Origin of the sequence: Algiphilus sp., from assembly GCF_965216485.1 — a bacterium.
Taxonomy (GTDB): Bacteria; Pseudomonadota; Gammaproteobacteria; order Nevskiales; family Nevskiaceae; genus Algiphilus.
In genome coordinates this window covers 1,890,311-2,800,308 of sequence record NZ_OZ244162.1, presented here as the reverse complement: position 1 = coordinate 2,800,308, position 909,998 = coordinate 1,890,311, and the positions used below count along the sequence as shown (strand labels likewise).

Sequence of the window (909,998 nt, the reverse complement as noted above, 5' to 3'; positions counted from 1 at the left end):
CATTTCGAAACGGTAGATGGCTGCCACGGCACGCCAGTTCATGCGCGCCCCTCCCGCACCAGTTGCACGAAGATTTCCTCCAGCGAGCTTTCCCGCGTGTGCAGGTCCTTGAAATCGATGCCGTGCGCGTCCAGCTGGCGCAGCAGGGGCGCGATACCGGTGTGCTCCTGCTGGGCGTCGAAGCGATAGATGAGTTCCATGCCATCCTCCGATAGCGCCAGCGCACCGCTTTCCAGTGCTTCGGGCAGCGCCGTCAGCGGCGCCTGCAGGTGCAGCCGGAGTTCCTTCTGGCCCAGCTTGCGCATCAGCGCCTGCTTGTCATCGACCAGGACGATGCGGCCATGGTTGATCACACCGATGCGATCTGCCATTTCCTCGGCCTCTTCAATGTAGTGCGTGGTGAGGATGATGGTGACCCCGCCAGCCCGCAGGCTGCGCACCATTTCCCACATATCGCGACGCAGTTCCACGTCGACACCGGCCGTGGGTTCGTCGAGAAAGAGGATGCGCGGCTCGTGCGATAGCGCCTTCGCGATCATCAGACGGCGTTTCATGCCGCCGGACAGCTCCAGGATACGGTTGCGCCGCTTGTCCCACAGCGACAGATCGCGCAGCACCTTCTCGATATGCGCGTCGTTGCGTGCCTTGCCGAACAGACCCCGCGAGAAGCGCACGGTGTTGTAGACGGTCTCGAAGGCGTCCGTCGTCAGCTCCTGGGGCACCAGGCCGATGCGCGCCCGCGCGGCGCGAAAGTCACGCTGCACGTCGTAGCCGTCGGCAAGGATGCGTCCGGCGCTGGGGCGGACCAGACCGCAGATGGTGCTGATCAGTGTCGTCTTGCCGGCACCATTGGGGCCCAGCAGCGCGAAGATTTCGCCTTCCTCAATGTCCAGATGGATATCCTGCAGGGCACGGAAGCCGGAATCGTAGGTCTTGCTCAGCCCCTCGACCCGAATGATCGCTGGCACGGTATTCCTCGCTGATGGCGTTGGGCGGGCATGATAGGCGCGCGGCGCATGTCGATGCGCCTCAGATCAACACGAGTTTGCCTTCGCTTCGGCCGGCGCCCAGCCGCTCCTGGGCGACCGCTGCCTCGGCCAGTGGTAGGCGATCGGCAATGACCGGATCCAGTACGCCTTCCGCCAGCAGGTCCACCAGGCGCGCGAGATCACTGCGGTAGGCCTCTGGCCGATGCCGGCGCCAGACATCGACGTTGTAGCCTGCGACTGCCTTGACCTCCGAGAACAGCCGCAAGGCCGAAAAGCGCGCCGCGCCCAGCACCGCGGGCAAGGCAGTATGCAGGCGCACACGTCCCTTGGAGGCAACCGACAGCGCGCCATAGCACACCAGCGTGCCGGTGGGAGCCAGCAGTTGCCAGGAACGGCGGGTCTCGCGGCCGCCGACCGCGTCGAGCACGGCATCGACGCCACGACCCTCGGTTAGCGCCGATACCCGCTCGGACACCTGCTCATGACGATAATCGATGGGAATGCCGCCGAGACTGCGCACGCGATCGTGTTTGGCGGCCGAACACAGCCCGATGACCTGGAGGCCGAAGTGGCGTCCCAACTCGAGCACGGCGGTGCCGACGCCGCCCGCCGCAGCGTGGATCAGGACCGTGTGGCCCCGTTCCAGGTGTGCGACCTGGAACAGCATCTGCCAAGCCGTCAGATAGTTCAGCACCAGGGCAACCGCCTGCGCTGGATCGACATGTTCCGGAACCGCCACGCATTGCGCAGCGGGCAGCAGGCGGTATTCGGCATAACTGCCGTGCACGGTCAGCGCGGCGACGCGCATGCCGGGCTGCCACGTGTCGGGCACATCGGGTCCGACAGCGTCGATCTCGCCCACGATGTCGTAACCGGGCGTGCGAGGCCAGGGTAGCTGTATGGGGTAGACGCCTTCACGGATCATGAGATCGGCAAAGGCGACGCCTGCAGCGAGCATGCGCACGCGAATCTCACCCGTGCCGGGCGGCGCAACCGTGACATCCTGAACCTGCAATCGCTCGGGACCGCCGCGTCGCAGGGCCTGCACGTGCTTGCAGGAAACCGGCGCAGCGGATGCATGATGAGGGTGATCCATAGTGTGGGCCTGAACTCGTCCGAAGAGGGGGAGTATGGAGCAGCGATTCGACGCTAGCGTGGCAGGATTGCTGAACCGGAGGAGGCATACCAGCGTGACCATGACCGAACAGGAGCGTGAGGCGGCCATAGACGCCTTGCTCGACAAGCAGGCGCTGATGGAACTGATCCACGCCTATGCCAATGCTGCGGATCGACACGATCACGACAAGATGCGGGCGTTGTACCACCCTGACGCCATTGACGATCACGGGCATTTTTCGAAGGGGCCGGCGATGGACTTCATCGACAAGCTGCCCGAGATCCAGCGCGCGATGGCCATCCTTCACCACAACATCACGACGGTGAATCTCAAGCTCGACGGTGCGCAGGCCGAGGGAGAGGTGTACGTGCTGGCCATGCATCAGGTGCGTCAGGAGGATAGGCTCTTCGACGTACTCATCGGCGGCCGCTATTTCGACCGCTACGAAAAGCGCGACGGTCTCTGGAAATTCAGCTACCGCGCCATCGTCGCGGATTGGGCGTGGACCTCGGATCCGAGCGCGGTGGATCTCTCGCATCCTTTCCTGGAAGGCGCCCATATCGGTTGCCCCGGTCCCGAGGACCCCTCCTACGGCTTCTTCTCGCGCCTGCAGCGCGGGCAGCGCTAGCGTAGAGGCAAGGCCATGCAGGACCTCGTCTGGCTGGATGGATCGGCACTCTGGGCCTCTGCCCAAAGCGGGATACCGCCCTCGCCATTGACGGGTACCCCCGTTCTGGGCATCGATCTGAGCGCTACCCGATCCCTGCAGCAGCTTGAGCGGCCCCGCATCCGCGCGTGGCTGAGCACCGCCGGATGCGTACTGCTCGGACTTGGCCCGGACGATGCGCCCTTGGCGGAGGCCTGCGATGTGGTGGTGGGCGACCGTGCTGCCGCCGAACCCCTGCTGGCGACCATCGCGCAGGCGCCGCTGGCATGTGCGACCGCCGTGCAGTTGCTGCGCAGCACCGAGGGCCTGGCGCTGGAAGCCGCTCTGCAGGCCGAGTCGCTGGCCTACGCCACATTGCAGGCAGGGCCGGAGTACGCACGCTGGCTGGGGGATCATCGTCGCCGACCGGTGGTGGTCGAAGACAGCGGCCCGGCGGTGCTCATGACGCGCGAGCATGCACACCTGCGGCTACGTCTCAACCGTGCCTCGCGGCGCAACGCCATGTCCGTGGAAATGCGCGATGCCCTTCTCGAGGCACTGGCGCTGGTGATGGCCGATGACAGCATCCAAGAGGTCGACCTCAGTGCACTCGGCTCTTGTTTTTCCACCGGCGGCGACCTGGATGAGTTCGGCACGGCACCGGACCCGGTGACCGGCCACCTCGTGCGCTGTCTGGCGCTGCCGGGGCGCGCGCTGGCGCACTGTGCCGAGCGTGTCCGCATCCATGTCCATGGTGCCTGCGTGGGCTCGGGCATCGAGTTCCCTGCCTTCGCCGCCTTTGTCTCCGCCAGCCCGGATGCCTGGTTTCAGCTGCCCGAGCTGGGCTTCGGCCTCATTCCGGGGGCGGGCGGCTGCGTCAGCATTCCGCGCCGTATCGGACGTCAACGCGCGGCCTGGATGATGCTGTCGCGTGCGCGGGTGGACGCCCACACGGCACAGGCGTGGGGACTGGTCGACGTAGTGCGCGCGGCCAGGGCGTGACCTCGCCCAATTGCATGAGTCCCCCCTGAAACGCAGGAGCTATGCTCGCGAGATTCATGCAAGAGGTAGGCAAGCGATGAGTGCTGTTCTCGAATTCGATCAGGCCCAGGATCCACCACGGGCGCGCGGGCTGCCTCTGCTTGGGAATACGCTGGACATGGCGCGCGGCCCGGCCGAGTTCTTCGTCAAGCTCTACCGCGAATACGGGCCGGTCAGCAAGATTTCCGTGCTCGGCAACAGCTACACGGTGATCGCCGGCCCGGAAGCAGCGAACTTCGTCGGCTCGCGCGAGGGCAAGGACTGCCTGCGCTCCAAGGAATTCTGGCAAGGCCTGGTGGAGGAGTACGGCGCCACTCGCACCCTGACCGGCGAAGATGGCGAGTCGCACAAGGAATTGCGCAACATCATGCGCCGGGGTTACTCCAAGGACTCGATCAAGGGGCGCTACAACGAGCTGGTGCGCATCACCGATCGCTGTTTCCAGCGGGACTGGCCCGTCGGACAGTCCGTTCAGGTGCTGCCGGCCATGCAGTACATGGTGACCGACCAGCTCGGCACAATCCTGACCGGCAGTGCGCCGCTGGAGTACGTCGACGCCATTCGCACCAACATCCTCTACATCCTCAACGTCCTGGTGACGCGCCAGCGCCCCAAATTCATGCTGCTGCGCCCGGAGTACAAGAAGGCGCGCAGTCGGGTGTTCGAGCTCAAGGACAAGATGGTGGCGGATTGGTATGCACGCCATCCCAACGGCCAGGCGGAGCCCGGCGAGGATGAGACGCCGAATCTGATCGACGACATCATGCGCGCGCACGTCAATCATCCCGAGGTGATCCCGGAGAGCGATCTGACGGTGACGCTGACGGGCCCCTACGTCGCAGGACTCGATACGGTGGCCAATACCACGGCCGCCATCACCTATTGCGTGCTCAAGTATCCCGACGTGCGGCGCCGGGTCTATGAGGAAGTGGACGCGCTCTTCGCGGAAGGCGATATCGACGAGTCACAGCTCTTCGCCAAGATTCCGGCCCTGCAGGGCGCCATCATGGAGGCGATGCGGCTGTACCCGATCGCGGTGGCACAGATGCGTACCGCGACCAAGGATTTCGTCTTCCAGGGCTGCCGCATCCGCGAGGGCGAGATGCTGTACGTGGCGACCTCGGTGCCGCACTTCATGGAAGAGTTCTACCCCGAACCCGACCGCTTCGACATCGACCGCTACGCCAAACCGCGCGCGGAGCACATGCAATCCGGTGCCTACTCACCCTACGGCCGCGGTCCGCATACCTGTCTGGGCAAGAGCCTCGCGGAAGTGCAGATCGCGCTGTCCATGGCGCGGCTGTTCTACAAGCTGGATCTGGAGCTCGATCCGCCGGACTACACGCTGAAGACCAAGACCGCGCCGACACCCGGGCCTTCCACGCAGTTCAAGGTGCGCGTCAAGGGCTATCGCCACTAAGGAAGGCGCGGCCGCTAAACGCGGCCGAGCTTGCTGGATCGGTTGTCGCGTTCCTGATCGAGGTCGCGCGCGCGCAGGCGCTTGTTGATCGCGCGCTGGATGCCGGTGCTGTCGAGCCCGACATCGCTGAGCAGTTCTTCGCGGCCGCCGTGTTCGACGAATTCATCGGGCAGCCCGAGCATCATCAGCGGTACCTGCTCGTGCTGGGCGGCAAGTACTTCGGCCACGCCCGAGCCGGCGCCGCCCGCACGGACGTTGTCCTCGATGGTGACCAGCAGATCGTGCGCCTGGGCGGCTTCCAGGATGGCCTCGTTATCGAGCGGCTTGACGAAGCGCATGTCGATGACGGTGGCGTCGAGTATGTCGGCGGCCTCCAGCGCGGGGCCGACCATCGCACCGAAGGCCAGCATCGCGACGCGCGGGCGTCGGTGTCCTCGCGTTTCGCGCAGGACGCGGGCGCGGCCCACGGTGAGCGGGCGCGCCTCATTGTCGGCCGGCACGCCAAGGCCGGTACCGCGCGGGTAGCGCACCGCACTCGGCTGGTTGAGCGCGAGGCCGGTCGCAAGCATGCGCCTGCACTCGTTCTCGTCGCTGGGCGCCATCACCACCATGTTGGGGATGCAGCGCAGATAGCTCAGATCGAATGCGCCGTGGTGGGTGGCACCGTCGGCGCCGACCAGGCCCCCGCGGTCGATGGCGAAAAGCACCGGCAGATTCTGGATCGCGACGTCGTGGATCAGCTGGTCGTAGGCGCGTTGCAGGAAAGTCGAGTAGATCGCCACCACGGGCCGCAGGCCTTCGGTGGCGATACCGGCCGCCAGCGTCACGGCATGCTGCTCGGCAATGGCGACGTCGATATAACGGTCGGGAAACTCCTTGGCGTAGCGCACCAGGCCCGAGCCCTCACGCATGGCCGGCGTGATCGCGATCAGATCCGGATGCGTCGCAGCAGCGTCGCACAGCCAGTCACCGAAGATCTGCGTATAGCTTGGTGCGCCGGCTGCCTTCTTCTCGGGGAAGGCGCCGGTGACCGGATCGAAGCTGGTCACGCCGTGATACTTGATGGCGTCGCCTTCCGCCGGGGCAAAACCCTTGCCCTTGGTGGTCACCACGTGCAGGAAGACCGGACGCTCACTGTCGCGATAGGCCAGCAGGGTGGGCAGCAGGGCATCGAGGTCGTGGCCGTCGATGGGGCCGACATAGTCGATGCCGAAGGTACGCACCCAGGCGCCGTGATCGTCCGGTTCGCCTTCGATCGCCTCCACCGGCCGGCGCAGATGCGGCGCGGCGGCGAGTTCCAGCCGACGCATGGTGCGCGCGGAATGGCTGCGCAGGGCGCCGACGTTCTCGGAAATCGACATGTCGTTGTCGTTCAGCACAATGAGCACCGGCAGTTGGGCATCGCCGATGTGGTTCATCGCCTCGAAGGCCATGCCCGCGGTCATGCCGCCATCGCCGATGACGGCGGCAACGCGGCGCTGGGTGCCGTGCACGCGGGCGGCGGCGGCCACTCCGGCGGCCGCCGATAGCGAGGTGCTGGAATGGCCGGTGCCGAAGACGTCGTAGCTGCTTTCCTGGCGATGCGGAAAGGGCGCCAGGCCCCGCCGCTTGCGGATGGTGCCCAGCGCGCCGCGACGCCCGGTCAGCATCTTGTGCGCGTAGGCCTGGTGTCCCACATCCCAGATGAGCCGGTCGTGCGGGGTATTCAGCACATAATGCAGCGCCAGCGTCAGCTCGACCGTGCCCAGGTTGGCGGCGAAATGCCCGCCAATGCGACCGAGGGTCTCGATCAGATAGCGCCGCATTTCCACCGACAGCGCGGGAAGCTGATCGAGCGGGAGCGTGCGGAGGTCTTCGGGGGTGTTCACGCTTCCGAGAAGCGCGTATCCGGGCATATCAGCCATGGCAGAAAATGGCATCGAAACGTTGCGCATTATCGCGCATTCATGACCGTGCTTTCACCTCTTGTCCGCGGCCGCGCGAAGTTGCGGTGCCGCGGGCCTTTCAGGCTCGGCGCTGCTCGATTTCGTCGATCAGCACGCGCAGCGCACTGCCGTCGGCGTGGGGTGCAAGACAGCTGCGCGCTTCCTGGAAGAGGGCATCGACCCGCCGTCGGGCCTCATGGATGCCGAGCAGCCCCGGGAAAGTGGCCTTGCCCGCGATGCGGTCCTTGCCGCTGGTCTTGCCCAGCGTTTCGGTGGTGCTGTCGTTGTCCAGCAGGTCGTCCTGAATTTGGAAGGCGAGCCCGAGGTGCTTGACCGCGCGCTCGATGGCTTCCACCCGTGCGGCATCCGCCTGCGGCGCGCAGGCCGATGCCATGCGCGCGCAGGCAAGGATCAGTTCGCCGGTCTTGTGGACGTGCAGCGATTCCAGTTCGGCGATATCAATGGCGCGGCTTTCCGCTTCCAGGTCCATCATCTGGCCGCCACACATGCCGCGGCTTCCGGCGGCCTGCGCCAGAATGCGGACGCACTGCAGGCGGGCGCTGCCGTCGAAGGTGAGCGCATCCTCCGGCATCGGGTGCGCGAGGTGCTCGAAAGCGGCGGTCTGCAGTGCATCGCCCACCAGCACGGCCGTGGCTTCATCCCAGACGCAGTGCACGGTGGGTTGTCCACGGCGCAGATCGTCATCGTCCATGCATGGCAGGTCGTCGTGCACCAGCGAGTAGGCGTGCAGCAGCTCCATGGCGGTGGCGCAGGCGTCGAGCGCCGTAGCGGGCGCGTCCAGCAGGTCGCCACAGGCATAGATCAGCAGTGCGCGCAGGCGCTTGCCGCCCTGCATGGCATAGCGCATGGCTTCGTGCAGGCGCGGCGGCAAGGTGCCGGCCGCAGGCAAGGCCTGGTCGAGCCGGGCTTCCAGGCGGTACAGACGATCGCTGCGCCAGGCTGCGATATCGATGTCTGAAACGGCAGAGGAGCTCACTGCGTTGAGCCTCCATCCGGGTCCGCGTCGGCTTCCTTGAGCAGATTGTTAACGCGCTGGGTTGCGTCGCGCAGGCGCTGCTCGCATTGGGCAGCAAGGGTCTGGCCGCGCTCGAATTCCTGCAGGGTATCCTCCAGCGGCAGGTTGCCCGCCTCCATGCGCGCGACAATCTGCTCGAGTTGTTCCAGCAATTGTTCGAAGCTGGCTTGCTCGTCCGGCTTTTCGGTCACTTCGGTCCCGCCAGGGTTAGACTTGCTCTTCATGCTGGTCTTTTGCACGTCAGTGTGCGGAGTCTACCCAAAGCGCTGACCCCGCTCAGCATGTGTCCTCTTTCTTGGAGCTTGCCACCTGCGCGCGCCTCGGATACGTTGCCGCGCGCTCACGCCACGCTGGATGCCATGAATCAATACCGCGCCGATGCCATCGAAGTGTTGACCGGGCTGGACCCGGTTCGTCGCCGACCCGGCATGTATACCGATACCGCTCGCCCCAACCACGTGGCGCAGGAGGTCATCGATAACGCGGTGGACGAGGCCCTCGGCGGGCATGCGAAGTCCGTGGCGGTGACGCTGCACACCGACGGCTCGCTATCGGTGGTCGACGACGGTCGCGGCATGCCGGTGGACATCCACCCCGCGCACGGCGTGCCCGGCGTGGAACTGATCATGACCCGCCTACATGCAGGCGCCAAGTTTTCCAACAAGAACTATCAGTTCTCCGGTGGCCTGCACGGGGTCGGCGTCTCGGTGGTCAACGCCTTGTCCACGCGTCTTGAGGTGGAGGTCTGGCGCGACGGCACGCACTACCGCATGGCCTTTGCCGGCGGCGAGCGGGTGGAGCCATTGACGGAAGTGGGGGAGGTGGCCAAGGCGCGCCGCGGCACCGCCATCCACTTCTGGCCGGATGCGCAGTATTTCGACTCGGTGAATTTCTCGCTGCCGCGTCTGCAGCGCAATCTGCGTGCCAAGGCGGTGCTCTGTCCGAATCTGCGCGTGTCCCTGACCCAGGAAGCCAGCGGCGAGACCGAAGTCTGGCAGTACGCCAACGGCCTGCCCGACTATCTGCTGGACACGGTGGGAGATATTGAAACGCTGCCTTTGCAGCCCTTCACGGGCAGCATCAACGGCGAGCGCGAGGCGGTGGAATGGGCGTTGCTGTGGGCGGATGCCAGCGAGGTCCCGCAGGAAAGCTACGTCAACCTGGTGCCGACCACCCAGGGCGGTACGCATGTCAACGGCCTGCGCACCGGGCTCACTGAGGCGATGCGTGAGTTCTGCGAGTTCCGCAATCTGCTGCCACGCAACGTCAAGATCACGCCCGAGGATGTCTGGAGTGGCTGTGCCTTCGTGCTGTCGCTGAAGATGCAGGACCCGATGTTCGCCGGGCAGACCAAGGAACGTCTGTCCTCCCGCGAGTCGGCCAGTTTTATCTCCGGCGTGGTGCACGATGCGTTCAGCCTATGGCTGAATCAGAACAGCAGCACGGGCGAGGCGCTGGCCGAGCGCATCATCAATAACGCCCAGCGCCGGCTGCGTGCGGCCAAGACCGTTACCCGCAAGCGCATCACCCAAGGCCCGGCGCTGCCCGGCAAGCTGGCCGACTGCGTGTCTTCCGATCCGGCGCGCACCGAGCTGTTCCTGGTCGAGGGCGATTCGGCCGGTGGTTCGGCCAAGCAGGCGCGCGACCGCGACACCCAGGCGATCATGCCCCTGCGCGGCAAGATTTTGAACACCTGGGAACTGGACGCCCCGACTGCGATGAGTTCGCAGGAGATCCACGACATCTCGGTGGCCATCGGCGTGGACCCCGGTTCCGACGACCTCAGCGGTCTGCGCTACGGTCGCGTCTGCGTGCTCGCCGACGCGGACTCCGACGGTCTGCACATCGCCACCCTGCTGTGCGCCCTTTTCCTGCGCCATTTCCGACCGCTGGTCGCGGCCGGCCACGTCTATATCGCCATGCCGCCGCTGTACCGGGTCGACGTCGGCAAGCAGGTCTTCTACGCACTGGACGAAGGCGAGCGCGACGGCATTCTCGATCGCATCAAGGCCGAGAAGATCCGCGGCCAAGTATCGGTCACGCGCTTCAAGGGGCTCGGTGAAATGAATCCCCTGCAGTTGCGTGAGACCACCATGGCGCCGGATACCCGTCGACTGGTCCAGCTGACGCTGGAGGAAGAAGCCGCGCACGACATGTTGAACATGCTGCTCGGCAAGAAACGCGCGGCGGATCGCCGAGCCTGGCTCGAAGCCAGCGGTGATCAGGCTGAAATTCCCGTTTAACCCCCGAAGAGGGCGAGTGCACCCATGAGTGAAGTCACCGAGGTCGCAGGCGACCACGAGCGCCTGCCGCTGCACGTCTTCGCCGAGAAGGCCTACCTCGACTATTCCATGTACGTCGTGCTGGACCGCGCGCTGCCGCATCTCGCGGACGGCCTGAAACCGGTGCAGCGGCGCATTATCTTTGCCATGCGCGAGCTGGCGCTGGGGCCGAATGCGAAGCCGAAGAAGTCGGCGCGCACGGTGGGCGATGTCATCGGCAAGTATCACCCACACGGCGATTCCGCCTGCTACGAGGCCATGGTCACCATGGCGCAGTCCTTCGCCTATCGCTATCCGCTGGTCGATGGCCATGGCAACTGGGGCTCGCCGGACGACCCCAAGAGTTTCGCGGCCATGCGCTACACCGAGGCCAAGCTCGCGCCCTATGCGCAGGCGCTGCTGTCCGAGCTGGATCAGGGCACGGTGCAGTGGATCGACAACTTCGACGGCTCGATGAAGGAGCCCGTGCTGTTGCCGGCCCGGCTGCCCAACATCCTCGTCAACGGCACCACCGGCATTGCGGTGGGGATGGCGACTGACATCCCGCCCCACAATCTGCGCGAACTGGTCGCGGCCTGTCTGCATCTGCTGGCCCATCCGGAGGCCGACACCGCGGCGCTCTGCGCCCATCTGCCGGCGCCGGATTTTCCCACCGGCTGCGAGATCATCACGCCGCCGGAGGAACTGCGAAAGCTCTACGACAGCGGCGGCGGTCAGCTGCGTGCACGCGCGCGCTGGGACCGCGAGGACGGCAACATCGTCGTCTCGCATCTGCCGCAACAGGTCTCCCCGGCACGCGTACTGGAGCAGATCGCCGACCAGATGCGCGCCAAGAAGCTGCCGCTGGTCGAGGATCTGCGCGACGAGTCCGACCATGAGAATCCGGTGCGGTTGGTTATCGTGCCGCGCAGCAACCGGGTCGATGTCGATGCACTGATGGCGCATCTCTTCGCGACGACCGATCTGGAGAAGAGCTACCGCGTCAATCTCAACATGATCGGCACGGATGGACGGCCGCAGGTTAAGAACCTGCCGACCATCCTCGGTGAGTGGCTGGAATGGCGCGAAGGCGTGTTGAAGCGCCGCCTGGAGCACCGCCTGGAAAAGGTGCTGGCCCGGCTGCACGTGCTCGAAGGCCTGCTGACCGCCTTCCTCAACATCGAGGAAGTCATCCGCATCATCCGCTTCGAGGACGAGCCCAAGCAGGTGCTGATGGACACCTTCAGCCTGTCGGACCGGCAGGCGGAGGCCATCCTCGAACTCAAGCTGCGTCATCTGCAGAAGCTGGAGGAGATGAAGATCCGGGGCGAGCAGGAGGAACTCAACGCCGAGCGCGCCGCCCTCGAACAACGCCTGGCCAGCCGTGATTCCCTGCGTGCACTGCTTGCCGAAGAACTGGAAGCCGACGCCGAGGCTTACGGTGACGAACGTCGCTGCCCGGTGGTGGAGCGCAGTGCCGCCCAGGCGCTATCCGCCAGCGAGGTGGTCTCTGCGGAGAATATTACCGTCGTGCTGTCCCAGGCCGGCTGGATCCGCGCCGCCAAGGGGCACAGCGTGGATGCAGGCAATCTGTCCTACCGTGCCGGTGACGCGCTGCTGCGCACCGCCGAAGGACGCAGCAACCAGACACTGGTGTTGCTCGCCAGTCAGGGGCGCAGTTACCAGCTGCCGGCGCATTCGCTGGCCTCGGCGCGCGGCCAGGGAGAACCGGTTTCCGGACGGTTGGACCTGGGCGACAACGCGCGCATGGTCGATGTGCTGCTGGGCGAAACCGAGCAGCGCTACCTGCTCGCCAGTGACGCCGGCTACGGCTTTGTCGCCAAGCTCGGTGAACTGGCCACCCGACAGCGCGCCGGCAAGGCCTGTCTGACCCTGCCGGACGGCGCGAAGGTATTGCCCAGCTGCAGGATCCGTGACGCGGAGCAGCAGCTGCTGGCCGTGGCGAGCACGGCCGGCCGCCTGCTCATTTTCCCGGTGACCGATCTGCCGGAACTTGCGCGCGGCAAGGGCAACAAGCTGATTGGCCTGCGCGACGGGGAAAGGGTGGCCGGTCTGGCGGTAGTGGATCCGGGCCAGGCTCTGGTCGTCACCAGCGGCAAGCGCACCCTGACGGTCAAATCCGGGGAGATCGAGGGCTTTCAGGGCAATCGCGGCAGCCGTGGCAAACCGCTGCCGCGCGGCTTCCAGCGGGTGGATGCGCTGGCGCCGGCACCGCCCCGGTCCACTTCTGCTGCAGAACCGGAAACCGGGACTTGAATTTGCCGGTCTAAGCCGCACTTCTTCAACGTTCACCCCAGAGAGGCTCAAGCAGCACATGAAGCGCATCTTCCTGTTTCTGATGACCAACATCGCGATCCTCGCCGTGTTGTCGGTGGCGTGGTTCGTGATTTCCAGCTTTTTCGGTCTGGATCCCATGCAGACCGCACAGGGCGGTCTCAACTACGTCACGCTGCTGGTCTTTGCAGCCATTTTCGGCTTCGGCGGCGCCTTCATCTCGCTGTGGCTTTCCAAGCCCATCGCCAAGTGGTCAACCGGTGCCAAGGTGATCAGCCAGCCGAGCAACTCGGCGGAAGCCTGGCTGGTCAATACGGTGCAGCGTCAGGCGCGCCAGGCAGGCATCGGCATGCCGGAGGTCGCGATTTTCGACTCTCCGGAACCCAACGCCTTTGCTACCGGCGCCACCAAGAACAGCTCACTGGTGGCCGTGTCCACGGGGCTGCTGCAGGGCATGAAGCAGGATGAGGTCGAGGCGGTGCTCGGCCACGAGGTGAGCCATATCGCCAATGGCGACATGGTGACGCTGACCCTGATTCAAGGGGTGCTCAATACCTTCGTGATCTTCCTGTCGCGTGTCATCGGGCACTTCATCGATCGCGTCATCCTGAAGAATGATCAGGGCTACGGCATTGGCTACTTCGTGTCCGTGATCGTGCTGCAGATCATCCTTGGCATTGCCGCCTCGGCGGTGGTCTGCTGGTTCTCGCGCCGTCGCGAATTCCGCGCCGATGCGGGCGGCGCCAAGCTCGCGGGCAAGCGCAAGATGGTGGATGCGCTAGCGCGGCTGCAGAGCTATCAGGGTGGCCAGAGTCAGCTGCCGGAGCAGATGTCGGCCTTCGGCATCCGGGGCGGCGCCATGGCCAAGATGTTCTCCACCCACCCGCCGCTGGAGGCCCGTATCGCGGCCTTGCAGAACGCGGCTTGATTGAAGGCTGCCGCGATCGAGCGGCGGAAGGATGTGCCAGGCCGTACCCGCATGCCGCGGGTGCGGCCTTTTGCTTTGCGGGGGGCGCGGCGATGCCGGACGGGCCGTGTCGAATTCAACCGCGCGCGGGGGCTTCGCTCGCGAGCATGACCGTTTCGGCCTGCTGCAGGGCGTTGCCCTGCACATAGTCGATGCCCATCTGCCATAGCTGGCCCATGATGCGTGTGTTCTCCACGAAGGGGATGATGACTTTGGCGCCCTGGGTATGGCTCGCCTTGATCAGGCTCGCCAGTCGATCATGCACGGCCTGCTCGCCAATCTGGTTGGCGAAGGTGGGAGAAACCTTGACGTAGTCGGGCTGCATCTGTTCGAGCAGCGACACGGCACTCTTGCTGTCTCCGAAATAGTCGAGCACGAGGTCCACCTTCAGGCTGCGCAGCTTCTCGCGCAGCGCTGCGGCCTTGCGGATCTGCGTCTGCAGGACGGTTTCGCGAATCTGCAGTGAAAGAAGCCCCGGATGAGCGAGCTGCGCCGCTTCCAGCAGCTGAATCAGGCTGCTCGGCTCGATGAGCGTGGCCTCGCTCAGGCGGACCATCAGGCACAGCCCCTGGCGCTTGCTCAGCGTATGCAGTGCGCGCCGGATAACCCATTCGTCGATGGTCGGCATCAGGCCGAAGCGCTCAGCGGTGGGCAGAAAATCGCGCGCGTGCAATTCGGTGCCGCTGCTGTCGCGCATGCGAACGAAGACGTCATAGATCTGGCGGTTGTCCTCTCCCAGACAGGTCACCGCCTGATAGGCGAGGAAGAAGCGGTTCTTTTCGCTCAGTGCGCGCTTGATGTCCTCCGCGGCTTCACGTGACTGACGCTCCTCGGCCGCCGCTCTGGCGGCGTCACCAATGCTGGAGACGGCATTGCCCTGTTCATCGGCGAGGCGGCGCGCCTCCAGGCTGCTGTCGCGCAGGATGTCGATCACGCGTGCACTGCTCTGCGCCAGCGGGTAACAGGCCACACTGTTCGTCAGGTGACAGTCGTATTGGTCGGTACGGAAGCTCTGGCGCGCAATCTGCTGGCACAGATCCCGGGCAATCTCCTCAAGCGCATCGGCATCCTTGGCAGGTACCAGCGCACAGACTTCGTCCGGCCGCATCCGGAACAGTTGGGACTGGGCCGGAAGGGTATTGGCAAGCAGCGCATCCCAGGTGTCGGACAGCTCGCCTGCGTTAACGATACCGAGGCGTTGCTCGTGCGCGGCAAAGCCATCGATGCAGATGTAGAGCACGCCCAATGTGCTCTGCTGGCTCAAGGCGGCATCGACGGCGGCGGCCAATCCACGGCGGATGTCGGCAAAGTTCTGCGCGGGTTTGAGGTCAGCCTGCGATGCCGCGGCGGCGTTGTCCTTCTTTGGGGCAGCCTCGGGGCGCAGTACGGCGTCCAGCAGCATCTCCTCCTCGCCGCTGCTGTCGCGCGAAGCCATGCGGACGTGCAGCGCAATGTCGCCTGCCCCGCTATGGAAGGCAGCGGTGAATTCCGCCTCGGCGATGCGGCCGCGTGTCAGCTGGGTGACCAACTCACGGACATGGCTGCGGTCGTCAGCGTGGATCAGATCGAGCAAGGGTTGGGCGACCAGGCCCTCGCTGTCGTCGAAGCCCAGCAATTCGGCAGCGGCCGGGTTGGCTTCGATGACGATGCCCTCGCTCAGCGTCAACATGGCGCGCGATGTCTCGGCCACCAGCGTGCGCTGCCGGGCTTCGTATTCGGCGAGGCGCATCTTGGCCTGCCGCAGCGCCCAGCCGGTGCGGCTGGCGTCGAATTCGCGTCGGCAGGCTGCGGCCAGATGTGCCCTGTCCGCTTCGCTCTCCAGGCGCACGAGGTCCACAGCGCCTTGCTCGAAGATGCGCTTCAGCTGCTCCCCGTGCGGTGCGGCACTGTCTTCGGTTTCCAGCGCCAATACTGGCAACTCCGGGGAGAGCTGGCGGGCGAGATCGGCGATGGTGTCAAGATCGCGCCCGATATCGCAAAGCACCAGTTCCGGTTCGGCATTGAGCAGGATTTCCTCGGCGTCTTCACGATCCTGCGCCCAGGCGGCACGGACCTGCCAACCCAGGTTGCGCAGATGGGCCTCCACGCGCGTAGCCACCGCTTGCTCGCGGCTCACCACCAGCATCAGCAGATTGGGCATGGTGGCGTCGCTCACGGTCGTTTCCAGCCTCATCCGGTGAGCAGGGTCTTGGAAGGAGCGCCCGCGTCCTCGCGCACCAGGCGCGGTACGAGATACCCCGGAAGGCTTTCCTGCAAGGCTGTCATGATGCTTCGCGCCGTCTCCTCGGTCACGTCATAGTGTGCGGCACCGCGGACACGGTCCAGCACGTGAAGGTAATACGGTACTACGCCTGCCTCGAAAAGTGCGACGCTCAACGCGCGCTGGCTGGGGACGTCGGCATTTACGCCGGCGAGCAGTACTGCCTGGTTGAACAATTGCGCACCAGTGGCCTTGAGGCGGTGGCAGGCGTGACGCAGGCTGTCGTCCAATTCCTGCGCGTGATTGATGTGCAGCACGATCGCTGTCGGCAGCGGGAAGGCGGCAAGCCAGGCGCACAGTGCGTCATCGACGCGGTCCGGAAGCACGACGGGCTGGCGGGTGTGAATGCGCAACCGACGCAGGTGCGGGATCTCGGCCAAATCCTGCATCCAGGGCGCCAGGCGGGCATCACTGAGCGACAGGGGATCGCCGCCTGAGAGGATGACTTCTTCAATGCTCGGGTCGGAGCGGAGGGTGGTCAGCGTGTGCTGCCAGCGGGCGGGTGTCACCTGCTGTTCGGCGTAGGGGAAATGGCGTCGGAAGCAATAGCGGCAGTGCACGGCGCAGGCGCCAGTGAGCGTGAGAAGCACACGGCCCTGATACTTGTGGATGATGCCGCCGTCGCGTAGTCGGGCAAGGTCGCCGACCGGGTCGTCGTGATAGGCCGGTTGCGCGGCGTGTTCCGCGGGTGCGGGCCAGACCTGACGCAGCAGCGGATCGTGAGGGTCGCCGCGGCGCATGCGCTGGGCATAGGCGCGCGGTACGCGCATGCCGAAGACATCGTCCACATAGGGCGGCACCGGATCGAGTCCAAGGTAGGCGGCCAACGCGCTGGGCTGTCGGAAGGCCTCGCGCAACTGCTGCATCCAGTCGGACGAGGAGGAGTCGGGGGCGGCGAGGGCTTCTGCTATCATCGCGCGCATTCTCCCGAGCTTGCCGCCTTTCGGCAACGCACACCTTCCACTTGTTTTGACCTTATCGCTTTCGCGAGCGATCTTTCTATGGCCAGTTACAACACCAACGAATTCAAGTCCGGGCTCAAGCTGCTGATCGACGGCGAACCCTATTCCATCGTCGAGAACGAATTCGTCAAGCCGGGCAAGGGCCAGGCCTTCAACCGGGTCAAGATCCGCAACATCAAGAGTGGGCGCGTGATCGAGCGCACCTTCAAATCGGGCGACTCGGTGGAAGCCGCCGATGTGGTCGAAGTGGACATGCAGTATCTCTACACCGACGGCGAGTTCTGGCACTTCATGGACCCGAAGAGCTACGAGCAGATTTCCGCCGACGCCAATGCGGTGGGTGACAACGCGGTCTGGCTGAAGGAGCAGGACGAGTGCACCCTCACACTGTGGAATGACACGCCGATCCAGGTCATGCCGCCGAATCAGGTGGAAATGAAGATCATCGAAACCGATCCGGGCCTGCGCGGCGATACCGCGACTGGCGGCACCAAACCCGCCAAGCTCGAGTCCGGGGCAGTGGTCAGCGTGCCACTGTTCATTGAGGAAGGCGAGGTGATCCGTGTGGACACCCGTTCCGGCGAGTACCTCTCCCGCGTCAAGAAATGAGCCCGCGCCGGCCCGGGGATGACGCCCAGCCGGCCCCCTTGCACGAAAGCCTGCCGCTGCGGCAGCGGCTCGCACGCCGTGCCCGCCTGCTCAGCGATATCCGCGCCTTTTTCGCTGCCCGTGACGTGCTGGAGGTGGATACACCGCTGCGCGCGCAGGCGGTGGTGCCGGAAGTCCACATTCGCCCCCTGGCCTGTGATGGCGGCTGGCTGTTGCCGTCTCCCGAGCGCTACCTGAAGCCTTTGCTGGCCGCCGGCAGCGGCGACATCTACCAGCTCAGCCACGCCTTTCGCGCCGGAGAATCGGGCCGGCATCACGCCGAGGAATTTCTGCTGTGCGAGTGGTACCGCCTGCATGCGAGCATGCAGGCACTCGCTCAGGAGGTGCTGGAGCTGATGGCGGCGTGCGGTGGCCCCGCCGCGGATGACGCGCAGTGGCTGCGCTACGAGCAGGCCTTCATCGCGCACTGCGGGGTGCACCCGCTGGCGTCGGCCACGGAGCTGCACGCAGCGGCAGTCCAGCACGGCATCGCACCGAAAGACGCGCAGCCAGAGAGCCTGCCCGCGGCGAGCTGGCTGGACCTGCTCATGAGTCTGTGCGTACAGCCGGCGCTGGGGGCGGATGGGCCGGTGGTGCTCACCCACTTCCCGGCCAGCGACAGTCCGCTGGCGGCGCCCGATGATGAGGACCCGCGTTGGGCGCAGCGGTTTGAGGTGTTCTGGGCCGGGCTGGAACTGGCCAACGGCTGTCGGGAAGCGCGGACACTCGATGTGATCGCCGGCACGGCCTCACCCTCTGGCGCCGAGTCCCTGGATGTGGCGCGGTGGAGTGCCGGTCTGCCCGACTGCGCCGGCGTGGCTTTGGGGGTGGACCGTCTTCTGATGCGCTTGACCGGCCAGCCAAGCCTCGACCTGGTGCAACCGCGGCCCTAGCGCGCTAGAGCACCTCGGAGGCAAAAGCGGCGAGGCGTGAGCGTTCGCCGCGCGCCAGCGTGATGTGGCCGCCATGCGGCCAGCCGCCGAAGCGATCGACCACATAGGTCAGACCCGAGGTGGTTTCCGACAGATAGGGCGTATCGATCTGCGCCAGATTGCCGAGACAGACCATCTTCGTGCCGGGACCACAACGCGTGATCATCGTCCGCATCTGCTTCGAGGTCAGGTTCTGCGCTTCGTCGATGATGATGAAGCGGTTGAAGAAGGTGCGCCCGCGCATGAAATTCAGACTGCGGATCTTGATGCGCTTGGCCAGCAGCTCATTGGTGGCTGCGCGCTCCCACTCGCTGTCGCCGCCGTGGGTCAGCACTTCCAGGTTGTCCATCAGCGCGCCCATCCAGGGCGTCATCTTTTCTTCCTCGGTGCCCGGCAGGAAGCCGATGTCCTCGCCCAGCGGCACGGTCACGCGGGTCATGATGATCTCGCGGTAGCGCGCTTCGTCCAGCGTCTGGGCCAGGCCTGCCGCCAGGGTCAGCAGAGTCTTGCCGGTGCCGGCGGCGCCGAGCAGGGTGACAAAGTCGATATCGGGGTCGAGCAGCAGGTTGAGGGCGAAATTCTGTTCGCGGTTCTTGGCATGGACGCCCCAGACGCCGCGCTTGCCCTCACGGTAATCCTCCACGACGGACAGCTCGGCGCTGTCGCCGGTGATGCGGTCGACCCGCAGCTCCAGACCCGTACCCTCGTCCTCGGGGTCGGGCAGATAGACGAATTGATTCGGCGCCCATTCCGCCACCATGGGGCCTTGCAGGCTGTAGTGCGCGCGGCCCTGGCTGTCCTGCCAGCTTTCCATGGCGTCGCCATGCGACGTCCAGAAATCATCCGGTAGCGGGCAGTGACCGGAGTGCAGGAGATCGACGTCCTCCAGGACCTGGTCGTTGTAGTAGTCCTCGGCGTGGATGCCGACGACGGCGGCCTTGATGCGGAGGTTGATGTCTTTGGAAACAAGCGTGACCGAGGCATCGGGCTGCTCATTGGCCAGGCTGAGGGCGCAGACGAGGATGCTGTTGTCCGGCTTGTTGCCGGGAAGCAGGTCCGGGAGTGCGGTCGCCGCCGGCCGGGTCTGGAAGAAGATGCGACCGAGCCGCGAGGCCTCGCCATTGGGTGTGGGCGCAGCAGTGGTTGCCTGCAGGCTGCGCGGGCGATCCCCGGTCAGCGGCAGGCCGTCGGCGATCTGGGCGCGCCCGGCCTCGCTGACGATCTCGTCCAGCATGCGCGACACCTGACGCGCGTTGCGCGAGACCTCGCTGGTGCCCTTCTTGGCCGCATCGAGCTCTTCGAGCACGACCATCGGGATGTAGATGTCGTGTTCCTCGAAGCGATACAGCGCGCTGGGATCGTGCATCAGCACATTCGTGTCGAGCACGAAGATCCGTTGATCGGTCATGGAGATCTCGGAAGGCAAGCGGTGGGAGAGTGCGCCTCGGTGGCTTTCGGCCTAAAGCGCCTTGACAGCCTTCAGGACCTCGGCGGCGTGGCCGTCGACCTTGGTCTTGCGCCACTCCCGCGCAAGGCGACCTTCGCTGTCGAACAGGAAGGTGCTGCGTTCGATGCCGCGCACCTTCTTGCCGTACATATTCTTCTCGCGAATGACGTCGAAAGCGCCGCAGGCCGCTTCGTCCACGTCGGCGAGCAGCGTGAAGCCGAAGCCGTACTTGCTGCGGAAATTCTCGTGCTTGCGCACCGTATCGCGCGAGATCCCGAGGATGCGCGCGCCATGGGCGCGGAATTCGTCTTCCAAGGCGGCGAAATCCTGCCCTTCCTGCGTGCAGCCGGGGGTGTTGTCCTTCGGGTAGAAGTACAGCACGACCTTCTGGCCAATGAGATCGCGCAGACGGATCTGCGCTTCGTCGCCGGTTGCGGCCAGTTCCAGGTCGGGGATCATGTCACCAACGGATACGGTCATTGGGGCTAGCTTCCTCTGGGTACGATGGATGAGTGATACACGCGCCGGAGCATTTCGGGACGGCCCTCGGCTTTGACCCGCGCCTTGATCATGCCCGAAGGCGCTCCCACGTGATCAAACCGAAAGAATGCGACATTGAGGCGGGTGTTGGAATCAGGTCTTGATCGGATCGAGCAAGCCGTCCGCGTTGAGGTCGTCGCACAGATCCATGAAGGATTCGCGCAGGGCCTGCGGATGCTGGCTGACCGGCACATGCACCACCATGTGCACGCTGCACATGCTTGCGCCGGTGTGCTGCGAGGCGTACTTCTGCGACATCACCTCGGGTACGTCCACATCCTGACCGGCGAAGAATTCGAGCAGGTGGACGATGAGATCGGCGTGCTGAGGCGCGAACACCTCCACCGCATAGGGCCGGTAATCCGGTACCGCCTGGCGTTCGCCACAACGCGCGAATTGCACCTGCATGTCGAATTTCTGCGCGATATTGGGCAGCGCCGTTTCCAGCTTACCCAGCGCCGCCCAGCTGCCCGAGGCGACCAGGCTGGCACCAATATGATCGCCCGCCGGCGCCAGCCGGCAATCCTCGATCTCGCAACCGCGCTCGCGCACGGCCCGGAAGAGATCCAGGGTGATTCGTGGTCGGGACGGGGCCAGAACCGAGATGGAGAGCAGGTTATCGGCGGTGCTCATAAGCTGTGCATCGGAAACGAGGCCGAAGTGTAAGCCTTCCTCAACGGCATGCGCACGCGGTGGCGAGGCCCCTTGCTATCATGCACGCCGCTTGAAGCAGGCAACGGAACCGCTCGCATGATTACCGGCAGCATCGTGGCGCTCGCCACGCCCATGGACTCCAATGGTGAGGTGCAGTTCGACGCGCTCGCTGCGCTCGTGCAGTGGCACATTGCATCGGGGACCGCGGCCATTGTCTCCATGGGAACCACGGGAGAGTCGGCCACGCTCAACACGGAAGAACATATCGCCGTGATCCGCAAGACGGTGGAGGCTGCCGATGGGCGCATTCCCGTCATCGCCGGCACCGGGGCCAACGCCACTTCCGAAGCCATCGAGCTCACGCAGAGCGCGGCCGATGCCGGTGCCGATGCCGCTCTGCTGGTCACGCCCTACTACAACAAGCCGCCACAGGAAGGGTTGTATCGGCACTTCCGCGCAGTGGCGGAAGCCGTGGATATCCCGCAGATCCTTTATAACGTGCCGGGGCGCACAGGCTGCGACATGCAGCCGGCAACCGTGCAGCGGCTGGCCGAACTCCCCAACGTCATCGGGCTGAAGGAGGCGCTGGCCGACCATGACCGCATTCGGGCCCTGGTCGAGCTCGGGCTGCCCGGCGACTTCGCGCTCTATTCCGGCGACGACCCGACCGCCTGTGACGCCATCCTGGCTGGCTTCCACGGCGATATCTCGGTGGTTGCCAATGTCGTACCCGAAATCATGGCGCGGATGTGCAATGCGGCGGTCGCGGGCGATGAGGCGAAGGCGCGCGCGGCTGACGCCGAGATGGCTGAGCTGCATCAATTGCTGTTCGTGGAACCCAATCCCATCCCGGTGAAGTGGGCGCTGCACGCCATGGGCCGCATTGGCGGCGGCATCCGTCTGCCGCTGGTCCCGCTGTCCGAAACCCACCACGACCGCGTGCGCGCCGCACTGCGCACCGTCGGAGCCGTCCAATAATGTCCTTTCCCACTGCTGTTGCCTGTCGCCTCCTTGCCCTGAGCGCCACCTGTGCGGCCCTTGCTGCCTGTGGGCCGCGGGCGCATTGCATGGGGGAACACCCCTATCAGGCGGCGGAGACGGTAGGCGCACTGGAGAACGTGGAGGACATTACCGTTCCGCGCTCGGCTAGTGCCCTGCAGATTCCGGGAATCCCTCAGGATCGCGCCTATCCTCCCTATGCCGAGACCATCAGCGCGGAGGACGGCGACAAGCGCATCGTCTGCCTGGACTCGCCGCCGCGGTTGCCCGAGGTCACGGTGGGTAAGGACGGCGAAGGCGACGGCGCTGCCGACGCCAGCTAGCGCCTGTTGACAGGCCCTGTTCAGAAGAAGCGCTGCAGCAGCAGGCGGACGCGGTCCTGGCCGTCGATCAGATCCACCAGCGGATCATCGGGTAGATCCGAGAAGACGCGCACATCGGCGGTCAGGCGCCAGTCACCCCAGAGACGGCGGCTCGCTTCCACCGAGAACAGGCGGTTGCCGAAGTCGGGTTCGACGATGACGCCGGCCAGCACGACACTGCCGGCCAGGTCATTCAAGCTCATCCGCGTGCCGAAGAAGAGATCGTCGGCGAAGCGCTGCGCGAAGACGTCGTTGTCGCGTGCGTCGTAGAGATACTCGAAGAGTGCGCTGACATCCCAGCCGGTACCGAAGAAGCCAGGCAGGGTGTACTCCGCGCCCGCCACGGCCGCCTGACTCCAGTTGCCATCGCGTTCGCGCAGGAGTGCTTCCAGCCGGAGCGCCAGCCCGCCCCGCAGATACTGCAGGTCTAGGCCCGCCCGCCGTTCGCGCGGGTAGTCGGGGACCAGCACCAGGTTGTCCATTACCTTCTGCCGGGTATCTGCCTCCACCTCCGCATCGCTCGGCGCCAGTCGCAGCAGTTGCAAGAGGTCGACCAGGGCGCCGGGCAGCGGCTGCTCGGGCATGGCGTCCTGCAGATTGCAGTTCGGTCCATTGTCGGTATTGGGGAAGTCACTGCCTTCGGCCAGGCAGGGCAGGAAATCCGGGTCGCGTGCGGTACCGTCGAACCACGACAGGCCCAGATCCAGACCCGGCGCACGAAACTGCCAGCGCAGGGCATAGTCCAGCCGTTGCTGCTCGCCATTCGGGAAGCGTTCGGCCCGGCGTGCAATCGGGAAGGGGATGCGCGGAAAGCCATCCTGCCCGGGAAAGGTGCGCGCACGGGTACCCGCCAGCAGAAAGCCGTCGACCGTGCCTAGCGGCGCCAGCCAGCGCAGTTGCACCAGGGGCTGACCGAGCTTGGCGCCGCCGTCGATGTCCTCGACCAGGTCGGTCTGATTGATGGTGTCGACCAGCGAGCGCGCCTCGGTCACGCCCCAGAAGATGCGCCGCCAGCCGGCATAGAGTTCGAACTCGCGTCCCAGTGCCTGTAGATAGGCCTGACGGATGTCGCCGTGGCTGCGGCGCGGGTCGTCCGCGTCTTCGCGGTAGAACAGCTCCGCGATCAGGCTGAGATCGCGGTCGCCGGTGGGCTGGTAGATGTCCAGCAGCCCGGCGACGGAGCCAGTCAGCCCGCGGCCTTCGTCGACGCGGAAATAGCGGCCCTCCAGTTCCATCACCCCGCGCCACTCGGTCTGCGCGGCGGCCACGCCGATGCCGCCGAACAGGCCGAGCAGCAGGCTCAGGCCCTGCGCTAGCGTCGATCGAGCCACAGCAGCAAGGGAGGCAGGAGCAGAAAATCCGCCAGCAGCGCGGCCGCGATCACGATGGCCGTGAGCGCGCCGAAGTGCACCGTGAGCAGGAAGCCGGAGGTTGTGAACAGCGCGAAGCCAGTGAACAGCACCAGGGAGGTAATGCCGAGTGCCAGACCGACCTGCGACAAGGCCTCGCGGATGGCGTCTTCCGGGCCGGCACCCTCGCGTCGGGCGCGCGCATAGCGGTTCAGCAGATGCAGGGTGTCATCGACGATGATGCCCAGCGTGAGTGATCCGACCACCGCCAGGCTGAGCCCGACCTGGCCGATGGTCAGCCCCCAGACACCGAAGCCAATGATGGCCGGCAGCAGATTGGGCGCCATGCTGATCAGCGCCAGTCGCGGACTGCGGAAGGCGGCCAGCAGCATGAGGCTGATCACCACGAAGGCGATGCCCGTGCCCCACAGCATGGATACGAAATTGCGTCGGGCGATGTGCGCGAACATGATCGACACGCCGGCGCCGCGGGTGACCTCGGCGGCATCGAGATGGGCCTTCTGCCAGGCCAGCGCGCGCTGGTCGAACTGGCGGATGGCTTCCGAACTAATGGTATCCAGCTGCACGCTCATGCGCGCCGCCGACTTGTGGATGTTGACCAGGTGGGTGACATCCACGCCGCTGGGTAGGGAGAGTTCGTAGAGCAGCAAATACTGCGCGGCTTCCTGGCGGGTATCCGGCAGGCGCTCGAAGGCGGGGTCACCGTCGTTCATCGCGCGGTGCAGGGATTCGAGCACCCCGATGATCGAACTGACCTTGCGCACTTCCGGCTGCTGCCGAAGCCATTCCGCGTAGGTGTCCAAATCGCGCAGAAAGGCCGGTTCCAGCGCCTGTCCGTCGCCTCCGGCGTCGAAGACATACTCGACGTACTGCATGCCGGTCAGTTCTTCGTTGGTGAACTCGGTGGCGACGCGAAATGGGTGGTCCTCTTCGAAGAACTGCACGTAATCGTCGCCAAAGCGATTCTGCGGAATGGCGGCGATGGCGACGACCACCACCACCAGACCGCCGGCGAGCAGCGGCCGGCGCCAGCGAATGACGCCGTCGGCCAGTCGGACCAATGCCTGTTGTACGCCCTTGGTGACCGGCGGCCGGCGCACCGGGAAGGTGAGGGTCCACCACGGCAGAAAAAGCAGGCTGTAGGCGAAGGCGGCCATGACGCCGATGGCAACCAGATTGCCCAGGTCGCGATAGGGCGGGGAGTCGCTCAGATTCAGGCCGAGAAAGCCGATGGAGGTGGTGATGCTGGTCAAAAGAATGGGCAGGAAATTGACGCGCAGGCTGTGCAGCATGGCGGTGCGTGGCGTATCGCATTGCACCGCGCGCAGGCCGATGGTCGAGAGCATGTGCACGCAATCCGCCACGGCCAGCGTCATGACGACGAGGCCTGCAGTCAGCGACGGTGACGTCAAGGTGATGCCGAGCCAGCCTGCCGCGCCCATGGTCGTGCCCGCGCTCATCAGGATGACCGCGATGGTGGCCGCGGTGGCGGTAATGGAGCGCAGCAGCAGTCCGAGCAGCAGGAACATCACCACGAAGGCGATCGGATAGAGCGAACGCGCTTCCCCGAGCAGCGTGTCGGACATGGCATCGTTGAGCATCATCACGCCGGCCAGATGCGTCGTGATGCCCTCGGAGAAGTCCTGCTGCGCGAAGCGCGCCATCAGGTCGCGCGTGGCATCGGCAACCTCCTGGATCTCCTTTTCGGGGGTCTGATGCGGCAGCTCGAAGTGGGCAATGATTCCGGTCACGTCGCCGTCGCGCGCCAGCATGATGCCGGTGATGCGCGCGTCGGCCAGGGCCTCCGCGCGCAGCGCCTCGCGTTCGGCTGCGCTCAGCGGCCGGTCGGGGATGAGGGGCTGTACCACCAGTTCCCCTTCTCGGCCGCGCGCCGGGTAGTATTCGGTGATCGAGGACACGCCCTTGGCGTAGGGCAGGCGGAGCGCGTGATCGGAAAGCCAGCGCACCGCTTCCAGCGTGTCGGCACTGAAGACCGCACCGTCTTGCGGTGCAAGCGTGATGACCAGGGTCTCGGCGCGCGCGAAGTTGTCCTCGATGAACTCGAGCTGCTTGAGGTCTGGGTTGTCCTCGGAGAAGAAGGCGCGATAGTCAGTGGTGAAAGACAAATGCACCATGCCGGCGCTGGCCAGTAAGGACACGACCACGGCAACGGCGGCGCACACACCGCGCCAGGCGATGAGGCCTTCGCGTGCCGATTGCAGCATCAGCGCCGCCGTGACAGGGCGGCGACTTCGAAGTCGCGCGCGTCCAGACCGGCGCCCAGTTCAATGCCTTCCCAGCGCAGTACCGAGGCGGCGTCGGTACGCGCGTTGTCCATGCGCAGTGTGCTGGCGCGCCAATAGCTTTCCCCGTCGGCACCTTTGTAGCGCTCGTAGCCGTTGACGCTCAACACGCGTGTCATGTCGCCGTTGGCGTCGTAGTACTCCACCCGCTGCAGCAGCAGACGCTCCTTGTCCAGCCAGGCGATCTCGTAGCCCTGTCGACCGGAACGCGGATGGCGCTCAATGACATGGCAGGGCGTACCCTCGAGCGCCTCTTCGCGCAGATAGGCGAAGGTGTAGCGCGAAGGCGGCTGGGCGCCGAAGTCGTCGAAACTGAACTCGCTCCCCATGAAGGAACCGCTGCGATTCTCGCTGCTGATGCGGCGGGTACGCGAGGCCGCGGGCAGGTACAGCCATTGCTGCTGGTCGCCGGCAACACTGGTGTGCGTGAGCAGGGCGGTACCCGCCACATCCCGTGGCGCCTCCACGCGCGTCAGGGCCTTGCTGGCTTCGCCTTCGCCTTCCAGCAGGGCGATCTCGAGCCGGCGGCTGGCCTGCTGACCACTGCGGGTGATGATCGTCATCTCGACCACGGCGCGCAGGCTGCCGAAGCCGTTGCCGCGCGCCCAGGCCTCCTCGGCAATGGCGCGTCCCCGCTCGTTGGCGGCCGTGTTCTCCGCTGGGGTGGTTTCCTTTTCGGCATTCGCGATCGTGCTCGCCCCGCACAGCAGAAGGAGTGCGATGACAGGCAGGCGTATGTGCCGGGGAATGGTCATGCGGCGCATGGGAATCCTCGTTGGATCAAGCGGTCGGCGGTCATGATGCGTGGGATGCGCGGGCCCCGGCGATGAGCGTCGAGAAGAGATCGATGATGGCGCGCTCCATCTGCTCCGCCGTCAGACCGGTGTCGCCACTCAGCCACTCCACCAGCATCTCGTTGGTTGCCCCCACCAGAGCGATCGCCGCCAATCGGTAGTGCCGCTTGGGTAGCACGCCCTGTTCCGCAAGGTGTTGCGCGGCATTGCTGATGACATCGACGAAGTCGTTGATGGCCAGACGCCGGCGGCGCTCCATATGCGGAGACACGCCCACCGTCTCGACGAAGGCGATGCGCGCCCGCGCAGGGTCCGACAGGGCATAGCGCACGAAGGCACGCACCGCGTTCAAGGCGCGTTCCACGGCGTCGTCCGCCTGTTCGGCAAGTGCCTGCATGATGACCGCGCGCGTCTGCTCGGTAATGCGATCGAAGAGGCTGCTGAGCAAGGCCTCGCGGGTGGCGAAGTGCTCATAGAAATGGCGCGTCGATACGCGCGCCTCGGTGCACAGTTTTTCGATGGTGGTGGACTGGTAGCCCACCTCGCCAATACGGGCTGTGGCCGCCTGCATCAACCGCTCGCGTCGCTCGGCGCGCAGCTCATCGGTGCTGCGGCCGCGATAGCGGCGACTGCGGGTGCTGCTGGGGCGGCGATTCATGCAAGAACCCTGGCTGTGTGGTCGAAAGGAAAGCGTACTTTCCGGATATTGACCGATGCATCGCGCTGTGACAACATCCGGAAATATGCCTTTCCAGAAAGAAAACGTTCCTGATTGCGGCACCGGTTCGCAGCGGCGGCGGAACGGAGTGTGCGTGGCATGATGCGTTCGACGTCATCGCACGGCGGTGCGCAGGCTGCAGCCGCCGGAACGCATCAATCAACGGAGGGGAAAGGCATGGCAGTCAGAGATCGCGTGGGCTTGCTGGATATCGTTCGCGGTTACGTGAAGCGCGGCGCCCCCAGAACATCGACCACCGTGCGCGGGATCATCGATCTAGCGCGCGCCGACCGTGACAAGATCGATTCCATCGGGCGCCGCATTCAGCGGATGGCGCACCGCCATCCCGAGCGCCCCGCGGTACGCGACGCCCGTCGCGGGCTCAGTTATTTCGCGTTGAACCAGCTCGCCAACCGCTGGGCGCATTGGCTGCGTGAGCAGGGCGTCGGTCCCGGTGACGGCGTGGCATTGCTGATGGAGAATCGGGTCGAACTGCTGGCCGCTGTCACCGCCACCATCAAGATCGGCGCCATTGCCGGGCTGCTCAACCACAATCAGCGCGGTGAGGTTCTGGCGCACAGCCTGGGATTGATTGCCCCGCGCGTGATCCTGGTGGGCGGCGAATGCCAGGAGGCCTTCGACAGCGTGCGAGACGATGCCACCGTCAAGTCCGCCGCTGTGGCCTGGCTGGCGGACGGCGACGACGCGCCGGTACCGGAGGGGCAGACCGACCTGGACGTGGCCAGTGCCATGCTGTCGGCCGCGGATCCGGCGGAGGTCGATGAGATCAAGGCCGGCCAGCCGGCGTTCTACATCTTCACTTCCGGCACAACCGGCATGCCCAAGGCGGCGGTGATGTCGCATACGCGCTGGCTGCGCGCGATGGCCGGCATCGGGCTGGCGTCGCTGCGCATGCGCCCGAGCGATGTCTTCTACTGCCCCTTGCCGCTGTATCACAACAACGCCCTGACCCTGTCCTGGGGCGCCGCCCTGGGTGCCGGGGCTGAGCTCTACATCGCGCGCAAGTTCTCGGCCTCGGGTTTCTGGGATGAGCTGCGCGCCGCCGATGCGACCGTGTTCTGCTACATCGGTGAACTGTGTCGCTATCTGCTGCTGCAACCCGAACGCGATACGGACCGCGACCATCGCGTGCGGGCCGCCATCGGCAATGGCCTGCGACCGGAGTTGTGGGAGGCCTTCCAGACGCGCTTCGGTATTCCGCATATCAACGAGTTCTATGGTGCCAGCGAAGGCAATCTGGCCTTCACCAACACCTTCAATGTGCCCGGCTCCTGCGGTTTCTGTCCTTTGCCCTATGCGGTGGTGGACTTCGATGCCAGCGAGGAGATGCCGGTCCGCGACAAGCAGGGCTGGATGCGCAAGGTGAAGCGCGGGCAGGTCGGGCTGCTGATCGCCGAGGTCAGCGACAAGGCGCCCTACGACGGCTACACCGATGCCTCGGCCAGCGAAAAGAAGCTGTTCCGCGACGTCTTCGCCGAGGGCGACTGCTGGTTCAATACCGGTGACCTGGTGCGTGACATCGGCATGCGGCACATCCAGTTCATTGATCGCGTCGGCGACACCTTCCGCTGGAAGGGAGAAAACGTCGCCACCACCGAAGTCGAGCGCGCCATCGATATGCGCGACGAGGTGGATGAGTCCGTGGTCTACGGCGTGGAAGTACCGGGTGCCGACGGTCGCGCTAGCATGGCCGGTCTGCTGCTGCACGAGGGCGCTTCCTTTGACGGCAAGGCGATGGCCGATCATCTGTCCGAGCAGTTGCCCGCCTATGCGGTGCCGGTCTTCGTGCGTCTGCTGGCGCGCGTCGAGACCACGGGCACCTTCAAGCATCGCAAGGTCGACCTCAAGAAGGCCGGCTTCAACCCCGCCCGCTGCGAGGGTGATCCGATCTATGTGCTCAAGGATCGCAAGCAGGGCTACACCCCCATAACCGATGCCGACATTGAGGCCATCGCAAGCGGCAGTCTCCGCTTGTGACCTCCGTCGGCATGGGTTGTCTCCCATGAATGCCAACGCAGGAAAGCAATGACGGACAAGACCCGCAGGATGGATCCCATCGGACTGGGCGTGCGTGTGCTGACACGCTTTGCCGGCTCACCATTGAGCGCCCGCCTCAAGCTGCACGGGCCGGCCTCCGCCTTGATTCGCTCCGGCGCCCAGGTGGGCTTCGGTGCTGTCAACAGCGCGGGTCGGCAGTTCAAGGCGGTGCGCAACTGGTCGGCTTCCAGTCGCGGCAGTCGGCCGCCGCGCCAGGACCTCTTCGATCTGACGCCGAGCGACGAGCAGCAGATGATCGCCGAGACCATGGAACAGGTGGCTGCGGAGTTGCTGCGTCCGAATGCGGAGGCCGCCGAAGCCGACGGCGCGCCGTCCGCCGAGTTGCAGGCGCAGGCCAATGAACTCGGCGTGCTCGCCATGGCCATTCCGGAGGCGTTGGGCGGCGCCATGAGCGAGCGCAGTACGGTGACCTCGGCCCTCATCGCCGAGAGTCTGTCCCATGGCGACATGGGGATCGCGGTGTCGCTGCTCGCCACACCCTCGGTGGCGCTGCTGCTCACCGATTATGGCAACGCGGCACAGCAGGGTGCCTTCCTCGCGCCCATGACGGAGGAGGAGAACGCGCCCACCGCCAGCCTTGCCATCACCGAGGAACGTGCGCTGTTCGCGCCGCATGACCTCGGCACGCGCGTGCGCCAGGATGGCGCCAAGCTGCGCCTTTCAGGGACCAAGAGCCTCGTCGTCAACGGCAGCCGCAGCGACTTCTTCGTGGTGGCGGCGCGGTCGCCGGAAGGCGCGCCCGCACTGTACATCGTCGAGGCGGCTGCACCGGGGATTCAGGTCGAGGCGCAGCCCGCCATGGGGCTGCGTGCGGCTGGTCTGTCGCGCGTGCGCTTCAAAGATGTGGAACTGCGCGACGACGCAGCGCTGGAGCTGGGCGAAGGCGACTACGACCGCATCATCGCCAGTGCCCGAGCTGCCTGGTGCGCGCTCGCGGTCGGCACGGCAACGGCCGTCCGCGACTACTGCATTCCCTATGCCAATGAGCGCCAGGCCTTTGGCGAGCCGATCAGCCATCGGCAGTCGGTGGCCTTCATGATCGCCAACATGGGCATCGAGCGCGATGGACTGCGCCTGGCCACGCTGCGTGCTGCCAGCCGACTGGAGCAGGGTGAGGACGCGCTGCGCGAGGTCCAGCTGGCGCGCACCCTGGCCGCGCGCCACGCGATGCAGATCGCCTCGGACGGTGTGCAGATCTTCGGCGGGCATGGCTTCGTCAAGGAGTACCCGGTGGAACGCTGGTACCGCGACCTGCGCGCCACAGCGCTGATGGAAGGCGCCGTGCTGCTCTAGGCCCGCAGCCGTACCGCGCAGCCTCCCCCTTTAGACCGAGATCACACCATGCTGAATCTGGAAACCCCGAAGAAGTTCAAGCCCATCATTCATCAGGCGCATCAGATCGGTGCGGAAATGTTCCGTCCCATCTCGCGCAAATACGATCGCGCCGAGCACACCAAGCCGGTGGAACTCGACATGCTCGCCTCGCTCATGGACGGCATGAACGCCTCCGGTGGGGAAGGCGCAGGTGCCGGCAAGCTCAAGCAGGATGCCGGCGGTGACAGCGGCGTGCGCAATGGCGCCAACATGACCGCCGTGCTGGGGATGACCGAGCTGTGCTGGGGCGACGTCGGCCTGGCCTTGTCGATTCCCCGCCAGGGCCTGGGCAATGCCGCCATCGCAGCCGTTGCCAACGAGGAACAGCTCAAGCGTTTCGATGGGCGTTGGGTGGCCATGGCCATCACCGAACCCCATGCAGGCTCGGATTCGGCGGCCATCCGTGCCACCGCTGAGCGCGATGGCGACGACTACCTGCTCAATGGCGAGAAGATCTACGTCACCGCCGGCGAACGCGCGGATGCGTTGGTGGTCTGGGCCTCCCTCGATCGCTCGAAGGGGCGCGCGGCGATCAAGGCCTTCCTGGTGGAAAAGGATCGCCCGGGACTGACACTGGAGCGGCTTGAGCACAAGCTGGGCATCCGCGCCTCGGATACCGCAGCCTTCCGTCTGGAGAACTGCCGGGTCCCGGCCGAGAATCTGCTCGGCTCACCGGATATCGACACCAGCAAGGGCTTCGGTGGTGTCATGCAGACCTTCGACAACACACGCCCCATCGTCGCTGCGATGGCGGTGGGCCTGACGCGCGCTGCCATCGAGGAAACGCGTCGCATCCTGGCCGATGCCGGGGTGCACATCGACTATCGCCGTCCGCGCACCCATGGGCATGCGGCGGCGGCCAAGCTCATGGAGTGTGAAGCGGATTGGGAAGCCGCACGTCTGCTGACGCTGCGCGCTGCCTGGATGGCGGATAACGGCCAGCCGAATGCACTGGAGGCCTCGATGTGCAAGGCCAAGGCCGGGCGCACCGCGGTCGACACCGCGCTGGCCTGCGTCGAGCTGTGCGGCGCGGTCGGATACGGCGAAGGCGAGTTGATCGAGAAGTGGGCGCGGGACGCGAAGATTCTGGACATCTTCGAAGGGACCCAGCAGATCCAGCTGCTCATCGTGGCGCGCCGGCTGCTGGGCAAGACCTCCAGCGAACTGCGCTAGCAACCGCGGCACGGGGCCGCGCTAGGATAGCGGCCCCGAATGCCAGGAGACGCCGGATGGCCCTTTCCTTCCTCACGAAACCTCGCGCCGCGGACGGGGCGGAGCGCCCCCGCACCGCACCGGTGGCGATCATGCACGAGTTTTTCGACTGGCACGGCCACGCCATGGCCTTCGAATGCTTCGGTCCGCGCGATGGCAGTCCCATTCTGCTGATGAATGGCCTGCTGCTGGATTCGCTCGTCAATCGGGTGCTGGCGCGGCGCCTGGCCGTGGATGGCTATCGCGTGATCCTGCTCGATCTGCTGGGCCACGGCGCCAGCGATCGACCGGTGCACGCCACCATGAATCGCATCGATTTCTATGGCGACCAGGCGATTGCCTGCCTGGATCATCTGGGCATCGAGCGGGCGGTTGTCGGTGGCGTGTCGCTCGGCGCCATTGCCACCCTGCATGCCACGGTCAAGTACCCCGAACGCGTGCGGGCTCAGATCCTGGAAATGCCGGTGATGGAGCGCTCCACCATCTTCGCAGCACTGCTGCTGGTGCCTCTGGTGCTGTCCACCCAGTATCTGCGCCCGGTGCTGCGTGGCTTCACCGGCTTCATGCGCCGTCTGCCGCGGCCGCGCAAGGAAGTGGCGGCCAGTGTGATGAACGCCATGAGCAACTCTCCCGAGCAGATCGCCTCGGTACTGCACGGCATTCTGGTGGGGCCAGTGGTGCCGCCGTACCCGGATCGCAAGCGCATCGTCCAGCCTTCGCTGGTCATCGGGCACAAGGGAGACTGGCTGCACAACCTGGAAGATGCGCACGCGCTGACCCGCCAGTTGCCTCACGCGCGCTTCATCGAAGCACGTTCCATCCTTGAACTGCGCACCAAGCCGGACCGGCTCTACCCGGAGATCGTCGGCTTTCTGCGAGCCGTGGAAGCGCAAGAGGCAGGCGCATCCAAGGGCGCGGTGTGATAGCTTCCATACGCCAACGTATTGCTGCGCTGCGATGACTTGCCTTCGCGGCGCTTGAACCATGCCATCTAGAGGGAGAAACCCATGACAGACCGCCTTCTCAACCTCGCGCAGCAGCCGGCTGCGCGCAAGATACTCCAGAACATCGGCCTGCCGACCCCGGTCGCGCTGCTGCGCGCCAAGGGGGCTTACCAAGCCGAGCCGCTGCAAGGCGCTCGCGCCTTGGCAGGCACCGCCGGCAAAGGCTTCGCGCAGACGCGCATCACCAAGATGCTCGATGCCGCCGGCGCCGATTGCCTGAAGAGCGCTGACGCGCTGGGAGAAGAGGACAAGCTCGACGTCGTCACCTTTGATGCCACCGCGGTGGCGGGTGCCAAGGACCTGCGAGCGCTCTACGATTTCTTCCACCCCATCATGGGCAAGATCGGCAAGAACGCGCGCGTGGTCATCGTGACGGGGCTGCCGGAAGCCGCCAAGCACTCGGCGCAGGCCGCGGCCTACCGGGCGCTGGAAGGCTTTACCCGCTCCCTCGCCAAGGAGATCGGCAAGCGCGGTGCCCGCGCCAACCTGTTCTATCTGGAAAAGGGGGCAGAGAGCCGCCTCGACATGCCGCTGCGTTTCTTCCTGACTGGGCATTCCGCCTACGTGGACGGCCAGCCAGTGCGCATCAGCAGCCAGGCCAAGGCGCCCACCAAGATGCCGACCACAGCCACCCTCGACGGCAAGGTGGCCTTGGTCACCGGCGCGGCGCGCGGCATCGGTGCCGCCACGGCCCAGCGTCTGGCCGCCGAAGGCGCGCAGGTGATCGGAGTGGATATTCCCCAGGATCAGGCCGCGCTCAACGACACCATGTCGGCCATCAACGGCATCGGCTTCCCGGCGGACGTCACCGATGACGCCACGCCCAAGAAGCTGGCCGATTTCGTACTCGAGCAGTTCGGCGGGGTGGACATCGTCGTGCATAACGCCGGCGTGACCCGCGACAAGACCCTGGCCAAGATGCCCGAGCATCACTGGGACATGGTGCTGGCCATCAATCTGGACGCCATCGTGCGGATCGACGAGGCCCTGCACGCCACCGGCGCGGTGCGCGAGCACGGTCGTATCATCTGCCTCTCGTCCATCGGCGGCATCGCCGGCAATGTCGGCCAGACCAATTACGGCGCCACCAAGTCCGCACTCATCGGCTACGTCGCCGCCGAGGGGAGCGTCCATGCCGAGAAGGGCATCACGGTGAATGCCGTGGCGCCGGGATTCATCGAGACCCGCATGACGGCTGCGATGCCCTTCACTATTCGTGAGGCCGGGCGGCGCATGAACTCCATGTCGCAGGGCGGACAGCCCGAGGATGTGGCCGAGCTCATCTGCTTCCTGGCAACGCCAGGGGCGGCGGGTGTGACCGGGAATACCATTCGTGTTTGTGGGCAGTCCTTGGTTGGTGCCTGATAGCCCCGAAGGGCTATTGGCGATGTCGTGCCAAGGGTTTCCGCGCCCCGAGAGCAAGCCGCTGTCCTTCGAGGTGTCCAGGACGGCGCGGGTGACTATTGTTGCGGCAAAAGTCACCAAAACCATGGTGCCCGCCGGGTGGCCTGCCGCGGCTCAGCCGCGGCAGGTGCCTGTCTCGAAAGCCGTGCTCGGGAGACGCGCCGACACGACGTCCCTGTCGTGACGGCGCTCGCTCGACGTCCTGTCTCGCGCACCCTGCGCGCGACATTCGAGCCAGCCACCCTTAAAGGGCACGGGAGAAGGGCGCGCAGCTACGTGGCATCGCCGTGGGAGCGCAGAAGTGCTGTGCCGCGATGTCGCGAAGCGACGAGCCTTACCGAATCACCCTGTACCGGCGCCGGAGTAGCGGACGCGCGCAGAGGTTGGCGCGCCATGGACGGTGCGCCAAGGCCGGTCACGACATGGATGTCGTGGCGGGCCGACCTCGAGCACGTGCGCTGCTCAGGGGACCAGCCCGACAGGGCCGTCGCTGGTATGGGGTGTCTTCTCTTTGGTTCCTTTCTCTGGACAAGCAGAGAAAGGGACCCGCGCCGTGCTCGTTACGATGCTCGACAGCGCGAACTTTTGAGGGCGCGGAACTGCTTGCCTCGAAGTGGCAGCTGAGAATTGGGAAACACGGAATCCGACGAAAAACAGGTCAGACACACATGAGCAACCGCGTAAGAACAGATATCGATGACAACGGCCTCGCCCGTGTCACTTTGACCCGCGCCAAGGCGCATAACGGGGTCGATCAGGCCATGATGGACGGGTTGATCGAGGCGGCCGAATCACTCGCTGCCGAGCGCACGGTGCGTGCCGTGATCGTCTCCGGCGAAGGCCCGAGCTTCTGTGCCGGGATCGACGTCAAGGCCTTCTTCGGCAAGGGCATGAACCTGGATCTGGCCAAGCTCTATGCACGACTGTATTCGCCGGTTCGCAACAAGTTCCAGCAGGTCAGTATGGTCTGGCGGGATGTGCCGTGTCCGGTGATCGCGGCGATCCACGGCAACTGCTTCGGTGCCGGCATGCAGCTCGCGCTGGGTGCGGATTTCCGCATTGCCCGGCCGGACGCCAAGCTGTCGGTGATGGAAGCCAAGTGGGGGCTGATTCCGGATATGGGCGGTGCGGCGCTCTTGCGTGAGCTGATCGGTGCGGACAAGGCCCGTCTGCTGACCTATACCGGCCGCGTAGTCAGTGGCGACGAGGCGGCTGCCATGGGGCTGGTGACGCAGACGGCCGAGCAGCCCGTGGCCGCTGCCGAGGCCTTGGCCGAGGAAATTGCCAATCGCTCTCCCGATGCGGTCGCGGCAGGCAAGTTCCTGCTCAACGAGGCCTGGCATGACACTGAATCCGGGGCCCTTGCGGCAGAGCGCCGTCGACAGCGCCAGCTGATGGGTCACGCCAATCAGCGCATCGCGATCAAGCGCAATACCAGCGACGCGGAGGCCGCCTACAAGCCGCGGAAGATCGCCAAATGAACGCCGCCTATCCGCATCTGCTCGAGCCCCTCGACCTCGGCTTCACCCAGCTACGCAACCGTGTCCTGATGGGCTCGATGCATATCGGGCTGGAAGACAAGGCGCGCGATTTCGACAAGCTGGCGGCCTTCTTCGGAGCCCGTGCCAAGGGTGGTGTGGCGCTGGCCGTTACCGGCGGTTTCTCGCCCAATCGCGAAGGCTGGCTGTATCCCTTTGCCTCCAAGCTCAGCAGCAAGCGCGAGGTGGGCCCGCACCGGGACGTGACCTCGGCGGTGCATGAGGCAGGCGGCAAGATCGCGCTGCAGATTCTGCATGCGGGCCGCTACAGCTATCACCCGCTGTCGGTCTCGGCGTCGGCGGTGAAATCGCCCATCAATCCCTTCAAGCCGCGCGCCATGTCGGAGCGGGGCATTCGCTCCACCATTGCCGACTACGCCCGTTGCGCCGTGCTGGCGCGCGAGGCGGGCTACGACGGCGTCGAGATCATGGGCTCGGAAGGCTATCTGATCAATCAGTTCACCACGCCACGTGTGAATCGCCGCGACGATGACTGGGGTGGGCCCATCGAGAATCGGTCGCGCTTCCCGGTCGAAATCGTCAAGGCCGTGCGCGAAGCGGTGGGGCCGGACTTCATCATCATCTTCCGGCTTTCCATGCTGGATCTGGTGGAAGGTGGCAACACCTGGGACGAGGTGCTGTTCCAGGCCAAGGCCATCGAAGCCGCCGGCGCAACCATGATCAACACCGGGATAGGCTGGCATGAGGCGCGTGTGCCCACCATCGTGACCAGCGTTCCGCGCGCCGCCTTCGGCTTTGTGCCGGAAAAGCTGCGGCCGGAGGTCTCCATCCCGGTGATCGCGGTCAATCGCATCAATACCCCGGAAATCGCCGAGGATCTGCTGGCGCGCGGCGCCTGCGACATGGTCTCGCTGGCGCGGCCGCTGCTTGCCGACCCGGATTTCGTCAACAAGGCCGCGCGCGGCGGCGCGCAGGACATCAACACCTGCATCGCCTGCAACCAGGCCTGTCTGGACCATACCTTCGCGCTCAAGCGCGCCAGCTGTCTGGTCAATCCCTACGCCGCCTATGAGACCGAGCTGGTGCGCAAACCGGCCGAAGTGGTCAAGCAGGTGGCGGTAGTGGGCGCGGGGCCTGCCGGTATGACCGCGGCCGTAGAGCTCGCCGAGCGCGGCCATCACGTGACCCTGTTCGAGCGGGGCGAGGCAGTGGGCGGACAGTTCCGCCTGGCGGCCCGTATTCCGGGCAAGGAGGAATTCACCGAGACCCTGCGCTACTACACGCGCCGACTCGAGACCTTGGGTGTGACCGTGCGTCTCGGCGTCGAGGTGGACATCGAGATGCTCACCGATTTTGACGAGGTCATTCTCGCCAGCGGGGTCACCGGTCGGGTTCCCGCGATTCCCGGTATCGATCACCCCAGCGTGCTGCAGTACGCGGAAGCCATCGAGCAGAGCGAACGCGTGGGGCCGCGCGTGGCGGTCATCGGCGCCGGCGGCATCGGCTTCGATGTGTCCGAGCTGCTGTCCAGCGCCGAATCCACGGCCCTGGACCCGGCGGCCTGGTATGCCGAGTGGGGGGTGAACCCCGCCATCGACAGCGCGGGCGGCATTGCCGCCAAGGCGACGCCGGATTCGCCCAGGCAGATCTGGCTGCTGCAGCGCAAGAAGGAGTCTCTGGGCAAGGGACTGGGCAAGACCAGCGGTTGGGTGCACCGGTCCAGTCTGCGCGATCGCGGCGTGCACATGATCGGCGGCGTGCACTACGAGCGGATCGACGATGAAGGCCTGCATATCGTGGTTGGTGACGAGCCGCGCACGCTTGCCGTCGACAGCGTGGTGGTCTGTGCGGGCCAGTTGTCGGACCGCTCATTGGAAGAGCCTTTGCGCGAACGTGGCATTCCCTTCCATGTGGTGGGCGGTGCTCACGAGGCGGCCGAACTCGATGCCAAGCGTGCCATCCGGCAAGCCACCGAAATCGCACTCAAGGTATAGACCATGGCCGGCATTCAGGATCGGGTATCGGTGCTGTCATTGTTCCAGCGCCTGCAGGCTGTTCCGGGCGGAAAGCGGTTGTTCACCGGTATCTTTCAGCGCCTGGCGCCGTACTTCCGCAGCATTCCCGTACTGGTGGAATCGGTGGAGCCGGGATGCGTGACAGCTTCCATGCGGCACACCCGGGGCGTACGGAATCACCTCGGCACGGTGCATGCCATTGCGCTGTGCAATCTCGCCGAACTGGCGATGGGCGTGGCGGCCGAGGCCACGCTGCCGAAGTCGCACCGCTGGATTCCCAAGGGCATGACGGTGCAGTATCTGGCCAAGGCGCGGGGCACCATGCACGCGACGGCAAGCTTGTCGTTGCCGCAGCCCTTGCCGGATGGCGAGACGCTGCATGTGGACATCGCCGTGCGCGATGACCGGGGGGAGATGGTCTTCCACGCCGACATCGCGATCTGGGTCACACGCCGTTCAAGCTGATCGCGCACGCTGGCACACACACACAAGAGCACAAGGACCAAGTCAATGAGCTACACGCTGGAATACAAGGAGCTGCCCTCCGCCTGGACCGGGTTTCTGCGTGCTGCGCTGGCGCGTGGCGCGGGTCTGAAACCCGGCGAGTCGATTCCGCCCATCGTGGCGCGTTGCCGCGGCGTCGTGGCCGACGCGGAGGCGCTGCGCAAGTACCGAAGCCTGTGCAATTTCCGCATTGATGGAAAGCTGCCGCCGAGCTATCCGCACGTCCTCGCTGCGCCGTTGCATCTGCAGGTGCTCACGCACAAGGCTTTCCCCTTCAAGTTGCTGGGCGCGGTGCATGTGCGCAATGCGGTGACACAGCACAGAGCCATCGCGGCCAATGAAGTGCTGGACATCGAGGTCACGGTGGAAGGACCGCGGCCGGTGGATGCCGGGCTGGAGTTCGATCTGGTGACGCGCATTTTCGACACCACCGGCAAGGTGCCGTGGGAGTCCACCAGCACGAACCTGATCCGCAAGGGCGCGGGCGGCGGCAGCAAGAAGAAGGGCGGGTGGACGCCCCCTGACTGGTCGCAATACCAGGTGGTGGAGAGCTGGCAGACACCCGAGGATATCGGCCGCCGCTATGGACTGATCGCCGGCGACGTCAATCCGATTCACATGCATGCACTGGCGGCCAAGCCCTTCGGCTTCAAGCGTGCCATTGCGCACGGCATGTTTTCCTATGCGCGCAGCGTGGCGCGGATCATTCCGCCTGGACAGGAAGCCATGCAGCTCACAGTGGCCTTTAAGCGTCCGGTCTTTCTGCCGTCGCGTGTGGAACTGCTGATGCGCGAGGACGGGCAGGGACGGGAGTACCTGCTCACCAATGCGGCGCGCGACACTGTCTACCTGGAAGGCCGTGTGGACCCGGTGGCGGCTGCCACCGCAACCGGCACGACCGAAGCACCGGCCCCTGCCGCCGACAGCCGTCCCGCAGTCGCGAAGAAGGGCAGTGCCACCAAGCGCGCCGCCAAGAAGGCCAGCGCAAAGAAGGCTTCGGTCAAGAAGACGGCGACCAAGAAGGGTGCAGCGAAGAAGACCGCCGCCAAGAAGACCGCTGCCAAGAAGGGAAGCGCCCCGGCCGGAAAGCGCGCCAGCACGAAGAAGACCAGCAGCTAAGCGTGGCCCCGGCGTCCTTGCAGACGCCGGGGCTCGCCACCTTCCTGCCGGAGGCGGTTCCGCGCGTCTGTGCGATGCACCGCATGGATGATCGCGTCCGCGCATGGGATACACCCTCGATCCAGCGCGCGCTGATCGGCATACTTGTCAGGTAAACGATCGGTCGAGAGCCGTTCAGACCTAGAAAATCAGGAGACACGGATGAACCGTCGTGCCCAAACGCGCACCGACAACACCACCGAATTGCTCGACGTATTGATCATTGGCGCGGGCTTTTCCGGCCTGGGTGCCGCGATCCAGGCGCAGAAGCAGGGTTGCCGACGCATGGCCATTCTCGAGAAGGGGCCGGACGTGGGCGGCGTGTGGCGCGAAAACACCTATCCGGGTGCCGCCTGCGATGTGCCGTGGCACCTGTATTCCTTCTCCTTCTTCAAGAAGGTGACCTTCTCGCGCCGCTACCCGCGCCAGCCCGAAATCCTCGATTACATGCGCGCCTGCGCGCGCCATTTCGATCTTTATCGCTACGCCCACTTTGGTGTCAGCGTGGAAGAGGCGCGCTGGGACGAGAGCACGGCGACCTGGACCGTCACTGCCGAGGATGGCCGATGCTGGCAAACGCGTGCACTGGTGCTGGGTGTTGGTCAGCTCTCACGTCCTTCCTGGCCCGCCATCCCGGGTCGTGATGCCTTTGCCGGTACTGCCTTCCACTCGGCGCAGTGGGACCACTCGGTGAATCTGCGCGGCAAACGCGTGGCCGTGATCGGAACGGGTGCCAGTGCCATCCAGTTCATCCCACATGTTGCCGAGGAAGCGGGTCAGCTCACGGTCTTTCAGCGCAGTGCGCCCTATCTGCTGCCACGGCTTGACGGTCCCTACGGTGCGCTGAATCGATTCCTGTTTGGGCGCATGCCAGGCTATGACCGTCCCTTCCGCTATGCCATCTGGAAGCTCGCGGATCTGAGTACGGATGTCTTCGACGAAGGCGATTCACCGATGCACCGTCTCTTCCTGCGCGTCACGCGCTGGCATCTCGAGCGCCAGGTCAAGGATCCGGAATTGCGACGCAAGCTGACGCCGGATTATCCGATCGGGTGCAAGCGCGTGCTCTTCTCCAGCGACTATTACCCCGCCCTGCAGCGCGACAACGTCCATCTGGAGACCGAGGCCATCGACCACATCAATGCCGACGGCATCCGTACCAAGGATGGCGTCCAGCACGACTGCGATGTGCTGATCTGGGGCACCGGCTTCAAGGCCACCGAGTTCCTGGCGCCGATCCGCTTTATCGGCCGGAACGGGGTGGATCTGCACGAACAATGGTCGCGCGGAGCGGAGGCCTATCTGGGCATTACGGTGCCGGACTTCCCCAATCTCTTCCTGATGTACGGGCCGAATACCAATCTGGGCGGCAATTCGATCATCGTCATGATCGAAAGCCAGATGCAGTACCTGGCCGAGGCACTGGAGCGCCTGCGCCACCACCGCCTGCTCGCCGTCAAGCCCGAAGTCGCTCGCGCCTTCAACCGGCAGCTTCAGGAACGCCTGTCGCATACGGTGTGGGCCGCCGGTTGCAGTAGCTGGTACCAGACCGCCGATGGGCGCATCACCAACAACTGGCCCGGCAGGACGGTCGAATATCAACGGCTGACCCGCACGCTGGATATCCAGAATTACGAAACCGCCTGAGCCTTCGCCTGACGCTGTTTCCTGTGTAAAAACGACAAAAGCCGGCACGTGTGCCGGCTTTTCTGTGACTGGCGGAGGGGGAGGGATTCGAACCCTCGATACGGGGTTACCGTATACACGCTTTCCAGGCGTGCTCCTTCGACCGCTCGGACACCCCTCCGCAGGAGCCGCGCATTATGCCATCGATGAGTGCGCAGGGCGTGCACAGCGCGCGTAGGCGTGGCGCAGCTGTATCCCGGTGCTGGTGCGGCTGTGGCGATAACCGCTGCACGTCCTCTTGATCGCGCGATAGCCTTGCTGAAAACGTCGTCTTGCATAGCGCCGGGCCGCTGGCGGCGAGCAGCGACATCTTCGTTATTGTTCGGCTTGCGTGAGACGGGTGCGAGCGGCAAGCCCCAGCTTGCTACCTTGTTTCACCCGGTGCTATTGGAAGGATGACGATGAAAAAGTTGGCGTATGCAGTGGCGCTCATGGCGACGGCTCTCTGGTCCAGTCTCTCGCTGGCTTGCGACAGCGAAGTGCTGGATGTATCGGCCAAGCGGCTGCTTGGCGAGTCTGTTGACTTATGCGACGCCTATGCAGGCAAAGTGCTGTTGGTCGTGAATACCGCCAGCCAGTGCGGTTATGTGGGGCAGCTGGGCGGCCTGCAGGCATTGCAGCAACGCTATGGGGCTCAAGGCTTCAGCGTGCTCGGCTTTCCGTCGGCCGACTTTGGCGGTCAGGAATTCGATAGCGCCGAAAAGACGGCGGAATTCTGCAAGATCAACTACGGCGTGGAATTCCCCATGTTCGAGAAGGGCGCAGTGAAGGCAGCCGAAGCGCAGCCCTTGTTTGCCAAGCTCTACGCCGCGGGTGCTCCGCAGCCACGCTGGAATTACCACAAGTATCTGGTGGGGCGGGATGGGCGCTTCCTGACCGATTTCGATACCCGGATCGAACCGGAAGACGAGCGAGTCCGTAGTGCCATTGAGGCCGCCTTGCAGCAGTAGGCCAGGGCGGGGCGATGGCCAGGGAAAGCCCTGATACGGATCGGGCAGGACAGCCGATCCGAGCAAGCCAAGGGGGCCCGAAGGGGCGAGGCCATGGAGGGACGTGACACGGATCGGCAGGACAGCCGATCCGAGCGACTTACGGGAGCCCGAAGGCTCAGGGCCATGGAAGGCCCTGACAACCTACGACCTCGGTCGCCGAAGGCGATGCAAGCAAGCAAGCGGTGTGGTGTGGATGACCAGAGATGGTCGGGGTGACAGGATTCGGCGACAGCGCAGGACGCGCTGTCGAGCGACCGGAGGGAGCCCGCAGGGTCAGGGCCATGGAGGGCCCTGACAACCTACGACCTCGGTCGCCGAAGGCGACGCAAGCAAGCGGTGCGGTATGGATGACCAGAGATGGTCGGGGTGACAGGATTCGAACCTACGACCTCTTCGTCCCGAACGAAGCGCTCTACCAAGCTGAGCTACACCCCGACTGCATTCACGCGGCTCGTGATTGATTCCTACAGCGTGCGGGACACGGTGAAATCGGCGAGCTGGGACATGGCAGTCCGATAGTCCGACGGCGGCACGTGCGCCAACGCGGATTGCGCGGCGGCGGCGTACCGCTGCGCGGCCGCGGAAGTGTAGTGGATCGCATCAGTGGATTCAACGGCGCGCAGCACGCTTTCGATGTCATCGCTGCCGCCATCGGCAATCGCGCTTCTGAGGAGGCCCTGTTCGGCGCTTCCGCCCAACTGCATGGCGCGGATCAGCGGAAGCGTGGGTTTGCCCTCTGCCAGATCGGTACCGAGATTCTTGCCCGAGACTTCCGGGTCGGCCAGGTAGTCCAGCAGGTCGTCGACGATCTGGAAGGCCATGCCAAGGTTGTGGCCGTAGTCGCGGGCGGCCTGCTGCGCGTTTTCATCGCCGCCGGCCAACATGGCGCCCAGCCCCGTAGCGGCGCGAAACAGGCGCGCCGTCTTGCGCTCGATGACCTCCAGATAGGCAGCTTCGTCGGTGTCCGGATTGCCGCAGGCCATGAGCTGGAGCACTTCGCCCTCGGCAATGGCGTTGGTGGTGTCGGCCAGCTCACGCATCAGGCGCATGTCTTCGGCCTCGACCATCAGTTGAAAGCTGCGCGAGTAGAGAAAGTCACCGGAGAGTACGGCACCCGGATTCCCCCAGTTGGCGTTGGCGGTGGGTTGACCGCGTCGTCGCTCGGTTTCGTCGACCACGTCGTCGTGCAGCAGGGTGGCGGTGTGGATGAATTCAATGATGGCGGCGAGCAGGACCGGCTTGTCGCTCGCATCACCGTGCGCGCGCGCCGCCATCAGCGCCAGGATCGGGCGCAGCCGCTTGCCGCCCGAGCCAATGATGTGGGCGGAGATCTGGTTGATCAGCACGACATCCGAGTGCAGCCGATCCCGGATCAGGGCGTCGACCGCGCGCATGTCGTCGGCTACCGGAGCGATGCAGTCCTTGAAGTCCATGATTCTTATAAGATGTTAGTGGTCAGTCAGCGGGGCTGGCTGGGCCGCAAGTGTAGACGACGGCGCTTGAGGGCGATGCTAGTGTTGCAGCGCGTTGACCATGACAGCGCCACAGCGTATTATCCCGCGCCCTGATCACCCGCCGCGCAATGGGCCGTCGGGTGCGTTTTCGAGATTCCGGAGCATGTCGATGTACGCCATCATTCAAACCGGCGGTAAGCAGTACCGTGTGAAGAAGGGTGACGCCCTGCGCGTTGAGACACTTCCTGCGGCTGTCGGTGAAACCATCGAGTTCGACCGCGTGCTGATGGTGGGAGAAGGCGAGGAAGCCAAGGTCGGTTCCCCGCTGGTGGACGGCGCCAAGGTATCTGCCGAAGTGCTGGAACACGGTCGTGCCCGCAAGGTGCATATCCTGAAGTTCCGCCGCCGCAAGCACCACATGAAGCGCCAGGGCCACCGCCAGAACTATACGGCGGTGCGCGTGACCGACATCGTCGGCGCCTGAGCACACACTGATCACTTTCGAGGAACGTCGAAATGGCACATAAGAAGGCAGGCGGCAGTACCCGCAACGGCCGCGATTCCGAATCCAAGCGACTGGGCGTGAAGCGCTACGGCGGCGAGCAGGTACGTGCCGGCTCGATCATCGTGCGCCAGCGCGGCAGCAAGCTGCACCCGGGCGAGAACTGCGGCATGGGTCGTGACTACACTCTGTTCGCCAAGGCGGACGGCAAGGTGGAGTTCCGCCCGCGTCGCGGTCGCACTGTCGTGAACATCGTGCAGGCCTGATCGCGCGTCGCCAGAGACACTGACCGCATCGAAAAGGCTCCGGCGACGGGGCCTTTTTTGATGGAGACGACTGCACCGTGAAGTTCGTAGACGAAGCCACCATTCGTGTCGAGGCCGGGCATGGCGGACCTGGCCATGTGTCATTCCGGCGCGAAAAATTCATTCCCTTTGGTGGCCCGGATGGTGGCGATGGCGGCCATGGCGGCAGCGTGTATGCTGTCGCGGACAGCGGGCTCAATACGCTGGCCGATTTCCGCTTCAATCGGCGCTATCGCGCGCCCGATGGCGAGAACGGCAAGAAGGCCAACGGCAGCGGCGCAGGCGGCGATGACATCGAGATTCCGATGCCGCTCGGCACCATCATCCGCGATGCCGAAACCGACGAACTGCTCGGTGAAATCACGCCCGCCACACCGCGCCTGATGCTGGCCAAGGGGGGGGCGCGTGGCCTGGGCAATGCCCGCTTCAAGAGCAGCATCAACCGCGCCCCCCGGCAAAGCACGCCTGGGTACGACGGCGAGGCGCGCCAGCTGCGCCTGGAGCTTGCCGTGATGGCCGATGTCGGTCTGGCCGGGCTGCCCAATGCCGGTAAGTCGACGCTGCTCAGCGCGATGTCCGCGGCGCGACCGAAGGTGGCGGACTATCCCTTCACCACCTTGCACCCCCAGCCCGGGGTGGTGGCAGTCGATCGGCTGCGCAATTTCGTGATGGTTGATATTCCGGGGCTCATCGAGGGTGCGGCCGACGGATCCGGCCTCGGTCACCGATTCCTGAAGCATCTGACGCGGACGCGCCTGCTGCTGCATCTGGTCGATCTCGCGCCAGTCGATGGCGATATCGAAGGCCAGGTACACACCATCGCGCACGAGTTGGAGCGTTACAGCCCCGAGCTGGCTGCCCGGCCGCGCTGGCTGGTCTTCTCCAAAGCGGATCTGATGGATGCGCAAAGCGCGCAGGCGTTGGCCGAGGCCACAGTCGCCTCCCTGGGCTGGGATCGTCCCTGGTACGTGATTTCGGCCGTGCAGCGCTCCGGGCTGGAGGCGCTCGCCTTCGACGTCATGCGATGGCTGGAAGACCGTCAGGCCGAAGAAGCCGCGGCGCAGGACGTTACCGATGGCACAGAAGAGCGGGACACAGAGGCGGGTTCATGAACCATCGACGTTCCGCGCTCCAGGGCGTGCGAAGGCTGGTCGTGAAGATCGGCAGTTCGCTCGTCACCGCGCAGGGCAAGGGGCTGGATGAAGTCGCCATTGCCGGATGGGTGGCGCAGATCGCGGAGCTGTTGCGCAACGGGGTGCAGGTCATTCTGGTGTCCAGCGGGGCGGTGGCCGAAGGCCGCGCGCGACTGGGGATGAGCGAGCGCCCGCGCACATTGCACGCGCTGCAGGCCACTGCCGCAGTGGGGCAGATGGGGCTGGTGCGCGCCTACGAACGCGCCTTCGCCGAGTACGGCTTGAATACGGCGCAGATCCTGCTGACCCACGAAGACGTGGCCGAGCGCAGCCGCTACCTCAACGCGCGCAGCACCTTGCGCACCCTGCTTGAATGGGGCGTGGTGCCGGTCGTCAACGAGAACGACACGGTATCCACTGACGAGATTCGCCTCGGGGACAACGACACGCTGGCGGCACTGGTCTGCAACCTGCTCGAGGCCGAGGCGCTGATCATCCTGACCGATCAGGATGGCTTTTATTCCCGTGATCCCCGCGCCGGCGATGGCGCCGAGCTGCTGCACGATATCTCTCTGGCGGATCCGCGACTCGACGCCATGGCTGGCACCGGTATGGGGACCCTGGGTCGCGGCGGCATGCGCACCAAGCTCACGGCGGCACGTTGGGCAGCACGCTCGGGTGCCAGCACGGTGATCGCACATGGCCGCTGTGAGAGCGTGCTGACGCGTCTGCTTACCGGGGAGCCGGACCTGGGCAGCATGCTGCATGCCGATGACGTGCGTCTTGGCGCGCGCAAGCGCTGGATTGCCGGGCAGCTACAGTCCCGCGGCACGCTGCAGCTGGACGCTGGCGCGGTGAAGGCACTGCAGGGTGGAGGGGCGAGCCTGCTACCGGTGGGAGTGCGCGCGGTCGAGGGACGGTTCAGTCGCGGCGATCTCGTGCGCTGCGTGGATCCGGAGGGCGTGGAGGTAGCACGCGGACTGGTGAACTACAGCGCTGAGGAGGTGGAACGCATCCTCGGCGCGCCGACGCGGGAAATCAACGATCGGCTGGGCTATGTCGGGGAACCCGAGCTGATTCACCGCGACGATCTCGCCCTGAGTGCCCACTGATCGAGGCAGCCAGGGCGGGATCTGATGCGATCCGACGGAATCAGGCCTCGGAGAGCGCCTTGATGTGCTGCGCCAGACGATGCTTGTGACGCGCCGCCTTGTTCTTGTGAATCAGGCCACGGCCGGCATAGCGATCGAGCAGCGGCACCATCTCGTTGTAGGCGTTGCGCGCGGCGTCGGTGTCCTTGGCGTCGATGGCCTTGGTGACCTTCTTGATGGAAGAGCGCACCATGGAGCGCTGGGAGGCATGCAGCACGCGACGCTTTTCGGACTGCAGCGCGCGCTTGCGCGCTTGAGGGGAATTGGCCAAGACAAAAACTCCGCAAAAAACCAGGTGATGTCGGGGAAGGTCCCGAAAAAGGTCGCGTAGTATTCTCGCGCCTCCCGCGCTTGTCAACCAACCGCCGCCGCCGAGGGTTCCGCGACCGCATGTCCCGTTCTCTAGCCCGTTCTTCCGGCATCGTCAGCTTGGCGACGCTGCTCTCGCGCCTGCTCGGTTTCGTGCGCGACATGCTCCAGGCGGCCTTGTTCGGTGCCGGTGCAGCGATGGACGCCTTCTTCGTGGCCTTCCGCATTCCGAATCTGTTTCGGCGGATGTTTGCCGAGGGCGCCTTCCAGCAGGCCTTCGTTCCGGTCCTGAAGGAGGCGCAGGCGCGCGGCACCGAGGCGGAAGTGCGGCAGCTGGTGGACAGCGTGGCCTCCACGCTGGGGGCTTTCCTGATGCTGCTGACTGCCGCTGGCGTGCTCGCGGCCCCGCTGCTCATGATGCTGTTCGCGCCCGGATTCAGGGAAGACGCCGAGAAATTCGCGACGGCCGTCACGCTGTTGCGCTGGACCTTCCCCTATCTGTTGTTCATTTCGCTGGCCGCACTCGCCTCCGGCATCCTGCATGCGCACGGGCGCTTTGCGGTTCCCGCGATCACGCCGGTGCTGCTCAATATCAGCCTGATCGTGGCTGCACTGTGCTACGCGCCTTCCGTAGAGGCACTCGCCATTGCCGTCTTCGTGGCAGGCATTCTGCAGCTTTGCTTTCAGTTGCCCTCGGTCTGGCGCCTCGGCTTGATGCCGCGGCCCTGCGCCGGCTGGCGCGATCCCGCGGTGCGGCGCATCGTGCTGCTCATGCTGCCGATCATGCTCGGCGCATCCATCTCGCAGCTGAGCCTGCTGCTGGACTCGGTGATTGCCTCCTTTCTCCCCGGAGATGGCAGCGTCAGTTGGCTGTGGTATGCCGACCGGCTGATGGAGTTTCCCCTCGGCGTCTTCTCCATTGCCATCGCCACCGTCATTCTTCCGTATCTGTCCGGTCAGTTTGCCAACGCCGACCGCGCGGGCTTCAGTGCCACACTGGATTGGGCGCTACGCCTGGTGCTGCTGTTGGGGGTGCCCGCGGCCCTGGGCTTGCTGGTGCTGGCGGAGCCCATCGTCGCGACGCTCTTCCATCACAATGCCTTCCAGGCACGGGACGTCGAGATGACAGCGGCTGCATTGGTGGCCTATGCCTTCGCCTTCATCGGTTTTTCCTTCGTGAAGGTGCTGATCCCTGCCTTCTATTCGCGTCAGGAAACCAAGGCGCCGCTGCAGCTCGGCGCCATCGCCTTCGGCGCGGGCATGCTAGTGTCGGTGACACTCTCGGTCACCCTGGTACGGGTGGGATACGAGGCGCCCCATGTCGGCATCGCCGCCTCGACAGCTGCCGCGAGCTGGCTGCACGCCTGGCTGCTTTATCGAAGATTACGGCGAGACGGCGTCTATAGTCCTGCGTCCGGATGGCTCGTCTACCTATCGCGCCTGCTGCTGGCGGCGGCGGTAATGAGCGTGGTTGCCACCCTGGGGGCCAATCAATTTGGTCAATGGCTGAGCGCGGGCGCGGTCGAGCGCGGTATTGCCCTGCTGTGCGTGATTTTCGCTGCCGCCGTGGCCTATCTCGTGGCTCTGCTTGCGACCGGCCTGAAGCCGTGGCGCATGTTGGAAAAGTCGGGTGGCGACGCCTGAGCGCTAGGCATGTAGCCGAACAACGAGACGCGCCCCGCCCAGACCGCGGCTGCGATCAATGGTGATTGTGCCTTCATAGAGTCCGACCAGGTCGTTGACCGACGCCAGGCCGAGCCCCTGTCCCGGGCGTTGTTCGTCCGCGCGCGACCCGCGGCGCAAGAGGGCCTCGGCATTCTCGGGGAAACCGGGTCCGTCGTCTTCGATCACGATGAGCAGGGCGCTTCCTTCTCTCTCGACGGCAATCATCACTTTCTGCTCGCACCATTTGCAGGCATTGTCCAGCAGGTTGCCGAAGAGCTCGTAGAGGTCGCCTTCGTCTGCGCGGACGCGCAGCGCGGGGTCAACGCGGCGGTCGATGACGGGGTTCTTGTCGCGGTAGACCTTGGTCAGCGAGTTGGTGATCTTGTCGATCAGGGGCGTAAGGGTGATCGCTTCAGCCAGCGTGCGCCGCCCGGCGTGGCTGGCACGAGCCAGCTGGTGGTCGGTGATCTGGCGCATGCGATCAACCTGTTCCCGCATCTTCTGCGGATCGTCCGCGCCTTCGCGCAGCATGCCGTCAAGAACCGCGAGCGGCGTTTTCAGCGAGTGGGCGAGGTCGCCGAGCGCATTCCGGTATCGCGCCTGCTGATTGCGCTCCGACTGCACCATGGCATTGAGTGCGCCGGCGAGCGGCTGGAGTTCATCGGGATAGCGGCCGCCGATTTCGGTGGCATCGCCGCGCTCGACGGCACGCAGTTCCCGCTCCATGCGGCGCACCGGCATGATCAGCCAGCTCAGGGTGCCGGCGAGTGTGATGAGCAGCCCGGCAGCGGCAGCGATCAGCCAGCCCAGCAGCTGCCTGCGATAGGCCTGTAGCTGTTGATTGAAGGGTTGCTTGGAAGCCTCGACCACCAGCCGGTAGTTCTGTGCTTCGGCATCATTTCCCAGCCAGCGCACCTGGTAGCTGGTGATGAAATGCTGAGGACCCTCGCGGAAGCGGAATTCTCCGACATCCCCGACGCTTACGTCCGGCGGTGCCTGCAGCGCGCTGGGGGAACGCCAGACAATATTGCCGTCGCGATTGAGCAACCAGGCGGCGAGTCCCGACTCTGGCTGGGTCAGACGCGAGTCCGGCAGGTCAAAATCCGCGATGACGACACCGCCGCGCGGCGCGGGTTCGGTGGCACCCAGCAATGCGTACACCAATCCTCGAAGTTTGTCTTGTTCCGCGGAGAGTGCGGCCGCCCGGAATGCCCGCTCCTGGCCAATGCCGGCCGCGGTCAGAAAGATCGCCAGAACGAGGAAGACGCTGACCACCATGCGGGTGCGCAGCGCATTGGGAATCAGCCGCATGTGCCGTGTGGAAGCGACTAGCCGCGTGGCAGCGACCAGCGGTAGCCTTGTCCGCGCAGCGTGTCGATCGGATTGATGGTTTCTTCGGGATCGAGCTTGGCGCGAAGGCGGCGCACGAAGACTTCAATCACGTTGCTGTCGCGTTCGGTTTCCTCGTCATAGATGTGCTCGGAGAGCCGGGACTTCGAAATCACTTCCCCTGCATGCATGAGCAGGTATTCGAGCACTTTGTACTCGTAGGCGGTCAATTCAATGGCATCGCCGTCGCGTTCCAGACTTTTGGCGCGGGTATCCAGCGTGAAGGGGCCGGAGGAAATCGCGGCGCTGGCCCAGCCACTGGCACGACGCAGCAACGCGCGAACACGGGCGAGGAGCTCTTCCTCGTGAAAGGGCTTGACGACGTAGTCATCGGCGCCCGCTTCCAGCGCCTCGACCTTGGCTTGCCACCCGTCGCGGGCGGTGAGGATCAAGACCGGGTAGGACTTGCCCTCGCCGCGCAGTTTGCGGATGACATCGACGCCTGAGATGTCGGGCAGGCCGATATCGACGATGGCGAGATCAAGCGCGAACTCGCAGGCCATCCAGCCGCCATCCTCACCGTTGGCCGCCTTCTCCACCGTGAAGCCTTCTGTCTCGAGGAGGCTCGCCAGCTGCTCTAGCAGGGCAGTCTCGTCTTCGATGATGAGCAGGCGCATACAACCCCTTTTTCGCTTATTGAGCTTTGTTGTCCGGGATGTCGGCGATAGTCACGATCCGTACGCTCCCCGAGCGCAACAGCTTGACGCGATAGTCCGTTCCGGTCCAGCGCACATCCAGTATGCGCCCGCCATACTGCTTGCGCGCCAGGTCGGCGGCTCGGGCGCGGGTGATGAATTGGGCGTCGGGTATGTCGTGCTGCATTGGACGCACGGTTTCACCGGCTTCGGGCAACTCGACGGAAGGGCGTTCCATGGGCTCCGGCAGGGCTTCGCCGGCGCGGCCCACCAGAGGGAGATCGAGTGCGGATTGCGCCGAAGGCGAGAACAGCGCGCAGGTCGCGATCATGATCATCCCCAGGCGCACGGCACTTGCGCGTGGGCGCCCACTCACGGCTCGGCTCGGCGGTCGGGTACCGCAATGGTGTCGCCGGGTGGTTCGCTGCGCCGCGTACGCCACAGCCGCCCGGCGTGGTGATAGATGACGTCGTAGCCCTCAATCACCCGCGTCTCCTGTGCCCCTGCCGCGACGGGATCTGCACTACAGCGGGACGGCGTGTGGCGAGTGCGGCTGGCTGCGAACTCTGAGCCCGCAATAGCCCCGGCGATGGTTGCCAGATCGCGTCCTGATCCGGAACCGATCTGATTGCCCGCATAGCCGCCAGCAAGGCCGCCGAGAACCCTGGCAAGCCGCGCATCGCGCGATGACGGCGGCAAAACGCGGCAATCAGCCGATGCAGCGGGCTGGATGGTGCGGTAGATAGGTTGAACGTCGACGACGGGCGCGTTCACCTGCGCCATCGCCATCGCCGGCATGGCGAGACAGGCAACGATCAGCAATGCAGTATTCGCGCGGTTCATAATGGGTCCTCACTAAAGAGGACCTTAGTGGTAAGCGATGAATTGATACTGAATCGGTGGCGTCCCGCCGTTGCGCATGGGCGTTCGGTCAAGCGCTCAGATCTGCCGCGCGCGCTCCACCAGGTCGCTGCTCTTTGCGTAGGCGCGAAACAGGGTGCGGGCAAGCACGCTGAGCAGGGCGTTGACCTCGTGATGTTCCTGGTGGCGCAGCGGCAGGATGATGGCCTCCACCAGCGCCATGATCGCGGAGGCCATCTCCTCAAGATCATCCTGGTAATCGAAATGCCCCTGCGCGACGCCGTCGCGGAGGGTTTCGACGATGACGGCGCGGGAGTTGCTTTCGAAGGCGCGCTGTGCCTCGTCTAGGCGGGGTGAGGCGGATCGCATCGGTGTCAGCCAATAGCCGGCCACGCCCGTTCGAACGCGCGGATCCGCGAGCATGGTCGCGAGTCCGTTGAAGAGGGTCAGAATGCGGGTCACCGGCTCGTTGCAGGCGCGCATCCGGTCGAAGATGTGCTCGTTGAAAATGGCGTGGAGGCGCGTCAGACAGTCGAGATACAGCGCTTCCTTGCCTGGAAAATGCCAGTAGAGGGCGCCCTTCGAAAGTTTCGCGTGGTCCGCAATCTCACCAATGGACACGCCTTCATAGCCGTGCCGCCCGAACAGGGTAAAGGCATGGTCCCTGATGGACTGAAGCGTGGTCGATGGTTGTGTGGCGGTTTTTCGCGACATACGCGGGACTCCCTTTGTGATGCGATGATGTCGGTCCGTGTTCACAGCCCCCAGCAGGCCCATGATGCTTCGGAAACCCACCCGGATGCGCAAATGCTATGCGTTTTTCACGGCTCCGGCTTTATTCGCAGGCCTAGTATGGCGCGGAGCGCAGTGCGTGCGGCTTGGCATGCTGCTCATCGCAGCGTGGCTGTTCGGCACGGGAGGCGCTGTCGCGCAAGCGCCTCAGTCATCGGATTTGCGGCCCCTGCAGCTCTCCTTATTTGCGCATGCAGATACGGAGCCGCTCGACCGCGAGGGGGGATTGGACCGCGGTGCGCTGCTCGAACGCGTGCAATTGATCGTCTGGGATCGTCAGAGCATCGCCAAACCCGCGGCCGAAGGGGCGCTCGGAGCCGCATCCGCCGAGCTGCTTTTCGGTATTATCAGCGGGGGAAGTGGCGCAGGTCAGGATCTCGCAAATCCGAAGGAGTGATTTTCCGTGGTAACGCGAGTCGCGCGACCGATTTGGTTGACATATTTGCGCTTCGCTGGATAATCTCAAACCTATTGTTCCGGGAGTGGTCATGAAAAAAACAGCGGTCGCACTTGCCGCAAGTGCATTAGTCGGCAGTACTGCTCTGGTGCAAACCAGCACGGTGTTTGCGCAGTCTCAGAGCGCGGTCAGTCAGGCTCAGGCCGAGCAGCTGGCTAAGCAACTTGGGTACGACTCGCTCGAGGAAGCGATTGCCGCAGGCGACATCGTGGCAGTGAGCGGTGGGTACGCACTGACCTCTTCCGGCCTGGCCGCCGCGCAATCGGCCGGTCTGCTCGTATCGCCCGCACTGATCCCGGTGGGTATCGGCTTCGGCGTCGCCGTGATCGGCGTGGGCGTGATTGCCATCGAAGCGGACGAAGAAGAAAGCGCGGTCATCGGCGACGACGATGACGACGACGACGATGACGACGACGATGACGACGACGGTGGCTCGACCACGACGGGTGCTACGGACACCGGTGACGACGATGACGACGCCGGCGACGACGATGATGATGCCGGCGACGATGACGACGACGTCCCGCCGGGTCCGGGCGGAACGGATGGCCCTGGCGGAACGGGCACGCCGAGCTCGCCGGGCGGCCCTGGCGGTACCGGGGGTACGTCGGGCAGCTGATCGGCTCACGATCTGAACCGATAGTGAAAGGGGTGGCAATGCCACCCCTTTTTCGTTGAGCGAAGATGTTTGAAAGCGAAGCCATGTTCCGATCTATCGTTCCCCTGGCCTTCCTGTTGGCCTCGTGGGCCACAACCCTCTCCGCGAATGCGGATGAGAGCGGCCAATGTGTCTTGGGCTCAGTCGGCCAGGGCATGGGACAGCACGCATCCGAAACGACGTCTCCCGCTGTGCAGCAGACCACGCGACTCGCGCACGAATTGCTCGGCGAAGCCGCGATTGCCTCCGTGGGGCACTATCCACTGGGTGCCATGCTCTTGCGCCCACTTGCCACGAGTGGGAGTCGAGCGATTGACCGCGACACGGACTCGTACGCCACGTCGACCCTCGTGGCCCTGCAGTTGCTGCTCTATTCGGGGCCTTGCGCAAGTGACATGCGCGCGCGGCTAAGTGCCTATCCGAAGGACTACATTCGGCTTCCGCTGAAGCTGGACCCGGTGGCGGTGCAGCGCGATGCTGCGCAGGCCGTTCGATGGCAGGCGGGCGATCTCCTTTTCCTGCCCGCCATCCCAACGGCCGTCCTGGTGGCGGGAGCGGTGAAGTCGCCGGGAGCCATTGACTTTGTATCGGATGCCGATGCGCGGGATTACATCCGCTCAGCCGGTGGCTGGGCGCGTGGGGCCGACCGGTCCGAGACCTTTGTGTACCTTCCCAACGGAGAACGGCGACCGATTCGCGCGGCGTTCTGGAACTACGAGCGGCGCAATGTACCGCCGGGGTCGGTTATCGTGGTACCAGGTCGTAACGCTAATCTGGCAGAGCAGTTCAGCACGCTGCGCACTCGTGACGCTGCCGATGGCGTTGCCGACCGCTCCGCGCTGCCGGCGCTGCGGATGGATGAAGCGCTCGATGACCGCCGTCCTTCGCCCTCCAGTCGCGCGCGATGATGCAGCTTTTCCATGCAGCGTGCCGCTGCACGGGCCTCGCCGTTCTTTTGGGAAGCTTGGTGTGGGGGCCGGCGCAGGGCGCACCCGCACGCTTCTTGAACGACTACGGGCAAGTGGGTCTGATGCAGACGCCGACGGCCCGCAGCCTCGGGCAGGGAGCCATCGGAACTGGCTTCTCCAGCACAGACCCCATTGAGGGATATCTGCTCCATGTGCAGCCCTTCCAATGGCTGCAAGGCGGATTCCGTTTCGTCAACATCACCAATCCGGCGTTGGCCACCGACCCCTCACGCGATGACTTCACGGACAAAGGGGTCGACTTCCAGTTCAGACTCTTGCGCGAAGGAGACTGGCTACCGGCAGTAGCGGTGGGCCTCACCGATCTCGGTGGCAACGGCCTGCTCGCTTCGGAATATGTGGTGATGAGTCGCCGCTTCTTTAACCTCGACGTGCATTTCGGTCTGGGTTGGGGGCGCCTGGGCGGACGAGCGGACTTCAAGAACCCTTTGGCCGCAGCGAACGAGCGCTTCGAGACGCGCCAGTTCGATTTCGAGCGCGAAGCCGGCAAGCTCAGCCCAGAGTCATGGTTTACGGGACCCACGGCGCTCTTCGGCGGCCTGGTCTGGACACCCTCGGACGGTCCTGTGAGTCTGAGCCTCGAAGTCGAAGGCAACGACTACAACAATGAGCGCTTCGCGCAGAATCCAGTAGCGCCCGAGACGGCGCCGGACGAGGTGCGCTTTCCGGCAGATCCTGAGGTGGAATCTCGGGTCAACTTCGGCGTGTCCTACGCCTTTGGAGAATGGGCGCAGGTGGCGGCGAGTTGGCAGCGCGGGAATACGCTCGGTCTCCGGTTCACTGCGGTAGGCAACTTCGACCAGATGCGCGGACCGGAGAAGGTGCTTCGACCCGCGACGCCGGCCATGCCGAGCTACCGTACGCAGGTGCGGCATGGAAGAGCACGCGCGCTGTCCCCTGCCCGGGTCGAGCGTATCCAGCGTGAGCTGGATGATCAGTGGATTTCGGTCTACGCCATTGACGCGACTCGTGATGCAGCGGGGGTGCGCCGCCTCACGGTATGGGCCAACCAGCAACTCGCGGAAAGCCTGCCGCTGCTGGCAGGGCGTGTTGCCCGAGCACTCGTGCGGCATACGGGGAGCTATTACGACGAGTTCGAGATCGTCGAAATGGTCGGTGGTATCGAAGCAACCAGCGTGGTGTTTCCGCGCGGTGCCTTCCATCGAAGTGTCATGGGGCCGGCGCCCGTTGACGTCCTGGCAAGCTATGTCCGGACCGAGGCGGCGGACCCGGCGGGCTTCCGTACCGCGACCTATCGTGATCTGCTGCGCTATCCCACCTTCGGCTACCGCGTGACACCCTCGCTCCGGTCGAATATTGGCGGTCCGGAAAATTTTGCCTTCGCGCAGCTGCTCGCCCGCTTTACAGGTACCGCCCAGCTCGGCCCCCGGCTCAGCCTGTCCGGCGGGGTTGCGGTCAATATCGCGGACAATTTCGGGAGCCGCCTGGATCGGGATTTCCCAAGCGAATTGCCGAAGGTGCGGAGCGATGTGCGTCGCTATCTGCGCACCGGCAAGGACTATTACCTGTCTCAGCTGGAGGCCAACTATTTTTTCCCGATTGCGCCAGATTGGTTTGGCCGTTTTTCGGCCGGTATCTTTGAGGACATGTTCGGTGGCGGGGCCAGCGAAGTCTTGTACCGGCCTACCAACGGGCGATGGGCGGTAGGCTTCGAAGTGGCGCATGTCTGGCAGCGCGACTTCGAGCAGCGTTTCGGATTCCAGGACTACAACACCACCACGGGGCACCTCACCTACTATCACGAGCTGCCATTCGAGAACATTCGCATGGTCGTGAGTGCGGGTCGCTACCTCGCGCGTGATGTAGGAGTTACCTTCGACTTTTCCCGTGGATTCGCCAGTGGTGCGCGCTTCGGCATCTTCGCGAGCTTTACCAATGTTTCGGCGGAAGAGTTTGGAGAAGGCGCTTTCGACAAGGGTTTTTATATGAGCATTCCCTTTGGTCTGTTCAGCGCCAAGGGGGGTACCGGGGCAGCGCAGTTCAGCTTCCGGCCCATTCAGCGTGACGGGGGACAGAAGGTCGTCTCCGGTCGTTCGCTGTACTACAGCCTAGACGCCAGCCATGCGCGTACCTTGCAGACGCGGCAAGCGGACTGGGGACGCTGATGGTGCGGACAAATCGCATGGTCGGACGCTCGCTGCTGCTTCTGGTGGCCGTGATCATCCTCGGCGCCTGCCGGCCGGCAGAGCGGATCCGGAGCGCTGTCGACGCCGGCGGCGACCCCCAGGCCCTCGTCGAGCGTATTCCATTGCCGTATACCCAGATTCGCGTGCAGATCAACGGCGGGACGCCTGGGCGGCTGTTCCTGGCCCAGACAAAGGCAGGCGTGGGGCAGTGGGTGGGGAGTGACGGATTGCGGTTATGGACGCGCGAGGGCCGCATCATTGCGACCGAGGGTTTTCGCGGTGATCTGATCAATATGCATCGGCTCGATGCGCCAGGTGGCGAGTCGCTGCACTCCGCCGATGCCGGGCCGGAAAGCCGAAGCTACTATGTCCAACTTGAAGCGCCGATGGACGATGTGATCGTGGAAGTTTGGCCCGGCCAGCTTCATCCCGCGACACCGGTGTCTTTCGGTGGGCGGGTGGAGTTGCTGGCCCGGTATACCGAGTCGGTGCATGTACCGTCCACGGGGGCGCGCTGGACCAACGAATACTGGTTCGTGCCCGAGACTGGCCATGTGGTGATCACCCGCCAACGGCTCCCGGGTGTGCCCTACGACATTCGAATCGAGCAATTGCCCTAGGCGGGCAGCCAGTCCGCGGCATCATCCAGACGCAATGCCTGGTCGAGCATGCACATCCAGCTCGCGGGCGTCAGGCCTGTCACTGCGACCGCACTTCGGGTATCCAGAACACTGAAGCGGGGGCGCTGCGCCGGGGTGGGGTAGCCTGCCGTATCGGTGGGCACGACATCCCCCCAGACCCGTTCCGGCCAGCGTTGGCGCGCAAGCAGCCGCGTCATATGGGCGAGGTCATACCACGTGGCGGCCCCGGCATCGGCCCAGTGCAAGGTCTGCCCTGCGCCTTGCCCATGGCGCACGAGGTGAAGGAGAAAGCGCGCCAGACTGTGGGTGTGGGTCGGCGAGCCGAACTGATCGGCCACGACGGATAACTGGGGCCGCTGCTGGAGCAAACGCAACATGGTGCGCACGAAGTTGCCGCCGCCGGGACCGTAGACCCAGCTCGTACGAACGACGGTTGCCTCGCTCGCAATGCGTCGGACCTCCTCTTCGCCGGCCCATTTACTTGCACCGTAGACGCTCAGGGGCGCGGCTGCGGCGTCGGGTTGATAGGGGACATTGGTGCGGCCGTCGAACACAAAGTCCGTCGACAGGTGAATGAGGCGAGCGCCGATCCGGGCGCAGGCCGTTGCAAGATGGGCAGCGCCGTCGCGGTTGACCGCGTAGGCCGCAGCCTGCTCCTGCTCGGCTTTGTCCACCGCGGTATAGGCCGCGGCGTTGATGACGCAATCCGGGCGATAGTCGCGCAGCGCGGCTTCCGCTTCCTTCGCATCCGTGATGTCGAGCGTCGTGCGGTCCAGGGCACGGCACGCGAAGTGGCCTTGCGCCTGGGCAGTGAGCGCGCGCGCGACCTGGCCGTGGGCGCCGGTGACAAGGAGACGCTGCATTAGAAGGTCTCGGCGTCGCGCAACAGACAGCCGTCGCGGTCCTTCGCGGCGAGTATCGGCTCCGCTTCCAGTGGCCAATCGATGCCAATGTCGGGGTCGTCCCAGCGAACGGAGCGTTCGCCATCGGGGTCGTACCAGTCGGTGACCTTGTAGAGCACCTCGGCGGATTCCGAGGTCACCAGGAAGCCATGGGCAAAACCGGGCGGCACCCAGAGCTGATAGCGGTTTTCCGCCGACAGCAGCACACCTGTCCATTGTCCGAAAGTGGCTGAGGCGCGCCGGATATCGACGGCGACGTCGAAGATCTCTCCGGCGAGCACGCGCACCAATTTGCCCTGGGGGTGTGCGCCAATCTGGTAGTGCAGTCCGCGCAGTACACCCTTTCGTGAGCGTGATTGGTTGTCCTGCACGAATGCGCCCGGATGACCAGCTGCGGCCTCGAACTGCCTGCGATTGAAGGCCTCCATGAAGTAGCCGCGCGCATCGCCGAAGACCGTGGGTTCCAGGATCAGTACCTCGTTCAGCGCGGTTTTTCGAGGCGTCATGGTGCCTCCGGCCCTTCGTCGGCAATGCGTTCCAGATACTCCCCATATCCACTCTTGCGCAGGGGAACGGCAAGATCACGCAATGCCTGTTCGGAGATGAATCCGCAGCGGAAGGCGACTTCCTCCGGGCTCGCGATCTTCAAGCCCTGACGCTTCTCCAGGGTATGGATGAAGTTGCCGGCTTCCATCAAGGAATCGTGTGTTCCGGTATCAAGCCAGGCGGTACCGCGGCCCATGCGCTCGACGCGCAATGCGCCCTGTTCGAGATAGAGGCGATTGAGGTCGGTGATTTCCAGCTCTCCGCGCGCCGAGGGTGTGATCTGGCGGCAGAGGTCGACGACCTGGTCATCGTAGAAGTACAAGCCCGTGATGGCGTAGCGGGAGCGCGGTTTCTCGGGTTTTTCTTCGATGGAACGGACGCGACCGCCAGCATCGAAGGAAACCACGCCGTAGCGTTGCGGATCATGAACCGGATAGGCGAATACCGTGGCGCCCTCGGTCCGCGCTGCGGCCGCGCGCAATGAAGGCACGAGGTCGTGACCGAAGAAGATGTTGTCTCCGAGGATGAGGGTGCAGGGCTCTCCGGCGATGAAGTCCGCACCCAGCAGGAAGGCCTCGGCCAGCCCGTTTGGAGCTGCTTGTACGCAGTATTCAATGGAAAGGCCCCACTGGCTGCCGTCACCGAGCAATTGCTCGAAACGCGGGGTGTCCTGCGGCGTCGAGATCAGCAGGATGTCCTGGATGCCCGCCAACATCAGAGTGGTCAGCGGGTAGTAGATCATGGGTTTGTCGTAGACCGGCAGCAGCTGCTTGGAGATGGCCAGTGTCGACGGATACAGGCGGGTTCCTTCTCCGCCGGCGAGGATGATTCCCTTCATGCTGCGCATCCGCTCAGACCGCGCCGCTGCAGAGCATCCTGCTGGCGCTGCTGAATGCTTCGGCACCAGTCGAGATGGGCGAGATACCACTCCACGGTCTGGCGCAGCCCTGACTCGAAGGAATGCAACGGGGCCCAGCCAAGCTCCTGTCGAATCTTCGTGGCATCGATCGCATAGCGTCGGTCATGCCCGGGGCGATCCGTCACAAAGCGGATCAGCTCACGATGCGGGGCGTGATCGGGTCGTCGTTCATCCATGATGCGGCAGATCGCTTCCACAACCTCAAGATTGGTGCGTTCTCCATCGCCGCCGACGTTGTAGTCGGACCCGGGCTCGCCCTCTTCGAGCACGCAGTGCAGGGCGCGTGCGTGGTCCTCCACATGCAGCCAGTCGCGTACGTTGTCACCCGCGCCGTAGACCGGTAACGGCTCTTGATCCACCGCGTTGAGGATCATCAGTGGAATGAGCTTTTCGGGGAACTGGAAAGGCCCGTAGTTGTTGGAACAGTTGCTGATGATGGTGGGCATGCCATGGGTGTGATGCCATGCGCGGACGAGATGGTCCGATGCGGCCTTGCTCGCGGCATAGGGCGAACGCGGTGCGTAGGGCGTTTCTTCGGTGAAATAGCCGGTCGGGCCAAGACTGCCGAAGACCTCATCGGTCGAGATGTGATGGAAGCGGAAGCTTTTCCGCCCGCTCGCGGGAAGCCGACGATAGTGGCGCAGTGCTGCGTCCAGCATCACCTGTGTGCCGAGGACATTCGTTTCCACGAAGGGCCGGGCGTCGTCGATGGATCGGTCCACGTGGGATTCCGCGGCAAGGTGCATGACCGCATCCGGGACATGTTCTACGAATAGCTGCTCCACGGTGTCGGCGTCACGGATGTCGCCATGGACAAACTGATACCGCTCGTTCCGGGCGATTTCCGCCAGTGCGTCCGAGGTGGCGGCGTAGGTCAGGGCATCGAGGTTGATGATTTCGTGCGCGCTGTGCGCCATCAAGTGCCGGATCAACGCGGAACCGATGAAACCGCAACCGCCAGTGACAAGAATCTTCATCGGCAACAACACTCCGGGCAAGTCGAGGTGGGCAGACAGAAAGGCTGCAGATCGCTGAAATCAAGGCCCGTGGCCGATGGCACGGTCAAGCTGATAAGCTGCGCGGTCGGCCGCGGCCGATCATTCCACGTCCCCGTGTCATAGGCAGTCTGTGTGCTCACGACCCTCTTCATAGTGCTGGCAGCAAGTGCGGTACTGAACGCTGCGATCATTCTGACCGCGCGCTGGCATGTGCGGATCACCGGTGATTCAGCGCAATTCGGGGCACATAAATCGCACTCCGGAATTGTACCGCGGATAGGTGGCCTCGCTGTGTTCGCAGCCGCGGCCTTGGGCGTGCTGATGGCGATGCCGAAGCTCTACCCCGCAGCCAATTATGTCTTCGCCGCCATGACTGCCTGCGTTTTTCTGATGTTCGGAATCGGCTTCCTTGAGGACGTCACCAAGAAGGTGCGCCCGACCATCCGCTACTCCGTGTGCATCGCGGCTGCGCTGATTTTCAGCCTGGCTAATGCACAGCTTGGCGTGAAATCGGTGGATGTGCCGCTACTGGACGCAGCCCTTGCTTTTGCGCCCGTCAGTGTCCTGTTCTTCGCTTTCGCAGTCGCCGGCATGACCCATGCCTGCAACCTCATCGATGGCCAAAATGGTCTCTGCGCCGGCTACGCCATCATGGCCTACCTCGCGCTGGGTCTCGTGGCGGGGTTGACGGGGCAGGCCGCCCTGGCGGTGATCTGCGAAGTGGTGATTGCCGCCAACCTCGGCTTTCTCGTCTTCAACTTTCCGCAGGGCCGCATCTTTCTCGGGGATGGAGGCGCCTACCTAAACGGCGCCCTGATCGCCATCCTTTCCGTGATGGTGGTCAATGGTGGCCAGGGCTATATCTCACCCTGGTTTGCCATGGCGGTGCTGATTTATCCGGTGACGGAAACGCTGCACAGCATGATTCGCCGTTATCGGGAAGGCCGGGCCTTTTACGAACCCGACGATGCGCACCTGCACCATTTACTGCGCGATTGGTTGGAGATGCGATCCCCCAGGCTGCCGCGCTACGCCGCACTCATCCCATTGGTATTGGCGGGTGGTTTCATAGTGTTTGCTGTTCGTTCCGCGCCCTCGACGTCTCAGCTGGTCATGCTTTGCATGGCTTACGTAGTGAGCCACATTGCCCTGTATAACCTTGCGCGTGCGCGATTGCGCGCTCGGGAAGCCGTTCGGTTAAGTGACTAACTGAGACGCCGGCGGCCAAGGGTGGCCGTTACGCTCATTGCATCCTTTAGAGAGCGATTTGCACCGCATTCGCGGCGAAGAAGGCCTGAAAGGTTCTCCGATAGCTTTGCATGCGTTGATTAAAGGCTGTGAAGTTGGCGCTCTCAACGAGCCGACGCGGGGCGATTTCCCCTTCCTTCAATACGGTCTTCGCCGGAATCTGTGGGATAGCGGCATGGTTGGCCATCTCGCGCGTGCGGGTGTCGTGGGTGATGAGCACCGATGGTGTGCCTGCAAGAAGACCGGCAATCACGCCGTGTAGGCGCGTGCCGATGACCGCGTCGGTACGTTGCATGGATGCAATCCATTCCGCAGGATCGAAGAATGCTCGCACGTGTTCCCGGAAAAACGCGGGGAGCGCAGAGGGTGCGGCAGCGAAGGCTTTTTTCAGGTAGGCAACGGTTTGCGCCGCAGGTGCGCGGCCTTGCTCCATGGACATCGCCATATCGAGGTCCGGTGACTCGGTTTGGATCACGAAGTCAAAACCTTTCTCAAAGGCCTGCCTCGATAGCAAGCAGCTCACCTGGTTGCGAAGGTCATCCTTCTCGAGGGCGTTGATATTGTTTTCCCTGCTGGCATTGATTGTCACCCTTTTAATCCCCCCAGTGTCCGTTGGCTTGACTTGAGGCATGCGGTTCGCATGCCACAACAGCGAGGGGCAGCCGGTGACGGTGACATTCTTCACGCCCAGGCGCTCGACCATCTCCGCGGAGTAGGTGCCACGGACCGAGATTGAGTGCGAGCGCTCGGCAACAACCTGCAGTAGGCGGCGCGTGCCTGCGCTGACATGGGGTGGCCGATCTTCGCTGGGTGCCTGTGCGCCAAGTCCCACCATCACGCAAGGCAACTGTGATCGCTCGATCAATTCTGCCAGACCGCCCCAGTCGGAGGACCCATTCAACCAATTTGCTGCTGGAATGACGAGTCCATCATGTCGTTCGCGGATGCTTTCCGGGCAGAAACCGACTTCCGGCGCATAGTCCTGATGCGTCACGATGCGGCGCAAGGCATCAATGAACAGCAAGTTCCCTGTGTTTCTTCCCGTGAAGGAAAGACGACGGTCCGGCGTGTCGTCCGCGCGCGGCCGACGTCTCGCGGGGCGGCTAATGAAGTGAGGATTTTCCATTGTGTGCCGATGGCTTCCTAATAATCATCTTTTACCCAAGGTAACGTCGCTCAGCATCGAGGTGTAGTTCTTGTTGATTGAGGGGCGACGCCTGTAATTATGGCGCATGTGATTGGGAATATCTTCCCAAGGAGCCCTCGCTCCCTTAACTGCAGTGGAGTAAGTGTTTTTTGATTGAGCAGCATCTATTGTGAATCGAATGCCTTCTATATTCGACTGCGTCGATACTCCGTCTGCTCGCTACTCAAAGTGCGTAAGCAAGTTGAAGGGTTTTGCATTATTTATTAGAACTGGAAAAAATGGATGAGGGGTCTCTGGAATAAAGGCCGCTATCGAACATGAATGGATGCTTGCGCTGAAGCAGCCGGCAAATTTCTTCTGTAAGTAAGCCGCCCAATTCAGTATCGTAGGTAGTCCTGTTAGCATGCGGGAAACCTTCCGCTTCGCTTGATTGACAGAATGGCCCAACGGCCGAAACAAAAGACGTGGGGAAGTCCTCAAATCTCACCAGCTCGACGTTAGGAGGCGTAACGCCATTGAGTTGGAAGAAGCTTTCTTGCGCGTGTCCAGCGCGATGAAACGGGGCGTACTTGACAAAGGACTTGAAATCGCCATCTGCAAGTTCAAGTAGCCGCTTGTCGTCTTTCCTTCTCTCACGGACGCGATTTTTTTGTAGATGCTTGTAAAACGAGTATTCCAAGGTGTAGGGGTGCCTTATGACAGCTACGACCTTCGTAAAATTGTTTAATGTTTTGCCTGTGATTGCGGCAATTGGTCCGAGCGCTTCCTGAAGGGTGCAATGGCGATGGACGCTGGTAATCGCCTTGACCTCATCACCGCGCTGAAGTCGCTGTGTCTCTTCATGCGCGTCATGGTGGCAGTTATATACGGGGGCACGTAAGTGACGCAGTAGATGCTGTGCACAGCTTAGTCCTCCGGTCTTGCCGATGTGAATGAAGATGAGGTCGTCACTAAAGATCATGGTCTTTGCGAAAGAGTAGGCGATCTGGTCAAGTCTGTTTTCGTTTCTTCGTAAAGAAGGGTAGGTATCAAAATCGCGCTAATTGGTTGCGGGTGACGGTTGTTGGCTCTGAGGGCGCGTGAGCAATGTGTGGCAGCTGTCTTCGAGGGGCCAGCCAATGGCAGAGCGGTCCGCCTCCTGTTGAATGAGGACGACAGGATAGGCTGCATGGCCGGCAACCCACGATCCGGCAACGGTCATGCCTGCAACCTTCAGCGCCTGCCGCGACAGGATCCCAGGGTTGTGAAGTGTCTCCAGAAGACTGGCATCTGCTCCGAAGACGAGCGCCACTGCACCTTGTTCCTTCAACGCGTGGGCACATCCGTCCAGCAGTTTGTCAGCGGTGATTTCCTGGATGCGCGCCAGGTCCAGACAGATTGCGTCTTGGGAGCAGGGCGGGAGGTCAAGAAGCGCACCCAGTGTCTCGATCTGATGCGTTTTGGCTCGCGAGAAATGCCGGCTCCAGAAATCGGGTAGGGCATCCACGAGCCCGAGAGCCGTCAGATTGATGGCGCGATGCGTCAAGGGGCTGGAAGCGAGTACCCGAAGCTGGAAGCGCGCTTGATCGGTGATGCCGCACTGGGGGCAGTCGGCAAGGGTTGAGGTTTCCGAGAAGCGACTTCCCTGCCATCCGCATTGGGGGCATCGCTGCTCCGCCCGCGCTGCGAGGCGATCGAGTTGCGGCAGATCCTGCAGGCGCGGCGGGTGGCAGATGCGGACGGTCTCGTCGATTCGCGTCCAGTAATCCGGCAGGGTCTTACTAAACAGGGCGAGCATGTGCGGCGGCACACCCAATTGCCAACCACAGCTTTCCACGAAGTAGCTGTATTCCACATCGGTGTGCGCGTGCGGCACAGCTTCGCTGAAGCCACCGATGTCGTTCAGGGTCTGGCGACGAATAGCGAAGAGACCGCCCTGAATATGGAAGAAGGCGCGGTCCGGATTTTCCTGCGCAAAGTTCTGGTTCCGGAAGCGCGAGAAGGTGGGAATGCCCTGGGCAAGGTCGCGGCCGAAAAGGTAGCTGGGGCTGTAGCCGGGGGTGCCGGCAAGGCCCACCTCGGGATGCTGCTCCATGTAATAGGTGAGTTCGGTTTCCCAACCTTCTTGGAGGGCAAAGCCCTCCTTGCCGCAGACGTAGACGATGGTGTCGCCCTGGCCCTGCTGGGCCGCAATGTTGGTGCCGGGGCCTACGAAGTGATTGGCATCGTTGAAGACAACGGTCACGTTGTCGTGCTGTAGTTGCAGATGATTCAGGTAGGCGATGACGTCGCTGTCGCTACCGTTGTCCGCAATGGTGAGGTGGAAGGGGGTGCGCGTGAAATCGAACAAGCGGCCGACGACTTCACGCAGCTCCAGAAGATTGTTCCAGCTGACGATGACGATGTCCGTAACCTGATGTTCCCACACGCGACGGAGCACATGGATCAGCTTGCCGACATCATGACGTGCGGTCGCCACCTGCCGGGCACTGCGTGCCATGCCGTCCACCTGTTCGGGAGACAGGCGAAAGAAGCGGCGAATGCCCTCGGCAAGCGCTGTTGCGTCATCAGAAGGCACAAGGATGCCGGTGATGCCGTCCTGCACCAGATCGGGAATGCTGGCGACATCGGTGGTGATGACAGGCGTGCCGGCCGCCATGGCCTCGACCACCGATGTGGGAATGCCGTCCATGTCTCCGTTAGCCGTACGGATGCTCGGGGCCGCAAAGAGGTCGTGACGACGCAGGGTGTCGACGATGGCTTGTGCGCCGCGCAACGGGCCGTCGAACTGCACATTCGTCAGCCCCTCCTGTGCGATGCGGGCGGTAAGTTCGTCTTCCTGATCTCCGTAGCCATAAATGTGGAAGCCGATCTCTTCCGCAGCGAGAAGCTTTGCTGCCGTGAGCAGATGGTGCAGCCCCTTCTTTTCCGTGAGACGGTGAATTGCGCACACACTCTTTCCTTCGCGGGGTGGGCGCGCGCTCGGCACCAGGAAGGGGAAGTCCTCGACCTCCACCGCATTGGGGTTGATGATGATCTTGCCCGCTGGCACGCCGCGTGCCAGCAGGTAGTCGCGGTGGAATCGTCCAAGTGTGAATACCGCCCGACAGAGCGGGCTGCGCACCACATCACCGACACGATTCTTCTGATCGTTCTCGTGCCGGAAGATGTCTTGGGCGTGGGCAATAAAGGTGAAGGGGATGTTGGCCTGCTCGCAGGCCGGCCATACCATGTCGGTCACGGTGGGGTAGGTGAAGTGCGCGTGGACATGCTCCCGGCCACTCGCGCGGAGCGCTTCCGCCAACGCCTCCGGGCTTTCTACGGATTGCCACTCGATCTCGAAGTCCGGGCTGAAGTCCGGATGCGGCGAATGACGGCAGAAGACGCGGATGTCGTGACCGGCGCGCACCAGCGCGCGCAATTCGCTGAGAACGAAGGTCTCTGAAGGGACAGGGAAGTGCCAGCAGAAGTAGGCGAGGCGTATGCCTTGCTTGCCTGCACCCGAGGTGCGAAAGCGCGCATCGGCATGGGCGGTGAGTGGGCGACTCGTCGCGCATGCTGGCTGTTCTGGAAGGTGGGCGCCATAGACCCGGCTGAGCGCCTCCCGACCAGCATCCGCATCGAAATGCGCCGCAATGAAGGCGCGCCCCTTTTCGCCCATGGTCGCGATACGCTGCGGCGATTGCAGTAGCGCGATTACATGTGCTGCGGCAGCGCGCCAGTCGCCGAGCGGAACGACAAAGCCGCTTTCGTCGTGCTGCACGAGGGATTTCGGCGCGCCCAGGTCGTAGACGATGGCGGGCCGGCGCGCCGCCAGCCCCTCCGCCACTGTGCGGCCGAAGGACTCGGAGAAGTGCGACAGATTCATCACGATGTCCAGCTGGGCGATGGCGGCTTCCGGCTGCTCCGCGTAGCCGGCGAAGACAAGATTGTCGGGTAGTTCGCCTGTCGACTGGCGCTCGCGCAGGGCCTGTATGTGTTCGTTGTCCGGACCGATCAGCAGAAACCGTGCCTGCGGGTGGGCTGCTTCGCAGGCCTGCGCAATGCGCGCGAAATCCTCGATGCCCTTCTTCGGCAGGTTGCTACTGATCAACCCGACATGGATGACGCCACCGTCGCACGCGGGTGGGAGGTCCAGTGCCTCAAGGTCGAAGGTGTTCGGCACGCGATACGTCCGCGCGCCATCGCCAAATTCCGTGGCGCTCGCTTCGGAATTGGCGATGATGGCCGATGCCGTGGCCTGCACCTGCGCGATGATCTCTGCGGCCGGCAAGCCGATGCGTTCCTGCAGCCATCGGTCCCTGTGTACGCTCTCGCGAACGTGGACCAAGCCGGGGATGCCAAGTCGCGCGGCCGCGATTAAAGGTTCCCGGATCATGATGGTGTTGACGTGCACGAGATCAATCCGACGCGTCAGGATGATGGTCTGAAGCTGTGCGATCACATCGCGATCGGGCTCAGTGTCCTGTGACCAGAACTGGTAAGGCAGCTCGATGACTTCACAGCATCGCGCGCGGACGGCTTCCCGATAGGCGGCCGTGGATCGTGGGAGCGTCACCACGACGTTGTAGGGCATACCCTCCAGGAGCCGGAGCAACTCAAGAAAGCTGCGTTCTCCCCCAAACAAGTGGCTTCCCGCAGAGTGCGCGCACAACAGCACCGTGGCACGGTCCTCGTGAATCGGCATCCGCCCTGCGGTGGCTTGCAGCGGCACAGGCTCCGGTCGATGCGCCGTCGAAGCCAACGAACTGCTCTTCACCACATTGCTGGGCGAAGGGGCCACTTTCCGTGGTGTGGCGGATCGACCGTTCGCCTGCCCGTGGTACAGATAATGGATCAGCGGATTCAGGCCGGCGGCACGGACATCGGCATACGTGGAGAGATACCAACTGCTGTCGAAATCCGGGCCGGGGCTGCGTCCCTCGTCACCACCGATGAGAAGAAAGTGGGTGACCGCGTCCATCGGCAAATCGCTGAGCTCGGGATACTGGGCGAGATACCAACGCGGATGGATCAATGGATGGGGGCCACGGCCTTCCTGCCGGCCGTGTCGCAGATAGTGCTGCAGCGGATCCATTCCCGAGGCGAGCACGTCGGGGTGCTGCGCCAGATACCAAGCCCGGTCGAAGAGGGGGCTGGTCAGGCGCCCCTCTTCCGCGCCATGCCTCAGGTAATGGAGCAACGGGTCATACGCCGCCTGTGCAACATCAGGGTGCTGCTCGACATACCAGCGCGGGTCGAAGAAGGCATTGGGCTGTCGACCCTCGTTGCATCCCCGCAGTATCCAGTGCCAAATCGGGTGATGCGGCCAGGAGGCAAGGTCCGGATAGCGCCAGGCGTACCAGGCCGTATCGAACAGTCCGCTGGCCAGAAGGCTGCGGCACTGCGATTCGATTTGCCGGGCAGCGCGGGGATTGAGCGGTGCCCCTAGCTGCCGCCGGGCCGCCATGGATAGACTTCGGAAGCCAGCCGCACCAGGGGCGGAAGGGGATGGACGCGTACCCCGCTCACAGCCTTCCTGCGCTGGCAGAAAGGCGGCGAGGCGACGGATCGTCCTGGCGTGCGCCTGTCGTGCCCAGTCGGTATAGCCCTCCAGCACCTCGACGCGCGCGCTGATTGCAGTGAGCCGTTCCTGGAGACGCTTCTTGTCGCGCTCCAATTGGATGTTGCGCGCGGTTACGGACTCTTCTTGCTTCTTTTGCTGGTGACTGCTTCGAGCGGTGCGGCGAAGGCGCATGCGTTGTCGGGCGAGTGCCCGCTGTGCCCAGCGACGGCTTTGTTCGAGCGCGATGTCTGCTGTATCCAGTTGCGCCGCCAGCGCATCGGTGTAGGACGCCACAGTCCTTGTGACTTCCTCCGGATCGTTACAGCGCAGCACGGCGCGATGGTCGGCGCAGGCCTGCAACTGCGCGTCCGAGAGCGCACTGCCCACAAGCGTATGGGTGTCCGCGCCGGGCATATCGGATGAGGTGCGCTGATCGACGATTTCCAGACCGCGCGGTGCCGGAGGGCTCATGTCGCGCGTGGAAAACCGGGCGCGTACCAGGGCGTAGGGCGTATCAAGCGCTTCTCGGAGACTGAGGTTGTTGAGCGAGGGCGACAGGTAGTAGTCGCAACAGACCAGGGGGATGAATGCTGGTGGATACAGACGCGTGTAGCGAAGGATCAGGTCCCAGTCCTCCAGGCGATGCAGGGCCTCATCGAAGCCGCCCAATTGCACCCAGAGATCGTTGTGGTGCGCAAAGACATTGATGTCAATGAAGTTGCCGCGCCTCAACCGCTCCCAGTCGAACGAGCGTCCGCGGATGTATGACGCGGGAGAGCCTGCTTCGTGTACTCGCAGGCAGCCGTAGGCGCTGCGTCTGTGGGGTTCTTTTGCGACGGTTCCCGCAAGGATGAGCAGGTAGTCCCGATGCCAGTGGTTGTCCGAATCCAGATAGGTGATCCAGGGGCCGTTGGCGTGCCGTAAGCCAATGTTGCGAGCGGCACTGACGCCGGCGTGGGTACAGGCAATGCAGCGGATCTTGCCGGCGTTCAGCCACTGGGCGTAGCGACGCTGAAGATAGTCGACCGTGTCATCGTCACTCCCGTCATCGCAGATGATCAGTTCCCAGTGCGGATAACTCTGCGCAATAACGGAGTCGATGGCACCGGCAATGGAGTCTCTGCGATTCCACGTCGGCATCACGATGCTGAAGCGCGTTGCCGGGCCGGAGGCGACTGCGTCTTGGGCAGCGCGCGAGTGGGCTTCATCTATCTCGAAGCGCCCATCGTCAATTGCGTGATCCGCTGTCTGGATGCGCCATGGCGCCTGCGCCGAGCGCACGGCAGCGCGGTCTTGCTCAAGGGAGGCATGAGCCGACAGGCTCAGCCGCCCGGCTTCGTCCAATAGCTGTTCAGCGGCGCGCTGCCCGGGATCGCTGGCCAGTTGCAGTAGTGCCTGGTAGGCGAGGCGCGCCACAGGCACGTCGGTGTCCCGGATTGCGGTGTCGCCTGCACGCTCATGACGAAGTTCTGGTTGCAGATACGCACGCAGCGCGGCCTCAGTCTCGACCCAATCGACGGGTTCTCTCAGACCCAGATCGCGCCACACGGTCTCGAGCGTGTTCAGCGGCTCCTCCAGCAGATCGACAAAGGGCACGATGACACGCCGATGGCCCCGGGTGTGCTGCTCCGCGTCGAGCACATATCGGAGCCAAAGTCTCTGACCATGCTGATCTGGCAGCCCATTGCGGTGCGCAAGGGAGGCGGAGACTTCGCGCGGATCCCGGAAGGGGATGACGTAGCGCGCGTCAATGCAGAGTTGCTCGAAGGCCGTTTGCCACAATGGGAGCAAGCGGCACAGGCGCGGATCCTTCAGAACGAGGGGGGCATCGGCCTTGCATAGCGGGTCGACAAGGTCGCGAATTCGTTCAATCCAAGCGTCGCGCTGGTCGTTGTCGATCGCATTCCACCGAATCGGGTCGTCATCATCCCAGCGCGTTGACAATGCCTCGAGCAGTTCGTCATTGAGCTTTTGAACGTCCGTGGATTCCCAGAAGCCTGTGGGGTTGTCGGCCTGGGGCGGAATCAGATTGCCGGGAAGTGTGGCGCCCAGAAGGTTGAGGCATCGTGTCAGTGCAGATGTGCCACTGCGATGCATGCCCGTGACCAGAATCGCGGTGCGACCATGAGGAGATTGCTGGATCTTTGTTCCTGCCATTCGCAGTGCCGGAAAGCTGTAGAGTCGGTGTTGGCGCGTCCAGGCGCATGGTAGTCGTTATGCCGGCTGCGACTGCGGCCCAGATGCCTCTTCGAGCCCCGAGAGCACGCCAGTGGGCGCCGTAACACGGCGCCAACGGGCGGACACAACGTTCGCCTAACCTCTCTCACGTCGTGTGTGTACCGAAAATGCGTGACGCACCACGCGCAAGCTACGTACCTCCTTTGTCGCTGCTTTACCGCGCTGCCGCAACGACGGGCGCGAAACACAATGAAACATGCGATGCATGTTACTCTTTCCCAACGTATTTCTTAGAACTAGTCCGCGTTTCCTGCAGGACAGCGTTTTTGTTGCTCATTGCTTGCTCCCAAGGGTTGCTGCTTTGCTGAGAGCGAGTTAGAGTCCAACCACGCGGGTCAAGCCCTCGACGGGTTATGCGTCTAGGGGAGTACGCGTAAGGGATGACCTGCGAATTGATCGATGCTCTCGGGCAATTCGTAGGATTCTCCAAAAACTGAATGGTCTTACCCTCTTAAAGGAGTTCCTCATGGGGAAGTTGCTCAATAAAGCGAGTCTCACCGGTATCGGTGTGGCTGTCGGCGCGGCCTTTGCCGTTCAGCCGGCTGTCGCACAGACCACCGTGTCTGACGATGGACAAGGCAGTGCCATCGTTATCCCGTATTACACCGTCAATGACGGCTGGCAGACCCTGGTCAACCTGACCAACACGAGCGAAAACTCGATTGTCGTCAAGTTCCGTCTGCACGAGTCCCGTAACTCGCGCGACGTGCTCGACTTCAACATCGCGTTGAGCCCGTTTGACGTCTGGACCGCCACGATCCAGCAGAGCGCCAACGGCCGCCCTGAACTGATCACCAACGACCGTTCGTGCACGATCCCGATTTCCGTGCGCAATAACGGTGCCGAGGCGAGTGAGCTGGCCTACTCTGACGAGTTTGCCGATCACACTGCCACCGACGGTGACGTGGTTCGTACCCGTGAGGGTTACATCAAGGTGCTCGTGATGGGCGAAACGGAAGGTTCCGGCCGTGCCCCTGGCTCTGTCGCGCAGAACTTCCCTGGCGACATTGCCTATGATGCCGAGCACGTCAATGGCGAACCGCGCAACTGCACCCGCGTGAACAACTCGTTCTCCGCGCGCACTGCTGATTTCGACGCAACGGCTGGCATCACCGCCGTGGTCTCGGGTCTGGATGACGCGGGCGTTGCGACCACCTGGCCGCCGACCGACGACGGCACCGACGTGCAGACCGGTTCCGGCAGCCCGCTGGCCCGTCTCGGCTCGGTCGACTCCTCGGGCGCGAACGAGAGCGCTGTCGGTTACGGCGCGATTGTCACTGGCAACCCGCTCAAGGCCAATGTCAGCCTCGTCAACCAGACCACGGGTCGTGCCGCTGGTGTGACCTCGCTGCACATCGAAGGCTACGGCGTCGGTCAGAACTACGTGACCGCGCAGGAGTTCCCGTGGTTCCTCGAGCCCACCATCGCTTCCAGCAACGCGCTGTGGACCATCGACGGCGTGAACGCGCTGATCGCCGGCATCTCCGCCACGCAGGTCAAGAACGAGTGGACGACGAACCCGAATACGGGTGCTGCCTCTGAGTGGGTGGTGAACTTCCCGACCAAGCGTTTCGAAGACGACGTCGACGAAAGCAACATCCAGGCTGCTTGCAGCGCGTGGCGTAACACCAACTCGAGCGCGGGTGTGCCGGATGGCACGGGCATCACCCAGGCCATGAATGACTTCGGCGACAACGACACCGGTGGTGTCTGTGCGCCGGAACTGTTCGGCTCGGGTACCTTCCAGGACGGCGACAATGGTGTCGCCCCGATCGTGGTCAACTACGACATCTACGATCGTGAAGAAGGTGGTGTGACGGTTGAACTCGACGGCCCGGTTGTTTCGCCAGCCCCGCCGCCTGAAGTCACCATCGACAACCTGCCGTACGAAGTCAACGTTGTGAAGATCGGCCGTGACGTGGCGGGTACCGCCTCCGTCCTCGGCTCACCGGTCGTCCGCTACGTCGGCACCAACGGTCTCGCCTCCAACGCCAACTCGGGTTGGATGATCGCGACCTTCGACGGTGACTCGGCCAACGGTCCTGGCAGCAGCTCTGATGCGGTGCCTGTGATTTCGGGCATCTACAAGCAGCGCGACTTTGGTAGTGCTGCCAACAACTTCGGTCAGTATCTGGACGCGGCCTACACCCGTCCCGCCAACTGAGACCTGAAGCGCTCAGGTGCTCTAGATCACTGGAGCACATAGCTTGATTGAGAGGCCATCGCTATGCGGTGGCCTCTTTTTTTGTGCGTAGCAATGTCTAGGGGTTCTGCAGTAGAAAAGCGGGAGGTCGTCAACCTCGGTGCCGCTCTTCAGCCCTTGCCATCGCGAATGCATTCGCATTCTGCTTGCGTACAATGCCTGCAAATTTTCACTCGCCTGGAACCGCAATGCATCATCTCAGCAAGACCATGTGCGCACTTGCGCTGTGCGCGTTTATTCTGCCGTCGCAAGCTGCCGATCCGGAGGTACAGCTTCTGGTGCGACACAAGGGCATCACGGTCGATACCAAGAATCTGGATCAGGAACTGGAGTTGCTTTCTTCGAAAGAGCGCGAGAAAGTGCTCGCTGACGCGAATGACTTGCAGGCAACAGTCACCGGGCTATATTTCCGCAAGCGCATGAGCCAGCTCGCGGAGTCACAGGGACTGCTTGCGGACGCCAAGGTAAATGCTGCGCTGCAGCAGGCGCGCGAAGCCACGCTCGCGAAGATCGTGACCGACCGATATCTCGCGGACATTGATTACCCGGACTTCGAAGAAGAAGCTCGAAGCTACTACCAGGAGAATATCGAGGAGTTCACGCCCCCAGAGCGCATTCGGGCCGCGCACATTTTTCTGCAGGCGCCGAAAGCGGCAGACAAGGAGCGCAGGCGCGGAGAGGCGGAGAAGATCTTGAAGCAGCTCCGCAAAGGGGCGAATTTCTCCGAGCTTGCCAAGGAGCATTCTGAAGACAGCTCCAAGCACATGGGTGGCGATCTCGGGTATTTCACGCGTGAGCGGATGGCGCCGGAATTCAACGCCGTTGCCTTCTCCATGCAGGAAAAAGGCGCGGTTTCCGATGTGGTTGAGACGCGTTTTGGGTTGCACATCGTGAAACTTCTGGATCGCGAGGAACCAGATCCGAAGCCCTTTGACGCGGTGGCCGGACAGATCAAGGAACGCCTGAAGTCCGAGTATCGGTACGAGAATTTTTCGGCATGGCTCAAGCAACAAGCGCCGCCAGACGTGGTTCGCGTGCCGGACGCACGATTGAAGGCGCTGCAGAGCGAATTGGCCCAGCGCTACGGCGTAGACCTTCCGGAAACGGAGGTTTCGGCCGATGAGGCGAGCGCGACCATTGACCCATCGGATGCTGCGCGGCCGTAGTGCGTACGGGTCATGTGGCGTTTCCTCGGCATCGGTGCACAGAAGGCGGGAACCACCTGGCTCTACAGCAATCTTCAGCGGCATGCGGAAATCGCCTTCCCGGGTGGGAAGGAAATGCACTTCTGGAACCGGCCGCATGACGCGGTGGATATTGATCGCTACCTGCGTACCTTTGCCGGGGATAGCGATCTGTGTGAAGGGGAGATCACACCGGCCTACGGCATCCTCCCGTCGCACAACGTGGCCGAGATTTACCGGCACGCACCGACGCTGCGCATTCTTTATGTGGTGAGAAATCCCGTCGAACGGGCGTGGTCCTCTGCACTCATGGCGCTGGGGCGGGCTGAAATGGAAAGAGGAGAGGCCAGCGAGGCTTGGTTCATGGATCACTTCAGGTCCGCGGGTTCACTCGCCCGCGGCGACTATGCGCGTTGCCTTCAGTGCTGGTTGGAGCACTTTCCCTGGGAGCAGATTCATGTGCTCTTCTACGATGACATCGTCCGCGCTCCTGATCAGGTGCTTCTGAGCGCGTGCGCCCATTTGGAGGTTTCAACTCCGGACTCCGCAGTCCTGCAGCATGCGGCGCAAAAGGTGTTCCCGGGTTCAGGCCATCCGTTGCCGACGCGCCTGGGCTGCTTTCTACAGGCGCTCTACGAACCGCGCATTCAGGCGCTGGAAACGCTGCTTGGCAGAGATCTGTCCGAATGGCGCAATCCCGAATGGCAACAAGCGTGCTAGGCGCTTCATTCCCTGCCAGGCGCTGGGACTTTCAGAACACCGTGTCGAGGTCAGCGTAGGCGTGTTGAGGCGTCTGCTACGCAACGCTCTGCTGGCGCGCGGCGGCCGATCCACCGTGACCGAAACGCAGGCCTTGGTCCGCGAGATCGCGGCGTCGGGCTTGTTTGACGCGGACGATTACCGGAACCGTTGCGGCCTCCATCGTGCCTCCGATGAGGAGGCACTGCTTCACTACATCCAACAGGGTCTGGCGCAGAATCATCGACCGAGTGCCCAATTCGACCCGGTCTGGTATCGCGAACGCTACCCGGACACGGTGGCCGCTGGCGTGCTGCCATTGCTGCATTACATCCGCCATGGTCGGAGTGAAGGCCGCCAGCCAACGAGGCCCTCGGTACCGACGCCGCGCCAGACCGCGCGCACGGAAGCGCCGGCGCCGCAGGCGGTAACGGGCGCGCACAACGCCTCGGATTTTTCGGATCTTGAGGGACAGTGCCTGTTCGTTCCCCGGCGCGAAGCGCCTTTTTCGGAGGCAAGCATTCGAGGCATCGGCCATATGGTGGCGCGCAAGCGTCACGATCTCCGTGCCAGCCGGGAGTATGACCTCGTGACCGACATCACGGTCCTCATTCCCTGGAATCAGGAAGCGCCTGAAGACGTCGCGCGCTCCGTAGCCAGCGTGGCGCGCCAGACCAAGGCGCGCTGCGAGGTGATCGTGCTCGCACCGCATGCGTTCTCGGAGGCTGTCATTGCGCAGCTGCAGACGGCTGCGACGGGCCTTGAATTGCGGTGTGTCGAAGCACCGGACGATGTGTCAGGCATACTGGCGCACGCCCATGAGGCCGTTGCCACTCGGTTGGTGGCATGGCTGGCCCCCGGCGCGCGGCTGGTGGATGACTATGTGCGCATCATGCGGACATCGGCATCCACGATGCCCTCACCCTTCGTGCTGCACTGTGCGACATTTTCGATGAGAGCGGAGGCGCCAGCCGACAGTGAAGACCATGCCAATCTGGCCTCCATCACCCTGGATGCGTTGCAGGCGTCCGTGCTCGAGCATCGTGGGTCGGCCTCATGCAGCGGATTGCTGCACGAGGCGAAGCAACTGGCACAGCTTCCCACATGGCCCACGGCGTTACCGCTTGGCCGCTTGCCATGGTTGTTGAAGCTGTGGCTTGCACAGCAGGCGCACGGCAGAACGATTCCCTGTCTCCTGGTGGATGAGGGCACGTCCGTTGATGCGGTGGCCTTTGCGGCGGAGACGGCACTGGACACAGCGCTGATCCGTGCCACCAAGGGAGAGGCGATTGCAGACCGACTGAAAGCCACGCCGCTCCCCGCGTTGCAGCGCATGGTGGCACCGCGCGTACAAAGCATCGTGACACCAGCGCCCTATCGAGCCACAGTGATTATTCCCAGTTACGAATGCGCGCAGGAGCTCGGCGCCTGCGTCGAGGCCGTCAGAAGATTCTCACCGTCTGATACCGACATCGTGATCGTGGACAATGCCTCGGGCACGGAAACGCAGAGCCTGCTGACGCAACTGGCGGCGAGTGACCGGCTCACGGTGATCCGCAACAGTAGGAATCTCGGCTTCACGCACGCGGTCAACCAGGGAATGGCTTGTGCGGCGCCGGATACCGACCTGGTGCTGCTGAACAACGATGCCATTGTTACCCCCGGTTGGCTGGATGCAATGCAGGCGGTTCGTGTCACGGTGCCGGAGGCCGGGTTGGTTGTGCCGCAGCAGGTGCTGTTGCCTGACAGTCCGACCATGGAGACCCATCATCCGCGGTGCAATCCAGGACGTGAGCTGGACGTCAATCTGTCACACCATCACGGCAATGTCCTGCGCCCACTGGGAGAAGGGGTACCTGGGTTGGTGGAGCTGCGCTTTGCCCCATTCTTCTGTGTGCTGATCCCTCGCAATGTGTACACAGCTCTCGGCCCCCTCGATCACTTGAACGGACCGCACTACCGTTCCGATAACCTCTATTGCGATGCCGTGAGGCGCATTCTGCGGCGCCCCGTGCTGCACACTAGTCACGCCAAGGTGTACCACCTGCTCCAAAGGGCGACGGCGCAACTGAAGGCCACGGACGCCGTGTTGTACGAAACGATGTTTCAGAAGAACGATTGGGCCGGCATTGCTGGACACGGGCAGGAGTCCTCGGCGCATGGCAGCTGAAGGCGCGCGACCATTGTTGGTGCTCGGGCCCGGCCGTGGGGGCACGAGCCTGCTCGCCGCGCTGATGGACAGCCATCCTGACATGCAGGTCTTGTTCGAGAAACACGCCGAAGAACTGCTTATGCATGCCGTTATCGGCAATACGTTGGAAGCCCGCATGCAAAACGGGGCCCCGGCCTTGCATCAAGCCTGCGAGCGCTATCGAGCGGGCTGCCCGCTGCGCTGGTGGGGCAACAAGATCACGACCGAGCAGCTCTCAGGCCTGCAAGTACCGGCGCAGCGCTTCTCCATCGACGCCGATGCATTGTTCACGTACTTCTTCGACACGGTCTTTGCTGACTACGCACTGGTCTTCATCCAGCGCGATGGGCGGACCTGTGTGCGATCCAAGATGGCGCGTACCGGCCAGGACCTGGAAGCCGCTTGTCGCCGCTGGGAATTCAGTGTGGCCGTTCAGACCTTTCTGCACAGGCATCCGCGCGCCCATTGCATGCATTACGAGGACCTGGTCGCGGCACCCACGACGGTTCTCGAACCGCTGTGCGATTTTCTCGGCCTTCCCTTCGAAGGCGCCATGCTGGATGGCACCGGACACACGGGATTGAATGCGGATTACCGCCATGGCGTCTTCGCGCGGAGCCGCCTGTCCCTGGAGGGCGTGCCCGAGGGCGCCGAGCATCGTCTTGCGAAGGCCCTCGTCGCCGCGGGCTACCGTGTGGACCCGTCGTGAAAGGGTTTCCGGAGCCCGCTATCAACCACGACCACTGGGCAGAGACGAGCTGATGAAGGCGAAGCATCGTCGGGTGCGTGCACTGGAGCTTCTGCATGTCCGCTTTCCGCGCACTTACCGCGGGCTCCGCGTGGCGTGGCGTTTTCTGCGTCGGCACTTCAGGGATTATCCGCGTTACCGCCGCAAGCTCATGCGGTGCGTCGCGGAGGGGGAACAGGCACGGGAAGCGGCGATTCGTGTGACGGTGGTCGGTCTGATCGACGAAGACACCAGCGCGGCTGCTTGCCGCCGCTTCCGTCGTCGTCTCGATCAACAGTCCGGGGTGCATTGTCAGGTGAGCTGGCTCGGCTCAGGCGCCAGCACGCGCTTCCGCGACACGCTTCCTGAAGGCGAAGCGGTCGACGGTCTGGCGGATACAGGGGGGCAGGCACTCCGCGATGCGCTGCGCGCTGCTGAGGCGGGGGGGGTGGTGATCTTCGCACGCATCCAGACCCGATTCCTTCCCGGCGCATTGATCACCATAGTGCGAGCGATGCAGGCAGCCGGTGGCGCTAGCCTGCTTTTCGGGGACCACGAGTTTCTTCAGCGGGGTCGACTGGAGCTCGCGGCAAAAGGCGCCTTTGATCGTTACTGGATCGAGGGCTATGCAGCGTCGGAGCCCTACCTGGCCTTCGATGCGCGCTGGGTGGCGGAGCGGATGGCCGTAACGCCACCCTCGGACATGCGCGCCACAGCTCTGCTGACCGCGCTTCTGGCCCATGTGCCCGAATCAGCGGCGGTCCATCTTCCGCTGCCGGTGGCGCGCGTCGAAGGACAACTGCGAGCATATCGCCCCGCCTTGAGCGATGCGGGGCCTGCGCATGTGCGAGACACCGTGCGCGATCCTCTCGTGTTCCAAGGGGAAACGGCTTCGGGCATTGCGGCGATCATCCCGACGCGCGATGGCTTTCCCTATCTGCGAGCCGCCGTGGACACGGCTTCGGCTGCCTTGCGTGCCTGCGGCACGGAAGGGCGGATTGTCATCATCGACAATGGAAGTATTACGCCGGACACCTGCGACTATCTGTCATCCGTCGATGGTTCGGAAGATCGTGACGTCCGGATCGAGGTGTGGCGGTACGATCATCCCTTCAACTATGCGCGAATGCACAACTGGGCTGTGGCACAGCTTGCCGAGCCGCTGCTGCTTCTGTTGAACGACGACATCGAGGCGAAAGCAGCCGCCGGCTCTGACAGCTGGCTGCACGCCATGCTCCACCACATGCGCGATCCGCGTGTGGCTGCGGTGGGTGCCCAACTGCGTTACCCATCCGGCGCCATTCAGCATGCCGGTGTGGTGCTCGGGCTCGGCATCGACCATATTGCCGGTCATGTCGGGGTTGGTCTGGAGCCGAACAATGATCGGCTAGCCGCCTTCGGCATGGGGCGGCCGAGATCAGTGAGCGCCGTGACGGCCGCCTGCATGCTCACCCGAAGGGAGGCCTTCGAAGGCGTGGGTGGATTCGAGGCGGAAGGGTTGCCGGTAGCCTTCAACGATGTGGACTATTGCCTGCGGCTGCGCGCGAAGGGTTGGGACGTGGTCATGGAACCGGGCGCGGTTCTGACCCATCACGAGTCACTGTCGCGCGGACAGGATCACGATCCCGTGAAGCGCGCGCGATTTGAAGGGGAGTGTGCCTTCATGAAGCGGCGCTGGGGTCAGGCGCTCGTCGAGGATCCTTTCTATAGCCCGCACTATTCCATCGACACCGCGGATCTGTCGCTGCGCGCCGAAGTCGACGCGCGCGCACTCCAGCCAAGGTGGAGCCGCCGGATCCTGCCGCAGGATGGCACACCAGACGGAGAGAAGGGGAGTGATCCACGCTAGCGCTGCGCGCGGTGTCGATAGGCCGGCGACGTCCACAACCGCAACAGGCTGCGGCTGTGCCAACGAAAATGGCGCAATTCGCGCAGCGTGCGTCGACCCGCCGGATGCACGATGCGAACCCTCGGTAGAAGAGCGATGCCATAGCCCAATTCCCGGATGCGAAGACACAGATCGACGTCTTCGCAGTACAAGCGATAACGGGGGTCAAAACCACCCACGGCATTGAAAGTCGAGGCGCGGCAGGCCATGAACAGGCCAGCCAGCCAGTCCACCTCCACGGTGCTGTCCGTGGTCGGTTCGGCGTAGTCGAGGCTGCCGCGGGCCGTGAGGTAACGCGCGACCAGAGCCCGCGGCGTCACGAGCCGTCGTGCGTTGTCATCCATCTGGCCACTGAGGGTGTAGGCACGTGGAGCAACCAGTCCCCAAAGCGGACTGTCGAGCGCGGATTCCGTTTCCTCCAGTACATTCGGACCGAGCTGCAGCTCGGGGTCGAGTGCGAGCAGGAAGCGCGAGCAAGACCCGATCAGCGCACGATTGTGGTTCTCGCCGAAACTGCGTTGATGACTGTTGTGGACCACCGTGAGACGGCGACGGACTGCCCCGGGCGCGCGCCGCAGATGGGCGGCATTTTCCGGGGTGTTAATGGTCAGCACAACGCGATAGCTCCGGGAGCCCATCTGCTCCGCCAGGCTCTTAAGCGTAGGCAGGATTTTTGTGCCATGCCGATGGCTGATGATGGAGACGGTCCAATCGTCGCGATGGTCCGACATCGTACGCCGAGGTCAGTACACGCTTCGACGCGCCTTGGCGCGTGCGTCGAACAGGCGTTGCGCGCGGTCATAAAGCGCCAGGTCCTGCGCATTGTGCGTCTCGATCAGCGTGCGCAGCTCGGGCGGGCAGGGGTGGTCGACGCTCAGATCGGCGCGCGCCACGTTCTCTTCGATGTTGTCGACTGTCACACCAAAACGGTCGGCAAACAGCGCCAGCGACTCGGCATAGCGCTCGCTGATGCCGATGAAGGCAAAGTCATCCAGGTCCAGACCGCGGGTAAAACGGGTCTGCAAGTTCGCGTAGCGTGGGTCGGAGACGAAATCCTCGATCGCCATCTGCATGCCCTGATGGCGCTGGCGATGCGCGTGTTCCGATAGCAGCCGCTGGACCGGGTCGCGGAAGAACACGCACCAATGCGAAGAGAAGCTACCGAGCAAGGGCGCATATTGCTGGTAACTGAAATGACCGGTGAACACCGCCGCGTCGGCCTTTGCCATGGCTGCGGGCAGGTCTTCCGGACGCCCCGCATGGATGGTGTCTCTGACCAGCTGGCTGGTTACCGGTTCTTCCGCGGGGTAGGCACAGATGACGCGCTCGCTGCCCAATCGCGCCTGCAAGGCGCGACGAAAGGCCGTGCCGCAGGTCTTCGGAACGTGGATCAGTATGATGGGGTCGAGCATACCGGACAGTGTGAGGGCGACTTGCTGAGGGCCGGCGAGTGTATGCGAGCTGGCGTCCCGCAGCGAGCGTGTGCTGCGTGACCAATACGCATCAACGTATCATGCGCACGCGGCATGTGCGGCACATGGCCAGGGTTGCCGGCCGGCCTCGCATTGTGTCGCTGCATTCCCCGCGCCCCTCGCCCCCTTGACCTGGAGCACACGACCGTGACGAACGAAAAGGACGCGCCCGTCGCGCCGACGTCTTCGCTGTCCGTGCCGCCTCCCGCCGCGAGGCGCCGTTCGAGTTGGAAGGTCTTTGTGGATTCCACCTGGGCCTTCCTTCTCCGCGAGATGAAGAACCAATTCGGACGGTCGCGCCTCGGTTACGTCTTCGCCATTGCCGAGCCTGCGGCCGTGGTGGCCATCCTGACCGCGCTGCACACCTTCGTGCGCGGCAATCATGCGGCAATCTACGGGGAAAACCCGGTGATCTTCTTCGTTTTCGGAGCCGTCCCGTACTTCATCTTTATGAACAACGTGAACAGTGCGCAGAATGTCTGCACGTCGCACAAGGGCCTGTTCAACTACCGACAGGTCAAGCCGGTCGACATCATGATCGCGCGCTGCATCATCGACGCCCTCATGATGGCGGCCGTGGGTTTTGCCTTTCTGGCGGGCTGGTGGTGGCTCGGCAATGATGTGTCACTGGACAGCTGGCTCGGTCTGGTGGGCGCTCTCACCGCCTTGTTCGCGCTGGGCTTCAGTCTGGGCCTGTGCTTTGAGGTCTATGGAACGATCTACCCGGATCTGCGTCGTATCTTCCAGATCTTCATGCGGCCGATGTTCTTCATTTCGGGCCTGTTCTTCACCATTGATATGGTTCCGGTCGCCTACCGACCGCTGCTGGTGTGGAACCCCGTGCTTCATGGGGTGGACTTCGCTCGGGATGCGGTGCTGACCGGCTATGATTCGCCCGGCAGCGTTGTCTACATGCTGGCCATCACAGCCATCATTCTCTTCGTCGGCCTCGCTGGCTATCGTCGCCATCTCTGGCAGCTGATCTAGAGCGACCGCAGTGATCCGCGTCGAAAACCTCACCAAATCCTACCCCTTGCCGGGCGGCGGCCGACATCTTGTTCTGCGTAACCTGTCGCTGGATATTCCCTCGCGCAAGCATGTGGGCATCGTCGGGCGCAACGGGGTCGGCAAGAGCACGCTGCTACGGCTCATCGGTGGCATCGAGCTACCCGATCGCGGCCGCGTGGTCACCGACGGCAGTGTGTCTCCGCCGCTCGGTCTGAGCAGTGGCTTTGCACCAAAGATTTCCGGCAGGGACAATGCGCGCTTCATTTCCCGCATCACGGGCGACGACAAAGCCACCACGCGGGAGCGCGTGCGCTTCGTCGAGCATTTCAGCGAACTTGGTCCCTTCTTCGACCGGCCGGTGACGACCTACTCGTCGGGCATGCGCGCGCGCCTCTCGTTCTCGATCAGCATGGCTTTTGATCACGACTACTACCTCATTGACGAGCTGACTGCCGTTGGCGACAGGAATTTTCGGCAGAAGGCACACGATACCTTCATGGAAAAGCGAGGCCGCGCCAGCGCCATTATGGTCAGCCACAACCTGAATCAGCTTCTGCAGGACTGCGAAATCGGCATCTATCTCCGCGATGGGGGCGCCCTGTACTTCGATGACATCAAGGACGCGGTCGAAGCCTACAAGCGGGATACCTCGGCATGAGTGCGCAACAGGGACTGCGCCAATATGCCTCCGTTTTGCTCTACGGCCTGCTTGTACTGCTGCCGACATTGGTCGTGCTGGGCTACAGCGTGCTCTTCGCGACGGAGGGTTTTTCGAGCCAGGCCCAGGTAATGGTGGAAAGGGAGACCAGCATTGCCACCCCGGACCTGCCCATCGGCAACCTCATCGGCAACGCGCCGAACAAGGTGGATGCGCTGGTGGTCAAGCGCTTCATGCACTCCCCGAGCATGTTGGATCATCTCAATGAACGGCTCGACGTGCTCGGCCATTTCTCCAGCGACCGCATTGACTGGTGGCATCGCCTGTCGGGGGACGCGACCGCGGAGGATCAACTCGACCACTATCGGGACCATCTTGAGGTCGAACTGGACGAGGAGTCCTTCGTGCTCGATGTGACATTCACCGCCTACGATCCGGACTACGCCAAGGCGATTGCGGATGAGCTCGTCGATCGTGCCGAGCGCTTTGTGAATGAAGTGAACCAGGATCTGGCGCGCCAGAAGATGGCCTTTGCGGAAGGCGAGGTCGATCGTGCCCATGCACGGCTGACATCGGCGTCGCGCGAGATCGTGCGGGTGCAGCGCGAGCACGAGATGCTGAGCCCGGAGACCGAGTCGCGGGCGGCCAGCATGGTCATCGGCGGATTGCTGCAGCGCCTGGCGCAGGAGCGCGCCGTACTCAAGTCGCTGGAAGGCTACATGAGCCAGCGCGCGCCGGAGGTGCAGGCCGCGCGTCGGCGCGTGGCGGCTTTGGAACGCCAGGTTGCCGAGGAGCGGCAGAAGCTGGTCGGCGCGGGTGCAGAAGAAGGGCTGAATGATCTCCTGCTCGCCTATCAGGACGCCGAGGTCAACCTGATGGTCGCGACCGAGGTCTACAAGACGGCCATGGCGACACTCGAATCGACCCGCCTGGAGGCGAGCCGCAAGGTCAAGTATCTGGTATCGATTGCGCCCCCCTCGTTGCCGGATGACGCCTCCCATCCGCGGACGCTGTACTGGACACTTACGGTCTTCGTCTTTGCCAACCTTGCCTTTTTCGTGCTCAGTTTGATCATCGCGACTGTCCGCGACCACCGAGAATGAGACCCATGAAGCATCTTCTTGCCACTGGCGCGCTCCTGCTTCTGCTGCCTGTCATCAGTCTGGCGCAGGAGCTTCCGGGCATCACGACGACGAGCAGCGACGAAGCAGCGATGCAGCGCTATCAGCAGCCGACGGGCCCGATGCCGATGGATCGCCTGCAAAGTGGTGGGCCGTTCCAGCGCGACCCCCAGCCCCAGCCGCCGCAGGAGGAGCAGGAGACACCGGAAGACGAGGCCCTGCGCTCCGTGGAAGTGGGGCCGGAAACCCCCTTCGGTGCCTATCTCTTTCAGGGACGGTTCGCGCAGAGCGGTTTCCAGGGCTTCAATCCCGACTATACGGTGGGCGTGGGGGACCGCATCAACGTTCTGCTTTGGGGTGCCGTGGAGGCGACGCAACAGCTGGTCGTGGATTCGCGCGGCAATATCTTCCTGCCCACCATTGGCCCGGTCAACGTAATGAACGTGCGCAATGGCGATATCAACGAACTGGTGCAGCGGCGCGTACGCGCAACCTACGAAGAGGACGTGGGCGTCTATGCGGCCCTGGCGACCGCGGATCCGATTCGCGTCTTCGTCGGGGGCGGCGTCGAAGCACCCGGGCTCTATCCGGCCAGTGCCTCCGTCTCCATCCTGCATCTGATTGACCGTGCCGGCGGCATCGATGCGGAGTCGGGGAGCTATCTCGATATTCGCGTGCGACGCGGCGGCGAAATCATCCAACGCGTCAATCTCTATCGATTCCTGCTGGAGGGTGAGCTGCCGGCGCTGCAGCTTCGAGACGGCGATACCGTCTTCGTTGGCCCGCGCAGGGCGTCCGCGTCCGTCGGTGGTCTGGTCCAGCGTCCGGCGCGTTACGAATTCGAGGAGGCCATCGCGTTGAACGAATTGCTGCGCTATGCCTCTGCGCACAGCCGCGCCACCCACGTCGAAATCGTGCGCAACCAGACCCCGCGCAAGGAAGCGGAGGTGCTGCCGCTGAATGCCGATCTTTCGCGCGTACATGTCGTGGCAGGTGACGAGCTGGTGGTCTTCGAGGATCGCCGGATCGGTGCGATCACGGCTTCCGTGCGCGGAGAATTCGAGGGCGTCAGCCGCTTTGTCCTGCCGCAGCACGCAACCCTGGCGGATCTGCTGTCGCGGGTCGAGCTGACTGAGCGTTCCAATCTCGGTGGCATCAGTCTGTTTCGCGAGAGTGTCGCGGAACGACAACGCGAAGTGCTGGACCGCATGCTCCGCAAGCTCGAAGAGGCGGTGCTCAGCGCGCGCTCCGGTACGCGCGAAGAGGCGCAACTTCGGGTCCAGGAAGCAGAGCTGATCAAGGAGTTCATCGATCGCGCATCCAAGACGGAGCCCCGCGGGCAGGTGATCCTTCATGAAGGCTTCGATCCCAGCAAGATTGCGCTGGAACACGGGGATGTCATCGAGATTCCGCGGGTGAAGCAGACCGTGGCCGTCCAGGGCGAAGTTTTCGTGCCCACCTCCCTCGTGCACCAGCCAGGCAAATCGGTGGATTTCTATCTCGAGCAGGCCGGCGGATTGACGCAGCCGGGTGACGCCGACAAGGTCTTCGTCCGGCGCGCAAACGGGGCCATGGAGCTTGCGCGCGGCGGGCTTTTCTCGCGGACCCGCGTCGAGCCCGGCGACGAGATCATGGTCCTCCCCAGCGTGCAGCTGAAGTCTTTCCAGTTCACCAAGGATTTGACGCAGGTCATCTCCCAGGTGGCCTTGACGGCGGGCGTCGTGCTCGGCATCTGAAGGTGACGCCATTGGTGCCGCGCTTCGGCCTAGGGGCGCGGTCCGCGGCGGCCGCGCAAACCGTCCCAGCTTCCCGTCAGCGTCGCGGCGATTTTCTCGCGACGGTGTGACTCGAAGGCCACCACCTTGGTGATCAGCTTGGCGGCGCCCAGCGTTTCATAGACCGCCCAGGACGGGAAGCGCAATGCATGACGGCGCAGCAAGGTCATGCGGTTGCGGCTGATGTAGTAGTGCCGCAGCGCACTGTGATGAGTTGGGTAGGCGGCAAGACGGCCGAAGAGTCGCCGCTTTTGCACTTCGCCGAGGCTGTGCTGGATGCGCGCGCGCGGCTCCGCCAGGACGCGCAGCCCCTGGCGACGCGCGCGCAGACAGTAATCCGTGTCCACCAGATCAATGAACAGTCCGTCGTCGAAACCGCCCAGGGCCTGCCAATGGGCGATGTCCAGCAGCATGCCGGAACTGATCGCGAGATCCACGGACTGTGGACTTTCGGCACCGGCAGCGTAGACAAAGCGGAAAAAAAGGCGACGGCCCTTCCCGCGCGTTGCTGGCCAGCGGCACTGAATGTCGGGGTGTCCATAGAGGATATGCGGCACCACCGCAGCGATGCTGTCCTGATCGTCCGCTCTCAGTGTGCGCTGCAGCTGCCGGACGCATCCGGCCAGGGGGACGCTGTCATGATCGAGCAGAAAAGCCGACGCGGCGCCCTGCTGCGCGGCCAGCCGTATCCCTTGGTTGAGGGCGGTGGCGATGCCCAGGTTCTCGGCATTGTGCACCTGGTAGAGCGTAGCGCCCTCGGGAAAGCGGCTCGGATCGGGCGACCAGCGAGAGGACGAACCGTTGTCGACCACCACCGTGAGATCGGCTTGCGCCGCGGCCGAGGCAACGCGGTCGTCGAAGCCCGGCGGCGGGTTGTATCGCACGATGACGGCGGCGAGCGTGTCGCGCATGGCATGAGGGCAGCAAGAAGGGGCTGAATTATGACGTGCCGTCATCGCCTGCGTGCCGCGCCCGGCCTTGGCTCTTCGACCAAAGTCGTGCTGTCCTGCCTGCCGCCGGTTGCTAGATTGCCTCCACACGCGAGCTTTTCGCGGGTCATAAGAGGAGACAATCATGTCGCAAGAACGCAAGGACGCCGCGGTCGCCTACTGGAAGGCGAATCTACGGCTGCTCGTATCACTGCTCGTCGTCTGGTTTGTCGTGTCCTTCGGGTTCGGCATTCTGCTGGTCGAGCCGCTGAACGCGATCCCGCTCGGGGGATACAAGCTGGGCTTCTGGTTCGCTCAGCAAGGTTCCATCTTCACCTTCATCGTGCTGATCTTCGTCTACACCGCACGCATGAATCAGCTTGATCGCAAGTTCGACGTGCACGAGGAGTAAGCGACGATGGATACCCAAACCTGGATTTATCTCTTCGTGGGCGGCACCTTTGCGCTCTATATCGGCATTGCGATATGGGCGCGTGCGGGTTCCACCGGCGAGTACTACGTCGCGAGTCAGGGTGTGCACCCGGTGCTGAACGGCATGGCCACTGCAGCCGACTGGATGAGCGCCGCCTCCTTCATCTCCATGGCGGGCCTGATCGCCTTCCTTGGCTACAGCGGCTCCGTCTACCTGATGGGCTGGACCGGTGGCTACGTGTTGATGGCCCTCCTGCTGGCGCCGTATCTGCGCAAGTTCGGCAAGTTCACCGTGCCGGAGTTCATCGGGGACCGCTTCTATTCGCAGACCGCACGTCTGGTGGCGGTCATCTGTCTGCTCATCATGTCGCTGACCTATGTGATCGGGCAGATGCGCGGTGCGGGCATTGCCTTCTCGCGCTTCCTGGAAGTCGATATCTCGACGGGCCTGTTCATCGGCATGGCGGTGGTCTTCACCTATGCCGTGGTGGGTGGCATGAAGGGCATCACCTATACCCAGATTGCGCAGTACTGCGTGATGATCTTTGCCTATACCGTGCCGGCGATTTTCATCTCGTTGCAGGTGACCGGTGTGGCCCTGCCGCAGATTGGCCTGGGCGCCACGGTGGCGGACGGTACCTGGTTGCTTGAAAAGGTGGATGGACTGGTCACGGATCTCGGCTTCTCGGCCTACACCGAACCAGGGGGCATGAGCATGCTCAACATGTTCCTGCTGACCATGGCGTTGATGATCGGTACCGCCGGCCTCCCGCACGTCATCATCCGCTTCTTCACCGTTCCCAAGGTACGTGACGCGCGCAAGTCCGCAGGCTGGGCGCTGGTGTTCATCGCCATTCTTTACACGACGGCTCCGGCTGTGGGTGCGATGGCCATGTACAACCTGCTCAATACCGTGCAGCCGGGCGAAGTCGGTACCGAGCAGGGCAACCTGCTGGCCGAAGAGCGGCCGGAATGGATGCGTACCTGGGAAGAGACAGGGCTACTGGTCTATGAGGACAAGAACAACGATGGCCGCATCCAGTACTACAACGACAAGAACCCGGAATTCCAGCCAGTCGCGGAAAGCTACGGTTGGGAGGGCAATGAGTTGAAGGTCGACCGTGACATCATGGTGCTCGCCAATCCGGAGATTGCGAAACTGCCTGGCTGGGTCATCGCACTTGTAGCGGCAGGTGGCCTTGCAGCCGCATTGTCAACGGCGGCGGGTTTGTTGCTGGCCATCTCCTCGGCCGTGTCGCACGACCTGCTGAAGAGCATGATTGCCAAGGACATCAGCGACAAGAATGAACTCCTTGCCGGGCGCATCAGTATGGCGGTTGCGATCCTGTTGGCTGGATATCTGGGACTCAATCCACCAGGCTTTGCGGCAGAGGTCGTGGCACTGGCCTTCGGTATTGCCGCCTCCTCGCTGTTCCCGGTGCTCATGCTCGGCATCTTCAGCCAGCGCATGAACAAGGAAGGCGCCATTGCCGGTATGTTGGCCGGTCTGGTCACAACTCTGGTCTACATCTTCCTGTACAAGGGCTGGTTCTTCTTCAGCGGAACCGCGATGCTGCCGGACAACGCCGACGGGTGGATCTTCGGGATCCAGCCGCAGAGCTTCGGCGCAGTGGGAGCCGTCATCAACTTCGCGGTGGCCTTCACCGTGTCACGCATGACCGCACCGCCGCCTGCGCACATTCAGGAGCTGGTCGAGAATGTCCGCATCCCGCGTGGCGCTGTGGGGGCAGTGGCCCACTAGAGCGATCTGCAAGCTTGAGGTTGTATGGGGCCCGCCATCTGGTGGGCCCTTTTTTGTGGGGGCGCGCCGAGGACATCGCGGGGCCAGGCACTGTGAATCACGGCCTCGGCGATCGCTGGCCAGCAGTGATCGGAGACACTCGGAGCAGTGATGGAGGCGGTGCGCCTCGAGTGGGTCAGGGCGTCAGCTGGTAGCTGATCGAAAGATGGCGCTGGGTTTCTCGTGCCTCGATCAGTGCGGCGCGCATCACGGCACGATCAAAGTGGGTGAGCTGGTGGGTATCGATGGTGTTGTCCATCGGAATGCCCTTCTTGGCACAGGCCATCTGGCGCTGCAGCCGGTAGGTCTGTAGTGCAGCCAGCGCGCGTGTCCAGGACTCCGCCTGGCGCTTCTCCGAAGGGGTTCGCGCCCAGTGCAGCAGACGGTCGCTGCTGTTGGTGGCACGCAGACCGCGCGAAAGCGCGAGAATGCGGGCGGCGTCGGAAAAGGGCGACACCCCGCGCAACTTGATGTCGATGGTGCGCCGTTTGGGGAACGGACGGCTCAACGGTGACAGTACGCCGAACAGGCCCAGTGGCGGTCGCGTGCGCATGGCGTTTTCGCTCATCTGACGCAGGAACAGCGGCCGGTCTGCGATGTATGCCGACAGCCACTCGCGCAGTGATTCGACCAGCGACAGGTCTCCATAGAGACCGCGGAAGTCGAAGAAGATCGCGCCGTGCAGCAGGGCTTCCGGATCACCCGTGTCGACCCACTGCGCGAAGCGGCTTTGCCAGGCCTTATCGGACAGACACCAACGCGGATTGCCCGCCATGATGTCGCCCGGACAGAGGCGAAAGCCGGCGCGCGCCAATGCCTGATTGACTGCGCGCGCGAAGGGCAACAGGCGCGCATGCGCTTCCTCGGCATGTGCGTCATGGAAGATGATGGCGTTGTCCTGGTCGGTATGGATGGTCTGCTCCAGTCGTCCCTCGCTGCCGAGCGCCATCCAGCACCAGCGCAGGTGCTGCACCTTGTGCTCTACCGCAATAAGGCTCAGCAGGCGACGCGTCACAAGATCGTTCAGTTCAGCGACGATCCGAGTGAGATGCACCGCCGACATGCCTTCGTCAAAGAGTTGAATCGCCAGAGAACGTACATCCGCGGCGCGCTGCGTCACCACGCTGACCGCCGGGGCTTCGAGCAGGGCATTGGCCAGATTGCGCACGCGATCGCTGGGTCCGCGGTAGATGCGGATGGCTTCGCTGGGCTGGGCGTGTCGGTCAGTATCGGAGACGTGCATACCAGGTCTTCTTGGAGGCATCCAGGGCGTCACCCAAGGTCTCGATGCCTTTGGCTTCGAGCATGGGAATGAGCCGGACGAAGATTTCCGCAGTGACAATGGCGTCGCCGAGTGCAGTATGGCGACCCACAACGGACACCCCGGTGCGCGCGGCAATGGCCTCCAGTTGGTGGCCTTCGCCCTCGGGATAGAGCAGCGCGGACAGCAGGAGAGTGTCGAGGACGGGGTGATCGAACTGGAGCCCCATCGGACCGCCCTGCCGCTCCAGAAAGCGCAGATCGAAGGCGGCATTGTGCGCCAGTAGGACGGTGTCCTCGCAGAAGCGTGCGAACTGCGGCAGGACGGCCTCTGCGCGCGGCGCCTCGGCCAGCATGGCCGGGCTGAAGCCGTGCACGCGGCGTGATTCGATGCCGATGGGTTGGCGGCTGTGGACCAGCGATTCGAAGACCTCCCGGCTCAGGATGCGGCCCTGTACCACGCGGATGGCGCCGATGGCGATGATCTCGTCACCGTTGTCGGGCGCAAGGCCAGTGGTTTCGGTATCGAAAGCGGTGTAGATCAGCTCGCGCAATGGGCGCTCGTGCTCCGCCGCCGCGCCACCGGTGGGGTAGAGGTCAAAATCCATGAACTCCGGGCGCGGCGGTCGTTCAATGGCCTGCGCAACCTCACTGCGAGCGCTGGCCTCGGTGCGCGGCGGTACCGGTGCGCTGGCAAGAAGCCAGCGCGCGCCGGCTTCTTCAAGCGGCCAGCTTTCGCCCTCGTGGCGCCGGGCGACCTGGCGCAGGGTATAGGGCAGGGCGCCATCCCCGCTCTGCACGCGTTCCTCCTCCCATGTGGCCCAGGTATCGGCCGGTATGGGCATTCCCTGCCATTGCAGGTCCAGCGCCACGTAGTCCGTATCGAAGCGCGAAAGACGAATGCGGAAAAGCTGTGCATTCAGTTGCTGGCGTGCGTGGGCGGCAACGAAGCGCAGGCCAGCGGAGAGCACATAACTTTCCGCACGAATCCATTCCACTTCCGGGTCGATCTCGACGGCTACCGTTGCTTCCGCAATCGGTTCCAGCCGTCGGCGTAGCGCGTCGCAAAGCGTGTCCGGTGGGACTTCTTCCAGCGGCCAACGCCGACGCCGTTCTTCCTTCTGGAGTTGGCGGAGTGTGCTCAGGTCCTCTCCGAGTCGCAGCGTTTCGGCTTCGGCTAACCGCTCCAAGTCCGCGCGGTCTTCGGCGGCCATATCGGGATGCTCGCGTGCCAGCGCCAGAGCGGCGCGCGCGTGCGTGGCGCGCAGCATGGCATCGTTGGCAGTATGACTGGCGGCCTCTTGGGGCCGGCGCTCTTCCTGTTCCGGGAACTCCGCAGGCGTCATGCTCAGAAAGAAGCCCCGCAAACTGCCCTCGGCCAGCGGCGTGAAGCGGGCGTGCAGGAAGCGTCCATCGCGGGTGCTGATGGTGGTGCGCACCTCCGCGCTCTCGCCGCGTGCCTGGCGCTCGGAAAGGCGTTCAAGGCAGTGCAGGATGACGCTGCGGCGGAACAGGGTAAATACGGTACGACCCAATCCCACATAGCCGTATTGATCCCGTGACAGCATGTCGTGCGCCACCGGGTTGTAGAGAAGGATGCGGCCATCCTCGCCGCAGACAAGGACAGCATCGCGCAACTGCGCCAATAGCGCAGCGAGCAGATCGCGTTCGCGCGCCAGCGCGTCGGTGGCTTCCTGGATGCTGGTTTCCACTGTGCCGAGGCGGTGCTGGAAGTATTCGGCAAGGGCGTTGATGCTGCGCACGATCTCCTGCGGCGCCTCATCAGTGAGGCGCAGCGAGGGGTTGGTCTCGCGCAGAAGTTCGAGGGCATGGGTGAGCCGCGGCACCATGCCGACATGTCGGAGCAGCAGGCGATGCGTGCCGACGCCGATCAGCGCCACCGCGCCCAGCCCCAGCAGTGGAATCAGGGCAAAGCGTGCATCCGCGAGCAGCATGGCGCGCGTGGCGGGCTGCAGGGCAAACCATGAGGCAAGACCCGTTGCCATCGCCACCGCTACGCACAGCACACTGACAAACAGGGCGCCACGGGTCGCGGGAGCCGGCAGCCGCATCATGTCTCTGCCAGGATGCGCATGAGTTGCTGGCGCAGCGCCATCGGGTCGAACGGCTTCTGAAGGACGGCCTGGGCACCCATTGCAAGAGCCTTGGCTTCACTGGCTGCGGTCGAGCGCAGGCTCAACACGACTTGATGCATGGGCTTGCGGCTGGCTGCCGCCATGCCCGAGAGATTGCGGCAGAGGGCGAAGCCGCGGGCGCCGAGGGCATCGAGATCGATCAGTACCAGCACCGGGTGCGTGGCGGCCACCTGCGCCTGGGCGGCGATGACATTGTCGGCGCAGCTCACGCCGAGCCCCATGCCATGCACGATGAAGCGCAGGCACTGCAGCAGCGCGGGCTCAGAGGTAACGATGAGTGCGGAGCGTCTGGCCGGCGGTGCAGCGTTCATGGCGATGCCCGGGAGGCGTCATGTCGTGGTCCATGATCGGCAGTATGAAACGCGGAAACCCGCGAAGCGAGTGCTTCGCGGGTCCGGTCCCGATGGGCGGCATTGCCGCTTGGCATGACCTGCGCCTAGAAGGCGTACTTTGCGGAGAACTGCAGGCGCGTCTGATCGCCGTCCGCACCGTTTTCGAGCTCGCGTTGGTGGAACATCAGCTCACCGCCGATGGTGAAGGCGGCAACCGGCGAATAGAGCAGGTTGACCTGTGCGCTGGAAATGGTCTCAGTGACGGCTTCGCCGGAGAACTGTGTCTCGTTGTCCGCAGCGAAGTACCCCACGGCCAGATTCGAGCGCCAGCGCTGGCTCCAGAAATGGCGGTAGGAGATATAGCCGCCCATGGCCTGGATGGTTTCCAGCTCGCCGCTGTTATCAAGCACGGCGCCGCGGGCGGCATTCAATCCGAGATAGCGGCCAATGCCGTCGCCGAAGTTGAACTGGAAGCGGATGTCGTCCATGCCGAATTTCTGGCGGCCGGAGAGGCTGATGCCGTAGCCCATGACGGTGTCATCGCCGGTATCCGCCGAGTCGCCGGCGTCGATCTGGCGCACCAGGGCGGCCAGGGTCAGCAGCGTGCGTTCCGACGCCACCAGCTGTACCTTCGCGGTGAGGTCGGGGAGTTCGGATTGGTCGACGAAACCGCCGGCCTGTCCGGTATTGACGTTGCCCTGAATGGTGGCATCGGGGTTCTCAAGCGCCACCTGGAAGCGACCGCGGGTATAGCGCACCATGGGCTGTCGGATGAAGGTCATACCCTGGGCCGGACCGATGAAATCCAGCAGGTCGGGGTAGGCCGCCAGTTCCATGAAGGTGGACCAGGTCTGCCCCAGAAGCAGCTCGCCGCCGCTGGGCATGCCCCAGCTGACGAAAGCATGGCGCAGTCGCGCGTTGGAGCCATTCACCAGGCGTTCCTCGTTGGCCAGATCGCCGTCGAAGGCAGCATCGAGGAAGTCCAGCTCAACGAAGCTGGTAAAGCGGTGGCGCTCGGTGTTGGTAACGGTCTTGAAGTTGAAGCGCGATTCCCGCGCTGACAGATCCAGTGCGCCTTCGCTGTCACCGTCGCCTACCGGAACGATGGAGGGAATGGTGAACTGGCGGCCTCGGTTGGACGGTACCGGGCCCACGGAGTAGTTGGTGTAGAGGGCATCCAGCTTGATATAGCCCCCGAACGTGAATTCGGTGTCGCCGAATTGAGCGGATAAGGCGCTGGCGCCCCCGGATGCGGCCATTCCGGAGGCGGCCAATGCCGCAGTGGCAAGGCGCTTGAGTGTCATGATGGTCTCCTTCGTTATCGTCAGATCGGTGCGCAGCATCAAGGCAGAACGCAACCCGATGCTGAGCCCGCCCCCCCGGAGCGTCCATTAGCCATTGGTCGAAGCCAATGTTTCCGGGCAGTTAGCCCATACCTGTCGAGTTGTGCTGCGGCGCGACGAAAGTCGGATGGCCTGTCGGCAACGCAGCTTGTATAAATGAGGCGTTTTGCACAATTCATCACAGAAGCAGAGGAGACCTTGACCATGACGGAACACGTCCATCCCGTGAAACCGGCTTGGCGCGATGGCGCGAAGATCGACGCGGCGACCTACGAAACCATGTATGCCCACTCCGTAAAGGATCCGGAATCCTTCTGGGCCGAGCACGGCAAGCGGGTCGAGTGGATCAAGCCCTACACCAAGGTCAAGGACGTCAGCTATGACGCCTCCGATCTGCACATCCGCTGGTTCTATGACGGCACGCTAAACGTCGCCTACAACTGCCTGGATCGCCACCTGGAAAAGCGCGGCGATCAGACCGCCATCATCTGGGAAGGCGACGATCCCAGCGAGGACGCCCGCATCAGCTACCGCGACCTGCACGAGCGGGTCTGCCGCCTAGGCAGCGCGCTGCGCGACATGGGCGTGGCCAAGGGCGATGTGGTCACCCTCTACATGCCGATGATCCCCGAGGCAGCGGTGGCCATGCTGGCCTGCGCGCGCATCGGCGCAGTGCATTCCATTGTCTTCGGCGGATTCTCCCCTGAAGCCTTGGCCGGGCGCATCGAGGACTGCGGTTCGAAGTGGGTGATCACTTCGGACGAAGGGCTGCGCGGTGGCAAGAGCGTGCCGCTGAAGAACAACGTCGACAAGGCACTGGGCCAGCTCAGCGGCGCCAGCGTGCAGAAGGTCGTGGTGGTCAAGCGCACCGGTGGGAGCATCGCCTGGGACGACAATCGCGACCTCTGGTACGAGGACATCACGGCCAACGCATCCACCGATTGCCCGCCCGAGGAAATGAATGCGGAGGATCCGCTGTTCATCCTCTATACCTCCGGCTCCACCGGCAAGCCCAAGGGTGTGCTGCATACCACCGGCGGCTACATCGTCTACGCCAGCATGACGCATGAATACGTCTTCGATTATCGCGAAGGCGAGGTCTACTGGTGTACTGCGGATGTCGGCTGGGTCACCGGACACAGCTACATCGTCTACGGTCCGCTCGCTAACGGCGCCACCACGCTGATGTTCGAAGGTGTGCCCACCTATCCCAGCGTCAGCCGCTGCTGGGAAATCTGCGACAAGCATCAGGTCAATATCTTCTACACCGCTCCGACTGCGATCCGCTCGCTCATGCGCGACGGTGAGGAGCCGGTGAAGAAGTGCAAGCGCGACAGTCTGCGCGTGCTCGGTTCGGTCGGTGAACCGATCAACCCGGAGGCCTGGGAGTGGTACTACCGCGTCGTCGGCGAGGAGCGCTGTCCGATTGTCGACACCTGGTGGCAGACCGAGACCGGCGGCATCCTGATTGCACCGCTGCCCGGCGCCACTGATCTCAAGGCGGGATCAGCGACGCGCCCGTTCTTCGGGGTGCAGCCTGCGCTGGTGGACAACGACGGCAATCTGCTGGAAGGCGCCACCGATGGCAACCTCGTGATACTGGACTCCTGGCCGGGTCAGATGCGCACGGTCTACGGCGACCATGAGCGCTTTGTCACCACCTACTTCACCACCTATCCCGGTCGCTACTTCACCGGCGATGGTGCGCGTCGGGATGAAGATGGCTACTACTGGATCACGGGCCGCGTCGATGACGTTCTGAATATTTCGGGCCACCGCATGGGAACGGCCGAAGTGGAATCAGCACTGGTCGCGCATCCCAAGGTGGCGGAAGCCGCAGTGGTCGGCTATCCGCACGATCTCAAGGGTCAGGGCATCTATGCCTACGTGTTGCTGATTGCCGGCGCCGAGCCTTCGGCGGAGCTCGAAAAGGAGCTGGTCAAGCAGGTGCGCAGCGAGATCGGGCCTATTGCCTCGCCGGATGTGTTGCACTTCACGCCGGGACTGCCGAAGACCCGCTCGGGCAAGATCATGCGCCGCATCCTGCGCAAGATCGCCGAAGGCGAATACGGCGCGTTGGGCGATACCTCCACGCTGGCGGACCCCGGGGTGGTTGATACACTCGTCGAGGAATCCAAAGCGCGTACGGCCTGATGAGTGAAAGCGGCGGCGTCCTGATCATCGCGGATGATCACCCACTGTTTCGCGCAGCCATGCGCGAGACAGTGGGCCGGATGCTGCCGGATGCACAGGTCGTGGAAGCCCACGACATGGCGGGGCTGGAGTCGGCGACAGAAGCGCATCCCGAGGCCGACCTCGTCCTGCTCGATTTGCACATGCCCGGGGCGCTCGGCTTCTCTTCCCTGGTCTATCTGCGCAGCCACCATCCGAGCATTCCGGTGGTGGTGGTATCCGCCCTGGAATCGGTCGAGGTGATTCAGCGCGCCATGGATTTCGGTGCCTCCGGCTTCATTCCGAAGTCCGCCAGTCTTGACACCATTGCCGAGGCGATCACCGCGGTGCGCGATGGCAGTCTGTGGTTCCCCGAGCAAGTCTCGGACAGCGGTGAAGATGCCGAGCTGGCCGAGCGTCTATCCAGCCTGACGCCGCAGCAATTTCGCGTCCTGATGATGGTTGCCGACGGGCTGCTCAACAAGCAGATCGCCTACGAATTGGAGGTCTCGGAAGCCACGGTCAAGGCGCACGTCACCGCCATCCTGCGCAAGCTGGGGCTGTACCGACGCACGCAGGCGGCGGTCATTGCTGAGCGGCTGCAGGTCCATCAGCCGCGCGTGGACGGGAGCGCCTCGGCAGCACCCGGCTGAGCAGGGCGCGCAGCGCCGCTGGCTTGACGGGTTTGGCCAGGAAATGCAGCTGGGCTTCACTGGCCGCACTGCGCGCCTCCATTGAACGGTCGGCAGTAACCAGTACGGTGGGTGGAGCGCTGTCCCAGCGCGCGCACAGCTGGCGATAGGCATCGATGCCGGTGCCTTCGTCGAGGTGGTAGTCGAGGATGAGCGCATCCGGTGGGCTTGGCGCCACACCCAGTGCTTCGTCGGCGTCGTGGGCGGTGATCACTTCGCATCCCCATCGTTCCAGCAGAGCACGCGTTGCCGCCAGTGTGTCGGCGTCATTGTCGACGCAGAGCAGGCGGGCGCCTTCGAGGCCGGTGCTGCTCCCTTGGCTGACGACGGGTGGCTGCGGGTGCGTTGCATGCATCTGCACGCTCCGCTGCACCTTCAAGCGGAACACCGAGCCCCGTCCCGGATGAGAGTCCAGCCCGAGTTCATGGCCGAGCAGGGTCGCCATGCGCTCACTGATGGCCAGGCCCAGCCCCAGGCCGCGTTCGCCATCGGCTTGCCGCGGATTGAGGCGCTTGAATTCCTCGAAGATCTCCTTGCGCTTGTCCTCGGGTATACCGGGGCCAGTGTCGTAGACCTCGATCAGGACGTGATCATGCCGACAGCGGCACCCGAGCAGCACGCCACCCCGCTGGGTATAGCGCAGCGCATTGGTGAGCAGATTGCGAATGATGCGGCGGAGCAATACCTCGTCGGTCAGTACGGTGGCATCGCAGGCGTGGAGCCGCATGCGCAGTCCGCGCTCCTGCGCGATGGCTGAGGACTCCGCAGCCAACTCTTCCAGCAGCGGGCGAATGGCAACCGAGCGCCAATTCACCCGTTGGGCACCGGCGTCCAGGCGCGAGATGTCGGACAGGCCCTCCAGCATCTGCTCGATGGATGCCAAGGAGCGGCTGATGTTGTGTGCGGCGGAGCGGACCGTTGGATCGCTGGCCTGCTCGATGGTGTGATTGAACAGGCGTGCCGCATTTAACGGTTGTGCCATGTCATGGGTGGTGGCCGCCAGAAAGCGGGTCTTGGATTGGTTGGCACGCTCGGCGTCGGCGCGGGCACGGCGTGCTTCCGCCTCCGCCGCAGCGCGCGCCCGGTTTTCGCTGCGCAGCGCGTGATTGGTATCGACCAGTGCGCGGGTGCGTTCTGCCACCCGCTCCTCCAGCTCTTCATTGACCTGCTGCAGCATCGCCTCGGCGCGCTTGTAGGCGGTGACATCCGAGAAAGTGGTCACAAAGCCCCCGCCGGGCATCGGATTGCCGGTGATTTCCAGCACGCGTCCGCTCGGCATGGTGCGTTCGTGGCGGTAGGGCGTACCGCGCCGCAAGTGGGTCAGGCGGCGCTGGACCAACGTGTCGGGATCGCCTTTGCCCATCAAGCCAAGCTCGGCGTTATGGCGCACCAGCTGCTCCACCGGCGTGCCTTCGCAGAGCAGCTGATCCGGAAAGCGGAAGAGCTGGGTATAGGCGTCATTCCACGCGATCAGTCGCAATTCACCGTCGATGACGCTGACGCCCTGATCCATATGGTCGAGCGTGGCGTGCAGAAGGTCGCGATTGAAGCGCACTGCCCTCGAGGTCTGCTCGATGATGTCGATGACCTCACCCGTTCCCGGTGTGCGCAGGCGCTCGATCAGGACGCGGGCCGAGGAGGCACCAAGGGCGCTTGCAAGGCAGCTCTCGCAGAACCGGATGAAGCTGGCATCCGCGGCGCCCCGCATGCGCCATGGAGACTGGGTGTCATTGCCGTACTCCACCAGTAACGCGCGGGTGCGTTCGGTGCCGAAGAAGCGTTCCAGAAGGACGACCAGATCGCTCACGCTGATGCCGCCGGCTGGGCGCGGTGCATCCTCCTCGGGAACGTGGAAGCCCATCAGTCGAGCCGTGTGCACCTGTTCCGTGAGCGAAGGCGCGGACAGCAGCGAGCCGAGGACATGCAGCGAGATATGGGCGGCAAAGCTCAGCATCGTGCCGCGCATCAGGATCTCTTCGGCGCTGAGCATGGGCACGACATCGGGGTAGAGCGAGGGCAGGAGGGTGGTTGCAGCCCACATGCCCGTTCCGCCGATCAAGCCGGCCACGGCACCGCGCCGATTGCTGCGCGACCAGAGAATGCCGGCAATCACCGGTGGGGCCAGATGCGCGATCGCGCTGAAGCTGAGCAGGCCGATCATGGCAAGCGGCAGATGCGTGAGCATCAGCCGATCGATCAGCCAGGCGGCGAGCAACAGTCCGACGATGGCCAGACGCCGCACGCGCAACAGCAGCGCGCCCAGGTCCTGCTCGGCCCGCTGATAACCCTTCCCGCGTAACAGGCCGGGCAGAATGATCTCGTTGCTGAGCATGGTCGACAATGCCACGCAGGAGACGATGACCATGCCGGTGGCCGCCGAGAATCCGCCGAGGAAGGCAAGCAAGGTGATCGTAGGGCTACCCAGGGCCTGCGGCAGTGCCAGCACGTACTGGTCCGCGTGGGCGGCCCCCACAAAGCGCTCCCCGGCAGCGGCCAGCGGCAAGACGAACGCGGCAAAGATCAGCAGGTAGAGCGGAAACAGCCAGCGGGCCCGGCCCAACTCGCGGCCCCCATTGTGTTCCACCACCATCAGGTGAAACTGGCGGGGCAGTACGATGACGGCGGCACCAGCCAAGGCAGTCTGCAGCCAGAACGCGGGGGTACTGATGGCGCCAAGCTCCAGGTTCGGCATTGCCGCCACGGCCTGGATGCCGGGCGCGAAGCCGCCCAGCGACCACAGTGCGAACAGTCCGACGGCAATGAAGGCGATGAGCTTCAGCACCGACTCGGTGGCTACCGCGGTCACCAGCCCGTGATGGCTCTCGGTGCTCGCAACATGCCGGGTGCCGAACAGCATGGTGAAGCCGGCGAGCAGGACGGTGATGATCGTGACGCTGTGCAGCCCCTCCGCCATGGCGCCGCCCTCGGGCGTCAGCACGTCGAAACCCAGGGAGATGGCGCGCAACTGCAAGGCCAGATAGGGCAGGCCGGCGAGCAGGGCGATCACGGTGACACCCGCCGCCAGCATCGGATCATTGCCGTAGCGCGCGCCCACGAAGTCGGCGACCGAGGTCAGCTGGGCCGACTTGCAGACCTGAATGAGCTTGCGCAACAGCGGCGCGCAGAAGAGGAAGACCAGCGCCGGCCCGAGATAGATGGGCAGATAACCAAGGCCATCGGCACTGGCACGGCCCACCGCGCCGTAGAAGGTCCAGGCCGTGCAGTAGACGGCGAGGGCGAGGCCGTAGACCCAGGGCCGTGGTCGTGGGCTGCGATGGCGCTCACGGCGGTCGGCGACCCACGCGATCACGAACAGGCTCCCTACATAGAGGGTCGCGACCGTCAGCAGCTGCCAGGAGGTAAACACGCGCTCGGACTCGTCTCCTTATCGAGGGCAGCCGATGCGCTGTCGCCGCCCTGGTGGCACCGAGTCTAGCGCGTGCTTTCTGCCAGCGTGCAAAAAAATCCCCGCGCGGAGGCGGGGATAGCCGGTCTGCACAAGCGGTACAGGGTCCGGAGTCTGGAGAGACACATGACGGGCAAGGCGCCAGTCTGCAGATAGGACGCCGCTGTCAGGAATTGGTTCCGTGCGCCATGAAATTCGCGCTGCATGCCCCCTTTATGGGCGGATCGCTGCGGGTGGTGCCTCCGGGAAGCTGCGCGTACGGTGCCAGTCCGGGCCCAGCTTGCCCGTGAGCATGCGCCAGTACAGCCATGGGAGGAAAGTCTGCTTGATCCACCAGTAGAAGCGTCGCGGCTTGCGGGGGTCGGCCGGAAAACTGGGCATGATCTTCCCGTCGTAACCGAACTCCGCCAGCATCACGCGCTCGTGCGAAGTGGTGAGCGGGCAGGAGGCGTAGCCGTCGTAGTGCATCCGGTCGGTACGGTCCTCCACGGCGGCAAGAATGTTGTGCGCGGCGATGGGCGCCTGGCCGCGGACGGCGGCTGCGGTCTTGCTGTTGGGCGTGTTGCTGCAGTCGCCGAGGGCAAAGATGTGGGGGTAGCGCGTGTGCTGCAGCGTCTCGCGATCAACCTCGACCCATCCGGCGCCGTCCACCAGCGGGCCGTCGCGCAGAAAGTCGGGGGCGGACTGTGGCGGTACGACATGCAGCATGTCGAAGGATTCCTCGACCTCGCGTGCACCCTGCGCATCCTGGATACGGAAGGTGGCTTTCTGTGCCGCTCCGTCGACCTTGATCAGCTCATGGCCGAACATCGGCGTGATACCGTAGTCCGCCACCACCTCGTCGAGCGCCTTGGCGTAAAAGGGGATGCCGAACATCGAAGGGCCCGGCGGCGCGAAGCGGATATCGGCCTGGATTCCCTGCTTGCGGAGGTGATCGGCGGTGAGGTACATGGCCTTCTGCGGGGCACCGGCGCATTTGATCGGCATCTGCGGCTGGGTGAACAACGCGCGCTGTCCATTGCGCAGGGCCTGGGCGCATTTCCAGGTGTAGGGGGCAAGGTCAAAGCGGTAGTTGCTGGTGACCCCGTTGGCGCCCAGGCTCTCGACCAGCCCCTCGATCTGCCCCCAGTTGATCTGGATGCCCGCTGCCACCACCAGCCAGCCATAGTGCACCGTGCGCCCGTCTTCGAGGGTGACCACGCGCTGCTCCGGGTCGATGGCAGCGACGCGCTGCTGAATCCAATGCACCCCCGGCGGGATGAAATCCTTCATGGGGCGCCGGGTCTTGGCCACGTCATAGGCGCCACCGCCGACCAAGGTCCATGCCGGCTGGTAGAAATGGTGGTCGCTCGGCTCGATGAGGGCAATATCGAGATCCGGTCGCGCCTTCCTGAGCAGGGATGCCACCGTCATGCCGGCGGCCCCTCCGCCGATGATGGTGACGACATGTTGGAAGGTGGCGGTCATCGCGAACTCCTGGTGCGTGGATTACCACAGACTATAGCAAATGGCATATCAATATGCGCAAAAAAGAATATAATGCGCAGCATCTTCATAGAGGAGGTACCGCATGCTGTTCCGGCAATTCTTCGACGCGGAGTCGAGTACCTACACCTATCTCCTGGCATCCGGCCCCGGTCGCGAAGCAGTGATCATCGACCCGGTCAAGGAGCAGGCGCAGCAGTATCTGACCGCTATTGAGCAGCTGGGCCTCAAGCTGGTGCGTGCCATCGACACCCATACGCACGCGGATCACATCACCGCGCTCGGCGATCTGCGCGAGGCCACGCAGTGCGTGACCTTGATGGGCGAATTTACCCAGGCCGAATGTGTCTCCGACCATGTCCGCGAGGACGACATCGTCGATATCGATGGCATTCGCCTGCGCGCCCTGTACACCCCCGGGCATACCAACGAATCCTTCAGCTTCGTGCTTCAACCGGAGCGGCCGGAGGCCGTCTTCACCGGCGACGTGCTGCTGATTCGCGGTACCGGGCGTACTGACTTTCAGGGCGGCGATCCGCACCGCAGTTGGGATTCCATCACCAACAAGCTCTTCCGCCTGCCGGAAGACACCATCGTGTGGCCGGCCCATGACTACAAGGGCTGGACGGCCTCCAGCATCGCCGAGGAAAAGGCGCATAACCCGCGCCTTGCCGGCAAGACCGAGGCCGAGTACGTCGACATCATGAACAACCTCAACCTGCCCGACCCGAAGCTGATGGATATTGCGGTGCCCGCCAACCTGGCCTGTGGAAAAGCCTAGGTGCGCCTGACGCTGCTCGATGACCTGCGCGCGCTCGACCGTGCGCGCGCAGGGGGTGATGTTCTGGCGGGCACCATCACGGCGGTGCTGCTGGTACCACAGGCGCTGGCCTATGCGCTGCTCGCTGGCCTTCCACCCGAGATGGGGCTCTATGCCAGCATCCTGCCACCCGTGGTCTACGCCCTGCTCGGCTCGAGTCGTACGCTGGCCGTTGGGCCGGTGGCGGTCGCGGCCGCCATGGTGGCGTCTGCACTGCACACCTGGGCCGGAGGCGATGCCCAACGCGTTGTGGAAGGGGCGGTGATTCTGGCGGGCCTCAGCGGGCTCTTTCTGCTCGCCATGGCAGCGCTGCGTCTGGGCTGGCTGACCCATTTCATCAGTCACCCTGTGCTGTCGGGCTTTGTCACGGGGGCGGCCATCTTCATCGTTGGCACCCAGCTCGGCGGGCTCTTCGGGATCGAGGGCGGTGGTGGGGCGCATTTCATCGAACGCATGGCCCACATCGCGATGCATTGGTCGACAGGCAACCTGCTGACCTGCGTCTTTGGCCTGATCAGCCTCGTTCTGCTGCTACTGGCACGCAGCCCACTGATTGCATGGCTCGCACGCCGCGGCGTATCGAAGGACACTGCCGCACTGGTTTCACGGCTTGCGCCCCTCGTCATTGTGGTGCTGGCGACGCTGTTATCGGCGCTTATCGGTGCGCAAGCGCGTGGCGTGCAGACAGTAGGCGCCGTCTCCGGTCAGCTGCCCGGTTTCAGTCTTGCTGCCTGGGCGGCGGAAGGCTGGTGGCACCTGGCCCCCTCTGCCCTGCTGATCGCCCTGGTCGGCTATGTGGAGAGCGTGTCGGTGGCGCGCACCCTGGCCATGCGACGGCGCGAAGCGGTGGATGCAGACCGCGAGCTGATCGGACTCGGCGGGGCGAATATTGCCGCCTCGCTGTTCGGCGCCATGCCGGCAGCCGGCGGATTTTCGCGCTCGATGGTCAACTTCGATGCCGGTGCCCGGACGCAGCTTGCGGCCCTGGTCACGGCCGGCTGGGTGCTGCTCATCACGCTCTTCTTCGGCGGATTGCTCGCAGCACTGCCGTACGCCGTGCTGTCCGCCATCATCGTGGTGGCTGTGTGGCAGTTGATCGACTTTTCCGCGCTCCGCCATACTTGGCGCTTCGATCGCGGCGACGGTTTCGCCCAGGCCCTCACCATTGCCGGCGTACTGGTGGTCGGCATCGAGGCCGGGCTGATGCTGGGTGTCGCGGCTGCGCTCGCGATCTTTCTGTATCGCACCAGTCGACCGCATATTGCGGTCATCGGACGCCTGCACGGCACCGAGCACTTTCGCAATGTCTACCGGCACGTGGTGGAAACCTGGCCGGAGATGCTGATGGTGCGTATCGACGAAAGCCTCTACTTCGCCAGCAGTCCGCGCATCCAGGCCGAACTCGAGCGCCTTGTCAGTCGCCATGATCCACGCCTGGCCGACGTGGTGTTGGTGCTTTCCGGCGTCAATGCAGTGGATGCCAGCGGCGTCGAGATGCTCGAGGTCTTTCACATCGAGCTGCAGCGGCTGAACATCCGTCTGCATCTGGCCGAGGTGAAGGGCCCGGTGCAGGATCATCTCGATCAGAGTGCGCTGCCGAAGGCGCTGGGTAGCGACCGCATTCATTTGTCCGCGCAGGCGGCCGTCGAAGCCATCGCTCCCGTGGGATGAGCGACGCGCGCACCGGTACACTGCGCGCGCCATGATCACAGCAACTGACCTTACCCTCCGCCGCGGCGAACATCTGCTCTTCGCCGGCGCGGGCTTCACCTTGCATGCGGGCTGGCGGGTCGGCTTGGTGGGACGCAATGGCTGCGGCAAATCGAGTCTGTTCTCGATGATGCTGGGACAGCTCAGTCCGGACCGCGGCGCGCTGCAGCTCCAGCGCGGTATTGATATCGCCACGGTGGCGCAGGAAACGCCGGCCGTCGACCGCGCCGCCATTGACTACGCGCTCGACGGGGACGCCGAGTTGCGTGCCACCGAGCGCGCCCTCGAACAGGCGGCCGAAGCCGGCGATGCCAACGCCCTGGGGCGTCTGGACGACCGCATGCACGCCATCGGTGGCTACGCCGCGCGCGCCCGCGCCGCCAAGCTGTTGGATGGCCTCGGCTTCGATACGCGCCAGCAGGCCTGTCCGGTCTCCGACTTTTCCGGTGGCTGGCGCATGCGCCTGAATCTGGCGCAGGCCCTGCTGCGGCGGGCGGACCTGCTGCTGCTTGACGAGCCCACAAATCATCTCGACCTGGATGCCGTGCTCTGGATTCAGGATTGGCTGAAGCGTTTTGACGGCACCCTGGTGGTGGTCTCCCACGACCGCGATTTTCTGGACGCGGTCACCGACCACACCCTGCACATCGGCGGTGGGCAGGTGAGCCTGTACGACGGCAATTTCTCCAGTTTCGAGCGCCAGCGCGCGGAGCATCTGGCGCAGCAGCAGGCGCAGCATGCCAAGCAGCAGGCGCAGATCGCGCATATGCAGGCTTTCGTGGACCGCTTCCGGGCACAGGCCACCAAGGCCAAACAGGCGCAGGCGCGCGTCAAGATGATCGAGCGCATGCAGAAGGTGGCGCCGGTGCGCGCCGAGGCGAGTTTCCACTTCACCTTCCCCGAGCCCGTGCAGTTGCCCTCACCGCTGGTCCGCATGGACCGCGCCCGCGCAGCCTATGGCGAGATCACGGTGCTGCGCGATCTCAAGCTGGGCCTGGAGCCCGGCGATCGCATCGGTCTGCTGGGTCGCAATGGCGCGGGCAAGTCCACGCTGGTGAAGCTGCTTTCGGGGCGTCTGCCACCCGCCGACGGCGGCATCCTGCATGCACCCGGCCTGCAGGTCGGTTATTTCGATCAGCATCAGGTGGATGCGCTGGACCCGACCGCCACGCCGATGCGGCTCATGCAGCGCCTGGACCCTTCTGCGTCGGATCAGACACTGCGCAACTGGCTTGGCCGCTTCCAGTTCCAGGGCGACCGCGTCTTCGAGCCGATCGCACCCTTCTCGGGTGGCGAGAAAGCCCGCCTCGGTCTGGCCCTGCTGGTCTATCAGCAACCCAATCTGCTGCTGCTCGACGAGCCTACCAACCATCTCGACATGGACATGCGCGCGGCGCTGGAAGAGGCGTTGCAGACCTTCAACGGGGCCATGGTGCTGGTCACCCACGATCGCCACCTTGTGGCCACAACCTGCGATCGACTGTGGCTGGTCGCCGACGGCCAGTGCACACCCTTTGATGGCGATCTCGATGACTACGCGCGCTGGCTGCTGTCCTCGGCAAGCAAGACGGGCAATGCCAGCCCGCCGGCAGCCGCCACTGCCAAGCGCAGTACCGCCGACACACGCGAACTGCGCAACCAGCTCAAGCGTCTTGAACGCGACATGCAGCGCACCAGCGAGCAGCTCAAGGCCATCGAGACGCAGCTGTCCGATCCCGCGCTCTATGAAGGTGGCCAGCAGGACCGCATCGCCCAACTCGGCCGGGAGCAGGAGAGCCTGCGCACCCAATTGGCCGAAGCCGAAGCCGCCTGGCTGGAAGCGGCGGAAGCACTCGAAGAGACATGACCATGTTGCAGGCGCAGAATCTCCAGCTCTTCCACGGCAAGACCCCACTGCTCGACCAGGTCGATTTCACCATCGAAGCCGGCGAGCGCATCTGTCTGGTGGGGCGCAATGGCACCGGAAAGTCCACCCTGATGCGTGTGCTGACCGGAGAGGTGGCGCTGGATGCCGGGGCGTTGCGGCATGACAGCGCGCTGCGGGTTGCACTGCTGCCGCAGAGTCTGCCGCCGTTGGAACCGCGCACGGTGTACTCCTCCGTGGCAGAGGGGTTGGGCGACATCGGCGCCCAGGTCGCGGAATACCATCGCCTGATCGCCGAAGAGCCAGACAACATGGCGACCCTTGCGCGCGTTCAGGACGCGATCGAAGCCGGTGACGGCTGGTCGCTGGATACCCGCGTCGCCGCCATCCTGTCGCGCATGGAGCTCGACGGGGATGCACGCTGCGACCAGCTCTCGGGCGGCATGCGCCGCCGGGTCTGGCTGGCACGGGCGCTGGTCACCGAACCCGATCTACTGCTGCTCGATGAGCCGACCAACCATCTCGATATCGAGGCCATCCGCTGGCTGGAAGAGTTTCTCGATCACTGGAATGGAGCGCTGCTCTTCATCACCCATGACCGCGCCTTTCTGCGCCGGCTGGCGACCCGCATTCTTGAGCTGGATCGCGGTCATCTGACCAGCTGGCCCGGAGACTATGACACCTACCTCAAGCGCAAAGCCGAGGCGCTGGCAGCCGAGGAAGCGGAGCGCGCGCGCTTCGACAAGAAGCTGGCTGAAGAAGAAGTCTGGATTCGCAAGGGCATTCAGGCGCGGCGTACGCGCAACGAGGGCCGGGTGCGCGCGCTACAAGCCATGCGCGCCGAAGCGGCCCAGCGTCGGGAACGGCAGGGAACCGCGCGCATCGCGGTCGCCGAAGCCGAGCGTTCCGGCAAGCTGGTGGCCGAGGCCGAGGGGCTGCATCTGTCCTACGAGAGGCGCCCCATCGTCCAGGATTTCTCGACGCTGGTCTTGCGCGGCGACAAGATCGGGCTCATCGGCCGCAATGGCGTGGGCAAGACCACCTTGCTCAAGCTGCTGCTCGGCCAGCTCGCGCCTGACAGTGGTCACCTGCGATTGGGCACCAAGCTGGAAGTTGCCTACTTTGACCAGCTGCGCGCGGCACTGGACCCGCAACGCAGCGTGGCGGATACCATCGGCGAGGGCCGGGATTTCGTCGAGATCGATGGTAAGCCACGGCATGTGATGAGCTACCTGCAGGACTTCCTGTTCACGCCGGATCGCGCGCGCAGCCCGGTGCACGCCCTGTCCGGAGGAGAAGCCAGCCGGCTGCGGTTGGCGCAGCTGTTTGCCAAGCCCTCCAACCTGATGGTGCTGGACGAACCCACCAACGATCTCGATATCGAAACCCTCGATCTGCTCGAAGAGCGCCTGACCGAATACCGGGGTACGGTGCTGCTGGTCAGTCACGATCGCGCTTTTTTGGACCAGGTCGTTACCCGTTCATTTGTGTTCACGGGCAATGGTCGTATCGAGGATATTGTCGGCGGCTACAGCGACTGGCAGCGCCAGCAGGCGCGGCAGGCCGCGAGCGCGCGTGACACGGCTGCGCAGACGCGTCCCAAGGCCGCTGCGGCCAAGCCGCGTTCGAATGGCGATGCGCGCGAGATCCGGAAAGTGACGCGGCAGATCGAAAGCCTGGAAGCGGAACAGGAATCGCTGGGTCTGCTGCTGGCGGATGGGGCGCTGTATCGCGATGATCCGGCACGCGCTGAAGCCACCCAGCAGCGCCTGCACGAGATTGCGCAGGAACTCGAAACGGCCTATGCGCGTTGGGAGTCGCTTGAAGGCTAGGGCGCGCGGTCGACCGAGGTTGTCGATGGCCCCGCCATTGCGGTTCTGCGCTACGGCGCGCACCATGCGCGCCTATGCCGATGTTTTTTCACGCCCGTCGCGCGCGTCACTGCGTTGCAGGCGCCAGACACACAAACGCCGCGTCAAGCGCGGCGTCGGGTCAGCATCCGGGGGCATGTGCTTCCGTTGCACTGCACTGCCCTCATTGCTGAATCATCTGGTGCCGAGGAGAGGACTCGAACCTCCACGGGTTTCCCCGCTAGTACCTGAAACTAGTGCGTCTACCAATTCCGCCACCTCGGCAGTGGGCGCGGAATTATAAGTCAGAAGGACCTGTTGTCAATGAATCGCAAAACATCATTCGATCCGACCGCCTGGCGCGAGGGGGATCCGAATGCGCCCGCCGAACAGCAGCGCTACGGACAGTCGGTTCCGTCGCGCGCCTGGATCCTGCGCACCCTGGAAGCCGCCAAGGGGCCGCGCACGCGCGAGCAACTCGAGCACGCCATGGGCCTGGGCGAGGATGATCCGCTGGAAGGCTTCAGCCACCGTCTCTCCGCCATGGTGCGCGACGGGCAGTTGGTCAAGAATCGGCGGGGCGGCTACGGCGTCCCGCGCGAGATGCATCTCGTTACCGGACGCGTGCTGGCGCACAAGGACGGCTTCGGCTTTCTGACGCCGGACGACGGCGGCAATGATCTCTTCCTTCCGCCGCAGCAGATGCGCAGTCTGTGGCCTGGAGACCGCGTAGTGGTCCGCGCCGAGGAAGAAGACCATCGCGGCCGGCGCGAGGCCGTAGTGGTGGAAATCCTGGAGCGCGGCGTGCGCCAGGTGGTCGGACGGCTGAGCATCGACCATGGCGCCGCGACGGTGATGCCGGAGAACCCGCGTATCACGCACGAGGTGGTCATTCCACCGGAAGAACGCGGCGGTGCGCGCGATGGCGACATGGTGGTGGTGGACATCCTCTCCGACCCGAAGCCGCGCAAGGCGCCGGTGGGCCGCGTGGTGGAGGTGCTCGGCGCCCATCTTGGCCCCGGCATGGAAATCGAGGCTGCCATCCGCGCGCACGGCATCCCGCACGAATTCCCGGAAGCGGCCCTGGCCGAGGCCGAGGCGCTACCGGATGGCGTGGAGCCGGATGACATCCAGGGGCGAAAGGACCTGCGCAAGCTGCCGTTGGTCACTATCGATGGCGAGGATGCCCGCGATTTCGATGACGCCATCCACGCCAAGCGCACCTTCGGGGGGTGGCGGGTCTGGGTGGCCATTGCCGATGTCGATGCCTATGTGCCCCTGGGTTCGGCGCTGGATACGCATGCCCAGGAGCGCGGCAACTCGGTGTACTTCCCGGAGCATGTCGTGCCCATGCTGCCCGAGAAGCTGTCCAACGGGCTGTGCTCGCTGAACCCGAATGTGGACCGCCTGTGCATGGTCTGCGAGATGCAGATCAAGCGAAACGGCGAGATTGTCCGCGGCCGCTTCTACGAGGGCGTGATGCGCTCGCACGCGCGGCTGACCTATACCGAGGTGGCGCATGCACTGGATACCGATGTCATGCCCGAGCATGTCGACAAGGGGCTGCTGAAGCATCTGCGCGAACTCAACCAGCTCTATCAGGCCCTGGCCGCGGCGCGCGCGGCGCGCGGAACGGTGGCCTTCGATACTCAGGAAACCCGCTTCGTGTTCGACGAAGGGCAGAAGATCGACCGCATCGTGCCCACGGTGCGCAATCGCGCCCATGTCATCGTCGAGGAGTGCATGATCGCCGCCAATGTCTCGGCGGCGCGCTTCGTGCTCAAGCACAAGCGCGGGGCGCTGTTCCGTGTCCATGCGCCGCCCTCCCTGGAAAAGGTGCAGGCGCTGCGCGATTTTCTTGCCACGCGCGGCATCCGCCTGGGGGGCGGCGACGACCCACAGCCGGCCGATTTCCAGGCGGTGATGTCGGAGGCCGAGGGACGGCTCGATTTCGTCGTCATCCAGACAATGATGCTGCGCGCTATGATGCAGGCGCGCTATCTGCCCGACTGCGAGGGGCATTTCGGCTTGGCGCTGGAGGAGTACGCGCATTTCACCTCGCCCATTCGCCGCTATCCGGACCTGGTCCTGCATCGCTCCATCAAACGCGTGCTGCATCAGGTGTCGAAGCGCGACGAGCCCCTGTCGCACGACGCACTGGAAGGGCTGGGCGCGCACTGTTCGACCACCGAAAGACGTGCCGACGAGGCCACCCGCGATGTCGCGCTGTGGCTCAAGTGCGAGTACATGCAGCAGCACCTGGGCGATAGCTTCCCGGGGACGATCACCGGCGTGGCGCCGTTTGGCGTCTTCGTGACGCTGGATGACATCTACGTCGAGGGCCTGGTCCACGTCACCGCGCTGGACAACGATTACTACGAGCATGACCCGGTGCAAGGCCGCTTCGTCGGCCGTCGCAGCGGTCGAACCTACGCACTGGGCGATGCTCTGGCAGTGCAGGTAGCTCGCGTCTCCCTCGATGAGCGGCGCATCGATCTCGAACCGGATCCGGCGGGCGGCCGCAAGCGTGGTAGCACTGCGCAGCCGGACAAAGCCGCTCGCAGGACAAGGCAGGCGTCCGCTCAGCCGCCGTCAAGCTCCAAGGCGGTAGAGTCCGAGCGCAAGCCGGGCAGGAAGGCGGGGCGTGGGGCCAAGTCGGCAGCCGCCAAGCGCGCGGCCAAGAAGGCCGCGCGGCCATCGGACAAGCAGGCAGGGCAGAAGCAGACAGCGCCCAAGGCGTCAAAGAAGAAGGCGGCGGCAAAGAAGGGATCGGGACGCCGCCGGAGTGCAAAGAAGGCATCGAAATCCAACTAGGAGATGAACATGAAGAAGCAGGTACTGATTTCGGCGGTGATCGCCTCGGCCATCGTGCTCGGCGGTTGCGCCACCGACGACCCCAACAAGCGCGCCAAGCGCGGTGCCCTGCTCGGCGCCATCGGCGGTGCAGCCATTGGCCAGATGGCAGGCAAGGACACCAAGAGCACCATGATCGGTGCTGCGGTGGGCGCCATCGCCGGCGGCGCTGTGGGCACCTACATGGACAAGCAGGCCGCCGAGCTTGAGGAGCAACTGGCCGCCGAGCGCGCCCGCGATGAACTGCAGATCCAGCGCCTGTCCGACAATGCGCTCAAGATCGGCATTGCCAGCGATGTATCTTTCGACGTCGACAGCGCAACGCTCAAGCCCAACGCGCAGGCCACCTTCACCCGCATCGCGGAAGTGCTGAAGGATTACGACTCGACCATTATCCACGTCGTCGGTCATACCGATTCCACCGGTTCGGCGGAATACAACCAGAACCTGTCCGAGCGTCGCGCGTCTTCGGTGGTTTCCACGCTCACCGGCAATGGCGTCAAGCCGGCCCGCCTGCGCCAGGAAGGCCGGGGCGAGGCGGAGCCCATCGCCTCCAATGACACCAAGGCTGGTCGTACGCAGAACCGCCGGGTCGACATCGTCATCAAGCCGGTGATCGAAGGCCAGGAGCAGCAGGCGGCTGAGCCGCCGCCTTATCTCGGCGCCTGAGGGCCATGGCCGAGTCTGAGCGTGTCATCGGCGGCTTCCACGCGGTTGCGGCCGCGCTGGAGGCCGCCGAGCCTCCGCTTGAGGTGTTGCTCAGTCAAAGCCGCCGCGATCAGCGCGCCAGCGCGCTGACCGCGCAGGCCGAGGCGCGCGGTGTGCCGCTGCGGCGCTGCACACGCGATACCCTCGATCTGCTGCTGCCCGGTGTCCGGCATCAGGGTGTGGTGGCGCGGGTCGCGGTTGCGGCTTCGGCGGCCATCGATGCCGACACCCTGCTGTATTCACCCGCACCGGCGGATGGACTGGTGCTGGTGCTGGATGGCATCCAGGATCCGCACAATCTGGGCGCCTGCCTGCGCTCGGCCGAGGCGGCGGGCGCCCAGGCCGTGGTGATCCCGCGCGACCGCTCGGTGCGCGTCACCCCGACCGTATCCAAGGTGGCGGCGGGCAGTGCCGAGCGCGTACCGGTGCTCAGCGTGACCAATCTCGTGCGTGCCCTCGACCAGCTGCGCGAGAACGGCTACTGGATCTGCGGGCTGGCTGGCCAGGCGGAACGCAGCCTGTGGCAGCTGCGCGCGACCCAGCCGCTGGCGCTGGTCATGGGGGCAGAAGGGGCAGGGCTGCGCCAGCGCACCCGCCAGCATTGCGACGAATTGGTGCGCATTCCCATGCTGGGCCAGACGGAGTCGCTCAATGTGTCGGTGAGTACCGGCGTCTGTCTGTTCGAGGTGGCGCGACAACGTCTCGCGGTCGCCTAGGGTGATGGCTCCTGTGCGTCGAGTTGCCGCAGCACGGCTTCGGAGGCTGCGTTCGTGGGCAGGAAGGTCTCCACCCGGATTTCATCGGCCGTGACATCCAGCGCCGTGCCGAAGCTCGACAGCATCGAGAACAGGCTGAGCTCGGCGCCGCCCACGCCATAGCGCACGGGCAGCACCGGGGCGGGTACGCCTTCCGGCGGCTCATGCAGGCGCCACCGGCGTGGTACGCCCTCGTACTGCAGGACCTCATCCACCAGCGCATGCAGCTCAGCGTCGCAGTGTGCCTCTGCCTCGTGGCGCGTGCGCCACAGCAGAAGGGTGGCCACCTCTTCCCAATTCAGGATGGAGGGCCGCGCGCCGGCGGGATGCATGGTCAGCTTCAGCAGATTGCGTGGCCCCTCACCGCACACCGTGGTCCAGATGGCCTCGATATCGCCGAGCAGCGCCAGCATGCGCTGCATGGGTGGATTCATTAGCGTGATGTTCCAATGCCGGTCGATCACCACCGCGGGGTAGGGGCGGTGGTGATGCAACAGCATGTCGAGGGCGCTGCGGATTGGCGTCATGTCGGGATGGGCCAAGGTGCGCTTGGGGTAGCTGGGTGCGAAACCGGCAGCGATCAGCAGCTGATTGCGCTGACGCAAAGGGAGATCCAGCGCCTCAGCGAGCTGTAGCACCATCAGCCGGCTTGGACGCGCCCGCCCGGATTCGAGAAAGCTCAGATGGCGCTGCGATACGCCCGCCGCCAGTGACAATGCCAGTTGCGATTGACGCCGTTCCTGCCGCCAGGCGCGCAAGGCGTCGCCGAAAGGGATGGATTCCAGCGACTCATGATCGGTCGCGTCGCGGGGCAGGGCTTTATCCATGGTGCAGATGCTTCCAGATAGGCGGCGGGCAGGCCGCCAGGAGCAGCATGCCAGGCAGGAAGACCAACGGCAGATCGATCCACCAGTGGCTATGCGGCAGGTGCCCGGTGATGATCTCCACCACGTGGCCAAGGGCATGACCGCCATAGAAGGCGGCCGCTGCCAGAAAGAGGGGGTAGCTGCGCGCCCCCGCGCGCAGGCACCAGAGCAGACTGGCGCCGAAGACGCCATAGGCCAGACCGACGTCGTGGATCAAATGCAGATTCGCTGGCCCGGTGTGACGGACGCCGGGAATCCAGGCGAACCAGCTCCAGCCGTGGGCGAGCATCCAGACCGCGTTGACCAGGCTGACCAGGGCGATGACCAAGAGCGCTGTTCGGAATACAGGTTGCATAGGATGGGCTTCCGTGCGGGATTGGGAGCAGCCTACGCCGGCTGCCCCCATGGGAAAATTACCCTGCAGGTAATTGCTCTGGCTACCGATGGCGACGACAGTCATGGCCTCCTTCCCCATGGAGTGTCCAAGCATGCAAGCCAAAGCCTTTCTCCTCGGCGCCGTTCTGTTGGTGTTTGGCGCCATCAGCCTGATGGCCCTGCGCGAGGTCGGTTACCTCGGCATCTGGCAATCCGGTCTGGCGAACTGGGGTGCCTTTCAGGTGCTGGTTGATCTGGTCATCGCCTGTGCCCTGATCTGTATCTGGATGGTGAGCGACGCACGTCAGCGTGGTACCAACCCCTGGCCCTTCGTCGCGCTCACGCTGGTGTTCGGAGTCTTCGGTCCTCTGCTCTACCTGTTGTTCCGGCTGCGCCAGGACCACAGTGCGTCGCTGAGCGCTACCTGAGTCTGCCGCGGCACCGGCAATTGCGCCGGTGCCGCGGGCTGCGTACAATCACGCGCCCCGCTGCACTTGCGGCGGGTTTCCACCACCTTGTCCCACCGCGCCAGCGGGGGACCATGTCGATCACGACATGCCCACAAGGAGATTCACCATGCGACATTACGAAATCGTCGTCCTGGTGCACCCTGATCAATCGGATCAGGTGCCCGCCATGGTCGACCGCTACCGGACGATGGTTACCGCCGAAGGCGGCTCCATCCATCGTTTCGAGGATTGGGGACGGCGTCAGCTGGCCTACACCATCAACGGCCTGCACAAGGCGCACTATTTCCTCATGAATGTCGAGTGCAGTGGCGATGCCCTGCATGAGATCGAGGAAGCCTTCCGCTTCAATGACGCCGTGCTGCGGCGCCTCGTTGTCCGCAAGGAGCAGGCGGTCACCGAGCCGTCTCCGCTGTTCAAGGCGGAAGATGACAAGAAGCCCGCTGCGGTCGACGACAGCGATGACGCCGACGACGATGATGTCGACTCGGCAGACGACGAATCGGCCCACAAGGCCGAAACCACAGGAGCCTAAGCCATGGCCCGTTTTTTCCGTAAGAAGCGCAGCTGCCGCTTCACCGCCGAGGGCGTCAGCGAGATCGACTACAAGGATCTCAACACCCTCAAGCAGTACGTTGCCGAGAACGGCAAGATCGTGCCATCGCGCATCACCGGCACGCGCTCGCGCTATCAGCGCCAGCTGTCGACTGCGGTCAAGCGTGCGCGCTACCTGGCGCTGCTGCCCTATACCGACAAGCACGACCTCTAGGAGCGCGCCATGGAAGTCATTCTGCTCGAAAAGATTCACAAGCTCGGTGACCTTGGCGATACCGTCAAGGTGCGCGCCGGCTACGGCCGCAATTTCCTGCTGCCGCAGGGCAAGGCTCTGCCGGCTACGGACGCGAACCGCAAGGTGTTCGAGGAGCGCAAGGCCGAACTGGTCAAGCGTGCCGAGGAATCGCTGAGTGCGGCAAAGATGCGTGCCAAGAGCATCGACGGTGCCACCATCACCATCGAGGCCCGCGCTGCCGATCAGGGCAAGCTTTACGGCTCCGTCGCTCCGGCCGACATCGTCGACGCCGCCGCGACCCAAGGCATTGAGCTGGAGAAGTCCGAAATCGACATGCCGGACGGCCCGATCCGCGTGACCGGCGACTACAGCTTCCGCGTCATGCTGCATTCGGAAGTGGATTGCCAGATCACCGTGAGTGTGACGGAAGCGGCCGCCAGCTAGCAGCTGCCGCGCGCCATTCGGCGTATCCTTGAAGCCTCGGTGACCTGCGTTCGCCGGGGCTTTTTCGTTCCCGGCGCAGGCGCGCGTGCGCAGTGACGGAGTGACAGTTGGACGACATCCCGGTCAAGCAACCCCCGCATTCCATCGAGGCGGAGCAGTCCGTGCTCGGCGGTCTGATGCTGAACAACAACGCCTGGCTCGATCTGGCCGGACGCCTGTCGGAGGACGACTTCTACCGGGAGGATCACCGCCTGATCTTTCGCGGCATCCGCGAACTGCTCGATGTCGGCAAGCCCTGTGACTTCGTCACGCTGTCAGAGTATCTGCGCGGTCGCGGCAGCCTCGATCCGGCCGGCGGGCTGAGCTACCTCGGCTCGCTCGCCAATGACACGCCCAGCGCGGCCAACGTGCTGGCCTACGCCGACATCGTGCGCGAACGCGCGGTGCTGCGCAGCCTGATCAAGGTCGGGCAGGAGATCGCCGATCTGGGCTTTCGGCCGGGCGAACAGAGCTATGCGGATCTCATGGAAACCGCGGAGCAGCGCGTGTTTGCTATTCGCGAGCAGGGTGAGCGCGGGCGTCAGGAGTTTCAGCACGTCGGCGAGGCGCTGGACAAGGTCGAGGCCCGGCTCGAGATTCTGCGCGAGCGCCCGGATGAGCTCGCGGGCGTCCCCACCGGCCTGCACGATCTGGACCGCAAGATCCATGGTCTGTCCAAGGGCGATCTGTTGATCCTCGCGGGCCGACCCGGCATGGGCAAGACCAGCTTCGCGATGAATATCGCCGAGCACATCGCCATCCACGAGAAGAAGCCGGTCGGCGTGTTCAGCATGGAAATGGGCGCCGATCAGCTGGCCATGCGTATCCTGGCCTCCTACTGCCGGATGGACCAATCCGCGCTGCGTTCCGGCCAGATCGAGGACCACCAATGGGACTGGCTGGCGCAGGCCAGCCGGGACATCCGCGAGGCGCCGCTATTCATCGACGAGACGCCAGCGCTGTCGCCGCTGGAACTGCGCGCGCGGGCGCGGCGCATGAAGCGTCGCCATGGCCTGTCGCTGATCGTGGTGGACTACATCCAGTTGATGCAGGTGCCGGGCACACGCGAGAACCGGACCAACGAGATTTCACAGATTTCGCGCAACTTGAAGGCACTGGCCAAGGAAATGGAGGTGCCGGTGATTGCGCTCTCCCAGCTCTCGCGCGAGGTGGAGAAGCGCGAGAACAAGCGCCCGGTGCTGTCCGATCTGCGCGAGTCCGGTTCCATCGAACAGGACGCCGATCTGGTCGTCTTCATCTATCGCGACGCCTACTACCGGCGCAAGGAAGGCGACCCCGCGGCTGAGCAGGACAATCGCACCGAGATCATCATCGCCAAGCACCGCAATGGCCCGACCGGAACCGTGCACGTGGCCTTCCTCGGCGGCTCCACCCGCTTCGAGAACCTTACCTATCGCGATGACGCGCATTAGCTTGGCGAAGGGAATGCGCGGCCGCAGCGGCGGTGGCGCATGACGCCCCGCGTCTGGGCCGAACTCGACCCCGAGGCCCTGCGCCATAACCTGGCGCAGGTGCGCGCGCGGGTGGGCACGGCGCGCGTCATGGCGGTCATCAAGGCCAATGGCTATGGCCATGGCGCGGTCTGGGCGGCGCGCTGCCTGCGTGAATTGCGCGGTCCCGGTCAGGACGGTCGTCGCGCCCCCTGGGAGGCGGACGCCTTTGCAGTGGCGTGTCTGGAAGAGGCATTGGCGCTGCGCGCCGCCCGCGTGCAGGCGCCCATGATCATCCTGGAGGGCGTGCTTTCAGTGGAGGAAGCGCGGGTCTGTCTGCGCGAGAAGCTCGAGGTGGTGGTGCACGATCATTGGCAGCTGGCGCTGATGGAGCAGCTCCCGCGGGGCGCCGAGGCCCGAGTCTGGATCAAGATCGACAGCGGCATGCGGCGTCTTGGCTTCCCGCTGGAGTCGGTGCCCGCGGTGCTGGAGCGCCTGCAGGCACGGCCGGAGTGGAAGCTGTGCGGCGCCATGACGCATCTGGCCTCGGCCGACGAAGACACCGATTCCGCCTTGCTGCAGGCGGGACGCTTCGATGCGGCGCTGGGGGCGGCGCGGCTGCCGCGATCCATCGCCAATTCCGCAGGTGTGCTCGCCGACAACAGCCTGCATCGCGATTGGGTGCGCCCGGGCCTGATGCTCTACGGGATGTCGCCACGCGCCGACCAGGATGCGGCAGCGCTGGGATTGCGGCCGGTGATGACGCTGCATTCGCGGGTGTTGGCCATCCGTGACTGTGCGGCCGGAGATGCCGTGGGTTACGGCGGGACCCATGTATGCCAGGTGCCTACCCGGGTGGCGACGGTCGCGGTGGGCTATGCCGACGGCTTCCAGCGCGCCTTGAGCAACAGCGGCAGCATGCTGCTGCGTGGCCAGCGCGTGCCCGTCATCGGCCGTGTTTCCATGGATATGACCGCCATCGACGTCACTGCGCTGCCAGCGGCGGCGGTGGGCGATGAGGTCACGCTCTGGGGCGAGGGCCTGCCTGCCGAGGAACAGGCGCGGGCGGCCGGGACGCTGGCCTACGAACTGTGCGCCGGGCTGACCCAGCGCGTGCACCTGCAGTCGCGCATTGCGGCAAGCGATGAGGCAACGTCGTCAGAGGCCGTGGCGCGCTACTGAACGAGCTGGTTGAGGTCGAAGATCGGCAGCAGAATGGCCATCACGATCAGCAGCACGACTCCGCCCATGATCAGAATCAGCAGCGGCTCGAAAACCCCCATGACGGCGGAAATGGTGGTCTGCACCTCGCGTTCCTGGTTATCCGCGGCGTGTTCGAGCATCTCGTCGAGCTTGCCGGACTGCTCGCCACTGCCGATCAGATGCAGGGTGATCGGCGGAAAGAGCTTGGACTCGGACAAGGCACGATAGACCGAGCCGCCCTCGCGCACCTTCTGCGCGGCCACTTCAATGGCTTCGTGCATCGGGAGGTTGGAGACGACCTGGGAGCCGATGCGCATGGCCTCGAGAATGGGTACGCCGGACTGCGAGAGAATGCCGAGGGTGCGCATGAAGCGGCCGGTGTTGGCGCCGCGTACCAGGCGTCCGATCAAGGGAATGCGCAGCTGCAACCGGTGCACCTTTCGCTTGAAATTGGGCCGTCGCATGGCCAATGAGAACAGCACCACGCCGCCAGCGAGCGCGACTAGGAGAACGGGGCCGTTGCTGCGCAGAAAGTCACTGACCGCGATCAGGCCGATGGTCAACGGCGGTAGCTCCTGGTCGATGGACTCGAAGACGCCAACCACCTGCGGCACCACGTAGGACAGCAGCAGGATGACCACCGCCACTGCCACCAGGGTCAGGATGGCGGGATAGAAAGCGGCCAGCATCATCTTCTGGCGCATGGCCTGGCGGCTCTCGACATAGTCGGCCAGTCGCTCCAGCACGCTGTCCAGACGCCCGCTCTGTTCGCCCGCTTCCACCGTGGCGCGGTACAGCGCCGGAAAGGCACCGGGAAACTGCGCCAGGCCGGACGCCAGCGGGGCACCCTCGACCACCTGGGCGCGCACGCCCAGTGCCACGCGCTTGACGGCGCGTCCCTCGGACTGCTGAGCGACCGCCGATAGCGACTCATCCAGCGGCAGGCCGGAACGCAGCAGCGTCGACAGCTGACGCGTGAACAGCGAGAGATCCGCCGTGCTGAGGCGTCCGCTCCGGCTCAGGCTGAAACCGCCACGGCTCTGTTCGGACCCGCCGCCACGGCGCCGGTCAGAGACTTCGCGCAGCGATACCGGAATCAGGCCCTTGCCGCGCAGCTGTTCGCGCACGTGGCGGGCGGTGTCGCCTTCGATCAAGCCCTTCTTCTGGCGCCCCTTGTCGTTGAGCGCGACGTATTCGAATGCCGCCATGCGCCGCTCGTCAGTCCTCGGTGGTCACGCGCAGGATCTCGCGCACGGTGGTGACGCCATCGAGCACCTTCTGCCGACCCGAGGCCATGATGCCGGGCGTGGATTTGCGCGCATGGTTCTCGAGGGCCTGCTCGCCCGCGTTGTCGTGGATCAGCACTTCCATCTCCTGGTCGACTTCGACCAGCTCATGGATGCCGGTACGGCCGAGGAAACCGGTGCCGCGACACTTCGAGCAGCCCTTCTCGCGATACAGCGTCACCGGCTCGCTGTGCTTGATGCCAAGCGCTTCGCGTTCGACAGGCTCCGCCTCGTGGGCTTCCTTGCAGTGCGGGCAGAGGACACGCACGAGGCGCTGTGCCATCAGGCCGATAATCGAGGTGGACAGCAGGTAGGGCTCCACCCCCATGTCGCGCAATCGCGTGATGGCGCCGACGGCCGTGTTGGTGTGCAGGGTCGACAGCACGAGGTGGCCGGTGAGGGAGGCCTGTACCGCGATCTCCGCCGTTTCGAGGTCGCGGATTTCGCCGATCATCACCACGTCCGGGTCCTGACGCAGGATGGCGCGCAGGCCGCGGGCGAAGGTCATGTTGACCTTGGGGTTGACCTGGGTCTGGCCGATACCCTCGATGTTGTATTCGATCGGGTCTTCCACCGTCATGATGTTGCGCGACTTGTCGTTCAGCACCGACAGCGCCGCGTACAGGGTGGTGGACTTGCCGGAGCCGGTGGGGCCGGTGACCAGCATGATGCCATAGGGCTTGTTGATGATCCGCTTTAGCACCTTGGTGTCATTGGCGTTGAGGCCGAGGTGCTCGAGATCGATCTTTTCGTTCTGCTTGTCGAGCACACGCATCACCACGCGCTCGTAGGAAGCGCCGGTGGGCAGGGTGGAGACACGCACATCCACCTTGCGGCCGCCGATGGAGCGCGTGATGCGGCCGTCTTGAGGCAGGCGCTTCTCCGCGATGTCGAGCTTCGCCATGATCTTGATGCGCGACACCAGCCGCGGCGCCAGCTGACGCGGTGGCGACATGATTTCACGCATCACGCCGTCGACCCGGAAGCGGACGCTGCAGCGGCTTTCGAAGGTCTCGACGTGGATGTCGGAGGCGTTTTCCTTGATCGCCTCCACCAGCAGCCCATTGATGAAGCGGATAACCGGCGCGTCGTCCTCGCTCTCCAGAAGATCCTGGTTCTCTGCAAGCGCGTGGGCGAGGGCGTCGAGATCGTCCGGCGTCTCGTCTTCGCCGCCCAGGCCTTCGACCAGCGATGCCGCGGCCCCTTCGCCCTGCTCGTAGGCGCGCTGCAGCTCGAGGTCGAATTCGTTGGGGTCGGCACGCTGCACCGGGAACATCTGCGCGTTGAGGCGTTGCACCTCCATGAGCGCGTCCATGGAAGCGCCCTGGCGCACCCAGATGACCGGATGGCCGTCACCGTCCTGCGTCAGCAGCACGCCATTGCGTTTGCAGAAGGAATAGCCCGGGCGCTGGATGCCCTCCGCCGCCGCCACGCTCTGCTCCGGTGCGTTCATCGGCGCCCGCTGGCTTCGGCGGCGCTGTCACTGATCGTGCTGGACAGCGGTCGCCCCGCTTCCTCGCCGTCATCGAGGAACAGCTCGAAGTCGTCCAGACGCGGATAGGCGCGGTCGAGAATCGGTACATCACGCTCATTGGCGTTGAGCGCGCGCTGCGTCTGCTCGTATTTCTGCTGGGTGTAGAAGTCCGAGGTGGCGCGGTCGCGCAGGATGCGCGGACGCATGAACAGCATGAGGTTGCGTTTCTCGCTCTGCACCGACTGAAAGCGGAACAGCGCGCCGAGGAGCGGAATCTTGCTCAGAAAGGGCACGCCCGAGCGCGAGTCGGTGACATTGTCATCAATCAGTCCGCCGAGGATCAGTACCTGCCCGTCCTCGACGCTGACAGTATTGGTGATCGAACGCGAATTGGTGATCTGCTGCAGACTGCTGCCACCGGCGCCCAGGCTGGAGACCTCCAGGCTGAGTTCGAGCTGTATGTGGTCGCCCTCGTTGATCTGTGGCGTGACGTTCAGCGTAAGCCCAACATCACGGCGTTCGATCGTCTGGAAAGGGTTGACGCTGCCGTTGTTGGCGCCGGTGTTGGTGAACTGGCCAGTGAGGAACGGCACTTCCTGACCGACCGAAAACTCGGCTTCCTCGTTGTCCATGGTCAGCAGGGTGGGCGCGGAGAGGATATTGGTGTCGCCATCTCCCTGCAGCGCCTTGAGCAGAAGAGCGAAGCTGGTGCCGCCATCGCGGATGCGTCCACCGCCCAGCGTGATCCCCTGACCGATCAGGCCCGTGAGTGCATTGGCGCTGAGGTTGCTCGAGCCGGAGGTCGCCGTGCCCAGACCGGACAGGATTTGACCGGTGTCTGGGTCGAAAATGCCCGCCGCCGCCACGCGGTCCTCATTGAAGACGGCCCAATCCAGGCCGAGCTCGGCCTGCTTGGAACTGCTGATCTCTGCGATCAGGGTTTCCACCATCACCTGCGAGCGCTTGATGTCCAGCTTCTCGATGACGGTCCGCAGTGCGCGCATGGCCTTTGGCGGGGCGGTGATGAGCAGGGAATTGGTATCGGGCTCGGCAATGACGCTGCTGCCGTCCGCAATCCCGCCGCGACGGTTGCCGCCGCCTGCGGCATTTTGCTGGCCGCTACCACCTTGCTGATCGGTCGCCTGCTCGGCGTAGCCCTGAAGGATGGGTGCCAGATCTTCGGCGCTGGCGTGGCGCAGATAGACCACCTGCGTGGAACCATCCTCGTCCAGTTCGACATCGAGCTCCTTCACGATGCCGATGTAACGCTGGCGCTCGGTCTTTTCTCCGCCGATCAGCACGGAATTGCTGCGTTCGTCGGCGATCAGCGTGGAGGTCTGCTGGCCCTGGTTCTGGGCGTTCTCGCCCTTGGAGAGCGATTGCAGGATGCGCACGACTTCACTGGCCGAAGCATGCTTCAGGCGCACCAGCTCGATTTCGTTCTCGCCGCTGCGGTCGACATCATTGATGATCGCTTCCAGCCGACGCATATTGCCGGCACGGTCGGAGATGATGAGCATGTTCGACGGCGAGTACGCTGCCAGGTGGCCCCACTGCGGCACCAGGGGGCGCAGGATGGGCACCAGCTGCGCGGCCGGCACATTCTTGATTTCCATCACGCGGGTGACGATCTCGTCCGGCGGCGCACCGCGCTCCAGGCCCGTCGTACCGGCTTCCTGGCGGGCGTTGTTCTCCGGCACGATCTTGATGGCATTGCCGCTGGGAATCGCCGCAAAACCATAGACCTGAAGGATTGACAGGAAGGTCTCGTAAACCGCGGCCGGCGGCATGGGGGAGGCGCTGACCACGGTCACCTTTGCCTTGACGCGGGGGTCGACGATGAAGTTCCGCCCCGTGACATCGCTCACCGTTTCGATGAGGGTATTGATGTCGGCGTCCTTCAGGTTCAGCGTCACTGCGTTTTCGGCGCGTACCGGAAGGGCAATCAACAGCGCCGCCAGCAGCAGCCATGGCGAGGAAAGGAGAAGGCGCATTACTGGGTACTCAATGTGTAATTCTGGACATTGCCACCGCGCTCGACCGTGACATTGATGGATTGGGCATTGCTGAGTTCGTTAAGCAGGCGCAGCGCGGTGTCCGGGCTGTCGAGGGAGATGCCGTTGACGGCCGTCACCAGATCGCCGGGGCGCAGGCCAGCGGCCTCGAACAGCTCTCGTTCCCGCCCCGGGTAGATGCGGTAACCCTGCTGCTGCCCGCCCGAGGAGGCAGGGACGACACGGATGTAATTGGTCGCCTTGGTGGGGTCTGACAGCAATTCGTTGCGGATTTCCCCCAGTTTCTGAGGGTTGCGAGCCGTCAGATTGCCATTGTCGGTGACGCGGCTTTCGCTGCGCACGCCCTGCTTGGCACGCGCCGGCTGCTGTTCGCCGATGCCGTCGCGCTCCATGCGCAGGGTTTCCAGTTTGCCGTCGCGCGAGATCACCACGCGATTGGAAAAGACCGAATGCAGTTCCACATTGCTTGAGATCTCATCGCCGATGGCATAGAGCTTCTCGTCCTTGCCGGCTGCGGCGATGATGGCGCGCGACAGGGAGGGGTCCTCGGCGGCGTAGACGCCCAGCAGTTTGAGTGACAGCCGTGTTTCGGGCGCATCCTCCACGTCCTGCGCCTCGGGCTCGGCCGGTTTCTGGAAGGCGCCCATCAGATTGGCGTTGGTCAGCCGGGCCAGATCGTAGGGCGCCGCGCTGCCCGAGGCACTTTGCGCCTCCCGCTGCACCGGGGCTGGCTTCCAGTTGTCGGCGGGGGGCGGCACAAGGGCCCACGCCAGCCGCGCCATGCAGGCGCCGAAGACCACGGCAAGTACAAGCGCCGTCAGTCCTGCGGCACGCTGCACGTGCCTCTCGTAGAGCTGGAGCAGAAGGGAAGTATTCACGGGGGCAGATGATACTGGTCAGGCCAAAGGACCGCATGCATGACAGTGGCATGATGGGGGGCATCTGTACGAGAAAGAGGCTGAAGCGTGGCTTTCCGATGGCAGGATCCACTCGATCTGGAGGGGCTACTCAGCGCTGAGGAGATCGCGATTCGCGATGCCGCAGCGCACTTTGCACGGGAAGCGCTGGCCCCGCGCATCCGCGAGAGCTTCCGAGATGGGGCCTTCGACCGCGCGCTGGTAGAGGCGTTCGGTGCGCTGGGCCTGTTCGGGCTGACACTGGAGGGCGATGGCTGTCCCGGAGGAAGTCACATCATGTATGGGCTGGTGGCACGCGAGATCGAACGCATCGACTCGGCCTTCCGCTCGCTGCTCTCCGTACAGTCCAGCCTGGTGATGTATCCCATCCGCCGCTTTGGCAGCCCGGAGCAGGGGCGTCATTACCTGCCGCGCCTGGCCTCCGGCGAGTGGCTTGGCGCTTTTGGCCTGACCGAGCCCGATCACGGGTCCGATCCGGCCGGGATGCGCACGCGGGCGCGGCGTCGCGACGACGGGGCCTGGATATTGAACGGCACGAAAACCTGGATCAGCCATGCCCCGGTGGCCGACGTTTTCGTGGTCTGGGCGCGCGACGAGGCGGGTGTGATTCGTGGCTTTCTGCTCGAGCGCGGCGCTACCGGGCTGTCGACCCCGGCCATCGGGGGCAAGCTGTCCCTGTGTGCCTCGCCAACGGGACAGATTGTGCTGGAGGACGTGGTGGTGCGCGATTCCCAGCGCCTGCCCGGTGTCGAGGGGCTGAAAGGCCCTTTCTCCTGCCTGACCAAGGCGCGCTACGGCATCTGCTGGGGCGCCATGGGGGCCGCGGAAGCGTGCTGGTGGACGGCGCGTGATTACACCCTGGAACGGCGACAGTTCGATCGCCCTCTGGCGGCCAACCAGTTGGTGCAGCGCAAGTTGGCGGATATGCAGACCGAAGTGGCGCTGGGTCTGCACGCGGCGCTGCAACTCGGACGGCGCTTCGACGCTGGAGAGGCGCCCCACGAGGCGGTTTCCCTGCTCAAGCGCAACAATTGCTGCAAGGCTCTCGACATTGCCCGCCAGGCGCGCGATATGCTCGGCGCAAACGGTATCAGTGACGCCTATCCGGTCATGCGTCACTTGATTAACCTGGAAACCGTCAATACATACGAGGGCACGGCAGATATCCACGCTCTGATCCTTGGGCGGTCACAGACGGGAATTGCTGCCTTCTAGTGCGGTCCAACTTTGCGGTTCGAGGGATGCAGCATCGCTAGAATGGAGCCATGAGCGAACAGGATCAGCAAGGTACCGGGCTGGCCACCGAAACGGCCAAGCCCAAAATCAAGGAGCCGCCGAAATATAAGGTGGTCATGCTCAACGACGACTACACGCCGATGGAATTTGTGGTCCAAGTTTTGCAACAGTTCTTCAGTCACTCTCGTGAGAAGGCGGTGCAAATCATGATGCAGATCCACACCCAAGGACGTAGCGTGGCTGGCGTGTTTCCCGCCGAAATTGCCGAAACCAAGGTGGCGCAGGTCAATGACTATGCCCGCCGCAATCAGCACCCCCTGCTGACCGTTATGGAGGAAGCCTGATGCTCTCCGATGAACTGCAAAAAGCCCTGGATGCCGCCTTCGTGCAGGCGCGCAACGAGCACCACGACATGCTCACCGTCGAGCACCTTCTGCTCGCCCTTCTGTCGGATGCCAATGTCAGTGAGGTGCTCGGCGCGACCGGGGCCAATCTGGAGCAGCTCGAGGGGGCGCTGCGCGAGTACATTGCGCACAACGTCCAGTCCGACAGCGACGATTCGGCCGACCGCGATGTACAGCCGACGCTGTCCTTCCAGCGCGTGCTCCAGCGGGCGATCTACCACGTGCAGTCGGCCGGGCGAAAGCAGGTCTCCACACTGAACGTGCTGGTGGCCATTTTCTCCGAGAAGGACACGCACGCCGTCTATCTGCTGGCGCAGGAAGGTGTGTCACGCCTCGACGTCGTCAATTACCTGTCGCATGGCATTTCCAAGGTGCCAGGGGCTGAGTCCAGCGAGGAGAGTACCAACGCCACACAGGGCACGCAGACCCGCACCGGTGAAGATGCCTCGGCGTTGGAGCAGTACACCACCAATCTGAACGAGCGCGCGCGCAAGGGCACGGTGGATCCCCTGATCGGCCGTGAACACGAGATCGAGCGCGTCATGCAGACGCTGTGCCGCCGTCGCAAGAACAATCCCTTGCTCGTGGGCGAGGCCGGTGTCGGCAAGACCGCCATCGCCGAAGGTCTGGCCTGGCTGGTGACCGAAGGGCGCGTGCCCGAGGCGCTGCGCGAATCGACCATCTTCTCCCTCGACCTGGGCGCGCTTATTGCCGGTACCAAGTACCGCGGCGATTTCGAGAAGCGGCTCAAGGGCGTGCTGGCGGAGCTCTCCGAAATTTCGGGCGCGGTGCTGTTCATCGACGAAATCCATACCCTGATCGGTGCGGGTGCCGCCAGTGGCGGTGTCATGGACGCCTCCAACCTGCTCAAGCCGCTGCTGGCCAATGGTGAGCTGCGCTGCATCGGCTCGACCACCTACAGCGAGTACCGCGGCATCTTCGAGAAGGATCGCGCGCTGGCGCGGCGTTTCCAGAAGGTGGATGTGGTTGAGCCGAGTGAGGCGGACACGATTCGCATTCTCGAAGGGCTCAAGAGCCGCTTCGAGGCGCACCACGAAGTGACCTTCACGCACCCGGCGCTGGAGTCGGCGGTGCACCTGTCCTCGCGACACATCACGGACCGCTTCCTGCCCGACAAGGCCATCGACGTGATGGACGAAGCGGCCGCGCGTCTGCGCCTGCTTCCGGGTTCGCGCAAGCGCAAGACGGTGCAGGTGCGTGACATTGAGGACACGGTGGCCCGCATCGCCCGCATTCCCGCCAAATCAGTGTCGACTGACGACCGCGAGCGGCTGGAGCGTCTTGAGCGCGATCTCAAGCTGGTCATCTATGGCCAGAATCACGCCATCGAGACGCTGGCATCGGCCATCAAGATGTCGCGCTCCGGGCTCGGCAATCCGGACAAGCCGATCGGTGCCTTCCTGCTGGCCGGCCCGACCGGTGTCGGCAAAACCGAGGTCACCCGGCAGTTGTCCGAGATCATGGGCATCGAGCTGCTGCGCTATGACATGTCCGAGTACATGGAGCGCCATACCGTGTCGCGACTGATCGGCGCCCCGCCGGGCTATGTCGGATTCGACCAGGGTGGTCTGCTCACCGATGCCGTGCTCAAGCATCCGCACTCGGTGGTGCTGCTCGACGAGATCGAAAAGGCGCACCCGGATGTCTTCAACCTGCTGCTGCAGGTCATGGACCACGGCACGCTGACGGACAACAATGGACGCAAGGTCGACTTCCGCAACGTGATCCTGATCATGACCACCAACGCGGGTGCGGAAGTACAGGCACGGCGGTCAATCGGCTTTACGGAGCAGGATCACTCCAGCGACGCCATGGAGATCATCCGCAAGGCCTTCACGCCGGAGTTCCGCAATCGTTTGGACGCCATCGTCGCTTTCGATTCGCTGCAGCCCGAGGCCGTGGCGCGCGTGGTCGACAAGTTCATCATGCAGCTTGAAGCGCAGCTTGGCGCCAAGAAGGTGCAGCTGGAAGTCGACGAGGAAGCGCGTGCCTGGCTCGCCGAGCACGGCTTCGACGAAAAGATGGGCGCCCGGCCGATGGCGCGGGTCATCCAGGAGCACATCAAGCGTCCGCTGGCCGAAGAACTGCTGTTCGGCAAGTTGGCCAACGGCGGTCAGGTGCGCGTCAGGGTCGACGGTGATGCCTTGAAGCTCGAGGTGAACGAGCGCGAGACCGAAGCCGAAGTCTGATCGCCGCGGCTGACGGGTGGGCGGGGCCGGATTACCGGCCCCGCGTCAGCTTGTCGCTAAGCGCCTTTCGTCACGCTGCCATGGTCCCGGCGGCAGCGGGTGCCAAGGCCGGGGCGTCTGCTCTGGGCTCGCTGGGGCTGCTGCTGCGTTCGAGGCGGTTCCAGCCATTCTGACCGTCGCCGAAGGCGTCGCGGGTCAGGAAGGCCGCCGCAAAATGCTCTTCGGAAGTGCGCGTCTCGATGGTCGGCACGTACCAGAATTCTCCCTTGCAGCGCTCCGGTGTGATGTCGAGCAGGACGTAGCCGTGGTGTGCCGTGTCGACGTACTTGATGTGCGTGTTGACCAGGCGAATGACATCCGCAATGCCGTCAATTTCCGGCAGGCCGCTGCTGGTCACTGACGGCGTGATGAACTCCACGCCCATGCTGCCGCGGCCGGTGAGGGGGCCATACTGGGTCAGATCTCCCGGACTGGGCGTCAGCTCATTGGCCCAGGAGGTATGGATGTCCCCGGTGATGACCACATTGTTGCGGACGTTCTGTACGCGCCACTGGTCGAAGATGCGATCGCGATTGCCTTCATAGCCATCCCACTGATCCGGATTGGCCGGAATATCAAGCAGCTCGACGTTGATGACATCGTTTGCCAGCAGCGTGTTCAGCACATGCAATTGGGCGAACATCGTCTGGTTGCCATAGACGCGCCAGCGGGCCTTGGAGGCCGTGATCTGCTGCGCCAGCCAGTCCTCCTGTTCGAAACCCATCATGGTGCGGCCTGGATCGTCGATCACACTGCGCTGGGCCAGGTTATCTGCCGGGCGATCGCGTCCGAACAGACGCGTCTCCAGCACGATGAGATCGACCAGATCTCCGAAGGCGAAACTGCGGAAGATACGCGTCAGGTCCTCGGGGTCCGGTGTACGGATCGGCATCCACTCGTGATACACGCGGGTCGCGATGGCCTTGCGTGTTGGCCAGTCGCCTTCTCCCTCGTTGTGGTTCTGCGCGCCGTCCTTCCAGCTGTCGTTGGTCGACTCATGGTCGTCCCAGACGCAGATCCAGGGATGCTGCCGATGCGCTTCCTGCAGGTCGGGGTCGGAGCGGTACTGCGCATAGCGCGCGCGATAGTCTTCAATGCTGAGAATTTCGCGCGGTGGCTCCGGACGCCGCCCAAGGCGGTCCGTTCCGTCGTTCTCATAGATGTAATCGCCCAGATGCAGCACGGCATCCAGATCGGCGCGCTGCGCCATGGCGGCGTAGACGTTGAAGAAGCCGTCCTCATACTGCGAGCAGGAGGTGAAGGCGAGCCGCAGTCGCTCAAGTGCGCCCACGGGTAGCGTGCGCGTGCGCCCCGTCGGGGAGGTGTAACCCATCGCCTCGAAGCGGTAGTAGTAGGTCGTCCCAGGGGCAAGCCCTTCTGCATCGACCTTGGCCGTGTAGTCGCGGGCTGCATCCGTTGCGACCGTGCCCGATCGCAATACCTGATTCAGATCGGGGTCCATACCCACCACCCAGCGCACCTGTACCGGGCCGTTGGTGACGCCCGAGACGCGGGTCCAGAGCATCACCCGATCCGCCAACGGGTCGCCGCTGGCCACACCGTGACGAAAAGTCGACGCGGCATCGGCGGCACCGGCGAGTGGCGCGCTCGAAGTGCCGCAGGCGCTCAACCAGGGCAGGGTGGCCGTTGTGCCCAAAAGGCTGGCGTCGCGCAGGAAGGCACGTCGGGTCGGCGGGCTCATCGTTTTGGCAGTCTGTCAAAAAGGGGGCGGAATTATCCGACGCTAGCGTGACAGTTTCCTGACGCGAGCTGCTTTTCTCATGGCGCCAAAGCCGCTTGCCCGTACACCGTCAACAATGAATGCGCCCTTTCATGGTGGCTGGGCACGCAAGCGGTCGCCAGAAGCATGGCGGCCTTCGGACTGACAGTGCACTTTGCGACGTTGGCGTCCGGTGATATGGACGGTGTTGAAGGCGATGTCCTATGCGAGCAACTGTCGCCTTGCGCCCTATTTGTCGCGGTAGGTGATCCGTCCCTTGCTCAGGTCGTAGGGCGTGAGTTCGACCTTGACCTTGTCGCCCGTGAGGATGCGAATGTAGTGCTTCCGCATCTTGCCCGAGATGTGCGCGGTCACGACGTGTCCGTTCTCGAGTTTCACGCGAAAAGTGGTATTGGGAAGGGTGTCGAGGACGACGCCCTCCATTTCGATATGGTCTTCTTTGGCCATGAATGCGGGTTGTGGAATAAGCCCGCTATTATCGCCCGCCCCGCCTTATTCGGCAATGCGTGACCAGCCAGCGCCGTCGGAACGCTCCTGTGGCCGAAAGCGCTTCTTGTATTCCATCTTGCCGCAGCCGGGAATCCAGTAGCCGAGCCACACGTAATCCTTGCCTTCGCGTTCGGCGGCATGGATCTGGGACAGTACCGCCAGCGTGCCGAGGCTCCGGCCGGCATAGTCCGGGCCCGGATCGAAGACGGTATACACCGCGGAATAGCCGTTTGGCAGGACGTCCACGACCGCACAGGCAACCAGGCGGTCGCGGTCGAAATACTGCCAGTACTCCACCGGCATCCAGGTGCAGGCGGTGAAGCGCTCGAAGCCGAAATGGTCGTCAGGCTCCATACCTTCTCCCTCGTGACGGGCGCGCAGATAGCGCTCGTAGAGGGCGAGGATGTCACTGTTGATCGTCGAGGCGCGTACTAATTCGAGATCCTCATTGCGTTTCATGCAGCGCCGCTGCGCGCGATCGGGGGCGAATTCCCGCACTGGAATCCGTACTGGTGTGCAGGCCTGGCATTGCGGGCAATGCGGCCGATAGACGGCATCGCCGCTGCGACGAAAGCCCTGATCCAGCAGCTGTTCATAGCGCGCCGCGTCGAGTCGCAACCGTGGATCCACTACCAGGTTGCGGGCAGTACGCTGTTCCAGATAGCTGCATGCATGGGGTTGCGTGATCAGGAGGCTGACGTTCTGCAGGCCGCTCAGCATGACCGAGTCTCCGTATGCTGCGGGGATGACGGAGCCGCCTCAGGCGCCGTCCAGAGCGGTGCGGGCAGTCGCGTCAGCCGCCACACGCTTTCAATGAATTGTGGCCGCGGCATTGCTACCGCCCCTAGGCTCTGGAGATGCGGCGAACCCACCTGACAATCGAGAATCGGCATGTCGTGCGCATCCATGAATTGACATAACCAATACAGAGCAATTTTCGAGCCATTGTCTGCGGCCGAAAACATGCTCTCGCCAAAGAACATGCGACCGATGGCCACGCCGTAAACACCGCCAATAAGGTGACCGTTGCGCCAGATTTCGACCGTTTTCATCGCACCCACGTCGAACAGGTTGCGATAGGCCTTGCGCATCTGCAGCCCCAGCCAGGTGCCTTGGCCAGGCGCGCGCGGGGCTGCACAGGCGTCAAGCACGGCATCGGGGGCGCTGTTGAAGCGGACGGCGTAGTCCGCGCGGCGAATGGCGCGGCGCAGGCTCCGACTCACATGCATGGCGTGGGTCGGCAGCACGGTGCGCGGGTCGGGACTCCACCACAGGATGGGCTCGTCCGGGTTGAACCACGGGAAGATGCCCTCGCGATAGGCGCGAAGCAGTCGTGCCGTGGACAAATCCCCGCCAATGGCCAGCAGGCCATTGGGATCGCGCAGCGCCCTGCCGGCGGGAGGAAAGGGCTGCGCCGGATCCTTCGGATCGAGCCAATGGAGCCGGATCGGGTTGTCCATATGCCTACTCTAGCGCGCGTCCGCACCGCTTGCCCCGCCTTCGGCTCGCCGGTACGCGCTGTGTTCGCTTTCGAGCCGGTCCCTGCCATCCTCCACCGCGGCACGCTCACGGCGCAGGAAGTCCTCCACCGCCTGGTGCAGACGGGGCTCGGCCAACCAATGGAGACTGTAGGTCAACACCGGTTCGAAGCCTCGCATCAGCTTGTGCCCACCCTGCGTGCCGGCGTCGAATCGGGACAGTCCCTGTTCTATGCAGTAGGCGATGCCCTGGTAATAGCAGGTCTCGAAGTGCAGGCTGTGGATATCATCTGCGCAGCCCCAATGGCGCCCGTAGAGCGCGTCCGCTCCCTGAACGCACAGCGCACAGGCAATGATCTCGTCATCGCGTTCGCCCAGCACCACGCGCACCGGTGTTCCAGGTGCGCGCCCGTACTGCTGCCAGAAGGCCTCTCGCAGATACGGCGATTGCCCGCGCACGTGGTAGGTGTGGGCATAGAGCGCGTAGATGCGTGCCCAGGCTGCGTCATCAAGGGCATCGCCAGGGACGACACGGAAGTGCACGCCTGCCTCCTCCTGAACGCGGCGGCGCTCGCGGCGGATCTTCTTGCGCTTGGCGCTGCTCAATGCCGCGAGATAATCGTCGAAGCTGGCATAGCCGCGGTTGCGAAAATGAAACTGCACGTCCTCTCGCAGCAGGAAGCCCGCTTTCCCGAGTGCTTCCGCATCGTCTGGCTGTGCGAAAAGGATATGCTCCGACGAAAGACCGCACATTGCACCATTGTGGTGCAATGCGCGGGCCAACGCTGCTTTCGACGTTGCGTCACGCGCACCCAGTCGGGGGCCGCCACTGGGTGTGAACGGGATAGCACAGAGGCCCTTGGGGTAGTACTCACAGCCGATGCGGTAGGCAGCATCGGCCCATTGGAAGTCAAAGACGAATTCGCCGTAGGAGTGATGCTTGCGGTAATGGGGTGCAGCCGCACACAGCCTGCCCGAGTCGTCATACAGCGCGACGTGCTCGGGTTCCCAGCCACTGTCCGCGGCGACGCTACCACTGTCTTCAAGCGCGGCAAGAAAGGCATGGCGCGTAAAGGGATAGCCTGCGTCGAACAGGGCATCCCATTGCGCGGCGGGGATGTCGCGAATGGCGTGGTGGTATCGGGTCTGCACGCCCTAGAGCGTGCCTGCAATCGGGGTCTCTGGCCAGACCGTGCTAGTGATATACAAGCTCGGAAGAGCCGGTGCCGCGTAGCGCCCACTGGATGCAGGCATCGTATTCAAAGCTGTCGACCTGCTCTTCCTCGCCGTCCGGCGCGGCGGCGCCGGAAAAATGACCGTCCTCGTCGAATTGCAGGCAGGCAATGCCGGTCTGTACGCGAATTTCATCGCCTTTGGACTGATCCAGTGCGATCTGCAGATAGCGCAGGCGCGAATCGGCGAACTCGGGCAGGGCAGACTGGCCGGAAGCGACGCGGGCGGCGTCTTCCGCGCTGAATTCGCGGATGTCGCCGTCGGGCGTCAGAACGAAGTGCTTGACGTCTACGCTCATGTCATTGCCTCGTTGCATCATGTCCTCAATCATCCTGCCCTCCTAAGTGGGGTCCGATAGGCGATCTTCAAGGCCAAAGCGGGCTCGGGCGGGACGGCTTGCATGCAGCCGATATACTGATTGGAGCGTGATGACAGCGCACAAGTTCAATGCTGCCCATCACCCTGCCCGTGGCCGTCCGAGCCTGTCCACACACACCCTTCGGGTCCAGCAAACTACGTGCCAAAAGCCTCCGCTTCCCGCGTCGCACCGAATGCCCGTCGGCTTGAACGGCTGACACGCGAGGTCGTCCTCCTGCTGCTGTTCGGAATGGCGCTCTCGCTGTTGCTGGCGCTGTTCAGCTTCCATCCGGGCGACCCGGGGTGGTCGTCTACCGGCAGCGGCGAGCCGGTGCGCAACCTGTTCGGGCCGGTGGGCGCCTGGGTGGCGGATGTGCTGCTGTCGCTGTTCGGCTATGTGGCCCTGCTTGGGTCTGCCGCCGCGCTGCTGTTGTTGCTGCAGAGTTGGCGTCGCGGACGTCATGTCCCGGAGGCGAGTGAGGCCGACACCGAGGATGACGACGACGGGCCAAGCTTCGTGCCCGGGCCGCTGATGCGCACCGCCGCGGGTGCGGTCAGTGCTGCTGCCGCCAGCGCACTCTGTGCGCTCCATATCGCAACCAACCCGGCGCTGGTGCCGCAGGGTTCGGGCGGCATCATCGGCAGTGAGCTCGCTCTCCTGTTGCGTGAACTGCTCAATCCGGTCGGCGCCAGCCTGCTGCTGCTTATCGTGATGGCGGTGGCGCTGCCGATTCTTGGGCTGTTTTCGTGGCTTGGCGTCTTCGAACGCATCGGGGCCGCCATCGTGGCAGCGACACAGCGTCTGTCGCAGGGTTATCACCGGCGACGCGAGGCGCGCGCGGCTCAGGCGGCGCAATCGGTGCCGGTGGCGGCCACAGCGCCGCGTGCCGCACCGACGGTGGATGCCGGCGATGGGCCGGCACTGGAAAAGGGCGGCAAGTCGCGTCGCGCGCGGCGCAAGGCTGCCAAGGCGGACAAGGCGCAGGCCGCCGAGCCCAGGGAAGAGCAGCTCAGTCTGGCCATCGACGACAAGTCGGCAGGTGCGGTGCCGGCCTTCACTGGCGATCCGCTGCCGCCGCTGGACATGCTGGACCCGCCGCGGCCCTCCAACAAGGGCTATACCCAGGACGACGTCGAGCGCATCTCCCGCGATCTCGAGCGCCATCTGAAGGATTTCAACGTCGAGGCGACCGTGGTGGAGGCTCAGCCCGGGCCTGTGGTCACGCGTTTCGAACTGCAGCCGGCGCCTGGCGTGAAGGGATCGCAGATCACCAATCTGTCGCGGGATCTGGCGCGCGCGTTGTCGGTGTCCTCGGTGCGCGTGATCGAGGTCATCGCCGGGAAGTCGGTCGTGGGGCTGGAAATCCCGAACCAGCATCGCGACATTGTCTCGCTGTCGGCGATTCTGAACTCACCGGAATACCGCAACATGCCCTCTCCGTTGACGATGGGGCTGGGCAAGGACATCGCGGGCCGGCCCGTGGTGGTGGACCTGGGCAAGATGCCGCACCTGATGGTGGCCGGCACCACCGGTTCCGGCAAATCGGTGGCGATCAACACCATGATCCTGTCGATGCTGTACAAGGCGACGCACAAGCAGCTGCGTTTCATCTTCATTGATCCGAAGATGCTGGAGCTGTCCGTCTACGAGGGCATCCCGCATCTGTTGACCCCCGTCGTCACCGACATGAAGGACGCCGCCAATGCGCTGCGCTGGTGTGTGGGCGAGATGGAGCGGCGCTACCAGCTGATGACGCGGGTCGGGGTGCGCAATCTCGCCGGGCTCAACAAGAAGGTGCGCGAAGCCATCGAGCGCGGTGAGCCGATGGAGGATCCGCTGCAATCCGCTCCGTTGTTTGCCGATGGCGAGGAGGATCCGGACGCACCGCCCAAGCCGCGATTGGAGGAGGAGATCCCCCATATCGTCGTGGTCATCGACGAGCTGGCCGACATGATGATGGTGGTCGGCAAGAAGGTTGAGGAACTCATTGCGCGCATCGCGCAGAAGGCGCGCGCGGCCGGTATTCATCTCATCGTCGCTACGCAGCGGCCTTCGGTGGACGTCATCACCGGCCTGATCAAGGCCAATATCCCGACCCGCCTGGCCTTCCAGGTGGCCTCGCGCGTGGATTCGCGCACCATCCTTGACGAAATTGGGGCCGAAACCCTGCTCGGCCACGGTGACAGCCTGTTCCGGCCCGTCGGTTCCAGCCGCATCGATCGCGTGCACGGTGCTTTTGTCGACGACCACGAAGTGCACAAGGTGGCCGAGTATCTCAAGCAGGTCGCCGAGCCGGAATACATCGACGCGGTCTGCGCCGGTGATGCGGAAGCCGCCGCCGGCGGCGGCGAGGGTGGCGATGCCGAGCAGGATCCCCTGTACGACCAGGCAGTGCAGATCGTCATCGAGTCGGGCAAGGCCTCCACCTCCTGGGTGCAGCGCCGACTCAAGATCGGATACAACCGGGCCGCGCGCATCGTCGAGCAGATGGAGGCCTCCGGAGTGGTGGGGCCCAGTGGGCCGGGAGGCAACCGCGACATCCTGGTGCCCACCAACAATGAATAGGCGGCTGCATGCCCGCGCGCTGTCCGTTCACGGCGGATTCACCGCGCCGCGAAGAGCCTATGGGGCCCTTGGCAGGATGGTTGAGTCCATGAATTGCAAACCCGTGCGCGCGTTGCCCCCCCTCGTCGGTCTGTTGCTTGCGGCTTTCTTCTCGGCACCGGTGTCGGCCGAGCCTGCGGCGTCGTCCAAAGGTGCGGCGCCATCCACCGAGACAGCCACCTCTGCGCTGCAGCGATTCGTTGACGACGTCAGCAGCTTCGAGGCGGACTTCGTGCAGGTCCAGCGCGACGATACGGGCTTTGAGCTAGAGCGCAGTGAAGGGCATTTCTGGCTGCAGCGCCCGGGCCGTTTCCGCTGGGAAGTGCGTAGTCCCTTTCCGCAGACCGTGGTGGCCGATGGCGAAACGCTGTGGACCTATGAGCCCGATCTGGCGCAGGTCACCCGCCGTCCCGCCGATGCCGCGCTTGCCGGCACGCCGGCCGAACTGCTGGCCGACGGCAGCGCACTGGCCACGCGCTTCCGCATCGTGGCGCCGGAGACCGAGACGGCACTGGAGGCGGAGGGGGCGGAGCAGGTCGTGCGCCTGGAACCGCGTTCGGATGACAGCGATTTCCAGTCCGTCACCCTGTTGCTGGCCAACGGCGTACCGCGCGCCCTCGTCTTTGCCGATCAGCTGGGCGGGCAGACCACGGTGCGTTTCTCCAACATTACGGTGAATGGCGACATCGCGCCGGAGCGGCTGCGCTTCGCGCCGCCGAAGGGCGCCGATGTGGTCGTCGTCGAGTAGCGGGTCGGGCGCGTGAGCCAGGGCGATCGCGCTACGCCGCTGGCTGCACGCATGCGGCCGGCCCGTCTGGAGGAGGTGGTCGGTCAGGATCACCTGCTCGGCGCGGATGCGCCCCTGCGCAGCGCCATCGACGCCGGCCGCATTCCCTCGATGGTGTTCTGGGGTCCGCCCGGCACCGGCAAGACCACGCTGGCGCGGTTGCTGGCACAGCATGTGCGCGCCGAGTTCCGCACCCTTTCCGCCGTCATGGCCGGCGTCAAGGACATTCGCGAAGCGGTGGCAGCGGCGCGCAGTGCCCGCGAGGCGGGGGAGGAGACCGTGCTGTTCATTGATGAGATTCACCGCTTCAACAAGGCGCAGCAGGATGCGCTGCTGCCCTATGTCGAGGACGGCACCGTGACCCTGGTGGGCGCCACCACCGAGAATCCCTCTTTCGAACTCAACAGCGCGCTGCTGTCGCGGGCGCGCGTCTTCGTGCTGCATCCGCTGGACGATGCGGCCATCGATAGCCTGCTGCAGCGGGCGCTGGACGACGCCGAACGCGGCGTGGCGCCCACCGAGCTGCCCAACGACTGGCGAATGCGCATCGTGGAACTCGCCGATGGCGATGCGCGCCGCGCACTGGTCATGCTGGAGATGGCGGCGGATTATCTCACCGCCGGTGGCGCGGCGAACGAGGCCGGCCTGCAACGGGTCTTCGGGCGCAGCATGCGTCGTTTCGACAAGCAGGGCGATGCCTTTTACGACCAGATCTCGGCCTTGCACAAGTCGGTGCGCGGCTCCGACCCGGATGCGGCTCTTTACTGGTTCTGCCGCATGATCGATGGCGGCGCCGACCCGGGCTATCTGGCGCGGCGCATTGCGCGCATGGCCTATGAAGACATCGGACTGGCCGATCCGAAGGCGCTGCAGATGGCGCTTGCTGCGTGGGACGCCTACGACCGCATCGGCTCGCCCGAAGGCGAGCTGGCGCTGGCCGAAGTGGTGTTGTGGCTGGCGCTGGCGCCCAAGAGCAATGCCGCCTATACGGCCTACAAGCAGGCCATGGCGGCGGTGGAGCGTCACGGCAGCCAGCCGGTGCCGATGCACATCCGCAATGCGCCGACCCGGCTCATGAAAGGGCTCGGCTATGGCAAGGGCTATCGCTACGATCACGACGAATCCGAAGGGCACGCGGCCGGTCAGCAATTCCTGCCCGACGCCCTCGTCGGCACGCGCTTCTACACGCCTACCGAGCGAGGCATCGAAGCGCGCATCGCGCAGCGAATGGCCGAGCTGCGTGCCCGATCCGGAGACGCATCGCGATGACATGGGCAGCGGTCATGTTCGCGGCGGCGCTCGGCGGCGCGGCGCGCTATCTGCTGGCGGAATGGCTGGATCGCCGCAGTCGGAGCGCCTGGCCGTGGGGCACCTGGTGCGTCAACCTGCTCGGTAGTGTGCTGATCGGTCTGCTGGCCGCGAGCATGGTGCAGGGGGAAGCCATGGCTTCGGCGCGCTGGCTGGTGGTGGCGGGTGCCGGACTCGGCAGTTTCACGACCGTATCGGCCTTCACGCTGCAGGCGCTTTCGCTGTGGCGAAGTCATCCTGTACGCACGGTCGTGTACGTGGCCGCCACGGTGGTGCTCTGCCCGCTGGCCGCAGGTGCGGGTCTCATGCTTGGACAGAGGGTGCTGGGGTCGTGAGCGCGCGCGTCTTCCATTGGCAGCTCGTGGCCTGGGTCGCGGCCGGCAGCGCGCTGGGGGCGGGCCTGCGTCTACTGGTCGCGTCCCAGATGACCAGCAGTTCGGCGGCCACCGCCATGGTCAACATTCTGGGCTCGGCGCTCATCGTGTTCAGTGCGCGCTTCCTGGAGCACCGTCATCGCCCGCACTTCAAGGTGTTCCTGATGGCGGGCTTCTGCGGCGGATTCACCACCCTGTCCAGCTTCAGCTGGGAAACGATGCTACTGGCCGAGGCGCTGCATCCGTGGACGGCAGGCGATGCATTGCTGCTGGCTGCGCGGGTGGCCGCATCCACCGTCGCCTGGCTCGCAGGGGGCATTGCCGGCTGGCGTATCGCGGGCCTCATGCTGCGGACGCCGCAGAGTCCGCGCACGCGGCGCAGGTAGAATTCCGCTTCCTTTCCCCTCAAGCTCGATCATGATCGATCCCAAACTGCTGCGTACGGACATCGAGGGCGTGGCCCAAGCGCTGGCACGTCGCGGCTATACCCTGGACGTTTCCGCCTTCAACGCCCTGGAAGCCCAGCGCAAGGCGCTGCAGACCGAGACCGAGCGCTTGCAGCAGGAACGCAATGCCAGTGCCAAGCGCATCGGTCAGGCCAAGGCGGCTGGGGAGGACATTCAGCCGCTGCTGGCACAGGTCGAGGGCGCCAAGCAGCAGCTGGAGAGCAATGCCGAAAAACTCGATGCGGTGCAGGCCCAGATAGAGCGCTTCATGCTGGATCTGCCCAATATGCCGGCGGCCGACGTGCCTGATGGCGCCGATGAATCCGACAATGTCGAGCTGCGCCGCTGGGGCACGCCACGTCCTGCCGAAGGCGCACTGGATCATGTCAGCGTGGGCGAGGCGCTGGGCGGTTTGAACTTTGCCGAGGCCGCCAAACTCACAGGCAGCCGCTTCGCCGTCATGCACGGCGACGTCGTGCGCCTGCATCGCGCACTGGCCAGCTTCATGATGGATCTGCACAGCAACCAGCACGGCTACGAGGAAGTAGCAGTGCCCTTCATCGTGCAAGGTGAGGCCTTGACCGGCACGGGTCAGCTACCCAAGTTCGGCGAAGACCTCTTCCGGCTGGAGGGCGAAACCCCCTGGTATCTGATCCCCACCGCCGAGGTGCCGGTCACCAATCTGCTGCGCGACGAAATCCTCGACGCCGACACCCTGCCACGGCGTTTTGTCTGCCATACCCCGTGCTTCCGCGCCGAGGCCGGCGCCGCGGGACGCGATACGCGCGGTATGATCCGGCAGCACCAGTTCGAGAAGGTGGAGCTGGTGCACGCGGTGACGCCGGAGGAGTCCGAGGCCGCGCTGGAGGCGCTGACCAGCCACGCGGAGGCGGTGTTGCAGGCGCTGGAGTTGCCCTATCGGGTCATCGTGCTGTGCACCGGCGACATGGGCTTCGGGGCGCGCAAGACCTATGACATCGAGGTCTGGCTGCCGTCGCAGGACACCTATCGCGAGATTTCTTCCTGTTCCAATTGCGGGGATTTCCAGGCGCGGCGGATGCAGGCGCGCTGGCGCAATCCGGAAAGCCGCAAGCCCGAACTGTTGCACACCCTCAACGGCTCGGCACTGGCGGTGGGCCGCACCTTGGTCGCCATTCTCGAGAACTTCCAGAATGCCGACGGCAGCGTGACCGTGCCGGCCGCCCTGCGCCCCTACATGGGCGGTCGCGAGCGTCTGCAGGTCGGGTGATATGAGCAGGATGGCCGGTATCCGTTGAAGCGGATACTGGCCGGCGCGTGTAAGGAAGGCCTGACATGGCGTGCTCAGCGACCGGGCGGCCGCTGAGCCAAGGTAGTGCCGTGCGCTGTCGGCGCGAAGCCGCCGACGCGGCAAGCCGCAGCGATGGCGGCACCGTGGGGTAACCGCGCTGCCTTCGGCGTTCATCGCCGAATGCGGTCACGCGAATGCTACCGCTCATCGCCTCCATCCCCACTGCGGGCACGGTCGTACCGATGCTTTGCGCTTCTATCGTAAGCAATCGGCTTTGCGGCAATGACGGTCAATCCCTCGTCAGAGCGTCTGCTCGAGCACAGTACCGCTTCCGGTACCTGGGTCTTCGAGCCAGGCACGCCTCCCAAGATGTGGTGGTCGCCGGGAACCCGGACGCTTTTTGGGCTGGCAGAGGACGCGTCCCTGCCTGATTTCGAGGACGCCCTTGCCATGTTCTCGGATACCAGTCGACGCGCGCTTATGGCTGCAATTGAGGGCGCGGTCGCGGGCTCGGGCGGATGGTCCCTCGATCTTGAGATGCACTCGGCGCAGGGCCAAGCCCTTTGGATTCGCTCCATCGGCTCGCCCTTGGTGGAAGATGGCCAAACCTTGCGCATTGTGGGTTCGGTACAGGATGTCAGCGACCGGCGCAGCGCCGAATGCCGCGCATCAGCGCTGCAGGCGGAGAATCGCGACCTCGAGGAGCGCCTTCAGCTCGCGACGGAAGGCTCGGGTCTCGGTGTCTGGGACTGGGATCTGTCAAGCCGCGCCATGTACTACTCCGAGACCTGGAAGCAGATGCTGGGCTATGCAGATGGCGAAATCGGAAGCGATCTCGACGAATGGCATGGCCGGCTGCACCCCGACGACCGGGAGACGGTGCACGCGCACCTGGATGCACATCTCAAGGATGTAGCGGAACAGTTCGCGGTGGAGTCACGCCTGCGTTGTCGCGATGGGAGCTACAAGTGGGTGATGACACGCGGCCGCGTGGTGCGTCGCGGGCCGGATGGCAGCGCACAACGGATGGTCGGCACGACCGCCGACATCGGCCATGCGAAGTCCCTGGAGCAGGCGCTCCAGGAGGCGAGGGCGCGCTATCAAAGCATCTTCGATGCCACCTACCAGTTCATCGGGCTGTGTGACCTCAACGGCTGCATCATCGAGGGCAATCGGGCCGCCCTTGAATTCATGGGCGTCGAAGCGGCGGACATGGTCGGACGTGCCCTGTGGGATGTGCCTTGCTGGCAGCGGGATGACGATACGCGCGAACGTCTCAAGGCCGATCTCGCAAGAGCCCGCGCGGGCGAAACCGTGCAATACGCAGTTGAGATTTTCGGCAGCCAGGACCGGTCGGCCACCATCGACTTTTCGCTGCGTCCGCTGCGGGATGAGGAAGGCAATGTCTGCCTCTTGTTGGCGGAGGGGCACGACATCACGAAATTGATCGCCGCGCAGCGGTCGCTTGACGAGCGGGAGCGGTTGTTTTCGGCCTCTTTCGACGATTCGCCGATCGGTGCCGCCCTCGTCTCGCTGCAGGGCGAGTGGCTGGAGGTCAACAGTGCGCTGAGTACGATTCTCGGCTACTCGCGGCAAGCGCTTCTTGCCCGCACCTTCCAGGACATTACGCATCCAGACGACCTGGATACGGACCTGGGGAATGTCCAGGCGCTGATCGATGGCAGGGGGCAGCACTACCGCATGGACAAGCGCTACCTGCACGCCAATGGCGGGATCGTGCAGGCGCAACTCGACGTCACGATCATTCGTGATCAGGGTGGGTTGCCGCTGTATTTTCTATCCCAGATTCAGGACATTACCGAGCGCCGCGAAATGCGGGAGGCGATCCTGCGCGAAAAGGAACTGGCGCAGGTGACGCTCGCGGCCATTGCCGACGGCGTGATTCGTACCGATATGTGGGGTCGCGTGACCTTCGTCAACGAACCGGCCCTGCGGCTGCTGCGTCTGGTGTCCTCGGATGTCGATCGACGCCCCTTTGATGAAGTCGTACAGGTTGTCACTGACAGCGATGAGCATCACCACCCGATGCGCCGCATCCTCTACGAAGGCCTGCCGGGCGAGTTGCCGGATGACGCCACGCTCTTGCTGCGCGACGGCTCCCGCCTTCCCATTGAGGGCTCGGCCAATCCCATTCGCGACCGCGAACGCCAGTTGATTGGTGGCGTCTTTGTGTTTCGCGACGTATCGGCCACTCGTCAGCTGGCACAGCAGCTTCGCTATCAGGCCAGCCATGATCCCTTGACGGGGCTGCCCAACCGTCGCGAACTCCACCGGTCACTCGAAGCGCTGCGGATTCAGGCACGAACCCGTGGTGGCGAACACTACTTGATGATGCTCGATCTGGATCACTTCAAATCGATCAATGATCAATGTGGTCATGAACACGGGGACAAGGTCCTGATCCAGGTTGTCAGCGCCATGAAGCAGCGGATACGGGCCTGCGATGTGCTGGCGCGCCTTGGGGGCGACGAGTTCGCCCTGCTGCTGCCCGATTGCTCCAAGGCCAAGGCCTGGCAGATGGGGGAGGGGCTGGTGCAGGCCGTCAGCCATATCATTGTTGAAGATGGTGAACAGCGACTGCCACTGGGCCTGTCGGTCGGCATGACCGCCATCGAGCGGCATTCCCGCAGCGCCAGCAGCCTGCTCAAGGAAGCGGACGCCTCCTGCTATCGCGCCAAGCAGCAGGGGCGAAACTGTCTCTATGCAACCGCTGGTCCCGGCGAAGGCGACAGCAGCGTGGTCGGAATCGGAGCGATAGGAGGCTAGCCGTGGCGGGGCTGCCCCACCGCCCTCCGGCGCGTAGGCCGGGCGGTGCTCTGCCCGGACGTATGCCTCTTTATCGTCCCCATCGGCGCTGAACCAGTACCCTTTGCAACCCCGCTTGCGGCAGCGATGTCGGTCTGCATTGTCATTGCCCGTGCGCTTACACGGCGGTCGTCGCTTCTTGGCGACGCCCATACAGCCGGCTCAGGGGCGGCGTGGTCTCTCTGGAGGCGTCTCCGCCTGGCTCACAGCGGAAACAGATGCGCGGAGTTCGGATGAGCGTGTGCGAGGTGCCAGTACAAAGCATCGGTAGTGCCTTTGCTGGTGGCTGCAGCCTGCCGCCGCTGTCGCCGGCACAGCGCGTCGCCTGGCATCAGCGACGCAGGCGCTATGCGGTGTGGATGATCGAGGCCGACACTGCATCGGTGCGGGCGCTGTGCGCCCGGGCACATGGCCATCTGCGTCGCTGGCTGGCACCGCTACCGCCGCGCCAACCGCATATCACGCTGGCTGCGGCGGGTTTTCCGGTGCGCAGGGCAATGCGGCCGGACGAGTACGACCCCGCACAGTGCCGCCATCACAGGGCGCAGTTGCACGGGGCGGCCATCATGGCGGCCTCCGTGCAGGTGGGAGGTATTGGCAGCTTCAATGGCTGTGCCTTCTTGCGCGTGCACGACCCGCACGGTGGGCTGCAACAACTGCATCGTCTCCTGTGCGCCACCATCCCCGCTGCGCAGGGCCAGCATTTTGTACCCCACATCACGCTGGCGCCCTACCGTGACGTTTTCCCCCTGCGGGTCATTGCCGACGCCGCGCAGGCCTGGAGGGGGCGTGTCGAACTGCCGGTGCGGCAGGTGACGCTCGCGGTCTTCGATCCTCGTGCGCAGGGCGGCTGCTTGCGCCCCGTGCTGCGGATCCCGCTGCACGGAGCAGACTGCTGCTAGCTGTTGGTGCGCGGCAGAAAGACCGGTAGATCGTCCACTGTTCCGGTGGCCAGCGGCTGACGATAGAGCTGTTCGAGGGCGGGTACGGACAGCATGATGTCGGTGCTGCCCCAGCAGGAACGGCCATCCGGGTAGAGCAGCAGCACGTGGCTGCAATAGCGTGCAGCGAGATTGATGTCGTGGGTGGCCATGATCGCGCAGCGTCCTGCCGCCACTTCTTGGCCGATCATTTCGAGCATGGCGATCTGGTGATGCAGGTCGAGATGACTGGTGGGCTCGTCGAGCAGCAGCAGGGTCGGGTCCTGCGTCAGCAGGGTGGCAAAGGCGAGGCGCTGGCGCTCGCCGCCGGAGAGAGTCTGCACCGAGCGCTCAGCCAGGCCGAGCAGGTCCACGCGTGCCAGGGCCGCTTCGGCGGCGTGCAGATCGTCGGCGTGCTCCAGTTCCCAGGCGCGCAGGTGCGGATGCCGGCCCATCAGCGCGGTTTCGCGCACGGTGGCGGGAAAACCATCGTGATGGTGCTGAAAGAGCACGCCGAGACGTTGTGCAACGCGTCGACGCGGGAGACGGGTCAGATCCATTCCGTCGAGCAGGATGCGGCCGCGGCGGGGTGCGCGCAGGCCGGCGAGGGTCATCAGCAGGGTGGTCTTGCCGGCGCCGTTCGGGCCGAGGATGGCCCAGGACTGGCCGCCCTCGAAGCGGCAACGCAGCGGATCGCCATCGGCGCGTTCCGGGACGTCAACGCAGAGGCTGTCCAGTGCCATCAGGGGCTGGCTCATGAAGCCTGGCTCCGATGCAGCAGCCACAGAAAGATGGGCACGCCCAGCATGGCGGTGATGACGCCGACCGGCAATTGTTCGGGGGCGAGGATGGTGCGCGCCAGCGTATCGGCGAGCACCAGCAGGGTGCCACCGGCCAGCGCCGAGGCGGGCAGAAGAAGGCGTTGGTCGTAGCCGATCAGCAGGCGCAGCATGTGCGGCACGATGAGCCCGACGAAGCCGACGCTGCCGGCGACCGTGACCGCAGTGGCGGTAATCAGCGCGGCGCCGAGGTAGACCGTCCATTCCAGGCGTCGTACCGCCACCCCCAGCGAGGCAGCCTGCTGGGGGCCGCGTGCCAGCACGTTCAGGCTGCGGCCAAAGGGAATCGCCACGCCGAGCACCAGCAGCAGCACCAGCAGCGGTGGCCAGGGCCGCGTCGCATTGGCGAGATCGCCCATCAGCCAGAACAGCATGCCGGGGAGGTCACGGGCGGGGCTGATGGCGAGCAGAAAGCTGATCAGCGCGGACCATCCCGCGGCAACCACTACGCCGGTGAGCAGCAGCCGGGTGGGCGTCCAGCTCCCGGTGCCGTGGGCGGTGCCGAACACGATGGCTGTGGACACCAGGGCGCCGATGAAAGCGGCCCCTGATACCACGGCGGCGCCGAGGCCAGCCAGCATCGCCAGCAGTGCCCCCACCGCGGCGCCACCCGATAGCCCAAGCACATAGGGATCGGCCAGTGGATTGCGTAGCAGCACCTGCATCAAGGCCCCCGCCACGGACAGCAAGCCTCCGACGGCAAAGGCACTGAGTGCACGTGGCAGCCGCAACTCAAGCAGCATCGTGCGATGCAGGGGCTCGCCGCCCCCGGTCAGCACGGCGAGCACATCGCTCCAGGCCAGCGGGACGCTGCCATAGGTCACGGCCACGCCCAGGGCGAGCAGTGATGCGGGGCCCAGGATGAGCAGGCTGCGCAGTGTGTGCATCACGGCGAGGGGGCCGCGTTGGATGCCGATCGTTGACTGTGGCGTGCGCGATCCAACGCCTCGCACAGCATGCGCGTGCCTTCGAGCACGCGGGGCGTGTGGCGTTGAATGAGCGAGGGGGGAATGAACACCAGTTGTTCTTCCCGCACGGCCGTCAGCTTTGGCCACTGCTTCCACGCCTCAAGCCAGTCGCGCCGGTCCTCGCCCATGCCGCCGGCCACGATCACTTCCGGGTCCGCCGACAGCACCGACTCCCGGTCGACCCGGGGAATCAGGCTGTCCAGATTCGCGAAGACGTTCTCGCCCCCACACAACGCGATTGCCTGCGCAATCAGGTGCGCGTCGCTCACCGTCATCAGCGGCGCCTCCCAGACCTGGTAGAAGACGCGTACAGGAGTGGCCTCGGCGTAGCGTTCGCGCAGCGTGGCAACCCCGTCGCGCAGCTGAGCGGCAACCCTGCCGGCCGCTTCCATATTGCCGCTAAGGGTGCCAAGTTGTATCAAAGTGTCGCTAATGGCGGCAAAAGTGCGTGGTTCTGACGTGTATACAGGGATGCCGAGTTGGCGCAAGCGGTCCACCTGTGCGGGATCATTGCCACTGCGCCATGCCACCACCAGGTCGGGCTCCAGCGCCAACACGCGCTCCAGATCGATACGCGAATAGCCGCCCACGCGAGGCACTTCTTGAGCCGCGTCGGGGTAGTCGCTGAAGCTCACCGCGCCCACGACCTGATCGCCCGCGCCGATGGCAAACAGATTCTCGGTCAGATGCGGCGCCAGGCTTACGATGCGCTGCGCGGGCCTCTCGAGTGTGACGTTGTTGCCCGCATCGTCACGCAGACGCAGCTCCGCGGCCGCCACAGGCGCGAAGCCGCCCACGAAGAGCGCCAGCATCGCCAGGGCCATCGGTCGTGCCGAGTGCAGGCGTCGGCGCAGAGAGACAGCGGTGAGCATGGATGGATTCATCGCAAAATGAGTGGGTTGGCGACATCGAGCCGGAGCGGGCTCTTTTTCACCATAGCAAGCCTGGAAGCGCCGGCATGCAGTCATTCTGGACCGCGCCGGTTTGACGGCGTTTGGACGGGCGCTTAGCATGCGCCCCGTTCCAGGTGCCTGCATGCGATCGCTTGCAGGTTAAACGGGAAGTCGGTGCGCAAAGGTCCGCGTTCTTGAATACGGGACCCTCGCAAGGCCGACGCTGCCCCCGCAACGGTAAGCGTGCAGGGTCGGGCGAATGAGCCACTGTGCCGAGGCAGGCATGGGAAGGTGCCCAACCCCGAGGTGAGCCCACCTCAGTACGCGAGCCCGGAGACCGGCCCGGAGCATGCCTTGGCGCGCGGAGGGCGCGAGCAGTGCGTGAGCGCGGCGATGATGCTGCGTCGCGTCCCTTGTCCCTTCCGTCGCCTTTGTCTTGTACACAGGGCCGCGCGGGTGTGCGTGGTCGGGAGCGATCGACATTGGGACAAACTCAGCCGCATCGCGCGGCATGCCGTACCACCTCTGGCGCAGTGCCCTTCGCGCTTCTCCTGGGCTTGACGATCGCGTGGACCCTGGTGGCGAGCGGAATGGCGTGGGGCGCCTCCACCGATGAGGCCGATGCAGTCACGCCGCTGCAGGACGTCATCGTCACCGGGCACGGCGATGCCGACGGGCTGGCGCCGACTGAAGTAGACCTGCATAGCTACACCGGTTTCAGTCGCAGTGTCGAGCGCGGTGCTTTCGCCGATCGCTATACGCAAATGGGCGAGCTGCTCGACGCACTGCCCGGCGTGCAGGTCAACAGCCTGGGCGGCGTGGGGGCCTTCAACCGCGTGGCGCTGCGTGGATCCACCGGCGAGCAGGTCAACATCTATCTCGACGGACTGCTGCTCAACAGCCCGCAGAACGGCGGCGCGGATTTCAATCCGCTGCCGCCGGCCTTGATTGAGCGCATCGTGGTCTATCCGGACTTCACGCCGCTGCAGTTGGGTGACGCCAATCTGGCCGGTGCCATTGATTTCCGCACCCGCAATATTCCGGCTGGTGAAGCGAGTGCCGTGCTGCGCGGCAGCTATGGCTCCTTCGGGACGCGCTACGGCGAGGCCAGTTTGTGGGGCTCACTGGGTGGCTGGCGCCTGATCGCCGCAGCCAGCCATACCCATGCCGACAATGACTTTCCGGTGGAGGCCCATCTTTTCCGGACCGAGAGTGCGCGCCGCCAGAACGATGGCTTCGATCAGCACAGCCTCTTCCTGAAGGCCACCCGGCGTTGGTCCGGCCTGCGCCTTCAGGCGCAGATGCAGCACAGCGATTCCGACAAGGAATTGCCCACCAGCCTCAATCAGCGAAGCGATACCGCCAGCCTCGGGCAGCGGAACACACGCGGCCAGGCGCGTCTCGACTATGCACTCGGCGATGTCGATGTCGGCCATCACCTGATGCTGTCGCACAACGACGAGGTCTTCGACGACCCCGAAAGCGATGTCGGGCTGGGCAGCAACCGCATTGCGACCGAGTTATGGCGCCTTGGTGCCTTCAATGCGGCCGGCGTGCAATGGGGCAGTCATCGCCTCGTACTGGGACTGGATTGGCGCGAGGATCGGCTACAGCAGGACGACCGCCTGGAGGATGAGCGCCAGGTGGATGCGCGTCGGCAGACCGTGGTGCTGGGCGTGTCGAATGAATGGACGCCCCTGCACGACTGGATTTTCAGCGGTCTGCTGCGCCAGACCTGGGTGGACGATCGTCTGGATCGCTTCCGCGCCACCGAACAGCCCGGCGACGGCGAGGCGGCGACCACGGCGCAGCTCGGCCTCAAGTGGTGGATCACGCCGCTGCTGCAGGGCAAGGCCAATGCCGGCTGGCTGGTGCGCATCCCCACGCTAGATGAGAAGTTCGGCGCACGCGGCTTGTTCGAGGGCGCACCGGAGCTGGAACCCGAAAAGGCCCTGAGCGCCGACGCGGGCGTGGAGTTCCAGTTCGCGCAATGGAATGGCAGTGCCACCGTCTTCGCGCGCAAGACCCGGGACACCATCGTCACCATCTTCAACAGCCGCGGCATCGGCCAGCCGCAGAATATCGGCGAAGCGCTCCGAGTTGGTGTCGCCGCGGATCTGCGCTGGACGCCGCGTCCCTGGATGGAATGGCGCGCCGGGACAACCCTGCTCAGCACTGAAAACCAGAGCCGCATCCGCAGTGCGCGCGGCAAGCAGCTCCCCGGCCTCTATCACCGGCGCTACGACGTCGGGCTGAGCCTGCACCATGCCTGGCTGCGCTGGTCCCTGGACTACCGCCACAGCGGGGATCTGTTCTATGACCCCGCCAACGGTGTGCGCGCGGACGACAAGGACGAAATCAGCACTTCCATCACTACGGAGTGGCGGGCGCTCACGCTGGATCTGACGCTGCGCAATCTGCTCGACGAGAACTTTCTCGACATCAATCGCTTCCCCACGCCAGGCCGTTCGGTGCTGGCCACGCTTTCCTACACCATTCAATGACAGGGAGTATGGCAATGACGACAACCTCCTCTTTCCGTACGGCGAGCGCCGCGCTGGCCGCACTGCTGCTGGTCGCTTGCGGCGGTTCAGGCGGCAACGGTGGTAACACCTCGGTGGCTGGCGCCAAGGTTGCCGTGGTCGCGACCATTGCGCCGGACTTCAGCGGCTCGGATACCCAGCTGGTCGATCTCGACAATGCATTCGAAACCACCGGCGGGCTGACGCCGCGCGACCAATCGGATTACACGGTGGAGCGCTTCGGCGGCCACTTCTACCCGATCGGTCGCTTCCAGATCGACACCGTGGCCAAGTACGATTTCGAGGCGCCCACACAGCGCATCTACGAGTACTCGACTCTCGATAATCCGGAGGCTGCGACCAGCAACCCCGTGGCCATGGCCTTCGTGGACGCACGCAAGGCCTATGTCATGCGTCGAGAGACCGACAAGGTCTGGATCGTCGATCCCAGCGCCGAAAATGAATCCAGCTTCAAGCTGGGCGAACTCGATCTGAGCGCCTACCGGGATGCGGACGCGAACGGCGCAGTCGAGGCCGTTGACGGCGTGGTCATCGACAACCGTCTGTACGTGCTGATGCAGCGCACCGTGGATAACGCGCCCTCGGACCCCGACACCCAGCCTTACGTCGCCGTCTTTGACGTGGCCACCGATGAAGAGATCGACACCAACCCCAACGACGACGCATCCAACCGCAAGGGCATTCCCCTGGACGTGCGCAATCCAAGCAGTTTGGCTTTCGAGCGCGGGCTTGGCCTGTTCGTGGCGGCTATCGGCGACCCCTTCGCCAGCTTCCGTGGCGAGCCGCGACGTTACAACGGTGGCATCGTGCGCATCGACACGGGCGATTTCTCGACCACGCTGGTGGTGGACGATGGTCCGGAAACCAGTGGCGAGCACCCCTATGGGTCTATTGACGATCTGGTGATCCTGGACGCGGACACGGCCTTCTTTACGGGTCTGGAGGGTTTTCAGAATGAGTCGCTGTTCGCTTTCGATCCCTCCACCGGCACGGTGCAGCACACGCCCGTCAGCGGATATGACGGCGTCAACATCTCCGCACTGGCGGGTAGCCCGGATGGCAATCTGTGGGTGGGGATTGGCTCGGCCGACATGCCGCGCATCGAAGTGCTCGCCACGAATCAGCAGCGCCTGCAGACGATCGGTCTGATCCAGAATCCGGCGGCCATCCGCTTCGCCGAGTAGGGCCTGGAGCGCGCCCTTCCTCGGGAGGGCGCGTGACCTGCAATCTATCAGGACCGGAGGATCCATGAGCCAAGCTGATGACGAAGCGGCCCGCAATGCCCGCCACCGTGAGCGCATGCAGCGACGCAAGGCGGTGGTGGACGGACGGATCGCCGACGCCCAGGACGAGCGCGGGGTGCTGCTGGTGCATACCGGCAACGGCAAGGGCAAGTCCTCCTCGGCCTTCGGCATGGTGGCGCGTGCCCTCGGCCACGGCATGCAGGTCGGCGTGGTGCAGTTCATCAAAGGCAAGTTCGCGACGGGCGAAGAGGCCTTCTTCCGCCAGTTTGACGCCGTGCGCTATCACGTCATGGGCGAGGGCTATACCTGGGAAACCCAGGACCGCGAACAGGACATGCGCGCGGCCGCCGCGGCCTGGGAGGTGGCGCGGAGCCTGCTGCGCGATCCGGAGGTCGCGCTGGTGGTGCTCGACGAATTCAATATCGCGCTGAAGTACAAGTACCTTGACCTGGAGACCGTACTCGCCGATCTCGACGCGCGCCCGGCCATGCAGCATGTGGTGGTCACTGGCCGCGGCGCGCCGGACGCACTGAACGATATCGCCGATACCGTCACTGAGATGCGCGACATCAAGCACGCCTTCCGCAGCGGCATCAAGGCGCAAAAGGGCGTCGAACTATGACCCCGCGGCGGTGCCCGGCGCTGCTGATCGCGGCACCGGCGTCGGGGCAGGGCAAGACCACGGTCACGGCCGCCATTGCCCGCCATCATGCGCGGCAGGGACGGCGCGTGCGCATCTTCAAGTGTGGGCCCGACTTTCTTGATCCGATGGTGCTGGAAAGAGCCAGCGGCGCCCCCGTGGGCACGCTCGATCTGTGGCTGGTCGGTGAGGCTGCCTGTCGCGCGCAGCTCCATGCCGCGGCAGCCGAGGCCGATCTGATCCTGGTCGAAGGCGTCATGGGGCTGTTCGACGGAACGCCGTCCTCCGCCGATCTGGCCGAGCGCCTGGGCATCCCGGTGCTGGCCGTCATCAACGCCGAGGCCATGGCGCAGACCTTCGCTGCGGTCGCACTGGGTCTTGCCACGCTGCGGCCACAACTGCCCTTTGCCGGCGTCTTCGCCAATCGCGTGGCCAGCGCGCGTCACGCCGAGATGCTGGGTACGCTGCTGCCGGAGTCGGTCCGCTTCTTAGGGCATCTGTCGCGCGATGACGACGCGGTGCTGCCGAGCCGCCATCTGGGGCTGGTCCCGGCAGGCGAGGTGGCCGATCTGCGCCACCGCCTGGACCGCGTGGCCGATGCGCTGGATGGACCGATCACGGCACTGCCCGATGCGGTGCCCTTCGCCGAGACCGCGGAAGCGCCGCCGCCGATGGCGCTGGCAGGCCAGAGGATTGCGGTGGCGCGCGATGCGGCCTTCGCCTTCTGCTATGCCGCCAATCTCGGGCTACTTGAGCAGATGGGGGCGAAGCTGCTGCCCTTTTCGCCACTGGCTGGCGATGCGCTGCCCGCGTGCGATTCAGTCTGGCTGCCGGGCGGCTATCCGGAGTGCCATCTGCAGGCACTGTCGGCGAATGCGGCGCTGGCCGCGGATTTGCGCCAGCACGTTGAGGCCGGCAAGCCGATGCTGGCCGAATGCGGCGGCATGCTGGCGTTGCTTGATGCACTGGCCGATGTCGATGGTGCGGCCGCGCCGATGTGGGGGCTGCTGGAAGGCAGTGCCCGCCTGACAAGCCGGGTGGTGGGCATCGGTCCGCAGGAAGTGGCCTTTCCAGAAGGCGTGCTTCGCGGCCACAGCTTCCACCATGCGCGCATGGACAGCGCCATGCAGCCGCTGTGCACGGCGCAATGTCCCAATGGCGGGCCGATGGCCGAGGCGGTCTATCGCCGCAAGCGTCTGACCGCGACCTTCGTGCACAGCTATTTCCCCTCGAATCCGGCGGCCACGGCCGCCCTGTTTCTGCCATGACCACCTTCAGCACCGCCGAGCGCGAGGTCTTGCATCGGGTATTGCGCGCCCGACGCGACATGCGCCATTTTCTGCCCGAGCCGGTGGCGCCGGAGGCGTTGCGACGCATCCTGGAGGCAGCGCATAGCGCACCCAGCGTGGGCTACATGCAGCCCTGGCGCTTCATCCGCATCACCGATATGCGCCTGCGTGCGGAACTGCATGACCATGTGGCCGAAGAGCAGCGACGTACCGCCGAAGCCTGCGGTGCGCGTGCCGCTGAGGTGCAGCGCCTCAAGCTGGAAGGGCTGCGCGATTGCAGCGAACTGATCGCGGTCACGCTCTGCGACGGACGCGAGCGCTACGTGCTGGGCCGCCGCACTATGCCGGAGATGGACCTGTGTTCCGCGGCCTGCGCGATTCAGAACATGTGGCTGGCGGCGCGTGCGGAGAATCTCGGCATGGGCTGGGTCTCGCTCTTCGATCCGGACGTGGTGGGCGAGCTGCTGCAGATGCCGCGGGATGCCCGCACCATCGCCTTGCTCTGCCTCGGGCCGGTGCCCGCCTTCTACACGGAGCCCATGCTGGAGCGTGCGGGCTGGGACTGCCGTCGTTCGCTTGACACGCTGATCAGCGAGAACCACTGGCCGCAAGAGGGTGCGGCATGACGCGCCCCTACGCCCATCGCATCGTCTGTCTCACCGAAGAAACCACCGAGACGCTGTATCTGCTGGGCGAGGAGGCACGCATTGTCGGCATCTCCGGATTCACCGTGCGTCCGGCGCGCGCCCGCAAGGAAAAACCCAAGGTCTCCGCCTTCACCAGCGCCAAGATCGACCGCATCCTCGCGCTCCGTCCGGATCTGGTGCTCGGCTTCTCCGACCTGCAGGCCGACATTGCCGCAGCGCTGATCCGCGAGGGCATCGAGGTCCACGTCTTCAACCACCGCAGCATCGAGGGCATCTTCCGCATGATGCGCACCGTGGGGGCATTGGTGGGTGCGCTGGATAAAGCCGAGGGCCTGTGCGGCGAGCTGCGCCTGCAGATGACCGCCATCCAGGAGGCAGCCGCCCTGCTGCCACGCCGGCCGCGGGTCTACTTCGAGGAGTGGGACGAGCCGCTCATCACCGGTATCCAGTGGGTGTCCGAACTGATCGATGTCGCCGGTGGGGTGGACTGCTTCGCCGAGCAGGCGCGTGCGCCGCTGGGCAAGGACCGCATCATTGCCGATCCGGAGCGGGTAATCGCGGCCGCACCCGACATCATCATCGGCTCCTGGTGCGGCAAGCGCTTCGCGCCAGAGCGCGTGGTCGCGCGCGATGGCTGGCAGGCGTTGCCCGCGGTGCGCAGCGGCTTTGTTGAAGAGATCAAGTCACCGATGATCCTCCAACCGGGGCCGGCGGCCCTGAGTGACGGCTTGGCGGCATTGCACGCCATCATCCGGCGGTGGAGCAACGAGGTTGCCCACGGATGAGCGGCGGAGAAGTGCTGGCAACCACTGCGGGCATCACCGCTGGCGCGCTGCTCTGGGACCGCGCGCTGGGCGAGCCGCGGCGTCTGCATCCCCTGGTCGGCTTCGGCCGGCTTGCGCAGTGGCTTGAGGGCCGTCTCAACCGATCAAGGTCGACCGACCGTCCCCGCGGCGCACTGGCGCTCTGCATCCTGGTGGTGCCCCCCGTGGTAGCCGTACTCGCGGTGGAGGCCATGGCGCCCGCCGCGATTCAGTGGGTGTGCGCGGTCGTGGTGCTTGGCCTGGCGGTCGGCTGGCGCAGCCTGCGCGAGCACGCCGATGCCGTGGCCACGCCCCTGGCCGAAGGGGCGCAGGGCAGGGCGCAGGAGGCGGTGGGCCGCATGGTCAGCCGCGACGCATGCCAGCTGGATGCGACCGGTGTGGCGACGGCTGCCACCGAATCCGTGCTGGAGAACGGCGCGGATGCCGTGATCGCCAGCCTGTTCTGGTACGCGCTGGCCGGTATGCCGGGGGTGGTGCTGCATCGGCTGGTCAATACACTGGACGCCATGTGGGGCTATCGCAGTACACGCTTTTTGCACTTCGGCTGGGCGGCCGCGCGCCTGGACGACCTGCTGAACTGGGTGCCCGCGCGCCTGACCGCGCTGGGTTACGCGCTGTGTGGGCATGCGCCCACCGCGCTGCGCTGCTGGCGCGGGCAGGCACGCCACTGGGACAGCCCCAATGCCGGGCCAGCCATGGCGGCCGGCGCTGGGGCGTTACGGCTGCGGCTGGGCGGGCCTGCCCCCTACGCCGAGGGTTGGCGCGACCGGCCCCCGCTGGGGCAGGGGCAGGCCCCGGGGGCGGCGGAAATCCGCGCTGCGGTAAGGCTGCTCGACCGCGTGGTACTACTTTGGTTCGCGGCGCTGGCGGCCGCTGCGGTCTTGTCATGGCTGATGTCTGGGATGGGAACAACGGATGGGTACTGACCCGGCCTCTGCCTCGACGGCTTCGATGACGCGCAGCGCCCCTGCCCACGGCGGCGACCTGCGTGCCGCCCGTGCCCGCTTCGGTCATGCACTGGAGGACTGGCTGGACCTGTCGACCGGCATCAATCCGCACCCCTATCCCTTCCGCGCGCCGGCCATGGAGGCCTGGCACCGGCTGCCGGAAGCCGAGGACGGCCTGGAAGTGGCCGCGCGCCGCTATTACGGCAGCGAGGACCTGCTGCCGCTGGCGGGGACGCAGATGGCCATCAAGCTGTTGCCGCGACTGCGTCGGCCTGGACGGGTGCTGGTGGCCGCACCCTCCTATGCCGAGCACGCCCATGCCTGGGCAGAGGCCGGCCACCGCGTGCACAGCCGGCCGGCACAGCGCATCGATGATGCAGCCGTGGGGCAGGCCGATGTGGTCGTGCTGGTCCACCCGAACAACCCCGATGGATTCCGCTACGCGCTGCCTCGCATGGAACGCTGGCGCGCTCAGCTCGCGCAGCGCGGAGGCTGGCTCGTGGTCGATGAGGCCTTCATGGACGCCACACCGGACCAGAGCATGCTGCGCCCCTGGATGCCGCCCGCCCTGATCGTGCTGCGTTCCTTCGGGAAATTCTTCGGGCTCGCCGGCGCACGACTGGGCTTTGCCTGCGCGGAGCCCGATCTGCTGGCAGCGCTCGCCGACGCGGCCGGCCCCTGGGCGGTGGCGGGCCCGTCGCGGGCGGTGGCCCAGCAGGCGCTGGAAGACCGCGTCTGGCAGCGCCGTACCTGCGACTGGCTGGAGGAGCGCAGTGCGGTGACCCGCCTGTTGCTGGAGCGGCACGGTCTGCGCCCTGCCGTCTCCACCCCGCTATTCCACTGGATTCCGAGCGACCGGGCCGGGCAATGGCAGACGGCCCTTGCCCGGCACGCGGTGTGGACGCGACGCTTCGAGCAGCCCAGCGCGCTGCGCATCGGCCTGACCGCCAATGACGCCGACCATGCGCGGCTGGAAGCCGCGTTGCGCGCCGCGGGTGCCGAGGTCGCTGCCGCATGAGCGCCGCCACCTTGATGGTGCAGGGCACCACATCGGATGCCGGCAAGAGCCTGTTGGTGACGGCACTGGGCCGCGCACTGGCACGGCGCGGTCTGCGTGTCGCCCCTTTCAAGCCGCAGAACATGGCGCTGAACAGCGCAGTGGCAACCGATGGCGGTGAGATCGGCCGGGCACAGGCGGTACAGGCGCAGGCCTGCGGCGTGGCCGCCACGGTGGACATGAATCCGGTACTGCTCAAGCCGACCTCGGATCAGGGCGCACAGGTCATCGTCCACGGGCGCGCCGTCGAGCAGCTGGATGCGCGCGCCTACCACGACTACAAGCGCATCGCGATGGAGGCGGTACTGAGCAGTCACACGCGGCTGAGCGCGGCCTACGAGGTCGTGCTGGTGGAAGGCGCCGGTTCGCCCGCCGAGATCAATCTGCGCGATCGCGATATCGCCAACATGGGCTTCGCCGAAGCGGTGGACTGCCCGGTCATCCTCATCGCCGACATTGATCGAGGCGGCGTCTTCGCCCATCTGATCGGCACCCTGGAGCTGCTGTCTGCGTCCGAGCGTGCGCGAGTGGTCGGCTTTGTCATCAATCGCTTTCGCGGTGACATTGCCTTGCTCGAGCCGGGCCTCGACTGGCTGCGGGCGCGCACCGGCAAGCCGGTGCTCGGCGTGCTGCCCTATCTGCAGGGGCTGAAGCTGGAGGCTGAAGATGCGCTGCCGCGCGCGCCGTCCCCAAGTATCAGCGGCACAGCGCTGCGGGTCGCTGTGCCGGCGCTGCCGCGCATCAGCAACCACACCGACTTCGACGCCCTGCGCCAGCACCCGGACGTCGAGCTGCGCTTCGTCGGTCCAGGAGAAAGCCCACCGGCGGCCGATCTGATCATTCTTCCGGGCTCCAAGGCCGTACGCGATGATCTCGCCTGGTTGCGGCAGCACGGCTGGGAGACGGCCCTGCAGCGCCATCTCCGCTACGGCGGGCGGGTGCTCGGCATCTGCGGAGGATTCCAGATGCTGGGCCACCGCCTGCACGACCCGCACGGGGTCGAGGGCGCGGCCGGCAGCAGCGAGGGCTTCGGCTGGCTTGACTGCGAGACCGTACTCACCCGGCACAAGGTGCTGCGCGAGCGCGATGGGCAACTGCTTCTGCCGGGCGCGGCAGCGGTGAAGGGTTATGAAATTCACGCCGGCCGCACCACCGGCCGCGCATTGGAGCGCCCACTGGCGCGGCTGACGCGGGTTGCCGATGGAGAGGAGACCGACGGGGCCATCAGCGCGGATGGGCAGGTACTGGGAAGCTATCTGCATGGCCTGTTCGATGCGCCCGAAGCGCTTGCGGCGCTTCTGCGCTGGGCCGGGCTGGACGACGCCACGCAGGGACCAGACATTCAGGCTGCCCGCGAGGCCACCTTCGAGGCCCTGGCCGACGCAGTCGAGGCCCATCTGGACATGGAGCAGATCATGCAGCACTGCCGGGGCGCCGTATGCGCCAGTTGATCCTGGGAGGCGTGCGTTCCGGCAAGTCGCGACTGGCGGAGCGGCTGGCCACCGCCTGCGATGCGCCGGTGACCTATATCGCCACGGCCGAAGCACGCGACGACGAGATGGCCGCCCGCATCGCGGCGCACCGCGCGCATCGACCGGCGCATTGGCAGACGATGGAGGCCGGCGTCGCGCTGGGTGCCGCCATCGAGGCGGCCGCACAGCCGGGCACAGTCGTGCTGGTGGACTGTCTGACGCTGTGGCTGACACAGCTGCTGTGTGCGGCCGATGCCGACACGGCATTGCCGCAGCAACGCGAGGCGCTGCTCGATGCAGTGTCCGCCTGCCAGACTGAGCTGCTGCTGGTCAGCAATGAGACCGGCATGGGCATCATGCCGATGGATGCGCTCAGCCGACGTTTCGGCGACGAAGCGGGTCGATTGCACCAGGATCTCGCCGCCTGCTGCGAGCGCGTGATCCTGACCGCGGCGGGCTTGCCCCTGGTACTCAAGGGGGATCCGCTATGAACGAGAGCGTGCCGACCGACTGGCTGGATCAGCCGGCCCGGCCACTGGATCAGGCAGCCGCGCAGGCTGCCACCGAGCGCCAGGGCCGCCTGACCAAGCCGCCGGGGGCCCTCGGTCAGCTGGAGTACCTGGCCATCCGGCTCGCGGCGATGCAGGGCCGCACCTGCCCCGCGGTCGACCAGGTGGCCATTACGGTCTTCGCCGCGGATCACGGCATTGCGGCGGCGGGTGTTTCCGCTTTCCCGCAGTCGGTCACGGCCGCGATGGTGCGCAATTTCCTGCGTGGTGGGGCTGCCATCAGCGTGGCCGCCCGCAGCCTGGGTGCGCAGCTCTCCATCGTGGATGTGGGCGTGGCCCATCCCGTGGAGGTGCCGGCCGATGCCGTGGCGCACTTCTACAAGCACGCCGTAGCGGCGGGTACCGCTGACAGTCGCAGCGGCCCGGCCATGACGCCGGCGCAATGTGCACAGGCCTTGGATGCGGGGCGTGCCTCCGTGGACGCGGCCCTGGCGGCGGGTGCCCAGCTCTACATCGGCGGCGAGATGGGTATCGCCAACACCACCGCTGCCGCGGCCTTGGCCTGTCTGCTCACCGATGCCTCCGCGACGCGCCTCTGCGGCCCGGGTACGGGGCTGGACGCTGCCGGTGTGGCGCATAAGGTCGAGGTGGTGGACGCGCTGATTCACCGCCATGCCGCTGACAGCGCGGGCGACGCCCTGGAGGCGCTGCGCCGCGTGGGCGGTTTCGAGATTGCGGCGCTGGTTGGTGCGCTGGTGCGCTGCGCGCAACGCGGGCTGCCGGCACTGGTCGACGGCTTCATCGTCTCAGTGGCCGCGCTGGTGGCGCAACGCCTCTGCCCGGATGTCGCGGACTGGTGCTTCTACGCGCATCAATCGGCGGAACCGGGACATCGCCATGTGCTGGATGCCTGTGGCGCACAGCCCCTGCTGGCGCTGGACATGCGGCTGGGGGAAGGTACGGGCGCGGCGATGGCGGTCCCGCTGCTGCGCATGGCCTGCGATCTGCATGCCGGAATGGCCACCTTCGACGAAGCCGGAGTGGCTGATGGTCAATGAGCGGGCAATGCGCCGTCACTGGCGCGCCTTTCTGGTCGCACTGCAGTTTCTGTGCATTGTTCCGGTCGCATTGCAGCCTGCGCCGGAGGCACGCGAAAACGGCCTCTCGCTGCTGTACTACCCCGTGGTCGGACTGCTGCTGGGTCTGCTGCTCACGGCGGTGGCGGTGATCGCCAACGGCCTCTTGCCGCCAACCGTGCTGGCGGCCGTGCTGATCGCAATCTGGGCCTTGCTGACGGGGGCACTGCATCTCGACGGCGTGGCGGACAGCGCGGACGGCTGGCTCGGTGGCCACGGCGATCGCGCGCGCACCCTGCGCATCATGCAGGACCCGCACAGCGGCGCTGCCGGTGTGGTGGCGCTGATCGTGGTGCTGCTGTTGAAGTGGTCCGCGCTGAGTGCACTGCTGCTCACCCCATGGTGGTGGCTGCTCATGCTGGTGCCCATGCTGGGCCGCGCCGCCGCGATCCTGCTGCTGGCGCACACCGCCTATGCCCGGCGTGGTGGCATTGCCTCGGCGATGCTTCCGTACCTGCCGCGTACGGCGGTGGATGCAATCGGCGGGAGCGCGGTCGCGGCTTCGGTGCTGCTGAGCTTCTGGGCAGCGGGTATGGCGCAGGCCATTCTGATCCTACTGCTACCCGCCGCGTCGGTGTGGGGATGGCGCCTTCTGTTGCGCAAGCGGCTAGGCGGAACGACGGGTGACACCGCGGGTGCTGCCATCGAAGGCTGCGAGGCTCTGGCGCTGATCGCGCTCAGCGCCGCGCTCTAGGGGCAAACCGCTCAGGCCGCCCGCTGCGGGTGGTCGTATTCGCTGTTGCAGGCGGCGCCTTCAAGCAGAGTCTTGCCCAGCGTTTCGACCGCCTGTTCACTTTCGCAGAGCAACTGCCACTCGTGATCACTCACCGCGGCACGGGTCTGGCGTGCATCGTGATGGACGGCGCGCAGTGCCAGCCGTACCTCGGCCAAGGCGCTCACCGCCTGCGAGTGGTCTGCAGCAGCGAGGGCATCGATTAAAGCTTGCTGCGCCAGCGCCAATTCCTGCTGACGGCGGTGGCTGCCGAGAATACTGGCGGGGGTGGCGGGGTGGTGGGAACGGGTCGTGAACAACATGCTCTGGCTCCAAGATGGCCTTGGCATGAAGCCTGACGCAGCATTCACCTCAGCGCGCAGCGACACCGATGGGCGGTGGCGCGTAGTTGCTGAACGCGCCGGGCCGCCTCTTCGGGATGCCGCTACGGCGTGATATCGAGCCGCGTCCGCGCCTCGGCCGAAGCGCCGCGACCGTCGCTGACGCTGACCGCGAGCTCGACCGTGTTGCCCGCGCAGCCAGCACTCAGCGTGACCTCGGCCTGGGGCTGATCGGCGGCCGTCAGCGCCTCGACGCAGTCGCCACCGCTCGCCACGCGCCAGGTGTAGGCCAGGCTGTCGCGGTCGGGATCGGCGGCGATGGCGAAGACCCGGCCAATGCCACCGGCCCCCACACTGGCCGGCCCGGGCGCGCGCACCAGCGGCGCGGCGTTGCCGGCAGCCCCGGTGGCCACCGACGGCGACACATAGTCACGGGCGAAGCAGGGTCGGCCACCGCAGACATCCGTGAAGCGTTCGCGAATCAGGAAGTCATAGCGCTGGATGCCGCTGCTGACTTCCTTGCGCGGGTCGCCGTGCGGATCCTGGCCTTCACGCGGCGGCGTATTGGTCACGGGCGAGGGTGGGGTGCCATCGTTGAAGCCGTTGTCCAGCGGGCCGATGTCCCATACCACCAGTGCCGAGCCATCATCCCCTTCGCTGGCCGCCGGCATACCCCAGTACGGATTGACGTTGGTGTGGCGGCCGGCTTCGGTGGCAGGGCGGTGCACCGCGCCGCCGATGGTGCGGTTCATGACCTCCGCCGAGACATCGGCTACCTGGTGGTCGCCAAAGGCCACATGCAGCAGGACCTCGTGATCCGGCGTGGGGTGGCCGAGCGCATCGAAGGCATCCGGCTGGCGCAGGTCGCCGGCAAAGCCGTTGTTCTCGCCACGGTCCCAGAGAATATTGACCAGCGACAGAATGAAGCTCTGGTCGAAGCTGTTGGGGTAGGCGGAATAGAAGAAGGTGCCGTAGGGGTCGAAGTCGACACTGCGGCGCAATAGCGTGGAGTAGTTCATGCCAATGACGCCGAGGACGCCGCGCTTGACCTCGGGCGATGTGGCGATGACCGGCCCCGCCAGAATGCCGCCCTGACTGTTGCCGTCGTAGACCACGCGCGTGTTGTCGAATACCGGGCGGCCGTCGGCGGTCTGGAAGGCGGGGTGGCTGGACAACCCTTCCGGATGCGTCAGCAGACGCGACAGGAAATGCCAGTTCACGACGCCCTGCTGCAGACGGTCGGTCAGACTGCGGAACTGCCCCATTTCCAGCAGGATGATCGCGGTCATCGGCACATCGCGTGTGGCCATGCCGATCCAGTCGATGGCGCAGTGCATGAAGTTCAACTCGCGCAGGCGCTCGGTACTGCTGCCGCCCACCTCACCCTTGCTGCCCAACAGGCCGTGGCCGTAGAGGGTGGCATGCGCTGGGCGCAGCCAGGTCTCAGTCTCGCTGAGGCTGCCGGCTGCCGTGCGCGGGATCTCGCACTGGAAGCGGAAATCCTGGGTGGGTTGCAGCGGATTGATCTCCGGTGCCGGGCCGCGTGGGTTGCCATAGTTGAGGCGCGAAAAGGGCAACTGGCCGATGTCGCGGATCAAGAGCTGCAGGCCTTCGGCGATGGCCGCGGAGGCGTCGCTGATCACGGGCGCACCTGTCGCAGAGAGCTGATCCAGCGTGCCTTCGAGGGCGGCGCAGTAATCGGCGACGTCGCTGAGCAGTGGCGTGTTGTCGCACAGCCCGTCGGGCAGATTCAGGAAGTTCGGCACGCGCATGCGGCCCTCGATCCGGCGCAGGCTGTCGCCGTCATCAAAGTCCTCCACCGACACGATCTCGAACTCCGGTGCGCCCCCGCCCAGGCTTTCCAGCGCGCGATCGCGCATGGCGAGCACGGGCTTGGCGACGCTGGCGCTGCTGCGCACCGTGAAGTCCCAGGCCATGTACAGCGTGTCACGCGCCACGCCGTGAGCGGACAGCCGCTGGAAGATGTTCTCCATCGCCGGGCGCCGCGCCTGTACCGCTTCCAGGTCACTCGGGTGGCGGTCGCGGAAGACGCGGAATTCTGGCGGTGCGGGCAGGATATTTCCGGCGGAATCGCGCAGTTGGCGCATGGCCACGATATAGCGGTGCCCCTCCTGGAAATTGATGCCGGGACGCAGGATCAGCGCCGGCGGATCGATCCTGAAGGCGTTGTTCGGCAGCGCCGGGTCGAGCGCGTCGCCGAGGGCAGCAAAGATGGGGGCGAGGGCAGTGGCGCAGGCGTCGCTCAGGCCGTTCAGCACTGTGCTGAGCCCTTCCGGGCTATCGCCGATCAACGCGAAGAGCTCACTCACGCCAGGGGCCGCATCGCAGACCGGCGTCGACGCCGTGTCACTGGTGTCGACCTCGATCCAGATCGGATGGCGCTCCAGGGTGTCGGCGTCGATGACGAGAATGGGGGCGTCGTCGCGCAGCGAAGCCTCGATATCGGTGACCGGAGCAGCGCCAGTGACTTCAAGATCGAGGTCGGGCACATGAGTCAGCATCATCTGCCCCTGCGAGAAGCCGTCTTCGACGTTGTATTCGGAAGGATCCAGCGGGATGCCGGCAATATTCATCGGCATACCGGCCGCCCGCAGGTTGAGGCGTCGGCCGGTCGCGCTGTCCGGATCAGCCACGGTCAGGGCATTGCTCGGCCATGGAAACTGGCAGTAGGCCGGCACCAGAAAGTCGCAGCCGCGGCGCTCGGCATCAGCCACGCTGCTTTGGATGCTGTCGTCCAGCGACGGCCCGCTGAGCGGGACTTCGGTACTTCCCTCGCTCGGCCCATTGACGGCATCCGGCGCGCTGCTGGTACCGCATCCGGCAAGGCCAAGGGCGAATAGGGAAAGGGCGGTGGCCAGGCTCACGGCCGGGCGGCGCGGTGCGATCGCGGTCATGCGTTGTCTCCTCCGGGTGCCGCGTTTGCTTGCGGCTCTGTCTTATGACAGAGAGATTACCGCGATCGCTGGAGATGGACTTTGTGCGCCGCGGGCGTATCAGCCTTCGTCGGCGCTGTCCTCGCGCTCCGCCGCAGGCGCGTTACGCGCAAAAGTGATCACCAGAGCATCGCGATGGGCTGGCATTGTGGGGTCGATAGCCTGGATCGGCGTGACGCCGTGCAGTACGCGGTGGTCGTCAAGCAGGATCGCGTCACCGGCTTCGGTCAGGGTGAAGTGGCCCAGCGGGGTGCCATCGTCCTGGCTGATGTCGGTGCGCCCGCGCTGGACATTGTGCCGGCCCAGCAGCATCACCAGCACATAGTCGACCCCATCGCGATGCACGCCCTCGGGCGTGGGCTGGCCGGGATGCGTGCCCGCGGCTTCAATCCGGAACTGGTGAATCTCCACGTACCAGCGCCGTACATCACCCGCCAGCGCGCTGAACATGGGGGCAGCCAACCGCATCAGCGCCGCCAGCGTGGCGTTGCCGAGACTGTCGTCCTCGATGGGGGCGAACCAGCGCTGGATGCCGCCGTTGATGGGGTTGTAGTCGCGGCTCTGGTAATGCGGGCGCTGCGGCAGCCGTTCGACCTGGCCGTCCGGGGCAACGTGGCAGACCGCGTGCCGGCGCCGGCGGTAGCGGCCGCCATCGGCCATGTAGCGATCCACCGGCATGCGCTGCCAGCTTTCGGCGAAGGCCTGCCAGTCGCGGGCGGTGACGCCGCCAGCCCGGAGCAGGGCATGCATCTGCTCGGCTGGCACGGCTACGAAGCCTGTGCGGGCCAGGCAGGCGGTCAGGGGGTTGTCGAGGACATCATTCATCGGGCGGCGGAGCATGCCACGACGGCGCGCGCCGTGAGGCGGCAGTCAAGGCGACGATGTGCCCTCGATGGCCTGTTCGAATGCGGCAGAGGCGTAGAAAGGGGCAAGCTGGCGCCGGATCAGTGCTTCCAGCACCCCGTTCTCGCGCATCGCGGCCAGCGCCCGCGGCGCGTAACGCCGGGCCTCGTCCAGCATCATGGCGCGGTCGATACCGAGGTCATCCAGCAGTGCACGCAGCGTCATCGTTCCGTAGCGCGCGAATACGGCCTCGACGGCGCGTTCGATCAGGCCGCGATAGAGCGGGCTGAGACGCAGTTCCTGCCAGAAGGCGTAGGCGAGGGCGGTAAGTTCGTCGATATCGTCGGCGGCAAGGCCGTCGCGCAGCGGAGCCAGCGGCAGCTCGGCGAGTCGGTCCCAGAACAGGGTCATCGCGTCCTGGAGTGCGTCGTCGTCCACCGCGGCGAGCAGTGTCTGGCTGCTCCGTGTCAGGAGCTGGGTACTGCGCTGGGCGCCTTCGGCAATCAGGCGTTCCGCCACGGCTTCCGGCAGCACCTGCCCAAGGCGTCGCCATGGGCCCTGCTGCAGCAGCACATGGTGCAGGCCTTGATAGACGAGTTCTTCCACGAACTGCTGCAGGGCGGCCGTGTCGCGCAGCTCCTGCAGCACGCGTTCGGCCAGCGGCCGCAGTTCGATGCCCTTCGCCGTCAGGGTGCGCATGGCGTCATGCGGCAGAAAGGCGTCCAGCCGCGCCGACTCCAATGCGGGGTGGGCATGCAGGGCGTGGGCCACATCGGCGATGAGATCCGGGATGCCGCCCGTCAGCGGCAGCTCGGCCGCATAGCGCAGCGCGGTGGCCTTGACTTGCTCGCAACACACCACCGACTCCAGCGTGAAGGCTTCGGCGTCGCGCAGGGCGTGGTCCACCGTCTGCTCCAGCCAGGCATCCAGCGTGGCGCCCTGGCTGCGCTCCAGCCACCAGGTCACGTGCGCCTCCAGCGCGCGTCGGCCGGCGGCAGAGCGGGGTTCCGGAGGGGCATCGAGGGTTGTGTTCATGCGTGAAGCCTAGCGCCTGTGGTGACCCGCGTGCTGCCTCGCAGCGCTGCGGGTCCGGACGGGCGAGCTATCATGCACGGCTCGAGCAGGCCGACGCGCCATTCCACCCGGCGCCCACGGCGGCGTGCCTCTTCCGTTGCCAGCAGGTTTCCCGCATGAGCCGCAAGACGACCACGACACGCAGGACGGGCTCTCTCGACCGCATGCGCGAGGCGCGCAGTCAGCGCCGGCCTACTCGCGAGCGGCTGATGGAGTCCGCCTTGCATCTCGTGGGCCAGGGACGCGGTTTTGGCAGCCTGGGGCTGCGCGAGGTGACGCGCGAGGCCGGCGTGGTGCCTACCGCCTTCTATCGGCACTTCCGCGACATGGAAGATCTGGGCATGGCCCTGGTCGAGGAGGGTGGCCTGACATTGCGCCGCCTGCTGCGCGAAGCACGGCGCGGCGACCTGCCCGCGGAAGACATCATCCGCCATTCGGTCAACACCTATGTCGCCTATCTGCACGCCAATCGGCTGCAGATGCTCTTTGTTGCCGGAGAACGCCTTGGCGGACCGCGCCCCATTCGCGAGGCGATTCGCCGCGAGGTGGCGCATTTCGCCGAGGACATGACCCAGGACCTGCGCGGCCTCAACATCCTGCCGCATCTGCCGCGGGAGACCCTGCGCATGGTCTGCGACCTCGTCGTCAGCACCATGCTCAACGCCGCCAGCGAGATTCTCGATCTGCAGGAGATCGACGCCAACCGCGAAGCCGAGTTGGTGGCCGGGCTGGTGGATCAGCTTCGCCTGATTTTTCTGGGGGCGGCTGCATGGCGAGCTGCGGACTGAAGCGCCGCCTACGGAGCACTTCTTCCTTCAGACTGCGAGTTGATGCTGGTCGCTGCGCTTACAGCTTATCGCTCATTTTAAGGTAGCGAAAAGCAAGAGCGACGAGTCCAGGCTGGTGGTGCACATCGGTCTTCAGGAACACACGTTTGAGTAAGGTTCGGCAAGTGCCGATGGTGATCCCTGCGGCATCGCTGTATTCCGACAGCGTTCCACCCTCAGCAAGTGCGAGGGTTAACTTGAGCTCCGCGGGGGTCAACTTGTACGCGTCACGCAGGGCGTCCGCGTCTGGGACACATGGGCGATCCGGGTCAACCATATAGACCCAAAAGGAGCCATTGCTTTCCTCAGAATCCGGCACGAAGAATAGCGACAGAGGCTGCGGCGAATCTCGCCGATTGACCTTCACGCGCGCCCCGACGGGCGCGATCGCCTTCTCGCGCCTCACACCTTGAGCTTTGCCAAAGAAATCCGCAAAGGCGCGGCTGGCGTTGAGGTCGCTGGAGCGAATGCTGCCGGAAGCATCTATCCAGACGCCGTCGCCACGAGCAAAAAGGCTTTCCGCACGAGCGTTCATGTACTCAACATGGCCTCTACACGAGAAACTTGCCACCGCAATCGATAGCTGATCCAGCATGTTTTGAAGCCGAGATTCGCGTGCGCGTGCTCTGGTGAGTTCGAATTGCAGCGCCAACGCGTTCTCGATATGCGGGGATAGTGCGTCGAACAGTCGAAGGTCCTGTGAGTTGAAGGCACCCACCGTCTCTTCCCTAAGCAACCCAACGAAGTTGATGCCCGCCGTGACGCCACGAACGGCAATGCCCGCGCACTGTTCGGCGCCAGTGGGAACGAGGAATTCGTTATAGATCACGGACCGTTGAATAGCCCGGTCAGGAATCATGTCTTGTCGGCGGTAGGAACGGCCATCGCGTCGCTGGTAGTACGGAAGCCGTGGATCCATATGCACGTAGTGATTGTTGAAGGCTTCGAGAAGCGACGTATCAACATGGGTGAAGAGCGATAACGGTTTGCCGTCACCGAGGAGGTCAGATACGTGCATCTGGGCATAATTGGCCCCAACGGTGTCTCGCAATGTGCGTAACGCCTCAACCCAGCCGTCCTGCGACAGCGGGGCGCGGTAAAACGTCCCAATCAATGCGCTGGCATCGGGGTGGGCAGGCAAGCCGACCTCCCTGGCCCTTCGCGGGCGCGACGTCATTCGCTTCAGCGTAGCTCTTTCGATGGTGGGAGAGAAGTCTCGCAGCCAAATCACCGGACCGCGACTGAGCACCCAAGCATCGAATGGCGCAGCGCATCAGATCTCCTGTTTAAGGTCCGCCCTTTGGCACTTGCCGAAGCGCCTTTACGGCGTAACGGCATCGAAGTATGGTCCAGGTGTCATGGCAAAGCAGCTGAAATTGTGAACTGCCCTGGCTCTGAGAGCAGAACTTTCGGACGAGAATGAGTGCAATGAATCACTGCCTTGCAGTCCAATAGGGTTATTGGGTTGAGCACGCGAACTGCCCCCCCCATGGGGCCGGAACCGGCGTGCAATCGTCATCATTAATCGACATTTGCCCCCTTCGAGTCGATGAGTCTGCTCTAGACTGCTGCGCGTCGCCGGACTGTGATCGTGGCGGCGGGCCGTATGTCGGTAGCGTGCAATAGCAACTGCCATCGCCTCGCCTTACAAGTTCGCTACCGGACGGGCACGATGCATGAGCGCAAGTGTTTCGCGTGTCAGGGGGTGAAGCAAAAGAGGAGTAAGAGTGATTCAACTCGTACTCTCGATTCCATTCTTGCTGCTGCTCCCACAACTCTCGCGCCATCTGGTTTTCCGACGCTTGTTGTTCAATAGATTGAAGCCGCATATCCCGACTCAGGGTACTGGCCTGTTGGGCGATACCCATGGAGCCTCTGAGCAATTCCAGCTTCTCCTTCTGCCGTCGCTCTTCAGCCATCCTTTCCATCGAATCGCGCACCGCCTGTGCCTCCTGCGGTGTCAGCCCACAGAGCTCGACACCTAGTGGGCCCATTGCACATTCCGTTGCATTGCACCGGTGCGATTCATGCGCATTTGCCTGGTCGCTTCGATGCTGGATGACAGCTTTTACCTGCTGCCTTTTGTCTTGCACAAGCTCGCTGGCGCGCCCGATCTTTCTTTCCAATGCAGCAATCGAGTCAGGAATTTCTACCTTATGCCGCCACCAAATTTCGGTGTATGACCCAAATGTTGTGAACTCGAAGAACAGATCGTGCCACATCCCGGCCGTGTGGTACCTGTCATAGATAGCGGCGAGGTCCCCGTTGACATTGGACAAGGTAACAAGATACCGGCTCGCGCGGCTCAAGACACTTTCCGTCTCTTCCAGCTGCGCTTCCAGACCATTGAATTCGCCGCTTTGCGCTTCCGCAGCGGTGCACGGTTCCGCCATCTCGCTTTTCGGGCCTCCCGACAGGCGCTTTTCGACCGGCATATCACCAATGACTTCGATTATTTCAATGACCGCGCGCTCGATTTGACCCAAGTGTGCTTCGAAGCTGCCGTTTGTCCCATCAGACAAATGGGCGGTGAGGTCTTCGGATGCCCCCATAAACCGATCTGCCACAATGCGACCCGTCTGCGAGTCGCCGATTGATAAGTCATCAGCAGCCACGAAGCTCGCGGCATCCTTGATGGCTCGAGACCAAGGCGCACTAGATGTGAGTTGATCCAGCCGGGACTGCGGGACCTCAAGTTTTTGCATAAGGACCTGCAGCGTCCCCCTGGCCATAGATGGTGGGAAATGGCAAAGCAGCACACCCATTGCGACGAGTACGAAGAGAAACACTCGAGGCTGCGGAGAACCATCGTAAGGCATTGCTTGCACGGGTGATTTCATGAGCCGGTGACTTCACATCAATGCAAATAAATATTTTTTATTGACAAGAACATCTATATTTCATCTGCGTAGAAAGTGAACTCGTGGCGGTCAGGGCCCACATTTACGGCAATCTTAATTAAAGATTCCGGCTTAACAACATACTTCGAGATGTTTTTCGTCACGCGCCGCATCACGACCATTCCGCCCACTTCCTGACCCGGAAGAACGGTTGTCCGCTGAAGCATCTGCGATCGATAGTCCTCGATAGTTTTCTGGGCGCCTAGTGTCTGAGTCTGTTCTTGTTGCGCGAGGGTCATCATGTTCGCTTGCGCTGTCGAAGTCGGGAGCCCCGTAGCCGTTCCGTACCCTGCAGCCGCTGCATTCAATACCATTGCCAGCATCATGAATCCGTCTGGTGACGCCTTGTCTTTTTGGTATTCTTGAAACTCTTTGAATGTCAGGACATCAATCTCGGATGACATCCCATCACCCTGTCCAATCGCCATTACGTCGAGTTCGGAAACTTCTATTATGCGGTCGGATGCATTGGAGATAGCCACAATGATCTGAATAAGATCCTTATCGTCGGAGTTCAGTGGTGCGATTCGAACCACTGAGTTTTCGCGTTGTGAGGCGAGCGTGGCAACCCCTTGATTGTAAAATACGGCGTTACCCTCTGTATTAAGTGATTCGCTTGCTCGGAGGGTGATAGGGTTTGTAGAACATGCGCTGAGCGACATGCAGATTGCGAACGCAGCGGAGAGCCGGAAAGTTTTCATTTTCATGGAAATGCACTCCTATTATTCCCTTGCGTTGACAGCCATAAAATGTCTCTGGTCGCACTACAGCGGGGATAGTTTTTCCTGAATGTCTGACGAACAGCCTTGTGCTGCGGTTGCTCGGTTTATTCCAGTTTCATACTGTTCGGATGAGGCGTCATCCCCTAGATTGGGTACGGGCAATCTCGCCGCAACGCTCGAGGTGTGGCTCGCAATGGTGCGTTTTGTGATGTGTGCAGTTGGAATTTCAAAGTTGCAGGCCGAAGCCGTTGCAGATCCATTTGTCACCTGAGTCACGTGACGGTGGGGTACGGCGGTACGCCAAGCAAGGCAGGTCGCAGCTAAGGCGCTGACAAGGACTCGCAGATTGCGCTGTTCGTCGCCATTTCGGGTGCCTGTCGGTACCGAAGTGGATAGGGCTTGACCTCTGGAGTCTGCGTCACTGGGCGATCGTATTTGTGGGCCTCACGACAGTTGCTTGTGCCGTGTGATCGGCCGCAGGGGCTACCATGTGGCTTGCGCCTCAAAATTGTTATCGACGCGGCCAGACACCCGACCTAATTCACCAAGTCATGCTCCAGCTCTATACCTATTACCGCAGCATCTCCACCCACCGCGTGCGCATTGCGCTCAATCACAAGGGGGTGAACTACGAGTCGCGCTACATCGACCAGGATCGCGGCCAGCATCAGGACGAGAAGTATCTGCGGCTGAATCCGCAGGGGCTGGTGCCGGCGCTGGTGCTGGAGGACGAGACCGTCATCACGCAGTCCTTCGCGATCCTTGAATACTTGGAGGAGCGCTATCCGGACCGGCCGCTGCTGCCAGCAGACCCTACGCAGCGCGCGCAGGTGCGCAGCTTTGCGCAGACCATCGTGGCGGACTTCACACCGCTGAACATCATGCGCGTATTCCGCTACATGCGGGACAGCATGGAGCTGAGCCTTGAGCAGCGTCGCGGCTGGTACGAGCACTGGTCGCATACCGGGTTCGCGGCGCTGGAGTCGGTGTTGGAACGCGACCAGAGCGACACGCCCTACTGCTACGGCCAATCGCCCACGCTGGCGGACGTCTGTCTGGTGCCGCAGGTGTACAACGCCCTGAAGAACAACATCGACCTGTCGCCCTACAAGAGGGTGCGCACGGTCTACCGCAGTTGTACCGCGCTGGCCGCCTTCCAGGCAGCTGCCCCGAAGGCGCAATCGGACGCTTTGCGCCAGTCCCTGTAGATCGCGCCGGCGGGCTCGTTTGTGGTCGGCAGGATGCGCTAGTCTGGCGTCCATAACGACAACGGACGGGGAGACACGCCGGTATGCAAAGCGATCACCAACAGCAGCACGACCTGCTTTCCGCCGCCATCGACAAGGCGGTGGCCTCGCGCGACGGCAGTCGCGAGGCGCGCGAGTTTGCCCGTCAGTACTTTGCTGCCGCCTCCTATCAGATTCTGTCCCGCCGCGACGCCGCAGCCCTGGCGGATATCGCCCTGGCTCAGCGCGCGCTCGCGCAGCAGCGGTCGCCCGGCGAACCCCTGGTACGGCTCACGCCACCCTCTGAAGACGACGCGCACGAACTGGCCCGCCTGGAAACCATCTGCGAGGACATGCCCTTCGTCGTGGACAGCCTGGGCATTGCCGTGCGCGATATGGGCTGTTCGGTGGATTGGTCGGTGCATCCGGTATTGCGAGTGCGACGCTCCGAGGACGGTGCCCTCTGTGGGGTGGAAAGCGGTGAAGACGGCGGACGTGCCGAGTCCTTCGTCTGCATGGAGATCACCCCGCTGGCGGATGAAAGTGCCTACGAAGCGCTGCGTCAGCGGGTGGAGCAGACCCTGCGCGACGTGGCGTTGGCGGTCTCCGATTTCCCGGCCATGCGCAAGCGCGCGCTGGAGCTGGCGGAGCGCCTGCAACCGCCGCTGGGCGAGCTTCCGGAGGCCTGGATCCGTGAGGCCCGCGACTTCGCTGAGTGGCTGCCCGAGCACCATTTCACCTTTCTTGGTTATGCCTTTGCGCCAGCGGAGCAGGGTGCGGAGCAGTTGCGCGTGCATGCCGATGGCGAGAGCAGCCTGGGTCTGCTGCGCGAGGGGGCCGCCTTCTCGGATACCGAGCGGTTGCTTGCTCCCATGGATGAACTCAACCGCTACGCCGGTTCACCGCGATTGGTGGTGGTGACCAAGGCCCAGGCGCGTTCGCATATCCATCACCCGCTGACCTTGGATGCCTTGTCGATCAAGGAACTCGATCGCAACGGTCAGCTGGTGGGCATTCACCGCTTCATCGGGCTGTTTTCCAGCGATGTGTACATCGACCGCCCGCAGAACATCCCGGTCATTCGCCAGAAGGCCGAGGAGGTGCTGCGTCGGTCGCGGCTATCGCCCGATAGCCACTCCGGCAAGAAGCTGCGCGACATCCTGCATCAGTTACCCCGCGATGAGCTGTTCCAATCGTCCGAGGAGGAGCTGTATCAGCTCTGCACCGGCGTGCGCGCGCTGCGTGACCGCCACCAACTCAAGTTGTTCATGCGGCGAGACCGCTATGCGCGCTTCTATTCGGCGCTGGTCTACGTGCCGCGCGAGCGCTATACCGCGCAATTGCGCGATGCCATCTGCGACGAGCTGATCCGCGCGCTGGATGGCGACCGCTTCGAACGCAATGTGGAGTTTCCGCGCGGCGAAAGTTTTGCGCGCCTGCATGTGGTGATTCAGATGGGGGCGGGCCGGGCGCGTGAGGTCGATGTCCGTGCCGTTGAGGGGCGTCTGGTGGAAGTCACCCGGACCTGGTCCGAAAAGCTGCGCGAGGCGCTGGGTGAGCAGGCCGAAGGCAGCATCAGCGCCAGCTTCGTCGACGCCTTCGATGCGGGCTATCAGCAGGAGACCACCCCGCTGGCGGCGGCGGTGGATGTGCACTATCTGGCGCAATTGAGCGAAGAGCACCCTGTGCTGCCGCGTCTGGTGGTGGATGACGACGCCGTCGGCGCCGCCTGTCCCACCGAACTCCGGCTGTATTCCTATCGCGAGTCGGTGGCGCTGTCGGACATCCTGCCGACGCTGGAGCACTTCGGGCTGCGCGTCATGCGTCAGTCTCCGCACTGTGTCCGCCCCGCCGGCGGCAGTCGGCTCTGGGTGCAGACCTTTGAAGTGCGCGTGGCCGGTGGCTGCGCACTCGACCCGGCGCATCAGAAGCAGCTCTTCGAGGACGCCATGCTGCGTTGCATGCGTGGCGAGACCGAGGATGACGGCCTGCATCGCCTGGTGCTCCAGGCCGGGCTGAACGCGCGCCGCATCGTCTTGCTGCGCACGCTGACCCGCTATCTGCTGCAGACCGGTCTGCCCTACGGGCGCACCATGCTGGAGGAACTGCTCTCGGCGCATCCTGCGATTGCGCGCGACATCGTCAGCCTGTTCGAGGCGCGTTTCGATCCCGACGGCGACAGCGACCGTGAGGCCGCCGCAGCACCGATCCGGCAACGCCTCGATACAGCTCTGGAGGCGGTCAGTTCTCTGGATGCCGACCGCGCACTACGCGCCTATGCCGGCGTGGTGGAGGCGACGCTGCGCAGCAACTTCTACCAGACCGACGACCACGGTCAGCCCAAGTCATGGGTCTCCATCAAGCTGGATCCGAGTCAGATTCCGGAGTTGCCGGAGCCGCGGCCGGTCTACGAAGCCTTTGTGTATTCCCCGGAAGTGGAGGGCATTCATCTGCGGGGGGGGGCGGTGGCGCGTGGCGGGCTGCGCTGGTCCGACCGGCCGGCGGATTTCCGCACCGAGGTGCTCGGCCTGATGAAGGCGCAGATGGTGAAGAACGCCATCATCGTGCCGGTGGGGGCCAAGGGCGGTTTCGTCGTCAAGCAGCGGCAGTTCGCAAGCCGGGAGGCTTATGCGGCAGCGGGCAAGGCCTGCTATCAGATCTTCATCCGCGGCCTGCTCGACATCACCGACAACCGCGAGGGTGATCGCATCGTGCCGCCCAAGCGCGTGGTGCGCGCGGACGGCGATGATCCTTATCTGGTGGTGGCAGCCGACAAGGGTACGGCCACCTTTTCCGACACCGCCAATGCGCTGTCGGCGGAGTATGGCTTCTGGCTGGGGGACGCCTTTGCCTCCGGCGGTAGCGCCGGCTATGACCACAAGGCCATGGGCATCACCGCCAAGGGCGCATGGGAATCGGTGCGGCGGCATTTCCGGGAACTGGGCAAGGACATCCAGCGCGAGCCCTTCACGGTGGTGGGCATTGGCGATATGGCGGGCGATGTCTTTGGCAACGGCATGCTGTTGTCGGAGCACATCCGGCTGGTGGCCGCCTTCAACCACATGCACATCTTCATCGACCCGAATCCGGATCCGGCCACCAGCTTCCAGGAACGCAAGCGCCTGTTCGAGATGGGGCGTTCGACCTGGCAGGACTACGACACGTCCCTGATCAGCGAAGGGGGAGGTGTGTGGCCGCGCGACGCCAAGCGCATCGAGCTCTCGCCGCAGGCGCGCAAGGCACTCGGCATCGAGGCCGAGGTCGTGACGCCCAACGCGCTGCTGCACGCAATCCTGCTGGCGCCGGTGGAACTGCTCTGGAACGGGGGGATCGGTACCTATGTCAAGGCGCAGAGCGAGTCGCATCAATCCGTCGGCGACCGCGCCAATGACGCCATCCGAGTCAACGGCCGCGAATTGCGCTGTGCGGTGGTGGGTGAAGGCGGCAATCTAGGGCTGACCCAGCTCGGGCGCATCGAGTTCGCGCTCGCCGGGCGCGGCGGCCAGGGGGGCTTCATCAATACCGATGCGATCGACAACTCTGGCGGAGTGCATTCCTCAGACCGCGAGGTCAACATCAAGATCCCGCTCAATGCCTGCATGGCAGAGGGCGCACTGGAGCGCGAGGCGCGCAATCAGCTGCTGGAGGGCATGACCGAGGAAGTGGCCCAGGCGGTGCTCGCCGACAACCACGAGCAGAGTCTGGCGGTCAGCCTGATCAGCTGCGAGGCCGCGGCCCGGCTGCACGAACACGCGCACATGATGCGCACGCTGGAGCGCGTCGCCGGCCTCGACCGGGCCGTGGAGTTCCTGCCGGACGAGGAGACGCTGAACGAGCGCGCAACGCGCCAGCAGGGGCTCGCGCGTCCGGAGATTTCCGTGCTGCTGGCCTACGCCAAGAACGCGCTGTTCAATGACCTGGTGGCCTCTGAGGTACCGGACGATGCGGGCATGACGCATCGCCTGCGAAACTATTTTCCGGCCGCCATGCGCGATGCCTATGCTGAAGCCATTGCCGCGCACCGCTTGCGGCGCGAGATCATCGCCACTGATCTGGCGAATCAGGTCGTCAACCGCATGGGGTTCAACTTTGTGCACCGCATGGCCGAGGAACAGGGCGCGCGCCGACCGCAGGTGGTCAAGGCCTTTGCCCTGGCCTGGCGACTGATGCGGGGGGACAAACTCATTGCGGCTGCCGACGCGCTCGACGGACAGATCGATGCCGGCGTCCAGCTTCAGCTCTATCAGCGCGCCGCGGGGCTGATGAAGCATGTCACGGGCTGGGCGCTGGGCGAACACGCCGACGCCCAGGGCCTGGACGATGCGGCTTCCCCGCTGGAAGAACCGCTGACACGCGTCATGGCCGGTGTTCCGGCGGCATTGCCGGAGGTCTACCGCCGTGACTGGGATGCGGCGGTGGAGCGTTGGTGCGAGCAAGGGGTGCCGCGCGAGACCGCGGAACGCTATGCCGGTACGCTGGTGATGGGCAGCGCGCCGGACATCATTCAGGTGGCGCGCGACAGCCAGCGGGCGCCCGAGGAGGCCGCGGCCGTCTACTTCGCCATTGGCCAGCGCATGCACGTGCTCTGGCTGCTGTCGTCCATCGTCGGTCTGCAGGTGTCCGGGCGCTACCAGGCACTGGCGCGTGCCAATCTGCGCGAGGATACCTACCGCTTGCATCGGCGCATCACGCAACGCGTGCTGGCCGAAGCGCCCGACGGTGCGATTGCGGACGGCGCGGCCTGTGTCGAGGCCTGGCTCGGCCAGTACGGCGATGCCGCCTTCGATCTGCTCGGGCGACTCGAGGGGCTGCGCAGCCACACGCCGCACGACTTCATGTCTCTGACCGTGGGCGTCCGGGCGCTGCGCCAGATTCGGCAGATCTAGGGCCTGTTAGCTCTCAGTCGTCCTGGCGATTTCCGGAGGCAATCCGAAGGGCGCGGCCCGTATGCGCACACCGCCGCGTCCTTCGTCGCTCATGGTCGTCAAAAACATCGCGCTCCTTACTCCCTGCGCTGCACGCATACGGACTCGCGCGCCGCGATCGTCTGCGTGTCAACAGGCCCTAGGGCGACTCAGGTGGGCTGGTGCGGTTGTGCGAGATATTCGCGCGACTGCATCTCGAACAGCCGCGACGCCGTGCGCTGGAACTCGAAGGTCAGCTTTTTGCCGACGTAGAGCGCGTCCAGCGCGACATCGGCGGCGATGACCAGCTTGACGCCGCGGTCGTAGAACTCGTCGACCAGATGGACGAAGCGGCGCGCGCTGTCCTCCAGGGTGGCGTTCATCTGCGGGACATGGCTGAGCAGCACCGTGTGGTACTCGCGAGCGATTTCGATGTAATCCGCAGCGGAGCGCGCCGACTGGCAGAGCTCGGCAAAGCTGAACCAGACCACATCGTCGACCGCGCCTAGTGCCTCGACGTGGCGGCCATTGATGGTGAGCGTCACCCGTCCAGTGCTCTGTGCGGGTGCCAGTTCAGTGAACTCGTCGCTCAGGGTCTGCATGGCGTGGTCGTCGCAGGGGTGCAGGTAGAGAGGGACGCGCTGCAAGGTGCGCAAGCGGAAATCGGTCGGACTCGCCAGCTCCATCACCTGGCAATGCGCCTTGATGCGGTCGATGGACGGCAGGAAGCGGGCCCGCTGCAGGCCGTCGCGATAGAGATCGTCCGGGGCAACATTGCTGGTGGTGACCAGTGTCACACCCTCGCGGAACAGCACCTCCGTGAGTCGGCCGAGGATCATCGCGTCCGCAATATCCGACACGAAGAACTCATCGAAGCAGAGCACGCGCGTTTCGCGCGCGATGCGCTCGGCGATCAGTGCCACCGGGTCCTGCTCGTCGAGAAAACGTCGGCGCTCGGCATGCACTTGCAACATGAAGCGGTGGAAGTGGGTGCGCAGCTTCTGCTCGAAGGGCAGAGCGGCATAGAAGGTGTCCATCAGATAGGTCTTGCCGCGGCCGACCCCGCCCCACAGATAGAGGCCTTCGACCGCGGGCCAGGTGGCGGCGCTGCGCTTGCGGCGTAACAGCCCTCCACCCGTGTTCGGCCGGCGTGCCTGCATCAGCTTCTGATGGATGGCATCCAGTGCATCCACCGCACGCGCCTGGGCGCTGTCCGCTTCGATGCTGCCTGCGGCCAGCGCCGCTTCGTAGCGGCCGCGTGGACTGCTTCTCACGGCGTGTCCTCCACGCCGAAGATGCCTGCCAGGTAATCGTTGAGGAAGAGGCCACGCGGATCGAGTTCGGCCCGCAGATCCGCGAAATCGCTCCACAGCGGGTACATCGTTTCCAGATCGCGCAGATGGTGTTCGTGCGGCATGATCCACAACGGTCGTGCGCCGTGGCGCTCGAAGATGTCACCGGCTGCCTCGGCATGGTCCCGGACCTTCGGCCCGGAAAGAATGCGCACGAAGGCGGTCTCGTTGCCGTAGGCCGGTGACAGCGCGGCATCATCGGCGCAGGCGTAGCGCACGCGCAGCACGACCCGGTGCTTGGGGTCGATGGCGCGCAGCACATGGCGCAGGGCGTAGAGCGTGTCGCCAAGGGCATCGATGGGCAGCGCGTAGCCGATGGTTCCGAGATTGGACTCGCTGAACAACTGCCAGCCAAAGGCCGCATCGACACTCTCGGGAATGCGCGCGCGCTCCGGGATCAGGCGCCACGGCAGCCGATTGCCGAACTGCGGCATGACGTCGATGGCACGGTGCACGACGCTGCGGATGCGCGCCGAGCTGCCCTTGAGTGCGTGACGGTGGCGGCCGGGTGGATGGCGCGGGCGGCGGTCGATGGTACGCAGGCGGACGTCGTCGCTGTGCGCCGTCCAATACCACTCGACGTAATCGTGCGCGCGCAGTGCATTGACGCGATTGAGCACCGCACTCAGCGAGCGGCCGGAGACCTGCGATTGCAGATGGCTGGCGGCCACACAGCGCAGACCGACGTGGGTCAGAACGCCCAGCGTACCCAGGCTGACGCGGGCCAGGGGGAGGCGGGGATCGTTGGAACCAATACTGAAGGCCGAACCGTCGGCGCCGATCATGCGCAGGCCGACTACAGGGCAGGGGTAGCGACTGTCGCCGGTTCCGAGGCCATAGCTCCCGATCGACACCGCGCCGCCCACACTCTCGTTGCCGGACCAACCCAGTGTCGGCAACGCGAGCCCGTAGCTGGCGAGCTCGCGCGCCAGATGCGACAGCCGCGTGCCGGAGCGCACCCAGGCGATGCCGTGCACGGCGTCGACATCCTCGATGCCGGTGAAGCGCGACAGCTGCAGCAGGCCGTCATCGCAACGGCACAAGGGGGCGCGGGTGTGGCCGCGCCCTGCCACGCGAAGGTGGCTGCCGGTTTCCGCGGCGTAGGCCACTTCACGCTGGATCTGTTCGAATACAGCGGGCGTGGCAATGAAACGCGGCGCGTGCCCGTTCTGGGGGCGTTTCGATGCGTGGCGGTCTTTGACCAGGGACAGGCTCGTCATGCAGCGGGTTCGCTCAGTGTCTCGGCAACGGCGTCTTCGGGCAGGCGCGCCAGCATGGCCTGACGGACCGCCTGACAGAGTTGCTCGGGTGGGGTGTCGGTAGCGGCATGCGCCGCCAGGATATCGATCTCGATACGGGTCCGGCGTGGCAGGCGGGCATCCTCTCCGTAGAAGGTCCGGGAACCGCGGATCACCACCGGCACCACGGGCGTGCCGGTGCGGGTGGCGAGCATGAAGGCGCCCAGCTTGAAGGGCAGCAAGCCGTTGGGGCGCTGGAAGGTGCCTTCCGGAAAGATGCCCAGGCTATCGCCCGCGCGCAGGCGCTTGAGCAAGGCGCGCGTCTGGCGTGCGCTCATCTGGATGGCGTCGCGCGCAATGAAGATGACGCCCAGCCGGGTCAGCACACGACCGATCAGCGGCCATTCGGCAGCGTCGTCCTTCACCACATAGCTGATCGTGGGCGGCAATGCCGCCGTCATCAGCAGACCATCCAGGTAGCTGGCGTGGTTGGCGACGACGATCACCGGGCCGTCGCCGGGTGGCAGGGCGCCGCGACAACGGATGGGTGCGGCGCACAGCCACATGGCGAGCCGGATCAATCCGCCCGCCACGCGTCGGCGCCGTTCCAGGCCGGGAAGCACCAGCACCAGTGCGCTCAGAAGCCCGAAGATGAGCACGCCGAAAATGAGCGCGAAATAGGCCCCGTAGAGCGTCTGTGCGAGGCCCGCGCGTTCTGGGCGCGCGCTGATCATGGCCGGAATCTGCCTTGGAGGACGGCTGTCATGGCGCGTAACATTACACAATGCAGTGGCAAGGCTTCGGTCCATGAAGGCACCTCCCCCATCCGCGGAGCTCAGCGATGCCGATGCGGCCCTGATCGCCGCCTTTGATGAAGCCCTATGGCTGGAGGATGGTCTGGCGGCGGGATCGCGGGCCGCCTACCGCAGTGACCTGCGTGCTGCGGCCCTCTGGTTGGCTGGCCGTGCGCAGACCCTGGGCGCAGCGGATGCCGAAGCGCTGCGACGCTATCTCGCGGCGCGTGGTGAGGCAGGAGGCTTCGGGGCCCGCTCCCAGGCACGGGCGCAGAGCGCGTTGCGTCGTTTCTTTGCCTGGCAGGCGCGCAGCGGGCGGCGCGGCGATGATCCTGCCGCCACCTTGCGCAGCCCGCGCCTGCCGCGTGCCCTGCCGGCCACGCTGAGCCACAAGCAGGTGGAGGCGCTGCTCTCGGCGCCGGATATCGACACCCCGCTTGGCCTGCGGGATCGGGCGTGGCTGGAGCTGATGTATGCCACTGGTCTGCGCGTGTCGGAGAGCGTGACGCTGGCGGTACAGGCCTATGCCGCCCGACAGGGTGTGGTGCAGGTCTTGGGCAAAGGGGGGAAAGAGCGGCTGGTGCCGGTGGGGGACGAGGCCCACCATTGGCTTGACCGCTATCTGCGCCATGCCCGTCCCAGCCTTGCCGGCACGAAATCGGACGAGGCCCTGTTCCTGACCCAGCGCGGGGCTGGCATGACGCGGCAGAACGCGTGGCAACGGCTGCGTCGCTATGCCGCCATGGCGGGTGTGCGTGGCAAGGTGTCGCCACATACCTTGCGACATGCCTTTGCCACCCATCTGCTCGACCATGGTGCCGATCTCCGCGCCGTGCAAATGCTGCTGGGACACAGTAACCTCAACACTACCCAAATCTACACCCACGTGGCGCGCGCCCGTCTCAAGGCGCTGCACGCCGAACATCATCCCCGTGGTTGAACGCCACCGTGCTTTGGCCGGTCCTAGCGTTCTCCCCCTCGCCAACGGTTCCACTATGCGTTCCATCTTGACACCGCTACTGTTCGCTTCCGGCTTCTTCATGACGGCCTGCGGCGCCTCCGAATCCACGAATCAGGAGGCCACAGCACAGGACGCAGGGGCGAGCACCGCGGCAACGCAGGAGAGCGCGGCGCCCGCATCGGGCGAGGAAAACGCCGAGCTGCAGGCTGTGCGCGACAAGCTGGCCGAGCGGATTCCGGATCTGGCTTCCAGCGAGCTGCGCCCAACACCGCTGGAGGATATCTACGAGTTGTCGCGCGGCATGGCCGTCGGCTATGTCACCGCGGACGGTCGTTACCTCATCGAGGGCGATCTGGTGGATCTGGCGACCGGTCGGCAGATCACGGAGGAGCGTCGTCGCGAGGCGCGCCTGGAAGTGCTCGAGGATGCCGCCGCGCGCTCCATCAGCTTCGGCGCCGACGACGCTGAATATCTGGTGACGGTCTTTACTGATATCGACTGCGGCTACTGCCGGAAGCTGCACGATGAAATCGGCGAGTACAACGAGCGTGGCATCGCCATTCGCTACCTGCTCTACCCGCGCAGTGGCCAGAACAGCGTCTCCTACCGCAAGGCGGTCGCGACCTGGTGCAGTGAGGACCGGCAGCAGACGCTGACCGAGGCCAAGCAGGGCGTCGATCCCGGCAGCAAGAGCTGTTCGGACCATCCGGTGGACAATCATCTGCTCGCCGGCCGCAAGCTGGGCTTGCGTGGCACACCGATGATGGTGCTGCCCAATGGCGAAGTGGTGCAGGGCTACGTGCCCGCCGATCGCCTGTTGACGCGCCTTGAAACCGATCCGGCGCAGGATCCTCTGGCAGTGCGCTGAAGCTTTTCCCAGAGGCATTGCGGTGATAAAAAAAGCCGCGCCGTCGAAAGACGGCGCGGCTTTTTACGAGGTGCCGGCGAAGGGTGGGCGGGTCTAGCGCTCGAGCAATTCCAGCTTGTCGGGCTTGCCGTCCCAATCCTCCGCATCCGGCGGCGGATCCTTCTGCTCGGTGATCACGGGCCATTCCTTGGACAGAGCGGCATTGAGCTCCATGAAGTGCGCCTGCTCCTCGGGAAGATCGTCTTCCGCGTAGATGGCGTTGGCCGGGCATTCCGGCTCGCAGAGCGTGCAGTCGATGCATTCCTCAGGATCGATGACCAGGAAATTCGGTCCCTCGTGGAAGCAGTCCACCGGACAGACTTCCACGCAGTCGGTGTATTTGCACTTGATACAGTTTTCCGTGACGACAAAGGTCATGGCGTTGATTCCGCACGCTGTTGATGAAAGACGTGAAGTATAACCTGCTCAATCAAGGCGTTCCGCCCGCTTCTTCGGCAGCGCTGCGTTCGCGATCGATGGGACGGCGCGGTCGTTGGGTGAGGTCCAGACTGTGAAAACCACGCGCGCCGGCTTCGCGATCCGCCATCCAGAAGCGCAGGCTGTGCCAGATGGTGGGGAAGGCGAGTTCATCCCAGGGGATGTCCTTGGGATCGATCAGCATGGTTTCGGAACTCTCCGGAGTCGGATGGTGATGCGGACTGCGCATGCGCGCGCGGTAGCTCAGATAGACCTGCGCTATGTAGGGGACATTGATCAGAGCGCAAAGATCCTCGATCTCGACGTCGGCGCCGGATTCCTCCATGGTTTCGCGCGCGGCACCGTCTGCCGTGGTTTCGCCGATCTCCAGAAAGCCTGCCGGAAAGGTCCAGAAACCCAGGCGCGGCTCGATGGCGCGGCGGCACATGAGCAGCCGGCCCTCGTACTCACAGATAGCCCCGACGATGACGCGCGGATTGCGGTAATGGATAGCGCCGCAGGCGGCGCACACATGCCGCGGCAGGTGGTCGCCTTCCGGAATGAGGATGCGGAGTTCGGCAGCGCAGTCGGAGCAGTACTTCATGCCGGCATCCGCGGCATAGAACGAATTGATTGCATAATCAAAGCCTAGCAGAGGCTGGACAGGGCTAGGCCGGATCAGGGATGATCGACGCTATTCGAACAAGGCCCGACTGGGCCATTCACTGTTGTCATTCGTTTTTTAGGTCGGGGGAGCACATGAAAAAAGCAGTCGCCATCGTCGCCGCGTGTGCGTGGGCCGTGCCCACGTTGGCGCAAGCCGGTTTCTTTGGGGAAGACCGGTCAGTGAAATATACCGTCGCCGCGGACTACGTCGAGAACGATGTCTCGTTCTCTGATACCGGGTTCCAGGGGCTCTCGAACAAGGATCTCGACACCGACATGGTCAACCTGCGTCTGGGCATTCGGCCGGAGAACTTCGCCGGTCGTGGTTCCTTTGTGACCTTCGAGGCACAGGTCGGCATGGGCATCAGCGATGATGAAGGCGCCGAGGACATCGAAACCGATATCTTCTACGGTCTTTTCGTCGTGCCACACGCGGTGGTCTTTGAGCTGTTCGAGCTGTCCTTCCCCGTCGGTTATGCGCGCACGGAATTGACCAAGGACGGCGCCACGGAAAGCTTCGACAGCGTGTCCTTCGGCGGCAACATCATGCTGCCGCTGCGCCTGTTCATGCCGGATGCCCCGGATATCCGCATCAGTGGCGGTGGTCAGGTCTATCACCAGAGCAGCGAGCTGCGCGTCTTCGGTTACAACGTCGGCCTGCGCTGGGATTTCTAGGCGCGGCCTGGGACACGGTTCAACTGCAACGGCGAGGCTGGGAAACCCCAGCCTCGCCGTTTGTCGTTGTGACGATGGCGACGCTAGGCTCTTGCCAGCTGGGTCTTCAGTGTCTGGTAGATCCACTGCAGGCGCGCCGCATCGGCGGCGGCGTCATGGCGCACCATCTGATCCACGGCTTCGCCATGGAACAGGCTAACGACGGCATCGACCATTTCCGCAAAGCGTGCCTCACCCAGCGCGGCGTGGGCCTGGGGCAGCAGTCGCGCGGCCAAAGCAATGGTCTCGCGTTGATTGCGCGCCCAGACCGGCGCCAGCGTCTGGTGCAGCGCCGCATCCGTGCGTGCGGCCATCAACAGTTCGAACCACGCCTGCTGCAGCGGACTCCGGCAGTTGTCGCGCAGGAGTTCCAGCGACAGCAGCAGCCAGTCCTGGTCCGCATCGGGCTGCAGTGCCCGGAAGCGCTCGATGTAGCGCTCCAGCAGGCGGTCACCGATATCGTTGGCGATGGCACGCATCAGGGCCAGCCGGTTTTCGAAATGGCGGAATAGCGCTCCCTGCGACAGGCCGGCGCGGTCCACGATCGCCTGGACGCTGGCACCCGCATAGCCCTGAGCGATGAGGACCTCGGCGGTGGCGTCGAGCAGGCGACGGCGGGATGCTTCGCGCCGCTGCTGCTGACTACGCCGCGGCCGCTGGGGTGCCGCGACGGGGTTGCTGGCCGCGCTCATGCACTGGCCGCCACATTCGCCTCGTAGGCAGTCGATGCCTCGGTCCGTGCGCTCGGACCCGCCACACCGCGTGCACCGGCGGGCAGGAAGGTGCCAAAGACGGTGTCCCTGCCGAGTTCGGGAACGAACTGCCCCTGCCGGAAGGCGACGCGACCGTTAATGATGGTGGCGGTGACGGCATGGTCGCTACGGTTGACCAGGCGCTTGAGGTCGAGATTCTCGATCTTGGCCTCGTCGAACTGGGCCAACTGCTCGCCCAATCCTTCCGGATTGATCACCGCGACGTCGGCGCGCGCGCCGACATGCAGGCGTCCCGCGTCAATATCGAACCAGTCGGCCAGCTCGCCGGTGAGCTTCCAGATCGCCTTCTCCAACGGCATCACCGGTCGCCCGGCCTCGGCTTCGTCGCGCACGAACTTCAGGAAGCGCAGCTGCGAGTTGTAGAAGGCCATGTTCCGGATGTGTGCACCAGAATCGTTGAAGGCGAGCAGCGTGCTTGGCTGGTTGACGATCTCGCGAATTTGCTGTGGCTTGTAGTTGCCGATCACCGTGTGCCAGCGGAGCTTCTGGCCGTGTTCCACCACGAGATCGAGGAAGGCGTCGACTTCATGCACGCCGCGCTCGCGGGCCACATCGACGAAGCTTTTGCCGACGAGGTTGCGGTCCGGGGCATCGACGATGGTGGCGTCCCCCAGATCGCGGTGCCAGACGCGTGCGCCGAAGCGCTTTTCGTAATCCTTGCGAAAGCGCCTGCGGTAGTCGGGATCGCGCATCAATTCATTGCGTTCCAGTTCGTCGACCAGATGGAGCACGGCTTCACCGGCGCCGAACTCCTCGAAGATGACGAGATCGATGCCGTCCGAGAAGACCTCGAATTGCGTCGGCAGGGACTCCCAGCGGAAATCGGCCCGGAACAGCCGGTTGAAGACGTTGGAGAGGAAACCGACCAGCTTGGGCAGGGCCTCCTGGCCTTTCACTGCCATCATGGTGATGAGCGTGGTCTTGAGCGGCCGGCGGATAAACCAGCCGGCCGAGGCGATGCCGAAGAGAATGGCATTCAGCTTGGTGACTAGGTTGGGTGCAGACTGCAGCACACGGCCGCGACGACGCAGCGTGCGGTTGAGGTGGCGGATTTCGCTCCAGGGCGCGTAGGCGGCGGGCAGGGACGCAGAACGTTCGCGATCACCATCCAGCTTGTCCCAGGGGTTGGTCATACCGGAGAGCCCCATCATTCCAGCATCGAGGGCGGATTCCAGATGCTGGGTCATGGTCGCGAGTTCCTCGCGCGTGGGCTTGAGTCCGCGCCGCACCGAGCGCGACAGGCCCAGAGTGCGCACGCGCAGGTCCGAATGGCCGAGGAAGGCGCAGACGTTGGGCCCGAGCGGATGCTGGCGCAGAAAATCGACATAGCCATGGGGGCTGTCCCAGGTCTTGTGCTTTTCCAGCAGCGGCAGGACCTGGTCGCGCGGCACGCTCTCGACGCGGGTGAACAGATCGGAGCAGTCCTCGGGCTCGGACAGCATCATCGAGATGGAGCAGGAGCCGACCGCGACCGTTGTCACGCCATGCTTGACCGACTCGCGCAATGCTGGTGCGGCGACCAACTCCGCGTCGTAGTGGGTATGCATGTCCAGCATGCCGGGCATGACCCATTGGCCCTGCGCGTCAATGACTTCTGCGCCGGCCTCGGTCAGGGGCAGTTCGGACAGGGCCGCCACTCGGCCGTCGCGGATGCCGACATGGCGGCGTTGGCCGGGGTTACCCATGCCGTCAAAGACGAGGCCGTTGCGGATGATCAGATCGAAGCGGGCGTCCTGCATCATGTCTCCACCAATTAGATAGTAAGCACTCACTATCTTATTGGCTCGTGCCGGCAGGGTAAAGGGGAGGGCTCAGGCCGATCGCGGCAGCGCGTCCAGGCGGATGAGCTTGCGCCAGATGCCCTGGCCGACCTGATCAAAGTGCAAGGTAGCTTCCAGCAACTGGTGGCGCGCCTCGGCGTCGACCATGGGTTCCGGCAGCAGAGGGTCGAACACCAGCTTGCGGATGGCCTCACCCCCCAGCAGGAAGGACTCGCGTGCTGCCGTTTCCAGACCCAGACGGGGATAGCGTGCAAACCAGGCTTCCAGTCGCGTGCGGGTTGCGCGGTAGTCGGCGTTCAGGGCCTCACCGTCCCAAAGATCCGCGATGCGCGCGTGATCGGCAGTCGGAAAGTCGCTGGCCCGGTAGACCAGGGCGTCCGCATCCAGACCGAGTCGGACGAGCCGGTCGCGCACTTGCTGAAGGTCGTCTTCGATATTGTCGGGGCGAATGAAGGCATCGCGGCGAAGGGCGCGGAAACCCAGCATGGCAATGGCGCGCTCGCGCTGGCGCAGCGCAGTGCGATCGCTGCGACCGAGGTCGGCGGTATGAATGGCGATGTAGCGGCCGTCCCAGGGGCGCATGCGCGTCTCCAGGCGCCGCCAGCTGGCGACCTCAGTGGCCAGCTGGTGCGCCGAGGGGCTGAGCCGATAGCTGCCGCGTGCGGCAGATTCGACCAAGCCCTCACTGCACAGGCGTGTCAACGTGACACGCGCATTGCTTTCGCGGATGCCAAACAGTCCGCAGGCGCTGACGGCGTCGCGCGCCGTCAATGGCTCAGGGTCTACGGCAAGCAGAAGATCGAGCACGATCTTCTTGGCGGTAGGACCCCTGTCGTGCATGTGTGTGCCCGTCAGACCGCCAACGGATTCCCGCGCTCGATCAGGGTGTGCACATCCACCCCGCGCGGTAGCGCGCCGTAGTGATGCGCTGCATGCCCCGCCAGTCGCGATGCAATGAAGGCTTCGCTGAGCGCCTGGTTGCCAGTGTGTACCAGCTGGGCGGCCTGCATCGTCAGTGCCATGGCCTCGCTCAGGCTGCGCGCGCGATATTCCAGGTCATCGCGATCCTTGATCACGTCTGACAGCGCATCGATGGCCGTATCCAGCAGGGGGTGGGCACCGCGCGCCTGCTCCAGTTCCGCGAACCAGGCCGCAACCGCATCGGGTGATTTCGCCATTGCGCGCAGCAGGTCGAGGGCCTGGACATTGCCCGAGCCTTCCCAGATGGCGTTGATGGGAGCGTCGCGGTAGATGCGCGCCATGATGAAGTCGTCCATGACGCCATTGCCGCCGATGCATTCCATGGCCTCGTAGGCATGGCCCGGATGCCGCTTGCAGATCCAATACTTGCCCACCGGCAGGCCGAGGCGGAGCAGCAGCTTCTCGTGCGGGTCGTCGGCATGGTCGAGAGCCCGCGCCATGCGCATGGTCAGCGCCAGTGCGCCTTCCACCTCGAGCTGCAGGTCCGCGAGCACATTGGCCATGGCGGGTTGCTCGGCCAGCGTCTTGCCAAAGGCGGCGCGATGCTGGCAGTGATGGATGGCCTGAGCAACGGCCTGGCGCATTCCGGCCGTGGAACCGACCATGCAGTCGAAGCGCGTCATTGCCACCATCTGGATGATCGCGGGTACGCCACGGCCTTCCTCACCCACCATCCAGCCGAGCGCACCGCGGAGCTCGATTTCCGACGAGGCATTGGACACATTGCCGGATTTGTTCTTGAGGCGCTGAATCTGCATCGGGTTCTTGGTGCCGTCCGGCCGCCAGCGCGGCACCAGAAAGCAGGACAGTCCGCCGGCGCTTTGCGCCAGCATGAGGAAGCCGTCGCACATCGGGGCCGATGTGAACCACTTGTGGCCGATCAGTTCATAGGCGGCACCGCTGCCGCTGGTCGTGCCAATGGGGTGCGCCATGGTGGTGTTGCTGCGCACATCCGATCCGCCCTGCTTTTCGGTCATGCCCATGCCGATGGTCAGCGACTGCTTCTCGGTATGGGGCACGTTTCTGGGGTCGTAGCCCGGCGTAAGGATCTTCGGAAGCCAGCTTTCCGCCAGGGCCGGCGTGGTGCGGATCGCGGGCACGGACGCGAAGGTCATCGTGACCGGGCAGCCGTGTCCCGCATCCACCTGTGCGTGCAGATACTCGCGCGCAGCGCGCGCAACGTGCGCGCCCGGACCCGGCTGAGTCCACGGACTGCAGTGCAGACCCGCCTCGAGGGACATGGCCATGAGCTTGTGGTAGCTGTCGTGGTAGCGCACCGTATCGATGCGATGCCCCTGACGGTCGAAGGCGTGCAGCTGGGGCTTGAACTCATTGGCGAGATAACCCCATTCGATCACCTCGGCGCTGCCCGTGCGCGCGCCCGCCTCCGAAAGCGCGCTTTGCGCCCACTGCGCCCCTTCGCGTTGCACCGCTTCTACCAGGGCGGTATCGCCATCAAAGGCGTTGTAGTCCAGTAATGGCGGTGGTTGATTGGTGACTTCGTGCGTGGCGGGCACGGCATCCGGATGCAGGGCAATCTGGGGCTGGTTCATGACGCGAACTCACGTGTATGCGGAACATAAATTACAATCAGCCTAATATTGCGTCAAGCAATGTAATAAAGGAAGGGTGTGATGTCGGACAGCATCGTGGTAGAGCAGGAGGGCGCGGTCAGGGTCATCAGCATTAACGCGGCTGCGCGTCGCAATGCGGTGGATGGGCCGACAGCCGCTGCATTGGCGGAAGCCTTTCGCGCTTTTGAGGCAGACGAGAGCAGTGCGGTGGCGGTACTGAGCGGTGTCGGGGCGCACTTCTGTGCCGGTGCTGATCTCAAGGCGGTCGCCAGTGGTGACGCCGAGCGTGCCAATCGCATTGCCTCCGACGGTGACGGGCCCATGGGGCCGAGCCGGATGCAGCTGTCCAAGCCGGTCATCGCCGCGGTTTCCGGCTATTGCGTAGCAGGTGGGCTCGAGCTGGCGGCGTGGTGCGACATGCGCGTCGCGGATCGCACTGCGGTGTTCGGAGTGTTCTGTCGTCGCTTCGGGGTGCCGTTGATCGATGGCGGCACGGTGCGCCTGCCGCGCCTGATCGGTATGAGTCATGCCATGGATCTGATTTTGACCGGGCGAGCCGTGGAGGCCGAAGAAGCCTTGCGCATGGGCTTGGTCAACCGGCTGGTGGATGCCGGCAAGGCACGCGAAGCCGCGGTTGCGCTTGGGCAGCAGTTGGCCGCCTTTCCGCAGCAATGCCTGCGCGGTGATCGGCTGAGCGCCTATGCGCAATGGGGCCTCAGCGAGGACGACGCCATGGCACAGGAGTTTCAGCATGGGCTGAAAACGCTGCAATCCGGAGAGACGGTGGCCGGAGCGGGACGCTTCTCCGAGGGCACCGGTCGGCACGGTCAATTCGGCGATGCGGACGAAAGCAGTGGCTTCGAATGACGAGGGCATGCGAAAGGCCGGCATTGCCGCTGTCCCGCTGCGCTGTGATGCGCGCGACACCCATCGCCGTTCGCGCGGGTACCGAGCAGTCGCTCGCGGCGTCCTACCGGAAGCGAATGTCGCTGGTAGCCTGCTGCTCATCGGCGGCAGAGGAATCAAGCGGCTGGGCACGCCTGCCCAGGGTGGGCAAGGCGAAGCCGCGGCCTGTGCGAAGGAGCTCCGTCGCAGCTGCGGCATCAACGGCCGGGCTGTAGAGAAAGCCCTGGAATGCCGCGCAGCCTTCGGCAGCCAAGACGACGGCCTGCTCCTCCTGCTCCACGCCTTCTGCGATGGTGTCAAGGCCCAGGCCCTGCGCGAGCCGAATGATGGCCCGCACCACCATGCGATCCTCGCGGTTGTGTGCAATATCGCGCACGAAGCTGCGATCGATCTTGACGCGATGAATCGGAAATCGCCGGAGGTAGCCAAAGTTGGAGTATCCGGTGCCAAAGTCATCGATTGCGATGGGGACGCCCATGTCCGCGATCGTATGCATGAGCCGCATCAGCTCCTGAGTGCCACCCATGGCCGCGTTCTCGGTGATTTCCATTTCCAGTTGGCCCTCGGGGACTCGGTGCTCTTCCAGCGCCGCGGCCACGGACTCCTGCAGGCCCGAGCGGCGTGATTGCAGCGGCGATACGTTGAAGCCGACGGTGCCCTGAAATCCAAACTCGCGCGACCAGACGGCAACCTGTTCCGCAGCGGTGTGCAGGGTGATACGACTGATGGCGTCGACCAATCCGTTGTCTTCCGCAATAGGAATGAACAGGGAAGGCGGAATGTGTCCTAGAGCCGGGTCATGCCAGCGAAGAAGCGCTTCGAAACCGATGATCACGCCGTTGCGGAGGCTGATCTGCGGTTGGTAATACACTTCCAGCGCATCGGCATCGATGGCGCCGCGCAGGCGCTCGACCAGTTCCAGGGTGTAGGACGGCTGTCCCGTCTCTGCGCTTTCGGCGCGCTGGATATTGTTTCGACCGGCCCATTTTGCGCGTTGCATTGCAATTTCCGAGCGCGTCATCAGTCGCTTCACATCGCGCCCGTCGGCGGGATAACAACTAATGCCGATGCTGGCCGTGACGCTGAGCGGGTGCTGCGCAATCATCTGCGGTGCGCTGACCTTTTCCAGCAACTGCCGCGCACGCTCCATCGTGTCGTCTCGATCCGGGGGAAGGCGCAGCACGACCACGAACTTGTCGCCACCAATGCGGGCGGCGATTTCTCCTGCCTCGAGAAAGCGCTCTAGACGTTGTCCGATCGCTGCGAGCAATTCGTCGCCATGGGCATGGCCGAGCGCTTCGTTGACGGCGGCCATGCGGTCGACATCGATATGCAGTACGGCATGGCGCATGTCGGGATTGAGCCGCAGCGATTGCTCCAGGCGCTCGGTGAGTGCGATATGGGTGGCCAGCCCGGTGAGCGTATCGATACGACTCTGATAGGCACCCTGGGCCTCCTGCAGATGGCGCCGCGTGACGTCCTTCTGGAGGCCGACGAAGTGCGTGATATGCCCGTCCTGGCGGACGGGGGCGATGGAGAGCTCGTTCCAGAACAGCGAGCCGTCCTTGCGATAGTTGCGCAGGCGGGTCGTGATCTCGGTCCCGTGGACCACCGCGTTTCGGATCAGTTCGCGCTCCGGTTGATCGCGATCGCGACCCTGCAGAAAGCGGCAATTGCGGCCGAGGACCTCGGCCTGGGTATAGCCGGTCAGCTTCTCGAAGGCGCGATTGACGAAGACGATGGGCTGATCCTCGGCCAGGGCGTCGACGATGCAGACGCCCTCACGGCTTGCGCCGAGCGCGGCCGCATGCAATCGCAGCTCGCGCTGCTGCGCGCGCTGTTCGCTCACGTCCTGCATGGCACCGATCAGACGCTGGAGCTTGCCGTGTGGGTCGCGGATGGCAACGGCAGTGGCGCGTACCTCCGCCCAGGTGTCGTCCGCGCGGCGATAGCGATGCTCGATCTCCATGGTGGAGGTCTGCCCCATCGACAATGCGCGCAAGTGCTCGGCGAGACGGTGGCGGTCGTCCGGATGCACGCGGTCCAGCCAGTCCGGGACCGGCATATGACCCGAGGGCGCGCCATACGCGGTGGCGTAGGAGTCGGTCCACCAGATATCCTCGCTACCAAGATCCCAGGACCAGAAGGCGTCGCGGGTGACCTCCATGATGGCGTTGATGGTCGTCAACGCGGCCTGATTTTCCTTGAGTGCTTCCTGGCGCGCCTGCTCCAGTTGGTGCTCATAACTCACGTCGCGCGCCATGATCAGCAGTGCATTTCGCCCCTGGAAGGTGGTCGGTGCGGACTCCAAGGCGGCGAAGAAAATGCTGCCGTCGCCGCGCCGATGGCGCTGCACGCCCGACACCAGGGGGTCGTCCAGCGTGGCCAGCTCTGCGTTGTGCACGGCGAGGTCGCGCAGGGCCTTGCGATAGAACTCTGCCTCGTCCATGCGGTACTGGTGCAGCGCGGCCGCGTTGACCGCAATGGGGGTGTGGTCGTTGGCATCCACCACCCAGGCTGGAATTGGATTGTCCTCGAACAGGGCGGCACGGGCAGCTTCTTGCTCGCGTTCTCGGCGCTCTGCGGCGACGGCGTGCCCAATCAGACGGCGCGATAGCACATAGAGGAAGAGGGTGCTCGCCGTCACGAAGGCGAATCCCTTGGCGATCATGATGATGTCGCGCAGAGGGCCTTCCAGCGGAGCGAGGATCAACCAGCGGTCGCCCAGGCCAACCCAAGCGAGCGAGGCCAACAGATACAGGACGCACAGCCAGAACGGCAGTCGTTTCAGGCGTTGCTCCGCCGGTAGCAGCGGTGCGTGTGCGTCGTCGCCCAATGTCGCCCTCCGTTCTGGTGACCGCCGGAATGGCGTGTCGGGGCCGGTCCGTTGCGCCGGCTCTTGCTTTACTTAAGTACCCCAGGCTACTCCTGGTTCAGCTGCCCTGCATAGTGAGGCTCCGAGCGCGGTCTTGGCGCGGGTCGGGGCGTAGCGGCACAGGGCGAATCTCCCCATCGTGGGCTGGGCATGCGAAGCTGCGAGCAAAGCGGGAAATAACAAGGCTTCGAGGAGATCGAGATGGCGCAAGCAGATCGCGGCGCGGATAGGCGCACGGGCTGGCAGTGGGGAATGTTTCGTTTCCGGGTTCCCTTCGTGCATACGCGGCTTTGCTGGCCGGAATTCCTGCAGGGTACGGCCCTCGCGTCGGCGACCGGGCTGGCGCTGGTGCCGATGATGACGGCGCACTTCGGCCTGACCTTCGAAGAAGCCGTGACCATGTCGTTGATCAGCGGCTTTCTGCTCGGCACGGCACCGATTCTTTTTGGTGAACCGTACGCTCCCGGCTGGGTGACGCCAGCCCTGCCGTTGGTCTTGACCTTCGTGCTTGGCGGCTACGATTCGCCAACAGAGCGTTTTCAGGCGATGACGGCCCTGGCCATCACCTTGTCCGCAATGCTGCTGTTGCTGGGGGCGAGCGGGATGGGGAGACGCTTCATGGAATGGCTGCCCGACGCGCTCAAGGCGGGCTTGATCCTCGGTGCCGCAATCGCAGCCTTCAAGCGCGTCTTTGTAGACGATGCACCCGAGTACTTGCTGGCGCAGCCAATCGCCACCATCACCGCCTGTGCGGTGTGCCTGATCTTCATCTTTTCGATCCCTTTCCGGCTGTTGAAGACCCGCTTCCGGTTCCTGCACGTGTTGGGTGGCTTGGGCTTGCTCCCGGGCTTTCTGGTGGCGGCTATCGTGGGCCCGCTGGTCGGAGAGGTGCAGTACGACATCGAGTGGGGCATTCTGATTCCCCCGTTTATGGATACCTGGGCCAAGGTGTCCCCGCTGGCGATTGGCTGGCCCAGTGTCGAGATGTTCGTCGCGGCCGTCCCGCTGGCCCTGGTGACCTACATCATCCTGTTTGGGGACCTTGTGACCGGCAATGAGATCATTCGCGACGCGAGTGCGCATCGCGCCGATGATCCCATCGACATCGATGCGACCCGATCGCACTGGTCGCTGGCCATTCGCAACGGTGTCATGGCGATTGCCGCGCCCTTCTTTCCCACCCAGGGCAGCGTCTGGACAGGGGTGCACGTGGCCATCGTGCAACGCTGGAGACAGGGCGCGCGTGCCATGCCCAGTCTGCACAGCGGCATCGCCTCTTACTATTTCATGGGCCTGCCCTTCGTCTTTTTCCTACTGCCGCTGCTGACCGGGCTCAAACCACTGATGGGCATCGCGCTATCGCTCACCCTGGTGTTGACGGGCTTCGCTTGCGCCTACGTCGCCATGGCTGTGGTGCGCCACCCCACCGAGCGCGGCGTGGCGTTGCTGACAGGCGCCGCGCTCGCCTTCTTTGAACCCTGGCAGGGCCTGTTGGTGGGTCTGGTCGCGACCTTCGTGCTCATCGGCGGGCGCAGTGCGGATGCCGCGGAGGCCCGCATATCGGAGATCGAGCAACGGATGTGGCGGGGGGATCAGGGCGAGTAAACCCATCCTGCGTTGAATCTGCGCTGCGGTGCGGGCACAGGGTCTCGGTGATGCCCGCAATTGCCGCCGTTCTGGCTGGCCCGTAGAGTGTCCGCCTTCTGAACCGCAGCCTCGGTGACACGATGAGCGAAAAGCTGGAGCAGTCCACCTTCCTGATCACGCTGGCCTTGGTCACGGTGGTCTTCGGACTGCTGATGATGCCCTTCTGGGCGCCCTTGCTCTGGGCCGTGATCATCGCGGTGTTGTTCCACCCCATGCAGGTGTGGCTGGAAGGGCGCTGGGGGCGCCGACCGAATCTGACCGCAATGACCACACTGGTGGCATGCATGGTGCTGGTCGTGTTGCCGATCCTGTTTCTCTTCGGTTCCTTCCTGCAGCAGGCGCTGGCGGTCTATCAGCAGATCGAGTCCGGCGAGATCCAACCGGGCAATTATGTCGAACGGGTGCGCCAGGCCTTCCCGGCGGTGCAGGACTTGCTTGAGCGCTTCGACATTGATGTCAACAGCCTGCGCGAGAACGCAGCACAGGCGGCCGTGGTGGCCAGTCAATTCCTGGCTCGCAATGCGTTGGCTTTTGGGCAGGGGACATTCGGTTTCGTGCTGCAAGTCGCCTTGATGCTGTATGTCGCTTTTTTCCTGCTGCGTGACGGTCGCGTGTTGATCGATCAACTGATCCACGCGCTTCCTCTGGGGGATGAACGTGAGCGCTTGTTGTTCCAGAAATTTGCCGAAGTGGCGCGAGCCACAGTGAAAGGCAACCTCCTAGTGGCGATTGTTCAGGGCATGCTGGGCGGGCTGATTTTCTGGATTCTGGGGCTTCCTGCGCCGCTGCTCTGGGGCGTGGTGATGACCGTCTTGTCACTGATTCCCGCTGTGGGTGCCGGTCTGGTCTGGTTGCCCGCAGCCATCTATCTCTACGCCATCGGATCGTGGGTCTCGGCCACCGTGCTGATTGCCTACGGTGTCTTGATCATTGGCCTCGCCGACAATGTGCTCCGTCCTATTCTGGTGGGACGGGACACCAAGCTGCCGGATTGGATGGTGCTGCTTTCTACCCTGGGTGGCATTGTCATGGTGGGGATCAGCGGATTCGTGGTGGGTCCCCTAATCGCGGTGCTTTTCGTGGCCTTCTGGCAGATATTCAGCCGCGAGTTCAATCATGCCACCAGCATTCCATTGGAGGCGTCACCTCCAGAGGACTGAATGCTATCCCCCGGTCGCAGAGGCTTCGCTGCAATGTAAGCGCCTGAGGTCGACACCCTCAAAAGGCGCTGGCTATACTCGGCCGTAACGGAGGGTGCGGGGAATCAAGGCAGGGGGTTTCTCGCAGCACGCGCTGGCGGTTCGGTTCCAGGGCTTTGCATCGCTAGAGGGAAGTGATGCGACGACAGACTCATCAGCGTACTACGAAGCTGACCCTGCTCTGCGCTGTAGGGGTTCATTCGCTATGAGAAGCATTTTCGCGCGCTGGTGCAGCTTCGGTATCTTGCCTCTTGTCCTCCTTGCGGGCACGCCGTCGAAGGTCGGGGCCGTCACGGTGTCTACCAACGGCAGCGGCAGTGCTGTTGTGGTGCCCTATTATTCGGTGAATGGCGGTTGGGAAACGCTGATCAACCTCACCAACACCACGACGAACTCGCTCGCGGTCAAAGTGCGGTTACACGAAGCGCAGAACGGCCGAAGCGTGATGAACTTCAACGTGGCGCTGAGTCCGTTGGATGTATGGACGGCCTACATTCAGGCGGATGCGGATGGTCGGCCGGTCTTGCGGACGAACGACACTTCCTGCACGAGCCCGCTCAATATTCGTAGCGAGGGGCTGAGAGCCAGCGAACAAGGTTACTCGACGATCTTCGATTTCCTGGGGCTGGTCTCGCTTTCCTTCCGCGATCACGATGCAACCGACGGCAGTATCGAGCGCATGCGCGAGGGCTACATCACGGTACTCGTGATGGGGGAGACAGCGGGGCAGGGTACGGCGCCAGATCCGGCCAACGACGTCCGCGGAAGCACGGCCTGGTTCGCGAAGCATGAGAATGGCATTCCTCGCAACTGTCTGCGCGTGGCGGAAGACTTCGAGCCGGAGGAAGCGGGCAACTTCCTCGAGGTGTTGTTGGAGAGCATCCTTTCAGAGACGCCACTTGCCATCCGTGGGGACCAGGGCTCCGGCAATCCTATAGCCCGCGCGACGGCCACCAATCCTTCGGGATATGGCCCGATCGTCTCACCGACTCCGCTGAAGGTGAACGCAACCTTGGTCAATCAGGACCGCGGAACGGCAGCGGGGGTGGATTCCTTCCCGATCGCCGGTTACGGCGAAGGCCGCAATCTGGTCACTGCACAGGGTTTTCCCTTCAACCTGGAGCCGACGCTCGCTTCCTCAAACGACCTCTGGAGTACGACCGGACTCGCGCAGATCGAGGCGGGAATCGCCGCCAATTCGGTGGCCAATGAGTGGAGTAACAATCCCAATACGGGCGCGGGCTCCGAGTGGGTGGTGACGATGCCCACCAAGCGCTTTCACGTGGATGAGGACGCGCTCAATTTGCACGCTGCGTGTAACGTCTACCGGAACTCACGGTCGTCTGGCGGTACGGTGGTGGGCGTACCGGGTCTGCCTTACCTCGGGTTCAACCCTCTGACGCTGCTGCCCCCCGAATTGCTGCTGCTCTCCACGTGTCCACTCGAACCGTTCAATCAGCGGTTCCAATCGGGCAATAATGGCGCATCACCAACGGAGTTCACCATCGCGGTCTACGACCGGGAGGAGAACACGGCGGCGCTGGACACCGGCCCCATTTTTGACCTGGCGCCGGATCTCCCCCCCTTGCTGGTGCTGTCGCCTCCAGCGGCCCGCGCATTGGTGCATTCCGCGAATGTCCTGCGCATTGGTCGCGGGAGCGACCTGCCAAATGTCCTCAATTCCAATGCGGCGCGCACGATCGATGTCGACAGCGCGGGCCTGGCAGGCGATCAAGCCGCGGGCTGGGCGCGCATTCGCTTCACCGCGGAGACGGGGCATCCCGCGACCGGGTTCATCTTCAAGGAGCGCAATTTCCGTGACGCGACCAAGAATATGGGACAGGCCCTCGCGCACGCTTACCAGCGGCCATCCGTACTGAATCTGCAGGACTGCCGCGTTCCGGTATCGAATCTCTGTCTGATCGGCGGAGACAACCATAGCGGCGGGATCGTGGACATCCTGCTCCGGCCAACAGGCCCCCTCGGCCCGCTTGCCGGTGAAATCAATGCCGAGGACTTGGTTGAAGCCATCGCGACGCTGTTGGAGAACGACGACGGAAGCCTGAACGCCATCCTGACGGGATTGATCACTGATGGTCAGTTGCAGGAGGCGCTGGAACTCCTTCTGCTTGGGGATGGCCAAGGCAACGGCGACCTCCAGGACATCATCGGTTCACTGCTGTTGGGAGATGGCAGTGGCGGCGGCTTGGCCGGCATTCTCGGCCCGGACGGTGTCGCCGGTCTGGTGGAGGCCCTGCTCACCGACGGTACGGCAGATGCGTGCCAGGCGAACCTGGGTACGCTTTGCCTCATCGGAGGGGACAGCGATCACATTGGGCTGGTCGATCTATTGCTGCTCGACGGCGGGGTGCTGGAGGCGCTCAGCGACGAGCTCACGCAGGAAGAACTGGTCGAGATCCTGGGTGACACGCTTGAGAGCAACGGTGCGCTGGCCGAGCTTGTGGCAAACCTGATTCAGGGTGGTCAACTCGAGGAAGGTTTGACGGCACTGCTCGTTGGCGACGGTTCCGATCAGGGAGGACTGGTGCAGGCGGTCCAGAACACCGTGGACAACCTCGATACGATCATCGAAGACATCCTGTCCTTCATCGGAAGGTTGACCGGCTGAGACCACTTCGCCGTTTCTCTTCGCCGAATGACGAAAATGCCCGCGTAATGCGGGCATTTTCACGTCACCAAGTCACATTGACGACAAAACTGGTGGAGGCGGCGGGAATCGAACCCGCGTCCGATAATGCTCCACCCTCGGCTCTACATGCTTAGTCCAGGTTTGGGTTTTCGACGCTTGTCGGCCGCCCGGACTATCGGCTTGGCAAGCGCTTAGTCCCGTTTGGGTTTAGCGATGGATTGGCCGGGACAGGCCGTCATCGCGAGCCGATCATAGTCGACGCCCGGATCCGACCAGGATCGGCACCAGTCGGTAGGGCGCTCACCGGTTTTTAGGCGGCGAGGGCGTAGTTGTCGTCGTTCGCAACTAACTTTGTTGCCACAGGTTTTACGAGGGAGGTGACACCTCGGCATGCACCTTGGGTTTCACGATCACCGTCGAGCCCAGATCGCCCCCAGGTTCTACAAGCGTAACAGAGCGCAACGCTTGCGCCCACTGGGACGTTCAACCGGTCAGGAAGTTCCGCTTTGGCGCTTGCGTCCCCAGTGATTAGTTGTTCTTGAGAATGCGCTCCTTCTGGCGCTGCCACTCACGCTGTTTTTCGTCGGCGCGCTTGTCGTGCTGTTTCTTGCCCTTGGCGAGGCCGATTTCGAGTTTGGCGCGGCCGCGCGTCCAGTGTAGGTCTAGCGGAACCAGGGTATAGCCCGCGCGTTCCACCTTGCCGATCAGTCGGGCCAGCTCCCGGCCATGCAGCAGCAGCTTGCGCGTCCGCCGTGCGTCCGGATGAATGTGCGTCGAGGCGGATTGCAACGGCGTGATGTGGCCACCGAGGAGGTAGGCTTCACCGTTGCGGATCGTGACGTAAGCTTCTGTAATCTGTGCGCGCCCGGCTCGCAGCGCCTTGACTTCCCAGCCTTCGAGCACCAGGCCGGCTTCGAAGCGATCTTCGATAGAGTATTCGAACCGCGCGCGGCGATTGACCGCAATGACGCGGGCGTCGGATGGTTTGTTTTTCGCAGATGCGTGAGCCATAGCCGCATTATAAGGAGACCCATGCATACACCCTGCCGCAGCCTGGAATGGCGACCCCTGCCTCGGTTCGCGCGTGACTGACATCGCCATCCCACCCAGTCCTGGGGGCTACTGGCGGGGGGCAACCGCCTTCGTCTTTGCTGCCATCGCCGCGACGGTCGGCGTGGGTGTCGTCCTGCGGCTGCCGGTGCTGGCGCAGCAATATGGCGGGGGTGCCTTCCTGTTCGTCTATGTATTGGCGCTTGGCATCGCCGCGTGGCCGCTGCTCAGTGCCGAACTGATGCTCGGTCGATTGCTTCGGCAGGACTTCGCCGGCGCGCTGTATTCCGATATTCGGAAGCGATCATTGACCCGCGGCTGGCTGCTTCTGGCGGGGCTTTGTTTGATGGTTCCGTTGCTCGTCGTGAGCTACTACGCCGTCATCGCGGGATGGAACGCGGCCTTCTTCATTCGCGCGCTCAGCAACAATCTGTTCCCCCTGCAGGTGGACGACGCCGCCGCGCCCTTCCTGGCGCTGGCACAGGACGCGGAGCGCTCCATGGCCTGGCATACGCTGATGGTGGTGGCCAGCGGCGTGATCGTGGCGCGCGGTTTGCGTGGCGGTATCGAGCAGTTTTCGCGCGCGCTCATGCTGATGGCCCTGCTTCTGGTGCTCTTTCTTGCGTTAATGGCAGGCCGGGGAACAGGGCTGGATGCGGCAATGGCGATCTGGCTCACCTGGGACTGGTCTGCTTTGGGGTGGCGGGGTGCCAGCGAAGCCATCCGGCAGGCTTTGTTCTCGGCCGGGATCGGACTGGGCATGATGCTTGCGCTGGGCGCCTTTCTGCCGGAGCGGGGGCGCATTCTTCGATTGTCGGCCCTGACCTTGCTTGGGTCCACGTTATTCGCGCTGGTCGCCGGCAGTTTGATCGTCGGATTCGTGCAGTCGGCAGGTATTGCGGCGGGCGGCCAGATGCCGACGCTCTTCGTTGCTCTTGTACAGTACGCCGCCGCGCAGGATGCGCGCTGGGTGCCCGCTGCGGTTTATTTGATGATGACACTGCTCGCGCTGGCTTCCATGGTCGCGCTGATGGAGCCGCTCGTGCAGTTCGTGATGGGGCGCAAGCGATGCACCCGCGTCTATGCGGTGGGGGTGGTGGGCACGGCGGTGTGGGCGGTGGGGCTGTGTACGGTCCTGACCTTCGGCTCAGCCCTGTTCAGCGATATTGGCGGGAGAAGCCTTTTTGGCTGGATGCAGACGCTTAGTCTGCAGTGGGGGGCGCCTTTGGCCATCCTCACGATTAGTCTGTATGTGGGTCGCGTATGGTCGCGCGCGCAGCTATCCATAGCCATGGGCGCGCGATTGAAGGATTACGAGACGCGTCGGGTCGGTCGGCGCGCCCTGAGCCTTCGGTTCTTGCTGGTCTATCCGGCCCGGGTTGCGGCGATCTTCACCTTGCTCTACGGCGTGGGTGTGATCGATTGGGTGGTGGGATTCTGGAGTGTTGCAGCATGACTGGAGATCTATTGCGCGTGAGCGTGGCCTTTGCCTACCCGGATCGCCAGGTACTGCTATCGACCGATCTGCCCGAGGGTGCAACCTTGCGTGACGCCATTGAGCACTCAGGGATACGGGATAAAGTGCCGGAGATCGATCTGGATACCATGCGCGTGGGCGTGTTCGGCAAGCTCAAGGCGCTTGATGACGCGGTGCGCAGTGGAGATCGCGTCGAGATTTACCGCCCTTTGAAAGCCGATCCGAAAGAAGCAAGGCGCGCCCGCGCGCAGGCGGACAAGGGCAAGCAATAGTCCCCAGCCGCTGCGGTCTCAGACGTCGCTCGGCCCGCGGGGCAAGGGATTGACGACATCGTCGGGAGCCTCTTCACCACGGTCGCGGCCGGGGCTTTCTCCCAGTGCTTCCAGGTCCTCGCGCACGGCTTCCGGTTCGGTGGCCTTAACCGCTTCCTTATCCTCCGGCTCGATGCCTTCGGCACGCACCAGGGAATTGCCATCAAAGTAGAGGCTGACCACGCGTTGGGCGGTCTGCCCACGCGGGCTGCGGTAGAATCCCAGGTAGTCCCAGCGCTCGTCGGTAAATGGACTGGCTGCCAGTGGCGTTCCGAGAAGGAAGCGCACTTGATCGCGCGTCATGCCGACTTCGATTTGCTCCAATTTGCTCTGCTCGAGCACGTTGCCTTGTCGCGTCGGGAGCTTGTAGACAATGTTGCACGCGCTGAGGCCTACAACGAGCGCGCTGCCGAGAAGAACGTGCGGGATCATGTGCTTTCGCATAATCCCGCAATGGTAAGACAAAACCTGCTAACGTGCCCCTATGGAATCGCAAGACCTACGTAACGCTGGCCTGAAGGTTACGCTGCCCCGATTGAAGATTTTGCAGATCCTGGAAGGAAGCCAGACGCGGCATCTTTCCGCGGAAGACGTCTACAAGATGCTGCTGGATTCGGGGGAGGACATCGGTCTGGCGACGGTCTACCGCGTGCTGACCCAATTCGAGTCCGCGGGTCTCGTGGAGCGACATCACTTTTCCGATGGTCGCGCTGTCTTCGAGCTGGCCCCGGACAAGCACCATGACCATATGGTCTGCGTGAAGACCGGGAAGGTCATCGAGTTCTACAACGCCGAGATCGAGCGCCTGCAGGCCAAGATCGCCGAAGAACACGGCTACGAGATCGAAGATCACAGCCTCGTGCTCTATGTGCGGCCTCTGAAGCCCGGCAAGGACTGAGCGCGGCGAATTCGGTCCCCCAGCGGTGCGCACTCGCCGTCAGGATGCAGCGTTGGCGCTGAGCATCTCGTCGGCAAGATTGAGCGTCTGCTGCGTGACATCGATACCGCCCAGCATGCGCGCCAGTTCCTTGCGGCGGTCGTCCCGGGAGAGTGTCTGCGCCTCGACGCGCGTCTGATTCTTTTCTGCCCGCTTGCGAATGGTGATCTGGTGGTGCCCCTGGGCCGCCACTTGCGGCAGGTGCGTGACGCACAGCACCTGGCAGCGTTGCGAAAGATGTCGCAAGAGCCGGCCCACCACTTCGGCGGTCGCACCGCCGACGCCGACGTCGACCTCGTCGAAAATCATCACCCCGACGTTCGCACGCGCCGACAATGCGGTCTGCAGGGCCAGGCTGATGCGCGACAATTCGCCGCCTGAGGCGACGCGCGTGAGCGGACGCGGCGTCTGGCCAGGATTTGCGCTGAACTGGAGTTCCACTTCGTCATCGCCATGGATGGATGGGCTGCGACCGACATCGGTACGCACGGCCACCTCCAGTCGCGCCTCCGGCATCGCCAGTTCGGCGAGCTTTCCGCGCACCGCGTCCCCGAGCTGCTGAGCCGCGTGCGCACGTTGCTTGCTGAGCGGGACGGCCGCCTTGCGATAGGCCTCCTCCGCACGCTGCACGGCCTGCTGCAGTTCAGCCACATCACCGCCCGCGGCTTCGGCCTCAGCCACTTCAGTGCGCAGGCGTTCCGTCAGTGCTGGCAGTTCCTCCGGGCGCACGCGATGCTTGCGCGCCAGATCGTGGATGCTGGATAGGCGTTGTTCCACTTCCTGGAGCCGCTCCGGGTCGACTTCGATGTGATCCAGTGCGTGGCGCAGGCTGTTGGCGGCTTCATCCGCATTGATTTGTGCCTGCTCCACGAGTGAGGCTGCCTCGCCGAAATCCGCCGCAACGTCACGCAGTTGATTAACCAGCGAGCTGATGCTCGACAGCCGTTGACTGACGGCATCCTCGTCCTCGGAAAGGCCAGCGAGTGCCTTGGCGCCATTGCCGAGCAGGGAACCGGCATGCGACAGCCGCTGATGCTCCTGTTCCAGGTCCTCGAGCTCGTCGTCTGCGAGTTGTAGCTGCTCCAATTCATCGAGTTGATGCCGCAGATAGTCGAGCTGTGCGGGGTCCGTGCTGCGGCGGCTTTGAATGGCATCGAGCTTGCTGCGCATGTCCGCGAGGTGACGCGCAGCGTCAGCCACCGCCTTGAGCGCCTCGTCGTAGCAGCCGAAATCATCGAGGAGCTGCCGCTGGTGCCCCGCTTTGCGCAGCAGCTGGTGGGCGTGCTGACCATGAATCTCGATCAGCATTTCGCCGAGGTCGCGCAATGCCGATATGGGCGCCGGCCTGCCATTGATAAAGGCGCGCGAGCGGCCATCGGCAGTCACGACGCGCCGGAGATTCAGGGTGGCCGGATCATCACTATCGGTCATGGCTTGCTGTTCGAGCCACTCCTGTGCACGGGAATCGCCTCCGATATCCCATTGACCTGCGATATCCGCCTGCGAGGCGTCGTTGCGCACGAAGCCGCTGTCCGCCCGGTCGCCCAGAAGCAGACCGATCGCATCAATCAGGATTGACTTGCCGGCGCCGGTCTCGCCAGTGAGAACAGTCAGGCCCGCGTCGAAGTCCAGGGAGACGGCATCGACGATGGCGAAATCTCGAATGTCCAGATGGACGAGCATGCGGGCGGTCTCAGACGCGGTTGCGTCCCCAGTGGAGTTTGGTGCGCAGGACTTCGAAATAATTATAGGACCTTGGATGGAACAGCCGGAGCGGTTGCGCTTCGCGCGTCACGCACAGCACGTCGTCCGCATCCAACAGATCATTTTCCTGTCCATCTGCGGTGCACAGGGCGCGTGAGCGGGCGTTGCCTTTGAGGCGGATGCGGATTTCGTGACGGGCTGAGACCACCACGGGTCGGTCGGACAGCGCATGCGGGCAGATAGGGACCAGCGCCACCGCATCCACGCCCGGATGAATGATGGGGCCGCCACCGGAAAGCGCATAGGCCGTGGATCCGGTGGGCGTTGCCACAATGATGCCGTCGGCGCGGTGCAGACTGATGAAGACATCGTCAAGGCTGGTTTCGAACTCGATCATGCGAATGGCGGCCTGATTGCGGATCACCAGGTCATTGACCGCTCGCAGGCGCTTCAGAAGACGCCCACTGCGCTCGATGCGCGCCGCCAGCATCAGACGTTGCTCCTCGTGATAGTCGCCCGCGAGCACTTCTTCGAGGACGTTGATCATGTCCTTCGGCGCGACATCGACCATAAAGCCCAGGCGGCCCTGGTTGACGCCCAGGATCGGCACTCCAGCGGGCGCAAGATCGCGCCCGGTGTTCAGCAAGGTGCCATCGCCGCCCACCACGATGACCAGATCGCAGGCGCACAGCGCCGCCGTATCGCTGGCCGTGACGCGATCCGGCAACAGCCCGGCGCAACCGCTGTCAGCCACGATGGAAATTTCACGCGCTTCGAGGAAGTCAACGAGGGCGTTCACGTTGTCCGCGATGGCGGCGTCGCGCTTGGCGACGATCCCGATGGTGTTGAAAAGCGACATGCCGCGGGCCTATGAGGTAGAGCGCAAGGGTAGCTTGTTGCTGTCTCGATTGCCTGCTTGACGACCGGGCCGCCGGACAATAGCTTTGCGTGCATGGCAACTCTTGATAAGCGCGCGGCCTGGCTCCTCAAACTCCTGATAGAACGCTATATCCAGGACGGTCAGCCAGTGGCTTCTCGGCAGCTGTCACGTGCGGTGGGGAACAGCTTGTCGCCGGCCACGATCCGCAACGTCATGGCCGACCTGGACGATATGGGCTTTGTCTGCTCGCCGCATACCTCGGCAGGCCGGATACCGACGCACCAGGGTTATCGTGTATTCGTCGATTCGCTGCTGGAGCCGGAGCGCATGCCCGGCCGTGTGCAGCAGCGCGTGATGCGCGCGATTCTTGGCGATGGCCACGCCGACGCGGAGAACATGCTCCAGGCGGCGACCAGCGTGCTGTCTTCGGTATCGACCATGGCGGGCGTGTTGACCGTGCCCCGGCGCAACCGCGCCATCCTGCGCCGAATCGAATTCCTGCCGCTGTCCGGTTCACGCGTGCTCGCCATTTTGGTTGTGAACCAGCACGAAGTGCAGAACCGGGTGCTCGAGACCGAGCGCGAATACAGTGCGAGTGAGCTGGAGCAATTTGCCAACGCGATCAACGCGCACTATGTCGGCCGGGATCTACTGGCTTTGCGCGAAGCCCTTCGCCAGGAGGTCGGCGTCGCTAAGCAGGATATCGACGCCTCCCTCAAGGATGCGCTCGGCCTGCTCAGTTCTGCGGCGCCGTCCGGGCAGGATGAGGGCGACATGATGGTGGCCGGCGGCGCCAATCTTTTTGGGTACGCCGACCTGGCGCAAATCGACCGTCTGCATGGCTTGTTCGAGGCGCTGGATCGCAAGCGTGATCTGCTGGCGATTTTTGACCGTTGCCTGGATGGACAGGGCGTCCAGCTCTTCATCGGTGAAGAGTCGGGCTATCGGGTGCTCGACGAGTGCAGCGTGGTGACCGCGCCCTACAGCGTCAACGGCCAGACGGCCGGCGTGATTGGCGTCATCGGTCCGACCCGTATGGCCTATGGTCGCATCATCCCGCTGGTACGCGATACCGCAAAGATTCTCAGCCAAGGCTTGAAAGTCTCCTGATCGCCCTTATGTGTCTGCGATGTGGCGCCGCCCTGGCGCCAATCCATTCACGCACTGCATGAGCAAGGGGCTATGGCGGAACAAGACAAGCCGCAGGATCAGGAGCATACGGGCGACGACCACGCGCCCGAACACGCAGAGCAGCAGGCCGATGCCGCAGCCGCGGAGGCCGCTTCCCAGCAGGGCGAGGATGAACTCGCTCAGGCGCGCGCTGCGGCGGACGAGTATCGCGAGCAACTGCTGCGCGTGCGTGCCGAGGCCGAGAACCAGCGCAAACGCATGGAGCGCGAGAACGCGAATGCGGTCAAGTACGCCGCAGAGAAAGTCTTCCGCGACCTGCTCTCTGTTGCCGACAGCCTGGATCTGGGGTTGAAGTCGGCGCGCGAGTCGGAGGGAGGCAGCGCGGTCGTGGAGGGCATCGAGCTCACCCAGAAGCAACTGCACGATACGCTGACGCGTCATGGCGTGACCGTTCTCGAGCCGACCGGCGAGGCCTTCGATCCCTCGGTACATGAGGCGGTATCGATGGTGCCCAGTGCCGATGTGGCGCCCAATCACGTGCTGGAAGTCGTGCAGAAGGGCTACTGCCTGCACGAACGCGTATTGCGCCCGGCGCGGGTGGTCGTGGCTTCAGCGGTGCCGATCGAGCAGGGCGGCGATGCGGGCGACGGCGACAACGCCGCCTGAATTTCGTGCCCGCGGGGTTGAACGCCGCGCGAACGCCCCAACCTAGCAAAACAGAGGCCATTCACGGCCAAACCAATTTCTTCATACGGTTTTCATAGGAGTCCAACCATGTCCCGCACGATCGGAATCGACCTCGGCACGACGAATTCGTGTGTTGCCGTCTTCGAAGGCAACCAGTCGAAGGTCATCGAGAACGCTGAAGGCGAGCGCACCACGCCCTCCGTGGTGGCCTACACCGACGACGGCCAGGTGCTCGTCGGTCGGCCCGCAAAGCGTCAGGCCATCACCAACCCGGCCAACACCCTGTACGCCATCAAGCGTCTGATCGGCCGCGGCTACGATGACCCCATCACGAAGAAGGACATCGACATGGTGCCCTACCAGATCGTGAAGGCGGACAACGGCGACGCCTGGGTGCAGGTCAAGGATCAGAAGCTCGCGCCGCCGCAGATTTCGGCGGAAGTGCTGAAGAAAATGAAGAAGACCGCCGAGGATTATCTGGGCGAGAAGGTGACGCAGGCGGTGATCACCGTCCCGGCGTACTTCAATGACTCGCAGCGCCAGGCCACCAAGGACGCTGGCAAGATCGCCGGTCTGGAAGTCAAGCGCATCATCAACGAGCCAACCGCGGCTGCGCTGGCCTACGGGCTCGACAAGCAGGGCGGCGACAAGAAGGTCGCAGTCTACGACCTCGGTGGCGGCACCTTCGACATTTCCATCATTGAGATCGCCGATGTCGACGGTGACAAGCAATTCGAAGTGCACGCCACCAACGGCGACACCTTCCTCGGTGGTGAGGACTTCGACAACCGCGTCATCGACTGGATCGCGGAGGAATTCAAGAAGGAGCAGGGCATTGACCTGCGCAAGGATCCGCTTGCCAAGCAGCGCCTGAAGGAAGCGGCCGAGAAGGCGAAGATTGAGCTGTCGTCCACCACGCAGACGGAAATCAACCTGCCCTACGTGACCGCTGACCAGAGTGGGCCCAAGCACCTCAACCTGAAGCTGACCCGCGCCAAGCTCGAGGGACTGGTCGAAGATCTGATCTCGCGCGCCATTGAGCCCTGCAAGACGGCGCTCAAGGATGCCGGCCTCAAGGCCTCCGACATCGACGAGGTGATCCTGGTTGGTGGTCAGACCCGCATGCCCAAGGTGCAGGAGGCGGTGAAGGAGTTCTTCGGCCGCGAACCGCGCAAGGACGTCAACCCCGACGAGGCCGTGGCTGTCGGCGCCGCCGTCCAGGGTTCGGTGCTCTCTGGCGAACGCAGCGACGTGCTGCTGCTCGATGTCACCCCGCTGTCCCTGGGTATCGAGACTCTTGGCGGGCGCATGACCAAGCTGATCGAGAAGAACACCACCATTCCTACGCGCAAGCAGGAGGTCTTCTCGACGGCTGAGGACAATCAGACGGCGGTAACGATCCAGGTCTACCAGGGCGAGCGTGAGCAGGCGTCGGCCAACAAGCTGCTTGGCCGCTTCGATCTCACCGATATCCCGCCCGCGGCCCGTGGTACGCCGCAGATCGAGGTGACCTTCGACATCGACGCCAACGGCATTCTCAACGTGTCGGCCAAGGACAAGGCGACCGGCAAGGAGCAGTCGATCGAGATCAAGGCCAGCTCGGGTCTGTCCGAGGACGAAGTCGAGCAGATGGTCAAGGACGCCGAGGCGCACGCCGAGGAGGACAAGAAGTTCGCCGACCTCGTCAACTCGCGCAACCAGGCGGACGCCATGATCCATGGTGTCGAGAAGTCGATGAACGAACTCGGCGACAACATGGAAGCCGGCGAGAAAGAGGACATCGAATCCAAGATCGAAGCCGTGCGCGAAGCGGTGAAGGGCGACGACAAGGACGCCATCGACAGCGCCGTGCAGGCTCTGGCCGAAGCCTCCGCCAAGCTGGCTGAGCGTGCCTATGCCCAGAGCAGCGAGGGTGAAGGCGGCGACGCCAGCGGCCAGGCGGGCGAGGCCCAGTCCAAGTCCGACGAGGATGTCGTCGATGCAGAATTTACCGAGGTCAAGGACGACGACAAGAAGTAGGCAGGTTAGGATGCGACCGCCCGGCCCTGGTGCCGGGTGGTCGACGTATCCTGTCGAGTTGTGCAGGCGCCCGCCAGTCGGGCGTTTTGCGTTTGCAGTTTACCCGTGGACGCGCGCCGGCAAGGCGGGGCGTGGGCGAGGGGCCTCCATCGGTCAGGCAGAGGCGGAACCGCGGCGCGGTCGATGCCGATCCGCTTGGTGCCGCCGGCGACACGGGATCACGACTTCAAGGCAGCAGGGAGCAGCATGAGCCAGCGCGATTACTACGAGGTGCTGGGCGTATCGAGGAACGCGTCCGAAGACGATATCAAGAAGGCGTACCGACGCCTCGCAATGAAGCTCCACCCGGACCGCAATCCGGGGGACGATGACGCTGCCGACCGGTTCAAGGAGGCGGGGGAAGCCTACGAGGTACTCTCCGATCCGCAGAAGCGGCAGATCTACGATCAGTACGGCCACGAGGGTCTGAAACGGACCGGCGGGGGCGGCCCGGGCGCAGGCGACTTCGGCGGCGGTTTCTCCGATATTTTTGGCGACATGTTCTCCGACATCTTTGGTGGCGGAGGACGCGGCGGGCCGCGCCGTGGCGCGGACCTTCGTTATGACCTCGAGATTTCGCTGGAGGAAGCCTTCGCGGGCACCCAGCGCACCATCACCATCCCGCGCTTCGACAATTGCAGTAGCTGCAAGGGCACCGGTAACGCAGGCGGCAGCAAGCCGCCCACCTGTCCGTCCTGTCATGGCCGCGGGCAGGTTCGCATCCAACAGGGCTTCTTCACCCTGGCGCAGACCTGTCCGCAGTGTCGCGGTCGCGGCACCGTGGTGACTGACCCCTGTTCCGATTGCCGTGGTCAGGGCCAGATCCGCAACGAGCAGACCCTGTCGGTCAAGATCCCCGCCGGCGTGGACATGGGTGACCGCATCCGGCGCAGCGGCGACGGTGAGCCGGGCGATGCAGGAGCCCCGCCCGGGGATCTCTACATCCAGATCAACGTCAAGCCGCATCCCATCTTCGAGCGCGAGGGCACCGATCTGTTCTGTTCGGTGCCGATCAGTGTCGTGACCGCGGCCCTGGGCGGCGAGATGGAAGTACCGACGCTCGACGGCAAGGCCAATCTCAAGATTCCCGAAGCCACGCAGACGGGCAAGACTTTCCGTCTGCGCGGTAAGGGCATGCCGAGCCTGCGCGGCGGCAGCAAGGGCGACCTGATGGTGACCGTAACCGTGGAAACGCCCGTGAAGCTGACGCGCAAGCAGCAGGAGTTGCTGCGCGAATTCGGGGAATCGATGGATCATTCCAAGGAGCGTCACACGCCACAGTCGAGTTCCTGGCTGGACAAGGCGCGAAAGTTCATTGAAGACGCCATCGGCAATTAGGCACCGCCGTACGAGGAACAATCCATGAGCGAAGCATTGCGGGTCACGATCACCGGCGCCGGTGGACGAATGGGCCAGGCACTGGCGCTTGCGGCGCAGGGGCGTAGCGACCTGCGCATTGCCGCGGCCCTCGACCACGCCCAGGCGGAGGGTATGGGGCGGCCCGTCATCCCCGAGTCCGCGGTGCGGGTCAGCAGTGACGTGGCCACCGCGGTATCCGAGTGCGACGTGGTGGTGGACTTCACCCGACCGGAAGCGACCATGGCCGTGCTCGAGGCCGCGCGGCAGGCCGGGCGCGGCATGGTCATCGGCACGACCGGCTTCAGCACCAGCGAGCTGGCCGATATCGATACCGCCAGCGCGGATATCCCCATTGTGATGGCCGCCAACTTCAGTCTTGGCGTCAACCTGCTGCGTGCGCTGGTAGCGCGCGCTGCTGAATCACTGGGTCAGGACTTCGATATCGAGATCGTCGAAGCGCATCACCGTCACAAAGTCGATGCCCCCAGCGGCACGGCCCTGGCGCTGGGCGAGGCCGCGGCCGAGGCGCGCGGCGTTGCGCTGCGCGATGTCGCCGTCATGTCGCGCGAAGGGCACACCGGCGCCCGCCCCGACGGCAGTATCGGCTTTGCGACCGTGCGCGGGGGCGATGTGGTGGGCGACCATCAGGTGCTGTTCCTCGGTGATGGCGAGCGCGTCGAGATCGGTCATCGCGCCTCCAGCCGCGCCACCTTTGCCAACGGGGCCTTGCGCGCCGCCGCCTGGTTGCGCGGTCGCGGTCCCGGCCGCTACGACATGTTCGACGTGCTCGGCCTGTCCTGAGATGGCGAACTGGCGGCTGCGTGTCATGGCTCCGCAGGACATCGACGACGTACTGTCGATGGTGCAGGAGCTGGCCGCCTTCGAGGCGCTGGAGCACGAGCTGACGCTGGACCGCGAGGGGCTCATGGAGGGGGCCTTCGGGCGCCGACCATGGGTCGAAGGCCTCGTCGCCGAAGCAGAGTCGAGCGAAGGAGATGCCCCCCTGCTCGGCTATGCGCTCAGCTTCAAGTCCTTCTCCACTTTTCGCTGCCGTGCCGGGCTCTACCTCGAGGATCTCTACGTGCGGCCATCCTGGCGGCGGCAGGGTGTCGGTCTGGCGCTGTTGCGCGCAGTCTGTGCCAGTGCCCACCGACGCGGTTTCGCCCGTGTCGAGTGGTCGGTGCTGGACTGGAATGCGGAGGCCATCGCCTTCTATCGCCGCCTCGGCGGGAGGCATCAACCCGAATGGCAGCGCTTTCGTCTGGAAGGTGAGGCTCTGGCCCGCGTCGCCGATGAGGCGGGCGGCGCGGGAACATTACAAATGGACGACGGACCGGCGACCCATTAGAATTCGCGCCCGGTTCGACCTCCGGTGCGTACGCCTGCCCGCGGTCGAGACGTCCACCCGAACCGGATAACGCTCGAATGCGCGCCCCAATACCCGCGACCGTCGCTCTCGCCGACGGCACACTCTTTCACGGACATGCCATCGGCGCCGAGGGCGCGACCACCGGCGAGGTGGTTTTCAATACGTCGATGACGGGCTATCAGGAAATCCTGACGGACCCTTCCTACCGTCGTCAGATTGTGACCCTGACCTGCCCGCACATCGGCAACGTGGGTACCAACCCGGACGATGCGGAATCCGAGAAAGTGCAGCTCGCCGGGCTCATCCTGCGTGAAACGCCTCGGCCGCGCAGCAACTACCGCGCGACCCAGGCCTTTGACGAATACCTGCGGGCCAATGGCACCGTCGCCATTGCCGGCATCGATACCCGCCGGCTCACCAACCATCTGCGTGCCCATGGTGCGCAGCCCGGCTGCATCATGACGGGGGACGGCATCGATCAGGCGGCGCTCGCCGAGGCGCGCGCCTTCCCGGGCTTGTCCGGTGCGGACCTCGCCCGCGAAGCCACCACGGCAGAGACCTATGTATGGGAACAGGCGAGCTGGACCTTCGCGGAGAATGGTTGTCCGCAACGCCCCGGTGGCCGGCGTCATGTGGTGGTGTGCGATTTCGGGGTGAAGCGCAATATCCTGCGCATGTTGGTCGACCGGGACTGCCGCGTCACCGTGGTGCCCGCGACCACGAGCGCCGCCAGCATTCTCGAAATGGCACCGGACGGCGTGCTGCTCTCCAACGGCCCCGGCGATCCGGAGCCTTGTGACTATGCCATCGCCACTGCGCGGACGTTGATTGAAAAGCGGGTTCCGCTGTTCGGCATCTGTCTCGGTCATCAGATCATGGGCCTGGCCGCGGGCGGTCGTACCCACAAGATGAAGTTCGGCCATCACGGCGCCAATCACCCGGTACAGGACCTGCGCACCGGACAGGTCATGATCACCAGTCAGAATCACGGTTTCGCCATCGACGAAGCGCATCTGCCCGCGGGCGTCACGGTGACGCACCGCTCGCTCTTCGACGGAACCAACCAGGGCCTTGCCCTGAATGACGCCCCCGCCTTCAGCTTCCAGGGGCACCCGGAAGCGTCGCCGGGGCCGCACGATGTAGCGCAACTATTCGACGCCTTCGTGGACATGATCGACCGCCACGCCGGTGCCTCCAGGACCTGATATGCCCAAGCGCAGCGACATCAACAGCATTCTCATCATTGGCGCGGGCCCGATCGTCATCGGTCAGGCCTGCGAATTCGACTACTCCGGCGCGCAGGCCTGCAAGGCCCTGCGTGCGGAGGGGTACCGGGTCATTCTGGTTAATTCCAATCCGGCCACGATCATGACCGATCCCGAAATGGCCGACGCCACCTATATTGAGCCGGTGACCTGGCAGACGGTGGCCAAGATTGTCGAAGCCGAGCGCCCGGATGCCCTGCTGCCGACGATGGGCGGGCAGACCGGACTGAACTGTGCGCTCGATCTGTGGCGGCACGGCGTGCTGGACGAGTTCAATGTCGAGCTGATCGGCGCTTCGCAGCACGCCATCGATCTTGCGGAGGACCGCGAGAAATTCCGCAACGCGATGACCGAGATCGGTCTGGAGTCGCCGCGCTCGGGCCTTGCCCACAGCATGGAGGAAGCGCGTTCACTGCAGCAGGACATCGGTTTCCCGGTCATCATCCGACCCAGCTTCACTTTGGGCGGCTCCGGCGGCGGTGTGGCCTACAACGCGGAGGAATTCGAGGAGATCTGCGGACGCGGCCTCGATCTGTCCCCGACCAACGAGGTGCTGATCGAGGAATCCCTGCTCGGCTGGAAGGAATACGAGATGGAGGTCGTGCGCGATCGCGCCGACAACGCCATCATCGTCTGCTCCATCGAAAACCTGGATCCGATGGGCGTGCACACCGGCGACTCGATCACGGTGGCGCCGGCGCAGACGCTGACCGACAAGGAATACCAGATCATGCGCAACGCCTCGCTGGCGGTGCTGCGCAAGGTCGGTGTCGAGACCGGCGGGTCGAACGTCCAGTTCGCGGTCAATCCGGAAACCGGCCGACTGGTCGTGATCGAGATGAATCCGCGCGTGTCGCGCTCCTCGGCGCTGGCCTCCAAGGCCACAGGCTTCCCGATTGCCAAGGTCGCGGCCAAGCTCGCCGTTGGCTACACCCTGGACGAGTTGTCCAACGAGATCACCGGGGGCGTCACGCCGGCCTCCTTTGAACCCTCCATCGACTACGTCGTCACCAAGATTCCGCGCTTTGCCTTCGAGAAATTCCCGCAGGCCGACTCGCGTCTGACCACGCAGATGAAGTCGGTCGGCGAGGCCATGGCCATCGGCCGCAATTTCCAGGAGTCCTTCCAGAAGGCGTTGCGCAGTCTGGAAGTCGGGGCCTCCGGCCTCGATGACCTGTTCGAGACGCACGACGAGGCCGCCCTCAACCGCATCCGCGAAGAGCTGGTGACCGCCCGCGAGAAGCGCATCTGGTATGTGGGCGAGGCATTGCGCGCGGGATTGACGGAGGAAGAAGTCTGCCGTCTGAGCGGCATCGATGCCTGGTTTATCGAGCAGATCGCCGAACTGGTCGCCTGGGAGCAATCGGTTCGCGGCAGCGCGCTCTACGACATCGACGCGACGCAGATGCGCACGCTGAAGCGGCTGGGCTTTGCGGATGCGCGTATCGCCAACCTCACCGGCGCCGAGGAGCTGGAAGTGCGCGCGCACCGTCGTGCGCTGGGCGTGCGACCGGTCTACAAGCGCGTCGATACCTGTGCGGCCGAGTTCCCCTCGGCCACCGCCTATCTCTACTCCAGCTACGACGAGGAGTGCGAGGCGCGCCCCAGCGACCGCCGCAAGATCATGGTGCTGGGGGGCGGACCGAATCGCATCGGACAGGGCATCGAATTCGACTACTGCTGCGTGCATGCGGCGCAGGCGCTGTCCGAGGATGGCTTCGAGACCATCATGGTCAACTGCAATCCGGAGACCGTTTCCACCGACTACGACACCTCGGACCGACTCTATTTCGAGCCGTTGACGGCCGAGGACGTGCTGGAAATCGTCGAGGTCGAACAACCGGAAGGCGTGATCGTGCAGTTCGGTGGGCAGACGCCGCTCAAGCTGGCGCGCGAACTCGAGGCAGCCGGCGCGCCGATCATCGGAACCGCGCCCGATTCGATTGATCTGGCCGAAGATCGCGACCGTTTCCAGCAGCTCATCACGAAACTGGGACTGTTGCAGCCGGCCAACGCTACTGCCACCAGCGAGGCCCAGGCCCTCGAGCTGGCTCAGGTGGTGGGCTATCCGCTGGTGGTGCGTCCGTCCTACGTCCTGGGCGGGCGGGCCATGGAAATCGTCTACGACGATGATGACCTGCGGCAGTACATGCACAGTGCCGTACAAGTATCCAACAAATCACCGGTTCTGCTCGATCACTTCCTGGTCAACGCCATCGAGATTGACGTCGACGCCTTGTCGGACGGCAAGGAAGTGGTCATTGGTGGCGTCATGGAGCATATCGAGCAGGCAGGCGTGCATTCCGGGGATTCGGCTTGTTCGCTGCCGCCGTACTCCCTGTCCGAGAGCGTTTTCGACCGGATCCGTATCCAGATCGGCGAGATGGCGCGTGCGCTGCAGGTGGTCGGCCTCATGAATGTGCAGTTTGCACTGCAGGAAGACCGGCTCTATGTCATCGAAGTCAATCCGCGCGCATCGCGCACCAGTCCCTTTGTCTCCAAGGCAACAGGGCGCGCGCTGGCCAAGGCCGCAGCGCGTTGTATGGCCGGACAATCGCTGCAAGATCAGGGCATTCAGGGCGAGATCCGCCCCAATTTCTATTCCGTGAAGGAGTCCGTCTTCCCGTTCAACAAGTTCCCGTCGGTGGACCCACTACTGGGGCCGGAGATGCGCTCTACCGGCGAGGTCATGGGCGTTGGGGGCACCTTCGGCGAAGCCTTCGCGAAGGCCTTGGCGGGCCAGGGTGCGAATCTGCCCGCGGCTGGCACGGCTTTCGTCTCGGTGCGCGACGCCGACAAGGCCGAGGCCGTGGAACTGGGCCGCACGCTGATCGCGCGCGGCTTCCGCGTGGTGGCCACCAGCGGTACGGCGAAGGCCCTGGCTGCCGGTGGCGTGACGGTGGAGACCATCAACAAGGTCAAGGAAGGCCGTCCGCACTGTGTGGACATGATCAAGAATGGCGAGATACATTTCATCGCGAATACCACGGAAGGCAAGAAGTCGATCGAGGAGTCGCGCTCGATTCGGGCGGCCGCCATCCACCACAAGGTGTGCTACTTCACGACCATCGCGGGTGCGCGGGCTGCGGCCGTGGCGATGGAATACCTCAGCGAACCCCAGGTCCGCCGGCTTCAGGATCTCCACGATCAGCTGGCACAGAGTCAAGTCAAGGCATGAGAGAACCGATTACCGAACGCGGGGCGCAGCGGCTCCGGGAAGAACTGCGGGTGCTGAAGAGCGAGAAGCGGCCGGCGGTGATTGCCGCCATCTCGGAGGCGCGTGCGCACGGCGATCTCAAGGAGAATGCCGAGTACCACGCAGCGCGCGAGCAGCAGGGCTTCATTGAGGGGCGCATCCAGGAGCTGGAGTCCAAGCTCGGCTCGGCACAGATCATTGACGTCACGCAGTTGCCCAAGAGCGACAAGGTGGTCTTTGGCGCCACCGTCACGCTGGAGGACGTCAACAGCGGCGAGGAACTCTGCTACCAGATCGTCGGCGAGGACGAGGCCGACATCAAAGCGGGCCTGCTTTCCATTGGCTCCCCGATGGCGCGCGCGCTCATCGGCAAGCACGAGGGTGACGCCGTGGATGTGCAGGCTCCGGGCGGGACCCGGGAACTCGAAATTGTGTCGGTCGAGTACAAGTAGAGGATCGCGCCTGACTCCCGCGCGCCATGGGCATCTGTCGACGGGGCGTCGCGCAAGCGGCCTGCATCCTGCTTTGATGACCGTTGACGACCGTGGCTAAGCGATCCGCGAGTTCGAGTCGTTGGCTCAGTGAGCACGAGTCCGACCCTTATGTGGCTCGCGCCCGTGCCGAGGGCTATCGCGGTCGAGCCGCCTACAAGCTGGAAGAGCTCGACCAGAAAGATGCGCTGCTGCGGCCCGGGCAGTGCATTGTGGATTTGGGCGCGGCACCCGGTGGCTGGACGCAGTACGCGCTGCGGCGACTCAAGGGGCAGGTTACCGTGGTCGCAATCGACATTTTGCCTATGGAGCCCATAGCGGGAGCCCATCTGATTGAAGCGGATTTTCGCGAGGAAAGTGCGGTCCAAGCGTTGGATCTAGCATTGAATGGTCGCCCTGTAGACCTTGTTTTGTCGGATATGGCCCCCAACTTATCGGGGGTGAAGAGCGCCGATCAGGCCGCTGCCACCGCTTTGGTGGAACTTGCCGAAGACTTTGCCTTTACGCATTTGCGGCCAGGTGGAGACTTTGTCAGCAAGGCGTTCCAGGGCGAGGGCTTCGACGAATTGGTAGCACGGCTGCGTCGATGCTTTGATCGCGTCACACTGCGCAAGCCGCTGGCGTCGCGCTCCCGTTCACGAGAAATCTATCTTGTGGCACGGGGCATGCAAGGCGAGTAGGCTAAATGGGCTGTCAAGCAAACGTAATGACGAGGGTAAAAACTTGAACGACCTCGCTCGCAACCTGCTTCTCTGGGTGGTGATACTCGTCGTGATGATGAGTGTCTTCAATAGTTTCTCCGATCGCTCGCAGAGCGCGCCGGAGCTGAACTATTCCGAATTCCTGAGTCAGGTGAAGCAGGACAAGATCGAAAGCGTTGTCATCGAAGGCCAGGAAATTCGTGGCCAGATGCGCAACGGCCAGAGCTTCTCGACGACGAGTCCGGAGACGGACAATTCGGCGATGATCGGTACCTTGCTCGACAACAACGTGCGCATTACGGGCCAGAAGCCCGAAGGCACGCCGTTGTTGATGACACTGCTGATCAATTCCTTCCCGATTCTTTTGCTGATCGCGGTATGGATCTACTTCATGCGGCAGATGCAGGGTGGTGGCGGCGGTCGCGGCGCGATGAGCTTCGGCAAGTCCAAGGCGCGCATGATGGCCGCTGATCAGATCAAGATCACGTTCAATGACGTGGCGGGCGTCGAAGAGGCGAAGCAGGAGGTGGCTGAGTTGGTCGACTTTCTGCGCGACCCCAGCAAGTTCCAGCGTCTGGGTGGTCAGATTCCGCGCGGAGTGCTGATGGTGGGCTCGCCCGGTACGGGTAAGACCTTGCTCGCCCGCGCGATCGCCGGCGAGGCGGGTGTGCCCTTCTTCACCATTTCCGGGTCGGATTTCGTCGAAATGTTCGTCGGTGTGGGCGCGTCGCGCGTGCGCGACATGTTCGAGCAGGCCAAGAAGCAGGCGCCGTGCATCATCTTCATCGACGAAATCGATGCGGTTGGCCGCCAGCGTGGCGCGGGCCTCGGTGGGGGGCACGACGAGCGCGAACAGACCTTGAACCAGCTGCTGGTGGAGATGGATGGCTTTGAAGGCAATGAAGGCGTGATCGTCATTGCCGCGACCAACCGTCCGGACGTGCTCGACCCGGCGCTGCTGCGTCCTGGTCGCTTCGACCGCCAGGTGGTTGTGCCGCTGCCGGACGTGCGGGGCCGCGAGCAGATTCTGAAGGTCCACATGCGTGCCGTGCCGCTGGCGGAAAACGTGAAGCCGGAAGTCATTGCGCGTGCTACACCGGGCTTCTCGGGCGCGGATCTGCACAACCTCGTCAACGAAGCCGCGTTGTTCGCCGCGCGCGCCAGCAAGCGCCTGGTTGACCAGGACGATTTCGAGCGCGCCAAAGACAAGATCATGATGGGGGCTGAGCGCCGTTCCATGGTGATGTCCGACGCCGAGAAGCGCCTGACCGCCTACCACGAGGCGGGCCACGCCATTGTTGGCTTGTCCGTGCCGGACCACGATCCGGTGTACAAGGTCACCATCATCCCGCGTGGCCGCGCACTGGGCGTCACACAGTTCCTGCCCGAAGAGGACCGCTACAGCTTTACCAAGCAGCGCCTCAACAGCCAGATCTGCTCGCTGTTCGGCGGCCGCATCGCCGAGCAGATGATTTTCGGCGACGAGCACGTGACGACGGGTGCTTCCAACGATATCGAGCGCGCCACCGAAATCGCCCGCAACATGGTGACGAAGTGGGGTCTGTCCGAAAAGCTCGGGCCGCTGACCTATTCCGAAAACGAGGGCGAAGTCTTCCTCGGAAAGTCCGTACAGCAGCAGAAGCATGTCTCCGACGAGACCGCGCATGCGATCGATCGCGAAATCCGCGAAATCATCGATAGCAACTATGCGCGCTCGAAGACCATTCTCGAGCAGCACGAGGACAAGCTGCACACGATGGCCGAGGCGCTGCTCAAGTACGAGACCATCGATAGTGGCCAGATCGCGCGCATCATGCGTGGCGAGCCGGCGGGCACGCCGGAAAACTGGGATGACGGCAGCAAGGACAGCACGCCGCCCAGCGGGCCAACGGCCCCGGCCACGCCACAGGCTGACGGGGGCGAAGCGCCTGGCGGCGCCGTCAATCCGGCAAGCTGATTGCGCCTTTGCTGAACGAGCGCCGGGCACTGCCCGGCGCTTTACTTTGAGAGGTCGGTCGAATTGCTTCCTCACGATTGGCTCACGGACGGTACGACCGTGATGGGCGTGCTGAATGTCACCCCGGATTCCTTTTCCGATGGCGGTCGCTTTCTCGATGCACGACAAGCCATCGATCGCGCATGCCAGATGGTGGAGGATGGCGCTCACATCATTGACATTGGCGGCGAGTCCACCCGTCCGGGGGCGACACCGGTGCCCCTGGAAGAGGAGCGGCGGCGGGTCTTGCCGGTGCTGCGTGCCCTTCGCCAGGCAATGCCGCACGTTGTGCTGTCGGTAGACACCATGAAGCCGGAGCTCATGCGGGAGGCTGCCGATGTGGGCGCCGACCTGATCAACGACGTCAACGGTTTTCGTGCCCCCGGTGCCCTGGAGACGGCGCGCGACAGCGGCTGCGCGCTGTGTCTGATGCATATGCAGGGAGACCCACAGACCATGCAGCAGGCACCCGCGTACGACAGTGTGGTGGACGAGGTCGAGGATTGGTTGCGCGCCCGTGTTGAGGCCTGCGCTGCAGCGGGGATCGATCGCAGCCGGATTCTGGTCGATCCGGGGATCGGTTTTGGCAAGCGACTGGCGCACAATCTCTCGTTGCTGGCGCATGTTGACCGCTTCCAGGCGATGGCGGCGGGCGTGCTGGTCGGCGCGTCGCGCAAGTCGATGTTTGGGCAATTGCTCGACCTGCCTGTCGAGGAGCGTCTGGCCCCGGGCCTTGCTGTGGCGGCCGTCGCTGCCTGGCAGGGGGCGGCCATCATCCGTACCCACGATGTGCGCGAGACCGTGCAGGCCGTCGCCACGGCGCAGGCACTGCGCAGCGCGCGGCTTGGGCGATAATGGGCACTGCGTCAGCATCAATCAGACGGGGGAGGCATGGGTAGACGCTATTTCGGCACCGATGGCGTGCGCGCGCGCGTCGGTGAAGGCGCCATGACGCCGGATTTCGTCATGCGGCTCGGCTGGGCGGCTGGCCGCGTGCTCGGCAACGGCAGCCGTGCGCCTGTGCTGATCGGAAAGGACACGAGGCGATCCGGCTATCTGTTTGAATCGGCTCTGGAAGCCGGTTTCGCGGCCGCGGGAATGGACGTTGCCCTGCTGGGGCCGCTGCCGACTCCGGGCGTGGCCTATCTGACTCGTGCACTGGGCGCCGCCGCGGGCGTGGTGATTTCCGCTTCGCACAATCCGCACGAAGACAATGGCGTGAAATTCTTCTCCGCTGCGGGCGACAAGCTCAATGACGAGATAGAAAGCGCGATCGAGGCGATGGTCGATCAGCCGCTGGAGTGCGTCGAGCCGGCAAGGGTGGGTGCCGCGCAGCGGGTCAGCGATGCCCAGGCCCGCTATACCGATTTCTGTGCGGACAGCTACAGCGGGCCTTCGCTGCATGGCATGCAGGTGGTGCTGGACTGCGCCAACGGTGCGGCGTACCAAGTGGCTCCACAGGTCCTGGCGCGTCTCGGTATGCGCCTGTCAACGATTGGTGTGGCGCCGGATGGCTTCAATATCAATCTGCGTTGCGGCTCCACCCATCTCGAAGCCCTGCAGGAGCGGGTCATCAGTACTGGCGCAGAGCTCGGCATCGCGCTGGACGGTGACGGTGACCGCTGTTTGATGGTGGATGGCAATGGGCAACTGGTGGACGGTGACCAGATGCTCTTCTTGCTTGCCCGCCATCGTCATGCGACGGGTACGCTGCGCGGGCCGGTGGTGGGGACGCTGATGAGCAATCTGGCGCTGGAGCAGGCCCTCGTTGACCTCGGTATTGCCTTTCATCGGGCCAAGGTGGGCGACCGCTATGTGCTGGAGCGGTTGCAGAGCGAGGGTGGTGAGCTGGGCGGGGAGAATTCCGGGCACCTGCTGTGCTTAGACAAGAACACCACCGGTGACGGATTGATATCGGCGCTGCAGTTGCTTGAGGTCGTTCGCAGCAGTGGCAAGAGCCTGGCGCAGCTGGCAGCCGAGATTCCGCTCTATCCGCAGGTCATGGTCAATATCCGAGCGGGTACCGACGCCGCGGCACTCTGCCAAGATGCCCGCGTCCGCCAGGCGGTGTCCGAAGCCGAGGCCCAACTCGGGAGCAGTGGCCGCGTGCTGTTGCGGCCGTCGGGCACGGAACCCCTGATTCGCGTCATGGTGGAAGCCCAGGAGGCTGCCGTGGCTCGAACACAGGCCGATCACATTGCCGCCGCCGTGCGCCAGCAGGCACAGGCGGCCTAAGCGCGCAGGACGCGCGTGACATCACGCACATCTAGGGAGTCGTCATGCCAAGAACACCATTCGTTGCCGCCAACTGGAAGATGCACACCACAAGGGAGGAAGCCGAGCGCCTGGCGCGGGACATCGCCGCCGGGGTTGCCGGCGTGGACGACGTGGATGTCGTTGTGTGTCCGCCCTCCTGTTACCTGATTCCGGTCGGCGCCGCGCTGGCGGACGGTCACTGCGCCCTTGGCGCGCAGGATGTGTCGGACGTGGTGGGTACGGGTGCGCACACGGGCGACATCAGCGGCGCCATGGTGCGGGATTGTGGCGGGCAGTTCGCCATCGTGGGTCACTCCGAGCGTCGCGCCACCAGAGGTGAAGACGATGCCTGTGTCGCCAGCAAGTTCGAGGCCGCACAGGCAGCGGGTCTGGTGCCCATCCTGTGCGTGGGCGAGACCTTGGAGGAACGCGATAGCGGCAATACCGAGGCGGTGCTCGAGCGCCAGCTTGGTGCGGTTGTGGCGCGGGTCGGGGTGGCCGCCTTTGCGAACGCCGTGGTGGCCTACGAGCCGGTGTGGGCTATCGGAACCGGGCGCAGTGCCAGTCCGGAGCAGGCGCAGGCTGCCCACGCGCGACTGCGCGCGACATTGGCCGCGTCGGATGCTAAAATCGCGGATTCTGTGCGGATCCTCTATGGCGGCAGTGTCAAAGCAGACAACGCTGCGGAGCTGTTCGCACAACCCGATGTGGACGGTGGTCTTATTGGCGGTGCCTCGCTGAAGGCGGAACAGTTCAGTGCCATCGTGAAGGCCGCCGGCGCCCACTAGTCTCGCCATCCGCCCTACGAAACACCACGGAATTTTCATGTACACGGCTCTGGTCGCAATCCAGGTTCTGGTCTCCCTGGCACTTATCGCTTTCGTTCTTCTGCAGCAGGGCAAGGGTGCCGACGCCGGCGCTGCGTTCGGCGCGGGTGCCTCGGGTACCGTTTTCGGTTCGCGCGGCTCCGCCAACTTCTTCTCACGGGCCACGGCGGTCTGTGCGGTGCTCTTCATGAGCATCAGTCTCGCGCTGGCCTATCTGGTCAACGATATGGCGCAAACCGAAGCCGGCAGTGTGGTCGAGAAGATGGCGGATGACGCCGGTGCCAATGCCACAAGCGGCCCGGTGGTTCCCGAGGATGAGGCACCGGTTTCCGGGGCAGACGAAGCGGGCACTCCGTCCCGTCCCAGCATTCCGGAATAAGGGCTGGCGCTTGCCGGAAGTCGCCGCTACAATGCGCGACCCCGCCGACGTGGTGGAATTGGTAGACACGCTATCTTGAGGGGGTAGTGGGCGAAAGCCCGTGTGAGTTCGAGTCTCACCGTCGGCACCACAGATGTTCACCGAGGCAGGACGAGCGTGCCCGGTTGAGCAGGAAAGGCCAGAGGGGCTTCATCTGAAGCGGCAGTTTCGTTACAATGTGTGAATCCGGTGCGGGGTGGAGCAGTCTGGCAGCTCGTCGGGCTCATAACCCGAAGGTCGCAGGTTCGAATCCTGCCCCCGCTACCAACTTTCGATTTTACGAAAGGCCCCGGTTTTCGGGGCCTTTTTGTTCCTGGCGATCATGAACGGAAAGGATGTGCAACTGGCTGAATTGCTCGAACCGACGGTAGAAGCCGCAGGGTTCGAGTTGGTGCACGTTGAGTTCATTTCCGGCAACAACGCGGTGCTGCGGCTCTATATCGACTCGCCCGGCGGGATTGAGATTGCCGACTGCGAAGCGGTCAGTCGCGAGGTTTCGGCGTTATTGGATGTCGAGGACCCTTTGCCTGGCGCTTATCAGCTGGAAGTTTCCTCGCCGGGTCTCGATCGTCCTTTGACCAAGGCGGAGCACTTTGAACGCTTTGTGGGCGAGGAAATCCGAATCTGGTTGCGCGAAGCCTGCGAAGGGCGGCGCAAGTTCAAGGGGCGCTTGGCGGCCTTCACCGGTGCGGCACTGACGCTCGATTGCGATGACATCCAAATGGAAGTGCAGCTGGATGAAATCGAACAGGCACGTCTCGTGCCGCAATACTCACTCTAAGGCTGCTGACGGAACGTTGCTGGCATGAATAAGAATGGCAAGAACGTACTCACCGTTGTCGACGTTGTCTCGAACGAGAAGAACGTCGAGCGCGAGATCATCTTTCAGGCCATCGAGGCGGCGCTCGCTTCGGCAACCAAGAAGCGCTATCCCGACGACATTGACGTCCGTGTGACGATCGACCGTCATACCGGTGAATACGAGACCTTCCGGCGCTGGCTCGTGGTGGATGACGAGGATCCGGAATTCGAGTCCCCCGTTCGTCAGACGCTGTATTCGCGGGCCGTCGCGGACCATCCGGACATTCAGGTCGGCGACTATGTCGAAGAGCAACTCGAGAACGAGGAGTTCGGGCGCATCGCCGCGCAGGCGGCAAAGCAGGTCATCGTCCAGAAGGTGCGCGAGGCCGAGCGCGCGCAGGTGGTCGAGGCCTATGAGGAGCGCGTCGGCGAGTTGATCACGGGCGTGGTCAAGCGCATGGAACGCGGCGCTGTCATCGTCGACCTCGGTGGCATCACCGAGGCCATCATTCCAAGAGACCACCTCATCCCGCGGGAACCGCTGCGCGTCGGCGATCGTGTCCGTGGCTATCTGTACGAAGTCAGCCCCCAGCAACGTGGACCGCAGCTCTTCCTGTCGCGCACGGCGCCGGAATTCCTGCTCGAGCTGTTCAAGCTGGAAGTCCCGGAAATCGCACAGGGCTTGATTGAGTTGCGCGGCGCGGCGCGCGACCCGGGGTTGCGTGCAAAGATTGCCGTGCAGGCCAAGGACAAGCGTATCGACCCGGTCGGTGCCTGTGTGGGTATGCGCGGTTCGCGCGTACAGAGCGTCTCCAACGAATTGGCGGGGGAACGCGTCGACATTGTTCCTTGGGACGACAACGTCGCTCAGTTCGTCATCAATGCCATGGCGCCGGCCGAAGTCGAGTCCATTGTGGTGGACGAGGATGCCCGCTCGATGATCATTGCGGTGGACGAGGAGCGTCTGGCGCAGGCCATTGGCCGTGGCGGTCAGAATGTCCGTCTGGCCTCCGAACTGACCGGCTGGACCTTGAACGTGATGACCTCCGAACAGGCTGCGGCCAAGACGGAGGAAGAGAATACGGCGCTGCGTAACATGTTCATGGAGTCGCTCGGCGTGGATGAGGAAGTGGCCGACATCCTCGTCCAGGAAGGCTTCACCAGCCTGGAAGAAATTGCTTACGTACCGGAGCAGGAGCTCACAGCTATTGAGGAATTCGACGACGCGATTGTCGAAGAGCTCCGCACCCGTGCGCGCGACGCGCTGCTCGCCAATGCCATCACTGGCGGCGGGGAATCGCCTGCCGAAGATCTGTTTGAGGTCGAGGGCATGACCGATGAGTTGGCGCACTCACTGGCGGCTCAGGGTATCCGTACCCGCGACGATCTCGCGGACCTCGGTAGCGACGAACTGTCGGAGCTTATCGGCATCGAAGAGGATGCCGCCGGAGAAATCATCATGGCCGCTCGCGCGCACTGGTTCGCCGAATAGGCCACCGCGCACCTGCGGTCAGCGCCCCCATTTGCATCAGGACATCCCGACAACATCATGCCATCGGTAACGGTTCGAGATTTCGCCACGGAAGTGAAGCTTCCCGTCGATGCACTGCTCACGCAGTTGCAGGAAGCAGGTATCAAGGTGGAGAACGCGGATTCGACCTTGTCGGATGCCGACAAGACGGCTCTGCTTCAGCATATTCGCGCCAAGCGCGAAAAACAGAGTGCCGGTCAAGCGGCTAGCGGCCGCATGGGTTTGAAGCGCAAGACCACCACCGAGCTCAAGCTGGGCGGCGGTCGCGGCGCTGGCGCGCGCACCGTGAGCGTGGAGGTGCGCAAGCGCCGCACCTTTGAGAAGCCGCCGGCCGAAGACCCCAAGGCGGCCGTAGCTGCGGAGGAAGCCCGCCAGGCGGAAGAAGCCGCAGAAGCCGAACGTTTGCGCAAGGAGGCCGAGGCGAAGGAAGCCGCCGAGCGTGAACAGGCGGAACGCGAGCAGGCCGAGCGCGAGGAAGCCGAGCGCAAGGCGGCCGACCAGGCACAGGCCGAAGCGGAGGCGGAAGCGGAGGCCCGACGCGAGGAAGAAGCCGCGCCAGCGCCTGCTCCGTCGGATGCCGCCGAGCCCGAGGCAAAGCCCGAAGAGTCGGAAGCGCAGGCTGAAGCGTCGTCTGAAGGCGAGGCACCCGAAATCAAGGCGGAGGATGCCGAGTCCACGCCTGCCGAACCGGCAGCGGCAGCGCCAAAGAAGGACGAGATTATCGATTCCGGCCGGCGCGCGGCCTCTGCGCTGCGTCAACGCGCCGCCGAGAACCTGCGTCGCGCCGCCGAGATGCGCGCAACGCAGCCCGAGCAGCCGCTGGCGCCGACACCGGCGCGTCCCGCCGCCGGGGCTAAGCCCGACAAGGGCTCGCGCAAGGAATTGCACGTCAAGGCAGGCAAGTCCGGTCGCCGCGAGAAGAAGAGCGGTCGTCGTCAGCGCGTGCAGGTCGACAATCGGCATGGCTTCGAGAAGCCCACCGCACCGGTGGTGCGTGATGTCGCCGTACCGGAGATGATCGGCGTGGGCGATCTGGCCTCTGCTATGGCAGTCAAGACCGGCGATCTCATCAAGACGCTGATGCGCATGGGCGTGATGGCCACCATCAACCAGACGTTGGATCAGGACACGGCCGTGCTCGTGGTCGAGGAAATGGGGCACCGTCCGCACCCGGTGTCGGAGCAGGCCGAGGAAGAGGCGCTGGTGGCAGCAGCCACTGCGGGCAGCGATGAAGCGCGACAGGAAACGGCACGGGCACCCATCGTTACGGTGATGGGCCACGTTGACCACGGCAAGACGTCGTTGCTGGATTACATCCGGAAGTCGCGCGTGGCCTCCGGCGAGGCGGGCGGCATTACGCAGCACATTGGTGCTTACAATGTCAGCACGCCACGCGGCAGCATCACCTTCCTTGATACACCGGGCCATGCTGCATTCACCCGGATGCGCGCACGCGGTGCGCAGGTGACAGATATCGTCATCCTCATCATTGCGGCGGATGACGGCGTCATGCCGCAGACGCGCGAGGCAATTCAGCACGCGCGCGCCGCCGGCGTGCCGATGGTGGTCGCGATCACCAAGATCGATAAGGAAGACGCGGACGTCGACAAGATCAAGTCCGAACTCACCAAGGAAGAAGTGGTGGTCGAAGACTGGGGTGGCGATATCCAGTGCGTGGCCGTGTCGTCGCACACCGGCGCCGGTGTCGAGGAACTGCTCGACTCGGTGGTTCTGCAGGCGGAGCTGCTCGAGCTGAAGGCCGTGGTGGATGATGTGGCGCGCGGCGCCATCATTGAGTCCAGTGTTGAAAAGGGTCGTGGTCCGACCGCCACCGTGCTGGTGCGCAACGGCACCCTGAAGCAGGGCGACGTGCTGATTGCCGGGCCGTACTTTGGCCGCGTGCGCGCAATGTTTGATGACAGCGGCGCACCCTGCAAATCCGCCGGGCCCAGCACGCCGGTACAGGTCCTGGGCCTTTCGGGCGCACCCGATGCGGGCGAAGAGGTGATGTCGGTCACCGACGAGCGGGCGGCGCGTGAACTCGCCGAGTTGCGTGAGAAGAAGCTGCGTGAGCAGAAGCTGGCGCAATCTCAGGCGGTACGCCTCGACCGTGCCTTTGAGCGCATGGGCAGCGATGAGCACAAGCAGCTCAACATCATGATCCGTGGCGACGTGCAGGGCTCGGTGGAAGCGCTGAGCGAGGCGCTGACCAAACTGCCGTCCGAGGAAGTCAAGGTCAATATCGTGGCCGCCGCCGTCGGTGGTATTTCAGAGTCCGATGTCGATCTCGCGGTCGCCTCGGAGGCGATCATCATCGGCTTCAACACGCGTGCGGACGGCAAGGCACGGCAGCGGATCCAGGCCACCGGCGTGGATGTGCGCTACTACTCGATCATCTACGACGTTATTGACGATATCTCGGACGCCATCTCCGGCCTGCTCGGTACCGAGCTGCGCGAGAAGATCGTCGGCACTGCCGAAGTGCGCGATGTGTTTCGCAGTTCCGCCTTCGGCGCCGTCGCAGGCTGTCTCGTGGTCGATGGCGAGGTGCGTCGTGGCCTTCCCATCCGCGTGCTGCGCGATCAGGTAGTCATCTACGAAGGCGAGTTGGAGTCGCTGCGTCGTCACAAGGATGACGCGCAGAAGGTCGAAGCCGGCACCGAGTGCGGTATCGCGGTCAAGAACTACAACGACGTCAAGGTCGGTGACCAGATCGAGTGCTATGACCGCGAAGAGGTGCGTCGTAAGGTCAGCGCAGAGCAAAGCGGCGGGCGACGCGGCTAGATGGCGCGGTGATCTGAGTCGTGCCTTCGACCCGCGAATACCCGCGCGCGGCCCGTGTGGCGGTGCAGCTGCAGCGTGAGATCGACGAACTGGTGCGTGAGCACTTCTCCGACCCCTGTCTGGATGGCATCACGATCACCAGCGTCGATGTCTCGCCGGATCTACGCAATGCGCGGGTTTACGTCAGCCGCCTTGGCAAGCCCGTGGATGATGCCTGCGCCTTCTTGGAGAAGGTGCGCGGGCGGCTGCGCGGCTGGCTTGGCAAACGCCTGAAACTGCGGCGCGTGCCGGAACTCAGCTTCCGCCCGGATGCGCTGCCGGATGAGGCGGATCGCATGAATCTGCTGATTCGCGAGGCGCGTGCCCGGGATCGTGACGACAACGACGAAGACGCACCGGAGTAAGCATGGGGCGTCGTCGCAAGCCTTGGATGCGGGATGTCAATGGCATCCTGCTGCTCGATAAGCCGGAGGGCCTCAGCTCGAATCACGCGCTGCAGCGCGTCCGGCGCCTGTATTCGGCCGCCAAGGCGGGCCATACCGGCAGTCTTGATCCGCTCGCCACCGGAATGCTGCCGGTCTGCTTCGGTCCCTGCACCAAGCTTAGTCATTACCTGCTCGATGCCGACAAGCAGTACACCGTCGGCATGCGCTGGGGGGCGCGCACGGCGACCGGTGATGCCGAGGGTGATGTGGTCGAGGAGAACGCGGTTCGGCCGGATGCCGACACCGTTGCGCGCACGGCGCAAGACTTCGTCGGTGAGATCGGGCAGGTGCCACCGATGTATTCCGCGGTGCATCACCAGGGCCGTCGTCTCTATGAGATCGCCCGAGAGGGGGGCGAGGTCGAGCGTCCGAGCCGCGTCGTGACGATCTATGCGCTGCAAGTGGGCGTCCAGGAAGGTGACATTCTGCCGCTGGAGGTGCGTTGCTCCAAGGGAACCTATGTGCGCACGCTGGTGGAAGATCTCGCCCGTGCGTGCGGTGCGCTGGCGCATGTCGCGTGGCTGCGGCGCGACGCCGTGGGCCCCTTTGCCGCATCGGCGATGCACGCTATGGCGGACGTGGAAGCTGCCGCAGAACAGGGAGCTGCAGCCCTCGATGCGCTGTTGCTGCCGCCTTCCGCGGCGCTTACGGATTGGCCGGCCGTCACCCTGGACGCGGCCCGCGCCTTCTATCTGTCCCGGGGCGAAGCGGTGCGGGTCGCCGCCGCTCCGTCGCGCGGCCGGGTGGCCATCTACGGCCCCGGCAATGCACTGCTCGCCCTAGGCGAAATTGACGCTGACGGCATGGTGGCTCCGCGGCGCATGATGCAGCTGCCCGCATAGTGGGCATTTACTTGTATCCCCCAGTTGAGCGCCGCTACAATAGCGGGCTTTACAAACATCCTTAGTAGAATTTCGGAGCGGTTGATCTATGTCCCTTGATGCAGAATCGAAGCGTGCTGTTGTAGAGAAGTTCCAGCGCGAGCCCAACGATACCGGTTCGCCGGAAGTTCAGGTCGCGTTGCTCTCGGAGCGCATCAAGACCCTGGGTCCGCACTTCGAAAAGAACAAGAAAGACCATCACTCGCGGCGTGGCCTGCTGAAGATGGTCAATCAGCGGCGCAAGCTGCTGGACTACCTCAAGCGTAAGGATGTCAGCCGGTATCAGAACCTGATTTCCGAGCTCGGCCTGCGCCGATAGGCGCGGCCCTCCCGTTACCACATCGAGGATTCCATGGCGCCCAGCGATACGCGCGTTAGCATTTCTTTTCCCTTTGGTGGCCGCACGGTCACGCTCGAGACCGGCGCGATGGCGCGGCAAGCCAGCGGCGCGGTCAAGGTCACCATGGACGACACCGTCGTCCTCGTGACGGTGGTCGCCAAGAAGGATGCCCGTCCCGATCAAAACTTTTTTCCCCTGACCGTCGACTACCAGGAGCGTTCCTACGCCGGTGGTCGCATTCCGGGCAGCTTCTTCCGCCGCGAGGGACGACCGACCGAGAAGGAGACCCTCACCAGTCGACTGATCGATCGCCCGCTGCGTCCGTTGTTCCCGGACGGCTTCATGAACGAAGTGCAGATCATCGCCACGGTCTTGTCGCACAACCCCGATGTGGACGGCGACATCCCGGCGATGATTGGCGCCTCGGCCGCGGTCGCCCTGTGCGGCGTGCCCTTCAATGGGCCGATCGGCGCAGCCCGAGTGGGCTATGTCGATGGTCAGTACGTCCTCAATCCTTCGGCTACGCAACTGGATAGCTCGGATCTTGATCTCGTTGTTGCGGGGACCAACGAGGCCGTTCTGATGGTGGAGTCGGAAGCCAAGCAGCTTTCCGAAGAAGTGATGCTCGGTGCCGTGCTCTTCGGGCACGAGCAAATGCAAGCCGCCATCAAGGCCATCAACGAGCTGGTCGAGAAAGCGGGGCAGCCACGTTGGGAATGGGCGCCGCCGGCCGGTGCGGCCGAGGTGCTCGAGGCCGTCCGCGCCGAAGCAGGCGACCGTATGGCGCAGGCTTTTGCGATCACCGACAAGCTTGAACGACGCGATCGTGTCGCGGAAGTCAAGACGGCGGTGAAGGAAGCCCTGTGCAGCGGTGACAACGCGCGCTACGACGAGCAACGCGTCGGCGATGCGCTGCATACGCTGGAAGCCGAAGTCGTCCGTCATCGCATCCTCGATCAGCAGCCGCGTATCGACGGGCGCGATACCCGCACAGTGCGGCCGATTGAAATCGAAGCCAAGGCACTGCCACGGACCCATGGTTCGACGATCTTCACGCGAGGTGAAACGCAGGTGGTGGCGATCACGACCCTGGGAACTGCGCGCGACGCCCAGCTTATCGATGCCATCGATTCAACCTACAAAGACACCTTCCTGCTGCATTACAACTTCCCGCCCTATTGTGTGGGCGAGACCGGCCGACTGATGACTAAGCGGCGCGAAGTGGGTCACGGACGCCTGGCCAAGCGGGCACTGGCGGCCGTGATGCCGGATCTGGAAAAGGAATTCCCCTACGTCGTCCGCGTCGTATCGGAGGTCACTGAATCCAATGGCTCGAGCTCGATGGCGACCGTCTGCGGCGGTTGCCTTTCGCTGATGGACGCCGGTGTGCCGATCAAGGCGCCTGTCGCTGGCGTGGCCATGGGCTTGATCAAGGAAGACGATCGTTACGCGGTGCTGACCGATATTCTCGGCGACGAGGATCACCTGGGCGATATGGACTTCAAGGTGGCCGGCACGGCAGAAGGTGTGACCGCGCTGCAGATGGACATCAAGATCAACGGCATCACTGCCGAGATCATGAAGGAAGCGCTCGCGCAGGCCAATGAAGCCCGAATGCACATCCTCGGTGAGATGAACAAGGTCCTCGCCGCGCCGCGCACCGAAATGAGCGAGTGGGCGCCGCGCATCACCACCATCAAGATCAATCCCGACAAGATTCGTGAAGTCATCGGCAAGGGCGGAGCTACCATTCAGGCACTGACCAAGGAAACCGGTGCGGCAATCGACATCGACGACGATGGCATCGTTCGCATCTCGGCAGTGGACAAGCAGGCGACCGATGCCGCAGTGGCCCGCATTCAGGCGCTGACACGCGAGATCGAGGCGGGTGATATCTACGAAGGCAAGGTGGCCCGGATCATGGATTTCGGCGCCTTCGTGACGATTCTTCCGGGCAAGGACGGGCTGGTCCACATTTCGCAGATCGCCGAAGAGCGCGTCGAGAACGTGACCGATGTGCTGAAAGAAGGCGACGTCGTGCGTGTGAAGGTGCTCGAAGTGGACAAGCAGGGACGTATCCGCCTGTCCATGAAGGCGTTGGCTGCAGAAGCCTGATTACAAGGCGCGGCGAAGGTTCGCACGCATCGGACGTGGTTCGGCCCCGTTAAGGGGCCGATCCGGAGGCTGACAATCCGAGGAGTGCACAAAAAGTTGCAGGAGTGCGCATATTTGGTGCATAAATAGCACCCATAAAAAAAGCCCCCTGTAAACAGGGGGCCAAGTGCGAGAAAGACACAGAGGTCTTTCTGGAGGAGACCTGGTGAAAACATAGGGAGAAAATTTTGGCCCGCCTCGAGCGGGCTTTTTTCTTTCTATGTTTGTTGCGGTGCAGTATAAGCCTTACATTGTTGGCTGTCAATGCCGCGCTGCACAAAAAAAAGATAACGAAAACAGCGGCATAGCTTTTATGCAGGGGGAAAATGACGCACGCGTCAGCAAAAAATGACGCCAGCGTCATTCAATCGCAGTGCAGCACGCACAGCTACTACCAAGGGCGACACATGCCCGCCACTGCAGTGCATTGATCGATGCCCACTCGTGCGTCGCTGTGGTGATTGCCCGTGATTGGCCGCGTCAGTCGAGCGGCTGCGCCGCAAGGTGCCGCGCGATGCTGCTGGATTCGCCGGTAACAGCATCGATCAGCGGCAGTTCACGCCATTCGGGGGCGTGCCGGCGTGGATCGCCGTGCTGATCCGCCTGCAAAGCGCGGGGGCGGTCAACAGCCCGCAGTATCAACAGCCCGTCACGCTCCAGCACTTCCTGCAATGCAAAGGTGTGGCCATCAAGCTGCACGCGCGCACCCATGCGCGCGCGCAGTGATGTCACCAGCGCCTGATAAGCTGAAGGTGTCAGTGTGAGGCTCCACTGCCGCTCTGCCGTTGCTCAGGCGTCTCCGCATCCTCTGGAGCCGGCGACGCGGCGGGCGCGGTGTCCTCATCTTCTGCTGCTCGGGAGGCTTCCTCATCGATCGCGGCGCTGCGATCATCGGGTGACGCCGTAGCATCTTCCTTCGGGTCTGCACCGGACTGTGGAGCCGGCGACTGCTGGGCGCCCTCTGAGTTGGCGTCTTCCGCGGTAGCGATCAGGCGAGGAATGAAGCCGTCGTCGCTGTGTTCCTTGGCCGGGGCGGATTCGACCACCGTCACGCTATCCGCCTCCGTGGGGTTCGCTGGCTGCACGAGACGGGGTACAAAGTCCGCGTTCTCGCTGTTTGATTCGCCGGCCTCGCGTGGCGTCGCTGCGTGATGCAGGCTAGGCGCCGGTAGGGGCTGTGACGGTTCCGGAGTGGTCGTGGCAACAGGCTCGCGCTCGCTGGTAGCGGTATCCGCTGTTGCCACCGGGATCTCGTTCTCGGGAGGCTCGCCCGTGATGGATTCCGTGGGGGTTTGCTCCTGGACATTCGCGTCTTCCGAGGCTGCCTGTTCATCGGTAGCAATGGATGCCGCACCGCCAAGTTCGTCATCGACGGAGTCGGGTGTGGAAGGCGCAGTCGCTTCGATCACTTCCCCAGCGGCAGCATCTTGTAGCCCCGTCCGTGTGTCGTCGGTGTGGTCATGGGGAGGTCCCGCGTTGTCTTGCGCATTGACTTCCTGACCTGACCCTCGGCCGTCGTCGGCGCTCGGCGCGGATCCGTGGCTGTACGCAGCCTGTGGCATCACAGAATGGGTGGTCTCATTCTGGTAGGTAGCCTCGGGCGCCGCGGCTGCTTCGGTCTCGTCGTCCCAAGGACGGGACGGAGGCGGCGGGGCCACGATTGCGTCGGCGGGAATACGACGGCCAGAAGGATCAGATGCGACCGTCGCGCTCGCGTCCGGCGCGGTCGAATTCGCTTGCTCGGGTGTGTCGTTCGTTCGTGCCGAGGTCGCTTCGCCTGCGCCAAGGCTTTGCGTTGCGGACGACGGTGTGGACGTGGCGGTGTTTTCGCCTTCGCTATCCGATGAGGCGTTTGCGCCCTCGGCGTGCTGGGTTGCGGTGGCCTGGTCCGAGTTGGTGTGAGCATCGCTCTGGCCGGTACCCGCTGCAGCCGCGCCACCGCGACGCCGATTGCGTCCGCCGCGCCGACGCCGGCGCCGCTTCGGCGTACCGTCACTGGCGTTGTCTTCGCCACTGCCATTCTGACGTTCCCCCGATGCCGGCGTGTTGTTGTTGCTTGCCTCGGTAGCCTCTGTGTCGCGAGCGGGCGTCTGTTGCGACGCCGAAGCCTGACGTGGCTCCGACTTGTCCGCGCTGGGATCAGCGGCATGGTGCGCGGGCGCCGCCGACGCTTCGCTGTCCATCTGCTGGGAAGCAGCGGCACCCATCTTCTCGGCAGCGCGGTTCGTGCTGCTGTCGTTGTTACGTGGGCGTGCGTCCGAGCTTTCCTTCGCCTTCTGCTTGGTGCCGGCGCCATTCGTCTCCGTAGAGGGCTTGGCGGAAGAGGCAGCCTTGCGGCCACTTTCCTGTCCGCTCTGGGCATTTGCACGGGCGCCGTTCGTGCCTTCATTCGTGTTGCTTCCGCCGCCGCTGCTCCCACGCCTTTCGCTCGTGTTCCCTGAGCGTCGGCGGTTGCTGCCGGAGCCACGGCTGCGGCGACCGGTGCTGCTGCTCTGTCCGGCGCCTCGGCGGGAGTGACCGCTTTGGCCGCTGCGCTGGCCGCCGCCGGCGCGGCTGTCGGCTGATGTGGTGGCTTCGCCGTCCGTGCTGGACGACTCCACACTGGCCGAAGCCGTGCTCGCGCCAGCAAACCAGGCCCGAACACGTTCCCAGAAGGTGGGCTTCGTCACGGTCTCCGGGGCTGTCGTCGGTGCGGGCGGCGCCTCGACGGACTTGGGTTCGGGAGGGGGAGTCGACGGACGCATCATGCTGACGGCTGGCGTTTCCGGTTGCGGGGCCTTATCCCGGCTGGACGCCTTCTCGGCGGCAGAGGCTTCGGAAAAATCCTGGGCGAGCCGGTAGCTGCTGGAGGTGTCCGGCCGGTTGGCCTGCTTGCCGTCGAGTTTCTCCCGAGTGATCTCGAAGCGTGGTGTCAGCAGTGTCGGATTCGGCACGACGATGATGTCGGCCTTGTTGCGGTCCTCGATCTCTCGCACTACTGCGCGCTTCTCGTTGAGCAGGAAGGCCGCGACATCGACCGGTACCTGCGCCAGTACGCGCCCCGTCTTCTCCTTCATGCACTCCTCTTCAATGAGTCGCAGCATGGACAGGGCCAGCGATTCCACACTGCGGATGTGGCCGTGGCCCTCGCAGCGAGGGCAGGCTTCGTGCGTGTGTTCACCCAGCGCGGGCCGCATGCGCTGGCGAGAGAGCTCCAGGAGCCCGAAGCGGGATATCCGCCCCGCCTGAATCCGGGCGCGATCGCGCTCGGTGGCCTTGCGCAAGCGCTCTTCCACCTGGCGCTGGTGCTTGTTGGCGCTCATGTCGATGAAATCGATCACCACCAGGCCGCCCACGTCGCGCAGACGAAGCTGCCGTGCAATCTCATCGGCGGCTTCCAGATTGGTCTGGAAGGCGGTTTCCTCGATGTCCTTACCACCCGTGGCGCGCGCGCTATTGATATCGATGGCGGTCAGCGCCTCGGTGCGATCGATCACGATCGATCCTCCGGAAGGCAACTGGACCTCGCGCTGGTGAGCGCTCTCGATCTGCGACTCGACCTGAAAGCGCGAAAACAGCGGGATGTTGTCGGTGTACAGCTTGAGACGCGGCAGCGTCGACGGCATGACGTGTGCAAGGTGCGCCTGTGCCTGCTCATAGAGCTCCGGGTTGTCGATGATGACCTCACCGATATCCGGGCGCAGGTAGTCGCGCAGCGCGCGCAGGATGATGTTGGATTCCTGGTAAATCAGGAAAGGCGCCTTGCGTTGCTCCGCCGCTGTGGTGATGGCGTTCCAGATTTCGGCCAGATAGTCGAGGTCCCATTGGACCTCCTCGGCGCTGCGGCCGATGCCGTTGGTGCGGACAATCACCCCCATGCCATCGGGACAGCTCACCTGGCTGAGCGTCTCGCGCAGTTCGTCGCGCTCTTCACCTTCGACGCGTCGGGAAATGCCACCGGCGCGCGGGTTGTTGGGCATGAGTACCAGGAAGCGGCCGGCCAGCGAGATGTAGGTGGACAGCGCTGCACCCTTGGTGCCCCGCTGCTCCTTCTCGACCTGCACGATGATTTCCTGGCCCTCGCGGATCTGGTCCGGCGATCGGCCACCGCCATCCGGCGTCTGCTTCAGGTATTCGGGCGCGATTTCCTTGATCGGCAGGAAGCCGTGGCGCTCTGCGCCATAGTCGACGAAGCAGGCTTCCAATGAGGGCTCGACGCGCGTCACGCGGCCCTTGTAGATATTGGCCTTTTTCTGCTCTCGGGCGGCCGTTTCTATGTCAAGGTCGAGGAGCTTCTGACCGTCGACGATAGCGACACGCAGCTCTTCCTGCTGCGTGGCATTGATAAGGATGCGTTTCATGCGGATGTGCTCTTGATGAAGAAGCGCAGCCGCGGATGTCTGAGGGATTCAGGACCGTTCTACTGTGGGCACCTGGATCAACGCTTCGTAGCGCTTGGCGCGGCATCGACACAGCCGCCGGCCTGCGACGGAGTCGCGGCATCGGAAGGCGGGCTGTGGTCGGGGCGGGCATAGGCGCTATCAATAAGCGGTGGTGCTTTAGCATGACGCGCGTGGGCGCGCCTGAATCGGTATTCTCTTGGCCATCCGCGGTACGCGGTGGTGGGGACCGCGCATAGAGCGCGGTTGCAAAAATTCGAATGCCATGCTGAGCATGCCAACCGCCGTGAGGCTGCGCGTTCAGCGCGCGCTCGCAACGGTTCGCCGCACGCACCGGAACACTGGTGCCATACGTGCAATCACTGGGTAGTTTGCCTGTGTCCAACCATGATTCACAAGTCCGCCATGTTGTCGTAGCGCAAGAAAATGACGGACAGCGCATCGACAACTACCTGCTGAGCCTGCTGCCGGGGGTTCCGCGCTCGCATGTTTATCGTCTGCTGCGCTCCGGTCAGGTGCGCGTCGACGGTGCCCGCGCCAAGCCGAGTCGGCGAGTGCACCTGGGCGAGACGGTGCGCGTTCCTCCGGTGCGCACGGCGACGCGAAGCACCACGCGACGGCCGCCGGACGATCTCCTGCGTCGACTGCGGGAGCGCATTCTGCTCGACGATGCGCACTACCTGGTCCTCGACAAGCCTGCCGGTCTGCCGGCACACGCTGGCACTGGCGCTGACTTCGGCGTCATCGAAGTGGTGCGCGCCTGGGAGCGGTATCCCTATGTCGAGCTGGCGCACCGTCTTGACCGGGATACCAGCGGCATCATCGTCCTGGCGAAGTCTCGGCCCGCTCTGCTGCGCGCGCAGCAGGCGATGGGGGGCGGTGGTGCAGACAAGCGCTACCTGGCCTTTTGCGTGGGGCCCTGGCGCGGCGGTCCGCGTGAAGTGACTTCCGCGCTGCGCGTGCAGCGCGAGTCGGGCCAGAAGCGCGCGCGGACGGCGGAGGATGGCAAGGCGGCCGTGTCGGAATTCATCCCGACCACCTGCACACGCTATGGCGCCCTCTGCGAAGTGCGCATCGGCACCGGACGCATGCACCAGATCAGAGCGCACGCGGAGTCTATTGGCCATCCGGTGGCGGGGGATCGAAACTACGGCACGCGCGAGCAACATGCGCCCGTGCGCGAAAAGGGCGGCTTGCGCCGCCTGTTTCTGCACGCCCATAGACTGCGCTTGCCCACGGCAGAGGGCTTCGACACGCTAGCCATAGAATCCCCGCTCCCGGAGGAACTCCGGGCCGTGGTGACCCGACTGGAAGGTGGATGAATGGCGCGGCAGTTCGATTTGCTGATCTTCGATTGGGACGGAACGCTGGCGGACTCGACCGGCGTCATTGTCGATGGTATGCAGCGCGCCATACGCGCCCTGGGGCTGGCTCCACGCAGCGATGAGGCCATTCGCAGCCTGATCGGGCTTGGCTTTCGCGAAGGCTTGGCAGAGCTCTATCCCGAGCACGATCCGGCGGCATTGGAGGCGACGCTGATGGCCCACCGTTCGGCGCAGGGTGAGCATGCCGCGCATAGCGTCGCGCCACTCTACGACGGTGTGCTGGAGGTGATCGCGACGCTGCACACGAGGGGCCACGGCCTGGCCGTTGCCACCGGCAAGTCGCGCATCGGCCTGGACCGGGCCATTGCGCATCACGCGCCGCTGGAGCGGGCCTTCATCGCCACGCGCACGGCCGACGAGACCGCGACGAAGCCGAATCCCTTGATGCTGTTCGAGTTGCTCGAAGAATGCCGTGTGCCGGCGCATCGCGCGCTGATGATCGGCGATACGGATTACGACATCGCCATGGCCGAAGCCGCTGGCGTACCCTCGCTGGCAGTGGCCGGGGGTGCCCATCCCGCGGAGCGTCTGCACGCGGCGGGCGCACTGGGGGTACTCGACGCCATCACGCTTTTGCCGGCATGGTTGGAAGCCGGACCACTCAAGAACTAGGGGGACAACGCAATGAGCCGCTTCGAGGCACTGCGCATACATGACAACGGCGACAAGACCACGCGTTGCGAGGCCGAGCAACTGACGCTGGAGGATCTGGGCGAGGGTTCGGTGGTCATCGACACGCATTGGTCGTCGGTGAACTACAAGGACGCGCTCGCCGTGACCGGCGCCGGTCGCATCATTCGACGCTTCCCCTGCGTTCCCGGCATCGATCTGGCCGGCGTGGTCGCGGAATCCTCAGATCCGCGCTACGCCCCGGGCGACAAGGTGCTCGTCACCGGCTGCAATATCGGGGAAGCCCTTGATGGCGGTTATGCCCAACGGGCGCGACTACCTGCCGACGCGGTAGTGCCCTTGCCAGCCGGCCTTGATCTGCGCGAGGCCATGATGCTTGGCACCGCAGGCTTTACGGCCGGGCTGGCCGTATTGCGCATGCTCGACAACCATCAGCACCCGGAGCTGGGCCCGATCCTCGTCAACGGCGCCACCGGTGGCGTAGGCAGCATCGCGATACAGTTGTTGTCAGCCCTCGGCTATCGCGTCACGGCGGTATCGCGCAAGTCGGATGCCGAAGCGCATCTCAAAGCCCTGGGTGCCAGCGAGGTGGTCACCCCCGAGGCAGTGGCCTCCGGCGGCAAGCCCTTGGAAAAGGCGCAATGGGGCGGGGCAGTCGATAATCTTGGCGGTGAGGCGCTGGCCGCGATGACGCGTACGGTGGTTCCCTTCGGCAATATCGCGTCGATTGGCTTGGCCAGCGGGATCGAGCTGAATACCACCGTCATGCCCTTCATCCTGCGCGGTGTGTCCTTGCTCGGTATCCACTCGGTGGAATGCCCGCGCGCGATGCGCGAGGCGGTTTGGGAGAAGCTGTCAGGCCCGTGGAAGCCGGCCAAGCTGGAGGCCATTGTGACCAACACCATCGGTTTGGAGGCCTTGCCGGACTACTGTCGCCAGCTGATCGACGGCACAGTCACCGGACGCGCGCTGGTACAGCTTCGAGCCGATGCCGTGTGTTAAGGCACGAGGCTAGGGCAGCAGCAGGCCCGCCTGGCGCAGCAGCGTCGCGGTGGCGATCAACGGCAGCCCCTCAAGCGCAGTCGGATCTGGGCTCTGCACCGCTTTGAACAGGGTGATGCCGAGGCCTTCGCATTTGAAACCTCCGCAACAGTCGGCAGCCGGTTCGGCGTCCACATAGCGGTTGATCGCATCGCTGTCGAGCGGCCGGAAGCGTACACGGGTACGCACCAGGCGCTGGCGTTCGCGGCGGCGGCCGCCGTCTGGGTAGACGAGCGCAACTGCAGTGTGGAACTCTGCCGTCTTGCCGGAGAGCCATTGCAGCTGCGCTTTCTGCTGCTCGGCGCTGCCGGGCTTGGAAAGGATGCGACCCACGCAGCTAGCGACCTGATCGGAACCGATCACCCAATGCTCGGGATGCTGCCGGGCGACCGCCCGCGCCTTCAGGCTCGCCAGCCGGCGCGCCCGGTCCCCCGGTTCGGTGGCGGGCTCTGCCTCCTCATCCACTGCCGGCGCGCAGGTATCGAAGGTCAGTCGCAGCCTCTGAAGCAGACGCGCGCGATAAGGAGAGGTCGAGGCGAGCAGTAGAGGGGGCGGGTATGCGCCAGGTGCGTTGATCAACGGACACCCTTTTCGTGATGGTTTTTGACGAAATGCCTGCGGGTCTCTATCATCGCGCCCGCAATGGGCACTCACAGCTTGCCAGAGCGCGTCATCCTGGATCGGTTCTGTGGCAAGCAGCAGGAAGTTGCCGCGACCCTGGGTCCAAAGGACCTACCGCGCCTTGCGGCGCTGCTGAAAGCGCCGGAGTGGTCGGTAGCGGTGCAGGCCCGCGGCGAGCGGCCGCGTTTCGCGGTCCACCGTGTGGTGGGGGGCGCGGAAGGCTTCCTGCCTCTGGAGTGCGCGCGTTGCATGCGGATATTCGAGTGGCCATTGCATCTCGCGTTTGCTGTGGTCGTCGTTCAGGGCGAGGAAGAAGAAGCGCGCTGGATAGAGCAGGAAGATACGTGGCGGGCGGAGGATGCGGTGTTGCCGCTCCTGGAACGACTGGAGGACGAGCTGTTGCTCGCCCTGCCGGATCTGCCTCGATGTGAAGACGATGCGTGCGAAAGCCACGCGGAGAATTGGAAAAGCAGCGGCCCGGCGCCGGGTTCGCACGGAGAATGAAGCATGGCTGTTCAGAAGAGCAAGAAGTCCCGGTCCCGTCGCGGTCACCGTCGCGCGCACGATGCGCTGACGGGCCCCGCTCTGTCGACGGATCCGACCTCGGGCGAGACGCACCTGCGTCATCACGTCACTGCCGACGGTTACTACCGCGGTCGCAAGCTGATCGACACCTCCAGCGCCGAAGACTGAGCATCGCGGAAGGGCGATAGCGCGTGACGACGACGACGGGGGAGGCCGTGCGTCTCGCGGTTGACGCGATGAGCGGCGACAACGGCATCGAAGCCGTGGTCGCTGCAGCCTCCCTGTGTCTGCAACGCCACGACCGTGTGCGGCTAACCCTGGTCGGGGACAGTGAAACGCTGACAGCGGCGCTCGGGCGCCACGGGCTCGCGCAGGACGCGCGTGTGCTCGTGCAGCACGCCAGCGAAGTGGTGACCATGGACGAGCTTCCATCGCGCGCGTTGCGTGCGAAGAAGGATTCCTCCATGCGGGTGGCCATCAATCTCGTGCGTGATGGCGCGGCGGACGCCGCGATCAGTGCAGGTAACACCGGCGCATTGATGGCCATTGCGCGTTTCGTGCTGAAAACCCTGCCAGGGATCGATCGGCCGGCCATCGTATCCGCACTGCCGGCCCGACAGGGGCACACCTACCTCCTCGATCTGGGCGCCAATGCCGCCTGCACACCCGAGCAGTTGTTCCAGTTCGGCGTGATGGGCTCCGTTCTGGCGCGCCTCATCGACGGTACGCCGCGGCCGCGGGTGGCGCTGCTCAATATCGGCGAAGAGGAAATCAAGGGCGTCGAGGCCATCCACCGGACCCAGGAGTTGCTGCAGGCGTCGCGCCTGCACTATGTGGGCTATGTGGAAGCCAACGACCTCTTCGGCGATGCGGCGGATGTGGTGGTGAGCGACGGTTTCGTCGGCAATGTGGCGCTCAAGAGCGCCGAGGGCGTAGCCGGCTTCATCAAGGAGATGATGCAGGCGACTTTTCAGGAGCACTGGTGGGGCAAGGTCGCCGGTGCGGTCGCCTGGCCCGTGCTCAAGCGCTTGGGCTCGCGGATCGATCCGCGGCGCTACAACGGGGCGAGCCTGCTTGGTCTGCGTGGGGTCGTGATCAAATCGCACGGTGGCGCGGATAGTGTGGCCTTCGCACACGCCATGGATGTCGCTATCGTGGAGGCCCAGCAGCGATTGCCGGCACGTATTGGCGAAGACATCGCGCGCGAACTGGGCACCGATGCCGCGGTAGGCACAGCCTGAACCAAGCGGACTACGGTGAGCCTGACCGCGCCACCGGATGCATGAGGGGCCTGCGGGATGGCGCGTGAAAAGACCCGATATGTATGCCAGCAGTGCGGCGCTCAGGCCATGCAGTGGTCAGGCCAGTGCAGCGACTGCGGCGCCTGGAACAGCATGGAGGCGCAGGCCGACCCCGGCGGTGGCAGTCGTACTTCGCGGCGTACAGCTTCGGCGGCGCGCGACGCTGCGCGTCGCGTTCAGATTCTTTCCGATGTGTCCGAGGATCTGGTGCCGCGCATGGCGAGCGGCATGCCGGAATTCGACCGCGTGCTGGGCGGGGGTTTCGTGCCTGGCGGCGTGGTGCTGATCGGCGGGGACCCTGGAATCGGAAAATCGACGCTGCTGCTCCAGGTGCTGGCGCAGATGCAAGCGGCCACTCCCACCCTGTACGTCACCGGCGAGGAATCGCCGTCGCAGGTCGCCTTGCGTGCGCGGCGGCTCGGGCTGCCACGGCTCGACCTTCCGGTGCTCGCGGAAACCGGCGTCGAAGATATCCTCGCGGCGGCAGTGGCATCGCGGCCCGGCCTTCTGGTGATCGACTCCATTCAGACCCTGCACAGCAGTGCCCTCGAATCGGCCGCTGGGTCGGTCTCGCAGTTGCGCGAGAGTGCCGCGCAGCTGGTGCATTACGCCAAGCGCGAGAACTGCTGCATCGTCATCGTGGGGCATGTCACCAAGGAAGGGGCGATTGCCGGGCCGCGCGTACTCGAGCACATGGTCGATACCGTGCTGTACTTCGAGCACGATGTGGGGAGCCGCTATCGCGTGGTACGTGCGGTGAAGAACCGCTTCGGCGCGGTCAACGAACTTGGCGTGTTCTCCATGGAAGCCGCGGGGCTGCGTGAAGTCGCCAATCCCTCGGCCATCTTTCTATCCGGACATAGTTCGCCAGTCCCTGGCAGCGCCGTCACCGTGACCCGACAGGGCAGCCGGCCCTTGCTGGTCGAGGTGCAGGCCCTCGTGGATCGCGCGCAGAGCGGCAACCCGCGGCGCGTCACCCAAGGGACTGACGGCAGTCGACTGGCCATGCTCATCGCCGTGCTCAATCGCCACGGCGGCGTGTCACTGGCTGATCAGGATGTCTTCGCCAATGTCGTCGGCGGTATGCGCATTCAGGAGACCGCCGCCGATCTGCCGCTGCTGCTGGCAGCGGTGTCTTCGCTGCGCGGCCGGCCGTTGCCAGAGCGCACCGTGATTTTTGGCGAGGTGGGACTCGCCGGGGAAATTCGGCCGGTACAACAGGGCGAAGAGCGCCTGCGTGAGGCATCAAAGCAGGGCTTTCAGCGCGCCATCGTGCCAGCCGCCAATCGGCCGCGGCGCGGTGTGCGTCTGGGCCTGCACGTCGACGCCGTTGAGCGCCTCGAGCAGGCGGTAGCGGCCGCGCGCGACGCGGATTAGCTGTGCTTACCGTGCCGGGGGCTAGCCGAGCGTGGGTCGCACGCGCGCCGTGCGCACTGCATTGCCCCGCGTTTCCGTGATTTCCACGTTGTAGGTGTTGAGCACGAGCCGGTCCCCGGGCTTGGGAATCGTTTCCATCGATTCGAGGATCAGGCCGTTGACGGTGCGAGGTCCGGCTGTGGGCAGCTTCCATCCAAGGGAGCGATTCAGACTGCGCACGCTGACGGAGCCGTGGATCAGGTAACTGCCGTCGGTATCGCGGTAGACATTGCGGATGCGGGTCGCCGGATCGGAGGTGAACTCGCCGACGATTTCTTCCAGGATGTCGGCCAGGGTGACCAGGCCTTGAATGTCGCCGTATTCGTCAACCACGAAGCCAATGCGTCGCTTCTGATTCTGGAAATTCAGCAATTGCTGGTTCAGCGGTGTGCCTTCCAGCACGAAGTAGGGCTCGACGGCAGTGCGTGCCAGATCTTCGCCGCGCAGAGGGCCCTCCTGGGCGGAGGCGAGCTTGAGCACGTTGCGTACATGGATGACGCCGACCAGCTCATCAATGGAGCCGCGGTACAGCGGCAGCCGGGTGTGCTCCGAGCCCGTCAACTGCTGATTGATCTCGGCATCGCCCTGATCCAGATCGATGCCGACGATCTCGTTTCGGGGAATCATGATGTCCTCGACCGTCGACTTCTGCAGGTCGAGGATGGAAAGCAGCATGGTCTGGTGGCGGTGCGGAATCATGGCGCCGGCCTCCGCGACCACCGAACGCAGCTCTTCGGACGACAGATTGTGCTCTGCGGCGTCTTCCGGACTGACACCGAGCAGACGGAGCAGGCCGTTGCCGGCCAAGTTCACGAGCCATACCAGCGGCCACAGCACGCGCATCAGCACCCAATACACGTAGGAGGCGGGGAGCGCCACTCTCTCCGGGTACAGCGCGGCCAAGGTCTTCGGTGCGACTTCGCCGAACAACAGGATGATCAGCGTGAGGGCGCCGGATGCGATGGCGATGCCGGCCTCGCCGAACAGCCGGAGCCCGATGACCGTGGCGGTGGAGGCCGCGAGGATATTGACCAGGTTGTTGCCGAGCAGGATCAGGCCAATCAGCCGGTCCGGCCGCTGCAGCAGCCCGTGGGCGAGGCGGGAAGCACGGTCGCCTTGCTGAGCGCGATGCGCGAGGCGATACCGGTTGATGGTCATCAGGCCCGTCTCGGAGCCGGAGAAGAAGCCGGATAACACGATCAGCACTGCCAGGAAGGAGAACAGTGCCGATAAGGGAATGTCGTCCAAGAGTGAAGAATTCGCCAGTCGGGTTGGCTATTGTAGCGAGACCTTGCCGTCCGCCGTCTAGCAGCACGGTTTCCTACGCAAAATCAGCCCCAACGTTGCCCGAGCAGTTCCTCGAGCACGAATTTGCTACCGAAGTAGGCGAGCAGCAGCACGGCGTAGCCTGTCCAGGTCCAGCGCAGTGCCGTTCGGCCGCGCCAGCCATAGCGCCAGTGCCCCCAGAGCAACATCAGAAAGACCGCCCAGGATGTGACCGAGAGCAGCGTCTTGTGCACCAGGTGCTGATCGAACAGGTCGTCGACAAAGACGATGCCGGTCAGCAAGGCAGCGCTCAGCACGCCCCAGGCCAGCCACAGGGCGCCGAAGAGGGCGCTCTCCATGCTCTGCAAGGGAGGCAGGCTGCGCAAAAGGGCAGGCGGGTCATGCGCGCCGTGCAAGGCGCGGTTCTGTACCGCCACCAGCAGCGACTGCATGGCGGCGAGGGTGAAGAGCCCAGCGGCAAATACGGACAGACCGACATGAAGCTTCAGTGCGTTGTCGTGAATGCCCTCGCCGGCCTGGGCGCCCTCGGGCCAGGCGGCAGCGATGGCAGCCAGGCCCGCGAGCGGGAAGACCATACAAGTGAGCGCGGTGATCGGCAGGTGACGCCAGGCGAGCAGAGTGAGCACGGCCGCTTGCCAGAATACGAGAGAGAGGGCGTCCACCACGCCGATAAGGAGCAGGCCGTCAGCAAACAGATCGCCGACGAGGGCGGTGGCGTGCAGCAGCACAGCCACGATCCCCCCTGCCATAAGGGCGCTCCGATGCCCGCGCAGTGCGCCCAGCAGGGCGATGCAGTAGGCGAGCAGGCTAAGACTGGCGGGGATCATGATGGTGAGTCGCGTACACTTGGAACTCGGATGGTAACGAGTCGCGCGCCGTTCTGACGGTAGCCGCGCCGATGCCCTGCGGGAGGCTGGGGTGTCTATGCAATTTCGAGTCCTGGGGTGCAGTGGGGGGCTTGGCACCGGAGGTCATACCACGACCTTCGCGCTGGGTCGCCGCGTCCTGATCGATGCCGGAACGGGCGTGGGTCGGTTGTCGCTGGACGACATGCAGGCACTCGAGCACGTCTTCCTCACGCACGCGCACCTTGACCACATCGCCGGGCTCGCCTTTCTGGCGGACACACGCTTCGCGCACGGCGCCACCGGGCTGCGCGTCCATGCCCGTGCCTCGGTGTTGGGTGCGTTGCGCGCGCATATTTTCAACTGGCAGATCTGGCCCGACTTTGCCTCGCTCGGCTGCGAGCACAAGGCAACCATCGAGACGCGTCGGGTGCACATGGGCAAGCCTGTAGCCATTGACGATGCAGTGCTCACGCCATTGCCCGCCCGGCATACCGTGCCGGCCTGCGGCTACGCAGTGGAATGTGCCGGCGGGACACTGGTCTATTCCGGTGACACCACCGCGTGCGGGCCCTTCTGGCGCGCGCTCAACAAATTGGACCGGCTGGATCATTTGATCATCGAGGTGGCTTACTCCGATGAGCAGGAGCGTCTCGGCCGGGTTGCACGCCATTACACACCGGCCGTCCTCGGGCAGGAACTGCGCAAGCTGCGCCACCGCCCAGTGATTCATATCACCCACCACAAACCCGGACGGGGTGCGCTGATCGAAGCGCAATGTGCCGAGGCACTGGCGGGCTGGGAGTTCCGGCACCTCGAGATGGACGATGTCATCGATCTGTAAGGGGGCATGACGGGGTGAAGACCCAAATTGTCGTAGGCTAGCGCGCTGTCCGGTCCCGCAACGATTCCCACGGTCACGATGTTTCAGAGCCTCAGCGAACGCCTTTCCACCGCCCTGCAGTCCCTGAGCGGGGCAGGCCGTCTTAGTGAAGATGATGTCGCCAAGGCGGCGCGCGAGCTGCGCATGGCGCTGCTCGAGGCCGATGTGGCCTTGCCGGTCGTGCGCGGATTCATCGACCGTGTGCGCGAGCGCGCCGTCGGCGCGGAGGTCAATAAGAGTCTGACACCGGGCCAGCAGTTTCTGCGCATTGTGCAGGACGAGCTCACGGTCACTCTGGGCAAGGAGCATGCCCCTCTCAATCTGCGCGCCCAGCCGCCGGTTGTGATCCTCATGGCCGGGCTTCAGGGCTCAGGCAAGACCACCACCACCGGCAAACTGGCGCGCTACCTGCGCGAGCAGCAGAAGAAATCCGTAGCCGTCGTCTCCTGCGACGTCTACCGCCCCGCTGCCATTCAGCAGCTGCGCATCGTCTCCGAGCAGGCCGGGGTGCATTTCCTGACCAGCGAAGCGGGCGAGTCGCCGACCGCCATTGCCAAGCGCGCCCACGATCAGGCGGTGCGCGAGGTCTACGATGTGCTCATCGTCGACAGCGCCGGTCGGACCGGCATCGACGAGGCGATGATGCAGGAGATCAGTGACCTGCACGGCGTCTTGAAGCCGGCGGAAACACTGTTCGTAGTGGACAGCATGACGGGGCAAGACGCCGCCAATACGGCGCGCGCCTTCTCCGAGCGGCTGCCCCTCACCGGCGTGGTGCTGACCAAGGTGGATGGCGACGCCCGGGGCGGCGCGGCCCTGTCGGTGCGCGAGGTGACCGGTGCGCCCATCAAGTTCATGGGCGCCGGTGAGAAGATCGACAAGCTGGAAGCCTTCCATCCGGACCGCGTCGCTGCACGTATTCTCGGTCAGGGAGACATGCTTTCGCTGATCGAGGAGACGGTTGAGCGCGTAGACCGCGAGAAAGCCGAGAAGCTCGCCGGCAAGCTGCGTTCGAAGGGGGGCTTCGACCTCGCCGATTTCCGGGAGCAGATGCAGCAGATGGAACAGATGGGCGGCATTGCCAGCCTGCTGGAGAAGATGCCCGGTGGCGCGCAGATGCAGCAGAAGCTGGCTCAGCAGAACCCGGAAAAGGAAATCGGTCGGTCCATCGCCATCATCAATTCCATGACGGCGCGCGAGCGTCGTCACCCGGCACTGATCAAGGCATCGCATCGTCGACGCATCGCCGCCGGCAGCGGAACGCAGGTGCAGGACGTCAACCGCTTGCTGCGCCAATTCGAGCAGTCGCGCGACATGATGAAGAAGGCCAGCGGCGGCGGTTTTGCGCGCATGATGCGCGGCTTGACCGGGGGAGGCGGTGCGGCCGGTGGCATGCCGGGCGCCATGCCGGATCTCAGTGCGATGGGCGGTGGTATGGGCGGGCTGCCCGGTGGCGGGCGCTCGGGCAAGAACAAGAGCCGCAAGAACAAGCGCAAGAAGCGTCGGTGACGCTGGCGTCATTCGCGGGTTGCGCAAAAAAGCGCTTGCAGATCATGGGCTTGGTCGGCCCATGCCGGCAACCATCAACTTCGTGTACGTTCGGGGGGTTTAACTTTCGGCGGATAAAGCTACAATAGCCGACTTAGTAGCAGCCCCAATCGGACAGAAGTTACTTAATGGTCAAAATTCGCCTTTCCCGCACCGGCTCAAAGAAGCGTCCCTTTTACCATATTGTCGCGACCGATAGCCGTAGCCGGCGCGATGGTCGTTTCATTGAACGGCTTGGGTATTTCAACCCGTGTGCACGAGGAGCCGAGCAGGAACTGGTTCTCGACCACGAGAAACTCGATGCATGGCGGAACAAAGGCGCGCAGGTTTCCGAGCGCGTGACTTCGCTGGCGCGTAAAGCTTCTGCCTCTGCGCCGGCGGAGAGCGCTGCCGCCTGAGCGCCCCGCGCGAGCGGAGCAGACATTGGACGGTTTCAGTAAGCCTTTCACAGAACGCTGGGTCACGCTCGGCCGCATCACGGGCGTGCACGGCGTCCGCGGGTGGGTGCGCGTGCAATCCTTCACGCGCCCATCCGAGAATATTTTCAGCTATGGCCCGTGGTTGATCCGCGGTGTCGAGTTGCCACGCCTGGACTATCGCGCCAGCGGGCGCGGCTTCGTGGTGCAGCTCAAGGGTATCGAAGATCGCGAGATTGCCGAAGAACTGGTGGGCGAGGAAATCCAGATCGAGCGCAGTTCGTTGCCCGAGCCGGAAGACGGCGAATACTACTGGGCGGATCTGCTCGGTATGCAGGTCGTGACCATCAACGAAACCGTGCTGGGGCACATTGACCGTCTGCTTGAAACCGGAGCGCAGGACGTGATGGTCGTCAAGGCCGGTTCGCGCGAACGCATGCTGCCCTTCGTCCAGGGGCCCATCGTCAAGAAGGTCGATATTCCGGCGCGACGCATCGAGGTCGACTGGGAACTCGAAGAAGAAGAGTAGTTCCCATGGAGGTCGAGGTCATCACCCTGTTCCCTGAAATGGTGGAACAGGGCCTTAGTGCCGGTGTACCTCGTATTGCGCGCGAAGCAGGGGCGTTACGGCTGACAACGCGGAATCCGCGCGACTATGCCGATAACCGTCATCGCACCGTCGATGATCGGCCTTTCGGGGGTGGTCCGGGAATGGTCATGCAGGCCCCGCCGATGGTGGCCTCCATCGAAGCCGCCAGAGGCATTCATGCGGAGGCGCCGGTGATTGCGATGAGCCCGCAGGGCGCGCCACTCAACCAGGCATGGCTGCAGAAACTCTCGGAGCTGCCGGCAATGATTCTGCTGTGCGGGCGTTACGAGGGGTTGGACGAGCGTATTACGCCGCACATCGACATCGAAATCAGCCTGGGCGATTTCGTGCTGTCGGGAGGCGAACTCGCGGCCATGGCCATCATCGATGGCGTTGCGCGCTTGCTACCGGGCGTGCTGGGTCACAAAGATTCGGCAAAAGAAGATTCTTTTGTTGAAGATTTGCTCGATTGCCCGCACTATACGCGCCCCGCGTCATGGCGCGGCGTATCGGTACCGGAGGTTCTGTTGTCCGGTGATCATGCGCGCATCCGACAGTGGCGCTTGCAGCAGGCATTGGGTGCAACGTGGTTGAAACGGCCTGATCTCTTGGGGCGCGTCACGTTGTGTGATGAATGGGAAGCGTTGCTCGCCGACTTTATCGAGCAGCAACAATCAGTCAGGAAAGTACAAGCATGAGCAATATCATCCAACAGCTTGAAGCCGAGCAGATGCAGCGCGAAGTGCCGGCCTTTCGCGCCGGCGACACCGTTGAAGTCAAGGTCAAGGTCAAGGAAGGGGACCGCGAGCGTCTGCAGGCCTTCGAGGGTGTCGTGATCGCCAAGCGCAACCGCGGCCTGCATTCGGCGTTCACCGTGCGCAAGATTTCGCACGGTGAAGGGGTGGAGCGCGTCTTCCAGACCTACAGCCCGCAGCTTGCTGAGATTCTCGTCAAGCGCCGTGGTGATGTGGCACGTTCCAAGCTCTATTACCTGCGCAACCTGCGCGGTAAGGCGGCGCGCATCAAGGAGCGCCTGACGCAGAAGTAGCGGTGTAGCCGCCCCGCGCGGCACACGTCGCAGTCGTGGTTCCAGGCCGCGCGAGGGCGAAACCCTCGCGCGGCTTTTGTCGTGTGTGCGCCATTGCCACTGTCCACGGATGGCGGATGGCAGTAGGATGGCGGGAAAAGGGTCGTCTGGGGAGAACGATCGTGATGAAGACAATGCGCTTCAGCGCATGTATAGCCGCTTGTATTGTGTTGAGTGCTTGTAGCGCGGAGAAGCAGTGCAACAGCGGCGTGGAGGAGGTCTACAACACCTATCGTGCGATGCACAACGCGGAGAATGGCGCCCGGAAATACGAGCGCGCGATTGTCCAGGCGGGAATGCACGTGAATGAGGCCCAGACGCAACAGGCCACGCGCAACTTCGAAGGTTGTGTGCAGAGCGTGAAAGCCGCCCGCAATGCACTGAAGGCGGCGCGCGCCGCGCGCGAGTAGGTCGACGCGGCGCTGGGGCGCTGCCTAGTACGGCCCGTCGGGCGGCTTCGTGGCCTGCATGGCAGGCCGCGTCACCCATTCGCTGAGCCAGCGGTCGAGACAGGGATGATCATCCCGCCAGTTCAGCCACGGCGTACGAAAATCAAGATAGGCGAGCGCCACCCCGAGGGTGATGTCCGCGGCGATCGAGGCGGTTCCGCCTTGGGCGCCGATGCGATGTTCAAAGCGCGGCAGAACGCGGCGGATGGTAGCGACCTGCCGATCGATCTGCTCCGGGAACCGGATGCTTTCGGGGCGTCGATTTTCCATCACGATGGCCACTGCGGCGTCGATCACCCCCTCCGCCAGGGTGACCTCGGTCGCGGCCGACCAATCCCCGCGGCTGGCAGGCCAGCCCTGATCACTGTCCTCGGTGCCGTCGAGCAAAAAAGCCATGATCAGCCCGCTGTCGGGCAGGGTGAGACCGGCGCCGGTGACCAGCACCGGGATCTTGGAAAGGGGGTTGCGGTCGAGCAGATTACGCGGTGAGGCGAATGGATCGACCACTTCCTCCTGAACGTCGTGCTCCAGGCCGAGTTCCCGGAGTAGGACACGCACGCGGCGTGCGTAGGGTGACGTCAGGTTGCAATACAGGGTCTGGTCCATGCACACCACCACTGAAAAGGGCGCCGACCCGCCGTTCGGCGCCGGAAGCTTCAGTCTAGCTGGTCGAGGTACTTCTCGGCGTCCAGTGCCGCCATGCAGCCGGTACCGGCGGAGGTGACTGCCTGCCGATAGACATGATCCATGACGTCACCGGCCGCGAATACGCCCTTGATACTGGTCGCGGTGGCGTTGCCCTCGGTTCCGGAACGCACCTTGATGTAGCCGTTGTTCATGTCGAGCTGCCCCTGGAAGAGGTCGGTATTCGGCTTGTGCCCGATCGCGATGAAGATACCGGTGACCTCGAGGTCGCGGGTTGCTTCGTCCTTCATCGACTTGAGGCGAGCGCCGGTCACGCCCTGTTCGTTGCCCAGCACCTCGTCCAAGGTCCGATTCCAGATGACCTCCACCTTGCCTTCGCGCTCGCGCTCGAAGAGCTTTTCCTGGAGGATCTTTTCCGCGCGCAGGCTGTCACGGCGATGCACCAAATAGACCTTGTTGGCGATGTTGGCCAGATAGAGCGCCTCTTCCACGGCGGTGTTGCCTCCGCCGATGACGGCAACGTCGGCGCCCTTGTAGAAGAAACCATCGCAGGTGGCGCAGGCGGAGACGCCCTTGCCCTTGAAGGCTTCTTCCGACTCCAGGCCAAGGTACATGGCCGAGGCCCCGGTGCTGATGATCAGGGCGTCACAGCTGTAGGTGCCGACATCTCCGGTCAGCGTGTAGGGAGCCTTCGACAGGTCGACGCTATTGATGTGGTCATAGGTGATCTGCGTGCCAAAGCGCTCCGCATGCTTGCGCATGCGCTCCATCAGATCCGGCCCTTGCAGGCCTTCGATGTCACCCGGCCAGTTGTCAACGTCGGTGGTTGTCGTGAGCTGACCGCCGACTTCGAGGCCGGTAATCAGGCAGGGGTTGAGGTTGGCGCGTGCGGCATACACCGAAGCGGTGTAGCCCGCAGGACCGGAGCCCAGGATGATCAGTCGATGATGCTGCGTGTCACTCATGAGACAGAATCCTTAGAAGAGAATAAACGGCGAGTTCAGGGCATAAAAAACCCGGGGCGGCGAAAGCCGTCCCCGGGCGTTTCGCGCCTGTGAAGAGCGCGGCCTTCGTCGCCTTACAGGTTGGAGGCGTTCTTGGCCAGATAGTCGGCGACGCCGGCAGCGTCCGCCTTCATGCCCTCCTGACCCTTCTGCCAACCGGCCGGGCAGACTTCGCCATGTTGTTCGTGGAACTGCAGGGCGTCGACCACGCGCAGCATTTCGTCCACATTGCGGCCCAACGGCAGATCATTCACGGTCTGGTGGCGTACCAGACCTTCCTTGTCAATCAGGAAGGAGGCGCGGAAGGCCACACCGGCCTGCGGATGCTCGATGCCGTAGGCGCGGGAGATCTCATGCTGCACGTCGGCAACCATCGGGAAGCCAACCTGACCAATGCCGCCCTTGTCGACCGGGGTGTTGCGCCAGGCGAAGTGCGTGAACTGACTGTCGATGGACACGCCGATCAGCTGCACATTGCGCTCCTCGAACGCGCTGCGACGGTTGTCGTGCGCGATGATTTCCGACGGACACACGAAGGTGAAGTCCAGCGGCCAGAAGAACAGAACGGTGTACTTGCCGCGCTGATCGGAGAGCTTGAACTCTTCGGTGATGCTCCCATCGCCCAAAACGGCTGCGGCGGTAAAATCGGGTGCCTGACGGCCAACAAGTACGCTCATGATTGCTCCTTTACAGTGTCGTGAAATTCGGTACGAAAAGGGGTGCGGGACCTCCGCAATGCGCCGCAAGCTTAGGAACTTCCGCGCGCCAGGGCAATCCCGTAGAAACTAATTCCCGCATAGGGACTTTTTATCAATCGCTGCGGCCCAGGCTTGCAGCGCCACCGGAATGGACATCGTGAACGAAGCGACCCGCCAGAAGGGCCCCCTACGCAGACTCTTCGGCCGCATCGCGGCCGTATTCTCCTTCCTGTATCGCGCGCTCTTCATCCTGAGCCTCCTGTTCGGTGCCTTCCTGGGCTGGATGCTGCTCAGCGGCGGGCCCTCCGTGCAGGTTGAAGACAACGTCGGACTGGTCATCGCGCCAACCGGCGCCCTGGTCGAGCATGTCGACGCCGATCCAGTGCAACAGCTCATGCAGCGCTGGACCGGGGAGCCTCCGCTGCAGACCAGCGTTGCCAGCGTGGTGGATGCCTTCGACCGCGCGCGCGCGGACGACCGCATCGCCTTTGCCGTACTCAAGCTGGATGAACTGCGTCAGGCCGGGCTGGCCAGCATCGACGAGGTGGCCCGTGCCGCCGAGCGCTTCCGTGCTTCCGGCAAGAAGATCTACGTCTGGGCTGACATGCTCACGCAGCCGCAATACGCCCTGGCGGCACAGGCGGACGAGATTGCCCTCGATCCCTTCGGTGGCATCTGGGTAGAGGGATACTCGGTGTATCCCAATTACTTTGCGGAGCTGCTCGACCGTCTCGGCATCACCGTCAGCGTCTTTCGGGTCGGCGAATACAAGTCCGCGGTGGAACCCTTCATCCGCAATGACATGAGCGACGCCGCACGCGATGCCAACGCGGCATGGCTGGATGATCTCTGGACCGCCTATCTTGAGCGCGCGAGCGCCGTGCGCGAGACCGTGGGAGAGACCTTGCCGGCCATGCTGTCGGACCTGCCCGCGCGGTTGGAGGCGGCGGGCGGCGATCTGGCGGCTACCGTGGCCGAAGCCGGCATCGTGGACCGTCTCGAAAGCCTGCAGGATTTCCGCGAACGCATGGGCGAGGTGGTGGGGATGGCCGAGAATGGTCATGGCAGCTTCCGCCAAATCCACTTCCGCCATTATCTGCGGGCCACGGATGAGCAGGCCGCCGCAGCCTCTACCGGGTCAAGAATCGCCAAGATTCACGTGCAAGGCGTGATCGTCGACGGTTTTGGCGAGCCCGGCACCGCCGGCGGGGATGCCATTGCCGACCAACTGCTGCGTGCCAGCCGCGACGACAAAGTGCGCGCGGTGATTCTGCGTGTCGATACGCCCGGCGGCAGCGTGCTGGCTTCCGAACGTATCCGCCGCGCCGTGCTTGAGGTTCAGGAGGCGGGCAAGCCCGTGGTCGCTTCGATGGCGTCCCAAGCCGCCAGCGGCGGGTACTGGGTCTCCATGGATGCCGACGACATCGTTGCCTACGATGCCACCATCACCGGTTCCATTGGCGTCTTCGGGCTGTGGATGAGCGTGGATCAAGGCCTCGAAAAGATCGGTGTGCATACGGACGGCATCGGCACCACGCCGCTGGCCGGCAAGCTCCGGCCGGACCAGCCTCTGGACGAGAATCTGGAACGCGTCTTCCAGAGCGGCGTGGAGCACGCCTATGCCTCTTTCGTCGAACGGGTCGCGGCAGGTCGCGAACTTCCGATCGAGACGGTGCGAGACATCGCGGAGGGGCGGGTGTGGAGCGGCACGCAGGCACTGGAGCGCGGTCTCGTCGATCGTCTCGGCGGGCTTGATCTGGCTATTGATCGTGCCGCGGAACTCGCCGGGCTCACAGAAGGGGAGTACCGCGTGACCACGCCGGCCACCCCGCAGCCACGGCTGATGGATGCACTCCAGTTCTGGTCCGGTCGCGCCTATGCTGCGTTAAGCGGCACCGGGATGGACGCATGGCTGGCGGGATGGGCGCGCAGCCATCTGCAGGGGCGCGCGCAGGCCGCCAGCCTAGCGCTGATCCCGGCCGATCCGCGCGGGCTCTATGCCTTGTGTGACTGCCAGCTCGACCACGGTGCGGCAGGGCTCCCGCGGACCTCCCTTCCCGGGGCGGCGAGGTGAGTGACGCGCCGGTGGCGCTGCACTGCCCTGAAGCGGGCAACGGGCCTTCAGTCCTGCTGATTCACGGCTTGGGGGCCAGCCATCAGGATTGGCGGGACGTGGCCCCAAGGCTGGCCAAGTCGTACCAGGTCTTCACGCCAGACCTGCGCGGGTATGGAAACAGCCCGCGGGGCCCAGGCCCCTACCGTCCGGACATCATGGCCCAAGACGTACTGGCGCTTATGGAGTCCCAGGATATTCGTCAGGCCCATGTGGTGGGGCACAGCATGGGCGGCGCGGTGGCAGTAGAGCTCGCGCTCTGCGTACCGGAGCGTGTTCGGAGTCTGACCATCGCCAACAGCGTGCCCGCCTTCCGGCCGACACGGCTCCGCGAGTGGTTCGAAATCGGCCTGCGGCTGGCGACCATGTCCGTGCTCGGGCCGCGTCGCCTGGGGCAGATCATGGGACGCCGCATGTTCCCGAAGCCGGAGCAGGCGGAACTGCGACGTTTCATCGAAGCGCGCGCTGCGGCCAACCAGCGTTGGGTGTACCTCTCCAGTCTGCTTGCCTTGACCCAATGGTCGGCCGTCGAACGACTGCACGAACTGGTCATGCCGGTCGCCATCCTTGCTTCCGGCAACGACTACTTTCCGGTTGAGGATATGCGCCGCTACGCCGAGTCCGTGCCGGATGGTCACTTCTACTGCTTCCCAGACGCGCGCCATGGCGTCCCACTTGAGGCCGGTGCCGAGATGGCCCGCTGCCTGCAGTCCTTTTTCGAAGGGTCCGACCAGGGTGGGCCGCGTCACGTCTGACAGACCCCCGGTATGGCCTTACTTCAGCAGGCCGACGTTCTGCTTCCAATCCAAGGTGAGCCTCAGCAGCTGCTCGATCAGGACATCGGCGCCGGTATAGAGATGGCCACCTTCGAGTTCGATGCGTTGCGCCTGCGCCGATGATTCCTGCACGGCTTGCCACAGCGCTTCGCTGGCCACCTTCGGAATCCGCTTGTCGTCGCGGCTGACGATGACGAGGGCGTGCTGGCTGGCACGCAGCTGTTTGGCGTGCATCTCCGGAGACGGCAGGTCGGCGTACCAGGTGATCAACTTGGCCACCAGGGTGCCGGCCCAGCGACCGATCACACCGTAGTCCTCCCCCCACGCGCGGTGGAACTGATGGGCGATGACATCCTCCAGGGCTCCGAAGCCCTGGACCGAGACCACCCCCGGAATGGGATGCTGGCCAGCGGCGATGACGGCGAAAGGGGCGCCCAGACTGGCACCGACCACGGTAATGCGCTGGGGGTCGACCATGGGGTGGGCTGCCAACGCCTCATAGAGGGCACCCACACCCTCGATGGTGCGTCCGATAGCCTTGCGCGCCTTCGGAAGCTCGCCCAGATCGCTCCACAGCCGGAACTTGCGCGGCGGCGTGTAGGGGTAGTCGAAGCTGGCAAAGGCAATCGAGGCGTCAAAGCCGGGCAACAGATTGATCGCTTGCGCCCCGGTTTCGAGGCCGCCGAAGAGCATCACCGCGGGGTAGGGCGGGTTGCCCCCCTCGGGGAGGACGAAACGTGCCTCCAGCCGAGTGCCGTCGTCCAGGGTGACAGGAAGGCGTGTTTCAACCGCATGCGCCTGGTAGGCGCACAGCCAAAGCAACGGCAAGGCAAGCCAATACCGCGGGCGGAGCGGCTTGCGCAAGGATGGATCAGCGCATCTTGACGCTGAGGGAGTGCACCGGGCCGGGGTTGTCGGTTGCTTTGGCATCGTCGAGCCGCATGGAGATGTCCGCTGCCTGGACATTCTTGGTCAAGCCGCCGATCGAAATACGATCGACGCCCGTGTCGGCAATATCGCGGACGTTGTTGATCGTGATGCCGCCGGAGGCTTCAATGATGGTCTGCGCCCGGTTGAAGCGGCGGTATTCACGGGTCATGGCCACTGCCTTGGTGAGCAGGTGGGTTTCAAAATCGTCACAGAGCAGCAGGTCGACGGCGCCGTCGAGTGCCGCCTGTACTTCGTTCAGATTCTCCGCCTCGCACATGACAGGAAGGTCTCCGCCCACCGCCTTCGCAGCCTGAATGGCCTCGGCGATGCCACCCGCTGCGGCAATATGGTTTTCCTTGATGAGGATGGCGTCGTAGAGCCCCATCCGGTGGTTGTGTCCGCCGCCGCATCGCACTGCGTACTTTTGCGCACTGCGCAAACCGGGCAGGGTCTTGCGCGTGTCGACGATCTTTGCGTCGGTGCCGCGCACCCGTTCGACAAAACGGCGCACGAGCGTGGATGTCCCCGACAAGGTCTGCAGGAAATTAAGAATGGTACGTTCTGCCATCAGCAGCGAGACGGCGGGACCGCTGATGGTGCAGAAAGCCTCGTTGGCCTTGACGGTATCCCCGTCCTTGGCGTCCCAGCGCAAGGTGATGGCCGGATCGATCTGTTGGCATACCGATTCAGCCCAGGGTACGCCGCACAGCACGAAGGATTCCCGCGCAATCAATTTGCCGCTGGTGTCGCGCGCAGGCACCAATTGCGCTGTAGGGTCGCCATCCCCGACATCCTCTGCAATGGCGCGGGCAGCAATGGCGTCGATATCGTCCTGGGCGGGTAGTTCGGGCATGGTCTCAGTGTGGGATAGGGCGCGTTGGGTGTGAGTTCAGGCGTCGAGTGTAACGGCGCCCGCCGTGCCCGGTGGCGCAAGCAATGCTTCGAGCAACGCCTTTTGAGCGTGCAACCGGTTTTCGGCCTCTTGCCAGACACGGCTCTGTGGGCCGTCAATGACGTCGGCGCTGACTTCCTCGCTGCGATGCGCGGGCAGGCAATGCAGGAAGATGGCGTCCGTGGCGGCCTGGCGCATCAGCGCGCCGTCCACGCAGTACCCGGCAAAGGCGTTGGTACGGGCTTCCTGCTCCGCCTCTTGACCCATGCTGGCCCAGACATCGGTGACCACGACCTGCGCCCCCTCCACGGCTTGCGCCGGATCGCGCACCAGTTGGGCGCGATCTCCGGCGACATCCAGCCAGCGGGGGGCGGGCTCAAACCCTTCCGGTGTGGCCACACGGAGCTGGAAGTCGAAGACCCGCGCCGCCTCCAGCCAGGAATGGCAGACATTGTTGCCGTCTCCGACCCACGCCACGGTCAGGCCGCGGACGCTGCCGCGGTGTTCGACGATGGTCTGGATATCCGCCAGCAGCTGGCAGGGGTGGCATTGCTCGGACAGTGCGTTGATGACGGGAACGCTCGACACGGCAGCCATGGCTTCCTGCTGGGCCTGCGAATCATTGCGCACCATGATGGCATTGCACATCGACGACAGCACACGCGCCGTGTCCTGCACCGGTTCACCGCGGCCCAGCTGGGTATCGCGGGGGGACAGGAAGATGGCGTGGCCCCCGAGCTGAGCCATGGCGGCCTCAAAGCTGACCCGCGTCCGCGTCGAGCTCTTGGCGAAAACCATGGCCAGCGTCTGGCCGAGCAGGGGGCGGTGTGTAGGGTCGGGGTGCTGCTTGAGTTCGATGGCGCGTTGAATCAGCGCCTCGGCCGCCTGCTGGGAAAGATCCGTCAGGCGGAGGAAGTGGTGGATGGAGGACATGGCAAAGCCGTGAATAGAAGGGCCGCGCAGCGCGCGGCCCCTCATTAAGCGGGTTGGTTAGCGGCGCTTCAACCGAGGTTCTGCTCGACGAACTCCCAGTTCACCAGCTGCCAGAAGGCTTCCAGATACTTGGGGCGCGCATTGCGATGATCGATGTAGTAGGCATGTTCCCAGACATCGCAGGTGAGCAGGGCGCGGTCGCCGTCGGTGAGCGGGGTGCCGGCGTTGGAGGTCGAGGTCACGGCAAGCGAGCCATCCGGCTTCTTGACCAGCCAGGCCCAGCCTGAGCCGAAGGTACCAATGGCGGTTTCCGTGAACAGTTTCTTGAAGTCCTCAATGCCGCCAAATTCCTTGACCAGCGCATCGGTCAGCTTCTTGCCGGGCTGCGTCTGGCTGGGTGTCAGGCACTGCCAGAAAAAGCTGTGGTTCCAGATCTGTGCGGTCTGGTTGAACAGCTTGCCGGAGGACTTGACGATGATTTCCTCCAACGGCATCTGCTCGTACTCGGTACCGCTGATGAGGTTGTTGGCGGTATCGACGTAGGTCTTGTGGTGCTTGCCATGATGGTAGTCGAGGGTTTCGGCCGACATATGCGGTTCGAGCGCCTCGCGCGGATACGGCAAATCAGGGAGGGTCAAAGCCATTGAACTTCTCCTTAGCACTGCAGTGGGTGTTGGAACGCTCGTCCGGCGCAGCGTGGGCACCGACGGTGTCAAGCGAATACCCGCACAGTGTAACCCCAATGCCCCCCGGCGCCGTCAAATGTGATTGCCACTCGGCCCGGACGCAACAAGGCAGGCGCGCATTTTCTTATACTCCCGCGCCCACGCTCCGCATGCTATAGGAACCGCTTATGGACGCGCACGAACGCATACGCAAGCAGCTCGCGGAAAACCCGGTATTGCTCTACATGAAGGGCACACCGGATTTTCCGCAGTGCGGCTTTTCGGCACGGGCGGTGGCGGCCCTCAACGGCTGTGGGGTGCCCTTTGCCTTCGTCAACGTGTACGAGAACGAGGACATCTACCACGCTCTGCCGGAGTACGCGAACTGGCCCACCTTCCCGCAACTGTTCGTGAAGGGGGAATTTGTCGGGGGCTGCGACATCACCCTGGATCTTTATGAACAAGGGGATTTGCAACGCATGCTAGAGGAAGCGGTCACTCGCCCAAAGTAGGATAGTGCGCGCTGCCTGTGCGCCGTCGGCGCAAGGTAGACTGAACCCAACCTTCTGCGCCTGCAGCACAAAACCAAGGAGATCGCGTATGCCCCGCCATATCCGTATGCCTGACACCGGAGAGAAAATCCGCGTCGAAGGCGACCGGCTTGTCGTCCCTGACCAACCTGTCGTCGGCTATGTGGAGGGGGATGGTATCGGTCCGGATATCACACGCGCCTGTCTGCGCATCTGGGACGCTGCCGTCGAAAAGGCCTATGGCGGCAAGCGCAAGATTCATTGGTGCGAAATCTATCTGGGCGAGAAGGCGGCGAGTCTCTACGACGGCCAGTACTTCCCGCAGGAGGCGCTGGAAGCCTTCGAAGAGGTCATCGTCTCGATCAAGGGGCCGCTAACGACCCCGGTGGGCGGCGGCTTCCGTTCGCTTAATGTGGCGCTGCGCCAGGATCTGGATTTGTATGCCTGTGTGCGCCCAGTACGCCACTATTCCGGCGTGCCGAGCCCGCTCAAGCATCCGGGCAAGGTGGATGTCGTGATCTTTCGCGAGAACACTGAGGACGTCTACTGCGGCATCGAGTTCAAGTCGGGTACCGAGGAGAACGAGAAACTGGCGCGTTTCCTGCGCGAGGAAATGGGAGCCGACTTCTTCGAGGGCGCCGGCCTGGGCATCAAGCCGATCTCCGAATTCGGCACCAAGCGGCTAGTCCGCAAGGCCATCCAGTACGCGGTGGACCACGGCCGCGAGTCGGTGACCCTGGTGCACAAGGGCAACATCATGAAGTTCACCGAGGGGGCGTTCCGTAGCTGGGGCTACGAAGTGGCGCGCGACGAATTCGGCGATGTCACGATCACCGAAGAGCAGCTCTACAACGAGTACAAGGGCAAGCAGCCGGAAGGCAAGATCGTGATCAAGGATCGCATCGCCGACATCATGTTCCAGATGATGCTGCTGCGGCCCGAAGAGTTCGACGTGCTGGCTACGATGAACCTCAACGGCGACTACCTCTCCGACGCCATCGCGGCTGAGGTCGGCGGTGTCGGCATCGCGCCGGGCGCCAATATGTCCGACCACGTTGCCGTCTTCGAGGCGACGCACGGAACTGCTCCCAAGTACGCCAATCTGGACAAGGTCAACCCGGGTTCGCTGCTGTTCTCGGGTGTGATGATGCTCGAGTACATGGGCTGGCAGGAAGCCGCCGACCTGATCACGTTGGCCTATCCGGAGCTGATCACGGATGGCGTCGTCACCTACGACTTTGCCCGTCAGATCACCGGTGCCACCGAGGTCAAGACCTCCGAATTCGCCGATGCGCTGATCGAGCGCATGCGTGGTGGTATCGACCTCGAAGCCAAGCGCAAGCAGCAGCAGGAACAGCTCGTCAAGGAGCGCCGCCAGCGCGAGATTCGTCGTCTACTGGAGCCGATGGAAGAAATGATCGCCACGGGCAAGGTCCCGACGGCCGTATCCGACCTGATGACGCGCTCGCTGATCACGGTGCGCGACGAGGAAACGGTGGAGGTCGCCATGCACGCCATGGCCGACAACGATGTGAACTCGGTAGTCGTCGAGCCGGACGACAGCGGTCAGTGGGGCATCCTCACCAAGCGCGATATCGTCACCAAGATCGTCAACGGCGGGCGCAACCCTTCCACCACACGCGTGGCCGATATTGCCACCCGGCCGGTGATGTCAGTTCCGCCGGAAACCACGATCCGAGAGGCGGCCAACATCCTGTCCGCCAACCAGTTCTCGCGACTGACCATCGAACAGGGTGGCCGCGTGATCGGGATGGTCACCGAGGACGACATCTTCCAGACCGTGGAGAAATTTGGCTGGAGCGTCGAGTGAGCGCGACCGCGTGAGCGGGGCCACCCAGCGGGTGGGATTGCTCGTCATCGGTGACGAGATCCTGTCCGGCAAGCGCCAGGATCGTCATATCCCCGCCGTCATCGACATGCTGTGGCGGCGGGGTATTGAGCTCGCCTGGGGGCAGATTCTGGGCGATGACGAGCAGCGCATTGCGGCCTGTCTGCGCCGCGCCGGTGAAGACGGCGACGTCGTCCTCTGCTGTGGCGGCATCGGCGCCACGCCGGATGACGTCACGCGTCAGGCCGCAGCACTCGCGGCAGGTCGACCCATCGCGCTCCATCCGGAAGGCGCGGCGCTACTGCGCGAGAAGTTTGGCGAGCAGGCGACGCCACAGCGCCTGCGCATGGCGGAATTTCCGGAAGGCGCCGAGTTGGTGCCGAATCCGATCAACCAGGTCGCCGGCTTTTCCGTCCATTCCTGGTACTTCGTCCCCGGCTTTCCAGAGATGGCGTGGCCGATGCTGGAGTGGGTCATCGACCACCGCCTGCAGCATCTGCACAACGCCGAGCCCGCCGAAGAGTATCGCCTGCGCGTGGTGGGTACCACGGGCGAGAGCGACATCCTGCACATCATGGAAGCGATCCTCGCGCGTTACGCCGGTATTCGCCTGTCGAGTCTGCCGACGCGCTCCAGCGAGGCGCACGCACGGCATATTGAACTGGGCGTGAGGGGCGCAGCCTCGCTTGCCGCCAGCGCCTATGCCGAGTTGTTGCATTACCTGCACGACCACGGCGGGCTTCAGGTGGAAGAGCTGCGGCCGCCGGATCTGCGTGAGGGTGGCTAGGCGGCAGACCGCGTTGCGCTGGCTCAGCCCCGGCGTTGCTGCCAGCTGGCGAGGATGCAGGCGGTGATCACCAGTAGTGCCCCTCCCGCTGCCATGACGGTCGGGGTTTCATTCCAGACCAGCCAACCGACCAGCGCCGCGAAAACCACCGAGATGTAGGTGATGGCGCCGACGCGCGCCGCGGGGGCCAGCGAGTAGGCACGCGTCAGACAGAGCTGTCCGAGCAAGGCCAGCACCCCTGCAATCAGCATGACGCCCAGCGCAAAGGGCAGAGGCTGCTGCCATGCCCACAGCAGTGGAATGGACGAAAACACCGTGCTGAACAGCGAGAAGTAGAACACGATGCGCGGTGTGGTCTCGGTGCGTGCCACGCGCCGGATCGACACCATGGCGGCGGCGGCCAGCACGCCCGATACCGCGCCCACCAGTGCCGGCCAGCGCAGCAGTCCTTCCGCGCCGGGGTTCAGAATCAGCACGATGCCGCCGAATCCGAGCAGGGTGACTGGGGCGATGATCAGCGGCGGGACCTCCCTCAGCCAGAGCCAGGCGATCAGCGGGATGAACAAGGGGGCGCTGTAGTTCAGCAGGACGGCCTCCGCCAGCTGCAGATGGTTCAGCGCGTAGAAGAAGCAATACATGGCTGCCAGGCCAAAGCCGGCGCGGTAGAGGTGCCCGCCGAGATGCTGGGTGGCGAGGCCACGGAGACGCACGCGCAGAATCCACGGCAGCAACGCGAGCAGCGCCACCGCATTGCGCAGAAAGACCACCATCTCATTGGGCAAGGTCGCGCTCGCGGCCTTGATGCAGGCGCCTACGCCGGCAAAGCAGGCCGCCGCACCGACGGCAAACAGGGCGCCCTGACGGAGGTTTTCAGGCAGCGGATGCGGGTCAACCATCGCGTGGCCCCAAGAATCGGAGCAGCGGCCCCGAAGCCTTCACGTGCGAGTGGGCAGGCGGCGTGCGAGGCCGCACGATAAACGGGCGACCATCGCCTGCCTTCACACCTGGGGCTGCCGCCGCGGCTGGTGGCAGATCAGGCGGACTTGCCAGCCAGGAATAACCAGGTCTCGACCACCGTATCCGGGTTGAGCGACATCGACTCAATGCCCTGTTCGAGCAGCCAGCGCGACAGCTCGGGGTAATCGGAAGGCCCCTGGCCGCAGATGCCGACGTATTTGCCTTGGTCGCGGCAGGCCTTGATTGCCATGCCCAGCATGCGCTTGACGGCCTCGTCGCGCTCGTCAAAGAGGTGCGCGATCAGCCCCGAATCGCGGTCGAGACCCAGGGTGAGCTGAGTCATGTCATTGGAGCCGATGGAGAAGCCGTCAAAGTACTCGAGGAATTGATCGGCGAGCACCGCATTGGAGGGCAGCTCGCACATCATGATGACCTTCAATCCGTTCTTGCCGCGCTCCAGGCCGTTCTCGGCCAGGATGCGGGTGACCGCCTGCGCCTCACCGATAGTGCGCACGAAGGGAATCATGATCTGCACATTGTCCAGCCCCATCTCGTCGCGCACGTAGCGCATGGCGCGGCATTCGAGATCGAAACAGGGGCGGAAAACGTCGGAGATGTAGCGCGAGGCGCCGCGGAAGCCCAGCATCGGGTTTTCCTCGTGCGGCTCGTACTGCTGACCGGCGAGCAGATTGGCGTACTCGTTGGTCTTGAAATCCGACATGCGCACGATGACGGGTTCGGGCGCGAAGGCGGCCGCAATGGTCGCCACGCCCTCCGCCAGTCGCTTGACGAAGTACTCGACCGGGTCGCCGTAGGCCGCGATGATCGGCTTGATCTGGCGCTTCAATTCCTCCGGCTGGTCGTCGTAGTTCAGCAAGGCCTGAGGATGAATGCCGATCTGCTTGTTGATGATGAATTCCAGCCGGGCCAGGCCGACGCCTTTGTGCGGCAGCGCCGAAAAATCGAAGGCCTGGTCGGGATTGCCGACATTCATCATGATCTTGGTGGGGATGTCGGGCATGTCGTCGAGCGGAATCTCGTCGACGGCGTAGTCCACGTGGCCCTCGTAAATATTGCCGGTGTCGCCTTCGGCGCAGCTGACGGTGGCGTCAGTGACATTGGCCAGGGCGCGAGTGGCGTCACCGCAGCCGACCACGGCAGGGATGCCGAGCTCGCGCGCGATGATGGCCGCGTGGCAGGTGCGTCCACCGCGGTTGGTGACAATCGCGGAGGCGCGCTTCATGACCGGCTCCCAATCGGGGTCAGTCATGTCCGTGACCAGCACGTCGCCCTTCTGCAACTTGTCCATCTGGTCGATGGACGAAAGGATCTTGACCTTGCCCGCGCCGATCTTCTGGCCGATGGCGCGACCGGTGGTGATTACATTGCCGCTGGCCTTGAGCTTGTAGCGGCGCAGCACGCTGGTCTGCGCGCGCGACTGCACGGTTTCCGGTCGCGCCTGGAGGATGTACAGACCGCCGTCGAAGCCGTCCTTGCCCCACTCGATGTCCATGGGGCGGCCGTAGTGGTCCTCGATGATGACGGCGAAGCGGGCCAGCTGTTCCGCATCGGCGTCGCTCAGGCAGAAGCGCTGACGGTCTTCTTCAGCCACATCGACGAATTCCACGGTCTTGCCCACGTCGCGCGAGCTGGCGTAGACCATCTTCTTGGTCTTCGTGCCCAGTCCGCGGCGCAGCACGGCGGGTCGATTCTGTGCCAGGCCGGGCTTGTAGACGTAGAACTCGTCGGGGTTGACGGCACCCTGGACCACCGCTTCACCGAGGCCATAGCTGGCAGTGATGAAGACCGCGTCGCGGAAGCCGGATTCGGTATCCATGGTGAACATCACGCCGGAAGCACCTTCGTCGGAGCGCACCATGCGCTGGATGCCCGCCGAAAGCGCCACGCGCTCGTGCTCGAAGCCGTGATGGACGCGATAGGAGATGGCGCGATCGTTGAACAGACTGGCGAAGACCTCCTTGATCGCCAGCAGCACATTGTCGATGCCGTCGATGTTGAGGAAGGTTTCCTGCTGGCCGGCGAAGGACGCGTCGGGGAGGTCTTCGGCCGTGGCTGAAGAGCGCACGGCGACGCTGATGGGGGCGCCCGCCTTCTCCAGCATTTCCTCATAGGCGGAGCGGATGTCCTTCTCCAGCCGGGGCGGGAAGGGCGCCGCCATGACATCTTCGCGAATCGCCTTGCCGACGCGCACCAGCTCGTTGACATCCTCGATATCGAGGGCACGGAGCTGCGCGTTGATGCGGTCCGCCAGCCCTTCGTGCGACAGGAACTCGCGATAGGCGGTGGCGGTGGTGGCAAAACCGCCCGGCACATTGACGCCGGCGGCGGCCAGATGCTGGGTCATTTCGCCTAGCGAGGCATTCTTGCCGCCGACGCGCTCGACATCATCCATGCCGAGGTGCTCGAACCACACTACGTTATTGTCACTGCTCATCGCGCTTTCCCCGCTATAGTGCGAAGCGGCGCCGCGCTGCGCCGGCTTCCATTCGTTTGTCGCGCAAAGTTGGCCCTTGAATGTCCACCCTGCACGTGTTCTTTGTATCCGATCGCACCGGCATTACGGCCGAAACCCTGGGCAACGGCCTGCTGACACAATTCGATCAATTCCAGTTCCGCCGCCAGACGCTACCCTTCGTCAACAGTACCGAGAAGGCCGAGGCCACGGTGCAGTACATCAACCACGTCGCCGAGGACAGCGGACGCCGTCCGCTGATCTTTTCCACCACGGTGACCGATGAAGTGCGCGCCATTTTAAGGCGCGCGGACGCAATTTTCTTCGATTTGTTCGAAACCTTCATTCCGGCGCTCGAAAAAGCGCTGGATACCCAGTCCACTCACGAGGCCGGACGCGCCCACGGCCTGTCCGACGCCGGCCGCTATCGCATCCGCATGGACGCCATCAATTTCGCGCTGGAGCACGATGACGGCGGCTCCACCCGGAAGCTGGAGCAGGCTGACCTCATCATTATCGCACCCTCGCGCTGCGGCAAGACGCCGACCAGCCTCTATCTCGCCATGCAGCACGGCCTGTACGCCACCAATTACCCGCTGATCGAAGAGGATCTGGAGGCGCTGCGCCTTCCCAAGGTCCTGCAACCCTTTGAATCCAAGCTTTTTGGTCTGACCTCCGACCCTGAGCGGCTGGCGCAGGTGCGCAGTGAGCGTCGCCCGGGCAGCCCCTATGCCAGCGTTACCCAATGCGCCTATGAATTGCGCCAGGCCGAAGGGCTCTACAAGCGGCGCGGCATACCTTTCGTGAATTCGGCGAATATGTCGGTGGAGGAGATCGCCAGCGTGGCGATGCAGGAGAAGAAGCTGCGCCGGGAAAGTTTTTGACTGTCTGTCATATAACTGTCTTCTTGCGCCGGTAGCTTTCGCCGGCTGCCCGTCTCTGATCTGGAGTGTGTACTGATGTCAGCCCCTCGTCGTCCGCGTCCCGGCCTTGTTTCTCGACGGAATTTTCTGCGGCGGACCGGTTACGGTCTTCCCGCCGTGGCCCTGGTGGGCTGCAGCAGCAGTGGCGGCGGCGCCGGACAGGGAGAGGCTTCGCAGGTGTTCCGGCACGGCGTGGCCAGCGGCGACCCGCTTGATGACCGCGTCATCCTCTGGACCCGCGTCACCACCGAGCAGCCGCGCGCGGTGCCGGTGCTGCTGGAGATGGCGCTGGACCCCGATTTCGGAAATATCGTGGTCAGTCAGCAGAGCATGGCGACGCCTGAGCGCGACCAGACCGTCAAGCTCGATGTGGCGGGCCTGTCAGCCGGGACTACCTACTACTATCGTTTCAACGCGCTCGGGGCGAGTTCGCCCGTGGGCCGCACGCGAACCGCGCCCGCCGGGCCAACCGAGCGCCTGCGCCTCGGCATCGTGTCCTGTTCCAGTCTGGCGCATGGCTTCTTCAACGCCTACCGCCTGCTGGCCCGGCGCGCGGATATCGACTGCGTGTTGCATCTGGGCGACTACATCTATGAATACGGTACCGGGGAGTACGGTGATGTACGCGCCTATGAACCGCCGACCGAGATTCTGACGCTGTCCGACTATCGCCAGCGCTACAGCCAGTACCGACAGGATCCAGACCTGACCGAATTCCACCGGCAGCATCCGATGATCGCGGTCTGGGACGATCACGAAACCACCGACAACAGCTTCCGCGACAACGCCAAGAACCATACCGAGCAGAGCGAAACGGACCCGGGCGAGGGATGCTGGGTGCAGCGCAAAGCGTGGGCCATCCAGGCCTACCGCGAATGGATGCCCATCCGCGACAATCTTGCCGACTACGTCGCGCCGCAGAGCTGCGACGACCAGCGTGACCCGGAACGCATCAAGGCGCAGGAGCGCATCTGGCGCCGCTTCTCCTTCGGCGATCTGGTCGACCTGCACATGCTCGACACGCGCCTCTTCGATCGCGACATCGCCCGGCGACCCAATGTGCTCACCACTGGCGGCACCCCGGCGGGCAGCAACACGGAGAATGACGTACAGGACACCGGCCTGTTCGCCAACTGTGCCGCACCCTACGACGAGGACTACAGCAACCTGGGCGATGCCCAACTGCAATGGCTGCTGGCCGGCCTGAAAGAAAGCCAGGCGCGCTGGAAGCTGGTCGGGCAGCAGGTCATGTTTGGCCAACTCAAGGTGCTGGGCTTGCCCGAGGCGGGCTGCGCCCTGCCCAACACGGGGGCCGTCGTCTCGCTGCTCGAGAGCACGCCTCCGGACAGCCCGCTCAGCGCGGTACTCAGTGGCGTAGTGGATCAGTTGCCTACCGTCTCCGCCTCCAGCCTCTACCTCAACGGCGACCAGTGGGACGGCTACCCGAGCGGTCGCAAGGCGATTCTCGACACCCTGCGCGACAACGCCATCGACAACACGGTGGTGCTGACCGGCGACATCCACACCAGTTGGGCCATTGATATTTCCGAGGATCCCAACAATCCGGCTTCCTACAACCCGATCACCGGCGAGGGGGCGCAGGCGGTGGAATTTGTCTGTACCTCGGTGACCTCCCCCGGCCTTGAGCCGCTGGCTAGCGTCTCCGACGCTCTGCGCCTGAACAATCCGCACATGAAGTACATCGATCTCGCGCGGCGGGGCTACATGGTGCTCGACGTCACCACGGAGCGCTGCCAGGGCGAGTGGTACTACGTGGATACGGTCACCGAGCCCGGGGCTGACGGTGAATCGCTGGGTGCGGCCTTCTTTACCGCCAGTGGCGACAATCATCTGCAGGAGGCCGCTGCCGCCAGCGAGCCACCGGCCGCGGCGCCCCCGCTGGCGCCCTGAGGTGGGGCGGAGCAGTGCGGGGGCTGCATGGCGTCGCAATGCGGGAATCGGCTGCGCTGAGAGTGGCACGATGACGGCATGCTGCCTGCGCTGCACCCTGGCTTGCGCGGCGCGGCCCGGGCGCCGCACACTCGGCGCAATTGCCACACCGTAAGCAGACCATGAGCCAGATCTACTCGTTGAAGGACATCGTGCACCAGGCAGTGGAAGAAGGGGCCAATACGGTGGAGGATGTCCACCGGCGCGTCGCCGCTTTACCCTTTGATCAGCTGGAGCGCATCGCCGCCTTTGAGGGGTTGGCGCGCCGCGCACGTGGCCTGCACGACCAGATTTCCAGCACGGTCTACGACACGGTGCGCGCGGTCAACGCACGGGTCGACGAGCTCGCCGAAGACGCCCTCAATCGCGCCGGCATCGCGCGCGACGATCAGGACGCCTGACATTCCAGGCCGCGAGCGGCGTTCAGGTCCGTAGGTCAGGGCCATTGCGCCCGCTGCGGGCGCACAGCTGCGTAATGGACTCGGCGGTCTGCGCCAGGCTGCGCAGATGTGCGTCATCCGCTGCCGGCTGCGCTTCGAAGTACTCCAGATACAGCCGCAGGGTGGCGCTGCAAGTACCGGTGCCGGAGCGACGCAGGACGATGCGTGCCTGCTCGCCAAAGACGATGCGCAGACCCTGACCCTCGGCGCGGCTGCCGTCGACCGGGTCCACGTAGGCGAAATCGTCCGCCTGTGTCACTTCGAGGCCGTCGAACCGGCGCCCCACCAGCCCGGGCAGAGCAGCTTTCAGCGCATCCATGACGGCGTCGGCCACCGTGTCCGGAAGCGCCTCGTAGTCGTGACGTTCGTAGCGATGGCGCCCGAAACGCTGCCAGTGCGCCTGCATCAGCGCCGGCAGCGACTGCCCGGTGATCGCCAGTACGTTCAGCCAGGCCAGCGCAGCCCAGAGGCCATCTTTCTCACGTACGTGGTCGGAAGAGGTGCCGAAGCTTTCCTCTCCGCACAAGGTCAGGCGACCGTCGTCCAACAGATTGCAGAAATACTTCCACCCGGTCGGCGTTTCAAAGCACGGCACCTTGAGCGCTTCGGCCACCGCATCCACCGCGCGACTGGTGGGCATGGAACGGGCAACGCCGCGCAGCCCCGTGCGGTAGCCGGGCAGGCGCTCGAGGTGGGCCGCTAGCACGGCCAGCGAATCGCCCGGGCTGACGAAACAGCCGGGCCCCAAAATCATGTTGCGATCCCCATCGCCGTCGCTTGCTGCTGCCAGGTCGGGGGCATCTGGGCCGTGCATTTCCGCGACCAGATCGGCGGCGTAGACCAGATTCGGGTCGGGGTGGCCGCCGCCGAAGTCGGGGAGTGGCTCGGCATTGCGTACCGACGCCTCGGGCGCACCCAGCATCTCGACCAGAATGCGCCGGGCGTAGGGGCCGGTGATGGCGTGCATGGCATCGAAGACCATGCGGTGTGTGCGCAGCCATTCGCGAATGGCATCGAAATCGAACAGACGCGCCATGCAGGCGGCATAGGCCTCGACCGGATCGATGACTTCGATGCGGGTGCCCTCCACCTTGTGCTCGCCGAGGACGTCAAGGCCGACCTCGGGGATGCGGGCGATGCGGTATTGGTCCAGGTTGCGTGTGGTGACGTGGATCGCATCCGTGAGCGAAGCCGGCGCCTGGCCGCCCCCGGCGACATTGAACTTGATGCCGAAGTCACCCTCCGGACCGGCCGGGTTATGGCTGGCCGTGAGGATGAAGCCGCCAGCCGCCTCGCGCTGGCGGATCAGCTGGGAGGCCGCGGGTGTCGACAGCCATCCGTGCTGGCCGATGACGATGTGACGCACGCCGTGTGCGATGGCCATGGCGATCAGCGTCTGGATGGCGACCGTGTTGTAGTGCCGTCCGTCGCCGCCCAGCACCAGACATCCGCCTTCAAGGGTGGGCACATTGCGGAACACGGCCTCGACGAAGTTCTCCAGATAATTCGGTTGGGCGATGGTCCGCACGGTCTTGCGCAGGCCGGCGGTGCCGGGCTTCTGGTCCGGATAGGGCTGGGTTGCGCAGAGTTCGATCGACATGGGGCTCGCTGACGCGTTGGTGAGGCTCGATATCTTATAGTCGCACCATGCAACTTCGAGAACTGACACCCGCCAGTCGACTGGCCGCGCTGCACGTGCTCTACGAGCGCGGCTTTCAGCTTGCGCAGCAGCTGGTGCCGGAGCTGGACCTGCCCTTCGTGTCGGCAGTATCCCGCGTCGAAGGCGAGCCACCGCTGTATCTCTCTACCATCGCGCGCGACCGCTACACTGCCTGTTTCCGGCTGACCTACGCGCTGGACGAAACGCTGTCGCCCGATCTGCACATCAAGGTGTATCGCGATGCACGCGTGGCCGAAGCCCTGCAATGCGCCAGCCGTCCGCCCTGGCCCGTGACCGACGGCAGCGAGACGGACGCGATACAATTTCTTAGTGCGCAATGGCGGCGCAACGCAATGATGGTGAAGTGGCTGGCCTTCCTGCTGGAACGCGGCCATGGTTTCGTCCACGCATCGCGGCCGCGCGCATCCTGAAGCAAGGCCCTCTTGCATGAAGCAACCGAGTCCATGGTGGCCTGCGTTGGCCCCCGCAACGACGACCCGTGAACCCCGCCAGGCCCGGAAGGGAGCAACGGTAGCGGCGATATCGTGTGCCGGGATCGCTGGCGCAGGCCGCCACCCAAAAGGCGGATGCGACGGCCAAAGGCCGTCGACCACATCCCCTCTCCCGCAAAGCGGGAGAGGGGGGAACCGCTCGCAGAGCGAGCGGTGGGGTGAGGGAGCCCAAAGACAACGCGACGGAAAGCGGGACACGACGAAAACGCTCCCGCAACGAGCGCGCCAAGAGCTCATGGCTGTCCGTCGTTCCAACGCCCGTCTCACCCGCGACACCCTACCGAGCGCTGCCCCATGAGCTACATCGCCCTAGCGCGTCGTTACCGTCCGCGCCGCTTCAGCGACGTGCTGGGCCAGCCCAGCGTAGTCCGTGCGCTGAGCAACGCGCTGGACGCCGATCAACTGCATCCGGCGCTGCTGCTGACGGGGACGCGCGGCGTCGGCAAGACCACGCTGGCGCGCATCCTCGCCAAGGCACTGAATTGCGAAACCGGCGTCAGCAGCACGCCGTGCGGCATCTGCAGTGCCTGCACCGCGATTGACGAGGGGCGCTTCGTCGACCTGCTCGAGATCGACGCCGCCAGCCGTACCAAGGTGGACGACACCCGCGCCATGCTGGACAACGTGCAATACGCGCCAGTGCAGGGCCGCTACAAGATCTACCTGATCGACGAAGTGCACATGCTGTCCGGGCATTCCTTCAATGCCCTGCTGAAGACGCTGGAAGAGCCTCCGGAGCATGTGAAATTCGTGCTCGCCACCACCGATCCGCAGAAGCTGCCGATCACAGTGCTGTCGCGCTGCCTGCAGCTGCACCTGCGTGCGCTGCCGGAAGCGACCATCCGCGAACTGCTGAATCACGTACTGGGCGCGGAAGGACGCGACGCCGAGCCGGGCGCAGTGGCGCTGCTGGCCGAGGCGGCCGACGGCTCGATGCGCGATGCCCTGTCGTTGCTCGATCAGGCGTTGGCGCACGCCGGCAGCGAAGGGCTGGCAGAGACCTCGGTGGCCGACATGATGGGCTTGACCGGCCAGCACGGGCTGGTGCACTGCCTGGAGGCCATTGCCGATGGCGACGGTCAGCGGCTACAGACCCAACTGCGCGAACTGGCGGAGCTGGCGGTGGACCATGGCGCGCTGCTTGATGATCTGGCGACGCTTCTCCAGGCGGCCGCTTTTCAGCAGGCCTTTGCACAGGATGACGCGGACAGCGCGCGGGGGCGGGATGCCGCCCTGATCGCGACACGGCTGTCGAGCGAAGATCTGCATGTGTTCTACGACATGGCTGTGCACGCGCGTCGCGATCTGAGCTGGGCGCCCTCCGCCCGTATCGGATTCGAGATGGCCGTGCTGCGCATGTGGTGTTTCCGGCGTGACACGGCCGAAGACGCGGGCTTGACGCCGGCGGATGGCGCAGCCGGTCCGGCCGCCGCCAGTGACAGCGAGGCATCGGCTGCCGGGTCCGCAAACAACGACCAGGCGCTGGCGCAGAGTGCGCCCGCCGACGCGCGGACCGTCTCCGATGCGGCTGACGCATCCACGGGTGGACGGGCAGCCACGCCGTCCGCAGCAGCACGCGCCTGGGCTGCGCGCGTGGAAGCGGCCAACATCGACGGCTATGCCCGGGAACTGGCGCGCAACTGCACGGTGGCGTCCGAGGACGAGGGCGTACTGCAGTTGGCAATGGCGCGTGCGATGGATCATTTGCTGACCGAGGAACGCCGCCTGAAGCTGCGCGAGGCCTTCGGCAAGACGGTACAGATCCGCTGTGTGGACGCGATGGCCGACTGGACACCGGTCGAAATGCTGCGCAGCGCGCGGGAGCAGGCGGTGGAGGACGCCGCTGCTGCCATCGAGCAGTCGCCGGTGTTCCGCTTGCTGGCCGATCGTCTCGGTGCCAGCCTGCACAGAGAGGACATCCAGCTGCTCCACTAGGAAGGGGCGGCTGCGAGCATGGACAATGCGCGGCAGTGGCCGCGAACAGGAGCTGATGATGAAAGGTGCACTCGGGCAAATGATGCAGCAGGCGCAGAAGATGCAGGAATCCATGCGCCGCGCCCAGGAAGAAATCGCGCAGATGGAAGTCACCGGTGAATCCGGGGCCGGTCTGGTCAAGGTGACGCTGACCGGCAAGCATCAGGCGCGCAAGGTGGAGATCGACCCCGCCGCACTGGAAGAGGACAAGGAGTTCCTGGAGGACTTGATCGCCGCGGCCATCAACCATGCGGCCGAGAAGGTCGATGCCGCCACCAAGGAGAAGATGTCCGGCGTCACCGGCGGCATGGAGCTGCCGCCCGGCTTCCAGATGCCCACCTGACCCGCACGCCCATTCAGGCCCTTTCGTGAGCGCCTTTCCGCCGCCGCTGGCGCATCTGGTCGATGCGCTCAAGCGACTCCCTGGTGTCGGCAGCAAGTCGGCGCAGCGCATGGCGCTGCATCTGCTCGATCGTGACCGGGAAGGCGCGCAGTATCTGTCGCGCACGCTGCAGGCGGCCCTGGAGGAACTGACCCGCTGCCCCACCTGCCGCATGTACCGTGCGGAGGACGCCTGCCGCTATTGCAGTGACAGCCGCAGCGAAAGTGGCCAGCTGTGCGTGGTCGAGTCGCCCGCCGATCTGCTGGCGATCGAACAGCACACCGACTACCGCGGCCGCTACTTCGTGCTGCTCGGCCGGCTCTCGCCCTTGGAAGGCACCGGACCCGACGAGCTCGGTCTCGATCAGCTGGCAGAACTGCTGCGCGCCAACTGGGTCAAGGAGCTGATCCTGGCCACCAATCCCACGGTGGAAGGCGAGACCACGGCCTACTATCTGGGCGAGATGGCGCGCGCAGCGGGTATTCCGATGACCCGTCTGGCCCACGGCCTGCCCATGGGCGGTGAGCTCGAGTATCAGGACCGCGGCACGCTGGCGCACGCCTTTGCGGGGCGGCGGCGCATGCCCGACGCCGAATAGTCGGAGTCAGCGCCCTTGATCATTGATGGGCTACTGAGCTTCGCTGCGGCTTGCGCCTGGGCGACGGTGCTCTGGTTCTATGCGCGCACCGAGTATCGCGAAGCTCGGTTCCGCTTCCTGCTGCTGTTGACGGCCGCGTGCACGGCCCTGTTCTGGCTGCAGTGGTGGGGCTGGATGCTCGCCGCCGTCATTCACTATCTGGCCCTGCAGCGCTTCTTCGACCTCTCTGCACGCGGCGCGCGCACGATGACCCTGTCGATGCTGGCCATCTATTTCGCGGTCCGGCTGCTGTTCGCCTTTGCCGGACCGCCCCCGCCACCGGTCTGAGGCTGCGACCGCTCAGCCAGCCATCAGCGCATCGACGCGCGCCGCGCAGATGAAGTCGTTTTCGGACAGGCCGTTGATCGCGTGCGTGGTGAAGGTGACCTCCGCATAGTTGTAGCCAAGGCGGATATCCGGGTGGTGGTCCTGCTGGTTGGCCACCCAGGCGACGGCGTTGATGAAGGCCATCGTGCGGTAGAACTCCGGGAATCGGAAGCTTGCCGAGATGGCAGTGGCATCGTCGGACAGGCTCCAGTTGCCGGCCAGTTCCGCCAGCATCGCTTGTGCGGCGGTGCGATCCAGCGGGTCGACACCGCCTTCGCAGGGCTTGCAGGTCTTTTGGGCGAGATCGTTCATTGCTTGCTCCTGAATGGGTTGTCCTGTGGTCTAGCGGGCAACAGTACGCGCGCCAAGTTCCCGGGCCAGTGAGGCGGTGGCCATTTCCAGCGTGTTGCTGAGATCCGATCCGGGCGCGTAGTTGGCCGAATGCAGGGTGCGCACACGGCCCTCGCGTACGAAGTCGAAGGCGCGATGCCACTTGTCGCGGCGGTGCGGATCGTAGACCGCAATGGGCGTGCCGCCGTGCTGCTCGATCAGCGAGAAGCAGGGGATGTCGGTGTAGCCGTCGCCGACGAAGATCATGTGCGACAGCGGTACGCGCAGCCGCTCGGCCGGAATCCGCCGGTTGACCGCGAAGGGGTCGCGATCGAACTCCGGGCCGACCAGGCCTTTCTGGATATGAAAAAGATAGCGCGTCTTGTCGGTAAAGCTGACCACGCGGCGCGGGAAGCTGGCCTGGCCATCGTCGTCGTAGTGCAGCTCGGAACTCCAGATGGCCGTGAAATGCCGGGCGATGGCCGTGGCGCGCAGGACATCGCCGATACCGCTGGATACGACGTAGAACTCAAGCTGTACGCGCGCATTGACGGTCCGCGCTGCATCGAGCAGGCGGTCGAAGAGATCCTCGACACCCGCATGCAGCGGCGCGCGTGCGCCCCAGTCCGCCAGCGCCTCCCGCGTCAGGGGGCGGCACTGACCCTGCCGTGATGCCTGCACCATCGCATACAGATAGGCGGGGACCGGATCCCAGCCCTGTTGGGTCAGCGGGGCGACCTGTTGGTCCCAGAAGGCAGGTACATCCTCGATGCCCAGCCAGGCCAGCAGACCGGAAGTCGTATCCGGCGCCAGCGTGTCGTCGAAGTCGAAAACCATGGCGATGGTGTCTTGCATGGCGGCAGGCTAGCACGCCGCCGTGCCGGCTTTTGCTAGGCTTGCGCGCTGTCTGGCCTGCCCGGGTGAGCACCCGTCATGAGTCGCATCAATAGCAACCACCTGATCTGGATCGATCTTGAAATGACCGGTCTGGATTCCACTCGGGATCGCATTATCGAAATCGCGACCATCGTCACTGACGAGCATCTCGATATCCTGGCCGAAGGCCCCGAGCTGGCCATCCATCAAAGCGATGCCATCCTGGACGGCATGGACGCCTGGAACACCCGGCAGCACAATATTTCCGGACTCGTTGAGCGGGTTCGGGCGTCTACGCTGAGCGAAGCCGATGCCGAGGCGCAGACCTTGGATTTCCTGCGCCAGTGGGTTCCCGAGAAAGCCTCGCCAATGTGCGGAAACACCATCTGCCAGGACCGCCGCTTTATGGCGCGCCTCATGCCCAGTCTGGAAGCCTTTTTTCACTACCGCCATATCGATGTGTCGACCCTCAAGGAGCTGGCGCGTCGCTGGGCGCCTTCCGTGGTGGAAGGGGTGAGCAAGGCATCCAATCACCGCGCGATGGGGGATATCCGCGATTCGATCAATGAGTTGCGCCATTACCGCGCCCATTTCCTGAAGCTCCCGCTTTGATGGAGATCGTCCGTGGTCTGCACAATCTGAAGACGCGGCATCGAGGCTGTGTGCTGGCCATTGGCAATTTCGACGGCGTGCATCTCGGCCACCAGGCGCTGTTGGCGCAGTTGCGCCGGCAGTCGCAGCGCCAGGGCCTGCCCGCCGTGGTTCAGAGCTTCCGGCCCGGCGCGGTCGCCTATTTCGACCCCGACAATGCCCCGCCAGCGGTGCTTCCGATCCGGGATACCGTGCGCGTGCTCGAAGCCGAGGGCGTGTCGCGTTGGTCCTGTCTGCGTTTCGATGGCCGCTTCGCCCGCTTCGAGGCCGAAGACTATATCCAGCAGGTCCTGATCGATGGCCTGGGTGTTGCGGCCGTCATCGTCGGGCACGACTTCCGCTTCGGTGCGCGTCGGGCTGGCGATGTGGCGATGCTGCAAGCCGCTGGCCGCCGTGTGGGCTTTGCGGTGGATACGGTGGATGCCGTGCTGGACGCAGACGGCGATCGGGTGAGCTCCACGCGCGTGCGCGCCTGTCTGGCCGAGGGCGATGTCGTGGGCGCTCAGCACTTGTTGGGAAGAAGCTATGCGCTCAGTGGCATCGTGCGCAGCGGTCAGCAGCTCGGCCGTGAACTCGGCACGGCCACCGCCAATCTGGCCTTCCGCGAACGTCTGGCGCTGCGCCACGGCGTCTACGCGGTCCGCATGCGCTGCGCCGGACAGGAATGGGCCGGGGTGGCCAATTTCGGGACACGCCCGACCGTGGAAGGTCGCCATCCGGTGCTGGAAGCGCACGCGCTAGGAGACACCGGAGCCCTTTATGGGCGAGAATTAATGGTTCATTTTGAGACATTCATCCGCGCGGAACAGCGCTTTGACTCGCTGGACGCGCTCTCCCGGCAGATCCGCGCCGACGTCAAAACGGCGCGCGCGCATTTCGGACTATCAGCGTGAGCGAAGCCGCCGACTACAAGGCAACCCTCAACCTCCCCCAGACGGCCTTCGAGATGCAGGCCAAGCTGGCGCAACGCGAGCCTGACCGGCTGGCGCGCTGGCAGGCGGACGGCCTCTATGCCCGCATTCAGCAGGAAACGGCTGACCGGCCACCCTTCCTGCTGGTCGATGGCCCGCCCTATGCCAACGGCGACATCCACATTGGCCACGCCGTCAACAAGATTCTGAAGGACATCATCGTCAAGTCGGCCCGGCTGGACGGCCATCATGCCGCCTTCGTGCCCGGATGGGATTGCCATGGCCTGCCCATCGAGCTGCAAGTGGAAAAGAAGTACGGCAAGGTCGGACGCAAGCTCGACGCGGCCGCCTTCCGTGAGCAGTGCCGAAGCTATGCCGCCGAGCAGGTGGCCCGTCAGCGCACTGACTTCGAGCGTCTGGGCGTACTCGCCGACTGGGATCAGCCCTACCTGACCATGCATCCGGCCTTCGAGGCCGAACAGTTGCGGGCGCTGGGCGATATCGTTGCCAATGGGCACGTGGTGCGCGGCTTCAAGCCGGTGCACTGGTGTCTGGACTGCGCCTCCTCGCTGGCCGAAGCCGAGGTGGAGTACGCCGACAAGCGCTCCACCGCCGTGGATGTGCGTTTCCCGGCCACCGATGCGGCGGCGGTGGCGGCTGCCTTTGGTATCAAAGAAGATGCGCCGGTCGACTTCGTGATCTGGACGACCACGCCCTGGACCCTGCCAGCCAACCGGGCGTTGGCCGTCCACCCCGAACTGGAATATGTCTGGCTGCGACTGAGCGAGGGGCGCGCCATCGTGGTGGCTGCCGAGCTCGCCAGCGACGTGCTGGAGCGGGCAGGGCTCGATGGCAAGGAATGCGGGCGCGCACGCGGTGCAGCGCTGGAAGGCTTGCTGGCAGAGCATCCCTTTGCTGCGCGCAGCGTGCCGGTGGTCGGTGGCGAACACGTCACGCTGGATGCCGGCACCGGGATCGTGCATACCGCGCCCGGTCACGGCGCCGACGACTACGTCATTGGCCAGCGTTACGGACTGGAAACCGCCAATCCGGTGGGGGGCGATGGAGTCTTCGTCGAGGACACGCCGCTGGTGGCCGGTGCCCATGTGCGCAAGGCCGATCCGGTGATCGTCGACGCACTGCGCGCGAGTGGCCACCTGCTGCACGAAGCGCCCTTCGACCACAGCTATCCGCATTGCTGGCGCCACAAGACGCCGCTGATCTTCCGCGCCACACCGCAGTGGTTCATCGCCATGGACGGCAACGGCCTGCGCGAAGGGGCGCTGGCGGCCATCGACGCCACGCAGTGGATCCCCGCCTGGGGGGAAAGCCGTATCCGCTCGATGGTGGAAGGACGGCCGGACTGGTGCATCTCGCGCCAGCGCACCTGGGGTGTGCCCATGGCGGTGTTCATTGATCGCCAGACCCAGCATCTGCATCCGGATACGCCGGCGCTACTGCGCCGTATCGCCGCCGCCGTGGAAGCCGGCGGCCTGGAGGCCTGGTTTGGCTCCGAGCCGGCCGACTGGGGCGTCGATCCCGAGCAGTACGAGGCCAGCACGGATACGCTGGATGTCTGGTTCGACAGTGGTGTGGTGCATCGCTGCGCCGGTCCCGCAACCGGTACCGCGCCGGGTGATGCCGTGGCTGATCTCTATCTGGAAGGCTCGGACCAGCACCGCGGCTGGTTCCAGTCCTCGCTGCTCACCAGTGTCGCCATCCATGGCCGGGCGCCGTACAAGGCCGTGCTCACGCATGGATTCACGGTGGACGAGCAGGGCCACAAGATGAGCAAGTCGGCGGGCAATGTGGTGCCGCCGCAGCAGGTCATGAAGACGCTGGGCGCCGACATTCTGCGCCTGTGGGTGGCCAGCGCCGACTACTCCGGCGAGATCGCTATTTCCGACAATCTGCTCAAGCGTGTCGCCGAGGCCTATCGTCGAATCCGCAACACCCTGCGCTTTCTGCTGGGCAATCTGCATGATTTCGATCCCGCGCAGCATGCCTTGGCACCCGAGGCCCTGTTACCTGGCGATGCCGCTGCGCTGCGCGAGGCGCAGGCCATGCAGGCGGCGCTGGCACAGGCCTACGGCCGGCGTGAACTGCACAGCGTCTATCAGAAGCTCCACAACTACTGCGTGGTGGATCTCGGGGGGCGCTATCTCGATGTGCTGAAGGACCGGCTATACACCACCGGAACGGATTCGCTGGCGCGGCGTTCGGCGCAGACCGCACTCTGGCATATCGGCGAAGCCGTCGTGCGCTGGATCACGCCCATTCTCTCCTTCACCGCGGAAGAAGCCTGGGAGGCCTTGCCGGGCGATCGCAGCCGCTCGGTCTTCGTACAGACCTGGTGGGCATTTCCCACGTTGCCCGAGAGCGGCCTCGACTGGGAGGCGCTGCGTCAGGTGCGATCCGCGGTCAAGAAGCGGCTGGAGGCGGCGCGCAATGGGGGCCAGATCAAGGGCGATCTCGATGCCGAAGTCTGGCTGCACAGCAGCGATGCCGGGCTGCGCCAGACCCTGGACGCGCTGGGCGAAGAGATGCGCTTCTGGTTGCTGACCTCGGATGCCACCGTGGTTGATGCGGTCGAAGACGACATGGAGTCGGTGGCGCTGGATAGCGGCGCAACGCTCTCCATCGCCATCCGCCGCAGCGCGCACGAGAAATGCGTGCGTTGCTGGCATCGCCGCGCGGATGTCGGCGCCGACAACGAGCATCCAGCCCTGTGCGGGCGCTGTGTCAGCAATGTTGCGGGTACCGGCGAAGCCCGGCGGGTGATCTGATGCCGGTGCGCAATGCCCATTGGCTGTGGCTGTCGGCTGCCATCATCCTGCTCGACCAGATCACCAAGCAACTGGTGCACCGTCATCTGGACTGGTACGAGCACATCGCGGTGTTCCCGCACTTCAACATCGTCCATCTGCGCAATACCGGCGTGGCCTTTTCGATGTTCTCGGGCAGCTCGCAGATCATCTTCATCGGTCTGGCCATCATCGTGTCGGCCGGCATTCTGATCTGGCTGCGGCGCAATCCCAAGGGGCAGACACTGGTCGCCGTGGCCCTCTGCCTGATTCTCGCCGGTGCCATCGGCAACGCCATCGACCGCGCCGCGCGCGGCTATGTGGTGGATTTCCTGGATTTCTACTGGGGAAGTTGGCACTTCGCGGCTTTCAATGTGGCCGACACGGCCATTACCATCGGGGCCAGTCTGATGATTCTCGACGCCTTCCTGGATTGGCGTCGCAGTCGCCGAACCGGCAGGAGTGCTCCGTGAAGATTCTATTGGCCAACCCGCGCGGTTTCTGTGCGGGCGTGGATCGTGCCATCGAGATCGTCGAGCGCGCCTTGCAGGCCTTTGGCGGACCGATCTATGTCCGTCACGAAGTCGTGCACAACCGTTTTGTGGTGGATGACTTGCGCAGCAAGGGCGCGGTTTTCGTTGAAGAAGTCGATGAAGTGCCCGACGGGGCGCTGTGCATCTTCTCCGCCCACGGCGTTTCCAAGGCCGTGCGCGAGGCGGCCGAGGCGCGTGACCTCACGGTCTTCGACGCCACCTGTCCGCTGGTGACCAAGGTGCATATCGAGGTGACGCGCTACGCCCGTGAGGGCCGCGAGGTCATTCTCATCGGCCACGCCGGACACCCCGAGGTCGAAGGGACGATGGGGCAATTCGATGCGCGTTTCGGCGGTCGGATCATGCTGGTCGAGACGCCGGAGGATGTCGAGGCGCTGCAGATCCGCGACCCGGATCGCCTGGCCTTCGTCACGCAGACCACTCTGTCCATGGATGATACGGCACGCATTATCGACACCTTGCGCGGACGCTTCCCGCAGGTGGCGGGGCCGCGCAAGGACGATATCTGCTACGCCACGCAAAATCGACAGGATGCGGTGCGCGACCTCGCGACCAAGGCGGATCTCGTCCTCGTGGTGGGCTCGAGCAACAGCTCCAACTCCAACCGATTGAGCGAACTGGCCGCGGCCTGTGGCAGCAAGGCCTATCTCATTGATGGTCCGGCCGACATCCAGACCGATTGGCTCGACGGCGTCAGCGCAGTGGGTGTCACGGCCGGTGCCTCCGCGCCCGAGGTGCTGGTGCAGCAGGTGGTAGAGCGCTTACGCGCCTTGGGTGGCACCACGGTGAGCGAGGAGAAAGGCGTGGAGGAGCACGTCGTCTTTTCGCTGCCGCGCAATCTGCAGCGTGCCCTGGACGCGGCGTCGAGCGCCTCGTGATCGGCGCGTGCTAGCGCCAGCAATCGGCGGTGGTATTCGTGCCGCCCTTGCTGGTGGCGCTGCGCGAACCGTTGGCATTCAGCGTCATCTGCGCACAGGTCGTGTCGGGCAGCTGCTGCTGCACCGTGGTCAATCGCAGCGCGGGGCGATTGCCATCACCCGCCAGAATATCGACCCGATAGCGGCTGGTATTGGTCTCTGTGGTCGACAGCCCACTGCGCCGCGACAGATAGAAGGTGGTCGCGCTGGTTCCGGTCAACGCCTCGCCAATGGCGGCCCGGTCCAGCGCGCCGCCGCTGTCGCGCGGATAGCCGCCGGTGCGCATGCGCACGCGCTCCAGGGTTGCCTCCTTGTCGCTCAACCAGGTGATGGCGAAGTCGCGTTCCGCATTCCGGATGTAGCGTTGATAACCCGGAATGGCGATGGTGGCCAAAATGGCCACGATGACCACGACGATCATCAACTCGATCAGGGTGAAGCCGCGGCTTCTCGTTCCTGCGGTGGTAGGCTCTTTATTCACAATTGTCATTGTGCGGGGGTGCTTCGCTGATGCCAAGCAGCCACGAGGCAGCTTTCCGCTCAACGGCCGTATCGGATGTGATCATCGTGGGGGGTGGCGCCATCGGCATGACCACGGCTCTGGCCCTGCAGGCGCGCGGCCTGCGCTGCACACTGATCGAGCGCGGGACCTTGGGTGCGGAATCCTCGTGGGCGGGGGGTGGCATTCTGGCGCCGTTGCGGCCCTGGCATTATCCACAGCGCGTCTGGGATCTGGTGGCGCGCAGTCGCGCGCTCTATGCGGAGTTGCAGGACGGCCTGCAGCGCAGTTCCGGCGTGGATATCGAATTGCTGCACTGCGGCGCCACCTTGCTGGACAGTGCCGATTTCGACCTCGCCCGTGAATGGCATGCCCGCGTCGGGCTGCCTTGTGAAAACACCCATTGCGGAAATGCTGAGGCGATCGCCATGCCGTGGGTGCAGCAGGTGCGCAATCCGCGCCTGATCCGCGCGCTCCGCGGCGCCATGGAGGCCTCGGGAATCCCTGTCTGGGAACAGACACCGGTACAGGCGCTATGCCGCGACGGTGACCGTGTTACGGGCGTCCATATTGACCAGGGCGCGCTGCGGGCGCCCCACACGGTGGTCGCAGCCGGTGCCTGGAGTGGGCACTTCAGTGAATCGGTCTCGGCCAGGGTGCGGCCGATGCGCGGGCAGATGCTGCGACTGGAGCCTGCGTCGGATCATCCCTCGGCCGCGGGGATCTGGCTGCTGCCGGAGGCCTACGTCATCGTCCGTGGCGACGGCACTACGCTGCTTGGTTCCACCGTGGAGGATGCCGGCTACGACAAATCCGTGACGCCGGAGGCGCGTGAGCGCTTACTCCGTACAGCGGCGTCCTATCTGCCATGGATCAAGGCGGCGCGGGTCGTCGATCATTGGGCAGGCTTGCGACCCGGAAGCGCCAATGGCGAGCCCATCATTGGTGCAGACCCTGCTCTGCGAGGACTCTGGTGGAACACCGGCCATTTCCGTACGGGATTGGCCATGGCGCCGGCCTCGGCAGAAGAATTGGCCGAGGCCATTCGGACGACTGGTTAGTTCTACCAGGCGAGGGTCTCGCTGCCCTTGATGCGCTGGCGCAGTTCACGGTCGCCCGTTTCCGGCTCGCGATAGTCGATGCGCAGACGGAGCTCGCCGTCGCCCGCCTGACGCCCGACGGGGTCAGCGCGAAGATCGAAGCAGGCCGAAAGCGGACAGCCGCCGGTGGCTTCCATGATCTTGAGCTCGTAGACCGCGCTCTCGCCGCAGGTCGGATCGCCGTCGGGGCGCAGCTCGGCAAAGCTGTCGCTGTAGCGGCTGTTGCGGGCATAGAAGCGCTCCTGTGTGTTAGCCAGCTCGACCAGGCAGGACTGCCCCTCGGCGCGGCGCGACGTCTCTTGATAGTTCTGATAGGCGGGATAGGCGATCGTGGCCAGGATGCCCACGATCGCCACCGCGATCATCAGTTCAATGAGCGTGACGCCCGACTGTCCGCGCATGTGCCTAATAGCGCTCACGCCAATCCAGCTCGCCGCTGCGCGCCCCATCGGAGACATTGCCCTGGGTCTGCTGAATGGCGCCGGTGGAGGTCTGCGTAAAGATGGTCAGACCGCGATTGTCTCGCGCACCACCGACATAGAGACTGGGAGCGGAGCCAAGTCCCACGCCGATATCCACGCTGCGGATGGCCTTGTCGGGCGAGTTGTCCAGCCCGCCGCTGGCGTCGGTGCCGAAGGTCGGGATCTGACTGCTGGGCGCGCCGGTATCGAAGCGCAGGCCGAACAGACGGCTTCGGCCCTGTGCACCACACAGGCTGGTATCCGGCGTGAAGGCGGAAGCGAAGAACACGCCGCCGATGACCGAAGTATTGGTCACCACGCGCTCTGCCGGGCCGGTTGCGGTCAGATTCAGTCGCCAGCCGCCGGCGTTGCGCACCGCAGTGACCAGTTCGGCTTCGTTATTGACGTCCGTGACGTTCTTGACGCTGCCATCCTCGAAGACTTCGGCATTGGTGACATCCGTCAGGCCGCTGTAGCTGACCGCGGTGCCCGGTGCTTTTCCGTTGCCGACCGGATCGATGATGCCAAACAGGCTCTGTTGGTCGGTAGAGGCGCGATCGGGGTCACCGTAGAAGCGGCCGGTTCCCGAAAGCACCCACCAGTTGCCGAAATTGTCGATGGTCACCGAGGGGGTAATGGTGATCGGGTTGGTGGTATTGAGTATCTCAAAGGGGCCCGTCCAGTCAGCCGGGTTGGCGCTGCCAAGGCCCGTGGCCGAAGGCCGCAGGTCCACCTTGAACAGTCCGCCGTCCGGTGTCTCGGCATTGCCAGCGGCCATGCCCAGGTACAGGGCGTCGCCGCGGAAGTCAAGATTCCAGTCGGCGGTCGTCGCGGCTGTGACGAAGCTGCCCTGGTCCCGCTTCTTGCCGGTGCCGGCGACCACCGTGTTGGGCAGTTCCGCCGGCGCGAATCCAGGCAAATAGGACACGCTGCCATCGGTGACGAGCTGCTTCAGGTCCAGGGCCCACAGCTTGGCGGACTGCGTGCTTTCCGCCTTCTGCAGGTTGTCGGGCAGCGAGTTCAGGTTGTCCGGGCCGTTGCCCAGGACGAGATACCAATCGTCCGTAATGCTGCTCACATCGCTGTTGCCCTTGGCGCTCTGTGCGATGACCGCCGGTGTCATGGCAGTGAAGCCCATGGCCGGATTGGAGATCTCGCCGAGCAGCTCGGGCGGCTTCTCGGGGTTGGTGATATCCATCACGACGTAGGAGGAGCGCAGCGTCAGCTCCTTCTCGCCGCCGCTGTCGCGCAGCAGGGAGGCGAGGGCGCTGCCCAGCTTGAAACTGCCGAATGTCTCTTGCACCAGGTCACCGAGGGTGCAAACGAGGTTGCCGATGCCGAGCAGATTGGTGAAGGGTTCACACGCCTTGTTCATGGGTACGCTGATGTCGCCGCCGCCGAAGCCCATGCCGACCACCATCACGGTGCCCCAGCCGTGCGGGTGATCCGCGTCGTCGGGATCGAAGATGCGCGCATCAAAGATCCGGGGCTTGGCATCCATGTACCAGACGTGGGTGTAGTCGGTATCGGTCAGCCAGGTCAGGTGCGGCAGGTTGTGGAAGGGGACATAAGCCCACAGTTCCGCCCCGATCGGGTGGGCGGTGCGGTTGTCGATGGAGGTGACGAACTGTCGAGTGCCCGCGTTGTAAAAGCCGGCATTGAAGGCGTGCAACATGCCGTCATTGGCCCCGACATAGACGACATTGCGGCGATTGCGATATTGCGCGCGGAAGTCGGCATAGGTCTGGTCGTCGTACAGCAGATCGAAGGCTTCCGCCGGCGCACCCACGACCGTGGGTGTCGAGTTGACGATGTCACCAAGGCGCATGGTTTCCAGAGTGCCGTCGCCGTCGTAGTCAAGCGTGCGATTGCGCAAGCCGATACCGGGCTTGTCCTCGCCACGGATGTATTCCACCAGAAGCTTGGCGACGTTGGCGTCCGGGGCATTGACCAGCCCTGCTGTCCCGCTGCCGAAGGTTGCCGGAACGAAGGGCTTGACCTCATTGCCGCTGGACGCGTCTCCACCGAGACCGGAGCCGTCGACACGGCCATCCAGGTCGAGGTCGACCCAGGTGTAGATGCTGCGACCCAGGGTCGCGACATCGCTGTAGGTGCGCTGAGACAGTACGTCGGAAAGGGACGAGAGCTGATTGCGCGCATTCCACAGCGGCTTGAGGTCAGCCAACTCCACAATCGTGCTGTCGTCGTCGGCCGGATCGCCGCTGTAGCGCCGCACCCGCGTTCTCTGCTGGCTTGCATCGGCCGAGCTTTCGTCAAAGAACAACTCCACGACCGGATCCTCCGCGAAGTCGCCAAGCTTGAAGTCGCCATTGTCTTCGCGCAGTCGCCCCTTGTTGTCGACCCAAAGCGCTTGCAATGAGCCAATCCATTTCACTTCATTGCCGTTGGCATCGGTGCGGTTGGGTTCGAACAAAGCCTGATAGACCGCGCCTTCACCCTCACGGGCGTTGGCCACCACGGCCGCAGCGGTACCCGAGGCCACCTGGCCCACGATTTCCTGAAAGACGCGACGGAGTGAGTCCTCCAGTTGTCGCGGCTCGACGGCGAAGAAGTAGTTGTCCGGATTGCCATCCGGTGTGGGTTCTCCGAGTGCATTTTCGGTGTCCCACTGGCTCGTGCTGAGCGGGGCGAGGCGGCCGCTTGCCGTTTTGGAGGGGTCTTTTACGAAGCCGCCGTACTTGGCCGCGTACCAGAGCGGGTCCTTGAGCAAGCCCGCGCTGCTGTCTCCTAGCTCGTAGGTGTGTGCGCTGGGTCCGTCCGCCAGGGCACAGCCGCCGGCGCAGTCTCGGGCGCTGGTCTTGTCGGTGAAGGTAAAGCCCTCTGCACCCGAGTGAAAATGGGCGCCATCCTGAGTTGTGCCCGACAGGCTGTAGCCAAAGCCCATGCGCGCGCCACCGCCGCTGTAGCCGATCGTATTGGTGGTGATGCAGAGACGCTTGTCGCTGATTCGATAGTCCAGCACACCCCACATGTCCTGGTCGTAGTCGCCGCCCTGCTCGCCGTTCTCCCAGTTGATGTACAGCTTGCCGCGCACGATGGCGCTCGGGCTATCGAAGGTGCACTGTGCGGCCGCTGGCGCACTGCTACCTGCGACGGCGAGATCCTCTTTCGTGGGGTTTTCGATCCGCGTCGGGGGTTGCGCGTGCTTGAAGTCGACGATGGCGCAGGCCCCATTCCGGTCACTGTTTGCACCGCGCAGATCCAGGTTGAGGCAGGCCGGCAGCAGAGTCACGGAGCGTTCGCCGCTTGGCGTCACGAGGTCGATCTTGGGCGTGTTCGACGCCAGTTGGACGGCGTAGGTCTTGACCGACTGCTGTCCACCGATCTGGTTTTGAGTGTTTACGTCGCCGGTGTAGGCGTGGTAGGCCGCGCCGGCAATGCGGAAGGTGCCTTCAAGACGTGGCCCCTCGGGACAGATGCCGCGCACCTCTCCGAGTGCATTGACTTCCTTGGCGGTGCAGAGCTGGTGATCGCGGTCCGCCGTTGTGGTCTGCCCATTCTCGCCGACGAAAAAGGACTTGCCGTGGATGCCTTCATTGGCACCGATCAGGTTGGTCAACTCAATGGAGGTGAGGCTGGAATTGATACTGCCCATGCCATCACTGCTGTCGTCCAGTTCGTCGCCGTCGTAGGAGATCGTCGAGGCATTGAACACGACGGTGTTGAGCGATGCGCATTCGTTGTTCGCATTGACCGACGGGGGTTGATAGGACTGCGGCTGATTCAGACCATCAATCAGCGTGGAGTCGTTCGCACGGAAGTCGCCCGACGGAGGCAGATTGGCATACCAGCGCAGGGCGGTGAGATAGGCTTCGGCCAACGGGTTGCCCCAGTTCTTGCATTCCCCGTTCTTGAACTCGGCCAGCCGGAAGGTGCAGTCGTTGTAGACGCCGTCACCATGGTCGTACTCGATGATCCGATACAGCGACAGCGCATTCACGAGGCCAAAGGATTCGGTGTTCTGAACCCCGTTGATATTGCCGTCTGCATCGCGTAAACCGAAGGTAGCGATGAAGCGGCCATCGACTTCGGAATTGACCTCATCCGTGAAGGTGCCGACGCGCTTCATGACGTCGCCACCGGACTTGTTCTTCTTGTAGGTGCCGGTCGTCAGCCCAAACCACATGCGCTCGTTGTCACCGAACTCCTGCAGCAGGCCGATGGGTTTCGACGAACCATCCGGGTAGAACTTGCAGCGGTCCCCCGTGCGAAAGCCGGAGACGCAGACCTCGACGCGTACGGTGTAGTCCTCGGCGCCCACGCCGTGATCGCTCCGTCGGGGGTTTTGATCGTATGCGGGGATGCCGCTTTGAGCGGGATCGTTGTCGTTGGTGGCGCTCTTTTCACCCCGCCACAGGCACTGCCACCGCTCGTTGGCCGCCCAGAGCGAAAAGTTTCCCTTGGCGACACGCATCAGGGGCGGGGAAGTGACGTCTTCCGAGTTGACGCTGCTGCCCGGGTAAGTGGTGTTGCAGATCGTGATGCCGTTTTCACGCGCCGTTGCACTGTTGGTCGTGATGCTGCTGAACGGCGTGAGCTTGGCAATATCGCTGCCGTTGTAGTACTTCGCCCAGGAGTGGGCGTCGTTGGGCAGGTAGGCGCGCTCTAGCACCGTACGGGACTTGCCATCCAGCGTGATCGACTGGTCGATGATGCGTTTGCCGCCGAAGAGAATCTTGCGCACGACGTCGATACGCGACATCGAGACCCAATTCAGGAAGTTGCCGCTCCAGTTGCCACTGCAGTAGCGGTCGGCGTCGACCGGGCCGGCGGGCGTGAACAGCCCGCTGGCGTAGTTGTAGCACTTGTTGTCGTCAAAGTAGCCGTAGTACCGGAAGCTGTGCTGGTACGTCGTCTCGATATCACCGTCCCCGTCGAGGTCGGTGTAGTCGTTGTACGCGCGCAGGAACAGCTGATGATCCTTGGACAGCGTAATCATTGCCTGCGGCTGTGCGGTGTCGACGCTGGTCGCGGGCAGACTGGAGTACTTCTGCAGATTGTCGGAGCCAGAGAGGTACGGCAGCCCGGCGGCCAGCGCGACATTGATGCCGCCGAGGCCAACGATCACCGTGGCCAAAACCCTGCGCCGGGTAGGGGCAAGAAGGTTCGCTGTTCGCTTGAACATGATGGAGCTCCTAGTTCCTGACCACGTGACGGTAGGTGGCGGCGGTGATGGCACGACCGGCCACGTCCTCCTCCGCGGAAGTACGTACCGTTCTCGATGACGTCGAACGGCTTTCGATATGGAAGAGAATGCGGGCGCCACCGGCGGCGGAGGATTTTCCGAGCCCTTCGTAGCCCGCCACCATGGCGGTGCCTGCTCCCGGGTTGAGGTCCGTCCGCAACTTGAAGACGCCCAGCTGTGCAGCGACGGGGCGCGTTGCTTCCCCCACGCCCGTGGGGATATTCCTGTCGAAACTCGCCTTGGTCAGCATGTCATCCGTGGCCGGCAACGCGCATTGGGATTGCGGCTTGCACTCCTCATTGATGACGTACCAGCGGGGCGATTCCTTGTCCGCGGCGAGCCCGGTGATGGTGTAGGCATCGGGAATGTCGAAGAGAAAATCGCGTTTCAATACCTTTCCACCGCGCTCCGAAGGCCAGCCGCGCGCATAGACGTGCTGATCGATGATGTCGCCCAGGCGGCGCCGTGGCAGTTCGGAATTCTCGAGTGCTTCCACGCGCTGGATCTGGTTTTCGCTCATGCGGAGCTCGAAACCGGCGTTTCGTACGGCCACGGTGCCCACTACGGTCAGCCCGATCAGCAACACGACCGAGGTGATCAGCGCGAAACCGCCTTGTTGTCGGGAGGGAATCTTCCGCATCAGCCGCCTCTGCCGTGATTGCGAATCTGGAAATCCTGCACGTAGAGACGCCGCGGGAAGCGCTCTAAATCGTCCGGCGGCGTATAGGTATCGCCGTCGGGCAGGGTGTAGGTGGTGTTGTCGGCGAACTCGCTGCGTTCCGGGGCGCGCAGGATCAGCCCAATCCGTATCGCGGAAATGTCCACGAAGTCAGCAGCAGAGACATCCTCGGGGTTGTCCCAGGATTCCACGATGCCATCGCCATTGCGGTCCATGCCCGCAACCACGCTGAATCGCTCCACGCCGGACACGATGGGTTGCGAATCCGGATTGCCGAAGTCCGGAGAATGCTCATACAGAGCGGCGCCTTCCGCTGCGGTGGCGCCCGTCGGCACCCCGACATGGAAGACACGGGCGCGATAGCGATAATCAAAGACACCATCGTCTTCGTCATCGGCAGTGAACTGGCTGTCCACATTGGCTACATCGCTCCGCTGGTAGATGGCCGCTCGCGTGGCCGGAATCACGCGCAGCAGAAGCGTGTCACCGCCAAGGGCATCGATGTCGGCACGCGGCAAATAGCCCGTCCCCGGGGCACTCAGCGGGTCGGCATGACGAATGACCAGGACGTCGGTCAGTGGCTCGTAGTTCGACACCGTGCAGCCACTCAGCGGCGTCGTGCTGGCGCCGTTGTGGACTTCGATCGGTCGGCGGATATCGGCATACCAGGCAGCCGAGCAGGCCGACGCATCGGGATTGTCCAGAGAGTTGGGGAACCACTGAAGCGCGGTCGTTGGCGCGCCATGGCTGAAGCCAGCGTCACGCAGCGCGCGACCAATGGTTTCCATGGCGAAACGCGCGTTGTCCTGCAGAATGGCCGTGCTTTCCTGCACGCGGTAGCTGTGGCGGCTGGTCACGAATACGGTCGCGATTCCGGCCAGGATCACCAGGCCGAGTGTCACGGCAATCATCAGCTCGATGAGCGAGATGCCACTTTGTTGGTGACGTGCCAGCGGTTTCACGGCGCCACCGCCAAGCTCAGGCAGATGTCTTCATCCCCCTGTGCACCGCGTTCCGGGTCCCAGCAGATGGCAATGCTGTAGGGGGACAAGGCATCGCAGGGCGACTCGGTGCAGACGATGGATACGCTTGATGCTGGCAGTGGGGGCGGCCCGTTATGGACCTTGTCCGTACCGCCCGTGACGGCCTGCTTCCAGCGGCCAAGGTCCCAGACGGCAAGCTCCTCTGCATTGCAGTCGGCACTGGCGCAGTCCACGCCGGCCTTGGGGGGCTCGCTGCCGGCGGCCAAAGCATAGTGGCCTTCCATCAGCCCGATACGGTTGGCGCGCATCCGCTCGGCGATACTCTGCGAGTGCATGCTGGCGACCGCGTACTGATCAGCGACAAAGGTATTGCGCACGGCAGACCCCTGCATGGCTGCCACGCCCAACAGGCCCAGAGAAAGCACCACGACCGCGATCAACACCTCGATCAATGTCAGACCGCGTGCGTGCATCCGGCGACCGCTCATGATTTCACCCTGCTCCGGCCTGTCGTCGAGATCACGATGGCCCGCTTGTAATCCGCATCGTCCCCCGCATCCACCGTAATGGTGCCGACCCTAGAGGTCCGTCCCCCCGCATCAAAGGACACCGCCCGTGCCACGTTGCTGTTGCCGGTAATACTCGTCCGCTGCGCAAATGGACGCTCTACCTGGATGACCGCCTCCTGCGCATCACGCACGCCGTCATTGTCTGCGTCGGCGAACACCATCACGCCGCTTTCCCAGGCTGTGCCGCTGGTGTCGCAGGCGTCGCTACCGGCCTGAACGATACAGACCACAACGCGCTGATTGCGCTGGATAGCTTCCGAGCGAGCCAGCATGAAGGTACTCAGTAGCCGATTCGCCGTCGTGCTGGCGCGATTGCTCTGGATCAGGTGATTGTAGGAAGGCACCGCGATCCCAAGCAGGATGGCGGCGACGGAGATCGTCACCAGTAACTCAATGAGTGTGAAACCGCGTTGCATGTCGACCCAATTAGCACGAAATGCGTCGACTGTGCCCGAACGGGCGATCAGCCGCCAACCTTTGCTGACGGGCGGTGGTTCGGACGGACTTGTCCCAAGTGCTGGCGCGCGACCTGAGGCCTGTCCTATACTCCGCGCCCCTGCAAAACCGCCCGCCTGCCGCTGCGGCCGGGGTCGTTCGCGAGGTCAGTGCTAGAATAGCGCTTCGTTGCCGGCGTAGCTCAGCTGGTAGAGCAACGCATTCGTAATGCGTGGGTCGGGAGTTCGATTCTCTCCGCCGGCACCAATAAAAACAGGCGCTTACGAGTAAGCGTCTTCAGGCTCCTTTGGCCACTGTGCCAAAATTGTGCCACTCGCTGGCACACTCGAATCAGGCCGATTCCTGCCAGTGCACGCGCGCGGCGTAATCCAGCAGATGCGCCGACGATAGATGCGCGTAGCGGCGCACCATCTCCGACGACTTCCAACCGCCCATCTCCTGCAACACGTTGAACGGTGTGCCTGCCTGTGCGTGCCAGGACGCCCAGGTATGCCGCAGGTCGTGCCACCGGAAGTCCGTGAGTCCTGCCCGAGCCACTGCCTTGCGCCACGCCTTGGTGTTGACTTGCGTGACCGGTCGGCCCTGGTAGGTGAAGACGTACTCCGGATGGAAGCCCTGTTGCGACTGCAACACCGCCATTGCGTTGGCATTCAACGGCACCGCGATGGCATTGCCCGTCTTCGACTGGTCGGGGTGGACCCAGGCGCAGGCCCGCTCCATGTCCACGTCCGCCCAAGAAAGGCGACTGACGTTGCGTTGACGAAGGCCGGTGGCGAGTGTGAAGCGCATCATCGCCGCCAAGTGATCCGGCAGCTCGGCAAGAAGTTTTGCGGCTTCTTGCCGAGAGATCCATCGGGTCCTTCTGGAATCCACCGAAAGCATGGGTGCCTTCGGAACCCGGTCGATCCACTCCCAGACCTCGCAGGCCCGTCGAAGCACAGCCCGCACCAACGACATATGTCGATTGGCCGTGGACGGACTGGCCTCTGCGGCCTTGGCCTCCAATATCTCGAACAGCAAGACGCGGTCGATGTGATCGAGTCGCTTGCCTCCGAGATAGCGGTCTACCCAACGAAAAATCTCCTTGTCCTTCTCTAGCGAGGCTTTGTGGCTCTTTTCCTTGAGCCACTGCACCACCGCCATTTCCCAGGTGTATCGCGGTCGCTCCTCCAACGCCCCGGTACGCCACGCCTGTTGCTTCAGTCGGTCGTGGAATTCCTGGGCGGCTCGCTTGTTCGTCGTCCCAGCAGACTTTCGTACGCGCGAACCATCGGGGGTTGTGAACCGGACCCACCACACATCGCCGCGTTTGTATATCGACATGCTCCAATCTCCAACTTGGAGCCACGATGCGGCGCTTGCCGAGGCTGAGGGTAGTCGGGGGCCAGGGGAGTGGCAAGAACGCGCTGAGCGAGGGCTACGAAGGCGCTAGAGGGCGAGGGGCCAGGGGGCGCCAACAAGTCCCGATTCAGAAACACATTCTCAAGACTTCGGGAGGGTCTACAGGGGCGATCATGCTGTTAGCGGGTGCTGTGTTACTAGGGGGCGCACCCGCGCCGCCGCGCGCGGCGGTTGTCCTGAAGGACAAAGCGCCGAGCGCCGCGGCGCGTTACGGTTTGGCGTATCCAACGAAGGCTTACGCCTAGGTTTACTCGCGGCCAAGCCTAAGGCAATGATGTCGCAGTGGAACCACGTGTTGGGCGGCGTCCTTTACTCAATGACTGCCTCCATTGTTCTTCTTGTGCAATCTAAAATCTTCTCGACCATTACGTACAGTGATTGGATCGGCTGCGGCCCAGCAAAGGTTTCTTCGTCTGGATAAAAATAATTTCTCGGGTAGCCTGATGGGCCGCGAGCAAAGTGGTGTTCGAAATACTCGCCGATGGTGGTGCCGTACTCTACACCGTCCACTAAGAGCTGCCAGCGCCAATACCTGCCATGTAAACGGAACATATCGTTCTCGTGCGCTTCTATGCGATCGGCTACGTCTTTTAGCAACTTTGTGGTGTTGTGGCCACGATAATTTCTGCGGATAGTTTCCGAGGAATCACCCATCATGCGAAGAAAGCATTTTCCGGCTAGTTCGGCTGCTTGCAGTGAAAGCCCAATGCTTACCTTAGCTTGGAGAGCGGATGCATCTCGAGTTTCGAGACGCAGCGCGCGCCCTGCCGCTTCATTGACCACTACCGCGTGCTCTAAATACCGTCTCGGGCTTGGGCTCTCTTCACTCATTTCTAGAACCCCAAGGACTAACAACAACTACGTTCATCGGCGTTTGAGGCGGTGGGCGATTTTCCGGTAGCAAAATGTCCAGCGGGTCAAACGGCGGCTGCAATGAATTGTTAGAACTCATCTTTCTGGCAGCGGCCGCACAAGTTTTACTGCCTCCCGGGTGATCCGCCATAAGCGATGCCCCTGCGAATTCCTATCCGGCCGAAGAAGGCCGAGTGAACACAAGCTCTCAAGATCATCATCAACGAACCTAGTTTCTTCGATTTCTATTAATCCACCGGCCCCATCCATGATGTGATACCCCGTTCCATCAGATGTCTTTAGCTCCAAAAAGAAGCTGCCGCGAGATCGTTCAAGCTGCTCCAGAATCGACACCGCTTGCTCCGACAACGCTGCATTTGGGGTTACTGCTTGGGCGATAGGCGCAAGTCCCTGAATATGGGCAGCAAGCTTGGAAACCGACTCATTTAACGAGTCCAGGACAGACATAACCTGTTCATGGTTTTGGCTCAGCAGGCCTTTGATACTTAGACCAAGAAGGTGATTAGAGCCAATCTCGTCTAGAACGGCTTGGTGTCGCTTGCTCCCAAGCCAATCAATGAACTCCTGATACTCATCAGCGGAAGTCGCGCGGCGCTCAGACTTGAAGTTGGATATCAGACCGACGATACCTGCGAAGGTCGTTGCTGCTGTTAATGGTTCCAACTGGGTCTCCCTCAACTTCTAACGATAGCCGTGAGCCGCGCCTCAAGGAGCAAAGCGTATTGGGGCGTCCGGCTTAACGGCCCTTTTGGGCATCATGAATGACACCGTCACCCCCTTCATCAAAGACTCGACGACAGCGCCACGCATGGAACCGGACTTGCATAACTTCCAAAAGATCCGGCGTCCTCCCATTTCGATAGCATCGGAACGCAACGACGTCGATCATCAGGCGCAGGTCGTCGGCCCGCCCAAGTAGCTTCGCAAGACGCTTTTCGTTTGATCTGGCATGTGAAACCCAGTCAGGAAGACGGATAAGCACCCTGATGCCCTCATCTATTCCCCACAAGGGATAGCGAACTTTAGGTCGCACATTTTTCAGCTTTTCTCGCTCCTTGGCTGCCTTTCCGTACCAATTGGAGTAGCTCTTGTCTGAACGACCCTTAGCTAAAACAGTTGAAGTCGCTACCACTCCCGAAATGGCCTCGCCCAACTCTGTCAGCAGTGGTTGTAGCAATTCCCTATGGCTAGTCCTTGACTCGGAGTAGCGGTCGAAAAACAGTTTTAGAACGGAGGCGACGGCTGCGATGACTGCAGCTATCAGTGTAGCTAGACCCATATCCATAATGTCTTACGCCCCGCAGTGACTAGGCTGCGTGCTTCATGATTCCATTCATGGCGCGCGCTTCATAACTCCGGTATGCGGCGATTTCGGCACGCGCAACCCCGCGTGAATTCAGGAACTTGTTCGTCCATGGATCGGCGCTCTATGAAGGCGTGTGACCGCAGCATAACGCGCAGTAACCTACACGTCTCGTCCAGTGCGACGCGGTGCAGCGCCGAGCATGGTCGGCGTCCGATTGCGTATGGCCATTGAAGTGGCACAAATTCGGCACAGCGACCGGCGGCAAGCGCCACAAGTGGCTGTATTAAGGGAGGTTACAGAAGCCTTCAACCCGCTTTCGTAATGCGTGGGTCGGGAGTTCGATTCTCTCCGCCGGCACCAAATAAAATCAAAGGCCTGCGACTTTCCGGCGCGGGCCTTTTTCGTGTCTGGCGCGGAGCGCGGTCATCGGTTGCTCAGCGCGGGCACCTCACAATCGGACGGGCGAGACTTTCGGCTGCGATGGTGACGGGGGGCGAGTGGCGGAGAGGGTGGGATTCGAACCCACGGTGCCCTCGCGGACACGGCGGTTTTCAAGACCGCTGCATTCGACCACTCTGCCACCTCTCCGTGTGAATATTGTAGTCGGCATAGGCCTCGGTACGCTGTGCGCCATGCATGCCTCTCACGACCCCCCGTATAGTTGGCGCGGTACTTGCTCCGCGCAGGACGCGGTCGAATAGGCAATCGGCCGTTTGGCGGCGTCGCGAGGGTTGCGACGTTCTAGGCGGGGCCCAGTCGAATAGGTCGTGCGGTGTTCAACCTGATCAGCAGCTTGTCGTCATCGAATAGCGGACTCCTGGTCACCGCGATCATCGCGGTGGGCATTGGTATCGCCTTTGTCGTATCCGACCCCCGCACGCCTTCCACGCGCTGGTTGTCGTGTGCGTTGCTCGCCACCGGCTTTGCGATTGGCTTCAACGCCTATCTGCTGGAGGTGGGGGTGGAGGCCTTGCCCTTCTGGGCGCGTGCGGCGGGCTTCATCGAGGCATTGGCCTTCATCTGCGGTGTCGAGTGGGGCATTCGCGTCAGTCGCACGGCGGGCGAGCGCGCGGGGCCGAGGCTGTGGGGGCTTTCGCGGCTTTCCGAGGTCTTCGTCCTCTTCCATGCGGTGATCAGCGCATTGTTTCCGGCTCAGCGTATCGAGCATCTGATCGGCGCAATGGGCAACCCCGCCTTTTACCTCTCGCCCTGGTTCTGGGCCTTTGCGACGGTGCCGACAGTGGGTTTCGCCTTCATTACCATCGCAGCTGTTCGCATGCTGATGCGGCGGCCTGACAAAGCGGAGTCCGGGCGCATTCTGTCCATGCTGGTGGTGCTGCCCTTGCTGGGCTTCTCCTTCATCGTGCCGCTGCACGTGGCGCCGATCACGCTGGCGCTCAGCCAGGTGGTCTTTCTGTTTGGCGCATTGCGCTACTTCATGGTGCAGGGCGCCCGTGCGCAGTTCATGTCCCGCTTCATGGCGCCACAGGTCGCGGAGCTTGTGCGTACGCGCGGATTGCGCCAGGCCATGCGCCGGCACCGCGTCACCGTGTCGGTGGTGTGCGTGGATATCCGCGGTTTCACGAGCTATGCGCATGGCGTGGAGCCGGAGGTCGTTCTTCGACTGCTGCGCAATTTCTATGCGGCAATCGGTATGGCGGCCGCGCGCTATGGCGGGACAATCAAGGACCTGGCGGGCGACGGTGCGCTGATTGTCATCGGTGCGCCCGTCGAAATGGAGGATCATGCCGAGCGCGCATTGGCGCTGGCGCGCCGCTTACAGAGCCACACCCGCCCGGTCGTGCAGCGCTACAGCACCAATTTGGGCCTCGGCGTGGGCGTTGCCACCGGAGAAGTGGCGGTAGGTATCGTCGGCCAGCGCGCCCGCTTTGAATATGTCGCAGTGGGGCCCGCCGTCAATCTGGCGTCGCGGCTCTGCGACCGGGCCCGCGATGGAGAAATCCGGGTCGACGCCGATACCCTGCAGCTGGCGGGCGAGAGCGCCCGCGGCAAGCCATTGCGGCGTTATGTCAAAGGTTTGGCCGAGCCGGTGGCGACCTACGTCTTGGCGCCGGATCACCGCAAGTGAGCGCGGCATTGGCGAGGCCGCGCCGTTGTTGAGCAGTCGTGCCGGAGCCATCGCTGGCCAGCTCCGGCATCAACGTGACGGCTAGAAGTTGTATTCGATACTGAACTTCAGGTTGTCCCGGTCCTGCAACAGGCTGACGCGGTCATTGCCGGTGTCGAAGAAGCCCTGATAGAGGATCTGCGCCTGGAAGCCTTGGGCGAATTCAATATCCGTGCCCAGCAGAATCTCGATCTCGCCTTCTACAAAGTTCTGTAGCGGGGAGGGTGAGATGCCGTACACGTCGTGGAAGAGCCCGATGATGGGAGTGTAGGTCCAGCCGAAGAGGAAGTCGTTATAGGTCGGACGGATGAACAGGCGGTAGCCGGTGGCGAACTCGTCCGCGAAGCAGTCGGTGGACTGTGTGGGGTTGAGGCGCCGCGCGTTCGGTTCGCCATCCGCCGTGCCGGTGCCATCGGCCCCCGGGCTGAAATGCGTGCAGTTCGGACCACCGCCCTCAAACTGCAGCTCGTTGAGCCCGGGCATATCCTGGATGTAGGTCATGCCAAGCTCGGCGAGCAGGATGATCTGATCGGCGCCGATCCAGTTGCTGCTGGAAAAGACACGGATGCCGGTCAGGTCGAGCTGGTGCACCTTCTCGCGTTCGTAGCCGCGGATGAGTTCGTTGGCCTCGACCGGGTCGTTGCGGAACCGGGTCTGCACAAAGTCCGGCACCGCAGTGCGGGCACCCGGAACCGTCGCAATGAGAATGTTCTGGTCCTCGGCGGGGAGGGCGGGCTGCAGCCCAGCGAAGATGACGTCCACGAGGGAGACCTGCAGCGGCAGATTCGGGTGATAGACGTACTCGCCGGCCAGCGACCAGGAGCCGAACTGCGTATTGAAGGCCATGCCGAAGAGGCGGATGTCCTCGGGGTAGTCCAGGAAGGGGCGCAGCGTGCCGATAGGCAGTGGCTCCCGGTTCTCGCCGGGGAGTACGCCGAGTGTGCCCGTACCGCCCCCGCAAGGGCCCAGAATGGCAAGTCCGCCCTCGGTGCTGAGGTTGTCGAGCGTGATACCGGGCACCAGATTGCCTAGCCCGGCAAGAATGTCATTCACCCCCGAGCCAAGAATATCTTCCACGCTGAGGCCCAGCGGAGAATCGCGCAGGCAGGAGCGATCCGTCGCAAAGGTGCTCGCGTAGGGCAGGCGGCTGTGATAGTTCAGCGCATAGAAGCCCAGTTCGGTGCCACCGTTGAGGTCTTCGGCAAACCAGGTCAGGCGTCCGCCGAATTGTCCCTGTTCATCCGGTCGCCCGATCGTGGAACTGACCGGGACATTGAGCGATGTCGAGGTCAGCAGCTGCGGCAGTGTGCCCTTGAAGCCGCCCACAAAGTTGGGATCCTCGGAAAATTGCCCGAGTCCGATCACCGCAGTTTCACCGCCACCTGCGATGTCGTTGACCGAGTAGAAACTGCCGGCCGCGGCAGGCTGGGCAGGCTCCCAGTCGTACTGATAAACCAATTCGAGGCCGATCGTTGCGGTCAGGTCGGCGGAAATGACCGCCAGGCCGGTGGGCTCGAAGACGCTGGCGATTTCCGAGCCGGGGAAGTTCAGGCGATTCTCGTTCGGTGGATTGAGCTGATCCAGACTGCCCAGCGCGACAAAGGTGGACTCGCCCCAGCGCACGCGCTGTTCACCCACCGAGACCAGCGCATAGATGTCACCCAGCTGGAAGGGATAGGAGATGAAGGCTTCCTGCAGGTCGATGTCGGTACCAACCCGGCTGGTCACACCGCCACTGCGTGGTGCCCTGGCCGGCTGGAAGGCCGTATCGAAGTTGGTCTCCGAGAAGTCATTGTTGATCTGGTCGAAGAAGGCAATCCCCGAGACCTTCATCACGGCCTCGCCCCACTGCACCGACAGATCGGACTCAAAGCGCGCCTGGGCGCTGACCAGGTCGCCCTGATCGTAATTCAAATTACCGTCGTCGTAGATGCTGCCGATGAAGGCGCCAGGGGCATCGACCAGGCGCTGGTTCGGGCCGGGATCCCCCGTGAAGGAGATGCAATCGTCTGGGCACAGATCCGGGGTGGCGTTCAGCTTTCCAAGCGTCTCGCGCGCCCGGTCCTCCAGGCGAACGGCGCCGCCGAACAGCGCGCGGCTGTTGAGCGAGATATCGAGGTCGCCGATTTCCGTTGTCAGGGCATGCGTTTGGGCGCTGGCAAACAGACAAAGCAAAGCGGCGAAGCCAAGGGCTCCGCGACCATAGGCCTGACGATGGATCACTTGCGAACTCCCCGTGTAATGAATGATTGGGCGCTTCGTTGCGCCGCAGCAAGTTACGCGGATGCTAATTCAAGCGTGCCTGGCGTACAAGCAAGAATGCGTGGCCCGTTGCGCCACAAAGCTGTTGCGGGTGGGGCGCGCATTGTGTTTAATGGATGTGGAGTAACCAAACTTTCTTTCCGAATACAAGACGACCACTCAGGCTTGGCGCACGTCGCCAACCCGATCTCTCGGAGACACAGCACATGGGATACAGAAATGCGGTCCGCTATCTGACGATGGCGGCAGTTGGTGCGGCGTTGCTGCCGGTTGGTACCTACGCCAAGGTCAGCGCGGAGGAGGCTGCGAAACTCGGCAACGAGCTGTCGCAGGTTGGCGCCAACCCTAAGGGCAATGCTGAAGGCACCATCCCCGAACTCACCGGGGCGGCCAATTTCAGCGATGAGCAGAAGAATCTCACTCCGGAAGAGTTGGAGGCCATTCGCGAGCGCATCGTGCAGTTCGCGGAAGAAAACCCGAATCTGAATCTGATCACCAATCTCGATGACCTCAAGAAGGCCGCCGAGATGGAGCCAGATCTCAACAACCTGGTGACGCAGATCGGCGTGGAGAATCTCAATCCGCGCATGACCATCACCAAGAGCAATTACAAGGAACACGCCGACAAGCTGACCGAGGGCCACAAGAAGCTGTTCGAGCTCTACGACAGCTACGAGATGATCGTCTACCCGACGGTGCGTACGGCCTACTATCCGGACGAGATCTACGAAGCGACCAAGGCCAACGCAACGCGTGCCACGCTGGAAGGAACGGATGATATTTCCGGCCATAAGCTCGGCTTCCCGTTCCCGATCCCGCAGAGCGGCGCCGAGGTGATCTGGAACCACAAGCTCAAGTTCCGCGGTTCGACCGCCCGTCGATACAACGACCAGGCGGTGGTTGATGCCGACGGAAGCCATGAGATCACGCAGGTGATCGAGGACGTGGGCTTCGAATACGCCAACCTGGCCAAGGGGGAGGGGCGCGACAACGAGATCATCGCCTACTTCCTCCAGGAAACGATTGCTCCGCCGCGCGTGGCCGGCCAGTTCACGCTGGTGCACGAAATCTTCGGCAAGGACACCTCGGGCCGTAACGCCTGGATCTTCAACCCGGGTCTCGGGCGCGTGAATCGCGCTCCCGACGTGGGTTATGACAATCCCTCCATCGGTTCCGACGGTCTGCAGTTCAACGATCAGGTCAACATGTTCAACGGTGCGTTGGACCGGTACACCTGGAAGTTGCTCGGCAAGCGCGAGATGTACATTCCGTACAGCTCCTATCTGATGAACAACCCGGTCGCCAAGTACGCCGACATGGTGGGCAAGGGGCACATGAACCAGAAGATGGCGCGCTATGAGCTGCATCGCGTCTGGGTCGTGGAAGCCACTCTGCGCGACGGTACGCGCCATCAGTTCGGTCGTCGCGTGTTCTATGTCGACGAAGACAGCTGGGGCATCGTGGCCGTGGACAACTACGACGCGCGCGGCGAGCTGTGGCGTTTCCAGGAAGGCCATGTGCTGACCGCACCTTTCGTGCCGACCACGACCACCGCACCGGAGGTCATCTACGACCTCAAGAGCGGCCGCTACTTCGTGACCGCGATGTCGAATGAGGGCAAGGTCACGGACTGGAAGATTGAATACCGCGACGGCTATTTCAGTCCTTCCGCGTTGAAGCGTCGGGCACGCGGCCGCTAAGCGACCACGTGTCGGAGACAGGTTTCATGGCCCGGTATGCCAGCAAGGCATGCCGGGCCATGACGTTCGCGGGGCCTGTGCCGGTGAGAGGGCCGTGCGCAGGTGCGAGTCGCCGCAGTGGTTCGGTGCGCAACACGCCAGGGCCCCGCACCGGGGCGTGAGAGGCGGGCGAGACCCGCAAATACAGGGAGAGGGGAATGAGTGCGACGCAACGCATCCTCAAGATAGTTGAGCCCGCGATCTTCGGGCATCGATGGATCACGCTGGCGATCCTGCTGTTGATCACGGCCTTTCTCGGCTGGAAGGCAGCCCAGCTCGAGCCGAATGCCGGCTGGCTCAAGATGGTGCCCAAAGAGCACCCCTACATGGATACCTTCCTCGACTACTACGACGAGTTCGGGGGAGCCAACCGGATTCTGGTCGCCATTCGCAACAAGGAAGGCGATATCTACCAGCCGGACTTCATGGAGAAGCTGCGCAAGCTGACCGATGACGTCTTCTTCATCCCGGGCGTGCAGCGGGAGCGCGTCAGCTCCATGTTCACGCCGAACATTCTCTACGTGGAGGTGCAGCCTACGGGGCTATCCGGCTCCACAGTGGTGCCGGCGGACTACGCGCCCACCGAAGAGATGATGAAACAGCTTCGCTCGAATGTAGCGAAGGCCAACATCGTGGGGAGGCTTGTCTCTGAAGACCAGCAGGCGGCCATGGTGGTGGCCGAGTTGCTGGAGCGCGACCCGGTCACGGGCAAGGCCATCGACTACACCGAGGTCGGACGCAAGCTGGAGGACATCCGCGCCAAGTATGAGGACGGGAGTACCACGGTCCACGTCATTGGTTTTGCGAAGGTCGTCCACGACATGACCGAGGCTTCGACCGAGGTCGTGATCTTCTTCGCGGTCACGCTGTTGTTCACCGGTCTGCTGCTCTGGCTGTATGTCGGCTCCTTCTTGCTGGGCATGCTGCCCCTAGTCTGTTCGGTGGCCGCGGTGGTCTGGGAGATGGGGCTGCTCAGCCTGGTCGGCTTCGGGCTTGATCCCTTTGCGATTCTCGTGCCTTTCCTGGTGCTGGCGGTGTCGGTGTCGCATGGCGTGCAGTACGTCAACGCCTGGGCAGCGGAGGTGGCACTGGGGCTGTCCAGTTACCGCGCCTCCCTGGCCACCTTCCGGCGCCTGGCTATTCCGGGCACGATCGCACTGATCACCGATACCGCGGGCTTTCTCACCATCTACCTGATCAATATCGACGTGATCCGGGAGATGTCGCTGAACGCGGCCTTCGGTATCGCCGCCATCATTGTCACCAACAAGGCGTTGATGCCGATTCTGCTGACCGTGACGCCAGTCCGTGATCCAGAGGAATTCCAGCGCAAGCAGGAGCGGCGCAATGCGCTCTTTGATGGCGTCTGGCGCTTCATTGCCAAGCACTTCACGCGCACGCCGGTGGCTGTGGCCACGCTCGCGGTGGGTGGCGTGGTGCTGGTATGGAGCCTGTATACCTATCCGTCCCTCAAGATCGGAACCGTGGGAGAGGGCGTGCCTGAGCTGCGTCCGGATTCCCGCTTCAATCAGGATGCCCGCTTCATCGCGCGCAACTTCGGCATCGCGCTCGATCAGCTCAACGTCATCGCCGAGACGGAAGAAGACGCCTGCATCAAGTACGAGTTGATGGCCGAGGTCGATCGTTTCGCCTGGCACATGAAGAATCTGCCGGAAGTGCGCGAGACGATGACGCTGATGGATCTCTCCAAGCTGGCCTATGCCGGCTTGTCGGAAGGGCGGTTGAACGCGCAGGTCGTACCGCGTAACCAGTACGCGCTCTCGCAGGCCACGGCACTGGTGCCGACGAGCTCCGGCATGCTCAACGACAAGTGCAGCGCGCTCAACATCTTCCTGTTCACCAAGGATCACGCCGCCGAGTCGATCAAGACCGTGGTGAACGCCATCAAGGACTACAAGGCGAAAGAGCAGGCCACCGATCGCATCGATTTCCGCCTTGCGTCCGGCAATGTCGGCGTGATGGCAGCCACCAATGAGGTGGTCGAGGACAAGGAGATCGAGATCGTCCTCTGGGTCTATGCCGTGGTGCTGCTCTTCTTGTGGCTGTCCTTCCGGACCTTCTCCGGTGTGATCTGCGTGGCCTTGCCGCTCTCGCTGGTCTCCATTTCCGCCTATGGCGTCATGGCGACGCTGGGCATTGGCATGAAGGTCGCCACGCTGCCGGTGATCGCACTGGCGGTCGGTATCGGTGTGGATTACGGCATCTACATCTATGCACAGCTGGCCGACGGCCTGCGCCGTGGCTTGTCGCTGGAGGAAGCCTACTACCAGACCTTGCGCAAGACGGGCAAGGCGGTGGTCTTCACCGGTGTCGCGCTGGGCCTTGGTGTAAGTACCTGGCTGTTCTCCAAGCTGCAGTTCCAGGCCGACATGGGAATCATGCTGGTCTATATGTTCACCGCGAATATGTTCGGCGCCATTCTGGTGCTGCCCGCGCTCGCCCGCTTCTTCTCCAAGGAAGAACTCAAGCACGCCGGTCAGGACTTGATGGCCGGTGCCAGCGAAGCGGAAGAGCAGGGATACAACGGAAAATGAGGGGGACACGCATGAAACAGGCAATCGCTACGAAGCAGGGTGTCCGCCTTTCGGTCGCATGCCTGCTGCTGAGTTGGTCCGTGCTGGGCCAGGCACAGGACGCGCGCTGGGCCGATCAGCCGCGACAGCCGGAGCACTCCGAGATCATGCCGCTGGCCGACAAGGCCATCGTCAATGACATGACACGTGCCGGCGACCATCTGGTGGCCGTGGGCGAGCGCGGCCATATTCTGCGCTCGGAGAATGGCGATAACTGGCAGCAGGTGCAGGCGCCGGTGCGTGCCATGCTTACCCGCGTCACCTTCGTCGATGCTCGGCATGGCTGGGCAGTGGGGCACGACGGCAGCGTGCTGCGGACCTCCGATGGAGGCGAAAGCTGGGAGCTGCGCCATTGGGATGCGGCCTGGGGGCGGCCCTTCTACGATGCCATCTTCACGACGCCGGATCGCGGCTTGGTGGTTGGTTCCAACGGACGCATGCTGCGCACCGACGATGGGGGCGAATCCTGGGAGGAAGTCACCAACGAGGTCTTCGATACCGGCTTTCACCTCTACGAAATTGAACGCCTCGAGGGCGGCGCCTTGATGATCGCCGGAGAGCGCGGCTTCATGGCGCGTTCCCTGGACGATGGCGAGAGTTGGGAGATGATCGAGCCGCCCTATATCGGCTCCTATTTCGGGGTCATCCCCGTGGGGCCGCACGCGGCTGTCCTCTATGGCCTGCAGGGCAAGGTATTCCGTGCCATCGATGTGCGCGAGCTGGCCGTCCTCGACGATCCCATGGCCTACGATCCCTTTATCAATGAAAGCGTGACGGATTCGGAGACCTTGGCAAGCATGGGCTGGCAGGCATACGACAACCCCGTCGTCGAAAGTCTCTTCGGTGGGAGCCTCTACGACGATGACGGCTCTGGCCTACTGGTTCTGGTCGGCGTTGACGGCACTATCGTTACCGGTCGTGCCGACCAGGCGCTGCTGGAGCCGGTGCAGAGCCCTACCGATCAGCCCTATTCGGATGTGGTCGTGCAGGCAGATCGTTTGCTGATGTCCAGCCGCACTGGCATGCACACTGCCGACAAGCCCTGATTCTGGCGCGGACGGCGACCCCCTGTCCCGGCCGCGCGTTCACGGCAAACTTGGACTGGCGCCGCCGTCCAGGCGCACATCACTGATCGAGCTACGGTGTGCTGGGGCATAGCCGACGAGGCACTGCCCGATCCGCAAGCCGTTTCTAGCGGGCGCTTGAGCGCTGTGAGGCGCCCATGCTGGGTTGCTCGATCAGTGCGCGCTGCTCGATTGGCGGCGCAGCGGGGCCCCAGATGGATTCCACTCGTTGTGCGCGCTTGGCGTCCTCATCGGCGACCGAAAGGCCGATGCCTGCAACCCGCCCGCCGATCGTGCTTTCCGTCACGATGGCGCGTATAGGCCGCGGAGGCCCATTGGTGTGCATCGGAATCTTGGCGATGACCGGTGCGCTGACCTTCTGATTGACGGCCAGGCTGGTGTTGATGATTGTGTCGACCTCAGTGGTGATCTCCTGATCCAGGTTCATCACCAGTGGCCCTTCATACTTCAGTTGAATGGTCTGATCGACTGGCGCAGTCAGCTGAACCGGCAGGCTGAACTGCATCGGCAGCTTGGCCTGGATATTGAGATTGCGGAGGGTCTTGGCCCCCATGTAATTGAAGTCCGTGACAATCTCGATGTCCGCAACAGTATCCACCGGGATGACGCCGTCATAGTGCACGTCGAACTGCACCGGCACGTCGGCATTGAGCACCACGTCGGAGCGGTAGCGACCCTGCAGGGGCAGGGTCAGTTCCTGCTGAAAGGGCACCTGGGCATAGATCACGCCATTCATGAGGATGTCCAGCTCGCGCTCGACGTTGGCGGTGACCTCGAAGTCCTGCGGCAGGGTGATGGCCATCGGCTGGTCTTTGAGGCTGATCGAAAAGGTCAGGTGCATGAACAGCCAAAAGCTGGCGAAGGCACCCACGACAATCACACCGAGGCCGCTCAGGCCGAACAGGCCCCAAAGCAGGAAGCGACCGCGCCGCCGGGGCGGCTGGGCGGCGGTGGTTGCGGGTTCCTCGCTCGTCGAGGAGGCACCGGGAACGTGGACCCGTCGGCTCATGGTGAGTCACTCCCGCCACTGGCCTGCGAGGACGCGGCAGCCCCTGCAGGGGGTGCCGACATATTCGCCTGTGCGCTCTGGTCGGCTGCACCGGACTCGGCGGCTGCTTCATCATTGCGACCGATACCGAGGCGCAGCGTGTTCAAGGGCAGCGTGAGATCCGCGTAGTTGATCAGCACATCCAGCGGCTGGTCCTTGGGCAAGGTGACCTCGGCTTCCAGATCCGAGAGCAGTGGCACCGACATTTCACTCTGGATCGGGATCGTGGTGTTGATCGTCGTCCGCAGCGGGACGCGCAAATTGTCCTTGAGTACGGCTTTGACCGGCGCGGTGAAGTTGAGCCGCACCATCTCGTCCACCGGTATGAGGAGGTCCACGGGGACGGTGGCGTTGACCGGAATCTTTCCGCGGATGGGCAGCTTGTGCCAGTCGCCGAGCACCTTGGCCTCGATGACTGCGTCGACATCGAGGATCTGGTTGATTTCGATGGTGTCTTGCACGCGCACGTCAAGCTGAATCGGAACGGCGGCGTCGAATTCGGCCTGGATCTGCAGCGGGTCCTTGACCGGCAGGCTGAGCTCTTCGTCCACCGGCACCGAGGTTGTGATGCGCTCGTCGATGCGGATGCGCAGATTTTCGGTCACGCGCGCGCTTGCTTGGAAAGGTTCATCGGCAATGACCTTGGCGCGCTCATTGGCAATCACCAGGCTGGCGTTGACGTTGCTGAACACCCAGAAGGCGACGACCGCACCGCCAATGACGGCACCAATCAGCAGCAACAGAAGGATGAGCCACAGTCCAATGCCACCATGCTGTCGCGTTCTACGGTTTGGGGATTTCATGGCGGGCTCCTCAGAAATTGTAGGACACGGCGAGGCTGATGCTGTCGCGGTCGTGCAGGGTGTTGTTGTTGCCGCCACCGGCGAAATGCGCGTACTGAAGGTCGAGGCCGATATCCGCATAGCGGAAGTGCAACTCGTTCAGGCTGATGATGCGCCCTTCCAGATGGTTCTCGGCAAGGCCGGGCGCAACACCATGGAAGTCGTGCAGCAGCACCAGCGTGGGCCGGATCAGCAGGCCGGGGATGAAAGCGTCGTTGAAGATCGCCAGCACGCCGGTGCGGAAACCGGCCGACCATTCCGTGACGAAGCCATCGCTGGTGCGGAAGGGGTTGATCTTCAGGCCGTTGTTCGTCTCAGCAATGCCGGGCGAGTTGTGGGTGAAGGTACCGGGGCCTTCGAATTGCAACCGGTCCAGACTGGGGAGCTTGGGCAGGTAGATTGCGTTGGCCTCGAACAGCCAGCCAAGTTGATCGACAGCGGGCAGAAAGTCGTTGCCCCACAGGCGCAGGAAGCCGAGGCTGAGCTGCCACATCGGCTGATCTTCGTAGCCGCGTACATAGGAATTGGGCGGTGTTTCGCCGGGCTCCTGTCCGCGGAAGGCGCTGATGTAGTCGGGCAGGGCGGTGCGCGAGTCGGTCAGCGTCGCCCCGCCCAGCGCGCCCAGGGAGGGCAATGGCCCGAGGCTGGGCGTGGCCTCGAGAATGGGGCCGAGGATGGGGGCATTGAGCAGCTGCCCGACGCCGTCCGGAATGATGACGATCTCTTGGCGCGGGAACACCGGGTTCAGTGCGCGGAAAAAGACATCCTCAAGGTCCACCTGCACGGGGTGATTCGGTCGATAGCTCAGCTCACCGTGCAGATTGGCACCCAAAAAGCTGGTGTTGAAGCTGAGAGCGAAGAGGCGGATGTTTTCCGGATAGTCGAGAAAATAGGTGGCGGTATCGATCGGCAGCGCCTCGAAGCCATCCTGCCCGGGCTGATCGACAAATGGGATGCCGCAGTCGAGAGTGAACTCGAGCAGGTTGGAGCTATCGCGGTTGTTGGGATTGCCTTCCCGACGCGCACAGGTGGCATCGGACGCGAAGAAGCTCGCCGAGGGGATACGCGAATGGTAGTTCGCGAAGTGGAACCCGAACTCGGTGCCGTTGGCGCCGAGGCCGTCGAAGAAGCGATAGATGGCGAAGCCGAACTGGCCACTGTCAGGCGGTTCGCGATTAGCCACACGCGCTGCAGAAAAGCTGGTCGCCGATACAGCGGACGCCAGCGGACTGGCTGGCGTGCCGATCTGCAGCGGGTCGTCGGGAATCTTCGAGAACGGCAGAGAAATCGTTTCGTTCGGCTCGGGCTCATTGCCCGCATCGAAGAAGGAGTAAAGCGATCCCTTGGCGGGGAATCCGTACGGGCGCCATTCCAACTGGTACCAGGCATCGAACCCGATGTTGTCCGTGATGCCGGCCTTGATCGACACCATATTCTGCGGCGTGAACAGCTCGAAGAGCTCTCCACCCGGCCGGGTCAATGCGTTGAGATTGGCCGGATTGATGATATTGATGTTGGTAGCGATGCCGAAAGTGGCGACGCCCCAGGTCATCACCTGGCGGCCGATACGCAGTTCCGCCTGTTGATCGCCGAAGGTGGGAAAACGCAGCCAGACATTGGCATTGCGCAGCACGAAGTTGTTGCCGACATCGCGTTCGGCCTGGTCGCTGCGTGGTCGTGCGGCGGAAACACCGGGCTGGGGGCAATCCACGCCAGGCTCCCCGGCGCAGCTGGTGGGCAGGATGATGTTTGGCTTGTTCTCCTTGAAGCCGGTATTGACCGGATCGTAGAAATAGAAGCCGCTGAATTCAAAGCCGAAGGTGTCCCAGTTCACGTTCAGCCGCGAATGCCATTTGGCGGCGGCGAAGGCGATGTCGCCCCGGTCGTAGTTGAGATTGCCGTCGTCCGTGTAGGAGGCGGGCTGGCCGGGTGCCGCCAGGAAGCGCGCATTGGGTCCGGTCTCGCTCTCGCTGAGACCGATGCAGTCCTCCTCCGCACACAGTTGACGGTTCTGCGGCAGGTTGGCCTTGCCGACCAGGTCCGGGTCGCGCGCTTCGACGCGCATAGTGGCGCCAACCGACACCGTGTTGAGCAGTTCAACCGACAGAGGGCCCGCAGCCGATTCGTACTCCCATTCCAGCGCATGGGCGCTGCCGTGAAGGGTCAATACAGTCAGGACGGCCCACGCCGTCGACCGGGTATGTCGCTTCTTCACTTCTCCTCCTGCCAGCCCTTGATCGCGCGTCTGAGGACGCATCTTGGTGTTGTACTGTGCGCACCGCACCCGCTTGAGTGCGGGTCCAGCCCCGTTGGGTCATTTGTTTCGGTGACCGCTGCGAGCATCAAGAGCAGCTGTAGCAAGCGCTTTGAGCCGTTTTGATGTCACCTTTTCATCGTATGATGATACCCGCGTAGGTTACCGAGTATTCTCTTATCGTGCCACGAGTGCGACACCGGGATCGCGGTACAGTGCGGAACACAGGCTTTCAACAGAGACGTGCAATGACGCAATCACCCCATCGAGACACAGCGCCACAGCGTCTGACGCACGCACCGACATCCGTCACTGAGCGTGAGGCTGCCGCCGGGCAGGGCGGCATCGGTGACCGCGTGCCGATTCCGGCAGGAGTGCGGGCGGTGGGGCGCTATCTGGGTACGCTGCGCAAGCGCTATGGACCCATTGCCCGCCTCGAATCCAGCGCGCGCAATGTGGAAGACCGCCTGCTGAATACGCTGAACGCGCGACTCCAACGCGCGCGTGCGCCGTCCTCTGAGACGCGTGCCCCGTCGCAGCGCACCTTCTTCGTGCCCATTCACGAGCCGCCGGCTCGGGTGCTCGACGAACTGATGCACATGGCGGCGCGCCAGGACGTCGAGGATGCGCGGGAATATCTCTATACCTCGCTGCTGCGCGAACTGGTGCCCGACGAGGCGTGCCTGCTGTCGGTATTGTCGAGCGGTCAGCCGCAGCCGGTGGTACATGTCTCGGCGGCGGGGCGCTTCGGCGGTGAAGACGAGCGCGTTGCGAGCTACGTCTGCCTGTTGGGCGACAAGGAAGGCATCAAGCTACGCGGCATGATGGGGTACTACTTCGGACATCTGGTGGCCTTGGGCCTGGTGCAGGCCGGGGCCGAAGCCAAGCTGTCGCGGACGGCGCAGGCCGCCCTCAAGGCGACACCCTCCGCCAGTGCAGCGGACCGCGCCATTCGCGACCGCGGGCTGAAGACCCGTTGGCAATTCGAGACGGTGGAGATCAGTCAGCTCGGCCGGGAGCTCTGGCAATACTGTCAGGCAGACGCCGCACCAGACGATCCGCAAGCGAGCAGCGGCAACGCCTAGGCCTGACTGCCGCTCATCGAAGAAGATTCTATTCCCCCATGCCCCGGTAGAAAGCCTCCGGGTCGAAGACCTGCTCAGGGACGGTTCCCGGGAGGCGCAGGTCGCGGATGTGGGCCTCGGTGACACGCTGTGTCTCGAAGTTCTCGACCAGAATCCGTCCCGGATACCAGAAGTCGTCCTGCATGTTGCGCAGTGCTTCGCGCGGGGCGCGAATATGGCGGATGCGCTCACCGTGGTCGTTCATGATCTCGGCCTCGACGATGAAGCAGCGCTCGGTATCGACCTTCATGTTGATCCTTCCGAAAGGCGCCTCTGCGGCTGGCGAGGGCAACACCACAAAGCGCCGGATAAAGGGGGGATCGTCGGCCTTGACGCCGCGCAGTGTGATGCTGGAACTGCGCAGTGTGCGCTCGACATCCTCGAAGTCGGAGAAGGACAGCGCGGAGCCAAAGATGCCGCCGGCGCCGCTACCGCCCTCGATGCGTCGTACGCGATCGAGCTCCGGCGAGTAGTAATAGACCTCCGGCCCTTCGGCGGTCTGACGGAAGAGGTAGGCGGCACCCTCCAGATCGTCGGGTGCATTGACAATGGCGCTGACGGCAAGCAGGCCGTTGCGGTCCTGGAGGTGGGCGTCGAAGGCGACCCGATCCGAGGTCTGCGCGTCCGAATGCATGTCGTGCGTGGTAATGACCACATCCAGCACGCGCAGCGCGGGCGGAACGTTGTCCATGACGCATTCGAGGATGAGCTGTGATTCAGGTTTCTGGGCGTAGCCGATGAGCGGCCCCAGCAATGCAACGACCAGAGTCGCTATCTGGCCGAGGCTTGCAGTATATTTACGGGCTCGGTAATCCATAACATTTAGGGTAGCGCGGAACGCAGACCGCGTGTCGACGCCACGAGACCGACACCCCCGGCTACCACACAAGCATCCAGGGTCGATTCATGCCAACCAAACAGTCAGCACAACATACCGAACATTCGGGAGGGAACAAGGGCAGCACGCGCAAGCGGGTACCGCGCGCCGTGCGCGAACCGCAGATGCTGGACGCAGCCACCGAAGTCTTCAGTGAACGGGGATTTCACGCGGCTTCGATGGATGACATCGCCGCAAAGGTCGATGTCACCAAGCCGATGCTGTACGCCTACTTCGGTTCCAAGGAGGGGCTGTACCGTGCGGCGGTACAGCGCGCGGGCGATCACGTCGTCCAGATGCTGACCGAACTCATGGGCATGGAGGATGCGAGGAAGCGGTTGCAGGAGGGTACCGATGCACTGCTCAGCTTTTTCTTCTCGCAGCGTGCCGCTTGGACCATGGTTTACAACGAGCGGATGGCACCCGAGGGGCTGTTCGATATCAGCGTGTTTCGCGAGCGGGTTGCCGAGATCGCCGCGCAAACGCTGGTCGAAGCCTGCAAGCAGGCCAGCGGCGATGGAGATACTTCGGCGACCGACGCCGATGTGCAGCAGGCTCTACCCTATGCGGTGGCGATGATCGGAAGCTGCCAGGGGCTGCTCAGTTGGTGGACCAAGCATGGCGACGTCGATCAGGCGCGTTGCCGTACGTATTCGCACGAGCTTGTGGAGAGCCATCTGCGCTGCTGCATGCAGGCCCTTCAGGGGGAGGCCAGTCTCGCCTAGGCCCAATCGTGGCCATTGCGCAGCGGTAGCCGACTCAGTACAATCCCGCGCCGCTGCGGCTTCGCGGCTGCGGGCATACTTTTTTCTGAAGAAGCACGAGGAAGACTACCATCGCGCAAGATCGTAATGATCGTCGGAACGCTGACATTACCTCTCCACGCGTCCGAGTGATCGGGCCAGACGGCGAGCAAATTGGCGTCATGATGACCCGCGACGCGCTTGCCAAGGCGAGCGAAGCCGAACTTGACCTCGTGGAGGTGTCGCCCAACGCCGACCCGCCTGTCTGCAAGATCATGGACTATGGCAAGTACATCTACCAGAAGGACAAGGCACAGCAGGCGGCACGCAAGAAGCAGAAGCTGATTCAGGTCAAGGAAGTCAAGTTCCGGCCGAATACGGACGACGGCGACTACAACACGAAGATGCGTGCCGTCACGCGGTTTCTGGAAGAGGGAGACAAGGTCAAGATCACGGTCCGGTTCCGAGGGCGAGAAATGGCGCATCCAGAGATCGGTCGTGAACTGCACGAGCGGGTACAGGAACAAATTGGGGATCTGGGGCAGGTAGAACAGTTCCCAAAGCTTGAGGGGCGTCAGATGATCATGGTCATCGCTCCCAAGAAGCGTCAGACCGTTTAAGGTCGACCCACAAGCCGGCGTCGGCTCTCAAAATGTGGCTTCGCACCACTGCCGCCGAAGGTCCAATCAACGAAGCAGGAAATCGACATGCCAAAGATGAAGTCCAATCGCGGTGCCGCCAAGCGCTTCAGCCGCACGGGTGGGGGTGGTTTCAAGCGCGCTGCCTCGCATCGCCGCCACATCCTCACCAAGAAGTCGTCCAAGCGGAAGCGTCAGCTGCGCACGGTGCGCACGATGCATCCGTCGGATGTACGTGAAGCCAAGCAACTGCTGCCCTACAGCTAAGGAGGCGTACCGATGGCACGTGTAAAGCGGGGCGTCACAGCGCACGCCCGTCACAAGAAGGTACTGAAGCAGGCGAAGGGCTATCAGGGCGCGCGCTCGCGTACTTATCGCTCCGCCAAGCAGGCGGTTATCAAGGCGGGGCAGTACGCCTACCGCGACCGCCGCGTCAAGAAGCGTGAATTCCGCGCGCTGTGGATTCAGCGCATTAACGCTGGTGCGCGCGAGAACGGCCTCAGCTACAGCCGCATGATCAACGGTCTGCAGCGGGCAGGTGTCGAGCTCGACCGCAAGGTGCTGGCCGACCTCGCCATTTCGGACAAGCCGGCTTTTGCCGCGCTGGCCAACCAAGCGAAGGCCGCTCTCGGCTAAAGCAGGGCCGATCCCGATCGCGAGGGTCGCGTTGCTTTGAAAAGGGAGTGGCAGTGCCGCTCCCTTTTTTGTTGGGGAAAAGGATTTGGGCATGCAGAATGAAGTGGACGCCATTCTGGCGCGCGCTCGGCGCGCCATCGATGAAGCGCCCGATACGCAATCCGTGGAACAGCTGCGCGTGCAGTTGCTTGGCAAAAAGGGGGAGCTCACCCAGCTTCTGAAGCAATTGGGCGGCCTTCCGGCGGACGAGCGTCGAACCGTCGGCGCGGCGATCAACGAGGCCAAGCAGCAGGTGCAGGACTGGTTGACTGCCCGTCGCGAGACCCTGGCCGCCCAGGAAGCCGAGGCGAAGCTGCAGGCCGAGCGCATCGACGTCACGCTGCCGGGGCGCGGCGAGCGCGCTGCCAGCCTGCATCCCATCACCCGCACCATCGCGCGCATCGAAGCCCTGTTCGGGCAACTCGGCTTCAGCACCGAGCGCGGCCCCGAAATCGAGGACGACTATCACAACTTCGAGGCGCTCAATATTCCCCCGGCGCACCCCGCGCGCGCCATGCAGGACACCTTTTATGTGCAAAACGGTTCCTACCTGCTGCGCACGCATACCTCGCCGGTACAGATTCGCACCATGCAGGGGCGGGAGCCGCCGCTACGCATCATCTGCCCGGGGCGCGTCTACCGCGTGGACCTGGATCGCACGCACAGCCCCATGTTCCATCAGGTGGAAGGGCTGTATGTGGCCGAAGGCGTGTCCTTCCGCAATCTGCAGCATGACCTGAAGCAATTTCTGGAGGGCTTCTTCGAGCAGTCCGTCGAAGTGCGTTTCCGGCCGTCCTACTTCCCGTTCACCGAACCGTCGGCGGAAGTGGATATCCGCGGAGAGCGGGGCTGGATGGAGGTGCTCGGCTGCGGCATGGTGCATCCCAATGTCTTGGAAGCCGTCAACATCGACCCCGAGCGCTACAGCGGCTACGCCTTTGGTCTGGGAGTGGAGCGCTTCGCCATGCTGCGCTACGGCGTTGATGACCTGCGTCAGTTCTTTGCCAATGACGCCCGTTTCCTGAACCAGTTCGGAGCACAGGCATGAAGGTCTCCAAGCGCTGGTTGCTCGAGTTCATCGACAGCGCGCAGTCGGCGGAGGCGCTGGCTGAGGCCTTTACGCTCGCCGGCCTTGAGTGTGAAGTCGAAGCCGCGGCGCCCGACCGCCGCCTGGCGCAGGTGGTGGTGGGACGTATTGTGGCCGCGGCCCCGCATCCGGATGCAGATCGCTTGCAGGTCTGCGAGGTCGATACCGGCGAGGCGCGCCCACGCACCATCGTCTGCGGCGCCGCCAACGCGCGTCCGGGCTTACGCACCGCCGTGGCATTGCCCGGTGCTACCCTGCCCAATGGCCTCTCCGTACAGAGCCAGGCTGTCCGCGGCGTGGAATCGGCCGGCATGCTGAGTTCCGCGCAGGAGCTGGGCCTGGCCGAAAGCAGCAGCGGCATCCTCGAACTGGACGCAGAGGCACCGATCGGGACTGCTCTGGCGGAATGGCTGGCACTGGACGACGACATTCTGGTCTTCGAGCTGACGCCAGACCGTGGTGACGCGCTCAGCGTGATCGGACTCGCGCGCGAGGCGGTGGCCCTGGGGCTTGGGCAGTGGCGGGAGCATTCGGAGGGGGTGACGGCAAGCGCAGCGGCCGGAGGCGATGAACAGGGCCGGGCGCGCCCGGTGACCATTGACGCGCCGGCGCTGTGCCCACGCTATATGGGTCGCTGCATCCAGGGTGTGAATGCCCAGGTCCCCAGTCCGGATTGGCTGCGCGAGCGGCTGCGACGCAGTGGCCTGCGCAGTGTGTCCATGGTGGTCGACATTACTAACCTGGTCATGCTCGAGACCGGCCAACCGCTGCATGCCTTCGATGACAGCAGGCTGCAGGGCACGGTGCGGGTGCGGCAAGCGCTGCCCGACGAGACGATCCACCTGCTCAACGATCAGAGCTATACCCTTGCGCACGGTGAACTCGTCATCGCCGATGACACGGGCCCCGTGGCACTGGCGGGCGTTATGGGGGGGCAGCACGCCGAGATGCGACTGGATTCGTCGGCGATTTTCCTCGAATCCGCCTGCTTCCTTCCTCCGGCCGTCGCCGGCACCGGCCGGCGGCACAAGCTGCATTCAGATGCGGTGCATCGCTTTGAGCGCGGCGTCGACCCCGCGGCCGTCCCGCGTGCTCTGGAGCGAGCGACCCATCTCATCCTGGCCATGGCCGGCGGCGAGGTCATCGGCACCAGCAATGCTGGCGACGTCCCTGCGGCGGAGGCAGCCATTGTGTTGCGCCGCAGTCGACTGGCCTGGCTGCTCGGCATTGCCGTCGACGATACGCGAGTCGCTCGCATTCTCAGCGACCTCGGTTTCGCGGTTGAAGCGGTGGACGCGGGCTGGTCCGTGCAGCCGCCGAGCTGGCGCTTTGACATCAGCCGCGAGGTTGATCTGATCGAAGAGGTGGCACGGGTGGTCGGCTACGATGCCATTGGCGCGGAAGGCTATGCGGCCCACGTCGCCATGCAGCCGGTGGTGGAGGCACGACTGTCCGATCCGGCCTTGCGTGCACAGCTGGTTGCGCGCGGCTTTCAGGAAGTCGTCTCGTACAGCTTCGTGGAGCAGGCGCTGGATGCGGCGCTGAATCCCGACGCCGCCCGCATTCCGGTCGATAACCCCATTGCCGCGCCTTTCAACTGCATGCGCAGCACGCTGTGGTCGTCATTGCTGCCGATCGTGCGCTACAACGTGGACCGGCAGTGCCGGCGCTATCGCGTGTTCGAACTGGCCCGCCGCTACAGCGCGGAGCCGGGCGTGCATCCCACCGTACGCGAGGAAGTCATGCTCGCGGGGGCGATGTGGGGCAGTGCCTACCCGGAGCATTGGGCGCAACCGGATCGGATGGTGGACTTCTTCGATCTCAAGGGTGAGCTGCAGGCACTGGTTCCGGGGATGGACGTCTCAGCCGGTACCCATCCGGCGCTGCACCCGGGACGCAGCGGACGGGTGACGCTGGGCGCCCACGGTGCCATCGGTTGGATCGGGCAGATACATCCATCCCTTGCAAAACAATGGGATATTCCAGAAAGCTTGCTTTTATTCGAACTTCAGGCGGAGCCCTTGCAGCAGCGCCGTTTGCCTCACGCGCCCCACGTCCCCGATTACCCGGCGTCGCGTCGTGACTTGTCGCTGGAAGTCCCGGAGGACGTAGCGGCGCAAGCCTTGGTGGAAACGGCATTGCGCAGAGGGCCGGAAATGCTGCGCGACTGCTTCGTATTCGATGTCTACCAGGGCGCTGGACTGAAAAATGGCTGCAAGGCCATTGCCTTGGGCTTGATATTTCAGGATTTTTCGCGCACGCTAACTGACGAGTTGATAGACGAGGCCGCGCAAGGCGTGGTTGGGGCACTGCACGACGAGTGGGGTGCGCGTATTCGGGGGTAGCGGTGGCGTTGACGAAGGCGGAACTGGCCGAGGCGCTGCACGAGCAGGTCGGCCTCAACAAGCGCGAGGCGAAAGAGCTCGTCGATCTCTTCTTTGACACGCTCAGCGATTCGCTCGCGAGCGGCGAATCGGTACGTCTCTCCGGCTTTGGCAACTTCGAGTTGCGCGACAAGCCGCAACGTCCGGGGCGCAATCCCAAGACGGGTGAGGAGATTCCCATCACTGCGCGTCGTGTGGTGACCTTCCGACCGGGGCAGAAGCTTCGGCTGCGCGTGGATGGCTAACGCGCCATGACCGGACAGGCTCAGGCCGCGCGCAGCGGCGTCGAGACGCCTCTCCCCGCGGTGCCGGAGAAGCGCTATTTCGCCATCGGTGAAGTCGCTCGGCTGTGTGGTGTCAAACCACATGTGCTGCGCTACTGGGAGCAGGAATTCCCGCAGCTGAGTCCGTCGAAGCGCCGCGGCAACCGCCGCTACTACCAGCGTGACGATGTCTTCACGATCCGCAAAATCCGCCATCTGTTGTACGAAGAAGGCTTCACGATCAGCGGTGCGCGTCAGCGCCTTGAAGAGATCGCTGCCATCGACAAGGGCGGCGGTGCACCCAAGAGCACGGGCGATCTGGCCAGCGCGCTGGCCGATATCCGCAAGGAGCTGGAAGCGGCGCTGAGCGTGCTCGACCGTCTGTAGCTTTGGGCCGGCGCGCAACGTCAGACGGAATGCTCTTCGATGCGCGCGCAACAGCGATCATTGTGGAATAATGTAGGTCGATTCGGGGCGTAGCGCAGCCTGGTAGCGCACCTGCATGGGGTGCAGGTGGTCGCAGGTTCAAATCCTGCCGCCCCGACCATTTTCATTCGGTTTCAGAGCGTGTACGACCCGCCGCCGAATTCTCCTTCACAGCTTGATGCAGCACGAAGGGATTGTGCTAGGTTCCTGTTTTGATTGATCGGGCACAGGGAGTTCTCAGCGTGAAAATAGGGAGAGTGTGGCGGCGCTGGGCGCTCGCGCTGCTCGCGGTCGTTGGTTCGCTGAGCGTGCATCCTGCGGTGGCGAGAACCATTGACTTCGAGCAGATGGGTGGTGGAGAGCCGGTCCGGCTGGGCGGCTTGGACCGGGAAGCGGTGCTGAATTTCGGCATCCCACGCGATGAAGCCATCGTTGCCGCGACCCTCGATCTCCAATTGGCGATGTCGCCTGCGCTCTTGCCGCAGCTCTCGCACGTCAATGTGCGCCTGAACGGGCGTTTTGTCGGCACGGTGACTGCGGAGGATCCGCGTCGCGAACCGCAGATCACCCGCAGCCTGCCGATCGACCCACGTCTGTTTGGGGATTACAACCAGTTGGCCCTGGAGTTTGTGGGCCATTACACCGAGCGATGCCAGAGTCCGGCGCATTCCAGTTTGTGGGTGCAGATCAGCCCGGACAGCCGCTTAGAGCTCGCCACCGAGCGCCTCAATATCCGCCAGGGCCTGTCGGCCTTGCCGGTGCCCTTCTTCGATCAGCGTGATAACCGGCCACTGGTGCTGCCCTTCGTTTTCGGAACCACGCCGACACCGTCGGTGCTCACAACGGCGGCGATGGTCTCTGGGTGGTTCGGGCAGCAGGCCGGCTACCGTGGCGCGCGTTTTCCGGTGGCATTGGGCGAGCTGCCCGACCAGCACGCCGTGCTGCTTGTGACGAACGACACCATCCCCGAGGACTGGACACTGGAGCCGGTGGAAGCGCCCACGGTATCCGTGATCGCGGATCCAGAGGACGCACGTTTCAAGCGCCTGGTGCTGCAGGGCGCCGACGAGAAGCAACTGCGCATGGCGGCGCATGGCTTGCTATATGGCAAGGACTTGCTCACGGGGCAGCGCGCAGTCATTGATGCCATCCAGCCGCCGCAGCCGCGTCCGATGAACGATGTCCCCGCCTGGGTTGCCACCGACCGGCCGATTCGGCTGGGCGATCTGGTGGACCGGCCGGAGCTGCTCCAGGTCCGCGGCTATCGGCCGGACCCGATCACCCTGAATGCGCGCATACCACCGGACTTGTACACCGGATTCTACGAAGGCGTGGACATGGATCTGCGCTATCGCTACACACGGCCTTCGTCGGTCAATGATTCGCGGTTGTCGGTGTTTGTGAATGACCGCTTCGTGCAGTCGCTCGCGCTCGCACCCGATCCCAAGGCAGAAGACAGCTCGCGCATTCGCTTGCCATTGCTCGACCGCGACCGTTCGCAGGCACGCGATGCGCTGCGTCTGCCGGCGTTCCAGCTGGGCATCGATAACCGCCTGCAGTTCGCCTTTTCGCACGATTACCGGCAAGGGGAGGAGTGCGCCTCGGAGCCAGCGGAAAATGTCTATTCCGCCATCGACCCTGACTCCACCATCGATCTGACCGGTTTCCCGCGTCACGCCCCGATGCCGGATCTCGCCCTGTTCGCGAATGCGGGCTATCCCTTCACACGCTATGCGGATCTCTCCCAGACGACGGTGGTGCTCCCCGACCGGTACGGCGCCGTTGAAATGGAAGTCATGCTCGGTCTGGTCGGTCGGCTGAGCGCGCTGAGTGGATTGGCGGGCGCGCGCGTCTCGGTTACCACGCAATCCGCGTTGGACCAACCAGACAGCGATCTTCTGATGATCGGTACCGCCCCGCAATGGCTGTCGCTCGAGACCGACTCGGCGATGGGGGCACAGTCGCCGCTGCTGCTGAGTGGCGCGCAGCGACAGCTGCAAGCGGCCGCGGATCGTGCGCCCGGTGTGCGCACTACCGTTCGTGCAGAGGGTGACCTCGGTGTGCTGCTCGGTTTTGCGTCGCCCTTCGCCGACCAGCAATCCGTGGTGGCGGTGGCGGGCAATTCCGAACAGGGGCTGCGCGCCGCCTTTGATGCGCTCACGCAGCCTCGCCTGATCAACAGTGTGCGCTATGGGGTGAGCCTGGTCGCCGGCGAGCAGGTGCGACCGATCGACGTCGGACACAGTTACGCGCTGGGGACTCTGACCTGGTGGCAGCGTATCTGGCTGTACTTTGCGGGGCATCCCTTGCTGATGTCGGTGCTCGCGGTGATCGCCGGCCTGATGCTGGCCGCGCTGGCCTTCTGGATGCTGCGAGGCGTCGCCGCGGCGCGCACGCGCGCCTGAATGATGGTGGTCCGGGCAGGCGCATGATGCGCGCCTTCAGACGGTATGCGCTGCGCTGGGCCTGGTGGCCGAGCCTGCTGCTGCTGGCGTCCTGCCAGAACGCGGCGCCCTGCCCGACCTGGGATGCCTGGACCCAATTCCGGACCACCTTCATGTCTGACGATGGGCGCATCGTCGACCGTGGCAGCGAGGACAGTCGTACGGTCTCCGAGGGCCAGGCGTACGCCCTGCTTTTTGCTTTGGCGGCCAACGATCGCCCGCACTTCGACCGCGTGCTGCAGTGGACCGAAAACAATCTCGCGGCGGGCGACCTGACGGCGCGTCTGCCGGCCTGGCTCTGGGGGCGCGCCGATGACGGAGGCTGGGGGGTGCTCGACGACAATGCCGCCAGCGATGCCGATACCTGGATCGCCTATGCCTTGCTTGAGGCGGGCCGCCTATGGGGCGACGACCGCTACCGTGCACTCGGGCAGCTCGTCGCCGAGCGGATTCTGCGGGAGGAAGTTCGTGAACTCGGAAGACTCGGCCCGGTTCTGCTGCCTGCGCCCCGCGGATTTCAGGTATCGGAGCAGGCGTGGCGCCTGAATCCGAGCTATCTGCCCATGCCGCTGCTGCGGCGACTGGCGCAGAGCGATCCACGTTGGCACCCCGTGGTGACCAGTGCGCGGGCGGTCCTCATCGACTCGGCGGTAAAGGGATTCGCGCCGGACTGGACGCTGTACTCCGCCGATACCGGCTTTGCACCCGATCCCGTCGACGGAACACAGGGCGACTACGACGCCATACGCGTCTATCTGTGGGCAGGGATGACCCACCCGGACGATCCGGTGCGCAATGATGTGTTGGCTGCGATCGGTGGCATGGAAGACGCAATACGCGGTCACGGTCTGCCGCCAGCGCGGGTGGAGGCGGGGGAGATCGTGGAGCCTGCCGGTCCGCCGGGCTTTTCGGCTGCGCTGATTCCCTATCTGGCGGCGCGTGGTGCGACGGATTTGGCAGATCAGCAAGCGCAGCGACTGGTCGCGCGCCCCGTGCCTGCCGAGGCCTACTATCAGCAGGCCTTGCGATTGTTCGGTCTTGGCTGGCAGCAGCAGTGGCTGCGTTTTGCGTCGGATGGTCGGCTGCAGCCGCTTTGGGATCGCGAGGGGTGCCGATGAAGCGGCAATGGCCCTGCAGGCTGCTGTGCTTGCTGGCAGTCGGGCTGGCGACCGCCCAGGCGCAGACGCCGAAGGCAAAGGTGGAGGTACCCGAAGGGCTTCTGGAAAGTGCCGCCTACTGGCAAGAGAATGCGCGCGCCGATCTCGCCCGGCAGGCCCTGGAGAAATATCTTCAGACGCAACCCGACGATGCGCGCGCCTGGTACCGGTTGGGCATGCTGGGCATTGAAATGGGCGAGCCGCAACGCTGCACCGAGGTGGTGCGCCGCATGCGTGAAGCGCTCCCGCCTTCACCCTACCGAGAGGCATTGGCGGCCCGCTGCCGTGTCGCTACCCGCGATCGCCTGGAAATGGCTGCGGTGCGGCGTCTGGCCGAAGCGCGGCAGTACGCGGAGGCGGCCCGTGCCTTCGAGGCGCTTTTCGATGAGGGTATCCCTGGCGGCGAACTCGGTGTGGAATATCTCTGGCTGCGCTCCCAGGCGGGAGCGTCGTGGCAGACGCTGCATCCCAGCTATGTACGCATGGCGCGCGAATTTCCCGAGCACCCCGAGGTGCAGATGGCCTATGCCGGTCATCTGGCGGAAAACCCCGACACGGCGCGCGAGGCCATTGCCCGCGTTCGATCCCTGCGCAAGGTGACCGACAACGAAGCGCGGGCCCTGCGGTACTGGCGGACGGCGCTGCGCAATCTGTCCGGTGCAGCCGATATCGAATCGCAGGTCCGTGTCTATCTGGACGTCGACCCGAACAACCCCGAGTTCCAACGTATGGCTGCGCGCGCCGCGCGTTCCGATCTGCGCAGCCGGGCGGGCACGCTTTCGGAGCGCGGGAACCATGCCGAAGCTCGGCGCCTCCTGCGCGCGGCCGTGGAACGATTTCCTGACGATCCCTGGCTGAGGCACGATCTGGCCCGTGCCCATATCGCCCTGCAGCAGCCGGATGCGGCGCGTGAAGTGGTCCGGGCTGGCGTGTCACGCCAACGGTCTGACCCCACCATGCGCTATGTGGAGGCATTGATCCTGCGCAGCCTGGACGAAGCCGCGCAGGCGGTAGCCGCCCTCGAGGCCGTTCCGGCGCATCGCCGCACAGCGGCCATGGCGGAGTTGCTCGATACATTGCGCTTCCGTCAGTGCCTGCAGCGCCATAGCGCAGAAGGCTTGCTCGATTGCAGCCTGCGTGCGGGCAGTGCACCGGAGCGGTGGCGGTCGCTGATCGACGCCTGGGCGCAGGCAGATATCCTCGACGAGGGGGTTGAGCGCCTCGCGCGCTGGCGTGATGAGAACACCAGCACACCGGCGATGACACGTGTCTGGGCCGATCTGCTGTCGCGGACGGGTCGTCACGACGACGCGCGGGCTGTCCTGGTGGAACTGCGCGACTCGATGCTGGCGCGGGCGACGGATGCGGAGCTCATGGACGCTTTGGTTGCGGTGACGCTGCGCGCCCACGCGGCAGATGGCGCAGCCGGCGCGATCAGGGAGTTGCTCGGCAGCCTTCGAGGCAGTGACTTTCCGCCCCGTGACCGCTACCGCTGGGCGGCGCAGCTTGAGTCGGCGCTGGGCAACAATGACGCAGCGCGTGCCAACTACGCCCGTCTGCTGGCTTGTTGCGAGACAGCTGTCACGGTCGAGGAGCGCCTCGCCTATGCGCGCTTGCTGGCGCAGTCCGGGGATGAAGCAGCCACGCAGGATCAGCTCGAGACGGCCTTCGATGCGGCTGAGTCGCCGGCCACCCGCGCCACGATAGCGGCCTTGGCGGCCGATATCGCACCGGCGCCTGTGGCCGAGCCGATGCTTGCGTCGGCGTTGGAGGGGCGGCCGGAGGACCCCTGGCTGCGCCACGATCTGGCACGTATCCAGATTGCAATGGGGCAGCCGGCGCGCGCACGTGAACTCATGGAAGCCGGGGTCGAGGCCTATCCCGACGAGGCCGAGATGCGTTTCGCCGCCGGCTTGATCCTGGAGACCATCGCCTCGCCTGAGGAGGCGCTGGCACAGGTCGAAGCCATTCCGGAGGTCCGGCGCAGTGCGGGCATGCAGGCGCTCGCCCAGCGCATGCGCTTTGAACAGTGTCTGGATGCGGCAGAGGCGAGTGATGACTGGGCGACGTGCGAAGAGCACGCTGCCGAGGACGCCAGCCGCTGGCGACGTCTGACTTTGGCACGACTCCGTTTCGGGAGGACGAGCGAGGCGCTCGCGGCTTTCGAAGCCTGGTACGAGGGCCGTGAAGAGACGCTGGATGCAGCGATTGCCGCGGCGCGGGTCTATGGGGCGGCCGGTCGAGATCAGGAGGTCGCCTCGGTGCTGCAGGCCTGGCGCCGCCGCGACGATGTGCCCCCGGATGCGCGTCTCGCCCTGTTCGAGGCCGAAGCGGAATGGCGCCTTGCCAACCAGGCATCGCCGAAGCAGTTGCAACCCCTGCTGGAGGCGGTGGCGGCTTTGGCCGACCGCATGCCCGATAAGCGTCCGGCACTGCGCCTGCTCGGGCGCGTGCATCTTGCCCTCGATCAGCCCGCGCAGGCGGTACGGCGCTTTGAACGCGTCCTGGCAACAGGGGTACCGCCTCTTGAGGACCGGCTGGCCTATGCCGAAGCGCTCTATGCGCACGATGCCGATCAGGCAGCACGGCAGTCGTTGGAAGCGGCCTGGGTGCAGTCAGAGACGCTGGAAGATCGTCTTGCGGTCGCGCGCGCCTGGCAGCCGTCAAAGGCGCAGGACGCGCGTGAGAATCCCTATCTTGAAATTCTTCGAGCCGAAGAGGGCGCGCACCCCCAAGTGCTGATGCTCGCCGCGGACGCCGCCTTGGAAGCTGATGCTCCGGCCGACGCCATGCAGTTCTATCTGCAGGCGTCTGAGATGCCCGGTACCGAGGCCGAGACCCTGCAGCGGCGCATGGCCGCGTTGCGCGCGCGCCGACAGGGCATGCTGGCGGGTGGATACGATCTGGCGGCCGTGCCGGGGGTCGCCGGCTTCTCCGGTCGTCGCCTCGAGACATTGATGGTCGAGTTGCGGACGCCCGTGAACTGGGATGACCAGTGGATCCTCAAGCTCGACGCCACGGAGATGGATGTCGGGCGCCTGTCGGCGGACGACGCCGTGGATTTCGGGCAGTTTGCGACCATTGCTCCCAATGCGCGGTCAGCATTCTTTCCGCAGGAACGGGGCATCGAACGCGGTGTCGGTCTCGGCTTGGCCTATCAGGGTGAGCACTGGCGCCTGGACCTTGGCACCACCCCGCTCGGCTTCCCCAGGCCCTATCTGGTCGGTGGGGTGGCCTATAACGACCGTTGGAAGGGGCACCAATGGCGCGTGGATCTCAGTCGCCGGGCAGTGACTGCCACCTTCCTGTCCTTCGCCGGAGACACGGATCCCGTCAGCGGTCGCTTCTGGGGGATCCCCAGAAGTGATGGCGTGAGCTTCGGCATCGCGCGCTACGCGGCGCGCTATGACTATTCCGCCTCGGTCTATCTGCATCGCATTGCCGGCAAGAACATACCGGACAACAACGGCGTCATTGCCCGCGCCAGTACCAACCGGCAGATCGCCGAATGGTTCGGGCAGCGGGTCTATGTGGGCGTTGGCATCAGCCATTGGGCCTACGAGCGCAACCAGCGTTTCTATACCTTTGGGCACGGTGGCTATTACAGCCCGCAGGGCTTCACGACCCTCTCTCTTCCTCTCTATGTGCAGGGCGGGGGTACGCGCTGGAGCTACGCCGCCCAACTGGGCTACGCCTACACGCGCTCGCGTGAGGATGAAGCCGATTATTTCCCGGGGCGGCCCGACCTGCAGGCAGCCGCGCGAGCCGCTGGCGAAGATCCCGTGTATGCAGGGGGTTCAGGCGGCGGCGCCAGCCTTCAGGCGGAGTTTTCGACCGAATATGCCCTGACGGACCGCTTGGGTATCGGGGCGCGTTTCGCGATCAACCGGGCTGATTTCTACGAGCCGAACTTCCTGACGCTCTATTTCCGCCACAGCCTGGGTACGGGCACCCCCCACATTCGATTCCCACCGCGACGCATCACTCCCTACCGCGATAGCTGATGCGAGCGGTCGGGGAGAGCGGTACGGGCGGCTGATCGAGCAGGGCAGCCCCACGGCCGAGACCGGTACGCAAGGGCGTCCAGCTCCCACTGATGTCGCGGCGCAGGAATTGATCGTCCTTGCGCATGACGATGGCGCCTTCATTGACCGACACGGGCCGGGTCGCTGGCAAATCGTCGACATAGCGCGCGAGTTCCGGGGCGTCAGAGGCAAAGGGATTGTCGGCGACAAAGCGTTTCAGCAGCGTGCCCAGAGCAAAGTAGCTGGTGGGCGTATCGACGCGTACGGGCGTACGTGTCTGACTGCTACCGGCGAGGAAAATGCCGACCGGCGCCAGCGTGATGGCCGGGGTGGGAATCTCTCTCATGCCCGAGATCTGCAACGCATCACCACGCAGAGCCGCACCGTGCTCGGGAATCAGCACCACCACGGTGGCACGCCCCGAGGCTTCGAGCGCGTCGATAAAGCCGTTCAGATCATCAAGGAGCTGGCGCAGCCGATCCGGATAGGTTTCGGTGGAACTGGCCCGTGGGCGATCGAGCAGACGGTTGCCGTCGTGCAGGCTGTTGGTGTTGTAGTAGAGCGCAACGCGCTGATCCGGTGCCGCACGTCGATCCGCGCGCCATTGGTCGAGCAGGGCGTCGTCGGAATACAAGGATTCGCCGTCGTAGGTACGCATGGTGATGGGAGCATCGCCAAAGGCACGCTGCGGTGCATCGAGGCCACCAAGGGTGCGCAGCTTGGGAATGAAATCATGAACTCCGGCGCTGTCCGACCAATTGGTGATCAACTGCGGCTGGTAGCCGTGGCGCTGGAGCTGCCGGAACAGCAGGCATTCTTCCTCCGGTGCGCTGTACAGGCCGTCGTGACTTTGCTGGCCGCAGGTCGCGCGCGCCAGCCGCAGAGCGGCGGGCCCGCTGTAGGTGGCCACGGTATTGAAGGCCTCGAAGCCAATGTCGCGCCGCTGCAGCAAGGGGTGGTTTGCCATGCCATAGAGATCGAGATCGTCCCAGGCCAGCGAACAGATATGCAGGAAAACGACATCGAAGGGCGCTCCGTCGAGATCCATCGCATTGAAGGGTGCACGCCGTTGGGCGGATGCGCGATAGAAGGCCTCCAGCTCCGCTTCGGGCGAACGCGCCGCCGTATCCGTCGTGCCATCACGGTTGGCTGGGGTTGCGGTTGGCTCCGTGGTGGAGGCCGCAGACCATGACCAGGCACCGATCAATGGGACCACCGGGACCAGCACTATGCCGACCAGCGCGAAACTCGCCATGCGCAGCTTGGCGGACAACAGCCAGTAGATCAGCGCGATGCCGATCAGCAGGGCAACATCTTCCCAACCGATCACACGGGCAGCCAGTTCCTGCAGATAGATCAGATCGAAGTGGGCGAGCGTGTCCAGCTCTGCAATGAAGCGGGTGAAGGGCGGCAGGTAGGCGTCGTGATAGAGCAAGGCGACGCCGGCTGGGATGGCGATGAACTGCTGCACCCAGCGGCGCGCGCCCTGGAAGGGGAGCAGCACGAACAGTGCCAGTGCCAGATTCAGGCGCCAGTCGAAGGCCATGCTGCCCGCAGCGTAGGCGGCCAGCTTGAGCAGGAAATAGAAACTCCACCAACCCATATCAGTGTGTATCCGTTGCAGTGGGGCGTACCGGCCGCATGCGCCGGGTCAAGGACAGCAGGGGCCGGAAGAGAAGGCCGTAGCCTTTGATGCCAAAGACCAGAATCTCGCGCAGGCTTGCCAGGGGACGGTCCACCTCGGCGGGGTCATCCCAGTGCTCCCAGGCGTCCGGGCGGCTGAAAGTGGCGGCAACCAGGGCACGTTGCTGGATCAGGTCGAGCTGGTCAAAGGCCAGCCGAAGATGGGTCCCTTCCGAGATCACCCGCGCCGGGAATCGGACGTTGGGTGGGCCGAGCGGCAGAATGATTTCGACCGCGTCGCCCCTGGAGAGCGCAAGCGGTTCATCCAGCGCCAGATGCATGCCGCCGAGCGAGAAATCCCGCGACTCCGCGGAGACGGTGCGTCCGTCCGGAAGAATCAGATGGACCGGATCGTGCCAGTCGACACGGTGGGTGCGCCGCAACTGCCGATTTTCGCGGGCTACGCCGACAGCCGCACCGAGGATGATCAGGTTGTATCCGGTCCAGGCGAGGTTCAGCAGGATGGTGGCGGCCTCGCCGCCCGGGCCGAAGACGAGTCTGGCGATGCCGATCAGGAAGCCGACAAGCCCAAGTGCCATAAGCACGAGGAAGGGCAGGGAAATGCGCCAGTCGAAATAGCTGCGGGATACCTGGCCGCCCTTGGCCGTCACATTGAAGCGCCCGAAGCGCGGGTTGATCAACGCCAAGGTGGTGGGCAGGGCGATATACCACGCCAACAGAGATTCGTAGACCTCGGCCCAGTAGGAATGCCGGAAGCGCCCCTGCATGTGCGAGTTGGCAATGACGGCTTGCACCAGGTGCGGGACGGCGAAGGCGGCAATGGCAATGGCTTCGGCGTCGAACACGTGCCAGCCGAAATAGAGATAGGCAAGCGGTGCCGTCAGGAAAATCAACCGGGGCACGCCATGCAGGAAATGCAGCATCGACGTGCTGTAGCAGAGCCGCTGATACCAGCTCAGGCCCCGGCGCAGCAGCGGGTTGTCGGCGGAGAAGATCTGCGTCATGCCGCGTGCCCACCGGATGCGCTGGCCGATGTGCGCGGCCAGACTTTCGGTGGCCAGTCCGGCCGCCAACACCTGATTGATATAGACGCTGTTGTAGCCCCGTCGATGCATCTTGAGCGAGGTGTGCGCATCCTCGGTCACCGTTTCGACGGCGATACCGCCGACCTCCTCCAGTGGCCCCCGGCGAAGGACCGCACAGGAGCCACAGAAGAAGGTGGCGTTCCAGAGGTCGTTGCCGTCCTGGATCAGCCCGTAGAACAGCCGGCCTTCGTTCGGAACCCTGCGGAAGGTGCCAAGGTTGCGTTCCATCGGATCCGGCGAGAAGAAATGATGCGGCGTCTGCACCAGGGCACACTTGGGGTCGGCCAGCATCCAGCCCATGGTCGTGGTCAGAAAGCTGCGGACCGGCACATGGTCACAGTCGAAGATGGCGATGAACTCGCCCTGGCTCTGCGCCAGCGCGTGATTGAGATTGCCGGCCTTGGCGTGCTTGTTGTCGGGTCGTGTCATGTAGACCACGCCGGCTGCCTCGGCCAGTTCGCGGAAGGCGTCGCGTCGACCGTCATCCAGCAGGTAGATGGTCAGCTTGTCAGCGGGCCAGTCCAGGTTGAGAGCTGCAAGCACCGTGGGGCGTACGACATCGATGGGTTCGTTGTAGGTCGGGATGAAGATATCCACCGAAGGCCAGTCGGCTGAGTCCGCTGGCAATGCCACGGGGCGTCGCTTTAGCGGCCAGGCGGACTGGATGAAGCTCAGCAACAGAATCGCCAGGGCATAGCATTCGGCCAGGAACAGGCCCCAGCCCAATACCAGTTCCATGGGCGAACCAAGATCCAGCGAATAATTCACGCGCCACCAGAAGTAGCGTGCGGTGGCGATCAGCGACAGGCTGATCAGAACCAGCGTGACGGCACGGCCGGATCGCTTGCGCAGCAGCACGGCCAGTGCAAATAGTCCTCCACTGAACCAGAGTTGCTGCGTCCACTCCATCGGTGTGGTGGCGATGAAGCCGATGGCAATCAGGCCGACGACGAGCAGCAACGCATGCACCAGCCGGCGCTCGGTGTAGAGGGCGCTGAACAGCCCGTCGGCAACGGGTGTGGCCGCCGCATCAGAGCGGTTCGGCGTGCCGCTGCCGCGGGAGAGGCGGCGCAGTGCCCGGAGGCAGGGTGCGGCGATGGCGCGCAGCGCGCGTACCTGGCGCGTGGACTGCGTTTCGCGTGGCGCGCGAACGAAGAGACGCCACAGCATATGGCCCGGGCGGTCATCCGGGTTGACGTCGATGGCTGCGCCAAAGCGTCGGCATGCGCGCATCACGCGTGCGTCGAGTCCAAAGGGCCACGCCCGTCGATGTGCCTGCGGAAGCACGAAGACAGCAGAAAGTAGCGTCAACCACCACGGGGGCGCTGAGACGCGCTTCTGGGCATCTGAACTCATGCGTCAAGCAAGACTTGTTGGTGTCCGGTGGCAGGGCGGGTGCGCCCCGTGCCGGCGCCGCGACAGGCGCGAGATAATGTCCTGCGATCCCTCGTGATGCCACCGGAGCGCGCAGATGGCGTGCGCCGGGCGCGATGGCTTGGCATGCCGGAAAGCCCCTTGTTGACCAACGACGTTGAGAAGGATACCGGATGCTTGGGGCGTCGAGATGCCGCACGCGTCTCGACGTGGACACCCGATTGGGGCTCGGCAAGAGGCGGACAAAACGCGATGTATTTGCGTCGCGGAGTGAAGCCCGTTCATAATTCGAACTCACCTATCGGGGCACAAGGGTTGGGAACCAAGGAACGCCGCCAGCGCGAGTTCGCTGAGCGGGAACAATGCTTCTTGCAGGAAGCGCATGCCTTGATCGAGGAAGGTGGGTTGCTTCCCTTGCAGATGTCGCGTATCGCGGACCGAGCCGAGTATGCGGTTGGCACGCTGTACCAGCATTTCGCCTCGAAAGAGGACCTGCTGTTGGCGCTGACGCTGGAGGGGCTGCGCGAGCATGTCGACATGTTCCGTCGCGTGCAGCGATGGCAGGCGAGTTCGCGCGATCGCATGATGGCCATCGGCGTGGCTGACATGATCTTCGTTCGACGGCATCCGCAATACTTCCGTATTGCACAGTACGTATTCTGTGAAGCGGTCTGGAATGCGGCTTCCGCCGAGCGGCGCCAGGAATTCCTGCGCGAAAACGAACCCATCACCGAGATCGTCGTATCCATCATCAACGAGGCCGTGGCGCAGGGCGATCTCAATCTGCGCGGCATGGACCCGATGCATCTCGTCACCGGAATGTGGGCCACTGCCGTGGGGACACACAACCTGGTGCACGCCGAAGGTGTGCTGGAAGACTTCAATGTGCAGGAACCCTATCTGCTGATGTGCCAGCACCTGCAGGCGGTGCTCAATGGCTATCAGTGGCAGCCGCTGGTCGACCCCCTGGATCAGTCGTGCCTACAGGCGCTGATTCACCGTATTCAATCTGAGGTGTTTCATGATCTCTGTGACCAACGTTCCTAAGCGCCTGGCCGGTGCGCTCTGTGCTGTGGCGCTTTCGGCTGTGTCTGCGTCGGCAGGGGCCATGGGCCTGAGCGAGGCTCTGGACCGTACCATTCAGCATGACCCCGCGGTCCGGGCGTCCATTGCGCAGCACGATGCGGATCAGGAAGCCGGCGCGGAGGATCGCGCCAGCCGATTGCCGTCGGTGAATGTCTCGGGTTACGGCCAGTTTGGCCGCACCAAGTCGCAGGGTGTCTTCGGCTCGCTGGCGGAAAGCTATCCGGCATGGGGCGCGCAGCTGGAGGCACGCCAGCCACTCTTTCGCCTGGACTGGTGGGCGCGAGGCGACCGGGCCGAGGCAGTCGAGCAACGCGCCGACGAGGCGCTGCGCGAGCGCCGCAACGCCTTGCTGCTGCGCGTGGCGCAACGCTATTTCGATGTGCTGGATGCGCGCGATGCGGTTGCCCAGCGCCAGCAGGAGGCCGAGGCCGTGGCCGAGTCCTTCCAGGACGCCAAGAACCGCTTCGAGGTCGAACTGATCCCCAGAACCGATCTGGTCGAGGCACAGTCGCGCCACGATCTTGCCCAGGCACAGCTGCTGACCGCGCAGCGCGCGCTGGAAAACGCCGAGGATGCCTTGGCGGAGATCACCGGTGTCTACCCCGAGCAGCTGCCGGTGCTGCCCCCGGAGGTGACCTTGCCGGCCGTCACGCCTGCCACGCTGGCACCCTGGATCGAGGCAGCCGAGGCGCGTAATCCGGCCCTGATGCAGGCCAAGGCGGATTGGAAGGTGGCAGAGGCCGATGCACGTAGTGCGGAGGCCGCGCGCGTGCCCGAAGTGGATCTGGTGGGACGCGTCGGCGTCGACGACAGCAGCGAGTACCAGTTCGGCCAACGGCTGGAGGACCGCGTCATCGGCGTGGAGCTCACCCTGCCGCTGTACAACGGGGGCGCTCTTGCCGCTCAGGAACGCCAGACGGCAGCCCAGGTACGCGTGGCCCGAGCCGAGTTCGAGCGCATTCAGGCCGAGACCCGGCGTCTGGTGCGCGAGCGCTTTCGCGCCGTCGATTCGGCGCGGCGCGAAGCGCGCGCCTTCGCACAGGCGCTGGCGTCAGCAAAGGCCGCACGCGAAGCCACCGAGAATGGCTATGAAGCGGGCACGCGCACCATCACCGATGTTCTGGATGCGACCTCCCGGGTGGCGCAGGCCCAGCGCGACCTCAATGCGACGCGCTACCGGCTGCTGCTCAACATCCTGCGTCTGAAGGAAACCGTGGGCGAAATGGATGCCGGCGACTTCGCCGCACTGGACGCCCTGCTCCGTTACGACGACACCGCCGATACCGAGGCGGCGGTGTCTCAAGAAACCATTGGGGAAGCGCAATGACAACCAAGCGAATGATCATCATGCTCGTGCTCGTCGGGCTCGTCTTTGGCGGTGTCTTCGGCATGAAGGAGTTCGGGCGGCGGGCGATGGTGTCCTTCCTGGAACAGATGCCGACGCCACCGGCCACCGTGTCCTCCTCCGAGGTCGGCACCATGCGCTGGAACAGCCGGCTTCGCTCGGTGGGCAGTCTGGTGGCCGAAAACGGCACAAATGTGACCAACGAAGCCCCTGGCATCATCACCAAGATCCATTTCCAGTCAGGCGACACGGTAGAGGCGGGCGAGCTGCTGCTGGAGCTGGATTCGGACACCGAAGCGGCCCAGCTGACCCGCCTCGAGGCCGAGGCCGAGCTGGCCGAGCTGACCCGCAAGCGGCGCGAACGGCTGTTTGAACTGAATAGCCTGTCCAAGGCGGAGCTGGACGAGGCGGTGTCGCAGGCCAATGTTGCAAAGGCGGCGGTCAAGGCCCAACGTGCGCTGCTCGAGCAGAAGCGCATCCGCGCACCCTTCGCCGGCAAGCTCGGCATTCGCCGCGTCAGCATCGGACAGTTCGTGGACGCCGGCACACCGATGGTCGCCCTGGAATCGGTGGACCCGATGGAAGTGGACTTCTCCTTGCCGGAAGGGCAGTTGCCCAAGGTCTCGCCCGGCCAGCGCGTCAAGGTCCGTGTCGACGGCTATCCGGGAGAGGTGTTCGAGGGCGAGATCCTGGCGCTGGAATCACGCGTGGACAGCAATACGCGCAACTTTGATGTGCGCGCGCGGCTGCCCAACGCCGATGGTCGCCTGCGCCCGGGGCAGTTCGCACGCGTGGAAGTCGATCTGCCCGGCGAGCGCGAGCTGGTGGTCGTGCCGCGCACGGCCGTCAAGTACAACTCCTACGGCAGTTCGGTGTTCATCGTGCAGGAGGACCCGGACAAGGGCCCGCCGCCGGAGAACCCGAACCCCAACATGCCGCCGCATACCCAGCTGATGGTGAAGCAGCGCTTCGTGGAACTCGGTGAGGCGCGCGGTGACTTCGTTGAAGTGCTTGATGGGCTGCAGGGCGGTGAGGAAATCGCGACCACCGGGCTGCTCAAGCTGCGCAACGAGATGCCGGTCATCATCAATAACAAGGGGGCGCCCGAGCCGAAGCTCGACCCCGCGGTACCGGAAGGCTAAGCGCGTCTGCGCGCTGAAGCCCTGCCTTCGACCGCCATCAAGAGTTCATAGCCCATGCAATTTACCGACATCTTCATTCGCCGGCCGGTCCTCGCGAGTGTCGTCAGTCTTGTCATCCTGCTGCTGGGGATTCGCGCCGGATTCGACCTGACCGTGCGCGAGTACCCGGAACTGCAGAATGCGCAGATCACCGTAACGGTGCCTTATCCCGGTGCCGATGCGGAGCTGGTGGCCGGCTTCATCACGCGCCCGTTGGAGCGGGAAATTGCGGCCGCCGACGGCATCGACTTCCTCAGCTCGTCGAGCAATCCCGGGCAGTCGCTGATCACGGCCAATCTTGAGCTGGACAAGGACCCGAATCAGGCGCTCACCGAAATTGCCGCCAAGGTCAACAAGCTGCGCAACGAATTGCCGGACGGCGCAGAGGACCCGGTGGTGCAGATCGCCGAAGGCGGCGGCACGGCTGCGATGTACCTGTCCTTCTACTCTGAGCTGCTGAGCAACAGCCAGATCGTCGATTATCTGCGCCGCGAGGTCGAGCCGGAACTGACCAGCATCCAGGGCATGGAAAGTGCCGAGATCATCGGTGGGCAGACCTACGCCATGCGCGTCTGGCTCAAGCCGGATCGCATGGCCGCCTACGGCCTCACGGCCACCGATGTGCACCGCAAGCTGCAGGCGGAGAATGTGCTTTCCGCGGCGGGTGAGACCAAGGGCAACTACGTGCGCATCGGACTCTCCGCCGATACCGACCTGCGCAGTGAGGAAGCCTTCCGCGACATGGTCATCAAATCGGCCAGCGGCGATCTTGTGCGGCTGGGCGACATTGCCGATGTCAAGCTGGGTGCGGCCTCCTACGAGGGCTCGGCACGCTGGGATGGGGACAACGCCATCTTCGTGGGCATCCAGGTGCGGCCGGAGGCCAATGTCCTCGATGTGATCGATGCAGTGCGCGAGAAATGGCCGGGCATCAAGGCGCGTCTGCCGGAGGGGCTGTACGGGGAGATCGGCTACGACAGTACGATCTATATCCGCGATGCCATCAAGGAGGTGCTCTACACCATCCTCGAAGCGGTGGTCATTGTGCTGGCAGTGATCTTCCTGTTCCTCGGCTCCGTGCGCAGCGCGTTGATTCCCGCGGTGACAGTGCCGCTGTCGCTGGTGGGCGTCATGTTGGTGATGCTCGTCATGGGCTACTCCATCAACCTGCTGACGCTGCTGGCCATGGTGCTGGCCATTGGCATGGTGGTCGATGACGCGATCATCGTGCTGGAAAATATCCACCGGCACGTCGAGGAGGGCATGGCCCCCTTCGACGCCGCCATTCAGGGCGCGCGAGAGCTCGTCGGCCCGGTCATCGCAATGACGCTGACACTGGTGGCAGTGTTCGCACCCATCGGCTTTCTCAGCGGCATCACCGGTACGCTGTTCTCGGAGTTCGCCTTCACCCTGGCAGGCGCCGTAGTGATCTCCGGCATCATCGCACTTACGCTGACGCCGATGATGTGCGCCAAGATCCTGCGGCGCTCGCACGCAACTCCGGGCGACACCACCGAGGAAGGGCGGGGTGACCGTCTCGCCGCCTGGCTGGATGACCGCTTCGAGAGCCTGCGTCAGGGCTACAAGCGACGTCTGCACGGTGCGCTGAATACGACCCACGTGATTGGGGTCTTTGGCCTCATTGTGCTGGTCTCCTGCTACTTTCTCTTTGTCGGGACCGACAGCGAACTGGCGCCGCAGGAGGACAGCGGTTTTGCCATCGTGATCAATGAGGTCGACGGCTTTGCCTCCATCGAATACCTCGATGAAGTCACCTCACAGGTCGAGGAGATCGTGCTGGGGCATCCGGCCATCAATCACATCTTCACGCTGAACGCCGGCATGGGGCAGGGGACGAGCCAGGGCTTCACCGGCATGATCCCGGCACCCTGGAGCGAGCGCGACGTCGACACCGGGCAGATCGTCGCGCAGTTGACCGAGCAGGTCGGTTCCGTGCCGGGCGTGCGTTCCGCCGTGGTGCAGCCGCCGCCGCTGCCGACGCCGGGGCAGGGCTATCCGGTGGAATTCATCCTGAAGTCGACGCTGTCGCCGGAAACGGTGACCGAGACCACGCTTGAAGTGGTGGAGCGCGCCCGCGAAACCAAGAAGTTCTTCTACCTCGCGCGCCGCCAGCGCATTGACCGGGCGGAGACGGTGATCGACATCGACCGCGAAAAGGCCGCACTGCTGGGCATCGACATGCAGTCGCTGGCCAGCGACCTGGCAGGCTTCATGGCGGGTGGCGAGGTCAATCGTTTCTCCCTTGATGGCCGTTCGTACCAGGTGATTCAGCAGGTGCAGCGCGAAGATCGCCTCAACCCGTCGCAGCTCGAGAACTATTACGTGCGCGCCGGGGATGGCTCGATGGTGCCGCTCTCCACCATTGCAACGCTGCGCGACCGCGTCGTGCCGCGCAGCATCGAGCGCGCGCAGCAGCTCAATGCCGACACCATCATTGCGGTGCCGCGGCCGGACATCTCGCAGGGCGAGGCCCTGGCGACTCTGGAATCCATTGCGCGCGAGGTCATGCCCGCCGGTTTTCAGATCGACTATTCGGGCAAGTCACGCCAGTTCATGGAAGAAGGGTCAGCGCTGCTGACGACCTTTGTCTTTGCGCTGATCATCATTTATCTCGTACTGGCTGCGCAGTTCGAGTCCTTCCGCGACCCGTTGATCATGCTGGTCACCGTCCCGATGTCCATTTCCGGTGCGCTGCTGGTGCTCAACATCTTCGGCATCACCAACGGCATGGGCTTGACCAGTTTGAATGGCGCCACCCTGAATATCTACACCCAGGTGGGTCTGGTGACTCTCATCGGGGTGATCGCCAAGCACGGCATTCTCATTGTGGAATTCGCCAACAAGCTGCAGATCAACGAGGGCCTGTCCAAGCGCGAGGCGATCGAGGAAGCCTCCTCCATCCGCCTCCGTCCCGTGTTGATGACCACTGCGGCACTGGTGGTGGCGATGGTGCCGCTGCTGACGGCCAGCGGGCCCGGCGCCTCGGCGCGTTTCGCCATCGGGCTTATCGTGGCGGCGGGCATGACCATTGGCACGCTGTTCACCTTGTACGTGGTCCCGGCTGCCTACCTCTACCTGGGACGCGACTACCAGGCTCAGCACTAAGAGAGGCGGTGCCGGCCCGTGTGGGCCGGCACCGCGCAGCGTGCGTGTCTCGACAGCATGCAGCGCTGTATGCCATCCCGCGCTGTCTGATGGGGTGCTTCTAGAAGTTGTACTCCACGTGCAGCGAGAGATGATCGCGGTCCTTGAGCAGGCTCACGCGCTCCTCGGCGCCGGTCATCATATAGCCCTGATAGAGCAGCCGGCCGCGCAGCCCCTGAGCGAATTCGACCTCGCTGCCGGCAAGCACTTGAATGCGGCCTTCGACATGATTCTGGGCGGGTGCGGGTCCCACGCCCTTCACGTCGTGGAAGAGACCGAGCAGCATGTTGAAACTCCAGCCGAAGAGCAGATTGTTGTATTGCGATTGAGACAGGATGCGGTAGCCGGTGGAGAAGGAGTCCGCGAAACAGCCCCGAGCCTGAGTAGGGTTCAGGCTGCGCGGATCCGGCTCTCCATCCGCTTGACCGGTGCCGTCGGCGCCCGGGCTGGCGTGGGTGCAATTGGGGCCGCCACCCTCCAGCTGCAGTACGTCGCGCGAGGGCATGTCCTGGATGTAGGTAAAACCCGCCTCGGTGAGCAGAATGATCTGATCGGCGCCGATCCAGTTGCTCTTGGAAAAGACGCGGATGCCGGTCAGACCCACCTGATGCACCTTGAGGCGTTCATAGCCGCGGATCAGTTGGTTCGCCTCGGGTGGATCGTTGCGGAAGATGGTCTGCACGAAATCCGGGATCGCGTTGCGATTGCTCGGCACTACGATGGCACCAAGGGCGATGTCCTCGTCGGGGAGGGCGGGCTGCAGCGTGGCGAAGACCGTGTCGGCCAATGAGATGAGCACGGGCTGATTCGGACGGAAGACGTACTCGCCGGCCAGTGACCAGTTGCCGAACTGGGTGTTGAAGTCGACACCGAACATCCGGATGTCTTCGGGGTAATCGATGAAGAACTTGGCGGTATCGACCGGCAACGGGTCGCTGTTCTCCCCCGGAAAGGCATTGGCCAGCGCCTGACCAAGCGGCGATGCACCATCGCCGCCCCCACAGTTGATGAGAGCCCCCACCGCATCCAGTCCGATCTCGGTGAGCTGCAGTCCGGGGAACTGGGCACCGATGGCCCCGAGCACGTCGCTCACCGGTCCCAGGTCCCCGGTATCAGGCAGATCGCCAAGCGGAGGATTGCGCAGGCAGCTTGCGTCGGTGGCGAAGGTGCTCGCATAGGGCAGGCGGGCGTGGTAGTTGAGGGCGTACAGATTGATGCCCGTACCGCCATTGAAATCCGGCAGGTAAAAACTGATTTTCCCGCCGTACTGGCCGCTGTTGCGGGGCTCTCCAAAGCTGTGGTCAATGGGTACGTTCAGCGCTGTGCTGGTCAGTAGCTGGGCCAACTGGTTCTTGAACCCCCCGACAAACAACGGGTCTTCCGATGTCTGCCCGAGACCAATGACGCCATATGGCCCGTCACCAGCGATGTCATTGGTCGAGAAGAAGGTGCCGGCGGATGCCGGTTCCGCCCGCTCCCAGTCGTATTGGTAGACCAGCTCGACCGAAAGCTCCGGCGTTAGTTCGCCGGATAGCACTGCCAGGCCGGTCGGCCGGAAGACGCTGGCGATATCCGAGCCTGGAAAGTTCAGGCGGTTCTGATCGGGAGGATTGAGTTGATCGAGGCTGCCCAGCGCCAGGAAGGTGGACTCGCCCCAACGCACGCGCTGTTGTCCGATCGAGAACTGGAAGTAGGTATCGAAGAGCTGGAAGGGGTAGGCAATCTTGGCCTCGATCAAGTCCAGGCTGGCGCCGGATTCGCGTTCCAGTTTGTCTGGCCGCGGCATGCGCGCCGGCTGGAAATTGGTGTCGGTATTGGTCTCCAGAAAATCGACATTGACCGTATCGAAGAAGGCCATCGTCGAAAGGTTGGCGATGGCCTCACCCCAGAATAGGGTGATGCCGGTTTCAAGGCGGGCCTGCGCATTGATCAGGTCCCATTGGTCGTAGTTGAGGTTGCCATCATCGAAGTTGGCGCCCACGAAGGCACCCGGCGCATCCACCAGGCGTTGATTGGGCTCCGGATCCAATGTGAGTGACAGGCAGTCGTCCGGGCACAGGTCCGGATTGAGATTGAGCTTGCCGATGGTGTCGCGCGCGGGTTCCTCGAGACGGATGCCGCCCCCGACCACGAAACGATTGTTGACCCGGATTTCCGTCGGTCCCACCTGGTAGCTGACGGCGTAAAGCGTCGGCGAAGTCAGAATGCAGCTGCCAAATAGCCATGCCGCAAGGCTTGGCACCCCCGGTGTGCGCCCGTTCATGATGGTCTCCTCCCCACGTTGATTTTCATTGGCGTCGTGCGCCTTTTGTACTGGATCGTAATGCCCGCTCTTTGCACTGACAAGAGCACCTGCGGCATGGGCAGGGCTTCATCTCTCCATGCGAAGCGTTTGACATCCTTGGAATTTACAGCGTAAATTTCTAAGCGATGACAGAGAGCGCAGTCAAGTCCGAAACGAAGGGCAAGGGCAGCCGAGAGGCTATCGTGGCTGCCGCGCTGGCGCGCTATCGCGCTGCGGGCATGGCGGCCGTGAGCTTTCGTCGGGTGGCCCAGGACATCGGCATCAGCCACATGCAGCCGTACCGCTTCTTCCGCAACAAGGCGGCGCTGCTGGCGGCGATGCGCGCCCATTGCTTCAATGAGGTACTCGCCATCATCCGGGGCGCGGATCCTCGCGATGCGCCCCCGCTGCAGCGGCTCTATGCCATCACGGCGGGCACATTTACCTATCTTTTCCAGCGGCCAGCGGACTACCGCCTGATGTTTGCGCTCAATCAGCCGCCGCCGACCGATGACACGGAGCTCGCCGCATCGCGCACGGCGGTCTATCGGCATCTTCGCAGCGTGGTCGTGGCGGGGGTCGAGAGCGGCAGCCTGAACGGCGATCCGGACGACATTCTGCATCTGGCCTGGGCCATGTCCCATGGCCTGTTCACGCTGCACGTCAGTGGTCAGCTCATGCACGGCCGCTCGCTGGACGCACTCGTTCAGCCCGCGCTGGACACGATGTTCGCACCCTTCCGTGACAGCCCCGACCTGCAACCGCTGCGCGAGGCGGCCGCCCAGGCCCCACCGATATCGGCACTCGAGGAGGATGATCCCGATGACAGCAGCAAGCCCTGAACAAAGTACCCGCGCCATCACGACCTACCGCGGCGCGCTGCGCGCCTGGTCGCGGCACGCCAGCCCCCGCCTGATTCTGCTGTTTGTCCTCGCTGCTGGCGCCTTGCGCAGCAGCCTGGGTGCTTGGCAGTGGTGGGATCTCGCCCTGATCATGGCCGGAGCGGCGGTATGGCCCTTTCTGGAGTGGTTTCTCCACAAGTACGTACTGCATGTCCGGCCGCGCAAGCTCTTGGGTCGTACCGTGGACCCCGAGTTTGCGCGCCGTCATCGGGCGCATCACCGTGAGCCCTGGCGCCCGGAACTGATTGTGCTGCCGCCCTATGTTCACCTCAGCTTCGGGCCCGTTCTATTGGCTGCGGCGTGGTGGCTGGTTCCGAACAGCGCGATGGCCCTGTCGGCCCTAGTGGGCTATGGCTTGGCCGCGCTGAACTACGAGTGGACGCATTTCATGGTCCACACGCGTATCCAGCCGGGCAACCGCTACTACCAGGGTTTGTTCCGCGCCCATCGCATGCATCATTTTCGCAACGAGAATTATTGGTATGGCTTCACTCTGACCTCGGTGGATCGCCTGCTGGGAACCGGACCGGACCCCGACGCCACGCCGCGCTCTCCGCACTGCCGGGACCTTGGCGTCGACGCCTGATGGGCAGGGCGATGCTTACTGGCAGCTGTCACCTGAAGCGCCATTGGGGCGGCCGATACTTGTGGTACACCGAGCCGCGTGCGTCGACAGCGCTGCTCAGTGAGGTCTGGGGGTGGCTGTTGGCGTGCCTTTCTGCATCCATTCCAACGCGCCGCATACTGCTTGCGGACGGTCTGGGTTTCGTACGGAAAGGGGTGGTTGGTTGTCGGCATGCAGATGCAGCTGGCGCTCAGGCGTGGCAGCAGCGATGAAGGTCCGTTCGCCGTGTTTCTCCTTCGAGGATGTCCCGCGCTACTGGGCGGCTGGCAACCCGTTGCTGACGCATTATCTGAACGCCTTCCACATCATCATTCCCGAAGGCGAGCGCTTCTTCATCCGCTGCGTGCGTCCCTATCTCGATGCCTTGCCCGCGGGCAGCCTGCGCGAACGCTGCCAGGCCTTCATGGGGCAGGAGGGGTGGCATCAAAGTGCACATCGAGGCTTTTGGCTGCATCTTCGTCGCCAGGGCTTGCCGGTGGATGCCTTTGCCCGCTGGTATCAGGCCTTCGCCTTCGGCCTGATGGAACAGCGCCTTGGTGGCTATCTCAGCAATCGCCAACGCCTCGCGGTCACGGCGGCACTGGAGCACTACACCGCGGTATTGAGCAGCGTATTGTTTCGGCAGGATTTTCCGATCCAGCGCTTTCATTCCGAGATGGACCGACTGCATCGCTGGCACGGTGCCGAGGAACTGGAGCACAAGGCTGTTGCCTTTGATCTGCATGCCGATCAAGGTGGCACCTACGCCGAGCGAATCGGCGCCTTCGTGGTGGCGAGCGCCGCTGTCGCGGGGCTGTCAGGGGTGGGCTTGCTCTGGTTCTGTGCGGGGGATCGGGAACTGGCGCGGGCGCTGGCTGCGGGAAAGGCGGGGCGGCAGGGCTGGCCCATCGGCGGACGCGCCGTGCTGCGGGTGATCGTCGATCTGGCGGCTTATCTGCAGCCAGGCTTCCATCCGAATCAGCTTGATGACCCTACTGAGGCGGCCGCCTTTCTCGATGCCATGGAGCACGCGGCCTGAGGCGCACCGGGCTGCCGACACCCGGTGCGCCACCGATTTACTCGCCGCTTTCGAAGCGGAGGTCCTCTGCGTTGTTCTCGATGAAGGCATCGCCTAGACCTCTGATGCGCTGGGTCAGGTCCTCGGCGTCGCTATAAGGACCGCTGGCCTCGCGTTCCTCGATGATGCGCTCGGCGAGCACTTCACCTACGCCATCCAGGCTGGTGAGCGTTGCCTTGTCCGCTGTATTGACATTGACGGGGGCTGCAGCGGCAGCAACGGCGAAGGCGAGGCCGGTCATGGCCAGAAGGCATTTCTTGAATGGCATGCAAATTCTCCCTACATGGTGAGCAGCAACGACTGCCGGGCACGGCAGTCAGACAACGTTACGGTAGGGTCAAACAAATATGCAATGCGCAAAATTGCTGCACCCTGGTACAGGGTTCCGCTTGCGTCAGATCAACGCGGCTTTTCGGCGCGGGCGACGACCACCTTGAAATAGGGCGGGCGCCCTTCCTGGCAGGCCACATCGCACCAGCCCACGTTCAACTGCGCCGATTGCAATGCGTCGCGAAGATCATGGGGGCTCATGCCGCGATTGAGATGGTCGAAGGATTCCTCGGCCAGGCTGTGGTTGTGTGCATCCAGGGTGGCGATGAGCAAGGTGCCGCCCGGCCGAAGCAGCCGGCTTGCACTGGTGATGACCCGCCGCGGCGTGCGGGTGTAGGTCAGCGCGTGCATCAGCAATACCTGATCGAAGCTCTCCGCGGCCAGCGGCAAGGCATTCATATCGGCTTGCAGAAAGCGCGCGCGCGGATCCTCGTGCAGCCGCGCGCGCGCTGCCTTGAGCACGGCCGGGCTGATATCCACGCAGGTCATCGAGCGGGTGCGGTCGATGAGCAGCTCGGGCACCACGCCGTCGCCGCTGCCGATATCCAGCACATCCCCCAGTTCGACCAGGCTGAGCAGCGCGCGCGCATTGGCCTCCCAGCCGCGGCCGGGGGAATAGTGGCGCTCCATGCGGCCGGCGACCGTTTCGGCCCAGCTCGTGCCGGCATGACGCCGACGCACGGCTTCGCGCGCGCGCTCACGGTCCATCTCGGCAAGCTGGTCGTCGATGCGGGCGCGCAGGGTTTGCCAGAGGCGCGCCGCCGGATCTTCGTCGTCCAGCACGTTGGCGCGGAAGTGCCGAACGTTCTGGATGCGCTCGTCGCTGACCAGACCGGCGGAGCGCAGCCGCGAAAGATGGGTGGAGACGCGTCCCTGCGAAAGCTGGGTGATCTTGGTGATCTCGGCGACCGACAGGGCTTCCGCCTCCAGCAGCAGCAGAATGCGTTGGCGACTGGCATCCGCGAGCAGGCGACAGATCAGCGTGCTCTGATCGATAGTCAGCTGCAATGCGAGCCCCTCCGACGCGACCGCGGAGGCCGCAGCAGAAGCTTAGTCCTCATCGCTGCGACGGGGATCGGCAGGCGTAAGCGGTTTCTGGGTTGCTTCCCCGCTCTTGACGGCTTCGCGACCCTTGCTGGTCGCCAGGCGCGCGCGACTGAGTGGCGAGGGTGAACTGCTCACGGGCCGCTTGACGTTGGCGGCCAGACGCGCCCACTGCTGATTGGCTCGTTCTGCCATCTCAAATGCGCGGTCGCGCGCTTGCTGGCTGGCTTCGGTCACGGCCTTGTTGGCGCGACTTTGCGCTTGCGTGGCTGAGGCACGCGCGGTCTTGCCGGCGCGGGCCATGGCCTCGCGCACCCCATCAGCGGCCGCGCTAGCGGAGCTGCCGGCTTGTCGTGCGCGCTCGCTCAGCGAGGTGGCAGCACGCTTCTCACTTGCTGCGGTGGTTTTGTCGCGTGTCGGCGTCGTGCTGGTCGCCTTCTTTGCCGCTGGCTTCTTGGCCGGGGCGGTCTTGGTTGCTGCGGGACGCTTGGCCGCGGTGGTCTTCTTGCCGGTTGCCTTCTTGGCGGTCGACGATCCCTTGGAGGCTGCGCGCGTTGTCTTGGTCGGGGCCTGCTTCGTGGCCTTGGGCGCTTCGGCACCCTGCTTCCCCGTGCGCTTCGCCGTCGCCTTCTTGGCGGGCGTTTTCTTCGCTGCGGCGGTGGGCGTGGCGGTTTTCCTGGCGGCTGCGGTACCGCTTGTGGGAGCGGAGGAAGTTGTCTTCTTCGTCGCCTTGCCGGCAGCACGCGCCGTCGGCGCGGTGGCCGACTTTTGCGGAGTATCAGCCTTTTTCGCGGCTTTTCGCAGCCGTTCGGTGAATCGCTTGAGCATCTGGTCTGCCTCTCCCGTTTCAGGCGGACATGTGCCTGGCTCCCGGCTGACGCGTCTGACGCGCGCTTTCGACGCACATGCCAAACATCAAACTATAGCGCGAGATGTGGCTTGCGTGCGCAGAAGGCGCGAGGCGGGCTGTCCCGTGATGCCAAGCATGCAGGGGGACACAGCGGTATCATCCGGCAGCATTGCCGCACGCGCGGGAGACGCCGTAGGAGCGCGGCAGGTCCAATGAAGCGTTTCGATAACACATCAGGTCGAGAGGACATCACCTATGTATGAGGGCAAGAGCCTGCGGGTCACACGACTCGACGGGGACATCGCGGAACTGTGTTTTGACCGCAAGGATGAGTCGGTCAACAAATTCGATCAGCAGACCGTGGGCGAGCTGGGCGAAGTCGCTGCACTGCTGGGCAAGGAGTCGGGTCTGAAGGGGCTGGTCGTCACCAGTGCCAAGGATGGCTTCATTGTCGGTGCCGATATCACCGAGTTCGGTGCCAACTTCGCCAAGTCTGAGGAAGAGATTGTCGACTGGGCGCTGCAGGCCAACCAGATTTTCAACGCCATCGAGGATCTGCCCTTTCCGAGTGTGACCGCGATCAACGGCATCGCTCTGGGCGGTGGCTTCGAGATGTGCATGGCCACCGACTACCGCGTCATGGCCGACAGCGCCCAGGTGGGGTTGCCGGAAGTCAAGTTGGGCATCTATCCGGGTTTCGGTGGCACGGTGCGCCTGCCGCGCCTGATCGGTGCAGACAACGCCATCGAGTGGATTGCCGGCGGCAGCCCGAACAAGGCGCAGGATGCGCTGAAGGTGCGTGCCGTGGATGCCATCGTGCCCAGCGAGAAGTTGATGGAAGCCGCCCTGCGTCTGATCAAGGACGCGGCCGCGGGCGAATACGACTGGAAGGCGCGTCGCGCGCAGAAGACCGGTCCGCTCAAGCTGCAGGGCGTGGAATCGATGATGGTTTTCGAGACCGCCAAGGCCTTCATCGCCGGCAAGGCGGGCAAGGACTATCCGGCGCCGCTGGCTGCCGTCAGCAGCATCCAGAAGGCCGCGACCAAGGGGCGTGATGAGGCGCTCAAGATCGAGGCCCAAGGCTTTGCCAAGATCGCCAAGGGCACCGTGGCGGATGCGCTGATCAGCCTCTTCCTCAACGATCAGCTGATCAAGAAGAAGGCCAAGAAGGCGCAGAAGGCCGCCCGCCCGGTGAAGCAGGGCGCGGTGCTGGGTGCCGGCATCATGGGCGGCGGTATCGCCTACCAGAGTGCCGTCAAGGGCACGCCGATCATCATGAAGGACATCAATGATGCGGCGCTCGAACTGGGCATGAACGAGGCCAACAAGCTGCTCTCCAAGCAGGTCGAGCGCGGCAAGATGGGGCAGGAGAAGGCCGGCAAGGTGCTCGGCAGCATCCGTCCTACGCTCAACTACGGCGACTTCGGCGGTGTCGACGCGGTGGTCGAGGCGGTGGTCGAGAACCCCAAGATCAAGAAATCGGTGCTGTCTGAGGTGGAATCGCTGGTGCGTGAAGACACCGTGATCGCCTCGAACACCTCCAGCATCTCGATTGACGAGCTGGCCACGGCCATGAAGCGGCCGCAGAACTTCCTCGGCATGCACTTCTTCAACCCGGTGCACAAGATGCCGCTGGTCGAGGTCATCCGGGGCGAGAAGACCAGTGACGAGGCGGTCTCGACCATCGTGGCCTATGCCACCGCCATGGGCAAGAGCGCCATCGTCGTCAACAACTGCCCCGGCTTCCTGGTCAACCGCATCCTGTTCCCGTACTTCGGCGGCTTCCTGGCGCTGGTGCGCGATGGCGCGGACTTCACCCAGGTCGACAAGGTCATGGAGAAGTTCGGCTGGCCGATGGGACCGGCCTATCTGCAGGATGTGGTCGGCATGGACACCAGCCACCACGTCGGCGATGTGCTGGCCGAGGGCTATCCGGATCGCATGGGCAAGGAATTCCGCAGCGCGCTCGATGTCATGTATGAGAACGAGCGCTACGGCCAGAAGAATGGCAAGGGCTTCTACCGCTACGAGAAGGACCCCAAGGGCCGGCCGAAGAAGACCCCGGACGAGGCGGCCTACAAGCTGATCGCCGATGTGCAGCCGAACGGTCAGAAGGACTTCGAGGAAGAGGAAATCATTGACCGCATGATGCTGCCGATGATCATCGAGACGGCACGCTGCCTCGAAGAAAACATTGTCGGCACGGCGCAGGAGGCGGATATGGGCCTCATCCTCGGTATCGGCTTCCCGCCCTTCCGCGGCGGCGCGCTGAAGTACGCCGATACGGTGGGGCTGAAGGCCATCGTCGAGAAGGCCGACCGCTACAGCGGCCTCGGCAAGCTCTATGAGCCCACCGCCACCATGCGCGAAATGGCTGCCAACGGGCAGACCTACTACAGCAAGTAGTTCGACGGAGATTTCATCATGACCGACGTAGTGATCGTAGACGCCGTGCGCAGCCCGATGGGGCGCTCCAAGGGCGGTGTCTTCCGCAATGTCCGCGCAGAAGACCTCTCCGCGGAACTCATCAAGGCCCTGATGGCGCGCAATGCCGCCGTCGACCCCAACGAGATCGAGGACGTGATCTGGGGCTGCGTGCAGCAGACCAAGGAACAGGGGTTCAATATCGCCCGCCAGGCGGCGCTGCTGGCCGAACTGCCGCTGTCCGTGTCCGGGCAGACGGTAAACCGGCTGTGCGGCTCCTCCATGACCGCGCTGCACGCCGCCACCAACGCCATCAAGGGCGGCATGGGTGAGGTCTATCTCGTCGGCGGCGTGGAGCATATGGGCCACGTGCCCATGGACTACAACTTCGACGGCAATCCGGCCTTGTCGCTGACCGTGTCGAAGGCGTCAGCCGCGATGGGTCTGACCGCAGAAATGCTGACCCAGACCCATCAGGTGGACCGCAAGACGCAGGACGAATTCGCCCTCAACTCCCACAAGAAGGCGCACAAGGCCTTCACCGACGGGCGCTTCAAGGACGAGATGGTGCCGATCGCCGGCCACGACGCCGACGGTATCCCGATCAAGGTCAATTTCGATGAAGTCGTGCGCGCCGACGCCAACCTCGACGATCTCGCCAAGCTCCGCCCCGCCTTTAACCCTAAGGGTTCGGTGACGGCGGGCAACAGCTCGGCCATTTCGGACGGCGCCTGCGGGCTGCTGGTGATGTCCGAGGCGCGTGCCAAGGCGCTGGGGTTGAAGCCGCTGGCGCGGGTCAAGGCGATGGCGTCGAGTGGTTGCAACCCGTCGATCATGGGCATCGGCCCGGTGCCGGCGTCGAAGAAGGCGCTGGAGCGGGCGGGGCTGAGCCTCGACGACATCGATTACTTCGAGCTCAATGAAGCCTTCGCTGCACAGTCGCTGGCCGTGTTGCGCGAGCTCAAGCTGACCGAGCGCATGGATCGGGTCAACATCAAGGGCGGTGCCATTGCCCTTGGCCATCCGCTGGGCTGTTCCGGTGGTCGCATCAGCGGCGCGCTGGCGCGCATCCTGAACGAGGAAGATGCCCAGTTCGGCCTGGCCACCATGTGCATCGGCATGGGCCAGGGTGTGGCCACCGTGCTGGAGCGCGTGCAGTAAGCGCGATCGCGCACGGCAGTAAGCCAACCGGCGCCTGGTACAGGCGCCGGTTTTTTTAGTCCTTCTTGGGTGGGCGCACGCGCAGCTTCACCGGGCGTGTGTCGCACTCGCTGAAGGCCTGGATGCCGCCGAGGAAGAGGCGGGCGGTGAACTCCGCCGCCTCGTCGGCTTCCACGCGGCCGGCTTCCGTTTCAAGCAGGTTGCGCGCCATCTCGTAGCCGGCGCCAAAGAAGACCGAGGCCAGCCAATCCACATTCATGTCCGGCAGGATGCCGCCACCCACCGCATTGCGCATGTCCTCGCGCAGGATGGCAATGGCGGAGCTGAAGCCGCTGTCGCCGTAGAGTTCGCGCACCACCGACTCGTTGCGCAGCATGATGCGGTAGACCTTGGGATGGGTGACCACCGCACGGTAGATTTCGCGATAGGCGCTGAGCACGAAGGCGTGCAGATTCTTGGCGCGCTGACGCGATTCGCGCATGCGCTCCGAGATGCGGCCGATCTCGTCGTCGATGATCTCGCGCAGCACCTCGTCCTTGGTGTCGAAGTAGTTGTAGAAGGTGCCGGAGGCGAGTCCGGTGCGGCGGATGATGTCGCGGACCGTGCAAGCTTCGAAGCCCAGCTCCGCAAAGGTGTCGCAACCAGCATCCAGGATGAGCTGACGCGTTTGCCGCTTGCGGTGTTCGCGGCGATTGAGAATGCGCTCGGTCAGGCTCATGCCGGTACCCGGGAATACGGCTTCGAGAAGGCGAGGGCGACGCGCAAAGCTTGGCTTAGACGAATTGAGAGAAGTCGGGCTTGCGCTTCTCCACAAAGGCGGAGAAGGCCTCGCGCGCCTCGGGCTCGTGCAGCATCGGCATGAACAAGGCCGCTTCCTCGCGGATCGCTTCCTGTACCTGCGCCTTCGTCCAGCGCTTGAGCAGGTCCTTGGTCGTGCGCATGGCGCGGGGCGGCTTGGCGGCCAGTTTTTCGGCGATGGCGAAGGCACTCTCTTCCACCGCCGAGTCATCCAGCACGGCGTTGATCAGACCGTATTCATAGGCCTTGGCGGCGTCGAAGGGCTCGGCAAGCATGGTCAGCTCGGCGGCGCGCGGATGTCCCATCATGCGCGGTAGCAGCAGGCTGGATGCGAACTCCGGGCAGATGCCGAGATTGACGAAGGGCAGCATGAACCGGGCGCCTTGCCCGGCATAGATCAGATCGCAGTGCAGCAGCAGCGTCGAGCCGATGCCCACAGCGGGGCCCAGCACGCCAGCGACTGCCGGCTTGGGGAAATCCGCCATGACGCGCATGAACTGCGCAACCGGATGGTCCTCTCCGGATGCAGGGTTGTTCAAGAAGTCCTGGATATCGTTACCGCTGCTGAAGGCACCCTGGCTGCCCGCGAACAGCGCGCAACGCACGGAATCCGCTGCTCCCGCCTGCGCCACCGCGTCGGCCAATTGGCTGTACATCGCAGTGTTGAGGGCATTCTTCTTCTCCGGGCGATGAATGCGGATTTCCCGCACCGCGCCTCGGTCGGTGATCTGGATGCTGTCGGTCATTGATTCCGTCTCGTCTCTTCTGGAACGGCAGCTGTTGCTTCAGGTGCCGGTGTGCTCGGTTGAATCCTGTTGTTCGCACGGCGTGATTCGGGCCGCGGTATAGCCCACCGCGGCATTCATGGCGTGCACCAGCGTGGTGGCTGCGCTATTCGTCAGTGGTGACTGAAAGCCCAGATGCCCCTGCGCGCAGATGCGTCCGTCGGCCCGTAGCTGCCAATCCCCCAAGGCGTAGAACATAGCATCTCTGCCGGCCTCAAAGCGGGTGAAATGCACACGCAGGTGGTCGCCTTCCAGGCCCCCGCGTGCTGCCAGGTGCTCACGCAGCAGGCGGGCAAATCCTTGGTCGGGGCTTTCCGCCCAGAGGTGTCCATCCAGCCGTTGCAGGGTGCCGTCGGAGGCGCGCTGCAGCAGATACTGATCCTCAATGTAGCGTGGCAGATCCACGCGCACGCTGGGTGCCGTTCCGGCCTTCGCCGCGTAATCCTGCGGCGGATCCAGGTAGAGGGTGTGACGTTGCACACTGGACGCGCCGTGAAGGCAACCGCTGAGACAAAGGGCAGCGCCTGCGAGCGCCAGGAGTTTACCGGTGGTGCTCATTTTCCGAAGAGAAGGCTGTTGGGGTTTTCTTCAAGCGTGCTGGAGAAGGCGCGCAGGGAGCGCGCCGTCCGGGCGAGGTCCGAAAGCAGTTGTTCGAGATCGGCGCGTGCGGGCGCATCCTCGGCGATCAAGCTCTCTACCTGGCGATTGCTGCGTTGCAAGGCTTCGGCAGTAGAGCGCAGTTCCTGGGCCAGCAGCGCGACCTCCGCACTCATACGCTCGGCGGCGCCGCCCACCTGCTGCATGGCTTCTCCGGCGTTTGCACTGGCGCGGCCGATGTCTTGCTGCAGACGCTCGACATCCTCTGCCACGCGCGGAATGGTTCGGTTCAGCGTGTCGAGGGTCTGCGTGATGCTTTGGCTCATCGGCTTGAGTTCGCCTTCCATCGTCGCGGTCAGGCGGTCGATGCGCTCGAGGGTGGAGCGGAGCGAGCCGACCAGCTCGCGTACCGGCAGCTGCTTCACGAAATCGATGACCTGGGCGGTGTCCGAGGGCATGGTCGGAATCTCGGGGACGTCATGACTGTGGCCCGTCGCGGTCTCGGCGATGTGGTTCGGGTGGAAGTCGAGTTCGATGTAGAGCTGGCCGGTGACGAAGCTGAGGGATGCGAGTTGGGCGCGCAATCCCTGCGCCACCAGCGCGTGAATGTCGGGCTCGCCATTGCCGCCGCGCCACTGGGCCGCATCGGGGTTCAGGCGGAGGAAGACGGGAATCTGCGCCCGTGCCTGTGCACCATCGATCCGTAGCTCGATGCGCTCCACGTTGCCGACCCGCACGCCACGAAAGGTGACTGGAGCGCCCACGGTCAAGCCCGACAGCGAGCCCTTGAAATAGGCGACCGCGCGTTGCTTGCTCTGCCATGGCATGCCGTCGCCGAAGAAGCTGACCATGCCGACGATGAGGACGACGCCGATGACAAAGAAGGCACCTACGGCAAGGGCGCTGCGTGAGGCGTTTCTCATGCCGAGACCTCCGCGGGTGTCGACTCGCGATGCATGAAGCGGCGCACCTCTGCGTCGGGGCAGGCCTCCGCCAACCAACGAGGGCTGCCCAGCGCAGACGGCGTCTTGCTTCCGGCGTCGAGAAAGAGGGCCTGGTCGACGATGGCGAAGATACTGTGCAATTCGTGGGTCACGATGACGATGCTGGTCTGCAGGGTATCGCGCAGTTGCAGGATGAGTTCGTCCAGGGCGCTGGCGGAAAGGGGGTCGAGACCCGCAGAGGGTTCATCGAGAAAGACCAGCTCAGGGTCCAGTGCCAGAGCACGGGCGATGGCCGCCCGCTTGCGCATGCCACCACTGATGGCTGCCGGGTAGTAGTCGGCGTAGCGGGCCAGTCCGACCAGCGCCAGCTTGTAGCGTGCCAGTTCGCGCGCCGCCTGCAGGGTCAGATGGCGTTCGAACGCGACGGCCGTTTCGATGTTCTCGGCAAGCGTCATCGACGACCACAGCGCGCCTTGCTGAAACATCACGCCGAAGCGCGGTTCGCCGCCGTCGCGCCCGCGGCGGTCAATGCGACCAGCCTGCGGTGTCTCCAGCCCAATCATGTGGCGAAGCAGCGTGGATTTGCCGCAGCCGCTACCCCCGATGATGGCGAAGATGCTGGAGCGCGGGATGGCGCAATCGATATCGCGCTGTATCACGGTTTTGCCGAAGGCCATGGTCAGGCCCTCTACCCGGATCACGGGATCGGCCACAGGAGTGTCAGATTCCAAGTGCATTGCAGAGCATGGCCACGGCTGCGTCGATACAGATGATTCCGATGATACTGCCCACCACCGCCCGGGTCGTGGCATCGCCCACGCCGGCCGCCGTGCGCGGCGCGCACAGGCCGTAGTAACAGCCCGTGGCGCTGAGATAGGCGGCAAAGGCCAGACTCTTGCCGAATCCGATCATCACCTGGGTGAGGGTCACCATCTCCTGCGTCTGCACCAGATAGCCGCTGGCCGGCAGCTGGATCATCAGCGTCGCCACGACCAGCCCGCCGAGCAGGGCTGCGGTGCAGGCCACGAAAAACAGCACGGGCATGGCGAGCACCAGCGCCAGCACGCGGGGTACCGCCAGATAGCGGATCGGATCCACGCCCGCGGTGCGCAGGGCGTCGATTTCCTCATTGGCCTGCATGGTGGCGATTTCGGCCGCGAAGCTGGCGGCGATACGTCCCGACAGCACCACGGCTGTGATCAGGGCTGCCATTTCCCGCGCGGTGGCAATGCCGACCAGATCCGCAACGTAGATTTCCGCGCCGAAGGTGCGTAGCTGGACCACCCCGATGAAGGCAAGGATGGCGCCCACCAGGAAATTCACCAGCACGATGATGGGAACGCTCTGCACGCTGGTTTGACGCATGATGCGTAGTAGCTCTCGCCCTTGCGGCAGCGTGTGTGCACCCGGCCGCAGGGCCAGCAGCAAGGCGCCGAGGAAGCGCAGCGGTGGCCGCAGATCCGGCAGTCGGAAGGGCGAGGACGCACGGACTTCTGGTGGGGCGGCATCCTTGCGCGCAAGGCGCAGCAGGGCGTCGAGGCGTGCCGGCAGCTGCAGTTCCACCTTCATGGCCCGCTGATCGGCGCTATGCAGTAGCGCCGTCAGGAAGGCGGGAAGTGCCGAATCCCAGTTCGTGCGCTCGGCAACTTCGATCCGCAGTGCGTCTGCCTGCCGCAGCGCATCCTGCAGGCGGTGGGTATCCGGGCTGCCGCCCAGGTTCCACTGACCGGCGATTTGCAGATGCAGCGTGCCGTTTTCCAGGCGCTGCCTTAGCTCGGCCGACACGCCTGCCGTCCGCTCTAAAACATCTCGGACTGGTCGGGCGTGATGGTTTCGGTAGCGTCGCGCGAAGGAATCCAGTCGCCGGTGATCATCTGGTCGTAGGTCATACCCGGGCCCACCATGGGGTAGACGCCGGCATCCGGATCGATGATGACTTCGAGGAAGGCCGGCCCGTCGAAGGTGACAAACTCCGCGATCACGGCTTCTAGGTCCTCGCCGCGGTCCAGCCGCTTCGCGAATGCGAAACCGTCGGCTTCGGCCGCCTTGACGAAATCCTTCTTGTGCAACGATTTGTCGGAGGCAGAGAAGCGGCCCTTGAAGAACAGCTTTTGCCACTGCCGCACCATGCCGTCGCCGAAGTTGTTCAGTACGACGATCTTCACCGGCAGATCGTAGGTGGTGACGGTCTCCATCTCGCCCAGATTCATCCGGATGGAGGCATCGCCGTCGATGTCAATGACGGTACGTCCCGGGCGGGCGAAGGCGGCGCCGATGGCGGCCGGCAGTCCGAAGCCCATGGTGCCCATCGAGCCCGAAGTGAGCCAAAGCCGGGGTTCGCGGAAGTCGAAATACTGTGCCGCCCACATCTGGTGCTGTCCTACGCCGGTGGCAATGACCGCGTCACCTCGGGTATGGCGGTTGATGGCTTCGATCACCGCATAGGGCTGGATCTGCTCCGCCTCGCGGTTGTAGTTCATCGCGTAATCGCGCTTCAGATGCGCAAGGTGCTTGTGCCAGGCGCCGTAGTCGGGCGCGAAGCCCTTCGCCTTGCCGTGGGCGGTCAATGCTTCCAGCGCCTCGCGCATGCGTCCGACGTGATGCCAGCTGACGCGCTTGACCTTGTGAATCTCGGAGTGGTCGACATCGAGGTGTGCGATGGCCTTGGCGTTGCGTGCGAAGCGCTCCGGCACGGCCGCGACGCGATCGTCGAAACGCGCACCCACCGCGAAAAGGAAGTCGGCATCCTCGACCGCGTAATTGGCGAAGGCGGTGCCATGCATGCCGAGCATGTGCAGCGAGCGCGGCTGAGTCGTGTCGTAGGCGCCAATGCCCATCAGCGTGGTGACAACAGGCACGCCGAAGGTGTCCGCGAATTCGCGCAGCGCGGCCGAGGCCTCGGCATTGATGACGCCGCCGCCGGCGTAGATCAGCGGGCGCTGGGCCTGCTGGAACTGCTCGAAGAACTTTACCGCCGAAGCGTCGGAGAGATGGTTGTCATCGATCTGCTGCTGGCGCGCACGGTAGCCCGGAATCGGCAGGGTGCCCTGGCCGAGGAAGGGGCCTTCCCAGTTCTGAACGTCCTTGGGCACGTCGATGACCACCGGTCCTGGGCGACCGGAACGGGCGATCTCGAAGGCGGTGCGCACGGTGGCTTCGAGCCGGGAGGGATCGGTCACCAGGAAGACATGCTTGGCGCAGGCACCCATGATGTTGCTGACGGGCGCCTCCTGGAAGGCGTCGCTACCAATGGCCGCCGTCGGCACCTGCCCACAGATGACGACGATGGGGATGGAATCCGCCATGCAGTCACGTACTGGCGTGACGCAGTTGGTCGCGCCCGGGCCGGAGGTCACCAGTGCCACGCCCACACGGCCCGAGGCGCGGGCGTAGCCCGCCGCCATGAAGCCGGCGCCCTGTTCGTTGGCGGGCACGATGAGTGGCATTGGATCCCGGCCCTGGCCGTCGTTGGCTTCCGCGTTGTAGCGGAAGATGGCATCGTAGGTCGGGAGGATGGCGCCGCCGGAATAACCGAATACGACATCCACACCCTCGTCCGCCAGAACCTGAACGATGATGTCGGAGCCGGCGAGGGTCTGCCCGGCCCGTGGGTGTTCGGATGCACGCACGGTCGTCATAAAGAATGCGCCAAAAATGTGGGGAAGGAACCCTCATTTATAGCACGCGCAGGCGGTGTCGCGCGCGCGACGGCGGGTTTTTGGTGCCCCGGTCCGCCCGGTGCGGGTGGGCGAAAGCCCCGCCACGCGGGCATCCTGCGGCGGCTGCGCGCATCCTGCGTTGCACAATGCAGGCGGCGCCGCTATCTTTGCGCACCCTATGCGCCACATCATCTCCATTCTTCTGCAGAACGAATCCGGCGCGCTCGCGCGCGTTTCCGGCATGTTCGCCGCGCGTGGCTACAACATCGAGTCACTTACCGTCGCGCCCACCCAAGACCCCTCGCTCTCCCGGCTGACGCTGGTGACCATGGGTTCCGATGAGGTGATCGACCAGATCGTCAAGCAGTCGCGCAAGCTCATTGACGTGGTGGAAGTGCTCGACGTCACCGTGCGCGCGCACAGTGAGTGTGAGCTGATGCTGATCAAGCTTCGGGTCGCTCCCCATGCCCGCGAGGCCTGGGAAGGCTTGTGCGCGCAGCATGAAATGCACGTGCTAGAGACGGAGGGCGATCTGCATTGCCTTCGCGTCGCCGGGACTGGGACCGAGATCGATGCGATGGTTGCCGAATTGGCTGCCATCGGCGAGGTCGTGGAACTGGTGCGTTCGGGCGTCGCAGCCATCGAGACGGGGAGCGCCGTGCTCGGAGCCCGGGTACTCGCCACGGCGAGCTAGTGGCTGCAAGAGAGCTGAATTTTTTAAATCATTACTTCAATTGGAGCGCGTAAGTACGTGAGTATCAACGTTTACTACGATAAGGATGCCGACCTTTCCCTGATCCAGTCCCGTACGGTGGCGGTGATCGGTTACGGCTCGCAGGGGCACGCGCACGCGCTCAACCTGAAGGAATCCGGCGTCAACGTCGTCGTCGGTTTGCGCAAGGGCGGCGCCTCCTGGGCGAAGGCCGAGGAAGCGGGCCTGAAGGTGGCCGAAGTGGCCGACGCCGCCAAGCAGGCCGACCTGGTCATGCTGCTTGTGCCGGACGAGCGTCAGGTCGAACTCTACGACCAGATCCTCGCGCCCAACATGAAGCAGGGTGCAGCCCTGGCCTTCGCGCACGGATTCAACATCCATTTCCAGCTGATCGAGCCGCGTGCCGACCTCGACGTGATCATGATCGCGCCGAAGGGGCCGGGGCACCTGGTGCGCTCGACCTACGCCCAGGGTGGCGGCGTCCCCAGCCTGATTGCCGTGCATCAGGATGCGTCCGGGCAGGCCAAGCAGGTTGCTCTGTCCTACGCTTCGGCCAACGGCGGCGGCCGTGCCGGTGTCATTGAGACCTCCTTCCGCGAAGAAACCGAAACGGATCTCTTCGGCGAGCAGGCGGTGCTCTGCGGCGGCGCCACCGCGCTGGTGCAGGCTGGTTTCGAAACCCTGACCGAAGCGGGTTATGCCCCCGAGATGGCCTACTTCGAGTGTCTGCACGAGCTCAAGCTGATTGTTGACCTGATGTACGAGGGCGGCATGGCCAATATGCGCTACTCGATCAGCAACACCGCCGAGTACGGTGACTACACACGCGGCCCGCGTGTGGTGACCGAAGAAACCAAGGCGGAGATGAAGCGCATCCTGACCGAGATCCAGACCGGCCAGTTCGCGCGCGAGTACGTGCTCGAGAACCAGGCCGGTGCGCCGACGCTGAAGGCGCGGCGCCGTCTCGGCTACGAGCATCCGATCGAGACCGTGGGCACCAAGCTGCGCAACATGATGCCCTGGATCGGCAAGAACAAGCTGGTTGATCGCAGCCGTAACTAAGCGTTTCCCGCGGCCCGGTTTCCTGGGTTCTGCGGAACCCAGCTTCGGGATCGCGCGGGAGGGGTGGCCGCTGGTACTGCTGGCGGCCGCCCTGCTGTGTGTCTGTCTGCTGGTCGGGTGGGTTCTGGCGGCAGGGGTGGCCCTGCTGACGCTCGCATTCTGCGTGTGTTACTTCCGTGAACCGGGCGGGGAGCTTCCGGCAACCCCCAGCGGGATCTACGCGCCACTGTCGGGCCGCGTGATGAGTGTGCGCCGCGTTCGAAAAGGGCCGCTGGGGGCACCCGCATTGCGCTTGCGCCTGCGTGTGTCCTGGTTCCGTGGGTATGCGCTGCGCGCGCCTGTCGATGGCCAGGTGCGTGAGCCGGCGCGACCCCATGCGCGTGGTGTCGGCTGGCTACATACCGTATCGGGGGCCGATGTGCTCATGGTGCCGAAGGCGGGATATGCCGGCCGCGGCTCGATTCTGCGCATGTCCTTCGGGCAGCGTGTGGGACAGGCGCGGCGGATCGGACCGCGGCGTGCGCTGCGCGTGGTGGATGTCTATGTCCCGATGGACAGCGAGGTCCGTGCAGCGGTGGGGGCCCGGACGACAGCAGGACGGACGGTGCTCGCCTCGTTATCCTAGGCGGATGGACGAACAACACAGCGACAGAAAGCCCCGCAAGGGTATCTATGTCCTTCCCAATCTGATCACTACCGCCACGCTCTTTGGTGGCTTCTACGCCATTGTGGCTGCCTTGTCTGGGCGCTTCTCCGAAGCGGCGCTAGCCATCCTGGTGGCGATGGTGGCCGACGCCCTCGACGGACGGATCGCGCGTCTGACCAACACGGCCAGCGATTTCGGCAAGGAATACGACAGCCTCAGCGATATGGTGGCCTTCGGTGTGGCGACCGGCGTACTGATCTATGCCTATTCGCTGCATCATCTCGGCGATTACGCCTGGCTTGGCGGCAAGCTCGGCTGGGTCATCGCCTTTGCCTTTGTCGCATGCACGGCCTTGCGCCTGGCGCGCTTCAACGTGCTCACCAGCATATCCGGCGGCACCGGCGATTTCTTCGGTCTGCCGTCGCCGTCGGCGGCGGCGGTCATCGTTTTCTACGTCTGGAGTGCGCACTCCTGGGGACTGTCCGGTGAGTCACTGCTGGTGGTGTCGATGATTCTGACCATGGGGATCGCACTGCTGATGGTGAGCAGCATCCGCTTCCCGAGCTTCAAGAAGCTCGACCTGACCGGACGGGTGCGCTTCGTGTCCTTTGTCATGGTGGTCGGCGCGCTGGCACTGGTCATGATCGATCCGCCGCGCATTCTCTTCATTCTGTTCTTTGCCTACGCGATATCCGGCCCCATATTGGCGTTATACGGTGGCCGTGGCGGTCTTCCCGTGGTTGGCAAGGCGCGGCGCAAAGAGTAACCTTTTACCTATGTGGCATTGCAACGACATGCTTTCCGCTTTTGCCTCGCGCCTTTGGCTGCGGCTGCGACTGTGCGTGTCTCCGCTACTGCCCTGAGGGGCAGATAACGATGCGATGTGGCCGGCGTGGGGCCCTCCAGATGACCGCGCAATCCAAATCCCCTTTAGCCTCCGCAACGCCCCAGCGCGGAGCGGAGCGTCATGGAGACAACCGCCATGCTCGATAACCCGCAGATCAAATATCGTCCCTTTCAACGCGTTGGCCTCAAGGATCGCCAATGGGTGGACGCCATCATCGACAAGCCGCCGATCTGGGCGAGCGTCGATCTGCGCGACGGGAACCAGGCGCTGATCGAACCGATGGATCACGAGCGCAAGTTCCGGATGTTCGAGGCGCTCGTGGACATCGGCTTCAAGGAAATCGAAGTGGGCTTTCCGTCCGCTTCGCAGACCGACTTCGACTTCATCCGGCGCCTCATTGAGGAAGACCGCGTTCCCGGTGACGTCACCATCCAGGTGCTGACCCAGGCACGCGAGCACCTCATCCGGCGGACCTTCGAGTCGCTGCGGGGGGCGCGTCGGGCAGTCGTCCACGTCTACAACGCGACCGCGCCGATCATGCGCAAGGTCGTGTTCAACATGAACGAGGACGAGGTGGTGGCCCTGGCCGTGCACCATGCCCAGATGCTGCGCGATATCGCAGCCACCATGCCGGAGACCGAATGGGTCTTCCAGTATTCACCGGAAATGTACTCGGGCACCGAGCTGGAGTTCTCGCGCCGCATCATCGACGCGGTCACCGAGGTCTGGCAGCCGACGCCGGAGGCGCCCTGCATCATCAATCTGCCCTCCACGGTGGAGCATTCCACGCCCAACATCTTTGCCGACATGGTCGAGTGGACGCACCGTCATATCGCCCGGCGTGATGCGGTGGTGCTCTCGGTGCACCCGCACAATGACCGCGGCACGGGCACGGCGGCCGCTGAATTCGCCATCATGGCCGGGGCCGACCGCATTGAGGGCTGTCTGTTCGGCAACGGCGAGCGCACAGGCAACGTGGACATCGTCAATCTGGCGTTGAATATGTATACGCAGGGTGTGCACCCGGGCCTCGACTTCTCCGATATCGACGCCATCAAGGCCACGGTGGAACACTGCAATCAGTTGCCGGTGTCGCCTCGCCATCCCTATGTGGGTGAACTGGTCTTCACCTCCTTCTCCGGTTCGCATCAGGACGCCATCAAGAAGGCCTTGGCCGCGCGCGGCGACAAGGACGATGTCTGGGATATGCCCTATCTGCCCATCGATCCACGGGACGTGGGGCGTACCTATGAGGCAGTGATCCGGGTCAACTCGCAGTCCGGCAAGGGCGGCGTCAGCTATCTGCTCGAAACCGAGTACGGTTTGCGGCTGCCACGTCGCCTGCAGATCGAGTTCAGCCAGATCGTCAAGCAGGTCACCGATGACACCGGCAAGGAGCTGACTGCCGAGGCCATCTATCAGGTCTTCCAGGATGCCTATGTGCATCCGGACCGTCCCTATACCTACGAAGGCCATCACTTCGTCGAGGATTCGCGTTCCGACGAGGTGCATCTCACTGCCGACGTGCGTATCGAGGGCGAGGCGGCCACGCTGGAAGGCCGTGGCAATGGGCCGATCGACGCCTTCGTCTCGGCGCTGTCGCAGCGGCTCGGGGTCAAGATCCAGATCATGGACTACCACGAGCACGCTCTCGGGGAAGGCGCCAATGCGCGCGCTGCCACCTATATCGACCTGCGCGTGGGCGACCAGGGACCGCTGTTTGGCGTCGGCATCGACCCGAACATCGTCACCGCCTCGCTCAAGGCCGTGCTGTCGGGCGTGAACCGCGCGATGGCGCAGCAGGCCAAGGCGGCCTGATGGAGCCCGCGCGTCGCCAGCGTTATCTGAAGGCGCTGGGCGTGCGCGATTTTCTGGGCGAGCGCCGGCAGGCGGCTGCGCGCCGTCAAGCCCCTGCGGAGACGGCCTCCGCGGGGGCACCCGCTCCACGGACCCCGCCGCAGTCGTCTCAATCTCCATCCTCCGTCGCTGCGCCACCCTTCCGGTCGGCGGCACGGGCGCCGGCCGCACGCCAGGCAACACTGCCGGAAACCGTGATCGAGGCGCCGGTCGAAACCCCATTGCCGCCGCTGCCGCCGTTGGATTCCCTGGAAGCGGCACAGGCTTGCGTGGCCGATTGCACGCGCTGCGCCCTGCACCGTACGCGGACGCAGACGGTATTCGGTGTCGGTGCCACCGAAGCGCCACTGCTGGTCATTGGAGAAGGCCCGGGTGCGGAAGAGGACCGGCGCGGTGAACCCTTTGTTGGCCGGGCGGGGCAGCTGCTGGACGCCATGATGGCTGCGATTGGCCACGATCGCGGGCGCAACACCTATATCGCCAATGTGGTCAAGTGCCGGCCGCCCAACAACCGGGATCCGGCGCCGGCCGAGGTCGAAGCCTGTCGCCCCTTCCTTGATGCCCAGATTGACGCGCTGCAACCACGGCTCATCCTGGCCGTCGGCCGCGTGGCTGCCCAGCGCCTGCTCAACACCGAGGAGCCGCTGTCGCGCTTGCGCGGCCGTACACACTATTACGGGCCCGCCTCGGTGCCGGTGTGGGTGAGCTACCACCCTGCCTATCTGCTGCGTTCGCCGAGGGAGAAGGCCAAGGCCTGGGAAGACCTCAAGCGCGTGCACGCGCTGCTGCATGATTCCGGGTCCAGTGAGCAGCGCGATGGGACTGGCGGCTGATCAGCCGGTGGCGCACGGTGTGCGGCTCCTGCCCATGGCGGACGGGCATCTCGACGCCGTCCACGCCATCGAGCGGGTCAGCCAGCCCCATCCCTGGTCGCGCGGCATGTTTTCCGATTGTCTCAAGGCAGGCTACAGTGGCTGGGTGCTCGAGGATGCTGAACAGGAAATCCTGGCCTTCACGCTGAGCTCCCTGGCCATGGACGAGGCGCATCTGCTCAATCTGGCGGTGGCGCCGCACGCGCGCCGGCACGGTCTGGGCAGTCGTCTGCTGGAGCACGTGCTGCGCCAGGCGCGGCATGCGGAAGCACGCTGCATGCTGCTGGAAGTGCGCGCCTCCAATCGCAGCGCGATTCATCTCTACAGCGAGAGGGGCTTTGCCGTGCTGGCGCGTCGCCCGCGCTATTACCCGGCACATGCCGGGACGCGCGAGGACGCGCTCGTCATGTCCTTCGACTTCACGGCGGTGCGCGAGGCTGGTGCCGGCTAGCTCGAAGAGGGCGGCACTGCGCGACCAGGGTGAGGCAAGCCGGCGGCGAACACCATGGGCATACGCCGCCGCGCGGCCGCCATGCGGGTCTGCAACACCAGCAGGGCGTCTGCATCCGCCGCTGCAAGATAGCGACCGCGAATATAGGCATCGGCTGCGTCATTGAAGGCGCGCAGGGCCTCGCCTTGCAGATGGCCGCGCACGCGCCCGGCATAGTCCAGCGGCCCCTCCTGCGGCTCTGGCGCCAACCCTGATCGCGCAAGACGGCAGCAGATGCGCTGCCATTCCCGCGCCAGCGGGTCGCGCCGGACCTCGCGCAGATTGGCGCGAATCGCCAGGGCAGCGATGATCGCCATCATCAGTGCGATCAACGCAGTCAGCGCGAACAGCATGCGCTGCCAATCACCGAGGCCGATGCGGGACAGCAAGGCGCGCTGCAGCTCCGGGCCGTAGGCCAGAATCCAGCGGTCCCACTGCATGTTCAGAAAGTCCCAGCGCGCGCCGATCCAATCACCGATCGCCCATTGCCCCGCCCATGGCAGCGCACGCTGCTCGCCACGCTGTTCGAGGGCGGTATCGAGATTGAACTCGATGCGATCAGGCGCCACCGCCGCAGTGGGATCGATACGCAGCCAGCCAGCGCGCTCATCCCAGATTTCCGCCCAAGCGTGGGCATCGGATTGGCGCACGATGTAGTAGTCGCCCACCTGGCTGCGCTCGGCTCCCTGATAGCCGAGCACCACGCGCGCAGGCACCCCCGCAGCACGCATCAGGGTGACAAAGCTGCCGGCAAAATGCTCGCAGAAGCCGCGCCGGGATTCGAATAGGAAAGCGTCGACACTATCCGTACCCAGCAGCGGGGGAGAGAGCGTGTAGATGAAGCCCTCGTTGCGAAAATAGGCCAGCGCGCGCTGTGCCAGCGCCATGGGCTGCCGCGTCTGGCGGCGCCAGTCGGCGGCAAGCGCACGGCTGCGTGGATTGGCATTGGCGGGCAACTGCAAGGCCCGCTCGCGCAAGCTGCCTTCGAGCGATGAACCGAGCCGTGCGGCCGGATAGGCGCGCAGATCGAAGAACGTGGTGGTATTGAGTACCGATGCGCTGCGGACGGCGCCGCCGGCATCCAGGTGCAAGGGTGCCGGCAGGGTGCCAGGCGGCGCGTAGTCGAGTGCGAAGATGTACGACAGCGTCTGCGGTTCGAGGGTGAGCCGATAGTCGATGGCGGGGCCCTCTGGCACCAGGCTTGCGGAGGCGTCTCGCTCTGGCGCACCCAGGCTGCGCCGGTGCGGGTACCAGGTGCGGCCGTCGGTGTACCACAGCACGGGTCCCCGCCAGTACCGCTCCTGCTTATCGGGGACGGCGCCCTCGAAGCTGACACGAAAAGCCACCGCATCCGATTGGATTAGCGATGCGATGTCTCCGGGGGACATGGTGTCGCTCATGCCGGTGCGTGCGCTGTCGCTGGCCCCCGGTGTCCCCCAAAGCGGACCGGATATGCGAGGGAAAAGCACCCACAGCACCAGCATGAGTGGCAATGCGAGCAGCAGCAGGCGGCCCGCTCCGGAGAGATCGGCGCGCCAGCCTGCACGTTGCAGTCGCTGACCGTCGATCAGCAGGGCGGTGATCAGCAGCACCGCAACCAGCATCCAGAGAACGGTCCACAACGCCTGATCGCGCAGAAAATGGGTGAACAGCGTGAAATAGAGCAGCAGCAGGACCACCATCTCGCCGCGGCGGTCCTGCAACTCGGTCAGCTTGAGCGCGATCATCAACGTCAGCATGGCAGTACCCGCCACTTGCCCTGAACTGCGCCCGAAACTCAGCCAGACACCGGCGAATCCCGCGATCGTCAATGCCACGCGCACCCAGCGGCCCGGCAGAGGCCAGGCGCGCTGTGCGGCCACGCCGCGCCAGATGATCAGTGTGCCTACCACCAGCCCGATCCAGGGCGGCAGGTGCAGCGCGTGCGGCGCCAGCACGATAGCAACCACTGGCAGCAGCCGCAGCAGACGTTCGCGCGGCAGTGCCATCGCTTCAGCCATGCTGTTCTCCTGGCGGGTCGAACAGGGCCAGGGTACGCAGACACTGGTGGCGATGGGCATCGCCTTCTTCCGGTGGTATCAGCGCCCCGGGCAATCGCATGCCCCATCGCCATCCCTGACGATGTGCCTCGATCACCATGCGCGCGCATTGTCGGATGCGACTTTCATGGTCTCCAGACAGTGCCTGCCAGTCGATCCACAGACGGCGGTCCGTGGTATCGAGGAACTGTTTCACGGTCGGTTTGCTGTCCTTGGCAAGGCGCTTCCAGTGGATGTCATGCATGGCATCGCCGTGCCGATAATCGCGCAGGCTGTCAAAGTGCTCGCGCCCCGCGCGCCGTCCGCTGTCTTCGCCTTCAGCGTGATGCGTCTGCGGGAAGCTGGGGCCCAACGCGTCGGTGGCTGGGTAGACCAGCAGCCGGCGATCGGGCCGTATCCATGTCCACGCGCGAAAAAGGCCGAGGGGAAAGGTGGTCTCCAGGGCAATAGGTGGCAGGGGGAGCCAGCCGCGGCGCACCGTCGGCAAATCGAGGTGCAGGCGGGCCGCATCGCTGGCCGGAAGATCCACACCATCCCGGCTGGCGGCCACCGACGTCGGCCAGTGCGCAAAGATGGCGGGTCGCGGCCTGGCGCCGTCGTGGCTCAGCACAAGCTCGATACGCGCCTCTTTGCCGGCGTGCACTGCCTTGGCATGGCACTGGCGCAGATGGATGCCAAGCAGATTGGCGTGGGTCAGGTGCATCGCCACCAGGCCGACGCCGGCGAGCAGGAAGGCGAGGGCGAAGCCCATGCTGTTGGCGTAATTCATCGATCCCAGCCAGAGCGCGAACACCAGAGCGCCAAAGGCATACCCGGCCGGGGTTGGCATGATGTAGACGCGTCGCCGCCCGACGCGCTGCGGCAAGGACTGGCGCGGCACACGACGCAACAGCCAATTTTCGAAGGCGCGCCGGAAGCGCTGCATGGGACGCAGGAACACCACGCGCCGGCTCAGGGGATGGCCACTGCGCTCAGAATCTCGCCGGCCGTGGGCGATTCGGTCTCGCTGTCCGGGCTGGGATGCAGGCGGTGCCCGGCCACCGGCGGAAAGACCCGCTGGATGTCCTCGGGCAATACGCCATCGCGGCCTTCGAGTAGCGCCCAGGCCTGGGCGGCACGGCGGATTGCCAGACCGGCGCGGGGGGATAGGCCGTGGCGCAATCCTGGCAGGCTGCGCGAGTACTGCACCAGAGCCAGGATATAGCGCGCCGCCGCGTCGGAGACATGGATGGCGGCTACGGCAGCCTGAATGCCACGAAGCGATTCACGGTCCAGCACAGGCTCCAGGTGCTCGACCATCCGGCGGTGGTCGCTGTCCTGGAGCAGTTGTAGCTCGGCTTCGGCTGGCGGATAGCCCAGCGAAAGGCGCATCAGGAAGCGGTCCAGCTGGCTTTCGGGCAGAGGGTAGGTGCCGAGCTGGTCGCGCGGGTTCTGGGTGGCGATGACAAAGTAGGGCGAAGGCAGTGGGCGCGTTTCGCCCTCGACCGTCACCTGACCTTCCGCCATGGCTTCGAGCAGGGCGGACTGGGTCTTGGGCGAGGCACGGTTGATCTCGTCGGCGAGCAGCACATCGCTGAAGATCGGCCCGGCTTCGAAGCGGAAGCGCGCGGTCGATGCGTCGAAGATGGAGACACCCAGAATGTCGGCGGGCAGCAGGTCACTGGTGAACTGAATCCGCTTGTAGTCAAGGCCATAGACCCGCGCCATGGCCAGTGCCAGGGTGGTCTTGCCGACCCCGGGAAGGTCCTCGACCAGCAGGTGGCCGCCGGCGATCAGGCAGCAGTTGGCGAGGCGGGTCTCCAGTGACTTGCCCAGGATGATGCGGTCGACGGCAGCAATGGCATCGCGCATCTGCCGCTGCGCGGTGTGATTTTCGTAAGGCATGGGCGGAGTGTAACGGTCCAGGAGCGGCTTGCCATGGGCCGGTGATCGTCGCACGATGCGTGCAAACAACCGAAAAGGACAGCAACGCGAGATGGACGCGATCGCTAGAGAAGCCCAGGCCGCCATGCGCGAGGCAGAGACCTACGCCACCTGGCACGAGGCCGCCTCTGTGCTGGACGAGCGCGAGGGCCTCGACGAATGGATGGAGGAAGAGGTCTCCGAAGACTACGACTGGCAGCTGATCCGCACCCGGTTGCGCCAGCTTCGCCAGCTGCGCGAGGAAGGCGACGTGCACGCCCTGGTGCACTACATGCGCCAGGGCTTGCACTGGAACATCGGCAACATCGGCAACCCCAATCTCTATGCCTATGCCCGCACCGGCACCAAGACGCTGATCGATCAGTATCTGCAGACGGTGGTGGAGACACTGGAATATCTGGCCGACACCAGTTTCCCGGAATGGCCGCATGCAAGGAAGCTGAAGTTCTTTCGGGAAGTCACGCAGTCCTTCGGGCAGTCGGGCCTGCTGCTGTCCGGCGGCGCCACGCTGGGCCTGTTTCACGTCGGCGTGGTCAAGGCGATCTATCTTGAAGGCCTGCTGCCACGCGTATTGTCGGGTTCCAGCGCGGGCTCGGTGGTGGCCGCGGCGGTGTCGACCCGTAACGAGGAGCAGACGCTGGAGCTGCTCGATCCGGAAAGCAGCTACTACCGTTTCTGGCGCGCGCTGCGCCCCGCTGACATGATGCGCTTCGGCTCGATCATGGACCCGACTCAGCTGCGCAAGGCCATCGCCGCCAATGTGCCGGATCTGACCTTCGAGCAGGCCTTCGAAGCCTCGGGTCGCAGCCTCAATATCACGGTGTCGCCGGCCGGCAGCAATCAGCCGCCGCGGCTGCTCAATCACCTGACCTTTCCCTATGTCTGCGTCCGTGAGGCAGTGGCGGCGTCCTGCTCGGTGCCGCTGATCTTTCCGCCGGTGATGCTGATGACGCGCGACGCGCGCGGGGCACGCGTCCCGTTCATGCCCACGCTCAAGTGGAACGACGGCTCGCTCAAGTCGGACTTGCCGATGCAGAGACTGCGCCGACTGCACAACGCCAATCATTTCGTCGTCAGCCAGACCAATCCGCACGTCATCCCCTTCCTCGCGCGTGCTGAAGGTGGCCCGCGTGCCGGGCGTCTCGCGGGGGTACGCAAGCTGGTGATGGGAACCCTGCTACAGCAGTCGCGCAGCGTCGTGGACATCGCCCGCTCCGGCTTGCCGGACGGCGGCCTGCGCAAGCCCTTGGACATGGCCGCCTCGCTGCTCGACCAGAACTACCGCGGCAACGTCACGATCATGCCGCAGAACAGTCTGTGGCGTTTCATGCGGGTCACCGCCAACCCGCGCATCGATGATGTGCGCCGCTTCATCCTCGAAGGGGAGCGGGCGACCTGGCCGCGCATGGCGCAGGTACGCAATCAGCTGATGGTGAGTCAGGCCCTGGAACGCTGCCTGACCAATCTGGAGGCGCCGGAGAATCGACGCCAGCCACTGGCTCGCAAGCCGCGGGCGCTGCGCCTGGTCCGGCAAAAGGCCGCCGAGGAGTAGCGGCATTCATCCGCCACCGGCCTGGCGCCGGTGGCGGTGATGACTAGGCGATTTCGGCCACCTTCTGGCGCTGTTCGCGCAGCGCTGCCAGATCATCGCGCAGCTGCTGGCTGCGTTCACGCGCGCCAGCGACGACATGTTCCGGTGCCTTGGCGAAATCAGGGTTGGCCAGACGCTGCTCCAGACCGGCCAGTTCCTTCTCGCACTTGGCGATGCGCTTGTCGAGCCGCGCCAGCTCGGCCTCGGTATCGATCAGCCCCTTCATCGGTACCAGAATCTTGAGATCACCGAGCAGGGCCGTGGCGGCCTTTGGCGCTTCCTCGTTCTGTTCCAGGAACAGCGGCGCTTCGGTCCGGGCCAGAGCGGTAATCAGCGACTGCATGCGCCGCACCCGTTCCACGTCCTGCTGACTGGCGTCGCGCAGGTAGACCGGCAGGATGGTCGACGGCGCAAGATTCATCTCGCCGCGAATGTTGCGGATGCCGACGATGAAGCCCTGCAGCCATTCGATGTCGGCCTCGGCTTCGGCGTGGATGCGGTCCTGCTGCGCGCGCGGGTAGGGCTGCTGCATGATGCTGTCGCCCTGCTTGCCGGCGAGCGGCCCGATGCGCTGCCAGATCTCCTCAGTGATGAAGGGCATGATTGGATGCAGCAGGCGCAGGATGGTCTCGAGTACTCGCAGCAGGGTCGTGCGCGTGCCGCGTTGGGCGGCGACATCGCGGCCGGACAGGGCCGGCTTGGCCAATTCCACGTACCAGTCGCAGTACTCATGCCAGACGAAGTGATAGAGCGTCTGCGCGATGAGATCGAAGCGGTAATCCTGGAAGTGCTGTTCGATCTCGGCCTCGACGCGCTGCAGTCGCGAGATGATCCAGTGATCGGCGGCCGACAGCGTGGCGGCTTGGCCGGCCTCGGGCAGCGCCTCGGATTCGCAGTGCATCAACACGAAGCGGGCGGCATTCCAGATCTTGTTGCAGAAGTTGCGATAGCCTTCGGCGCGCTTCGGGTCAAAGCGGATGTCGCGCCCGGTCGAGGCCAGTGCGCAGAAGGTGAAACGCAGCGCGTCGACGCCGGTTTCATGCAGGCCGTCCGGGTAGGCGGCGCGGGTTGCTTTCTCGATCGCCTTGGCCTTCTGCGGTTGCATGAGGCCGGCGGTGCGCTTGGCCACCAGCTCATCCGCGGAAATGCCTTCTACGATGTCGAGGGGGTCGATGACATTGCCCTTCGACTTGCTCATCTTGGCGCCGTCCGAGTCGCGCACCAAGCCGGTGATGTACACGTCGCGGAAGGGCACGTCGTCCATGAAATGCAGGCCCATCATGGCCATGCGCGCCACCCAGAAGAAGATGATGTCGAAGCCGGTGACCAGCACATCGCCGGGGTAGTGGCGCTGCAGATCCGTGGTTTGTTCCGGCCAGCCCATGGTGGAGAAGGGCCAGAGCGCGGAGGAGAACCAGGTATCGAAGACATCGGTATCGCGCCGTAGCGGTGTGGCGGCGTCCAGGCCGGCCTTGCGCCGTGCTTCTTCCTCGTCGCGGCCGACCAGGACGCGGCCATCCTCGGTGTACCAGGCGGGGACGCGATGGCCCCACCAGATCTGGCGCGAGATGCACCAGTCCTCGATGTTGTTCAGCCAGTGACGATAGGTATTGATCCAGTTGCCGGGCACGAAGCGCATGCGGCCGTCTTCCACCGCTGCCAGCGCGCGCTCGGCCAGCGGTTTCGTGCGCACGAACCACTGCTCGGTCAGATAGGGCTCGACCACCGCATCGGTGCGGTCGCCGTGCGGCACCATCAGGGTGTGGTCATCGACGCGCTCGAGCAGGCCCAGGGCGTCCATGTCGGCCACCACGCGTTCGCGCGCGGCAAGGCGGTCGAGGCCGACATAGGCGGCAGGCGCCTGATCGCTGATGCGCGCATCCGGGGTCAGGATATTGATCTGCGGCAGCCCGTGACGGACCCCCATCGCATAGTCGTTGAAGTCGTGCGCCGGGGTGATCTTGACGCAGCCGCTACCGAAATCGGCGTCGACGTAGTCGTCGGCGATGATCGGGATGATGCGGTCGGTCAGCGGCAGCCGCAGCTCGCGCCCGATCAGATGCTGGAAGCGGGCATCCTCCGGGTGTACCGCCACCGCGGTGTCGCCCAGCATCGTCTCCGGGCGCGTGGTGGCCACCGTCAGATGCCCCGAGCCATCCGCCAGCGGATAGCGGAAGTGCCACAGGTGACCCTTTTCCTCGCGCGACTCGACTTCCAGGTCGGAAATGGCGGTCTGCAGCACCGGGTCCCAGTTGACCAGGCGGGTGCCGCGATAGATCAGATCCTCTTCATACAGGCGGACAAAGGCTTCAGTGACCGCGCGCGAGCAGGTCTCGTCCATCGTGAAGCGCTCGCGCGACCAGTCCACCGCGTTGCCCATGCGCCGGATCTGGTTGGTAATCGTGCCCCCGGAGCTGGCCTTCCATTCCCAGACGGCTTCCAGAAAGGCCTCGCGACCCAGGTCATGACGAGACTGGCCCTGTGCCTCGAGGCGCCGCTCGACCACCATCTGTGTGGCTATGCCGGCATGGTCCGTGCCGGGCAGCCATAGGGCATCGCGGCCGCGCATGCGCTGATAGCGCGTGATCGCATCCATGATGCTGTGCTGGAAGGCATGCCCCATGTGCAGGGTGCCAGTGACATTCGGCGGCGGAATGACGATGGTGTGCGGTGTGCCTTCGCCCTTGGGGGCGTAGAGACCGTTGTCTTCCCAGTAGGCGCGCCACTTGGCTTCCAGCGCGCGCGGCTCGAATGCTTTGTCCATCGGCAGAGTTCGTTTTCGATGATGCCCGGTGATCCCGAGCCGGAGGGCGCGAAGGGTAACGGAAACCGGGCCTGGCCGCCCTGGCAGCAGCTACAGCTTGTGGGTTTGCAGGGGGTAGCCGCGCTCGCGATAGAAGCCGAAGCGGCCCCTGGCCCGGGCACGCTGGGCATCGTCCCCGAAGACCGGCTCCAGCACGCGCTCGAAGGTCGAGAAGAAGGTCGGCACGGCCTCGGCGATGTTGATCAGGATGTCCTGATGTGATGGCGGGGGCGCCTGCTCACCCAGGGCAATGGCCGCCAGCGGGGAACACTGTCCGCTGGCGTCCAGCCGCTCATGGGCGAGAAAGCTGTTCTGCCGGAAGCTCCACAGCGCGCTGTCGATATCGTCGAGTAGCGCGGCGTCGTCGCTGTGCACAAAGACCCGCTTGCCAGTAGCGCCGGCCTTCTCGCACAGCCGACAGACCAGCAGCACGGGGCCGACGTCATCGGCTTCCGGCAGGACGTAGAAATCAACCCGCGTCACGAGGACTCATGCAGCCGCTGGGTCAGGAACTGCAGCAGGAGCGGCACCGGCCGCGCGGTGGCGCCCTTGGGTTTCTGTGTCCAGGCGGTGCCGGCGATATCCAGATGCGCCCAGCGCAGCTTGCGCGCGAAGCGATGCAGGAAGACCGCGGCGGTGACCGAGCCCGCCTCGCGGCCACCGACGTTGGCCACATCGGCAAAGGGGGAGCGCAGGGCGCTCTCGTAGTCGTCCCACAGCGGCAGTTCCCAGGCGCGGTCGCCCATATAGTCGCCGGCCGTGATCAGCGACTTGGCCAGGGCCGGCTGATTGGCGAACACACCGGTGGCGTGGTTGCCCAGGGCAATGATGACCGCGCCGGTGAGGGTCGCCATGTCGATGACGCAGTCGGGGTCGTAGTTGCGCTCCACGTAGGTCAGCGCGTCACAGAGCAGCAGACGGCCCTCGGCGTCGGTGTTCAGGATCTCGATGGTCTGCCCCGACATCGAGGTAACGATGTCCCCAGGCTTGTTGGCCATGCCGTCCGGCAGGTTCTCGGAGGCGGGTACGATGCCGACCAGATTGATCGGCAGGCCCAGTTCCGCGACCGCCTTCATGGTGCCGAAGACCGCAGCGCCCCCGCACATGTCGTACTTCATCTCGTCCATGGCCTGCGCCGGCTTGAGTGAGATGCCGCCTGCATCGAAGGTCAGGCCCTTGCCCACCAGCACGACCGGCTTGGCCTTCTTCGGGCCCTGCATGTACTCCATGACGGTAAAGGTGGCGGGTTCGCGCGAGCCCCTTGAGACCGAGAGCAGGGCGCCCATGCCCAGGTTCTCCATCTTTTTCTCGTCCAGCACCGTGGTCTTGATGCTGCGATAGCTGCTGGCCAGCTCGCGTCCGGTGTTGGCCAGATCGGTGGGCGTGCAGCGGTTGCCCGGCAGATTGCTCAGATCACGGGTCAGTACCATCCCGGCATTGAGAGCGTTGGCCATGCGCAGCGCTTCTTCCGCCTCGGCCAGATCGCTGCGGCTGGGGACATTGAAGGTGATGCGGTTGAGCTTGCTGTGGTCCGGATCCGGCTTGCTCTTGCACTGCACGAAGCGGTAGCCGAGGGCGCCGGAGGCCATGGCCGCGCGCAGCACGGTCCAACGGCGATCGCGTTTACGCACCACGAGATCGGTAAGATAGCTGACCGCATCGACCGCGCCGGTCTTGCGTACTGCCCGCACGGCTTCCTCCGTGGCCCGGATGTAGGCCTTGTCGGAGAAATCCCGTTCGCGACCCAAACCGACCAGGAGCACACGATCACAGACCAAGCCGGTCAAGCTGTGCAGGACCAGGGTTTCGCCCTCGCGGCCTTCGATGTCGCCACGGCGCATGGCCTGGCTGATCGCGCCGTTACAGGCTTCGTCAAGTTCCTTGGCGGCAGGGCTGAGCTTGCGCTTGTCGAAAACACCGGCAATGACGCAGCCTGCGCGTTGCTTGGTGGGGTTGCCACTCTTGACGAAAAATTCCATCGAGCGCCTCGTATTTGTGTATTGGGTGCGTTCGCACGCGTGGTGCAGGAGTGTCGGCAAACTGCGCACGCTGTGCAAGCGAGGCGGGGCGCCGTTCAGCCGCAACGCCAACGGACGGCCAGGGCTATCCTTGCGTGATGGGTGGCAGCCGCATTCTGTCTCGATATTTCTTCCGCGATGCGGCGCTGGCCTGGCTGGCCGTGCTGTCGGTCCTGTTGCTGATCCTGCTCGCCAGCCGCTCGGTGCGGTTCCTGTCGGCCGCGGCGGAGGGCAACATCCCGGCGGACATCGTGCTCAGCGTCGTGCTGTTGTCGGCACTGAGCTATTTGATGATCATCACGCCGATTTCGTTGTTGCTGGGCGTGATGCTGGCAATGGGCCGCATGTACAAGGATCAGGAAATCACCGCGGCTACGGCCTGTGGCGTGAGCCTTGGTGGTATTGCCTTCCCGTTCATGCTTTTGTCGGGCTTTGCAGCCGTGTTGACCGGCATGCTGTCGCTGGACCTGGGTCCGCGTGCCGGGCGGGCGGTCGACCAGCTGACGCAGGAGGCGCGCGAGGAACTGTCCTACGCACCCTTCGAATCGGGCCGGTTCACCCGCATGGCGGGCGGCGACGCGGTGTTCTACGCGCGTGAGACCGAAGACGGCGGCACCCGCTTCGAGGACATCTTCATTCATGCCGAGCTGCCCGAGTTCCAGGGCATCGTGCAGGCCCGGGCCGGCAGCCAGCGCGTCGAGGGTGAGGACAATGTCCGCGAAATCGTGCTCGAATCCGGTCGGGCTTACCAGCAGCGCAAGGGCGACCTGGCCTGGGATGTCTTCGACTTCGGGCAGCTCATTCTTCGCTTCGTGCCGCCGCCCCTGCTGTATGAAGCCTCGGAAACCGACATCGCCCCCACCGCGGAGCTGCTCCAACGCGATGACCCCGAGGCCATCGCCGAGCTGCACTGGCGTGTGGCTGCGCCCATCGCCGTGTTGCTGATGGTGCTGATCGCGGTGCCGCTGTCGCATGTCGGCCCGAGGCAAGGGCGCTACGGCAAGCTGGTTCTGGGGCTGCTGGTCTATCTGGTCTATGCCAATCTGCTGGGCGCCGGGCAGACCGCGCTGGAACGTGGCGTTGTGCCGGCCTGGGCGGGTTTGTGGTGGGTGCACGGGGCGGCTTTGGCCCTTGGCCTGTGGCTGTGGGTGCGACGGGCGCGCGCATGAAGCTGATCGACCGCCATATCGCTGCCCACGTGCTGGGGTTCTCGGCCATCGTCGGCTTTGCCTTGCTGGCGCTGCAGAGCTTCATCACCCTGGCGGCCGAGGCCGACGACATCAGTGACCGTTTCAGCTTTCTTGACCTGGTCACGGTGGTTGCCTTCGAGACGCCCAGCATCATGCTGGTGCTGATGCCCATGATCGCTCTTATCGGCACGCTGCTCGGACTCGGGGCGCTCGCCCAGCAGGGGGAACTGGTGGCCATGCGCGCCGCGGGCATTTCGGTCCTGCGCATTGGCGTGGCCACACTCGCGGGCGGCCTGCTGCTCGCGGCGTTGACCTTGCTGCTCACCGATGTGGTGGCTCCGGCCGGCAAGCGCGCCTCGGAGCAACTGCAGAGCGCCGAAAAGTACGGTACCGACCCCGGCGTGGTGACGCGGCCGGTGTGGCTGCGGGGCGAGCAGGAGATCTATCACGTGCGACGCGTCGAGTCGCCGCGCGCGGTGGGACCCGTCACTGTCTACAGCCTGGGTTCGGACGGCGGCATCGAAATCATCTCCGAGGTGGCGAGCGCGCACTTCGCGGACGGCGCATGGCAGGCAAAGGACATCACGCAGATGCACTTCGGGGACGACGGCGTGCGGCGCGAACAGGTGGCGCGCATGCGCTGGCCCTCGGGGCCATCCCCGGATGTACTCGAACTGGTTGTGCTGGAGTCCGACGCCCTGTCGGTGCGCGGCCTGCTACGCCTGATCGACTATCTGGAACGCAACGACCTCGACGCGCAGCAGCACCGGATCGCGCTGTGGCAGAAGCTGGTGGCGCCCTTGACGGTGCTGGTCATGATGTTACTTGCGGTGCCCTATGTGCTGGGCTCGCTGCGTGACAGCGGCACCGGGCAGCGTCTGCTGGTGGGCGTGCTCATCGGTGTTGCCTTCTGGGTCGGCAACGAGGTCATTGCCAGCAGCGCCTTGATCTATCGCTGGCCGCCGATGCTGTCGGCGCTGAGTCCCAGCCTCATCGTCCTGGTCGTTGCGCTGTGGCGGCTGCGCCAGGCGCGGGAATAGACGAAACCACCCTCAGTGCTAGCCGTCTCTGCCGCCCGCGGCGAGTGGAGGGTTCGCGGCGGTGCGCAGATGCTGCAGTGTGTCCTGGATGCCGCTCCGCAGTTGGGCAATGTCGTCCCGCATTTCAAGACCGACGATAGGCGCATTGCCACCTTGCTGGATGCGGCGTTCGACGCGCGCCGCCAGCCCGCGGATCCGGTGCAGATGGTAAAAGGCCGCCGTGCCATGCAGGGCGTGGGCGGCCTCACGCAAGCCGATGGCATCGCCGGCGGCAAAGCATTGCTCGACTGTGTCGAGCTGGCTGGGTAGCTCCTCGATGAGCATGTCGCGCAGTTCGGCGTCGTCCAGCAGACGGGCATCGATGCCGCTTCCGCTGTCGGCCTCGAAGTGGCTGGTGGCGCCACGCTGACGCAGCCAGGGTGCCAACGCACGCAGCAGCTGCCGGCTGTCGAAAGGCTTGCTGATGACCACGTCGGCGCCGGCGAGGGCCGCCTCACGCTGTTCCTCGGCGTCGAACCAGGCCGACATCAGCACCAGTGCGGGGCGTCGTGCGCCGCTGTCGCGGCTGCGCAGCACGCGCATCAGGCTCATGCCATCGCGCCCCGGCATGTGCAGATCGAGCAGAGCACCGTCCGTGGGCTGTGCGTCGAAACGCTGGAGCGCGCGCTCGCCGTCCTCGGCAGCCACTGTCTCAGCACCGAGTTCCCGCAGCATGTGAACGAGCAGGCCTCGCGTGGCGGTGGCGTTGTCGGCGACCAGGAAACGCAATCCGGCAAGGGGACGCTGCTGGCCTTCACCGTGACCGATGAGGGCGGCGCAGAGCGAGCGGTACAGCGCACTCCGACCGACCGATTTCGGCAGGGCCACGTCGGCACCACAACGGCGGGCGCGCTGGAGGTCCCCCGGAGCGGCGCTGCGCAGCAGGACAACGCGAGCAGAACCGTCGGCAGGCTGGTCGAGCAGCCCCAGCACACTGCGCTCGGAAAGGTCCTCGACGCGCAAGCCGAGTAGCACGAAGGTGGGCGGTGACTGGCTACTCGCCAGCGCGCGCGCGATGACGTCGGGGCCGTCGAAGGCGCGCCATTGCACCCCCCAGTAGTCGAGGCTGTGGGTCAGGGCGAGGCGGGCGGTACTGGTCGGCTCAAGCAGCCAGGCCGTTGTGCCCTGCAGTGCCTGCAGGGGCAGTTCCGAACCGCGGTCGCGCTGACGCTCGAGGCGGAGCGACACCCCGAAGGTACTGCCCTTGCCGGGCATGGACTCCACATCGACATCGCCCTGCATGCTGTGCGCAAGACTCTTGACGATGGACAGGCCCAGCCCGGTGGAGCTGCCAGGTGCTCCGCTGGCAGACGGCGTATAGGCATCGAAGAGGCGGGGCAGGCGCGCCGGGGCGATGCCCTGTCCGGTGTCGCTGACGGTAAAGCGCAGGCGCACGGAATCGCCGTCCTCGCCTTCCTTCATGATGCGCAGCACCACTTCGCCGTGCTGCGTGTACTTGACCGCGTTGGACAGCAGATTGGTCATGATCTGCTGCAGTCGTGCGGGATCGCCGCGCAGGCGGGTGGGCACGTCGTGGTAGATAAAGTGGACCAGCTCCAGCTCCTTGTCGCAGGCGGCCGGAGCGATGAGCGCGAGGGCATCTTCGACCGTATCGGCCAGATCAAAGCTGACTTCGTGCAAGGTCAGTGCGCCGGCCGCAATGCGGCTCCAGTCGAGCAGATCGTTGATCGTGCCCAGCAGGTTCTGCGCGCAGCGGTACAGGCTTTCCGCCTGTTCCTGCGAATCCGCGCTGGTGGCACTGGCGCGCAGGCGGTCTGCGTGCCCCATGATCGCGCTCAGCGGCGTGCGCAGCTCGTGACTCAGTCCGGCGAGCAGCTGGCTCTGGTGCTGCAGCGCGCTTTGCTGATCGTCGGCGCGTGCGTGCGCTGCGCGGGCGTCGCGACGCAGTTGCGCGAGCTGGGTGCGCAGCCCCGCGGTTGCGGTCTCCACCGCCTGCTTGGTGGCACTCTGCTGGTGTGCGCGCGCAACGGCGTGATCGGTAAGGGCGTCGGCGATGCGCTGGGCGTGTGCGGGGAGGGGGCCTGCAGCCAGCCGTTCGAAGCGGCCGTTGCGATGCGCATGGGCGACCGCCAGCAGTTCCTTCCAGGGGCGTCGCAGGTGATGCAATGCCAGCAGCGTTGCCAACAGGGCCGCGGCCAGGGCGAGCCCACCGCTGGCGAGCAGGGCGCGTTCCCCGGACCAGCCCCACTGCAGCCAGAGTGGCCAGACAAGCACGGCCGTGGCCACCGCGCTGAGCCAGGGCAGGGTGAGTGCCAGCAGCAGACCCAGGGTCGGCGGGCGAAGCGGTCGGCGGTGATCGACGGCGGGCATGAGGGCAGGGTGTGCAGCGATGTCGGTGGGGCTTCGGCTAGACTAACGCGCCTTCAGACCGGCCACCTTCTTACCCTATGCTCACGGATTTCATCGGCAACACGCCGCTGGTTCGCGTCACCCGACTCGACGGTATCGGCAACAATCGCCTCTACGTCAAGCTGGAGGGCAACAACCCGGCCGGGTCGGTGAAGGATCGGCCGGCATGGAGCATGATCCGCCGGGCAGCAGAGCGCGGCGACATACAGCCCGGCGACCGCCTCATCGAGGCCACCAGTGGCAACACCGGCATCGCCCTGGCCATGGTGGCCGCCGCCGCAGGCTATCCGCTCACCCTGATCATGCCCAGCCACATGAGTGCCGAGCGCCGTGCCGTGATGAAGGCCTTCGGCGCCGAGATCGTGCACGTCACCCAGGAAGAGGGCATGGAAGGCGCGCGCGATCTCGCGCAGCAGATGCAGCGCGAAGGCCGTGGCCGCGTGCTCGACCAGTTCGCCAATCCCGACAACCCGCGCGCCCATTACGAGGGCACCGCCCCGGAAATCTGGCGTGATACGCAGGGCAGCGTCACCCACTTCGTCGCCACCATGGGGACCACCGGCACGATCATGGGCTGCTCCAACTTCTTTCGTGAGCACGCACCGCAAGTCAAGATCATCGGCGTGCAGCCCGACGGCGAATCCAGCATTCCCGGCATCCGCAAGTGGCCGGAGGCCTATCTGCCCGGGATCTTTCGCGCCGAAGCGGTCGATCGCATCATCGAATGCGGAACAGAAGCGGCCGAACACACGATGCGCGAGTTGGCGCGGCGCGAAGGCATCTTCTGCGGACCCTCCTCGGGGGGCTCGGTGTGGGCGGCACTGCAGCTGTGCGCAGAGGTAGAGAATGCCACCATTGCCGCCATCATCTGCGACCGCGGCGATCGCTACATCTCCACCGGCGTGTTCCCGTCCTGATCCCTTGGCCCTTCTCTTGAGCGACAGCGCGGCATGAGCCGCCGACGGCATAAGCAGCGTCTGGATCCGGCGCCCTTCGACTGCGTCATCGAAGACCTCGCCAGCGACGGCCGTGGCGTTGCCCGCGTTGATGGCAAGGTGGTCTTCGTCGCCGACGCCCTGCCCGGGGAACGCGTGCGCGCCAAGCGCACCAAGGGCGGGCGCGATGCCGATGCAGCGCAGACGCTGGAAGTACTCGAGGCGTCCGAGGACCGAGTCGAACCCGGCTGTCAGCACTTCGGACTGTGCGGTGGTTGTGTCCTCCAGCACCTGGCACCCGCCGCCCAGCGCCGCTTCAAGCAGCAGCAGCTGGCCGATGCCTTCTCCCGCATCGGTCGTGTCGCGCCGGAGCAGTGGGTCGAACCGCTGGAGGGCCCGAGCTGGGCCTACCGTCGGCGTGCCCGGCTGGGCGTGCGGCACGTGCCCAAGAAGGGGGGCACGCTGGTCGGTTTCCGCGAGCGCGGTACCCCCTTTCTCGCCGTGCTCGAGCGTTGCGAGGTACTCGACACGCGCGTCGGTACGAAGTTGCAGGCCATTGGCGCGCTCATCGATGGCCTGTCCATTGTCGATCAGATCCCCCAGATCGAGGTGGCGGCGACGGACCGGGTGGCCCTGGTCTTCCGGGTTCTGCAGCCACCCAGCCGAGAGGACCGCGAGGCCCTGCGACGCTTCGGCAAGCAGCATGATTTCGACATCTGGCTCCAGCCGGGCGGTATCGACAGCGCCCGTCCGCTGCTTGGCGATACGCCGCTGCCGCGCTTTTCACCGGACGGCGGGGCCCATCAGCTGGAATTGCGACCCACTGATTTCATCCAGATCAACGGTCCGCTGTCGGAGGCGATGATCGCCCGTGCCCTGGAATGGCTGGGGCCGGTGCGCGAGCAGCGCGTGCTGGAACTCTTTGCCGGTCTGGGCGCTTTCACGGTGCCGCTGGCCGCGGCCGGCGCGCGCGTGACCGCCGTCGAGGGCGAGGCCGGTCTGGTGGCGCGCGGCCGCGCCAATACCGCGGCGCAGGGCTTCGACGTCGACTGGCACTGCGCGGATCTGTTCGAAGCGCAAGGAGAGGTGTTGCAGGGGCAGTGGGACTGCGCCCTGCTCGATCCACCGCGCGCGGGTGCGCGCGAGGTTCTGCCACTGTTGGCCGAGCGCGGTGTCCGTCGCATGGTCTACGTGTCTTGTCATCCGGCCACGCTGGCGCGGGACGCCGGCATACTGGTTCACGATTACGGTTTCCGCCTGGAGCGCGCCTGTGTGATGGATATGTTTCCGCACACCGCGCACGTGGAATCCATGGCCCTGTTGACGAGGACGGACGATGGCGCTGGAGATTGAACGGAAGTTTCTGGTACGCGGTGAGGCGTGGCGCGCGCAGGCGCATGCCCAGCGCCGCATCCGACAGGGCTATCTGAGTACCGACGGCGGTGCTGCTTCGGTGCGGGTGCGGGTGGACGATCACGAGGCGCGGCTGAACATCAAGGCGGCGGTGGTGGGCAGTGCGCGCGCCGAGTACGACTATCCAGTGCCGCGCGCAGATGCGGAGGAAATGCTGGACACGCTGTGCGTGGGCTGTCTGGACAAGACGCGGCATCTGGTCGATTTCGCAGGTCATTGCTGGGAAGTCGACGAATTCCATGGTGCTAATGCCGGTCTCATCGTGGCCGAAATCGAGCTCGATGCCGTGGATGAGGATTTTGAACGGCCGGACTGGGTGGCTCAGGAAGTGACCGACGAAAAGCGCTACTACAACCATGCGCTGGCGCTGCGTCCCTGGTCGGAGTGGGCCCGGGCCTGATGCCCTTGCCGCGATTGACGGTGTCGCTGGCAGCGCAGTGTCTGACCTGGTCGGACGGGGCGCGGCAGCAATCCTGGTCAGTGTCGACGGCAACGGCAGGCGCGGACGAACGCAACGGCAGCGGAGGCACGCCACGGGGTCGGCATCGCATCCGCGCACGCATCGGTGACGGGGCGCATCCGCACGCCGTCTTCGTCGGACGCCGGCCCACTGGCGAGATCTGGACGCCGGAGCTCGCTGCCACCGCGCCGCATCGGGACTGGATACTTGGCCGCATTCTCTGGCTCTGCGGTTGCGAGCCGGGCCGCAACCGCTTTGGTGCGGTCGATACCATGCGGCGCTACATCTACATTCACGGTACGCCGCCCGACCAGCCGCTCGGCGTGCCCGGTTCACATGGCTGCATACGGATGGCCTGCGACGATGTCGTCGCGCTATTCGACTGCACGCCGGCTGGCAGTGAGGTTTGGATTCATGACTGATGCCGTGGCAATGCCGCTGGGGCCACTGATGATCGACATCGAGGGTCCGGCGCTCAGCGAGGAGGACCGCGATCTGCTGCTGCACCCGCAGGTCGGTGGCGTCATTCTGTTCACGCGCAATTATCGCGACCCCGACCAGTTGCGGGCGCTGACCGAGACCATTCGCAGTCTGCGCACGCCGCGTCTGCTGATTGCGGTCGATCACGAAGGCGGGCGCGTGCAGCGCTTCCGGGACGGATTCACCGCCTTGCCGCCCATGGCCGAATACGGCGCTCAGGCCGAACAGAGCCCCGGCGCGGCGCTGGCCGCCGTGCGCGAACACGCCTTCACCATTGCGCGCGAGCTGGTCGACTACGGCATCGACCTGCCCTTTGCACCGGTCCTGGACTGCGATCTCGGACTCAGCGCGGTCATCGGTGACCGCGCGCTGGCCGCCGACCCGGATACCGTCATCGCGCTGGCCAGTGCCTTCTGCGATGGCCTGGCCGAGGGCGGCATGGCGTCGACCGGCAAGCACTTCCCGGGCCATGGTGGTGTGCAGGTCGATTCGCATGAAGCCTTGCCCAGCGACCACCGCGACCTCGCGCAATTGCGCGCCGCCTGTCTGTCGCCCTTCGCGGGCATGGTCAAGCGCGGTCTGGACTCGGTGATGACTGCGCACATCCACTATCCGGCAGTGGACGCGCAGCCGGCCACCTTCTCCCGCTACTGGCTGCAGGACATTCTGCGTGGGGAACTCGGCTTCGAAGGAATCATCATCTCGGATGATCTGGTCATGGGCGGGGCGGCTGCCTTCGGCGGTACGGCCGAGCGCGTCGCCGCGGCCCAGGCCGCGGGCTGCGAGCTGATCCTGCTGTGCAACGATCGCGCCGCTGTGCGTGCCGCGGTGCACGCGGGGCTGGCGCCGCCATCGGAAGCGGCGAGTGCGCGTCTGTGTCGGCTGCACGCCGCGCCACCCGGTGCAGCTGCGGTGGTACCGGACGCCTTCCTTGTGGAGGATGACCATGGATGACCCGGGCGCCGTCCACGACGAGGCGCAGGCGCTGCTGGCGGCCTCTGACTGCATTGCCGATCGCAATGCTGTGAGCGCAGCCTACGACCGCATGGCCGAGGCCATCGCGCGCTGTTACGGATCCACGCCGCTGGATGTGCTCTGCGTCATGACTGGCGGTCTGTTTGCGACGGCGGAGCTGCTCCAGCGCCTGTCCATGCCGATGCGGCTCGACTATCTCCACGCCACCCGCTATCGCGGCGGTATCTCGGGCCACGAACTGGTCTGGAAGGTGCCCCCCGGTAGCAGCCTGGCGCAGCGCCATGTGCTGCTGATCGACGACATTCTCGATGAAGGCCTGACCCTGCAGGCGATCTGCGCGGCGCTGCACGAGCAGGGGGTGGCCAGCCTGCGCGTCGCGGTGCTGGCGGACAAGCGTCACGACCGCCGGGCCGCCGATGCCACGGCCGACTTCATCGGTCTGGAGGTGCCCGATCGCTATGTCTTCGGCTGTGGCATGGACGTTCACGGCTATTGGCGGCAACTTCCTGAAATCCGTGCCTTGAAGGAGAACGCATGAGTGCTGCATCGGTGGCCGTGATCGGCGGTACCGGCATGAACAGCTGGCCGGGCTTTGAGGCCAGCGGCGAACTGGACGCAGACACGCCCTGGGGCAAGCCCTCTGCATCCCTGCAGCAGGGACACTTCGCCGATACGCCGGTGCTGTTCTTGGCCCGCCACGGCCAGGGTCATCACATCCCGCCACACTGCATCAATTTCCGCGCCAATCTGCAGGCCCTGGCGGACGCCGGCGTGCGCCGTGTGATCGCGGCGGCCGCTGTGGGCTCGATGAATGAAGCGGTGCCGCCCGGCGCTCTGGCCCTGCCCGAGGATTGCATCGACTACACCTGGGGCCGCTCGCACAGCTTTTCCGACAGTCCGGACATGCCGCTGCATCACATCGGCTTTACCGAGCCGTTCTCGCCCTTGCGTGAACGTGTTCTGGAAGGTGCGGCCGCCGCATCGGTGCCGATCCACGCCGGCGGGGTGCTGGGCGTCACCCAGGGACCACGGCTGGAAACCGCGGCCGAAGTGCGTCGACTGTGCCGCGACGGCTGCGACCTGGTGGGAATGACGACGATGCCCGAGGCGGCTCTGGCGCGTGAGCTCGGCCTGGAATACGCCGTGGTGGCGGTGTGTGTGAACTGGGCGGCCGGCATTGGCAGCGGCGACATTCACGGAGAAATCGAGCGTTTCGCCGCGCAGGGGATGGAGCGGTTGCGCGCGTTGCTGACGGCCGTGCTGCCCTCGCTGCACGCGGAACAGGGCTAAGCTGCTGCGTTAGGACTCGTCGTCGAGCGGCAGCACGTGGGCCAGCAGACCGAAGCCGGGGCCGTCGATGTAGTGCAGCGTGCGTGAGCGCATACGGCGCTCTTCGCGCAGGGCCTTGGCCATCACCTCGGAGCCGTCGACAGTATTGGCTGCCTGGCGCCACTCCACGTGGGCGTGCAGATGCAGGAAGCGGCGCAGCGTCAGCCTCAATGTGCCTTCCAGCCGGTGCAGCGGCGTATCCAAGGCAACGGTCCGCAGCGGCTCGCCGTGGCGGATCAGCAGGGCGGGGCCGCCGCGACGGGGCGGGTTGGTCTGGATCCAGGCCAGGCGGAGGACGGGTTCGAAGCGCTGGCTGTTGGACAGTCGCGTCCATTGCTGGCTGAGGATCGAGTCCGACTCGGGTAGCACCGTGATGCCCTGGGCCGCCAGTCGGCGCGTGTCGTCCAGCGGGATTGCCTTGCCGCTGTCGAAGAAGCTCGGCTGCAAGGCATTCTCGGTCTCGTAGAGGCCCTCGTTACGATCCTGGACAACAACGACGTCGACGCGCCAGCGTTCGGCGTGTGCGGCGCAGCTGAACAGGGCTGCGGCTACGAAAGCGATCCATGCTTTGCTCATGCCGAAAGCGTAGCACTGTCCGTACGAGTGGCCGTGTTCCCATCGGCGCAGGCCTGCTCCAGCTGCTGCAGTACGCTATCGGCGTGCGTTCGCCGGGCAGCAAGATCCGCAGCCGCGGCGCGGTAGATGACACGTTGCTCGGACTCGACCCGCCAGGCCTTGGGGTCGGCCTGCACCAACTGGATGAGGCGCAGCGGTTCCACAGGCGTGACGGGGCCGAAGTCCACGGTCACTGAGGCGTCCGTCGCGCGCAGCTGGGTGATGCCCAGGCGTCGGGCATGAATGCGCAGTCGGGCGTTGCCGAAGAGCATGTCGGTGGCCTCGGGCAGGGGACCGAAGCGGTCGATGGTTTCGCTCTTGAGCTGATCCACGGTGTCGGCATCATCTGCTGCGGTCAGCCGCTGGTAGAGCGACAGGCGGGTATGCACGTCGGGCACATAGTTCTCCGGAATCAGGGCGCTGGCGCCCAGATCGATGACGCAGTCGTCGGCTTCCAGCGGAGCATCCTGCATGGCGCCGGAGCGCACCGCCTTGACCGCGCGTTCCAGCATCTCGGCATAGAGCGTGAAGCCGACTTCCTCGATCTGTCCGGACTGCTCGTCGCCGAGGAGTTCGCCGGCGCCACGGATCTCCAGATCGTGGGTTGCGAGCTGAAAGCCGGAACCGAGGTCGCCCAGCGATTCGATGGCATCCAGGCGCTTCTCGGCGTCGGCGGACAGGCTGGCCCGCGCCGGTACCAGCATGTAGGCATAGGCGCGGTGATGGCTGCGCCCGACGCGGCCGCGCAGCTGGTGCAGCTGGGCCAGACCGAAGGTGTCCGCGCGGTTGATGACGATGGTATTGGCGTTGGGAACGTCGATGCCGGATTCGACGATGGTCGTGCAGCACAGGACGTCGAAGCGGTGGTGGTAGAAGTCCAGCATGACTTGTTCCAGCTCGCGCGTGCGCATCTGGCCGTGTGCGACCTTGATGCGAGCCTCCGGCACCAGTTCACGCAGATCGGCGGCGACACGCTCGATGTCCTTGACCTGATTGTGCAGGTAGTAGATTTGGCCGCCGCGCTTGAGTTCGCGCAGAAAGGCCTCCTGCACCAGCGCCTGGTCCCAGTCGGAGACAAAGGTCTTGATCGCCATGCGCCCCTCCGGCGGGGTGGCGATGATCGACAGGTTGCGCAGCCCGGCGAGGGACATGTTCAGCGTGCGCGGAATGGGGGTGGCGGTCAGCGTCAGCAGGTCGACCTGGGCGCGCAGATTCTTGAGCTTTTCCTTGTGGCGCACGCCGAAGCGGTGCTCCTCGTCGACGATGACCAGGCCCAGCCGATCGAAGCGGACATCGGGCTGCAGCAGGCGATGCGTGCCGATCAGAACATCGATCTTGCCGGCTTCGGTGTCCGCCAGCATCTGCTTGAGCTCCTTCTCGCCGCGCAGGCGCGAGGCAGCGGCGACGCGCACCGGCAGGTCGGCAAAGCGGTCGCAGAAATTCTTGTAGTGCTGCTGGGCAAGCAAGGTCGTCGGCACCAGCACACAGACCTGCTGCTGACTGGCGATGGCGGCAAAGGCGGCGCGCAGCGCGACTTCGGTCTTGCCGAAGCCGACATCGCCGCAGACCACACGGTCCATCGGTGTCGCCGCCGCCATATCCGCCAGCACCTCATCGATGGCGCGCTGCTGATCGGGTGTCGTGTCGAAGGGAAAAGCATTGCAGAAGGCTTCGTATTCCTCGCGCGGGGCAGCCATGGCGGTACCGGCCGAAGCGGCGCGACGCGCCTGGATCTGCAGCAGTTCGGCGGCGACGTCGAAGGCGCGCTTGCGGGCGCGGCTGGTGGCCTTCTTCCAGCGCTCACTGCCGAGGCCGTGCAGCGGGGCCTGCTCGTCCTCGGCGCCGGTGTAGCGATGTACGAGATTGAGCTGGGCGACCGGGACATAGATGCGGTCGCCCTTGGCGTATTCGATGACCAGGTATTCGGCCTCGATGCCGCCAGCGTCGAGCCGGGTCAGCCCACGGTAGCGGCCGACGCCGTGTTCGACGTGCACCACCGGGCTGCCGTCATTGAGTGCGGACAGATCGCGCAGCAGCGTGTCGGGGTCGCGCACCCGATTGCGCGGCCGCGCCACGCGGGCGCGTTGGCCGAAGATCTGGGCCTCGGACAGCACCACGCTGCCATCCGGAAGCCGCATCGACTGCTGCAGCGGGCCCTGGGCAATGCACAAACGCCCGCGTCCGCTGCAATAGTCCGCCCAGTCCGCGCATTGCCGCGCTTCCACGCCGTGGGGCTTGAGCCAGTCGCGCACCGCCTGTACGCGGCCCGGGGATTCGGCCACCAGCAGGCTGCGCGGAGCCTCGCGCAGTGCCTCGATCAGTGCCGTGCCGTCCCCCTGCGGCAGGTCTTCAGTGGCTGGCGGTGCGCTGTTATCGGCCTGCAGCAGCACGCGCGGCCAACCGGCCAGGGTCTCTTCCACCTGTTCCGGTGCCCGGAACAGGTCGGCAGGTGCCATGAGCGGTCGCTCCAGGTTGCCGCTGTAGCGCTCGTGGCGCTCCTGGATCTGGCGCCATTGCTCGTCAAAGATGTGGTCCAGCGTGCCTGGCAGGCAGAGCAGCGCGTTGGTCGGCAGGTAGGCCTCCAGCCCGGCGGTGTCTTCAAAGAACAGCGGGAAGTAGGCCTCGATCCCTGCCGGCATCACGCCGCGGCTGACTGATTCGTAGACGCGCGAGCGGCTGGGGTCGCCCGGGAAATAGGCGCGATATTGGCGTCGGAAGCGCTCGATGGCTTCGCGGTCCGTGGGGAACTCACGCGCGGGCAACAGATCGATGCTGCCAACCCGGTCAGTGGAACGTTGCGACTCGGGATCGAACTGGCGGATCGATTCGATTTCGTCGTCGAACAGATCAATGCGATAGGCGGCATTGCCGCCCATCGGGAAGAGATCGACCAGTGCCCCGCGCAACGCGAATTCCCCCTGGGTCTGGACCTCCGACACCGACTGGTATCCGGCTGCGACCAACTGTTCGCGAAAGGCCTGCGGGTCGAGGTGGTCGCCCTCGGCGAGCGCGAAGCGCCTTGCCTGCAGCCACTCACGCGGCGGCATGCGCAATAGCAGCGATTCGGTGGTGGTAACGACGATGCCGCGTTCCAGGGCGGGCAGCGCGGCGAGTGCGCCCATGCGGTCGGACACCAGCTCCTGGTGTGGCGAGAAGGCGTCGTAGGGCAGCACTTCGGTATCCGGCAGATGCCAGATCGGCAACGTATCCGGGGCGAAGAAGCGCAGTTCTCCCTCGAGACGATAGGCCTCGCTCTCGTTGGCGCAAACCACGATGAGCGGCCCGGCGTGTGCGTCGGCCAATTCGGTCAGACCGAGGGCGGTTGCGGGCTCGGGCAGGCGCGGCCAGTGTGCAACTGGCTGCCCGGCTTCCGGCAGGTTCAACCGGGGCAGTAGGAGGGAATCAGTCACCTCAGGGTATCCGTTGCGGCGGGGGTCAGGAACGGGCCGCGGATTATGTCACGGGCGTTGCTGCTGACGAGGCGGATGCGCCAGGGCGGTTGCACTCCGTACGGGACTGCGGTCTCGGCCGCGATGGGGGCCGCCGCTGATATACTCGCCGGTCCTCACGCGAACGTGTGCGCGTGCGGCCAAGTGCGAAAGTGGCGGAATTGGTAGACGCACTGGATTTAGGTTCCAGCGCCGCAAGGCGTGCGAGTTCGAGTCTCGCCTTTCGCACCACGAACTTCGGTCGTCCAACGTGCCGGCCAGGGGCGGCGTCGAGCCGTCCCAAACCACCATCTATTCAGATAAACAGGAATCGAAGCATGGAAGTCGAGTTGCAAAGCCCGGGTGGTCTCCAGCGTGTACTGCGTGTGTCGGTCCCGGCAGAACGCTATGACGAAGCTGTGGACAAGCGCCTGCGCCAGATCGGAACGCGCGCGCGCATCCCGGGTTTTCGACCGGGCAAGGCGCCGCTGAAGGTGATCCGTCAGCAGTATGGCGACCAGGCACGCGCGGATGCGATCAGCGAACTGGTCCGCGAGACCTGGCCGCAGGCGGTGCAGGAGGCGGACGTCAATCCCGCTGGCCAGCCCAGTTTCGAGGTGGATGACGAGAGCGAAGGTCAGGCGCTGGTGTACAACGCCACCTTCGAGGTCTATCCGGACATCGCGCTCAGCGACCTCGACAAGCTCGCCGTGGAGCGGCCAGTGGCCGAGGTCAACGACGAAGATGTCGATCGCCTGGTGCAGAACCTGCGTCAATCCAAGCGCCGTCTGGAGACGGTATCGCGCGCCGCGCAGGAAGGCGACTCGGTACGTATCGATTTCGAAGGCCGTATCGACGGCGAGACCTTCACCGGCGGCTCGGGCGAGAACCAGGAAGTGGAGATCGGCGCGGGCCGCTTTCTGCCAGATCTGGAGCAAGGCCTGATCGGACAACCTGCCGGCGAGACCTTCGATGTGCCGGTGCAGTTTCCCGAGGACTATCAGGCGGAGGATCTGCGTGGCAAGGCCGCGACCTTCAGCGTGACCATGAAGGAAGTCAACGAAATCCATCTGCCTGAGATCGACGAGGAATTCCTCAAGGCGCATGGCGTGGACGCCGAAGCGGGCGAGGAGGGGCTGCGCCAGAAGTGCCGCGAAGCGCTGGAGCGCGAGCAGAAGAAGGCCTCACGCAACAAGCTGAAGGCGGCGGTCATGGATCAGCTGCTCGAATTGCACAGCTTCGAGGTGCCGCAGGCCATGCTCGATGACGAGATCCAGCGCCTGCGTCAGGAAACGGCGGCCCGTTTCAACGCAGCCCAGCTGTCAGCCGAACAGCTGCAGCAGATGATTCCCGACGAGCTGCTGCAGCCGCAGGCCCAACGCCGCGTCTCGCTGGGGCTGCTGCTCGGCGAACTGATCAAGCAGCATAAGATCGAGCTCGATCAGCAACGTCTCGACAGCACCATCGAGGAGCTGGCGGCGGAGTACGAGGATCCGGAACAGGTCAAGCAGTACTACCGCTCGAACCAGCAGGCGATCCAAGGCATCCGCGCAATGGTCATCGAAGAGCAGGTGGTGGACCACATCCTCGGTCACGCCACGGTCTCCGATAAGACAGTGCCCCTGCAGGAACTGCTGAATGACCGGCAGGCCGGCTAAAGTGTCGGCTGAACCTATTCGCTAACCCATTAGGAGATCAGGATGAACGAACCCGTGCGCGGACAACACCTCGTGCCCATGGTGATCGAGCAGAGCCCGCGCGGCGAGCGCTCCTTCGATATCTACTCGCGGCTGCTGCGCGAGCGCGTGATTTTCATCACCGGCGGTATCGACGATCACGTTGCCAACCTGATCATCGCGCAGTTGCTGTTCCTGGAATCGGACAACCCCGAGAAGGACATCCACCTTTACATCAACTCCCCGGGCGGGGTAGTAACCGCGGGTCTGTCGATTCTGGACACGATGCGTTTCATCAAGCCGGATGTGGCCACCATGTGCGTCGGCCAGGCTGCCAGCATGGGGTCTCTGCTGCTCGCAGCCGGAGCCAAGGGCAAGCGTTACGCCCTGCCGCATTCGCGCGTGATGATTCACCAGCCGCACGGCGGTGCGCAGGGGCAGGCCTCGGACATCGAGATCCAGGCACGCGAGATTCTTTACCTGCGGCAGCGCCTGAACGAGATTCTGGCGGAGTGCACCGGGCAGTCGATTGAGACCATCGAAAAGGACAGTAATCGCGATTTCTTCCTGTCCGCCGAACAGGCCAAGGAGTACGGGCTGATCGACGAGATCATGACCCAGCGCATTGCGCCATCGAAGGAGGACCGCTAAGCGGTGCATCCGTCAGGTCTGACGGTCCTCGTACGGGTTTTGCAATAGGGTGACAGCGTGCTAATAATGCGTTGTGCCCCCAGGCGGGCGTCGAGAGGTTAATTATGAGCAATGAAAACCGCGGTTCTTCCAACGGACGGGTGCTGTACTGCTCGTTCTGCGGCAAGAGCGAACATGAAGTTCGGAAGCTGATCGCGGGCCCCTCTGTGTACATCTGCGACGAGTGCGTGGATCTATGCAACGACATCATCCGTGAAGAGGTGCAGTCCCGGCCGCAGCACGCCGGTCTGCCCAAGCCGCACGAAATCCGCTCGGTGCTGGACGAATATGTCATCGGCCAGGAGCAGGCGAAGAAGATCCTGTCAGTGGCGGTGTATAACCACTACAAGCGGCTGAATTCCAAGGACGACAAGGACGGTATCGAACTGTCCAAGTCCAACATCCTGCTGATCGGACCCACCGGTTCCGGCAAGACGCTGCTGGCCGAAACACTGGCTCGACTGCTGGAAGTGCCCTTCGCCATTGCCGACGCCACCACGCTCACCGAAGCGGGCTACGTCGGCGAGGACGTCGAAAACATCATCCAGCGGCTGCTGCAGAAGTGCGACTACGACGTCGAGAAGGCGCAGCGCGGCATCATCTACATCGACGAGATCGACAAGGTCTCGCGCAAGGCCGAGAATCCTTCGATCACCCGCGATGTCTCGGGCGAGGGCGTGCAGCAGGCGCTGCTCAAGCTGATCGAGGGCACCACGGCGAGCATTCCGCCGCAGGGTGGCCGCAAGCATCCGCAGCAGGAGTTCCTGCAGGTGGACACTTCGGGCATTCTGTTCATCTGCGGCGGTGCCTTCTCGGGCCTTGAGCGCGTGGTGCAGAATCGCACTGAGCGCGCCGGTATTGGATTCGGTGCCCATGTCCGGTCGCCGCTGGAAGGGCGTGATGATTCGCTGCTGCGCGGCGTCGAGCCCGAGGATCTGGTGCAGTACGGCCTGATCCCCGAGTTCGTGGGCCGTCTGCCGGTCACGGCGGTGCTCGAGGAGCTTGACGATGAAGCCTTAGTCACCATCCTGCGCGAGCCGAAGAACGCCCTCGTCAAGCAGTACATGAAGCTGTTCGAGATGGAGAATGTCAGTCTCGAGTTTCGTGAGGAGGCACTGCGGGCCATTGCCAAGAATGCGCGTGAGCGCAAGACCGGTGCGCGCGGCCTGCGCACGATTCTTGAGAAAATCCTGCTCGACGTCATGTACGACCTGCCCAGCATGGAGAATGTCTCCAAGGTGGTCGTGGACGACGCCGTAGTGCGTGGAGAATCCAAGCCCTACGTCGTGTACGAGAACAGCGACGCGCAGCGCGATGTCAAATCGAGTGCGTGAGGGTGAATGCTGGCGAAGGCTGCCTTGAAAAAGGCCGCCTTCGCCCCGAGGTAGCATGAAGACGCTTATTTTGCGGCGCCCTTGAGGCGCCGCACTCGTTTCTACTCGAGGTGACGACCGGTCATGACAAGTACCGTAGACGAAAACTGCCCTGTACTGCCGCTGCGCGATGTGGTGGTCTATCCCCACATGGCGATCCCGCTGTTCGTCGGCCGGGAGAAGTCCATACGCGCGCTCTCCGCCGCCATGCAGGACGACAAGCGCATCTTGCTGGTCGCCCAGCGCTCGGCCGACAAGGACGATCCTGGCGAAGACGATATCTACCAGGTGGGGACGTTGGCCAGCGTCCTGCAGATGCTGAAGCTGCCTGACGGGACCGTGAAGGTGCTGGTCGAGGGCGCGCAGCGCGCACGTATCCAGAATCTGCAGCCCGGCGGGGATTATTTGCAGGCGGACATCGTGCTGCTTGACGAGGACGATGCTGCCAGCGAGGGGCGCGAAACCGACGCCCTGATGCGTTCTACGGTCGCCCTCTTCGAGCAGTACATCAAGCTCAACAAGAAGGTACCGGCCGAGTTGCTGCCGTCGCTGAGTGCGATGGACCAGCCGGGTCGGCTGGCCGACACCATTGCGGCCCATCTCAACCTCAAGCTAGAGGACAAGCAGGCTGTGTTGGAAGTCGGCGGTGCGCACGCGCGACTGGAGCACGTGCTGGCCTCCTTGGAAGGCGAGATCGACACGCTGCAGATCGAGAAGAAGATCCGCGGCCGGGTCAAATCGCAGATGGAGAAGTCTCAGCGCGAGTACTACCTGAATGAGCAGATGAAGGCCATTCAGAAGGAACTCGGCGAGATCGACGAGGCACCCAACGAGATCGAGGAGCTTGGCAACAAGATCGAGAAGGCGGGCATGCCCAAGGCGGTCAAGACCAAGGCCATGGCCGAGTACAACAAGCTCAAGATGATGTCGCCCATGTCCGCCGAGGCGACGGTGGTGCGCAATTATCTGGACTGGCTCACCAGCGTGCCGTGGAAGAAGCGCACGCGCACACAGATCGACCTTGATCGCGCCCAGGAAATCCTGGACCGCGACCACTACGGTCTGGAGAAGGTCAAGGAACGCATCATCGAGTACCTAGCCGTCCAGAGCCGCGTCAAGAAGCTGCACGGGCCGATTCTCTGCCTGGTGGGGCCGCCCGGTGTCGGCAAGACGTCGCTCGGGCGCTCGGTGGCCGAGGCGGTCAACCGCAAGTTCACCCGCATGAGCTTGGGCGGCGTACGCGACGAGGCTGAAATCCGCGGCCATCGCCGGACCTACATCGGCTCGCTGCCGGGCAAGATCGTGCAGAACCTCGCCAAGGTCGGCAAGAAGAATCCGCTCTTCCTGCTCGATGAAATCGACAAGATGGCGATGGATTTTCGCGGCGATCCCAGTTCGGCCTTGCTGGAAGTGCTCGACCCCGAGCAGAACAGCACCTTCAATGACCACTATCTGGAGGTCGACGTCGACCTTTCCGATGTGATGTTCATCTGCACCGCAAACACGCTCAATATCCCAGCGCCCCTGCTTGACCGCATGGAGGTGATCCGCATTCCCGGTTATACCGAGGAAGAGAAGGTCAACATCGCCAAGAAGTACCTGGTACCGAAGCAGATCGAGCGCAATGGTGTGCGCGAAGGCGAGTTGAGCATCACCGACGACGCGCTGCGCGCCATCGTGCGGCATTACACGCGCGAGGCCGGTGTGCGCAATCTGGAGCGCGAGATCAGCAAGATCGCGCGCAAGGTCGTCAAGGAACTGCTGTCGACCAAGCAGAAGAAGCGTGTCCGGGTCACCGAGAAGAACATCGACAAGTATCTGGGCGTCCGCCAGTTCCGCTACGGCCGTGCCGAGGAGCAGAACAGCGTCGGACAGGTGACTGGGCTGGCGTGGACCGAAGTCGGCGGAGAACTGCTGACGATCGAGGCGGCGCTGTCGCCGGGTCGCGGCAAGCTGTCCCAGACGGGCAGCCTGGGCAATGTTATGCAGGAGTCCGTACAGGCTGCCCTGACGGTCGTCCGTGGCCGCGCCTCCGCACTGGGCATTGCTCCGGATTTCTACACCAACAATGACGTGCACGTGCACGTGCCCGAAGGGGCAACGCCCAAGGATGGACCCAGCGCAGGTATTGGCATGTGCACCGCACTGATTTCGGCACTGACGCGCATCCCGGTGCGATCGGATGTTGCGATGACGGGAGAGATCACCTTGCGGGGCGAGGTGCTGCCGATCGGCGGTCTGAAGGAAAAGCTGCTCGCAGCGCACCGCGGCGGTATCCGTATCGTTCTGATTCCGGAAGAGAATCGCAAGGATCTTGACGAGATCCCGGGCAATATCAAGGATTCGCTGGATATCCGTCCGGTACGCTGGATTGACGACGTCATTGCCGTGGCGCTGGAGCACGCGCCGGAACCTTTGTCGGAGCAATCAGGCAAGAAAGCCGAGGGTAGTGCAGCCAGTGATGAAGTTAGGGCACACTAAAGCTGTCAGCGGCCTGCAATTGCCGGCAGTTGATGTAAGGAATCATCGTTGACGGCGCTACAATGCCCGTGCGATAACAAGCCACACGCCGACACGGTCGCGGCCGCAGCCTTGCGGTCGTTCGGGGGTGTTTTCTCAATAACCCAGAGTGAGAGGGGATTTTCAAGCATGAATAAATCGGAACTGATTGACGCGGTCGCCGCCAGTGCGGATCTTTCCAAGGCAGATGCCGGTCGTGCGGTGGACGCGACAATCGAAGCCTTGACCAAGGCGCTCAAGAAGGGCGACAAGGTATCGTTGGTCGGCTTTGGCACCTTTGAAGTGCGTACGCGTGCTGCCCGCACGGGCCGCAACCCGAAGACGGGTGCCGAGCTCAAGATCAAGGCCAGCAAAACCCCTGCATTCAAGGCTGGCAAAGCGCTGAAAGACGCTGTAAACTAATGCGGATTCGGGGCGTTTTGAAGGGTGCTTAGCTCAGCTGGTAGAGCGTCGCCCTTACAAGGCGAATGTCGGCGGTTCGATCCCGTCAGCACCCACCAATAGCCCCGAGTAAACCCTGTTTCGCGGAGCGGTAGTTCAGTCGGTTAGAATGCCGGCCTGTCACGCCGGAGGTCGCGGGTTCGAGTCCCGTCCGCTCCGCCAGTTTGTGCAAAGGCGCCATTTTTCGGCGCCTTTGTTGTTTCAGGGCCTGTTGACACAATCTCGCAGGTCCGACCAGCCGTGGAGACCATTCGATGCTGCAGTCGTTGCGTGATCGCATGTCCGGCGTTGTCGCCTGGTTCATCGTGGGCCTGCTGATCATTCCCTTCGCCTTCTTCGGGATAGACCAGTTCACGACCAGCAACGCCAATCCGGAAGTGGCCAGCGTGGGCGACAGGGACATCACCCTCCGCGAGTTCCAAAACGCCTACAATCAGCGCTATCAGCGACTGGTGCAGATGCTGGGCGAGAACTTCGATCCCTCCACGCTGGACCGTGGCGTCATGCGCCAGGCGGTACTGGAGGACATGATTCAGCAGGAAGCACGCCTGCAGTACGCACAGAACCAAGGTTGGCGCGTCAGCGACCAGGCTCTGATGCAATTCCTCCAGGAAGTGCCGGCATTCCAGCGCGACGGGCAGTTCTCACCCGATGCGTATCGCGAACTGCTCGCGCAACAGGGCATGAGCCCGCAACGCTACGAGCAGCAACTGCGCGAAGGCCTGCGCGCCGAGCAACTGCGCAATGCCGTGGTGAATTCCGCCTTTGTGGTGCCGGAGGAAGTGGCGCGTGCCCGCGCGGTGCGTGAACAGCAGCGCAGCTTTGCAGCGGTGCGGGTTCCGGTTTCTCGGTTCCTGGGCGACATCGAGGTGGATGACGCTGCCCTGCAGGCCGCCTACGAGGCCAATCGTGAGGCCTACCGCGTGCCGGAACGGGTCAAGCTGGCCTACATCGAGCTGGACCGCGATCGCATCGCGGACAACCAGCCCGAGCCCAGCGAATCCGTGCTGCGCCGCATCTATGAATCGGAATCCAAGGTGCGCTTCACCAGCCCCGAACGGCGCCAGGTGCGTCACATTCTGGCGGAAGGTGAGGATGCCCGCGCCCGTATCGAAGACGCCGCCGAGCGCATTCGCCAAGGCGCATCCTTCGCCGAGGTCGCGAAGGAAGTTTCCGATGACAGCGGCTCAGCCGAAGACGGCGGCAGCCTGGGCTGGATTGAGCAGGGCGACATGGTCCCGGCCTTTGAAGAGGCGGCCTTCTCATTGCCGGCGGATACGCTCAGCGCGCCCGTGGAGAGCGATTTCGGATGGCATCTGATCCGCGTGGATGCCATCGAGGCATCCCGCACGAAGTCCTTTGAAGATCCCGAGGTGCAGGAACAGCTGCTGCGCATGTACCGCGAGCGGGAAGCGGATGTGGCTTTCCGCGAAACCTTTGATCAGTTGGAGCGGATCGCTTTCGAACAGGCCGCCTCGCTGGAACCGGCCGCCGATGCCACCGGCCTGGAGGTACAGACAACGGATTGGCTGACGCGCGGTAGCGGCCAAGGCCTGCTTAGTTATCCGGAGGTCGCGCAGGCAGCCTTCAGCGACACCGTCAAGGCAGGCGAGAACTCACGGCCATTGGAGCTGGCGCCCGGTCGCGTCGTGGTGATTCGTCAACGCGAACACGAAGCGGCGCGCGTGCGCGCGCTGGATGAGGTGCGCGAGCAGGTGGCCGCCGATGTCCGCGCCGAGCAGGCTGCGGAGAAGGCGCGGGCCATGGCGGATGCCATTCTCGAAGCGGTGCGGGGTGGAGCGACGCTGGAAGATGCGGCCGCATCACGGGACCTTCAGGCCGAGCGCGCAGACAAGGTGCGCCGCGACAGCAGCGACTGGGATCAGCGCGTGCTCAATACAGTCTTCGGCATGCCGCGACCGGACGCCGCGGAGGACGTGCCGGTTCAGTCGGTGGCACTGGGACAGGAAGGCATTTCGGTCGTCCGACTGGAGGCGGTGCATGTACCGGACGCCGCGGCGGAAGACGAGATCAGCGAACGCACCCTGACGCGACGCATTCAGGGACGGGCTGCGGGCATGGAATTCGCCGGGCTGGAACAGCACATCATCGAAAGCATTGATGTCAGCCGCAACGAGGGCATTGCCGACTTCGACGAGGGCGATCCGCTGCGCTGATGACGGAGCGCACGTCATGAGGAAGAGGCTGCCGCGCCATGCCTGAAGCGCTGCGCCAGCTGCACTGGCAGATCGCCATCGCGTTGTTGTTTGCGGTGGCGGCCGGTGCGCTCCTGGCTGATAGCGCTGCCTTCATCAGCGTCGTCGATTTTCTCGGGCAGCTCTTCCTGAACGGGCTGCGCATGCTGATCGTTCCGCTGATCATCACCTCGATGATGCAGGCCATGCTCAACCTGCCGGCGGCAAGCTCCGTGGGCCGGCTGGGCGGGCGCCTCGTGGGGTGGATCACCCTTTCCACACTGCTTGCCGTGCTGGTGGGTCTCCTGCTGGTCAACACCATTGAGCCGGGTGTCGTGGACGGCAAACCGGCCGGTGAGGCCCTCGGACTCGACGCGGAAACCGACACCGTCATGGCGCGCGTGCAGGATGCCGGCACTGGCGATATTGCTGGCATCTTCCTCCGCATGCTGCCACCCAATATTGTCGAGGCGGCAGCCGAGTCCCAGATGCTCGGCATCATCGTGTTCAGCCTGCTCTTCGGTTTCTTCGCTTCCCGCCTGGAGGCCCCGCTGCGCGACGCGCAGACCCGCTTCTGGCAAGGCGCCTATGAAACCATGCTGCGCATCACTGGCCTGATCATGCGCTTCGCGCCGATCGGTGTCTTTGCCCTGGTCTCCGAGACCGTTGCAAAGACCGGCTGGCAGGCCTTCGGGCCCTTGCTGATGTTCTTCCTGTGCGTGGCGGCGGCGCTGCTGCTGCATCTGCTGCTGGTGCTGCCGGTCTTGCTGAAGCTGCTCGCCGGTGTCTCGGGTTGGCAGCACTTGCGCGCGATGATGCCGGCGCTCTTGACGGCCTTCTCGACCAGTTCCTCGGCGGCGACGCTTCCCGTGTCCATCGACTGCGTACAGCGCCGTGCCGGCGTATCGCCGTCTACCGCGGGTTTTGTGCTTCCTTTGGGCGCCACCATCAACATGAACGGGACGGCGCTGTACGAGTGCGCTGCCGCCCTGTTCATCGCCCAGGCCTATGGTCTCGATCTCAGCCTGTCGATGCAGTTCCTGGTGGTCATGCTGGCGCTGCTCACCTCGGTGGGGGTGGCAGGGGTGCCTTCGGCGAGTCTGGTGGCCATCGCCGTCATCCTGGGCGCAGTGGGTCTGCCATTGGAGGGCGTCGGGCTGATTCTCGCCGTGGACCGCATCCTCGACATGATGCGCACGGCGGTCAATGTGTACGGCGACACTTGCGGTGCGGTCATCATCGCGCGCGGCGAGGGGGAAGCGCCCTACCGCAACAGCGCCCCGGAGCGCGAAACGCGCGCCTGAGAAGCGCTTGACGTGGTTGAAAGCCCTGCCGCGCGTTGGCATCCGGCGCAGCAGGGGCTTTCGTGTCGCTGCCCGTTCGCGGACCGAAAACCGCTATTCGCCTTCGGCAAATCCCATGACGCGGAAGCCGGCGTCGACATAGGTGACTTCGCCGGTGATGCCCGACGCCAGGTCGGAGCAGAGGAAGGCCGCGACATTGCCCACTTCGTCGGCGCTGACATTGCGCTTGAGCGCAGACATCGATTCAGCCTTGGAGAGCATGCCGCGAAAGCCGCTGATGCCGGCGGCGGCCAGCGTCTTGATCGGGCCGGCAGAGATGGCGTTGACGCGAATGCCCTGCGGTCCGAGATCGGCGGCCAGATAGCGCGTGGTCGATTCGAGTGCGGCCTTGGCCGGGCCCATCACGTTGTAGCGCGGGATGGCGCGCTCGGCGCCCAGATAGCTGAGCGTGAGCATGGCGCCCTGCCTGCCTTCCATCAGCGGCAGGGTGGCGCGTGCCAGCGCGGCAAAGCTATAGGCGGAGATATCGTGCGCGATGGAAAAAGCCTCGCGCGTGGTCTGTTCGATGAAGCGTCCTTGCAAGGCCTCACGCGGGGCAAAGCCGATGGAATGTACAACGATGTCGATGCCCTCGTGGCGATTGCGCAGGGCTTCCGTCAGCGCCTCGAAATCGCTGTCCTTGCTGACGTCGAGGGGATAGACGCTCTCACTGTCCAGGCTCTTGGCAAATTCCGCGGTGCGCGGTGCGAGCTTCTCGCCCTGGTAGGTGAAGGCCAGCTCGGCGCCCTCGCGGTGCATGGCGCGTGCGATACCCGCGGCAATGGAGCGCTCGCTCGCGAAGCCGGTGATCAGTGCGGTTTTTCCCTGCAGAAAGCCCATCGATTCTCCTCCCAGAGTGCGGCCTGCCGCCCTAGCTCGGCATGAAATACATTGGATAGTTCAGCGTCACCGTGTCCACGTTGGGCTTGGCGCCGAAGTTGAGCGTGCGAACGCGCGTCAGAATGCGCTGTTCGAGGCTCGGGTTGTTCAGCTGACTGTCGACGATGCGGACATCCGTGACGCTGCCATTGGGGGCGATGGTGATGCGCAAGGTCACTTTGCCCTGCAACGACGGATCTTCTCGTAACGCGCGGTTGTAGAGGGTATAGAAGGCGCCCTTGTTGCGATCGAAGACGAGTTGCAGCTCATCCAGACTGCGTCCCGACTTGCGCTGGTCGCCACTGTCGCCCACGCGTGGGCTGGGGGCGCCGACGCCGGCCGGACGCTCGACCTGGGTCGTGCTGCGACTGCCGATCCCGGTGCTGCTCTGGGCGGCACGCACTTCACCGCTACCTCCGCCGCCGGAGCGCTGCCGCGCCGATTGCTCCACCGCGCCGCCGCCGCTGACGCCGCTGCCCTGGGCGCGCAGGACATCGGAACTGCTGCGCAGGCTGCGATTGCCATCCATACGCTGGGTCAGTGTCTGGTCGCGCAGATCGCTCAAGGCCTCGAATTCGCTGCTGTAGCGCTGGCGTACTTCCTGTCGCGCATCGGGCTGGGGCGCCTGTTCGCGCGGTTCGGGGGTCTCGCGCGATTCCGGTTCGGGCGTAGGTTCGGGGGCCTCCTGCGTCTCCGGTTCCGGTGTGGGCTCGGGTTCAGGCTCGGGCTCCGGCTGTTCCACCGGCTTGGGCTCTTCCTCCTGCTGGGCGATCTCGGCCGCCCGCTCGCGGATCAGCTGCGCATAGCGCGGTTCCTCGCCCTGCTGACCGCCGCCTTCGGAGAGGCCGGGGATGCGCAGGAAGGGCATGACCAGCGCGATGATCAGAAACGGGATGAACAGTGCGAACAGGACGCGCTGGAAGCGGCGGTCCGAGGCATCCGCATAGCGTGCGACTTCAGGGCTCAGTGCGTACACGCTCAGGAACCCTCCTTGCTCGGCTGTCGCTGCAGCACCGCCAGAGAGACGGTGGAGAAGCGCGCTTCGGTCGCGGTCGCCATGATGCGCTTCAGGGTGGAGAAGGGCGTTTCCTTGTCCGCCATGACGTTGATCTCGCCGCGCGTGCGCTGGGTCTGATCGTCGATCTCCACCGATACCAGGGGCACATCCTGCTCAAGCTGTGCCTGCAACCCGGGAATGACATCGCCATCCTGACTGGCAGCATCCTGAATCGACATGATGTCCGTCGTGCGGCTGCCGTTCTGGAGCAGCACGCGCTCGCGGGTGATCATGATGACGGGCACCTCGCGCGCGCGCTCCTCGGTCTGCGATTCCGGCAACTGCATGGCGCGCGGCGCTGGCAGCACCTCCACCGCCGAGGAGTTGACCAGCAGGAAGAAGACCAGAATCGTGAAGATGTCCATCAGGGACACCAGATTCAGTCCGCCGCGCTTCTGCTCTCCGGCGCGCCGTTGCAGGTGCTTGCCGCGGAAACTCATCGTGCGCCGGCTCATGGCGCCTCTCCATTCACGGGGGCGGCTTCACCAATGGCGATATCCGGAAACATGTTCTGTTTGGGGTTGTCCGGCTGCATGCGCACGGTGTCCATTACCGTGACCAGATCCTCGTAGGCCACGCTGGGCTCCAGCAGCAGCGTGATCGCGGTGTCGTCCGGGCGCCGTGACTTGATCTCACTGAGCAGTGCACCCAGCGCCTCGGTGTCGATGGCGCCATCGTCGGCGCGATCAAAGGCCTGGACCGGGCTGCCGCCGTCCGTGACGGTCACCGTGTCGGCCCGCACCACGACACGCAGGCCCGGTGGCAACGGCGGCTCGTCGCTGCTTTCGCTGGCAGGCTCGGGCAAGGCCAGCTCGAGCACGGCCAGCTGCGAGAACACCGCGGTGATCAGCAGAAAGGGGACGAGCACCACCATCAGGTTCATGAAGGCAGTGATTTGCAGCTCCGACGTCGGGGCACGCCGGCGCTTGTGGAGCTTGGAGATCATCCGCCGCGACGGGACAGGGCGTTAACGAACTTCACCGAAGCCATTTCCAGGCTGTCGATGAGGGCATTCGTCTTGGTGGTCAGGTAGGTGTGAAGCAGCAGCAGCGGAATGGCGGTCATCAGGCCGAAAGCCGTGGTATTCATCGCGATCGAGATCGAGGCTGACAGCAAGTTGGCTTTCTCCGCCGGATTGACATTGGCCACCGCGGAAAAGCCTTGAATCAGGCCAATGATGGTGCCAAGCAGCCCGAGCAGCGTGGCAATGTTGGCAAAGGTCGCCAGGTAGTGAGTGCGCTTTTCGAGCAGAGGCGTGACCTCAAGCAGCGACTCCTCCATCGCGCTTTCCATGTCCTGACGGGAGTCGCGGCCATGGGCGCGTGCCAGCCCCATCGCCAGCACTTTGCCGACGGCACTGTCGGACTGGGCAGCCATGTCGCCGGCCTTTTCGAACTCGCCGCGATTGACAAGATCCTGGAGCTCGTTCCACATGCGCTGATTCTCGCGGTGCGCACGCGTCAGGAACATCCAGCGTTCGATGGTGATGGCCAGGCCAAGCACGAGAATGAAACCGATGGGGTACATGAAAGGACCCCCGCGGCCGAGGAACTGAAGAGCAGTGCTGAAGAAATCCATGGAGAGGCGTGTCCTAGCTGACGATCATGAAAGGCGGTGTAGTCCAGTGACCGGCATCGCTACTGGCGAGCACGGTCGGCGGCGTCCTGCTGCGCCGCGCGATGGCGGGTAAGGGCGTCGTGGTACTCGACGAATCGACGGAACTGGGTCTCGTCGACGGGCTCCTCGGTGGCGTCCACGAAGCGGGCCGGTCGGTCGAGCTGCGGCGTCGGCGATGTCGAACGCCACGGGATGATGTAGAGCCCGATCGGCGACTCGGTATCGCCGATCACGCTGGTGCCGGCCCCCGCATTACCGGTATCCACGGCCGGCTGCTGGCCCGCATCTGCCGGCGATTCATTGGCGCGCGTGTCCGCACCTGCCGAGGTACCGGGCGCATCACGGTTGGTGGAACCGAGGTTACCGCCGCTGGTGTCGATGGCCGGACCATCCTGGGCCAGTGCGACGCCGGTCCAGACGGCGCACAGCGCAACGATCAAGGTGCGAAGCCTTCGCTTCATCTCTGCGTCTCCTAGGGCGAGCCCGCCGGATTGGTGGTGGCAGTATTGTCGCCGCCGACGGCACCGTCTGCCGAAGAAGCGGCCGTGCTTTGTAGGCGTTCTTCGAGTCGTGCAATCCAGGGCAGGACGCGCAATTCGCTTTCATCGCTGCTGTCATAGGCGGCCCGGTAGTGGCGCACCGCCGCCGGCAGATCCGCCATGACCTCCTCGTAGAGCATGCCGAGGTTGATGTGCGCGGCGGTGTAGCGGGGGTCCACGTCCAGTGCCTGCAGCCAGTAGCGTTCGGCGCGCTCTGCCTGACGGTCCTCGCGGTAGGTATGCGCCAGCCAGTTCAGCGCAACCTTGTTGTCGGCATTGCGCGCGATGGCCTCATCCAGTGCGGCGCGCGCTGCGTCCCAGCGCTCGGCGCGGGCGTGCAGGATGCCGAGATTGGTGGGCGGTCCGCTGAGCGCAGGATAGTCCCGGCTCATCTGTTCGAGGACGCGCTGCGCGGCATCGACCTGGCCATTGCGCAGAAAGCCCATGGCTTCCTCGAAACGGGCCTCGGGCGACTGATCCGCCGCATCGCTGCCTGTGTCGCCGCGATCCGTCGCCGGTACCGGTTCCTTCGACAGCGGCTCGGCACGCTTCGGCCCGAAACTGCAGCCGGCAACCGACAGCGCCAACAGCAGCACGGCCCCGCTAACGTAGCGATTCATAGCGATCCTCCAGAATGGGGCGACGTTCATAGCGCGCAGGCACCAGATCCTGTAGGGCCTGCCACGAGGCGCGCACGGCATCGTTCCAGACACCCTGCGGTATCCGCCGCAGGTTGGCCTCGTAGAGATCAATGGCCTGTTCCTCAAGCGGATAGGCCTGATCTTCAAGCAGCAGATTGTACTCGTCCAGGGCGATGCCACTCAGCCCGGCCGGTCGCTGCGAATCGAGCAGGTCGCGCGCGAAGTCGTGATACACCCGAGCCAGCGCATGGGTGGCGGCGGGCGTGACCGATTCGAAGCCATAGCCGGCGGCCCGGTCGAAGCGCGCGGCGGCCGCCTCGACATGCTGACGGCGCTCCTGCAGCGTCTCGCGCAAGGGTTGACGCAGTTCGACGGCCGCGGCCTTGTCGGCGGCAATCCGACCCAGCGCCAGGCTTGACTCCGCCGCAAGCAGCTGACCGGCGGCGCTGCCATCGCCGTCGGAAGCGGCCGCGCGATTCAGCCAGAAGCGGTACTTCTCCGGATTGCGACCCTCGGTAAGATCGATGAGGCGGCGCAGCGACTGCGTGCGGCGCTCCGCGGTGGCCGAAGCCAGCGCGACGTAGCCTTCATAGGCGTCGATGGCCTGGCCGGTGGCATTGCCGTCGTCGAACAGCTGCGCCGCCTTCCAGCCGGCGTCCTCGCGTACCGCATTTGACTCCGTGGCGCGGCCGGCGATGCGGGCATAGGCCGAGGCCGCCTTGACGGGCTGATCGCTGCGCTCGTAGGCCACGGCCAACTGCTTGTCGGCGTCGGCGGCGAGCTCGTGGTCGGCAAAGCGGCTGCGGAAGCCTTCCAGCACGCGGGCGGCGCCGGCCCAGTCCTCCATGTCCATGAGCAGGACGGCGGCGTCGTACTCAGCATTGGCACGGATGGCAGCATTCGGCGTGACCTGTCCGATGCGCAGGTATTGCGCCACCGCCGCCCCGGCGTTGCCGGCCGCCTCCTCGGCCTCGGCCTGACGGAAAATGCTCAGCGCGAGCTGGTCGGCGACGCGATCCGCTTCTGCCGTGCCACGCTGCTGCAGTCCGAGAAGATCCAGATAGGAAGCTTCGGCGGCGCTGTAGCGCTCCAGCGTGAACTCGGAATCCGCGCGTACCCCGAGTGCCGTCTTCACCAGATTGCGCGGCGCTTCCGCGGTATTGAGGACGCGAGCGGCGACGCTGATCGCTTCCTCATAGCTTTCCAGGCCGTATAGGTCCTCCGCTGCGCGGGTCAGCACGGGCAGGCGTTGTGGATGTTGCGCAAAGGCTTCGGCGAACTGCAGCGCCTCGTCGACCGCCTGGCGCAAGGCGGCCGCCTTGTCGGTCTCCGCCGCGGCGGCGTGGACATCATAGTAGGCGAGCACGGCGGCGTAGCCCGCTTCGGCGCTGCGCGCGTGCGGCGGGTAGTCATAGGCGGTCTGATGATAGGCCTCGGCGGCACGCAGCGGCTCGCCGCCTGCCAGCAAGGTCTCGCCGAGAAGGAAGTGCACTTCCGGCGCGTCGTCGGCGTCCGGGAAGATTTCCAGCGTGCGCTGGTACCAGCCGGCCGCGGTCAGATAGTCGGACTGGGCCGTGGGCCACTCCACATCGCGCGGTGTTTCCTGCGCCCGCGCATGGAAAAAGCCGGATAGATCGCCAAGATAACTGCGCAAGGTCGTCAGTACGGTATCGGTGGCCTCAGCCCCTTCCCAGTACGCGGCGCGCGGATCATAGGTGTCCACGTAGCGCTGCTGCTCGGCAAGAACCTGGTCCTGGAAGCCGCCGGCGCGGTAGCTGTCGACCACGGCCACCTGATAGTCCGGGGCCAGCTCGTGCATTGGGAAACGCGCGACAAAGGCGGCATAGGCGCCGGCCGCGTCGCTGTAGCGTTCGCGTTCAAGCAGGAACTCGCCAAGCGCGCTGTAGATCAGCGGATAGAAGCGCGGTTCGCCGCGCTCGGCGAAGGAATCGTTGACGGCCGGCCCGCCACCCATGGCGGTGTAGGACAGGCTGGTGACACGCAGCACGTCGCGCGTGAGATCGCGCTTGACCTGCGGCACCTCGGCCAATGCGGCCTCCGGCTCGTGGGCCACCGGCTCAGGCAATTCGCGGTCGAGGATCGTGAACAGCACTTCGATGGCCTCGGGATACCGTGCCAGCTTGTAGAGCGTCCAGGCGTACTTGTATTGCGCGGCTTCGAAGAAGGGCGTCTGGTTTTCCAGAGCGAGCACGGCTTCGTATTCGGCGGCAGCCTCGTCGAAGCGCTTGGTGGCGAAAAGCAGCTCAGCGCGACGAAAACGACCGTCGGCCGCGTAGGGGCTGTTCGGATAGGCCTCCGTCAGCTCGGCGAGTGTGGCCACCGAAGCATCGACCCGGCCGATATTCTGCTGAGCGCGAGCAAGCTGGTAGTAGACGCGGTCATTGCCCGGATCATTGGGGCGTTGCGCGATCAGCCGCTTGTACAGCTTGATCGCCTCTTCCAGCCGTTGCTCGCTGTCATCCGCTGGATTGAGTTCGTTCAGCTGCACCTGAAGATCCGCCAGCCGGCGCTGGGCCTCGGCGCGGGTATCTTCATCGGCGGAAAGCTCAAGCAGGGCGCGGTAGTTCTCCAGCGCGAGCTCCGGGCTGGGCTGCGTCGGACGCTCGTCGTCCGCATCGGGACGGCGCGTTGGCAGCGTCGCTTCCCGGTTCTCAAGGCTGCGAATGGTGGGGCCGGTCTCGCTCGTGCCGCTGCTGCCGCAGGCGGCGAGCAGCAGGCTGGCGAGTCCAGCGGCCAAGGCAAGCGGGGTCGGTTTCATGGTGTGTTGGCGGGTTCGTCGCGCAGTTCGCGATCGTAAAGGCGGGCAACCGCGAAGCGGGCTTCGAGTAGGTATTTCTTGAGAATGTCGCGCTGCGCTTCCAGATCTTCAATGGCCAGCTTGCGAACGGCTTCGCTCTGCCGACGAGCGAGGGCTTCCAGCGCCTGCTGCTGATCGCTCAGTCCGGTCACGGCATCGGCGTACGCTTCGCGCTGGCCGTCGAAGCGCGCGGGAAGATTGCTTTCGCGGAGCACCAGGGCCGGTTCCGATACGGGTGGTACGGCATCGTCGCTGCGCAGCGTGAGGCGGTCCGCCGCGCGCAGGCGCAGTGCAGGCAGGTCGGCACGCGAAAAGATGTCGTATTGGTCGGCGAACAGCACCGACTCCGGAGGGGCCGGCAAGAGGGACGCAGCCTGGAAGGTGCGGTCGACGTCGTTGCGAAGGTCTTCGATGCGTCGGGTCAGCAGGCGCGCGTCGCGATAATTCTTGAGCTGCTCCTGAAAGCGGTGTTCGGCCAGTAACCGGTTGAGCCAGTAGGTTTCGGGAAGGTCGGGCAGATCAAGAAGTCGCCAGTTGTAGCCCGATTGCGCATCGGCGTCGCGCCGCACGATCGCATTCAGCATGAGCGCGCCGCGTACCGATTCGATTCCCGCGTCGATGCGCTCGCGCGCCTCTTCGAAGACCTCGATGGCTTCCTGATAACGCTGCACCGCGCCCTGGTAATCCCCAAGCCGGTCCAGGGCGTAGGGAATGGCGAGCATGCCTTCCTGGACCGCCGCGTCCATCGGGTCACGCTGAACCAGCTCGTTCCAGACCGTCAGGGCGCGCAGCAGGGACTGGTTCTCGTCCTCGCTGATGCCGGCGCGACGGAAGGGGCGATTGGCCAGCCGCCGGTAGATTTCGGCCTCGAAGAAACCAGGACGGATCAGCACTCCCAGCGACGCAACATCGCGGAAGGCATCGTACTCGCTGGCGTCGCCCACCGCCTCGCGTTGCTGACGCGACCCCTCGGGGGCGAGCTCGGCCCATCCCATCCCGAGCAGGGCGCGATTGGAAAAGGGGCCTTCGGTGCGGATGCGCGCGAACATGGGCTTGGCGGTACCGCCCAGCTGCTGGCGCAGGAAATGGTAACCAAGGGTCAGATTGGCCTTGTCCCGCAGGGCGAGTTCCACCGTACCCTCCGGGCGCTGGCGCGAGATCTCGTCAAGCGCGCTGCGACCGGCCGAAAGATCCCCCGCATTGATCAGGGCAATGCCCAGGTTGTAGCGCATGAAGGGCGTGTGATCGTCGCGGTTCGGTTTTTCGCGAAGCACATCGGCTGCTTCGGAAAAACGCCCCTGGTCGAGCAGCACCCGGCTGGTCAAATCCTGCCAGCGCGTGAGGTAATTGCGCTCGACATCGTTGCGCAGACGCCGCAGGCGCTGCACGGCCTCGAACAGATAGCCACGCTGATATTCGAATTCCGCCAGGTCGAGCAAGCCTTCGGTCAGGCGCTCCCGGTCCTCGGTCATGCGCGTCAGGCGGTCGTAGGCACGCTGTGCCGGCTCAAGCATGCCGAAGTTGAGGTAACTCTCTGCCAGCAACCAGTAGTACGGTTCTGCCAGGGCGTAATCGCCGCTGCCTCCGTCCATCAGTGCCAGCTCCACCAGGGCGGCGAAATGGTCGCCGGTCTTGCTCAGGTAGCGGGCGTGACCCAGACGCGGATCCTCCCGGCTACCCGCCTGAACGCGACGCACCTGGGTATTGTCGCTACCCGTCTGTCCGGCGATATCCAGCGTGCTGAATTCCAGTGGGCCGGGGCGCTCGCCCAGCGATACCACGATATTCAGCGCCTCGGCGCGTTTGTAGAAGGTGGCTTCCAACCGCTCGCTGACCGGGGTGCCGTCGCCGCGGCGATCAATCCGGCGCCCCGAGTATTCGACGCTGACGGTGTGCTCGCCCGGAGCGATTGCCAGCCGGCGCGCGCGTTGCACGCCGCCATGGGCGAGGGCACGTGCCTCGCGCAGTTCGTAGTTGTGGGCGTAGACCTGCCGTTCGTCGATGGCGATGCGCATGGACTCCAGAATGAAGCCCTCCATGCGCGCCTCGGCGTAGAGATCCACGCGGGCATAGGGGGGGTAGCGCAGTGCCAGCCGCTGCTGCCGGACGTCGCGCTCCTTTGCCAGCAACGCGCTCTTGGCGTCGGAAGTGGCCTGGTCAAGTTCCACCCGCTGCGTTGCCGCTCCGGCCTGGCTTGCAAACAGGCAAAGCGCAGGCAATAGCAGGGTACGCAGCAGGATGCCGGAAAGCGTCGGTCGATTCACGTTGGGGTCTACAGTGCGCTGGCTACTGAAAATTCAGTGTATCAAAGCTACCCGCAAGCTCCGGCTTTGTCCGTTGCCGCCGCGACGCCGCCGCCCGGCACCTGCAAGCCGCGGTCCAGGGTCGCATCAGCCGCCCCTTCAGGCGTCGGGCGCGCTGGCCACGGCGCTCGCAGGCAGCGGCACGAGCAGGGTCTTGCCTACCCGGATGCGGGTCGACGAAAGCGCATTCATGGCCATGAGCTGCTGCGTGGTGGTCTGGTGTCGCAGGGCAATGTGCGAGAGCGTGTCGCCGGGCTGTACGCGATATCGTCCATGCTCCACCAGGCTCAGGTGACCATCCTGGCGCAGCCGTCGTGCCAGATGCGATTGGCGGTGCGCGGGTACCCACACCCGATGCGGGCCACTTGCGGGCGTGCTATCGCTGGAAAGGGCAGCATTGACGCGCTGGAGCTCGGCCACCGAGGTGGTGGCAAGTGCGGCGACACGGTCCAACTCCACCTGCTGGTTGAAGTGCACCGCCTGGATCAGTGGTCGCGCCGGAAGCACAGGCCGGACATAGCCATAGCCCTGTGGATTGCAGACTGCGCGCACGAAGCCCAGAAAGCGGTTCAGATGCGCCTGCGTTTCTCCCGGCAGGCGCAGGCGGGCAACGGCAACACGCGTACCCGGACGCGCACCGACAGCCCGCAAGGCGCGCACCACCGTGCCTTCGCCTGCGTTGTAGGCGGCCAGTGTCAGTGGCCAGGTGTGGAAGCGATCGCGCAGATAGGCCAGATAGTCGAGGGCCGCGCGGGTGCTATGGCCGACATCGGCGCGGCCGTCGTAATCCTGCTGCATCGGCACGCCGAAGCGGCGGGCAGTCGCCGGCATCAGTTGCCACAGGCCGCCAGCGGCGCGGTTGGATCGGGCGTCGGCCTCAAAGCCGCTCTCGATGGCCGGCAATACCGCCAGCTCGATAGGCATGCCGCGCGCCCGAACGGCGGCCATCGTGTGCCAGAGCCAGGGCTCGGCGCGATACAGCAGGTCCTGAAAATGCGTGGCCGAACGGGTATGCCAGCGCGCGCTGCGTTCGGCGGCCGCGGCATCCGGCGCCTGCATCACAGCCTCCGCGCAGAAGCCTTCCCAGAGATCGTCGGTGGTGTCCGCCTGCACGCCGAAGGCGAGCAGCAGGAGGGTGGTGCCGGCTGCCAGGCGTCGCAGGCCAGTCATTGCCTGCATCAGCTTCGGTCTTTCAGCGCGCGCAGCGCGGCGAAGGTGTCCACACCCGGCGCCACGGTGTGTCCGACCGCGCCGGAAACGGCCTCGGCCAATGCGGCTTCGTCCGTGCGCAGGAAGGGATTGAAATCCTTCTGCTCCCCAATGGTGGTCGGTAAGGTGGGCTGATTTTCGGCCCGGCGCTGCTTGGCATCGGCTTCGACCTGGCGCAGCCGGTCGTCATCCGGCTCGACGCTGCGCGCGAAGGCCAGATTGGCCAGGGTGTACTCGTGCGTGCAGTAGACCGTGGTATTGGCATCCAGCGCCATCAGTCGGGCCAGGGAGTCGTACATCTGTGCGGGTTCGCCCTCGAACAGGCGCCCGCATCCGGTATGGAACAAGGTGTCGCCACAGAACACGCAGTCGGCGCCGACGTAGGCGATGTGCCCGAGGGTGTGGCCCGGGATCGCCATGACGGAGAAATCTTCGCCACCCGAGCGCACGCGATCGCCGTCGCTCACCGCCAGATCCAAAGCGGGAAGACGTGCTTGTTCGGCCAAGGGGCCGACGACACGGGCCCCATAGCGATTGCGCAGCGCGTCCACGCCGCCGGTGTGGTCCGGATGCCAATGCGTGAGCAGAATGTCGCGCAACGGATAGCCGTTGCCCTCGAGCCATGCTGTGACGACATCGGCGTCCCCGGGGTCGACGACCACGGCGGCCTCGCCGTCAAACCACGACCAGATGTAGTTGTCTTGAAATGCGGGCAGTGGGACAGCGTTTTTCATACTAAGATGCTGCGCAATGCAATTCTTCGGGTCAAATGCAGCGCGACAAACCGCTGCCGCGCGTGCGGAAGCCATCGCGAGGCAGCGCGAACAGCGCCGCGCACGCAAACGCCACGCTGCGCTGCGTCAATGGCAGATCAGCCGGCGTCGCACTGCACTCGAAGCCCTCGCCGCGCTGAGCATACGGGATTCATTGGGCGACGTCTTCGGTCGATGGTGTCTGCAGATCGGTGCCTGCGGGCGCGACCTGACCCGCGAGGCGAGCACCCTGCGACGGGTGCAATGTACGGCGCATTGCTTCGAAGGCGGTGCGCTGGTGGCCGATCCCGCCATGCTTCCGCTGGCCAGCAGCAGCATGGATGCCGTCGTGCTTGCTTTCGCGCTTGAGTTTTCGGTGCACCCCCACCGCCTCATCCGCGAGGCGAATCGGGTTTTGAACGACCGCGGCGTGCTGTTCATTGTCGGCCAGTCGCCACACAGTATTGGCGCGTTGCCCCGGCTGATGGGGCTCGGTGGGCGCGTGTTGCCTGCGGGCACCGGGCTGGTGCGGCCGGGGCGTATCCGCGACTGGCTGGACGTCCTCGATTTCGAACTGGAGCGCTACAGCGGCTTCTCGGTGGGGCCGCCGCATCGTGGCCCTTCGCAGGGGGGTATGGCGCGCACCTTTGCCGATTGCTACGTCCTGGTGGCGCGCAAGCGCGTCTTTCCGCTGACGCTGGCACGACAGCCCCTGCTGCGCCGTCGGCCTGCGCCTGCACCGGGCGTGGCCGTGACCCATTTTCGACGTGAACGTCCGACGGAAGAAGAGCGCCCACCGGCATGAAGTGCGTAGAGATCTATACCGATGGCGCCTGCCGCGGCAACCCGGGACCAGGTGGCTGGGGCGCGGTGCTGCGCTACGGCAGCCACGAGAAGACCCTCTGCGGCGGCGAGGCGGAGACCACCAACAACCGCATGGAACTGATGGCCGCGATTCAGGCGCTGGAAGCGCTCAAGAGCCCCTGTGAGGTCACGCTCTATACCGACTCGGTCTACGTGCGCAACGGCATCACGGAATGGCTGGATGGCTGGCGGCGGCGCGGCTGGAAGACGGCGTCCAAGCAACCGGTGAAGAATCGGGAGCTGTGGCAGCGCCTTGATGCCGCGGCGCAGCGCCACCGTATCGACTGGCGCTGGGTGCGCGGTCACTCCGGCAATGCCGGCAATGAGCAGGCGGATCAGCTCGCCAATCAGGGACTGGAGCAGGCACAGGCGGAGATGGCGGGATGACGACACGACAGATCGTGCTGGATACCGAGACCACCGGCCTCGAAGCCAGCGAAGGCCATCGCATCATCGAAATCGGCTGCGTCGTGCTCGAACAGCGGCGGCCGGTGGATACCCTGCACTGGTATCTCAATCCCGAACGCGATATCGACGAGGGGGCCTTCAATGTGCACGGTATCTCGCGCGCCTTTCTGAGCGACAAGCCGCGTTTCGCCGAGCGCGTCAGCGAGCTGCTGGCCTTTCTCAAGGGCGCTGAGCTGCTGATCCACAACGCCGACTTCGATGTCGGTTTTCTCGATCATGAGCTGGCCCGTGCCGGTCTGCCGGAACGCATTGCCGACCTGTGCACCGTCACCGACACCTGGGCGCTGGCCAAGAAAAAGCACCCAGGCCAGAAGAACAGCCTGGATGCGCTGTGCAAGCGTTACGACGTCGACAATTCCAATCGCCAACTGCACGGCGCTCTGCTCGACGCCCAGCTGCTGGCGGAGGTTTATCTGGCGCTGACCGGCGGCCAGGAAACCCTGGCGCTGCACAGCAGCACCGACGGGCAGAGCGATAGCCTGCCGCCGGCGCTGAAGGCATTGATCGAATCCACTGCCACGCGGCCGCTGCCGGTCATCCGGGCCAACGAGGCAGAGCAGGCCGAGCATGAGGCGCGCCTCGGCGAGATCGAAAAACGTGCGGGCCGCTGTCTGTGGAAGTCCGCGAGCACCACCTAGCCGGGCAGCACCGCTCAGTCGCGATAGCGGCGTAGCAGATCGTCGTAGGCGTCGATGCGCCGGTCGCGCAGGAAAGGCCACCAACGGCGGACCTGCTCGCCGGCCGCCAAATCGATCTCGGCCAGCACTGTGGTGGGCTGATCCTCGGCTTCGGCAAGGATTTCGCCCTGCGGCCCGGCAATGAAGCTGCCGCCCCAGAACTGCGCGCCGGGCAATACGCCCGAAGGGTCCGGCTCATGGCCGCAGCGGTTGGCGACGAGTACGGGCAGGCCATTGGCGATCGCGTGCGCGCGCTGGATGGTGCGCCAGGCGTCGCGCTGACGGTACTGCTCGTCCGCCTCGTCTTGCGGATTCCAGCCGATGGCGGTGGGGTAGAGCAGCAGCTCGGCCCCGGCCAGCGCCATCAGGCGTGCGGCCTCGGGGTACCACTGATCCCAGCAGACCAGCACCCCGAGCCGGCCGACGGCGGTGTCGATGGGCTCGAAGCCGAGATCGCCGGGGGTGAAATAGAACTTCTCGTAGTAGCCCGGATCATCCGGGATATGCATCTTGCGGTAGATGCCGGCCAGGCGGCCGTCGGCGTCCAGCACCGCGGCAGTGTTGTGGTAGAGGCCTGCAGCACGGCGCTCGAAGAGACTGGCGACGATGACCACGCCAAGTTCGGCGGCCAATGCCCCCAGGGTCTCGCTGCTCGGGCCGGGGATCGGCTCGGCGAGATCGAAGCGGTCCGGATGCTCGTCCTGACAGAAGTAGCGACTGCGATGCAGTTCCTGCAGCAGGATCAGTCGGGCGCCCTTCGCTGCGGCATCGCGAATCGCGGCAATGCTGCTTTCCAGGTTGGCCGCCACGTCTTCGCCACAGGCGTGCTGGACAACGGCGGCGGTGAGGCGGCGAGAGGCATGGTGCGTCATGGTTGGCTCGGAATCTGCATGGTCACGCAGTGCAGGCTGCCATGCTGCCGAATCAGCGTCCGGCAGTCGACGCCCCGCACACGGTGCTCGGGAAAGGCCGCCTGCAGCCGCGCCAGGGCGATGGCATCGGCCGGGTCATCGTAGGTGGGCACGAGCACCAGCGCGTTGCTGATCAGGAAATTGGCATAGCCGGCTGGCAGGCGGTGCCCGTCGTCCGGATCGAAGGCCGCCGCCGGCAACGGCAGCGGAATCAAGGTGTATGGGGTGCCTTCGGCCGTACGCAATGCGCTGAGTTCGTCGGCCATGGCGCCCAAGGTCTCGAAGTGCGCATCCGATGGATCGTCGCAGGCCTGATAGGCGATGCAATCCCGGCGGCAGAAGCGGGCGAGGGTGTCGATGTGGCCATCGGTATCGTCCCCGAGGAGATCGCCATGGGCCAGCCACAGCACCCGCTGTGCGCCCAACTGGTGGCGCAGCATCGCCTCGACGTTCTCTTGCGTCGCGCCCGGGTTGCGCGCGGTATCCAGCAGGCAACGCTCGGTGGTCAGGATGGTGCCGGCGCCGTCACTCTCAATGCTGCCACCTTCCAGTACCCAATCCACGGGCGCGGTCGGCCCTGGCAGGAGGCCCTGGTCGGCGAGTCGTGCGGTGAGTGCATTGTCGAGGCGGGCATCGAACTTGCCGCCCCAGCCGTCGAAGCGGAAGTCCAGATGCCGCGCCCCATCGTCCTGCCAGACGGTGATTGGGCCGTGGTCACGTGCCCACACATCATTGCTGGGCAACATCACCATTCGCAGGCGCTCCGCTGCCACCCCGCGCGCCAGTAATTCCTCGCGGCGCGCCTCAGGGCGATCGGGCACCACCACCAGCAGAGGGGTTGCCTCGGCGATGGCGACGGCCAGGCGCACAAACTGGTCATGGGCTTCATCCAGCATCGGCCCAAAATCGCCATCGGCGTGGGGCCAGGTGAGCTGGACGGCGGCTTGCGGCGCCCATTCGGCGGGCAGAAAAATCGACATGGCGGGGTGGAGCAGGGGAGACAGGGGGCACGGAATGCCGCCAGGGCAAGCCTGCGGCGGTCAGCGCGCGGCGCAGTGTATGCGCGCCGTGCCTACGGGCGCGAGTGTGGGGGCGATGAGGGGGCGTGCGCCCTGGCTTCAGGGGGTGCCCGTTACGGGCTCGGACTCGACCTCGAGCTGCTCGCTCTGTCGGATCGGCTTGACGGCGCGATTCTTCGGCGCCGCGATGATGGCGCGATCCTTCTCGAAGACGACATAGAAATCGCTGTAGTCCCAGCGCACGATGGGCGGTCGCTTGGCATGACCGCCCCCGACCTGGTCGAAGCGTGTCTCGGGCGGGCCGTACTCGGCTTCCACCGCCACCATGGTCATGCCGCGCTCCGGCAGGCCCTCCGCCGTCAGGGAGGTGGCCGGAATGCGCAGCGTCTCCGCATGCGACGGCACCATCACGGTGGCACTGGTCAGCAGCAGAAGGAGTGGGAACAGGGTGCGGAATACAGGCATGGGATCAGGCTCTTCGCTTTGTCATGAGCATAGCGCAGCCAGAAAGGGCTCAGACAGCCGCCTGTGGTCTAATCGCGAACCATGAGCCCACCCGTCGAATTGCTGATCGGCCTGCGCTATGTCCGCGCCAAGCGGCGTAACCATTTCATCGGCTTCATTTCCATCGTCTCCATGCTGGGTATCGCCATCGGCGTCATGGCGCTGATCGTGGTGCTTTCGGTGATGAACGGTTTCGAAAAGGAGCTGCGGCAGCGGATTCTGGGCATGGCATCCCACGCCACGATCTCGGGAGAGCGCGGCGTGCTTGCCGACTGGCAGCGCGTCGCGGATCAGGTCACCGGCGACCCGCGCGTGGTTGCCGCCGCGCCCTACATCAGCGGTGAAGCGATGTTGCGCGTACGCGGCCAGACCTCAGGCACCTTGCTGCGCGGCGTCCTGCCCCAGAGGGAAGCACAGGTTTCCAAATTGCCCGAGTACATGCGCGATGGTGGGCTGGAGGCGTTGAAGCCGGGTGGGTTCGGCGTGCTGCTCGGTGCTGAGCTGGCGCGCTCGCTCGGCGTCGCCAAGGGGGATTCCGTCGATCTGATGGTGCCGCAGGCCAGCGTCACGCCGGCGGGCGTGCTGCCGCGTTTTCGTCGTTTCGAGGTGGTTGGCGTCTTCGAAGTGGGGATGTACGAATTCGACCGCGGTCTCGGGGTGGTTCACCTCGATGATGCACAAGCGCTGCTGCGCATGGCCGACCAGGTCTCCGGCGTACGGCTGATGCTGGAGGATCTGTTCCAGGCGCCGCGGGTCGTGCGTGATGTCGCCGAAGGGCTGGGCGGCCGCTACCGCATCTCCGACTGGACCCGGGAGCACGCCAATTTCTTCCGCGCCATTCGCACGGAGAAAACGGTCATGTTCATCATCCTGTCGCTGATCGTCGGCGTGGCCGCCTTCAATATCGTGTCCACGTTGGTCATGGTGGTACAGGACAAGCAGCCGGATATCGCCATCCTGCGCACCATTGGCGCAACCCCGCGCATGATCATGCTGATCTTTCTGGTGCAGGGGCTGCTCATTGGCGTCATTGGAACCTTGCTTGGGCTCGGTGCCGGCCTGGCGTTGGCGCTCAACATTGATGTGGTGGTGCCCTTCATCGAGACGCTGACCGGCCAGCAGTTCCTGGCGCCGGACGTGTACTACATCAGCGATCTGCCCTCCGAGGTGGAGCGCGGCGACCTGATCCGGGTGGGGGGCATGGCCTTCCTGCTGGCGCTGCTGTCGGGTCTCTATCCCGCATGGCGGGCCGCGCGCACCATGCCTGCCGAGGCACTCCGGCATGAGTAGCGCAGCGAGCAGCGTGCGGGGCCCCGCGCAGCGGGGTGTTAGCGTCGCGAGTCTGCGCGGGACTGGCAGGACAAGCCGGCCATCTCCATGCTTCGCGAGCACAGCGAGCAGCGTGCGGGGCTTCGCGCAGCCGGGTGTTAACGACGTGCATCCGCGCGCGGCCTACGGGCAGACGCACTGCGGGGACCAAGTACGCATCGCCCGCCACTGTTCCGGAGGTGTCCTGTGACCGAAGCCGTCATCGCGGCAGAGGGGCTGACCAAGCGCTTCGCCGACGGGCGTCGAACGCTGACCGTTTTCGAGGATGTGGCATTGCGCGTGGCCCCCGGCGAGTCGCTGGCCGTGGTCGGTGCCAGCGGTTCCGGCAAGTCCACCCTGCTGCATCTGCTCGGTGGACTGGACCGGCCGGACGCCGGGCGCGTCCTGATCGACGGCAGCGACATGGCGGCGCTGTCGGACAGCGCTCGCAGTCGCCTGCGCAATCGGTCGCTGGGCTTTGTCTACCAGTTTCATCATCTGTTGCCCGAGTTCAGTGCCCTGGACAACGTCGCCATGCCGCTGCTGCTGCGACGCGATCCAGCCGCCTCGGCGCGCAAGCGTGCGCAAGACATGCTGGAGCGCGTGGGACTGGGCGATCGCCTGCAGCACAAACCGAGCGAGCTGTCGGGCGGTGAGCGACAGCGCGCGGCGGTTGCGCGCGCACTGGTGACCCAGCCGCGTGCGTTGCTTGCGGATGAGCCGACCGGCAATCTGGACCGGCACAATGCCCAACGGGTCTTCGATCTGCTGCTGGAGCTGAACCGCGCCCTTGGCACGGCCCTGATCGTGGTCACCCACGACGAGCATCTGGCGGCCAAGATGCAGCGCATTCATTCCCTCGACGGGAGCGATCCGGCGTCGTGGAGCGGACAAGCCGAGGCGGGCTCCTCAGCGCCGGCCTAGGCGCTTCGACCGGTGTCCTCGGCGTCCTCTGGTCGCCGCTGCTCTTGCCTTGGCCGGTACTGGCCTTTGCCCTGGTTGCCGTTGCTTTCATCCGCTCCTGGCTGCGCTGGCCGCTGCTGTGGTGTCTGCTGGGCGCCAGCTGGACGCTGTGGCACGCCTCCAGCCTGCTCGACGCGCGCTGGCCCGCCGAACGCCACGGCGAGGACGTGACGGTCCAGGGCCGCATTGCCGACCTGCCGCTACAACGCGCGGACCACTGGCGTTTCCGCTTTGAGGCTTTGCCTGGCGAAGCAGTGCAGGGCGCCATTCGCACCAGCTGGTACTTCGCCGATGTGGCGCTCGCTGGGGGGCAGTGCTGGGTTCTGCAGTTGCGCATGCGCACGCCGCGCGGCGCGGTCAGTCCGGGAGCTTTCGACTACGAGCGCTGGCTGTTCGCGGAAGGCTATGTGTCCAGTGCCTATGTGCGGGCGGGCCATCCCTGCGCGGAGGCCGCGCCGCCGCCATGGTGGCGTTCGATGCGCCAGCACCTCGACGCTGCGCTCGGCCGTTGGCTGCACGATCATCCGGCGCTGGATCTGGCGCGGGCGCTGACCGTTGCCAACCGCAATGGCCTCGACGAGGCTGATTGGCGGGTGCTGCGCGTGACCGGTACCTCGCATCTGGTGGCCATTTCCGGTTTGCATGTGGGCCTGGTCGCCGGGCTTTTTCTCTTTCTTGGGCGCTGGCTGTGGCAGCGCTCGGCCTGGCTGTGCCGTCACATGCCCGCGCCGCGGGCCGGGCTGCTGGCCGGCACGGCCGCGGCGTTGGCCTATGCGGCGCTGGCCGGCTTCAGCGTGCCCACTCAGCGCGCGCTGCTGATGTGGGCGGTGATTGCCCTGGCACTGTGGAGCGGCCACCGCACCCGTGCCTGGCATGTGCTGATGCTGGCGTGGATGGCCGTATTGGCCTTCGACCCGCTGGCTGTCCTGGGGGCCGGAACCTGGCTGTCCTTTCTGGCCGTTGCCACCATTGTGATGGTCAGCAGCGAACGCGCCGGCGGGGCGGCGGTGTGGTGGCGCATTCCCCGATTGCAGGCGGCACTGCTCGTCGGTCTGACACCGGCGACCTTGCTCTTCTTCGACGGGGCCAGCCTGCTTGCACCATTGGTCAACGCCGTGGTCATCCCCGCCTTCGCCGTGCTCTTGCCGCTCCTGCTGGCCAGTGTTGCGCTCGCCTGGGCGGGCGGGAGCACGCTGCCGTTGACAGCGGCGGCGCATCTGCTCGAATGGTTGCGACAGGGTCTGATCCTTGCGGCGGACGCGGCACCCATGCTGTGGCTGGAGGCCATGCCAGGGGCGCTGACCCTCCTGTGCGCGGCCTGGGGCGCTTTCCTGCTGCTTAGTCCGCAAATACAACCACTGCGCCTGCTCGGGCTGATCTGCTGGTTGCCGTTGCTCTGGCCGCGTCCCGGGCTCACACCCGGGGTGGCCGAAGTGGCCATCCTCGATGTCGGTCAGGGCCTGTCGGTGGTGGTGCGCACCCGGCAGCAGACCCTGGTCTACGATGCAGGGCCGGCCTGGCCAGGGGGTTTCGATGCCGGCGAGGCCATTGTGGTGCCGTACCTGCGGCAGGCCGGTGTGCGCGCCGTGGACCGACTGATCATCTCGCACCGCCATCGTGACCATGCCGGCGGCGCTGTCGCGGTGGCGCAGGCGCTGCCGGTCATGGAAACCTGGGAGGAGGGCAATGCCGCATGTCGGTCCCCTCGGCGCTGGAACTGGGACGGCGTGAGCTTCGAGGTGCTGCATCCAAGGCAGCCCGAGCGCTGGCAGGCGAACGACCGCTCCTGTGTGCTACGCGTCACGGCCGGCGGGCAGCATTTGCTGATCACAGGGGATATCGAGGCGGCCGCCGAACAGGCCTTGGGCGGGTCGACGGCGGAGAAACTGGCGTCGCAGGTCGTGGTGGTGCCGCATCACGGCAGCCGCACTTCATCGACGCCGGCCTTCGTGGAGGCGCTGAAGGCGGAGTGGGCGGTGTTCAGTGCCGGTTGGCGCAACCGGCACGGTCACCCGCATCCGGAGGTGCTGCGCCGCTGGCAACGCGCCGGGGCAGAGACGGTCACGACCGGCGACGCCGGCAGCCTGGTGGTTCGGCTTGGCGCGGGTATGCAACCGCAATTACGCTCTGCGCGCGAACAGCGCCGGATCTGGCGGGCGCCGTATCGGCTGCCCAGCGCCGTTGACTAGAGCTTGGTCGGGTTCGGCGCGTCGCCGTAGACGGCGACCGGGTCGAAGGTCTTCTCGCTCTCGCGATACTCCAGCGGACGCTCGGCCTCGCCTTCGCCCACCGGTACGGCACGATAGAAGCAGGAGCGGTAACCGACGTGACAAGAGGCATCACCCTGCACCGAGACGCGTAGCCAGATCGCGTCCTGGTCGTCGTCGATGCGCAGCTCCTCAACGGTCTGCACCAGACCACTGGTCGCACCCTTGTGCCACAGCACCTGGCGCGAGCGCGACCAGTAGTGCGCCTCGCCGGTGGCGATGGTGCGCTTCAGGGCTTCTTCATTCATGTAGCCCAGCATCAGCACTTCGCCGGTACCGGCCGCCGTGGTAATGCACGGGATCAGCCCATGCTCGTCGAATTTGGGGGCCAGCTCGTTGCCCTCTTCGACCTGTTCGATGGATTGGCGCGGGAAGAAGCGGATGAAGTCAGACATGGCAGAAACGACAGGGTTGCCGGGATTCGCGGGGCGCGTGTTATATCATGAACCCGTCATGACCCGTTCTGATTGCGAAGCCGAATCGCCCAGCGAGGCCACCCGTGCCGTCGAGGCTGCCTGCAGTGAACGGGGCGTGCGCCTGACCCCAATGCGGCGCGCCGCCTACGAGGCCATGGTGGCCTACGCGGCCCCCATTTCCGCCTACGAATTGCTCGAACGCATGCAGCAGAGCACGGGCAAGCGCCTGGCACCGCCCACTGTGTACCGCGCGCTGGATTTCCTGCTCGAAGAGGGTTTCGTGCATCGCATCGAGTCGCGCAATGCCTTCGTCGTCTGCGATCACCCCGGGGACCGCCACGAGAGCATGTACTTTGTCTGCCGTGAATGTGGCGCCTCGCACGAGGCGCACGACCCCGACGTCCGCGCCTCGCTGGATGCCCACGCGCGCGGACTCGGCTTCACGCCGCAACGCAAGGTGGTGGAGGTCTATGGCCTCTGCGCCCAGTGTCAGCCCAGTAGCTGATGCCTTGCTGGCGCGGGATGCCGTCGCCTTTGGCTCGAAAGTAGCTTAGAAAACCCGGCTAACCAACGGATTAACGGGCTATTCGTGCGCGTCGGCAATGGCGCCCTTGTCCACGCCCTCGAAGGCGCGGACGCGCAATCGGCGGTCGGCCTCAAGCGCCTTGTGCTGGCGCAGACGCTGCTGCAGGGTGACGGCGATGCATTCCACCGTGCTGTCGGTTTCCAGCAGATCCACGCAGTGTTCCGGCAGCGCGAGCTCGAAATGCCCCTCGGGGGCATCGTAGGCAAAGCGGATGCGGCCATTGGCGCGAGCGCTGATGTCTCCGACCACGCCCAGATAGATGTCCGTCCAGGCGAGGGCGATCTCGCGCTCCCAATCGGGCTGGCGCTGGCCGTCCATCTCGATGACCAAGCGTGAGCGATGCCCGTGGGCGATGCGCTGGCAGGCGCCGTCGTGTTTCCGCAGGCCATGGCTGTAGTGATAGTAGGCGCCGTCGATGGCCTCGGGCCGAAGTCCGATGCGCAGCGCGTGCACTGAGGGCGGCATCAGCGGCTGCAGAACCGATTCCAAATGTTGCGCCACGGCCTCGACGGTAATCTCGGCGCAGTCCATCGCGGACACGGCACACGGCGGCGCGACGTGCTCGATGGCGCCCATCGCCGTGGGGAAGAGCAGCCGGGTGTCCTGGGTGCCCGGCTCCCATTGCACGCCCTCGGCCTGCAGGGGCACCAGCAGGGTGTGGTCGATGCTGTCGTCGATAGCGCGCTTGATGCGCTTCTTTACCGCGCCAAAGTCGAGCACCATCGACTGCGCGTCGAGGTCGCCCTCCAATTCGATGTCGACGATCCAGGATTCGCCCACGAGTCCGCGCGCGCTGTCGAGGTAGGAGAAATCCGCGACGGTGAGATGGTTGACGAAGAGGCAGGCCATGAGCGTTCACAATAGGGCGGCGCAAAGTGGCAGCGCCACCCATAGTTTAAGATTGCGCGCCGCATTCCTGCCGTGTTGAGTTCGCGCCTGTCATGTCCGTAACCACCCGTTTCGCTCCCAGCCCGACCGGTTTCTTGCATATCGGCGGCGTTCGCACGGCTTTATTCTCCTGGCTGTACGCACGCGGGCGAGATGGGCGCTACGTGCTGCGCATCGAGGACACCGACCGCGAACGCTCCACACCCGAAGCCGTGCAGGCCATTCTCGAAGGGCTGGAATGGCTGGGCCTGGCGGCGGACGAGGCGCCGGTGTACCAGACCGCCCGCGACGCGCGTTATCGCGAAGTGATCGATCAGCTGCTGGCGGAAGGCAAGGCCTACCGCTGCTACGCCTCCAAGGAAGAGCTCGATGCCATGCGCGAAGAACAGCGCGCGCGCAAGGAGAAACCCCGCTACGACGGCCGTTGGCGGCCAATGCCCGGCAAGACGCTCCCCGAGCCGCCGGCCGGCGTGGACCCGGTGATCCGCTTTGCCAATCCGCTGGAAGGCGCCGTGGTGGTCAATGATCTGGTCAAGGGCAGCATGGCCTTTGATAACAACGAGCTGGACGATCTGATCATTGCTCGCGCCGACGGCAGCCCGACCTACAACCTGTGCGTGGTGGTCGACGACATGGACATGGGCATCAGCCATGTCATTCGCGGCAACGACCACGTGGCGAATACGCCGCGGCAGGTGAATATCCTCAAGGCCCTGGGCGCGGAGCCACCGGCCTATGCGCACGTGCCGATGATCCTGGGGCCGGATGGCGTCAAGCTGTCCAAGCGCCACGGTGCGGTCAGCGTCACCGAGTATCGCGCCATGGGCTTCCTGCCCGACGGCCTGCTGAACTACCTCGTCCGGCTCGGCTGGAGCCACGGCGATCAGGAGATCTTCACCCGCGACGAGATGGTCCAGCACTTCGACTTCGATCATGTCTCCAGCGCACCGGCGCGCTTCGACATGGAGAAGGCCTGGTGGGTGAATCACCAGTACATCAAGCAGGCGCCGATGGAACTGCTGGTGCCTGAGCTGGTCTGGCACCTGCGCCGCCTTGGTATCGAGGCTGAGGGCGACCCGCGACTCGCCGAGATCGTCGACGCCCAGCGCGAGCGCTGCCGCAGCATGGCGGAAATGGCCGAGAAGTCGACCTTCTTCTTCCAGCCACCGGCGGAGTACGCGGAAAAGGACGCCAAGAAGCATTTCAAGGCTCCGGCGGCGGAGGTGCTCGCCGATGTGCGCCTGCGCCTGGTCGATGGCCCGTGGGCGGCCGAAGCTCTGCACGAGGTGGTGCATGCGGTCGCGGCGAGCCACGAGGTCGGCCTGGGCAAGGTCGCGCAGCCCATCCGTGTGGCGATCTCCGGTGCCGCCGTGACGCCCCCCATCGATCAGACCCTGGCGCTGCTGGGTCGTGATACCACCCTCGAGCGCCTGGACGCAGCCCTTGCCTGGCTGGCCGCCCAACCCACCGAATCCGCATCATGAGCATTGCTATTACCTTCCCTGACGGGCGCACCGAGTCCTATGACCATGCCCCCACCGGTCTCGAGATCGCGCAGAACATCAGCCCCGGCCTTGCCAAGAAGGCGGTGGTGGTCAATGTCGACGGCGAACTCTGGGATCTGACCCGGCCCATCGAGCACGATGCGCGCATCGACATCGTCACGCGGGATCGTCCGGAGGGCGTCGAGGTGCTGCGCCACGACGCCGCGCACGTGCTGGCCCAGGCCGTACAGGAGTTGTTCCCCGGCACGCAGATCACTTTCGGGCCGTCGACCGACACCGGCTTCTACTACGATTTCGTGCGCGATGAGCCCTTCTCGCAGGACGATCTGGAAGCCATCGAACAGCGCATGCGCGACATAGTGCAGCGCGATCTGCCCATCCAGCGGCAGGTCTGGAACCGCGACGAGGCTATCGCCCACTTCAAGGAGCTGGGTGAAAGCTACAAGGCGCAGTGGATTGCCGAGGGCATCGACCCGGACGAGGAAATCACCGTTTACACCCAGGGCGACCAGTGGAAGGACCTCTGCACCGGTCCACATCTGCCGTCGACGGGGCGCTTGGGCACGGCCTTCAAGCTGACCAAGCTGTCCGGAGCCTATTGGCGCGGCGACAAGAACAACGCCCAGCTGCAGCGCATCTATGGCCTGGCTTTTGCCGACGACAAGCAGCTCAAGGCGCATCTGCGCATGCTGGAGGAAGCCGAGAAGCGCGACCACCGCAAGCTGGGTCGTCAGCTGGATCTCTTCCATTTCCAGGAAGAGGCGCCGGGTTCGGTGTTCTGGCACCCCAAGGGCTGGACGGTCTTCCAGGGCCTGATCGACTACATGCGCCGCCAGCAGCTGCGTGCCGGCTATCAGGAAGTGAACACGCCCGACATGATGGATCTCTCGCTGTGGAAGCGCTCCGGCCACTGGGAGAACTACGGCGAGAACATGTTCACCACCGAGCGCGACGAGGACCGCATCCTGGCGCTCAAGCCGATGAACTGCCCGGGCCACGTCGCCGTGTTCAACCAGGGCCTGCGTTCCTACCGCGAACTGCCGCTGCGTCTGGCTGAATTCGGCAAGGTGCACCGTTTCGAGCCCAGCGGCGCGCTGCACGGTCTGTTGCGTGTGCGCTCCTTCACTCAGGATGACGCCCACGTCTTCTGCACGCGCGAGCAGATGCACGCTGAGTGCATCAACATCACTCAGCTTACGCTGGCGATCTACAAGGACTTCGGCTTCGAGAACATCGTCATCAAGCTGTCGACGCGGCCGGAGAAGCGCATCGGCGCCGACGAGCTGTGGGATCAGGCGGAATCCGCCCTGGCCAACGCCCTCGGCGATCTCGGCCTCGAATACACCGTGTTTGAAGGCGAGGGCGCCTTCTATGGCCCCAAGCTGGAATTCGTGCTGCGCGACGCCATCGGCCGCGACTGGCAGTGCGGCACCCTGCAGCTCGACTTCAATCTGCCCGGACGGCTGGATGCGGAGTACGTCGGCGAGGACAGCGCCAAGCACACACCCATCATGATCCACCGCGCCATGTTCGGTTCGCTGGAGCGCTTCTTCGGCATCCTTATCGAGCATCACGCCGGTACCTTGCCCAGCTGGCTGGCGCCGGTGCAGGTGCAGGTGGCGACCATCGTCTCGGACGCCGACGACTACGCACGTTCGGTCTGCGAACGCATGCAGCGGGCCGGCATCCGTGCCGAGACCGATGTGCGCAACGAGAAGATCAATCTCAAGGTGCGTGAGTCCTCACTGGCCAAGGTGCCCGCCATGGCCGTGGTCGGCCGGCGCGAGGCCGAAGAGGGGACGGTCGCCTTGCGCCGTCTGGGCAGCAAGGATCAGCAGGTGCTCAGCCTGGATGACGCCATCGAGATTCTGAAGCAGGAATCCTTGCCGCCGTCGGAGGCCTGATCGCCATGACCTGGCTCCTCATCGGCGGCGGCTTGGTGGGACTGGTGGTGGCGGCGCACTATCTGGTTGACGGGGCGGCGCGGCTCGGGCTGCGCCTGGGCATTCCAGCCATCGTCATTGGTCTGACCATGGTCGCCTTCGGCACCAGCGCCCCGGAGCTGGCCGTATCGCTGCGTGCCGGTTTGAGTGATTCCGCCGACATCGCCGTGGGCAATATCGTGGGCAGCAATATCTTCAATGTGCTGCTGATCCTCGGGCTTTCGGCGCTGGTGCTGCCCTTGGCGGTGCATCGTCATCTCATGCAGCGCGATGTGCCGCTCATGATCGCGGTCTCGCTGCTGGTCTGGTGGATGGCCAGTGACCTTCGGCTGTCGACCGCCGACGGTGCAGTGCTTGCCACCATTCTGGTCGCCTATCTGAGCTGGCTGTATATCGCCGTACGCAGTGGCCGCGCCGACGTGGAACTCGATCCGGAAGCCATGGAGGCCGCGGAGAAGCCGCCGCGCGCGCTGTGGATCGATCTGATCAGCCTGATCGGCGGCATCATTGGCCTGGTCATCGCGGCCGACTGGCTGGTGCAGGGGGCCGTCCAGCTCGCCCGTGCGCTGGGCGTCTCGGAACTGGTGATCGGCCTCACCATCGTCTCGCTGGGAACCTCGCTGCCCGAGCTGGCCACCTCAGTGGTGGCCGCCCTCAAGGGCGAGCGCGATATTGCCGTCGGCAATATCGTCGGCAGCAATCTGTTCAACCTGCTCTCGGTGCTCGGCATCACCGCGCTGGTCGCCCCCGGCGGTCTGGCCATTTCGGCCCAGGCGGTCCAGCTCGACATGCCGGTGATGGTCGCGGTCTCGTTGCTGTGCGTTCCGATGTTCCTGATTGGCTATGAGCTGTCGCGGCTGGACGGCGCCATGATGCTGGCCCTGCTCACGACCTACATCGTGGTCCTGATTCTGCTCGCGCGCGGGCAGATCTTCTCCTCACAGGACATCTGGACGCTGTGCGGCGTGGTGGCCGCTGCCATCGTGCTGGTGCAGTCGATTACGGCGTGGATGCAACGGCGCCCGAGTGCGGCGGGCTGAAGCACGGTGAGGCGGACTGTCAACGCGCTGGGCCTCCTTCAGTGCGTCCGGTGCCTTGCACTGGCGGCCGTAATGGCCTTGACGCTGGCGCCCGTCGTATCGACCGCGGAAAGCGATGCGCCGAGCATCAATCTACTGCCGGGAACTCGCCTGCAGCAGGGCGGACTCCTGATCGGTCAGGTCGCGCCCGGTGCACGCGTCTTTCGGGACGGAGAAGCGCTACCCGTGGATGCCTCGGGGCGCTTTGTCACGGGCTTTCATCGCGACGACCCCGATACCGTGACGCTGCGTTGGGAAATGCCGGACGGCCAGGCGGGCGAGCGCGTCTTTCCTGTCACGCAGCGGGAGTACGACATCCAGCGCATCGACGGACTTCCCAGCAGCATGGTGTCACCACCGCAGGCGGTCATTGACCGCATCGTCGCGGAGGCGGATCGCGTCAAGGCGGCGCGCGCCCACCAAAGCCCTGCCATGGGCATCTTCGAGGGCTTCATCTGGCCGGTGAGCGGGCGCATCACCAGCGTCTACGGCAGCCAGCGCATCCTCAACGGCAAGCCGCGCCAACCGCATTATGGTCTCGACATCGCCGCCGAGACCGGGCGGCCCATCCGCGCCAGCGCCGCTGGTATCGTGCGACTGGCAGATACGGATCTGTATTACACGGGAGGCACGGTCATCATCGATCACGGCATGGGGGTCAGCAGCACCTATCTGCACATGTCCCGGCTCGATGTTGCCGTGGGGGATCGGGTGGAGCAGGGCGCGGTGATCGGCGCGGTCGGAGCCACCGGGCGCGTGACCGGAGCCCATCTGTGCTTCCGCTACAACTGGTTCGACAAGCGACTGGACCCGGCCCTGTTGCTCCCCGACGCACAACCCTAGGAGGCAGCATATGCACAAGGAATCGACCCTGCAGCACGGCATCGGCCGACTCGCGTTGGTGGCGTGGATATTCATTCTCGTCGTTGGCCTGGCCGTCGCCTGGGCGGTGTACAAGAGCCTGACGCCGCCCGCCGACCGCTACGCCGTCACGGGCACCTTCCCGACCTGTCCGGACCGGCCCAGTTGCGTTTCCTCAGTCGATACGGATGAAGTGCATGCCATCGCGCCGCTGCAGTACTGCGGTGAGGCGGAGGCTGTCCCCTCGACGCTGGCCACGGCCCTGCAGGCGACGCCCGGGTTCCAGGCGCTGGAAGGCGAGGACAACTACCTGCACGCCGTCTTCGTGACCCCCACCATGCGCTATCGCGATGACCTGGAGTTACTGGTACGCGACGACGGCACCATCGATGTGCGCTCGGTCTCCCGCATCGGCTATCGCGACTTCGGCGTCAACCGCGAGCGGGTCGAGGACCTGCGCGCGCGATTCGCGGCCGTCAACGACTGCCCCTAGCGTGTCTTCTCTACGCGGTAGCGCAAACGCGCTCGGGCGCCCGTGCTACAGCGTGATCCCGAGCTCGTCGGCGAACTGCGCCTCGACTGCCTGCGCCCAGCCGCGATTGGCGAGTGGGCTGGCCGGGCTGGGGTGGAGGATGGTGCCAATGCGTCCGGTGTAGCCAACCAAAGCCTTTTCGGCGCGCTGGCGGGCGAAGCCCCCCACGCCGATGACGTAGTCCGGCTGAAGGTGGTCCACGGTGGCACGCAGCGCTTCGTCACAGACGGCGTAGAGCGCGTCGCGTTCTTCCCTGGCCAGCTTGTCCGGTGTGCGATTGCGGCCGCTTTCCTCCATGAAGACCAGTGGGCAGTAATTCGCCACAAAGAAGCGCGCGAAGAAGGCCTCGGCACTGCCAAAGCGGTCGCGTGCCCAGCCCCACAGTCGGCTGCCGCTGACCTCGGAACGGGTACAGGCAAAGCCTTGAATGGGCCGCTTTGGATGCGGATGCTCGGGCTGGGCGACCGGTGCTTCGATACCCATCCAGTCGCGCACGATGGATACATCGCCGAAGGGTACGCCGGTCTGCGCCATGCCAAAGGGCCCGGGATTCATGCCCAGCAGAAGAATCTCGCGCGGCGGCGTGCCGAAGCGCTGCAGATACTGTGCGTGTGGGGCGCCGGCATAGTCCAACGGGTTGTAGATGCAGGCGACCGGGTCGCCAAAACGCAGGGTGGAAACCGACGCGCTCAGGGCGCGACTGATATCAAGCAGCTTCATGCGGCGTGCAGGATCGGGCGAGCCGCCTATTGTGGCGGATCGGCGCCGTCCGCCCTCGGTTGCAGAAAGACCGGATTGCCGATGGTGGTGCGCGCGCGCAGATCGGCCGTCTCCACCCGCCAGAAGGTGCCCAGTGGCCCTGCATCGGGAAGATCGCTGATCGTGATCTCGTGCACGAAGGGATCACTGCTGACGGCGACGATGCGCATCAGCCTGCCATTGGCGAAATAGCGGAGCTGCTGGCCCTGGCCGCCTATGACTTCGGTACGCAGCGTCGCGCTTGCCGAGGGCAGCGTGCCCCCGAAGGTGACGCTCTGGTTGTCCGCTGTCGCGGTCATGCGCAGTTCGGGGCTGCTGTCGACGCCGCGCGTGCGGATGTAGGCGCGGCCGGCGCGCAGCGCCTCGAACAGCGCGTCGCGGCTGAGCGCGTCGAGTTGCACAGCGGTGGCGGAACTGCCGTAGCCGACGCGACCGCGCTCCGCCTCGGCTTCCACGCCCTTGGAATCCGAGCCCGACACGGCGGTAATGCGGTGGCCGGCGAGCAGCTTCTCTTCCCACAGATCGATGGCGCTCTGCATGAAGGGATTCTCGATGCCTACTGGCAGGGGTAATGGCAGCCCGGCATCCGCGGCCTGGGTGATCACCGGTCCGGTCAGCACCTCGAGGGTATCCACCGCGTCCCAATCGATCTCGTCGCCCAGCTCGAAATAGCAGCCGCGGCAGAGGTTCTCGAACAGCGGCGGCGGGAAGAAGGTGGGGTGACTGATCTGGAACAGTGCGCCCATGGCCCGTGCCTTCTTCTGGATGTCACCCAGACTGACGTCTTCAAAGCCCTGGCGATATTCGTAAAGACCGGGCGTCTCGCCGTGGGTGTTGGCGTGGCCGTAATAGGTGATGATTTCGCGGCCGGGCACGATGAGCAAATCGGGGTGGGCCCGCGCGACCGCGCCCAGCGTCTTCCAGTGCTGGCCGGTGACGTATTCGGTCACCATCAGGAAGTCGAGCTTGGCGGCGCGCGACTGGGCGATGAATTCCTCCCAGGACGGCCCGTTGGGCTGCGAGTGGAAGGCGTGCATGTGCAGGTCGCCGTGATACCAGCCCGGCGCGCTGCGTGCGACGTGGGTGGCGTCCACCGGGTCGGGGGCGTTGCGGCCAGCAGTCGGCGATCCACTGCAGCGGATCTCGAGCCGCCATTCGGCGCCCTGCGGCGACACCGTCGCCACGCCCAGTTCTGCAAACCACAGTCCGGCTTCGATGGGGCCGGGCATGTAGCCGCGCTCGGCGGCATCGGCCTGGATGAAGACGGGCGGCTGGCCCTGATCCAGTCGGCCCTGACGCGAGCCGCTCCAGCCCCGGAAGCCATCGCGGACGCCGCGTTGGTCGTACAGGCCCAGATCCAGCGTAGTGCCAGTGAGCGGCGTGGCCGGCAGGCCGGCGCTTTCCTGCCAGCCATAGGCCAGTTCGATGCGCGTGGTGCCGGGCGCGACATCGAAGGGCTGCATGCGGTACTGCTTGGCATCGCTGCGCGCCACGGTGCCGGTGAACACCAGCGTCTCGCCTTCCGGTTCGCACAGCGCGTCGGTCTGTGGCTCGAAAGGGGCGGGAGCCGGGGCGCTGCTGCTACCGCAGGCGAGCAGCGCCAGGCAGGGCAGCACGAGGGGCAGTGCCCGAATGAGGCGCGATAGGGCGTCGAGGAGCGTCATCCGCGGAGTATCGCAGCGGCATATGGCGATGCGATGGAGCGCCCGCGCGTTGCGCTACCGATGGTGACGCCCGCACTGGGCGCCGCGAAGTTCGCCCAGCGGCTTGGGTGGGCGGGTGTCGGGGCCATTCAGCCCGGCGGCCACTGGAACTCGCGGCCGGCCAGCACGTGCAGATGCAGATGGAAGACCGTCTGGCCGACATCGGCGCCGTTGTTGATCACGAGGCGGAAGGCGTCGCCCACGCCTTCGTCCTGGGCCACCTTGGCCGCCGTGCGCATCAGGTGCCCGAGCAGGGCCTGATCGTCGTCGCTGGCGTCCACCAGGCGCGGGATCGGCTTGCGCGGCACGACCAGGATATGCGTCGGCGCCCCGGGGTTGATGTCGCGGAAGGCGGCGCAGTGGTCGTCTTCATAGACGATGGTGCCGGGGATGTCGCGGTCGATGATCTTCTGGAAGAGGGTCTTGCCCTCGCTGGCTTCGGACATGGTGATCGCTGATGGTTTTCTGGAGGCAGGCGGGTGGGCGAGGCTTTCGGGCCAGCCCGAGGCGTTACCATACCGAGTCTTTCCGCACGACTCCGATTCATGTCGCAATCCGCCAGCATCAAGCCGATCGAACCGGGCGAAGCCTACCGTCGGCTGCTCGGTTATCTCCGTCCCTTGGTCGTGCCCTTTGCGCTGGCGATTCTGGCCATGGCGCTCTTTGCTGCCTCCAATGTCAGCTTCATCAGCATGATGAAGCCGCTGCTGGACGAGAGCTTCGTGGCCAAGAACCGCTCCGAGGTGATGTGGATTCCGCTGGCCATCATCGGCCTCTTCCTGCTGCGCGGTGTGTCCAATTTCGGCTCGGTCTACGGCATGGCCTATGTTGCCCGCGGCGTGATCCGTGATCTGCGCCAGGATCTGTTCGACCATCTCATCCGCCTGCCGGTGCGCTTCTACGACCACAACAGCCCCGGACAGCTTTTGACCCGGCTGACTTACCACGTCGAGCAGGTGGCGGAGTCGATCAGCACGGCGTTTACCGCGATCATCAAGGAGGGGCTGACCGTCATCGGCCTGCTCGGCCTGATGCTGTATCTGGAATGGCGTCTGACGCTGTTCACCTTGGTGATCGCCCCCATCGTCGCGGTGATCATCAACTACGTCACCAAGCGCTTCCGGCGCATCTCGACGCGCATCCAGAATTCGGTGGGCGGCCTGAACCACGTGGCGGAAGAGGTCATCCAGGGTCAGCGCACGATGAAGATCTATGGCGGCGAGGAATTCGAGCGCAAGCACTTCCTTACCGCCAACCGCCAGAACCGCAGCCTTGCCATCAAGCTCGCCGCCACGCGCGCGATGAGCACCAGTCTGATTCAGGTGCTGGCCGCCTTCGCGTTGTCGGCAATCATCTACTACGCCACCACGCCGGAGATGATCGAGTCGCTGTCCCCGGGCACCTTCGTGGCCTATCTCGGCGCGATGCTGTCGCTGATGAACCCGATCAAGGCGCTGACCCGCGTCAACGAAAAGATCCAGCAGGGCATTGCGGCCTCGCAGGAAATCTTCGGCATGCTCGAAGCCGAGCGGGAGATCGACGAAGGCGGCATCGATCCCGGCCGGGTCAAGGGTGCGCTGCGATTCAAGCAGGTCAGCTTTCACTACCCGGATCACGAGGAGATGGTGCTGCAGGACATCGACCTCGAGATTCCGGCGGGCGCGACCGTGGCCTTCGTGGGCCGTTCCGGCTCGGGCAAGTCCACCTTGCTGTCGCTGCTGCCGCGCTTCTACGAGCCGGCCTCGGGGAGCATCGAACTCGACGGGCGGGACCTGCGCGACTATCGCCGCGATGCCCTGCGCCGGCAGATGGCCATGGTCGATCAGCAGGTGCGGCTGTTCAACGCCTCCATCGCCGACAACATCGCCTACGGCATGGACCCGCCCCCGAGCCACGCCGAGATTCGCGCCGCCGCAGAGGATGCCTACGCCTGGGAATTCATCGAGCGCCTGCCGCAGGGCCTCGATACCCCGGTGGGCAGCAATGGCGTACTGCTTTCGGGCGGCCAGCGTCAGCGCCTCGCGATTGCCCGTGCCCTGCTCAAGAATGCGCCGCTGCTCCTGCTCGACGAGGCCACCTCGGCGCTGGACACCGAATCGGAGCGCTACATCCAGGGCGCGCTGGAGCGCCTGATGCGCGACCGCACCACGCTGGTGATTGCGCACCGGCTGTCCACAGTGCGGGATGCCGACCTGATCGTGGCCATGAGCCAGGGCCGGATCTGCGAGGTGGGCACGCACGAGGAGCTGCTCGCCCGCGATGGTATCTACGCCGGCCTGCACGCCATGCAATTCCGGGAGGAAAGCGAGGCGCAGGATGATGTCACCGAGGGCGGTACCAGGTGACACTGCGCGCGCGGATCGAGGGCGCCCTCAACGCGCGCTGGTATAGCGAGCAGCCGCCACCGCTCTGGCTGCGGCCGCTCTCGCGGCTGTACGGGCGTGTCGCGGACCAGCGCGCGCAGCGTCATCGCGCCGAGGCCGCATCGCTGCCACTGCCGGTCATCGTGGTCGGCAACCTGACCAGCGGGGGCGCGGGCAAGACACCGGTAACGATTGCACTGGTCGAGGCGGCGCAGGCCATGGGGCTGCGCGTGGGTGTTGTCAGCCGTGGCTATGGCGCGCGGGTGCGCGCTCCGCTGCAGGTGGACAGCACCACCAGTGCGCGCACCGTGGGCGACGAGCCCATCCTGATCGCGCGGCGCACCGGTGCACCGGTCTGCGTCTCGCGTGATCGCAGCCAGGCCGTGCGCACGCTCGCAGCGGTACACGATCTGGACGTGGTCATCGCTGATGACGGTCTGCAGCACTACCGCATGCCGCGCACTGCCGAAATCTGCGTGGTGGACGGCAGTCGTGGCCTGGGCAATGGCTGGCGCCTGCCGGCGGGTCCGTTGCGCGAGCCCGAGGCACGCCTGGCGCATTGCGATCTGGTCGTCGTCAACGGTGGAGGTGCGGCCGGCGAAGCCCTGGCGCGTACCTGGGATGCACTGCATTGCGAGCTGTCGCTGGATCAGGCGGTCCACCTGAGGGACGGCCATGCCCGACCGCTGACCGATTTCCGCGGCGGGCGCGTCTTTGCCACCGCCGGCATTGCCCATCCGGCGCGCTTTTTCGACGCTCTGCGCGGCCTGGGCCTGGACATCGAAGACCATCCGCTGGGCGATCACGAAGCAGTCCCCGAGGCCATTCTGGCGCTGGCCGAGCAGGCTCCGTTATTGATGACCGAGAAGGACGCGGTCAAACTTGCGCCCCCTGGTCGCGCGCAGTGCTATGCGGTGCCCGTAACATTGCGCTGGCGCGACGCCGGTGCAGCCCGTCTCGACACGCTCATTCGGCGTGTTGCCGAGCGCGCGGCAGCGTCTTCCTGATTCATTTTCCGAGGTGTGCAGCATGGACAAGCAACTGCTCGATATTCTGGTGTGTCCGGTGACTGGCGCCAGTCTGGTGTGGCGCGAGGGTGATCAGGAGCTGTGGTCGCGCGCCGCCCGCCTGGCTTATCCGGTGCGCGACGGCATTCCGGTCATGCTGGAGGAGGACGCGCGCCCGTTGAGCGACGAAGAGCTGGCGCAGATCCGGGACTGAACCATGGCGCAGCCGACCTTCGATGTCGTGATCCCGGCACGGCTGGGTTCCACGCGTCTGCCGGGCAAGGTGCTGGCCGACATTCACGGCAAGCCCCTGATTGCGCATGTGGTCGACCGTGCGCGCGAGGCCGGTGCGCGCGACATCGTGGTAGCCACCGACTCCGAGCGGGTGGCCGAGGCCTGCCACGCCATCGGTGCCGACGTGCAGCTCACCTCACCGCTGCATCACAGCGGCACCGACCGCGTGCACGAAGTGGCCACCGCCCGTCAGTGGGACGACAAGCGACTGGTGGTCAATCTCCAGGGCGACGAGCCGCTGATGCCGGCCTCCGTCATTGCGGCCTGCGCGCGACGGCTGGCGGAGGATCCCGAGGCGGAGATCGCGACCTGCGCGCACCGCATCGCGGCGGTGGAGGATTTCGTCCGCCCCAATGTCGTCAAGGTGGTTTGCGATGTGCGCGGTCGAGCGCTCTATTTTTCGCGCGCGCGCATCCCTTTTCCACGCGACGGCGACGAGCAGACCTTGCCGAAGGGGTCGCTGCGGCATATCGGCCTGTACGGCTACCGCGTCGCCGCGTTGCGGCGCTTTGCCAGTTTGCAGCCCGGCAATCTCGAGCAGTGCGAATCGCTCGAGCAGCTGCGCGCGCTGGAGCAGGGCATGCGCCTGACCGTGGCCATCGTGGATGAGGCGCCAGGCCGTGGCGTCGACGCCCAGGAAGATCTGGACGCTGTCCGCGTATTGCTGCGCCCCGACGGCCAGGGCGGCTGACGTCGACCTAGCTGTCGTTCTGCTCGCGCTTGCTGCTGCCCCGCGCCAGCATCTTGCCTTCATTTTCCCGGCCGAGATTCTTCAGGAACTCGCGCCGCACCGTGCGCCAGATTGGCACGTGCTCCTCGGCCAATTCGCGCAGCTGATAGAAAGGCTGCTCGGCACGGCCGAGCATGCCGCGCAATTGATCCGCGAAGTGTTGCTGCTTCTCCAGGAACATCTGCATCGAGAGTTCCAGGTAGCGGCTGATGGTGCCCTGCATGGGGTCGCCGTAGAAGCGGATGATGTGCTTGAGCAGGTCAGTCTGGAAGATCGGGTCGCCGCCCTGTTCCTGCTCGGAGATCACCTGCAGCAGGATCGAGCGCGTGATGTCCTCGTGGGTCCGCTTGTCGATAACCTGGAACGAACGGTTGTCCAGTACCAGCTGACGCACTTCCTCCAGCGTGATGTACCGGCTGATGGCCGTGTCGTAAAGGCGCCGATTCGGGTATTTCTTGATGATGCGCGCTTCACTCATGAGGATCGTTCTTGCAGGGATTGTTGCAGCGCATTATAGAGCGCTGTGCGGAAAACGCATCCCATAGGGTGATGTGTTCAATCCGCAGCATCGGTACAGACATCGGCGTGCAAAAACGTGGTCGTCTGAAGCGTCTTCCAGCGGGCCACTGCAGCCTGCAGCAAGGCCTCCGGCGAGCGCGTCTCCTGAATGATATGGCGCGGCATGCCCAGCCAGCTCAGGCAGCGCTGCAGGTTGGCGATGGCGCCTTCGCTTTCGATGGGGCGCGCGTGGTTCTGCTTGGACAGCTTCGCGCCATCGGGGCGCAGCACCACTGGACCATGCCGGCTGCGGGGTGTCCTCCAACCCAGGCATCGCATGACATGCCAATGCACGGGCGTGGCCGCAAGCAGATCGGCGCCCCGCACCACATGGGTGATGCCCATGCGCGCTTCGTCCACCGCGCAGGCCAGGGCATAGCCGTAGATGCCATCGCGGCGTCTGAGGATGATGTCGCCGATGTCCTGCTGCCAGTCGTAGCACTGGGCGCCGCGCCAATCGTCCTCCACGCGCGTAGTTCCCTCTGGCACGCGCATGCGAATGGCCGTCCGCTCCGGCGCCTGCATCAGGGATGACACCGTCCTTGCGCGGCAGGTGCCGGGGTAGACCGGCCCGAAGGCACCGGCGCGTGCGCTCTCGCGCAGCGTCTTGCGCGTGCACACGCAGGCGAAGCAATGACCGGCCGCGCACAATTGCTGCAGGGCGTCTTTGTAGCTATCGAGGGCGTGCGATTGGTAGTGCACCGCCCCGTCCCAATGCAGCCCGTGCGCCTGCAATTGCTGCAAGATTGTCTGCGTGTGCTGCGGGCTGCAGCGCGCCGTGTCGAGGTCATCGATCCGCAGATACCAGTCGCCATCGTGCGCGCGCGCGTCGAGCCAGCTCAGTACCGCGGTGAGCAGCGATCCCAGATGCAGCGGGCCGGAAGGCGTGGGCGCGAAGCGGCCGCGATAGCGTGGCGACGTCGTCATGATTCCTTGGAAGGGTCCCCTGCCGAATCAGGCATGCACAGTGATAAGCTTATCCGGGAGATGAAGACTTGCACGGCAAGCGTTGAAAACCCGTTCCCGGCCGCCTTCAGACGGTCGCCGCCGGACTGACCCGCCGTGCTGCGTGCAATCTGTTTCGATCTTGACGGCACGCTCGCCGATACCGAGCGCCTCGGCCACCGCCCTGCCTACAACCGGGCCTTCCGCGAAGCCGGATTGTCGTGGCGCTGGGGCCCCAAACTCTATCGCGATCTGCTGCGCCATCCGGGCGGTGGCCGCGACCGTCTGCGGCACTTTCTCTCGACCTATCAGCCCGAGTGGCCGGAGGACACCGAAGTCGATCCCGAAGACCCCGAGGCGCTGATTCAGGATCTGCACGCGCGCAAAGCGGCGCATTTTCATGCGCTGGTACGCGACGGAGAGGTGCCTCTGCGCGCCGGAGTGGCACGGCTACTCAACGAGGCCGGCGCGGTGGGTATCCAGCTCGCCATCGTCAGCAACGCCAGTCGCGCGACGGTGGCTGCCGTGCTCGAGCACAGTATCGGCAGCGCGCTGCAGGACAAGCTTGATCTGGTGCTGTGCGGCGATGAGGGCTTTGCCAAGAAGCCGGAGCCGGACCTTTATGTGGAAGCGCTTCGCAGGCTGGCGGTGGACCCGCTGGAAGCGGTGGCCGTGGAAGACTCGCACCTTGGCCTGAGCGCCGCGCTGACTGCCAACATGGCTACGGTGGTCACGCTCAATGCGACCACGCGCGACGAGGATTTCTCGGGGGCCGAACTCATCGTCGACAGTCTGGGTGAGCCCGATGCCCCCACGACCTCGGCCAATCCGCCGTTGAAGAATGGCGCCTGGGTGACGCTGGAGGATCTGCGCGCCGTGCAGGCGCGCCACGCCGGGGAGGCGTGACGCGCCCGAAGACTGGAATCAGGCAGCCTTAGGAATGGGCGGTGTTGCTGCCGCCGAAGAAGCCACCGCTGAGTTCGTCCACCACGAAGAGCGGTCCGACCAGCAGGAAGAGCATGTCCTTGGCGAAGGAAGGTTTGGCGCCTTCCACCTTGTGCCCATAGAACTGTGCGATCCAGGCCGCCACCCAGACCACGACGCTGGTCCACAGCAAGGACAGTGCGCTTTGGTCGATGCCGACGATGATGGCCACACTGGCGGCAAACCAGCCGGTGATGACCAACGTCGGCTTCAACCCCATCACGAAATAGAAGATCGAGGCGATGGCGCCGCCAATGGTGGCGCCGTTGACCCAGTACGCCAGTGGCGATTCCAGTCCGAGCCACGCGCCCACGGGCAGACACCAAGCCAGACCCAGCGTGGCCACGAAGATCAGCGGCACACACACGAAGTGGATCTTCTGGTTCAGCGGGTTGCGGTGACTCTGGCCGTATTCGTCGAGATATTGTTCAAGCGTCTGCATCGAATGCTCCTGCAACAGCAGTGGATGCCGGCATGCTAGGACGCGATTCGCGGCGTCGTCAGTCGTTGATTTTGCTTAAGTGCATATGACGAATGGATGTCACACGCCGGGCGTCATGCCGGCCCCGGTGGGGTCGACGTGCCAGGCGGGCGGCGGCAGCGCGCCCTGCCAGCCTTCGGCCTTGTGTTCCCCGGAAACGTGGGTGTACACACCGCCGCGCACGTTGAACACCGCCGTCAGGCGCATGAATCGGGGAGAGACCGCCGCGACGAGATCATCCAGGATCATGTTGGTCACGGCCTCGTGGAAGTGCCCTTCGTCGCGGAAGGACCAGACATACAGCTTCAGCGCCTTCAGCTCCACGCATAGGCGGTCCGGGATGTATTCCAGGTAGAGCGTGCCGAAATCCGGCTGGCCCGTCTTCGGGCACAGGCAGGTGAACTCGGGGATCCGCATGCGCACACAGAAATCGCGCTCGGGGCGGGGGTTGTCAAAGGTTTCCAGCTCGCGGGTGGGGCGCGTGGTCATATTCGATCCCGTAGATGCGGGGCCGCCAATCAGGGGCCATCGTCGCAATATCTTAAACTAGGGTTACAAGGTCGCCGGAGGCACTGCCCCGGCACAGTCATTTTCCCGTGCTGGTGCGCTACAGGCCGGATGCGTCTCTCCCAGATCAAAGTTGCGGGCTTCAAGTCCTTCGTCGACGCCACCTCCTTGCCGTTGCCGTCGAATCTGACGGCCGTGGTGGGGCCGAACGGCTGCGGCAAGTCGAACATCATCGACGCCGTGCGTTGGGTGCTGGGCGAGTCCAGCATGAAGACACTGCGCTCGTCCTCCTCGGAGGACGTCATCTTCAATGGCTCGCGTTCGCGCAAGCCGGTGGGGCGCGCCTCGGTCGAACTCACCTTCGATAACAGTGACCAAACGCTGCAGGGGCCGTACGCGCATTACAACGAGGTCTCCGTGCGGCGCGAGCTGACGCGCGACGGCCAGTCGCAGTACTTCCTCAACGGCGCCAAGTGCCTGCGGCGCGACGTCGTGGACCTGTTCCTCGGTACCGGCCTGGGCGCGCGCTCCGGTTACGCCATCATCGAGCAGGGCATGGTCTCGCGCATGATCGAGGCCAAGCCGGAAGAACTGCGCCAGTGGCTGGAGGAAGCGGCGGGGATCTCGCGCTATCGCGAGCGTCGGCGGGAGACCGAATCCCGCATCAAGAGCACGCGCGAGAACCTGTCGCGCGTCAACGATCTGCACGGCGAGGTGGAGGCGCGCGCCAAGGCGCTGGAGCGCCAGGCCGAGAACGCCCGCAAATACAAGCAATACCGGGAGGAAGAATCCAAGCTCAAGGTGGAGATCCACTTCCTCAACACGCGCGACACCGAAGCCCAGTGCGAGGCCGCCCAGCAGCAGGCCGCCGCCTGCGACAGCGCGCAGCAACGCGCCCGCGCCACCCTCAACACCAGCCGTGAGGCCCGTCTACGTGCTGAAGTGGAGCTGGAATCCGCTCGCAACCAGTTCAATGCCGCGCAGAGCGCGCATTACAATGCCGAGGCCGAATACGCCCGTGCCGAACAGGGCCTGCGCCACGCCCGCCAGCTGGCGGACATGCGCGACCGCGAGATTGCCTCATTGGGCAGCGAGCGCGACAAGGCCCAGCAGGAACACCGCACCGCCGTCGAGGCCGCACAGGCCGCCGCCCAGCGCGAACAGCAGCTCAAGGCCCAACTCGAGCAGACCACCCATCGGCTGAAGGAGGCGCAGCAGGCGCTGAGCCATGCCGAACAGATTGTGGAAACCCACGGCCAGGCCTTGCAGACGCACGACGCGCAGAGCCGCGAGCCGCTGCAGGAACTGGCTGGTGAGCGCGCCCGCCTGCGCGAGCGCGAACAGACGCTCCAGCAGCTTGCCAAGCGCGTGGAGCGCCTGGAGGCGGAGCTCCAGGCCACGCCGGAACCGGACCGCAACAGCCTCGATGCTGCTCAGACCGCGACCCGCCAGGCCGCCACCGCACTGGAAAAAGCGCGCGCCGCCGCCGAGAGCGCCGAACAGAAAGCCGAGCAGTGCGAGGCCGCCCGTATCGAAGCGCAGTCCACGCTGGCGGAGGCGCGTAGCAGCCACGCCCAGCTATCCAGCGAGCACGCCTCGCTGAAGACGTTGCAGGCCGCTGCGCTGGGCGAAGACGACAGTGGCCTCAATGACTGGATACATGTGCTCGGGCTGGGCGATGCCGCCCGTCTCGGCCAGCGCATCCGCGTTGAAGAAGGCTGGGAAGGGGCGGTCGAACACGTCCTCGGGCAGCTGCTGCAGGCCCCCATGGCTGCCGATCTGGTGGCGGCTGCCGCACAGGCCGCCGAGGCCCCGGAATCCGGTGCGGCCGTGGTGGCCGAAGCCGAAGGTCAGCGCAGCGAGCACGGGTTGGGCGCCAAGGTCACGGCACCGCCGGCCATCCAGGCGCTGCTGTCGCGCATCGGCTGTGCCGAGGACGCCACCGACGCCGAGCGTCAGTTGCAGGCGCAGACAGAGGCCGGGTTCAGTGTCATCACGCCCGATGGCGTCTGGCGTGCGCGCGGCTGGCTGCGCACGCCACCGCGTGGCAGCGGCGGCGGCGTCATCGCCCGTAGCCGCCGTCTGGAGCAACTCGACATTGAACTCGCCCAGGCCTCGGAGCGGCTTCGGGCGTCCGAGGCCGCGGCCGAAGCCGCGAGCCGCGCCCAGAGCGAAGCCGCGGCGGCCCGACGTGCGACGGCACAGGAAGCCGAGCGTGCGCGCGAAGCCCATGCGCGCGCCCAGTCCGCCGAACAGAAGGCGCAGCGCGCCTTCGACGAGCAGACCGCCAAGCGCCAGCGCGTGGTCGAGCAGCGTGAGGAGGTGCGCAAGGAACACGCCGAGCGCAGCACGGATGTGGAATCCCTGCGCGCGACCCTGGCCGAACTCGAAAGCCGCGCCCAGCAGCTCGCCAGCGAGCGCGAATCCCTGGCGCAGGCCGAACGAGAGGCGCGCCAGCAGCGCGACCAAGCGCGCAACGCCGTGGCCGAGGCCCAGCGGGCGGAGTCCGATTTGCAGGCGCGGCTTGCTGCCGCGCGCAGCGAGAACGAAGCCGCCGCCAAGCGCGCCGAGGAATTCGCCACCCGCGCCGGCCAGCTCGCCGAGACGCTCGCCGCCCGCGAGCAGCAGCCGGAGCAGGACAACGCGGTCAAGGAAGCGGAGATCGTGCTGGCCACGACCGACGCCCGCCAGAAGCAGACGCGCGAGGCGTTGGCAGAAGCACGCCGTGCGCAGGAAAGCTGCGAGCAGACGCTGGCCACGGCCCGCCAGGAAGAACAGAAGGCGCAGGCTGCCGCCGACGAGGCGCAGGCTGCCCAGCAGGAAGCCCAGCTCAATTACCGCAGCCTGGACGCCCAGCGCCAGACCCTGGCCGCGCGCTTCGAAGAGTTTGGCGTTACCCGCAGTCAGGTGGCGGAAAAGCTGGAAGAGGGGGCTGAAACCGCGGCCTGGCAGGAGCGCCTGGAAAAGCTGCAGCGCCGCATCGAGCGGCTTGGTGCGATCAATCTCGCCGCCATCGATGAGCTCTCCGAGACCCGCGCGCGGGCCGAGGAACTGGCCACGCAGCACAAGGACATCTCCGACGCGCTGGAAACCCTGGAAGAAGCCATTCGCAAGATCGACCGCGAAACGCGCTCACGCTTCCGCGAGACCTTCGACCAGGTCAACGAGCGCTTCGCCGCGCGCTTCCCGCGTCTGTTCGGCGGCGGTGAGGCCGCCCTCGAACTCACCGACGAGGATCTGCTACAGGCCGGTGTGCGCGTCATGGCGCGGCCGCCGGGCAAGCGCAATACCTCGATTCATCTGCTGTCGGGCGGTGAAAAGGCCATGACGGCCGTCGCCCTGCTGCTGGCGCTGTTTGAACTCAACCCGGCGCCCTTCTGTTTGCTCGACGAAGTCGATGCGCCGCTGGACGACGCCAATGTGTCGCGCTTCTGCGATGTCATCCGCGACATGTCCGACAGCGTCCAATTTGTCATCATTACCCACAACAAGATCACGATGGCGCTGGCTGATCACCTGCACGGCGTGACCATGGCCGAGCCCGGAAGCTCGCGCCTCGTGAGCGTGGATGTACAGGAAGCCGCCAGCCTGGCCGGAGAAGCCGCTTGACTGCACTGCAACTGTCTCTACTCATCCTGGCGCTGGTCGTCATCGCCGCGGTCGGCTTTGTCAGCTACCGGCGCAGCGAGGCGCCGCGCAGCGCCCACCGCAAGGCGCCACGGGTCGACGGCCGGGAAGAGCAACTGGATCTGCTCGGTGAAGGCAGCGCCGCCGGCCGTTTCGATGAATTCGGTGTTGGCGAGCCGCGCCGCGCGGGTGGCTATTCCGCCAGCCCGCAGCCGACCCCTAGCGCTGCGGCACCCGCATCGCAGGAGGAGGAAAAGATCGTCTCCCTCTTTGTGTTGCAGCGTGAAGGCCAGCCTATTCCCGGCACCACCATCCACCGCCAGTTGCACGCGCTGGGCCTGGAGCCCGGCGAACGCCTGACCTACGAGCGCCGTGTGGGCGGCGTCACCTGGTTCCACGTTGCCAACATGCGCAAGCCCGGCGTGTTGGATCCGGGCGAGGCCGACCAATTTGAAACCCCCGGCCTCAGCCTGTTCGCGCTGCTGAATTCGGCCGATGACCCGGTCGTGGCCTTTGACGACCTGGTGGAAACCGCGCAGCGGTTGGCGCAGAGCCTGGACGCCGTGGTGCTGGACGGCCAGCGCCGGCCGCTGGAATCCAGCGGCATCACCGAGCTGCGCGAAGACGTCCGCGACTGGCACGCCAAGCGGGCATGAGCACGTCGCCCGCGGAGCGCGCAGAACAACTGCGCGAGACCATCCGCGCGCACGACCGGCGCTACTACCAGGACGACGCGCCCACTATCAGCGACGCCGAGTACGACCGACTCTTCCGCGAGCTGGTCGAACTCGAAGAAGCACACCCCGAGCTGCAGGCACCGGATTCCCCCACCCAGCGCGTGGGCGCGCCGGCCTCGGACGCCTTCACCCCGGTCACCTTCGCCGTGCCCATGCTCTCGCTGGGCAACGCCTTCGATGCCAACGAGGCGCGCGAATTCGACCGCCGTCTGCGCGATGTGCTGGGTGTTTCCCAGTGCGATTACGTGGCCGAGCCCAAATTCGACGGCGCGGCGGTGTCGCTGCTCTATGAAAACGGCGCCTTCACGCGCGGCGCCACCCGCGGCGACGGCCGCACCGGCGAGGACATCACCGCCAATTTGCGCACCGTGCAGGACCTGCCGCTGCAGCTGAAAGGCGAAGCACCGGCACGCATCGAAATCCGCGGCGAAGTCGTCATGCCCAAGAGCGCCTTCGAGCGCATGAACAACGACCTGGCCAAGCGTGGCGAGAAGCGCTTCGTCAATCCGCGCAACGCCGCCGCCGGCAGCCTGCGCCAGATCGACCCCAAGATCACCGCCAAGCGCCCGCTGTCCTTCATGGCTTATGCCGTGGGTGCCGGTGCGGACGAGCTGGCCATCAAGACCCAGCGCGAACTGCTCGACCAGCTTCAGGCCTGGGGCTTCCAGGTCAGCCCGCATGCCAAGCTGGCCAAGGGCATCGACGCATGCCTGGCGCACTACGACCGACTCCTGGCCACGCGCGCCGAGATGGAAGTCGAGATTGACGGCGTCGTCTACAAGCTCAACGAACTCGCCGCACGCGAGGAAGCCGGCCATCTCGCCCGCACGCCGCGTTGGGCCATCGCCCACAAATTCCCGGCCGAGGAAGTGGAGACCATCCTCGAAGCCGTGGAATACCAGGTCGGTCGCACCGGTGCGGTGACGCCCGTTGCCCGCCTCAAGCCGGTCTTCGTCGGCGGCGCCACCGTCTCCAACGCTACCCTGCACAACGCCGACGAGCTCGAACGCAAGGACGTGCACATCGGCGACGCCGTCATCGTGCGCCGGGCAGGGGACGTCATCCCCGAAGTCGTGCGCGCTCTGCCGGAAAAACGCCCCAAAGGCGCGGAAAAGCCGCAGATTCCGAGCGAATGCCCGGAGTGCGGCGCCCACGTCGCCCGCCCGGAAGGCGAAGTCGTCGCCCGCTGCACCAACGGCCTGGCCTGCCCGGCGCAGCGACACGCCGCCCTGGCGCATTTCGTCTCCCGCCGCGCGATGGACATCGACGGCCTGGGTGACAAGATGCTGACCCAGCTACTGGCGCGCGACCTCATCCACACCCCGGCGGACATCTATCACCTCAAGGCCGAAACCCTGCGCGGCCTGGAGCGCATGGGCGCCAAGTCCGTCGACAACCTGCTCAAGGCCATCGACGCCAGCAAAGACACCACGCTGGCGCGATTCATCTTTGCGTTGGGCATCCCCGACGTCGGCGAAACTACCGCTCAGGCACTGGCCGAACACTTTGGCGATATCCAGGCGCTGCGAGACGCCGCACTGGCGGACGACGGCACCCGCGACCTCAGCCCCAGCAGCAAGCGCTTCCCCCAACTGCAAGCCGTGCCGGACGTCGGCCCGGTCGTCGCCAGCGAAACCTGCGACTTCTTCAAGGAACCGCATAACCAACAGGTCGTCGACGAACTGCTCAACGCCGGCATCCACTGGCCCGAACCCAAGCAGCCCAAAGGCGAAGCCCTGGCCGGCCTGCGTTTTGTCATCACCGGCACGCTGCCCGACGTCAGCCGCGACCAGGCCGCCGAAATCATCAAAAGCCAAGGCGGCCAGGTCTCCAGCTCCGTCTCCAAAAACACCGACTATCTCCTGGCCGGCGAAAACGCGGGCAGCAAGTTGGAGAAGGCGAGAAGTTTGGGCGTGAACGTGATCGACTGGGACCAGCTCCAGAAGATGCTGGGCTGAACCAGCCCAATACGCATTTCCCAAAGGGCAATCTTTCGCCGGCGCATCCAACGTGGACGCGTAATAGCCAGCTAAGAAAACCGGGCGAAGGGCTGGCTACACCACCCCCCAAGAATCCCCTCTCCCCATCCAAGGGGGAGAGGGCAGGGTGAGGGGGTAGCCAGCGCTAGCTGGCCAAAAGCCGCCGAGCGCCCCGATAGCGCCAAATCACAAAGTTAAGCCGGCCAGCCTCTGAAGGTTTTCATGCGAGACCCACGCCATGCTGCGGCCGAACCTCCCAAAACAACGGAGACTTGTGACTTTCAGGTACACACGCTGTAAGGTCACTAGAGAAATATTCTGCTAGGCGTAGGCGGATGCCGCATCCCATGAAAGCGGATGAAGTAGCGGATCCAGTACCAGTAGGTCTTCTCTGTGCGCAGGCTGTAGCGCTGGGTTCGCATCACCCCACGAAGCTGCTCTCTCAACCGAGGGGGCCGAGTATGTCCATCCATGGCGGATCTCACGAGTACTGTACGCCTGTACAGTATGATTCATGAGCAAAATGCCGCAGTCAAACGAATACGGTCGGTAGCAGACAGAGGTGCGCTAAGTGTAGGAAACAACAAGATAAATGCCTAGCTTATGGCCAGCGGTCCACCGGAACTATGAAGCGCGCAACATGATGCAATCATGCAGCGTGCGATCCAATCATTGTTAGGCACATATACTAAGGTGTTCCATGTCGATATCTTTTGGCACTGCCAGTCTTCTCCATACTGTATCCAGTTATATCCTAATACTGGGCGTGATTCTCACGGCAATCGGAACGATCGGCCAGCTATGGATGGGGTACATCAAGGAAGATTACCGACAAACTGAGATTGCGGAAGCAAGGACTGCAGCTCAGGAGTCTGGTGAGCGTGCCCAAAATGCCGAAGAAGAGGTGCAGAGAATTCAAGCACCAAGAAGATTAGACTCCGAAGTACGGGGGGAGGTTTTAGAGCAGTTATCTGCATTCTCCGGGCAGGAGTTTACTGCTGTAATTGCACCTTCCGGTTTTGATGTTAGGCCTCTTTGGATTGCCCTTGATAAGTTACTTCGGGAAGCAGGTTGGAGTCGAGCGAAGCCGGCCGGGTTGGCGAGTGGCGACCCACCAGCCGGTATTGCTATTGAATCTCAACCTGGCGTACAAGTGGTGATTGACCGACAGCATTACGAAATAGTCGGGGAGGCGGCGCTTGTGCTAGTGGACGCGTTGAATAAATTAGGTGTAGAAGCAGCCCCTGGTTTTGGCAGAGACCACAAAGAGAAGCGAGACAACATCATTACTCTCCGTATTGGGCCGAAGCCACAATAATGAAATGCTGTGGTGTCCGAAACTTGGTCGATTGCTGGGCGGCCGAAGTGCCTAACCAGTTGCTGCACACGGATAAATTACTCGCTGAGCTCCTAATTTACCGGTGAGCAAGTCGTTAGGCCGCAAGACAGGAGGCGTATGGGACGACTGATCGTATCGATGAACGTGTCACTCGATGGCTACATCGAGGCACAAGGGCATGACGATGGGGCTTGGCTTCGCATCGACGAGGAGGTGCACCGCGCTTTTAATGAGCTTGCGGTACGCGCTGACGCGTTCCTATATGGGCGCAAGGTTTACGAGGTGATGATTCCGTATTGGCCTGATGCCGCTGAAGACCCGACGAAGCCTGCTTATGAACGCGAATACGGGCGGCTATGGGTGGAGAAGCGGAAAGTGGTCGTTTCATCAACTCTGACGGGTCCGGCCTGGAACACCCGCGTGGTGGCGGCTGACGCAATTAAAGGGGTTGCGCACCTGAAGCGGGAGACGGAGGGCTATTTGTTGTGCTACGGGGGCGCTCAGCTCGTGACCGCGTTGCAGGAGCACGGTTTGGTCGACGAGTACGCCCTGTTCATGCACCCGGCTGCGCTAGGAGCTGGCGTGCCCTTTATCCGCCGGACCGTTTGTCTCAAGCTTCTCGACGTGCGACGGTTTGAACTCGGAGCGCTGGGGCTCCGCTACTCAGTCGATGCCCACGTTTCGTCTCCGTAACGGGGACTCCAAGGATCCCCGATGACCACTCAGTTGCGGCCTAACATCAGCATGCAGCGGACGGCGCAAAGCGCCGCCGCTGATGCTGGGTGTTAGCTTTCAGAGGTGAGCAATGGAGCCAATTGAAGCGTACAACGACACTGCGGCTCGAGCTCGAAGATTCGTGAAGCTTCACGATGGCTTGATCAATACTCGGCAGCGTCGAATACGGCAAGATTGGAAGGCATCGTTTTGTCGGTTAATGCACTGGCCCCAAGGCTCGAACATCGATCGGGTGGATAGCGCAGATGCAGTTCTGATTCTTCGTGATGGATCCGGGTTGGAGCCAGACGATTTCAGCTCAGAAGCCTTGGCTGACATGCTTCGTGCCGCAGTCGTTTATGGCGTAAGTGCATTGGATCGATACATCCACGAGCGTGTAGTCCAGAACATTGTTGCAGCGCTGAAGCGAACGCCACGAACCAAACAGCAGGAAGATTTCTCGATTCCTGTGACCACGGCGATTCAAATTACTGAAGCGATGTCGCGTGCCAGGCGCGCGGGCCAGAATGTGAGGCCGGCGAATGAGGTGAGGAAGAAGGTGCAAGAGCTGCTTCACCAGCGGCCGTTTCAAAGCTGGAGAGAGGTCGAGTACGCGTTCAAGCTTCTGGGCATTACGAATCTTGCCGGCCAACTGCAGGGGGCTATGGGCCTTGGCGACATATCACCCGTTCGGAACCAACTAAATCAGATTGTGGCGCGACGAAACCACATCGTTCATGAGGGTGACATTGTCAGGCATCAGCGCGGTGGAAATCTGAGGCCTCGGGAACTACAGCCTGCGTTCGTCAACCAATCTCTGGACTTCTTGGATGATTTCGTCGGTCATCTGGAGCAGGTGGCTTGAAAGCTAACAAATCGTTGCAGCGGACGTTTGACCCGCCGCCCATTTTTGCTGCCGCAAAAACGGTCGTCGCCTCAAACGCCGCTGCACTCAGGCGTTGGGCGACAAGAAAGGCTTGGAGAAAAACTTGAATCAGTTGGTTGAAAACGAAATCAAGGACCTGATCAAAGTCGGAGAGAAGCTTGTATCTGACGCTGCGGTATCAGGCGATTACCTGCCTCATGATCGGGTGCAAGAATTAGTCTCTATCACGGCGCGTGGGGGTCAACTCATCACCCGGCTTTATGGCTCGGAAAGTCACTACTTTGAGATGTTTAAAGCCTCAACCAGCATCCCAGGTTTCAACGAGATGCACAGCAATCATTATCGGCATGTGAGCGATGTGGTTGGTATGTTCAAAGCCGTTGCGCACGACATTGAAACAGGCATGTTGCGAAATTTCCGCAGCGTAGTGCAGGCTGAAATATTTGCAGATTTCCTTGAAATGGCGGAACACCTGCTGAACGAAGGGTACAAGGACGCGTCGGCTGTAGTTCTCGGCGCAGTGCTTGAGGATTCACTACGAAAGCTAGCTGATGCTAACGGTGTTCCAACAGCCGGCTCATCAGGAAAGCCCCTTACAATTGATCCACTGAACGCGGCTCTGGCAAAAGGCGGGATGTACGGCCCACTGGTTCAAAAACAAATCACATCGTGGGCAAATCTGAGAAACGACGCCGCTCACGGCCACTTCGGAAATTACGATAAGGCTCAGGTTCAGCAGATGTTGCTCTTTGTTCAAAAATTTTGTGCAGATTACCTGCAGTAAAGGTGGGGTTGTCGCCCAACAAAGTGTTGCAGGTGACATTTGACCCGCTGCGCATCCTTGCTGCCGCACGGCTGCACATCGCCTCAAATGCACCTGAACACAGCCGTTAGGCGAAAATCGAGGATCAGCTATGAAGAACCAGAAGCCGTTGTCTTCGAAAAACCACCAAAACCGATTGAAGACCATCAACTCATTGAAGAGTGGATTGCGAATGCCAAACCTGCTCTCAATTCAATTGTGTCCGAACTGGACAGGCTCATTCTGCAAGAGCTTAGGAACCCGCGGTTCGCCATTAAGTGGGGCAAAGCGTATTATGGTTCTGAAGACTTTGGTTGGTGTATAGAGCTGGTAGCCTATGACGTTTCTGTTAATATCGTATTTATTAATGGCAGTCAACTCAAAGGGCCACCGGAACTTGGGGACGAAACACGTTATGTGAAAATCAGAAATATTGAAGAGGCTAAATCTGGCCAAGTTACTGAGTGGGTCAAGCAATCATGTCAAATGCCAGGGTGGTCTCGGTGACCTCGCCTAACAAGGCCATCAAATTCGCTCCCTTCGGTCGCCGGACGCTCGCAAGCTCGCGCCGTTTATGGCGACGTTAGCTGCCTGATGGAAAAATACTGCATATCCTCACACGACTATCTGCGGCGAGCATGGTCCTGTCTGGACTCTGCCGGGCCTGAGTCCCTGTTCTATGCAGCGTTTGAGCTCCGGTGTGGCATTGAGGCCAGGATGGGCGAGTATCTGGAAGTCTGGGACCATATCTCAAAGAAAAAGAAGAAGGGCTGGCGCATAGCTGAGACGCACCGAAATCTCGAAGAAGCATTTCGCTCAGGGAACAAGGTCGTGCGTTGGGCGGTGCATGATCGGGCCAAGGATAAGTTGCACGTCAGCCTCTATCACACCCCGGTAACGACCAGGCTGCGGAAGGACGGCGAAAAACTCGGAAACTATCTGCACTCTATGAAGAAGCTACGGGAGCCGAACGACCAGTGGTGGATAAGGTTCAAGACCGAGCTAACCGATACAGCAGCGCGTTTGAAAGTGGCCACCACCGGCACGCTGCTCGGCCCCCCGATGATTCGTTCTGGCACCGGGCACGTCGACATGAAGATGGAGGTGCCCCCTGGGACCGACCCGGAAACCCTCATGAGCCGGATGGGTTGCCGGGGTGTAGAAATGTCGATAAAAGTCAATTATCTGAACGCATTGCCAGAGCCGATTGAGCCAGAGGCCATTGTATGGTGGGACGGCAGCTAACATTTCGTTGCAGCGGACGTTTTACCCGCCGCCTCAAACGCCGATGGACTCAGGCGTTAAATTGCTCGTTTAAAGGGGGGCGCGATGGCTAAACTTTGGATCACTTACGCTTGGGCCGACAATGAAGCTCAGGACGTGGACTATCTCGCTCAAGAACTCGGAAGCTCCGGCTTGAAGATCAAGCTGGATCGCTGGAATCTAGGGGCGGGTAAACGCTTGTGGGAACAGATAGAGAAATTCATTTGTTCCTCTGATGAATGTGATGCCTGGGTTCTGGTGGCTACGGAAAACAGCTTGGCCAGTGAACCTTGTAAGGAGGAGTTTGCGTATGCCCTTGATCGAGCGCTTAAGTCTCGGGGGCGAGCCTTCCCGGTCATAGGTCTTTTTCTCTCAGACGTTGACGATTCCTTAATACCAGCCGGCATTCGCACGCGTTTGTTTGTAAGTGTCACCGACCCCGACTGGAAAGAAAGAATAGTTGCTGCAGCCGAGGGGCGTCAGCATGTCGCTGACCGGCCGAACATTGAGCCATATTTTATGAAGGTTCACGCTCCCGAGGGGCAGCAGGACAAATATGCTATCGAAGTCCGCCCTAGGGCGGGCGTTTGGGCTCCATTCATTGCCGCCGTCCCAATGGCGGAAAAAGAAGCACTGAACCCAAGCATCGTGGTGGGGCCTCGCGGCTTACCCACAGGAACAGGGATGCTGACCAATTGTGGCAGCGGCCCAACGCCTGACGAGAAATATTGGGTTATGAATGCCGGAAACCAAGCAACCCCGACCATGAGCTATTACATTTGGTGTAATAAGCTGCCGACCGAACTGATTTTCGGGGTGAACGGTGGAAAGCCACAATTTCATCTACGCTTGGGTGCATTCACAATCTAACAATTCGTTGCACCGGACATTTGAGCCGCTGCCCATTTTTGCTCCCGCAAAAACGGTCATCGCCTCAAATGCACCTGAACGTGGGCGTTATGCCTAGGGGGTACGAAATGGATAAATACCTTATTACTAAAGAAGAAATTGAAGACTTCGAGGGTACTTCAAAAGTTCATTTTCTCAATGACAATGCAAGGCGAATTAATAAATCGCTCGGTGATTTGACGGGGTTAAAAGGGTTTGGGTTTCATTTAATTGAGATAGAACCTGGTCATGAGTCAACTGAGTTTCATAAGCACTATCATGAGGATGAGTGCGTTTATATCCTTGAAGGAACAGCGGAAGCTTTTATTGGCGATCAGAAATTCAGTGTTAAGGCTGGAGATTTTTTAGGCTACCGTGCTGGAGGAGATGCCCACACACTATATAACAACAGTTCATCAATTCTAAGGTGTATTGTTGTCGGCCAGCGCTTGGATCATGATGTTGGGGATTATCCAAAATTGAATAAGAGGATTTATCGCAATAAAGAATTGGCGTGGAATTTGGTTGACATCGATCAGATTGAAACGCCGACTGGAGGAAAAAAATAGCTATGATGAAGAGGGCGACACATTCGACAATAGATGAGGCTATCGATTTAGGTCCTGCGCCGTCTAGTAATTTAGCCATACCAGTATTTTGTCATGGCACCATGGTGGCAGAGCTTTATACTCCGCAAGGAACAGACCCTCAAACACCTCATACGCGAGATGAAATTTACGTCGTCGCAAAGGGATCTGGTCAATTCTTTGACGGGCAAGAAACCATTCATATAAGAGAAGGCTCTTTCATCTTTGTACCTGCAGGAATAGGGCATCGATTTCTGAATTTCACGGTAGGGTTTTCAGTTTGGGTAATATTTTATGGACCTGAAGGTGGTGAATCTAAGTTATAACAAGCAAAGCCAGTGGTTGCTTCGCACCGCTGCTTTGGGCGTTGTACCGCCGCACGCCCACAGCGTAATGGGGGATGACTGATGGCCTACGAAGTGGATGCGACTCCTTTTTATCGCCTTGACGAACAGCTCCGAGAGCTTCCCGATGACCTCCCCGAGAATCCGCAACCTCTCGAGGGCGTCCTGTTCGCGTACCTGAATGCGTTTGGCGGCCTGCTCACTCTCGTAATGGCGATAATGCGCGTTTGCGTTGAGCGACAGGACGGGCGCCGCTACGTTGCTTATTTCTTGCCGGTATACGATCAAGCCGCCGAGCGGATCCTTGAGCTTCTTGATCGAGAGCTTCATGAGGGGCTTAAGGAGGGGGCGTCTGATCTCGTTGACCTTGTCTATGCCATCCGCGACGGCCAAATCGGACCGGAACTCGTCGCTCTAGACAAGGGGCTTTCTGAGTCTGAAGGAAGTGTCGATCCGGAAGACCATCTAGCGACCGCGACGACCGTTACGAACAGCCTCAAGAAGCAGATCGAAAAGCACACCAAACGAAAATGGATCTCCTCAGTTCTCCATACGCTCAATGAGGTGATCTCTATTGTCCGTGGTGCCGTGTAAGTGGCCACATAACAAACAAGTGCACGCAAGGGATGTGTCTTCCGCTACGCCTTCGGCAACGCTCCAAATGCGCCACTGTGCACGACGTTATGCGAAAGGATGAAGCAATGAGTGCGTACGGGACGTTGATATTCTTCTGTGGAAAAATGGGGGCTGGAAAAAGCACTTTGTCTGAAAAAATCGCTCATGAGCGCGGAGCGGTGCTTATTTCAGAAGATGAGTGGCTAGCCGCTCTGTTCCCCGGAGAGATCAACGATTTCAAGGATTACATTCGTTACTCATCGCGCCTTAAGCCGGTGCTGGCTTTACACGTTGAGCAAGTGCTCTTGGCGGGTACATCTGTGGTTCTTGATTTCCCCGGCAATACCCGGAAGCAAAGAGCTTGGTTCAGAGAAATTTATTCGCCGCATTGTATTCCTCATGAACTGTACTATCTGTTGGTAGACGACGGGGTTGGTTTAAAGCAGCTGAAAAAGCGACAGAGAGAGCAACCTGAACGAGCACGGTTCGACACAGAGCAGGTCTTTAAAATGGTAACAGGTTACTTTGAGCCACCCGAAGAGTCGGAGGGGTTCAATCTCCGGATTGTCGAACGGAATTCCGCTTAACAAGTACCTGCTGTTGGACGCACCTGTGCTTGCACCTCGGTGCGCCGCAAAGCCGAGGTGTTAGGCGGCCTGGTGTGCCTGTTCCCTTCTCCTTGTTCTGCAGAGCTAGGCGGGCAAACGCTCTGCTTTAGAACGGTTTTGCGGTGCTGAAGCGCTGCACCAGGAAGTCCACAAGCGCCCGCACCTTGAGAGCAACTAGACGACGGGATGGGTAAACCGCGTACACACCCAATTTTGCTGCGGAATACTCCGGCATGAGTTCAACCAGCTTGCCGGACTGAATGTCTTCACCGACCAGGAAATCCGGTTGCAAGACGATGCCTTTTCCCGCAAGTGCCGCTGCGCGGCATGTGTCGCCGTTGTTGCTGCGGAAGCAGGGCCGCGTGCGGGCGCTGACGGTGCCGGCCGGGCCTTCGAGGCGCCATTCATCACCGCTTGCCGCGTAGCTGTATACGATCACAGCGTGTTGACCCAGTTCAGCGGGTGTCGCGGGCGTTCCGTGTGCAGCGAGGTATTCCGGACTCGCGCACATGATCAATCTCGTCGTGGCCAGTTTTCGGCTGATCAGGCTGGAACTGCTGAGCGTTCCGATACGGACGGCCAAGTCGAAGCCTTCTTCGATCAGGTCCACCGTCCGGTCCGCCAGGGTGACGTCGAGCTCTACCTGAGGGTGTTGAGCGAGGAAGATGCTCCAGAGGGGGGCCAGCTGCCGGATGCCGAAGGTCACCGGGACATTGATTCGGAGCCTGCCGCGCGCCGACACGCTGCTGGAAGTGACTTCCGCCTCCGCCTCGTCAAGGATCGAGAGCAGGTCCCGGGCTCGTCCAAGAAATACCTCACCCTCAGAGGTCAGGGACAGGCGACGCGTGGTGCGATGCAGTAGCCGCACGCCCAGCCTTGCTTCCAGTTCGTTCACGTGGCGCGAGACAGCCGCCTTGGAGAGCCCGAGCGTGTCAGCCGCGCCGATAAAGCTTCCCGCATCCACCACCGCGGCGAAGGTCTGCATTTCTTGAAAGCGGTCCATTGTTCAGGAAAGCGGAACTGGATATCTCAGAATGTCACGTTTATCCCGATAGGGCGAGTGAATAGAGTGACGCTCAAGCCGCAGACCGACTGCGGCCCCCAACCGACTAGGAGATTTCTGATGACAACCGCAAACCCCACGATCAAGAAAACACGGATGGCAACGGAGAAGAACACAATGTTCAAGTCACTGATGCAGCGCCTTATCGCAACCGACGCAGGGTGGCATGCGATCGCCCTTCGCATTCCGGTCGGCATCATCTTCGCCGCGCATGGTGCACAGAAGCTCTTTGGCTGGTTCGGAGGCTACGGCCTTGAGGGTACCGGTCAGTGGATGGCGTCCATCGGCCTTGAGCCGGGCTTTCTGATGGCTCTGATGGCTGGCAGTGCTGAGTTCTTTGGCGGATTGGCGCTGATCGTTGGCCTTCTTGTGCGCCCGGCTGCCGCGGTACTCGCATTCACCATGGTCGTTGCCATTTTCAGCACCCACATCGCGAACGGTCTGTTCATGAGCAATAACGGATACGAGTTCGCCCTGGCGCTGCTTGCTGCTTCGGTGTCACTGGCGATCAGCGGCGCAGGACGTGCATCAGTGGACAACCTGCTCGACAAGCGCGCCTAAGGGTGCATGCATCCGGTACGCAGATTGAGGAACGGACGGAGCCAATGGGCTCCGTCCGCACCAATCAACGTTCAAGATTCTCAACACGAGGATCGAAGTGCGACCAGCGCCTCGACGCAGCGACGAAGAGCCATGACCCATCCAACCGCAACGAAAATGCCGGTGATCTTCGCGGGCCATGGATCGCCGATGAACGCCCTGGAAGACGACCGTTGGCGTCGCGGCCAGATCGCGCAGAGTGATGGTGCCACGCGACCCTCATCAATTGGGGCAATGGGCACTAACCTTTCTAGCGGAGAGTGATGTCGCGCTCTATCTTCACCTGATGGCGAAGGCGTGCAAAGCCAATGGACGTGTGGTCAGATCCTACTGTTTGATGGCCAATCATGTGCACGTGATCATGGTGTCCGCTCCCCGGGTTGGCTTGGCGCGAGCGGTCGGCAGAACACGTCACCGATGAATGCAGTAGCTGGATCAAGGCGCGGCCTCGGCTGACCGGGCACTTGCTCCAGGGCCGAAGGGTTGATTTGGTTGCGGTGCAATGGTCGCAACGGTTCAGCTGCTGGCCATTCGGTACATGGCCACGTATGCCTTGTGCGCGGTTGAGAAAAGCTGGCGCGCGACGAATTGGGTCTGCAGTTGAAGCCACGCCGCCGAGGGCCGCGGACACGTGGGGTTGCGAACAGCGGGCAGAAGGAACTGGTGTAATGACTAGCATGTCTCCGTCATCTCAGGTGGAAAATGCTGTGAAACATGTAGGCGGATGTCTATGCGGCGCGGTTCGCTTTGAGGTTTCGGGGGCTTTTGAAGGCTTCTTCCTTTGTCATTGCTCCCATTGTCGTAAGGGCTCGGGGTCATCTCACGCCGCAAACCTTTTCTCTGCCGACGCTGAACTACGCTGGCTATCGGGAGAGCCGCAAGTGGCTGTCTATCACTTTCCCGAAACGCGTCATGTGAGGAGCTTCTGCACGGTGTGCGGTTCGGCCCTGCCAACGCTGCAAATGAACGGAGCCCTGGGCGTCGTACCTGCGGGTAGCCTGGATACGGATGTACCAGTCCGCCCTCAAGGGCACATATTTATGGATAGCAGGGCCAATTGGGATGAGCAGTTGGAAACGCTTCCGCAATTTGGCTCGTTTCCGACCTAGTGTATTGCGCCGCCTGTAATCCGTGGAGCGGCGCCGCACGCTAGAAGGCTGTTGTGAAGCCGCTTCGGCGATAGCTGAGGCCACGATTGGGCTCGACGCCGAGTAAGCAGGAACTGGCCTGATTTGTAAACGGTCCTCGTAACCACGAAACCCCATGGACACACACGCAGACGTAATCGTGGTGGGTGCCGGCTTGGCAGGCCTTTCGGCCGCGCGGTCGCTCGCCCGTCGTGGCTTCGAAGTGGCTGTCCTGGAGGCGCGGGACCGGGTCGGCGGTCGGGTCCACAGTGTGCCCATAGACGGCACTGTGGTGGACCTTGGGGGGCAGTGGATTGGACCCGGTCAGGAACGTGCGTATCGACTCGCAAGCGAGGCGGGCGTCTCGCTTACTTCGACGTATACCTCCGGGCAGACGGTTTACGCCTTGGATGGCCGCATACGGCGGGGAGGGCATCTTCCCCCGCTCGGGTCGCTCTCGCTTCTTGACGCGCACCGCATTCAGCGGCGGCTGGAACGGCTGGCCAACGCGGCCACGTCTCGGCCAACCGCTGCAATGCAGGCCCTTGATGCCGTGAGTACCGAGCGCTGGCTTCACTCGGTTGGGTGGACGCGCGGCGCGAAGGCTTTCTGGCGGCTGCTTCTGGAGGCAGGTGCCTGCGCGACCGCCGGCGAAGTATCGACTCTCGCGCTTGCGCATCAGTTGAAGACCATGGGCGGGACGGGCCCGCTTGAAACGGCGGAGCAGGATTTTGTCGTGGGTGGGGCCGGGCAGCTCGCGCAGCAGCTCATGGTGGAGATTTCTGACTGCGTCCATCCCGGTGAGCCTGTCGAGCGTATCGAGCACGGTGCGGAGGGCGTCTGTGTCCTGACTGCGCACGGGAAGTGGCAGGCACTTGCCGTTATCGTCGCGATGCCGCCTGCGCTGGCGGCCCGAATCGCCTACAGCCCGATCCTGCCGGCTCTCCGCGACGGTCTGACCCAGCGATTTGGACAGGGCGCTGTCGTGAAATGCTTGTGCGTGTATGACCATCCCTTCTGGCGCGAAGATGGCCTCAGCGGCGCGCTGCTTGATGCAACCGGGCCCATTACGGCAACCCTTGACGGGACGGCAAGCAGGGAGGGACCCGGCGTACTCGTCGCACTTGCAACCGGAGCGCACGCCCGAAGCTTGGGTACCGAGCCACCCGAGCGTCGACGCGAATTGGTGCTGAACGCGCTCGCGCGCGCATTCGGGCCGGCCGCTGCGAAGCCGATGGCCTATCGTGACCACGACTGGAGCGCTGACGAGTGGGCGCGGGGTGGCTACGGAGCCATTGCTGCCCCTGGCGTGTTGAGTGCGTTTGGTCCGGCGCTGGCTGCCCCCGTCGGTCGGATATTCTGGGCCGGAACAGAGACCGCCTCGGCATGGCGAAACTACATGGAAGGTGCCTTGGAGTCGGGTGAACGGGCCGCGAAGGAGGTCACGAGCCATCTGGATGCGAAGGCTGCAACCCTTCCGTGAATGAGGGCTCTTGCCTGAACTGAGCGGGAAGGCAGGTGTATACGCGCAAGCATCTCGCACGGCACGACAGGGATGCCATCGCTAAGCTTGATGCAGCCTCAACTGGCGGTGAACTCAGATGAAGAACGCGTCCTGAAAAGCAATGGGCATTGAAAACGAAATCGCATCGTGGGACGGCAAATCCGCCTCGCAAATTCAGGCGGTTTTTGATGCGCACAGTGCCGATGAAAGCTTCTCAAACACCGTTATCGCTCTCTCATTGACGGAAGCCTGTGAAAAAGGGGGCACGTGGTTGCTGAAGGCATGGCTGGAGGCGGGAAATGAGTTGGAGCAAGCGCAGATCGCAAGAATTTTTGCATCGCTTGAACAATTGGTGCACTGGGAAGCCAAGTTGCATGTGCTTCAAAGCGTTCCCTTCATGGCTATCGCAGATGCGGACAGGGATAACGTGTACAACTTCTTTAGGACCGCACTCACTGAACCGAACAAGTTTGTGCGGGCTTGGGCATACAACGGGTTGTATGAATTAAGCAGGCAGCATCCCGAGTATAAGAAAGAAGCGAAGGCATTCTTCGAGATGGCGATGCGTGATGAGGCGCCCTCCGTAAAGGCACGGATCCGCAAGGTCATGAACAATGGCTGGTGACAGGATGCTGCGACCGACTCAGCCGCGCCGCCCCTCACTTCGCGCAAAAGCATGGCGTTAGGCGGTAGGGGGAGCATTGCAGCGACGAGAGGCGTCATCTATTTCGGTCTGGTCTTTTGCGTTGGCTTCACTCTGGGGACGATTCGAGTCCTTTGGCTCGTTCCGCACCTGGGGGTTCGCACCGCGGAACTGATCGAGGCGCCGTTGATGCAGGCCGCCACGTATCTCTCGGCTCGCTATGCCACTCGGTGTTTCAGGGCGTCTCGCCGTGTGGAATATCTCCATTCTGGGGTTGTGGCGCTCGTTCTCCTGCTCATCATGGAATTCACTGTGGTGTTGGGCCTACAGGGGGTGAGTATCAGCGAGTATCTGAAGGAGCGGGATCCCGTGGCGGGCGCGGTCTATATCCTTATGCTCTTCGTCTTCGCGCTCATGCCGTGGCTCGTGGGAAAGCAACATGCCGCCGGCTGACGCGATGATGGTCCCGACTAGTAAGGGCGTTCAATCCTCTGAAGTGGCAAAGGTGGCGCCAGCTCTCGTGCGCTTCAACTCCGATGTGGCGCCGATGGCAATTCTTTGGGCGCAAGGCTGATCGCAGTGCACTACGTAGCAGCGAATCATCTGCCTCACCGTCGAGGCGGCTGTCGCACCTGCAGATTGTCTGCTCGAAAGGCGCCGATCTGGACAGCGGTAAAGACCTTACACGCAACGGCGAGGGTGGGTGGCCGGCACATGTCGGAGCCCGACGGCGCAGGGGTGATTGCCTGGCGAAATCCCTGCCAGCACTATGCACACCCAGGCTGGGTATGCTGGCAACTCGAAAAAGCGGTGGCAGCTTTATGGATTACCCGGAATACCAGAGCGACCTGCAGCGCATCCACGAGTCGGAGGTCTACGGCATTGCGCTCTTTGGCACTGCGGCCAGCGTGACCAGGAATCCTGACCGCAAGCAGAAGTGGCTGGCCCTCAAGGCGTTGGAAGAAGCGACCTTGGAACGCTATCTGGTGCATATGCGGGACACCGGGCAGCGAATACGGCAGCCTCGCGGATGGGTCATGAAGGGGCGTGTGGAGGGAGCCGCTTTAGGGGCGATGCCGTGGCCCATGGCGATGAAGCTGCTGGGCGACGGCACGGCCGATTTCCAGGAAAAGTTTCTGCGCCTCAAGCAGCACGCACCGGAGGCATACCGGCCTTTCTTTGACTATGTCTATGCGCATGAAAAGGCCATCGAGGCTTTTGCACACAAGGAACGCGCCAAGGACCCCGCAAGCCTGAAAGCCGTACACACCTTGCTCGTACGATAGGGGGAGCGCGGCGCCATGCTGCGCATTGGCAGGGGTAAGCGACTGCCATGGCGATGCTGTCATCGTTCTTGCATGACAGAGCCGCATGCTATTGACCAGCAAAATAGAGAATGGGGGTTGTCCTAATGAAAACAGTGCTCTGCGGCGCAGCGTGTTTTCTTTGGTCGTTTTCGGCGGTGGCTGGTGATTTTCGCGGCGCATTGGCATACGGAATCGGTGCCGTATCGATCGAAGCCGATGGCGGCGATGAGGTGGAGGCAGATTCCTCCGACCTGGTGATTGACGGGGTCTACTTCCTGGGTGAGTCCGGGCCCTTCTTGGGTGCGCGCTTTTCTCAGGCGGAAGTCGACGACTTCGAATTCAATGGGGAGTCGCTTGACCTGCCAACGCTCGAAGTCGACACGACTTCCTTCGTTGCCGGGTATCGGGCAGGTGCACGCGGTGAGCTACAGCCATTCGGGTCGGTGCGTTTCAGCCGTTCGGATTCGGACGAAGGCGACGACGATGACGCCATCACTTTCACCGTCGGTGTTGAGAGGGACACTGGAGGCGGTCGCTTTGGCGTCGACCTTGACTATCGCAATGAAGACGACTTTGATTCCTTCGGCCTGGATGTAACGGGCGTCATTTACGTGACCGAGATGCTTGGCCTGGGCGCGACCGCTGGCTATTCATTGGGGGACGGTACCTTCCTGGAAGAAGATGCCGACACCTCCAGTTGGGTGCTCGGCGCGGCTATTGAATTGCGGGTGTTCCGCTAGGCGGGTCGCTCGCGGTCCGCCCGCCAGGGCGCATCCAGCAGGACACCGATGACCGCGACAGTGCAAGCCACGGCGTTGCCGTACCAGGGCGGCGTGCCCGGCGTTTGTGCCAGCACAGCCAGCGTCGCCAGCAGGGTCGGGATATAGAACAGAAGGAACAGGGCCGGGATGAGTACACGGCTCCAGGTCTCGCCACGGCGGAAGGGGTAGATCGTCAGCATCAGCACCGCGACGCCGAGGGCGATCCATCCGGCTCCGGCGACATCCATCAACGCCAGCAGCAGGGTCTGTAGCGCCGGCTCGACCGATTCCCAGGGCTGACCGAGCGCGGCTTCGTGATAGGGCATGAAGCGGTCACGAGACAAATACAGCGTCCCGAGCGCAAGGCTGACCAGAGCATTGATGGCATAGAACAGGGCGGCAATGCGTCGGCGTAATGGCATGGTGCAGTCGACTCTCTCGAAAGATTTTCACACCTTACTAGCCACGCCGATGAACGAAAGCGGAGGCAGCGAGGTGCAGAGCCATTGGCACAGGATTCTGCGCTTGCTGGACCCGCCATCGCATCGATAGATGACGCCCGTGACGAAGGCTGACGGTGTGCGTTGGAGCAGGGTTTTGGGCGCCGAATGGGCGCGACGCCAGTAATGACCGGGTCCGTGGGCGGCGCGGCACGGTTGGAGGTGATGCGCGACATGTCACCATGAGCGCTCATCCCGGTGCGCGATTCCTTCAAGGCCGATCAACGATGATGGAACAAAGTGACGTCATTTGGCGTTTCTGGTTCGAGGAACTCAGCCCGAAGCAGTGGTTCAGCACCGACGCAGCATTGGACCGGGAAGTTGCTGATCGCTTTGCCGCGCTTCACGGTCGGGCGGCGCGTTGCGAGCTTTACGGCTGGCGGGCCGATGCGCGAGGGCGGCTAGCCGAGATTCTGGTGCTGGACCAGTTCTCGCGCAACATCTACCGCGACCGGCCAGAGGCTTTCGCCTGCGATGCGCTCGCGCTCGGCCTCGCGCAGGAAGCAGTCGCCCGCGGCGCCGATGGCGCATTGCCTTCTGAGGCGCGGAGCTTCCTCTACATGCCCTATATGCACAGTGAGTCGCCGATCATTCACGAGGAGGCAGAGCGCCTCTTCGCGCAGCCGGGGCTGGAGAACAGCCTGGACTTCGAGCGACGGCATAGGGCGATCATCGAGCGCTTCGGGCGATATCCGCATCGGAATGCGGTGCTCGGCCGCGAATCGACGGCCGAGGAGCGGATCTTTCTGCAGCAGCCGGGGTCGGGGTTCTGACGCGCGCCCGCCTGGCCCCTCAGCCGGCGAGCGCTCGGCTACCCTGCGGAGCACGCTGCGGGGCCGTAGACTCCTGGACTGCGGTACGCATTGGGTGGATCGTTTGCGTGCCGCGGCTTCGTGAGGTTTCCCTGCCTATTGAGCGCGCGTGGACTTTCTTCGGTTTCTTCGACTTCTGGGGGCAGCCTGAATGGCGCGGTTTGCGGCGCTCATTCTGGCCTACCTGTTCGTGGGCTTGGCCTTCATCGGTGTTTTCCTGCCGGGTCTGCCCACGGTGCCTTTTCTGCTGCTGGCGGCCTGGTTTGCGGCGCGCGGCTCCGAGAAGCTGCATCGCTGGTTGTACGCCCATCCCACCTTCGGTCAGCTGCTGATCGATTGGGAGCGTGAGAAGGCCGTCTCGCGCAAGGCCAAGGTGCTGGCCATTGTGATGCTGATCGCCAGCTGGCTCTTCATGTACTGGCGGCTGGGCCCGCACTGGCTATTGCTGGTGATTTCGATCACCTTTGTCTCAGTGTCCATTTTCCTGATCACCCGACCGCTGCCTTCGCGGTCTTGACGCGTGCCGGCGGGGCACCGGGCGGCAAATGCTATGCGTGGGCGGCTCTCAGTCCGCGCACCAGCCAGCAGGGCCAGGCGGGCTGTTTGCAACGCATGGCGCTTTACCGTGTCGAAGCGGCACTCGGTATTCAAGGTAGACGCGATGAAGATCATGATGCGCCTGTTGTGGGCTACCACGGCCCTTGCGCTGCTTACGGGGAATGCCATGGCCGTAGAAGAAGCGGAGTACGAGCTGCTGCACGAAGATGGGGATTTCTCGCTTCGACTGTACGCAGCCCATATCGTGGCCGAGACCACCGTGGATGCGGATTTCGAGGACGCGGGCGGCAAGGCCTTTAGCCGCTTGTTTGACTACATCTCGGGCGAGAACCATCCCCAGCAAGAAGTAGCGATGACATCGCCAGTGACGCAGCAGTCTGCGGGCCAGAAGATCGCGATGACATCCCCGGTGGGCCAGCAGGGCCAGGACGGCGACTGGCGGGTGAGTTTCACGATGCCCGCGTCCTATACGCTGGAAACGACGCCGGAGCCGAAGCACCCGGACGTGACGATTCGCAAGATTCCCGCACGCCATATAGCCGCAGTGCGCTATTCCGGTTTCTGGAGCAAGGAGAAGTACCAGCGCAATCTCGACGCACTGCAAAGCTGGATTGCGGATAACGATCTGGAGGTCGTCGGGGAGCCGATCTGGGCGCGCTACGACCCGCCGTTCAAGCCGTGGTTTCTTCGCCGCAACGAAGTACTGGTACCCGTGGCCGCGCCGCAGCAGAGCGATTGAACCTGTCTGGTGCAGCCGCCCGTCAGGGGCCACGTATGTGAAAGCGCTGCGCATGGTTTGGCGAAGGATGCGTGCTCGGAACGCTCCGGAGGTTGCACCGCTGCAATGGCCGTTGATGGCCGCTACAAGAATCTCTTCGCTCCTCGGGCTGTGCAGCGGCTTGATCTGTCACGCGCAAGTGCGCACCTGATCAGGGCCCGCGCTGCGCGGGCTTTGCGCTTTCGCGTAGGCTCAGCATTTGAATCCATCCGGCGAAGAAGCATGAACCTCTCGGAACGCATTGGCATTCTGCGTCGCGGCTTTGGTCGTGGCGTGTTTCCGCACCAGCTCACCTGGGTGCTCGATCTGCCGGGCCGGCAATTCATCATGTCTGCCGAGACCGTGGCCGGGCGCCTGCCGGTGAAGCCGGACGCACAGGTGCTGGAAATCGGGCCGGGCTCCGGCTACTACAGCGTGGAAGTGGCCAAGCGTATTCCTCAAGGCCGGCTCACCTTGCTGGATATCCAGCCGGCGATGCTCGAAAAGACTGCCGACAAGCTGCGTGCGGCGGGCATTTCCAACTTTGAGACGCAGCCGGCGGACGGCGGCGCACTTCCCTTTGAAGATGCGAGCTTCGATGCCATCTTCATGGTGACGGTCTTTGGCGAGATCGAGGCCCGAGAGGCCTTTCTTGCCGAGGCCGCCCGGGTACTGAAGCCGGACGGCGTGCTGTCCATCACCGAGCATCATCCGGATCCGGATTTCGAACCCGCCGAGGCCATCGGCGCCTGCCTGCAGGCCTATGGCTTCGTCCCCCTGCAGAAGCTGGGTTGGCGCTGGGCCTATACGCTCAACGCGGCCAAGGACGGCGAAAAAGCGGCCTGATCACGCCGGATTGCGCCACTGATTCTGGTTGCGGACGCGCTCTCAGAGCACTGAACACGCTGTCAAAGCGCGAACGGCTGCCGCGGCAGCCATTCAGGGTGCAGCGCACACATTCATTCGGGGAAGGACATGCACTTCGGGGTCATCTTGTGCGCACTGTTTACCGCGGTCTGGTCGACAGCGGTATTCGCGAATGATGCGACGCTGCTGACGCTGTTGTGGGTCAACGCTGGACTGCAGATCGCGCTCTTCGTTCTTGTTGCCTGCATCCCGTATCTCAGGACCGGCCGCATGTCCTATGTCGATATCGCCTGGCCCTTTGGCGTGGCGCTGATCGGGGTCTCGATCATCATGCTCGGGGATGGCGAGCTCATCCGCCGGATCACCGTCGGGGCCGTCTACCTGTTGATTGGCCTGCGCATGGGCATCGGCGCGCTGACGATGGCATGGAAGACCGGCGTGATTTTCAAGACGGAGTTTGCCCGCTACGACTACCGGCGAATGATGCTGCAGAAGGAGGGCGGTGCCCATCTCAAGTTGCACACGCTGACCGAGATCATGGCGCAAGGCTTGGCGAACGCCTCGGTACTGGCCTTGCCGGGATTCATGATGGCGATCAACGAGCGCGCGTTTTCTGCGTGGGAGATGGCCGGGATCGCCATCTGGCTGACGGCCTACATCGTTGAGTCCACAGCAGATACGCAGAAGCTGCGCTTTATCGCGAAGAACAAGGGAGGCGTATGCAATGTGGGCTTGTGGCGCTACAGCCGTCATCCCAACTATTTCGCGGAATGGCTGGTGTGGACCGGCCTGGTGGTGGCCGCGGTCCCGTCCTGGATCAGTCTCGCTGAATCGGAGCCCACCATCGTATGGTGGGTCTTGGGATTGGGTGCGCTAGGGGCGTCCGCCACGATGTATACGACCCTGGTGTATCTGACGGGGGCTGTGCCTGCGGAGTATTACTCGCTGCGAAAGCGTGCCGCCTACGCGCAGTACCAGAAGACCACGAATCGCTTTTTCCCTGGGTTTCCCCGGGCACCGGACGGGCAGTGAGCCGATGGAGCGCGCATTGCTGTGGCCGTCTCAACGGATGAAGATTGAACCGCGCACATGCGGGGGTGGATGATGGCAAAAATGCAAAACCCGACGGGCTGGTGGTACGCGAGCTGGCATGCACTCAGTAGCCGTCTGCTTGTGTATTGGACGGGGCGGCGCGGTGCGCGTGTGGAAACCACCGCGGTCGCGCCAGCGCAGCCCTTGGTGCTGTACGAGTACAACGGGTGTCCTTTCTGCCAGCGTGTGCGCGCGGTGATCAGCGAGCTGGACCTGGATGTACGCATCTATCCATGTCCGCGGGTAACGGTGAAGGCCTATGCGCAAGCCGGCGATAGCCGCTACCGCCCCGAGGTCAAAGCGAAGAGCGGGCAACTCATGTTCCCGTACCTGGAGGACCCGAACACGGGGACCGGCCTCTCGGATTCGGCGGCGATCATCGCCTATCTGCTCGACACCTATGGCGGGGGCGCACCCGCGCGCCCGTTCTCGTCGCTGCCGATCTCCAAGCTTATGCTGCGTTCGCTGCGGCTGTCGCTCTACTTCGGCGTGCTGCGCGTGCCGAGCCGGCTGCCCGCCGAGCCACTGGTGTTCTATGGCGCGCAAGGCCAGACAGGTGCGATTGTCGTCTTCGATGCCTTGTCCTGCCTGGAAGTGCCGTATCTCTGGAAGGCCTGCGCAAACGGCAGCCGCAAAGCGGCGGAACGCACCTCCCTGGTCGGCGAGGGGACCGCGCTATGCCTACACGATCCGAATACGGGCTTCGTGTCGGGCAAGCCGGCAGCCATTGTTCGCTACCTCTACAGGACCTATCAGGTGGGCAACATGGCTAAGGAAACCGTGCTCAACTACTCGACCGAGGGCGCCTCATCCCAGCATGGCACGCTTTCCTCGAAGGCCGATTGAGCGGATCCTGGCCGCTGCAAGGCGCCGCTCGCTACGACGGCACCAACGGCTTGGTGGTGCGAGCTCCGTCTTGGCGGTTTTCTCTTTTCCCGGTGGGAGTTTCTGATGCGATGGTGGATGCTTGTGATCGTTGGCGTGTGGCTCGCGGGTTGCGAGAACCGCACCTATTCCACGCCGCCGCAGTTCGCACTCTTTGAGACCTCCAACGGCGTGGTCTATCTGGTCAACCAGAGTACGGGTGAGCTGGAGGTGGTGTCCCGAAAGCGCCTCGTGATGCTCGGCACCGGCGAAATCTTCAGAGACGATCAGGGCCAATACTTCGAGTACCTCGGCGAGGGTGCCTTGCAACCGGTGAATGCCGATGCGGTGGGCGCATCAGGCTTCGACGCGTGGGGCTTGCGTTGATCCCGGCGGTTGGCGGACCAGGGTCGTAGCCAGACGGACCCTTCGACCCCTTGGGACCACGCCACACCGGTTCTGCCTTCGAGCGCCGCTTGGCATCGCCACGGGACGCCGCGCACTGATGGCGAGGTTGGCAGGGAGGGCGTTGGGGCGAGGCCTTCTATCCGTTCGACAGTCAAACGGTCCGATTCTTGCTTATTGAATGAGCCCTAGCCCGGGTGCAACGAGGCATCGGGTGGGTGGCAATGGACGCCGAGGCGCGGATCTTCCGGATCCATCGCGCCGCCATGTTGCGTGGGTAATGGAGCCCCGCTCCACTGCAACGAAAAGGGATGTTCCATGATCAAGGGCAGCATCGTCGAATTGATTACGCCCACCCAACCCGGCGTTTCCCCGAGCTATACCGATTTGGAGCGGTTGGTCGAGTGGCATATCGACCAGGGCACTTCCGCTCTACTGATTGGCAGTACCTTGGATTCCACCGTCATTCTTGATGGCGAGGAATGCTACGAATTGTTTCGTCGTACGGTCTGGCAGGCCGACGGCCGCATTGCGGTCATCGCGGATATCAGCGCGAGTACCACCAAGGAAAGCCTGGCAGGCCTTCGCATAGCCAATGACGCGGTCGTGGACGCGGTCCTGCTGACGATTCCGGTGGAGGACATCCGTGGTCACGACGCTATCCTGACGCACTTTCAGACGGTCGCGCGCGCCGCCAGAATCCCGGTGTACCTGCGTGAGCATCCCGAGCGCTCCGACCTGCTTCCCTACGGCGTGATCAAGCAGCTTGCGAAAATCAGTGGGATCCATGGATTGATCGAGCGCGGCCTGAACCCGGAGGCGCCACAGGCGCTGCTGGAAATGGAATGGCCGCAGGGTTTTGGGCTGTACGCGGGTGCCGATCGCGGTGCGCACCGATTGATGTTGAAGGGTTTCCGAGGTGTGGTGTCGACGCTTGCCAATGTCGCGCCAAGCCATGTGCAGGCGCTTTGCACGGCCTGCCGAAACGGTGACGAGGGACAGGTGGAAGCGCTGCAGGCCGTGCTGAAACCGATCCTCGACGCGCTGGAGTCGCACCCGCTCGATATCACCGTGCGATGGGCACTCACCGAGATGGGGCTCATTGATGAAGGCGCAAGGCCTCTGGAGCTGCCCCAGTCTTCGGATTACGCGGCGCTGCGGCGCGCGTTGCGTGGGGCGCAGTTGGTGGCCTAGATCAGGCAATAGGGGTGGGCGCGGGGCGCAGGGACTCTCATAGTGCCGACGATGCTCCGGTGCTCCGGTGGATGGCCGCAGCGGCAATTTCCCTCGCACCTAGAAGCGGTAGCCGGCCAGCAGGGATATGTTGATGGGGTTCAGCCGCAGAAAGGTGCGACTTCTCGCGAGCTCGGTACCGTCGGAGGCGTGGAGGCGGACCCTGCCGTGCGTCTCCAGTGCGATGACATCGAATGCCATGGACAGGCTCCACGACGCATCGATATTCCAGCGAACCCCGGTGCCGAAGGCGGGGGCCAGCGCGGGGTCGAGCTCTGAGCGGATGCGCGTCGGCCCTGGTATGCCGGCCGCGAGTGCCAGCGGTACGCCGAATTGTTGGTTCGCCTCGGCTTTGAGCGCCTCGTTGAGGGCTTCGCCTGTAAACACCGCATAGGCGAAGCCAGCGGAGAAGAATGGGCGCAAGCGCGCGTGCGGTGGCCCGAGGTGGTACGTCAACTGGAAGACTGGGACCCACTGGCGCGCCCTGCCGAGCGGGTTGAACCGGGCTTCGCTGAGATCGATGCGCGCCATCTCACCGGTGGGCCCTGTCGGGCGCACGATGCCGCGCCCCCTGGCCTCGGCGACCGGCGGATAGCCGACGATCAGCTTGAGGGCCCAGTGATCGGTCAGGAAATATTGACCGACAAGCCCGAGCGTATCCACCGAGCCCGCAAGAATACGCACGCTCTCGCTTGAGAAGGAGGATTCCACACCTAGAAGGGGAAAGAGGGGGTTGGGGCGTAGTTGGTTTCGGGGTGCGCCGTTGTCCTCGCGCGGCACGATGTGCACCCAACCGGCCTGGATCAGAACGTCACCCGCTTCCTGCGCCTGGGCTGAGGCGAGCAAGCAGGCAAGGCATAACGCGGGCAGCAGAAGCAGCCGCAGCCGCCGCATAGTCGCGCTGCGATCCATTACCGAAGCGCCACCACAGTGGTAAAGCCGGGTCATTCGTCATCCGTCTTGTTCGTGCGCTCCCGTGGGATGACGAGCGTCTTCAAGGCGTCACGCAGGGCTTCGACGCCCTGGATATCCTGCGACCAGCCACGCAGGGCATCGACATTGGCGGCGATGCGGAAGACCGCATGAACGAATTCCAATGCGACCCGGATGAAGACCAGTCCGGCAATGAAGTACACCGGGCTCACCAGGAACAGTTCGATCAATCCCTGCCACAGGCTCAGGGCGAAGGCGTCCACGGTGCGGCTGAGCAGAACGGCGCCCAAGCCGAGCACAAGCGTGACGTAGACCGCGGGCAGCATGCGCACGGCAACCACCGTCTTGAAGCGCACATCCATCAGCGCGGCACCCAGGCCACCGGCGAGGGAGGCAAGGGTGGAGGGCTCGTTCTGATCGTGTGGGTCAGGCATGGCAACTCCTTCTCGGGGTGACTTCGGCAAAGGGGTGTATGCGCGTCGTCGGGCACAGCATGTGGCGAGCCGTACGCGTATGCGCCGGTTCAGCCGGACACGACACGCGCGAGGCGATCATTTCGGGACGGTGGCGATTGGCGCGGACGTGTCCGATGACGTGCCATTGATGCGCCATTCTAGGGGCGGTGCAAGGAGCGCAAGCATGGCATCCCGTAGTTCTTGCAGCGTGCGGGGGCGAACGGTTTGGATGCGCCCCTGCACGGGTATGTGGACGCCGAAGCGGTCGTGCTCGCCGGTGCCCACGACTGCGACGCCAGCACCGAGGAGGGTCTCGATCATCCAGTCGAAGGGAGCATCGTCGATGGCTTCGCCAAAGCGCAATTGGGCAATGGTGGCATCGATCCCGCCGCGGGCCTGCTGATGGTTGACCTCAATGCGGGCATCGGCGTCCATGCGTCCTTCGCTGACGCGGAGGCCCGTGGCTGCCTCGATGGCGCGCGTATGTGCGTTCAGTGCGACGTCTGACAGGTCCAAGCGTATTTGCGAACGTGTCATTGGACCGGAGCTCGCGCTGTCCAGATCGAGCCGCAGGGCGCCGGATGCAGGCAGTTGGCCGTTCAAAGTACCGCTGACCGTCTTATCGTCATGGACGCGATGGATGCGCCCGTTTAGTGCGGAAACGCGTAGGGCCTCGAATCCCTTGGCTTCGGTACCCACCCGCAGATGCAGCACGCCGTCCTCCATCTGCAGCGCCTGAATGGTCAATGGAACCAGATCCTGGAGCAGTTGCACCCAGTCCTGCCCGAAGCCGAATTGCACGATCCGCCCCTCTGCGTCGGCAATGGCGGTGACGACCGGGCGAAGCGCCGTGAGTTCCGCCCGAATGGGTGTGTCCCCGGCGCGCCAACCCGTCACGGACATCCGGATGTTGGGCGCGTCGATCAGTGGTGGCAGGTCGTCGGGTGTCTCCTGTGCGCGGATGACAAGGCCCTGTAACAGGATCGAACCGCGCCACCACTGCATCGATACCTCTGCGAACGCACCGTTGTGCTCGGGCATCTGCGCGAGCCGGGTATTGAGATGCTGCAGAACGATGCGTGGCGCAATGACATGGACCAGCAGGATGGCGATCGTGGCCACGAGCAGGAGCCCGATCAGCCAACGCGTTCGCCGCAAATGCTTTGATGTGGTGGTCGCCATTCCCCCTCCTGGCGGGCAAGACACAGACGATCCGAAGCTGTGTGCCGGTTCCTGATCGGCCGAACTGAGGATCACCGCGTCGCGATGGTGGTCGACCGAAGCTAACAGCAGTGGGCAAATGCTGCTCATGACCGGTGCGGGAGGCGGCGTGGCAAGCCTGCGATGGAGTCCTCCGCACCCTGCTGCGGCTTCGACCGGGGCTCCTCTAAATGCAGGAGGGCCGTGCAACCGCGCCTGTGTGATGCTCGTTACTACTACAAAGCAAACAGAGTGCGGATATGGCGAGGAGACTGGGGTGGGTGCTTTTTGTGCTCGGCCTTGCGGCCTGCGGAAGCAATGACAGCCCGGACGATAGGGCGGCCGCTGGGCAGGGCGCCGGCGCCGGCGCTGGCGCGAGCCGTTGCGGCGATCACGCGTGGTGCGATACCGGTAAGAGTGCCGCGGCGCGCGCCGAGTTGTTGGTGGCGGCGATGTCGCTGGCGCAGAAGATTGATTATCTCGCCGGCGATGACCCGGCGTCGGCAGCCAGCTGCGAGCCCTACTGCGGCATCGTCAACGGCATCCCGGAGCTGGATATCCCCCCCATCCGCATGAATGACGGACCGGTGGGTGTGCGTGGAGGGCCCGCGACGGCTTTGCCGATTCCGCTGGCGCTGGCGGCGACCTTCGATCCGGCGCTGGCGCACGAAACCGGTGCGGTGGTGGGCAACGAGACCCGCCTCAAGGGCAACGACCTGGTGCATGCGCCGGTGGCCGATCTGGTGCGCAATCCGCTCGCCGGTCGCACCTTCGAAACCTTCGGCGAGGACCCGCTGCTGGCCACCCGCTTTACCGTGGAGTGGACCAAAGGGCTGCAGTCCGAAGGCGTGCTGGCCAACGTCAAGCACTATCTGATGAATACGCAGGAAGGCATCGGCGGTATTCCACCACTGGTGGCAGCGGTGGGGGGCAGAAGTCTGGTCAATGTCGTGATCGACGAGCGCACCCTGCGCGAAATCTATCTGCCGCCTTATGAGTTTGCGGTCAAGGAAGCCGACGTGGCCTCCATGATGTGCGCCTACAACCTGCTCAACGGGGTACCGGCCTGCTCCAGTCCTTTCCTCTTGCAGCAACTCTACGAGGAGTGGGGCTTTGACGGTTTTCTGGTGACCGACTATTACTTTGCGCAGAAGGACACGGTGCAGACCGCCAACACCGGGGCGGTGATCGAAATGCCGTTTGCGCTCTTCTACCAGCAACCCCTGTTACAGCTGGCGGTGCAAAGTGGCCAGGTAGAGGAGGCCACGCTCGACGACCACCTGAAAGCGATCTTCCGCACCCTCTTCCGCTTCGGCTTCTTTGATCGCGCCGCCTATGAGCGCGACGAAAGCCGCATCGACCAGCAGGCCCATGCCGAGGTCGCGCGACGTACGGTGGAACAGGGTTCGGTGCTGCTGCGCAACGAGGGCGTCCTGCCGTTGCGCGACGAGGTCAAGCGCATTGCCGTTATCGGCCTGTCGGCCACCGAGCGTCCCACCGGTGGTGGCTCTTCCTTCGTGACCCCCTTCCGCTTCAAGACACCGCTGGAGGGGATCCAGGAACGCGCCGGTGATGGGGTGGAAGTGACCTACACGGAAGGCCGCGATCTGCAGGCGGCAGCCGAGGCCGCTGCTCAAGCGGATGTGGCCATCGTATTCGCCAATGCGCTGGCCACAGAGGGTGTGGATAAGTTCTGCCTGGCACTGGACTGCACGCTTGCCGACCTGCCCGATTCGCTGCTGCTGAACACCCTGCCGACGGGGTCGGATGTCTTGAATCTGGCGCTGGACCCGATTCTCAGTCAGTCGCCGATTGCGGAGACCCTGGAGCAAGCCTTCGCGCCCATTCTGTTAGGTGGCCAGCCGCTGCCGGTGTCCCATCGCAATCAGGACGCGCTGATCCGTGCGGTGGCAGATGCCAATGCCCAAACGGTGGTCGTATTGCAGACGGGCGGGCCGGTCCTGACGCCCTGGCGGGACGAGGTCGATGCGATTCTGGAGATCTGGTTTGCGGGTCAGGAAGTGGCCCCCGGACTTGCCGCCATTCTCTTTGGTGATACGGACCCCGGTGGGCGTCTGCCGGTGTCCTTCCCCATCAACGAAACAGACACGCCGGTCGCTGGTGACCCCGCGCGCTATCCGGGACTGGCGAATCAGGCCCAGCATTCCGAAGGGGTGTTCATCGGCTATCGCTGGCACGACGAGAACCAGATCGCACCGGCCTATCCCTTCGGCCACGGGCTGTCGTACACCACCTTTGCCTTCGAGGCCTTGCGCGTCACCACGCAGGCCGACGGCACGCTGCAGGTGCAGGCCAGAGTGACGAATACGGGGGCGCGCGCGGGTTGGGCCGTGCCGCAGCTTTATGTCGGGCTCCCGGAGCCCAGTGAAGCGGTGGCACAACCGCCCGCAGCGCTGAAGGGCTTTGGCAAATATTGGCTGCAGCCCGGCGAGACGCGCGTACTGCAGTTCGATCTGAGCCATCGGGATCTGAGCTACTGGGACACGGGACAGAGCGACTGGGTCGTAGCCCCTGGCTGCTACCACATCCTGCTGGGCCACTCATCCCGCGATCTGCCCTTGCAGGCCGAGCAAGCGGTGAATGGAGGCAGCTGTTCCTAGTCTGGGTTGATGTTTCCGCGTTCCGTGATTCGTCGCGTTGCGCGCTGGCTCGGGGCGGTTATCGATCACTAATCCTTGTTCGTGCAATCACCGTAAGCTTGGCGCTGGTCGCGGGTCTTCAGAGGGTAGCAAGATCGGTGTAGTGCATAAGGGTCTTCTACTAACGGTTTGGGGGTGAATGATGCGAATGAAGTGGCTTTTCGGAATGGGGCTGGCGGTTGTATCTTCCACGGCGGCGAGCCAAAACACGCTCGATTTCCGGCTGGTGAGTGGTGCATATGAAGTCGAGGAAGGCGCCGATGAATTGGAGGCTGAAGGCGGTGTCGGCTTCAACCTGAAAGGACAATTTCATGTGAATGAGCGTCTTTTTATTCGCGCGAACTACCTCACAGCAGAGCCTGATGAAGTGGAGATCAATGGCCAGGATCTGGATGGCGTGGAGTTGGAAGGTACTTTCTTCCGCGTCGGCTTGGGTCTTGGTGGTGTGAACGAGAACCTGCGCTACTACGGGGCCCTTGAGTTCGGTGATGTCGAACTCGAACTGAGTGGCAGTGGCGGGAGCGTCGCTTCTGATGACAATGGGCTAGTGGTCAGCGTAGGCCTTGGTGATAACGGCGAGACAGCATTTCTTTGGGAAGTGGAACTGGGCCTGGTTCAGTTTGACGAAGTCGATGGCGGTAGCTTCGAGTTCGCCCTTGGCTACCGAGTCAATGAGCAAGTAGCCATTCTGCTTTCCGGGCAAAGTTACGCGGTTGAGGATGATGTCGCTGAGTACACTCTGGGCCACGGCATGCTCGGCGTGCGCATTGGGTTCTAGCGATAGCCATAGGTACTCGCCTGTGACCGCGCATGGGAAGGTTAGGCGGCCCCAGCTCGGCTTGGTTCATCCTGAAGTGCAGTGCCGCTTCCGTCGAGCGATTCATTCTTTGAGGCGGCAATTCCGACCTGAGCCCTTCGGACCTCGCGAGAAGGCTCGGACTACCGATGGTCTCTGACGCTAGCCGATTGCACCCTTGGTCACGACCTACTACGCTCGCCGCCATTTTGGGGGCGCCCGCTCCCTTTTTCGATAGCGTGAAAAGAGGTGAGCAGGTATGAAGAGTTGGGAAGAAAGGCTCGAAGCGGTGCTGTTTTCCAGTCGCTGGTTGTTGGCGCCGTTCTATATCGGTTTGATTCTTGCGGTGGCTGTGCTGCTGGTGAAGTTTGTGCAGGAGTTCTTCCATCTGCTCCCTGGCGTGCTTCAGGACAGCGACAAGGAGATCATCCTGTCCATCCTGACGCTGGTGGATATTTCACTCATCGCCAGTCTGTTGCTGATCGTCATTTTCAGCGGTTACGAGAGCTTCGTCTCCAAGTTCACGCTCGACGAAGGCCAGGAACGGCCGGAGTGGATGGGCAAGGTCACCTTCTCCGGCCTCAAGATCAAGCTCTTCGGCTCCATCGTGGCGATTTCGGGTATTGAGTTGCTCAAGGCCTACATGAACATGGCGGCCTATACCCAGGCCGAGTTGGCCTGGAAAACCGGCATCCATCTCGCCTTCGTGGTCTCCGGGTTGCTCTTTGCGCTGATGGACCGTCTCGCCGAGGGCGGAAAGCATTGATGCGCTTTCGCCTCTAGGGACCAACCAAAGCGAATTGATTGGGGGTGACCGCAATGGCTTTATTCCAATTTCTGATAGGTCTCGGTTTTCTGATCGTCGGCGCAGAAATGCTGGTGCGAGGCGCGTCGAGGTTGGCGGTAATGATCGGCATTTCGCCTTTGATCATCGGCCTGACGGTTGTCGCTTTCGGTACGAGCTCGCCGGAGCTGGCGGTCAGTGTCAAGGCGGCCCTGTCTGACCAGGCGAGTATTGCCGTGGGTAACGTGGTCGGAAGCAACATCTTCAATGTCCTTTTCATCCTGGGCCTGGCGGCACTCATTGTTCCTTTGATGGTGTCCCAGCAACTGATCCGGCTGGACGTGCCACTGATGATTGCGCTCTCCATCTTCACGCTCTGGCTTGCAGGAGATGGGCGATTGGGGCGGATCGACGGCGCGATCCTGGTGCTGGGGCTCCTGCTTTACGTGGCTTTCTTGATTCGTCAGAACAATAGGCAGGACGTCTCTGCTGATCCAGCTGACTCTCCAGCAAAGCCCATCGGTCCGCTCGGTTCTCGGCTTGGCAAGGACCTTGTTCTGATCGCTGCCGGACTGGTGTTGCTGGTGTTTGGCTCACGATGGCTGGTGCAGAGCGCAATCGTCTTCGCGCAGTATCTTGGCGTCAGTGAGCTGGTCATCGGTCTCACGATCGTTGCTGCGGGTACTTCGATGCCGGAAGTGGTGACCTCGGTGATTGCGGCCGTGCGTGGAGAGCGCGATATCGCCGTTGGCAATGTGGTCGGCAGCAATATCTTCAATCTGATGGGCGTGCTGGGGCTGGCCAGTATCGTTGCGCCAACCGGGCTTTCGGTGTCCAGTTCCATCCTGAGCTTTGATCTCCCCGTCATGATCGGCGTCGCCCTGATCTGCCTACCCATCTTTCTGACCGGTGGGGTGATTACCCGCAAAGAGGGCGCGCTTCTCCTTGGCTATTACGTCGCCTATACGGCCTATCTCGTGCTTGCGGCCTCTCAGCACGCTGCGCTGCAGAGCTTCGCAGGGGTGATGCTGTACGTCGTGATTCCCCTGACCGTCCTCACGCTTGCGTGGGTGGTGATGCAGCATCTTCGTCTACGCAGGAATTCCACCCAGTCCTGAGGGCTGCAAGGCAGTCGCGTCGCCTGCGCCTCCTTAGGACCTACACCCGCCGGTATCCGGCGCGCAGAGGCAGTGCACCGCCAGGGATGGGCCTTTCAATTTCCGATCGCGATGCTGCCGCTCGGGACGTGTGCTATGGAACTGCGGCAGGGCTGGTTGGCCAATGCGCCACAGGCTCGGGCTTCAGGGCGGGGCTCATCGTCGTCCATCACACCGATCACCAGCCGGCTGGGGTGGGCGAGGTCGTGAAGCACGCGATTGATGGATGGCGTCGGGTTGAGGAAGGCGCCCCAGTCCCCGGTGGTCGCAACAGGGCCGTCGATGATCAGGCGCAGGGCGCTTCCGGCGCGGAAGCGGTGGGCAAAGGGGAAGATTTCGAGCCGCATGAAGCTTGGTTCTCCTGGCGTCAGCATCGCCACACTGTCCTCGGTGTGCTGTTGGAAGGGACGTGTCGGCGTGGATCGGCTTGCGTCCAGCGCCCGTTTGGAGGCGCGCAGCCAGCCGCGGGCCACATACACCTCCTGCCCATCGGGGCGTACCTCGGTCAGTGTCGCCTGGATGTCCGTATCCTGGGCCGTGGATGCTAGCCACAAGTCGAGGCTGGCTGAGCCAAGTAGCTGCAAATCTTCCTGCAATACGGGCGTGGTGAAAACCACACGCCCCTGATCGGGCGCCGGCAGACGCCAGAGCTGATCCAGGATATCGACGCTGTCGGGTAGCGGATTGGTGGCTGTCGAGGGAAGCGGGTAGATATAGGAGTCGCTGGCCTCCAGCGTGCTGGGCGCGTCATTCGCCAGGTGGCCATTTGCGTGGAGATAGAGGGCGGTGGGCCTGGGTTCGGGGAACTCGTCGAATGTCGTGATCCAATTGGGCTGGAGCGTGCTGGCATCCAACTCGTGCAGAATTTGAACGCGTGGCGTGGTCGGCCAGCCGTTGTCCACGCCGCGCAGATAGTGCTCGTAGAACGACACCAGCATCTCTGCATATAGGGGATGCCCCCAGGTGAGGTCGTGGTTGCCATTGCTCATGACCGTCCAGCTTTGCTCCAGCCCCAACACATTAAGCAGGCCACCCGGTTCCAGCAGGCCCCCGATACGCGACCCGGTCTGTTCGTCTTGCCAGAAATTGATGGTGAGGACTGGCACGTCAATCTGCGCGGCAGTAGCGGCCGGGCTGCGCTCCATCCAGCCGAAGGTGCCATCGATATGCGGGCTTTGTATGCCGTCCACAATGAAGGACTGATAGGCCAGCCGGTTGGCCAGGTAGTTGGTGATGCATTCTGGGTCCGCCTGAGCGATGGCATCGGGAAGGCCTAGGGCGCCGGGTGCCTGCTGCTGAACCGTGAAGAGCGCCGTGAAGGCTCCATTGAGAATGCCGCCAGGGGCGCCTACATCGCGGTAGAGGTCGAAGATGACGTTAGCCGGCGCGATGGCCTTCAGATGGGGTGGTTTTTGACCGGCAACGAAGAGCTGCATGATCCCCGGATAGGAGTAGCCGATCATCCCGATGTTGCCGTCGGACCAAGGCTGCACTGCGGCCCATTCCACAGCCTCGGCGCCGTCGATCGCTCGTTGCGGGTCGAACAGATCGAAGCCCCCGCTGGAACAGCCCGTACCGCGCACCGAGACGCCGAGGATGCTGTAGCCCTTCCGCATCAACGCGGCTTTGACTTCGGGGATGTCGCTGAAATAGCCGCCGGTGCCGGCGTCGTAGCCGTCGTACTGCATGACCACCGGACCGGGTGGGGCACCCTCCAGGCGTTGCATGTGATAGCGCAGGCGCGTGCCGTCGGAGACGGCAATGTAGCCGGTCTCGGTCAGGACACGTTCGTCCAAGGCCTCCTGCGCGCTGTCAGCCTCCGGTTCCGCATTCGGGGCCGGGTCGCTGGTGCCGCAGCCGGCGGTACAGAGCGCGATCAGCAGCAGGCCGGCACGCAGTAGTGGTGTGGTGGGTGAGGTCGATCGGTGCATCGGCTCCCTCTCTAGGGTGCTTCCATGATCCACTCGCGGATCGGGGTGACGCCGGCCCGGGCCGCTTGGGCCTGAATGCATCATGATGGAAACATGCTACGGCAGCGTCGGATCTTTGGGCAGTTACTACTGCGGACGATGCGCCAGGGTAGACCCGCCATTGGCAGCCACGTAATACCAGGGATGTCGGAAGCCGAGGGCGTTCACTGCCGAAGCAAGGTACGCGGGTATAGTCGGTAGTTCACTTATTGCGGAGATCATCCATGGCGCTGGATCAGACAAGCCGCCCTTACATCGAGGCCACCCCGGAAGAAACAGTGACCGCGTTTTTGCAAGCTCTGCAGGACTGCGACTTCTCGGCAGTCAGGGCCTTGCTGGCACCTGATCTCGCATACACGAATGTGTCTTTGCCCACCCTCAGGGGCGGGGAGCGGGTGGCACGCATGCTGGAGCTTGCTCTGCGTCGGGGCGGTGGATTCGAGGTGGAGACGCACCACATTGCTGTGAATGGCGATACCGTGCTGACTGAGCGTACGGATGTGGTGAAGCTGGGGCCTGTGCATGCGCGCTTCTGGGTATGCGGAACCTTTCAGGTCCGCGATGGGCAGATTGTTGTATGGCGGGACTACTTCGACTGGATGGCACTCAGCCGCGGAGTAGTGCGCGGCATCATCGGGGCCGTGCTGCCCTGGCAGCGCTTGCACCGGAGTACCCGCCCGCGCTAAGACACCCGCGGGCGCAACACAGCTAGCCCGGACGGATTCATCCCAAGCACAAGCTGATCGCAAGCAGTGCGGGCGCCAGCAGGGTGAGAGCCACGTTGGCCCCCAGTGCACCCGGCCGTGCCTGACCGATGCGCTGCCCGTGTTGGCGCGCGGCCTGCCAGGCCGGCCAGGCGAGTGGAAAGGGCAGCAGTGCAACAAGGCTGTGCATGGGCAATAGGCCGCCGCCAACCCCGACCAACAGCGAGCCGAGAGCGGCGAACATCAGTGCCGCGTAGACGTGGGCAGAGGCCGCGGCACCATAGTGGATGGCCAGGTGCCTTCTTCCCGATGCGCGATCCGCCTCGATGTCTGGCAACTGATTCAGGAGCAGGAGCCCGCTCCCGAGAAAGAGCGGGAGCAGACTCGCACACCAAGCGGTGAGACTGGCGTTCCCAGTGGCCGCAATACTGCTGCCCACCACCATGACGGGGCCGAATCCAATGCCAGGGGCCAGAAGGCACAACAGCGGCGAGCGGTTGAGCCAGCGGGTGTAGGCCACAATCAACGCGAAGCCCAACACGCCGGGTAGAAGCAGCAGCCAGCCTGCATGGGCCAGCAACAGAGCGCCGATGCCCGTGGTCAGCCCAAGCAGGACCATTGCAAGTATCGCAACGGCAGGGGCGGCTTCGGGATGTGCGGGCAGGGCGCCGCTGCCTCCACTAAAAGGCGTGCGGATGGTGCGCTGGTCCAGGCCACTGCGAAAGTCCTGATACTCGTTGAGGGTATTGACGGCGGCATGGGCGGCGAGCCCGCCCAGCAGGATGAGTGCTGCCACAGCTGCGTCGGGAAAGTCGGGGCCCGCTGCCAGACCGAGAGCGACGCATACCGGCGTCAGCAGCAGGAAAGTGGGGCGCAGGCTGCGCCATAGAACGGAGCCGGTATGTAGAGCCCACCGCCAAAACTGGCTTCTTGGTGTTAAGCGTCTGAAAGGCCGTTCATTCATTGTTTGCTTGCGAGAGGTCGACCGTCTGGAACTAGCGGTAGCTATGCGTTGAGCATACTGGTACGGGGGTCGGCAACCTCCGCCTAGCGTATGCCTGAAAACGAAGCAAGTGCGCAACATGCGGGGGCCGTCGCGTCAGGCAGCAGAATGATCGGTGTGACATTCCCGGTAAGTGCGGGTATATTCCTTTATGCTGAAACAATTCGGAATATGCTTCAGCGCTATTCATTTATTGCAATACAAGGGGTGGGGGATGAGAGTTTTCAGCTTAATCGGTATTCTTGTTTCGGGATGGGTGCTTTCTGGCTGCATTTCTGACAGCAAAGCGCAAGACTCCACTGATCCAGATCTGAAGGTGCTAGCAAGAAATGTGATATTGGAAAAGGTTTCTGGCAAGGTGAACTTGGAGGGTACCGTTCAAGCTGCCTTTAAGGATCTTGTGCTCCCGTTTGAGGAAGTGATAATCGGACGTTGGCAAATAGAAAATCGCGGTTTGAGCCCAAATGATGTTCACCTCGATACTGGAGAAGTGCTCATTTCATCTGGAGGGGCCTTCGATCTAATTCGTGGATCTTTCGCCGCCATTGGAATGGGGGCGGGCGAAGGTCCCAGGAACGGTATTTGCGATCACAGGGAGGATAATCAGGTGTGGGAGGTTTTAGCACCTGGAGTGGTTCTTTTTTCCTACATTAATCCGACACAGGAAATCGGTGATGTGGAAAATAGGATTGTTCCCCGGGTGATCTCCGTTTCCCAAAACGAAGTGGTCTTGGTGAGTAGCAGTGGTTGCGGCGCACTGGGCTTTGATCGTGTCTCTATATTGAGGCGCAGTTCTTGATCAGCTGGCTCGATCGTTATGGCGATTATTTATCGCGTTAGGGTAATTTTGTTTCCATATTGACTATGTGCGCTAGAAAATAATTGCGTACCGGGCAATATCATGCTGGATATCTATGGTTGGCAATAAGGAGGGCGTGATGAATATTTTAGTGGTAGTCTTTGTGATGCTTTCTTGTGTGGTGAGTACACCCTTGTTGGCGGAGCCGACGGGTAAGAACCACTATGTTCTTGAAGGTGCGGTGGACGGTCGCTACGAGCAGGCGAAATGCAGCCTTTACTTCAGCAAGTATGGCAAGAACTGGACACTGCAATTAAGACCGGAGAATGCCTACGGACCTTCTGCAAACCTCTTCTTTTCGCCGAAGTTCGGAAGCGCCGAGCCGGGCAGTTATCCCGTGCAGTATGCCTATCGAGGCAGTGCGGCAACACTCGGCGGTTCAGTGACGAGCGACGGCGACATGTACTCCATTGAAACGGAAGGGCAGGTGGAGTTCACTCGTTTCGATGACCGGGTTGTTGGCAATTTTTCTTTTATCACCAAGGACAACGACGGGGTCACCGTATCCGCCGAAGGCGCCTTTGACTGTCCCCGTGGCGAGGCGCTGCAGTAAGCCATTGCAATCAAGGTCGGCGCTAGGAACGACGGCCATATGATGGACCCACGCGACTCCGGGGCATGAGGCTCGAATCGTTATGAATGCTCTGCTCTTGGGGGTTATGGTGGCTGCGCTGCTGGTGAGCCTGGTTGCTGGTTTTCTGTGGGCCTTTGCCTCCGTCGTCATGCCCGGCATTGCGCGCTTGACGGATCGCGGATTTGTTCGTGCCTTTCAAGAGATGGATGGCGTGATCCAGCGCGGACAGCCATTGTTCTTGCTGATCTGGGTGGGCTCTGCCCTGGTGTTGCTTGGGGTGACGGTGTCCGGCCTTGTGCTCCTCGAGGGCCTACCACAGATATGGCTCATAGGCGCTACCGGTGTCTATCTGCTTGGCGTACAACTGCCCACCGCCATCATCAACATTCCGTTGAACAATACCTTGCAGGCCTGCGTGGTCGATGATCTGGACGACGAGCAAGTGCATCGCGCACGCGTGGTCTTCGAGGCGCGCTGGAATCGTTGGAATCGGCGTCGTACGCTCGCAGCCTGCCTGGCAACTGTGCTGCTGCTCCTTACACTGCACGGTATGCCCTGATGCTTGGCCGCTGCGCTGCCTGCGTCGCGATTGGGTTGCTGCACCACCTAGGGTCAAGCGGAGGCAGGACCTCCAGGAGCGTCACGATTGCGCGTTTTTGGGAATCCCGAAGGAAGCGATGCGCTCTGGTTTGACAATCTGGTCACCAGTAGGGGATTGGCCGTGGCCTACAACCCCGACGCCATGGCCTTCACGGCTTCGCAGCCCTTCTGTGTGAACCGCGCGTTGCTGGGCTGCAACTGGACGGCGGCCGGTCCGAATGCGTTGTGCCGCTCCTGTGCCATGACGCACCTCGCGCCCGACCCATCGATCCAGGACGCGATTCCGCATTGGGCAAAGGCGGAAGCTGCCAAGCGATGGGCTCTGGACAATCTGGCGCGTTGGGGGTGGTTCAGCGCCAGCGATCCTGGCCCGTCACCGGCCTTTCACATGCTAGCCGAGGGGGCGCTTCCGATCACCATGGGGCATTCCCAGGGGGTCGTCACCATCAGCGTCGCGGAAGGAGATCCGATTCTCCTGACCATGCGCCGGGAAGCTCTGTTCGAGCCCTATCGCACCATGCTCGGGCATATGCGGCATGAGATGTCGCACGTGCTCTGGTGGCGTTTGAGCGTGCGTACGGATTTTCTGGACGCCTTTCGTGCCGAGTTCGGTGACGAGCGGCGCGACTATGGCGAGGCTCTGCAGGCCTATTACGACAACGGCCCGCCACCGCAATGGGAACAGGCCTATCTCACCAGCTATGCCGCCTCCCATCCGCACGAGGATTGGGCGGAGACGGTTGCCCATCTGCTGCACCTGACGGATATTGCCGACAGCTTTGTCGCCAGTGGCTTGTGGGCGCCGCAATTGCCGAGCGCGAACTGGGATCCCTACGCGGAAGCGGACGCGGAACGCCTGATCCATACGGCGGCGGGCCTGACGGTGGGGATGAACCATGTCAACCGGGCAATGGGATTGTCGGACCTCTATCCCTTCATCCTTTCCGAGCGCGCGCGCCGTAAACTGCATTTCGCGCACCAATGGCTGAGCGGTGCTCAGTCACCATCCTGAAGCGCGCACAGCTGCATCAGAGGAGAAGCTAAGCCATGTCCATCTGGGTGGATGCTGATGCGTGTCCAGGCGTCATCAAGGACATCCTCTTTCGCGCGGCGGAACGGACGGAGACACCGGTGACGCTGGTCGCCAATCAGCCGATCCGGACGCCGCGATCGCGCTATGTGACCAGTGTGCAGGTCGCCAAGGGCTTTGATGTGGCGGATAACGAGATCGTGCGTCGTTGTGCGCCAGGGGATCTCGTCATCACCAGCGATATCCCGCTGGCAGATGAGGTCATCAGCAAAGGGGCTCTGGCGCTCAGCCCGCGCGGCGAGTTGTTGACCAAGGACAACATCAAGCCGCGTTTGAACATCCGCGATTTCATGGAGACCATGCGCAGCAGTGGCATTCAGAGCGACGGGCCGGCCGCCCTCAACGCGCGCGACAAGCAGGCGTTCGGCAATGCGCTCGATCGATGGCTTCAAAAGCGTCACAAGAAGCCGGTATAAAGCCTTTTTTTTGTGAGTGACACCATGGATGCTGATTCCAAGCGCGCACTGATTCTGCGTTACCTCGATGCCTATAACCGCTTCGATGTCGAGGCAATGATGGCCACGGTGCACGACGACGTGGTCTTCCAGAACATCACCGCCGGTGAAGTCACTGCCCAGGCTGATGGGGCGGCGTCATTGCGGCAGATGGCGGAACAGGCCAAGACGATATTCGCTGCGCGCCGCCAGACGCTGCTGGCGTTCTCGGAAACGAGCAAAGAGGCCGCGATCCAGGTTGCCTTTGAAGGGGTGCTGGCCTGTGACCTGCCGAATGGCATGAAGGCCGGGCAGGAACTCCGCCTCGAGGGGCGCTCCGAATTCACCTTCGAGGATGGACGACTGATCCGCATCGTCGATATCAGTTAGTGCCATCGACATGGCGCTTCGATTCGTGGATTCCGTCAGGAGGCAGGATTGCGATGTTGGCGCGTATTGATCGTCATTTTGATTGCTCGGCGGAGGTGTTCTGGGAGCAGATCATGCAGCCGCGTTCACTGGTATTTGTGGCTGCGCCGCTCCTGGTCTTTGTGCCCGCGGAGGGGGGAACGCTTCCCGCGCGATGGGAAGAAGGCGTGCCCTACGAATTGCGCCTGTACTTCCTGCACGTGCTGCCACTGGGTCGGCATACCATCCGGCTGGTGCGCATCGACCCTGCCACGCACACGATTCAGAGTGAGGAAAGCGGCCAGTTGGCGCGCGTCTGGAACCATCGCATTCACTTCGAAGACGTGGCGCCGGGGCGCGTGCACTACGTCGATGAGATCGAGATTCGCGCAGGCGTGCTGACTCCTTTCATCTGGTTGTTCGCGCAGCTCTTCTACCGGCACCGCCAGCGCCGTTGGGTGCAATGGCTGCGCCGGGAGGCAGCGGGGGCCTAGGCAGCGGGTCAGCGGCTCTCCTGGCTCCGGTATGATCCGCGGCCGTTGGTGAGGGAACTCGCCGCTGCTCTGCTTCTCACGGAAGATTGATATGCGCTTCTTCAGCTCTGCACTGCGCTCCATCGCACAGCCCGGTCATCCCCTGGACGCGCCCCTGGTGCACCAGTCCCTGGTCTGGCCGAGCGATCTCAATCTGGGCATGCACATGGACAACGTGCGCTACCTGCAGTTGATGAACCGGGCGCGCAACGAACTCCTGGTCCGCAGCGGCATCATGCGGACGGCGCGACGTCGGCGACTGGGCGTACCAGTGGCGCATTGCGCCATGCGCTACAAGCGCTCGCTCATGCCCTTCGAGCGTTTCAGCCTGCGCACGCAGATCATCGGCTGGAACCAGAAGCGCTTCTTCATGGCGCAGGAGTTCCTGCGCAATGCGCGGGTGGTGGCGAGCGGGCAGCTGCAATACGCCTTTGCGGGTGCCGAGGGTCTGGTTGCGCCTGCCGATGTATTTGCCGAGATTCTGGGGTCCGAGGCGGTATCGCCGCCATTGCCTGCGGAATGGATGGAGTGACGCCGCCAGGCGCTGCCTGGGCGAGGCATGCACAGCGCCGGCCTGCGGCGGACGTGGTAGCAGCAGCCGTCTAGAATGCCGGTGTGGCGGTGATGCCACGCCGAGGAAGCAGGGGATGCCTCCGTACTCCGCATCCGATTGGCAACTGCGCCAGTCGATTGAGGTCGATGGCCGCCGGGTTCGTTACGACGTCCAGGGCGCGGGGCCGCCCGTCGTGATGGTGCACGGTACGCCCTGGTCGTCCTTCAACCTGCGGCACCTGATTCAGGGCTTGGCCGGGCAGTTCAAGGTGTTCTATTTCGATCTGCTGGGCTATGGCCAGTCCGACCAGCGGCCGGGTGATGTGTCGTTGGGCATCCAGAACCGGGTCCTGTCCGCGCTGTTGCAGCACTGGGGGCTGCACGAGCCCATTGTCATCGGCCACGATTTCGGGGGTGCGACGGCGCTGCGGACGCGCTTGCTGGACGGGCATCGTTTTTCGCGGCTGATTCTGATCGATGCGGTGGCAATGTCGCCCTGGGGTTCCGACTTCTTCCGTCATGTGGCCGCGCACGAGGCCGCCTTTGCTGGGCTGCCGCCGGCCATGCACGAGGCGCTCTGCCGTCGCTACATCATGGGCGCGGCGCACCACCCGCTCGCGGAGGCGGTGCTGCATGCCACCGTACAGCCGTGGTGTCAGCCCGAGGGGCAGGCGGCCTTCTACCGGCAGATGGCACAGGCGGATGCCGCCTATACCGAGGCTGTCGAGCCGCAGTACGGTCGCATCGACGAGCCGAGTCTGGTGCTCTGGGGGGAGGCGGATACCTGGATACCGGTCGAGCAGGGCCGGCGACTGACGGCCGCGCTGGGCAATGCCCGCTTGCGCACGATCGCGGATGCGGGGCATCTGGTGATCGAAGAAGCGCCGGGTGCGCTGCTCGGCGAGATCACGCGTTTCCTGGCCGATACGGCCGCAATGGGTTTGGATGGGAGAAACGATGAAGCCGCGCATTCTGATCTTTGACGCCTTGGGCGGGCTGCTGGTTGGTGTTCTGGTACTGATCTTCGCGCCATGGCTGGTGTCCTTCTACGGCATGCCCCTCGCCTTTGTGGTGTTCATGGGGATCGTCAACGTGGCCTATGGCTGCTATTCGGGGACGCTGGTGCTCAGTGCTCGTCGCTCGCGCTGGCGCTTAGGCCTGTTGTGGCGCGCCAATATGGCCTGGGGTGTCTTATGCCTGGTCTACATTGCCGCGCTCTGGGAAGGGTTGACCTCCTTTGGCGTGCTGCATCTGGGCCTTGAGGCGGTCTATGTCGCCGGTCTCGGCTGGCTCGAGCGACGCTGGATGCCGGATCTGGTCCGCGAGGCGGCTGCGGTGCCGGGGGCGAGCTAGGGCCGCGGCGCTGCCCACAGCACACCGCGAGGTAAAGGCATTGTCGGCATCGCCATTACCACCCTCGGGTTGCCTGAGCCGGTTGCCGCAAGGGATCTGCCTCACCCGTGACCGCATCGGGCGGGCGGCAGGCCGAAGGTCGGCACCTGCGATCCAGGGGAGGCGCGCGCATGCATGAGCTATTCGCGATTGTCGGGCTCAGTGCAGGCGCTGGCGCCTGCATTCTATTGGGCGCAATGGCGGCGCGGATGGAGCGTGTACGCCCGCATTGGCTGGAGCGCGAGTTCCGGCATTTTGTCATCGCCTTCGGCGGCGGCATTCTGCTAGGCGCCGTTGCCATGGTGCTGGTGCCCGAAGGGGTGGCGCATATGGCGGGGACGCCGTGGGCCTTGTCGGTCGTCATGGCCGGTGGCCTGGTCTTCTTTGGGCTGGAGCGGGCGCTCGGTCTGCGCCGCCGCGAGGCGCCGCAGCTGACCGGGATGATTCTGGACTATGTGCCGGAAGCCATCGCACTGGGGGCTTGGTGGCTACCGGATCGACCATGGCGCCCCTGCTGGCACTGTTGATCGGGTTGCAGAATCTGCCCGAGGGCTTCAACAGCTATCGCGAACTTGCCGCCCATGGTGGGCGGGCGCCCAAGACCATCCTGCGCACCATGGTGTGGCTCGTCCCCGTGGGGCCCTTGGCCGGACTGCTGGGCTTTGTCTTTCTGGCGGAACAGCCGGTGGTGATGGGCGCGATCATGCTCTTCGCCGCAGGTGGCATCCTCTATCTGCTGTTTCAGGACATCGCGCCGCAGTCGCGACTGGACAAGCATTGGGCGCCCCCGCTGGGCGCCGTCTTCGGCTTCTGCCTGGCGCTCGGCGGGGATCTGCTGCTCGGTCAGGGTTAATTTCGGCGCTGTGCGCCGCCTGCCAGCGTCGGAAGGGGCTGTGTCGGTGGATCAGCCTGTGGCGGCAGTCTGGACAGTCTGGGTGTAGAGCAGTCGCTCGGCATTCTCATCGCGCGCTGCGCGCCCGCACAGTTGCTCGACCAGTGCGAGGGCGAAAGCCATGGCCGTGGCGGGTCCGCGCGAGGTGGTGATGACACCGTCCACCACCACGGCCTCCTCGCGGAGTTCGGCTTCACCGTGCTGCAGGAAGCCCGGATAGCTGGTGGCTTGACGCCCTTGCAGGATGCCCGCGGCAACGAGCGCAATGGGGGCCGCGCAGATCGCGCCGATACGCCGACCGGCCGCGTGCTGTCGGCGTAGTAGCTCCACAACACGCGGGTCATCGCGCAGCCGCTCGGCTCCCTGCTTGCCACCGGGTAGTACGACAAGATCGTAATCGCGTCCCAACACGTCATCCAGACAGGCATCTGCCCTGAGCCGGACGCCGCGTGACGCCTCGATCTCGAGGCCGTCGAGCCCGGCGACCGTCACCGAGACCTCGGACCGACGCAGTACGTCGATGGTGGTGACCGCTTCGGTTTCCTCCGAGCCATCGGCAATCAGTACGAGTGCGTGGGGCATGACACCTCCTTGTCCGGGTAGTGATCGGCGCTTTCCGCATGAGCGGGACGAACACGCGCACGGTAGGAGAGGTGCAGGGGTGGCGTCCACCGGAGGCAACAGCGCCAAGCAAGGATACGTGACTCTATTCACCATCAATTCACATTTCTGCGCCAACATAGTGCATCCTGCACGCTGCAGGTGCACACACAACGTAGATAAGGAGTACACATGAAGGGATCCATGACCTCGGCCATCGCCATTCTTGGCGCTAGCCTCGCATCCGCCCCGGCTTTCGCTGCGACGGATTCCATTGGCCATATCGATGGCTATTACATCCCGAGCGCCGAAATCGAGCTTGGTGGCGGTGACGACGATGGCGATGGTTTTGGCGTGAAAGGCCGTGCCCAGTTTGCGGACCAGCTCTTCCTGACCGGCGAATACCAGGCCGTCGAGTACGACGACTCCGAACTGGAATTCGACCAACTGCGCGGTGGCGTGGGCTTCTTCGCCCCGCTGGGCCCGGATGTGCAGTGGAATGCGCGCGCTGAACTGGTTCGTGTCGAGCTTGACACCCCATTTGGCGAGTCGGATGACGAGACCGGCTTTGGCGTGCACGGTGGACTCGAGGCAATGCTAACGCCGCGCTTCTCGGTGCACGGCAGCATCGGCTATCTGTCGATTGACGACACCGACGGCCCGGAATTCCTGGTTGGCGGGCGCTTCATGGCCAGCCCGAACGTCTCGATCTTCGCGGACTATCGCATGAGCCGTTTCGAGGATGACGACACGGATGTGGACTTTGACGACATCCGCGTGGGTGCAGGTTTCCACTTCTAAAGCAGGAGCGCGCCGGCCCGAGGGCCGGCGATGTGGCATCACAAAGGCCCGGTGTTCCGCCGGGCCTTTTTGTTGGGCGCTGTCACAGCCATGAAGGCGGCAGAGGTGGCGCGCCGTGACAAGGGCACAATGCATTGCGATCGCGAACGCAATCATGCAACCGGGAGCCGGGATGACCAATCGAAGCATTCAGATGACGGAGGCGCTGCACGCCTACCTTCTCGCGCATTCCCTGCGCGAGGACGCTGTGCTGCAGGCGCTACGGGAAGAAACCGCGTCGCTGCCTGAGCGCAACATGCAAATCAGCCCCGAACAGGGGCAGTTCATGCAGCTTCTGCTGCGGCTGATGGGCGCGCGTCGCTGCCTGGAAGTCGGCACCTTCACCGGCTACAGCGCACTTGCAATGGCGCAGGTCTTGCCCGCCGACGGGGAAGTGGTGACCTGTGACTGCAGCGAGGAATGGACGCGTATCGCATCCCGATACTGGCAGCAGGCAGGCATGCAGCAACGCATTGTTCTCAAGCTGGGTACCGCAGCGGACAGTCTGGCGGCGTTGCTGGACGAAGGGCAGGGCGGTCGTTTCGACTTTGCCTTCATCGACGCAGATAAGGCCGGTTACGCCCACTACTACGAGTCCTGTCTCCAGTTGGTGCGCGCCGGCGGTTTGATCGCCATCGACAACACGCTCTGGGATGGACGCGTGGTCGATCCCGCCACGACCGATACCGCCACCGAAGCTATTCGGGCCTTCAATGCGGCCTTGCACGCCGACACCCGCGTGGACATCAGCATGGTGCCGATAGGCGATGGCCTGAGTCTTGCTCGCAAGCGTTAGCCTGCTGTCACTCGGGGCCAACGCGTGCCACGCTATCCTGCGCGCCGACGCCGAAGCGAGGTCCGGCGCCTACAACAACCAATCAGGGAGACTGCCGCATGAAACTGTTGACGACCCCGAAGGCGATCAGCCCCGCACGGGTGCATTTTTTTCTCGCCGAGAAAGGCATCGAGATCGAGCGCGAGGTGGTCAATCTCATGGAGGGCGAGCATCGCACCAGTGAATACCGCGCCACGGTGCCCAATGGCCGTGTGCCGGCCCTGCAACTGGACGACGGGACCGTGTTGTGCGAAACCACCGCCATCGCACGCTATATCGAAGAGGCGCTCCAGCCCGATCCCCCGCTCATGGGAAGCACGCCTTTGGAGCGCGCCCGGATCGAGATGTTCGATCGGATGATGGAGCTGGAATTGATGCTGCCGATGGCGATGACCTTCCGCCATACGCATCCCGCGATGAAGGCGCTGGAAGATCAGGTGCCCGAGTATGGTGAGAAGCAGCGGGCCGTTGCCGAACGCCGCCTCAAGCGCTTGGACAAGGAATTGGGCGAGCGTGAATACATCGCTGGAGAACAATTCACCATCGCGGATATCACCGCCTGGTGCAGTATCCGTTTCTTCCGCGCCGCCGGGTTTCGGATTGCCGATGAGCAGCGCCATCTTGCGGACTGGTTCCAGCGTGTCGGCAGTCGCCCTGCCGCCGAGGTGGCTTTTGCCGCTTGAGCCCAACCATCACCCCAGTCGGTCCAGCCGCCAATGAAAGCCCAGTTCCGCCAGATCTTCGCTCCCGTTCTCCGGCCCTTGGAGGAGGGGAATGGCGATTTCCGCTATCAACCGATGCATCGCACGATTCTGCTGGTGGTTGCAGGACTCTTCCTTCTGCTTTCGGCGGTCTCCGCCTACTTTTCGTTGTCGGCCGGCCTCACGGCAGGCCTGCTCGCTACCGTGGTCTTCCTGACCCTGTCCGCAACCTGCACCGTCGTAGGCTTGCTGGGCACGGATCGGGCCGTGGCGCGCCTATGGGGCAATCGCTAACCAGGCTTCGCGGTGCGGTGCTGCATGACGGGCTCGCCGGGCAATAGCCGGAAGCCACATCGTTTTCGTTGAGTCTTGCTTTGACGCACCATGCGGTATGACGCACTCGCACACGCATGTTTCGGAGCTTGTCGGTCGATACCGGGAGGATGACATGCAGCCACGAAGCCAGCGAACGGCGCTGCGCACAGTGCATTTGGTGGGCGCCGCGCTGATCGGAACCTATCTCTATCCCCCGTGGAGCGATGTCGCCTGGTTTGCGTTGCTGAACCAGGCGGTGGTGTTCCCAGGACTTGCCCTTTCGGGGCTCTGGATGTGGCTCGCGCCGTCTCGGCGCGGGAGGCAAGGCCCGTGATTGACGCCTGGATGCAGCATCCGAATGCCCATTTCCTGGCGCAGCCGTGGCTCGCTTCGCTCCAGCGCTGGACCCGACAGGAAGACGGCTTCCGGGTCCCCACGCTGGACGATACCGTGGCGGCGATGGATGCCGCCGGTGTTCAGACCGGCGTTCTTTCCGCATGGCACGGTCCACAGGGCGCGCTGATCAGCAACGAGGAAGTGGCGCAGTGTCTGGCGGCCCACCCCGACCGCTTCATCGGACTGGCCAGTGTGGATCTTTATCGACCGATGCAGGCGGTGCGGGAATTGCGTCGCTGTGTTACCGAGCTGGGCTTCAGTGGTCTGCGCATCGTGCCCTGGCTCTGGGGGCTGCCGCCGGACGATCGACGCTACTACCCGCTGTATGCGGAATGTGTAGCCCTGGGGGTGCCCTTCTGTACCCAGGTAGGCCATACCGGTCCCTTGCTCAGTTCGGAGCCCGGCCGACCCATCCCGCATCTAGAGCACGTGGCGCTGGATTTCCCGGAACTGACCATCGTTGGCGGGCATGTTGGCGCACCCTGGACGCAGGAGGTCATTTCCCTGGCCCACAAGTTCCCGAACGTTTATCTCGATACCTCGGCCTACAAGATGAAGCGATTGCCGCCGGATTTCGTGTCCTTCCTGCGCGATGGTGGGGCGCGCAAGGTGCTGTTCGGCTCCAACTATCCCATGCTGAGTCCTGCGGACTGTCTGGAAGGCTGGGAAGACCTGGCGCTGTCCGAGGCGGACGCGGCGCGCGTGCTGCGCGGCAATGCCGAAGCTGTTTTCGGTCTCTCGGGCGCTGTCTGACACGACGTGCCGGAGGCCTGCACGCAGGAACTCGTGCGTCCTGCCACTATCGCTGGAGGACAGGCCGTGGACAGGTCCATGCATCTGTAGCGGCAGGAACCAACAAGCACAAGAAGGAGGTCGATCATGACGTGGCTGCCTCGAATGGCCGCTTGGAGCGTCGCCTTCGCACTCGCAAGCGGCAGCGCCATCGCGCTGCAGGAGCCCGAATCGGCGCAAGCTGGAACCTGGGCGGGACTCACGGGGACGGTCACCACGGTCAAGGAGGATCGCTTCAAGATGGACTATGGCGACGGCACCATGACGGTAGGAGTCGCCGACTGGCAGACCTATAACAAGCAGTTCGAACTCGGAAAGGGCGACAAGGTGACGGTCTACGGACGGGTCGACAAAGGGCTGTACGAATCTGCCGCACTTGATGCCGCCAGCATTTTCGTCGAGGACCTGAACAGCTATTTCTATGCCAGCCCCACCGACGAGGAGGAGTTCGGTGGCTGGGCCATCCGCACCGACTATGAGCCGGGCGCGGTGGTCTATATCGGCAAGGTGGAGTCGGTGAACCGCGTCCAGGGCTTCTTCACCATCGATACCGGCAAGATGGAGCTGACGGTCGATACCACCAACATGCTGTACAACCCCCTCGACGAGGAGGGCTTTCAGCAGATCCAGGTCGGGGACCGGGTCTCCGTGGAAGGCGCCATCGATGATGACTTCTTCCAGGGCAGCGAGATGATTGCGGACTCGGTCGTGACACTGGAGTCATCCGGGAACTGACCCGCGGGCGTGGCCGGAGGCCCGCATGAAAAGTACTCCGGCCTGAGGCGTCGGCGCACCTATGTGCTGATCGTGCCGACGGCGCACACTGACGAAAGTGCTGAGCGCCGTCGCTGACGATGCGCCTCGGGCCGTTATGGCCCTGGATGGGCATGATCCCAGGCGCCTTCCGTTTCCTCACGCACCGGGCGCGTTGAATAGATGCATCGGGTGAACCGGTCTGGCGGGCTTGCTGCGCTTGAAGCACCCGCAGTCGCCGTCATCGGACCTATGTCATACGCTCCGCGCTATCGTGGTCTCTCAGGCATTTGGCTGATGCGCGGCCGTAAGTGGCGCGCGACACTAGAGACTGCCCTCGGTAATTGACTAAGGAAGGAAGCACTGTCATGACGCCCCGCTATTCCGGCATCAGCACGATCAATCACTGGCTGACCCTGATCCTGGTGACCGCCATGCTGGTTCTTGGCCTGATTGCGACCATCGCTCCCAACGACGATGCCGAAAGCTTCGTCATGTGGATGCATGTTTCGATCGGCTTTTTCGTCTTCTTCTTCGTGTTCTGGCGCGTGTTCTGGCGTTTGCGGGAGGGTTTTGTGGCGCCTGAGACCGAGCACCACTGGGAGAGCCGGCTGGCGTCTCTGGTGCACCGGCTGATGCTGCTGGCGCTGGTGCTGTTGGTGCTGACCGGGCCGCTCTACATCTTCACGGCGGGTTATCCGATCAACGTCTTTGGCTGGTTCGAGGTGGGCTTGCCGCTGGAATCGCTCTCCTTCCTGCACGAGCCGGCCGAGTCCATCCACGTCGTGACCGGCCTGTACGTACTGCCGACGCTGCTGGCCCTGCACATCCTGGGGGCCTTCAAGCACTACCTGGCACGGGGTCGCGGAGATTCCGCCAGCGGCCTGTAGGCGATATCAGCCGCGGCCGCTTCAGTCGGCGGCGGCCGCCTCATGGGGGGTGCGCGCCTGGATGGACAGGGCGTGGATATCGGTCTCCATCATGCTGCCCAGCGCGCCGTAGACGGCGCGGTGGCGCGCCAGCGCATTCATGCCCTCGAAGGCATGCGCGGTGATGTGCAGTCGGAAGTGGCCGCGGCCGGATTGGGCACCGGCGTGCCCTTTGTGCAGGTGCGATTCGTCCTCGATCTGCAGACTTTCCGGCTGCAGGGCGGCATGCAGCGCCGCTTCCATGCGCTGGATGCGCGCACGGTTGTCAGGATGATCCGTCATTCCGGCAGCACCCGGACGAAGGGGAAGACATCGACGCGTTCGAAGACGCCACCAGTCATGTACGGGTCCGTATCCGCCCAGGCGCGGGCATCGTCGATATTGTCGAAGGCGGCGATGACCACGCTGCCCGCGTAGCCGGCGGCGTCCGGGTCCACCGCATCCACTGCTGGACGCGGGCCGGCGGCCACCAGCCGGCCCTCAGCCTGCAGATGGCGCAGGTGCTCGAGGTGCTGCGGCCGGATCTTCTGGCGCAGGGCGCCGGAGTCGGCAACGTCATGACCGATGATGGTGTAGAGCAGTTGCCGGTTCATGACTGCGAGTCGTCTGATGTGCTGCGCTCGTGTTCGGCGGCGGTTTCCTGGAGATAGCGAATGAGAAAGGGCAGGGTGCTGGCGAGAAAGAGCATGGTCAGCACGCTATAGCCCCAGGTGCGGAAGTGCACCCAGACCGCTTCGGTCTGGAAGTAGACCAGGTACAGGTTAAGGGCCGCGATCGCGAGGAAGAACACCGCCCAGGCGGCATTCAGCTTGCGCCAGTTGGCATCGGGCATGACCAGCGTGTGCTGCGGAATACGTTGCAGGAGGACCTTGTCGCCAACGAAGTGGCTGCCGGCCAGCAGCAGCGCAAAGCAGCAGTAGACCAGGGAGGGCTTGAACTGGATGAAGACGGGGTCGCGCAGCACCAGGGTCAGGCTGCCGAAGACAGTGGCGATGGCGGCGGCAAAGGCATGCATCTTGTGCAGCCGCCGCTCGATGACGCCGTAGGCGATGACGACGCCGATCAGCGCCACGATCACCGCGGCGGTGGCGACATAGATGTCGTAAAGCACCCAGCCGAGAAAGAAGGCAACGGCGGGCACCAGGTCGAGAAGCTGTTTCATGCGTCCCAGTATAGCGCTCACACCCTGAGCCGCCGATGACCAACCGGCGTAGTATGCGCGCCGTCCGCCCGGGGGCGGTCATGGCATTTTCGAGGGCTTGGTTGTGGCGGAATTCATTGCGATCCATCCGGAAAACCCGCAGCCGCGCTTGATTGCGCGGGTCGTAGATCGCCTGCGCCAGGGCGCGGTCATCGTCTATCCGACGGATAGCTGCTATGCCCTGGGTTGCCATCTGGACGACAAGGCGGCGGCCGACCGTCTGCGCATGATCCGACAATTCGACAAGCACCATCTGTTCACGCTGGTGTGCCGCGACCTGTCCGATATCGCGCACTACGCGCGCGTCGACAATCGCCAGTACCGCATGCTCAAGGCCACCACGCCCGGTCCGACCACCTTCGTGTTGCAGGCCACCAAGCAGGCACCGCGCCGCCTGCAGCACGAGAAGCGCAAGACCATCGGTTTGCGCGTGCCCGATTCTCCCATCGTGCAGGCGATGCTGGGTCAGCTGGGCGATGCGATGTCCTCCTGCACCCTTGGCCTTCCGCCGGACGATGAACCGGTGTCGCATCCGGACGACGTGCGAGACCAGCTCGACAAGCTGGTCGATGTGGTGGTGGAGGGCGGCGATTGCGGCGTGGAGCCCACCACGGTCATCGACTGGAGCGGGGAGCTGCCCTTGATCGCTCGCCCCGGCAGGGGCGCGGCGGAGTGGGAAGAGCGGATCGTATAATCCCGCCATGGAATCCCTGACCCTCGTTCAGCAGCTTGCGGTGTGGGCACTGCCGGTCTTGCTCGCCGTGACCCTGCACGAGGCGGCGCACGGCTACGTGGCGCGCGCGCTGGGGGACAGCACCGCGGCCCAGCTCGGTCGACTGTCGCTGAATCCGCTGCGCCATATCGATCCGGTGGGTACGGTCCTGGTACCGGGGCTGCTGCTGGCGATGGGGGGCTTTCTGTTCGGCTGGGCCAAGCCGGTGCCGGTCAACCCGGCGCGATTGAAGCAGGGCCGACGCAGCATGGCGTGGGTGGCCGTGGCCGGCCCGCTGGCCAATCTGGCCATGGCCATCGGCTGGGCCATCCTTCTCAAGCTGCTGCTGGTGAGTGGTGCCGAGGGTGGCATGGCCACCGGCCTGCGCTACATGGCGCTGGCGGGCATGGCCATCAATATCCTGCTCATGGTGCTCAATCTGCTGCCGCTGCCCCCGCTGGATGGCTCGCGGGTGCTGGGCGGCTTTCTGCCGCCACAGCAGGCGCAGCTGCTGGATCGCATTGAACCCTATGGCCTCATCATCCTGTTGGCACTGCTGTTCACCGGCGTGCTTGGATTCATTCTCTGGCCGCTGTACGGCGCCGTGGACGGCGTCGTGCGTGGCCTCACGGGACTCGTTTCATGACGGACGCGGTATCCACAGACGCACGCCCGGTCGTGCTGTCGGGCATTCAGCCCTCGGGCAAGCTGACCATCGGCAACTACCTCGGCGCGCTCAAGAACTGGCTGGCGCTGCACGAGCAGTACGACACCCATTTCATGCTGGTCGATCTGCACTCGATCTCGGTGCGTCAGGCGCCGGCGGATCGGCTGGAGCGCTGCTACGAGTTCATCGCGCTGTACCTCGCCTGCGGCCTGAATCCGGAGCGCAATGTGCTGTTCGTGCAGTCGCACGTGCCGGCGCATTCGCAGCTGGCCTGGATTCTGAACTGCTACACCCAGTTCGGCGAGCTCAGCCGCATGACCCAGTTCAAGGACAAGTCGGCCAAGCACGCCGATAACGTCAATGCCGGTCTGTTCTGCTATCCGGTGCTGATGGCGGCTGACATCCTGCTCTACGGTGCCCATAAGGTGCCGGTGGGCGATGATCAGCGCCAGCATCTGGAGCTGACGCGCACCATTGCGCAGCGCTTCAACCGGGAGCACGGCGAGACCTTCGTCGTGCCCGAGACCATGACGCCCCCGATCGGCGCGCGCATCATGGGCCTGCAGACCCCGGAGGCGAAGATGTCGAAGTCCGAGGACGCCGAAACCAACGCCATCTACCTGCTCGACGAGCCCAAGCGCATCGAGCGCAAGATCAAGCGCGCGGTCACCGATATGGAGGGCAGTATCCGCTTCGATCAGGAGAACAAGCCGGGCGTCTCCAATCTGATGTCGATTCTGGCCGCCTGTACCGGTCAGAGCTTCGAGCAGATCAGCGCCGAGTTTGACGGCGGCGGCTATGGCCAGTTCAAGAAGGCGGTGGCGGATGCGGTGATCGCCACACTCGAGCCGGTGCAACAGCGCTACGCCGAGTGGCGCAACGACGAGGCGGCTCTGCGCGACATCCTGCGCGATGGCGCGCAGCGCGCCCAACGCCGTGCTCAGATCACGGTGGACCGCGTTCATGAAGCACTGGGTTTCATCCCGGCATGATCGACGACACGCCGGCAGCCGCTGATCCCGCCGGCGAGGCAGGCCCGCCTGGGGAGGCGGCAGCGCGCGTGCGCGTGCGCGGTGAGCCGCTGGCGCAATTGCCGGATGATCTCTACATTCCGCCGGATGCGCTGGAAGTCTTTCTGGAAGCCTTCGAAGGCCCACTCGATCTGCTGCTGTATCTTATCCGCCGTCAGAATCTCGACATCCGCGACATCCCCATCCTGCAGGTGACGCGCCAATACATGGAGTACATCGCGCTCATGCAGCGCATGCGGCTCGAACTGGCGGCCGAGTATCTGCTAATGGCCGCCTGGCTGGCCGAAATCAAGTCGCGCGTCCTGTTGCCACGCCCGGCGCCGGACGATCCGGAGGAAGAGGAAGACCCCCGCATGGCGCTGATCCAGCGACTGCAGGAGTACGAGCGCTTCAAGACGGCGGCCGAGACCATCGACCAGTTGCCGCGCATGGGGCGCGATCACATGGCGGGCCAGGCAAGGCCTACCGCGCAGCCGCCCGCCATGGCCCTGCCGGTGCCGACCCTGCGCGACCTGTTGGGGGCCTTGCAGGCCACGCTGGCGCGGGCGGAATTGCGCGGTGCGCATGAGGTGAAGCACGAGCCGCTGTCGATTCGCGAGCGCATGGGGCTGATCCTGGACCGGCTACGCGGTGTCGAGCGCATGCGCTTTGAAAGTCTGCTGGACCCGAGCGAGGGGCGTGACGGTGTCGTCGTCTCCACAATTGCCGTGCTCGAACTCTGCAAGAGTGCGCTCATCAGCGTCGAGCAGCACAAGCCCTTTGCGCCCATCTTTCTGCGCCCGCCCGCCAACAGCCAACACGCCACGGAGCCTTCATGAGCGACGACACGCCGGATTCCGTCCCGACGCCCGAAGAGGACGCCGTGGCCATGGCGACACCCGACAGCGATCTGGACAACATCCTCGAAGCCTTGCTGCTCGCCTCCGAGCAACCGCTGTCGCTGGACGCTTTGCAGCGCCTGCTGAGCGACGATGGTGCCGGCGACCGCAAGACGCTGCGCGCAGCGCTGGAGCGGCTGGCCACGCGCTATGAGGGGCGCGCGGTCGCGCTCGACGAGGTGGCCAGCGGCTGGCGGATCACGGTGCGTGATGCCTATGCGCCGTGGGTGCACCGACTGTGGCAGGAGAAGCCGCCCAAGCTGTCGCGTGCCCTGCTCGAGACGCTGGCGATCATCTGCTATCGGCAGCCAGTCACGCGCTCGGATATCGAGGACATCCGCGGCGTGACCGTGTCGAGCAACATTCTGCGCACGCTGATCGACCGCGGCTGGATTCGCGAGGCCGGGGTGCGCGAGGTGCCCGGGCGACCCAGCCTGCTGGTGACCACGCCACAGCTGCTCGACGACCTGGGGCTCAAGACCCTGGACGAGCTGCCGCCCCTTCCCGAAGTCAAAGACCCGGAGCAGTTGGAGGCGGCACTCGCACGGCTGGCGGAGAAGCGCGGCATTCGCTTGGATCAGGCGCAGGCCAATGCCGAGGATGACGGCGACGAAGCCGATTCCGATGCGCAGACCGAGCCCGCACCGGATGCGCAGGAGCGACCGGTGGCGCCCCCCATGCCCGATTCCGGAGGCCCGCATTGAAGCAGCGACTGCAGAAGGCATTGGCCGAGGCCGGTATCGCCTCGCGTCGCGAAGCCGACCAGTGGATTGTCGAAGGCCGCGTCACGGTCAATGGCGAAGTCGCCCGGCCCGGCACGCAGGTGGGCCCCGATGACCAGGTGCGCGTGGATGGGCGGGCGATCCGCAAGCCGCGCAATGCAAAGGCAGAGCCCGTCCGCGTGCTGCTCTACAAAAAGCGTGCTGGCGAGTTGGTCACCGCCTCCGACCCGGAGGGGCGTCGCACGGTCTTCCGCAAGTTGCCCAAGCTGGACTCCGGGCGCTGGATTGCGGTGGGTCGCCTCGATATCAACACCTCGGGCCTGCTGCTACTGACCAACCATGGCGAGCTGGCCAGCCGCCTCATGCATCCCCGATACGAGCTGGCGCGGCATTACGCCGTGCGCGTGCACGGCCCGGTCGACGAAGCCATGTGCGAACGGCTGCGCGCCGGCGTTGAGCTGGACGATGGCCCTGCGCGTTTCGATAGTCTGCACGCGGTGGCCGCACCGCCGGGCGAGACCGGCAGCAGCAATCAGTGGTTCGAGGTCACCGTGCATGAAGGGCGCAATCGCCTCGTGCGGCGGCTCTGGGCTTCGCAGGACTGCGAAGTCGCGCGCCTGATCCGGGTGGGCTATGGACCGATTGCATTGGGTCGCGGCATTCGCTCGTCGAGCTACCGCGAAGCCACCGCTGACGAGATCAAGGCGCTGATGCGGGCGGTGGATCTGACGCCCAGTGCACCTGCGAAGCGACCTGCGCGCGGTGGGCCGCGTCGGGGGCCAGCAGGGCGCTGAGCACTTCTGCCAGTACCTCCGGCAACGGATAGGATTCCGCCGGATGGCCGGGATAGCCGAGCAGGCGCATGGTGGTGCGCATCGGCCCGGGATCGAAAGTGTGCAGGCGGATGCCGGGGTTCTCCAGCGCCCAGCCCGCCACCATGGCGCGCAACGCCGCCTTGCTCACGCCGAAGGCGCCATGAAAGGCGGCCGGCGTATGCGCACAGTCACAGTCCACGAAGACGGCGCAGCCATCCTCCGCGGCCTGCAGGTGGGGAAGGGCGGCGCGGGTCAGCGCCCAGGGTGCGGTGACATTCGCCGCCAGCGTGTTGGCCCAGTCCGAGGACGGTACATCGCTCATGGCGCGGAAGTCCTGCCAATGCGCGGCGGCATGCACCAGGCTGTCCAGGCGGCCCAGTTCCTCGACCACGCGCGTGATGCAGTCGTGCATATCGCGGTCGCTGGCGCCGGAAAGGTCCATCGGATAGATCGCGGGCTCCGGCGCCCCCGGCAGCGCGGTGATGGCGTCGAAACAGGCTTCCAGCTTGCTGATAGTACGGCCGAGCAGCACCACCGTGGCGCCGGCACGGGCACAACGCAGCGCGGTGGCGCGGCCGAGGCCCGCGCCGGCGCCGGTGACGAGAACGACGCGGTCGCGCAGCGCCTCAGCGGGAAGGGGCATCAAGGATGCGGGCGTCATGGGCTTTGTGGGAGGTGTCATCAGTCGCAAAGTGGGTACGGTCGCGGGTACAGACCAGCCAGGTGCCGCCAATGATGGCGGGCGCAAGCAGCAGGCCGCCGGCGCCGGGCAGGATCAGCAGCAGATAGACCAGTAGCGAGAAACTCAGCACGGCGGCCCAGTGCCGGCCCAGCCAGGCGCGCTTGTGGGCACTGCTCCAGCCACGTCGGGTCATGGGGTAATCGAGAAAATCCACGGACAGCGTGAAGCCGATCAGCACCCAGCTCAGCACAGTGCCGATCGGCGGCATGAAGCTGACCACCAGCACTACCAGCAGCAGAAGCAGCTTGAGGGCAAAGAGCCGAAAGCCAATGGCGATGGAGCGCAGAGTGCGCGTCGTCCACGCATCGCCGGTGTCATCCAGTTGTGCGCCGAGCACGCGCTCGGTGCGCTCGGACAGCCAGTCGAACAACGGGGCGCACAGCGCCAGCAGCAGTTGCACGATGACGATGCCGGCGAGCAGCGCCGCCGCCAGCGTGAAGGCCATGATGATGACCAGCAGCGATCCGGCCGTTCCGGTGGCCGCGGCCATGCTCAGCGAGAGCACGGACCAGATCAGCCCGAGTACGACCGGCAACGCGGCGGGCGCCCAGAGGCTGCGTTCGGTCAGCAGCAGCCGCGCGCCCACCAGGGGAGCGCGCAGGGCGTCGAGGGCATCACGCGCAGCCCCCATTCAGCTTGCCGAGCGCATGGGGTCGATGAGCAACTCCGCGGGCGCGTGGCAGACGCGATCCGCGCCCCAGCCGGTGATGGGGGGCGCTTCTTCGATATAGCCCCAGGAGACCGCGACATTGGGCATGCGCGCGGCGCGGGCGGCAGTGATGTCGCGTGGGTCATCGCCCACATAGAGACAGTCTGCGGGCGCCAGCGCGATGCGCTCGCAGGCCAGCAGCAGCGGATCGGGGGCAGGCTTGGGTTGTGCGGCGTCGTCACCGGCGATCAGTACCGCGCTGCGCTGGGCCCAGCCCAGTGCTTCCACCAGAGGTTCGGCATAGGCGCGAGGCTTGTTGGTGACGATGCCCCAGCGCAGACCCGATTGCTCCAGCGTGCCGAGCAATTCGCTGACGCCTTCAAAGGGCTGCGAACGCGCGACGAAACCGTTGCCGTAGTGCTGCAGGAAGCGCGCACGCAGGCCCGCAAAGCGGTGATCGTCGGCATCCACGCCGTAGGAGCGCAGCACTAGGCCGCGCGCACCCTGGGAGCAGACCGGCCGCAGCTGGCTGAAAGGTAGTGCCTCCAGGCCATCCTCGATGCGCATGGCATTGATCGCGCCGGCCAGTTCCGGGGCGGTATCGGCCAGCGTGCCGTCCAGGTCGAAGAGCAGGCAGTGCGGGCTCATTGCGGCGCGCGGGCGTGGATGAAGTAGTTGATCGAGACATCATCGGTCATGCGCGCGGTCTTCAACAGCGGGTTGTAGTGCATGCCGCGCGTTTCGCAGAGCTGGAGCCCTGCTTGCCGGATCCACGCGCTGAGTTCGGAGGGGCGGATTAGCTTGGCGTAGTCGTGTGTGCCCTTCGGGATCAATCCGAGGACCTGCTCGGCGGCGACGATGGCCAAGGCAAAGGCCTTGGGCGTGCGATTGATGGTGCTGAACACCAGATCGCCGCCGGGCCGCACGAGCTGGGCGCAGGCGCGCACGATGGATTCCGGGTCCGGGACGTGCTCGAGCATCTCCAGGCAGCACACGAGGTCGTAGTGGCCCGGGCGTTCTTCGGCCAGGGCTTCGGCACTAATGGTCTGGTATTCGATGTCGCGATCCTGGGCCGTTGCATGGCTGCGCGCGGCCGCGATGGCTTCCTCGGCCAGGTCGATACCAGTAACGTCGGCGCCGGATTCTTGCAGCGCTTCGCTCAGGATGCCGGCACCGCAGCCGATGTCCAGGACGCGCAGCCCGTCGAGGCCGCCGGCGCGCTGCGCGATATAGCGCAGCCGAAGCGGATTGATCTGGTGCAGTGCGGCCATCGGGCCACGCGGGTCCCACCATTCGGCGGCAATGGCGTCGAAGCGGCCCAGTTCGGAGGCGTCAGCGTTGCTCATGAGGCTCTCGGGTGTCGTTCGGTGGCGTAAGGGCGCAGGCGGTGCTGCCAGGCGTTGGCACGTGCGATGGCCGATTCGGCATCGACGCTGAGCAGCTGGCGCTGGCGCATCAGCGGCTGGCCCGCAACGAAATTATCGGTGATCTGGTGACGCGACGCGCAGTAGACGATCTGCGCGATCGGATCGTAGACCGGCTGCGTGCTGACATCGGAGAGGTCGATGGCAATGAAATCCGCCGCCTTGCCCACTTCCAGCGAGCCGATTTCCGCATCCATGCCTAGCGCGCGGGCGCCGTTGATGGTCGCCATGCTGAGGGCGCGCGCCGCCGCCACCGCGGAGGGGCGTCCTGCCACCGCCTTGGCCAGCATTGCCGCGGTGCGCATTTCATCGAGCAGGTCGAGATCGTTGTTGCTGGCTGCGCCATCGGTGCCAAGAGCAACGTTGACGCCCGCCTCCATCAGCTGGGCAACAGGACAGAAGCCACTGGCGAGCTTGAGGTTGGATTGTGGGCAGTGCACGACGTGCACGCCGTTGCGCGCCACCTTGTCGATCTCCTCGGCGGTGAGCTGCGTCATATGCACCGCCATGAAGTCGCTGTCGAGCAGGTCCAGGCCGTCCAGGCGGGCCAGCGGACGCTCCCCGGTGGTCGCCAGTCCGCCCTGGATTTCATCGGCAGTCTCATGCACGTGCATGTGCACGCCCAGGCCCAGTTCCTTGGCATAGGCGCGCATCTTGCGCAGCGGTGCGTCGGAAACGGTGTAGGGACCGTGGGGTGCGAACATCGGCTTCAGCCGCTGATGACCGCGCAGCTGATCGTGCACCGCCAATGCCTTGTGCAGGTAGTCGTCCGCGTCCTGGGCGTAAGGGGTGGGGAAATCGATCAGGATCAGACCGATTGCGGCGCGCAGCCCGGCTTCCTCGACCACGGCTGCGCCGGTCTCCGGAAAGAAATACATGTCGGCAAAGCAGGTCTGGCCACCGCGGATGAATTCGGCGCAGGCCAGCCGCATGCCGTCGCTCACATAGTCATCGCTGACCGCGTCAGACTCCGCCGGCCAGATGTGCTGGTTGAGCCACTGCATCAGGGGCAGATCGTCGGCCAGACCGCGCATCAGCGTCATCGCGGCGTGGGTATGCGCATTGATGAGCCCCGGCAGGAGGGCGTGGTCGGGCAGGGTGATGGTCTGCTCGGCGCTGTACAGGCGCGCAGCCTCCTCGTTGGGGAGGATGGCTTCGATGCGCCCGTCGCGCACGGCCAGGCTGTGGGCCTCGAGCACCATCCCCTCGGGCTGTACCGGGATGAGCCAGCGGGGTTGCACGAGAAGATCGATGCGTTGCATGGGGCGTTCCAGCGAATCCCTTGAATCCGCGCGTAGAATGCCGGTTTGTGGCGTGACATGTGCGCGCGCCCTCACTCGACCTTGGACGTATGTCTGCCGATCACCCCATGCCCAACCCTGCCGCCAGCACCGTCGGTGTTGAAGCCATTCGATTTGTCGATGGGGCGCTGCAGTTGCTGGATCAGCGTCGGCTCCCGCTCGAGGAGCGCTGGCTACACATTCCGGATGCACCGGCAGCCGCCCAGGCCATCCATGACATGGTGGTGCGCGGCGCCCCCGCCATTGGCATCACGGCTGCCTACGGCTTGGCCCTGGCGGCGCTACAGGGCGAGGATCGCGCGGCGGCGGCTGCGCGCCTGGCGGCATCGCGTCCGACGGCGGTGAATCTGCATTGGGCGCTGACGCGCATGCAGGGTCTGGGCGCGCAGGCTTCGCCGGAGCGTCTGCTCGAGGAGGCGCGGGCAATCCACGCCGAGGATCTGGCGCAGAACCTGCGCATGGCCACGGAAGGGGTCGGGCTGATCGGCGAGGGTGCGCGGGTGCTGACCCACTGTAATACCGGGGCATTGGCCACTGGCGGCCACGGCACGGCGCTGGGTGTGATCCGTAGCGCCTGGCGCGCGGGACGCCTGCAGGCCGTGTACCACACCGAAACCCGGCCCTGGTTGCAGGGCGCCCGTCTCACTGCCTGGGAACTGGCGTCCGAAGGGATTCCGGCGACGATGATCGCCGATGCTGCCTGCGCGCAGCTGATGGCCGAAGGTCAGGTGGATTGGGTCATCGTGGGCGCGGACCGCATTGCTGCCAATGGCGATACCGCCAACAAGATCGGCACCCGCACCTTGGCCGAATGCGCGCATGCTTACGGGGTCGGCTTCATGGTGGTGGCGCCCAGCGGCACCATCGATGCGCAGTGCCCCGACGGCAGCCGCATCCCGATCGAATCGCGCAGCGGCGATGAGCTCTGCACCCTGGCCGGGCATCGCGTCGCGCCGGAGGGCTGCGCGGCCTGGAATCCGGTTTTTGATGTCACGCCCGCGGCGCGGATCGATGCCATCGTCTGCGAGCGCGGTGTCGCCCGGCCGAAACAGGGCGATCGCGCGTCGCGGTTGCTCGACGAAGCTCTCCCAGGCTAGTCAACAAGCCGCTTCCCGCGGGCCGCGGCGGGTTCTATACTCCGCTTTCAACAATGTAATGGGCGCATGACGCGCCGAGTTGCGACGAGCACGGGGAGTAGGGCATGCGGAAGCAAGGATGGCGGGTGCATGACTGGAGCGCGGCGGTTGCGCTCGGTGTGGCGGTATTGGTCACGGCCTGTGGCGACGGTTCCGTGCGCAGCCCCGATATTGTCCCGACCAGTCGGCTAGAAGCGCTGCGCATTGAGGCTACCGGCCCGTTGAGCACACCCGCCGGTACCCAGATTCAACTCCGCGCCATTGCCGATTTCGTACGCACGGTGCCACCCGGCACGCAGGGCGCGGAAGAGGGCGAGCTGCGCAGCAGCGAGGATGTGACGGAGCGAGCAACCTGGAGCAGCCTCGCCGAAGCCGTTGCCACGGTCGACGCGGGTGTTGTTACGGGGGTCGCCTCAGGTGAGGCGTCCATTCGCGCCCGCTTCCAGGACAAGAGCGACAGCGTGACGGTGACCGTCACCGATGCGGTGCTGGAAGCCGTGGAATTCGTCAAGCCGGAAGGTGTGGCCCGTCGCAGCGATGATCGGTACCAGGCGCTGCAAGGCAGCGTGGTGCCGTTCGAGATCTTCGGCCGCTTCTCCAACGGCGATGTGCGCGAACTCGATACGGATGCGCGTGCCGTCAATTGGTCTAGCAGTGTGCCGACCGTGGCGGACAACGCCGACGATACACGGCCCGAGCGCTTTGATGCGCTGCTGCCTGGCGAGACCGCCATCACGGGCGCGCTGGCGAGTCCCGATGGGGTGTCTCCTTCCGAAGCTGTGGCGACGCTCAATGTGTTGCCGCGCAGCGACGTCTGCCGGCTGGAGTTGCTCGCGCCTGGCGCGCAGGTCACGACCGAGGCTTCGGATCTGTGCATCGGATGCAACGTCGAGCAACCGGGCGCCATCATAGACGGCGACGACAGCAGCTTCGCGCGGCTCAGCATTCCATTGGGTCTTCTGACGCAGTCGGTGCAGTCGGTTATCGTCTCCAACCCGCAGGGGGCTGGTCTGACAGTAGGCGAACCTGCCGCCTTCCTGATCAGCCGCAACAGCGGCCTGCTCAGCCTGGAACTGCTCTCCGGGGTGGAAGTCGCTACCGTGAGCTGCGACGTCAACGGCGAGAACTGTCTGGAACGCGAGCGCTTCGGCGACGACGCCGGCGCGCCGCTCAAGCTGTCGCTGCTCGGCGCGGTTGGTGCGGAGGAAGTACGTCTGCTGTCGACGCCCGCGCTGGGGGCCGCGAGTGCGGAGGCCAATGGCCTGCGTTTGGACTTCTCTGCGGGCCTGCTTTCCGCAGCGGCCGAACTGAATGTCCATACCGCTTGCGCCGTGAGTCTGCCGCCGGAATAAGTCGTACGCGAAAGGTCGGTTCGGGCGGACGGCTCGGCTACAATAGCGGCCGTTCTGTCTCCCGAGCGCCGCCCCATGTCTGACGAAAACCGCCCGCACTATCTCTTTGTCACCGGTGGGGTGGTCTCCTCACTGGGCAAGGGCATCGCGGCCGCTTCCCTGGCAGCGGTGCTCGAAACGCGCGGGCTCAAGGTGCAGATCATCAAGCTGGACCCGTATCTGAATGTGGATGCGGGCACGATGAGCCCGTTTCAGCACGGCGAGGTCTTTGTCACGCGCGATGGCGCCGAGACCGACCTCGACCTCGGGCACTACGAGCGCTTCCTGCACGGCAAGACCAGCCGGCTGTCCAACGTCACCACTGGCCAGATCTACCGCAACGTGCTCGACAAGGAGCGCCGCGGCGATTACCTCGGCTCGACCGTGCAGGTCATCCCGCATGTCACCGACGAGATTCAGCTCGCCATTGAACGCGGTGGCGAGGGTGCGGACATCTGCATTGCCGAAATCGGCGGCACGGTCGGCGATATCGAATCACTGCCGTTTCTTGAGGCCATCCGTCAGCTAGGCATCCGTGTCGGCAGCAAGCGCGCGATGTACATGCATCTGACGCTGCTGCCTTACGTGAAGTCTTCAGGCGAAATGAAGACCAAGCCGACGCAGCACTCGGTGAAGGAACTGCGCACTATCGGTATCCAGCCCGATGTACTGCTCTGCCGCAGCGACCGGCCGCTGCCGGATAGCGAGCGACGCAAGATTGCGCTGTTCACCAATGTGGCCGAACGCTCCGTCATTTCCGCCATCGATCTGGACGACATCTACAAGATTCCGGCCTGGCTGCATCAGCAGGGACTGGACGAACTGGTCGTGGAACACTTCGGCCTGCAGACACGCAAGACCGACCTCAGCCAGTGGGATCGGGTGGTCACCTCGCGCGATGCCCAGGACCTGGAGATCGAGGTGGTGATGGTAGGCAAGTACGTCGACCTTGCCGACGCCTACATCTCGCTCAACGAGGCGCTGGAGCACGCCGGCCGGCACACCGGCAGCAAGGTGCGTATCCGCTATATCGAGGCGGAGACCATCGTGCGCCAGGGCGATCGCGTGCTGCAGGGTGCGGATGCGATCCTTGTGCCCGGTGGCTTTGGCGAGCGCGGCATCGAAGGCAAGATCGTGGCCTGTCAGTACGCCCGTGAGAATGGCATTCCGTATCTCGGCATCTGTCTGGGTATGCAGGTCGCGGTCATCGAATTCGCGCGCCATGTCTGCGGTCTGGAGGGCGCGCATTCCACGGAAATCGATCCAGATACCTCGCACCCGGTGATTGGATTGGTCACCGAGTGGCACGATTCCGGTGGAGAGGTGCAGCGTCGCACCCATTCCTCCGACAAGGGCGGCACCATGCGCCTGGGCGCGCAGCGCGCTCGGCTGAGCGCGGGCTCGCGGGCGCGGGCGATCTATAACGCTGAGATGATCGAAGAGCGTCACCGCCACCGCTACGAATTCAACAATCACTATCGCGAGACCATCGAGGGGCGCGGTCTGCGCATTTCCGGCGAAACGCCGGAGGACCACCTGGCCGAGATCGTCGAGTTGCCCGACCACCCCTGGTTCGTTGGTTGCCAGTTCCACCCCGAGTTCTCGTCGACGCCGCGCGAGGGGCATCCTCTGTTCTCCAGTTTCGTGCGCGCCGCGCGCGAGCACCATCTGTCGCACCAGGTGGACGCCGGAGCGGCGGCACCGGCCACCAGCAGCGCGCAGGGGGCAGCATGAAGCTCTGCGGCCGTGAAATCGGCATCGATCAGCCGTTGTTTCTGATCGCGGGGCCGGACACGCTGGAGTCGGAAGCGCTCGCACTGGAAGTGGCGTCGACCATCAAGCCGCTCGCTGAGCAGCTCGGCATTCTCTACATCTTCAAGGGTTCCTTCGACAAGGCCAACCGCACCTCGCATACCAGCTACCGCGGACCCGGCATGGAAGAAGGCCTGCGCATCATGCAGAAGGTCAAGGAGCAGGTCGGTGTACCGGTGCTGACCGATGTGCACGAAGATACCGATTTGCAGGCCGTAGCTGAGGTCATCGACGTCATCCAGACCCCTGCCTTCCTGTGCCGCCAGACCAATTTCATGCAGCGCGTGGCGCGCACCGGCCGGCCGATCAACGTCAAGAAGGGCCAGTTCATGAGCCCCTGGGAGATGGGCAAGGTCATCGACAAGATGACTGCCGTGGCCGAACACAACTTCCTGCTGTGCGAGCGCGGCTTTTCCTTCGGTTACAACAACCTGGTGTCGGATATGCGCGGCCTGGCCGCAATGCGCGCCTTCGCGCCGGTGGTCTTCGACTGCACGCACAGCGTGCAGCTACCGGGCGGGCAGGGCGGCAGCTCTGGTGGGCAGCGCGAGTACATTCCCGTGCTGGCGCGCGCGGCGGTGGGCGCTGGTGTATCCGGGCTGTTCATGGAGACCCATCCGAAGCCGGATGAAGCCTTGTGCGACGGCCCCAACTCCTTGCCGCTGTCGGCGATGCCGCAGTTGCTCGAGACCCTGGTGGCACTGGATCGCGCGGTGAAGGCCGCGCCTCTGCTGGAACAAGAGCTCGGCTGAGGCCGCCAATATTTCAGGTGCTATCTGAAATAAGCGGTGCAACAAATTGATTGAAAAGCGACTGCGCCTCGAGTGCGCCGGTCCACATTTGTAGCCAAGGGAGTAAGCAATGTCCAAGATCGTGGCCGTTCAAGGCCTTGAAATCATCGATTCGCGCGGCAATCCGACGGTCGAGGCCGAAGTCACGCTGGCCTCCGGCGCGCGCGGACGCGCCTGTGCGCCCAGTGGCGCTTCCACCGGCGTACGCGAGGCCGTGGAGCTGCGCGACGGCAGCAGTGGAAAGAAGAAGGACACCCGCTACCTCGGCAAGGGCGTGACCAAAGCCGTCAAGCATGTAGAGAACGACATCGCCAAGGCCGTGATTGGTCTCGATGCGCAGGACCAGTTGCTGGTCGACGCCACGATGATTGCCCTCGATGGCAGCGAGAACAAGGACCGCCTGGGCGCGAACGCCATCCTGGCGGTCAGCCTCGCCACCGCCCACGCCGCGGCCAGCGAGTCGGGCCGTTCGCTGTATCGCCATATCGGCGGTCTGCAGGCTACTGGCCTGCCGGTGCCGATGATGAACGTGATCAACGGCGGAGCCCACGCCGACAACAATGTCGACATCCAGGAATTCATGATTCTGCCGGTGGGCGCACCCAGCTTCCGGGAAGCCCTACGCTGGGGCGCGGAGACCTTCCACGCTCTGAAGAAGGTGCTGTCCAGCCGCGGCCTGAACACCGCGGTGGGCGACGAGGGCGGCTTTGCGCCGGATCTTGCTTCCAATGGTGACGCGCTGGAATGTCTGATTGCCGCCATTGAGTCGGCCGGTTACAAGCCCGGCCGTGATATCTGGCTGGGCCTGGATGTGGCCTCCAGCGAGATCTACAAGAACGGTCAGTACGAGCTCAAGGGTGAGGGCAAGCGTTTTGACGCGGCCGGCTTCACCGCCTATCTGGCGGACCTGTGCGACCTTTATCCGGTGATCTCCATTGAAGACGGCTGTGCCGAGGACGATTGGGACGGCTGGCGTCTGCTGACCGAGCGCCTCGGTGAGCGCGTGCAGCTGGTCGGTGACGACCTCTTCGTGACCAATACCAAGATCCTGGCCGAGGGTATCGACCAGGGTGTGGCCAACAGCATCCTGATCAAGCCCAACCAGATCGGCACGCTCAGCGAGACGCTGGATGCGATCAATATGGCCAATCAGGCGGGCTATTCCTCGGTGGTATCGCACCGCTCCGGCGAGACCGAGGATGCCACCATCGCCGATATCGCGGTCGGCACCGTGGCCACCCAGATCAAGACCGGTTCGCTGTGTCGCTCCGACCGCATGGCCAAGTACAACCAGTTGCTGCGCATCGAGCGCGAGCTCGGCAAGCAGGCGCAGTATCCCGGGGTCTCGGCATTCCCGGTTCCGCTGGGGTAGTATCCGCCTATGAAGCATGCGGTGACGATCCTCCTGGCGGTCCTGCTGGTATTCCTGCAATACCGGTTGTGGGTTGGTCCGGGCAGTCTGGCGGACGTCCACCGCATGCACACCCGCGCCGAAACGCTGCGCGCCGAGATCGAAGCGGCGCAGGCCGAGAACGCCGCCCTGAGCGCCGAGATCGCCTCGCTCAAGGGTGAGGACGCCGACGCACTGGAGGCCAGGGCACGGCGTCAGCTGGGCCTGGTGCGAGAAGGCGAGGAATTCTTCCTCGTCGTCAACGAAGGCTAATCCATCGCGTGACTGCTGCAGCGCAGGACGAGGCCCCGGCCTGGGCGGTGGTGGTAGCTGCTGGGCAGGGGCGGCGCATGGGCGAAGGTCCTGCCAAGCAGTTCCGTCCGCTGCGCGGCCACCCCGTCCTTCGCTGGAGTCTGGCAGCACTGCTCGGACTGCACGCCATCCGGCGCGTGGCGCTGGTACTGGCGCCGGGCGTGGCAATGCCTGAACTCGACCTGGATGCAGCGGATGCCGAGCGTCTGCTGCGCGTCGATGGCGGTGAGGAACGCATGGATTCCGTGCTGTGCGGCCTGGAGGCTCTGGCGGATGCGGGTGCGATGGCGCGCGATCCAGTCTATGTGCACGACGCCGCACGGCCCTGCCTGAGCACTTCGGCGCTGCAGCGCTTGTCTGCGCATGCCCACCATGCCGAAGGCGCTCTGCTCGCCCTTCCGATGACCGATACGGTCAAGCGCGCGGGCGAAGGGACGTCCGAACTGCACTGCGCAGAAACCCTGGACCGCACCACCTTGTGGTGCGCGCAGACGCCTCAGGTCTTCCCGCTGGGCACGTTGACTGCCGCGCTGCGCACCGCCAGAGCGCAGGCCCGCCTGTGCAGTGACGAGGCGCAGGCCATGGAGTGGGCCGGCCATCAGCCACGACTGGTGCCGGGTGAGGCGCGCAATCTCAAGATCACCACCCCCGAGGATCTGCTGCTGGCGGACTGGTTCCTGCAGCAGCCCAGCCCTTCCTGATGGATATCCGTATCGGACAGGGCTTTGATCTGCACCGGCTGCGCGCGGGGGAGGGGCTCCACGTGGGCGGGGTCTTCATCGCCTGCGAATACGCGGTCGAAGCCCATTCCGATGGCGACGTTGCGCTACACGCCCTCTGTGACGCGCTGCTGGGTGCCCTTGCGCTGGGCGATATTGGCCAGCACTTCCCGGATACCGATGCACGCTGGGCGGGCGCCGATAGCCGCGACCTGTTGCGCCATGTCTGCGCACTGGTGCGCGATGCCGGCTATGCCCCGGGCAATGTGGACATCACCGTGGTGGCGCAACGCCCACGCTTGGCGGCGCACATTCCGCGAATGCGGGCCTGCATCGCCGACGATCTCGGCATTGGTCTGGACCGGGTCTCGGTCAAGGCCACCACCCACGAAGGCGTCGATGCCATCGGCGAAACGCGGGCGCTTGCCGCCCACGCTGTGGTGACGGTGTTTGCCTAGTCGAGACGCTTCAGGAGCACCACGACCGCGCCGGCACCGCCCTGCTCGCGCTTGGCGGAGGAGAAGGCGAGCACGTCCCGGCGTCGGCGCAGCCAGCCATCGATATGGCGCTTCAGCACCGGACCGTTGTTGCCCGAGCGCAGCCCTTTGCCATGGATGATGCGGATGCAGTGCTGATCGCGCTGCTGGCACTCGGCCAGAAAATCGCGCACGGCGGCTTTGGCAGCCGCCACCGTGTGACCGTGCAGATCGAGTTCGTCGTGAATGTGGAACTGCCCGCGCCGGAGGCGGCGGTAGGTGGACTCCTTCACACCGGGGGCGCGGTATTCGAGGATGTCGCCCGAGGCGATCAGGACATCGTCGGGGACATGCTCCAGGCTTTCGCGCAGCGCCTCGGCTTCGTCGGCTTCCCGCTGGTAGGGGCGCGCATCCAGCTTCGGGGATTCGCGCACGCTGCGCTGCGGGCTGTGCGGTACGACATCGCGCATGGCCTCGCGGAAGGCCTGCAGGTCTGCATCGTCGGCGGATTCGGCAGGGACATTCGGCTTTCTGGACATGGCTCGCGCTACAATCGGGGCCCATGGAGGCTGGCTGCATTTCGCGCCCGGCGAAGCGCCCGGCGAGCTTCAACGCAGTCGACTCTACGGTACATCCTTCCGCCGACCACATCGAGCGTGTTGTGTCTCAAGCTAGCGCATCTTCCAGCCCATCCAGCCATGGGCCTTCCGTCAGCCGTGCCACGCGGCTGCTTCTTTCCAATGACGATGGCTGCCACGCGCCGGGTCTGCGCGCGCTGGCCGACGAACTCCGCCAGGAATATGCGCTGGATGTGGTGGCCCCGGATCGCAACCGCAGTGGCGCCAGCAACTCGCTGACCCTGTCACATCCGCTGCGCGTTGCTCGGCATGACGATGGCGTCTGGTGCGTCGAAGGCACCCCGACCGATTGCGTCCATCTCGCACTGACCGGCCTGCTGGAGCACAAGCCATCGTTGGTGGTGTCGGGGATCAATAACGGCGCGAACCTCGGTGACGATGTGCTCTATTCGGGCACGGTCGCCGCGGCCATGGAAGGCCGCTTTCTGGGTGCGCCGGCCATTGCCATCTCCTGCACCAACTTCGATCCGGATCACTTCGCCACGGCCGCGCGCGTGGCGCGGGTCTTGGTGGGCAAACTGCTGCGCGAGCCGCTGCCTGCGGACACGATCCTCAATGTCAATGTCCCGGACGTACCTTGGGAGGCGCTACAGGGCGTCGAGATCACGCGGTTGGGGCGGCGGCACCTGGCCGAGCCCATCGTGCCCGATACCGACCCGCGCGGGCGCCCCATTTATTGGGTTGGCGCCGCCGGACCCGAGGCCGATTGCGGGCCTGGCACGGATTTTGATGCGATTGCGCGCAAATGTGTCGCGATCACACCCATTGTGACTGACCTTACGCGGTACGAAGCCTTGGAGCGTACGGCGTCATGGGCCGCGAATCTGCTGTGACGGAGACGCGGCATACGACACGCGCACCCTTGCTGCCGGATTCCGCGCGCAAGCGTCTGGTCGAGGACCTGCGACGTCAGGGCGTGCAGGATGAATCCGTGCTGCGCGCCATTGGCAAGGTACCGCGCCATGTCTTCGTCTCCGAAGGCATGCGCTGGCGCGCCTACGAGAATACGGCCCTTCCCATCGGCCAGGCGCAGACCATTTCTCAGCCCCTGGTTGTCGGCCTGATGACGCAGGCGCTGCTCGCCGACGGCGCGCGCAAGCGCGTGCTGGAAGTGGGTACCGGCTGCGGTTACCAGGCGGCGGTGTTGGCGGAAGTCGTGGAGCGCGTCTTTACGGTCGAGCGCATTCGTGTGCTGAGCATGCAGGCGCGTGACACCTTGAAGCAGCTCCATTACCGCAATATCGTCTTCAACTACGGCGATGGCATGGCGGGCTGGGCCGGGCACGCGCCCTACGATGGCATCGTCGTTACGGCCGGAACCGCAACTGTACCCTCCGCCTTCGTCAATCAGCTCTCGGTGGGAGGGCGTATCGTCATGCCGCTGGGCGGCAAAGGGGCGCAGCAGCTCGTGATTCTCGACAAGCAATCCGACGGCAGCCTGAGCCGCAGGGATTTGCAGGGCGTTGCCTTCGTTCCCTTGATGGCGGGCAAGGCATGAGCACGCCGGAGCCGTCCGCCGGCGTGGTCACCGAGGCACGCCACGGCCCCTTCGCGCGGCTGTATCACTGGATGCTGCGCGTGAGCCGTCATCGTCATGCACGCTTCTGGCTGGGGACGGTCAGTTTTGCGGAAAGCTCCTTCTTCCCAATTCCGCCCGATGTGATGCTGGCCCCCATGACGCTGGCGCGGCCGGATCACTGGTGGCGCCTTGCGTTGCTCACGACGGTCACCTCGGTGCTGGGCGGTTTGCTGGGGTATGTCATCGGGCTGGCGATGATGGAAGCCGCGATGCCCTGGGTAGAAGCCGCGGGCTATCGCCCGGCCTATGAACAGGCCGCTGCCTGGTTCGAGGACTGGGGCTTCTGGGCGATCTTCCTCGCCGGCTTCACGCCGATTCCTTTCAAGGTCTTCACGGTGGCAGCGGGCAGCGTCGGTCTGGCGCTGCCAGTGTTTGTCATCGGTGCGCTGGTGGGGCGCGGTTTGCGCTTTACTGCGGTGGCGGGCGTGGTGCGCCTGCTGGGCCCCGCGGCCACGCCCTGGCTGGAGCGCCATCTGGAGCGAATAGGCTGGCTGCTGGTGCTGGCCACGGTCATTGCAGCCCTGGTGCTCGGCTTGCGCGGATGAAGTGGCTCGTCACAGCGCTGATCGCGACCCTCCTGGCTGGATGCGCCTCGGCACTGCGATGGGATAGCGATGCGCCTGATGGCCATTACCGCGTGCGCAGCGGCGATACGCTGTACTCCATTGCCTTGCGGCACGATCTGGACTACCGGCGCCTCGCGCGCTGGAACAACATCGGCAACAACTACCTGATCCGCCCCGGTCAAGTCCTGCGTCTGTCACCGCCCTCGGGTGAGAGTGGGCAGACCCAGGTAGCGCGGGCACCGCCGTCGAGCGGGGGGCGCCCCTCGGACAGTGCACCCGCCCCCAGCAGTCCATCGAGGCCGAGCCCGGCGCCCTCGCCGGAGCCTGGCTTGCCTGCCTTCGATCAGCGCTGGCAGTGGCCGGTGCGCGGTGCCATCACGCGCCGCTTCGCGCCGCCGGATTCCAAGGGCATCAACATCGCCGCACAGCAAGGCACAGAGGTGCGCGCAGCAGCGGCGGGACGGGTGGTCTATAGCGGTAGTGCGCTCAAGGGTTACGGCGAGCTGATCATCGTCAAGCACGACGATACCTATCTCAGTGCCTACGGCTACAACAGCCGGCGTCATGCCCAGGAGGGCGACACGGTGAAGGCCGGTCAGGTCATTGCCGAGGTCGGCATGGGGCCGGCGCGACGCAGCCTGCTGCATTTCGAGATTCGCAAGGCCGGTCGGCCCGTCGACCCATTACGCCTGCTGCCCCGCACCGAGTAGAATGTCGGGTTTCGATGCCTGCGCCACGCGCAGGTCCATTCCGCCGTACTCCCTGCCGAAGACTGCCGTGCAAACCGAGTTCCCGCGCATCAAGCGACTGCCTCCCTACGTGTTCAACATCGTCGGCGATCTGAAAAAGGCAGCCCGAGCGCGTGGCGAGGACATCATCGACTTCGGAATGGGAAATCCGGATGGTCCGACGCCACAGCATATTGTCGACAAGATGGTGCAGGCTGCGCAACGGCCGGATACGCATCGCTATTCGGTGTCCGCTGGTGTGCCGCGCCTGCGACGCGCCATCGCCTACTGGTACAAGCAGCGCTTTGACGTCGATCTGGAACCGGCGACGGAAACCATTGCCACCATCGGTTCAAAGGAAGGCCTGGCGCATCTGGCGCTGGCTACGCTCGGCCCGGGAGATGCGGTGCTGGTGCCCAATCCGGCCTATCCGATCCACCCCTACAGCGTGGTGATCGCCGGTGCCGATGTGCGTCATGTGCGCATCGGTCCCGGGGTCGACTTCTTCGAGGAGCTGGAGCGCGCCATCCGCGAACTCTGGCCCAAGCCGAAGATGCTGATTCTGAACTTCCCGTCGAACCCCACGACGCAGTGCGTCGAACTCGATTTCTTCGAGAAGGCGGTGGCCATCGCGCGCGAGCACGGCATGTGGATCGTGCACGACCTGGCCTATGCGGACATCGTCTTCGATGGATACCGCGCGCCTTCGATCCTGCAGGTGCCCGGCGCCAAGGATGTGGCCGTCGAATTCTTCACCTTGTCCAAGTCCTACAACATGCCGGGTTGGCGCGTTGGCTTCATGGTCGGCAACAAGGAACTGGTGGCAGCACTGGCGCGTATCAAGAGCTATCTGGATTACGGCATGTTCACGCCACTTCAGGTCGCCGCGATCACGGCGCTCGAAGGCCCGCAGGACTGCGTTGCGGACATCTGCGAGACCTACCGCGTCCGGCGCGACGTGCTCTGCGAAGGCATGAACGCGCTTGGGTGGCCGGTCGAGAAACCCAAGGCCACCATGTTCGTCTGGGCCAAGATTCCCGAGCCCTTCGCCGAGCTGGGTTCCCTGGAGTTCTCCAAGCGGCTGCTGGCCGAGGCGAAGGTGGCGGTGTCGCCTGGCATTGGCTTTGGCGACTATGGCGATGATCACGTCCGGATTTCGCTGATCGAGAACGAGCACCGTACCCGCCAGGCACTGCGCGGGATCAAGAAGATGTTTCGGGAGGGCAATTGATGCAAGCGTTGCGTCTGGGGCTGCTGGGCCTTGGGACCGTCGGGCAGGCGGTGGTGCGGCTGGGGCAGCGCAACGCCGAAGCGATCAGCCAGCGGGCCGGCCGACCGGTCGTGATCACCGCGGCCAGCGCACGCGATCCGGGCAAGGCGCGCGACTGCGATCTGAAGGGTATTCGCATCGAAGCCGATCCGATGGCGGTTGTGCGTGCCGATGATGTCGATGTGGTCGTCGAGCTGATTGGCGGCCTGGACCCGGCGGGCACACTGGTGCGTGCGGCCATCGCCGCGGGCAAGCCGGTGGTGACCGCCAACAAGGCGCTGATCGCCGAGCACGGCAACACGCTGTTCGCCGAGGCGACGGAAGCGGGCGTGACGGTTGCCTTTGAAGCGGCGGTGGCGGGTGGTATTCCCATCATCAAGGCTCTCCGCGAGGGCCTGGCCGGCAATCGCATCGACGAGGTGGTCGGCATCATCAACGGCACCGGCAACTACATCCTCACCCGGATGCAGAACGAGGGCATTGCCTTTGATGCCGTGCTCGCCGACGCGCAGCGCCTGGGTTATGCCGAAGCCGATCCGAGTTTCGACGTCGATGGCATCGACGCCGCGCACAAGCTCACCATCCTGGCTTCGCTGGCCTTCGGCATGCCGCTGGCCTTCGACAGCGTGACCTGCGAGGGCATCCGCGGCATCAGCACCAAGGACATCGAGCTGGCACGTCAGCTCGGCTATCACATCAAGCATCTTGGCATTGCCAAGCGGCGCGGGGACGCGGTTGAACTGCGCGTGCAGCCGACGCTGCTGCCCGAAACCGAATTGCTGGCCAAGGTCGACGGCGTGCTCAATGCGGTCGTGGTGACTGGCGATGCCGTTGGGCCCACCGGCTATTTCGGGCCGGGCGCGGGCGGAGATGCGACGGCCTCGGCGGTATGGGCGGATATCGTCGATATCGCGCGCGATCAGGGCCAGGTCCGGGTGCCGCCGCTGTCGGCTCAGCCGGAGGGCATCCGTGCGCTTCCGGTACGTGCGCTTGCCGAGACGCGCAGCAGTCATTATCTGCGGCTGCAGGTCGCGGACGAAGCCGGCGTGCTGCGTTCCATCACCTCCATTCTTGCCGACCACGACATCAGCGTCGAAGCGATCTACCAGCGCGAGCCGCGCGGGGACCACGATGCCGTGATCGCCATGATCACCTCGGTCATCGGCGAATCGCAGATCATTGCCGCCGGTGCGGCCATTGCCGACCTGCCCGCCGTTCATGGCGCGCTGACGCGTATGCGCGTCGAGCACCCGGGCGACTGACGCCTTCTTATTCCCGCTTTTACCTGATTCCATGACCCAAGCCTTTACTCCCCACCGTTATACCGGTCTGATTGACGCCTATCGCGACCGCCTGCCTCTGTCCGCGAATGCCAAGGCGATCAGCCTGGGCGAGGGCAATACCCCGCTGATCCAGTTGGAGAACCTCGCCCGCGATGTGGGCTTCGGTGGACGTATCTTCGTCAAGTACGAAGGGTTGAATCCCACCGGTTCCTTCAAGGACCGCGGCATGACCATGGCGGTCACCCAGGCGGTGGACGAGGGCGCACGCGCCATCATCTGCGCCTCGACCGGCAATACCTCGGCGGCGGCCGCGGCCTATGCCGCGCGGGCTGGCATCACGGCTTTTGTCGTCATCCCGGATGGCAAGATCGCGGCAGGCAAGCTGGCGCAGGCGGTCATGCACGGCGCAGTGGTCGTACAGATTGAAGGCAACTTCGACGACGGCATGCGCCTGGTCAAGGAAGTGGGCGAGACCAGCCCGGTCACCATCGTCAACTCCATCAATCCCTACCGGCTGCAGGGCCAGAAGACGGCGGCCTTCGAGATCGTGCAGGCGCTGGGGCATGCGCCGGATTATCACTATCTGCCGGTGGGCAACGCCGGCAACATCACTGCCCACTGGATCGGCTATACCGAAGCGGTTGGCCAGGGCACCCCAGCGTGCAAATTCTGTGGCGGCGACTGCAAGTCGCCGCATCCGCCGATGAACGACCGTCGCCCGGTGATGGTGGGTTATCAGGCCAGCGGCAGCGCGCCCTTCCTGCGCGGTGGGCCAGTCAAGGACCCGGATACCGTGGCCACGGCGATCCGAATCGGAGATCCGCAATCCTGGGAGCCGGCGCATATCGTGCAGAAGGAGTCGGGCGGTTGGTTCGGTGAGCTCTCTGACGACGAGATTCTCGACGTCCAGGCCAAGCTGGCACAGCGTGAAGGCGTCTTCTGCGAGCCGGCCTCGGCTGCCTCGCTGGCGGGTGCGCTGCGCGATGTGGCCGCCGGCAAGGTGCCCGACGGCGTGGATATCGTCTGTACGCTGACCGGCCACGGCCTCAAGGATCCGGAAATTGCGATGCGTGGCGCCCTTGACCACATCGTCAAGGTGCCGGCCGAACGCGCGGCCATCGCCGAGCTGCTGACGCAGAAAATGGCCTGATGTCAGCAGCGCCGGAAAGCGCGCTGCCACGCATTCGTCGCCGTCCCGCGGCTACGGTCTCCTCACTCCCGGATGGCCTGCATCCGGTAGTGCGCCGCGTCTATGCCGCGCGCGGCGTGCACAGCGCACGAGACTGTGATTACGCGCTGCAGCGGCTGCTGCCACCTGATGGACTCAAGGGGCTGGATACGGCGGCCGATGTGATCGCCAAGGCCATCGCCGATGGCCGTCGCATCTGCATCGCGGGCGACTATGACTGCGACGGGGCGACCAGTACGGCCTTGCTGGTGCGCGGCCTGCGTGCGCTCGGGTCGGTCGAGGTCGATCACGTGATTCCGGACCGCTTCACCATGGGCTATGGCCTTTCGGAATCGCTGGTCGACGCCGCCCGCACGCGGGGTGCGGAGGTGCTGATCACGGTGGATTCTGGCATCGCCAACGTCTCCGGCGTGGCCTATGCGCGAGCCCACGGCCTGCAGGTGGTCATTACGGACCACCATTTGCCAGGCGAGGTGCTGCCGGAGGCGGATGCCATCGTCAATCCGAACCAGCCTGGAGACCACTTTGCCAGCAAGGCGATGGCGGGTGTCGGCGTGGCCTTTTACCTGCTGGCTGCGCTTCGCGCCCGGATCGGTCGAGACCGCCTTGCCATTGCCGATCTGCTCGATCTGGTGGCGCTGGGCACGGTAGCGGACGTGGTGCCGCTGGATCACAACAACCGCGTTCTCGTCGCGCAGGGGCTGGCCCGGATCCGCGCAGGGCGTGCCTGTGCGGGTATTCGTGCGCTGCTCGAAGTCGCCGGGCGCGAAGAAGCCACGGTCGACGCCGCGACACTCGGCTTTGTGGTCGGGCCCAGGCTGAATGCCGCCGGGCGTCTGGAAAACATGGGGCAGGGGGTGGAATGCCTGCTCAGCGATGACGTGGGGAGCGCGCGCACCCTTGCCGCCACGCTGGATCAGCTGAACCGCGCCCGGCGAGACATCGAGACCGACATGGTGGAGGGTGCCGATGCTGCGCGTCTTGTTCCCGACGCGGTAGGGCTCTGTCTCTATGACTCCAGCTGGCATGAAGGGGTGGTGGGACTGGTGGCGTCCCGCACCAAGCAGCAGGCCCATCGGCCGGTGATCGCTTTCGCGCCGTCGAATGACGCGGGCTGGGTCAAGGGATCGGCGCGTTCCATTCCCGGTCTGCATATCCGTGACGCGATCGCGGCAGTGGACCGCACGCAGCCGGGGCTCATTGACCGCTTCGGCGGACACGCCATGGCAGCCGGGCTCAGCCTGCGCGAAGCGGCATTGCCAGCTTTTGCCGAAGCCTTCGATGCGGCCTGCCGGACGCTGCTGTCCGATGCCGATCTGCAGGCGAGTATCGATAGTGATGGCGCTTTGGCGCCCTCGGAGCTGACACTGGATACGGCGCGCGCCCTAGAGACTGCCGGCCCATGGGGGCAGGGATTTCCGGAGCCGGTCTTTGACGGCACCTTCCGAGTGACGGACGCACGCATCGTGGGGGAGCGTCACGCGCGCTACACGCTGACGCGGCTCGAGAATACGCAGTTGCGTCTGACGGCCATTGATTTTGGCGGCGCCGAACGCATGGCAGCGCCGGGTCAGAACGTGGAAACGGCGTATCAGTTAGGGGTCAACCGCTGGCGCGGGGACGAACAGGTTCAGCTGATCCTTCGACATTTGGCGGTACGCTAGGGCGGCCATCACGCAGTCAGAGGAGGTCAGCCGATGCTCAAGGGTTCCTGTCTGTGCGGCAGCGTGCGCTACCGCTACGAGGGTTCGGCCGAGACCCTTTCGATGTGTCACTGCCGGCGCTGTCAAAAGGCTCAGGGATCCGCTTTCGTCGCGGTCGTTCCGATGGCGACCGAGGCATTCACCCTGCTTTCCGGTGCCCAGGCACTCGGCCGCTTCGAGTCCTCGCCAGGCAAGTTTCGGGTCTTCTGCCGCGAGTGCGGCAGCCCCTTGTGGAGTGAGCGCGAGGACCGCCCCAAGGTGAAGCGCGTGCGCGCCGGCACGATCGATGACCCGATTGCACCGGCAATCGTGTTTCACGCCTTCGTCGTCGAAAAGGCCGATTGGCTGCCGCTCAGTGACGGCCTCCCGCAGTACCACGAGTGGCCCGAGTCCCACTAGCGGTCAGGCCGTTCTGAGAGCAGGGGCCTACCGTTTGTCGGGATAGCCCCTGAGTGCATTTGACGAATCCATATATGTGTGAGAAAAGTACATATATGGAATTGAAGGCCCTCGTTCTCGATGCGATGTACCAAGTGCTGCGCCCACTGGCGCGAATCGCCATGCGGCATGGGTTGACGGTATCGGATGTGGAGCGCGTGACACGCCAGGCCTTTGTCGACAGCGCCCGGGCCGAGTACGGCATTCGGGGACGCCCGACGAACAAGTCCCGCGTGGCCGCACTGACCGGACTCAGCCGGGCAGAGGTGACCCGATTGCTGTCTGCCACCCGTCAGGACCAGGACGCCGCGGCGGGCCAGCGCCATTTGCTGAATCGCTTGATTACCTGCTGGGTCACGGACGCGCGCTGGCTGGATGCGGACCAGGCGCCCCGCCCTCTGCCGCTTGACGAGGAACAGGGCGACGGCTTTTCCGCCCTGGTGCGGGCCATCGGCAGCGACGTGACCTGGCAGACGCTGCTGCGTGAGCTCGAGCGTCTGGGTCTGGCCCGGAAGGAGGCTGGAAATCTGCACCTGCTGCAGCGTGCCTTCATTCCCGCCTCCGCCGACGAGGCGGATCGCTTGCCCTATCTCGGCGAGAACATCGCCGCACATATCGACACGGTCGATCACAACCTGCGCCATGGCCGAGCGCGTTCGCGCTTTGAACGCAAGCTGGTCTTTCCGGGGCTCGATGCCGAAGGCCTGCAGAAGCTGCAAGCCTTGCTCGAACGGGATGGCCAAGCCTGGTTGGAGTCGCTCAACGAGACACTGACACCGCATGCGCCGGAGGACTCGTCCTCGCAGCGCATCAGCGGCGTAGGCATTTATCTGTTTGACATGAAACGCCCCAATGGAGGTTCTGAATCATGAATAGCTGGCTCGAAAAAACCGTTGTCGCGGGCGTCGTTGGCGCTGCCACCACCCTTGCGGCCTGCGGCGGTGGCGGTAGCCCAGGCGTTGCCGGCGATGTCAATGGCACCGGCGCGACCACCACCAAGGTGTTTGTGCGCGGCGCTATCACCGGCTTTGGCAGTGTCATCGTGGAAGGCAAGCGCTTCGATACCAACAACGCACTGGTCGAAGTGGATGAGCTGCCGAGTGCAACCGAGGACGCGTTGCGCGTCGGGCAGATTGTCGAAATTCGCGGCCGTCGCGACGATGACGGCAACTTCGCCGCCGATCGCATCCGTTATGACGCGGAAATCCGTGGTCCGGTCACAGCGATCGACCTCGAGGCGATGACCCTGACGGTCGCGGGGCAGTTGATCCGTGTGGTGGGGGCGACCGTTTTTGAGAGCGGCGACCTCAGCACACTTGCCGTGGACGATCCGGTCGAGATTAGCGGGCAGATCACCGGCGATGGCGTCCTGGTGGCGAGCTATGTGGAACGCGAATCCGAAGCGCGCGAGGAAACCGAGATCACGGGTCGGCTCGCGGCTCTGGATACCGCGCAGCGCCGATTCCGCGTGCAGTCCCTTGAGGTCGATTACAACACCGCGCTGATCAGTCCCGAAGGCAGCGTGTTGGCCAACGGGCAGTTGGTCGAGGTGGAAGGCAGTCTGGCCAATGGTGTCCTGACCGCAGCCCGCATCGAGATCGAAGACGCGCCCGGCAATGATGACGATGATGGACGCGAAGACGGTACCGAAGCCGAATTCGATGGCGCTATTGCCAACTTCGACGCGGCTGCATCCAGCTTCAGCATCCGCGGCATCGGCGTGCGTTTCGATGGCGAGACCCGCTTCGAGGAAGGGAGTGCCGATGACCTCGCCGATGGCGTACTGGTGGAAGTCGAGGGCGTATTCTCCGCCGATGGCGTCATCGTCGCCGATACGATCGACTTCGAAGAAGAGCGTTCGACCAACGCGGGTTCCGAACGCATCGAGATCGAAGGGGACGTGCAGTCGGTCGATGTCGAGGCCGGCAGCTTGCAGGTGGTGGGCGTGACGATTCTCACCGATGAGCGCACCCGCTTCGAAGACGACCGCGATGATCTGCGCGCCTTTGGTCTGGACGATCTGCAGCCAGGCGATGCGGTGGAGGTTGCGGCGATTCGCACCGAAGCGGGCGTGGTCGCGCTGCGCATCGAGCGCGAGGATCTCGATGACGACGAGGGCAACGACGACGATGGTGAAGCGCGCGAGCTTGCCGGTGCCCTTGAAAGCAAGGATGCGGCCGCGCGTGAACTGGTGGTCACGGGCGTTCGGATCGACGCCAGCAACGCCCGCTTCGAGGACGACGATGAGACTGTGACCGCGGATGTCTTCTTCGAATCGGTTCAGATCGGCGACTTCATCGAGGCCGAAGGCCGCTTCGACGAGAACCTGCAGCGCTTCGTCGCCTCCGAAATCGAGCGCGAAGAAGACGAAGACGAAGACGACAACGAAGGCGATGGTGCGGATGCGTCAGACGAGCGCGATGAAGGGGGCAACGGGGAAGCATCGGCTGACGAAGGCATCGACGATGAAGACGATGACGATGCGACCGATGACGAGGCGGAGGAAAGCATCGAGGCCGATGATTCGGCCAGCGACGCCGCATCCTGATGCACTCCGCCTCCGCAGTACACGGCGAACCGCTACCTGATGGAACGGGGCTGCCGCGCTAGAAACGAACCGCCGGGCAAAGCACCCGGCGGTTTTTTTATGGGAAGAAGCTCAAAGGCGCTGAATCAGCGCGTCGGCAAAGGCCTCGGTGGAGGCAGTCCCGCCGAGGTCGCCGGTACGCACGCGATCCTCGACGATGGTGGCGCGCAGGGCCGTGCGCAAGCGTTCGGCGTCGTCGTGATGGTCGACGTGGTCGAGCATCATGGCCGAAGCCAGCAGCAATGCGCAGGGGTTGGCGATGCCCTTGCCGGCAATGTCCGGTGCCGAGCCATGCACCGCTTCGAAGATGGCCGCGTCCTTTCCGATATTGCCGCCGGGCGCCATGCCGAGGCCGCCGACAAGCCCTGCGATCTCGTCGGAGAGGATGTCGCCGAAGAGATTGGTGGTGAGCAGCACGTCGAACTGCCAGGGGTTCAAGACTAGCTGCATCGCGCAGTTGTCGACGATGCGTTCCTCGATCGTCAATCGATCGGCGTACTCCTTGCCGACTTCCTGCGCGCTCTCCAGGAACAGGCCGGTGAGCTTCTTGAGGATGTTGGCCTTGTGCACGATGGTGACCTTCTTGCGGCCATTGCGTACGGCGTAGTCGAAGGTCCACTTGGCGATGCGGCGGCAGCCCTCGCGGGTGTTGATGCCGGCGCTCTCCGCCACGGCCTTGGGATCGCCGTTGACCGGAATGTAGTGCTCGTAGCCAACGTAGAAGCCTTCCAGATTCTCGCGGACCAGCACCAGGTCGATGTCGTCGAAGCGGCCGCCATCGACAATGCTGCGCGCGGGCCGGAGGTTGGCATACAGCTGGAATTCCTCGCGCAGGCGCACATTGATCGAGCGGATGCCACTGCCTACGGGCGTGGTCAATGGCCCCTTCAGCGCCAACTGCGTGCGACGAATGCTTTCCAGCGTGCATTCCGGCAGAGGATCACCGTGGGTTTCCATTGCGCCCAGGCCAGCGGGCTGTTCGTCCCACTCGAAGGGCGCGCCCAGAGCTTCGAGAATGCGGCGGGTCGCGCGGACAATCTCGGGGCCAATGCCATCACCGGTGAGCAGGGTGGCCGGAATGCGTTGCGAAGCCTGCGACATGGACGGGTTCCTTGCGGTTGGGACTGAGCCCGCAAGCCTATCTGGAAGCGGCCGGCCCGTCATCGCAACTTTGGTCGATGCCGGCTGCGGGTGACGGTCGGCTCCGGTGCGGTCAGTGACGGGCGAGCAGGTCGCGCATATCCGCCCGAATCGCACCCAGGGTCTTCTCGCGCGGCAGGCGCGGGGATTCCGGCGTGCCGTTGAGGATAATGGCGAAGGCCGCCCAGCCGCCATCCTGCAGGCGCAGGTAGCCGGCGAGGGCACGAACCCCGACGGGTTCACTCAGCCAGCCGGTCTTGGCGGCGAGCCGGGTCTGCCAGTTGTTGTCGTCGAAAGCCAACTGGCTGTTGCGGCTGTACAGCGGCACCGGCAGCGTGCCAACGAAGGTGGGAAACAGCGCCGAGGCCTCATAGCTGTCGCGCAGGAGCTCGACCAGGTCGCGCGCCGACAGGCGGCTGTCGACGCTCAACCCACTGCCGCTGTGCAGTATCGGCATGCCCGGCGGTGTGTCCGTGGCGCTCTGCGAGGCAGCGCGAAGCGGAAGCAGCAGATGGTCGGCGGCGTCGCTCAGTCGCTCCGGCGCGGCATCGCGTTGTGCCACGTGCAAGGTGAGCAGATCCGCGATGTAGTTGTTGCTGTACTGCATCATCGCATGCAGTTGGGTGGCCAGCGTCTCCCCGTAATGCCGGGCCAGCTCCTGGGTCTTATCCAATGTCGCGGCCTTGTGCGTCACACGCGTCTCGCCCTCGACGCGGATGCCGCCCTGGTCAAGCAGGGCACGCAGTACTTCGGCCGTGTGATGGGCAGGGTGCACAATGGAACGGGAGCGCCGCACGGGGCGATGATCGACGGCGATTTCGCCGCTGAGGTGCAGATGATGCAGCCCTTCATCATCGGTACTGCGGGTGATGCCAAGGCGGGTAAGCCCTCCGGCAGAGACGGTCTCGATGTGGCCGTGCAGACGGAATCCACCCACTCCGGGTGGCATCACGACGACCCGCGCCGGCTGACCGGCGCGCTGCGCCGGATAGATGACGACCTCGACGGTGCCATAGTCGATGCCGGCGGCCGACAGGGCGCCGTCGAAGGCATGGGCGCTCTCCTTGTGCGCGTCGCAGCGGTCCTTGATCTCGCAGGCAATGGCACCAAAGAGCGCATCCTCGACGATCAGATTTCCGGTGATCCGGGTGATGCCGAGGGCGCTGATGTCGGCCACCAGTGCCCGCAGATCCTTGCTGCTGAGAGTCGGATCGCCGCCGGCACGCAGCATGAGATCGCCGCGGAGCTCCGTGCCTTCGACGGCTCCACTGGCCAGCAGGCGGGTGATGAAGCGGTGATCCGCACCCAGGACTTCCAGTGCGGCGCGCGCGACGTAAAGCTTGCTGACCGAGGCGGGAATCAACCGGCTGGCGGCATCGACAGCAGCCAAAGGCCGCCCGCTGTCGAGTTCTTCCACCAAGGCGGAGACTTTGACGCCGGATCCGGCAAGGGCTGCAAGGCGCGGAAACTGCGCGGTCCAGGTTTCGCCTTGCGCGCGGACGTCCGTGGGCGCGGCTGCACCGCAGACCATCGCCAGACAGAGGAATAGAACGCCGCCAAATCGCTGGTACCGCATGCCGCGCCTCCCCGATGCAAGAGGGCGGCATGGGCCGCCCGGACGCGAAGGATTGTACGGACTTACCTACAAGTAGGTGTCATCGCGCCGCTAGCGCAACATGTCCCGTGCCTTGTGCAGCGCGGCGGCGAATTGTGCGACGTCCTCGGCATCGTTGTAGATCGCGAAGGAGGCGCGAGCCGTGCCACTGAGGCCGAAGCGCGCGTGCAGTGGCATCGTGCAGTGGTGGCCGACCCGGACGGCCACACCCTGCATGTCGAGCAGGCTGCTGACGTCGGAGGCATGCGCACCTTCCAGATTGAAGGCGATGATGGCGGCCTTGCCCGCAGCGGTGCCGAAGAGCTGCAGGCCCGGAATGTCGGCAATGGCCTCCATCGCCTGTTCGAGCAGCGCGTCCTCGTGCGCCTTGGCCGCACGCAGCCCCTGGGCATCCAGCCAGTCGATGGCCGCAGCCAGCCCGATCGCGCCGGCAATATGCGGTGTGCCGGCTTCGAATCGGGCGGGGGCTTCGGCGAAGGTCGTGCCGTCAAAGGAGACCGTGTCGATCATGTCGCCGCCGCCCTGCCAGGGGGGCATGGCCGCGAGCAGATCGGGCTTTGCGAGCAGCACGCCGAAGCCGGTGGGTCCATAAAGCTTGTGCGCGGAAAAGGTGTAGAAGTCCGCGCCAAGCTCCTCAAATTGCAACGGGATATGGGCCGCTGCCTGGGCACCGTCGATCAGCGTCGATACGCCCTGTTTGCGCGCTTCCGCCACCATGTCGGCAACCGGATTCACCGTGCCGAGGGTATTCGAGACGTGCACGAAGGCAGCCATGCGCGTCCGTGCGTTCAGGCGCGCGCGCCATGCATCCAGATCGAGCCGACCGTCCTCGTGCACCGGCGCGACGACGATGCGCGCACCGGCGCGCTCGGCGATCAATTGCCACGGCACGATATTGGCGTGGTGCTCCATCTCGGTGAGCAGGATCTCGTCGCCCGGCTGCAGCATGGGCAGGACGTGGCTGTAGGCCACCAGATTGATGGCCTCCGTGGTGCCGCGCGTAAAGACTGTGCCCGCCTCGCTGGCGTTGGCGAACCGCGCGATGCGCGCGCGCGCCTGCTCGTAGCCCTGGGTGGCCCGTGCCGCCAGCGCGTGCACGCCGCGATGGACATTGCTGTTGTCGTAGCGGTAGTAGCGATCCAGCGCGTTGAGAACAGCTTCGGGCTTCTGCGTGGTCGCGGCATTGTCGAGATAGGCGAGGCGCTTGTCGTCATGCACGCGCTGCTGCAGCACCGGAAACTGTTTGCGCACATGCGCCACATCCAGTGCCGGTTGTGTCCTGTGCAGGCTGTCGGGGGCGTTCATGTCAGGCTCCAGTCGGCGTGCTCGAGAGCACGGTCGAGACCCGCCATGAGTGCCTTTTCCACAGCCGGCATGGCCGGGACATGCAGCGTTTCCGCTGCATAAGCGCCGATGAGCAGGGCGCGTGCCTCGGCGTAGGGCACCCCGCGCGTCTGCAGATAGTAGAGCGCGTCCTCGTCAATCTGTCCGATGGCGTTGCCGTGCGCGCACTGCACGTCGTCGGCATAGATTTCCAGTTCGGGCTTGGCGTTGACCTGAGCGCGCGGCGACAGCAACAGGCTGCCAAGCTGCTGGTTGGAATCGATACGCTGTGCGTCGCGGTGTACATGCACCCGGCCGGTCAGCACACCCACCCCCTTGTCCATGCCGAGGCCGCGGAACTGCAGGCGACTGCCGGTATCCGCGGCGGCATGCTCGACCGTGGCAAAGGTATCGATATGGCCGTGTGCCCAGGGTGCGAAGACGCCGTGCACCTGCGCCTTTGCGCCGGCTTCGTCGAGTCGCACATGCAGGTTGTGACGCGACAATGCGCTGCCGGCATCGAAGCCCGTGAGCTGCAATTGCGCATCGCGTGCCAGCCATGCCTCGGTGCGCAGCAGGGCAGGGCCACGCGCCGTGTTGGCATGTCGGCGCGCGAGAATGAGAGACGCCCCCTCGGCGAGCACGATCTCCAGGCTCTGCGTCACGAAGTCGGCGTCGCCTTCGACTACGTCGTCCCAGAACAACTGTGCCTGTACCTGGGCTGGAACCTCGACGCGGTGGCGCAAGTGGACCGAACCCGTTGTGGTGCGCGTGCACAGGTGGAGCGGGCTAGCCTCAGCGCCGGGTGCCCAGTGCAGGCCGCTAGTGGCCAGCGCGGCATTGACCAAGTCGCTGGCGTCATGGACGCTGGAGGCGGGTTCCGTTCTCAGCTCGGCGGCATCCAGGCCATCGGCTACGCCATTGATGAAGGCGACGCGCCGCAAGCCTTCGACCTCGGGCAGGCTTAGCTCGGCCGGCTCGGCCGGTCGGAGCGCGTCCGGCAGGGCGCCGGGCAGGTCCGTGAAGCGCCAGCGCTCGTGCTTCTTGCCGGGAAAGCCCTCGTCACGCAGCCGCTGCCAAAAGGCGCCACGCGCGGCGCGCTGGTCCTCCGGCAGATGATCGAACAGGGGTTGGAGGCGTTCGGTCAGGCTCATGCGGCGTTCTCGATCCCCGCGTAGCCCTTGGATTCCAGCTCCTGCGCCAGTTCCGGCCCGCCGCTCCGCACGATGCGGCCTTGGGCCAGTACGTGCACGCGGTCCGGCTTCACGTAGTCCAGCAAACGCTGGTAGTGCGTAATCAGAAGGATGGCGCGATCCGGGCTGCGCATGGCGTTGATGCCGCCGGCGACCGTCTTCAGGGCGTCGATGTCGAGTCCGGAATCGGTCTCGTCGAGCACGATCATGCGGGGCTGCAACACCAGCATCTGGAGGATTTCATTGCGCTTCTTCTCGCCGCCCGAGAAGCCCTCGTTGAGGCCGCGATGCAGCATGTCCTTTTCCATGCCGACCGTGTCGAGGAACTGCCGGACGTGCTTGAGGAAGGCCATGGCGTCCAGTTCATCCTCGCCGCGCGCCTTGCGCTGGGCGTTGTAGGCCGCACGCAGGAACTGGATGTTGCTCACGCCGGGGATTTCGACTGGATACTGGAACCCCAGGAAGAGGCCTGCCGCCGCGCGTTCGGCGGTGTCCATGTCGGCCAGGTCGCGCCCGTCCAGTGTCATGCTGCCTTCGCTGGCCTCGTAGCCTTCGCGGCCGGCGAGCACGTGCCCCAGCGTGGACTTGCCCGCGCCGTTCGGACCCATGATGGCGTGCACCTCGCCGGCGGGAATGGAAAGATTCAGCCCCTTGAGGATCGACTCCTCTTGAATGGAGGCGTGTAGATTGTTGATTTCCAGCATTATGTTTCCTTTGCCTGCGCGGGTGGCCTAGCCGACCGCGCCTTCCAGAGAGACCTGAAGCAGCTTGCCCGCCTCGACGGCGAATTCCATGGGCAGCTCCTTGAAGACGTCGCGGCAGAAGCCGTTGACGATCATGGACACGGCGTCCTCTTCGGACAGGCCGCGGCTCATCAGGTAGTAGAGCTGCTCCTCGCCGATGCGCGAGGTGGTCGCCTCGTGCTCGAGTTGACCGCTGGGCGTACGCACTTCGGTGTACGGGAAGGTGTGGGCGCCGCATTGATCGCCGATCAGCAGCGAGTCGCATTGTGTGTGGTTGCGTGCACCGCTTGCGCCTTCGTTCATGCGTACCAGCCCGCGATAGGACTGATTCGAACGGCCGGCAGAAATACCCTTGGAAACAATGGTCGAGCGTGTGTTCTTGCCCAAGTGCATCATCTTCGTGCCGGTATCGGCCTGCTGCCGGCCATTGGTCAGTGCGACCGAATAGAACTCGCCGCGCGAATCGTCCCCGCGCAGCAGGCAGCTCGGATACTTCCAGGTGATGGCCGAGCCCGTCTCGACCTGCGTCCACGAGATATGCGAGCGCTTGCCGCGGCAGTCGCCACGCTTGGTGACGAAGTTGTAGATGCCACCCTTGCCGTTCTCGTCGCCCGGGTACCAGTTCTGCACGGTCGAGTACTTGATCTTGGCATTGTCCAGCGCCACCAGCTCGACCACGGCTGCATGCAGCTGGTTCTCGTCGCGCTGCGGCGCTGTGCAGCCTTCCAGGTAGGACACGGACGCGCCTTCCTCACAGATGATGAGAGTGCGCTCGAACTGGCCGGTATTGCGCTCGTTGATGCGGAAGTAGGTCGACAGCTCCATCGGGCAGGTCACGCCCTTGGGGACATAGACAAAGCTGCCATCGGTAAATACCGCGGTATTGAGCGAGGCGAAGAAGTTGTCACCAAAGGGCACGACCGTGCCGAGGTACTTCCGGACGAGCTCGGGGTATTCCTGCACGGCTTCCGAGATGGGGCAGAAGATCACGCCCGCCTCGGCAAGCTTCTCCTTGAAGGTCGTGGCGACAGAGACCGAGTCAAAGACGACGTCCATTGCCACGCCGGCGAGCATCTTTTGCTCCTCCAGCGGGATGCCGAGCTTGTTATAGGTCTCAAGCAGCTTCGGATCGACCTCGTCGAGCGATTTCGGACCGTCCGCCATGGACTTTGGCGTGCTGTAGTAGCTGATCGCCTGATAGTCGATGGGCGGATAGTCGAGATGAGCCCAGCTTGGCGACGCCATCCTCAGCCAGCGGCGGTAGGCCTTCAGGCGGAATTCCAGCAGCCACTCGGGTTCGCGCTTCTTGGCGGAAATCGCCCGAATGACATCCTCGGACAGTCCAGGGGGAACCGTCTCGGATTCGATATCGGTCACGAAGCCGGCGCTGTATTCACGCCGTTTCATCATGTTTTCGAGTTCAGCAGCGGTGGCCATGTCAGGCTCCAGCGGTTTGACGGGTTTGCGGCGCATCGAAGCGACGCAAAGGGAATTCGGTGTCGGACAACGGGGCGACCATGTCCGCCAAGGTGACGGCGGCCAGCGCCCGTTCAATGGCGTCACTGATGCGCGACCAGTTGGTGCGTACGCCGCAGTGGTCGTCGATGGGGCAGGAGTCCGCCCCGTCGCTGCACGTTGTGAGGGCAATGGGCCCTTCAAGCGCGGCAACGATCTCGGCGATCGTGATCTTCTCCGGGCGCCGCGCCAGGCGGTAGCCGCCGTGCGCGCCGCGCGTCGCTTCCACCAGGCCCACCTGGGCGAGTTGGCGCAGCAGCTTGGACACGGTCGGCGCCGCCACATGCGTGAGATTGGCGAGTTCCACGGCCGATTGCCGGCGCGTGGGCTCGCGCGCCATCTCCGTCAATATGACCGTTGCATAGTCTGTGAGTTTGCCTAGGCGCATGGCGTTAATCCAAACCGATTTAGTCTGGATTGTACTCTGCCCACGCCGGAGATGCAGCCCGTCCGGCACTTTGTCGAGGCGCGCGGCCTAGCTTGCGGACAAAACGGGCCATCGGTCGATGATGGCCCCGGCCTGCACCACGACCAGCGGACCGAATTGCAGCATCAGGGCCTCGGACTGCGTAGGACGGAGGAAGACATAGTCCCCAGATCGCAGTCGGGCTGCATCACCGCCGTTGAGCATCTGCTGATTGCTGCTGTGTCCGTACCACGGATTCGGCTGCAGTCCCGCTGGAGATTCCGGCGTTGCCATCCAATTGCCACCGTAGATGAAGTGGGTATGGGCGAGATTGGGGTCGAGGATTGGCGCGAAAGCATCCGCCCACTCCATTCCGGGCAGACGAAGCCCGCTTGCCGTCTTGAGTACGGGAGCGGCGATGTGGAGTGCACTCTGGAAGGGGGCCAGGGCGTCGGTATCGAAATCGGAAGGCTTGACCAGCGCGCTTCCAACCGCGACCTCGTTGGCCGGACTGCCGGAGGCGTGCAATTGATAGTTGAGGCTGCCCGCGGTGTTGAAGACCAGCGGCAGGTCCTGGTTCATCGTGAGCAGATCGCTGCCGTGCCGACGAAGCAGCCCAAGGAAGTGGGCATAGCGCGCATGCGCTCGTTGCTGCAGTGATTCCGGGCTGCCAAAAATGGCCGGCATGCGCATGACGTGGGCGTCGTAGCCCATCAGACCCGCGAAGCGCAGATGCTGACTGTGGTCGCGCAGCATGCGCAGCAACTGGATGAAGCTGGCATCGTCAGCGACGCCGCCGCGCCGCAGTCCGACGTCGATCTCGATATTGATCCGCATCCGGACATCGAGCTGCTGCGCCAGATCGCGATAGGCCCGCAATCGGTTCGGCGAGTCGATCAGCCACTGCAGCTGCATCTGCGGGTCGAAGATGCTCGGGCGCAGGCGCTCGTAGAAGGTGGCCGCCGCATCCACCGGCATCGGCTTGCCGAGCAGCAGATCGGCATCGGGGAAATCGCGTGCCAGCTGGTTGGTGAAGGGTTGATGGAAAGTCATGATGCGCCGCGATCGCATCGTGGCGAGCACCTGTTCGATGAGATCCGTACAGGGCAATGACTTGGCAACCAGGCGATAGGCCATCTGCGGCGGCATCGTGTCGCGCAGCGCGATCAGATTGTGGTTGACCCGGTCCAGATCGAGCACCAGGCAGGCGGTACCAGGACCGTCGTGCTGCAGCATGCGCTGCAAGCGCGAGAAATAGGACGTGTGGGGGGCCGAACGATCCGCAGGCCGCAGCCAGGCAAGGCCGCCAGCGAGCAGCGCGCCGGCAGCCCCGACCTGAAGCAGGCGGCGACGCTTCATGCAGTCGGCTCGTCGCTGCCCGGCGGTCCCCAGCCGCCGCCTCCGGGCGTCAGGATCTCAAGGCAGCTGTCTGCGTCCATCTGCAGTCGTACGCGGGCGGGCAAGGCTTCCCGGTCGCCGTTGGGCGCGATGCGCCAGTTCTCACCGGGCTGACCGTCGCCGCCCCCGCCCATGCCGTGCGCTGGATGCCGGCGTCGATTGCTGATCACGGCGAGATCGACCGGCTCGAGAAAGCGAAGCACGCGGCGTACCCCATCGCCTCCGTGCCAGCGGCCTTGACCGCCGCTGTGCCGGCGTATGCCGAAGGACTCGACGCGCACCGGTTGCTGGCGCTCAATGATTTCAGGGTCGGTGATGCGCGAATTGGTCATGTGGGTGTGCACGGCGCTTGCACCGTCGAAGCCGGGCCCGGCGCCGGCACCACCGCACAGCGTTTCATAGTACTGATAGCGCGCGTTGCCGAAGCTGATGTTGTTCATCGTGCCCTGCGACTCGGCCATGGCGCCGAAGGCAGCGAGCAGCGCATCCGTGACCGCCTGGGAGGTCTCCACATTGCCGGCGACCACGGCGGCCGGCGGCTGCGGTGCCAGCAGCGAGGGTTCCGGCACCGAGAGGGCAACATGACGAAGAAAGCCCTCGTTCAACGGTAGCGGGGCGTCGATGATGCAGCGCAGCGCGTACATCACCGCCGCGCGCACCACCGGGAGCGGGGCATTGGCATTGCCGGCATCGGGCGGGCTGGTGCCAGCGAAGTCAATATGCAGGCAGCCGTCACGGACCTGGGTGGCCAACTGGATGCGTTGGCCATCATCCATGTCCACGCTGTGCTGACTGCAGGGCAGCGCGGGCAAGAACTCGGCCACCGCCTGCGCCGCGTAATCCTGGACCTGCTGCATCTGTTCCCTGACCATCTCCACGCCATGCTGCGTGCACAGCGATTGCACCAGCCGTACGCCCCGCACGCAGGAGGCAAGCTGCGCGCGCAAGTCCGCGAGGTTTGCTTCCGGATTGCGCGCCGGGTAGCGACCTTGCGTCAAGGTGGCGCGCAGCAAATCCTCATCCAGGACGCCGTCACGCACGACGCGCAAACCGGCGATACGGATGCCTTCTTCCTCGATGGTGTTACTGGAGGCAGGCATGGAACCGGGGCTGACGCCGCCCACGTCGGCGTGGTGTGCGCGTGCGGCCACGAAGGCCATTGGCATGTCCTGCGCTGTGGCGAAGACCGGCATGATCAAGGTGAGATCGGGAAGATGCGTGCCACCGGTGTAGGGATCATTGATCAACCAGGCGGTGTCGGCTTCCCAATGCTCGCCACGCGCGGCCAGCTGCTGCGATATCGCCTGTACGGCGGCGCTCATCGAGCCCAGATGGACCGGGATATGGGGCGCATTGGCCACCAGATGACCCTTGTCATCAAACAGGGCGCATGAGTAATCCAGGCGGTTGCGCACATTGACCGAGTGGGCACTACGCTGCAGAGCATCGCCCATCTCACAGGCAATCTGCATGAACCGATGGTTGAACAGCTCGAGGCGGGCGGCCGCGGCCGTGTGCTCGTTGACCAAGGGCGGCTTGCTGCGTCGAGCGTGGATGCCGTGCGTATCGGCGCGGGCGCTCCAGCCCCGCGGCAATACCAGATTCGACTGGGCCAGCAGGACCAGAGCCGGACCCTCGACCGCCTCCTCGTCCAACCATTGGTAGACGGGGACCGGATGCCATTGCCCATCGGCCAGCATCATCGGCTGCGTGCCGAGCTGCTTCCGCTTCTGCGGCGCGGCCTCCGCTCCCACAGGCTGTCCTTCATCCTGGGCGCGTAGCCGCAGACCAACCACATGGATACCGCGTGCGGGGTCTGAAAATCCGACGTCCCGGTGATGCGCGGCGTGAAAAGCTTCGATCAGTTCGGCGGCAGTGCCCTCGCCGTCAAAGGGGATTTCAAGAACGGTCTCGGCGCGCTCGTAATGCAGGCGCAGAACCGCGTTTTGCTGCACCATCGTGGTGTCCTGCTCCGCCAGCAGGGTTTTGGCGCGTGTCTGAAGCGCCGGCCACGCCGCGACGGCATGTGCCACGCTGCTGGCATCCAGCGGCGCATCGATGGCGGCATCCACGGTGACACCCAGCGCCGCCATGCCCACACCCAGGGCGGACAGGACGCTGGCACGCTGCGGCAGCAGGACTTCCTGCATGCCCAGTGCGTCGGCTACGTCGCAGGCGTGCTGTCCGCCGGCGCCGCCAAAGGCAACCAGACAGTGCGCGCCGATATCCACGCCGCGCGCAACGCTGATGCGTCGCACAGCGCCAGCCATCTGCTCCACCGCCAGACGCAGCGCACCGAGCGCAGCGTTGCGAATGCTGGCGGGGTCGGCGCCTTCCCCCAGTAGCTTGGCAAAGGCGGCTTCAGCGCGCCCGACATCGAGAGGGGCGTTGCCCTGCGGCCCGAACACCGGGGCGAAGCCTTCGCCGTAGATACGTCCGAGCAGAAGATTGGCATCCGTGATCGTCGCCGGACCGCCGCGGCCGTAACAAGCGGGACCGGGATCCGCACCCGCCGACTCCGGGCCGACGCGCATGCGCGCCCCATCATGGAAGATCTGTGAGCCGCCGCCAGCAGCCACCGTATGCAGGTCCAGTGCGGGGGCGCGTACCTCCTGTCCGGCGACGGTCACGCTGCTGCGTACAGGCGCATGGCCTTTTGCGTGAAAGACGTCCGTGGAGGTTCCCCCCATGTCGAGGCCGACAATGCGTTGTATGCCACTGGCGGCGGCGACGCGGGTGGCGCCGATCACACCGCCGGCGGGGCCGGAGAAAATGCTGTTGCGTGCTGTGAAATGCGCGGCATCGGCCAGGTTGCCGTCGGACTGCATGAAGCGGATGCGTGCGCCGGGCAACTGGGCCGCCAGGCGTTGGGTATAGCGCCGCAGGATGGGGGCCAGCGCCGCCTCGACCACCGTGGTCTGGGTCCGTGCCAGCAAGCCTGCCTCGTTCGAGACCCAATGGCTGCAGCAGATATGAGCGAAGCCAGCGTCGCGCGCCGCCACGGCGATGGCCTGCTCCTCGTCCGGATACTGGGCGCCGTGCATGAGGGCAATGGCGAGACTGTCAATGCCGTCGTCACGCAGGCGCTGCAGGGTCGTCTGCAGGGCATGGTGGTCCAGTGGCGCCAGGCATTGGCCGTCGGCGGCCCGACGTGTGGCTACGCCCGCAACCCGTGCGCACAGCGCGCTGCGCGGCGGGATGGCCAGCGCGAAGATGTCGTCGCGCGCCTGATCGCCAATTGCCAGTAGATCCTCGAAGCCGGTATTGATCAACAGCGCACAGGGGCTGTGGTGTCCTTCCAGCAGGGCGTTGGTGGTGACCGTGGTGCCCAGGCGCAATTCCGCCACTCTGCCCGCGGGGATAGCGGCATCTGCTGACAGGCCAAGCAATGCACGGATGCCGGCGATGACGGCGTCTTCGTACTGCCCGGGCGCGTGGCTCAGCAGCTTGTGCGTGTGGCGGCTTCCATCCGGGGCGATCCCGATGAGATCGGTGAAGGTGCCGCCGCGATCAGCGTGTATGCGCCAGCCGTCGCGATGGGCGGGACCGGTCGAGGAATGGCTCTGCATGACACAACGCTAGGGGCGCGGAGGCGTGCTGGCAAGCCTGTGCTGTCGCATAATCGGGTGATGGACGATACCGCTGCAGCCCTGTCATGGCCCGTGGCCAGCCCGCACTGCATTGAAGTGCGGGTAGGCGTCGACGACATCGACGCCTTCGACCACACCAATAACGTCTCCTATCTGCGTTGGCTCGAGCAGTGCGCGTGGTCGCACACCTGTGCCTTGGGCCTGGATATGGCGGCTTACCATCGCATTGGTGCAGGTTGCGTGGCACGGCGGCATGAGCTCGACTATCTGGCGCCCAGTTTTCTTGACGATACGCTGATCGTTGGCACCTGGATCGAGGAAAACGATGGCCGAGTCACGATGTGGCGCGGCTACCGCATCATCCGTCTGTCGGATGGGCGCGCGGTGATGAATGCGCGGACGCAGTGGGCTTGTGTCGATATGACCACGGGGCGGCCGCGTCGCCAGCCTGAGGCATTCGTGGCGGCCTACCAGGTCAGTCCGCTCCTCTAAGCGTTCTCAGCCCCTCACGGGCGCCGTCGTCAGGGGTGCGATGAAGCGCGCGAAGTGCTCGGCAACTTCGTCGAGGCGCTCGTTGAGGGCGTGTCCCGCGTCCAGCCAGCGCAGTGTTGCGCCATGGCGTTGACAGAAGCGATCGGCCACTTGTGGCGGAACGATGTCGTCGTGCAGCCCGTGCAGCACTTCGCAGTGCTCCGGTATGGCGGTGGGCTCTTCTGGCCAGGCAGGAAAGTAGAGCGCGGGCGCGAGCAGGAAGAGCGCATCCACGTCCAGCTGCGCGCAGGCGTGCGCTGCTACATAGCCGCCCATGCTTGATCCGACCATCACCAGGGGATGGCCTTCAGGCCTTGATTCCACAAGCTGCTGCAGGCGCTCGTGGGGATCAAAGGTATGCGTATAATCCGGCGACACCACGGCGAAGCCGTGGTCGCGGGCGACATCCGCCAGCCGCTTGATCTTGGTGCCCCACGGCCCGCTTTCCTTGCCGTGGTTGAAGCAGATCAGGGGGGCGGAATCGGGCATGGGAGGAGATCTCGATGGCGAGAAAAAAGGAGACGAAGCCGAAGTCCGGCCAGTCATCCAGTCTAGCGAGTCGTCGCGCCGCACGCCGCCAACGGGAACGGGATAATCCGCTTGAAGTGCGTCTGACCTTGGCCTTTCGGTTCGGGGACGAACCAGACGACCAGATCACCATGCTGAACGACCGTGCGATCCCGATGGTGGGCAGCGTCTTCCGTTACCGCGACCGCATCGCGCGGCAATTCACGATGCTGTTTGCGCGCGCCGGGGCCTCTCTGCCCAAGGTTCGGGCGGAAATTCTCCCCGCTGCGCGTTGGTTAGCTATTCGTTCCTGGGTGCGCAGTGCGGATGGCGATGATGACTCAGGAAAAGGCTAAGTGCTGCGATACCTCCAGATTGCCAATGTGGTGCTGCTCGCCTTTGGCGTGACTTTCGTCGTGACCTTGTCGGTAGTGGCCATCCTGCTCGCCTTCTGGGTCGACGAGTTCCCCAAATACCAAAGCACCCTCATTGGGGTGCTTCGCGTTGTGCTGCTCTCGGGCATGCTGGCCTTGGCGGGAGGCGTGTGTGTGCGCTCGCTGCAGCGCCGCTGGCCCTTCTGGCCGGCGCATCAGGTGGCGGGCTGGGGCGTGTCGTTGGTAGTGCTCTTTGTTGGTCTGAACATGCTGGGAGTGGGGTGATTCCATGAAGGTCCTTTGTTTGAGTGGCTCGGCGCGGGCGGCGTCGTTCAACACGGCTCTGCTTGAGGTTGCGGCCGCAGAGCTCGCAGCGCGCGACATCGACGTCATGCGTATTGCGCCTTCCGACCTAAGAGCCTTGCCCCTGATGGACCAGGACCTGGAATCGGCCTCGGGCCTGCCGGAACAGGCGCGGGCGCTCAAGGCGTCCTTTCACGCCGCTGACGGGATCGTGTGGGCCTGTCCGGAATACAACGGTTCCGTGACGCCGCTGCTCAAGAACGTGATCGACTGGGTCTCCCGGCCCGATGATGCGCTGCCTGCGCCGGCCTGCTTCCAGCGGCGACCGATGGCGCTGCTGGCCGCTTCTCCGGGCGGGCTGGGTGGTTTGCGCGGCCTGCGTCACGTGCGAGAGATTCTGGGCAATCTCTCCGCAATGGTGGTGCCCCGCCAGTTCGCCCTCGCCAAGGCAGGCGATGCCTTTGATGCCCAGGGTGCGCTGCGTGACAGCAAGAACCAGGAGGCGGTCGCTGGCGTCATGGACGATCTGCTGTTCTGGATGCAAGCCATCCACGGGAAAGGATGATGCGCGCACCCAAACGCTACAACCTCTGGTCCTTTCTTCCGATTGCCGCCGGTGCCTGCTGGATCGCGGCGGGGGAGGGCTTTGGGCTGCTGTTCACCATGCTGCCAGGCGCTCTGTTGCTCACGGCCGGGCTGGCGCTGCTGTTCATGCCGGGTGACGTGCGCATTCCGCGCATGATGGCGGTAGGCGGCATCCTCGGTCTGATACTCGCATCCTTCTTCTGGGCCTTTGACGATGGCGCGCTGCTGGCCGTGCTGCTTTCGGTGGGCAGTCTCATCCTGAGCGGGCGAGAGGGTCTGCACCTGATGCCCACCACCCCAGGCATTCCTCCGCCACCGGAGGATCTGGCGACCTATGCGCGCGCTGCGATTGATGAAGCGCTGCTCGGCTATTTCTCTGGCACCGCATCGGTTCCCGCGGGGCAGGCCGCAGACGACTGCATCGAAACCCTCAAGGCCCAGCGCGAGGCGGTTGAACGCCTGGGCTTTGACCGTAAACCCGCGGCACTGCACGGCACGCCGGAGGCGCCGGAACACGTCGTCTGGCACAACCGCAGTCTGTTCGGTATGGATTACCGGTCGCTGCACTTCGATAGCGAGTTTGCACCGCATCCAGAACTGCCCGGCGCCGATGCCTGGAAGCGCTTCGACGCCACTCGCCAGACCGCCGCCTGGGTGTTCGAGCATCCCGATGGCGAAGATCGCCCGTGGTTGCTTTGTGTCCACGGCTACCGCATGGGGCATCCGGCGCTTGATTTCTCGCTCTTCCCGCCGCGCGTGCTGCATGAGAAGTACGGCCTGAACTTGCTCATGCCGGTGCTTCCCTTGCATGGCATGCGGCGTTGCGGCTGGATCACGGGTAGCCAATTCCTCGACGGCGATCTGGGCGATCTGCTGCATGCGGAGTGCCAGACGCTATGGGATCTGCGGCGCCATGTCGCCTGGCTGCGCGCCCGCGGTGTGCGCCGCATCGGCGCCTTGGGTTTTTCGCTGGGCGGTTACAACACCGCGTTGCTGGCGCAGCACGAAGCCTTGGATTTCGCCATCGCCGGCATCCCGGTGTCGGACCTCGCGGATGTGCTGTGGCCCAATCTGCCCGATCTGCACCAGCGCTATTTCGCGCATCGGGGCGCCGACCCGGAACTGCTGCGCGCCGTTCTGCAGCCGGTCGCGCCACTGGCGCATGCGCCCATCATTCCGCATGGTCGTCGCTTCATCTTCGGCGGGTTGGCCGACCGACTGGTTCCCCCCGCGGAGGTGGCGCGCCTTGGCGCGCATTGGGCGGTGGAGCCGACCTGGTATCCCGGCGGCCATGTCACCTTCCGCGGCAGCGGCGTGGTGACGCGCGAGCTGCGTCGCGCCATGGAAGTGGCGGAATGGCCAACGGGGTAGGCCGCCACCCTGAAGGCAACGCGCACGCTACACTCTGAGGTCAAAATCACACGACAACGGGCGACGAGGCGATATGGCGCAGACGGTGGTCATTAGCGGCACGGGGCTTTACACCCCCGAACAGAAGATTTCCAACGAAGAGCTGGTGGAAAGCTTCAATTCCTACGTCGCGCAGTACAACGCGGAGCACGCGGACGCCATCGCGGCAGGCAGTGTGCAACCGCTGCAGCCGTCGTCGGCCGAGTTCATCGAGAAGGCCTCCGGTATTCGTTCGCGCTACGTGCTGGATCGCGAGGGGATCCTCGACCCCCAGCGCATGCGGCCGCGGCTGCCCACGCGCGGCAATGACGAGCCCTCCTTCATGTGCGACATGGGTGCCGCGGCAAGTCGTGAGGCACTGCAGCAGGCCTGCGTTGGCGTGGAGGCCGTCGACGGCATCATCGTGGCCTGTTCCAACATGCAGCGACCCTATCCGGCCATCGCGGTGGAGTTGCAGGCCGCGCTGGGTGTCGAGGGTTGGGGCTATGACATGAATGTTGCCTGCGCCTCGGCGGCCTTTGGCATTCAGGCGGCGGCGGACGCCGTGCGCAACGGCAGCGCGCGTGCGGTACTGGTGGTGAGTCCGGAAATCTGCAGCGGGCACCTGAATTTCTGCGACCGGGATTCGCATTTCATCTTTGGCGACGCCGCCACCGCCGTGCTGGTCTCGGCCGCCGAGGGTGCGCCCGCGGCTGGCCAGTTCGAAGTGCTCGGAACGCGGCTGCGTACCGTTTTCTCGAACAATATCCGCAATAACCGGGGCTTCTTGAATCGCAGCGAGTCGCCGGGGCGCAGCGAGGCTGATCGGCTCTTCGTCCAGAACGGGCGGCGCGTGTTCAAGGATGTGGTGCCGATGGTGTCCGAGCTGATCAGCACACACCTGCGCGATCTTGGTATCGATCCGCACAGCGTGCGCCGCTTCTATCTGCACCAGGCCAATCTGGCGATGAACGAATATATCGCCCGGCGCGTGCTTGGACGCGATGCCACCGCCGACGATGCCCCGGTTATTCTCGACGAGTACGCCAACACCAGCTCGGCCGGGTCGGTCATTGCGTTCCACAAGCACCGCGACGACATCCAGGCAGACGATGTGGTGGTGTTGAGTGGCTTTGGCGCCGGTTATTCGGCGGGTTGCGTCGTCATGCGCAAGCACTGAACACGCGCAGCGCCCACTTCTTCTTTCGCGGGATTTTCGATGGCAGACGATCGAGCAGCCGCTGCGCCCCACAGCGGTGCCGGCTGGATTCGCCGGGCGGACTATCAGCCGCCGGATTACCACATCGACAGCGTGGAGCTGGCGGTGGACGTCGATACGCGGACACTGGTGCGTGCGCGCCTGGAAGTCCGGCGCGACGAGTCGGCGGCGATGGATGCCCCCCTCTGGCTGGACGCACGCGACGTGGAACTCCTCTCGATCGCGGTCGACGGCGAAGTACTGGATGGCAAACGGGTCGTGCATGGCGATGACGGCTTCTGGGTACACGGTCTGCCGGCCGAGTGCCATATCGAGACGCAATGCGCCATTCATCCTGAGCAGAACACGGCCCTGGAGGGCTTCTATGCCTCGGGCCCGATGTACTGCACCCAATGCGAGGCACACGGCTTCTCGCGTATCACGCCCTTCATTGATCGTCCGGATGTGCTCTCCCGTTTTCGGGTGCGGCTGACCGCTGACGCTTCGCGATTCCCGGTGCTGCTCGCCAATGGCGATTGTGTAGAGCGCGGAACGCTTGACGATGGGCGTCACTTCGCGGTGTGGGAAGACCCTTTCCGGAAGCCCTGCTATCTGTTCGCCATGGTGGCGGGCGATCTGGCGCTGGTGCGCGACGAGTACCGCACCAGCGAGGATCGACCGATCGCGCTCGAGTTTTATGTCGACCACGGCAGCGAGGGCCTGGTGGACCACGCCATGAACGCCCTCAAGCAGGCGATGCGCTGGGACGAGGAGGTCTTCGGGCTGCACTACGACCTCGATACGTACATTGTGGTGGCGGCTCGGGCCTTCAACATGGGGGCCATGGAGAACAAGGGTCTCAATATCTTCAATTCGTCGCTGGTTCTGGCTTCGACCCGAACGGCCACGGATGCGACCTTCGATGCCATCACCTCGGTGATCGCCCACGAGTACTTTCATAATTACACGGGCAACCGGGTCACCTGTCGCGACTGGTTCCAGCTTTCGCTGAAGGAAGGCCTGACGGTCTTTCGCGACCAGCGCTTCAGTGAGGATGTGCTGGGTGCTTCGGTGCAACGCATCGAACAGGCGCGTGCGCTGCGCGCCGTGCAATTCCCCGAGGACGCCGGTCCGACGGCACATCCGGTGCGGCCGGAGGCGTACAAGGAAGTCAACAACTTCTATACGCCCACGGTCTATGAAAAAGGGGCAGAGATCGTCCGCATGATGCACGCGCGCATCGGCGAGCAGGCCTTCCGGGAGGGATTGCGGGCCTACCTCAAGGCGCACGACGGGACGGCAGCCACCATCGAGGATTTCGTGCAGGCGCTGGCCACTGCTGCGAATGTCGATCTCGACGGCTTTCTGGCGTGGTACGGCCAGGCGGGCACGCCGCGGCTGCGGCTGCGCCGTGAGTGGCTGTCCGAGCAGTCCCGCGTGCGCTTGCATTTCAGTCAGAGCACACCGCCTACACCCGGCCAGCCCGACAAACAACCCTTGCCGATTCCCATCCGCATGCAGCTGCTGGATGCCGAGGGCGGATTGCGAGCACTACCCGAGCATCCAGCGCGACAGCGAGACGACCTGTTGCTGATGACGGATGCGGAAATGACGGTGGATATCGACAGCCAGGAGCCGCTGTTGCCAGCCTGTTTGATGGGCTTGTCCGCACCGGTCATTCTCGAAGCCGATTACAGCTCCCTGGATCTGCAGCGGTTGGCCGTACAGGCCACCGATCCCTATGTCCGCTGGGACGCCTTGCAGCAGCTGCATGCGCAGGCGCATCGCGCCCTGATGGTGGAGGACGATTCCCTGCTGGAACCGCTGCTCGTCAGTCTGCAACGGATTGCCGCGGCGCCGCCTGAGGATGAAGCCTTCACCGCCATGCTGCTCGCTCCACCTGCGCTGTCATGGCTGTGGGAGCAGTATGAAACGATCGACCCGCAGCGTTTCATGACCGCCTTCCTCAGCCTGAAGAAGGCCGTGGCGCGCGCGCTGTGCGGACCGCTATCGGTCTGGGCGCAGCGCAACCCCATTGGGCCGAATCGCGCCGGGCCGCGCGCACTGACCAACGTAGCGCTCGGCTATCTGCTGCTGCTTCAGCCGGATACCGTGCTGGCACTGGCGCGGCGTCGCGTCTGCGACGACAACATGACACTGGCCATGGCGGCGCTGCAAGGCCTCAACCAGACGGCGACGGGGGAGTGCACGCTGGCCAATGGCGCTTTCTACGAGCGCTGGCGCAATGACGCGCTGGTCTTGGACCGCTGGTTCGCAGTGCAGGCCGGATCGCCGCATTGCACCGTGGAGGGCGTGCAGCAGCTGTTGGACCATCCGGATTTCGATTGGCAGAACCCCAACCGCGTACGAGCGGTAGTGGCGACCTTTGCGCGCGACAATATTGCGCATTTTCACAGCGAAGGGGGCTATCGGCTCTATGCCGAGATACTGGAAAGGCTGGATCGAAGCAACCCGCAGATCGCCGCCCGGCTTTGCCGTCCTATGATCGGATTCGCGCGGCTGGAGGAGCCCTGGTCCAGCCTGCAACGGGCTGCGGTCGAGTCACTGCGCGGGCGCGTGCATTCGGCCAATGTACTGGAGATGCTGGACGCCGCACTGCCATCCTGACTGTCACGCAAGTGTCACCTATTGCCAATATTCTCCCGAGCTGGCAATAAGGCTGTCATGGACGTGTCAGGAAAGCGCATTCTGGTGGTGGAAGACGAGGCCGGCATCCGAGAGATGATCCGCTTCGCTCTGGAAAGGGAATCTTTCGACGTGCTCGAGGCCGGTGACGTGTCGGAGGCGCGCGTGCAGGTGGCGGACCTGCGACCGGACCTCATCCTGCTCGACTGGATGCTCCCTGGTACTTCCGGTGTGGATTACGCGCGCGAACTCAAAGCGGATCCGACGACGCGCGACATCCCGGTCATCATGGTGACCGCTCGCACGGAGGAAGAGGACACGGTACGCGGCCTGAATGTCGGTGCCGATGATTACATGACCAAGCCTTTCTCCTTCCCGGAACTGGTAGCTCGCATCCACGCCGTGCTGCGTCGTGCGGTACCGGGTGGCGAATCCGAATGCATCACGGTCTCCGGACTGGCGGTGGATGCCGCCAGTCAGCGCGTCACCGCCGATGGCGATCCCGTACGTCTTGGCCCAACCGAGTATCGGCTGCTGCACTTTTTCGCCAGCCATCCGGAGCGGGTCTACACGCGCGAGCAGGTGCTGGACCGCGTCTGGGGGCATAACGTCTATGTCGAAGAGCGTACGGTGGATGTGCACATCCGTCGCCTGCGCAAGGCCCTGGCGCCTTTCGGCTACGATGGCATGATCCAGACAGTCCGTGGCACTGGCTATCGATTCTCCGACAAATTCTGACGCAGCCCGGGTGAGTAGTCCCGAAGTCGAGGACAACCGCCGCACGCTGGCTTCCGACATGCGTCGCGCGTGGCTCGTGGAGTTGCGTCGTCTCGTCCTGGCTATCGGGGGAGGTTGGCTCGCGGGTTATTTGTTCGCGGCGCCGCACCTCGGCATGGCCGTCGGTCTTCTGGTGCTGGTCAGCTACCACTTTCGCCTGCTCTATCTGCTCGCGCGCTGGAGTCTGAACCCGCAACGGGTGGAGCTTCCCGAAAGCGGCGGCGTTTGGGGGGAAATCTTCGAAGGCCTCTACGCCACCCAGCGCAGGGCGCGGCAGCGCAAGCGCAAGCTGGCTTCCATTCTTGCCGAGTTTCAGGCTTCGACGGCTGCGCTGCCGGATGGTGCCATCGTGGTCACACCGCGCGGGCATATCGCCTGGTTCAACACTGCGGCCCAGGGTTTGCTCGGTCTGCGTTCGCCGCAGGATATCGGTGCGCGCATCAACAACCTGATTCGACATCCGGGTTTCCAGCGCTACGTCGAGCAGGGTGATTTCAGCAAGGATGTCCAGCTACCCTCACCGCTGAACGCGCAGTACACCCTCAACCTGCGATTGATTCCCTATGGCAACGGGCAGCGCCTGCTGATCGTGCGCGATGTCTCGGAGCACCAGCGCCTGGATCGGATGCGCCGCGATTTCGTGGCCAACGCCTCGCACGAGCTGCGCACACCGCTGACCGTGTTGAGCGGCTACATCGAGATGATGCACGGCGAGGCGGGCCGATCCGACAGCGCGCTCGCATCGTGGGGCGCGCCGCTGGGCGAAATGCGGGGTCAGCTCGGGCGAATGGAGCACCTCATCGGCGATCTGCTCAAACTGGCGCGGCTGGAAAGCGACACGCCGGCACCGCGCAACGAGCCCATCGATATGGCCAAGCTGCTGCATGACGCCCTGCGCCAAGCGGAAACCCTGTCGCGCGGGGTGCATCGATTCGAAAGCGAGATCGATGCGGACGTTCTTCTGTACGGGCGCGAAAGTGAGCTGCAGAGCATCGCCATCAATCTGCTGAGCAATGCCGTGCGCTACTCTCCGGACGGCGGCACCATCCAAGTGGAATGGCGGACGGCACGGGCAAGTGGCTCGGACTATCCGCTGCTGCGGGTCAAGGACAGCGGCATCGGCATCGAGGCGGATGCCATCCCGCGGCTCACGGAGCGCTTCTTTCGCGTGGATGTGGGCCGCTCGCGCGCCACGGGTGGAACCGGACTGGGGCTTGCCATTGTCAAGCACGCCCTGGAGCACCATGAAGCGGAACTGACTGTGGAGAGCGAACCGGGCGAGGGCAGTGTCTTCGTCTGTCATTTTCCCGCCTATCGGCTGCATCAGGTGCGCCAGCAGCGGCGCGCCGGTTAAGCGAGCTGTAACACAACTGTCATAATTCACCTGTCGAGCCACCGCGCGCGGTGACAACGACAACGACAAGGCATACAGGGGAATTGCATGAAAGCTTCAATCCAAGGGGGTGCAGTGGGCGCCGTCCTGATGGCACTGGCCGGCACTGCGCAGGCTGTTTCAATCAATACCGACGGCAAGCTGGTCATCAGTGCGGACGATGGCACCTTCGCAGCACGAATCAGCGGGCGACTGCATGCAGACGCCAATTTCTATGGCAGCGACCGCGTTGACCACACCAGTGGCGCTTTCGTACGCCGCGCCCGCATTGGCCTCATCGGCCATCTGCGCAATTGGGACTACGAGGTCACCTTTGACAATGCCACCGACGAATCCGACCTTAAGGACGCCTTCGTCGCGCGTGAGCTCGGGCCGGGTCGTCTGATCGTCGGGCAGTTCAAGCAGTTCCAGGGCTTCGAGGAAATCACCAGCTCGAACGACATTGTCTTTATCGAGCGCAGCCATGTGTCCAATTCGATGATTGCGCGCGCCCTGGGCGTGGGGTATCACGGAACTGAGGGATTTTTTGGCTACGCGCTGTCCGGCTACAACCTGCGCGAGGCCAGTGACGGCGGCGCACGCGCGATCAATGATGGTGTGGGCGGCGTGCTGCGTCTGTATGCAGCGCCTATCCTTCGTGACCGCAGTGCGTTGCACGTCGGATTCAGCTTCTCGCGGGAGGTCTCGGACCAAGGTGGCGTACGTGGCCGTGTACGACCGCTGGGGCGCTCCAACGAGGGACGCTTCACGCTCTTTGACGCCAGCAGTGAGCGTGATGATGTAGCAGAAGACGCGCGCGCCACGGTGGACCGCCTGAATATGGAACTGGCGGCTTTGCATGGCCCGCTTGCCTTCGAGGCCGAATGGTTGGTGGGTTCGGCCGATCCCGACGACGCGTCGGAGCAGGACTTCACCGCGTATCATGCACAGATAAGTTACGCGCTCACCGGCGGCTCCCCCCGTCGCTACGATCTTGGCGCCGGCCGTACCAAGAATCTTCGGCCCAGCACGGGGTCAATCGGCGCCTTCGAGGTGGCTTTGCGCTACCAATACGCGGAAAACGAGGCCGTCGCGGGTGCGGAACTCACCACGGTGGACGCGGCGCTCAATTATTACCCGAACCAGAACGTGCGCTTCATGCTCAATTACAGCATGGCCGACAACGAATTGAACGGCGATGAACCGGACTTGGTTTCCCTCCGCGCGCAGTTCGCTTTCTAGTCGGGTGTCATCATCCTGTAACGAAGATGTCATGCAATACGCGCGTTTTGCGCAGCAGCTGCGCATCGAATTCCCTTCGAAACCTGGAGTAATCCCATGATTCGCAAGCTCGTCGCATTTGCCGGCCTTGGGCTGGTCGCTGCTTCCCCAGTGATGGCCTCGGTCGACGATGCACTGCCGACCTATGAGCCGGTTTCCGGCGTCTCCGGCAGCGTGGTCAGCATCGGCTCCGACACCCTCAACAACCTCATGACACTGTGGGCCGAAGAGTTCAAGAAGATCTATCCCAGCGTCACCATCGAGATTCAGGGTGCTGGCTCCTCCACGGCGCCGCCGGCGCTGACCGAGGGAACGGCCAACTTCGGGCCGATGTCGCGGGAAATGAAGTCATCCGAAGTGCAGTCCTTTGAGGATCGCTACGGCTATCCGCCCACCATGGTCGGTGTGGCCATCGATGCGCTCGCGGTCTACGTAAACAAGGACAACCCGGTGCAGTGCCTGAGCATTCCGGAAATCGACGCGATCTATTCCACGGGGCGTCGCTGTGGTCATCCGGAAGACATCACCCGTTGGGGGCAGGTCGGTCTGGAAGGCGCCTGGGCCGACCGGGATTTCGCCCTGTACTCGCGCAACGCGGTATCGGGGACCTACGGCTACTTCAAGGACAATGCGCTCTGTGGTGGCGACTTCAAGCCCAGCGCCAATGAGCAGCCCGGGTCGGCCTCGGTCGTACAGGGCGTGACCGAATCGATCAACGGTATTGGTTATTCGGGTATTGGCTACAACACCTCGGGCGTCAAGGCCTTGGAGGTGGCGCGCGAAAGCGGTGGCGACTGCGTGGAGATCAGCGGCGAGACCGCCTCCAGTGGCGAGTACCCCCTGGCGCGTCTTCTGATCCTCTACGTCAACAAGCACCCGAATGAGGAATTGACGCCGCTGATGCAGGAATTCCTGAAGATGGTGCTCTCCAAGACCGGTCAGGAAATCGTCGCCAAGGATGGCTATGTGCCCCTGCCGGCACCGGTGGCGCAGCGTTTCCGGGATCAGCTCGGCCTCTGAGTGCTGCCGGACCGATGGCATCCGCAGGCAAGGCGCGCCGCCGGGGTCATCCCGGCGGCTTGCCACTGTGAATGCACTGTTTCGGATGGGATGTTAGACAAGCGGTTGTCATATTGCGGCGCTAGAGTGTCGCGCTTCGTGAAGGCGCCCGGTCGCGGGCGCGCAGTCAGTCGATAAGGGGCGCTCGTGGGGCAAAACTCAACAGGTTCGGCCGGGAAAGCCATCCTGCCCAGCCGCGAAGTGCTGGAAATGCGGCAGCGTCGTCGCAACCTCAAGGACAGCGCGGTCAAGTGGTTGATCCGGGCCGGTGGCGGTGCCGTCGTCGTATCGCTGGGCCTGATCTTCGTGTACCTCTTCTCCGAGGTGGCGCCGATACTGCGCGGCACGAGTATCGACAACCCTCAGCGATTCGAAGCCCCGGCCGGTGGCGATGTTCCCTCACAGCGCCTCATGCTCGAACGCTACAGCGACATCGGCGCGCGATTGACTGCCGATGGGCGCATCGTGTTCTGGGAGCTCGATGATCAGTCCGTCATCAAGCAGCAGCGCATCGAGGGCAATCCTGAAGCGGAGATCACCAGCTTCGGCTCCGGTGAACCGCGTACCCGCACGCATGCTTACGGCTTTTCCGACGGGACCGCGGTCATCCTCGAGGACGCCTACAAGCTCACCTTCCCGAACGATCAGCGGGTCCTGATTCCCAACGTGAAGTATCCCTACGGTGCGGAGCCCTTGGTGGTCGACCCACAGGGGCAGGCGCTGCGTCAGGTCACCGTACAGCCGGGCTCCAGTGGCGCCAGCGGAGCTGTCATTGCCGCACTGACCGCCGATGACCGACTGGTAATGGCGCGCGTCCGCACCCGGCAGAGCTTTCTCGGGGGTGCGGCGGAAGCAGAGGTATCGACGCGGGATCTCGGTTCTGTCGATTCGGATCTCGAATCGTTGGTGGTGAGTACCGACCTCTCCAACATCATCGCGCACGGCGGGGATGGGACGCTCTACTACTACAACATCGACGATCGCAAGCCTGTGGGGCTGGCCGATTCCACGCAGGCAGTCGCCGAGGGGGTCGCGATCACGCAACTGCGTTTCCTGAATGGCTCCAAGTCGTGGATCGTGGGCGGCAGCGACGGCAGCCTGACGCAGTGGATGCTCACGCGTCAGGAGGACAACACCTTCAAGCTGACGCAGATGCGCAGTTTCGATGCGCACGACGCCGCGGTGACGGCGATTGCCGCGGACTATGGGCGGCGCGGCTTTGCCACCGGTGACGCCGACGGCGTGCTGCAGCTGCACTATTCCACATCGCATCGAACCACCTTGCGCGAGAAGGTGGCGGACCAGGCCATCGTCGCCATCGCCCAGTCGCCGGTGGACGAGCAATTGCTCATCGAAGACGCCGGTGGTGAGATCGTGCTCTTCGAGCTGTGGAACGAACATCCGGATCTATCCTTCTCGGCGCTGTGGACCAAGGTGCTCTACGAGGGACGCCAAGAGCCAGCCTACGTGTGGCAGGCCTCCTCCGGTTCCAATACCTTCGAGCCGAAGATGTCGATGGTGCCGCTGACCATCGGCACGCTGAAAGCGGCGCTGTTTGCCATGATCTTTGCGGCGCCGCTGGCCATCGCAGGCGCAATCTACACCGCCTATTTCATGACGCCGCGCATGCGGCAGACCGTGAAGCCCACCATCGAGCTGATGGAAGCCTTGCCCACGGTCATTCTTGGCTTTCTGGCCGGTCTATGGCTGGCGCCCTTCGTGGAAGCCAACCTGCCCATGATCTTCATGGTGCTGGTCGGCTTGCCGACCGGCTTCCTGCTGGCCGCCATGGCCTGGCAGAAGATGCCGCAGTCCCTGCGTGAGCGCGTCCCGGCAGGCTGGGAGGCGGCGATGCTGGTCCCAGTCGTGGTTCTGGTGGTGTGGATATCGGCCACGCTCAGCCCGTGGGCCGAACTCTGGTTCTTCAACGGCGATATGCGCCAGTGGCTGACCAGCGTCGGTATTACCTATGACCAGCGCAACGCCTTGGTGGTGGGCATCGCGATGGGCTTTGCGGTGATTCCGACCATCTTCTCGATCGCGGAGGATGCCGTCTTTACCGTGCCCAAGCATCTGACGCAGGGGTCGCTGGCTCTGGGGGCATCGCGCTGGCAGACGGTGACGCGGGTTGTGCTGCTGACCGCGAGTCCCGGCATTTTTTCGGCGGTGATGATCGGCTTCGGCCGCGCCGTGGGCGAGACCATGATCGTGCTCATGGCCACTGGCAACAGCCCCGTAGTCAACTTCAACATCTTCGAGGGAATGCGCACGCTGTCGGCCAATATCGCGGTGGAGTTGCCGGAAACCGCTGTGGGCAGTACGCACTACCGCGTCCTGTTCTTCGCCGCACTCGTGCTGCTGCTGTTCACATTCGTCGTGAACACGGTCTCTGAAATCGTGCGCCAGCGTCTGCGCGAGCGCTACAGCAACCTCTAGGGAAGCCGATGTCGAATACACGCAAATGGTTCGCCAGCGGCGATCCTTGGGTCTGGATGATCGGAGGTGCGCTGACCGTCAGTCTGCTGATGGTGATCGGGCTGATCGGGCTGATCGCGGTACGCGGCTTCGGGCACTTCTGGCCCGCAGAACTGATCGAGACCAAGGTGCGCACGGCCAGCGGCGAGATCGAAATCGTGCTGGGCGAAATCACCGACACCGAGACGCTGACGCCACTGCAGCTGCAGGATACCGATCTGGCGGGGCAGGCCGATGGCGATGCACTGACCTCCCGGGCGCAGTTCAAGATCGGTAACCGCGATGTCTTCGGCAGCGATTTCCGCTGGATCCTCGAGCCGCGGCGGATCGAGACCCGGATACCCGAGGACGCGATCATGCTGGAACGGCGCGAGTACGGGAATTTCTACGGCTATCTGGTCAATATCAAGCGCGACGGCGAGATCATTGCGCGGGGCGACGAGGCCTTCGAGGAACTGAAGGCCATGCTTGACAAGAACCGCGAGCAGGTCGACGAACTGGAACACATCGACCGGTACGAGATCGGTGCGATCAATTACCGGCTGGAGCAGGCGCGCCTGGATGAGCGCGGTCTGGAATTCAACCGCGACAAGATCAGCGAGGATGAGTACCAGCGGCGCATGGCCGAGATCGAGGCTGAGCGGCAAGCGGCGCAGGCCGAGTACAAGAAGCTGCGCGAGAAGCGCGATGTGTTGATGCGCGAGCTGAACCGGGCATCGGTCACCATGCGCACCGCCGACGGGCGTGAGAAGGAGATGAAGCTCTCCAATCTCATCCGGGCGACGCGCAACAACGATATGTCGGTATTCGAGAAGACCGGCTACTACCTGGTCAAGCTCAAGGAATTCGTACTCGGTTTTCCGCGCGAGGCCAATACCGAGGGCGGCATCATGCCGGCCATCTTCGGCACCATCACGATGGTGCTGCTGATGTCCATCGTCGTCACGCCTTTCGGCGTGGTGGCCGCGATCTATCTGCGGGAATATGCGCGCCAGGGCACTTTCCTGCGCATCGTGCGCATTTCCGTCTACAACCTCGCGGGCGTGCCCTCCATTGTCTTCGGCGTCTTTGGCCTGGGCTTTTTCGTCTACACCATGGGCGGCAGTATCGATGCCCTGTTCTATCCCGAGCTGGCTCCGCAGCCGGTATTCGGCACCCCGGGCCTGCTGTGGGCGTCGCTGACGCTGGCGCTGCTGACGCTGCCGGTCGTGATCGTTGCCACCGAGGAGGGGCTGACACGCATCCCGCGTGCGGTGCGCGAGGGCAGCCTGGCCCTGGGGGCGACCAAGGCGGAGACGCTGCGGCGCATCGTGCTGCCCATGGCCGCGCCGGCCATGATGACGGGGCTCATCCTTGCCGTGGCGCGGGCGGCGGGCGAGGTAGCGCCGCTGATGCTGGTCGGCGTCGTCAAGTTGGCGCCGGCACTGCCGATCGACGGCGAGTTCCCGTTCCTGCATCTGGAACGCAAGATCATGCACCTCGGTTTCCACATCTACGACGTGGGCTTCCAGAGCCCGAACGTGGAAGCGGCACGGCCGCTGGTCTACGCAACCTCGTTGATGCTGTTGTTCATCATCATTTCCCTGAACCTCACGGCCATTTCGATCCGCAATCGTCTGCGCGAGCGCTTCCGCGCCGACAGCGATTGATCGACGGCCAACGGAGTCCTCATGGTGGAGCAATCCCCGCAAGTCCCGATGCCCGGCAGCCGTCCTTCCGCCACCAACGGCGGGACGCGTTCCCTGGCGAACGAAGACACCTGCATCGAAGTCAGCAATCTCAACCTGTTCTACGGTGAGTCGCAGGCGCTCAAGAACATCAATCTCAAGATTCCGCGTGGACGGGTGACCGCCTTCATCGGGCCTTCGGGCTGCGGCAAGTCGACGCTGCTGCGCTGCTTCAACCGCATGAACGATCTGGTTGACACGTGCCGGGTGGAAGGGCTGATCCGCATTGATCAGGACGACATCTACGACAAGCGCGTGGACGTGGCCGCGCTGCGTCGGCGCGTGGGTATGGTGTTCCAGAAACCGAACCCCTTCCCGAAGTCGATCTTCGAGAACGTCGCCTACGGCTTGCGCCTGCAGGGCGTGAACGACAAGCGCGTGTTGTCGGAGGCGGTCGAGAAGGCGCTGCGTGGCGCCGCACTCTGGGATGAGGTCAAGGACCGACTGGACGACAATGCCTTCGGCATGTCTGGTGGTCAACAGCAGCGTCTTGTCATTGCGCGCGCCATCGCGATCGAGCCGGAAGTCATGCTGCTGGACGAGCCGTGTTCGGCACTCGACCCGATCTCCACGGCGAAGGTTGAGGAGCTCATCACCGAGCTGAAGAAGAAGTACACCATCGTCATCGTCACGCACAACATGCAGCAGGCAGCGCGCGTGTCGGATTACACGGCCTATCTGTATCTGGGGGAAGTGGTGGAGTTCGACGATACGCGCCGGATCTTCACGAATCCCAAGCAGAAGGAAACGGAAGACTACATTACGGGCCGCTTTGGCTAGGCAATGTTGGCCACGGCGTCGGGAACCGTTGATGGCACCGTCTGTCGTCCCGCTCGTCGCTCGGCTCCGGACGGGCTTCACTGCCTGTAATCTAGTTGCCCTAGCGTAGGTGCACTCGGCAATCCTGCATTCCAAGCGCAACTGCGCACCACAACCAAGACGGCTTCGGAGACGCCCATGATCGACAAGTCCTCACTCGGTAAGCACATCTCGAAGGAATTCAACGAGGAGATCGAGGACCTGCGCGAGCGTGTGCTCAGCATGGGGGGCATCGTCGAGCAATTGCTCAGCGATGCGGTGGAGGCACTGGCCAGTGGTCGTGCGCCCGACTTCAAGGAGGTCAAGGCCGAGGATCGCAAGGTCAATACGCTGGAAGTTTCCATTGACGAATCCATTGCCGAGCTCATTGCGCGCCGTCAGCCCACCGCCAGCGATCTACGCCTCATCCTGACCGTATCGCGTGTCATCGTCGATCTGGAGCGCATCGGTGACGAGGCCAAGAAGGTCTACAAGATGGCCACACGGCTGACCGACGCCCGCGGCCGCCACGCCGACGCTTTCACCGAGGCGGAGAACCTGGGCCTGCACGTGCAGAAGATGCTGCGCGGTGCGCTGGATGGCTTCGCCCGCCTGGATCCGGACGCCGCCCTGCGTGTCGCGCGTGAAGACGACAAGGTCGATCGCGAGCACGAGGAGATCATCCGTCTGAACATGACCTACATGCTGGAGGACGCGCGCAATATCAAGCGTGCAGTCGACCTCATGTGGGCCGTGCGCGCGCTGGAGCGCATTGGGGACCACGCCCGCAATATCGGGGAGCACACCATCTACATGGTGACCGGGCAGGACGTGCGCTACGTGGATATTGACCGCGTCGAGGAAATCGTCCGCGCCGCACAGTAGCCACCGCTGGCCGGTATCGCTCGCCGCCAGCGCTTGCACCATGACGAGGCGGCTACAATACGGGCCGGTATCGAAGGCCAACTGAGCAATCTGTGCGTTCCAAGCTGCGCGTCGCCGCGCTGGTGACTCTGGCTGTCGGCCTGGTTGCCGGCAGCCTGTATATTCTTTATCTCGATCAGGTGATCCGGGAGCGCTTCGCCGGTGTGCGCTGGGCGGTGCCCTCGAAGGTCTTTGCCGCGCCGCTTGAGTTGTATCCGGGCAAGCCAATGGATGCGCAGGCACTGGCGCGGGAACTCGATCGGCTGGGCTATCGCAAGGTGGCCACGCCCTCCAAGCCGGGGAGCTATGCCCAGTCGCGACGCGCAGTGGATCTTGTCAGCCGCGCTTTCCAGTATTGGGACGGCAAGGAGCCCTCGCGCCGGCTGTTCGTACGTTTCGATGATGCCGGTATTCGAGAGATCGTCGAGCCGGGCGTGTCCAGCAGCCATGCGCTGGTACGCATCGACCCGTTGGCGATCGGCAGCATTCACGCTGCGCGCGCGGAGGATCGCTTGCTGCTCCGGCGCGAGGAAGTCCCGGAATTGCTCGCCAAGGGCATCATCCTGGTCGAGGATCGCCATTTCTACTCGCACTGGGGTGTGTCGCTGCGCGGCATTGCGCGGGCGATGGTGGCCAACGTCAAGGCGGGTCGGGTCGTGCAGGGAGGAAGCACGATCACCCAGCAGTTGGTGCGCAACTTCTTTCTGACCCTGGACCAGAACCTGCAGCGCAAGATCAAGGAGGCCATCATGGCGATCCTGCTCGAGCTGCACTATGACAAGGAGGAAGTGCTCGAGGCCTATATCAACGAGATCTTCCTTGGCCAGGACGGCAGTCGCGCCATTCATGGATTTGGCCTGGCGGCCGGCCATTACTTCAACAAGCCGGTGTCCGAGCTCAATGCTGCAGAAACGGCCTTGCTGATCTCGTTGGCCAAAGGCGCTTCCTATTACAACCCACGTCGGCATCCCGAGCGGGCGCGCGCCCGACGCGATCTCGTGCTCCGGCTTTTTGAAGAAAACGGGTTGATCAGCGAGGCGCGTTACCAGCGCGCGATTGCCGCGCCCCTCGGTGTGGAAAGCGATGGCGACGGCGGCGCAGTGCGTTATCCGGCCTTTGTCGAGTTGGTGCGACGACAGCTGGAGGCGGACTATCGCAAGGAAGATCTGCAGAGCGAGGGCCTTCGCATCTTCACCACCCTGGACCCGCATGCCCAAGCCGAACTGGAGCGCCAGATTCGCGATGGCCTTTCGCGTATCGAATCCCAGCGCAATATCGAGCAAGGCAGCCTGGAGGCCGCAGCCCTGATCACGCGCGCGGAGAGCGGCGAAGTGGCCGCATTGGCCGGCGGGCGCGAGGGCCGGTATCGCGGCTTCAATCGCGCCTTGGATGCGCGCCGTCCCATCGGATCTTTGGCCAAGCCCTTCGTCTACCACACCGCACTGTCACAGCCAGAGCGTTTTCATCTGTATAGCCTGCTCGAAGACAAGCCGTTGCGTCTGGAGATGCCCAATGGCTCCGTGTGGGAGCCAAAGAATTACGATGCCGAGCAAATACACGGCGAGGTCCGTCTGTATGAGGCGCTGGCGCGTTCCTACAATCTGGCAACCGCCCATCTTGGCCTCGCCGTCACCCCCAAGGCAGTGGCACAGACCATGCGCGCCGCGGGGCTTGAGCAGGCGCCCACGGCCTTGCCGTCCTTGGCGCTGGGCGCGATTGATCTGTCGCCCCTGGAGGTCGCGCAGATGTACAGCACGCTCGCGAGCGGCGGATTCCGCTATCCCCTGACCGGGATCCGGGAAGTCACCGATGCCGAGGGCGAGCCACTCACCCGCTACGGCATGCAGGTGCAGCGGGGTCTCGAGGAGGCGCCCACCTACCTGACCAATTGGGCCCTGGAGCAGGTGACGATCTTCGGAACGGGGGGTGGTGTCTACCGCTGGATCGACCCGACGACGCGCGTGGCGGGCAAGACGGGCACGACAGATGGGTATCGCGATGCCTGGTTCGCCGGCTTTGGTGGTGATCGCGTCGGCGTCTTCTGGGTGGGTCGCGATGACAATGCGCCCACCGGGCTGAGCGGTTCCAGCGGCGCATTGCCCCTGTGGTCAGCTACCATGGCGGCGCTTGACCTACAGAGTTATGAACCCTTCATGCCTTCCGGTGTGGAACAGGTGCAGATCGACCGAGAGAGCGGACTGCGCGCAGGCGAAGGGTGTCAACAAGTCATTTCGCTGCCCTTCATCGAAGGCTTCGCGCCAGAGCGCGAGGCGCCCTGTGCGGGTAGCGATCCCTCCGAAGGAGTGCGTGGATGGTTTCAGCGCCTGTGGCAATGACGCGCGGTTTGCTGGTTGTGCTTGCGCTCGCCTTGGGCGCGTGCGGCACGCTGCCGCATGAGCGCACGACCGGCACCGTTTTCGAGTCCGCCCCGTCAGAAACGGACGGTCAGCGGAGCGACCGGGCTGCCGCGGGTGAACGTGAGCGTCAGGCGCCGCGCGACGGTACCGAAGTGGCGATTTATCAACCGCCTGCAACGGAGCAGCCCGAATCGCTGACCGAGCGCCATCCCCGTTCCCTGTCAGAGGTCAGCGGGCCCGCCGTCGTCAGTCTGGTGCAACAGGCGGATCAGGCGGCCCGCGAGGCGCGCTACGAGACCGCCATTGCGGTGCTGGAGCGTGCGCTGCGCATTGAACCCCGCAATGCCTTTGTCTGGGCGCGTCTCGCAGAGGTTCGGCTGCAGGCGGGTGAAGCCCAGCAGGCGGCCGCGACTGCTGATCGCGCCAACAGTCTGGCGCGAGGCAACCCCTATCTGGAAGCGCGAAATTGGCGCACCCTGGCAGATGCACGCAGGCAGCAGGGTGACGCCCAGGGCGCCCAGCTTGCGCGGCAGAAGGCCGAGCAGGCGCGGCTGCGGCAAACGGGTGGAAATTGACACGGCCGCGCCTCTGGCGCGGCAGGCCAGCGAGCATCTGGCAGCGCATGGACCGCTAGCACGCGCCATTCCGGGCTTCAGTGAGCGCCGGGTGCAGCGCGAGATGGCTGAGCAGGTCGCGGAGGCTATCGAGCAAGGAGCCACACAGTTGGTGGAAGCCGGAACCGGCACCGGTAAGACCATGGCCTATTTGCTCCCCGCCGTGTTGTCCGGCAAGCGTACGGTGGTCAGTACGGGAACGAAGAACCTGCAGGATCAGCTCTATCAGCGCGATCTTCCGCGTCTGTTGGCCGCCCTTGGCATGCCGGTTCAGACGGCGCTGCTCAAAGGCCGCGCGAATTACCTTTGTCGCTACCGCCTGAAGCAGGCGGCGGACCAGCCGGGGCAGGATAGTGGGCGCATTCTGTCGCTGCGGCAGTTCATGGAAGCCTCTGAATCCGGCGAACTGGCCGACTACGGCAAGCTTGCCGACAACGACCCGCTGCGGCCCAGGGTGACTTCCACGGCCGACAATTGTCTGGGCACGCGTTGTCCGGATTTCGACGACTGCTTCGTGTTTGCGGCGCGTCGACGCGCGTTGGATGCCGATCTGGTGGTGGTCAACCATCACCTGCTGTTCGCTGATTTCGCCGTGAGGGAGGCGGGCTTCAGCGAAATTTTGCCCGGTGCTGAGATCGTGATTGTCGACGAGGCGCACCAGCTGCCTGACCTCGCCGCGAGTGCTTTCGGGCAGCGTCTGTCGACTCGGCAGCTCAGTGAATTAAGCCGCGATCTCCGACGCATGCACGCCTTGGCGGATTACCCAGAGCTTGGCGATACGCTCCAACGTCTCGTCGATCTGTGTGCCGCCATGGAAAGCGAGTTAGGCGCACTTGAAGGACGCACAGCCTGGCAACGCCTGCGCTTGCAGGCTGGTGTTGAATCCCTGATCTCCGATACCGCGGAGGTATTGGAGCTGCTAGCCACGCAGATGGAGCACTCTAGGATGGCGGACGACGAGGAAGGCCGTCGGCTGTCGGAGCGTTGCCAGGAGCATCTGTCGGTCCTGGCGGCCTTTCTCGATCCAACCTCTGATAACCCGTCCAATGAAGAGACCGGGCACGACCACGACAGAACCGATGGAGAGTACACGCCGGCCACGGTTGTGAGCGGCGAGATGGTGCGCTGGGCGGAGCCACTAGGCTGGGGTGGTGCTCTGTGTGCAAGCCCGGCGGACATCAGCGCAGCCTACCGCAGGGCGGCCGCGGGACATCCGGGGGCCTGGATCTATGTATCTGCCACGCTCTCGGTCAACGGGCGCTTTGATCTCTTTCGGGGACAGCTCGGCCTGCCACCCGAAGCCCGCGAAAGCGTGCTGCCACCGGTCTTCGATTACGAGGCGCAGTGCCGTCTCTGGGTGCCCGAGGGGCTGCCGGCACCGGGCGGTGATCAGCACACGCGGGCACTTCTCAACGCGGTACTGCCGGCACTGGAAGCCAGTGACGGTGGCGCTTTCCTGTTGATGACCACCCATCGCGCCGTCAAGGAAGCTGCGGCCATCCTGCGCGCGGACGGACGCTTTCCGTTGTTTGTGCAGAGCGAGGATGATCGTGCCCGATTGCTGCGGGGTTTCAGTGAGGCCGGTCACGGCGTGCTCATTGGCGCGGCCAGTTTCTGGGAGGGCGTGGATGTCCCTGGTGACGCACTGCGCATGGTCGTCATCGACAAGCTGCCCTTTGCGCCACCGGATGATCCGGTCGTGGAAGCGCGCCGTGAGCGGATCGAGCGTGATGGCGGTAACCCCTTCATGGAGTATCAGCTGCCACAGGCGATTCTCGCCTTGCGCCAGGGAGTCGGCCGACTCATCCGTAGCGAAAGCGACCGGGGGCTGCTGGTGCTGGGTGACCCGAGAGTGCTGTCTGCACGCTATGGCGCGAAAGTGCTGCGTGCGCTGCCCGCCATGCCGCGCTTGGCGCATCCGGAGGACGTCCTCTCCTTTGCGCGCTCCCTTCGTCCAGGGTCCCCTCAATGAAACTGCTCGCGGTCGATACCTCCACTGCCCAACTGTGCGTCGGCGTGCGCCATGGCGAGCGTCGCCACAGTGATGTTTCCACAGGCAGTGCGACCCATGCGCGTTCCCTGCCACAACGCGTCAAGGCCATGCTGGGCGCTGCCGCACTGAGACCAGGAATGCTCGATGCCATCGTGGTCGGCGTCGGACCCGGCAGTTTTTCGGGGCTCCGCATTGGCATGAGCTTCGCGCAGTCCATGGCCTGGGCATTGGATTGTCCACTCGTTGCTGTGGGCTCCCTCGAAGCGATGGCGGCGCAATGCCTGCATGCTTCCCAGGCCGAGGCTGTCTGGGCTGCCTTGGACGCGCGTATGGGCTCGGTCTACGCGGGCTGCTTTGTGCTGGCCGACGACGGAGATGTGCATGCACAGACCCCCGTTCGCGAGTGGTCGTCGGCGGCCTTCTTCGAACGACGAGCCGCCGGCAAGGCGCAGACATCGAAGGAGAGCGGTCGCGCGTGGGTGGTGGGCAATGCGCTGCGGCTGCCGGAGGCGCAGTTGCTGGAGGCGACGGGCTGGGGCGGGCTCGATGCCGAGGTCTTGCCCCATCCCGACACCTACCTTCGACTGGGCGGGCTACGGTATACCGCCGGGCAGGTCATCAATGCGCAGGCGCTGACCCCGCTTTATGTGCGTGACCGCGTCGCGCTGACGCGGGCACAGCGCGACGCGGGTGAGCGGCTGGGTGTGGAGTAGGGCGCTAGGCTTCCACGTCGCGCGGGCGATGATAGGCGATGCGGCGGGCACAATCCGGCGCGAGTTCGGCCCAACGTTGGCACTCCAGTTCGAGGATGAGCAAGGCAGCTGTGGGCATCTCCACGCCGCGCATATCGGGGCATAACCAGGCTGCGAAGGCAGAGATGCCCGGGTTGTGGCCGAAGGCCATGAGTGCCTTGCCATCGTCGGGCTGGCTCTGCAGCACCTCGCACCAGTCGCCGGCACTGGCCTCGTAGAGGCGGGCGTCAATGCGCATGGTGCGGGCATCGATATCGAAGGCCTCAGCGAAGCGTCGCGCCGTGGTGATGGCACGGACTGCGGGGGAGCTGAGCAGAATCGGCACCTGTGCACATTGTGTAGCGGCAAGCTGCGCCATGCGCGGCGCGTCGCGTCGACCGCGCGCGTTCAGGGGGCGCTCGAAATCTTCGAGTTCAGGGTCATCCCACGCCGATTTCGCGTGACGGACCAGACTGAGCGTGAGGCTCATGGTGCCTCCTTGGCATCGGGCAGGGGGTTGTAGAGGTCAAAGCGTACGCTGTTGCCGCGGAGGCTTTCCATGGGCGGCGTACCAGCCAGGGGCGGCGCACGCAGCGCGCGCTTCACTACCACGCGGCCATGGGCGGCTTTGCGCGCCAGCGCAAGCAGCGCATCCGCGTCCGTATCGTGACCTACCAGTGCGCGCAGTTGCTGAGCCTGGGCGTCGGGGAGGGCGTGCTTGCGCGTCGGCGCGTACATGGGGTCGAGGTAGACGGCGTCCCATTGTCGGGACTGGAGCTGCTCGCGTGCATCGCCGGGGTGCAGGGATAGCCGTTGCTGGATGTCCTGCGGCAGCGCCGCGATGGCGGCACGCAGAAAATCCACGACGGCAGGATGGCGCTCGCACAACGTGATTTCCGCGCCCAGCGCCGCCATCAGGGCGGCGTCGCGTCCGAAGCCGGCGGTGGCGTCGCAGATGCGCAGACGGGCCTTGCGATGCAAACCGACGGCGCGACAGAGCAACTGCTTGCGGCCGGCCGCGATACGACGTTCCAGAGCGCGTTGCCATTGGGCGATGGATGCCTCTTCCGTCAGCATGCAGGCGATTACGGCAGCAACGGATTCAGCGCGTGCTCAGCACGCAGGCGGCAAAAAGAAGCCATTCAACATTCGTCGCAAGGTGTGCATGCGCGGCCATCTGATAGGCTGTTCATTGTACGTTTCGCAAGCGCTGCCCCGCGGAGGAGGGTGATGAAAATCAAGGAACTGCTCGATGTTTGGCACGCTGGCGCCAGCGATCCCTTTACGGCGGAATCCTACAACGTGCGTTTGCCTGTGTACGACGCGGCCCGGCTGGCGGCATTGTCCGAACTTTTTCCGGGACGGGATGCGGAAGCTCTGCTGACCGATCTGCTGACCGCCTCGCTCGATGAGCTGGAATCAAATTTCCCCTATCAGCGCGGCGACCGCGTCGTTGAGCATGATGAGATGGGCGACCCCATCTACGAGGACATCGGACTGGGCCCAAGATTTCATGAATTGACCCGCAAGCACGCTGCGCGACTGAAGGCAGCGGCACATCAAGCCGCTTCCAGCAAGGACGCGTGAGCGCCGTCGTGGAGCAGACTCTGCGCGGGGCGCTTGGCCCGGCGCCGCAGATTCTGGAACCCGGTGCGGAACGGCCGTTGGTCGACCTCGAACTGCCCCTGGGGCTTGATCGCCTGGTCACGCGCAAGCGCCTGGAGGGCTTTACCCATGCCGCGGTCATGGTACCCATCCTGCGTCGTGCGCAGGGATTGCAGGTCCTGTTCACACGCAGAGCCGATCACCTGCGCGCGCACCGTGGCCAGGTGAGCTTCCCCGGAGGGCGCTATGAAGCCGGGGATGAGCAACTGATCAACACGGCCTTGCGCGAAACGGAGGAGGAGATCGGCCTGTCGCGCGAGCATGTGGAAGTGATTGGCTGCCTGGATGATTATCCGACCATCACCCGCTACCTGGTGACGCCTGTTGTGGCGCTGATCGATACACCACCTGACCTTTATGCAGACCATGGCGAGGTCGCGGAGATCTTCGAGATTCCGCTTGCGCATCTGCTGCAACGTTCCAGCTATCAGCGACGATTCTTTACGCGCGAAGGACTGCGCGTGCCCTTCTTCCAGGTCGAATACAACGGCTATGTCGTCTGGGGCGCGACGGCGGGAATGCTTTGGAATATGTACAACAAGATGACGGCATGACGCCGTTATGGCGCGCGGCCCAGGAGCGCCAGCGCGAAGCCGCAGCCTTGGGCTTTGACTGGCCCGATCTGGATGGCGTACTCGCTAAGCTGCGCGAGGAGCTGGCTGAGTTGGAGGACGCGACGCAGAACCCGGACGCGACTCAACGTGTTGCGCAGTGCCGGCACGAGCTGGGCGATCTGCTGTTCGTCCTGGCACATCTGAGTCGCCGACTCGAAGTCGACCCCGAAAGCGCGCTTAATGATGCATTGGCGCGTTTCAATGCTCGGTTCTCCGAAGTGATGCGCGATGCGGAGCAACTGCCACCGCTCGGTAATCCCGCACGATTGGATGCCATGGAGGCACGCTGGCAGGCCGCAAAGCGGCGCGGTCTCTAGGGACGACGCGGCCGGTCAGGCGCGGTGCAGCGTCCGATAGAGCGCGTCAAAGGCCTCGGTCACGCGGTGGCGTGGCGCATACCAGGGCAGGGGCTGGCGCGCCTCGTGCGACTCCCGCACGACCACGGAACTGGGGAGCAGCGGCTCCAGAATGGGGAGACCTTCACTTCGCAGTGTCTCCACCAGTTGCTTCGGAAGGCGCGCGCGGCTCTGGAACTGGTTGACAATGATGCCACCCACGCGCAAGGACTCATTATGGTCTTCGCGCAGTTCCGCAATGTTTTCGAGCAGGCCATAGAGCGCCTGTCGGGCGAAGTCGTCGCAATCGAAGGGGATCAGCACTTCATCCGCGGCGATGAGCGCCGAACGACTGTAAAAATTGAAGGACGGGGGCGTATCGATGAGGATCTGGTCGTAGCCGTTCAGCTTGCGCAGGGCCTGGCGTAGCTTGTGCACCTTCTGCTTGGCTTCCAGCTTGCTTTGCAGATGCTCAAGCTCATTGCCGGCCGCCACCACATCCAGCCCTTCCCACGCGGTCGGCGTGCAATAGGCCTCGAAAGGGGTGCTGCCCAGCGAAAAGTTGAGGGTGCTGCCAAAAAAGTCGGAAATATCGCGCTCGACCGGCTGGTCGCCCAGAAGATAGCGGCTGGCATTGCCCTGCATGTCGAGATCAACAACCAGCGTTCGCTTGCCGCGCGCCACAGCGGCCGCCGCGAGGTTGCAGACGATGGTCGTCTTGCCAACGCCTCCTTTCTGGTTGAACACGGCGCGCGTGATGGTGGCGTTGCTCAATGGACTCTCTCGTCAGCTGATGAAGGTGTCGCTTGCAAGCGGTTTATCAGGGTCCACCGCGTAGTGACTGAAATCGGAGACGCCGCGCGCGCGTAGAATCTCTTCATCCAGATAGAAGCGGCCAGGTTCGCCGCGCCCGGGGTCAGAGAGCAGGGCACTGACCGCATCCGCCACGATCCTCGGCTTGCGGCAGTTTTCGGCCTGCACATTGTGCGCGTGGACGATGGCGTCAGTCAGGATCAGGGTGTGCGGCCAGAGGCCATTGACCGTGATGCCCAGCCGCTTGAACTCCTCCGCGATACCAATGACAGCCAGCGACAGTGACAACTTGGAGACCGCGTAGGGAGCAAAACTGCCTAGCCAGCGCTTGTTCTGTGTGGGGGGAGGCGTGACCACTACAATGCGTGGCTTCTCGGACTGCCGCAGATAGGGCAGTGCAGCGCGTACCAGCAGCATGGTGGCCTTGACGTTGACGTCGAGCAGAGCAGCAATATCGTCGTTGCTCGTTTCAGCCAATGCCGAAGTGCGTACCAGACCGGCATTCAGTACCAGAGCATCCAGGCCACCAAGCTGTTCGGCAGCGCGGTCGGGTAAAGCCTCCACGTCCTCGCGCTTGGCCAGATCGGCGCGGAGCCCCACCACGGTCCCCTTGCCGAGTGATGCCAGTGAAGCAGCCTGGTCCTGCACCGCGGCACTGCGCGCCGTGAGCGCAAGTGCTCGGTCCTGCTGCGCGAGGACGGTGGAAATCTCCAGGCCGATACCGCGCGACGCGCCAGTGACGAGGACCTTCTTGCTCATGCGGACATTCGCTCAAGAATGCCTGCCCGGCACGGTAACCGGGCAGGCATGTTCGGGGCTACGCGCCTAGGCTGCCAATTGCCGCAGGACGTAGTTCAGCACACCACCGTGGCGGTTGTACTCCCACTCCTTGGGCGTGTCGACACGCACATTGGCGGTAAAGGTGACGGTGGAGCCATCCGCCTTGTGCGCCTTGACGGTGACTTCCTTGGCGCCGGGCTCCAGCCCTTCGATGTCGATCTGCTCACTGCCGTCGAGGCCAAGATTCTCGGCGTTCTGGCCATCCTTGAAGGTCAGCGGGACCACGCCCATGCCGACGAGGTTGGAGCGGTGAATGCGCTCGAAGGACTCGGTGATGACCGCCTTCACACCGAGCAGGGTCGTGCCCTTGGCCGCCCAGTCGCGCGACGAGCCCGTACCGTATTCCTTGCCGGCAATGACGACCAGCGGGGTGCCTTCGTCCTGATAGCGCATGGCAGCGTCGTAGATCGACATCTGTTCACCGGTGGGGATGTGCTTGGTATAGCCACCCTCGACACCCGGCACGATCTGGTTGCGGATGCGGACATTGGCGAAGGTGCCGCGCATCATCACTTCGTGATTACCGCGGCGCGAACCGTAGCTGTTGAAGTCGGCCGGTTCGACGCCGTGCTCCATCAGATACTTGCCCGCCGGCGAGTCCTTCTTGATGGCACCCGCCGGAGAGATATGGTCGGTGGTGACCGAGTCGCCGAGCAGCGCCAGCACACGGGCGCCGGTGATGGCGGGCAGGCCCGGGACTTCCTTGGTCATGCCCTGGAAGTACGGCGGGTTCTGCACGTAGGTCGAGTCGTCGCTCCAGTTGTAGAGCTCGCCGGTGGGTACTTCCAGTCCGCGCCAGCGGTCGTCGCCATTGAAGACCGTGCTGTAGCTGGCCTTGAACATGTCCGCATCCAGGGAGCTGTTGATCAGGTCCTGGATCTCGTGATTGGTGGGCCAGATGTCCTTCAGATAGACCGTCTCGCCCTTGTCGTTCTCGCCGATGGGGTCGTTGTTGAGGTCCATGTCGACGTTGCCGGACAGCGCGTAGGCGACCACCAGCGGCGGGCTGGCCAGGTAGTTCATGCGCACGTCCTGATGGACGCGACCTTCGAAGTTTCGGTTGCCCGAAAGGACGGCAGCGACGGAGAGGTTGTTGGCGTTGACCGCTTCGCCGACGGGCTCCGGCAGCGGACCCGAGTTGCCGATGCAGGTGGTGCAGCCATAGCCGACGACATTGAAGCCAAGGGCTTCGAGGTCATCCAGCAGACCGGCTTTCTTGAGATAGTCGGTGACCACCTTGGAGCCGGGGGCGAGCGAGGTCTTGACCCAGGGCTTGACCGTGATGCCTCGCTGACGCGCGTTGCGGGCGAGCAGGCCGGCACCGATCAGTACGGCGGGGTTCGAGGTATTGGTGCAGGAGGTGATGGCTGCAATGACGACGGCGCCATCCTTGAGGTCGAACTTCTGGTTCTTGTACTCGACCTGGGCCGGACCCTTGGTGGGGCGGTGCGACTGGTCGGCCTCGAAGGCCTTGCGGAAGTTGGCCTGGACGTCGGTCAGCAGCACCCGGTCCTGTGGACGCTTGGGGCCGGCGAGCGAGGGCAGGATCGTGGACAGATCCAGGTGCAGCACGTCGCTGTACTCGGCTTCCGGTTCGTTGTCCTCGCGCCACATGCCCTGGGCCTTGGCGTAGGCCTTGACCATTTCGACCTGGTCTTCCGAGCGGCCGGTCAGGCGCAGATACTTCAGGGTTTCGTCGTCCACCGGGAAGATGCCGCAGGTGGCGCCATACTCTGGTGCCATGTTGGCGATGGTGGCGCGATCGGCGAGGGTCATCTCGGCCAGGCCGTCGCCGAAGAACTCGACGAACTTCTCGACCACGCCACGCTTGCGCAGCATTTCCGTGACGGTGAGCACGAGGTCCGTGGCGGTAGCGCCTTCGGGCAGCTTGCCGGTCAGGCGCACGCCGATGACTTCCGGCATCAGCATGGTGGAAGGCTGGCCCAGCATGGCGGCCTCGGCCTCGATGCCGCCCACGCCCCAGCCCAGCACGCCGAGACCGTTCACCATGGTGGTGTGCGAGTCGGTGCCAAAGCAGCTGTCCGGGTACAGCACGCCGTTGTTATCGAATACGACGCGTGCCAGGTACTCGATGTTGACCTGATGCACGATGCCGGTGTCGGGAGGGACGACCTTGAAGTTGTCGAGCGCATCCTGGCCCCAGCGCAGGAAGGCGTAGCGTTCCTTGTTGCGACTGAACTCGAGCTTCGCGTTGAGATCGAAGGAGTCGCTGGCACCGTAATGGTCCACCATGACGGAGTGGTCGATCACCAGTTCCGACGGGCACAGCGGATTGATCTTCTTGGCGTCGCCGCCGAGCTGCTTCATGGCGTCGCGCATGGCGGCGAGATCGACCACGCAGGGCACGCCGGTGAAGTCCTGCAGGATCACGCGCGCTGGCGTGAAAGCGATCTCCTTGGCGGGCAGGTTGCGCAGATCCGCGGAGGCAAAGGCTTCGATATCCTCGGCCGTCACCGATTCTCCGTCCTCGTTGCGGAGAAGGTTCTCCAGCAGCACCTTGTAGCTGAAGGGCAGACGGGAGACGCGGAACTTGTCTTCCAGCGCCTGCAGGTTGTAGTACTGGTACTGCTTCGAGCCGACGTCCAGCGTGGCGCGGACATTGAAGCTATCCGTCATCGCGAGCCTCTTATCTTTTCCGGAACATGATTGGTCTTGTTGCCGCGCCGGCGACCGGTGCCGCGAGCGACATGGCCGCGCATTATACGCGCTGTGGCGTCAAACCCCAGATGGTAGCGGGCTGCTGCGACCAAAGTTGCATCACGGCGGGTGGCGCGATGCAACGGACTACGACGCGACCGTACCTTCGAGGGCGTGCACGCGGTCGATTTCGGCGCAGCCAAGGCACTCTTCGCCCTGATAGAACACGGCATATTGCCCGGGAGCGGCGGCGCGTTGCGGCTGCTCAAAATGAAGGCTGCTACGGCCGTCCGCGCCCACCTCTAGGGCCGCAGCCTGAAGGCTTTGCCGATGGCGAATACGCACCTCCAGTGCCAGCGATCTATCGCCGCCATCGATTTCGGGTGGCCGGCGGATCCAGTGCGTGTCGATTAGCTCGATCGTGCGCGCCATCAGGCGGGGATGCTCGGGGTCCTGGTCGACGACCAACCGATTGCCTGTGACATCGCGCTCAATGACATACCAGGGCGCCTCGGCCGCGCCGGCGACTCCCCCGACGGCGAGGCCGCGCCGTTGACCCTGGGTATAGAAGGCTACGCCCTGGTGGCGGCCCAGTTCGCGACCCCGAGAATCGACAATGGGCCCGGGCTGCGCGGGTAGCCATTGTGCGAGAAAGTCGCGCATATGGCGTTCGCCGATGAAGCAGATACCGGTGGAGTCCTTGCGTTGATGGTTCGGCAGACCCGCGGCGCGCGCTTTGGCACGGACGTCGGTCTTGCTCAGCTCACCGAGCGGGAATTGCACCCCATCGAAGGCGCTGCGGGCGACGCCGGCGAGAAAGTAGCTCTGATCCTTGTTGTCGTCGATCGCGCGCAGTAGCCGCGGGCCACCGGCGTCCTGCTGCAGGCGCGCATAGTGGCCGGTAGCCACGGCATCGGCACCCAGCCGCCGGGCATGGGCGAGAAAGGGTGCAAACTTGATGGCGCGATTGCACAAGATGTCCGGATTGGGCGTGCGTCCGCGTGCGTATTGGGCAAGGAATTCCTGGAATACCTGCTCGTGATAGGTGCGCGAGAAATCCACCCGTTGCAGCGGGATATCCAGTTCCTCTGCAACCGCGCGGGCCGAGGCGAAATCCTCTGCGGCGTTGCAGTAGCCTGACTCGTCGGCCGTCCAGTTGACCATGAAGACGCCGGATACCTCGTGGCCGGCTTCGCGCAGCAGCAGCGCGGTGACCGCGGAGTCGACGCCTCCGGACAATCCGACGACCACATGCATGAGGCTAGGCCGGCAGGTGGTCGAGCCACTCCAGCGCCAGGCGGCGACCCGCGAGGGCGTCATCGACGCCACGCTGCACCATCGGGCTGCGGTGCTCAGCCGCGCGTGCGGCCAGTGCTTGCGGACTCAGCCAGACGGCCTGCTCGATGGCGGGATCAAGGGGCCGGTCTGCGTCATGGTCGAGCGCGGTGGCGAGGAAAGCGAAGCGCAGGAAGGCGTAGGGCAGGTCCGGCGGATGGTAGCTGTAGATACCGACCAGGGCCGTTGGTTGCACGCGCCAGCGGGTTTCCTCCAAGGTCTCGCGCACGGCCGCCTCAATCAGCGTCTCGCCGGCTTCCCAGTGGCCCGCCGGCTGATTCAGCACCCGCTGTCCGCCGACCCGTTCCTCGACGAACAGCCATTGGCCGCTGCGTTCCACCAGTGTGGCGACTGTGACATGCGGTGCCGTCTCGTCCATCACAGGTTGCCCCGCTGCCGCAGATGGTAATAGCCCTGGTTGTCGGGGCGTCCGATCAGCCGCAGCAGGTTGCGGGTCTGCTCGGGCGCATTGTCGCGTGCTCTCACCCGAACATGGGTTTCGTAGACGCCGTCCGGACGCAGGCGTGCCTCGCCCTTCGCCTCGATGGGATTGTCGTCACTGGAGGCAATATCCGCGAGCAGGGTGCCATCATCCTCCGTCCGTACGTCGGCGCGAAAATCGCCAAGCTGCAGCGCGCTTTGGCCGATTTTCCAGGCAAGGCCGATGGCCTCCACACTGCCGTCTACCGCCAACGGGGTACCCGCGCGGTCGACGCGGGCTTCCTGCAGGCGCGTCACCACGCGGCCCTGGACCGGGAGGCTCCCGTAGCCGGCCGTCTCCAGCAGATTCGAGACCTCGGCCACCACGCGGGTATCGGCCAGACGTACATGACCGGTCGGCGTCACGCCCGCCTGTGCCTCGCCGGTGGCAGGGCCACCAAAGCGCAGATCAAAGGCGCCGCGCAGCAGGAAGAGCTGCCAGGGGTTCCACGACCATTCCAGGTCTTCGACCACGATCATGTTCTGCCATTGCACGCGTGAGGCCCGACCCTCGGAAATACTGCCGGACAGCCCGCTGAGCACAAGACGGGGGTCGGGCGAGCCGATCCAGGCATAGAGGTGCGCGGCCGGGGCATAGAGAACCGCCGATACCACGGCCGATACCAGTGCTGCCACGATGAGCCAACGTCGCCTCATGATGCCCGCTCGACCTGCAGGCGCGCGTCCACCGTCCCGCCCTCCTTGCGATCAATGTCGGCGCGTTCGAGGCGCAGCCCCGGATTGCGCTCCAGTTCCGCGAGCCAGCGCAGCAGATTGTTGAAGGGCGCGGCCTCCAACCAGACCCTGACGGCATCGTCGCCATCGGGTGTCAGGCGTTCGGGGGTGCTGCCCAGCGTGTTGCTGCGTACCGCCTGGTTGACCTGGGCGAGCAGTGAACGCGACCCATTTGGGTTGGCACGCTGGCGGCTCTGCGCCGGCTGCAGGGCGGCAACGCGCTCGATGCGCTGCGCGGTGGCGCGCGCGTCGGCCAGTGCAGCCTCAGCCTGAGCGTGTGCCTGCATGACGGGTTCCCAGACGATGAGATAGAACAGCGTCAGCAGCAGGGCAAGCCCCCCGATGGCGATCATGCGCTGTTCGCGCGTGGATCGCTGCTGCCAGGCCTGCTGCAGCTCAGACAATGCATTCTGCAGAGGAAGGTTCATGCCGCCCCCGGGCCGCTGAGCCGGATGCGGATACGGACGCCCTCACTGCCGGCATCGGCATTCTCGACCGTCATGGCCACGGCCTGCTGATTGCGGTACCAGCCACGGAGGGCTTCCAGATTCTCGAGCGACTCTCCGCGCAGGTTGAGCAGGAGCGTCTGATCGCGCCACTGCATCCCCTCCAGCCGCAAGCCGCCCGAGGCCTGCGCGGCCTGGACGTAGGAATCGAGCAACGTCAGCACGGAGATGGAGGTATCTCCTTCCTGTGCGCTGCGCATCTCCGACCGCAGAAAACTGGGAAGCTGCTGCGCGCGCACCTGGCTGTAGCCGGGGAAAAGCTGCTGGAACCGCTGCACGTTCGCCTGTTGCTGGGCCTCGGCCTGCTGTCTGAGGTAGTAGGTGTCGGCGACCTGGTGCGCGAGGATGCCCGCCATGGTCAGTGCCGCAAAGAGCGCCGCCGCCCGCCAGGGCCGGAAGTAGCGCGCAATATTGCTCTGCGGCGCGTAGTCGCCTTGCAGCAGGTTGGCGTGTTCAGCGCTCTCGATGTAGCGCACAAAGAGATCGAGAAGCGCGCCGAACTCCGGCTGCCGCTGACGCTCGATGCTTTCGGGCAGCGAGAGATCATCCCCATCACCACGCTGGACCACGCGGATGCTCTGTGGGGCTTCGTCGCCAGAGAGGGTGAGCAGCGTGTCGAGGGCGTCGGGTTGCGTGACCGAGGCACTGTTCAGGCCATGACGGATGTAGAGCTGGCCAATCTCGTGATCAAGATGCACGCTCCACTGCGCCTCATCCGGCGGGGGAAGGCACAGGCTGTCGGGCAGCAGCAGGTCAGGATGCAGGCCTGCAGCCGCGAGGCGCTCCATCCAGCGGCGCATGCGTACATGCGAAATGACGGCGAAGCCATGCCGCTGACCTTCGATGATGCCAAGGTGCGCAAAGTGCAGTTGATCGATGTCCTCCGCCAAACGGTCCTCGCAGGCGAAGGGGGCCGCGGCCAGGGCGCGACGGCGATTCCGCACCGGCAATTCGACGTCCAGAAAGCGGACGCTCGCCGCAGGGACAAAGACCACCAGCCGTGCCCCAGGGGCCTGCTCGGCAATCGCGTGCAGGGGGGCGTGTTGCACCGATCCGGTGGCGGCGCCGTCCACGCGAAAAGCGAGCGGGGCTTCCGAGTCGGCGTCCCGGAGATGAATGTAGAGGGTTTGGCGCAAGGCGAATTAGGGTCTTGCAGTGCTGCGACGCAGCACGGTGGGAACGCCCTGGTCCGGGCGGGAGACGAGACTATAAAGAAGCGCGCTTCCATTGCCAATGAAGGCTTCCGCTTCGGTGAGGAAATAGTTGCTGCTGACGGTCAGGTCTTGCTGCTGGATTTCAGGTGTGCCCGCCGGCACCAGGCCACCTTCCTGAAAGGCGGCGGCGACACTCTCCAGTGGCTGGTTGGCGCGTACCTCGGCGAAATCCTCGATCCGGGCACGGAAATCCGCGTTATCGGACAGTGCACACAGCACTTCGGGTTGCGCCGTATTCAGATTGATGGCCGTAATCTGCGGCAGAGCGACAATGTGCGGACTCAGTGCGCGAAAGATGTCGTCATCCACACCGTTGATGAGCAGCAGCTCACTTGCCGTGGCAAAGAGCTGTCCACTGGTTCGATAGGGCGGGACCTTGCCCAGATAGAGCAGGTCCTCGCCGCCGCCGGGGAAGCGCTGTTCTTCGTCGACATCTACCCAATCAATGATCGCGTTGGCAATATCGCGGGCATTGAAATCGTCACCGGCGTCCACGCAGCGCATCAGCCGCGCGAATTGCTCGATATAGCGGGCGCGCTGCTCGTCGTTGTCGACCGCCAGATTGTTCAGATTGAAGCGACCTTGGGCATCTTCGATGCGCCCCTGCAGGGCGCCTCCCTCCACGGGTAAGGGCGGCACCTGGCGCGCCCAGACTTCGCCAAGATGGTCAACTTCGGTCTGTGCGCCCTCGCGTTCAAGGATCGTCACGGCCCAGGCTTCCATGCCTTGCGCATACCACCAGGCGCGCTCGCTATCCAGCAGCAACTGCGTGCGGGAAAGCGCTTGAAAGCCGGCAGAGGCCACTGCCACAGCGGCAATACTTGCGAGAGATACCACGAGCAGCGCGGTGATCAAGGCGACGCCACGCTGAGGCGATAGGCATTGACACTGTCTCACGGGCCCACCCGTACGCCGCCGCCGGGGCCATTCATGGGTCCGACCGTGGGTCCGCCGCTCCCGGGAGCCGCCGTGCCGCCCCCCTGTGTCGCCGCGCTTGGACCTGTGGGAAATACAAAACGCAGTTCCCCCCAAGCGTCGGTTTCCAGTCTGACTTCGATCGCCAACGGCGCTTCAGCGCTGGCCTGCAGATCCGGGCTCCGGCCCAATGCCTGGGGCCACTGCGCGTACCACTCGCGATCGCGTGCCAGATAGCGCACCGTCAACTGCGTGACACCATCGAGGACCACCAGTGTTTCGGGCTGGCTGTTGGGTGCCCGGTCGAGATGCAGGAAGTGACTGCGTACCAGCGCGTCATCCTGCAGATGCCAGCGGATGCGTTGCATGTTGCTGCGCGGGTGGCCGGCCGGATTGCGCCAGCCGCCGCTCACCAGGTAGACCCCTTCTTCCGGCTGGCCGCGTACCGCCGAGCGCGGGTCACCGAATTCATCTCGGATCGTGCGTGGCTGGATCTGAAGAAAATCCTGGCGTAAGCGCAGATAACCGCGCTGCAGCTGACGCACGCGCTCCAGATTCTCTTCGATGGCTACACGCGTGCGCAGCACATTGTTCAGGCCGCCATAGGCCATCACCGCCACGATGGAAAACACGGCAAGTACGACCACCAGCTCGAGCAGGGTAAAGCCGCTCTGGCGCGTCGCCCGACTCATCGCTGGCGCCCCGTATTGGCAATGAAGCCGGTGAGCGTGGCGAGCTCGCGCTCGTCATCCCGACGTCGCACGCTGATTTCCACCCGCCGCAGGGCCGGGTCCTGGGTCTCGTTGATGGTGGCCTGCCATTCCCACTCGTTGTCGGCGAATTCGGCCTCGCCGTCGCGCTCGCCGACATCGGGGAAGGCCGGGTCGAGCGTGATTTCGGCAAGTTCGTTGCGCGCCACCAGCATGGCGAGGGTGCGATCACGCAGATCGGAGGACAGATCGGCCTGGTGCGCAAATCCGGCGATGATGGCCCCCAATGCCATGGCCAGGATGAGCACCGCCGCCATCACCTCGATCAGCGTAAACCCGCGTTGTCTCTGCGGCGCCATGCTCAGTCTTCCCGATTGTCGGCCGGGCCACGCGCAATGCGACCCAGCGCATCGCCGCGCACGATGGCCTCGTCGAGGTTGGGATCGGAAGGCGCATCGATCTCGAGACGGAAAGGGGTCATGTCGCCGCTCGACAGGATGAGCACCGCGGGTTCGAGTTCGTCCGGGTCGGGCGGCGCGACCGGCTGGCCCTCGACGAAGAGCACGCCGCGGAAGGGCTCACTGAAGGGACGTACGCGCAATGGTCCGCTCTGGGTGAGGGGTTGCCAACCGCCGCTGCCATCGGGAATCAGGAAACCGTAGCGCTCTTCGTCGGTGAAGAAGCCAATTTCCTGTCGTTTGAACAAGGCTTCGTCCTGCGCCAATACGAAGAGCTGGGCAAGTCGGCTGGCCTCGTTGTCAAGCCGGTCCGAAAGCGTGCGGTTACCGATGGATAGCACCGCAAAGCTCGTCATCACACCGATGATGAGCAGGACAACCAGCAGCTCAAGCAGCGTGAATCCGAGCGCGCGTGGGCGCATGAGCACAGTTCGTGGCGGCGACGCTACTCGATGTTCCAGTTGCCGATATCGGCATTGATGCCTTCGCCGCCTTCGCGGCCGTCGGCACCGAAGCTGTACACGTCGTAGTCGCTTTGTTCGCCCGGATTGACGTACTGGTAGGGGTTGCCCCACGGGTCAGTCGGCAGCGAATTGATGTAGCCACCGGGTTTCCAGTTGCGTGCCGGCGGATCGCCGCTGGGTTCCGATACCAGGGCCTCGAGGCCCTGCTGTGAGCTCGGATACTGGTAGTTGTCCAGTCGATACAGCTCCAGGGCGCTCTGCAGGGCGCGCACGTCCTGGCGGGCCTTGGCAATGCGTGCGTCGTCGGGACGGTCCATGATGCGCGGTACCACCACGGCCGCAAGAATGCCGAGGATGACCACAACCACCATGATTTCGATCAGGGTAAAACCGCGGTTGCGCGCGGCAAACCGGCGAGAGGTCGGATGCTGCACCAAGAAGGCTCCGATATGAACGTTGCGGGTTGGACCCAGAGAATAGCAAAAGGTGCGCTTCGAACTGCTCCGGAATGGGGCATCCCCTTGGCGCTCGTGCTGTTGATGGGATTCCTGCAGTGGGTGGCGCCTCCTTCCTTTGACGACCTGGTCTATCACCGCCAAAAGATGATCGAGCAGGCACAGTGGTGGCGCATGTGGAGTGGGCACCTGGTGCACTGGACCCCCTACCATTTCGCGCTCAATGCCCTGGGTCTGCTTGTCTGGGTGTTGCTATGCCCACGGCGATGGACCCTCACGCAATGGATAGTCATCCTGGCCTGGCTGGGTGGGGGCGTCAGCTTGTGGCTGCTGCTGGTACAGCCCGACATGATTCGCTACGCCGGTTTTTCTGGGGTGCTGCACGGGCTCTTTCTCATGGGGCTCGTGCCGCAGGCCGCACGACGCGACCGGATTGCCCTTCTTTGCCTGTTGTATCTTGTTGTCAAGATCATTTGGGAGCAGGCGTTGGGCGTTCCCCTGTCCGACGCTGAGCGCATCGGTGCCGCAGTGGCAACAGATGCGCATCTGGCGGGAGTCTTGGCCGCGGTCATGCTTCTGCTTGGGGGGCACTACAAGCAACAAGGTCTAGCGGCGCGCCGCGTGTGACATGCTTTGCGGGCGCGATGCAATGAAGGAGGCAGTGTGACAACGGCGGTAGTTTTCCCGGGACAGGGATCGCAATCGGTGGGAATGCTCGATGGCTATGATCAGGGCATCGTGCAACGAACGCTGGAAGAGGCATCCCAGGCCTTGGGCTGGGATATGGCGGCACTGATCGCTAAGGGGCCGGAAACGCAGCTGAACCAGACCCAGTACACGCAGCCGGCCATCTTGACGGCGTCCATTGCTCTCTGGCGGCTGGCATGTGAGCAGACCGGGCTTGCCCCCTCGGTGCTGGCTGGGCACTCGCTGGGCGAGTACAGCGCGCTGGTCGCAAGCGGTGCCTTGGGTTTCGCCGATGCATTGCGGTTGGTCGAGGCGCGCGGCCGCTTCATGCAGATGCATGCGCCTGAAGGCTCGGGGATGGCGGCAGTGCTTGGCATGGATGACAGCGCCGTGGAGGCCCTGTGTGCACAACGCCCGGAAGGCGGGCTGTATCCAGTGAACTACAACGCGCCGGGCCAGGTGGTGGTGGCCGGCCGTGTGGATGCCCTGGATTGGCTGGAGGCGGAAGGGCCCAAAGCCGGGGCGCGCAAGATCGCCCGTCTTGCCATGTCGGTGCCCTCGCACTGTGTGCTGCTCGAGGCAGCCGCCGAAGCGCTGACGCCGGAACTGCAGTCCGTGACGCTAAGCGACCCGCACATTCCGGTGCTGCACAACGTCGATGCGGCGCCGCGCAGCGACAGTGCCAGCGTGCGCGAAGCCCTGCGCCGCCAGCTCTGCGAGCCAGTGCGCTGGACGCAGACCCAGTCCGCATTGCAAGCGCAGGGGGTCACGCTGCTCGTGGAGTGTGGTCCGGGTAAGGTACTCTGCGGTCTCGCAAAACGGGGCATGCGCGGGGTGCCGAGTGTGGCACTCGGCGGAGACAGTGGCCTCGAGGCACTGAGCGCAGCTTTGGGCGAGCAATAGGGGGATGGAAAAGGGCATGAGTCAACCACTGAGCGGAAAAACGGCGCTGGTGACAGGCGGAAGCCGCGGCATTGGTGCGGCCATCTGTGCGCGACTGGCCCAGGATGGCGCCTATGTTATCGGCACCAGTACCTCGCAGAAGGGCGCTGACGGCATCAGCGAAGCACTCGGGGAGCGCGGGGAGGGGCGCGTCCTGGACGTCTGCGATGGCGAAGCCGTCAAGGCGCTGGTCGCATCGCTTCCTGGCGTCGACATCCTGGTCAACAACGCCGGCATCACCCGTGATGGCCTGGCGATGCGCATGAAGGACGACGACTGGGACGCGGTCGTCGATACCAACCTCAAGGCCGCGTTCGTCTGCGCGCGCACGGTCCTGCGCGGCATGATGAAGGCGCGCAACGGACGCATTATCTCGGTCGGCTCGGTGGTGGGGGCGGCGGGCAACCCCGGCCAGGCCAACTACTGCGCTTCCAAAGCCGGGCTGGTGGGCATGAGCAAGTCTTTGGCGCGCGAGGTTGGCAATCGTGGCATTACGGTCAACGTGGTGGCCCCGGGCTTCATCGAAACCGACATGACGCAGGCACTGGAATCATCGCAACGCGAAGCGCTGCTCGAGCAGATTCCTGCAGCGCGCTTGGGTTCGGTGCAGGACATTGCCGCGGCAGTGGCCTTTCTGGCGGGCCCGGACGCCAGTTACATCAGTGGCGAAACCCTGCACGTGAATGGTGGCATGCACATGGCATAAGCCCGATGCTGCGGGCATTCGTGCGTATAGATACCGGTCGTCGCAATCTTCTACAATTCACCGCGGTTCGCTACCAGTACGGCGACCGAGGCGGGAGCTCGCGGTAGGCGGCTTCCAACGCGTACCGCATTGATAAATCCATTAGGAGTGGCTCATGAGCAACCTGGAAGAGAAGGTTAAAAAGATCATCGCTGAACAGCTCTCGGTCAGCGAAGACCAGATTACCCCCGACGCGTCCTTTGTAGAGGACCTGGGTGCGGATTCGCTCGACACCGTCGAGTTGGTGATGGCGCTGGAAGAGGAATTCGAGATCGACATTCCGGACGAGGAAGCGGAAAAGATCGTGACCTTCCAGGACGTGATCAACTACATCAAGAGCAACGCCAACCAGGCTTCTTGATGGCTTCTGGCCCCCGGCCGCCATTTCACCGCAGGTAGATCAGGCATGTCCAAGACGCGCGTCGTCATCACCGGCATGGGCATTGTTTCTCCGGTCGGCAACAGTGTCGACACGGCGTGGGAAGCAGTGCGCTCCGGCAAGAGCGGGATTCGGAACATCGACAAGTACGATGTCTCCGCCTACACGACGCAGTTTGCGGGTCTGGTTGCTGAAGACTTCAAGGCGGACGAATGGATGGCCCCGAAGGAGGTCCGCAAGACGGACCCCTTCATTCATTACGGTGTGGCCGCCGCCAAGCAGGCGGTCAAGGATGCCGGACTGGTCATCGACGACAGCAACCGCGACCGCGTGGGCGTCTGCGTCGGTTCAGGGATCGGCGGCATCGGCACCATCGAGAAGGAGTGCGCGGTGCTGCGGGAGAAGGGTCCGCGGCGTATGTCACCCTTCTTCGTGCCCAGCAGCATCATCAATATGGTGACCGGGCACATCTCCATTGATCTGGGCATCGTCGGCCCCAGCCTGGCCGCGGTATCGGCCTGTACCACAGGCGCGCACGCCATCGGTCTTGGTCTGCGCCTGATTCAGGCTGGCGATGCAGATGCTTTCATCGTCGGCGGTGCCGAATGCGGTTCCAGCCCGGCTGGGCTTGCCGGCTTCTGCCAGGCGCGGGCACTGTCGACCCGCAACGATGCGCCGACCGAGGCATCGCGGCCCTGGGACAAGGATCGGGACGGCTTCGTGCTCGGTGACGGTGCCGGCGTGCTGGTCATCGAACGGCTGGAAGATGCCCAGGCGCGTGGTGCAACGATCTACGCCGAGCTGTGTGGGCTTGGCATGTCCTCGGACGCGTACCACATCACGCTCCCACCCGAGACGGGCGAGGGCGCGCAGCGCGCGATGCAGAATGCGCTCAAGGATGCGGGCGTTGACCCCAGTGAGGTCGGATACATCAATGCCCATGGTACGTCGACGCACGCCGGCGACATCGCCGAAACCGCAGCAGTCCATGGTGCCTTCGGCAGTCACGCGTCCTCGGTTGCAGTCAGTTCCACCAAGTCGATGACAGGTCATCTACTGGGCGCGGCAGGCGGCATCGAAGCCATCTTCACCGCGCTGGCGCTGCACGATGGCGTCCTCCCCCCCACCATCAATTTCCACGAGGCGGGCGAAGGCTGCGATCTCGACTACGTGCCCAACAAGGCGCGTCAGCAGCAAGTCGAATACGCGTTGTCCAATTCCTTCGGTTTCGGCGGAACGAACGCGACCATCGTATTCAAGCGCTTTGCCTGAGCCGGAGACGGCGCTGGCGCGCCGTGTCGAGGGCAGCGTGCAGCGTCGCTTGTCGCGTATTCCCGATCTGCTCGCCTTGCATGCCGCGGACCCGGAGCGCTATTTCTGCCTGATGCGCAGCGGGGCCTATGCGCCCCGTACCGGGCGCTACGACATTCTGTTCGCGGAAGGGCAATGCATCGGCGCCTGCGACGCCCGACAGCCGCAGGCGGAAGCACTACTTGCCGCATTGGATGTACGGCGCCCCGCTACCGATGAGACGGATGGCCTTCCCTTTGTGGGGGGATATGTCTTTCATCTGGGCTATGAGGCAGTGGGGCAGTTCGAGCCTCGGCTTATCCTGCCACTGCGGCCGGAAGGCTTGCCCGACATCGTGGTCTGGAAGGTCGATCAGGCGATCATCATTGATCATGAGCGCCATGAGGCCTGGTGCGTGGCCCCGGACGAGGCATCGGTACGCGCGCTGGCGCTGGCAGCGGAGCGATCACTGCCCGCGGTCGAGCCAGGCGAGTGCGTCATCCGCCATCAGGAAGAGGAAGCTGCTGAGCGTTATCTCCGCAACGTCCGCGCGGTATTGGATTATCTGCATGGCGGCGATTGCTTCCAGGTCAACCTCTCGCGGGCGTGGTCAATCGAGCTGGACTCGGCCATGCCCGCGCCCATGCTCCATGAAGCCATGCATCGCCGGAATCCGGCCCCATTTTCTGCACTACTGAAGCACGGGGATGAGCATCTGGTGAGCGCTTCACCGGAACGGCTGCTGCGCGTGCGTAATGGGCGCGTGGATACACGACCCATTGCCGGCACGCGTCGCCGCGGTCGCGATGTCGGTGAAGATGCGGCCATGCGGGCGGAACTGGACAGCAGTCTCAAGGAGCGTGCCGAGCACGTCATGCTGATCGATCTGGAGCGCAACGATCTGGGGCGCATCTGTGTGCCAGGGTCGGTGCAGGTCGAAGAGATGCTGACGCAGGAGCAGTACGCCAGCGTGCATCATCTGGTCTCCAACATCGTTGGCGATCTGGATGCCCGTCATTCCTACTCCGACGTGCTGCGGGCCGGCTTTCCCGGCGGCACGATCACGGGGTGCCCGAAATTCCGCGTCATGGAAATCATCGCGGAGCTGGAGGGGGAGGGGCGGGGGAGCTATACCGGTTCACTGGGCTACGTCTCACGCAACGGCCGCATGGACAGCAATATCCTGATTCGCACCCTGCGCGTGCGTGACCGGGAGATTCGCTTCCGCGCCGGAGCCGGCATCGTCGCGGACTCAGACCCTGAGGCCGAGCTCGCAGAAACCCGTGCCAAGGCGCAGGGGTTGCTGCGCGCATTGGGCGCATGAGCCTGATCGGTTGCTGGTGGAATGGCGTCGCTGCCAACGCGGTGCCTGCACAGACGCGAGGGCTGCACTACGGCGACGGTGTCTTTCGCACCATGCTCTGGTGGGACCGACAGATCGATGCACGTGAACGCCAGCTGCAACGCCTGCATCAGGACGCGCGGGCGCTCGCCATCGACATTGGGGTGGATCAGTTACAGCAGGCGCTGGATGGACTGCAGAGCGTGGAGCTCCCGCGCACTGCCATCGTCAAGATGATCGTCCTGCGCGGAGGCGAGGCACGCGGCTATGCCCCGGACGCGACCGCCAAACCCCAGTTAGGTGTCTTCGTCCATACACTGCCCCGATATCCGGCTGCCTATTGGACCGCTGGCATCGATGTGGTGGGACTCGATGCCCAACTCAGCGTGCACCCGCGCCTTGCCGGCATCAAGCATTGCAACCGATTGGAGCAAGTGCTGGCAGCCACGGAATTGCAACGGAGCGAGGCCGTCGAGGGATTGTGCCGGGGGCCTTCGCAAGGCTTTCAATGCGGCGTGCGAAGCAACGTGTTCTGGCGTCAAGGGCATGAACTGCTGACGCCGGCAGTGGTCGATTGCGGTGTGCGCGGCGTCACGCGGGACCGGATCATCGAGCTGGCGCAGGCGTATGGGACCAGGGTGCGAGAAGTGGAGGCCCCTGGTGTCGAAATCCTGCTGCGCGCCGATGGCCTGTTTGTGTGCAACAGCGTCTTTGGTGTCTGGCCCGTGAAGCGCCTCAACGGTCAGCCGACTGCCGGAGCATCCGGCCTGCCCAGCTGGATGCAGACCCTCACGCACCCTGGTGTGCAATTGGCGGAAGTTTCATGAAGCGATGGATCGCAATTCTGATGCTCTTGGTCGTGGCGGCCACGGGGGCGGTGGCAGCGGATGCCTGGCGGGCACTTCAGACCAGGATCACCCCCTCCGAGCTCCCCACGACCTTCGTTCTGGAAGAGGGCAGCAGCTGGTCGGCATTGGTCCGAGACCTGCAAAGACGGCAGTGGCTGCAGGCGCCGCGTGATGCAGTCTATCTGCGGTTGTTCGGCCGGCTGAATGAGCAGACGCGTCGGATCCACGCTGGCGAGTACCGCCTTGTTCAGCCTGTGACGGCCGATGAGTTGCTCGCTATGCTGGTGGCGGGCGACGTGGTGCAGCACAGCGTCACCTTCATCGAAGGCTGGACGCTGGACGAGGCTCTGAACGCCCTACGTGCCGAAGAACGTCTCAGGCACACCCTTCCGGAGAAGCGCGAGCAGGCCATTGAGCAGCTTCGTAACACGCTGGGCATCGAGGCGAGCAATCCGGAAGGCTGGTTTCTGCCCGAGACCTATCACTACACACGCGGCAGCACGGACGTCCAGATTCTGGAACGCGCGCATCGCGCCATGAAAGCGGCTCTAGAGGCGGCCTGGGCGGAACGGGTCGATGACCTCCCACTGGATACGCCCTATGCCTTGTTGACGATGGCGTCGATCATCGAGAAGGAAACGGGAGCCCCAGAGGAGCGGGGGCGGGTCGCCGGCGTGTTCACACGCCGTCTGCAACGGGGCATGCGCTTGCAGACCGATCCCACCGTTCTCTACGGGCGCGATCCGGAACGTAGCGGGCGTCTGCGTCGCATCGACCTCGTCACGGATACCCCCTACAACACCTACACCCGAGGCGGATTGCCGCCAACGCCCATCTGCCTGCCGGGGCGAGCGTCACTGCAGGCCGTGGCGAATCCGGCCGACGGCACGGCCTTGTATTTTGTATCGCGCAATGATGGCACGCACGTCTTCTCGGATACCTTGGCCGAGCATAATCGGGCGGTGAATCGTTATCAGCGGGGAGGGGGGCAGTGAATCGAGGGCGCTTCATTGTGCTCGAGGGCGGCGAGGGCGCCGGCAAAAGCACTCAGGTCGAGACGGTTGCCGAATGGTTGAGATCGCAGGGGCGTGACGTGCTGTGCACGCGCGAGCCCGGCGGCACGCCATTGGCTGAGCGCATACGTGGCCTGCTGATTGACCGTGAAAATGTGGAGATGACGCCCGAATGCGAAACGCTGCTGGTTTTTGCGGCGCGCAGCCAGCATCTTCAAAAGCACATCGCGCCGGCGCTGGCGGCTGGCCAGGATGTGGTCAGCGACCGCTTCGTCGATGCCAGCTACGCCTATCAGGGCGGCGGTCGCGGTATTGGAATGGACCATCTCGACCATCTTGCCTCCTGGATCTGTGATCGCATCCAGCCGGACCTCGTGCTGCTGCTGGATCTGGAGCCCACCGTGGGCCGCGCACGCGCTGCGCGAAGAGGGGCTGCCGACCGCTTCGAACAGGAGGCACTGCGTTTTGCCGAGAAGGTACGCGAGGTCTATCTTGAGCGCGCCCATCAGCATCCGGAACGCTACGCCATCATTGACGCCGGGCAGAACCAGGAGGATGTGCGCAGTGCCGTCCAGGCAACGCTGGAGGCACGCCTGAAGTGAGTCAGGACGCAGCAGCGATCGCTACGGCAGTCTTGCCCTGGCAACAAGCCGCACTGCAGGAACTGCAGCGCCTCGAGCGGGCCGCGCGGCTCCCGCAGACGATGGTCCTGCAGGCTGCGCGTGGCACCGGGCTGGAGTATTTCGCGCAGGCGCTGACGGGATGGCTGCTTTGCCAACAGCGCACGGATACCCCCTGCGGCCAATGCAGCGGTTGCCGGCAATGGCGGGCGGGGAACCATCCGGATGCACTGCGCATCCTGCCCGAAGGCGCGGCCCAGGAGATCACCGTGGATCAGGTTCGTGCGGTGACCGAACTGCTCTCGCTGTCGCGCCACCATCAGGGCTATCGCGTGGTACAGCTCTATCCTGCAGAGCGCCTCAACCGCAATGCAGCCAATGCACTGCTGAAGACACTGGAGGAGCCAGGGGAGGGGACCGTCTTTCTGCTGCTGAGCGAGCAGCCGCGCAATCTGTTACCCACGATCCGTAGCCGGGCCCAGGTCATAACCGTGCCACGGCCTAGCGAGGCGCAGGCCCGTGAGTGGCTCATGACACAGGGAATCTCTGACGCGGATAGCCGGCTCGCGATCTATCCAGGCCAGCCATTGCGGGCGCTCGAGGATGAAGATCGGGAAATTGCGACCGAATTTGAAGCAGAACTCCAACAGCTGGAGGCTGCTCCATCGGAGCTGACTAATGTGGCACGTCGCATCGCGTCCACGCGCGACGATGCCACCCGCTTTCTGGAATGGCTTGCGACGCATGCCTGGAGCGATGCCGCCTCGCACCTGGAAGCGGGGCCGTCCGTCGGAACGACGTGCGCTGTGGAGACGTACCAGCTAACGTTGCAGGCTCGAGGCGCGCTTCGCGCCAATACACCGCCGCAACTCGCGGTGGAAGCCCTCTTAGTGTCGTGGCTCGCCCTCCGGGCACAGTCGCGCAAGCGCCCTAACGGAGACATGCATGGCGGAAGCCGATGACGCCCCCAAACAGCAGCCGGGTCTGTTGACGCTGAATCTCCCGGATCGCAACGCGCTCTATGCCGCCTACATGCCTTTTGTCCGCAATGGAGGGCTCTTCGTGCCCACTACGGCCGAGCTCGGATTGGGAGACGAAGTACTGCTGCTTCTGACCTATGAGCAGGAACGCTACTCAATCAATGGCAAGGTCGTATGGGTCAATCCACGCGGCGCTCAGGGGCGACGCCGCCAGGGTGTGGGCGTGCAGTTCAATCAGGATTCTGCCGAAGTGCAGAAGCATTTCGAAGCGCTGCTCGCGGGCATGCTGACGTCGGATCGGCCAACCGAGACCATGTAGAGTCCCCCGACGCGATGACGCCGGCCGTAGAGCGGCCTTAGTCGGAGCCGTGACCGGACAGCAGCGCAGAGACGGTGCGCTCGTCAAGCTCCATGGAAATGTCGACCGCAAGTGATTCAAAACGGTCTGCCAGCGCATCTCCTTCTGTGGTCCGGGGTTGTTGGCACTCGCGCGCCAGTCGACGGCATTCGTCGGCGGAACGCCGAAGCCACGCGGCATCCTTTCCGTCAATCTGTTGCAGTTGCTCGTGCATGGCATCGAGGCGTCGCTGCAGGACACTGCGATGATCGGGGGTCATGTGTTCCGCGTTCATGTCGCCGCCCGTGATGCTTCCTGTGATGTCCACGCACGACGTGACGGTTGTTGTGATCTTGACCGGCCACTAACCGGGCCATAAGCCGCAGGTTATCCATCCTGTACGCTGACGCATTGATCTGGCGCAATGCCCGATTCATCGACCTTGAGTCGTTGCGGCGTGCGCTGACACTGCTTGTCGACCCAGTGAGCGGCTTGGTCAATGGTGATCGCTCGATGGGAAGAAAACTGCTGATATCCCGTTGCGTTTCCCTTGGTGACGCTCATGCGTCGTGTCACTCTTGCTGTTGTTTCTGCGGCGCTGGCAGTGCTGGCCTTGATGTCCATCGTTGCGATGACACTCGAGAAGTATCTATAGGGAAGCGCAGCAAGATGACGTGGAATAGAAAGACGCCGGTACCTCCGGCTGCACGGCTCACACTCACTGTCACTCCATACTGCGCATACTGCCTAAGTTCTGTACAGATATGCGCATAATATATATTATGTAAAGTACAATATGGCCCGCGGCGAAGCAGCAGCAACGAGGGTCTAGCGCTTGCTCTCCCCGTTCAGGATGGCGGCAATACGCGCCCGCTTGTTGGCGTTATCACCATCCAGCCCATCGGGCCATTGCGGAGCCATGTTTTCGAGTGCTTGCAGCACCGCTTCGGCGGCCAGCAAACGTGTTGTACGTTTGTCGTCGCCCGGCAGCACATACCAGGGCGAGCGCGCGGTCGCTGTGCCCTGTATGCAGGCGGCATAGGCTTCGGCAAGATCATTCCAGCGCCGGACGTCATTGCAATCGGCCTCGGAGAGCTTCCAGCGTTTGTGCTCGGTATGCAGTCGGTCCAGCAGTCGCTGGCGTTGCACCTGTTCCGAGACATGCGGCATGAGTTTGACGACGTAGATGCCGTTATCCAGCAAATAGTGCTCGAAGGCCTGGATGGTCTCGTAGACCTGCTGCCAGAAGGCGGTGCGCTTGGCATTGCCGGCTTCAATACCGCGGGCTTCCAGCCACTCCGGGTGAATGCGTGCACTCAGCGCAAACTCGTAGTAACTGCGATTAAAGACCGCAATCTCTCCATACTCCGGCAGGTACTGGTGATAACGGCGCATGAAATCCTGGCGCAGTTCCTTTGACGTGGGTGGGCCAAATGACCACACGTGCAGCCCCGCGGGGTCGACACCGCCCATGACGCGGCGGATCAGCCCATTCTTGCCCGCTGCATCCATGCCCTGCACGACCACCAGGAGCCCGCGCTGGCCGTCGGCGAAGAGCTTGCGCTGCCACTGACGGATGGAGCGGCGGTAGGCCTCCATGCGCTGGCGGTAATCACTGAGGTCGCGGTAGTTCGCCGTGACTGCGGTGGCAAAGCGACGAAGATCGAAATCCTCGCCGTTATCCACCCGGTAATGCGCGACCGGGACGCGTTCGGCTTCTAGGGGCGCCTTCATCGTGTACCGCGGCACCGTGCTGCTGTCGTCTGCATGCGCATTGCCCTTCATCTCCTTGTCATGTCAGCACTTTGGTCGCAGCATGGCGCCATGATCGCGTAGGCGCAATCGGCATGGAATCCCTCAACGACATTGGGCATCTCGGCATGGCGCTGGCGCTGGGTCTGGTGGTGGGATTCGAGCGCGGCTGGCATGCCAGAGCGCGTGCTGAGGGAGAACGCATCGCCGGCGTGCGTACCTTTGGTTTGATCGGGCTGCTCGGTGGGCTCAGCGTGCTGCTTGGACAGGCCACCAGCATGGCCGTCGTCCCAGTTGCCCTCGCCGGCCTTGCAGCCATGCTGCTGATTGCCTATGGCTTGCGCAGTCTGCGCGAGGACGATGCCGGCATCACGACCCTGACCGCGGCCGTCGTCACCTTCATCATCGGCGCATTGTGCGTTTCGGGGCGCTTGGAGATTGCCGCTGCCAGTGCAGTGGTCATGGGGCTGGTACTGAGCGCCAAGCCCGCCATGCACGGCTTGATCCATCACGTCAGCGAAGCTGAATTGCGCGCCGTGTTCCAGCTGCTGCTGATTTCGATTGTGGCCCTGCCACTGATTCCGAATCAGGGTTATGGGCCGGGCAATGTGCTCAACCCCTATGAGATATGGTGGATGGTCGTGCTCATCGCGATGCTGTCGTCGGCAGGCTATTTCGCGATGCGCATCGTCGGACCGCAGCGAGGATTGCTGGTAACCGGTGCGCTGGGCGGGCTGGCTTCCTCTACGGCACTGACGCTCAGCTATGCGCGCATGTTTCGTCAGGCGCGCGAACTGCACATTCCGCTGAGTGTGGGCATTCTGCTGGCCTGCGCCATGATGTTTCCTCGGGTCTGGCTAGAGGCCTTCGTACTTCAACCCCATTTCGCCTGGAGCTTGATCCCTCCCCTGCTGGTGATGGCCACAATCGCCAGCGCGGGGCTGCTGGTGACGCGCAGCGATCATGCCGCGCCCGTGGACAAGGCTTCCATTGCGATATCCAACCCTTTTGAGTTGCGTACGGCGCTGCAGTTCGGCGCCCTGCTTGTGGCCGTCACGCTTCTCAGCCACTGGGGCCAGGTCTATCTGGGGGATGAAGGCATTTATCTGGTGGCCGTGGTTGCCTCCATCAGCGATGTAGATGCGATTACCCTGACGGTGGCGCGATCGGTGGGCGATACCTTCACTCCAGAGGTTGCGCAGCGGGCCATTGTGCTGTCGGCAGCGGTCAATAGTGTGACCAAGGGCATCCTCGCCGCTGTGCTGGGCGGTGCCGCCATGTGGCGCACCGTGGCCCTGCCTCTCTTTGTGGCCGCCGTCGCCGGTGTTGCAACCGCTTGGTTGGTATAAGCTGCAGGCAAGGGTCGGTCGCGTTCGCCAGGGGCGCGTTGCCTATCACAGGCATGCCTCTGCAACCATGACGTAAGGAATTGACCGGCCTACTGTAGGGGTGTATAACGCGGCGCTCGGTTTCGGAGGCGCCCCAAGCCTCCCGCCATGGATTGCATTGAAGAATGACGAAGACGGTAGCGAAGAAGAGCGCAACGAAGCGTAGTTCCGCGAAGGCGAAAGACGCCGCGACCACGGATGTCTCCAAACTCACGGAAGACGATATTCGGGCGATGTCCGAAGACGACTACATGAACCCGGTGCAGCTCGAGTTCTTCCGTCAGCGTCTCCTCAAGATCCGGGAAGAAGTCCTCGCCCGCGAGATGGACGTGAAGGCACGTCTCAACGCGCGCGAAACCTTCGCTGACCCGGCTGATCGTGCCAGCGCAGAGGAAGAGCACTGGCTCGACCTGCGTCTGCGCGAGCGTGAATCCTTGCTGCTGCGCAAGGTGGACGAAGCCCTGCGCCGCATCGTCGATCACGAATACGGCTACTGCGAAGAGACTGGCGAACCGATTGGCATCCCCCGCTTGTTGGCGCGTCCGACAGCCACGGTCTGCGTGGACGTCAAGGGTCACAACGAGCACATCGAAGCCCAGTATCGCGATCGCTGACCGCGTTTTCGCAGCGCAAAGCGCCAATGCGTAGCGGCGCTTAAAATACGCGCCTCCCGTGGGTCGTTAGCTCAGCCGGTAGAGCAGCGGACTTTTAATCCGTAGGTCGTTGGTTCGAATCCAACACGACCCACCACTCATCAGAACCTCGCTGATGACAGCCACGCACAGTACGAATAGCTGACCCCTTTCGCTTCGGCTGGTGGTCGCTCCTTACGGATGCGCTTATCCCTCCTCTGCCAACAAGTACCGCAGCCCGCCGCGCTTGATGTAGAGCGTGCAGCCCTGGTCGCTGGCAGCAGTCAATGTGGAGCCCGCGGGCAAGCGCATCCAGGCGTTGGTATTCAGTTCGCCGTCTTGGGTTTGCAGTGCGCCTTCGATCACGAAGAATTCAGCGCCTAGGGGGTAGGCGCGTCCTGCCACCTCCGTGCCGGGTGCCCAGCGCTCCAGCCAGCTTTCGTCGCTGAAGCCTTCCTGCCGGTAGAGGCATTTGTGCTCGACGCCGTCGTCCTCACCGGGCTGCCATGGGAGGTCCTCGATCTGACAGGCCACGTATTGACGTTGGATGCCGGGATACTGCCGTAGCTTGACGAAGAGCAGGCAGCCGCGTTTCGAGAAGGGCGTGTGGCGAAAGCCCTCGGGATGCAGCAGATAGCTGCCCGCGGGCCAGTCGCCGTGCTCATCGGAGAAGACGCCGTCCAGCACCAGAATCTCTTCGCCGTCGGGATGATCGTGCATGGGAAAGGAGGCGTGCGGCTCGTAGCGGACAACCGAGGTCACCTGCCCCGCTTCTTCCGGTCCAGCCCGGTGGACGCGTTTGCGCCATACCGTGCCGCTGGGGCTGGGTGACCAGTCCATGGCCAGCGTCTCCACGCGCAACGGCCGGTCGAGTTCTGCATTGAGGTTCTGGGGCATCGCCGTGTGGCCTAGTATTCCTGCAATGGGGCAGCGTAGTGAGTCAGGCAAGGCTTTCGCAACGTCAGTGGGGCGCCAGTTGAATGTGTACGACGGTTGCCGCACCCTTCGCCTCCTCTCTTTTCAGAGCCTGCGCAGTCATGTCCCGCTCTCTCGCCGACCTCCCCGGCCCCCGCGCCCTCCCCCTTGTGGGCAATGCGCTGGAAATCCGGCCTGACAACCTGCACCGCGTCATCGAGGAGTGGTCCCACCGCTATGGTTCGCTCTGCCGGGTTCGCCTGGGCCCGCGTGACGGCATCCTGGTCTCCAACCCGGAGCAGATCAACGCCATCATGCGCGATCGCCCGGAACGCTTCCGCCGCCTGACCGCCCTTGAGGGCATCGCACACGAGCTCGGCATCAACGGACTGTTCTCGGCAGAGGGCGAAGCCTGGCGCCGGCAGCGTCGTGCCTGGATGAAGGCCTTGAATGCGCATCAGGTGCGGCCCTTCTTCGACACGCTGACCGAGACCACGAAGCGGCTGTACGCCCGTTGGGAACGGGCCGCGCATCGTTGCGAGGCCGTGGATGTGCAAGATGATCTGATGCGCTACACCGTGGATGTCACCACGCGCTTCGCCTTCGGTGTGGAGAGCAATACGCTGGAAACAGAGGGGGATCGCATTCAGGGTTATCTGGCTCAGATTTTCCAGGCGATCAATGATCGACTGGCAGCGCCAGTGCCCTACTGGCGCTACTTCAAGTTGCCCAAGGACCGGGCACTCGATCATGCGATGCAGGTGGTCAAGGACTACGTCAACGGCATCATTGGCGAAGCCCGCCAACGGCTTGCCGACGATCCAGCCCGCCAGCAAGCACCACAGAATCTGCTGGAAGCACTGATCGTCGCACGCGATGATGATGGCTCGGCCTTCACCGACGAGGAAATCCTGGGCAATACGCTCACGGCGCTGCTCGCCGGCGAGGACACCACGGCGAATACCCTCGCCTGGATGATCCATCTGCTGTGTCGCAACCTCATGGCGCAGCGTCAATTGCAGGATCGGGTAGATGCCGTGCTCGGGGAGCGGATGCTGTGGTCCGAACTCCAGGATGGCGATGCGTTGGGATGCATCGATGCGGTGATGATCGAGACGCTGCGCCTCAAGCCTGTCGCCCCCCTGCTCTTCCTGTGCGCCAGTCAGGATGCTCAGATTGGTGATGTCTCCGTACCCGCGGGAACCGATGTGTTGTGCTCGCTGCGCGCCCCTACGATGCGGCGCAGTTTCTTCCGGACCGGTGGCTTGGCAAGCATAAGAAATTCGCCACCCAGCCGCCCATGCCCTTTGGTGGCGGCCCCCGTATGTGCCCCGGCAAGAACCTTGCAACGATGGAGATCCGCTCCGTTGCCAGCATGTTTGCGCGCAACTTCTGGATGGAAGAGGTCGGAGACGCAGACACCTCCGAGCGCATGGCCTTCACCTTGGTTCCTGACGGTTTACGGGTGCGACTGCACTCGCGACATGACGCGAAGATGCAGGCGACGGAGACCGCTACAGGACAGATGAGGTAAATCGCGACGGGTGGTTAAGACGCTGTTACACCGTGAGAGCATGCGTGAATGCTGCAGACCTTCACCGACTGCCTTGAGGGAGTCAGGGGAATAAGTTATAAGTCGGGTAAATAAAAGGCGCCGGACTGGCGCTCCACATTTCCTCTCCTCCCTCTCAGCCCCATTGCGGGGCTTCTTTTTGCGGAATCGCCACGGGTTTCTGGGGCGCGCCGGAAACAGGGCCTATTGGGATGAACGGTTTCCGAGTTGCAGCGCCACCGGCGCAAAGGCCATTCCCCATGCATCGAACGCGGGGAGCTGGAATTGGCACAATGACAGCCATCATTCTGGATCCCGACGTGCAGGCCCGAGTGCCTGCACCGTGGCAACCTCCTTGCTGAGGCGCCCCGGTTCACCTCCGAGACATGGCTATGCACCAATTCACAGCGATCAAGCATTTCGACGACACGCGCAGGGCCGCTGGCCAGCAGGCGCGGGTTGAAGACACTCGCGCAGCGGCTGAAGCCTTCCGCAAGGCTTTGCTGGCCGGGCCCAAGGTGCGCTACTTCCAGAGTTTCGATCTCGTTACGGTCCCCTACCCCACGCGCTACGGCTTGCGCAATGCCTTCTCGCGCGAGCGCTTCGTGGAGTTTCTGCATCTGCGCAATCGGATGTTCGTGGTGCAGTTCGACACGCCAGATGGCCTGAAGACCCTGCTCGTCTCGCCGTCGGATCATGAGCGCGGCATTGAAACTCCTTTCTTCCGGCGCATTGCAGACCGCACGCCGAATGCCGTGACGCAATGGATCGTCAAGCGTCACGCCACCGTGCCGGAGGTGCTGGAGCGTATCGGCCTGCAGCCGGAGGATGTCGACTACATCACCTACGACCATCTGCATACCCAGGATGTCAGGCGATGGCTGGGCAGCGACGAGGAAGACGCTTATTTCCCGAATGCCAAGCTGCTGGTGCACCGTCAGGAATGGGAATCGGCGCAGGACCTGAACCCCTATCAGGCGGACTGGTACTGCCCGAATGGCGTTGCGGGTGTGCCGGCATCCCGCGTGCACTGCTTCGAAGGCTCCATCCAGCTTGGTGACGGCGTGGCACTGGTGCACACCCCAGGCCATACCGAGGGCAACCATTCCATCGTGGTGCACACCGATGAGGGTCTCTGGGTCACCAGCGAGAACGGGGTCAGCGTGGATGCTTACGCGCCGCTGCTGTCCACCGCGGCCGGCGTCGCGGACTACGCTAAGACGATCGGTACCGAGGTCATCATCAACGGCAATACGCTGGAGAACGCGGTCGATCAATACATCTCGATGGTGCAGGAAAAAACCATCGCCGGGCCTTCGGCGCGCGATCCGCGCTTTCCGAATCTGTTCCCGTCCTCCGAGATGACGCCCTTCTGGGCCTTTCCCGGCACCAAGCCCGCTTTCTACGTCGGCGAAGCCTGCCACGGCCGTCTGCACCAGCCCAGCGTCTCGGCTGGGGGCGGTGGCGAGGCCGCGCCTCGGTCTACAGCACGCCCGGAATGACCGCCTTGCGCGCGGTCGGATAGTCCGGAAACTGCGCGCGGTACCAGGCGTGGTGACTCAGGGCGCGTGGCAGGAGATTGGCCACCGTCCATAACGCAAAGACGGCCCCGGCCAGTGACCAGGTCGCGACCGCCCAGCCGATCCAGATCAGAAACTCTCCGAGGTAATTCGGACAGGACACCCGCTCAAACAGCCAACCGCGCGGAATGCGATATCCCCCGTGGCCGGAACTACGCAGTGCGGCGAGCATGGCGTCGGCCTTGCGATTGATGACGTAGCCGGTCACGAAGATCAGCACGCCAACAACAAAGCGCGGATCCTGCAGCCAGTTGCCGTCGTAGTCGCCGATGCTGCTCCACGACAGCACCGAGGCATTGATGAAGGCAATCCCCACATTGGTGGTGAAAGCCAGCACCGGAATGAGCAGCGGGCTGCGATCGCCCGGCTTCAGTCGTCAACGGAATGGATAAATAAAGCTGCGCTGGAGATAGTGCGCCTGCCATAACGCGAGAAACACCAGCGGCGCCGCTTCAAGCGCGCGGTCGCCCAGGAAGAAGAATGCGGCAAAAGCCAGCGACGCCGGCATTTCCATCAGGACCCAGGCGGCGCGTGTGGGAACGCGCGGTCCCCACCACCAGGCACTCTGCCCCGTGTCATGGCGGCCATAGGCCGTCTTCGTTCCCCAGCGCAACGTGACAAAGACCGCGACGGAGGCGACGCCGAAGCCGATCAGGAGTAACTGATGCCAGTCGGCGGCCGTCATGGCATGGACCCGGCCACGTACAAGGGCTCAGCCTACCGGGCCATCGCGATAGGCCTTGCGATACTGCCCGGGCGACTGCCCCGTCCAGCGCCGCACCGCGCGCGTGAAGCTGGCGGTGTCGGTGTAGCCGAGGTGAATCGCGAGTTCGTCCAGCTTCATGTCGCTGCCTTCCAGCAGCTGCAATGCCAGTTGCCGGCGCTCTTCCTCGACCAGGGCGCGAAAGCTGGTTCCTTCCTGATCGAGCTTGCGACGCAGGCTGCGTGATGACATGGCCAGCGCGCTGGCAACATCCTCCAAGGATGCAACCAGGCCTGCGGCACCGAGCAATTGCTGCCGCACCTGCCCGGCGACCCCGCTCAACTGCCGGCGTTGCAACTGGGCCCGGCACTGGTCATCAAGCATGCGTACCAGATGCGGGTCGTACATGGGCAAGGGACGATCGGCATCTTCACGGCGTACCAAAAGCGCGTTGTGCGGGCAGTGAAACCGTGGCGCAAAGCCGCAGAGGCTTTCCATCCGCGCTGCGTATTCGGGCGGTGGCCCCTGAAATTCCAACGCCGCCACCCGAATGCCGGCAAGACCGAGTTCATTGAGCAGATTGAGGCCGGTCGCCATGTCGCGTTCCAGCAGCAGCGGGCGCAGATGGCGTGGGATCGGCTGTGGATCCATGCCAATGCCGAAGCGTTCGCCATCCTCGAAGGCCTCCACGCGGCAGTAGGCCGTACTCAGGGGCAGATAGCGCGTCGCAACAGCAATGGCATCACGCAGGGTGCGGCTGGTGCGCAGAGCGAAGCCCCAGATTCCGAAAGTGGCAATGCTGTACTGCAGACCGAGTTCGAAGCCGAGTGCCGGCACCTCTGGTAGCGCCAGCATGATGTTCTCGAGCAGCCGCATCTCCTGCCCACGCGTGATCAGGGCCTCGCCATCCTGCAATTCGGCTTCGGTGATACCCGTGCCCAGCAGGCAGGTTTCCTGGTCCACGCCGTGGCGCGCGGCGAAATTGATCATCACCTGGCCGATGACGACCGGGTGGAGAATCGCGTCCTGTTGCGACATTGCCCGATTGTAGTGCACACCCGCTTTGGCCCGAGTGGCCAAAGGTGCATGGCGAATGGCCGTTTCTGTCCTGTTCGACGCGCGAGTCGCCCCCTAGAGTGGCGATCATTCCAGAAAGGAGACACACCAATGACCGACGATCTTGCGACGCTCAACAAGCAGGCGATCACTGCTGCCCAGAAGCATATGGGTGCGGTGTGCTGGCCCACCGTGGGTCTTGTTGCAGGGGTGCTCGTCGGCGTGGTGGCCAATCTGGGATTGTTTGCCGCAGGCCTGCTGCCGGGCTGGATGGCCACTCTGATCCTCGCCGGGCTGACCTACTTCGCCTACACGCCGCTGCACGAGGCCGTGCACGGCAACATCAATGGTCGCAATGACCGACTGCAGTGGTTGAACGACCTCTGCGGCTATCTGGTAGCGCCCTTCATCATGGTGCCCTTCACCTCACACCGCGTGGAGCACTTCACCCATCACCGCTTCACCAACCAGCCCGACAAGGACCCGGATTACATGGTCAGCGGCATGGGTAAGGGGCCGGTTGCAGCGATTGCGACCACACTGAAGTTCTTCTGGGTGCAGAACACCTTCTTCGTGCGTGAGCACTGGTCGACCGCCTCGATCCGCGAACGTGCTGCTTACTGTGCGGAGGTTGCCGTGTCGGTGGGTTGGCGTCTTGCCTTCGTGCTGCTGGCGCCGCATACGCTGAGCGCACTGGCAGTGGTTGTCGTTGGCTATTTCCTGGGCGGATTCTTCACCGCCTATTGGTTCGCCTATCGGCCGCATATCCCGTATGAGGACCCGACGCGCTATCGCAATACTAATAGCCTGATCATGCCCACCTGGATGAAGCCGGTGGAATGGTTCTGGCTGGGCCAGAACCTGCACTCCATCCATCATCTTTTCCCGCGTGTGCCCTTCTATCGCTACCACGCGCTGCACCGGGAGATCGAACCGATCATGCGCGCACAGGGCACACCGATCGTGGGCATCTTCAGCCGCGATCCAGTGCCGCCTCGAACCGGTGTCGCGCTCGCGGAATAGTTGATCTAGGTCTATGTCGGCTCGGCCAGCGCGCGCTATCGTGCGTGTATGGCCGCAATCGACCATGCCTTCAGCGTAGAAGGTCTCACCAAGACGTACGGAGACGGCCCGTCCAAGGTTTATGCCTTGCGCGGGCTCGATCTGCGTTTGCCACGCGGCGAGCTGGTCGTGCTCCTGGGGCCATCGGGCTGCGGCAAGTCCACGTTGCTGAATATCCTCGGGGGGCTGGACGCACCGACTTCCGGTCGGGTGCTGTTTGGCGACGCGGAGCTGACGGCGCATTCCGACCGCGAACTGACCCGCTATCGTCGTGACCACGTGGGTTTCGTCTTCCAGTTCTACAACCTCATCCCCAGTCTGACGGCGCTGGAGAACGTCATGCTGGTGACGGACATCGCACCGAACCCGATGCCGGCAGAAGACGCGCTTGCCCTGGTTGGCCTGCAGGCGCGGATGCACCACTTCCCCGCGCAGTTGTCGGGCGGCGAACAGCAGCGGGTGGCCATCGCCCGCGCCATCGCCAAGCAGCCGACCGTGCTGCTCTGCGATGAACCTACCGGGGCGCTCGACAGCACCACCGGCATCGTCGTGCTGCAAGCGCTGTCGGATGCCAACCGACGGTTGAACACGACCACGCTCGTGATCACCCACAACGCGGGCATCGCCGAGATGGCGGATCGCGTGCTCTACATGGCGGATGGCCGCATCAGCGACACGCGGATCAATACGCATCCGCTGTCGGCATCGGATCTGAGCTGGTAGCCATGCGCGCGCTCGGCCTGCATTGGCTGCCTCCGCTGGATCGCAAGCTGTTGCGCGATCTCTGGCATATCAAGGGTCAGGCCTTTGCCATTGCGCTCGTCATCGCCTGCGGCGTCGGTGTCTACATCATGAGCAAGGGCATGTTCGCTTCGTTGGAAGAGACACGCCGCGCCTATTACGAACGCTACCGCTTTGCCGATATCGTGGCGCCAGTCACGCGCGCACCGCGTGCATTGCAGGATCAGCTTTCCGCTCTGCCGGGGGTGCGCCGCGCGGAAACACGGATTCGCGCCAGCGCCATCATCGATGTCGAGGGCGCCGATGCTCCCATTAGCGGCGTCATGATCGCGTTGCCGGAGCGGCGGCAGCCGCGCATCAACGATATCGTTCTCCGCAGCGGGCGCTACTTCGATCCACGCCGCCCCAATGAAGTCCTGGTCCTTGAGGATTTCGCCAAAGCCCACGGCCTGGAGCCCGGTGCGACCTTTCACGCCATCCTCAACGGGGCGAAGCGGCAGTTGACCGTCGCAGGCCTGGCGCTGGCGCCGGAGTACGTCTACGCCATTGCGCCCGGCGAACTGGTGCCCGATGACAGTGGCTTCGGCGTGATCTGGATGCAGCGCGACGCGCTGGCCCATGCCTTCGACCTGGACGGGGCATTCAACGAAGCGCTGCTTCTTACCCAGCCGGGCGTCAACGAGACCGCGCTGATCGAGCGCCTTGACCGTCTCCTCAAACCCTTCGGTACGCCCGGTGCCTACGGGCGGGACCAGCAACCCTCGGACCAGTTCCTTTCGAACGAGATCCAGCAGCTCAATGTCATGGCGCGGTTGCTGCCGCCCATCTTCCTCTTTGTCGCGGCCTTTCTGCTCAATGTCGTCATCACGCGTCTGATCGAAACCGAGCGCGAACAGATCGGCCTGCTCAAGGCCTTTGGTTACTCCAACCGCTTCGTGGGCCTGCACTATTTCAAGCTGGTCGGCGCCATCACCATCGTCGGCATCGGGCTCGGCATAGGCATGGGGTTGTGGATGGGGCGCGGCCTGGCCACCATGTACATGGACAGCTTCAAGTTCCCCTTCCTGCTGTTCCGTGTGCCCGGCGATGTGTTCCTGATCGCCGCCGGATTCAGCCTGGCCGTCGCCGCCCTTGGCACCCTGTCGGCCGTGCTCAAGGTCATGCGGCTGGCCCCCGCGGTGGCCATGGTGCCGCCGGCGCCACCGGACTATAGCCGGGGCCGGCGTCGGCCGGTTTCAAGTACCGATCCGCGTCGCCTGGATCAGCCCACGCGCATGATTCTCCGCCATATCCGGCGCTGGCCCCGGCGTGCGGCATTGACCTGTCTGGGCATCGCCATGTCCATGGGCCTGCTTGTGGGCTCGAGTTTCTCGCTCGACGCGATGATTCACATGGTGGACGTGCACTTCAATATCGCCGAGCGCCAGGATGTGACGGTCCACTTCGCGGAAGCCCGGAGCCTGTCGGCGCTGCACAGTGTGTCCAATGCCCCCGGTGTGCTTAGGGCCGAGCCCTTCCGCGCCATCCGCGCGGTGCTGCGCCACGGTACCCGAATGCGCCGCGAAACCATCATCGGCATGCACCCTGACGCCCGCCTCAGCCGGTTGCTCGACGCCGAGTACGCGTCCGTCGCGCTGCCACCACACGGGCTTGTCGTCACGGACAAGCTTGCCGAACTCCTGGACGTCCAGGCCGGTGATCGCGTGCAGGTGGAGATCACTGAAGGCCGCCGCCCTGTTGTTGAGCTGCGTGTGGCGCGCATCGTCCACACCTACATGGGCACGGCCGCCTACATCGACATCATGGCGTTGAGCCACATCCTCAATGAGACCGAAACCATCAACGGCGCCCACCTGCTGGTTGACCCGGCGCAGACGCAAGCCCTCTACGCCAAGTTGAAGAGCACGCCCATCGTCGCCGGTGTCGGCCTTCAGCGTGAAGCCCAGTCTGCGTTCTACGACACGCTGCAGGAAAACCTCGGCACTTTCGTCCTGTTCAACACCCTCTTCGCCGGACTCATCGCCATCGGTGTTGTCTACAACAGCGCGCGTATTTCCCTCTCCGAACGCGGCCGCGAACTGGCGAGCCTGCGCGTTCTTGGGCTGTCGCGCGGCGAGGTCTCCTACATCCTGCTCGGCGAGTTGGCCTTGCTGACGATACTGGCGCTGCCAGTCGGCGCCGGCCTCGGCTGGATACTGGCCTGGGGGATGACCGAGTCCTTCGATACCGAGATCTTCCGCATCCCGCTGATCGTGGATCTCTCCACCTATGCCTATGCGGCTCTCGTGGTTGTTGTGGCCGCCATCACCTCGGGCCTGCTGGTGCGGCGGCGTGTGGACCGGCTAGACCTCATCTCTGTCCTCAAGACACGCGAATAACGCACTGAATTCCAATGGCTGAACAACACCAGAACACCAAGCTTCGTCGCAGGGTCGGCATCGGGATCGTGGTGGTCCTGGTGGGCTTCTTCGTCTTCGCCTTCCTGCCCGATCCGGTGCCCGTGGACATGGCAACCCTTGAGCGCGGCCCCATGACGGTGCATGTGCGCGATGAAGGCCGAACCCGCGTGCGCGACATCTATATCGTCTCCGCGCCGGTATCGGGCCACCTGCTGCGCCTCGACGGTCAGGTCGGCGACAAGGTACAGGCCGGCGAAACGCTCATCGCCCGCTTTCTCCCCAACGACCCGGCCTTTCTGGACGCACGAAGCCGGCGCCAGGCCGAGGCCGCTGTACGTAGTGCGCGGGCAGCGCTCAGCCTGGCCGAGGCGGAAAAGCGCAAGGCCGAGGCGCAACTGGAATTTGCCAAGGCCGAAGCTGCGCGGGCGCAGCGCCTCTCCGAGCGCGGCAGCTATTCCGGTGCGGATCTGGAACGCGCCGAACTCGCCCTGAAGACCGCCAAGGCGGCCTTTGAGACCGCGCGTGCCGCGGCACAGGTCCGGGCCGCCGAGCTCGAGAACGCCCAGGCTGTACTCACCAATCCGGGCGAAGACAATACAGCCGCAGACGACGACGGCATCGTGGAAGTGGTGGCACCCACCGACGGCCGCATCTTGCGTGTGCTCCAGGAAAGCGAAACGGTAGTGGCAGCCGGCACCCCGCTCGTGGAACTCGGCGACCCGCAGCAGATGGAGATCGTGGTAGATGTGTTGTCGCGCGACGCGGTGCGCATCCAGGAAGGCGCTGCCGTGGCCATCACCGGCTGGGGTGGCGATCACGCGCTGGCGGGCACCGTACGCCGCATCGAACCCTACGGCTTCACCAAGGTGTCGGCGCTCGGTATCGAAGAGCAGCGGGTCAACGTCATCATTGATCTGGATGCCCCACCCGCGCAATGGTCGTCTCTCGGGCATGGCTTCCGCGTCGACGCGGACATCACCGTCTGGCATGCCGACGACGTGCTGCGCGTACCAACCAGCGCCTTGTTCCGCCATGAAGGCGACTGGGCCGCGTACCTTGTCAATGAGGGGCGCGCGCAGCGGGCTTTGCTGTCCATCGGCAAGAACAACGGTGAGCTTGCGGAAGTGTTGGGTGGGGTGGATGCAGGCGCGACGGTGGTGCTCCATCCCAGCGAGCGCATCAGCGACGGCGTGCGTCTGACTTCGCGCTCGGAATCGCCTTAGAACCGCCACGATCTCGCGCTACACTTGGTTGGTCGACCACCGTCGCCGAAATCGGCCATGCAGCTTCAAGATATTGTCCCCTGGGGCCGCTCGGGCGCGGAGTACGCCCGCATGTTCGCACTCCAGCCGGAGGACCTGGCCGGCCGCCGGGTGTTGTCCTTCGGCGATGGTCCTTCGGATTTCCAGGTGTGGGCGCGGGGCCAATGCACGCGGGTGCAATCCGTGGATCCGCTCTATGCCTTCGAGGCGGATGCCATCGCAGAACGCATTGAGGCGGTCCGTCCCGAAATCACCAAAGGGTTGCAGGAAAGCCGGGCGGCCTTCCATTGGGACGACTTCGATAGCCCCGAAGCGATGGTCGAGAATCGACTGGCGACCATGGCGCGCTTTCTGGACGACTATCGCGCGCGTGGCAACGACGGCCAAAGCTATCTGGCGCGTGCCCTGCCTGATCTCGACGGCGTGATGGAGGCGGACTTGGGGCTGTGCTCCCATCTGCTGTTTCTGTACAGCGCCCACCTTGATGAAGACACGCACTGGACTTGGCTGCAGGCCATGCTGACCAAGGTGCCGGAGTTGCGTGTCTACCCGCTCGTCCGTCTGGATGGCACGCCTTCGGAGCACGTGGCGCCGATGACGACGCGACTGCTGCAGGCGGGCTTTGGTGTGGAGCAGGTGCCCTGCCACTACCGCGTCCAGCAGGGCGCCTATAATTTTCTACGGATCACCCGATGAGCGCCGAGCCAGGCCAACTGGACACCACCGCACACCTTGCTAGTTGGGAAGCCAATGCCGACGCATGGATTGCGGCCGTCCGCAACCGTGCACTGCCCAGTCGGCGCATCACGGATGCGGCACTGCTGCAGCGGATTGCCCATCGGCCGTATCAGTCCCTGCTCGACATCGGCTGCGGCGAGGGCTGGCTGCTGCGCCAACTTGGCGGTACGGCGGGCCGTCGGCTGATGGGTGTCGATGCCTGTGCCGCGCTGATCGAGGCGGCCGCCGCCGCCCAACAGGACGCGGACTTCGTGTGTGTCGACTATGACGGGCTCGCGCAGTGTTCTTCTTTGGTGGGCATGTCCTTCGACTGGATCGTGTTCAATTTCGCTCTTTTCGGTGCAGAAGCGGACACGGCTGCGCTGGGCTTCGCCCTCGCCCACCTTGCGCCCGAAGGACGCGTGCTGATCCAGACGCTGCCCGGTGGGAGCCAGGAAGCCACGAGCTGCGAGACCTTTGCCCATCTTCCCGGCGAATGGACACCCATGCCCTATCAATTGCGCAGCCCAGCCGATTGGCAGCGCCTGTGCGCAGCTGCCGGAGGTCAGATTCTGGACAGCACCATCGTGTGCGATGACAACGGCGTCGCATTGTCCATCCTCATGGAGATCGGGCCGTGACCTTCCCTGGCCCCCTGCCCGAGGGTGCGATTGCCGTCATCTTCACCTCCATGCGCAGCGCAGATGACGACCATGGCTACGAGGCCATGGCCGAACGCATGCTGGAACTGGTGGAAGCCCAGCACGGCTACCTCGGTGCCACCTCCGTACGCGATCCCGCAACGCGTGTCGGCATCACGGTGAGCTACTGGGTCGACGAAAGCGCGGCCCGACAGTGGAAGCAGGTCGCCGAGCACCAGCTGGCGCAGCGCGAGGGCCGCAGACATTGGTACGAGCACTATCGGGTTGAGGTTTGCCGCGTTGTGCGTCAATACGATCACACGAGTTCCACCCTGGATGATTGACTCTCATCACGGCTACAGGGTTAAGCTCCTCCCATGAGAGCTTGCTTCACGGCACTGCTGAGTCTGCTGCTGGTGCTTGGCCCCATGGGTCAGGTGCTGGCGCATTGCTGTGCCGAGATAACGCACGGTGATCAGCCGGAGTGGTCCGCGGATGCTGGTGTCGATGACCTGCCGTGTCACGGAGACGCTCCGACGGCGGTTGTCATCGAAGAAGCTTCCGATTCCAAGACGGCGCATCCGCACGACTGCGCGTCTGCATGGGATTGCTGTGGTGCCGCGGTTTCGGCTCTGGCGGAAGCGCAAAGCCAGCCACTGATGCTTTCTGCCGACACCGAGCTCCCTGCGCTCGCGGTTGACTGCCCGTACCACCTCCCTGACGCGGTCTACCGCCCTCCCCGAAGCATCTGACGCGACTGCCGCGCTACTTGCGCGGCCGGGATGCCGTGTCTGAGACACGGTGTATCCGGGTGCACCTGCACCCGTGACGTCGAGGATGTATCTGGTGAAACACTCGCAATTTCATGCGGCTGAGCGGCGAATCGCACGGCTTTTCTCGTTGCTGCTCATGGCCGTCAGTCTCTCGCTTTCTGCGGCGGAGCCCACGCAACGGCTCACGAGCGCGGCACTCGTTGCCGAGGTGCTGCGTGCCAACGCCAGCATTGCCGCCCTTGAGGCGAGCCAACAGGCACTGGCCGCCGAAGCGCGGCGCGCGGACGCGCTGGACGATCCGCGTCTGCACTACGCCATCGCCCCAAAGTCGATCGACGACCCCTCGGTCGAGACCGGACATATCGTCGGTATTTCCCAGTCCCTGCCCTGGCCTGGGAAGCGCACGCTGCAACGCCAACGGGCGCTGTCGGAGGCCGAAGCCGCGGGCTATGGTCTGGAGGTACGGCGACGCGAACTTGCTTTCGAAGCGCGAAACGCCTTCGCGGACTGGGCATTTCTTGGGGGTGCGCTGCGCATCAATGCCGAGCAGCAGGCGCAATTGCGCACGCTGGTCACCGTGGCCGAGCAACGCTACGCCGCAGGGAGCGGCACCCAGCAGGACCCGCTGGCCGCGAAGGTGCGCCTGCTGCGGCTACGCGAAGCGCAATGGCAGCTCGAAGCCGAGCAGGAGACCGCCCGCGCGCGCCTCAACGCCTTGCGCCAACGGGCCTCCGATACGCCATTGCCGGAAGCTGCAGCCATCCCCTTGCAGACGGATCTTCCGCCCATGGATCGGCTGGTCCAGGCGGCCGAACAGACGCATCCGGGGTTGGCCCAGCTGGATGCCGAGCGCGACAGCGCCGAGGCGAGTCGCGATCTGGAGCGCTTGGCACGCCGCCCGGATTTCACGCTCAGCGCGAACTATGTGGGGACCCTGCCGCGAGAGCCGTATCGCACGCAGCTTGGTGTCGCGCTCACGGTGCCCTTCGGGCAGGACAAGTACGACGCAGCCCAGGCTGCAGCATTGGCCCGCAGCGAGCGGGTGCGCGCCACGCGCGATGATCTTGCCCACCGCCTGCGCGCCGATGTGCGCAGTGCCTACGGCCGCTGGCGCGCCGCCGACCGGGCACGCCGACTCTATGAGCAGGAGCTCTCTACCCTCGCGCAGCAGAGCCGTGAAACCGCCCTGGCACTGTATTCACGCGGACGCGGCGATGTGCAGGCCGTCATCGATGCCGAGACGGAGTGGCTGGCAGTACGAACGGGCCGGTTGCGCACTCAGCGCGACGCCTTTCAGGCGCTGGCGCGACTGGCCCAGCTCAGTGGTGGTCGCTTCGACGACAGCCTCCTTGCGGAGACCCAGCCATGACCCTGCGAATGCTCTTGATGTTGTGCACGGCTTTGCTACTCGGGCTCGCCATCGGTGGCGGTGTTGCATTCACCCTGCTCGACGATGCGGGCAATGATGGAGGCGCAGCGGCCCAATCGGGGGATGGCCCCTGCCCCGGAGGCGCACAGCCGGCCTATTGGGTAGCGCCGATGGATGCCAACTACCGCCGCGACGAACCCGGAAAGTCGCCCATGGGCATGGACCTCGTGCCGCAATGCGAATCCGAGGCCCTCAACGATTACCAGATCGCTGTATCGCCAGCGACGATTCAGACCTTGGGCGTGCGTACCGCGCCGGTCCAGCACGCACCGTTTTCGCCCACGCTGGCGCTTAGCGGGCGTCTGATTGCTGATCCGGGCCGCGAACAGCGTGTGCACAGTCGCACCGAAGGCTGGCTACAGACGCTTGGAGTCACTGGCGATGGCGACACCGTCGCCGCCGGCGACACGCTGTACAGCCTGTTCTCGCCGCAATTCTATGCTGCCGAATCGGATTATCTGGCGGCTGCCGGTCATGCTGGTCTGCGGCGGGCCGCGGCGGAGCGGCTGCGCGCCTTAGGGTACCGCGATGCCCAGATCAAGGCGCTTGAGCGCCGCGCTCAGGCCACGGATACGGTACTGATCCAGGCCACGGCGGCGCGTACGGTCACAGGCATGCATGTGCGGGCGGGTCAGTACGTGCAGCCCGGCACCCATCTCATGACGCTGGCGCAGCTCGACCGCTTGTGGCTGCTGGCGCAGGTCGAAGAAGCGCATATCGGTCGTCTGCGAGAGGGGCAATCCGCAACGGTGCAGGTCGCTGCATTTCCTGGCGAGCGCTGGGAGGCATCGATTGAGCGCCTGGCCAGTCAGCTGGACCCGCAGACACGCACACTCACCGCACGCCTGGTCATCGACAATGCCGATGGCCGTCTTCGGCCCGAGATGTTCGTTCGCGCCGATATCGCGCTTCCGGCCAGCGACGCCGTGCTCAGCGTACCGGCGAGCAGCGTCATCCGCGACGGACGCAGCGACCGCGTCGTCAAGGCTGTGGGCGATGGCCGCTTTGAAGTGGCCAAGGTGGAATTGGGCCAACGCGTGGGGGATCGCTGGGAAGTGCGCGCAGGCTTGTCTGCGCAGGACGACGTCGTGATCCAGGGCCAGTTCCTGCTGGACACCGAAGCCAATGTCGACGCCGAAGCCTTGCGCCTCTCCGAGCCCGAGCCCGAGACCGCGTCTGGCCACTCCGCCGCAGACCATACCCATCACGGCACCGAAGCCGATGCGCGCATGGACCATTCCTCGCATCACGACATGCACGGTGACGCCACCTCGATGGGTGTCGAACACGGCTCGCACCCCGCCCCATCCGGTTCTGATGCTCAGCCGTCGGAGCACCATCAGCACGCCCATGGTGACCATGGCGCGGGGCATGGCGAGGCACACCCATGATCACCCGCATCATCGAGTGGTCCCTGCAGAACCGTGCGTTAGTCCTCATCGCGACGGCTTTTCTGGTGGTTGCAGGCATCGTCGCCCTGCGCGCCACCCCGGTGGATGCCATCCCCGATCTCTCGGATGTGCAAGTCGTCGTGCGGACCGCCTACGCTGGTCAGGCGCCACGGCTGGTTGAGCAGCAGGTGACCTATCCGCTGTCCACCGCCATGCTGGCGGTGCCCAAGGCGCAGACAGTGCGCGGCTATTCCTTCTTCGGCGATTCCTTCGTCTACGTCATCTTCGATGAAGGCACTGACCCCTACTGGGCGCGTTCGCGGGTCCTTGAATCACTGTCGCAGGTGTCGGCCGAGCTACCGGCTGCAGCGCGACCCAAACTCGGGCCCGATGCGACCGGGGTCGGCTGGGTCTATGAATACGCCCTGGTGGACCGCAGCGGGCAGCGCAACCTTGCCGATCTCACCAGCCTGCAGAACTGGCTGCTGAAGTTCGAGCTGCAGGCGGTTGAAGGCGTGGCTGAGGTGGCCACCGTGGGCGGCATGGTGAAGCAGTACCAGGTGGTTGCCGACCCGGACCGATTGCGGGCACACGCGTTACCGCTGTCCGCGGTGCGCAAGGCCGTCGCCGATGCCAATCAGGAGACGGGTGGTGGCGTGATCGAGATGGCCGAAGCCGAGTACATGGTGCGCGCGACGGGCTATCTCGGCACACTCGAAGATCTGCGCGCGGTTCCGTTGATCAGTAACCGCGATGGCACGGTGGTACGTCTCGACGAGGTGGCAGAGATTCGTCTGGGTCCGCAGATGCGGCGTGGCATTGCCGAACTCAACGGCGAAGGCGAGGTGGTGGGCGGCATCGTGGTCATGCGTCAGGGCGAAAATGCACAGGCCACCATCGACCGGGTCCGGGCCCGTCTGAAGGAACTCCAGCCCAGCTTGCCCGACAGCGTCGAGGTGGTCACGACCTACGACCGCTCTGCCCTTATCGGGCGTTCCATCAACACCCTACGCACCACCTTGGTCGAGGAACTGGTGATTGTCGCGGTGATCTGTGCGCTCTTCCTGTTTCATCTGCGCTCGGCACTGGTGGCTGTGATTGGCCTGCCCATTGGCATTCTGGTGGCCTTTCTGGTCATGCGCGCGCAGGGGCTGAACGCCAACATCATGTCGCTGGGCGGAATCGCGATTGCCATCGGCGCCATGGTCGATGGCGCTATCGTGATGGTGGAAAACCTGCATGTACATCTGGCGCGCAAGGATGCGCGTTCACACTGGCAGAAGGTGCGGGACGCGGCCTGCGAGGTCGGGCCGCCACTCTTCTTCTCTCTGGCGATCATCACGCTGTCCTTCATTCCAGTGTTCAGTCTGCAGGCCCAGGAGGGGCGGCTGTTTGCTCCGCTGGCCTTTACCAAGACCTACGCCATGGCGGCAGCCGCGGGCCTAGCAGTGACCCTTATCCCGGTGCTGATGGGATTGCTCATTCGCGGCCCCGTCCGCCCCGAGCAGGCGAATCCGCTGAATCGCGCATTGCTTGCGCTGTATCGGCCACTGCTTCGCAGCGTCACACGCCAGCCCTGGGTGGTGATGGCCGCGGGGCTGCTGGTGGCGCTGAGCGGGCTCTATCCCGCCACCAAGCTCGGCAGTGAATTCATGCCGCCCCTGGACGAAGGGGATTGGATGTACATGCCCACCACGGAGCCGGGTATCAGCATCGGTACGGCGCGCACGTTGCTGCAGCAGACCGACAAGCTGATCAAGAGCGTGCCGGAGGTGGATACCGTCTTCGGCAAGATCGGGCGCGCCGAAACTGCGACCGATCCGGCGCCGCTGACGATGATCGAGACCACCATCACCTTCAAGCCCGAATCCGAGTGGAGGCCGGGAATGACGCTGGAGGATATCCGCGCCGAGATCCGTGAACGGGTCAATATTCCCGGCCTCACCAATGCCTGGGTCATGCCCATCCGGACGCGCATCGACATGCTGGCCACCGGCATCAAGACACCGGTGGGGATCAAGGTGCAGGGTCCGGAGCTGTCGACGATCCAGGCGATCGGCGAGGAACTGGAACGCATTCTTGGCCAGGTCGACGGCACGCTCAGCGTCTTCGCCGAACGGGTGGCGGGCGGACGCTATGTGACGATCGACATCGATCGCGGGGCGGCCGGCCGATACGGTCTCAATATCGCGCAACTGCATGCTGTGGTGCAGAGCGCCATTGGCGGCATGAACATCACCGAAACCGTCGAAGGCCGCGAGCGCTATCCCGTCAATCTGCGATATCCGCAATCGTGGCGGGCCTCGCCTGAGGCATTGCAGCGTCTGCCGCTGATGACGCCGCAGGGACAATGGATTGTGCTCGGTGATGTGGCGGATATCCGCATCGAGGCCGGCGCTCCGGTGATCAAGAGCGAAAATGCGCGCCTCAGCGGTTGGGTCTATGTCGATATCGCCCATCGTGACCTGGGCAGCTACGTCGAGGCGGCCAAGCAGGCCGTCGAGACATCGCTTGCGCTACCGGCGGGCTACAGCCTGGTGTGGTCCGGGCAGTATGAATACATGCAGCGCGCGGCCGAACGGTTACAGCTGCTGGTCCCCGCCACGCTGGGGGTCATCGTGCTGCTGCTCTACATGGCCTTTCGGCAAGTGACACCCGTGCTCCTCGTTCTGGCCACGGTACCCATGAGCCTCGCTGGCGGGTTCTGGCTGCTTCATCTGCTGGGTTATTCGCTGTCCGTTGCAGTGGCGGTGGGTTTCATTGCACTGGCCGGCGTTGCCGTGGAAATCAGCGTGGTGATGCTCAGCTACCTTCGGCAGGAGTGCCGCCACTTGACGCGTAGCTCTGACGACGCGGACTTTGTCCTCGCAGTGCAGAGTGGCGCGCTTCGGCGCTTGAGGCCCGTGGTCATGACGGCCACGGCCACCATTGCCGGGCTTATCCCCATCATGCTGAGCACCGGAACGGGTTCCGAAGTCATGCGCCGCATCGCCGCACCCATGGTCGGCGGCATGGTCACGACGCTGCTTCTCGCGCTATTGCTGCTGCCGGCTGCCTACGTTCTGGCTTGCCGTCCACGTCAGTGACGGGCCATCAAGCCATGACGTCGGGTCGACAAAGGCTCTTCATGGCGTCCGCGCAACCTCGGCAAAGACCGCTTGGGGTTTGGCGTAGAGCAGCAGTTGGCCCGCCTCCGCTACGGGGGTCACGGCTTCGGTTGCATAGAAGGCACGGACCGCGCCGATATCAACGATCTCATCGGCAGTACCGTGGACGGCGGTGACCGGTACGCTGTGCTGACGCAGCGTCCCCCAGTCGCGACATTGCAACCTTACGGCTTCGACAAAGCGCTCTGCACCGGCCGCTGCAGCACTGGCCACCGCGGGGCAGAGCTCCTCAACCAAGGTCTTGTCGTCAAGAACGGCGACATCCGTCGGATGCGCACGGTAGGCGGTCTGCAGAAAGCGCCGCGCGTGCCCCGTGTGTACATAGCCCACGCCAAGGCGAGCAAAAGGCAATAACAAGCCGGGCTGACGGCGAACCAGTTGCAGCCATACCCGGCGGCTCATTGGCAATGTCTCATCGTGAGCGCGCGTTAGAGGTACGGGACCGGCACACACCACCACGCGCTTCACGCGTTGCGGGCAAGCTTGTGCCAAGGCGTGGGCGTAGATCGCACCGACCACATTGCCGAGCACTGGAAGCGGCGGGAGGTCATGCCGCATCAGCCACTCGCCAATACGTCCGGAGACCACGTTCAGGTCAGTGTCATCGGGAGGCGGTGGGCTGCTACCGGCGTAGCCCGGGCGCGCCAAGGCAAGAATGCGGAGCCCGGATTGCCTTGCGGCCGCAGCCACCGAGGAAGGCAGCTCTGGGCCCAGCAAGGCGGTGTGCAGAAGCAGTACCGGTTGCCCATCGGGTGCGCCGTACTCGATGTGACACAACCTGCGTCCGTCGGCGAGCTCGGTCGTGACGACATCTCCTGCCGTTTCCGCCGCCGCACCTTCCTGCGCCGCCACCAATGCGAGGCCGCGTACCAGAAGCATCAGTTCGGCCTGAGTCCGACAAGGGGTGCGCGCCAGGGCACTCTTCAGCTGCGTGCGCACGGTGTGCAAGGAACGATGCCGTTGCGCCGCGAATTCGGCGAGCGAATCCCCCTGTAGCAGGGCGGCGATGATCTGTAACTCCGTCTTGCTGAAGCCAAATATCCCCTGTAACGACTCGGCGAGCGCGTCGGTCCACGCACTCGGCATGCGCGTGGAAATGGCCGCAGCCTGCTGCAAGTGCGGTTCCAGCGGTCCCAACAGCTCAACCGCTCGCTCAGGAGCCTGCTGCGTTATGTCGTGGATGGCCTGCATGAGCTCGGGAAACCGGCGCGCGTCCGTTCCACTGGCATAGCACAGGGCAATAAGGGGATGTGCTTCAGGGTTCGGCATCGACTTCGATCATGGTGTCGCGCGGGTAAGTATATGCAGTGAATACACCACGTGGGGTATTGGTGATCCCCCGGGGAGCACGCATAGTTGCCGCACCGAATTTTTGGGAATGGATACTCAAAATGACTGCGCTTCCTCAACTCCGCGGCCTTGCCGTGTTGGCCGCCACCATGGCCACGCTGCTAGCCGGCACGGCTTCCGCTGGCACTGCGACCATTATGAATGGCAAGGACGCCACCACGATTGAATATGCCGGCGACAAGCTGCGCATGAACACCGATGACGAAGGCTATATGGTCATCCGCGACGGCCGTATGTATGTCGTCACTGACGGCACGGTCATGGATGCCTCATCCATGATGGGCATGTTCGGGGCTGCGATCCCCGCCCCCGGGCCCAGCGCTGCCAAGGTGGAGAAGCTGAGCAATACCGGCCGCACTGAAACCATCGCCGGTATCCGTGGCGAGATCTGGGAGATTCGCTACATCGATGACAAAGGCAAGCCCAAGACCAGCGAGGTGGTGCTGTCCGGCGATGCGCGCGCCCGTGAGTTCCAGGCGGCGCTGGGGTTGATGACACGCACGCTGCTCAACGCGGCGGGCAAGGACACCCACGGTGCGGACGTCATGCTGAGAGAGTTCGAATCACGCAAGCGCGGCATGCTTCGCATGGACGACGAATTTCGGGTAAGCGCTTTGACGGACCAGCGCGTGGCGGAGGATCTTTTCAGTCTGCCCTCCGAGCCTGTAAGCCTGCCTGGATTCGGCGGCAACGCAACTGCCAGTGACAACGAAGACCAGGCCCAGGCCGGCGACAAGGGTGGCGCCTTGGGCGCCCTGGGCGGGCTGTTCGGCAAGAAGGCCGAACGCCAGCAGGAACGCGTCGAGGACCGCACGGAATCCGAGGTGGATGAAGCCACCGATAGCGTCGTCGACAAAGTGCTCGACAAGGCATTCGACAAGCTGTTCGGCAACTGAGCCAAAACTTACTAGAGAGCTTTCGCGATGACCGCAACACCCCTTTCCGTGCCCCGCCTGCGCTTCTTCACCGCCCCCGCCTCTGCTCTGGCAGTCGTGCTCATCACTGCCTGTGGTGGGAGTCCGGCGGATGCCGCACCCAAAGCCGCATCCTGCTTTGCCGACGCCGCGGCTGATCCTTGCAGTCTCCTGACCGCCGAGCACGTGCGCAAGATCGCGGGCGATATCGGCGAATTGCAGGGCGAAAACAGCACCTTTGGTCGCACCACCAGCTGTGATTACCGTTGGTCCGGCAGTCGAAAAATGACCATGCAGGTCGGTACCATGACCTTCGAGAACCCCATCGATGACGAGGCGACGCTGAGCATCGAAACCTTTGCAGAGAACGCCGAGAAAGCGAAGGCTCGCTTCACGGCCGCCTACCGGCCGCGTTCTCAGGAAGAGCAGGCGAAATCCGCCGAGTCACTGAGCGAAACGGCCGCGGAGGCCGTCGATGCCGAGCACCAGGAGATGGCGCGCGATTTCGCCCGCTCCATGGTCAGCAAGATCAACTACGAAACCATGAACGAGCCCGGCCTTGGGGATGCGGCCGCCTGGGGCGGGCTGCCAAAGACCCGGACACTGCAGGTGCTGGTCGGCAATCAGGCATTGAGCGTCAACCTCAAACGCAGCGACGACGATGCCACGCACAAAGCCGATTCCATTGCCTTGGCCAGGGAGTTGCTCAAGGACTGTGGCGCCTAGACGAATCCAAGCAAGCGTCCGACCGCCTCGTTCAACTGCTGCCGTGTCGCGCGCTACTCTGCTCTTGATCGGTACCGGTGTTGATAGTCTCCGGGACTGCAGCCGGCGCGGTCGCGGAAGGCGCGTGAGAAGTTGGAGGCATCACTGAAGCCGAGGGAATAGGCGACCTCGGTCACGCTCATGCCCTTGTCTGTGAGCCGTTCGCAGGCAATCTGGTGCTGGATGGTGCCGGCCAGTTCGCGAAAGCTGGTGCCTTCGCGCGCCAGGTAGCGGTTGACGGTGCGCCGCGAGAGATTCAGCGAGGCTGCGAGTTCATCTAGGCTGGGAAGCGCATCAGAGACTTCGCGCAATGTCATCGCCACCCAATCCGCAAAGCGACCGCCGTCGGCGGCACGCTGAACCAGTGCCCTGCAGCGAGCTTCCGCCACCTGCAATGCATGGCTATCCGCCATTTCGAGGCGCAGGCTACGTGGGTTCTCACAGATGCGGAGTCGGATACTGGCATTCGGCCCGGACTCGAAGCGGACCGAGACGTCACCCAGTTCCTGCTCATAGCGTCGGGCGTGCACAGGTTCCGGAAATGCGCAGTCGAGAAGGCAACGCGGCAATATGCCGCCGTTGAGGTCCGAGATCTCACGCAGGGCGGCAAGCGCGATGGCTTCAAGATGAAAGACGAGGCAGATGTGGCTCATCGCCACCCGCGGCGTGACCAGAAGCTCCGCATGGTCGGCCGCCGCGCGATAGCGCAGCTGAAAGCTGGGCATGACCAGCCCGAAGTAGCGCGCCTCGAAGCGCAACGCTTCATCCACGGTTGCACTGCTCAACATCCCGAAGCCGACAAAGCTGTGTGAGCTCGCGGTGAGTCGCCGGCCGGTCTCGAAAGCAAGGTCGCTACGCTCGCTGGCGCGAACAACCTGTTGCAGTAGTCGGTCAATGAGCGTGAAACGGACCTGTGCCTCCGGCTCGCTGAGCTGTGACATCGAAAGCCCCAATGGCTGGAGCAGGCGCTCGACATCCACTCCTTCCGCCTGCAACAGCGCTGCCAGCCGGACGTAGTAGCGCGCGGGTACCGACACATCTACTGCCTGCATAGCGTGCTACCTCAACTGAATGGCGCATTATCACCATAGCATGGCGTGAAATCACCATTCTTCGGTCGCCGGCCAGCGCAGGATATCTATCGTTCCTTTCGGAGACGAGGAGTCCTCCCATGAGCACTGCAAACGCACAAGTCCATTACCCCTCTCGCGATGCGACCCGCTGGACAGACGCCAAGCGCTACTGGTGGTTGCTGAGCCCCGCCCTGCCCCTGCTGGGCCTGCTTTCCGTCCTGGCCGTGTGGGTGGGACTGCCGGGAGAGATCCTTTGGGTCTTGCCGGTGGTGTTCTATGGCATTGCGCCGCTGCTCGATGTGCTGATTGGGGAAGACCAAAGCAATGCGCCGGAAGCTGCCGTCGATGATCTCAGCGCCGACCGGTATTACCTGCGCATCGTCTTCGCCTATATCCCCAGCCAGTATCTGATGACCGTCCTCGCCGCATGGCTCGCCGTGGATGGCGGCTTGGCCTGGTGGAATCTCGTCGCTCTGGTATTGGCCACCGGCATCATCAATGGCGTGGGCATCAATACCGCGCACGAGCTGGGTCACAAGACCAACAAGCTCGAACGTTGGTTGGCACGTATTGTCCTGGCGCCAGTGGCTTATGGGCATTTCTTCATCGAACACAATAAAGGCCACCACAAGCATGTGGCCACGCCGGAAGACCCTGCCAGCTCCCGCATGGGCGAGAGTTTCTGGGCTTTTCTACCGCGGACGGTTGTCGGCAGTCTGAAGTCTGCCTGGGCCATCGAAAAAGGCCGTCTGGAGCGCAACGGAGCGTCAGCGTGGTCGATACACAATGAGAATCTGCAAAGCTGGGCGCTGACGGTGCTGCTGTTCGGTGCGCTCAGTCTCTGGCTGGGGCCCTGGGCCCTGGTGTTTCTGGTGGTGCAGGCGGCCTTCGGTTTTTCACTGCTCGAAGTCGTGAACTACATGGAGCACTACGGTCTGCTGCGCCAGAAGCTGGCGAGTGGCCGCTATGAGCGCTGCCAGCCACGCCATTCGTGGAACAGCAATCATGTCGTAACCAACCTGCTGCTCTATCAATTGCAGCGCCATTCCGACCATCACGCCAATCCGACGCGCCGCTACCAGGCCTTGCGCCATTTCGGTGACAGTCCGCAGCTGCCATCAGGTTATGCCGGCATGATCCTTGTGGCTTACATCCCTGCCCTCTGGTTCAAGCTGATGGATCACCGTGTCGTTGCACATCACGGCGGCGACATCCGGCAGGCCAATCTGTATCCGGCCAAGCGAGCACAGCTAATGGCCAAGTGGATGCCGGATCATGCCGTACCGGAGTCGGCGGCCCCGCAACCCGCGCAAGACGCCGCAGTGCCGGCGAATGCTCGGCCCGAGGCGAGTGACGTGGTTGACCATCAGTGCCCAAACTGCAGCTACGTGTACAACGCGACGGCGGGCTGTCCGCATGAAGGCTATCCCCCGGGGACAAGCTGGCAGGCGCTGCCGGACGACTTCCAGTGCCCAAGCTGCGCCGTGCGGGAGAAGCCGGATTTTGTAGCGGTGAGTGCCTGAGGAGCAGAACCATCCCCAGAGCGACAGCGCACGATCGACGTGCGCCGTCGCCTTTGCTCCTTACCCAAGCGCAACTACAAAGCTGAATCGCCATTCAGTAGGCTCGGGGCGCGGTATGACCAAACACAACGGGAGACGACATGACTGCTTTGACCGCTGTACTGCTGTTCGGCACCTGGACCCTGCTGCTCGCTCTTTTCTATGCCCTGCCACGCGTGCCGCGTGTGTTGATGGGCAGCCAGAAGGCCGATGCATGGACGCGAGGCAACGCCCCCGTGGACCCGGGCATTCTGATCCGCGCCCAGCACGCGCACTACAACTGCCTGGAAACCTTTCCGGTTTTCGCCGCGGTGGTCATTATCGGCGCGATGATGGACCAGGCGGAGGCGCTGGCCGGCATGGCGGCCTTGGTGCTGTATATGCGTGTGGGGCAGAGCATCGTCCACCTCATCGGGACGTCCTTCTTCCTGGTGCTGATCCGCGCCACACTGTTCATCGCCCAGATCGCCCTGATCCTGGCGATGGTCTGGCAGCTGCTGGGCTGATGCTGTGGCCGCAAGGCCGGTCCGCCGGCTTTGCGGCCCTTCCAGGCCGCTGCCTTTCCTCAAGCTCAGGGGCGGTAGCGGGCTTCGGGCCAGAGTGCGTTGATTTCCTCGGCCTGGTGCTCAGCGCTGAAGCGCTCCCACACAATGCCATTGACGTCCGTGTCCTGCGTGAACGCCTCGGCTGAGGGATCCTCCCAACCCAGGTGGCGCAGACTGCCGGGTGCACTGTCCGGGTCCTGACGGACTGAGACATTCAGACTGTCTGTCCGCCACAACGCGTAGGCGCCCTCGATATAGGAACAGGGTGGCACCCCGAGCCGACGCGAATAATCGGCCACCGTTGCCTCGATGCGATCGGTCGAGATCGCAATATGCAGCTTTCGCATGATGAAGCCCCGCCTTCTGTCCGTAACGCGCCGGTGATGGCGCGTGGCTACCAGTAGTCTGGATTGTCGAAGGGGGGCACACAACGGCTCGGCCCTGCTACGGAGGGCAGCGACGCCTCATTCAGCCACTGACATAGCCAACCCTCGGGTTGGGTCAGCGCGAAGGGCGCGGGAATCGTTTCGGTATCCACGGCGTGGAAGCCGACACGGCCATAGAACTTCGGGTCGCCATAGGTGCAGACCAGGTGAACACCCCACTCGCGCAATGCATCAAGCCCGAAACGGATCAGGCCCTGCCCCACCCCTTTGCCGTGATAGGCCGTGGCTACGGCCACCGGTGACAGCAGGAAAGCCTCGACCGGAGTGGCGAAACGCAGGCGCGAAAAGAAGATGGCGCCGACGACGTCTTCCGCATCCGTTGCGACAAAGCCGCATAGGTCATTGGCGGAGACCTCACGCATCAAACGCAGTGCCAGTGCCCCGATCACCTTGCCTTCCGACACACCTTCGGATGCCGTGAACACTTCGGTGTAAAGACGCTCCACCGCCCGCGTATCGAAGTCTTCCCAACGACGGAACTGCATGACATCGAGTCCTTTGGCCACAGGCCGGTGGAGGCGCGGATACAGCGTTTCTCAACGATTGGACCGCAGGGCGAATGAAGGTTCAATCATCCGAAAGTCGGAGATTGTTGGGCTGCAATGCCGCAGCATGGTGCCGTCTGGCCTCTGCATGATTCGGCTTATAGTTTCACCGAGGGCATGCAATGCGCGCAGGCTCCCGACTTTTGTGGTCCATTTCCTAGGGGGGTGGAGTATGAGCACGGTGTTTCGCATGGGAGCCAGTGCGCTCTTGATGATCTTGGTGATGCTGCCTCTGCCCGGTTGGTCGGCTGAAACCGAGGATCACCCCCTGATCAGCCGCTATCCCGGCGCCGTAGCGCTCGATCGCGAAGAAGCGGCCTACCAGGAGTATCGGCTCATCACCGGGCTGGTCGCAGACAGTCTCGATTTCGAGAGCATGGATCTTGCCGGTACGCTGACGCGTATTCGCTATCGGAATCCGCCCGAGCGTTCTTCGCATGAGATCCTCGCCAATTATCAGCAGGCGCTTGTGGGCGCAGGCGGTGAAATCCTCTTCACCTGCCGCGACAAGGCCTGCGGCCCCTCCTATGCGGGAAGCCGCTGGGGACGATTCAACGGCACGATCCATTTGCCCGGCATTGGCGGCTACCTGGCGGCCCGGATCGATGCCGAGGATGCCAGCGCGTATGTGGCCATCGCGGTCGCCAAGGCGGATCATCAAATCACGGTCCTTGAGGTCGAGGCCATGGAAACGGGGCTCGTACAGGTCGATCCCGACGCCTTGGGCCAGACCCTCGACCGCCTCGGGCATGTCGCCATTCCCGGGGTCTACTTTGAAACCGGAGAGGCGCGTCTCAAAGCCGAATCTGCCGAAGCATTGGCAGCGATGGCGGCGATCCTTGAGGCACGCCCCGCAATGAAGGTCTGGGTGGTTGGACACACCGACTCAACCGGAAGCTTCGAGCTGAATGCCAGCCTTTCCGAAGCCCGCGCCCGCGCGGTGGCCAAGGCCTTGGTCGATACGCATGCCATCCCATCGGCGCGGGTACAAGGCTATGGGGTCGGACCACTCTCGCCGCGCGCCTCCAATACGAGTGAGGCGGGTCGTGCCCAGAACCGGCGGGTGGAGTTGGTAGTGCGGCCCTGAGGCTGAGATTGATGCCGACCGCCAGCACACACACAGACGCTGTCGCGGTCAATCCTTGGCTACGAGCAGCACGATCTTCCCGCGCGCGCGACCGGTCTTGCTGTATTCGATGGCCTCCGCTAACTGCTCGAGGCGGTAGCGCCGGTCGATGGGGGCCTTCAGGAATCCCGCCTCCACCATGTCGCGCAACTCGGCCATGTCCAGGCCGCGGGGTAATGCCAGCAGGGTGCCGGCGCGCACGGCGGAAGGACGAAAGCGCGCCACGGCGCGCGATGTCAGGGTGGTGAGCGCATTGGCGGCCGACGTTGCGGTGGAGATCAGGCAGCCACCGGGTTTCAGTGCGGGCCGCATCCGCGCCACTGTCTCCTGGCCGATCGTGTCGAAGATGATGTCGTAGACCGTCCCGCTAGCCCGCCAGTCTTCCTGTTCGTAATCAACCACGGAGTCCGCGCTGAGAGCGCGCACAAAGGCCGTGTTGCGGCCGCTGCAGACCGCGGTGACCCGCGGGCCTTGATGGTGAGCGATCTGGATGGCGACGGAGCCGACGCCACCGGAACCGCCAATGATCAGCACCGACATGCCGGCGCGCAGATGCGCCATGCGCAAGGCCTGCAATGCGGTCAGGCCAACCATGGGCAAGGCCGCTGCGACAGCGTCATCCACGTTTTTGGGCTTAAGCGCAACCATGCGCTCGTCGACCGCGACGTACTCCGCAAAGGCGCCAGTCTTGGCACTCATGCCGAAGACCACATCGCCCCTGTGGAAGTGACGCACACGAGAACCGGTCTCGATCACCGTTCCGACAAAGTCATGCCCCAGCCGCAGGTGCGGAAGCGGCAGTCCAAGGCGGTACGCACTGCTGGCAAACCACCCCAGATATTTCCAGTCGTGCGGATTCAGGCTGCTGGCGTGTACGCGGACCACGAGATCGCGTGCCCCGGCCTTGGGGGCCGGGCACTCCACCACGCGGAGGGCACCCCTGCTGGCGCTTGTGGCTACAACCGCTCTCACAGCGCGTGCCGCATCACGCTGATGGCCATGCCAATGAAGCAGATCAGCTGGGCAAAGAAGAACAGAAAGCGCACAAAGGCAATGCGGTTGCTTTGCACCAGGGCGATATGAATCACGGACTGGAACATGCGAGCCACCAACGCCGCGGCGGCCATTGCGTTCACCGCGGGGCCCGAGACACCGCTCACGTGCACGGCAAATACAACAGCACCGAACACCGGGAGATTCTCCACGCAGTTGGCATGGGCGCGCATGGCTCTGCGATACCAGTCGTCGCCCTCCACCACATCACCACGGAATTCCTTGATATCCACCCTGCCGGTCAGAATCCGTGTCCAACGGTAGACCCCCACCGAGAACAGCAGCACCGCAATGGTCCAGAGGGCGAATCCCAGAAGCATCCAGATGGGGAAAGTCATTGGTTGTGTCTCCGTATCGTTGTGGTGGGGCTTTTGCCACCTTCGCTTCTACGCATGCAGGAGTGGCCGAGCCAATAGTGAATGGTTGCCGGGGCCTTGATCGGTGAGGGCATCAAGGGCCATACGGCAAAGGTATGAGGAAAGGTGGGCGCGGAGCATAGCGCGTGCCGATTTGAAGGTGGATACGGGACATCTGTCCCATATTGCCGCGCTGTGTTGACACACATCACGGAAAGCACCTCCGCGGGTGATAGGCTACGGGCGCCATGCAACAACGCCTGCCCTACAAGCGATTGGAGCGTCTTGCTTTGTGGTCGCTGGTCCTGATGCTGCTCGTCAGCACCTGGCCGGAACTCGAAGTGCACGACGCTGCCAGCGTCGAACACTCGGATGCCGCGGCGCACGTGCATCTTGAGGGCGCAGACCTGTGGGGTGATCCCGAAGGCCTGCATGTGCACGCATGTCAATGCACAGCCCATTGCATGGCATTACCGATGCAACTCCCAGCCATGCTCGCCCCGAGTCGCGCCCCTCTGGTTATGCGCACGGCGCCGCATCTGCGCGCAGGGATTATCTCTCCCCCTTTCCGTCCTCCCATCGCCTGACATCTCCAGTGCTTTCGATGCGTTTACGCATCGCGTTTTTCACTGTGAATGGAGATGCCAATGGCACCCCGAATTTTCTTGGGCGCCTGCCTGCTGGCCGTCATGGCTATGCCAGCCGGTGCGGACAGCCGCCCGATCACGCTTGACGATGCCTATGCCCTTGCATTGGCGGATAACCCGCAATTGCAAACGTGGATGTATCGAAGCCGCGCCGCCCTGGCGCGCAAAAACGAAGCCGCGCAGCCGCCTCCTTTCGAGGTGGGGTTCGATGTAGAAAATGTCGCCGGTAATGACAGCACCGCGGGCCTGAAGAGCGCGGAAACGACGTTGACCCTGTCGCGCGTGCTGGAGCGCGGAGACAAGGCTGTACTGCGGGGCAGTCTCGCTGATGCACGCGGCATGCTCGTACAAACCGAACGCGACCTCGATCGGCTCGAATTGCTGGCCGATGTGGCAGAGCGCTTCATGCACGTAGTGCGCGACCAGCAGTTGCTGACGGTTGCCGAGTCGGCGGTTGCCCTCGCCGAGGCCGCACAGAAGGAAGCCCATCGTCGGGTGAAGGCCGGAGCGGCGCCCGAGACCGAAAGCGCCCGAGCAGAGATCGCTTTGGCCAATGCGCGGTTGGAACTGGAGCACGCCGAACACGAGCTCAAGGCCACGCGCGTCAGTCTCGCCAGTCTCTGGGGGGAGCGGGAGCCTGATTTCGCTCAGGCGCAAGCCGATTTGTCCGCATTACCGGTGCCCGAAGCCTTGAGCGACATCGTCAGGTCCCTCGAAGGCAATCCGCAGCTTCGACGACTTGCCGAGCAGCGACGCATCGCCGATGCACGTCAGCAGCTGGCCTATGCACAAGGGAGCGCGGATATCCGCGTCATGGGCGGTGTACGCCGACGCGAGGGCACGGACGATACCTCGCTGATCTTCGGTTTGTCGGTGCCCTGGGGGAGCGCGGAACGCGCCCAGCCTGGCATCCGCGCATCGCAGGCCGAGGCGCAGGCACAGGAGCGGCGCTACGAAGTCGTGCGGCGCGAGCTCTATGCGGTGGTATATGCGCGCTATCAGGAAATGGTGCACGCCGGAACAGAAGTAAAGGCGCTCCAAGAAGACATCCTGCCAGCCGCCACGGCTGCGCTGGAATCGATCCAGGCTGGATATGGCCGAGGCCGTTACGGCTATATCGAGTTGGCCAGCGCGCAGGACGATCTCATTGCCCAACGCAGGCGTGCCATTCATGCCGCGTACCGCTACCACCGCCACCTCATTGAAATCGAGCGCCTGACCGGCACCGCGGTTGCCGCGCCGATGAGGAGAGAACAATGAAAAGCTCCATCCAAACCAACACCTTCGCCGGCATCCTGGCCCTGTTGGGCGCTTTCTGGCTCAGTGCCGCTCATGCCGGTGGTGGTCACGCGTCCGTCGGCTCATCTGGCGGGGACGAGGTTGCTCACGGCCCCCATGGAGGCCGACTGCTTGAAGAAAATGGCTTTCGCTTGGAGCTGGGCCTGGTCGACGTTGGCACGGCGGCAGAGTACCGTGCATGGCCCAGCACAGAGAGCCAGGCACTTCCGCCGGAGGCAGTGACGCTCGAGGTGCGTCTGGACCGCCTGGGAGGCGCCACCGATGTCGTCACCTTCCATGCCGTGGATGATTTTCTGCGTGGCAACCAACCGGTGGCTGAGCCCCACTCCTTCGACGTCACCGTCAAGGCTCAGTATCAGGGGCGTACCTATCAATGGCAGTACGAAAGCCACGAAGGCCGCACCCGTATACCGGCGGAAATTGCAGAGGAGGCGGGCATCACAACGGAGCGTGTCGGCCCTGCCACGCTGCATCGCACCCTTCAACTGAGTGGCCGTGTGCAGGCGATTCCCCATCGTATTGCCCGCGTGGCCGCCCCCTACCCCGGCCAGGTCACGGCAATCAATGTCGAGCTCTATGACGCCGTCGACAAGGGCGAGGCGCTGGCAACTGTGGTCGCGCGTGAAAGCCTGCGCCCCACGGTACTGCGCGCGCCCCTGGCAGGTGTGGTGCTGAAGCGCGATGCAGCCGTGGGACAGCAGGCCGAAACCGACCCCCTTTTTGAGATTGTGAATCTCGATCAGGTCTGGGTGCACTTGGATGCCTTTGGAAAGGATCTTCGCGACCTGGCTGAGGGCCAGTCCGTGACGGTGCGTGACCTCAATGGCCAGCTCTTGGCGGAAGGTCGCATTGAAGGCATCAGTCCCATCTCGGGCCGGCGCCAGAACGTGCACCTCCGTGTGCCGGTGGAAAACCCGAAAGGCGCCTTGCGCCCTGAGCAGTTTGTGCAGGGAGAGGTCATCGTGGAGGTACGCGAGGTGCCGCGCGCGGTGCGGCGCTCGGGTCTTCAGCGCTTTCGCACATTCGATGTGGTCTACGCGCGATTCGGCGACACCTATGAAGTCCGGATGCTGGAGCTGGGTGCTCGCGACGACACCTGGGTCGAAGTGCTCGGTGGCATTGCAAAAGGAACAGAGTACGTCACCGGCAACAGCTTTCTGATCCGCGCGGATATCGAAAAAAGCGGCGCCAGCCACGACCACTAGGAGAACACCATGCTCGATCGCATCATCGCGACCGCCATCGCACAGCGATGGCTGGTCTTGCTCGGCATGCTGGGTGTCGCAGGGCTTGGCATCTACAGCTATCAGTCGTTACCCATTGATGCCGTACCAGACATCACCAATGTCCAGGTCCAGATCAATACCGAAGCGCCGGGCTATACGCCGCTGGAAGCGGAGCAGCGCATCACCTATCCGATGGAGACCCTGCTTTCCGGCTTGCCCCGGCTGGACTACACACGCTCGCTGTCTCGCTATGGCCTGTCTCAGATCACCGTGGTCTTCGAGGAAGGCACGGATATCTACTTCGCGCGGCAGGTGATCAGCGAGCGACTGGCGGAGGCGCGTGATGTCATTCCGGCCGGCTTGTCGGCCAGCCTGGGGCCGATCGCCACCGGCCTGGGCGAAATCTTCATGTATGCCGTCACCGCGGAGCCCGGCAGTGGCTATGACGCCACCGATCTGCGCTCCATCCAGGATTGGATCATCCGGCCCCAAATGCGCCTCACCAAGGGCGCGACCGAGGTCAACACGGTGGGCGGCTACCGCAAGCAGTATCAGGTCGCGCCTGATCCGGAGAAACTCGCCGCCCATGGAGTGAATCTCGACCAGCTGATTCGCGCGCTCGAAAACAGCAACGACAATGTCGGTGCCGGGTATATCGAACGGCGCGGTGAACAGAATCTCGTGCGGGTTCCAGGGCGCCTGCAGACGGTCAGCGACATTGAAGACGTCATCATCAGTGACGTGGGCGGTGCACCGGTTCGCGTAGGCGATATCGGGCGTGTGCTCGAAGCGAGCGCACTCCGCACCGGTGCGGCGACCAAGGACGGCGAGGAAGTCGTACTCGGCACCGTCATGATGCTGATCGGAGAGAACAGCCGGGTGGTAGCGGAACAGGCCGGTGAGCGGCTCGCACTGGTGCAGAAATCACTGCCCGAGGGGGTACGCGTCGAGGCGCTCTACGACCGCACCACCCTGGTCGACAAGACCATCGCTACGGTGCAGAAGAATCTCGCCGAAGGCGCATTGCTGGTCATCGCCGTCCTGTTCCTGTTGCTGGGCAATATCCGTGCGGCCCTGATTACCGCGGCAGTCATTCCGCTGGCGATGCTCGCCACCATGACCGGCATGGTGCAGGCCGGTGTCAGCGGCAATCTCATGAGCCTTGGCGCCCTGGACTTTGGCCTCATCGTCGACGGCGCCGTGATCATTGTGGAGAACTGCCTGCGCAGACTGGGCGAAGCACAGCGCCAGTCGGGTAGCTTGCTCACGCGGAGCGAGCGATTGGAAGTGCTGCGCGCGGCTTCCACCGAGGTCATCCGGCCGGCGACCTTCGGTGTGCTGATCATCCTGGTCGTCTACATCCCGATCCTCACGCTCACCGGGGTGGAAGGCAAGATGTTTCGCCCCATGGCCCTTACCGTGATCATGGCCTTGACCGCGGCCTTGATCCTGGCGCTGACCTTCGTGCCGGCCAGCCTCGCCGTGCTGTTGGGCGGGCGCGTGGCAGAGAAGGAAAACCCGCTGATGCGCGTGATCCGTCGCGGCTATGCACCGTTGCTGGAGATCGCGCTCCGGTTCCGCGTGCCGGTGGTGCTGACCGCGCTGCTGTTGGTGATCACGAGTGCGTGGCTAGCCACCCGACTGGGCGCCGAATTCGTTCCTCAGTTGGATGAAGGCGACATCGCCATGCATGCACTGCGCATCCCTGGCACCAGCCTGTCACAGGCCGTGGACATGCAGAACGACCTTGAGGCGCGGCTTCGCGACTTTGAGGAAATTTCGCACGTGTTCAGCAAGATCGGCACACCCGAAGTCGCCACCGATCCCATGCCGCCGTCAGTGGCGGATACCTTCATCATCATGAAAGACCGACGGGATTGGCCCAATCCGAGCCGCACGAAGGCGGACCTGGAAGCGGAGATTCAAGTGGCCATGGAGGCAGTGCCCGGCAACAACTACGAGTTCACCCAGCCGATCGAGATGCGCTTCAATGAGCTCATCTCGGGGGTGCGGGCGGATGTCGCCGTCAAGATTTTCGGCGACGACCTGGAGCAGTTGCTGGAACTCGGGCAGACCGTAAACGGAATCGTGGGCACGATTGACGGCGCTTCCGACACTCGGATGGAGCAGGTTGCGGGCCTGCCGGTGCTCAGTATCGAACCCGACCGCGTTGCACTGGGGCGGCATGGTCTGGACATCCGTCACGTGCAGGACACGATCCGCGCCGCGCTCGGTGGCGCCGTCGTGGGTGAGATCTATGATGGAGACCGTCGTTTCGACCTGGTGGTCCGGCTTGCCGAGTCACGGCGTAACGATGTGGATACATTGAAGCGCCTTCCGATCTTTGTTGCGGATGGCGCGCCCGGCTATGTTCCACTGCAGGAGGTCGCCGATGTCGCATTGCGCATTGGCCCCAATCAGATCAGTCGAGAAAATGCCAAGCGCTACATCACGGTCACCAGCAATGTGACCGGCCGAGATCTGGGGTCCTTTATCGACGATCTCCAGCGCACGGTTGAACAGGGTGTGGATCTTCCGGCGGGCTATTGGGTGGAATACGGCGGAACCTTCGAGCAACTCGAGTCTGCCACCCAGCGCCTGAGCATTGCCGTACCTGCCACCTTGGCAATGATCCTCTTGCTGCTCTTCAGTGCGTTCGGCTCTCTGCGCGACGCCCTGCTGGTGTTCACCGGCGTGCCGCTCGCGCTGACCGGCGGCGTGGCTGCGCTCTGGTTACGGGATATGCCGCTGTCCATTTCGGCTGCCGTCGGCATTATTGCCCTGTCGGGTATCGCCGTTCTGAACGGGGTGGTCATGCTGTCCTTCATCCGGGATTTGCGGGCGCATGGCAAGGAGATCCATGAGGCCATCCTGGAAGGCGCACTCACCCGGCTTCGACCCGTACTCATGACCGCGCTGGTCGCCAGTCTCGGTTTCGTGCCCATGGCACTCAACGTCGGCACCGGTGCAGAAGTGCAGCGGCCACTGGCAACGGTAGTGATTGGCGGCATCCTCTCCAGCACGCTGCTCACCCTGTTCGTGCTCCCCGCGCTCTATCACCTGAGCTACCGGAGAAGATCACCCGTTCAATGATCGAACCGCCCGATGCCGCTACCGGATATCACTCTGGTTGCGGCTTCGCGTTGGGTCCCTGCTGGCAAGGCTGGCAGGGCCGATATCAGGGCGAGCCGTTCGCTGCAGGCGTGTCTGCCGCTGCCGCTTCGATGGGTTGCGGCGGCGCCTGCAGCGCCTCTCCACCGGTCTGCTGGTACTCGATGATGATCTCGACACGGCGGTTCCGTGCCCGATTCTCGGCAGAGTCGTTGGCCACCAGCGGGCGCGCGTCGGCAAAGCCGCTGACCTGCAGTGCCTCTGGCGGAATGTGCTGGGTATCCAGTACCTGATGCGCCACCGACACAGCGCGCGCCGCCGACAGCTCCCAGTTGGAGCGGAAGCGCTCTGTGGTGATGGGAAGGTCGTCGGTATGCCCGGCGACCGTCACGGTGTAGTCGCCGTCACGGACCATGCCGGCCACACGATGAATCAGCGGGATGGCGTCCGGCGTCAGTGAATCGCTGCCGGAACGGAAAGAGACTTTCTCCGGGAAACGGATGATCACGCTGTCCCCTTCGCGTTCGACGATCACTCGCTTTGCCTGAAGTTCCTCCACAAGACCGCTCTTGAGTTTGCGATAGAGCTGCTCCTGGTTCGAGCTTTCATCAATGCTCGCACTCAATGTCGCCTGCTCATCGAAAATGGGCTGGGTTTCGGCGCCGTCCTTGGAAACAATGCCCGCCTCCAGCCCTTCGATGGCGTCCTCGCTATTGCTCGGGATGTCCTGAATGCCGCCAAAGGCAGTCGCCATCGAGCCCACCATGGCCTTGTACTTCTCTTCGTCCACCTTGGAATAGGAATACAGCAGCACGAAGAAGGTCATCATCAGTGCCATGAGATCCGCGAAGGTGACCATCCACGGGGGAACGCTGTTCCCTCCGACTCTTGCACTGCTTTCCCCTTCCATCATGCTCAGGCGGCTTTGGCCTCGGCCTCGGCACCGGCCTCGGCCTCACCAGCGGCTTCGCGCTGATCCAGTGGCAGATGCGTCTCCAGGAGCTCGCGCAGCACCCGGGGATTGGTGCCCTGCTGAATGCCGAGCACGCTTTCCATGATGAGCGTCTTGTTTGCCCGCTCCTGCTCCGCCCGCGTGTTCAGCTTGTCCGCGATCGGGATGAACAGAAGATTGGCCAGAAGCGCGCCATAGAGGGTAGTGAGCAGGGCAACGGCCATCGCCGGGCCAATGGAACTTGGGTCTGACAACGTGATCAGCATCTGCACGAGCCCGACGAGGGTTCCGATCATGCCGAAGGCGGGGGCGGCGTCGCCCAGCGCCCGGAATACCCGCTCGCCCACTTCATTGCGTCGGATGGAAGCGTGGATCTCGTTACGCAGAATGCTGCGGACCAGGTCCGTATCGTGGCCATCCACACACAGTTGCACGCCTTTGGCGAAGAGTTCGTTGTTGACCTCTTCATCTTCCAGCGCGATGAGCCCCTTCTTGCGCGATACGGTGGCGAGATGCTGTGCGAGTTCGATGAGTTCCAGCGGGCTGTCCACTTCCTCCTTGAAGGCCTGCTTGAGTGCAGTGCCGAAGGAGCGCAGACACGCTTTCAGAGGGAATCGGACCAGGGTTGCGGAGAAGGCACCGCCAATCACGATCAGAAAGCCCGGCAGGTTCAGGAAGGGCGCGAAGCCCGATCCCAGCATGATCGCCACGGCCACCACGATGCTGCCGAGAATCAGACCAATCAGCGTTGCAAAATCCATTTCGATCAACCGTTGGTGGCTGGAGATGGCGGATAACGGGGAAAGCGCCGTATGGATGGGCCGCTATCAGCGCTCGCCTGCAGTATCGGGAATGGCATCCAATTTCGGATGAAGGGTGAGTCAAAGCACAGCTTTCGCCCGATGAGCGGCCCGAAAGCGGCTTGAATCCCGGATCGATTTCGCGGCCGTAGGGCTGGGCCAACGCTGCTGTGCGCTGTGCCAGGTCAAGTACTGCCCAACCGTCAGGCATTGGCACTATGGTGAGATAACTCATCACCAGGGAATGCCTTGCCCATGTCGCCCGAGCTCACCGCCCTTGCCCTTGCCGGCATTCTTCAATGCGCGCAGGTCCTGTTATACGCGGTCCCCGCCAATCTGCAGGTGGGGCTGAAATACAGCCTTTCCCCCCGCGATGAGGCCCGGCGCCTGGAGGGTCTGGCAGGCCGTGCGCAGCGGGCGATGAACAACCATTTCGAGAACCTGATCCTGTTCACACTGGCGGTGCTGGTGGTGACGGCCTCGGGTGCGCAGAGTGGATTCACCGCCGGCTGCGCGTGGGTCTATCTGGGTGCGCGCATGCTCTACATTCCGGCCTATGTCCTCGGCTGGGTGCCGTGGCGCTCCATGTTCTTCGCTACCGGCTGGTTCGCCACCCTGGCGATGCTGGTGGCGGCCTTGGTGGCCTGAGCCCGCTCTTCCCGCTCGCTCAGGCGCGGCGCAGGTAGTAGCCGTGCACCCAGCCTTCGATCAGGCCATCTGCCGCCTCGGCTTCCACGAAGCGCCAGTCGCCGCGTTCGTCGCGCACGGTGCATGCGGTGCCTTTGGCCAGGGGGCTGGCATCCAGACGAGCGTGGTCAGTGCCCGGCCCGCTCCGGATGTTGAGTACGGTCACGGTGAGCCACCGGGCGCGATCCTCATCCTGCCCACCCCGCCCCATGACCCGGTTGCGGAAGCGCTCCATCGGAAAGGCCGGGCCCGGGTCGGTCTTGCGGCCGGGGGCAATGGCTTCGTGGCCGAGCACGTCGACGAGCTGGTACTTCGCCACCAGCAGACTTGCCACGGACATGGCCACTGCCAATTGCACGCTGGTGTAGCGATGCCAGCCGACCACGGGGCCGCCATGGCAATGGGCGGCCTCCAGGCACTCCTCCGAGGGCAGTGTCGTTTCCGGATCAAACCACGGCCCCCAGCCGCCGGGTCGCGGCTCCAGTTGCCCCTGGTTGTCGAGCTCGATGCCGATGCTATGCGCGTTCAGGCCACTGAGGCCTTCCCAATGGCTGCGGCCGGCGTGCCAAGCCTTGCGGTTAAAGGCCACCATCTGGACGATGCGGCCGTCGCGGCCGATGACCAGATGCGCGGAGGCGTTGGCGTTGGGGTTTTCGAACCAGTGCACTGCGCTGTCCATGTCGCGCCCGGCCGTGTAGTGCATGACCAGATAACGTGGCTCGATCATGCCGGAACTCTGATTCGGGCTGCGCCGAAATTCCATCGGCTGCTGGTGGTCGTCGTGGAGACGATGATGACGAATCCGCATGGCCTGCTCCTTCCCCTGCTCGTCTGGCTGACACTGTATCCAAAGCGCGGGCAGCGCTCCTTGCTGCGCATTGCTTGGTTGGGATGATGCGCGCCCGCTCATGTCTTCGCGCACCCTTCGCTAGCATGGGCACCCGATGCGCCGCGAAGCGGCCGTAACAAGCAGACCTACACGCAAGGAGATCTCGATGAGCGATGCCGATTGGAAGTTTGAAACCGTTGCCGTGCACGGAGGTTATTCGCCCGATCCCGTCACGCGCGCGGTGGCCGTGCCGATCTATCAGACCGTCGCCTATTCCTTCGACGACACCCAGCACGGTGCGGACCTCTTCGATCTGAAGGTCGAGGGCAACATCTATTCGCGCATCATGAATCCGACCTGCGGCGTGCTGGAACAGCGCATGGCCGCGTTGGAAGGTGGCGTCGGGGCATTGACCACCGCATCGGGTCAGTCGGCGGTGCTGTATTCCATTCAGACCATCGCCCGCGCCGGGGACAACATCGTCTCGGCCAGCACCCTTTACGGCGGTACCTACAATCTGTTCGCGCACACCATGCCGCAACTCGGGCTGGAGGTGCGCTTCGCGGACCCGCACGAGCCGAACAGCTTTGCCCAGCACATCGACGACAAGACCAAAGCCGTCTTTATCGAGTCCATCGGCAATCCGCTCGGCAACGTCAGCGACATTGCCGCCATCGCAGACATCGCGCACGCCCACGGCGTGCCGCTGATCGTCGACAACACGGTGGCCACGCCCTACATGCTGCGCCCCTTCGAGCACGGGGCCGATATCGTGGTGCACTCGCTGACCAAGTACCTCGGCGGTCACGGCACCACGCTGGGCGGCGTCATCGTGGATTCCGGCCGGTTCGACTGGGCGGCACACGCACAACGCTTCCCGCAGCTCAACGAGCCGGACCCGAGCTACCACGGCGTGGTCTATACCGAAGCCATGGGCGAAGCCGCCTACATCGGTCGCGCCCGCGTGGTGCCGCTGCGCAATACCGGCGCTGCCTTGTCGCCCTTCAATGCCTTCCAGATTCTGCAGGGCATCGAGACCGTCGCCCTGCGTATGGACCGCATCAACGACAACAGCCTGCGCATCTCCGAATATCTGCAGAAGCACCCCAAGGTGCAATGGGTGCGCTACGCCGGCCTGCCGGATCATCCGGACCACGCCCTGGCGCAGAAGTATCTGGGCGGCCGCGCCGCCGGCGTGCTCACCTTCGGCGTGGCCGGCGGTCGCGATGGCGGCGCGCGCTTTCAGGACGCGCTGAAGCTGTTCACCCGGCTGGTCAACATCGGTGACGCCAAGTCCCTGGCGACGCATCCGGCTTCCACGACGCACCGGCAGCTCAATCCGGAGGAGCTGGCGGCGGCGGGCGTGACCGAGGACATGGTGCGCCTGTCCGTGGGTATTGAGCATATCGACGACCTGATCGCGGACCTGGATCAGGCACTGCAGGCCACCTGAAGGCAGCGCAAAAACCAAGGCCGGGCCCGCGCGATGCGGTGGGCCCGGTCCCGCGCGCGCTTCCCGCACGGTCATGGGTGATCTGCTGCAGAATCCGCGCCTGCCCCATTTCCGCGAAGCGCCCGTGTCCGAACTCCCCTATGCCCATGGTGGCCCGCCGCTGACGGCTCTGCTGCGCGCCACGCCCGAGGATTTCGTCGTTGACGAGGATCTTGGCATCACGCCCAGCGGTGAGGGCGAGCATGTCTTCCTGCACGTGCGCAAGCGAGGAGCCAACAGCGACTGGCTGGCCGAGCGCATCGCGGACTTCGCCGGGGTGTCGGCCCGCGATGTGAGCTTTGCCGGCATGAAAGACCGGCATGCGGTGACCACGCAGACCTACTCGATCCATCTGCCCGGCAAGGCGGCGCCGGACTGGACGCAGTTCCCGGAGCCCGGGGTCGAGATTCTCAGCCATGCCCGGCACCACCGAAAACTGCGCCGCGGCGCCCTTAACGGCAACGCCTTTCGCATCACCCTGCGCGAGGCCGCGGGCGATCGTGACCGGGCCGACGCCTGCCTTCAGGCCATCGCCCGCGACGGGGTCCCCAACTACTTTGGCGAGCAACGCTTTGGCCGCGAAGGGCAGAACATCCAGCGCGCCCTCGCCTTCTTCGCCGGACGGCGCACCCCGCGCAAGCAGCACGGCATGCTGATTTCCGCCGCGCGTTCCCAGATCTTCAATTCGGTTCTCGCCCGTCGCGTCGAAGCCGCTAGCTGGAACCGCATCCTGCTCGGGGAATGCTGCTCCCTGGCGGGTTCGCGCTCTTGGTTTGTCGCCGACAGCGAAGCGCAGGCGGCGTTGGACGCGCGCGCAGCCAATGGCGATATCCACCCCTCCGGCCCGCTTTGGGGGAGTGGCGCGCTGCCCAGTCAAGGAGAGGCCGCGGCCTTGGAAGAAGCAGTGGCCCGTGAAAACCAGAAGCTGGTGGAAGGCCTCGCCCGACAGCGGCTGGATCAGGATCGCCGTGCCCTACGCCTGCGCCCGGAGGGCCTGCAGTGGGAATGGATCGACACCAGCACGCTGGTGCTGCGCTTTGCCCTTCCGGCAGGCAGCTACGCCACGGCGGTGCTGCGCGAGCTCGCGGATTGGCACGACGCCGCCTGATGGCTTTGACGCCTGGCCTTGCCACGCAACTGCCGCGCATCTGGGATCGTCCCTGATCTGCCCGGCTTTGCATCGATGCGCGCGGCGAAGCCGGCTCTTCCAGAACGGAGTGGTTCCATGCACACCATCCTCGGCGCCAGTGGCCAGATCGGCCGTGAAGTCGCCCGCAATCTGAAGCAGGACTTCGCCGGTGCCATCCGGCTGGTCAGCCGCAATCCACGCAAGGTGAACGACACCGATGAAGTGTTCAGCGCCGATCTGCTCGACGCTACGCAGACTGAGCAGGCCGTAGCGGGTTCGCACACGGTGTATTTCACCGCGGGTCTGCCGATGGACACGCAACGCTGGGTGGCGCAGTGGCCGACCATGATGCGCAACGTCATCGATGCCTGCGCCCAGCACGGCGCCCGTCTGGTGTATTTCGATAACACCTACATGTACCCGCAGACGGCGGAGCCGCAGACCGAGGAGACGGCTTTCCGCCCCCACGGCGCCAAGGGCCGGGTGCGCGGCGAGATCACGCGCATGCTGCTGGAGGCCATGGATCAGGGGCGCGTCCGGGCGGTCATCGGGCGCGCGCCCGAGTTCTACGGCCCCGGCAAGACGCAGAGCATCACCAACAGTACGGTGATTGCACCGCTCAAGGCGGGCGGCAGTGCCAAGGTCTTCCTGCGCGACGACACGCTGCGTACCTTGATCTTCACCCCGGACGCCAGCCGCGCCATTGCACTGCTCGGCAACACTGATGACGCCTATGGACAGAGCTGGCACCTGCCTTGCGACGACGCGCGGCTGACCTATCAGCAGTTCATTGCACTGGCGGCGGAAGTCTTCGGGACAAAGGCGCGCTACCGCGTACTCAAGTCGTGGCAATTGCGCCTCGCCGGTCTGTTCAGCGCCCAGGTGCGCGACGCTGCCGAATTGCTGCCGCGCTATGCGGTGGAGAATCTCTTCATGTCCGACAAGTTCAAGAAGCGCTTTCCGGATTTTCGCGTGACGCCGATCCGGGAAGGCCTACAGGCCATCGCTGCAGAAGGTTGACGCGTTCAGTCGTCTTCTCGCGTCATGTTCACGGCGCAATGGTAGACGAGGGCTTCGACCGCCTCGTCACCAGAGGTCACATAGCGATCTTTGCGGCCCGGTTCCAGAATCCAGATGGCGTTGATGCTGGGAAACCGGCCTTCCGGGTGGCGGCGGTAGAGCGACAGCAAGGCGCTGTTTGACCCCTTGGCTTCAAAGCGGACCGACACCTCGGATCGATCCAGCGCCACCACGAAGTAGCGCAACCGCGGGTTGTCCTTGAGCTGGTCGCGTAGGTCGCGCGCGGCGCGCAATACCGCCTGCCAGCCTTCATCCACGCCGCGTTGTTGTTCCGCCGCGCGGCGCGCCTCGAAGTCGCGATGCGACTGGATCGCGTCGATGGAGTTCTTGAGTTTGTCGACTGCGTTGTCGTCGGACATTAAGAAGGTGGAGCCGCCGTCTGCGTGGCAAGAAAACCTGTGATCGTGCGCGCCCGACCTGACACGCCTGTCACAACCATCCGGTAGGTTAGAGATGCTTCAGGTCGCCTGCAATGAATGATTGCTGGCACGGCGTTGCACGAGCGGAACTCGGTCGTTGACACAGGTCAATCACTGGTCGCAAACCCTGTCCGATACTCACTGGGCACCCCCATTGAGATGACCAATGGCCGTACTCGAAAGCTTCTCGCAGTTTTACGCCTGGTCCTGGATCGCCACCATCGCGGTGCTCCTGCTGCCATTGCTGGTTCTGTTCCTGCGCGATGCACGCACGCCCAAACCTCCTCTTAACGCCGCCGTGGATATGCGCTTCCGCCGCTCCCTGCTCGCGCGCATGCTGGACAGCCTGGGCATCGACCGCAGGGTGTACGTCCAGGGCACTGGAGAGCCGGCACTGGCCAAGCAGCTCGACCAGTGCGATGGCTGTGCCCGTCGCGCTGCCTGCATGCAGGACCTCGCCTATGGGCAACCACAGCTCGAAACCTGCGTGAATGTAGACGCGATCACGCGCTACCTCGGTTCTCGCAAGTAGGTCGATGGCAGCCGCGCGCGGCTGCCCGACTGGGACACGCAAACGCTAACGCCTGCGGTTCGTCGGAACCCGCATTTGTTGACACCGTCAAGTAAACAGTGTCAACTGAATGCATGGCACGCAAGAAAGACAGCGACAGCGTTCGTCAGCGCAAGCGCGATGACATCCTCGACGCGGCCATGGCCGTGTTCGAGAAGGAAGGCGGCCTGGAGGCACTGAGCTTTCGCAAGCTCGCCGCCGAGCTGTCGCTCAGCTATTCCGCGCCCTATCGCTACTTCGCCAGCAAGGAAGCGCTGGTCAATGCCATGCGCGCCCGCTCCTACCGCTGGATCGAGGGCGTGATGCTGGCCTCCATTCAGGGCATCGACAGCCCCGAAGCGCAGCTCGAGACATTGGCGGACGCCTATATCCGGGCCGGTATCGAACGGCCCGAGCGCTACGCCCTGATGTTCTTCAACGTCGAGGACCCCAGCGGCACGACGCGCTCGCTGGAGCTGCGCGCAGCCAAGCACGATGCGCTGGATGTCTGCACGCGCACCATCGCCGCCGCCCAGGCCTGCGGTGAGCTCCCTTCCACCATCGACCCGCTCACCGCCAGCCACCTGTTCTGGACGGCCGCGCACGGCCTGGTGTCGCTGCAGGTTGCCGGCCAGTTCGAGATGGGACGCAGCGTACAGACGCTGACCCCGACCCTGATCCATACCCTGCGCATGGGCATGGAGCATTACGACAACAGAGCCGGGCAAAGCACCGGCCATCCGCAAGAGGAGACCCACCATGGCTGAAGACATAGAGCCGCTGCCGGTGCCGCGGCGCATCGATTTCGACTTCCCCGACGACATCGATCCGAACTGGAAAGCCGACGACCCCGAGTTCTGCGCGATGGTCAACGGTGCCTCGCTGACCATGCCCTATCTTGAACCCTTCCTCATCAAGACGGTGCGCGAGACCGCGCGGCACATCGACGACCCGCGCGTGCAGGAAGAGGCCAAGGCCTTCAATACCCAGGAGCAGTTTCACTACCGCGCGCACCGCCGCTTCAATGAGCTGATCAAGGCCAAGGGCTACCCCGAGCTGGCCGGCCTGGAAGCGCGCATGGAAGCCGCTTACGCCCGACTCAGCACCCGCTCGCTGCGCACCCGCATGGCCTATACCGCCGGTTTCGAGGCGATGACCATGGGCGTGACGCGCTGGCTCATCAACAATCGCGTCCAGCTCTTCGGTGGCAGCGACACGCGCGTGGCCTCGTTCATCCTGTGGCATTTCGTCGAGGAGGCGGAGCACAAGTGTGTCGCTTTCGACGTGTATCAGGCCGCTTACGGCGGCTCCCTCGGGGGCTATTTCGCCCGCGCCCGCGGCGTATTCCACGGCGCGCTGGACGTCATGTTCAATTCCATGCGCGGCTACAAGATCATCCTGCGCAAGGCCGGCCTGTGGGGGCAGCTACGCTCGCGCCTGCGCCTGGCACGCCGCCTGGGCAGCTTCGCCTGGACGGTAGCGCCCTATCTGCTGCGCGCCGCCCTGCCCGGCCACACGCCACGCCGGGAGCGCGAGCCGCAGTGGGTGCACGACTGGATCGCGCAGTATCCGCACGCCCCTGAGGGTTACATCCCGCTGCTCGATACCCACAGCCCCACCATGCCAGTGCCCTTTCCATCGGCGCGGGCTGCCACCGGAGCCGCCGCATGACCACCACCACGGACGCCCTCAAGCCGCTGCGCCGCCTGCTCATTGGCCACGGTGCACTCATGATCTTCGTGGGTGGCGTGATCGGCTTTGGCTTTCTGTTCTTCCTGATCGGCGATATCCGACTCTGGCCCATCCCGGGGCGCATCGACTACCAGCTGCCCGGCACCTATGACGCCTGGCGCATGGCGCATATGGAGGCCATCGTCAACGGCGCCATCCTGTGGATCGGCGCGGCGGTCTTGCAGCATCTGCCGTTTACGGCGTTGGGGGTGCGGCGCACGGTCTACACCATGCTGGTCATCGCCTGGACCATCGTCATTGCCTCCGCGCTCGACCCGCTGTTCCCGGACAGCCGCGGCCTGGCGGTGAGTGATTCCCTCACCAACAACATCGCTTTCGGCCTGTTCTACATCGGCGTGGTGGCCGTGATGGTGCTGATGGCCGCGATTGCCTACAAGGCGCTGCTCGGCAAGCACGACGACGGCCCGGGCGGCTAAGTCCATGGCCAGCACTTACACGCTGTCCGTGGCGGCCGAGCGCGGGCGTCTGCGGCTCATCCAGCACGGTGCGGCCATTGCCGTCATCGGCCTGCTGTCCGGTTTCGGCATGGTCTTCGCGATCCTGGAGGCCATTCACGTCTGGCCGCTGACGGTGGCCTATGACGGCAACATTCCGGGCAGCGAGCGCGGCTGGCGCGTGGCCCATGTCGCCGGTGTCATGAACGGCATGCTGATGCTGCTCATCGGCCTCGCCCTGACCACGGTGCTCCCTTCGCTGCGCGCGCAGGCGTGGATCGTCTGGGGCATGGTCTACACGGGCTGGGGCAATACCGTCTTCTTCCACTGCGCCAATCTGTCCAGCAACCGCGGACTCTCGGCCGGCACGACCCGCCTCGGCGAGCCCGATCTGCTGGGCGCCATCGGCTATCTGGTGGGCGGCAGCACGATTCCCTTCACCCTCATCGCCGTTGGCTTGCTGGGTTGGTCCGCCACCCGCGCACTGCGGAGGTCACCGCCCGCGCCCTCAACGCACGGCATCTGAAATCGGGCCGCGGCGGAGATCACGCAGGCCGCGGTAGACCGGCACGCCAATCTGTGAGAACAGCGCCAGCCCCCACAGGGCGTTGCCCACAATGGACGGGACGAAGGGGTGGATGACCAGCACCAGCAGCGCCAGCGCGATGCCAAAAAGCAGAACGCCGCCGCTGTGGTAGTGACAGGTGCGGTCCCGGTCCGCCACCAGGTGCTGCAAGATCCATAGCGAGGCCAGAAAAACAGCCAGCCCCACGGTGCCCAATGCGCCATAGCCCGTCGGGTACGGCTCCCAGAAACCCACATAGACCTCGCCTGCAAGCGCCACTCCCATCACCACCGCACTCCATAGAATCGCGATATGCGCCAGCCAGTAGGCCACCAGCACGCCGTTGTCACGGCTCTTGGGCTTGGCATTGCCGGCACTGTCGAAATAGATCCATGCCAACGCAAACAGCGACAGACCGCCCATCACGACATTGACCAGCGTGCCGGCCTCGACCTTGTAGATCCCCTTGTCCGCCAGCGTCACCACCAGCTTGAAAAAGCCCTCGCCCAGCATGATCAGCATGAGCAGGCCAAAGCGTTCGGAGATGTGGCCCAGGCGCGGTACGAAGCGTGCGTAGCGCAGAGTGCCGATGCGCGGCAGCATGTACTGCAGCTGGATCATCACCACGCCGGCGCCAAACACCCAGAACGCTAAGGGCTTGGGCACAAAGGCGGAGATGGCAAACAGCGCCGCCAGCAGGAAGAAGTTGCGCCCCTGTTCGCGCGCCATCGGGCAGGCTTCCCCGCTGACCGCACGCGCACGCCAGTACATGTGCGCGGTCAGCGCGCGGTTGAGTGCGTAGCCCAGCGCAAAGTAGACCCAACCCTTGCCGGTGACATCCGGAATCGCGGCCGCAATGATCACCATGGTCACGATCTGCACCGCCATGGTGGCGCGGTGCGCCATGTCGGTGGAGATGTACAGCGAGTTGTAGACCGAGTTGTCGGCCCAGGCGTAGAAAATCGCCAGGTACAGGCCGGTGAACACCAGAAAGCCGGACCAATCCAGTTGATGCGAGAGATAGTTGCCGAGGACGAAGATCGTCACCACGTGGATCAGGTCGAAGAACAGTTCCACCCAGTGCACATGGTCGTGGGCGTCCGGCACGTCCATGTAATGGCGTGGCCGCCGCCAGATCGGAAAGTCGTCCATCGCCATGCCTGATCCCCCTGTTGCTGTGTCCTTGGCGCCCCCGCGCCGACGGATGAGCCAGCCGCCCGGCTGGCGCTGCGCATTATGCTTGGGCCTGCACTCCAGACCCTGCCGGCACCCGACGTACCAGCGCTGCCGCCGCCAGTATGAACGCGGTGGAGAACAACTCCATGCCCGGAATCGCCTCCATCGTGACCACCAGCGCGGCCGCCACCAAAAGGCTCCATCGTCTGTGGCCGGTCAATGCATAGCGGTCGCGTATCCACCAGAGCGTGGCGCAGTACAACGCCACCGGCGCCGCCACTGACCAGTGAGCGCCGTTGATGCCATTGCCCTGGGATTGCAGCACAGCCTGCATGCCGGCGCCGGCCGCCGCCCCGGTGGCGAAGACCACCACATGGCCGTAGCCCCACAACAAGGAATGCCGCAAGGCCCCGCTGACCAGGTGTGGCTCCTTGGTGAAATACACACTCCACATCGAGAAGGCGATGACGGCAAAGATCAAAGCCAGCCCGACGCCTTCCGCGCGCGGAAAGATGGAGCCCGGTTCCAGCTCGAAAGCGGACACCACCGCCAGAAAGGCCTGTCCCAGCACGATCAGGTTGAGCCGCCCGTAGCGCGCAATGATGTGCTGACGGTGCCAGGGGGTCGCCGCCCGGCGCTCCGCCATCGCGGGCACGGCAAGCTCCCCTGCTGCGCCCAGGGCGAACAGCGGCAGATACAGCGCTGCGTGCGGCGGCACCAGCGCCACAAGGGCGATCCAATACAGCTGCATGGCGATGATGCCCAGCGCATAGCGTTGCGCCGTGGGGCGTCGCTGCGGATCACCCCGCCAGGCGCCCAGCCAGAGCAGTGCCATGCCCAGGCGCATGACGACAAAGCCCAGCAATGCCATCCAGATCGGCTTGCCAGCAAAGGCGGCGCCGACCCCGGCGGCCATCATCAGCGCGCCGAACATCACCGTCATGCTCAGCCCGCGAAAAGCGTTTGAGCCGTCGTCGTAGGCCGAGGCGAACCAGGTGAAGTTCATCCACGACCACCACACCATGAAGAAGCTGGGCACGAAGGCGGCAAGGCCCGCCATGGGCCGCCCTTCCACGATGAAACCCGCCAGTCCGTGCGCGGCTGCACCGATGGCCACTACCGCGGCCAGATCAAAAAGCAGCTCCAGCGGCGTCACACCGCGGTGGGCCTGCGCGGGATCGCGCGGCGGAAAGCGCAGCACCTTGAGTACGCGCTCTACCAAGGCGACGCGCCTCCGCACCGGGGGAAGACGTTCGAGGCGAACCACTCAGCGCACAAGGGATGCCTGCCTGCCATGCTCGGTGCGGAGACATTCCTGCAACGTGCCGCAGCGGGCAGAGCTCCCCATGACAGCCGCGTGCCCAGCAAGCACATCACCCCGTAGAACGGCTTCATCAAGCTCCCCTGCACCACGATTGCCCCGGATGTCTTATCTGAACACCCATCCCTCTCCGGCGCTACCCCAGCAGGCCGCGGAGCTTGTGGTTCAGGGCGCCAGGGCCGTGGCGGTATCGAGGAAGCGCGTGCGCGCCTCCTCGCTGACAAAGTCGTCGATGATGAAAAGGCCCGGCCGGATGGCTTGGTCGTCCCCATTGCCCAGCCACAATTGAGCGGGCTCCGCGTCGCGAAGCGGGAATTGCGTGGGGCCGTGCCCCGCGCAGTCCGTATTGGTGGGCCGGCCGAGGGGGTCATCCGGATTGCGGCAATCGACAATGCGCCAGCCGACTTCCTGCGTGGCGAAATCCTGAGGGCGCATCAGGTACTGAACGAGCGTGACGTCCCAGGGGTGGATGCCCGCCTCGTTGAAGGCAGCGAGCCAGAAGGTCTGAAAGGCGATGGAATTCCTGCGCAGCCACTCGCCTTCCGGTCTGCTGCCGCCCAACTGCGCCATGCGATTGGTGGACAGAAGCGTTGCGGCAACAAAATGCCAGGGCGCAATGGTCCAACGCGCCTGCGAGAGTTCCGGGGCGGACAAGGCCAGTTCCACCGCCGGGACATCCAGGCTGACGTTCACGCTCCACAGGCAGCAGTCCACTGCTTCGCGAATCGGTTGCTGGACGTTCGGAAGCGTGTATTCCTCTCCAGGACGCGCACCGATCTGTGCGAGTACATGGGTGATGTTGGCTGCCCGCTCAGGAAAGGCCAGCACCAGACACGCGAGGTCGGTCAGCGGGCCAAAGGCGAATAGCGCTGCCGGCCCTAGGGCGAGCTGATCCGCCATCATTTCCACCCCCGGTGTGATGCAGGGGTCCCGCTCGGCATCAGGATCCGCTGGCGGCAATGGCCCCGCCGCACCGCCTTCCACCGGGATATCCGTGCGCCCCATCATCTCGTGCACCAGCTCGCGCGTTTGTGCCAACTGCGCGTCGCGCTCATTGTTGCCGAAGGTTACCGAGATCCCCGCCACCTCAAGCCCGCGAAAACCTGCCTGCTCGGGAGTAAGGGCATTCAGCGCCAAGGCAATGGCAATGCCGTCATCGACATCGCTGGGGAATGGCAGCGCATAGTTTGGCGGCAGCGTGAACAAGCCAGCAGCCATGTCTGCCGATATCAGAACGCGCGTGGGTGCCGGTTGTTGACCAGGGGCGCCCGATCCCGTGCCAACGCCGCTGCTGTCGGAACCGCATGCCGCAACGAACAGCACCGCGAGCAGAGCCGGAAGAAGGTGCACCCACCGCGCGTGATGATGCTGGGTCATGAAGATGGCGCCATGCAGAACGGATATGGAAGGTGACAATGTGCCATCTCCCTCCGTTGCCTACATCCTCCCTGCGGGGCAAGTACGCTCCCGCGGCACGATGCACGCGCCGCGGGAGCGGCAGCTCAGAAGCTGAAGTGCTCGGCGTCCAGCGACAGTAGTGACGCACTCGGCTTGGTCATCGAGGCGGCGTGGCTCTTGGCGCGCGGCAGCATGTGGTCGAAGTAGAACGCGGCCGTGGCCAGCTTGGCACGGTAGAAGTCGTCGGTCTGCGCACCGGTGCCGTCATCCAGCTTCTGCTGGGCCACGGCGGCCTGCAGCGCCCAGAAGTAGCCCATCATCACGAAGCCGCTGTACATCAGGAAGTGATGGCTGGCGGCGGAAACCACATCGCGGTCCTTGCGCGCCATCAGCATCAGGCGCACGGTGAGCACGTTCCACTGCGTGGCGTAGCGGCCCAGCGTTAGGGCGAATCCACGCAGCTGCTTGCTACGCAGGTGTTCCGCGGCAAAGCGCGCGATCTGGCCAGTGAATTCGCGCACACAGCCGCCGCGCGTCATCAGCAGCACCTTGCGGCCGAGCAGGTCCAGCGCCTGAATGCCGGTGGTGCCTTCGTACAGCGTGGCGATGCGCGCATCGCGCACGATCTGCTCCATGCCGTGCTCGCGGATATAGCCGTGCCCACCGAAGACCTGCATGCCGTGGTTGGCGGCCTCCAGGCCCATCTCGGTGAGAAAGCCCTTCAGGATCGGCGTGAAGAAGCCCAGCTTGTCGTCGTACTTCTCGTACTTGGCGTCGTCCTTCTCCATGATGCCGTTGACCATGTGGTCGGCGTACTGCGCGGCGAAGTAGATCATCGCCCGGCCGCCTTCGGCCACGGCCTTCTGGTTGAACAGCATGCGGCGCACATCGGCGTGTTCCATCAGCGTGTCGGCCGCTTTGTCCGGGTCCTTCTTGCCCGAGAGTGCGCGCATGGAGCGGCGCTCCTTGGCATAGGGCAGCGCGCCCTGGAAGGACAGCTCGGCATGCGCCAGGCCCTGCACCGCCGTGCCAATGCGCGCGGTGTTCATGAAGGTGAACATCGCCTCCAGGCCCTTGTGGGGCTCGCCGATCAGCCAGGCCTTGGCGCCGTCAAAGTTCAGCACACAGGTGGCCGAGGCGTTGATGCCCATCTTGTGCTCGATGCTCGGGCAGGTGACGCCGTTGCGCTCGCCCAGGCTGCCGTCGTCATTCGGCAGGATCTTCGGCACGATGAACAGCGAGATGCCGCGCGTGCCCTGTGGCGCGTCCGGCAGGCGCGCGAGCACGATGTGAATGATGTTCTCGGTGAGGTCGTGTTCGCCGGAGGAAATGAAGATCTTGCTGCCGTGCAGCGCGTAGGTGCCGTCGCCGTTGTCCTCGGCGCGGGTCTTGATCTGGCCCAGGTCCGTGCCGCACTGCGGTTCGGTGAGGCACATCGTGCCGCTCCAGCGGCCTTCGGTCATCGGCGGCATGTACAGCGCCACCTGTTCCTCGCTGCCGTACTGCATGATGGTGTTCATCGCACCCATCGACAGGCCCGGATACATCAGGAAGGGCCAATTGGCCGTGGCCATCATCTCGGACTTCAGCAGCCCCAGGCTCATCGGCAGGCCCTGCCCGCCAAACTCTTCAGGGTATGAAAGCCCCTGCCAGCCGCCTTCCACAAACTGCTGGTAGGCCTCCTTGTAGCCCTTGGGCGTGCGCACCTCACCATTGTCATAGGTGCAGCCCTCTTCGTCGCCACTGCGGTAGAGCGGCGACAGCACTTCCTCGCAGAAGCGGCCGCATTCCTCAAGGATGGCCGACACCGTATCCGGGTCGGCATCGCCGCCGTTGGAGAGCGAAGCGTAGTGCGCCGGATAGTCGAAGACTTCATCCAGCAGGAAGCGCATGTCGTTAAGGGGGGCTTTATAGGCGGGCATGTGTGTGCTCGTAAGGAGAAAAAGAGAGGCCGCGGGATGTGAACATCCCGTAGTTTTCGACCGGTTCCGCGCTATTTTGCCCTGTCACGCTCAAATTGGAAATGGTCGCTTTCCTGATTTGATATTCCGGGTGCATATAACAGACGCCCAGCCGGCCTCCTGACACCCTGCTGTCGACCACCAAGGGCTGTGATGACGGTCTCCAAGGGCCCGCCGGGATGTCGGGCTATCGCGGCGCGGCCGCTTTCTGTAACCGGTCGGCAATGGCCTCCCAGCCGGGCGTGTCCGGTGGGCGTTCCACCAGAATGCGATCCGGCCCGGCCGCATCCGCTTGCCGCAGCGCGGAATACAGCGCCTGTGCAAAAGGCGCTGGCTGACCCGGCATCTCGATCCAGGCTGCACGCGACGTCGTGCATTGCGGCTCTCGCCGCGCCAGAACCGCGACGGATTCGTCCGCCGCGAGGCAGGCCCTGACCCGCTCCGCAAGCGCATCCATGGCCACCAGTTCGACGACAGCACGCGGGGCGTAATGGGATGCCAGACGGCCTGACGCGCGCGGGCCTTGCTGGTCCCCCACCCGCTCCAGCGGTTCATTGAGGACCGCCTCGATGGCCTCAATGGCAATCATGCCGTGCCGCAACAGTGCGGGCCGTGCACCGCCCAGATCGATGATGGTGGACTCCACCCCCACCCTGCACGGCCCGCCGTCCACCACGGCAGCCACTTCCGAACCACCGAACTCCGTGAGCACATGCGCAGCCGTGGTGGGACTCACATGGCCGAAACGATTGGCGGAGGGCGCCGCCAGCGCGCCACCGAAGGCACGCAGCAAGTCGAGTGCAACCGGGTTGCCGGGCACCCGCAGCCCCACCGTGTCCTGACCGCCGGTCACGGCATCGGAGACGCCATCGGCACGTCGCAGCACCAGTGTCAGCGGACCGGGCCAGAAGGCCTCGGCCAGATGCTGCGCGGATTCCGGCACGTGGCTGGCCCACAGAGGCAGGGCGTCGGCCGAGGCCATGTGCACGATCACCGGATGGTCCGCCGGCCGCCCCTTCGCGCGGAAGATGGACGCCACGGCCTCGGGATTGGCGGCATCCCCACCCAGCCCATAGACAGTCTCGGTGGGGAAGGCCACCAATTGGCCGTCCCGCAGCAGGCGAGCGGCGTGCGCAAGACTGGTCGAATCGGCGCCGAGCTGAATCATGGTGGAGGCAGGCTGTAACGGGCGGAAATCATACCCTTCACATGCGCCTAAGCCGGTACCGGCACCGCGCCCCTAAAACCGTACCGCGTTCCCGATTGCGCTTTGACGCTTCACGCGCGGTGCCGCCCAATCAGGACCTTGATCGCCCGACGGACACCCCACCCCTGTCCCGCAGCATCAGCTCAAGGCTTCCGCGCGCGGTAACACGGACCCGCCGCGTGGTGTGCGGGAGAACACTGCATCCAGCAGCAGCCAAACCGCAGGCCCGATAAAGACCAGTGACCAGGCCACCTGCTCCAGCAGCGCATTCCGGGGCAGTCCCAAGGCATTCATCGGGAAAAACAGGAATACGGACACGAAAGTCAGCAGCGAAGCGCCATCGACCGCGATCTTGGAGCGCACGATGCGATACGTAGGGTGGTCAGCCCGGCTGCACAGGAGCCGAAGCCCATGAAGCCCGGTTGCAAACCCGGCAATGGCGGCCACGACGTACAAGCCCGGCACAGAGAACTGTTCCAGCGTCAGATTGCCCCACGCACCGCCGCTGACGGCCCACAGCGTGTGGTGGACCCCAAGCAGCACATGGAAGCCGCCCAATATCCGCGCCCGCGTGCAGATGGCAGCCCCCGCCGGAGACGCCAACGGACCTCGCCCCCAAGTCACCAACAGGCCCGCCGTCGTCGCCACCGTCCCGAGTACGCCGTACATCAACAGGTAGCCGACCTCCCACGCGGGCGCCAGGGATTCCACACGCCGCGGATACTGCGCGCCCACGCCGCCGAACATCTCCTCCCAGCCGGGCAGAAAGGCAAGTCCGACCGTTTTCCAGATCAGGGTGACAAGGGCGAGCACCACGCATGCAATCGCCAGCGGAACTTCGGCCCAAGGTGCGAACAGCCGATATTGCGGCAGTGTGTCGTTCATCCAAATCTTTCTCGGCTGTGTGCCCTTTGCGGGTACAAGGCTACTACGCGCGTATCGGTGAGATGTTAGTCAGCACAACAAACCGCCCAAGCCTACAGGCGTAGGCTGAAAATTGGTCATTCTGGTTGAGTGGCCACTGGCTGGTAACGTTCGCGTTGCGCGATGGCAACCCCCAGGTACTGGATTATGAGGACTATTACTGATGGCTATGCACAATCCCCCGCACCCGGGTGCGTTCATCCGCGAGGTGTACATGGAGCCCTTTGAAATCACCGGCCGGCAGCTCGCTGCCAAGCTCGGGGTTTCCCCGTCCACGCTGAACCGTGTACTGAACGGAAGCAGTGGCCTGAGATCTGAAATGGCACTGCGCCTGTCGAAGGCACTCGGTCGCAGTCCTGAGAGCTGGCTCACGATGCAGGGCAACCATGACCTCTGGAAGGCCCGGCAGTCAGTTAACTTGGATGGGGTGGAAAAGATCGATTTTCGCCCGGCATAAAGCACGGGTCGTTCGGTGGCAGGCTTTCCATGTCTGGATCAAGTGGCGCTACGTAAGGTCAACGCGCGAGCTGGATTTGCGCTTGAAGCCTTGTCGCTCGCGACCCGGAGATGCCGGCGAACAGCGGGCAACACCATTTGGTGCAAGTGGTGGCGTGTCACCGCTGTTCTGAAGGTACATGGCGATAGGGAGTGTGCTTGCTACGGTGTCACCGAAAATGACGCTTGGCGAATATTGCCGCCGCAGCAGGAACGCCGAATACGACCACGAAGATGGGTAACTCTTGCCAGACGGTGTACCCCGCGTGCTGCACGCCAATCCACAGGTTGAGAAGCGCGACCACAATCCAGATCGCCAGGAAGCCTGCTACAGCCCCGCCTCGCGCCAAGCCGAGGGCCGCGCTCAGTAGTAAGACAATTGCGAGCGTCATAAGCCCGCACGCCACCATAATCAGTGTGTGCATCTCGCCTACCTCCAGAGGCCAACGGCAAAGCGGGCCGGCCCACCCTTGGATCGGCCCGCAGGCGCTTATCGGGTTGTATAACCGCCGTTGGCGAAAATGGTCTGCCCGGTGATCCACCATCCATCGGTCGCCAGGAATCGGACAATCGGCTCTATGTCTTCCACCTTTGTCAGCTCTCCGTTCAGCGATTGCGACTTGTGGTAGGCAACGCGCTCCGGGGTTTCCTGACCATAGAAGAAGGGTGTGTCCATCGGTCCGGGGCCGATCGCCGTCACTGAAATGCCCCGCGACGCAAACTCCTTGGCCGCAGCGCGCGTAAAGTCCTCCACCGGCGCCTTGCCGCCCGCGTAGGTCGAGTAGCCGTCGGTAAATGCTGCCAGCAGGGACGTCACGATGGTGATGATCTTGCCGTTGTCGTTGAGATGCTTACCCGCCTCCTTGATGAAGAAATAGGCGGCTTTGGCGTTGATGTCGAACATCACGTCATATTCGTCTTCGCCGGTGTCGATGATGGGCTTGCGCAACACCTTGCCCACGGTATTCACAGCGATATCAATACCGCCGAAACGGCTCTTTGCTTCCTCAAAAAGCGCAGCGACATTGGCGGGCTGCGTGAGATCACCCTGCATCATGAAGGCTTCGCTCCCGGCGCTCTGGACCGCTGCCACCGTGTCCTCGGCGTCCGCGCGGGTGGCATCGCTGTGGTAATGCACGACCACCTTTGCTCCTCGCTCGCCCATGCGGCGACTAATGAGACTTCCAAGATTCTTGGCGCCGGCGGCGACCAGCACCACCTTGCCTTCGAGAACCTGCTTATCCATATCCACTGCTCCAGGTTGGTTGCCATCGTTCACTGCAGGCTGCTTTCTTCGGAAAGACAGCGGACGGCATCTTTATTGTTTAAAAGCGATGGATAAAGCTCGGAAATTTGACATCACTGTTCGCGCTGAACGAACAATGTGATGGATGGATCGCCTGCTCAATCTCGAAATCTTCGTGCGCGTGGTGGAAAGCCGCAGCTTCACGCGCGCTGCTGACCAGCTTGAACTTCCCCGGTCGACGGTTTCGGCGGCAGTGAAGCAACTGGAGGCTAGGCTGGGCACGCCGCTGCTGACCCGAACCACACGGCGCGTCAGCCTGACAAGCGATGGCAGCGCCTATTACCAGCGTGCCCTGCGTCTTCTTGCCGATTTCGACGAGACCGAAAGGATGTTTCTGCCTGCGGATTCGCCTCCCACCGGCAAGGTGAGAGCCGATCTACCCGGTCGCGTGGCGCGGCTGATATTGGCACCCGCATTGCCGGATTTTCATCGGCAGTTTCCCGACATCAAACTCGAGCTTGGCGTCACCGACCGCCCCATCGACCTAATTGAAGAAGGCGTCGACTGCGCGATCCGCGTGGGTGAGCTGGCGGATTCCGGCCTGGTCGCACGTCGGCTCGGCGAGCTGGAACAAATCACCTGCGCCAGTCCAGATTATCTGGCTCGCCATGGCACCCCCAAAAAACTGGCGGACCTTCAGCAGCACCTCGCCGTCCACTACGCCTCACCGCTCTCCGGAAGAGTCGATGACTGGGAATGTATGGACCAAGGCTGCAGCATCACGATCCCAATGCGAAGCGTGGTGACGGTCAACAACGCCGAAGCCTACATCGCCTGCTGCCTGGCAGGCCTCGGCATGATTCAGGTCCCCGCCTATGATGTGCGGCTCGATCTCGAAGACGGACGACTGATAGAAGTACTCCCCCAGCATCGGCCCGAGCCTCTCCCAATCTCGGTGCTTTACCCGCACCGACGCCATCGCGCCCCTCAGGTGCAGGCATTCATCGACTGGGCGAGCAACCTCTTTTCCGTTCGGATGGGCCTGGATTAAGGGCCACAGGCACTGTTGGTAACTGACCACTGCCTACGACGGCGACCGCTGCACTCTAGTCCGTCAGAGATTCAAACCTAACCCATCACCTAGTGATGCGCTTATCACGTTGTCTTGGTATTCAAAGCAGCAACCAAGTTAGGGCGAACCGGCGATCGGCAACATGTTGAGCAATTGGTAGCGTGTCACCGTAATCCCTGGTGGAGCAGCCCAGGCTTTTGGCCGTTGAGCCTCTTGTCTTGCGGTGCCAAACGCAAAACAAGTACCTCAACCATTGAGGTAGCTCATACCCACCATGCGTTCAGACTCGGTCCACAAACGCTTCGCATCCTCCCGGTTGCGCGCACGTTCGCTGATCACCGCAGGGCCGGGCGGGCCTTTCCATTCCTTATCCTTCGAACCGCGCGGGCCGTTGTTCTGCGGGCCGAAGTACTCACCACCTTTTACATCGGGTTGGGTTGCCGCCATCAGGGTGGGCAGTGCCCCGTTGGCCGCGCTGTGCAGTAGATGCCCGACCAGCCAAACCAGGGCTCTGCCCGGCAGGCTTTGGGCGAAACCAGGGCCGGCATACCCCAGATTGGTGTTGGCCACGCCTGGGTGTGCGGCCAGCGACATCACCGAACTGCCCTTTTCCTTCAGGCGGCGGTCCAGCTCCAATGCGAAGACCAGATTCGCGAGCTTGCTCTGACAGTACACCCGCATGGCCCGGTAGTTTTCGCGATGCTGCAGATCGTCCCAATGAAAACGGCCATCTCGATGGGCGATGCTCGACAACGCGACGACCCGCGCGGCCGGCGCCGCTTCCAGTTGATCGAGCAGCAAGCCCGTCAACAGAAAATGGCCCAGATGGTTGGTCGCCCACTGTAGTTCGAAGCCCTGCGCAGACGCTGCCTGCGGGCAAGCCATGACCCCGGCGTTGTTGATGAGCAGATCAATGCAGGGATAGTCCGCCTTGAGCTCGGCGGCAAAACGACGCACCGATTCCAGGTCGGACACATCCAGCTGGCGGACGTCCGTCTCCCCCGCAATCTGGCTGGCTGCCGCCCGGGCCTTGTCCAGGTTCCGGCAAGCCAACACCACCTTGGCCCCTTTCTCCGCAAGCGCCTTGGCGGTTTCAAAGCCCAGGCCAATATTGGCTCCGGTGACAACCACTAATTTGCCGCTTTGATCGGGAATATCTGCAACCGTCCAACGTTTCATGAAGTCCCCCTGGACCGCGGTTTGGACACCACCCAGCGAACGCCGGCCATGTTCTTCGAACCCAAGCCGCTGCGTGATGTTGGGAAGATGCGCAGTGTGGCAGGAAAATGGTCTGCAACGACTGCGGCCTTTTCCCTTTGCCCCGGCATCACTCCTGGCGGACCACCGACCAGGGTCCAATTACAGGCCCTGCCAGGAAGAGTCCCTTCAGAAGCGGCCCATCTGTCGAATACGGGCCCATCCGCGCAAGAAGTACTTGCGCAAGGCAATCGAGGGAACGAGCAAGAGCGCTTCGCGGATCGCTGGCAATCGGCAGGCGGCCGGTCACTGGAAGATCACGACAAGCTGTGATGCCATCGGGGAGTGCAGCCCGGGTGAATGGCACTACGTGCACACCTTATTCAATACGCCCCACCACGGGGATGACGATGGGCACTCGTTGTATTCCAAATTAGTGCAATTAATAACGTGTCACCGTAATCACTAAGTAAGCGCCATTCTGGTCTGTCTCCTATTACCTCCAAATACGTCTTGACCGCCCCCTGCCATTCAATATGGCAATTGCCTCAAGTCGCAAATTCGACAACGTTGAATGACTTGACTAAGCTGGCTTCTAGGGGAATAAGACCACTTTCACTCATCTGCTTCCCCTCATCAGGGGGAATTATGCGAGCGAGTGTGTGTGTTCTGACGTTGGTAGCGAGTGGGCTTCTGGGAGCTTGCGGCGGTGGCGGTGGCGGTGGCGGTGGCGGTGGCTCTGCTGCACCGGCAGCAGTTGACCGCTTAGCGGTCAAGTTCGGCCTCGCGCAGGCGAAGGGGTTGGTCATCACCGGTACAGTCTCCGCGGACGCGACCAAGCAATCCGATGACGCGGAGTGCACCGACGACAACGGTGACCCGGGCGAGTTGGTCATGATCGACGGCCAAGAATTCTGTCAGGCCGATCTGCGCTCCGAAACGTTGTATGCCGTCGACGAGAACGGCCTCCTGGTGCGTGTTCTCTATTTCGATGAGGATGGCAACGAACTGGCGAGTGAATCGTTTCGTCCCGGGGCCGTGGTCCGGATCGAGGATGACTACGTCGCCGCCATCATCACACCGCCCACCGGACGAGAGCAGTTGTTTGTTCGTCAGTCCGATGGTGCGGTCTTCGAGGCCAATCAGTGGGCCGGGACGATTCCGTCCGGTCCAGTCGGACTTGACTCTCCGAACGGTGGGGCCGCATATGCTCTAGGCGCTCGCGGTTCGCTCTTCAATGAGGTGTCGGACGAGCTTTTCCTTGTACTTCGTGCGGAGGAAGACTTTTTCGATACAGGCTTGTTTCGCGCTCAGCGATCCAACCCTGGCCGGGATCTTGTCGCCGAGCGAATATCCCCTGCCACCCAACCCGTGCCGGTCTACTTTCTTCTGCCTTCGACCGCTTCAACGGTAGTGAACCACGCGATTTATACGGAGAATTCCGGTAGCAGTGAACTGTTTCTTCGGTACGTTGATAACGACGCATCCGGCGAATTGACGCTGGATCGGCAAAGTGACCTGAATCTGCTCAACTTCGCAACACGCGGATTCACGGTCAATCCGAAAATCAACGGCTTCGATCTGCCCACACGCACTAATCGCACATACGATCGCTTCAGTGGAGCACCGTTTCGATTCCGGTCGGGTGAGGTCGTGCTGGGGGGAGTGGCAAATTACGCTACCGACAATAGCGACATCGCCGACAACGACATCGTCATGTACGAACTCGCGGTCGACGGGAGCAACGACGAGCTTGTTCTCAGTAACCCGACGGTTGTTTCGTCACCGGACGAATGTCGTTACTCCGGTGAAGATGGTGCGCAAGGACCCGAGGCTTCCTTCATTAATTCCGCTGCAGGTCCATTCGGTCTTTCTCTCTCCGAGTTGAGCGAGCGGACATTAATCTCGCTCGATGGCAACGGTCGGTGCATCGTCGAGGTTCGTCTGGACGCACCACTCGACGAACGTATCGCGATCACGGTGGTCGACAATCTGGTGCAAGCCGGCTTCGTGGTGGGGGCGCAACGGTCACCTGCGGAGCCGGCTCCGGCCCTGTTCACCGATCGGACCATCTTCGCACTCGGGCGCGAGGACGGCGATTCCCAGGACGTGGTCTACGCCTACGACCGCGACGCCGGTTATGCGGCAACGCGTCTGAACTTCGATGGTTTCACGATTCAGAAACTCCGGCCGTTCGCCAACGATCAGATCGTCGTCGAAGCAACCGACACCAGCAACGGCGACGCCGTCGTGCTGGTGGCTGGTGCTGGCGTGGAGCCGCCGAGGGAGATCTCGCGTGATGGATCGGTGGAATTCGTGACCCTGGAGCGGCTGGACTGAGCATAAACGGGGTGGGCGGCCCGCCGGCACATTGATGCTGTCCGCAACCGTGGTGCGCTGAGCGATCCTCCGCGTTGTCGCCAGCGCGTGTGATTCAGCACAAGCCGCATTGCGCGGATCGCGGTACGTCGCCTAGCCCTCACACTCAGCCGTCGTCCAGTTGTTCGAGTTCGTCGCGCGCGGCTGTGTGAAGTCAGGGTATTGCGCAGCGCGGTGTGGTAGGCCTGCCGGGCATCGTCGATGCGGTCCATGTGTTCGTAGATGTTGCCCAGCCGCCACCAAGCCGCCGCTGCGTAGCTCCACTTTCGAGCTCCGTTAATAACGAGGGCATTACCAGGGCTTCAGGCTCTCGCTCCGTTTTCTATTGGGATCGCCATAGCGCCGAACGAGACGGGGAGCCGCCGGTCTTGCCAAGGTAAGCAACTGGTAGGGGTTCGGTCGTCGTTTGACGGTCCTCGGCTCGATGCGTCCCGGACGCTTGCTGACTCGCTGCTCCGGCACGAGCAGCAACAAGCGCTGGATGCGGGCTTCGAGATCCTGGGCGTAATTGGGGACAGACCACGGTTTCCGTATGGCCGTTTTGGATATAAACCGGACATCTCCGGCCCTAGATCTGCAATACAAACTTATTTGATCGCTTCACAGATAGCAGGCAACGCATCAATTCCCCGTTGCCGAATCGGGTGCTTGGCAAATGCCGAGACTTCGCTCTCACTGGGATTGATCTCCAACGTAGGAACCCCGCTGTTGGCCGCATGAATCATCGGCGCGGCGATGTAGGGAAAGCCGGCGGTGGTGCCGATGCTCATGACGAAGTCCGGGCCCTGGGCCATGGTGTGTTCCAGGCGGGCGACGGCTTCTTCGGGCAGGAATTCATCGAACAGGGTGACTCTGGGCCGGACGATGGCTTTGCAGGCTTCGCACTTGGGTGGGATTTCCTGCAGGTGGGAGAAGTCCGCCACCCACTCCTCTGCCCCGCAGGCGGTGCAGTACAGAGTGTGGATGTTGCCGTGGATTTCGATGACGTCGGTGCTGCCGGCGTCCCGGTGAAAGCCGTCAACGTTCTGGGTGAGGATAGTGAAGCGCTCGAAGTGCTTTTCCATGTCCGCCAGCGCCTTGTGCCCGGCGTTGTGGCCGGCACCGCGCGCGGTGGATTCGAGCTGGTAGAGATATTTCCAGGTGATGTCCGGCCGCTGGCGGAACATGCCGCCCGACAGGCATTCCTCGATAGGGAAGCCTTCTTCCGTGAGGTCGCGGTCGTAGAGGCCGCCGACGCCGCGGTAGGTGGGCAGGCCCGAATCCGCAGAGATGCCGGCGCCGGTGATGACCAGCACGCGCTGCGCGTGTTTCAGGTCCGCGATGGCGGCCTCCAGGCTGGCCTTGTTCTCCCCGTCCATTGCTGCACCTTAGCCAATTGTTTTATGGGCTACTCTGCAGTAGTTGTGCAGACCGCACAATATTTCTTGCCTGCGGCGCATTGAACGGTTTGAATGCGCGGCTATTCCACGCGTTTGGGTGCGCTTCCCATGCGTGTGCTTACGATAAGGACGCCCGGGTGCAAGGCCACACCGGGGGCATGGAGGACGACGCAGCGTGACGCAACCTGAGCCGTCGCATCGGCTGTTTCTGCAATGGATGCTGTTCGCGGGGCTGGTGAGCTTCGCGGTGTGGATTGCCTGGGCGCAGGGTTTTCTGGCGCCGGTCTTCCAACAAGACCCCACCCATCTCTCCAAAGTGATCGTTGCGCTGTTCCTCGGCGCAACCGGGCACTGCGCGCTGCGCGCCTGGTTTCTGTCGCAGCAGTTGAACGAGATGCGCGCCATCCGGCTGACGGGCGACTGGCAGGGGCCAGCTTCGGCGCATGAGCGCGCGCCTTCCCTGCCCGCCGGCTATTTCCACGCGCTGGTGCAGAAGTATGGACAGTCCGATGCGCGCCACCAGGATTACCAGCTGGAGAACGCGCAGCTGACACAGGTGCTGGCCGAACAGGCGCGCGGGCCGCATGAGACGGGCTGGTTTGTGACCGGCATGCTGACCAAGCTAGGTTTGATCGGCACGGTGATCGGCTTTGTGCTGATGCTGGGCTCGGTGTCTGGCATGGAGTCCTTTGATGTAGACAACGTGCAGCAGGTGCTGCAGGACATGACCGTGGGCATGGGCGTGGCCCTGAACACCACACTGGTTGGGCTGCTGGGCAGCATGCTGCTGGGTTTTCAGTACCTGATGCTGGACCGCGCTGCGGACCGACTCGTGGCCGATGCCGTGCACTATGCCGAAGTGCATCTTCTGGAAGGCGTCGCCTAGATGGCGATGTTCCGCCAGCGGCGGTCCACCGAGCAGGACCCGTTCACCGACCTGCTGTTCAACTCGCTGCTGGCCTTCACCTTCCTGTTTCTGGTGGCGATCATGTTTCTGAACCCGCCGGCCAAGCAGGGCATCATCGACCCCAAGGCCGAGGTCATCATCACCATGCAGTGGCCCGACAATACCGACGATGACATCGACCTCTGGGTGGAAGACCCGAAAGGCCGCATCGTCTGGTTCAAGAACACCGAGGCCGGGCTGATGCACCTGGACCGCGATGACCGCGGCATGGCGAATGACATGATCCTGGTGGACGGCGAGAAGATCGCCAATCCGCTGAATCAGGAGGTGGTCACCATCCGTGGCACCTCGCCCGGCGAATACGTGGTGAACACGCACTATTTTTACGCCGCCAGCGATCTCCCGGTGGATGTGGAGGTGAAGGTGGTGCGCGTGAACCCGAAACTGGAAGTCATCTACTACGGCACCCTGCAGCTGCCGCACGTGGGCAATGAGCGCACTGCGGTGCGCTTCACGGTGACCCGCGACGGCAGCATCATCAACGTCAACCGCCGTTACAAATCCCTGGCGCCGGTCGAAGCCCTATGAGGACCGCATGAACGAAGCAGTGATCGGACTGGCCCTGGCCTACAGCGCAGTGATGGCCATCCTGGCCGGGCTGGTGATCTTCAGCCACTGGGCGCTGTGGATTCGCGCCGGCTGCGTACTGATGGTGACGGGGCTGTACTTCGTGACCTACACCAGCCTCACTGGCATGCTTGGCTGGCCGACCCAGCACCCGCTGCCGGAGCGCTTCATCCTGCTTGCCTCCAGCATCAACGAGCCAGACAAGCGCGAGGGCACCGAGGGCAGCATCCACATCTGGGCCACCTCGCTGGAAGGCGACCGCCCCGCCCTGCGCCCGCGCGCCTACGCCCTTCCCTATGACGCGGTCATCCACAACACCCTGGCCGAGGCGGACAAGCGTCGGCGCGACGGCAATGTGCAGATCGGCTTGGCGACCACCTTCGACGGCGAACGCGACGAGCGCCCCACCGATCAGACGCACATGGCCACGCCGGACCAGCGCATCACGGTCGAGGACCTGCCCGACCCACGCCTGCCGGAGAAATAGCACATGCGCACCCTGCTCTGGCTGGGCCTGGCCGTACTTTTGGCCGCCTGTAATGAGGCTCCGCAAGGCTATTTCCCGCTCAATGAGGGCCTGTCCTGGACCTACCGCGTGACCACCGAACGCGATGGCCAGCGCAGTAGCACCCTGTTTCGCATCCGCAATGTGGAGCGCACGCGCGAGGATGGCGTCACCCGCGCCGTCCGCCGCACTGATTCGGGCACGGACTACATCATTGCCGAGGACGACAGTGGCATCTATCGCATCGCCAAGCGCCTGGTGGTGCAGTTGGAGCCGGTGCCGGACCCGCATCCCCGCTACGTGCTGCGCCAGCCGATTCAGCCCGGCACGGCCTGGACCCTGAAGAGCCATCCCTATGTGCTGCAACGCATGTACGAGGCCGAGGATGTGCTGCGCCGGACGATGACGGTGGAGATGGCCTACGAGATCGAGGACACGGCGGCCAGCGTGCAGGTGCCAGCCGGGCGCTTCGAGAACTGCGTGCTGGTGGTGGGCCGCGGCACCCTGCCGATCTACACGGATGCCGTCGACGGCTGGACCGATGTGCCGATCATCTCGCGCGAGTGGTATGCCCCCGGCGTGGGGCTCGTGAAGCTGGAGCGCAGCGAGCCGCTGCGGACGCATTCCTTCACCGGCGGCACGCGCACCTTCGAGCTGACGCAGTTCTCGCGCTAGCGTCGGGCCGCGCCCGCGTGCCGCTCACGCGGCTGCGCGCTGACCGGTTGCCAGACTGGCCGGCGGAATGGCGCTGCGCGGGTTCAGCGTGCCCTCTACTTCCACACTCGGGACGGGCTCCCAGCGCACCTGCGCGCGCAGATCGTAGACCTCAGTGAGACGCTCCGGTGTGAGCGCCTGGCGTGGGGCGGCATCTTCCAGCACGCGTCCGTCGCGCATCAGGCAGACGCGGTCGGCATAGGTAGCCGCCAGGCCCAGGTCATGGGCGGTGGCAACAATGCCGATCTCGGCGGCACGACAGAGATTGCGCAGCATGCCCATGACGGCGTGCTGCTGGGCCGGGTCCAGCGCGGAGGTGCACTCATCGAGCAGCAGCAGTCTTGGGCCGGGCGTCGTCCAGATCTGCCCGAACACGCGGGCGAGCTGCACCCGTTGCTGTTCGCCGCCGGACAGGCTGGGATAGAGCCGGCGCGCAAGCGGGCCGACGGCCAGCCACTCCATCAATTCGCTGCGGATGGCGGCTCGGGCCTGGCCGCGGAGCGTGTTGGGTAACCCGAGGTCCACCACCTCGCCCGCCGTCACCGGAAAATGCACGGCGCATTGCTGCGGCAGCACGGCGCGGTGCTGTGCCAAAGCGCGCCCCGGCCACTGCGCCAGACTGCGGCCGAGGATGTGTACCTGCCCGGCATCGGGCGTCAGTTCACCAGCCAGCACGCGCAGCACGGTGGACTTGCCCGCGCCGTTGGGGCCCAGCAGCATCAGGCATTCGCCGGTGCGCACGCGCAGGGAGACATCGGCCAGCAGCGGCTTGCTGCCCGCCTTGAGGTTCAGGCCGGCGCAGACCATCAAGGGGTGTGCCTTGGCGGTCACGGCGTCGGATGCAAGGCCGCGATGTGGGGTTCCGTCCATCAGGGGATCCGCTGGCGCATGAGAAGAAGGAGGAAGAAGGGCCCGCCAATCAGGGCCGTGACCAGGCCGATGGGCAGCTCCGCCGGCGCCACGATGACGCGCGCCAGGGTGTCCGCCGCGATCAACAGCGCCGCCCCCAGCAAGGCAGAGGCGGGCAACAGCCAGCGGTGGTCCACGCCACCGGCCAGCCGCACGATATGCGGCGCGACCAGCCCCACAAAACCGATCAGCCCGGTCAGCGCCACCGCGGCGCCCACGGCCAATGCGCAGACAAGCACGGCCGCCTGCTTCATGCGATGGGCGGGAAAGCCAAGATGCCCGGCCACGGCCTCGCCCAGCAGCATTGCGTTGAGCGGGCGGGCCAGCCACGGCACGGAGATGACCAGCAGCAGCATCCACGGCAGCAGCATGCGGATGTCCTCCCAACTGGCGTGGGCGATGCTGCCCATGGTCCAGAAGGTCAGCGTGCGCAGCTGGGTGTCGTCGGCGAGGAAGGTCAGCACCCCGACCCCGGCATTGGCAATGGCGTTGATGGCAATTCCGGCCAGCAAGAGCAGGGCCACTGAGGTCTGCCCGGCACGGGTGGCGATCCGCCATACCGCGAGCGTGGCCACCAGCGCGCCCAGGAAGGCGGCGCCCGGCAACAGCAGCCGCGGCACGCCCATGCCGAACTGGCTCATGACGCGCTCGCCCAGCACGATAACCGCCACCGCCCCCAACGCCGCACCGGCGGATACGCCGATCAGGCCCGGATCGGCCAGCGGATTGCGGAACAGGCCCTGCAGGATCGCGCCCGCCACGGCCAATGCTGCGCCCACCATGGCGCCCAGCACGATGCGCGGCAGGCGCAGTTCCTGCACCACGAAACTGGCCGAACCGGCGGTTTCCCCGAACAGTGCGCTGGGCAGTTCGCGAAAGCTGATCGCGACCGGGCCGATGGCCAGCGCGGCCAATGCCACCACCACCAGCGTGCCCACGAGGGCGCACAGGCCGGCGGTGGCCGGAATCCGGGTCAGCTGCGCTTCCATGCCACGAAGTTCGGGTCCACCACGGCTGCGCGCAGCTCCTGCATGGCGTCAATCACGCGCGGACCGAAGCCGAGCAGATACATCGCATCGCGCACCAGCACGCGATTCGCCTTCCCGGCTGGCGTGTGTGCCAGGGCGGGCCAGGCGGTCGGGTCGAAGGCACCAGGCGCGGTTTCCGCGATGACGATGAGGTCGGCGTCGATCTGCAGCAGAGACTCGCGGCTCATCGGCTTGAAGCTTTCCAGCGCGCCCGCCGCATTGCGCAGCCCCAGTGCATCGAGCAGGGCGTCGGCGGAGGTGTTGGCGCCACCGGCGAGGAGTTGATTGCCACCGGCGGCAAGCAGGATCAGGACCGAGGGCGCCGCCTCGGTGCCGACACCCGCGGGGATCTCCGCCAGGCGTGCCTCCAGGTTATCGGCGAGTGCTTTTCCGCGTTCCTCCAGATCGAGGTGCGCGGCCACACGGCGGATCTGATCTGGCAAGGCGCGCGGATCGCGCAGCGGCGGCAGCACATCCACCGGCATGGCGGCGCGCAGCTTGTCGATGGCCGTACTCGGTCCGGCCTCGGCCACCGCCAGCAGGCGGTCGGGCTCCATGGAGAGAATGCCTTCCACCGGCAAGGCACGGACGTAGCCGATACGCGGGAGATCCCGCGCCTCCGGGGGCCAGGCGCTGGTGGAATCGACCGCCACGACGCGGTCACCGGCCCCGAGGGCGTAGACGATCTCAGTGGCGCAGCCGCCCGCTACGACCAGCCGTTCATCCCTGGCGGACTCGGCGATGGCTGGGGCAGACAGGCCGAGGGCGCTGAGCGCGCCCACGGCCATGGACAGGCCTCTCAGCCAATGGCGCATGCATCCTCCAGCTGATCCAGGTGGGAACGCCAATCCTCCAGCTCCGGAATGCCGGGCTTGCGGGCGCCGAAGAAGCTCAGCACCAGTCGGCCTTCGTGGTTGAAGCAGTCCAGCGCGTTGACGTCGCCGTCGTCGGAAGGACGACGCACGCGCCAGCACTGCGAAAGGCCATCGGTGCGCACGTGCAGATTGAAGTGCGGGTCGAGGACGTTGTACCAGGGGCCGGTGCGCGCCAGCTTGTGCACCTGGCCGCTGAAGATCTGCACCACGCCGGGGTTGTAGACGAAGGCCATGATGGGCGTGTCGTCCGCCACCGATTGCAGCAGGCGTTCCAATGCCTCCACCGGCAGCGGACGGGCCCACTCCTCGCCCGCGGCTTCGAGCGCGCTGAGCCGGTCCGTCTTGTTCCGGCGCAGCAGTGCGTGGAAGTGATGCAAGTCGCGCAGCGTGGCCCAATCCCGACGGAGCGCGGCCACGTCTGCGCAGGGCTTGCGCGGCTCCGGCGGCGCTGCCGCCTCCAACGGTGCGGCCCCGGCCGTGTCATCGGCGAGGCGTTCCACCATGGCCTTCCACCCCTCAGCCTTGGTGGCTCCGACGCGATAGATCTTGTGCACGGCATTGCCGGCGGCATCGAAGCACTGAATGCTTTCGCGGCCGTTCTCCTCCACTGCATAGGCGTGCCGCCATTGCTTGAAGAACAGGCGCAGGTCGAGCGCGCCGGTGGACAGCCCCATGCCGCTGCCGGGGTAATGCTCGAAGTTTTCGAGCAGACCCGTGGTCTCGTGCACGACCTCGTCGTTACGCGCCAGGGTCATGACCGGGCCAACATCGAGCAGCAGGTTGAACAAGGCCGCGAAATCGGGCCGGAGGGGTTGAATCCGCTCCGGCTCGGTGCGCAAGAGCGCCAGTTCCGAGACGCCAAGCTGCTCGGCCGCGTTGCGGATGCGCAGGTTGGGTTGCGTGGCGCGCAGCTGCTGCCAGCGTTGATGCAGAGACGTTGGATTCGTTGTGGTGGTGGTCATGATTTACTCCGCGCTGAGTTGCCGCCAACGAAGGGTGGGATTGCCGCTGGTGCCGATGTCGTCGTAGTAGTCGATGATCTGCACGGCAAAGCGCGCGGCCGTGTCGTCTGCCGGGTTGCTGTCGATCAGGTAAACCCGGAAGTTGGGCCACAGCTTGCGCTGCCCCTGCAGGTTGTAGGCATACCAGTCGCTGGCCGCGAAAATGCCGCTGCTGGTATCCGGCTGATAGATGCCGGCAATGTTCTGGCCGTTGGGGTCGGTGGTGGCGGAGCCATAATCCTTCAGCTCCTCCCAGGGGAAGGGTCCGAAACCGGCCGCACCGCCGGGGCCGCTGGGGCCGCTGTTGCTGCGCATGAAGAACTCGCGGCTCTGGAAGCCGATCTGGATATCCCAGTTGCTGCCGGTGCAGTCCACGTTGCTGTCGGTATCGAAGTCGAAGCAGCGCACGCCGCCCTCGCCCGGAATCGAGCCCGTGAAGGTGGCGGTGTTGGTGAACTGGCTGACGCCTTCCGGCTGCACGTCGAAGTTGACTTCGAAATTGCGGATGCCCTGGCCCATCCGCGTCGGGAAGTCGATCTCCGTGACGCGCATGCGGGCGTAGCTGGTGCCTTCACCGCTGCGCACCAGCCAGCCGTTGTTGGGCTCGGCGGTGATGTTGCCGGTGGCGAAGTTGTAGCGGTACCAGTCCTCGCCGAAGACATTGGTGATGGCGTCGGTGACGAATTCGGGTTCCTCGAAGTCGTCGTTCATCAGCACTTCGAGATAATCATCGGCCTCGGCGTTAAGAAAGACGCTGGAATTCGGCTCGCCGTTCTCGTCGTAGAACGCGTCCTGCGGGCCGATCAGGCCGCCGGCGGCCGTACCGGGGCCGGAGGTGCCGCCGTTGACGGCCACATTGAAGCGCCGCAGCGCAATGTGCCAGGCGGTGGATTCGGCGGCGTCGGCTTCGCTCATTTCCAGCACATCGCCGGTGGCGAGGTCGATGTAGGTCCATTGTTCCGGATTGGTGGCATCGAAGCGGCGCTGCTCGACGCCAGCCGGCAGATTCACATCGGAACTTCCACCGTTTCCGCCGCCATTGCCGCTTCCACCGCCATTGGTGCCGCCATTGCCGTCAGTGCCGCCATTGCCACTGCCGCCGCCATTGGCCGTATCGCCGCTGCTGGCGCCAGCCGAACTACCACCGCCCCCGCCTCCGCCACAGGCGGCCAGGGTGAGCAGGGCGAGCGCGCCAATGCCGAGGCGGGTCGCACGAAGAAGCGAAGAATCATGCATGTCGGACTCCTTGGAGGGATGGTTTAGCGGTCGCCGAATCGGTAGCGAGCGCCGAGATAGACAAAGCGGCCAGCCACGGGGCTGAAATCCGCGGGGTCAGCGAAATCGCGCTGACGGTCGAAGAGGTTGTCGATGCCGCCGAACAGGCCGAGGGTCGGCGTAAGCGCGTGGTTGAGCCGGAAGTCCAGCACCGTCCACGAGGGCGAGCGTGCGCCACTGTTGCTGTCCACCAACTCATCGCTCTGATAGCGGCCGCGCAGGCTCATTTCCGTGCCGTGCCACAGCGCCCAGTCGATGCCCAGTCGGCCCTGATGGCGCGGGCGGCGTGTCAGCGCGCCGCCGGTGTCTTCATCGCGGGTGCGCATGAAGGTGTAGCCGCCTACCAGACGCAGGTCGTCGCGCAAGCGCAGCTGGCTGCCCATCTCCAGCCCTTGGGTGCGGGCACGTTCGACGTTGTCGTAGCGGAATTGCTGGATGCCCTGCGCATCCACCTGGGCGCTGTCCACATCGACCTGAATCAGGTTTTGGAGCTGATTGTCGAAGAGACCGACTTCCAGCCAGAGCCAGCGGCCCCAGCTGTGCGTCCAGCCGGCCTGGAAGCTGTTCGATTCCTCGGGCTGCAGATCGGGATTGCCGATGACGACATAGCCGAGCTGGCTGTGGTCGAAGCGGAAGTGCCGCTCCTTGAGATTCGGAACGCGATAGCCCTGGCCCCAACCGAGCCGCAGCGCACCGGTGCTGCTCGCGCCCTGCCAAAGCTCCAGCCGCAGATTGGCGCTTCCCACGACATGCTGGCCAAAGTCGGAGTCGTCCTGGGCGCGCACGCCCAGCAGCAGCTCCGCCCGATCCGCCGCGAGTGGTGCCCAGACATCCGACCAGCCGACCGCTGGCACCAGTGTCAGTTGGCTCCAGACTTCCTGACTCTCTCGCTCTACCAGGCTGCCGTCGAGCTCGGAGTTGCCATCCTTGAACTGGCGCAGATCCTCGCGCCGCAGGTCGGCACCCACATGCAGGTGCTGCCCGGCCAGCAGGGGCACATCGCCCTGCAGACTGACCTGGGACAGGCCGATATCGGCGTCGCGGTCGTCAAAGCGCTGGTCGCTCGCCTCCTTGATGGTATCGATGGAGAGCTGTTCATCGAGCACCTGACCGCGCAGCGAGACCCCGTTGCGCCAGTGCCAGTGGCCGCCGCCCTGGAGGCGATTGCGGGTGACATCCTCAAAGCGCGACTGTTCCACCGTGCGGCCTGGCAGTCGCAGGTCGAACCGGCTGTCGATCTCTTCCTGGAAGCGTCCCGCCTGCAAATGGAAGGCGCCGCCTGGGCTGGGGTGCCATTCTCCCCGCAGGTCGTACTGTTGACGATCTGTGGCGTCACCGGGGCGCGCCCAGCTTTCCGGGTCGGGGTCGATCCCCGCGCGTTCGCGTTGATCGCCTGTCAGCCGGAGGCGGAACCGCTCGGTGCCGCCCTCCAGGCGCAGGCCGGTATGGCGATTGCCGGCATCGGCGGTGGTGCCGGAAGGATTCTGCTCGCCAAAGCTGCCGAAGTCGCCGCGCACTTCTCCCGCGAAACCGGGCTGGATGCGACGGGTGATGACGTTGACCACACCCCCCATGGCGGCGCTGCCGTACTGGGCCGACAGTGCGCCCTTCACTACTTCGATCCGCTCGATGTCGAGCACCGCGAGCTGACTGACATCGACGGTGGAGCCGGTGGTGGCGGTCAGCGGCAGTCCGTCCACCAGGACCAGTACCTGATCACCGGAGAGACCCTGGAGCACGACTTCGTGCCCGGCCTTGCCGTGGATCTCGCGCAATTGCAGGCCCGGAACATTCTCCAGGCCTTCCTTCAGGCTGCGCGCGTGGACGCGCTCAAGCTCCGCCCTTCCAACGACCTCGGTGCGCAGAGGCGCGTCCATCACCGGACGCTCGATACGCGATCCGGTCACCACCACTTGGTCCAGTGCCGCTACGTCTTCGGCCGCATGCAGGCTGCAGGGAAGGACGAGCGCGCCGCAGAGCGCGCTTGCCGTACCCAGCCGTTGGCCCATCCGCTGTGTCGCGCGTGCCGCCGCGATACCCATCCTTCTGCCCTTGAATAATAATGATTCGCATTAGACGCAAATGCGAATCCATTGTCAAGGCGAATGCGCACGATTCGCATCCGCTATTGGACGCGAGGTGCAGACGGTGGGTGGAGGGGGACTTCAGCCCTGGTAGACGATCAACAGATCGCGGGCATTGACGGTCTGGCCAGCTTGGACGTGAACCGCCTCAACGGTGCCGTCGCGCTCTGCGCGGATCTGGGTTTCCATTTTCATCGCTTCAATGGAGAGCAGGGCATCGCCCTTACGCACCTTGGTGCCGACCTGGACGCTGACAGTAGCCACCATGCCTGGCATGGGCGCGCCAACATGGGCTGGATTGCCCGCCTCGGCCACGGGCGCTTCCTCCACCGGCCCCGCCGCTTCCGCACGAATACGAACCGTACGAGGCTGACCGTTGAGCTCGAAGAAAATCTTCTCCACCCCCTGCTCGGCGGATTCGGCGCGGCCCAGCAGTCGGATCAGTAGGGTCTTGCCCGGTTCGAGGTCAACCGCGATCTCCTCGTTCTCCAGCATCCCTTCGAAGAAGACGCTGGTGGGCAATACCGAGACGTCGCCATAGGTCTTGCGGTGCTCGGCGTAATCGGCGAAGACCTTGGGATACATCAGGTGCGAGGCGAGATCGGTATCGCTGATCTGGTCCTCGCCAAAGCGCTCGATCAGCTTGGCGTGTTCGGCTTCGAGGTCCGTGGGGGGCAGTACGGCGCCGGGGCGCTCGGTGAGCGGCTTTTCGTCGCCGAGGACCTTTCTCTGGATGGCCTCCGGGAAGCCATCCTCCGGAAAACCGAGTTCACCCCGCATCAGCGAGACCACCGATTCGGGGAATGCGATCCCGCGTTCCGGGTCGAGGACATCGGCGGTGCTGAGATTGTTGGCCATCAGAAACAACGCCATGTCCCCCACCACCTTGGAGCTGGGGGTGACCTTGACGATGTCGCCAAAGAGCTGGTTCACGTCGGCATAGGCCTGGGCGACCTCCGGCCAACGCGATTCGAGCCCCAGCCCCCGCGCCTGTTCGCGCAGATTGGTGTACTGCCCGCCGGGCATTTCGTGGCGATAGACATCGGCCGTGCCCGAGCGGATGTCCGGCTCGAAGGCGGCGTAGTAGCGGCGCGCACCTTCCCAGTACTGCGAGATGGCACGCATGGCCTCGGTATCCAGCCCCGGGTCGCGTGGGCCGCCGCGCAGGGCCGCGACGATGCCGCCGAGATTGGGCTGCGAGGTCAGCCCACTCATCGCGTCCATGGCGCCATCAACCGCGTCCACGCCGGCCTCGACGGCCGCAAGCACGCTGGCCGCACTGATGCCGCTGGTGTCGTGGGTATGGAAATGTACCGGCACATTGACGGTGTCCTTGAGCGCGGTGACAAGCTGGCGTGCGGCCTCGGGTTTGCATAGGCCGGCCATGTCCTTGATGCCAATCACGTGTGCGCCGGCCGCTTCCACCTCCCGTGCCAGTCGCAGGTAGTAATCCAGCTTGTACTTGGGTCGGCCGGGGTCGAGCAGATCACCGGTGTAACAGATGGCGGCCTCGCACAGGGCGCCGGTTTCGCGCACAGCGTCGATGGCCACGCGCATGTTCTCGACGCTGTTGAGGGAATCGAAAACGCGGAACAGGTCGATGCCGTTGTCGGCGGCCTGCTGCACGAAATACTTGACGACGTTATCCGGATAGTTGGTGTAGCCCACCGCATTGGAGGCGCGCAGCAACATCTGCGTGAGGATGTTCGGCATGGCTGCCCGCAGCTCGCGCAGGCGCTGCCAGGGATCCTCGCGCAGGAAGCGCATGGCCACGTCGAAGGTGGCTCCGCCCCAGCATTCCATCGACATCATCTGTGGCAGCAGGCGCGCGTAGTAGGGTGCGATGCGCCGCATGTCTTCGCTACGCATACGCGTGGCGAACAGCGACTGATGGGCGTCGCGCATGGTGGTGTCGGTGAGCAGCACCTGACGCTGCTCCAGCATCCATTGCGCGAAGCCCTCCGGCCCCAGTTCCTGCAAGCGCTGGCGGGCGCCGGGAGGCGGCTCCATCGAAAGATCGGCCTTGGGCATGATGGGCGCGGGCGGGCGCTCGCCGAGCGGTTCCCTGCCCTTCATTTCCGGGTTGCCGTTGACGGTCATTTCGCCGATGAAGCGCAGCAGTCGGGTGGCGCGGTCGCGCCGCTTGCTGAACTGGAACAGCTCCGGCGTCTGATCGATGAAGCGCGTGGTGGCCTCACCGCTCTGAAACACCGGATGATTGATGACGTTTTCCAGGAACTGCAGATTGCAGGCCAGTCCGCGGATGCGGAATTCGCGCAGCGCGCGATCCATGCGCTGCACCGTCTCGGTGTTGGTCGGCGCCCAGGTGGTGACTTTGGTGAGCAGGGAGTCATAGAAGGGCGTGATGACGCCGCCCGAATAGGCGGTGCCACCATCCAGGCGCACCCCGAAACCGGAGGCGCTGCGATAGACCGTCAGGCGGCCATAGTCGGGACGGAAGTCGTTCTCCGGGTCCTCCGTCGTAACGCGGCACTGCAGGGCGAAGCCGTGATGCTCGATGCCGCTTTGCTCCGGCACACCGCAGATGCCGTCTCCGATGCGCGCGCCTTCGGTGATGCGGATCTGCGCCTTGACGATGTCGATGCCGGTGATTTCCTCGGTCACCGTGTGCTCGACCTGGATGCGCGGATTGACCTCGATGAAATAGAAGGCGTCGGTGTCCGCATCCATCAGAAACTCGACGGTGCCGGCATGCGTGTAGTTGACCGCCCGCCCCAGCTTGAGGGCGGCGTTGCACAGGTCTTCGCGCTGCGCTTCGGTGAGAAAGGCCGCCGGGGCGCGTTCGACCACCTTCTGGTTACGGCGCTGCACGGAGCAGTCGCGCTCGTAGAGATGCACCAGATTGCCGTGGGTATCGCCTAGCAACTGCACCTCGACGTGGCGCGCGCGGCGCACCAGCTTCTCGAAATACAGCTCGCCATTGCCGAAAGCGGCCTGGGCCTCGCGGCGGGCGACCGGCACGGTGGATTCGAGATCGTCGCTGGATTCCACGATGCGCATGCCGCGTCCGCCGCCGCCCCAGCTTGCCTTCAGCATCAGCGGGTAGCCGATGGACTCGGCGATGGAGCGAATCTCGGCCATGTCCTCGGGCAGGGCTGGACTGGCAGGCATGACCGGTACGCCAGCCGCTTCAGCCGCCTGGCGCGCGGCAATCTTGTTGCCCAGCGTGCGCATGACATCGCCGGTCGGGCCGATGAAGGCAATGCCGGCCTTGGCGCAGGCGTCGGCGAACTCAGGGCTCTCGGAGAGGAAGCCGTAGCCGGGATGGATGGCGTCGGCACCGCACTGGCGGGCAATGCGCAGAATGTCGTCGATGGCCTGGTACGCGGCAATGGGTTTGGCGCCCTCGCCTACCAGATAGCTTTCATCCGCCTTGAAGCGATGCAGCGAGAAACGGTCTTCGCGTGCGTAGATCGCGACGGTCGGAATCCCCAATTCGGCCGCCGCACGCATGATACGAATGGCGATCTCGGATCGGTTGGCTACCAGCAGCTTGCGGATGGGGTGCATGTCTCGCGTCGCTTTTCTTATGGCCTGTGTCCCGATGATGCATCAAACGGGCCAAGGCAAGGCCGAAGCGGACGCCGGGCTAGTCTGCCGCTTCGATGTAGCGCGTGGGATCGGGCACGCCGGCTTCCTCGAAACCCTGGCGGCGCAGATAGCAGGCATCGCAGCGGCCGCAGGCGCGGCCATCCGCATCCGGCTGATAGCAGGAGATGGTTTGCGCGTAGTCCACACCGAGTGCACTGCCGGCGCGAATGATCTCGGCCTTGGTCATGTCGATCAAGGGCGCACGGATCTCGGTGGGTTGGCCTTCCACCCCCGCCTTGGTGGCAACCGCGGCAAGGTTGCGGAAGGCCTCGATGAAGGCCGGTCGGCAGTCGGGATAGCCGGAATAGTCAACGGCATTGACGCCGATGAAGATGGCGCGGGCATTGAGTACTTCGGCCCAACCCAGGGCAATACTCAGGAACAGCGTATTGCGCGCGGGGACGTAGGTGACCGGAATCCCTTCGCTGCGCGTCTCCGGTACGGCGACCGTCTGGTCGGTGAGGGCCGAACCGCCAAAGGCGCCAATGGCCGAGACATCCAGCTCGCGGTGCTCCAGCGCGCCCATGGTCTCTGACAGCGCGCGCGAGGCATCGAGCTCGACGCGGTGGCGCTGGCCGTAGTGCACCGCCATGGTGTAGCAGTCGAAGCCTTCGTTGCGGGCCATGGCCAGGGTGGTGGCGGAATCCAGGCCACCGGACAGCAGCACCACGGCGCGGGCGTATTGGGTCACGTGAACTCCTAGCGCCCTGGCGTGTCGCCCCACAGGATCTTGTGGAGCTGCACCTGAAAGCGCACCGGCGGTGCATCGGCCACGATCCAGTCGGCCAGGGTGGCCGGCGACAGCGCCGGAACAGCCGGCGACATCAGGATTTCCGCGGGGATGTTCTGCAGCCGTTCGGCGATGACGCCAAGGGCCCAGTCATAGTCCGCGCGGGAACTGATGACGAACTTGAGCTGATCGGTTGGCCGCAGGCTTTCCAGGGCCGTCCAGCACTGCCGGTCCACCTCGCCGGATGCGGGCGTCTTGATGTCGACCACGCGATGCACGCGGGCGTCGATGGTGGAGAAGTCGATGGCACCGCTGGTCTCGATGCTGACTTCATAGCCAGAATCGCAGAGTGCAGTGAGCAAGGGCCAGCAGGCGCGTTGTGCGAGCGGTTCGCCGCCGGTCACGCAGACGTGGCGCACGCCCTTTTCGGCAACGCTGGCAAGTACCTCATCGATACTCTGCTTTGTGCCGCCGTGAAAGGCGTAGGCGGTATCGCAGTAATGACAACGTAAGGGACAGCCTGTGAGCCGTACAAAACAGGTGGGAAGCCCGGTTGCCCGGGCCTCCCCCTGCAGCGAGCGGAAGATCTCCGTGATACGCAACAGCTGCGTCCCACGCACATCCTCGCCCTTATCGTCTACCTGTCGGGCAGCCTTGAGTGCCTGCGGTGCGCTCAAGTTCAGGACAGACGCTCCAGTCGCTGCTTGGCCAGATTGGCGGCGCTGGCATCCGGATACTCGTTGACGATGCGCTGAAACATCTCGCGCGCCTTGTCCTTGCGGTTGAGTTCCTCATAGGAGAAACCCGACTTGAGCAAGGCATCCGGCGTCCGCTTCGAGTTCGGGTGCTGGTCGAGCAGGGTCTGGAACTTGTCCAGCGCCTTCTGATACTCGCGCTGTACATAGTGCGATTCGCCTGCCCAGTACAGCGCGGTATCGGCGTAGCGTCCGTTGGGCCAATTCTGGACGACATTCTCGAAACCGAGAATGGCGTCCGAGTACTTGCCCTGCTTGAGCAGATCGAAGGCTTCCAGATAGGCCTTCTCTTCCGCCGGATCGGGCTGCGCCGGTGTGGATGCGCCCTGGCCCGCCGCATCACTTCCGTCGAGGCTGGGCGCGACGACACTGGCATTGCTGCCAGCGCCTACGCTTGCGCCTCCGGTCGAGAAACCGCCGCCACCGCCCTCCAATGCGGCCAGACGGCGCTCGATATCGTTCAGCCGCTGCTGGTTGCGCTGTTCACTGCGCTCCAGCTCATGGCGGAGTTCCTCAACCCGGCCGCGCAGCTTCCGCATCTCGTCGGCAATCGCCATGTTGCCCTGCGAGGACAACTGCGATTCGCCGAGATTATCGATGCGGCGGCTGTTGCGATCGAGTTGGGACTCGATCGAGCGCAGACGGCGTTCCTCGGGGGTAAGCTCACCGTCCTCGTTGATCGGCCCACCGAAGCCGGCGCAGGCCGATGTGAGAACACCGGCTGCGACGATGACGGCGAGACTCCGCAAGGATGCTTTCGCTTCGTTTTTTGGCATTAGCGATAGACGATTTCGACGCGGCGGTTCTTGGCCCAGGCTTCTTCGTTGGAGCCGAGGACGGCCGGACGCTCTTCGCCGTAGCTGATGATTTCAAACTGCTCGCTGCTCACGCCACGAGACAGCAGGACGCGGGCGACAGCCTGGGCACGGCGCTCGCCGAGGCCAATGTTGTACTCGCGCGTGCCGCGCTCATCGGCATGGCCTTCCAGACGCACGCTGACGTTCGGGTTGTTGATCAGGAACTCGGCGTGCTGGCGCACCGTGCTCTGCGCCTCGCTGGTCAACTCGGAGCTGTCGAAGTCGAAGTAGACCGTGTTGTTCTGCATCAACTGGAGCTTCTGCTGCTCCTGACGCTCTTCGTCGGACATTGGCAGTGGCTTGGCGGAGCCACGGCCCTGATCGCCCGCACCCTCGGTGCTGGCGTCGCGGCCGGTGTTGTCGCCAACCGTGGTCTGGCCGGCCGTGCTGTCACGCTCGGCGGTGGACCCACAGGCAGCGAGGAAAAGGGCAAGAACGGCGGGAATAACGATGTTACGGACTTGCATGACGGCACCTAGTAAGGTGAGGGTGGAAAAGGCACGCTGGAATCAGCGTGCGTTGAGAAAAGGAGACCAAACGGGCTCGCGGACATTCCCGGCTTGGCGAAGATTCTGACGCACTCTGGCATCGACTGTCACGGTCGCCAGCTCGGTGCCACTGGCACCGTTGGTGGCGTAGATGACGAGCTGTCCGTTGGGCGCAAAGGACGGGCTTTCGTCCAGTCGTCCGTCGGTCAGCGGCAGGATGGCGTCGCGCTTGAGATCGTAGAGCGCGATCTGGTAGCCGCGGTCGCTTTGGTGCACCAGCACGAGCTTTTCGCCATTGGGGGCATAGCTGGCGCGCAGATTCTGGCGGCCATCGAAGGTCAGTCGCTGGGGCGAGCCGCCGGAGGCGGACATTCGGTAGATCTGGGGCGAACCGCCGCGATCCGAAGTAAATACAATGCGCTCGCCATCCGGTGACCAGGCGGCTTCAGTATCGATGCCCCAGTGATTGGTCAAGCGTTCCTTGCGCCCGCTATTGAGGTTGAGGACGTAGATGTCCGGGTTCTCCTCGTAGGACAGCGTGATGGCAAGCTTCTGGCCATCCGGTGACCACGCTGGCGAACCGTTGATGCCGGGCTCGGAGATGACTTTCCTGCGATTGCCGGAGGATACGTCGATGGTATAGATCGCGGACCGCCCGTTCTCGTAGCCAACGTAGGCCAGGCTGCGCGCATCGGGCGACCAGGCGGGCGACATGATGGGTTCGTCGGAGCGCACCAGAACGCGTGGGTTGTAGCCATCGGCGTCGGCGACCGTGAGCTTGAAGCGTTGGTTGTCCCCCGCCCCGGTCGAGGTGACGTAGGCAATGCGGGTATTGAATACGCCCTTGTTGCCGGTAATGCCCTCGAATACCAGATCGGAGACGTCATGCGCGGTATAGCGCAACTGCTCGACCTGCCGCGGCGCCGGCATGTCGTAGGCCATGAGCCGTTCGCCCTTAAAGACATCGACCAGGTGGAAGCGCACCACGTTGTTGGCGCGCAACTGGCCGAAGACGACATATTCCACGCCCAGGGTCCGCCAGTTGCGCAGGCTCAGATCCTCCGGCGTGGCCGGCTTTTCCAGCATGTCCTCGCGCGGCAGTGGGTCGAACAGTCCACTGCGCTCCAGATTGTTGGAGATGATGCGCGATACATCGACCGGGTCACCGGCGGTATTGCCCTGTAGCGGAACGACGGCGATCGGAATGGCACGCTCGGTGCCGCCACGGACGGTGATCTCCAGCTGGGCGTAGCCGACGTTGGCGAACACAGCCATCGCCATCAGGCTCATCGACAGCAGGCAACGCGACCATCTGCTGCTCCGGCTTGCAGTACGGGCTCCGGTGGAGTGCGTCATCGTTTGGGTTCCTCAAAAGTGATGATGATGCCGTCCGAAGGCGGACGCCCATCAGAAGGCAACGGCAGGGGCGATGAGGTTTCAACCGCACGCTCGACCGAGCGGTCGAAGAGCGTATTGCCCGAGCTCTCGGTGATCCGGATGGCGACGACTTCCCCGTTGGGCAACACCCGGACGAAGACCTTGGCGGTCAGCACCTGATTGCTGGACAGACCGGGTGGACGCCGCCAATAGCGCTCGATATGGGCCGGAAGCTGGGCACCCCATTGGTTCAGCACGCGACCGCGCTCCTCGGCTTCGAGCTGTTCCTGCAGGGCTCTCGCCCGGGCCTCGGCTTCCTGACGGCGGCGCTCCTCTTCAGCGCGTCGACGCGCTTCCGCTTCCTTGCGCTTGCGTTCCTCCTCGGCCTTGCGTCGGGCTTCTTCCTCCTGACGCTTGCGCTCCTCTTCGGCCTTGCGACGGGCTTCCTCTTCCTTGCGCTTGCGCTCTTCCTCGGCCTTGCGTCGGGCTTCTTCCTCCTGACGCTTGCGTTCCTCTTCGGCCTTGCGCTGGGCTTCGGCTTCCTTGCGCTTGCGCTCTTCCTCCGCCTTCTGGCGCGCGATTTCCTGGCGCTTGCGCTCCTCCTCCGCTTGCCGCTTGGCCTCTTCCTGACGCTTGCGCTCAGCCTCTGCCTGCCGCTTGGCTTCTTCCTGCCGTTCGCGCTCAGCTTCCTGTCGGCGCTGCCGTTCCGCCTCCGCGCGTTCGCGGGCTTCTTCCTCAAGTCGGCGCTGGCGCTCGATTTCCTGCTGGCGCTGCTGCTCAGCCTCAGCCTGCTCGCGGGCCACGCGCTCGGCCTCGACCTCGGCAGGCGTCGGATCCAGCATGACGGCCTCAATGACCTGCGGCTTCTGCACCTGCTTCTGCCCAAGTGTGGTCGACAGCAGGCTGAGCAGGCCCACTGCGACATGCAGCAGAAAGGCTGCGACGATGTAGCGCCGCTGCGGCATCAGCGTCGCGATTCCGGATCAGTGACGAAGCCGATGCGCTGCGCGCCGGCGGCCTGCAGCAGCACGCCGCCGCGCGCCACGGCCTCATAGGGCACCTTGGCATCGGCACGCACCAGCACCATGCGCTGCGGCTGATTGCGCATGACCGCGGCCACGCGCTGCTCCACTTCCGCGTCGCTCAAGGCCTGGTCCTGGTTTTCGCCTATGTCGAGGAAGTACTGGCCGTTGCGGTTGACGTAGAGCGTGACCGGTTCGTTGTCCTCCTGCGACATCGGCTCGCCGCCGACCTCCGGAAGCTGCACTTCGATGCCCGGGCTCAGCAGTGGTGCTGTCACCATGAAAATGATGAGCAGCACGAGCATGACGTCGATATAGGGCACCACGTTCATCTCGTGGGCCAGTTTGCGGCGCGAGCCGGTCTGGAGAATGGGCGCCTCTTTCATTACGCGCTCTCGTGCCGCAGGCCACGCTCGAGAATGCCGGCGAACTCATCCGCAAAGGTGCGGTAGCGCTGATCGAGCTGCGCCAGTCGGTTGGTGAACAGGTTGTAGGCGACCACGGCCGGAATGGCCGCGAAAAGGCCCATGGCGGTCGCGATGAGCGCCTCGGCAATGCCGGGGGCGACCATGGCGACGGTGGCCTGCTGGACCTGCCCGATGGCAATGAACGCATTCATGATGCCCCACACCGTGCCGAACAGGCCGACATAGGGGCTGACCGAGCCAATGGTGGCGAGCATGGCCAGACCGGATTCCAGGCGCTCGGTTTCGCGGGCATGACTGACGCGCAATGCCCGATGGGTGCTGGTGATGACGTCCTCCACATCCGCGCCCTTGCTTTCGCGGGTGCGCAGGAAGGCGTCATAGCCATGCTGGAACAGCGCGACCAGACCGATGGGCTGCTTGTCATGGGCGATGGAGGCGTGCAAATCGGAGAGATTGCCGCCGGACCAGAAGCGATCCTCGAATTTGTCCGAGGCGCGCGCGCTTTTGGCAATGGTCGCCCGCTTGGAGAGGATGAGCGCCCAGGACAGCACCGACGCCAGCAGCAGCAACGCCATCACAATCTGGACCAGAAGGCTGGCCTGGCCGATCAGGCCGACTATGGACATCTTTTCGCTCATGCGTGGGGTTTCCTTGGTGGAGCAATGGATGAAGGCAATGGCGCCGGGCGAAAACTCTGCTGATCCACGCAGCCGACACGGGCGGTGGCCCGTACCAGAATCTGCGCACTGTCCTGTCGACGCACTTCCTGCCGAAAATCAATGCTGGCGCGACCGAAGCGCTCGACGGTGGTCACCACTTCGAGGGCATCGTCGAGCCGCGCGGGGGACACGAAGCGCATCTCAAGGCGCGACAGCGTAAAGGCAACACCTTGACCGATCATGAACAAGGCCTGCGAGCCGCCCTTGGCACGCAGCCACTCGGTACGGCCGCGTTCCATCCAGCGCACATAGCTGCCATGGTAGGCGACGCCGCTGGCATCCGTGTCTTCGTAATAGACGCGAATGGGGTGGATGGACTGGTCAAGGCCGGCGGCTGAAGGGGCGTCGTGCATATCGGCGGGTCGCTAGGCGTCGAACAGGGATTCGGAGCCCGGTTGCGCGGGGGGCGTGAGGCCCATCTGCTGCCAGGCCGGAGCGCCGGCGACGCGGCCGCGGGGCGTGCGCAACAGATAGCCTTTCTGCACCAGGAAGGGCTCGATGACGTCCTCCAGCGTATCGCGCGACTCGCCGATGGCGGCAGCCAGCGCGTCGATGCCTGCCGGCCCGCCGCCGTAACGCTCGATCAGGGTCTGCAGCAGCCGTCGGTCGAGCACATCCAGGCCATTGGCGTCGACGTCGAGCATATCGAGCGCCGCCCGCGCAGTGTCCGCGTCGATGTGTCCGCTGGCCCGGACCTGCGCGTAGTCGCGAACGCGCCGGAGCAATCGATTGGCGATTCGTGGCGTGCCGCGCGCGCGACGCGCGATCTGCTCTGCCCCCTCGGGATTGATGGCGACATGGAGGATGCCGGCGGCGCGGGTGACGATGCCGCACAACTCCTCCACTGAGTAGAACTCCAGCCGTTGCACGATACCGAAGCGGTCGCGCAGCGGGCTGGTCAGGCTGCCGGCGCGCGTGGTGGCGCCAACCAGCGTGAAAGGCGGCAGATCGAGGCGGATGGAACGCGCAGCCGGCCCCTCCCCGATCATGATGTCGAGCTGGCAGTCCTCCATGGCCGGATACAGCACCTCTTCCACCAGCGGGCTGAGGCGGTGTATCTCGTCGACAAAGAGGATGTCGTTGGGTTCGAGGTTGGTCAGCAGCGCGGCAAGATCGCCGGGCTTTTCGAGCACGGGGCCGGAGGTCTGACGGAGCTGAACGCCCATCTCCTCGGCGAGGATATGCGCCAGGGTGGTCTTGCCGAGCCCGGGTGGACCGAAGATCAGCACATGGTCGAGGGCTTCCGCACGCGCGCGGGCCGCGTCCACGAACAGCGACATCTGCTCGCGGACCGCGGGCTGACCCACGTAGTCCCGGAAGCGTCGCGGGCGAATGCGCGCATCGGCATTCTGCTCGTCGCCCGCGGCGGCGGCGCCAACCAGACGCTGATCGCTCATCGCACCGCTCTCCGCAGGGCCGCACGCAGCAGGGCATCGGCTTCCATGCCGTCCTGATGTACCGCATCGACCAGCTTGTCGGCTTCGGAGGGCTTGTAGCCGAGCGCGAGCAAGGCGGCCCGGGCCTCATCCTGGGCGCTGTGTACGCCGAGGTTCGCGGCGCTGGCGGTGCCCGCCGTGGCGGCCAGGTTCATGCCCTCGGCTTCAGCGCGATCGCGCATTTCCACCAGCAGGCGTTCGGCGGTCTTGCGGCCGACGCCGGGCAGCTTGATGAGGACCGCAGTATCGTCCTCGCGGACCGCGCGCCAGAAATCCTCTGCCCCCAGGCCGGAAAGGATGGTGAGCGCCAGCTTGGGGCCGACGCCACTGGCGCGGATCAGATTGCGGAACAGGCGCCGTTCGGCTTCGGTGGCAAAGCCGTAGAGCAATTGGGCGTCTTCGCGTACCACCATATGAATGTGCAGCACGACCTCGCTGCCGCACTCGCCGAGCTGAAAGATGGTGGACAGCGGGGCCTCGACCTCGTAGCCGACGCCACCCACATCCACCAGTAACCATGGCGGTTGCTTGGAGGCAAGAAGTCCGGACAGTCGACCAATCATCGGCGGCGTGCCCGTGACCAGCGCGCTCCAGCAGGTAGACCGGTCTGCGCTGCTACACGGTGACCGTGGGCATGGCAGATGGCCGCGGCCAGCGCGTCGGTGGTATCGTGTTCGTGGGCGCTCAGATCCATCGCCAAGAGTATGCCCACCATGTGCTGAACCTGCTCCTTCCGGGCGCGGCCATTGCCCACTACCCCTTGCTTGATCTGGGAGGCGCTGTACTCGGAAACCGCCATGTCGGCCGTGCCGGCGCAGGCCAGTATCACGCCCCGCGCCTGGCCCAGCATCAAGGCACTGGCGGCATTCTTGGCGATGAATACGCGCTCGATGGCCAGCACGGTGGGACGATGTTCCAGGATGAGCGCGGTCAGGGCCGTGTGGATGTGTCCCAGACGCGCGGCGGGCTCCACTCGAGGCGGCTGGATGACCCCGGCGGCCACGCAGCGCAGCTGTTGCCGATCTGCATCCACGATGCCATAGCCCGTGACGCGCGATCCTGGGTCCACCCCCAAAATGCGCACGGCCGGGCTCGCTTAGGACGCGCTCAGGGCGTCTTCGGAGAAGACAGCGTTGCTGTAGACGTTCTGGACGTCTTCCAGATCATCCAGGCGTTCGAGTAGCTTGAGCACGGTCTCCGCCTGCTCCCCAGTCACCTCGATGGTGGTCGCCGGCCGTTCGGTGACGTCGGCCTCGGTCACAGCGAATCCCGCCTGTTCAAGGGCGGCGCGCACTTCCTGGAAGGTCTCCGGCCGGGTCAGTACTTCGACCCCTTGCCCATCGTCGTCGGTCACCACATCCTCCGCTCCGGCTTCCAGTGCCGCTTCTAGGACCGCGTCTTCCGTGGTGGTCTCGTCGAGCGGGATCTGGATCACGCCCAGGCGGGAGAACAGGTAACCCACCGAGCCATCCTCGCCCAGATTGCCGCCGTTCTTCGAAAAGGCGTGCCGCACTTCCGCGACGGTACGATTCTGGTTGTCCGTCATGCAGTCCACCATGATGGCAATGCCGCCCGGGGCATAGCCTTCATAGCGAATCTCCTGCACATTGGCGCTCTCGTCCTGCCCGCTGCCACGCTTGATGGCACGCTCGATGTTGTCCTTGGGCATGGATACGGCCAGTGCCTTGTCCACCGCCAGACGCAGCCGCGGATTGCCTTCAAGGTCACCGCCGCCGAGTCGGGCGGCGACGGTGATCTCGCGTACCAGCTTGGTGAACACCGCGCCGCGCTTCTTGTCCTGCGCATTCTTGCGGTGCTGGATGTTGGACCATTTGGAATGTCCGGCCATGGTTGCTGCGGTCTCCGCCGATGCTAGAACTGAAGACGCAGGCCGACGATCGGGCTGTTGTCGCGCAAGTCCGTGCCGCGTACTTCATCGATGCCGGCGCGCACCTGGCGGTAACCCGCGTATACCGAGGCATTGCGGATGATCTCGTAGTCGACCGTCAGCGCTGCGTCGAGATAGGTGTCGATGTCGCCGAAGGCCAGTACATCCGGCGCATAGAAGGCGTAGCCGACCAGGCCGAGCCGGTTCATCGACGGCAAACGCACATCGAATTCGCCACCGACCGAGACGGCACCGCCCTCGGCACCGCGCTGGTCGATGCCCGCGGCGCGGATGCCGATGCCGACATGGACATTCGCCGAACGCGCACCGGCATCCCCGCTGACCAATAGGCCGACGTGGCCGACATTGAGTCTGGCATCGCGGTCGTCGGAATAGAGGTAGCCGATGTCGTAGCGAGCCCCGTTGGTCTCGCCAAAGCGCAAGGGCCCCGAAAGCGCGGCGCGCACGGCCTCGCTGGAAACGTTGAGGTCAAAGGTCTCGGCCTGCGCGCTGGCGCTGACAATGCCGAGCATCGCGGCAAAAGCGATCTTCTTGACAATCAGGACTCCTGTTGGTGTGCGTTGTGACTACTTGCTGCGCTTCTTGTTGACGGCGTGAATCGCCAGACCATCCACAGACAAGATCGCCTCGTGGAAGGTTTCCGACAGTGTCGGATGGCTGTGCATGGTGAGGGCCACGTCCTCGGTGGTGGCACCGTACTCCAGCGCCAATACCGCTTCGGCCAACAGTTCGGAGACATAGGGGCCGCTCATGTGGACGCCCAGAATGCGGTCGGTGGCGGCATCGGATACCACCCGCACCAGACCACTGGTCATCTCCAGTGCCTTGGCGCGGCCGTTGGCCGCGAAGGGTGCCTGCCCCACCTTGACCTCGTAACCCGCTTCCTTGGCCTGTTTCTCGGACAGACCGACCCAGGCGATCTCGGGGCTGGTGTAGATGACGCAGGGCACGGCGTTGTAGTTGACGGCGGCTCCCTTGTGGCCAGCGAGCTGCTCCGCCAGGACCACGCCTTCCTCGATGCCCTTGTGGGCCAGCATCTGGCCGCCGATGACATCGCCAACGGCGTAGACATTGTCCAGGTTGGTGCGGTAATGCTCGTCCACCACCACGAAACCGCGCTCATCCAGCTTCAGGCCGGCCTCCTCAGCACCAAGTCCCTGCGTGTTGGGGCCGCGACCGACCGCCACGATGAGCTTGTCGACGTCGAGCGTGTGGCTTTCGTCCTTCTGCTCATAGGTGACCGTGACCTTGGACTTGAGTACCTTGGCACCGGTGACCTTGGCACCGAGCTTGATGTCCAGGCCCTGCTTGCCGAACTGGCGCAGCGCATCCTTGCTGACCTGCGCATCTACCGCTGGCAGGAATTCCGGCAGCGCTTCGAGGATGGTCACTTCGCTACCGAGTCGGCTCCAGACGCTTCCGAGTTCGACGCCGATGACGCCGGCACCGATGATGCCGAGCTTCTTTGGCACCTTGTCAAAATCTAGCGCGTCCCAGGAATCGCAGACCCGGTCGCCATCGAAGGGCGCGACCTTCTTGAGCTCCACCGGCGAAGAACCGGTGGCGACCACGATGTGCTTGGCCGTAAGTTCACGCGCCTCGCCCTTGAGCGGCTGGAAACGGACCTTGCCATTGCCGGCCAGACTGCCGGTGCCTTCCAGGCCTTCGACGCCATTGGCCTTGAACAGGGTGCGGATGCCGCCGGTGAGCTGGCCCGAGATATCGTTCTTGCGCTTCTGCATCTGGGCCAGGTCGAAGCTCGCCTTTCCGACGTTGATGCCGTGGGTGGCGAACTCGTGCTGGGTGCGGTGGTAGAGCTCACTGGATTCGAGCAGCGCCTTGGACGGAATGCATCCGGCGTTCAGGCAGGTGCCGCCAAAGGCGTGGCTGCCGTCACGATTCAGCCAGCCGTCGATGCAGGCAACCGAGAGGCCGAGCTGGGCCGCGCGGATGGCGCAGGGGTAGCCAGCGGGACCGCCGCCAATGACCACTACGTCGTAGGAATCGCTCATCGTGTCTTACCTCCGCCATCCAGGGTGCAAATCGTCCGACATTATAGAGCCCGCAAAGAAAAAGGCCGGACAGGCCGGCCTTTTTCCGCACAAGCAGGATCTCTCTTAACGCAGGCTGAGATCGAAGCTGTAGGCCGCGCCCAGGGCGAGTGCCAGCGTGCCATCCGAGGAGGGATTCTCGTCGAAGTCGATGTAGCGCACGCCGCCGTAGGTGTTCAGCCCATCCAGCACTTCGTAGAAGGCGCCCACGGTGCCGCCGAAGCCTTCGATGGCTGGACCGTCCTCCGGGAAGTTCAGGTAGCTGACAGCCGCCGCGATGCGCAGCTTGGAATTCAGCGGGATCGAGGCAGTGATCGAGGAGTAATGACGTGCGTCCTCTTCGGCGTCGACATCGACGTACTCGTAGTTGGCGCCGACCGAGAAATTACCCATGTCGTACACGCCCGACACGCGGAAGTTCGTGCTAGGTCCCGGCGAACCACCGACCGAAGGCACAGAGCCGTCGCTGGGATCGCGGAAAGGCACGCCCACAGCGGATTCGTTCTCGATCTCGAGGTACTGCAGGCTGACCTCGAAGGCCTGATCACGCATGGCGTTGCCAGCGTAGCTGACGCCGGCACCATAGTCGTGATCATTTTCCTGGCCACGGTCCAGGTAGACGTTACCGTTGAAGCTGAGGCCGCTGTAGTTGCCGGACTGCAGCTCGATCACGCGGTCCGAGAAGCCGTTGGTCAGGTTGGAGAAACCGTAGTTGGCGCCCTGCCCGCCATAGGTGGAGGCAGTGCCACTGAAACCGGCCAGCGAGGTGTCATAGAAGGGATCGACGCGTTTGCCGGCGCGGGCGTAGGCGGCGCGGAAGCGGCCGACCGTGACACGGCCATAGGGCGAATCGATGCCGGCGTAGAACTCGCGCACGAAGTCCTGGTTGGTGCTTTCCGTCTCGAAGGCAGCGCCATCGAAGTCGGAGTCGGCGTTGTACATGTCCATGCCGCGCTCATAACGCAGGAAGCCGGTGTAGCCGCCTTCCGACGCCGTGGCTTCCAGGCCAAGACGCGACGCGTTGTTGTGCAGATTGGTGTTGTCGTCGTTGTCGTTGTCGAAATGGCTGGCGGAAAAGCCGACATGGCCGTCCAGCGTCACTTCGGTTTCCAGCGCCATGGCTGGGGCAGCAAAAAGCACGAGGGCGCAGCCGCCCACGATCGAACGCTTCATGATTTTCTCCCGGTACTTCTTTGTGTGTGCGAAACCATCACGGCCCCTGGACCGTGAGCCGCGATGGTATCTGCTTTTTATGACAGCGGTTTACAGGTCCAGCAGAAGTTTCGTCGGGTCTTCCAGGAATTCCTTGATGCTGCGCAGGAAGAGCACCGCCTCGCGGCCATCGATGATGCGGTGATCGTAGGTCAGCGCCAGATACATCATCGGCCGGATCTGTACCTCACCATTGATGGCCATCGGGCGTTCCTGAATGCCATGCATGCCCAGAATGGCGCTCTGCGGCGGATTCAAGATGGGTGTCGACAGCATGGAGCCGAAGATGCCGCCGTTGGTGATGGAGAAGGTGCCGCCGGTGAGGTCCTCCATCGTCAGCTTGTTGTCGCGTGCCTTGGTGCCGAACTCGACGATCTTGCGCTCGACTTCGGCGAAGCTCATGGCGTCGGCATCCCGCATGATCGGCACCACCAGACCACGTGGCGAGGACACGGCGATGCCGATGTCGTAGTAGCCGTGATAGACGATGTCGTTGCCGTCGATGGATGCGTTTACCAGTGGGAAGCGCTTGAGCGCTTCGACGGCCGCCTTGACGAAGAAGCTCATGAAGCCGAGCTTGACCTCGTGGTGCTTCTCGAAGGCTTCCTTGTGCTGCTTGCGGATGTCGTTGACCGCCTGCAGGTCCACCTCGTTGAAAGTGGTCAGCATTGCCGCGGTGCTCTGCGCCTCGACCAGACGCTCTGCGATGCGGGCGCGGATGCGGGTCATCGGTACCCGCTGCTCTTCGCGCGCACCGCCGGTGGGCGCCGGCGCTGGGGCTGCCGTGGGTGCGGGTGCAGGGGCCGGCGACGGCGCCTTGGATTCCGGCGGATTGGCGAGATAGTTCTCGACATCGGCCTTGGTCAGGCGCCCGCCTTTGCCAGTGGCGGGGATGCTGGACGCGGACAGACCGTGCTCGTTGAGCAGCTTGCGCACGGCCGGGCTTTGCGGCTGATCGTCACTGGCCGGCTCGGCCGCCGGCTCCGGCTCTGGTTCCGGTTGAGGTTCGGGCGATGGAGCGGGCGCCGGTGCCGGTTGACGGGCTGCCTTGGACGAGGATGAAGAGGCGCTGCCACCCTCGCCTTCTTCAATGATGGCGATGATGTCGTCTGCCGTGACGCTGGCGCCTTCTTCGGCGCGGATCTCGGAGAGGACGCCACTAGCGCTGGCGGGAACCTCGAGCATGACCTTGTCCGTTTCCAGCTCGACGATCGTCTCGTCTCGCTTCACGGCATCTCCGGCCGACTTGTGCCAGGTCGCCACCGTTGCTTCGGAGACCGACTCGGGCAGTGCTGGAACCTTGACTTCGATGCTCATGTTTCGTCTCGCTCAGTGATTCTTAAAAGGATTCAGGGCGTGCTCAGCCGCGTGTGTGCAGGACTTCACCGCCGTAGAGGGCGGCTTCAACCACAGCCGCCTGTTCGCGTTGGTGGACCTTGGCAAAGCCGGAGGCTGTGGTCGCGGAACCGGCACGCGTGGCGTAGACCATCTCATGCTTTGCGGACAGTGCCCACAACAGGCGGTGCTTGATCTGATACCAGGCGCCCTGATTCTCGGGTTCTTCCTGACACCAGACGATGGTGTCGGCGTTCGGATAGCGCGCGATGGTGTCCGCGTAGTCCTTCTTGGGGAAGGGATAGAGCTGTTCGATGCGGATGATGGCGACATTGTCCGTGCCGTCCTGTTCGCGCTTCTCCACCAGGTCGTAGTAGACCTTGCCGCTGCAGAACACGATGCGCTTGACCTTCTTGGCGTCCAGGCCGGCGGTGTCGCCTATCAGCGGCAGGAAGCTGCGCTCGCTCAGATCCTCCAACGTGGATACCGACAGCTTGTGACGCAGCAAGCTCTTCGGCGTCATGACGATGACGGGGAGCCGCAGCGAGCGCTTCATCTGACGACGAATGAGGTGGAAGAACTGTGCTGGCGTGGAGGGTACGCAGACCTGCATGTTGTCACCGGCGCACAGCTGCAGATAGCGCTCCAGACGGGCCGAGCTGTGCTCGGGTCCCTGCCCCTCGTACCCGTGCGGGAGATACATGGCGAGACCGCAGAGGCGGCCCCACTTGGCATAGCCGGAACTGATGAACTGGTCGACCAGCACCTGCGCGCCATTGGCGAAGTCGCCGAATTGCGCCTCCCAGGCGACCAGGGTATCCGGATCGGTGGTGCTGTAGCCGTACTCGAATCCGAGCACCCCCTCTTCGGACAGCAGGGTGTCATTGACCATGAAGCTGTCGGGGTCCGAGATCAGATTGCCGAGCGGGCTGAAGGCCTCGCCGGTCTTGGCATCGAAAAGCGCGGCGTGGCGGTGGAAGAAGGTGCCGCGGCGGGAATCCTGTCCGGACAGGCGTACCGCAAAGCCTTCGGTGAGGAGCGCGGCATAGGCCATATTCTCGGCGAAGCCCCAATCCATCGGCATTTCGCCCGCCGCCATCTTGGCGCGATCCTGCCAGACGCGGCTCAGGCGCGAATTCAGCGTGAACCCCTCGGGCAACACCTCGATCCGCGACCAGAGCTGCTGAATGGTCTGCTTGGACACGGCCGTCTCCGCAGGAGTGTCCCAGGTGCCTTCGCTGTATTTCGACCAGTTGATGGTGTACTTGTTGCCCACCATGCCGAGCGAGGACCGTGCGACGTTCTCGCCCTTGTCGAGGCCGTTGCGGTAGTCCTCCTGCCAGGTGGCGGTGTCGGAGGACTCGATGGTGCCCTCCTCGATCAGCCGCTGGCTGTAGACCTGCATCGGCGTGGGATGCGACTTGATGGCCTGGTACATCTGCGGCGAAGTCACCGACGGCTCGTCGGCCTCGTTATGGCCGAGCCGGCGGTAGCAGCAGATGTCGATGATGACGTCCTTGTGGAAGCGATTGCGGTAGTCCACCGCCAGTCGCGTCACGAAGACCACGGCCTCGGGGTCGTCGCCATTGACGTGGAACACCGGCGCTTCAAGCATCTTGGCGATGTCGGTCGCGTAGCTGGAGGTGCGCGCCTGCGTGCCGGGCTGGCTGAAGATCGGATTGGGCGTGGTGAAGCCGATCTGGTTGTTGACGATGATGTGCACCGTACCGCCGGTGGCAAAACCCTTCGCCTGCGACAGCTGCAGGGTTTCCATCACCACGCCCTGGCCGGCGAAGGCGGCATCGCCATGGATCAGGATCGGGACGATTTGCTCGCCGTTCTGGTCGCCTCGGCGGGTTTGGCGGGCGCGCACACTGCCCTCGACCACGGGGTTGACGATTTCCAGATGGGAAGGATTGAAGGCCAGCACCAGGTGCAGACGACGGCCCTCGATCTCGACGTCGGTGGAGAAGCCCATGTGGTACTTCACGTCGCCGGCGCGGGCCAGTTCCTTCTCGCTGTACTTGCCCTCGAATTCCGCGAAGAGTTCGGCCGGCGACTTGCCCAGGATGTTCACGAGCACGTTGAGGCGGCCGCGGTGGGCCATGCCGATGACCAGCTCCTCGACGCCTGCTTCGGTACAGGCACGCATGCACTCGTCCAGCAGCGGGATCAGGGCATCGCCGCCTTCCAGCGAAAAGCGCTTCTGGCCGACGTACTTGTTGTGCAGATAGCGCTCGAGACCTTCGGCCGCGATGAGCTGCTGCAGGACCTCCTTTTTGCGCTCGACGCTGAGCTTGGGTGCGAAAGCCTTGCCCTCGAGCCTTTGCTGGATCCAGCGCTTTTCGGCTGTTTCCGTGACATACATGTACTCGGCACCAATGGTGTCGGTGTACACCGAGCGCACCACGCGCAGGATGTCGCGCAGCGGCAGCCGCGATTCCTCGATGGCCAGAGAGCCCGTCGAGAACTCGGTATCCATGTCGGCATCGCCCAGCCCGTGGAAGCCAGGGTCCAGGTCAGGCACCTGCGCCGGCTGGGCCAGCCCCAACGGGTCGAGCGCGGCCACCTGATGACCACGCACGCGGTGGTAGTTGATCAGCCGCAGCACGGCTTCCTGCTTGGCCGCGTGCTCGATATCGGCACCGCCGGCTGTTGCATTCACGGCTCCGACACGGCGCTCGCGCGCCAGTCGCTCGAAGCGCTGAATGATCGGCGTGTGCGGAATCTCGGTGACGATCTGGCCGCCTTGCACACCGCGGAAGAAGGCGCGCCAGTGTGGCTCGACCGACTCGGGGTCTTCCAGATATTGCTCGTAATAGGATTCCAGCCAGGCGGCGTTGGCGCCGTGTATCGAAGTGGTTTGCCGCAACTGCTCGTACTTGCTGGTCATTGCCTGCTTCCTGCTGAATCCGTGCGCGTCTAATCTGTAGCGCTTATTTGCCGTTGGCCTGCTGCTTCTTGCCTTCCGCAAAGTGCTCTTCCACGCTGAGCTGGTGCAGATAGTCGCGGAAGTCCTCGCCCACTTCCGGGTGCTTGAGGGCGTATTCGACATTGGCCTTGAGATAGCCCAGCTTGGAGCCGCAATCGTAACGCTTGCCTTCGAATTCGTAGGCCAGCACCGTCTGCTCCTGCATCATCTGGCTGATGGCGTCGGTGAGCTGGATCTCACCCCCCTTGCCCGCCTGGGTGCGCTGCAGGATCTTGAAGATGCGCGGCGTCAGGATGTAACGACCTACGACCGCGAGGTCGGAAGGCGCGTCCTCCGGGTTGGGCTTCTCGACGATGCCCTTGATTTCGCCCAAGCCGGGGCCCACCGGCTTCAGATCGACCACGCCGTAGCTGCCAATCTCCGAATGCGGAACGCGCTCGCAGGCGAGCACGCTGGTCCCGTACTCCTGGTAGACCCGGTGCATCTGTGCCAGACAGGGCCGCAGCTTGCCGTCGATGAGGTCGTCGGCAAGGATGACGAAGAAGTCTTCATCCCCGACCGCGGGCCAGGCGCACAGCACGGCGTGCCCGAGGCCGAGGGCCTCCGCCTGGCGGATGAAGATGCAGGTGATGCCGGGCGGGAGAATTTCCTGAACGATCTTGAGCAGTTCTTCCTTGCCGCGCTGCTCGAGTTCTGTCTCCAGCTCGTAGGCCTTGTCGAAGTGATCCATGATGGAGTTCTTCGAACGGCCGGTGATGAAGACCAGTTCCTCGGCGCCCGCGCTAATGGCTTCCGACACCGCGTACTGAATCAATGGCTTGTCGACCACCGGCAGCATTTCCTTGGCGCTGGCCTTGGTTGCTGGCAGGAAGCGTGTACCCAGGCCGGCCACGGGGAAAACGGCTTTGCGAATCCGCATTCGGTAACTCCCTCTCCGCTCAGTTCATCGTTGTAGCCGCAGTGTACCGCGCTCTATCCGAACGAGCCGATTAGCCTTTTGGCGCATCCCCAGGCGCGGTCAGGGTCAGACGAATCTGCTGCTTGCTGGCGGGGTCAATTCGGGTGCGGGCAACCGGGTCGCCAGCGCCCCCGCTGGCCTCTCCGGTGGAAGACCAGCGGGCGCCGATCTCGAGTGCGTCGTAGCTGTGCAACGGTTGCCCGGGCTGCAGCCGGTGTTGATCACCCAGCACGACGGTCAGCGGAAACCGGGGCTCGGCAATGCGGCGTGCGGCGATCGGCATCGGTGGTCCCTCGGCCTGGCGGGCGAAGACGAACAGTACGCCGCCCTGTGTCTGCACGTCCGCGCCTAGCTGTACTTCAATCTCCAATGCGGGCGTGTCGGTCGCCGTGGTCTCGTTCCCGGCATCGCCATTGTCGAGTGCGCTCGGATCGATGGAGGCGAGCCGTGCGCGCAGTCGATCCTGCGTCTGCGGGTCGAGCACATTGGCATCAAGCACTGCCTTCAAGTGCGGCACGGCCGCGGCTGCATCCCCCTCTTGAATCAGCAGCGCTGCCAGGGTGTAGTGCGCCCACATGTGATCGGGTGCCACGTCCAGCGCACGTTCGGCCTGAGTCCGCGCAATCACGCGTGATTCCGAGCCTGGGGGTGCGGTGCCCAGGCGAGCGCGCGCTTCCGCGGCGAGGATGTCCGGGTTCGGTTCCTGCGTCATGGCATTGGCGCGAGCGAAGGCCGCAACAGCCGCCTTGGGTTGACCTGCGGCTTCACGCGCCCGTCCCAGAAGGAAATAGCCCTGCACATCCGGCTTATCGGCGAGCTCGGCTTCAAGGTCGTTCGCCATTCCGGCCATCGCCGCGGCAGGGTCGCTTTCCGCAAGCGCAATGCGATCCGCGATGCGGTGGTTGTCGCTGAGCGTGTAGTGCAGCGCGCTGCTGGCAAGCACGATGAAGCCAACGATCAGGCCGATGCGCAGCACGCGTACCGCCGCGGAATTGCGACGGGCATGCCAAAAAGCAAGCAGGCTGACCAGCCCGCCGACGAACACACCCAGACCAAGAATGGCAGCGCTCAAGACATCTCCTCGTCCGTTTCATCATCTTCCGGCCGTGCGCGGCGCAGGCGGCGGGCCAGGATCACAAGGGCAACCAGTAGCAACAACGCAGGACTGGCCCAAAGCAGATAGGTCTTGGGCTCCACGGCCGGCTTGTACAGAACGAAATCGCCGTAGCGTTCGCGCATGTAGCGACGAATATCTTCATCGCTGCGACCTTCCAGGATCTGCTTGCGCACCTGGCGCTTGAGATCGAGCGCCAAATCCGCGTTGGACTCCGCAATGCTCTGGTTCTGGCAGACCAGGCATCTCAGCTCTGTGGTCAACTGGTGAAAGCGCTGTCGCTGCTCCGCATCCAGCCCCTCATCGCCGACCGCCGCGATGGCAACAGCTGGAAGCAGGAATAGCAAGCACAGCAGGAGGGCAACGCCTTTTCGATGGATGGCGATGGCTTTGACGCCTATCACGACGGGGATCCGCTCAAGGTTGCCAGTCGTGGTAGCAGTTCGTCGCGCAGGTAATCGTCGTCCACCGGCCCTACCTTCTTGTGAAGTACGGTGCCATCGGCGCCGATCAGATAGGTTTCCGGCACGCCATACACACCCCAGTCAATGGCAAAGCTTCCCTCTGGGTCGCGCAACACGACCGTGAAAGGATTGCCGTGTCGTTCGAGCCAACGCGCAGCGGCACTGCTCTCGTCCTTGTAGTTGACACCAATGATGGTGACGCCGCGCTCGGCGAGTGCCATCAGTTCGGGGTGCTCCGCCAGGCAAGGCTGACACCAGCTCGCCCAGAAATTGACCAGCCGCGGTTTACCTTCTGTGCCTGCCAGCGCCGATGCGTCGGAGGCATCTTCCGGTGCGGGCAGATTGGGTGCGGTCTTGCCCACCATGGGCGAAGGCAAGGCGCGGTCCATGTCCTGCATGCCGGCATAGAGGAGGATCACGAGTGCCGCCAAGGCCAGCAGAGGAACCCAGATATGTGCCCGCATCAGGTCGCCTGCTGTGCGTTGCCGGCCACGCCGGAGGCTGCTTTCTCGCTACGCGTCGCACGCCAGTAGCGACGGTCGAGCGCGGCGATGAAGCCACCCAGCATCATCAGTGCCGTCCCCAGCCAGACAAGCCGCATCATGGGCTTGTACTGCAGCCGCAGCGACCAGGCGTCCGCACCCATGGGTTCGCCCAATGACACGTAGAGATCCCGCATCGGCGTATAGGTGACGGCCGACTGCGTCATGATGTCCTGCTGGACACGGTAGCGACGCTTTTCGGGATACAGCGTTGCAATGGGCGCGCCATCCTGCAGTACGGTCACGGTACCGCGTTCGGCGATGTAGTTCGGGCCCTCGACCGGGCGCGTCCCTTCGAAGCGGAACTGGTAGCCCTCAACATCGGCCACCTCACCCGTAGCCAGACGCACGTCGCGCTCGATATCGAAGCTCGAGACCACTGTGACCGCGATGACGAACATGCCCAGCCCGAGGTGGCCCAGGCTCATGCCCCAGAGCGAGCTCGGGATGCTGCCAACGCCTCGGCCTGAACGTGCCCGCAGCCAGAGATCGCGCAGTGCCGCGAAAATGGCCCACAGACCGAGGATGATGCCGACCAGCGCCATGGCACTGCGCGCGGCGTAGATGCCTGCCCACAGTGCGATTCCGGCCACCACGGCCACCGCGGCCGGCAGCGCCGCCGCGCGAAGCACCGGCCCCGCCTTGGAGCGCTTCCAGGCCAGCGTGGCCGAAAAGCCCACCAGTAGCACCAGCGGCAATCCCAACGGGATGAACAAGGCCTCGAAATACGGCGGGCCCACGGACATGGTGCCGAGCCCAAGACTGTCGACTACCAGGGGATAGAGCGTGCCAATGAAGACAACCGCGGCCAGCACCACCAGAAAGACGTTGTTGAGCAGCAACGCACTTTCTCGCGAGATGACCGCCACCCGGCTTTCCGGCTTGAGCTGGCTCGCGCGCCAGGCATAGAGCGCCAATGCCCCACCCACTACGACGGTGAGGAAAGCCAGGATGTAGAGCCCGCGCTCCGGATCGCTGGCGAAGGCGTGCACCGAGACCAGCACGCCGGAGCGCACCAGGAAGGTCCCGAGCAGGGACAGCCCGAAAGCGACAATGGCGAGCAGTACCGTCCAGGACTTGAACACGCCGCGCTTGTCCGTGACCGCCAGCGAATGGATCAGCGCCGTCCCCACCAGCCACGGCATGAAGGAAGCGTTTTCGACCGGGTCCCAGAACCACCAACCGCCCCAGCCGAGTTCGTGATAGGCCCACCAGGAGCCAAGCGCGATACCGGCAGTGAGAAAGGCCCAGGCGGAGGTGGTCCATGGACGCGTCCAGCGCGCCCACGTGCTGTCCAGACGGCCCTCGATAAGGGCCGCTACCGCAAAGGCGAAGGCCACCGCAAAGCCGACATAGCCCATGTAGAGCAATGGCGGATGGATGACCATGCCAGGGTCCTGCAGCAATGGGTTCAGGTCCCGGCCGCTTTCTGGCACCGGGAACTGCAGGTCGAAGGGATTCGAGGTCCACAGCGTGAAGGTGAGAAAGCCGATGGCCACAAAGCCGAGCACGCCCAGCACGATGGCGCGCGTGCTCGACGGCAGATTGTTCGAGAAGCGACCAACGCACCAGGTCCAGCCTGCAAGCATCAGCATCCAGAGCAGCAGGCTGCCTTCATGCCCACCCCAGACGGCACTGAGCTTATAGGCCAGCGGCAGTTCGACGTGACTGTTCTGCGCCACGAAGACGACTTCGAAGGCGTCCTGAACGAAGAGGGCCGACATGGCGCAGTAGGCCACGAAGATGAGCAGCAGATGACTGGACACCATCGCATTGAGCAGTGCGGGCGCAGCCGGATGGCGCTCCGGCGCGCGCGCGGCCTGCACGGCGAAAAGCATTTGCAAAACGCAGACGCAGGTGGCGCCTGCCAGAGCCATGTCACCAAGTGCGGGAAGCATCAGGAATCGTAGCCTGTGTCGTAGCCCGCGCGGACGGGCTTGAAGGGTTCACAGCTGTGGCCGGTTTCGTCGGCAAGACGCTCGGCGAGCTCAGGGGGCATATAGTTTTCGTCGTGCTTGGCAAGGACTTGCTGTGCCTGGAAGGTGCCCTGGTCATCAAGATAGCCCATGGTCACGATGCCCTGCCCTTCACGGAAAAGATCGGGAAGGATGCCGGTGTATTTCACGGCGACTTCGTGGTCACAATCAGCCAGCTTGAAGAGGACATCCAGCGAGTCAGGGTCGCGATTGACGCTGCCGGTGGTCACCAGCCCCCCGAGCCGGAAATTGGTCGACGAAGGCACCTCGCCCTCCGCGATGTCGGTCGGGGTGTGGAAGTACATCAGGTTTTCGCGAAAGGCCGCGCTTGCCAGCGCCGCCGCTGCACCGACCACCACGAGCAGCAACGCGATCCATGCCATGCGTTGCCTACGCGCCGTCATCTTCATCCCAGATCTCCGTGATCTCGTCACGCGCGTGCTGCATCCATGCACGCGCCGCCCAGACATTCCAAAGCACCGTTGCAGCGGCCAGCCCGAAGCTGCTCCACACGAAGACCGCGTGGCCGCCCATTGCCAGCCATTCAGACATGTGGCGGCTCCAATTGTTCGCGTACCCAGCGCTGACGCGCGTTACGACGCACATTTTCGGCCTGCATGCGGCGCAGCACATTGGCTGCGCTGAACAGCGTCAATCCGAGCGCCATGCCGAACAACGGCCACAGCATGCTGGCATCAAGCGTGGGCTTGCCCAACAAGGTGATGCTGGAGGTCTGGTGCAGACTGTTCCACCAGTCGACCGAATAGCGCACGATCGGAACGTTGACCCAGCCCACTACGGCAAGCAGGGCCGCGGCTCGGGCGGCGGCACGCGGTTCGGACATGGCCCCGTGCAGGGCGATGACACCCAGATACAGAAACAGCAGGACCAGCTCCGAGGTCAGTCGCGCATCCCACACCCAGTAGGCACCCCAGGTCGGCTTGCCCCACAGCATTCCAGTGACCAGTGCAAGCGCGGTGAAGCTGGCCCCTATCGGAGCGAGACTGATCAATGCGCACTCCGCCAGCTTGACCCGCCAGATCAGCACGATGAGTCCCGCCGTGGCCATGCCCGAATACAGCGCCAGAGACAGCCAGGCGGCCGGGACATGCACGTAGATGATGCGATAGACCTCGCCTTGCTGATAATCCGGCGGGGCCAGGATCAGCCCGCCGATCAGCCCATAGACCACAAGCGCCGCCGCTGCGCATTCCATCCATGGGGTCCACCGGCGTGCGAAGCGGTGAAAATGCGGCGGCGATGTCAGCTTGTGGAACCAGGTCCAATTCATGTCGGTTGCAGTTTGGCGGCGGCCGCGCAGGCGAATGGGATGCCGCAGATGCAGAGCAGCGAAACGCTGGCCAACAAGTATAAAGGTCCGCTTGCGCTCAGTCCGTGCAGTGCCGCTCTTGCCGCACCACTGCCGAAAATGATGATCGGCAGCGACAGCGGGAGCACGCAGAGCGGGAGCAACAGCCCTGCGCGCGGCAGACTGGCGGTCAGGGCCGCACCCAGGCCAGTGATCATCGACAGCGCCGGTGATCCAACCCAGAGCGCGGCCACGAGCACGCCAATGGCTTCCCCCTTCATCTGCAGGGCCACCATCGCCAGCGGTGCCACCAGCAACAGCGGCAGCGCCGTGAACAGCCACTGCGCGAGCAGTTTGCCGAACATGAGCAAGGGTAATGGCGTGGGGCTGCGCATGAGCTGCTGCAGAAAGCCGGAACGTGCGTCGTCGCGGAAGGCTCGCTCGCTACCCACGATCAAGGCGAGCAGCAGGGCCACCCAGATGACGGCCGGTGCCGCTTCTCCTAGCCAGGGGGCTTCCGGCTCCGCGCCCAGCACGAAGGCGGTGACGACCACGGCGAAGAACACCAGGGGCTGAGCCCAGTTCGCGCCGCGGTGCCGGGTGAGCATCCACTCGCGGCGCAGGATCGCCAGGGCGCCTCCCGTCATGCCTTCAGCTCCACACGACGAGGTGTCAGCCCCTGAATCGGCTGATGCGTCGTCAGCACCACGGCTCCCCCGCCCTCGCAGAAAGCGCGGATGCGGGCACTCAGCCGCTCGACGGCCTCGGTATCCAGCGCTGCAATGGGTTCATCGAGCAGCCACAGGCGCGCGTCTTTCTTCAACTCGGTGGTTGCCAGCGCGGTGCGCTGCTGTTGGCCGGCGCTGAGCGCACCCAATGCGCGGCGCCGTGCCCGAGGCACTTGCCAGTAGCGCATCGCGGCTTCGATATCCGGGTTTTCCACGCCGTGCAGATCGCACCACAGGGCCAGATTCTCTGCGGCAGGTAACTCGGGTGCAAAACCATGCCGGTGCCCGATCCAGATGCTGTCCGTCAAAGGGGGAACGTGAAGCACACCGCTGTCAGGCGGGCGCAGCCCGGCAAGTGCTTCAAGCAGGCTGGTCTTGCCACAGCCGTTGGGGCCACAGACCTGCACCGCTTCCCCGGCATGCAACTGGAAGTCGAGATGCTCGAAGAGAGGGCGAATGCCGCGCGTAATGCTCAGCCCGGACCCTTGGATCAGGGGGGCGGCCGCTTCGGAATACTCCATCAGGAAAGGGACGCTTGTGGACCGGCGGCGATGGTGCCCGAGGCCGGGATCGAACCGGCACGGCCTTGCGGCCACGGAATTTTAAGTCCCGTGCGTCTACCAGTTTCGCCACTCGGGCGGGCTCTACCCCAGCGAAGCAACTCGCTCATGAACCGATGTAGCGGGGCATTGGAGGCTCGGGCCGGAATCGAACCGACGTACACGGATTTGCAATCCGCTGCATCACCACTCTGCCACCGAGCCACGCGATGTCCTCAAAGCAAAAACCCCGGCAGTGCCGGGGTTTGCCGTAATGGAGCGGGAAACCGGGTTCGAACCGGCGACCTCAACCTTGGCAAGGTTGCGCTCTACCAACTGAGCTATTCCCGCAAAGCAGGCGCGTATTGTATGGCGCCAAACGAGGGTGTCAAGCATCTGTAGCCTGATCGTCCTGAGAAAGCGCAGGCCATGCTGCTTGGAGGTAGGCGATCATCGATTGCAGCGTCAGCACAGCCGCCACGATCAGCAAGGCGAAGCCGATGGTGTACAGCGGCAAACCGAACAAGGTCAGCTGCCACAGCATCATGGCGATGGCGGTCATCTGAAAGCCGGTTTTCAATTTGCCGAGCCAGCTGACGGCGACGTTGCGCCGCGTGCCGATCTCCGCCATCCACTCCCGCAGCGCGGATACCGCGATTTCGCGGCCGATGATCACGCTGGTGATCAACGCCAGCAAGACGCCTGGGCGGTCGTAGAGCAGCAAGACCAGCGACACCGCGACCAGCAACTTATCCGCTACCGGATCCAGAAAGGCGCCAAAGCGGCTTTCCTGCTGCCAACGGCGCGCCAGGAAGCCGTCCAGCCAGTCGGTGATGCTGGCGAGGATGAAAACCACGGCCGCCGCCTGCCGGGCATAGGGCACCGGCATGAAAAACAATGCCATGACCACGGGTATGGCCACTACCCGGCCCAGCGTCAGTATCAGCGGCAACGTCAGCTTCACAATCACCCCATGCGCGTTGTTATGCGTGAAGTGTATTCGCCATGGCTGCAACGTGTCGGATGACTCAGCGCAGAGCAGCGTGGATGCGGGCCGCCAGCGTGCGGCTGATGCCCTGCACCTTGGCAATGGAATCAACGCTGGCGGCCCGTACCTGACTGATGCCGCCAAAATGATTGAGTAAGGCACGTCGGCGTGCCGGCCCCAGCCCTTCGATGTCTTCCAGCCTAGATTGCGTGCGCGCCTTGCCGCGTCGGGCACGATGCCCGGCGACGGCAAAGCGATGCGCCTCGTCCCGGATCTGCTGGATGAGATGCAGGGCCGGCGAATCCGCGGGGAGACGGAAGGCCGCCCCACCCTCGCTTGGAATCAGCTCCTCAAGGCCAGGTTTGCGCGTCACGCCCTTGGCAACGCCGAACAAGGGGATCGCGTCGGCATCGCGCTCCGCCAGTGCCGCCCGCGCCGCCTTGACCTGCCCCTTGCCGCCGTCAATGAGCAGCAATTCGGGAAGAATGCGTTCGCCATCGTCGCTGGGGCGGAAGCGCCGCTGGACCGCCTGCTGAATGGCGGCATAGTCGTCGCCAGGAGTGATGTCGCGAATGTTGTAACGACGGTAGGCGCTTGAGACGGCGCCGCTGCTATCGAACACCACGCAGGAGGCCACGGTGCCTTCCCCGCCCGTATGCGAGATGTCGAAGCATTCGATGCGGTTGGGGGGCGCCGGCAGGCCAAGATGCTCGGCCAGTTCGACCAGCCGCTGGTCCATGCTGGCTGCCTCGGTGAGGTGTGTGGACAGTGCCTGCGCCGCGGTGTTGGCCGCCATCTCCAGCAATTTGCGCTTGAAGCCCCGCTGCGGCGTGCGGATGGCCACCTGATGGCCACTGCGCGCGCTGAGGGCGGCGGGAAGTCCGGCCTCCTCCGACACCGGGTGGCTGACCAGGATCTCGCGCGGCGGCGGGTGCTCGGCATAGTGCTGGGACAGGAAGCTTTCCATCAGTTCGCCGGGTTCGACGTCATTGCCATGGCGCGGAAAGAAACTGCGGTGCCCAAGATTCAGCCCGTCGCGCACCGACATCACCACCAGCGCACTGCACCCCGCGTGCGGCGCCAGTGCGATGACATCGGTATTGCGCGTGCCTCCGGTCACCCCACGCTGCTGCTGAATGCGATTGAGCGCGGAGATCTGGTCGCGCAGGCGTGCAGCCCTTTCAAAGGCAAGCGTCTCCGAGGCCTTGTTCATCTCCGCTTCCAGCTCGCGCATGAGTGCCTCGGCGCGCCCGTTGAGCAGCTGCGTGGCACGCTCGACATCGCGTGCGTAGTCCGCCTCACTGATGCGACCCACGCAAGGCGCGGAACAGCGCTTGATCTGATGCTGCAGACAGGGCCGCGTGCGATAGTTGAAATAGGTATCGCGACACGGCCGCAGCTGAAAGAGCCGCTGCAGACTGTCCAGTGTCTCCTTGACCGATGCCGCCGACGGAAACGGCCCGAAGAACTGGTCGCGACGATTGCGCTGACCGCGATAAAAGGCGATGCGCGGATAGGCATGATGGGTGATGCGGACGTAGGGATAGCTCTTGTCGTCGCGATACAGAATGTTGTAACGCGGTCGCTGTTCCTTGATCAGGGTCGCCTCGAGCAGCAGCGCCTCATCCTCGCTGTGCGTGACCGTGACCTCGATGCGGGCGATCTGGTCCACCATCGCCTCGATACGGGGGTTGCCCGAGGCACGCAGGAAATAGCTGCCTACGCGCTTGCGCAGATTGCGTGCCTTGCCGACATAGAGCAGCGCCGCGTTGGCATCGTACATGCGGTAGACGCCAGGGGCGGTGGTCAACTGCGCGAGGAAGGCCTTGCTGTCGAAGGCGGAACCCGTCATGAACCGCGGTCAAGCCCCTGCTGGCTGTCGAGCATGTCGTAGCGCATGGCGAGCCGCGTCAATTCCACATCGTTATGCACCCCTACCTTCTCGAACAGGCGGTAGCGGTAGGTGCTTACCGTCTTCGGGCTGAGGCAGAGCCGGTCGGAAATGGCCTGCGTCCCCAGACCTTGGGTGAGCATGTACATCACCTGGAGCTCGCGCTGCGACAGCGCGTCGAAAGGCGATGTGTTCTTCCCCTTGGACAGGTGGGCGGCCAGATTGCCGGCCACGGCGGCTGCCACATAGTGCCCGCCGGAGTGGACGCGCCGGATGGCGGTGACCACCTCGTCCGCGGCCGAGTCCTTTCCGATATAGCCCACGGCACCGGCGGCCAGCAAGCGTGACGGATAGGGTTCGTCCACGTGCATGGATACCCCAATGATCTTCACGTCCGGGAAGCGCTGATGGATGCGGCGTGTCGCTTCCATGCCACCGAGGCCGGGCATGTTGACGTCGAGCAGCAGCACGTCCGGTTCCTGCGCGCGCACACACTCGATGGCCTCCTCACCAGAGGCCGCCTCGGCGAGCACTTCCATATCGGGCTGTTCGGACACCACCCGGCGCAAGCCAGCGCGGACCAGTCGGTGGTCGTCGACGAGAATGATCGTGATCATGGCACTTCCTTGACAGTGGCCCCATGGTAGCGCCATCGAGCTCTGTTCTGGTGCGTCTGGGGATACCTTGCGTGCACCCGAAAAAGAAAAGGCCCGGCAGAACCGGGCCTTTTCGCGCATCGCTTGATGGCGACGATCAGAACTGCTCTTCTTCCGTCGAACCCGTCAGCGCGGTCACGGAGGAAGCGCCACCCTGGATGACCGTGGTGACGTCGTCGAAGTAGCCCGCGCCCACTTCCTGCTGGTGCGACACGAAGGTGTAGCCCTTGTCGCGTGCCTCGAACTCGGGCTGCTGCACCATGTTGGTGTAGTGCTTCATGCCTTCGCCACGCGCGTAGTTGTAGGCGAACTGGAAGGTGTTGAACCAGTTGATGTGGATACCCGCCAGCGTGATGAACTGGTACTTGTAGCCGTAGCTGGACAGCTCTTCCTGGAACTTGGCGATGGTCTTGTCGTCCAGGTTCTTCTTCCAGTTGAAGGAAGGCGAGCAGTTGTAGGCCAGCAGCTGACCCGGGTTCTCCTTGCGCACGGCGTCGGCGAATTCCTTGGCGAAGCCGAGGTCCGGCGTGCCGGTTTCGCACCACACCATGTCGGCGAAGGGCGCGTAGGCAACGCCACGGGAAATGGCCTGCTCCAGACCATTCTTGACGCGGTAGAAGCCTTCCGCGGTGCGCTCACCGGTCAGGAAGGGAGCGTCGTTGGCGTCGTGGTCCGAAGTCAGCAGATTGGCAGCTTCGGCGTCGGTACGGGCGAAGACCAGGGTCGGCACGTTCATGACGTCGGCAGCCAGACGGGCGGCAACCAGCTTCTCGATGGCTTCCTTGGTCGGCACCAGCACCTTGCCGCCCATGTGGCCGCACTTCTTCACCGCGGCGAGCTGATCTTCATAGTGCGCACCGGCGGCACCATTGATGATCATGTTCTTCATCAGCTCGAAGCCGTTCAGCACGCCGCCAAATCCCGCTTCGGCGTCCGCCACGATGGGCAGGAAGTAGTCGATGGCTTCCTTCTCGTCCATCGCGCCGTCACAGATCTTCTTCCACTGGATCTCGTCGGCGCGCTTGAAGGTGTTGTTGATGCGGCGAACCATCGTCGGCACCGAGTCGTAGGCGTACAGCGACTGGTCCGGGTACATGGTTTCGGAGGTGTTGCCGTCCGCGGCAACCTGCCAGCCGGACAGATAGATCGCTTCGATGCCAGCCTTGGCCTGCTGCATGGCCTGACCCGCGGTGATCGCGCCAAAGCTGTTGACGTAGCCCTTCTTGGCATCTCCGTTGACGAGCTTCCACAGCTTCTCGGCACCCTGGCGGGCAAGGGTGTATTCCGGCTGCACAGAGCCGCGCAGGCGGACCACGTCAGCCGCGCTGTAGGGGCGCTTCACACCCTTCCAGCGAGGGTTGTTCGCCCAGTCATTCTCGAGTTGCTTGATTTGCTCTTCGCGGGACATGCTCATGAGGTGAATCTTCCTTTGTTTCGGTGGTATGGGCGGGTGGATACTGCAAATAACCCGACTCGATGGGCGATCGTTCGTGCAGGAAAGGCCCACGCGTGCCTCGTGGAACCCAATAGGCGCCTAAGCCCCCCGGTCGCGACCTTTTGTCTTATCCATCTCCTCGCGGAATCTCGGCTGCGCAGCACATCCGGCCCGCGCAAAACAAACGCTGCGCCCCGCCTGTCGCGGGAACGCACCCCTTAAAAAGGGGCGCGAATATACCCGAGACGGACTAGTCACGCAATCGAAATGGGCGCCCGGGTCGTGTTGCGCAATGGTTGACAGTGCGGCCGCGGGCAAATACATTGCGTAGTATAACTACGCACTACGCGGGAAGACCTGCAGGAGACAAGGCCATGCTACTGACACGCGCGTTCAAGGACCCTGCCTCCAGCGCTGAATACATCGATCGCAAGCGGGGTCTGTGGATCCTCAGCACCCTCTACCCCATCGTTCCCGGACTGATCATTCTGGCCGGCGCCCTCGGTGGGCATCCCTGGCTGTTCTGGGCGACGCCGGTGCTGTTCTATATCGGCATCGCGGCGATGGATCATCTGCGCGGTGAAGACAACAACAACCCACCGGAATGGGCGGTGAGCGCAATGGATGCCGACCCCTTCTATCGCACGATGGCGCTGCTTGCCGTACCAGGCCACTTTCTGACACTGATTGCGGGCGCCTGGGCCTTCACCAGCGGCGCCTTCCCGCTGTGGTCCTTGGTCGGCCTGGTCTGGACCGTTGGCATCATCAGCGGTCTGGCCATCAACACCGGCCACGAACTGGGTCACAAGAAATCCGCGCTGGAGCGCTGGTTCGCCAAGATCGTGCTCGCCATGCCGGCATACGGGCACTTCTTCATCGAGCACAATAAAGGGCATCACCGTGACGTGGCCACGCCGGAGGATCCGGCCAGCTCCATGCTCGGTGAGAACTTCTATCGTTTTGCCTTCACGCGCGAGATTCCCCAGACGGCGCGGCGCGCGTGGCGTATCGAGCGTGACCGTCTGCAGCGCACGGGGAGTCCAGTGTGGAGTGTGCACAATGAAATCCTGCAATCAGCCTTGATCACGGTGGTGCTGTATGGCGCATTGGTGGCGGCTTTTGGATGGATGGCGCTTCCCTTCCTGCTGCTGCAGGCCTTCCTCGGCTATCTGCTGCTGAGCCAGGCCAATTACATCGAACATTACGGCCTGTGCCGACAACGGAATGCGGATGGGCGCTATGAGCGGCCACGTCCAGAACATTCGTGGAATACCAACCATATTCTTTCCAATCTGGTGCTGTTCCATCTGCAGCGTCATTCCGATCACCACGCCAATCCGACCCGGCGCTTCCAGGCACTCCGCCATTTCGACGGGCTTCCGCGGCTGCCCAGTGGCTATCCGGGGATGTTCATGCTGGCGCTGGTCCCCCCACTGTGGCGGGCGGTGATGGATCACCGTGTCGCCGAGCACTACGGATACGATCTGTCACGAGCCAACGTCGATCCGCGCAAGCGCGCGGCGCTCGAGGCCCGCTTCGCGCATCGGTCGGCAACGGCAGAGCACAGCGCCTCCATGGAGGGCTGATGCCATGCGCTACCGCTGTCCTGGTTGCGGATTCGTCTACGACGAAGCGACAGGCTGTCCTCATGAAGGCTTCCCACCTGGCACGCCGTGGAGTGCCGTGCCGGATGACTGGGCGTGCCCGGACTGTGCCGTGCGGGAGAAGATCGACTTCGAGCCGGTAGCGGCCAACGACGCCTCCTAGGCGTCGCTGCCGCCGTCGTCGGATTCCGTTGCGAACTGATTCACGAAGGACCGCACGCGGCGGGTGTGCAGCAGGGCAAAGGCGCGGTTGACGTGGGGGATCACAACATTGAGCAGCGCGTCGGTCTCGGCGTCGGAGAGATCGCGCAGGTGTTCGCTGAAGATGCGCACTTCTGCACGAAAGACCGATTCCACCGCGTCATTGATGAAGCGAAGGGCTTCCGGCCCGAGCCCACGTTCGAGGCGCAATCCCGCGTCGCGCATCTCGGCCCATAGCGTCAGCAGGCGCTCTTCCTCCTCGGTCAGTTGCGTGGCGTTGGCGCGAATGAATCCAATGTCCTCGGCCTGACGCAATTCGTCCTGACTGAGGTCAAGCAAATCGGCCAGTTTGCGCCGTGCATGGCCGCTGCCGGTGGCATTGCGCTGCAAGCGGAGCCGACGCCGCATGCGATCCAGCATGCCGCGCTGCCGATCCGAGAAGTGGTGGGCATCACGGTCGTGCAGTACGGCCTTGATGGCTTCCAGCGGCAGGAACTCCTCGTCCTTGAGCTGGCGGATGGTACGCAACAGGCGGATATGCTCTTCCGAGTACCACGCCATATTGCGCGCCGGACGCTCCGGCTCGGGCAGCAATCCCTCGCGGATGTAGAAACGGATGGTCTCTCGCCCTACCCCGGTTTCGCGCACCACTTCCGCCATGCGGTAGCGTCGCGCTTCGGTCTCCCTGTTGCCGCCGGCTGCCACGACCGGCTCAGAGCGGGTGCGGTGAAACCAGGATGCCGTCGGCGTCGCAATACACCATGTCGCCGGGATGGATGGTCACGCCACCGAAATGGACGGTCTTGTTCTCGATGCCGGCGCCGCGCTTTTCGGACTTTCGTGGATGCGTGGCCAGCGCCTTGACCCCGATATCCATCTCTTCAATCGCGGCGGAATCGCGGATGCAGCCGTAGACCACGACACCGGCCCAGCCGTTCTTGACCGCCAGCTCCGCAAGCTGGTCGCCGAGCAGCGCGCAGCGCATGCTACCGCCGCCATCCACCACCAGCACTTTCCCCTCGCCTGGCTGCTCGAGTGCAGCGCGGACGAGGCTGTTGTCTTCGTGGATCTTGAGGGTGTGAGCCGGTCCGTGGAAATCGATGCGGCCGCCGAAGTCTCCGAACATGGGCTCGACGATGGCGCAGCCCGGATTGGCGTCGGACAGGTCCGTGGTGGCGTAGCTCATGCGATTCTCCCTATGGTTGCGTCGGAATGTTGGAACGGGTGCGGTGTGGTTCCGCCGTTAGAGGTACTCGTGGCGTGTGCGCGTCAGCCAGAGAGTGACCAGTGTCCAGCCGATGAGGGCAATAAAGCCAGCCAGGGTGAGCTGTGGCAGCGAAAAGCCCATCCAGGTCCAGTCGATGACGGCGCAGTTGCCGTCGCCCCTCAGGACCGTGGTGAGCACCTCCCATAGCGGCAATGCGTCCACCAGAAAGTCGAGCGTCGGTCCGCAGGCGGGAATCTGGTCCTCCGGCAGATTCTGCAACCAGACATGCCGACCGGCGATGCCCGCGCCGGTACCAGCACTGAGCAGAGCGAGCACACCATAGACGCGGCGGCCACCGCCGGTGGGTCCGTGCAATGCGGCCAGCAGCAAGATCACTCCTGTGGCGATCATGGCAATGCGCTGGAACACGCACATCGGGCAGGGTTCCAGACCCACGCTGTGCTCAAGCCACAGCGCGAAGGCCATGGCGCCGGCGCATGCCAGAAACCCAAGCAGACAGAGGACGCGAAAGTTGTGCAGCACGTGTGCTCTCTTTAGTCGGTAACGACCGGAATCTTTCCGATCCGCGCCTGCCATTGCTTGGGGCCGGTCTGGTGGACAGACTCCCCACTGGCGTCCACCGCCACGGTGACAGGCATGTCCTGCACGTCGAACTCGTAAATCGCTTCCATGCCGAGATCTTCGAAGCCCACGACTCGGGCCGAGCGGATCGCCTTGGATACCAGGTAGGCGGCGCCACCCACGGCCATCAGATAGGCCGAGCCGTGTGCACGGATGGCTTCGATGGCAGCTGGCCCACGCTCCGCCTTGCCCACCATAGCAATAAGACCCGTCTGCGACAGCATGGTCTCGGTGAATTTGTCCATGCGCGTGGCCGTAGTGGGGCCCGCCGGGCCGACGGCTTCGTCACGCACCGGGTCGACCGGGCCGACGTAGTAGATCACGCGGTTGGTGAAGTCCACCGGAAGCGGTTCGCCCCTGGCCAGCATGTCGGCAATGCGCTTGTGCGCGGCATCGCGGCCGGTCAGCATCTTGCCATTGAGCAGCAGCGTCTGGCCTGGTTTCCAGCTTGCCACCTCTTCCGGGGTCAGGTTGTCGAGATCGATGCGCTTGGCCACATCGGTATTGGCCTTCCAGGTGACGTCCGGCCAGTCCTCCAGCTTGGGGGTCGGCAGTTCCGCCGGGCCTTCACCATGCAGATGGAAATGGACGTGACGCGTCGCGGCGCAATTCGGAATCATGGCCACCGGCAGATTCGCCGCGTGGGTCGGGTAATCCAGAATCTTCACATCCAGCACGGTGGTGAGACCACCCAGGCCTTGCGCACCGATGCCCAGCGCATTGACCTTTTCATAGAGCTCAAGGCGCAGTTCTTCGAGCCGGTTGCTTGGCCCGCGCGCGATGAGTTCCTGAATGTCCACCGGCGCCATGATGGATTCCTTGGCTAGCAACATCGCCTTCTCCGGCGTGCCGCCAATACCGATGCCCAGAATGCCCGGCGGACACCATCCCGCGCCCATGGTCGGCACGGTCTTCAGTACCCAGTCGACAATCGAGTCGGAGGGATTGAGCATGACGAACTTGCTCTTGGCCTCCGAACCGCCGCCCTTGGCGGCACAGATGACTTCCACGCTATCGCCGGGCACGATCTCGTAATGCACCACGGCCGGCGTGTTGTCCTTGGTGTTCTGACGGCGACCGGCTGGATCGGCCAGCACGGAGGCGCGCAGCACATTGTCCGGATCGCTGTAGGCGCGCCGGACGCCTTCGTTGACCATTTCCTGCACGGACAGCGTGCTGTCCCACTGCACCTGCATGCCCACCTTGAGAAAGACCAACGCGATGCCGGTGTCCTGGCAGATCGGTCGCCGGCCCTCGGCACACATGCGCGAATTGGTCAGAATCTGCGCGATGGCATCGCGGGCGGCCGGGGACTCTTCGCGTTCATAGGCCGCGCCCAGAGCCTGGATGTAATCCAGCGGATGGTAGTAGCTGATGTACTGAAAGGCATCGGCGATGGAGGAAACGAAGTCTTCCTGCTTGATCGTGGTCATCGGCTTGAATCGTGTTGGCGCGGCGACATGCTAGCCGATTGCATCCCGGCCATGCGCGGTATGCGCCCAAGGTCTACCCCGTCAGGGCGCGCGGGTCGAGCAGCTGGCGCAGCCGAGCCTCATCAAGGCCGCTGTCTTCCAGCGCCACCTCCATGACGCTACGCCCTTCGCGGTAGGCGCGCTTGGCGATAGCGGCCCCTTTGTCGTAGCCGATCTCGCGGTTCAGCGCCGTGACCAGAATCGGGTTCTTCTCCAGCGCCCGCATCAGCGAATCCGCGCGCACCTGGAATCCCTCGATGACGGGCACCATCGCCGCGCAGGCCCTGGCACTCAAATCGATGGAGGCCAGCAGATTGTGCGCGATCACCGGCAACATGACATTGAGCTGGAAATTGCCGGATTGACCGGCGATGGCCACGGTCGTGTCGTGGCCCATGATTTGTGCTGCGGCCATGGCCACCGCCTCCGGGATAACCGGGTTCACCTTGCCCGGCATGATTGAGGATCCCGGCTGGATGGCGGGCAGCTCGATTTCTCCCAGTCCGGCCAGCGGACCGGAATTCATCCATCGCAAATCATTGGCGATCTTCATCAATGCCACAGCAAGGGTGCGGACGTTGCCCGATGCCTCTACCGCCGTATCCTGGCAGGACAGCGCCGCGAAATGATTGCGCGCGGGTTGAAAAGCCTTGCCGGAGATCTCTGACAGCGCCGCGCAGAAGGTGGTCGCAAAGCCCTCCGGCGCGTTGACGCCGCTGCCCACGGCGGTCCCGCCCTGGGCGAGTTCGGCGAGGCGCGGCAACACACCGACCAGCCGCTCCTCAGCCAATTCGAGCTGTGCAGCCCACGCGCCCAACTCCTGGTCGAGCCGGACCGGCATGGCGTCCATCAAGTGGGTGCGCCCGGTCTTGACGTAGGCGTTGAGCGTTTCGCCACGGTCCTGGATCGCACCCCGCAACGCGCGCAATGCGGGCAGCAGCTGCTCCTCAAGCGCCAGTGTGACAGCCACGTGGATGCTGGTCGGAATCACATCGTTGGACGACTGACTGGCATTGACATGGTCATTGGGATGAATGGTCTGGCCACTGGCTTCGCTTGCCAGCCGGGCGATCACTTCATTGGCGTTCATGTTGGTCGAGGTGCCCGATCCGGTCTGGAAGACATCCACCGGGAAGGCGTCATCCACTTCGCCGTCGGCGACGCGGTGCGCCGCGGTCGCGACCGCCTGCGCCACTGCGTCGTGCAACACACCGCACTCCCGGTTGGCTTGCGCGGCTGCAGCCTTGACCAGACCAAGGGCGCGCAGGAAGGTGCGCGAAAAGCGATGGGGCGACAGCTGGAAGTTGTCGATGGCGCGTTGCGTCTGAGCGCCCCACAGGGCCTCGGCCGGCACCGTCACCGGTCCCAGCGAGTCATATTCCGTCCGTGTCTTGCCGTTCTGCATCGCCTTGACCTCCTGATTCACTCGTCACTGTCGAGCCTGCCTTAAAATGCGCGGTTTCAACACCATCGGCGGCCCGCGATTGCGGCCCGCACCGGGCGCGCTGCGCTACTGACTACGGACCCTGCATGCAATTGACCTCCCTCTCCGCCATCTCGCCGGTCGACGGCCGCTATGCCGACAAGACCTGGCAACTGCGCGAAATCTGCTCGGAATACGGTCTCATCCGTTTTCGTGTACTGGTCGAGATCCGCTGGCTGGAAGCCCTTGCCGCCTGCGATGCCATTCCCGAAGTGACGCCGTTGTCGGCGTCGGCCCAGGAGCGGCTGGAACAAATCGCTGCCCGATTCGATATTGACGAGGCGCAGCGCGTCAAGCAGATCGAGGAGACCACGAACCACGATGTCAAGGCGGTCGAGTATTACCTGAAGGAGCGCATCGGCCAGCACGAAGAGCTGTCCAAGGTGAAGGAATTCATGCACTTCGCCTGCACCTCGGAAGATATCAACAACCTTGCCTACGCAGTCATGCTGGAGGAGTGCCGCTCGCAGGTGTTACTGCCGCACCTTGACCAGCTCAGCGCGCGCATTGCCGAGCTGGGCCGGATGTATGCCGAGCAGCCCATGCTGTCGCGCACGCACGGTCAGCCCGCCTCCCCCACCACCCTCGGCAAGGAATTCGCGGTGTTCTATCACCGTCTTGTCCGCCAGCGCGAACAGCTGGCCAAGGTCGAAATCATGGGCAAGATCAATGGCGCAACGGGCAACTGGAACGCGCATATGGCTGCCTATCCGGAAGTGGACTGGCCCGCCTTCTCGGCGGCCTTTATCCGCGATCTGGGGCTGTCACCCAATCCAGCAACGACCCAGATCGAACCGCATGACTTTGTCGGGGAGTATTTCCACGCGCTGGAGCGTGCGAATACCGTCCTGCTCGACCTCTGCCGCGATGTCTGGGGCTATGTTTCGCTCGGTTATTTCCGCCAGCGCACCGTGGACGGCGAAGTCGGCAGCTCTACCATGCCGCACAAGGTCAATCCCATTGATTTTGAAAATGCCGAGGGCAACCTCGGCATGGCCAACGCCATTCTGGGTCACCTCGCCGGCAAGCTGCCGGTGTCGCGCTGGCAGCGCGACCTTACCGATTCCACGGTGCTGCGCAATCTCGGCGTCGGCATCGCGCACAGCGTGCTGGCCTTCCAGTCGATTACCAAGGGGGCGAACAAGCTGGAGGCCGACGCCTGGCGCATCGGCCGCGACCTGGATGAAAACTGGGAGGTCCTCGGCGAGGCGGTGCAGACAGTGATGCGGCGCTACGGTCTACCTGAGCCTTATGAGCAATTGAAGCGACTCACGCGCGGCCGCCGCATTGATCGGGATGCGCTCCGAGCCTTCATCAATGATCTCGAAATCCCCGCTGCCGATCGCGACCGCCTGCTGGCTCTGACCCCCGCTGACTACATCGGCAATGCGGCCGATCAGGCGCGTGATCTGGGTAAGGAGGACTAGGGCCTGTTAACGCGCAGTCGGTCGCGACCTTGGCCCTAGTCGCTTTCCGGCTGCTCGGGCAGCAGGTAGGTGCTCAACTGCTGCCGGACGCCATCCGGTATCGCCAGCGTGGCCTGTGCCACATAGTCATACCACACCACGATGGCCTTGGTGCGTGCTGCCAGCACCCCCTGGTCATACATGAAGGCGCGGGTTTCGAAGCTCTTGGAGCCGATGCGCGCAATGCCATAGGCGACATCGAGGGTGGCGGGTGCACGCACCTGGGCGACGAAGTCGCAACCGATATGCGCCAGAATCAGGCCGTAATCCTTCCAGAATCGCGCGTCTTCGGCCATGAGCTGATTGAAGAAGCCCAGGCGAACATCCTCGTCATAGGTGAAGAAACGCGCATTGTTGACGTGGCCCAGGGCATCCATGTCGCCCCAGCGCACCTCGATGCTGACGCGGTGTGGCGCCATGTCAGGCTCAACCATTGGCGCTGTCTCCCCGCGACTTGGGCGCCGTCTGACGCGGATTTCGGCGTTCGGTCTCCGCCAGGATGGCGCGGCGACGCTCCGGCGTGGCTGTCGGCCACTCGGCAATCTCATTGCCAGTGCGCAAGCACCCAACACAGAGGCCCTCAGGGCCATCCAGTGCACATACGCCAATACAGGGCGAAGGCGGGTCTGCAAGTCGGGGTGAAACCCCCGATGATGTTTTGGTCATTCTCATTTATAAAACGGACGGGGCGACCATGGCCGCCCCGTTCACTGCGTGTCTTTAAGTCGAGACGCTCAGTCGATATACAGCCAGAAGGCTACACGCCGGTTCGCTGCGCGGCCCTGCTCGGTGTCGTTGCTTGCCACCGGCTGACTTTCACCGCGGCCGGTCAGGCTCAGACGGGTATCATCGATTCCCTGTGCGACGAGACGGTCCCGCACCGCGATGGCACGCTCTTCCGAGAGCTTCTGATTGTAGGCGTCGGGGCCTCGCGAATCGGTATGACCGATGATCTCGACAGTCAGTTCGGGCTGCCCCTGAAGCATGAGCGTGATGTCGTCGACCACCATACGGGCATCCGGCGTCAGGCGCGCAGTGTCGAACTCAAAGGTCAGCTTCGGAATCACCAGCGGCTGCGGTTCCGCACACCCGTCGGTATTCACCGTCACACCGGGATAGGTGTCCGGACAGGCATCACTGGCATCCATGACGCCGTCGCTGTCGCTGTCCTGGCCCGAGTCGGCCATTAGCGGGCAACCCTCTTCATCCACGGTGACACCGGCTGCCGTGCTTGGACAGGCGTCCCGCGTGTCGTCGACGCCGTCGTCGTCGGAGTCCGCGCGACAGTCCGTGCGCCCGGTGACCGGATCCACCACCGCAACTTCACATTCCTCTTCGTCCGGCAAGGGGCCGGCCGGCGGATCGGAAGGCGCGGCGAAGAACGGGGTCAACGGCAGTTGCAGACCGACCAGGAAACGGTAATCAATCAGCCAGTCCTCGCCCGGCGCGGACAGCGACTCGTGCTGACCGATCACGCGAAATTCCGAGCGCAGATCCATTCCCAGCCACGGCAGCCCCATACGGGCACCTGCCCCGATGTTCGCCATCGGGCGCACGTCGTGGTCCCCTTGCACGTCATCACGCACCGCGCCAACGCCTGCCAGCGCGAAGGGCACGATGTCGGAGCGGGACAGGAAGCTGATGCCGCCAAAGTCGCGCACCAGGTCCAGGGTGATGCCGGCGTGATAGTCATCGTCGCCGTCGATGTCGCGTTCGAAACGGCCGCTGAAGATGGACAGTTCCAGCGCGGTGTTCTCCCACTCCAGCGGCAGGCCGAAGCCGACCTGGAAGCCGAAATCGTCGTCCCAGGTGCGGTCGTTATCGACAATGGTGAAAGTGCCGAGGCCCTGCACGTAGGGCATATCGGAATCGTTGGTATTGGCGGCAGCGGCTGCGCACACTGCTGTGCTCAGCGCGACCGCAGTCGCCCACTGAAAAGTTCGGTACATGGTGGCTCTCCCTGCGTTATGTCTGCATTGTGCAACGTCTGCCCACGCACCGCCACCCTGTCGTCTAGCTTGTGGACACCGCGCGCGCCAGGCGCGAGACCAGACCAGGGCCGTGATAGACCAGGCCGGTGTAGAGCTGAAGGAGATCCGCACCATCGGCAATGCGCGCCTTTGCGGCCTCCGGGCTATCGATCCCGCCCACCCCAATCAGCGGTACGGAGGTGCCACACTCGGCCCGTAGCGTGCGCAGTACGTGACGCGCCTTTTCCGCCAAGGGCGGCCCGGACAGTCCACCCGCTTCGCCGGAGACCTTTGCCGACAGCCCCGGTGGACGAGCAATGGTGGTATTGGTGGCGATGAATCCGTCGATGCCGTGCTTGAGCGCGATGGCGGCGGCCGATCGAATGCCGGCGTCATCCAGATCCGGGGCGATCTTGAGCAGCACCGGACGGTGTACGGACTTCGCATCGGCCAGACGCGCGCGGGTGTCCGCCAGGGCGCCAAGCAAACCGTCCAGCGCCGCCTCTGCCTGCAGGTCGCGCAGACCGGGCGTATTGGGCGACGAGATATTGATCGTGATGTAATCGGCGACCGGATAGACCGCTTCGAAGCCGTAGCGGTAGTCATCCACGGCCTGTTCTGGCGATGTGTCCTTGTTACGCCCGATATTGATGCCGACCAGCATGCCCTTGGCACGATGTCGCGCCACCCGCTGCACGCAGGCGTCAACGCCTCCGTTGTTGAATCCGAGCCGATTGATGATGGCCTCGCTGCCGACGTCCCGGAAAATGCGCGGTTTAGGATTGCCGGGCTGGGCGCGCGGCGTGACGGTGCCGATCTCGGCGAAGCCGAAACCAAGACGCTGCCACCCCTCGAGGGCAATACCGTCCTTGTCCATACCGGCGGCGAGGCCGACCCGATTGCGAAAGCGAAGCCCCATGAGGGTGACGGGATCATCCACCGGGTCGGCCGCCCAACCCGCGGCCCACGGCGCGTTCGCCAGCGCATGCACGGTCAACCAGTGTGCCCGCTCGGCGTCGAGGCGGAAGATGAAGGGGCGCGCAGCACGGAACATCAGCGCGCTCCTGGCAGCCGAGGACCGGGGTCGGGTCTCCGCTCCGGCGCCGGCAACGCGGCTGGACGGGCCGCAGGCTGGAAGGCGAGCCGGCGGCGCAGATCAATGACCTCGTTGCGGATGCGATCGCGCGAGTACAGCAAGGGCAGACGCAGCACGCCGCTGAGCAGGTCCCGCACCAGCGTCCGTTTGGGAACCCCTTCGTAGAGCGAGCCAAAGCTGCCCGCCGCCGCCATGAGCGCGCGCGACAGATGGGTGTAGTCGCTGCGCACCACCAGGCCCAGGTGTTGGGTATTCGACATCAGGTGCAGGATGGCCTGACCGCGGCGACGCAGACCGTCGTACCCACCGCGGCGCAGCTCGCTGACGAGATTGCGCGTCGACAGTGGTTTGATGTCGCGTTTGGCTAGAGTTTCGGCCAGCAAAGAGCGGATTTCTTGGCGCCGTTTGGCATTGGCCTCGGGTGCGGTGCTGATCCGGATCAACGTATCGGTGAGCAGGTCGACGTCCGCCAGGCAGGCGCCGGAAACGTAATCCCACACCGCATCCCATTTGCCGTCGAGCGGCACGGTATTGCCCCAGTCGATCAGGTAGAGCGCATTGTCCGAGCCGATCATGATGTTGCCCGGATGCAGGTCCCCGTGCATCTCGCGGTACACCATGGCGTGATGCAGGATGGTGTAGAGCAGGCGCTCGGCCACCTGGGCGCGGAAACGACGGCGTGCCGCAGGGGTCTGCCGGCGCAAGGCCCGCATCAGGCTCTCGCCATCAGCCAGGAACTCCATCTCCAGAATGCGGCGTGAGCTGCCATAGAGCGCCGGCACGCGCCAGACGCTGCTGCTCTGGGCCCGGTCGTAGAAGCGCAGTTGATTCTGTGCCTCGTCCTCGAAATCGAGCTCCTGCAGAAAGCCCGCGACGAATTCATCGACCTGTTCCTGCAGCGCGCGCAGGAACGGCGCGAGCTTGGAATGTGGGGCCCAGTACTGGCTGGAAATGATGGCCAGACCGATGACCAGCTTGCCAATGGCAAATTCCCGGTCGATGTTGTGCCGGCCCACCTTGACGATGATGGGCCGTAGCACCTCGACCCCGTTCTCCACGAAGGGCTTTTTGGCCAGATAGACGGAGCCGATGGAACCGGAACGCAGTGGCTTTTCGGCGTCAAAGCCCATGTAGAGATCCGAGGGGTGCTTGCCGAAGCATTCCAGGAAGGCCTGCTCGACTTCCTGGGCGCTCATCGGGGGCACATCCTCGTGGAAGACCTGCAGTTCGTGCGCAATCTCGTTGGGCAGGAAATCGGCGTTGGCTGCCGCGACCTGCGCCATCTTGATGAAGAAGGGGCCGAATTCGCGCACCATGTTGGCGACGATCTGTGCCTGCTGGCGAAAATCGCGCGGATCGGCCTGGAAGAAGGGGCGCACCCAGCGCAGCGCGCGCAACTGGCGCCGCACGATAGTGATATCGCCGCGCACGGTCTGTGCCCGGCGCAGCAGTTCCTGCAGCTGCCACTGGTTAAAGCGGCGCCCGGCCTTGAGGATGTTGACCACCTCGGTGAGCAGTGGCTCGTAGGTGGCAATGACCAACCGCACCATGTCGAGGGTCATCTCGCCGAGACCCTTGATCTCTTCCGACGAGAACAATTCCTCGAAGAACTGCCAGAACTCGTCCACCAGCGCCTGCGGCACCGGCACCGGCGAGCGCTGCAGCATCTGATCCACCACGAAACGGATCAGATCCTCGGTGGACTGCTCATCCGGAATCATCTTCCGGGCGCGCAGATAATCCGTGATCCGCTCGATGGAGCGCGTTGCGGGATGCGCGTACAGCCCCTCGAAGACCGTATCAACGGCCGCGGTCAATTCATCGCGGGTAATGTCGTGTTCGTGCGCCAGCAGTCGCACGAGCGGACTGAAGGCGCGTGACAGCCGGTAGGTCTGTACCGTCAACGAACCCAGTTCCCCCAGGATCGCGATACCGCCCGGGCGCTTGCTGGGTGGGTTCTGCCGCTTCTCGGTCACCGCTACTCCGGCTGCATCAGATGGCCGAGTCTCCCCGCCTTCGTGGCCAGATAGTTTTCGTTGTGGGGATTCCTGCCGCATTCAATGGATACTCTCTCGGTGACGGTGATGCCCGCCTCTTCAAGGGCCTGGATCTTACGCGGGTTGTTGGTCATCAGCCGCGCAGACCGCAGGCCCAGGTCGTCGAGGATGGCGAGCGCAATCCCGTAGCTGCGGGCATCCGGTGGAAAGCCAAGGCGGACATTGGCCTCCACCGTGTCATGTCCCTGATCCTGCAGCGCGTAGGCACGGATCTTGTTGGCCAAGCCAATGCCGCGACCTTCCTGGCGCAGATACAGCAAGGCACCGCGCCCTTCTACTGCGATGCGTTGCAGGGCATGTTCTAGCTGGAAACCACAGTCGCAGCGCAGCGAAAACAGGGCGTCACCCGTTAAGCATTCCGAATGAATCCGCAACAGGGGGGCTGCCTCGCCGGCTTCGGGAGACAGGTTCCCCAGGGTGACGGCCAAGTGCTCCTTGCCCTCGCCATCCTCGTACACGGACAAAGTGAAGGTCGCGAAAGGGGTCGGGAGCAGCGAGCGCGCGCGCGGCCTCTGCTCGCCGGTGGCCGGCGCGGAATGCGGACTGGATGGATCGCTCAACGTTGGAGTGTCTCTCTGAGTATCGGTATGGTGGACCCCGGTGCGCGATGGTCCAAGCGCGTTATTATCGCTGCGCGTGCCATCTGGTGCTTTCCACGCCACGGCGCCTGATTTGCCCATGTATAAGCAAGCTTGAGAGGAGACTGCATGATCCAGACACTGGTTCGCTCGGTTACGGTGGTTGCCTGCATCGCTGTCGGTGCCGTCGCCGTCAAATTCGGTATCGAAACGGTGATGAACCAGAACAAGGAGACCGCGCCGCCACCGACGCAGCAAGAACGCATTGCCTCCGAGTTTTCACAGGAAGGCGTGCCACCCAGCACCGACTAGGCAGTCGTCCGTTGCGGGCCCGCAGGTCCGCATGCGCTCTTCGCTCTGGCGAAGCCCGAACACTGCTCCAAGGGAGTCTCTGATGGCGTCCACATCGGATAGCGCACTGCTGGATCAACCCGGCACGGTGCGCGAAGAGAATCAGCTCGATCTCGACGTGTTGCTGCCCTGGCTGCGCGACCACATTCCTGATCTGCCGAGCGACACCCCGACGGTCGCCCAGTATCCCGGCGGCGCCAGCAACCTGACCTATGCCCTCTCCTTTGGGGAGCGCACGCTCATCCTGCGTCGCCCGCCTTCCGGCACACGCCCCAAGTCCGGGCACGACATGGGTCGCGAATACCGCGTCATGTCGGGGCTGCACGGCCACTATCCCGTGCCCCGGCCGCTCGTCCACTGCGAGGACGAATCCGTCATTGGTGCCCCCTTCTATGTCATGGAGAAGCTGGAAGGCATCATTCTGCGCCGCGATCTGCCGCAGGGGCTTTCCCTGACGCCGGACCGCGCTGGCAGTCTCTGCCGCGACTTCTGGCAGCGGCTGATCGACCTCCACCAGCTCTCTCCTGCCGCCTGTGGATTGGTCGATCTCGGCCGACCGGAAGGCTACGTGCAACGCCAGATCGAAGGCTGGAACGGTCGCTACCAAAAGGCCCGTACCGAAGACGCTCCGGAAGCGCAGGACGTGATGGAGTGGCTGGCGGCGCACCAGATCCCGGAAGATGGACGCGCCAGTCTGATCCACAACGACTACCGTTTTGACAATGTGGTGCTGTCACCTGATGCCGACCTCCGCATCATCGGCGTGCTCGATTGGGAGATGTGCACTGTCGGCGACCCCTTGATGGATCTGGGCTGCGCGCTGGCCTATTGGGTGCACGATGACGACGATCCGGAGCTTGAGGCGATCCGCATGCAGCCTTCCAACCTGCCCGGCATGCTGCGACGCGAGGACGTCACCGCGTGGTACCAGGAGCAGACCGGCATCGAAATCGGCAACCCCGCCTTCTATCTGGCCTTCGGCCTGTTCCGGCTTGCCGTGATCGCGCAACAGATCTACTACCGCTATGCCATGGGACAGACCAGTAATCCGCGCTACAAGCCCTTTGGCCCCATGGTGCATGTGCTGGTACGGCGCGCTCGCGCCACCGCCGGCCTGCCCGCACGCTAGACGACACACTCCATGGCCGGCTCTTCGTTGATCGACATCGGGCTCCCGATTGCCCTGTTCATCATCATGGTGGGCATGGGCCTGACCTTAGGCCTGCGCGATTTTCGGGATGTGTTCGTCTACCCCAAGGCCTCGGCCTTCGGCACGCTGGCGCAGATTGTCGGCATGCCAATCCTCGCTTTCGCCCTGGCCTGGGTGCTTCAGCTGGATCCCGCCCTTGCAGTGGGCCTGGTTGTCATTGCCGCCTGCCCCGGCGGCACGACCTCCAATATCTTCACCTACTTCGCGCGCGGCAACGTGGCGCTGTCGATTGTGCTTACCGTGGTGGCCAGCCTGATCACCGTGGCCACACTCCCGGTGATCATTAACGCCGCACTCGACCTCTTCCCGCTACAGACCGGGGTGACGTCTGCGGCCGAACGCTTGTCACTGCCGGTGGGGCGGACGGTGGGTACGCTGCTGGCCATCGTCATTCTGCCGGTGGTCATCGGCATGGCCTTTCGGCGTTGGAGGCCGATTCTGGCCGCCAAGCTCGAGCGCGCCGTGGGTGTCTTCGGACTGTTCGTGCTGGTGGTGATCATCGCCCTGATCCTGGCGCGGCTGGGCGGCGACGCGCTGCCCATGTTCCGCGATGCGGGTCTGGCCGTTGCCCTGCTCAATGTGGTCGGCATCGGTCTGGGGCTCTGGATCGGCCGTCGTCTCGGCATTCCACTGCGCGATGCCGTTGCCTGCGCCATGGAGCTTGGCATCAAGAACGGCACCCTCGGGCTGCTCATCACGCTGATCCTGCTGGATTCGCCCGAGATGGCGGTGCCATCGGCGGTCTATGGCTTGCTCATGTTCGCCTTCGGTGCAGTGCTGATTGCCTGGGCGCGGCGCCGACTGCCACCGCAGCCAAGATTCGGCTGATTCATTCATCGCAACCGGAGTAGCCATGCGCGATCTCTTCGACCTGAGCGGGCGCGTTGCCCTCGTCACCGGTTCATCCCGCGGTATCGGGGAGGCCACCGCCCGCCTGCTGGCCACCTATGGCGCCCATGTCATTGTTTCCAGTCGCAAGCAGGAGGCCTGTGATCAGGTAGCCGCCTCGATCCGCGACGCTGGCGGCAAGGCCACCGCCATTGCGGCCCACCAGGGCGACTCTGAGGCGCTGGAGACGCTGGTGGCGCAGGTCGAGGCGCAGGCCGGCCCCATCGGCATTCTGGTCAACAATGCCGCGACCAACCCCTACTTCGGCCATATCGCCGATACCGACATGGGGATGCTCGACAAGACGCTGCAGGTCAATATCCGCGGCTATTTCGATCTGTCCGCGCGCTGCGCCAAACGCATGCGCGAGACCGGTGGGGGCGCCATCGTCAATATCGCCAGCATCAACGGCGTGAAGCCGGCGGAGGCGCAGGGCATCTATTCGATCACCAAAGCGGCCGTGATCAACATGACGCAGGCCTTTGGCAAGGAATGTGCATCGTGGGGCGTACGCGTCAACGCGGTGCTTCCGGGCCTGACCCAGACCCGCTTCGCGTCGACACTCATTGACAACAAGGATCAGCTTGACGGCTTTCTTTCGCATATCCCGATGAAACGGGTGGGCCAGCCGGAGGAAATCGCCCCGGCGGTGCTCTACCTCGCATCGGACGCGGCGAGCTACGTCACCGGCACGACACTGGCCGTCGATGGTGGATTCCTGAGCTGATCCAGAGCCCGATCAAGTCAAAAACAACCCTATGCTTCGCAATCAACCCCAACTCATTGCCTACCCGGATCGGATGGGCAACAACATCGCCGATCTGCGCCAAGTGCTGACCAAGCACTTCAGCCGTTGCTTTGGCGGCGTGCACCTTTTGCCTCCCTTCCCTTCCAACGCCGATGGCGGCTTCTCGCCCTTGACGCATCGCGAGATTGATCCGCGCTATGGCAGTTGGGCCGATGTCGAGGCGATCGCCGAGGAATACGACGTCTGTCTCGATCTGGTGCTCAACCACATCGCCGACGAGTCGCCGGAGTTTCAGGACTTCCTGCGCAATGGCAAGGACAGCCGCTATGCCGAGCTGTTCGTGGATGTCGACACCCTGGGCGAGATCACGGCCGATGACCTCGCGCGGATTCATATCCGCAAGGAGAAGGAGCCTTTCCGCGAAGTGACGCTGGGCGACGGCAGCAAGCGCCGGGTCTGGTGCACCTTCACCGAGCAGCAGGTCGACCTCAACTACGACGCCGAGATCACCTACGAATTCATGGAGCAGAATCTCCGTGAAATGACCGGCCACGGCGTCAAGCTGTTTCGCCTCGACGCCTTCGGCTACACCACCAAGAAGATCGGTACGAGCTGCTTCCTTGTCGAGCCCGATGTCTACGATATTCTCGGCTGGTTCCACCGCACCGCCAACACCATGGGCGCCGAAGTGCTGCCCGAGGTACACGACCATTCCAGTTACCAGTTCGCCATTGGCATGCGCGGCATGCGGCCCTATGGCTTCGCCTTGCCGCCGCTGCTGCTCTATTCCCTGCTCGACGCCAATAGCGTCTACCTGAAGAACTGGCTGCGTGTCTGCCCGCGCAATCAGATCACGGTGCTCGACACCCACGACGGCATCTGCATTCCGGATGTGGAAGGCATCCTGCCCAAGGACGAGATCCAGGCTGTCATCGACAATGTATCGCAGCGGAGTGCGGACCCGATCCTGCGGCGTTCGGCGGCCAATGTGCACAGTGTCGGGGCCATCTACCAGCTCACCTGCACCTTCTACGACGCACTCAAGCAGAACGACGACGCCTACATCGCCGCACGCGCCATCCAGTTGTTCGCCCCCGGCATTCCACAGATCTACTACGTTGGCTTGCTGGCCGGGACCAATGACGTCGATCTGATGGAAAAGACGGACGAGCTGCGTGATATCAATCGCAGCTATTTCAGCCTGGAGGATGTCGACGCCTGCGTCGAGAAGCCGGTGGTGCGTCGCCTGATGCAGCTACTCGAATTCCGCAAGACGCACCCCGCCTTCCGCGGCAAGTTTGATCTGGTTTATTCCAATGACTCGAGTGTCAGCATGCAGTGGAAGAACGGTGACGCCAAGGCGATCCTGTTTGTGGACCTCAACTTCAAGAAGACCACCATCCGCTATCGCGACGAGCGCACCGGCCGCATGATCTCCCGCGTCTGCTGATCCTCAGCAGAGCGGGTCCGGCCCCAGCGGTACCACCCCGGTAGGGTTGATGGTGCGATGGCTGTAGTAGTAGTGCTGCTTGCAGTGCTCGAAATCGACCGTCCCGCGCACGCCAGGAACAGCGAGTAGCGCATGCAGGTAGCGATGCAGCGCGGGATAGTCCCGAATGCGGCGCTTGTTGCACTTGAAATGGCCGTGATAGACGGCGTCGAAGCGCACCAGCGTGGTGAACAACCGCCAGTCGGCCTCGGTGATGCGGTCCCCGCACAGCCAGGGCTGACGGCTCAATCGCTGATCCAGACGGTCCAGTGTCGTGAACAGCTCGTGATAGGGCTTTTCATAGGCTTCCTGGGTGGTCGCGAAGCCGCAGCGGTAGACGCCATTGTTGACGCGGTCGTAGACCTCCGCGTTGACCGCATCGATCTCGCCCCGGAGCGCCTCGGGGTAATAGTCATCGTGATTGCCGGTGATGCCGTTGAAGGCCGTGTTGAACATGCGGATGATCTCGGCCGACTCGTTGGACACGATGGTGTCCCGCTCCTTGTCCCATAGCACCGGCACCGTCACCCGCCCGGTGTAATCTGGCTTGACGTGGGTGTAGAGCTGGTGGTGGAAACGGAAGCCGTGCAGCGGCTCCGGCGCCGGCTTGTACTCCCAGCCGTGCTCCAGCATGTGCGGGTGCACGATCGACACGCCGATGTGGTCCTCCAGCCCCTTGATCGCCCGAAAGATCAGCGTGCGGTGCGCCCATGGACAGGCCAGTGACACATAGAGGTGATAGCGTCCGGAGGCCGCTGCGAAACCGCCCTCGCCGCTCGGACCAGGCGCTCCATCGGCGGTGACCCAATGACGAAATCCAGCGTCCTCGCGCCGAAAGGCCCCGCCCGTGCTCTTGGTGTCATACCACTCGTCGCGCCACACGCCTTCGACCAAGCGTCCCATGCCCTGCTCCCTGTTCGAATCAGGCTGCAGGATACAAGCCCCGCCTCCCCATCAGGCTGATGGCTTTGGACAGACTGCGCACGGGCCCGCAACCCGCAGTAGTTCGTCTCGCGCCTCATCTCATGCGCCAGCCTGGCGCTACACCTCTTCCGCCTCCTTCGCGGGCTGGGGCACGTTCGCCGACGCCTCAGCCGCGCGCATCAGGCGGAACTCACTGAACTTCGGATGCCGCATCTCCTGTCGATACTGGCGCGGCGTCCAGGGATAGATATTGGGGATACCGTCCTTGTCCAGATACCAGCTCTGACAGCCACCCGTCACCCACACGGTGCGCTGCACGGCTTCGGTCATGGCCGCGTTGTATCGGCGGAAAGCTGCCTCGTGCGGCGCCATCGCGGCCAGACCATCGCGCTTCATCTTGTCCAGGCAGGCAATGACATAGTCGATCTGGTGCTCGCTCACCATGATCAAGGAGATATTTCCGATGGGTCCGGTGGGGCCCTCCAGCATCCAGAAGTTGGGAAAGCCCGGGACACTGGTGGCGCGATGCGCGCGCGGGCTGCCGTCCCACTGCGCACCGAGCTGTTGACCGCCTTCGCCGATCACGCGCGTGGGCAGAATGAAGCGGTCCGCCTTGAAACCCGTCGCCAACACCAGCACATCCAGCTCATGCAGGCGGCCATCGCGGGTGCGCACCCCGTTTGCCTCGATGCGTTCGATGCCGTCCGTGACCAATTCGGCATTGTCACGCGAAATCGCCGGGTAGAAGGTGGAACAAAAGATGAGGCGCTTGCAGGCGGCGGCATAGTCCGGCGTGAGCTTGCGGCGCAGTTCCGGGTCCGGCACGTTCTTGGCCAGATTGCGGCGACAGGCCCAGTCGACATAGCGCAGAAACCACTTGTTGCCCAACGTGGCGCGGACAAAGCTCTGCTCGATGCTGAAGGCAACGCCCCAATAGGCCGCCGTGTTCAGTACCGGCACCTTGCGCAGAAGCGCCTTCCAGTAGCGGCCATAGGCCTTCTGTGGCAAAGGATGAATCCATTGGGCCGTGCGCTGGAAAAGGCTGAGCTTGTCGACCTTGTCGGCGATATCCCCCACGATTTGCGCCGACGTGGAGCCGGTACCAATGATGCCCACACGCTTGCCACGCAGATCCAGGTCGGTATTCCAGCGAGCGGTGTGAAAGGCCTCCCCCTGAAAGTCCGAAAGCCCCGGAATATCAGGTATGGATGGATGATGCAGCACGCCCGTGGCAGAAATCACGATGTCGAAGACCTCGGTCTGTCCATCACCCGTGGTCAGTTCCCACACCGGTGCGAGGTAGCGCAGCGCGTCGACCTGGGTATTGAAGCGCACATGGCGGGTCACGCCGTGCTTCTCGGCAGTGGACTCCATGTAGCGCTGAATCTCGGGGCCATAGGAGAAACGGTGCGACCAATCCGGATTCTTCTCGAAGGAGAACTGATACAGGTAGGAGGGAATGTCGCAGGAAAGGCCGGGATATTGATTTTCGCGCCAGGTGCCGCCGACCCGGTCGGTCTTTTCGAAGACCGTGACATCGTGGTATCCGGCCTTGCGCAGTTTCACTACGGCCGCAATCCCCGACATTCCGGCGCCGATGATGGCAATGCGCGGTGCCCTACCGCTCTGGGTCCAGGGCGGCTGGGCGGAAGGAGACGGGTTCAGGCCGCTGTCTGCAGGCATGGGGAGCACCTTGGTGAATACGTAGGGGTTCAGTGTCGGCGTTGGCCAGTCTCGTTAGAATGATCCGTGAGGGCAGATACTTGATATTTTGCGACAGTTTTTCGCCTCCCCGACACCGCGCCCTGGAATCCGTGATGGTGGTTCACAGCGACTTGCAACTCCATGTCTCCTTCTGGTCGCCGATCCGGCTCGCCTACGGCCTGTTGCCGATGCTGGAGTTACTCGACCGCTATGGGCAGGATGCGGACCGGCTTCTGCACGATGCGGGCATCGCCCGGTTTGGAGTGATGGATCCGAGCTACACCATCAACGTGCAGCAGGAAATCAAGTTTCTGACCGATTGCTATCTGCGCATCCCCAGCGAGGCGCTCAGCCTGGAAGTCGCCCGTGAGTACGGGCTTCGCGGTTTTTCGGTACTGGGCTTGGCCATGCAGGCCAGCGAGGACGTCCTGTCCATGCTGCGCCTGATTGCGCGCTATCCAAGGCTGGCCTGGGGCATGTTCGACGGCACACTGCGTCTGGACGTGCATGGTCTGCACATCGTCTTGCGGCCCCAGCCACGCCTGGGCAATGCCGAGGGTTTCTTTGCCGAGCGCGACCTGGCCTGCGCTCTCGTGATGGCTGAAGAAGCCACCCAGCAACGCTTTCCGCTGGAGTTGGTCTCCTTTCGTCACGAATGCGCGGGCGATCCCGACCGCTACGAAGCCTTCTTTGGCTGTCGCGTGCATTTCGGGGCCAGGGAAACCGGCATTCGGGCCGCAAAGGCGACCGCGCTGCACCCGTTGCCGCAGGCGGATGCGCGGATCTGCGCCTTCTATACGGCGCAATGCGAAGCCATGGCGCGCAGCATCGACCAACCCTTCCGCTACGCCGATGCCGTGCGCAACCGCCTGCTGGAAAGCTTTGTCATGCCCGATCTCCCCACATTGGCGGAGCGCATGTTCCTGACCGCGCGCACGCTGCAGCGACGGCTACGCAGGGAAGGAGTTTCCTTCTCGCAGGTGTTGCGTGAGGCACGCAAGGAACGGGCCGAGCAACTGCTGCGCGAGAGCACGGCTTCCATGGAGCAGGTGGCGACCCACCTCGGGTTCAGCGATGCCGTGGCCTTCTCGCACGCCTTCAAACAATGGACGGGCAGCTCGCCGCAGCACTGGCGTCGCTCCGCCATCAACACCCTGGCCTCGCCGGCCGGTGGCGTTCAGGAAACAGAGGGCTGAGTAGGGTGCCACCGTGGGGCGCGCTGTCTGCGCTGCACCGGCCGACCCGGTCAGGCGACGGCGGACTTACAGATCCAGTTCAACCTCGTCACTACCGACCGCCGGAACCGCGCAACAGATCAGCGCCTGTCCGCCGGGGATCTCCGCTGTGGGTGGCGTGCGGTAATGCACCTGCCCCTTGCGCAACGCAACGGCGCAGGTACCACAACTGCCATTGCGGCAACTGAAGGCGGGCGTCAAACCGTGCGCTTCCGCCGTTTCAAGCAGCGTGGCCTCGCCCCGGTTCCAACGTTGCTCGAAGGCGGATCGGCTAAAGCGGATGACCGACGCTTCGGCTTCGTCCGACGCGCTCGCGTGTGGTATCGCTGAGGCGTCCGACCGCCGATGGATGGCCGCCGGACCGAAAGCTTCTGCGTGAATCCGTGCATCGTTGACGCCCAGTTCACGCAGGGCGTCGTACATTGCCTGCATGAAGTTGGCAGGACCGCACAGATAGGCGTCGTAATCGTCCATATGCAGCAGCGTACGCATCAGATCGGCGGTGATGTGGCCCTTGCTGTGGAAGTCGATGCCCTCCCGCGCCTGAGCATCCGGTTGGCTCAGCACGGAGTGGTACTGGATCAGCCCCTGAGTGGCCGCAGCCAGGTCGCGCAAGGTTTCGAAGAAAGCGCGCTGACCGCGGTTCGCCGAAGCATGCAGTATGACGATGCGCCGTCCGCTGCGCGTACGCAGGGTTTCGGCGGCCACGTTCCGGGCCATGGAGACGATGGGCGTGATGCCCACCCCTCCAGCCAGCAGGATGGCGGGCCTTGTCGCAGTGGTATCGATCCAGAAGTCTCCGCGCGGTGCCTTGGCTTCCAGCACGGCGCCGACCTCCCAGTTGTCATGCAGCCATGCGGAAACACCACCCACTTCGCGCTTGACGGAAATGCGCAGCAAGGCGTCATGCGGCGACGACGACAAGGTATAGGTGCGGATAATGGGTTGATCGGCGTTGGGCTGCACGCGGATCGTCAGATACTGACCTGCCTGATAGCTTGGCAAGCCGTACGCATCGGTCGGTTCCAGATAGAACGACCGGATCACATCCGATTCATCCACGGTCCGGACCACACGATACGGTCGCCAGGCGTCACGCAGGCGTTCCGATAGCGCACGCTGCTCGGCCTGCGCCCAGGTCCCCGTCATCAGGCTGTTCGGTGAATACTCGCCAAACCGCCATTGCAAGGGCATGGCGCCACGCAGCATCACACCACGCGTGACCCGCACGCGCCAGGCGCGTTCCGCCCCCTTGAAGTACGCGATGGCAGGATCGCCATCCCAGAGAATGTCGACATGGCCGGTCAGCAGCAGCATGTCGCCCGTCTCGAAGTCCACGAAGCACAGACCGGCCTTTGGATGCAGAAGAAAATTGCCGAGGGTGTTGAAATGGAGGTTGCCCGCATAGTCGGGCACGGTGAGACAGTTGCCGTCGACGTGCACAAAGCCGGGCCGGCCACCGCGATGCGAGACGTCCGCCCCCTGAGTGACTGCATCGTCACGGACGGGAACGGCACTAGCGACGAAGAAGGTGTCGGCCGCTCGAATCATGGCGGCGTGTTCATCACGCAGCGCATCAAAGCACTCGCCCGCCGGCAGATCGATCATGCTCTGGGGGTCGCGTCGGAACGCAAAGGAACGCGTCTGGATGTATTGCGGGCAGTTTCCAAAGCTTTGGTCCACGGCGAATTCGACGCGATGCCCCGACCGCGCCGTGACACGGGTCGTCAGTCGGTTGCGCCGTCGTGTTGCCATCTCCATGCCGAGCACGCCGACGGCACGCCCCGGTTGCAAGAGCGGCTCCAGAGGATCATCCGGGTGGCCTGTCGCCTGCATTGCCAGACTGCGCTCCGTACGCGGCGCAAAGAATCCAGGGTGACCAAAGCGCAGACTCGCCCATGGCTGCCCTTCGTCGTCCATGGCACCCAAAGCGATGAACGGAAGCTGCCGGTAGAAGTCCTGATGCTGCTGCGGCATGTGGTCACGCACCACGCGCCGCGCGAAGCGGTCCATCTTCTCTTCCACGCCCAGCCGTAGCTGAATGGCGCGTTCTCCGTCATGAAAGGGAGAGTCCTTCCGGTCAGGAAGACTGCGTCCTTGCAACGCACTTTCGATGGTTTCGCGCATCTGCATACCCCGCCAGGCTGAGGAGGGACCGGGGTGCGGTCATCGGACCCCGATCCAATGCCGGTCAGGCCGCAAGCCCCACCTTGGTGGCAACCATCGGCACGAAGCCGGGGAGCGACTCGATGCGCTTGAGCAGGGCGCGCACGTTGGCGTAGGGCGCAAGCGACACGTTGCCTTCCGGCGCATGGGCAACGTAGCTGTAGATCGCTACGTCGGCGATTGTTGGGCGATCAGCCACCAGCCATTGCCTGTCCTGCAAGATGCTGTCCATCGTCTTGAGGACGTTGCGCGCTTTGCTCTGCGCCAATTCCGCGTCCAGCGTTGCCCCAAAGACTGTCACCAGGCGGGCCGCGGCAGGACCATTGGCAATCTCATTGGCCGCTACCGACAGCCAGCGCTGCACCTGGGCTTCCTCCACAGGGTCCGTCGGCAGGTAGTCAGGGGCGTACTTACGTGCCAGGTACACCAGAATGGCGTTGGCATCCGCCAGAACCGTTTCGCCATCTTCAATCACCGGCACTTGGCCAAATGGGTTCAACGCCAGGAATGCAGGCTGCTTGTGTTCGCCATTAGCGAGGTCGACATCCTTCAGCTCGTGCTGGATGCCAGCGAGGCTCGCAAAGAGTTGCACCCGATGGCTGTGACCGGACAGGGGGTGACGATGAATGCGGATGGTGTTGCGCATGATGCTCTCCAATTAGGGGATGCGACGGGAATGCGTGGCGACCGGGACGTGTGGATAGGCCCGCGTCGACAGAAATCACAGTACATAGACCCCATTCGGAGATAAACGACAAAAAAAGAGAATGACTATTACGAGTTATGTATTAATCTAGGGTATGGATGTCCTACAGGCGATGCGGGTATTTGCGGCTGTGGCGAGAGCCGAGTCCTTCACCGAGGGCGCTCGTCGGCTGAATATCAGCACACGGGTCGCCAGCGCCACGGTCAAGCAGCTTGAGCAGCGACTGGAAACGCAATTCCTCAATCGCACCACGCGCAGCGTCAAGCTCACTGGCGCGGGACAGGCTTACCTCGAGCGTGCAGAACGGCTGCTGTCGGAATTCGATGAGCTGGAATCGACCCTCCTGGAACAGCAATCAAAGCTGGCGGGCGCCATTCGCGTCAGCGCCCCGACCGCATTCGGTGCCATGCACCTGGCTCCGGCGCTGGCCGATTTCATGCAGGAACACCCGGACGTGCAGATCGACCTCGATCTCAGCGATCGACGCGTGGCGATTGTCGAGGAAGGCTTTGACCTCGTGATTCGCGTCGGTCGTTTGATGGATTCCGCGCTCATGTACAAGCGGCTGATGAACATGCGCTTCGTACTGTGTGCCTCACCGGACTACCTGGCTGCGCACGGCTCCCCAAAGCACCCCCAAGCCTTGTCAGCGCATGAGTGCCTCGTCAATAGCGGCTTACACGACCCTTATCGGTGGCGGTTCAGCGACCATCAGCAAGACTTTGAAGTACGTGTCAATGGTCGCTTCCATGCCAATGCGCCACTCCCCGTCGCGCTGCTGGCCGAACGCGGTCTCGGCATCGCCCAGCTTCCCGAATACATCATCCGCGAATCGCTGGCATCCGGCCGCCTGGTCAGACTGTTTGCGGAGTACGAACGCGTGGGGCTGGGGGTGTACGCCTTGTACCCGCACAACCGACATCTCACCGCGCGCACACAGGCCTTGATTCGAACTCTGCTGACTCATTGGTCGGAAGCACCCCTGGACACGACGCATTCGAGCCCGCCTTCGGAATGATGGGGTCCCGCCGGTGGTACCTGACCGATGTCTGACTCAGCGGCCGACACCCAAGGCTCTGCAGGCAGGGCATCGCGCGTCGAGACCGGCGGTGGCGCCAGAATCGTCGGGCATAATACGGCCCCAGTCGCCGTGTCCGTTGGAACGACGCGGCATGTTGCGCGGTCCATGATCGGCAGCGCGCCCAACTGACCTACTCCACGGCAGGAATGACAGGCAACCACAGCATCCAAGCGCCAGCGCAGCCAGCCGTAGAGCTCGATGAGCCGACATGGCGCTTCTGCGCGGCGCCCATGATGGATTGGACCGACCGTCACTGCCGGTTCTTCCTCCGACAGATGTCGCGCCATACGCGTCTGTATACGGAGATGGTGACCACCGGTGCCCTTTTGCACGGCGATGTGGCGCGGCATCTGGACTATCACCCGGACGAACATCCGGTCGCCCTGCAGTTGGGCGGCTGCGATCCCGCCGCGCTGGCGCAATGTGCGCGCATGGCGGAGGACTGGGGCTACGACGAAGTCAATCTCAACTGCGGCTGTCCCTCGGACCGTGTGCAGGGGGGCGGCTTTGGCGCCTGTCTGATGCGGGAACCGCAGCGTGTCGCGGAATGTGTCGCGGCCATGCGCGCATCCTGCACCTTGCCAGTGACGGTGAAATGCCGGATCGGAGTCGACGACTGCGACGACGACACCTTTCTCGATGCCTTCATAACGCCCATTGCCGAGGCCGGCTGCGAGGTCTTCATCGTCCACGCCCGCAAGGCATGGCTGCAGGGCCTGTCGCCAAAGGAGAACCGCGAGATTCCGCCGTTGAACTACGCGCGTGTGCGTCAGCTCAAGCAGGCGCGGCCCGACCTGCGCATCGTGCTGAACGGTGGTCTGGCAACGGTGGGTGATGCGGCCGAGCAATTGGCCGGCTTCGATGGCGTGATGCTCGGCCGCGCGGCCTACGACAACCCCTGGCTGCTGGCAGATGTCGATCCGTTGTGTTTCGGGACGCCGGCGCCGGTGACGAGTCGCCGCGAGGTGCTGGAGCGCATGCGCGACTACATCGCCCAAGCCCACGCCGACGGCACGCCGGTGGCGGCGATCACGCGCCACATGCTGGGGCTCTACCGCGGCCAGCCGCGTGGACGTGCATTCCGACGGCTTCTCGGTGAGTCGGCGCGCTCGCCCGACGCCACCGCGGCTCTGATCGATGACGCCATCGCGCTGCTGTACCCGCAGAACCGCACCGCTGAACCTTTTTCCGCTCAACCACAAGAGAACAAGGCAACCGCATGATGATTCGACGATTTGCAGTTTGTGCCGCCCTTGGCGCCGCCACCGCAACCGGTGCCGCCGGTGCCGACAGTGGCGATGGCCCGCAGGTGATCATCCGCACCAGCGAAGGCGCGATCACGCTGCAGCTTTCCCCCGAAGAAGCACCGCTGTCCGTTGAGAATTTCGTTGAATATGCGCGTGCAGGGCATTACGACGGCACGATTTTCCACCGTGTCATTCCGGGCTTCATGGTTCAGGGCGGTGGCATGGATGCTCAGATGCAATCGCGTCAGACCCGCGCCCCCATCAAGAACGAAGCCGGCAACGGGCTCGAGAACATGCGTGGCACGGTGGCCATGGCGCGCACCAGCGCCCCCAACTCCGCGACCAGTCAGTTCTTCATCAACCTGACCGACAACGACTTTCTGAACCCGGGTGGCGTCGACCCGCATGGCTATGCCGTCTTCGGGCGCGTGACCGATGGTATGGAGGTCGTCGATGCAATCGCCAAGACGCAGACCACCCGCCGCGCCGGCCACGCTGACGTGCCGGTTGAGCCCATCACGATTGAATCGGTCGAGGTGGTCACCGAGCCTTGAGGGCCGAAACGGCACGAACGGAGGTGCTGCTCGCCTCCGACATGCATCTGCCCGCTGGGCCGTCGGAGTATCGCGATGCCCTGCACGCACTCCTCGACGGCCCAGCCCGGCAGGCGCACAGCCTCTTCCTGCTGGGCGATGTCTTCGAGTACTGGCTGGGCGACGATGTCAGTGGCCGCGACCATGCCGATACTCTGCACGCGCTGGAGCGCTGCGCGCAGGCGGGTACGCGGCTCTACTTCATGCCCGGCAATCGCGACTTCCTGCTTAGCGACCACCTGCTTGCACGCCATGGGGTCACCGCGCTGCCCGACCCTGTGATCGTGGCCCTGCCCGACGGACCGGCACTGCTGTCGCACGGGGATCAGTGGTGCACGCAGGACCAGCGGTACCAGCGCTGGCGCCGCTTCGCGCACTGGGGGCCTGCCCAGGCCGGTTTCCGCGCCCTGCCACGCCCCCTGCGCCGGCGCATTGCCCAGCGGCTGCGGGCACGAAGCCAGTTCCTGGGCCGGATGACCGCGGACGATCTGCTCGACGTACAGCCCGGCGCCGTTGAACACGCCTTTGCCACCTTCGGTATACAGCGCATCATCCATGGCCACACCCACCGCCCCGACACGCACGCGATGCGCGGCGGAACACGCGTGGTGCTACCGGATTGGCGTCCCGGCGACCAGCGCTATCTGCATGCCGGTTCTGATGGCTTGACCATCCGTCGGATCGGATAGCCCCTTCATCGGCACGAAGCCGATGCGCGGCTCATGCGCTCGCACACTCGCCTCATGCTCTTGCATCGAGGCTGACCATGCGCCGCAGCGCCCCCCACTTCCGTCGTCGACCCACGCAGCAGCGCGGCGCTGCGGCGGTCTTTGCCGGTATTGCAATGGTTGCGCTCATCGCCGCCATTGCCCTTGTCATCGATATCGGTCAGCTCTACTTCGCGCAGCAGAAACTGCAGAAGCAGGCGAATCTTGCCGCACTGGACGCCGCCCGGCTGGTTGCGCGGTGCGAGTCGAATGACGCACCCACCCAGGGCGATATCGACGCCCAAGTGGACGAAAGCCTCGCACGCAATCAACTGGAAGACCCCGGCGTGGTCGATGTATTTACCGATGTGGGCGATATCGTGCTCGATCCGTTGACCTCTTTTCGGGCGCTACAGACCACCGACGTCGCCGACGCTGATTCCGTTCGGGTCAGCCTCCGCCGTCCTGCACCTGCAACCCTGTTCGGCGGCGCTGGGAGCAATCGTCAGCTGACGGCATCCGCCACGGCCCAGCAGGCCGCCCTCGGCAGTTTCTATCTGGGCACATCGACCCTGTCGCTGAACGGAGGGCTGCTCAACCAGGTGCTCGGCGGACTGCTCTGCGCCAATGGCGACACGGCCTGCCAGAACAATGTCATCGCCCTGGACGTGGCAAGCGCCCGCTCCGGCCTGCTGTCGCTGGATGTCACCGCCAGCCAGTTGGCGACGGCGGTAGGCGTCAGTGTCGAGGATCTTGCGGACCCGCTGGAGCTCTCCCTCCTGACACCGGTACTTCCGGAGGTCTTCGATGGCTTGGCGGATGTCCTCTCCGGAACTGCGAGCGCCACCATCGTCAGCCTCTTGCAGGGGCTTGGTGATAATGCCGAATCCTTTCAGGTTGCGCTCGACGACGTATTTGACAGCTTCGCGGTGGAAAGCCCGGATGCTCCGGTCATCAATCTCGCGGATCTACTCATCGCACTGGCACAAGCGAGTCGGGCCGACGACAGCGGCGCATCGCCGATTTTCCTGCCGATCAATCTGAGTATCCCGGGAGTCGCGGAAGTCGGGGTGTTCGCCAATATTCTGGAACCACCGCAGTTCAGCGGAATGGGCCGTCCCGGCGAGCTGATGGCCGAAAGCGCCCAGGTACGCCTTGGCGTGCGCATCAACTCGGGTGCTGTACTGACAACCTTGACCAACACGCTGGAAGGCATCATCAACGGGCTCATCGGCGGACTACTCAGTGTGTTGACTGGTCTCGATCTGGATGTGGATGTCGCTGCCCTCCCGCTGAATATCGGAATCGACGTGGGCGTGACCAAGTCGACGGCTTTCCTGGATCGCCTGAGTTGCCCGCGCAATGGCGTCAACGAGGGAATGCCGATTGCCGAACTCAGCGCCAGTCCTGCGCTGGCCAGTGTCGATGTCGGGCACTTTGACGGCAGCGCGCTGGCTGCACCGCCTTTGAACACGCCACTGGACAGCCGCTGGGACATCGCCAACGTCAGTATTGACGCGACCTGTATCCGGGTCATCGTCTGCATTCTCAATCTTGGGCAGACCAGCATTGATGCCGATCTGGAACTCAGCCACGTCGGGGTAGGAGGAAGCGCAACTCCCATTCCCTTGCCCTTGTCCGTTCGGGATTTCGAGCGGGTCGATGCCGAGGACCTCGGTCTACCGGCGTGGCATCCTTCTGTGTGGCGCGCCTTCGGCGCCCCGGATGCACCGCCCAGCCCCGACGGCAGCAACCCGCAGACCGTGGCGACCCCGGCCATGATCGCGCTCAGCGCCGATCTTCCGGTTACCGAGAGTGGTTCTGGTCTTGTCGGTGCGCTCGCTGGACTGGTCGCGGATATCGTTGACGCGGTCTTTGCGGTCTTGCAGCCGCTGCTCGACCTCATCAATGGCCTGGTGCTGTCATTGGTCGAGCCATTGCTGGAAATCCTCGGGGTGCAGTTGGGCACTGCCGAAGTGACGATGAACACCGTGAGCGTCGGTCAGCCCCGGTTGATCAGTACGGCCGTGCCAGTGCTGCCGCAGGCGGAAAACTAAGCCGGCCGGCTAGTCCTGCTCCAGATCCCCAATGATCGCCGCCAGGCAGCGACTCGCCTCGGCACCGGTCGCTGCCCGATGATCGAAGGTCAGCGACAGCGGTAGTTGACGGCGAACGGCAGCCTTGCCGCGATAGGCCACGACGGCCTCGTGCACCCTTCCAGCACCGAGGATGGCCACCGCCGGCGGAAGCACCATCGGGTTGGCGTATTTGCCGCCGAAGCGTCCGAAGTTGGACAGGATGAAGCTATGGCCGCGCAGTTCGGAGGCCGGAATGCTGCGATTGCGCACATCGCGCTTGAGCGCTTCCAGGCCGGCGCGCAGATCTTCCGGGCTACGCTGCGCCACATCCCGCAGGACCGGCACGAACAAACCTTCCTCGGTCTCCACCGCGATGCCCACATCGACCGATGACCGCAGCCGCCGGCCGACCGCGTGGCCGTCATACCAGGCGTTGAGCGCCGGTTCGGCACGGCAACCTGCGACAATGGCGCGCAGCAGCCGCAGCGTGATGTCTTCCTGCTGCGCCCAGTCATGGATATCGGCGTCATCCGTTAGCGTCACATCCGCGACTTCCTCGTGCGCGACGGCCATGGCGCGTGCCATTGCGCGCCGCACACCCCGCAGACGCTCGATGGGACCCGCCTCCTGCAAGGTGCGGGCGGCGCGCTCGACGTCCTGCGCCGTGATCAGACTATCGGGCCCCGTGGGTGTCACCACGGCCAGATCGACGCCGTGCTTGCGCGCCAGGGCGCGTACCGCGGGCATGGCACGCACCCCCTGCCCGCCGCTGCGGCCACCACCGGCCGACTCGCGCAGGACGCGATCACTCCGCTCGATGGCACCCACGACCGCGCCCGCGTCGCGTGTGGCGGCATCAGTGTTGGCGTCCGCGTCGGGTGCGGCAGACGCCTCGTCGCCGTCATGGAAAGCCAGCAGGGTGGCGCCGGTGGCCACCATATCCCCAGGCTGGGCATAGAGCTTGGCGATGCGCCCGGCGCGCGGGCTGGGAATCTCGACCACGGCTTTGTCGGTTTCCACCGAGACAACCGCCTGGTCGACGGCGACTTCGTCACCCACATCCACCAGCCATTCGCGCAACTCGGCCTCGGCCAGGCCTTCGCCCAGATCGGGCAGCTTGAACAATCGTGCCTGTGCGGGCTTGGAGCGTGCGTTCATGTGTATTCCATGAGTTCGTGGGCCGCATTCAGGATGCGCTGCGTGCTGGGCATGTAGTGCCGCTCCAGTTGCGCCAAGGGCATGGGCGTGTCATAGCCAGTCACGCGACGGATCGGCGCCAGCAGGTGTTCCATGGCCCCTTCGGCAACGGTGGCCGCCACTTCGGCTGCCCAACCCCCGCTCAATGGCGCTTCGTGGACGATCAGGCAGCGGCCGGTGTGGGCAACCGCCTCCAGCACGGTCTCGGCGTCGAAAGGCTTGATGGTGGCAAGATCGATGAGCGTGGCACCGATGCCCTCGGCCTCCAGCCGCTGCGCGGCCTCGCGCACTTCCACCAGCGTGCTCCCCCAACTGATCAGGGTCAGGTCGTCGCCTTCCTGCTCCACGAAGCAACTGTCCAGCGGCAATGCCATGCCATCGTCTTCAACCTCCTGGCGGAACAGGCGGTACAAGCGTGTCGGCTCCAGGAAGACCACCGGGTCGGGGTCGCGGATGGCCGCCAGCAGCAGGCCATAGGCGCGCGCCGGGGTCGAAGGGATGACCACCCGCAGGCCGGGAATATGACCGAACATCGCCTCCGGGCTCTCCGAATGGTGCTCGGGCGCATGAATGCCGCCGCCACAGATCGTGCGCAATACCATCGGACAGCTGAGTCGGCCGCGGGTGCGGTAGCGCATTCGCGCGGCGTGATTGAGCATCTGGTCGATACAGCTGTAGGCAAAGCCGGCAAACTGGATCTCGGCAACCGGGCGCAGGCCCTGCGCGGCCATGCCGACGGCGATGCCGCTGATCAGGGCTTCCGCCAGGGGGGTGTCGAGCACACGCTCGGGCCCAAAGCGAGCCAGGAGGCCGGCCGTGGCGCGGAACACGCCGCCGTTGACGGCTACGTCCTCGCCGAACACGACGACCGCCTCGTCGTCGTCCATGGCATGGGCCAAGGCGAGATTCACGGCCTCAACCAGCGTGCGCTCAGTCATCGTCGAGGCCGTCCGGGCCGGCGTCGTTCTGGCGCAGAAAATCGCGTCTCTGGCGGTCCAGAGCGACCGGCGAATCCGCGTAAAGGTGCGAAAACAGACTTTCCGGCCTGCGCTCGGGGCCGATGCGGTAGGCATCGACAGCCGCCTCGACGGTGGCCTTGGCGTCCTGCTCCATCGTCGCCTGCTGGGCGCCGTCGAGGGCCTCACAAGTCCGCAGGTACTGTTGCAGGCGCTTGATCGGTTCCTGTGCCTGCGCTGCCTCGACTTCCTGCGCCGCTCGATAGCGCGAGGCGTCATCGGCCGTGGTGTGGTCCCCGAGCCGATAGGTCACTGCCTCGATCACCGTGGCCCGGCCAGCCTCCGCCGCGGTCAGGGCCTCGCTCGTGACCTGGCGGACGGCAATGACATCGTTGCCATCCACCTGGATGCCGTCGATGCCGGCGGCAAGCGCCTTTTGCGCCAGCGTCTGCGCCGCGCTCTGGGCTTGCCGTGCCACCGAAATGGCCCACTGGTTGTTGTTGATCACCACCACCAGCGGCAATTGCCAGACGCCGGCGAGATTGATGGCTTCGTAGAAGTCGCCCTTCGAGGTGCCGCCATCGCCAATGAAAGTAACCGCCGCGCCCCCCGCCCCGCGTCGCTTGAGAGCAAAAGCGACGCCGGCCGCGTGTGGAAGCTGGCTACCCACGGGGATGCAGGGAGGAAAATCCGTGCCCCCATGCGCATAGGCCGAACCCCGCTCATCGCCGCCCCAGTAACGCAGCACCTCCTCCAGTGCCACGCCGCGCAGATGCTGCGCAATGGGCTCGCGATAGCTGGGCAGCAGCACGTCCTCCGGGCGCATGGCGCTTGCCACGCCGACGGGGACCGCCTCCTGCCCCAGGCCGGAGGCATAGGTACCCAGGCCACCGGTGCGTTGCAGTGCCACCGCCCGAGCATCGAAGCAGCGCGCCAGCAGCATGGATTGCAGTAGCGCGCGCAGCTGCCTTGCATCCTGCGCCCATTCCGGAAGGCTGCAGCGCGGGTGGCCATCGGCATCAAGATAGGCGCGCCGTGCCACCGTGAAGGTGGCTACCGATGTTGTTTCCCGCCTCTCGGACCTGCGTTGGCTCATGGCGCTCCCGCGATCACGGCAAGCCATGGTTTCATGCTACGCCGCTGCAGCTTCAGCGCAAGCGGCTCGGGTGCAACGGTGCGGCATTAGCGGATGGGCGGCAGCTTGCGCCCGCTCCATGCACTCAGTGGCGGCGCTGGAAACCTTCCAGTTCCAGGCGGCTGAATCCCGCCTCACGCCGCGCGGATTGATTGAGCGGCGGACGGATTTCCACCCCGTAGTCCCGTAGCAACGCGCTGAAGGTTGATTCGGGCTCGAGGCCACTTTGCTGACAATGCCATCGAAACCAATGGCTTCCAATGGCAACGTGACGCACTTCCTCATCCAGAATGGTGCCGAGGATGGCGGCACTTTGGTGATCGCCCGCCTGCTCCAGGCGCTGGATCATGCCGGGTGTCACATCCAGACCCCGCGCTTCCAGCACGCGCGGCACCAGCGCCATGCGGTGCAAGGGATCGTGCGCGGTTTTCTCCGCCATTTCCCACAGTCCGTTGTGTGCCGGCAGGTCGCCATAGCGAGCGTCGTAGTCCTGCAGACGTCGGGCGAGCATCTGGAAATGACGGGCCTCGTCCTGCGCGACCGACCACCAATCACGGTAGTAGGCCAGTGGCATTCCGGCAAAGCGGACAATGGCGTCCAGCGCCAGATTGATGGCGTTGAACTCGATATGCGCCACGGCGTGCAGCAAGGCTACCCGGCCGGCCGGCGTCCCCAGGCCGCGGTGCGCCACTTCGCGTGGATGGACCAGTTCCGGCTGCTGCGGCCGACCCGGCCGCAGCGAAGTGGCCGGGCCGTCGGCGGCGGCATGCACAGGGCACTGCACAGGTGCGCTTAAGGCGGCGACCGCCTGACACTTCTCCTCCGGTGATACCGCGCGCAGCGCCTCCGCCGCTGCGGCCAGCCAGGGATCGGCCGTCATCGACGTTCAGGCCTTGAGCGCCGCGCGAATGTCGTCGACGAGGTCCGCCGCGTCCTCAAGGCCAATGGCGAGGCGCACCAGCCCGTCACCGATGCCGGCGCGGGCACGCGCCTCGGGCCCGATGCGCATGTGGGTGGTCGAGGCCGGGTGCGTCACCGTCGTGCGCGTGTCACCCAGGTTGGCCGTGATCGACGCCAGCTGCAGGCGATTGATGAAGCGCCAGGCCGTCGCCTGATCCGCGAGATCGAAACTGACGATTCCTCCGAAGCCGCGCTGCTGGCGCTGTGCCAGCGTGTGCTGCGGATGGGAGGACAGTCCGGGGTAGTAGACATGGCGTACCTGCGGATGGCCGTCCAGTGCCTCGGCCACTTGCCGCGCACGTGCCTCGTGCCCTTCCATGCGTACCTGCAGGGTTTCCAGGCCCTTGAGGAAGGTCCAGGCGTTGAACGGACTCATCGACGGTCCGCAGGTACGCATGAAGCGGAACAAGGTCCCCGCAACAGTCTCCGCGTCGCCGACGATGGCACCACCTACACAGCGGCCCTGCCCGTCCAGATACTTGGTGGCCGAATGCATGACCAGGTGCGCACCGAGGGCCATGGGCTGCTGAAAGACCGGTGTCAGAAAGCAGTTGTCCACCACCAAACGGGCGTCCGCGTCGCGGGCGATCTGGGCAACAGCCGGTATGTCCACGATCTCACACAGCGGGTTGCTCGGGCTCTCCACGAACAGCATGCGCGTACGGCTGGTGACGGCATTGCGCCAGGCGTCGAGATCGCAGGGATCGACATAGCTGAAATGCAGGCCGAAGCGGCTCAGGATGCCGTCGAACAAGGAGATGGTCGAGCCGAACAGCGTGCGCGACGCCACCACATGGTCGCCTTTCGACAACAGCGCCATGCACAGCGTCAGAATGGCGCTCATGCCAGAGGCGGTGCCGATACCCGCCTCGGCGCCCTCCATTGCGGCCAGCCTTTTCTCGAAGGCCTCCACGGTGGGGTTGGAGAAGCGCGAATAGACGTAGCCGGCTTCGCGTTCCGCGAAGATTTCGGCGGCCTGCTCGGCCGAGGTGAAGCAGAAGCTGGATGTGGCAAAGATGGCCGGCGAATGCTCGCGCCAGGGCGTGCGCGCCTCGGCACCTCGCACGCCAAGCGTGCCGGCGCCATAGCCAGCGTCGTCGCGGTGGTCGGGGGAATCAGCCATGGGCAGCGTTATGGATTTCCAGCGGCATGCCAGGGCCATTGTCCTGGCGGCCCTTTTTGGCCGCATCCGAGCGGAACAGTTCCAGCTGATCGAGATAGTCGCGCGAGATGTCCTGCGTGACGTATTCGCCGGTGAACACGGAGCAGTCGAACTGCTCCAGCTTGGGATTGCCCTCGCGAATGGACTCCTTCAGATCGTCCAGATCCTGGAAGATCAGGCGATCCGCCTGCAGTGCCTGCTCGATTTCCGCCTCGCTCAGGCCATTGGCAACCAGTTCGGACGCCGTCGGCATGTCGATGCCGTAGACGTTGGGATAGCGCACCGGCGGCGCCGCGGATGCGAAGTAGACCTTGCGCGCACCGGCGTCGCGCGCCATCTGGATGATCTCGCGCGAGGTCGTGCCGCGCACGATGGAGTCATCCACCAGCAGCACATTCTTGTCCTGAAACTCGAGATCGATCGGGTTCAGCTTCTGGCGTACGCTCTTCTTGCGCAGCGACTGCCCCGGCATGATGAAGGTGCGGCCGATATAGCGGTTCTTGATGAAGCCTTCGCGGTACTTCACGCCGATGCGGCCGGCCAGCTCGGCGGCGGCGGTGCGCGATGACTCCGGCACCGGAATCACGACATCAATGTCGTGGTCGGGCCATTCGCGCAGCAGCTTGTCGCCCAGCTTTTCGCCCATGCGCAGTCGCGCCTTGTAGACGTAGACATCGTCGAGCACGGAGTCCGGCCGCGCCAGATAGACATACTCGAACAGACAGGGCGCGCACTGGGGTTTGGCAGCGCACTGCTGGCGCAGCAACTTGCCATCCGCAGTCACCACCACTGCTTCACCGGGGGCGATATCGCCGATGATCTCGAACTGCAAAGCGTCAAGGGCCACCGATTCAGAGGCCACCATGTAATCGTCGCCATTGGGGCCGCTGCGCCGCCCCAGGATGGCGGGACGGATGCCAAAGGGATCGCGGAAGGCCACCATGCCGAAGCCAGTGATCAGCGCTACACAGGCATAGGCGCCGCGCGCGCGTGCGTGCAGCTCCGCAACCGCGGCGAAGATGTTCTCGGCCGACAGACGGCCATCGCCCTGCTCCATCAGCTCGTGAGCGAAGATGTTGAGCAGGATCTCCGAATCGGAATCGGTATTGATGTGGCGCCGATCATCGGCAAAGAGCTCGTCCTTGAGCGCCTTGGTATTGGTCAGATTGCCGTTATGGGCAATCGAGATGCCGTAGGGCATGTTGGTGTACAGCGGCTGGGCCTCTGCGGCACTGGCTTCACCGGCCGTGGGATAGCGCACGTGGCCAATGCCCATGTGGCCGATCAGTCGCGCCATCTGCTCATCGCGCTGGAAGACGTCGCGCACCAGGCCGAGATCCTTGTGCAGGTAGAGCTTGCTGCCGGCATTGGTAAGAATGCCGGCGGCGTCCTGCCCACGGTGCTGCAGAACGGTCAATGCATCAAAAAGATCCTGATTGACCGGTGCGTTGGTGGAAACAATGCCTGCAATGCCACACATGGGCGCTACTCCGAAAGCAGGGGTGCCAGAAAGGCAGCCCGCTCACTGTCTGACGGTTGAATGTCCTCGACCCACTCACGCGGCAACTGCTCCCGCGCCCATGCAGCATAGGGTTCAAGGGACTGGATCATCACCGACGACTGCCACCAAGGCTCCCGCTCCAGGACGGTGAGGCCGGCTCCGGCGATGACAAGGATGACGAGCAAAAGACCGCGCGCGGTTCCGAACAGGGCCCCCAGTGCGCGATCGGCACCGGAAAAGGGCGTACCACGAATGGCGGATGCCACGAGATAGGTGACGACTGAGCCGACGATGAGGGTTCCGATGAAGACCGCCAGATAGGCCGCGATCAGTCGGGCCGGATCCAGCGCAATAAGGTCAACCAGCCAGCCATCGACGACAGGTCCGAAGAAGATGGCTGCCACCACGGCCAGCACCCAGCTGCTGAGATTGAGCGCCTCGCGCACGAAACCGCGGAGCACACCGATGAAGGCCGAAACCACGACGGCCGCGATCACGCAATAGTCAACCCAGTTCATTGCAACCGCCGGCTGAAAACGGCGCGATTGTAACACCCGCGTGACAGTCCCCCGCCGCCGTTGAACGGTCTTTCATTGCCGTTCGATGGCGCGCGCGCCGCGGAATCCGGCGGCTTCCACCTCCGCCAAGGCTGCCTCTGCCGCAGCAGCGTCCACAAAGGGCCCGATCTGCAGGCGCCACCAGGCTTTTCCATCGATACGGACCTCATTCAGGCGTGTATCAAAACCGCGCGCCGTGGCACGCTTCCGGCCCGCTCGTGCCATCTCGGGATCGCTGTAGGAGGCTGCCTGAATCCACCAGCGCCCGGGCGCTGCCGGCGCCGCGGGCTGGGCTGCCGGCTTGGCAGTGGCAGTCGCATCGCGCGAAGGCGCCGGCGCCGGCGCCGGTGAAGGCTCGGCCGGCGGTGCGGCCTCGGCAGCAACAGCAGGTTGTCGGGGCTCCGGCGCTGAGGTCGACGCCTGTGCGGCGGGAGGAGACGCATCTGTCTCTGCTGCTCCGGTGGGGCCCGGGGGTGCCGGCGCGGACACCGCCGGCTCAGAGGCGGTAGCGCCGGCCGCACCCCCATCAGCGCTCTCCAGAGGCACGCTGGAGCGAGGTCCCAGCTCAATCACCACCCCTTGATCCTCGCCCTGCTCTGCCGGCTCGGGGATGAACAAGCTGACGATGAACACCAGCACGCACAGCGCCCCCGCGCCGATGAGGCGATTGCGCAAAGCAATGGCCTCGGCCTCATGCATCGCGTAGCGCCCCTGCCACCGTGAAGAAGGAACCAGTGACCACGATGGTGCTGCCGGGTGTGCTTTGTGCCCGCGCCTGTTTCACGCCCTTTTCCACGGTGGCCGCCACGCCCGACACAGCGACGCCCGCCAAGCGCAGGCGCTCGGCGAGTCGCGATGCGGGGATGGCTCGCGGGGAATCCAGATCCACGCAGATGAAACCACGGCAGGCGGGCGCGAGCGTGCGCGCCACCGCCTCTACCGGCTTGCCGTCGAGCATGCCCAGCACCAGAAAACACGGTGCCAGCTTGGAGGCCTGCAGCGCGCAGACCAGCTCTTCGGCGGCCTCTTGATTGTGGGCGACATCGAGCAACAGGTCTCCCCGTCGTTGCTGCCGCCCCGGGAGCTGGAAGCTTTCGGCTACGGTAGGCCAGTGCCGCACCAGTATCGATTGCTCGATGCCAAGTGCCTGCAACGCCAGCAGGGCGCCAATGGCATTGCGTTGCAGGGCATCACTGCAGCCGCGAAGGCGTGCCAGGGGCTGCGGCCATCCTGCCAATTCCAGCGCCTGCGGCGTAACGCGGAGGTCGGGGTGGCGGATATCGGCGCCGATCCGTTCCAGTGTGGCGCGCAGTGCACGCGGCGGTTCCGCCATGGCCATGATCGCGGGCCGCCCAGCACGGGCCACTCCGGCCTTCTCCGGCGCGATGGCGTCGATGGTGTCCCCCAGCTCGGCCATGTGATCGAGGCCGATACTGGTGATCACCGCCACATCGGCATCGACCACGTTGACGGCGTCGAGTCGGCCGCCCAAGCCCACTTCCAGCACGCGAAGCTCGACCGCTTCCGTCTCGAAGACCCAGAGTGCCGCCAGGGTAGTGAACTCGAAGTAAGTTAAATGCTCGTCCTGGCGGGCACGCTCTACCGCCTGGAACGCCATGACCAGCTGCGCGTCCGAGACCGGAACGCCGTCGATGCGGATGCGCTCGCCGAAATGCAGCAGGTGCGGCGAGGTATACAGGCCGGTGCGCTTGCCGCAGGCCTGGCCAAGATCCGAGGCCACCTGTGCGCAACTGCCCTTGCCGTTGGTGCCCGCAACAGTCACGGTAGGGCGCGGTGCCAGCGCCAGACGCTGGGCCACGCGCGCCACACGTTCGAGCCCGAGTTCGATGCCGCCACGCGGGCCGGCTTCCAGCCAGGCGAGCCATTGCGCCAGCGACCATGTCACCGACGGTCGAGCGCCTGTCATCGCTGTTCGATCAAGTCGCCGCGGCCGGCGGCGCGTGGGTCAGCAGAGCAAGCATGCGATGGATGCGGCCGCGCAGCTCGCGACGATCGATGATGGCATCAATGGCGCCGTGTTCCAGCAGAAATTCCGCGCGCTGGAAGCCTTCCGGCAGCGTTTGGCGCACGGTCTGTTCGATGACGCGCGGGCCGGCAAAGCCGATGAGCGCGCCCGGCTCCGCGATATTGATGTCGCCCAGCATGGCCAGGCTGGCGGAAACGCCGCCCATGGTCGGGTGGGTCAATACCGAGACAAAGGGCACGCCACGGTCTGCCAGCATCGCCAGCGCTGCCGAGGTCTTGGCCATCTGCATCAGCGAAAGCAGGGCTTCCTGCATGCGGGCGCCGCCGCTGGCGGAGAAGCACACGAGCGGGATGCGCTCTTCGGCGCACAGTCGTACGGCGCGCACGAAGCGCTCACCGACCACGCTGCCCATGCTGCCGCCGAGAAAAGAGAACTCAAAGGCAGTGACCACGACCGGCATGGCCTGGAGGTGGCCTTTGACCGCCACCAGAGCGTCGTTCTCGCCGGAGCTCTTGTAGGCCTCGCTGAGCCGGTCGCGATACTTCTTGGTGTCGCGGAAGCGAAGCGGGTCGCTGGGCCGCAGCGCGGCACCGATCTCCTGGCGCTCGCCATCCGCGTCGAGAAAGCTGTCGATGCGCGCTCGCGCGCCGATGGGGCGATGCGCGCCACACTTCGGGCAGACGCGCAGCGTACGCTCCAGCTCGGCGCGGTAGAGAACCGACTGACACTCGTCACACTTGGTCCAAAGACCTTCGGGGACGCTCTTCTTGCGTTCCGTCTCGCTGGTATCGATGCGCGACGGCAGAATCTTGTCGAGCCAGTTCACCTTCGCTTTGCTCCCAAGCGCCCGTTTCGGGCTATGACGATGTGCGGTGCGTCATGCTAGCGCATCAAGACCGTCACGCAACGCGCGAACGGTCGTTTCCAGCACTTCAGGGATGGATTCCGGGGTCTCGGACAGATCGGCCACGCGCTGCACGAGCGCGCTGCCGACCACGACACCGTCCGCACAGCGACCCACCGCCTGCGCGCTCTGCGCGTCGCGGACGCCGAATCCGACAGCAACCGGCAGTTCGAGGTGGGCGCGAATCTCGCGCACGTGTTCAGCGACATCCTCCGGATCCAGCTGGCTGGAGCCGGTGACCCCCTTGAGCGACACGTAGTACACATAGCCGGAACCGTAGCCCGCCACGGCCTCCATCCGCTCCGGCGTGCTGGTCGGCGCCAGCAGGAAGATGCAGTCAAGCCCATAGCCGTGGAGTTGCGGTGCCGTTTCCGGGGCTTCCTCAATGGACAGATCGACGATCAGCACGCCATCCACGCCGGCGTCGCGCGCCGCCTCGCCAAAGGCGTCCAGGCCAAACGCATCGATGGGGTTCAGGTAGCCCATGAGCACCACGGGGGTTTCGGAGTCCTCGACGCGGAACTGCCGCACCAGTTCAAGAATCCCGCGCAAGCTCGTTCCAGCGCGCAATGCGCGCTCGCAGGCTTTCTGGATCACCGGACCATCGGCCATGGGGTCCGAGAAAGGAACACCCAGCTCGATGATGTCGGCGCCGCCGCGCACCAGCGCATGCATGAAGCCGACGGTGTGGTCCGGATGCGGGTCCCCGGCAGTGATGAAGGGCACCAGGGCCTTGCGGCCTTCGGCGCGCAGCCGGTCCAGGGTTGTCGTGATGCGACTCATGCGCATGGCGCTCGGATGACAGGGGCGCGAATTTTATCCCGGATGCCCGACTGCGTGCGCGTTTGACCCCTTGCATCCGCCGTTGGTGCGGCAGATCAAGGCGCGCTGCAGGAATTCCGGCTCCACTGTGTATCAGTCCATGAAGCCCCGCCTCCTCCCGCATCGCGCGTGGTGGAGTTCGTCCCTTGCCCTGCCCGTTCTGGAATCGTTGCCATGCCCTTTGATCGCGCTCGTCCGCAGGCCGCTATCCCCGCGCCCTTCCCCTTTGCACTGCATCGCCGCGCCTTTCTTGAAGGGACCGGCAAAGGCCTTGCCCTGGCGGGTATGGGCGCGCTGCTGCCCGCCTGTGGCGGAGGCGGAAGCGAGGCCGGCACAGGCGCCTCGACGCCACCCCCGACCGAAATGCCCCCAGTGCTTCCCGCACCGGATGCCGCCTACGTGCAGCTGCGCCGGGTCAGCTATGGCGTGTCGCAAGCACACATGGCAGAGGCAAGCAACGACATCGAAGGGTACCTGGAGGCGCAGCTGCGCTACGACATGCTCGATGACCAGGCGGTCGAGGAGGCGATTGCCTTTCGCTTTCCGAATGCCTTGCGCACCCCGGAGGCATTGCGCGCTGGCTTTCCAGCCAATCAGCAGCAGGTGGTCGCGGATCTCATCAGTGCCACGCTGTTGCGGCGCTTCTACAGCCCCCGGCAGCTCTTTGAACAGATGGTGGAAATGTGGGGTGACCACTTCAATATCCACATCCGCAACGGCATCGGACCGATTCTGCACCCCGCCTATGATTTCGAAACGCTGCGCCCGCATGCCATGGGCAGCTTCCGAGCGCTGCTGGGCGCCACCGCGCGCAGCCCTGCCATGCTCTTCTATCTCGACAACTTCCTCAATCAGCGCACGGCTCCCAACGAGAACTACGCCCGCGAACTGATGGAGCTGCATACCCTGGGGGTGGACGGCGGCTTTAGCGAGGACGATGTCAAGGAAGTCGCGCGCTGCTTCACTGGCTGGTCGCTCGATTTCCGCACCGGCCGTTTCCGCTTCATCCCGGCGCTGCATGACGATGACGAGAAGCAGGTCCTGGGCACGACGATCCCCGCCAGTGGCGGGCAGCGTGATGGGGAGATCGTCCTTGATCTGCTGGCCGCACACCCGTCGACCGCGCGCCATGTTGCAGAACGCATCTGCCGACGCTTTCTGGCCGATACGCCCGATACCAGTGATGTCGAGGCCGTGGCCGCTGCCTTCGCGGGGAGCGGCGGCGATATTCCCACCGCCCTGCGCGCGGCCATGGGGCGTCCGGGGTTCCGTGCGACCGCCGATACCAAGACCACCCGTCCGGTCGAGTTTCTGGGACAGCTGGTGCGCACCCTGCGGGCCAGCGACACCTTGCCCAGCGACGAGGCCATCCGCCTGATCTACGGCATGCTCGACATTCTCGGGCAGGTCCCCTTCTTCTGGGCGCCGCCGGACGGCTATCCGGACGAGGGCGCTTTCTGGCGGTCCACCAGTGGCCTGCTTAACCGTTGGCGCATTGCCCTCGGTCTGACGGCCCTTGCGGAGACGGGCGCCATTGATCTGGCGGCTACCGTGGCAACGGCCGAGACGGTCGCGGACGCGGTCGACATGGCCGCGGCACGCGTTGTGGTGCGTGCGATCGCGGATCCCGACCGCAACCGCATCATCGACTACCTCGTGGGCGAGATCGGTGGCAGCGCCACGTCGCCACAAAGCCCGGGCACGCTGCGCGCGCTCGCACCGCTGATCATTGCACTGCTCGCCAGTGCGCCCTACTTGCAACTGCGCTGAGCCAGTCCCATGCATCTCTCACGACGTGCTTTCCTGACCGCCCCCGCCCGACAGAGCAGCCGCCGGGATGTTCTAGTGTATCTCTTTCAGCGCGGTGCTGCCGACGGTTTGAATACGGTGGTGCCCTACGCCGACCCGCACTACACCGCGCTGCGACCCCGCATCGCGGTACCACCCCCCGGCAGCGGTGGCGGCGCCATCGATCTCGATGGCTTCTTCGGCCTGCACCCGGCCGCCTCCGCCGCTCTGCCCCTGTTCCAGGCTGGCCGCCTGGCCTGGCTTCCGTCCAGCGGTATTCCACACCAGTCGCGCTCGCACTTCGAGGCGCAGGATCGCAGCGAGCGCGGCGTCACGGAGTCCCATCAAGCCAGCAGCGGCTGGCTCGCCCGGCATTTACAGGCCACAGCCACAACCCAGGATTCTCCACTGCGCGCGGTATCGATCAGCGGTGCGATTCCGACGGCGCTGGCCGGTGCCGGCGATCCACTCGCGATTCAGGAGCTGTCGAGCTTTGGGCTGGGTGCTGCCGGCGGCAGCAGCTATCAGGACACCCTGGCCCTGCTCTATGCGCCGCCGCGCCCTTTCGCGGAGGTCGCAGGCTCGGCGCTTCAGGCCATCGATCTCCTCGCCGCTGCCAACCCTACACAATTCGCACCGGAGCATGGTGCGCGCTATCCAAACAGCGAACTGGGCAGCAAGCTTCTGCAGGCCGCCCAGCTCATCAAGGCCGATCTCGGGGTGGAAGTCCTGTGCCTGGATGTGGGCGGCTGGGACCACCACGAGAATCTCCCCAACTTTCTGCCCGGCGCCCTCGCCGACCTGTGCGAAGCTTTGGCGGCTTTCGATACCGACCTCGGCACGGCCATGGCTGACGTGACGGTCATCGTCCAGACCGAGTTCGGACGTCGCGCCGGCGAGAACGGTGCCCGTGGCACCGACCACGGCACGGCCGGCCTGCTGTGGCTGCTGGGCGGTGCTGTCATGGGTGGTCGCGTGGTCGGCGATTGGCCCGGCTTGGCGCCGGAGCAACTGGCCGCCGGCGAGGACCTCGCCATTACCGTGGACACGCGGGACGTGCTCGCCGAGTTTCTCAGCCGCCGGCGCGGACATGAGTCGGCCCTTGTGGACGTCTTCCCGGAGCATGCGCCGGGCGCGGCACCCGGCGTCTTCCTGCCGCGCGGCGGCTGAGGCGGCTAGTCGAGCTTCAGACCTTCCCGTTTTGCGACGGTATAGAGGTCCTTGTCACCACGGCCGGAGAGATTGACCACCAGGCGCTTGCCGGCACCCATTTCGGGTGCCATACGCTTGGCCCACGCCAGCGCGTGCGCGGTCTCCAAGGCCGGAATGATGCCTTCGACCCGGGTCAGCTCGTGGAAGGCGGCGATGGCATCGTCGTCATTGACGCTGACGTATTCCACCCGGCCGGTATCCTTCAGCCAGGCGTGCTCCGGGCCTACGCCGGGATAGTCTAGACCTGCGGACACCGAATGCGTGCCGCTGATCTGGCCGTTTTCATCGGCCATGATGTAGGTACGATTGCCGTGCAGCACGCCGGGGTGCCCCGCCGACAGTGGCGCCGCGTGCTGACCGGTGGCAATACCGTAGCCCCCTGCCTCGACGCCGATCATGCGTACGCTGCTATCGGGGATGAAGGGGTGGAACATGCCAATGGCGTTCGAGCCGCCACCGACGCAGGCCACAAGAGCATCCGGCAGCGCACCGAAGGCTTCCTGGCATTGGCCACGCAGCTCACGACCAACGACCGCGTTGAAATCCCGCACCAGCATGGGATAAGGATGCGGACCAGCCACCGTCCCGATGACATAGAAGGTGTCGTCGACATTGGTCACCCAGTCGCGCAGGGCTTCGTTCATCGCGTCCTTCAGCGTGCGCGTTCCGCTGGATACCGGCACGACCTCGGCGCCGAGGAGCTTCATGCGATAGACGTTCGGCGACTGTCGCTCGACATCCTCGGCACCCATGTAGACGACGCACTTGAGCCCCAGGCGCGCTGCGATGGTGGCGCTGGCCACGCCGTGCTGTCCCGCCCCGGTCTCGGCGATGATGCGCGTCTTGCCGAGGTGCTTGGCGAGCAGTGCCTGGCCCACCGTGTTGTTGATCTTGTGGGCGCCGGTGTGATTGAGGTCTTCGCGCTTGAGATGGATTTCGGCGCCACCCCAGCGCTTGGTGAGGCGCTCCGCTGGGTACAGCGGCGAAGGCCGTCCGACGTAGAGCTTGAGGTCGCGGTCCAGCTCGGCGCGAAAGTCGGGGTCGTCGCGCAGCGACAGATAGGCTTCCTCCAGCGCGTGCAGCGGCTGCATCAGCGTTTCCGCGACGAACCGGCCGCCATACGGGCCAAAATGGCCGCGGGCATCGGGATAGGCGTAGTTATTCGGGTTGCTGCTCATCGGCTCTCGCTACCTCGGTAATGAATTGGGCGATGCGCTCACGGTCCTTGATTCCAGGCGCGTGCTCGACGCCACTCGACACATCGACCGCCCATGGGCGGAATTGTTGCACCGCGGCGGCCACATTGTCCGGTCGCAGACCCCCTGCAAGGATCAGTGGGTGGTGGCTGGCGCCCACCAGCGCACTACGTGCCACATGTCTGCCGCTGCCCCCCATCTCGCCTGGGGCGTGACCGTCGACGAGCAGTGCCGCTGCGTCGGGATAGGCCGCGCAAGCTGCGCCCAGATCGGCGTGTCCGGCCCCTGCTGCCACGGTTTTCAGATAGGGCCGGCCGAAGGCGCTACAGAAGCGGGCCTCTTCCCGGCCGTGGAATTGCAGCAGGTCGGGCGCGACCGCGCGTACGACCCGGTCCACCGTCTCGCTGCTGGCATCCATGAACAGCGCCACCACCTGCACAAAGGGTGGCACGATGCGACGCAGGGCTACCCCTGTGTCGATATCCACGGCGCGCGGCGATGCTTCGACGAAGACGAGGCCGATGGCGTCCGCCCCCGCTTCCGCGACGAACTGCGCGTCCTCCCGCCGAGTAATGCCGCAGATCTTGATGCGCGTGCGCCGTTGCATAGGCCGAGGATTGTACGCCCGTCAAGGAACATCCGGCGCACACGGTGAGGCGATGTCGGGGTACTCCGGGTACTCTGCGCCAAGCAGATACAGCCCTTCCGCATTGGCCGTCGCGCCCGCGCGCGTGCGGTCCCGTCCGGCAAGCAGGGTCTGCATCCAGTCCGGCGCCTCGCGTCCCTGCCCGATGCGCACCAGCGAGCCCACGATATTGCGCACCATGTGGTGCAGGAAGGCGTTGCCGTGGACGTCCACGCACAGGAAGTCGCCGACGCGTGTCACAGCGACGCGCGTGAGGCGGCGAACCGGTGTCGGTGATTGACACTCGGCGGCGCGAAAGGCGGAGAAATCCTGCTCGCCAAGCAGACACTGTGCTGCCGCATGCATCTGCGCCGCATCCAGCGGTTGCGGGAACCACCAGGCGCGCTGGGCCCATAGCGCGCTGCGGTTGGGGCGGTTCAGGATGAGGTAGCGGTATTGCCGAGCGCTGGCGCTGTAACGGGCATGGAATGCGGCATCGACCGGCAACACCCATTGCAGCGCGATATCGCGCGGCAAATGGGCGTTACTCCCCATCCGCCAGGCATCAGGACCTCGCGCCGCCTCGCTGTCGAAATGGACCACCTGCATGCGCGCGTGCACGCCGGCATCGGTACGTCCCGAGGCCATGACCTCCACGGGATGATTGCCCACCTGAGACAGCGCCGCCTCCACCCGCGCCTGCACGCTGTCGATGTGTGCGTGCTTCTGCCAGCCCCGGTAGGCACTGCCGGCATATTCGATACCCGCTGCCCAGCGCATCACGGGGCGTACAGCGCAAAGAGCACGACTGCGGCCAGCAACAGCAGCCCTCGATCGAGCATCTGGAGAGCCCCGGCGTGCGGCAGCGCCTCCGCCTGGCCGGGGGTGTAGTCGCCGCGCTCGGCGGCAAGCAATAGCCGCGCCGCGGCCTCATCCAGTCGACGGTATCCCGTGCGCAGTTGTGCTGCCTCGTCGCGCGTACCGTCGACAGCGGCGAAGACCAGCCCAACACGGGTCGCGAAGCGTTGTGTGGGCACGCCGATGCGGGCAAGAGGTTGCAGCCCCCAGACCAGACCGGCCGCAAGCCAACGCGGCGGTGTACTCCGAGTGACGATCACCACCACCCCCAGCAGGGCGACCAGCAGCCCGCTGCGGCGCAGTGCCTGTTCGACCCCAAGCTCCGTCAAACCGGGCATGCCGGGCCACAGTACCTCACCGCCACCTTGCCACAGGTGCAGAGCGACAATCGCGAAGAACAGCCAGCGAAGACGCCATAGGCCGTTGAGGTAAAAGCGCGCGTGGGATGCACCCATGGTGCGCAGCCAGACCAGAGCGATCAGCCCGGACAGCCAGTAGCTCCAGGTAGGCAACTGGGGCAAGGCAGCGGCAAAGGCGAACAGCAGTGCGATGCGCACGCCCGCATGCGGCGGTCCAGGCGTGGCCTCCGGGGCAGCAGCATGCATGCGCGCCTATCCGACGATATCGAGCAGGCGCTGCGCCTCCGCGCGCTGCGTTGCATCCCCGCCCTGAACGACCGTCTCGAGCAGCGGGCGCGCCATATCACCCTCCCCCATGTCGACATAGGCACGGGCGAGATCGAGTTGGCCTGCTACCCCCTGATCCCCGCCGCCGTCGCCGTTGGTCGGCCCCGCACCGGGATCGATCTCGAAGTCATCAAGCGCGAAGGCATCCTCCTCGCCTGTCGCCGACGAGCTGGGAGGCTCCTCCGCGGGCAACTCCAGCATCGGAACACCCTGCCCGGCGTCGGATTGCGCGGCGTCGGTAGCAGGCTCGCCACTTCCATCGACGTCGAAATCCTCCAGGGAGAAATCGTCGAGATCAAAGCCATCCGCGTCCGAATTCGAGACAGCGAGGGGATCGCCATCCAATGGCAGGTCGGTGGACGGTGATACTGTGGCCTCGGTGGAGGCGTCGGTGTCGATCGCGTTGTTCGCTGCATCAAAGGCGTCCGGCCCCATCCCGCTCACGTCAGCAGCGCTTACCGGAGGCTCGCTCGCGGTGTCATCCTCCTCGGGCAGTTCCCAGTCGAAATCCAGCGCGTTCTCGTCCACCGGGCTGGCTTCTTCAGCAGAGGCCGTCAATGGGGGCGACGCGGGCGCATCCTCGGAAAGATCGAGACTGTCCAGATCAAAATCCAGCGCATGATCGGAGCTACCAGCCGTTGGGTCCGCCGGCTCGGCGCCCGTACTTGCAGATGGTGCTGGCGCATCGCCGAATTCGAGCCCTTCCAGATCGAATTCCAGGACATTGTCAGCGCTTTCGTGCTCGGTTGCCGCGTCGGCACCTTTCCCGGTCGGCTCGGGCACCTCCGTAGGCGTTCCGGTCGCCGCATCCTGATCATCGAGCAGTCCATCAAGATCGGCACCAGGGTCCGCAGCCGCTTCGGCAATTTCATCGACGCGGCTGTCGCTGTCGGCACTATCACTCCGATCCGGAGCTTCGAAAGCGTCATCGAAAGACGTCTCGGCCACGGCCGCTACTTCCAGGTCTTCGCCAGTGTCGGGGCCTGCAGGATCTATGGCCGCTTCGCCCTCATCCTGCCCGAGCATGGCACCCGCCGCCATGCTGGCCCCGATGGCGGTGGCAAAGCGTGAGTCAGGTGCAATCCTTCCCGCCATTTCCGCGAGCTCACGTTCCTCGTCGGCGGACAAGCCCGATCGTGCCGCGGCATCGGCGGCATCAAGGAAACGCTCTCGGTCGCCGGCAGCACAGTACACCTCCGCCAACTTCACTCGAAGTGCCGCATTCTCGGGATCACGGGAAATGGCGTCGGTAAGCCGCTCGGCAGCGTCGTCGTACATGCCGTAGGCAATACGGAAATCGGCATCGGCTAGCGGGTCTTCAGCGCCGCCGGCCTCCCCAAGCGCGTCGTCGCCGGGCTCTGACACTTGCGTTGCCTCTGCGGATTCAGCCTCTGAAGCGCCTTCGTCATGGGAGTTTGTCGCGAGCGGGGCGGGCGCCGTAGATGCCGCTGTCAGGCTGACCGTGGTCGGCTCGTCCTCGGCCTGGGCCGCAGCGCGACGCGCGCCACGACGACGCATTTCGATGATGGCGGCGGCGCCAAGCAGCACAACGCCCGCTGCCACCAACAGTAGATACCACGGCAAGCCAAGCCAGGTTGCCGGTGCAATGGCGGGAGGCGATGACGCAGTTGCAGAGCGCTCGGCCTCGGTGACGGCTGGCGCCTGTTCCGGCGCGGTCGCCTCCTGTGGGCCGGCTGCAGCCTGGCGATCCGGAGCTTCCGCCTTCGGTTCCTCGCTGCTTTGCGACGATGCCGTCGCATCGCGTGCTTCTCCGGCGCCGGGTCCGGCGGCAGCCACCGCGTCTGGCGATACGTCGCCTTGCACCATGGCCCCATTGGCATCCGCCGCACCCCCTGTCCCTTCTTCTGCCGCCACCACATTTCTTGTATCGTCTGCAGCCTCGGCGGCTAGCGGAGACTCTTCGGGATCCTCTCCCTGCGCGGCGTCTCCGGCTCCGGCTTCCTTCCGAGCCGGCGTCCGCCCCGCGTCATCCTCGGTCTCAGCCACTGCGGATTCGGAAGCTTCGCCATCGGTGCCAAGTACATCCGGACTGGCGGCAGCCGCGCCTGCCTCTTCGGTAGCCGCTTCGGTCGCTGCGACGGCATCGGAATCACTGGCGTCAGCGGTTTGCACGGGTGCTGTCGAGACTGCTCCAATCGATTGCCCCCCTTCGAGCATGGCCTTCATCTGGCGCAGCGCGCGGGCCTGATCGATGGCGCGAATGCTGGTGGCATCGGGGATGCGTAAGCGCGCGCCGGCGCGCAGCTGACGCGCATCACCATTTTCGAAGGCGGTCGGATTGTTCTCGATGATGGCGAGCATCATCTGCTGCATGCTGATACCGGACCCCGGTGGACGGGTATTGCTCGCGACTCGCCACAGCGTTTCACCGCGCCGGACCGGGTAGACGCCGGCCGTGGGCCTCGGCGATACGCTCGCACCCGCTGAGCTACGGTTTGTCTCTGTTGCTGCGGGTCCCTGGCCAATCTCCGCCAGCAGCTCGGGATCCAGTTTCCGTTCCGATTCGGTGGTGAAGAAGGTCGGAGCTTCCTCGCGCGGCGACCGGCCTGCTGCCGGGGCCGCTTGCTGATCCTCCACCGCCTCGGTATCGGTTGCTTCGGTCGCTGCCTTCTCCGCCATCGGTGGTTCGCTGCGATCCGGAGAGGCAGTCTGCGTCGCCGTCGATTCCGGCGCGCCTTCAGCAGGCGGAGATGCTGTCCTAGCCACTTCCATCGCTGCCATGCGCTCCGACGCCGCATCGGGGGCGGATTCCACGGCATCTACGACACTCGCACGCTCCGCCGGCGCGGCTTCTGCGGGCGCAGTTGCGGATTGCGGGGATGTCTCCCCCGCTTCAGTGGGCAGCGGTTGCGGGGATGCTGGGGCTGGGGCTGGCGTGGGCGCCGGCGCCGGACCCGGCTGTTGCGGCTGCGGCGCAAACTGGGGTGGGTCGATGAGCAGTGTGTAGCTGCGCTGGACCATCTGCCGGCCTTCGCGTACGACCACCAGCACCTCCAACAGCGGCTCCTGCAGCGGGCGCTGACCGCGCAGCCGCACCACGGGCTTACCGTCTTCCATGGCCAGGGTGGCACTGACGTTACGCAGGTAGTCGTTGCGTGCCAGCCCCAGTTCTTCATAAGCCCTTTCGGAGGCGATGCTCGCGCCGAGACGTTCCAGTCGATCGGCCGGCACGTCGCGCAGCGCAATATCGGCGCGCAGCGGCTCATTCAGATAGGAGCGCAATTCCACAGGGCCGAGGCCCACGGCATGTGCGGCCGAAGCAAATAAAGCGATAGCGGCCAGCAGCGTAAGACGTGACAGCGCGGACATGTTGGTTGGCACCCCGGATGGCTCTGAAAGTGAGCCTACTGCATTACGAAGCGCTTGTAACCCGCTCAGGCGGCTTTCAAAATCCTTGAAAGCCGCCGTTCGTCGCATCGTTCAGAGATAGCGTTCCGCGAGCACTTCGGCGATCTGTACGCTGTTTAGCGCTGCGCCTTTTCGGATGTTGTCCGACACGACCCAGAGATTGAGGCCGTGGGGGTGCGAGATGTCCTCGCGAATACGACCCACAAAGACCTCGTCGTGATGGGCGCCTTCGGTCACGGCGGTGGGATAGCCACCATCGGCACGCTCATCCATGACCTTCACGCCGGGCGCCTTGGCAAGCAGCGCGCGCGCGGACTCGGCGGTGATCTTGTCGCGCGTTTCGATATGCAACGCCTCAGAATGGCCGTAGAACACCGGCACGCGCACCGCGGTGGGGTTCACCAGGATGGCGTCGTCCTCGAAGATCTTCTGGGTCTCCCAGACCATCTTCATTTCTTCCTTGGTGTAGCCGTTGTCCTGGAAGCTGTCGATGTGCGGCAGACAGTTGAAGGCGATCTGCTTGGGGTACACCTTGGACTCGATCGGCTGCCCGCTCAGCGCCTGGGCACTGGTCTGAGCCAACTCGTCGATCGCTTCCTTGCCGGTGCCGGAGACGGACTGGTAGGTCGCTACATTCAGGCGCGTGATCCCTACGGCGTCATAGATCGGCTTGAGCGCCACCAGCATCTGAATGGTGGAGCAATTCGGATTGGCGATGATGCCGCGCTGGGTGTACCCCGCGATGGCATGCGCATTGACCTCCGGTACGATCAGCGGCACGTCCTTGTCGTAGCGGAACTGCGAAGTGTTATCGACCACCACGCAGCCGGCTTCGGCAGCCTTGGGGGCATAAATCGCCGAAACACTGGCGCCGGGCGAGAATAGGCCGATCTGCACCTTCGAGAAATCGAACTCGGCGAGATCACCGACGATCAGCTCGTCATCGCCGAAGTCGACCGCCTCACCAGCCGAGCGCGACGAGGCCAAGGCATAGACCTTGCCCACCGGAAACTTGCGCTGGCGCAGCACCTTCAGCATTTCCTGACCGACTGCGCCGGTGGCACCCACGACTGCTACATCAAACGTCTTGCTCATGATCGAACCATTGAAAGGAGGAAGAAGCGGTCCTCAGCTCTGAAGCTGGGCCACCACGGCATCACCCATCGCCTGCGTGGATACTGGCTTTGACTGGTCGCCGGCGAGATCGGCGGTGCGAAGACCGCTGGCGAGCACCGAACCCACTGCCGATTCCACCCGCTCGGCCAGATCGCCCCGGTCCAGTGAGTGACGCAGCAGCATGGCCAGCGACAGGATGGTCGCCAGCGGATTGGCCTTGCCCTGCCCTGCGATATCGGGCGCACTGCCGTGGACCGGCTCATACAAGCCCTGCCCGCGTGCATTCAGCGAGGCCGACGGCAGCATGCCGATGGAACCCGTCAGCATTGCCGCGATATCCGACAGGATGTCGCCGAAGAGATTCCCGGTCACGACCACATCGAACTGCTTGGGTGCGCGCACCAGCTGCATGGCGGCGTTGTCGACATACATGTGACTCAGCGTGCAGTCGGGATAGTCCGCCGCCACCCGGGTGACCACCTCGCGCCAGAGCTCGGAGCATTCGAGCACATTGGCCTTGTCTACCGAACAGACGCGACGGTCGCGCTTGCGCGCGGCCTCGAAGGCGGAGCGCGCAATGCGCTCGATCTCCGATTCACTGTAGACCTCGGTGTTGTAGCCGACTCGCTCGCCGTTCTCCTCGCGGATGCCGCGCGGCTGCCCGAAATAGATGCCTCCGGTGAGTTCACGCACGATCAGAATATCGAGGTCCGCTACCAGTTCCGGCCGCAGTGAAGAGGCTGCAGCCAGTTCGCTGAACAGCATCGCAGGGCGCAGATTGGCATAGAGGCCCATTTCCGAGCGGATGCGCAGCAAGCCGCGTTCCGGGCGGAGGGCGCGTTCGATGGCCTCCCACTTCGGGCCTCCCACAGCGCCGAGCAAGGTCGCATCGGCAGCCTGAGCCGCTTCCAGGGTCTCCGCCGGAAGCGGATCGTTGTGCGCGTCGATGGCTGCCCCGCCGATCAGGCCGAAGCTCCATTCAACCGCGAGGCCATGATGGGTTTTGAGACATTCCAGCACGCGTTCGGCCTCGGCCATGACTTCAGGACCGATGCCGTCGCCCGGCAGTAACAGCAGGCGCGCGCTCATGCCTGCGCTCCCCGGAACAGCCAGGGCGCTTCCTTGCGGCGCCGCGCCTCATAGGCGCGGATGGCATCCGCCTGGGTCAGCGTGATACCGATTTCGTCGAGTCCTTCCATCAGGTTCTGTTTGCGTTTGGCGTCGATATCAAAGGGGAATTGCTGGTCGTCACAGGACACGATCTGCGCGCCGAGGTCGATATGGGCCTCGCGCTCGGGCGAGGCGCTGGCCGTGGCGAACAGGTGATCCAGCGCCGCGTTGTCCAGCACGATCGGCAGCAGACCATTCTTGAAGCAATTGCTGAAGAAGATGTCGGCGAAGCTGGGGGCAATCACGCAGCGGATGCCGTAGTCCTTCAGCGCCCATACCGCATGCTCGCGGGAGGAGCCGCAACCGAAGTTGTCGCGGGCCAGCAGAATGCTGGCGCCCGCGCGGGCCGGCTCGTTGAGGACGAAGTCTGGGTTGACACGGCGGGTGGCCGGATCGATATCCAGGGTGCCGGGATCGAGATAGCGCCAGTCATCGAACAGGAAGGGACCGAAGCCGGTCCGGCGGATCGATTTCAGGTACTGCTTGGGAATGATGGCGTCGGTATCCACATTGGCGCGGTCCAACGGCAGCATGCGCCCCTGGTGAGTGGTGAAGGCCTGCATCAGTGGAACTCCCGAACGTCGACAAAGTGGCCAGCAATGGCCGCAGCCGCCGCCATGGCCGGGCTGACCAGATGGGTACGGCCACCGGCACCTTGACGCCCTTCGAAATTGCGATTGGAAGTGGACGCGCAGCGCTCGCCTGCTTCCAGACGGTCCGCGTTCATGGCCAGACACATGGAACAGCCCGGCTCCCGCCACTCGAAGCCGGCCTCGGTGAAGATGCGGTCGAGGCCTTCCGATTCCGCCTGCTCGCGCACCAAGCCCGAGCCCGGTACGACCATGGCCAGCTTGACGCTGTCCGCGCGCTTGCGGCCCTTGACCACCTCGGCCGCCGCGCGCAGGTCTTCGATGCGTGCATTGGTGCAGGAACCGATGAAGACCTTGTCGACGGCAATATCACGCAGCGCCGTCCCGGCGGTCAGCCCCATGTACTCCAGAGCGCGTTGCATGCCATTACGGCGCGCGCTGTCCTGTTCCTGCGCGGGATCGGGTACGCGGTCGGTGACCGGCGCCACCATCTCCGGCGAGGTGCCCCAGCTCACCTGCGGTGCAATATCCGCGGCTTCGAGGACGACTTCCTTGTCGAAAACGGCATCCGCATCGCTGTGCAGCGCGCGCCATGAGGCCACGGCCTGCTCCCACTCTTCCCCGTGGGGCGCGAAGGGCCGGCCACGGATGTAATCGATGGTGGTGTCGTCAGCGGCGATGAGGCCGGCGCGTGCGCCTGCCTCGATACTCATGTTGCAGACCGTCATGCGGCCTTCCATCGACAGCGCCTGGATGGCCTCCCCCGCAAACTCGATGACATGACCGGTGCCGCCGGCGGTGCCGATGCGACCGATGATGGCCAGAACAATGTCCTTGGCCGTCACGCCTTTGCCCACCGCGCCGCGCACGGTGATGCGCAACGTCTTGGCGGGCCACAGCACCAGTGTCTGGGTGGCAAGCGCGTGCTCCACCTCCGAGGTACCGATGCCGAAGGCCAACGCCCCGAATGCGCCATGCGTGGAGGTGTGCGAATCGCCGCAGACGACGGTCATGCCGGGCAACGTGGCCCCCTGCTCCGGACCAATCACGTGCACGATGCCCTGACGGCGATCGAGCAGGTCGAATTTGGTGATACCGAACTCGGCACAGTTGGCATCCAGCGCCTCCAGCTGCGCCCGCGAAATCGGGTCGGCGATGCCTGCCGCGCGGTTCTGCGTCGGCACATTGTGGTCCGGCACCGCCAGGTTGGCGTCCACGCGCCAGGGCTTGCGCCCGGCCAGACGCAGCCCTTCAAATGCCTGCGGGCTGGTGACTTCATGCACCAGGTGGCGATCGATGTAGAGCAGCGCGCTACCGTCGTCGTAAGCGGTGACGGTATGGGCGTCCCAGATCTTCTGATAGAGCGTTTTGCCGGCCACGGCGTCCTCACTGGCCCAACGGGGAGCAGCATTCTAGTGTTTCACTGCCGTGTATGCCGCTCACACCGCACGATCGACGCTATAGCACCCTCGTTAGGCAACACCATGCGCTGAGGCCCCCGCGTTGCGCTAACGATCGTCAGATCGCACACTTGGTCGTTGAGAAAGGAAGGGAGACCCCTCATGGCGCGATCGCTGATCCTGCGGCTGCAGCAGGCCGCCATTACATTGCTTCTGGCGGGACTGCTGGGCTGTACCAGCGAGCCCCCTGACATTGAGCAAAGCAGTACCGCAGGCGACGGCGCGGCAAGCGCCGAGCGTACGCGCTACATCCTGCTCTTCGATCCGGAAGTGGTTCAGATCCGGCGCAGCACGGTGAGGGACGAGAACGGCGAGGTTGTCGAGCTGATCCGCTTCGTCAATGACCTGATCCTCAATGATCTCGGTGAATTGCTGCTCGGCCCCTTCGAGGCCATCAACGGCATCCTGATCGAAGTGCTGGGCTCCCTCACCCCTTCCTCCTTTGCCGATCAGCCCGGGCTGCGCGTGGTGGAAGAGGACCGCCTCATTCGCCTGCCCTTTCTCCCCGGCAACGGACCCGACCTCCAGGCCACACCCTGGGGGCTCGATCGGATCGACCAGCGCGAGCGGCCGCTGGATGGGCGCTATATCCCGGAAGGTGATGGCGCCGGGATCCACCTGTACATCGTCGATACCGGGATCAATGCGTCGCATGTTGACTTTCTCAACCGCGTACGCGAAGGCCAGAACATCCGCGAGCCCGATGCGCCACCGGACGATTGCAACGGCCATGGCACCCATGTTGCCGGCACGGCCGCAGGTACCCGTTACGGTGTCGCCCCGCTGGCGCTGCTGCACCCGGTGCGCATCTTCGATTGCGAGGGAGAAGGCCGCGTGTCCGATGTGCTGGCGGGCATGGATTGGGTTCTCCGCAATCACGAGGCACCGGCGATCATGAATCTCAGTATCAGCGGCGATCGATCCACCGCCATCGAGAGCGCGGCTGCCACCGCGCAACGCGCCGGACTGGTGGTCGTCACTGCCGCCGGCAATGGTGGCGATGACGCCTGCACCGTGTCACCGGCGGCATCGGCGGCGGCCATGACGGTCGGGGCAACGACACGCGAGGATCGACGTGCCGCCTTCTCGAACCCGGGGCGATGTGTCGACCTAATGGCACCTGGCAATGACATCGTCTCGGCACGCCACGACACCGACACCGGCGCGGCACTGCTCAGTGGGACGTCGATGGCAGCCGCGCATGTCACCGGTGCGGCCGCCTTGATTCTGGGTCAGGACCCGACGGCGGATCCCGAGACCGTGCGCCGCCGCCTGCTCGAAGACGCGACGCCGGATACGCTCAGCGTGGGCGAGGGTTCTCCGAATCGCCTGCTGTTCGTCGGTCTGGAATAGGCTGCGGCGCTGGATCGCGCAGTGCTGTGGCGACGACCAGCCAGCCCAGCGCGGCGGCCGCCGCGGCACCCATGAAGACCACGGGGCCGCCGAGCGCATCCCAGGCATAGCCCGTCATCAGATTGCCGATGGCTCCACCGGCGCCAAAACTGAGACCCGCGAGCAGTGCCTGGGCCTGACCGTGCAGGTGTTCGGGAAAGAGCCGGTGCATGCAGACCACCGTCGCCGTGTGATAGAGGCCGAAGCTGGCGAAATGCAGGAACTGACTGAAGGCCAGCCAGTACAGTTGATCCACGGCCAGCGCCAGCAGCGCCCAGCGCAGCACGCCGCTGGCCAAGGAGAAAAGCAGCGTGGCGCGCACGCCGTAGCGCATCAGCAGGCGACTGGCGACCACGAAGACGCCAATTTCAGCAATGACGCCAAGCGCCCAAAGCTGCCCCGTAACCGCACTGCTGTAGCCGTGCTCCTGAAGATAGATCGAGAAGAAGCTGTAGAAGGGGGCGAAGGCGAGCTGTGACAGGAAGGCGGTGATCAGCAGTGCGACGACGCTGGGTTGCCGTAAATGGCGCAGCAGGGCACCGCGTACCGGCTGTACGCGTGCGCCGCCCTGCGTGTCGGGGATGTAAAGCCCCAACGCCACCATGGCCAGCATCAGTACTGCGACCATGGGATGAACGACCCCTGCCCCGTAGGATTCCACCAGGGCGCCGCAGCCAAGCACCGTCACCACGAAGCCGACGCTTCCCCAGAGGCGGATCTGGCTGTAGTCGAGCCGTGTATGACGGGTACTGTGCAGCGTGATGACGTCGAAGGCCGGCAAGGCGGCATTCCAGAACAGTGCGTAGGCGGCATGGAGGCCCAGCAGCAAGGCCAGACTGTGGTGGACATGCGGCATGACCGCAAAGAGGGCGCTGCAGATCAGCATGGTGACGACGATCACCGGCATACGTTGCCCGCGACGATCCATAACGCGGCCCCAAAGCAAGGGGACCCCGATACGCAGTGTGCCCAAGACGGCAAAAGCCATTCCGACCACCCAGGCGCTATGACCGGAATCCCGCAGGTACAACGGCCAGTACGGCACGAAGCATCCCACCGCACCGTAGTACAGCAGGTAGAACGCCGACAGACGCAGATAGAGCGCCCGTTCGCTCACACCCTAGCGATCCGCGTCGGGCGCTTGGGCAGGCAGACGCGGCGTGGCGGCTTCGACATCGCCACACTGGGCGCGATGACGCAGCCAATGATCCATCAGGACCAGCGAGACCATCGCCTCGGCGATGGGTACCGCGCGAATACCGACGCAGGGGTCGTGCCGGCCAGTCGTGCGCATCTCGACGTTATCGCCGTGCTCGTTGATCGACTGACCGGGCGTGGTGATGCTCGAGGTCGGCTTGATCGCCAGCCGCGCGATCAGGTTCTGCCCAGTGCTGATACCCCCGGCGACACCGCCCGAATGATTCGACAGAAAGCCTTCCGCGCGCATCTCGTCGCGGTGCGCGGTGCCGCGCATGCCGGCCACCGCCATGCCATCGCCAATCTCCACGCCCTTGACAGCGTTGATTCCCATCAGCGCCCAGGCGATCTCGGCGTCGAGACGATCGTAGACCGGCTCGCCAAGGCCGGGCGGCACCCCTTCTGCCTCAACCTGCAGGCAGGCACCGGCGGAATCCCCCTCGCTACGCAAGCGGTCGATGTACTGCTCCAGTTCCGGCACACGCTCCGGATCGGCGCAGAAGAAAGCGTTCTGATCGACGGCCGACCAATCCTTGATGGCCAGTGCAATCTCACCGATCTGCGTCAGGCAGGCGCGCGTGCGAATGCCGAGGCGTTCCTGCAGATACTTGGCAGCCACCGCACCCGCCGCCACGCGGACGGCCGTTTCGCGCGCTGAGCTGCGGCCTCCACCGCGATGGTCGCGTCGGCCGTATTTCTGCATGTAGGCGTAGTCGGCGTGATTGGGGCGAAAGACCTGCGCGATCTTGTCGTAGTCGTAGCTGCGTTGGTCGGTGTTCTCGATCAACAGCGCGATGGGCGTACCGGTGGTCTCGCCTTCGAAGACCCCCGAAAGGATGCGGACCGCGTCGGCCTCCTTGCGCTGGGTTACATACTTCGAGCGCCCAGGACGACGGCGATCCAGTGCCGGCTGGATATCGGCCTCGCTCAGCTTCAACCCGGGCGGACAGCCATCGATCACGCAGCCGATGGCGGGCCCGTGCGATTCGCCGAAGCTCGTGACGCAGAACATTCTGCCCAGCGTATTCCCTGACATTGCCTTCCCTACTGCTGTGCCAGCCAATCCACAAGGGCGGCACGTTCAATGATGAAAACGCCGCTGCCGCCGAATTCGAACTCCGGCCAATGCGCGGGGAGATCGGGGAAACGGGCGTCGAATTCCGCGGTGGAGGCGCCGATCTCGCCGATCAACACCCCGTCCTGACTGAGCCAGTCAGGTGCTTCCCGCAGCAGGCGCGCGACCACTTCCATGCCGTCATCCCCCGCGGCGAGCGCGACCTTGGGCTCAGCATGATACTCCGCCGGCAAGTCCTGCCACTCATCCTCCGGCACATAGGGGGGGTTGGTCACGATCAGGTCGAAGGCCGGCACCTTCTGTGCCGCAAGCGGCGCATAGAGGTCTCCGACGTGGCCGATGACCCAGTCCTGCATGCCGTGGTCGGCGATATTGGCGAACATCAGCTCGGCCGCGCCTGGATCGATTTCCACGGCGTGTACCTCGGCCTCGGGGAAGATCATGGCACAGGCAATGGCAATGCAGCCGCTGCCCGAGCACAGGTCCAGAATGCGCGCCGGCGGCTGTGGAACCCACGGCGCAAAGGCATCACCGATCAATTCGGCCAAAGGGCTGCGCGGCACGATGACGCGCTCGTCCACCCGGAAACGCAGCCCGCAGAACCAGGCCTCACCGGTGAGGTAGGCCGCAGGGCGCCGCTGCGCGATGCGGCTGCGGATGCACTGCGCCACGCGCATGCGCTCCTCCGGCAACAGACGTGCCCGCATATACAACTCGGGGACCTCGTGCGGCAGATTCAGGCTGTGGCGCACCAGGTAATAGGCTTCGTCGAGGGCATTTTCGAGGCCGTGTCCGAAGGCAAGATCCGCCTGCGCAAAGGCGCTCGCCCCCCAGCGCACGAAATCAGCGGGCGTTTGCAACACATCGACGACCTCGTCGATACCACTTTCAGGAATGTCAGACATAAACGAGCGATCGCCGACAGGGGCGAAGCCGGGCACCGGAACGGGACAGCTTGGTAGTATGCGAACGCCCATCCCTCGCTGCAATGCGAACCCACGGTCACTGTTCATGCCACGCCCCTCCCTTTTCACCGTCGGCGCGGTGAGCGCCCTGCTGGTCGGCCTCGCTGTCGCGCTCTTTACCCTGCGTCCCAGCTCCGGTGGGCAGCTCGAAGGTGGAATCCTTCTCTCGCAGCCCCGCGCCATTTCACCTTTTTCGCTGGTAGACGCTTCCGGTGAGGCCTTTACCGAAACGGCCCTCCAAGGTCGCTGGACTGCCATCTTTCCGGGCTTCACGCACTGCCCCGACATCTGCCCGACCACGCTGGGCGTATTGCGTGATGTCATGAACAAGCTTGAAGGACCCAAACGGGAACAATGGCAGATCGTCTTTCTGACGGTGGACCCTTCTCGTGACACCCCCGAAGCGCTGTCCCAGTACGTCGGCTATTTCTCGGACGCCTTCATTGGCGTGACCGGCGACATGGATGAGATCGACGGGCTGACCAAGGACCTCTCCATCGCCTACCGCTATACCCCGCAGGAGGATGGTGGCTATACCGTCGATCACACCGCTGCCATTGTTCTGGTCAACCCGCAGGGTCAGGTCGCGGGATATCTGCAACCGCCCTATCAGCCCGCGCGCATGGCGGCCGATCTCCGCACCACCCTCGGCACCTCGTGAGTACGCCGAAGCTCCCCTGGCACGCGCCCCTTTTCGTTGCGCTCCAGGCCCTGCTGCCCACCCGCCTGCTGTCGCGTATCGTGCACAGCCTTGCGCATATCCGCTGGGCGCCCCTTCGGCTTCCCTTCATCCGCGGGTTTGCGCGCGCCTTCGCGGTGGACATGCGCGACGCCGCCAACCCCGACCTGGCCAGCTATCCGCACTTCAACGCCTTCTTCACGCGCGCGCTACGCGATGGTGCCCGCCCGCTTCCCTCCGATCCGACAGCGCTGTGCAGCCCGGTGGACGGTACGGTCAGTCAATTCGGCGCCATCGACGGTGAGCGGCTGATTCAAGCCAAGGGACGCGACTACACAGCCAGCGCCTTGCTTGCCGACGACGCCGGCGCCTATCTCGACGGAGACTTTTGCACGATCTATCTGGCTCCATACAACTATCACCGCATCCACGCGCCCTGCGACCTTGAACTGAAAGGCTGGCGCTACGTGCCGGGACGACTGTTCAGCGTCAACCCCACCACCGCCGCACTGCGCGACGCGCTGTTCTCGCGCAACGAGCGCGTGGTCGCGCACTTCGATTGCGATGGAGGACAGCTCGCCATGGTCATGGTCGGCGCCCTGCTGGTCGGATCCGTGGATACGGTCTGGGCTGGCCGCATCTGTCCGCCACACCGACGCCGCCCCTCGGACTTTGTGCCAGCTTCCGGTCGCTTTGCACGCGGTGCGGAAATCGCCCGCTTCAATATGGGCTCTACCGTGATCCTGCTGGCAAGCCCCGGTCTGCTTCGCTGGGATAAGGGACTGCAGGCTGGCGCCCCCATCCGCATGGGAGCGGCCCTCGCCAGTCCGCGTGCGCGAACCAAAGACGGTCCTTCGTCGTCGAAGAGCACGAACGACCCAAAGGACGCCTGATGCCGCGCGCCACCCGCAGGACCCTTGTTGCCAGCTTCTGCCTGGTCTCGCTGTTTGCCGTCCCTCCGGCCGGCCATCCCATCAACGAAGACATCGAGTTGCCGCAGCTGGGCGAGCCGGCCGATGCCGTCATGTCACCGCGCGAGGAATACCAGATCGGCGCGCGGGTTACGGCGCAGATCCACGCCGCGGGCTACGCCCTCGAGGATCCGCAACTCACCGACTACATCTCCCGTCTTGGCTGGCACATTGCCTCGCACGGCAGCCGGGTCCCGGATCATCTGCAGTTCTTCATGGTGCGCGATCCACGCATCAACGCCTTCGCGCTACCCGGCGGATTCATGGGATTCAATGCGGGCCTGATCATGGCCGCCGAAAGCGAGAACGAACTGGCCGCGGTGGTGGCGCACGAACTGGCCCACGTCACGCAGCGGCATATCGCGCGCACCATTCAGGGGACGCGCGCCGCCGACATCGCCACCTGGGCCGCGGTCCTCGCGGCCATCATCGCCGGCTCGGCCTCGCCCGACGTTGTTCTCGGGGCGCTATCGCTCGGACAGGCCGCCAGCTTGCAACGCCAGGTGTCCTTTACGCGTACGCACGAACTCGAGGCGGATCGCATCGGCATCGGCACCATGATTGCCGCCGGATACGATCCGCAGGGCATGGTCAGCTTCTTCCGCCGTTTGGAGCAGCAGTCCCGCCTCTACGGCTCACAGATTCCCGACATCCTACGCACCCACCCGGTCAATACCACGCGCATCGCCGAGGCGCGGCAGCGCGCCGACGGTCACACCGGACGCGCCGACGAGATTCGCCCGTTGACCTTCCGCATCATGCGCGCACGCGCCCGGGTTCTGACGGTAGAGCGGCCAAGCCAGGCGCTGGACTACTTCAAGCAGCGCATCGAATCCGGCATCGACCACCCCGCGGAGTGGTATGGCGCAGCACTCTCCCACCATGCGCTCGGCCAGTTCCAGGCATCCGACGAGATTCTCGACCGTCTCCTCAAGGACACCCCCGACCAGCTCCATTTTCTGCTGCTCAAGGCCGAGAACGCGCGCGGCCGCCGCGCGCCGGAGGAAGCATTGGCAACTCTGGATCAGGCCCTCGAGCAGCAGCCACGCTATGCCCCGCTTCGCTTCGCCTACGCCGAGACGCTGATGGACGCCGGACGACCGGAGCAGGCGCGCCAGTTCATCCTTGACGGTTTCGAGCACGTCCGGCCCTTCACCGAAACCCACCGCATTCTTGCCCGCGCCGCGCGGGCCAGCGGCGATCGCGCCGAACTTGCCTATCAAAGCGCCACCTACGCATGGCGACGGGGGGATGCCGAGACCGCCATGGAGAAGCTCGATGCCGGTCTGCGCCACTCGGATCTCAGCGAGGATGAGCGCGCGCGTCTGCGCAGCTTCCGCAAGGAGGTGCGCGAAACCTTGCCCAAGTATTGGCGGCCCGACTACGAGGACGAGCCGAACGCACTCCGCCGCCATGGCTGAATGTCCGCTCCTCTCCGGTCAGAGCTGACCGGAGTTGCGCATCCACTCGATGCAGTCAGCCACCATCGTTTCCAGCGGCACCGTTTCGAGCTGGAAGGCATCCTGCGCGGCGCGTCCGTCGCAGTAGGTGTTGCCACTGAGAAGCGTCACCGCTTCGCGCGTGACGTCCGGCTCACGGCCCAGTAGCGGCGCCATGGCCTCCTCCATGCGGGCATAGGCATTGAGTACAGCCGGCCGTACTGGTCGGAGGAAGCGCCGATGGCCAAGCTGCGTGCCGATCTCCCGCGCCAGACCCGCATAACTGACGTTGACCCCACCAATGAGATAGCGCGCACCCCTGGAGGCATGGCCGATAGCACGAATGGCCGCCAGCGCAACCGAGCGTGCCGAACAGAAAGTCGCTCCACCCGGCGGTACGCCCGGCAAGCGACGTTGCGCTACCAGGCGCACCAGGCGCGACCAGCCCTTGCGGTCGCGCGCGCCCATCATGAAGCCCGGATTGAGAACCACAGCATCGAGCCCCGAGCGCAGTCCGCGCTCGATCTCGACTTCGGCCATTGCCTTGCTGCGCACGAAAGTCACCGGCGAATTGCGGCCGGTGCGTGGGGTCTCGGGTGCGATGACGCCACTGTGCTGACCATAGGCTGCCGCACAGGAGATATGGATCATGCGTGCGCCTCGCGCCTGGGCAATGCGCGCCAGTCCACGGGTGCCACGCACATTGGTGCGAAGCTGTTCCGGCCCCATCCGCCGCCAGAGACTGGTGCTGCTGGCGCAATGCACGACCGCGTCAAGCCGGTTCGGCAGTTGATCGGCCAGACCGGGTGAATCGAGGACGTCCGAGGTGATCAGCGTCGCGTCTACCCCTTCAAGCGCAATCAGGTCGGAATCAGGCCGATGCAAGGCGAGCACATTCCAGCCCTCATCGACGAGGCGGCGCACGACCTCGCTGCCGAGAAAGCCATTGGCACCCGTTACGAGGGCCGTACGTTGGGGAATACGGTCTGCTGACATGTCTCCTCGTTGCTTCTCATTGTCGTGGCGGTGTATCCGCTCTCTTTTCGCTATGCATAGTGCGTGCTTCGGGCGCGCCTGCCAAGCGCTTCTTGCCCTTGCTCACGGGCCGAACAGCATAACCTACTCTATCGTCACTTATTGCACCGACCCGGCGGCCCGTGCCATGCGGGGCACGCGGATTGCTAATCGTACTCAGAGGCGATCGCTGACCGGACGCACGCGCGCCCATTGCTTGCAGCTCGGGCACTGCCAGAACTGCATCCGCGGCGTCAGACCACAGGACTCGCAACGGAACTTGGGTCCGGACTGCAATGCGGACTCCAGACCTTCGTGCACCATCTGGGCGAGATCATCCTGCTCTGCACGCCGCTCAGCCAGCATGCGAAGGCCCGTCCAGGTTGGCCGTTTGCGGCAGAGCGCAACCAGTTCATCCACCACGTCCTTGCCGGACTCCGCCTCTAGGCGCAGCCGCGCCAGCGAGGGCTGCACGCTGTCGTAATGCTTTTCGGCTGCACGCAGGTAGCGTGCGTAACCCGCCACGTCATTCTGCGCGCTGTAGACCCGCCGAATGGCCGGCAGCACCGTGGGAAAGAAGCGCAGATCCTGCTCCGGGACGTGTTCGTAGGCGCGCAAGGCCTGGCGATACTGTCCCGCCTTCTCGTGCAGCTCACCCAGCATCAGACTGGCCCGTACGCACTGCGGATCCGTCTTGAGCGCTCGCTCCAGATGCGCGACGGCGCCATCGGCGTCATTCGCGCCCCGGGCGGCCTGCGCCTGCTCGCAGCAGTAGTGCGCCATCTGTGTGGCTTGCGAGCGCCCCTCGGTGGATTGCAGTCGCTGCGCCGCTTCCTCGGCCTGTTGCCACTCCTGCGTCTGCTCGTAGATGGAGATCAGCGCACGCAATGCTTCATCCATGTACATGCCGTCATCGAGCAGCCCGGCATACAGACCCTCGGCGCGGTCGAGCAGACCTGCCTCGTGGTAATCGCGCGCCAGCTCCAAGCGGATCTGATTGGTTTCCTCGGGCGGCAGGGTGTCGCGCGCCAGCAGGTGCTGATGGATGCGCATGGCACGATCGACCTCGCCACGCTTGCGGAACAGACGCCCCAGCGTCAGATGCAATTCAATAGTTTCACTGTCTACTGCCACGGCACGCGTCAGCGCGGCGATGGCCCGATCCGGATCATCGTGTGCGAGGTGCTGCAGGCCTTCGAGATAGTCCCCCGATACCGGCGTTCCGGGTTGCGACTCGGGTGGCTCTCGCATCACCCGGTGCAGATGCCAGCCAAGCGCCAGCCCCAGCGGCAGCAGTAAAACCGCCATGCCAAGGCCGGACAACACGATCAGCTTTGCTGTGACGCGGGAAGCTTGGCTGCCACGCTTTCGCGTTGACGCAGGCTTTCCAGCTCCTTCTGCAGGCGCGCGATACGCCGCCGCTGACGAACCAGGGGAATGGCGCTGATCAGACCACAGGCGAGCGCGGTCACTGCGCCCGACAACACCATCAAGGCAATGAGCGGCAATTCAATCCGCCCCGCCAGATAGTCGAAGGTCACCGGGTCGCTATTGAACAGTCCCAGGGACAAGCCAGCGATCAGGATCGCGACGACGACCAGCAAGACAACAATCTTGCGCAGCCTATGCACCGCCCTGCCCTCCGCTGATACCGGCATCGACCCGTTCGCGCAGGGCCTTGCCTGGTTTGAAGTGTGGGACGCGCTTGGGGGGTATCTCCACCGTCACTCCGGTGCGTGGGTTACGCCCGACACGGGCATCCCGGTGATGCACGGAGAAACTGCCAAAGCCGCGGATTTCAACGCGACGGTCCGCTGCCAGCTCGCGACTGATCGTATCCAGCAGCAGCTTCACGGACATCTCGACGTCACCGTGCGGCACCTGAAGGGAGGCGGCGCGTTCCGCGAGCCGGTCGATCAGTTCGGATTTGGTCATTCTCGGGCCCCCAAATATCGATTCCAACGATAGGCGAAAAGCGAAAGGGGCGCAACCGCGCCCCTTTCTATTTGCTGCATTTTCATGCCGATAACGGCGCTTCTTCAAGCGCCATCGACAGTACAACGCATCAGTCGCCGATGTGCTCCTTGAGCAGATCGCCGAGGGAGGTACGACCAGTGGTCGCGTTGCGGCTGTTGCTGTACTCGGCAACGGCATCCTCTTCCTCCTGGATCTCCTTGGCACGCACGGAGAGCTGAATGACGCGCGACTTGCGGTCGATACCGACAAAGGTCGCGGTCAACTCGTCGCCCACCGCCAGCACCTTGGTGGCGTCCTCGACGCGGTCGCGCGCCAGGTCGTTGGCCTTGATATAGCCTTCCACGCCTTCGGCGAGGTCGATCAATGCACCGCGCGGCTCCACTTCACGCACCGTACCGGTGACCTGCTCACCACGCTTGTTCTCGCCGATGAACTGCGCGACCGGATCGGCCGTCATCTGCTTGATGCCAAGCGAGATGCGCTCGCGCTCGGCGTCAATGGCGAGCACGGTGGCTTCGACTTCCTGGCCCTTGGAGTAGCGGCGCACCGCTTCTTCGCCGGTCTCGTTCCAGGACAGGTCGGACAGATGCACCAGCCCGTCGATGCCGCCATCGATACCGATGAAGACGCCGAAGTCGGTGATCGACTTGATCGTGCCCTTGACGCGGTCGCCCTTCTGGAAGTTCTGCGCGAACTCTTCCCACGGGTTCGGCACGCACTGCTTCATGCCCAGGGAAATACGACGGCGTTCTTCGTCGATATCCAGAATCATGACTTCGACTTCGTCGCCGATGGTCACGACCTTGTTCGGATTGACGTTCTTGTTGGTCCAGTCCATCTCGGACACGTGGACCAGGCCTTCCACACCCGACTCGATCTCGACGAAGGCGCCGTAATCGGTGATGTTGGTGACCTTGCCGAACAGGCGGGTCTTCTCTGGATAGCGACGGGCGATGTCGACCCACGGATCCTCGCCCAGCTGCTTCAGGCCAAGGCTGACGCGACGACGCTCGCGGTCGTACTTGAGCACCTTGACTTCGATTTCGTCGCCCACCGACACGACTTCCGACGGATCCTTGATGCGCTTCCACGACATGTCGGTGATGTGCAGCAGGCCATCGATGCCGCCGAGGTCGACGAAGGCGCCATAATCGACGAGGTTCTTGACCACGCCATTGAGCACCACGCCTTCCTGCAGCGTCTCGAGCAGCTGTTCACGCTCGGCGCTGTATTCGGCTTCGAGCACTTCGCGGCGCGAGACCACGATGTTGTTGCGCTGCTGGTCGAGCTTGATGACCTTGAATTCGAGCGGTTTGCCTTCGAGGTAGGCCGTGTCGCGAACCGGCCGGACGTCGACGAGCGAGCCCGGAAGGAAGGCACGAACCGCACCGATGTCGACGGTGAAGCCACCCTTGACCTTGCCGGTGATCGTGCCATTGACGATCTCGCCATTGTCGAAGGCGTCCTGCAGGCGGCCCCAGGTCTTGATGCGCTCCGCCTTCTCCTTGGAGAAGCGGGTTTCGCCAAAACCGTCTTCCACCGTTTCCAGCGCGACCTCGACTTCGTCGCCGCTGTTGATGGACAGCTCGCCCATTTCATTCTTGAACTCGTCAAGGGCGATGACCCCTTCCGACTTCAGGCCGGCGTCGACAATCACGACGTCGGACTTGATCTCCAGCACGGTGGCGCGTACCAGGGCGCCAGGCTGCATGGATTGCCCCTGTGCGAGGCTCTGTTCAAACAGTTCAGCGAAACTTTCGCTCATAGGATGTTGGTCTACCAATAAACAATCTGCCCGGAATCCGTCCCGGCCAGGGAGTCTTCAATAGCACGGCGTCCTTGCCATGCCCCGTTGCTCACGACACCACCGAAGTGAGGCCGCTATCCTTCACAAGACTGAAAATCCGATCGCATACCGCGTCGACGGTGAGCTCGGTCGTATCGATGATGACCGCATCCTCTGCGGCCTTCAGCGGCGCCACCTTGCGACCCCGATCGCGCGCATCGCGCGCCCGGATGTCAGTCAAAACATCCGCTAGTATAGCGGGCATCCCCGCTTGTCTCAATTGTCGGCAGCGCCGCCGCGCGCGCTCTTCAGCACTGGCATCGAGAAAAATCTTCAGAGGCGCCTCAGGGAAGACCACGCTGCCCATATCGCGTCCATCCGCGACCAGGCCCGGCGGCTGCAGAAAGGCCCGCTGCGCGTGCAGCAAGGCATCACGGACTTCCGGAAACACCGCGATCCGCGATGCCAGCATCGCCGCACTCTCCTCCCGGACGTCAGCCGTAATATCACGGCCTTCCAGGGCGATGTGGTCGGTCGTGCTGTCGCCTTCGAAGCGCACCTTCATGCGACGCACGATATCGGCAACCGCGGCCGGATCGTCCACCGGCACACCGGCCTGCTCGGCGGCGATCCCGGCCACCCGGTACATGGCACCCGAATCGAGCAGATGCCAGCCCAACTGCGTTGCCAGCCATTTCGCCGCCGTGCCCTTGCCAACGCCGGAGGGACCGTCAATCGTGCAGTGCGGAATCTGCCGGCTCACGCCACACCCGAATGATCGTGCAGCACCCGCAGTTCCAGGCCGACCGAGCCTGCGGTCTCGACAAAGCCCGGGAAGGAGGTGTGCACGTTGTCGCAGTGGCGGATGCGGATCGGCTGCTCCGCGCGCAGGCTGGCGATGGCCATGCTCATTGCGACGCGGTGGTCGTCGCAGGCGTCGACCACGCCCCCATGCATGCGCCCACCGAGGATGCGCGCCCCATCGGCTTCGGGTACGGCGGAAATGCCCAGGGTGCGCAATGCGTTGACCATGCTCTGGATGCGATCGGATTCCTTGACGCGCAGTTCGGCGGCGTCGCGAATGACGGTCTCGCCGCTGGCGCAAGCCGCCGCCACAAAGACGGCCGGCATCTCGTCGATGGCCCGGCCCACCACACTGCCCGAAATCATGGTTGCCTTCAGCCGACCGCCGCGGACGTGAATATCGCCCACGGGCTCACCGCCCAGGGTGCGCTCGTTATCGATGTGGATATCGGCCTCGAAGGCGCGAAGGATGTCGATGATGCCGGTGCGGGTCGGGTTCAGCCCGACGCTTTCCAGCGTCAGCTCGGCACCCGGCGTGATGGCGGCACCGACCAGAAAGAAGGCTGCCGAAGAAATATCCGAAGGCACTTCGATATCCACGGCAGTCAGCTCCTGCCCGCCTTCCAGTGCCGCGAAGCCGGATCGGGCCTCCAGCTCGACACCGAAGGCGCGCAGCATGCGCTCGCTATGGTCGCGGGTCGCTTCGGGCTCCGTCAGTTCGGTGCGCCCCTGGGCGTACAAACCGGCAAGCAGCACCGCCGACTTGACCTGCGCGCTGGCCATCGGGGAGCGATAGTGGATCGCCTTCAATCCCGCTTCCGGGGGCTCCAATGTCAGTGGCGCGGTACCCGATGCACTGGTCGTGATGCGTGCGCCCATCTGACTCAGTGGATCGGTCACACGCCGCATCGGTCGCCGCGTCAGCGAAGCATCACCGGTCAGGGTGATCGCAAAGGGCTGCGCGCACAGCAGGCCGGACAGCAACCGCATCGAGGTGCCGGAGTTGCCGAGGTCGACCGGCCCCTCGTGCGGCTTCAGGCCGTAGCGCCCCACGCCGTGAATGCGCAATTCGGTATCGGACAGGCGCTCGGCCTTGACGCCCATGCCGGTGAAGGCGCGCAGCGTGGCAAGGCAGTCCTCACCCGGCAGAAATCCACGAATATGGCTGCTGCCATTGGCGATGGCGGCCAGCATGACCGCGCGATGCGAAATCGACTTGTCTCCGGGTACACGCAGACGGCCGCGCAGCGCGCGTGCCGGTTGGCAGAGAAAATCCATGTCAGACCTCGGTATGGGCGTTTTCCAGCAACGAAAGAAAGCGCTCGCGCGCAGAGCGCGCACGCTGCAGCGTTGCCAGAACCGCATCGTCGTCGGCATTGCGCAGATCACTGCGCAATTGCGCGAGGGTGTCTTCGAAGGCACTGATGGTGTGATCCAGCACCTCGCGGTTGTCGAGCAGGATATCGCGCCACATCACCGGGCTGCTGGACGCAATCCTTGTGAAATCGCGAAATCCGCCCGCCGCGTAGGCGAAGAGTTCGCGTCGATCTTCCATGCCCGCCAGACAGTCGACCAGGGCGTAGGCCAGCACATGCGGCAGATGGCTGGTGGCGGCAAGCACCTCGTCGTGATGGCCTGGCTCCATACGCTCGACCTGCGCACCGACTGCCTGCCAGAGTGCCTCCACTGCGGCTGTGGCGGCGGCTTCGGTGACAGGCAGCGGCGTGATAATCACCCGGCGGTCACGAAAGAGTTCAGCATCGGCCGCCTCGACCCCGAAGCGCTCGCTACCCGCTACCGGATGCCCCGGTACGAAACGCGCCAGCGCACCGCCTGTCGCCTGCAGCCGCGCCAGAATGCTGCCTTTGACACTGCCGGTATCGGTCACGATGCAGTCCGGCGCCGCATGCAGCACCTGCCCGACAATCTCCGCAATGCGCCGAACCGGCGTCGCCACCACCACACAGTCCGCCCCTTGCGCGGCGGCCTCGACCGAGGCGACGCCCTCGTCGATATAGCCCAGCGCCTGCGCCTTGGCCACCGACTCGGCGTCGAGGTCATAGCCGACGATACGCGGCGGTTGCGCCCCATTCTTGAGTGCGCGCGCCAGCGAGGCGCCGATCAGGCCTAGACCGATGACCGCGATGCGCTGGGGAATACTCATGCCTCTGCGGTCGAGGGCATGCGCGTCAGCACCGCATCCAGCGCCTGCAGCAGCCGATCGTTCTGCTCGGCGGTGCCCACTGTGATGCGCAGGAAATGCGGCATGGCGTAGCTCGCCATGGGCCGCACGATGACGCCGGATTCGAGCAGGCCCTGATGGATTGGCGCTGCATCTCGGCCACAGTCCACGGCGAGGAAGTTGGCATGCGAGGCGAGCACGCCCAGCCCGCGCGCAACGAAGGCCTCGTGCAACCGGCCGCGCTCGCGCGCATTGAGCGCGACCGAGTCCGCAACGAAAGCCTGATCGTCGAGGGCCGCTTCACCGGCGAGCAGGGCCAGCGTGTTGTTATTGAACGGCTGCCGCACGCGGTTGAGCAGATCAGCAAGATCAGGGTGTGACAGGCCATAGCCCAGTCGCAGGGCCGCCAAGCCATAGATCTTGGAGAAGGTGCGCGTGACCAGCAGGTTCGGATAGCGCGCCAACAGGGCGTTGATGTCCGGGCGCGTCTCCGGCGCCTGGTAGTCCCAGTAGGCCTCATCCAGCACGACGATGGTCTGCGCGGGGACCGCTTCCATGAAGGCCGCGAACTGCCCCGCCGGCAGGCAAGTCCCGGTGGGATTGTTCGGGTTGGCCACGAACACCACAGCCACGTCCTCGTTCAGCGCGCGGGCGAAGCCTTCCAGATCGTGGCCATAGGCGTCCGGCGCATCCGCTGGCCTCGCCGGCACCTCGATGGCGGGTGCATTCTGCGCCGCCGTCGCCAGGGGATAGACCGCAAAGGCGTGCTGGGAATACATGGCCGCGCGGCCGGGTCCAAGAAAGACGCGCGCGACGAACTCCAGCAGATCATTTGAACCATTGCCGAGGGTGATCTGTTCCGGGCGCACATCGTGAAAGGCGGCCAGCTTGGCCTTGAGGGCAAAGCCGCCCCCATCCGGATAGAGCGCGAGCGACCCGGGATCTCGGATTGCCTCGTGCACGGACGCACTGCATCCCAGGGGATTCTCGTTGGACGCGAGCTTGATCACATCGGCCACGCCCATGCGCCGGCGCAGTTCTTCGATGGGCATTCCCGGCTGGTATGGCGCGAGACCGCGGATACCGGCCGGCACACGATCAAAGTAGGCAGGTTCAGCCATCGTATTCCGTCGTCAAAGTGGGAGATGCCGAGGGAGGCCGCATGACAGCGCGGCTCCCGCGACCGGGGCGCGTCCAGTTGAGGGTGGCGCCCAGCACCCGACCGAGCCCCCCATTATGCGCCGAATGCCAGCACGGCGGCGCACTGGACCCCGCTTGGTACAGCCCGCGCGCTCAGCCGTTCTGCTGGCTGGCGCGCGGATAGGAGCCCAGAATCTTGAAGAATGCGGAGCGGCTACGGACATCATCAATCACCGCGGCCACCGTCGGATCGGCCTGGTGGCCGTCCAGATCAAGATAGAAGTTGTAGTCCCACGCTGCGCGGCGACTGGGACGTGATTCGATCTTGCTGAGGTTGACCCCAGCCTTGGCGAAGGGCTCGAGCAGGGAGAACAGCGCCCCCGGCTCGCCGCCCTGCGGGGCCGAACAGACGATCGACGTGCGATCGGCACCGGTAGGTTCGGGCTGCTGCCGACCGATGACGAGAAAGCGCGTCGTGTTGTTGGGATCATCCTCGATATTCGCAGCAAGGGCATTCAGCCCATAGAGCACGCCGGCGGCAGCACTGGCAATGGCCGCGCCGCGCTTGGTTTCGGCGACGCGGCGCGCCGCCGCACCATTGCTAGGCATCGGCTCACGTGGCGTATTCGGCAGATTGCCATCTAGCCAACGGCGACACTGGGCGAAGGATTGCGGGTGGGCGTAGACCACATCGATGCGCTCCATGCTGTCGTGCACCGACAGCAGATGATGGTGCACCGGCAGCATGACCTCGCCGCAGATCGACAGCGGCGTGGCGAGCAAGAGATCCAGGGTGCTCGACACCACGCCCTCGGTTGAATTTTCGACCGGCACCACGCCGTAGGAGGCCGTGCCCGACTCCACATCGCGGAAGATGTCGTCGATGGCCGGCGCCACACGGGTTTCGACCTGATGGCCGAAGTGCTTGTACACCGCGGACTGGGTATAAGTCCCTTCCGGCCCAAGGTAGGACACCGACAACGGCGTCTCCAGCGCCAGACAGGCCGACATGATCTCGCGCATGATGCTCGAGATCGCCTGGTCCGACAGTGGGCTTTCGAGCGCGTGATTGCGCTCCACTGCCCGCGTCAGCACCTGGGCTTCCCGCGCCGGACGGTAATGGTCGGAAAGATCGCCGGCGTCGCGCTTGATGTCACGCACCTCCTGTGCGACGCGCGCGCGCTCCACGATCCGTTGCTGGATTTCGGCATCCAGCGCATCAATGCGCGCGCGCGCGGCGCTCAGGCGGTCGTCGTTCATCAGGCAGCCGGGAGCAACCGCACCGAAAGCACACCTTCGATGCCCATCAGTTCATCGGCCACGGACTGCGGGATTTCCGAGTCAACGTCCACCATGGTGTAGGCGACATTGCCACGCGACTTGTTGAGCATGTCCGTGATGTTGAGATTGTGCTTGGCGAGCAGGCTGGTCATCTGCCCCACCATGTTGGGCACGTTGGCGTTGGCGATGCACAGCCGCGGCTCGTCCTCAACGCGCGGCAGCACGGATTCGGGGAAATTCACCGAGTTGGTGACATTGCCGTTTTCCAGAAAGTCGCGAATCTGCCGGGCCACCATGATCGCGCAGTTCTCCTCGGCTTCGCCGGTGGAGGCACCCAGATGGGGCAGCGCGATGACCTTGGCGTGCGCCTTCAGCTTGTTCGACGGGAAGTCGCAGACGTAGGCATGCAGATGGCCATCGTCCAGCGCTTCGAGAACGGCGTCTTCGTCGACGATGCCGCCACGGGCGAAGTTCAGGATGACGCCGTCCTTGGGCATCGAGCGAATGCGCTCGGCACTGATCAGCCCCTTGGTGGCGTCGATCAGCGGCACATGCACCGTCAGGAACTGGGATTTTGCACAGAGCTCGTCCACTGTTGTGGCCTGATTGACGCCGGCCGACAGGCGCCAGGCATTGTCGACGCTGATCTTGGGGTCGAAACCGGTGACGTCCATGCCCAGATCGTGGGCCGAGTTGGCGACACGTACGCCAATGGCGCCGAGGCCGACGATGCCGAGACTCCGGCTCGGCAGCTCGAAGCCCGCGAACTTCTTCTTGCCGTCCTCGATAACCTTCGAGTCATCTGCGTCCACGCTGTCCACGAAGCGGATCGCGGGCGCGATATTGCGCGCCGCCATGAGCATGCCGGCGATGACCAGCTCCTTCACGGCGTTGGCGTTGGCGCCGGGAGCGTTGAACACCGGCACGCCGCGCTCGCTCATGGCATCCACCGGGATGTTGTTGGTACCCGCGCCGGCGCGGCCAATGGCGCGCACGGTCTTGGGGATGTCCATATCGTGCATCTTGTAGGAACGCACGAGGATGGCATCGGGGTCGTTGATCTCGCTGGCCACCTCATAGCTCTCGCGCGGCAGATGCTCGAGGCCGCGGGGCGAGATGTTGTTCAGCGTTTGAATACGGTACATGGAGTTAGGCAAACCTCTTGATTCGAATGGTGGTGGTGCTGAATGCGGTCAACACGGCCGTTGCAGCCCGACGACGCAGCGCGCCTATCCGTGCTGTCGAACGAATTCCTTCATGTAGTCGATCAGCGACTGCACACCGACTTCCGGCATCGCGTTGTAGATGCTGGCGCGCATGCCGCCGACCGAGCGATGGCCCTTCAGACCAGGCATGCCAGCCTTGGTGGCCCCTTCGATGAAGGGCTTGTCCAGATCCGGATTGGCCATGGTGAAGGTGACGTTCATCCAGGAACGGTCCGCCGGTGCCACCGGGTTGGTATAGAAGGGCTCGCTGTCGATGTAGTCGTACAGCATCTGCGCCTTGCGGTGGTTGCGCTCGGCCATGGACTCGAGACCGCCCTGATCCAGCAACCACTTGAAGATCAGCCCGCTCACGTACCAGGCAAAGCAGGGCGGCGTGTTGAGCATGGAATCGGCTTCGGCCACGGCCTTGTAATCGAAGATCGAGGGCGTGCTGGCGCGTGCATTGCCGATCAGGTCATCGCGCACGATCACCATGGTCAGGCCCGCCGGCCCGGCGTTCTTCTGCGCACCGGCATAGATCACGCCGTGCTGGGCCACATTGACCGGGCGCGACAGGATGGTGGAGGAGAAGTCACCGACCAGGGGCACTTCACCCACATCCGGCGCCTGATGGAACTCGACCCCTTCGATGGTCTCATTCGGCGTGTAGTGCACATAGCTGGCCTTCGGGTCCAGCTTCCATTCGCTGCGCGCCGGAATGTGATTGAAGACGTCGTCCGCCGGCCGCGCCGCGGTGTTGGCGGTGCCGTACTTGGCCGCTTCCTTGATCGCCTTCTTGCCCCAGGAGCCGGTCACAACGTAGTCGGCCGAGCCGCCTTCCGGCATCAGATTGAGCGGGACGAAGGCAAACTGCCCGGTCGCGCCACCCTGCAGGAACAGGACCTTGTAGTTGTCCGGCACATTGAGCAGCTTGCGCAGATCGGCTTCGGCTTCTTCGGCAATCGACATGAAGGCCTTGTCGCGATGCGACATTTCCATCACGGACATGCCGTTGCCGCGCCAGTCGAGCAGATCATCGCGGACCTGTTCGAGAACGGCTTCCGGCAGGGTCGCCGGGCCGGCGCTGAAATTGAAAACTCGGGACATGGTTCTCCCTTTACTTATTCGGATGTGGATGGGTCGGACGGTGCAGCGGCGCCCTGTTCGGGACGGATGGGTCGCTATCCTCTTCCTCTCCGTCCTCCGGCGCAACGCGATCAACGCCCATCAACCGGTCACCTGCGACCGGGCGCACAATTCGCACGCCCTGGGTATTGCGACCCAGCGTGCGAATCTCGCTGGCCGAGACGCGGATCAGGTTGCCGGCGTGCGAGACCAGCATGACCTCGTGGTCATCCTGGACCTGGATGGCACCGATCAGCTCGCCGCTCTTCTCGGTCAGTCGCTGGGCGATCACGCCCTGCCCGCCGCGACCACGCAGCGGGAAATCGGCTACGGCAGTGCGCTTGCCGAAGCCGTATTCGGATACGGTCAGGATATCCCCACCGTCAGCCTGGAGCAGTGCGATGACACGCGCATGACCGTCGCTGGCACTGTCTGGGCTGCCTTCGTCGCCAATCAGCCGCATGCCGCGGACGCCAGTGGCGCCCCGCCCCATGCTGCGCACATCGCCTTCATTGAAGCGGATGGCGCGACCGGTGCTTGAGATCAGCAGGATGTCGTCATTGCCGCTGGTCAGCGTCACACCGACCAGCGCGTCGTCAGCGCGCAGATCGACCGCGATGATGCCGTTGCTGCGGATGTTGGAGAAGGCCGCCAATGGCGTCTTTTTGACCGTGCCACGGCGGGTCGCCATGAACACCGAGCCACCTTGGTCGAAGCTCTGCACTGCCAGCACGGCGGAGATGCGCTCGTCGGTCTCCAGCGGCAGCAGATTGACGAAAGGCCGGCCGCGCGCGCCTCGAGAACCTTCCGGCAGTTCGAACACACGCAGACGGTAGACCTTGCCCGCCGAGGAGAAGCACAGCAGCGTATCGTGGCTGTGCGCCACCCACAGGCGGTCAATGAAATCCTCGTTCTTGGTGCCGGCCGCCATGCGACCGCGCCCGCCGCGCCGCTGGGATTGGTATTCCGTCAGCGGTTGGCTCTTGACATAGCCTTCGTGCGACAGCGTCACCACCATGTCCTGCGGCACCACCAGATCTTCGCGGTTGATGTAGACCGCGTCATTGGAGATTTCCGTGCGGCGGGCATCGCCGAACTGCTCCTTGACCTCGAGCAGTTCCTCGCGGATCACTTCGAGCAGGCGGGCATCCGAGCCGAGAATCTCGAGGTATTCGCCAATCGCCTCGAGGATCTGGCTGTATTCCTCGATGATCTTGTCCTGCTCGAGCGCAGTGAGGCGCTGCAGGCGCATATCGAGGATGGCCTGCACCTGGGCCTCGGAGAGATGGTAGCCATCCGCCTGCAGACCCAGACCTGAAGCCAGCCCATCGGGCTTGGATGCATCGGCGCCGGCACGTTCGAGCATCCCCACGACCTGGCCGGGCAGCCACACACGCGACAGCAGTTCTGCCTTGGCATCGGCCGGCGTGGCGGCACGGCGGATGCAGGCGATCACTTCGTCGATATTCGCCAGCGCGACGGTCAGGCCTTCCAACCCATGCGCCCGCTCGCGCGCCTTGCGCAGCAGGTAGCGGGTTCGCCGCGTCACCACCTCGCGACGGTGGCGCAGGAAAATCTCGAGTAGTTCCTTGAGCCCGAAGGTACGTGGCTGGCCCTCGTTGAGGGCCACCATATTGATGCCGAAAACGGTCTGCAGCTGGGTGTGCTGGAACAGGTGATTGAGCACGACCTCGGCGTTTTCGCTGCGCTTCAGCTCGATCACCATGCGCATGCCTTCCTTGTCCGATTCATCGCGGATCTCGGAGATGCCGGTGACTTTCTTGTCCTTCACCAGCTCGGCGATGCGCTCCAGCAGCCGCGCCTTGTTGACCTGATAGGGCAGCTCGTTGACGATCAGCGCCTGGCGATCAGGGCCGATATCTTCAATGTCGGTACGGGCGCGCAGTACGATGCGCCCGCGACCGCTGGCGTAGGCGTCGGCCAGCCCGTTGGCATCCAGGATCAACCCCGCGGTCGGGAAATCCGGCGCCGGGATGTGCTGCATCAGTCCGGCCAGATCGAGTTCCGGATCATCGATCAGGGCCACGCAGCCGTCGATGACTTCGCTCAGGTTGTGCGGCGGAATATTGGTGGCCATGCCCACCGCGATGCCCGCGGCGCCATTGACCAACAGCTGGGGTATGCGTGCCGGCAGTACGGCCGGCTCGGTCTCGGACTCGTCGTAATTGGGGACAAAGTCCACGGTCTCGCGGTCGATGTCGGCCAGCATCTCGTGCGCCAGCCGGGACATGCGTACCTCGGTATAGCGCATCGCTGCCGGCGCGTCGCCGTCAACAGAACCGAAGTTGCCCTGCCCGTCCACCAACAGGTAGCGCATCGAGAAGGACTGCGCCATGCGCACGATGGTGTCGTACACCGCCGAGTCACCGTGCGGGTGGTACTTACCGATCACGTCACCGACGACGCGGGCAGATTTCTTGTACGGCTTGTTGTAGTCGTTGCCGAGCACCTTCATCGCGTAGAGCACGCGGCGATGCACCGGTTTCAGACCGTCTCTTGCGTCGGGAAGTGCGCGCCCGACGATCACGCTCATCGCGTAATCGAGGTAGGAGCGCTGCATCTCCTCTTCGAGATTGATGGACAGGACTTCCTTGGCAAACTCCGTCATATTCAGCCTGTTTCACGCCACGACGCTGCGGTGCGGCGCGCTGATGGGAGGGAAAAATCGAAGCCGCTATGGTAGCACGTCGAGGGCCCTTCCCGACCCTCCTGCCCCCGTCAGCGGCGTGACTGTGGTCGCCTGTGCCAGGCGCTGCGCAGCCAGCGCACGCAAGGCTCGGGGAGCGCTTCCGGGCCTGCCCGGACCGGCCAATCCCCGACCTGGACGATCTCCCCGGATACGCTGACCACGGGCGTGCGCATGCGCTGCCAGGGCGGGACACGATGGCGCTGGAAGACATGCTTCAGGCGCTGCGTGCGCGCTCGATGCGAGAAGCGCACCCGTTCACCAGGCGAGGCAAAACGCACCTCCAGCGCCGACGGACATGAATCCAGACGCTGCAGAACGCCGGCATTCCCTGGCAGGGAAAGCCTGTCCCCACGGGTCCAGGTGCGCTGCCAATGGTCCGGCACTGCCTCCAGCGCGGGCAGCACCCACAGGGCCTGATCGAAACGCCGCACGCTGCACCCATCGAGTTCGAGCCGGGGTTCCGCATCGACGGCAGCGCCCAGCAGCTCATCATCGCAATGGGCCAGCCAGCGCGGGCCCGGTGGCCTCATGCCAAGACGCTGGAAATAGCGGCGCAACAGCGCGTGACGTCGGGGCCGCGACCAGGCCAGCATGCCAGCCACATTCAGGGCGCCGTCGCGCAGGCGGTGGTTGAGCAGGGGCGCGACATCCACCGCCAACAGTTCGTGCAGGTCCTCCAGCTGCTCGGCGTGTGCGCGCAGCGCCGCGCTGGCGCCGGGAACCGCGGCCTCCAGCGTCGGGAGCACCGCGCGCAAGCGTGCGCGGGCGTTTTCGCCCTCAAGATTGCTGGGGTCTTCGACATAGGCCAATGCCTGCGCCTGACAGTATTCGCGCAGGCTGCTGCGTGACAGATCGAGCAGTGGCCGCCAGAGCAAGGTCTGCCCGCCAGTATCCAGCGCTCGTAGGCGGCGCATGCCCACCGCGCCGCGGGTTCCACCGCCTCTGAGCATCCGGAACAGCACCGTTTCGGTCTGGTCGTCGGCATGGTGCGCCACTGCCAGCACATCACCCGGCTGCATCAGGCGACCGCAGGCCGTGTAGCGGGCGCGGCGCGCTTCAGCCTCTGGGCCGTCGCCCCCGTGAGGGACCTGTACGCGCTCGCATCGCAGAGGAATCCCCCAGTGGGCTGCAAAGCAGGTGCAATGTCGCAGCCATTCGTCCGCTTCAGGACGCAGACCGTGGTGGATGTGCACTGCGCACAGACGTTGCGGAACCAGCTGGTGCAAGGCATGCAGCAATGCGGTGGAGTCCGCCCCCCCGCTATACCCCACCCAAATCCGGCCGTGGGGCGGCAGCGCAGCAAGCGTGGCGCGAAGGGCTGTCAGCACGCGCGTGACGGCCGGAGCCACGTCCTCGGAAGGCGGGTCAATCCTCCTGATAGACACCGTACTGCATGAGGCGATCCTGCCGTTGCTGAACCAGTTGCGCGATCGGGGTGCGGCACAGCCGATCCACGTTGGCTTCCAGTCGCTCACGCAGGGTGTGGCACATGGCGTCAATGTCCCGGTGCGCGCCACCCAGAGGTTCCGGGATAATCTCGTCGATCAGCTTGAGCGAGAGCAGATCCTGCGCCGTCACCTTCATGGCCTCCGCCGCGTCGCGGGCGCGATCGGCGCTTTTGAACAGGATGGAGGCACAGCCTTCCGGAGAAATCACCGAGTAGATGCTCAGCTGCAACATCATAAGATGGTCGCCCACACCGATGGCCAGCGCCCCGCCGGAGCCGCCTTCACCGATGACCGTTGCGACCACCGGCGTACGCAGCCGCGACAGCTCGAACAGATTGCGCGCGATGGCTTCCGACTGATTGCGCTCCTCAGCGCCAATGCCGGGGAAAGCCCCCGGGGTATCGATGAAGGTCAGCACCGGCATCGAGAATTTCTCGCCCATCTTCATCAGCCGCAGTGCCTTGCGGTAGCCCTCGGGCATGGGCATGCCGAAGTTGCGGTGGATGCGCTCCTTGGCGTCGCGCCCCTTCTGCTGGCCGATCACTACCACGGGACGGCCGTCGAGGCGCGCGATGCCGGAGACAATGGCGGGATCGTCCGAGAACGCACGATCACCGTGCAGCTCCTCCCAGTCGGTGAACACGTTCTGGATGTAGTCCAGCGCGTAGGGCCGGTGCGGATGACGCGCCAGCTGCGTCACCTGCCAAGGCTCCAGCTTGGAGAAAACCTGCTCGGTGAGCTGGTGTTGCTTGGCCTCCAGCCGCTGGATTTCCTCCGACAGGCTGACCTGGGAGCCATCCGACATATTGCGCAGGTCCTCGATCTTCTGCTGCAGCTCCGCAATCGGCTGCTCAAAGTCGAGATAATTCAGATTCATACCTGCACGCCTCCCCCGGTTGCTTGAAGCCCTAGCTTACGAAAGTTGCGGCCCGCCTGTCTCATTCCGCGCTCTGCCAGAAGAGACGCACCGCCTGCTCCCCGGCCAGCCGATGCAGACGGCGCAGCATCGGGTCACTGAGCCGCAGCCGCAAGCTGCTGGAGAACCGCAGTGGGGCGACTGCACCATGGCCGTGCAGGCGCAGGCTGAGCGCGCTACCGGCATCGGCACGTGCACCATCCAGAATATCGACGATGTCCTTGGCTTCCGGCTGCGTGCAATCCAGGCTGATATCGATCCGCGCCACATGGTGGGCATAGACCCCATCCAGATCCAGCAAGGCGTTGGGGCGCAGCTGGAAACCGCCCGAGAATTCATCGTGACCAAGCCGACCACGCACCAACAGGAGGCTGTCCTTGTGCAGATGGTCGGCGTGACGCATCCATTGCTCTTCGGACAGCGGCACGCTGACCTGGCCGCTGCGGTCGTCAAGGGTGAGCACCGCGCGCGGACCAAAGCGCCGGATGTCAAGCAACCAGCCCACCACGGTCACACGCCGTTGTCGCCGACCGTTGCGGGCGCCCACCTCGGCCTCTGTACTGGGATCAGGCAATTCGGCACAGAGCGCGCGCAGACTGCCGTCGCTGAGCGCCTCGCGTAATTCGGTGAAACTCTCGATGGGATGGCCACTGAGATAAAAGCCGAGAGCATCCCGTTCGCGACGCAATCGCTCCAGATCGTGCCACTCATTGACGCGATCGAGCTCCAGTGCGGGTTCCGAGGCCTCCGCGCCCGCATCCCCGAAGCCGAACAGATCGCTCTGTCCGGCGTCGGCCAGTGCGGTGCTCTGTTCGGCCGCTGCCACGGCGCGTGACAGGTTCTGCCACAGCGTGGCGCGACTCTCGCCAAAGGCATCGAAGGCGCCCGACTGGATCAAGGCTTCAAAGACGCGCTTGTTGACCTTTTTCGGGTCCACCCGGCGGCAGAAGTCGAACAAGCTCGCGAAGGGGCCACCCTCGGCGCGCACCTCGCAGATATTCTCCACCGCCCCTTCGCCCACCCCGCGGATCGCGCCCAACCCGTAGCAGATGGTGCGCTCATCCACCACCTTGAAACGATAGGCGGAAGCGTTGACGTCCGGTTGCTGAACGGTGAGCCCCATGCTGCGGCAGTCGTCGACCAGTGCCACGAGGGTGTCGGTCTTGAACATTTCCGCTGACAGCACCGCGCACATGAAGGCTGCCGGGTAGTAGGCCTTGAGCCAGGCGGTTTGGTAGGCGACCAGCGCGTAGGCCGCCGAGTGGCTCTTGTTGAATCCGTACTCGGCGAACTTCTGTACCAGATCGAAGATATAGCCGGCGGTGTCCGCATCAATGCCGTTGTCGGTGGCGCCGGACAGGAAGATTTCCCGTTGGCGGGCCATCTCGTCGGCCTTCTTCTTGCCCATGGCGCGACGCAGCAGGTCCGCGCCACCCAGCGAATAACCGGCCAGCTCACGCGCGATGCGCATGACCTGTTCCTGATAGACGATGACCCCGTAGGTGTCCTCCAGCACCGGCTCCAGCGTGGGATGCGGGTAGCTGACTTCCTCGCGGCCGTGCTTGCGGTTGATGAAGTCGGTGACCATCCCCGACTGCAGCGGGCCCGGACGAAACAGCGCCACCAGGGCGATCAGATCCTCGAAGCGGCTCGGCTGCAGTTCGGTGGCCAAGCGACGCATGCCAGCTGATTCCATCTGGAAGACGGCGGCCAATTCGCCCTTGCAGAACAGTTCGAAGACCGCAGGATCGTCTTTCGGAATCTCCAGGATATCGAGCTGACGATCCGGATCGCGCTCATTGATGATGTCGACCGCCCACTGGATAATCGTCAGCGTCCGCAAGCCGAGAAAGTCGAACTTGACGAGACCGATGGCCTCGAGATCCTTCATGTCCAGCTGCGTGACGACGCCCTGGGCTTCCGGTTCGCGGTAGAGCGGGACAAAGTCCGTCAGCGGCCCGGGGGCGATCACTACGCCGCCGGCGTGCTTGCCGATGTTGCGCGCCAGACCTTCCAGCAGCAGCCCGAGGTCAATGACTGCGCGCACGTCCTCCTCTTCGTAGGCGGCCCTGAGTTCCGGAATGGTGTTGAGCGAGTGCTCGAGTTCGGTCGCGCCCGCGGCACCCGCCTCGACCTTGAAGGCGGGAGCGGCCGGAATCATCTTGGCGATGCGGTCACCAAAGCCGTGCGGATGGCCCATGACACGGGTGACATCGCGCACGACCGCGCGCGCCGCCATCGAGCCATAGGTGATGATCTGACCCACCTTGTCGGCGCCATATTTGGCGGTCACGTACTCGATGACCCGGTCGCGCCCTTCCATGCAGAAGTCGACGTCGAAGTCGGGCATCGAGACGCGTTCTGGGTTCAGAAAGCGCTCGAATAGCAGGTTGTACGCCAGCGGATCCAGGTCGGTAATGCCAATCGCATAGGCGATCAAGCTGCCCGCTCCGGAGCCACGCCCCGGCCCCACAGGTACACCGTTGTCCTTGGCCCACTGAATGAAGTCGGCCACGATCAGGAAGTAGCCGGGAAAGCCCATCTCCTCGATGATGCGCAGCTCGTCGGCAAGCCGGTCGTCATAGACCGCGCGATCCGCCCACATGCCGTGCTTCTCCAGCCGCTCATCCAGCCCTTGCTCGGACAGGTTGCGCAAATGCTCGGCCACGGTCTGGCCTTCCGGCACCGGGAAATCGGGAAGATAGTTGGTGCCGAACTGCAGCCGCGGGGTGCAGCGACGGGCGATCTCCACGCTGTTTTCGATCGCCTCCGGCAAATCCGGGAATAGTGCCGCCATCTCAGCACTCGATTTCAGATACTGCTCCGCGGTGAAGGCCTTGCTACGGCGCGGGTCATCGAGGGTCCTGCCCTGCAGAATGCAGACTCGCGCCTCGTGTGCATCGAAATCCTCTCGATCCAGAAAGCAGACGTCATTGACCGCCACCACTCCGACCTCGTGGCGGCGCGCCAACGCCGTGGCCGCCTGCACGTGCAGCTCGTCCTGAGGCCGGCCGCAGCGCGCAAGCGCGCAGTAGAAGCGATCGCCAAAAGCCGTTTTCCAGTCGCGCAGGGCAGCCTCCGCCGAATCGACCTGCCCGGCCAGCAGCTGCTGCCCGACTTCGCCCTGCGCCCCACTGAGAATGATGAGGCCTTCGGCATGTTCGAAGACCCAGTCGCGGGCGGCGGCCACCTGGCCGCTGGCCGAGCGGGTATCGGTATACAGACGCGAGACCAACTGCATGAGATTGGCAAGGCCTTGGTCGTTCTGCACCAGCGCAGTCACACGCGCCGGCGCTCCGCCGCAGTCCACGCCCAGATCCACGCCTAGAATGGGCTTGATGCCGGTACCTTCCGCTGCCTTGTAGAACTTGGCCATGGCGAAGAGGTTGTCGCGGTCGGTGAGGGCGATCGCGGGCTGTTCCAACTCGGCCACGCGCGCAGTCAGTGGTTGCAGGCGCTTGTCATCGCGCTGCGACTTCACCGACTCGATGCGGATCAGTCCGTCCACCAGCGAATATTCGCTGTGCACGCTCAGATGGACGAATGTGCTCACGTCGCCACGCGCTCCTCGCGCACGGCCAGACAACGCCGCACCGGCGCGTAGCTGCGGCGATGCACCGCGCATGCGCCCAGCCGCATCAACGCCTCCCGGTGTGCCGTTGTGGGGTAGCCCTTATGCGTGCCGAAGCCGTACCCAGGGTGGACGGCATCCAGCACAGCCATGCTTCGGTCGCGATGCACTTTCGCCAGGATGGAAGCCGCCATGATGCAGGGCTCGATGCCATCACCGCCGACAATGGCACGTGCGGACCAACGCCACTTTGGGAGCTGGTTGCCGTCCACCAACACTTCCGTGGGAGCGACCGAAAGCTGAGTCAAGGCTTCATCCATCGCACGAAAACTTGCTTGCAGGATATTGATTTCATCAATGATTGAAGCATCGACTTCCACTACGGCCCACGCCAATGCCTGATCCTGGATGACCCTTGCCAGCTGATCGCGCCGTTTCGCTGAAAGACGCTTCGAGTCTGCCAGACCATCAATCGCCCTGTCCGGCGACAGCACGACCGCTGCGGCGACGACGGGGCCCGCAAGGGCGCCCCGCCCCGCTTCATCCACCCCCGCCTTCATGGCGAGGCGGCCAGTTCGCCGATCAGATGGGCCGTGGTCGCCGCTGCATCCTTGCGCAGCACATCGCGCACGGCGTCGAAGCTGTCCAACTGCCGCTGGCGCGTGGCCGCATCTGTCCAGAGCGGCGCCATGGCCGCGAGCAGGTGTTCAGCGTTCACTTCGTTCTGAAGCAGCTCTGGCACCGTTGCCGTGCCCGTCAGAATATTCGGCAGCGAGAAATGCTTGGTGCGGATCAGTCGCAGGCTGCGCAGCAGCCAGATGGTTGCGGCGGAGGCCCGATAGGCCACCACCATAGGCCGGCCCAGCAGCAGGCACTCCAGCGTCACCGTACCGGAGGCGAGCAGGCAGAGATCCGCAGCCTGCATCACGCTACGCGAGTCGCCCTCCACCAGCGTCCAATCCAGACCCGGTGCCTCGCGAAGATGCGCGGCAATCAGGGGCCGTAGATGCGGAGATGCCACAGGAACCACTGCGCGCAGGCCCGGGTGTCGCTCGGCCAGAGCCAATGCGGCCTCTGCAAAGGGCGGAATGAGTCGTTCGACCTCGGATCTGCGTGAACCGGGCAGGACGGCGAGCACAGGCTGTTCCGGTGCAAGCCCGAGCGTTGCGCGCGCCTGCGCTGTCGTCACTTCAGCATTCAATTCGTCCGCCAGCGGATGGCCGATGTATTCGGCCCGCACGCTGGTGTCGGCATAGCAGGCGGGTTCGAAGGGATAGAGACAGAGCACCGCATGGCAATTGCGCGCGACGCCGAAGCGCCGCCGTGGGCGCCATGCCCAGATGGTGGGGCTGACCATGTGCGCGGTGGTACACCCAGCGGAGCGCAGCATGCCTTCCAACCCAAGATTGAAGTCGGGCGCATCGATGCCCAGTACCAGATCGGGCTTCAGCGCCAGAATCTTGTCGCGCAGGGCGCGGCGGAAGCGGATCAGCCGCGGCAGCTCACGCAGTACTTCGAACAGGCCCATCACCGACAGCGACTCGATATCGTCGATGGACTCACATCCCGCGTCACGCATGCGCGGACCGGTGACGCCCAGGCACTCGCAATGCGGATATTGCGCACGCAATGCACGCACCACGGAGGCGCCCAGGAGATCCCCCGACGTCTCTCCGGCGATCAGCACGATGCGCATAAGGCGCTAGCGCTGAACCGCGCGCTTGGACTGCTCCAGGAAACGCAGCAAACGCGCCGCCTGCGGCGATGTCTCGGCCCGTTCGCGCAGAAGCTCGCGCACCTCGGACAGTCTGCGATTCTCGCGATAGAGCAGCTTGTAGAGCGACTGCACCTCGCGGATCTGTTCGGCGTCGAAACCGCGCCGGCGCAGGCCTTCCTTGTTGATGCCACGCGGACCGGCCGGCGAGCCCTCGCTCATGACCCACGGCGGCACGTCACGCAGCACGACCGAACCACCGCCGGTAAAGCAATAGGAACCCATACGGCAGAACTGATGTACCAGTGTGAAGCCGCCGAGAATGGCGTAATCCTCAATATCGACATGACCGGCCAAGGCCACACCATTGGCGAGGATGTTGTGATTGCCGATGCGGCAGTCGTGCGCAAGGTGCACCTGATTCATCAGCAGATTGTTGTTGCCCACGGTGGTGACGCCATGATCCTTGAGCGTGCCGCGCTGCACCGTGACGTATTCACGGAAGGTATTGCCGTCACCGATCTCGACTGCAGTGTCGTCTTCCTCCCGTGCGGTCAGATCCTGCGAGATCTCTCCGATGGAGCAGAACTGGAAAAAGCGATTGCCGCGCCCGGCGCGTAACGGCCCGCGTAGCACAACATGCGGCCCGACGATGCACTCCGCTCCCAGTCGCACTCCGGCCCCGATGATGCTGTAGGCCCCAACGCTCACGGTCGGATCCAGCTCGGCGCCGTCCTCGACGATTGCGGTGGGGTGGATGTCCGCGTTCATACCGCCTTGATGGCGCAAGTCAGCGTGCCTTCGGCAGCCAGCGCGCCATCGACGGTGGCGCGCGCTCCGAATCGCCAGATATCGCGCCGGTGCTTGATCAGATCGGCTGCAAGAATCAGCTGATCCCCCGGTAGTACCGGTCGCTTGAAACGCGCATCGTCAATGCCCGCAAAATACAGCCGCTTGTCCTTCTCCAGGCTATCGGCGTCCTCGGTCCGCATGGCGAGCAGACCGGAGAGCTGCGCCAGTGCCTCAAGAATCAGCACGCCCGGCATGACCGGGTAATCCGGAAAATGGCCCTGGAAGAAGGGCTCATTCATGGTGACGTTCTTGAGCCCGGTGATGTGCGAACCCGGCTCGCAATGGGTGATGCGATCAACCAGCAGGAACGGGTACCGGTGCGGTAGCCGCTGAAGAATGCCGGCGATGTCGATGGACGAATCCACTGCCCCTACTCTCCCTGTTCTTCGGCGGAGGGCGCATTGCCTCCGGCTTGGCCTTCGAGTTGCGCAACACGCGCTTCCAGTTTGTCGAGCCGGCGAAGGCGGCGGACCTGGCCATGCCAGGTGCGTGCCGATTCTACTGGCCAACCGGACCCATATTGCCCCGGTTCGGTGATCGAGCGCGTGACCATCGTGAATCCGAGCACAATGACACCGTCGCAGAGCGTCACGTGGCCGTTGATCCCAACGCCACCGCCGATCAGGCAGTTCGCGCCAATGCGGGTGCTCCCGGCGATGGCAGCGCAGCCGGCAATGGCCGTATGCGCGCCAATCTGGACGTTGTGCGCGATCTGCACCAGGTTGTCGATCTTGACGCCATCCGCAATGACCGTGTCGTCGATGGCGCCGCGATCGATGGTGGTGTTGGCGCCCACCTCCACGTCATTGCCGATGCGAACCCGACCGAGCTGCGGCACATCCTCCCAGCCCTGCGGGCCGCGAGCGAGGCCGAAACCGCGACCACCAATGACGGCGCCCGCCTGCACGCGGCAGCGCGCGCCCAGCACGCAGCGGGCGCCAACATGCACACCAGAGACCAGATGCGTGTCCTCACCGATGACTGCGTCGTCTTCGATCACGCAATGCGGCCCGATATGCGCGCCGTCCGCGATGCGAACCCCTGCGCCGATGACCGCGTGCGGTCCGACCCGCACCTCGGCACCCAGCACGGCATCGTCAGCAATGACCGCGGTGGCGTGAAGCGGGGGGCCGAGTGGTCGCGCGGCCGGTTCGAACAGCCGCGCGACACGGGCGAAGGCCAGGTAGGGGTCCTTGGCAATCAGGGCATTGCCATCGAACTGCGCCGCATCCCGCTCGGACAGCACCACCGCTTCCGCCTGGGTGTGAGCGAGCTGCGGGCGATAGCGGGGGTTGGCCAGAAAGCCGATGTGGCCGGCCTTGCCCGGCTCAATGGTGCAGACCCCAACAATGATGCGGTCTGCATCCCCCTGTACATGCAGGCCGACGCGCTCGGCAATGTCGCCGAGGCGTAGCCCCTGCTCCCCCTGGGTTGCCAAGGCCTATTCTTCGTCGCGCTTGACGAGCTCCTTGAGCACCGCGTCCGTAAGATCAAGGCTTGGTGCCGCGTACACCGGATCGGGTACGACGAGGTCCAGGCCCTTGCGACGGGCCACATCCTCGATCACGCCGCGAATCTCGCCCATCAGTTCCTGGAAGAGCTCACGCTCGCGGTTGGAGACGTCCTGCCGGAACTTGCGCTGCTTGAGCTGAAAATCGTTCTGGCGCGTGGTCAATTCCTGCTCGCGCGCTTCACGGTCGCTGGCCGACATCAGATCGGCCTCCTGCTGAAACTTCTGGATGTCTTCTTCCAGCGCCTTGGCTTCTTCCTGCAGCTCGCTGGCACGACGCTCGAAGTCTTCCTTCATGCGTTGCTCGGCACGTTCGTACTGCGGCGACTTCTGCACGAGCTCCTGTGCCCGCACAGTGCCGATTTCGGTGGCGCTCGCGAGGCTGGGAGCCAGGACCAGCAGGGCCGCGAAGGCGGAAATCAGAGTTTTCTGCATCATGGTGATCGCTATGGTTGGTGAGGAATGGGAGCTTAGAAGCCGGTTCCGAAGTTGATCTGGAAGCGGTCGGTCTCATCGCCCAGCTCGTCGTTGAGCGGGAAGCCGTAGCTCAAGTTGAGGATACCCAAAAAGGGCGTGAACCAACGGAAGGCAACGCCCGCGCTCTGCCGCAGTTCGTTGAACTCAAAATCACCCGGCTCGGCAAAGACGTTGCCGATATCGAAGAACAACGAGAAGCGCGTCGACTGCCCGTCCGATTCAAACGGTAAGGGCACAATCAGTTCCGTCTGGGAGGTTGTGCGTAGCTTGCCACCGAAGGGGTTGTCGAAAGGTGTGTCGCGCGGGCCCAAGGTTCCGTCGCGGTAGCCGCGAACCGTACGCGTGCCACCGGCGAAGAAATTCTCGTAAGGCGGCACGGTTTCAGCATTGCCATAGGTATCGACATAACCCAGCGAGGTATTGATCTGCGCCAGGAAACCCGCATAAATCGGGATGTGGTGTTGCGTGGTCAGGCTGGTGCTGAAATAGCGCAGATCCGAGCCCGGCACCACGATATCCGCATTCAGACGGATTAGGTTGCCGCGCGTGACGAAGATGGTGCGGTTGCGCGTGTCGCGGGCAATGCCGGTGCGCAGCTGGAAGGCGGTAAAGCGCTTGCCGTTCTCGTTGACGAAATCCAACACTTCGTCGCTGGTCTGCCCGGCAAAGGTCTCGATCGAGGTCTCGGAGATACCGATGCCCGCGCGCAGCGTCGAGAATTCGGAAATCGGGAGACCATAGGTCAGATCGCCGCCGAGGATATTGCTCGAGAATCCGGAGCTGAAGCGAATGATGCGGTCTGACCGCCGGAAGAATCCGCTGATCGTCTGACTGACACCGTCTTCGGTGAAATAGGGGTCTGTCCAGCTCAGATTGAGCTGGCGGGAGAATTCGTTGTTTTCCAGGTTGACCGCCACGCGATTGCCGGTGCCCAGGAAGTTGGCGTGTGTCACCGATCCCGAAATCAGGAAGCCGTCGGCGCCGGAGAAGCCCACGCCCACCTGGACGGAGCCGGGTGGACGCTCCTTCACGGTGAAGATGACGTCGACCAGATCGTCTGTTCCGGGCACGCGCTGCGTCTCGACTTCAGTCTGCTCGATGAAGGCGAGACGGTTGATGCGGACACGCGAACGCTCCACGGCCGTCTGCGAGAAAGGAGCGGCTTCCAGCTGGCGCAGTTCGCGTCGCAGCGTTTCATCGTTGGTACCGGCATTCCCCCGGAAGCGAATCTGGCGCACGTAGGCGCGCTTCTTCGGGTCGATGGCGTAATTGATGGTAATGGCGCGATCCTTGCCATCCACCGGCTCCGGTACGGGCTGCACTTCAGCGAAGGCAAAACCGACATTGGCCAAGGCCGCTTCAATGCGGTCCGCACTCTCCGTCGCCTTCTTGCGCGAGAAGGTCTCGCCGGCGCGGGTGCTCACCAGGGCGTTCAAAAAGGCCTGATTGAGCACCGTTTCACCGGTGAAGCGGATGCCTTCGACGTTGTAGACCTCGCCCTCATCGACCGTCACGGTGATGTAGATATCGCGCTTGTCCGGTGTGAGCTGTACCTGCACGTCTTCGATCGTGAAGCGCAGATAGCCGCGATCCTGGTAATAGGAGCTCAGAGCTTCCAGGTCACCACCGAGCTGCTGCTTGGAATAGCGATCGCTCTGCTGGAATGGCATCCAGTCGGTTTCCTGCAGCTTGAGTTCGTCGCGCAGGGTGTCGTCGTCGAAGACTTCATTGCCGATGATGTTGATCGATTTGATCGTGGCCGACTTGCCCTCCACGACATCGATCTTGAGGCTGACGCGATTGTTGGGCAGTTCGTCGACGACCGTATCGATATCGACGTCGTAGAAGCCGTTGGCAAAGTACTGGCGACGCAGCTCCAAGGACACCTGATCGAGCAATGCCTGCCGGAAGACCTCGCCCTCGCTCAGCCCGAGAGAGCGCATCGATTCCATCAACTCATCGCCACCGATCTTGTCGTTGCCCTCGATGGTGAAGCTGACGATCTGCGGACGTTCCTCGACGCGCACAATCAGCGTCCCGCCGTCGCGCAGCAGTCGTACGTCAGAGAACAGGCCGCTGTCGTAGATCGAGCGGATCGACTGCTGAGCCGTCTGCGCATTCAATTCGTCCCCGACCACCAGCGGCAGATAGCTCAGCACCGTCCCGTCTTCCAGCCGCTGCAGTCCCTCCACCTCAATCTCGTCAATCAAGAAGGGCTCGGCCGCATTCGCGGTCGCCGTGCCAAGCAGCAACAGCAATAGGACAGCACGCCAACCCGCGATGGCAAATCGAAGCATCAAATTCTCTCGTGTTGTTAGCCGAACAATCGCGATAGATCGTTATAGAAGGCCAGCCCCATCAGCCCGGCAAGCATCAAGAGCCCGAGTTGCTGTCCGACGAGCTGTGTCCGCTCGGAGACCGGCGAGCCCTTGATGGCTTCCACGAGGTAATACAGCAGATGCCCCCCATCCAACATCGGTACGGGCAGCAGGTTCAGAACCCCGAGGCTGACGCTGATCAGCGCCAAAAATCCCAAATACGATACCAAGCCGGTCGCAGCGGTCTGTCCAGCGAACTGCGCGATCTGGACCGGGCCACTGATGTTATCGACCGACACGTCCCCGACCAACATGCGCCCCATCATGCGCACGGTCAGCCAGGCCACCGAATATGTTTGCTGCACGCCCGTGACCGCGGCCTCGAGCACGCCCTCCCGATAAACGGTGCGCCGATCCTGCCATAAATCGGCCGGTACATCGACCCGCGCGCCGAGTTGGCCGATGGTCTGGCCATCTGCGATCTGGCTCCCCACCTCGAGCATCACGCTCTGCCGGCGACCATTCCGTTCAATGGTGAGCTCGGTGCGCTCCCCGGGGTGGGCGCGCAACCACTGCACCCACTCCGACCAGCTCTCGACGGGATCGCCATCACGTGCCACCACCACGTCACCGGCTCGGAGCCCGGCTGCGGCTGCCGGCGAATCCGGCATGATTTCTGCCAGACGCGCGGGAATGCTCGGCTGGTACAGCACCAGCCCCAGTTGCTGGAACAGGGGTTCCGGATCCACCGGCAGCCCCTCGGTGGATACCGAGACGCGCTGCACGGCGCCAGAGGGGTTTTCCAATTCAAGGCGCAATGTGTCCGAGGCCATGGCCTGATCCAGGATCGTCAAGCGGGCCCGTGTCCACGTAGGCGTCGCCTTGCCATTCACTGAAAGCAACGTGCTCTCCGCCGTGATCGGGCTGCCGGACAAGGCCGTATCGGCCGGCGGCGCGTCGACCACTGGCTTCACATCGGGTACCCCCATTACGTGAATTGCCCAGTAGAACACCGCGGCCAGCACAAAATTGAACACCGGCCCGGCCGCCACGATGGCGCTTCGTGCCCATAGTGGCTTGCGGTTGAAGGCCTCGGCCTGTTCCGCCTCCGGGAGTGGCGTTTCGCTTTCGCGCTCGTCGAGCATCTTGACGTAGCCGCCCAATGGAATGGCGGCGATGACCAGCTCGGTGCCGTTCTTCATTTGCCGCTGCCACAGCGGCCGACCAAAGCCTACCGAGAAGCGCAGCACGCGAACGCCACAGCGGCGCGCCACCCAGTAGTGCCCAAATTCATGAAAGGTCACGAGGATGCCAATCGCGACGACAAAACCGGCAATGGACCAGATCAGGCTCATCATTTTGTGTATTCGGCTCCCGCAATGCGCTCGGACGCGAAGGAGCGCGCCCAAGCATCAAGGCCAATGACGGCGTCCAGGTCGGCACTATCCCGTACCGCAAGCCGCCCCGCTCCTTCCAGCGTGGCTTCAATCACCGCGGCGATCGCGTCAAATGCCAACCTTTCGGCAAGGAAGGCTTCGACCGCAACTTCATTGGCGGCGTTCAGTACGGTCGGTGCCGCGTCGGTCCCGTCGATCGCGGCACGCGCCAGACGCAGACAGGGGAAACGCTCAGCGTCGGCTGCCTCGAAATGCAGTGTCCCGGCGCGCACCAGATCCAGCGGTGCCGCGCCGGATGGGAGCCGATCGGGATGCCCCAGCGCGTTGGCGATCGGAATGCGCATGTCCGGTGCGCCCATCTGCGCCAGAAAGGAACCGTCGCGATAGGCGACCAGCGAATGCACGATGCTCTGTGGATGCACCACGATGTCAATCTGCTCGGCAGGCGTCGCGAACAGCCAGTGTGCCTCGATCACCTCGAGACCCTTGTTCATCATGGTGGCGGAATCCACGGAGATCTTGGCGCCCATGTCCCAGTTCGGATGCGCCACCGCCTGTGCCGGCGTTGCCTGCGCCATTTCTGCGCGGCTCCAGGTGCGGAAGGGGCCGCCCGAGGCCGTCAGAATAAGCCGGTCCACCCCTTCCGGCGGTTGCCCGCAGCAATAGCCGGCCGGAAGACACTGGAAAATCGCATTGTGCTCACTGTCGACGGGGAGAATCTCGGCACCGGCGGCGCGAGCTGCAGCCATGACAATGCCGCCGGCCATGACCAACGGCTCCTTGTTGGCGATCAGTACCCGCTTGCCGGCGCGCACGGCCGCCAGCGTGGGTAACAGTCCGGCCGCCCCCACGATGGCCGAGATAACGGTATCCGAGCCCGTGTCGCCCGCGACATCGGCCAATGCGTCCACGCCCGCTGCGACTTCCACACCGCTGCCACGCAGCGCATCTGCCAACGCGCTCCCAAGCGCGGGATCGGCGATTACGGCAACGCGCGGCCGGTGCTTCCACGCCAGCGCAACGAGTCGATCGACGTCGCGGTAGGCCGTAAGCGCTTCAAATGGCGGGGGCGCCTCCAGCCCAGCCATGACCTCCAGTGCACTGCGGCCAATGGAACCGGTAGCGCCCAGAATGACCACGCCCTTTCTCATCGCAGCAGGCTGCTCAGTCCCAGCGCGAAGATCGGCGCCACGGCGAGAAGGCTATCCACCCGGTCGAGCACGCCGCCATGCCCTGGCAGCAAGCGCCCGGAATCCTTGATCCCCGCCGTGCGCTTGAAGGCGCTCTCGACCAGATCACCGATGATGGAGGCGGCAATGCACAGCACGACCAATCCCAGAAAGAGCACCCACTGCCCCGCATCCATCGGCACCCAAATCGCCGCCACGGGAACGACAATCAGCAGCGCAGCGACCGCCCCGCCGATGGCTCCTTCGCGGGTCTTGCCCGGGCTGACAGATGGCGCGAGCTTATGCTGTCCCCACGCACGGCCGGCGAAGTAGGCGCCGATGTCCGCCCCCCAGACCACACCGAACAGCATGGCCAAGGCCGCCCACCCTGCCACGCCTTCAGTCATTGCGATCAGTGCCAGCGGCACGGGGACGAGCATCACCAGACCGGCGGCCAGACAGGCGCCTCTGCCAAAACGCTGCCGCGCAATGCTGGCCGGGAAGCCGCGCAGCAGCCACAGCGTATAGGCCCACCAAAGAGCCGCCACGCCCCACAGCCAGGGCGCCAACGCAAACTCCACATGGCTGTACCAAGCCGCGGCACAGAGCACCGCAATCAGGAAGGTATAACGAAGACGCCCGGCAGAACCGGTGATGCCGGCAATTCCGGCCCACTCCCAGGCCGCGCCCAGCGTTGCCACACAGAAGACCGCGTAGAGCGCGGCGCCTTCCAGCCAGAACAGGGCCGCCCCCAACAGAACAACCAGTACGATGGCCGTGGCTACGCGCTGTGCGAGCATGGATCAGGAAGCCTCCACCGAACCAAAACGCCGCTGGCGCTGCGCGTACCAATCCAGTGCGGCATCGAGATGCGCGCCATCGAAATCCGGCCACAGCGTGTCGCAGAAATAAAGCTCGGAATAGGCCAGCTGCCAGAGCATGAAATTGCTGATGCGCCGCTCTCCTCCTGTCCGGATGAGCAGGTCCGGTTCAGGAATGCCGGCGGTACTGAGGCGGCTATTCAGAGCTTCATTGGTGATCGGAACGCCATCCTGACGGGCACGTTCGGCGGCCTGACAGATATCCCACTGCCCACCGTAGCCCAGTGCAACCAACAGGCCGAGCCGTTGATTGCCGGCGGTGGCCTCCTCGGTCGCACGCATCTCCACCTGCAGTTTTTCCGGAAAGCCTTCGCGATTGCCGATAAAGCGCATGCGGACGCCATTGCGCTGCAAGCCCTCGCCTTCCCGGCGCAGCGTACGGCCGAAGAGATGCAGCAGCATGCGCACTTCGCGCTCCGGCCGGTTCCAGTTCTCCTGACTGAAGGCGAACAGGCTCAGATAGGGCACATCGCGATCCGCCGCCGCTTCAACGATGCGCCGCGCCGCCTGCACACCCACCCGATGACCGAGCGCACGGGGGCGCCCGCGCTGGGAAGCCCAGCGGCCATTGCCGTCCATGATGACGGCCACATGGCGAGGGTGTGACCGGGTCTCAGGGCTTGTGGTACGAGACGGCATCATCCTCTCAGAGCGAGAGCGTTTCCTTTTCCTTGGCCGCCATCACGGACTCGATCTGGGCGATATGATCGTCGGTGATCTTCTGAATCTCGTTTTCCGCCCGCTTTTCGTCGTCCTCGCTGATCATCTTTTCCTTGACCAGTTCCTTGACCGACTGATTCGCGTCGCGGCGGATGTTGCGCACGGCCACGCGTGCGTTCTCCGCCTCGTGACGCACCACTTTGGCCAGTTCCTTGCGGCGCTCTTCGGTGAGCGGCGGCAGATTGATGCGAATCACCGTTCCCGCGGTATTCGGATTCAGGCCCAGATCAGAATTGATGATGGCCTTCTCGATGACCGCCGTCATGCTCTTTTCCCAGGCCGTGATGGTAATCGTGCGGGCATCTTCGGCGACCACGTTGGCGGCCTGCGAAATGGGCACTTCCGTACCGTAGTAGTCGACACGGACGTGGTCCAGCAAGGAGGCATTGGCGCGGCCAGTGCGCAACTTGGCGTACTCATTCTCGAGCACTTCGATCGCCCGCTTCATGCGGTGCTTGGCGTCTTTTTTGATGTCGTCGATCATGGTGCCTGACAGTCCCCGTAAAAATCTCTATAGAACGTGCGTGCCGATATCTTCGTCACCCGCCACGATGCCCGCCAGCGCGCCGGGCTGGGTCATGTCATAGACCCGCAGCGGCATGCGATGATCCCTGCAGAGCACGATCGCCGTCTGATCCATGACGCCGAGACGCCGATCCAGCACCTCGTCGTAGGTCAGTCGCGGGATGCGATGCGCGTTGGGATCCTGCATCGGGTCCGCTGAATAGATGCCGTCTACCTTGGTCGCCTTCAGCATCAACTCGGCATCGATCTCGATGGCACGCAGGGCCGCGGCAGAGTCCGTGGTGAAGAAGGGGTTTCCGGTGCCTGCGGCCAGAATGACGATACGGCCCTTCTCAAGGTGCCGTACTGCCCGGCGCCGGATGTAGTCCTCGCACACCTGATTGATCCGGATAGCGGACATCACGCGCGTCTGGCAATCGATCTTTTCCAGCGCATCCTGCAGTGCCAACGCATTCATCACGGTGGCCAGCATGCCCATCTGATCGGCCGTCACGCGCTGGATACCGCCTCGGGCCAGGCCTTCGCCGCGGAAAATATTGCCGCCACCGATGACTACGGCCACTTCGGAGCCACTATCGACCACTGCCTTCAGTTCAGCCGCCACATCACCGATGACGGGCGAGGCAATGCCATATTCAAGCTCGCCCATCAACGCTTCACCAGACAACTTGACGAGCACGCGTCGATAGACTGGGGACGACGACATCGAGGATACTCCGGCAGGTAGAAGACGACCGGCACACGTCTTCGCGCGCCGGGGCGGACAATGGCCGCTGCACCCGGAAGGTGCAGCGGCGCAAGTCTACGCTAGCCCGCTGTGGCCTGCGCGGTGGCCTTCACTTCGCTCGCGAAGTCGCTCTCCTGCTTTTCGATGCCCTCGCCCACTTCAAAGCGGACGTAGCGCGCGACGTCGGTGCCCTTGTCCTTGAGTAGCTTCTGGACCGTGGTGTCAGGGTCCTTGACGAAGGGCTGGCCGTAGAGGGTGATCTCGGCCAGGTACTTCCGCAGACGACCCTCGATCATCTTCTCGATGATCTCGGCCGGCTTGCCGCTGTCTTCGGCCTGCGACTTCAGGATTTCCTTCTCCGACTCGCGCACATCAGCCGGGACATCCTCGGCATTACGGTACTGCGGATTCGAAGCCGCGATGTGCATGGCCAGATCGCGCGCCAGTTCGGCGTCCTCGCCGGCGGTCAGTGCGACCACCGTACCGATGCGCTGACCGTGGCGATAGGTGGCAATGGGGCCGCCGGCGTTGTCGACCACGACAAAGCGACGGATATCCATCTTCTCCCCGAGCTTGGCGATCAGGGTACGGCGCTGCTCTTCCAGCGTGCCGTTGCCGTCATCGATCGCCAGCAACGCCTCGACGTCGGCCGGACGGTGCTCGATGGCCAGCGTGGCGACCTTGTCGGCCAGCGCGATGAATTCCTCATTCTTGGCGACGAAGTCGGTTTCGCTGTTGACCTCGACCATGGCGACGGCGTTATCGCGTTCGACGATGGCAATCGTGCCATCGGCAGCGACGCGCGAGGCCTTCTTGTCGGCCTTGGCCATGCCGTCCTTGCGCATCTTTTCGATAGCGGCGTCGATGTCTCCATCGGTCGCCTGGAGGGCCTTCTTGCAGTCCATCATCGCGGCGCCGGTACGCTCGCGCAGTTCCTTCACAAGTGCTGCGGAAATGCTCATGCCGATGCCTCCTGCGTGTCGTCGGCCTGTTCACTGGGAGCCGCTGCGGCCATCTGCGTCTCGGCATCGCGTGCGGCGCCGCCGACGGTGTTCGCACCCTTGGCGTCAATGACGGCGTCGGCGATGCACTGGCAGTAAAACTTGATGGCGCGCGTAGCGTCATCATTGCCGGGAATGACCGAGTCAATGCCATCCGGGCTGTTGTTGCTGTCCACCACCGCGATGATGCGGATGCCCAACTTGCGGGCTTCCTTCACGGCGATGTCTTCATAACCGGTATCGATGACGAACAGGCAGTCCGGCAGGCTGTTCATGTGCTTGATACCGCCGAGCGAGCGCTGCAGCTTGGCGAGGTCGCGCTGGAACTCGAGCTGTTCTTTCTTGGGAAGCTTGTTGATCGAGCCATCCTCGACCTGCTTCTCCATCTCGATCAGACGATTGATCGACTGCTTCATCGTCTTGAAGTTGGTCAGCGCCCCGCCCAGCCAACGCTGGTTGATGTACGGCATGCCGCAGCGGCGGGCTTCCTGCTCTACAACGTCACGAGCAGCGCGCTTGGTGCCGACGAAGAGGATCGTGCCTCCGTTGGCGGCCAGCTTGCCTGCATAGTTGCAGGCATCCTTCAACATCGGCAGCGTGTGCTCGAGGTTGATGATGTGCACCTTGTTGCGGTGTCCAAAGATGTATGCATCCATCTTCGGGTTCCAATACCGCGTACGGTGTCCAAAATGCGCGCCCACTTCCAGCAGCTGGCGCATGGTGATATCGGCCATGGTGACTCCTTGGGTTGTCAGCAGATCGCGCGGCGTGTGTTGCAGATTTCCCCATCGGGAAAACACCCAAGCTCGACGCGCGAATGGAATTTCGCCATCCAGACCGCAAGAACCGGCTGGACCACGCCCTGAACGGCATGCAAGCTGCATTGCCAAACGAGGGCGCGCTTTATACCATGCCGCGCCCTTTGCCCACAACGGCGGCATTTGAATGGCCATTACGATCAAGTCCGCGGCGGAACAGGACGGCATGCGCGCAGCCTGTCAGGCAGCCGCCTCGGTGTTGCAGTACCTGGAACCTCACGTCGTCGCTGGCATCACCACCGGCGAGCTCGATGACCTTGCGCGGGAGTACGTGCAGGGTCCGCTCGGCTGCACCTCCGCCACGATCGGCTATACCGCTGGAAGCAGCCGTCCGCCCTTCCCCGGCGCCATCTGCACCTCGGTCAACCACGTGGTCTGCCACGGCATTCCGGGGCCGAAGAAGCTCAAGCGCGGGGACATCATGAATATCGACGTGACCGTCATCAAAGACGGCTGGCACGGCGATACCTCCAAGATGTATTACGTTGGCGAACCTTCGGTGATGGCACGACGCCTGTGCGAAACTGCGCACCAAGCCATGGTGGCAGGTATCGAGGTCGTACGGCCGGGTGCCACGCTGGGAGATATCGGTCACGCGGTACAGAGGGTGGCCGAGGCTGAGGGCTTTTCGGTGGTCCGCGAGTATTGCGGGCATGGCATCGGCCGCGGCTTCCATGAGGATCCGCAGGTACTGCACTACGGCAAGCCCGGCACGGGACAGGCCCTGAAGGCCGGCATGACCTTCACCATCGAGCCCATGGTCAACGCCGGTGCTCCGGGCACGCGCGAGCTGCCGGACGGCTGGACCGTGGTCACGCGCGACCACAAGCTGTCTGCGCAGTGGGAGCACACCATCCTCGTGACGGAAACGGGCTACGAAGTCCTGACCCTGCGCGACGGCGCAGTCTGAAACGCGCACAATCGCCTCATGGAAAGCCCAACCGTGTCCGCTCACGCCGAGTCCGCCTTCAGCCTCGAGAGCGTTCGCCGGCGCCTGCAGCCCACATCCGGCGGCCTCAGCACGGAGATCTATCGCGATACCCTGCGCTGGGGGGCGGACCGGTTGCAGACGCTGTTCCACGAGGGCGCACCCGCCGATGCGCTGGTCGAGGCCCGTTCCATGCTGGTGGATGAGGTGCTGCGCACGGCATGGCAGGAGCATCTGGGCGAGACCAGCGAGGGCCTCGCGCTGCTGGCGGTCGGAGGCTATGGACGCAATGAACTGCTGCCCCACTCCGATGTCGATCTTCTGGTGCTGCATAGCGACGCCGGCCTGGAGCAGCATCGCGGTGCGCTCGAGCGCTTCATGGCCATGCTGTGGGATATCGGCCTCGAAGTCGGTGCCTCGGTGCGCACGGTGCAGGACTGTCAGGCGCAGGCGCGTGAAGATCTGAGCATCTTCACCACCCTCACCGAGCATCGACTGCTGGCTGGCGCGCCGCTACTGGTCGAGCACCTGGAAGCGGCCCTGGGCCCGGATCACGTCTGGCCAAGCCAGACCTTCTTCCGCGCCAAGCTGAAGGAACAGCAGGGTCGTCACGCCAAGTTTGATGACACCGGCTACAAGCTGGAACCGAATGTCAAGGAAAGCCCGGGCGGACTGCGCGATATCCAGACCGTGGCCTGGGTCGCCAAGCGGCACTTCGGCGCCGGCTCGCTGCGCGATCTGCGCGAGCGCGGCTTCCTGAGCAAGCAGGAATGCGACGAACTGTATGCCGGTCAGGACTTCCTGTGGCGCGTCCGCTTCGCGCTGCACATGCTGACCGGGCGCAAGGAGGATCGACTGCTATTCGATCACCAGGTGCGGGTCGCAACGCTTTTCGGCTATGTGGATGCAGATTCCACGCTCGCAGTCGAGCAGTTCATGCAGCTCTACTATCGCAACATCAAGATGTTGACCTGCCTGAACGACATGCTGCTGCAGCTGTTCGAGCAGGCCATTCTGGACAACGCCGCGGCCGAGGAGCCGCAGATCATCAACGAGCGTTTCTGCATCCGCAGTCACTTCATTGAAGTGCGGCGGGATAACGTGTTCCGTGAACAGCCCTGGGCACTCATCGAGATTTTTCTGCAGTTGCAGCGCCACCCGGAGGTGCATGGGATTGGCGCCAGCACATTGCGCCTGATTAGGCGCGATCGCCGCCTGGTCGACGAAGGTCTACGCGAAACGCTGCATGCTCGCGAACTCTTCATTCTCATGTTCCGCGAGGGGCGCGGCCTCACCCGCGCCTTGCGCCGCATGAACCGCTATGGCGTGCTTGGCCGCTACCTGCCGGACTTCGGGAAGGTCATCGGTCATATGCAGTACGACCTCTTCCACACGCTGACCGTGGATGAGCACACACTCTATGTGGTGCGCAACCTTCGCCGGATGGCGATGCAGCGCTTCCGTGACGAACTCCCCTTCTGTCATGAGGTCATGCAGCGCATCCCACGCCGTGACCTCCTCTATCTCGGTGGTCTCTTTCACGACATCGGCAAGGGACAGGGCGGTGATCATTCCACCATCGGTGCCGATACCGCCAAGCGCTTCTGCCTGAATCATGGCCTGTCACACGCGGACGCCGAGCTGGTCGACTGGCTGGTGCGCAACCATCTGCTGATGTCGCTGACGGCCCAGCGCATGGATATCTCCGATCCGGACGTGGTCAGTGAATTCACTCAGAAGGTCGGCTCGCGCGCCCGACTGGACTACCTCTTCTTGCTGACCTGCGCCGATATCCGGGCCACCAACCCCAAGCTCTGGAACAGCTGGCGCAAGTCGCTGCTGGAAGAACTCTATCGGGCTACCGCCACCGCCTTCGAGCGCGGCATCGAGAATCCACAGGACACCCGGGAAGTGGTCGCAGAGCGCCGCCAGCAGGCGCTGCAGCTGAGCGGTCTGGACGCAGGCGATGCCGAGCGCATCTGGACGCGCCTCGATGACGACTATTTCCTGCGCTATACACCCGAAGAATTAGCCTGGCATCTGCCGGCGCTGCTGCAGGCGGCGCCGCAGGACACCTTGGTGCTGGTCGAGGATGTGGCGGAGCGCGGCACCACCGTTTTCGTCTACACGCTCGACCGCGACCGCCTGTTCGCGGTCACCACGGGCGTCCTCGCGCAGCTTGGCCTGAGCATTCTCGATGCCCGGCTGAACACTACTGCCGATGGCTACGCCTTGGACTCCTATGTCGTGATCGAGGGGGATGGCAGCGCCATTGATGGCAGCAGCCGTCGCGAAGAGATCGAGGCAGCATTGCGCGAACGCCTGCAACCGGAGGTGCTCGAACCCGTGCGCGTCTCGCGTCGCGCCTCGCGCCAGCTCCGGCATTTCGATACGCCTACCATCGTGCGCCACTACGCCGAAGATGCGCGCGACCGCACCGTGATCGAATTGGTCAGTGGCGATCGCCCGGGCCTGCTGTCGCTGGTCGGTGAGGTTTTCGCCGAGCACGGCGTGCGTCTCGACGCCGCGAAAATCGCCACCATTGGCGAACGCGCCGAAGACATCTTCTATGTCACGGATGCAAGCGACCAACCCTTGGTCGACGCCGATGCCGCCGACGCCCTGTGCGATGACATCGCCGACAAGGTCAAGGCGATGGACGACAGCCCCTAACCCACTCCAACAACAAGCGCTATTCATGAACCAACAAGCACTCCAGGCCGCCATCGAAGCGGCATGGGAAGACCGCGACAATGTCACCCCTCAGAGCACCGAGGTCACCGAGGCGGTCGAGGCCTGCATCCAGCTGCTCGACACCGGTGCGGCCCGCGTCGCTGAACCGGACAGTACCGGCCAATGGCAGGTGAACCAGTGGCTGAAGAAGGCCGTGCTGCTGTCCTTCCGCCTGCACGGCAATGCACCGGTGGAGATGGGCGCGTTGCGCGGCTGGGACAAGGTGCCGCTCAAGTACGCCGATTGGAGCGACGCCGACTTCCAGGCCCAGGGCGCACGCGTGGTCCCTCCGGCGGCGGTGCGTCGCGGCAGCTACATCGCGCCCGGCGCCGTGCTGATGCCTTCCTACGTCAACATCGGTGCCTGGGTCGGCAAGGGCACGATGGTGGATACCTGGGCGACCGTGGGTTCCTGCGCCCAGATCGGTGACAACGTGCATCTGTCCGGCGGTGCCGGCATCGGCGGTGTGCTGGAACCGCTGCAGGCCAACCCGACCATCATTGAGGACAACGTCTTCATCGGTGCCCGTTCCGAAATCGTGGAAGGCGTCATCGTGGAACGCGACAGCGTCATCTCCATGGGCGTCTTCATCGGCCAGTCCACCCCCATCTACGATCGCGAGACCGGAGAAACCCTGCGTGGGCGCGTACCGGCCGGGTCGGTCGTGGTGGCCGGCTCCTTGCCGCGCGACAACGGCGCCTACAGCATCAATTGCGCGGTCATCGTCAAGAAGGTCGACGCCGGCACCCGCGCCAAGGTCGGCCTGAACGCGCTGCTGCGCGACGTCTGAAGCGGCCGTGACAGAGTATCCCGACCACCAGGGCGGCCCGACCCGCGCGCTGCTGGAGCAAATGATCGCCTGCGCCTCGGTCACACCCGAGGACGCCGGCTGTTCGCAGCTGATCAGTGACGCCCTGACGCCCCTCGGTTTCAGTTGCGAGCACTTCGATGCCGGCGGCGTGCACAACACCTGGCTGCGCATCGGCAATCGGGCGCCACTCTTGGTCTTCGCCGGACACACGGACGTCGTGCCGCCCGGTCCGCTGGACCGCTGGACCAGCCCGCCCTTCGAACCCGTGGAGCGCGATGGTCTGCTCTATGGCCGCGGCGCAGCGGACATGAAGTCCGGCCTGTCGGCCATGGTGACTGCCACCCAGCGTTTCCTCGCGCGCGAGACGCTCGACGGCAGCATCGCCTTCCTGCTCACCAGTGACGAGGAAGGCCCGGCCCGCCACGGCACGCGACACGTCATGCAGCAGCTGTTGGCGCGCGATGTACGCCCTGATTTTGCCGTCGTCGGAGAAGCCTCCAGCGTGGAGGCGTTGGGGGACCGCATCATGATCGGCCGTCGCGGATCGCTGAATCTGCGGTTACGCGTCGACGGCCGCCAAGGTCACGTCGCCTACCCGCACCGCGTCGACAACCCGATCCATCGCATCAGCCGCGCCATGGCGGAATTGGCCAACGAACACTGGGACGACGGCGACGAGGACTTTCCGCCGACCTCCTTCCAGGTGTCGAATCTGAATGCTGGCACCGGCGCCACCAATGTGGTTCCGGGCAGTGCCGAGGCGCTCTGCAATTTCCGCCACTCCCCGGTGACCAGCGCCACCACGCTGATGGCGCGCAGCGAGCGCATCATCGCCAAGCACTGCCCCGATTACGTTGCGGAATGGACCGTGTCCGGCGATCCCTTCGTCACCCAACGCGGCAGTCTGACGCGCGCCGCCGTCGAGGCCATCCAGACCGTGACCGGGCGGAATCCCGAGATGTCCACGGCAGGCGGTACCTCGGATGCCCGCTTCATCGCGCCCGCAGGGGCACAAGTCGTGGAAATCGGTCCCATCAATGCGAGCATCCATCAGATCGATGAGCACGTTCGGATCGCCGATCTCGATCCATTGGCGCGCATTTATGAGGCCTTGCTCGGGCGCTTACTGCTTGAAATACCCTAGGAAAAGCGCGCACCGACGGTGGTACCTTTGAGTCCCTCACTCGCGGTCGGCGTCCTGCAGCCACTGTGTCAACCGTTCTTCGGCGTGCTCGGTGGCGCGGTCGATGATGTCATCGAAGTGTTCCCAATCGAACATTGCCGTGCCCGCCACTGGCATCCGGAGATAGAGGTCGGTCCGCGCGGCTCGCGCTTCCAGCTCGTCACGGGTCGACAGCGTGGCCGTGCGATAGAGCAGCTTGAAGATGTTGATCCGTTCAGCCGTCTCCCCCACTGACTCACCACGGCGCACGCCGAAATTCTCGTCCGCCGACACGTCGGAAGCGATGACCGGACCGCGCCCCAGATCCGCAAGGGCATTGGACGGCACCGGCGTCAGCACGCCCCCGTCCACCAGTACATCACCGTTATAGATGATGGGCGGCGCCACCCCCGGCACCGACATGCTGGCGACGAGCCAATGCGCCAGTTGGCCATTGTCATGCAGTTCCGGGGTAGCGCGCGTCAGATTGGTTGTCATGCACGCGAAATAGCCGCGCATTTCCTCAATGCGCGTCTTGCCGAACAACTGCTCCAGGTGCAGCCGTGCCCGGCGGGCACGAATCAGCGAGACCCGCGGCAATGTAAAGTCATTCAGTAGATTGCGCGCCACGAACATGTCGTGCGCAATGGCCCGTGTCGCCTGGGCGTCATGTCCGGTTCCATAGAGGGCCCCCATCAATGCGCCCATGCTGGTGCCAACGATAAGATCGGCGCGCAGACCCAGGCGCTCCATGGCCCGGAACAGGCCGATATGCGCGAAACCTCTTGCGCCTCCGCCGCCCAACGCCAGACCAATGGCCTGGCCGGTCAGCAAGCGCACCATGCGATCGAAGGCGGCCCGGTCTCCCACCTCTACGCGGTGATGCATCCTTGCCCCGTACAGCGCGCGCCAGGCAAGCCGGTCGCTGGCGCCTGCGCCCACGATGACCACTTCTGGTTCGGCCCGCCCTTCGAGGCGCCCCATCCGCTCGCTCAGGGCCGAGGCACGGGCCGCTACCCCGGACGATGCCACGACAATCACGCGATCCGCCTGGCGCAGGCATCGACCACACCACGCGTCATCGTTCTGGCGCGCCATATAGACAACGAAGCGGTAGTCCGACTCAAGGCCGTCGAGCAACGCGACCCCTTCGGGTGAGGTCAGGTCCCAATCGCAACGCCGCTGCACCCCGGGTCCATCCAGGCAGTGACCGTCGGTTCGGACGACCGAATCGCGTTCTGCGAGCGACTTGATCAGATGATCGGCGACCACTTCCACGGGCGCGCCCTCGTGGGCGGGCACAATCGCCAAGGTGCGTGCGCTGCGGCGCTCATCGCCAACGCGTCGCGGCGGCGCATAGAGAACCGCCTGCAGCCAGCGGCGCATGGCCTCTCGCCCAAAGGTCGGGTGGCGGTACAGCAAACGCTCCACTGCGCCTTCGGGGATGCGCAATACTTCGCTGTCTCTTACCGCCCGCAAGGTTGCGCGATGCGCCATGCCGGCCATAAGCGAGAGCCCGCCCATCATCTCGCCGGAGCGCAGTTCGCGGACCACTTCCGTGCCCTGCTCCGTCTCACGTTCGGCGCGCAGACGTCCGTGGGCGACCAGATAGAGCCCGTCGCCCGGGCTCCCTTCCCGGTAGAGCACCTCTCCGCCTTCAATGCGGAGCAACTCGCACTGACGCGACAGACGCGCGCGCCCGATCCTGCCGAGGGTGGCAAAGACCGGGTTCTGCTTCAGCGCATCCTCAATGCGTGCCATCACCGCCTTCCGTCTGGCTGCGGGACCGGCACGGGCTGCTGCGACGCCTAGGCGGCTTCCTCCATGGCCTCGCTATACCGCCCCGTTGCGGCAAGGCCATTGAGTTTGGCGCGATGGAAAAAGGCCTTCTGCGCTGCCTCGACACGCTCGCTCTTGCCGCCCCATGCCTTCAGTGCAGGCGCCTGGAGCGCACGACCATAGGAGAAGGTCAAAGCCCACGGCGCGGAGCCCAGCTTGTTCATCGCATCCAGATGCTGGGTCGCCAATTCGTCGGACTGACCGCCCGACAGGAAGGCGACCCCCGGGACAGCACTGGGGACGCACCGCCGCAACGTGCGTACCGTGGCTTCAGCCACTTCGTTGACGCTGGCCTGCTGCGGGCACTTCTTGCCGGAAATCACCATATTCGGCTTCAGCACCATGCCTTCGAGAAGCACGCGTTGCAGGCGCAGCTCCTCAAAGGTGGCGTCGAGCACTTGGCGCGTCACCGCCTCACACACGCCAATGGTGTTGTCGCCGTCCATCAGGACTTCTGGCTCGACGATAGGCGTAATGCCCGCCTCCTGGCACAAGGCCGCGTAGCGCGCCAGCGCGTGGGCATTGGTCGCAATGGCGTATTCGGAAGGCAAGCCATCAGCAATCGTGATGACCGCGCGCCATTTCGCGAAGAGCGCCCCCGCCTCGCGGAAGGCCGTCAGGCGCTCGCGCAAACCATCAAGGCCCTCGGTCACGGTCTCGCCTTCTGCTCCGGCCAAGGGCTTGGCACCCTTGTCGACCTTGATGCCCGGAACGATTCCGCGATCGGCCAGCAATTTCGGGAAGGGGGTACCGTCGGAGGTTGCCTGAAAGAGTGTCTCTTCGAACAGGATGGCGCCGCTGATGTATTCCTCGACACCGGGTGTCGTGAAAAGCAGATCGCGATAGGCGCGGCGATGCTCCTCGGTACTTTCCACGTCGATACTGTCGAAGCGCTTCTTGATCGTTCCGGTCGATTCATCCGCGGCCAAAATGCCGCGCCCCGGGGCCACCATCTTGCGTGCTGTTTCAGCCAGTACCTTCTCGTCCATTCCCTTTCCTGCTCCCGAATTCAAAATTCACCCGAATATCGATAGGTCATGCGCGCAAAGTGAAGCACAACACGCTGCGCATGTGACCAGCGGCGCTGGATTCTAGCACTTTGCCCCATGCGCGCCCTTCTCCATGCACGCTGCAGAAGCGAGCGCCTGCCCCTCAAGCACGCCCTGATCGCGCTCACGTCAAGCCTGGGATCAAGGCGTACTGCCATCGGTGAACGGGGACTCCCTCTCAAGGAAGGCAGTTGCGCATGGCTCACTCCGACGGATTGGGGGGCACCGCCAGGCAGTCTGTCAGGCCCAGAAAAGCCCCGGCGTACGGGGCTCTTTCTTCAGGCTTGGTAGGCGCGAGTAGACTCGGCGAAACCGCAGGACGCGGTTTCGCGTGAGCGCAGCGAACCCGAAGGGCGCGGCCCATGGACGGGCCGCGCAACCCCGACCCGCAGGGTCGGTGGTGAGAGTCCACCCGCAGGCTGCCTGTCAGACACAAAAAAGCCCCGGCGTACGGGGCTCTTTCTTCAGGCTTGGTAGGCGCGAGTGGACTCGAACCACCGACCCCCACCATGTCAAGGTGGTGCTCTAACCAACTGAGCTACGCGCCTGCAAGGCGGCGAAGTGTATAGACATGCGCAGCCAGGGGCAATAGGCCTAGGTAAAGTATTCCCCGTTGAGCAGAAAGTGGGTGGCGATACCCGCGGCATAACCGAGCGCGATCGCCCACGACCAACGCAGATGGCCGAAGAAGGTGTAGTAGCCGCGGGCCGTACCCATGACCGCTACTCCGGCCGCCGAGCCAATGGCCAGCAGAGAGCCACCGATGCCGGCCGTCAGCGTGACCAGCAACCACTGACCGTCATTCATGTCCGGATACATGCTCAGTACAGCGAACATCACCGGGATATTGTCAATGACCGCCGAGATGACCCCCATGAGGATGTTCGTCACCGTCGGACCCAGTTCGCCGTAGAGCATTTCGGAACCCACTGACAGATAGCCCAGCGTGCCGAGGCCACCGACGCACATGATGATCCCGTAGAAGAACAGCAGCGTGTCCCACTCCGAACGCGCCACCTGGTTAAAGGTGTTGAGGCGCGGCCCCTTGGTCTGCTGATGCGGGTCGCTGCTCTCGGCACCACTCAGGCCGCCCTGGTCGATCAGGTGATGGTGGACCTCCCCGCCCTTGTGCAAGGCGCCTACGCGGTTGAGCGTGTAGTTCATCAGCATCAGCGCACCCAGGCCACCCATCATGCCCAGCGCGGGCGGCAGGTGGAAGGCCGCATGCAGGGTGACGGTGAGGGCAATGGTGCCGATGAACATGCCGATGATGACCAAGCCGCCAAATCGCACCACCGGGCGCACCGCCAGCGGCTCCGGCGTGGCCTTCGGTACCTGCGTCGCCATGATGGCCGCCGGAATGATCCAGCTCACAAATGCGGGAATGAACAGCACGAGGAACTCATGTGCCGGGAAAACCCCCTTCTGCCACACCATGAGTGTCGTGATGTCGCCGAAGGGACTCCAGGCGCCGCCCGAGTTGGCGGCGACCACGATATTGATGCAGGCCACGGTGACGAAGCGTGGGTGTCCTGCCCCTACCGCGATGGCCACCGAGGCCATGACCAGCGCCGTGGTCATGTTGTCTGCGATGGGCGACAGAAAGAAGGCGATGAGCCCTGTCAGCCAGAACAGGGTGCGCAGGGAAAAGCCGCGCGAGACCAGCCAGCCGCGCAGGGCATCGAAGACGCCACGCTCGTCCAGGGTGTTGATGTAGGTCATCGCGACCAGCAGGAACAGGAACAGCTCGGCAAATTCGATCAGGCTGTGTTGCACCGTGCGATGGACGATCTCGGTATCGCCCATGGCGGCGTAGGTCGCACCGATCATGGACCAGATGATCACCGCACCCAGCAGCACAGGAATCGATTTGCGCAGATGTAGCCACTCCTCCGCCACCACCAGCACGTAGGCAATGACAAAGACGCACAGCGCGATGATGCCCACGGCGGAGCCTGTCAAATCCAATGTCTGCGGGGTTTCGGCCGCGGTAGCCATGACGGGAAGAAAAGCCGTCAGGAGAGCGATCAGCAGGCGCATGGTCTGTTTCAGGCGTGTGAAGGGGTGCGCATCATAGCGGCCCCATGCCCGGTGCGCTTCTGCACTGCACCAAAGTTGTAGGGTTTAACCTGTCAGTAACACGATGTGCAGTGCAAAATTCGCAGCCGAATGCTCGGTCATGCGGCGCTGATCAATCCTTCTTCACGCAGCTTGCGCACGGCATCGCGCAGTCGGGCCGCCTTCTCGAATTCGAGATTCTGCGCCGCTTCAAACATTTCCTTCTCCAGCTTCGCAATCTTCTTGCCGATCTGGTCCGCGGGCACGCGCTCGTATCCGGCTGGTGCCTCTGCCGCCTTCAACCTGCGGTCCGTGCCGCCCTCCACCGCCTTTTCATAGCCTGCGTGCATGACGTCGTCGATGCGCTTGCGGATCCCCTTGGGCGTGATGCCGTGTACCTTGTTGTGCGCGAGCTGCTTGTCTCGGCGGCGCTCGGTTTCGTCGATGGCGCGACGCATGGAGTCGGTGATCTTGTCGGCGTAGAGGATCGCGCGCCCTTCCAGATGTCGGGCGGCACGGCCGATGGTCTGAATCAGCGAGCGTTCCGAACGCAGGAAGCCTTCCTTGTCCGCATCGAGAATGGCCACCAGCGACACCTCGGGGAGATCAAGGCCCTCACGCAACAGGTTGATGCCCACCAGAACATCAAAACTGCCCAGACGCAGCTCGCGGATGATCTCCGCGCGTTCGACGGTATCCACATCCGAGTGCATGTAGCGCACCCGCACACCGTTCTCGTGCAGATAGTCGGTGAGGTCCTCGGCCATGCGCTTGGTCAGCGTGGTGACCAGCACGCGTTCGTCCCGCTCCGCACGAACACGCGCCTCACCAAGCAGATCATCTACCTGCGAGCCGACGGGCCGCACTTCCACCGCCGGGTCGACGAGCCCGGTGGGCCGCACGACCTGCTCGACCACCTGTTCGGTGTGCTCGGCTTCGTAGGGGCCGGGAGTGGCCGATACGAAGATCGATTGCGGCACCAGACGCTCGAACTCCTCGAACTTCAGGGGCCGGTTGTCGAGGGCGGACGGCAGGCGGAAGCCGTATTCGACCAGGGTTTCCTTGCGCGCGCGGTCACCGCGGTACATGCCACCAATCTGCGGCACGGTGACATGCGACTCGTCGATGACAACCAGCGCGTCCGGCGGCAGATAGTCGAACAGACACGGTGGGGGTTCGCCGGCGGCACGGCCGGAGAGATAACGGGAGTAGTTCTCAATGCCGGAGCAGTAACCGATTTCCTGGATCATCTCCAGATCAAAGGTGGTGCGCTGCTCCAGACGCTGTGCCTCCAGCAGCTTCCCTTCGGCGCGGAAGTATTCCAGGCGCTCGCGCAGCTCCTCCTTGATGGCATCGAACATATTGAGCAGGCGCTGCCGCGGAGTCACATAGTGCGATTTGGCGTAAATGGTGGCGCGCGGCACCTTCTGGTGCACCTCCCCCGTCAGCGGGTCGAAATAGCTGATGCTTTCGACCTCGTCGTCGAAGAGTTCGATGCGGACCGCCTGCTCGTCCGATTCCGCGGGATGGATGTCGATGGTCTCGCCGCGCACGCGGTAGGTGCCGCGCTTGAGTTCCATGTCGTTGCGCGTGTACTGCATTTCCGTGAGTCGGCGGATGACTTCCCGCTGGCCCATGCGGTCGCCCACCACCACGTGCAGCACCATCTTGAAGTAGGACTCGGGATCACCCAGGCCATAGATCGCCGAGACCGAAGCCACGATGATCGCGTCCCGCCGCTCCATCAATGCCTTGGTGGCCGACAACCGCATCTGTTCGATGTGGTCGTTGATCGAACTGTCCTTCTCGATGAAGGTGTCGGTCGACGGCACGTAGGCTTCGGGCTGGTAGTAGTCGTAATAGCTGACGAAGTACTCAACCGCGTTGTTCGGGAAGAAGGCCTTGAACTCGCCGTAGAGCTGGGCGGCCAAGGTCTTGTTCGGCGCCATGATCAGCGTTGGCCGCTGTACCTCACTGATGACGTTCGCGATGGTGTAGGTCTTGCCCGAGCCGGTGACGCCCAGCAGGGTCTGATGCAACAACCCGTCATTGAGACCCTGCACGAGAGATTCGATGGCCTGCGGCTGATCACCGGCCGGCGGCCAGTCGGAAGCCAGGGTAAAGGCGTGTTCCTTGCGGCGGCGTAGCCGCACGACCTTGCCGCCGTCGTTCTCCCCTGCTTCGGTTGCGTCCTGTTCGCTCATGAGTTCGTGAAGCTGGGCATGAAGGCGCGTATTATTACGCGCCGATTCCGCACATGTCCCTGGGTTTTCGTCTTGGATACGACACTCGCTGCCCGCGTCAACCGCATCAAGCCTTCTCCTACCCTTGCTGTCACCGCGAAAGCCGCGTCACTGCGCGCCGCTGGAGAGGATGTTCTTTCGTTGGCGGCGGGCGAGCCCGATTTCGACACGCCCGAACACATCAAGGAAGCGGCCATCCGTGGACTGCGGGATGGACACACCAAGTACACCCCGGTTGGGGGTACGCCGGCGCTCAAGAAGGCCATCATCGCCAAGCACGCCGAGGACAATGCACTGGAGTACAAGCCCTCGCAGATCATCGCCTCCGTGGGCGGCAAGCAGGCCTGCTACAACGTCTGCCAGGCGCTGCTCGATGCCGGCGACGAAGTGCTGATCCCGGCGCCCTATTGGGTCTCCTATCCGGACATGGCGCTGCTTGCTGATGGCACACCGCGCATCATCGAGACCACGGCGGAGCAGCGCTTCAAGATGACGCCGGAGTCGCTGGAAGCGGCCATTACACCGGCATCCCGCCTGCTGTTCCTCAACAGCCCGTCCAATCCGTCGGGCATGGCCTACAGCAAGGAAGAGCTCGCCGCCCTGGGCGAGGTGCTGCGGCGGCACCCTCGCATCGTCATTGCCAGCGATGACATGTACGAAAAGATTCTCTGGGGCGATGCGCCTTTCGCCAACATCATCAATGCCTGTCCGGATCTGTACGAGCGCACGGTCGTCATCCACGCCGTCTCGAAGACTTATTCGATGACGGGCTGGCGCCTCGGCTGGTCCGCGGGGCCGGAATGGCTGATCACGGCCATGGCGAATATCCAGTCCCAATCCACATCCAACCCCACTTCCATTGCCCAGGACGCTGCCATCGCGGCGCTCACCGGCGATCAGTCCTGCGTGGAGGAGATGAGAGCGGCCTTCAAGACGCGACACGACAAGCTGGTTGCCGGTCTCGCTGCCCTGCCCGGTGTTGAATGTAACCCCGGCGACGGCACTTTCTACGCCTTCCCGGATTTCTCGGACGCCATGCAAGCCGCCGGCTTTGACGATGACGTGGCCTATGCCAACCACATCCTGGACGAAGCCAAGGTGGCCCTGGTGCCCGGTTCCGCCTTTGGCGCACCCGGCTGCATGCGCCTGTCCTTCGCGACTGCGCAGGATGTGCTGGATGCAGCGGTAGAACGGCTCGGTACCCTTCTGCGGCAATAAGTGTCAAAAAGGCTTGCGACCCGCGCAATCGGCCCTTAGAATGCGCGGCCTCTTCCGCGATAGCTCAGTTGGTAGAGCAAGTGACTGTTAATCACTGGGTCGTTGGTTCGAGTCCAACTCGCGGAGCCAGTAACGATAACCCCGGCCTTGGCGTCGGGGTTTTTCGTTTGCGTCAGCGTAAGGCTCGCACCAACGACTGCGTCGTTGGTTGGCGCGCACTTCCATGTGCCCGCCCCTCCGCTTCGCTCCGGGCTACGGCGCTCCGCGCCTCCGCGCGGCCTTGTTCCGGACAAGGCCGTCGAGTCCAACTCGCGGAGCCAGTAACGATAACCCCGGCCTTGGCGTCGGGGTTTTTCGTTTGCGTCAGCGTGCGGCTCTCACCAACGACTCCGTCGTTGGTTGTCAGGCCCGTCCATGGGCCTGACCCTCCGCTCCGCTGCGGGCTACGGCGCTTCGCGCCTGCGCATGGCCTTGTTCCGGACAAGGCCGTCGAGTCCAACTCGCGGAGCCAGTAACGATAACCCCGGCCTTGGCGTCGGGGTTTTTCGTTTGCGTCAGCGTAAGGCTCTCACCAACGACTCCGTCGTTGGTTGGCGGGCACTTCCATGTGCCCGCCCCTCCACTTCGCTCCGGGCTCCGGCGCTCCGCGCCTCCGCGCATCCAATGCCGTTAGACTCCGCGCATGTGGCTCTTAAGAAATGCAAATGCAATCCCGACGCTCCTGATCGTCGTGGGCGCGATGCTGGCCGCCTACAACGGTTACACCTTGTGGCAGCACGAATCACTGACGCCCCGTCAGATCGACCGAGAGGCGCAGCAACAACTGGAAGCACTCGAAGACAGGCGCGGACCCCACCTGAGCCCCATCCAAGGGGAGCGCCGACAACAGCTATTGGAACGGCTGCGGGCTGAGGTCAAAGGCATCCACGAACAACCTTATCGCGATGCCTCCCGCTGGTTCTTCCTCGGCATGGGCTGCCTCATCATTGGCCTGGGGCACCGGCTTGCCGGTGCCCTCCAGCAGCGGTATTTCTAGACCTGAGCAGGCTGTTCCGGTTCCGGCGGCGGTGCGGGTGGCGCGACGACCTGGACCGAGTACGAGAAGATCGAGACCACGCCGGACGGTGACTCCACGCTGAGTTGCACGAGAGCCGAACCGTCCGGGTCGCCGGGCTCCAGTTCACTCGCCTTGAATGCGAATCCGTAGGTATTGCCCGCGGCGGTATCGTTTGTCGTGCAGGGGACGGTGTAGCCCGTGGTCCCGACTAGCTCTCCATCACCATCTACCGAAAGCGAAATGGACGTCTCAGCCGGCAACGGTTGGTCATTGAGATCGCGCAGCACGAAGGCGATGATCAGATTCTGGTTCGAATCGACCGTAAAGGTGCTGGTCGATGGACTGAAACTCGCCGTGCTGCCGGAGAACAGCACATCCCGGCTGTTATCCACCAGTGGGGAGGAATCCGACATGATGACCGGAACCACGCGGCGCACATTCAGCGTGCGAGATCCTTCCGGGGAACATGCGGCCGGGTCGTTGCACAGCACACCGGTGAAGAGGCCGTCTCCGTTGTCGTAAGTGCCGTCGTTATCGAAATCGAGGAACTCCTCGCCGCCGTTGCGGAATTGCGGATCGAGGTCGCGCCTTCCATCGGAATCGTCGTCCCGGAAGGCTTCAGGCAGGTCGGTAAACTGCTCTTCGCTGTCATACCGCCCGTCGCCGTTAAGGTCAGTGAAGCTTTCCTCTCCGATCGCGGTGACGAGCACAGCCGACCGGCCCGCCCGGGATGCACCCTCCGTACCAACCACCGAGCATCGCTCATCGGTACCGGCCGTTCCATTCACGGAATCACAGCCATTGAAAGCCTGGGGACGAGGATCCTGGCTGGTCCACGTCACAGCGGCTGCCCTCCGTCGTTTGACATCCTGGCTGTACGGAACCGCCTTCCGTGGTCAGGGAGATCGCCGTTCCGTCCGGTACTGGATTGTTGAACCGGTCCGCGGCGCGGATCGTGATGCCGGTAGTAGCACCGTCGCGACGCCATCCCTCGATATTGAAGCACTCGACGGCAACCGAGAAGCTGTCATTGTCGGGGATATTGGTGCTTACGACCAATTGATCAGACTGCGAACGAATCGTTTCACCATCGCGCGTGACCGTTGCCGTCACCCGGACCGTAGTAGCAACAGTGCCGGCAGACACCGTCGTCTGGACTTCGCCATTGCCATCCGTCGTGCCTTGGGGTGGCGTGATCGAAATGCCGCCTACGCTGGTATTCAGCGAAAATTGGACCGTCTCTCCCACCACCGGCCCGCCTGATACATCCTCCACACGGAACGTCACCCGCGAAGTGGTTGGACGCCCGCTGCCCTGCAGTCCAACAAAATCAGGATCGGCATCCACGAAGGTGATGGAACCGAGCTCTGCAGGCTCGACATTGATGATGCCGTTGGCTTGAAGCGATTCCCCATTGACCTGGATGCGTGCCGTGATGGCGTCATCACCGGAGCAGCCCTGTGCGCGATAGGAGACGGACACACTGCCAGAATTCAGCGGTGCCGGATTGGGCACTACCGCCGCCAGCCCATCGCCGATACAGGCCGAAGTGAATTGCACCTCGGCAGTGCCATCAAAGGGCTGATTGTTGTTGGCAATGTCCACCAGGTTCAGATTGAGCCCCGAACTCCCGCCAGCCGACAAAGGTGTCTGCCCGATACCGATCACACCGGCCTCGAAAGTACCGTCGCGCGTCACCCCCAATCGGAACTCCGGTGGCGTCGGTCGATTCGGAGCCACGACCGGGATAGTCACCGTTTGCTCCACGCCACCCGAGGCCGCCAGCACGGTGATCTCCCGCAGACTCGGGTCGCCCCCAGTGGTGAGGATGGCGCTGGCGCGTCCCTGTGTATCCGTTGTTCCCGAAACGACCTGCAGCGCACCGGAAGTGGCGGCGAAGTCCACAGTGGCGCCGGAAAGGACGCGATTGTTCGCGTCTCGCACCTGCGCTGTCAGCACAATGCCCTGATCCGGATTGACCGCGTCGGACGGAAGCTCACTGCGATCCTGCAGGATCACGAGATCGGCAACGCCCACATCCTGCCCCGGATCATCCTGATCGGGGTTCTGGCCATTGAAGCCCCCACCGCCGGAACCTAGCTGCGCGTCCCCTCCACACCCTGCCAGCCCGCCGAGAACGACGAGTGCGCTGAGGATGCTCCAGTATTTGATTGTCGGCATTCGTGCCCCTTGTTTATGGATTGCCGCGTGCTAGCGCCTGATACTACGGGCCTCAACCCTGCTCCACAAGGCAGAACATCCGGTAATTCATACCGCTGCGCCCGAAGTCACGAAGTGACGTGAAGCGGTATCCTGCGCCTCTCCGTCCTCGTAGCTCAGCTGGATAGAGCAGTCGCCTCCTAAGCGACAGGTCGCAGGTTCAAATCCTGCCGAGGACGCCACTTGACTGCCGCGCAGCGGATTCCGGTGTACACGCACTTTTTCCGATTCAGTGAAGCGCCGTTTGCGATCACGCCCGATCCGGCCTTCCTCTACCTTTCGCCGCACCACCATGAGGCGCTGGCGCACTTGCTCTATGGCACCGGGGAGGCGGGTGGATTCGTTCAGCTCACGGGCGAAGTCGGCACCGGCAAGACCACGGTCATCCGCACCTTGCTTGAGCAGAAGATGCCCGAGGTCGATGTCGCGCTGATTCTCAATCCGCGCCAGAGCACGGAAGAGTTCCTGGAGTCGATCTGTGATGAGCTAGGCGTCACCTACCCCGACCATGCATCCCTGAAGCAGCTGGTCGACCATTTGAATCGCCACCTGCTCGCGACCCACAGCCAGGGGCGGCGTACGGTACTCATCATCGACGAGGCCCAGAACCTGGCCGAGGATGTGCTCGAGCAGGTGCGCCTGCTCACCAACCTGGAAACCAGCAAGGAGAAGCTGCTGCGCATCATGCTGATCGGCCAGCCGGAGCTGGACGATCTGCTGTCCCTCCCCAGCCTTCGCCAGCTCGCGCAGCGCATCACTGCCCGCTTTCACCTCACGGCGCTGGACCGTTTCGAAACCGCCGAGTACATCGCGCATCGTCTGCGCGTGGCAGGCGGCGACGCCGAAATTTTCACGCCCGCTGCCATGCGCGCCGCCTACAAGGCATCCGAGGGGATCCCGCGTCGCATCAATATCATCTGCGACCGCGCCCTGCTGGCTGCCTACTCCGCAGGTACGCGCACGGTCACTGCATCCATGGTCCGTCAGGCAGGAAGGGACACCGCGCCGAAGCGCTTGAAGCGCGCCCTGCCCGCGCTGCGCCTGGCCTGGATTCCTGGCCTGGCTTTCGCTGGCATGCTGGCAGTTGCAGGTCTGCTGCAGTTCTGGTCGGTCGATCCACTGGACAGTGCCCCGGCAACCGCCTCAACACCACCCACCCCTCGGGAGGCGCCCTCATCACCTCCGGCGCCTGCGTCTACCGCTGATGGACTTCCTGCGCTGGTCTGGGCGCCTGACAGCACACCAACCCCACAAAGCCGCGACGAGGCGGCGCGCCCCACTCAAACGGAGTCCGATGAACCGTCGGAGGCCCCGCCCACCGCCGCCCCGGCCGCGCAAACGCCTCCACTCAGTGCGCAGGCACTGATTCGTGAGACACCGCCGCTCGGAACACAGGTCGAACTTCTGCTCGGTCTGTGGGACAGCAGCCTCGAGATTCCTGCCGGGACCGCCGTATGCAGCGCCGTTCGCCGCATTTCCCTGCGCTGCCTGCGCGGAGACGGCAGCTGGGAAGACCTGCAGCGCTTTGATCGACCCGCCATCCTGACCCTGGTGTCGGCCTCGGGCGCACGGAGTCATGTACTGCTGCGGGGCGTTGACGGACCGACCGCCCGCATTGTGGTCGATGGCGCACTGCGGCCCGTGGAGCGCAGCCTGCTTGATCTGCTGTGGAACGGCGAATTCCTGCTGTTCTGGCGTGCCGAAGAAGGTGTCGATGTGCTGCGACCCGGCGACCGTGGCCCACAGATCGAGTGGCTCCATCGCAGCATGGCGGCCCTGGCCGGAGAACCGATCATTGGCCCAGTCAGCGACCGCTTCGATCCCGCACTTCGCGACCGCGTCGAAGCCTTCCAGGCACGGCACGGCCTTACCGTGGATGGCCACGTGGGTGAACGTACCCATCTGATGCTGATGCAACAGCTGCACCCGGACGACGGCCCGCGTCTGTTGTCGGAGGAAGGCTGAGGTGTCGCATATTCTTGATGCCCTGCGCCAGGCCGAAGACGAGCGCCGCCTCGGCAAGCCACCCGGCCGCAGCGCCATTGCCAGCCCCTTGCGCGCGGCGCGTCGAGGCAGCCCACCCTGGCTGCTATGGCTGCTCCCATTGCTCTGCGCCCTCGGTCTTGGTGCGGTTCTCTGGTTGAGCGATACGCGCCTCCAATCGCCGACGCCGGAACCGGAGCCGGCGAGCGTCGCACCGGCGGCTCAGAACGCCGGCACACAACCGCCCGCCCAGACGGGCACACCTCCGACACCGCTTGACGCAGCGCCCACGTCCGAAGTGCCCAGTACGCGGCCCCGCATCGAAGCCGAGCCCCCGGCGGCTGCGCCCCCGCGCGGCGCCCCAACACCCGCCGCTCGCGAGGATACCCTCACCACCGATGCCATGCCACGCGCGCAACTCGGTGACGCCCAGCGGATCGATTCGCTGGATGCCCTCTACGACGGACCCGCGGAAGGCACCCCCAGCGCCGCGCCAACCGCTGCCCGTACCGAAGCGACCCCCGAGGCTCCACCGCTCCAGCCCCAGGACATCTTCCGCGATGCGCCCGCGCCCTCAGCCTTCCCAACGGAAGCACCAACGCGTGACCCGGTGGCGCCGGCACCAACATCGCCAGATCTGGATGCGGGTCGTTGGGCGGAGCTGCCACGCGCCTCAAGCGTGGATATGCCGGCCATTCGCATCGACGTCCACGTCTACAACGACAACCCGGAGCGGCGCTTTGTACGCATCGATGGCCGGCGCCGAGCGGAGGGCGATCGCCTGGACAACGGCGCCGTCATCGAGGCCATCACGCGCGAAGGACTGGTGCTGCGCTGGCGCGGCATGCGTCTGGCGCAGCCGCTGGATCGCTAGCTAGGCCTTAATCACGCTCAGCCCGCCACCAGGCGCTGTACGGCACGCTCGAGCCGCTCCATGCCGTCCGCCATTTCCTGCTCGCTGAGGTTCAGCGGGGGAGCAAAGCGCACTACGTCCGGACCGGCCACCAGACACCAGACGCCTTCACGATGTCCGACCTTGACGACGTCCCCAGCGCGCCCGGCCCAGGCCTCGGACACCACCGCACCCAGGAGCAGGCCCAGCCCCCGCACTTCCCGGAAGACGCCGTACTGGTCGCCGATTCGTGCAAGCGCCTGGCGCATGGCGTGGCCGCGGATCTCTACCGTTTGCAGGAAAGCAGGATCATTGACCAGCTCGAGCACCCGCTGCGCCACGGCGCAGCCGAGCGGGTTGCCGCCAAAGGTGGTGCCATGCGTGCCCGCCGGCAGGTACTCGGCCCAATCACGCTTGGTCAGCATCGCCCCGATGGGAAAGCCTCCACCCAACCCCTTGGCCGTGGTCATCACGTCCGGCACCACGCCGGCCTGCATATAGCCGTAGAGATGGCCGGTTCTGCCGACGCCGGATTGCACTTCATCGAAGATCAGCGTTGCATCGACGCGATCAGCGGCTGCACGTAGCGCCTTCAGGAACTCGGCATTGCCGGGAATCACGCCTCCTTCACCCTGAATGGGCTCGGCAATGATCGCGCAGACATCATCCGTCACCGCCGCCTCGAGCGCGCCCGTGTCGTTGTACGGAAGGTGCTTGATTCCTTCCGGCAGCGGACCGAAGTGCTCGGTGTACTTGGGCTGCCCGCCCACGCTGACCGTGAACAGCGTGCGCCCGTGGAAGCTGTTGCGAAAGCTCAGGATCGTGCGCTTGTCCGCGCCGTGCTTGAGAGAGGCCCGACGGCGTGCCAGCTTCAAGGCTGCCTCGTTGGCTTCCGCCCCCGAATTGCAGAAAAAGACCCGGTCGGCAAAGGTCAGATCGCACAGGGTGCGCGCCAGGTGCAGTGCGGGCGCGTTGGTCACGATATTCGACACGTGCCAGAGCTTCTGAGCCTGCGCAGTCAGCGCCTCCACCAGCGCCGGATGGCAATGCCCAAGGCTATTGACAGCGATCCCGCCGCCAAAATCGACCAGTTCGTCGCCTTCCGCCGTCCACACGCGTGCACCCGCGCCTTTCAGCGGAACAAAATCCGCCGGTGCGTAGTTCGGCACCATCACTTCGTGATATTCACTGGCGCCAGGCACTGCCGGCGCGGAGTTCTTCGCGTGCATTGTCGACCGTCCAACAAAAAAGCCGGCGCGGGGCCGGCTTTGAAAAGCGTTTTGGTGGAGCGGAGGAGGATCGAACTCCCGACCTTCGCATTGCGAACGCGACGCTCTCCCAGCTGAGCTACCGCCCCATCAAGGCCGCGTAGTGTAGCAGCCAATCGCAATTTTTCCAGGGGTTATTCGTCGTTTTTGGCCTCGGTTCGCGCCTTGTTCTTGGCGTTCTCCAGGAAGGGGGTGATGAGATCCATCGGCAGCGGGAAGACAATCGTGGAATTCTTGTCTCCAGCAACATCGATCAGGGTCTGCATGTAGCGAAGCTGCAGCGCCTGCGGCTGCGAGGACAGCTGCTCCGCCGCCTGGCTGAGCTTCTCCGCGGCCTCCTGCTCACCCGTGGCGTGAATCACCTTGGCACGCCGCGAACGCTCGGCTTCGGCCTGCCGCGCCATGGCACGGATCATCGAATCGTTGAGGTCAACGTGCTTGATTTCAACATTGGCGACCTTGACGCCCCAGGGTTCAGAGGCTTCGTCAAGGATCTTCTGGACGTCCTCATTGAGCTTGTCGCGCTCGGTGAGCATTTCGTCCAGTTCATGCTGGCCGAGCACGGAACGCAGTGTGGTCTGCGCGAGCTGGCTGATCGCTTCGTAGTAGTTCTCGACCTGCAGCATGGCCTTGGAAGGCTCCATGACGCGGAAGTACACGACGGCGTTCACGGAAACCGAGACATTGTCCCGCGAGATGACGTCCTGTGGGGGCACGTCCATCACCACCGTACGCAGATCGACCTTCAACATGCGCTGGAGCACAGGAATGACGATGATCAGGCCGGGCCCCTTCATCGCGGTATAGCGTCCAAGCGTCAGGATGACACCGCGCTCGTACTCCGCGAGCACCTTGAAGGCGGAAGCGATGAGGGCAATGACAACAATGCCCAGTGTGAGCAGCGTGGTAAACATGAATGCCTCCTAAGGGGGGACTGCGGGATAACTGCTTGCCTTTGAACTGCGTCCTATTCCGGTACTACATCCACGGTGAAGCCTTTATGACGCTGAATACGGACGCGCTGACCGGGCGTCAAGGCGTGGTCTGAACGACACTGCCAGCGCTCGCCGTTGACCATCACCCAGCCGCGGCCGTTCTCGAATTGCGTGATCTCGCCGGGTTCTCCATCGAGGGTTCCCTCCTCGCCGGTGGTGATGCGCGCGCGCCGCGAGCGGTAGAGCAGATAGAAGGTGATGCCGAGCAGCAGGGCCGCACTCAGTGAGAGGCCGATGATGACGCCAAGGTTGATGTCGTATCCAGGCACGTCGCTATCCATGAGGAAGATGGAGCCAAGCACGAAGGCCGTGATGCCGCCAAAGCCCAGTATGCCGAAACTGGGGGCCAACGCCTCGGCAATCATCAGCACGATGCCGACAACGATCAGCGCCAGACCGGCGTAGTTCACCGGCATCAGCTGGAAGGCGTACAAGGCCATCAAGAGCGCGATGACGCCGACGGTGCCGGGCAGAATGGCGCCCGGGCTATAGCCCTCCAGCAGCAACCCATAGATGCCGATCATCATCAGGACGTAGGCCACCGTCGGGTTGGTGATGATGGACAGGAACTGATAGCGCCAACCGGGCTCGTAGCGCTGGATGTCGGCATTTTCCAGTGCGAGAACCTGGGTCGCGCCGGAGGCCAGCGCGACTTCGCGGCCGCTGACTGCGCGCAACAGCTCGTCAAGACTGGTCGCCGTCAGGTCCACGACGTTTTTTTCGACGGCCGCCTCGGCGGACAGACTGGCACCCTCCCGGACCGCCTCCTCTGCCCAGTCGGCATTGCGGCCGCGCTTCTCCGCGAGACTGCGGATGTAGGCCACCGCGTCGTTGATCGCCTTCTTCTCCGAAGCCGACAAGTCGGAGCCTCCCTCTTCGTTGGCAGTCGTGTCGCCGTCACCAGCGCCCGCGCCATCCTCGGAGGTCTCTTCAGCCTTAGGCGCCTCGCTACCGCCCTCGCCAGCATTGGGTTTCTGGCTCTCTTCCCCGCCACGATCCGTCGGCATTGGACTGGCTCCCCCACCGCCAATCTGCACCGGCGTGGCGGCGCCGAGATTGGTGGCTGGCGCCATGGCGGAAATGTGTGAGGCGTAGAGCAGATAAGTGCCCGCACTGGCAGCACGCGCGCCTTCGGGGCTGACCCAGGTGATGACCGGTACGCTGGATTGGAGAATGGTCTGGATCATGTCCCGCATGGCAGTCGCCAGACCACCGGGTGTATCCAGTTCAATGACAACCGCCGCAGCGCCGTCGGCTACGGCCTGCCTGTGGGTGCTTTCCAGAAAATCGGCCGTTGCTGGACTGATCGCACCGTTGATGGGGAGCACTGCCACCTTCGGACGATCAGTGGACGCGCTCTCGTCACCAGCCTGCTGGGCGTGCACCCCAAGCCCGAGCACACCGGACATCAACACCGCCAACCAGAGGACTCGACGCATGATGTTCTCGCTCGTGAGCATGTGCGCAGCCTACCAAGATCAGCGCGCAGCGCGTGTGCTCGAGCCCCACTGTCCGAGTCCGGTTCACCCCTGCGCAAGCGGATAGAAACAACGTGTAACTGTCGGGTCCCGGATGATCACCTTCTTCACAATAGGCGCCCACTGCTGATGGGCCGTGAAGCCCTGGCGGGAGTTTTGGCACGATGGGAGAAGGATCCGGGATGCTGCTGAGCTTGCACAAGAACGCGACCACCACGCCGGCGACGCGCCAAGCGATTCGAGAGGCCGAAGGCACCGTTGACGAGCTGGCGGCGCGCTTCGGGCAGTCGCGCGACACCATCATGAAGTGGCGACGCCGGGAGTCGACGGCGGATCGCAGTCACACGCCGCACCGGCTCTCCAAGACGCTGAACGACGGGCAGGAGGCGCTGGTGCTGTATCTGCGCACCACGCTGCGCCTGCCCCTGGACGATCTGTTGGCAGTCACGCGCGAGTTCATTGCCCCGCAGATGAGTCGCTCGGCGCTGGACCGGATGCTGCGGCGCCATGGCGTCTCGAAGTTGCCGAAGGAAGCCGATGCCGAGGCAAAGCCCAGCAAGCCCTTCAAGCCCTACGAGCCGGGCTTCGTGCACATCGACATCAAGTACCTGCCCCAGATGCGCGACGAGGACACGCGGCGCTACGCCTTTGTGGCCATCGACCGCGCCACGCGCTGGGTTTATGTGCAATTGATGGCCGATAAGAGCACGCGCTCGGCCGAGCGCTTTCTCAAGGCGTTGCACGAGGCGGCCCCGTTCAATATCCACACGATCCTGACCGACAACGCCAAGGAATTCACCGACCGCTTCACCGCCAACGGCCAGCGGCAGCCCACCGGGACGCACGGCTTTGATCGGCGCTGCACCGAACTCGGCATCGAGCACCGGCTCATTCCGCCGGGCCGGCCCCAAACCAACGGCATGGTCGAGCGCTTCAATGGACGAATTGCCGACGTCCTGCGCACGCACCACTTCCGCAGCCGCGACGACCTCGAAACCACGCTCAAGCGCTATGTCTGGCTGTACAACCAGCATCTGCCACAAAAGGCGATCAGCCATCGCACGCCCATTCAAATCATGAAGGACTGGCAGGCGCACAAGCCGGACATATTCAAAAAAGCTGTTCGTAATCACTCGGGACCTGACATGTAACCGTAGCGTAAGTCACTGGCAGGAACCAGCCCCTTTTCTTCCTCGCAAAACGCTGCTAAAAGACGCAACGCAACCTTTCTCTATCACCCCAAACCTGCATGGCGGCGAAGAAAAAAGACCACGAACCGGATATCGACGACGACTTCGACGATGTCGATGACAGTGCTGTCGACGATGAGGGGGAGACGTCGCACCGCAGTGCCGCGCCCCCCGGTGTGCGCCTGCGCGACTGGCGTGATATCGAGCGCTACCGCGAGGAACGCGCGCTTCGCAAGTTGCTTGACGAGGACGACCTGCTGTTCGACGAAGACTGATCCGTCCCTGGCGCCACCAGCCGCAAACTAATCAAGGGGCAGTGCGATATCCGGCTCAAGCCCGCGCACCAAATGCCGGAAGGCGCTATCGACGTCGTCGCACACCCGAAACAGTTCCAGGTCTTCCTCACCGATCAGGCCGCGGTCTGCCAGACCCCGAAAATCCACAATCGCATTCCAGAACTCACGCCCGAGCAGCACGACGGGCATACGCGGTGCCTTGCCCGTCTGAATCAGGGTCAGCAACTCAAAAAGCTCGTCCAATGTGCCGAACCCGCCTGGGAGGGCGACAGCGGCATGCGCAAGGTTGACGAACCAGAACTTGCGCATGAAGAAATAGTGAAATTCGAAGGCGTTCTCGAGATTGACGTGGGAGTTGAGGCTCTGCTCAAACGGCAAGGAAATGTTCAGCCCGATATTGAGCGCCCCATTCACCCGCGCTGAACCCTCGTGCACCGCCTGCATGATGCCGGGGCCGCCACCGGTGACGAGGTGGTAGTAGCTGCGCGGATGGTGCCTTTCCATCGTCCAGTGCGCGATGCGTTCCGCCAGATCGGCAGCCAAAGCGTAGTAGTCGTGCGAGTCATCGGCAGTACTGCGCTGGATGCGCGCCGAGCCGAAGAAGACGATAGCCCGGCTGATCCCGTGCATGGCCAGCCGCCGGCGTGGCTCCAGATACTCACAGAGGATGCGGATGCCGCGTGCTTCCTCGCTCATCAGGAATTCGTTGTTCTTGTAGGCCTTCGTCGTCTGCATAGGGGCTTCTTCGTACCGGGGCCCACACACTAACCCAAGGACACGCGCGAGGACGGTGCCTTGAAGTCGACGATTTGGCCCCTAGATAGAGGTCAGACCTCTTTGACGCGGAGCCCCCATGCGCACCGACAAACTCACCAGCCACTTCCAGCAGGCGCTGGCCGATGCCCAGTCCCTCGCCGTTGGACGTGATCACAACCAGATCGAAGCGATTCACGTGCTGCAGGCGCTGCTGGATGCACAGGGCGGCAATACGCCCGCCCTCCTGGAGCAAGGCGGCGTACAGCTGGCACAGCTGCGCAACAAGCTTTCGCGCGCCCTTGGTGACCTACCGCGCATCAAGGAAGCCACCGGAGAGGTGGGCGTGTCGCAGGGTCTGGGCCGCATTCTCAACCTCTGCGACCGCTTGGCGCAGAAGCGCGGAGACCAGTACATCGCCAGCGAGATGTTTCTTCTGGCACTGGTGGACGACAAGAAAGAGCCGGCCGGTGAGCTCCTGCGCGAGGCCGGCGCACGCAAGGAACTGCTGGAAAAGGCCGTCGATGCCCTGCGCGGCGGCGACAGTGTCGAAGACCCCAATGCCGAGGATCAGCGCCAGGCGCTGGACAAGTACACCACTGACCTCACGCAGCGCGCCGAAGCCGGCAAGCTCGACCCCGTGATCGGGCGCGACGAGGAAATCCGGCGCGTGATCCAGGTGCTGTCCCGCCGCACCAAGAACAATCCGGTACTGATTGGCGAACCTGGCGTCGGCAAGACGGCGATTGTCGAGGGCCTTGCGGCTCGCATCGTCAATGGCGAGGTGCCGGAAAGCCTCAAATCCAAGCGCGTGCTGTCCCTTGATCTGGCGGCACTCATCGCCGGTGCCAAGTATCGCGGTGAATTCGAGGAACGCCTCAAGGCTGTGCTCAACGAGCTGGCCAAGCAGGAAGGCCAGATCATCCTGTTCATCGATGAGCTGCACACCATGGTCGGCGCCGGCAAGGCCGAGGGCGCGATGGACGCCGGCAACATGCTCAAGCCGGCCCTTGCTCGCGGCGAGCTGCACTGCGTCGGCGCCACCACCCTGGACGAATACCGCACCGGCATCGAGAAGGACGCCGCCCTGGAACGTCGCTTCCAGAAGGTGATGGTGGATGAGCCCTCGGTGGAGGACACGGTGGCGATCCTGCGTGGCCTGAAGGAGCGCTACGAAGTGCACCACGGTGTGGACATTTCCGACGCCGCCATCATTGCGGCCGCGCGCCTTTCGCACCGCTACATTACCGACCGCCAGCTTCCGGACAAGGCCATCGACCTGGTCGATGAGGCCGCTTCGCGCATCCGCATCGAGATTGACTCCAAGCCGGAATCGCTGGATCGTCTCGAACGCCGACTCATTCAGCTCAAGATCGAACGCGAAGCCGTGGCGCGGGACGAGGATGCCTCCGCCAAGCGCGGGCTGGCGACGCTGGACGAGGAAATCGCACGGCTGGAATCCGAGTACGCCGAACTGGAACGCCAGTGGCAGTCCGAGAAGGCCAATGTGGCGGGCAGCCAGGAGATCAAGGAGCAGCTCGACCGCGCCCGCACCGATCTTGAGGCCGCGCGCCGTGCCGGCGACCTGTCGCGCATGGCCGAATTGCAGTACGGCACCATCCCCGAGCTTGAGCGCAAGCTGGCCGAGGAGGCAGCCGCCACCGAGCACGCCCAGGACGAAGCCGAGCGCGAGGACGCGCCTCGCGCCGGCCGGCTGCTGCGCACCGCCGTCACCGATGAGGAGATCGCCGAGGTCGTCGCCCGCTGGACGGGGATCCCGGTCGCCAAGCTGGTCGAGGGCGAACGCGACAAGCTGCTGCGCATGGAAGACGCGCTGCACGATCGTGTCGTCGGCCAGGACGAGGCCGTGCGGGCGGTTTCCGACGCCATCCGGCGCTCGCGTGCCGGTCTGTCGGACCCGAACCGCCCCATCGGCTCCTTCCTCTTCCTGGGCCCCACCGGCGTGGGCAAGACCGAACTCTGCAAGTCGCTGGCCCACTTCCTCTTCGATACCGAGGAAGCCATGGTGCGCATCGACATGAGCGAGTTCATGGAACGCCACAGCGTGGCGCGGCTGATCGGCGCCCCTCCGGGCTATGTGGGTTACGAGCAGGGCGGCTATCTGACGGAAACCGTGCGGCGCAAGCCCTACTCCGTGATCCTGCTCGACGAGATCGAGAAGGCCCATGCGGATGTCTTCAACATTCTGCTGCAGGTGCTCGACGACGGCCGTCTGACCGATGGCCAGGGCCGTACCGTGGACTTCCGCAATACCGTCATCGTCATGACCTCCAACCTGGGCTCGCAGATGATTCAGGACCTGGGTCCGGACGAGGACTACGCCACCATCAAGTCCGCCGTCATGGAGGTGGTGCGGCAGCACTTCCGTCCGGAGTTCATCAACCGCATCGACGAAAGTGTCGTCTTCCACGCTCTTGATGCCAGCCAGATCCGCGGTATCGCCCGCATCCAGTCCGCGCTGCTGGTGCAGCGGCTCAAGGAGCGCCAGATCGGCTTGACGCTCGAGGACAGCGCCCTCGATCACCTGTCACAGGCGGGTTTCGATCCGGTCTACGGCGCGCGGCCGCTGAAGCGTGCCTTGCAGACCATGGTCGAGAACCCGCTGGCCCGCGAGCTTCTGGACGGCAGCTTCGTCGCCGGTGACCACATCCGGGTCTATGCCGAGGATGGCGCCATCCACTTCGCACGCGGTGAAGGCGACGGGGAGGCAGCCGAGGAGAAGGCCCGCACCGCTACGGCCTGAGTCACGCGTGCGGCGGCCCTGCAATGCTGTTAGGGACCGCCGCGTCGCTCGGCAAAGAAGGCCTGGAGCTGGGCGGCGCATTCGGCGCGCAGTACCCCACCCCGCCATTCCGGCGCGCGGTAGTGGTGTGGTTGCGACAGCAGCGTGTGGCGTGAGACCACCGCACCGGCAGCCGGGTCATAGGCACCGAAGACCAGCCGCCCCACACGCGCATGCAGGATGGCCCCGACGCACATGATGCAGGGCTCGAGCGTCACGTATAGCGTTGCGTCGTTCAGTCGGTAGTTGCGCAACCGCCGCGCGGCAATGCGCAGCACCCGCATCTCGGCATGCGCCGTCGGGTCGCAGCCGCGGATCGGCCGATTGGCGGCGGTGGCCACGGCCTTTCCCGCGTGCACCACCACCGCCCCGACGGGCACTTCGCTCACACTGGCTGCCTCGGCGGCCGCGGCCAAGGCGGCCCGCATGAAGGGAAGATCGCGATCGTCAGGGTCCATGTGCAGGGCGGGGCTTCGCCCTAGTGCTGCCAGTCGTCCTGGCCACCGATGGGATGGCTGCCGTCCTCGTCACCGATGACGTGCTTTTCCGCCAGCCAATCACCCAGGTCGATCAGCTTGCAACGGCGGGAGCAGAAAGGCCGCCACGGGTTGCTTGCGGAGAGCACGGCCACACCACCGCAGTGGGGACACTGCGTGCTGGGGGTGCCGGTGGCCTCGCCTTCTTGCCCGCGCTGACCGCTCATAGCTCGCAGCACTGCAAGCGGAAGGGCACATTGGCTTCGCTGGACTGCGGCCGTTGATTGACATCACTGCATTCCATGAAGCGGATCGAGAAGCGATGCCGGCCGGCGCTGATCTCCGGGTAGACCGTGCCCTCGCGCGCCACCAGAACACGCACCAGGGAAAAGACGCGTTCCGGGGTGTAGACGTAGACGCCCTGCTCGGCAGTGCAATCCTTGGCGACCGTACTGGAGCGCAGCAACTGCAGGTAGAGCGTAATGGCTCGCTCGAAGGGGATCAGATCAGCGAACCAGGCCTCCAGATCGCGGCGCGCCCTCTGCTCGGGTAGCGCCAGCCAGTGGTGCAGCAATGGCAGGTCGAAGCCGCAGGTGCCGCCGGGGATGGCGGCCCGGTTCAGAATCGAGACCAGAAACTCATTGTCGCGCAACTGCTGCTGCGCAAGCTGCGAACTCAGCGCGTTCAGAGCGTTGATGACGCTGTCGATTTCCTGCAGCGTCTGATTCAGTCGCCCCTGATCGACACCGGCGGTATCGGACAACTGCTTGAGCTGGTTGTACTGATCGGTCAATTCCTTGACGACTTCGCCCTTGAAGTCGGAGCGCGAGACCAGCGAGTAGATATCCAGCAATCGATGCAGCGTGGCACGCAGCCCCCACTCGCTATCGTCCTGCGCATGATGCGCATGCTGGGCGAACAGCGTCTCGAGTCGCAGGAAAGTGCGAATCCGCTCGTTCAGCGGCTGCTCGAAAGCTAGCCACGTGGTCTGACTCACCGGGACTCCTGATGATGGGATCGGGCTGCATTGTGCGCGCGCCCGACAGGGCTTTCAAACCGCATCGGGCAGCCGCAGGTGCGTGCTCGCATCGGCTTCCCCGCGCGCCAGGCGCAGGTAGAAGTCGTGGCACCGCGCGATCAGCGCCGGAAGATCATCCACGCTGTCCTCATTGAGGAGGACATCATCGGCGGCAGCCAGACGACGATCGCGCGGTGCCTGCGCCGCCAGCATCTGGTCCGCCAGCGCCGCATCCACGGCGTCTCGCGCCATCAGGCGCCGGCGCTGCGTCTCCGGCGAGGCATCGATGACCAGCACCCGATCACAGAGCCGGTTCAGCCCACCCTCGATCAGAATCGCCGCGGACAATACCCCGTACGGCGCCGTCAGTGCGTCGCGCCACTGCTGCAGGCGGTCGCGAATCGCCGGATGCGTAATCGCCTCCAATGCCTTGCGCGCCTGTGCATCGGCAAAAACCTGTTCACGCAAGGCGCGTCGATTCAGCGTGCCATCCGACTGCAACACCTCCGCTCCGAAATGTGCGGCAATGGCGTCCAGGGCCGGCTCGCCCGGCGCCACGATGGCACGCGCGACCTGATCGGCATCGATCACGGGTACGCCCAGCGCTTCGAAGGCGGCTTCCACGGTAGATTTGCCGCTCGCCACCCCTCCGGTCAGTCCGATGACCAAGGGCATCAGAACAAGGCCATCGGCATCGGCGCAAGCAACCAGAGCAGGCCGGCGCCGGCGATGAAGGGCCCGTAGGGCATCGGCGCTCCTGCCTCCAGGCGGCCGGAGACCCGGAAAGTGATTCCGATCACGGCACCGACCAGCGAGGACAGCAACAGCAGCATCGGCAGGGCCGTCCATCCGAACCATGCGCCCAGAGCGGCCAGCAGCTTGAAGTCGCCGAAGCCCATGCCTTCCTTGCCGGTGACCAGCTTGAACAGCATGAACACACTCCACAGCGACAGATAGCCGGCCGCCGCACCCAGTACCGCGGCCTGCAAGGGCACAAAGGTTTCCATTGTGTTCAGCAGCAGTCCCAGCCAGAGCAATGGCAGCGTGATGTTGTCCGGCAACAGCTGCGTGTTCCAGTCGATCACGGCCGCGGCGATGAGGGTCATGGCCAGCACGTAGGCCGCCAATAGCTCCCAACTCCAGCCGAAGCGCCATGCGCACAGCCCTGCCACCACGCCGGCCAGCAGTTCGACCAGCGGATACTGCACGGAAATGGGCGCGCCACAGCAGGCCGCCCGGCCCCGCAGCAACAGCCAGGAGACGACGGGGATATTGCGCCACGCCGGAATCGGCGCTCCACAATGCGTGCAATGCGACGCAGGCCGAGCGAGCGACAGCGCCGGCTGGTCTTTGGGAGCCTCCACTTCAAGAATGGCACTTGCCTCTTCGCGCCATGCGTTTTCGAGCATGCGCGGCAGCCGTAGAATCACGACATTGAGAAAGCTTCCGGTGAGCAGGCCGAGCAGCACCATCGCGGTGATCAGGAGGGCCGGGCTGGTAGCCAGCGCGTCGAGTATCCCCACCGTTCAGACCACCTGGCCGAGCTGGAAGATGGGCAGATACATGGCCACCACGAGACCGCCCACGAGAATGCCGAGGACGGACATGATCAGCGGCTCGAGCAGGCTGGAGAGGGAGTCGACCAGCGCGTCGACTTCCTCTTCGTAATAGGTCGCCACCTTCGCGCACATGGTGTCGAGGGCGCCGGATTCCTCGCCAATGGCGACCATCTGCGTCGCCATTGGCGGAAAAAGGCCGGCGGTCTGCATGCCCTGGTAGAGCTGCGTGCCGCTGGCGACGTCATCACGAATGTTGTAGATCGCTTCCTCGAACAGGATGTTGCCGGAGGCACGCGCCACCGGATCCAGTGCCTCCACGAGCGGGACACCGGCTGCGAACATGGTCGACAGCGTACGGTGATAGCGCGCCAGCGCGGATTTGTGAACGATGACGCCAATAATCGGCAAGTGCAGCGCGACGCGATCGAGAAAACGCCTGAATCGCGGCGAACGCTTCTTGATGTAGCTGAAACCGAAGCCGGTCGCACCCAGGCCCAGCAGGATCATCCACCAGTAGACCTGCACAAACTCCGACAGGCGGATGACCATCAGAGTGAAGACCGGCAGGTCCGCACCGAATCCACGGAACAGATCCTGGAACTGCGGCACCACGAAGTACAACAGGATGCCGGTGACAATGAAGGCCACCGCCACCACCGCCGATGGATAGGTCAGCGCCTTCTTGACCTTTTTCCGAAGCGCCTCGGTCTTTTCCTTGTACAGGGCAACCTTGTCGAGCAGCGTCTCGAGCGTGCCCGACTTTTCGCCGGCATCCACGAGATTGACGAACAGATCGTCGAAATGGACGGGGTGCTTGGCCAGCGCCTGCGCGAAAGAACTGCCCGACTCCACCTCGGTTTTCACGGCGAGGATGAGCTCGCCCATGGAAGGATTGTCGTGCCCGTTCCCGACCAGCTCCAGGGCCTGCACGAGTGGCAGCCCGGCCGCCATCATCGTCGCCATCTGGCGCGCGAAGATCGCGATGTCCTGACCGGTGATCTTCTTCTTGCGGGAACCGAACAGACTGGACTGCTTGCGCACCCGCAGTGGATTGATCCCCTGCTTGCGCAGGGCGCGCTTGATGTCGGTTTCGCTCTTACCGCTGGTCTGGCCCTTGATCCGCTTGCCCTTGCGGTCTGTGCCCTCCCACTGGAACAGCACTTCCTTGGCGCCTGCTTCTGCCATGCTCGTTCTTGCGCCTCAGTCGCCGTTATTCAACCGTCACGCGGTTGGCTTCTTTCAGGTCAATAATGCCGTCCCGCACTTTCTTCAAGGCCGACTGGCGCAGATCCAGAACGCCCTCGCGCTCGGCCTGGTCGGCGACATCGATAGCGTTCTTGCCTTCCATGATCATGCGACCGATGGTCTCGGAGACCGGCATCACCTGATAGATACCGGTACGCCCCTTGTAGCCGCTGTGGCATTCGTCGCAGCCCTGGGCTTCGTAGATCGTGAACCCTTCGCTGTCTACCTGTTCCTCGGTGAAACCCTCCTTGAGCAGCTCCACGCGCGGAATATCCGCTTCCTTGCGGCAATGCACGCACAGCCGTTTCGCCAGCCGCTGCGCGATGATCAGCGACACGCTGGAGGCGATGTTGTAGGCCGGTACCCCCATATTGAGCAGGCGGGTCAGCGTCTGCGGCGCATCGTTGGTATGCAGTGTGGACAACACAAGGTGCCCGGTCTGTGCCGCCTTGATTGCGATCTCGGCCGTTTCCAGGTCCCGAACCTCACCCACCATGATCACGTCCGGATCCTGGCGGAGAAAGGCCTTCAATGCCGCGGCAAAGGTCAGCCCCACACGCGGATTGACATTCACCTGATTGATGCCGGGAAGGTTGATTTCCGCCGGGTCCTCGGCGGTGGAGATATTCAGCCCCTCGGTATTGAGGATATTCAAACCGGTGTACAGCGAGACGGTCTTGCCGGAGCCGGTCGGCCCGGTCACCAGAATCATGCCCTGCGGCTTGGACAGCGCATTCTCATAGAGTGCCCGCTGCTCGGGCTCGTAGCCCAGCGATTCGATGCCGAGCTGTGCGCTGCTGGAATCGAGAATACGCAGCACGATCTTCTCGCCCCAGAGCGTGGGGCAGGTGCTGACACGGAAATCAATGGCACGCTGTGCCGACAGCTTGAGCTTGATGCGCCCGTCCTGCGGCACGCGCCGCTCGGCCAGGTCGAGGCGCGACAGCACCTTGACGCGCGCCGCCAGTCTGGCCGCGATCTGCACCGGTGGCCGGGCGAACTCACGCAACTCGCCGTCGACGCGCAAGCGCACGCGGTAGTACTTTTCGTAGGGTTCGAAATGGATGTCCGAGGCACCGCGGCGGATCGCGTCGAGCAGCACCTTGTTGACGTAGCGCACCACAGGCGCATCGTCGGCGTCGCTTTGGGTCGCCGAGGCGTCCACCGCCTGTTCCTCGCGCCCGCCCGCCTCCAGGTCGATGTCGTCGAATTCACTTTCGTCGCCCGAAAGCGAGGCCGCGTCCACCGCCGACAGCGCGGCCTCCATGGCCTTGCCGAGCTTGTCGTCCTCGACCAGCACCCCCTCTGTGGGCTGGCCTGTGGCGAATTTGATCTCTTCCAGGGCCTGATTGAAGGAAGGATCCGAAATGGCCACGAACAGACGTTTACCGCGGCGGTACAGCGGCAGGGCGCGGTGCTTGCGCAGGACCTTCTCGCCCACCTCGCTCGCCAGTGCGTTGTCCACCTCAAGCGCCGAGAGATCGGCCAGTGGTACGCCGAATTCGCGGCTGGCTGCCATGGCCAGGCCGCGGGCGGCTGCCCATTTCTGCTCCACCGCATAGCTGACCAGCGACTGCCCGCTCCGCTGCGCCTTCTGCTGGGCCGTACGCGCCTGTTCTTCGCTCAGCAGTCCCTCGGCGACGATACGCCGCGCAAGACCGCCAAGATAGCCTTTGCTGACTGGGATATTCTGCGGATTGACCGCCATGCTGAAGCCCCTTCAATGAGCGAACTATAGTGTCGGGGCGTGTCAGCAACGTCAACGCGCAATCGTGCCGCATACGCCCTCCCATCAGGCCTCTCGCCGGAAAACCTCATGCGACATCTCATTTTTCTTCCCCTGGCATTGGTACTGAGCGCCTGCGACCAGGGCGAGATCACTGTCCGAATCACCGATGCGCCCGCGGACGCGGTCAATGTCGCCTTCGTCGCCGTCGAGGGCGTCGACATTGAGGCCGAGGACGGTAGTTTCACGCGCTTCGACTTCGATCCGCCCCGGCGCATTGATATTGCTGGTCTGCGCCAGGGGCGCAGCGAGACCTTGCTACAGAATGCCAGCATCGATGCGGGCGCCTTTTCCGGGCTGCGGCTTCGCTTCGCGCCTGACTTTGTACCACCGGATGTCATTAATTCCGATCCGATCGTGCTGGACAACGGCACTACCGCAACGCTGGACTATGTGCGGGAGAGCATTCGCGTGGCCCTCGCCTTTTCTATCGACGAACTCGAGCGCGAGACTGTGCTGCTGGATGTCGATCTCCGCGCCAGCCTGCTACAGGACGACGACGACCTGGCCGCCAACCGCTACCGTTTCGACCCCGTGATCCGAGCCATTCGACAAAGCGATGCCGGCGATATCCAGGGCACAGTTGCCGCTGACTTGGTCAACCAGTCACCCTGCTTTCCGGCTGTGTACCTCTACCAGGGTCGCAACGCCGAGACCACCACCCTCGCCGACCGTGAGCCTCCGCTGAACAGTCGCCAGCTCGACAATCTCTCGATCACGGGCGGCAGCTTCCGCTTCTCGAATCTGGCGGCTGGCGGCTATACCGTGGCCTTCACCTGCGACGCGGATGCCGACGATCCGGAAGACGACGCGCCGGAGGTGAATTTCCTCGCCTCGCGCAGCCTGGACGTGGATGCCGGGCGAAGCAGCCAGGTCACACTTCCCTAAGCTGGGCCCTCGGCCGCCATGCGCCGAGGGCGTCCGCTGTATTCCTAGCCGCCCTGGCCGAGATCTCCGCGCCAGGCGTGTGTCGCTTCCCACAACCGAAGATAGGCCTCGGTGGACGAGAACAGGGAGCGCAGAGCCTGCTCGATCTCCTGCCGGGACTTGCCCTCGGTGAAGCGCTGCATATCGGCGATCTGGTCCGGGTAGAGGCCATAGTGGGCCACGCCACGGCCATCGTAGAGACCAAAAGCGCGGTCGCCCGTCTTCTGCACATCGAAGCGTACCCGACCATCAACCGAGACGAAGGGATAGAGCGGCGTGTCCGCGGCACCGCTGTTGCCGGGAAGCGAGGCGATGCCGTTGACATCGGAGGCCAGTCCGGTGGTCACCATCGCGGCCACCCGATTCTTGGCTGGCCGTTCCTCCGCCTTCAGGATCTTGTCCACCCAGGTTTCCCGGGAACTGGCAAAACGGCTGATGGTGCCGCCGCCGGCCACCAGCCGATCCAGCAGTTCCTCCGAGAAGAGCCAGTCGTGACTGCTGGTGACGCCGGGATAGCCATTGTCCTCGGCGATCTCGAGAATCCGGTCGATGACCGAACGCGCACTGTGATCCACCTCGATAATCATGTTCCGGCGCATCAGCTCCTGGGTCAGGAAGACACCGAGTTCGGTAATCCCCTGCTGATTGCAGAGACCGTTCTCAGACACCGGCACCAGGGGCGGTACCGGGAGACCCTGACTCGCCTGGCCATTGATATATTCCAGCTGTAACAGCAACTGATCGATGATCCCCAGCGGATTGGCCGAATCCGGAGACTGCGTCGAATCATCCTGGAAGTTTTCCGGGCAGGCCTCGAACAGCAGCGGGGTACCGGTTTCGGCGAGATTGCCCGCGTAGAGAATGGTGCCGATACCCAGCGCTTCATCCGGGACCACACCGCCGAAGGCGTTGTCGAACTTGTGAATCGGGAAGATATGGCGCACGCCCAGGTCGTAGGCTGCATCCAGACGCTGCACCAGTTCCTCGCGCGAGCATTCGGCCACGCCCAGAAACTCGCCGCAATTGAACAGCTTGGAAATCTCGATGCCGAGTACCACGGCCAGCTTGCCATCGGCGATGACCGCGCGCGCTTGTGCCGGGTCGTCCACGATGCGGAACCATCCCTCACCGGGACCACCGTTCTGGGCATCAATGTAGTCCTGCATTTCCAAAATGCGCTGATGCTGAAGGCGCCAGTTCTCCTCGAAATCACAGGCATTCTGCTTCTGTGGATTGAGCTGGCACAGGATTTCGTTGCCGGTGTAGTGGTTCACCAGCAGCCGCAGTCCGCCCATGTAGGCCCGCTCGATCCAGCGGTAATAGCTCTGATGGTGCTGCAAGGAGTTGTGCCTTGGCCAGAACGGAAAGTCCGGCCAGCCTCGCGTTTCATGCGTGGGTGTGCCCGTGCTGGTTACCGTTTCCACCACGCCCAGCGTTCCCTGCGGACCATGGTTGACGGCGCAGTCATGCAGCGCGTGATCGACGCCGAACTTGTGGAAGGGGTCGCCATAGTTGACACGACCGCCGATGAATTCGTAGGCGGTAATATGTGAATGCGCGTCGATGAAACCGAAGACATCGTCCTCATCGATCTCGGCCGCGCCCGGGCCTTCGCTGTACAGCGGTACCTCCGCCAGGCGAAGCGCCGGACCGCGTGCGTCCAGCAGTTCGGCATTCAGACTAACTTCCGGATAGGCGTCACACTCGGCCACGGGCCGCAAGCGAAAGGCAGTCTCGACACCGGCCGTGGTGGCGTTGGTCAGCGCCACCACACCCTGCGCGGCGGCGAGCCGTTGGCCGGTTACGGCATTGGTCAACGAGAAACGTCCATCCGAGGCGGGCAGCAGATTCCATACCGCCAGATCATTGGCTTCCTCAACGACGGCGAGCGTCGGGCTGACGTTGATGTCGCCCAGATTCCCGCCCAGATCACCAACGGTTTCGCCCACATCGCGCACCGGGCCGCTGCCGGAATCCACGACATCGACCAGGATCTGCGTGATATCGCCAACACCGCTGACGAGAAAGCCCACCTCGCCAATGAAGTTGCCGAAGGCATCGAGGAACTCCCCGCCCGGATCGGTAATTCCGAGCAATTGCTTCTGCCCCGCTGTGCCTTCAACGCGTTCATAGCGCGACAGCAAGAGGTATGAGCCAAGTGCGGTCGGCTTCAGGTAGAAGGTGGCGGCGTCGTCGGGATCGTCGGTCAGGGTGTAGTCGTCTTCGGCCGTGGTCAGCGTCACGCTGCCCGCCTCTGAATCCAGCGCGTAGCAACGATTGGCAACCGAGTAAATCGTCTGCTCACGAGCGGTCCCGCTTCCTCCGTTGCCACCATCAGCGCTGCCTGACGGGCTCTGGCTCGAACCACATCCCACCAGACCAACGATCAAGATGCACAGCGGCCACTGTGCGCGGAAATTGAGAAGCCCCATGCGAGTTGTCCCCGAAAATCGATGGCATTGCCCTGCTGCCCGATTACTAGCGCCAACAGGTCTCTCAAAGGCGCGCAAAGGGGCTCAGGACGTGATGTACGCAGTATGTCGACTCTGGTGATCGCACCCCATCGTGCAAATTACGTAAGGGGCACCTGCTGCTTGAGCCGTCGCCGTCCAGGCCACCTGTCGGTCACGAGAACCGGACGAGAGAGGGACACAATCGAGACAATAGTGAACGCTTATTTGCGCGCTGGGCGACCCGAGCGCAATCTAGTCCTGCTCTCTGAGTCATCTCCTCCCCGTGAGAGCATCCCCCGGCCGCCGCTTTCCCCCGAAGCGGCGGCCACTTTTTTGGGGGAATGGATGACGCCATCCACCCGTTGCATCAACGAAAAAAGGCGCCGAGGCGCCTTTTCTCATTCATCATCTTGGCGGAGAGAGAGGGATTCGAACCCTCGATGGGGTGTTAGCCCCATACTCCCTTAGCAGGGGAGCGCCTTCAGCCACTCGGCCATCTCTCCGTTGTAAAGCGCGCGTCCTTCGCCAAGGCTCTACCACTACGTCGGCGATACGATCACAACGGGCGGTATTGTAGAGATTCCGCGCCCGTCTGTCTTGCAGCGAATCATTCCTGGTGATTTCCGCCCTTGCGCGGTGCTTCTCCATCGCGCAACCGCTCGGCAATTTCCAATCGGTGAATGGTTACGTCCTTGGGGGCATTGATGCCAATGCGTACCTGATTGCCCTTAATGGTCAGCACCGTCACCGAGACATCATCTCCGATCTGCAGTGTTTCTCCCACGCGGCGAGTCAAAATCAACATGGGGCGCGCCCTCCTCCTTTCGTTGTACTGTAAAGCGCGTCCGTCATGCGGTAGGAGCCGCTCCTTCGAGCTCGAAGGCCCGGTGAAGGGTACGTACGGCGAGCTCAAGATACTTCTCGTCAATAACCACCGAAATCTTGATTTCCGACGTCGAGATCATCCGGATATTGATGTTTTCGGCCGCCAAAGCCTTGAACATATCCGATGCAATGCCGGCATGGCTGCGCATACCCACGCCCACCACGCTGACCTTGGCGATGTCACTGTCACCCTTCACGGCCCGCGCGCCGAGTTGCTCGCGAATGGTCTCCACCAAGGCAAGCGCCCGCTTGTAATCGTTCTTGTGGACAGTGAAGGTGAAGTCCGTGGTTGCGTCAGCCCCCACATTCTGCACGATCATGTCCACTTCGATATTCGCCTCGCCGATCGGCCCAAGCACCTTGGCCGCAATACCGGGGCGATCCGGCACGCCCTGAAGGGTGACCTGTGCTTCGTCGCGGTTGAAGGCAATACCTGAAATCAGCGGATCTTCCACGCCGTTCTGCTCCTGATCCAATGTAATGAGCGTGCCTGGACCGTCTTCGAATGTCGACAGAACGCGCAAGGGCACACGGTACTTTCCAGCGAATTCCACCGCCCGGATCTGCAGCACCTTGGATCCGAGGCTGGCCATTTCCAGCATCTCCTCGAAGGTGACGCGCTCAAGTCGGCGGGCCTTCGGCTCAACGCGCGGGTCCGTGGTGTAGACGCCGTCGACGTCGGTATAGATCTGGCACTCATCGGCACCCAGGCCGGCCGCCAGCGCCACGCCGGTGGTGTCCGAGCCGCCGCGGCCAAGGGTGGTGATGTCGCCTAGCGCGTTGACGCCCTGGAATCCGGCCACCACACAGACTTCGCCGCGCGCCAAGGCCGTGTGGATGGCGGTGCCGTCGATCTCGGTGATGCGCGCCTTGCTGTGGACGTCATCGGTACGGATGGGAACCTGCAGACCGAGGAAGGAGCGCGCCGGCACCCCGAGCTCCATCAACGCCATCGCCAGAAGGCCAATGGTGACCTGCTCACCACTGGCTACGATCTGGTCGTACTCGCGCGGATCGGGTTGCTCACTGATCGCCTGCGCCAGGCCGATCAGGCGATTGGTTTCGCCGGACATGGCGGACACCACCACCACGATCTGATCGCCCTTGGCACGCGCCGCGGCCACCTTGCGCGCCACATGCTGGATGCGCTCCACATCTCCGACGGAGGTGCCGCCGTATTTCTGTACGATCAGTGCCATATCAGCTTGTCAGTTGTTCCGAGACCCACGCCGTTACGCTGTCGAGCGCCTGTTGCAGGTGCTCCGGCTGCGGACCGCCCGCCTGCGCCATGTCCGGACGGCCGCCCCCCTTGCCGCCGACCTGGCCAGCGACATGATTGATGAGCTTGCCGGCCTGGATGCGGTCGGTCAGATCCGCCGTCACGCCAGCGGCGAGTACCGCCTTGCCGTCCTTCTCCGCGCCGAGCACGATGACGCCGCTGCCCAACCGCTCCTTGAGCTTGTCGAGCATGCCGCGCATACCGCCGGCATCCTGTCCCTCGATGCGCGCCGCCAGCACCTTGATGCCGTCGATCTCCTGCGCCTGCGTGGCCAGATCCCCGCCCGCGCTCTGGCTGAGCTTGTCGCGCGCCTGCTCGAGCGCACGTTCGGTTTCCCGCGTCTTGGCGAGCAGCGCGTCAAGCTTGTTGATGACGTCGTCGGGCGCCGCCCGCAAGCGTTGAGCCACCGCACCCATTCGCGCCTCCAGCTGCCGCATGGTGGTGATCACGGCATCCCCCGTGATCGCCTCGACACGGCGCACGCCGGCCGACACGCCGCCTTCGTGAATGATGCGGAAGGCGCCGATATCGCCCGTGCGCGACACGTGCGTACCGCCGCAGAGCTCGACCGAATAGTCCCCCAGCGCGAGCACACGGACGGTGTCACCATACTTTTCGCCAAACATGGCAAGGGCACCGCGATCGATGGCCTCCTGGTAGGGGCAGACATCGGTGCGCGCCGGCACGTTCGCCAGAATCTGCGCGTTGACCTCGTCCTCAATACGCTGCAGTTCCTCGTCGGTCACCGGTTGCGGATGCGAGAAGTCAAAACGCAAGCGCTCCGGCGCAACCAGCGAGCCCTTCTGCGCAACATGGGTGCCCAGCACATTGCGCAAGGCGGCATGCAACAGGTGGGTTGCGGAATGATTGCGCACCGTGCGCGCGCGGCGAGCGCCGTCGATCTCGGCCTTGACGACATCCCCGACGCGCAGACGGCCTTCTTCAAGCTGGCCGATATGCCCCGGTGTGCCAGGGCGCAGCGCGCGCGTGTCGCGCACTCGGAAACGCAGACCAGGTGCAAGGATGTGGCCTGTGTCACCCACCTGGCCGCCTGACTCGGCATAGAAGGGCGTGCGATCCAGAAAGACCACCACCTCGTCGTCGCCGGCTTCCAACTGCTCTACCGGCGTCCCCCCGACAATGAGTGCGGTCACGGTGGCGCCATGCTGGCTTTGCTCGTAACCGGTGAATTCGGCGGTGCCCGCCTGCTCCGGCACGGTGTCGTAGCCTGCCGAGAAGCGGCTGGCAGCGCGCGCACGATCCCGCTGCGCCTGCATGTACTGCTCGAAGGCCTCCATGTCCACCGTCATGTCCCGCTCGCGCAGGATGTCGGCGGTCAGGTCCACCGGGAAACCGTGGGTGTCGTACAGGTGGAAGGCGACGTCGCCGGGCAGCTCGCGCATCTTGGGCGTGATGGAGTCGTCGAGCAGGCGCAGGCCGCGGTCCAGCATCTGCGCGAAGGCATCCTCTTCGGCGCGAATGGTTTGCTCCAGCAGCTTCTGCTGGCTTTGCAACTCGCGATAGGCCTCCCCCATGACCTCGCCCAGCGGCGCCACCATGCGATGCAGGAAAGGCTCGCGTGCGCCCAGCTTGTGGCCATGGCGTGCCGCACGCCGGATGATACGGCGCAGGACATAGCCGCGGCCTTCATTGGAAGGCATGACCCCGTCGCAGATCAGAAAGGAAACGGCGCGGATATGATCGGCAATGACCTTGAGCGAGGCGTTGCCATCCTGAGCGACCCCGATAACCTCGGCGGCCGCCGCCATCAGCCGCTGGAAGACATCGGTGTCGTAATTGGAGTGCACCCCCTGCAGTACGGCTGCCAGGCGCTCCAGTCCCATGCCGGTATCCACACTCGGCGCCGGCAACTCGGTGAGCGTCCCGTCGGCGGCGCGGTCGTACTGCATGAAGACCAGATTCCAGATCTCGATGAAGCGGTCGCCATCCTCTTCCGGGGTGCCTGGCGGTCCGCCTGGCACATCGGGACCATGGTCGTAGAAGATCTCACTGCACGGACCACAGGGGCCGGTGTCGCCCATCTGCCAGAAATTGTCGGAGCCGCCTTCCGGCTTGTCGCCGATGCGCAGAATGCGCGTCTCGGGCAGACCGATGACATCGCGCCAGACCGCAAAGGCTTCTTCATCCGTGGCGTAGACCGTGGCCAGCAGCTTGTCGGCCGGCAGTCTCAGCCAATCCGGACTGGTCAGGAACTCCCACGCATAGACAATGGCTTCGCGCTTGAAGTAATCCCCGAAGCTGAAGTTGCCCAGCATTTCGAAGAAGGTGTGGTGCCGTGCGGTATAGCCGACGTTCTCCAGGTCATTGTGCTTGCCGCCGGCGCGAACGCAGCGCTGGCTGCTTGCCGCGCGCTGGTAGTCCCGCTTTTCGCGTCCAAGAAAGACATCCTTGAACTGAACCATGCCGGCATTCGTGAACAGCAGGGTCGGGTCATTGCCCGGCACGAGCGATGCCGAGGGCACAACACGATGGTCGCGCTGCTCGAAGAAGGTCAGGAAACGATGGCGCAGGGTATTGCTATCCATGGGGTCCAGGGCGGACGGCTGAAAGGGCGATATGGTAGCCGATGCAGGCGTCACACCGCCGCCACATCCACCGCGCCTGCAACGATGATCCACCGCGCTTCAGGCGGCTGAATCGTCCTCGTCGGAGATCACCGCGCGCACGATCCGCTCATCAAAACCACGGCCGTGAAGCTTGCGTCGCAGCCGCGCGATCGCCGCGACATCGTCAGCCGGCGCCGCCTGCTTGCGCTGAACCCACTCTTGGGCAATGGCCAGCCAGTCGCAGTCTTCAAGGCGCAGCGCCTCGTCGACGGTGGCTGCGTCCACACCTGCCTGTCCCAGTTCAAAGGCGATGCGGCGCGGACCGTAGCCCTGTCTTGCGCGACTCCGCGTCACGGCCTGGGCATAGCGCAGATCGGATTGCCAGCCCTCGGCAGCAAGTTCGTCGACGGCGCTCTCGACATCCCCAGCTTCCAAGCCCTTGGCAACCAGCTTGCGCTTGAGCTCACGGGCGCCGTGCTCGCGCCGCGTGAGCAATTCCACCGCACGCGCCTTGGCGGAGAGCGGCTCGCGTCGGCCCGACTTACTCGCTCTCGGCTTCCTCACGCTGCTTGCGCTTCGGCAATAACTGATCGCGCAGGGCCGCTTCTATGGTTTCGGCAACGTCCGGGTGCTCGCGCAGGAACTGGCGGGCGTTCTCCTTGCCCTGCCCGATCTTGTCGCCGTTGTAGGCGTACCAGGCGCCCGACTTGTCGATCAGCTTGTGCTCGACGCCGAGTTCGATGAGTTCACCGAGACGGCTGATGCCCTCGTTGAACAGAATTTCGAAATTGGCCTGACGGAACGGGGGCGCCAGCTTGTTCTTGACGACCTTGACGCGGGTCTCGTTGCCCATCGCCTCGTCGCCCTTCTTGATGGTGCCGGTACGGCGGATGTCGAGTCGGACCGAAGAATAGAACTTGAGGGCGTTACCGCCGGTGGTGGTTTCCGGAGAACCGAACATCACACCGATCTTCATGCGGATCTGGTTAATGAAGATCACCATCGTGTTGGTGCGCTTGATGTTGGCCGTCAGCTTGCGCAGCGCCTGACTCATCAGGCGCGCCTGCAGACCCGGCAGGGAATCACCCATCTCGCCTTCGATTTCCTGCTTTGGCGTCAGTGCGGCCACGGAGTCGATGACGACGATATCCACCGCGCCTGAGCGCACCAACATGTCGGCAATCTCCAGCGCCTGCTCGCCGGTGTCGGGCTGCGAGATGAGCAGATCGTCCACCTTGACCCCAAGCTTCTCGGCGTAGCTGGTATCCAGCGCGTGCTCGGCGTCGACGAAGGCCGCCACCCCACCCGCCTTCTGCATCTCGGCAATGGCGTGCAGGGTCAGCGTAGTCTTGCCGGAGGATTCGGGACCATAGATTTCGACCACGCGCCCGCGCGGCAGTCCACCCACGCCAAGCGCGATGTCGAGCGACAGCGACCCGCTGGACACGGTCGCGATATCGCGCGCCGGGTCATCCTGCCCCATGCGCATGACCGCGCCCTTGCCGAACTGCCGCTCGATCTGCGACAGCGCCGCGTCCAGTGCCTTCTTCCGATTTTCGTCCATGGATCCTGCGTCGTGGTTGGGTGGCCCAAAGGGCGATTATTTCATAGCCGTGCGAGCAGACCGGCCAGCGCGTAGGCCACTGAGGATAGGCGCACGGCCTGACGGTCGCCATTAAAGTGGCGGCAGGCTGCATCACACATCCCCGGGCCGGACCAGCCGAACCACACCGTGCCGACCGGCTTGTCAGGCGTGCCGCCCGTAGGACCGGCCACCCCGCTGACGGCAATGCTCCAGTCGGCCGGGCTCCTCCGCCGTGCGCCCTCGGCCATGGCACGCACCACGGCCTCGCTGACCGCGCCGTGACGGTCAATGAGAGCGGCATCCACGCCCAGCATGTCCTGCTTGGCGGCATTGGAGTAGGTCACCATGGCACGCTCAAACCAGGCCGAACTGCCGGCACGATCCGTACAGGCCACGGCGATGGCCCCACCAGTGCAGGATTCCGCCGTGCACAGCCATTGCCCGCGCGCCTCCAGCGTCCCGGCGATGGCCGCCACGTGGGCTTCGATGGACTGCTGGGAGTAGAGGCTTGCGGACATGCCAAAGGCCGTGGAATACAGTCGCCGCATGCTAGCATCGCTGCCCGTTTCAGCCACGGGTGTCGAGGCTTGCCGCGCGCCCGCCCCCCGCATGCCCGAATCCGCCAGCCTGGAAGCGCATACCCCGGTGATGCAGCAGTTTCTGCGCCTCAAGGCGCAGCACCCGCAGCGTCTGCTCTTCTTCCGCATGGGGGATTTCTACGAGCTGTTCTACGACGACGCCAAACGGGCGGCGCGGCTGCTGGCCCTGACCCTCACCCAGCGCGGCGAGTCGGCCGGCGCCCCCATCCCCATGGCCGGTGTGCCGGTACACGCCGCGGAGCAGTACACCGCGCGCCTGCTGCGCATGGGCGAATCCGTGGCGATCGCCGAGCAGATGACCCCGCCGGGCGGCAAGGGGCCGGTCGAGCGCGAGGTGGTTCGCATCCTGACCGCCGGTACCGCCACGGACGAAGCCCTGCTCGACCCGACGCGCACGACACTGCTTGCGAGCCGATGCGTGCTGCCGCGCTCGCAGCAGCAGGGTCTGGCCTGGCTCGACCTCGCCTCGGGCCGCTTTCACTGCCTGCAGAGCGAGGATCCTGCCGTCATCGACGCCGAGCTCGCCCGTCTGCAGCCCGCCGAACTGCTCATGCCGGAGGACGACGCTACGCCGTCCGCCGTCGCCTGGGATGGCATGCACTTCGATCCCACCACTGCCTATCGGCTCTTGTGCGAGCAATTTGCCACGCAGCATCTCAAGGCCTTCGGCTGCGACGAATCTCCGGCCGCCATTGCCGCTGCCGGCGCGCTGCTTGCCTACGTGCGCGAAACGCAGCGCACGGCGTTGCCGCATCTCACCGGCCTGCGCACCGAAGCGCTTGAGCAGTCGCTGCGCATCGACGCGGTCAGTCGCCGCAATCTGGAGATCACCAGCACCTTGTCCGGCGATAGCCGGCACAGCCTGGTCGGTGTGCTGGACACCTGCCGCACCAGCATGGGGAGCCGACTGCTCCGGCACTGGCTGGCCCAGCCACTGCGCGACCGCGATGAACTGACCGAACGTCTCGACACGGTCAGCCGGCTCAGCGACGGCAATCGCGCCGATGGCGTGCGCCAGAGCCTGCGCCAGGTGCACGATATCGAGCGCGTGCTGGCGCGCATCGCGCTCAGGAGTGCCCGCCCGCGCGATATCGCCAGCCTGCAGGGCACCCTCGCCGCGCTGCCCGCGGTGCACGAGGCCCTGCATCCGCTGGACTGCACGCGCCTGCAGCGGATCGCCACCGATCTGGGCCCCTTCCCCACCCTCAGCAGCTGGCTTGACGGTGCGCTGGAAACCAGCCTGCCGCCGCAGGTCAAGGACGGCGGCGTCTTCGCGCAGGGCTACGACGCCGAACTCGACGAGCTGCGCGCGCTCTCCACCAATGCCGACAGCTATCTTGATGACCTGGAGAAGCGCGAACGCGCGCGCACCGGCATCGAAACGCTTCGCCTCGGATACAACCGCGTACACGGCTATTACATCGAAATCTCGCGTGCCCAGGCTGCCCACGCGCCCACCGATTACACGCGGCGCCAGACGCTGAAGAATGCCGAGCGCTACATCACCGAAGAGCTCAAGCGCTTCGAGGATCAGGTGCTCTCGGCGCGGGAACGCGCGCTGGCGCGCGAAAAGCTGCTGTTCGACGCCTTGCTGGATCGCCTGGTGGGCGAGCTTCCGGCCCTGCGCGCCACCGCGCAGGCCCTGGCCGAGCTCGACGTACTGGCCTGCTTCGCCGAGCGCGCCCTTGCCCAGCAATACGTGCGCCCCGAGCTCGATGACGCGCCTGCCCTGCACATCGAGGGCGGTCGGCATCCGGTGGTGGAAGCCATCGCCGAGCATCCCTTCGTGCCCAATGATCTGAGCCTGGATGCAGAGACGCGGATGCAGATCGTGACCGGGCCGAACATGGGTGGCAAATCGACCTATATGCGCCAGGCCGCGCTGATCACGGTGATGGCCCTTGCCGGCTGCTTCGTGCCTGCGCGCGCTGCGCGCATTGGCGATATCCGCCGCATCTTTACCCGCATTGGCGCCGCGGATGATCTTGCCGGCGGCCAGTCCACCTTTATGGTGGAGATGACCGAGACCGCGCATATCCTGCATCACGCCGATGCCCACAGTCTGGTGCTGATGGACGAGATCGGCCGCGGTACCAGCACCTACGACGGCCTTGCGTTGGCGCGCGCCTGCGCCGAGGCGCTGGCTACGCATAACCGCTGCCTGTGTCTCTTTGCCACGCACTACTTCGAACTGACCGAACTGGCCGAAGCACTCGACGGCGTGGGCAACCTGCATCTGGAGGCCGCCGAATACGGCGATCGTTTCGTGCTGCTGCATCAGGTTCGGGAGGGTGCCGCCAGTCGCAGTTTTGGCATCCAGGTGGCGCGTCTGGCCGGCGTACCGCATGGCGTGCTCCAGCGGGCACGACAAGTACTCGACACCCTCGAGTCGGGCGCCGCCGCCGCCGCGACCAGCGCCCCCAGTCCCTCTCCGCAGCTCGGGCTTTTCGAGGCCCGCGATCCACTACGGCCCTTACTGCAAGAGATCGATCCAGACGAGATGACGCCGCGCCAAGCGCTGGATGCCCTCTATCGGCTGAAGCGCGCCGCTGCAGAGTGAAACAGCGTTGAAGCGGGTGCTGACAGCGCTGACTACGCCCCAGCCAGATGCAGTACCAGTTGCACGATTCCGGCGACGGCCAGCACGAAGAGCAGCGTGGCAGCGACGCCGATAATCACGAAATGCAGCGGCTTGCCGCGCGAGAAATCGCGCTTGCGCGCGGCATCGCTTTGCACGCCCAGCATGGCCGCGGCCACGCTCTGCAGCAGCTCCAAGAAACGCAGCGGGCGCTGCGGATCGTCGTTGTCGTTCCCGGTCAGATTGCTCATGGCGGCACAGTCTAGCGGTAGCGCTCCGCCTGTGTGCGGCCGAAGCCGTGGTCCCTCTCCGCCTTGGTGCAGACGTCGTCTGCCACGAATTCCGCCAGCTTTTTGCCCACCAGGGGCACCGGGCAGTCGAAGCGCCACTGCACCGTGTTGATCACCTTGTCGCCGTCCTCACTGAGGGCCATGGCGGCGCTGATGCGCACCGGCGTGCCCTGCAGGTGGATATGCAATCCGCCTCGTGCATCCTCGCTGGACCAGTAATCGGTCTGTTCGACGCGAATCGTGTCCGGAAGGGCGCGCTTGGCCCATCCGGGCAACGGCAATTCGGTGTGTGCCTTGAAACGGGCCAGCACTGCAAAGGACGCGCTTTCGTGCGTCGTTGGTTGGACCTCAATATCCTCCATGCCCAGCGCCTCGTACTTGCGCTGATAGAAGCTCGCATCCGTCAGCATGCGCAGCACGGCGTCCTTGGGTGTATCGAAAACCAGGGTCTGCGTCCGCGTGGTCACCGCCACAATGATTCTCCTTGCATGAAAAAGGCCGCCGGACCAGGGCCCGGCGGCCAAATAAGCATCCGCCTATGGATCGGTCTTAGCGCGAGGTCTTGCGCTGGACCGCGGCGGCCGTGAAGTAGCCGTCGTCATAGGTGACCGTGCTGTCGATCGGCTGGTCTTCCTGCGCCAGAGCGGTCAGGAAGTAGCGACCCGTATTGAGGTGGTAGATCACCTCGGGGCTGGTCGCGCCGGCCAGGATGTTGCGGCTGATGAAGTAATGCCCTTCCTGGAACTGCATCATCTCGCCGCGATGGTCATAGTTGTCGATCATCACGATGTTCCAGCTGTCCTCGTCGATGTAGAGCACCTTCTTGCCGAAAGTGTGACGCAGGTCCGGCTTGTTTTCCGCCTCGACCACCCAGACGCGGTGCAGCTCATACCGCGGCAGCTCCTGGTTCAGGTGACGCGGCTGGGCCAGATCGGCGTACTTGGTGGGCGGGCCGGCAATCTTGTGGCTGTTGTACGGGATGAACATTTCCTTCTTGCCGAGCAGCTTCCAGTTGAAGCGCTCGAGCACGCCGTTGAACATGTCCACCTGATCGTAGAACTGGTGCCCGTCGGTGCCTTCGTAGGGGTTGTCACAGCAAACCGAAGGCGCGCGACGAATGCGGCGCAGACCCGGCGAATACAGCCAGGCACGGCGGCCGGCTTCGCCGGTACCCACCTTCTCGTGCACGAGAATGAAGGTGCCCGCCAGACGTACCGGCGCAACCGTCTCGGACAGATAGCGCAGGTATTCGCCCTGACCGTCCTTGATCGGCACGGGGTCATTGAGGTTGGCGTAGCTGAAGGTCACGTCTTCGACGATCTTGGTGAACTGGTAGTCACCGTTCTGCTGCACGATCATCTGGTTGTTGTAGCGACGTGCGTTGTTCCCGCGCCACTTCAGCTTGTGGTTCCAGACCACTTCGGCACCGGTCTGCGGAATCGGGAACGGAAAACCGACTTCACAGTTGGTGATGTCGTCCGGACCACGGAATTCGCAGGCGGTGGCATTGCGCTTGGTGGCCGCCAGGATCTCTTCCGGCCAGGTCACGATGCGATGGCTCGGATAGATCTTCATCTTGTAGCTGTCGGGATAGCGCTGCAGCAGCAGCTTGTGCCCTTCCGACAGCTTGTCCGCGTACTGATCCATGTTTTCCGCGGTGATGACGAAGCGGGGTTCGTCATCGTCGATCTCGGGGTGGCTTGGATACTCACCCGTCTTGTCGCCCTGCATGGTGGTCGGGTTCCATTCGGGGATGGTTCCGTCCTCGTTGCCCTTCGGGTTGGCACCCACTGGGGTCAGCTCCGTGCCCAGCTTGTTGGCTTCCTCCTGCGACACCGCTGCCAACGCGGGCGCGGAGAGCGCCCACGCAGCGCCCGCTGCGAGTGCGATTGTCAAACGTCGAAGGGTCATGTGTGGTCTCCTACTTTGGGTAAACAGTCGTTCAAGTCTAGCGCATGAACATCGGTAACGCGACTACGAAAATGCCGCAATCGCAGATGCAGTGCATGTTTCAGGCAGCCTCGGGATCCTTGAATCCAAGGGCATCCATGAGCATGCGGCGGCCCTTGAGTTCGGCGCCCAGAGCGCCGCAGGCCATGAAGGTGCCGGCCAGTCGACGGTGCAGAAAGACGATCTCCCGGGGCGGCACGCGAAACCACCGCGACAGCGAATTGCGCGCCGCCTTCTGCGCCGCCCGTGGCAGCAGATCGGAGTCCGCAAAGCGATAGCCGCCCTCGGCATTGAGCAGCTCCGTGCGGGCCAGTGGATCATCCGCATTGCGGAAGGGCTCCATGACCAGCTCGATCAATTCCGCAAAGGCATCCAGGACCTGCTGCGGGTGCTTGGACTCCATCAGCCCGATGGCCTCGGCACCCTCGAAGATATCGCTGCGGGGACCAAAGATGCCGCCCGAAAGAATCTTGCGATAGCCGTCGATGAAACCACGCCCGAAGATGCGCGTCGCGCCGAAGTCCAGCAGCACGATCCGCGGGCTTTCGCCCTCTTCCAGCCGAATGCGGTAATTCCCGAAGTGCGGGTCGGTCTGCACCATCCCCCATGAGAAGAACTCACGCAGGAAAAGTTCCATGAAGGCATAACCAAGGCCATCGCGCGCCGTCTGATCCAGCGCCGCGACATCCTTGTGCTTGACCGGCAGGCCGTGCTCATAGGACAGCGCCAGAATCATGTCGGTGGAATAGTCATCGAAGACTTCCGGCACCACATAGCGCTCGTCACCACTCAGACGACGGCGATACTCCTTGGTGTAGCGCGCCTCGCTGGCGTAGTCGACCTCGCGGTGCAGCATCTCGCGCACTTCATTGAACACCGGCTCAAGATCCAGGCCCTTGGGCGCCAGCCGGGTCATGCTGATGACGCGCTTGAGTGTGCGCACATCGCTTTCGATGGCGTCTCCCACCCCGGGATACTGAATCTTGAGAACGAGCTCGGTGCCATCCGCCTTGATGCGGGCGCGATGCGCCTGACCAAGCGACGCCGCTGCCAGCGGCTCCCGGTCGATCTCGAGCTCCGCCATGCGCGCGCGGCCGAGACCATGCTCCAGCACCGGCTCGATGACAGACCACGATACAGGCGCGGTGTCGTCCTGCAGTCCGGCCAGGACATCCACCGCTTCCGGCGGCAGAAAGTATTGGGCATAGAGCGACAGCATCTGCCCGGCTTTCATGACGCTGCCCTTGAGATTGCCTAGGGCATCCGCCAGCGTTTCCGCCTCGGCGCGATAGAAGGCGCGGCTGGCGTCCTCTCGCCCCGCCTTGTCGCGGAAGAGATTGCTGACGCTGTGCGCGGCAAAGCGCGCCCCCGTCCCCATTCCGAGCCGCGTCATCGCCCAGTTGCGCGCCGCCGGACGGGTGGTCAGGCGGTCCATGCTTGCGCGACGCGGCTTGTCCTCGTCACTCCCCATGCTGCTCGCTTTCCCTGCCATGGATTTCTACGGCGGAGTATGCCCGTAAGCGTGTGATGCCGTGAAAGCGATCACGAGCCCCTTGCCACAGATGGTGCACAGCATGCTCCGCGGCCGTCGGGCGCTCGCCTCACGACGGTAATCAGGCTAGCATCGTGCGCCCATTCATCCTGTGTGTGCCCCATGACGCCGTTTCGCGAGTGCATTGAGCAGAGTCCGCGCCACGATCAGGTGATCCGCGATTGTGCGGTGCTGATTGAGTCCTTTCTGACCAACGCCGGTGGGGTACGCGGCTTCGCACTGCGCTCTGCGGTGCAGACTGCCCAGCGCAAGCGCCCGGACCTGCTCGAAACCGCATCCCGGCGCGTATTGCCCGAGTGTCTGGACGCCCTCGATCCGATCTATCAGATCTGGGATGTGGATACGCATGAGGACTTCGCGGTACATCTGGTGGATATCCACGGCAACCGCGCCCAGCAGGCCATCATCGCGGTCATCGACCGACGGGCACAGGCGTCGAATCACCGCATGGTGCAATCCATCTACGGACGCATGCGTGATTCTGCGCACCGCGATGTCGAGCGCGTCCTCCCCGACTTCGGCCGCCTGCTCGCGGACGAACTCGCCTTGCAGACTCAGCGCGCGTAGCGCGCCTTGACCCGCGACGGCAGATAGTCGCCGGCGCTGATGCCGGGCACGTCGTACTGCGGTGGCTCGGTGTGCCCCACCATGCGGTTGATGAAGTAACGCCCGTCCGGAAAGTTGTAGGTCACGACCGGCATGGCGTTCGCGGCCTGCACGTTGTACAGCGGCACCAGATGCCCTTCCTGGAAGCGCCAGAGGTTGCCTTCCTCGTCGTAATTCTCCACCAACACCACGTTCCAGCTGTCCTCGTCGATGTAGAAGATGCGCTTGCCGAAGCTGTGCGACTTGCCAGGACGTTCGGTGGCCTCGACCACCCACACGCGGTGCCGCTCATAGCGCATGGCTGACGGGTCCGGGTGCTTTCCCTGCAGCAGACGGGACTGTTCCACCGTTCCGTTGATCAGCCCGAAGTTGTTGTAGGGCACGATCAATTGGCGCTTGCCGATCAGACGCCAGTTGTAGCGATCGAAGGCGCCGTTGTACATATCGATCATGTCGACAAAGTAAATGCCGCCGGAGCCTGGGAAGGGCTGGTCGTAGCCCACTGGCGGTATCCGGAAGAGGCGATTGGCGCGCTCGGGGAGCACCCAGAGCGCCCGCCCCTTGTCGGCGGCATTGGCCGTCTCGTGCACCAGTGCCAGGAAATCCACGCCGGTGGGATCGCGCGCGAACCAGCTCAGGTAATACAGCAGGATATTCTGCTGGTCGATGTCGACCGGGTCTTCCAGATTGGCGTAGCGGAAATAGACCCGCTCGGTCTGGAACAGCCGGCGCTCGATATCCCCGTCCGGCTGCACAACCGCCTGCTCGCTGCGCGCCATCACCGAGTCCCCCCGGTAGCGCACGCGATGATTCCACATCGCCTCCACGCCCGAGTCGGGCTTGCGGAAGGGGAAACCAAGGAAGGCGCCGGACAGTGAATCCGATCCGATCAGGCGTGCACGCTCGGCATTGTCGCGCGTCGCCTTGTAGATCCGCTCCGGGTAGGACACGCTGCGGCGCGTCGGATACAGCGGCATGCGGTAACTGGCATAGCGCTGCAGCAGCGCCTTGTGGCCATCGCTGAGATAGGCGCTGTACTGCGCCATATTGTCAGCGGTGATGGTTGCCTTGGGCTGATCGGTGGCAAAGGGGTCCACCAGCTGCTCGCCTTCGGCATAGCCCTCCGGCCACTGATCGGGCGTGATGCCGCCGGTCCACGCGGGAATGACGCCATCGGCGCTGGGCCCCGCCTCGGCACCCACCGGCGTCAGGCCGCCGGCACCACGCGTACCGGCGACGGCCTGCGCTTCCCCCTCCAGCGTGATGGCTTTACCCAAGACCGCGCGCTCCAACTCGGCCCGTGCATCGCCCTGTCGTTCGGCGCGGCGGGCGCGGGCCTGCATCGCCTGTTCGCGCGCACGCCCGCTTTCCAGATATTCCACCCAATCGTTGGCCAGCTTGGCGTGGGCCTCGATCTGCGAGGCCTGTTTGAAGGCCTTCAATGCGCCTTCCACATCGGCCTGCTGATAGCGACTGACCGCCAGCGCCATCAGCGCCTCGCCGTTGCCGGGCCGCGCCTGCAGCGCCCGTTCAAAGGCCTGGGCCGCCTGACCGTAGGCCTCCTGGTCCATATACAGCTGTCCCAGCTGCATCAGCAGACCGACATCGGTCGTGCGCGCCAGCACATCCTTTATGGCGTTGATTGCGGGCGCGGTTTCGCGCGCGGCCAACCAGTAGCTGGCGCGCTCGCGCAACACCGTCAACGACCGGTCAACCGCACCGGACTCCAGCCAGTCCTCGAGTTGGGTGGCGGCGTAATACGGCGCGCCGATCTGCGCCATCAAGCCCACCAGCTGCCGACGCTGCTCCGGCGTGGACACGAAACCAAGTCGCGCCGCCACTTCGAGCGCAGCCTGCGCGTCGCGGTTGTCGCCATTCTTGCGGTGCAGCGCCACCGCCTGCCGCCAGTAGTCCCCCTCACGCGGATTACGTACCAGCAGACGATCGACCGTGCGCGCCGCATCCTGCGTCCGCTTCAGCTCGATCTGCGCCGCGAGCAGCGCGCGCAGCCAGTTCTCCTCGGGCTCGGGGCTTTCGCGCACCGCCTGCTCGAGTAACGGCAGGCCCTGCCTAAAGCGCTTCTTGGCGACATAGGCCGAGCCCAGCGCCGCGCGTTGGGCTGGCGAGGCGTCGCGATTGCCGCGGACGCTGTCTTCCAGGCCGCGGATGATGGCATCCGGATCGCCGGAGGCGACCAGCAGCTTGGAGAGGTCAGACTCCATGGCCTGCTGCGCCTGTGGCGACAGGGCATTCTGCTGGATGGCCCGCCCGAGGTAGTCCGCCGCCTTGTCGAATTGCTTGTTGCTGGCGGCACGGCCGGCCATCTCGCGCAGCAGCAAGGCGCGCTCATACGCTGAGTCCGCCTGCTGCAGCAACTGCTCCGGATTCTTCGGTGCCTGATCGCGCGGCACTTCGTCCAGTACGCGCACTTCGGAACGGTACTGCTGCGCCTGCAGCGGCGCACAGGCCAGGCAGCCGAGCAGTGCGATCAGCGGTAGTCGTAGGCGCATTCCGCCGGATCCATTTCGATGCGTTGCTTGACTTCGCGCGCACGCGACCCCTGCTCATAAATCCAGTTGGAAACCGACCGGATGGCGGTCGTCTCGTAGACACCTTTGGGTTCGGCGTCGATGATGCGCACGTCGCGCACGCGCCCGTTCGGCATGACGGTGAAGATCACCTCGACCCAGCCCTTGATCTCCTGCTCGCAGGCCCACTCCGGCATCATCGGCCGCGCCGTCGACAGCGGGATCAGCTCCCTGCCCTCAAAGCCGCGTCCGCTGCCGTAACCACCCCCACCGCCGCTGCCGGTGCCTCCGGCAAAACCGCCGAACTGGCCGTCCGACAGCGACTGACCACCGCTGAAATCGAGCGGTGCCGCCACATTGCTGATCGATGGCGCAGTGGGCGTAGGCACGCTGAAGGACGGCAGATCCGGCCGCTGCATGGCCGGCGGCGCGGGGGGCGGCGGAGGCGGGCTGGATTCCGTGGCCGAATTGGCACTCGGCGACTCCGGCTCCTCCTTCTCCACCTTGACGATATTGATGCCGGGCAACTCCTCGCGCTCGACGCGCACGACCTCGCCGGGCTCGATCATCCATTGCATGAGCCAGAACAGCGCCACGACGATGAGCAGGGCCAGTGGCAGCAGAATGCTGAGACGCAGGGTCATGGGCGCTTAGGGCACCTCGGCCGCCACCGACACATTGCGCGCTCCCGCCAGTCGCGCCTGATCCATGACCTGCACCATGATGCCGGCACCGGCCTCCTTGTCCGCCTGGACCACGACCGTGGCATCCGGACTCTGGCCCTTGAGGCGCTCGATCTCCGCGCGCAGTCCGTTGATGCCCACCTGTCGGCCATCGATGTAGATCTCGTTCTCGGAGGAAATCGCGACCAGGATGGTCTGCTCGTCCATGCGCTCCGCCGTCTGCGCACTGGGGCGATTGACGTTGATGCCGGCCTCGCGCACGAAGGTGGTCGTGACGATGAAGAAGATCAGCATGATGAAGACCACATCGAGCATCGGCGTAAGGTCGATGCCTGAATCCTCGGTCGGCTGGGTGTGACGGCGCATCTTCATGCCGTACCCCGCGTATCGAGCCGGTCGGCGATGCGATCGGTCGCCTGCCGCACCCGCGCGCTGAAGCGGTAGAGCGGGAACAGACCGGAAATTCCCACCACCATGCCCGCCATGGTGGGAATGGTGGCACGCGATACCCCGGCCGCCATGGCCTCGGCGTCGCCGGTACCGACCAGGGCGACGACGTCAAAGACCGCGATCATGCCGGTCACGGTGCCCAGCAGTCCGAGCAGCGGGCAGGCCGCGATCAGGGTCTGGATCAGCGGCAGCGTGGAGGACAGCTTGGCGTGCACGCGACGGATCATCGCCTCGCGTACGCGACGCGCACTCCAGCTTCGCCGATTGCTGCGCCGGCGCCATTCCGCGAGCACATGCTGTTCCATGCGCGGGAAGACAAAGCGCAGATAGAACCAGCGCTCCAGAATCAGCACCCACAGGATCAATCCGGCCGCACCGACCAACAGCAGCACCGGCCCGCCGGCATTGAGGAAATCCACCACCGCCGCCAGCGGCCCGCTGCCGGCCAGGCGCCAGAGCACGGCCTCAAGCATGCGCGTCGCCCTCCAGCCGCTGTGCCAGCACCAGCGCGGATTCCTCGTCCAGTGTCTGCACCAACGCACGCGACCGCGCGCCGAGCAGGGAATTCAGGAACAACAGCGGAATCGCCACGCACAGGCCGAGCACGGTGGTAACCAGCGCCTGCGAAATGCCACCGGCCATCAATTTGGGATCGCCCGTACCGAAGAGAGTGATCGACTGGAAGGTCAGGATCATGCCCGTGACGGTGCCCAGAAGTCCCATCAGCGGCGCCACCGCCACGAAGAGCTTGAGCAGCGACTGGAAACGCTCCAGTCGCGGCGTTTCCTTGACGACCGCCTCGGACAGATGCAACTCGAGCAATTCGGCATCCTCGCGCCCGTGCTCCTGCGACACGACACCCAGTACCCGGCCCAGCGGATTGTCGGCCGATGGCTGGTCGGTGGCCTTCAGCTGCTTGCGCACGCGACCACCAATGACGCTCAGATAGCCCAGCTGCAGCAGCGCCAGGATCAAGCCAACCGCGCCGATGCCAAGAATGGTGTAACCGACCAGCCCACCCTGCGCGATGCGCTCAGCCACATCCGGCTTTTCGGCCTCCACCTCGAGCAGGCGTCCGCGCGAAGGGTCGATCAGCGCCGGCAGCAGCGTCCCGGCTTCGGCCTCTATGAAGTCCTCCGCCGCCGAGGTGAAGCGTCCGCCCGGTTGGCTGGGCAGCAGTTGCGCCACCGTGCCGCCCTCGGGCAGCAGCACATAGCCGTCCTCGCTGAAGGCACTGAAGGCGCCCACCCGCATCAGCTCGGCCTGACGCCGATTGCCGAGTACGGTGGTGATCGGCGCCTCGAAACGTGCCACCTGCCCGGTCGCGGTCATGTCCTCGACCAGCAAGAACCAGAGCTGCTCGAGCTGGGTCAGCGTTGGCAATTGCGGGTTATCCGCGATGGCCGACAGCTTGTCGAGGCGTTCCGGGTACTGTGCCGTCACCGGCGAGGTCCGCGCGGCGGCGCGAAGATCTCCGGCTGTGCTGCGCGCAGCCGTGTAGGCCCGGCCCAGGTCCGCGCTGGCCTCGTTGAGCTTTTCCTTGAGCGCGTTGATGCGTGCCTGCCCGGCCTCGAATTCCTCCCGAACCCGTTCGGCACGTGCGCGCGCCGCATTGCGTTCGCGCCGCGCTTCCTCGAGCAGCGCCTTGCGTTCGTTGCGCTGCTGCAGAAAGCGCTGCTCGCGCTCTCGGTTGATGCGCTGCTGCTCGCGCCCCGACTCGCGGATCTGCTGCAGCAGGCTCTCCATGTCCTGCGCATGCGCGGGCGCGGGCGCCATCAGCGTCAGCCCAAGCACACCTAACGCGACCAGGACGCCGCCGAGACGCTGCTTCATGGCGTGTCCTCCCCGTTGTCGTCGGCACCTTCGGCATCGCCGTCGGCCGCCTCCTCGGACAGTGATACCGCGCGCGGCTGCGCCTGCTCCGGTCGCTCGACGGGTACTTGCACCGGCAAGAGCATCAGTTCCGGCGCGATGGTCTCGCGCGACATGCGCAGGCCGGTCCGTACCGTGGGAGCAAAGTGACCGGGCAAGGCCTCCCAGGCTTCCTGTTGGGCATTCCAGCGCTTGACCTCGCTGCCATCCAGCGACAGGGCATAGAGCGCCACCCGCCCGATCCGCAGCAGGTCGTGCACGCGGCCCTCGATTTCGGCGCGTTCATGACCGATGCCCCGACCGTAGTCGGATTCCTTGGCGTAGGCTTCGAGCACCTTCTGGTAGCGGTCGGCCACCGATACCGACGGGTCGCCCAGGGCATCGCGCAGCGCTTCGACCCGCTTGCTGCGCTCCTCCTGCAGGAACGGCAGATCGAGGGCAATGAAGCGCTCCAGCGCATCCACCATGCGCAGCATCAGCGGCATGATCTCGCGCTCGGTGATCTGCAGCTCATCGAGCTGCGCCTGCAGCGAGTCGAGTTCGTCGCCCTGCTGGTCGATCAGCTCCTGCAACTGCTCGGCATAGACATTGAGCTGCTGGGTCTCCCAGACCACGGCGCGATACGCCTGCAGCGCCTCACGGGTGGCGTCATCGAGCTGATCAATGCGGTCCTGTGAGCGCGCATCGACACGCCTTTGCTGTTTGGTGGTGTCGACTGCGTCACCGGCATCCTGGGCCAGCGCCGCGAGCGGCGAAGTCAGAAAGAGCGCGCCCGCCAGGAGCAAGGCGACGTTGCGTCGTAGAGAAAGCGTCATCATGGATATCAGCGCAGAAGTTGAGGCGTTGAGGGGCGGCCTTAGTAACCGGCGACCCAACGCATGGCCAGTCGATTGATCCAGGTCGGCATCCATCGCGTCAGATGGACAAAAAAGAATCCTTGCAAGCCCACGGTCCAGTGCAACTGCGGCCACCAGTGCGGCGCCGCGCAGGCTCGCGCGATGGTGCCGGCAACGTCTTCCGGCGTCAGTCGCACCCCAAGGCGGTCAATGGTGCGCTGAGGGCCGATCTCGGTCACCATGGCCGTCTGCACGAAGAGTGGCCAGACCGCCCGCACGCGGATCCCGTGTCGGTGCCATTCGGCATCCAGCGCCTCGGTGAAGGCGCTGACGGCGTGCTTGGTCGCGGAGTACACCGCATAGCCGGGGGTGCCATAGGCGGCCGAAGCGGAAGCCATATTGATCAAGCGCGCACCCGGAGTGCCGGCAAGATAGGGAAAGGCCGCCTTCGCCACTGTCACCACGCCACTCACATTGACGTCGACCACCGCGCGATAGCGTGCAATGTCTCCTTCCTCGAAGGGCCCAGCCGCGACCAGCCCAGCGTTATTGATCAGGACATCCAGACGCCCGCCCGTTTCCGCCATGAAGGCTTCGATGGCCGCGTCCACCGCTTGGGGATCACACACGTCGGCGCAGTGGGTCCAGACATTGCCGTCGCCGTATTCGTTGCGCAGCGCCTCCAGTTGCGCCGGGTCCCGATCGATGGCGCCGACCTGCCAGCCGTCTGCGATAAAGCGCGCGGCGGCGGCGCGGCCAATGCCCGCGGCACCTCCGGTGATGAGCACGCTGTGATGCGGCACGTGTGTCTCCTTCTTGGTATGCCGCAAGCCTAGCATCCGCGCTCAGGCGCGCAAGCGGAAAGCCCTCGTCCTGATGGACGAGTCCTGCTTATCCGTGTGCACCCAAAGGCGATGCCGCCATCCCTGGCTTAGCGTCGTCGTCGCGCCCGATCGCGCGCCGCCCCCAGCGTGCCCACGCCTTCTCATGCATGGCGTAGGCAATCGTGTTGCACGCGGGCTCCACCAAGGCCACGGCGCCGCCCGCGAGCCAGTTGCCCGTCATCAGGTACACCACGGTGAAAGCCACCGTCATGTGCACCAAGGCAAAAGTGAAGGTCTTGATCATCGCGCCACTCCGTGTATGAAAGCCACGGATCATAACGATTCGCATTCGCTTTCTATAGCGCGATCATTCAATGCACTGGATAGTGTCGCGCTATGCCTCGCGCCCGCTTATGGCACGGCCACATCTGGATAACGGATCGCCAATACTTCGAGCTCCTGCTCGCCCTGCGGGCCGCGAAAGACAATCACATCCCCTACCCGCGCCCCAATCAACGCGCGCGGTAGCGGTGCGTCTACCGACACACGGCCGGTCCCGGCTTCGGCCTCGTCCGCGCCGACAATGCGCAGTTGACGTTCCTCGTCATCATCAACGAGCAACTGCACTTCGGCGCCGAAGTACACCCGCCCGGGATCGTCGGGCGCGGGCGGGACCTTCAGACTGGGGATGCGGCGTTGCAGATAGCGCACCCGGCGGTCGATCTCGCCGAGTTCCTTCTTGCGATACTGATATTCGGCATTCTCGGAGCGGTCGCCCTCTGCCGCGGCCGCCGCCAGGGCCTTGACCACCTCTGGCCTACGCTCGCGCCAGAGATGATCGTATTCGCGCTGCAGACGCGCGTAGCCCTCCGCGGTGACGTAGCACGACGCCCGTTCTCCCGAAGGTGGACGCCAGCGGCTCATGTCACCTTGGGCAGATCATCTGGCACAAAGAAGTCCGGCATCAGCTCCTCTTCCGCCACATCGCTGCGACGATAGATCGAAAAATCGCGCACGCCTGCCTCGTGCAATACAACATCATCAATGCAGAAATGCCCCGTAAAGGAACGGCTCTCCTTGCACAGAATGACGTGGGCGGCGTCTGCCATGATTTCCGGCGCGCGCGAGCGTCGCGCCAGGCTATCCCCACCAAGCATCTCGATGGCAGCGGTGGCAATACCCGTCCGTGGCCACAGCGAATTAGCGGCAATCCCATCGGCGCGGAATTCCTCCGCCCAGGCCAGGGTGCACAGGCTCATGCCGTACTTGGCCATTGAATAGGCCACATGCGGCGCAAACCATTTCGGCCGCATGTCCAGGGGCGGCGACAGCGTCAGGATGTGCGGATTATCTGAACGGCGCAGGTGCGGAATGCATTTCTGGCCACAGAGATAAGTCCCCCGCGCATTGATCTGATTCATCAGGTCGTAGCGCTTCATGTCAGTCTGCAGCGTGCCGGTCAGCGAGATCGCGCTGGCGTTGTTGACGAGGATATCGATACCACCGAAGGTTTCGACCGTCTTGGCCACTGCCGCACTCACCTGGGCTTCATCGCGGATATCACAGACCAGCGGCAGCGCCTGGCCGCCCGCCTCGCGGATCTGCTCGGCGGCGGTGTGGATCGTCCCCGCGAGCTTCGGATGGGGTTGATCCGTCTTGGCCGCGATGACCACGTTGGCGCCGTCGCGCGCGGCACGCAGGGCGATGGCCAGTCCGATCCCTCGACTGCCGCCCGATATGAACAGTGTTTGATGCGCCAGACTCATGGTGTCTCCTTATGGTGTGGATGATGGCGCCGCTCAGCGCAGCATGGCGGTGGCATGGGCCAGGCGCTCGGCCTGGATCCGGTTGAGATTGCGCAGAACCAGCGCGGCAATGCGCGGGTGACGGCGCCGCAGACGCTCCAGATCGTTGGCGTCGAAGCGCAGGATGCGCGTTTCACCCTTGGCCGTCACGGTGGCGGTGCGCTTCTGGCCGAAATAGCCGGCTTCGCCCAAGGTCGCGCCCCGAAACAGACAATTGAGAATCTTGCGCTGTCCGTTACGCGCGACCCAAACCTCGAGCTGACCATCGACCACCACGCAAATGTCGGCCGAGACCTCACCCTCGCGCATGATGTCTGCGCCGGCCGGCACCTTCTCGTAGCGCGCGGTAAGTGCGAACAAGCGGGCCTGACGATTGCTCAAGCCAGTCAGTAGCGGCACGGTGTACTGCGGTGATTGGCCGAGATCGACGCGCAGCAGGTCCCACAGCGTGACGATACGCACCATCGATCCGAGCGCGGGCGTGATGAAGATGTCGGTCAGCCAGGCCACGAACAGCGCCAGGGCCGCGAGCAGGCCGAACTCGGCATGCGAGGACAGCGGTGATAGCGCAAAGACGCCGAAACTGAGGCACAGCGCTGCCGTGGTCAGGGTCACCGGGCGCAGGATGGTGCCCAGCGCATGGCTGACCGCTGCGCCTTCGCTGCCGCGCGCGCGGGCCTCGGCATTGAAGCGGGCCAGAAAATGAATGGTGTCGTCCACCGCCACGCCGATGACCAGACAGGCCACCAGGCTGGTTGCCGGGTTCAGGCCGATGCCGGTGATGCCGAGCAGACCGAAGTAGACCGACACCGGCAGCAAATTGGGCAGCATCGCGATCAAGGCCGCCCGCATCGACAGGAACAGCGCCAGCAGCACCAGGAAGATGGCCACCAGCGCCGCACCCACTGATAGCCACTGCCGGTCGACAATCCGGTCCACGGTGTAGGCAGCCATCACGGGTGTTCCGGTCACCGATGCCTTCAAGGCCGGCGGCAACGCATTCAGCTGGCGCTCCATGCGCTGGGCGAGATCGCGGATGCGCGAGGAATGATCCACCGTGATGCGGATCGTCAGGCGTGCGTGGCGCTGGCGCGGATCAATGAGCCCGCGCACCGCATCGGTACCGCCAAAGTTGACCAGTTGGCGCGCCAGCCGGGCGGATTCGGGATAGACAAGCTCTCCGCCCACCTCCGGTTGCATGGCGGCGTTGAGTACCTTGACATGATCCACGTAACTCGCCACGGCGCCAATTTCCGGTTGCGATCGGGCCCATTGCACGAAATCGTCCACTGCCGTGGCCACGCCCGGATCCAGCAACACATGGTCGAGCGGTGTTTCGAGCAGCACCGAGATGGTGGCCGCACCACCCAGTTCCTGGTTGATGCGGTTGTAGTCGACCCGCACCGGTGCGTCGCTAGCGAAGTTCTCCACATAGGCAGAGCCCGGCTCCACCTTCTGGGCCATGACCAGCCCCAGCACGACGATCACCGCACCGAGCACGACCAGGTGACGGCGCCAACGGATATCGAACCAGGCCAGTCCGCGCGCCGCCATATTGGCGATACCTTCTCCTGGCAGTTGCTGCTGGCCGATGTGCGAGCCCATCAACAGCAGCAGCGCAGGCAGGTAGCTGACGCTCAGGATGGTGAGCGATACCACACCGGTGACGCTGAGCAGTGCGAATTCACGCACCGCTGGCAGCGGCGAGAGCGCCAATGCCGCCAGACCGATAGACGTTGTCAGGCCATTGAGCAGCAGCGGCACTGCCACTCCGGCCACCGCGCGTCGGGCGAGCGTGGTGTCTTCACCCACTGCGTGCCGCAACCATTCGGACACCATGTGAATGCTGAACATGATGCCGAAGGCCACCACCACCGGCGGTGCGATCGCCGTCACCATGTTCAGCGACAGACCCGCCACCGCGCCTACCGCCCACATCACGAGCAGCGACACGCCGATGCTCATCGAGCCGAGCACGACGACCAGCGTGCTGCGGAAAGAAATGGCAAGCAGCGCCACCACCAGCAGAACCGCGACCGGCAGTGTCCGGATGAGTCCCGTCCACACGGCGTCGCTGGTCGCGGCGCTGATCAGGGCATTGCCGGTGACCGCCGGCTCACTGAAGCCGGGCGTATCGCGCAGGATGTCGCTGATGCGGGCCGCCAAAGCGACCACGTCGACGCCCACGGCCGCGCCATCGGCGTCGCTCGCACCCGGCGTGATCACAAAGGCCGCGGTATCGGTCGCCGCGTTGAACAACACGCCGGCGATCATGGGATTGCGCGCTGCACTCTCGCGGACCCGTTGCAGCTGATCGGGATTGCGTGCCAGCTGCTGCGTCACCGAACCCACGTCGAGCGTTGGGTCATCAGGTTCGTTGAACAGAAGATTGGGCGCCGAAGCCAAGGACGTGACAGAAGCCACCCCCGGAAGCTGCTCGATCTGCGTGTGCGCGGATTCAATGGCGCGCAGCGTATCGGCTTCGAACAGAGGTTCTGCATGCACGATGGCGAGCATCGGCTCGGACGCGCCAAAGTACTGCTCGAGGCGCTCCATCACGCGCCCTTCTTCGGATTCACTAGGGATCAAGGCCTCGAATGAGGCATCCACCCGCAGCAGCGGCCCGCCCTCTTCACGCTGGAGCACGATGGTCAGGGCGGCAAGCGCGCTCACCAGCGTCGCCACCGCAATGACCACACGCGGTCGCGACAGCAGGGCGTTCAGCCACCGCATCATTGCCTAGCGCCCTAGATAGAAGGCGTTGGGTAGAAAGATCCGCTGCGGAAGATTGTCTGGCGCTTCCAGCTGATGGATTTCACCAAAGCTCTTGCGTCCCGAACGCAGGTTGTCCATCTGCACGTGACGCGCGTAGGCGATGCCATCATTTTCAGTAAGCGAGTCGGCCTTGGCTGTGAAGCGCTTGACCACCCCCTTCTCATCGACGAAATCGGCACGAAGCGTGACGCAGCGGGCCTGGTCCACTTCCGCCAGTACATGCGTATAGGCCGTTGGCTCGGCATCGCCCGGCTCGAAACGCATCTTCCAGACGCTGCGGCCCTCAATCGCGCCTTCGCCCAGATAATGCTGGCTGCCGCTTGAGAAGGAGCCCTGCACCTGCTGCAGGTCGCGCATGCTGAATTCCGAATCCAGCACACCCGAGTCCGCGCCGCTGCCGATCACGCGTCGAACCCGATTCAGCTCGGGAATAAAGACGAAGGTCTCGTCGCGCGTATCCAGCTCGCGCCAGAGATAGGAGGTGCCGCGCACTTCGCTGGGGCTGTCCACGTGCACCGTGACCATCGCGCGCCCATCCTCGCGCTTGACGTACATGCGCGCGCGCAGCGTCCGCACATCGCCGTCGGTCTCCTCGGTGCGCACGATCAACTCGCGCAGACGCAACTGCTGCGGCACATTGGCACGCATGCAGGTCATCACATCCGCCGCTGTCGTTTCGCCCCCCGCAGCCACCGGCGTCGCAGCGTCACCGGCCGTCCTGGCCTCCGCGGCCAATGCCACGGATCCGACGGAGCAGGCAACCCACGCCATCAGTATTCGCTTGCACAGTCGCAACGCTGTCCCCCCATGCTGTCCCGATCAGCACACTGTAGCGCGTCCGCGCCATGGCGGCGATTTTGCGGCCCCCTGCGTGCTGCGTTACAAAGACGGAACGAAGAACAAGGAGAGGCCATGCTGCTCGTGATCGGTCCAGGGGCGGTGGGAACCGTGGTAGCGGGCTATTTGTCGGCGGCCGGTCGTCCGGTGCGCGTGCTGTGCCCGGATTCGGCCTTGCCCGAGCTCTCGGCGGCCGACGGGATCGTCATTGACCGCGTCACCGGTGGCCCGCCGCTGCGCGCACCCAAGCCGCTATTGACCACCGCGGTGAATCCGGAACAAGTCACGCAGATCTTCATCTGCGTGAAGCATCCGGACCTGGAGTCCGTCTTCGATCTGATCCCGCCAACGCTGGCGCCCTCGGTGCCGCTGATTTCGATGCTGAACGCACCCAGCGCGGTACACCGCCTTCGCGAGCGCTTTCCTCAGCATGCCGCCCTGCCCGCCAGTGTGCTGTTCAATGCCCAGTTGCTGGAGCCGTTTCGCGCGCGCGTGACCACGGTACCGCGCATTCAGTTGCCTTTTGAACATCGCCAGGTGGTGGAAAGCTTCCAGGGCACCGGCATCCGCCCAGTGCGTGCCTACGGCGAGGCCAGCGCCTGGGGCAAGCTGCTATTGAACCTGTCCAATGCCATTGCCGCTGTCACCCACAGCACATTCCGCGACATCCTGATCCATCCGCTGCTGCGTGCCTGCTACGCCGATCTGCTCGAGGAAGCCATCCAGGTTCTACGCGCAGCGCGGATTCCCTTTCGGGCACCGCTCCCGGTCTCCCTGCCGGCCTATCTGATGATGATGCGGCACGCCGGCGCTTTCCCCTGGTGGCTGGCGCGCTGGAAGTGGCGACTGGCGGAGGGCGCCTACCCGTCGATGGTCAGCGATATCGCCCACGGCCGGCCCACCGAGGCCGATGCCTTGAATGGCGAGATCGTGCGTGTAGGCGCGCGCGCCGGCGTCAGTGCGCCGCTGAACGCCCGCATGGTGGCACTGGTCGAAGCAGTGGGCGCGGAACGACCGCCGCAGTATCTGACGCCGGAAGCATTGCGCGATGCGTTGCGGCAGGTGGCAGGCTGATCTCCCGGACGAATCCGCGCCGTCATTGAACAGACCTACGGAGCACGTCATGCCCTACCCGCTGAAGCGCGGTTTCACCTTGCTCGCCGTTCTATGGACGACCGCCTGTAATGGCGACCCCGCGCCCGATGGCAACAGCGCGCAGGGGCCGTCGGAGGCAACTCCAGAGGTGGAGTTGATCACGGAGCCCCTTGCACGCGGCCTCGATCACCCCTGGTCCCTGGCGGAACTGCCCAATGGCGATCTGCTTGTCACCGAACGATCCGGGCAACTGCGATGGCTTCGCGACGGCCAACTGCAGGAGACTGCCATTGCCGGCGTCCCCACGGTCTTCGCCCGCAATCAAGGCGGCCTCTTCGATGTGCGCCTGCATCCGGACTTCGCACGCAACCGCCTCGTCTATCTCTCCTATGCCGAGCCTTGCCCGGGCGGCGCCACGACCTCCATCGCCCGTGGCCGGCTCGAAACCACCGATACGGGCGGCTACCGACTGGATGGCATGGCACCGATCTTCCGTGCCGATGCCTGCCGCGACGGCGGACGCCACTTTGGCGGGCGCATGGTCTTCGGCGACGACGGCCTGCTCTATCTCAGCGTCGGCGATCGCGGCCATCGCGACGAGGTGCAGGACCCGCACAACCACCTGGGGAGCGTGCTCCGACTGACCGACGCCGGCGAACCGGCCCCCGGCAACCCCTTTGCCGATGGCAAAAGCGGTGCACCCGCGGTCCTCACCTTTGGCCACCGGAACCCGCAAGGGATGGCGCGCCACCCCGTCAGCGGTGCGATCTGGACCCACGAGCATGGCCCGCGCGGCGGAGACGAAGTCAACCGCCTGGCCAGCGCGGACAACTACGGCTGGCCGAAGGTCACCCACGGCAAGGAGTACAGCGGGGGCACCATCGGCCCGTCCAGTGCGCCCGGCTTGGTCGATCCCTTGACAGTATGGGTGCCATCCATCGCGCCCAGCGGACTGCACTTTGTGGATTCCAGCGAATTCTCCGAATGGAAGGGCGATCTGCTGGTCGGCGCGCTGGCCGGGCAGCATGTGGTGCGCTTGCGATGGCATCCACAGCGCCAGCAACTCGAACCAATGGAACGCCTCCTGGAGGGCGAGGTCGGCCGTATTCGAGATGTCGGTGGTCTGTCCGACGGCAGTCTTTACGTTCTTACCGATGCGCGCGATGGTGCTCTGATTCGTCTGCGCCGTGCACTGAACTAGGACCAGACCACCTACGCAAGTCCCCGCCGACCCCGCAGAACGACATCGCTGCACGCCTGTCGACCGCGCTGATATTTCCTTGTCAGCGGAATCGTTATGCTATAACGTGCGCCGGCTATGATGGACCCCCGCGCCGCCAGGCAGCCATGCGATTGATGTACGCACCACGCGCACTGCTCGCGCTCGCTTTGCTGTTGGGACAGCTGGCGGCGGTCATGCATCTTGCCCATGACCTGGGCTCGGATGGTCATGACACGGTCAGCTGCGAGCAGTGCATCCAGGCCGCAACGACGCTTGGCGGCGCACTTGCCGCCTCCGACGGCGGCACACCGTTGGTTGCCGCATGGTTCCTGGCACCAGTCCACAAGGTCGGCAGTCCGCTGACAGCCCAGCTTGCGAGCTGCCTCATTCGCGGTCCTCCCAACGGTTTTGCCTAGACGACACGCAAGTGGCCGCTGCCACTGCCCTGCAAGACCGACAACGAAGGACCACTCATGCATCCGCGATTTCTGCTGTCTCCGCTCTGGCTGCGCGCCGGCGCCTGCTGCCTTGCCCTCTCCATGACACCCAGCGCCCATGCGGACGAAGAACAGACTGCCTCTGCCACCGAGCTGGGTGATGTCATCGTCACTGCCAAGCCGCTGCGTCCGACACCCGACGAAGTGGTGCAGTCCACTGATGTACTGACCGGTGAGGCTCTCGCCCGCGAGCGCAGCGGCACCATCGGTGATGTGCTTGAGTACCAGCCGGGTATTGCCAATTCCTCCTTCGGCCCCGGCGTCGGCCGTCCCATCATCCGCGGACAGGGCGGGCCCCGCGTCCAGATTCTGCAGAACGGCATCGCCTCGATGGACGCCTCCGCCCTCAGTCCTGATCATGCCGTCTCCATCGATCCGCTGGGCGCCGACCAGGTCGAGGTCATCCGCGGCCCCGCAACACTGCTCTATGGTGGCGGCAGCTCCGGTGGTGTAGTCAACGTCGTCGATGACCGCCTCCCCGACAGCGTCATCCCCGGTTTCCGCGCCACGGCTGACCTGTCCTACGGCGACAACGCCGATGAGCGTCAAACAGCCCTACGCGCACGCTATGGTCTGGCCGGTGTGCAATTCGGCGCGCACTACAGCCGCCGCGAAGCCGGCAACTTCGACATTCCGGGCCGCGCGGAGCGCTCTGATGAGCACGAGCACGAGCACGAAGAAGAGCATGCGCACGAGGGCGAGCACGAAGAATCCATGCACCCCGAGGCCCACGAAGCACACGACGAGCATGAGGAACACGGCGAGGACGAAGCACGCGGCGTGCTCCCCAACAGCAGCCTTGAAGCAGAGAGCTTCGGCGCGTCCGTGGCCTGGGCCGGCGAGCGCGGCATGATCGGCGCCGCAGTGAGCCGTTTCACCACCAACTACGGGGTTCCAGGCCATGGCCACGGGCATGGAGAGGAACATGGCGAAGAGCACGGCCACGAAGAAGGTGGAGCGCACGAGGAAGAAGCGCACGGCCACGAAGAGGAGGGGCATTCCCACGAGGATGTCCGCATCGACCTCGAACAGACGCGGACGGACCTCCGCGGTCTGCTCTATGACCCCTTCCCCGGCTTCGTCCGCCTCGAAGGCCGGGTAGGCATCAACGACTACACCCACGCCGAAATCGAACCCAGCGGCGAGATCGGTACCAAGTTCGACGTCCAGGCCCTGCGCGCCCGCGTGCTGGCGGAACACAAACCCCTCGGTGACTGGGCCGGTGTCATCGGCACCCAGTTTGTGGATCGTGATTTCGAAGCGGTCGGCGAAGAGGCCTACGTACCGCCGGTGCAGACACAGGAAATGGGCCTTTTCCTGGTCGAAGGGCTGCGCTTCGGCGAAGGCCATCGCCTGGAACTCGGCGCCCGTTTCGACGCCACCGATCACGAGACGGAAGGCAATCAGCCGGCACAGGATTTCGGTACCTACACCTTGTCTGCGGGCGTCAACTACATGCTGGCGGACCACCTGCATCTGCGCGGCAACCTGCAGCGCTCGCAGCGCGCGCCGGCCGCCGAAGAGCTCTATGCCGACGGCGCCCACGCCGCCACCTCGACCTTCGAGCGCGGCGACGTCAACCTGGACCCGGAAACCGCGAACAGTGTGGACCTGGCGCTGGTACGTGACGCCGGTACCTGGACCTGGAGTGTGGGTGCCTTCTACAGCCGTATCGACGACTACATCTTCCTGCGCGAAGTCGACGCGGGCCTGAATGCGGACGGCAGCGGCACCGGCAGCACGGATGGCGAGGCCGATTTCGTCAACGAAGAAGGCGAGTTCGAAGCCGACGGTGAGCTGCTGCTGGTGGATTACGCCCAGGAAAATGCCGTTTTCTTCGGTGCCGAGGTCGAAACCCGATTCCACTTCATCGAGCAGGGACAGCGCTTCCTGAGCGTCGGTGGCTTTGCGGACCTGGTGCGCGGCGAGCTGCGCGACAGCAACGACCATCTGCCGCGGGTGACGCCACCGCGCGTCGGCGTCGACATCAGCGGTGGTCTGGCTGGCGTGTCGGCCCGTCTCGGCTACATCCGTGTCACCGAGCAGGATCGCACTGCGCCCCTGGAAAGCGTGACTCCTGCCTATAACGAGCTGCGCGCGGATCTGAGCTACACGCTGGCCACCGCCTCCGGCCCGCTGTCGGTCTATCTGCGGGCGCGCAACCTGCTTGACGACACGCAGCGTGAGGCCACCTCGGTATTGAAGGACGTCGCCCCCGCCCCCGGTCGCTCGCTCTTTGTCGGCCTGCGCATGGACTTCGACCCCGCGCGCGCAATGTAGAAGGCGACGCGACGACAGCGCCGCCGCCTAGTGGTAGCCGATACTCACGGCGATCATCAGGGCGGCGGCCGCTGCCACCAGCCATTTGGCGAGCAGCGGAAGCACGAAACGCAACCAACGATCATAGGGAATGGCGGCTGCGCCGAGAATGCCCATCAGTACGGGGTTGGTCGGCACGACGATATTCGAGAAACCGTCTCCAAACTGAAAGGCCAGTACCGCCACCTGCCGTTGGATGCCAACCAGGTCTGCCACCGGCGCCATGATCGGTATGGTTGCGTAGGCCTGCCCGCTACCCGATGGAATGAACAGGTTGAGCAGGGTCTGCACCAGCAGCATGCCCACCGCCGCCAGATGCTCTCCAACCATCTGCAAGGGAATCGAGAGCCCGTGCACGATGGTATGCAGTACTTGACCATCCTCCAGCAACAGGCTGATTCCACGCGCAAAACCGATCAGTAGCGCGGTGCCCACCAGCTCGGCGGCCCCCTGCACGAAGGCCTGTGCGCCGGTGCTCGCCCCCAGCCGCCCGATGGCGATGATCACCACGGCCAGACCAAAGAAGGTCGCCGTCAATTCGTTGAGATACCAGCCGCGCCAGCCGATGCCCCAGATCAAGAGCAGGATGGCGCCCAGGGTGGCCCACAGGCAGGCGCGATGCCGTGTATTAAGTGCCAGCGTTTCCGTGACGGGCTCGATATTCGCGGGCAGACCTGCGACCAGACTGCGCCCCGGGTCGGCCTGCACGCGTCGGGCATAGCGCCAGACGTGATGGATGCCGATGGCGACAAAGGGAATGAACAACAACAGCCGATACCACATGCCCGAGCCCGGCTGCAGCTCGGCGACTTCGTGCGCGGCAAGCACCGTGAACGGATTGAGAAAGGCAACCCCGTAACCCGCGCCGTAGCCCGCGAGCACGATGCCGACCGCCGTCATGCGGTCGAACTGCAGGCTCACTGCCAGCGCCGCCAGGATGGCCACCAGCGGGATGTACTCGGCCGAGGTCCCCAGCGCCGCCGAGGCGGTAGCAAATAGCGTGACGCCGCCGGCAATTAGCCAACCCGGATGATCGGCCAGCAGATGCAGTGCCCGCCCGAGCCCGGCGTCGATCGCCCCGCTGGCCCGCAAGGTACCTACGGCGCCGCCCACGATCAGCACGAAAAAGATGATGGGCGCAGCATCGGCCATCGCCCGCGGTATGGCGGTAAACAGCGCCAGCGGCGAAAGCTGGACGCGATCATCGACAGGCGCGTAGGTGCCCGCCACCACCAACGAGCGGCCGGCCTCGTTCTTGACGGTCTCGAAGCTGCCCTGTGGCAGCAGCCAGGTCATCAGCCAGGCCGCAACCATCATGCCGAACAGCAGAACGAGGGTGTGCGGCACGCGCGCCACGCGCGCGCCGGCGGCACTGGGCGGGTTCATGGCGGACTCAGGCGGCGGGCGGCGTGCTGTCCAGAATCTCGCGAACGAGGGGCTCCATCTTAGTCAGGCCGCTCTGCCGCCCAAGGGCCAGTGCCGCGTCGCTATCCATGCCCTGATGCCAGGCCGCGCGCAGAGCGAGCATGGCACCCACGCGGTTGCCACTGGCACAATGGAAGACAGTGGGAGCGGAACCGATTTCCGACAGCAGGCCATCGAGCATGCGCACCGTGTCCGCATTCAGATCCTGCGGCCCGGCGATGGGGAGATGGTGGTAACGCATGCCAAGCTCCTCGACCAGCGAGGATTCATCCTCGCCCTGCTCCTGCAGTGGACGAAGATTGATCACATGCTGCACGCCTGCATCGGCGGCCTGCCGGAACTGCATGCCGTCCGGCTGACCGGCGCTGAGCATAGTGTCGGAGACGCGCATTTCGTTGGGTAGTTCAAGACTTTGAAGCATCAATGCCATCCTTAGTGGGTCTGTCAGTGTGCGCTGGTGGTCGCGCTGGCAGCATAGCCTGCCCAGGCGGCCCATGATGCCTTCTCACGCGAGCTGCCAGCAGGCAGCATCGCCGCCTCAATCCCCGGGACCGTATTCGGAACAGCCCGGCACCGGCTTCGGCCCGCAGTGCAACGCATGGGCACAGTCGCGCAGCGCGGTGCGCAATCCCTCCTCGACCACAGGGTGGTAGAAGGGCATCGCCAGCATCGCGTCGATGGTGAGGCCGGCCTGGACGGACCAGGCCAGCAGATGGGCGAGGTGCTCGGCGCGCGGCCCCACCATCTCGGCGCCGAGCAGTCGGCCCGAGCCATGCGCCGCATAGACGCGAAGCACGCCGGCATTCTCGCGCATGACGCGCGCCCGCCCCTGCCCCGCGAAATCCACCTGCCCGACGGCAAAGGCCTGCCCGCTCTGACACAACGCCTGAAAGCTCTGTCCGACCGCGGCAATCTGAGGCTCGCAGAACACCACGGCCAGCGGTGCGCGCCGACGCTGTGGCTGCACGTGGGGATAACGGCCGGCGTTGTCACCGGCGATGCGTCCCTCATCCGCCGCCTCGTGCAGCAGCGGCAATTCGCCGGTGACATCGCCGGCGAGGAAGATGGCACTGTCGCCGCAACGTCCGGTCGCGGGATCGTGATCCGGAAGGCCCTCGGCATTCAGCGGGATGCCGGCGTGTTCCAGCGCAAGGCCATCGATATTGGGAATCCGGCCCGTGGCCGCCAGCACGCGCGCGAAGCGCTCTTCCTGCGCCTTGCCGTCGGCGTCGCGCCAGCGCACGAGGAAGCCATTGCCCTCGTCGACCACGGTGTCAACGGTGCTGCTCAGCGCCAGCGGCAGTTCCGCCCCAAGGGCGCTGCGCGCCTGCTCCGCCACCTCGGGGTCGGTGATGCCGCCAATGCGCTGACTGCGGCCGAAGAGACGCACCCGTACGCCCAGCCGATGCAGGGCCTGCCCGATTTCGAGTGCGATGACACCGGCGCCGAACACCGCCACGGATGCGGGAAAATCCGGCCACTCGAACACGGTCTCGTTGGTATCGACACGCGCCCTCGCAAGGGCTGCCAGCGGCGGCGGAATGAAGGTGCGGCTACCGGTGGCGATGACGATGCGCCCAGCCTCGACGCGGGTACCGTCGTCAAGGCGCAGCACACCGGGGGCTTCGAAGGCCGCATGCGCCCGGATGCGATCGGCTTCCGACCAGCCGTCGACCGTATCGACGACAAAGCCGACGAAACGGTCGCGCTCGCGCTGCACGCGCTGCATCACCTCGTTGCCTTCGATCCGCATGCCGTTCACATGCACCCCAAAGCCACCGGCCTCCTGCGCCGCGTGCGCCGCATTGGCCGCAGCAATCAGCAACTTTGAAGGCATGCAGCCGATGCGGGCGCAGGTGGTGCCATAGACACCCCCCTCGATGAGCAGCACCTTGTCGGTATGGGCCTTTGCCGCGCGATAGGCGCCCATGCCCGCGGTACCGGTGCCGATGATGGCTACATCACAGTGTCGGGTTTGCATCGTTGTCCTGTTGTTCCTTGTCATGAAAAGCGTGGCAGAAGGCCACGACGGATTCGGCAAGCGCCTGCGGTTCGTAACCGCCTTCCAGAGTCGCCACGCAATGGCCTGCACAGTGGCGTCGCGCCTGGTCCCCGATCCAATGGCCGAGCCAAGCATAGTCGTCGGTCTCCCATTGCAATCCGGCCAGCGGGTCCAGCCGATGCGCGTCGAAGCCGGCCGAAACCAGGATTAGTTGCGGCCCATGCGCATCGAGCGTGGGTGCCCAATGGGTCTCGACCGCATGCCGCATCGCCTCACCATCCGAGCCGTGTGGCAGGGCCGCATCGACGATGTGTGCGCGATCCAATGAGCGCCAGAAGGGATAGAAAGGGTCCTGATAGGTCTGGCAGACCAGCACCCTTGGGTCTTCGGCGAAGGCCAGCGAAGTGCCGTTACCGTAATGCACATCGAAATCCAGAATGGCGACACGCTCCAGCCCGCTTGCCAGCGCGTGTGCGGCCGCCACAGCCACATGGTTGTAGAAGCAAAAGCCCATAGCGCGCCCCGGCTCGGCATGGTGACCTGGGGGGCGCACCGCGCAGAAGGCCAGGCCGCCTGCGCTACGCACACGGTCAACCGCATCCACGGCGCAACCGGCGGCAAGGCGCGCGGCAGCATAGCTATCGCCATTGCCCTGGGTATCAGGGTCGAGCGCCAAGGGGGTATCTCGACCCTTCAGGCGCGCGATACGCACGAGATGCGCCGGCTGATGCACCCGCAATAGCGCTTCGTCCTGGGCCTCCGCGACCTCCTCGATCAAGTTCTGGCCGCTCAGCGCTTGTTGAATCGCGACCAGTCGCTGCGGCGATTCCGGGTGACCTGGCCCCGCCTGATGGCGAAAGCCAGAGGAAGGCAAATACCAGTGGGTCAGTGCAGGCATGCGGCACTCCGTGGAGGGCTGAAAATGGAAAGGCGCGACGGGTCCGGCCGCCACGCCGCCTTGACCCGTCCTCGCCGGCCCCCTAGCGTGCCCCACAAAGAATCAGGGAGCCATTCATGACCGAGCAGGATTCCAGCTTTCAGGCTGTCTTCGGGCGACAGCGCGAAACCGTGCGCATGGTTGATTGGATCATGCTGGTGCTGGCCTTCGTCTCGGTCATCGTGCTGAGCTGGGCGACCTTCGGCGATGTCTCGCCCGAAGTCCTGCGCTGGATCATCATTTCCGACTTCGTGGTCTGCGGCATCTTCCTGGTCGAATTCCTGTTCCGGTGGCGCGAAGCCGGCTGGCCCTTGAATTTTCCGCTGCGCCGCTGGTACGAGGTGCTGGGCATGATCCCGGTTGCCGACCCGGCCCTGCGCGGCCTGCGCCTGCTGCGCGTAGTGCGGGTCATCATCCTGCTGTCGCGTCTGGGGCGCGCCGCCGATCGCGCGCTCGGCGAGGAATTCGTCTATCGCCTTGTGCGTCGCTTCTCCAACATCATCATTGGCGTCATCAAGCGTCCGATCACCATTGCCGTGATCGGCGAGGTCGCCGATGTCCTGAAGAAGGGGCACTACACCCAGAACGTGGCGCGTGCCCTGGAACAGAATCATCAAACCCTGGTCGACACCATCCTGGACCAGATCGCCGCCGATTCCAGAACGGCCTATCTGCAGCGCCTGCCCTTCTATCGCGATATCGCAAAGGTCAGCGCCGACACCTCGTTGAGCGTGGTCCTGCAGATTCTGCAGGACCCGCGCACCGACGAATTGGTAGCCGATATCCTGCGCGAAAACCTGGACCAGATCCGCGAAGCGATCCATCAGCGCGATATCCAGGAACCGCTGCTGCGCCCCAGGCGCGATGAACGCGACACCACGGCCGCCCACAGCGAATACACCCCCTGAAGCTGGTCCCGCCCGGCAACCGCGCGCGCATTGACCCAGGTCAAGGTCGGCAGCGCAGAACTGGGGCAGTCTCCGGCGCGATTGTTTCACAAGCATACGGCGCGCCACTGGGCCGCTGTCTGGTGACCACCGATGCCCGATTCCGCCCCGCTGGCTCCCTCTGACGGCTTGACCGCCTTGGACCCCCTTCCGCAACTGCGCGCGACCAGCCTGCGCAGCGTGCGCGCCTGCATCCAGCCCGCGCGCATGCAGCGCTCGACACCGCGCGCCCTCTTCGGGCTCGCGGTCGACGCGGTGGGTTACCTGCTGTGCATGAGTGGCGTTTTCCTGGCAGAAGCCATCTGGCTGCAGCTGTTGTTCGGCCTGGGCGCGGGTTGCTTCGTCGCCTTCCTCTTCGTGTGGGCACACGACGCCGCACACGGCGCACTGTTCGAGAATCGGCGGCTCAGCGAGGTGCTCGGCACGATCGCCATGCTGCCCTCCCTCAATGTCTACCGGCTGTGGGCCTTCGGCCATAACCGGGTGCACCACGGCTTCACGTCGTTGAGTTCCATCGATTGGATCTGGCGCCCCTGGACACCGGAGGAATACCGCAGCGCAAGTAGGCTGGAGCGTTGGCTGTACCGCATCGAACGCTCGCTTCCGGGTTGCGCACTGCACTACCTGCGTCGGGTCTGGTGGCAGGGGATGGTCCGATTCAACCCGGGACAGAGTCCCGAGCAACGCCGGTCCATGCGCGTGGGCAAGGGCATCACCCTCGCCTTCTTCCTGCTGATGAGCGCGCTCGCCTGGCGCTATGGCGGCGGATGGAGCGGTGTGCTTGCCGGCGTGGTGTTGCCCTTCATCGTGTTCAACTACTTCATCGCTTTCTTCGTCTATCTGCACCACACCCACCCGCAGATTCCGTATTTCCTGGATCGCGAACAATGGGGACCGGCGGTCGGTCAGCTCTACTGCAGCACGGTGATCCACTTCTCGCGGCCGATGGCGTGGCTCACCCACAACATCATGGTGCACGTGCCACATCATGTGCACCCGCACGTGCCCTACTACCATTTGCCTGGCGCCTATGCCGACATCAAGGCGCGCTTTGGCGACAGCATCCATGAGTACCGCTTCCGCTGGCGGACGGTGCGCGGCATCTTCGCCCAGTGCAAGCTCTTCGATTTCGAGACACGCCGCTGGTATCGGTTTTCCGAGCATCCGGTCACGGCGTGAAGCCCGCTGCGTGATCGCGCGAGACATGGCCTAGAACTGCCATTCGACGCTGATCACGCCGAATTCGTTGCGTGGGTCCTTGATGCGGCCAAGACCGCGCACGGCATCCGTAGCCAGCACGACATGGGCATGCACGCTCCACGCACGACGCTCCAGATGGGCGCCGAGCACGGCCTGGCCCACCAGCAGCGCGGGATCGAGAGTATTCTCCCGCGTCCAGCGGTTCCCCCTGCGCAACAGATTGCCGTCGCGCGGCATGACGAACATGAAGGCACTGCCGCGAAGCGCCACGGTGGCATAGGCGTAGGTCCGGCCGGACCACCGCATGCGACCGTCATGCTCGACGCTGCGACCCACAGCGGCCAGTTGCGGCGCAAAGCCGCGCGGCAAACGACCCAACCGCCACTCCAGCGCCGTCTGCACCTGGGTGTAGACATTGCCGAGCGCCGCGTCACTGCTGAAAGAGATGTCCGCCCCGGGCACACGCCAGAGCTTTAGCTTGCGCATGACATAGACATTGAGCAGGGGCTCATTGCCGAGCTGATGTTCCCAACCACTGGGCGGCGTCACCGCCAACATGCGATGCGCCGCGCGCTGCATGTCTTCGCCGAAGCTCAACGGACCGACCCACCCGACCAACGTCTGAAGCCCGATCATTTCACTGTCGTTGAAGGCAATGAAGCTGTTGGTCCATGCCAGCATGCCCACGTAGGGCACATCATCGAGCTGGATCGACGTTCGCTCCAGATCGTCCGGATTCTGGACCCCCTGCGCCAGGCCCCAGCCCTCGCGATACATCCATCCTCTGCCGGTGGGCAACACCAGGCGCGCCAGGGCTTTGCCGAAAGCCGGTGTACCGCGCGTTGCAGAGAGATGCGATGCGCGCGGCGAATGCAGCTGCAGGGTCAGACCATTGCTGAATTGGTTGTCCGAGCGAAGAAAGGCGTCATTGGCAAAGGCAAAGCGCCAGCGCCTCGCCCCGTCTTCGCTGTGCGCCGCGATGGTTGTGGGTAAGCACAGCAGGAGACCCAACACAAAGGGCGCGAGGCAGACGTGCGCTCCCGCGCAACTCCATCTCATAGCCCTGCCCCGTGTGCTCCCGCCCTCGCCCTTCACACCCTGCTCCGCCCCTGCACTGGGCGTCATTCTGGCGCAGAATCCTTCTCTCCGAAGCGTGCCAGCGTCCTGGAAATCGCGCTGTTCGTCTGAGGGCGCAAAAAAAATGCCCCGCGCAAGGCGCGGGGCACAGGTGTCGCGTTCTGCCTCGAAGACGGTCAGTCGAGGTTGACCGAGTAGACCGTCACCGTACCGGTGATCTCGTTACCTACCACCAGAAGGTTCTGCGCGTTCGGGCTGTCCGCCGCGGTCACGAAGGCCAGACCCTCGGGGCCCCAATCCCCTGCCGAATCCAGCGGCAGGACCCCGTCCTTCAAGTCTTCGCCGCTGACCGTGAAGTCCCGGTTGTTGACGTAGTCGAGGAAGACCGGCTTCCGCGGGTTGGTGATGTCGTAGACCATGATGCCGCCGACGCGCTCCTGGCCAATGAAGGCCAGCATGCGGCCATTCACCAAACCGGCGACCACGGCTTCCGTTTCCGGGCCCTTGGCATCACTGCGCGAGTCGCGCTCGGGGGAGCCGTCATCATTGGTGTCGTTGAACAGGAAGACCGTCTCACCGAAGCGATCCAGATGCGCGGTGATGCGCTCGAAATCGTCACCGGTATCCGAGACGATGCCGCCCTCGGCGTTCACGATGCTCATCGAGCGGGCACCAAATGCGCGGATCTCGTCGAGGTCACCGTCGCCATCGGTGTCCCCGGCAAAGGCCGTGTTGCCGCCGATCTTGTCGCAGGAGATGGCCAGCTCGCCGAGATTCTCATCGTCGGTCAGCGATGCGCTCGGGAAGGCCACCGGATCGAGGGTCAGCACCGGCTCACCGGCGTCGCCCTGATCCTTGAGCGCGCACTCGTCGGTACCGTCGCCGCGACCATCGCCTTCGTTGGCAGTCAGGATGAAATCCTGGCCCGCGAGGGTGATGGCATCGATGGTGTCGGGCATGTACAGGCCGCGCACATTGGCCCACGGACGGATATTGATGCACGCCGGGTTGGCTTCTGTGCAATCGCCGTCATCGTCGCTCACATCGAGCGCATTGGCGGCCAGCCCGTGATCCTTTCCGCCAAGACCGATGATGCGCTCGACCGTCCTGCTCGCAAGGTCGATGACACCGATGGCGTTGTTCTCCTGGAGGCTGACAAAGGCGCGCGTGCCGTCATCCGAGACCGTGATGTACTCCGGCTCGAGATCGTGTGCCACTGACAGCGCGTTGGGATTGATACGCACACCAGCCGGCAGCTCCGCCGCACGGCTGCCACCTGCGTTGAAGTCCTCGAAACCGACCCGGCTGACGGTCGCGCTGCCGATGCCGTTGCGGATATCTGCCACGGTCACCGAACCAGGGACGTCATCGGCAAAGACACGGAGCTCGTCGTCGTTGGCGTCTTCCGGGGTCTCGCCCTCATTGGCCGAGAACACCAGATTGCCATCGGGCGTGAAACCCACCATGTCCGGCAGCGGGCCTGCCTCGATGCTGCCCAGGTATTGCAGGCTTTGCGCATCGTAGAAGCCGATGCGGCCATTGTCGGTCGCCGGGTCCGCTTCCAACGCAGCCGCAACGATCCCCTTGCTGCTCACCGCCACCGAGTTCACACCGTCGAGGGTGACCCCGGTGGTGGTGTCGTCACTGACCGGATCAAGCTGCGCGATGCGCGGCATATTGGCCGGGTTGCTGAAGTCGAAGACATCGATGGTGCCCGCGTCGGAATTGATCACGAACAGGCGTTGCGAACCAGGATCATGGGCAACGATCTCGGCGGCCCCCTCATCGAAGTTGGCGCCCGGCACCAGTACGCGGCCGATCTGATTCAGCACGCTCTTGGTCGGAAGCGTCATGACGCTGTCGCTTGCGCCCTCCGCCAGATTCTGGATGCGGAGATCGTCCGCCACAGCCGTCTCCGCCATGCTGAAAGCGGTGTCAGCGGTCGGGTGGAAGGCCAGTAGATACTCGGCCAGTGCATCCTGTTCGCCACCTGCTTCCGAGAAGTTGGTCATGCCGGGATCCACCGTCACGTCCACGCGCTGCGGGTCGCTCAGACCATTCAGCGGATAGCCGTCGCCGCAGCTCTCGCCGACCTGACCCACGCACTTGGCGATGAAGTCGAGGATGACGAGACGGAAGCGGCGAGTGACATCGCCCACCACCATGCCGTCGGCCACGATCTGATCGATGACCGCACCGCTGTCATCCACCACGGCAAGATTGCGCAGGCGATCGCCGTTAATATTCGGATCAGCCTGATTGGTGTCGCCGGCCTCGCTGGCGCGGGCCGGACGGCTGACATCGAAGCTGAATCGCAATCCACTGACCTGCGGGAACTGGCCCGGGGTCGCGCCATTGCCACTGCGCGACACGGCGTGCTCCATGATGTCGGCCAGCTCGGCCGCGGTCACGCTCAGCAGGGTCAGGCCATTGTTGAAGCGGAGCGCGGTTTCCAGGTCGAGCTGGGAAATGCCACCGGCCGGCTTGCCACTGCTCGGGTTGGCAGCGGGTGCCAGGAACTGCAGGTCGTCGACGTCGGTCGACCCCGGCGGGAACACGGCACGACCGATATCGTCGCGAATACCGCCGCCATTCTTCAACGAAATCAGCGTGTTTGCGTCCTCCTGCTGTGCCACCCACAGGTTGGCATCCGCCGTCAGGTTGCCCAGGTTGGTCTCCTGCGTACGCACCGCGCTGCGACGCCCGTCGAGGTACACCTCGGTAAAGCCCAGCACGTTGCCATCCTTGGCCTGCAGCACCGCTTCCAGCGCGTCGGTGATGGCCACGACGGTGTCGATGGGCGAGAAGCTGCTGTTGGGCAGCATGTCGCTGGCATAAGCGCCGCTTACGCCAGTGTCGATGCTGTCGATATCGAGCACGCCGTCAGCGTCGAATTCGACCACGAGGCGGCCGAGGTAGGTGAAGTCGCCGGCCGTATTGACCAGCAGCACCGGGTTGCCGTCCGCACCACTGAGTTCGATGGGATAGCTGTCGGCCGCCTGGTCGCCGTCGCGCAGGCGATCATTGCTATCGGCGAGGATCGTGTTGGAGCCGCCGGCAACGATGATGTCCACACCACGCAGCAAGGTGGCCAGCTCCCGTTCCACAGCGAGCTGCTGCATATGGGCGAGCAGTACGATCTTGTTGATCCCCTGGCTGGTCAGCGCATCAATGCTGGGCTGAATGGCTGCGGCCAGTTCGGCAACGCTGCTGCCCGGCGCCGGGATGATGGTCAGACCGCGGGTGTCCGTGATGCTCGGCAGACTCGGTACGCTCGCACCCACGATGCCAATGGTCTCGCCCGCCACCTGAATCGTCGCGCTGCCCGCAACGCTGTTGGCGCTTGCCGCCTGACCATCCGCGACCGTGAGTTCAGCCAGATCGACGTCCTCGTCGCTGGCCGTACCGGAGAAGTCGATATTGGCGGCGAGATATGGGAACTGCGCCCCTGGCCAGCTGCCGTCACTGGCGATGAGCTCGGCGAGTCCGCCCGGCCCCACGTCAAGGTCATGATTGCCAACCACGGAGGCCTGCACGCCAAGCGCATTCAGCCAGGCGATGTTGGCCCGACCCGCGTCCGGTTCACCGAGGACATCCGCCAGGCTGTCGTCACCAGCCGCGAAGAACTCGGGTCCCGGGATGAAATTGTCGCCGGAACTCAACAACAGGGTGTTGTTTGGCTTTTCGGAACGGAAGCCGTCCACCAGCGCAGAGAAGTTGCGCACGTCGTCGGCGCCGCCTGCGCCGTCCACATCAGCAAAGTGCAGAAGCTGCAGTTCGAAGCCGGGCGCCACGGCTCCACCATCGCCGCCACCTTCACCGACCACAACGCGATTGTTGACGCCGTCGCAGGCGCTCAACCCCATCGCCATGACCGCAGCAAACGCCACGGACCCCATCGCCTTGTTGCGCATTCCCACTCCCTGAACTGAACGAACCGTGAAGCGCGGAATAAAAGCAGGCCCTTGTTACAGCACGTTGACGGTTCAGGGTGTAACGCAACGGGATAGAGAAGTGCCGCAGCATCGTTCATGGACGGGCATCACCGCAAAGCTCCGCATCGCGCTTCACGCGTGTCCACGCGGCTTTCCCGGCCGGTCGCTCGAGCAAGCTTGCGTTGCCTGTAGCGCGCTCGCCGCATGCTCTCCACGACGCGGCGATCGGCTCGCAACGAAGGCGTGCTCCGGGCCCTCCGGTATGGCGCCCTGCCCTCGACCCTGTTGACGTCACTGGTCGCAGGCTGCCCACGACCTCGTCCGAAAAGTGGTGGACGCTGTCCGGGTCGGCAGGCATACTCACTTTTGTGAATCCAAATTCATTTTGAGGATCGGTCATGCCCCAGTCGCACGCTCGCAGCAAGGATCAGCAACCGCTACCGGCTGAAGACCAAAGCCCGCTGCGTATCGTTACCGCCGCCAGTCTGTTCGATGGCCACGACGCCGCGATCAACATCATGCGCCGCATGATCCAGGCGCGCGGTGCCGAAGTCATTCACCTGGGTCACAACCGATCCGTCGAAGACATCGTACGCGCCGCCATTCAGGAAGACGCGGACGGGATTGCCCTTTCCAGTTATCAGGGTGGGCATAACGAATTCTTCGCCTACATGGTCGAGATGCTCGAAGCGCGCGGTGCCGGCCATATCCGTGTCTTCGGTGGTGGTGGCGGCACGATCACGCCGGAGGAAGCCAAGGTCCTGCATGACAAGGGCGTGGAGCGCATCTATCACCCCAATGATGGTGCCCAGTTGGGTCTCGACGGCATGATCGACGACCTCGTCGCGCGGACCCACAAGGCGCGTCAGGCGCGCGGTGTGGCAACCCCCGATCCCGAAGCGCTGGCCCAGCCCGCCAAAGACGACCAGGGCCTGGCGGACGCGCTGTCGCTGATCGAGGATGGCGTGCTCAGCGAGGACCAGCGTGGCCAGCTGCATCGCCAATGGCAGCTCGCTGCCGGCAAGACACCGGTGGTGGGCATCACCGGCACCGGCGGTGCCGGCAAGTCGTCGGTGGTCGACGAGTTGATGCTGCGCTTCCTGGGGGCTTTCTCCGAGATGCGCATCGCCATCCTCGCAGTGGACCCGACACGGCGGAAGTCCGGCGGCGCGCTGCTGGGCGACCGCATCCGCATGAACAGTCTGCGCAGTGAGCGCTTGTACATGCGCTCGATGGCGACGCGCCGCGCGCACGCCGCCACCACCGAGATGCTGCAGGACGCGATTGCCTATCTGCGCGCGCAGCCCTTCGATCTGATCGTGGTCGAGACCGCCGGTATTGGCCAGAGCGATTCCGAGATCGTCGATCTGGTCGATTTCCCGATGTATGTCATGACCAGCGATTACGGTGCTGCCAGTCAGCTCGAGAAGATCGACATGCTCGACTTCGCCGAACTGGTGGTGCTCAACAAGTACGATCGCCGTGGCGCGGAAGACGCCCTGCGCGATGTCAAGAAGCAGTGGAAGCGCAACCGTACCGCCTTCTCGCTCGCCGACGACCAGGTCCCGGTCTACCCCACCATCGCCAGCCAGTTCAACGATCCGGGCGTGACCTGGATGTTCGCCGAGCTGTGCCGTCTGCTGCGCGAGAAGCTGGAATTGCCGGCCGACCACTGGAGCCCGTCGGTGGATACCAGCGTCAAGGAGCCGCGTGAAACCGTGCTGATCCCCGGCGCGCGTAACCGCTACCTGGCAGAGATCGCCGAATCCGGTCGTTCCACCAACGACCGTGTCGAAGCCCAGGCCGAAGCCGCTGAGCGCGCGCAGCACTTCTATGCCGCACTCAGCGAACTGGAAGACCCCAAGCTGCCGGAACCGCTGCAAGCCTACGAACGCGACGCCCTCCAGGCCGAGGACGATCGCAGCCTGCTGCGCCTGCGTCAGCGCTACCAGGATGCACTCGACAGCCTCGACAGCGACGCCCTCGGTGCGCTGCGCGACTGGCCCGAGCGCTACCGCGCGGTGACGGACGAGGTCAACGAATATCAGGTGCGCGACAAGACCATCCGGGTCGAGAACTATCGCGAATCACTGTCGCACCAGAAGATCCCCAAGATCGCCGCTCCCACCACGAATCAATGGGGCGAGCAGTTGCGCTTCCTGCTCAAGGAGAATCTGCCCGGCGCCTACCCCTACACCGCGGGTGTCTATCCGTACCGGCGCAGCGGCGAGGACCCGATCCGCATGTTCGCCGGCGAGGGCACGCCGGAGCGCACCAACCGCCGCTTCCACTATTTGTCGCAGGGCAATGACGTGGCGCGCCTGTCCACCGCCTTCGACTCGGTGACGTTGTACGGCGAGGACCCCGCCGAGCGGCCGGACATCTTCGGCAAGGTCGGCAATTCGGGCGTGTCCATCGCCACGCTGGACGACATGAAGAAGCTGTATTCCGGCTTCGACCTGTGCGCGCCCACCACTTCGGTATCGATGACCATCAACGGCCCCGCGCCGATGATCCTGGCCATGTTCATGAACACCGCCATCGACCAGCAGGTGGAGAAATACCTGCGCGAGGACCCGAAGCGCTGGGAGACCGCCGAAAAGAAGATCAAGGAGATCTACGCGGATCGCCCCCGCCCGGAGTACAGCGGAGATCTGCCCGATGGCAATGACGGTCTGGGCCTTGGGCTGCTCGGCGTCACCGGCGACGAGGTGGTGGACGCCGAGACCTATCAGCGCATTGCCGCCGAGGCCATGTCCACGGTCCGCGGCACGGTGCAGGCCGACATTCTAAAGGAGGACCAGGCGCAGAACACCTGCATCTTCTCCACCGAGTTCGCGCTGCGCATGATGGGCGACATCCAGGAAGCCTTCGTGCAGCGCAAGGTGCGCAACTTCTACTCGGTCAGCATTTCCGGTTATCACATCGCCGAAGCCGGTGCGAATCCGATCAGCCAGCTCGCCTTCACGCTATCCAACGGCTTCACCATCGTCGAGTACTACCTGGCACGCGGCATGAAGATCGACGACTTCGCGCCCAATCTGTCCTTCTTCTTCTCCAACGGCATGGACCCCGAGTACTCGGTCATCGGCCGTGTTGCCCGCCGCATCTGGGCGCGCGCCATGCGCGAGCGCTATGGCGCCAGTGCGCGCAGCCAGATGCTGAAGTACCACATCCAGACCTCGGGTCGCTCGCTGCACGCGCAGGAGATCCAGTTCAACGATATCCGCACCACGCTGCAGGCCCTGTACGCCCTGCTCGACAACTGCAACAGCCTGCATACCAATGCCTATGACGAAGCCATCACCACGCCCACCGAGGAATCGGTACGGCGTGCGGTGGCGATCCAGCTCATCATCAACAAGGAGCTGGGCATCAACTTCTGCGAAAACCCATGGCAGGGCAGCCACTTCATAGAGCAACTCACCGATCTGGTCGAAGAAGCCGTGTACAAGGAGTTCGAATCGATCAGCGAGCGCGGCGGTGTGCTCGGGGCGATGGACACCATGTACCAGCGCGGCAAGATCCAGGACGAGTCGATGTATTACGAACACAAGAAGTACGACGGCTCCCTGCCGCTGATCGGCGTCAATACCTTCCTGTCCAAGGACCACGGCGGCGAGATCACCACCGACATCGAGCTGATCCGCTCCAGCGAAGAAGAGCGCACCCAGCAGATCCGCACCGTCGAGGCCTTCCGCGCCGCGCGCCGCAGCCAGGCGGGAGACGCCCTGACCGAGTTGCAGCGCACGGCACGCGAGCGGCGCAACACCTTTGACAGCCTGCTGCAGGCGGTGAAATATCACTCCCTGGGCGAAATCAGCCACGCCCTCTACGCTGTCGGCGGCGAATACCGCCGCAACATGTAAGGCCCCGCGCCGCAGGAGATCCACCATGCCCTTTGACGCCACCCAGACCCTCGGAACCGGGCGCGCCTCGGAAGAGGAGGCCTTCGCCTTCTACGATCAGCTCGAGACCGTCGATTGCGACTTCATGCTCGGCCGCTGGCGCGGGGACGGCTACACCACCGGCCACGCCTTGGACGGCGTACTCGAAGCCTTCGGTTGGTATGGCAAGGAGTTCGTCGATGCCGACCATGTGCATCCACTGCTGTTCTCCACGCGCAGTGGCGGCATCCGCAAGCTCAACCCCGCCCTGATGCCGCTGAAGACCGGCCTGCGCTTCCCGCAGCTGAACAACGGCTTCAGCGCCGGCCTCTTCCCGTGGCTCCAGCCGCTACTGGCCACCGGAAGCTCGAAGGCGCGCCTGCGCATGACCGAGTATCGCGGCAAGCTCAGTGCCACCATGTGCTACGACCAGCGTCCGATCCACGATGTCTTCCGCCGTGTCGATGACAACACCGTGCTCGGCGCGATGGACTTCAAGGGCATGGATCAGACCTTGTTCTTCCTGCTGCGCCGCGAACAGCCGCGCTAGGGTCTGCCTCAGGCGGCGCGCGCGCTGCCGGTACGCACGTAGGTCCAGGGCTTGGGCCCCTTGAGGTAGCGTGCGTCCATGTCGTGGATGCGGAATCCGCCCTGCTCCAGCAAGGCAGGAATATCGCGGTCGAGCTGACAGCCGCCCGCGATCCTGCTCCAGCCCGGCGACAGCCGGTGCTGCCAGCGCTGCACCGAGGTATCGGGCGCCAGCCCGTGCTCGCTGAACAGCAGATCACCGCCCGGCTTCAGCACGCGCCGCATTTCGTGCAGCGCTGCCACCGGATCCGGAATCGTGCAGAGCGAAAAAGTGCAAACCACTGTGTCGAAGCTGCGCGCGGCGGCCGGGATGCCCTCCGCCGAGATGCTGAGCAATTCCACTTCCATGCCGGCTGCGGCCGCCCGTTTGCGCGCCTTGCCGTGCATGGTCTCTGCAGGATCCAGACCGACGAGCTGCTCGACCTGCAAGGGGGCGTAGAACGGAAAATTGCGCCCGGTCCCGATGCCGATCTCCAGCACCCGTCCGCGGGCGCGCGGCAGCAGCGCGGCGCGCTGACGCTGAATCGCCTTCATGCCACAGCAGGCGTCGAGTACCACCGGCAGGATATGGTCGTCATAGAAGGACACGGCAGCCTCCACGGATGCAAAGGGCGCGAGTGTAATGGTGCTCGCTCCGCGGCGCGGCTCAGGGCGTGGCGACGCGGCGCAGCAGCCAGGCGAAGAGCCCCGGCGTGAAGCGCTTCAGATAGACGTAGAAGCGCTCGCGACCCATGGTCACTTCATAGCGGTTGCGTTCCACCGTCTTCCAGATGCGCTGTGCGCATGCCTCGGGGGCCATGCCCGCCGCGGTACTTGCCTCCACCTGACCGTTGGGACTGCCATCACCGGTCAGGGCATTGGCCGACACCTGAGTCGCCACGAAGCCAGGACAGGCCAGCGTGAAGCGCACACCTTCGGCCCAGTACTCCGCCGCGGCGGCATCAAAAAAGCCATGCAGCGCGTGCTTGGCGGCCGCATAACCGCTGCGCAGGGGCGAGCTGATGGTGCCCACCACGCTGCTGACGGTGACGATGTGCCCTCCGCCACGCGCCACCATGCCCGGCAGGACGGCCTTGCTGAGGGCGACTACCGCAAAGAAGTCCAGCTCCATCAAACGGCGATAGACCTCCATGTCGGTATCGCGGATCAGACTGCGCTGCGACAGACCAGCATTGTTGACCAGCACATCGATCGGGCCGACCAGGGCCTCGGCCTGCTCCAGCGCGGCATCGGCATCGACCGTCATCAGATCCAGCGGCAGCAGCGCGCAGGTGCTGAAGGGGGCGCAGCGCGCCTGCACCCGCGCCAGCTCATCCTCGCGGCGCGCCGTCAGCAGCAGACGGGCGCCCCGCTGGGCCGCCGCCACCGCCAGTGCCTCTCCAATCCCCCCGGAGGCGCCGGTGATCCAGACCGTCTTGTCTTTCAGCTCGCGCATGGCATCGTCCTCCCCACGGCATGGCAGATGACCCGCATCGCTTGTGGCGACTACAGGCGCTGGGCATAGTGGCACAACATTTCCAGCGAGAAAGTGCTTTGCTCTACACCATCGACGAGATCGCCCCGCAGCTCCCTGAGGCCAGCGTCTATATCGCAGACAATGCCTCGGTCATTGGCGATGTGCGCCTCGGCGCGAATGCCAGCGTCTGGTTCAACTGCACGCTGCGCGGCGACGCCGATACCCTGCACATTGGCGAGGACAGCAATATCCAGGACGGCAGCGTGTTGCACGCCGATCCGGGCTTCCCGCTGCACGTCGGTCGCGGTGTCACGGTGGGCCATATGGTGATGCTGCACGGCTGCACCATCGGAGACAACACGCTGATCGGCATTGGCGCAGTCGTACTCAACGGCGCCCGTATCGGCAAGAACTGCATCATCGGCGCGGGTGCCTTGATCACCGAAGGCAAGCAGATTCCGGACAACTCGCTGGTCATGGGGGCGCCGGGCAAGATTGTGCGCGAAACCACCGACGCCGACGCGCAGGCCATCCGTGTGTCCGCGCAGCACTATGTGCAGAACGGGCAGCGCTATCTCGCCGGACTGCGCAGCCTGTAGCGCTCCTGGCGCCGGCGCCATCCCTCACAAAAAGGAACCCTCATGGCAACCTCCACCGCGCGCAACGTTCTTGGCCAGCCACTGACAGCCTGCTGCGATACCCCCAGCACCGGCTTCTTTCGCGACGGCTTCTGCCATACCGCCCCGGCCGATGTCGGCATGCATACCGTCTGCGCCATCATGACCGAGGAATTCCTGGCCTATACCCGCGCCCAGGGCAATGATCTGTCGACGCCCCGTCCGGAGTTTGGCTTCAAGGGCCTGCGGCCGGGGGACCGGTGGTGTTTGTGCGCAGCGCGCTGGGCCGAAGCGGCCGAGGACGGCGTGGCGCCCCCGGTCCTGCTCTCGGCCTGCCATGAGGCCACCCTCAATGTGGTCGAACTCGGCGTGCTGTCGCGGCACGCCTTGCAGTAGACCGTACGGGCACGATTCCTGCGTGCCCTATCGCCATGCATCAGGATTCTGACCATCCCGGCATCCTGCTCGATATCGATGGCGTGCTGCATGTCGGCAGCGCGCCGATCGACGGTGCCGTCGATACCTTGCAATGGCTGCGCAGCCAGGGAATTCCGCATCGCTTCATCACCAACACCACCACGCGTACGGCCGAGAGCCTGGCCGACACATTGAGCGGTATGGGGATCGAGGTCTCCCCCGATCAGCTGTTCAGCGCCGTGACGGCGACGCAGCGCTACCTCGCGCAGCGCGGCCACCGGCATCCGCTGCTGGTCGTCGATGACGCGGTGCGCGAATCTTTCGGCGTGGACGATCGCGACCCCGACGACCCTGACTGCGTGGTGATCGGCGACATCGGCCCGCGCTGGGACCACGCCCTGCTCGGCCGCCTGTTCCAGGCGCTGATGCAGGGCGCCGAACTCATCGCCATGCATCGCAACCGCTACTGGCAGAGCGCCGAGGGGCTTTCCCTCGACATCGGCTGCTACGTCGCCGGCCTGGAGTACGCCGCCCAGATCAGGGCCACCGTCATCGGCAAGCCCAACGAAGCCTTCTTTGCACTTGCGGCCGAGGACATGGAGCGCACGCCTGCGCAGTGCATCATGGTCGGCGACGACATCGACAGTGATGTGGGCGGTGCGCAGACAGCCGGCATGCGGGGTCTGCTGGTGCAGACCGGCAAGTATCGCGACACGACCCTGCAGCGCACTGCGGTCAAACCGGATGCCGTACTGCCCTCCATCGCCGCCCTGCCCGACTGGCTGCGGTCGCAACAGCCTTAGCGACGCGGGCGCAGCACATCCTCCAGATCTCTCCACACGATGATCTGGTTGCGACCCTCGCGCTTGGCGCGATAGAGCGCCGCATCGGCCTGGCGCAGCAGCGCGGCCAGATGGGTACCGCGGTCCCGCAGCTCGGCGACACCGCCGCTGACTGTAAAACTGAAGACCCGTCCGTCGTCTGTGGATACCCGCAAGGCGCTGACCACCTGGCGCGTGCGCTGCAGCATCTCGGCCGCCGCCGACGCACTGGCGCGTGGCAGCAGCAAAGCGAATTCCTCGCCGCCGATGCGGCCCATCAGATCGATGGCGCGGATATCGCTCTCGACCGCGGCAGTAAAGGCCTTGAGGGCGGTATCGCCTGCGGCGTGGCCATAGGTGTCGTTGACATGCTTGAAGTGGTCGATGTCGAGCAGCGCAATGCTGAGCGGCTCGGAAAAGCGCTTGGCGCGCTCAATCTCCTTGTTGGCCACCTCGGTGAAGTGCCCCCGGTTGGCAACGCCGGTCAGCGCGTCTCGGGTCGCCTGCCGGTAGAGCGCGTCTTCACGCTCCTTGCGCTCGGTAATGTCCTCGAACACTTCGACGAAGGCGAGGATTTCGCCATCGCGCGCATTCCGTGCCAGCTCCATCGACACATCCGCGAGGAAGGGCTGACCATCGGCCCGCACGCGCCATTGCGGCTCGCGCACGCGCTGGTGCGCCCGACAGAAACTGAGCACCTGCTCCGGCTGCTGCCGCTGGACCGCCTCGTGACCGAACAAGCGTGCGAAGGGCTCGCCCAGCACATCGCGCGCGGTAAACCCGGTCAGCCTTTCCGCACCCGGATTCCAGCTGCGGATACGTCCGCCCTGATCGAGATGGTAGACACCGAAGGCCGTGATGTAGGTCGCCAGCTCAATGCGCTCCTGCACGCTGAGGCGGCCAAGGCTTTCTCGATTGAAGGCGGAGGGTCTCACGTTGTCGTGCATGACGTTCGGGAACGGTTACCGCGCTTTGTGGATCATACCCTGCTTCCGTCGACAGGCGATTACGGCAAAGCGCCGGCGGATGTCAGCAGGTCATGCAACGCTGTGGCCAGTTGCGTATAGCCACGCGCATTGGGATGGATGGCATCCGACTTGAGTTTGCCTTCCGACAGAATCTCTGCCAGTGCCGCCTCCAATACGGGCACCTGCAGCGTCTCACCCAGGCTGGCGTAGATCGGGTGTGGCTCCAGCGACCATGCCTGCAGCTTGGGCACGGCGATCAGCACGACTTCCGCACCATGATTGCGGATCATGGCAATCATGGCCGCCAGGTTGTCGCGCGTCGCCTCGGTGCTCTGCCGCCGCAGCATGTCGTTGCCGCCCAGACAGAGCAGCACCAGATCGGGCTGGCTGCGCTGTAGCCATTGCGGCAGACGTTGCCGCCCCTCCCCACTGGTTTCCCCTGGCACACCGGCGTTCACCACGCGCCGATCGATTCGATCGGCCAACCGGGCCGGATAGGACGCCTCCCGCGCTGCACCCGTGCCATAGGTCAGGCTGTCGCCAAAGGCCAGCACGACCGCATCCGGGGCCAGGCGCGACAGCGGCGGACCGTCATAGCTGTCCCGCGCTCCGCCACAGGCGGACAGCAACACAAGGAGGAAGGCCGGAGCCAAGGCCGAGATCGAGAATCGCGCGATAGACTGCATGGCTGCATCATCGCCGATCGATGCATCTTCAGCCATTGCTACCGACCGAGCCCCATGTCCGAGACCTCCGCCTTTCGCTGCCTGCTGCGCGTGCGCTACGCCGAAGTGGACGCCCAGAACGTCGTGTTCAATGCGCGCTACGCCGACTATGTCGATGTGGCCGTCACCGAATTCGTGCGTGCCCTGGGCTTTGCCGAGGACTTCGTCGAAGGACGGCTCGACTACCAGCTGGTCAAGCAAAGCATCACCTGGCAGGCGCCTGCCGCCTTCGATGAAGTGCTCGCACTCGGCGTCAGCGTCGACCATGTGGGAACCACTTCTTTCCGCCTTCGTACCGCGATCTCCCGGCTGCACGACGGGCAGGCTCTGGCCGAGGCGGAAACGGTCTACGTCATCGTCGACCACCACACCCTCGGCAAGCAGCCGATTCCGACCGCCTTCCGCAGCGCCCTCGATCATGCCGCGCGCGGTTTGGAAGTCGATCTGGCGGGCTGGCGCCACGGCGTACAGCCGCAGCCATCCGATTAGCGCAGCGGGCGCAGGCCCCGGCAGTGATAGACGCCGGCTGGCGGCAGATTGCGCCAGGCGGCTTCGAAGTGGACTTCCTCGAAGAAGCGACGATAGAAGCGCCAAAAGACCCACGGCATCACCGTCAGCTGCGAGACCCAGGGTTGCCCCGGCAAGTCGGCGATGGCCTGGTACACCGTATCGCGCTGAGGCTGCGGCAGGCTTGGTGTCGGCAGACCATTGAGGATCACGTCGACCCGCGTCACCTCGCGCGCCGCCAGAATTGCCTGCAACGACATGGCCGATGCACACAGTACCTCGGCCCGTGGCACCGTCTGCTCCAGCATGCGTGCAAAGTCGACATCGGATTCGATGGCAAGCAAGCGGCTGTCCGGATGCATGCGCGCGGCGGCAGCGCGCGTGACCGCACCGGTACCTGCACCCAATTCCACGATGGTCTGCGGATACTCGGCGGACACGCGACGGACACTGGCGGCCGACAGGGCCTGCCCCGACGGGGTCAGCGCGGCCACGCTGCGCCCGTGGCGCAGCCATTTGCGGAAGTGCAGCAGCGCTTCGCCGCGCGGGGCGAAGGGCGGTGGATTCTGCGTCACGTCGCAACCTCTATATGAAACGAGGATTGCGATGCTGTCACACCGCCATGACAGTCCGGTTGCGCGTCAGGCTGCCTTGCGGCTGCGAATCTGGCCGTCGTCGACGATCTGCTGGAAGTGCTCCACGAGGGTGTCTTCCGGCGTGCGGTACTCGACCCCCAGGGCGCGGCTGCGACTGTTGTCGAAACGCACGTCATAGCCGGCGTTGCGGCTGATGAAACGGCGCGTCACCGGCCCCTTCATCGGCCCGAACAGCCAGACCAGCGGCTTGGGCAGCTCGCGCTTCGGGAAGCGATAGCCGTCCCGGAAGCGACTCTTCAAGGTGGTTGCCATCCGCAGCATGGTGCGCGACGCCGAACACAGGATGTAACGCCCTTCCGCGTCCGGCGTAAAGGCGGCCAGCAGATGCGCCCGCGCGACTTCGCGCACATCGACAATGCCCATGCTGAGACGGGGCACGCCATCGCGCAGGCGCCCGTCCGCGAGCTGGCGCAGCAGGTCGATGCTCGCCGACTGGCTGGCATTGGTCAGCGACGGCCCCAGCACCATCGCCGGGTTGATGGTGACCATGTCCCAGCGCGACTGCGCCTTGCAGATCTCCCAGGCCACGCGTTCAGCTGCCACCTTGGAGTATTGGTAGGGGTTGTGGTCCACGCTGCTGGTGGTATTCCAGTCCGCCTCGGTGAAGACACCGTTCTCGGTGTTGCGAATATCGGCGCTGTCGCCATAGATGCCGGCCACGCTGCTGGTCAGCACCACGCGCTGCACATCCGCGCAGCGATTTACCGCCTCCAGCACATTGCGCGTGCCATCCACGGCAGGGCGCACCAGGGCGGCCTCGGCATCGTCGTATCCCGACAGTACGAAGGGGGACGCCGTGTGCATGACCACCTGGCATCCCTGCACCGCCTCGTCAAAGCTTCCGGGCTGGTTCAGATCGGACGCGAACAGCTTGAGCGTGCCGGGCTGCGCTTCGGCGATGGCCTGAAGGTGGCCGACGCTGCTCTGCTTGGAGGGGTCGCGTACCGTGGCGTGCACGGTATAGCCCTCTTCCAGCAGATAGCGGACGATCCAGCCCGCGATATAGCCTGATGCCCCGGTGACGCAGACCGGCGCCTTTGCATCGATGTTGGTCATGAACGGCTCCCTTGTGTTGCCGGCATGGTAGCGCGCATGGGCTCAGGCAGCAGACCCGGATTCATGCGGCCGTCCGGGTCCAGCCGCGAGCGCGCTCCATGCAAGGCGTCAATGAAGGCTTCCGGCAGCTCGTCACGGGCATATCCGCGATGCATGCGGCCCATCGCATGATGATGGGAGGCGGTTCCGCCGAAGGCGGTCACCGCCTCGGCAGCAGCATCGCGGATCGCCTGCCACTGTGCGGCCAGCGCATCGCGTCGTCCGGGGGCGAAGAATCCGAAGTAGAGACAGCAACCGTCGCTGTAGACGTGGGTGACGCGACAGGTGACCGCACCGCCACCGCATTCGCGCTGCAGGGCATCGAGCACGCGCTGCCGGATGCCGTGATAGGCATCGGGGAGTTGCGACCACAGCACGGCCGTCTCGAAGGTATCGACCACGCCGGCGTGATCGAGCATGGCATCGCGCAGGTAGGGCTGACGGAAGAAGGTGTTCTTCCAATCGCCGGTGCCATCGCTGTCACCGCCCTGCTGCACCTGCCCACCGTGTTCGGCCGCGATCGCCTGCGCGGCCTGCATGAGGGCATCGACCGGAGCGCCCGCGGATTCAAAGGCCAGCACCATCAGTGCGCCCTTGGCGGAGCGGCCCGCCATGAGCCGCGAAATCATGTGCTCATAGGGATCCAGAATCCGCAGCTGAGTGGGATAGATGCCCGACTGCAGCAGCGTACGCGCCGCTTCCAGCGCCGAGGGAAAGTCATCGAAAGCGATGCCGCAGCCCACACGATGCTGCGGCTCGCGCACGCAGCGCAGCCACACCGAAGTGATGATGCCCAGTGCGCCTTCCGAACCGCACCAGAGGCGGTTCGGGTCCACCCCCACGCTGCCAGCGGGCAGCCGCTGGGTTTCCGCGATGCGTCCGTCGGGCAGCACCACGCGAAGCGCCTGCACTCGGTCCTCGATCTTGGCGTGCTGCGTCGAGAAATGCCCGGCGCCCCGGGTTGCCACCCAGCCCCCCAGCGAGGAATGAAAGTAGGACTGCGGGAAGTGCCGTATCGCCAGACCCTGCGCCTTGACGGCCGACTCCAGCGCCGGGCCGAGGATGCCGGCGCCAGCGTGCACGGTCGCGGCACGCGGGTCGATGTCGTGTATCCCGTCCATGGCCTGAAGGGACAGCGTGACGACACCGCCAAAAGCCTCCATGCCCTCGGCATTGACCCCACCCACGACGCTGGAGCCACCACCGAAGGGAATCACCGCAGCCTTGCAACGCGCGCACCAATCGAGCACGTCGAGCAGCGCCTGTTCGCTGTTCGGGGTAGCGACCACATCGGGCGCCTCCGCCAACGCACGCTGGCGCAGCGCCACCAGATCCGGATAGCTGCGGCCGCGTGCGTGCAGAACGCGGGCGTCGTGGTCATCACTCAGCACATGGGCCAGGGACTCCGGGATGCGCAACCGTGAGGGCGGCAGGGCAATGTCGGCAGCGGTGGGCGCTGCCTCGGCCTCCGGCAACTGCCCGCCAAATAGCGTACCCGCCATCGGAATCAATGCCTTGCGCTCGGCCGGACTCATGGCGTCCTCGATGAAGCCCCAACCGGTTGGATTTCTTGTTTTCTGCTGCACGCACTCTCCCCTTTGCGTGGTGCCGGAGCGCAGTCGCGCCTACGGCGTTGTGGTCGGTTGCCCCTTCACGGCCGTGTCGGGGCGTTCGTATTCTGGCGGGGCCCACAGATGCTTGAGCCGCAGCCACAGCGGCCCGGGTCGCAGCACATCCCGCCACATGTCCAGAAACTCGTGAAAGTTGAGCGTCAGGATGTTGTGACTGTGCACCTGCTTCGGAATGCCGTACACCACGGCCTCTTCTTCCGGTTCAAAAGTCCCGAACCAGCGATCGAAGCAGATCAGCACGCCGCCATAGTTCTTGTCGATGTACTGCGGATTCTTGCCGTGATGCACACGGTGGTGGCTGGGGGTGTTGAACCAGTATTCGATGAAGGGATGCAGCTTGCCCACCGATTCGGTGTGCACGAAGTACTGATAGGTGAGATTGACCCCGTAGAGGAAGAACACCGCCGCCGGATGCACGCCCAACAGCACAAGCGGCATGAAGAACAGCCACCAGCCGGTGATCGAATACAGCAGGCTCTGGCGCATCGCGGTGGTCATGTTCATGCGTTCGCTGGAGTGATGCACCACGTGCGCGCTCCAGAACCAACGAATACGGTGGCTGCCGCGATGGAACCAGTAGTAGCAGAACTCGACACCAAAGAAGATCGGCACGATGGTCCAGGCATTGACCGGGATGTCGAACAGCCGGAACTGGTAGATCCAGATCACCGCCGCGCCGGTTACCAGCAGATGGGCGATGGTTTCGAAGATCTGATAGCTGCCACCGAGACCAAGGTTGGTCAGGATGTCGCGCCATTCAAAGCCCTGTGTGCGCTGCCGTTGGCGCATGACCACGAACTCGATGGCAAAGGCCAGCAGGAACAGCGGCACCATCGCGGTCAGCAGCACCTGCTTCCAATCCACGTGCGGCCCCAGCAGGGCGTGTACTTCAGCTACCAACGTCTCCATATCGGGTCTCCTTCTTGGTACCCCGTCATGATGCGCACACTGTTGAGTGCTGGATTGACGGTTATCGCCTAATTTTTGACACTTTGCGCCATGCCGGATTCCGCACCGCTTCGTGGCAGTGTCCCCAGCAGCTATGTCCTGCTGCTCTACGACTATCTGCGCCATCAAGGCTACGACGCCACTGTGCTGCTCGGCCAGCCCGCTCCCTCCCGAGATAGCGCGCCTGGACGCACGCCGATCACGGAATGGAAGGGCCTGCTCGAACGCGCCGCCGTTGCACTCGACGACCTGACCTTGGGTCTGCGGCTCGGGCAGCACATCACTCCGGCCTCCTTCGGTCTGATGGGCTACGTCCTGCTCGCCTGCCCAAATCTGGGGGCGGCACTGCAACGGCTGCGCGAATTCGAGCGGCTGTACTACGACGTCAGTCCGCTGCGCGTGCGCTCCACCGACGCCGCCCTGGTGCTGGAGTGGGGCACGGAGAACGGGCGCCCCGGCCCGCTGGTTGACGAGGCCGCCATCAGTGCCCTGGTACAGATGGCGCGCGATATCACCGGGCAGCCGCAGCTCAGTCCCTGCCGTATCGACTTCGTCAACGCCGCGAACTGCCCGCAGACCGTCTACGACGACGTGCTGGGCTGCGCCACCCATTTCGAGCAAGCCACCACGCGCGTGCATCTGCCCCTGCCCTGGCTGGCGCAGCCGCTGCGCCAGGCTGATCCGCAGCTGCTGCATATCCTGCAGCAGCAAGCTGCCGAGCAGCTGCGCCGGCTGCCCCCGCGGGGGGCATTGAGCGCACGCATCCGCGAGGAGATGCCGGCCTTGCTGCAGCAGGGCGCCGCGCATGCCGATGCGGTGGCGCAGCGGCTGCATCTGTCGCCGCGCAGCCTGCACCGCCAGCTGGCGCGTGAGGGGCTGCGCTTTGGCGCGCTGCGCGATGAGTGCCTGCACCAGCTCGCCTGCGACTATCTGGCGGACTGGCGCCTGCAGCTCAGCGAAATCGCCCAGCTACTGGGTTACTCCGAGCAGAGCGCCTTCACCCGCGCCTTTCGCCGCTGGAGCGGATGCAGTCCGCACCAGTACCGCAAGCAGTTACGCGCGGACACAGGGATTGACTCCTGAACGCTGCGCAGTCGGCGTGCCCGGATCCGGTCAGGGGCTCAGGCGTTCAAAGCGCATGCCAGCGTGCGCCTGAAGGCGCTCGAGCAGCCTGTCGCCCAGCAAGACAGAGGGCGTGAAGAAGCCGCCCGCGCGCGCACCCTCACCCGCCTGCGCCGCCATGGCGGCCGCGACTTCGCCGATCATGCGGGAGGTGGCGCCGTAGCCGGGATCGCGCTCGCCGTAGACCTTCACAGTGAGTGTGTCGCCCCGCTCGGTGGTTCCGAAGAGACGCACGTCGAAGAAGCCCTTCTCCTGGGCTTCGGGGGACGGCCCCTCACCCGGCTTGGGCAACACAAAGCGCTCCATCACCCAGCGCGTGGGTGGTAGCGCGATCGCCCCCATCAGACCGGCGAGGCCGCCTCCGGCTGCCAGTGCGCCCATCCACCCCTTGGCGCCACGGCCCGTCATGACCGCCTCGTCGTACTGGAAATCATAGCCCCAGGCATAGCCCAGCAGGGCATTGGAGCGATGCACAACGCGGGTATTGATCGCCGCCATGATGAAAGGTGCCACCCAGCTCTTGGCATCCGGGTCGTACTCCTTGAAGCGTACATCGGGCTGACGCGGGCGCGGCTCGCTGGTCGACGGACACAGTGCGTAGGGGTCGGCCATGCGCTTGCGCACCTTGGGGTCGGCACTGGCTTCCTTGAGTGCATTGATCAGGCTGGCGACAGTCCCGCCTGAAAAGCCACCACTGGCCGCTTTCAGCCGAAATTTGACCCGCTTGCAGGGGGCGCCGAACTGATCCTCGGCTTCGCGCTGCAGGAAATGCACGCCGAGATCGGAAGGCACCGAATCGAAACCAGCGCAATGTACGATGCGCGCGCCCGAGCCCTTGGCGGTGGCTTCGAAGCGGTCGATCATGCGCGCGATCCATTGCACCTCGCCGGTGAGGTCGCAGTAGTCGACGCCGCGCTCGGCGCAGACCTTGACCAGCTCCGTCCCATAGAGCGCGTAGGGTCCCACCGTCGAAAGGACGACCCGGGTCTGCTTGACCATGGCCTCCAGACTGCTCTCGTCGGAGGAATCCGCGACGATCAGCGGCACGCTTGCGGCCTCGGCCCCCAGCTCGCGCTGCACCGACTCCAGTTTCTCGCGTGAGCGCCCGGCCATGGCCCAGCGCATCTCCCCGTCCGCGCCGTAGCGCTGCCACAGGTGCCGACAGACCAACTGGCCGACAAAACTGGTTGCGCCGAAGACTACGATGTCATGACTCGCCATTGATGCACTCCAAGGTCCCGGCATCGCAAAAGGATGCAGCGGAGGCCGTTGTTCTAAGGATTGGCCGACAGGTTAACGCGGCTCGAAGCCATGCGCCGTTGGAGAAAGTCGATGGCCCGCTCAACCGCCGCACCGTCCGTGAGGAAGGCAGTGATGTGCCCGCGCAGGCGCATGCGATAGAGCTCGGTGTCCACCCCTGCCTCTTGCAGCGCGTGGAACAGGTCCTCGGCGTGCTCGATTCCCACCAGCAGATCCTGCGTGCCGTGGTAGAGAAAATGCGGGGGTGTCTGCCCATCGACGTGCACCACTGGCGACGCCAGCGCGAAGCGCTCTGGCATCTCCTGCAGTGTGCCGCCCAGGAATTGCGGCACCAGTTCGCCGCCGCGAAAGCGGCGCAGGTCCGCGGGCGTCCCACCCGCCACCACGGCCTGCAGGCGGGTATCCGGCCCGCCAAAGGGCGCGTCGAGAGCCTCCACCCCCTCCGCTACGCTGAGCAAGGAAACCAGGTGCGCACCCGCCGAATAGCCGAAGCCCGCAATGCGCTGTGGGTCAAGCGCCAAGGTGTCGGCCTCGCTGCGCATCCAGCGCAGCGCCTGCTGCAGGTCATGCAACGGGGCCGGGAAACGATAGGCCGGTGCGAAGCGGTAGGAGACATTCATCACGACAAAGCCGGCCTCGGCCAGATCTTCGGCAATCGCTTGCATATCGTCGCGCTCGCCACGCGTCCAGCCGCCGCCATGCACCAGCAGTACGCCCGGATGCGGCCCTGCCGCCGTGGGCTGATAGACATCCGCCTCCAGCACCTCCGGCCAATCCGCAGGGCTGTATCCCACTGCCGGTCGTAGGCGGTACTCGCTCTCCGGCGCACGATCGATGCCGCTTGCCGGCGCATTGACATGGTGGGCACAGCCGCCGAGTACCAACGCGGCGAGCCCAGCGAGCCACCCCCGCATCCAGCGCGCGGGGCGCAGCCGCTGCCGAGCTGTGACTGGATTGTCATGGGCGCGCACCGCGTTACCGCTACCATGCGAGAGCCCGCAAAGGAAAGGATGCATGGAACGCCTCAAGCCGTTGCAGAAGTCGGGAAGTCTGCCTGAGCTGGATTATCTGACCACGCTCGTCGAACTCGGCGGCAAGGAGCTGCGCTGCGACACCGTGGCCACGGTGCAGTGCGAGGGACGCGAACTGCCGCTGCATTGCCTGGAGCTCGGCAGTCAGGATCCGGCTGCGCCGGCCATTGGTTTCTTTGGCGGCGTACATGGCGTGGAGCGCATCGGGGCCCAGGTGGTGCTCGCCTTTCTGCACGCGTTGATCCGGCGCCTGGACTGGGATCGTGCGCTGCGAGAGATGCTGGCGCATATCCGCGTGGTCTTCATGCCGCTGGTCAACCCCGGTGGCATGCTGCAACGCACGCGCAGCAACCCGGCCGGCGTGGACCTGATGCGCAACGCCCCGGTCAATGCCGAAGGTTCGGTGGCGCACTTTCTCGGCGGCCAACGCCTGTCGCGTCGCCTGCCCTGGTATCGCGGGCCTGGCAGCGCGCCCATGGAAGTCGAATCACAGGCGCTGTGCCAGGTGGTCGAGGAGCGCATTCTCCGTCATCGCTTCGCGCTCACGGTGGATTGCCACTCCGGTTTCGGCACGCGCGATCATCTCTGGTTTCCCTATGCCTACACGCGCCAGCCGATCGAAAGCCTGGCGGAACTCTGGGCGCTGCGCTGCCTGTTTCGCGACACCTACCCCTACCACAGCATCTACGTCATCGAACCGCAGTCGCGGCAGTACACCACGCACGGCGATCTGTGGGATTACCTCTATTTGCGCAATCGCGCGCGAGAGACCGCGCCGGTCTTCCTGCCGTTGACGCTGGAACTGGGCTCCTGGCTGTGGATCAAGAAGTCGCCCTCGCAGCTGTTCAGCCTGCTGGGCATCTTCAACCCGCTGACGCCGCACCGGCATCGCCGCATCCTGCGCCAGCACACCACCCTGCTCGATTTCCTGCTGCACGCCAGCTACAGCCACGAACGCTGGCTGCCGGGGCCGGAGGCGCGCACGGCGATGGAAGCGCGTGCGCGTCGCTATTGGTTCGATCCGGACACGCAAGACACGGCCCCGTCCGCTCAAGCACACTGAGGCCATCATTACAGGGAGCGTCATCATGATCGTTGTGCATCATCTGGAAAATTCCCGGTCCCAGCGCATTCTCTGGCTGCTCGAGGAACTGGGCGCCGACTACGAAGTCCGTCGCTACGAGCGCGACCGCAAGACCATGCTCGCTCCGCCCGAACTCAAGGCCGTGCACCCGCTGGGCAAATCGCCCGTCATCAGCGAGGGCGATACCGTGGTCGCCGAGTCCGGCGCCATCACCGAATACCTCGTCGACCGCTTCGACGATGGCACGCTCGCCCCGGCGCGCGACCACGCCGACTTCCTGACCTATCGACACTGGCTGCACTATGCCGAGGGTTCGATCATGCCGCTGCTGGTCATGCGCCTGATCTTCGGCCAGCTTCCGAAGCAGGCGCCACGGCTGCTCAAGCCCCTGATGAAGGGCATCGAAGGCAATGTGGTGAAGCAGTTCCTCGGCCCGCAGATGGACCTGCATCTGGGCTATATCAACAAGGCGCTGGAGCCGACCGGCCATTTCGTCGGCGACGACTGGACAGCGGCCGACATGCTGATGAGCTTCCCGCTGGAGGCCGCGCAAAGCCGCGCCGGCGGGCGCTACCCGACCATCAACGACTTTGTCGCACGCGCCCAGGCGCGCCCTGCCTACCAGCGTGCCCTGGAACGTGGCGGCCCCTATACGATCATGGGCTGAGCGTCTGACGCCGGGGCATGGCTGCGCTACGATAAACAATCGTTCAATGCCCCGGCACTGCGGTGCCGGTACAACAATCACGGAGACACACGCATGCGCGGACGCTCGTACCGCCAGCGCAGCTTGCTTGCGCTGCTGCTCACGACGGCCCTTCTCCCCGGCCTTGCCCACGCCCAGTGGCAGATCGACGCTGAGCGGCTGATCGAGGCCGACAGCGAAGTCCACAACTGGCTGACTCACGGCCGCACCTATTCCGAACAGCGCTACAGTCCGCTCGACGCGATTGACCGCGACAGCGTTGCGCGCCTCGGTCTCGCCTGGTACCGCGACCTCGGCACGCGCCGCGGTCTCGAGGCCACCCCGCTGGTCATCGATGGCGTGCTCTACTTCACCGGCACCTACAGCGAAGTTATCGCCGTGGATGGCCGCAGCGGCAAGATCCTGTGGCGCAATGACCTGAACGTGGACCGCACGCGTGCCAAGTTCATGTGCTGCGACGTGGTCAATCGCGGACTGGCGGCGTGGGGCGACAAGCTGTTCGTCGGCACCATGGATGGACGCCTGGTCGCGCTGGATCCCGAAAACGGACGCATCCTGTGGGACAAGCTCACGGTGGACCTCGAGCGCCCCTACAGCATCACCGGCGCACCGCGCGTGGTGGACGGCAAGGTGCTGATTGGCAATGGCGGTGGAGAATTCGGTGTACGCGGCTACATCAGCGCCTTCGATACCGAGACTGGCGAGCAGCTCTGGCGCTTCTACACCGTTCCTGGCAATCCCGCCGACGGCTTTGAAGCGCCCATCCTGGAAAAGGCAGCGGAGACCTGGGGCGACGCTCCCTGGTGGGAGATCGGCGGGGGCGGCACGGTGTGGGATTCGATGGCCTACGATCCAGGCCTCGACCTGCTCTACATCGGGGTTGGCAATGGCTCGCCGTGGAACAAGCACGTGCGCAGCCCCGGCGGCGGCGACAACCTCTTTCTCTCCTCCATCATCGCGCTGGACCCGGATACCGGCGACTATGTCTGGCACTACCAGACCACCCCGGGCGACGGCTGGGACTACACCGCCACCCAGCATCTGATCCTCGCCACGCTGGAGATCGACGGTCGACCACGCGACGTCCTCATGCAGGCGCCGAAGAATGGCTTCTTCTATGTGCTCGACCGGAAAACGGGCGAGCTGCTGTCCGCCGACAACTACGTACCCGTGTCCTGGGCCAAGGGCATCGATCTAGAAACCGGTCGGCCCATCGAGACCGACAACGACTACGGCGAGGGGCCGGTCTATCAATTCCCCTCGCCCATGGGCGGCCACAACTGGCAACCGATGTGCTACTCGCCCGATACCGGTTATGTTTACATCCCGGCACGTCAGCTGGCGATGATCTATCGGCGGGACGCCGATTTCGAGTACGAGCCCGAATTCTGGAACGTGGGCATGGATGTCATGAAGGACATTACCGTCCCGCCCTGGATGGACGCCGACCTCGTCAAGAAGGTGGGATCGGCCATGGCGCAGGGCTTCCTGCTGGCCTGGGATCCGGTACGGCAGCAGCCGGTCTGGCGCGCCAACGCCGGTAGTCCGTGGAACGGCGGCGCCCTCTGCACCGGCGGCGATTTGGTCTTCGACGGCACCGGACGCGGCGACTTCCGTGCCATCGACGCCGAGAGCGGCGACATCCTGTGGTCCTTCGATGCGCAGCAGGGCATCATCGGCTCGCCGGTTACCTACAGCATCGACGGCGAACAGTACGTCAGCATTCTGGTTGGCTGGGGTGGTGCTTTCGGCCTCTCCTTCGGCTTCGCCAGCAACACGGTGGAGGAGCCATCCACTCAGGGGCGTCTACTGACCTTCAAGCTCGACGCCATTGGCCAGCTTCCTCCCATCCGCCGCGGGCAGCGGGTACCCGAACCGCCGCCGCGCAAGGCCAGCGACGCCACGGTCGACAAGGGCAATACCCTCTATCACCAATACTGCGTCTATTGTCACGGCCCGCGCGCCATCACCCACCCGAATATCGCCGACCTGCGCACGATGGATGCCGATACCCACCGCGACTTCCTCGGCATCGTGCTCGGCGGATCGCAGGTCGAGCAGGGCATGCCGGGATTCAGCGATACTCTGAGCCGCGACGAGGCCGTTGCCATTCACGCCTATCTGATCGAACTCGGCCATCAGGAACTCGACCGCATCCGTGGAGAGGATTCCGCCTGGCAGCAGTTCAAGCACGCTCTATACAGCGTGGCGGCGTGGTGCGTCGGCCTTCTGGTGAATTTCATGGAGTGGTTCAAGAACGCCGGTGGATAGAGCACTGCAGGATCGGGCCGCCAGGGGCTGCGACTACCACATCCATTCCGATGTGTCGGATGGGGTACTGCCGGTCGACGCCCTCGTGGCCCGACTTGCCGCCCACGGCATCGAAGAATGGGCGTTGACCGACCACGACACCGTGGACGGCCTGCCCGCCGCGGCACAGGCTTCGTCCGCGCACGGCCTGCGCCTGTTGCCCGGCATCGAGCTCTCCTGCACCTTCAATGCCCACACTGTGCACGTGGTGGGTCTGGCCATTGATCCCGGCAATCGAACGCTGCAGGGCGCGCTGCAGCGACTGGACGCCCAGCGCCAGAGCCGCGCCGAGCAGATCGCCCAGCGCCTGTCCGCGGCCGGCGTACCCGAAGCCCTGGCACAAACGCGGCGCATCGCGGGTCACGACCGCCTTACGCGCACCCATTTCGCGCGCATGCTGGTCACGCAGGGCTATGCGCGTGACATGAAGGCCGCCTTTCAACGACATCTCGCCGATGGCAAGGGCGCTGCGGTCAAGAGTGCGTGGCTACCGCTCGAGGAAGCCGTGGCGGTCATTCACGCCGCCGGCGGTATCGCCGTGCTCGCGCACCCCTTGCGCTATGCCCGCACCCACGCCCGGCGACGACGGACCGTCGCTGCCTTCGCGGAAGCAGGCGGCGATGCCATCGAACTCAGCACCGCGGCGCAGGCACCCGCCGGCGCGCAGGATCAGCTTGCGCGCTACGCGGTGGAGCGCGGCCTGCTTGGCTCTCTGGGTTCCGATTTCCACGACCCCGCACAGCATTGGATCCGCCTCGGTCAGTTGCCACCACTGCCGGCGCCGGTCACGCCGATCTGGCAGCACGCGCGCTGGCCGCATTCGACCCCAGCAGCTTCCTCCGCACCCTTGAAGAAGGTGGCACGCGCATGGTGACCCGCAAGCTGGCGCCGGGCCGGGAAATCTTCGGCTGGGGCATGTTCGACTTCGCCAATCAGGCCTATACCCTGCTGATCATCACCGTCATCTACGGCGACCTGTTCACGCGGGTCATCGTCGGTGATGCCCCCGATTACCGCTACGGCAACCTGCTATGGAGCATCGCCCTGGCGGTCAGCGCCCTGCTGGTGGTGGTGACCGCGCCGCTGGCGGGCGCCATCATGGATGCAACGCGCACGCGCAAGGCCTTCTTGTTCGCCAGCTATGCCGGCACTGTGGGGACCACGGCGCTGCTGTTCTTCGTGGAACCCGGCATGGCCTGGCTTGGCGTTCTGCTGATCATCCTGTCCAACTATTTTTACGGCATCGGCGAAAGCTTCATTTCGGCCTTTCTGCCCGGACTCGGCCCCCCGCGCGCGCTGGGCTGGATTTCCGGACTGGGCTGGGGCATGGGCTACGTCGGCGGTCTGGTCAGTACCGCCTTCGCCCTCGCCTTTCTGGGAGAGGTGAGCGCGGAGAACTTCGATACCGTGCGCTGGGTCGGGCCCTTCGCCGCGGTCTTCTTCCTGCTCGCTGCCATTCCCACTTTTCTGTTCGTGCGCGAACGCGGCCGTCGCTACACCCTGCCGCCGGATCAGCGCTGGTTGACACTGGGGGTGAGCCGCATTCGGAGCACCATTGCCGGCATCTCCGGCCTGCGCGATCTGGGGTGGCTGATGGTATCGATTTTCTTCGTCATGGCCGGCATCTACATCGTCATCAGCTTCGCTTTCATCTACGGCGCGCAAGTCATCGGGTGGGATGAATCGACGCGGGTGGCGATGTTCGTGACGGTGCAGATCACGGCCACGATTGGCGCCTTCACCTTTGGCTTCATGCAGAGCCGTGTGGGCGCCAAGCGCGTCTATCTGGTCACGCTCAGCCTGTGGATCGCCGCCATCATCGCCATCTGGCAGACCCCTGCCCTGACGGCCTTTCTCAATACGCGCTTTGGCCTTGATTGGGAGGCGCAGCATCTCTTCCTTTTCGCCGGCGTGCTCTCCGGACTCAGCCTGGGCTCCAGCCAGTCCGCAGGCCGCGCGCTGGTGGGCGTGCTCACGCCACGCAACAAGGCGGCCGAGATGTTCGGGATCTGGGGCATGGTGTCCAAGCTCGCAGCCGTCTTCGGCATGCTTGGCCTGGGCTTGATTCAAGCGCTATTCGGCCTGGCGGACGCCATTGTCTTCTGCGTGCTGCTCTTCGCCGCCGCGCTGGGAGCGACCATCGTGGTCGATACCCAGCGCGGTGAAGCGACCGCCCTGCGCCATCGCGATCCGCGCTGAGCGAAGGAACACTCAGAAGTCGTTGGCGATGACGTCGCGGTAGTTGCGAATCCGCTGCACGTATTGCACCGGCTCATGGCCGCGCGCGTAGCCGTACTTGAGGTCCTTGTAGTAGTCGGGCTCGCTGAGCAGCGGCAGAACCTCGCGCATGTCGGCCCAGGAATCGGGGTCCCGGCCGAGCTCGCGCGCCAGCTTGCGGGCATCGAGCAGATGCGCGCGACCCACGTTGTAGGCAGCCAATGCCAAAAAACTGCGATCAGGTTCGGGAATGGTGTCGGGCAGGCGCGCACGCTGATCGGCCAGATAGCGGGCCCCGCCATCAATGGCTTGCTCGGGATCAAGGCGATCCTCCACCCCCAGCGACTTCGCGGTGTTCTGTGTCAGCATCATGATGCCGCGCACACCGGTGGGGCTGCGCGCAGTCGGATCCCAATGCGATTCCTGATAGGCCTGCGCCGCGAGCAGATCCGGTGCCAGTTCGGTGCGTTCGGCCGCCTCCTGGAAGAGCGGCTTGTAGGCCGGCAGTTCACTCTCCATCTTGCGGTTGAGCGCACGCAGGTCGACGAAGTCGAACTCGGAGATGTAGTCGTAGTAGCGATTGCCCATCGCCGTGATGGCTTGCTGACCGCTGTCACCCCGCATCCACTGCGCCGACTGCTCGGCCAGTGCGGCGTGTCCCGGCGCAACGTACCAGGCCAGGGCGCGCGGCGCGCCGATGTCGAGCACGACATCCAGATTGGGAAAGATGCGCCGGTTCATCGCCACGATGGTGTCATCGGCCACCGTGCAGAAGGTGCCGTCCTGGGCAACCGCGGCGAGTAGACGTTCCGTGCCCATCGCATCGGTGGTATCAAAAGCGATCGTGGTAGCGGCGCCGGCATTGCGATCTTGCAAGGAATCGGCGTAACTGGTGCCTGCACCCACGAGGATGCGCGTGCCTTCCGGCAGCTGCTCCAGGTCTTTGCCGCGCACCTGCCCGCGTTGGCAAACCAGCTCCTCCTGCACCTCGCGGTAGCTGCCGCCGGGGAGGAATCGGGCGTCACGCGCCTCGGTGCGACTCAGACCTGCGGCAGCCATATGCGCCTTGCCCTGCTCCAGCGCCTGCAGCACCCCAGCCGTGGTATCCAGCACCTTCCATTCCACCGTCATGCCCTGCGCCGCGGCGAAGGCTGCCACCAGATCGTACTCCGGGCCGGAAGCCTTGCCATGACGATCGAAGACATACGCGGTGGCCGCGTTTCTCGTGGCGACCACCAGCGGCTGCGTCTCGGAGGGTGCCGCAAGCTCCTTGCCCGCAGCGCCTTCCGGACTGCCGCCACAAGCGCTCAGGCTCAGTGCCAGCGCCAAGGCAAGGGTGAAACCGACCGCCTTTCCATACCTCACAACGCGCTCCCTTGATTCTTGAACAACTTCAAGACCTTAACAACTGACGAGCGTGGCCCTCGGCGGTGTCTCAAAAATGGTGGCGGATGACGTCACGATAGTTGCGAATGCGTTGCACGTAATACACGGGCTGGTAACCGCGGGCATAGCCAAACTTGAGCTGCTGGTAGTAGCGCTCCTCCGTCAGCAGCGGGAGCACCTCACGCATGTCTGCCCATGAATCCGGATTCCGGCCCAGCCGTCGCGCCAAGCTCCGTGCGTCGAGCAGGTGGGCACGGCCAAGGTTGTAGGCCGCAAGCGCGAGGTAACTGCGGTCGGGCTCCGGAATATGGGCAGGGAGGCGGTCGCGCTGTTCGGCCAGATAGCGTGCACCCCCTTCGATAGCCTGTGTGGGGTCCAGGCGGTCCACTCCAAGATATTCGGCCGTGCGCTCGGTCAGCATCATCATTCCGCGAACGCCGGTACGGCTGCGTGCATCCGGGTCCCAGTGCGACTCCTGATAGGACAGCGCTGCAAGCAGATCCGGCGCCAACTGCGTCTTCTGCGCCGCCTTCAGGAAGAGCGGCTTGAAGCGAGGCAATCGTGTCTCGACGCGGCGATTGAGCGCGCGCAAATCCACGAAATCGAAATCCGGAATATAGGCGTAGTAGCGGTACTCCATGTGATCGATGGCCGCGCGCCCGTCTGCACTTCCCAGCCACTCCCGGGCAGAGGCGGCCACATCCTCGAAAGCTTGCGCCGCATACCAAACGAGCTGCTTCGGCTTGCCGACCTCGGTCACCACATCGAGATGCGGCAATGTGCGGCGGATGAGGGCGACAATGGTGGAATCCGCGAGCGTGCAGAAGCCGCCCTTCTCGTCGATCTCGCGCAACAGCGCCTCGGTGCTGCGCCGTTGCACGACCTTGAAATCCGTCACGACACCGGCCGCCTTCATCCGCTGCAGCGTATCGACATAGCTCGTCCCGGCCGCCACCCGGAGCACCGTATCGGCGGGTAGCGCATCGAGGGAGGACAGCCGTAGATGATGGCGCTGGCAGACCAATACCTCGCGGACGGCGCGATACGGTGCCGTGACCCGAAAGCGCTGGTCGCGACCGACGGTTCGGGTCAGGCCTGCCGCGGCCAGATGGGCCTCGCCCCGATCAAGGGCGCGCAAGACGGCATCGGTGGAGTCTTTGACCAGCCAACGCAGTGGCACGCCCTGCGCCTCCGCAAAGGCGCGCACCAGCCCCACCTCAGGGCCGGCCGGCAGCCCCCGCCGATCGAGCCGGTAGGACGTGGGGGCATTGCGGGTGACAACCACCAGCGGCTGGGTTTCCGAAGGGGGTTCGCTGGCAGGCGGCACCGCTTGCCCGCAGCCAGCGAGCAGCCCCACAGCCAGCAACAACAGGCTTCGCTCGCGTCGCATTCGGAACTGGGCTCGCTGCATGGTCGAATCTCTTATGGTTCTGTTTGCCCGTGCAGCAAGATTACCAGCGCGTTGTCGGTCGACGAGGCTGCCGCGTGCGCACTGCGGGCACGTTATGCTTGGCATGCCCGTGTTCGTGACTGTCACGCACTGGCCGCTTCCCCCACCGCGTGGAGCACCCATGCCCCTCGTTGTCTTCATCCTCTGGATGGTGCTCGAAATCCTGCTCAGTGCCCGTATCGCCGATGCCATCGGCGGTGGCGGCGTACTGCTCTGGATGCTGGGCAGTATCGCGCTTGGCGTGATCATCATCCGCCGCACCGGTTTTCAGGTTGTGCAGGAGCTGCAGGCGGCGCTGGCGCGCGAAGAGATCCCGGCGCGGACCCTGCTCAACGCACTGTTCCACTTCCTGGCCGGCATGCTGCTGATCCTGCCCGGCCCGCTATCGGATAGCCTGGCCGTGCTGCTGCTGATCCCGCAGATCCGGGCACCGGCCCTGAGTGCTGCCGACGCCGGCGTACGCCGCGCGCGCCCCCATTTCCACGAACCCACCATCATCGAAGGCGAGTTCGTTGAAGTGCGCCGGGACCGTTCCATCGACCGCGATGAAGACCACAGCAGTTAGACCTCAAGTGCATATCATTAAAGACATTGCACACAAAAGGTTTTAAAAACACTTGTCCGCCCGTATCATTCGGCCATGGATCGAGAGGCCACCCCCATGACCGAAACCGCTGCCGAGCTGGCGACGATATCCGCCGCGCCCAGCCCGTCGCGCGGCCGCGCCGCACCCTCGGAAGGACGCATCGCGCAGCTCAACGCCGACTACGCGCCGCTGGACTTCAAGCAGCGGCTGCACCGTCTGTACGAGGACTTTTCCCCCTCGCGGGTATTGGTGACGTCCTCCTTTGCGGCCACCTCGGCCTACTTCCTGCACATTATTCACAGTGTGCGCCCGGAGCAGCCGATCGCCTTCATCGACACCGGTTACCACTTTCCGGAAACCATCGCCTATCGGGACTACCTCACCGAATTGTTCGGCCTGAGCGTCTTCTCGCTGCGCGCGGAGGAGTGGAAGCACCAGTTCACCCGCGAGGACAAGACCTACCAGCGCGACCCGGATTTCTGCTGTGCGGTCAACAAGGTCGAGCCCCTGGAAGCCGCCAAGCCTGGCTACGATGTCTGGGTCTCCAGCCTGATGCGCTGGCAGACGGACCACCGGGCCGACATGGAAATCTTCGAGTGGCGCCGCGGCATTCTCAAGTTCAACCCGATGATTGACGTCAGCCGCGAGGCGCGCGACGCCTACATCCGCGAACACGACCTGCCCTTTCATCCACTGGTGAAGGAAGGCTACTCATCCATTGGCTGCGTGCACTGCACGGTCAAGGGAGACGGCCGTGCTGGACGTTGGCAGGGCAAGCCGAAAACGGAGTGCGGACTGCATCTCTAGTTTGTACGCTATGCGCGTATGAACGAGGAATCCGCAGGCGTCCGCCTGGATAAATGGCTGTGGGCAGCGCGCTTCTTCCGCACCCGCAGTCTCGCCCGCACTGCCATCGAGGCGGGGCATGTCCGCTACGACGATCAACGCCCTAAGGTCAGCAAGAACGTGCAGGTGGGCGCGCAGCTCCGCATCCGGCGCGGTCAGGAAGATTTCGAAGTCACGGTTGTGGCCCTGTCTGACCAGCGCCGTGGCGCACCCGAAGCACAACGGCTGTATCAGGAACACGCCGACAGCATCGAGCGCCGCGAGCAGGCACGGCTGGAGCGACGCGCGAACCGGATGCCGCAGCCCGAAGGCCGACCGGATCGGCGCGACCGCCGCGCCCTGCGCCGCTTCAAGACGGGCGACTGAAGCCTGCCCAGACCGAGCGCCTGCGTTACCCTTTGTCACATGACTGAACGCCCTCGCTCCCTGCGCTGCGCCGCCCCATGACGGCCAAGATCCACGACGCGGCCGCGGCCGTCCTCCTGCACGAAGGCCGGGTGTTGCTGGTTCAGCGCCACGCCCATCTCTCCGCCTTTCCCGGCTACTGGGCCTTCCCCGGTGGCAAGGTCGACGCGGCCGACCGAATCGATGGCGAGGACATCGCACTGGCGCGGCAGCGCGCCATGGCGCGCGAGGTGCATGAGGAAATCGGAATCGATCTTCCGACCATGCTGGCCGACCACCTGGTGGCCGATATGGCCGAGATCGGCGCAGCCACCACCCCATCGGTGGCCACCCACCGCTTTGCCACGCATTTCTACCGGGTCGACCTGCGCATCCGGCCAGACCTGACCCTGGAACCCGGCGAGATCAGCGACGCGCAGTGGCACACTCCCGAGGAATGGGTGGATGCCTGGCGCGAAGGCCGCCTGCTGTGCGCGCCACCCACGGTGGCCATCCTGCAGGCACTGGCCGCTGACCCCACGGCGCACCGCGCGCCCGACCTGTCCCGCGACTTCGAGCCGGCGGATCGTATTGCCTATGTCGAGCCGGTGGGTGGCCTGCGTATCCTGCCGGTACGCTCGCACACCATTCCGCCCGCCCAGCACACCAACTGCGTCTATATCGTTGGCAGCGGGTTGCTGATCGACCCCTCGCCGGCCTCCGATGCCGAGCTGCAGCGCCTGGAGAAGGCCATCGCCGGCTGGCCGCTGGATGCGATCTTCCTCACACACCATCACCCCGACCACTGCGAGCGCGCCAATGTGCTGGCGCGCAGGCATGAGGTGCCGCTGCGCTGCTCCGCCGACACCCGCGCGCGCATTGCCGCGCGCGAGGGGGCGCAGTGGTTCGATGGCCTCACCGTGGAGTGCGTTGCCGACGGCGACCGCATCGCGACCTGGCAGGGTGAAGCGGTACACGCCATCGCGGTGCCCGGGCACGATGCCGGCCAACTGGCGCCGACGGCGGCATCGCGCGCCTGGTCACTGGTGTCCGATCTCATCCAGGGCGTGGGAACGGTCGTCGTGGGCGGTGACGAAGGTGACATGGCGCAGTACTTCGCTTCGCTCGAGCGCATCATCGCCCTCGATCCCATGGTCATCATTCCCTCCCATGGCATGGCCATGGGAGGCACCTGGAAGCTGCAGGCCACTCTCGCCCACCGCGAAATGCGCGAACAGCAGGTGGCGAGCCTGTACGACGCTGGCGAGAGCATCGAGCGCATCGTCGAGCAGATCTACGGCGACAGTACGCCGCCCTTCCTGATGCCGCTGGCGCGCGTCAACGTGGAATCCCACCTGCACAAGCTGCGCCAGGAAGGACGCATCGCGGCCTGAGATGACCGCCATCGCATGGAACTGTGACCTTAGGCGTCAGCCGTCATCGTGCGCTGTGTACTGCTGCAGCTCCATGCGTAGCTGCACCTTGCCATCCTTGCCGGATTCCACCTTCACCGGCATATAACCGGCGTCCGGCGCCACCCAGTAGCGGCTGATGCGATCGGTCTCGATGCGCCCAATAAGGAAGGCATCGTAGCGGCCTGCAGGGACCTTCACGGACTCCTCGCCCTTCACTTCCAGCGTGTATTCGCGCATGCGGTCGTCCTCGACCATAGTGAAGGTGTACTGCCCCTCCGGCGGTTCCGGCGCCTGCTGCATGACCCAGGCGCGCACGGCCTGGTGCATACCGAAGCGGTCCTGCGCATTGTTCGGCATCGTGCGTGTCTGCCCGGCGCCGCGCACCTCGCCCTTGACCGCGTCGAAATCGAGCTCGAAGCTCTCGTCGCCGTGCTTGAACTGGAAACGCACCGGGCGGACCTGCCCGTCAATCAGACAGAAATGGCTGATTTCCTCGGGTTCTCCGTAGAAGACGCGCACCATGGCGCGCGGCTTGGCGGTCGAGTGATAGCGATAGCAGTAGGTGCCCTCGCGTTGCAGCTCGAGGGTGATCTCGCCCAGCCGGATTCCGTTCCAGGTCGCGGTGTAGACTGCGGTGAAGGTGGGCAGCGCCTGCACTGGATCACCGGCCGCGCCCACCGCACCGCCCGGCCCCGAGGCCGCCGCAGCGAGCGTGGCTGCTTGTACCCAACGTTGAATACGCATCATCAGAAGCCTTCCTCTAGAGCCGTCATGTCCAGCGGTGCGCGCAGCGGCGCACCGTCGAAGTACACAGTGCTCTGGCGGCATTGCACGCGTCCGGCACAGGCCCAGGCCACCGCCTGCGGGTAGATGCGCAGTTCGATGTCCGACATGACGCGTTCCGCCAAGCCTGCTTCGTCATCATCCGGGTGCACCCTGCATGCCCCCTGAACGATCACCGGTCCGCCATCCAGTTCGTCGGTCACGAAGTGCACGCTGGCGCCGTGCTCGGCATCCCCCGCCGCCAGAGCGCAACGATGGGTATGCAAGCCCCGGTGGCGCGGCAGCAATGAGGGGTGGATATTCAGCATGCGGCCCGCAAAGCGCTGCACGAAGGCGCCGCCGAGGACACGCATGAAGCCGGCGAGGATGACCCAGTCCGGCTGCACTGCCTCGACCGTGTCAGCAAGCGCGGCGTCGAATCCAGCGCGTGTGGCAAACCCGCGATGGTCCAGTACCTGGCACTCGATACCCGCCTGCTCGGCGAAGTCTAGCGCCGCCGCCTGTGGCTGATTGCATACCACCCGGGTGACGCATCCATCGATGCGGCCGTCCGTACAGGCGGCATGCAGGGCGCGCAGATTTCGGCCACGCCCGGAGACGAGCACGCACAGACGTGCCGTCATGCGCTGTAGCGGACGCTCTGCTCGGCGTTTTCCTCGACGGCGCCGATCACCACCGGCGCCTCGCCCGCATCGCGCAGGCAGGCCAGCGCGTCGTCGACGCGCTCTGCCGGCACCGCGAGCACGAAACCAATGCCGCAGTTGAACGTACGCAGCATTTCCAGCGGCTCGACATTGCCGGCCTCGGCCAGCCAGTCGAAGAGTGCGGGGCGCTTCCAGGCGTCCGGGTCGATGCGCACGCCGCAGCCCTCGGGCAGAAAGCGCGGTACATTCTCGGTCAGGCCGCCGCCGGTGATGTGGGCCATGCCGTGCACCGGCACCTTGGCCAGCAGATCGCGCACGGGCGCGCAGTAAATGCGCGTGGGCTTGAGCAGATGATCGCCCAGCGTCTCGCCGTCCAGCACCTCGTCCAGGCTGGCGCCGTGGCGTGCAAGAATGGCGCGCACCAGCGAATAGCCGTTGGCGTGCAGACCGGAGGAGGGCAAGCCGATCAGCACGTCTCCGGCGCGTACGCGCTGACGGCCGTCGACGATGCCGTCCGCCTCCACCACGCCCACCGCAAAGCCGGCCAGATCGAAATCCCCGCTGCCGTACATCCCCGGCATTTCCGCCGTCTCGCCGCCGATCAGAGAACACCCCGCCTGGGTGCAGCCATCGGCGATGCCGGCCACCACCTCGGCGGCAACCTTGCGATCGAGCACGCCCGTGGCGTAGTAATCCAGGAAGAACAGCGGTTCCGCACCCAGACAAAGGATGTCGTTGACGCACATGGCGACGAGGTCAACGCCCAGGCCACGCACACGCTCGCTGTCGATGGCAAGACGCAGCTTGGTGCCCACACCGTCCGTGCCGGACACCAGCACCGGATCCTTGTAGCCCTTGGGAATTCGCATCAGCGCGCCGAATCCGCCCACCGCACCCAAGGTCTCGGGCCGCTGCGTGGGTGCTGCCAGGCGTTTGATGTCTTCAACCAGCGCATCGGCTTCGTCGATATCCACACCGGCGTCGCGGTAGGTCATGGAGGATTGGGTCATACCTGGATGCGTCTCAGCTGGTCAGGGAGTGGTGGCGATATTATTGCAGGCTGTACCGCCATCGCGCCGCCGCCCTTCGCGCCCCGGCATGCCACTCCTCCCAGAGCCGAGCCCCATGACCGAGCACCGCGCCGAAACCCTGATCTGGATCAGCGCCGGGATCGCCCTGCTGATCCTGCTCTGGCTGCTCACTCCCATTCTCCTGCCCTTCGTCCTGGGTGCCGCGCTGGCCTATCTGGGCGACCCCATCGTCGACCGCCTGGAGCGCTGGCGGATGTCGCGCACCACGGGAGTCACCGTCGTGTTCACGGTCATCACCCTGGGAACCCTGCTGGTGACCGCATTGCTGATTCCGCTGCTGCAGCAGCAGGTTCAGGTCTTTCTGCAGCGGGTTCCGGAATACCTGCAGTGGGCACAGGACGTGGTGCTCCCGGCTGTGGGCGTGCAGATTCCAGAAGGCGGGCGCATCGATGCGGACAGCCTGCGCAACTTGGTCAAGGAAAACTGGGAGCAAGCCGGCAGCATCGTGCGCGAGATTCTGCTGCACGCCACACGCTCAACCGGCACCTTGCTGACACTGGTGGTCAACGTGCTGATGGTGCCGGTGGTCACCTTCTATCTGCTGCGCGACTGGGACCGCCTGCTGGCCTGGCTCGATGCCATGATTCCACGGCGCATGATCGGAAAAGTGCGCGAGATCGCGCGCGAAACGGATGCCGTCCTCGCCGCCTTTCTGCGCGGGCAACTCGCGGTCATGGCCTCACTGGCAGTGATCTACACCACCGGGTTGTGGCTTGCCGGCCTGGATCTCGCACTCCTCATCGGCATCGGCGCCGGACTGGTCAGTTTCGTGCCCTACCTCGGTCTCTTCGTAGGCCTGACCGCCGCGGTCATCGCCATGCTCTTCCAGGAGCAGGCCCTGCTGCCCGTGATCTGGGTTCTGCTCGTCTTCGGGATCGGACAGATCCTCGAAACGGCCGTGCTGACGCCGCTGCTGGTCGGGGATCGCATCGGACTGCACCCGGTGGCCGTGATCTTTGCCATTCTCGCCGGTGGCCAGCTCTTCGGCTTCGTTGGTGTGCTGCTGGCACTGCCGGCCTCGGCCGGCATCGCCGTACTGCTGCGCCACACCAAGCAGCGCTGGCTGCACAGCCCGCTCTACGCAGGCCCCGGCGAGGACTGAAGCGACCGTGCCCGAACAGCTCCCGCTCGCCGTCGCGCAACGCAGCAGCCCGACCCTGGACCGCTTCGTTGTGGGCGACAACGGCGAGGCCCTGCACGCCTTGCGTCATCATGCCGGGCTGCTCTACCTGAGTGGCCCAACCGGCAGCGGAAAGACCCACCTGCTGCGCGGGCGGGCGCGCGAGATTGCGGGTGCCCGCTATCTTGAGGCGAGGGATATCGCCGAACATCCGGAGGCATTGCTCGACGGCTCCGATACGGTGCCCTGGCTAGGCGTCGACGACGTGACCGCCCTGGCCAATGCACGCGAAGCGGCCATTACCTTCGCCCGTGTGCTGGATCGCCGCAGTGGGGAGCGCCTGCCGACCGTGGTCAGTGCGCGTCTTGATGTCGCTGCGCTGCCCGAGGTTCTGCGCGATCTGCAGACGCGACTGTCACAGGGCACGGCCTTCCGTCTGCGGCCACCCGATGAGACCGCATTGGCGCACTGGCTGCAGCAACGTGCCGACGAGCGGGGGCTTGAGTTGGCCGCGGGTGCCTCGGACTGGTTACTGCGCCACCTGCCGCGGGATCCCGGTCATCTCGACCAAGCCCTTCAGCGCCTGGATGTGGCGGCCCTGGCTGCGAAACGCAACCGCATCACGGCGCCCTTCGCGCGTTCGGTGCTGGGCGCGCGCTAGGCGCGGCTCAGGCCGCGTCTTCGCCCGCGCGATGCGCCGCCGCTCTGGCCGCCGCGCGCCGCCGCTCCACCGCTGCAAAGCGCACATAGGTAGTGCTGCTCAGGAACAGCGCAGCGCCCAGACAGGCGACCAGGAGTCCACCCTGGTCCCGGAAGACGAGGCCAATACCGATGTAGCCCACGATGATCAGACTCATCAAGGCGTGCGCATAACTGCTGCGACGCACCAGCCACGGCAGGAAGAGGATCAGGGGCGCAGCGGCCACCCAGCCGATGGGTCCGTTGCTCACCAATACCGCAAGCATCGCCACCATCAGGGCCAGGCCCAGCGCCCAGACGCCCATCGCTGGCGTGAGCGTGCGCTCCGCCCCGGGCGTGCCTTGCGTCACTTCATGATCTGCCAATTGCTTCATGCTGCCTTCGCTCGTGCATGTGGGCGATGCCTTCAGGCAAGGCGTACGGCGAGCTCCGCGACGCGCTGGCCCAGGGCTTGCGCCAGTGCCGTTTCGTCATCGTCAAGCGCCCGACCTTGCTGGCCGGCCCAATGCGAAGCCCCGTAGGGCGTACCGCCTGAGCGCGTGCCAGTAAGTGCCGGCTCCGAATAGGGCAGGCCGGCTACCACCATGCCGTGGTGCATCAATGGAAGGAGCATGCTCAACAAGGTGCTTTCCTGTCCGCCGTGCAGACTCGCTGTCGAAGTAAAGACACCGGCAGGTTTGCCGCTGAGCGCACCCGACATCCACAGCGAGGCGGTACCGTCCAGGAAATATTTCAGCGGTGCCGCCATGTTGCCGAAGCGCGTCGGGCTGCCGAGCAGCAGCCCATCGCAGGCAGCGAGCTCCTCGTGGCTAGCATAGGGCGGGCCATCCTCGGGGACCTCAGGCGCCGAGGCCTCGGTATCCGGCGATACCGCCGGCACCGAGCGCAGGAGTGCTTCGCAACCCTTGACACGCTCCACACCCCGCGCCACTTCGCGCGCCAGCAGGGCAGTGCCGCCGTTTCGAGAGTAGTACAACACCAGCAACCGCCGTGCGGAACGCGCCACCCTGTGTGCTCCGATCAGTAGAAAGGATCGCCCTCGGGGCCGCGGAAGCTGTAGCGGAATCCGAGACGAATGTCGTCCGCGGTGTAGTCGCCGCCCTCGTCGAGATCGTATTCGGCCATACGGTACTCACCGATGACCGCAAAGGAATTGCTGATCTGGAAGGCTACGCTGCCGAGAATTTCCTCAAGCTCGCCGAAATCGAACTCATTGGCCATGCGATAGGTGGCCGCCACGTGCAGATTGGGGATGACCACCCAGTTGACGCCACCGCGGTAGGAAATGCTGGAGCTGCTCTCGTTTGCCGTGGCCCCACTGGCACCGATCACGCGGACCTCGGTATCGAAATTACCCACCGACAGGAAGGGCGTAATGACATCGTTCTCGCCAATGCCATAGCGGATACCGCCATCGAAGTACTGTTCGCGCAACCGCCGTGAGGAACCTTCCGGTGTCGTGCCGTCGCGCTGCTCGGCGTTGTCGATGTTCACGCTCTGAAAGGCGCCTTCGACGAAGAGCAGACTGCCCAGCCCCATGCGCAGCCGCATGCCGGCGCCGATGTCGGAATCATCGACACCCTGTTCGCTGATGTCGCTTTCCAGGGCCGTGTAGGTCAGATAGGCATCAATCGCCGAAAAGGGCGACATGCCCTCCTCGCCCACCTGGGCCGTGGCGCTGAATGCAGCGCTTGCCCCCAGCAAACCGGCAATGGACACAATGCTTAGTTGGCGCATGGAACCTCCCGTTCTCCCGCATTCATTGTTCTGGCAGACCCGCCCGCCGGCGCGCCGTTCAGCGCGTTGATCACGGCAGCCCCCGGTTGGTCTGGTAAAGGCCTAAGCCTAAAGCAAGCCAAAGCATTACACATCTGGGCGCAGCGAGTGGCATGGGCCATGGCATGCTCATGACGGCGGCTGCAAACGCAGGCGGCTGACGGTGGCACCCGGTAACAGCGGGCTCGGACGCGCCCGTACCCAGTCGTCATGCCCCGCCCGGTAATGCGGCGACAGGGGGTGGCCGCTCTGCCCGCCCGGCATGTGGAAAATGCCTTCCGCCTCCCGCCCTGGCATGACGGCCAGGCGCTGCGACGCCCCAAAGCGCGGCCCCTGTACGCGGACTACGTCGCGGTCACCCGGCAGCGCCACCGGCGGCATATCCAGCAAGGCGGCCAGCGCCGGTACGGCGCGGCTGAGCGGATGACGCATATCGAGCTGATTGATCCGGCCCCATGGCCTTTGCGCCACGGCCCCCTCGCCGCGCCCGATAACCACGTCGAGGGCGTCAAGTAGCAGCGCGGACCAGCTGGCATAGCGCGGGTCGAGCAGATGGGGCGGCTGTGTCGTGATCAAGGCCCACACCGCGGCCTGGCTGGCCGGAAAATCCACTACGAAGTCCGGATAGCGCGCTCGAATAGGTGCCGCAACAGCGTGCAGCACCTGATCGCTGACGCGCTGGTTCCAGCGCCTTAGCAGGGCGTAACGCGCACTGTCGACGCGTGCCATGGGCACGCCGTCGTCGAGCAGCGCACGTACGCTGTCGCGCCACGGGTAGTTCTCGGCATCCGGCGCGTCGAGCAATTCCCGCAGCAGCCGCTGCCAGTGCGCCAGATAGTGGTTCTCGACATCGGTCTGTATCGCCAGCGCCGCAGCGGCATCGACGGGAGCGGCGGTCGTCTCCACGACCTCCATCAGGCGTTGCTGGCGCGCCGGGAAGGCGTATCCGCCATCCCCCACGCGGTCGAGATCGGCGCCATCCAGCAGACGAGCATTGGCGGTCGCAAGGCGTCCGCCGGCTGGATCGAGCAGGCGCGGATAGTCGTCGTCCGTGAGCCAGCCGCGCCACTCCCCCGCCTGCTCCCAGGGCAGGGGCCGCACCGCCGCCGTTCCACCCCGGTCCGGTATCCGGCCAGCGAGTGTCCAGCCGATACGGCCATCCCGGGTCGCTACCAGCGCCGACTGCGGCGGAAGCCCAGCGCCATTGAGCACTCGCACGGCGTCTTCCAGGCTGCGCGCGGATTCCATGCCCAGAACGTCGAGATTGACGGCGCCCTGCTGCGCCGCCAGCCAGCGCACGGCATGGCGTTCATCGGCGGTGGCGCCTTCCACCACCGGCCCCCAGCGCGTGCTCTCGACGACCAGGACTTCATCATCGGCGCCGGCCACTTCCAGCGTCTGCTCGCTGCGCACAAAGGGCTCCACCCCCGCGGGAGCGCGATAGCCTCCCTCGGCGAGTTCGAGCACCACGCGCTCGGACCAGGCGCCGTAGCTGTTGGTGAAGGTCCAGGCGACATGGCCGTTGGAGCCGGCCACCATCAGCGGCAGACCCGGCAGTGTCACCCCAATCAGGTCCAGACGCTCCGCCGCTTGCGCGTCCGCATTGCCTGGAATGCGCAGGCGCATGCGATACCAGGTGTTGGGCAGATCCAGTCCAAGATGCATGTCGCCGGCGACCAGGGCCGCCCCGGTGGCGGTATGGGCCGCTGCCACCGCGAAGTTGTTGCTGCCCAGCCCGGACAGGCGCCGCGTCGAGGCGGGCTCGCCCGAGAACAGGGCACTGGGCAGGCTGCGCAGATCCAGTGCCTCCGCCCCGGGTATCGGCGGCATGGGCACCGCCTTCCCCTGCAGCGGTGCATCCCACGGTGTGCGCGTGGGCACCAGAAAGTCCACCAGCCCAGCGGGTAGCACGGTCTCCATGCGCGCCAGCTTGAGGGCACGCTCGGCGTGTTCATCGGTCAGCAGGAAGAACATCGCAGCCGCTACCAGAAAGGTGTCTTCCACGGCCCACGGTTGCGGGTTCTGCCCCAGCAACAGGTATTCCATGGGATCCGCCCGAAGCTGCTCCAGGCCGGCGTTGACACCGTCCCGGTACGCGAACAGCAGCGCCTGCTCCTCGGCGGGCAACTGTCGGATCCAGCCCCGCGCGCGCTTGCGCAGCAAAAAAATTCGACGCTGGCGATCCAGGGGCAGGGCCTTGGCCCCAACCAGAGCCGCGAGCTCCCCGGCGCCGCCCCGCCGCGCCAGATCCATCTGGAAGAAGCGCTCCTGTGCGTGCAGGAAGCCCGTCGCGCGTGCAAGATCAGCGCGACTTTGAGCCGTGACCGTGGGCACGCCTTGCGCATCGCGCTCGACGCTCACCGCCGCGTCCAGCCCGCGCAAGGGCAGCGCGCCCTCCAACCGCGGCCGACTCGCCCACAACACGATGTACGCAGCGGCGACGACCGAGACGCCCACACCGCCCACCACCAACAGGCTTCGAAGCAGCCATCTCGCCATCGCCCTCTCCCGTGCCGCGACCACTGCGTTGACGCTAGCCTGCCACGCCCCCGGGTTGGCGACCAGTCCGCGTCAGCGGGCGTACCAGCGGGCGTCCAGGGCCTTGAACACGCGGTCGGGGTACCACAACTTGCCGAAGCTGCCGTTATAGCGCGCAAGGGCCTCGTGCCATCGCCCTTCGGAACGCTGGTAGTAGTGACTGAGAATGGTGCAGCCGTAGCGCAGGTTGGTGGCCACATCGAAGAGGTTGTCTTGCGGCCGACCCAGCTCCTCCAGCCAGAAGGGCATGACCTGCATCAGGCCGCGCGCGCCAGCGTGCGACAACGCAAAGCGTTCAAAGCGCGACTCCACCTCGATCACCGCCAGCACCATTTCGGGTGGGACACCGGCACGCGTGGCCTCGGCGTGGATCAGGCGCAGCCACTCCAGGCGCCGCTGGCGGTCCGGGACAAAGACTTCGAGACGCTGTGCCATATCGAGCAGCCACACCTCGGCATCGAAGGGATGCGCAAAGCTGTCCGACGCGCTCACTGCCTCCATCAGGGCAGCGCGCAACTCCGGCGAGACCGGCGGCGCGGCCTCTGTCGCCCGCACGCCGCCGCTCGCCAGCAGCAGGCTGCTAGCCAGCGCGTATGCGATCCAGGAGCGCGGCATGATCCGAAGAAATGCGCTTTGCCTCGCTGTCACTGCGATGGCGGTACTCATATTGGTCGTCGGCGAGTGCCTTGTCGCCAATGACCACGCGGTGCGGGATGCCGAGCAGTTCGCTGTCGGCAAACATGACGCCGGGCCGCAGTCCACGGTCATCGAGCAGCACCTCGACGCCGGCGGCCTGCGCATCGGCGTAGAGCCGCTCCGCCGCCTCGCGCACGGCCTCCGAGCGGTCCATGCCAATAGGGCAGATGACGAGTGCAAAGGGCGCGATGGCCTGCGGCCAGCGGATGCCCTGTTCGTCGTGGCACTGCTCCACCACGGCTGCGGCGATACGCGACACCCCGATGCCATAGCACCCCATCTGCGGCGTGACCGATGCCCCGTCAGCGTCGAGCACGGTCAACTCCATGGCACGGGCGTACTTGTCGCCCAACTGGAAGATGTGACCGACCTCGATGCCGCGCAGGAAGCGAATGCGCCCCTGGCCATCCGGGCTGGGGTCGCCTTCGGCGATGTTGCGCAGATCGGCCACCGCCGGCTCCGGGCAATCGCGGCCCCAGTTGACCCCGGTGGTGTGGAAGTCGTGGCGGTTGGCGCCGCAGACGAAGTCCGCCAGAACCGCGGCCGCATGGTCGGCAATGACCGGGACGGGGCAATTGCGCACCCCGAGAAAGCCGGGCTCGCAGCCGAATACGGACTGGATGCGTGCCCCCTCGGCCAACTGCAGCGGCGCCGCCACGGCGGGATGCCGCTCCGCCTTGATCTCGTTGAGTTCGTGGTCACCCCGCAGCGCCAGCGCGACCAGATTGCCGTCGCTGCCTTCGACCACGACCAGCTTCAGGGCCTGCTCCAGTGGGATCGCGAGCAGTTCGGCCACCGCGGCACAGGTTGAGCGCCCCGGGGTGGCGACATCCTGTGCTTCCTGGCTTGCCTCTGGACGCGTCAGCGTCGTGCCGCAGGCAGCGGCCTCGATGTTGGCAGCAAAGTCGCTGCCGTCCGAGACCGCCAGCAGATCCTCTCCCGCGCCGGCCACCACATGGAACTCTTCCGAGGCGGTGCCGCCGATATCACCCGTGTCGGCCTGCACGATGCGGTAATCGACCCCCAGTCGATCAAAGATGCGCTGGTAGGCCACGCGCATGCCGGCGTACTCACGCGCCAGATCGGCGCTGTCCATATGGAAGGAATAGGCGTCCTTCATGATGAATTCGCGGGCGCGCATGAGCCCGAAGCGCGGGCGAATCTCGTCGCGGAACTTGGTCTGGATCTGGTAGAGGTTCAGCGGCAGCTGCTTCCACGAACGCACGTCCTGTTTGACGTGGTAGGTCACGACCTCCTCGTGCGTGGGCCCGTAACAGAAATCGCGCTTGTGGCGGTCCTTCAGGCGCAGCATCAGCGAGCCCATCTGCTCCCAGCGACCGCTGGCCTGCCACAGCTCGGCCGGATGCACCGACGGCATCAGGACCTCCTGCGCGCCGGCGCGATTCATTTCCTCGCGCACGATGGCGGTGATCTTCTGCAGGACGCGCAGGCCCATCGGCATCCAGGTATAGAGCCCCGAGCCCAGACGGCGAATCAACCCCGCGCGCAGCATCAGTTGATGCGAAACCAGTTCCGCCTCGGCAGGCGTCTCGCGGGTGGTGGGCACAAGCATTTGCGACAGCCGCATGGCGCGTAGGTCCTTGCTCAACAGTGGAACATCACATTCTAGCGAGGGCAGCGACGGCGTCGCTCATTCATCGCTGACAATCAGCCGCTGCTCGCGCGGCCCGTCATCGCCGAAGCGCCAGGCGCGCAGTTGCAGCACCCCACGGATATCCAGCGAGACGATGATCTGGATCGCTTCCGGGTGTCCGCTTTCGCGCAGATCGGCAGTCGAGGGCGTGGCATCACCGTGCGGATGGGAGTGATAGATCGCCCACAGCTGCTGCCCGGCTTCGCGCATCCGGCGATGGGCGGCCACCAGCGCCTCTGCATCCATCTCGAAGGCCCGCTCCGGCGCGGCAGCGGCGTTCCGAATGGGATAGATGCGTTTCTCGCCACCACCGCCTTCGGCGATCAGGCCACAAACCTCCTGGTCCGGCTGTTTCTGCGCTTGGTGCATCAGTTGGATGGCGATACGGCGCGGCAGCACGATGGCTGGCGTCTCCCCAGGGTCTGCTTCGCGTTGAGTTCCCACGTGCTCCTCACTTGTCATCGGAGGGCACCAACGGCGCGCTGTCCAACGCTCACCCGTTCATGCCCGTTCAGATCCATCACACTCTCGACCGCCTCGAAGCCGGCGTCGCTCAATAACGCGCGCACGGCTTCCGCTTGATCCCAACCGTGTTCCAGCAACAGCAAGCCACCCGGCCGCAACACACGGCCTGCGTCGCCGATGATGGCGCGAATGGCATCCAGCCCATCAGGGCCGGACACCAGGGCGCTGGCTGGCTCCGCGGCCAGGGCGGCCAGGTGCGGGTCACCCTCGGCGACATAGGGCGGATTGCTGACCAGTGCATCCACGCTCTGGGCCGCGAGTGCCGCGGTCCAGTCCGCGCACAGCCAGTTCACGCGACAGGCGTGATGCCGCCCATTGCCCTGCGCCACGCGCAAGGCCTGAAACGAGCGGTCAGTGGCCATCATTCGACAATCAGGACGCTCGCGCGCCAGTACCACCGCTACTGCCCCACTGCCTGTCCCCAAGTCCACCACCACGGCGTCCGGCGGGATACGCTCGATGGCGCACTCCACCAAAGTCTCTGTATCGGGGCGCGGGATCAGCACACTCGGATCCACCGCCAGATCGATGCCGAAGAATTCCTTAACCCCGAGGGTATAGGCCACCGGCGTACCGCTGGAGCGCGCCGTGAGCGCGTCCTCGAAACGTGCGCGCACGGAGGTGGTTGGCTCGTGATCCGGCCAGGCGTAGAGAAAGCTACGCGGCTTGCCGAGGGCCGCTGCCAGTAGCACTTCCGCATCCAGTGCAGCGCTATCCGAGCGCTCGGCCAGTTGCGCCCGCGCCGCGCGAAGCAGCGCAGCGATGGTGGCCCTGCTGCCGGACTCCGGGTCGCTCACCAAAGCGGGAGGCCGGCACGCCCCAAAGCTGACACGGACATCAGCTATCCGCCGATTCGGAAAGCGCGGCCAGCTGGTCGGCCTGGTACTCCGCCCACAGCGGGTCGATGACCAGATCCAACTCGCCGGCCATGACCCGGTCCAGCTGATAGAGGGTGAGATTGATGCGGTGGTCGGTGACCCGGCCCTGCGGAAAGTTGTAGGTGCGGATGCGCTCCGAGCGATCCCCGCTTCCCACCAGCTGACGCCGCGTGGCGGCTTCGCTGGCCTGGCGCTTGCTGCGTTCGGCTTCTTCCAGCCGCGCCTGCAGGAACGCCATGGCGCGCGCACGGTTCTTGTGCTGACTGCGCTCCTGCTGGCATTCCACAACGATGCCGGTCGGCAGATGCGTCAGACGTACCGCGGAATCCGTCTTGTTGACGTGCTGGCCTCCCGCGCCGCTGGAACGGTAGGTATCCACGCGCAGATCGTTGGGATTGATCTCGATGGCCTCCATTTCCTTCTGCTCGGGCATCACGGCCACCGTCGCTGCAGAGGTATGGATGCGGCCACCCGCCTCGGTTTCCGGCACGCGCTGCACGCGGTGGCCACCGGACTCAAACTTGAGGCGCGCGAAAACGTCGGCGCCTTCCACGCGGGCAATGACTTCCTTGAAGCCGCCGTGCTCGCCGTCGCTCTGCGACAGGATCTCGACGCGCCAGCTCTGCGTCTCGGCATAGCGCGAATACATGCGGAACAGATCGCCCGCGAACAGTGCCGCCTCGTCGCCGCCGGTGCCAGCCCGGATTTCTAGAAAGACATTGGCCTGGTCGCGACTGTCCGGCGGCACCAGATAGCTCAAGAGCTCCTGCTCCAAGACTTCGCGGCGCGCATGCGCGCTGTCGAGGTCCTCGCGCGCCATCTCCGCCATTTCCGGATCGCTCAGCAGCTGCTCGAGATTCGTCACTTCCTCGCCCAGGCGGGCCCATTCGCCATAGCGCTCGCTGAGCGCCTCGAGCCGTGCGTATTCCTGGCCAAGGCGCGCGTAACGCTGGGCGTCCTCGGCAACTTCGGGCGAAGACAATTCCGCTTCGACCTCCTCACGGCGATCAGCAAGACGACGGATTTTCTCCAGCAGATTGGGGCTCATTACAGGCGACTCACGGCGGTTTCCCGCCCTCTTCAGTCTTCGGGAAGGTCGAAGAGTTTACGCGCAGCGGACTTGAGCAGCGCCTGCTCCACCGGGTCGGCGTGCCGCAGTGAACGAGAGGGCGCGTGCGCGAGCCGGTTGGTGAGCGCACGCAGGGCATGATGCAGTACCTCGTCGGGGTCATCGCCCGCCGCGAGCTTGCGGCGCGCCAGCGTCAATACCTCGTCGCGCTGTTCGGCGGCACGCCCGCGCAGGGCGCGGATGGTGCCGGCCACTTCGCGGCTTTCCAGCCACTGATTGAAGGCATCGGCGCGATCCGCCACCAGAGCCTCGGCCTGCTCGGCGGCCTGCTGTCGAAGCCCCATGTTCTGGGCAATGATCTGGCGCAGATCATCCACCGTATACAGAAAAACGTCGTCCAGTCCGGAGGCGCGGGTATCGATATCGCGCGGCACGGCCAGATCGATCATGCACATCGGCTTGTGGCGGCGCCGCACCAAGGCGTGGCGGATGGCATCCACGCCCACCACCGGCTCGCGACTCGCGGTACTGGCCACCAGCAGATCCGCATCCGAAAGGCGCTCCGGAAGATCCGCCAGCGCGATCGCGTAGCCATGGACCTCGCGCGCCAGATGCTCGGCCTTGGCGATCGTTCGATTGGCCACGATGATGCGCGTCACGCCCTGGCTGCGCAGGTGCCGGGCGATGAGCTGGATCGTTTCTCCGGCGCCGATGAGCACCGCGGTCTGCTCGCGCAGATCGGTGAAGATGCGCTTAGCCATCTGTACGGCTGCGTAGGCCACAGAGACCGGATGGGCGCCGATCTCGGTCTGGCTGCGCACCAGTTTCGCGACGGAAAAGGCGTGCTGGAAAAGGCGGAGCAGGATCGGGCCAGCGGTGCGCGATGCCTCTGCGACGGCATAGGCCTGTTTCATCTGTCCCAGGATCTGCGGCTCGCCGATCACCAGGGAATCCAGCCCGGAGGCGACGCGCAGGCTGTGCCGGACCGCGCCGAGGTCGCGGTGCACGCGCAGATAGCTGCTGAGCTGCTCGGGCTTCATGCCGCGCTCCGCCGCCCACCATTCGGCGATCAGGTGCTCGGCGGAGGGCTCCAGCACACCGAGGACCTCCGTGCGGTTGCAGGTCGACAGCAGCGCGGCCTCCTCGATCCCGCCGCGTGCGCGCAGGCGCACGAGCGCGTCCGCTGCCTCGGTATCCGTAAAGGCGAGTTGCGAGCGCACTTCTACCGGCGCATTGTGGTGGCTCAAACCGAGCGCGATCAGGGCCATATAAGCTTCCGTATCTCCGCGCCATTGTCGGCGACCCGCCTTGGCATCTCAAGCAGGGGTTCTACGCATTGCCGCGAGCGGCCAACGACAAAGACCAGCCACCGACTCCGGTATCCTTTTTCGCAATGTCCTGCACGACTCGATCCCTCAACCTCAGGCGCGCGCTGGTATGGCTGGCGGGCGGTATTCTCCTGCTGACCAGCGGTGGTTGCGCAACACTGCCTGGTCAGGTGCCCACGGAGGAATCCCGCCACGAACGCCTCAACGATGCTCTCTCGGCACGCGTGGCCGAGGCGACACCGGTCCCCGATCCGAAACGCGCCACCTTCACCGAGCAGCTGTTGATC

Annotated in this window: 824 protein-coding genes, 20 tRNA genes, 2 other RNA genes, 3 pseudogenes and 1 riboswitch (2 of these 850 running past the window's edge); of the genes and pseudogenes, 438 read left to right on the top strand and 411 right to left on the bottom strand. The window is 64.3% G+C overall.

Annotation, left to right across the window (positions count from 1 at the left end):
* From ACOOFO_RS12950 to ACOOFO_RS12940, 3 genes are all read right to left on the bottom strand, one after another.
* Positions 1-42, bottom strand: partial view of an ABC transporter permease gene (locus tag ACOOFO_RS12950; RefSeq protein WP_420427172.1) — the 5' end (the start) only. It extends 720 nt beyond the left edge of the window; only the first 42 of its 762 coding nucleotides appear in the window; it begins with the start codon at positions 40-42; the stop codon falls past the left edge of the window.
* Positions 39-968 (bottom strand): ABC transporter ATP-binding protein, encoded by a 930-nt coding sequence (locus ACOOFO_RS12945; protein ID WP_420427171.1) that lies wholly within the window; start codon positions 966-968, stop codon positions 39-41. The genes ACOOFO_RS12950 and ACOOFO_RS12945 overlap by 4 nt, the downstream gene beginning before the upstream one ends.
* A gap of 61 nt (positions 969-1,029) precedes the next feature.
* Positions 1,030-2,085 carry a medium chain dehydrogenase/reductase family protein gene (locus ACOOFO_RS12940; protein WP_420427170.1) on the bottom strand — a complete coding sequence of 352 codons (1,056 nt, stop codon included), beginning with the start codon at positions 2,083-2,085 and terminating at the stop codon, positions 1,030-1,032.
* 100 nt (positions 2,086-2,185) lie between these two features.
* Here ACOOFO_RS12940 and ACOOFO_RS12935 point away from each other — a divergent pair, with 100 nt between their 5' ends.
* The 3 genes from ACOOFO_RS12935 (at position 2,186) to ACOOFO_RS12925 (ending at position 5,213) form a co-directional block, all read left to right on the top strand.
* Positions 2,186-2,734: a nuclear transport factor 2 family protein gene (locus ACOOFO_RS12935; RefSeq protein WP_420429774.1), complete on the top strand. Its 549-nt coding sequence runs from the start codon at positions 2,186-2,188 to the stop codon at positions 2,732-2,734.
* A 15-nt stretch (positions 2,735-2,749) separates the two neighbouring features.
* The gene (locus ACOOFO_RS12930; protein WP_420427169.1) at positions 2,750-3,754 is read left to right on the top strand and encodes an enoyl-CoA hydratase/isomerase family protein; all 1,005 of its coding nucleotides are present in this window, start codon (positions 2,750-2,752) and stop codon (positions 3,752-3,754) included.
* 76 nt (positions 3,755-3,830) lie between these two features.
* Positions 3,831-5,213: a cytochrome P450 gene (locus ACOOFO_RS12925; RefSeq protein WP_420427168.1), complete on the top strand. Its 1,383-nt coding sequence runs from the start codon at positions 3,831-3,833 to the stop codon at positions 5,211-5,213.
* Between the two features lie 14 nt (positions 5,214-5,227).
* On the opposite strand, the gene dxs is transcribed toward ACOOFO_RS12925, so the two are convergent.
* From dxs to ACOOFO_RS12910, 3 genes are all read right to left on the bottom strand, one after another.
* Entirely contained in the window at positions 5,228-7,117 is a 1,890-nt protein-coding gene (gene dxs, locus ACOOFO_RS12920; protein ID WP_420427167.1) for a 1-deoxy-D-xylulose-5-phosphate synthase, read from the bottom strand.
* 100 nt (positions 7,118-7,217) lie between these two features.
* Positions 7,218-8,135 carry a polyprenyl synthetase family protein gene (locus ACOOFO_RS12915; RefSeq protein WP_420427166.1) on the bottom strand — a complete coding sequence of 306 codons (918 nt, stop codon included), beginning with the start codon at positions 8,133-8,135 and terminating at the stop codon, positions 7,218-7,220.
* A complete protein-coding gene (locus ACOOFO_RS12910) occupies positions 8,132-8,398 on the bottom strand; it encodes an exodeoxyribonuclease VII small subunit (protein WP_420427165.1) in 267 nt (88 codons plus the stop codon). The genes ACOOFO_RS12915 and ACOOFO_RS12910 overlap by 4 nt, the downstream gene beginning before the upstream one ends.
* Positions 8,399-8,533: 135 nt before the next feature.
* On the opposite strand from ACOOFO_RS12910, the gene parE reads away from it, so the two are divergent.
* Genes parE through htpX form a run of 3 tightly spaced genes read left to right on the top strand, consistent with a single transcriptional unit; the run spans position 8,534 to position 13,658 of the window.
* Positions 8,534-10,417: a DNA topoisomerase IV subunit B gene (gene parE, locus ACOOFO_RS12905; RefSeq protein ID WP_420427164.1), complete on the top strand. Its 1,884-nt coding sequence runs from the start codon at positions 8,534-8,536 to the stop codon at positions 10,415-10,417.
* Positions 10,418-10,441: 24 nt separating this feature from the next.
* Positions 10,442-12,712, top strand: a complete 2,271-nt coding sequence (gene parC, locus ACOOFO_RS12900; protein ID WP_420427163.1) for a DNA topoisomerase IV subunit A — start codon at positions 10,442-10,444, stop codon at positions 12,710-12,712.
* Between the two features lie 58 nt (positions 12,713-12,770).
* Positions 12,771-13,658, top strand: coding sequence for a protease HtpX (gene htpX / locus ACOOFO_RS12895; protein ID WP_420427162.1), 888 nt, complete (start codon positions 12,771-12,773; stop codon positions 13,656-13,658).
* A gap of 115 nt (positions 13,659-13,773) precedes the next feature.
* On the opposite strand, the gene ACOOFO_RS12890 is transcribed toward htpX, so the two are convergent.
* Together ACOOFO_RS12890 and epmB are read right to left on the bottom strand one after the other, a co-directional pair.
* Complete coding sequence (locus ACOOFO_RS12890) at positions 13,774-15,852, bottom strand: EAL domain-containing response regulator (RefSeq protein ID WP_420427161.1); 2,079 nt, start codon at positions 15,850-15,852, stop codon at positions 13,774-13,776.
* 14 nt (positions 15,853-15,866) lie between these two features.
* A pseudogene (gene epmB, locus ACOOFO_RS12885) lies at positions 15,867-16,861 on the bottom strand (EF-P beta-lysylation protein EpmB); the annotation flags it as partial.
* A 97-nt stretch (positions 16,862-16,958) separates the two neighbouring features.
* Here epmB and efp point away from each other — a divergent pair.
* Together efp and ACOOFO_RS12875 are read left to right on the top strand one after the other, a co-directional pair.
* Positions 16,959-17,528 (top strand): elongation factor P, encoded by a 570-nt coding sequence (efp, locus tag ACOOFO_RS12880; RefSeq protein ID WP_420427160.1) that lies wholly within the window; start codon positions 16,959-16,961, stop codon positions 17,526-17,528.
* Positions 17,525-18,460: an amino acid--tRNA ligase-related protein gene (locus ACOOFO_RS12875; RefSeq protein ID WP_420427159.1), complete on the top strand. Its 936-nt coding sequence runs from the start codon at positions 17,525-17,527 to the stop codon at positions 18,458-18,460. The genes efp and ACOOFO_RS12875 overlap by 4 nt, the downstream gene beginning before the upstream one ends.
* Positions 18,461-18,464: 4 nt before the next feature.
* Here the strand turns inward: ACOOFO_RS12875 and ACOOFO_RS12870 are convergent, their stop codons facing one another.
* The 3 genes from ACOOFO_RS12870 to ACOOFO_RS12860 form a co-directional block, all read right to left on the bottom strand.
* A complete protein-coding gene (locus ACOOFO_RS12870) occupies positions 18,465-19,907 on the bottom strand; it encodes a PhoH family protein (protein WP_420427158.1) in 1,443 nt (480 codons plus the stop codon).
* Between the two features lie 51 nt (positions 19,908-19,958).
* Positions 19,959-20,426: a peroxiredoxin gene (locus tag ACOOFO_RS12865; RefSeq protein WP_420427157.1), complete on the bottom strand. Its 468-nt coding sequence runs from the start codon at positions 20,424-20,426 to the stop codon at positions 19,959-19,961.
* A 153-nt stretch (positions 20,427-20,579) separates the two neighbouring features.
* Positions 20,580-21,119 (bottom strand): glycine cleavage system protein R, encoded by a 540-nt coding sequence (locus ACOOFO_RS12860; protein ID WP_420427156.1) that lies wholly within the window; start codon positions 21,117-21,119, stop codon positions 20,580-20,582.
* 117 nt (positions 21,120-21,236) lie between these two features.
* Between ACOOFO_RS12860 and dapA the strand changes: the two genes are divergently transcribed.
* Both dapA and ACOOFO_RS12850 read left to right on the top strand, forming a co-directional pair.
* The gene (dapA, locus tag ACOOFO_RS12855; RefSeq protein WP_420427155.1) at positions 21,237-22,118 is read left to right on the top strand and encodes a 4-hydroxy-tetrahydrodipicolinate synthase; all 882 of its coding nucleotides are present in this window, start codon (positions 21,237-21,239) and stop codon (positions 22,116-22,118) included.
* A gap of 89 nt (positions 22,119-22,207) precedes the next feature.
* Positions 22,208-22,462: a hypothetical protein gene (locus tag ACOOFO_RS12850; RefSeq protein WP_420427154.1), complete on the top strand. Its 255-nt coding sequence runs from the start codon at positions 22,208-22,210 to the stop codon at positions 22,460-22,462.
* Positions 22,463-22,482: 20 nt separating this feature from the next.
* Here the strand turns inward: ACOOFO_RS12850 and ACOOFO_RS12845 are convergent, their stop codons facing one another.
* The 4 genes from ACOOFO_RS12845 to ACOOFO_RS12830 are packed head-to-tail and all read right to left on the bottom strand — an operon-like array spanning position 22,483 to position 27,626.
* Positions 22,483-23,832 carry a hypothetical protein gene (locus ACOOFO_RS12845; protein WP_420427153.1) on the bottom strand — a complete coding sequence of 450 codons (1,350 nt, stop codon included), beginning with the start codon at positions 23,830-23,832 and terminating at the stop codon, positions 22,483-22,485.
* A complete protein-coding gene (locus ACOOFO_RS12840; RefSeq protein WP_420427152.1) occupies positions 23,814-26,096 on the bottom strand; it encodes an efflux RND transporter permease subunit in 2,283 nt (760 codons plus the stop codon). Before ACOOFO_RS12840 ends, ACOOFO_RS12845 begins: the two co-directional genes overlap by 19 nt.
* A complete protein-coding gene (locus tag ACOOFO_RS12835; RefSeq protein WP_420427151.1) occupies positions 26,096-26,938 on the bottom strand; it encodes an outer membrane lipoprotein-sorting protein in 843 nt (280 codons plus the stop codon). The genes ACOOFO_RS12840 and ACOOFO_RS12835 overlap by 1 nt, the downstream gene beginning before the upstream one ends.
* 31 nt (positions 26,939-26,969) lie before the next feature.
* Positions 26,970-27,626, bottom strand: a complete 657-nt coding sequence (locus tag ACOOFO_RS12830; protein WP_420427150.1) for a TetR/AcrR family transcriptional regulator — start codon at positions 27,624-27,626, stop codon at positions 26,970-26,972.
* Positions 27,627-27,863: 237 nt separating this feature from the next.
* Between ACOOFO_RS12830 and ACOOFO_RS12825 the strand changes: the two genes are divergently transcribed.
* From ACOOFO_RS12825 to ACOOFO_RS12780, 10 genes are all read left to right on the top strand, one after another.
* Positions 27,864-29,684, top strand: a complete 1,821-nt coding sequence (locus ACOOFO_RS12825; RefSeq protein ID WP_420427149.1) for a long-chain-acyl-CoA synthetase — start codon at positions 27,864-27,866, stop codon at positions 29,682-29,684.
* 48 nt (positions 29,685-29,732) lie between these two features.
* Entirely contained in the window at positions 29,733-31,058 is a 1,326-nt protein-coding gene (locus tag ACOOFO_RS12820; RefSeq protein ID WP_420427148.1) for an acyl-CoA dehydrogenase family protein, read from the top strand.
* Between the two features lie 48 nt (positions 31,059-31,106).
* Complete coding sequence (locus ACOOFO_RS12815; protein ID WP_420427147.1) at positions 31,107-32,312, top strand: acyl-CoA dehydrogenase family protein; 1,206 nt, start codon at positions 31,107-31,109, stop codon at positions 32,310-32,312.
* Positions 32,313-32,443: 131 nt separating this feature from the next.
* Positions 32,444-33,274: an alpha/beta fold hydrolase gene (locus ACOOFO_RS12810; RefSeq protein WP_420427146.1), complete on the top strand. Its 831-nt coding sequence runs from the start codon at positions 32,444-32,446 to the stop codon at positions 33,272-33,274.
* 84 nt (positions 33,275-33,358) lie between these two features.
* Entirely contained in the window at positions 33,359-34,720 is a 1,362-nt protein-coding gene (locus ACOOFO_RS12805; protein ID WP_420427145.1) for a 3-oxoacyl-ACP reductase, read from the top strand.
* A gap of 707 nt (positions 34,721-35,427) precedes the next feature.
* Positions 35,428-36,240: a crotonase/enoyl-CoA hydratase family protein gene (locus ACOOFO_RS12800; RefSeq protein WP_420427144.1), complete on the top strand. Its 813-nt coding sequence runs from the start codon at positions 35,428-35,430 to the stop codon at positions 36,238-36,240.
* Positions 36,237-38,252 (top strand): FAD-dependent oxidoreductase, encoded by a 2,016-nt coding sequence (locus ACOOFO_RS12795; protein WP_420427143.1) that lies wholly within the window; start codon positions 36,237-36,239, stop codon positions 38,250-38,252. The genes ACOOFO_RS12800 and ACOOFO_RS12795 overlap by 4 nt, the downstream gene beginning before the upstream one ends.
* A 3-nt stretch (positions 38,253-38,255) precedes the next feature.
* Positions 38,256-38,738 carry a hotdog fold domain-containing protein gene (locus ACOOFO_RS12790; RefSeq protein ID WP_420427142.1) on the top strand — a complete coding sequence of 161 codons (483 nt, stop codon included), beginning with the start codon at positions 38,256-38,258 and terminating at the stop codon, positions 38,736-38,738.
* 45 nt (positions 38,739-38,783) lie between these two features.
* Positions 38,784-39,896, top strand: coding sequence for a MaoC/PaaZ C-terminal domain-containing protein (locus tag ACOOFO_RS12785; RefSeq protein ID WP_420427141.1), 1,113 nt, complete (start codon positions 38,784-38,786; stop codon positions 39,894-39,896).
* Positions 39,897-40,097: 201 nt separating this feature from the next.
* Entirely contained in the window at positions 40,098-41,582 is a 1,485-nt protein-coding gene (locus tag ACOOFO_RS12780; protein WP_420427140.1) for a flavin-containing monooxygenase, read from the top strand.
* A 69-nt stretch (positions 41,583-41,651) separates the two neighbouring features.
* Here the strand turns inward: ACOOFO_RS12780 and ACOOFO_RS12775 are convergent.
* Positions 41,652-41,742, bottom strand: a tRNA-Ser gene (locus ACOOFO_RS12775).
* Positions 41,743-42,022: 280 nt separating this feature from the next.
* Between ACOOFO_RS12775 and ACOOFO_RS12770 the strand changes: the two genes are divergently transcribed.
* On the top strand, positions 42,023-42,571 hold the full coding sequence (locus ACOOFO_RS12770; RefSeq protein ID WP_420427139.1) for a glutathione peroxidase: 549 nt from the start codon (positions 42,023-42,025) through the stop codon (positions 42,569-42,571).
* A gap of 400 nt (positions 42,572-42,971) precedes the next feature.
* On the opposite strand, the gene ACOOFO_RS12765 is transcribed toward ACOOFO_RS12770, so the two are convergent.
* Together ACOOFO_RS12765 and ACOOFO_RS12760 are read right to left on the bottom strand one after the other, a co-directional pair.
* Positions 42,972-43,048, bottom strand: a tRNA-Pro gene (locus ACOOFO_RS12765).
* Positions 43,049-43,077: 29 nt separating this feature from the next.
* Positions 43,078-44,046 carry a polyprenyl synthetase family protein gene (locus ACOOFO_RS12760; protein ID WP_420427138.1) on the bottom strand — a complete coding sequence of 323 codons (969 nt, stop codon included), beginning with the start codon at positions 44,044-44,046 and terminating at the stop codon, positions 43,078-43,080.
* Between the two features lie 190 nt (positions 44,047-44,236).
* Between ACOOFO_RS12760 and rplU the strand changes: the two genes are divergently transcribed.
* The 4 genes from rplU (at position 44,237) to proB (ending at position 47,119) form a co-directional block, all read left to right on the top strand.
* Positions 44,237-44,551 carry a 50S ribosomal protein L21 gene (gene rplU / locus ACOOFO_RS12755; protein ID WP_290567366.1) on the top strand — a complete coding sequence of 105 codons (315 nt, stop codon included), beginning with the start codon at positions 44,237-44,239 and terminating at the stop codon, positions 44,549-44,551.
* Between the two features lie 32 nt (positions 44,552-44,583).
* Positions 44,584-44,835 carry a 50S ribosomal protein L27 gene (gene rpmA, locus ACOOFO_RS12750; RefSeq protein ID WP_223056346.1) on the top strand — a complete coding sequence of 84 codons (252 nt, stop codon included), beginning with the start codon at positions 44,584-44,586 and terminating at the stop codon, positions 44,833-44,835.
* 77 nt (positions 44,836-44,912) lie between these two features.
* Positions 44,913-45,986: an Obg family GTPase CgtA gene (cgtA, locus tag ACOOFO_RS12745; RefSeq protein ID WP_420427137.1), complete on the top strand. Its 1,074-nt coding sequence runs from the start codon at positions 44,913-44,915 to the stop codon at positions 45,984-45,986.
* Positions 45,983-47,119, top strand: a complete 1,137-nt coding sequence (proB, locus tag ACOOFO_RS12740) for a glutamate 5-kinase (RefSeq protein ID WP_420427136.1) — start codon at positions 45,983-45,985, stop codon at positions 47,117-47,119. Before cgtA ends, proB begins: the two co-directional genes overlap by 4 nt.
* Before the next feature lie 40 nt (positions 47,120-47,159).
* Here the strand turns inward: proB and rpsT are convergent, their stop codons facing one another.
* A complete protein-coding gene (rpsT, locus tag ACOOFO_RS12735) occupies positions 47,160-47,429 on the bottom strand; it encodes a 30S ribosomal protein S20 (RefSeq protein WP_420427135.1) in 270 nt (89 codons plus the stop codon).
* A gap of 119 nt (positions 47,430-47,548) precedes the next feature.
* Between rpsT and murJ the strand changes: the two genes are divergently transcribed.
* The gene (murJ, locus tag ACOOFO_RS12730; protein WP_420427134.1) at positions 47,549-49,111 is read left to right on the top strand and encodes a murein biosynthesis integral membrane protein MurJ; all 1,563 of its coding nucleotides are present in this window, start codon (positions 47,549-47,551) and stop codon (positions 49,109-49,111) included.
* A 3-nt stretch (positions 49,112-49,114) separates the two neighbouring features.
* Here murJ and ACOOFO_RS12725 read toward each other — a convergent pair whose 3' ends face one another.
* The 5 genes from ACOOFO_RS12725 to ACOOFO_RS12705 all read right to left on the bottom strand — a co-directional run bounded on the left by ACOOFO_RS12725 (position 49,115) and on the right by ACOOFO_RS12705 (position 52,731).
* The gene (locus tag ACOOFO_RS12725) at positions 49,115-50,443 is read right to left on the bottom strand and encodes an ATP-binding protein (RefSeq protein WP_420427133.1); all 1,329 of its coding nucleotides are present in this window, start codon (positions 50,441-50,443) and stop codon (positions 49,115-49,117) included.
* Positions 50,444-50,460: 17 nt separating this feature from the next.
* A complete protein-coding gene (locus tag ACOOFO_RS12720; protein ID WP_420427132.1) occupies positions 50,461-51,138 on the bottom strand; it encodes a response regulator transcription factor in 678 nt (225 codons plus the stop codon).
* Positions 51,139-51,154: 16 nt separating this feature from the next.
* Positions 51,155-51,487, bottom strand: coding sequence for a hypothetical protein (locus tag ACOOFO_RS12715; protein WP_420427131.1), 333 nt, complete (start codon positions 51,485-51,487; stop codon positions 51,155-51,157).
* 41 nt (positions 51,488-51,528) lie between these two features.
* The gene (locus ACOOFO_RS12710) at positions 51,529-51,999 is read right to left on the bottom strand and encodes a glycine zipper 2TM domain-containing protein (RefSeq protein ID WP_420427130.1); all 471 of its coding nucleotides are present in this window, start codon (positions 51,997-51,999) and stop codon (positions 51,529-51,531) included.
* 96 nt (positions 52,000-52,095) lie between these two features.
* Positions 52,096-52,731, bottom strand: coding sequence for a TetR/AcrR family transcriptional regulator (locus ACOOFO_RS12705; protein ID WP_420427129.1), 636 nt, complete (start codon positions 52,729-52,731; stop codon positions 52,096-52,098).
* A 169-nt stretch (positions 52,732-52,900) separates the two neighbouring features.
* Here ACOOFO_RS12705 and ACOOFO_RS12700 point away from each other — a divergent pair, with 169 nt between their 5' ends.
* The 5 genes from ACOOFO_RS12700 to ACOOFO_RS12680 all read left to right on the top strand — a co-directional run bounded on the left by ACOOFO_RS12700 (position 52,901) and on the right by ACOOFO_RS12680 (position 57,677).
* On the top strand, positions 52,901-53,206 hold the full coding sequence (locus tag ACOOFO_RS12700; RefSeq protein WP_420427128.1) for a hypothetical protein: 306 nt from the start codon (positions 52,901-52,903) through the stop codon (positions 53,204-53,206).
* Positions 53,207-53,297: 91 nt separating this feature from the next.
* Positions 53,298-53,885, top strand: coding sequence for a hypothetical protein (locus tag ACOOFO_RS12695; protein WP_420427127.1), 588 nt, complete (start codon positions 53,298-53,300; stop codon positions 53,883-53,885).
* Positions 53,886-54,115: 230 nt separating this feature from the next.
* On the top strand, positions 54,116-54,832 hold the full coding sequence (locus tag ACOOFO_RS12690) for a capsule biosynthesis GfcC family protein (protein ID WP_420427126.1): 717 nt from the start codon (positions 54,116-54,118) through the stop codon (positions 54,830-54,832).
* The gene (locus ACOOFO_RS12685) at positions 54,829-57,036 is read left to right on the top strand and encodes a YjbH domain-containing protein (protein WP_420427125.1); all 2,208 of its coding nucleotides are present in this window, start codon (positions 54,829-54,831) and stop codon (positions 57,034-57,036) included. Before ACOOFO_RS12690 ends, ACOOFO_RS12685 begins: the two co-directional genes overlap by 4 nt.
* A 17-nt stretch (positions 57,037-57,053) precedes the next feature.
* Positions 57,054-57,677 (top strand): YjbF family lipoprotein, encoded by a 624-nt coding sequence (locus tag ACOOFO_RS12680; RefSeq protein ID WP_420427124.1) that lies wholly within the window; start codon positions 57,054-57,056, stop codon positions 57,675-57,677.
* Here ACOOFO_RS12680 and rfbD read toward each other — a convergent pair.
* From rfbD to rfbB, 4 genes are read right to left on the bottom strand one after another with little or no spacing between them, the layout of a single operon-like run.
* On the bottom strand, positions 57,674-58,561 hold the full coding sequence (gene rfbD, locus ACOOFO_RS12675; protein WP_420427123.1) for a dTDP-4-dehydrorhamnose reductase: 888 nt from the start codon (positions 58,559-58,561) through the stop codon (positions 57,674-57,676). The two genes, ACOOFO_RS12680 and rfbD, sit on opposite strands and share 4 nt — an antisense overlap.
* Positions 58,561-59,106: a dTDP-4-dehydrorhamnose 3,5-epimerase gene (gene rfbC, locus ACOOFO_RS12670; protein ID WP_420427122.1), complete on the bottom strand. Its 546-nt coding sequence runs from the start codon at positions 59,104-59,106 to the stop codon at positions 58,561-58,563. Before rfbC ends, rfbD begins: the two co-directional genes overlap by 1 nt.
* Positions 59,103-59,993 carry a glucose-1-phosphate thymidylyltransferase RfbA gene (gene rfbA / locus ACOOFO_RS12665; protein WP_420427121.1) on the bottom strand — a complete coding sequence of 297 codons (891 nt, stop codon included), beginning with the start codon at positions 59,991-59,993 and terminating at the stop codon, positions 59,103-59,105. The genes rfbC and rfbA overlap by 4 nt, the downstream gene beginning before the upstream one ends.
* Complete coding sequence (rfbB, locus tag ACOOFO_RS12660; protein ID WP_420427120.1) at positions 59,981-61,042, bottom strand: dTDP-glucose 4,6-dehydratase; 1,062 nt, start codon at positions 61,040-61,042, stop codon at positions 59,981-59,983. The genes rfbA and rfbB overlap by 13 nt, the downstream gene beginning before the upstream one ends.
* A 153-nt stretch (positions 61,043-61,195) precedes the next feature.
* Here rfbB and ACOOFO_RS12655 point away from each other — a divergent pair, with 153 nt between their 5' ends.
* Entirely contained in the window at positions 61,196-62,272 is a 1,077-nt protein-coding gene (locus ACOOFO_RS12655; protein ID WP_420427119.1) for a glycosyltransferase family 4 protein, read from the top strand.
* 46 nt (positions 62,273-62,318) lie between these two features.
* Here the strand turns inward: ACOOFO_RS12655 and ACOOFO_RS12650 are convergent, their stop codons facing one another.
* The 3 genes from ACOOFO_RS12650 to ACOOFO_RS12640 all read right to left on the bottom strand — a co-directional run bounded on the left by ACOOFO_RS12650 (position 62,319) and on the right by ACOOFO_RS12640 (position 71,139).
* On the bottom strand, positions 62,319-63,335 hold the full coding sequence (locus ACOOFO_RS12650) for a polysaccharide pyruvyl transferase family protein (protein WP_420427118.1): 1,017 nt from the start codon (positions 63,333-63,335) through the stop codon (positions 62,319-62,321).
* 379 nt (positions 63,336-63,714) lie between these two features.
* Positions 63,715-64,419 (bottom strand): hypothetical protein, encoded by a 705-nt coding sequence (locus ACOOFO_RS12645; RefSeq protein WP_420427117.1) that lies wholly within the window; start codon positions 64,417-64,419, stop codon positions 63,715-63,717.
* Between the two features lie 78 nt (positions 64,420-64,497).
* A complete protein-coding gene (locus ACOOFO_RS12640; RefSeq protein ID WP_420427116.1) occupies positions 64,498-71,139 on the bottom strand; it encodes a glycosyltransferase in 6,642 nt (2,213 codons plus the stop codon).
* A 547-nt stretch (positions 71,140-71,686) separates the two neighbouring features.
* On the opposite strand from ACOOFO_RS12640, the gene ACOOFO_RS12635 reads away from it, so the two are divergent.
* The 6 genes from ACOOFO_RS12635 (at position 71,687) to ACOOFO_RS12610 (ending at position 80,112) form a co-directional block, all read left to right on the top strand.
* A complete protein-coding gene (locus ACOOFO_RS12635) occupies positions 71,687-73,384 on the top strand; it encodes a hypothetical protein (RefSeq protein WP_420427115.1) in 1,698 nt (565 codons plus the stop codon).
* Positions 73,385-73,611: 227 nt separating this feature from the next.
* Positions 73,612-74,589, top strand: a complete 978-nt coding sequence (locus tag ACOOFO_RS12630) for a peptidylprolyl isomerase (RefSeq protein ID WP_420427114.1) — start codon at positions 73,612-73,614, stop codon at positions 74,587-74,589.
* Between the two features lie 12 nt (positions 74,590-74,601).
* Positions 74,602-75,327, top strand: a complete 726-nt coding sequence (locus tag ACOOFO_RS12625) for a sulfotransferase family protein (protein ID WP_420427113.1) — start codon at positions 74,602-74,604, stop codon at positions 75,325-75,327.
* Positions 75,328-75,442: 115 nt separating this feature from the next.
* Positions 75,443-77,515, top strand: a complete 2,073-nt coding sequence (locus ACOOFO_RS12620) for a glycosyltransferase family 2 protein (RefSeq protein ID WP_420427112.1) — start codon at positions 75,443-75,445, stop codon at positions 77,513-77,515.
* Positions 77,505-78,245: a sulfotransferase family protein gene (locus tag ACOOFO_RS12615; protein ID WP_420427111.1), complete on the top strand. Its 741-nt coding sequence runs from the start codon at positions 77,505-77,507 to the stop codon at positions 78,243-78,245. The genes ACOOFO_RS12620 and ACOOFO_RS12615 overlap by 11 nt, the downstream gene beginning before the upstream one ends.
* A 52-nt stretch (positions 78,246-78,297) precedes the next feature.
* A complete protein-coding gene (locus ACOOFO_RS12610; RefSeq protein ID WP_420427110.1) occupies positions 78,298-80,112 on the top strand; it encodes a hypothetical protein in 1,815 nt (604 codons plus the stop codon).
* On the opposite strand, the gene ACOOFO_RS12605 is transcribed toward ACOOFO_RS12610, so the two are convergent.
* Positions 80,109-80,882 (bottom strand): glycosyltransferase, encoded by a 774-nt coding sequence (locus ACOOFO_RS12605; protein ID WP_420427109.1) that lies wholly within the window; start codon positions 80,880-80,882, stop codon positions 80,109-80,111. The two genes, ACOOFO_RS12610 and ACOOFO_RS12605, sit on opposite strands and share 4 nt — an antisense overlap.
* 12 nt (positions 80,883-80,894) lie before the next feature.
* Entirely contained in the window at positions 80,895-81,563 is a 669-nt protein-coding gene (locus ACOOFO_RS12600) for a hypothetical protein (protein WP_420427108.1), read from the bottom strand.
* 207 nt (positions 81,564-81,770) lie between these two features.
* Between ACOOFO_RS12600 and ACOOFO_RS12595 the strand changes: the two genes are divergently transcribed.
* The 4 genes from ACOOFO_RS12595 to ACOOFO_RS12580 are packed head-to-tail and all read left to right on the top strand — an operon-like array spanning position 81,771 to position 86,146.
* Positions 81,771-82,610 carry an ABC transporter permease gene (locus ACOOFO_RS12595; RefSeq protein ID WP_420427107.1) on the top strand — a complete coding sequence of 280 codons (840 nt, stop codon included), beginning with the start codon at positions 81,771-81,773 and terminating at the stop codon, positions 82,608-82,610.
* Between the two features lie 10 nt (positions 82,611-82,620).
* Positions 82,621-83,289 carry an ABC transporter ATP-binding protein gene (locus ACOOFO_RS12590; protein WP_420427106.1) on the top strand — a complete coding sequence of 223 codons (669 nt, stop codon included), beginning with the start codon at positions 82,621-82,623 and terminating at the stop codon, positions 83,287-83,289.
* Entirely contained in the window at positions 83,286-84,392 is a 1,107-nt protein-coding gene (locus tag ACOOFO_RS12585; RefSeq protein WP_420427105.1) for a hypothetical protein, read from the top strand. Before ACOOFO_RS12590 ends, ACOOFO_RS12585 begins: the two co-directional genes overlap by 4 nt.
* Before the next feature lie 5 nt (positions 84,393-84,397).
* Positions 84,398-86,146, top strand: coding sequence for a polysaccharide biosynthesis/export family protein (locus ACOOFO_RS12580; RefSeq protein ID WP_420427104.1), 1,749 nt, complete (start codon positions 84,398-84,400; stop codon positions 86,144-86,146).
* Positions 86,147-86,175: 29 nt separating this feature from the next.
* Here the strand turns inward: ACOOFO_RS12580 and ACOOFO_RS12575 are convergent, their stop codons facing one another.
* Positions 86,176-87,096 (bottom strand): glycosyltransferase family 2 protein, encoded by a 921-nt coding sequence (locus tag ACOOFO_RS12575; protein ID WP_420427103.1) that lies wholly within the window; start codon positions 87,094-87,096, stop codon positions 86,176-86,178.
* 163 nt (positions 87,097-87,259) lie between these two features.
* On the opposite strand from ACOOFO_RS12575, the gene ACOOFO_RS12570 reads away from it, so the two are divergent.
* Both ACOOFO_RS12570 and ACOOFO_RS12565 read left to right on the top strand, forming a co-directional pair.
* Complete coding sequence (locus ACOOFO_RS12570; RefSeq protein ID WP_420427102.1) at positions 87,260-87,526, top strand: DUF4212 domain-containing protein; 267 nt, start codon at positions 87,260-87,262, stop codon at positions 87,524-87,526.
* A gap of 6 nt (positions 87,527-87,532) precedes the next feature.
* Positions 87,533-89,308 (top strand): sodium:solute symporter family protein, encoded by a 1,776-nt coding sequence (locus tag ACOOFO_RS12565; protein WP_420427101.1) that lies wholly within the window; start codon positions 87,533-87,535, stop codon positions 89,306-89,308.
* Positions 89,309-89,483: 175 nt separating this feature from the next.
* On the opposite strand, the gene ACOOFO_RS12560 is transcribed toward ACOOFO_RS12565, so the two are convergent.
* From ACOOFO_RS12560 to ACOOFO_RS12545, 4 genes are all read right to left on the bottom strand, one after another.
* Positions 89,484-90,590, bottom strand: a complete 1,107-nt coding sequence (locus tag ACOOFO_RS12560; protein WP_420427100.1) for a DUF294 nucleotidyltransferase-like domain-containing protein — start codon at positions 90,588-90,590, stop codon at positions 89,484-89,486.
* Positions 90,571-92,682 (bottom strand): exonuclease domain-containing protein, encoded by a 2,112-nt coding sequence (locus ACOOFO_RS12555; RefSeq protein WP_420427099.1) that lies wholly within the window; start codon positions 92,680-92,682, stop codon positions 90,571-90,573. The genes ACOOFO_RS12560 and ACOOFO_RS12555 overlap by 20 nt, the downstream gene beginning before the upstream one ends.
* Positions 92,679-93,074 carry a response regulator gene (locus ACOOFO_RS12550; RefSeq protein ID WP_420427098.1) on the bottom strand — a complete coding sequence of 132 codons (396 nt, stop codon included), beginning with the start codon at positions 93,072-93,074 and terminating at the stop codon, positions 92,679-92,681. Before ACOOFO_RS12550 ends, ACOOFO_RS12555 begins: the two co-directional genes overlap by 4 nt.
* 125 nt (positions 93,075-93,199) lie before the next feature.
* Entirely contained in the window at positions 93,200-94,399 is a 1,200-nt protein-coding gene (locus ACOOFO_RS12545; protein ID WP_420427097.1) for a DcaP family trimeric outer membrane transporter, read from the bottom strand.
* 243 nt (positions 94,400-94,642) lie between these two features.
* On the opposite strand from ACOOFO_RS12545, the gene acs reads away from it, so the two are divergent.
* Both acs and ACOOFO_RS12535 read left to right on the top strand, forming a co-directional pair.
* Positions 94,643-96,592 (top strand): acetate--CoA ligase, encoded by a 1,950-nt coding sequence (gene acs, locus ACOOFO_RS12540; RefSeq protein WP_420427096.1) that lies wholly within the window; start codon positions 94,643-94,645, stop codon positions 96,590-96,592.
* Positions 96,592-97,263: a response regulator gene (locus ACOOFO_RS12535; protein WP_420427095.1), complete on the top strand. Its 672-nt coding sequence runs from the start codon at positions 96,592-96,594 to the stop codon at positions 97,261-97,263. Before acs ends, ACOOFO_RS12535 begins: the two co-directional genes overlap by 1 nt.
* Here ACOOFO_RS12535 and ACOOFO_RS12530 read toward each other — a convergent pair.
* Entirely contained in the window at positions 97,196-100,669 is a 3,474-nt protein-coding gene (locus ACOOFO_RS12530) for a NahK/ErcS family hybrid sensor histidine kinase/response regulator (RefSeq protein WP_420427094.1), read from the bottom strand. The genes ACOOFO_RS12535 and ACOOFO_RS12530 overlap by 68 nt on opposite strands.
* A 252-nt stretch (positions 100,670-100,921) precedes the next feature.
* Entirely contained in the window at positions 100,922-102,175 is a 1,254-nt protein-coding gene (locus ACOOFO_RS12525) for an FAD-dependent oxidoreductase (protein ID WP_420427093.1), read from the bottom strand.
* Positions 102,176-102,278: 103 nt separating this feature from the next.
* Here ACOOFO_RS12525 and ACOOFO_RS12520 point away from each other — a divergent pair, with 103 nt between their 5' ends.
* From ACOOFO_RS12520 to ACOOFO_RS12505, 4 genes are read left to right on the top strand one after another with little or no spacing between them, the layout of a single operon-like run.
* Positions 102,279-102,974, top strand: coding sequence for an MBL fold metallo-hydrolase (locus ACOOFO_RS12520; protein WP_420427092.1), 696 nt, complete (start codon positions 102,279-102,281; stop codon positions 102,972-102,974).
* A complete protein-coding gene (locus ACOOFO_RS12515; RefSeq protein ID WP_420427091.1) occupies positions 102,975-104,684 on the top strand; it encodes a SulP family inorganic anion transporter in 1,710 nt (569 codons plus the stop codon).
* A gap of 31 nt (positions 104,685-104,715) precedes the next feature.
* The gene (locus tag ACOOFO_RS12510; protein ID WP_420427090.1) at positions 104,716-106,569 is read left to right on the top strand and encodes an ATP-binding cassette domain-containing protein; all 1,854 of its coding nucleotides are present in this window, start codon (positions 104,716-104,718) and stop codon (positions 106,567-106,569) included.
* Positions 106,566-108,419 carry an ATP-binding cassette domain-containing protein gene (locus ACOOFO_RS12505; RefSeq protein ID WP_420427089.1) on the top strand — a complete coding sequence of 618 codons (1,854 nt, stop codon included), beginning with the start codon at positions 106,566-106,568 and terminating at the stop codon, positions 108,417-108,419. The genes ACOOFO_RS12510 and ACOOFO_RS12505 overlap by 4 nt, the downstream gene beginning before the upstream one ends.
* A 218-nt stretch (positions 108,420-108,637) precedes the next feature.
* On the opposite strand, the gene ACOOFO_RS12500 is transcribed toward ACOOFO_RS12505, so the two are convergent.
* Positions 108,638-108,722: transfer RNA gene (locus tag ACOOFO_RS12500), tRNA-Leu, on the bottom strand.
* Between the two features lie 39 nt (positions 108,723-108,761).
* On the opposite strand from ACOOFO_RS12500, the gene rnr reads away from it, so the two are divergent.
* From rnr to rlmB, 3 genes are read left to right on the top strand one after another with little or no spacing between them, the layout of a single operon-like run.
* Positions 108,762-111,251, top strand: coding sequence for a ribonuclease R (gene rnr, locus ACOOFO_RS12495; RefSeq protein WP_420427088.1), 2,490 nt, complete (start codon positions 108,762-108,764; stop codon positions 111,249-111,251).
* 9 nt (positions 111,252-111,260) lie between these two features.
* Positions 111,261-111,959, top strand: coding sequence for an OmpA family protein (locus tag ACOOFO_RS12490; protein ID WP_420427087.1), 699 nt, complete (start codon positions 111,261-111,263; stop codon positions 111,957-111,959).
* A gap of 5 nt (positions 111,960-111,964) precedes the next feature.
* Positions 111,965-112,714 carry a 23S rRNA (guanosine(2251)-2'-O)-methyltransferase RlmB gene (gene rlmB / locus ACOOFO_RS12485; RefSeq protein WP_420427086.1) on the top strand — a complete coding sequence of 250 codons (750 nt, stop codon included), beginning with the start codon at positions 111,965-111,967 and terminating at the stop codon, positions 112,712-112,714.
* On the opposite strand, the gene ACOOFO_RS12480 is transcribed toward rlmB, so the two are convergent.
* Both ACOOFO_RS12480 and ACOOFO_RS12475 read right to left on the bottom strand, forming a co-directional pair.
* Positions 112,711-113,580, bottom strand: coding sequence for a helix-turn-helix domain-containing protein (locus tag ACOOFO_RS12480; protein WP_420427085.1), 870 nt, complete (start codon positions 113,578-113,580; stop codon positions 112,711-112,713). The two genes, rlmB and ACOOFO_RS12480, sit on opposite strands and share 4 nt — an antisense overlap.
* Complete coding sequence (locus tag ACOOFO_RS12475) at positions 113,573-113,974, bottom strand: hypothetical protein (RefSeq protein ID WP_420427084.1); 402 nt, start codon at positions 113,972-113,974, stop codon at positions 113,573-113,575. Before ACOOFO_RS12475 ends, ACOOFO_RS12480 begins: the two co-directional genes overlap by 8 nt.
* Positions 113,975-114,107: 133 nt before the next feature.
* Here ACOOFO_RS12475 and ACOOFO_RS12470 point away from each other — a divergent pair, with 133 nt between their 5' ends.
* The 6 genes from ACOOFO_RS12470 to alr all read left to right on the top strand — a co-directional run bounded on the left by ACOOFO_RS12470 (position 114,108) and on the right by alr (position 118,367).
* A complete protein-coding gene (locus ACOOFO_RS12470; protein ID WP_420427083.1) occupies positions 114,108-114,422 on the top strand; it encodes a DUF2834 domain-containing protein in 315 nt (104 codons plus the stop codon).
* A gap of 148 nt (positions 114,423-114,570) precedes the next feature.
* Positions 114,571-114,996, top strand: coding sequence for a 30S ribosomal protein S6 (gene rpsF, locus ACOOFO_RS12465; protein ID WP_420427082.1), 426 nt, complete (start codon positions 114,571-114,573; stop codon positions 114,994-114,996).
* Positions 114,997-114,999: 3 nt separating this feature from the next.
* Positions 115,000-115,230: a 30S ribosomal protein S18 gene (gene rpsR, locus ACOOFO_RS12460; RefSeq protein WP_223056981.1), complete on the top strand. Its 231-nt coding sequence runs from the start codon at positions 115,000-115,002 to the stop codon at positions 115,228-115,230.
* Positions 115,231-115,239: 9 nt separating this feature from the next.
* On the top strand, positions 115,240-115,695 hold the full coding sequence (gene rplI, locus ACOOFO_RS12455; RefSeq protein WP_420427081.1) for a 50S ribosomal protein L9: 456 nt from the start codon (positions 115,240-115,242) through the stop codon (positions 115,693-115,695).
* Between the two features lie 107 nt (positions 115,696-115,802).
* Positions 115,803-117,167 carry a replicative DNA helicase gene (dnaB, locus tag ACOOFO_RS12450; RefSeq protein ID WP_420427080.1) on the top strand — a complete coding sequence of 455 codons (1,365 nt, stop codon included), beginning with the start codon at positions 115,803-115,805 and terminating at the stop codon, positions 117,165-117,167.
* Positions 117,168-117,206: 39 nt separating this feature from the next.
* Positions 117,207-118,367 carry an alanine racemase gene (alr, locus tag ACOOFO_RS12445; RefSeq protein ID WP_420427079.1) on the top strand — a complete coding sequence of 387 codons (1,161 nt, stop codon included), beginning with the start codon at positions 117,207-117,209 and terminating at the stop codon, positions 118,365-118,367.
* Here the strand turns inward: alr and gspF are convergent.
* From gspF to gspC, 4 genes are read right to left on the bottom strand one after another with little or no spacing between them, the layout of a single operon-like run.
* Positions 118,361-119,596 carry a type II secretion system inner membrane protein GspF gene (gene gspF, locus ACOOFO_RS12440; protein WP_420427078.1) on the bottom strand — a complete coding sequence of 412 codons (1,236 nt, stop codon included), beginning with the start codon at positions 119,594-119,596 and terminating at the stop codon, positions 118,361-118,363. The genes alr and gspF overlap by 7 nt on opposite strands.
* 10 nt (positions 119,597-119,606) lie before the next feature.
* The gene (gene gspE / locus ACOOFO_RS12435) at positions 119,607-121,127 is read right to left on the bottom strand and encodes a type II secretion system ATPase GspE (RefSeq protein ID WP_420427077.1); all 1,521 of its coding nucleotides are present in this window, start codon (positions 121,125-121,127) and stop codon (positions 119,607-119,609) included.
* Positions 121,124-123,142 (bottom strand): type II secretion system secretin GspD, encoded by a 2,019-nt coding sequence (gene gspD, locus ACOOFO_RS12430; RefSeq protein WP_420427076.1) that lies wholly within the window; start codon positions 123,140-123,142, stop codon positions 121,124-121,126. The genes gspE and gspD overlap by 4 nt, the downstream gene beginning before the upstream one ends.
* A complete protein-coding gene (gspC, locus tag ACOOFO_RS12425) occupies positions 123,142-124,041 on the bottom strand; it encodes a type II secretion system protein GspC (RefSeq protein ID WP_420427075.1) in 900 nt (299 codons plus the stop codon). The genes gspD and gspC overlap by 1 nt, the downstream gene beginning before the upstream one ends.
* An 87-nt stretch (positions 124,042-124,128) precedes the next feature.
* On the opposite strand from gspC, the gene ACOOFO_RS12420 reads away from it, so the two are divergent.
* The 3 genes from ACOOFO_RS12420 to clpA are packed head-to-tail and all read left to right on the top strand — an operon-like array spanning position 124,129 to position 127,930.
* Complete coding sequence (locus ACOOFO_RS12420; RefSeq protein WP_420427074.1) at positions 124,129-125,295, top strand: acyl-CoA dehydrogenase; 1,167 nt, start codon at positions 124,129-124,131, stop codon at positions 125,293-125,295.
* A gap of 50 nt (positions 125,296-125,345) precedes the next feature.
* Positions 125,346-125,660 carry an ATP-dependent Clp protease adapter ClpS gene (clpS, locus tag ACOOFO_RS12415; RefSeq protein WP_223056988.1) on the top strand — a complete coding sequence of 105 codons (315 nt, stop codon included), beginning with the start codon at positions 125,346-125,348 and terminating at the stop codon, positions 125,658-125,660.
* A complete protein-coding gene (gene clpA / locus ACOOFO_RS12410) occupies positions 125,660-127,930 on the top strand; it encodes an ATP-dependent Clp protease ATP-binding subunit ClpA (RefSeq protein WP_420427073.1) in 2,271 nt (756 codons plus the stop codon). The genes clpS and clpA overlap by 1 nt, the downstream gene beginning before the upstream one ends.
* Positions 127,931-128,000: 70 nt before the next feature.
* Here clpA and ACOOFO_RS12405 read toward each other — a convergent pair whose 3' ends face one another.
* The 6 genes from ACOOFO_RS12405 to ACOOFO_RS12380 all read right to left on the bottom strand — a co-directional run bounded on the left by ACOOFO_RS12405 (position 128,001) and on the right by ACOOFO_RS12380 (position 133,208).
* Positions 128,001-129,671 (bottom strand): alkaline phosphatase D family protein, encoded by a 1,671-nt coding sequence (locus tag ACOOFO_RS12405; protein ID WP_420427072.1) that lies wholly within the window; start codon positions 129,669-129,671, stop codon positions 128,001-128,003.
* 267 nt (positions 129,672-129,938) lie between these two features.
* Complete coding sequence (gene infA, locus ACOOFO_RS12400; protein ID WP_420427071.1) at positions 129,939-130,157, bottom strand: translation initiation factor IF-1; 219 nt, start codon at positions 130,155-130,157, stop codon at positions 129,939-129,941.
* Positions 130,158-130,202: 45 nt separating this feature from the next.
* The gene (locus ACOOFO_RS12395; RefSeq protein WP_420427070.1) at positions 130,203-130,919 is read right to left on the bottom strand and encodes an arginyltransferase; all 717 of its coding nucleotides are present in this window, start codon (positions 130,917-130,919) and stop codon (positions 130,203-130,205) included.
* On the bottom strand, positions 130,913-131,659 hold the full coding sequence (gene aat, locus ACOOFO_RS12390) for a leucyl/phenylalanyl-tRNA--protein transferase (protein ID WP_420427069.1): 747 nt from the start codon (positions 131,657-131,659) through the stop codon (positions 130,913-130,915). Before aat ends, ACOOFO_RS12395 begins: the two co-directional genes overlap by 7 nt.
* Positions 131,660-131,668: 9 nt before the next feature.
* A complete protein-coding gene (locus tag ACOOFO_RS12385; protein WP_420427068.1) occupies positions 131,669-132,829 on the bottom strand; it encodes a GNAT family N-acetyltransferase in 1,161 nt (386 codons plus the stop codon).
* Between the two features lie 43 nt (positions 132,830-132,872).
* On the bottom strand, positions 132,873-133,208 hold the full coding sequence (locus ACOOFO_RS12380) for a hypothetical protein (RefSeq protein ID WP_420427067.1): 336 nt from the start codon (positions 133,206-133,208) through the stop codon (positions 132,873-132,875).
* Between the two features lie 219 nt (positions 133,209-133,427).
* Between ACOOFO_RS12380 and ACOOFO_RS12375 the strand changes: the two genes are divergently transcribed.
* From ACOOFO_RS12375 to ACOOFO_RS12340, 8 genes are all read left to right on the top strand, one after another.
* On the top strand, positions 133,428-135,833 hold the full coding sequence (locus ACOOFO_RS12375; RefSeq protein ID WP_420427066.1) for a DNA translocase FtsK: 2,406 nt from the start codon (positions 133,428-133,430) through the stop codon (positions 135,831-135,833).
* An 88-nt stretch (positions 135,834-135,921) separates the two neighbouring features.
* Entirely contained in the window at positions 135,922-136,620 is a 699-nt protein-coding gene (lolA, locus tag ACOOFO_RS12370; protein WP_420427065.1) for an outer membrane lipoprotein chaperone LolA, read from the top strand.
* 51 nt (positions 136,621-136,671) lie between these two features.
* Positions 136,672-137,928, top strand: a complete 1,257-nt coding sequence (locus tag ACOOFO_RS12365) for a replication-associated recombination protein A (RefSeq protein WP_420429772.1) — start codon at positions 136,672-136,674, stop codon at positions 137,926-137,928.
* The gene (locus ACOOFO_RS12360) at positions 137,925-138,302 is read left to right on the top strand and encodes a fluoride efflux transporter FluC (RefSeq protein WP_420427064.1); all 378 of its coding nucleotides are present in this window, start codon (positions 137,925-137,927) and stop codon (positions 138,300-138,302) included. Before ACOOFO_RS12365 ends, ACOOFO_RS12360 begins: the two co-directional genes overlap by 4 nt.
* Complete coding sequence (locus ACOOFO_RS12355; protein ID WP_420427063.1) at positions 138,299-138,727, top strand: fluoride efflux transporter FluC; 429 nt, start codon at positions 138,299-138,301, stop codon at positions 138,725-138,727. Before ACOOFO_RS12360 ends, ACOOFO_RS12355 begins: the two co-directional genes overlap by 4 nt.
* A gap of 31 nt (positions 138,728-138,758) precedes the next feature.
* Positions 138,759-140,036, top strand: coding sequence for a serine--tRNA ligase (serS, locus tag ACOOFO_RS12350; protein ID WP_420427062.1), 1,278 nt, complete (start codon positions 138,759-138,761; stop codon positions 140,034-140,036).
* 303 nt (positions 140,037-140,339) lie between these two features.
* Positions 140,340-142,844: a PAS domain S-box protein gene (locus ACOOFO_RS12345; RefSeq protein WP_420427061.1), complete on the top strand. Its 2,505-nt coding sequence runs from the start codon at positions 140,340-140,342 to the stop codon at positions 142,842-142,844.
* A gap of 287 nt (positions 142,845-143,131) precedes the next feature.
* On the top strand, positions 143,132-143,785 hold the full coding sequence (locus ACOOFO_RS12340) for a 2'-5' RNA ligase family protein (RefSeq protein WP_420427060.1): 654 nt from the start codon (positions 143,132-143,134) through the stop codon (positions 143,783-143,785).
* Here ACOOFO_RS12340 and ACOOFO_RS12335 read toward each other — a convergent pair.
* From ACOOFO_RS12335 to ACOOFO_RS12325, 3 genes are read right to left on the bottom strand one after another with little or no spacing between them, the layout of a single operon-like run.
* Entirely contained in the window at positions 143,782-144,561 is a 780-nt protein-coding gene (locus ACOOFO_RS12335; protein WP_420427059.1) for an ABC transporter ATP-binding protein, read from the bottom strand. The genes ACOOFO_RS12340 and ACOOFO_RS12335 overlap by 4 nt on opposite strands.
* Positions 144,558-145,529, bottom strand: coding sequence for a FecCD family ABC transporter permease (locus tag ACOOFO_RS12330; protein ID WP_420429770.1), 972 nt, complete (start codon positions 145,527-145,529; stop codon positions 144,558-144,560). The genes ACOOFO_RS12335 and ACOOFO_RS12330 overlap by 4 nt, the downstream gene beginning before the upstream one ends.
* Positions 145,529-146,422, bottom strand: coding sequence for a cobalamin-binding protein (locus ACOOFO_RS12325; RefSeq protein ID WP_420429768.1), 894 nt, complete (start codon positions 146,420-146,422; stop codon positions 145,529-145,531). Before ACOOFO_RS12325 ends, ACOOFO_RS12330 begins: the two co-directional genes overlap by 1 nt.
* Positions 146,423-146,618: 196 nt before the next feature.
* Positions 146,619-146,864: riboswitch (cobalamin riboswitch) on the top strand.
* Between the two features lie 229 nt (positions 146,865-147,093).
* Between ACOOFO_RS12325 and ACOOFO_RS12320 the strand changes: the two genes are divergently transcribed.
* From ACOOFO_RS12320 to cobS, 12 genes are all read left to right on the top strand, one after another.
* Positions 147,094-149,007: a TonB-dependent receptor gene (locus ACOOFO_RS12320; RefSeq protein ID WP_420427058.1), complete on the top strand. Its 1,914-nt coding sequence runs from the start codon at positions 147,094-147,096 to the stop codon at positions 149,005-149,007.
* A gap of 14 nt (positions 149,008-149,021) precedes the next feature.
* A complete protein-coding gene (locus tag ACOOFO_RS12315) occupies positions 149,022-150,230 on the top strand; it encodes a hypothetical protein (protein WP_420427057.1) in 1,209 nt (402 codons plus the stop codon).
* Positions 150,231-150,294: 64 nt separating this feature from the next.
* Positions 150,295-150,912 (top strand): cob(I)yrinic acid a,c-diamide adenosyltransferase, encoded by a 618-nt coding sequence (gene cobO, locus ACOOFO_RS12310; RefSeq protein ID WP_420427056.1) that lies wholly within the window; start codon positions 150,295-150,297, stop codon positions 150,910-150,912.
* Positions 150,909-152,198, top strand: a complete 1,290-nt coding sequence (locus ACOOFO_RS12305) for a cobyrinate a,c-diamide synthase (protein ID WP_420427055.1) — start codon at positions 150,909-150,911, stop codon at positions 152,196-152,198. The genes cobO and ACOOFO_RS12305 overlap by 4 nt, the downstream gene beginning before the upstream one ends.
* A complete protein-coding gene (gene bluB / locus ACOOFO_RS12300; protein WP_420427054.1) occupies positions 152,195-152,845 on the top strand; it encodes a 5,6-dimethylbenzimidazole synthase in 651 nt (216 codons plus the stop codon). The genes ACOOFO_RS12305 and bluB overlap by 4 nt, the downstream gene beginning before the upstream one ends.
* Positions 152,842-153,651 carry a cobalamin-binding protein gene (locus ACOOFO_RS12295; RefSeq protein WP_420427053.1) on the top strand — a complete coding sequence of 270 codons (810 nt, stop codon included), beginning with the start codon at positions 152,842-152,844 and terminating at the stop codon, positions 153,649-153,651. Before bluB ends, ACOOFO_RS12295 begins: the two co-directional genes overlap by 4 nt.
* Positions 153,648-154,616 (top strand): adenosylcobinamide-phosphate synthase CbiB, encoded by a 969-nt coding sequence (gene cbiB, locus ACOOFO_RS12290; protein WP_420427052.1) that lies wholly within the window; start codon positions 153,648-153,650, stop codon positions 154,614-154,616. The genes ACOOFO_RS12295 and cbiB overlap by 4 nt, the downstream gene beginning before the upstream one ends.
* On the top strand, positions 154,606-155,655 hold the full coding sequence (cobD, locus tag ACOOFO_RS12285) for a threonine-phosphate decarboxylase CobD (RefSeq protein WP_420427051.1): 1,050 nt from the start codon (positions 154,606-154,608) through the stop codon (positions 155,653-155,655). The genes cbiB and cobD overlap by 11 nt, the downstream gene beginning before the upstream one ends.
* Positions 155,652-157,145 carry a cobyric acid synthase gene (locus ACOOFO_RS12280; RefSeq protein WP_420427050.1) on the top strand — a complete coding sequence of 498 codons (1,494 nt, stop codon included), beginning with the start codon at positions 155,652-155,654 and terminating at the stop codon, positions 157,143-157,145. The genes cobD and ACOOFO_RS12280 overlap by 4 nt, the downstream gene beginning before the upstream one ends.
* The gene (gene cobU, locus ACOOFO_RS12275; protein WP_420427049.1) at positions 157,133-157,657 is read left to right on the top strand and encodes a bifunctional adenosylcobinamide kinase/adenosylcobinamide-phosphate guanylyltransferase; all 525 of its coding nucleotides are present in this window, start codon (positions 157,133-157,135) and stop codon (positions 157,655-157,657) included. The genes ACOOFO_RS12280 and cobU overlap by 13 nt, the downstream gene beginning before the upstream one ends.
* Positions 157,654-158,733 (top strand): nicotinate-nucleotide--dimethylbenzimidazole phosphoribosyltransferase, encoded by a 1,080-nt coding sequence (cobT, locus tag ACOOFO_RS12270; protein WP_420427048.1) that lies wholly within the window; start codon positions 157,654-157,656, stop codon positions 158,731-158,733. The genes cobU and cobT overlap by 4 nt, the downstream gene beginning before the upstream one ends.
* Positions 158,734-158,740: 7 nt before the next feature.
* Positions 158,741-159,505 (top strand): adenosylcobinamide-GDP ribazoletransferase, encoded by a 765-nt coding sequence (cobS, locus tag ACOOFO_RS12265; protein ID WP_420427047.1) that lies wholly within the window; start codon positions 158,741-158,743, stop codon positions 159,503-159,505.
* Positions 159,506-159,516: 11 nt separating this feature from the next.
* Here cobS and ACOOFO_RS12260 read toward each other — a convergent pair whose 3' ends face one another.
* From ACOOFO_RS12260 to ACOOFO_RS12245, 4 genes are all read right to left on the bottom strand, one after another.
* On the bottom strand, positions 159,517-159,846 hold the full coding sequence (locus ACOOFO_RS12260; protein WP_420427046.1) for a hypothetical protein: 330 nt from the start codon (positions 159,844-159,846) through the stop codon (positions 159,517-159,519).
* Positions 159,847-159,968: 122 nt separating this feature from the next.
* Positions 159,969-162,779 carry a hypothetical protein gene (locus ACOOFO_RS12255; RefSeq protein WP_420427045.1) on the bottom strand — a complete coding sequence of 937 codons (2,811 nt, stop codon included), beginning with the start codon at positions 162,777-162,779 and terminating at the stop codon, positions 159,969-159,971.
* A gap of 99 nt (positions 162,780-162,878) precedes the next feature.
* A complete protein-coding gene (locus ACOOFO_RS12250) occupies positions 162,879-163,643 on the bottom strand; it encodes a 2OG-Fe dioxygenase family protein (protein WP_420427044.1) in 765 nt (254 codons plus the stop codon).
* A gap of 45 nt (positions 163,644-163,688) precedes the next feature.
* Positions 163,689-164,696 carry a hypothetical protein gene (locus ACOOFO_RS12245; protein ID WP_420427043.1) on the bottom strand — a complete coding sequence of 336 codons (1,008 nt, stop codon included), beginning with the start codon at positions 164,694-164,696 and terminating at the stop codon, positions 163,689-163,691.
* A gap of 155 nt (positions 164,697-164,851) precedes the next feature.
* On the opposite strand from ACOOFO_RS12245, the gene fabR reads away from it, so the two are divergent.
* Positions 164,852-165,523, top strand: coding sequence for an HTH-type transcriptional repressor FabR (gene fabR, locus ACOOFO_RS12240; protein WP_420427042.1), 672 nt, complete (start codon positions 164,852-164,854; stop codon positions 165,521-165,523).
* A gap of 58 nt (positions 165,524-165,581) precedes the next feature.
* Here fabR and ACOOFO_RS12235 read toward each other — a convergent pair whose 3' ends face one another.
* From ACOOFO_RS12235 to ACOOFO_RS12225, 3 genes are all read right to left on the bottom strand, one after another.
* Positions 165,582-166,703 (bottom strand): helix-turn-helix transcriptional regulator, encoded by a 1,122-nt coding sequence (locus tag ACOOFO_RS12235; protein WP_420427041.1) that lies wholly within the window; start codon positions 166,701-166,703, stop codon positions 165,582-165,584.
* Between the two features lie 316 nt (positions 166,704-167,019).
* Positions 167,020-168,402, bottom strand: a complete 1,383-nt coding sequence (locus ACOOFO_RS12230) for a hypothetical protein (protein ID WP_420427040.1) — start codon at positions 168,400-168,402, stop codon at positions 167,020-167,022.
* 53 nt (positions 168,403-168,455) lie between these two features.
* Positions 168,456-169,169 carry a hypothetical protein gene (locus tag ACOOFO_RS12225; RefSeq protein WP_420427039.1) on the bottom strand — a complete coding sequence of 238 codons (714 nt, stop codon included), beginning with the start codon at positions 169,167-169,169 and terminating at the stop codon, positions 168,456-168,458.
* A gap of 566 nt (positions 169,170-169,735) precedes the next feature.
* Between ACOOFO_RS12225 and maiA the strand changes: the two genes are divergently transcribed.
* Positions 169,736-170,392, top strand: coding sequence for a maleylacetoacetate isomerase (gene maiA, locus ACOOFO_RS12220; RefSeq protein ID WP_420427038.1), 657 nt, complete (start codon positions 169,736-169,738; stop codon positions 170,390-170,392).
* An 83-nt stretch (positions 170,393-170,475) separates the two neighbouring features.
* Positions 170,476-175,296, top strand: coding sequence for an NAD-glutamate dehydrogenase (locus ACOOFO_RS12215; protein WP_420427037.1), 4,821 nt, complete (start codon positions 170,476-170,478; stop codon positions 175,294-175,296).
* 188 nt (positions 175,297-175,484) lie between these two features.
* Here ACOOFO_RS12215 and zapE read toward each other — a convergent pair whose 3' ends face one another.
* From zapE to ACOOFO_RS12200, 3 genes are read right to left on the bottom strand one after another with little or no spacing between them, the layout of a single operon-like run.
* Positions 175,485-176,588, bottom strand: a complete 1,104-nt coding sequence (gene zapE / locus ACOOFO_RS12210) for a cell division protein ZapE (protein WP_420427036.1) — start codon at positions 176,586-176,588, stop codon at positions 175,485-175,487.
* Positions 176,585-177,886: a D-arabinono-1,4-lactone oxidase gene (locus tag ACOOFO_RS12205; protein ID WP_420427035.1), complete on the bottom strand. Its 1,302-nt coding sequence runs from the start codon at positions 177,884-177,886 to the stop codon at positions 176,585-176,587. Before ACOOFO_RS12205 ends, zapE begins: the two co-directional genes overlap by 4 nt.
* On the bottom strand, positions 177,883-178,638 hold the full coding sequence (locus ACOOFO_RS12200; protein ID WP_420427034.1) for a lysophospholipid acyltransferase family protein: 756 nt from the start codon (positions 178,636-178,638) through the stop codon (positions 177,883-177,885). The genes ACOOFO_RS12205 and ACOOFO_RS12200 overlap by 4 nt, the downstream gene beginning before the upstream one ends.
* A gap of 73 nt (positions 178,639-178,711) precedes the next feature.
* On the opposite strand from ACOOFO_RS12200, the gene xerD reads away from it, so the two are divergent.
* Both xerD and ACOOFO_RS12190 read left to right on the top strand, forming a co-directional pair.
* Positions 178,712-179,638 carry a site-specific tyrosine recombinase XerD gene (gene xerD, locus ACOOFO_RS12195; RefSeq protein ID WP_420427033.1) on the top strand — a complete coding sequence of 309 codons (927 nt, stop codon included), beginning with the start codon at positions 178,712-178,714 and terminating at the stop codon, positions 179,636-179,638.
* Between the two features lie 55 nt (positions 179,639-179,693).
* Entirely contained in the window at positions 179,694-180,527 is an 834-nt protein-coding gene (locus ACOOFO_RS12190; protein ID WP_420427032.1) for a DsbC family protein, read from the top strand.
* A 93-nt stretch (positions 180,528-180,620) separates the two neighbouring features.
* Here the strand turns inward: ACOOFO_RS12190 and fdxA are convergent, their stop codons facing one another.
* Complete coding sequence (fdxA, locus tag ACOOFO_RS12185; protein WP_420427031.1) at positions 180,621-180,944, bottom strand: ferredoxin FdxA; 324 nt, start codon at positions 180,942-180,944, stop codon at positions 180,621-180,623.
* A gap of 52 nt (positions 180,945-180,996) precedes the next feature.
* A complete protein-coding gene (locus ACOOFO_RS12180) occupies positions 180,997-181,587 on the bottom strand; it encodes an NUDIX hydrolase (protein WP_420427030.1) in 591 nt (196 codons plus the stop codon).
* 155 nt (positions 181,588-181,742) lie between these two features.
* Between ACOOFO_RS12180 and ACOOFO_RS12175 the strand changes: the two genes are divergently transcribed.
* Entirely contained in the window at positions 181,743-182,324 is a 582-nt protein-coding gene (locus tag ACOOFO_RS12175; protein ID WP_420427029.1) for a hypothetical protein, read from the top strand.
* An 83-nt stretch (positions 182,325-182,407) separates the two neighbouring features.
* On the opposite strand, the gene ACOOFO_RS12170 is transcribed toward ACOOFO_RS12175, so the two are convergent.
* The 4 genes from ACOOFO_RS12170 to ACOOFO_RS12155 all read right to left on the bottom strand — a co-directional run bounded on the left by ACOOFO_RS12170 (position 182,408) and on the right by ACOOFO_RS12155 (position 187,451).
* Positions 182,408-183,055: a TetR family transcriptional regulator gene (locus tag ACOOFO_RS12170; RefSeq protein WP_420427028.1), complete on the bottom strand. Its 648-nt coding sequence runs from the start codon at positions 183,053-183,055 to the stop codon at positions 182,408-182,410.
* A complete protein-coding gene (locus ACOOFO_RS12165; protein WP_420427027.1) occupies positions 183,052-184,878 on the bottom strand; it encodes an N-acyl-D-amino-acid deacylase family protein in 1,827 nt (608 codons plus the stop codon). Before ACOOFO_RS12165 ends, ACOOFO_RS12170 begins: the two co-directional genes overlap by 4 nt.
* Positions 184,879-184,947: 69 nt before the next feature.
* Entirely contained in the window at positions 184,948-185,757 is an 810-nt protein-coding gene (locus ACOOFO_RS12160; protein WP_420427026.1) for a PaaX family transcriptional regulator C-terminal domain-containing protein, read from the bottom strand.
* A gap of 11 nt (positions 185,758-185,768) precedes the next feature.
* Entirely contained in the window at positions 185,769-187,451 is a 1,683-nt protein-coding gene (locus ACOOFO_RS12155; protein WP_420427025.1) for an acyl-CoA dehydrogenase family protein, read from the bottom strand.
* A gap of 81 nt (positions 187,452-187,532) precedes the next feature.
* Here ACOOFO_RS12155 and ACOOFO_RS12150 point away from each other — a divergent pair, with 81 nt between their 5' ends.
* Positions 187,533-188,339 (top strand): crotonase/enoyl-CoA hydratase family protein, encoded by an 807-nt coding sequence (locus ACOOFO_RS12150; protein ID WP_420427024.1) that lies wholly within the window; start codon positions 187,533-187,535, stop codon positions 188,337-188,339.
* A 103-nt stretch (positions 188,340-188,442) separates the two neighbouring features.
* Here the strand turns inward: ACOOFO_RS12150 and ACOOFO_RS12145 are convergent, their stop codons facing one another.
* Positions 188,443-191,214, bottom strand: a complete 2,772-nt coding sequence (locus ACOOFO_RS12145; protein WP_420427023.1) for an EAL and GGDEF domain-containing protein — start codon at positions 191,212-191,214, stop codon at positions 188,443-188,445.
* Between the two features lie 240 nt (positions 191,215-191,454).
* Here ACOOFO_RS12145 and ACOOFO_RS12140 point away from each other — a divergent pair, with 240 nt between their 5' ends.
* The 3 genes from ACOOFO_RS12140 (at position 191,455) to ACOOFO_RS12130 (ending at position 196,728) form a co-directional block, all read left to right on the top strand.
* The gene (locus ACOOFO_RS12140) at positions 191,455-192,858 is read left to right on the top strand and encodes a hypothetical protein (protein ID WP_420427022.1); all 1,404 of its coding nucleotides are present in this window, start codon (positions 191,455-191,457) and stop codon (positions 192,856-192,858) included.
* A gap of 122 nt (positions 192,859-192,980) precedes the next feature.
* Positions 192,981-194,060: an AI-2E family transporter gene (locus tag ACOOFO_RS12135; RefSeq protein ID WP_420427021.1), complete on the top strand. Its 1,080-nt coding sequence runs from the start codon at positions 192,981-192,983 to the stop codon at positions 194,058-194,060.
* Positions 194,061-194,304: 244 nt separating this feature from the next.
* Complete coding sequence (locus ACOOFO_RS12130; RefSeq protein WP_420427020.1) at positions 194,305-196,728, top strand: hypothetical protein; 2,424 nt, start codon at positions 194,305-194,307, stop codon at positions 196,726-196,728.
* Positions 196,729-196,818: 90 nt separating this feature from the next.
* On the opposite strand, the gene ssrA is transcribed toward ACOOFO_RS12130, so the two are convergent.
* Positions 196,819-197,184: a transfer-messenger RNA gene (gene ssrA / locus ACOOFO_RS12125) on the bottom strand.
* 93 nt (positions 197,185-197,277) lie between these two features.
* Complete coding sequence (gene smpB, locus ACOOFO_RS12120; protein WP_420429766.1) at positions 197,278-197,760, bottom strand: SsrA-binding protein SmpB; 483 nt, start codon at positions 197,758-197,760, stop codon at positions 197,278-197,280.
* A gap of 73 nt (positions 197,761-197,833) precedes the next feature.
* Here smpB and ACOOFO_RS12115 point away from each other — a divergent pair, with 73 nt between their 5' ends.
* Both ACOOFO_RS12115 and ACOOFO_RS12110 read left to right on the top strand, forming a co-directional pair.
* Entirely contained in the window at positions 197,834-199,255 is a 1,422-nt protein-coding gene (locus tag ACOOFO_RS12115; protein ID WP_420427019.1) for a sodium-dependent transporter, read from the top strand.
* Positions 199,252-199,548: an RnfH family protein gene (locus ACOOFO_RS12110; protein ID WP_420427018.1), complete on the top strand. Its 297-nt coding sequence runs from the start codon at positions 199,252-199,254 to the stop codon at positions 199,546-199,548. Before ACOOFO_RS12115 ends, ACOOFO_RS12110 begins: the two co-directional genes overlap by 4 nt.
* Positions 199,549-199,566: 18 nt before the next feature.
* Here the strand turns inward: ACOOFO_RS12110 and ACOOFO_RS12105 are convergent, their stop codons facing one another.
* Positions 199,567-200,019, bottom strand: a complete 453-nt coding sequence (locus ACOOFO_RS12105; RefSeq protein WP_420427017.1) for an outer membrane protein assembly factor BamE — start codon at positions 200,017-200,019, stop codon at positions 199,567-199,569.
* A gap of 52 nt (positions 200,020-200,071) precedes the next feature.
* Between ACOOFO_RS12105 and fur the strand changes: the two genes are divergently transcribed.
* Complete coding sequence (fur, locus tag ACOOFO_RS12100) at positions 200,072-200,485, top strand: ferric iron uptake transcriptional regulator (protein ID WP_420427016.1); 414 nt, start codon at positions 200,072-200,074, stop codon at positions 200,483-200,485.
* Positions 200,486-200,524: 39 nt separating this feature from the next.
* Here fur and recN read toward each other — a convergent pair whose 3' ends face one another.
* The gene (gene recN, locus ACOOFO_RS12095; RefSeq protein WP_420427015.1) at positions 200,525-202,207 is read right to left on the bottom strand and encodes a DNA repair protein RecN; all 1,683 of its coding nucleotides are present in this window, start codon (positions 202,205-202,207) and stop codon (positions 200,525-200,527) included.
* 10 nt (positions 202,208-202,217) lie between these two features.
* Positions 202,218-203,087, bottom strand: a complete 870-nt coding sequence (locus ACOOFO_RS12090; protein ID WP_420427014.1) for an NAD(+) kinase — start codon at positions 203,085-203,087, stop codon at positions 202,218-202,220.
* Positions 203,088-203,180: 93 nt separating this feature from the next.
* On the opposite strand from ACOOFO_RS12090, the gene hrcA reads away from it, so the two are divergent.
* The 24 genes from hrcA to pnp all read left to right on the top strand — a co-directional run bounded on the left by hrcA (position 203,181) and on the right by pnp (position 229,799).
* The gene (gene hrcA, locus ACOOFO_RS12085; protein WP_420427013.1) at positions 203,181-204,218 is read left to right on the top strand and encodes a heat-inducible transcriptional repressor HrcA; all 1,038 of its coding nucleotides are present in this window, start codon (positions 203,181-203,183) and stop codon (positions 204,216-204,218) included.
* 72 nt (positions 204,219-204,290) lie between these two features.
* Positions 204,291-204,905 carry a nucleotide exchange factor GrpE gene (gene grpE / locus ACOOFO_RS12080; protein WP_420427012.1) on the top strand — a complete coding sequence of 205 codons (615 nt, stop codon included), beginning with the start codon at positions 204,291-204,293 and terminating at the stop codon, positions 204,903-204,905.
* Positions 204,906-205,013: 108 nt separating this feature from the next.
* Positions 205,014-206,945, top strand: coding sequence for a molecular chaperone DnaK (gene dnaK, locus ACOOFO_RS12075; protein WP_420427011.1), 1,932 nt, complete (start codon positions 205,014-205,016; stop codon positions 206,943-206,945).
* Positions 206,946-207,191: 246 nt separating this feature from the next.
* Positions 207,192-208,322: a molecular chaperone DnaJ gene (gene dnaJ / locus ACOOFO_RS12070; protein WP_420427010.1), complete on the top strand. Its 1,131-nt coding sequence runs from the start codon at positions 207,192-207,194 to the stop codon at positions 208,320-208,322.
* 24 nt (positions 208,323-208,346) lie between these two features.
* Positions 208,347-209,144: a 4-hydroxy-tetrahydrodipicolinate reductase gene (gene dapB, locus ACOOFO_RS12065; RefSeq protein WP_420427009.1), complete on the top strand. Its 798-nt coding sequence runs from the start codon at positions 208,347-208,349 to the stop codon at positions 209,142-209,144.
* Between the two features lie 25 nt (positions 209,145-209,169).
* Positions 209,170-209,691 (top strand): GNAT family N-acetyltransferase, encoded by a 522-nt coding sequence (locus tag ACOOFO_RS12060; RefSeq protein ID WP_420427008.1) that lies wholly within the window; start codon positions 209,170-209,172, stop codon positions 209,689-209,691.
* 77 nt (positions 209,692-209,768) lie between these two features.
* Positions 209,769-210,917, top strand: a complete 1,149-nt coding sequence (carA, locus tag ACOOFO_RS12055) for a glutamine-hydrolyzing carbamoyl-phosphate synthase small subunit (protein ID WP_420427007.1) — start codon at positions 209,769-209,771, stop codon at positions 210,915-210,917.
* A 1-nt stretch (position 210,918) separates the two neighbouring features.
* Complete coding sequence (gene carB, locus ACOOFO_RS12050) at positions 210,919-214,155, top strand: carbamoyl-phosphate synthase large subunit (protein WP_420427006.1); 3,237 nt, start codon at positions 210,919-210,921, stop codon at positions 214,153-214,155.
* A complete protein-coding gene (gene greA, locus ACOOFO_RS12045; RefSeq protein ID WP_420427005.1) occupies positions 214,152-214,625 on the top strand; it encodes a transcription elongation factor GreA in 474 nt (157 codons plus the stop codon). Before carB ends, greA begins: the two co-directional genes overlap by 4 nt.
* A 152-nt stretch (positions 214,626-214,777) precedes the next feature.
* Complete coding sequence (locus ACOOFO_RS12040; protein WP_420427004.1) at positions 214,778-215,344, top strand: RlmE family RNA methyltransferase; 567 nt, start codon at positions 214,778-214,780, stop codon at positions 215,342-215,344.
* Positions 215,345-215,387: 43 nt separating this feature from the next.
* On the top strand, positions 215,388-217,322 hold the full coding sequence (ftsH, locus tag ACOOFO_RS12035; protein WP_420427003.1) for an ATP-dependent zinc metalloprotease FtsH: 1,935 nt from the start codon (positions 215,388-215,390) through the stop codon (positions 217,320-217,322).
* A 63-nt stretch (positions 217,323-217,385) separates the two neighbouring features.
* Positions 217,386-218,216: a dihydropteroate synthase gene (gene folP, locus ACOOFO_RS12030; RefSeq protein ID WP_420427002.1), complete on the top strand. Its 831-nt coding sequence runs from the start codon at positions 217,386-217,388 to the stop codon at positions 218,214-218,216.
* Between the two features lie 36 nt (positions 218,217-218,252).
* Entirely contained in the window at positions 218,253-219,596 is a 1,344-nt protein-coding gene (glmM, locus tag ACOOFO_RS12025) for a phosphoglucosamine mutase (protein WP_420427001.1), read from the top strand.
* A gap of 44 nt (positions 219,597-219,640) precedes the next feature.
* Positions 219,641-220,405 (top strand): triose-phosphate isomerase, encoded by a 765-nt coding sequence (gene tpiA / locus ACOOFO_RS12020; RefSeq protein ID WP_420427000.1) that lies wholly within the window; start codon positions 219,641-219,643, stop codon positions 220,403-220,405.
* A gap of 37 nt (positions 220,406-220,442) precedes the next feature.
* A complete protein-coding gene (gene secG, locus ACOOFO_RS12015) occupies positions 220,443-220,823 on the top strand; it encodes a preprotein translocase subunit SecG (RefSeq protein ID WP_420426999.1) in 381 nt (126 codons plus the stop codon).
* Positions 220,824-220,866: 43 nt separating this feature from the next.
* Positions 220,867-220,953: transfer RNA gene (locus ACOOFO_RS12010), tRNA-Leu, on the top strand.
* A 99-nt stretch (positions 220,954-221,052) separates the two neighbouring features.
* Positions 221,053-221,129 (top strand) — tRNA-Met (locus ACOOFO_RS12005).
* 55 nt (positions 221,130-221,184) lie between these two features.
* Positions 221,185-221,643 (top strand): ribosome maturation factor RimP, encoded by a 459-nt coding sequence (gene rimP / locus ACOOFO_RS12000; protein ID WP_420429764.1) that lies wholly within the window; start codon positions 221,185-221,187, stop codon positions 221,641-221,643.
* Between the two features lie 24 nt (positions 221,644-221,667).
* Positions 221,668-223,155 carry a transcription termination factor NusA gene (gene nusA / locus ACOOFO_RS11995; RefSeq protein ID WP_420426998.1) on the top strand — a complete coding sequence of 496 codons (1,488 nt, stop codon included), beginning with the start codon at positions 221,668-221,670 and terminating at the stop codon, positions 223,153-223,155.
* Between the two features lie 57 nt (positions 223,156-223,212).
* Positions 223,213-225,978 carry a translation initiation factor IF-2 gene (gene infB, locus ACOOFO_RS11990; protein WP_420426997.1) on the top strand — a complete coding sequence of 922 codons (2,766 nt, stop codon included), beginning with the start codon at positions 223,213-223,215 and terminating at the stop codon, positions 225,976-225,978.
* A gap of 20 nt (positions 225,979-225,998) precedes the next feature.
* Positions 225,999-226,382 (top strand): 30S ribosome-binding factor RbfA, encoded by a 384-nt coding sequence (rbfA, locus tag ACOOFO_RS11985; RefSeq protein ID WP_420426996.1) that lies wholly within the window; start codon positions 225,999-226,001, stop codon positions 226,380-226,382.
* Positions 226,383-226,384: 2 nt separating this feature from the next.
* Complete coding sequence (gene truB, locus ACOOFO_RS11980) at positions 226,385-227,305, top strand: tRNA pseudouridine(55) synthase TruB (RefSeq protein ID WP_420426995.1); 921 nt, start codon at positions 226,385-226,387, stop codon at positions 227,303-227,305.
* An 88-nt stretch (positions 227,306-227,393) separates the two neighbouring features.
* On the top strand, positions 227,394-227,663 hold the full coding sequence (gene rpsO / locus ACOOFO_RS11975; RefSeq protein WP_420426994.1) for a 30S ribosomal protein S15: 270 nt from the start codon (positions 227,394-227,396) through the stop codon (positions 227,661-227,663).
* Between the two features lie 33 nt (positions 227,664-227,696).
* Positions 227,697-229,799 (top strand): polyribonucleotide nucleotidyltransferase, encoded by a 2,103-nt coding sequence (gene pnp, locus ACOOFO_RS11970; protein ID WP_420426993.1) that lies wholly within the window; start codon positions 227,697-227,699, stop codon positions 229,797-229,799.
* A 519-nt stretch (positions 229,800-230,318) separates the two neighbouring features.
* On the opposite strand, the gene ACOOFO_RS11965 is transcribed toward pnp, so the two are convergent.
* Positions 230,319-230,570, bottom strand: coding sequence for a hypothetical protein (locus tag ACOOFO_RS11965; RefSeq protein ID WP_420426992.1), 252 nt, complete (start codon positions 230,568-230,570; stop codon positions 230,319-230,321).
* A 23-nt stretch (positions 230,571-230,593) separates the two neighbouring features.
* Positions 230,594-234,178, bottom strand: a complete 3,585-nt coding sequence (locus tag ACOOFO_RS11960) for an Rne/Rng family ribonuclease (RefSeq protein ID WP_420426991.1) — start codon at positions 234,176-234,178, stop codon at positions 230,594-230,596.
* A 416-nt stretch (positions 234,179-234,594) separates the two neighbouring features.
* Here ACOOFO_RS11960 and ACOOFO_RS11955 point away from each other — a divergent pair, with 416 nt between their 5' ends.
* Genes ACOOFO_RS11955 through ACOOFO_RS11945 form a run of 3 tightly spaced genes read left to right on the top strand, consistent with a single transcriptional unit; the run spans position 234,595 to position 237,234 of the window.
* Positions 234,595-235,539: an RluA family pseudouridine synthase gene (locus ACOOFO_RS11955; protein WP_420426990.1), complete on the top strand. Its 945-nt coding sequence runs from the start codon at positions 234,595-234,597 to the stop codon at positions 235,537-235,539.
* The gene (locus tag ACOOFO_RS11950; protein WP_420426989.1) at positions 235,540-236,214 is read left to right on the top strand and encodes an HAD-IA family hydrolase; all 675 of its coding nucleotides are present in this window, start codon (positions 235,540-235,542) and stop codon (positions 236,212-236,214) included.
* A gap of 12 nt (positions 236,215-236,226) precedes the next feature.
* The gene (locus ACOOFO_RS11945; RefSeq protein WP_420426988.1) at positions 236,227-237,234 is read left to right on the top strand and encodes an oxidoreductase; all 1,008 of its coding nucleotides are present in this window, start codon (positions 236,227-236,229) and stop codon (positions 237,232-237,234) included.
* A 9-nt stretch (positions 237,235-237,243) separates the two neighbouring features.
* Here ACOOFO_RS11945 and ACOOFO_RS11940 read toward each other — a convergent pair whose 3' ends face one another.
* Positions 237,244-237,849, bottom strand: a complete 606-nt coding sequence (locus ACOOFO_RS11940; protein ID WP_420429762.1) for a Maf family protein — start codon at positions 237,847-237,849, stop codon at positions 237,244-237,246.
* A 27-nt stretch (positions 237,850-237,876) separates the two neighbouring features.
* Here ACOOFO_RS11940 and ACOOFO_RS11935 point away from each other — a divergent pair, with 27 nt between their 5' ends.
* From ACOOFO_RS11935 to radA, 4 genes are read left to right on the top strand one after another with little or no spacing between them, the layout of a single operon-like run.
* A complete protein-coding gene (locus tag ACOOFO_RS11935) occupies positions 237,877-238,398 on the top strand; it encodes a YceD family protein (RefSeq protein WP_420426987.1) in 522 nt (173 codons plus the stop codon).
* Between the two features lie 3 nt (positions 238,399-238,401).
* On the top strand, positions 238,402-238,587 hold the full coding sequence (gene rpmF, locus ACOOFO_RS11930) for a 50S ribosomal protein L32 (protein ID WP_420426986.1): 186 nt from the start codon (positions 238,402-238,404) through the stop codon (positions 238,585-238,587).
* A 23-nt stretch (positions 238,588-238,610) separates the two neighbouring features.
* Entirely contained in the window at positions 238,611-239,660 is a 1,050-nt protein-coding gene (gene plsX, locus ACOOFO_RS11925) for a phosphate acyltransferase PlsX (protein WP_420426985.1), read from the top strand.
* A 57-nt stretch (positions 239,661-239,717) separates the two neighbouring features.
* A complete protein-coding gene (radA, locus tag ACOOFO_RS11920; RefSeq protein WP_420426984.1) occupies positions 239,718-241,097 on the top strand; it encodes a DNA repair protein RadA in 1,380 nt (459 codons plus the stop codon).
* A 21-nt stretch (positions 241,098-241,118) separates the two neighbouring features.
* Here radA and ACOOFO_RS11915 read toward each other — a convergent pair whose 3' ends face one another.
* Both ACOOFO_RS11915 and ACOOFO_RS11910 read right to left on the bottom strand, forming a co-directional pair.
* A complete protein-coding gene (locus ACOOFO_RS11915) occupies positions 241,119-242,384 on the bottom strand; it encodes an HlyC/CorC family transporter (RefSeq protein ID WP_420426983.1) in 1,266 nt (421 codons plus the stop codon).
* 83 nt (positions 242,385-242,467) lie between these two features.
* Positions 242,468-243,250, bottom strand: coding sequence for a cytochrome C assembly family protein (locus tag ACOOFO_RS11910; RefSeq protein WP_420426982.1), 783 nt, complete (start codon positions 243,248-243,250; stop codon positions 242,468-242,470).
* Positions 243,251-243,347: 97 nt separating this feature from the next.
* Here ACOOFO_RS11910 and ACOOFO_RS11905 point away from each other — a divergent pair, with 97 nt between their 5' ends.
* The 7 genes from ACOOFO_RS11905 to ACOOFO_RS11875 all read left to right on the top strand — a co-directional run bounded on the left by ACOOFO_RS11905 (position 243,348) and on the right by ACOOFO_RS11875 (position 248,201).
* Positions 243,348-244,112, top strand: a complete 765-nt coding sequence (locus tag ACOOFO_RS11905) for an MBL fold metallo-hydrolase (RefSeq protein ID WP_420426981.1) — start codon at positions 243,348-243,350, stop codon at positions 244,110-244,112.
* A 78-nt stretch (positions 244,113-244,190) separates the two neighbouring features.
* Positions 244,191-245,660, top strand: a complete 1,470-nt coding sequence (gene ffh, locus ACOOFO_RS11900; RefSeq protein ID WP_420426980.1) for a signal recognition particle protein — start codon at positions 244,191-244,193, stop codon at positions 245,658-245,660.
* Between the two features lie 167 nt (positions 245,661-245,827).
* Entirely contained in the window at positions 245,828-246,097 is a 270-nt protein-coding gene (gene rpsP / locus ACOOFO_RS11895) for a 30S ribosomal protein S16 (protein ID WP_420426979.1), read from the top strand.
* Positions 246,098-246,122: 25 nt separating this feature from the next.
* The gene (gene rimM, locus ACOOFO_RS11890) at positions 246,123-246,644 is read left to right on the top strand and encodes a ribosome maturation factor RimM (protein WP_420426978.1); all 522 of its coding nucleotides are present in this window, start codon (positions 246,123-246,125) and stop codon (positions 246,642-246,644) included.
* 5 nt (positions 246,645-246,649) lie between these two features.
* A complete protein-coding gene (trmD, locus tag ACOOFO_RS11885; protein ID WP_420426977.1) occupies positions 246,650-247,402 on the top strand; it encodes a tRNA (guanosine(37)-N1)-methyltransferase TrmD in 753 nt (250 codons plus the stop codon).
* On the top strand, positions 247,399-247,752 hold the full coding sequence (gene rplS, locus ACOOFO_RS11880; RefSeq protein ID WP_420426976.1) for a 50S ribosomal protein L19: 354 nt from the start codon (positions 247,399-247,401) through the stop codon (positions 247,750-247,752). The genes trmD and rplS overlap by 4 nt, the downstream gene beginning before the upstream one ends.
* 161 nt (positions 247,753-247,913) lie before the next feature.
* Positions 247,914-248,201: a hypothetical protein gene (locus ACOOFO_RS11875; RefSeq protein ID WP_420426975.1), complete on the top strand. Its 288-nt coding sequence runs from the start codon at positions 247,914-247,916 to the stop codon at positions 248,199-248,201.
* Positions 248,202-248,225: 24 nt separating this feature from the next.
* Here ACOOFO_RS11875 and ACOOFO_RS11870 read toward each other — a convergent pair whose 3' ends face one another.
* From ACOOFO_RS11870 to ACOOFO_RS11860, 3 genes are all read right to left on the bottom strand, one after another.
* Positions 248,226-248,846, bottom strand: coding sequence for a glutathione S-transferase family protein (locus ACOOFO_RS11870; RefSeq protein ID WP_420426974.1), 621 nt, complete (start codon positions 248,844-248,846; stop codon positions 248,226-248,228).
* A gap of 50 nt (positions 248,847-248,896) precedes the next feature.
* Positions 248,897-249,850: a thioredoxin-disulfide reductase gene (trxB, locus tag ACOOFO_RS11865; RefSeq protein WP_420426973.1), complete on the bottom strand. Its 954-nt coding sequence runs from the start codon at positions 249,848-249,850 to the stop codon at positions 248,897-248,899.
* 113 nt (positions 249,851-249,963) lie between these two features.
* Positions 249,964-250,566 carry a peroxiredoxin gene (locus tag ACOOFO_RS11860; protein ID WP_420426972.1) on the bottom strand — a complete coding sequence of 201 codons (603 nt, stop codon included), beginning with the start codon at positions 250,564-250,566 and terminating at the stop codon, positions 249,964-249,966.
* A gap of 178 nt (positions 250,567-250,744) precedes the next feature.
* Between ACOOFO_RS11860 and sppA the strand changes: the two genes are divergently transcribed.
* Complete coding sequence (gene sppA, locus ACOOFO_RS11855; protein ID WP_420426971.1) at positions 250,745-252,661, top strand: signal peptide peptidase SppA; 1,917 nt, start codon at positions 250,745-250,747, stop codon at positions 252,659-252,661.
* Positions 252,658-253,455, top strand: a complete 798-nt coding sequence (locus tag ACOOFO_RS11850; protein ID WP_420426970.1) for an alpha/beta fold hydrolase — start codon at positions 252,658-252,660, stop codon at positions 253,453-253,455. The genes sppA and ACOOFO_RS11850 overlap by 4 nt, the downstream gene beginning before the upstream one ends.
* A gap of 18 nt (positions 253,456-253,473) precedes the next feature.
* Here the strand turns inward: ACOOFO_RS11850 and ACOOFO_RS11845 are convergent, their stop codons facing one another.
* The 4 genes from ACOOFO_RS11845 to ACOOFO_RS11830 form a co-directional block, all read right to left on the bottom strand.
* A complete protein-coding gene (locus ACOOFO_RS11845) occupies positions 253,474-254,340 on the bottom strand; it encodes an alpha/beta hydrolase family protein (protein ID WP_420426969.1) in 867 nt (288 codons plus the stop codon).
* A gap of 7 nt (positions 254,341-254,347) precedes the next feature.
* Entirely contained in the window at positions 254,348-255,259 is a 912-nt protein-coding gene (gene nadC, locus ACOOFO_RS11840; RefSeq protein WP_420426968.1) for a carboxylating nicotinate-nucleotide diphosphorylase, read from the bottom strand.
* Positions 255,260-255,295: 36 nt separating this feature from the next.
* Complete coding sequence (gene argF / locus ACOOFO_RS11835) at positions 255,296-256,231, bottom strand: ornithine carbamoyltransferase (RefSeq protein WP_420426967.1); 936 nt, start codon at positions 256,229-256,231, stop codon at positions 255,296-255,298.
* Positions 256,232-256,299: 68 nt separating this feature from the next.
* Positions 256,300-256,875: a superoxide dismutase gene (locus tag ACOOFO_RS11830; RefSeq protein WP_420426966.1), complete on the bottom strand. Its 576-nt coding sequence runs from the start codon at positions 256,873-256,875 to the stop codon at positions 256,300-256,302.
* Between the two features lie 209 nt (positions 256,876-257,084).
* Here ACOOFO_RS11830 and grxD point away from each other — a divergent pair, with 209 nt between their 5' ends.
* From grxD to ACOOFO_RS11815, 3 genes are all read left to right on the top strand, one after another.
* The gene (gene grxD / locus ACOOFO_RS11825; protein ID WP_420426965.1) at positions 257,085-257,408 is read left to right on the top strand and encodes a Grx4 family monothiol glutaredoxin; all 324 of its coding nucleotides are present in this window, start codon (positions 257,085-257,087) and stop codon (positions 257,406-257,408) included.
* A gap of 88 nt (positions 257,409-257,496) precedes the next feature.
* A complete protein-coding gene (gene icd / locus ACOOFO_RS11820) occupies positions 257,497-259,257 on the top strand; it encodes an isocitrate dehydrogenase (NADP(+)) (RefSeq protein WP_420426964.1) in 1,761 nt (586 codons plus the stop codon).
* Positions 259,258-259,267: 10 nt separating this feature from the next.
* Positions 259,268-260,062, top strand: a complete 795-nt coding sequence (locus ACOOFO_RS11815) for a competence/damage-inducible protein A (protein ID WP_420426963.1) — start codon at positions 259,268-259,270, stop codon at positions 260,060-260,062.
* Positions 260,063-260,085: 23 nt separating this feature from the next.
* Here ACOOFO_RS11815 and ACOOFO_RS11810 read toward each other — a convergent pair whose 3' ends face one another.
* Both ACOOFO_RS11810 and ppsA read right to left on the bottom strand, forming a co-directional pair.
* Entirely contained in the window at positions 260,086-260,958 is an 873-nt protein-coding gene (locus ACOOFO_RS11810; protein ID WP_420426962.1) for a DMT family transporter, read from the bottom strand.
* A gap of 137 nt (positions 260,959-261,095) precedes the next feature.
* Positions 261,096-263,474 (bottom strand): phosphoenolpyruvate synthase, encoded by a 2,379-nt coding sequence (gene ppsA, locus ACOOFO_RS11805; protein WP_420426961.1) that lies wholly within the window; start codon positions 263,472-263,474, stop codon positions 261,096-261,098.
* Between the two features lie 80 nt (positions 263,475-263,554).
* Between ppsA and ppsR the strand changes: the two genes are divergently transcribed.
* The 3 genes from ppsR to ACOOFO_RS11790 all read left to right on the top strand — a co-directional run bounded on the left by ppsR (position 263,555) and on the right by ACOOFO_RS11790 (position 266,766).
* Positions 263,555-264,376 carry a posphoenolpyruvate synthetase regulatory kinase/phosphorylase PpsR gene (ppsR, locus tag ACOOFO_RS11800; protein ID WP_420426960.1) on the top strand — a complete coding sequence of 274 codons (822 nt, stop codon included), beginning with the start codon at positions 263,555-263,557 and terminating at the stop codon, positions 264,374-264,376.
* Positions 264,377-264,451: 75 nt separating this feature from the next.
* Positions 264,452-266,326, top strand: coding sequence for an alkaline phosphatase D family protein (locus tag ACOOFO_RS11795; RefSeq protein WP_420426959.1), 1,875 nt, complete (start codon positions 264,452-264,454; stop codon positions 266,324-266,326).
* A 161-nt stretch (positions 266,327-266,487) separates the two neighbouring features.
* Positions 266,488-266,766 carry a hypothetical protein gene (locus tag ACOOFO_RS11790; protein WP_420426958.1) on the top strand — a complete coding sequence of 93 codons (279 nt, stop codon included), beginning with the start codon at positions 266,488-266,490 and terminating at the stop codon, positions 266,764-266,766.
* Between the two features lie 22 nt (positions 266,767-266,788).
* Here the strand turns inward: ACOOFO_RS11790 and ACOOFO_RS11785 are convergent, their stop codons facing one another.
* Positions 266,789-268,405: an alpha-D-glucose phosphate-specific phosphoglucomutase gene (locus ACOOFO_RS11785; RefSeq protein ID WP_420426957.1), complete on the bottom strand. Its 1,617-nt coding sequence runs from the start codon at positions 268,403-268,405 to the stop codon at positions 266,789-266,791.
* 47 nt (positions 268,406-268,452) lie between these two features.
* On the opposite strand from ACOOFO_RS11785, the gene ACOOFO_RS11780 reads away from it, so the two are divergent.
* From ACOOFO_RS11780 to ACOOFO_RS11755, 6 genes are all read left to right on the top strand, one after another.
* On the top strand, positions 268,453-268,896 hold the full coding sequence (locus ACOOFO_RS11780; RefSeq protein WP_420426956.1) for a DUF1249 domain-containing protein: 444 nt from the start codon (positions 268,453-268,455) through the stop codon (positions 268,894-268,896).
* 42 nt (positions 268,897-268,938) lie between these two features.
* Positions 268,939-269,035, top strand: an RNA gene (ffs, locus tag ACOOFO_RS11775) — signal recognition particle sRNA small type.
* Between the two features lie 236 nt (positions 269,036-269,271).
* A complete protein-coding gene (gene dnaX / locus ACOOFO_RS11770) occupies positions 269,272-270,912 on the top strand; it encodes a DNA polymerase III subunit gamma/tau (RefSeq protein ID WP_420426955.1) in 1,641 nt (546 codons plus the stop codon).
* 55 nt (positions 270,913-270,967) lie between these two features.
* Positions 270,968-271,294, top strand: coding sequence for a YbaB/EbfC family nucleoid-associated protein (locus ACOOFO_RS11765; protein ID WP_420426954.1), 327 nt, complete (start codon positions 270,968-270,970; stop codon positions 271,292-271,294).
* Positions 271,295-271,319: 25 nt separating this feature from the next.
* Positions 271,320-271,931: a recombination mediator RecR gene (gene recR / locus ACOOFO_RS11760; protein ID WP_420426953.1), complete on the top strand. Its 612-nt coding sequence runs from the start codon at positions 271,320-271,322 to the stop codon at positions 271,929-271,931.
* Positions 271,932-271,946: 15 nt separating this feature from the next.
* A complete protein-coding gene (locus ACOOFO_RS11755) occupies positions 271,947-272,258 on the top strand; it encodes a hypothetical protein (protein ID WP_420426952.1) in 312 nt (103 codons plus the stop codon).
* Positions 272,259-272,270: 12 nt separating this feature from the next.
* On the opposite strand, the gene ACOOFO_RS11750 is transcribed toward ACOOFO_RS11755, so the two are convergent.
* Together ACOOFO_RS11750 and ACOOFO_RS11745 are read right to left on the bottom strand one after the other, a co-directional pair.
* Positions 272,271-272,609, bottom strand: coding sequence for a 4a-hydroxytetrahydrobiopterin dehydratase (locus tag ACOOFO_RS11750; protein ID WP_420426951.1), 339 nt, complete (start codon positions 272,607-272,609; stop codon positions 272,271-272,273).
* Positions 272,610-272,639: 30 nt separating this feature from the next.
* Positions 272,640-273,482: a haloacid dehalogenase-like hydrolase gene (locus tag ACOOFO_RS11745; protein WP_420426950.1), complete on the bottom strand. Its 843-nt coding sequence runs from the start codon at positions 273,480-273,482 to the stop codon at positions 272,640-272,642.
* A 78-nt stretch (positions 273,483-273,560) separates the two neighbouring features.
* Between ACOOFO_RS11745 and orn the strand changes: the two genes are divergently transcribed.
* From orn to ispH, 5 genes are read left to right on the top strand one after another with little or no spacing between them, the layout of a single operon-like run.
* A complete protein-coding gene (gene orn, locus ACOOFO_RS11740; protein ID WP_420426949.1) occupies positions 273,561-274,115 on the top strand; it encodes an oligoribonuclease in 555 nt (184 codons plus the stop codon).
* Positions 274,115-275,047 carry a bifunctional riboflavin kinase/FAD synthetase gene (ribF, locus tag ACOOFO_RS11735; RefSeq protein WP_420429760.1) on the top strand — a complete coding sequence of 311 codons (933 nt, stop codon included), beginning with the start codon at positions 274,115-274,117 and terminating at the stop codon, positions 275,045-275,047. Before orn ends, ribF begins: the two co-directional genes overlap by 1 nt.
* Positions 275,048-275,100: 53 nt before the next feature.
* Entirely contained in the window at positions 275,101-277,851 is a 2,751-nt protein-coding gene (ileS, locus tag ACOOFO_RS11730) for an isoleucine--tRNA ligase (protein ID WP_420429758.1), read from the top strand.
* The gene (gene lspA / locus ACOOFO_RS11725) at positions 277,851-278,342 is read left to right on the top strand and encodes a signal peptidase II (RefSeq protein WP_420426948.1); all 492 of its coding nucleotides are present in this window, start codon (positions 277,851-277,853) and stop codon (positions 278,340-278,342) included. Before ileS ends, lspA begins: the two co-directional genes overlap by 1 nt.
* On the top strand, positions 278,339-279,301 hold the full coding sequence (gene ispH, locus ACOOFO_RS11720; protein WP_420426947.1) for a 4-hydroxy-3-methylbut-2-enyl diphosphate reductase: 963 nt from the start codon (positions 278,339-278,341) through the stop codon (positions 279,299-279,301). The genes lspA and ispH overlap by 4 nt, the downstream gene beginning before the upstream one ends.
* Positions 279,302-279,311: 10 nt before the next feature.
* Here the strand turns inward: ispH and ACOOFO_RS11715 are convergent, their stop codons facing one another.
* Positions 279,312-279,821 (bottom strand): type IV pilin protein, encoded by a 510-nt coding sequence (locus tag ACOOFO_RS11715; RefSeq protein WP_420426946.1) that lies wholly within the window; start codon positions 279,819-279,821, stop codon positions 279,312-279,314.
* A gap of 29 nt (positions 279,822-279,850) precedes the next feature.
* On the opposite strand from ACOOFO_RS11715, the gene ACOOFO_RS11710 reads away from it, so the two are divergent.
* Positions 279,851-280,900, top strand: a complete 1,050-nt coding sequence (locus ACOOFO_RS11710; protein WP_420426945.1) for an NAD(P)/FAD-dependent oxidoreductase — start codon at positions 279,851-279,853, stop codon at positions 280,898-280,900.
* Positions 280,901-280,902: 2 nt separating this feature from the next.
* Here ACOOFO_RS11710 and ACOOFO_RS11705 read toward each other — a convergent pair whose 3' ends face one another.
* The 6 genes from ACOOFO_RS11705 to ACOOFO_RS11680 are packed head-to-tail and all read right to left on the bottom strand — an operon-like array spanning position 280,903 to position 289,253.
* Positions 280,903-281,340: a type IV pilin protein gene (locus tag ACOOFO_RS11705; RefSeq protein WP_420426944.1), complete on the bottom strand. Its 438-nt coding sequence runs from the start codon at positions 281,338-281,340 to the stop codon at positions 280,903-280,905.
* Positions 281,341-281,344: 4 nt separating this feature from the next.
* The gene (locus ACOOFO_RS11700; protein WP_420426943.1) at positions 281,345-286,546 is read right to left on the bottom strand and encodes a pilus assembly protein; all 5,202 of its coding nucleotides are present in this window, start codon (positions 286,544-286,546) and stop codon (positions 281,345-281,347) included.
* 10 nt (positions 286,547-286,556) lie between these two features.
* A complete protein-coding gene (locus ACOOFO_RS11695; protein ID WP_420426942.1) occupies positions 286,557-287,246 on the bottom strand; it encodes a pilus assembly PilX family protein in 690 nt (229 codons plus the stop codon).
* Positions 287,246-288,247, bottom strand: a complete 1,002-nt coding sequence (locus ACOOFO_RS11690; protein WP_420426941.1) for a PilW family protein — start codon at positions 288,245-288,247, stop codon at positions 287,246-287,248. The genes ACOOFO_RS11695 and ACOOFO_RS11690 overlap by 1 nt, the downstream gene beginning before the upstream one ends.
* Entirely contained in the window at positions 288,244-288,756 is a 513-nt protein-coding gene (pilV, locus tag ACOOFO_RS11685; protein ID WP_420426940.1) for a type IV pilus modification protein PilV, read from the bottom strand. The genes ACOOFO_RS11690 and pilV overlap by 4 nt, the downstream gene beginning before the upstream one ends.
* Complete coding sequence (locus tag ACOOFO_RS11680; protein WP_420426939.1) at positions 288,753-289,253, bottom strand: GspH/FimT family pseudopilin; 501 nt, start codon at positions 289,251-289,253, stop codon at positions 288,753-288,755. The genes pilV and ACOOFO_RS11680 overlap by 4 nt, the downstream gene beginning before the upstream one ends.
* Before the next feature lie 210 nt (positions 289,254-289,463).
* Between ACOOFO_RS11680 and ACOOFO_RS11675 the strand changes: the two genes are divergently transcribed.
* A tRNA-Thr gene (locus ACOOFO_RS11675) sits at positions 289,464-289,539 on the top strand.
* A gap of 84 nt (positions 289,540-289,623) precedes the next feature.
* Here the strand turns inward: ACOOFO_RS11675 and ACOOFO_RS11670 are convergent.
* The 5 genes from ACOOFO_RS11670 to ACOOFO_RS11650 all read right to left on the bottom strand — a co-directional run bounded on the left by ACOOFO_RS11670 (position 289,624) and on the right by ACOOFO_RS11650 (position 293,461).
* Positions 289,624-290,616, bottom strand: a complete 993-nt coding sequence (locus ACOOFO_RS11670) for a tyrosine-type recombinase/integrase (RefSeq protein ID WP_420426938.1) — start codon at positions 290,614-290,616, stop codon at positions 289,624-289,626.
* A gap of 387 nt (positions 290,617-291,003) precedes the next feature.
* Positions 291,004-291,525 carry a hypothetical protein gene (locus ACOOFO_RS11665; RefSeq protein ID WP_420426937.1) on the bottom strand — a complete coding sequence of 174 codons (522 nt, stop codon included), beginning with the start codon at positions 291,523-291,525 and terminating at the stop codon, positions 291,004-291,006.
* Positions 291,526-291,642: 117 nt separating this feature from the next.
* Positions 291,643-292,230, bottom strand: coding sequence for a hypothetical protein (locus ACOOFO_RS11660; RefSeq protein ID WP_420426936.1), 588 nt, complete (start codon positions 292,228-292,230; stop codon positions 291,643-291,645).
* Positions 292,231-292,303: 73 nt separating this feature from the next.
* Positions 292,304-292,852, bottom strand: a complete 549-nt coding sequence (locus tag ACOOFO_RS11655; protein WP_420426935.1) for a hypothetical protein — start codon at positions 292,850-292,852, stop codon at positions 292,304-292,306.
* 519 nt (positions 292,853-293,371) lie between these two features.
* Positions 293,372-293,461 (bottom strand) — tRNA-Ser (locus ACOOFO_RS11650).
* A gap of 205 nt (positions 293,462-293,666) precedes the next feature.
* Here ACOOFO_RS11650 and ACOOFO_RS11645 point away from each other — a divergent pair.
* Complete coding sequence (locus ACOOFO_RS11645) at positions 293,667-294,962, top strand: adenylate/guanylate cyclase domain-containing protein (RefSeq protein WP_420426934.1); 1,296 nt, start codon at positions 293,667-293,669, stop codon at positions 294,960-294,962.
* Positions 294,963-295,043: 81 nt separating this feature from the next.
* On the opposite strand, the gene ACOOFO_RS11640 is transcribed toward ACOOFO_RS11645, so the two are convergent.
* Positions 295,044-297,224, bottom strand: a complete 2,181-nt coding sequence (locus tag ACOOFO_RS11640; protein ID WP_420426933.1) for a DUF1302 domain-containing protein — start codon at positions 297,222-297,224, stop codon at positions 295,044-295,046.
* 245 nt (positions 297,225-297,469) lie between these two features.
* On the opposite strand from ACOOFO_RS11640, the gene ACOOFO_RS11635 reads away from it, so the two are divergent.
* From ACOOFO_RS11635 to ACOOFO_RS11625, 3 genes are all read left to right on the top strand, one after another.
* The gene (locus ACOOFO_RS11635; protein WP_420426932.1) at positions 297,470-298,963 is read left to right on the top strand and encodes a DUF1329 domain-containing protein; all 1,494 of its coding nucleotides are present in this window, start codon (positions 297,470-297,472) and stop codon (positions 298,961-298,963) included.
* 197 nt (positions 298,964-299,160) lie between these two features.
* Positions 299,161-301,557 (top strand): efflux RND transporter permease subunit, encoded by a 2,397-nt coding sequence (locus tag ACOOFO_RS11630; protein WP_420426931.1) that lies wholly within the window; start codon positions 299,161-299,163, stop codon positions 301,555-301,557.
* Between the two features lie 11 nt (positions 301,558-301,568).
* Positions 301,569-302,642: a WD40/YVTN/BNR-like repeat-containing protein gene (locus tag ACOOFO_RS11625; RefSeq protein ID WP_420426930.1), complete on the top strand. Its 1,074-nt coding sequence runs from the start codon at positions 301,569-301,571 to the stop codon at positions 302,640-302,642.
* Between the two features lie 145 nt (positions 302,643-302,787).
* On the opposite strand, the gene ACOOFO_RS11620 is transcribed toward ACOOFO_RS11625, so the two are convergent.
* From ACOOFO_RS11620 to ACOOFO_RS11610, 3 genes are read right to left on the bottom strand one after another with little or no spacing between them, the layout of a single operon-like run.
* Complete coding sequence (locus ACOOFO_RS11620; RefSeq protein WP_420426929.1) at positions 302,788-303,690, bottom strand: hypothetical protein; 903 nt, start codon at positions 303,688-303,690, stop codon at positions 302,788-302,790.
* Positions 303,687-304,532 carry a hypothetical protein gene (locus ACOOFO_RS11615; protein ID WP_420426928.1) on the bottom strand — a complete coding sequence of 282 codons (846 nt, stop codon included), beginning with the start codon at positions 304,530-304,532 and terminating at the stop codon, positions 303,687-303,689. The genes ACOOFO_RS11620 and ACOOFO_RS11615 overlap by 4 nt, the downstream gene beginning before the upstream one ends.
* A 10-nt stretch (positions 304,533-304,542) precedes the next feature.
* A complete protein-coding gene (locus tag ACOOFO_RS11610) occupies positions 304,543-306,786 on the bottom strand; it encodes a DUF1302 domain-containing protein (protein WP_420426927.1) in 2,244 nt (747 codons plus the stop codon).
* 287 nt (positions 306,787-307,073) lie between these two features.
* Here ACOOFO_RS11610 and ACOOFO_RS11605 point away from each other — a divergent pair, with 287 nt between their 5' ends.
* The gene (locus tag ACOOFO_RS11605; RefSeq protein ID WP_420426926.1) at positions 307,074-307,910 is read left to right on the top strand and encodes a hypothetical protein; all 837 of its coding nucleotides are present in this window, start codon (positions 307,074-307,076) and stop codon (positions 307,908-307,910) included.
* Positions 307,911-307,938: 28 nt separating this feature from the next.
* Here ACOOFO_RS11605 and ACOOFO_RS11600 read toward each other — a convergent pair whose 3' ends face one another.
* Positions 307,939-308,640: an outer membrane lipoprotein-sorting protein gene (locus tag ACOOFO_RS11600; protein ID WP_420426925.1), complete on the bottom strand. Its 702-nt coding sequence runs from the start codon at positions 308,638-308,640 to the stop codon at positions 307,939-307,941.
* Positions 308,641-308,855: 215 nt separating this feature from the next.
* Between ACOOFO_RS11600 and ACOOFO_RS11595 the strand changes: the two genes are divergently transcribed.
* From ACOOFO_RS11595 to ACOOFO_RS11540, 12 genes are all read left to right on the top strand, one after another.
* Entirely contained in the window at positions 308,856-309,551 is a 696-nt protein-coding gene (locus ACOOFO_RS11595; RefSeq protein ID WP_420426924.1) for a TetR/AcrR family transcriptional regulator, read from the top strand.
* 110 nt (positions 309,552-309,661) lie between these two features.
* On the top strand, positions 309,662-310,189 hold the full coding sequence (gene infC / locus ACOOFO_RS11590) for a translation initiation factor IF-3 (RefSeq protein WP_420429756.1): 528 nt from the start codon (positions 309,662-309,664) through the stop codon (positions 310,187-310,189).
* Positions 310,190-310,276: 87 nt separating this feature from the next.
* Positions 310,277-310,474 (top strand): 50S ribosomal protein L35, encoded by a 198-nt coding sequence (rpmI, locus tag ACOOFO_RS11585; RefSeq protein ID WP_223057294.1) that lies wholly within the window; start codon positions 310,277-310,279, stop codon positions 310,472-310,474.
* A gap of 12 nt (positions 310,475-310,486) precedes the next feature.
* Entirely contained in the window at positions 310,487-310,843 is a 357-nt protein-coding gene (gene rplT / locus ACOOFO_RS11580) for a 50S ribosomal protein L20 (RefSeq protein ID WP_420426923.1), read from the top strand.
* 91 nt (positions 310,844-310,934) lie between these two features.
* Positions 310,935-311,930, top strand: coding sequence for a phenylalanine--tRNA ligase subunit alpha (pheS, locus tag ACOOFO_RS11575; RefSeq protein ID WP_420426922.1), 996 nt, complete (start codon positions 310,935-310,937; stop codon positions 311,928-311,930).
* Positions 311,927-314,314 (top strand): phenylalanine--tRNA ligase subunit beta, encoded by a 2,388-nt coding sequence (gene pheT / locus ACOOFO_RS11570; RefSeq protein ID WP_420426921.1) that lies wholly within the window; start codon positions 311,927-311,929, stop codon positions 314,312-314,314. The genes pheS and pheT overlap by 4 nt, the downstream gene beginning before the upstream one ends.
* Positions 314,315-314,316: 2 nt before the next feature.
* On the top strand, positions 314,317-314,598 hold the full coding sequence (locus ACOOFO_RS11565) for an integration host factor subunit alpha (protein WP_420426920.1): 282 nt from the start codon (positions 314,317-314,319) through the stop codon (positions 314,596-314,598).
* A gap of 6 nt (positions 314,599-314,604) precedes the next feature.
* On the top strand, positions 314,605-315,003 hold the full coding sequence (locus tag ACOOFO_RS11560) for a MerR family transcriptional regulator (protein WP_420426919.1): 399 nt from the start codon (positions 314,605-314,607) through the stop codon (positions 315,001-315,003).
* 83 nt (positions 315,004-315,086) lie between these two features.
* Positions 315,087-315,163, top strand: a tRNA-Pro gene (locus tag ACOOFO_RS11555).
* 121 nt (positions 315,164-315,284) lie between these two features.
* Positions 315,285-317,447, top strand: coding sequence for a cellulose biosynthesis cyclic di-GMP-binding regulatory protein BcsB (gene bcsB, locus ACOOFO_RS11550; protein WP_420426918.1), 2,163 nt, complete (start codon positions 315,285-315,287; stop codon positions 317,445-317,447).
* A gap of 23 nt (positions 317,448-317,470) precedes the next feature.
* Positions 317,471-318,604 (top strand): cellulose synthase complex periplasmic endoglucanase BcsZ, encoded by a 1,134-nt coding sequence (gene bcsZ, locus ACOOFO_RS11545; RefSeq protein WP_420426917.1) that lies wholly within the window; start codon positions 317,471-317,473, stop codon positions 318,602-318,604.
* Complete coding sequence (locus tag ACOOFO_RS11540; RefSeq protein WP_420426916.1) at positions 318,601-322,647, top strand: cellulose synthase subunit BcsC-related outer membrane protein; 4,047 nt, start codon at positions 318,601-318,603, stop codon at positions 322,645-322,647. The genes bcsZ and ACOOFO_RS11540 overlap by 4 nt, the downstream gene beginning before the upstream one ends.
* Here the strand turns inward: ACOOFO_RS11540 and bcsG are convergent.
* Both bcsG and bcsA read right to left on the bottom strand, forming a co-directional pair.
* Entirely contained in the window at positions 322,625-324,271 is a 1,647-nt protein-coding gene (gene bcsG / locus ACOOFO_RS11535; protein WP_420426915.1) for a cellulose biosynthesis protein BcsG, read from the bottom strand. The two genes, ACOOFO_RS11540 and bcsG, sit on opposite strands and share 23 nt — an antisense overlap.
* Before the next feature lies 1 nt (position 324,272).
* Positions 324,273-326,630, bottom strand: a complete 2,358-nt coding sequence (gene bcsA, locus ACOOFO_RS11530; protein ID WP_420429754.1) for a UDP-forming cellulose synthase catalytic subunit — start codon at positions 326,628-326,630, stop codon at positions 324,273-324,275.
* Positions 326,631-327,140: 510 nt separating this feature from the next.
* On the opposite strand from bcsA, the gene ACOOFO_RS11525 reads away from it, so the two are divergent.
* From ACOOFO_RS11525 to ACOOFO_RS11510, 4 genes are read left to right on the top strand one after another with little or no spacing between them, the layout of a single operon-like run.
* Positions 327,141-327,818 (top strand): TetR/AcrR family transcriptional regulator, encoded by a 678-nt coding sequence (locus tag ACOOFO_RS11525; protein WP_420426914.1) that lies wholly within the window; start codon positions 327,141-327,143, stop codon positions 327,816-327,818.
* A complete protein-coding gene (locus ACOOFO_RS11520) occupies positions 327,793-329,184 on the top strand; it encodes a TolC family outer membrane protein (protein ID WP_420426913.1) in 1,392 nt (463 codons plus the stop codon). Before ACOOFO_RS11525 ends, ACOOFO_RS11520 begins: the two co-directional genes overlap by 26 nt.
* Positions 329,181-330,344 (top strand): efflux RND transporter periplasmic adaptor subunit, encoded by a 1,164-nt coding sequence (locus ACOOFO_RS11515; protein WP_420426912.1) that lies wholly within the window; start codon positions 329,181-329,183, stop codon positions 330,342-330,344. The genes ACOOFO_RS11520 and ACOOFO_RS11515 overlap by 4 nt, the downstream gene beginning before the upstream one ends.
* 54 nt (positions 330,345-330,398) lie before the next feature.
* Complete coding sequence (locus ACOOFO_RS11510; RefSeq protein ID WP_420426911.1) at positions 330,399-333,509, top strand: efflux RND transporter permease subunit; 3,111 nt, start codon at positions 330,399-330,401, stop codon at positions 333,507-333,509.
* A gap of 100 nt (positions 333,510-333,609) precedes the next feature.
* Here the strand turns inward: ACOOFO_RS11510 and ACOOFO_RS11505 are convergent, their stop codons facing one another.
* Positions 333,610-335,811, bottom strand: a complete 2,202-nt coding sequence (locus ACOOFO_RS11505) for a DUF1302 domain-containing protein (RefSeq protein WP_420426910.1) — start codon at positions 335,809-335,811, stop codon at positions 333,610-333,612.
* 167 nt (positions 335,812-335,978) lie between these two features.
* On the opposite strand from ACOOFO_RS11505, the gene ACOOFO_RS11500 reads away from it, so the two are divergent.
* The 3 genes from ACOOFO_RS11500 (at position 335,979) to ACOOFO_RS11490 (ending at position 338,377) form a co-directional block, all read left to right on the top strand.
* Positions 335,979-336,674: a TetR/AcrR family transcriptional regulator gene (locus ACOOFO_RS11500; protein ID WP_420426909.1), complete on the top strand. Its 696-nt coding sequence runs from the start codon at positions 335,979-335,981 to the stop codon at positions 336,672-336,674.
* Positions 336,655-337,320 (top strand): sterol desaturase family protein, encoded by a 666-nt coding sequence (locus ACOOFO_RS11495; RefSeq protein WP_420426908.1) that lies wholly within the window; start codon positions 336,655-336,657, stop codon positions 337,318-337,320. Before ACOOFO_RS11500 ends, ACOOFO_RS11495 begins: the two co-directional genes overlap by 20 nt.
* A gap of 235 nt (positions 337,321-337,555) precedes the next feature.
* The gene (locus ACOOFO_RS11490) at positions 337,556-338,377 is read left to right on the top strand and encodes a metal-dependent hydrolase (protein ID WP_420426907.1); all 822 of its coding nucleotides are present in this window, start codon (positions 337,556-337,558) and stop codon (positions 338,375-338,377) included.
* Positions 338,378-338,414: 37 nt separating this feature from the next.
* On the opposite strand, the gene ACOOFO_RS11485 is transcribed toward ACOOFO_RS11490, so the two are convergent.
* The 3 genes from ACOOFO_RS11485 to ACOOFO_RS11475 form a co-directional block, all read right to left on the bottom strand.
* Positions 338,415-338,684, bottom strand: coding sequence for a ComEA family DNA-binding protein (locus ACOOFO_RS11485; protein WP_420426906.1), 270 nt, complete (start codon positions 338,682-338,684; stop codon positions 338,415-338,417).
* 131 nt (positions 338,685-338,815) lie between these two features.
* Positions 338,816-339,754 carry an ArsR/SmtB family transcription factor gene (locus tag ACOOFO_RS11480; protein ID WP_420426905.1) on the bottom strand — a complete coding sequence of 313 codons (939 nt, stop codon included), beginning with the start codon at positions 339,752-339,754 and terminating at the stop codon, positions 338,816-338,818.
* Positions 339,755-339,796: 42 nt separating this feature from the next.
* Positions 339,797-340,618, bottom strand: coding sequence for a hypothetical protein (locus tag ACOOFO_RS11475; RefSeq protein WP_420426904.1), 822 nt, complete (start codon positions 340,616-340,618; stop codon positions 339,797-339,799).
* Positions 340,619-340,895: 277 nt separating this feature from the next.
* Between ACOOFO_RS11475 and fadB the strand changes: the two genes are divergently transcribed.
* Together fadB and fadA are read left to right on the top strand one after the other, a co-directional pair.
* The gene (fadB, locus tag ACOOFO_RS11470) at positions 340,896-343,046 is read left to right on the top strand and encodes a fatty acid oxidation complex subunit alpha FadB (protein WP_420426903.1); all 2,151 of its coding nucleotides are present in this window, start codon (positions 340,896-340,898) and stop codon (positions 343,044-343,046) included.
* Positions 343,047-343,064: 18 nt separating this feature from the next.
* Entirely contained in the window at positions 343,065-344,225 is a 1,161-nt protein-coding gene (gene fadA, locus ACOOFO_RS11465; RefSeq protein WP_420426902.1) for an acetyl-CoA C-acyltransferase FadA, read from the top strand.
* Between the two features lie 55 nt (positions 344,226-344,280).
* Here fadA and ACOOFO_RS11460 read toward each other — a convergent pair whose 3' ends face one another.
* From ACOOFO_RS11460 to ilvB, 7 genes are all read right to left on the bottom strand, one after another.
* Positions 344,281-344,943, bottom strand: a complete 663-nt coding sequence (locus tag ACOOFO_RS11460; protein ID WP_420426901.1) for a TetR/AcrR family transcriptional regulator — start codon at positions 344,941-344,943, stop codon at positions 344,281-344,283.
* Between the two features lie 55 nt (positions 344,944-344,998).
* Positions 344,999-345,769: an enoyl-CoA hydratase gene (locus ACOOFO_RS11455; RefSeq protein WP_420426900.1), complete on the bottom strand. Its 771-nt coding sequence runs from the start codon at positions 345,767-345,769 to the stop codon at positions 344,999-345,001.
* A 39-nt stretch (positions 345,770-345,808) separates the two neighbouring features.
* Positions 345,809-346,288 (bottom strand): PqiC family protein, encoded by a 480-nt coding sequence (locus ACOOFO_RS11450; protein ID WP_420426899.1) that lies wholly within the window; start codon positions 346,286-346,288, stop codon positions 345,809-345,811.
* 74 nt (positions 346,289-346,362) lie between these two features.
* Positions 346,363-347,328: an MlaD family protein gene (locus ACOOFO_RS11445; RefSeq protein WP_420426898.1), complete on the bottom strand. Its 966-nt coding sequence runs from the start codon at positions 347,326-347,328 to the stop codon at positions 346,363-346,365.
* Positions 347,325-348,086, bottom strand: a complete 762-nt coding sequence (locus tag ACOOFO_RS11440; RefSeq protein ID WP_420426897.1) for an ABC transporter ATP-binding protein — start codon at positions 348,084-348,086, stop codon at positions 347,325-347,327. The genes ACOOFO_RS11445 and ACOOFO_RS11440 overlap by 4 nt, the downstream gene beginning before the upstream one ends.
* Positions 348,070-349,134, bottom strand: a complete 1,065-nt coding sequence (locus ACOOFO_RS11435) for an MlaE family ABC transporter permease (protein WP_420426896.1) — start codon at positions 349,132-349,134, stop codon at positions 348,070-348,072. Before ACOOFO_RS11435 ends, ACOOFO_RS11440 begins: the two co-directional genes overlap by 17 nt.
* Before the next feature lie 14 nt (positions 349,135-349,148).
* Positions 349,149-350,987 (bottom strand): biosynthetic-type acetolactate synthase large subunit, encoded by a 1,839-nt coding sequence (gene ilvB / locus ACOOFO_RS11430; RefSeq protein WP_420426895.1) that lies wholly within the window; start codon positions 350,985-350,987, stop codon positions 349,149-349,151.
* A 199-nt stretch (positions 350,988-351,186) separates the two neighbouring features.
* Here ilvB and ilvN point away from each other — a divergent pair, with 199 nt between their 5' ends.
* The 7 genes from ilvN to rimI all read left to right on the top strand — a co-directional run bounded on the left by ilvN (position 351,187) and on the right by rimI (position 357,455).
* Positions 351,187-351,702, top strand: a complete 516-nt coding sequence (ilvN, locus tag ACOOFO_RS11425; RefSeq protein ID WP_420426894.1) for an acetolactate synthase small subunit — start codon at positions 351,187-351,189, stop codon at positions 351,700-351,702.
* Between the two features lie 63 nt (positions 351,703-351,765).
* On the top strand, positions 351,766-352,782 hold the full coding sequence (gene ilvC / locus ACOOFO_RS11420; RefSeq protein ID WP_420429752.1) for a ketol-acid reductoisomerase: 1,017 nt from the start codon (positions 351,766-351,768) through the stop codon (positions 352,780-352,782).
* Positions 352,763-353,407 carry a hypothetical protein gene (locus tag ACOOFO_RS11415; protein WP_420426893.1) on the top strand — a complete coding sequence of 215 codons (645 nt, stop codon included), beginning with the start codon at positions 352,763-352,765 and terminating at the stop codon, positions 353,405-353,407. Before ilvC ends, ACOOFO_RS11415 begins: the two co-directional genes overlap by 20 nt.
* A gap of 4 nt (positions 353,408-353,411) precedes the next feature.
* Positions 353,412-354,194 carry a CDP-diacylglycerol--serine O-phosphatidyltransferase gene (gene pssA / locus ACOOFO_RS11410; RefSeq protein WP_420426892.1) on the top strand — a complete coding sequence of 261 codons (783 nt, stop codon included), beginning with the start codon at positions 353,412-353,414 and terminating at the stop codon, positions 354,192-354,194.
* 216 nt (positions 354,195-354,410) lie between these two features.
* Positions 354,411-356,093 (top strand): 2-isopropylmalate synthase, encoded by a 1,683-nt coding sequence (gene leuA, locus ACOOFO_RS11405; RefSeq protein WP_420429750.1) that lies wholly within the window; start codon positions 354,411-354,413, stop codon positions 356,091-356,093.
* Complete coding sequence (locus ACOOFO_RS11400; RefSeq protein WP_420426891.1) at positions 356,093-356,965, top strand: uracil-DNA glycosylase; 873 nt, start codon at positions 356,093-356,095, stop codon at positions 356,963-356,965. The genes leuA and ACOOFO_RS11400 overlap by 1 nt, the downstream gene beginning before the upstream one ends.
* Complete coding sequence (rimI, locus tag ACOOFO_RS11395; RefSeq protein WP_420426890.1) at positions 356,949-357,455, top strand: ribosomal protein S18-alanine N-acetyltransferase; 507 nt, start codon at positions 356,949-356,951, stop codon at positions 357,453-357,455. Before ACOOFO_RS11400 ends, rimI begins: the two co-directional genes overlap by 17 nt.
* Here the strand turns inward: rimI and ACOOFO_RS11390 are convergent.
* From ACOOFO_RS11390 to ACOOFO_RS11380, 3 genes are read right to left on the bottom strand one after another with little or no spacing between them, the layout of a single operon-like run.
* Positions 357,452-359,494 carry a transglutaminaseTgpA domain-containing protein gene (locus ACOOFO_RS11390; RefSeq protein ID WP_420426889.1) on the bottom strand — a complete coding sequence of 681 codons (2,043 nt, stop codon included), beginning with the start codon at positions 359,492-359,494 and terminating at the stop codon, positions 357,452-357,454. The two genes, rimI and ACOOFO_RS11390, sit on opposite strands and share 4 nt — an antisense overlap.
* A complete protein-coding gene (locus ACOOFO_RS11385; protein ID WP_420426888.1) occupies positions 359,487-360,476 on the bottom strand; it encodes a DUF58 domain-containing protein in 990 nt (329 codons plus the stop codon). The genes ACOOFO_RS11390 and ACOOFO_RS11385 overlap by 8 nt, the downstream gene beginning before the upstream one ends.
* A gap of 8 nt (positions 360,477-360,484) precedes the next feature.
* The gene (locus ACOOFO_RS11380; protein WP_420426887.1) at positions 360,485-361,417 is read right to left on the bottom strand and encodes an AAA family ATPase; all 933 of its coding nucleotides are present in this window, start codon (positions 361,415-361,417) and stop codon (positions 360,485-360,487) included.
* Positions 361,418-361,508: 91 nt separating this feature from the next.
* Here ACOOFO_RS11380 and ACOOFO_RS11375 point away from each other — a divergent pair, with 91 nt between their 5' ends.
* Positions 361,509-363,008: a patatin-like phospholipase family protein gene (locus ACOOFO_RS11375; RefSeq protein ID WP_420426886.1), complete on the top strand. Its 1,500-nt coding sequence runs from the start codon at positions 361,509-361,511 to the stop codon at positions 363,006-363,008.
* Between the two features lie 43 nt (positions 363,009-363,051).
* Here the strand turns inward: ACOOFO_RS11375 and ACOOFO_RS11370 are convergent, their stop codons facing one another.
* The 3 genes from ACOOFO_RS11370 to ACOOFO_RS11360 all read right to left on the bottom strand — a co-directional run bounded on the left by ACOOFO_RS11370 (position 363,052) and on the right by ACOOFO_RS11360 (position 367,829).
* Positions 363,052-365,811: a valine--tRNA ligase gene (locus ACOOFO_RS11370; protein WP_420426885.1), complete on the bottom strand. Its 2,760-nt coding sequence runs from the start codon at positions 365,809-365,811 to the stop codon at positions 363,052-363,054.
* A 90-nt stretch (positions 365,812-365,901) separates the two neighbouring features.
* Entirely contained in the window at positions 365,902-366,333 is a 432-nt protein-coding gene (locus ACOOFO_RS11365; RefSeq protein WP_420426884.1) for a DNA polymerase III subunit chi, read from the bottom strand.
* On the bottom strand, positions 366,330-367,829 hold the full coding sequence (locus ACOOFO_RS11360) for a leucyl aminopeptidase (protein ID WP_420426883.1): 1,500 nt from the start codon (positions 367,827-367,829) through the stop codon (positions 366,330-366,332). The genes ACOOFO_RS11365 and ACOOFO_RS11360 overlap by 4 nt, the downstream gene beginning before the upstream one ends.
* Positions 367,830-367,966: 137 nt before the next feature.
* On the opposite strand from ACOOFO_RS11360, the gene lptF reads away from it, so the two are divergent.
* Entirely contained in the window at positions 367,967-369,037 is a 1,071-nt protein-coding gene (gene lptF, locus ACOOFO_RS11355) for an LPS export ABC transporter permease LptF (protein WP_420429748.1), read from the top strand.
* Positions 369,034-370,098: an LPS export ABC transporter permease LptG gene (gene lptG / locus ACOOFO_RS11350; RefSeq protein WP_420426882.1), complete on the top strand. Its 1,065-nt coding sequence runs from the start codon at positions 369,034-369,036 to the stop codon at positions 370,096-370,098. The genes lptF and lptG overlap by 4 nt, the downstream gene beginning before the upstream one ends.
* 18 nt (positions 370,099-370,116) lie before the next feature.
* Here the strand turns inward: lptG and ACOOFO_RS11345 are convergent, their stop codons facing one another.
* Complete coding sequence (locus ACOOFO_RS11345; RefSeq protein WP_420426881.1) at positions 370,117-372,468, bottom strand: ATP-binding protein; 2,352 nt, start codon at positions 372,466-372,468, stop codon at positions 370,117-370,119.
* A gap of 77 nt (positions 372,469-372,545) precedes the next feature.
* Between ACOOFO_RS11345 and cysM the strand changes: the two genes are divergently transcribed.
* From cysM to ACOOFO_RS11310, 7 genes are read left to right on the top strand one after another with little or no spacing between them, the layout of a single operon-like run.
* Positions 372,546-373,424, top strand: coding sequence for a cysteine synthase CysM (cysM, locus tag ACOOFO_RS11340; protein ID WP_420426880.1), 879 nt, complete (start codon positions 372,546-372,548; stop codon positions 373,422-373,424).
* Between the two features lie 33 nt (positions 373,425-373,457).
* The gene (gene rlmD, locus ACOOFO_RS11335) at positions 373,458-374,795 is read left to right on the top strand and encodes a 23S rRNA (uracil(1939)-C(5))-methyltransferase RlmD (protein WP_420426879.1); all 1,338 of its coding nucleotides are present in this window, start codon (positions 373,458-373,460) and stop codon (positions 374,793-374,795) included.
* Positions 374,779-375,255 (top strand): CYTH domain-containing protein, encoded by a 477-nt coding sequence (locus ACOOFO_RS11330; RefSeq protein ID WP_420426878.1) that lies wholly within the window; start codon positions 374,779-374,781, stop codon positions 375,253-375,255. The genes rlmD and ACOOFO_RS11330 overlap by 17 nt, the downstream gene beginning before the upstream one ends.
* Entirely contained in the window at positions 375,255-375,737 is a 483-nt protein-coding gene (locus ACOOFO_RS11325; protein ID WP_420426877.1) for a L,D-transpeptidase family protein, read from the top strand. The genes ACOOFO_RS11330 and ACOOFO_RS11325 overlap by 1 nt, the downstream gene beginning before the upstream one ends.
* Positions 375,730-376,749: a beta-N-acetylhexosaminidase gene (gene nagZ, locus ACOOFO_RS11320; protein WP_420426876.1), complete on the top strand. Its 1,020-nt coding sequence runs from the start codon at positions 375,730-375,732 to the stop codon at positions 376,747-376,749. The genes ACOOFO_RS11325 and nagZ overlap by 8 nt, the downstream gene beginning before the upstream one ends.
* Entirely contained in the window at positions 376,742-377,308 is a 567-nt protein-coding gene (locus ACOOFO_RS11315; RefSeq protein WP_420426875.1) for a hypoxanthine-guanine phosphoribosyltransferase, read from the top strand. Before nagZ ends, ACOOFO_RS11315 begins: the two co-directional genes overlap by 8 nt.
* Positions 377,305-378,060 (top strand): S-methyl-5'-thioinosine phosphorylase, encoded by a 756-nt coding sequence (locus tag ACOOFO_RS11310; RefSeq protein ID WP_420426874.1) that lies wholly within the window; start codon positions 377,305-377,307, stop codon positions 378,058-378,060. Before ACOOFO_RS11315 ends, ACOOFO_RS11310 begins: the two co-directional genes overlap by 4 nt.
* Before the next feature lie 9 nt (positions 378,061-378,069).
* Here ACOOFO_RS11310 and ACOOFO_RS11305 read toward each other — a convergent pair whose 3' ends face one another.
* A complete protein-coding gene (locus ACOOFO_RS11305) occupies positions 378,070-378,675 on the bottom strand; it encodes a CsiV family protein (protein WP_420426873.1) in 606 nt (201 codons plus the stop codon).
* Complete coding sequence (gene mfd / locus ACOOFO_RS11300) at positions 378,672-382,124, bottom strand: transcription-repair coupling factor (protein ID WP_420426872.1); 3,453 nt, start codon at positions 382,122-382,124, stop codon at positions 378,672-378,674. The genes ACOOFO_RS11305 and mfd overlap by 4 nt, the downstream gene beginning before the upstream one ends.
* 185 nt (positions 382,125-382,309) lie before the next feature.
* On the opposite strand from mfd, the gene ACOOFO_RS11295 reads away from it, so the two are divergent.
* The 10 genes from ACOOFO_RS11295 (at position 382,310) to ACOOFO_RS11250 (ending at position 392,341) form a co-directional block, all read left to right on the top strand.
* A tRNA-Leu gene (locus ACOOFO_RS11295) sits at positions 382,310-382,394 on the top strand.
* A gap of 86 nt (positions 382,395-382,480) precedes the next feature.
* Positions 382,481-383,800, top strand: a complete 1,320-nt coding sequence (tig, locus tag ACOOFO_RS11290; protein ID WP_420426871.1) for a trigger factor — start codon at positions 382,481-382,483, stop codon at positions 383,798-383,800.
* Positions 383,801-383,842: 42 nt separating this feature from the next.
* Positions 383,843-384,469, top strand: coding sequence for an ATP-dependent Clp endopeptidase proteolytic subunit ClpP (clpP, locus tag ACOOFO_RS11285; RefSeq protein WP_420426870.1), 627 nt, complete (start codon positions 383,843-383,845; stop codon positions 384,467-384,469).
* A gap of 104 nt (positions 384,470-384,573) precedes the next feature.
* Positions 384,574-385,842 carry an ATP-dependent protease ATP-binding subunit ClpX gene (gene clpX, locus ACOOFO_RS11280; protein WP_420426869.1) on the top strand — a complete coding sequence of 423 codons (1,269 nt, stop codon included), beginning with the start codon at positions 384,574-384,576 and terminating at the stop codon, positions 385,840-385,842.
* 123 nt (positions 385,843-385,965) lie between these two features.
* The gene (lon, locus tag ACOOFO_RS11275; protein ID WP_420426868.1) at positions 385,966-388,362 is read left to right on the top strand and encodes an endopeptidase La; all 2,397 of its coding nucleotides are present in this window, start codon (positions 385,966-385,968) and stop codon (positions 388,360-388,362) included.
* Positions 388,363-388,530: 168 nt separating this feature from the next.
* Positions 388,531-388,803, top strand: a complete 273-nt coding sequence (locus ACOOFO_RS11270) for an HU family DNA-binding protein (RefSeq protein WP_223057352.1) — start codon at positions 388,531-388,533, stop codon at positions 388,801-388,803.
* Positions 388,804-388,825: 22 nt separating this feature from the next.
* Positions 388,826-388,901 (top strand) — tRNA-Val (locus ACOOFO_RS11265).
* A 26-nt stretch (positions 388,902-388,927) separates the two neighbouring features.
* Positions 388,928-389,004, top strand: a tRNA-Asp gene (locus ACOOFO_RS11260).
* Between the two features lie 92 nt (positions 389,005-389,096).
* A complete protein-coding gene (locus ACOOFO_RS11255) occupies positions 389,097-391,019 on the top strand; it encodes a SurA N-terminal domain-containing protein (RefSeq protein WP_420426867.1) in 1,923 nt (640 codons plus the stop codon).
* Positions 391,020-391,057: 38 nt separating this feature from the next.
* The gene (locus tag ACOOFO_RS11250) at positions 391,058-392,341 is read left to right on the top strand and encodes a dicarboxylate/amino acid:cation symporter (protein WP_420426866.1); all 1,284 of its coding nucleotides are present in this window, start codon (positions 391,058-391,060) and stop codon (positions 392,339-392,341) included.
* Between the two features lie 93 nt (positions 392,342-392,434).
* On the opposite strand, the gene ACOOFO_RS11245 is transcribed toward ACOOFO_RS11250, so the two are convergent.
* The 11 genes from ACOOFO_RS11245 to gloB all read right to left on the bottom strand — a co-directional run bounded on the left by ACOOFO_RS11245 (position 392,435) and on the right by gloB (position 404,177).
* Positions 392,435-393,220, bottom strand: coding sequence for an enoyl-ACP reductase FabI (locus ACOOFO_RS11245; RefSeq protein ID WP_420426865.1), 786 nt, complete (start codon positions 393,218-393,220; stop codon positions 392,435-392,437).
* Between the two features lie 31 nt (positions 393,221-393,251).
* A complete protein-coding gene (locus ACOOFO_RS11240) occupies positions 393,252-394,235 on the bottom strand; it encodes a TonB family protein (RefSeq protein WP_420426864.1) in 984 nt (327 codons plus the stop codon).
* 2 nt (positions 394,236-394,237) lie between these two features.
* On the bottom strand, positions 394,238-394,771 hold the full coding sequence (locus ACOOFO_RS11235) for an ExbD/TolR family protein (protein WP_420426863.1): 534 nt from the start codon (positions 394,769-394,771) through the stop codon (positions 394,238-394,240).
* Positions 394,768-395,262: an ExbD/TolR family protein gene (locus ACOOFO_RS11230; protein ID WP_420426862.1), complete on the bottom strand. Its 495-nt coding sequence runs from the start codon at positions 395,260-395,262 to the stop codon at positions 394,768-394,770. The genes ACOOFO_RS11235 and ACOOFO_RS11230 overlap by 4 nt, the downstream gene beginning before the upstream one ends.
* Positions 395,259-395,894, bottom strand: a complete 636-nt coding sequence (locus tag ACOOFO_RS11225; RefSeq protein ID WP_420426861.1) for a MotA/TolQ/ExbB proton channel family protein — start codon at positions 395,892-395,894, stop codon at positions 395,259-395,261. The genes ACOOFO_RS11230 and ACOOFO_RS11225 overlap by 4 nt, the downstream gene beginning before the upstream one ends.
* Positions 395,895-395,953: 59 nt before the next feature.
* Positions 395,954-396,394 carry a hypothetical protein gene (locus ACOOFO_RS11220; protein ID WP_420426860.1) on the bottom strand — a complete coding sequence of 147 codons (441 nt, stop codon included), beginning with the start codon at positions 396,392-396,394 and terminating at the stop codon, positions 395,954-395,956.
* Between the two features lie 11 nt (positions 396,395-396,405).
* Entirely contained in the window at positions 396,406-397,092 is a 687-nt protein-coding gene (locus ACOOFO_RS11215) for a tetratricopeptide repeat protein (RefSeq protein ID WP_420426859.1), read from the bottom strand.
* Positions 397,076-399,892, bottom strand: a complete 2,817-nt coding sequence (locus ACOOFO_RS11210; protein WP_420426858.1) for a tetratricopeptide repeat protein — start codon at positions 399,890-399,892, stop codon at positions 397,076-397,078. Before ACOOFO_RS11210 ends, ACOOFO_RS11215 begins: the two co-directional genes overlap by 17 nt.
* Complete coding sequence (locus tag ACOOFO_RS11205; protein WP_420426857.1) at positions 399,889-402,195, bottom strand: tetratricopeptide repeat protein; 2,307 nt, start codon at positions 402,193-402,195, stop codon at positions 399,889-399,891. The genes ACOOFO_RS11210 and ACOOFO_RS11205 overlap by 4 nt, the downstream gene beginning before the upstream one ends.
* A 138-nt stretch (positions 402,196-402,333) precedes the next feature.
* On the bottom strand, positions 402,334-403,404 hold the full coding sequence (locus tag ACOOFO_RS11200) for a transglycosylase SLT domain-containing protein (protein WP_420426856.1): 1,071 nt from the start codon (positions 403,402-403,404) through the stop codon (positions 402,334-402,336).
* A gap of 8 nt (positions 403,405-403,412) precedes the next feature.
* Positions 403,413-404,177, bottom strand: a complete 765-nt coding sequence (gloB, locus tag ACOOFO_RS11195) for a hydroxyacylglutathione hydrolase (protein ID WP_420426855.1) — start codon at positions 404,175-404,177, stop codon at positions 403,413-403,415.
* Positions 404,178-404,193: 16 nt separating this feature from the next.
* On the opposite strand from gloB, the gene ACOOFO_RS11190 reads away from it, so the two are divergent.
* Genes ACOOFO_RS11190 through dnaQ form a run of 3 tightly spaced genes read left to right on the top strand, consistent with a single transcriptional unit; the run spans position 404,194 to position 406,165 of the window.
* Complete coding sequence (locus ACOOFO_RS11190) at positions 404,194-405,000, top strand: class I SAM-dependent methyltransferase (protein ID WP_420426854.1); 807 nt, start codon at positions 404,194-404,196, stop codon at positions 404,998-405,000.
* Positions 404,997-405,446, top strand: a complete 450-nt coding sequence (gene rnhA / locus ACOOFO_RS11185) for a ribonuclease HI (protein ID WP_420426853.1) — start codon at positions 404,997-404,999, stop codon at positions 405,444-405,446. Before ACOOFO_RS11190 ends, rnhA begins: the two co-directional genes overlap by 4 nt.
* Positions 405,443-406,165 (top strand): DNA polymerase III subunit epsilon, encoded by a 723-nt coding sequence (gene dnaQ / locus ACOOFO_RS11180; RefSeq protein ID WP_420426852.1) that lies wholly within the window; start codon positions 405,443-405,445, stop codon positions 406,163-406,165. The genes rnhA and dnaQ overlap by 4 nt, the downstream gene beginning before the upstream one ends.
* Positions 406,166-406,179: 14 nt before the next feature.
* Here dnaQ and ACOOFO_RS11175 read toward each other — a convergent pair whose 3' ends face one another.
* From ACOOFO_RS11175 to ACOOFO_RS11165, 3 genes are all read right to left on the bottom strand, one after another.
* Positions 406,180-407,076 (bottom strand): carbon-nitrogen hydrolase, encoded by an 897-nt coding sequence (locus ACOOFO_RS11175; protein WP_420426851.1) that lies wholly within the window; start codon positions 407,074-407,076, stop codon positions 406,180-406,182.
* A complete protein-coding gene (locus tag ACOOFO_RS11170; protein WP_420426850.1) occupies positions 407,073-408,095 on the bottom strand; it encodes an agmatine deiminase family protein in 1,023 nt (340 codons plus the stop codon). Before ACOOFO_RS11170 ends, ACOOFO_RS11175 begins: the two co-directional genes overlap by 4 nt.
* Before the next feature lie 138 nt (positions 408,096-408,233).
* On the bottom strand, positions 408,234-408,599 hold the full coding sequence (locus ACOOFO_RS11165) for a hypothetical protein (RefSeq protein WP_420426849.1): 366 nt from the start codon (positions 408,597-408,599) through the stop codon (positions 408,234-408,236).
* A gap of 81 nt (positions 408,600-408,680) precedes the next feature.
* Between ACOOFO_RS11165 and ACOOFO_RS11160 the strand changes: the two genes are divergently transcribed.
* The 3 genes from ACOOFO_RS11160 (at position 408,681) to ACOOFO_RS11150 (ending at position 413,098) form a co-directional block, all read left to right on the top strand.
* Positions 408,681-409,928, top strand: a complete 1,248-nt coding sequence (locus ACOOFO_RS11160; protein WP_420426848.1) for a lipoprotein-releasing ABC transporter permease subunit — start codon at positions 408,681-408,683, stop codon at positions 409,926-409,928.
* A gap of 225 nt (positions 409,929-410,153) precedes the next feature.
* Entirely contained in the window at positions 410,154-410,870 is a 717-nt protein-coding gene (gene lolD / locus ACOOFO_RS11155) for a lipoprotein-releasing ABC transporter ATP-binding protein LolD (protein WP_420426847.1), read from the top strand.
* The gene (locus ACOOFO_RS11150) at positions 410,828-413,098 is read left to right on the top strand and encodes a DNA internalization-related competence protein ComEC/Rec2 (RefSeq protein WP_420426846.1); all 2,271 of its coding nucleotides are present in this window, start codon (positions 410,828-410,830) and stop codon (positions 413,096-413,098) included. Before lolD ends, ACOOFO_RS11150 begins: the two co-directional genes overlap by 43 nt.
* Here ACOOFO_RS11150 and hisI read toward each other — a convergent pair.
* On the bottom strand, positions 413,095-413,571 hold the full coding sequence (gene hisI, locus ACOOFO_RS11145) for a phosphoribosyl-AMP cyclohydrolase (RefSeq protein ID WP_420426845.1): 477 nt from the start codon (positions 413,569-413,571) through the stop codon (positions 413,095-413,097). The two genes, ACOOFO_RS11150 and hisI, sit on opposite strands and share 4 nt — an antisense overlap.
* Positions 413,572-413,629: 58 nt before the next feature.
* On the opposite strand from hisI, the gene ACOOFO_RS11140 reads away from it, so the two are divergent.
* A complete protein-coding gene (locus tag ACOOFO_RS11140) occupies positions 413,630-414,097 on the top strand; it encodes a Fur family transcriptional regulator (RefSeq protein WP_420426844.1) in 468 nt (155 codons plus the stop codon).
* Between the two features lie 78 nt (positions 414,098-414,175).
* On the opposite strand, the gene ACOOFO_RS11135 is transcribed toward ACOOFO_RS11140, so the two are convergent.
* Positions 414,176-415,027, bottom strand: a complete 852-nt coding sequence (locus ACOOFO_RS11135; protein ID WP_420426843.1) for a 6-carboxytetrahydropterin synthase — start codon at positions 415,025-415,027, stop codon at positions 414,176-414,178.
* Between the two features lie 92 nt (positions 415,028-415,119).
* Between ACOOFO_RS11135 and gltX the strand changes: the two genes are divergently transcribed.
* The 5 genes from gltX (at position 415,120) to ACOOFO_RS11110 (ending at position 420,947) form a co-directional block, all read left to right on the top strand.
* Positions 415,120-416,550, top strand: a complete 1,431-nt coding sequence (gene gltX, locus ACOOFO_RS11130; RefSeq protein ID WP_420426842.1) for a glutamate--tRNA ligase — start codon at positions 415,120-415,122, stop codon at positions 416,548-416,550.
* Positions 416,547-418,475 carry a threonine--tRNA ligase gene (gene thrS, locus ACOOFO_RS11125; RefSeq protein ID WP_420426841.1) on the top strand — a complete coding sequence of 643 codons (1,929 nt, stop codon included), beginning with the start codon at positions 416,547-416,549 and terminating at the stop codon, positions 418,473-418,475. The genes gltX and thrS overlap by 4 nt, the downstream gene beginning before the upstream one ends.
* Positions 418,476-418,480: 5 nt before the next feature.
* Positions 418,481-419,554 carry a calcium/sodium antiporter gene (locus tag ACOOFO_RS11120; RefSeq protein ID WP_420426840.1) on the top strand — a complete coding sequence of 358 codons (1,074 nt, stop codon included), beginning with the start codon at positions 418,481-418,483 and terminating at the stop codon, positions 419,552-419,554.
* 72 nt (positions 419,555-419,626) lie between these two features.
* Positions 419,627-420,436, top strand: a complete 810-nt coding sequence (locus tag ACOOFO_RS11115) for a M23 family metallopeptidase (protein ID WP_420426839.1) — start codon at positions 419,627-419,629, stop codon at positions 420,434-420,436.
* Positions 420,437-420,446: 10 nt separating this feature from the next.
* Positions 420,447-420,947, top strand: a complete 501-nt coding sequence (locus tag ACOOFO_RS11110) for a DUF1499 domain-containing protein (RefSeq protein ID WP_420426838.1) — start codon at positions 420,447-420,449, stop codon at positions 420,945-420,947.
* A gap of 45 nt (positions 420,948-420,992) precedes the next feature.
* On the opposite strand, the gene ACOOFO_RS11105 is transcribed toward ACOOFO_RS11110, so the two are convergent.
* The 3 genes from ACOOFO_RS11105 to ACOOFO_RS11095 all read right to left on the bottom strand — a co-directional run bounded on the left by ACOOFO_RS11105 (position 420,993) and on the right by ACOOFO_RS11095 (position 423,894).
* A complete protein-coding gene (locus ACOOFO_RS11105) occupies positions 420,993-421,706 on the bottom strand; it encodes a uracil-DNA glycosylase family protein (RefSeq protein ID WP_420426837.1) in 714 nt (237 codons plus the stop codon).
* A 26-nt stretch (positions 421,707-421,732) separates the two neighbouring features.
* Positions 421,733-423,409: a CehA/McbA family metallohydrolase gene (locus ACOOFO_RS11100; protein WP_420426836.1), complete on the bottom strand. Its 1,677-nt coding sequence runs from the start codon at positions 423,407-423,409 to the stop codon at positions 421,733-421,735.
* Between the two features lie 128 nt (positions 423,410-423,537).
* A complete protein-coding gene (locus tag ACOOFO_RS11095) occupies positions 423,538-423,894 on the bottom strand; it encodes a histidine triad nucleotide-binding protein (protein ID WP_420426835.1) in 357 nt (118 codons plus the stop codon).
* Between the two features lie 99 nt (positions 423,895-423,993).
* Between ACOOFO_RS11095 and msbA the strand changes: the two genes are divergently transcribed.
* Genes msbA through kdsB form a run of 4 tightly spaced genes read left to right on the top strand, consistent with a single transcriptional unit; the run spans position 423,994 to position 427,803 of the window.
* Positions 423,994-425,793, top strand: coding sequence for a lipid A export permease/ATP-binding protein MsbA (msbA, locus tag ACOOFO_RS11090; RefSeq protein WP_420426834.1), 1,800 nt, complete (start codon positions 423,994-423,996; stop codon positions 425,791-425,793).
* Complete coding sequence (lpxK, locus tag ACOOFO_RS11085; RefSeq protein WP_420426833.1) at positions 425,790-426,818, top strand: tetraacyldisaccharide 4'-kinase; 1,029 nt, start codon at positions 425,790-425,792, stop codon at positions 426,816-426,818. Before msbA ends, lpxK begins: the two co-directional genes overlap by 4 nt.
* Positions 426,819-426,840: 22 nt before the next feature.
* Positions 426,841-427,032, top strand: a complete 192-nt coding sequence (locus ACOOFO_RS11080) for a Trm112 family protein (protein WP_420426832.1) — start codon at positions 426,841-426,843, stop codon at positions 427,030-427,032.
* Positions 427,033-427,035: 3 nt separating this feature from the next.
* Positions 427,036-427,803 (top strand): 3-deoxy-manno-octulosonate cytidylyltransferase, encoded by a 768-nt coding sequence (kdsB, locus tag ACOOFO_RS11075; RefSeq protein WP_420426831.1) that lies wholly within the window; start codon positions 427,036-427,038, stop codon positions 427,801-427,803.
* Between the two features lie 7 nt (positions 427,804-427,810).
* On the opposite strand, the gene phaR is transcribed toward kdsB, so the two are convergent.
* Positions 427,811-428,320, bottom strand: coding sequence for a polyhydroxyalkanoate synthesis repressor PhaR (gene phaR / locus ACOOFO_RS11070; protein WP_420426830.1), 510 nt, complete (start codon positions 428,318-428,320; stop codon positions 427,811-427,813).
* Between the two features lie 77 nt (positions 428,321-428,397).
* Positions 428,398-429,327, bottom strand: a complete 930-nt coding sequence (gene gluQRS / locus ACOOFO_RS11065; RefSeq protein ID WP_420426829.1) for a tRNA glutamyl-Q(34) synthetase GluQRS — start codon at positions 429,325-429,327, stop codon at positions 428,398-428,400.
* Between the two features lie 135 nt (positions 429,328-429,462).
* On the opposite strand from gluQRS, the gene ACOOFO_RS11060 reads away from it, so the two are divergent.
* Complete coding sequence (locus ACOOFO_RS11060) at positions 429,463-430,251, top strand: HAD-IA family hydrolase (RefSeq protein WP_420426828.1); 789 nt, start codon at positions 429,463-429,465, stop codon at positions 430,249-430,251.
* Positions 430,252-430,279: 28 nt separating this feature from the next.
* On the opposite strand, the gene ACOOFO_RS11055 is transcribed toward ACOOFO_RS11060, so the two are convergent.
* Positions 430,280-430,771 (bottom strand): DUF962 domain-containing protein, encoded by a 492-nt coding sequence (locus ACOOFO_RS11055; RefSeq protein WP_420426827.1) that lies wholly within the window; start codon positions 430,769-430,771, stop codon positions 430,280-430,282.
* A gap of 99 nt (positions 430,772-430,870) precedes the next feature.
* Complete coding sequence (queF, locus tag ACOOFO_RS11050) at positions 430,871-431,299, bottom strand: preQ(1) synthase (RefSeq protein WP_420426826.1); 429 nt, start codon at positions 431,297-431,299, stop codon at positions 430,871-430,873.
* 129 nt (positions 431,300-431,428) lie between these two features.
* Between queF and smc the strand changes: the two genes are divergently transcribed.
* From smc to ligA, 3 genes are read left to right on the top strand one after another with little or no spacing between them, the layout of a single operon-like run.
* Entirely contained in the window at positions 431,429-434,926 is a 3,498-nt protein-coding gene (smc, locus tag ACOOFO_RS11045; protein ID WP_420426825.1) for a chromosome segregation protein SMC, read from the top strand.
* Entirely contained in the window at positions 434,923-435,600 is a 678-nt protein-coding gene (locus ACOOFO_RS11040; protein ID WP_420426824.1) for a cell division protein ZipA C-terminal FtsZ-binding domain-containing protein, read from the top strand. Before smc ends, ACOOFO_RS11040 begins: the two co-directional genes overlap by 4 nt.
* Entirely contained in the window at positions 435,597-437,639 is a 2,043-nt protein-coding gene (ligA, locus tag ACOOFO_RS11035) for an NAD-dependent DNA ligase LigA (RefSeq protein ID WP_420426823.1), read from the top strand. The genes ACOOFO_RS11040 and ligA overlap by 4 nt, the downstream gene beginning before the upstream one ends.
* A 326-nt stretch (positions 437,640-437,965) precedes the next feature.
* On the opposite strand, the gene ACOOFO_RS11030 is transcribed toward ligA, so the two are convergent.
* Positions 437,966-438,133 (bottom strand): phage integrase N-terminal SAM-like domain-containing protein, encoded by a 168-nt coding sequence (locus tag ACOOFO_RS11030; RefSeq protein WP_420426822.1) that lies wholly within the window; start codon positions 438,131-438,133, stop codon positions 437,966-437,968.
* A 227-nt stretch (positions 438,134-438,360) separates the two neighbouring features.
* On the opposite strand from ACOOFO_RS11030, the gene ACOOFO_RS11025 reads away from it, so the two are divergent.
* The 11 genes from ACOOFO_RS11025 (at position 438,361) to ACOOFO_RS10975 (ending at position 445,685) form a co-directional block, all read left to right on the top strand.
* Complete coding sequence (locus tag ACOOFO_RS11025; protein WP_420426821.1) at positions 438,361-438,978, top strand: hypothetical protein; 618 nt, start codon at positions 438,361-438,363, stop codon at positions 438,976-438,978.
* A gap of 138 nt (positions 438,979-439,116) precedes the next feature.
* On the top strand, positions 439,117-439,692 hold the full coding sequence (locus ACOOFO_RS11020) for a dihydrofolate reductase family protein (RefSeq protein WP_420426820.1): 576 nt from the start codon (positions 439,117-439,119) through the stop codon (positions 439,690-439,692).
* A gap of 163 nt (positions 439,693-439,855) precedes the next feature.
* On the top strand, positions 439,856-440,578 hold the full coding sequence (locus ACOOFO_RS11015) for a hypothetical protein (RefSeq protein ID WP_420426819.1): 723 nt from the start codon (positions 439,856-439,858) through the stop codon (positions 440,576-440,578).
* A 124-nt stretch (positions 440,579-440,702) separates the two neighbouring features.
* On the top strand, positions 440,703-441,383 hold the full coding sequence (locus ACOOFO_RS11010) for a hypothetical protein (protein WP_420426818.1): 681 nt from the start codon (positions 440,703-440,705) through the stop codon (positions 441,381-441,383).
* A gap of 39 nt (positions 441,384-441,422) precedes the next feature.
* Positions 441,423-441,908, top strand: a complete 486-nt coding sequence (locus ACOOFO_RS11005) for a hypothetical protein (protein WP_420426817.1) — start codon at positions 441,423-441,425, stop codon at positions 441,906-441,908.
* 210 nt (positions 441,909-442,118) lie between these two features.
* Positions 442,119-442,646 (top strand): hypothetical protein, encoded by a 528-nt coding sequence (locus tag ACOOFO_RS11000; RefSeq protein ID WP_420426816.1) that lies wholly within the window; start codon positions 442,119-442,121, stop codon positions 442,644-442,646.
* Positions 442,647-442,730: 84 nt separating this feature from the next.
* Positions 442,731-443,534: a toll/interleukin-1 receptor domain-containing protein gene (locus tag ACOOFO_RS10995; RefSeq protein ID WP_420426815.1), complete on the top strand. Its 804-nt coding sequence runs from the start codon at positions 442,731-442,733 to the stop codon at positions 443,532-443,534.
* 107 nt (positions 443,535-443,641) lie between these two features.
* Positions 443,642-444,121: a cupin domain-containing protein gene (locus ACOOFO_RS10990; RefSeq protein ID WP_420426814.1), complete on the top strand. Its 480-nt coding sequence runs from the start codon at positions 443,642-443,644 to the stop codon at positions 444,119-444,121.
* Between the two features lie 2 nt (positions 444,122-444,123).
* Positions 444,124-444,465, top strand: a complete 342-nt coding sequence (locus ACOOFO_RS10985; RefSeq protein WP_420426813.1) for a cupin domain-containing protein — start codon at positions 444,124-444,126, stop codon at positions 444,463-444,465.
* 81 nt (positions 444,466-444,546) lie between these two features.
* Positions 444,547-445,077 carry a hypothetical protein gene (locus tag ACOOFO_RS10980; RefSeq protein WP_420426812.1) on the top strand — a complete coding sequence of 177 codons (531 nt, stop codon included), beginning with the start codon at positions 444,547-444,549 and terminating at the stop codon, positions 445,075-445,077.
* 107 nt (positions 445,078-445,184) lie between these two features.
* Positions 445,185-445,685 carry an AAA family ATPase gene (locus tag ACOOFO_RS10975; protein WP_420426811.1) on the top strand — a complete coding sequence of 167 codons (501 nt, stop codon included), beginning with the start codon at positions 445,185-445,187 and terminating at the stop codon, positions 445,683-445,685.
* 127 nt (positions 445,686-445,812) lie between these two features.
* Here the strand turns inward: ACOOFO_RS10975 and ACOOFO_RS10970 are convergent, their stop codons facing one another.
* A complete protein-coding gene (locus tag ACOOFO_RS10970) occupies positions 445,813-446,709 on the bottom strand; it encodes a LysR family transcriptional regulator (protein ID WP_420426810.1) in 897 nt (298 codons plus the stop codon).
* A gap of 177 nt (positions 446,710-446,886) precedes the next feature.
* On the opposite strand from ACOOFO_RS10970, the gene ACOOFO_RS10965 reads away from it, so the two are divergent.
* From ACOOFO_RS10965 to ACOOFO_RS10935, 7 genes are all read left to right on the top strand, one after another.
* Positions 446,887-447,330 (top strand): DoxX family protein, encoded by a 444-nt coding sequence (locus ACOOFO_RS10965; protein ID WP_420429746.1) that lies wholly within the window; start codon positions 446,887-446,889, stop codon positions 447,328-447,330.
* Positions 447,331-447,917: 587 nt separating this feature from the next.
* Positions 447,918-448,478: a GFA family protein gene (locus ACOOFO_RS10960; RefSeq protein ID WP_420429744.1), complete on the top strand. Its 561-nt coding sequence runs from the start codon at positions 447,918-447,920 to the stop codon at positions 448,476-448,478.
* Between the two features lie 154 nt (positions 448,479-448,632).
* Positions 448,633-449,979, top strand: coding sequence for a flavin monoamine oxidase family protein (locus ACOOFO_RS10955; RefSeq protein WP_420426809.1), 1,347 nt, complete (start codon positions 448,633-448,635; stop codon positions 449,977-449,979).
* A gap of 142 nt (positions 449,980-450,121) precedes the next feature.
* Positions 450,122-450,625, top strand: coding sequence for a hypothetical protein (locus tag ACOOFO_RS10950; RefSeq protein WP_420426808.1), 504 nt, complete (start codon positions 450,122-450,124; stop codon positions 450,623-450,625).
* A 270-nt stretch (positions 450,626-450,895) separates the two neighbouring features.
* Positions 450,896-451,096: a hypothetical protein gene (locus ACOOFO_RS10945; RefSeq protein WP_420426807.1), complete on the top strand. Its 201-nt coding sequence runs from the start codon at positions 450,896-450,898 to the stop codon at positions 451,094-451,096.
* 335 nt (positions 451,097-451,431) lie between these two features.
* Positions 451,432-451,929, top strand: a complete 498-nt coding sequence (locus tag ACOOFO_RS10940; RefSeq protein WP_420426806.1) for a hypothetical protein — start codon at positions 451,432-451,434, stop codon at positions 451,927-451,929.
* 125 nt (positions 451,930-452,054) lie between these two features.
* The gene (locus ACOOFO_RS10935; RefSeq protein WP_420426805.1) at positions 452,055-452,690 is read left to right on the top strand and encodes a hypothetical protein; all 636 of its coding nucleotides are present in this window, start codon (positions 452,055-452,057) and stop codon (positions 452,688-452,690) included.
* Here ACOOFO_RS10935 and ACOOFO_RS10930 read toward each other — a convergent pair.
* Positions 452,687-453,133, bottom strand: coding sequence for a hypothetical protein (locus ACOOFO_RS10930; protein WP_420426804.1), 447 nt, complete (start codon positions 453,131-453,133; stop codon positions 452,687-452,689). The two genes, ACOOFO_RS10935 and ACOOFO_RS10930, sit on opposite strands and share 4 nt — an antisense overlap.
* 305 nt (positions 453,134-453,438) lie before the next feature.
* Between ACOOFO_RS10930 and ACOOFO_RS10925 the strand changes: the two genes are divergently transcribed.
* The 8 genes from ACOOFO_RS10925 to ACOOFO_RS10890 all read left to right on the top strand — a co-directional run bounded on the left by ACOOFO_RS10925 (position 453,439) and on the right by ACOOFO_RS10890 (position 459,760).
* Positions 453,439-453,984 carry a DUF924 family protein gene (locus ACOOFO_RS10925; protein ID WP_420426803.1) on the top strand — a complete coding sequence of 182 codons (546 nt, stop codon included), beginning with the start codon at positions 453,439-453,441 and terminating at the stop codon, positions 453,982-453,984.
* 190 nt (positions 453,985-454,174) lie between these two features.
* The gene (locus ACOOFO_RS10920; RefSeq protein ID WP_420426802.1) at positions 454,175-454,540 is read left to right on the top strand and encodes a YbaN family protein; all 366 of its coding nucleotides are present in this window, start codon (positions 454,175-454,177) and stop codon (positions 454,538-454,540) included.
* Between the two features lie 108 nt (positions 454,541-454,648).
* On the top strand, positions 454,649-455,320 hold the full coding sequence (locus ACOOFO_RS10915; RefSeq protein WP_420426801.1) for an SOUL family heme-binding protein: 672 nt from the start codon (positions 454,649-454,651) through the stop codon (positions 455,318-455,320).
* 261 nt (positions 455,321-455,581) lie between these two features.
* On the top strand, positions 455,582-456,184 hold the full coding sequence (locus ACOOFO_RS10910) for a class I SAM-dependent methyltransferase (RefSeq protein ID WP_420426800.1): 603 nt from the start codon (positions 455,582-455,584) through the stop codon (positions 456,182-456,184).
* A 129-nt stretch (positions 456,185-456,313) separates the two neighbouring features.
* Positions 456,314-457,237 (top strand): DUF1295 domain-containing protein, encoded by a 924-nt coding sequence (locus ACOOFO_RS10905; protein WP_420426799.1) that lies wholly within the window; start codon positions 456,314-456,316, stop codon positions 457,235-457,237.
* A gap of 171 nt (positions 457,238-457,408) precedes the next feature.
* The gene (locus ACOOFO_RS10900) at positions 457,409-458,143 is read left to right on the top strand and encodes a glutathione S-transferase N-terminal domain-containing protein (RefSeq protein ID WP_420426798.1); all 735 of its coding nucleotides are present in this window, start codon (positions 457,409-457,411) and stop codon (positions 458,141-458,143) included.
* Positions 458,144-458,260: 117 nt separating this feature from the next.
* Positions 458,261-458,548: a hypothetical protein gene (locus ACOOFO_RS10895; protein WP_420426797.1), complete on the top strand. Its 288-nt coding sequence runs from the start codon at positions 458,261-458,263 to the stop codon at positions 458,546-458,548.
* Between the two features lie 336 nt (positions 458,549-458,884).
* On the top strand, positions 458,885-459,760 hold the full coding sequence (locus ACOOFO_RS10890) for a dihydrodipicolinate synthase family protein (protein WP_420426796.1): 876 nt from the start codon (positions 458,885-458,887) through the stop codon (positions 459,758-459,760).
* Between the two features lie 99 nt (positions 459,761-459,859).
* On the opposite strand, the gene ACOOFO_RS10885 is transcribed toward ACOOFO_RS10890, so the two are convergent.
* The 3 genes from ACOOFO_RS10885 to ACOOFO_RS10875 form a co-directional block, all read right to left on the bottom strand.
* Positions 459,860-460,711 carry an OmpW/AlkL family protein gene (locus ACOOFO_RS10885; protein WP_420426795.1) on the bottom strand — a complete coding sequence of 284 codons (852 nt, stop codon included), beginning with the start codon at positions 460,709-460,711 and terminating at the stop codon, positions 459,860-459,862.
* A gap of 32 nt (positions 460,712-460,743) precedes the next feature.
* Positions 460,744-461,166: a DUF4282 domain-containing protein gene (locus tag ACOOFO_RS10880; RefSeq protein ID WP_420426794.1), complete on the bottom strand. Its 423-nt coding sequence runs from the start codon at positions 461,164-461,166 to the stop codon at positions 460,744-460,746.
* Between the two features lie 117 nt (positions 461,167-461,283).
* Complete coding sequence (locus ACOOFO_RS10875) at positions 461,284-462,369, bottom strand: DUF748 domain-containing protein (RefSeq protein ID WP_420426793.1); 1,086 nt, start codon at positions 462,367-462,369, stop codon at positions 461,284-461,286.
* Positions 462,370-462,668: 299 nt separating this feature from the next.
* Here ACOOFO_RS10875 and ACOOFO_RS10870 point away from each other — a divergent pair, with 299 nt between their 5' ends.
* From ACOOFO_RS10870 to ACOOFO_RS10855, 4 genes are all read left to right on the top strand, one after another.
* Complete coding sequence (locus ACOOFO_RS10870) at positions 462,669-465,008, top strand: beta-glucosidase (protein ID WP_420426792.1); 2,340 nt, start codon at positions 462,669-462,671, stop codon at positions 465,006-465,008.
* Positions 465,009-465,195: 187 nt separating this feature from the next.
* On the top strand, positions 465,196-465,825 hold the full coding sequence (locus ACOOFO_RS10865; protein WP_420426791.1) for a hypothetical protein: 630 nt from the start codon (positions 465,196-465,198) through the stop codon (positions 465,823-465,825).
* A 277-nt stretch (positions 465,826-466,102) separates the two neighbouring features.
* Positions 466,103-466,609, top strand: a complete 507-nt coding sequence (locus tag ACOOFO_RS10860) for a TIGR00645 family protein (protein ID WP_420426790.1) — start codon at positions 466,103-466,105, stop codon at positions 466,607-466,609.
* 53 nt (positions 466,610-466,662) lie between these two features.
* Positions 466,663-467,745, top strand: coding sequence for a calcium/sodium antiporter (locus tag ACOOFO_RS10855; protein WP_420426789.1), 1,083 nt, complete (start codon positions 466,663-466,665; stop codon positions 467,743-467,745).
* A gap of 95 nt (positions 467,746-467,840) precedes the next feature.
* Here ACOOFO_RS10855 and ACOOFO_RS10850 read toward each other — a convergent pair whose 3' ends face one another.
* On the bottom strand, positions 467,841-469,715 hold the full coding sequence (locus ACOOFO_RS10850) for a CocE/NonD family hydrolase (RefSeq protein WP_420426788.1): 1,875 nt from the start codon (positions 469,713-469,715) through the stop codon (positions 467,841-467,843).
* A 263-nt stretch (positions 469,716-469,978) separates the two neighbouring features.
* On the opposite strand from ACOOFO_RS10850, the gene ACOOFO_RS10845 reads away from it, so the two are divergent.
* On the top strand, positions 469,979-470,440 hold the full coding sequence (locus tag ACOOFO_RS10845) for a limonene-1,2-epoxide hydrolase family protein (RefSeq protein WP_420426787.1): 462 nt from the start codon (positions 469,979-469,981) through the stop codon (positions 470,438-470,440).
* 37 nt (positions 470,441-470,477) lie between these two features.
* Here ACOOFO_RS10845 and ACOOFO_RS10840 read toward each other — a convergent pair whose 3' ends face one another.
* Positions 470,478-471,320: a prenyltransferase gene (locus tag ACOOFO_RS10840; protein ID WP_420429742.1), complete on the bottom strand. Its 843-nt coding sequence runs from the start codon at positions 471,318-471,320 to the stop codon at positions 470,478-470,480.
* Between the two features lie 292 nt (positions 471,321-471,612).
* Here ACOOFO_RS10840 and ACOOFO_RS10835 point away from each other — a divergent pair, with 292 nt between their 5' ends.
* From ACOOFO_RS10835 to ACOOFO_RS10780, 12 genes are all read left to right on the top strand, one after another.
* Positions 471,613-472,260, top strand: coding sequence for a hypothetical protein (locus ACOOFO_RS10835; RefSeq protein WP_420426786.1), 648 nt, complete (start codon positions 471,613-471,615; stop codon positions 472,258-472,260).
* Positions 472,261-472,399: 139 nt separating this feature from the next.
* The gene (locus ACOOFO_RS10830) at positions 472,400-472,873 is read left to right on the top strand and encodes a hypothetical protein (RefSeq protein ID WP_420426785.1); all 474 of its coding nucleotides are present in this window, start codon (positions 472,400-472,402) and stop codon (positions 472,871-472,873) included.
* An 82-nt stretch (positions 472,874-472,955) separates the two neighbouring features.
* On the top strand, positions 472,956-473,453 hold the full coding sequence (locus ACOOFO_RS10825; RefSeq protein ID WP_420426784.1) for an anthrone oxygenase family protein: 498 nt from the start codon (positions 472,956-472,958) through the stop codon (positions 473,451-473,453).
* Between the two features lie 87 nt (positions 473,454-473,540).
* Positions 473,541-474,506: a zinc-binding metallopeptidase family protein gene (locus ACOOFO_RS10820; protein ID WP_420426783.1), complete on the top strand. Its 966-nt coding sequence runs from the start codon at positions 473,541-473,543 to the stop codon at positions 474,504-474,506.
* A gap of 35 nt (positions 474,507-474,541) precedes the next feature.
* Positions 474,542-475,000 carry a YaiI/YqxD family protein gene (locus ACOOFO_RS10815; RefSeq protein ID WP_420426782.1) on the top strand — a complete coding sequence of 153 codons (459 nt, stop codon included), beginning with the start codon at positions 474,542-474,544 and terminating at the stop codon, positions 474,998-475,000.
* A 24-nt stretch (positions 475,001-475,024) separates the two neighbouring features.
* Positions 475,025-475,408: a nuclear transport factor 2 family protein gene (locus ACOOFO_RS10810; RefSeq protein ID WP_420426781.1), complete on the top strand. Its 384-nt coding sequence runs from the start codon at positions 475,025-475,027 to the stop codon at positions 475,406-475,408.
* A gap of 53 nt (positions 475,409-475,461) precedes the next feature.
* Entirely contained in the window at positions 475,462-475,920 is a 459-nt protein-coding gene (locus ACOOFO_RS10805; protein ID WP_420426780.1) for a hypothetical protein, read from the top strand.
* Positions 475,921-476,011: 91 nt separating this feature from the next.
* Entirely contained in the window at positions 476,012-476,491 is a 480-nt protein-coding gene (locus tag ACOOFO_RS10800) for an acyl-CoA thioesterase (protein WP_420426779.1), read from the top strand.
* Between the two features lie 115 nt (positions 476,492-476,606).
* The gene (locus ACOOFO_RS10795) at positions 476,607-477,494 is read left to right on the top strand and encodes an alpha/beta fold hydrolase (protein ID WP_420426778.1); all 888 of its coding nucleotides are present in this window, start codon (positions 476,607-476,609) and stop codon (positions 477,492-477,494) included.
* Positions 477,469-477,864, top strand: coding sequence for a hypothetical protein (locus tag ACOOFO_RS10790; protein WP_420426777.1), 396 nt, complete (start codon positions 477,469-477,471; stop codon positions 477,862-477,864). The genes ACOOFO_RS10795 and ACOOFO_RS10790 overlap by 26 nt, the downstream gene beginning before the upstream one ends.
* A gap of 170 nt (positions 477,865-478,034) precedes the next feature.
* Positions 478,035-478,430 carry a ZIP family metal transporter gene (locus tag ACOOFO_RS10785; RefSeq protein WP_420426776.1) on the top strand — a complete coding sequence of 132 codons (396 nt, stop codon included), beginning with the start codon at positions 478,035-478,037 and terminating at the stop codon, positions 478,428-478,430.
* Positions 478,406-478,756, top strand: coding sequence for a hypothetical protein (locus ACOOFO_RS10780; protein ID WP_420426775.1), 351 nt, complete (start codon positions 478,406-478,408; stop codon positions 478,754-478,756). Before ACOOFO_RS10785 ends, ACOOFO_RS10780 begins: the two co-directional genes overlap by 25 nt.
* A gap of 51 nt (positions 478,757-478,807) precedes the next feature.
* On the opposite strand, the gene ACOOFO_RS10775 is transcribed toward ACOOFO_RS10780, so the two are convergent.
* Positions 478,808-479,377, bottom strand: coding sequence for a DJ-1 family glyoxalase III (locus ACOOFO_RS10775; RefSeq protein ID WP_420426774.1), 570 nt, complete (start codon positions 479,375-479,377; stop codon positions 478,808-478,810).
* A gap of 210 nt (positions 479,378-479,587) precedes the next feature.
* Here ACOOFO_RS10775 and ACOOFO_RS10770 point away from each other — a divergent pair, with 210 nt between their 5' ends.
* The 8 genes from ACOOFO_RS10770 to ACOOFO_RS10735 all read left to right on the top strand — a co-directional run bounded on the left by ACOOFO_RS10770 (position 479,588) and on the right by ACOOFO_RS10735 (position 484,917).
* Positions 479,588-480,196: an outer membrane beta-barrel protein gene (locus tag ACOOFO_RS10770; RefSeq protein ID WP_420426773.1), complete on the top strand. Its 609-nt coding sequence runs from the start codon at positions 479,588-479,590 to the stop codon at positions 480,194-480,196.
* 172 nt (positions 480,197-480,368) lie between these two features.
* Positions 480,369-481,031, top strand: coding sequence for a class I SAM-dependent methyltransferase (locus ACOOFO_RS10765; RefSeq protein ID WP_420426772.1), 663 nt, complete (start codon positions 480,369-480,371; stop codon positions 481,029-481,031).
* A 98-nt stretch (positions 481,032-481,129) separates the two neighbouring features.
* Positions 481,130-481,753: a glutathione S-transferase family protein gene (locus ACOOFO_RS10760; protein ID WP_420426771.1), complete on the top strand. Its 624-nt coding sequence runs from the start codon at positions 481,130-481,132 to the stop codon at positions 481,751-481,753.
* A gap of 33 nt (positions 481,754-481,786) precedes the next feature.
* Positions 481,787-482,065, top strand: coding sequence for a hypothetical protein (locus ACOOFO_RS10755; protein ID WP_420426770.1), 279 nt, complete (start codon positions 481,787-481,789; stop codon positions 482,063-482,065).
* A gap of 154 nt (positions 482,066-482,219) precedes the next feature.
* Positions 482,220-482,420 carry a hypothetical protein gene (locus ACOOFO_RS10750; RefSeq protein ID WP_420426769.1) on the top strand — a complete coding sequence of 67 codons (201 nt, stop codon included), beginning with the start codon at positions 482,220-482,222 and terminating at the stop codon, positions 482,418-482,420.
* 11 nt (positions 482,421-482,431) lie between these two features.
* Positions 482,432-483,235 (top strand): amidohydrolase family protein, encoded by an 804-nt coding sequence (locus ACOOFO_RS10745; protein ID WP_420429740.1) that lies wholly within the window; start codon positions 482,432-482,434, stop codon positions 483,233-483,235.
* A 126-nt stretch (positions 483,236-483,361) separates the two neighbouring features.
* Positions 483,362-484,009, top strand: coding sequence for an OB-fold nucleic acid binding domain-containing protein (locus ACOOFO_RS10740; RefSeq protein WP_420426768.1), 648 nt, complete (start codon positions 483,362-483,364; stop codon positions 484,007-484,009).
* Between the two features lie 386 nt (positions 484,010-484,395).
* The gene (locus ACOOFO_RS10735) at positions 484,396-484,917 is read left to right on the top strand and encodes a cytochrome b (RefSeq protein ID WP_420426767.1); all 522 of its coding nucleotides are present in this window, start codon (positions 484,396-484,398) and stop codon (positions 484,915-484,917) included.
* 21 nt (positions 484,918-484,938) lie between these two features.
* On the opposite strand, the gene ACOOFO_RS10730 is transcribed toward ACOOFO_RS10735, so the two are convergent.
* From ACOOFO_RS10730 to ACOOFO_RS10720, 3 genes are read right to left on the bottom strand one after another with little or no spacing between them, the layout of a single operon-like run.
* Entirely contained in the window at positions 484,939-485,238 is a 300-nt protein-coding gene (locus ACOOFO_RS10730; RefSeq protein ID WP_420426766.1) for a BolA family protein, read from the bottom strand.
* Positions 485,235-485,549 (bottom strand): YciI family protein, encoded by a 315-nt coding sequence (locus tag ACOOFO_RS10725; protein WP_420426765.1) that lies wholly within the window; start codon positions 485,547-485,549, stop codon positions 485,235-485,237. Before ACOOFO_RS10725 ends, ACOOFO_RS10730 begins: the two co-directional genes overlap by 4 nt.
* On the bottom strand, positions 485,546-486,118 hold the full coding sequence (locus ACOOFO_RS10720; protein ID WP_420426764.1) for an inner membrane-spanning protein YciB: 573 nt from the start codon (positions 486,116-486,118) through the stop codon (positions 485,546-485,548). Before ACOOFO_RS10720 ends, ACOOFO_RS10725 begins: the two co-directional genes overlap by 4 nt.
* 103 nt (positions 486,119-486,221) lie before the next feature.
* Between ACOOFO_RS10720 and ACOOFO_RS10715 the strand changes: the two genes are divergently transcribed.
* Genes ACOOFO_RS10715 through ACOOFO_RS10690 form a run of 6 tightly spaced genes read left to right on the top strand, consistent with a single transcriptional unit; the run spans position 486,222 to position 490,961 of the window.
* Positions 486,222-486,851 (top strand): L-threonylcarbamoyladenylate synthase, encoded by a 630-nt coding sequence (locus ACOOFO_RS10715; protein ID WP_420426763.1) that lies wholly within the window; start codon positions 486,222-486,224, stop codon positions 486,849-486,851.
* Between the two features lie 7 nt (positions 486,852-486,858).
* Positions 486,859-487,515, top strand: a complete 657-nt coding sequence (locus tag ACOOFO_RS10710) for a site-2 protease family protein (RefSeq protein ID WP_420426762.1) — start codon at positions 486,859-486,861, stop codon at positions 487,513-487,515.
* Complete coding sequence (gene trpS / locus ACOOFO_RS10705) at positions 487,512-488,528, top strand: tryptophan--tRNA ligase (RefSeq protein WP_420426761.1); 1,017 nt, start codon at positions 487,512-487,514, stop codon at positions 488,526-488,528. The genes ACOOFO_RS10710 and trpS overlap by 4 nt, the downstream gene beginning before the upstream one ends.
* Positions 488,525-489,385, top strand: a complete 861-nt coding sequence (locus ACOOFO_RS10700) for a segregation and condensation protein A (protein ID WP_420426760.1) — start codon at positions 488,525-488,527, stop codon at positions 489,383-489,385. The genes trpS and ACOOFO_RS10700 overlap by 4 nt, the downstream gene beginning before the upstream one ends.
* A complete protein-coding gene (scpB, locus tag ACOOFO_RS10695) occupies positions 489,382-490,149 on the top strand; it encodes an SMC-Scp complex subunit ScpB (RefSeq protein WP_420426759.1) in 768 nt (255 codons plus the stop codon). Before ACOOFO_RS10700 ends, scpB begins: the two co-directional genes overlap by 4 nt.
* Positions 490,146-490,961 (top strand): pseudouridine synthase, encoded by an 816-nt coding sequence (locus ACOOFO_RS10690; RefSeq protein ID WP_420426758.1) that lies wholly within the window; start codon positions 490,146-490,148, stop codon positions 490,959-490,961. Before scpB ends, ACOOFO_RS10690 begins: the two co-directional genes overlap by 4 nt.
* Here ACOOFO_RS10690 and ACOOFO_RS10685 read toward each other — a convergent pair.
* Genes ACOOFO_RS10685 through ACOOFO_RS10665 form a run of 5 tightly spaced genes read right to left on the bottom strand, consistent with a single transcriptional unit; the run spans position 490,867 to position 495,059 of the window.
* Complete coding sequence (locus ACOOFO_RS10685; protein ID WP_420426757.1) at positions 490,867-491,625, bottom strand: SDR family NAD(P)-dependent oxidoreductase; 759 nt, start codon at positions 491,623-491,625, stop codon at positions 490,867-490,869. The two genes, ACOOFO_RS10690 and ACOOFO_RS10685, sit on opposite strands and share 95 nt — an antisense overlap.
* Positions 491,609-492,355 (bottom strand): EI24 domain-containing protein, encoded by a 747-nt coding sequence (locus ACOOFO_RS10680; RefSeq protein ID WP_420426756.1) that lies wholly within the window; start codon positions 492,353-492,355, stop codon positions 491,609-491,611. Before ACOOFO_RS10680 ends, ACOOFO_RS10685 begins: the two co-directional genes overlap by 17 nt.
* Positions 492,356-493,021, bottom strand: a complete 666-nt coding sequence (gene gph / locus ACOOFO_RS10675; RefSeq protein WP_420426755.1) for a phosphoglycolate phosphatase — start codon at positions 493,019-493,021, stop codon at positions 492,356-492,358.
* A complete protein-coding gene (gene ubiG / locus ACOOFO_RS10670; protein ID WP_420426754.1) occupies positions 493,018-493,719 on the bottom strand; it encodes a bifunctional 2-polyprenyl-6-hydroxyphenol methylase/3-demethylubiquinol 3-O-methyltransferase UbiG in 702 nt (233 codons plus the stop codon). The genes gph and ubiG overlap by 4 nt, the downstream gene beginning before the upstream one ends.
* Positions 493,716-495,059, bottom strand: a complete 1,344-nt coding sequence (locus ACOOFO_RS10665) for a TRZ/ATZ family hydrolase (RefSeq protein ID WP_420426753.1) — start codon at positions 495,057-495,059, stop codon at positions 493,716-493,718. The genes ubiG and ACOOFO_RS10665 overlap by 4 nt, the downstream gene beginning before the upstream one ends.
* Positions 495,060-495,166: 107 nt before the next feature.
* Between ACOOFO_RS10665 and mtnA the strand changes: the two genes are divergently transcribed.
* The 8 genes from mtnA (at position 495,167) to ispF (ending at position 503,107) form a co-directional block, all read left to right on the top strand.
* Positions 495,167-496,195, top strand: coding sequence for an S-methyl-5-thioribose-1-phosphate isomerase (mtnA, locus tag ACOOFO_RS10660; RefSeq protein WP_420426752.1), 1,029 nt, complete (start codon positions 495,167-495,169; stop codon positions 496,193-496,195).
* A gap of 104 nt (positions 496,196-496,299) precedes the next feature.
* Positions 496,300-497,586 (top strand): Ig-like domain-containing protein, encoded by a 1,287-nt coding sequence (locus ACOOFO_RS10655; protein ID WP_420426751.1) that lies wholly within the window; start codon positions 496,300-496,302, stop codon positions 497,584-497,586.
* Positions 497,587-497,661: 75 nt separating this feature from the next.
* A complete protein-coding gene (locus ACOOFO_RS10650) occupies positions 497,662-499,359 on the top strand; it encodes a CTP synthase (RefSeq protein ID WP_420426750.1) in 1,698 nt (565 codons plus the stop codon).
* Positions 499,356-500,189, top strand: a complete 834-nt coding sequence (gene kdsA, locus ACOOFO_RS10645) for a 3-deoxy-8-phosphooctulonate synthase (protein ID WP_420426749.1) — start codon at positions 499,356-499,358, stop codon at positions 500,187-500,189. The genes ACOOFO_RS10650 and kdsA overlap by 4 nt, the downstream gene beginning before the upstream one ends.
* 109 nt (positions 500,190-500,298) lie before the next feature.
* On the top strand, positions 500,299-501,600 hold the full coding sequence (gene eno, locus ACOOFO_RS10640) for a phosphopyruvate hydratase (protein WP_420426748.1): 1,302 nt from the start codon (positions 500,299-500,301) through the stop codon (positions 501,598-501,600).
* A gap of 21 nt (positions 501,601-501,621) precedes the next feature.
* Entirely contained in the window at positions 501,622-501,891 is a 270-nt protein-coding gene (locus ACOOFO_RS10635) for an FtsB family cell division protein (protein ID WP_420426747.1), read from the top strand.
* Positions 501,892-501,899: 8 nt separating this feature from the next.
* The gene (ispD, locus tag ACOOFO_RS10630; protein WP_420426746.1) at positions 501,900-502,631 is read left to right on the top strand and encodes a 2-C-methyl-D-erythritol 4-phosphate cytidylyltransferase; all 732 of its coding nucleotides are present in this window, start codon (positions 501,900-501,902) and stop codon (positions 502,629-502,631) included.
* Between the two features lie 5 nt (positions 502,632-502,636).
* Positions 502,637-503,107, top strand: coding sequence for a 2-C-methyl-D-erythritol 2,4-cyclodiphosphate synthase (gene ispF, locus ACOOFO_RS10625; RefSeq protein ID WP_420429738.1), 471 nt, complete (start codon positions 502,637-502,639; stop codon positions 503,105-503,107).
* Here the strand turns inward: ispF and ACOOFO_RS10620 are convergent.
* Complete coding sequence (locus ACOOFO_RS10620) at positions 503,104-503,664, bottom strand: Smr/MutS family protein (protein ID WP_420426745.1); 561 nt, start codon at positions 503,662-503,664, stop codon at positions 503,104-503,106. The two genes, ispF and ACOOFO_RS10620, sit on opposite strands and share 4 nt — an antisense overlap.
* Positions 503,665-503,852: 188 nt before the next feature.
* On the opposite strand from ACOOFO_RS10620, the gene surE reads away from it, so the two are divergent.
* The 11 genes from surE (at position 503,853) to ACOOFO_RS10565 (ending at position 515,067) form a co-directional block, all read left to right on the top strand.
* On the top strand, positions 503,853-504,596 hold the full coding sequence (surE, locus tag ACOOFO_RS10615) for a 5'/3'-nucleotidase SurE (RefSeq protein WP_420429736.1): 744 nt from the start codon (positions 503,853-503,855) through the stop codon (positions 504,594-504,596).
* The gene (locus ACOOFO_RS10610; RefSeq protein ID WP_420426744.1) at positions 504,575-505,261 is read left to right on the top strand and encodes a protein-L-isoaspartate(D-aspartate) O-methyltransferase; all 687 of its coding nucleotides are present in this window, start codon (positions 504,575-504,577) and stop codon (positions 505,259-505,261) included. Before surE ends, ACOOFO_RS10610 begins: the two co-directional genes overlap by 22 nt.
* Positions 505,258-505,887 (top strand): YqaA family protein, encoded by a 630-nt coding sequence (locus tag ACOOFO_RS10605; protein ID WP_420426743.1) that lies wholly within the window; start codon positions 505,258-505,260, stop codon positions 505,885-505,887. The genes ACOOFO_RS10610 and ACOOFO_RS10605 overlap by 4 nt, the downstream gene beginning before the upstream one ends.
* Entirely contained in the window at positions 505,884-506,618 is a 735-nt protein-coding gene (locus ACOOFO_RS10600) for a peptidoglycan DD-metalloendopeptidase family protein (protein ID WP_420426742.1), read from the top strand. Before ACOOFO_RS10605 ends, ACOOFO_RS10600 begins: the two co-directional genes overlap by 4 nt.
* A gap of 67 nt (positions 506,619-506,685) precedes the next feature.
* On the top strand, positions 506,686-507,867 hold the full coding sequence (gene alaC / locus ACOOFO_RS10595) for an alanine transaminase (protein ID WP_420426741.1): 1,182 nt from the start codon (positions 506,686-506,688) through the stop codon (positions 507,865-507,867).
* A complete protein-coding gene (locus tag ACOOFO_RS10590) occupies positions 507,867-509,168 on the top strand; it encodes a homoserine dehydrogenase (protein ID WP_420426740.1) in 1,302 nt (433 codons plus the stop codon). The genes alaC and ACOOFO_RS10590 overlap by 1 nt, the downstream gene beginning before the upstream one ends.
* A gap of 31 nt (positions 509,169-509,199) precedes the next feature.
* Entirely contained in the window at positions 509,200-510,339 is a 1,140-nt protein-coding gene (gene thrC, locus ACOOFO_RS10585) for a threonine synthase (RefSeq protein WP_420426739.1), read from the top strand.
* The gene (gene recJ, locus ACOOFO_RS10580) at positions 510,339-512,042 is read left to right on the top strand and encodes a single-stranded-DNA-specific exonuclease RecJ (RefSeq protein ID WP_420426738.1); all 1,704 of its coding nucleotides are present in this window, start codon (positions 510,339-510,341) and stop codon (positions 512,040-512,042) included. The genes thrC and recJ overlap by 1 nt, the downstream gene beginning before the upstream one ends.
* 33 nt (positions 512,043-512,075) lie before the next feature.
* Positions 512,076-512,480, top strand: a complete 405-nt coding sequence (locus tag ACOOFO_RS10575) for a GFA family protein (RefSeq protein WP_420426737.1) — start codon at positions 512,076-512,078, stop codon at positions 512,478-512,480.
* Positions 512,481-512,575: 95 nt separating this feature from the next.
* Positions 512,576-513,391 (top strand): DUF6502 family protein, encoded by an 816-nt coding sequence (locus ACOOFO_RS10570; protein ID WP_420426736.1) that lies wholly within the window; start codon positions 512,576-512,578, stop codon positions 513,389-513,391.
* Positions 513,388-515,067 (top strand): DUF5666 domain-containing protein, encoded by a 1,680-nt coding sequence (locus ACOOFO_RS10565; protein ID WP_420426735.1) that lies wholly within the window; start codon positions 513,388-513,390, stop codon positions 515,065-515,067. Before ACOOFO_RS10570 ends, ACOOFO_RS10565 begins: the two co-directional genes overlap by 4 nt.
* Positions 515,068-515,178: 111 nt before the next feature.
* Here ACOOFO_RS10565 and ACOOFO_RS10560 read toward each other — a convergent pair whose 3' ends face one another.
* From ACOOFO_RS10560 to ACOOFO_RS10520, 9 genes are all read right to left on the bottom strand, one after another.
* Complete coding sequence (locus ACOOFO_RS10560; RefSeq protein WP_420426734.1) at positions 515,179-516,207, bottom strand: isocitrate/isopropylmalate dehydrogenase family protein; 1,029 nt, start codon at positions 516,205-516,207, stop codon at positions 515,179-515,181.
* A 112-nt stretch (positions 516,208-516,319) separates the two neighbouring features.
* Positions 516,320-517,822: a D-alanyl-D-alanine carboxypeptidase/D-alanyl-D-alanine endopeptidase gene (dacB, locus tag ACOOFO_RS10555; RefSeq protein ID WP_420426733.1), complete on the bottom strand. Its 1,503-nt coding sequence runs from the start codon at positions 517,820-517,822 to the stop codon at positions 516,320-516,322.
* Between the two features lie 90 nt (positions 517,823-517,912).
* Entirely contained in the window at positions 517,913-519,166 is a 1,254-nt protein-coding gene (locus ACOOFO_RS10550; RefSeq protein WP_420426732.1) for an aminotransferase class V-fold PLP-dependent enzyme, read from the bottom strand.
* Positions 519,163-520,338, bottom strand: a complete 1,176-nt coding sequence (locus ACOOFO_RS10545; protein ID WP_420426731.1) for a SufB/SufD family protein — start codon at positions 520,336-520,338, stop codon at positions 519,163-519,165. The genes ACOOFO_RS10550 and ACOOFO_RS10545 overlap by 4 nt, the downstream gene beginning before the upstream one ends.
* Positions 520,335-521,081 (bottom strand): Fe-S cluster assembly ATPase SufC, encoded by a 747-nt coding sequence (gene sufC / locus ACOOFO_RS10540; protein WP_420426730.1) that lies wholly within the window; start codon positions 521,079-521,081, stop codon positions 520,335-520,337. The genes ACOOFO_RS10545 and sufC overlap by 4 nt, the downstream gene beginning before the upstream one ends.
* Before the next feature lie 27 nt (positions 521,082-521,108).
* Positions 521,109-522,557, bottom strand: a complete 1,449-nt coding sequence (gene sufB, locus ACOOFO_RS10535; RefSeq protein WP_420426729.1) for a Fe-S cluster assembly protein SufB — start codon at positions 522,555-522,557, stop codon at positions 521,109-521,111.
* 1 nt (position 522,558) lies between these two features.
* Complete coding sequence (locus ACOOFO_RS10530; protein ID WP_420426728.1) at positions 522,559-523,023, bottom strand: SUF system Fe-S cluster assembly regulator; 465 nt, start codon at positions 523,021-523,023, stop codon at positions 522,559-522,561.
* A gap of 87 nt (positions 523,024-523,110) precedes the next feature.
* Positions 523,111-524,400 carry an alanine racemase gene (locus ACOOFO_RS10525; RefSeq protein WP_420426727.1) on the bottom strand — a complete coding sequence of 430 codons (1,290 nt, stop codon included), beginning with the start codon at positions 524,398-524,400 and terminating at the stop codon, positions 523,111-523,113.
* Entirely contained in the window at positions 524,397-528,008 is a 3,612-nt protein-coding gene (locus tag ACOOFO_RS10520; protein WP_420426726.1) for a hydantoinase B/oxoprolinase family protein, read from the bottom strand. The genes ACOOFO_RS10525 and ACOOFO_RS10520 overlap by 4 nt, the downstream gene beginning before the upstream one ends.
* Before the next feature lie 60 nt (positions 528,009-528,068).
* Here ACOOFO_RS10520 and ACOOFO_RS10515 point away from each other — a divergent pair, with 60 nt between their 5' ends.
* Positions 528,069-528,521 (top strand): acyl-CoA thioesterase, encoded by a 453-nt coding sequence (locus ACOOFO_RS10515; RefSeq protein WP_420426725.1) that lies wholly within the window; start codon positions 528,069-528,071, stop codon positions 528,519-528,521.
* A 6-nt stretch (positions 528,522-528,527) separates the two neighbouring features.
* On the opposite strand, the gene ACOOFO_RS10510 is transcribed toward ACOOFO_RS10515, so the two are convergent.
* Complete coding sequence (locus tag ACOOFO_RS10510; RefSeq protein WP_420426724.1) at positions 528,528-529,049, bottom strand: alpha/beta fold hydrolase; 522 nt, start codon at positions 529,047-529,049, stop codon at positions 528,528-528,530.
* 14 nt (positions 529,050-529,063) lie between these two features.
* On the opposite strand from ACOOFO_RS10510, the gene ACOOFO_RS10505 reads away from it, so the two are divergent.
* The 18 genes from ACOOFO_RS10505 to tsaB all read left to right on the top strand — a co-directional run bounded on the left by ACOOFO_RS10505 (position 529,064) and on the right by tsaB (position 551,652).
* Entirely contained in the window at positions 529,064-529,423 is a 360-nt protein-coding gene (locus ACOOFO_RS10505) for a hypothetical protein (RefSeq protein ID WP_420426723.1), read from the top strand.
* Positions 529,424-529,726, top strand: a complete 303-nt coding sequence (locus ACOOFO_RS10500) for a hypothetical protein (protein ID WP_420426722.1) — start codon at positions 529,424-529,426, stop codon at positions 529,724-529,726. It abuts the gene before it with no gap.
* 4 nt (positions 529,727-529,730) lie between these two features.
* Entirely contained in the window at positions 529,731-530,309 is a 579-nt protein-coding gene (locus ACOOFO_RS10495; protein ID WP_420426721.1) for an NADPH-dependent FMN reductase, read from the top strand.
* Complete coding sequence (locus ACOOFO_RS10490) at positions 530,309-531,700, top strand: alpha/beta hydrolase family protein (protein WP_420426720.1); 1,392 nt, start codon at positions 530,309-530,311, stop codon at positions 531,698-531,700. The genes ACOOFO_RS10495 and ACOOFO_RS10490 overlap by 1 nt, the downstream gene beginning before the upstream one ends.
* 73 nt (positions 531,701-531,773) lie before the next feature.
* The gene (locus ACOOFO_RS10485) at positions 531,774-532,898 is read left to right on the top strand and encodes a beta-ketoacyl-ACP synthase III (RefSeq protein ID WP_420426719.1); all 1,125 of its coding nucleotides are present in this window, start codon (positions 531,774-531,776) and stop codon (positions 532,896-532,898) included.
* Between the two features lie 39 nt (positions 532,899-532,937).
* On the top strand, positions 532,938-535,544 hold the full coding sequence (gene pepN, locus ACOOFO_RS10480; RefSeq protein WP_420426718.1) for an aminopeptidase N: 2,607 nt from the start codon (positions 532,938-532,940) through the stop codon (positions 535,542-535,544).
* A gap of 57 nt (positions 535,545-535,601) precedes the next feature.
* A complete protein-coding gene (phoB, locus tag ACOOFO_RS10475) occupies positions 535,602-536,300 on the top strand; it encodes a phosphate regulon transcriptional regulator PhoB (RefSeq protein WP_420426717.1) in 699 nt (232 codons plus the stop codon).
* A 10-nt stretch (positions 536,301-536,310) separates the two neighbouring features.
* Positions 536,311-537,693: a phosphate regulon sensor histidine kinase PhoR gene (phoR, locus tag ACOOFO_RS10470; protein WP_420426716.1), complete on the top strand. Its 1,383-nt coding sequence runs from the start codon at positions 536,311-536,313 to the stop codon at positions 537,691-537,693.
* A gap of 87 nt (positions 537,694-537,780) precedes the next feature.
* Positions 537,781-538,953: an OprO/OprP family phosphate-selective porin gene (locus ACOOFO_RS10465; RefSeq protein ID WP_420426715.1), complete on the top strand. Its 1,173-nt coding sequence runs from the start codon at positions 537,781-537,783 to the stop codon at positions 538,951-538,953.
* A gap of 96 nt (positions 538,954-539,049) precedes the next feature.
* On the top strand, positions 539,050-540,012 hold the full coding sequence (locus ACOOFO_RS10460; RefSeq protein WP_420426714.1) for a PstS family phosphate ABC transporter substrate-binding protein: 963 nt from the start codon (positions 539,050-539,052) through the stop codon (positions 540,010-540,012).
* 249 nt (positions 540,013-540,261) lie between these two features.
* A complete protein-coding gene (locus ACOOFO_RS10455; protein WP_420429734.1) occupies positions 540,262-542,487 on the top strand; it encodes an ABC transporter permease subunit in 2,226 nt (741 codons plus the stop codon).
* A gap of 8 nt (positions 542,488-542,495) precedes the next feature.
* On the top strand, positions 542,496-544,175 hold the full coding sequence (pstA, locus tag ACOOFO_RS10450) for a phosphate ABC transporter permease PstA (protein WP_420426713.1): 1,680 nt from the start codon (positions 542,496-542,498) through the stop codon (positions 544,173-544,175).
* 48 nt (positions 544,176-544,223) lie between these two features.
* The gene (gene pstB / locus ACOOFO_RS10445) at positions 544,224-545,033 is read left to right on the top strand and encodes a phosphate ABC transporter ATP-binding protein PstB (protein ID WP_420429732.1); all 810 of its coding nucleotides are present in this window, start codon (positions 544,224-544,226) and stop codon (positions 545,031-545,033) included.
* Positions 545,034-545,210: 177 nt separating this feature from the next.
* Positions 545,211-545,936, top strand: a complete 726-nt coding sequence (phoU, locus tag ACOOFO_RS10440; RefSeq protein WP_420426712.1) for a phosphate signaling complex protein PhoU — start codon at positions 545,211-545,213, stop codon at positions 545,934-545,936.
* Between the two features lie 92 nt (positions 545,937-546,028).
* Complete coding sequence (gene mrcB / locus ACOOFO_RS10435) at positions 546,029-548,311, top strand: penicillin-binding protein 1B (RefSeq protein ID WP_420426711.1); 2,283 nt, start codon at positions 546,029-546,031, stop codon at positions 548,309-548,311.
* Entirely contained in the window at positions 548,287-548,907 is a 621-nt protein-coding gene (locus ACOOFO_RS10430) for a tetratricopeptide repeat protein (protein ID WP_420426710.1), read from the top strand. The genes mrcB and ACOOFO_RS10430 overlap by 25 nt, the downstream gene beginning before the upstream one ends.
* A complete protein-coding gene (locus ACOOFO_RS10425; protein ID WP_420426709.1) occupies positions 548,897-550,918 on the top strand; it encodes an ATP-dependent DNA helicase in 2,022 nt (673 codons plus the stop codon). The genes ACOOFO_RS10430 and ACOOFO_RS10425 overlap by 11 nt, the downstream gene beginning before the upstream one ends.
* Positions 550,915-551,652: a tRNA (adenosine(37)-N6)-threonylcarbamoyltransferase complex dimerization subunit type 1 TsaB gene (tsaB, locus tag ACOOFO_RS10420; RefSeq protein WP_420426708.1), complete on the top strand. Its 738-nt coding sequence runs from the start codon at positions 550,915-550,917 to the stop codon at positions 551,650-551,652. Before ACOOFO_RS10425 ends, tsaB begins: the two co-directional genes overlap by 4 nt.
* Before the next feature lie 4 nt (positions 551,653-551,656).
* On the opposite strand, the gene ACOOFO_RS10415 is transcribed toward tsaB, so the two are convergent.
* Together ACOOFO_RS10415 and ACOOFO_RS10410 are read right to left on the bottom strand one after the other, a co-directional pair.
* On the bottom strand, positions 551,657-552,160 hold the full coding sequence (locus ACOOFO_RS10415; RefSeq protein WP_420426707.1) for a SixA phosphatase family protein: 504 nt from the start codon (positions 552,158-552,160) through the stop codon (positions 551,657-551,659).
* The gene (locus ACOOFO_RS10410) at positions 552,157-552,747 is read right to left on the bottom strand and encodes a class I SAM-dependent methyltransferase (protein WP_420426706.1); all 591 of its coding nucleotides are present in this window, start codon (positions 552,745-552,747) and stop codon (positions 552,157-552,159) included. The genes ACOOFO_RS10415 and ACOOFO_RS10410 overlap by 4 nt, the downstream gene beginning before the upstream one ends.
* Positions 552,748-552,900: 153 nt before the next feature.
* Here ACOOFO_RS10410 and ACOOFO_RS10405 point away from each other — a divergent pair, with 153 nt between their 5' ends.
* From ACOOFO_RS10405 to ACOOFO_RS10395, 3 genes are read left to right on the top strand one after another with little or no spacing between them, the layout of a single operon-like run.
* The gene (locus tag ACOOFO_RS10405) at positions 552,901-553,257 is read left to right on the top strand and encodes a type 1 pili tip component (protein ID WP_420426705.1); all 357 of its coding nucleotides are present in this window, start codon (positions 552,901-552,903) and stop codon (positions 553,255-553,257) included.
* Positions 553,254-553,889 (top strand): CoA pyrophosphatase, encoded by a 636-nt coding sequence (locus tag ACOOFO_RS10400; RefSeq protein WP_420426704.1) that lies wholly within the window; start codon positions 553,254-553,256, stop codon positions 553,887-553,889. Before ACOOFO_RS10405 ends, ACOOFO_RS10400 begins: the two co-directional genes overlap by 4 nt.
* Positions 553,886-554,266 (top strand): MazG nucleotide pyrophosphohydrolase domain-containing protein, encoded by a 381-nt coding sequence (locus ACOOFO_RS10395; RefSeq protein WP_420426703.1) that lies wholly within the window; start codon positions 553,886-553,888, stop codon positions 554,264-554,266. Before ACOOFO_RS10400 ends, ACOOFO_RS10395 begins: the two co-directional genes overlap by 4 nt.
* Before the next feature lie 15 nt (positions 554,267-554,281).
* On the opposite strand, the gene ACOOFO_RS10390 is transcribed toward ACOOFO_RS10395, so the two are convergent.
* The 13 genes from ACOOFO_RS10390 to gspG form a co-directional block, all read right to left on the bottom strand.
* The gene (locus tag ACOOFO_RS10390) at positions 554,282-555,058 is read right to left on the bottom strand and encodes a ParA family protein (RefSeq protein ID WP_420426702.1); all 777 of its coding nucleotides are present in this window, start codon (positions 555,056-555,058) and stop codon (positions 554,282-554,284) included.
* Between the two features lie 12 nt (positions 555,059-555,070).
* Positions 555,071-555,856, bottom strand: coding sequence for an SDR family NAD(P)-dependent oxidoreductase (locus ACOOFO_RS10385; RefSeq protein WP_420426701.1), 786 nt, complete (start codon positions 555,854-555,856; stop codon positions 555,071-555,073).
* Positions 555,857-555,922: 66 nt separating this feature from the next.
* Positions 555,923-558,574 carry an aconitate hydratase AcnA gene (acnA, locus tag ACOOFO_RS10380; RefSeq protein ID WP_420426700.1) on the bottom strand — a complete coding sequence of 884 codons (2,652 nt, stop codon included), beginning with the start codon at positions 558,572-558,574 and terminating at the stop codon, positions 555,923-555,925.
* Between the two features lie 168 nt (positions 558,575-558,742).
* A complete protein-coding gene (mnmA, locus tag ACOOFO_RS10375) occupies positions 558,743-559,915 on the bottom strand; it encodes a tRNA 2-thiouridine(34) synthase MnmA (protein WP_420426699.1) in 1,173 nt (390 codons plus the stop codon).
* The gene (locus ACOOFO_RS10370; protein WP_420426698.1) at positions 559,857-560,309 is read right to left on the bottom strand and encodes an NUDIX hydrolase; all 453 of its coding nucleotides are present in this window, start codon (positions 560,307-560,309) and stop codon (positions 559,857-559,859) included. The genes mnmA and ACOOFO_RS10370 overlap by 59 nt, the downstream gene beginning before the upstream one ends.
* Positions 560,309-561,067 (bottom strand): type II secretion system protein N, encoded by a 759-nt coding sequence (locus ACOOFO_RS10365; RefSeq protein WP_420426697.1) that lies wholly within the window; start codon positions 561,065-561,067, stop codon positions 560,309-560,311. Before ACOOFO_RS10365 ends, ACOOFO_RS10370 begins: the two co-directional genes overlap by 1 nt.
* Entirely contained in the window at positions 561,064-561,573 is a 510-nt protein-coding gene (gene gspM, locus ACOOFO_RS10360) for a type II secretion system protein GspM (RefSeq protein WP_420426696.1), read from the bottom strand. Before gspM ends, ACOOFO_RS10365 begins: the two co-directional genes overlap by 4 nt.
* A complete protein-coding gene (gspL, locus tag ACOOFO_RS10355; protein ID WP_420426695.1) occupies positions 561,570-562,787 on the bottom strand; it encodes a type II secretion system protein GspL in 1,218 nt (405 codons plus the stop codon). Before gspL ends, gspM begins: the two co-directional genes overlap by 4 nt.
* 6 nt (positions 562,788-562,793) lie before the next feature.
* Positions 562,794-563,762, bottom strand: coding sequence for a type II secretion system minor pseudopilin GspK (gspK, locus tag ACOOFO_RS10350; protein WP_420426694.1), 969 nt, complete (start codon positions 563,760-563,762; stop codon positions 562,794-562,796).
* Entirely contained in the window at positions 563,759-564,472 is a 714-nt protein-coding gene (gene gspJ / locus ACOOFO_RS10345) for a type II secretion system minor pseudopilin GspJ (RefSeq protein ID WP_420426693.1), read from the bottom strand. Before gspJ ends, gspK begins: the two co-directional genes overlap by 4 nt.
* Complete coding sequence (gene gspI / locus ACOOFO_RS10340; protein WP_420426692.1) at positions 564,469-564,849, bottom strand: type II secretion system minor pseudopilin GspI; 381 nt, start codon at positions 564,847-564,849, stop codon at positions 564,469-564,471. The genes gspJ and gspI overlap by 4 nt, the downstream gene beginning before the upstream one ends.
* A 2-nt stretch (positions 564,850-564,851) precedes the next feature.
* On the bottom strand, positions 564,852-565,370 hold the full coding sequence (gspH, locus tag ACOOFO_RS10335; protein ID WP_420426691.1) for a type II secretion system minor pseudopilin GspH: 519 nt from the start codon (positions 565,368-565,370) through the stop codon (positions 564,852-564,854).
* A gap of 23 nt (positions 565,371-565,393) precedes the next feature.
* Positions 565,394-565,846 carry a type II secretion system major pseudopilin GspG gene (gspG, locus tag ACOOFO_RS10330; protein ID WP_420426690.1) on the bottom strand — a complete coding sequence of 151 codons (453 nt, stop codon included), beginning with the start codon at positions 565,844-565,846 and terminating at the stop codon, positions 565,394-565,396.
* Positions 565,847-565,942: 96 nt separating this feature from the next.
* Between gspG and rrtA the strand changes: the two genes are divergently transcribed.
* From rrtA to ACOOFO_RS10275, 11 genes are all read left to right on the top strand, one after another.
* The gene (rrtA, locus tag ACOOFO_RS10325; RefSeq protein ID WP_420429730.1) at positions 565,943-566,494 is read left to right on the top strand and encodes a rhombosortase; all 552 of its coding nucleotides are present in this window, start codon (positions 565,943-565,945) and stop codon (positions 566,492-566,494) included.
* Between the two features lie 36 nt (positions 566,495-566,530).
* Entirely contained in the window at positions 566,531-567,457 is a 927-nt protein-coding gene (fabD, locus tag ACOOFO_RS10320; RefSeq protein ID WP_420426689.1) for an ACP S-malonyltransferase, read from the top strand.
* Positions 567,458-567,473: 16 nt separating this feature from the next.
* Entirely contained in the window at positions 567,474-568,202 is a 729-nt protein-coding gene (fabG, locus tag ACOOFO_RS10315; RefSeq protein ID WP_420426688.1) for a 3-oxoacyl-ACP reductase FabG, read from the top strand.
* 154 nt (positions 568,203-568,356) lie between these two features.
* Positions 568,357-568,602: an acyl carrier protein gene (gene acpP, locus ACOOFO_RS10310; protein ID WP_043766693.1), complete on the top strand. Its 246-nt coding sequence runs from the start codon at positions 568,357-568,359 to the stop codon at positions 568,600-568,602.
* A gap of 45 nt (positions 568,603-568,647) precedes the next feature.
* Complete coding sequence (gene fabF / locus ACOOFO_RS10305; RefSeq protein ID WP_420426687.1) at positions 568,648-569,892, top strand: beta-ketoacyl-ACP synthase II; 1,245 nt, start codon at positions 568,648-568,650, stop codon at positions 569,890-569,892.
* Positions 569,885-571,234, top strand: a complete 1,350-nt coding sequence (locus ACOOFO_RS10300; protein ID WP_420426686.1) for a chorismate-binding protein — start codon at positions 569,885-569,887, stop codon at positions 571,232-571,234. Before fabF ends, ACOOFO_RS10300 begins: the two co-directional genes overlap by 8 nt.
* Entirely contained in the window at positions 571,231-572,079 is an 849-nt protein-coding gene (gene pabC / locus ACOOFO_RS10295; protein WP_420426685.1) for an aminodeoxychorismate lyase, read from the top strand. The genes ACOOFO_RS10300 and pabC overlap by 4 nt, the downstream gene beginning before the upstream one ends.
* Complete coding sequence (gene mltG, locus ACOOFO_RS10290) at positions 572,076-573,095, top strand: endolytic transglycosylase MltG (protein ID WP_420426684.1); 1,020 nt, start codon at positions 572,076-572,078, stop codon at positions 573,093-573,095. The genes pabC and mltG overlap by 4 nt, the downstream gene beginning before the upstream one ends.
* Complete coding sequence (gene tmk / locus ACOOFO_RS10285; protein WP_420426683.1) at positions 573,092-573,715, top strand: dTMP kinase; 624 nt, start codon at positions 573,092-573,094, stop codon at positions 573,713-573,715. Before mltG ends, tmk begins: the two co-directional genes overlap by 4 nt.
* The gene (gene holB, locus ACOOFO_RS10280) at positions 573,712-574,695 is read left to right on the top strand and encodes a DNA polymerase III subunit delta' (protein WP_420426682.1); all 984 of its coding nucleotides are present in this window, start codon (positions 573,712-573,714) and stop codon (positions 574,693-574,695) included. Before tmk ends, holB begins: the two co-directional genes overlap by 4 nt.
* Entirely contained in the window at positions 574,679-575,032 is a 354-nt protein-coding gene (locus ACOOFO_RS10275) for a PilZ domain-containing protein (protein ID WP_420426681.1), read from the top strand. Before holB ends, ACOOFO_RS10275 begins: the two co-directional genes overlap by 17 nt.
* Positions 575,033-575,069: 37 nt before the next feature.
* On the opposite strand, the gene ACOOFO_RS10270 is transcribed toward ACOOFO_RS10275, so the two are convergent.
* The 3 genes from ACOOFO_RS10270 to ACOOFO_RS10260 form a co-directional block, all read right to left on the bottom strand.
* A complete protein-coding gene (locus ACOOFO_RS10270) occupies positions 575,070-575,345 on the bottom strand; it encodes a hypothetical protein (protein WP_420426680.1) in 276 nt (91 codons plus the stop codon).
* Between the two features lie 92 nt (positions 575,346-575,437).
* The gene (locus ACOOFO_RS10265; protein ID WP_420426679.1) at positions 575,438-575,674 is read right to left on the bottom strand and encodes a hypothetical protein; all 237 of its coding nucleotides are present in this window, start codon (positions 575,672-575,674) and stop codon (positions 575,438-575,440) included.
* Positions 575,675-575,878: 204 nt separating this feature from the next.
* Complete coding sequence (locus ACOOFO_RS10260) at positions 575,879-576,784, bottom strand: PPK2 family polyphosphate kinase (RefSeq protein WP_420426678.1); 906 nt, start codon at positions 576,782-576,784, stop codon at positions 575,879-575,881.
* A gap of 113 nt (positions 576,785-576,897) precedes the next feature.
* Here ACOOFO_RS10260 and ACOOFO_RS10255 point away from each other — a divergent pair, with 113 nt between their 5' ends.
* The 3 genes from ACOOFO_RS10255 to ACOOFO_RS10245 all read left to right on the top strand — a co-directional run bounded on the left by ACOOFO_RS10255 (position 576,898) and on the right by ACOOFO_RS10245 (position 578,940).
* On the top strand, positions 576,898-578,151 hold the full coding sequence (locus tag ACOOFO_RS10255) for an MgtC/SapB family protein (RefSeq protein WP_420426677.1): 1,254 nt from the start codon (positions 576,898-576,900) through the stop codon (positions 578,149-578,151).
* A 164-nt stretch (positions 578,152-578,315) separates the two neighbouring features.
* Positions 578,316-578,804: an RNA polymerase-binding protein DksA gene (dksA, locus tag ACOOFO_RS10250; RefSeq protein ID WP_420426676.1), complete on the top strand. Its 489-nt coding sequence runs from the start codon at positions 578,316-578,318 to the stop codon at positions 578,802-578,804.
* Positions 578,805-578,864: 60 nt separating this feature from the next.
* Positions 578,865-578,940, top strand: a tRNA-Lys gene (locus ACOOFO_RS10245).
* 89 nt (positions 578,941-579,029) lie between these two features.
* Here ACOOFO_RS10245 and ACOOFO_RS10240 read toward each other — a convergent pair.
* Positions 579,030-579,719 (bottom strand): cupin domain-containing protein, encoded by a 690-nt coding sequence (locus ACOOFO_RS10240; RefSeq protein ID WP_420426675.1) that lies wholly within the window; start codon positions 579,717-579,719, stop codon positions 579,030-579,032.
* Between the two features lie 83 nt (positions 579,720-579,802).
* Between ACOOFO_RS10240 and ACOOFO_RS10235 the strand changes: the two are divergent.
* Both ACOOFO_RS10235 and ACOOFO_RS10230 read left to right on the top strand, forming a co-directional pair.
* Positions 579,803-581,271 (top strand): annotated as a pseudogene (locus ACOOFO_RS10235) (cytochrome P450).
* A gap of 410 nt (positions 581,272-581,681) precedes the next feature.
* Positions 581,682-582,791 carry a hypothetical protein gene (locus ACOOFO_RS10230; RefSeq protein ID WP_420426674.1) on the top strand — a complete coding sequence of 370 codons (1,110 nt, stop codon included), beginning with the start codon at positions 581,682-581,684 and terminating at the stop codon, positions 582,789-582,791.
* On the opposite strand, the gene ACOOFO_RS10225 is transcribed toward ACOOFO_RS10230, so the two are convergent.
* From ACOOFO_RS10225 to ACOOFO_RS10215, 3 genes are read right to left on the bottom strand one after another with little or no spacing between them, the layout of a single operon-like run.
* Entirely contained in the window at positions 582,772-583,206 is a 435-nt protein-coding gene (locus tag ACOOFO_RS10225; RefSeq protein WP_420426673.1) for a 3-oxo-5-alpha-steroid 4-dehydrogenase, read from the bottom strand. The two genes, ACOOFO_RS10230 and ACOOFO_RS10225, sit on opposite strands and share 20 nt — an antisense overlap.
* A 39-nt stretch (positions 583,207-583,245) precedes the next feature.
* On the bottom strand, positions 583,246-583,554 hold the full coding sequence (locus ACOOFO_RS10220; protein ID WP_420426672.1) for a hypothetical protein: 309 nt from the start codon (positions 583,552-583,554) through the stop codon (positions 583,246-583,248).
* Between the two features lie 27 nt (positions 583,555-583,581).
* Positions 583,582-584,610, bottom strand: coding sequence for an AraC family transcriptional regulator (locus ACOOFO_RS10215; protein WP_420426671.1), 1,029 nt, complete (start codon positions 584,608-584,610; stop codon positions 583,582-583,584).
* Positions 584,611-584,739: 129 nt separating this feature from the next.
* On the opposite strand from ACOOFO_RS10215, the gene ACOOFO_RS10210 reads away from it, so the two are divergent.
* From ACOOFO_RS10210 to ACOOFO_RS10160, 11 genes are all read left to right on the top strand, one after another.
* Positions 584,740-585,651, top strand: coding sequence for a fatty acid desaturase family protein (locus ACOOFO_RS10210; protein WP_420426670.1), 912 nt, complete (start codon positions 584,740-584,742; stop codon positions 585,649-585,651).
* 48 nt (positions 585,652-585,699) lie between these two features.
* Positions 585,700-586,413, top strand: coding sequence for an ABC transporter ATP-binding protein (locus tag ACOOFO_RS10205; protein ID WP_420426669.1), 714 nt, complete (start codon positions 585,700-585,702; stop codon positions 586,411-586,413).
* Positions 586,414-586,415: 2 nt separating this feature from the next.
* Entirely contained in the window at positions 586,416-588,809 is a 2,394-nt protein-coding gene (locus tag ACOOFO_RS10200; protein ID WP_420426668.1) for an ABC transporter permease, read from the top strand.
* 14 nt (positions 588,810-588,823) lie between these two features.
* Positions 588,824-590,053 (top strand): efflux RND transporter periplasmic adaptor subunit, encoded by a 1,230-nt coding sequence (locus ACOOFO_RS10195; protein ID WP_420426667.1) that lies wholly within the window; start codon positions 588,824-588,826, stop codon positions 590,051-590,053.
* Between the two features lie 57 nt (positions 590,054-590,110).
* Positions 590,111-590,788, top strand: a complete 678-nt coding sequence (locus ACOOFO_RS10190; protein ID WP_420426666.1) for an SAM-dependent methyltransferase — start codon at positions 590,111-590,113, stop codon at positions 590,786-590,788.
* Positions 590,785-591,450, top strand: a complete 666-nt coding sequence (locus tag ACOOFO_RS10185; protein WP_420426665.1) for an SAM-dependent methyltransferase — start codon at positions 590,785-590,787, stop codon at positions 591,448-591,450. The genes ACOOFO_RS10190 and ACOOFO_RS10185 overlap by 4 nt, the downstream gene beginning before the upstream one ends.
* Entirely contained in the window at positions 591,447-591,794 is a 348-nt protein-coding gene (locus ACOOFO_RS10180; RefSeq protein WP_420426664.1) for an antibiotic biosynthesis monooxygenase family protein, read from the top strand. Before ACOOFO_RS10185 ends, ACOOFO_RS10180 begins: the two co-directional genes overlap by 4 nt.
* A gap of 33 nt (positions 591,795-591,827) precedes the next feature.
* Positions 591,828-592,202 carry a hypothetical protein gene (locus ACOOFO_RS10175; RefSeq protein ID WP_420426663.1) on the top strand — a complete coding sequence of 125 codons (375 nt, stop codon included), beginning with the start codon at positions 591,828-591,830 and terminating at the stop codon, positions 592,200-592,202.
* Positions 592,203-592,296: 94 nt separating this feature from the next.
* Positions 592,297-593,592 (top strand): TolC family protein, encoded by a 1,296-nt coding sequence (locus ACOOFO_RS10170; RefSeq protein ID WP_420426662.1) that lies wholly within the window; start codon positions 592,297-592,299, stop codon positions 593,590-593,592.
* Positions 593,589-595,043 (top strand): efflux RND transporter periplasmic adaptor subunit, encoded by a 1,455-nt coding sequence (locus ACOOFO_RS10165; protein ID WP_420426661.1) that lies wholly within the window; start codon positions 593,589-593,591, stop codon positions 595,041-595,043. Before ACOOFO_RS10170 ends, ACOOFO_RS10165 begins: the two co-directional genes overlap by 4 nt.
* A complete protein-coding gene (locus ACOOFO_RS10160; RefSeq protein WP_420426660.1) occupies positions 595,040-598,129 on the top strand; it encodes an efflux RND transporter permease subunit in 3,090 nt (1,029 codons plus the stop codon). The genes ACOOFO_RS10165 and ACOOFO_RS10160 overlap by 4 nt, the downstream gene beginning before the upstream one ends.
* 39 nt (positions 598,130-598,168) lie before the next feature.
* On the opposite strand, the gene ACOOFO_RS10155 is transcribed toward ACOOFO_RS10160, so the two are convergent.
* Positions 598,169-599,479 carry an alpha/beta fold hydrolase gene (locus tag ACOOFO_RS10155; RefSeq protein ID WP_420426659.1) on the bottom strand — a complete coding sequence of 437 codons (1,311 nt, stop codon included), beginning with the start codon at positions 599,477-599,479 and terminating at the stop codon, positions 598,169-598,171.
* Between the two features lie 122 nt (positions 599,480-599,601).
* Between ACOOFO_RS10155 and ACOOFO_RS10150 the strand changes: the two genes are divergently transcribed.
* On the top strand, positions 599,602-600,456 hold the full coding sequence (locus ACOOFO_RS10150) for a hypothetical protein (protein WP_420426658.1): 855 nt from the start codon (positions 599,602-599,604) through the stop codon (positions 600,454-600,456).
* A gap of 27 nt (positions 600,457-600,483) precedes the next feature.
* Complete coding sequence (locus tag ACOOFO_RS10145; protein ID WP_420426657.1) at positions 600,484-601,200, top strand: hypothetical protein; 717 nt, start codon at positions 600,484-600,486, stop codon at positions 601,198-601,200.
* Between the two features lie 53 nt (positions 601,201-601,253).
* Here ACOOFO_RS10145 and ACOOFO_RS10140 read toward each other — a convergent pair whose 3' ends face one another.
* Positions 601,254-602,291: a helix-turn-helix domain-containing protein gene (locus tag ACOOFO_RS10140; protein ID WP_420426656.1), complete on the bottom strand. Its 1,038-nt coding sequence runs from the start codon at positions 602,289-602,291 to the stop codon at positions 601,254-601,256.
* Between the two features lie 119 nt (positions 602,292-602,410).
* Here ACOOFO_RS10140 and ACOOFO_RS10135 point away from each other — a divergent pair, with 119 nt between their 5' ends.
* Positions 602,411-603,835, top strand: coding sequence for a fatty acid desaturase (locus ACOOFO_RS10135; RefSeq protein WP_420426655.1), 1,425 nt, complete (start codon positions 602,411-602,413; stop codon positions 603,833-603,835).
* A gap of 140 nt (positions 603,836-603,975) precedes the next feature.
* Positions 603,976-604,380 carry an MAPEG family protein gene (locus ACOOFO_RS10130; RefSeq protein WP_420426654.1) on the top strand — a complete coding sequence of 135 codons (405 nt, stop codon included), beginning with the start codon at positions 603,976-603,978 and terminating at the stop codon, positions 604,378-604,380.
* Between the two features lie 65 nt (positions 604,381-604,445).
* Here the strand turns inward: ACOOFO_RS10130 and ACOOFO_RS10125 are convergent, their stop codons facing one another.
* Both ACOOFO_RS10125 and ACOOFO_RS10120 read right to left on the bottom strand, forming a co-directional pair.
* Entirely contained in the window at positions 604,446-604,766 is a 321-nt protein-coding gene (locus ACOOFO_RS10125; protein ID WP_420426653.1) for a hypothetical protein, read from the bottom strand.
* A gap of 47 nt (positions 604,767-604,813) precedes the next feature.
* Complete coding sequence (locus ACOOFO_RS10120) at positions 604,814-605,350, bottom strand: GNAT family N-acetyltransferase (protein WP_420426652.1); 537 nt, start codon at positions 605,348-605,350, stop codon at positions 604,814-604,816.
* A gap of 232 nt (positions 605,351-605,582) precedes the next feature.
* Between ACOOFO_RS10120 and ACOOFO_RS10115 the strand changes: the two genes are divergently transcribed.
* Entirely contained in the window at positions 605,583-606,497 is a 915-nt protein-coding gene (locus ACOOFO_RS10115) for a DUF4892 domain-containing protein (RefSeq protein ID WP_420426651.1), read from the top strand.
* A 48-nt stretch (positions 606,498-606,545) separates the two neighbouring features.
* On the opposite strand, the gene ACOOFO_RS10110 is transcribed toward ACOOFO_RS10115, so the two are convergent.
* Both ACOOFO_RS10110 and ACOOFO_RS10105 read right to left on the bottom strand, forming a co-directional pair.
* Positions 606,546-607,463: an NAD(P)-dependent alcohol dehydrogenase gene (locus tag ACOOFO_RS10110; protein ID WP_420426650.1), complete on the bottom strand. Its 918-nt coding sequence runs from the start codon at positions 607,461-607,463 to the stop codon at positions 606,546-606,548.
* Between the two features lie 41 nt (positions 607,464-607,504).
* Complete coding sequence (locus ACOOFO_RS10105; RefSeq protein ID WP_420426649.1) at positions 607,505-607,927, bottom strand: MAPEG family protein; 423 nt, start codon at positions 607,925-607,927, stop codon at positions 607,505-607,507.
* Between the two features lie 266 nt (positions 607,928-608,193).
* On the opposite strand from ACOOFO_RS10105, the gene ACOOFO_RS10100 reads away from it, so the two are divergent.
* The 4 genes from ACOOFO_RS10100 to ACOOFO_RS10085 are packed head-to-tail and all read left to right on the top strand — an operon-like array spanning position 608,194 to position 614,210.
* Complete coding sequence (locus tag ACOOFO_RS10100) at positions 608,194-608,532, top strand: hypothetical protein (RefSeq protein ID WP_420426648.1); 339 nt, start codon at positions 608,194-608,196, stop codon at positions 608,530-608,532.
* Positions 608,533-608,592: 60 nt separating this feature from the next.
* Positions 608,593-609,852 carry a TolC family protein gene (locus ACOOFO_RS10095; protein WP_420426647.1) on the top strand — a complete coding sequence of 420 codons (1,260 nt, stop codon included), beginning with the start codon at positions 608,593-608,595 and terminating at the stop codon, positions 609,850-609,852.
* On the top strand, positions 609,849-611,096 hold the full coding sequence (locus ACOOFO_RS10090; RefSeq protein ID WP_420426646.1) for an efflux RND transporter periplasmic adaptor subunit: 1,248 nt from the start codon (positions 609,849-609,851) through the stop codon (positions 611,094-611,096). Before ACOOFO_RS10095 ends, ACOOFO_RS10090 begins: the two co-directional genes overlap by 4 nt.
* A 9-nt stretch (positions 611,097-611,105) precedes the next feature.
* Positions 611,106-614,210, top strand: a complete 3,105-nt coding sequence (locus tag ACOOFO_RS10085) for an efflux RND transporter permease subunit (RefSeq protein WP_420426645.1) — start codon at positions 611,106-611,108, stop codon at positions 614,208-614,210.
* An 85-nt stretch (positions 614,211-614,295) separates the two neighbouring features.
* On the opposite strand, the gene ACOOFO_RS10080 is transcribed toward ACOOFO_RS10085, so the two are convergent.
* On the bottom strand, positions 614,296-615,138 hold the full coding sequence (locus ACOOFO_RS10080; protein WP_420429728.1) for a flagellar motor protein MotB: 843 nt from the start codon (positions 615,136-615,138) through the stop codon (positions 614,296-614,298).
* A 5-nt stretch (positions 615,139-615,143) separates the two neighbouring features.
* Positions 615,144-615,941 (bottom strand): motility protein A, encoded by a 798-nt coding sequence (locus ACOOFO_RS10075; protein ID WP_420426644.1) that lies wholly within the window; start codon positions 615,939-615,941, stop codon positions 615,144-615,146.
* Between the two features lie 294 nt (positions 615,942-616,235).
* Between ACOOFO_RS10075 and ACOOFO_RS10070 the strand changes: the two genes are divergently transcribed.
* A complete protein-coding gene (locus ACOOFO_RS10070; RefSeq protein ID WP_420426643.1) occupies positions 616,236-616,628 on the top strand; it encodes an MAPEG family protein in 393 nt (130 codons plus the stop codon).
* Positions 616,629-616,647: 19 nt separating this feature from the next.
* On the opposite strand, the gene ACOOFO_RS10065 is transcribed toward ACOOFO_RS10070, so the two are convergent.
* Entirely contained in the window at positions 616,648-617,475 is an 828-nt protein-coding gene (locus ACOOFO_RS10065) for an N-acetylmuramoyl-L-alanine amidase (RefSeq protein ID WP_420426642.1), read from the bottom strand.
* Positions 617,476-617,662: 187 nt separating this feature from the next.
* On the opposite strand from ACOOFO_RS10065, the gene ACOOFO_RS10060 reads away from it, so the two are divergent.
* From ACOOFO_RS10060 to ACOOFO_RS10050, 3 genes are all read left to right on the top strand, one after another.
* Complete coding sequence (locus ACOOFO_RS10060; protein ID WP_420426641.1) at positions 617,663-618,949, top strand: O-acetylhomoserine aminocarboxypropyltransferase/cysteine synthase family protein; 1,287 nt, start codon at positions 617,663-617,665, stop codon at positions 618,947-618,949.
* A gap of 73 nt (positions 618,950-619,022) precedes the next feature.
* The gene (truD, locus tag ACOOFO_RS10055) at positions 619,023-620,096 is read left to right on the top strand and encodes a tRNA pseudouridine(13) synthase TruD (protein ID WP_420426640.1); all 1,074 of its coding nucleotides are present in this window, start codon (positions 619,023-619,025) and stop codon (positions 620,094-620,096) included.
* A 117-nt stretch (positions 620,097-620,213) separates the two neighbouring features.
* The gene (locus ACOOFO_RS10050) at positions 620,214-621,137 is read left to right on the top strand and encodes an NAD-dependent epimerase/dehydratase family protein (protein WP_420426639.1); all 924 of its coding nucleotides are present in this window, start codon (positions 620,214-620,216) and stop codon (positions 621,135-621,137) included.
* A gap of 5 nt (positions 621,138-621,142) precedes the next feature.
* On the opposite strand, the gene ACOOFO_RS10045 is transcribed toward ACOOFO_RS10050, so the two are convergent.
* Complete coding sequence (locus ACOOFO_RS10045) at positions 621,143-621,556, bottom strand: hypothetical protein (protein ID WP_420426638.1); 414 nt, start codon at positions 621,554-621,556, stop codon at positions 621,143-621,145.
* Positions 621,557-621,782: 226 nt separating this feature from the next.
* Here ACOOFO_RS10045 and ACOOFO_RS10040 point away from each other — a divergent pair, with 226 nt between their 5' ends.
* The 5 genes from ACOOFO_RS10040 to ACOOFO_RS10020 all read left to right on the top strand — a co-directional run bounded on the left by ACOOFO_RS10040 (position 621,783) and on the right by ACOOFO_RS10020 (position 624,878).
* Positions 621,783-622,148 (top strand): hypothetical protein, encoded by a 366-nt coding sequence (locus ACOOFO_RS10040; protein WP_420426637.1) that lies wholly within the window; start codon positions 621,783-621,785, stop codon positions 622,146-622,148.
* Between the two features lie 113 nt (positions 622,149-622,261).
* On the top strand, positions 622,262-622,933 hold the full coding sequence (locus tag ACOOFO_RS10035; RefSeq protein WP_420426636.1) for a TetR/AcrR family transcriptional regulator: 672 nt from the start codon (positions 622,262-622,264) through the stop codon (positions 622,931-622,933).
* A complete protein-coding gene (locus tag ACOOFO_RS10030) occupies positions 622,926-623,837 on the top strand; it encodes a metal-dependent hydrolase (RefSeq protein WP_420426635.1) in 912 nt (303 codons plus the stop codon). Before ACOOFO_RS10035 ends, ACOOFO_RS10030 begins: the two co-directional genes overlap by 8 nt.
* Complete coding sequence (locus ACOOFO_RS10025; protein ID WP_420426634.1) at positions 623,834-624,334, top strand: hypothetical protein; 501 nt, start codon at positions 623,834-623,836, stop codon at positions 624,332-624,334. The genes ACOOFO_RS10030 and ACOOFO_RS10025 overlap by 4 nt, the downstream gene beginning before the upstream one ends.
* Before the next feature lie 4 nt (positions 624,335-624,338).
* Positions 624,339-624,878 carry a hypothetical protein gene (locus tag ACOOFO_RS10020; RefSeq protein ID WP_420426633.1) on the top strand — a complete coding sequence of 180 codons (540 nt, stop codon included), beginning with the start codon at positions 624,339-624,341 and terminating at the stop codon, positions 624,876-624,878.
* Here the strand turns inward: ACOOFO_RS10020 and ACOOFO_RS10015 are convergent.
* The 6 genes from ACOOFO_RS10015 to ACOOFO_RS09990 all read right to left on the bottom strand — a co-directional run bounded on the left by ACOOFO_RS10015 (position 624,861) and on the right by ACOOFO_RS09990 (position 632,865).
* Positions 624,861-626,075, bottom strand: a complete 1,215-nt coding sequence (locus ACOOFO_RS10015) for a low temperature requirement protein A (protein WP_420426632.1) — start codon at positions 626,073-626,075, stop codon at positions 624,861-624,863. The two genes, ACOOFO_RS10020 and ACOOFO_RS10015, sit on opposite strands and share 18 nt — an antisense overlap.
* Positions 626,076-626,151: 76 nt before the next feature.
* Positions 626,152-627,315, bottom strand: coding sequence for a low temperature requirement protein A (locus tag ACOOFO_RS10010; RefSeq protein ID WP_420426631.1), 1,164 nt, complete (start codon positions 627,313-627,315; stop codon positions 626,152-626,154).
* Positions 627,316-627,579: 264 nt separating this feature from the next.
* The gene (locus tag ACOOFO_RS10005; RefSeq protein WP_420426630.1) at positions 627,580-628,791 is read right to left on the bottom strand and encodes a nucleoside hydrolase; all 1,212 of its coding nucleotides are present in this window, start codon (positions 628,789-628,791) and stop codon (positions 627,580-627,582) included.
* A 125-nt stretch (positions 628,792-628,916) separates the two neighbouring features.
* A complete protein-coding gene (locus ACOOFO_RS10000; RefSeq protein ID WP_420426629.1) occupies positions 628,917-630,734 on the bottom strand; it encodes an acyl-CoA dehydrogenase C-terminal domain-containing protein in 1,818 nt (605 codons plus the stop codon).
* A gap of 226 nt (positions 630,735-630,960) precedes the next feature.
* Positions 630,961-631,941 carry an L-threonylcarbamoyladenylate synthase gene (locus ACOOFO_RS09995; RefSeq protein WP_420426628.1) on the bottom strand — a complete coding sequence of 327 codons (981 nt, stop codon included), beginning with the start codon at positions 631,939-631,941 and terminating at the stop codon, positions 630,961-630,963.
* A gap of 177 nt (positions 631,942-632,118) precedes the next feature.
* Positions 632,119-632,865 (bottom strand): hypothetical protein, encoded by a 747-nt coding sequence (locus ACOOFO_RS09990; RefSeq protein WP_420426627.1) that lies wholly within the window; start codon positions 632,863-632,865, stop codon positions 632,119-632,121.
* A gap of 202 nt (positions 632,866-633,067) precedes the next feature.
* On the opposite strand from ACOOFO_RS09990, the gene ACOOFO_RS09985 reads away from it, so the two are divergent.
* Positions 633,068-633,361 carry a HigA family addiction module antitoxin gene (locus ACOOFO_RS09985; protein WP_420426626.1) on the top strand — a complete coding sequence of 98 codons (294 nt, stop codon included), beginning with the start codon at positions 633,068-633,070 and terminating at the stop codon, positions 633,359-633,361.
* Between the two features lie 208 nt (positions 633,362-633,569).
* Here the strand turns inward: ACOOFO_RS09985 and ACOOFO_RS09980 are convergent, their stop codons facing one another.
* Positions 633,570-633,824 (bottom strand): hypothetical protein, encoded by a 255-nt coding sequence (locus ACOOFO_RS09980; RefSeq protein WP_420426625.1) that lies wholly within the window; start codon positions 633,822-633,824, stop codon positions 633,570-633,572.
* A gap of 65 nt (positions 633,825-633,889) precedes the next feature.
* Positions 633,890-634,645 (bottom strand): SDR family oxidoreductase, encoded by a 756-nt coding sequence (locus ACOOFO_RS09975; RefSeq protein ID WP_420429726.1) that lies wholly within the window; start codon positions 634,643-634,645, stop codon positions 633,890-633,892.
* Positions 634,646-634,790: 145 nt separating this feature from the next.
* On the opposite strand from ACOOFO_RS09975, the gene ACOOFO_RS09970 reads away from it, so the two are divergent.
* Positions 634,791-635,696, top strand: a complete 906-nt coding sequence (locus ACOOFO_RS09970; RefSeq protein ID WP_420426624.1) for a LysR family transcriptional regulator — start codon at positions 634,791-634,793, stop codon at positions 635,694-635,696.
* 267 nt (positions 635,697-635,963) lie between these two features.
* Here ACOOFO_RS09970 and ACOOFO_RS09965 read toward each other — a convergent pair whose 3' ends face one another.
* A complete protein-coding gene (locus tag ACOOFO_RS09965) occupies positions 635,964-636,896 on the bottom strand; it encodes an oxidoreductase (RefSeq protein ID WP_420426623.1) in 933 nt (310 codons plus the stop codon).
* Positions 636,897-637,574: 678 nt separating this feature from the next.
* On the opposite strand from ACOOFO_RS09965, the gene ACOOFO_RS09960 reads away from it, so the two are divergent.
* Complete coding sequence (locus ACOOFO_RS09960; RefSeq protein WP_420426622.1) at positions 637,575-639,254, top strand: hypothetical protein; 1,680 nt, start codon at positions 637,575-637,577, stop codon at positions 639,252-639,254.
* 626 nt (positions 639,255-639,880) lie between these two features.
* Here ACOOFO_RS09960 and ACOOFO_RS09955 read toward each other — a convergent pair.
* Complete coding sequence (locus tag ACOOFO_RS09955) at positions 639,881-640,651, bottom strand: SIR2 family NAD-dependent protein deacylase (protein ID WP_420426621.1); 771 nt, start codon at positions 640,649-640,651, stop codon at positions 639,881-639,883.
* Between the two features lie 196 nt (positions 640,652-640,847).
* On the opposite strand from ACOOFO_RS09955, the gene ACOOFO_RS09950 reads away from it, so the two are divergent.
* Genes ACOOFO_RS09950 through ACOOFO_RS09935 form a run of 4 tightly spaced genes read left to right on the top strand, consistent with a single transcriptional unit; the run spans position 640,848 to position 643,386 of the window.
* A complete protein-coding gene (locus ACOOFO_RS09950; protein ID WP_420426620.1) occupies positions 640,848-641,558 on the top strand; it encodes a MotA/TolQ/ExbB proton channel family protein in 711 nt (236 codons plus the stop codon).
* Entirely contained in the window at positions 641,559-642,167 is a 609-nt protein-coding gene (locus ACOOFO_RS09945) for a hypothetical protein (protein ID WP_290567326.1), read from the top strand. It abuts the gene before it with no gap.
* Positions 642,168-642,174: 7 nt separating this feature from the next.
* Entirely contained in the window at positions 642,175-642,693 is a 519-nt protein-coding gene (locus ACOOFO_RS09940; RefSeq protein ID WP_420426619.1) for a hypothetical protein, read from the top strand.
* Positions 642,694-642,696: 3 nt separating this feature from the next.
* Entirely contained in the window at positions 642,697-643,386 is a 690-nt protein-coding gene (locus ACOOFO_RS09935; RefSeq protein ID WP_420426618.1) for a hypothetical protein, read from the top strand.
* 24 nt (positions 643,387-643,410) lie between these two features.
* On the opposite strand, the gene ACOOFO_RS09930 is transcribed toward ACOOFO_RS09935, so the two are convergent.
* The 42 genes from ACOOFO_RS09930 to aceA all read right to left on the bottom strand — a co-directional run bounded on the left by ACOOFO_RS09930 (position 643,411) and on the right by aceA (position 684,033).
* Entirely contained in the window at positions 643,411-644,295 is an 885-nt protein-coding gene (locus ACOOFO_RS09930; protein ID WP_420426617.1) for a heme ABC transporter ATP-binding protein, read from the bottom strand.
* Complete coding sequence (locus ACOOFO_RS09925; RefSeq protein ID WP_420426616.1) at positions 644,295-645,323, bottom strand: FecCD family ABC transporter permease; 1,029 nt, start codon at positions 645,321-645,323, stop codon at positions 644,295-644,297. The genes ACOOFO_RS09930 and ACOOFO_RS09925 overlap by 1 nt, the downstream gene beginning before the upstream one ends.
* The gene (locus ACOOFO_RS09920; RefSeq protein ID WP_420426615.1) at positions 645,308-646,177 is read right to left on the bottom strand and encodes a heme/hemin ABC transporter substrate-binding protein; all 870 of its coding nucleotides are present in this window, start codon (positions 646,175-646,177) and stop codon (positions 645,308-645,310) included. The genes ACOOFO_RS09925 and ACOOFO_RS09920 overlap by 16 nt, the downstream gene beginning before the upstream one ends.
* Entirely contained in the window at positions 646,162-647,199 is a 1,038-nt protein-coding gene (locus ACOOFO_RS09915; protein WP_420426614.1) for a hemin-degrading factor, read from the bottom strand. Before ACOOFO_RS09915 ends, ACOOFO_RS09920 begins: the two co-directional genes overlap by 16 nt.
* A gap of 3 nt (positions 647,200-647,202) precedes the next feature.
* The gene (locus tag ACOOFO_RS09910; protein ID WP_420426613.1) at positions 647,203-648,474 is read right to left on the bottom strand and encodes an HmuY family protein; all 1,272 of its coding nucleotides are present in this window, start codon (positions 648,472-648,474) and stop codon (positions 647,203-647,205) included.
* Between the two features lie 23 nt (positions 648,475-648,497).
* The gene (locus ACOOFO_RS09905) at positions 648,498-650,522 is read right to left on the bottom strand and encodes a TonB-dependent receptor plug domain-containing protein (protein ID WP_420426612.1); all 2,025 of its coding nucleotides are present in this window, start codon (positions 650,520-650,522) and stop codon (positions 648,498-648,500) included.
* 156 nt (positions 650,523-650,678) lie between these two features.
* Positions 650,679-654,128: a pyruvate carboxylase gene (locus tag ACOOFO_RS09900; RefSeq protein WP_420426611.1), complete on the bottom strand. Its 3,450-nt coding sequence runs from the start codon at positions 654,126-654,128 to the stop codon at positions 650,679-650,681.
* A 79-nt stretch (positions 654,129-654,207) separates the two neighbouring features.
* Positions 654,208-654,900 (bottom strand): 7-cyano-7-deazaguanine synthase QueC, encoded by a 693-nt coding sequence (gene queC / locus ACOOFO_RS09895; RefSeq protein WP_420426610.1) that lies wholly within the window; start codon positions 654,898-654,900, stop codon positions 654,208-654,210.
* 8 nt (positions 654,901-654,908) lie between these two features.
* Complete coding sequence (gene queE / locus ACOOFO_RS09890) at positions 654,909-655,541, bottom strand: 7-carboxy-7-deazaguanine synthase QueE (protein ID WP_420429724.1); 633 nt, start codon at positions 655,539-655,541, stop codon at positions 654,909-654,911.
* Positions 655,542-655,618: 77 nt separating this feature from the next.
* Positions 655,619-656,443 (bottom strand): tol-pal system protein YbgF, encoded by an 825-nt coding sequence (gene ybgF / locus ACOOFO_RS09885; RefSeq protein WP_420426609.1) that lies wholly within the window; start codon positions 656,441-656,443, stop codon positions 655,619-655,621.
* Between the two features lie 26 nt (positions 656,444-656,469).
* Entirely contained in the window at positions 656,470-657,018 is a 549-nt protein-coding gene (pal, locus tag ACOOFO_RS09880; protein WP_420426608.1) for a peptidoglycan-associated lipoprotein Pal, read from the bottom strand.
* Between the two features lie 42 nt (positions 657,019-657,060).
* On the bottom strand, positions 657,061-658,314 hold the full coding sequence (gene tolB / locus ACOOFO_RS09875) for a Tol-Pal system beta propeller repeat protein TolB (protein ID WP_420426607.1): 1,254 nt from the start codon (positions 658,312-658,314) through the stop codon (positions 657,061-657,063).
* Positions 658,315-658,391: 77 nt separating this feature from the next.
* Positions 658,392-659,381: a cell envelope integrity protein TolA gene (gene tolA, locus ACOOFO_RS09870; RefSeq protein ID WP_420426606.1), complete on the bottom strand. Its 990-nt coding sequence runs from the start codon at positions 659,379-659,381 to the stop codon at positions 658,392-658,394.
* Positions 659,381-659,824, bottom strand: coding sequence for a protein TolR (gene tolR / locus ACOOFO_RS09865; RefSeq protein WP_420426605.1), 444 nt, complete (start codon positions 659,822-659,824; stop codon positions 659,381-659,383). Before tolR ends, tolA begins: the two co-directional genes overlap by 1 nt.
* Positions 659,824-660,504: a protein TolQ gene (gene tolQ / locus ACOOFO_RS09860; protein WP_420426604.1), complete on the bottom strand. Its 681-nt coding sequence runs from the start codon at positions 660,502-660,504 to the stop codon at positions 659,824-659,826. Before tolQ ends, tolR begins: the two co-directional genes overlap by 1 nt.
* Complete coding sequence (locus ACOOFO_RS09855; RefSeq protein WP_420426603.1) at positions 660,501-660,938, bottom strand: YbgC/FadM family acyl-CoA thioesterase; 438 nt, start codon at positions 660,936-660,938, stop codon at positions 660,501-660,503. Before ACOOFO_RS09855 ends, tolQ begins: the two co-directional genes overlap by 4 nt.
* Before the next feature lie 12 nt (positions 660,939-660,950).
* Positions 660,951-661,982, bottom strand: a complete 1,032-nt coding sequence (ruvB, locus tag ACOOFO_RS09850) for a Holliday junction branch migration DNA helicase RuvB (RefSeq protein ID WP_420426602.1) — start codon at positions 661,980-661,982, stop codon at positions 660,951-660,953.
* Positions 661,979-662,584: a Holliday junction branch migration protein RuvA gene (gene ruvA, locus ACOOFO_RS09845; RefSeq protein WP_420426601.1), complete on the bottom strand. Its 606-nt coding sequence runs from the start codon at positions 662,582-662,584 to the stop codon at positions 661,979-661,981. The genes ruvB and ruvA overlap by 4 nt, the downstream gene beginning before the upstream one ends.
* Positions 662,581-663,105, bottom strand: a complete 525-nt coding sequence (gene ruvC / locus ACOOFO_RS09840; protein ID WP_420426600.1) for a crossover junction endodeoxyribonuclease RuvC — start codon at positions 663,103-663,105, stop codon at positions 662,581-662,583. The genes ruvA and ruvC overlap by 4 nt, the downstream gene beginning before the upstream one ends.
* 12 nt (positions 663,106-663,117) lie before the next feature.
* Positions 663,118-663,870: a YebC/PmpR family DNA-binding transcriptional regulator gene (locus ACOOFO_RS09835; RefSeq protein WP_420426599.1), complete on the bottom strand. Its 753-nt coding sequence runs from the start codon at positions 663,868-663,870 to the stop codon at positions 663,118-663,120.
* A gap of 23 nt (positions 663,871-663,893) precedes the next feature.
* Entirely contained in the window at positions 663,894-664,457 is a 564-nt protein-coding gene (locus tag ACOOFO_RS09830; protein WP_420429722.1) for a YfaZ family outer membrane protein, read from the bottom strand.
* 39 nt (positions 664,458-664,496) lie between these two features.
* Positions 664,497-665,942 (bottom strand): dihydrolipoyl dehydrogenase, encoded by a 1,446-nt coding sequence (lpdA, locus tag ACOOFO_RS09825; protein ID WP_420426598.1) that lies wholly within the window; start codon positions 665,940-665,942, stop codon positions 664,497-664,499.
* 105 nt (positions 665,943-666,047) lie between these two features.
* The gene (locus ACOOFO_RS09820; RefSeq protein ID WP_420426597.1) at positions 666,048-667,154 is read right to left on the bottom strand and encodes a porin; all 1,107 of its coding nucleotides are present in this window, start codon (positions 667,152-667,154) and stop codon (positions 666,048-666,050) included.
* Positions 667,155-667,244: 90 nt separating this feature from the next.
* On the bottom strand, positions 667,245-668,510 hold the full coding sequence (odhB, locus tag ACOOFO_RS09815; RefSeq protein WP_420426596.1) for a 2-oxoglutarate dehydrogenase complex dihydrolipoyllysine-residue succinyltransferase: 1,266 nt from the start codon (positions 668,508-668,510) through the stop codon (positions 667,245-667,247).
* A 43-nt stretch (positions 668,511-668,553) separates the two neighbouring features.
* A complete protein-coding gene (locus ACOOFO_RS09810; protein ID WP_420426595.1) occupies positions 668,554-671,421 on the bottom strand; it encodes a 2-oxoglutarate dehydrogenase E1 component in 2,868 nt (955 codons plus the stop codon).
* A gap of 43 nt (positions 671,422-671,464) precedes the next feature.
* Positions 671,465-672,379: a UTP--glucose-1-phosphate uridylyltransferase GalU gene (gene galU / locus ACOOFO_RS09805; RefSeq protein ID WP_420426594.1), complete on the bottom strand. Its 915-nt coding sequence runs from the start codon at positions 672,377-672,379 to the stop codon at positions 671,465-671,467.
* A gap of 70 nt (positions 672,380-672,449) precedes the next feature.
* A complete protein-coding gene (locus tag ACOOFO_RS09800) occupies positions 672,450-673,490 on the bottom strand; it encodes a tetratricopeptide repeat protein (RefSeq protein ID WP_420426593.1) in 1,041 nt (346 codons plus the stop codon).
* Entirely contained in the window at positions 673,487-673,936 is a 450-nt protein-coding gene (locus ACOOFO_RS09795; RefSeq protein ID WP_420426592.1) for a cytochrome c-type biogenesis protein, read from the bottom strand. The genes ACOOFO_RS09800 and ACOOFO_RS09795 overlap by 4 nt, the downstream gene beginning before the upstream one ends.
* A complete protein-coding gene (locus ACOOFO_RS09790) occupies positions 673,933-674,460 on the bottom strand; it encodes a DsbE family thiol:disulfide interchange protein (protein WP_420426591.1) in 528 nt (175 codons plus the stop codon). The genes ACOOFO_RS09795 and ACOOFO_RS09790 overlap by 4 nt, the downstream gene beginning before the upstream one ends.
* Positions 674,460-676,436 carry a heme lyase CcmF/NrfE family subunit gene (locus tag ACOOFO_RS09785; protein ID WP_420426590.1) on the bottom strand — a complete coding sequence of 659 codons (1,977 nt, stop codon included), beginning with the start codon at positions 676,434-676,436 and terminating at the stop codon, positions 674,460-674,462. Before ACOOFO_RS09785 ends, ACOOFO_RS09790 begins: the two co-directional genes overlap by 1 nt.
* Positions 676,436-676,918, bottom strand: a complete 483-nt coding sequence (gene ccmE / locus ACOOFO_RS09780; protein ID WP_420429720.1) for a cytochrome c maturation protein CcmE — start codon at positions 676,916-676,918, stop codon at positions 676,436-676,438. The genes ACOOFO_RS09785 and ccmE overlap by 1 nt, the downstream gene beginning before the upstream one ends.
* Entirely contained in the window at positions 676,905-677,066 is a 162-nt protein-coding gene (ccmD, locus tag ACOOFO_RS09775) for a heme exporter protein CcmD (protein ID WP_420426589.1), read from the bottom strand. Before ccmD ends, ccmE begins: the two co-directional genes overlap by 14 nt.
* On the bottom strand, positions 677,059-677,805 hold the full coding sequence (ccmC, locus tag ACOOFO_RS09770) for a heme ABC transporter permease CcmC (RefSeq protein WP_420426588.1): 747 nt from the start codon (positions 677,803-677,805) through the stop codon (positions 677,059-677,061). The genes ccmD and ccmC overlap by 8 nt, the downstream gene beginning before the upstream one ends.
* Entirely contained in the window at positions 677,802-678,470 is a 669-nt protein-coding gene (gene ccmB, locus ACOOFO_RS09765; protein ID WP_420426587.1) for a heme exporter protein CcmB, read from the bottom strand. Before ccmB ends, ccmC begins: the two co-directional genes overlap by 4 nt.
* Positions 678,467-679,072 (bottom strand): heme ABC exporter ATP-binding protein CcmA, encoded by a 606-nt coding sequence (gene ccmA, locus ACOOFO_RS09760; protein ID WP_420426586.1) that lies wholly within the window; start codon positions 679,070-679,072, stop codon positions 678,467-678,469. Before ccmA ends, ccmB begins: the two co-directional genes overlap by 4 nt.
* Positions 679,073-679,103: 31 nt before the next feature.
* Positions 679,104-679,190 (bottom strand) — tRNA-Leu (locus ACOOFO_RS09755).
* A gap of 51 nt (positions 679,191-679,241) precedes the next feature.
* Positions 679,242-679,315: transfer RNA gene (locus ACOOFO_RS09750), tRNA-Cys, on the bottom strand.
* Between the two features lie 50 nt (positions 679,316-679,365).
* Positions 679,366-679,441 (bottom strand) — tRNA-Gly (locus tag ACOOFO_RS09745).
* A 37-nt stretch (positions 679,442-679,478) separates the two neighbouring features.
* A complete protein-coding gene (gene pgsA, locus ACOOFO_RS09740) occupies positions 679,479-680,054 on the bottom strand; it encodes a CDP-diacylglycerol--glycerol-3-phosphate 3-phosphatidyltransferase (RefSeq protein ID WP_420426585.1) in 576 nt (191 codons plus the stop codon).
* A gap of 64 nt (positions 680,055-680,118) precedes the next feature.
* The gene (gene uvrC / locus ACOOFO_RS09735) at positions 680,119-681,930 is read right to left on the bottom strand and encodes an excinuclease ABC subunit UvrC (protein WP_420426584.1); all 1,812 of its coding nucleotides are present in this window, start codon (positions 681,928-681,930) and stop codon (positions 680,119-680,121) included.
* Entirely contained in the window at positions 681,927-682,586 is a 660-nt protein-coding gene (locus ACOOFO_RS09730) for a response regulator (RefSeq protein ID WP_420426583.1), read from the bottom strand. Before ACOOFO_RS09730 ends, uvrC begins: the two co-directional genes overlap by 4 nt.
* A gap of 136 nt (positions 682,587-682,722) precedes the next feature.
* Positions 682,723-684,033 (bottom strand): isocitrate lyase, encoded by a 1,311-nt coding sequence (aceA, locus tag ACOOFO_RS09725; protein ID WP_420429718.1) that lies wholly within the window; start codon positions 684,031-684,033, stop codon positions 682,723-682,725.
* A 401-nt stretch (positions 684,034-684,434) separates the two neighbouring features.
* On the opposite strand from aceA, the gene ACOOFO_RS09720 reads away from it, so the two are divergent.
* Positions 684,435-685,646, top strand: a complete 1,212-nt coding sequence (locus ACOOFO_RS09720; RefSeq protein WP_420426582.1) for an alkane 1-monooxygenase — start codon at positions 684,435-684,437, stop codon at positions 685,644-685,646.
* A gap of 4 nt (positions 685,647-685,650) precedes the next feature.
* Positions 685,651-685,827 (top strand): rubredoxin, encoded by a 177-nt coding sequence (locus tag ACOOFO_RS09715; protein ID WP_420426581.1) that lies wholly within the window; start codon positions 685,651-685,653, stop codon positions 685,825-685,827.
* On the opposite strand, the gene ACOOFO_RS09710 is transcribed toward ACOOFO_RS09715, so the two are convergent.
* The 5 genes from ACOOFO_RS09710 to ACOOFO_RS09690 form a co-directional block, all read right to left on the bottom strand.
* Positions 685,824-686,570 carry a MerR family transcriptional regulator gene (locus tag ACOOFO_RS09710; protein WP_420426580.1) on the bottom strand — a complete coding sequence of 249 codons (747 nt, stop codon included), beginning with the start codon at positions 686,568-686,570 and terminating at the stop codon, positions 685,824-685,826. The two genes, ACOOFO_RS09715 and ACOOFO_RS09710, sit on opposite strands and share 4 nt — an antisense overlap.
* Before the next feature lie 7 nt (positions 686,571-686,577).
* Positions 686,578-687,051: a ribonuclease E activity regulator RraA gene (rraA, locus tag ACOOFO_RS09705; protein ID WP_420426579.1), complete on the bottom strand. Its 474-nt coding sequence runs from the start codon at positions 687,049-687,051 to the stop codon at positions 686,578-686,580.
* A 57-nt stretch (positions 687,052-687,108) separates the two neighbouring features.
* Positions 687,109-687,615, bottom strand: a complete 507-nt coding sequence (locus ACOOFO_RS09700) for a disulfide bond formation protein B (RefSeq protein WP_420426578.1) — start codon at positions 687,613-687,615, stop codon at positions 687,109-687,111.
* Positions 687,616-687,626: 11 nt separating this feature from the next.
* A complete protein-coding gene (locus ACOOFO_RS09695; RefSeq protein ID WP_420426577.1) occupies positions 687,627-689,147 on the bottom strand; it encodes a fumarate hydratase in 1,521 nt (506 codons plus the stop codon).
* Positions 689,148-689,220: 73 nt separating this feature from the next.
* Positions 689,221-690,591: a class II fumarate hydratase gene (locus ACOOFO_RS09690; RefSeq protein WP_420426576.1), complete on the bottom strand. Its 1,371-nt coding sequence runs from the start codon at positions 690,589-690,591 to the stop codon at positions 689,221-689,223.
* A gap of 125 nt (positions 690,592-690,716) precedes the next feature.
* Here ACOOFO_RS09690 and purB point away from each other — a divergent pair, with 125 nt between their 5' ends.
* A complete protein-coding gene (purB, locus tag ACOOFO_RS09685; protein WP_420426575.1) occupies positions 690,717-692,096 on the top strand; it encodes an adenylosuccinate lyase in 1,380 nt (459 codons plus the stop codon).
* A 35-nt stretch (positions 692,097-692,131) separates the two neighbouring features.
* On the opposite strand, the gene ACOOFO_RS09680 is transcribed toward purB, so the two are convergent.
* The 6 genes from ACOOFO_RS09680 to ribA all read right to left on the bottom strand — a co-directional run bounded on the left by ACOOFO_RS09680 (position 692,132) and on the right by ribA (position 697,818).
* Entirely contained in the window at positions 692,132-692,554 is a 423-nt protein-coding gene (locus tag ACOOFO_RS09680) for an acyl-CoA thioesterase (RefSeq protein WP_420426574.1), read from the bottom strand.
* A gap of 7 nt (positions 692,555-692,561) precedes the next feature.
* The gene (locus tag ACOOFO_RS09675) at positions 692,562-692,801 is read right to left on the bottom strand and encodes a DUF1289 domain-containing protein (RefSeq protein WP_420426573.1); all 240 of its coding nucleotides are present in this window, start codon (positions 692,799-692,801) and stop codon (positions 692,562-692,564) included.
* A gap of 68 nt (positions 692,802-692,869) precedes the next feature.
* Positions 692,870-694,084, bottom strand: coding sequence for an OmpA family protein (locus ACOOFO_RS09670; RefSeq protein WP_420426572.1), 1,215 nt, complete (start codon positions 694,082-694,084; stop codon positions 692,870-692,872).
* A gap of 64 nt (positions 694,085-694,148) precedes the next feature.
* Positions 694,149-695,159 carry a quinone-dependent dihydroorotate dehydrogenase gene (locus ACOOFO_RS09665; RefSeq protein WP_420426571.1) on the bottom strand — a complete coding sequence of 337 codons (1,011 nt, stop codon included), beginning with the start codon at positions 695,157-695,159 and terminating at the stop codon, positions 694,149-694,151.
* On the bottom strand, positions 695,159-697,177 hold the full coding sequence (locus tag ACOOFO_RS09660) for an AarF/UbiB family protein (RefSeq protein WP_420426570.1): 2,019 nt from the start codon (positions 697,175-697,177) through the stop codon (positions 695,159-695,161). Before ACOOFO_RS09660 ends, ACOOFO_RS09665 begins: the two co-directional genes overlap by 1 nt.
* 2 nt (positions 697,178-697,179) lie before the next feature.
* Positions 697,180-697,818, bottom strand: coding sequence for a GTP cyclohydrolase II (ribA, locus tag ACOOFO_RS09655; protein ID WP_420426569.1), 639 nt, complete (start codon positions 697,816-697,818; stop codon positions 697,180-697,182).
* Positions 697,819-697,965: 147 nt separating this feature from the next.
* Between ribA and ACOOFO_RS09650 the strand changes: the two genes are divergently transcribed.
* From ACOOFO_RS09650 to gtfA, 5 genes are all read left to right on the top strand, one after another.
* Positions 697,966-698,148 (top strand): hypothetical protein, encoded by a 183-nt coding sequence (locus ACOOFO_RS09650; RefSeq protein ID WP_420426568.1) that lies wholly within the window; start codon positions 697,966-697,968, stop codon positions 698,146-698,148.
* Between the two features lie 82 nt (positions 698,149-698,230).
* Positions 698,231-699,316, top strand: a complete 1,086-nt coding sequence (locus ACOOFO_RS09645) for a phosphotransferase family protein (RefSeq protein WP_420426567.1) — start codon at positions 698,231-698,233, stop codon at positions 699,314-699,316.
* Positions 699,317-699,328: 12 nt separating this feature from the next.
* A complete protein-coding gene (locus ACOOFO_RS09640; protein ID WP_420426566.1) occupies positions 699,329-700,225 on the top strand; it encodes a bile acid:sodium symporter family protein in 897 nt (298 codons plus the stop codon).
* 25 nt (positions 700,226-700,250) lie between these two features.
* Positions 700,251-701,012, top strand: coding sequence for an SDR family oxidoreductase (locus ACOOFO_RS09635; RefSeq protein WP_420426565.1), 762 nt, complete (start codon positions 700,251-700,253; stop codon positions 701,010-701,012).
* Positions 701,013-701,043: 31 nt separating this feature from the next.
* The gene (gene gtfA / locus ACOOFO_RS09630) at positions 701,044-702,483 is read left to right on the top strand and encodes a sucrose phosphorylase (protein ID WP_420426564.1); all 1,440 of its coding nucleotides are present in this window, start codon (positions 701,044-701,046) and stop codon (positions 702,481-702,483) included.
* Between the two features lie 3 nt (positions 702,484-702,486).
* Here gtfA and ACOOFO_RS09625 read toward each other — a convergent pair whose 3' ends face one another.
* Positions 702,487-703,425, bottom strand: coding sequence for a glutathione S-transferase family protein (locus ACOOFO_RS09625; protein ID WP_420426563.1), 939 nt, complete (start codon positions 703,423-703,425; stop codon positions 702,487-702,489).
* Between the two features lie 138 nt (positions 703,426-703,563).
* Positions 703,564-705,129, bottom strand: a complete 1,566-nt coding sequence (locus ACOOFO_RS09620) for a flavin-containing monooxygenase (protein ID WP_420426562.1) — start codon at positions 705,127-705,129, stop codon at positions 703,564-703,566.
* Between the two features lie 134 nt (positions 705,130-705,263).
* Here ACOOFO_RS09620 and ACOOFO_RS09615 point away from each other — a divergent pair, with 134 nt between their 5' ends.
* Positions 705,264-706,346, top strand: a complete 1,083-nt coding sequence (locus tag ACOOFO_RS09615; RefSeq protein WP_420426561.1) for an AraC family transcriptional regulator ligand-binding domain-containing protein — start codon at positions 705,264-705,266, stop codon at positions 706,344-706,346.
* A gap of 66 nt (positions 706,347-706,412) precedes the next feature.
* Here the strand turns inward: ACOOFO_RS09615 and ACOOFO_RS09610 are convergent, their stop codons facing one another.
* Entirely contained in the window at positions 706,413-708,512 is a 2,100-nt protein-coding gene (locus ACOOFO_RS09610; RefSeq protein WP_420426560.1) for a pyridoxamine 5'-phosphate oxidase family protein, read from the bottom strand.
* Positions 708,513-708,576: 64 nt separating this feature from the next.
* Complete coding sequence (locus ACOOFO_RS09605; RefSeq protein WP_420426559.1) at positions 708,577-709,197, bottom strand: glutathione S-transferase family protein; 621 nt, start codon at positions 709,195-709,197, stop codon at positions 708,577-708,579.
* A 154-nt stretch (positions 709,198-709,351) separates the two neighbouring features.
* On the opposite strand from ACOOFO_RS09605, the gene ACOOFO_RS09600 reads away from it, so the two are divergent.
* The 5 genes from ACOOFO_RS09600 to ACOOFO_RS09580 all read left to right on the top strand — a co-directional run bounded on the left by ACOOFO_RS09600 (position 709,352) and on the right by ACOOFO_RS09580 (position 714,942).
* Positions 709,352-710,275: a LysR substrate-binding domain-containing protein gene (locus tag ACOOFO_RS09600; RefSeq protein ID WP_420426558.1), complete on the top strand. Its 924-nt coding sequence runs from the start codon at positions 709,352-709,354 to the stop codon at positions 710,273-710,275.
* A 209-nt stretch (positions 710,276-710,484) separates the two neighbouring features.
* A complete protein-coding gene (gene dusA, locus ACOOFO_RS09595) occupies positions 710,485-711,561 on the top strand; it encodes a tRNA dihydrouridine(20/20a) synthase DusA (protein ID WP_420426557.1) in 1,077 nt (358 codons plus the stop codon).
* The gene (locus ACOOFO_RS09590; protein ID WP_420429716.1) at positions 711,561-712,139 is read left to right on the top strand and encodes a peptidylprolyl isomerase; all 579 of its coding nucleotides are present in this window, start codon (positions 711,561-711,563) and stop codon (positions 712,137-712,139) included. Before dusA ends, ACOOFO_RS09590 begins: the two co-directional genes overlap by 1 nt.
* The gene (locus ACOOFO_RS09585) at positions 712,136-712,867 is read left to right on the top strand and encodes a UDP-2,3-diacylglucosamine diphosphatase (RefSeq protein WP_420426556.1); all 732 of its coding nucleotides are present in this window, start codon (positions 712,136-712,138) and stop codon (positions 712,865-712,867) included. The genes ACOOFO_RS09590 and ACOOFO_RS09585 overlap by 4 nt, the downstream gene beginning before the upstream one ends.
* Positions 712,868-712,944: 77 nt before the next feature.
* Entirely contained in the window at positions 712,945-714,942 is a 1,998-nt protein-coding gene (locus ACOOFO_RS09580) for a pilus assembly protein TadG-related protein (RefSeq protein WP_420426555.1), read from the top strand.
* 9 nt (positions 714,943-714,951) lie between these two features.
* Here the strand turns inward: ACOOFO_RS09580 and ACOOFO_RS09575 are convergent, their stop codons facing one another.
* From ACOOFO_RS09575 to trpA, 11 genes are all read right to left on the bottom strand, one after another.
* Positions 714,952-716,121 carry a dihydrolipoamide acetyltransferase family protein gene (locus ACOOFO_RS09575; protein ID WP_420426554.1) on the bottom strand — a complete coding sequence of 390 codons (1,170 nt, stop codon included), beginning with the start codon at positions 716,119-716,121 and terminating at the stop codon, positions 714,952-714,954.
* Complete coding sequence (locus ACOOFO_RS09570; RefSeq protein WP_420426553.1) at positions 716,118-717,098, bottom strand: alpha-ketoacid dehydrogenase subunit beta; 981 nt, start codon at positions 717,096-717,098, stop codon at positions 716,118-716,120. Before ACOOFO_RS09570 ends, ACOOFO_RS09575 begins: the two co-directional genes overlap by 4 nt.
* Positions 717,091-718,212, bottom strand: coding sequence for a pyruvate dehydrogenase (acetyl-transferring) E1 component subunit alpha (gene pdhA, locus ACOOFO_RS09565; protein WP_420426552.1), 1,122 nt, complete (start codon positions 718,210-718,212; stop codon positions 717,091-717,093). The genes ACOOFO_RS09570 and pdhA overlap by 8 nt, the downstream gene beginning before the upstream one ends.
* Before the next feature lie 124 nt (positions 718,213-718,336).
* Positions 718,337-719,131, bottom strand: coding sequence for a ferritin-like domain-containing protein (locus ACOOFO_RS09560; protein WP_420426551.1), 795 nt, complete (start codon positions 719,129-719,131; stop codon positions 718,337-718,339).
* A 6-nt stretch (positions 719,132-719,137) separates the two neighbouring features.
* Positions 719,138-720,373, bottom strand: coding sequence for an O-succinylhomoserine sulfhydrylase (locus tag ACOOFO_RS09555; RefSeq protein WP_420426550.1), 1,236 nt, complete (start codon positions 720,371-720,373; stop codon positions 719,138-719,140).
* Positions 720,327-721,853, bottom strand: coding sequence for an amidophosphoribosyltransferase (purF, locus tag ACOOFO_RS09550; RefSeq protein ID WP_420426549.1), 1,527 nt, complete (start codon positions 721,851-721,853; stop codon positions 720,327-720,329). Before purF ends, ACOOFO_RS09555 begins: the two co-directional genes overlap by 47 nt.
* A gap of 5 nt (positions 721,854-721,858) precedes the next feature.
* Complete coding sequence (locus ACOOFO_RS09545; protein ID WP_420426548.1) at positions 721,859-722,392, bottom strand: CvpA family protein; 534 nt, start codon at positions 722,390-722,392, stop codon at positions 721,859-721,861.
* A 72-nt stretch (positions 722,393-722,464) separates the two neighbouring features.
* The gene (locus tag ACOOFO_RS09540; protein WP_420426547.1) at positions 722,465-723,130 is read right to left on the bottom strand and encodes an SPOR domain-containing protein; all 666 of its coding nucleotides are present in this window, start codon (positions 723,128-723,130) and stop codon (positions 722,465-722,467) included.
* Complete coding sequence (locus ACOOFO_RS09535; protein ID WP_420426546.1) at positions 723,123-724,358, bottom strand: bifunctional folylpolyglutamate synthase/dihydrofolate synthase; 1,236 nt, start codon at positions 724,356-724,358, stop codon at positions 723,123-723,125. Before ACOOFO_RS09535 ends, ACOOFO_RS09540 begins: the two co-directional genes overlap by 8 nt.
* Before the next feature lie 10 nt (positions 724,359-724,368).
* A complete protein-coding gene (gene accD / locus ACOOFO_RS09530) occupies positions 724,369-725,244 on the bottom strand; it encodes an acetyl-CoA carboxylase, carboxyltransferase subunit beta (RefSeq protein ID WP_420426545.1) in 876 nt (291 codons plus the stop codon).
* Positions 725,245-725,295: 51 nt separating this feature from the next.
* Complete coding sequence (trpA, locus tag ACOOFO_RS09525; protein ID WP_420426544.1) at positions 725,296-726,105, bottom strand: tryptophan synthase subunit alpha; 810 nt, start codon at positions 726,103-726,105, stop codon at positions 725,296-725,298.
* Between the two features lie 213 nt (positions 726,106-726,318).
* Between trpA and ACOOFO_RS09520 the strand changes: the two genes are divergently transcribed.
* Positions 726,319-727,914: a DUF1800 domain-containing protein gene (locus ACOOFO_RS09520; protein ID WP_420426543.1), complete on the top strand. Its 1,596-nt coding sequence runs from the start codon at positions 726,319-726,321 to the stop codon at positions 727,912-727,914.
* A gap of 9 nt (positions 727,915-727,923) precedes the next feature.
* Complete coding sequence (locus ACOOFO_RS09515) at positions 727,924-729,102, top strand: DUF1501 domain-containing protein (protein ID WP_420426542.1); 1,179 nt, start codon at positions 727,924-727,926, stop codon at positions 729,100-729,102.
* Positions 729,103-729,107: 5 nt separating this feature from the next.
* Here ACOOFO_RS09515 and trpB read toward each other — a convergent pair whose 3' ends face one another.
* From trpB to leuC, 9 genes are all read right to left on the bottom strand, one after another.
* Positions 729,108-730,322, bottom strand: coding sequence for a tryptophan synthase subunit beta (gene trpB, locus ACOOFO_RS09510; RefSeq protein WP_420426541.1), 1,215 nt, complete (start codon positions 730,320-730,322; stop codon positions 729,108-729,110).
* Entirely contained in the window at positions 730,303-730,947 is a 645-nt protein-coding gene (locus ACOOFO_RS09505) for a phosphoribosylanthranilate isomerase (protein ID WP_420426540.1), read from the bottom strand. The genes trpB and ACOOFO_RS09505 overlap by 20 nt, the downstream gene beginning before the upstream one ends.
* A 21-nt stretch (positions 730,948-730,968) precedes the next feature.
* Complete coding sequence (truA, locus tag ACOOFO_RS09500; RefSeq protein ID WP_420429714.1) at positions 730,969-731,745, bottom strand: tRNA pseudouridine(38-40) synthase TruA; 777 nt, start codon at positions 731,743-731,745, stop codon at positions 730,969-730,971.
* A complete protein-coding gene (locus ACOOFO_RS09495) occupies positions 731,745-732,428 on the bottom strand; it encodes a hypothetical protein (RefSeq protein WP_420426539.1) in 684 nt (227 codons plus the stop codon). Before ACOOFO_RS09495 ends, truA begins: the two co-directional genes overlap by 1 nt.
* 6 nt (positions 732,429-732,434) lie before the next feature.
* Positions 732,435-735,839: a FimV/HubP family polar landmark protein gene (locus tag ACOOFO_RS09490; RefSeq protein WP_420426538.1), complete on the bottom strand. Its 3,405-nt coding sequence runs from the start codon at positions 735,837-735,839 to the stop codon at positions 732,435-732,437.
* A 111-nt stretch (positions 735,840-735,950) separates the two neighbouring features.
* The gene (locus tag ACOOFO_RS09485) at positions 735,951-736,973 is read right to left on the bottom strand and encodes an aspartate-semialdehyde dehydrogenase (RefSeq protein ID WP_420426537.1); all 1,023 of its coding nucleotides are present in this window, start codon (positions 736,971-736,973) and stop codon (positions 735,951-735,953) included.
* A 33-nt stretch (positions 736,974-737,006) separates the two neighbouring features.
* Positions 737,007-738,083, bottom strand: a complete 1,077-nt coding sequence (gene leuB, locus ACOOFO_RS09480) for a 3-isopropylmalate dehydrogenase (protein WP_420426536.1) — start codon at positions 738,081-738,083, stop codon at positions 737,007-737,009.
* Complete coding sequence (gene leuD, locus ACOOFO_RS09475) at positions 738,080-738,727, bottom strand: 3-isopropylmalate dehydratase small subunit (protein ID WP_420426535.1); 648 nt, start codon at positions 738,725-738,727, stop codon at positions 738,080-738,082. Before leuD ends, leuB begins: the two co-directional genes overlap by 4 nt.
* Complete coding sequence (gene leuC, locus ACOOFO_RS09470) at positions 738,727-740,133, bottom strand: 3-isopropylmalate dehydratase large subunit (RefSeq protein ID WP_420426534.1); 1,407 nt, start codon at positions 740,131-740,133, stop codon at positions 738,727-738,729. The genes leuD and leuC overlap by 1 nt, the downstream gene beginning before the upstream one ends.
* 183 nt (positions 740,134-740,316) lie before the next feature.
* Here leuC and ACOOFO_RS09465 point away from each other — a divergent pair, with 183 nt between their 5' ends.
* Positions 740,317-741,567, top strand: a complete 1,251-nt coding sequence (locus ACOOFO_RS09465; RefSeq protein ID WP_420426533.1) for a S8 family peptidase — start codon at positions 740,317-740,319, stop codon at positions 741,565-741,567.
* Here ACOOFO_RS09465 and ACOOFO_RS09460 read toward each other — a convergent pair.
* From ACOOFO_RS09460 to prmB, 3 genes are read right to left on the bottom strand one after another with little or no spacing between them, the layout of a single operon-like run.
* Positions 741,515-742,723 carry an MFS transporter gene (locus ACOOFO_RS09460; protein WP_420426532.1) on the bottom strand — a complete coding sequence of 403 codons (1,209 nt, stop codon included), beginning with the start codon at positions 742,721-742,723 and terminating at the stop codon, positions 741,515-741,517. The genes ACOOFO_RS09465 and ACOOFO_RS09460 overlap by 53 nt on opposite strands.
* 3 nt (positions 742,724-742,726) lie before the next feature.
* A complete protein-coding gene (gene aroC, locus ACOOFO_RS09455) occupies positions 742,727-743,839 on the bottom strand; it encodes a chorismate synthase (RefSeq protein ID WP_420426531.1) in 1,113 nt (370 codons plus the stop codon).
* Positions 743,840-743,847: 8 nt separating this feature from the next.
* The gene (gene prmB, locus ACOOFO_RS09450; RefSeq protein ID WP_420426530.1) at positions 743,848-744,783 is read right to left on the bottom strand and encodes a 50S ribosomal protein L3 N(5)-glutamine methyltransferase; all 936 of its coding nucleotides are present in this window, start codon (positions 744,781-744,783) and stop codon (positions 743,848-743,850) included.
* 106 nt (positions 744,784-744,889) lie between these two features.
* On the opposite strand from prmB, the gene ACOOFO_RS09445 reads away from it, so the two are divergent.
* From ACOOFO_RS09445 to ACOOFO_RS09435, 3 genes are read left to right on the top strand one after another with little or no spacing between them, the layout of a single operon-like run.
* Complete coding sequence (locus ACOOFO_RS09445) at positions 744,890-745,504, top strand: SCO family protein (protein ID WP_420426529.1); 615 nt, start codon at positions 744,890-744,892, stop codon at positions 745,502-745,504.
* Positions 745,501-746,415 (top strand): archaetidylserine decarboxylase, encoded by a 915-nt coding sequence (gene asd / locus ACOOFO_RS09440; RefSeq protein ID WP_420426528.1) that lies wholly within the window; start codon positions 745,501-745,503, stop codon positions 746,413-746,415. Before ACOOFO_RS09445 ends, asd begins: the two co-directional genes overlap by 4 nt.
* On the top strand, positions 746,415-747,914 hold the full coding sequence (locus ACOOFO_RS09435; RefSeq protein WP_420426527.1) for a M48 family metalloprotease: 1,500 nt from the start codon (positions 746,415-746,417) through the stop codon (positions 747,912-747,914). Before asd ends, ACOOFO_RS09435 begins: the two co-directional genes overlap by 1 nt.
* Before the next feature lie 18 nt (positions 747,915-747,932).
* Here ACOOFO_RS09435 and ACOOFO_RS09430 read toward each other — a convergent pair whose 3' ends face one another.
* From ACOOFO_RS09430 to rpsB, 30 genes and pseudogenes are all read right to left on the bottom strand, one after another.
* Positions 747,933-748,928 (bottom strand): NAD-dependent epimerase/dehydratase family protein, encoded by a 996-nt coding sequence (locus ACOOFO_RS09430; protein WP_420426526.1) that lies wholly within the window; start codon positions 748,926-748,928, stop codon positions 747,933-747,935.
* A 195-nt stretch (positions 748,929-749,123) separates the two neighbouring features.
* Positions 749,124-750,254, bottom strand: a complete 1,131-nt coding sequence (locus ACOOFO_RS09425; protein ID WP_420426525.1) for a tetratricopeptide repeat protein — start codon at positions 750,252-750,254, stop codon at positions 749,124-749,126.
* Positions 750,255-750,274: 20 nt separating this feature from the next.
* A complete protein-coding gene (locus tag ACOOFO_RS09420) occupies positions 750,275-750,550 on the bottom strand; it encodes a LapA family protein (protein ID WP_420426524.1) in 276 nt (91 codons plus the stop codon).
* A 19-nt stretch (positions 750,551-750,569) separates the two neighbouring features.
* Entirely contained in the window at positions 750,570-750,881 is a 312-nt protein-coding gene (locus tag ACOOFO_RS09415) for an integration host factor subunit beta (RefSeq protein ID WP_420426523.1), read from the bottom strand.
* Positions 750,882-751,011: 130 nt separating this feature from the next.
* Positions 751,012-752,688: a 30S ribosomal protein S1 gene (gene rpsA / locus ACOOFO_RS09410; RefSeq protein WP_420426522.1), complete on the bottom strand. Its 1,677-nt coding sequence runs from the start codon at positions 752,686-752,688 to the stop codon at positions 751,012-751,014.
* Between the two features lie 91 nt (positions 752,689-752,779).
* A complete protein-coding gene (gene cmk, locus ACOOFO_RS09405) occupies positions 752,780-753,472 on the bottom strand; it encodes a (d)CMP kinase (protein WP_420426521.1) in 693 nt (230 codons plus the stop codon).
* Positions 753,469-755,677, bottom strand: a pseudogene (locus ACOOFO_RS09400) (bifunctional prephenate dehydrogenase/3-phosphoshikimate 1-carboxyvinyltransferase). The gene cmk and the pseudogene ACOOFO_RS09400 overlap by 4 nt, the downstream one beginning before the upstream one ends.
* Positions 755,674-756,816 (bottom strand): histidinol-phosphate transaminase, encoded by a 1,143-nt coding sequence (gene hisC / locus ACOOFO_RS09395; RefSeq protein ID WP_420426520.1) that lies wholly within the window; start codon positions 756,814-756,816, stop codon positions 755,674-755,676. Before hisC ends, ACOOFO_RS09400 begins: the two are co-directional and overlap by 4 nt.
* Positions 756,817-756,988: 172 nt before the next feature.
* Complete coding sequence (gene pheA / locus ACOOFO_RS09390) at positions 756,989-758,095, bottom strand: prephenate dehydratase (protein ID WP_420426519.1); 1,107 nt, start codon at positions 758,093-758,095, stop codon at positions 756,989-756,991.
* Positions 758,095-759,261, bottom strand: coding sequence for a phosphoglycerate dehydrogenase (locus tag ACOOFO_RS09385; RefSeq protein WP_420426518.1), 1,167 nt, complete (start codon positions 759,259-759,261; stop codon positions 758,095-758,097). Before ACOOFO_RS09385 ends, pheA begins: the two co-directional genes overlap by 1 nt.
* Positions 759,262-759,345: 84 nt before the next feature.
* Positions 759,346-760,428 carry a 3-phosphoserine/phosphohydroxythreonine transaminase gene (gene serC, locus ACOOFO_RS09380; protein WP_420426517.1) on the bottom strand — a complete coding sequence of 361 codons (1,083 nt, stop codon included), beginning with the start codon at positions 760,426-760,428 and terminating at the stop codon, positions 759,346-759,348.
* Between the two features lie 10 nt (positions 760,429-760,438).
* Positions 760,439-763,075, bottom strand: a complete 2,637-nt coding sequence (gene gyrA / locus ACOOFO_RS09375) for a DNA gyrase subunit A (protein WP_420426516.1) — start codon at positions 763,073-763,075, stop codon at positions 760,439-760,441.
* A 110-nt stretch (positions 763,076-763,185) separates the two neighbouring features.
* Complete coding sequence (gene tilS, locus ACOOFO_RS09370; protein WP_420429712.1) at positions 763,186-764,427, bottom strand: tRNA lysidine(34) synthetase TilS; 1,242 nt, start codon at positions 764,425-764,427, stop codon at positions 763,186-763,188.
* Between the two features lie 94 nt (positions 764,428-764,521).
* Positions 764,522-765,481, bottom strand: a complete 960-nt coding sequence (locus tag ACOOFO_RS09365; RefSeq protein ID WP_420426515.1) for an acetyl-CoA carboxylase carboxyltransferase subunit alpha — start codon at positions 765,479-765,481, stop codon at positions 764,522-764,524.
* A gap of 61 nt (positions 765,482-765,542) precedes the next feature.
* Positions 765,543-769,073: a DNA polymerase III subunit alpha gene (gene dnaE / locus ACOOFO_RS09360; protein ID WP_420426514.1), complete on the bottom strand. Its 3,531-nt coding sequence runs from the start codon at positions 769,071-769,073 to the stop codon at positions 765,543-765,545.
* Positions 769,070-769,651, bottom strand: a complete 582-nt coding sequence (locus ACOOFO_RS09355) for a ribonuclease HII (protein ID WP_420426513.1) — start codon at positions 769,649-769,651, stop codon at positions 769,070-769,072. The genes dnaE and ACOOFO_RS09355 overlap by 4 nt, the downstream gene beginning before the upstream one ends.
* On the bottom strand, positions 769,648-770,787 hold the full coding sequence (gene lpxB / locus ACOOFO_RS09350; protein ID WP_420426512.1) for a lipid-A-disaccharide synthase: 1,140 nt from the start codon (positions 770,785-770,787) through the stop codon (positions 769,648-769,650). The genes ACOOFO_RS09355 and lpxB overlap by 4 nt, the downstream gene beginning before the upstream one ends.
* A 6-nt stretch (positions 770,788-770,793) precedes the next feature.
* Positions 770,794-771,576, bottom strand: a complete 783-nt coding sequence (lpxA, locus tag ACOOFO_RS09345) for an acyl-ACP--UDP-N-acetylglucosamine O-acyltransferase (RefSeq protein WP_420426511.1) — start codon at positions 771,574-771,576, stop codon at positions 770,794-770,796.
* Entirely contained in the window at positions 771,573-772,010 is a 438-nt protein-coding gene (gene fabZ, locus ACOOFO_RS09340) for a 3-hydroxyacyl-ACP dehydratase FabZ (RefSeq protein WP_420429710.1), read from the bottom strand. The genes lpxA and fabZ overlap by 4 nt, the downstream gene beginning before the upstream one ends.
* Before the next feature lie 17 nt (positions 772,011-772,027).
* On the bottom strand, positions 772,028-773,095 hold the full coding sequence (gene lpxD, locus ACOOFO_RS09335; RefSeq protein ID WP_420426510.1) for a UDP-3-O-(3-hydroxymyristoyl)glucosamine N-acyltransferase: 1,068 nt from the start codon (positions 773,093-773,095) through the stop codon (positions 772,028-772,030).
* A gap of 3 nt (positions 773,096-773,098) precedes the next feature.
* Entirely contained in the window at positions 773,099-773,605 is a 507-nt protein-coding gene (locus ACOOFO_RS09330; protein WP_420426509.1) for an OmpH family outer membrane protein, read from the bottom strand.
* Between the two features lie 32 nt (positions 773,606-773,637).
* A complete protein-coding gene (gene bamA / locus ACOOFO_RS09325) occupies positions 773,638-775,941 on the bottom strand; it encodes an outer membrane protein assembly factor BamA (RefSeq protein WP_420426508.1) in 2,304 nt (767 codons plus the stop codon).
* Positions 775,942-775,958: 17 nt separating this feature from the next.
* Entirely contained in the window at positions 775,959-777,320 is a 1,362-nt protein-coding gene (rseP, locus tag ACOOFO_RS09320; protein ID WP_420426507.1) for an RIP metalloprotease RseP, read from the bottom strand.
* The gene (locus ACOOFO_RS09315; protein WP_420426506.1) at positions 777,317-778,510 is read right to left on the bottom strand and encodes a 1-deoxy-D-xylulose-5-phosphate reductoisomerase; all 1,194 of its coding nucleotides are present in this window, start codon (positions 778,508-778,510) and stop codon (positions 777,317-777,319) included. Before ACOOFO_RS09315 ends, rseP begins: the two co-directional genes overlap by 4 nt.
* Positions 778,507-779,328 (bottom strand): phosphatidate cytidylyltransferase, encoded by an 822-nt coding sequence (locus ACOOFO_RS09310; protein ID WP_420426505.1) that lies wholly within the window; start codon positions 779,326-779,328, stop codon positions 778,507-778,509. Before ACOOFO_RS09310 ends, ACOOFO_RS09315 begins: the two co-directional genes overlap by 4 nt.
* Before the next feature lie 3 nt (positions 779,329-779,331).
* Positions 779,332-780,048 (bottom strand): polyprenyl diphosphate synthase, encoded by a 717-nt coding sequence (gene uppS / locus ACOOFO_RS09305; protein WP_420426504.1) that lies wholly within the window; start codon positions 780,046-780,048, stop codon positions 779,332-779,334.
* Between the two features lie 7 nt (positions 780,049-780,055).
* Positions 780,056-780,613, bottom strand: coding sequence for a ribosome recycling factor (frr, locus tag ACOOFO_RS09300; protein ID WP_420426503.1), 558 nt, complete (start codon positions 780,611-780,613; stop codon positions 780,056-780,058).
* A gap of 27 nt (positions 780,614-780,640) precedes the next feature.
* Entirely contained in the window at positions 780,641-781,360 is a 720-nt protein-coding gene (pyrH, locus tag ACOOFO_RS09295) for a UMP kinase (protein ID WP_420426502.1), read from the bottom strand.
* Between the two features lie 101 nt (positions 781,361-781,461).
* A complete protein-coding gene (tsf, locus tag ACOOFO_RS09290; RefSeq protein ID WP_420426501.1) occupies positions 781,462-782,343 on the bottom strand; it encodes a translation elongation factor Ts in 882 nt (293 codons plus the stop codon).
* Complete coding sequence (gene rpsB, locus ACOOFO_RS09285; protein WP_420429708.1) at positions 782,340-783,116, bottom strand: 30S ribosomal protein S2; 777 nt, start codon at positions 783,114-783,116, stop codon at positions 782,340-782,342. Before rpsB ends, tsf begins: the two co-directional genes overlap by 4 nt.
* Before the next feature lie 211 nt (positions 783,117-783,327).
* Here rpsB and map point away from each other — a divergent pair, with 211 nt between their 5' ends.
* From map to dapE, 4 genes are read left to right on the top strand one after another with little or no spacing between them, the layout of a single operon-like run.
* Positions 783,328-784,110 (top strand): type I methionyl aminopeptidase, encoded by a 783-nt coding sequence (map, locus tag ACOOFO_RS09280; RefSeq protein ID WP_420426500.1) that lies wholly within the window; start codon positions 783,328-783,330, stop codon positions 784,108-784,110.
* A 33-nt stretch (positions 784,111-784,143) separates the two neighbouring features.
* Positions 784,144-786,801: a [protein-PII] uridylyltransferase gene (glnD, locus tag ACOOFO_RS09275; RefSeq protein WP_420426499.1), complete on the top strand. Its 2,658-nt coding sequence runs from the start codon at positions 784,144-784,146 to the stop codon at positions 786,799-786,801.
* Positions 786,802-786,826: 25 nt separating this feature from the next.
* Positions 786,827-787,651: a 2,3,4,5-tetrahydropyridine-2,6-dicarboxylate N-succinyltransferase gene (dapD, locus tag ACOOFO_RS09270; RefSeq protein WP_420426498.1), complete on the top strand. Its 825-nt coding sequence runs from the start codon at positions 786,827-786,829 to the stop codon at positions 787,649-787,651.
* 7 nt (positions 787,652-787,658) lie between these two features.
* The gene (gene dapE, locus ACOOFO_RS09265) at positions 787,659-788,816 is read left to right on the top strand and encodes a succinyl-diaminopimelate desuccinylase (protein WP_420426497.1); all 1,158 of its coding nucleotides are present in this window, start codon (positions 787,659-787,661) and stop codon (positions 788,814-788,816) included.
* Positions 788,817-788,852: 36 nt separating this feature from the next.
* Here the strand turns inward: dapE and ACOOFO_RS09260 are convergent, their stop codons facing one another.
* From ACOOFO_RS09260 to uvrB, 5 genes are all read right to left on the bottom strand, one after another.
* Complete coding sequence (locus ACOOFO_RS09260) at positions 788,853-790,595, bottom strand: patatin-like phospholipase family protein (RefSeq protein ID WP_420426496.1); 1,743 nt, start codon at positions 790,593-790,595, stop codon at positions 788,853-788,855.
* 47 nt (positions 790,596-790,642) lie between these two features.
* Complete coding sequence (locus tag ACOOFO_RS09255; RefSeq protein WP_420426495.1) at positions 790,643-791,662, bottom strand: class I fructose-bisphosphate aldolase; 1,020 nt, start codon at positions 791,660-791,662, stop codon at positions 790,643-790,645.
* A gap of 531 nt (positions 791,663-792,193) precedes the next feature.
* A tRNA-Val gene (locus tag ACOOFO_RS09250) sits at positions 792,194-792,270 on the bottom strand.
* A gap of 46 nt (positions 792,271-792,316) precedes the next feature.
* Positions 792,317-793,762, bottom strand: a complete 1,446-nt coding sequence (gene nhaD / locus ACOOFO_RS09245) for a sodium:proton antiporter NhaD (protein WP_420426494.1) — start codon at positions 793,760-793,762, stop codon at positions 792,317-792,319.
* 137 nt (positions 793,763-793,899) lie between these two features.
* A complete protein-coding gene (gene uvrB / locus ACOOFO_RS09240; protein ID WP_420426493.1) occupies positions 793,900-795,984 on the bottom strand; it encodes an excinuclease ABC subunit UvrB in 2,085 nt (694 codons plus the stop codon).
* A gap of 72 nt (positions 795,985-796,056) precedes the next feature.
* On the opposite strand from uvrB, the gene ACOOFO_RS09235 reads away from it, so the two are divergent.
* From ACOOFO_RS09235 to ACOOFO_RS09225, 3 genes are all read left to right on the top strand, one after another.
* Positions 796,057-797,241, top strand: a complete 1,185-nt coding sequence (locus ACOOFO_RS09235; RefSeq protein WP_420426492.1) for a pyridoxal phosphate-dependent aminotransferase — start codon at positions 796,057-796,059, stop codon at positions 797,239-797,241.
* 53 nt (positions 797,242-797,294) lie between these two features.
* A tRNA-Asn gene (locus ACOOFO_RS09230) sits at positions 797,295-797,370 on the top strand.
* Between the two features lie 610 nt (positions 797,371-797,980).
* The gene (locus ACOOFO_RS09225; protein ID WP_420426491.1) at positions 797,981-798,277 is read left to right on the top strand and encodes a hypothetical protein; all 297 of its coding nucleotides are present in this window, start codon (positions 797,981-797,983) and stop codon (positions 798,275-798,277) included.
* Here ACOOFO_RS09225 and ACOOFO_RS09220 read toward each other — a convergent pair.
* Both ACOOFO_RS09220 and ACOOFO_RS09215 read right to left on the bottom strand, forming a co-directional pair.
* Complete coding sequence (locus ACOOFO_RS09220) at positions 798,274-799,086, bottom strand: hypothetical protein (protein ID WP_420426490.1); 813 nt, start codon at positions 799,084-799,086, stop codon at positions 798,274-798,276. The two genes, ACOOFO_RS09225 and ACOOFO_RS09220, sit on opposite strands and share 4 nt — an antisense overlap.
* Before the next feature lie 4 nt (positions 799,087-799,090).
* Entirely contained in the window at positions 799,091-800,479 is a 1,389-nt protein-coding gene (locus ACOOFO_RS09215) for an Ig-like domain-containing protein (protein WP_420426489.1), read from the bottom strand.
* A 144-nt stretch (positions 800,480-800,623) separates the two neighbouring features.
* Here ACOOFO_RS09215 and ACOOFO_RS09210 point away from each other — a divergent pair.
* From ACOOFO_RS09210 to ACOOFO_RS09200, 3 genes are all read left to right on the top strand, one after another.
* Positions 800,624-800,700: transfer RNA gene (locus ACOOFO_RS09210), tRNA-Arg, on the top strand.
* A 1-nt stretch (position 800,701) separates the two neighbouring features.
* Entirely contained in the window at positions 800,702-802,483 is a 1,782-nt protein-coding gene (locus tag ACOOFO_RS09205) for an AAA family ATPase (RefSeq protein ID WP_420426488.1), read from the top strand.
* A gap of 1 nt (position 802,484) precedes the next feature.
* On the top strand, positions 802,485-803,375 hold the full coding sequence (locus ACOOFO_RS09200) for a general secretion pathway protein GspB (protein WP_420426487.1): 891 nt from the start codon (positions 802,485-802,487) through the stop codon (positions 803,373-803,375).
* A gap of 17 nt (positions 803,376-803,392) precedes the next feature.
* Here the strand turns inward: ACOOFO_RS09200 and ACOOFO_RS09195 are convergent, their stop codons facing one another.
* The 4 genes from ACOOFO_RS09195 to ACOOFO_RS09180 all read right to left on the bottom strand — a co-directional run bounded on the left by ACOOFO_RS09195 (position 803,393) and on the right by ACOOFO_RS09180 (position 807,095).
* The gene (locus tag ACOOFO_RS09195) at positions 803,393-804,622 is read right to left on the bottom strand and encodes an acetylornithine/succinyldiaminopimelate transaminase (protein WP_420426486.1); all 1,230 of its coding nucleotides are present in this window, start codon (positions 804,620-804,622) and stop codon (positions 803,393-803,395) included.
* A 52-nt stretch (positions 804,623-804,674) separates the two neighbouring features.
* Positions 804,675-804,750: transfer RNA gene (locus ACOOFO_RS09190), tRNA-Ala, on the bottom strand.
* Between the two features lie 45 nt (positions 804,751-804,795).
* Positions 804,796-805,575, bottom strand: a complete 780-nt coding sequence (locus tag ACOOFO_RS09185; protein WP_420426485.1) for a slipin family protein — start codon at positions 805,573-805,575, stop codon at positions 804,796-804,798.
* A gap of 53 nt (positions 805,576-805,628) precedes the next feature.
* Positions 805,629-807,095, bottom strand: coding sequence for an NfeD family protein (locus ACOOFO_RS09180; RefSeq protein ID WP_420426484.1), 1,467 nt, complete (start codon positions 807,093-807,095; stop codon positions 805,629-805,631).
* Positions 807,096-807,316: 221 nt separating this feature from the next.
* Here ACOOFO_RS09180 and ACOOFO_RS09175 point away from each other — a divergent pair, with 221 nt between their 5' ends.
* Positions 807,317-808,285, top strand: coding sequence for an IS481 family transposase (locus tag ACOOFO_RS09175; RefSeq protein ID WP_420426483.1), 969 nt, complete (start codon positions 807,317-807,319; stop codon positions 808,283-808,285).
* Between the two features lie 98 nt (positions 808,286-808,383).
* Entirely contained in the window at positions 808,384-808,599 is a 216-nt protein-coding gene (locus ACOOFO_RS09170) for a PA3496 family putative envelope integrity protein (RefSeq protein WP_420426482.1), read from the top strand.
* Positions 808,600-808,626: 27 nt separating this feature from the next.
* Here the strand turns inward: ACOOFO_RS09170 and ACOOFO_RS09165 are convergent, their stop codons facing one another.
* Positions 808,627-809,355, bottom strand: a complete 729-nt coding sequence (locus tag ACOOFO_RS09165) for a TIGR00730 family Rossman fold protein (RefSeq protein ID WP_420426481.1) — start codon at positions 809,353-809,355, stop codon at positions 808,627-808,629.
* Between the two features lie 118 nt (positions 809,356-809,473).
* Between ACOOFO_RS09165 and clpB the strand changes: the two genes are divergently transcribed.
* Complete coding sequence (gene clpB / locus ACOOFO_RS09160) at positions 809,474-812,137, top strand: ATP-dependent chaperone ClpB (protein WP_420426480.1); 2,664 nt, start codon at positions 809,474-809,476, stop codon at positions 812,135-812,137.
* Between the two features lie 29 nt (positions 812,138-812,166).
* Here the strand turns inward: clpB and tadA are convergent, their stop codons facing one another.
* The 7 genes from tadA to pilB are packed head-to-tail and all read right to left on the bottom strand — an operon-like array spanning position 812,167 to position 818,182.
* Positions 812,167-812,634, bottom strand: coding sequence for a tRNA adenosine(34) deaminase TadA (tadA, locus tag ACOOFO_RS09155; RefSeq protein WP_420426479.1), 468 nt, complete (start codon positions 812,632-812,634; stop codon positions 812,167-812,169).
* Between the two features lie 20 nt (positions 812,635-812,654).
* Positions 812,655-812,879 carry a DNA gyrase inhibitor YacG gene (locus ACOOFO_RS09150; protein WP_420426478.1) on the bottom strand — a complete coding sequence of 75 codons (225 nt, stop codon included), beginning with the start codon at positions 812,877-812,879 and terminating at the stop codon, positions 812,655-812,657.
* Entirely contained in the window at positions 812,876-813,649 is a 774-nt protein-coding gene (gene zapD, locus ACOOFO_RS09145; RefSeq protein WP_420426477.1) for a cell division protein ZapD, read from the bottom strand. Before zapD ends, ACOOFO_RS09150 begins: the two co-directional genes overlap by 4 nt.
* A 54-nt stretch (positions 813,650-813,703) precedes the next feature.
* Complete coding sequence (coaE, locus tag ACOOFO_RS09140) at positions 813,704-814,345, bottom strand: dephospho-CoA kinase (protein WP_420426476.1); 642 nt, start codon at positions 814,343-814,345, stop codon at positions 813,704-813,706.
* Positions 814,345-815,193, bottom strand: coding sequence for a prepilin peptidase (locus tag ACOOFO_RS09135; RefSeq protein WP_420426475.1), 849 nt, complete (start codon positions 815,191-815,193; stop codon positions 814,345-814,347). The genes coaE and ACOOFO_RS09135 overlap by 1 nt, the downstream gene beginning before the upstream one ends.
* 3 nt (positions 815,194-815,196) lie before the next feature.
* Positions 815,197-816,414: a type II secretion system F family protein gene (locus ACOOFO_RS09130; protein ID WP_420426474.1), complete on the bottom strand. Its 1,218-nt coding sequence runs from the start codon at positions 816,412-816,414 to the stop codon at positions 815,197-815,199.
* A 25-nt stretch (positions 816,415-816,439) separates the two neighbouring features.
* Positions 816,440-818,182 carry a type IV-A pilus assembly ATPase PilB gene (pilB, locus tag ACOOFO_RS09125; RefSeq protein ID WP_420426473.1) on the bottom strand — a complete coding sequence of 581 codons (1,743 nt, stop codon included), beginning with the start codon at positions 818,180-818,182 and terminating at the stop codon, positions 816,440-816,442.
* 108 nt (positions 818,183-818,290) lie between these two features.
* Between pilB and ACOOFO_RS09120 the strand changes: the two genes are divergently transcribed.
* On the top strand, positions 818,291-819,148 hold the full coding sequence (locus tag ACOOFO_RS09120) for a DUF4382 domain-containing protein (protein ID WP_420426472.1): 858 nt from the start codon (positions 818,291-818,293) through the stop codon (positions 819,146-819,148).
* Positions 819,149-819,192: 44 nt separating this feature from the next.
* Here the strand turns inward: ACOOFO_RS09120 and ACOOFO_RS09115 are convergent, their stop codons facing one another.
* From ACOOFO_RS09115 to ACOOFO_RS09080, 8 genes are all read right to left on the bottom strand, one after another.
* The gene (locus tag ACOOFO_RS09115) at positions 819,193-821,430 is read right to left on the bottom strand and encodes a hypothetical protein (RefSeq protein WP_420426471.1); all 2,238 of its coding nucleotides are present in this window, start codon (positions 821,428-821,430) and stop codon (positions 819,193-819,195) included.
* Between the two features lie 621 nt (positions 821,431-822,051).
* A tRNA-Ser gene (locus ACOOFO_RS09110) sits at positions 822,052-822,143 on the bottom strand.
* A gap of 104 nt (positions 822,144-822,247) precedes the next feature.
* Positions 822,248-822,445: a carbon storage regulator CsrA gene (gene csrA, locus ACOOFO_RS09105; protein WP_420426470.1), complete on the bottom strand. Its 198-nt coding sequence runs from the start codon at positions 822,443-822,445 to the stop codon at positions 822,248-822,250.
* A gap of 43 nt (positions 822,446-822,488) precedes the next feature.
* Positions 822,489-823,724, bottom strand: a complete 1,236-nt coding sequence (locus ACOOFO_RS09100; protein WP_420426469.1) for an aspartate kinase — start codon at positions 823,722-823,724, stop codon at positions 822,489-822,491.
* A gap of 1 nt (position 823,725) precedes the next feature.
* Positions 823,726-826,350 (bottom strand): alanine--tRNA ligase, encoded by a 2,625-nt coding sequence (gene alaS / locus ACOOFO_RS09095; RefSeq protein WP_420426468.1) that lies wholly within the window; start codon positions 826,348-826,350, stop codon positions 823,726-823,728.
* A 99-nt stretch (positions 826,351-826,449) separates the two neighbouring features.
* Entirely contained in the window at positions 826,450-826,935 is a 486-nt protein-coding gene (locus tag ACOOFO_RS09090) for a regulatory protein RecX (RefSeq protein WP_420426467.1), read from the bottom strand.
* On the bottom strand, positions 826,913-827,935 hold the full coding sequence (gene recA, locus ACOOFO_RS09085) for a recombinase RecA (RefSeq protein ID WP_420426466.1): 1,023 nt from the start codon (positions 827,933-827,935) through the stop codon (positions 826,913-826,915). Before recA ends, ACOOFO_RS09090 begins: the two co-directional genes overlap by 23 nt.
* A gap of 41 nt (positions 827,936-827,976) precedes the next feature.
* Entirely contained in the window at positions 827,977-828,474 is a 498-nt protein-coding gene (locus ACOOFO_RS09080; protein WP_420429706.1) for a CinA family protein, read from the bottom strand.
* Between the two features lie 91 nt (positions 828,475-828,565).
* Here ACOOFO_RS09080 and mutS point away from each other — a divergent pair, with 91 nt between their 5' ends.
* On the top strand, positions 828,566-831,115 hold the full coding sequence (gene mutS, locus ACOOFO_RS09075) for a DNA mismatch repair protein MutS (RefSeq protein WP_420426465.1): 2,550 nt from the start codon (positions 828,566-828,568) through the stop codon (positions 831,113-831,115).
* Between the two features lie 32 nt (positions 831,116-831,147).
* Here the strand turns inward: mutS and ACOOFO_RS09070 are convergent, their stop codons facing one another.
* The 4 genes from ACOOFO_RS09070 to ACOOFO_RS09055 form a co-directional block, all read right to left on the bottom strand.
* Positions 831,148-831,384, bottom strand: a complete 237-nt coding sequence (locus ACOOFO_RS09070; RefSeq protein ID WP_420426464.1) for a DUF2970 domain-containing protein — start codon at positions 831,382-831,384, stop codon at positions 831,148-831,150.
* A gap of 11 nt (positions 831,385-831,395) precedes the next feature.
* Positions 831,396-831,896: a DUF2505 domain-containing protein gene (locus ACOOFO_RS09065; protein ID WP_420426463.1), complete on the bottom strand. Its 501-nt coding sequence runs from the start codon at positions 831,894-831,896 to the stop codon at positions 831,396-831,398.
* A 76-nt stretch (positions 831,897-831,972) separates the two neighbouring features.
* Positions 831,973-833,334, bottom strand: a complete 1,362-nt coding sequence (locus ACOOFO_RS09060) for a DUF1329 domain-containing protein (protein WP_420426462.1) — start codon at positions 833,332-833,334, stop codon at positions 831,973-831,975.
* 100 nt (positions 833,335-833,434) lie between these two features.
* Positions 833,435-834,865, bottom strand: coding sequence for an ABC1 kinase family protein (locus tag ACOOFO_RS09055; RefSeq protein WP_420426461.1), 1,431 nt, complete (start codon positions 834,863-834,865; stop codon positions 833,435-833,437).
* Between the two features lie 162 nt (positions 834,866-835,027).
* On the opposite strand from ACOOFO_RS09055, the gene ACOOFO_RS09050 reads away from it, so the two are divergent.
* A complete protein-coding gene (locus tag ACOOFO_RS09050) occupies positions 835,028-835,492 on the top strand; it encodes a DUF6918 family protein (RefSeq protein WP_420426460.1) in 465 nt (154 codons plus the stop codon).
* On the opposite strand, the gene ACOOFO_RS09045 is transcribed toward ACOOFO_RS09050, so the two are convergent.
* From ACOOFO_RS09045 to ACOOFO_RS08990, 12 genes are all read right to left on the bottom strand, one after another.
* Entirely contained in the window at positions 835,480-838,041 is a 2,562-nt protein-coding gene (locus ACOOFO_RS09045) for a DUF1329 domain-containing protein (RefSeq protein WP_420426459.1), read from the bottom strand. The two genes, ACOOFO_RS09050 and ACOOFO_RS09045, sit on opposite strands and share 13 nt — an antisense overlap.
* Positions 838,020-838,703, bottom strand: a complete 684-nt coding sequence (locus ACOOFO_RS09040) for an energy transducer TonB (RefSeq protein WP_420426458.1) — start codon at positions 838,701-838,703, stop codon at positions 838,020-838,022. Before ACOOFO_RS09040 ends, ACOOFO_RS09045 begins: the two co-directional genes overlap by 22 nt.
* Positions 838,704-838,709: 6 nt before the next feature.
* Positions 838,710-839,114: an ExbD/TolR family protein gene (locus ACOOFO_RS09035; protein WP_420426457.1), complete on the bottom strand. Its 405-nt coding sequence runs from the start codon at positions 839,112-839,114 to the stop codon at positions 838,710-838,712.
* The gene (locus tag ACOOFO_RS09030; protein WP_420426456.1) at positions 839,111-839,665 is read right to left on the bottom strand and encodes a MotA/TolQ/ExbB proton channel family protein; all 555 of its coding nucleotides are present in this window, start codon (positions 839,663-839,665) and stop codon (positions 839,111-839,113) included. Before ACOOFO_RS09030 ends, ACOOFO_RS09035 begins: the two co-directional genes overlap by 4 nt.
* Entirely contained in the window at positions 839,658-841,025 is a 1,368-nt protein-coding gene (locus ACOOFO_RS09025; protein WP_420426455.1) for a MotA/TolQ/ExbB proton channel family protein, read from the bottom strand. Before ACOOFO_RS09025 ends, ACOOFO_RS09030 begins: the two co-directional genes overlap by 8 nt.
* Positions 841,022-841,882 (bottom strand): DUF3450 domain-containing protein, encoded by an 861-nt coding sequence (locus ACOOFO_RS09020; RefSeq protein ID WP_420426454.1) that lies wholly within the window; start codon positions 841,880-841,882, stop codon positions 841,022-841,024. Before ACOOFO_RS09020 ends, ACOOFO_RS09025 begins: the two co-directional genes overlap by 4 nt.
* A 38-nt stretch (positions 841,883-841,920) precedes the next feature.
* Positions 841,921-842,703: an SDR family oxidoreductase gene (locus tag ACOOFO_RS09015; RefSeq protein WP_420426453.1), complete on the bottom strand. Its 783-nt coding sequence runs from the start codon at positions 842,701-842,703 to the stop codon at positions 841,921-841,923.
* Positions 842,704-842,791: 88 nt separating this feature from the next.
* Complete coding sequence (locus ACOOFO_RS09010) at positions 842,792-843,028, bottom strand: DUF2061 domain-containing protein (protein WP_420426452.1); 237 nt, start codon at positions 843,026-843,028, stop codon at positions 842,792-842,794.
* A gap of 107 nt (positions 843,029-843,135) precedes the next feature.
* Positions 843,136-843,648: a transcription elongation factor GreB gene (gene greB / locus ACOOFO_RS09005; protein ID WP_420426451.1), complete on the bottom strand. Its 513-nt coding sequence runs from the start codon at positions 843,646-843,648 to the stop codon at positions 843,136-843,138.
* Positions 843,645-844,490: an SDR family oxidoreductase gene (locus tag ACOOFO_RS09000; RefSeq protein ID WP_420426450.1), complete on the bottom strand. Its 846-nt coding sequence runs from the start codon at positions 844,488-844,490 to the stop codon at positions 843,645-843,647. The genes greB and ACOOFO_RS09000 overlap by 4 nt, the downstream gene beginning before the upstream one ends.
* Before the next feature lie 33 nt (positions 844,491-844,523).
* On the bottom strand, positions 844,524-847,265 hold the full coding sequence (locus ACOOFO_RS08995; protein WP_420426449.1) for an efflux RND transporter permease subunit: 2,742 nt from the start codon (positions 847,263-847,265) through the stop codon (positions 844,524-844,526).
* Between the two features lie 3 nt (positions 847,266-847,268).
* The gene (locus tag ACOOFO_RS08990) at positions 847,269-848,075 is read right to left on the bottom strand and encodes an outer membrane lipoprotein-sorting protein (RefSeq protein WP_420426448.1); all 807 of its coding nucleotides are present in this window, start codon (positions 848,073-848,075) and stop codon (positions 847,269-847,271) included.
* Positions 848,076-848,216: 141 nt separating this feature from the next.
* On the opposite strand from ACOOFO_RS08990, the gene ACOOFO_RS08985 reads away from it, so the two are divergent.
* From ACOOFO_RS08985 to ACOOFO_RS08970, 4 genes are all read left to right on the top strand, one after another.
* Entirely contained in the window at positions 848,217-849,215 is a 999-nt protein-coding gene (locus tag ACOOFO_RS08985; RefSeq protein ID WP_420426447.1) for a ketopantoate reductase family protein, read from the top strand.
* Between the two features lie 49 nt (positions 849,216-849,264).
* Positions 849,265-850,437 carry a PQQ-dependent sugar dehydrogenase gene (locus tag ACOOFO_RS08980; RefSeq protein ID WP_420426446.1) on the top strand — a complete coding sequence of 391 codons (1,173 nt, stop codon included), beginning with the start codon at positions 849,265-849,267 and terminating at the stop codon, positions 850,435-850,437.
* A gap of 155 nt (positions 850,438-850,592) precedes the next feature.
* Entirely contained in the window at positions 850,593-850,874 is a 282-nt protein-coding gene (locus tag ACOOFO_RS08975; protein ID WP_420426445.1) for a hypothetical protein, read from the top strand.
* Between the two features lie 57 nt (positions 850,875-850,931).
* Positions 850,932-853,235, top strand: a complete 2,304-nt coding sequence (locus ACOOFO_RS08970) for a TonB-dependent receptor (RefSeq protein ID WP_420426444.1) — start codon at positions 850,932-850,934, stop codon at positions 853,233-853,235.
* Between the two features lie 27 nt (positions 853,236-853,262).
* On the opposite strand, the gene ACOOFO_RS08965 is transcribed toward ACOOFO_RS08970, so the two are convergent.
* The 4 genes from ACOOFO_RS08965 to ACOOFO_RS08950 form a co-directional block, all read right to left on the bottom strand.
* Complete coding sequence (locus ACOOFO_RS08965) at positions 853,263-854,660, bottom strand: YfcC family protein (protein WP_420426443.1); 1,398 nt, start codon at positions 854,658-854,660, stop codon at positions 853,263-853,265.
* A 7-nt stretch (positions 854,661-854,667) separates the two neighbouring features.
* Entirely contained in the window at positions 854,668-855,120 is a 453-nt protein-coding gene (locus tag ACOOFO_RS08960; RefSeq protein ID WP_420426442.1) for a beta-lactamase hydrolase domain-containing protein, read from the bottom strand.
* A 117-nt stretch (positions 855,121-855,237) separates the two neighbouring features.
* Positions 855,238-856,680: a dihydrolipoyl dehydrogenase gene (locus ACOOFO_RS08955; RefSeq protein WP_420426441.1), complete on the bottom strand. Its 1,443-nt coding sequence runs from the start codon at positions 856,678-856,680 to the stop codon at positions 855,238-855,240.
* Positions 856,661-857,599, bottom strand: coding sequence for a histone deacetylase family protein (locus ACOOFO_RS08950; protein ID WP_420426440.1), 939 nt, complete (start codon positions 857,597-857,599; stop codon positions 856,661-856,663). The genes ACOOFO_RS08955 and ACOOFO_RS08950 overlap by 20 nt, the downstream gene beginning before the upstream one ends.
* Before the next feature lie 116 nt (positions 857,600-857,715).
* Between ACOOFO_RS08950 and ACOOFO_RS08945 the strand changes: the two genes are divergently transcribed.
* Positions 857,716-858,546, top strand: coding sequence for an ion transporter (locus tag ACOOFO_RS08945; protein ID WP_420426439.1), 831 nt, complete (start codon positions 857,716-857,718; stop codon positions 858,544-858,546).
* Positions 858,547-858,678: 132 nt separating this feature from the next.
* Positions 858,679-859,764 carry a fatty acid desaturase gene (locus ACOOFO_RS08940; RefSeq protein WP_420426438.1) on the top strand — a complete coding sequence of 362 codons (1,086 nt, stop codon included), beginning with the start codon at positions 858,679-858,681 and terminating at the stop codon, positions 859,762-859,764.
* Positions 859,765-859,794: 30 nt separating this feature from the next.
* Here the strand turns inward: ACOOFO_RS08940 and ACOOFO_RS08935 are convergent, their stop codons facing one another.
* Positions 859,795-860,844, bottom strand: a complete 1,050-nt coding sequence (locus tag ACOOFO_RS08935) for a lipid A-modifier LpxR family protein (RefSeq protein WP_420426437.1) — start codon at positions 860,842-860,844, stop codon at positions 859,795-859,797.
* 194 nt (positions 860,845-861,038) lie between these two features.
* Positions 861,039-864,776, bottom strand: a complete 3,738-nt coding sequence (locus ACOOFO_RS08930) for a choice-of-anchor I family protein (RefSeq protein ID WP_420426436.1) — start codon at positions 864,774-864,776, stop codon at positions 861,039-861,041.
* A 419-nt stretch (positions 864,777-865,195) separates the two neighbouring features.
* On the opposite strand from ACOOFO_RS08930, the gene ACOOFO_RS08925 reads away from it, so the two are divergent.
* Together ACOOFO_RS08925 and ACOOFO_RS08920 are read left to right on the top strand one after the other, a co-directional pair.
* Complete coding sequence (locus ACOOFO_RS08925) at positions 865,196-868,666, top strand: methylmalonyl-CoA mutase family protein (RefSeq protein ID WP_420426435.1); 3,471 nt, start codon at positions 865,196-865,198, stop codon at positions 868,664-868,666.
* A gap of 25 nt (positions 868,667-868,691) precedes the next feature.
* Positions 868,692-869,234 carry a DUF4334 domain-containing protein gene (locus ACOOFO_RS08920; protein WP_420426434.1) on the top strand — a complete coding sequence of 181 codons (543 nt, stop codon included), beginning with the start codon at positions 868,692-868,694 and terminating at the stop codon, positions 869,232-869,234.
* A gap of 8 nt (positions 869,235-869,242) precedes the next feature.
* Here the strand turns inward: ACOOFO_RS08920 and ACOOFO_RS08915 are convergent, their stop codons facing one another.
* Together ACOOFO_RS08915 and ACOOFO_RS08910 are read right to left on the bottom strand one after the other, a co-directional pair.
* Positions 869,243-869,860 carry a class I SAM-dependent methyltransferase gene (locus ACOOFO_RS08915; protein WP_420426433.1) on the bottom strand — a complete coding sequence of 206 codons (618 nt, stop codon included), beginning with the start codon at positions 869,858-869,860 and terminating at the stop codon, positions 869,243-869,245.
* A gap of 58 nt (positions 869,861-869,918) precedes the next feature.
* The gene (locus ACOOFO_RS08910) at positions 869,919-870,707 is read right to left on the bottom strand and encodes an SDR family oxidoreductase (protein ID WP_420426432.1); all 789 of its coding nucleotides are present in this window, start codon (positions 870,705-870,707) and stop codon (positions 869,919-869,921) included.
* A 68-nt stretch (positions 870,708-870,775) separates the two neighbouring features.
* Between ACOOFO_RS08910 and ACOOFO_RS08905 the strand changes: the two genes are divergently transcribed.
* Genes ACOOFO_RS08905 through ACOOFO_RS08895 form a run of 3 tightly spaced genes read left to right on the top strand, consistent with a single transcriptional unit; the run spans position 870,776 to position 872,565 of the window.
* Entirely contained in the window at positions 870,776-871,327 is a 552-nt protein-coding gene (locus ACOOFO_RS08905; protein ID WP_420426431.1) for a gamma carbonic anhydrase family protein, read from the top strand.
* A gap of 42 nt (positions 871,328-871,369) precedes the next feature.
* Positions 871,370-871,741, top strand: a complete 372-nt coding sequence (locus ACOOFO_RS08900) for a DUF2237 family protein (protein ID WP_420426430.1) — start codon at positions 871,370-871,372, stop codon at positions 871,739-871,741.
* A gap of 35 nt (positions 871,742-871,776) precedes the next feature.
* Positions 871,777-872,565 (top strand): TIGR01458 family HAD-type hydrolase, encoded by a 789-nt coding sequence (locus tag ACOOFO_RS08895; protein WP_420426429.1) that lies wholly within the window; start codon positions 871,777-871,779, stop codon positions 872,563-872,565.
* Here the strand turns inward: ACOOFO_RS08895 and ACOOFO_RS08890 are convergent.
* Entirely contained in the window at positions 872,562-873,518 is a 957-nt protein-coding gene (locus ACOOFO_RS08890) for a GGDEF domain-containing protein (RefSeq protein WP_420426428.1), read from the bottom strand. The genes ACOOFO_RS08895 and ACOOFO_RS08890 overlap by 4 nt on opposite strands.
* Positions 873,519-873,589: 71 nt before the next feature.
* Positions 873,590-874,237 carry an arylesterase gene (locus ACOOFO_RS08885; protein WP_420426427.1) on the bottom strand — a complete coding sequence of 216 codons (648 nt, stop codon included), beginning with the start codon at positions 874,235-874,237 and terminating at the stop codon, positions 873,590-873,592.
* Positions 874,238-874,291: 54 nt separating this feature from the next.
* Between ACOOFO_RS08885 and ACOOFO_RS08880 the strand changes: the two genes are divergently transcribed.
* Positions 874,292-874,765 (top strand): acyl-CoA thioesterase, encoded by a 474-nt coding sequence (locus ACOOFO_RS08880; RefSeq protein WP_420426426.1) that lies wholly within the window; start codon positions 874,292-874,294, stop codon positions 874,763-874,765.
* Here ACOOFO_RS08880 and ACOOFO_RS08875 read toward each other — a convergent pair.
* The 4 genes from ACOOFO_RS08875 to ACOOFO_RS08860 all read right to left on the bottom strand — a co-directional run bounded on the left by ACOOFO_RS08875 (position 874,762) and on the right by ACOOFO_RS08860 (position 879,074).
* Entirely contained in the window at positions 874,762-875,358 is a 597-nt protein-coding gene (locus tag ACOOFO_RS08875; RefSeq protein WP_420426425.1) for a ribose ABC transporter permease, read from the bottom strand. The two genes, ACOOFO_RS08880 and ACOOFO_RS08875, sit on opposite strands and share 4 nt — an antisense overlap.
* Before the next feature lie 66 nt (positions 875,359-875,424).
* On the bottom strand, positions 875,425-876,495 hold the full coding sequence (locus ACOOFO_RS08870) for an SDR family oxidoreductase (RefSeq protein ID WP_420426424.1): 1,071 nt from the start codon (positions 876,493-876,495) through the stop codon (positions 875,425-875,427).
* On the bottom strand, positions 876,492-878,120 hold the full coding sequence (locus ACOOFO_RS08865) for an FAD-binding oxidoreductase (protein ID WP_420426423.1): 1,629 nt from the start codon (positions 878,118-878,120) through the stop codon (positions 876,492-876,494). The genes ACOOFO_RS08870 and ACOOFO_RS08865 overlap by 4 nt, the downstream gene beginning before the upstream one ends.
* A 39-nt stretch (positions 878,121-878,159) precedes the next feature.
* Positions 878,160-879,074 (bottom strand): sterol desaturase family protein, encoded by a 915-nt coding sequence (locus ACOOFO_RS08860; RefSeq protein ID WP_420426422.1) that lies wholly within the window; start codon positions 879,072-879,074, stop codon positions 878,160-878,162.
* A 90-nt stretch (positions 879,075-879,164) separates the two neighbouring features.
* On the opposite strand from ACOOFO_RS08860, the gene ACOOFO_RS08855 reads away from it, so the two are divergent.
* The gene (locus ACOOFO_RS08855; protein WP_420426421.1) at positions 879,165-880,196 is read left to right on the top strand and encodes an AraC family transcriptional regulator ligand-binding domain-containing protein; all 1,032 of its coding nucleotides are present in this window, start codon (positions 879,165-879,167) and stop codon (positions 880,194-880,196) included.
* A 30-nt stretch (positions 880,197-880,226) separates the two neighbouring features.
* On the opposite strand, the gene ACOOFO_RS08850 is transcribed toward ACOOFO_RS08855, so the two are convergent.
* Both ACOOFO_RS08850 and ACOOFO_RS08845 read right to left on the bottom strand, forming a co-directional pair.
* On the bottom strand, positions 880,227-881,480 hold the full coding sequence (locus ACOOFO_RS08850) for a saccharopine dehydrogenase family protein (protein ID WP_420426420.1): 1,254 nt from the start codon (positions 881,478-881,480) through the stop codon (positions 880,227-880,229).
* 29 nt (positions 881,481-881,509) lie between these two features.
* Positions 881,510-882,511 carry an alpha/beta hydrolase fold domain-containing protein gene (locus ACOOFO_RS08845; RefSeq protein ID WP_420426419.1) on the bottom strand — a complete coding sequence of 334 codons (1,002 nt, stop codon included), beginning with the start codon at positions 882,509-882,511 and terminating at the stop codon, positions 881,510-881,512.
* On the opposite strand from ACOOFO_RS08845, the gene ACOOFO_RS08840 reads away from it, so the two are divergent.
* The 5 genes from ACOOFO_RS08840 (at position 882,510) to ACOOFO_RS08820 (ending at position 888,825) form a co-directional block, all read left to right on the top strand.
* Positions 882,510-883,589 (top strand): M14 family zinc carboxypeptidase, encoded by a 1,080-nt coding sequence (locus ACOOFO_RS08840; protein WP_420426418.1) that lies wholly within the window; start codon positions 882,510-882,512, stop codon positions 883,587-883,589. The two genes, ACOOFO_RS08845 and ACOOFO_RS08840, sit on opposite strands and share 2 nt — an antisense overlap.
* 25 nt (positions 883,590-883,614) lie before the next feature.
* Positions 883,615-884,277 carry a glutathione S-transferase family protein gene (locus ACOOFO_RS08835; protein ID WP_420426417.1) on the top strand — a complete coding sequence of 221 codons (663 nt, stop codon included), beginning with the start codon at positions 883,615-883,617 and terminating at the stop codon, positions 884,275-884,277.
* 93 nt (positions 884,278-884,370) lie between these two features.
* Positions 884,371-886,587, top strand: a complete 2,217-nt coding sequence (locus ACOOFO_RS08830) for a PQQ-dependent dehydrogenase, methanol/ethanol family (RefSeq protein WP_420426416.1) — start codon at positions 884,371-884,373, stop codon at positions 886,585-886,587.
* A complete protein-coding gene (locus ACOOFO_RS08825) occupies positions 886,580-887,500 on the top strand; it encodes a PHP domain-containing protein (RefSeq protein WP_420426415.1) in 921 nt (306 codons plus the stop codon). Before ACOOFO_RS08830 ends, ACOOFO_RS08825 begins: the two co-directional genes overlap by 8 nt.
* Entirely contained in the window at positions 887,494-888,825 is a 1,332-nt protein-coding gene (locus ACOOFO_RS08820; RefSeq protein ID WP_420426414.1) for an MFS transporter, read from the top strand. Before ACOOFO_RS08825 ends, ACOOFO_RS08820 begins: the two co-directional genes overlap by 7 nt.
* A gap of 12 nt (positions 888,826-888,837) precedes the next feature.
* On the opposite strand, the gene mltF (ACOOFO_RS08815) is transcribed toward ACOOFO_RS08820, so the two are convergent.
* Both mltF (ACOOFO_RS08815) and mltF (ACOOFO_RS08810) read right to left on the bottom strand, forming a co-directional pair.
* A complete protein-coding gene (mltF, locus tag ACOOFO_RS08815; protein ID WP_420426413.1) occupies positions 888,838-890,208 on the bottom strand; it encodes a membrane-bound lytic murein transglycosylase MltF in 1,371 nt (456 codons plus the stop codon).
* A gap of 70 nt (positions 890,209-890,278) precedes the next feature.
* Positions 890,279-891,640: a membrane-bound lytic murein transglycosylase MltF gene (mltF, locus tag ACOOFO_RS08810; protein WP_420426412.1), complete on the bottom strand. Its 1,362-nt coding sequence runs from the start codon at positions 891,638-891,640 to the stop codon at positions 890,279-890,281.
* Positions 891,641-891,800: 160 nt separating this feature from the next.
* Between mltF (ACOOFO_RS08810) and ACOOFO_RS08805 the strand changes: the two genes are divergently transcribed.
* From ACOOFO_RS08805 to ACOOFO_RS08790, 4 genes are all read left to right on the top strand, one after another.
* Positions 891,801-892,244, top strand: coding sequence for an FxsA family protein (locus ACOOFO_RS08805; RefSeq protein ID WP_420426411.1), 444 nt, complete (start codon positions 891,801-891,803; stop codon positions 892,242-892,244).
* A gap of 96 nt (positions 892,245-892,340) precedes the next feature.
* A complete protein-coding gene (locus ACOOFO_RS08800; protein ID WP_420426410.1) occupies positions 892,341-893,072 on the top strand; it encodes a phosphoadenylyl-sulfate reductase in 732 nt (243 codons plus the stop codon).
* A gap of 18 nt (positions 893,073-893,090) precedes the next feature.
* Complete coding sequence (locus tag ACOOFO_RS08795; protein ID WP_420426409.1) at positions 893,091-893,477, top strand: RNA-binding S4 domain-containing protein; 387 nt, start codon at positions 893,091-893,093, stop codon at positions 893,475-893,477.
* A gap of 77 nt (positions 893,478-893,554) precedes the next feature.
* Complete coding sequence (locus ACOOFO_RS08790) at positions 893,555-894,889, top strand: MBL fold metallo-hydrolase (protein WP_420426408.1); 1,335 nt, start codon at positions 893,555-893,557, stop codon at positions 894,887-894,889.
* Positions 894,890-894,925: 36 nt separating this feature from the next.
* Here the strand turns inward: ACOOFO_RS08790 and ACOOFO_RS08785 are convergent, their stop codons facing one another.
* Genes ACOOFO_RS08785 through purM form a run of 3 tightly spaced genes read right to left on the bottom strand, consistent with a single transcriptional unit; the run spans position 894,926 to position 897,347 of the window.
* Positions 894,926-895,657 (bottom strand): DUF3108 domain-containing protein, encoded by a 732-nt coding sequence (locus ACOOFO_RS08785; protein ID WP_420426407.1) that lies wholly within the window; start codon positions 895,655-895,657, stop codon positions 894,926-894,928.
* Entirely contained in the window at positions 895,657-896,316 is a 660-nt protein-coding gene (gene purN, locus ACOOFO_RS08780) for a phosphoribosylglycinamide formyltransferase (RefSeq protein WP_420426406.1), read from the bottom strand. Before purN ends, ACOOFO_RS08785 begins: the two co-directional genes overlap by 1 nt.
* Positions 896,313-897,347: a phosphoribosylformylglycinamidine cyclo-ligase gene (purM, locus tag ACOOFO_RS08775; protein ID WP_420426405.1), complete on the bottom strand. Its 1,035-nt coding sequence runs from the start codon at positions 897,345-897,347 to the stop codon at positions 896,313-896,315. Before purM ends, purN begins: the two co-directional genes overlap by 4 nt.
* Before the next feature lie 115 nt (positions 897,348-897,462).
* Between purM and ACOOFO_RS08770 the strand changes: the two genes are divergently transcribed.
* Together ACOOFO_RS08770 and ACOOFO_RS08765 are read left to right on the top strand one after the other, a co-directional pair.
* A complete protein-coding gene (locus ACOOFO_RS08770) occupies positions 897,463-898,530 on the top strand; it encodes an AI-2E family transporter (protein ID WP_420426404.1) in 1,068 nt (355 codons plus the stop codon).
* A gap of 7 nt (positions 898,531-898,537) precedes the next feature.
* Positions 898,538-899,209, top strand: coding sequence for an HdaA/DnaA family protein (locus ACOOFO_RS08765; RefSeq protein WP_420426403.1), 672 nt, complete (start codon positions 898,538-898,540; stop codon positions 899,207-899,209).
* Positions 899,210-899,216: 7 nt separating this feature from the next.
* On the opposite strand, the gene ACOOFO_RS08760 is transcribed toward ACOOFO_RS08765, so the two are convergent.
* From ACOOFO_RS08760 to hemA, 10 genes are all read right to left on the bottom strand, one after another.
* Complete coding sequence (locus tag ACOOFO_RS08760; protein WP_420426402.1) at positions 899,217-899,621, bottom strand: hypothetical protein; 405 nt, start codon at positions 899,619-899,621, stop codon at positions 899,217-899,219.
* A gap of 32 nt (positions 899,622-899,653) precedes the next feature.
* Entirely contained in the window at positions 899,654-900,253 is a 600-nt protein-coding gene (wrbA, locus tag ACOOFO_RS08755; protein WP_420426401.1) for an NAD(P)H:quinone oxidoreductase, read from the bottom strand.
* Between the two features lie 14 nt (positions 900,254-900,267).
* The gene (locus ACOOFO_RS08750) at positions 900,268-900,984 is read right to left on the bottom strand and encodes a hypothetical protein (protein ID WP_420426400.1); all 717 of its coding nucleotides are present in this window, start codon (positions 900,982-900,984) and stop codon (positions 900,268-900,270) included.
* A 168-nt stretch (positions 900,985-901,152) separates the two neighbouring features.
* Positions 901,153-903,522, bottom strand: a complete 2,370-nt coding sequence (locus ACOOFO_RS08745; protein ID WP_420426399.1) for a penicillin acylase family protein — start codon at positions 903,520-903,522, stop codon at positions 901,153-901,155.
* Positions 903,523-903,594: 72 nt separating this feature from the next.
* Positions 903,595-904,176 carry a lytic transglycosylase domain-containing protein gene (locus ACOOFO_RS08740; RefSeq protein WP_420426398.1) on the bottom strand — a complete coding sequence of 194 codons (582 nt, stop codon included), beginning with the start codon at positions 904,174-904,176 and terminating at the stop codon, positions 903,595-903,597.
* Positions 904,142-905,845 (bottom strand): proline--tRNA ligase, encoded by a 1,704-nt coding sequence (locus ACOOFO_RS08735; protein WP_420429704.1) that lies wholly within the window; start codon positions 905,843-905,845, stop codon positions 904,142-904,144. Before ACOOFO_RS08735 ends, ACOOFO_RS08740 begins: the two co-directional genes overlap by 35 nt.
* 63 nt (positions 905,846-905,908) lie before the next feature.
* The gene (locus tag ACOOFO_RS08730; RefSeq protein WP_420426397.1) at positions 905,909-906,355 is read right to left on the bottom strand and encodes a Mov34/MPN/PAD-1 family protein; all 447 of its coding nucleotides are present in this window, start codon (positions 906,353-906,355) and stop codon (positions 905,909-905,911) included.
* Between the two features lie 14 nt (positions 906,356-906,369).
* Positions 906,370-907,233 (bottom strand): peptide chain release factor N(5)-glutamine methyltransferase, encoded by an 864-nt coding sequence (gene prmC / locus ACOOFO_RS08725; protein ID WP_420426396.1) that lies wholly within the window; start codon positions 907,231-907,233, stop codon positions 906,370-906,372.
* Positions 907,234-907,273: 40 nt separating this feature from the next.
* Positions 907,274-908,362, bottom strand: a complete 1,089-nt coding sequence (gene prfA / locus ACOOFO_RS08720; RefSeq protein WP_420426395.1) for a peptide chain release factor 1 — start codon at positions 908,360-908,362, stop codon at positions 907,274-907,276.
* A 32-nt stretch (positions 908,363-908,394) separates the two neighbouring features.
* On the bottom strand, positions 908,395-909,651 hold the full coding sequence (hemA, locus tag ACOOFO_RS08715) for a glutamyl-tRNA reductase (RefSeq protein ID WP_420426394.1): 1,257 nt from the start codon (positions 909,649-909,651) through the stop codon (positions 908,395-908,397).
* Positions 909,652-909,776: 125 nt separating this feature from the next.
* Here hemA and ACOOFO_RS08710 point away from each other — a divergent pair, with 125 nt between their 5' ends.
* A protein-coding gene (locus tag ACOOFO_RS08710; protein ID WP_420426393.1) for a tetratricopeptide repeat protein crosses the window boundary here: on the top strand, positions 909,777-909,998 show its start. Its footprint extends 1,563 nt past the window's final position; only the first 222 of its 1,785 coding nucleotides appear in the window; its start codon is at positions 909,777-909,779; its stop codon lies off the right edge, out of view.

Excerpts from the sequence above, each read along its gene's own strand:
- ACOOFO_RS10765 (WP_420426772.1), top strand. The coding sequence starts at position 480,369 with ATGACCAATCGAAGCATTCAGATGACGGAGGCGCTGCACGCCTACCTT.
- ACOOFO_RS12560 (WP_420427100.1), bottom strand. The coding sequence starts at position 90,590 with ATGCACGTCTCCGATACTGACCGACACGCCCAGCCCAGCGAAGCCATC.
- ACOOFO_RS11630 (WP_420426931.1), top strand. The coding sequence starts at position 299,161 with ATGAGTGCGACGCAACGCATCCTCAAGATAGTTGAGCCCGCGATCTTC.
- ACOOFO_RS11025 (WP_420426821.1), top strand. The coding sequence starts at position 438,361 with ATGTCGATATCTTTTGGCACTGCCAGTCTTCTCCATACTGTATCCAGT.
- ACOOFO_RS10835 (WP_420426786.1), top strand. The coding sequence starts at position 471,613 with ATGCTGAAACAATTCGGAATATGCTTCAGCGCTATTCATTTATTGCAA.
- ACOOFO_RS10455 (WP_420429734.1), top strand. The coding sequence starts at position 540,262 with ATGCGGCAGCGTCGTCGCAACCTCAAGGACAGCGCGGTCAAGTGGTTG.
- trpB (WP_420426541.1), bottom strand. The coding sequence starts at position 730,322 with ATGAGCAGCAACCCGAATAACTACGCCTATCCCGATGCCCGCGGCCAT.
- ACOOFO_RS12405 (WP_420427072.1), bottom strand. The coding sequence starts at position 129,671 with ATGAGCCCGCCGACCCGACGTGCCTTCCTGCGCGACGCCAGCCTTTTG.
- ACOOFO_RS12585 (WP_420427105.1), top strand. The coding sequence starts at position 83,286 with ATGAGTGCGCAACAGGGACTGCGCCAATATGCCTCCGTTTTGCTCTAC.
- ilvN (WP_420426894.1), top strand. The coding sequence starts at position 351,187 with ATGCGCCACATCATCTCCATTCTTCTGCAGAACGAATCCGGCGCGCTC.
- ACOOFO_RS10995 (WP_420426815.1), top strand. The coding sequence starts at position 442,731 with ATGGCTAAACTTTGGATCACTTACGCTTGGGCCGACAATGAAGCTCAG.
- ACOOFO_RS12780 (WP_420427140.1), top strand. The coding sequence starts at position 40,098 with ATGAACCGTCGTGCCCAAACGCGCACCGACAACACCACCGAATTGCTC.
- fabR (WP_420427042.1), top strand. The coding sequence starts at position 164,852 with ATGAGCCGCAAGACGACCACGACACGCAGGACGGGCTCTCTCGACCGC.
- rplT (WP_420426923.1), top strand. The coding sequence starts at position 310,487 with ATGGCACGTGTAAAGCGGGGCGTCACAGCGCACGCCCGTCACAAGAAG.
- ACOOFO_RS10460 (WP_420426714.1), top strand. The coding sequence starts at position 539,050 with ATGATTCGCAAGCTCGTCGCATTTGCCGGCCTTGGGCTGGTCGCTGCT.
- dnaQ (WP_420426852.1), top strand. The coding sequence starts at position 405,443 with ATGACGACACGACAGATCGTGCTGGATACCGAGACCACCGGCCTCGAA.
- ACOOFO_RS10905 (WP_420426799.1), top strand. The coding sequence starts at position 456,314 with ATGCACTTCGGGGTCATCTTGTGCGCACTGTTTACCGCGGTCTGGTCG.
- ACOOFO_RS10140 (WP_420426656.1), bottom strand. The coding sequence starts at position 602,291 with ATGCAGGCAGTAGATGTGTCGGTACCCGCGCGCTACTACGTCCGGCTG.
- ACOOFO_RS08740 (WP_420426398.1), bottom strand. The coding sequence starts at position 904,176 with ATGCCGCGCTCCTGGATCGCATACGCGCTGGCTAGCAGCCTGCTGCTG.
- purF (WP_420426549.1), bottom strand. The coding sequence starts at position 721,853 with ATGTGTGGCATTGCAGGCATTGTTTCCACCAACGCACCGGTCAATCAG.
- bcsZ (WP_420426917.1), top strand. The coding sequence starts at position 317,471 with ATGATGCGCGCCTTCAGACGGTATGCGCTGCGCTGGGCCTGGTGGCCG.
- clpP (WP_420426870.1), top strand. The coding sequence starts at position 383,843 with ATGAACGAACCCGTGCGCGGACAACACCTCGTGCCCATGGTGATCGAG.
- sufB (WP_420426729.1), bottom strand. The coding sequence starts at position 522,557 with ATGGCCACCGCTGCTGAACTCGAAAACATGATGAAACGGCGTGAATAC.
- pabC (WP_420426685.1), top strand. The coding sequence starts at position 571,231 with ATGAGCCTGATCGGTTGCTGGTGGAATGGCGTCGCTGCCAACGCGGTG.
- serC (WP_420426517.1), bottom strand. The coding sequence starts at position 760,428 with ATGTCCCGAGTTTTCAATTTCAGCGCCGGCCCGGCGACCCTGCCGGAA.
- ACOOFO_RS10855 (WP_420426789.1), top strand. The coding sequence starts at position 466,663 with ATGGCTTTATTCCAATTTCTGATAGGTCTCGGTTTTCTGATCGTCGGC.
- ACOOFO_RS10925 (WP_420426803.1), top strand. The coding sequence starts at position 453,439 with ATGATGGAACAAAGTGACGTCATTTGGCGTTTCTGGTTCGAGGAACTC.
- ACOOFO_RS08795 (WP_420426409.1), top strand. The coding sequence starts at position 893,091 with ATGAACGAGGAATCCGCAGGCGTCCGCCTGGATAAATGGCTGTGGGCA.
- ACOOFO_RS12090 (WP_420427014.1), bottom strand. The coding sequence starts at position 203,087 with ATGTCGCTTTTCAACACCATCGGGATCGTCGCCAAGCGCGACGCCGCC.
- ACOOFO_RS11810 (WP_420426962.1), bottom strand. The coding sequence starts at position 260,958 with ATGGTTGACCCGCATCCGCTGCCTGAAAACCTCCGTCAGGGCGCCCTG.
- ACOOFO_RS11080 (WP_420426832.1), top strand. The coding sequence starts at position 426,841 with ATGGACAAGCAACTGCTCGATATTCTGGTGTGTCCGGTGACTGGCGCC.
- ACOOFO_RS12490 (WP_420427087.1), top strand. The coding sequence starts at position 111,261 with ATGAAGAAGCAGGTACTGATTTCGGCGGTGATCGCCTCGGCCATCGTG.
- gspM (WP_420426696.1), bottom strand. The coding sequence starts at position 561,573 with ATGAACCTTCCTCTGCAGAATGCATTGTCTGAGCTGCAGCAGGCCTGG.
- ACOOFO_RS09490 (WP_420426538.1), bottom strand. The coding sequence starts at position 735,839 with ATGTCCGCGCTGTCACGTCTTACGCTGCTGGCCGCTATCGCTTTATTT.
- lpxB (WP_420426512.1), bottom strand. The coding sequence starts at position 770,787 with ATGCGCATCGTGCTGATCGCCGGAGAGACGTCGGGGGATCTCCTGGGC.
- parC (WP_420427163.1), top strand. The coding sequence starts at position 10,442 with ATGAGTGAAGTCACCGAGGTCGCAGGCGACCACGAGCGCCTGCCGCTG.
- ACOOFO_RS10160 (WP_420426660.1), top strand. The coding sequence starts at position 595,040 with ATGATCACCCGCATCATCGAGTGGTCCCTGCAGAACCGTGCGTTAGTC.
- thrS (WP_420426841.1), top strand. The coding sequence starts at position 416,547 with ATGAGCATTGCTATTACCTTCCCTGACGGGCGCACCGAGTCCTATGAC.
- smpB (WP_420429766.1), bottom strand. The coding sequence starts at position 197,760 with ATGGCTCACGCATCTGCGAAAAACAAACCATCCGACGCCCGCGTCATT.
- ACOOFO_RS10680 (WP_420426756.1), bottom strand. The coding sequence starts at position 492,355 with ATGGGGGCTGCGCGTGATGCCCTCGACGCCCTGCGCGCTCCCCTGGTG.
- nagZ (WP_420426876.1), top strand. The coding sequence starts at position 375,730 with ATGACTGATGCCGTGGCAATGCCGCTGGGGCCACTGATGATCGACATC.
- ACOOFO_RS10860 (WP_420426790.1), top strand. The coding sequence starts at position 466,103 with ATGAAGAGTTGGGAAGAAAGGCTCGAAGCGGTGCTGTTTTCCAGTCGC.
- ACOOFO_RS12635 (WP_420427115.1), top strand. The coding sequence starts at position 71,687 with ATGGGGAAGTTGCTCAATAAAGCGAGTCTCACCGGTATCGGTGTGGCT.
- ACOOFO_RS10270 (WP_420426680.1), bottom strand. The coding sequence starts at position 575,345 with ATGAACGCGGAACACATGACCCCCGATCATCGCAGTGTCCTGCAGCGA.
- frr (WP_420426503.1), bottom strand. The coding sequence starts at position 780,613 with ATGATCGACGACATCAAAAAAGACGCCAAGCACCGCATGAAGCGGGCG.
- ACOOFO_RS08975 (WP_420426445.1), top strand. The coding sequence starts at position 850,593 with ATGTACGCACCACGCGCACTGCTCGCGCTCGCTTTGCTGTTGGGACAG.
- ACOOFO_RS10090 (WP_420426646.1), top strand. The coding sequence starts at position 609,849 with ATGAAAAGCTCCATCCAAACCAACACCTTCGCCGGCATCCTGGCCCTG.
- secG (WP_420426999.1), top strand. The coding sequence starts at position 220,443 with ATGTACACGGCTCTGGTCGCAATCCAGGTTCTGGTCTCCCTGGCACTT.
- ACOOFO_RS09650 (WP_420426568.1), top strand. The coding sequence starts at position 697,966 with ATGATCCAGACACTGGTTCGCTCGGTTACGGTGGTTGCCTGCATCGCT.
- ACOOFO_RS12165 (WP_420427027.1), bottom strand. The coding sequence starts at position 184,878 with ATGATGCAGGACGCCCGCTTCGATCTGATCATCCGCAACGGCCTCGTC.
- gph (WP_420426755.1), bottom strand. The coding sequence starts at position 493,021 with ATGAGCCCGCACTGCCTGCTCTTCGACCTGGACGGCACGCTGGCCGAT.
- ACOOFO_RS09485 (WP_420426537.1), bottom strand. The coding sequence starts at position 736,973 with ATGAGCAAGACGTTTGATGTAGCAGTCGTGGGTGCCACCGGCGCAGTC.
- pdhA (WP_420426552.1), bottom strand. The coding sequence starts at position 718,212 with ATGAGCCAACGCAGGTCCGAGAGGCGGGAAACAACATCGGTAGCCACC.
- ACOOFO_RS09545 (WP_420426548.1), bottom strand. The coding sequence starts at position 722,392 with ATGAACTGGGTTGACTATTGCGTGATCGCGGCCGTCGTGGTTTCGGCC.
- ACOOFO_RS10665 (WP_420426753.1), bottom strand. The coding sequence starts at position 495,059 with ATGCAACGCATCGATCTTCTCGTGCAACCCCGCTGGCTCATCCCGGTA.
- ACOOFO_RS09715 (WP_420426581.1), top strand. The coding sequence starts at position 685,651 with ATGCGCTACCGCTGTCCTGGTTGCGGATTCGTCTACGACGAAGCGACA.
- ACOOFO_RS11960 (WP_420426991.1), bottom strand. The coding sequence starts at position 234,178 with ATGAAACGCATCCTTATCAATGCCACGCAGCAGGAAGAGCTGCGTGTC.
- ACOOFO_RS10070 (WP_420426643.1), top strand. The coding sequence starts at position 616,236 with ATGTCGCCCGAGCTCACCGCCCTTGCCCTTGCCGGCATTCTTCAATGC.
- ACOOFO_RS12155 (WP_420427025.1), bottom strand. The coding sequence starts at position 187,451 with ATGAACCAGCCCCAGATTGCCCTGCATCCGGATGCCGTGCCCGCCACG.
- ACOOFO_RS10865 (WP_420426791.1), top strand. The coding sequence starts at position 465,196 with ATGAAGTGGCTTTTCGGAATGGGGCTGGCGGTTGTATCTTCCACGGCG.
- ileS (WP_420429758.1), top strand. The coding sequence starts at position 275,101 with ATGCAGGCCAAGCTGGCGCAACGCGAGCCTGACCGGCTGGCGCGCTGG.
- ACOOFO_RS11235 (WP_420426863.1), bottom strand. The coding sequence starts at position 394,771 with ATGAGCCGGCGCACGATGAGTTTCCGCGGCAAGCACCTGCAACGGCGC.
- ACOOFO_RS12615 (WP_420427111.1), top strand. The coding sequence starts at position 77,505 with ATGGCAGCTGAAGGCGCGCGACCATTGTTGGTGCTCGGGCCCGGCCGT.
- grxD (WP_420426965.1), top strand. The coding sequence starts at position 257,085 with ATGGACGCGCACGAACGCATACGCAAGCAGCTCGCGGAAAACCCGGTA.
- ACOOFO_RS08770 (WP_420426404.1), top strand. The coding sequence starts at position 897,463 with ATGACCGAGCACCGCGCCGAAACCCTGATCTGGATCAGCGCCGGGATC.
- ACOOFO_RS12365 (WP_420429772.1), top strand. The coding sequence starts at position 136,672 with ATGCGGCCGGCCCGTCTGGAGGAGGTGGTCGGTCAGGATCACCTGCTC.
- ACOOFO_RS08920 (WP_420426434.1), top strand. The coding sequence starts at position 868,692 with ATGCCCTTTGACGCCACCCAGACCCTCGGAACCGGGCGCGCCTCGGAA.
- ACOOFO_RS09985 (WP_420426626.1), top strand. The coding sequence starts at position 633,068 with ATGGCTATGCACAATCCCCCGCACCCGGGTGCGTTCATCCGCGAGGTG.
- gloB (WP_420426855.1), bottom strand. The coding sequence starts at position 404,177 with ATGAAAAACGCTGTCCCACTGCCCGCATTTCAAGACAACTACATCTGG.
- carA (WP_420427007.1), top strand. The coding sequence starts at position 209,769 with ATGCGCGCCCCAATACCCGCGACCGTCGCTCTCGCCGACGGCACACTC.
- ACOOFO_RS08995 (WP_420426449.1), bottom strand. The coding sequence starts at position 847,265 with ATGATGCGGTGGCTGAACGCCCTGCTGTCGCGACCGCGTGTGGTCATT.
- ccmC (WP_420426588.1), bottom strand. The coding sequence starts at position 677,805 with ATGAATTGGACCTGGTTCCACAAGCTGACATCGCCGCCGCATTTTCAC.
- ACOOFO_RS12850 (WP_420427154.1), top strand. The coding sequence starts at position 22,208 with ATGGGGGAACACCCCTATCAGGCGGCGGAGACGGTAGGCGCACTGGAG.
- ACOOFO_RS08785 (WP_420426407.1), bottom strand. The coding sequence starts at position 895,657 with ATGATGCGTATTCAACGTTGGGTACAAGCAGCCACGCTCGCTGCGGCG.
- ACOOFO_RS11635 (WP_420426932.1), top strand. The coding sequence starts at position 297,470 with ATGGGATACAGAAATGCGGTCCGCTATCTGACGATGGCGGCAGTTGGT.
- ACOOFO_RS09945 (WP_290567326.1), top strand. The coding sequence starts at position 641,559 with ATGGCGATGTTCCGCCAGCGGCGGTCCACCGAGCAGGACCCGTTCACC.
- nhaD (WP_420426494.1), bottom strand. The coding sequence starts at position 793,762 with ATGCGCCTGCTGATCGCTCTCCTGACGGCTTTTCTTCCCGTCATGGCT.
- ACOOFO_RS11620 (WP_420426929.1), bottom strand. The coding sequence starts at position 303,690 with ATGAGCCGACGGGTCCACGTTCCCGGTGCCTCCTCGACGAGCGAGGAA.
- phaR (WP_420426830.1), bottom strand. The coding sequence starts at position 428,320 with ATGAGTGAAGCGCGCATCATCAAGAAATACCCGAATCGGCGCCTTTAC.
- ACOOFO_RS12925 (WP_420427168.1), top strand. The coding sequence starts at position 3,831 with ATGAGTGCTGTTCTCGAATTCGATCAGGCCCAGGATCCACCACGGGCG.
- ACOOFO_RS08850 (WP_420426420.1), bottom strand. The coding sequence starts at position 881,480 with ATGCCGGGACCTTGGAGTGCATCAATGGCGAGTCATGACATCGTAGTC.
- ACOOFO_RS08835 (WP_420426417.1), top strand. The coding sequence starts at position 883,615 with ATGATCGTTGTGCATCATCTGGAAAATTCCCGGTCCCAGCGCATTCTC.
- lptF (WP_420429748.1), top strand. The coding sequence starts at position 367,967 with ATGGGTGGCAGCCGCATTCTGTCTCGATATTTCTTCCGCGATGCGGCG.
- bcsG (WP_420426915.1), bottom strand. The coding sequence starts at position 324,271 with ATGGGTTGGTGGAGTTTCTATTTCCTGCTCAAGCTGGCCGCCTACGCT.
- ACOOFO_RS11680 (WP_420426939.1), bottom strand. The coding sequence starts at position 289,253 with ATGCAACGCGGTTTCACACTCATTGAGTTACTGGTGACGATCTCCGTC.
- ACOOFO_RS08955 (WP_420426441.1), bottom strand. The coding sequence starts at position 856,680 with ATGCAAACCCGACACTGTGATGTAGCCATCATCGGCACCGGTACCGCG.
- ACOOFO_RS12610 (WP_420427110.1), top strand. The coding sequence starts at position 78,298 with ATGAAGGCGAAGCATCGTCGGGTGCGTGCACTGGAGCTTCTGCATGTC.
- gspJ (WP_420426693.1), bottom strand. The coding sequence starts at position 564,472 with ATGAGTCGGGCGACGCGCCAGAGCGGCTTTACCCTGCTCGAGCTGGTG.
- ACOOFO_RS10195 (WP_420426667.1), top strand. The coding sequence starts at position 588,824 with ATGGCTGAACAACACCAGAACACCAAGCTTCGTCGCAGGGTCGGCATC.
- ACOOFO_RS09980 (WP_420426625.1), bottom strand. The coding sequence starts at position 633,824 with ATGCACACACTGATTATGGTGGCGTGCGGGCTTATGACGCTCGCAATT.
- ACOOFO_RS08950 (WP_420426440.1), bottom strand. The coding sequence starts at position 857,599 with ATGCCTGCACTGACCCACTGGTATTTGCCTTCCTCTGGCTTTCGCCAT.
- ACOOFO_RS10550 (WP_420426732.1), bottom strand. The coding sequence starts at position 519,166 with ATGAACGCCCCCGACAGCCTGCACAGGACACAACCGGCACTGGATGTG.
- efp (WP_420427160.1), top strand. The coding sequence starts at position 16,959 with ATGGCCAGTTACAACACCAACGAATTCAAGTCCGGGCTCAAGCTGCTG.
- ACOOFO_RS09605 (WP_420426559.1), bottom strand. The coding sequence starts at position 709,197 with ATGCGCAACACCATCCGCATTCATCGTCACCCCCTGTCCGGTCACAGC.
- rpsP (WP_420426979.1), top strand. The coding sequence starts at position 245,828 with ATGGTCAAAATTCGCCTTTCCCGCACCGGCTCAAAGAAGCGTCCCTTT.
- ACOOFO_RS10015 (WP_420426632.1), bottom strand. The coding sequence starts at position 626,075 with ATGGCGATGGACGACTTTCCGATCTGGCGGCGGCCACGCCATTACATG.
- gltX (WP_420426842.1), top strand. The coding sequence starts at position 415,120 with ATGTCCGTAACCACCCGTTTCGCTCCCAGCCCGACCGGTTTCTTGCAT.
- clpS (WP_223056988.1), top strand. The coding sequence starts at position 125,346 with ATGAGCGAACAGGATCAGCAAGGTACCGGGCTGGCCACCGAAACGGCC.
- ACOOFO_RS12870 (WP_420427158.1), bottom strand. The coding sequence starts at position 19,907 with ATGACCGATCAACGGATCTTCGTGCTCGACACGAATGTGCTGATGCAC.
- ACOOFO_RS11905 (WP_420426981.1), top strand. The coding sequence starts at position 243,348 with ATGCAATTTCGAGTCCTGGGGTGCAGTGGGGGGCTTGGCACCGGAGGT.
- ACOOFO_RS12935 (WP_420429774.1), top strand. The coding sequence starts at position 2,186 with ATGACCGAACAGGAGCGTGAGGCGGCCATAGACGCCTTGCTCGACAAG.
- ACOOFO_RS11510 (WP_420426911.1), top strand. The coding sequence starts at position 330,399 with ATGCAATTTACCGACATCTTCATTCGCCGGCCGGTCCTCGCGAGTGTC.
- ACOOFO_RS08980 (WP_420426446.1), top strand. The coding sequence starts at position 849,265 with ATGCCCTACCCGCTGAAGCGCGGTTTCACCTTGCTCGCCGTTCTATGG.
- ACOOFO_RS10130 (WP_420426654.1), top strand. The coding sequence starts at position 603,976 with ATGACTGCTTTGACCGCTGTACTGCTGTTCGGCACCTGGACCCTGCTG.
- ACOOFO_RS08945 (WP_420426439.1), top strand. The coding sequence starts at position 857,716 with ATGACCGAGCAGGATTCCAGCTTTCAGGCTGTCTTCGGGCGACAGCGC.
- ACOOFO_RS10145 (WP_420426657.1), top strand. The coding sequence starts at position 600,484 with ATGACCGCAACACCCCTTTCCGTGCCCCGCCTGCGCTTCTTCACCGCC.
- ACOOFO_RS12110 (WP_420427018.1), top strand. The coding sequence starts at position 199,252 with ATGACTGGAGATCTATTGCGCGTGAGCGTGGCCTTTGCCTACCCGGAT.
- ACOOFO_RS12200 (WP_420427034.1), bottom strand. The coding sequence starts at position 178,638 with ATGATCAGCGCGCGCCCAGAACGCGCGGGCCTCGCACAGACGCTCTAC.
- ACOOFO_RS08860 (WP_420426422.1), bottom strand. The coding sequence starts at position 879,074 with ATGGAGACGTTGGTAGCTGAAGTACACGCCCTGCTGGGGCCGCACGTG.
- ACOOFO_RS09040 (WP_420426458.1), bottom strand. The coding sequence starts at position 838,703 with ATGACCCTGCGTCTCAGCATTCTGCTGCCACTGGCCCTGCTCATCGTC.
- cobO (WP_420427056.1), top strand. The coding sequence starts at position 150,295 with ATGAGCCAAGCTGATGACGAAGCGGCCCGCAATGCCCGCCACCGTGAG.
- ACOOFO_RS10085 (WP_420426645.1), top strand. The coding sequence starts at position 611,106 with ATGCTCGATCGCATCATCGCGACCGCCATCGCACAGCGATGGCTGGTC.
- dnaJ (WP_420427010.1), top strand. The coding sequence starts at position 207,192 with ATGAGCCAGCGCGATTACTACGAGGTGCTGGGCGTATCGAGGAACGCG.
- nusA (WP_420426998.1), top strand. The coding sequence starts at position 221,668 with ATGAATAAGAATGGCAAGAACGTACTCACCGTTGTCGACGTTGTCTCG.
- ACOOFO_RS09590 (WP_420429716.1), top strand. The coding sequence starts at position 711,561 with ATGATTCGACGATTTGCAGTTTGTGCCGCCCTTGGCGCCGCCACCGCA.
- ACOOFO_RS10785 (WP_420426776.1), top strand. The coding sequence starts at position 478,035 with ATGCATGAGCTATTCGCGATTGTCGGGCTCAGTGCAGGCGCTGGCGCC.
- ACOOFO_RS09020 (WP_420426454.1), bottom strand. The coding sequence starts at position 841,882 with ATGATGACGCTTTCTCTACGACGCAACGTCGCCTTGCTCCTGGCGGGC.
- ACOOFO_RS12700 (WP_420427128.1), top strand. The coding sequence starts at position 52,901 with ATGCTGCTCATCGCAGCGTGGCTGTTCGGCACGGGAGGCGCTGTCGCG.
- ACOOFO_RS12770 (WP_420427139.1), top strand. The coding sequence starts at position 42,023 with ATGAAAAAGTTGGCGTATGCAGTGGCGCTCATGGCGACGGCTCTCTGG.
- ACOOFO_RS10525 (WP_420426727.1), bottom strand. The coding sequence starts at position 524,400 with ATGAAGCGTCGCCGCCTGCTTCAGGTCGGGGCTGCCGGCGCGCTGCTC.
- ACOOFO_RS11560 (WP_420426919.1), top strand. The coding sequence starts at position 314,605 with ATGACCGGACAGGCTCAGGCCGCGCGCAGCGGCGTCGAGACGCCTCTC.
- ACOOFO_RS12475 (WP_420427084.1), bottom strand. The coding sequence starts at position 113,974 with ATGCAACCTGTATTCCGAACAGCGCTCTTGGTCATCGCCCTGGTCAGC.
- ACOOFO_RS11370 (WP_420426885.1), bottom strand. The coding sequence starts at position 365,811 with ATGGACAAAGCATTCGAGCCGCGCGCGCTGGAAGCCAAGTGGCGCGCC.
- ACOOFO_RS11345 (WP_420426881.1), bottom strand. The coding sequence starts at position 372,468 with ATGCCCGCCGTCGATCACCGCCGACCGCTTCGCCCGCCGACCCTGGGT.
- rlmD (WP_420426879.1), top strand. The coding sequence starts at position 373,458 with ATGAGCCGCCGACGGCATAAGCAGCGTCTGGATCCGGCGCCCTTCGAC.
- ACOOFO_RS10755 (WP_420426770.1), top strand. The coding sequence starts at position 481,787 with ATGAAAGCCCAGTTCCGCCAGATCTTCGCTCCCGTTCTCCGGCCCTTG.
- pssA (WP_420426892.1), top strand. The coding sequence starts at position 353,412 with ATGGACGAACAACACAGCGACAGAAAGCCCCGCAAGGGTATCTATGTC.
- ACOOFO_RS12105 (WP_420427017.1), bottom strand. The coding sequence starts at position 200,019 with ATGATCCCGCACGTTCTTCTCGGCAGCGCGCTCGTTGTAGGCCTCAGC.
- ACOOFO_RS12575 (WP_420427103.1), bottom strand. The coding sequence starts at position 87,096 with ATGCGCGACACGCTCGCCGCCGTCATCGTGCGATACAACCCGCCGCCG.
- ACOOFO_RS09170 (WP_420426482.1), top strand. The coding sequence starts at position 808,384 with ATGGCGGCGAAGAAAAAAGACCACGAACCGGATATCGACGACGACTTC.
- ACOOFO_RS09435 (WP_420426527.1), top strand. The coding sequence starts at position 746,415 with ATGCCGCGCGCCACCCGCAGGACCCTTGTTGCCAGCTTCTGCCTGGTC.
- ACOOFO_RS10565 (WP_420426735.1), top strand. The coding sequence starts at position 513,388 with ATGAATAGCTGGCTCGAAAAAACCGTTGTCGCGGGCGTCGTTGGCGCT.
- recJ (WP_420426738.1), top strand. The coding sequence starts at position 510,339 with ATGTCAGCAGCGCCGGAAAGCGCGCTGCCACGCATTCGTCGCCGTCCC.
- ACOOFO_RS12820 (WP_420427148.1), top strand. The coding sequence starts at position 29,733 with ATGACGGACAAGACCCGCAGGATGGATCCCATCGGACTGGGCGTGCGT.
- msbA (WP_420426834.1), top strand. The coding sequence starts at position 423,994 with ATGTCGCAATCCGCCAGCATCAAGCCGATCGAACCGGGCGAAGCCTAC.
- ACOOFO_RS08790 (WP_420426408.1), top strand. The coding sequence starts at position 893,555 with ATGACGGCCAAGATCCACGACGCGGCCGCGGCCGTCCTCCTGCACGAA.
- ACOOFO_RS11225 (WP_420426861.1), bottom strand. The coding sequence starts at position 395,894 with ATGGATTTCTTCAGCACTGCTCTTCAGTTCCTCGGCCGCGGGGGTCCT.
- ACOOFO_RS11655 (WP_420426935.1), bottom strand. The coding sequence starts at position 292,852 with ATGGATATGGGTCTAGCTACACTGATAGCTGCAGTCATCGCAGCCGTC.
- ACOOFO_RS10600 (WP_420426742.1), top strand. The coding sequence starts at position 505,884 with ATGAAGTGGCTCGTCACAGCGCTGATCGCGACCCTCCTGGCTGGATGC.
- ACOOFO_RS10980 (WP_420426812.1), top strand. The coding sequence starts at position 444,547 with ATGGCCTACGAAGTGGATGCGACTCCTTTTTATCGCCTTGACGAACAG.
- ACOOFO_RS11625 (WP_420426930.1), top strand. The coding sequence starts at position 301,569 with ATGAAACAGGCAATCGCTACGAAGCAGGGTGTCCGCCTTTCGGTCGCA.
- ACOOFO_RS09385 (WP_420426518.1), bottom strand. The coding sequence starts at position 759,261 with ATGTACCGTATTCAAACGCTGAACAACATCTCGCCCCGCGGCCTCGAG.
- ACOOFO_RS08960 (WP_420426442.1), bottom strand. The coding sequence starts at position 855,120 with ATGCTTCAAAGTCTTGAACTACCCAACGAAATGCGCGTCTCCGACACT.
- ACOOFO_RS09060 (WP_420426462.1), bottom strand. The coding sequence starts at position 833,334 with ATGACCCTTCGACGTTTGACAATCGCACTCGCAGCGGGCGCTGCGTGG.
- ACOOFO_RS11945 (WP_420426988.1), top strand. The coding sequence starts at position 236,227 with ATGAGCCGCTTCGAGGCACTGCGCATACATGACAACGGCGACAAGACC.
- ACOOFO_RS08970 (WP_420426444.1), top strand. The coding sequence starts at position 850,932 with ATGCATCCGCGATTTCTGCTGTCTCCGCTCTGGCTGCGCGCCGGCGCC.
- ACOOFO_RS10190 (WP_420426666.1), top strand. The coding sequence starts at position 590,111 with ATGCAGCTTCAAGATATTGTCCCCTGGGGCCGCTCGGGCGCGGAGTAC.
- tsaB (WP_420426708.1), top strand. The coding sequence starts at position 550,915 with ATGAAACTGCTCGCGGTCGATACCTCCACTGCCCAACTGTGCGTCGGC.
- ACOOFO_RS09810 (WP_420426595.1), bottom strand. The coding sequence starts at position 671,421 with ATGACCAGCAAGTACGAGCAGTTGCGGCAAACCACTTCGATACACGGC.
- purB (WP_420426575.1), top strand. The coding sequence starts at position 690,717 with ATGCAATTGACCTCCCTCTCCGCCATCTCGCCGGTCGACGGCCGCTAT.
- ACOOFO_RS09955 (WP_420426621.1), bottom strand. The coding sequence starts at position 640,651 with ATGGACGGGGAGAACAAGGCCAGCCTGGAGGCCGCCATCGCGGACCTG.
- cbiB (WP_420427052.1), top strand. The coding sequence starts at position 153,648 with ATGAGCGGCGGAGAAGTGCTGGCAACCACTGCGGGCATCACCGCTGGC.
- ACOOFO_RS10120 (WP_420426652.1), bottom strand. The coding sequence starts at position 605,350 with ATGCAGTTCCGTCGTTGGGAAGACTTCGATACGCGGGCGGTGGAGCGT.
- ACOOFO_RS10895 (WP_420426797.1), top strand. The coding sequence starts at position 458,261 with ATGCTTGTGATCGTTGGCGTGTGGCTCGCGGGTTGCGAGAACCGCACC.
- pyrH (WP_420426502.1), bottom strand. The coding sequence starts at position 781,360 with ATGTCGTCGTCCCCAGTCTATCGACGCGTGCTCGTCAAGTTGTCTGGT.
- ACOOFO_RS11140 (WP_420426844.1), top strand. The coding sequence starts at position 413,630 with ATGACCCGTTCTGATTGCGAAGCCGAATCGCCCAGCGAGGCCACCCGT.
- ACOOFO_RS12725 (WP_420427133.1), bottom strand. The coding sequence starts at position 50,443 with ATGCGGCTGATTCCCAATGCGCTGCGCACCCGCATGGTGGTCAGCGTC.
- ACOOFO_RS10125 (WP_420426653.1), bottom strand. The coding sequence starts at position 604,766 with ATGCGAAAGCTGCATATTGCGATCTCGACCGATCGCATCGAGGCAACG.
- ACOOFO_RS09580 (WP_420426555.1), top strand. The coding sequence starts at position 712,945 with ATGCGCCGCAGCGCCCCCCACTTCCGTCGTCGACCCACGCAGCAGCGC.
- ACOOFO_RS08965 (WP_420426443.1), bottom strand. The coding sequence starts at position 854,660 with ATGAACCCGCCCAGTGCCGCCGGCGCGCGCGTGGCGCGCGTGCCGCAC.
- ACOOFO_RS10150 (WP_420426658.1), top strand. The coding sequence starts at position 599,602 with ATGACTGCGCTTCCTCAACTCCGCGGCCTTGCCGTGTTGGCCGCCACC.
- ACOOFO_RS09045 (WP_420426459.1), bottom strand. The coding sequence starts at position 838,041 with ATGCGCCTACGACTACCGCTGATCGCACTGCTCGGCTGCCTGGCCTGT.
- ACOOFO_RS10850 (WP_420426788.1), bottom strand. The coding sequence starts at position 469,715 with ATGCACCGATCGACCTCACCCACCACACCACTACTGCGTGCCGGCCTG.
- infA (WP_420427071.1), bottom strand. The coding sequence starts at position 130,157 with ATGGCCAAAGAAGACCATATCGAAATGGAGGGCGTCGTCCTCGACACC.
- ACOOFO_RS12480 (WP_420427085.1), bottom strand. The coding sequence starts at position 113,580 with ATGGATAAAGCCCTGCCCCGCGACGCGACCGATCATGAGTCGCTGGAA.
- ACOOFO_RS10730 (WP_420426766.1), bottom strand. The coding sequence starts at position 485,238 with ATGACGGATCATCCTGACAACCGTGCGCGCATCCAGCGCATGGAAGCG.
- ACOOFO_RS09030 (WP_420426456.1), bottom strand. The coding sequence starts at position 839,665 with ATGCTTGAGGCCGTGCTCTGGCGCCTGGCCGGCAGCGGGCCGCTGGCG.
- ACOOFO_RS09820 (WP_420426597.1), bottom strand. The coding sequence starts at position 667,154 with ATGAAGCGTTCGATCGTGGGCGGCTGCGCCCTCGTGCTTTTTGCTGCC.
- pnp (WP_420426993.1), top strand. The coding sequence starts at position 227,697 with ATGGCGCCCAGCGATACGCGCGTTAGCATTTCTTTTCCCTTTGGTGGC.
- ACOOFO_RS09180 (WP_420426484.1), bottom strand. The coding sequence starts at position 807,095 with ATGCGTCGAGTCCTCTGGTTGGCGGTGTTGATGTCCGGTGTGCTCGGG.
- ACOOFO_RS10955 (WP_420426809.1), top strand. The coding sequence starts at position 448,633 with ATGGACACACACGCAGACGTAATCGTGGTGGGTGCCGGCTTGGCAGGC.
- ACOOFO_RS11600 (WP_420426925.1), bottom strand. The coding sequence starts at position 308,640 with ATGGACAACGTTCCGCCCGCGCTGCGCGTGCTGGATGTGGTCATTACC.
- lpdA (WP_420426598.1), bottom strand. The coding sequence starts at position 665,942 with ATGAGCGATTCCTACGACGTAGTGGTCATTGGCGGCGGTCCCGCTGGC.
- rraA (WP_420426579.1), bottom strand. The coding sequence starts at position 687,051 with ATGAGCTACGCCACCACGGACCTGTCCGACGCCAATCCGGGCTGCGCC.
- ACOOFO_RS12940 (WP_420427170.1), bottom strand. The coding sequence starts at position 2,085 with ATGGATCACCCTCATCATGCATCCGCTGCGCCGGTTTCCTGCAAGCAC.
- trpS (WP_420426761.1), top strand. The coding sequence starts at position 487,512 with ATGACGGACGCGGTATCCACAGACGCACGCCCGGTCGTGCTGTCGGGC.
- ACOOFO_RS09120 (WP_420426472.1), top strand. The coding sequence starts at position 818,291 with ATGCGACATCTCATTTTTCTTCCCCTGGCATTGGTACTGAGCGCCTGC.
- ACOOFO_RS10990 (WP_420426814.1), top strand. The coding sequence starts at position 443,642 with ATGGATAAATACCTTATTACTAAAGAAGAAATTGAAGACTTCGAGGGT.
- thrC (WP_420426739.1), top strand. The coding sequence starts at position 509,200 with ATGACCCAAGCCTTTACTCCCCACCGTTATACCGGTCTGATTGACGCC.
- ACOOFO_RS10950 (WP_420426808.1), top strand. The coding sequence starts at position 450,122 with ATGGGCATTGAAAACGAAATCGCATCGTGGGACGGCAAATCCGCCTCG.
- ACOOFO_RS09535 (WP_420426546.1), bottom strand. The coding sequence starts at position 724,358 with ATGACAGGCGCTCGACCGTCGGTGACATGGTCGCTGGCGCAATGGCTC.
- ACOOFO_RS12250 (WP_420427044.1), bottom strand. The coding sequence starts at position 163,643 with ATGAATGATGTCCTCGACAACCCCCTGACCGCCTGCCTGGCCCGCACA.
- ACOOFO_RS10415 (WP_420426707.1), bottom strand. The coding sequence starts at position 552,160 with ATGAGCCTCACGCTCAGTCTGGTCCGTCACGCGAAATCGGCGTGGGAT.
- ACOOFO_RS11360 (WP_420426883.1), bottom strand. The coding sequence starts at position 367,829 with ATGGAATTTTTCGTCAAGAGTGGCAACCCCACCAAGCAACGCGCAGGC.
- ACOOFO_RS10080 (WP_420429728.1), bottom strand. The coding sequence starts at position 615,138 with ATGGAAGGGGAAAGCAGTGCAAGAGTCGGAGGGAACAGCGTTCCCCCG.
- ACOOFO_RS09130 (WP_420426474.1), bottom strand. The coding sequence starts at position 816,414 with ATGGCAGAAGCAGGCGCCAAGGAAGTGCTGTTCCAGTGGGAGGGCACA.
- ACOOFO_RS10105 (WP_420426649.1), bottom strand. The coding sequence starts at position 607,927 with ATGACTTTCCCCATCTGGATGCTTCTGGGATTCGCCCTCTGGACCATT.
- ACOOFO_RS11245 (WP_420426865.1), bottom strand. The coding sequence starts at position 393,220 with ATGGGCTTTCTGCAGGGAAAAACCGCACTGATCACCGGCTTCGCGAGC.
- ACOOFO_RS10210 (WP_420426670.1), top strand. The coding sequence starts at position 584,740 with ATGACCGACGATCTTGCGACGCTCAACAAGCAGGCGATCACTGCTGCC.
- leuA (WP_420429750.1), top strand. The coding sequence starts at position 354,411 with ATGCTCGATAACCCGCAGATCAAATATCGTCCCTTTCAACGCGTTGGC.
- ACOOFO_RS10800 (WP_420426779.1), top strand. The coding sequence starts at position 476,012 with ATGCGCTTCTTCAGCTCTGCACTGCGCTCCATCGCACAGCCCGGTCAT.
- ACOOFO_RS12175 (WP_420427029.1), top strand. The coding sequence starts at position 181,743 with ATGAAAAAAGCAGTCGCCATCGTCGCCGCGTGTGCGTGGGCCGTGCCC.
- ACOOFO_RS11860 (WP_420426972.1), bottom strand. The coding sequence starts at position 250,566 with ATGAGCGTACTTGTTGGCCGTCAGGCACCCGATTTTACCGCCGCAGCC.
- ACOOFO_RS12545 (WP_420427097.1), bottom strand. The coding sequence starts at position 94,399 with ATGACACTCAAGCGCCTTGCCACTGCGGCATTGGCCGCCTCCGGAATG.
- ACOOFO_RS10740 (WP_420426768.1), top strand. The coding sequence starts at position 483,362 with ATGACGTGGCTGCCTCGAATGGCCGCTTGGAGCGTCGCCTTCGCACTC.
- ACOOFO_RS08800 (WP_420426410.1), top strand. The coding sequence starts at position 892,341 with ATGACCGAAACCGCTGCCGAGCTGGCGACGATATCCGCCGCGCCCAGC.
- ACOOFO_RS12710 (WP_420427130.1), bottom strand. The coding sequence starts at position 51,999 with ATGAACCGCGCGAATACTGCATTGCTGATCGTTGCCTGTCTCGCCATG.
- ACOOFO_RS11160 (WP_420426848.1), top strand. The coding sequence starts at position 408,681 with ATGAGCCCACCCGTCGAATTGCTGATCGGCCTGCGCTATGTCCGCGCC.
- ACOOFO_RS10505 (WP_420426723.1), top strand. The coding sequence starts at position 529,064 with ATGGCGAGAAAAAAGGAGACGAAGCCGAAGTCCGGCCAGTCATCCAGT.
- kdsA (WP_420426749.1), top strand. The coding sequence starts at position 499,356 with ATGAAGCTCTGCGGCCGTGAAATCGGCATCGATCAGCCGTTGTTTCTG.
- mtnA (WP_420426752.1), top strand. The coding sequence starts at position 495,167 with ATGCCCAACCCTGCCGCCAGCACCGTCGGTGTTGAAGCCATTCGATTT.
- ACOOFO_RS11910 (WP_420426982.1), bottom strand. The coding sequence starts at position 243,250 with ATGATCCCCGCCAGTCTTAGCCTGCTCGCCTACTGCATCGCCCTGCTG.
- scpB (WP_420426759.1), top strand. The coding sequence starts at position 489,382 with ATGAGCGACGACACGCCGGATTCCGTCCCGACGCCCGAAGAGGACGCC.
- recA (WP_420426466.1), bottom strand. The coding sequence starts at position 827,935 with ATGGACGAAAATCGGAAGAAGGCACTGGACGCGGCGCTGTCGCAGATC.
- dxs (WP_420427167.1), bottom strand. The coding sequence starts at position 7,117 with ATGGCTGATATGCCCGGATACGCGCTTCTCGGAAGCGTGAACACCCCC.
- rpmA (WP_223056346.1), top strand. The coding sequence starts at position 44,584 with ATGGCACATAAGAAGGCAGGCGGCAGTACCCGCAACGGCCGCGATTCC.
- ACOOFO_RS12760 (WP_420427138.1), bottom strand. The coding sequence starts at position 44,046 with ATGGACTTCAAGGACTGCATCGCTCCGGTAGCCGACGACATGCGCGCG.
- ACOOFO_RS12600 (WP_420427108.1), bottom strand. The coding sequence starts at position 81,563 with ATGCTCGACCCCATCATACTGATCCACGTTCCGAAGACCTGCGGCACG.
- ACOOFO_RS09785 (WP_420426590.1), bottom strand. The coding sequence starts at position 676,436 with ATGCTTCCCGCACTTGGTGACATGGCTCTGGCAGGCGCCACCTGCGTC.
- ACOOFO_RS09690 (WP_420426576.1), bottom strand. The coding sequence starts at position 690,591 with ATGCAGAACGGCAAGACACGGACGGAATATGACTCGCTGGGACCGGTG.
- ACOOFO_RS12520 (WP_420427092.1), top strand. The coding sequence starts at position 102,279 with ATGCTGTTCCGGCAATTCTTCGACGCGGAGTCGAGTACCTACACCTAT.
- rpsO (WP_420426994.1), top strand. The coding sequence starts at position 227,394 with ATGTCCCTTGATGCAGAATCGAAGCGTGCTGTTGTAGAGAAGTTCCAG.
- kdsB (WP_420426831.1), top strand. The coding sequence starts at position 427,036 with ATGGCGCAGCCGACCTTCGATGTCGTGATCCCGGCACGGCTGGGTTCC.
- ACOOFO_RS10205 (WP_420426669.1), top strand. The coding sequence starts at position 585,700 with ATGGCCGCAATCGACCATGCCTTCAGCGTAGAAGGTCTCACCAAGACG.
- ACOOFO_RS11475 (WP_420426904.1), bottom strand. The coding sequence starts at position 340,618 with ATGCTCAAGCGATTCACCGAACGGCTGCGAAAAGCCGCGAAAAAGGCT.
- ACOOFO_RS11785 (WP_420426957.1), bottom strand. The coding sequence starts at position 268,405 with ATGTCGATCGAACTCTGCGCAACCCAGCCCTATCCGGACCAGAAGCCC.
- ACOOFO_RS11305 (WP_420426873.1), bottom strand. The coding sequence starts at position 378,675 with ATGAGCAAAGCATGGATCGCTTTCGTAGCCGCAGCCCTGTTCAGCTGC.
- ribF (WP_420429760.1), top strand. The coding sequence starts at position 274,115 with ATGGAGATCGTCCGTGGTCTGCACAATCTGAAGACGCGGCATCGAGGC.
- ACOOFO_RS09620 (WP_420426562.1), bottom strand. The coding sequence starts at position 705,129 with ATGCCTGCAGACAGCGGCCTGAACCCGTCTCCTTCCGCCCAGCCGCCC.
- rseP (WP_420426507.1), bottom strand. The coding sequence starts at position 777,320 with ATGATGAGCCTGATCTGGTCCATTGCCGGTTTTGTCGTCGCGATTGGC.
- ACOOFO_RS10365 (WP_420426697.1), bottom strand. The coding sequence starts at position 561,067 with ATGAGGCGACGTTGGCTCATCGTGGCAGCACTGGTATCGGCCGTGGTA.
- ACOOFO_RS10530 (WP_420426728.1), bottom strand. The coding sequence starts at position 523,023 with ATGCGCCTAGGCAAACTCACAGACTATGCAACGGTCATATTGACGGAG.
- ACOOFO_RS12875 (WP_420427159.1), top strand. The coding sequence starts at position 17,525 with ATGAGCCCGCGCCGGCCCGGGGATGACGCCCAGCCGGCCCCCTTGCAC.
- ACOOFO_RS12630 (WP_420427114.1), top strand. The coding sequence starts at position 73,612 with ATGCATCATCTCAGCAAGACCATGTGCGCACTTGCGCTGTGCGCGTTT.
- ACOOFO_RS10935 (WP_420426805.1), top strand. The coding sequence starts at position 452,055 with ATGAAAACAGTGCTCTGCGGCGCAGCGTGTTTTCTTTGGTCGTTTTCG.
- ACOOFO_RS09070 (WP_420426464.1), bottom strand. The coding sequence starts at position 831,384 with ATGAGCAATCTGACCGGGAACGACAACGACGATCCGCAGCGCCCGCTG.
- ACOOFO_RS12800 (WP_420427144.1), top strand. The coding sequence starts at position 35,428 with ATGAGCAACCGCGTAAGAACAGATATCGATGACAACGGCCTCGCCCGT.
- alaS (WP_420426468.1), bottom strand. The coding sequence starts at position 826,350 with ATGGATAGCAATACCCTGCGCCATCGTTTCCTGACCTTCTTCGAGCAG.
- ACOOFO_RS12705 (WP_420427129.1), bottom strand. The coding sequence starts at position 52,731 with ATGTCGCGAAAAACCGCCACACAACCATCGACCACGCTTCAGTCCATC.
- ACOOFO_RS11790 (WP_420426958.1), top strand. The coding sequence starts at position 266,488 with ATGAGCCAGATCTACTCGTTGAAGGACATCGTGCACCAGGCAGTGGAA.
- ACOOFO_RS12695 (WP_420427127.1), top strand. The coding sequence starts at position 53,298 with ATGAAAAAAACAGCGGTCGCACTTGCCGCAAGTGCATTAGTCGGCAGT.
- tolA (WP_420426606.1), bottom strand. The coding sequence starts at position 659,381 with ATGCCGCAGCGGCGCTACATCGTCGCAGCCTTTCTGCTGCATGTCGCA.
- ACOOFO_RS09505 (WP_420426540.1), bottom strand. The coding sequence starts at position 730,947 with ATGCAACGGCGCACGCGCATCAAGATCTGCGGCATTACTCGGCGGGAG.
- ACOOFO_RS10770 (WP_420426773.1), top strand. The coding sequence starts at position 479,588 with ATGAAGGGATCCATGACCTCGGCCATCGCCATTCTTGGCGCTAGCCTC.
- phoB (WP_420426717.1), top strand. The coding sequence starts at position 535,602 with ATGGACGTGTCAGGAAAGCGCATTCTGGTGGTGGAAGACGAGGCCGGC.
- ACOOFO_RS10775 (WP_420426774.1), bottom strand. The coding sequence starts at position 479,377 with ATGCCCCACGCACTCGTACTGATTGCCGATGGCTCGGAGGAAACCGAA.
- ACOOFO_RS11700 (WP_420426943.1), bottom strand. The coding sequence starts at position 286,546 with ATGTTCAAGCGAACAGCGAACCTTCTTGCCCCTACCCGGCGCAGGGTT.
- ACOOFO_RS09645 (WP_420426567.1), top strand. The coding sequence starts at position 698,231 with ATGGCGTCCACATCGGATAGCGCACTGCTGGATCAACCCGGCACGGTG.
- ACOOFO_RS12865 (WP_420427157.1), bottom strand. The coding sequence starts at position 20,426 with ATGACCGTATCCGTTGGTGACATGATCCCCGACCTGGAACTGGCCGCA.
- rimI (WP_420426890.1), top strand. The coding sequence starts at position 356,949 with ATGGGACTGGCGGCTGATCAGCCGGTGGCGCACGGTGTGCGGCTCCTG.
- ACOOFO_RS08910 (WP_420426432.1), bottom strand. The coding sequence starts at position 870,707 with ATGCGCGAGCTGAAAGACAAGACGGTCTGGATCACCGGCGCCTCCGGG.
- bamA (WP_420426508.1), bottom strand. The coding sequence starts at position 775,941 with ATGCTTCGATTTGCCATCGCGGGTTGGCGTGCTGTCCTATTGCTGTTG.
- tolQ (WP_420426604.1), bottom strand. The coding sequence starts at position 660,504 with ATGAGCGAAAAGATGTCCATAGTCGGCCTGATCGGCCAGGCCAGCCTT.
- ACOOFO_RS09035 (WP_420426457.1), bottom strand. The coding sequence starts at position 839,114 with ATGAAGATGCGCCGTCACACCCAGCCGACCGAGGATTCAGGCATCGAC.
- fabG (WP_420426688.1), top strand. The coding sequence starts at position 567,474 with ATGAGTCAACCACTGAGCGGAAAAACGGCGCTGGTGACAGGCGGAAGC.
- ACOOFO_RS11440 (WP_420426897.1), bottom strand. The coding sequence starts at position 348,086 with ATGCACTTGGAATCTGACACTCCTGTGGCCGATCCCGTGATCCGGGTA.
- ACOOFO_RS11485 (WP_420426906.1), bottom strand. The coding sequence starts at position 338,684 with ATGCCATTCAAGAAATGCCTTCTGGCCATGACCGGCCTCGCCTTCGCC.
- ACOOFO_RS10405 (WP_420426705.1), top strand. The coding sequence starts at position 552,901 with ATGAAAATCAAGGAACTGCTCGATGTTTGGCACGCTGGCGCCAGCGAT.
- ACOOFO_RS09165 (WP_420426481.1), bottom strand. The coding sequence starts at position 809,355 with ATGCAGACGACGAAGGCCTACAAGAACAACGAATTCCTGATGAGCGAG.
- ACOOFO_RS12840 (WP_420427152.1), bottom strand. The coding sequence starts at position 26,096 with ATGCTGCAATCGGCACGCGAAGGCCTCATCGCCTGGCGCGGTGTGTGC.
- ACOOFO_RS09920 (WP_420426615.1), bottom strand. The coding sequence starts at position 646,177 with ATGCGCCATTGGCTGAGAGGCCTGTCCATGGCCGTGGGCGCGCTCAGC.
- tig (WP_420426871.1), top strand. The coding sequence starts at position 382,481 with ATGGAAGTCGAGTTGCAAAGCCCGGGTGGTCTCCAGCGTGTACTGCGT.
- ACOOFO_RS11095 (WP_420426835.1), bottom strand. The coding sequence starts at position 423,894 with ATGTCCGAAGCCAGCGAGGGCAAGACCCTCTTCCAGAAGATCATCGAC.
- prmB (WP_420426530.1), bottom strand. The coding sequence starts at position 744,783 with ATGTCTGACATTCCTGAAAGTGGTATCGACGAGGTCGTCGATGTGTTG.
- ACOOFO_RS10265 (WP_420426679.1), bottom strand. The coding sequence starts at position 575,674 with ATGGACATCAAGGCCAGCACTGCCAGCGCCGCAGAAACAACAGCAAGA.
- ACOOFO_RS10095 (WP_420426647.1), top strand. The coding sequence starts at position 608,593 with ATGGCACCCCGAATTTTCTTGGGCGCCTGCCTGCTGGCCGTCATGGCT.
- cobD (WP_420427051.1), top strand. The coding sequence starts at position 154,606 with ATGGGTACTGACCCGGCCTCTGCCTCGACGGCTTCGATGACGCGCAGC.
- ACOOFO_RS12910 (WP_420427165.1), bottom strand. The coding sequence starts at position 8,398 with ATGAAGAGCAAGTCTAACCCTGGCGGGACCGAAGTGACCGAAAAGCCG.
- tpiA (WP_420427000.1), top strand. The coding sequence starts at position 219,641 with ATGCCAAGAACACCATTCGTTGCCGCCAACTGGAAGATGCACACCACA.
- dacB (WP_420426733.1), bottom strand. The coding sequence starts at position 517,822 with ATGCGGTACCAGCGATTTGGCGGCGTTCTATTCCTCTGTCTGGCGATG.
- gyrA (WP_420426516.1), bottom strand. The coding sequence starts at position 763,075 with ATGACGGAGTTTGCCAAGGAAGTCCTGTCCATCAATCTCGAAGAGGAG.
- ACOOFO_RS11780 (WP_420426956.1), top strand. The coding sequence starts at position 268,453 with ATGCAACTTCGAGAACTGACACCCGCCAGTCGACTGGCCGCGCTGCAC.
- radA (WP_420426984.1), top strand. The coding sequence starts at position 239,718 with ATGGCGCGTGAAAAGACCCGATATGTATGCCAGCAGTGCGGCGCTCAG.
- serS (WP_420427062.1), top strand. The coding sequence starts at position 138,759 with ATGATCGATCCCAAACTGCTGCGTACGGACATCGAGGGCGTGGCCCAA.
- phoU (WP_420426712.1), top strand. The coding sequence starts at position 545,211 with ATGATCGACAAGTCCTCACTCGGTAAGCACATCTCGAAGGAATTCAAC.
- ACOOFO_RS10760 (WP_420426771.1), top strand. The coding sequence starts at position 481,130 with ATGAAACTGTTGACGACCCCGAAGGCGATCAGCCCCGCACGGGTGCAT.
- ACOOFO_RS11670 (WP_420426938.1), bottom strand. The coding sequence starts at position 290,616 with ATGTCGATATACAAACGCGGCGATGTGTGGTGGGTCCGGTTCACAACC.
- clpA (WP_420427073.1), top strand. The coding sequence starts at position 125,660 with ATGCTCTCCGATGAACTGCAAAAAGCCCTGGATGCCGCCTTCGTGCAG.
- ACOOFO_RS12230 (WP_420427040.1), bottom strand. The coding sequence starts at position 168,402 with ATGAAATCACCCGTGCAAGCAATGCCTTACGATGGTTCTCCGCAGCCT.
- ACOOFO_RS10560 (WP_420426734.1), bottom strand. The coding sequence starts at position 516,207 with ATGTCGCAGGCTTCGCAACGCATTCCGGCCACCCTGCTCACCGGTGAT.
- ACOOFO_RS08745 (WP_420426399.1), bottom strand. The coding sequence starts at position 903,522 with ATGGCGAGATGGCTGCTTCGAAGCCTGTTGGTGGTGGGCGGTGTGGGC.
- rimP (WP_420429764.1), top strand. The coding sequence starts at position 221,185 with ATGAACGGAAAGGATGTGCAACTGGCTGAATTGCTCGAACCGACGGTA.
- ACOOFO_RS10220 (WP_420426672.1), bottom strand. The coding sequence starts at position 583,554 with ATGACGGCCGCCGACTGGCATCAGTTACTCCTGATCGGCTTCGGCGTC.
- ACOOFO_RS10115 (WP_420426651.1), top strand. The coding sequence starts at position 605,583 with ATGAGCACGGTGTTTCGCATGGGAGCCAGTGCGCTCTTGATGATCTTG.
- ACOOFO_RS11870 (WP_420426974.1), bottom strand. The coding sequence starts at position 248,846 with ATGGACCAGACCCTGTATTGCAACCTGACGTCACCCTACGCACGCCGC.
- ACOOFO_RS08845 (WP_420426419.1), bottom strand. The coding sequence starts at position 882,511 with ATGCATCCTTTCCTTTGCGGGCTCTCGCATGGTAGCGGTAACGCGGTG.
- leuD (WP_420426535.1), bottom strand. The coding sequence starts at position 738,727 with ATGCAGGCCTTCACCACTCACCAGGGGCGCATGCTGCCGTTGGACCGC.
- ACOOFO_RS12160 (WP_420427026.1), bottom strand. The coding sequence starts at position 185,757 with ATGCACGACAGGGGTCCTACCGCCAAGAAGATCGTGCTCGATCTTCTG.
- dnaK (WP_420427011.1), top strand. The coding sequence starts at position 205,014 with ATGTCCCGCACGATCGGAATCGACCTCGGCACGACGAATTCGTGTGTT.
- ACOOFO_RS11615 (WP_420426928.1), bottom strand. The coding sequence starts at position 304,532 with ATGAAATCCCCAAACCGTAGAACGCGACAGCATGGTGGCATTGGACTG.
- clpB (WP_420426480.1), top strand. The coding sequence starts at position 809,474 with ATGCGCACCGACAAACTCACCAGCCACTTCCAGCAGGCGCTGGCCGAT.
- ACOOFO_RS10960 (WP_420429744.1), top strand. The coding sequence starts at position 447,918 with ATGCCTTGTGCGCGGTTGAGAAAAGCTGGCGCGCGACGAATTGGGTCT.
- ACOOFO_RS09365 (WP_420426515.1), bottom strand. The coding sequence starts at position 765,481 with ATGAATCTGAATTATCTCGACTTTGAGCAGCCGATTGCGGAGCTGCAG.
- ACOOFO_RS10430 (WP_420426710.1), top strand. The coding sequence starts at position 548,287 with ATGGTTTCAGCGCCTGTGGCAATGACGCGCGGTTTGCTGGTTGTGCTT.
- ACOOFO_RS11165 (WP_420426849.1), bottom strand. The coding sequence starts at position 408,599 with ATGCCTGTATTCCGCACCCTGTTCCCACTCCTTCTGCTGCTGACCAGT.
- ACOOFO_RS10975 (WP_420426811.1), top strand. The coding sequence starts at position 445,185 with ATGAGTGCGTACGGGACGTTGATATTCTTCTGTGGAAAAATGGGGGCT.
- lpxA (WP_420426511.1), bottom strand. The coding sequence starts at position 771,576 with ATGAACGCGGACATCCACCCCACCGCAATCGTCGAGGACGGCGCCGAG.
- ACOOFO_RS12060 (WP_420427008.1), top strand. The coding sequence starts at position 209,170 with ATGGCTCCGCAGGACATCGACGACGTACTGTCGATGGTGCAGGAGCTG.
- ACOOFO_RS10065 (WP_420426642.1), bottom strand. The coding sequence starts at position 617,475 with ATGCGGATTCGTCATCATCGTCTCCACGACGACCACCAGCAGCCGATG.
- ACOOFO_RS09185 (WP_420426485.1), bottom strand. The coding sequence starts at position 805,575 with ATGTTTACCACGCTGCTCACACTGGGCATTGTTGTCATTGCCCTCATC.
- eno (WP_420426748.1), top strand. The coding sequence starts at position 500,299 with ATGTCCAAGATCGTGGCCGTTCAAGGCCTTGAAATCATCGATTCGCGC.
- ACOOFO_RS11210 (WP_420426858.1), bottom strand. The coding sequence starts at position 399,892 with ATGAAACCGACCCCGCTTGCCTTGGCCGCTGGACTCGCCAGCCTGCTG.
- lon (WP_420426868.1), top strand. The coding sequence starts at position 385,966 with ATGACAAGTACCGTAGACGAAAACTGCCCTGTACTGCCGCTGCGCGAT.
- ACOOFO_RS11445 (WP_420426898.1), bottom strand. The coding sequence starts at position 347,328 with ATGAGAAACGCCTCACGCAGCGCCCTTGCCGTAGGTGCCTTCTTTGTC.
- rnhA (WP_420426853.1), top strand. The coding sequence starts at position 404,997 with ATGAAGTGCGTAGAGATCTATACCGATGGCGCCTGCCGCGGCAACCCG.
- ACOOFO_RS08760 (WP_420426402.1), bottom strand. The coding sequence starts at position 899,621 with ATGAAGCAATTGGCAGATCATGAAGTGACGCAAGGCACGCCCGGGGCG.
- hisI (WP_420426845.1), bottom strand. The coding sequence starts at position 413,571 with ATGTCTGACTTCATCCGCTTCTTCCCGCGCCAATCCATCGAACAGGTC.
- ACOOFO_RS10885 (WP_420426795.1), bottom strand. The coding sequence starts at position 460,711 with ATGGATCGCAGCGCGACTATGCGGCGGCTGCGGCTGCTTCTGCTGCCC.
- ACOOFO_RS08880 (WP_420426426.1), top strand. The coding sequence starts at position 874,292 with ATGTCCGAGACCTCCGCCTTTCGCTGCCTGCTGCGCGTGCGCTACGCC.
- ACOOFO_RS11950 (WP_420426989.1), top strand. The coding sequence starts at position 235,540 with ATGGCGCGGCAGTTCGATTTGCTGATCTTCGATTGGGACGGAACGCTG.
- ACOOFO_RS10255 (WP_420426677.1), top strand. The coding sequence starts at position 576,898 with ATGGAATCCCTCAACGACATTGGGCATCTCGGCATGGCGCTGGCGCTG.
- ACOOFO_RS10060 (WP_420426641.1), top strand. The coding sequence starts at position 617,663 with ATGAGCGATGCCGATTGGAAGTTTGAAACCGTTGCCGTGCACGGAGGT.
- ACOOFO_RS08985 (WP_420426447.1), top strand. The coding sequence starts at position 848,217 with ATGCTGCTCGTGATCGGTCCAGGGGCGGTGGGAACCGTGGTAGCGGGC.
- ACOOFO_RS12825 (WP_420427149.1), top strand. The coding sequence starts at position 27,864 with ATGGCAGTCAGAGATCGCGTGGGCTTGCTGGATATCGTTCGCGGTTAC.
- ACOOFO_RS09995 (WP_420426628.1), bottom strand. The coding sequence starts at position 631,941 with ATGATTCAGCTCGGCGCCGATTCGACCAGTCTTGCGCACGCCGCTCGC.
- rpmI (WP_223057294.1), top strand. The coding sequence starts at position 310,277 with ATGCCAAAGATGAAGTCCAATCGCGGTGCCGCCAAGCGCTTCAGCCGC.
- ACOOFO_RS12245 (WP_420427043.1), bottom strand. The coding sequence starts at position 164,696 with ATGAACACAACCCTCGATGCCCCTCCGGAACCCCGCTCTGCCGCCGGC.
- rfbB (WP_420427120.1), bottom strand. The coding sequence starts at position 61,042 with ATGAAGATTCTTGTCACTGGCGGTTGCGGTTTCATCGGTTCCGCGTTG.
- ACOOFO_RS10165 (WP_420426661.1), top strand. The coding sequence starts at position 593,589 with ATGACCCTGCGAATGCTCTTGATGTTGTGCACGGCTTTGCTACTCGGG.
- ACOOFO_RS10685 (WP_420426757.1), bottom strand. The coding sequence starts at position 491,625 with ATGCCCCTTCCCGCTGAGGCGCTGCGCGACCGCGTCGTTCTCGTCACC.
- ACOOFO_RS11500 (WP_420426909.1), top strand. The coding sequence starts at position 335,979 with ATGACAGAGAGCGCAGTCAAGTCCGAAACGAAGGGCAAGGGCAGCCGA.
- ACOOFO_RS09680 (WP_420426574.1), bottom strand. The coding sequence starts at position 692,554 with ATGGCGCCACACCGCGTCAGCATCGAGGTGCGCTGGGGCGACATGGAT.
- greA (WP_420427005.1), top strand. The coding sequence starts at position 214,152 with ATGAGAGAACCGATTACCGAACGCGGGGCGCAGCGGCTCCGGGAAGAA.
- ACOOFO_RS10075 (WP_420426644.1), bottom strand. The coding sequence starts at position 615,941 with ATGGATTTTGCAACGCTGATTGGTCTGATTCTCGGCAGCATCGTGGTG.
- trpA (WP_420426544.1), bottom strand. The coding sequence starts at position 726,105 with ATGAGTCGCATCACGACAACCCTGGACCGGCTGCGCGCCGAAGGCCGC.
- uvrB (WP_420426493.1), bottom strand. The coding sequence starts at position 795,984 with ATGAGCGAACAGGACGCAACCGAAGCAGGGGAGAACGACGGCGGCAAG.
- aroC (WP_420426531.1), bottom strand. The coding sequence starts at position 743,839 with ATGTCAGGGAATACGCTGGGCAGAATGTTCTGCGTCACGAGCTTCGGC.
- ACOOFO_RS11230 (WP_420426862.1), bottom strand. The coding sequence starts at position 395,262 with ATGATCTCCAAGCTCCACAAGCGCCGGCGTGCCCCGACGTCGGAGCTG.
- ACOOFO_RS12295 (WP_420427053.1), top strand. The coding sequence starts at position 152,842 with ATGACGCGCCCCTACGCCCATCGCATCGTCTGTCTCACCGAAGAAACC.
- ACOOFO_RS10030 (WP_420426635.1), top strand. The coding sequence starts at position 622,926 with ATGGCTGAAGACATAGAGCCGCTGCCGGTGCCGCGGCGCATCGATTTC.
- ACOOFO_RS09600 (WP_420426558.1), top strand. The coding sequence starts at position 709,352 with ATGGATGTCCTACAGGCGATGCGGGTATTTGCGGCTGTGGCGAGAGCC.
- dapD (WP_420426498.1), top strand. The coding sequence starts at position 786,827 with ATGAACCAACAAGCACTCCAGGCCGCCATCGAAGCGGCATGGGAAGAC.
- ACOOFO_RS10940 (WP_420426806.1), top strand. The coding sequence starts at position 451,432 with ATGCTGGCAACTCGAAAAAGCGGTGGCAGCTTTATGGATTACCCGGAA.
- ACOOFO_RS08895 (WP_420426429.1), top strand. The coding sequence starts at position 871,777 with ATGCATCAGGATTCTGACCATCCCGGCATCCTGCTCGATATCGATGGC.
- gtfA (WP_420426564.1), top strand. The coding sequence starts at position 701,044 with ATGCTTCGCAATCAACCCCAACTCATTGCCTACCCGGATCGGATGGGC.
- ACOOFO_RS09935 (WP_420426618.1), top strand. The coding sequence starts at position 642,697 with ATGCGCACCCTGCTCTGGCTGGGCCTGGCCGTACTTTTGGCCGCCTGT.
- ACOOFO_RS10830 (WP_420426785.1), top strand. The coding sequence starts at position 472,400 with ATGAATATTTTAGTGGTAGTCTTTGTGATGCTTTCTTGTGTGGTGAGT.
- tolB (WP_420426607.1), bottom strand. The coding sequence starts at position 658,314 with ATGGCTGTGTTCGCCAACGTCGGCTACGCCCAGCTGGAGATCACCGTC.
- ACOOFO_RS08935 (WP_420426437.1), bottom strand. The coding sequence starts at position 860,844 with ATGAGATGGAGTTGCGCGGGAGCGCACGTCTGCCTCGCGCCCTTTGTG.
- ACOOFO_RS09965 (WP_420426623.1), bottom strand. The coding sequence starts at position 636,896 with ATGAAACGTTGGACGGTTGCAGATATTCCCGATCAAAGCGGCAAATTA.
- mnmA (WP_420426699.1), bottom strand. The coding sequence starts at position 559,915 with ATGACGCCCTCGCGGGTCGCCGCCTGGCGCTGGAGTGGCTCGACCACC.
- ACOOFO_RS09215 (WP_420426489.1), bottom strand. The coding sequence starts at position 800,479 with ATGCCGACAATCAAATACTGGAGCATCCTCAGCGCACTCGTCGTTCTC.
- tadA (WP_420426479.1), bottom strand. The coding sequence starts at position 812,634 with ATGGACCCTGACGATCGCGATCTTCCCTTCATGCGGGCCGCCTTGGCC.
- ACOOFO_RS11375 (WP_420426886.1), top strand. The coding sequence starts at position 361,509 with ATGGACGCGATCGCTAGAGAAGCCCAGGCCGCCATGCGCGAGGCAGAG.
- ACOOFO_RS09010 (WP_420426452.1), bottom strand. The coding sequence starts at position 843,028 with ATGATCAAGACCTTCACTTTTGCCTTGGTGCACATGACGGTGGCTTTC.
- ACOOFO_RS09940 (WP_420426619.1), top strand. The coding sequence starts at position 642,175 with ATGAACGAAGCAGTGATCGGACTGGCCCTGGCCTACAGCGCAGTGATG.
- ACOOFO_RS09255 (WP_420426495.1), bottom strand. The coding sequence starts at position 791,662 with ATGGACGAGAAGGTACTGGCTGAAACAGCACGCAAGATGGTGGCCCCG.
- ACOOFO_RS11135 (WP_420426843.1), bottom strand. The coding sequence starts at position 415,027 with ATGGCCTGCCTCTTCGTCAACCATCTCACCGTCGCGGATTTCTCCTAC.
- ACOOFO_RS11695 (WP_420426942.1), bottom strand. The coding sequence starts at position 287,246 with ATGCGGAAGATTCCCTCCCGACAACAAGGCGGTTTCGCGCTGATCACC.
- ACOOFO_RS09915 (WP_420426614.1), bottom strand. The coding sequence starts at position 647,199 with ATGACCACCACCACAACGAATCCAACGTCTCTGCATCAACGCTGGCAG.
- ACOOFO_RS12805 (WP_420427145.1), top strand. The coding sequence starts at position 33,359 with ATGACAGACCGCCTTCTCAACCTCGCGCAGCAGCCGGCTGCGCGCAAG.
- smc (WP_420426825.1), top strand. The coding sequence starts at position 431,429 with ATGCGTCTCTCCCAGATCAAAGTTGCGGGCTTCAAGTCCTTCGTCGAC.
- dnaX (WP_420426955.1), top strand. The coding sequence starts at position 269,272 with ATGAGCTACATCGCCCTAGCGCGTCGTTACCGTCCGCGCCGCTTCAGC.
- ACOOFO_RS09635 (WP_420426565.1), top strand. The coding sequence starts at position 700,251 with ATGCGCGATCTCTTCGACCTGAGCGGGCGCGTTGCCCTCGTCACCGGT.
- ACOOFO_RS08870 (WP_420426424.1), bottom strand. The coding sequence starts at position 876,495 with ATGACCAACATCGATGCAAAGGCGCCGGTCTGCGTCACCGGGGCATCA.
- pstA (WP_420426713.1), top strand. The coding sequence starts at position 542,496 with ATGTCGAATACACGCAAATGGTTCGCCAGCGGCGATCCTTGGGTCTGG.
- ppsR (WP_420426960.1), top strand. The coding sequence starts at position 263,555 with ATGTCCACCCTGCACGTGTTCTTTGTATCCGATCGCACCGGCATTACG.
- ACOOFO_RS09225 (WP_420426491.1), top strand. The coding sequence starts at position 797,981 with ATGCTGGCCGCCTACAACGGTTACACCTTGTGGCAGCACGAATCACTG.
- ACOOFO_RS10735 (WP_420426767.1), top strand. The coding sequence starts at position 484,396 with ATGACGCCCCGCTATTCCGGCATCAGCACGATCAATCACTGGCTGACC.
- ACOOFO_RS12190 (WP_420427032.1), top strand. The coding sequence starts at position 179,694 with ATGCGTTCCATCTTGACACCGCTACTGTTCGCTTCCGGCTTCTTCATG.
- ACOOFO_RS10465 (WP_420426715.1), top strand. The coding sequence starts at position 537,781 with ATGAAAGCTTCAATCCAAGGGGGTGCAGTGGGCGCCGTCCTGATGGCA.
- ACOOFO_RS12325 (WP_420429768.1), bottom strand. The coding sequence starts at position 146,422 with ATGCTGGCGCTCTTCGTGGGCGGCTTCGCGCCTGTGGCGGCCGCGGAG.
- ACOOFO_RS10745 (WP_420429740.1), top strand. The coding sequence starts at position 482,432 with ATGCAGCATCCGAATGCCCATTTCCTGGCGCAGCCGTGGCTCGCTTCG.
- purN (WP_420426406.1), bottom strand. The coding sequence starts at position 896,316 with ATGACGGCACGTCTGTGCGTGCTCGTCTCCGGGCGTGGCCGAAATCTG.
- pstB (WP_420429732.1), top strand. The coding sequence starts at position 544,224 with ATGCCCGGCAGCCGTCCTTCCGCCACCAACGGCGGGACGCGTTCCCTG.
- ACOOFO_RS12605 (WP_420427109.1), bottom strand. The coding sequence starts at position 80,882 with ATGTCGGACCATCGCGACGATTGGACCGTCTCCATCATCAGCCATCGG.
- ACOOFO_RS10045 (WP_420426638.1), bottom strand. The coding sequence starts at position 621,556 with ATGTCCGACGACAACGCAGTCGACAAACTCAAGAACTCCATCGACGCG.
- ACOOFO_RS10240 (WP_420426675.1), bottom strand. The coding sequence starts at position 579,719 with ATGCCCCAGAACCTCAATGCAGAACTCGACCGGCCGTTGCGCGTGGAG.
- murJ (WP_420427134.1), top strand. The coding sequence starts at position 47,549 with ATGTCCCGTTCTCTAGCCCGTTCTTCCGGCATCGTCAGCTTGGCGACG.
- prfA (WP_420426395.1), bottom strand. The coding sequence starts at position 908,362 with ATGAGCCCCAATCTGCTGGAGAAAATCCGTCGTCTTGCTGATCGCCGT.
- ACOOFO_RS10825 (WP_420426784.1), top strand. The coding sequence starts at position 472,956 with ATGAATGCTCTGCTCTTGGGGGTTATGGTGGCTGCGCTGCTGGTGAGC.
- ACOOFO_RS11000 (WP_420426816.1), top strand. The coding sequence starts at position 442,119 with ATGGGCGAGTATCTGGAAGTCTGGGACCATATCTCAAAGAAAAAGAAG.
- ACOOFO_RS12360 (WP_420427064.1), top strand. The coding sequence starts at position 137,925 with ATGACATGGGCAGCGGTCATGTTCGCGGCGGCGCTCGGCGGCGCGGCG.
- ACOOFO_RS12720 (WP_420427132.1), bottom strand. The coding sequence starts at position 51,138 with ATGCGCCTGCTCATCATCGAAGACGAGACTGCCCTGCTAGAGCAGCTG.
- ACOOFO_RS09330 (WP_420426509.1), bottom strand. The coding sequence starts at position 773,605 with ATGATGCAGAAAACTCTGATTTCCGCCTTCGCGGCCCTGCTGGTCCTG.
- ACOOFO_RS09355 (WP_420426513.1), bottom strand. The coding sequence starts at position 769,651 with ATGAAGGCGGGGGTGGATGAAGCGGGGCGGGGCGCCCTTGCGGGCCCC.
- truD (WP_420426640.1), top strand. The coding sequence starts at position 619,023 with ATGGGTGATCTGCTGCAGAATCCGCGCCTGCCCCATTTCCGCGAAGCG.
- ACOOFO_RS12170 (WP_420427028.1), bottom strand. The coding sequence starts at position 183,055 with ATGAGCGCGGCCAGCAACCCCGTCGCGGCACCCCAGCGGCCGCGGCGT.
- ACOOFO_RS12470 (WP_420427083.1), top strand. The coding sequence starts at position 114,108 with ATGCAAGCCAAAGCCTTTCTCCTCGGCGCCGTTCTGTTGGTGTTTGGC.
- ACOOFO_RS11120 (WP_420426840.1), top strand. The coding sequence starts at position 418,481 with ATGACCTGGCTCCTCATCGGCGGCGGCTTGGTGGGACTGGTGGTGGCG.
- ligA (WP_420426823.1), top strand. The coding sequence starts at position 435,597 with ATGAGCACGTCGCCCGCGGAGCGCGCAGAACAACTGCGCGAGACCATC.
- mltG (WP_420426684.1), top strand. The coding sequence starts at position 572,076 with ATGAAGCGATGGATCGCAATTCTGATGCTCTTGGTCGTGGCGGCCACG.
- fadA (WP_420426902.1), top strand. The coding sequence starts at position 343,065 with ATGACCGACGTAGTGATCGTAGACGCCGTGCGCAGCCCGATGGGGCGC.
- ACOOFO_RS12810 (WP_420427146.1), top strand. The coding sequence starts at position 32,444 with ATGCACGAGTTTTTCGACTGGCACGGCCACGCCATGGCCTTCGAATGC.
- ACOOFO_RS09310 (WP_420426505.1), bottom strand. The coding sequence starts at position 779,328 with ATGCTCGCACAGCGCGTAGCCACGGCCATCGTACTGGTTGTTCTGTTG.
- rplI (WP_420427081.1), top strand. The coding sequence starts at position 115,240 with ATGGAAGTCATTCTGCTCGAAAAGATTCACAAGCTCGGTGACCTTGGC.
- ACOOFO_RS10815 (WP_420426782.1), top strand. The coding sequence starts at position 474,542 with ATGTCCATCTGGGTGGATGCTGATGCGTGTCCAGGCGTCATCAAGGAC.
- ACOOFO_RS12570 (WP_420427102.1), top strand. The coding sequence starts at position 87,260 with ATGTCGCAAGAACGCAAGGACGCCGCGGTCGCCTACTGGAAGGCGAAT.
- cysM (WP_420426880.1), top strand. The coding sequence starts at position 372,546 with ATGCTCACGGATTTCATCGGCAACACGCCGCTGGTTCGCGTCACCCGA.
- ACOOFO_RS11220 (WP_420426860.1), bottom strand. The coding sequence starts at position 396,394 with ATGAAGCGAAGGCTTCGCACCTTGATCGTTGCGCTGTGCGCCGTCTGG.
- ACOOFO_RS10845 (WP_420426787.1), top strand. The coding sequence starts at position 469,979 with ATGGCGCTGGATCAGACAAGCCGCCCTTACATCGAGGCCACCCCGGAA.
- pilV (WP_420426940.1), bottom strand. The coding sequence starts at position 288,756 with ATGAGCGGTCGCCGGATGCACGCACGCGGTCTGACATTGATCGAGGTG.
- ACOOFO_RS12305 (WP_420427055.1), top strand. The coding sequence starts at position 150,909 with ATGACCCCGCGGCGGTGCCCGGCGCTGCTGATCGCGGCACCGGCGTCG.
- pilB (WP_420426473.1), bottom strand. The coding sequence starts at position 818,182 with ATGGCGGTCAATCCGCAGAATATCCCAGTCAGCAAAGGCTATCTTGGC.
- ccmE (WP_420429720.1), bottom strand. The coding sequence starts at position 676,918 with ATGACGGCGCGTAGGCAACGCATGGCATGGATCGCGTTGCTGCTCGTG.
- ACOOFO_RS10620 (WP_420426745.1), bottom strand. The coding sequence starts at position 503,664 with ATGTCCAGAAAGCCGAATGTCCCTGCCGAATCCGCCGACGATGCAGAC.
- dusA (WP_420426557.1), top strand. The coding sequence starts at position 710,485 with ATGACAGGCAACCACAGCATCCAAGCGCCAGCGCAGCCAGCCGTAGAG.
- truB (WP_420426995.1), top strand. The coding sequence starts at position 226,385 with ATGGGGCGTCGTCGCAAGCCTTGGATGCGGGATGTCAATGGCATCCTG.
- ACOOFO_RS12580 (WP_420427104.1), top strand. The coding sequence starts at position 84,398 with ATGAAGCATCTTCTTGCCACTGGCGCGCTCCTGCTTCTGCTGCCTGTC.
- fdxA (WP_420427031.1), bottom strand. The coding sequence starts at position 180,944 with ATGACCTTTGTCGTCACGGAAAACTGTATCAAGTGCAAATACACCGAC.
- ACOOFO_RS10790 (WP_420426777.1), top strand. The coding sequence starts at position 477,469 with ATGAAGCCGCGCATTCTGATCTTTGACGCCTTGGGCGGGCTGCTGGTT.
- ACOOFO_RS12555 (WP_420427099.1), bottom strand. The coding sequence starts at position 92,682 with ATGATGCGGCTGCCGGCTCCCGCGACCCGTGGCGCCCTGTTTGTCAGT.
- ACOOFO_RS09445 (WP_420426529.1), top strand. The coding sequence starts at position 744,890 with ATGCCACGCCCCTCCCTTTTCACCGTCGGCGCGGTGAGCGCCCTGCTG.
- ACOOFO_RS12715 (WP_420427131.1), bottom strand. The coding sequence starts at position 51,487 with ATGATCGCGACCTGCGCGCTGTTCTCGCCTTCGGCGCAATCCGCACTC.
- ACOOFO_RS11520 (WP_420426913.1), top strand. The coding sequence starts at position 327,793 with ATGATCTCTGTGACCAACGTTCCTAAGCGCCTGGCCGGTGCGCTCTGT.
- ACOOFO_RS11315 (WP_420426875.1), top strand. The coding sequence starts at position 376,742 with ATGGATGACCCGGGCGCCGTCCACGACGAGGCGCAGGCGCTGCTGGCG.
- ACOOFO_RS09050 (WP_420426460.1), top strand. The coding sequence starts at position 835,028 with ATGACGCCGTTTCGCGAGTGCATTGAGCAGAGTCCGCGCCACGATCAG.
- ACOOFO_RS12815 (WP_420427147.1), top strand. The coding sequence starts at position 31,107 with ATGCTGAATCTGGAAACCCCGAAGAAGTTCAAGCCCATCATTCATCAG.
- orn (WP_420426949.1), top strand. The coding sequence starts at position 273,561 with ATGAGTCGCATCAATAGCAACCACCTGATCTGGATCGATCTTGAAATG.
- ACOOFO_RS09555 (WP_420426550.1), bottom strand. The coding sequence starts at position 720,373 with ATGGCCCTGGCATGCCGCTGGAAATCCATAACGCTGCCCATGGCTGAT.
- ACOOFO_RS11455 (WP_420426900.1), bottom strand. The coding sequence starts at position 345,769 with ATGACCGACAGCATCCAGATCACCGACCGAGGCGCGGTGCGGGAAATC.
- odhB (WP_420426596.1), bottom strand. The coding sequence starts at position 668,510 with ATGAGCATCGAAGTCAAGGTTCCAGCACTGCCCGAGTCGGTCTCCGAA.
- hisC (WP_420426520.1), bottom strand. The coding sequence starts at position 756,816 with ATGGCTGAACCTGCCTACTTTGATCGTGTGCCGGCCGGTATCCGCGGT.
- ACOOFO_RS11710 (WP_420426945.1), top strand. The coding sequence starts at position 279,851 with ATGCCAAGCAGCCACGAGGCAGCTTTCCGCTCAACGGCCGTATCGGAT.
- ACOOFO_RS09415 (WP_420426523.1), bottom strand. The coding sequence starts at position 750,881 with ATGACCAAATCCGAACTGATCGACCGGCTCGCGGAACGCGCCGCCTCC.
- dapB (WP_420427009.1), top strand. The coding sequence starts at position 208,347 with ATGAGCGAAGCATTGCGGGTCACGATCACCGGCGCCGGTGGACGAATG.
- ACOOFO_RS10510 (WP_420426724.1), bottom strand. The coding sequence starts at position 529,049 with ATGCCCGATTCCGCCCCCCTGATCTGCTTCAACCACGGCAAGGAAAGC.
- sufC (WP_420426730.1), bottom strand. The coding sequence starts at position 521,081 with ATGCTGGAAATCAACAATCTACACGCCTCCATTCAAGAGGAGTCGATC.
- ACOOFO_RS10650 (WP_420426750.1), top strand. The coding sequence starts at position 497,662 with ATGTCTGACGAAAACCGCCCGCACTATCTCTTTGTCACCGGTGGGGTG.
- ACOOFO_RS12260 (WP_420427046.1), bottom strand. The coding sequence starts at position 159,846 with ATGTTGTTCACGACCCGTTCCCACCACCCCGCCACCCCCGCCAGTATT.
- ACOOFO_RS09675 (WP_420426573.1), bottom strand. The coding sequence starts at position 692,801 with ATGACCAAAACATCATCGGGGGTTTCACCCCGACTTGCAGACCCGCCT.
- rpmF (WP_420426986.1), top strand. The coding sequence starts at position 238,402 with ATGGCTGTTCAGAAGAGCAAGAAGTCCCGGTCCCGTCGCGGTCACCGT.
- ACOOFO_RS10700 (WP_420426760.1), top strand. The coding sequence starts at position 488,525 with ATGATCGACGACACGCCGGCAGCCGCTGATCCCGCCGGCGAGGCAGGC.
- purM (WP_420426405.1), bottom strand. The coding sequence starts at position 897,347 with ATGACCCAATCCTCCATGACCTACCGCGACGCCGGTGTGGATATCGAC.
- ACOOFO_RS11495 (WP_420426908.1), top strand. The coding sequence starts at position 336,655 with ATGACAGCAGCAAGCCCTGAACAAAGTACCCGCGCCATCACGACCTAC.
- ACOOFO_RS09570 (WP_420426553.1), bottom strand. The coding sequence starts at position 717,098 with ATGACTGAGCGCACGCTGGTTGAGGCCGTGAATCTCGCCTTGGCCCAT.
- ACOOFO_RS09930 (WP_420426617.1), bottom strand. The coding sequence starts at position 644,295 with ATGGACGGAACCCCACATCGCGGCCTTGCATCCGACGCCGTGACCGCC.
- ACOOFO_RS11830 (WP_420426966.1), bottom strand. The coding sequence starts at position 256,875 with ATGGCTTTGACCCTCCCTGATTTGCCGTATCCGCGCGAGGCGCTCGAA.
- ACOOFO_RS11175 (WP_420426851.1), bottom strand. The coding sequence starts at position 407,076 with ATGACGCACCATGCCTCTCGCCGCCTCACCGCCGCCGTTGTCCAGCAC.
- ACOOFO_RS11460 (WP_420426901.1), bottom strand. The coding sequence starts at position 344,943 with ATGAGCCTGACCGAGCGCATTCTCAATCGCCGCGAACACCGCAAGCGG.
- ACOOFO_RS09925 (WP_420426616.1), bottom strand. The coding sequence starts at position 645,323 with ATGGAAGCGCAGCTGACCCGGATTCCGGCCACCGCCGGCCTGTGCGCC.
- lptG (WP_420426882.1), top strand. The coding sequence starts at position 369,034 with ATGAAGCTGATCGACCGCCATATCGCTGCCCACGTGCTGGGGTTCTCG.
- queF (WP_420426826.1), bottom strand. The coding sequence starts at position 431,299 with ATGACCACGCGCCCCACCCGCGAGCTGGAAACCTTTGACAACCCCCGC.
- ACOOFO_RS11380 (WP_420426887.1), bottom strand. The coding sequence starts at position 361,417 with ATGCCTTACGAAAATCACACCGCGCAGCGGCAGATGCGCGATGCCATT.
- ACOOFO_RS08885 (WP_420426427.1), bottom strand. The coding sequence starts at position 874,237 with ATGCAGTCTATCGCGCGATTCTCGATCTCGGCCTTGGCTCCGGCCTTC.
- ACOOFO_RS10050 (WP_420426639.1), top strand. The coding sequence starts at position 620,214 with ATGCACACCATCCTCGGCGCCAGTGGCCAGATCGGCCGTGAAGTCGCC.
- ACOOFO_RS09560 (WP_420426551.1), bottom strand. The coding sequence starts at position 719,131 with ATGACGGCCGATCCCTGGCTGGCCGCAGCGGCGGAGGCGCTGCGCGCG.
- ACOOFO_RS09025 (WP_420426455.1), bottom strand. The coding sequence starts at position 841,025 with ATGAAGCAGCGTCTCGGCGGCGTCCTGGTCGCGTTAGGTGTGCTTGGG.
- ACOOFO_RS10710 (WP_420426762.1), top strand. The coding sequence starts at position 486,859 with ATGGAATCCCTGACCCTCGTTCAGCAGCTTGCGGTGTGGGCACTGCCG.
- ACOOFO_RS10515 (WP_420426725.1), top strand. The coding sequence starts at position 528,069 with ATGGACGATACCGCTGCAGCCCTGTCATGGCCCGTGGCCAGCCCGCAC.
- ACOOFO_RS09910 (WP_420426613.1), bottom strand. The coding sequence starts at position 648,474 with ATGCATGATTCTTCGCTTCTTCGTGCGACCCGCCTCGGCATTGGCGCG.
- fabF (WP_420426687.1), top strand. The coding sequence starts at position 568,648 with ATGTCCAAGACGCGCGTCGTCATCACCGGCATGGGCATTGTTTCTCCG.
- ACOOFO_RS11540 (WP_420426916.1), top strand. The coding sequence starts at position 318,601 with ATGAAGCGGCAATGGCCCTGCAGGCTGCTGTGCTTGCTGGCAGTCGGG.
- ACOOFO_RS12830 (WP_420427150.1), bottom strand. The coding sequence starts at position 27,626 with ATGAATCGCCGCCCCAGCAGCACCCGCAGTCGCCGCTATCGCGGCCGC.
- ACOOFO_RS09515 (WP_420426542.1), top strand. The coding sequence starts at position 727,924 with ATGCATCTCTCACGACGTGCTTTCCTGACCGCCCCCGCCCGACAGAGC.
- hemA (WP_420426394.1), bottom strand. The coding sequence starts at position 909,651 with ATGGCCCTGATCGCGCTCGGTTTGAGCCACCACAATGCGCCGGTAGAA.
- gluQRS (WP_420426829.1), bottom strand. The coding sequence starts at position 429,327 with ATGACGACGTCGCCACGCTATCGCGGCCGCTTCGCGCCCACGCCTTCC.
- recN (WP_420427015.1), bottom strand. The coding sequence starts at position 202,207 with ATGCTCGTCCATCTGGACATTCGAGATTTCGCCATCGTCGATGCCGTC.
- ACOOFO_RS09975 (WP_420429726.1), bottom strand. The coding sequence starts at position 634,645 with ATGGATAAGCAGGTTCTCGAAGGCAAGGTGGTGCTGGTCGCCGCCGGC.
- ACOOFO_RS09430 (WP_420426526.1), bottom strand. The coding sequence starts at position 748,928 with ATGTCAGCAGACCGTATTCCCCAACGTACGGCCCTCGTAACGGGTGCC.
- ACOOFO_RS10005 (WP_420426630.1), bottom strand. The coding sequence starts at position 628,791 with ATGACCCAGCATCATCACGCGCGGTGGGTGCACCTTCTTCCGGCTCTG.
- ACOOFO_RS10570 (WP_420426736.1), top strand. The coding sequence starts at position 512,576 with ATGGAATTGAAGGCCCTCGTTCTCGATGCGATGTACCAAGTGCTGCGC.
- ACOOFO_RS09790 (WP_420426591.1), bottom strand. The coding sequence starts at position 674,460 with ATGCGGGCACATATCTGGGTTCCTCTGCTGGCCTTGGCGGCACTCGTG.
- ACOOFO_RS12790 (WP_420427142.1), top strand. The coding sequence starts at position 38,256 with ATGGCCGGCATTCAGGATCGGGTATCGGTGCTGTCATTGTTCCAGCGC.
- ACOOFO_RS11750 (WP_420426951.1), bottom strand. The coding sequence starts at position 272,609 with ATGAACGATCTCGCCCAAAAGACCTGCAAGCCCTGCGAAGGCGGTGTC.
- ACOOFO_RS10965 (WP_420429746.1), top strand. The coding sequence starts at position 446,887 with ATGTTCAAGTCACTGATGCAGCGCCTTATCGCAACCGACGCAGGGTGG.
- ACOOFO_RS10000 (WP_420426629.1), bottom strand. The coding sequence starts at position 630,734 with ATGCCCGCCTATAAAGCCCCCCTTAACGACATGCGCTTCCTGCTGGAT.
- bluB (WP_420427054.1), top strand. The coding sequence starts at position 152,195 with ATGACCACCTTCAGCACCGCCGAGCGCGAGGTCTTGCATCGGGTATTG.
- ACOOFO_RS10875 (WP_420426793.1), bottom strand. The coding sequence starts at position 462,369 with ATGGCGACCACCACATCAAAGCATTTGCGGCGAACGCGTTGGCTGATC.
- ACOOFO_RS12345 (WP_420427061.1), top strand. The coding sequence starts at position 140,340 with ATGACGGTCAATCCCTCGTCAGAGCGTCTGCTCGAGCACAGTACCGCT.
- htpX (WP_420427162.1), top strand. The coding sequence starts at position 12,771 with ATGAAGCGCATCTTCCTGTTTCTGATGACCAACATCGCGATCCTCGCC.
- galU (WP_420426594.1), bottom strand. The coding sequence starts at position 672,379 with ATGCGGATTCGCAAAGCCGTTTTCCCCGTGGCCGGCCTGGGTACACGC.
- ACOOFO_RS09540 (WP_420426547.1), bottom strand. The coding sequence starts at position 723,130 with ATGCATGAGGCCGAGGCCATTGCTTTGCGCAATCGCCTCATCGGCGCG.
- ACOOFO_RS12795 (WP_420427143.1), top strand. The coding sequence starts at position 36,237 with ATGAACGCCGCCTATCCGCATCTGCTCGAGCCCCTCGACCTCGGCTTC.
- maiA (WP_420427038.1), top strand. The coding sequence starts at position 169,736 with ATGCTCCAGCTCTATACCTATTACCGCAGCATCTCCACCCACCGCGTG.
- ACOOFO_RS08855 (WP_420426421.1), top strand. The coding sequence starts at position 879,165 with ATGCCGGATTCCGCACCGCTTCGTGGCAGTGTCCCCAGCAGCTATGTC.
- ACOOFO_RS11765 (WP_420426954.1), top strand. The coding sequence starts at position 270,968 with ATGATGAAAGGTGCACTCGGGCAAATGATGCAGCAGGCGCAGAAGATG.
- mltF (WP_420426412.1), bottom strand. The coding sequence starts at position 891,640 with ATGCAGCGAGCCCAGTTCCGAATGCGACGCGAGCGAAGCCTGTTGTTG.
- ruvB (WP_420426602.1), bottom strand. The coding sequence starts at position 661,982 with ATGAGCGATCAGCGTCTGGTTGGCGCCGCCGCCGCGGGCGACGAGCAG.
- tsf (WP_420426501.1), bottom strand. The coding sequence starts at position 782,343 with ATGAGCATTTCCGCAGCACTTGTGAAGGAACTGCGCGAGCGTACCGGC.
- ACOOFO_RS09615 (WP_420426561.1), top strand. The coding sequence starts at position 705,264 with ATGGTGGTTCACAGCGACTTGCAACTCCATGTCTCCTTCTGGTCGCCG.
- rplS (WP_420426976.1), top strand. The coding sequence starts at position 247,399 with ATGAGCAATATCATCCAACAGCTTGAAGCCGAGCAGATGCAGCGCGAA.
- ACOOFO_RS09150 (WP_420426478.1), bottom strand. The coding sequence starts at position 812,879 with ATGAGCGGTCAGCGCGGGCAAGAAGGCGAGGCCACCGGCACCCCCAGC.
- ACOOFO_RS09900 (WP_420426611.1), bottom strand. The coding sequence starts at position 654,128 with ATGCACCCCATCCGCAAGCTGCTGGTAGCCAACCGATCCGAGATCGCC.
- ACOOFO_RS09315 (WP_420426506.1), bottom strand. The coding sequence starts at position 778,510 with ATGAGAAAGGGCGTGGTCATTCTGGGCGCTACCGGTTCCATTGGCCGC.
- ACOOFO_RS08830 (WP_420426416.1), top strand. The coding sequence starts at position 884,371 with ATGCGCGGACGCTCGTACCGCCAGCGCAGCTTGCTTGCGCTGCTGCTC.
- pheA (WP_420426519.1), bottom strand. The coding sequence starts at position 758,095 with ATGAACGACGACCGCCTGAGCGCCGCGCGCGCGCGCATTGATGCGCTG.
- coaE (WP_420426476.1), bottom strand. The coding sequence starts at position 814,345 with ATGCCCTTGGTCATCGGACTGACCGGAGGGGTGGCGAGCGGCAAATCT.
- ACOOFO_RS09970 (WP_420426624.1), top strand. The coding sequence starts at position 634,791 with ATGGATCGCCTGCTCAATCTCGAAATCTTCGTGCGCGTGGTGGAAAGC.
- xerD (WP_420427033.1), top strand. The coding sequence starts at position 178,712 with ATGAAGGCACCTCCCCCATCCGCGGAGCTCAGCGATGCCGATGCGGCC.
- ACOOFO_RS09195 (WP_420426486.1), bottom strand. The coding sequence starts at position 804,622 with ATGCACGCGAAGAACTCCGCGCCGGCAGTGCCTGGCGCCAGTGAATAT.
- aat (WP_420427069.1), bottom strand. The coding sequence starts at position 131,659 with ATGGACAACCCGATCCGGCTCCATTGGCTCGATCCGAAGGATCCGGCG.
- ACOOFO_RS12335 (WP_420427059.1), bottom strand. The coding sequence starts at position 144,561 with ATGAGCCAGCCCCTGATGGCACTGGACAGCCTCTGCGTTGACGTCCCG.
- infB (WP_420426997.1), top strand. The coding sequence starts at position 223,213 with ATGCCATCGGTAACGGTTCGAGATTTCGCCACGGAAGTGAAGCTTCCC.
- ccmB (WP_420426587.1), bottom strand. The coding sequence starts at position 678,470 with ATGACGGGAGGCGCCCTGGCGATCCTGCGCCGCGAGTGGATGCTCACC.
- ACOOFO_RS10370 (WP_420426698.1), bottom strand. The coding sequence starts at position 560,309 with ATGGACGAGACGGCACCGCATGTCACAGTCGCCACACTGGTGGAACGC.
- truA (WP_420429714.1), bottom strand. The coding sequence starts at position 731,745 with ATGCGCTGGGCAGCGGGTATCGAATATGCCGGCAGTGCCTACCGGGGC.
- ACOOFO_RS08930 (WP_420426436.1), bottom strand. The coding sequence starts at position 864,776 with ATGCGCAACAAGGCGATGGGGTCCGTGGCGTTTGCTGCGGTCATGGCG.
- ACOOFO_RS11055 (WP_420426827.1), bottom strand. The coding sequence starts at position 430,771 with ATGCAGACGCTTGAACAATATCTCGACGAATACGGCCAGAGTCACCGC.
- ACOOFO_RS12505 (WP_420427089.1), top strand. The coding sequence starts at position 106,566 with ATGACCATGTTGCAGGCGCAGAATCTCCAGCTCTTCCACGGCAAGACC.
- pepN (WP_420426718.1), top strand. The coding sequence starts at position 532,938 with ATGGCAGACGATCGAGCAGCCGCTGCGCCCCACAGCGGTGCCGGCTGG.
- ACOOFO_RS11390 (WP_420426889.1), bottom strand. The coding sequence starts at position 359,494 with ATGGCTGAAGCGATGGCACTGCCGCGCGAACGTCTGCTGCGGCTGCTG.
- tolR (WP_420426605.1), bottom strand. The coding sequence starts at position 659,824 with ATGAAAGAGGCGCCCATTCTCCAGACCGGCTCGCGCCGCAAACTGGCC.
- ACOOFO_RS08735 (WP_420429704.1), bottom strand. The coding sequence starts at position 905,845 with ATGCGGCTGTCGCAAATGCTTGTGCCCACCACCCGCGAGACGCCTGCC.
- ffh (WP_420426980.1), top strand. The coding sequence starts at position 244,191 with ATGTTTCAGAGCCTCAGCGAACGCCTTTCCACCGCCCTGCAGTCCCTG.
- ACOOFO_RS11170 (WP_420426850.1), bottom strand. The coding sequence starts at position 408,095 with ATGTCGATTTTTCTGCCCGCCGAATGGGCGCCGCAAGCCGCCGTCCAG.
- ACOOFO_RS10135 (WP_420426655.1), top strand. The coding sequence starts at position 602,411 with ATGAGCACTGCAAACGCACAAGTCCATTACCCCTCTCGCGATGCGACC.
- dksA (WP_420426676.1), top strand. The coding sequence starts at position 578,316 with ATGACGAAGACGGTAGCGAAGAAGAGCGCAACGAAGCGTAGTTCCGCG.
- ACOOFO_RS09100 (WP_420426469.1), bottom strand. The coding sequence starts at position 823,724 with ATGGCACTGATCGTACAGAAATACGGCGGCACCTCCGTCGGAGATGTG.
- ACOOFO_RS09610 (WP_420426560.1), bottom strand. The coding sequence starts at position 708,512 with ATGCGCGAAACCATCGAAAGTGCGTTGCAAGGACGCAGTCTTCCTGAC.
- rpsR (WP_223056981.1), top strand. The coding sequence starts at position 115,000 with ATGGCCCGTTTTTTCCGTAAGAAGCGCAGCTGCCGCTTCACCGCCGAG.
- ACOOFO_RS11605 (WP_420426926.1), top strand. The coding sequence starts at position 307,074 with ATGACGCAATCACCCCATCGAGACACAGCGCCACAGCGTCTGACGCAC.
- ACOOFO_RS10930 (WP_420426804.1), bottom strand. The coding sequence starts at position 453,133 with ATGCCATTACGCCGACGCATTGCCGCCCTGTTCTATGCCATCAATGCT.
- clpX (WP_420426869.1), top strand. The coding sequence starts at position 384,574 with ATGAGCAATGAAAACCGCGGTTCTTCCAACGGACGGGTGCTGTACTGC.
- ACOOFO_RS12395 (WP_420427070.1), bottom strand. The coding sequence starts at position 130,919 with ATGCTGAGCGGCCTGCAGAACGTCAGCCTCCTGATCACGCAACCCCAT.
- ACOOFO_RS12645 (WP_420427117.1), bottom strand. The coding sequence starts at position 64,419 with ATGATCTTTAGTGACGACCTCATCTTCATTCACATCGGCAAGACCGGA.
- ACOOFO_RS11325 (WP_420426877.1), top strand. The coding sequence starts at position 375,255 with ATGCCCTTGCCGCGATTGACGGTGTCGCTGGCAGCGCAGTGTCTGACC.
- rpsF (WP_420427082.1), top strand. The coding sequence starts at position 114,571 with ATGCGACATTACGAAATCGTCGTCCTGGTGCACCCTGATCAATCGGAT.
- proB (WP_420427136.1), top strand. The coding sequence starts at position 45,983 with ATGAACCATCGACGTTCCGCGCTCCAGGGCGTGCGAAGGCTGGTCGTG.
- rplU (WP_290567366.1), top strand. The coding sequence starts at position 44,237 with ATGTACGCCATCATTCAAACCGGCGGTAAGCAGTACCGTGTGAAGAAG.
- ppsA (WP_420426961.1), bottom strand. The coding sequence starts at position 263,474 with ATGAGCAGTGACAATAACGTAGTGTGGTTCGAGCACCTCGGCATGGAT.
- ACOOFO_RS10230 (WP_420426674.1), top strand. The coding sequence starts at position 581,682 with ATGCACCAATTCACAGCGATCAAGCATTTCGACGACACGCGCAGGGCC.
- ACOOFO_RS10545 (WP_420426731.1), bottom strand. The coding sequence starts at position 520,338 with ATGAGCCTGACCGAACGCCTCCAACCCCTGTTCGATCATCTGCCGGAG.
- leuB (WP_420426536.1), bottom strand. The coding sequence starts at position 738,083 with ATGAGCGCGCGCCTGCTGTTACTGCCGGGCGACGGCATCGGTCCTGAA.
- trmD (WP_420426977.1), top strand. The coding sequence starts at position 246,650 with ATGGAGGTCGAGGTCATCACCCTGTTCCCTGAAATGGTGGAACAGGGC.
- ACOOFO_RS10880 (WP_420426794.1), bottom strand. The coding sequence starts at position 461,166 with ATGCCTGACCCACACGATCAGAACGAGCCCTCCACCCTTGCCTCCCTC.
- ACOOFO_RS09260 (WP_420426496.1), bottom strand. The coding sequence starts at position 790,595 with ATGGCACGCATTGAGGATGCGCTGAAGCAGAACCCGGTCTTTGCCACC.
- uvrC (WP_420426584.1), bottom strand. The coding sequence starts at position 681,930 with ATGACGGGTTCCGCCTTCGACAGCAAGGCCTTCCTCGCGCAGTTGACC.
- ACOOFO_RS10520 (WP_420426726.1), bottom strand. The coding sequence starts at position 528,008 with ATGCAGAGCCATTCCTCGACCGGTCCCGCCCATCGCGACGGCTGGCGC.
- ACOOFO_RS10805 (WP_420426780.1), top strand. The coding sequence starts at position 475,462 with ATGTTGGCGCGTATTGATCGTCATTTTGATTGCTCGGCGGAGGTGTTC.
- ACOOFO_RS10910 (WP_420426800.1), top strand. The coding sequence starts at position 455,582 with ATGAACCTCTCGGAACGCATTGGCATTCTGCGTCGCGGCTTTGGTCGT.
- ACOOFO_RS10025 (WP_420426634.1), top strand. The coding sequence starts at position 623,834 with ATGACCACCACCACGGACGCCCTCAAGCCGCTGCGCCGCCTGCTCATT.
- ACOOFO_RS11745 (WP_420426950.1), bottom strand. The coding sequence starts at position 273,482 with ATGCAAGACACCATCGCCATGGTTTTCGACTTCGACGACACGCTGGCG.
- ACOOFO_RS09625 (WP_420426563.1), bottom strand. The coding sequence starts at position 703,425 with ATGGGACGCTTGGTCGAAGGCGTGTGGCGCGACGAGTGGTATGACACC.
- ACOOFO_RS09640 (WP_420426566.1), top strand. The coding sequence starts at position 699,329 with ATGGCCGGCTCTTCGTTGATCGACATCGGGCTCCCGATTGCCCTGTTC.
- ACOOFO_RS11105 (WP_420426837.1), bottom strand. The coding sequence starts at position 421,706 with ATGAAGCTGCTTGATATCAGTCGCGCCCTGAGCGCGTCGGTTTCCACC.
- cobS (WP_420427047.1), top strand. The coding sequence starts at position 158,741 with ATGCGCCGTCACTGGCGCGCCTTTCTGGTCGCACTGCAGTTTCTGTGC.
- ACOOFO_RS12255 (WP_420427045.1), bottom strand. The coding sequence starts at position 162,779 with ATGACCGCGATCGCACCGCGCCGCCCGGCCGTGAGCCTGGCCACCGCC.
- rfbC (WP_420427122.1), bottom strand. The coding sequence starts at position 59,106 with ATGACGCCTCGAAAAACCGCGCTGAACGAGGTACTGATCCTGGAACCC.
- ACOOFO_RS12680 (WP_420427124.1), top strand. The coding sequence starts at position 57,054 with ATGGTCGGACGCTCGCTGCTGCTTCTGGTGGCCGTGATCATCCTCGGC.
- ACOOFO_RS12565 (WP_420427101.1), top strand. The coding sequence starts at position 87,533 with ATGGATACCCAAACCTGGATTTATCTCTTCGTGGGCGGCACCTTTGCG.
- ACOOFO_RS12205 (WP_420427035.1), bottom strand. The coding sequence starts at position 177,886 with ATGACGAGCCTGTCCCTGGTCAAAGACCGCCACGCATCGAAACGCCCC.
- ACOOFO_RS10395 (WP_420426703.1), top strand. The coding sequence starts at position 553,886 with ATGACGCCGTTATGGCGCGCGGCCCAGGAGCGCCAGCGCGAAGCCGCA.
- rpsA (WP_420426522.1), bottom strand. The coding sequence starts at position 752,688 with ATGAGCGAAAGTTTCGCTGAACTGTTTGAACAGAGCCTCGCACAGGGG.
- lolA (WP_420427065.1), top strand. The coding sequence starts at position 135,922 with ATGAATTGCAAACCCGTGCGCGCGTTGCCCCCCCTCGTCGGTCTGTTG.
- ACOOFO_RS12320 (WP_420427058.1), top strand. The coding sequence starts at position 147,094 with ATGGCGTGGGGCGCCTCCACCGATGAGGCCGATGCAGTCACGCCGCTG.
- ccmD (WP_420426589.1), bottom strand. The coding sequence starts at position 677,066 with ATGTCTGAATGGCTGGCAATGGGCGGCCACGCGGTCTTCGTGTGGAGC.
- ACOOFO_RS12930 (WP_420427169.1), top strand. The coding sequence starts at position 2,750 with ATGCAGGACCTCGTCTGGCTGGATGGATCGGCACTCTGGGCCTCTGCC.
- ACOOFO_RS12315 (WP_420427057.1), top strand. The coding sequence starts at position 149,022 with ATGACGACAACCTCCTCTTTCCGTACGGCGAGCGCCGCGCTGGCCGCA.
- rnr (WP_420427088.1), top strand. The coding sequence starts at position 108,762 with ATGAATCGCAAAACATCATTCGATCCGACCGCCTGGCGCGAGGGGGAT.
- ACOOFO_RS10795 (WP_420426778.1), top strand. The coding sequence starts at position 476,607 with ATGCCTCCGTACTCCGCATCCGATTGGCAACTGCGCCAGTCGATTGAG.
- ACOOFO_RS12140 (WP_420427022.1), top strand. The coding sequence starts at position 191,455 with ATGGCGCAAGCAGATCGCGGCGCGGATAGGCGCACGGGCTGGCAGTGG.
- gspH (WP_420426691.1), bottom strand. The coding sequence starts at position 565,370 with ATGCGCCCACGCGCGCTCGGATTCACGCTGCTTGAGCTGCTGGTTGTC.
- ACOOFO_RS11705 (WP_420426944.1), bottom strand. The coding sequence starts at position 281,340 with ATGCGCGGACAGTCGGGCGTCACGCTCATTGAACTGATGATCGCGGTG.
- ACOOFO_RS10275 (WP_420426681.1), top strand. The coding sequence starts at position 574,679 with ATGGCGGAAGCCGATGACGCCCCCAAACAGCAGCCGGGTCTGTTGACG.
- ACOOFO_RS11665 (WP_420426937.1), bottom strand. The coding sequence starts at position 291,525 with ATGAGTGAAGAGAGCCCAAGCCCGAGACGGTATTTAGAGCACGCGGTA.
- ACOOFO_RS09720 (WP_420426582.1), top strand. The coding sequence starts at position 684,435 with ATGCTACTGACACGCGCGTTCAAGGACCCTGCCTCCAGCGCTGAATAC.
- ACOOFO_RS10590 (WP_420426740.1), top strand. The coding sequence starts at position 507,867 with ATGCAAGCGTTGCGTCTGGGGCTGCTGGGCCTTGGGACCGTCGGGCAG.
- ACOOFO_RS12785 (WP_420427141.1), top strand. The coding sequence starts at position 38,784 with ATGAGCTACACGCTGGAATACAAGGAGCTGCCCTCCGCCTGGACCGGG.
- ACOOFO_RS09730 (WP_420426583.1), bottom strand. The coding sequence starts at position 682,586 with ATGATCACGATCATTCTCGTCGACGACCACCGACTGGTCCGCGCTGGC.
- ACOOFO_RS10725 (WP_420426765.1), bottom strand. The coding sequence starts at position 485,549 with ATGAACCGGCAACTGCTCTACACCATCATCGGTCATGACGTTGCCGAC.
- ACOOFO_RS11200 (WP_420426856.1), bottom strand. The coding sequence starts at position 403,404 with ATGACTGGCCTGCGACGCCTGGCAGCCGGCACCACCCTCCTGCTGCTC.
- ACOOFO_RS11400 (WP_420426891.1), top strand. The coding sequence starts at position 356,093 with ATGGAGCCCGCGCGTCGCCAGCGTTATCTGAAGGCGCTGGGCGTGCGC.
- ACOOFO_RS09695 (WP_420426577.1), bottom strand. The coding sequence starts at position 689,147 with ATGACCACGATCAAGCAGGAAGACTTCGTTTCCTCCATCGCCGATGCC.
- acs (WP_420427096.1), top strand. The coding sequence starts at position 94,643 with ATGACGGAACACGTCCATCCCGTGAAACCGGCTTGGCGCGATGGCGCG.
- ACOOFO_RS08820 (WP_420426414.1), top strand. The coding sequence starts at position 887,494 with ATGGTGACCCGCAAGCTGGCGCCGGGCCGGGAAATCTTCGGCTGGGGC.
- pheT (WP_420426921.1), top strand. The coding sequence starts at position 311,927 with ATGAAGGTCTCCAAGCGCTGGTTGCTCGAGTTCATCGACAGCGCGCAG.
- ACOOFO_RS09000 (WP_420426450.1), bottom strand. The coding sequence starts at position 844,490 with ATGAGTCTGGCGCATCAAACACTGTTCATATCGGGCGGCAGTCGAGGG.
- gspE (WP_420427077.1), bottom strand. The coding sequence starts at position 121,127 with ATGAACGCACCGGAGCAGAGCGTGGCGGCGGCGGAGGGCATCCAGCGC.
- ACOOFO_RS12510 (WP_420427090.1), top strand. The coding sequence starts at position 104,716 with ATGATCACAGCAACTGACCTTACCCTCCGCCGCGGCGAACATCTGCTC.
- ACOOFO_RS10175 (WP_420426663.1), top strand. The coding sequence starts at position 591,828 with ATGAGAGCTTGCTTCACGGCACTGCTGAGTCTGCTGCTGGTGCTTGGC.
- ACOOFO_RS09665 (WP_420426571.1), bottom strand. The coding sequence starts at position 695,159 with ATGTTCCGTGCTGCGCGCCCCTTCATCTTCCGCCTCGACGCCGAGCGG.
- ACOOFO_RS11100 (WP_420426836.1), bottom strand. The coding sequence starts at position 423,409 with ATGACGCTCCTCGACGCCCTATCGCGCCTCATTCGGGCACTGCCCCTC.
- ACOOFO_RS10575 (WP_420426737.1), top strand. The coding sequence starts at position 512,076 with ATGCTCAAGGGTTCCTGTCTGTGCGGCAGCGTGCGCTACCGCTACGAG.
- aceA (WP_420429718.1), bottom strand. The coding sequence starts at position 684,033 with ATGTCCCGCGAAGAGCAAATCAAGCAACTCGAGAATGACTGGGCGAAC.
- ACOOFO_RS10605 (WP_420426743.1), top strand. The coding sequence starts at position 505,258 with ATGAGCACGCCGGAGCCGTCCGCCGGCGTGGTCACCGAGGCACGCCAC.
- ACOOFO_RS09575 (WP_420426554.1), bottom strand. The coding sequence starts at position 716,121 with ATGAACGCACGCTCCAAGCCCGCACAGGCACGATTGTTCAAGCTGCCC.
- cobU (WP_420427049.1), top strand. The coding sequence starts at position 157,133 with ATGCGCCAGTTGATCCTGGGAGGCGTGCGTTCCGGCAAGTCGCGACTG.
- ACOOFO_RS10385 (WP_420426701.1), bottom strand. The coding sequence starts at position 555,856 with ATGAGCAAGAAGGTCCTCGTCACTGGCGCGTCGCGCGGTATCGGCCTG.
- carB (WP_420427006.1), top strand. The coding sequence starts at position 210,919 with ATGCCCAAGCGCAGCGACATCAACAGCATTCTCATCATTGGCGCGGGC.
- ACOOFO_RS10200 (WP_420426668.1), top strand. The coding sequence starts at position 586,416 with ATGCGCGCGCTCGGCCTGCATTGGCTGCCTCCGCTGGATCGCAAGCTG.
- ACOOFO_RS12150 (WP_420427024.1), top strand. The coding sequence starts at position 187,533 with ATGTCGGACAGCATCGTGGTAGAGCAGGAGGGCGCGGTCAGGGTCATC.
- ACOOFO_RS11030 (WP_420426822.1), bottom strand. The coding sequence starts at position 438,133 with ATGGATGGACATACTCGGCCCCCTCGGTTGAGAGAGCAGCTTCGTGGG.
- ACOOFO_RS12535 (WP_420427095.1), top strand. The coding sequence starts at position 96,592 with ATGAGTGAAAGCGGCGGCGTCCTGATCATCGCGGATGATCACCCACTG.
- cobT (WP_420427048.1), top strand. The coding sequence starts at position 157,654 with ATGAACGAGAGCGTGCCGACCGACTGGCTGGATCAGCCGGCCCGGCCA.
- ACOOFO_RS11795 (WP_420426959.1), top strand. The coding sequence starts at position 264,452 with ATGTCAGCCCCTCGTCGTCCGCGTCCCGGCCTTGTTTCTCGACGGAAT.
- ACOOFO_RS09855 (WP_420426603.1), bottom strand. The coding sequence starts at position 660,938 with ATGCACGACGCCCCTTCAGCCGCCGGCCTTGACCAGTCCATCCACCCC.
- ACOOFO_RS10260 (WP_420426678.1), bottom strand. The coding sequence starts at position 576,784 with ATGAAGGCGCCCCTAGAAGCCGAACGCGTCCCGGTCGCGCATTACCGG.
- ACOOFO_RS11515 (WP_420426912.1), top strand. The coding sequence starts at position 329,181 with ATGACAACCAAGCGAATGATCATCATGCTCGTGCTCGTCGGGCTCGTC.
- dapA (WP_420427155.1), top strand. The coding sequence starts at position 21,237 with ATGATTACCGGCAGCATCGTGGCGCTCGCCACGCCCATGGACTCCAAT.
- bcsA (WP_420429754.1), bottom strand. The coding sequence starts at position 326,630 with ATGCGCGCATGCCGACGCTTTGGCGCAGCCATCGACGTCAACCCGGAT.
- ACOOFO_RS11215 (WP_420426859.1), bottom strand. The coding sequence starts at position 397,092 with ATGAATCGCTACGTTAGCGGGGCCGTGCTGCTGTTGGCGCTGTCGGTT.
- ruvA (WP_420426601.1), bottom strand. The coding sequence starts at position 662,584 with ATGATTGGTCGACTGTCCGGACTTCTTGCCTCCAAGCAACCGCCATGG.
- alr (WP_420427079.1), top strand. The coding sequence starts at position 117,207 with ATGACGCCCCGCGTCTGGGCCGAACTCGACCCCGAGGCCCTGCGCCAT.
- mutS (WP_420426465.1), top strand. The coding sequence starts at position 828,566 with ATGCCCGAATCCGCCAGCCTGGAAGCGCATACCCCGGTGATGCAGCAG.
- ACOOFO_RS10750 (WP_420426769.1), top strand. The coding sequence starts at position 482,220 with ATGCAGCCACGAAGCCAGCGAACGGCGCTGCGCACAGTGCATTTGGTG.
- ACOOFO_RS12130 (WP_420427020.1), top strand. The coding sequence starts at position 194,305 with ATGAGAAGCATTTTCGCGCGCTGGTGCAGCTTCGGTATCTTGCCTCTT.
- ACOOFO_RS09175 (WP_420426483.1), top strand. The coding sequence starts at position 807,317 with ATGCTGCTGAGCTTGCACAAGAACGCGACCACCACGCCGGCGACGCGC.
- ACOOFO_RS10655 (WP_420426751.1), top strand. The coding sequence starts at position 496,300 with ATGCGGAAGCAAGGATGGCGGGTGCATGACTGGAGCGCGGCGGTTGCG.
- rfbA (WP_420427121.1), bottom strand. The coding sequence starts at position 59,993 with ATGCGCAGCATGAAGGGAATCATCCTCGCCGGCGGAGAAGGAACCCGC.
- pal (WP_420426608.1), bottom strand. The coding sequence starts at position 657,018 with ATGCAAGTCCGTAACATCGTTATTCCCGCCGTTCTTGCCCTTTTCCTC.
- ACOOFO_RS08840 (WP_420426418.1), top strand. The coding sequence starts at position 882,510 with ATGGAACGCCTCAAGCCGTTGCAGAAGTCGGGAAGTCTGCCTGAGCTG.
- ACOOFO_RS08925 (WP_420426435.1), top strand. The coding sequence starts at position 865,196 with ATGCCCCAGTCGCACGCTCGCAGCAAGGATCAGCAACCGCTACCGGCT.
- ACOOFO_RS12330 (WP_420429770.1), bottom strand. The coding sequence starts at position 145,529 with ATGCACACACTGCGCAGCCTGCTCATCCTGGGCCCCGCATCACTGCTC.
- ACOOFO_RS12280 (WP_420427050.1), top strand. The coding sequence starts at position 155,652 with ATGAGCGCCGCCACCTTGATGGTGCAGGGCACCACATCGGATGCCGGC.
- ACOOFO_RS10610 (WP_420426744.1), top strand. The coding sequence starts at position 504,575 with ATGGGCCGCGAATCTGCTGTGACGGAGACGCGGCATACGACACGCGCA.
- ACOOFO_RS12525 (WP_420427093.1), bottom strand. The coding sequence starts at position 102,175 with ATGACCGCCACCTTCCAACATGTCGTCACCATCATCGGCGGAGGGGCC.
- uppS (WP_420426504.1), bottom strand. The coding sequence starts at position 780,048 with ATGCCGTCTCGTACCACAAGCCCTGAGACCCGGTCACACCCTCGCCAT.
- pheS (WP_420426922.1), top strand. The coding sequence starts at position 310,935 with ATGCAGAATGAAGTGGACGCCATTCTGGCGCGCGCTCGGCGCGCCATC.
- gspD (WP_420427076.1), bottom strand. The coding sequence starts at position 123,142 with ATGCGCCTTCTCCTTTCCTCGCCATGGCTGCTGCTGGCGGCGCTGTTG.
- parE (WP_420427164.1), top strand. The coding sequence starts at position 8,534 with ATGAATCAATACCGCGCCGATGCCATCGAAGTGTTGACCGGGCTGGAC.
- ACOOFO_RS08940 (WP_420426438.1), top strand. The coding sequence starts at position 858,679 with ATGCCCGATTCCGCCCCGCTGGCTCCCTCTGACGGCTTGACCGCCTTG.
- ACOOFO_RS10920 (WP_420426802.1), top strand. The coding sequence starts at position 454,175 with ATGGCGCGGTTTGCGGCGCTCATTCTGGCCTACCTGTTCGTGGGCTTG.
- ACOOFO_RS08805 (WP_420426411.1), top strand. The coding sequence starts at position 891,801 with ATGCCCCTCGTTGTCTTCATCCTCTGGATGGTGCTCGAAATCCTGCTC.
- greB (WP_420426451.1), bottom strand. The coding sequence starts at position 843,648 with ATGAGCCGCTGGCGTCCACCTTCGGGAGAACGGGCGTCGTGCTACGTC.
- ACOOFO_RS10495 (WP_420426721.1), top strand. The coding sequence starts at position 529,731 with ATGAAGGTCCTTTGTTTGAGTGGCTCGGCGCGGGCGGCGTCGTTCAAC.
- gspI (WP_420426692.1), bottom strand. The coding sequence starts at position 564,849 with ATGGCGCCGCAGAGACAACGCGGGTTTACGCTGATCGAGGTGATGGCG.
- ACOOFO_RS10155 (WP_420426659.1), bottom strand. The coding sequence starts at position 599,479 with ATGCCGAACCCTGAAGCACATCCCCTTATTGCCCTGTGCTATGCCAGT.
- ACOOFO_RS12640 (WP_420427116.1), bottom strand. The coding sequence starts at position 71,139 with ATGGCAGGAACAAAGATCCAGCAATCTCCTCATGGTCGCACCGCGATT.
- acpP (WP_043766693.1), top strand. The coding sequence starts at position 568,357 with ATGAGCAACCTGGAAGAGAAGGTTAAAAAGATCATCGCTGAACAGCTC.
- ACOOFO_RS10490 (WP_420426720.1), top strand. The coding sequence starts at position 530,309 with ATGCGCGCACCCAAACGCTACAACCTCTGGTCCTTTCTTCCGATTGCC.
- ACOOFO_RS12550 (WP_420427098.1), bottom strand. The coding sequence starts at position 93,074 with ATGAACGCTGCACCGCCGGCCAGACGCTCCGCACTCATCGTTACCTCT.
- fadB (WP_420426903.1), top strand. The coding sequence starts at position 340,896 with ATGTATGAGGGCAAGAGCCTGCGGGTCACACGACTCGACGGGGACATC.
- ACOOFO_RS11190 (WP_420426854.1), top strand. The coding sequence starts at position 404,194 with ATGCAATTCTTCGGGTCAAATGCAGCGCGACAAACCGCTGCCGCGCGT.
- argF (WP_420426967.1), bottom strand. The coding sequence starts at position 256,231 with ATGTCCTCCATCCACCACTTCCTCCGCCTGACGGATCTTTCCCAGCAG.
- ACOOFO_RS10035 (WP_420426636.1), top strand. The coding sequence starts at position 622,262 with ATGGCACGCAAGAAAGACAGCGACAGCGTTCGTCAGCGCAAGCGCGAT.
- fur (WP_420427016.1), top strand. The coding sequence starts at position 200,072 with ATGGAATCGCAAGACCTACGTAACGCTGGCCTGAAGGTTACGCTGCCC.
- ACOOFO_RS08900 (WP_420426430.1), top strand. The coding sequence starts at position 871,370 with ATGGCAACCTCCACCGCGCGCAACGTTCTTGGCCAGCCACTGACAGCC.
- ACOOFO_RS10020 (WP_420426633.1), top strand. The coding sequence starts at position 624,339 with ATGGCCAGCACTTACACGCTGTCCGTGGCGGCCGAGCGCGGGCGTCTG.
- ACOOFO_RS11595 (WP_420426924.1), top strand. The coding sequence starts at position 308,856 with ATGCCAACCAAACAGTCAGCACAACATACCGAACATTCGGGAGGGAAC.
- ACOOFO_RS12860 (WP_420427156.1), bottom strand. The coding sequence starts at position 21,119 with ATGAGCACCGCCGATAACCTGCTCTCCATCTCGGTTCTGGCCCCGTCC.
- ACOOFO_RS12685 (WP_420427125.1), top strand. The coding sequence starts at position 54,829 with ATGATGCAGCTTTTCCATGCAGCGTGCCGCTGCACGGGCCTCGCCGTT.
- ACOOFO_RS10810 (WP_420426781.1), top strand. The coding sequence starts at position 475,025 with ATGGATGCTGATTCCAAGCGCGCACTGATTCTGCGTTACCTCGATGCC.
- trxB (WP_420426973.1), bottom strand. The coding sequence starts at position 249,850 with ATGAGTGACACGCAGCATCATCGACTGATCATCCTGGGCTCCGGTCCT.
- ACOOFO_RS10985 (WP_420426813.1), top strand. The coding sequence starts at position 444,124 with ATGATGAAGAGGGCGACACATTCGACAATAGATGAGGCTATCGATTTA.
- ACOOFO_RS12380 (WP_420427067.1), bottom strand. The coding sequence starts at position 133,208 with ATGAGCGTAGACGTCAAGCACTTCGTTCTGACGCCCGACGGCGACATC.
- rfbD (WP_420427123.1), bottom strand. The coding sequence starts at position 58,561 with ATGCAGCGTCTCCTTGTCACCGGCGCCCACGGCCAGGTCGCGCGCGCG.
- ACOOFO_RS12625 (WP_420427113.1), top strand. The coding sequence starts at position 74,602 with ATGTGGCGTTTCCTCGGCATCGGTGCACAGAAGGCGGGAACCACCTGG.
- lspA (WP_420426948.1), top strand. The coding sequence starts at position 277,851 with ATGCCGGTGCGCAATGCCCATTGGCTGTGGCTGTCGGCTGCCATCATC.
- ACOOFO_RS10100 (WP_420426648.1), top strand. The coding sequence starts at position 608,194 with ATGCAACAACGCCTGCCCTACAAGCGATTGGAGCGTCTTGCTTTGTGG.
- ACOOFO_RS09670 (WP_420426572.1), bottom strand. The coding sequence starts at position 694,084 with ATGTACCGAACTTTTCAGTGGGCGACTGCGGTCGCGCTGAGCACAGCA.
- ACOOFO_RS10410 (WP_420426706.1), bottom strand. The coding sequence starts at position 552,747 with ATGCTGACGGAAGAGGCATCCATCGCCCAATGGCAACGCGCTCTGGAA.
- icd (WP_420426964.1), top strand. The coding sequence starts at position 257,497 with ATGCCCCGCCATATCCGTATGCCTGACACCGGAGAGAAAATCCGCGTC.
- rpsB (WP_420429708.1), bottom strand. The coding sequence starts at position 783,116 with ATGGCCGATATCACCATGCGCCAGCTGCTGGAAGTGGGCGCGCATTTT.
- ACOOFO_RS11270 (WP_223057352.1), top strand. The coding sequence starts at position 388,531 with ATGAATAAATCGGAACTGATTGACGCGGTCGCCGCCAGTGCGGATCTT.
- ACOOFO_RS08750 (WP_420426400.1), bottom strand. The coding sequence starts at position 900,984 with ATGCGCCAACTAAGCATTGTGTCCATTGCCGGTTTGCTGGGGGCAAGC.
- ACOOFO_RS09495 (WP_420426539.1), bottom strand. The coding sequence starts at position 732,428 with ATGCATGCTGCTGCCCCGGAGGCCACGCCTGGACCGCCGCATGCGGGC.
- ACOOFO_RS10720 (WP_420426764.1), bottom strand. The coding sequence starts at position 486,118 with ATGAAACAGCTTCTCGACCTGGTGCCCGCCGTTGCCTTCTTTCTCGGC.
- ACOOFO_RS10485 (WP_420426719.1), top strand. The coding sequence starts at position 531,774 with ATGGCGCAGACGGTGGTCATTAGCGGCACGGGGCTTTACACCCCCGAA.
- ACOOFO_RS10890 (WP_420426796.1), top strand. The coding sequence starts at position 458,885 with ATGATCAAGGGCAGCATCGTCGAATTGATTACGCCCACCCAACCCGGC.
- ACOOFO_RS09425 (WP_420426525.1), bottom strand. The coding sequence starts at position 750,254 with ATGGCGGTTTTACTGCTGCCGCTGGGGCTGGCGCTTGGCTGGCATCTG.
- grpE (WP_420427012.1), top strand. The coding sequence starts at position 204,291 with ATGGCGGAACAAGACAAGCCGCAGGATCAGGAGCATACGGGCGACGAC.
- ACOOFO_RS11330 (WP_420426878.1), top strand. The coding sequence starts at position 374,779 with ATGGCGCTGGAGATTGAACGGAAGTTTCTGGTACGCGGTGAGGCGTGG.
- ccmA (WP_420426586.1), bottom strand. The coding sequence starts at position 679,072 with ATGGAGTATTCCGAAGCGGCCGCCCCCCTGATCCAAGGGTCCGGGCTG.
- ACOOFO_RS10970 (WP_420426810.1), bottom strand. The coding sequence starts at position 446,709 with ATGGACCGCTTTCAAGAAATGCAGACCTTCGCCGCGGTGGTGGATGCG.
- gspF (WP_420427078.1), bottom strand. The coding sequence starts at position 119,596 with ATGGCGGCATTCGAATACGTCGCGCTCAACGACAAGGGGCGCCAGAAG.
- ACOOFO_RS09080 (WP_420429706.1), bottom strand. The coding sequence starts at position 828,474 with ATGTCCGCAAGCCTCTACTCCCAGCAGTCCATCGAAGCCCACGTGGCG.
- ACOOFO_RS09055 (WP_420426461.1), bottom strand. The coding sequence starts at position 834,865 with ATGGCAGGGAAAGCGAGCAGCATGGGGAGTGACGAGGACAAGCCGCGT.
- ACOOFO_RS12180 (WP_420427030.1), bottom strand. The coding sequence starts at position 181,587 with ATGAAGTACTGCTCCGACTGCGCTGCCGAACTCCGCATCCTCATTCCG.
- ACOOFO_RS11020 (WP_420426820.1), top strand. The coding sequence starts at position 439,117 with ATGGGACGACTGATCGTATCGATGAACGTGTCACTCGATGGCTACATC.
- ubiG (WP_420426754.1), bottom strand. The coding sequence starts at position 493,719 with ATGAGCAACGCTGACGCCTCCGAACTGGGCCGCTTCGACGCCATTGCC.
- ilvB (WP_420426895.1), bottom strand. The coding sequence starts at position 350,987 with ATGACGACCGTGCGTGCATCCGAACACCCACGGGCCGGGCAGACCCTC.
- ACOOFO_RS12835 (WP_420427151.1), bottom strand. The coding sequence starts at position 26,938 with ATGCGCCGCATGACCATTCCCCGGCACATACGCCTGCCTGTCATCGCA.
- hrcA (WP_420427013.1), top strand. The coding sequence starts at position 203,181 with ATGGCAACTCTTGATAAGCGCGCGGCCTGGCTCCTCAAACTCCTGATA.
- ACOOFO_RS10040 (WP_420426637.1), top strand. The coding sequence starts at position 621,783 with ATGGCCGTACTCGAAAGCTTCTCGCAGTTTTACGCCTGGTCCTGGATC.
- ACOOFO_RS11110 (WP_420426838.1), top strand. The coding sequence starts at position 420,447 with ATGCACAAGGAATCGACCCTGCAGCACGGCATCGGCCGACTCGCGTTG.
- nadC (WP_420426968.1), bottom strand. The coding sequence starts at position 255,259 with ATGCCCGAACTACCCGCCCAGGACGATATCGACGCCATTGCTGCCCGC.
- ACOOFO_RS11255 (WP_420426867.1), top strand. The coding sequence starts at position 389,097 with ATGCTGCAGTCGTTGCGTGATCGCATGTCCGGCGTTGTCGCCTGGTTC.
- rlmB (WP_420427086.1), top strand. The coding sequence starts at position 111,965 with ATGGCCGAGTCTGAGCGTGTCATCGGCGGCTTCCACGCGGTTGCGGCC.
- ACOOFO_RS11310 (WP_420426874.1), top strand. The coding sequence starts at position 377,305 with ATGAGTGCTGCATCGGTGGCCGTGATCGGCGGTACCGGCATGAACAGC.
- ACOOFO_RS10780 (WP_420426775.1), top strand. The coding sequence starts at position 478,406 with ATGGCGCCCCTGCTGGCACTGTTGATCGGGTTGCAGAATCTGCCCGAG.
- ACOOFO_RS10185 (WP_420426665.1), top strand. The coding sequence starts at position 590,785 with ATGAGCGCCGAGCCAGGCCAACTGGACACCACCGCACACCTTGCTAGT.
- ACOOFO_RS11115 (WP_420426839.1), top strand. The coding sequence starts at position 419,627 with ATGGCCTTGACGCTGGCGCCCGTCGTATCGACCGCGGAAAGCGATGCG.
- ACOOFO_RS12135 (WP_420427021.1), top strand. The coding sequence starts at position 192,981 with ATGAGCGAAAAGCTGGAGCAGTCCACCTTCCTGATCACGCTGGCCTTG.
- ACOOFO_RS09520 (WP_420426543.1), top strand. The coding sequence starts at position 726,319 with ATGCCCTTTGATCGCGCTCGTCCGCAGGCCGCTATCCCCGCGCCCTTC.
- ACOOFO_RS12225 (WP_420427039.1), bottom strand. The coding sequence starts at position 169,169 with ATGAAAATGAAAACTTTCCGGCTCTCCGCTGCGTTCGCAATCTGCATG.
- ACOOFO_RS09990 (WP_420426627.1), bottom strand. The coding sequence starts at position 632,865 with ATGAACGACACACTGCCGCAATATCGGCTGTTCGCACCTTGGGCCGAA.
- glmM (WP_420427001.1), top strand. The coding sequence starts at position 218,253 with ATGGGTAGACGCTATTTCGGCACCGATGGCGTGCGCGCGCGCGTCGGT.
- ACOOFO_RS11250 (WP_420426866.1), top strand. The coding sequence starts at position 391,058 with ATGCCTGAAGCGCTGCGCCAGCTGCACTGGCAGATCGCCATCGCGTTG.
- acnA (WP_420426700.1), bottom strand. The coding sequence starts at position 558,574 with ATGACGGATAGCTTCAATGTCCGCGCCACGCTGGACGTCGGCTCGAAG.
- map (WP_420426500.1), top strand. The coding sequence starts at position 783,328 with ATGGCCATTACGATCAAGTCCGCGGCGGAACAGGACGGCATGCGCGCA.
- ACOOFO_RS09465 (WP_420426533.1), top strand. The coding sequence starts at position 740,317 with ATGGCGCGATCGCTGATCCTGCGGCTGCAGCAGGCCGCCATTACATTG.
- ACOOFO_RS08990 (WP_420426448.1), bottom strand. The coding sequence starts at position 848,075 with ATGGCGTGGGTTGCCTGCTCCGTCGGATCCGTGGCATTGGCCGCGGAG.
- ACOOFO_RS09905 (WP_420426612.1), bottom strand. The coding sequence starts at position 650,522 with ATGGGCCAACGGCTGGGTACGGCAAGCGCGCTCTGCGGCGCGCTCGTC.
- ACOOFO_RS10215 (WP_420426671.1), bottom strand. The coding sequence starts at position 584,610 with ATGTCGCAACAGGACGCGATTCTCCACCCGGTCGTCATCGGCCAGGTG.
- ACOOFO_RS09835 (WP_420426599.1), bottom strand. The coding sequence starts at position 663,870 with ATGGCCGGACATTCCAAATGGTCCAACATCCAGCACCGCAAGAATGCG.
- ACOOFO_RS11505 (WP_420426910.1), bottom strand. The coding sequence starts at position 335,811 with ATGAACGGGCGCACACCGGGGGTGCCAAGCCTTGCGGCATGGCTATTT.
- csrA (WP_420426470.1), bottom strand. The coding sequence starts at position 822,445 with ATGTTGATTTTGACTCGCCGCGTGGGAGAAACACTGCAGATCGGAGAT.
- ACOOFO_RS12215 (WP_420427037.1), top strand. The coding sequence starts at position 170,476 with ATGCAAAGCGATCACCAACAGCAGCACGACCTGCTTTCCGCCGCCATC.